Genomic DNA, 922,746 nt, shown 5'->3' with positions numbered 1-922,746 from the left:
GGCCGTGAGTTCGCCTTCCAGTCTTGACAGCGCCGTACCGCACAAGCGCTGCGGCGTGCCGTTGAGTTCGACGTTGAAGCGCGATAGTTCAGGTACCACCAGTGGATTGTTCATGCGCGCCAGAAACGCCATGTTTCGTGGCACCGGAAAGAACTCGTCGTCGACCAGCCACGCCTCGAGTTCGAACCCCGCTACCGTCCCGGTGTTCGCGAAGTCGCCGCGCGCGTAGGCGGCGCGCGCATGACGCGTTTCCACTGCGAGCCGCCGGCCGAAACGCACGAAGTCGTCCGCCGTGAAAGCATCGCCGCCAATTTCCTTGCCCATCGGCCGTATCCCCCGAAGTGAGCCCTGAAGCCCCTTCCCACCGGGCCCAGTCTAAGCGTCATGCCTTTTTGGTTTGTTGCGGTAGATCAAGTTCCCGCACGACACCGCCAGCCTGATCAGACCCAGCGGTCGGGTCGGCGCCGACGAGCCGGTGACCGCCCATTCATCGACTCCGGCAACGGTCAGCCTGTGCAGCGGTTCGCCAGGACGTCGGCAAGAAGAGCGCGATCGATGTTGCCTCCGGAGAGGACCACCGCAGTCCGCCGGCCGGCCAATCGGGATCTTTCCTGCCGGGCAGCGGCAAGCGCGGCGGCGCCCGCACCCTCGGCGGCATTGTGAGTGCAGGTGAAGAGGATGCGGATCGCCTCGGCCACCTCGCTGTCGCTGACCTCGACGATCCGGTCGACTCCCCGCCAGATCACCTCGAGCGCTTCCGGCTGTGGCGTACGACACGCCATCCCGTCGGCAAGCGTCGTGGTCACCGGCGCTTCGCGGACCTCTCGCGCGGCGAACGAAACGGCGTAGGCTGGAGCCTGCGCCGAGACGACCCCGACCACCTCGGTCTTCAGCCCGAGCGCGTCACGTGCGGCCACCATCGCGCAAATCCCCGAGCCGAGACCGATGGGTACATAGACGGTCGACAAGTCGCGCACCGCGCGGAAAAGTTCCAGCGCGTAGCTGGCGACACCGCTGACCAGCAAGGGGTGGAAGGACGGTACCAGATGCAGACCCAGTTCGTCGGCCAGGCGCCCGGCGTGCTCGCGCGCCGCCTGGAAATCGTCTCCGTGCTCGATCAGGTCGACACCCAGCGCGCGCATCGCGGCGTTCTTCTCGATGCTGTTGCCGTGCGGAACGACCACTCGCGCGCTCAGGCCATGTAGCCAGGCCGCCAGGCCGACCGACTGGCCGTGGTTGCCACGGGTGGCGCTGATGACGCCCGTGACCGTGCTATTGCTCGCCAGGTCGGCAAAGTAGACGAGGCCGCCGCGCAGCTTGAAGGCGCCGACCGGCGTGTGGTTTTCGTGCTTGACCCAGACTTCCGCACCCAACTCCTCGCAAAGCAGGGGCCAGCAGTACTGCGGCGTTGCCGGCATCGCCGAGTAGACGATACGCGCCGCCGACTCGATATCGTGAAGAGAGAGGAACATGGGATCAAGCCTCAGACAGGTTAACGCCGGCAATCAGCGAACGAGCTGCCGGCGGTGCCGCGACGACGTGGCACGGCAGCCGGTCGAACGCTGCCAGCAGGTCGACCAGAGCGTCGAGCGCCGGCTCACTCGGATGAAAGTCGGGAACTCGAACGATTCTCACCCTCAGAGCTTACCAAGAAATCACGCTGCCGCGGTCAAACCGGCCGCCGCGACTCCACTGGAAGTCGCTTCACGGCACACGTTCCGGCTCCCCGCGGTCAGCCCCCGGCAAACGCACCCAAAACCTGATCGCGCCGTCAGAGCATTCGACCCCCGCCTGCCCGCCGTGTCCCTCGGCGACCGCGCGCACGTAGTAGAGCCCCAGGCCGGTACCGGACGACGCGGAGGCTCCACGCTCGCCGCGGCTGAAACGCTTGAAGAGCCTCGCCACGAGGTCGGCAGGCAAGGCCGGTCCAGCATTGCGGACCCAGAGCTCGACGTCCCCGTCGCCCGCGCAGTCGAGGCCAATGGTGACCGCCGTTCCCCGCGGCGCATGGTGAAGAGCGTTGTGCACCAGATTGGCGACGCTGCGCTGGAGCGACTCGAAGTCGCCATCGATCCAGACCGGCTCGTCAGGCAATTGCCGGACCAGGGGCAGTTGCCTCTGCCTGGCCAGAGAATGGAACTCGTCGACCGCCTGATGCATCAGCGAGGTCAATTCGATCTCCTCCATCGCTTTCCGATCGAGTGCTTCGGCGCGGGCCAGCCAGAGGAAGGACTGCGCCATGCCAAGAGCACGCCGTAGCGCCGGCAAGAGGCGTGCCTGATCGCAGGCGTCCCCACTTTCCAGCTGGGACAGCACGCCCGCCAGTGGTGCGCGCAGATCGTGCGAGATGAACGCGAGCGCCTCGTTACGCTGGGCTTCCAGCGCCCGCATCGTCCGCTGCGCCGCCTGCACCCAGGCGATCCGCTGCTCGAAACCGAGCCGGCGTATCTCGGCAGGCGAAGCGACCGCCACCTCTCGTTGCGGCAAGCTCGCCCGCAACTGCCGTAGCTCCTGGTCGAGATGGCGGCGGGCCGCCTCGAGCCGCCGCCAGCTCCACAGCGGAAAGGCAAAAAGCCCGGCCAGCAGGACACCGGCCGGCGGAAACCAGCGCTGCAGCAGGCCGGGCAGGAGCGCACAGGCCGTGCCCACGGCGAGCACCCACAAGCTGCTCGCCAACAAGCCGGCGAGCGGCATCAGGCGCGGCAGCCAGAGCAGCGGAACGACAGCCAGCAGAGCCGCCAAGAGCAGCGTGGACAGGGTCGGCAACGCCGAGATCAGACGTCCGTCGCGCATCGACAGGAGAACGTTGGCCTGGACCTCGACGCCTGGCATCGGCTGGCTGAGCGCCGAGACCGGCGTCGGCAGGAAGTCGCCAAGACCGACCGCGGTGGCGCCGACGAGGACGATCTTGCCGGCAAACATTTCCGGCGGCATGTTCCCCACCAGCACCTGCGCGTACGACACGCGCGGCACGCTGCCCGGCGGGCCGACGAATTCGAAGCGCCGCATCTCTTCCCGCACCAGCAGATGACTTGCTGCCGCCGTACCGGCCGCGCCCGATCCCGCTTTGCCGGCGGATGTCGCCGGTAGCCGGCCGGCCAGGCGCAAGGTCTCCTCGGCCAGCAAGGGCCAGGCCGCCGTGCCGACGCCTTCGCGCAGATCCACCGAGCGGGCGATGCCATCCTCGTCGAGGCGAACGCCGATGCGGCCAATGCCGGCGGCGACGGCAGCCAGCGGCTGAATCGGCGGCGTTTCGAGCAATTGCCCGCCGACCCGCGTCGACTCGATGACCAGCGGCAGCACGACGCGACCGCAGGCGGCGATAGCATCGGCGAGCGCGGCATCGGCGAACGGCTCGTCGCTCTTCTCGCTGAACGCAATATCGATGGCGACCACGGCGGGATCGCTGGCGCAGAGCGTCCGCAACAAGCGGGCATGGCGGTCGCGCGACCACGGCCAGCGGCCGAGCAGATCGAGGCTGTCTTCATCGATGGCGACGATCAGCACGTCATCCGGTACCGGCCGCCAGTTGAGGCGCTGTCCGAGATCGAAGACGAGGTGATCGACGCGGGTCAGCAGGCCGCTGCTGCTGATCGATACCGCGATCAGCAGCAGCGGCAGCGCGACGCGTACTACTTCGCTAGCGAAGCAGCGCCTGAAGGTCCTGAAGGAAGTCCGGCCAGGCATGGAGACAAGGCCTTGCGGCGGGCAAATCGGCGCGCGTCAAAGAACGAGCGGTACCAGCAACAGCAGGAGCAGCCACAATCGGCCTGACGGCACGTCGATCTTCTGGACGACCAGCGGACCGGGCGTGTTGTCGCTGCGATCGAGCAAGCGCACGCCGAGGTAATAGGTTCCGCCATCGGGGCGCGGCAGGTCGAGCGTGCCGTCGCTGGCTTGTGCCTGCGCAAGCGCCGGTTCGAGGCCCGGCGCGGACGCGAGAATGGCCTCGTAGACCAGCCCCTCGGGCGGCTTCGGCAGGTTCAGGCGGATCGTCTCGGAAGTACAGTCGAGAGCCGCCCGACCGAGGTCGACCGGGCCCAGCCCCGGCTGGTAAGTAAATCCGGCAGCGACGCTCCACGGACCTTGTTGATCGGCGGCGTCGAGGCTGGCGGCCCGCCAGTAGAGGCCACCGGCCGGCAGATCCTCGGCAACGGGCCAGGTGTTCTGCTCGGTCGTCGCATCGTGCAGCGGTCGGGCGAAGTCGGGTTCGCCGGCGACCTGCAGGCGATAACGGGCCACTCCCTGGACGCTGGTCCAGGCGAAGGTCGGACGGGCGGTACGTATCGTCGCCGAGTCACCGGGACGGTTGAGGCCCGGCGGGAACGGCCGCGCGAAAACGACAAACGGGTGGACGGCGTCCTGCCCCTGCAGCCCGTTCGTATCGATACCCCGCAGACGCAGCACGTAGTCGCCGTTGGCGAGGTCGGCGAAGCTCAACGACTCGCCACGCGCCGTCTTGCTGAGCAGAATGCGATCAAACGACTTGTTCGGCGCCACCTGGCCCAGCCACGCCTCCGCACCGGGCGGTTGCGGCAGGGGAAAGCGCATCGGCAAGTGCTCGAAACGCGACGGCAAGGTAGACACGTCGGGCGCGGCCAGCAAGGGTACCGGCTTGATCGGTTGGTCACCGACGCGGGCGATCGTTCCCATGCCGCGCGGTACGTTGACGCTCCTGCCGCCGCCACTGACGCCGACGAGCCCGGCCAGGGTCTCTTCGCGACTCAGCTTGCTGTCCACGCCGACGCGGAAGCTGGTACCGCGAACCACCGCCTGTGCCGACGGCGTCTGGATCAGCAGGCGCTGATGCGCGCGCTTTGCCGGGTTGGCGATGATGTCGGTCTGGCCACGCTGCAGGCGCAGACGCGTATCGGCCATCAAGCCGCCGGCAAAAACACCGAGCGAGTCGAGAACGATCAATGAATTTGGCGACAGCAGGACGGTGCTACCATCCGCCAGACGCAACAGGGCGCTGGCGTCGTCGAGGGTTTCCAGCGTGCTCCCCGAGCCCAGGCGCTGGCCGCTGCTGGCCGCTTGCCAATCGCCATCGCCACGGCGCCAGCGCACCGCGCCGCTGCTCGTCGCGAGGGTCGCGGCGGCAGGTAGCCGACGCAGCCAGGCCGCCGGAATGCGCAGGACCGTTCCAGGCATCAGGTGGTAAGGATCGTCGACCTGGTTGGCCTGCTGCACGGCCGGCCACTGCCGGACGTCGATCAGGTAGCGCTCGGCGATATTGATCAGCGTGTCGCCGGGCCGTACCGTGTAGCGCCAGACTGGCAGTTCCGCCGCGCGGCCGGCGGTCGCCGCGCCGGCCTGCAGGGAAACGGCGAGCAGCAGGACGGTCAGCATCCTTGGCAAGATGGCAGCGTTCATACGGAATCCTTCTCACGGTCCAGACGGTAACCGTGCCCGTAGATCGAAATCAGCCGCCAGCCGAACTCCGGCGTCAGGCCGAGTTTCCGCCGCAGAATGCTGACATGCACGTCGACGGTGCGCGTATCGACATCAGGGGTCAGCGACCAGACGACCTGAATCAATCGCTTGCGGCTCAGCGCACGGCCGATGTTCTGGAACAGGTAAAGCGCCAGATCGGTTTCCCGCTCGGTCAGCACGATGAGCTGGTCATCGAGCGCCAGTTGCCGCCGGCCATGATCGACGGTCAGCCGACCGAAATCCTGCACCAGCGAAGCGCCGGCAACTCCTTGCTGTCGGCGTGTCACCGCCTGCAGCCGCGCCAATAGCAGCGGCCGGGACAGGGGCTTGACGATGTAATCATCGGCACCGGCGTTGAGCACGGCGACGACGTCCTCCTCGCTGTCACGACCGGTGGTAAAGATGACTGGCGGCATCGCCTGCCGCAACTTGATCTGCAGACGTGCGAGCACCTCGGTGCCCGACAGGTCGGGCACCAACCAGTCGATCAGGCAGGCGTCGAAACGCCGACTCACGACCGCCTGCGCACAGGCGACACCGCTGGTGAATAGATCGACTTCATGCCCAGCCTGCCGCAGCCAGTCGCATACCGTGGCCGCAAGCTCCGTGTCGTCTTCGAGGTAGGCAATTTTCATGGCGGGGACGCGAGCTGCAAGAGCATGCGTGACAAACCGGGGTCGAAACGGCGAAGTGGCGGGAGCGCCGCCTAGTGGTGACGAACGCCGACCCTGATTCTAGCGCGACGGATAGCCATCACCAAACGGAATTCCTGTCCGAGCATGCCCACAAACCTGGCTTCGATGACATGCCTGTCGGCCAGGGCGACTGTCGCGCAACGAAGTTGGTGCCGTCCGACAACCGTGGAGCGACGAGGCGCCGACGCTGGAACTGCTCCGCAAGAACGCGTAGCGAACCACAAACCGCCACTGTCAGCCACTCTCAGGTAGACTTGCTCTCGCGTCGGGCGCGACAGCGTGCGCCCGGCAACCGTTTTCCACTTTTGGATCGGCATTCAAAGCCATGGCTCAATACGTATTCACGATGAACCGCGTCGGCAAGATCGTCCCGCCCAAGCGGCAGATCATCAAGGACATCTCGCTTTCTTTCTTTCCGGGCGCGAAGATCGGTCTTCTCGGTCTCAACGGCTCGGGCAAGTCGACGGTCCTGCGCATCATGGCAGGAGTCGACAAGGACATCATCGGCGAAGCGACGCCGATGCCCAACCTGAAGATCGGCTATCTGCCGCAGGAACCCTTGCTCGACCCGGAAAAGACCGTCCGCCAGGAAGTCGAATCGGGACTCGGCGAGGCGTTCCAGGCGCAGGCAATGCTGGAACAGGTGTACGCGGCCTATGCCGAAGACGACGCCGATTTCGACAAGTTGGCCGAGGAGCAGGCGCGCCTCGAAGCGATCATCGCCGCCGCCGGCTCCGACCTCGGCAGCCAGCTCGAGCTCGCCGCCGACGCCTTGCGCCTGCCGGCATGGGATGCGCAGATCGGCAAGCTCTCCGGAGGTGAAAAGCGCCGTGTCGCGCTCTGCAAGCTGCTGCTCTCCCGGCCGGACATGTTGCTGCTCGACGAACCGACCAACCATCTCGACGCCGAATCGGTCGAGTGGCTGGAACAGTTCCTGGTGCGCTTTCCGGGCACGGTGGTGGCCGTCACACATGATCGTTACTTCCTCGACAACGCTGCCGAGTGGATTCTCGAACTCGATCGTGGTCAGGGCATCCCCTGGAAGGGCAACTACTCGAGTTGGCTGGAACAGAAGGAAGCCCGTCTGGAAACCGAAGGCAAGCAGGAAGCCGGCCGCATCAAGACGATGAAGCAGGAACTGGAATGGGTCCGCCAGAGCCCGAAGGCGCGGCAGGCCAAGAGCAAGGCGCGTCTGTCCCGGTTCGAGGAACTGTCGAGTGTCGAATACCAGAAGCGCAACGAGACGCAGGAGATTTTCATTCCGGTAGGCGAGCGTCTGGGCAGCAAGGTGATCGAGTTCAGGAACGTCAGCAAGTCTTTCGGCGACCGCTTGCTGATCGACAAGCTGAGCTTCAACGTGCCACCCGGAGCGATCGTCGGCATCATTGGCCCGAACGGCGCCGGCAAGTCGACGCTCTTCCGCATGCTGATTGGCCAGGAGCAGCCCGATTCGGGCGAGGTCGAGATCGGCAGCACGGTCAGGCTCGCCTACGTCGACCAGAGCCGCGATTGCCTCGACGGCAGCAAGACAGTTTTCGAGGAGGTCTCGGGCGGTGCCGACATCCTTACCGTCGGCCGCTACGAAACGCCGTCGCGCGCCTACATCGGCCGTTTCAACTTCAAGGGTGCCGATCAACAGAAACAGGTTGGCCAACTCTCGGGAGGCGAACGCGGTCGCCTGCACATGGCCAAGACGCTCATCGCCGGCGGCAACGTCCTGCTCCTCGACGAGCCGTCAAACGACCTCGACGTGGAAACGCTACGGGCGCTCGAAGACGCCCTGCTCGAGTTTGCCGGTAGCGTCATGGTGATTTCACACGACCGTTGGTTTCTCGACCGCATCTGCACGCATATCCTCGCCTGCGAGGGTGATTCGCAGTGGACCTTCTTCAGCGGCAACTACCACGAGTACGAGGAAGACAAGAAACGCCGCCTGGGAGAGGAGGCGGCAAAGCCGAAGCGGATTCGCTACAAGCCGATCAGCCGCTGAGACCCCATCAGGTCTGCAGTTCGGCCCGGTCCCGGAAGAACTCCAGCGCCTCCGGATTGGCCAGCGCTTCGACATTCTTCACGGGTCGGCCATGGACGACGTGGCGGACGGCGAGTTCGACGATCTTGCCGCTCTTCGTGCGCGGAATGTCGGCGACCTGCAGCACCTTCGCCGGGACGTGGCGTGGCGTCGCGTTCTGGCGGATCTGCTGCTTGATGCGGGCGATCAGCGCGGCGTCGAGAGACATGCCGTCGCGCAGCTTGACGAACAGCACGACGCGCACGTCGTGCTCCCAGTCCTGGCCGATGACCAGCGATTCGACGACTTCCGGCAGTTGTTCGACCTGCCGATAGATCTCGGCGGTGCCGATGCGCACGCCACCCGGGTTGAGAACGGCGTCGGAACGGCCGTGGATGATCATCCCCTCGTTGGCGGTAATTTCGACGAAATCACCGTGACACCAGACGTTGGCGAAGCGGGCGAAATAGGCGGCGTGGTACTTCGCGCCGTCCGGATCGTTCCAGAAACCGACCGGCATCGCCGGGAAGGGTGCGGTGCATACCAGCTCGCCGCGTTCGCCGCGGCCCGGGGGAATCGCTTGGCCGTCGTCGTCGAAGACGTCCACCGCCATGCCGAGGCCGCGGCATTGCAGCTCGCCGCGGTGTACGGGCAGAAGCGGGCTGCCCAGCGCAAAGCACGAGAGGATGTCGGTACCGCCCGAAATCGACGCCAGCAGCAGGTCCGCCTTGATGTCGCGATAGACGTAGTCGAAGCTCTCCGGTGCCAACGGGCTGCCGGTCGAGAACATCACCCGTAGCGGCTCGAGCCGATGCGTTTCGTGCGGCTTCAGGCCGCTCTTGGCAATCGCGTCGATGAATTTTGCCGACGTGCCGAAATGCGTCATTCCCTCGGCGTCGGCGTAGTCGAAAAGGATCGTTCCGGGTTGGCCCGCGGCGGTGCGAACGAAGGGCGAGCCGTCGTAGAGCAGCAGTGTCGCCTGCGAAGCGAGGCCCGAGACCAGCCAGTTCCACATCATCCAGCCGCAGGTGGTGAAGTAGAAAATCCGGTCGCCGGGTCGCACGTCGCCATGCAACTGGTGCTCCTTGAGGTGCTGCAACAGCGCGCCACCGTGACAATGCACGATGCACTTCGGAACGCCGGTGGTTCCCGATGAGAACATGATGAAGAGCGGATGTGCGAAGGGCAGCGGTGTGAACTCGATCGCGCCGGCGGTGAACGGTGCGACGAAATCGGCCCAGGCTACGCCCTTGGCAAGCGCCGCCACGTCGGGGGCGGCGTCGACATAGGAAACGACGACGCTGCGTGCCAGCGACGGCATGCGTGCGGCGACTTCGGCGTTCTTCGCCATGCAGTCGACCGGCCGGCCGTTGTACCAGTACGCGTCGACGCAGAGCAGGACCTTGGGTTCGATCTGCCCGAAACGGTCGAGAACTCCCTGTACGCCGAAGTCGGGCGAGGCCGACGACCAGATGGCGCCGAGCGAGGCCGTGGCAAGCATCGCGATGATCGCCTCGGGCATGTTCGGCAGATAGGCGGCGACGCGATCGCCCCTACCGACGCCGGCGGCGGTCAGTGCCTGCGCGCAACGCGAGACCTCGGCGTTCAGCTGGCGATAGGAAAGGCGGCGTCTGAGCTGCGCTTCGCCCCAGAAAACGAGGGCATCGGCGTCATCGTGGCGACGCAGCAGATTCTCTGCATAGTTGATCCGGGCTTGCGGAAACCAGCGCGCGCCGGGCATTCGCTCGCCACTTTCGAGCACCTTCTCGCCGCGCTCACCATACACGCCACATTCCTCCCAGACGGCTGTCCAGAAAGCCGCCGGCTGGGTGACCGACCAGCGCCACAGGCTGCCGTAATCCGTGCAGTCGGCGTGCCAGCGGCGGTTGACCGCCGCGATGAAGACATTGAGCCGGGCGGCGGCGATACGTTCGGCGCTCGGGCGCCAGAGTGGCTCCATTCCCCTCCTCCCTTTCGACAAAGAAAGCTAGGACAGCGCGGCGCGCAGACCCTCCGGGATCGGCACCGACTTGCCGGTGTCGACGTCCATCCAGACGATCTTGGAATCGCCGGTGGCGTAGAGCGTGTCGTCGCCCTGCAGGCGAATCTCGTAATGCGTCTGGACGCTGCTGCGGCCCGGATGGTCGCAGAACATCCGGACTTCGACGACGCCAGGATAGTTGATCGGCACCAGGAAGGTGCAGGCAGCGTTGATGATCACCGGTGCCGTGCCGTGCGGCATCACCTTGAAGCCGAGTCCTTCCAGGTATTCGCAGCGGCACTGCTCGGTGTAGCGGAAGTAGATGGTGTTGTTGACGTGACCATAGGCGTCCATGTCACCCCAGCGGATGGGGATCAGCGACGTCTGGACGAGTTTGCGTTGACTCTGCATTGCGGTTCCTGTTCTGGTGTGCTGGTCTACCCTTTCCGGCCGCGACGCACCGCCCAGCGCAACGGCACGTCGGCCAGCGGCCGTCCTGTCGAACGGCCGCTGGTGCCCGGCAGCGGGATCAGAACATGTCTTCGTGCAGCGCCATCACGCCTTCGGCGCCATCGGTCACGCTGCTCGCCAGGCCAGCCGCCCCGGACAGTACATGGTCGGCGTAGAAGCGCGCGGTGACGACTTTCGCCGGGAAGAACGGGTCGCCGTCACCGGCGTCGACCTTCGCCTGCGCGATCAAGGCGGCGCGTGCCATTTGCCAGCCACCGGCAACGATGCCAAGCAGCTTCAGGAACGGCACCGCGCCAGCCGACGCCGCGCGGACGTCCTTGCCGTAGGTGGCGACCACCCACTCGCCGGCGGTTGCCAGCGCATCGACACCAGCGGCCAGGCGGCTGCGGATGGCCGCAAAATGCGCGCCACCCTGCTTCGCCAGATCGCTGTCGAGCGCGCGCATCATGGCGATTACGGACTTCAGCGTGGCGCCGCCCTCGCGTGCCATCTTGCGGCCGATCAGGTCGTTCGCCTGGATGCCGGTGGTACCTTCGTAGATCGTCGAGATCTGCGCGTCGCGCAGGTGCTGAGCGGCACCGGTTTCCTCGACGTAGCCCATGCCGCCATGCACCTGCACGCCGATCGAGGCGATGGTGACGCCAGACTCGGTACTCCAGCCCTTGACCACCGGGATCATCAGATCGACGAAGGCCTGATTGCGTTTGCGGGTTTCGGCGTCGGCGTGATGCACCGCCGCATCGTGCGCAGCCGCGACCACGTAGGCCAGCGCCCTGGTCGCTTCGGCGTAGGACTTCATGGTCATCAACATGCGGCGCACGTCGGGATGCTGGATGATCGCCACTTTCGGCCCACCGCGCACGCCGATGTCGGTACATTGGATGCGATCGCGCGCATAGTCGCGCGCCCGCTGATAAGCGCGCTCGCAGGCCGCAACGCCTTCCAGGCCGACGCCGAAACGCGCCGCGTTCATCATGATGAACATGTATTCCAGGCCACGGTTCTCCTCGCCGACCAGATAGCCGATCGCTCCGCTGTGGTCGCCGAAGGCCATGATCGCCGTCGGGCTGGCGTGGATGCCGAGTTTGTGTTCGATCGACACGCAATAGGCGTCGTTGCGCGCGCCCAGGCTGCCGTCGTCGTTGACCAGGAACTTCGGCACGACGAACAGTGAGATTCCCTTGACCCCTTCGGGAGCGGTCGGGGTCCGCGCCAGCACCAGGTGGATGATGTTGTCGGCCATGTCGTGCTCACCATAGGTGATGAAGATCTTCTGGCCGAAGATCTTGTAGCTGCCGTCGGCCTGCGGCTCGGCGCGCGTGCGCACGGCAGCGAGGTCGGAACCAGCGCTCGGCTCGGTGAGGTTCATCGTGCCGGTCCACAGACCGCTGACCATCTTCTCGAGATAGGTCGCCTTGAGGGCGTCGGAACCGGTGAGAACGAGCGCCTCGATGGCGCCGGCGGTGAGCAGCGGGCACAGCGAAAACGAGTGGTTGGCCGACTTCCACATTTCGTTCACCGCGGCGGAAACGACCTTCGGCAGTCCCTGGCCACCCCATTCCGATTCGGCGGCGAGTGCCGTCCAGCCACTGTCGGCGAAAAGCTTGTAGGCCTCCTTGAATCCGGCCGGCATGGTCACCGCCTTGTCGTGCCAGCGGGCTCCCTCCTGGTCACCCGACCAGTTGAGCGGCGACAGGACGCCTTCCGCGAACTTCGCCGCTTCCTCGAGAACGGCATCGACGAGATCCGGCGTTGCTTCTTCGCAGCCCGGCAGCTGCGCCACCTGTTCCAGCCCGGCCAGTTCCTTGAGCGCGAACTGCATGTCGCGCAGCGGGGCGATGTATTCACTCATTTGCTTCTCCTCTTATGGGTTTGGTTGGGCTACTGAACGGCCTCGCGAGCCGCCAGAAGATCGATCAGGAACAATACTTCCTCGACTACCGGCAGGGCGAAGCCGCTACGCTGGCCGTCACGATTGTCGCGCAGCAACTGCTCGAGGTAGGCGCCGCAGTCCGCGCTGCCCCAGAGCGCGACGATTCTTGCCCGTATGTGGGGGATCTGTTCCAGTGTCACCGCTGCTTGCTGCGCCGTCCCGAGCGGCAACAGCTCGAGTTCCTTGCGGGGCTCGTCGCCCTGCCAGCGAATGATCTCGACGTTGAAGTTGCGGTTCAGCTTCAGCGCCATGGCCTCGAACTCCTCGCGCATGCCGTTGTCCTGATAGATCTGCAATAGTCGAATCCATGGCCGCAGGGCTTCCTGCGGGTTCGCGGTGACGTATTCCTGCAGGGTCTTCGCGGCCCCGGTCACCCGACCGAAGGACAGCATGATCTCGGCCAGATCGAGCGCCGTGGCGGCAGCCGTCAGCTCGGGTTCCGCGGCAAGCCTGGCCAGGGCCGGTGCCGCAAACGCCGTCTGCTCCGGCGCCCCGGCCGAGCCCGCGGGGGACGGCGGGGTTACGCCAGCGGGCACCTCGATCGGCACGGTCGGCGCGTCGCTGAGCGTGCGCGAAAACCCCGACTCAACCGTAGCCGTCGTCGGATCGGACGACGCCTGGGCCAGTGGTGCTCGCCGCGGCGCGAGTTGGCGCCTGAAGATAAGAAGCGAAACCAGCAAGGCCGCCGCGGCAAGGCCGGCATAGGTAGCCCACTCGTCCGGATCGAGCCCTGGGGGAGGCGGCTGCCGCTTGGCGACAGGCTTCATCGGCGGACGGCCAGCGCCTGCCTCGGCGGCAGGCGCAGAGGGCGGCGAAGCCGGCGCCGGCTCCGCGGGCAGAGTTGCCCTCGTCACCGGCGAACTTTCGGCGGCCGGTGCAACGTCGGCGGGAGGCCGTGCCGAGACCGGAGTGGACAGTGCGGCCGCTTCTCCCTGGAGCCGATTGGCGACCCTGGTCAACTCGGCAACGTCGGCTTCCAGCCAGCCGATCTTGTCATTCAGCGCCTGCTGATCGTGATGCCCATCATTGCGCATCTGCAGCGTCCGCTGTTCCAGGCGCAGCAACTCGCGCCGGCGTTCGCTGCTCGGGCCGGCAACCGACAATTCGTCACTCGCGCGCAGTTGGAGTCCGGCGTCGACTGCTGGACTGTCCGTCGTCGCATTGCGCCGCTTGCCTTTGTCGTCAACGGCCCTGCCAGCCTGCCGGCCAGCGCCGGCTTCGGCCATCACCTGGCTCACCGCGTCGCCGGCAGCAGCCGCGTGGGCGCCGCTGAAGCCCGCCGCAGATGCCAGCAGGCCAAGACCGAACACAAGGCGGCAGACTTTCGCCGCCATCAGGAAAGCGCTCCTGGTTGGGCAAAGAGTTCGCGAGAACGAGTCATTTCTTTCCGAGAAACTGTGCGTCCTTGAAATCCGCCAGCAAGTCCGGGCGATAGACGGCAAAGAGCGTCGTCAGCATTCCCGAAAGCCACGCCTCGGAAAAACCGAGCAGAAGGAAGTACGGCAGATATTCGCCGGTCAGGTAGTCTGCAGGATAGGTTCCGGCCGCCGCAAAGACCAGGCAAGAGACCACGCCGACGGCCATCACCGCCAGCGCCGACGCGAAGAAACCGTTACAGAAGATGTAGACGAAGAGTTGCGGCGGCAGCAGTCGCCTGACCAGTTGATGCAGCGCGTGGCTGGCGGCTACGCCGACCCCCGCCATCAACAGGGCGTTGGCCGCGAAAGCCTGCCAGCCGGCGGCACCGTTCAGGCTCACCCCGACGAGAACCAGGCAGAGACCGACAAAGGCCAGAGCCCATCCGAAGGACAGGGCAAACACCGTCGCACCAAGCAGGTGCAGCGACAGACCCGGCTTGATCCCGGCCTTCATCTGCCAGAGCAAGATCAGCGCAACGATCATGCCCAGAAAGGCGTTCAGGCGGACGCTGTCGGCCAGGACAGCCCAAGGCGCCTGCCACACGGCAAACAGCGCGAGGGGCACGAACAGGAGCCAGGCCGTCAAGGTCCAGCTCCCGTCCAGCAGGCCATCCGGCAAATTCATGCTGCCCGCCGTCCGCTGCCGATCAGCCGAGTTCTGCCACCAGTGCCGGGAGCACCTCGAACAGGTCGCCAACCAGTCCGTAGTCGGCCACCTGGAAAATCGGCGCTTCGGCGTCCTTGTTGATCGCCACGATCACCTTGCTGTCCTTCATGCCGGCCAGATGCTGGATTGCACCCGAAATGCCGACCGCGATGTACAACTGCGGTGCGACGATCTTGCCGGTCTGGCCGACCTGATAGTCGTTCGGAGCGAACCCCGCATCGACCGCCGCGCGCGAGGCGCCCAACGCCGCACCCAGTTTGTCGGCCAGAGGCTCGAGCAACCCATGGAAGTTCTCGCCATTGCCCATGCCGCGCCCACCCGAAACGATGACCTTGGCGGCGGTGAGTTCAGGACGCTCCGACTTGGTGAGTTCCCGCCCGAGCAGCTTGCTCAGGCCGAGGTCGGCGCCGGCTGCCAGGGCCTCGATGGGCGCACTGCCGCCCTCGCCAGCCGCTTCGAAAGCCGTTGACCGGACGGTGATGACCTTCACCGGGTCGGACGACTTGACGGTGGCGATGACATTGCCGGCGTAGATCGGGCGGGCGAAGGTGTCGGCAGACTCGACGGCGGAGATCTCCGAGATCTGCGCCACGTCGAGCAGCGCGGCGACGCGCGGCATGAAGTTCTTGCCGCCGGTCGTCGCCGGCGCGAGGATGTGGCCATAGTCCGCGGCATTCGCCACCACCAGCGCCGCCAGATTCTCGGGCGACTGATCGGCATAGTGGGCAGCGTCGGCAACCAGCACCTTGCTCACCCCGGCGATCCGTGCCGCGGCCTCGGCGGCTGTCGTGCAAGCACTGCCGGCAACCAGCAGGTGGATATCGCCGCCGATCCGGGTCGCCGCGGTGACGGCGTTGAGCGTTGCCGCCTTGATCGAAGAATTGTCGTGTTCGGCAATTACGAGAATGGTCATGGTCAGATCACCTTCGCTTCAGTCTTGAGTTTCATTACCAGGTCGGCGGCATCGGCGACCTTGATGCCGGCCGTCCGCTTGGCCGGTTCGGCGACCTTGAGGGTCTTCAGACGCGGCGTGACATCGACACCAAGCGCCGCCGGGTTGGTCGTTTCGAGCGGCTTCTTCTTCGCTTTCATGATGTTGGGCAGGGTCGCATAACGCGGTTCGTTGAGCCGCAGATCGGCCGTCAAGACCGCCGGCAATGGCACTTCGATGGTTTCCAGACCACCGTCGATCTCGCGCGTCACCGTGGCCTGCGTGCCGGCGACCACGATCTTCGAGGCAAACGTAGCCTGCGGCCGGTTGAGCAGACCGGCGAGCATCTGGCCGGTCTGATTGGCGTCGTCGTCGATCGCCTGCTTGCCGCAAATGACGATCTGCGGTTGCTCCTTGTCGCAGACCGCCTTCAGCAGCTTGGCGACGGCGAGCGGCTGCAGTTCGCCGTCGGTCTGAATCAGGATGCCGCGATCGGCGCCAATCGCCATCGCCGTACGCAGGGTTTCCTGACAATTGGCGACGCCGGCGGAAACGACGACCACTTCCGTGGCGACACCGGCTTCCCTGAGGCGAACCGCCTCCTCGACGGCAATTTCGTCGAAGGGGTTCATTGACATCTTGACGTTGGCCAGATCAACATCGCTCGCGTCGGACTTGACGCGAACCTTGACGTTGTAATCCACCACCCGTTTGACTGGAACGAGGATCTTCAAGTTTTCTCTCCTTAATGACGACACGGCAATCGATGGCAATCGCTTTCGCGACCGCCCGCGTTTGACATTGACGAATTCTGACCGGACAATAGACCATACTTAGTCGTATGGATGGCGTACGGTACCGTATGGAGCGATGGCTGTCAAGACGCTTGCCATGGCTGCTGCACGTGAATTTAGCATATTGCCTCAGCGGCGTGATTCAGGAAAGGACCAGATGACGATGAAGTCGGAAAAAACCAGGCCCCGTGCGCCACTCGACCGCAGCGGCTGGATCGAGGCGGCAATCGAGGTTCTTGCCGAGCAGGGTGTACAGGGAATGCGAATCGAGGTCCTGGCGAAGAATTTCGGCGTCACCAAGGGCAGCTTCTACTGGCACTTCAAGGACCGCCAGGATCTCTTCAATGCCGTCCTGCAGACCTGGCGGGATGGCCGCATCCGCGACATTCACAAGCAGAGCGTCGCCGCTCCCGGCCTGGAGCGCGAGCAGTTGCTGCATCTGATCGACGTCTACGGAGCCACGCGCAACCGCAAGGGAATTTCGATCGAGCTGGCCGTGCGCGAGTGGGCCAGGCGGGACGCCGAGGCAGCAGCCGTCGTCGAGGAGGTCGATACCTGGCGCCTCGAATGCACACGCAAGCTCTTTGTCGCCCGCGGCGTCTCGGAAAGCGAGGCGAAAAGCCGTAGTCTGCTGCTCTACGCCTACGTTTTCGGACAGAGCCTGATGGCCTGCGAACGCTACGATCCGGGGATCGCCGACTTCAAACGCTGGATCGCCGAACTGATCGTCAGGGAGTAGCGCGGCGGCGGCGGCCACGGCCGCACCCGATCGTTCGCGTGGTCGACCCAGCCTCTGTTTCTTCTTTCCTCGCAGGAGATTGCCCAATGGCAGCGACCACCCGCGAACAATTCGTTCTGGCACTCGACCAGGGGACGACCAGTTCGCGCGCCATCGTCTTCGCACGCGACGGCAGCATCCGCGCGCTCGCCCAACAGGAGTACACCCAGCACTATCCGCAACCCGGCTGGGTCGAGCACGACGCCAACGATATCTGGCAGACACAACTCGCCGTGGCACGTGCCGTGTTGCGCGACAGTGGCATCGCGGCCAGCCAGATCGCCGCCGTCGGTCTCACCAACCAGCGCGAGACGACCGTTCTCTGGGACCGGGCCAGCGGCGAACCCCTGCACCGGGCCATCGTCTGGCAGGACCGGCGGACCGCCGGACTCTGCGATTCCATGGCGCGAGCGGGTCATGCCGAGCTGTTCGGCCAGCGCACCGGGTTGGTCCTCGACGCCTACTTCTCCGGAACCAAGCTGAAATGGCTGCTCGATCACATCCCCGGCGCGCGCGCCCGCGCCGAGCGCGGCGAGCTCGCTTTCGGGACGATCGATAGCTGGTTGGCGTGGAAGCTGTCGGGCGGCCGGGTGCACGTCACTGATCCGTCGAACGCCTCGCGCACGCTGCTCTACGACATCAGGCGCCTGCGCTGGGATGACGAACTGCTGGCCCTGCTCGATGTCCCGCCGGCCGTGTTGCCGCGGGTCGTCGACAGCAGCGGCGTCGTGGGCTTGCTGGCCAGCGACCTGCTCGGCGCCCCGATCCCGCTGGCCGGCATCGCCGGCGACCAGCAGGCGGCGACCTACGGGCAGGCCTGCCTGGAACCGGGCATGGCCAAGAATACCTACGGGACCGGCTGTTTCCTGCTGCTCAACACCGGTGCACGGGCCATGAACTCGGCGCACCGGATGCTCACGACGATCGGCTGGCGGCGCCTCGGACAGACCACTTACCTGCTCGAAGGCAGCGTATTCATGGGTGGCGCCGCGGTGCAATGGCTGCGCGACGGGCTCGCGATGATTTCCCGCTCGGACGAGATCGAAGCACTGGCGGCCTCGGTACCCGACACTGGCGGCGTCTATCTGGTCCCCGCCCACACCGGGCTCGGCGCCCCGTACTGGGATCCCTATGCGCGCGGCGCCCTGCTCGGCATGACGCGCGGTACGACCCGGGCGCACATCGCCCGCGCGACGCTCGAAGCGATCGCCTTTCAGAGTGCCGAGGTATTGAGGGCGATGGAATTGGATGCCGGCGAGCGTCTGCGCGAGTTGCGCGTCGACGGCGGCGGCGGCGCCAACGATCTGCTGCTGCAGTTTCAGGCCGACCTGCTCGGCGTGCCGGTGGTCCGTCCCAGGGTCACCGAGACAACGGCGCTCGGCGCCGCCTACCTCGCCGGACTGGCCGTCGGATTCTGGCAGGACGAGGCCGAGCTCGCTTCCCTGTGGCGCGCCGAGCGCCGCTTCGAACCCGCAATGTCGGATGCACAGCGTACAGCCCTGCTCGGCGGCTGGCGGCGCGCTGTCCAGCGTTGTCTGCACTGGGCAATCGCCGACTGAAACCCGCACCGCTCGCCGCTGCGGCTCAACCCCCGCCGCCATCGCCCGACCAGGGCAGCGTGGCGGCACGCCAGCTGCCGTCGAGGTCCTCACAGGCCAAGGCCACCAGATCGCCGTCGAGAACCCCGCGCTTGACGAACTCGCCGAGAATCCCGCCAATCACGTCGACAGGTTGCGGGCCGCGGTAAGGACGCTCCTGGGCCAGGGCCTGGAAAACATCGGCAACCGCGACAATTCGCGCCTCGGTCGACAGGCGTGCGGCGCTGCGCCGAAAAGGATAGCCCTGGCCATTGAGTGCCTCATGGTGAAAGGCGGCCCATTCGGCAACCTGCTCGAGCCCGGGAACATGCCGCAGAATCTGATAGGTCTCGAAGCTGTGCCGCTCCATCACCGAGAACTCCAGAGGCGTCAGGCGCGCACGCTTGTCGATGATCTCATCGGGAACGCACAACTTGCCCACATCATGCATCAGACCGGCCACCTCGACCTTCGCCAGGGAGTCCGCCGTCAGCCCCGACCTCTGCCCGAGGTGACGGGCCAACTGCGCAACACCGAGCGAGTGGGCCGCGGTGAAGTGACTCTTGGCATCGACAATCGTCGAAACGAGACGGGCGACGTGACCGAACATGGGGAAATCGATGGTCATTCGCCACTCGGACAGTGGCAAATCGTTCAAATACGACTGGACGTGACGCGGCGCCAGAGCAATCCAGAACGCTTCTCGGCTGGCTACCGCGATAAAAGCGTCAACCGCCTCCGGCAAGAGTTCGCGGCCAGCCAGCCCGACGATCGCTTCGACGATCCCTGGACGGTTGAACAGCGGGTTGTCCAATCCGCGCTGCAGCAACATGCCGTCGACCCGGTCCCCGAGCAGGATCAGATTGCTGTCGAGAGCGTCGGTCTCGCCGAGATCGGCCGGCAGGTCGACCCAGGGCGTATGGTGATAGCGGACCGCCCGGGAAACCAGCGACAAATGACTGAAAGGCTGCAACAGCCGATACCCCGTCTCACAGTGAATGTGCCGGTCTTCCCAGTCGGCCTGCCTGAGCAGGCGACGCTGCACCGCGGTCGATGACACGCCGAGGTCGTGCAGCAGACAGCCGCAGACCAGCCGGTCCAGGCGTCGCTCGGGCAAGCCCATGTTGATCGCCGTCTCGCGCGCGATCATGGCCACGCGCTTGCCGTGCTGGAAGTCGTTTACGCCGACCAGATCGAGGGCGTCGGAAAGCGCCAGAATGGCGCTTCTCAGATCGATTCTCAAACTCATCGCGAGCGAATCAGCGCCGGCAACAACATGCCATCACCTCCCTTCACGAGCCATCCCCCGCCTGCGCGCTCCCCTACCACTGAATACCAGCGTCTTGCTCAACCGCCCATCGCCCGCCCACGCTCGCCGTTGAAGGGCACGGGGTGGCCGCGATGAAGCCAGCCTGACAACCACTAGCATAGACCCACCCCATTGCCCGGTCCACCTCGACGGCAACCATGGTTTCTGGAGCGCAGACGGCAACGGCATCATCAAGCGCGGGCTTTTCTGTTACATTTCCTTGCGATGCTTGGCTGGGAGTCGCGCGGGAAACGCGTCAGGAGGGCAAGCGCTGTCCTGTAAGGGTGAAGGTGTCGGGAAGGCGACGAAGACAGATCAGTGTTTCGCGCCAGGACGAGTGAAAGGCGTGAACGCAAGCAGCCCGGCGCATGGCCGGGCTGCTTGCTGGTTGGTGATCTTGGCTCCCCGACCTGGGCTCGAACCAGGGACCTACGGATTAACAGTCCGACGCTCTACCGACTGAGCTATCGAGGAACACGCGAGGCGGCATTCTAGTCACTGGGAGGCTGTTCGTCAACAAGCATCGAACCCGCGCCGGCGTGCCGCAGGCCATTGCCCACGGCGCGTGAGGTGAGTGGCGGTCCAGCCCCCTTGGGCTGCCTGCCGGAGGGTCAAAAAGGCAGCTGAAGCAGGCAACTGACGCCGCGGCTTGTCGGGGCCATCGACGCCTAGGCAGACGCCTGTTGCAGGAGGAGGCGATGGAGCGAAGAAGGAGCGACAGGCATCATCGTGATCGATCGACGGCACGCGCCCGCATGGCGATTGGCGAAGCCCGGCACACGACTGGCGCGCAAGCTGCGCAGCAAGTCGCGACAACTGGTGCGGCTGGCCGGCGCCGATGGGCGTACCAATCGGTGCCGCGTCGCTCATTTTCCGGCTTTTCCCACACCCGAACAAAGCGCACAATTCGGCCTTGCCGGAAACCGTGCCCATCGATTCGTTGACGCCAAGGCCTTGCCACAAGAATGGACCCAACACCGATTGATCCCGACCTGATTTACGCGAAGACCGCTTCCGGCGAGGAGGCCATGCAACAGCGTACGCGGGTCGTCCAGAGAAATGTCCGGATGGTGCTTATCCTCGTCGACGGAAACGCTACCGTGGCGGAGCTGTGTGACCGCACCGGCAATCCATTGTTAACCCAGAACGCGCTGTGCGAACTCGAACACGACGGCTTCATCCAGCGCCGCGACGACAAGGATCCTGCCTGGACTCAAGGCGGCCGGCATGGGCGGCGGGCGAGGGCCAACGCCGTCCAGCCGCCGTCCGAGTTCTCGACCTATGGCAACAAGGATGAGTCGGCCCTGATTCCGTCAGTAGCCCCGGGGATGACGGCCAGACGAAGCCTCTCACTGTCGGGTGACCGAGAGAACGCGAAGACTCTCCCACCCCCGTCGTCTACGCCCGGGTCTTCCGGCGGCCCGGACTCCGGTACCGTTTTCGTGGCCCAGGGCGCAGTCACGCCGCCATGGCCTCCCAGTATCGGGGCGAGCACCGACCAGGAGACCCCGTCGCTGCTGGCTCGTTGGCGGGCACGTGCGAGTCGGCGGACGCCGATGGATCAGCCTGACCTCGCACCGATACGGCGCGCCGGTAAGATCCGCAGTCTGGGCTGGCCGCTGCTCGGCATGCTGAGCTTGTTACTGCTGGCGGTCGTCGTCTTCCTGACGGCGATGTTCTTCCCCTATGCGCTCTATCTGCCCGCCGTCGAAGGCGCTCTCGCGCAAAGCACCGGCGAGCCCGCCAAGGTCGGGGAAATGCGCGTCAGCTTCTATCCCCAACCCGGCTTGCTGCTCGGCAAGGTCGTCCTCGGCGCCGAAACTGAAGGGAACGTTGTCCGAGTTGCCGAGATGCGCCTGCAACCTGCACTCGCTACCCTGCTGTCCCCGCGGATCGTGTTCCGCAACGTGCAGCTGAGCGGAATCCAGTTGACCGCCGAAACCATGGGAAGTCTTGCGCGGATGCTGGAGTCGGCGGCGCGCGGGTCAGCCAGGGCCGGAGTATCGCATGTGGCCCTCGACAAGGCCGAGATCTCCTTCTCGGGGCTGGGCGTCGACGAGATGAAGGGTGAGTTCGGACTGTCCACCGATGGGCTCCTCCAGTCCGTATCGCTGCATTCCCCCGATCGCAACCTGCAGCTCGAGGCCAGGCCGATCGCTGGTGGGGTGGCGATCCAGTTGGAGGGGCTCGGTTGGCGCCCGGCACCGCAGTCGCCTTACTTGATGGACTCGCTGACCGTGAAGGGAGAGATCCTCGGCAACGCCTTCGTCATCGAGCGTATGGAACTGCGAATCTTTGGCGGCCTGGCCGAGGGGACGGCCATCTTGCGCGCCGAGCGACAACCGGCCCTGGCTGGCGAGATGTCGTTCGAGCGCATCGATGCCAAGCGATTCGGCGAGGCGTTCGGAATTGGCGGACAGTTCGAGGGCCAGGCAGCCGGCAGACTCAAGTTCTCGGCAACCGCGGAAAGCTGGCCGACGCTACTCTTGGCGCTCTACGCGGACGGCGAGTTCACGATGGACCGGGGGGTCCTTGGCGGCATCGATCTTCCCGAAGCGGTTCGCCGGGTGTCGAGCACGCCGGCAACGCTCGGTGGCGGAACCCGCTTTGAACAGTTGTCCGGCGCCATCAGGCTGACCCCGACCGCCTATCGCTTCTCCAGGCTGGTCATCAACGCCGGCCTGATGCAGTCCACGGGTCAGCTGGAAATCAGCCGCGACCTGCAGATTCGTGGCCGCATGGACGTGCAGATGCGCGGACGCGCCGATCACAACGCCAAGTCGGTGTCGGTCAACGGGCCCCTCAAGTCGCCGCTGCTACAGACCCAGGGAGCAGCACACTGATCAGCCGCGGCGACGTCGGCGTGGCGGCCGTTCCGCCGGGGCGGACACACCGCCCGGCAGCAGCGACGACGCTGCCGGACCTGACCATCGCGCCACGCCCGCTCTAGAGAACCCCCGCGATGGCCTCGGCGACGTAGTCGATGTTGCGCGTGTTCAGCGCCGCGACACAGATGCGCCCAGTGCTTACTGCGTAGATGCCGTACTGCTCACGCAGGCGATCGACCTGCTCGACGCTCAGACCCGTATAGGAGAACATGCCGCGCTGCCTGGCGATGAAGGCGAAATCCTGGGCACCCCCCCTGCCCTCGAGCTTGTCGACCAGGCTGGCGCGAATGGCGAGGATGCGCGCGCGCATCTCGGCGAGTTCCCCTTCCCACACGCGGCGCAGTTCCGGGCTGGCCAACACCGCAGCAACCACCGCGCCGCCATGCGTCGGTGGGCTCGAGTAGTTGGTCCTGACGATGCGCTTGATCTGCGACAGCACCCGGGTGGCTTCGTCCCGGTTGGCGGTCACCACCGACAACGCGCCAACCCGCTCGCCGTACAAGGAGAAGGACTTGGAAAACGAACTGGCCACCAGAAATTGCAGGCCCGACGCCACAAACAGGTCGAGTGCCAGCGCATCCTCACTGATGCCGTCGGCGAACCCCTGATAGGCCATGTCGACGAAAGCCACGAGACCACGAGCCCCGATCACCTCGATGACCGCGCCCCACTGCGCGGCGTCGAGATCGGCACCAGTCGGATTGTGGCAGCAGGCGTGCAGAACGACGATCGAGCCCGCCGGCAAGGCGTTCAGGCCGGCGATCATGGCGTCGAAATTGACGCCACGGGTGAGCGAATCGTAGTAGGGGTAGGTCTGCACGGCGAAACCAGCGTATTCGAACAGCGCGCGGTGGTTCTCCCAGCTCGGATCGCTGATGAAGACGGTCGCGTCGGGCAGCAGTCGCCGCAGGTAATCGGCGCCCACCTTCAGCGCACCGGTGCCGCCCAGCGCCTCGATGGTAAGCACGCGCCCCTCCTTGAGGAGCGCCGAGTCCTCCCCGAACAGCAGTCTCTGTACCGCCTGGTTGTAGGCGACCGGGCCGTCGATCGGCTGATAGCCGCGCGGCGGCAGCGCTTCGAGGCGAGCCTTCTCGGCCGTCCGGACAGCCCCAAGCAGCGGAATCTTGCCGCTGTCGTCCAAGTAAACCCCCACTCCGAGGTTGACCTTGGTGGCGCGCGTATCGGCGTTGAATGCCTCGGTAAGGCCGAGGATCGGATCACGTGGAGCCATTTCCACGGCAGCGAAGACGGAAGCGGTCATGCGTGTTTCCCAAGTAGACAGTTGAGTGAGGGCACCCTTGCGAAGGCGGCCGGCCGAGCGGACGAATGGCTGGCGGCCCCGGCGGAACAAGAAGGCCGTAGAAGCTTGCGCTCTGGCCGAGCCGGCGTTTGCCGCTACGGCAACGGCCGGCCTTGAAACAACGTAGAATTCTAGCATGCCAGATCGCCAGTGTTCGCCCGAAGAACCGCCCCTGATTACTTTCGAGGGTAGCCCGTTTCGCCTCGCCCAGCCCTTCCTGCCGGCCGGGGATCAACCTGCGGCAATTGCGGCGCTGGTCGAAGGACTCGCCGATGGCCTGTCGTTCCAGACCCTGCTCGGCGTCACCGGCTCGGGAAAGACCTTTACGATGGCCAACGTCATCGCGCGCACCGGCCGTCCGGCGCTGGTCCTGGCTCCCAACAAAACGCTGGCGGCGCAGCTTTATGCGGAGTTCCGGGAGTTCTTCCCCGAAAATGCCGTCGAGTATTTCGTGTCCTACTATGACTACTACCAGCCCGAAGCCTACGTTCCGGCACGCGACCTGTACATCGAAAAGGACTCGTCGATCAACGAGCACATTGAGCAGATGCGCCTTTCGGCAACCAAGAGCCTGCTCGAACGGCGCGACTGCGTGATCGTCGCCACCGTCTCGTGCATCTACGGCATCGGCGACCGTGACGAGTACCACCGGATGATCCTCACCATGCGCGTCGGCGACCGTATCGGCCAGCGCGAAGTGATCAAGCGCCTCGCGGAAATGCAGTACGAGCGCAACGAAACCGACTTCCGTCGCGGCACCTTTCGCGTTCGTGGCGACGTGATCGACGTCTTTCCGGCCGAGCACGCCGAACAGGCGATCCGCATCTCGCTGTTCGACGACGAGATCGAGGGCCTGCAGCTCTTCGACCCCTTGACCGGGCATCTGCAGAACCGACTGCTGCGCTTCACCATCTTCCCGTCATCGCACTACGTCACACCCCGCGAGACCGTCCTGCGCGCGATCGAGAAGATCAAGCAGGAACTGGCCGAGCGGATCGCCGCCTTCAACGCCGAGGGTCGCCTGGTCGAAGCACAGCGCATCGAGCAACGCACCCGCTTCGACCTCGAGATGCTCGACCAGATCGGCTTCTGCAAGGGCATCGAGAACTACTCCCGCCATATCTCGGGCCGTCAGGCCGGCGAACCGCCACCAACGCTGATCGATTATCTGCCAGCTGACGCGCTGATGTTCATCGATGAATCGCACGTCTCGATTCCCCAGGTCGGCGGCATGTACAAGGGCGACCGCTCGCGCAAGGAAAACCTCGTCAATTACGGATTCCGCCTGCCGTCGGCCCTCGACAACCGGCCGCTGAAGTTCGCGGAATACGAGGCGCTGCTGCGGCAGACCATCTTTCTGTCGGCCACGCCGGCCGACTACGAGACGGCGCACCAGGGCCAGGTGGTAGAACAGGTGGTTCGTCCGACCGGTCTGGTCGACCCGGTGCTGATCGTTCGCCCCGCCTCGACCCAGATCGACGACCTGCTCTCGGAAATCCGGCTGCGCGTCAGCCTGGCCGAGCGCGTCCTGGTCACCACGCTGACCAAGCGCATGGCCGAGGACCTCACCGACTACCTCGGCGAACACGAGGTGCGCGTCCGCTACCTGCATTCGGACATCGACACCGTCGAGCGCGTCGAAATCATTCGCGATCTCCGGCTCGGCAAGTTCGACGTCCTGGTCGGCATCAACCTGTTGCGTGAAGGGCTCGACATCCCAGAAGTCTCGCTGGTGGCGATCCTCGATGCCGACAAGGAAGGCTTCCTGCGCTCCGAACGCTCGCTGATCCAGACGATTGGCCGCGCTGCCCGGCATCTGCACGGTACCGCCATTCTCTACGCCGACCGGGTGACCGGCTCGATGAGCCGCGCCATTGCCGAAACGGAAAGGCGTCGCCTCAAGCAACTGGCTTTCAACGAAGCGCATGGCATCGTCGCCACCGGCGTCAGCAAGCGCATCACCGACATCATCGACGGCGTTTACGACGCCGGCAACGCCCAGCGCGAACTCAAGGCGGCCCAGCAGCAGGCCAGCTACGAAGCCATGAGCGAGAAGCAACTGGCCCGCGAACTGAAGCGGCTCGAGAAGAGCATGCTCGAGCACGCCAAGAACCTCGAGTTCGAAAAGGCCGCCGCGGCGCGTGACGAGTTGTTCCGCATTCGCCAGCAGGTATTCGGAATCAGCGCGCCAGCGCCCAGCCCGCCAACTCCATAGCGACGACCAGACGCCCTGCCTGGGCCTGGCGTCATCCCAGCAGGGTCTTGAGGATCAGACCCAGCACGGCCGAGCCGGCGATGACCTGAATCACGCTGCGCTGGAAGCCGAAAAGTGCGACCGCCGCCGCCAACGCGATCGCCGCGGAGGTCCAGTCGAAGTTGCCGGCGAGGCCGTTGGGCCACAGCACGTGATAGGCAAAGAAGACCGCCAGGTTGAGGATGACGCCGACGACCGCGGCGGTGATGGCGGTGAGCGGCGCGGTGAATTTCAGGTCCCCGTGCGTGCTCTCGACAAGCGGCCCACCAGCCAGAATGAAGAGGAACGACGGCAGGAAGGTAAACCAGGTGACCAGCGACGCGGCAACCGCACCCGCCAGGAAGCGGCTGTCCGGACCGAAAAGCGCCTGCCCGTAACCGCCGACGAAACCGACGAAAGCGACGACCATGATCAGCGGACCCGGCGTCGTTTCGCCGAGCGCCAGGCCATCGATCATTTGCGTGGGCGTGAGCCAGCCGTAGTGCACGACCGCGCCCTGGTAGACATAGGGCAGCACCGCGTAAGCCCCACCGAAGGTCAGCAAGGCCGCCTTGGTGAAGAACCAGGCCATCTGGGGCAAAGGGTGATGCCAATCGAAAAGTGCCGTCAGCCCGGCCATCGGCAGCAGCCAGAGCAGCCCACCGACGCAGACGACGCGTGCCAGGCCCGACCAGCGAAAAACGGCATGCGCCGGCGTCGGCGTTGCGTCGTCGATAAGTGCGCGCCCGAAGGACTGTTCAGCCTTGCCGTGGCCGCCTCCCGCCGCAAAACTGCCGGGCGCCAGCCGCCCGCCGATGGCGCCGATCACGGCAGCCGCGACGACGATCGCCGGGAACGGCACGTCGAGTAGCAGAATGGCGGCGAACGAGGCCACGGCCAGCGCCCCAAGGGTCCTGTTCTTCAGCGCCCGCGTACCGATGCGGTGGGCGGCCTGAACAACGATCGCCGTGATGGCCGGCTTGACGCCATAGAACAGCCCGGCCACCAGTGGCGTCTCGCCGAAGGCGACATAGACCCAGGACAGGGCGATCAGGATGAACAGCGAGGGCAGGACGAACAGCGCACCGGCGACGATGCCGCCCAGCGAACGATGCATCAGCCAGCCAATGTAGGTCGCCAGTTGCTGCGCTTCCGGCCCGGGCAACAGCATGCAGTAGTTGAGGGCGTGCAGGAAGCGCCGCTCGGAGATCCAGCGACGCTTCTCGACCAGTTCCTGATGCATCATCGCTATCTGCCCGGCCGGCCCGCCAAAGCTCACGAAGCCGAGCTTGAGCCAGAACATGAAGGCCTCCCGGAAGCCCACGGGTGTGGGAGGAAGGTCGGGAGAGTCGGCCAGGGCGGCATGAGCTTTGTTCATTCTTCTATCCGTCTCGCGGGCTGGTGGGAGGCTGGCAGACCGCCGAACAGGGCACCCGCCTGGGGCGGGAACCTTTCGTCATCGCCGGCGCGGGCGTGTTCCTGACGATGCTGCCGCCAGCGGACTCTACACAAGCGCGGATCAGGTGACAAGGAAGGCAGGCAGGTAACTCTCGCCTGCCATTTCGCCAAGCTTGCCATTGCCGCACCGCCAGCGACCAGCCCCTGTGGCGCTCGACGGATGCCACCCCAACGCGCCCGCCTTGACACATCCTATCCAGGGGGATAGGATGCGACCGCATGAGCACGCACACGTCACATCCAGAAATCATCAAGCGCCTGAAGCGCGCTGAGGGCCACCTCAGAAGCATCCTCAACATGCTCGAACAGGGTCGCAATTGCCTGGAGATCGCCCAGCAACTGCAGGCCGTCGAGAGTGCCGTCGCCAGCGCCAAGAAGGCGCTGGTGCATGACCACATCGACCATTGCCTTGAGCACGCGGTGCGCGACGGTACCCGGAGCGCGGACGATACGATCCGCGAGTTCAAAGCCATCACCAAGTACCTCTGAGGCGCACGATGACCAGTTTTTCCACGCTGCTGGCACAGGGCACGGCGAACGCCTGGCTTTTCATCCCCAGCGCAATCCTGCTCGGCGGGCTTCACGGCCTCGAACCGGGCCACTCCAAGACCATGATGGCGGCCTTCATCGTTGCCATCCGGGGCACGTTGGCGCAAGCCGTTCTACTGGGGATCTCGGCGACGATCTCCCACACGGCAGTGGTCTGGGTCATCGCGCTGGGCGGCATGTATTTCGGCCGCCAATGGGATGCCGAGTCCAGCGAGCCCTATCTCCAGGTGGCGTCCGCCGTGCTGATCGTCGGCGTCGCCTTGTGGATGATCTGGCGGACCTGGCGGCAACAGCAGCCTGCCGCGCACGACCACGATGACGAGCACGACCATGATGGTCGCGGCGATCATCATGACGAGAGCAAACGCATCGACACCGGTCACGGCGTGCTGCGGCTGGATGTGTTCGAGGACGGCGTGCCACCGCGCTTCCGCCTGTTCCGGGAGAGCGGACACGGCCACGCCTGGACGGCCGATCAGGTGCGGATCGAGACCGAACGGCCGGACGGAAGCCGCCAGTTGTTCTCCTTCGTGCAGCGCGATGGCTTCGTCGAATCAGAGCAGGCGATTCCCGAACCACACGAGTTCGTCGCCCGTCTGCGCCTGGGTCACCAGAATCACAGCCATGACTACGACCTGGAGTTCGTCGAGCATGGGCACGCTCACCACTACCACCACGCGATAGCGGACTACGCTGGTCTTGATGTCTCGGCGCCAGGCTACCAGGACCCGCACGAGCTGGCACACGCCAACGACATCCGCCGTCGCTTCGCCAATCGACAAGTGACGACCGGGCAGATCATCATGTTCGGGCTGACCGGTGGCCTGATCCCCTGCCCGGCATCGATTACCGTGCTGTTGTTGTGCCTGCAACTGAAGGAACTGACGCTCGGCGCGACGCTGGTACTGTGCTTCAGCATCGGTCTGGCGATGACGATGGTGCTGTCGGGCGCGCTGGCGGCCCTGAGTGTCAAGCACGTTTCCCGCCGCTGGAGCGGCTTCGGCGAGTTCGCCCGCCAGGCGCCCTACTTTTCCGGTGCGCTGATCCTGCTCGTCGGCGTCTACCTGGGCTATCAAGGGCTGCAGGTGCTGGTCTGGGCCCGGCCGACCCTGCTTTGCGTGCCCGCAGGGCCGACATTCGCCAGAACCGTCAAGTCAATTGACCCCAACGGTGCCAGCCGGTAGAATGCGCAGCTTCTCGGGGCGTAGCGCAGCCTGGTAGCGCATCTGCTTTGGGAGCAGAGGGTCGTGAGTTCGAATCCCACCGCCCCGACCAGTTACACCAGAATCAAGAAGCGGTACCGGCAGGAAACAAGCGTAAGGAAAGCTCGTATTTGCGCCCGTAGCTCAACCGGATAGAGCACCGGCCTTCTAAGCCGGGGGTCGTGAGTTCGAGTCTCGCCGGGCGCGCCAGGACAACGGCGGTGTTAGCTCAGTTGGTAGAGCACTGGATTGTGATTCCAGTGGTCACGGGTTCGAGTCCCGTACATCGCCCCAGAGAGCCCTGAAAGCCGCCCCAGGTCAAAGCCCGGCCCGCCGGCCAGGGCCGCATGACCGGCGGCATCGCACGTCGCCGGACAACGGCAGCACAATACCCCTTCACCACTGACTCGGCCCCAGGCACGCAAGGCGGCGACCTTCGCCACCTCGCCTGGCACAGGGCGCCGCGCCCGACAACAGCCGGCGCCGACGCTGCGCACCTGCCTCGCGCTGGACCGCCTCATGCTCGACACCGGATACGCTGCCATCAGTGATGCAAAGTCTGACGACAGCCCTCCTCCCGATGGTACTCGGGCCGGACTCCTCGCTGGCGGCCCTGATCCTCGCCGTCGTCCTGCCGCTGTCCGCCGGCGACCCGCTGCGCGCGGTCGCTCTCGCCAGCATGATGGCGGTCGTATCGGGGGTTCTCTGCATCCTGGCCGGTGTCGCCCGTCTCGGCTTCGTCACCGAGTTGCTCTCCAAACCGATCCGCTACGGCTACATGAACGGCATCGCTTTGACCGTGCTGATCAGCCAACTGCCCAAACTCTTCGGCTTCTCGGTCAACGCCGACGATCCGCTGCACAAGCTCTGGGCGTTCTTCCAGGCCCTGCTGGCCGGCAAGACCAACCCGACCGCGCTACTGGTCGGCGGCGGCACCCTGGAGATGGTCGGGCTGGGGGTAGCCAATCTGGCGGCCGGCTTCTTCCAGGGCTTTCCGATCCGCAGCAGTTCATCGCGCACACCGGTCGCGGAGGCCGCCGGCGCCAGAACGCAACCGACCAGCGTCGTCGGCGCCCTGGCCGTTGCCCTGCCCCTGTTGCTGGCGCCAAACCTGCTCCAGTACCTGCCGAACACCGCGCTGGCCGCCGTCGTGATCGCGGCGGCCGTCGGCCTGTTCGAGGTTGCGGACCTCAAACGCATCTACCGCATCCAGCGCTGGGAGTTCTGGTTGTCGATCGGCTGCGCTGTCGGCGTGGTCGTTCTCGGCGCCATTCCCGGCATCGGCCTGGCGATCGCGCTGGCCGTCATCGAGTTTCTCTGGGATGGCTAGCGCCCGGACTCCGCCGTGCTGGGCCGCGTCAAGGGGATCAATGGCGACCACGACATCTCGCGCTACCCGGAAGCCCGGCTGATCCCCGGTCTGGTCCTCTTTCGCTGGGCAGCGCCACTGATTTTCACCAACGCCGAATGGTTTCACGAGCGCTCCCTCGATGCCGTCGCTGCCTTGCCGACGCCGGTGCTCTGGCTGGTGATCACGTGCGAACCCGTCACCAGCGTCGACGTCGCCGCCGCCGACATCGTCGCCAGGCTCGACGAGACACAGCAGGCGGCCGGCATCGAACTGTGCTTCGCCGAAATGAAGGATCCCGTCCAGCACAAGCTGAAGCGCTTCGGCCTATTCTCGCGGCTCGGCGCCGACGTCTTCTTCCCGACCATCGGCGAGGCGGTGAACACCTATCTGCGGCGGTATCCCGAGGTATCGGTGGAGTGGCGAAAGCACCAGTCGATTCACTGAGGAAGGCGTGCGAGTCCTGCCCGCTGGCCGCTGTTTCGGTTCACGCACGAGCCGGCCATGACGACCACTGCCGATGAGCCTGGATCACGACCGACGACTCGCGCGAGAACGTCAAGCCGGATCCCGGCGGCAGCGTCCTCTTGATGCCGACGGCGCTTGGACAGCGACTGCACGATCTCGCCGGGCTGCCGGCCGAGCACCAGCAGATCGCCGGACCTCGGGGTGCTGGCCATGGCAGCGGCACCTCTGTACGATGTATCGCCCAGCCACCGTCCCCCATCACCATGTACATCACCCAGCACACCGACTACGCGCTCCGCGCCCTGATCTATCTCGGCACCAGCGGGGACCGCCTGGTGACCATCCAGGAGATTGCCGAGCGTTTTGGTGTCTCGCGCAATCACCTGATGAAGGTGGTCAATGCACTGATTCGGGCGGGCTTCGTCGAGGGCCTGCGCGGCAAGGGCGGCGGCCTGCGGCTGGCGCGGGCGCCAGGCGAGATCATCGTTGGTGCCGTGGTGCGACAGATGGAGCCGGGCATGTGTCTCGTCGAATGCTTCGGTTCCGGCTGCCAGTGCATCCTCGATCCCGACTGCAAGCTCAAGGTCGGGCTCGCCAGGGCGCTCGCCGCCTTCCTCCAGGTCCTCGACGAGATGACGCTGGCCGATCTCGTCGGCAAGAGCGAGCGCAGCATCCTCAAGTTCCTCCCCATCGTCACCGCCTGATACGCGACCGTCTGACCACTCTGGATGCGGCCGATCGCCGCATAAGATGCAAAGTGTTTGCATCTTTCGAAAGAGTCAAATAATATGCATCTTATGGAGGCGCTGGCGCTAGCTCGGCCTCCATGGTCTCCATCATTCACTACTGAGAAAGGACATTCAACATGCACGCCACACGCAGGCTCTGGATCTGGCTGGCGGCGATCTGTGTGCTCTCCTTCGCCGCACTCGGCTGGGTCGGCACCGAGATCTACGTCAGCGCACCACCGATCCCCAGGCAGGTCGTCAGCAACAAGGGCGAGACCCTCTTCGCCGAAGGCAGCGTCCAGCGCGGACAGGAAGCCTGGCTCGCCGCCGGCGGCCAGCAACTCGGTTCGGTATGGGGGCACGGTTCCTACCTGGCACCGGACTGGTCGGCCGACTGGCTGCACCGTGAGGCCATCGCCTTGCGCGAACTGCGCGCGCAGCAGCAGCACGGCACTGCCTACGCCAGCCTGCAGGTCGGCCAGCAGGCGGCACTCGACGCGCATTTGAAGGAAGAGATGCGCCGCAACACGCATGACGCGGCGACGAACGTCATCACCCTCTCCGACGCACGCGCCGCAGCGGTGAAACAGGTCGCCAGGCACTACATCGGTCTGTTCGGCGACGAAGCGTCGCTGACCGGACTGCGCGAGCAGTACGCGATGTTGCCTGCCATGCTGAAGGATGTGGCCGACCGCGAGGCGCTGGCCGCCTTCTTCTTCTGGAGCGCCTGGTCGGCAACGACCGACCGCCCGGGCGAGACGGGCCTCTCGTACACCAGCAACTGGCCCCATGAACCGCTGGTTGGCAACACGCCGACAGCGGGCACCGGCATCTGGTCGATCGCCAGCATCATCCTGATGATCGGCGCCATCGCCGCGATGATCTTCTTCCATTCGCGCCACGAGGAAAGCGACCCGCTGCCGCCGAAGGCCGATCCGCTGTTCAGTCTGCAGCCGACGCCTTCGATGCTGGCCACCCGCAAGTACTTCTTCGTCGTCATCGCGCTGATCCTGGCGCAGGTAGGCATGGGCGTGCTCACCGCGCACTACGCCGTCGAAGGCACGGCACTGTTCGGCATCCCGATCGGCCAGATCCTGCCCTTCACCGTCAGCCGCACCATCCACACCCAGTTCGCCGTGCTCTGGATCGCCACCGCCTGGCTGGCCACGGGCCTCTACATCGCGCCGGCCATCTCGGGCCATGAGCCAAAGTACCAGAAGCTCGGCGTCAACCTGCTTTTCTACGCGCTGCTCTTCATCGTCGCCGGCTCCACCGCCACCGGCTGGATCGGCACGCTGCAAAGCCTGGGCAACGAGTACGCCTTCTGGATTGGCAATCAGGGTCTGGAATTCACCAGCATGGGGCGCGTCTGGCAGATCCTGCTGTTCGTCGGCCTGCTCCTTTGGGTCACGCTGCTGGGCCGCGGCCTGTGGCCGGCGCTGAAGACGCCTTCCGAATCACGCGCCCTGATCGCCATGGTCTTCCTGTCGGCGATGTGCATCGGCGGCTTCTACGCCACCTCGCTGACCTGGGGCCGGCACACGCACTACTCGATGATCGAGTACTGGCGCTGGTGGCTGGTGCACCTGTGGGTCGAAGGCTTCTTCGAGGTGTTCGCCACTGCCGTCATCGCGCTCCTGTTCACCCGCCTCGGCCTGATCCGCGCCGCGACGGCGAATACCGCGATCATCGCCGAGACGATCATCTTCCTCTTCGGCGGCATCCTCGGTACGCTGCACCACCTCTACTTCACCGGTACGCCGACTTCGGTGATCGCCATCGGCGCGATGTTCTCGGCGCTCGAAGTGGTGCCGCTGGCCATGCTCGGCGTCGAGGCCTACAGGAACTACCAGCGCTCGCAGGCCGCAGAGTGGGTGGCCGCCTACAAGTGGCCCATCCTCTGCTTCATCGCCGTCGGCTTCTGGAACGTGATCGGCGCCGGCTTGCTCGGCTTCTCGATCAACACGCCGATCGCGCTCTACTACATGCAGGGGATGAACATGACCGCCGCCCACGGCCACGCCGCGCTGTTCGGTGTGTACGGCATGCTCGGCATCGGCCTGATGCTCTTCTGCCTGCGCGAGCTGTTCCCGCGTGCCGCGTGGTCCGACACGATGCTTGCCTGGACCTTCTGGCCGGTGAACATCGGCCTGGCGATGATGGTCTTCATGTCGCTGGTACCCGCGGGGATCGCCCAGGCCTGGGCGAGCATCACGCACGGTGTCTGGTTCGCGCGTTCGCCGGATTTCGTGCACAGCACGATGATGGAAGGCTTCGTCTGGTTGCGCGTGCCGGGAGACATTGTCTTCGCCGTCGGTACGCTGTTCCTCGCGCTGTTCGCCTGCAGGCTACTCGGCGCAGGCAAGGAAAAGTCGGCGATTGGCCGAACCCAGCAGCAGCCTGCGTAGAGAACTGCTCTGGCCAGACCGCAAATCGGCCAAAGCCCTCCGCTCCGCACCCGGCCGTGTGCCGGGTGTTTCATTGCCGGGAGTCGGGACAGGGACGAGATCGCCTTGTAAGGTCGCGAAGCGTCGCGAGACTAACTGCCACGATCGCCGTATCGCCACCTCCCGGCTTTCGGCGCGTTCCCAATCTTGATAACCACACTGGAGTCCCTATTCATGAAAACCATGATGTCTTGCGCGCTAGCCGCCGGCACCTCCCTCCTCTCAATGAGCGCTCTGGCACAATCGCCGGCTCCCCAAGAAGTTGATCCGTCGGCCTTCATCGACCAGTTCGAGGCCACTTTCGGCAAGTTCGAAGGCTATCGGCGCTCCGGGGCGAAAGGGATCTGTGCGGTGGGCGAATTCGTCGGCACCGCGGATGCCCGCGCCCTGTCCACCGCATCGGTCTTCAGCGGCAAACCGATCCCGGTGCTGGTGCGATTCTCGGTCGGCGGAGCCAACCCGAAGGCCGCGGACAACACCAGGACCCAGCGCAATCTGGCGCTCCAGTTCGATCTGCCGGACGGTGAACAATGGCAGATGGGCAACATCTCGGCGCCAGTGTTTGGTGCCTCGTCGCCGCAGCAATTCTTGGCGCTGGTGGCGTCGCGTCAGCCCGACCCCGCCACCAAGCAAGCCGATCCGGCCAAGGTCAAGGCCTTCAACGATGCCAACCCCGAAGTGCTTCTGTTGGGCAAGCATTTCGCGTCGCAGCCCGTTCCGGCAAGTTTTGGCAGCGTCAACTACTGGGGCGTCCATGGCCATGGCTTCGTCAATGCCAGTGGTGTGACGCAGTATGGCAAGTGGGTCTTCGAGCCCATCGGCGGCGTTCACGGACTGACCGACGAAGAAGCCAAGGCCAAAGGCCCGAGCTTTCTGTTCGATGACCTGCGCCAGCGCGTAAAGGACGGCAAGGTGGCATTCCACTTCAATCTGGAGTTGGCCCAGCCGGGTGACCGGATCGACAACGCCACGATACCGCTGCCCGAGGGCCGCAAGAAAGTCACGCTGGGGACGTTGAAGGTCACTTCGGTGTCGCCAGACGCCGGCGGCGCTTGCTTGAGCATCACCTACAACCCCATGGTCATGCCCAAGGGTGTGGTGCCGTCGGCCGACCCGCTGCTGGCGGCACGTGCGGCGCCTTACGCCGTTTCGCTGGGACGTCGTCTGACTGAAGGCGCCAAGCAGCAATAAGGCCGCCGTAGCGACTCACGCCAGGGCAGCACACGTCGCCGATGGCGGCGCGGAATCGTGGTCGACACCACCTCCGTTCCGCCTGATCGGCGACAGTGTCGGCACTCCCACGGAAAACCTGGCGAGAGACCGGGCGAAGAGTCGGGCGAAGAGTCGGACGAAGAATTCGGGCGAAGAACCAGCGAGTCGCTGACTCGCCGCGGATTGCGGTAATATCCTTGCCATTCTGTTTGCATGGCCAGGGCTGCACAAGAACGCATGGACATCCTCAAGCGCGCCGCGCAGTTGCTCACGCCCTACATGGCCGAGGAGCATCGTGACACCTGGCTGACGCTGGCATTTCATGCCGAGCACCGGCAGGTCTACGACACCATCCCGCAGCGCGGTGCCACGGCCGACTTCGTGGTCGTCTGCGTGCGCCGCCTGCTCGATCGGGGTTGCCTCGGCTCGCGGCATGCCTTGTCGATTCTGCTCGACACCGTCCGTAGCGCGGCGGGCAATGAGCGAAAAGCCGAGTTCCAGTCCCTGATCGACCAACTCGACCAGCCATGCCGCCAAGCCGCGGTGACCTCGTCAGGCGCGGTCCGGCCGGCACGCGATCTCGTCTACATCAGCTACCGTCACCGCGACCGAGAATGGCACACGCAGCTCCGCAACGTGCTCGATGCCGATTCCAGGCTGCACGACCGCGTCTGGGACGACACGCAGATTCCGAGCGGCCGCGACTTCCGGAAGGAGATCGACGATCACGTCGCGCGCGCCCGCATCATGATCATGCTGGCCAGCGACGACTACTTCGGCCCCGAGTGCGGCGCCGCCGAATGCGAGATCAAGCCCGCGCTGGAAGCACAGCGCAAGGGCCAGTTGCTCATCCTGTGGCTCCCGGTCCGCGCCATGGCCATCGCCACGTCGCCGGTCGCGCACCTCATGGCGGCGAGCGGCGCGGGCGCCGTGCCTCTGGCGGTACTCTCGCCGGAGGCACGGCATGCCACGCTGGTCAAGGTCTATCATGACGTCCTGCGCCACCTCGGAATGGCGCCGCTGGCCAGCTTGCAACTCCGACCGGAGCGAACGGCGCCAGCGCTGTCGTGTCCGCCAGAACCAACAACAACGCCAGGGAAGAAGAGAGAGTTACCCATGCTGATTACCCGCCTGCCAGACAGCGAAGCCCGGCACGATCTCCAGAAGGTCGCCGGTTGCGACGATCCACAGCGCCGCATGGATGTGGTGTTCGTCCACGGTTTGGGCGGCGATTCCTGGACCACGTGGATGTCCGACAAGGACAACATCGCCAGCTTCTGGCCCAACTGGCTGGCCGAGGACGTACCGGACCTCGGCATCTGGACGCTCGGCTACGCGGCGAGCGGGTCAAAATGGAAGGAAGAATCGATGCCGCTCGCCGATCGTGGCAACCAGGTTCTGGACCTGCTCTACAACGAGGACCTCGGGCAGCGCCCCTTGGTCTTCATCACCCACAGCATGGGCGGCATCGTCGTCAAGCAGATCCTGCGCAACGCGGACGACCTCGGCGTCAAGCGCTTCGCATCGATCCTGAAGCAGACGCGCGGCATCGCCTTCATCGCCACCCCCCACTCGGGTGCACACATCGCCAACTTCGCCGAACTGGCTTCGGCCGTCTATCGAACCAACGAACACGTCAAGGAACTGAGCGCCCATGACCCGCGCCTGCGCGAGTTGCACGGCTGGTTCCTCAACAAGTACCTCGAGAACCACGCCGTCGTCTGCCGCACCTACTGCGAGAAGCGCGAGCTGCGCCCGGAGATTCCGCTGCTTGGCATCAAGCTACCCAAGGGCATCCTGGTCGTCGATGAAACCAGCGCGGAGCCCAACATCAAGGGTGAACGTGCCATTCCGCTGGACGAAGACCACATCAGCATCTGCAAGCCGGCCGATCGGAGCGCGCAGATCTACAGGGGAATGCTCCGTTTCGTCAGGGATTGCCTGACCACGCAGGACCCCAGCTAGGCCCGCCGCAGGCCGCGCGGGGCGCGGCGGGCCACCCGACACCGCTGGTCGAGACCGCCGCACAGGCGCTGTACGACTATCGCCAGTCGCTGCTGCACGCGCTTGCCGAGCGCCAGGTCGACACCCGGTTCGTCCGCCTGCGGCTGCTGGACATGATGCGCAGCGAGCACGCCTTGCAGTTCCAAGAACGGGAGAAGGACTACACTGATCTGCGCGACGTCCTGGCCGAGATTCCCGAGCGGGCGATGGTGCTTCTCGGCGCACCGGGTTGCGGCAAGTCCACGCTGCTGCGACGCTTGCAGCTTGACGACGCCCGCGAGCATCTTGCGGACAAATGCGACAAGGTTTCGCTCTTCGTATCGCTCGGCGCGTATCCGCTCGACAGGGACCCGGCACGAGATGCGCCGCGCCCGCTCGACTGGCTGGAAGCGCAGTGGCATCGGCAGGCGCCGGGCCTGCCCGACCTGGCAGTGCTGCTCGATCAGCGCCGCGTCCTGTTGCTGCTCGACGCGCTCAATGAAATGCCCCACCGCGACCCGGACGACTTCCGCGCGCGCGTCGAGCAATGGCGCCGCTTCCTGCGCGACGACTTCCCGCCCGGCAACCGCGCCGTGTTTTCGTGTCGCAGTCTCGACTACAGCGAAACCCTGAGCGTCAAGGACGATCTCGACGTGCGGCAGGTGCGCGTGCAACCAATGACTCCGTCACAGATCGAGGAATTCCTGCGTCTGTATGCCGCTGATCACGCCGACGGCGCCTGGGCCGAGATTCGGAATGACGAGGGCCTCCTCGATCTCTACAGCACGCCCTACTTTCTCAAGCTGCTCAGCGACCAGCTTGTCTACGACCCACGCGTCGCCGGCGAGCGCGCCGCCCTGTTCACGGGTTTTGTCCGGCGCGCGCTGGAGCGCGAGATCGCCAGCCGGCACCCGTTGTTCGTGCGCGACGGCGTGCTGCACACCCGTGATCGCGATCGCGTCGCCGGCCGCGAGTGGTCAGACGCCCACGATCTGCCCCGACACGGGCCGCTGATCCCGAGCCTGCAGGCGCTCGCCTACGCCATGCAGGAGCGTTTTGGTGGTAGCGACGGCAAGCAGGTGATGGTGACGCTCGACGAAGCACTGGCGCACCTCAACCACGCGCGCGCCGAAGATCTGCTGAAAGCGGGTACCCAACTGGCGGTACTCGACGAGGAACGCCGGACCGATCAGGTGCGCTTCTCCCACCAACTGCTGCAGGAGTACTTCGCCGCCAGGCAACTCGCGGCACAACCGGCGCCGGCCGCCGAACTGGCGCGCAGCGAGTGGCGCGCCGATCGCATCAGGCCCTCGCTTGCCGACAAGCTCGCGACGCTGCAGGACTTCGAGCCGCTGCCTCCCCCCGACCCGACGGGATGGGAAGAAACCACGATACTGGCGGCGAGCATGGCAGCCGATCCCGACGCGTTCGCGCGCGCTCTTGCGCAGGCCAACCTGGTACTGGCCGCCCGTTGCGTGGCCGCCCTGCGCGCGACGAATCGCACAAGGCCCGATACGGTCGAGCTGCTCCAGGCCCGTCTGATGGAGCGCAGCCGCGATCCGGAAGCCGATCTGCGCGCGCGCATCGCCGCCGGCCGGGCGCTGGGCGATCTGGGCGACCCGCGCTTCGAACGCTGCCGCGGGCCCCACGGCGACTACCTGCGGCCGCCGCTGGTGGCCATCGAAGCCGCAACGTACCGCATCGGCAGCGACGAGGGGCTGTACGCCGACGAAGCGTCGGCCCACGACGTGCCTGTCGAGGCCTTCGCAATCGGCCGCTTCCCGGTCACCAATGCCGAGTGGCGGCTGTTCATCGACGCCGGCGGCTACCAGAACGAGCGCTGGTGGCGCACCGAGGCCGCAAGACGCTGGCAGCGCGGCGAGGGAATCGCCGACGGTCCCAGGGAGGCGGCACGCAACTTCCGACAGGCCGTGCGCGACAACCCGGCACAGATTGACGATTGGCTCGCGGCCGGGCAGATCACCTCGAAGGAAGCGCAGGACTTTACGCAGTGGTACGTCGAGATGGCCGACGGCGACTTCGAGGCGCTGCTCGCCAGCTGGTTCTCGTCAGATGTGCAGACGCAACCGCTGTTGTGGCACGACCCGGCGTACAACCACCCTGCCCAGCCCGTGGTGGGCGTCTGCTGGCACGAGGCGCGCGCCTACTGTGCCTGGCTCTCGGCGCAGACCGGGCAGGACTATCGGCTGCCGAGCGAGGTCGAGTGGGAGGCGGCCGCGCGTGGCCGGGCGGAGCGGCGCTATCCCTGGGAAGGCGACTTTGACCCCAGTCGCTGCAACAGCTTCGAAAGCCATGTGCGCGGCACGACGCCGGCAGGCGTGTTTCCCGCTGGCGACACGCCGCAAGGTATCGCGGACATGAGCGGCAATGTGTGGGAATGGACCAGCAGCCTCTACCGGTCCTATCCCTATCGGGCCGACGACGGCCGCGAGAATTCCAAGGATGGCGATGGCCGGCGCGTGGTGCGCGGCGGCTCGTGGGACTTCAACCGTGGGCTCGCGCGTTGTGCCTACCGCGACTACCCCCTTCCCGGCGACCGCGGCCGCAATCTCGGCTTTCGGGTGTTGTGTGTCTCCCCCATCCCTTGAAGCGCTGACCACCGGCGCACTGGTCTCTGTTCTTCTGGTTTGCTGCTTCTCTGACGCGCCGCGCAGCGGCGCTTCGCGCGAAATTTTTTCGCCCGTCGGGCTTGTCTCGCGTCGGCAGACGGCTAATACTCCACTTGCCGGCGCAAGCCGGCGGGGCTTCCTGGGAAGGTCCGGCGCGTGGTGCGCGGCGGCTCGTGGAACAACAACCGTGAGAACGCGCGCTGTGCCTACCGCAACAGCACCCATCCCGGCAACCGCAACAACAATCTCGGCTTTCGGGTGTTGTGTGTCTCCCACATCGAGTAGTCCTTTGCGTCCGCTGCCTGGTACATCGGGGCGCGAGAGGCGCCCCAGGGCGCTCCGGAAATGTCGTGCGACCACGGTTGCGCGGCCGAGGCGAAGGAACTGTGGATGGCTCGGGCGAGTCCCGTCCGCACGGCCATCCGGCCGTCGGGCGCATACTGAAGAGGGGCGCCTCCCGGGTCTCGACCCCGAGGCGCCCCGCCCCTATTTCGCCGTCTGCTTCAGCCAGCCGCCCAGCAGCCGGCCAATCTCGGCAACGAGACCGCTCACGTGCTCGTACTGGCCGGTATTCAGCCAGCGCCATTGGTGGGCAAGCCGCAGGTAGAGCCTGAGCCGCGACAAGGCAAAGTCCGCCTTGCGCAGAGCGGCCATGCGTGCTTCGAGTTCGCGCTCGCCGACCGCCTGCTGGAACTCAAGCGCGAGCTGGAAACCGGTCAGTACCGCCCCGGCGGCTACCTCAACTTCTTCATCCACGAGCCGAAGCGGCGCAAGATCAGTGCGGCACCGTTTCGCGACCGCGTGGTGCACCACCCCCTGTGCAACGTGATCGAGCCACGCTTCGAGCGCCTGTTCATTGCCGACAGTTACGCCAACCGCAGGGGAAAGGGGACGCACCGGGCCATCGACCGGCTGCAGCATTTCGCACAGCGTCATCGCTATGTGTTGCGGGCCGACATCGTCAAACACTTCCCCTCGATCGACCACCAGGTTCTGCACGCGATACTGGCGCGCGTCGTCCCCGAAGCGGACCTCATGGCGCTGATCGACCGCATCATCGCCAGTGGCGCCGGCGTGCTCGACGAGGAGTACGCCACGGTCTACTTCCCGGGCGACGACCTGCTCGCCGCCTGTCGGCCGCGCGGCCTGCCGATCGGCAATCTCACCTCGCAGTTCTGGTCGAACTGCTATCTGCATCCGTTCGACCAGTTCGTCACGCGCGAACTGCGCTGGGCCGCCTACCTGCGCTACGTGGACGACTTTGCCCTGTTCAGCGACAGCAAGCGCGAGTTGTGGGCGTGGAAGCGCGCGATCGTCGAACGCCTGGCACGCTTGCGGCTGACGATCCATGAGGGGCCCGCGCAGGTGGTGCCGGTGGAGAACGGCATTCCCTGGCTCGGTTTCGTCGTTTTTCCAGGCTACCGCCGGGTCAAGGCACGCAAGGTGCGCGGCGCCACCAGCCGCCTCAGCGGCCGACTCGACGACTACCTCGCCGGGCACATCAGCTTTGCCGAGTTGGATGCCAGCGTCAAGGCCTGGGTGAATCACGTGCGCCAGGCGGACACCTGGGGCCTGCGCCGACATGTCTTTGCCGGGCTGCGGTTCACGATGGTGCCGGAAAAATCGACGGGCGCTGCGCGCCCGTGAGCGCCGCGCCGCGGCGCTTCAGAGAACCAGCAAACCAGAAGAACAGAGACCAGTGCTCCAGTGGCCAGCGCTTCAAGAGATGGGGGAGACACACAACACCCGAAAGCCGAGATAGCTGCCGCGGTAGCCGGGATGGGTGACGCCGCGGCAGGCACAACGCGCGAACCCACGGCCGCTGACCCACGAGCCGCCGCGCACCACGCGCCGGACATCGCCACCCGGATCGGTCTCGCCCGGTTTGTCGTACCTGTTCAGGCACCACTCCCAGACGTTCCCCGCCATGTCGAGGGCGCCGCACGGCGAGGCCCCCTGCGGATAGACGCCTGCCGCCGAGGTGAGCCCAAGACAGTGCGGTCCGGCGCCATCCCATGTCTCGTCGAGGTTGGCGTGCCCCGGCGAGAATTCGCCCCAGGGGAATTCCCGACCATCGACGCCGCGCGCGGCCTTTTCCCATTCCTGCTCGCTCGGTAGCCGGACCTCGTGGCCAAGCGTCTGACTCAGCCATCGGCAGAAGGCCATCGCCTCGAACCACGAAACGGTCTCGCGCGGATGGTTGGCATAGTCCCAGGCCGCTTCGGCAGGGCGCTCTGACCGCTCCGCGAGTCCTTCCCACCAGCGGGGGTCGGCATAGCCTTGCGGGTCGTCGACGAAGCAGCGGAACTGGCAGGTGGTGATCGGATAGCGGGCGATGTGGAAAGCCGGCAGCCTGATCCTCCTGTCCTTTTCTCCGTAGCGGAACTCCCCCGCAGGGACTTCGACCCAGTCGATGTCCGGCACCAGGCGTTTGCGCCCGGCGTCGAGCCGCACGCCGACGCCGGGCCGGTCGTCGAGCGGCAGGCCGCCCAGGGTGAGTCGGCCCAGGGCGCGACCGACGGCGGCACGCGCCTCGGACTCGGGATCGTGTTCGAGATCGGTGAGCCGCGGTGACCACGCCTGCCGCAAGCGCCGCAGAGCCGCGTCCGGCAGCCGCGCGCCGCTGCCGACGATGCACTGCGCCGCCACCTCGGGCTGTGCCTGCAGCAGCCATTCGACGACCGGCGTGCAGTCGTCGCCGTGCAGGCCGGCGAGCAGCACGGCGGCTTCCTCCCAGCCGGTGCGCTCCCACCAGCGCGCGGCGGACCACAGTTCGCCGGCGTGCAAGGTGCCCGAGGCCAGCCGCGTCCGCATGCCGCGAGCGGTGAAGTATTCCTGCAGCAACTGGTGGGCGAATCTCACCTCGCGCTCGCCCACCGCCAGCAGGCTGGCAGCAGCGGCCCGGTGCAGCAGGCCGCTGTCGAGCCATTCGGCGGCCTCCGACCGGTCGACCGCCGTCGCGGTGTCGCCGCGCGCATCGTCGCCATCCGCTGCCGCGTTGCCGCGCCGCGACTGCATGCTCCACGCCAGACCCTCGAGCGCGGCGAGCAGACGCTCGCCATCCGTGGTGAGCCGCAGGGGCTCGACTGCCGCTTCCGCCTCTTCGGCCAGACGCTCGCGCAGCAGCAAGACTTCGACAAAGCGGTCGAAGAGCACGGCACGATTCTGCGGCACGCCGCCCGAATCGACATAGACGCAGGTGAGCATGTAGAGCAGATAGGGATTGCCGGCAAGCCGCAGCAGGCTGCGCGGATCGTGCACGGCCTGCTGCCAGGCGCGGTCCATGGCCGCAGTCGTGCGACTGTAGATGTCCGGATTCGCGCGTGGAACCTCGGTCGCCGACCAGAAAAGGGAAAGGCTCGCGCCGGCGGCTTGCCAAGTCCGCCACGCCTCGCGGACGCCTTCGCCACCGGCGAGGCGCCAGAACAGATCGTCGCCGCGCGCCCGCCCGGCCGCCTCGCGCGCCGTTGAGTCGGTTTCGATCGATTCGAGCGCGTGTGTCAGGTAGCCGGTGACGAACTCGAAGATGCGCGGCGGATCGAGCGGGCGGATGCTGACGGTATCGAGCTCGAGCGACAGGTCGCCGGTGTAGTCCAGTTCGCGGCAGGTGACCATGGCCGCCAGTGCGCGGTGCTGCTGGAGGAAGGCCTTGATCTCGGCAGCTTTGGCAGCGCGCTGGGCAACCGGCATTTCGTTCAGGCCGTCCAACAAGATCACGGCGCGCCTGGACGCGAGCAGGCTGGCGAGATGAGCGCCGAGTTCGCCCAACTGACGTTCGAGAAAGGCCGACAGTCCTTCCTCGGTCTCGGTCCACTTGCCCAGGCTGACGAGCAGCGGTATCGGCGCGGTCGCGTCGGCGAGCGCTGCCTCCAGCGCGTCGTGCGCGAGCCTCCACAGCGTCGTCGTCTTGCCGGCGCCCGGCTCGCCGAGCAGCGCCGCCCGGCGCACCTGGACGAAAGCCTGCGCGATGTCTTCGTACGCTCGCGACTCGCTGCGCGCTTCGGCCGTGGCGGCGGAGCGCCGCCGCAGGTGACGGAATTCCGGACGCATGACGACGGCCGGCAGGCTCGCGGCCGGTGCCGCCGGCGTGAGCACCCTGGCGACGCCGGCCATCGGCGTATAGAGTTCGGTGTGCACCAGCTCGCCGAGTTGCAGACGGCGGAGGTAGGCCAGCCCGGCTTCGCGCGGCGTCGCGGCCGGGGCGCGCATCGCGTCTGCCGCGTTCGCTGCCGGCGGCGCGGGCAGCGAACGCAACAGGCGCTGTACGCCCGTGGTGTAATCGGCGCCGCCGATCGCGATCGCTTGGCGGTCGGCCAGGTACCACGGCGGCTCGCCATCGCCGGTCAGCAGCGGAAAGACTGGCTTGCCACGCTTTCTTGCCTGCAGGTACTCCAGCCGCACCCAGTCGTTGGTGTTGGCGGCCGTGGATACCAGGCTGACGACGGCGTAGGCGCGCTCGATGCCGTCGGCAATCGCCGCCAGCCATACCTCGCCGCCGGGGATGTCGCTGGTGTCGAGCCAGCAGGCGTGGCCGGCTTGCTGCAGGTCGGCGAACAGACGATCGGCGATCTGCCGGTCGCTACGCGAGTAGCTGATGAAGACACGCGGATCACGCGCGCTGGCCTGGCGGACGCCCAGGGGCGGGACACTGGGAGAGAATGCGGCTGCGAAGACAGGGGCGGCAGCGAGGTCGGCGCCGCCGAGACAGCGCGCGTCCAGTTCTTCGATCAGCGCCCGGAAGGCGGGCTGCCTTTCGTCTCCCGCGGCGCTGCAGACTGCCTCCAGCAAGAGCGAGAGGGCATGCCGCGAACCAACTCGGCCATGCTCGAGCAGGCGGCGCACGCAAGCGACCACGAAATCCCTCGTGGCACCGCGCTGAGGAATCGCGTGGTACACGTCCGGATGCTCGGCGTGAAAGGCGAGTGTAAGCCAGGTGTCACGACGGTCTTCGCCCATGAACGGTCTGAGCAGATCGGCGGCTTGTTCGATGATGGTCATTCGCTGGTGGTCTCGCCAAAGCGCATGCGTTGCGCACACAGTCGCCAGGTCATGCAAACCCGGTTCGCATGGGAGCGCGAAAGGACGCTGCCTGGAGGTGACAACGCTACCCGCAACACCAGCTGTCGCGACCACGTCGACTATAATGGCATCCGCAACGTTGGTGAGGGATGCTGCCGGCACCCCTGCGTCGTCACGAGTTCACGCCCCGCCTTACCACCTACCCGTCCGAGGAGTCCACAATGCCCACTGCTTCCGGTGTCAAGTCTTACAGCCTGGTTACCGCGGCCACCTATGGCGCGACTGGCACCGGTCTCGACCAGATCGTCGAGTACATTTACCGCGACCTCGGCCTGGCCGGTGCAACGGACGGGAAGGACATCAGGGCCGGCGCGCAAGCGGCCAACCGCTTGAACGAGATGATCGTGCAGGCCGCCCAGGCCACCCACGCGGCGGACGACAAGGTGTTCACCGCTGCCGAAGTCACCGCGATGAACGCTTATCTGCGTACCAATTTCAGAACGGAATGGGCGCTGGCGCACGGCGACGACGAAACGGGCTTCGAGACCGGTTTTCATCTGGTGCAGAACGATGGCGGTACCACCCGGTACCGGGGCGAGCAATTGCTCGACACTGTCGTTGATGGCATCTACCACATGGGATTCGAAATCCGTGATGGCCGCTTCCTCAACGAGGACGGTGATCCGAACGCCTCTGTCGAGAAAGTGGCCGAGTGGCTGACCCAGTTCTACACAGACCATTCGACGAGCGGCACCGGGCTGGACAGGATCACCGACCTGATCATGGCCGATCCCGGGCTCGATCGCCGGATCGCCGACGCGCAGATCGCCGCCGGTGCGGATTCTGCGAATGGGCTGAACCAGATGCTGCGGGGTGCCCTGTCGGCGACTGGCGTCGCCGGCGACAACTGGATTTCCGTCGCCGACGTGGTCGCCTTGAATGGCTACCTGCGTGCTGACGCCGGGCGCCAGGCCGCGTGGACCCGTCTGCATGGCGACGACGAGAAGCGCCTTGAGACAGGCTTTCACAAGGTCCAGAACGACGGCGCCACGACGACCTTCTTCGGCGAGAATCTGGTCAATACCGTCGCCGACGGCATCTACCACCTTGGCTTCATGATCAAGGATGGTCATCTCCTCAACGAGGATGGCGACCGCAACGCGTCATTGTCGGACGTCGCCGACTGGCTCAACTATTTTCTCGTCGATGCATCAACCACGGGGACTGGGCTCGACCGCATCGTCGATATGATCAAGAGCGATCGCGGCCTGGCGCGCAATACCGAGGCCTTCGACATCAATCAGGGCGCCAAGGCGGCCAACGCGCTGAACCAGATCATCGTCGATCTGATCGGAAAAACCGGAGCCCATGCCGACGGCTGGATCACCGTCGAAGAGCTTGTCCAGATGAACCGCCTTGTCCGTGATGACGCTGCCCTGCTCAAGCAGTGGACGGATCTGCACGGTGACGACGAGGGCGATGAGACGAGTGGCTATCACTTTGTCCAGGGCAACGGCGCGACGACCAACTTCTTCGGCCGCAACCTGGTCGATACCGTTGGTGACGGCATCTATCATCTGGGCTTCGAGATCCGCGACGGCCGTTTTCTCAACGAGGACGGGAATCCCAATGCCACGCTGTCGGACGTCGCCACCTGGCTCAATTTTTTCTACGGCAAGGCGCCGATCGTGCTTGGCGACGAGGCGGCCAACACGATCAACGGCGACGAACGCGGCGAGCAGATCAACGCCGGCGGCGGCAACGACACCGTAGCGGGTGGCGGCGGTAACGATCTGATCTACGGTGGGTGGGGTAGCGACAGCCTCTCGGGTGGTGATGGGGAGGACCTGATCTACGGGGGTACTGGCAATGACAGCCTGGCCGGTGGTGACGGCAACGACATCTTCCGCGTCACCGGCAACACGGATTGCGGCTTCGAGGGCTACGACAAGTACGACGGCGGTGCCGGCAGGGACCGGATTGTCGCCTACGGTGGCAAGGTCGATATCGGCCTGACGGCGTTCGCGCCGAAGAACGGCGTGGAGACCGTCGATGCCTCCGGCGCCGGCGGCCCGGTGCGGCTGCTCGGCGACTGGACCGACAACCTGCTCGACTTCAGTGCCACCACCTTTGTCGGCAAGGTGAGCATCGACGGGGGTGGCGGCAAGGACACGATCATCGGCAGCGCCGGCGACGACAACATCGACGGCGGCAGTTGGGGTGATCAGGTTCTGGCGGGCGGCAATGGCAACGACGTGCTGCACGGCGGCACGGGTACCGACCAGCTATTCGGCGGCAGTGGCGACGACACGTTTCGCGTCACCGGCAACAGCGGCAACGGCTTCGAGGGCTACGACAGCTACGACGGCGGCGCCGGCAAGGACCGCATCGTCGCCTACGGTGGCAAGGTCGATATCGGCCTGACGGCGTTCGCGCCGAAGAACGGCGTCGAGACCGTCGATGCCTCCGGCGCCGGCGGGCCGGTGCGGCTGCTCGGCGACTGGGCCGATAATCTGCTCGATTTCAGTGCCACCACCTTTATCGGCAAGGTGAGCATCGACGGTGGTGGCGGCCAGGACAGGATCATCGGCAGCTCCGGTGCCGATGTCATGCTCGGCGGTTACGGGGCGGATATTCTCGACGGTCGCGCTGGCAACGACCGGATCAGCGGCGGCAGCGGCGGGGACACCTTCCTCTTCGGCAAAGCGTGGGGTCGCGACGTCGTCACCGACTTCCAGGATGGGGTGGACCGCCTCGATCTGCGCGACGCCGGTGTTACGAAACTCAAGGACCTGCACATCGCAGCCATCGGAAATGACGCATCGATCAGTTGGGAGGGTAACGAGATTCTGCTGGTCGGTGTGAAGACCGCCGATCTGGGAATCTCCGACTTCATCCTCTGACGCGGTGGATGGGCAGCGGCGCCGATCGGTCACCGACGCCACTGCTCGCATCGCTGCCTGCGCGCCTCGGCGCACCGGTGGGCGACAGGGCCTTCGGGCCGGGCTCAACCAGACGCGGCAGCACCCTGGCACCCGCAGGCGCCGCCAGGACCGTCAGGGCAACGCGGGCGGCGGCGGCGCGCGCCGCTGGATCTTCTATTGCCCCGCCTCATCAACCGAGGATCCGGATTTTCAAACGTTCGATGAAGCCGAGGCTCGTCCACCACGTCTCGCCGTTCTCGCGAACGCGGTTGCCGGAGTCGGTCAGCGCCAGCCTGCGCACACCGAACCCGGTGGCACCCGCGTCGGCAACCAGACCCGCCTGCATGAGGTACTTGGCGATTCCTGGCGGGACCTCCTGGCCGTCCAGCAGCCAACGCGTGCCATAGCCATCGTCGTCGCCAAGGAGCATCAGCAGGGGGCGATGCCTGCCCATCAGCCGCAGTATCTCGAGCGTCTGCGCGCGGTTGGGAATCAGGCCCTTCGGCGAGAAGTTCAATGCTTTGCTAATGCCGCGCGCGGAGGCCGATGCTGCCGAGCATCGCCGGTCAACCCGCGTCCGGAAAGTCGGCACCCAGAGAGACTTCGCGCCACGTCTCCATCTCCGCCGAGAACTCCTTCAGCTTGGCGGCGGTCAGGTCGAACGCGGGCCGGCCGAGGAGCAGATGAAGCGGCGCCTGCGGCGCTTCGACGGCTTGGATGATCGCCTCCGCGCCGCGTACCGGGTCGCCCTGCTGGCTGCCGCTATAGCCCTGGATGGCGGCCCGGCGGGCGCCCGCCGATTGTGCATAGTCGGCGATGGCGTTCTTCGGCGTCTTCAGTGAGCGGCCCGCCCAATCCGTGCGGAACGGCCCCGGCTCGACGATCGTCACCTTGATCGCGAGCCCCGCGGTTTCCTTCGCCAAGGCCTCGGAAAGGCCCTCGACCGCAAACTTGCTGGCGTTGTAGTAGCCGATGCCCGGGAAACCGATCAGCCCACCCACCGACGAGATGTTGACGATGTGGCCGCGACGACGGGCGCGCATCCCGGGAAGGACGGCCTTCGTCATGTTGGCCAGGCCGAAGACGTTGGTCTCGAACATCGCACGGACTTCCTCGTCCTCGCCTTCCTCGACCGCGGAGAGATAGCCGTAGCCGGCGTTATTCACCAGCACATCGATCTGCCCGAACCGTTCATCGGCTTGCCGGACGACGTCGGCGATCTGCCGCGGTACGGTCACGTCCAGGGCGGCGACCAGGGCGTTCCCGGCCAAGGCAAATTCGTCCAGAGTCGCCGGGTTGCGTGCCGTCACGACGACGCGGTAGCCGCGGCGCAGCAGCGCTCTGCAGAGTTCGCGGCCGAAACCGGTCGAGCAACCGGTGATCAGCCAGACGGCATCGGAGGACGTCATGGGGCAACTCGCGTAATGTCTTGTGGGCCAGGAAGCAACGATACCTGATCCGGCGTGCGAATGGTCGTCTTTGTCGCACACCGCCAGCCAGCGCTTCAGTGGCTGCGGTGCCGCGGACGACCAGCAAGGCTCAAGGCAACAGGCAACTCGCCAGCGCGGCCGGCACAGCGCCTACTTTTTTCCGCGCAGGCCGTGCCACAGGTCCTTGACCAGCGGCACAGCGCCTTCAGGAGCGCCCACCGCCGCGCCGATGGTGAGCTTGACGCCGGTCTTCGCTGACTCGACCGCCAACTGAGCCAGGTCGACCGAGTACTCCGGCGCGGCAAGCGAACCGCTTATTCGCACCGGCACCGCCACTCCCCGGAGAACGGTCAGCGTGCGGCCGTGACCAATGGGAATCGCCCCGACCGGGGCAGCCTTGACGAGATAGTCGATGCGCTCCGTGGCGATGTCGATGCTTCCGGCGCCCGTCACCTTGAGCAGCGGCGACTGGCCCGAGAGGTCGTCGCTGCGCGCGACACCCTGGCGAATCGCGAAGCTCGCCGAGAGTTCGGAGAACTCGGTCTGGTCGGTGGCCTTGGCCCGCCCCTCGACGCTTGCCTTCGAGCCCAGCAGCGAGCCTGCGGCGCGCATGATGGCGCCAAGATCGACGCCCTTCACCGCGCCATCGCGAACGTCGATGCGCACGCTGCCGGTGAGAGCCCGCTTCAAGGCGGTGAGCGTCGTGCCGGTAGTCGTGAGGTCGAGCGCGACGCTGCCGCGTCCGGCAAGCCGGTCGACGCCCACGGCGTCGCGAAGCAGCGGGCCAAGTGCAACACCTGTCAGCTTTTCGCGCATCGAGAACTGGTTGCTGTGCGCGTTGACGCTCGCGCTGCCGGCCAGCGTGCCTTGATAGAGGTTGGCGTTGAGCGGCGCAATGTCGATCCGGCCGGCAGCGGCCCGCAAACCGAGGAGCACGTTCTCGGCCTTGATGTGCCGCACCGCGAGTGCGCCAATTCGCACGCTGCCGGTCGCGTTCAGACTCCTGAGCGCCGTCAGGTCGATCGCCTTCTCCGGCGCGGCCGCTTGCCCGCCGGCGGCCGCCGGGGCGGCGGCGCCGGCGGCCTGCAGAACGTGCGCAGTGCCCTCGCTGGACGCGCCCACCAGCGCCAGGTAGCGACCCACGTCGAGCTGGTCGGCGGTCACCGCGAAGTCGATGGCCGGGTGCTCGAAATCGGCCACGGCAATCTTCAGCCTGAGGTTCGAGTCATCAAGCTGCGCCGCGAGTTCCGCGCTCACGCTTGACGGCTTTCCCCAGGCGACGCGTGCGCCGCCGCTGAGCGAAACCTTCGCCGATTTCTTTGGGATTTGCGGCCCGCTGGCCAGGAGTTCGCCCGTGAGCGACGACAGATCGGCGGTATGCGCCGCGTAATCGATGGCCAGCGGCGATGCCAGCTTGACGACGACGGTCGTCTCACCCTGCTTCACTTCGGCCTCCGCGCCGAGTCTGGCGAAGCGGACTTGCTTCCCCTCGGCCGCCAGCGCCGACAATTCGAGCCTGGCCGTCAGCGTGCGCACCGGCCGAACCAGTTTCAGCTCGGCGCTCGCCGCCTCGCCGACCGCGCCGGTCGACGTCAGGCGCAGTTTCGGCACGCTCGCTTTCAGGTCGAGGCCATCCCGGGTCGTCAACGCGACGGAGAGCTTCGCGATGTCGACCAGATCGCGGGCCGGGTCGACTTCGACATCGCCCCTGAGCATGGCCACCAGACCGACGTCAGCGGGCGCATCACCGGCCAGCCGCAAATCGACATCATCGAACGCGAACGCCCCTCGCGCGAAATCCAGACGGTACCCCGCCGAGCCCTTGAGGTCGACCTTGAGCGTGGGCTCCGACGCCTCAACGCGTGTTGCGATCTCGACCTGTCCGCGCGCCCCTTGGGCGATGCGACCGCTCCTTGCATCGAAGCCGGTCAAACGCAGCGAGCGGCCGCTGGCTTCGTCGCGCCAGACGATGGTCGCATGGCGCAGACGAATCGCGTCGATCTCCAGGGCCAGCGGGGCAACCGGCTTGGCGGGCTGGCCGGGCAACGCGGCAGGCGCCGGGTGTCCATGACTCGGCGCCAGATCCTCGAAATTCGTCGTGCCGTCCGCCCGCTTCACCAGCTCGACGTCAAGGTCGGCAAGCTCGACATGGTTGGCGACGACTGTCCCCGTCAGCAGCGGCAGCAGGGCCAGCCCGAGCCGCGCCTCGCCGACGCTCGCGAACTTGCCGGCACCTGCCGGCCCGGACAACGCGAGCCTTTCGATGACGACGCCGATCTGCGGGAAGAAGGTCAGACGCAGGTTGCCGTCGATCGCCAGCACACGGCCGGTCCTCTCCTGCACGATGCGTACAAGGTCCGCCTTGTAGCGGTTCGCATCGAAGACGAGCGCGACGACGCCGATCGCCAGCACGGCGAGGCCGAGGATCGCCGCAAAGCCGATGGCGGCGTAGCGCAGCACCTTCACGGCCGCGCCTTGATCGGCACGCCGCTCGTTGACCGGCCACTGGTGTCAGCGGCGCGCGGCATTCTGCCGTGGCGGCGCTGGTCGTCGAAGAATAGGTTCGCTTCGCACCTCTTGAGAGGAAGGACGCCCAAGGAGAGGAAATCGATCGCCCCCCGCAAGGAGGATACGTGGGCAGATCGCTGGCGGTCAATTCGCTTTGCCGATGGCAGCCACCGCTCCGGTTCGGCGGCCAACTTTCGCGGTGCAGCAAGCCGCTATCAGTCGTTGTGCTTCTTCACCCAGGCAACGTAACGGTCCACCCAGCTCTGCAGGAACTTCCGGCTGCCCTCGCCGATGTTGCCGGCCTCGTCGAACAGACCCTCCTTGGCGTGGATGAAGGCTTCCGGCTGGCCAAGCGTCGGCACGTCGAGGTAGGCGAGGATGTTGCGCAGATGCTGCTGCGCCATCGCCGTGCCAATCGCGCCGACCGACGCACCGAGGACGCCGGCTGGCTTGCCGGCCCAGGCACTCTGGCCATACGGGCGCGAGGCGTGGTCGATCGCGTTCTTGAGTACCCCCGGGAGCGAGCGGTTGTACTCGGGAGTGACGAACAGCAGGCCCTGGGCGGCCGCGATTTCTGCCTTCAAGCGGCGGACCGAATCGGCGGGAGCGGCATCGTCGTCCTGGTTGTAGAGTGGCAAATCGCCGATTTCCACCTCCTCAAACAAGAAGTCGGACGGCGCCAACCGGCTGACGGCGGTCGCCAGTCGGCGGTTGTACGAATCGCGCCGCAGGCTGCCGACGACAACGGCGATCTGGTATTGGCTCATGACAATCTCCCGTGCAGGTAAAGGAAGTGGATGACACCCGGAAGCCCGAACGACAGGGACAATCGCCTCGGCCAAGGTTGCGGGCGCTTGGGCCTCACTGACAGACCGTCGTACCGGCAGGGAGGTTCCGCCCGCCGACGGACGGTCTCCCCGCGGCCGGAACTCATTGTCCGACCGGCGGTTTCTGCTCGACGATCGGCCTATACTCGAAAGACACCTGCGTTCGCGGGTGCTCACGAGGAGTACGATCAGGGGCAAGACAAGGCAGGGCAACAAGGAACAGAAGAAGCAGCCGCTGTTGAGTCCCCAGGAAAAGAAGTCCGCCAAACAGGCCGAGAAGCACGCGTGCGATATCGTGCCCCCGGTCAGCCGCTGAACCGCTGCACGGTGCACGGGCCGGCGCTGCGGATCAACTCCCGGGCAGGCTCAGGCGGTCGAGCCGCAGGCGCTGGCGGTCGTCGAACAGGCGCCGGGCTGCCAGGCTGACCGCCACCATGGTGCCGAACCCGGTGCCGCCGGCGATCAGGAACATCACCAGGATCTGATACTTGACGGCCTCGACCGGCGGCGTGCCGGCGAGTATCTGGCCGGTCATCATCCCCGGCAGGCTGACGATGCCGGCCGCCGACATGGCGTTGATGATCGGAATGAGGCCGACGCGGATGGCCTCGCGACGACTATCGGAAATTGCCCGTTGCCAGCTCTGGCCGAGCGCCAGACGCGTCTCGAGAATCTGACGTTTCTGTGCGGCGTCCTGGGTCAGCCGGTCGAGCCCCAGCGAGATGCCGTTCATCGTATTGCCGAGGATCATCCCGAGCAGCGGGATGGCATATTGCGGCGCGTACCACGGGGTGGTGCCGATGACGAGGACCAGCGCCATCACGGTGACCGTGAATGAAGAGACGAACATCGACAGTGTTCCCAAGCCGAATCCCCGCCAGCCGAGGAATCGGCGCTTCTGGCGGACCATCACCTCGCGTCCGGCGACGGTGATCATCACCCCTGCCATCAAAGCCACCCAGACGAAGTGCGCGTTGTCGAACAGGACCTTGAGGACGAGGCCGATCAGCAGCAGTTGAATGGTGCTGCGGGCAGCGGAGAACAGCAGCTGCCGTTCGACGCCGAGCCGCAGGCGCCGCGACAGACCGGCCAGGACAAGGATGAGAAGCGCGCTGACGGTGAGGTCGACGGGCGACAGGGCGATCACGTTCATGCCGGCCCGCCCTCCTCCAGCCTGCCGTTGCGCAGGACGAAGCGGCGCTGCGCCACACGTTCGATCTGGCCGGCGTCGTGACTGACCCACAGCAGCGCCGCCTGCTGCTGCCGTCGATAGTCGTCGAGCAGGACCTCGACGCGCCGCGTGCTGTCCGGATCGAGATTGCCGGTTGGTTCGTCGAGCAGCAGCGCGGCAGGACGCAGCATCAGCGTCCGCAACAGGGCGAGCCGCTGCCTTTCGCCCGTCGAGCAGCGGGCAAGATCCCAATCCATCGCCGCGGCTGGCAGGCCGAGCTGCTCGAGCCAGACCGGATCGACCCCGTGGTCGAAGTGCTCGCGCACACGTTCCGACCACCACTGGCTCTCGGCCACCACCAGGGCCACCGAGCGGCGCCAGTCGGGAGCCGACACGCTGGCGCAGCGCACGCCGTCGAGCGACGCTTCACCCTGACAGGGGTCGAGATCGGCGATCGCGCGTAACAGGAGCGTCTTGCCGCTACCGGACGCGCCTTGAATGCAGACGCACTCGGCGGCAGCGACAGACAGATCTATCGGACCGACATGGCGCGTGACAAGTTGACGCAGACGCAGTGTGGCCAAGGTTCACAGTATCCCGAAGTTGATGCAGGCAGTTGGCAGCCGGCTGGCATTCCCGATGGGCCGGCGGACGTCGCACGGCCGATCGCTTGCCGCTACGTCTGCCCACACCAGGATTGTAGGGGCAATCATTGCCATACGGGCTCGACTTCGGTTAAATGTGGCGTGCCGCAGATGTCGCCCGCTCGCTTGCAGTCGTTGCCGGCCACGCGCGATCGGTCGAAGACCAACACCCAGGGGGAGGGGAATGAGTATCCGGAAAATTCACCATGTAGCCTACCGCTGCATCGACGCCAAACAGACCGTCGAGTGGTATGGCAGGTACCTGGGCATGGATTTCGTCCTCGCCATCGCCGAGAACAAGGTGCCGTCGACCGGCGAGGCTGACCCCTACATGCACGTCTTCCTCGATGCCGGCGGCGGCAACATCCTCGCTTTCTTCGAGCTGCCGACCCGACCGGCGATGGACCGTGACCGCAACACGCCGACCTGGACCCAGCACATCGCCTTCGAAGTCGGGTCGCTCGACGAGCTGCTGGCGATCAAGCGGCGCCTGGAGGCCGACGGCATTGAGGTGCTTGGCGTCACCGACCACACCATCTTCCGTTCGATCTATTTCTTCGACCCCAGCGGCCATCGACTCGAGCTGGCCTGCGATACCGCGACGCCGGAGATGATGCAACGACTCGATGCGGTAAAGTGGGAAATGCTCGAGGAATGGTCGAGGACGCGCCGGGCGCCGCAACACGCGGCCTGGATGCACGACGGCAGCCATGGTGGCTGAGCGTGCCCCGCACGGCAAATGCCGCCGACCCCGGAGCGCGAGCATCCTGAACTGCCGGCGGCCGGAGGTCGAAAGCTCACCAGGAGGTACCTGCCGATGAAACTCGCCACTCTTAAGACCGGCGGCCGCGACGGCACGCTGATCGTCGTCAGCCGTGACCTGAGCCGCTACCAGACGGTCGGCGGCATTGCCGGCACCCTGCAGGCCGCCCTCGACGACTGGGCGACCTGTGCACCGCAGCTGGCCGAGGTCTATACCGCACTGAACGACGGCGCTGCCCGTCACGCCCTCCCCTTCGACGAGGCGCTGTGCCATTCGCCCCTGCCACGCGCCTACCAGTGGGCGGACGGATCGGCGTACATCAACCACGTCGAACTCGTCCGCCGCGCGCGCGGCGCCGAACTGCCGCCGTCGTTCCGCAACGATCCCCTGATCTACCAGGGTGGATCGGACTCGTTCGTCGGTCCGCACGACCCGATACGGACGCTGAACGAGGACTGGGGAATCGATCTCGAGGCCGAAGTGGCGGTGATCACCGGCGATGTGCCGATGGGCGCCGGTCCGCAGCAATGTGCGGGCGCCATCCGCCTGCTGATGCTGGTCAACGACGTTTCGCTGCGTCACCTCATCCCCGACGAGCTGGCCAAGGGCTTCGGCTTCTTTCAGTCGAAACCGGCCAGCGCGTTTTCGCCGATCGCCGTCACTCCCGACGAGCTGGGCGAAGCCTGGCGCGACTGCAAGGTCCATCTGCCGCTGCTCGTCCACATCAACCGGCAGCCTTTCGGCAAACCCGACGCCGGCGTCGACATGACCTTCGACTTCAGCCGGCTGATCTCGCACGCCGCCCGGACGCGCGAACTCGCCGCCGGCTCGATCATCGGCTCCGGAACGGTCTCGAACCGGCAGGGAAGTCTGCACGGATCGAGCATCGCCGACGGCGGCGTCGGCTATTGCTGCCTGGCCGAGTTGCGGATGTACGAAACGATAGAAGGTGGTGCGCCACGTACCGGCTTCCTGAAGTCTGGCGACAGCATTCGCATCGAGATGCTCGATCGCGACGGGCACAGCATCTTCGGCGCCATCGAGCAGACGGTGACGCTTGTGCCGGCAGCAGGCGCGGCAGGATAGGCAGCGCGGCCGCGGCGCGTCGGGGCGACGCGATTTCCAGGAGACGACGATGCTCAAGCTCTTCACCTACTTTCGCAGCTCGGCCGCCTACCGGGTGCGCATCGGGCTGCAGCTCAAGGGCCTGCCCTACGAAGCCGCGCCAGTGCATCTCGTCCGCAACGGCGGCGAACACCTGCAGGCAAGCTACCGCGCGCTCAACCCTGGCGCCATGTTGCCGTGCCTGCAGGATGGCGGGACGACGATCAGCCAGTCGCTGGCCATTCTCGAATACCTCGAGGAGGCCTATCCGGGGAAGCCGCTGCTGCCTGCCGACGCGGCTGGCCGGGCAAGAGTGCGGGCGCTGGCGCTGATGGTTGCCTGCGACATCCATCCGCTCAACAATCTGCGCGTCCTCAAGTATCTCTCCAGCGACCTGGAGGTTTCCGAGGCCGAAAAGACGGCCTGGTACCGGCACTGGATCGAGGAAGGGTTCAGGATCATCGAGACACACCTGGCACGCGACGCGCAGACGGGTAGCTTCGCGCATGGGGATCGACCGACTCTCGCCGACTGCTGCCTGGTGCCGCAGGTCTTCAACGCCGAACGTTTCGACGTCGATCTGACTCCGTACCCGACGATCCGGCGCATCAATGAGCGCTGCGCCGAGCTGCCGGAATTCGTTGCCGCGCACCCGGCGCAGCAAGCCGACGCCGAATAGCCCTCGCCGGCCGGCAGCAAACAAGGGGCGCCAGTGGCGCCCCTTGTACCAGTCAGAACGGGAAGGCGTTCGGCCTACAGGATCGGCGTATGCTCGCCGGCCGGCAGGGCGCTGCCGCTGGGTTCGTAGACGACGTGCGGACGACCGACGAGCAGGGGATCGATCGGGCCAATCGCGTCGATATCCTTGCCGGTGTAGTTGAGCTTGTGGAGAACGTAGCGCATCGCGTTCAGGCGCGCCCGCTTCTTGCAGTCGGACTTGATGACGGTCCACGGCGTCTCGGCGGTGTCGGTGTGGAAGAACATCGCCTCCTTGGCCTTGGTGTAATCGTCCCACTTGTCGAGCGACGCCAGGTCGATCGGCGAAAGCTTCCACTGCTTGAGCGGATGCACCTCGCGCTCCTTGAAGCGACGGCGCTGTTCCTTGCGGCTGACCGAGAACCAGAACTTGATCAGGTGGATGCCACTGCGCACCAGGGTACGCTCGACTTCGGGGGTCTGGCGCATGAACTCGGTGTACTCGGTTTCGCTGCAGAAGCCCATGACGCGCTCAACGCCAGCGCGGTTGTACCATGAGCGGTCGCAGAAAACGATTTCGCCGGCAGTCGGCAGGTGCTTGACGTAGCGCTGGAAGTACCACTGGCCACGCTCCAGTTCGCTCGGTTTTTCCAGTGCGACGACGCGGCCGCCACGCGGGTTGAGGTGTTCGGTAAAGCGCTTGATGGCACCACCCTTGCCGGCCGCATCGCGACCTTCGAAGATGATCACCACGCGTTGCCCGGTTTCCTTGATCCAGTTCTGCAGTTTGAGAAGCTCGACCTGCAGGCGGTACTTCTGCTTCTCGTAGGCCCGGCGCGACATCAGGTTGCGGTAGGGGTAGGAATTCGTGTCGCGCCAGCTCGTCGCCAGTTCGTCGTCGGGGCTGGTCGGTGGCTTCGCGGCCGGCGCTTCATCCTTGGCCAGCAAGGCCTTGCGCAACGCCTGCGCGTCATCGGGCGACGCGCCCGTCATGATCGCCTCGAGCGTCTTGGCCAGCGAAGCCGTATCACCGACACTGACATGGGCGATGATGTCACGCAGGGCAACCTTCTTGTGTTCGATCGCCGAACTGGTGGCTTCGGCGACATCATAGGCCTCCATTGCGCTGGGCGTACGTGCCGGAGCAACGTCACCGGCCGAGGCCTTGCGGGGCTGCGCGGCCCGCTGAGCTGCCGACGCTGGGCGCGCCCGGGGGGCACGCCCTGCCGGCTTGGCAGCCGGCGACTCGGCAATGTCGACTGGCGCAGTCCCCGCCGACGCTGTGCTGTCGGCGGAAGATGCGGGCGGCGGCGTTCTCTTGTCCATCTATCTCTCTCCAAGTGGATTTATCGCGTTCTTGCTGATCTGACACCGCTTTCGCAATCCGCGGCAATAGCGATGATAGCGCTGATATGTCAGACAGTTCAATCGCTTGCCGGCCCTTCAACGGTTCTTTTCGGCGTTTATTTGCCTTTTCCTGCGGAAAGCCGGAAAAACCGCCCACGCCCCGCCGGCCAGGGCAAGCGGCGAACCTCACCGATGCGCGGCAGCGACGATACCGCTAACGCAGCAGGTGCTCCGTCCGTCCTCGGCGGTGTTCGTCCTGGCCGGCATTGGCGCCTGTTTCGCGTCGGCACCGGGAACGAGCCTGTCCGCCTCACGTCCAGGACTCCAGTACAATGGCGGCAAGGGCCTGCCGTCACCGGCAGGCGTGGGGGCGGCGCTGACGGAGACGTACATGCGGGAATTGACGACGAAGAACTGGCGCGTGACGAGGCTTGCCGTTATCTGGCCAGGCATCATCGCTCTGCTGGCGCTCGTTTCGCTGGGCCTTCCCGGCTGTACGCCAGCGGAGCCATTGCAGATCGGCTTCCTGGGAGGCCTCTCGGGCCGCGTCGCCGACCTCGGCATCGGCGGGCGCAACGGCGCCATCCTCGCGGTCGAGATGCGCAACCAGCGGGGCGGGATCAACGGTCGGCAGGTCGAGTTGATCGTCGATGACGACCAGCAGGACGCCGAGGTGGCCAGGCAGGCCGTCGCCCGACTGCTCGCCCGCAAGGTCGAGCTGATCATCGGTCCGATGACCAGTGCCATGGCCTTGGCCGTGCTGCCGCAAGTCAATGCGGCCGGGGTTCCACTCATCTCGCCAACGGTGACGACGAATGTACTGACCGGACTCGACGACCAGTTCTTCCGCGTGGTCTCACCCACCGCGGCACATGCGCCAAAATCAGCCGAGTACCATTTTCGGCAACACGGACTGCGCCGGGTGGTGCTGGTCTACGATCTACGCAACAGAGCCTACAGCGAGAGCTGGGCGGGCGATTTCCGCAGCGCCTTCGAGGCGAGGGGCGGCCTGATCGTCGCGGCGATCGGCTTCGATTCGAGCACGACCTTTTCGACCCTGGCGAGCGGCGTACTCACTCACCGACCCGACGGCGTCGTGGTCATCGCCAACTCGATGGACACGGCTCTACTGATCCAGCAACTGCGCATGCGTGACGCGACGGTTCGCATCGCCACCTCGGAATGGGCAGCCACCGAGCGATTGGTCGAACTCGGGGGCCGGGCCGTGGAAGGCGTCGTCGTTGCTCAGTACGTCGACCGCGAGAGCAGCGAGCCGGCGTACCTGCAATTTCACCGCGCCTACCGCGAGCGCTTCGCCCAGGAACCGGGCTTTCCTGGCTTGACCGCCTTCGACGCCACCAACGTGGCCCTCGATGCGCTTGCCAGCAAGTCTGCCGGCCAGACGCTCAAGGAGTCGATTCTGGCGCACGGAAAGTTTGCCGGCGCGCAAACCCCGATCGTTTTCGACGCGAACGGCGACACGCAGCGCGATACCTATCTCTGGGTGATCCGGAATGGCGAGTTCAAGTCCCTGCACTAGCCTCGGCCTGCAATTGGGGAGAGCGCGGCTACCGGCGCTACGTCCGCCGCTCCCCGACACCTTCAACCCGATGGAGAACCGCCATGCCGCGCAATCTCGTCGTCTGCAGTGACGGAACCTGGTGTTCGCCCGAGCAGCAGATGGGCGCCCTGCCCTGCCCAACCAATGTCGTCAAACTCTACAACCTGTGCGTCGCCGACGATCGCCAACTGACCTATTACCATCCGGGCGTGGGCGCCGAAGGCGGCCTTGTCGAGCGTGTTCTCGGGGGTGGCATCGGCCTCGGCCTGAGCCGCAACATCCTCAGTGCCTACCGCTGGCTGTGCGGCAACTACCGGCACGCAGACCGCATCTACCTTTTCGGCTTCAGTCGCGGGGCTTACACGGTGCGCAGCCTCGGCGGCTTCGTCAGCCGCTGCGGCCTGCTGGATCTCGAGGGAATGAGCGAGCGCCAGGCCTGGCAGGCGATCGACAACGCCTACGACCGTGGTTACCGGCAACGCCAGGCCGCCGAACAGTGGGCTAGCGGCTACACCTTCCTGCGCGGCGACCTGCCCGACGATCGGGTCGGCATCCACCTGATCGGCGTCTGGGATACGGTTGGCGCCCTCGGTGTTCCCGATGACCTGCTTGTCCTCGATCAACTGCTGGACGATCCGCAGCGCTACCGCTTTCACGACACCGAACTCAGCGCTGCCGTCCGCCATGGCCGACAGGCCCTGGCCATCGACGAGAAACGGGCGAGCTTCGCGCCGACGCTGTGGACAGATGGCCCGCGTCCGGCCGATGGCAGCCTGAAGCAACTCTGGTTCGCCGGCACGCACAGCGATGTCGGCGGCGGCTATGTCGAATGCGGACTCTCGGACGGAGCACTGCAGTGGATGATCGACGAAGCGACGACACTCGGCCTGCGCACGGCTTCGGCACTCACCAGCCAGTTGGCCCCGGACGCGCGCGGCGTGCTGCACGACTCGACGACCGGAGTATGGTCGCATCTGCGAACCCTGCCGCGCGCCACGCCCCTGTTCGCCGCGGGCAATGTCGGCAAAGCGCTGGCCGCGCAGGCCTGGGAACGGCATCAGCTGCCGCCACTGGCGCAGGCGCCCTACTGGCCGACGCGTGTCATTGGCATCGGCGAGACGGCCCGTCTCACTGTGTACGCCCGCCAGCACTGGAACGTCTGCGGGCTCTACCTTGAGGCAGGGGTGAGCTATGTACTGACCGCGAGCGGCGAGTGGCTCGACAGCAGTATGGCCTGTGGACCTGCCGGTGCAACCGACGGTGGGTTCAACATCGGCGACGTCGCCCGCCTGTTCGGCAATGCGATCGGCGAGGCGGAAGCCGTCTATAAGCGCCTGACCGGCAAACAGGGCGCCGACTGGTGGGGATCACGCCGCCGTGACGAGTTTCCCTGGTTCGCCCTGGTCGGCATGATCGCCAACCAACCCAACATGGATGGCAGCGGTACGGCGATCGAAGGCGAGACCTTCCTGATCGGCGAGGCCTGCTCCTGCACACCACAGCGATCCGGCTACCTTTACTGCTACGCCAACGACGCCTGGAAGTTCTACGGCAACAACCGCGGCCACGTGACGCTCAGCGTCACGCGCGCCTGAGCACCCATGGCTGCGCAGGCCGACAGGTCCAGGGAACTGCTCGCGCCGCCACCCCGCCGAAGCAGCGAACGAAACCGCTAATCATGCCCTCCGTTCCTCCGCACTCATTCTTTCGCGAAGACAACCCCCTGCTATACGTCCTCTACGCCGGGCGCCCCGGCCCGCAAGTCGAACGTGCCCTGGCCGATTGCGCGCCGCATCTGCCACGCCTTCGCTTCGATGTCGTTGAGAGTGAGGCACAGGCACTCGCGCGCCTGTCGGTAGTTGCCGATAGCGGGCCAGTGCCCGACCTGCTGCTGGTCGATTGCCAGTCGCCGGGGCTGAACGCGCCGGCGATCGCCAGGACACTGCGCGGCCGACTCGGCCTCACAGTGCCGATCGTGTTGATCTGCGACGACGACGGTGTTGTCGCCACCGCCGCGCAGCTTGGCCTCAACGACTGCGCCATCACCAGGCGGGACGATCCTGCTTCGCTTGCGGGCGTTATCGAGGATGCCGCGAGGCAGGCGCGGTTCCGCCAGGAAAGCTCGAGCGTGCGCCCCGCGACCACCCATCGGCAACTCGTCCTGTCGGCCGGCCCGACGGTTCTCTACGCATGTGGCGTCGACGGGCAGAGTCTCGTCCCCCTCTGGGTTAGCGACAACATCACGCGCGTGCTGCATTTTTCACCTGCCGAGTGCCTGGCGCCCGACTGGTGGGTCAGCCACGTGCATGACGCAGACCGTGCGCACGTACTGGAGACCTGGCCCCGCCTGCTGGCCGACGGCAGCCTGCTGCAGGAATACCGTTTCCGCGATGGGCAGGGTGTCGTTCGCTGGCTGCGCGACCACAAGCGCCTGCTCTTCGATGCCAACCACCAGCCGCTGGCAGTCGTCGGCAATTGGGATGACGTGACTGCCGGACACGCCCTCGCCGAGCGCCAGCGCCTGCACGCCACGGCCCTGGAGAGCACGCGCGACGGCGTCCTCATTGCCGACCTGACCGGCCGGATCATTTCGGTCAACCCGGCGTTTTCCGAGATGACCGGGTACACCGCCGCCGAGGCGATCGGCAGGAATCCCCGCCTCCTCCAGTCGGGGCGCCACGACCGAGCCTTCTACCAGGCGATGTGGGCGAGCCTGACGCAGGCAGGCCACTGGCAGGGCGAGCTCTGGAACCGCCGCGCCGACGGCGAAATCTACCCGCAATGGGCAACGCTGAGCGTCGTCAAGGATGAGCACGGACAACCGACGCATTACCTGGCTGTGTTCACCGATCTCAGCAAGCTCAAACACCGCGAAGAAGAGCTCGAACACCTCGCGCACTACGACCCGCTCACCGACCTGCCGAATCGCCTGCTGTTGCGCTCGCTGCTGCAACATGCCCTCGAGCGCGCGCAGCGGCAGGGAGGCAAGTCGGCCGTGCTGGTCATCAATCTCGATCAGTTCAAGAACGTCAACGACAGCCTGGGCCACGCTCTCGGGGATGAACTGCTGCTTGGCGTCACTGCCCGCCTCAAGGCGCGGCTGCGTCACGAGGACGTGGTTGGCCGCCTCGGCGCCGACGAGTTCGTTGCCATCCTCGAGGCGAGCCAGGATGCCGAGAACGCTGGGAGTATCGCCGGCGACCTGCTGGCTGCACTGGCTCCGCCTTTTGTCCTCGCCGACGGACACGAGACCTATGCACGCGCCAGCATCGGCATCAGCGTCTTTCCGCAGGATGGGAAGGGCGCCAACGATCTGCTGCGCAGTGCCGACGTGGCAATGCATCGCGCCAAGCAGCGGGGTGGCAACCAATACGCTTTCTATACCGGCGAACTGGGGCATGGAGCGCTGCAGCGACTTGAAATGGAGACTGCCCTGCGCCGGGCGCTGATCCAGGGCGAACTGGTCCTGCATTACCAGCCGAAGCTCGACCTCGCCAGCGGCGTGATCGTCGGCGGCGAGGCACTACTGCGCTGGCAACGACCCGGGTTCGGCCTGGTACCTCCCTACCGATTCATCCCGTTGGCGGAAGAAACCGGCTTGATCGTGCCGATCGGGGCGTGGGTCATCAACGAAACCTGCCGACAGATTCGTGCCTGGGCGGAAGCCGGCCAGCCGTCGGTGATGGTCGCGGTCAATGTCTCGGCGCGCCAGTTCGCGGGTGGTGAACTCGAGGCCGTCCTCGCCACCGCCCTGCGCAAGCATGCTGTCGACCCGCGCATGCTTGGGCTAGAGTTGACCGAAAGCATGCTGATGGCGGCACCCGAGCAGGCCACCGAGCGACTCGACGCCCTCAGGCGCGTCGGCGTCGCAGTGGCCCTCGATGACTTCGGAACCGGCTACTCGAGCCTCAGCTATCTGAGTCGCTTTCCGGTGGACGAACTGAAGATCGACCGTTCGTTCATCACCCATATCGTCAGCGATCCGAAAGCCGCCAACATTGCCACCGCGGTGATCGCCCTGGCACACCGCATGGCATTGAAGGTGGTCGCCGAAGGCGTCGAGACCGAGACCCAACTGAGTTATCTGAGAAAGAACCGCTGCGACCAGATTCAGGGTTACCTGTTCAGCGCACCGGTCCCGGCGGACGAGTTCGCGACTCTGGTGAGCCAGGGAAAGTGCCTGCCGCCGACCCAGGCACACGGCGAATCGCACACGCTGCTGCTGGTGGACGACAAGCCGCACGCCCTGTCCGCCCTTCGCCGAGCCTTGCGCGCACAGGGCTACCGAGTCCTCGCCACGGGCTGCCCGCACGAGGGGCTGAACCTGCTGGCCGGCAACGACGTCCAGGTCATCGTTGCTGCACAACGCATGTTGCCGATGCAGGGCACGGACTTTCTGACGCGCGTCAGGCTGCTCCACCCCGATACGGTGCGCATCGTCATGGCCGGCTACAGCGAACTCGAGTCGATTGTCGATGCCGTCAATCAGGGAGCCGTCTACAGGTTTCTGACCAAACCCTGGGAAGAGAACCAGTTGCGCGGGCACATCCGCGACGCCTTCGACTACTACGAAGCAATCGTCAGACCACGCACCGTCCGTGGCGGCTTGCCGTGATGGCCCCGACGCTGGCGTGGACGCACGCCTAATCGACCGGCGGCGCCAGCACGACGCGGAAGCCGATGTCGCCATCGCGATCGTCGGGCGGGAAGTACTCGCGTTTGGCGGTGCGCAGGTCGGCCGGATAGTCGAGCCACGAACCACCGCGCATGGCGCGCGGCCTGGCGCCGCCGATTTGCGTGGTGCCCGGTGCATCGTACTCGTTCACACACCATTCCCAAACGTTGCCAGCCAGATCGGCGACCAGCGAGCCGTCGGGACTGCCGGAGGGATACATGCCGACGGCCATCGTCCTGCCGATGCCGCTCTCATGACTGTTGGCACGCATCGGGTTCCAGTCGTCACCCCACGGGTACTTTCGCCTGGCCGCGCCCGACTGGCCAAGCCATTGCCATTCCCACTCGGTGGGCAGACGGATGATCGCCGGTGAGCTCAGCTGCAACTTCTCGTTCAACCAGCGACAGAAGGCGACCGCATCGCTCCAGCAGACATTGATCGCGGGATAGTTGTGGAAACCCCAGCGAATCTCACCCGGCAGTTTTCGCTGTGTCAGCTTTCTCCACCAGCGCCGGTCGCGGTAGCCGTCATCGGCGTTGACGAAGGCGTTGTACTGCTGCCAGGTGATCGGATATCGGGAGACGTGCAGCGAACCGACGGGGAAGACCTGTCTGCCCTTGCCTTCGAGGGTGACTTCGCCGGCCGGCACGGCAATCCACGCCATCTCCGGGAGGCCGTTGGCGGCCAACCCGACACCGCGCCGAGGATCGCCCATCTGGTTGAGTCGCAGGCCGATCTCTTCGCGCCGGTGATGCGCTGTCTCGTCACTGGCCAGCTCTTCGAGCAGGGCCAGCGGCTCGGGCTGCAGGAAACGCCGCAGGCCTTTCTCCAGAGTGTGCTCGAGCGCCTGCCAGGCGAGAATTCCGGGATCGTCGAAATCGGGATCGGCGAGAGTCGGGCGATTGCTGAGCTCGAGCAAGGCAAGCAGCGCCGGCTTCTGGCGCTCCCAGCTCCAGGCGAGCACCTCGGCACTCCGGCCTTGAGCGCCGGTAACCGGCGTCTCTTCGTGCGCGCAGGCCTGCTGCCAGTCCCTCGCCGCCTGTTTCGCCTGCCGGCGCAGCGTCAGACTGTCGCGATAGCGGTCGCACCATTGCCGCAGACGCGGCCAATGGATCAGCAGCATCTCGTGTGCCAGTTCCACGTGCCGGTCGTCAGGGTCGGCCAGAAAGCCCTGGCTGCGCAACGCATCGACCAGTCGGCCGACCAGCGGATCCTCGCGTAGCGGCCCGATCTCGACCGTGCGGCGCGTCGGCAGTCCGTCGATCACCGTCGCCAGCTCGGCAAACAGGCGCGCGCAGGCGGGTTCGAGTTCCGGCTCACCGGCGATCAAGCGTTCGATCGCCGCGGCAGCGCTCTCGACGACGGTCTCCAGCCCGCCCATGCGCTCGTAGGCTCCCAGCGTCAGCCCCGCCTCGGGATCGCGCTGCTCGAAGAGCCTCTCGAGAGTCAGGGCGATCAGCGGCAGGGCACCGCGCGTAGCGCTGGCCGCCGACACCAGTGTCGCGACCAGTTCGGCCTGTACCGGCACGCCGCTGGCTTCGGCCGGTCCGGTGATGATCGCGTGCAGCCGCGCTTCCCCCCTGATCGGTTCAAGAGCAACCAGCGACGCCCGGAAAAGGTCTTCACCAAGCCACTCCATCAGCCGGCCAGTGAATTCGCTGCGCAGCGTCAGAATCACATACAGGCGCTTGCTCTCGAGCAAGGCGCCGATGAGACTACGAAAGCGAAGCGCGCCCGCCGGCGAAGTACGGGTGAACAACTCCTCGAACTGGTCGACCAGCAGGACCAACGGGCGACCGGGTTCTCCCAGGAAGTGTTCGATGGCGACGGCCAGGCGATCCTGCAACGGATCGGCCTGCTCTGCATCGGGCGTCGCGTCGAGCACCTGCCGCAGCGCCGCGAGGCACTGACGACCGCGCAGTTCGGGGTCTGCCGGCTGCTCGCGACCGAGCATCTCGGCGAGTTGTCGACAGGGGTCCGCCTGCGGTTCGCAGCGCCGATAGCAGAACTCCCCGAGGATCCCGCCAAGCCGCGGGACCACACCGGCCGCGACCAGCGAGGATTTGCCGGTGCCCGAGCGACCGACAATGCTGAGCAACGGCGTCTCGGCGAGGCGCGCGACTACCCGGTCGATGTCTTCGTCACGCCCGAAGAAAAAGCTGTGCTCCTCCGGCCTGAAGGCCGCCAGCCCAGGATAGGGATTAGCAAGGGTTCTCGTCGGCACGGCGGCGGTCTCGCGCCGTCCGCCGTGCTCTCCGCCGTGCCCTGCGCCGGGCACCGCCGCCGGCGCGCGGGAGTGCTTGGCGGGGCTGGGTGGCGCAGTCATGGAATTCATTCGAGAGCGAGCCTCCGGCGACATCCTGCGACGATGATAGACCGAAAGCACGGCAGGCGGAAGGCGCTCGCCGTGCAGGCTCGGCGGCGCCCGGGTCAGTCCGCGCACCAGCTTCTGCGTTTGGCAGGCGAACGCCCGGCGACGGCCGTTGTCAGAGAGCCAGTGCATGATCGTACTCCGCCAGCCGGCAGCCGCACGCCGACACGTCCATCCCTCGTCAAGACACCTTGCCAATGATCGACCTGTACACCGCCGCCACTCCGAACGGACACAAGATCTCGATTGCCCTCGAGGAACTCGCCCTCCCCTACACGCTGCATGCGCTGGACCTGGCAAGCGGCGAGCAAAAGGAGCCATGGTTCCTGGCGATCAACCCGAACGGTCGAATACCGGCGATCGTCGATCGCGCCGAGGATGACTTCGCCGTCTTCGAGTCCGGCGCCATCCTGCTCTACCTCGCCGAAAAGACCGGACGATTGCTGCCGCACGACGCTAGGGGTCGCTCGCGCGTTGCGCAGTGGTTGATGTTCCAGATGGGCGGCATTGGCCCGATGATGGGCCAGGCCAATGTCTTCTTTCGCTACTTCCCGGAGAAGATCCAGCCCGCAATCGACCGCTATCAGGGCGAGTGCCGGCGACTGTTTCGGGTGCTCGACGGCCATCTCAGGGACCACGAATACCTCGCCGGCGACTACTCGATCGCCGACATTGCCAACTGGGCCTGGGTGCGTACGCATCGCTGGTCCGGGGTCGATATCGACGACCTGCCGCGCCTCGGGCGCTGGCGTGACCAGATCCGTTCCCGGCCGGCAGTCCAGAAGGGGATAGCGGCGCCGCCATCGGCCATCGACCGCGACGCGGACGACGAACAGGCGCAGAAGTTCGCCGCAGAGGCGCGCCGGATGGTCGAGATGGGCCAGTCACGCGCGGGCGGCAGCTGAGGCCACCGGCCGCCGCTGCCGCAAGGCAGTTCGGCCGCAAATCGTTGCTGGCCGCTGCACGGGGCCCATCAAGCTGTTCGCCTCGCCCGGGCAATCGCTGTGACCCGAGCAACGATAGGCGGTTATAATCGGCTTTCCCGCAACCAGTAGAGAGATCACGAACATGGGTCTAGATCGCGTGCCCTCCGGCAAGTCGCTCCCCAATGACTTCAACGTCATCATCGAGATTCCGATGCACGCGGACCCGGTGAAGTATGAGGTGGACAAGGATAGCGGAGCCGTCTTTGTCGATCGTTTCATGTCGACCGCCATGCACTACCCCTGCAACTATGGTTATATACCGCACACCATCGCTGGCGATGGTGACCCGGTCGATGTGCTGGTGGTGACCCAGTTCGCGCTGCCACCCGGGGTCGTCGTGCGTTGCCGACCGATCGGCCTGCTGGCGATGGAAGACGAAGCGGGGCCGGATGGCAAGCTCCTGGCCGTCCCGGTCGATAGCCTGACGCCGATGTACCGTGACATGGAAACGCCGCGCGATTTTCCCCAGGTCATCCTCGACCAGATCGCCCACTTCTTTGCTCATTACAAGGATCTCGAACGCGGCAAGTTCGTCAAGGTCGCCGGCTGGCTGGGTAGCGAGGAGGCCAAAAAGGAGATCATGGAGGGCGTGCAGCGCTACGCCGATGCCAAGGACAAGCCGGCTTTCTGAGCGGTTTTTTCGTCACGCTGATCGAGGGGCGCGCGAGCGCCCCTTTCGCTAGTGGTCGCGCCCATGCCTTTGAAGATTGCCATTGCCCAGATCAACGCCACGGTCGGCGACTTCGCCGGCAACGCGCAGCGGATCCTCGATTTTGCCGAACGCGCTCGCGCGCAGGGGGCCGACCTCCTGCTGACGCCGGAGCTGTCGCTCTGCGGCTATCCCCCCGAAGACCTGCTGCTGCGCGACGATTTCTGCGCCGCTTGCGAGCATGAACTCGCTCTGCTGGCCAGCCGCGTCGCCGGTATCGCGGTGCTTGTCGGCCACCCCGAAAAGCGTGCTGCGCACTGCTACAACGCCGCCACGCTGATCACCGACGGCACGCGTGTCGCCACGTATTACAAGCAGCGCCTGCCCAGCTACGAGGTGTTCGACGAAGAGCGCTATTTCGACTCCGGCGAAGGTCCGTGCGTACTGACACTGAAGGGCGTTCGCTGCGGGGTGAACATCTGCGCCGATGTCTGGGAAGCCGGTGCCGCAGATCTCGCCCGGAACGCCGGCGCCGAGGTGCTACTGGTCCTCAACGCCTCTCCCTATCACATCGGCAAACGCGAGCGGCGTACCGAGGTGCTGCGCCAACGTATCGCCAGCACCGGTTTGCCAGTCGTCTATGCGAATCTGGCCGGTGGTCAGGACGAACTGGTCTTCGATGGCGGGTCATTCGTTCTCGACTCGCGCGGGACGCTCTGCTGCCAGTTGCCGCAGTTCGAGGAGGCGCTGGGCATCGTCGATTTCGTCGACGGCGAGCCGCAGGCGGCGGCGATCGCCCCCGCCCCCTGCCTCGAGGCCGAGGTTTACCAGGCGCTGGTTCTCGGTGTGCGCGACTACCTCGGCAAGAACGGTTTCCCCGGCGCCATCATCGGCCTCTCCGGCGGCATCGACTCGGCGCTGACGCTGTGCATCGCCGTCGATGCCCTGGGCGCTGACAAGGTGCGGGCAGTAATGATGCCCTCCCCCTACACGGCCGAGCTCAGCCTCGCCGAATCGCGTGAAATGGTTCGCCTGCTCGGCATTCGTTATGACGAAATCGCCATCGAACCGGCCATGCAGACTTTTGCCGCGATGCTGGAACAACAGTTCGCCGGCTTGCCGGCCGACACCACCGAGGAAAACCTGCAGGCCAGGATCCGTGGCATGATCCTGATGGCGATCTCGAACAAGACCGGTTCGCTGGTGCTGACCACCGGCAACAAGTCGGAGATGGCCGTCGGTTATTGCACGCTCTACGGTGACATGGCCGGCGGTTTCGCGGTCATCAAGGACATTGCCAAGACACTAGTCTACCGCCTGTCCCGCTGGCGCAACACACGCTCGTATGCGATCCCCGAGCGGATCATCAGCCGCCCGCCATCCGCCGAGTTGAAGCCCGACCAGACCGACCAGGACAGTCTGCCGCCCTACGAGGTGCTCGACGCCATCGTCGAGGCCTACATGGAGAAGGATCTCAGCCCGCGCCAGATCATTGCCCAGGGCCATGCCGAAGCCGATGTGCGCCGCGTCGTGCATCTGCTCAAGATCAGCGAGTACAAGAGACGGCAGGCGCCGGTCGGTATCCGCGTCACACAGCGTGGATTCGGCAAGGATTGGCGCTATCCGATCACCAATCGCTACCGCGACCTGTACTGATCACTTGTCGATGCCTGATTTCTGATACGATTTCTTTACGATCTTTACCGGAGCCAAGGCCATGAAAAAAATTGAAGCCATCATCAAACCATTCAAGCTCGACGAAGTGCGCGAAGCGCTGTCCGAGATCGGCGTCACCGGCCTGACCGTTACCGAGGTCAAGGGGTTTGGTCGCCAGAAGGGTCACACCGAGCTCTATCGCGGTGCTGAATATGTTGTTGATTTCCTGCCCAAGGTCAAGATCGAAATTGTCGTTGCCGATAGTGCGGTCGACGGCGCCATCGACGCGATCGTCAAGGCGGCGCGCACCGGAAAAATCGGCGACGGCAAGATCTTCGTCACGACTGTCGAGCAGGTGGTGCGCATACGCACCGGCGAAACCGACGAGTCGGCGATCTGATCCGCCGCCAGGTCGCGCGATCCACCACGACCGGCCCGCCCCGACAGGCCCTAGCCCAACGCGGCCTAGCGGCGCGGCGACCTGCTGTCAGCCTTGAGCAGGACCCACAGGGCACCGTCGCCGCCGTCGCTGGGCGGCGCGTGACAGAAAGCCAGGACATCCTGACAGCGAGCCAACCAGGCTTTGACCAGTTGCCGCAGCACCGATTCACGACCTGGCGAGCCGTGCCCGCGACCATGCACTATGCGCACGCAGCGCTTGCCGGCACTGCGCGTGTCGGCGAGAAACTGCGTCACCTCGGCGTGCGCCTGGTGGCGGTTCATGCCGTGCAGGTCGACGTGATCCTGGATGCTCCAGCGACCACGCCGCAGGTCGCGCAGCAGTGCCCGCGGCAGGCCACTGCGCAGGAACGAGTCCGCCCCCCCAAGGTCGAGCCAGTCATCGATGGCCAGGGGTGCATGCAGCAGTTCGGCAATGACCGCCGCTTCGTCCAGCTGCCGCTGACGCGGCTGTGGGCTGGGCTTCGGCCCCTCGAAGCTGACCCGGTTGGCCCGCCGCAACGGCGTCGCGCCGGCCACGGCGGCGCGAAAAGCGTCCACATCTTCGGCGTTGGCTTGCTGTCGTGATTTCATGGCAGTTCGCGGTGCTCATCCCGTCAGGCGGCACATCCCGGTGGCCGAGAGGCCGCTGCGCCAAACCGTTTCAGCCCGCCAGGCCGAGGCTGTCGAGGTAACGCTCGGCATCGAGCGCCGCCATGCAGCCACTACCGGCCGACGTGCAGGCCTGACGGTAGATGTGATCCTGTACGTCGCCGGCAGCAAAAACGCCGGCAATCGAGGTTGCCGTCGCATTGCCGTGCCGCCCGCCCTGGGTAAGCAGATAACCCCCTTCCATGGCGAGTTGGCCGGCGAACAGGTCGGTGTTCGGTTTGTGACCGATGGCGATGAAAACGCCCATCAGCGAAAGGTCCTCCGTGGCATCGGTGAGCTTGTTCCTGATGCGCATGCCGGTGACGCCGGACGAATCGCCGAGCACCTCCTCAAGCAGGCAGTTCCAGCGGATCGTCACCTTGCCGGCCTTTTCCCTTGCGAACAGCTTGTCCTGCAGGATTTTTTCGCTACGCAGCTTGTCTCGGCGGTGCACGAGGGTGACATGGCTGGCGATGTTGGCGAGGTACAGCGCTTCCTCGACTGCCGTGTTGCCACCGCCAATGACCGCGACCGGCTGGTTGCGATAGAAGAAACCGTCACAGGTTGCACAGGCGGAAACGCCGCGCCCGGAGTATGCCTCCTCGGAAGGAAGTCCGAGGTACTGGGCCGACGCGCCGGTGGCGATGATCAACGCGTCACAGGTGTACGTCGCGGAGTCGCCGATCAGCGTGAACGGCCTTTGTGCAAGCTGGGCCGTATGAATGTGCTCGAAGATGATCTCGGTCTCGAAGCGGCGCGCATGCTCCTCGAAGCGCTGCATCAGTTCGGGTCCCTGTACGCCCTTCGCGTCCGCGGGCCAGTTGTCCACGTCGGTGGTGGTCATCAACTGGCCACCCTGCGCCATACCGGTGATCAACACCGGCTGCAGGTTGGCACGCGCCGCGTAGACGGCGGCGGTATAGCCGGCAGGTCCCGATCCGAGGATCAGCAGGCGGCAGTGACGGGTGGCTGGGGTCATCTCGATTTGCTCTGGTAGTGGGTCATGGAAAAATTATAACCGGCAACGCCGACGCCTCCGGCGCCAACTTTGTTCCGTGCTTGCTTCGGAAACCTGCAAAGTGCCTTATAATCGCCGCGCAAGCCCTTGATAGAAATCATTTCACTTGACGAAAGAAGGCCTCATGAACACACAGGTCGAGCAGCCCAGGAGGGGACCCAGCCTGACTTTGCTGCATAGCATTCCGATGTTTGCCGGCGTGCCGGATTCACAACTCGAACAGATCGCCAAAGTCGCCTTTCATCGCCGAGTGCCGCGCCTGACAACCATCGTGCGCGCCGGCGACAGCACCGACTCACTGTACGTGCTCATCAGTGGCGGCGCCAAGGTTCTCAACAGCGATGAAGAGGGACGCGAGGTGATTCTGACCCTGCTCGGCCCGGGAGAGTTCTTCGGCGAGATGGGGCTGATTGACGGCAGCCCGCGTTCGGCCGACGTCGTCGCGACCGAGACCTGCGAACTGCTGGTGATCACCAAGAACGACTTCAAACGCTGCCTGGCGGAGAACTTCGACCTGTGCCTCAACATCATGAAGAGTCTGGTGCAGCGCTTGCGCGAAGCGGATCGCAACATCGAGAGCCTGGCCCTTCTCGACGTTTACGGCCGCGTCGCCAAGCTGCTCATCGACTTCTCCGAAGACGAGCGCGGGCAGCGCGTGATCAGGCGGCGCCTCACCAAGCAGGACATCGCCAAGATGATCGGTGCCTCGCGCGAGATGGTCAGTCGTGTGATGAAGGATCTGGAGAATCGCGGATATTTCCGGGTCGAGGAAGGCCGCATCGTCATCATTGAGAAGCGTCTGGCAGCGAGTCCCGCACCCGTGCCAGCCTCCCGCCCCCAATCAACCTGAACTCCTTTGCTCCGATGGCCCTGCTGAACAAACTTGCCGGCCGAATGGCGTACGCCTCGAGCGCGCCAAGCCCACTCCCGGAAAAGATCGCGATCCTCCTGCAGGAAGCTCGCTGGCTGATCCTGATCGCCATCGCGACCTTTCTGGCGCTTTCCCTCTGGGGTTACCAGCGGAGCGACCCCGGCTGGTCGCATGCCGTACACACGACGACCCTGCACAATCCGGCGGGTCGTACCGGCGCCTGGCTGGCCGATCTGATGCTGTACATTTTCGGCCTTTCCGCCTGGTGGTGGACGGTTCTGCTGATTGCCTTCGTCTGGTGGGGTTATCGGCGTCTCGATGGTCAGCGCCCCAGCGATCGACGCCCGCTCTATATCGCCCTCGCCGGCTTCGTCGTGCTGATCGTCGCCAGCAGCGGGCTCGAGGCACTGCGGTTCTACACCCTAAAGGCGACCCTGCCCGTCGGTCCGGGCGGCGTCATCGGCATCGAGCTAGGGGCCATCGCGGTACGCTATCTTGGTTACACGGGCGCGACGCTGGCCCTCTTCGCCATGCTGGTGCTCGGCTGGAGTATTTTCTCGGGGATGTCCTGGATCACCGCTGCCGAACGTGTGGGAGGCCTCTTCGAGGCGGCCATCGTGGGCGTTGGCGGGCTGTTCGAGCGCTGGCAGGACCGCCGAATCGGCCGGGAAGTCGCGCGTGAGCGTGAGGCGGTGGTCGAGGGTGAGAAGAAGCGAAGCGAAGCACATGAGCCGACGCTGGCGCAGAAACCGGAAGCGGCCAACCGGCCCGCCCTCAAGCCCGCCAAGCGCCCTGCTGTGCATGAGGAACCAACACTGAGTGATCGACCGGCGACGCCCCACGCCGTGCCGCCCACCGAATCCGAGCCGCCGCTTGACCCGCAGACACCGAGCAAGGCGATTGAGGAGTTCGCAGCAGTCGCACCACCGCGGCTACCACCGAAAGTCGAGAAACGCATGGAACGTGAGCGGCAAGTGCCGCTGTTTCCGGAAGCCGTACCCGGCGGCATGCTGCCACCGCTGCATCTCCTCGAACCCGCGCCGCTGCACGGCGACCGCGTCAGGCCCGAGACGCTCGAGTACACTTCGCGTCTGATCGAGCGCAAGCTTGCCGACTTCGGTGTCCAGGTGGCGGTGACCGCCGCCTACCCCGGCCCCGTCATCACCCGCTATGAAATCGAGCCCGCCGTGGGTGTCAAGGGCGTACAGATCCTCAATCTCGCCAAGGATCTCGCCCGCTCGTTGTCGCTGGTCTCCGTGCGCGTCGTCGAAACGGTGCCTGGCAAGTCCTCGATGGCGCTCGAACTGCCGAACCCCAAGCGGCAGATGGTGCGCCTGCTGGAGATCATTTCCAGCAAGGAGTACAGCGACATGAGTTCGCCGCTGACGATGACTCTCGGCAAGGACATCGGCGGCCAACCGACCGTCGTCGACCTGGCCAAGATGCCACACCTGCTGGTCGCCGGCACGACCGGCTCCGGCAAGTCGGTCGGCATCAATGCGATGATCCTGTCACTGCTCTACAAGGCCGAGCCCGATCAGGTGCGGCTGATCCTGGTCGACCCGAAGATGCTCGAACTGTCGATCTACGAGGGTATCCCGCATCTGCTCGCGCCGGTGGTGGTGGACATGAAGCAGGCGGCCAACGCCCTCAACTGGTGTGTCGCCGAGATGGAGAAGCGCTACAAGCTGATGTCGGCAATGGGCGTGCGTAACCTGGTCGGCCTCAATCACCGCATCCGGGATGCCGAAAAGAGCGACGAGAAGATCCCCAATCCGGTTTCGCTGACCCCCGACAGCCCCGAACCGCTGAGCATCCTGCCTTACATCGTCGTCGTCATCGACGAACTCGCCGACCTGATGATGGTTGCCGGCAAGACCGTCGAGCAACTGATTGCCCGGCTCGCCCAGAAGGCCCGTGCGTCGGGGATTCACCTGATCCTGGCGACGCAGCGACCGTCGGTCGATGTCATCACCGGTCTGATCAAGGCCAACATCCCGACCCGAATCTCGTTTCAGGTTTCTTCGAAGATCGACTCGCGGACCATCCTCGACCAGATGGGAGCCGAGGCCCTGCTCGGCCAGGGAGACATGCTCTTCCTCGCACCGGGCACTGGCTATCCCACGCGAGTTCATGGTGCCTTTGTTGCCGACGAAGAGGTCCACCGGGTAGTCGACTACCTCAAGAAGGTGGGTGCCCCGGCGTACGTGGACGGCGTCCTCAGCGGTGGCGGTGCCGACGAAGACGGTGACGGCCCAGCCGGCGCTGACAACGGCGCCTTGGACACCGATGGTGAAGCCGACCCGGTATACGACCAGGCCGTCGAAGTGGTGCTGAAGAACCGCCGGGCATCGATTTCGCTGGTTCAGCGCCATCTTCGCATCGGCTACAATCGCTCGGCACGCCTGATCGAAGCGATGGAGAAGGCTGGACTCGTTTCTGCGATGGACGCCCGCGGTGGTCGAGAAGTCCTGGCCCCGCGCAGGGACGAGGAATGATGCGCCGAACCCTGTTCGCAGCCATCTGCCTGCTCATCACCCAGACAGTGAGTGCTGGGGCAATCGACAAGCTGCACCAGTTCCTCGAATCGACGCGGACCATGCGCGCCGAATTCGCGCAAAGCGTCGCCGCGAGGAATGGCCGCAAACCGCAGTTGTCGAGCGGTGTCATGATGTTCGCGCGCCCCGGCAAGTTTCGCTGGGAGATCGAGAAACCGTATGCGCAGTTGCTGGTAGGAGATGGAGAACGCGTATGGATCCACGACCCCGATCTCCGCCAGGTCACCGTCCGGAAGGTGGGCAGTGCCCTCGGCGGCACACCAGCCGCTCTACTCGCCGGTGAAAGCACGATCGAGAAGAACTTCACCTTGCGCGAGGCGGGCGACAAGGATGGACTGGAGTGGGTTGAGGCGACGCCGCGATCGCCCGACAGCGGTTTCGAGAAGGTGAGCCTTGGCTTTGCCGGGAGTGATCTGAGGGCGATGGAACTGCTTGACAGCCTCGGCCAGACCACCTCGCTACGGTTTGCCCATCTCGAGCGCAATCCGCGCCTTGCGCCATCACTGTTCCGCTTCACCCCGCCGGCCAATAGCGACGTGATTGGCGAGTGAGCACCGACCACCGTGCCCGCTGGCTCCGTCATACACGGCGCTCGACGAGGTTCGCACCGCTTGACTTGCCGTTGGCTGGCCGTATAATGCGCACTTCCCTGAAGTCGCTTGCACTTGTGGCTTCACTGGAGGCGCGTAGCTCAGCTGGTTAGAGCACCACCTTGACATGGTGGGGGTCGTTGGTTCGAGTCCAATCGCGCCTACCAAGGCACATCACCGAAAGTTCCCGGTGAAACTTCCCGGTGTCTGGTAGAGAGCTTCTCGGCAAAGCAGCAGATGTTTCGTCAGCCGTCCGAATGAACTGCCTTGGGGCGCTTTTTTCGTTCACCGCCTCGCGGGCATCCCGGCAACCTCTCTTTGGCGCCTGATGTTGGGAAAATGCGAGTTTCCGTCAGACGATGAAATCCTAAAGGCGCAAGTCGGTGGCCTTGATACCCACCAACTGAACTTCGTTGCTCTCCCGGCTTATCAACGCGTAGCTACCAACGGTGGCGACACGAGGTGACCGACGCCCGATGCAGCGCGCCGAGGCACCACCCATACGTTGGCTAAACCGGCGCGAGCGGCAGCGTCAGCGTGAATACAGCGCCCCCTCCAGGCCGATTCGCGGCTTCCAGCTTGCCACCGTGCCGCTCCACAATGCCATAGCTTATCGACAGCCCAAGCCCTGTTCCCTGTCCAACCGGCTTGGTCGTGAAGAAAGGGTCGAAGAGGCGCGGCAGGTTTGCTTCGGCGATTCCCGGTCCATTGTCGACAAAGCTGAGGATCACCGTACCGTTGCACCGCTCGGCACTGATCTCGAGAGTGGGGGCTTCGCCCCCTGCAGTGGCATCCCGCGCGTTCTGCACGAGGTTCATCAGTACTTGCTGCATCTGCCCGGAAGAGCCAATGATGGGCAGTTCTTGGGGCAGATCCACAGTCACACGAAAACCCTGCATGGCCGCCCGTGTGACCCAGCGCACCGCCCGGGCGAGAACTTCAGCGAGGTTGACCGGCTCGTCGGCACTGCGATCGACAGCCGAGAAGCGCTTGAGTCCGTCGACGATGTCGCGTGTACGCTCGGCGCCTTCAGTCATGCCGTCGAGAAGCGGAGTGATGTCCTCCAGGATTCGATCAATGCGCAAGTCCTGCCGCATCGCCTCCAGCGCCGGTGATCGCACGCAGGCGTCCGAGTGCACCGCATCGAGATAGCTCTGCAGGCGCGCCGCATAGCGTCTGATGGCCAGCACGTTGCCGAGAACGAAGCTGATCGGATTGTTGAGTTCATGCGCCACACCAGCGACCAGACGGCCGAGCGAGGCCATCTTTTCCGCCTGCAGAAGCTGTTGCTGAGTACGCTTCAGATCCTCGTGCGCCTGCCGCAGAGCATGATAAGCACGCCGCAATTCGCCGACCGGCCGCCCGGTGAGAACCATCCCGACCAACTTGCCGGTTCCCGACAAACGCGGCGTGCAATTCAGCGAAACCGGCAGCGAGTTGCCGTCGCGGCCGCTGATCAGCAGCTCGCAATCCTGGACCGACGCCGGCCGCGCTGCCGAAAAGAAGTCGCGAGCCCTTTGCCGTGATACGTCGTCGGCAAAGAGTTCGCAGACCGGTCGTCCATACAGAACGGTCTCGTCCTGACCGATGAAACGCCGCAAGGAGTCGTTAACTTCCTGGATGGCCCCGTGCCGGTTGCAGACAATCAGGATATCCGACATGGACGCCAGAACGCTTTCGATGAACTGCTGCGAGTCCTCGAGGGCAGCATTCTTTTGCTCGAGAGCGACCTCGTACTGCAGCAGGTCGTTGTACACCTCGTCCATCTTGCGGATCACTTCGATCCAGACCGCCTCGTCGACCCCGTGGAAAACCGCTTGCGCTTCCGGCAGGCCGTCGGCGGCGATCGGCGAGTGCGCCTGCAGCGCTTCAGTGGGTGACCGGAAACTGGACATCGCAAGGGTCCTCGCCATCCAGCGACTCCCGGCTTGCCCCGGCACGCTTCAGCGCAGAGTCCGTCGGCAGGCGACAGGGAACGCGCGACACGCTGTTGCGGGTCGGCACCCGGGCAGCTTGGCGATCCAGCGAGCAGCGGAATTCGTTCATGTCGAGATCGTAGGGGGAATCAACGCGGCGTGCAACGATGAAATCGGGCGGTGAGAGCGAGCAGCGAATATCGTGGTGGTCCGCCGAGAACGCCTATCTCGCGTGCTGAACTCAGGACAACCCGCCGCTCTCGACGCCGGTGGATACCAGGTTTCCACTTCGAACTCCAGACGCAAAGCTCGCTTACTGAAGTGGCCGCCGTACCCAAAACCAAGCCCCTGTTTATTACCAACATCTCTCCTTGGCACGCTTCTTGGGTGCAGTTGCGGCATTGGCTACACAAGTGCTTTCGGGGGCGGTATCGATGTGAACCTCCCGACCTGCGGTCGGGCGACGAGATAGGGGGCGGGAAATGGCAAACACCAGTCTGCTGAAGCTGGAAAGTGATGCGAACATCGCCGTCGCGAGCAAGCGACTTGGCATGCCGCGACGAGAGTTTCTGCAGTTCTGCGCCAGCGTGGCAGCCAGCCTGGGTTTGCCGGCGGGAGCCGACGCGGCGGTCGCCGAAGCGGTCGCGGCCAAGAAGCGGCCATCGGTCATCTGGCTGCACTTCCAGGAGTGCACGGGCTGCACGGAGTCGATGCTGCGCGCCGAGCACCCGACCCTCGAGCGGCTGATTCTCGACGTCATTTCGCTCGATTACCACGAGACGCTGTTCGCTGCTGCCGGCCACCAGGTCGAAAAGGCACGCAGGACGGCCATGGCGGAAAACAAGGGCAGCTACATTCTGGTCGTCGAAGGCGCGATCCCGACGCGCGATGGCGGCATCTACTGCAAGATCGGCGGTCAGACCGCGATCGACCTGACGAAGGAGTGTGCCGCAGATGCCGCGGCCGTGATCGCCATCGGCTCGTGCGCGAGTTGGGGCGGTATGCCGTCGATCATGCCATCCAACGGCGACCCGAACCCGACCGGGGCCTCCGGTGTCGCGGCGGTGCTCGGCAAACCGGTGGTGACGATTCCGGGTTGCCCTCCGAACCCTTACAACTTCCTGTCGACGGTAGTGCACTTCCTCACCTTCGGCGCGTTGCCGCCAGTCGACGACCTGGGTCGGCCGAAGTTTGCGTACTCGCGCCTGGTCCATGAGAACTGCGAACGCCGTGCCCACTTCGATGCCGGTCGTTTTGCGATCGACTTTGGCGACGAGGGCCACCGCAAGGGCTACTGCCTCTACAAGCTCGGCTGCAAGGGGCCGGAAACCTACGCCAACTGTCCGAGCATCCTGTTCGGCGATGCCGGTGCTGGCACCTGGCCGGTGGGTTGTGGCTGCCCCTGCATCGGGTGTACCGAGCAGGGTGTGGGCTTCAGCAAGCCGATTCACATGCTGGCCAAAGTAAAGAACGTCGACCCGCCACAGCAGTATCCGCGCATCGTCGAAGAGAAGGGGATGGGCGCCACCCTGGGGTCGGCCGCAATACTTGCTGCCGTTGCCGGGGCAGCAGCCGGTGGCGCGGCCGTGGTGGCGCGCAATCTGGGCCTTTCCCACAAGGCTGAGGAGGCCGAAAGAACGAGGGCTGCGAGCGAAAAGACGGAGGTGTGAGATGGCTACCGAACTTGCTGATAAACGAACCGATGACAACTCCCGTCGCCACTTCCTCAAAGGCTGCGTCGGTGTCGCCGGCGCAGCCGTTGTGGCCGGCACGGTCAACACCCCGGCCAGCGCGCGTGACACGTACGAGCGCCCGCCCGAGGCGCTTGGCCTCCTCTACGACGGCACGCTGTGCATCGGCTGCAAAGCCTGTGTCGCGGCCTGCAAGCGAGCCAACGACAATCCGCCCGAGTTCTCGACAACCGACCAGCTCTGGGACACGCCTCTAGATACCAGCGGCTACACCTTCAATATCATCAAGATGTATCGCAGCGGCACGATGGCCAGCAAGGATGACGAGACCAACGGCTACGCCTTCATGAAGACCTCGTGCATGCATTGCGCCGACCCGTCGTGCGTTTCAGCCTGCCCGGTGACGGCGATGACCAAGGATCCGAAGACGGGCATCGTCGCCTACGACGCCGAGGCTTGCGTCGGCTGTCGTTACTGTGTCGTCGCCTGTCCTTTCGGCATCCCCAAGTACCAGTACGATTCGCCGACGGGCAAGATCGGCAAGTGCGAGCTCTGTCGGCATCGCTACAAGGATGGTCACTACTCTGCATGCGCCGAGGTCTGCCCAACCGGTGCGACGCTCTACGGCCGGACCAGCGACTTGCTGAGCGAAGCCAAGCGACGTCTGGCGCTCGCACCGGGCAGCCTGACCACCTATCCGCGCGGCAACCTCAGCGGCGGGCCGGACCAGAGCTACCAGGGCTACGTCGGCAAGTACAAGCAGCACGTGTATGGCGAGACCGAGTACGGTGGCACGCAGGTTCTCAAGCTCTCGGCCGTCGACTTCGAGAAGGTCGGCATGCCCTACCTGCCGCCCAAGTCGTCGGCGTCAACCTCGGAAACGATTCAGCACACTCTCTACGGCGGCTTGCTGATGCCGTTTGCAGTCCTTGGGGCAATGACCTATGTCGCCAAGCGCAACGTGCATCATGAAGACGATGCGCCGACGGACGAACGGCGGAAGGAGGGATCATGAGCGCTCGCCAGCATGCCGCACCGGCGCCGGTTGGCGGCAGCCTGTTCAATGCCACGACCCTTGTCTGTGGTGTTCTCATGACGGTCATGGCAACGATCGTCGTGGTCCGTCTTCTTTTTGGACTCAGCTCGACAACCAACGTCAACGATGGCTACTCCTGGGGAATCTGGGTTGTGGTGGACGTCTTCATCGGTTCGGCCCTGGCCTGCGGCGGCTTCTGTATGGCGTTGCTGGTCTACATCTTCAACCAGGGCAAGTACCATCCGCTGGTGCGTCCGGCGTTGCTCGGCAGCCTGTTCGGCTACACGCTGGCGGGTGCCGCGATCACCTTCGATCTCGGTCGCTGGTGGAACTTCTGGCACATCTTCTGGCCAGGCTACTTCAACGTCAACTCGGTGATGTTCGAGGTCGCCGCCTGCATCACCTTGTACATCATCGTCATGTGGATCGAGTTCTCGCCGGTGTTACGTCCGCCCCTAAACGGGATTGAAGGGCTTTGAATATCGCGCGTACTTTGAGCAGGAAGATCGAAGGATCTCCTGAGCGAAGGCGGAATGAAGAAGGACGGAGAAGGGCTGGAACACCTCTGCTATCGTGGGAAGTTATCGAGACGACCGAGATAGAAAAGAGCCCAGCCCATGCAACGAATTGTAGCCGGCATCACCACGCTTGAGCAGCACGTTGAGACGACTCAAAAGGCCGCTGAAGTGTATCGACCGAAGTCGTGCCCGCACTGCGGGCTGGGAGTGGTCCATCAGCATGGTCACTATGAGCGAAAGGCCGACCGCCGAGCCGTGCCGCCACGGCTCAACCCGATCCCCATCCTTCGCTACCGTTGTGCCGGATGCCGACGCACGTGTTCGCGCCTGCCGGAATGTATCGCACCGCGACGCTGGTATGACTGGTCGGTGCAACAGCAAGTCCTGCAGCAGCGGCTGAACGGCGCGGCAGAGCACCCCGGCGGTCCACCTGACCGGCACACGGGCGCGCGCTGGTGGAACTGGTTGCAGGAGCGGGGAAAGGACTTTGTGTTTCACCTGCGCGTGCGCTTTGCCGAACTCGGCCGGGCCGTTGACACGCACGGCTTTTGGCACCAGGTGTTCAACAGCCTGGGTCTGCCGCGGGCCATGTTCTGGCTCGATCAAGAGATGAGCGTCCCATGATTTCCTGACACCGAGCGAGTGGCGGACGGTGGGGACCCCGCCCGGGCGGGGTCCCCACACAGTTTGCTCGTGGCATTATTTCGGCCCTTTTGTTTTGATGACGACTCCCATTCACCCCGAGGAGTCGTCATGAATCGAATCAATCCGATCGCCTTGTTTCGCCTGTCCGTCCTGGGTTCGCTGACCAGCCGGGAACGGCTGGATCACGGCGAATTGCAGCAGACCATCCGCGCCCTGGCCGAGCGCGAATACACCATTCCCGGCACGCGTCGGCGCCATGTTGCCGAGAAGACGATTCAGGGCTGGTATTACACTTACCTTGCCCAGGGCATCGATGGCCTGACACCCAAGACCCGTATCGACCGCGGGCAATCGAAGCTATCGCAAGCCATTCAGACCGCGATCCTTGCCGCGAAGCGCGACAACCCGCGCCGCTCGATCCGTCAGATTCGCCAGTTGCTCGAAGCCACCGGAACGGTGGCTCGCGGCAGCCTGTCGCGCTCGACGGTCCACCGGCTGCTGCAACAGCACGGCCTGTCGCGGATCAGCGGCTCGGCCAGCCTGCCCGAGGAGAAGCGCAGCTTCGTCGCCGCTTCCGCGGGCGCCATCTGGTATGGCGATGTGATGCACGGTCCCCGCGTGCCTCACGAGGGCAAGCTCGTCAAGGGGTATCTCGTCTCGCTGTTCGACGATGCCTCACGTCTGGTGGCTCACAGCGCTTTCTGCCCCGGCGAAACGGCGCTCGACATCGAAGGGGTGCTCAAGCAGGCGCTGCTGAAGCGAGGCATCCCGATCAAGCTCGTCGTCGATAACGGCGCGGCCTACCGCGCTGAGACCCTGCAGGGGATCTGCGCCCGCCTGGGCATTCACCTGATCTATTGCCGGCCCTATGCGCCCGAGGGCAAGGGCAAGTTGGAGCGCTGGCACCGGACCTGCCGCGACCAGTTCCTGTCGGAACTCGACGAGCGCCACATCAACAGTTTCGAGGACCTCAATGCGCGTCTCTGGGCCTGGCTGGAGCGGGTCTATCACCATACGCCGCATGCCGGCCTCGACGGGATGACGCCGCTCGCGCGCTACCAGCAGGATTTGTCGAAGATTCGTTCGCTGGGAGCGCTGGCCGCGCAGCTCGATGCCTTGTTCCGGTATCGCGTCAGCCGTCGAGTCAGGAAGGATGGCACGGTGTCGTATCAGGGGGCGCGCTTCGAAGTGCCTTTCGAACTCTCCGGCAAGACGGTGTGTCTGGTCGTCGATCCGCATAGCGGGGCGGTCATCGAGGTCGAGGACGAGCACGGCAAGGGGATCGGCGCCGCGACCCCGCTCGATGCCCTGGGCAATCTCGATCGCCAACGAAATAAATCCGACCCGACAGACGCCGCTCCCGCCTCGCCGTCTGGCCCGAATCTGATCGAACTCACCTATCGTCAGTATTACGACCGCAAAGGAGACTGAAGATGTATCTGCAACACTTTGGTCTGCGCCATCCGCCTCTGGGCAAGGACGCCGCCGAGCTGTGGGATGACGGTGCGCTGGCGCAACTCGCCGAGCGCTTCCAGTGGCTTCTGCAATCGCCGGGCCTCGGCCTGCTGACCGGCGAGGCCGGCGTGGGCAAGACGGCCGCCTTGCGCCTCGTGACCGCCAAGCTCAATCCGCATCGCTACCAAGTCATCTACCATGCCGAGACCGATTTCGGACGGGCAGACCTTTACCGGTGCCTGGCCCAATCCCTCGGCCTTCAGCCGAGTTATCGTCGCGCCCAACTGTGGCGCGACATCAAGGCGCATATCCATCATCTGGCCGACGCCAAGCAACTTCTGCCGGTCTGGATCCTCGACGAGGCGCAGAATCTGCCACCCGAATTCTTCCGCGATTTCCCCGCTTTTCTCAACTTCGCCTTCGATTCGCGCGATCTCATCACTGTCTGGCTGGTCGGTCACCCGATCCTCGCCCAAACCCTCGAACGGGCGTCTTACGCCGCACTCGCCGGCCGCATCCAGGCACGCGTGCATCTGCGACCGGTGCTCGAACGCGAGCGCTTTGCGCAACTCGTCGGCCATGCCCTCAAGAGCGCCGGGTGTGCGCATACCCTGCTCACCGATTCCGGCCTGGAACTCCTGCGCCAAGCCAGCAAGGGCCTGCCGCGCCACGCCGGGCGCATCCTGCGCACCGCCATGCGTCTGGCGGTGCCGCGCGCACTCAATCATTTGCCCGACGATCTGCTGCAAGCGGCTATCGAGGAGTTGCGATGAAACGCCGCCCTCACTCCCTCTTCCCCGACGGCCTCTCCGACGAAAGTGCGGCGGCGATCAGCGAGTTCCTTCACCAACTCGCCGCTGCTTGTGAGGCCCGCTACCTCGTCCAGCTTCGCCGCCACCGCAGCCGTCAGATGAACCTCTACGATCCCGAAGCCCCTTGGAGAATACCTCCAGGCGAGCCCTTCTAGCCCTCTCGTCCCACGCTGACGCCGGAACCTCTTCTTCCGGCGTCAGCGTGGGACTTTGCCATCATCTCAACCTCGAATGGCTCGGGTTGAAGAGTTCCAGATATCGCGGGACGTAACAGCCGGTCTTTCTCGAGAAGTTGGGCCTGCGCGACGCCCGCAAGAAGCTCGAGAAGGTGTTGTTCTTCTTCATCGCGCTTGGCGTCGTCCTGCCGATGATGCATCAGGCTTCACTGGGAACGATGCTCGTGGTCATGGGTGGCCAGGTCAATCCCCTCTGGCAGACCCCGATACAGCCCCTGCTGTACCTGCTTTCGGCAATCACGCTGGGCTATGGGGTCATACTGTTCGAGTCCTGCGTTGCCGCCTCGGCTTACCGTCGGCAAGTCGAGGTACCTTTGCTCAATCCGATGGCAACGGTGATGCTCGGTATCATTGGCATCTTTCTGGTGGCGCGATTTGCCGACCTCGTCGTTCGCGGCGTGATCGGCGAGGCCTTCCAGCCGACCTATATTGCGCTGACCTTCTGGATCGAGAACGCCTGTCTGTTCGCTGCTTTCCTGCTGATCCGCACGACCGAGGCGCGCCGCAATCCAGCGAGGCTGTTCCTCGCCGGCATCGCCGTCATGCTCAGCGGCATCCTGCTGCGCCTGAACGGCTTCCTGATCGCCTTCGACACCGGGCCGGGTTGGAGCTATTTCCCGTCTGTGCCGGAACTGTTGGTCACCATCGGCATCTTCGCCGCCGAGGTGTTCGGCTATATCTACATCACCCGCCGATTCCCGGTCCTGCCGCGTGAGGACGCGTACGCTCAGCCGGCGCGCAGCTAACGCTCTTACCAGGAGACAAGAAAATGTCGCAAAGAGTCACGATTGATCCAGTAACCCGAATCGAAGGCCACCTGCGTGTCGATGTCGAAGTGGACGGCGGCAAGGTCAAGAAAGCGTGGGCCTCTGGCCAGATGTGGCGAGGCGTCGAGAACATCCTGATCGGGCGCGATCCACGTGATGCCTGGGCGATCACCCAGCGCATCTGCGGCGTATGTACTACAGTCCATGCGCTCGCTTCGGTACGCGCCGTCGAGAACGCGCTGCAACTCGAAGTGCCGGTCAACGCCCAGTACATCCGGAACATGATCATTCTGGCGCATGCCGTTCACGACCATATCGTGCACTTCTACCACCTCTCGGCGCTCGACTGGGTTGATGTCACCAGCGCCCTGAAAGCCGACCCTGGCAAGGCAGCGAGCCTCGCCGAGAGCCTGTCGACCTGGTCGGGCAACAGCAAGACCGAGTTTGCCAAGGTCAAGGATCGGCTGACAGGATTCGTTGGTACCGGTCAACTCGGTATCTTCACCAACGGCTACTGGGGACACCCGGCGATGAAGCTCGCGCCCGAGGTCAATCTGATCGCTGTCGTCCACTATCTGCAGGCACTCGAGGTGCAGCGGCATGCCAACAAGGTGGTCAGCATTCTCGGTGGCAAGACGCCGCATATCCAGAATGTCGTGGTCGGCGGAGTCGCCAACGCCCTGGCGATCGACTCGCAGGCGGTACTGACTGTCGAGCGCCTGCTGGCGGTCAAGACATGGATCGATCAACTCGCCGACTTCGTCAAGAACGTCTACCTGATCGACGTCGCGGTCGTCGGCGGGTTCTATCCCGAGTGGACGGCGATCGGCCGCGGCATCGTCGACTACATCTCGGTTCCCGACATTCCGCTCGACGGCAAGAACACCCAGTTCGCGCTACCGGGAGGCCACATCGCCGGCGGAGACTTGGCCAGCTTCAAGGAAATCAAGACCCACAACGACGCTTACTTCAAGGACGGTGTAAGCGAATCGGTGAAGCACTCGTGGTACCAGGGAGGGAAAGGGCCGCTGCATCCATACAAGGGGGAAACCCGCCCGCAGTACACCGACTTCCAGGAGGATGGCAAGTACTCATGGCTGAAGGCGCCCACGTTTTATGACAAACCTATGCAGGTCGGTCCCTTGCCACGCGTACTGGCGATGGTTGCAGCCGGGCACAAGCCGACGGTGGACTACGCAACGCACGCACTCGAACTAGTGTCCACGATCGCCAAGACCAAGGTCGGTCTGGAGGCACTGCACTCCACCATTGGTCGGCACGCTGCGCGCGCCGTGGCCTGCGCGGTCGAGGTCGACGAACTGGCGCGACAATGGGATCTGCTCCTGGCGAGCATGGCCAAGGGCGACTTGAAGACCTTCAACAGACCGGCGTTCCCCAAGGGCGAGATTGCCGGCGTCGGCATACATGAAGCACCGCGCGGCGTTCTCTCGCACTGGATCGTGATCGACGATGGCAAGATCAAGAACTACCAATGCGTCGTACCAACCACCTGGAATGCAGCGCCACGAAACGAGAAGGACGAGCCCGGTGCCTATGAGGCCTGCCTCGCCGGAACGCCGGTCGCCATTCCCGATCAGCCGCTGGAAGTGCTGCGGACAGTGCACTCTTTCGACCCGTGCCTCGCCTGCGCAGTCCATGTCGTCGACCAGGAGACACGGGCCATGGTCAGCGTGAAGGTGGCTTGATGTCGCCCTCGATTTTGCTTTCTTCGCCGGGCTTCACCCCCGACATGGGCACCCCCTGAATTGGAAGCCGACATGCGAATCGTTGTGCTGGGTGCCGGCAACATTCTTTTGACCGATGAAGGACTCGGCGTCCGAGCGATCGAGCGCTTGCCGCTCAGCTATTGCTTGCCCCCAGCAATCCGGATCATCGACGCTGGCACCAGCGGCATGGAAATGCTCGAGGACCTTGAAGGGCTCGATGCGCTGATCATGGTGGACGCGATTCGCGCCGGCAAGCCACCAGGCACGCCGATCCGCCTGGCAGGCGATGCGGTCCCGGTGTTCTTTCGCAGCAAGCTGTCCCCTCACCAGATCGGCCTCGCCGACGTACTGGCCACCCTCGAACTCCTGGGCAGGGCGCCGAAGTACACCGCGATTCTGGGCATGCAACCCGAGTCCCTGGCGCTGGGCATGGAACTCAGCGAGACCGTCGAGGCGGGCATCCCGGAGTTGCTGCGCATGGTGGCCGACGAACTGGCAACGCTTGGCATGCACATACTGCCCGTGACCGCCGAGGCCGCCTGATGTGCCTGTCGCTGCCGATGCAACTCGTCGCGCTGGAAGATGCCGGTGGTGAAGGAGGCGAGTTCGCACTCGTCGAGCGGCGACAAGGGAGTGCCGTGCGGCGTGAGCGCATAAACATGATGCTGATCGGGCCCCAACCGCTTGGGACGTGGGTCTTGGCCTCACTCGGAATGGCCAGGGAGGTCGTCGATGATGACGCGCTGGTTCTGATCGAAGACGCGCTCGCCGCGCTCTCGGCCTCACTCGCCGGTGAATACGACCCAGAGCAGCATTTTGCCGACCTCCGAGCCGACTAGCGGCGCGCCGCCCATAATGGGCCGCAACGTCCGCAAGGCCGCTTTTCAGGCGCCACAGCCGTCGCCGGCACAACCCATCGCTGTGGACCCGACGCCGCTTCTCGAAACGATGTACCAACGCATCTGGGCAACGAGCATGCGCGATCTGCCGTTCATCAACCCTGCCCTTTCAGTGGAAGCGGTTGGCTTTCGTCGCTGGCAGTCCTTGACCGCATCTCCCCTGGCTGAGGACAACTCACCGCAACCGAGTGGCGACCCGGCCGGCCGGTCGCGTCCATCTGCGCAAGGCGACTGGGTGGGCGCGCTGGTGACGCCCTGGTTCATCAATCTCTTTGTCCTTCCTGGAGGCGGCAACCTGTGGTCCGACCGTCCTGCCGGAGCGCGCTGCCACATCGAGTTCCCGATTGGTCCTCTCGAGTTCATCGCCGACCACGACGGCAGCGCCGAGATCCCGGCCTACCAGTACTGCCCGCTCTTCGCCCCTCCCGGGCAGTTTGCCTCGCAGACAGCCGCCCGCGCCGCCGCACTTGCCGCACTTGCTGCGCTTTTCAGCAACCCCAGCCCCCCGGATACCGAGGCGCCGAAGTCTGCGGTCGCCAAGACGGGAGCTTCTCGGCGGGCCTTCTTTCGGCGCATCGCCAAGGGCTGAATCAACTCTGCGTATCGAGCCAAACCACGAGACCTTGCGCGTTCAAGTCCAGATCCGTCGCAAACAGCTCCAACACCCGAGTCGGCGACAATCTGCAGCCGAAGCGTCGCACTTCGTCAAGGAGGAGATCCACCAGCCCGGCGCGGATGCGCGGGTACCTCTCGTCGCCCGCATTCCTCTCGGATCTCGCAATGCTGACATGCTTCTCGATCAAGCCATGCAGTCGCGCGGCCTTCGCCGCTACCTCCCGAACTTCGCTGTAATGGGTCAGGTAGAGCGCTGACGGCCGAAGACCCATCAACAGATCGAGCGAGGCATGCATCGCCGCGGGGTCGAACTGCACCGGAGTGGTCGTCGGGAAAATGAACTGACGACCATCGGTGTCGAGTTCACGATAGGAAAGACCGAAGATGTCGCCCGTGAAGATGTTGCCGCTCCGCCCATCACGGACGCAAACATGGTGCCGGGCGTGCCCCGGAGTATCCAGACAAAGAAGCTCCCTGCCAGCAAGATCGACCCGAGAGCCATGCGTCGCGAGAATGATTCGCTGTTCCTCGATCGGCAGAATCTTCCCATAAAGTCGAACAACTTCCGCCGCCCCATACACAGCAGTCACACCTGCCAGCAGCCTTGACGGATCGATCATGTGCGGCGCACCACGTGGATGCACCACGAGTCGTGCCTGCGGAAATGCCTGCATCATCTGCCCGGCCCCACCCGCATGATCGAGGTGGACATGCGTCAACATGACATAATCCACGCTGGCCGCCGTCAAGCGGAGAATCTTCAGTGCATCGAGTGTGCGCTCGAGCGCACCCTTGCTACCGGTGTCGACGATGGCGACGCGGCCATTCTCGACAACCAAGTGAATTGCGGCGAGTAGAGGCCGAACGTAACCAGCGTCGACCGCGTAGATATCATGCCCGAGACATTCGAAGGCGTTCATGTGCAGCGTTCCCTTTTCGCTGGACAGCGATTATAGTTGTGGTTGTCCGCATCTGCCCATCCGTACCATTTCCCTCCCTGCTGGCCCAATACATGACGCACTTCTTTGCCGACGATGGAGAAAAGATCCACGTTCAAGTCGCCGGTGATGGGTCGCCGGTCCTCATGCTTCACGGCTGGACCGCCAGCCATCGCGAGTGGACGCCATTTCTTGGCCAACTGATGGCGCACCACCGCGTCTATCGTTGGGATGCACGCGGCCACGGCGGGCATCGCCTGTCACGCGCGACCCTGCCGACGGTACAGCGTATGGCGCGAGACCTCCGTAACCTGATCGAACACTACGCGCTGCAGGACGTAGTGGCGGTTGGCCACTCGATGGGTGCCCTGACGCTGTGGCAATACATCACCGACAACGGGTGTAGAGACCTACGCAAGGTGTGCTTCATTGATCAGTCGCCAAAACTGCTCACTGACGATGACTGGTTGAACGGCATCTATGGCGACTTCGACCACGAACGTTCGGCAGCTTTTCTCCGCCAACTTGAACACGACTTCGCCGAATCGGTCCTCCAACTTGGCGGCATGGGTCTCAACGAGCAAGCCAGACGCAAGTATGCAGAAAATTCGCGTGGCCTGGAGAAGGCCAGACAATGGCTGCAGGAACAGGATCCAGCGCCGCTGATCGCCTGCTGGGAAAGCCTTACCGAAGCTGACTACCGCGCCACTCTCGGCAGGATCGACATTCCCGCTCTTCTCGTTTACGGGGGTGCCAGCAATTACTATCGCGCTGACACCGCGCACTACGTCAAGAGCCGGATCGCCGGTGCGGTGCTCCACATCTACGAAGGCACGGATCACTCGCCACACCAGTGGGAACGCGACCGTTTCGTCAGCGACCTGCGCGACTTTATTGATTCGCCTTGAGACGAGCGGAAAAGCGTTTGCGAAACTTCGCGAGCTTGGGGCTGACGACAACCTGGCAGTAGCCTTGGTCAGGATTGCGGCGAAAATACTGCTGATGATATGGTTCGGCGGCAAAAAAGCGCGCTGCCGGCAGTACTTCGGTGACGATCGGCGCAGACCAGAGCCGCTCGCTGTCTAGTTCGGCAATCACCGCCCTTGCCTCCCGCTCCTGTTCGTCCGTGTGGCAAAAGATAACCGACCGATACTGCGTTCCGACGTCATTCCCCTGCCGGTTAGGCGTGGTCGGATCGTGAATCGCAAAGAACACTTCAAGAATCTGCTGGAAGCTGCACTGCAGGGGATGAAACACGATCCGGACGACCTCCGCGTGACCGCTCCCTCCGTTGCAGACCGCCGCATAGCTCGGGCTGTCCAGATGGCCACCGCTATAACCCGACACCACGGACTCAACGCCAACCACCTGCTCGAAGACCGCCTCGAGGCACCAGAAGCATCCACCGCCGAGCGTGGCAATCTCGCTATCCGATTTCATCACCTGTTCTGCCTCCTTGCGGTACAAAGCACAAAGCCCTCGCCGCGGTTGCGGTGAGGGCTTTGTAGAAGGGGAGCCTGGCGGTGACCTACTTTCACACATGAAGTATGCACTATCATCGGCGCGCCTTCGTTTCACGGTCCTGTTCGGGAAGGGAAGGGGTGGGTCCAAAGGGCTATGGCCGCCAAGCGTAAGGGGTTCGCACGCCGCGTTGAAGCGGGGTGCGCAGGAAGAAGGGGAGTTGTGATTGCTTTTCGAACCGGCTTTTTGACGGTTCCTGGGGAACCGATGTCCGGTGCGGAGTTGCTGCTCAAGGTTATAGGATCAAGCCTCACGGGCAATTAGTACTGGTTAGCTTAACGCATTGCTGCGCTTCCACACCCAGCCTATCAACGTGGTGGTCTACCACGACCCTTCAGGGGGATCAAGTCCCCAGGGAAATCTTATCTCAAGGCGAGTTTCACGCTTAGATGCTTTCAGCGTTTATCTCTTCCGAACTTAGCTACCCGGCAATACGACTGGCGTCATAACCGGTACACCAGAGGTTCGTCCACTCCGGTCCTCTCGTACTAGGAGCAGCCCCCTTCAAATTTCCAGCGCCCACGGCAGATAGGGACCAAACTGTCTCACGACGTTTTAAACCCAGCTCACGTACCACTTTAAATGGCGAACAGCCATACCCTTGGGACCAACTGCAGCCCCAGGATGTGATGAGCCGACATCGAGGTGCCAAACACCGCCGTCGATATGAACTCTTGGGCGGTATTAGCCTGTTATCCCCAGAGTACCTTTTATCCGTTGAGCGATGGCCCTTCCATACAGAACCACCGGATCACTATGACCTACTTTCGTACCTGCTCGACGTGTGAGTCTCGCAGTCAAGCACGCTTTTGCCATTGCACTAACAGCACGATGTCCGACCGTACCTAGCGTACCTTCGTACTCCTCCGTTACACTTTAGGAGGAGACCGCCCCAGTCAAACTGCCTACCATGCACGGTCCCAGACCCGGATTCACGGGCCGTGGTTAGAACCTCAAACAAACCAGGGTGGTATTTCAAGGTTGGCTCCACCAGAACTAGCGTCCCGGCTTCACAGCCTCCCACCTATCCTACACAAGTCGGTTCAAAGTCCAATGCAAAGCTACAGTAAAGGTTCATGGGGTCTTTCCGTCTAACCGCGGGGAGATTGCATCTTCACAACCATTTCAACTTCGCTGAGTCTCAGGAGGAGACAGTGTGGCCATCGTTACGCCATTCGTGCAGGTCGGAACTTACCCGACAAGGAATTTCGCTACCTTAGGACCGTTATAGTTACGGCCGCCGTTTACCGGGGCTTCGATCAAGAGCTTGCACCCCATCACTTAACCTTCCGGCACCGGGCAGGCGTCACACCCTATACGTCCACTTTCGTGTTTGCAGAGTGCTGTGTTTTTATTAAACAGTCGCAGCCACCATTTCACTGCAACCCTTTCAGCCTTCACCCGCGAGGGGCTACAACCTATCAGGGCGCACCTTTTCCCGAAGTTACGGTGCAAATTTGCCGAGTTCCTTCTCCTGAGTTCTCTCAAGCGCCTTAGAATTCTCATCCTGCCCACCTGTGTCGGTTTGCGGTACGGTCTCCTTGTAACTGAAGCTTAGAGGCTTTTCTTGGAAGCATGGTATCAATCACTTCGCGGTCAATGACCACTCGTTATCACGCCTCAGAATTGACCTTCCGGATTTGCCTAAAAGGTCTTCCTACACGCTTGAACCGGGACGTCCAACACCCGGCTGACCTAACCTTCTCCGTCCCCCCATCGCATTACAAAGAGGTACAGGAATATTGACCTGTTTCCCATCGACTACGCTTTTCAGCCTCGCCTTAGGGGCCGACTCACCCTGCGCCGATGAACGTTGCGCAGGAAACCTTGGGCTTTCGGCGAGGGAGCTTTTCACTCCCTTTATCGCTACTCATGTCAGCATTCGCACTTCTGATACCTCCAGCATCCTTCACAAGACGCCTTCAACGGCTTACAGAACGCTCTCCTACCATATCCTTACGGATATCCGCGATTTCGGTGCATAGTTTGAGCCCCGTTACATCTTCCGCGCAGGACGACTCGACCAGTGAGCTATTACGCTTTCTTTAAAGGATGGCTGCTTCTAAGCCAACCTCCTGGCTGTCTAAGCCTTCCCACCTCGTTTCCCACTTAACTATGGCTTTGGGACCTTAATCGGCGGTCTGGGTTGTTTCCCTCTTGACACCGGACGTTAGCACCCGATGTCTGTCTCCCAAGCTCGCACTCAACGGTATTCTGAGTTTGCAATGGTTTGGTAAGTCGCGATGACCCCCTAGCCATAACAGTGCTTTACCCCCGTCGGTGATACTTGAGGCACTACCTAAATAGTTTTCGGAGAGAACCAGCTATTTCCAAGTTTGTTTAGCCTTTCACCCCTATCCACAGCTCATCCCCTAATTTTTCAACATTAGTGGGTTCGGACCTCCAGTGCGTGTTACCGCACCTTCATCCTGGCCATGGATAGATCACTTGGTTTCGGGTCTACGTCCAGCAACTAGGCGCCCTTATCAGACTCGGTTTCCCTACGCCTCCCCTATTCGGTTAAGCTCGCTACTGAACGTAAGTCGCTGACCCATTATACAAAAGGTACGCAGTCACCCCTCAAGGAGGCTCCCACTGTTTGTATGCATGCGGTTTCAGGATCTATTTCACTCCCCTCCCGGGGTTCTTTTCGCCTTTCCCTCACGGTACTGGTGCACTATCGGTCGATTACGAGTATTTAGCCTTGGAGGATGGGCCCCCCATGTTCAGACAGGATTTCTCGTGCCCCGCCCTACTTGTCGCAAACTTAGTACTACGATCGGGTTTTCGCGTACGGGGCTTTCACCCACTACGGCGCCACTTTCCAGAGACTTCCGCTAACGCAATCGCTATCACTTGCAGGCTGTTCCCATTTCGCTCGCCACTACTTTGGGAATCTCGGTTGATTTCTTTTCCTCCGGCTACTTAGATGTTTCAGTTCGCCGGGTTCGCTTCCGCACGCCTATGTATTCAGCGTGGGATACTCCTTGCGGAGTGGGTTTCCCCATTCGGATATCTCTGGATCAAAGCTTCATTGCCAGCTCCCCAGAGCTTTTCGCAGGCTTGTACGTCCTTCGTCGCCTGTAATCGCCAAGGCATCCACCACATGCACTTATTCGCTTGATCCTATAACCTTGAGCTCTCTTCCGAGACCCCAAGCTACAGGCAACTCATGTGTGCTCCCCCTTGCGGGGGATCGATGCAATCACAACCGTATTACCAACACCCCCACAGGGGCGCCAGCAATACAACCTTCTTCCAGTTTTTTAAAGAGCACTCACCCGGTAAAGGGTCAGGCCTGCAGGGTAGATCACTACCCCGCAGGCCTGACGGTTCACTCGGCGCGGATGGTGGAGGATGACGGGATCGAACCGACGACCCCCTGCTTGCAAAGCAGGTGCTCTCCCAGCTGAGCTAATCCCCCGCTGACCGGCAACCACACCCCCAGCCGACGCCAGAAATGCTTTACTGCCTGCCTTCGCACGGCCCCTCCGTCGTTTCGCTGGTGGGTCTGGTTGGAATCGAACCAACGACCCTCGCCTTATCAAGACGATGCTCTAACCGACTGAGCTACAGACCCATCCGCTTGTGCAGCCTGTGACAACCGATAGGTTGTGAGTTCTCGATCCGGTTTTTCTCTAGAAAGGAGGTGATCCAGCCGCAGGTTCCCCTACGGCTACCTTGTTACGACTTCACCCCAGTCACGAACCCTGCCGTGGTAATCGCCCTCCTTGCGGTTAGGCTAACTACTTCTGGCAGAACCCGCTCCCATGGTGTGACGGGCGGTGTGTACAAGACCCGGGAACGTATTCACCGCGACATGCTGATCCGCGATTACTAGCGATTCCGACTTCACGCAGTCGAGTTGCAGACTGCGATCCGGACTACGATCGGCTTTCTGAGATTGGCTCCCCCTCGCGGGTTGGCAACCCTCTGGACCGACCATTGTATGACGTGTGAAGCCCTACCCATAAGGGCCATGAGGACTTGACGTCATCCCCACCTTCCTCCGGTTTGTCACCGGCAGTCTCATTAAAGTGCCCAACTGAATGATGGCAATTAATGACAAGGGTTGCGCTCGTTGCGGGACTTAACCCAACATCTCACGACACGAGCTGACGACAGCCATGCAGCACCTGTGTTCAGGCTCTCTTGCGAGCACTCCCAAATCTCTTCGGGATTCCTGACATGTCAAGGGTAGGTAAGGTTTTTCGCGTTGCATCGAATTAATCCACATCATCCACCGCTTGTGCGGGTCCCCGTCAATTCCTTTGAGTTTTAGCCTTGCGGCCGTACTCCCCAGGCGGTCAACTTCACGCGTTAGCTACGGCACTAAAAGGTTTAACCCTCCCAACACCTAGTTGACATCGTTTAGGGCGTGGACTACCAGGGTATCTAATCCTGTTTGCTCCCCACGCTTTCGTGCATGAGCGTCAGTATTGGCCCAGGGGGCTGCCTTCGCCATCGGTGTTCCTCCACATCTCTACGCATTTCACTGCTACACGTGGAATTCCACCCCCCTCTGCCAAACTCCAGCCTGGCAGTCTCAAATGCAGTTCCCAGGTTGAGCCCGGGGATTTCACATCTGACTTACCAAACCGCCTGCGCACGCTTTACGCCCAGTAATTCCGATTAACGCTCGCACCCTACGTATTACCGCGGCTGCTGGCACGTAGTTAGCCGGTGCTTCTTATTCGGGTACCGTCATCTACACAGGGTATTAACCCGTGCAATTTCTTCCCCGCCGAAAGAGCTTTACAACCCGAAGGCCTTCTTCACTCACGCGGCATGGCTGGATCAGGCTTGCGCCCATTGTCCAAAATTCCCCACTGCTGCCTCCCGTAGGAGTCTGGGCCGTGTCTCAGTCCCAGTGTGGCGGATCATCCTCTCAGACCCGCTACGGATCGTCGCCTTGGTAGGCCTTTACCCCACCAACTAGCTAATCCGACATCGGCCGCTCCCAGAGCGCAAGGTCTTGCGATCCCCTGCTTTCCTGCTCACAGAATATGCGGTATTAGCGTAACTTTCGCTACGTTATCCCCCACTCCAGGATACGTTCCGATGCTTTACTCACCCGTCCGCCACTCGCCACCAGGGTTGCCCCCGTGCTGCCGTTCGACTTGCATGTGTAAGGCATGCCGCCAGCGTTTAATCTGAGCCAGGATCAAACTCTTCAGTTCAAATCCTCAAACCCTCGCTCGACGTCCCACCAGCCCAGATTCCTCCAGACCAGCAGGCTTTACTTCCGTGCGAGTTACTCCATCTGCTCGGCAATCCGCTTGCGCAGATCACCCCAGATCAAGAACCCACACCTATCGGTTGTCTAGTTTTTAAAGAGCTGGTTGCGGGGACAGGATTTGAACCTGTGACCTTCGGGTTATGAGCCCGACGAGCTGCCAGACTGCTCCACCCCGCGACTGTTGAGGAGCAAACCTGCTGCCTCCATTCGCCTCAATCGCGCCCCAGCCAACCGTTACTGCGTGGCCAGACGACCCGTGCTGCGAAGAGGAAGCATTCTAGCAGCGCTCCCACGCGGCGTCAACGCCTAATGTGCGCCTCACGCTATCGACCAAGGGCATTCCCGCCGCCTGCCTGCTGAAAAGCAAGCGATCAGAAGCGTGCGCTGCGGCAGTCGGAAGGCGCCTCGCCGTGTCGTCAATCGCCCCGAACACGGGGGGGCCTTTCGCATTGCCAGCCGCGAAGGACGACCCCGGAACACGACACGGCCGCCGCCGGCGAGATCGAGCAAGCGCGCCGTAGGCGGTCGCCACCGACGGCGCCGACTTCTTCAACCGAGCATTCTGGCGACGAAATCGAGATGAAAGCTGCCACCCACGAAGCCCCCCACGCCCGAGGCGACGCCGACGCCAGCAAAAACCAACGCGAACCAAACCAGCCATGCGCGACGGGTCAAAGCCGCGATTCCCAGGAGGGCCATGGCGACCGTTATCCCCGCTTCAGCAATGTCGAACTGATCGTCGTGAAAGTTCAGCTCTTCGTATTCCTGCTCATAGGCTTCCGCCTGCTTCTTGATCTCCGCCTTCTCGCTTTCATAACGTTCGACTCTGCCCCGGTAGACGTCGATCTTCTTGTCAAGCGCGACAATGGCGTCAGGCGGTAGCCCTGTGGCTCGTTCCCGATCGAGGAGGAGTTGATCGAGCATGCTCTCGGCAAGAGTCTGTTTGGTGCTCTTCGCCTGGAAATAGGCCCAGGCGTTCACGCTTCTCGCCTGCGCCTGGGCCATTGCCTGACCGACATTGCCTCCCTTGATGCTGAACAGCGCCATCACGGTCGCGAGAACGGCCACCAGCACGGCAATCACGTTGATCAACCGGTCGGACGCCTGTTCGGCCTTACCGACCACCTTGTATCTTTCGTTTTGTGGTTTGTCGTTCATTGGAGGAGGGTGTGAATTGATGGCTGGAAGGATGTCAAGAGGACCGTGGAATATACGACATTATGGAGCAGCCACCCCACTCGTCCGCCGGGCTTGGCGACGCCGCCGCCCCTGTTCTTTCTGGCGAGCTCATTCTGTGAGCCTATAGCGCCCTACACTGCGGCTCATGCCCCAACCCCATGAGCCCGTGCGATGAGTTTACATTTCCTCCTGAAAGCCAAAGCCCGTACCCTGTCCGTGGTTCAGGTCCTGGCGATGAGTGACGACGACGCGTTTACCCTGTTCCGCGAGGCGCGCTGGGGCGACGGGGAGGAAGTGGTCTGCCCGCACTGCGGCATGGCGCACCGGCACTACTTTCGCCCGGCCCGCAAGATTTGGCGTTGTGCGGGCTGCCAGGAGGATTTCTCGGTCACGTCCGGAACGATTTTCGCCTTCCACAAGCTGCCGCTGCGCCTGTACCTGGCGGCCGTGATCCTGTTCACCAACGCCGTGAAGGGCATTTCCGCGCTGCAGGTGGGTCGCGACCTGGGCGTGTCCCACAAGACTGCCTACGTGCTGTTGCACAAGATCCGGGAGAGCCTGCTGGTGGGCCGGGAGGAATCCGCTCTGCAGGGCGAGATACACGTGGATGGCGCGTATGTCGGCGGGAAGGTCCGGCCGGAGAACAAGAAGGAAGACCGGGTAGACCGGCGCCTGGCAGAGAATCAAGACCCGGACAAGCGCTGCATCCTGGTGATGCGTCAGGCGCACACCGAGGCGGAGGTAGAGGCCGGCAACGCCGGGGCCAAGAAGACGCTGACCTTCATCGTCAAGAATGAGAACCAGGCCGACCTCGGCAAACTGGCGCCAGCCTACATCGCCAAGGGTGCGGTGATCTGTGCCGACGAATCGGACGCCTACGACCGGCTCCCTGCCAAGTACGAGGTTCGCCGGGTGAACCACGGCAAGGAGTACCGCGCCGATGACGGCACGACCAACAACCTGGCGGAATCGTATTTCTCCCGCTTCCGCCGTTTCCACATCGGCCAGATCCACAAGGCGGCTCCGAAGTACCTCGACAACTACGCCAACGAGATGGCCTACCGGGAAGACACCCGGCGCTGGAGCAACGGCGACATCTTCCGGGACATCCTCGGCAAGTGCGCCCGTGCCCTGGTGAGTCGGGATTGGTGCGGGTACTGGCAGGGCAACCACCGACTGGGGGAAAGCCTGGCGGTGTGAAAGCGTCAGGCGACCGCCCAGGTGGCGCCGTGCCCGTCACGGCCGGCAGGGATCAGGGTGCCGCTACGCTCCAGGCGATGCACGACGCCAATGGCGTTCTTCCGCATCTGCTCGATCATGACGGTGGTCGCTTCCAGACCCCGGCGTGCCGTCAGCGCTTCGCCGATCTGGCGGCTGCTCAGCGCTGCGCCTTGAGCCTCGCGGAAGATGTCCAGAACCAGGCGTTGGCATTCCCCCGGGCGGAAGAAACGGTTCCGCATCCGGTGGGCCTTGACCCGGATCGTCCGCAGGTCGATCTCCGGGGAAAACAGCTTGAGGGTGGCGTCAAGGTGGGCCAGATCATCCGCCAGACGATCCATTTCCTTCTGATGATGCTCGATCAGCCCAGCCAGTTCGGCGCGCTTGCTGATCAGGGCCGTAACCACGTGGCTCTCCGCCATGAACAATGCTCCTGTTCGTTGAAAACAAGAGAATTTTCGCCGGGCTGAGCGTCAGCCGCTGGGGGTGGCTGCTCCATAATGCCGGGAATATATGCGAGAGAGGTTTTTTTCTCTCGCGTTTATGCCGCGAAAGCCTCTTGACATCCTGGAGGCCAATGACACTCGAGGGAGTGGTCGGGGAGGGTTTATCATCCCCGGCCGCTGCCTCACGGCGAGTGCGGGGTTTGGGGCGGAGCCCCAAGGTGTGCATCGCCGATTGCTGCATGGATGTTGCGGGAAGGAGTTCGGAAGGCCAGGCATAGCCCGACGCCCCTCTGGGACCTCAAGCCCGTGGGTTAGCACTTGGCATGCCTGGTTGCCCGTTTGTCTGAATACCGAACAGTTGCTGGTTGGCGCGTGTCGCAAGGCCGTGACCTCGTATTTGCAAGGATGGCCTGAGATGAACGCTTCTGAATTGATTTTTGTTGGTATTGACGTTGCCAAAGAGACGCTGGAGGTGGCGGTAGACGACAAATCCAAGACCCGATGTATCGCTAACGCCGGCCGAGAGATCGAGGCCTTGGTCAAGGAGTTCATCCCGCTTTCCGAGCGCATTGGTGTGGTGCTCCTGGAAGCCACGGGAGGCTTCGAACGGCAGGCCGCCGCCGCGCTATGTGCGGCCGGGCTGGCGGTGATGGTGGTCAACCCCAGGCAGGCGCGAGACTTCGCAAAATCCATGGGATACCTGTCCAAGACGGACGCCATTGACGCGCGGGTGCTATCGCACTTTGCACGAACGCTGCACCAGTCAGCGCAGCGGGAGCGGCTGTTGATGAAGCTGCCCGATGCCAACCAGGAGGCGCTGGAAGCCTTGCTCATACGCCACCACCAGTTGGTCGGCATGCGCGTGGCGGAAGGAAACCGCTTGGCCCAAAGCCATCCCTCGCAGCATAAAAGTATCAAGGCGGTACTGAAGATGCTGGACCGCCAGATTGCATCGGTTGATAACGACATGAGCGGCATGCTGAAAGCACATTTTGCCGACAAGCTCGCTTTGCTCAAAGACTTCAAAGGGATTGGGCCCTGCACGCAAGCGAGTTTGATGGGGGCGTTGCCCGAATTGGGACAACTCTCGCATGCGCAAATTGGCAAGCTGGTCGGTGTCGCACCATTGAACGCGGACAGCGGTCGCCACAAGGGCAAACGCATCACCTGGGGTGGTCGAACAGCCGTACGTAGCGCGCTATACATGGCCGCCTTGAGTGCCGTCCGTTACAACCCCGTGATCAAGGCGTTTCATCAGCGCCTGATCGCCAAGGGAAAGCCAAAAAAAGTTGCGCTGGTCGCTTGCATGCACAAGATCCTCACGATCTTAAATGCCATAGTCAAATCGGGTAGCCCTTGGAACCCAGAGCATCACAAATGCGCCTGAGAACGCTTGACGCCGAACACAGTTGCTCTTCAACCGCATCCTTGATGTCAGACATATCCACCCCCTAACCACGATTGCAGGAACAGTCCCGAAACGACACCGGCTGGCAGCACCTGGCCCCGGTGCGCTGTCGCCGCCTTGGCCGCGCCGACGAGGCAGCGCGCGGCCGCTCCGGCAAGCGACGTGAATACTACCCCACTCCGCCACGCGCTCGCACGGCTCAGGGCGGCTACGGACTCGTACGCTGGCTGCTGTGGTAAGAATCACCCCGTACGACCAACCGGCATCACGGCAATTCCAGAATCGGCTAGGGCAGGGCTTGAATTCTTTGATCCTCGACGCTATTATTAGCACTCGTTAGCCTTGAGTGCTAACAGACCCAGAGCAGTCTAGCGACCCATGGCTGTTGGACCTGTGGATCACAGTTCTTTTTTGCTCTTAACCCAAGGAGAAGCTACATGAAAATTCGCCCGTTGCATGATCGCGTGATTGTCAAACGCCTCGAAGAAGAGCGCAAAACCGCATCAGGTATCGTCATCCCCGACACCGCCGCGGAAAAACCTGACCAAGGCGAGATTCGCGCGGTCGGGAATGGCAAGATACTCGAAGATGGCAGCGTCCGCGCGCTCGCCGTAAAGGTCGGCGACCGCGTCCTCTTTGGCAAGTACGCTGGTCAGACCGTGAAGGTTGACGGGGATGAGTTGCTGGTCATGCGCGAGGAAGACATCATGGGCGTCATCGAGGCCTAGGCGCCCCGTCATCCCCGCCATCCGTTTTCTGTTTTACGACTAAATCACTAAAGAAATCTAGGAGTTATCTCTATGGCAGCTAAAGACGTCAAGTTCGGCGACACCGCACGCGCTCGCATGGTCGAAGGCGTAAATATCCTTGCCGATGCGGTCAAGATCACCCTCGGCCCGAAGGGTCGCAACGTTGTGCTCGAGCGCTCGTACGGCGCTCCGACCGTCACCAAGGATGGTGTCTCCGTAGCCAAGGAAATCGAGCTGAAGGACAAGTTCGCCAACATGGGCGCCCAGATGCTCAAGGAGGTCGCCTCGAAGACCTCCGACATCGCCGGTGACGGGACGACCACCGCAACCGTGCTGGCCCAGTCCATCGTCCGCGAGGGCATGAAGTACGTTGCCGCCGGCATGAATCCGATGGATCTGAAGCGTGGGATCGACAAAGCGGTGATCGCTACCGTCGAGGAGTTGAAGAAACTCTCGAAGCCGTGTTCGACCAGCAAGGAGATCGCCCAGGTCGGTTCGATCTCGGCCAACGCCGACGCCGACATCGGCGACATCATCGCCAAGGCGATGGACAAGGTGGGCAAGGAAGGCGTCATCACCGTCGAGGACGGCAAGTCCCTGAACAACGAACTCGACGTGGTCGAGGGAATGCAGTTTGATCGCGGCTACCTGAGCCCGTACTTCATCAACAACAACGAGAAACAGAATGCGATCCTGGAGAGCCCGTATATCCTGATCTTCGACAAGAAGATCTCGAACATCCGCGACCTCCTGCCGATCCTCGAGCAGGTCGCCAAGTCCAGCCGTCCGCTGTTGATCGTCGCCGAGGATGTCGACGGCGAGGCTCTCGCGACCCTGGTGGTGAACAACATCCGCGGGATTCTGAAGACCTGTGCCGTCAAGGCCCCGGGTTTCGGCGATCGCCGGAAAGCAATGCTCGAGGACATCGCCATCCTGACCGGAGGCCAGGTTATCGCCGAAGAAGTCGGCCTGACGCTCGAGAAAGCCACCCTCGCCGACCTCGGCCAGGCGAAGCGTATCGAAATCGGCAAAGAGAACACTACGATTATCGACGGCGCTGGCGTTACCGCTAGTATTGAAGCCCGCGTCAAGCAGATCCGGGCGCAGATCGAGACGGCGACCAGCGACTACGACAAGGAAAAGCTGCAGGAGCGGGTCGCCAAGCTGGCTGGTGGCGTTGCCCTGATTAAAGTTGGCGCAGCCACCGAAGTCGAAATGAAAGAGAAGAAGGCGCGCGTCGAAGACGCGCTGCATGCGACCCGCGCAGCCGTTGAGGAAGGAATCGTTCCCGGCGGTGGCGTCGCGCTGCTGCGTGCCCGCGTGGGCCTGGCAACCTTGAAGGGCGACAACGCCGACCAGGAGGCCGGCATCAAGATCGTGCTGCGGGCCATGGAGCAACCGCTGCGCGAAATCGTTGCCAATGCCGGCGACGAGCCCTCCGTCGTCGTCAACGCCGTGCTGCAAGGCACCGGCAACTTCGGTTACAACGCCGCGACCAGCGAGTACGGCGACTTGGTGGAAATGGGCGTACTTGATCCGACCAAGGTCACGCGCACCGCACTGCAGAACGCTGCGTCGATCGCCGGCCTGATGCTCACCACCGATTGCATGGTCGCCGAACTGGCTGAAGAAAAACCAGCTATGGGCGGTGGCGGCATGGGCGGCATGGGCGGCATGGGTGGCATGGGCGGCATGGACATGTAAGCTCTGCAATCCCGGCCGCTCTGCCGGGCACACAAAACCCCGCTACGGCGGGGTTTTTTTTGTTGTGCTGCCAGTCGAGGGGAACGCAGACTCCTAACGTTCCTTGCTCTCGAGCGCCGACTTGTTGATATCGATTTTGTAACGGAGCCGCAAACCCGCAAGATAGGCAGCGAAGTCCTCTTGAGCGAGGATCGTTTCCTGCTCCCGTTGGAGTGCTGCACGCCTCTTGTCGTCGACCTTCTCAGGGTGGCTTACGCGCATGATCTTGTACAGCACGTAGTTGCCACCGCCCACTTCAGCGCCGGCGTACGCAGGCAGCTTGCCAACATTCGCCTTGAAGATCGCTTTCAGCGCTACCGCCGGCAACTGCCGAGACTCGATCCGGGAAACCTCCCTTGCCGGGCCCCAGGCGACCTTGCTCTCAGCGCCTTGCTGCAACTGGCCGAGTTGCGCCTCACCAGCCTTGCGCGCCAATGCCGCCGCCTCCTGAGTCTTCAGGCTAGCCTCGATCTCCGTCTTGACGGTATCGAACGGTCTGACGGTCGCCGGTCGATGCTCGATGACACGTGCCGCCAGAAGCGTGTTCGGCGCGATCTCCACCGCTTCCGTGTTGCGCCTGTTCTTCAGCGAGTCCTCGGAAAACAGTGCGGCGAGAACCTTCGGGCTATTCAGCTGGCCGAGCGCCGGCAGAGCCTCTACAGGCGGGTTGCGCGGCAGCCAGCCAGACTGCTGGATTGTCACCTTGAAGCGATCGGCTGCCGGCTGCAGGCTGTCCGGCTGCTCATAAACCAGATTGCTGAAAGCCTCGGCCGCTTCTGCGAACTGCCGCGATGCTGCCTGGCGCTTGAGTTCCGCTTCGATCTCCGGACGCACGTCGACCAACGCACGCTGCGTGCCAACCTTGATGCCCGTCACCTTGATGATGTGGTAGCCGAATTCCGACTGTACCAGCCCGGACACCTCATTCTCCTGGGCCTTGAAGACGGTATCTTCAAACGCCTTGACCATCATGCCGCGGCCAAAGAAACCAAGATCGCCCCCTTTCTCCGCCGAGCCAGGATCCTGGGAGTGCTGCTTGGCCAATTCGGCAAATCTGCCCGGCGACTTCTGGATCTCCTTCAGCACCTCTTCCGCTTTCGCCCTCGCCTTCTCTCTATCCACGTCCGCGTTGGCCAGGATCAGAATGTGGCTAGCACGCCTTTCCTCGGGTTGCTGGTAGCGATCCTTGTGGCTTTCATACCAACCCGTCACTTCCGCATCGCTGACCTTGGCTTTCTCAAGCAGACCATCGAGAGACAGCACGACGAACTCGGCCTTTGCCTGCTCGGCAATTTCAAAGCGGTTCGCATTGTCGTCATAGAACTTCCGCACGGCGGCCGGATCGACTTGCACCCGCTCGAGAAACTGATCGGGAGAAAATCGCAACTCCGCAACCTGTCGCTCCTCGGATTGTATGCGCAGCATCGCGTCGGCCGTGGTCGTGCTGGCGATGCCCGTATCACCAATCGCCGCCACCAACTGCTGGAGCGTGAGATCCTGACGAACCTGTGCCTCGAACTGCGACTGCGACATGCCCTGCGCGGCCAGCACCGCCCGGTAGCGAGCCAGCGAGAACTGTCCGTTCTCCTGCAAGGCCGGGATCTTGCCGATCACTTCACGCAATAGATCGTCGCCTACGGCGAGTCGATCTTTCGCCGCCTCGATCAACAAAAGGCGCTGATCCACCAAGGAGTTGAGGACCGCCAGTTTGGCTTCCGGGGTATTCATCGACTCGGGCCGGAAATTGGCACCGAGCACTTGCCGCATGCGATCCTGCTGAACCCGCCAGGCCTGATCGAACTGCGGCCGCGTGATCTTGGAATCGCCGACACTCGCCAGATCGGTTCCCGCCCCACTGTTGCGCACGTACGAGTCAACGCCCCAGAAGGCAAAGGGTAAGGTAATCAGGGCAAGAAATACCTGGACAACTCTCTTGTTGTTGCGAACGGCATCAAAGAACATGGTGGTAGCCCGCTGACTCACTGTAACAGTGAAGCTGAAACAAAAAAGGCGAACTTGCGTTCGCCTTGCGGCAGTGGCGGAGTGGACGGGACTCGAACCCGCGACCCCCGGCGTGACAGGCCGGTATTCTAACCAACTGAACTACCACTCCCAAACGCGTTTCGGAACGCTGGTCACCGGTTCTGGTGGGTGCTGACGGGCTCGAACCGCCGACATCCAGCTTGTAAGGCTAGCGCTCTACCAACTGAGCTAAGCACCCGAGCGTGACCAAAGCACGAGAGACGCGAGTCTAGCGCATCCCTTGCCACTTGGCCAGAGTCAGCGACCGGCAGGTCCTGTCCGCCTGGTCTCCGGCCACCTCATGTGCTCACTCAATGAGTGATCACCGCCTGCCCGCCAACGCCTTCCGCGACGCCGGCAGCCGCCGGAGGCGGGGCAATCGCCTCGACCGACAGCGGCTCCGGCTTGCGTTCGAGCGCTAACTCGAGCACCTGATCAATCCAGCGCACCGGAATGATCTCCAGCTTGTTCTTGATGTTATCGGGAATCTCGGCCAGATCCCGAACATTCTCCTCCGGGATCAGCACCCTCGCCAGACCACCACGAACGGCCGCCAGGAGCTTTTCCTTGAGCCCGCCAATCGGCAACACCTCGCCTCGCAGGGTGATTTCCCCGGTCATCGCGACATCGCAGCAGACCGGTATGCCGGTCAGCACCGAAACCAGTGCCGTGCAAATACCGACACCGGCCGACGGTCCGTCCTTGGGAATCGCGCCCTCCGGAAGATGGATGTGGATATCGCTCTTCTGGTAGAACTCATGATCGATCCCCAGTGACTGGGCACGCTTCCGCACTACCGAAAGCGCCGCCTGGACCGACTCCTGCATCACTTCGCCGAGCTTGCCCGTGGTCGTCGTCTTGCCCTTGCCCGGCAACACCACCGCCTCGATGGTCAACAACTCGCCGCCAACTTCGGTCCACGCCAGACCCGTCACCTGCCCCACCTGATTCTCGCGCTCGGCAACGCCGAAATTGTAGCGCCTCACACCGAGAAACTTGTCGAGGTTGCGCGCACTGACCGCCACTTTGGTCTGGCTCTTCCTCAACAGCAGCGTTTTCACCACCTTGCGGCAAATCTTGGAGATGTCGCGTTCGAGCGACCGTACGCCTGCTTCACGCGTGTAGTAGCGAACAATGTCGCGCAGCGCGCTCTCCGCCACCGTCAGTTCAGTGGTCCTCAGCCCATTGTTCTTCATCTGCTTTGGCAGCAGGTAGCGCTGGGCGATATTGACCTTCTCGTCTTCCGTATAGCCCGACAGGCGAATCACTTCCATGCGATCAAGAAGCGGCGCCGGAATATTCAGCGTGTTCGCCGTGGCGACGAACATGATTTCCGAAAGGTCGTATTCAACCTCGACGTAGTGATCGACGAAGGTCGAATTCTGCTCGGGATCGAGCACTTCAAGCAGCGCCGAACTCGGGTCGCCGCGGAAATCCTGTCCCATCTTGTCGACTTCATCGAGCAGGAAAAGCGGGTTCTTGACGCCAATCTTGCTCATGTTCTGCAGGATCTTGCCGGGCATCGAGCCGATGTAGGTCCGCCGATGGCCGCGAATTTCGGCCTCGTCGCGCACGCCGCCCAAACTCATGCGCACGAACTTGCGACCGGTGGCGCGCGCTATCGACTGGCCGAGCGAAGTCTTGCCGACGCCGGGAGGACCGACCAGGCAAAGAATCGGCGCCTTGAGACGGTCGACACGTTGCTGCACGGCGAGGTACTCGATGATCCGTTCCTTGACCTTCTCCAGACCCCAGTGATCCGCATCCAGGATCTTCCCGGCCGCTGCCAGGTCCTTGCTGGTTCGCGTACGTTTGCGCCACGGCAGGCCGCTCAGCGTTTCAATGAAATTACGCACCACGGTTGCTTCGGCGGACATCGGAGACATCAGCCGAAGCTTCCTGAGTTCGGCCTGCACCTTGGCGAGCCCCTCCTTGCTCATGCCGGCCGCCTTGACCTTCTTCTCGAGTTCGTCAAGGTCGGCGCCGTCCTCACCTTCGCCGAGTTCCTTCTGGATGGCCTTGACCTGCTCGTTCAGGTAGTACTCGCGCTGACTCTTTTCCATCTGCCGCTTGACACGGCCGCGGATGCGCTTCTCCACCTGCAGGATATCGATCTCGGCTTCGAGCTGAGTGAGCAAGCGTTCGATGCGCGCCCGGATATCGAACATCTCGAGGATTTCCTGCTTTTGATCGAGCTTCAGCGGCAGGTGGGCGGCGATCGTGTCGGCCAGACGTCCCGCCTCCTCGATGCCCGCGATCGACGTCAGGATCTCCGGTGGAATCTTCTTGTTGAGCTTCACGTACTGATCGAACTGGGCGATGACCGCGCGCCGCAAGGCTTCGACCTCATGATTGACACCGTCTTCAGCCGCAACCGGCCGCGCGCGCGCGAAAAACATCTCATCGCGTGCGTCGATCGCTTCGAGACGCGCGCGCTGCGCACCTTCGACCAGCACCTTCACCGTGCCATCGGGCAGCTTCAACATCTGCAGGATATTGGCCACACAGCCCACCCCGTACAGATCGTCCGCCTCGGGGTCGTCCTTGACGGCGGACTTTTGGGCGACAAGGAGAATGCTCTTGCCCGCCTCCATTGCCACCTCGAGAGCCTTGATCGACTTCGGCCGTCCGACAAACAATGGAATCACCATATGCGGAAAGACAACGACGTCGCGTAGTGGCAGCAGCGGCAGTTCGACTGGCTCGCTAGCCAGCTTGGGGGTTGCAGACATTGATTGTGCCCTTCAGGTAAGAGTCCATGCCCGCAAATGGTGGCATGAACCAGTATTTCAAGCCGCGAGGCGCGGCTAGCACATCAGTTGCCGCCAGAAACTTTTGGCTGACCAGCGTAGATGAGAAGCGGTTGCGCGTCGCCGATGATGACGTTCTCGTCGATTATCACTTCTGAGACATTCTCCATTCCGGGGAGTTCGTACATGGTGTCGAGCAACACCGACTCGAGGATCGACCGCAGGCCGCGTGCGCCGGTCTTCCGCTCCAGCGCCTTGCGGGCAATTGCCAGCATCGCCGCCTGGCGTATCTCCAGCGCCACGCCTTCCATGCCGAACAACTTCTGGTACTGTTTGACCAGTGCATTCTTCGGCTCGATGAGGATCTGCACCAACGCCGCGGCGGAGAGTTCCTCGAGGGTGGCAATCACCGGCAGCCGACCGATCAACTCGGGGATCAGGCCGAACTTGATCAGGTCTTCCGGTTCGACGCCACGCAGCACTTCACCGATCGCCTTGCTGTTGTCCTTGCTCTTGACCTCGGCGCCAAAACCGATACCACCGCGATCGGAACGGTTGCGAATGACTTTTTCCAGGCCGTCGAACGCCCCGCCACAAATGAACAGGATGTTGGTGGTGTCCACCTGGACGAAGTCCTGGTTGGGATGCTTGCGCCCGCCCTGCGGTGGCACGGAAGCGACGGTGCCCTCGATGATCTTCAGCAGCGCCTGCTGCACACCCTCGCCCGAAACGTCGCGCGTAATCGATGGATTGTCGGACTTGCGGGAGATCTTGTCGATCTCATCAATATAGACGATCCCGCGCTGCGCCTTCTCGGTGTCGTAATCCGCTTTCTGCAGCAGTTTCTGGATGATGTTCTCGACGTCTTCGCCGACGTAACCGGCCTCGGTCAGCGTCGTCGCATCGGCCATCACGAAGGGAACGTCGAGCATGCGCGCCAGCGTCTGCGCCAGCAAGGTCTTGCCCGAACCGGTCGGACCAATGAGCAGAATGTTGCTCTTGGCAAGTTCGATGTCGTCACCCGCGCGACCGTGATGACGCAGCCGCTTGTAGTGATTGTAGACCGCCACCGACAGAATCCGCTTGGCCTGATCCTGACCGATCACATATTGGTCGAGAAGCGCGGAGATTTCCTTCGGAGTCGGCAGGTCGCCCTTGGCGCCTTTGGCGCCCTGGTCACCGGCAATCTCGTCGCGAACGATATCGTTGCACAGCTCGATGCACTCGTCGCAGATGAACACCGAAGGCCCGGCGATGAGCTTCTTCACCTCATGCTGGCTCTTGCCACAGAACGAGCAGTAGAGCAGTTTCTCGCTGCCACTCTTCTTTTCCGTCATGTCGACCTACCTTCTTCTCAAGCCGTGGGGAGACTGCCTGGAAACGGGATCAAATCGGGCACCAACTCAGGGATCAAATCGCCTCCCGATTGGCCAGCACCTTGTCGATCAGTCCGTATTCTGCCGCTTCCTGGGCCGAAAGGAAATTGTCACGATCCGTATCGCGCTCGATACGTTCGATCTCCTGCCCGGTGTGGAGAGCCATCAGCTCGTTGAGTTTGGCGCGCAGGGAGAGGATTTCCTTGGCGTGAATGGCGATGTCCGAAGCCTGGCCCTGAAACCCGCCCATCGGCTGGTGGATCATCACCCGCGAGTTGGGCAACGCGAAGCGCTTGCCACGCGTGCCGGCAGCCAACAGAAACGCCCCCATCGAGCAGGCCTGTCCCATGCACAGGGTGGATACATCCGGCTTGATGAACTGCATCGTGTCATAGACCGAGAGCCCGGCCGACACCGAGCCGCCCGGCGAGTTGATATAGAAATGTATGTCCTTGTCCGGGTTCTCTGCTTCCAGAAAAAGGAGTTGCGCGACGACCAGATTGGCCGTGACATCATTGACCGGGCCCACCAGAAAAACCACTCGCTCCTTGAGCAGTCGCGAGTAGATATCGTAGGCCCGTTCGCCACGACCGCTCTGCTCGATAACCATCGGGACCAAGCCCAGTGCCTGTGGATTCCAGTTGCTTGCGTGCTCGATGTGCATTTCGCGTCCTCGTTTCGACAATCTTGCCTGCTCAGGGGTTCTGCCCCATCAACTCACCAAAAGCGACGGGCTTTTCAACCCCCTGCACCTGCGTCAGGACCCAGTCCACCACGTTGGCCTCGACCGCCGCGCCTTCGAACTCGGCGAGGCGCTCCGGCTGTGCATAGTACCAGCGCACGACCTCTTCGGGATGCTCGTAACTTTGCGCCGCGTCGACGACCATCGCCCGCACCTGTTGCGGCTTCGCCTCCAGGCCGTGCACCCTGACGACTTCCGCCATAATCAGACCCAGACTGACTCGACGCCGTGCCTGATCGGCAAACCACTCGGGTTGCATCGGCAGATCCTTGACCTTCATGCCGCGCTGTTCCATGTCCTGGCGAGCCACCTGCATCAAGCGCTCGACCTCCCTGTCGACCAGCGCGGAGGGCACGTCAATCGGATTGGCCTGCAGCAGCGAGTCCATCACCTGTCCAGTCACCTTTGCCTGCAAGCGCCGCTTCACCTCACGCTTCAGATTGGCCTCGATCTCGGCACGCATCTTCACGATATCGCCGTCCTCGACACCCAGCCCCTTGGCGAAGTCGGCATCTGCCTCCGGCAGGATCGGCGCGCCGACCTCCTTGACCGTGATATCGAAGGTGACCGACTGTCCGGCCAGATCCTTGGCAAAGTACTCTGCCGGGAAGGTCATCTCGAAGGACTTGGACTCCCCTGCCGAGGTGCCAATGACCGCGTTCTCGAAGTCGGAAAGCATCTTGCCCTCGCCGAGCACAAAGCGGTAGTCCGTCCCCTGGCCGCCCGGGAACGGCTCACCGGCCTTCTTTCCGAGAAAGTCGATGGTCACGCGATCGGCTGTTGCCGCAGCCCGATCCACGGGTTCATAACGCACGCGCTGCTTGCGCAGGATTTCGATCGTGCCGTCGATCTCCGCGGGACCCACCTCGAGCAGCGGGCGCTCGATCGTCACGCCGGTCAGATCATTCAATGCGATCTCTGGATAGACCTCGAAGACCGCCGAGAATTCGATGTGCGTCGTGCTGCCGGTGTTCCTGCTCTCGATCCTCGGCCCGCCCGCAACCCGCAACTGCTGCGCCGTGATGGCTTCGCTGAACAAACGCCCAAGTGCGTCGCCGAGCGCCTCGTGGCGAGCCTGTTCGCCATGCTGCTGGCGGACGATGCCGGCCGGCACCTTGCCTGGCCGGAAGCCCGCCATCTTCATGTTCTTGCCAAGGCGCTTCAGGCGCTGGTCGACTTCCTTGTCGAGTTCCGCGAGGTCAACCGACAGATCAAGACGACGCTCAAGAGCGTTCGTCGCGGGTGCGTCAGAATCCATCGCTGGTGCGTCAGAATTAACGGCGTTAGTTTCCATTAAGAATCCTTGTGATACGAGCAAAAAGGTGACCGGACCCCGGCTTCGTCAAGAGAGCCCGCACTGCCGAGCAAGCAAGCTGCACCGGCAGCCAGTTCGAAGGCACGCGAACATCGTTCCTCGCGGGCCGGGCAGACGCCCGAACCGGAGGAGCCGCAAAGCAAGCGGTCTCGGCAGAACTTGCGAGCCTCAAAGGCCCACCCAGGCGCTGCCATTACCACCCGCCGAGACTCCGCGCCCGCATCGTGCTTGCGCCTCGACGCGAACGAAAAGGGCACAATTCTACAGCAATCTTGCCAGCGTCGGAACCCGTGCGGCGCGAGGCCGGCGCGAAGCGGCGAGCCGGCGGCGTCCCGGTCTCGAGGCGTCTGCAGGCACCGGTTGCAGCGCGCTTGCCCGGGCGAGCGCCGGCGAAGCCACCGATCACAGGACGTAACAGAGGATTGCCACATAATGCGCCGCACTACCCGCCATCACGAACAGGTGCCAGACACCGTGCGCGTGCGTCAATCGCGTGTCCAGCGCGTAGAAGACGATGCCGCTGGTGTAGAACACGCCGCCTGCCGCCAGCCACAAGAAGCCGGCGGTCCCCAGCGTCTGCAACAGCGGTACGAGCGCGACCACGACCACCCACCCCATCAGCAGGTAGATGACCAGGGAGAGGATCCTGGCCTTGCCCATCGGCCACATTTCCTGTAGACCACCGATTACGGCCAGTGCCCAGACCACTCCGAAAAGCGACCATCCCCAGGGGCCACGCAGGGTGACCAGACAGAACGGTGTGTAACTACCGGCAATGAGCAGGTAGATTCCCTGGTGATCCAGAGCGCGCAGGATGTCCTTGGCACGCCCGCGAAAGCTGTGGTAGAGCGCCGAAAAACTGTACAGAAGAACCAGCGTCAAGCCGTAGATGGAGACGCTGACCACCTTCCACGGATCACCGTCGAGCGTTGCCCGTACGACAAGGACGATCGCCCCGGCAACCGCCAGCACGGCGCCGACCAGATGAGTCCAAGCGTTGAGTTTTTCCCCATAATACATGTCTGTGAGCGGTATCGAGTGCGTTGACGGCCCAGCTCGACCAGGAAGCCGTGCCCAGGAAACACCGGCAATGGCTGGCCGAGCGCGCCGACCATTGTGACACGGAATCGGCGACGGTCGCTCAGTGACCGATCGACACCGGCGAGCTAACGCCGCCGCCAGCGCAAGCAGCGCGGCGTGCGTCCGCCAGCCGCCACCGGTTGCCACTCACCCTTCTTCCGGACATCGCGATGCCCCCATCCAGCCAGTCAGAGCACACACCAGACACCCACCCCGGGCAGTGCGACAGCGCCAAGCCCACCATCCCGCATGCCTGGCGAGCGAGTGGCGTGTGGAGAATCGTCCGCCTGTTGACCGTGGCGCTTGCCCTTCTGCCCTGGTCAACCCAGGCCGCACGCTTGCCCCTCGAACGTATCAGTTTGCCGTCAGGCTTCGCGATCGAGGTCTGGGCGCAGGTAGACAACGCCAGGCAAATGGCGCTCGGGGCGCACGATGCCAAGGGAGGCACGCTTTTCGTCGGGTCGATGCGCGCCGGCAAGGTGCATGCGGTGAGCTTCGACGCCAGCTTCAAAGCCCAGCGGGTCACCGTCATTGCCAGCGGTCTGCAACTGCCCGTCGGCGTGGCCTACCGGGCGGGCAGTCTCTACGTCTCGGCGGTGAGCCGCATCCTGCGTTACGACGATATCGAGCGACGCCTGGAGCATCCGCCGACACCAGCGGTCGTCACCGACCGGCTGCCCGGCGAGACCCACCACGGGTGGAAATTCATGGCCTTTGGCCCGGACGGCAAACTCTACGTACCGGTGGGCGCGCCGTGCAACATCTGCGAACCCGACCCCCAGCGCTACGCCAATATCATGCGCATGGCGCCCGACGGCAGCCGTATCGAAACCTTTGCCAGCGGCGTGCGCAACAGCGTCGGCTTCGACTGGCATCCGCAGACCGGCGAACTCTGGTTCACCGACAACGGTCGCGACATGCTCGGCGACGACCTGCCCGCCGACGAGCTCAACCATGCACCACGCGGCGGCATGCACTTCGGCTATCCCTACTGCCACGGCGGCGACCTGCCCGATCCGGAGTTCGGCGCCAGACGCAACTGCCGGGAGTTTGCCGCGCCGGCGCAGCAACTGGGAGCGCATGTCGCCGCCCTGGGAATGCGCTTCTACACCGGCAGGATGTTCCCGCCAGAGTACCGCAACCAGATCTTCATCGCCGAACACGGTTCGTGGAACCGCTCGCGCAAGATCGGCTACCGGGTTGCGCTGGTGCGTCTGCAGGGCAACCGGGCCGTTGCGTACGAGACCTTTGCCAGTGGCTGGCTGCAGGGCGAGACCGCTTGGGGGCGCCCGGCCGACGTGCTGGTGCTGCCGGACGGATCGCTCCTGGTCGCCGACGATCACGCGGGCGCCATCTATCGCATTCTCTACCGGGGCGACTGACCCGGCGACTGGCGTTTCCCGTACGCACCGGAAAAGCGGCAAGGCCTCGACGGCTCACGCGGACGCTCGAACGCACCCGGCCTCGGCCCGGCGTACCGAGTCGTTCAGAATCAGGGGGCTGGATCAAGCGGCTTGACCGCTGGGCCCCTTTCTTACAACAATCCGGCTCTCCAACCCGGAAAGACGCTCATGATCGACCAGACCGTAGACGACTTCAGCCTGCCCGCGACAGGTGGCCAGACCTTCACGCTCTCGTCCTGCCGGGGCAGCACCGTCGTCCTCTATTTCTACCCCAAGGACAGCACGCCCGGATGCACTACCGAGGCGCAGGAATTCCGCGACCTGCATGCCGAGTTCGTCAAGACCGGGGCCATCGTGGTCGGCATCTCGCGTGACAGCATCAAGTCGCACGACAACTTCAAGGCGCGGCAGAACCTGCCTTTCGATCTCCTCTCCGACAGCGCGGAAGAGCTCTGCACGCGCTTCGCCGTGATCAAGCTGAAGTCCATGTACGGCAAGCAGGTGCGTGGCATCGAACGCAGCACCTTCGTCATCGACGGCAAGGGCGTCTTGCGGCACGAATGGCGGGGCGTCAAGGTCGCTGGCCACGCGCAAACGGTCCTCGACTGCGTCATGCAGCTTCGCGCTGCCTCCACTGTGGTCTGACCGGCATGCACAAGCCAGGCACCGCGAGGATCAAGGCCCTCAGCGCTGGGCCGCTGCCCCGCCGCCCTCTCCCGCCCGCGGGCGAGGAACAGATCCTCAGTTCCTGAAGTGACCCTCACCACAACCCAGGGAAACCACCCAGAATGGCCCGCAAACCTGCCGTCAGTGCCGACCCGGACGCTGCCGCAAAGTCGACCAAGCTCTTCGTCCTCGACACCAATGTGCTGATGCACGACCCGACCAGTGTCTACCGATTCGAGGAGCACGACGTCTTCCTGCCGATCATGACCCTGGAAGAGCTCGACGACCACAAGAAGGGCATGTCCGAGATCGCCCGCAATGCTCGCCAGGTGACGCGTACGCTCGACGCCATCGTCAACAGCGTCGACGACGCTATCGACCAGGGCATCGCGCTCTACGGCCCTTCCCGGCAACTCGCCAGCGGCCGCCTGTTCCTGCAGACCGAGGCGATCAGCAGCGAGTTGCCGGCGGGCTTGCCAACGGCCAAGGTCGACAACCAGATTCTCGCCGTCGTCATCCACCTCCAGCGGCGGCATCCGGAGCGTCCGGTGATCCTCGTCTCCAAGGACATCAACATGCGCATCAAGGCCCGCACCCTCGGGCTGCAGGCGCAGGACTACTTCAACGACAAGGTGCTGGAAGACACCGACCTGCTGTACACCGGCATGCGCGAGCTGACGCCCGCCTTCTGGGACGATTGCGGCCAGGGCATCGAGTCCGCGAAGAAGGAGGCGCGTACCGTGTACCGCCTGAGGGGGCCGGTGTGCTCGCAACTGCTGGTCAATCAGTTCCTGTTCCAGGAAGGAGAACGGCCCCTGCGTGCCATCGTCCGCCAGGTATCCGGGACGACGGCCGAGATCGAGACGCTCATCGACTACACGCATGCCAAGAATGGCGTCTGGGGAATCACGGCGCGCAACCGCGAGCAGAACTTCGCCCTCAACCTGCTGATGAATCCCGAGATCGACTTTGTCACCCTGCTCGGCCAGGCCGGCACCGGCAAGACGCTGCTCACCCTGGCGGCAGGGCTCACCCAGGTGCTCGAAAACCGACGCTACAGCGAGATCATCATGACCCGGGTGACGGTGCCGGTCGGCGAGGACATCGGCTTTCTGCCGGGAACCGAAGAAGAAAAGATGGGACCGTGGATGGGTGCCCTGGAAGACAACCTCGAGGTGCTCAACAAGAGCGACGAAACTGCCGGCGATTGGGGCCGTGCGGCCACCAGCGACCTGCTTCGCAACCGCATCCGGATCAAGTCGCTGAACTTCATGCGCGGCCGCACCTTCCTCAGCAAGTTCCTGATCATCGACGAAGCGCAGAACCTGACGCCGAAGCAGATGAAGACGCTGATCACCCGCGCCGGCCCCGGCACCAAGGTAATCTGCCTCGGCAACATCGCGCAGATCGACACGCCTTACCTCACCGAAGGCAGTTCCGGCCTCACTTACGTCGTCGACCGCTTCAAGGGCTGGCAGCACGCCGGCCATATCACCCTGCAGCGGGGCGAGCGCTCGCGCCTCGCGGACCACGCCGCCGAAGTGCTATAATTTTCGCTTTCGGGCCGTGTCTTCTGACACGGCCCGGTCGTTTTCTAGCCACCGATCCATGCTCCCAGCTCCGTGCGATAAGGATCAAGCGCTTACCGGAGAGTCGATTGAAACGACGTCATTTCCTCGCTGCTTCAGCGATGCTTTCGCTCTTGGCTCCGTCGTCGGTACTGGCCGCCAACCGGAAGAAGACCGGCTCGGAGGCTGCCGCCAAATCGGCAGCCAAGCCCGGTAGCCAAGCAAGCGGCAGGAGCAGCGGCAAAGCCAGCGGCAAGAGCAGCGCGAAGGCCGAGGCAAGAGGCAGCGGCCGGGCCGGCAGCCGCAAAGGCGGCCGGCACGCTTACCGGCCGGTCGTCGAAACGCCCGCGCCAGCCGCCGCCACCCCTCCCCCGCCGGTAGCGATCGAACCACGCAACGCCATCAGCCTGCCGGACGAACCGCTGCCGCAGTGGCGCACCTATGACGTCACCTCGGTCATGACACTCGCCAACGTCAAGGGCAGGGTGCGCCTGTGGCTGCCGCTGGCGCAGTACAAGGACACCCCCTGGCAACGCACGCTGAGCCACAACTGGCAAGGCAACTTCGAGAGCGCCGGCATCTATCGCGACCCGGTGGCCGAGATGGAAGTCTTCTACGCCGACTGGAAGGAAGGTGTCGCCGCTCCGCACCTCCAGATCGTCAGCCAGGTGGCCAAGCAGGAACGCCATTTCGACATCACCCGGCGCGGGAGTATCGCCGAACGCAACGAAGTGCTGCGCCGCTGCCTGCAATCCACCCACCTGATCCCCACCGACGGACTCGTCCGCCGCACCGCGGAACGTGCGATCGGCCGGATCAAGGATCCGGTCGCACAGGGCAAGGCGATCTACGACTGGGTGGTCGAAAACACCACTTTCGATCCATCAGCCAGCGGCATCGGTCGTGGCGACATCGAAGCGATGCTCGACAGTGGTCAACTGAGCGGCAGAAGTGCCGACATCTCGCTGCTCTTCGTCGCCCTTTGCCGATCCATGGGACTTCCGGCGCGCCCGGTTTTCGGGCTGCGCATCGACAGTTCGCGCCTGTTTACCGGTCTTGGCGCCGTTGGCAACCTGCGCGCCGCGCAGCACTGCCGCGCCGAGTTCTATACGCCCGGTTACGGCTGGATTCCAGTCGATCCGGCCGACGTTCGCAAGTCTATCCACGACGAACGCCTGACCTATGGCGATGCCAAGCTGGTCGTCCTCAGAAAGCTGCTGTTCGGCTTTTGGGAAATGAACTGGATCGCCTTCAACGCCGCCCTGGACGTCAAGCTGCAGGGCGCCAGCGGCAGGACGCTGCCCTTCCTGGTCTTCCCGCAGGCAGAAGCTGCCGGAGTCCGCTTCGACAGCAACGACGCCACTCGCTTCAGCTATACCGTCACCGCCAGCCGCGTCGACGGCTGAACCTGGCGGGGCCCGGCGCACCGCCAGATCAGTAGGCACCCGGACTGGCGAAATTCTCGAAGCGCGTGTACTCGCCCAGAAAAGTCAGGCGCACGGTACCGATCGGCCCGTTCCGTTGTTTGCCGATGATGATCTCGGCAATCCCCTTGTCGGGCGTATCCGGACTGTAGACCTCGTCGCGATAGATGAACATGATCACGTCTGCATCCTGCTCGATGGCGCCCGACTCACGCAGATCCGACATTACCGGCCGCTTGTTCGGCCGTTGCTCGAGCGAACGATTAAGCTGCGAGAGCGCCATCAGGGGAACGCCCAGTTCCTTGGCCAGGCCCTTCAGTGAGCGCGAAATTTCCGAGATTTCGGTAGCCCGGTTCTCACCGTGCGACGTCGCCGACATCAACTGCAGATAGTCCACAACGATCAGCCCGAGCTGGCCGCATTGGCGGTGCAGACGGCGCGCGCGCGCGCGCAGGTCGATCGGATTGAGCGCCGGCGTCTCGTCGATATAGATCGGCGCCTCGTGCATCTTGCCCAGCGCAAAGGACAAGCGCGACCATTCATCGTCGTTGAGGCGACCGGTACGCACACGATGCGCATCGAGCCGCCCCACCGAAGAGAGCATCCGCATGGCCAACTGCGTGCCGCCCATCTCCATCGAAAAAATGGCCACCGGCAGCCCCACTTCGATCGCCACATGCTCGGCGATGTTCAGCGCGAACGAGGTCTTGCCCATCGACGGACGCCCGGCAACGATCAGCAGGTCGCCCCCCTGCAGGCCGGAGGTCTTGCCGTCGAGGTCGTGATAGCCGCTCGGCACGCCGGTGATGTCCGACGGATTGTCGCGATCGTGCAGTTCCTGAATGCGCTCGACCACTTGCGTGAGCAGCGGATTGATGTGCACAAAGCCGCTCTGGTGGCGAAAACCACCTTCGGCAATCGCGAAAACCTTCGCCTCGGCCTCGTCGAGCAGCGTCTTCGGGTCGCGACCCAGCGGGTTCAGCGCACTCCCGGCGATCTCGTCGCCGGCGGTCACCAATTGCCGCAGAATCGCCCGTTCGCGAACGATCTCGGCGTAGCGCCGGATGTTCGCCGCCGACGGCGTATTGGCCGCCAGTTCACCCAGGTAGGCCAGGCCCCCGGTCTCCTTGCCCTCGCCTGCCTGCTCGAGACTCTCGGCAACCGTCACCGCATCGGCCGGCTTGCCGCGCTCGAGCAGCTTGCGAATCTGGCGGTAAATCCGCCTGTGCTCGTCGCGGTAGAAATCGCCCTCCGCGATCAGATCGGCGATCTTGTCGAAAGCGGCATTGTCGAGCAGCAAGCCACCGAGGACCGACTGCTCGGCTTCCAGCGAGTGCGGTGGCACGCGCAACTCGGAAAGCACCGAGTCCGCTTGTGGACCGCGCTCGCGCCGCCCCGTGCGATTGTTCGCGCGCTGCCCGTCCTCGGAGAGGGATGAATCGAACGACCTGGCCATGAAGAATCCGCTAGCTGAAACGAGACGAGCAAGCGCGCAAGTTTACCCCGCGCGCGTACCTTGCTGACACCCGGACGCAAAAAAGCCTTGCCCGCGGGCAAGGCTTTCGTCCCGGCACCGGCAGGCGGCGCCCGATCGGCGAACTACAGCTTCATTTGTTCGGCAACAACCGCCACCGTGATCGTCGCCGTCACGTCGCCGTGCAGGGCAACCGCCAACTGGCTCTCGCCAATCGTCTTGAGCGGGCCAGCGGGCATGCGCACGGACGACTTCTCGACCTCGAAACCGAGCGCGCGCAGGCCGTCGGAGACGTCGAAGTTGGTCACCGAGCCGAACAAACGGCCATCGACGCCGGCCTTGCGGGCGATCCTGACGACGACACCGGCCAGTTCCTCGGCACGCGCCTGGGCGGCAGCCAGTTTGTCGCCGGCCGCCTTTTCAAGGTCGGCGCGCTTGGCCTCGAATTCCTTGAGGGCCACCGGCGTCGCCCGCTTGGCCTTACCCGTAGGAATCAGGAAATTGCGCGCGTAGCCGTCCTTGACCTTGATCAGATCGCCCAGGTTGCCGAGGTTGCCGACCTTTTCCATCAGAATAATTTGCATCGTCCTGTCCTCGCTTACTGGTGATTGTCGGTGTACGGCAGCAGCGCCAGGAAGCGAGCGCGCTTGATCGCCACCGACAACATCCGCTGATAACCGGCCTTGGTGCCGGTCAGGCGCGCGGGCATGATCTTGGCGTTCTCGGCCACATACTCCTTGAACAGATCGACATCCTTGTAGTCGATCTCCTCCATCTTCTCCGCGGTGAAGCGGCAGAACTTGCGCCGCTTGAACAGACCGCTACCACGTTTCTTGACGTTCTTGTCATCCTTCTTCTTGAAGAACCTTGCCATCTTGATTTCCTTCGACAAATTCAATCGTAATTACATGCAGTCTTGGCTGCTTGCTGTTGCGGCTCCTGGCAGCGAGAAAACCCGTCAGCTGGAGCGCGGCCCCCGGGGTCGCCGCCTGCAGCCAGCGCGCCGTCGGACCCAAGGCAATCGCCTGGACTTCACACTCGACACGCCGTGGGCTACCCGCTTCGATCTGCTCTGATTGATGCCCGATAAGGCATTCCGTGACTGGTACGCCGGCCGGCGTAAAGCGCAAAGCCTTGCGCTCGATCAGGATCCCACTGAGCTCGACGCGGTTCAGCAGAGCCTCGAGAATCAGGCGGCCGGCTGCGCAGCAGGTTCAGCCGGCGCCGGCTCGCGGACTTCCAGCATCGACTTCGACTTCTCGTCCTTCATCATCGGCGAAGGCGTCGTGACCGCGCGCTTGGTCTTGATCGTCAGGTGACGGAGGATGGCGTCGTTGAACTTGAAGCCGTGCTCGAGTTCCGCCAGCGTCGTGTTGTCGCACTCGATGTTGAGCAGGACGTAATGCGCCTTGTGCAGCTTCTGGATCGGATAGGCCAACTGGCGCCGACCCCAGTCCTCGAGACGGTGAATCTGTCCGGCACGCGAAGCGATGAGCGTCTTGTACCGGTCGATCATCGCCGGCACCTGTTCGCTCTGGTCCGGATGGACGATCAGAACAATTTCGTAATGGCGCATGAACACTCCCTATGGTTGAAGCCCCCCGGCATGCGAACGGTGGAGCAAGGTGGAAAAAGCCGAGCATTATAGCCGCCTACTGCTTTCTCGGGCAATCGGTATTCGCTTCCGGTTCGCTCCGCACTGAATTGACCGGCATCGACGGATAGGGGGTGCTGTCGAGAAAACACCGCCTGTCGGAACCCAGTCGCAATCGAAAGCGAGTTGGTGATAGAGGTGTGAGCGGAGCGCCGCTGGCGATCCAGGAGGCGCGATTCCACGCTGAAGTCAGGAATTGGAAGGCGGGCAAGGACGGGCGCGAGCGTTGGATACGGCTGCTCGCCAACGCAGTTCAGGAAACCGACGAGACCGGGCTGCACTGACACTCACCGCGCGACAAGCCGAGCATCTGGCAGCGCGAGCGACATGACATCCGGAGCTTTGAGGTGATCGCAGAAAATCGGCAAAGCGGGCTCCACCCTCAGCCCGTCGCGCACCTCGAAGCCCGGATCATCGACCCGCTTGTGCAATGCCTGTCCACGCTCAGTGAGAAGGTTGTCCTCGAACACCCGCTCGAAGTGGATCCAGGGGCACTGACGCGGGCAGTAGCTCCACTGCTGCAGGGCGGAAATCTCAGTCGGCTCGAGCGGCTCGGCGAGCATTGGCTTCGCGCTGGATACGGCATCGCCAAAGTGCATGAGTTAGCATTGCAGCAAGCACACTGGAGGATCGAATCATGATTGCCTCACCCCTTGAAGACATTGAAGCCGCGGCCTTGCAACTGGCTACCGCCGACCGCGTCCATCTCGCTGAACGCCTGCTCGCCAGCCTCGCGGAGGACGACGAAATCCTGGCCGCGTGGCAGGAAGAACTCGAGCGCAGAGCCGACGCTTTCGACCGCGGTGAGATTGGCACCGTTGATATCGACGAAGCCATTGCGCAGACCCGCGCCAGAATCGCCAGCCACCGGCCGACATGAAAATCGTCATCCTGCCGCCGGCGCTGGCCGAACTCGACGAGGCCGCGATCTACTACAGCGAACGCGGCAGGCCCCGCAGCGCCTAAGCATCTCTCGACGACTTCGGGCACGCCCGGGGCCTATCCCCGCTGACGCGGGGGAAACTGTAGGTCAGCCGGGGGCGAGACTGTCGCCCGGGGCCTATCCCCGCTAACGCGGGGGAAACGGTGCGGTATACGCCAAGCCCTCGACCCTTGGCGGCCTATCCCCGCTGACGCGGGGGAAACCCCATACTGCCGAATCCCACAAGCCGGACGACGGGCCTATCCCCGCTGACGCGGGGGAAACCTCGCAGCGCTGCGAGCCCTGCCCGTGCTGCGGGGCCTATCCCCGCTGACGCGGGGGAAACGCAACGGCCGCGAGTCGCGAATCTCGCCCACCGGGCCTATCCCCGCTGACGCGGGGGAAACACTGTTCGACCAGGCGCTGGCCGTCGTCGATGGGGCCTATCCCCGCTGACGCGGGGGAAACTGCCACCCGAGATATACCCCGCAGTGGCCACACGGCCTATCCCCGCTGACGCGGGGGAAACACCATTCGGCGCTACATCGCCGACCTTCGGCACGGCCTATCCCCGCTGACGCGGGGGAAACACGCGCCGGCCTGGCGTGGCCTGGCCTACATCGGGCCTATCCCCGCTGACGCGGGGGAAACCGGAGAAGTGGATAGACTGCCCGGACGGGTCGGGGCCTATCCCCGCTGACGCGGGGGAAACGCTTGCCCGGTATGTCCTGAACTTCCGTCACCGGGCCTATCCCCGCTGACGCGGGGGAAACTTGGGCACGTCCTGCGTGGCTGGCCACTGCTGGGGCCTATCCCCGCTGACGCGGGGGAAACGCAGAATTGTGCCCTTCGAGAATGCCGACCTCGGGCCTATCCCCGCTGACGCGGGGGAAACATCAGCGTCGACAGCGTCTGGTCGGTGTAGAGGGGCCTATCCCCGCTGACGCGGGGGAAACACGCGCGCGGATTTCCCAAGCTGCTCCTGCTGGGGCCTATCCCCGCTGACGCGGGGGAAACACGGCCGCGTGGGCCGCTGGCCGCGCCACCTTGGGCCTATCCCCGCTGACGCGGGGGAAACGGCTTTAAGCGCAGCTTTGCGAGATGCCTCGTGGGCCTATCCCCGCTGACGCGGGGGAAACAGAGCGGCAATCATTTTTGGCTGGGTCATTTTGGGCCTATCCCCGCTGACGCGGGGGAAACCCTGGCTACCTGCACTTCCCCGCAGACCCGGCGGGCCTATCCCCGCTGACGCGGGGGAAACTCTCGCACGTAGTGCGCGCGCCGGATGCGTTCGGGCCTATCCCCGCTGACGCGGGGGAAACTGCCGCACCAGGTGCGCCAGGCGCTCGGCGGTGGGCCTATCCCCGCTGACGCGGGGGAAACCAGCCTGGTTGCTTGCGCAGGTAGCCAGAGAGGGCCTATCCCCGCTGACGCGGGGGAAACGAGCAGCCTTGTCCGGTAGCGATCGCCAGGCCGGGCCTATCCCCGCTGACGCGGGGGAAACGGCTCCAGCGGCTCAGTGTGCTCGGCGATCATGGGCCTATCCCCGCTGACGCGGGGGAAACGAGAGCTTGGCGGCGTACTGCAGGCGCCCCAGGGGCCTATCCCCGCTGACGCGGGGGAAACTCAACTTGCTCTGGAGTCAGGTAATTATGCCGCGGCCTATCCCCGCTGACGCGGGGGAAACATTTCGTCGGCACGACGAGGAAGAGGAGGCGCGGGCCTATCCCCGCTGACGCGGGGGAAACAGCACCTAGCGGGGCTTGCCGGTTACTTCTACGGGCCTATCCCCGCTGACGCGGGGGAAACCCTTGGGCATGACGTGTTCCTCTGAGTGCACAAGGCCTATCCCCGCTGACGCGGGGGAAACGCCAAGCCGGATGGGCCGGTGTCGTAGAAGTAGGGCCTATCCCCGCTGACGCGGGGGAAACGCCAAGCCGAACGGGCCGGTGTCGTAGAAGTAGGGCCTATCCCCGCTGACGCGGGGGAAACACCGTCGTCCACGTCTCGCCAAGGTCGGTCGATGGCCTATCCCCGCTGACGCGGGGGAAACCAGTCGGCCAAGGAGGCCACCGCCAATGCGCTGGGCCTATCCCCGCTGACGCGGGGGAAACCGGCGGAGATGACACCGCCCAGCGAGAAGGCGGGGCCTATCCCCGCTGACGCGGGGGAAACCGCTGGGCGGTGTCATCTCCGCCGCCGGCTTGAGGCCTATCCCCGCTGACGCGGGGGAAACGCGCGGATCGGCCGAATTGAGGCTGTGTGCGAGGGCCTATCCCCGCTGACGCGGGGGAAACCACTCTATACCGTGGTCACTAATGCATCAGGAGGGCCTATCCCCGCTGACGCGGGGGAAACGCCGGCGTCGTACTCGCGGCCGTAGTCGAGGTGGGCCTATCCCCGCTGACGCGGGGGAAACAGCCCGTCGACGCTGCTGATCCACTCGGTGCCGGGCCTATCCCCGCTGACGCGGGGGAAACGATGCGAGCGTGACGAGATTCAGCGTGACGTGGGGCCTATCCCCGCTGACGCGGGGGAAACGTGTGTCAAGCCCTGATCCACTTCCCAGGCACCGGCCTATCCCCGCTGACGCGGGGGAAACTTTCGCTGCCGGTCTGGTGCCCGGCAGCACGACGGCCTATCCCCGCTGACGCGGGGGAAACCCTCGCCAATGTGCGGACGGCACAGCCGCCCCGGGCCTATCCCCGCTGACGCGGGGGAAACGCCATGGCCAGCAGGACGCGCCGCTGCTTATCGGGCCTATCCCCGCTGACGCGGGGGAAACCCAAGCTCGGCGACCTCGAGAAGCTCCGCGCCGGGCCTATCCCCGCTGACGCGGGGGAAACTCGAAAATCTCGACGGCCGTCGGGTGCAGTTCGGGCCTATCCCCGCTGACGCGGGGGAAACTCAAAAATCGAGTCTAACGCGCCTTTTTTTCGGGGCCTATCCCCGCTGACGCGGGGGAAACGTCCGGCGCGTGGTCGAAGTAAGTCCCGAGTTGGGCCTATCCCCGCTGACGCGGGGGAAACGCCGATCCGCCATTTACTGACTCGCCGCCGAAGGGCCTATCCCCGCTGACGCGGGGGAAACGATTGGGTCAAGGGGCGTCTATCGGTCCTGCCGGGCCTATCCCCGCTGACGCGGGGGAAACCAGCAGGGCGACATGGTGGTGTTATGCCCCTGGGGCCTATCCCCGCTGACGCGGGGGAAACGCAGATGGAATAGACGCCCGGAGGGTAGGGCCGGGCCTATCCCCGCTGACGCGGGGGAAACTCTTGGCTGCCGGTGTCGGAGGCTGATGCACCGGGCCTATCCCCGCTGACGCGGGGGAAACGTCCTTGTCGCAAGTGTGGAACCAGCACTCTTGGGCCTATCCCCGCTGACGCGGGGGAAACCAAATGTGGTGTATGGGCGTTTCGCGTCGGACGGGCCTATCCCCGCTGACGCGGGGGAAACGCGCCCTTCTTGACCACCGGCGCCACGCTGGTGGGCCTATCCCCGCTGACGCGGGGGAAACACGGAAACCACGACCGACCTCGTGCCGGCCGGGGGCCTATCCCCGCTGACGCGGGGGAAACTTGCGGTCGAGAGGGTTTAGCGCGTGGTCGCTGGGCCTATCCCCGCTGACGCGGGGGAAACAGCTGGTAGATTTTGAGGTACAGCGTCGTCTGGGGCCTATCCCCGCTGACGCGGGGGAAACGGTCCGTGTCGGTGCTGATGTCGCGATCGACGGGGCCTATCCCCGCTGACGCGGGGGAAACCGCTGGCGTGGTCGTCGCGATCGGCGCCAGCGGGGCCTATCCCCGCTGACGCGGGGGAAACTTTCGGGGCGTCGGCGAGGCGCCATTGCAGTATGGCCTATCCCCGCTGACGCGGGGGAAACACCCTGAGCGTATCGACTACGATGTATCCCGAGGGCCTATCCCCGCTGACGCGGGGGAAACTGTCGGCGGCGCAGCGCGTGCAGGTGTCCGCAAGGCCTATCCCCGCTGACGCGGGGGAAACCTCGATATATATCCAGCACCCCCGACCGTACAGGGCCTATCCCCGCTGACGCGGGGGAAACGCCGGGCGTGCCGACGCGATGATCCCGCAGCAGGGCCTATCCCCGCTGACGCGGGGGAAACGCTGCGCTCTGGACAGATACCGATATGGGCGAGGGCCTATCCCCGCTGACGCGGGGGAAACGGCCGTAGTAAGCTGGTGTCGTCGTGGTGCGGGGGCCTATCCCCGCTGACGCGGGGGAAACAACCCCGCCGGGATACCTGAGCACCTTGCATGGGGCCTATCCCCGCTGACGCGGGGGAAACTCTGGCCTGGCAAATACACCACGACAGCCGCCGGGCCTATCCCCGCTGACGCGGGGGAAACGCCGTGCCCGTGGCTTGCAGCAATATCGCCTCGGGCCTATCCCCGCTGACGCGGGGGAAACCCCGGGAGGTGGCGGCATTTCTACGCTGTGGAGGGCCTATCCCCGCTGACGCGGGGGAAACCCCCGCGCTTTGATACGCCGCGATGCTCGGACGGGCCTATCCCCGCTGACGCGGGGGAAACCCGATCTGCGCCTCGATCGCCTCGATGGCGTCGGGCCTATCCCCGCTGACGCGGGGGAAACAGGGCAGACTCCAGATTGCGGTCCAGCTCGAGGGGCCTATCCCCGCTGACGCGGGGGAAACTTGCGTCGCCAAACCCTTTCAGCATTCCTTCGGGGCCTATCCCCGCTGACGCGGGGGAAACGTGTCGGGCGGGTCAAAGGTGGATCGGCGGCGGGGCCTATCCCCGCTGACGCGGGGGAAACTGCCGGGTATGGTGACATCGTCCGCTGGATACGGGCCTATCCCCGCTGACGCGGGGGAAACTTGGTGCCTGAACTTGTCGGATAGACGGTCGCGGGCCTATCCCCGCTGACGCGGGGGAAACGACCGAGCGATTCGGGCTGGAGGCAGTCGTAAGGGCCTATCCCCGCTGACGCGGGGGAAACTTGGTCGACGGCTTGGTCGGGGGCAATATTCTGGGCCTATCCCCGCTGACGCGGGGGAAACTGGGCCGGAGTAAATCATTACGCCTCCGCATGGGGCCTATCCCCGCTGACGCGGGGGAAACGCTCTTCGTCTTCGGTCGGCGCGACCCATGTCGGGCCTATCCCCGCTGACGCGGGGGAAACTTCCACGGCATGGAGGGGGATGGCCTGGAATGGGGCCTATCCCCGCTGACGCGGGGGAAACGGCAACCATCAAGTCGATTCGCCCTGTCGCGTGGGCCTATCCCCGCTGACGCGGGGGAAACATCTGCAGGCGAATGCCGGCGGAGCCAAGCACGGGCCTATCCCCGCTGACGCGGGGGAAACGCGCTGACGTTTTCCAGGTAGCGGAACGGGCGGGGCCTATCCCCGCTGACGCGGGGGAAACAAATCCTGCCGAATCTCGACCGCCGCAATCCAGGGCCTATCCCCGCTGACGCGGGGGAAACCGCATTCCGCACCACCTTAGCCCACATCGCCGCGGCCTATCCCCGCTGACGCGGGGGAAACATGGCGTCGACAACAGCGTATGCACCAATCGGGGGCCTATCCCCGCTGACGCGGGGGAAACTTGAAGGCGGCGGCCAGGTCGAGAGCCACCTCGGGCCTATCCCCGCTGACGCGGGGGAAACTACGCGCGAGCCGCGGATGCGCTTGACCAAATGGGCCTATCCCCGCTGACGCGGGGGAAACCACTTGCAAGAGCGCGGAGAGTGGCCGCACCCGGGCCTATCCCCGCTGACGCGGGGGAAACGCTGTCGGCACCGACTATGTGCCGCGCGACATGGGCCTATCCCCGCTGACGCGGGGGAAACTCGAGTGCGAGACCGAGCACTTTGCAGCAGCCGGGCCTATCCCCGCTGACGCGGGGGAAACGGCGGCCCGATCCGAGTCTGGCGTCAACGTCACGGCCTATCCCCGCTGACGCGGGGGAAACTCCTTTCCAGGCGCAAGGCCGGTTACGCCAGCGGGCCTATCCCCGCTGACGCGGGGGAAACAGTAGCGCAGACCGCTGACGTAACCGGCTTTGCGGCCTATCCCCGCTGACGCGGGGGAAACACCAAATAGTGGTGCAGCGCTTCGCGTCCGCCGGGCCTATCCCCGCTGACGCGGGGGAAACGTTAACGGGGTTTTCGTCAGTGTTGAGGGCGAGGGCCTATCCCCGCTGACGCGGGGGAAACAGGCTGGTGGCTGGTGGCGGAAGTGCGGCGAGGGGCCTATCCCCGCTGACGCGGGGGAAACGGATTCGTCAAAGTCGCATCTGGATCGCCAAAGGGCCTATCCCCGCTGACGCGGGGGAAACGGGTTGTCCGGGGCCTGTGCGGGCGCCGTCTTGGGCCTATCCCCGCTGACGCGGGGGAAACGGCGCCGGCATCGCTGCGGCTTCGACAATCTCGGGCCTATCCCCGCTGACGCGGGGGAAACGTCTTGTCTTTACTCTGACGCTTACGGTAAGCGGGCCTATCCCCGCTGACGCGGGGGAAACCATCGCCATCTCGTTCTCCTGTCTCGCCCCAGGGGCCTATCCCCGCTGACGCGGGGGAAACTTGTCCTCGAGCGCGGCAATCTGCGCCTTGAGGGGCCTATCCCCGCTGACGCGGGGGAAACCCGTATGAGCAGCGCGTCGGGCGGCCGGACTCGGGCCTATCCCCGCTGACGCGGGGGAAACTGGATATTCTGCGCGGCAGACTTGGCGAACTCGGGCCTATCCCCGCTGACGCGGGGGAAACCGACATACTCGGCAGTCGTGAGCGGCCTATCCGGGCCTATCCCCGCTGACGCGGGGGAAACGAGTATCTCAAACGGGAAAGACTAGACCGGGTGGGCCTATCCCCGCTGACGCGGGGGAAACGACGACGGATTGCGGATTTGCTCCCAAGAGATGGGCCTATCCCCGCTGACGCGGGGGAAACGAGTGCGACGGGCACATCAGCCTGCTACGGCGGGGCCTATCCCCGCTGACGCGGGGGAAACCTGAACTGCTGCACTCATCACGTAGACTCCTGGGGCCTATCCCCGCTGACGCGGGGGAAACTGGTCGGTGCGCAAGCGCGAAAGCAATGGTAAGGGCCTATCCCCGCTGACGCGGGGGAAACCAGCTTGACGCGTAGCCAGCCCGGTCCCCGTTCGGCCTATCCCCGCTGACGCGGGGGAAACGTATGGGCCTCGCGCATCGTGGCCGTCTATCGGGGCCTATCCCCGCTGACGCGGGGGAAACTGTTCAGGCACGGGTAGCCTGACGCTTCGCAAAGGCCTATCCCCGCTGACGCGGGGGAAACTCCATCTGCCCGTCTTCGCTGTTCATGGGGCGGGGCCTATCCCCGCTGACGCGGGGGAAACCGGGCCTATGTGTCGGACCGCACAGCGGCCCCGGGCCTATCCCCGCTGACGCGGGGGAAACAACCGCCACCACCACCACCGGCGGCCGGTCTGGGGCCTATCCCCGCTGACGCGGGGGAAACGCGAAGAAGGATTTTCGGCTGATGGGCTACGGGGGCCTATCCCCGCTGACGCGGGGGAAACCTGAGATCACCTGCTGCGCCACGCGCTGCATGCGGCCTATCCCCGCTGACGCGGGGGAAACGGCGCAAGCTGTTGGAGTGGGTTGGCTTGGCTGGGCCTATCCCCGCTGACGCGGGGGAAACCAACGACTGATAGCGTAGGAAGCATCCCACTCGGGCCTATCCCCGCTGACGCGGGGGAAACTCTGGCGGAGATCGCGACCTTCCCGCCAGAGCGGGCCTATCCCCGCTGACGCGGGGGAAACAATGCCATCAAGGAAACCTTGAGCTACCGCCAGGGCCTATCCCCGCTGACGCGGGGGAAACCGCGCAAGCTCGCCACCTTGGGGCAGTGGTAAGGGCCTATCCCCGCTGACGCGGGGGAAACTGCCCGAATAACACCCATAGCTAACGGGCGCCGGGCCTATCCCCGCTGACGCGGGGGAAACGCCGTCATCGACGACGCCAGCATGGGAACCTCGGGCCTATCCCCGCTGACGCGGGGGAAACTTTCAATAATTCGCTCATCTCGTTCTCCTGTGGGGCCTATCCCCGCTGACGCGGGGGAAACGAACACGCCGGTTACTCGTGGAGGCTTCGCGAAGGCCTATCCCCGCTGACGCGGGGGAAACTCGGTATGCTGCCCGCCCCGGTCGTCGCCGTGGGGCCTATCCCCGCTGACGCGGGGGAAACTGGATATTCATTCATCTGAGTCGCTTTCATGTGGGCCTATCCCCGCTGACGCGGGGGAAACTAGCCCGGCCGCTTTGCGCGCGGAAATAATCTGGGCCTATCCCCGCTGACGCGGGGGAAACCACCAGCCGACAAACGCCCGCTTGCACAGGATGGGCCTATCCCCGCTGACGCGGGGGAAACTATCCAAATGTGAGCCCGGATTGCTCCGGGCGGGCCTATCCCCGCTGACGCGGGGGAAACCCGTCCGCAAGCGGCCGGCCACTTAGCTCTGCGGGCCTATCCCCGCTGACGCGGGGGAAACCGGGGAGTCGGCACAGCAGCCCATCAGCCTTGGGGCCTATCCCCGCTGACGCGGGGGAAACCATCCGAGACACACCAACGTGCACCGCCCGAGGGGCCTATCCCCGCTGACGCGGGGGAAACCCGCCAAGCCCATGCGCCAGGCCATGCCGCGCGGGCCTATCCCCGCTGACGCGGGGGAAACAGGTAAAGCGTCGCCTCCATTCCGGCGGCCCAGGGCCTATCCCCGCTGACGCGGGGGAAACACTTCTCGTTCGGCGTCATCCTTGCGCCCAAAGGGCCTATCCCCGCTGACGCGGGGGAAACCAATCGGGTCGTCGGTGCGCTCGTAGGGGCTGAGGCCTATCCCCGCTGACGCGGGGGAAACCTTGCCGTGCAAGGCCAGGAAGTGATCGAAAAGGGCCTATCCCCGCTGACGCGGGGGAAACCTAGTCAGGTGCCGACGACATGCGCCGGGAAGGGGCCTATCCCCGCTGACGCGGGGGAAACCCTACCAAGGGCGTCACCGGTATGGGCCGCCCGGGCCTATCCCCGCTGACGCGGGGGAAACCCGAGCCCGATGCGCAAGGCCAGCCGGCAGGCGGGCCTATCCCCGCTGACGCGGGGGAAACCGAGCGCAAGACCATTGAATTCGAACACGCCGGGGCCTATCCCCGCTGACGCGGGGGAAACCCGGGTGGCCGTCAGAAAAGATTGTGGCTTTGCGGCCTATCCCCGCTGACGCGGGGGAAACGCCAATGGGCTGCGACTTCACGCGCCAGCACAGGGCCTATCCCCGCTGACGCGGGGGAAACGGCGGCAAGACCACCGAATTCGATGGCCGCGTGGGCCTATCCCCGCTGACGCGGGGGAAACCGCCGCTTGCGGCGTGTCGCCTGGAGCGATGGGGGCCTATCCCCGCTGACGCGGGGGAAACCCGCCAAGCCCATGCGCCAGGCCATGCCGCGCGGGCCTATCCCCGCTGACGCGGGGGAAACCATTTCGTGATCAGCCCTTCCGTCACGGCGTGGGGCCTATCCCCGCTGACGCGGGGGAAACTCTTGTAGGTAGCCCTATGAACTACAAGAGAAAACCTCAACATCGATTCATTTTGTTAAAGAGCACTTTATACCATCCGTTTCACCAGCCAGAGGCCGTCAACCTCGACAAGCTCCTTCGACGGCTCACCCAGCGTCTTGATCCCAACACCCCCGGTTTCATTCAGATCGCGCCAGACAACGACGACACTACCTTGCGGCTCGGCCGAGAACCAGCTCGACAAGGTGTCCCAAACGCGGCCCCTGACTGCCGGACTCATACGGGGCGAGATGTACACGGCTGGCGCGACCTCGAGCATAACCGACGCCAGGAAGCCTCGGTATCGATAGGCAACATCACGCGTCACTATTACTACCAGTGCCATCGTTTTCCTCCGTCCGTAGTACGAGCTTGATCTTGTCGATCATGCTGGCGATGACATCTTGCTTGCGAAATACGGTGGACGCCTCCCGGCGGACAAGGCGGTCGATGGTGGTTTCGTCGCCATTGATAGATTTCTTCGCCGCGGTGAAGGCGATGTGAAGGGTGACCGTGTCCCGAAAAAGATCGGCGATGTCAAGCACAAATGCCTGTCCTGAATCCTCATGGACGAAACCAAGTTGAGGAATCGCAGCCAATGCCTGCACGGCTATGGCTGCTGCGCCCTGCACCGCGGTTGCCGCATGATTGATGCCTTGATTTGGCATGTCTGCCGCTCCCGGGTTGTTGCGGTCGTAGTGCCTGCCTTCCCAGGAAATGCCATATTTCTCCGCCATCAGACGATAGATCGCCTTGACTCTGGCACCTTCGATTCCTCGCAAGGTGTCCAGATCACGGTGCGGGAGAACCTCGCCCAAACGCAGCGCATACATGTGCCGGGCAACGCTGATGCGTCGGCGGGGGCTTCCCCACAGTTCAGCCTGGCGCCTGGCGACATCGGAGCGATCCGGCAACAATGGGGGGGCGGTATAGGTTCGAACTCCATCCTGCCCCACTGCCGCCATCAAGGTGCCATGCCGCGCGAGCAAGCGCAGGGCATCGTGGGTGACGCTGCTGCCCGGCCCGAGCAGGATCATGGATACGGCCTGATGTGGCACCTGCAGGATGTAGGGAGTCAGCGAGTCCTTGCCGGCCATGAAATGCAGGCAGCCATCGATGACGCAGAGTTCGCCGCGCTCAAGCCAGATCAGGCCGTGCCGGTCGACATGCGGAACACGGGCCGTTTCCAGCCCGAGCCGTCCCTTCAGCATGACCCGGCCGGCCTAAGCAGCAACATGCCGAAGCCGAAAGCCCTGTGCCGACCGATTCCTCGTCCCAGCAGACGGTTGAAGGCTGGCGGGTCTCTCACCTGCAAGTGACCCTTGAAGACGACATCCGGGCCGGCGTTGTTCGTCGTCTTCCGCTTGCCGTTTTCGCCGCTCCCCGCTTTACGCAGAACGCGAGTGAGCCGGAAGGAGTCGAGGTGCGCTTCCGCAATCTGCGCAGCGCCATCGAACGCAAACTGCGCTGCCAGCCAGTCACTGTAGATCGCGGTGCGCTCGGCGATGCTGCCGTCTACACCGACTTGCCCGGTGTCGACCGTGCCCTCCACAGCATGTAGATAGGCATCCCTCTCTCGCCCATCCTTGCCACGCACCACCGGACGAACCCGCGCCTCGAAACCCAACCGCTGTCCTGTCCGCCAAGCTGTAGGAAACGGGCGTGCATCCAGATGATCCAACCCGAGTGCCCGAGCCACGTCCGGTGGTGCGAGGCTGGCGTTCAGGCGCAGCATCTCCAGGTCGGCCGCGGTGTAAGCCAGCAAACCTTGCCGCCCGCCCAGATAATGGAAGGGCTTCGGCGCCAGATCGCCAAAAGCTTCGCTGAGCAAGGCATGCAAGGCATAGCCGAAATCGCCATCCGGCGACAACAGCCGACAGCGGGTGGCCCAAAGGGCCAAGGCAGTGGGAGCCGGCTGCAGACGCAATAGCTGAAGGCTCATGTCGGGGATCCCGGCAAGACGAAGTGACCTTCGCGCACAGGCCGCCAACCGCCATGGACGCCGCTCATCCAGTTGCGCTCGTCGCACAGGTCCAGAGAGCGATCGCCGGCAAGGATGCCCTCGCCTTCCGGCCACTGCACCCGCAGGTGCTTGGCCTTGTCGGGCAACTGCGCCGTTTGCAGGGCAGCGAGGACGCTTTCGGCTTCATGCCAGCCAGCGAAGACGCGTCGACTGGGCAGGCAGGTCTTGCGGCCAATGAAAAGCGGGCGAGCCGGATGATCGAGAGCCTGCGCCAGATCATCGAGCGTCGGGGATTCGGCAGCAGGCTCGAGGCGCAGGGCGACGAGGACATTCAGGCTGGCGTGGTAGTCGCGGTAGCGGAGATGAGGCGATTTGTAGGAATCTGCCCCTCCGCGACGCTCCTCGGCAACTCCCCAGGTCGTCCAGCCTTTGTCATCCTTGCCCAGTTGCGCGGTCTGAAAATCGGTCAGCCGCTGCACGTCACCATCCAGCCGTGCGCCCACCAGCAAACGGGCCTGCAAACGATCGTGCGATTCGCTTTCTTCCCGCCGATAGCCCAGAGCATTGGCCAACAGACCCGTGGCCATGGACAGCGCGGGAAAATCGCGAATCACCCCGTAGTTGTCGATGGTCTCACCGCCAAAGGCCATCAACGGTGACTCCAGTCGCATCAAGAGATGGCGAGGCATTTCAGCACGCCCCTTGTTCGATGATTTCCTTTGCCCAATCTGCCAGGCTGGCCAAATTCAGTCGCTCGGCGCCGGGGACTTGCACCTCTTGGTCAATGGCAAGAAAACGGCGTGACAGAGGCGCCCCATACGCATCGTCCATGGCGGCGATTTCCTTGGTCAGACGGTCGACAGTTCGCTCGCGAATGGTGCCGCCACTCCCACTGAGCGGCAGTGCATCATGGAAGGCTCCGGCCAGACTGCGGGGCTGCCAGTCGCCGGCTTCAACGAGCATGAACTTGGCCCAGTCGAAAGGCGCGGTGGAACCGCGTTTGGCACCTGGGCTGACGGTAGCGATCAAATGCAGCAGATGCTGTACGACCTGCCCGGCAAGGACACGACGATCGGCTGGGGTGCCGGATGCGAAGCATTCGTTGAAGTCCTCGCCTTCCAAGTTCTGAACGAGTTGCGGCACATCCACTACGACATAGCCATAGTAAAGGCCAGAGGCGAGTTCGGTGTCGAAGATGCCCGCTGAGCCCAATTCCCCGGCATCCTGCAGAAGATCGTCCACCACCGTGAAATAGTCGTTCTCCACCTGCGCCTGGTGGACGGTGAAGGCATGCGCGACGTAAACGGCTGCCTCGCGACTGGTCAGCACGTCCGATGTCACCATGCGACCAAACAGGGCGGACTCCAGACCACTGCCGTGCTTGAGGGCCTCGATATTTCTCTTTTCGTCTTTGCCCTTCAGCCATAGGGTGATCAATTCCTTGAACCCTTTTTCTTCGACGCCATCACTCGCAAGATCGACGCAGCGCCTAACGAGATAGTCGATTTCAGGCTTGCCCAGCAACACTGCTTGGCCGGTTTTCAAAGCGTCGTCGCCCTTCTTTTCCTTGCCCCCCTTGTCCAGCAAACCAGCATCCCGCATGGCTTCGGCGGCGGCCTGAGCCATGGTCTCCGAGACCCCGCTTTCCTGAATCCGTTTGCTGATCAATTCCAGGGTGCCACGCGAGCGAATCGCCATCGGCACGTCCAGGCAAGACAGGGCGAACCGGTCTTCCACTACCCGCCAATGTCGCTTCAGGCACTGCGAAGAGATCCGGGTACGGACGGCGTTGCCCAATGGCAGACGTTTGGCAAGCCCTGCATCGTCACGATTGAGGAGTGCGGCCGGGTAGGTGTGCAAGGTGTGAATCTGAATGAAACGCGGGGTTGGCATGGTCAGGCTCCAGTGAGTGAATCAGTGTTTGGGTTTCTTGGCTTCGGCAGAGAAGAAACTGCCGGCGATTCTCAGGCGGATCTTCTCGGCAGTTTGCTCATCGCGGCCCTGGTTGAGGATCAGGTCGCCGAGATCAAACCAGTTGGGTGCCTGCGCTTCCTTGCTGGCCAGCAGTCGCAGCAAACGCGGAACGAGTTGCCTAAAAGCATCGCCACGTGCAGTCAGCAACTTGGTCACTCGCGACTCCGAAACTCCCGCCGCGCTGAGTTGCTGCCCCAGGCGCCGACTGCCATCGTGGCCGGCCAATGCCATTCCATGGGCAATCATCGCCCAACGCCGCCAGGTATCAGCTTGCCAGTTTTCGGGTGCGAGGTCGGCATAGACCAGTGCACGGGACAGGGCAGCGATTTGATGGGGACGAAACTCGGCGTCCGGGTCGAGACGTGCCAAAGCAGCATGCTCGCCGTTGTCCAGTCCATGTGCATCCCCCTTGAAGCGGGCAGCCTGGGTAATGATTCTCGCCAGTCTGGCAATCGGGTTTTCCTGCTTTGGAGATAAGTTTTCAGCAGCCGGGGGCTGGCTCGGCGCATCGGCATCATGGGCGCTCATGGAAGTTCCTTGTCAATGGACAGTTGGCGAAGATGGTTGGCCAGGTCTGGCAGCGTCTTGGGGTTTCGCAAACCACTGTGGAATCGGGATAAGGCCGCGGCCTGAGCGCGGTAGCGCTGCTCGCCGCATTGCGGGCCGGCGGTGAATGCATGCTTGAGGATAGATTCGGCAGCATCTGCCATCGATACCAGCCATTGCAGGCGCTCGTTGTCGGGTTGCTCGGACTCTATTTCTTCGTTCAGGGCGATGAAAAAACGGGCGTCTTCGGCTTGCTCTAAGGGCTTGCTGAAGTCGCTTGCCTTGTTCTTTGCGCTATCCGAGAACTTGTCCTTGGCAGAGCCCTTATCAAACAATGCAGCAAGCGCAGTCCAGAGCACGGATCGTACTTGGCCAATGGCACTCACGCGGTCAGATGCCACCTTTGCCAGTCGGTCAGTGTGCTCTTGCAACATGAACTGGCGAACTTTGGGTGAGATGGGTATGTGCCGTTCGTGGTAGCCCTCTGTCTTTCCTTGCCCCCTGGTGACACCTTGAGTCAGTACAACAAGGCTGTGTGGTCCATCGTCGGCGCTGACAATTTGCGCAACCGGGCGGGAAAACTTGTTGCCGAAAAGCAACTCGACAGCAAGTCGATAATGGAACCCTTCAGCGCTTATTGTCAGGGCCTTCTCGGCGGCTAGATCAATTGGCATCCACGGGTCGCCTGTCAGACCATTGCGGCTCTTGGCGTCAATCCGGGAAGCCTTGCTTCCGGTGGTGATGGCATACGTGGCAGAAATCTCTGCGCGAAATAACAGACGGATTCGGCGACAGATTTCTATGTACCAAGGGTCCAACGCACCAAAAGGCAGGCTAGCTTCACCGTCCCAAGGTTGCAGCCACACGAGGCAGATGCCTCCTGCGTCCTTCAGCCCTTGCTGGTCAACGATGGCCTCGCGATGGGTCAAGAGGACGCTGACATCTCTTGCCCAACGCTGGCCCCAGTGTCCTGTTGGCACCACGCCGATCGCCGGGCGGCTGGCGAACCCACCATTCATGCGAGAGATGCCGTAGTTTCCCGCGCCCAGAAAGCCTTCCTGCGTTTGCAGGCTGATCAGGGCCATTATCCAATCGTCAACTTCGGCGCGACGCATTCGGGCAGCTTTCAGGTCGTGGTTCTTCGAGGTCACCAACATGTCCAGCTCGTCAGCGGCGCGAAGGGTATTTTTCCAGCCGTCGATTTGCCCGCCTGGCACCGGCGCCTGCATGAACGCCGGTCGGTCGTGCGGCGCAATCAGGCACCAAGCCGCACCATCCGGATGTTCGGGCGTGAGATCCAGCAGGGCTTGTCTCCAGGCCGCTTCACTGTCAAAAAGCTCGCTTCGCCCGGCACGATGCAGGGCAATCGCCGCCAGTTGCACGAGAAAGGCATGCCACGGGTGGCGTTGATGGGGGCGCAGAGCGGGAAAGTCCCTTACCGCGTCCTGCCTCAACGCAAGAAACAGGCTGGGCAGGCTGAAGGACTTGGGTTGCCCGCCGGCCACAAGCCGGGTTCGGATCAGGGGTTCATCGAGAAGGTTGTAGCGCAGCGTCACGGCTAATCTCCGGCAATGGGTCATTGGTCCTTGAGACTTTCCAGCCCCAGGCGGCTGTAGCGAAAAAGAGCTTCGCCCAAGCGGAAAGTGGTGCAGTTCTCGTGGTGCGTGACTGCGCTGGGTTCGACATCCAGCGGCAAGTCCTTGGGCAGCAGATGGTGGCGGATAGGAAGGGCCTTGAGCGGTTCGCCAAAGGGACCGGGCTGTTCCGCATCAAAGCGCACTACTCGGTCCTGCGCGCCGAGCCGGGTGCCAACCTGAACGCCGGTGGGGAACTCCTCCTCGCCAAATCGTTGTTGCACGTCCAGCGTATGCAGATGGCCGATGGTTTTTTCCGCGCTCGTGTCTCCTTCGAGCTTTGCTGCGAGGCTTTGCCACGCCTCGCCGAGTTCAGCTTGCAAGGCTTCAAGCCGCTCTGGATGCGTCGCTGCCTCCACCAGATAGCGGTTGTCGTCGGGAATGTTAACTACCGGCTTATCGGCCAGCAATCGGCGTGTCGCTTCGAGGACGCGCAGGTCGTCATACACACCGCCGCCGTTCCGGTGGCGCCCGAGCCCGTTTTTCGGGCGGGTAAGCAGCGGCGTCAGGTCATTCCCTGTCGGTGTCAGAATCACGACCTGAGCAATGTGGTAAGGCTCGGGACGCTCGTTGGCGTGGCGATGCAGACGACCGATGCGCTGCAGTAGGACGTCCATAGGGCACAGGTCGGTGATCAGGAAATCGGCGTCGATATCGAGACTCTGTTCAAGGGTCTGGGTGCCGACGACGATCAAGGCGCCGCTTGACCGGTTCTTGCCCAAGCGTTCTTCGATCGCGGCATCGAGTATCGGTCTGTCCTGGCGACTGAAACGGCTGTGATGCAGCGTGACCACGCCGTTTATCTGGAACAGCCACGCACGGTCTGGCACCTTGGCTTCCAGTGCCGCGACGGTGGCGATCGCGGCCGGCACGGTGTTGCGAACGATCAGCACCTTGGCTCCCTGAGCGGCAGCCGCCAGCGCCAGTTCGACAATGTGCTCAGGCGAGTCAATGATGTCGCGCGCTGTCCAACGTACGCACTTGCACTGCCCAGTTCCCGCTACCGCGCACAGGCTCTGGTTGTCCGAAATCGCTGGATAGGGCACCTGACAGGCATCGGCGAAGGGCATCGCTGCGAGCAGCGAAGAAGTCCGGCTTTCTGCGTTCAGCGCGAGGTAACGGTTGCGAGCCCTGGAGCCCAGCGTCGCAGAGAGCAACACGGCGTGCCCACCGCAGTTCAGGTGCGCCTTCAGCAACTGTTCAAGCAGCACCGTCATGTAGGCATCGGAAGCGTGCACTTCATCGACCACCAGCAGGCTGCGAGCCAAGGTGGCGTGGCGCAGGTGGGCATGGGCAACCTGCAGGGCGCCGAGCAGTGCCTGGTCGATGGTGCCGACGGCAATCGGGGCGGCGAGAAAACGCTTGGCGTTCTCGCCGGCCCAGCGGTGTGGAGCCGCCTGATCATTCAGGTCATCACTCCACAGCACCTTGAAATCGGGCAAAGCCTTGGCTTCTTGGCCATCGGCAGCGACGTAGCCGGGCAAAGCGCGCAAGGCCAGCGGTGGATTCTCCGGCCAAAGGCGATCAAGAGTGTCCTGCACCCGTTTGTAGAGCTGGCCCGCGGCGACTCGTGTTGGCAAGGCAAAGTAGAGACTATCCACTTCTCCTGCGCGAAAAAGCTGCAGATAGCGCCAGAGCGCGGCCTCGGTCTTGCCGCTGCCGGTTTCGGATTCAAGGATAACCAGCGGCCCAAGAGTGTCGTCGCCCATGGCGGCCTGGATGGGGTGTGGTGGGAATCCGCCAAAGGTCCTGGCAAAGTCCTGCTTGGTCGCGATGAGTCGCTCGCGCCAGTCTTCGGCGTCCAGACCGAGGGTGGTGATGGCCCGGTCGGCGAGGTCCGTTGCTCTTGCCGCCCTCGCCTCCCCCGGACCGGAAAACTCAAAGAAGCGGGTGTCCGATCCCAGCCAGTCGGCCAGTTGGACGAGACCGGCGAACAGATGCCCGAACGCTGAGGCATCTGGCAAGTCCTCCCCGCCAGACTCGAAGGCCAGCGGATACAGGCACAAAGCGCTCTCGGCGATTGCTCTAAGTACTGAGGCTGGATCGTACGCTCCGGTTTGCGTCTTCCAAAAGAGGAGGCTGCTGCCGGGGCTGTCCTTTATTGGTCGCCCGTGGTGACTGATACTGGCAATCAACAGTGGGTCAGAGGCCGTGCCCCAGGAACAGACTTGCTCGATCAGTGGCTGCACTGCTGCTGCAGCCGTTGGCACGTCGAAGAGTTTGAAGGCCTCAGGACCGTGCCCCGCGGAGATCCTTACCGGCCAAGCTACAGGTATCCGATCCCGCCAGCGCTTGGCCTGGAATCCGCTGTTTGCCTTGCCGATGTCGTGCAGGAAGGCCAGCACCGCCAAACGGGTAACATCCTGATCTGTGAGTTGCCGCCCAGCGCTCCTTTCCATCGCGCGTCGGATTGAACGACAACCCGCCAGTCGGCAAAAGCACGCCGCCACGTCGATCATGTGATCAATCAGAGGGTGTGAGCGAAGAACGTTTCCATCTGCACCACGCTCCAGCTTCCCAAATGCCTCACTGTCTTTCAAGGGCTTCTCCTCACTCATCGCGATACCTCCCCACCGCCTCCCCCAGCAACCCCCTCACCTTCTCCCGCAACTCCACCGGCTCGACCACTTGGCAATCCGGCCCGTACTTCAGAATGTCCATGACCAACTCCGGGTCGTTGCTGTAAGGCACGCGCAATTGATAGCTGCCATCGTCCAGGAAGTGGCCTTCCTGCTGCGCGTGCCAGTTCTCGGCGGCGACCCAACGGGCGCGTTCGGCGGTGAAGACGAGCGTCGCCCAGCGGACGTCGCTGCCGGCGAAGATGCCGTAGCCGGCAGCTAGCGCGGCATCGAGTTCGGGGTCGGCGATGTCGATGGCTGGAGCTTCGGCGGGCTTGACAGTCTTGATGGCGTCGACGGCGAAGCTGCGCAGCTCGTCGCGCAGGTGACACCAGGCGTCGAGGTACCAGTTGTCGCGGTAGTGCGTCAGGCGCTGGGGCGAGATCTCTCGCTGGCTGGTTGCGCCGTTGCTGCGCGCACGGTAGTCGATGTGGAGCCGCCGACGCTCCATGAGGGCGGCGGCGATCGTCGGGAAATGTTGGGGGGTGCAAGGCCTGGCAGCCGCGCTGAGAAGGCGAATGCGCCGGACGATGTTGTCGGCGGAATACTGGCCGACGTCGAGCATGCTGGCCAGGCGTTCGCGCAACGGGGCAATGTGTTCGGCGAGAATTCCCCCGGTGTCGAGGGCGGCAAGCAGTTGCTGCATGCTGAGCAAGGCGTGGATTTCCCCGGCGGAGAACCACACCCCGGGGAGTGGGTAGCGTTCGACGCTGCGGTCGATGCGGTAGCTGCCGGTGGTGCCGTCGCGGATGACGGGAACACCCATCCGGTCGCGCAAGTCGCGCAGATCGCGAAACAGGGTGGCGCGCGACACGCCGAGTCGATCCTGCAGATCGGCAAAGCCAACGCTGCCGCGCGCCAGCAGCAGCCGTTCGATGATGCCGAAGCGCTCGGCCTGGGTCATGTCATCCTCTTCTTGTTGTCCGTCATCATAACCGCATCCCGTTCATGCGGATATTCGACGTCCGGGGCCTTGCAGGGGGACACCGTCGGCCACAGTGCCACCGATCACGGGTCGGCAAGATTGGTAGCAACGAGGGTGTTCGGCAGGGTGCACGGCGGGGTCCACGGCTGTCTCCAGACGGCGTTCGACGCGAGTTTGCGCCGACCCGGTCGCATGGCGTAAGACTACGTGCGCCGCAGCGAGAAAATTCCAGATTCGGGCCATGGCTGCCGACGCGGTAAGTCCCTTACAATCATGGCCTGCAAGACCAAGCAGGTATCGATGGGCAGGAGACGGCCATCGGGACGTTGCACCCGAGTGTGTGGCCGACCAGCGAGGCCGCTCCTGGCCGGGACCTGCGATTCAATGGGGAGGGACGCCGGTTGGTTTTCAACCTGCTGCGCGAGTCTGCGCGGATCGGCTGCCCGGTGGTTTCATCAAGAAGAAAGGAGCAAACATGTCTTATTCGGCTTTCGTCCAGGCACGCGATTTCCTTCAGGCGCACCGCACGGACTACGAGACCGCGTATCGGGATTACCAGCCGCCGCAGTTGACCGAGTTCAACTGGGCGCTGGACTACTTCGACGTGATGGCGAAGGGCAACGACCGGCCGGCGCTGTGGGTGGTGAACGAGGACGGCTCGGAACAGAAGATGTCCTATTCGCAAATGTCGCAGCGCTCGAACCAGGTCGCCAACTGGCTGCGCGGCCAGGGCGTCAAGCGTGGCGATCGCATCCTGATGATGCTCGGCAACGAAGTACCGCTGTGGGACACGATGCTGGCGGCGATCAAGCTCGGCGCGGTATTGACGCCGGCAACGACGCTGCTCGCTCCCGACGACCTGCGCGACCGCCTCGACCGGGGTCAGGTGCGGCACGTGATCATCGGCCACACGCACACCGATAAATTTACCAGCCTGCCGGGCGACTACACGCGCACGACGGTCGGCGGGGCAGTGGCGGGCTGGCAGCAGCTCGAACAGGCCTACCAGGAGTCGACCGACTTCGCCCCCGACGGGCCGACGCTGGCTACCGATCCGCAACTCCTGTACTTCACCTCGGGCACCACCTCGAAGCCGAAACTGGTGCTGCACAGCCAGCAGAGCTATCCGGTCGGGCACCTGTCGACGATGTACTGGCTGGGGCTGCAACCCGGCGACGTGCACTGGAACATCAGCTCGCCGGGCTGGGCCAAGCATGCGTGGAGCTGCTTTTTCGCGCCCTGGAACGCCGGTGCGACGATCTTCATTTTCAACTACTCGCGCTTCACGGCGGCGGCAATCCTCGAGACGCTGGTCCGCTGCTCGGTGACGACGCTGTGCGCGCCGCCGACGGTGTGGCGGATGCTGATCCAGGAAGACCTGCGCAAGTATCCGGTCAAGGTGCGCGAACTGATCGGCGCCGGTGAGCCGCTCAATCCGGAAGTCATCGACCAGGTCAAGGAAGCATGGGGAATCACCTTGCGCGACGGTTTCGGGCAGACCGAAACGACGGCACAGGTCGGCAACTCGCCTGGCCAGCCAGTCAAGCTCGGTTCGATGGGTCGGCCGATGCCGGGCTATCAGGTGCGCCTGGTGGACATGGACGGCCATGTTGCCGAGGAAGGTGAAATCTGTCTCGACCTCGCGTCGCGGCCGATCGGACTGATGATTTCCTATGCCGACGATCCCGAAAAGACCGCCGAGGTGATGCGGGACGGCTTCTATCACACCGGCGATACCGCGGCGATCGACGCCGATGGCTACATCACCTATGTCGGACGCGCCGACGATGTCTTCAAGGCTTCCGACTATCGCATCAGCCCGTTCGAACTCGAAAGCGTGCTGATCGAGCACGAAGCGGTTGCGGAAGCCGCCGTCGTGCCGAGTCCGGACGCCCTGCGCCTGGCGGTCCCGAAGGCCTTCCTCACCCTGCGCGCCGGCTACGAGCCGAGCCGCGAACTGGCGCGCGACATCTTCGTCTTCCTGCGCAGCCGTCTGTCGCCTTACAAACGCGTGCGGCGACTGGAGTTCGGCGAACTGCCGAAGACCATCTCGGGCAAGATTCGCCGCGTCGAACTACGCAAGGGAGAGCAGGACCGTGGTGCCGCACCGCGTGGCGCGCTCGAGTTCTACGAGGAAGACTTCGAGTTCTGAGCCGGATGGCGACGCTTCCGCGCCGGGTCCTCGATTGCCGAGGACGCGGCCCGGGCAAGCCGGCCATGCCGCCTGCGGGCGGCATGGCTTTTTTGTGCGGGCGGCACCGCTACGCGTGCCCGTTCAGCCAGCCGGGATGGGACACCGCCCTCCCCCCGCGGCGCCGACAACGGCCGGCCGCCGTCACAGCCCTGCGGACCTGCCCGTCCGGCTTACCTCGTCACCTGCAACATGGCCGGCGCAAAGTTTACCCGCCGCGTCTCGACGATGCGCTTCGCATCGACCTTCCCTTCGACGATTTCGTAGCCCATCAGGGCAAACACGCGTCCGCGCACGAACAGCGGCCGCGAGTTGCCGTACCAATCAACGCACGAGGCACGGCAGCCGTCGTTGCGGTCGCCGGCCGATGGCCGCGCCTTCAGGGTACCGAGTTCGCTCAACGACAGACCGCGGTTGCGCAGGAAGAGCAAGGCCGCTGACTCGGCCTGGAGCTGGCGCGTGCCGGGCTCGCTGCCGCCGACGATCGGCAGGCCGAGCAGGCCGTCGAACTCGCTCTCGGCCTTGTAGAAAAAGCCGTGGCTGCGCGTTTCGCCCTGCGCGGCGTCCTTGCGCGTGTAGCGGTCGGCGGTCACTGGCAAACGCGCCAGACGCAGGCTGGTCAGGTGCAGATCCTTGCCATCGCTACCGACGACTAGGCCGTTGCTGCCCAACGCTTCGAGGCGGTCTACCGAGTGCGGCAGCGGCAGTTCGTAGACATCGCCCTGCGCGTAGCGCACCGCATACACCTGCGACTGGGTCGTCGGCTGTGGCGCGTGCCAGCCGGTGCCGGCGCCGTACAGCAGATACGGACCGATATAGCGACTCTGCAGCGCCTGACCGGCGGCTTTCGGCAACCGGCGGTAGGCGTCGACGGGCGCGCTGTCACGGCCATCGGAGAAACTCGCCAGCGGCACGCGCAACAAGGCCAGGTCGCCATAATTGACTTCGGCTGCCCACATGCCCTCGCCACGGCCGTTGGCCCGCAGCAGCACGTTCAGCATCCCGCTGTCGTCCTCGTGGAAGGAAAACTGGTCGATCGGGCTGCCGAGCGTCTTCAGCGCACTCGGTGCCGAGCCATCGAGCGGAATGCGGAAGACGGCGGAAAGCGGAGCAGTCGCCTGTGGTCCACCCCGGCCAGCCGTCGTCCACACGAAGACCGAATTCGGCGAAACGTAGAAAACGCGCCCCGGCGGCCCCAGCACGGCCGTGCTCTGGCAGTCCATCTCGGGCTTGGCGAGGTCGCAGATCGAGACACTGTGCAGGGCGACACCGGCGAACGGGTCGAGCGCCTCGTCGGTACGGTAGATCCGTGTCGCCGGGGTAATCCGCCGAAAATCGGCCGGCAGCGCCCCCGGGCGCCAGCGACGCATGGCCGGGAACGCCGCCCAGGGATCGCCCCACGGACTGAGCACATGCGGCGAGTAGACGATCAGCTTGCTGCCGATCAGCCGACTGGCGTAGTTGCGCGACGAGTAGTAGTCGTTCGAGCGCAGGTGATAGGTCGCCCGATAGGTGAGTTGCCCCGCGCGCGAGATGTCGAAGACGCCGATCTCGGTGCCGCCGCGCGCGTAGCTGTAGCCGATGACGACAATGGTGTTGCCGGCGATCAGCATTTCGTCGTACCAGGCGCCGCCCGGGTCGACGTCGCTGCCGAAGGCATCGACCGCGGAAACCGGGCGCAGATCCTCGCCACCGATGTTGACCGTGAACAGGCGGCCACGCCGCAGGATCACCAGATGGTCCCCGTGCAGCTTGACGATGCCGCCTTCATCGACACCCGCGTGCTGGACGTTGGTCACCGAGTCGGCCTTTCCGGCCGCGGCTTCCTTGGCCACCGACGCTGCCGCGGGGGCCGCCGTCGGCGCCGGCGAAGGTGGAACCTGTTGGCCGAGTGCACCACTGGCGGCCTGTTCGCGGCGCGCCCGTTGCTGCTCCTCGCGCCGCCGCTGCGCTTCGTCGGCCCAGCGCTTGAAGAGGCCGGTCAGATCCTGTTCGCTGGCGAAGGCGGCGAGGGTCTTGCGCGCAACGGTCGGCTCGGCGGGTGCGGCCGCCGATGCCGGCCGCCAGGTCGCGGCAGTCAACAGGAGAGTGGTCAGACAGGCGAGAACGATGCGCGGCATGGCAGTCCTTTCGTTGAGGGTGGGCTCAAGGCAGTAAACGGTCGACACGTGCAAAAAGGGTCAGGAGTCGTCGGAACAACGACTGGCGCGCACGCGCAGCGCGCCAGGCGGGCGGCCATGCCGATCAGCGGTTCTCGAAGCGGTTGTAGTCGAGGAGCCCGGCACTGATCGGCGCCTGCTTGAGATGGGCCGACTGAATCTCGTCGCTGTACTCCCAGAATGCCGGGTCGGTACGGCGTACCGCATGGCGATCGGCCAGCGCACGGTAATCGTCTTCCGAAGACAGCTCGCCAATCGCCTTGGCCAGGGTCCGGATCTCGGAGCGTGGTACGCGGTAGATCGCGTTCGGGTAAGCGCCGATGAAACCTTGCACCACCGTCAGCGTGTTCTCTGCCGGCAGCAGTTCGCGGCCTTCGCGCAGCAGGCTCGAAACGTTGCTATGGCCGGTGTTGCGCAACAGCGTGAAATGGCGCGGCGTGCGCGGCGGGTCATCGACGCGCAGGACGACCACCTCCGGCAGCCACGACAGCGAGGGTCCACGCACGCCGGCGAGAGCGGCGAGATCGCTGCGCAAGGCGGCATCGCTCACTTGCGCGAGGTCGTAGCGACGCTCGAGGGCCGGTGCCAGGTGCTTCTGCAGCAGGGCGTAGAACTCCTGCACGGGCTCCCGGGTGCGGAACTTGATCCCGCTGTCCACCTCGAAGTGCGCCAGCGTTCCGTACACGTGGTTCTTGACGTCCTCGTCGGCACCCCGGTACCAGTAGTCACGCACGGCCTTGCGCTGGTCGAGCGGCAGGAAGGCGAGGAAGTTGAACTCGCCCTCCATGCGCATGAAATCCATGTAAAGCCGCGACAGCAGTTGATGCCCGACGTTGCCATAGACGTCGAAGCCGGCGACCAGAAGATAATGGATGCGTTCGAGCAATGGGTAGCCGATTACCCAGGCCGTTTTCGGCGGCTCACCGACCAGCCCCTTGACGACCGATGCGCTGTCGAAGTGGCGAAAGACGGTCAGGCCGGCGTTCGGGTTCCGGCCGTCACCGTTCCAGATCCATTGTAGGTCGGGCGGCCGCCGGGTGACCGCGTAGCGCGTCAGGGCATCCGACTTGGCCTGCAGGTACTCGGCTTCCCGCTTTGCGTACTTGCGCCAGGGCCCGACGATACCGGCATCACTGCCCTCTGCTGTCGGCAATTCCAGGAGTCTGGCTTCGCGAGACAGAAACGCCTCGGCTTCTTGCGGCGAGTTGCCGTTGGCCAGGAAGAACACCCAGAAGCGATCGTTGATGACGTTGAGCGCGACCTGCCCGCGACAGACCGGACCCTTGATGAAGCCCATGATGGTGAACTCCGCCTCGTCGAGCATGAACTGATAGCGCGCGTTGGTCGGCAACGCCGCGAAGGCGACGAAGGGGTTGGAGGCCACGTCCGGCGCGTACGACGGCAGTCCGTCCACGCGATAGTCGGGCTTCAGGAACAACTCCCGCCAGCGCGCCATGCGCTTCTGGCCGAGCGCGTAGGGCATGTGTGTCTTGTCGACGATCGTTTCGCGCTCGCGCTCAAGTCGGTAATACACCCGCTCGACACCCGGATCGTCATACGGCCGGCGGCTGACGACCAGATCGACCGGCTGACCCGGCGGGGTGCGCGAGCGGATCAGGCGGAAATAGTGGTGCTCGGGGTCGCTGTCGAAGTGGAGATGCGCCAGGAACAGGTGCTCGAAGATGTAGCGGCTGACCAGGCGTTGTTTCAGCGAGTCACCGTTGAGAAACGCTTCCCAGTCGGCAATCTGTTTCTCGACCGACGCCGGAAGCGGCGGCAAGCCCTCGAACGGGGCTCCCTGTTCCAGCCAGCGGCTGAGCGTGCTCATTTCGGCAGAATCCAGGCCTGGCAGGCCGAAGGGCATTCCCCACCAGGGATTCTTGTCCTCGAAGTGGTCGAACTCTTCAATGCGCGGGCACTGCTGCACGCGATCGAGAGAAAAGTCGAAGGATTTGGGCAGGATTGCCGTCTCGGGCAGGGGGTGGCTTTCCTTGAGCCGCAGCGCCCGGTACATGACGCTCGCCGCGAGGTTGGCCGCCGGGGTCTGGTCGCGTTCGTTGAGGACAGGCGAGAAGCCCCTGGCCCGCCAGTCCGACGCCTTCTGCGCGTCGGTAAACAGGCGCGAGGGCGGCGCCTCATCCAGACGACCGCCGTCGTACACCAGATCCTTGCTCAAGCCGCGGGCAATTCCCTCCCAGGCAGTGAGCTTCAGTTGGCACGGCGCGTCATAACAGGCATGGCAGACCACGCAACGCCGCTCGAGGATCGGCTGCACATCGGCACGGTAGGACAATCCGCGGACCGGAGCGCGTGGAGTATCGAAGCGCGCCGGATCTGCCTTGCCGAACTGCTCGTCGAGCGTCTGCCGGGTGAGCGCCGCACAGCCGCTCAACACGATGATGGAGAGCAGCACCAGCGTCTTCTTGATGGTCAAACGAGTGTCCTCAGGTTTGCGCAGCCCTGGCGAGATCCGCGCGACGGTTCAAACCGGAAAAACCCGAAGGATACCGATTTCAGGGGCCCCGGCGCCAGTCCCCAATCTCACTTCCTGTCCAACGGACGACACGCAAGGTCGCGCCACCGGGAGACACGCATCAAGGGTGTCACTCGCGCCTTGCGCTCTGCAGATCCTGACTCTTGAACTCCACCTTGATGATCATCCGGCTCTTGACCGCCTCGCCACCTCGGCGTCCCGGGGAAAACGGCGCGAAGCGAAACGCCGCCAGCGCCGCGTCTTCAAATTCGCCCGGAGGGCTGCCTTCGAGTACCTCCAGATGCCGAATCTGGCCAGTTTCATCGATCATCAGCAACAAGCGAACCCAGCCCTCGATTTCGTTGAGCAAGGCGTGAGGCGGATAGGACGGCGCTACCGATGTCAGCGGGTACGGCTGCTGGTCGAGATCTGACGACCTGAAATACAATTCGTCGATGGGCAGCTCAATCGCCGGCGATGTGTCAGGCGTATCAGACGCTAGCTGACTGTCCGCCTTCGCGGTCCCCGCCGGCGCCTGATGGCTGGCTTCAGCAATGTCGCCGGACGGAGATTCCGGCTCGCTGGCACCGTTTTCGGTTGGCGTCGCGGGCTGGGCAAGCACGGTATCGGGAGAACCGTGGATTCGGATCTCCAGGCGGGTAGCCACAGTGGACGGGCTTGGGGCCCTCGCGGGCCCCAAGCTTGACAGAAGAGCAGCGTGCAGCGCGGCTGACAACAGCAGGCAGGGCGCCAGTCGTCGTGTCAGCAGCGACGCCTCTCCTGCCGGTAGCGGGACCTACCCGCAATCATCCCTCAGGTTCCTGGAACCAGTAGACGCGTTGCCCCGCTCCGACTTTGCCAATGGGCACTAAACGGCAGGGACCATCACTACAGTCCATGTGAAAGATCGTCGTGTCGTCGCCGCCGCCGCTGCCGAGTCCGAGTCCACCGCCTCCACCGCCTCCACCGCCTCCACCGCCTCCACCGCCTCCACCGCCACCGCCTCCAGCGCCGGGGGTTTTCTTAAAAACCAGCGTGTCGTCGGAGCCAAAGCCTTTTGAGACGTCCGGCGAAGAGCGCGAGTCGCTGGTCGTGACCACGCCATCATGGTTGGTGTCGGTGACGATACGCCCATCGAGCGCGCTCATCGAATAATTCGTCCCCTTGCCGGGCGGCACACAGGCCGATGCCGAGGCCAGCGGGCTGTAGGTGGCGAAGCGCAGGACGTTGAAGAAGACTGACGGCGCATTGACCACCTTTTCCCCGGCAACTCCGCCGGTCTCCAGCCTTACGAACCAGCCTGCCGTATCCTTGATCGCCTGCCGGGCCGTCTCCTTTTCGGCCGCCGAACCAAACTGGACCAGATTGGCAGTCAGATCGTAGAAGTTGGTCGCGCCAGTGCCCGCGCTGAAAACGACCGGAGAGGTCCGACTCGACGTCAAGCCAGTCTCGAAATCCTTGATCATGACCATCATGTCGACGTTGTCACTACGCAAGGGATTCTCGCGGTCGCCGGTGCCGACGTATATCGCGTCGAATCGCTGGCCGAGGAACTCCTGCTTCACCGTAGCCGGCGGGAAGAAGATCTTCCGCCGCGGGATCGCGCCGTTGGTCAGGTCGGCAAACTTGACCGCTGTCCAGGCGGTCGGCGAGGCACTGTCGATATCGAAGCGCCAGACGTTGCCTCCCAGATCACCCAGATAGAGGCGATCGACGTAACCCCCTGAGTCGAGGTCGACGTTTACCGGCGTAGCATCCGAGGGGATGCTGAAGTCCATCCCCGAAACCTGAGTGTTGTCCCCGGCACTGGCCGCGGGGGTGAAGCTCCTGACCAAAGCGCCAGTGCGGGCATTCACGAAAAACACGCCACGGCCCATGTTGGCAGCCCGATTGCTCTCGACCCTCACGTTCCCGGTCGCCGGTGAGGCGGGCGAGCCTGTCACCGTAAAGGTAAAGCTTCGCGCGCCGGTCACCGTGATTGTCTTGGTACCGTTGTACGGTGCTTCGCGGGCGCCCGTTATGCTGACCTCTTCACCCGTGGCGTAACCGTGATCTATAGGCGTCGTTACTGTTCCGGTCGTTCCCGAGCGGATCAGCGTTACCGTCAACTGGTCATTGGCCACCGGATCGTAGCCGGCACCGAAGACCGCTACCGGGTCCGCGCTGGCGCGCATGCGGGAAAACGCCGGTACAGACCAAGTCTCGCCTAGCTCCTCAAACCCCGTCGTGGTGTTGTCAACCTTCCACATGAAACGGGGTCTGTCCCTGTCCGAGATATCAAGCGCGTAGACCACCCGGCCGCCACGGCGCATACCGAAAACGAGGTACGCCTTGTCGCCCGCCGTTATCCTGCCATCTCCATCCACGTCGTTAGCGTAAATCTTCGGACTACCATCGCCGGCGATGAGATGCTCGCCGACCGCGTTCTCTCGCATCGCTGCGAGTCTGCCGATGTTCTCTTCCGGCATGAAAGCCCACTTCTCCACCCCCGTAGCCGTTTCCACGGCATGCAACAGACCGTCGTTCGACATGTAGAACATGTAGAGCAGCGGATCGACTGTCGCGGCAGCACCGTCAACGTCCTTCTCGTAACGCAGGGCGGCGGGGTTGGAATGCAGCACGTCGCCATGCGGCCAGGCTCGCCAGGCGGAGCAAGCGGTGCCCGAATCCGCGTCGCTGCACCCCGCATTCGCCGGATCGCCGCCGCGCGCGTAGTTGAGGAGCGTTGCCCGCACCTCATCGGTCATCGACGCGTTGCCCAGCAAGGTCTTGGTAAGCGTATCATTGGCCTCCGACAGTTTGTTGACGTCTGCAGTCAAGTCCGTCTCACCGCTGCTCGAGAGATGCGTGTAAACGTTGCGCAAGGCTGGCGTGGAACCGGCTGCGGTCTTCAGCACATGGCCCGTGCCGCCCTTGTTCGGCTTTCCACCGTCCGGATTCAGCGGATCACTCCAGTAGCTCACCGCGTTATCGCGCACCCTCGCCGTTCGCGCCAAAGTGGTCGGGTCTATGAAGTATTCCACCACGTTCTTCAAGCCACTGCCGAAGTCAGTTTGCCCAGTCAGGCACAGCGGGATGGTCGCGCCGTCGAGATCGGTTCCACATTCCGTCGCATCGTTGCTGAGTTTGAACTTCTTGACCGTGCCATCCCAACACTTCTGCAACACCGGGCCAAAGAACGCCAGGTAGACATCGTCCGAACTCACCGAGGAATCGATGGGAGATACGGGCACAAGCGGGACAGCGACCGTCGGATTCCAGTCGCGAATCGCGATGATCGCGTCCTTGAGCGCCCTCGCCAACCCGCTGCTGTCCTCTGCCAGGTAGTTGGCACCTCGGCCGCGAGCGGCAGCATTGACGAGCACCGGCGAATTGCCGCCGGCAAAACCGATCGTGTACGTGCTGACCGTCTGAACACCGGCAAGCGCGTCAGTGGCGGAGGCGCCACCGGGCGACATATCACCGTTGGCCATGAAGTGGGTCAGCTCATCCAGCCAGATGTAGTTCGTGCTGTAGACAATGTCGGTCGGACCATACGGTACGCCAGCGTCTTCGAACTGCTGCGTCGGTGTTGCCTGCTGCGTACTGACCGTGGCCGCAATAAACGGCGGATCCTGGCTGAGCGCGCGCACCCGGGTGTCCGCCTGATTGTCGTTCTCGGGACCGCCATCGGAAACCAGGACGACATAGTTCTTCTGGCACGTCGCTGGCGTCGTACTGTTGGGGTTACTCATCATTGGCGAAACATACTTGCCATCGGCGCCAATGGCTGACGCGTCTCGGCCTGCCGAGACCTGACCGCCGCCGACCGCGGTCGTGGTGTTGGTGCCGAAAACTGGCGTCTCCCCACGGAAGTACAGGTACGCCTCGTACATCACTTCCGTCAGTGGCGTCGTGCCAGTGGCTACCACGCCATTGATGGCGGCGGAGAGTGTTACGCGATTGCCGTAATCCGAGTCTATGCTGCTCACGCCCATGCGACGGATCGCATAGGCCACGTTGCCGCCCTGGCTGCCCTCGGTGAGCTTAACGCCAACATCGCTGGGCATTTTGTTGTAGACGGTCAGCCCGAAGCGAACGCCGTCCGTGGTCGCGACCAGATCCGTCAAGGCATCCTTGGCGATCTGCAAGCGTGTCTTGCGGCCGATCGGGGCGCCCGTAGGTCCTTTTGGCCCAAACTTCCAGTTGAGGTAGTTGACCGAGTACATGTCGACCGTCGGGTAGCTGGCCGACGGGTCGGTCGGCGTGTAGGAGGCTACTGTTCCCGCGGCGGAATTCGTCGAGTTCCACGCCTGACCGAAGGTGCGGTTGGAAGCGGTGGTCAGGAAGCCGTTGCTCGGGTTGCCGGCCGTGCCGTTATCAGCCTTGCAGTCGTGCTCGAGGTAGTCCGTCTTGGCCGCGAACGGATAGACGGTGTAATCATCTGTTCCGGCGACGGAAGTGGTGGAGCTTGTCGTCGGATTGAGACACGTGTTGGTCGAGCCGACATAGCGGCAACCGACGGAACCCTCACGCGCCTCGCAGGTGGCAGTCGTGTCGGCCTTGTCCGTGCACCCGGTCGTCGAGCCATCGCCGCTGGAAAGCGCAGCATTCGGATAGACCGTGGAGCCGATGGTGAGATCGGGAAGGGTTTCGCTGCAGTAGGCAGCGCTGCTCGCACCGGATGGGCAGTCGCTCGCGCCCAGGCCGAAACCCTGCCCACGGCAGGAACCGCTGCACGTACCGCCATAGTAGTAAGTGCCGACGCCCTCAACATAGATCGAGCTGCGCCCGGACCATTTGCAAGCGGTGTTGTTGATCGTGGTGTAGGAATTGCTAAGGCTGGGAATCCCGGCGCAGGCGTCGGGCGCCGTGCTGCAATCGCTGCCGGTGACACTGGTGCTGACGCAGGTGGCGCCACTCTTGACCCAATACTTCGTATTGTTGCCTCCATCCTTCGGCGGGTCTCCGGAATCGTGCGCCTTGAAGACCGCATCCTTGCCCGCCACACCCGGATCGGCATCGATCTCGCAGGTGCGGGTGCACAGCGTCGTGGTGACCGCAACACCCGATGGCACTTTCAGGAGCGACCCCGGGAAATCGTAATAGGCCGGTGTCCCGGTCATCTTGCCGAAGGCCGGCGGCGTGGCATCGTCGCGATTGCCTTTCCACGCCTTGTGCTTGGCGGTCGTGGTATCGGCGACGATGTCGTAGAGACCCAGCAGATTGACCAGTTGCGTCGAATTGAGGCCGTTGACGTAGCTCTGGAAGTTGAAGCCTCCCAGATCGGCCTTGAGGTCGGTCCACCCGGAACGGGAGGTTCCGCTCGCAGTACGAATGGGCTGGCCCTGGTCGCCAATGTCGGTGACGCTGCCAAACGAGGTGATCAAGGTTGGCGGAGTGGCGCCGGAGAAGCGCGGATAGCTGTCGCGCACCGGGTAAGGCGCCACGCCACCGGGGGTTCCCATGAACTCGCTGCGCGCCCGGATGTTGCTGCCGATCGCGCCAACCACGCTGCCGGCTAGGATCGGCAGAGTGGCCGTGGCGCTGGGAACCTGCGTGGCGCCAAGCGTGGTCGGGTAGGTAGTATCGCCGTCGGCTACCCGCCCTTTGACCAGATCCAGATGCCGCTCCCAGCGTTGCCACTGCTGGTTGAGGTACTTGCCGGTGTTACGCGGATAGGGCGTCGGCGCGAAGACGGTGGAGGGCAGCAGCTTCTCCAGCGAATCGTTGCACTTGTTGTAGGAACGCCAGTCACTGGTGCTCCCGTAGTCCACCCCACCGCGAACCTGCGCCGGGAAGCTGCTCTGGAGAACCCCCCCGGCCCAACGGTTGAAAGCGTTCGACCACAGGCGCTTGTCGGCCTCGTCGGTTCCGGCCGGCAGCCAGAAGATCCAGTTGGCGTTGTTGTAATTGCGATAGGTGTTGCGTGCGCCGGGATCGCCCGGCTCGCTGGCGTTGGCGTAGGCCTTTGCCGCATTCCACAGCGCCTGACGCTGCGCCAGGGTCTCCCCCGCCCACGATCCGTACTTCGTCAACACCGGCACCGCCGCCGTGGTAATCCTGTCGGCATGCGCTGTCGTTTGCTCGGTATCACGAATGATGCCAATGTCGTTCCACAGATACTCGACATGCGAATCATAGGCACCTGGGTACTCACGCCATCCTTCGGTTGCGTTCATCGAATCCGAGGTGTCGAGAATCAGCATGATCGCCGGCTCTGCGGTACTGCCCGCATAGGTCGTGGACAGGTAGATGTCGGTATCTCGCGCCGCGACAGCGGACGAGTACAGAGAGAGCGGCAGCACGGTCGCCGGGTTGGCCAGCGCCGCAATCAGGGTCCACGCCACGCGCCGTTGCCAGGGCTTGAGGGCAGGCTGTGTTTGGTCGGTGACTAGCATGATCGAGCCTCGCTTCCAGTCTAGGTAGTGCAAATCAGGGGCCGCAACTTTTCAAGAGCGCCCGAACGCCTTGGTGAACGATCGTTCGGCCAGCGAAAACCCCGTCGCGTGCATCGGCCCGAACGTCAAAATAGACCGCCTGCGGAGACTTCTCTCCCGTCATGTTGCCCTCTCCGACGCCGGCGGCTGCGCCACACGCTAGTTCGTTGGCGGTCAAGGTGACCTCCCTCAGGTGTTGGAACTGCGGAAGGCTAAAGTCATAATCATCGCTGAGATCGACGTCCATCGCAGCGCCATGGACGAACCCCGTGCGGTTGTTGGGGGCGTTCATGAAGGCCCAGATCGCGGCCTCCGCGTTGGCAAGATTTTGAGCGGCAATCTGGCTGGCTCCCCCTATCTTCAGCTCAATGACGCTGGTGCGCACCAACGACACGACGAGCAGCGTCATCATGACCAGCATGATCAGGCTGGTCACGAGCACCACGCCCGTTTGCGACTTGACTGTTCTCTTCATAGTGTCTTCATCATGGCAATGCAAGCCGTTGTGCGATATTGCGCACCTGGAACGACTGTGTGAAAACATGTCGATGATAGTTGCAGGGAAGCCCGTCATCAGTGCAGTTCAACTCGGCAACACCATCGCCATTCAGATCGTAGTCCCTGCTGTCATCGTTGTACCCATTGGTCGGCTTGGGCGAACGAACCAGGACCGAAACCCGCGCCGTCACCACTTGCGTAAACTGAATCTCGGTCGGTGCCTCCATGTACCTGTCTGGCGTACCGTTGCCGTCATTGTCGACACCATAGACAATCCGTACGGCCTCGATACCCTCGGCGACAGCCCGCTCGGCCATCGTCGTTGTACCCGCAACGTCGACAAGTTCCTGGCGAACCAGGGTAGGGATCGGCTGGTTGCCGTCATCGGTTGCCAGACAGACCGTACCACCGCTGCCGGTCGGACGACTACAGGGTCGCAGATAGTAGGCCCTTGCTTGATATGGGTAGATTGGAGCCTCGCCACCACCGAGAACGGTTCGCCTGGGCGGCGTTGCAAGAGCGGCGTACTGGTCACCTCGGAAAAGGATCCCGGTGGTCGGATCCGATTGCACATAAAGCGAGCCCGCCGCGAGTGCGGCAGACGGGACCGCGCCCCCCGTGGCGCCACGGACGATGAGAATGAAGCTTGGGCGGCCAGCCGCGCCGTCAATGAAGTTGCTGGCATTGATGCATGTGAGGGCGGTGTGCGCGGCGCTGGGAGTCACACCATGGAAGCCGGAGAGCGGTTGCGCAACATTGGTTGCCCAGCCTGCCGCGCAATCGCCGGTAACGGCAATGGCGACCGGCATCTTTACGTCGAAGGACGCGATATGGCCATAAAAGCCGGCCTGTCGGAGATCGGATCCAATGGCGTTAAGTGCATAGGTCCCGTTCTCCTGCATGCGAGCGAAATCGTCATTGACCTTGAAAACGCGCGTGGAATTGGCGAACAGCGTACCCAGGGCAAGCAGCAGGATGATGCCGATGGTCATCGCGACCATGACTTCGACCAGCGTCAGACCACGCTGCCGGGAGTTGGCGCCAGGTCGACGGGAGTGGCGCATTGTCATCAGCATCCCGGGCCACCAGGCAGACAAGTGGCGACGCGGAGCGTGACCAGACGGCGACGCGCGGCCGTCCCGTAGAGACCTGCGCCGCAGGCGGAGGCCGTCGCGTCCGGCGCGACCGTGTCACCTTCACCCTGCCAAGCAACGCTGACCCAGAAAATCGGCTGCGTCGCATCAGGGCGTTCGACACATCCGCGGGCGCCGATGATGCCGCCGACACGATTTGTCGCCGCATCCTTGGTTTCCGACGCCCCGACAAGCACACCATCCCAGGTTGCCAAGTGATTCTGCGCCATGTTGGCAGCGTCACAATCGGCGGTCCAACATTTCCCGGCATCGGAAAGCGCTTGGTAGGTGGCGAACCGTCCTCCCCGCCCCGGCATGTTGGGACCATCGGTCGTCCCCGTCACGTAGGCGGCTACCGCTCCCTGATTGGAGCGGATCTTCTCGGCCATCTCCTGCGCCATGGCCAGTGCCTGCTGCCGCTGATAGCCCTCGAACGAGGCGCGCTGCCCCTTGAGCATCAGGACGGCTATGCCGAGCAAACCAATCAGCAGGATAAGCAGGGATATCAGCACCTCGAGGAGGGTGAAGCCACGCTGGGAGCGATGAGCGGGTTTCATTCGCGGGGCCTCAGGGGCAAGCGGCCACACCCGCCGAAACGACCGCGACCCGGCCGGTCGGACTGAACTCCAGTTGACGCGCCGGCACACCGGCGGACGTGAACGTGGAACTGACCGTGATCCGCGGGATCGCGGCCAACAGCGCACCCGCATTGTAGGCGCGCACAGCACCATCGGCGCCGAACGTCAGGACGTCGAACGCGGTGTCGGCGCTGCAAACGTTGACCGTGGCGTCGAGGGCCGGACGCGAGGCAAGAACACACTCTTCCCCCGCTTCACACAGTCCATCGCCGTCAGTCTCGGGATCGAAAGTACCGTCCCGGTCGACGTCGTCGAACACCACCCAGCCTCCCACCCAAGCCGCTGTCGTGCGCGCGACGCCGACGCGACTGCTGCGCTTGATGGCTTCGACGCGCGCCAGCGCGAAGTCTGCCACCACATCCGACGTCACCGATCGCAGGCGCTGATTCGCCATCATTTCCCGGAACGGCAGCCACGCCATCCGCATCAGAATCCCCAGTATGGCGATGACGACCAGCAACTCAAGCAGGCTGAAACCGCCGTTCGCGTGGGGCTTTCCAAAACCTACCATGGCTTGTCTGTACCCGCCGTGTAGGCGTTGTCGCCGTTGGTGTCACGCCATTTCTGAGTCGCGTTATTGATCACCAGGTTGCCGTCGCCAGACATCTTGCCCGCTTTCGGCGACATGAACAGCAGGAAGGCTGGCGGCGTCGCGGCATTATTGACACCGGTGAAATCGGGATTGTTATAGTAGGGAGAGATGTCCGCCGGGAAGGTCATGTCCAGCTCGCCAGCCCCAAGTGGCGCTCCTGCCGTCCTCAAGGCCGTGGCGTACTGCCGATTGTCAAGCAGATACTGCTCCTGACGTTGCGCCACATCGAGTAGAAACTGCTGGGCGGCAGCGCGATGCGCTCGCCGTATGTATTCACTGTAGGCCGGTACGGCAATCGACATCAGGATGCCGAGAATCGCCACGACGATCAGCACCTCGATCAGGGTAAAGCCCGAATTCTTCTTGTCAGAGCGCTGGTCCATCGAAAAAACCTACTCTATCAGGTGTGGAAAGTCAAGGAAACGGCGATACGACTCTCTGCTCCCGGCAACGGCAGCCAATCGCGAATTGAATCATACGCCTACCTGCCCGCCGTGCAAGGACCGCGTGGGGCAGCGAACCCGTGTATGCGGACTCCGAGGGCCGGCCGCAGCGCTCGCTCAGGCGCCGTGCTCTTCCTGCCGACGGGGCCGGCCGTACCGCTCGAGCGCCACCAGCAGGGCCTGCGCAACGCGTGGCGAATAGAGCATCGCGAGGTGGCCAACCCCGCCGACCACGCGACTTTCCGTGCCAGGCAACTCGAGGCAGGCCTGTGGCATGACGAAGTTGTCGTGCGGACTGTAGATCACCGTGGTCTCGACCACCGCGGGCGGACGCGCCACGCTCTGCAGCCAGGGACTGCCCGGGCGCATCTGACGCGCATTCTCGCCGAAGCCGAGGAAGGCCAGGCGACTTCCCTGATGCGGCGTTCCCAGGGTCACCAGTCCGGCGACTCGCGCTCCGCCGAACCGCTGCAGATAGGCGCGCGCGACCAGACCGCCCATGCTGTGCCCGACGAGGATCAGTCTCTCGGCACCCGCCTCGCCAAGAACGGCATCGATGCGCCGGACCAAGGGATCGATGTAGTCGTCGATGCTCGCGTAGACGGGTTCGAGGTTGAGTGTCGCCACTGTCCAGCCGGCAGCCTCCAGCCTGGGGCGAAGCCACCACCACCCGGCGCGCGAGCAGCCATAGCCGTGAATCAGCAGTACCGGCGGGCGCCGATGCCGCGGCGCGCCGACGCTTCCGATAGCGCCTGCAGGGTGCGGCTGCAGCCGGTCCGCCCCCATCCACCAGCGTTCGAAGGGAAAGACGATGACAAAACTGCGGACAAAGGCAGCGTATTCGCCAAGGACCATTACCAGCGCTTGCGCCGCCGAGAGGCGCGGCGCCGGCGAGCGCCATGTCCAGGCACAAGCGTAGATCAGCGCCACCAGGGCGGCACGCAAGCTGAGCACGCCGAACAGCGCCACCAGGACCGCCACCCCGGAGGAAGCGTCGAAACCGTACTTGGCAAGCGCCAGATAGAGCAGCACTTCGAGCAACAGAGACAGACGTAGCGCGCGCGCCAGCATGGCAGCGAACCTCCCTCAGGGAATGAGCGGCGCTGGCCTGCCGGCCAGTTCGGCGGCGAGCAGGCTGGCATTGCGGGCGACCAGGCCGTAGATCGAAAGCTGCGGGTTGACGCCCAGGCTGGTCGGAAAGACCGAGCCGTCGTGGACTGACAGATTGCCCAGCCAGAAGTGCCGGCCACGGTGATCGACGACGCCACGCGGCGGGGCGTCGGCCATCGCGCAGCCGCCCATCACGTGCGCGCTCACCACCCGGCAGATGAGCGGCTTCAGCGGCAACAGGGCGATCCCCTTGCGCGCCTCAGCCCAACTCGTATAGCCGGGTGCCGCCTCATGAACCGGCGTGACCCAGCGCGCACCGGCGGCGAACTGAATCTCGGCCATCGCCAGCAGCGCGCGGCGGGCGGCTTCCCAGATCACGTCGCCGAGCGGGTAGTCGAGCACCGGCAGACGGTCGGCGCCGAGACGCACCTGACCGCCGCGACTTTGCGGATTGAAACCGTCGCGCAGCAGGGCCAGCAGGACGCTGGCACTGGTGAATTCGCGCATCAGGCGCGCATGCGCCTCGCCGTAACCCTGCAGCGTCGTCGAAAAGAGGACCGGGTGCAGCGGCGCCGCTTCGAGCTTGAAGCCCAGCGGCCCGTCGATCGGCGCCTGATGGAGGAAGTGATCCGAGTACATCGACTGCGGTGCGCCGGCGTAGCCATCGACGCGCTCGGGCATCAGCGCCGAAGAGATCACGACCGGGTGCAGGAAGGTCCGCTTGCCCAGCAGGCGGTGCGGGTCGGGAACGCCGCTGCGCATCAGCAGTGCAGGACTGCCGATGGCTCCGGCAGCGACAACGAAGTGGCGAGCGCGAAAATGTACCACCTTGCCGGAAGGGAAGATGCCGTCAGGCTTCAGCGCCAGGCAGTCGAGGCCGGTGACGCGACTGCCGGCAAAGCGCAGACGGTCGGCGCGCAGCCGGGTGTACAGTGTCGCACCGCGGCCCAGCGCCGCCGGAATGGTGGTCAGCAGCATCGACTGCTTGGCATTGGTCGGGCAGCCCATGCCGCAGTACCCGAGGTTCCAGCATCCCTTGACGTTGCGCTTGATGTGCCCGATGTCGATGCCGAGCTTCTCGCCGCCGCTGGCGAGTACCTTGTTGTTCGCGTTGGGCGGAGTGTCCCACGCACGCACCCAAAGCTTATGTTCCATCACGGCAAACCACGAACTCATCGCATTGACCGTCAGTTGCCGCAAGCCGAACTGCCGCTGCCAGAAGTCGAGGACTTCCGGTGGCGTGCGAAAGCTGCTGGTCCAGTTTACCGTCGTCGAGCCGCCGACACAGCGGCCCTGCAGGATGTTGATCGCCTTGTCCGCGGTCTTGCGTGCTCCCGACTCCTGATACAACTGCGGATAGGCGTCCGCTTCGCGCATCGTGAAGTCACTCGACGAGCGCAGCGGCCCCTCTTCGACCAGAACGACGCGCAGGCCGGCGTCACTGAGAATGTCGGCGCTCACCCCACCGCCGGCCCCGGTACCGACGATGATCACATCCGCCTCGATCGTCTGGCTCCTGGCCAGCGTCGAAGCATCCACGTGCTTCCAGCCGGAAGCGAGGCCAGTCTTGATCGGATCCAGCATCAGAAGTACCCCTTGGGTGGGCCGGGATAGCCAATGGCTTCCCAGGTATCGGGACGCGCATACCAGGCGCCGAAGGTCAGATCGTGCAGCGCCGCGTAGGCGCCCTGCAGCAGGCCCAAGCGGCTTGTCCGCCAGGATTCGAGGAACTCGCCGACATCGGCGACGCTCGCCTCACGCCATGGCTTGCCGACACCGGCGAGAAGCATTCTTGCGGGCGCCACGACCAGCAGGCCGAACAACTCGCCTACCTCCCGTTGCGTTGCCGGGGCAAGACCAGCGACTTCGCTGGCAATGCCATCGACGGTCAGCGCCACCAAGCGGCGCCGCGGCTCGCCAGCGGCGGGCAGCGCACCATCGAGCATCGCATTGCTCACGGCGCCGAGCATTTCGCGCTCGGCGGTGGTGAGAGGACGGGCACCAGCGGCGTTGAGCCAGCCGGCGAAGGTCAGCAACAGGCTGCCGCCGAGGCCGGTCCTGATGAACTGCCGACGGGAAGGTATCATCGCAGCAGGATCCTCGTCAGACGCTCGAAGACGGCCCCGTAAGGCGGCTTGAACAGGCCGATGGCGGAGAGGCGAGATTGTCGGAAGACCGCCTTCTTTACCGAGAACGTTTCGAAGCCCGCGAAACCGTGGTAACAGCCCATGCCGCTCGGGCCGACACCACCGAATGGCAGATCGTCCTGCGCGATGTGCAGAATCGTGTCGTTGACGGTCACGCCGCCGGCGACGGTTTCATTGAGCACGCGCTCGATGTTGGCGTTCTCGCGGTCGAAGTAGTACAGCGCGAGCGGCCGCGGCCGGCTGTTGACAAAGCGAATAGCCTCATCGAGATCGCGGTAGGGCAGCACCGGCAACAGCGGCCCGAAGATTTCCTCCTGCATTACGCGCAGACTGTCGCTGAGGTCGAGCAGCGCCAGCGGCGGCAGCCGGCGGGTCGCCGAATCGGCAACCGCGCCGGGCGCCAGATCGATGATCTTCGCGTTTCCCGCACGCGCTTCCTCCACGTACGCGCAGAGGCGAGCGAACTGGCGTTGATCGACGATCGTCGAGTAGTCGGTGTTGCTCTCGATGGCCGGATAGCAGTCGGCGACCACCTGCCGGGCGTGCTCGATGAACGCCTGCTCCTGGCCAACCGGAAGCAGCACGTAGTCGGGGGCAATACAGGTCTGTCCGGCGTTCATGCATTTGCCGATGATGATGCGCTCGACCGCTCGGGCAAAGTGGCCACTCGCGGCAAGCCGCGGCCCGATGATCGCCGGCGACTTGCCGCCGAGTTCAAGAGTCACTGGCGTCAGGCTGTCGGCCGCTGCGCGCATCACCTGCCGGCCGACCGGCGTCGAACCGGTGAACAAAAGATGATCGAAGGGTAGTCGCGCGAACTCCTGGGCCACGCCCACATCGCCTTCGACCACCGACAGTTCATCGTCGGCGAAGTATCTGGCGACGAGTTCGGCGAACAGGGAAGCAGTAGCCGGCGTGTTTTCCGACATCTTCACCAGTGCCCGGTTGCCGGCAGCCAGCGCCGCGGCGAGCGGTGCCGCGGCGAGAAAGATCGGGTAATTCCACGGGACGATGATGCCGACCGCACCCAGCGGCTGGTAGCGCACCTCGGCGCGACCCGGTTGAAACCACAGCGAAACCGAGCGCGCTCGTGGCCGCATCCAGCGCCGCAGGTGCCGGCGTGCATGGCCGATGGCCGCATGGCTGGGAAACAGTTCGAGCAAGCGTGTCTCGGCCACCGAGCGGTGGCCGAAATCACGACGAACCGCGTCGGCAAGCGCGGGCTCATTATCCAGGAGCAAGCGGTCGAGGGTCAGCAAGCGACGCTCGCGCACCGCCCGATCGGGATTCGAATCGCCACGCGCGGCTAGCTGCAGCCGCGTAAAGCGGCTCGCGAGCGGATCGGGATGGGGCATGCGCTGCTCCTTTCTGGGCTGATTTCCGGATCCAGTGTATGCGGTGCCGCGCGTTCGCGTTAGGGGTTGCCCTCTAAACGGGGTCGGGCGAACGATGCATAATCCGTCACCATGGACGATGCGACGGCTTTCACCGAAAAGCAGCAGAGCGCCGAGGCGCTGCGCCGACACCTGAAGACAGCCAGGGGCCTGCGCGAGCGGGCCAGCTTCGCGCCTGCCGCAGCGCAGGCCCGCCTGCGCCTGCGCGAATGGCAGGCCGCGCGCCTCGCGCGTACGCACGCCGACCTGCTGGCCAGCCCGAGATTCGGTCAGGCGGCGCAGTTCTTCCTTTCCGACCTGTACGGCCCAAGAGACTTCAGTGGCCGCGACGAGGAAGTCGAACGTATCCTGCCGATGCTGATCAAGATGCTGCCAGGCTCGGCGCTGCGTACGATCGCCCTCGCCGTAGAAGTCGACGCGCTGACCGAGCAACTGGATTCGGCCATGATCGCCGAACTTTGCCGGGCTGGCCGGATCGAGTGCATTGACGAAAGCGCGTACGCAGCGGCGTACCGCAGTGTCGGTTGCCGCCCGGAACGCGAGCACCAGATTGCACTGATTCGCCAGACCGGCGAAGCGCTCGACCGGGTCGCCAGAAAGCCGCTCTTGAGCGGCCTGCTCAGGTTGATGCGCGGCCCCGCACATCTGGCCGGACTGGGCGACCTGCACAGCTTTCTGGACTGCGGCTTCAACGCCTTCCGTGGCATGGGCTCGGCGCGCGAGTTTCTCGACGCGATCGACAGCAAGGAGCGCCAACTGCTGATCGACCTGTTCTCGGGAACGGCCGACCCATTTGCAGCGTAGCGCGGCGCGCGCAGGCTGCCGGTGACAACCGCCACGCTCTGACACGCCGCCTGTCAGAGCGCTTTACACACTGTCACACAAGGGGACAGAGACACCACAGACGTACCCCGATCCGACGACTAGTATTCGCACTGTCGCCGGGACGTTCCCCCTCCCCCCCTCCCCCTCGGGAGCGCCCTGTCGAAGCAGCACGGACCCGTCCAGCCCCCCTCTGGACGGGTCTTTTTTTGCCTCCGATGCCAGCGTGGCGTGCTCGAGGGTCGGCGCAACGCCCATACACGCCACATAGTCTGCGGAATGCTTACAATGCGCAGCGAGCCTTGGCATCGCCGCATCGAACGTAAGGACTACCATGACCAGCAAAGAGCAAACCTCCGGCTTTACCAGCCCGCACCTGGCGGCGCCCCAACTCGGCATTCTTGGCCGCTTGTTGACCATGGCCGCGGCTGCGGCCTTGCTCGTTGCCGTCTTCATGTTCTCCCTGCTGGCACTCGGCGTCCTTCTCGTCGTCGGGCTGCTTGGCTTCGCCTACCTCAAATGGAAGACGCGCCACCTGAGCAGTTTCCTGCGCCAAGGGATGCCCCGTCAGCCGAACCCGCACGACGGACAGGCGAGTCCTGGCGGCTACGTGATCGAGGGAGAGGTGATCGGCGACGCCGAATACGAGACGCACCGCTCGTCGTCGGCCACCGGCAAACCGACAACTGACGCGCCGACGCGCCAACAGCGTATGACGACGACGGACAGCGATTGCTGACTCCAGCGTACGGCCAGCCCACTTCTTGCGGCCCCCTGCGGTGGCCCCTCTGCCAGCCAAGTCGTTTGCCAACCCCTCGCCCGTGAGTCCCCAGCCATGAAAGACGCCTGCCTCGCCCTGTCCCTATCCCTGTCCCTGTCCCTGCTCCTGACGATCGGCGGCGAGGCCGTCGCCGCACAAGAGGCGGTTCCGGCCGACCGCTTTTCATCCTGCATGAGCACGCTGCGCGGCGAAGCCGCGTCCAAGGGTGTGTCGGCGGCGTCCTTCGACCGCTTGACGAAGGGCCTGGCGCCCGATCTGAGCGTCCTCGAGTTCCTCGACTATCAGCCGGAGTTCCGGACGCCGATCTGGGATTACCTGGCCGGACTCGTCGATGACGAACGCGTCGCCGATGCTCTCGCCATGCGCGAGAAGTGGCTCGGCCCACTTGCCGCCGCCGGCGAACGCTATCAGGTCGATCAGGACACGGTGCTCGCCGTCTGGGGAGTCGAAAGCAACTTCGGTCGCAACTTCGGCAAGCGGCCACTGCTCACCTCGCTTGGCACGCTGGCCTGTTTCGGGCGCCGCCAGGGCTATTTCCGCGGCGAGTTCCTGAGCGCGCTGAAGATCCTTGACACCGGCGACATCGCGCCCGAGCGTTTGGTCGGTTCATGGGCCGGCGCGTTCGGCCATACCCAGTTCATGCCTTCCACGTTCCTCCGGCTGGCGGTCGATGGCGATGGCGACGGCAGGCGCGACCTGATGGACAGTGTCCCGGATGCGCTTGCCTCGACCGCCAACTTCCTCCACCGCGCCGGCTGGCGGACAGGTGAGCCCTGGGGCTACGAGGTCGTGTTGCCGGCCGGCTTCGACACCAGCATCGCCGGGCGCAGCAACAAGCGCCCGCTCGCGCAGTGGAACGCGCGTGGCGTCCGCCGCGCCGACGGCCAGCCGATCGCCGCCTCGGACGCTGCCGCCGGTCTGCTCCTGCCCGCCGGCCCGCGCGGGCCGGCATTTCTCGTCTTCCGGAACTTCGACGTCATCTACGGCTACAACGCCGCCGAGAGCTATGCCCTGGCCATCGCCCATCTCAGCGACCGGATCAAGGGGGGCAAGCCTTTCGTCACGCCCTGGCCGACGGACGACCCTGGCCTGTCGCGGCGCGAGCGCCGCGAACTGCAGACGCTCCTCGCCGCCCGCGGCTACCCGATCGGCGAAATCGACGGCATGATCGGCGCCAACTCGCGGCAGGCGATCCAGGCCGAGCAGAAGCGTCTGGGTGTGGCCGCCGACGGTCGCCCCGGGCAGAAGCTGTTGAACACCTTGCGAGCAGATCCGCCAAGCCGCTAGGCTTGGCCGACTTCGCCAGCGCCCCGCCAGAGCCCGAAGCCTTTGCCTGCTGCCGGTTATCCGGCAGACTGTTCCATGATGACCCTGGCCAGGCACCACCTGCCCAGCGCCAATTTGCGTAAAAGGAACGAATTTGTCGGGATCTGCCGACGACGTGACACCCAATGCGGGCGAGATCTCCATCGACGCATCCCAACTGCGTCCGGGCGTCCACGTCCGCCTGCCGGTGCCCTGGATGGAGCACGAGTTCATGTTCAGCTCCTTTGTCATTGCCGATGAAGAACAGGCACGGCTGATCGCGGCGATGCACCTGCCGCAACTGTTCTGCGACCCGACACGCTGCAAAGTCCCGCCGCTGCCCTTGCGGCCAGCGACATCGGCGGCCGAGGCAGCCGTAACACCCGAGCAGGAAGCGGAAATAGCACGACTGGCAACCCTGGCCGCCACCCACATGGCCCAAAAGCGCGAGCGCTTGCTGGCCATGAACGAACTCCGGAGCGAGCTGAGAAAGCGGCTCAACAACACACGCCGGTACTACCTAGGGGCTGCCAAGACGGTTGGCGGCGCGCTCCGCGGCTTCGCCACGAGCGCTCGCGAGGCCATGAATCAGTTCGTTACGGTCAGCGAGGAATCCACGACGGCATTACTCGCCGACCCGGACAGCGCCATCATGCTGATTGCCGACATGGCGAACAACGATGGCCACGCCGCGCACGCGCTGTCCGTAATGACCCTGGCGCTATTGCTCGGCAAGAAGGCGGAACTGCCGGAAGTGTCCTTGCGAGCGCTCGCCGTCGGCGCTCTCTTGCACGACATCGGCAAGCTGTCGATCAGTCCGGCAATCCTGCGCAGCAGCGAACGTAACCGGCACGAGGCAACGATCTATCGGACGCACTGCCGCAGCGGCTACGACGAGGCCTTGCGCGCCGGCACCGTGTCACAGGCGATGCTCGAGGCAATCCTGTCCCATCACGAACGCTTCGATGGCAGCGGTTTCCCCGACCACCTCAGCGGTAGAGAGATCCCCCTGGCGGCGCGGATAGTGGCGATTGCCAACCGCTTCGACAACCTCGTCAATCCGGTCGACTACCGCCACGCGCTGTCCCCTTCGGAGGCTCTGGCAACGATGTGGGCGCGCGAAAAGATGAGGTTCGACCCGGGTCTGCTGGGACTGTTCGTACGGGCAATGGGCGTTTATCCGCCGGGATCCATCGTGCAACTCAGCGACGGCCGGATCGGCGCCGTCGCCGGATCGGCGCCTGACGCCAAGCCACTCAGCCCGCTGGTCACCATCTATGCACCGGAGGTCCCGCGCCAGCAGGCAATCCTCGTCGATCTGGCGAACGACGAAGGGCTCGTCATCGAACGTTCGCTGCGCCTGCCGCATCGCTCGCCGGATGAGCTCGATTACCTGCTGCCGCGCCGCCAGATGAAGTGGTCCTACATGGCTGCGCCGGAGAGAGCCAGTTCGCGCGTGGCCGGTGCCGTCTCGGCGGCCGTCGCAGGTAGCGATGCCGAATAGTTCCTGTCCAATGCTCGCCGTTGCCGACCTCGCGAAGCGCTACGCCGATGTCGGCCGACCCCTCTTCAGCGGTATCGATTTCGCGGTGGCTGCCGGCGAGATCGTTGCCCTGGTTGGTGAATCGGGAATTGGCAAGAGCACCCTCCTCAACTGCATCGCCGGCCTCGAGACTGCCGACTGCGGATCGGTCCATATCGGCCCGCACGCACTCGACATGGTTCGGCTCGATGAAGCGGCGCGGGCCGCGCTGCGCGCGCGCAACATCGGCTTCGTCTTCCAGGCCTTTCACGTGCTGCCGACGCTGACCGTAGCACAGAACATCATCGTACCGTTGCTGCTCGCGCGCGTACCCAGCGGCGAGCACGCCACGCGCACGCAGGCGCTGCTCGAGCGCGTCGGCCTGGCCGGCTTCGCGGACCGATGGCCGGCTTCGCTTTCCGGCGGCGAGCTGCAGCGCGTGGCGATCGCGCGCGCGCTGGTGCACCGCCCGGCGCTGATTCTTGCCGACGAACCCACCGGCAACCTCGACCCGAGGACGGCCAGCGACGTGCTGTCGCTGCTGCTCGAACGGGTTCGCGAGCAGCGCGCCGGTGCGCTGATCGTCACCCACTCGCAGCACGTCGCACAGTGCTGCGACCGCGTTCTGACGCTGACGGCGAACGGGCTCGCATGAATACCCTGGCGTGGTGGCTGATCCGCGCCCAGTTCCGCACGCGGCGCACGGCGACGCTGCTGTCCATGCTGGCGATTGCCCTGGGCGTCGCCCTCGGCTACGCCATTCATCTGATCAACGACGCCGCACTCGCCGACTTCGGACGCGCGATGAAGACCGTGCAGGGCGACCCCGATGCCGTTGTCGGCGCTCGCGACAGCGCCGGCGGGGTACCCGTCGCCACCATCAACGCGATCGCCAGCGACCCGGCGGTACTGGTCGTCGCACCGGTGATCGAAACACGGGTGCGCGTGAATAGCGTACGGACGCCGGTGCGACTGATCGGCCTCGACGTTTTCAGCGCCGCGGCGGTGATGCCCTGGTTGCTGCCACGACAGGATGACCGCTCGACGACCGGCGGCATCCTCGATGGCGACGTCTATGCCTCGCCGTCCTTGCTCGCCAAGCTCGGACTACAGGCCGGCGCGACGGTGACCCTGGCCCGCGGCGATCGTGAATGGCTGACAAAGATTGCCGGCGACCTGCCAGCGACCGGTCCCGACGACTTGCTTCTGGTTGCCGACATTGCCTGGGTCCAGGAACGCTTCGGACCCAACGAGGCGGTCGGCGAGGGTCGCGTCCGCCTCGCACCCGAAGTCGACCTGGCGACCTGGCGGACCGCGCTGCAAGCGCGACTGCCCCCCGGCCTGCTCGTGCGGGCTGCTGAAGACGACCGGACGCGCGTCTCCAACCTGTCGCGTGCCTACCGTGTCAACCTCAACGTCCTGGCCCTCGTCGCCTTGCTGACCGGTGCTTTCCTGGTCTTCGCCACGCAATTGACGGCCATCGCGCAGCGGTCGACACAGTTCGCGCTGCTTGGCGTCCTTGGCCTCTCACCGCGCATGCGCCTGCTGCAGGTTCTCCTCGAAGGACTGGCGATCGGCATCCCCGGCGCCGTCGTCGGGCTCGGACTCGGCTACGCACTGGCGTTCGCCTTCACGCAGATCCTCGGTGGCGATCTTGGCGGTGGCTATTTCTCCGGCAGCACCCCGAGCATCGTCCCGCAGCCGGCACCGCTGCTCGGATTCCTGGCGCTCGGTTGCGTCGCCAGCCTCGCCGGCGCGCTCTACCCGGCCTATCTGAACCGCGTGCAGCCACTGGCGCAGGCGCTGAAAACGGGTTTTGCGCAGAGCCGTGCCGCGTTCTCGGCCCGCTCCAGATGGCTCCTGGCGGCCTTGCTGGCTCTCGCAGCGTTCGTACTGGCGCAGATGCCGCCGCTGTTCGAACTCCCCCTGGCCGGCTACGCCGCGATCGCCCTGGTGCTGATGATCGGCGTCAGCAGCGCACCTCTGTTCACCCGCGCGCTCTTCGGCTGGCTCGCCAAGCGCCGACTGCCGGCCGCCCAACAGATCGCGATACAGAACGTCGCGCAGGCGCCGCTGATGGCGCAGGTCGCGGCCAGCGGCCTGATCATCAGCTTCGCACTGACGGCCAGCATGGTGATCATGGTCGCCAGCTTTCGCGTCGCCGTCGACCACTGGCTCGACCACGTCCTGCCCGCGCCCCTCTATCTGCGCGGCAAGGCAACTCCCCTGCCACAGGAACTGCTCGATGCGCTGGCCGGCACCCAGACACCGTTCGCCCGCATCGAGCGGAGCGCACAGGAAACGCTGGTCATCGACCCGCAGCGACCCAGCGTGGCACTGCTGGTGCGCGAACTCGAACGCGACAACCCGGCGGCGCGACTGCCGTTCACCGGCCCGGTAGTGGCACCGCCGGCCGACATGCCGGTCGTCTGGATCAGCGAGCCGATGCACGAGATCTACCGGATCGCGCCGGGTCAGACCCTGCGCCTGCCCTTGCGCGGACACGACGTCGAGGTTTTCGTCGGCGGCGTCTGGCGGGACTACTCGCGCCAGTTCGGCGCCGTGGCGATCGGTCGCGATGACTTCGTCAGACTCGGCGGCCGCTTCGCGCCAAGCGAGCTGGCGCTGTGGCCGCTGCCTGGGCAGGAAAGGCTGGCCAGCGACTGGCTGGCGCCCTGGACCGACAGGTACGGACTCGAACTCGCCGACAGCCTCGAGATCCGGCAGCTGAGTCTGTCGATTTTCGACAAGAGCTTCGCCGTCACCTACGCGCTCGAGGCGGCAGCGATGCTGATCGGATTGTTCGGCCTGGCGGTAACGCTGGCGGCCAGCGTCTGGCTGCGCGCGCGCGAGTTGGCCACACTGGGTGCGCTGGGTTTCGATCGCCGGATGCTCGGTCGGGCAGTGATGGTCGAGGGCGCGCTGATCGCGCTCGTCGGCCTGCTCATCGGTCTGGCCTGCGGCGTCGCCATCGGCGGTATCCTGACGCATGTGATCAATCCGCAAGCCTTTCACTGGCGAATGGCGCTCACCATCCCCTGGCCGGCCGTCATCGCCGGGGCCTTGCTGACCCTGGCGGCGGCGATCGTCGCCAGCCGCTACGCCGCGCGCCAGGCGACCCGGCTGCCGGTTGCACGCGTCCTCGCCAGCGCCGACTAGACCACGGAGCTGCCACGTGCGCCGCCGCACCTTCCTCGCCACTCCCCTGCTGCTGCCAACGCTGACGCGCGCGACGCCGGGCGCAACGGCGGTCGCCTATCCCCCCGTCATTCCGGGAGCACGCCTGACCTTCCCGCGCGACCACGGAGCGCACCCCGATTTCCGTACGGAATGGTGGTACGTCACCGGCGTCCTTGACTTGCCGCAGCGCGACATCGGCTTTCAGCTGACGTTTTTCCGCAGCCGGCCGGGCACCGCCGAAGCCCTGGATTCACCGATTGCCGCGCGTCAGATCCTTTTCGCACACGCCGCGCTGACCCTGCCTGGCGACCGCTTGCGGCACAGCGAACGCGCCGCCCGGGCCAATCTCGGTGCAGCCTTTTCCAGCGAAGACTGCGACATCAGCATCGGTGCCTGGCGGATGCGGCGGCTGGATCGGCGCGACGGCGAGGCCTTCTCACTGCAGGTGAACAGCCCGCAGTTCTCCTATGACCTTCTCTTGACGCCGACGCAGCCGCTGTTGCTGCAGGGCGAGGGAGGGTATTCGCGCAAGGGCAGCCGACCGGAGCTGGCCAGCTACTACGTGAGCTGGCCCCAGCTACAGGTCGCCGGCTTCCTGGTCAGCGACGGCAAGCGCCTGGCAGCGCACGGTCGCGCCTGGTTCGACCACGAATGGTCTACGGCGATTCTTGGTGACGGCGCCGTCGGCTGGGACTGGATCGGCATCAATCTCGCCGACGGCGGCGCACTGATGGCGTTCCGCCTGCGCGACGCGCGGGCGGCCACGGTTTTTGCGCACGCCACCTGGCGCGACGCTGCCGGCCACGTGCGCCAGTTCGCAGCCGCCGACATCCGCTTCACGCCGCTGCGCCTCTGGGCGTCACCGCGCAGTGGCGGCCGTTATCCGGTGCAAATGGAAATCCGCTTCGGCGAGCACACGGTGCGGACCCTGCCGGTCCTCGATGACCAGGAACTGACCACCAAGCGGCCGGCACCTGTGGCTTACTGGGAGGGCGTGGTCAAGGTCGACGGGAGCCTGGAAGGTCGCGGTTACCTGGAGATGACCGGCTACGCCGGGCGACTGACCCTGTAGGGCGAAAACCACGCCTGGCGCCAGCTCGCCCGGGGCTGGCTCTACCGCCAGTCAGTTGCCGAGAACCAGTTCCAGCAGTTCGTCGGCGCGTGCCATGGCATCGCGTTCACCCATCGCCATCAGCGACTGGATGAAACCCTGCTCGAAGAGCAGGTAACTCGCCAGGGCGCCACCTCCGCCCTTGAGCATGCCGAGGGCGGCCAGCGCCTGGCGAATCGCCGTCGGCAACTCGCCGGTGGACTGTTGCGCCAGAGCATCGAGCGACTCCGTCGGCGCCATCGCCAGCACGTCGATCGCCTTGTAGTTCATCGCCGAAACCGCCTCCTGCGGCAATCCGTTGATGGTGTCGGCAACCCGCCGGGCCTGCTCGACGTCGGCCTGCAGCGTATCGTGAAAGACGCTCGCCATGACATGCCCGGCCATGCTGCCGAGACTCGGGCCACGCCCCGGGATGCCGGCCGGAGCCACGGCGAAGCCAGGACGTTCGGGCTGTCCGACACCGATGACCAGGATTTTTTGCGCGCCCAGGTGCATTGCCGGCGACAGGGGCGTGATCTGGCGCATCGAGCCGTCGCCGAAGTGCTCTTGCCGCCCCTCGACCGTCAATGGGGTCGCCGGAAAGAGAAAGGGTATGGCACTCGAGGCCATCAGGTGCGCGATCGTCAAGGGTTGGAACTCGGCGCGACGCCCAGGACGTGTCCACGGCTGAAAGCCCTCGCGACTGGCGGTTTGGCAGAAAGTCCAGTGCACGCCGCTCGTATAGCTCGAGCCGGTCACCGCCAGCGCGTCGATGCTCCGCGAACGCAGGGCCTTTTCGATGTTGTCGAGCGAGATGCCCCGGCCGAGCATTTCGGCGAGGGGCGTGTTGTCGAGCAAGGCGCCCCTCGCCTGCACATGCCGCGACAGCCCGAGAGCCAGCGAGACGCGGCTGAAGGCGAGCCAGCGAGGAGCGGTGAGGCGGTAAACGTCGCTCGATCGCAGTCGCCCCCAGAACTCGGCCAGTTGCTCGAAGGCCTGCAAGCCCTCCAGTGCGTGCGCGGCCAGGAAGGCAGCGTTGATCGCGCCGGCCGAGGTGCCGATCAGGATCTGGAACGGAAATCGGCGAGCCCTGCCCGGTTGTGCCTGCAGCATGTTCCCCAGCGCGCGCAGCACGCCAACCTGATAGGCCGTGCGTGCGCCGCCGCCCATCAGCACGAGGGCAAGGTTGGGCTGCTCGTAGTGCCGCATGCCGGCATGAATGATGGTGGCCAGGCTCATCAGCCGGTTCCGCGAGAGAGCCCGAGGCAGGCGGTCATGGCAGTCAGATCCTCCGTCAGCGATCCGGCCGCCTCAGGCCGGCTGCGTCGGCAGCGGCAGCGCGGTCTTGTCGACCACCTGGCGCAGCACGAAACTCGAATGGACCCCGGTCACCCCGGGGATGCGCGTAATCCGGTCAAGCAGGAGTTCCTGATAGGCGTCCATGTCCCTGACCACGACCTTGAGCTGGTAGTCGGCATCCTGGCCCGTGATCAGCAGGCATTCGAGCAGTTCCGGGATTTCCGCGATGCGGGCGTCGAAGGTGCTGAAGCGCTCCGGCGTATGCTGATCCATCGAAATGTGGATCAGTGCCATCAGCGACAAGCCGAGCTTCCTGGCGTCGAGCAGCGCGCGATAACCGGTGATCAACCCGGACTCCTCGAGCGTACGCACCCGGCGCAGGCACGGCGAAGGCGACAGGCCGATGCGGTCGGCGAGATCCTGATTGCTGATCCGGCCCTCCCGTTGCAGTACCTGCAGAATCTGCCAGTCGTAGCGGTCGAGTTGCACGACTCCCCTCCAGTGCCAACTTGTCGCAATATTTTACGTGTTTCTCTCATAGCATGGCAATTTTCTTGCCATTAATCTGCCCAACAAGCCACATAACGCAAGCACCTGCGGGCCGCTTTTCCTTAAGATGACACTCGTCGCATCGTCGCATCGTCGCATTCGTCAAACGCCCTGCCAGGAGCCGCCATCATGTTGCAGAACCCCGCCAGCAAATACCGTTCCTTCCCGCCCGTCGACCTCGTCGATCGTCAATGGCCGAACCGCCGCATCAGCCAGCCGCCAATCTGGATGAGTACCGATCTGCGCGATGGCAATCAGTCCCTCTTCGAACCGATGAACCTCGAGCGCAAGATGCGCATGTTTCGCATGCTCTGCGACATCGGCTTCAAGGAGATCGAGGTCGCTTTTCCGTCGGCCTCGCAGACCGACTTCGATTTCGTGCGCCGCCTCATCGACGGCAAGCATATTCCCGCCGATGTCAGCATCGAGGTGCTCACCCAGGCGCGCGAGCACCTGATCCGGCGGACGATGGAATCGTTGAGAGGCGCCCGCCGGGCGATCGTGCATGTCTATAACGCCACCTCGAAACCCTTCCGGGACTTCGTCTTCGGCATGACCCGCTCGGAAGTCGTCGACATGGCCGTCGGCGCCGTCAAACTGATCAGACAACTGGCCGCCGAACAGCCGGAGACGGAATGGGTGCTGGAATACAGCCCGGAAACCTTTACCGCGACCGAACTCGACTTCGCGCTCGACGTCTGCAACGCCGTCACTGCCGCCTGGGACGCGACGCCGGGCAACAAGGTGATTCTCAACCTGCCGACCACCGTCGAACTGGCGACGCCCAACGTTTACGCCGACCAGATCGAGTGGATGCACCGCCACCTCGAGCGGCGCGACAGCGTCATCCTCAGCCTGCACCCACACAACGACCGGGGTACCGCCGTCGCCGCGGCCGAGCTCGCCTTGATGGCCGGCGGCGACCGGGTCGAAGGCTGCCTGTTCGGCAACGGCGAGCGCACCGGCAATGTCGATATCGTGACCTTGGCGCTCAATCTGTACACGCAGGGCGTCGCGCCCGGCCTCGATTTCTCGGACATCAACGCCGTCGCCCGAACGTTCGAACACTGCACGCAGTTGCCGATTCACCCACGCCACCCCTATGTCGGTGACCTCGTGTTCACGGCCTTCTCCGGCTCCCACCAGGATGCCATCAAGAAGGGCTTCGCCGCCAAGCAGGCCGATGTCGTCTGGGACGTCCCCTACCTGCCGATCGACCCAGCCGACGTCGGCCGCAACTACGACTCGGTGATCCGCGTCAATAGCCAGTCCGGCAAGGGCGGCATCGCCTACCTGCTGGAAAGCGAATACGGCGTGGTCATGCCGCGCCGGCTGCAGGTCGAGTTCTCGGGGGTCGTCCAGCGGCATACCGAGACGCACGGTGGCGAGGTCAGCGCGGCCGACATCTGGCAGCTCTTCGCCACGACCTATCTCGACACCCGCGCGCCGCTCCACTATCGCGAGCACCGCTTGTTCGAACACGGGCAGGCGCAAGGCATCCGGATCACGGTGGACATCGACGGCGTGCCACACGTGCTCAGTGGCGAGGGCAACGGCCCGATCGACGCCGCGGTTCACGCGCTCCACACTGTCGGCATCGACGTCCAGGTGCGCAGCTACGAGGAGCGGTCGATGAGTGCGAGCCGCGAGGCAGGCAACGCCCTTGCCTGCGCCTTCATCGAACTCACTCCCAGCGAGGGCGGCGGCGAGTGCTACGGTGCCGGGGTAGACGCCAACATCGTCACCGCGTCGATCAAGGCTCTGCTCAGCGGCGTCAATCGCATGCAGTCAGCGCTTCGCGACGACCACCGCCAGGAAGCCGCGTAGCGGGACGTCTCGCCGTCGGACCCGGCAACGTCACGCCGCGCCACGCCCGCGCCAATCTATCGTCGGCGTGCCGAAGGGCTTCAAGCGTCGGCCGCGAGCCAGCGCCCGAGCAGGTCACGCAGGGCGGCAGCCGGGAACGGTTTGGTCAGATAGTCGTCCATGCCGGCCTGCAAGCACTGCTCGCGATAGCCGGCCAGCGCGTGCGCGGTGAGGGCGACCACCGGCGTGCGCGCTGCACCGCTGGCGCTCTCGGCCTCGCGAATGCGCCGCGTCGCCTCGAACCCGTCCATTCCGGGCATCTGGCAGTCCATCAGGATCAGGGCGAAGCGCTGGCGCGCATGTGCGGTCACTGCCTGTGCGCCGTCGCCCACCATCACGACCTCGACTCCGTAGTGCTGCAGAACCGCCCGCGTCACCTCCGCGTTCACCGGGTCGTCCTCGGCCACCAGCACGCGCTGGTTGGCGAAGGACTCGACCGACACACGCCGCTCCGCCACCGGCGGCGCCACCTCGGGCAGCCGCAAGCAGAACCAGAAGCACGAACCCTCGCCGAGCGTGCTGTGCAAGCCGATGTCGCTCCCCATCAGGCGTACCAGCTGACGCGCGATCGACAAGCCCAAGCCGGTGCCACCAAAGCGCCGCGTCGTGCCCTGGTCGGCCTGGGCAAACGCGTCGAAAATCCGTGCCTGCTTGTCCGGTGCGATGCCGAGGCCCTGATCGCGGACCGCGAAGCGCAGCGCGCCGTCGCCGTCGCCGTCGTGGCGCAGCTCGATTTCGATGATGCCGCGCGCCGAGAACTTCACGGCGTTCGACACCAGATTCAGCAGCACCTGCCGCAGCCGAACCAGATCGCCCTCTACCCAGCGCGGCACCGCCGGCGCCACCGATACCACGAGCCTCGCCCCCTTGGCGCGCGCCGCCTCGCCGAAGAGGTCGCTCATCTCGCGCACCAGTTCCGGCAGATCGAATCTCACCGATTCCAGCTCGAGCCGCCCCGCCTCGATCTTCGAGAGGTCCAGTACGTCATCGAGTACTCCGAGCAGCGCCCGCCCCGAGCGCTGGATCGTCTCTGCGTAGTGGCGCGCCCGCTCCTCCAGGGCCTCGGTCAGCAGGAGTTCCGCCACCCCGATCACGCCGTTCATCGGCGTCCTGATTTCGTGGCTCATGTTTGCCAGGAAGGCCGATTTGGCCTTGCTCGCCGCCTCGGCGGCCTCCTTGGCGGCGATCAGTTCCCTCTCGATCTGCTTGCGCTCGCTGACATCCTGGACAACCCCGGTCAGCGTGCTGATCCTGCCCGCGAGATCGGTGCACAAGACCTGCGCGCGCACCTCCACCGTCCGCTCGTCGCCATCGGGGCGCACGACGCGGTGCTCCAACCTCTGCGCAGCACCCGTCGCCAAAACCTGCGCCAGCGCCTCGGCCAGCTTCGGACGGTCCTCGACAGGTGTAGCGGCGACATAGTCGGTGCGAAAGAAGGGCGTGAAGCTGCGCGGCTCGTGGCCGCAGATGCGGTAGACCTCGTCACTCCAGGTCAGACGATCGGTCTCCAGATCAAATTCCCAGTTGCCGACGTGCGCCATCGCCTGCGCCTCGGCCAGCTTCGCCTCGCTTCCCTCGAGAGCGAGCAACGCCCGCTTGCGTTCGCTGTCGTCGATACCGAAGATGTAGGCGCCCTGCACCGCGCCATCCTCCGCCCAATCGGGCACCAGGTACACCCGGTCGTAGCGCGTCGTTCCGTCGGCTGTCGGCAAGGCGCGGTCGTACTCGACGGCTTCCCCCTGCAGCACTCTTTGCAGATGTGGCGCGACATCGCGATACACCTCTTCCCCGAGGACGTCCACCACCGCCCTGCCGGCGATGTCCGCCGGCGCTTTGCCGAAGCGTTCGGCAAAGCGCCGGTTGACAAACGAATAGCGCGCGACGCTACCCGTGTAGTCGGCATAGGCGATCGACGCGGGCAGACCGTCGACGATTTGCTGCAAGCGCTTTTCGCCTTGCCGAAGGCTTTCCCGGGCAGCGGCTCGAGCGCGCACGACAATCTTGGCCGCCATGGCCACGACGGCCAGCGACGATATCTGGGCGATCAAGGCCAGAGTCATGGCCTCGGCCTCCGCCACCGGGCTCTGCGGCAGCAAACCCCGGGCGCTGCCCAGATAGAGCCCGACGAGAACCAGGGCATCCGCCGCGAAGGCGACGAGCAGCACGCGTGCCTTGCCGAAGGTGCCGAGCGTCGCGAGCAGCGCAATCAGCCAGGGCACCGCCACCGAAAGCACGCCACCAGTCACGGCGGCCCAGATCGCAACGTAGGCGATTCCGGCGAGGTTGGTGAGGAGGAGTATGCCGGTCGGGTTGGCGACGAAGCGGATGCAGACCGCGGCGAGCACCGGCGTTGCGACGGCGGCGGCGAAGACCGCCAGTTCGACCGTGCTCGGCCGGCTGCGCACGAGCAGGAACACCACGAGCACCAGCGACAGCACCGCCGAGATCGTCAGCAGCGATCCTGCGACGGATCTTCCGTTGGCAGCGAGCCTGGCGTTCGCGCGCGCGTGCGGCGGCACGAACCAGTCGAGAGCTTGCTTGCCGGTCACCGCGCAGGGCCCGGTAGCCAGTTCCCGTGTGTTCGCCGCCTGGCGCAGGGCCCTCGTTCACCACGGACCACCGCCAAAGGCAGAGGCCAGGTTCGCGCGCATCTCTCGGCAATCCCGGGCGGCGCGCCGATGCGAGCGATTGGCAGGAGGCTCTTTGGCATGCCGGGAGTATAGGAGGGCGCATCGATCGCGGTCAACGCAGCCTGGCCACGCGAGTAGCGGCCGCGGGAATCGCCCGAGCCCGGCAAAGGGGGCATAATTGCTGCCCATCATGACCGAGAGCGCACGCGACCTGCCCGCACGCCGAGAGGCCCAGCAGAGGGCCGACGACATCCGTGTATTCCGCGCCGAACTGGCGCGCCTGCAGGCGGAAGGCGTTGTCGACCTCGGCGCGGACGCGCAGCAAGCGATCCTTGCCCACCATGCGGGACTGCTCGCCGACTATGCGGCAGCCTATGACATCGACCTTGACGGTCGCGGTCGGCAGCTTTCGCTTGGTATGCGCGTAGCCTCTTTTCTCGGCGCCCTGGCGCTGGCAGCGAGCATCTTTCTCCTCTTCTACCAGTTCTGGGGACGGTTTACCGAGACCACGCAGGTCGTCATCCTGATCCTCAGCGCGCTCGCCAGCCTCGGCCTGACGGTCGCGCTGCAGGGACGCGACGGCAGCGGCTATTTCAGCAGGCTTGCGGCGCTGCTCGCGTTCACCTGCTTCGTCCTCAACATCAGCATGATCGGCCAGATCTTCAACATCACGCCCACGGACACGGCCTTGCTACCCTGGGCGGCGATGGCTTTCCTGCTCGCCTACGCTTGCGACCTGCGCCTGCTGCTGGCAACCGGCATCGTCTGCGTGATCGGCTTCGTGGCGGCGCGCGTCGGTACCTGGAGCGGCATCTACTGGCTGAACGCCGGCGAGCGACCGGAAAACTTTTTTGCCGCCGCGGCAATCCTGCTCGCCATGCCGCGGCTGGCGCTGCACCGGAACTACGCTGGCTTCGAAGCCACCTACCGGGTCTTCGGCCTGCTTACCGCCTTCATCCCGATGCTGATCCTCGGTCACTGGGGCTACGGCAGCTACCTCGATCTGCCCGCCAGGCTGATCGAGGGTGGCTATCAGCTGTTTGGCTTTGCCGGCAGCGCACTGACAATCTGGATTGGCACGCGCCGCGACTGGCCGGAAACGGTCAACACAGGCATCGCCTTTTTCGTCCTCTTCCTCTACGCGAAATTCTACGACTGGTGTTGGGACCTCATGCCCAAGTACCTCTTCTTCCTGGTCCTCGGCCTCAGCGCGGTGCTGATCCTGTTGGTCCTCAAGCGGCTGCGCGACGTCAGCAGCCGCGCCAAGCCTGGCGAGTCGCGATGACTGCCCGGACACGCAGGCGTTCGCTCGCCGCCGGTGCGGCGCTGATCCTGCTGACCAACGCCATCGCTCTGTCGAGCGTCGCCCGAAACCGGGCCGATGAACCGGAAAGCCGCGTCATGCTCAGCGAACGCGAGCTGGCACTGCCGGCCGGGGGTTACCGCCACGCGGAGAACAGCGGCCTGGCGCTGGCGCTGAACTGGCGCGTCCTCGACGCCGACGAGGAACGGCCCGACTACGGCTACTCGCTGCACGCTGGCCGTCCGGCGTGGCTGGACGCGGGCCGGCTCGCCGCCCTGGGGTTCGACACCGCTGCCGGCGATGCCACTCCCGAAGCGCGCGAGCGTTTCACCCGCCAATTGCCACGCCAGGTGCTGATCGTGCTCGAGCTCGCGGGGCCGGCGTGGCAGCAGGCGGTCGAGCGCGCACGCGCGAATGCGCTGCGCCGGACGGCCGCGGCGACGGCCAATCCCGACAGCAAGGCGTTTGCGGAGCAGGCGAAGGCCGCCCGGGACAATCTGGCCATCGAGGAAGGCCATGCCAGCCGCCTTTTCGCCATCGACGCCGGCCTCGACGCCGCGGTGCTGCGCGCCCGCTACCCCGATCGCCAGCGCACCCTGATTCTGCGCGGCACCGTAAGACCAAGCGTGCGCAGCAGCGACCGGCAGCACCGGCTGGCTGGCTACATCAGCGCTATTGCCATCGACCGCATCAACGTCCCCTTCGCCTGGCGTGGGCTGCTCGAGCCGCTGCGCAACACCAGTCGGCCCGCAGCAAGCGAGCGGACGCCGCGCTACCAGGCGCAGGTTGCCGTCGGTCAGCACCTCGAACCGTGGATCGAGAGCCTGACGACACTGCCGGGCGATCGCCCGGCGCCGTCCGCGCGCCCGGCGCCCTGAAGGCGGCACCCCGATCCGGCGGAGCGGCCCGCCCGGCCTCGCCGCGGACGTGCGGACCGGAGTCAATCTCCCGGCGACCTTGCGCAGCATTCGCCGCCCCGGCAAAAAAAACGGCAGCCACTGGCTGCCGCAGGCTCCACGCGTGGAGCGTCGTCGACGGGCCTTGGCCCAGCCGATCGATCATGCTTCAGTCGTTCGCTCGGCGCCGCTGCAGCGCCAGACCGGCCAGCGCGACGCCGAAGAGCAGCATGCTGGCCGGCTCAGGAAGCGACGGTGGCGGTTCGGTGAAGCCTCGCAGGACGACGACGCGATCCACCACCGCGCCGAAGGTGGAGAACAGGAAATCGCCGGTCAATGGGTCAATCGCGGCGCCTTCCGCGCCATCCAGCCCGGTAACCAGCTCGCGTCGGGTCGCGACGAGCGGGTTGCCGTCGGCGTCCAGGTCATAAGCCACGACGTTGCCGGCAGAGAACTCCGACACGAGCATGGCATTGGCGACAAACCCCGGGTTGCCGGCGGTGATATAGACGAAGCCTTCCGGCCCGCCCGGCAGAGTGTCGATGACCCCGGGCGTCGTCAGGTCAAGGTCTACCTGGGTAACGCTGGTAATATCGTAGGTACCGCTGCCGTCTGCCGCGTAGGCCGCCGTATAGAACTCACCACCACTCCAGGAAACGAGCTTCATCGTCCCCGCCCCCCCGAAGCCTGCGGGAACGAAGTTCAAGGCCGCATGCGAGGCGGCGACCCCGAACGGAACCAGATCGATCACCTTGTCCTCGGCTGTGTTGCCGGGCTTCGTCTGCCCCAGCTTGTTTTCCGGCCACTGTGACGTGAAAAGCACGCCGCCCGGGCCATAGACGACGCCGCCATCGTTGAATGCACCCACGCTACCCAGCGCTGTGGCGGCGCCGGTAAAGCCGGTGATGTGGTTGTCCGCGCCACGCACCACCCCGATCTGATAGAGGAGACCGGCAGCTGTGTTGGCGCTGCCGCCAATCAGGATGGTATTCGGGTCTCCCGCCTTGAAGGTGAGTCCGCCATAGGGAAGCGGCAGCGACGGCACCGCGGCCAGATCGATCAGCGTGTAGTCGGCAGCGAAAGGCGCGCTGACGGACTGCGCCTGCGCAGGCTGGGCCAAGAGGGCGAGCGTCGAAACCACCAGGGCAATGCCGGTGGTACGATGGAGAGTTGTTGATGTCATTGGATCGTCCCTCGCAGGGTTGGTCAAGTCGGGTGTGGTAGAGGTGACGGGCAGGCTATCGCCGACCCAGGTCGTGTCAGGCAGCCGACGCACTTCTCGATTCCTCGCTGCCGGACGCTGTCGCCAAACTCTGGACCGTGGACGCCCTGCTCCGCACGAGGCAATCCGAGCAATACTCGTGCCATGTTTTTTTATCCCATTAGACCAGTGGCTTGGCAACATGCCCTGGCCTGGCAGGGCGGCCCCTGTAAGATTTTCCGTCACTCCGCAACTGCCGTGCCTGGTCTCCACCGGCGGGTTGGGCGCTGAAGAAGCGTACCGCGAAGATACGAAGCGCCGCTCGCGAGGCTTGCAAGGGTAGCAATCAGAGGTCCACGCGCGCGTTCCGGCCATGCCGATCCGCAACGCCAGCCTGACGACCTCGCGCGTCCGATCGCAACCGACCGGCGACGCACAGCCGGCGCGTGCCAGGCCGCGAATCAATTGACCCGCGTTGACCGCGCCACATATACTCTGCGCGCTGCAGCGGGATCTTCGATCCGCATCCTTTCAAAGGGGAAGTGCTCATGGGTCTGCGACTGAAGTTCAATCTGGTCCTGCTGCTGGTCTTCGCTGCGGGGATGGCCGTATCGGCCTACGTGTCGCACCGACTCCTGAACGACAACGCCAAGCAGGAGACGCTGCGTAACGCCGGCCTGATGATGGAGTCCGCGCTATCGGTGCGCGGCTACACCGTCAAACAAGTCAAACCGCTGCTCGATGCCCAGCTGGAGCATACTTTCCTGCCGCAGACCGTCCCTGCCTACGCGGCGACCGAAGTCTTCAACAACCTGCACACAAAATACCCGGACTTCACCTACAAGGAAGCGACGCTCAACCCCACCAACCCGCGCGACCGCGCAGTCGAGTGGGAGAACGACATCGTCCAGAAGTTCCGTGGCGACACCAGCGCCCGCGAGCTTTCCGGCGAGCGCGAGACGCCGACGGGCCGCATGCTCTATCTCGCGCGGCCGATCACCATCACCGACCCGGCGTGCCTGGCCTGCCACAGCGTGCCCTCAGCCGCGCCGGCATCGATGATCCGCATCTACGGCGAGAACAACGGCTTCGGCTGGCAGCACATGGAGACGATCGGCGCGCAGGTCGTTTCGGTGCCGATGTCGGTGCCTCTCGCGAATGCGCAGCGCACCTTCAACACCTTCATGCTCTCGCTCGGCGGCATTTTCCTCGCCACCTTCATCGTCCTCAACGTCATGCTGTCGCTGCTGATCATCCGGCCGATCTCGAGCATGTCGGCGGCCGCCGACAGAATCTCCACCGGTGACTTCGACCTGCCCGAGTTCCGCGCACACAGCGGCGACGAGATCGGCGTCCTGGGCAACTCCTTCAACCGCATGCGCCGCAGCCTGGAAAAGGCGATCAAGCTGATCGAGGGTTGAGCGCGGAGCCGCCAGACCATGACTATCCCGGAACATATCGGCAAGTACGAGATCCGTCGCGAGATCGGCAAGGGCGCGATGGGCACTGTCTACGAGGGGTTCGATCCGGTCATCGAGCGACCGGTGGCGATCAAGACGATTCTCGCCGAGTACCTGGCGAACGTCGAGTCCACCTCCGCGGTCGCGCGCTTCAAGCTCGAGGCGCAGGCCGGCGGCCGCTTGCAGCACCCGGCCATCGTCGGCGTGTACGAGTATGGCGAGGACGCGGACATGGCCTTCATCGTCATGGAGTACGTCCCCGGACAGCAACTGCGCCGGCTGATGCGTGAACGCGGCCGCTTCGAGCTGATCGACGTCTTCGAGGTGATGAAGCAGTTGCTCTCGGCACTCGACTACTCGCACAAGCACGGCGTCGTGCACCGTGACATCAAGCCCGCCAACGTGATGGTGTTGAGCGGGATGAAGGTCAAGGTGATGGATTTCGGCGTCGCCAAGATGGAGAGTTCGTCGCTGACGCAGGTCGGCACGGTCCTGGGAACACCGACGCACATCGCCCCGGAGCAGTTGATAGGGCTGCCTGCCGATGGTCGCGCCGACCTCTGGTCGGCGGCGGTAATCCTCTACGAACTGCTCACCGGCCACGGACCGTTTCTTGCCGAGACACCGGCCAGCGTGCTGCACAACGTCCTGCACGTCGATCCGGCGCCGCCGTCGTCGCTCGATTCCTCGGTGCCGGCGGTTTTCGACGACCTGCTGGCGCGCGCCCTGGCAAAAAAACCGGAGGACCGCTTCCAGAGCGCGCGCGACTTCACCAACGCCCTGCTGGCGGCGTTCGTCAAGAGCAAGCCGGCGCCCGCAGGGGGGGCCGGCGGCAAGGCGGAGCGTTCGTCGCCGTCGGCGACGCCACGCCGCGACGACAGGGGCACCCCCGCCGGCAAGCGGCCCACGGGAGCCTCAGCTCCCTTGCCGCTGCCGCCGGAGACCCTGGCCGAGATCGAGTCCTCGCTCGTCCGCTCGATCGGACCCCTGGCAAAGCATCTGGTACGTCACAGCGCGATGCAGGCGAGAAGCGTCGAGGAGTTCTACGCGGCGCTCGCTGAAAACGTCCCCGAAGGCGTCGAGCGCTCCGGCTTTCTCAAGCATGTCGGTCGGCTGACTGCAGCGGCCTCCACCTCGGCACCACCGACGCCGGGCCGACCGCCCGAGGCGGCCGCTGCGAAGCCGGTGGTGGTCTTCGATCCGGCGACGCTGGCGGCGGCCGAGAAGCGCCTGGCGCAGTATGTCGGCCCACTCGCCAAGGTGCTGATCAAGCGCGCCGCGAACGACTCCGGCGACATCGGGGAGCTCTACCACAAGCTCGCCGAGCATATCGACTCCGAACCCGAACGCCGCGAGTTCCTCAAGGGCTGTGTCTGACGTCAGGCGCAGCCTTGATGCGGCCTGACCCCGCCACCGCGACGGCGGCGAAACGCTATCGGCAACGCCGCACAGCGCCACCGAGCTGCCTCGTTCCGGTCCTGCCGCCGTGTTGCAAGAGAAACCACAGAAGGTCGGCCTGCGCGTCCTTGCCGCAGCGTCTCCGCCGGCTGCTGCTGGCGACCCTGCTGCTGATCGCCTGGCCAGCCGTGGTCGTCAGCGAGGAGCCGCCGGCGTCCGAGCCGGCTCTTGTCGCCCTGCTGCGCGCCAAGGCGCAGGCCCTGACGAACGACGCCGGCGACTACGACCGACTGCTCACGGCGATTGGCGATGCCCAGCTCGTCATGTTGGGCGAGGCGACGCACGGCAGCGCCGAGTTCTATGAGCAGCGAGCGCGCCTCACCCGGCGGCTGATTGCCGAGAAGGGTTTCAGCGCGCTCGTCCTCGAAGCCGGCTGGGCACCGACCACGCAACTCAATGCGTTCATTCATGACAGGGCGGGCCGTGCAGATGCGACGACGGCCTTGCGCGCGTTTCGCCGTTTCCCGCGCTGGGTGTGGCGCAACCGGCAGTTTGCCGCGTTCCTCGACGAGCTGAAGGCACTCAACGAGAATTCAGCGGCAGGTAGTCCGGTGGTTTCCCTGTACGGGATGGACCTCTACGGCGTGCCCGAGGCGGTCGCCGAGGTCGTGCACTACCTGGCGCGGCGCGACCCCCGAGCGGCCGCCGCGGCGAGGCGCGACTACCGGTGTTTTGCGCCCTACTCGCGGATCGCTGTCGACCCGCAACTGTACGGCCGCGACGTGGCGCGTGGAACGATGCCTTCTTGCGAGAAGCGGGTGCGTGCCCGCCTGCAGCAGATGCAGGAACTCACTGCACAGGATGCGGATGCTGCCGGCTTTGCGGCGCTGATGAGCGCACGCGCGATCGCCGGTGCCGAGGCCTACTACCGGACCCTGTATATGGTCGGCGCTCTGGAGTCGTGGAATCTGCGCGAACGCTTCCTTGCCGAGTCGCTGCGGCTGCTTCTGGAAAGGCATGGCAAGATCGTCGTCTGGGCGCACAACACCCACCAGGGTGATGCCCGCGCGACCGATCAGGCGACGCTTGGCGAGCTGTCGATCGGCCAACTGCTGCGCGAGCAGCTTGCTCCGAAGAGCGTCTATCTGGTCGGCATGACCACCTTTCGCGGCAGCGTGCGCGCGGCGAGCGGCTGGGGAACGCCGGACCGGGTCAAACGCCTGCTGCCGGCAATCGACGGCAGCTGGTCGAGGCTGTTGCACGACATCGGTCTGCCAGCCAGCGTACTCCTTATCCGCGACGACGCCGAGCTGACTCGTCAACTCGATCACTCACGCCTCGATCGCGGCGTCGGCGTGACCTACCTGCCGGCCGCCGAACGCGACAACCATTACGCGCATTCGTCCCTTGCCAGACGCTTCGACGCGGTGATCCATATTGACACCACGAGCGCCTTGCAGCCCCTGCCCTGAAACGGCCGGCGGCACGCTCACCGCCCGGCTGCCCAATGTCGGCGAGCCTCCGGGCAGGCCAGCTGAGGTAAAATCGAGGCGTGCTCCGACTGTCGACGATAGACGTGTCGACGCGTCGACAGCCGGCCGGCGCTCAACGCCGGCAAGGCTCGGCAAATCCATCAGGACGATCAATTCATGAGTACCCCCGCACGGCGCCTGATCTTCTTCCTGGCCATTGCCGCGCTCGCCCTCGCTGCAGGAATCCATGCCTGGCAGCGCTCGCGGCCCGCCGCCCTGCCCGCCGGCTTCGTCGCCGGCAACGGGCGGATCGAGTCCACCGCCGTCGACATCGCCACCAAGTCTGCCGGACGCGTCCGCGAAGTACTGGTCAAGGAAGGTGACTTCGTCGACCCGGGAGCGATCGTCGCGCGCATGGATACCCAGGCGCTGGAAGCCGAGTTCCAGCAACTGCAGGCGAAGGTCAAGCAGGCCGAGAGCGCCAGTTCGACGGCGACGGCGGTGGCCGCGCAGCGCCAGGAGGCCATGGCCAGCGCCGCTGCGCTGGTCACGCAAAGGCGCCAGGCGAAGGCCACGGCGCTCGCCACGGTGACTCAGGGCGAGAGTGAGGTGGCCTTTGCCGAGCAGGAGTTGAAGCGCTCCGAAGAACTCGTCGCCCGGGGTTTCATCACCGAACAGCGGCTGGAAGCCGACCGCAACCGGCTGCAGGTCGCCAGGGCGGCACTCACCGCTGCCCGCTCACGGGTGGCTGAGGCGCAGGCAGCGATCGAGACGGCGCAGTCGCAAACGCTCGAAACGCAGTCGGCGATCGAGGCCTCGCGCTCGCAGGTGGCCGAATCCGAATCGTCGATCGACGCCGCCATCGCCGCCACCGCGAAAATCAAGGCCGACATCGCCGATGCGACGCTCAGGGCGCCACGCGGCGGCCGGGTCCAGTACCGCACGGCCGAGCCCGGCGAAGTGCTGCCTGCCGGCGGCAAGGTGCTCACCGTGCTCGACCTGTCGGATGTCTACATGAGCTTCTTCCTGCCCGAAACCGTCGCCGGCAAGGTCGCGATCGGTGCCGAGGCCAGGCTGGTGCTCGACGCCGCACCCGAGTATGTCATTCCCGCCCGCATCTCCTTCGTCGACAGCGCCGCGCAATTCACCCCCAAGGCGGTCGAGACGGCCAGCGAGCGTCAGAAGCTCGCCTTCCGGACGCGGGCGCAGATTGACCCCGAGGTCCTCCGCAAGTACCGGACCCAGGTCAAGACCGGCCTGCCGGGGGTAGCCTACGTCCGCCTCGACCCCGCCGCAGCCTGGCCGGAACATCTGCAGGTAAAACTGCCGCAATGAGCAGTGCGCCAGAACCGGTGGCGCGGCTGGCAGCGGTCAGCCATCGGCACGGCAGCGTTGCAGCACTGGAGCAGGTCGATCTGGTGATACCGGCGGCCCGCATGGTGGGCTTCATTGGCCCCGACGGCGTCGGCAAGTCCAGCCTCCTGTCGCTCGTCTCCGGGACACGCCGGATTCAATCGGGGCGAGTCGAAGTGCTCGGCGGCAACATGGCCGAGCGTCGCCATCGCAGCGCTCAATGCCCGCGCATTGCCTACATGCCGCAGGGCCTCGGCAGAAATCTGTATGCGACCCTGTCGGTGTTCGAGAACGTCGACTTCTTTGCCCGCCTGTTCGGCCAATCCACCGCCGAACGTGCCTGGCGGATCCGGGAGCTACTGGACAGCACCGGCCTCGCGCCTTTCGCCGAGCGGCCGGCCGGCAAGCTCTCCGGCGGCATGAAGCAGAAACTGGGGCTCTGCTGTGCGCTGATTCACGACCCCGAGTTGCTGATCCTCGACGAGCCGACCACCGGCGTCGATCCCCTGTCGCGACGCCAGTTCTGGGAACTCATCGGGCACATCCGCGCGCGCCGGCCGGCGATGAGCGTGCTCGTGGCAACGGCCTACATGGACGAGGCAGAGGGTTTCGACTGGCTGGTGGCAATGGACGCCGGCCGCGTGCTGGCCACCGGCAGCCCGGCCGAACTCAAGGCGAGAACGGCCAGCGCCACCCTCGAACAGGCGTTCATCTCGCTGCTGCCCGACGACAAGCACCGCGACCACCAGCCACTGGTGATTCCGCCACGGCAGGCGCAGGCGGGTCCGCCGGCGATCGAGGCACAAGCCCTGACGCGGCGCTTCGGTGAATTCACCGCCGTCGACCAGGTCAGCTTCCGCATCGAGCGTGGCGAGATTTTCGGCTTTCTCGGCTCCAACGGCTGCGGCAAGACGACGACGATGAAGATGCTCACCGGGCTGTTGCCGGCCTCGTCGGGAACGGCGACGCTGTTCGGACGCGCGGTTGACGCCGGCGACATCGAGACCCGCAAGCGCGTCGGCTACATGTCGCAGGCCTTTTCGCTGTACACCGAGCTGACGGTGCGTCAGAACCTCGACATGCACGCCCGGCTGTTCCACTTGCCTAAGGAGAAGATCGCCGCCCGCGTGCAGGAAATGATCGAACGCTTCGGATTGCGCGACTACGTCGACCATCGCACCGAGAGCCTGCCGCCGGGAATCCGCCAGCGCCTGTCGCTGGCGGTGGCGGTGATCCACGCACCGGAAATGCTGATTCTCGACGAACCCACTTCCGGCGTCGATCCGGTGGCACGCGACGCGTTCTGGCGTTTGCTGGCCGACCTTTCACGCCAGGAAGGGGTGACCATCTTCATCTCGACACACTTCATGAACGAGGCGCAGCGCTGCGACCGGATCTCGCTGATGCATGCCGGGCGCGTCCTCGAACAGGGGTCGCCGGAGGCATTGACGCGCGCCCACGCGGTGCACAGCCTCGAACAGGCGTTCATCGCCTGCCTCGAACAAGCGGCCGGCGAGAAGGCGATACCGGAAGGCGCATCGCCGGCGGCGCGCCCGCCAATGGCGGCGGCAGCGCCAATGGGGCGGAGCGCACTGTTCAGCGGGCGTCGCTGGTGGGCCTACGCCCGCCGGGAAGCGATGGAGATCCGGCGCGATCCGATCCGCCTGGCTTTCGCGCTGTTCGGGCCGATCGTCCTGATGATCGCTTTTGGCTACGGTATCTCCTTCGACGTCGAGAACCAGTCCTATGCCGCCCTCGACCGCGACCGCACGCCGGAAAGTCGCGCCTACCTCGAGAACTACTCGGGGTCGCGCTATTTCCGTGCCCGGCCTGCGCTCGCCGACCACGCCGACCTGGAGCGGCAGATGCGCAGCGGCAGGCTGCGGGTAGCGGTCGAGATTCCCCCCGGTTTCGGCAACGCTGTGCGGCGCGGACGTCCGGCCGAGGTCGGCGTGTGGATCGACGGAGCGGCACCCTTCACCGCCGAGACCGTCCGCGGCTACGTCGAGGGAGTGCATCAGGCTTACCTCAAGGGACTGGCCGAGCGCACCGCCGGCAGTACGCCCAGGCTCTCGCCGGTCGATATCGCCACGCGCTTTCGCTACAACCAGGATTTCCGGAGCGTCTTCGCGATGGTCCCGGGGGTGATCATGATGATGCTGGCGCTGATTCCGGCGATGATGACCGCCGTCGGCGTCGTCCGCGAGAAGGAAATGGGCTCCATCACCAATCTCTACGCGACGCCGGTGAGCGGACTCGAATTCCTCCTCGGCAAGCAGTTGCCCTACGTGCTGATTGCCTTCGCGAGCTACCTCAGCCTGTTGCTGCTTGCCCTGCTGCTGTTCCAGGTGCCGGTGAAGGGTGGCCTCATCACGCTGACCGGCGGCGCCGCGCTCTACGTGATGGCCACCACCGGCTTCGGCGTGCTGGTCTCATCGTTCGTCAAGACCCAGATCGCCGCGCTTTTTGGGACGGCCGTCCTGATCATGCTGCCGGTGATCCAGTTTTCAGGCCTGTTCACGCCGGTCTCCTCGCTTTCCGGCGGTGCGCGGATCATCGGGCTGGCTTTTCCGAGCACCTATTTCCAGCGTATCAGCCTCGGCACCTTCACCAAGGGGCTCGACTTCGGCGATCTCTGGCCCAGCTTTGCCGCCCTGGCGAGCATCGTCCTCGCGTACCTGCTGCTCAGCCTGCTGCTGCTGAAGACGCAGGAGGAATGAACATGCGCGGCCACCTCGAGAACATCTACCGCCTCGGCCTGAAGGAACTGATCAGTCTGCGCTACGACGTGGTTCTGGTGGTCCTGATCGTGTACTTCTTCACCTACGCGGTATACGCGCCGGCCAGGGGAACGCAGATGGACCTCATCAACGCCTCGGTGGCGGTGGTCGACGAAGACCGTTCGCCGCTCTCGCGGCGACTGCAGGACGCACTGCTGCCACCCTATTTCCTGCCACCCGCGGCGATCAGCGTCGCACAGATCGACGCGGCGATGGACCACGGACTTTACACCTTCGTGATCGACATCCCGCCACGCTTCCAGGCGGACATCGAGAAAGGCCGCCGGCCGACGATCCAGGTCATCGTCGACGCCACGGCGATGATCCAGGCCGGTAGCGGTGCCAATCACATCCAGAACGTCATCCAGCAGGAAATCGCGGACTTCCTGAGCCTGCCTGCCGCGTCGGCGGTCCAGGTCGTCACGCGCTCGCGCTTCAACCCCAACCGGGAGTCGCCGTGGTTCGTCGCCGTCATGCAGGTGCTCAACAACATCACCCTGCTGGCGATCTTCCTCAGTGGCGCGGCATTGATCCGCGAACGCGAGCACGGGACGATCGAGCACCTGCTGGTGATGCCGCTCGCGCCAGCCGAGATCATGCTCGCCAAGATCTGGGCCAACGGCCTGGTCGTCGTCGTTGCCGCCAGCCTGTCGCTGCGCCTGATGGTCCAGGGCGTGCTGCAGGTACCGATTGCCGGCTCGCTGCCGCTGTTCGTCGTCGGCGAGGTCATCTACCTCTTTTCGGCGACGTCGCTGGGGATCTTCCTCGCTACGCTGGCCCGCTCGATGCCGCAGTTCGCCCTCTTGGCGATGCCGGTGTTCATTGTCATGAACCTGCTCTCGGGCAGCAACACACCGTTCGACAGCATGCCGATGCCGGTACAGAGAATCATGATGTTCTCGCCGTCCACCCATTTCGTCAGTCTGGCACAGGCCATCCTGTTTCGTGACGCCGGTTTCGCCGTAGTCTGGAAGGAATTCCTGGCGACGGCGGCGACCGGTGCCGTCTTCTTCACCGCCGCCTTGCTGCGCTTTCGCCGAACGGTCAGCGAGTTGCAGGGCTGAGCCGCTCCGGCGCCGTCCGCGGCAAGGTCAGGGTGAACAGCGTCCCGTCACCCGGTGCGCTGTCCACCTTGATCGAGCCGCCGAGCACTCCTGTCACCACGTTGTAGACGATGTACAGCCCCAGGCCGCTACCGCCCTGGCCAAGACGGGTGGTGAAGAACGGGTCAAAGATCCGCGTCAGGTTTTCCGCCAAAATGCCCACACCGTTATCGGAATAAGTCAGGCGGACGAGCTGCGCATCCAGCGTCTGTCCCTTGAGCTCGATGCGACCCGCTTCGATGCCGGCGAAACCATGCGCCAGCGAGTTTCCGACCAGATTGACCAGCACCTGTTCAAGCGGACCCGGATAGCTGTCGAGTTCCAGACCACCCGGGACGTCCACCTCGATCTGGTGACGCAAGCCCTTCAACACCGGCCGCAAGGTCGTCAGCACCTCGTCGGCAGTCTGCCGCAGGTCGAACGAGCGGCGCCGGGCACTGCTCTGGTCCACCGCCACCTCCTTGAACTGGGCGATCAGGTCGGCCGCACGTTCGGCGTTGCGCTCGAGCAACTCGACTGCCTCGCGGCCGCGAGCGAGGAAGGTCGTCACCTGCGAGCGCCGCACGCTTCCGGACTCGACCGTCACGGCGAACTCGCGCAACAACTCGCCGAGCGTACCGGCGACCAGCCGGGCGTTACCCAGCGGCGTGTTCAGTTCGTGCGCCACGCCCGCCACCAGATGGCCCAGCGCCGCCAGCTTCTCCGTCTGCACCAGATGCTCCATCGCCTGCCGCAGATCGGCATTGCTGCGCGCCAGGGCAGTCGTACGCTCGCGCACGACGTCTTCGAGATGCTCCCGGTAGCGCTGCAACTCCGCCTCGACGCGCTTGCGCTCGGTAATGTCGATGTGGACGCCGACGATGCCGCAGATCGCGTCCCCATCCCTGATCGGAGCGATCACGTTGTGGATGTGTCTCTGCGCATCGCCGACCCCAAGACACACGTCCTCCCCGACGATCTCCCCGGCCAGCGCCCGAGCGTTGTTGCTGTGCCAATGCGCCAGCAGAGCCTGATCGTCGGTGACCTCCGCCGGGCGCTTGCCGCTGACATCCCCCCAATGTTCTCGCGATGCCGAGTTCTGCAGCACGTAGCGGCCGCCAACGTCGATCAGGAACAGGTCAAAGGGAATGCTCTCGATGGCCGTACGCAGGCGTGCCTCGCTCTCGCGCAGCGCCGTTTCCGCCCGCTTGCGTTCGCTGACGTCACGCACGAACGCGAAGTCGTATTCTTCGCCCTCGTACTCGACATGGTTGGCAATCACCTCGACGGGAAAGATCGTCCCGTCCCGTCCCGTCCCGACGCCGATGCCGGGTCTCGATGCGGCGCTTGCCGAGCTGCCGGGTCAGTTCCCAGTGTGGCGGCCATCGCTCCGCGGCAAAGTCCGGATCGATCTCCCAGACCGCCATGCTCAGCAATTCGTCGCGAGTAAAGCCGAGCGAACTGCACGCCTGCTCATTGACCTCGACGAAGTATCCGTTGGGAGCGATCCAGAACACGGCATCCGAGGCCCGGCTGATCGAGAGTTGGGCGAGCCGCAGCGCCTTCTCTGTCCGCTTGCGCGCATCGATATCCACATGCGTGCCGACCATGCGCAGCGGTCTGCCCGCGGCGTCGCGCTCGATCACCTTGCCGCGAGCGTTGACCCACCGCCAATCACCGCGCTTCGCCTGCATCCTGCACTCGATGCTGTATTCGGGCAGGCTGCCCTCCAGATGCGCCTGCACGGCCGCCTCCGCCGGAGCGCGATCGTCCGGATGCAGGCGCTCGCGCCAACTTGCGTAGGTGGCCGGGAACTCGCCGGGAGCGTAGTCCAGCATCGTGTACCAGCGGTCGCTGAAGAACATTTCGCCCGCTTGCAGGTTCCAGTCCCAGATGCCGTCGCTGGTGGCCTCGATGACCAGGCGCAGGCGCTCTTCACTGCGTCGCCGGACGCCGGCGGCGGCGTCAGCGGCGTCGCCGGCGGGCTGGATCCGGTTAACCATCAGCCGGACGCCGGCCGCTCGGGGGCACAGCGCGGCAGCGTCAGGGTGAAGATCGTTCCCTCGCCGGTGGGGCTGGCCGCCTCGATGGTGCCACCGAGTACGCCGGTGACCAGGTTGTAGACGATGTACAGACCCAGGCCGCTACCGCCCTGACCCAGACGGGTGGTGAAGAAGGGCTCGAAGATGCGGTTGATCGTCGCCTCCGGGATGCCCACTCCGTTGTCGGTACAGCGCAGGACGATGTGCTTCGGCCCGCTCGCTTCGGCGTGCAGCTCGATGCGACCCTCGTCGACGCCGCTGAAGCCGTGCGTCAGCGAGTTGCTCACCAGATTGCCGAGCACCTGTTCGAGCGGCCCCGGGTAGCTGTCCAGTTCCAGCCCGGGCGGAATATCCACGTCGATCCGGTGACGGGAGCCCTTGAACGACGGTCGCAAAGCCGCGAGCATCTCGTCGATCGTCTGGCGCAGGTCGAACGAGCGCCGCCGGGCGCTGCTCTGGTCCACCGCCACCTGCTTGAAGTGACCGATCAGGTCGGCGGCGCGCGCCGAATTACGCTCGAGCAGGTCGACCGCCTCGCGCCCGCGGCTGAGGAAGGTGTCGACCTGCGAACGGCGCACGGAACCCGATTCGATCGCCAGGGCGAACTCGCGCAACTGCTCGGCCAGCAGGCTGGCAACGACGCGCGTGTTCCCCAGCGGCGTATTCAGCTCGTGCGCCACACCGGCAACGAGGTTACCGAGCGCCGCCAGCTTTTCGGCCTGCACCAGTTGCACCATCGCCTGACGCAAGTCCTCGTTGGCCCGTTGCAGGTCGCTCGTCCGCTCGCCAACCAGTTCCTCCAGATGCTCGCGGTAGCGCTGCAGCTCGTGTTCGGCACGCTTGCGATCGGTAATATCGTAGATCAGCGACAGCAAGGCATCCTGCTCGCCGACGCGGATGACTTCGCCCGACCAGAGAGCCTCGCGAATGTCGCCGCTGCGCGTGGCAAAGCGCGTCGGCGCTTCCCGGACAAAACCTTCGGCGCGCAGCTTGGCAATCATCCGGTCGCGGTGTCCGGGATCGGCCCAGATGCCCATTGCCGTGGAGGTCTGGCCGACCATTTCTTCGCGGGCATAGCCGAACATGCTCATCAGTTGCGCATTGACATCGAGGAAACGGCCGCTGTCGATCTCCGTGATGGCCATCGGCGCCGGGCTGGCACGGAAAGCCGTGGCGAAGCGTGCCTCGCTTTCGCGCAGGGCGGCTTCCGCCCGTTTGCGCTCGGTAACGTCGAAGATCAGCGACAACAAGGCGTCTTCATTGCCCAGCCGAATGATTTCGCCCGACCAGAGCGTGTCACGAATATCGCCGGTTCGGGTGACGAACTGCGTCGGCGCTTCGCGGAAGAAGCCGTCCACGCGTAGTTGCGCGATCATCCGCGCGCGCTGTCCCGGGTCGGCCCAGAGACCCAGTTCGGTCGAGGTGCGGCCGATCAGTTCCTTACGGGTATAGCCGAACATGCGCTCCAGTTGCGCGTTGACGTCGAGAAAGCGGCCGCTATCGATGGGAGTGATCGACATGGGCGCCGGGCTGACGTGGAAGGCCTTGGCGAAACGTTCCTCGCTTTCCCGCAGCGCCGCCTCCGCCCGCTTGCGCTCGGTGATGTCCGAGCCGACGCTGAACACCTCGACCACCTGGCCACTGGCGTCGAGGATCGCCTTGTTGGTCCAGGACACCCAGACGCGCTCGCCGCCACGGCGCATGTTCTCGTTGATGTTGTGCTCGAAGCGCTTGGGCTCGGCACAGATCTCGTCCATCAGCGGACGCAGGTCGGTGCCGTTGCTGCCATCGCCGGGGACGATGGTGCCGACCACATGCTGGCCGAGCAGTTCGTCCTCCGTGTAGCCGAAAAACTTCAGGCCGAACTCGTTGATGAAGGTGATCTCACCCCGCTGATTCCAGCGCAGGATGATGCTGTTGGCGTTCTCGACGAGTTCGCGGTAGTTGAGCTCGCTCTGCAGCAGCGCCTGTTCGGAACGCCGGCGCTCGGTGATGTCGTTGGCCAGCACGAGTTCGGCCGGTCGCCCCTGATAGGAGAGCGTGTGCGAAATGATCTCCACATCGATCAGCGTGCCGTCCTTCGTCAAATGCCGCCAGAAGCCGGCGTAGTCGATCCCCTCGTCCACGGCGACGATGTCTTCCAGCAGCAGCGGAATGTCCTCGCTCGGCCGGATGTCCATGATCGTCATGCTCATGAACTCGTCGCGCGAGTACCCGTAGCGGCTGACGGCGGCGTCGTTTACGGTCAGGAAAGCCAGCGTCTGCAAGTCGTAAACCCACATCGGGTGCGGATTGCTGTCAAAAAGAAGCCGGTAGCGCGCCTCGCTCTCGTGCAGAGCCTGCTCGGCCAGCCGGCTCTGGGTGATGTCCTGGATCGTGCCGATCATCTTGACCGGCGCGCCGTCGGCGTCGAACTCGAGCTCGCCGAGACCATGCACCCAGCGCTCCTGGCCGTCGTCGTGGCGGACGATGCGGTACTCACGGTCGAAGCGGTTATGCTCGGCGAGGACGTGATTGCTCAGGTGCTGAACAACTTCCTCACGTTCGTCGCGATGAACCAGCGCCATCCATCCGTCAACGGTCTTCGGGAAGGAATCGTCGATGCCGAGGATACGGTCCAGCTTCTCCGAACTGATCCAGGTGGCGGAGCGAGTGTCGAAGTAGTAGGAACCCAGGTCGCCGACTTCCTGCGACCTTCGCAGAAGCTGCTCGCTCTCGCGCAGAGCCTGATCGGCCAGTTCGCGCTCCTTGCGCGTGCGCATGACGTTGATGCCGAAAGCCAGGTCGCCCGCGAGTTCGTTCAACAGGTCGACTTCGTCGGCATCGAAGGCGTCCAACGCCGACGCGTAGATGCTCAGGGCCCCGAAGATCAGGCCGCCGGCCTGCAGCGGCAGCGCGCACAGGGCACCATAGCCACGCTCGACCGCCTGCGCATGCCACGGCGCCAGGCCGGGATCGCTGACGATGTCCGGAATCATGCAGGGTAATCCGCTGCGGATCGCCCGGCCACTCGCGGACTGTCCACGCTCGTCGTCTGCCCAGCTCGTATTCAGGGTCTCGAGATAGCCGTCCTCATAGCCGGCGCAGGCCACCGGCCGCACCGTCCGCGCCGCATCGTCTTGCGCATAGCCGACCCAGGCCATCCGGTAACCGCCGACCTGCACGACAATGCCGCAGACGGTATGCAGCAAGTCGGACTCGTCGGTGCTGCGAATCAGGGCCTGGTTGCAGTCGCTGATCATGCGCAATTGCCGGTTGACGTGACGAAGCGCTTCTTCGGCACGCTTGCGTTCGCTGATGTCGATGACGATGCCCTGGTAATGGCTGATCTGCCCCGCGGCATTTCTTTCAGCCACCGTTCGGTCGTCCACCCAGCGCACCCTCCCGTCGCGCGTGACGATTCGATACTCCTGGACGAAGCGGTCGGTGCCGCTGTCGGCGTACCCCTGCACTTCGCCGGCCACCCGATCGACATCGTCCGGATGGATCAGCGAACCAAAGAGGACCGATCCATCGAGCAACTCGTCGGCCGAGTAACCGAGCTGCCTCACATTGTGGGAGACGAACACGGCCGGCCAGCCGGGCTCGGCGCGCCAGCGAAAGAGCATCGCCGCGCTGTTCTCGACGACCACATTCGCTTGCCGAAGCTCTTCCTCGACGCGCATGCGCTCGCTGATGTCGACGGCGACACCCATCACCTGGACCGAACCCTCGTGATCGCGCACCGGATTCATGTAGGTGTCGAAAACGGTGTCACCGACGCGCGCGACGTAATGCACCGCTTCGCCGCCGATCGCCCGGCGTGCATGCTCACAGATCTCCGGGTAATCGCGATAGAGCTCGAAGATGGAGATGCCGCGCGCCTCGCCCGGCACCAGCCCGACACTCGCCAGGCCCTTGCCCTCGCTGAGCGAGAAAACGCCACGCGCGTCGAACTGAAAGATCACCACCGGCGCGCTGCTGATCACCGAGCGGTAGCGCGCTTCGCTGGTCGCCAGTTGCCGCTCGCGCAGGCGAATCGCCAGCGACATGCGATCGAGGTCGTCGGCCAGGCGGTGGAACTCCCGGATATTGGACGCCGGCCAGGGCTGATCGTAGTCGCCGTCGGCTAGCGCGTGGGCCTGCTCGGTGTAGCTGCCGATACGCCGGGCCAGCGCGCGTGCCAGCAGCAGTGTCCCCGCCGCTGCCAGGAGCAGCGCCACCAGGCCACCGGCGGCCACCACCCAGAAGGTCGACAGCAGCGGTCCGAGCGCCTCGCCGCGCGTCTGGGCGACGAGCACGGTCCAGCCGAGTTGCGGCACGCTGACCGGCGTGCCGATGTAGGTCTCGCCGTCGAGTTCGAGTTGGCCGGTCGCCAGCTGCCCCTGCAGGGCCCTTTCGACGATCGGCAGGTGACCGAGATTGAGCTGCTGGCCGCCGAAGCGGGGCTGGGATTGGGCAATGACCTGCCCACGGCGGTCGAAGATCATCGTCAACATGCCGGAGTCGCCTGGCAAGCGCCCGAGAAACGCGGACAAGCGGTCGATCGCGACTTCGCCGATCAGCAACTGCTCGCCCACCGGGATCGCCAGGCTGACCGTCAAGCGGGCGCTTACCGCCGAGAGGAAGACCTCCGACCACAACACCTGCTGGTGCTCACGCGCCTCGCGAACCACCGCCCAGCGCGAGAGGTCCATGTTCAGCAGATCGTTACGCTGCCCGCGCAGTCCCTGTGGCAGACCGACGGCATACAGCGAGTCGTCCACATCAACGATGTAGATCGCGGCGAAGACGTCGCCAGTGCCGGCATGCGCGTCGAGCGGGTCGAACCAGAACGACGCGGGCTGGCCGTCGCGCTGGCCGAGAAAGGCCGCCAGTGCCGACAATTCCCGCCCGCCTCCGAGCAGATGCGCCTCGACTTGCCCCGCGATGGCACGCGCCAGACCCTGGTGATTCGTCTCGACGCCCGCCCGCACCTGCGGCAGCAGCACCCATACCCCGAGAACAGCCACCAGCAGCAGCGGCAACATGCCGACCAGGGCAAATCGCCACGCCAGCCACTGCCAGAGCGGCCGCGCGCCCGACACGGCCCTACCTGACGAGCGCGAAGCGGCCATCACGTACCACCGTCACGAAGAGCTTGCGCCGGACGTCGCCGAACGTGTCGAAACCGATCGGCTCCTGGAGCCCCTCGAACTGGCGGACAGCCAGTATGGCTTCCTTGACGCCCTGCTGGGGTTCCCGGCGCCCGGCCAGCGCGTCGAGTATCACGTTGCCGGCATCGAACGCGTTGACTGCAGCCGCGTCGGGTTCGCGATGAAACCGCTCGCCGTAAAGGCGGCGAAACTCCTGGTAGCGCGGTGCGCCGCTGTTGCGGTCGAAGTCCTGGACCAGTGTCAGCCCCTCCACCGCCTTGCCGCCCACTTCGATCAGTCGGTCGCTGGCCGCCCACCCGGAAGCCGTGATCGGCAGCCGACTGTCGAGCTTGCGGATCTGCTGGCTGAGCAGCGCCGTATCGGTCGCGTTGGCGAGAATCAGGATGCCCTCAGCCGGCGTCGCCAACGCCTCCCTGGCAATCGTCAGGAACGCCGTCTCGCCACCCGACGCAAAACCGATACGCTGAACCAGCTCTCCGCCACCCTGCTGGTAAGCCGCCTGGAAGCCGGCAAGCCAGCTCTCGGTGAAGGATCGGTTGCCGGTATCGTAAACCGCGACCAGGCGCCGCGTTCCCTGCTGCTCGAGGAGGAACTGCGCGACGCGGCCCGCATTGTCCAGGGTCGCGGTGTTTACCCGAAAGAAATGGTCGTCCAGAGCGGTCAGCTCGTCGGTGCTGACGGTCGGACTCACCAGCAGCACCCGCGCCTGATTGGCGATCGGAACGACGGCCATGGCCATGGCGCTGGTCATCGGGCCGACGATCGCGACGGCCCCCTGGTCGATCAGTTCGCGGAGCACGCGCCGTGCCACCTCCGGGTTCTGCTCGTCGTCCCTGAGCAGGAGTCGCACCTGGCGCCCGCCCACGCCACCCGCCTGATTGCGTTGCTCGACCGCCAACTGCACGGCATCGCGCCCGGCAATGCCGAGATCGGCGCTGCGTCCGGAGGTGCTGCCGACGAAGCCGATGGTGAGGGGCTCCGACGGCACGCAGCCGGCGAAGGCCATGCCGCCAAGGGCGACGACCGCCGCCGCGCGCAGCCGGTCGCAGAGCCTGCCGGCAAGCGAGCGCCTATCCACCGTGCTCGACCACAACGAACTGCCCGTCGCGCACCGCCGTGACGACGATGCTCCGCTTCACGTCGCCGAACTCGTCGAAAGTGAGCGATTCCTGGACTCCCTCGAAGTGCTTCAGTGCCAGGACCGCTTCCTTGACAGTCTGCCCGGCACGCTGCTTGGCGAGGGCGTCGAGCACCACGTTGGCGGCGTCGAAGGCGATGACGCCGCCAAAGCCGGGCTCGCGATGAAAGCGCTCGCGGTACGCCTGGCGAAAGGCCAGGTAACGCGGCGCGCTACTGTTGCGGTCAAAGTCCTGCACCACCGTGAGTCCTTCCACCGCCTTGCCGCCGAGTTCGAGCAGACGTTCGGTAGCCGCCCATCCCGAGGCGATGATCATTACGCCCCTGTCGAGCTGGCGAAGCTGCTGGCAGAGCAGCGCCGTATCCATCGAGTTGGCGACCACCAGAACGGCGCCGGGGCGCGTTGCCAGCAAGTCGATCGCCAGTTGCCGAAAGGTCGTCTCGCTGCCAGAGGCGAAACTGGCCACCTTGACCACTTCGCCACCGCCCTGGACATAGCTCGCACGAAAATCGGCGAGCCAGCTTTCCGCATAGGACTTGTTGCTCGAATCGTAGATCGCCGCGACGCTGCGCCCGGCGTCCTGTCGGAGGAGATGGCGAGCCATGCGTGCGGCGTTCTCATGGGTCGACGAGTTGACGCGCAGGAAATGGTCATCCACCCCGGTGAGCGCGTCGGTGGTGGCGGTCGGGCTCATCAGCAGCACCCTCGCCTCGTTGGCAATCGGCACCACAGCCATGGCCATGGCACTGGTCATCGGCCCGACGATCGCCACGACCCGCTGATCGATCAGTTCCCGCACCACCCGCTGCGCGACCTCCGGCTGCTGCTCGTCATCGTGGATCAGCAGCTTCACCTGGCGCCCGGCGACGCCTCCGGAACGGTTGCGCATATCGACGGCCAACTGCACCGCATCGCGCCCGGCGATCCCGAGATCGGCAGCGCGTCCCGAGGTGCCGCCGATGAAGCCGACGGCGATCGGTTCGGGCGGCGAGCACGCCGTCAGCGCCAGCGTGGCCAGCACCACGCCCGACGCCGCCAGCCTCCTCACCAAGGCCAGGCTCCCAACCGATCTACCATCCACGCTTTCCCCCTCGCAGCCTCAGCGACCCGTCACCCCGCCACTGTAAGGCAATTTGTCCCCTACGGGAATTTCCGGCCGCGGCTCAGACAGCGAAGAGGCTCCCGCGTGGTCGCTGCAAGCGCCCTTGCCGCCACGCTCGGCTTCGCCGTCGCTGGCTGGCCAGGGTGCGGGCGGACGCGCGGGGACGACCGGCAGCGCGTGGTGACGATGGCGAGAGCGTGTATGATCCGATTCGCGGCCCCGGCCTTGCGCGCCAATGCGCAGCACTGCCGGCAGCACCTGCGGGCCGGCCCCCTGCATCCCTTGATGACTCGCCTGGCAGCCACCGATGAAGTTTGCGGACGATGTATTTATCAGTTATGCCCATCTCGACAACCAGGCCGTTGTCGAGGGACAGCCCGGCTGGATCTCCCGCTTCGACCGCGCGCTGAAGATCCGCCTTGGGCAGTTGCTCGGCAGGGAACCGCGCATCTGGCGTGACCCCAAACTGCAGGGCAACGACTTCTTCGCCGATACGCTGGTCGAACGCCTTCCCGAAGTCGCGGTGCTGGTCGCCGTGTTGTCGCCGCGCTACGCCAACTCGGACTGGTGCCGACGCGAGATGAGCACCTTCCAGGCGGCCACGGAGGCCCATGGCGGCAGCCGAATCGGCAACAAGTCGCGCTTGTTCAAGGTGATCAAGACGCCGCTGCCGCTCGAGAACCACCCACCCGAAGTCGAGTCCCTGCTCGGCTACGAGTTCTTCTGCGTCGATCCGGAAACCGGCAGGGCGCAGGAGCTGGACCAGACCTTCGGACAGGAGATGCAGGCCAGGTACTGGCAGAAGCTCGACGACCTGGCCTACGACCTGGCCAGCCTGCTGCAGGTGCTCGACGACCAGGCCACGCCGACACCGCTTGCCGGCGCCGGCAAGGGCAACGTCTATCTGGCGGAAACCAGTTCCGACCTGCAGCCACAGCGCGAGGCCCTGCGCCGCGACCTCGTCCACCAGGGCTACCGGGTATTCCCCGATCGCCTGCCGCCCTCCTGGCTGGCCGCCGACTGGGAAGCGTTCGTGGAGCAGCAGCTTGCCGCCTGCAAGCTGTCGGTGCACCTGATCGGCAGCCAGTACGGGATCGTTCCCGAAGGAACGCAAAGCTCGATCGTCGCGCTGCAGTACGAGCTCGCCGCGACGCGCAGCATGAGCGACCTGGCCCGCCTGATCTGGCTGCCGCCCGAACTGCCCCTCAACGACGAGCGCCAGCAGCGCTTCGTCGAGCAACTGCACACCGATGCACGGCTGCATCGACGTGGCGACCTGCTGCAGACGCCGTTCGAGGATCTGAAGACCGCCGTCTACCGCATGCTGAGCCCGCCGGCGGAAGCGCCGCGCAGCCGCGAACCCCAGGCCGCCGAGGGCGTGATCCGCATCTACCTGATTTGCGACGAGCGCGATCTCGAGCAGATCGCGCCGCTCGCCGATCATCTCTTCAGCGAGGGCTTCGAGGTCATCCTGCCGCTCTTCGATCCCGACGAGACGCAAGCGCGGCTGGACCACGAAGAAAACCTGCGCCTTTGCGACGCGCTGCTCATCTACTACGGCCAGGGCAACGAGCTGTGGCAGCGGCGCAAGCTCAGCGAACTGCGCAAGAGCGCCGGCCTCGGCCGCAGCACGGCGCTGCGCGGCAAGGCGATCTACGTCGCGCCACCGCTGACCCCGCAAAAGGCTCGCCTGCGCACGCACGAGGCGCTGGTGCTGCAACAGCCGACCGACACCTTCGATCCGAGCGCGCTGGCCACCTTCATGGGTGAGCTGCACGCCACGGATACTGCCCCTGCCGGCGATGTCAAGCTCGGCGCTCTCTGACGGCGTGCCGGTGGCGCCCGCGGCAGCAGCGGCGCATCCCGCCGAGGCGGCCGCCGTCAATCCGTTTCCCGGCTTGCGGCCCTTCGAACCGGACGAAGACTACCTGTTCTTCGGCCGCGAGCGGCAGATCGACGAACTGCTGCGGCGGCTGCGCAGCAATCGCTTCCTCGCGATCATCGGCAGTTCGGGCAGCGGCAAGTCCTCGCTGGTGCGGGCCGGACTGATCCCTGCGCTCTACGGCGGCTACATGACGCGCGCCGGCTCGAGCTGGCGGGTCGCCATCCTGCGCCCCGGGCACGCGCCGATCGGCAACCTGGCGCGCGCGCTCGACACGCCCGAGGTACTCGGCGCCGGCGGCGAACTCGCCGAGTTCAATCGACTGCTCCTGGAAACCACGCTGCGCAGCAGCGCCCGCGGTCTCGTCGATTGCGTCCGCCAGGCGCGCCTGCCGGACGCCGACAACGTCCTGGTGCTGGTCGACCAGTTCGAGGAACTCTTCCGCTTCAAGCAGAGCTGCAGCGCATCGCGCGACGAGGCGGTCGCCTTCGTCAAGCTGCTGCTCGCTGCCGTGCAACAGAACACCCTGCCGATCTACGTCATCCTGACCATGCGCTCGGATTTCATCGGCGACTGCATCGGCTTCCAGAGTCTGCCGGAAGCGATCAACGCCAGTCAATACCTGGTACCGCGGCTGCGCCGCGAGGAGTTGCAGGCGGCCATCGTCGGCCCGATAACGGTCGGTGGCGGCCGAATCGCCCCGCGCCTGGTGATCCGTCTGCTCAACGAGGTCGGCGACGACCTCGACCAGCTACCCGTCCTGCAACACGCGCTGATGCGCTTGTGGGACTACTGGCGGCAGCACGGCGACGCCGGCGAGCCGCTCGATCTGGCCCAGCACGAGGCCATCGGCACGCTCAAGGAAGCCCTCTCGCGCCACGCCGAGGAAGCCTACCAGGAGCTCGGCGAGACGGAACAGGCGATCGCCGCCGATCTCTTCAAGGCGCTCACCCTGCAGGGCGACAACGGCCTCGGCATCCGCCAGCCGGCGCCGCTGGCCACCATCTGCGCCATCACCCGTGCCGCGCCCGCCGACATCATCCGCGTCGTCAACTGCTTCCGGGCGCCGGGACGCTCGTTCCTGATGCCACCGCCGGACGTTCCCCTGGAAGCCGACACGATCCTCGACATCTCGCACGAGAGCCTGATGCGCTGCTGGGAGCGACTGCTCCAGTGGACCGGCCAGGAAGCGCGCTCGGCCTGGCTCTATCGGCGCCTGGCCGACCGCGCGGCGCTGCACGAACAGTCCGAAGCCGGGCTGTTGCGCAACCCCGAACTGCAACTGGCGCTGCAGTGGCGGCAGGAGCGGCAACCCACCGCGGCCTGGGCGGAGCGCTACGGCCTGCACTTCGAACGTACCATGGCCTTCCTCGACGCCAGCAAGGAGGCGTGGGAGCAGGAACTCGCCGAGCAGGCGCTGGCCAGCCGGCGCAAACAGCGCCAGACCCGCCGTCGGATCGTCGTCCTCGCCGCCGCGGCGCTGGTCACCCTGATGTTCGGCATCTACGCGCTGTGGCAGCGGAACCTCGCCTGAGAGAATCAGCGGCGGGCCGAGGAGCAGAAAGAGATCGCCGAGCAGCAGGCCGGGCTGATTCAGGACAGCTACCTGGTCAACGCCGCCAGCGTCGAACCCGATCCGCTGGTGCAGGCGCTGCTGCTCGCCGAACTGGACGACCGGCACGACCCGCTGGGCGGCGTGCGCGTAGCTCGCCAGGTTGCCGAACAACTGCTGCCGCTGAACGTACTGAAAGGCCACGAACAGGGTGTCACGAGCGCGAGTTTCAGTCCCGACGGTCGACAGATCGCCACCACCTCGCGCGACGGCAAGGTCAATCTCTGGCCGGCCGACGGCAGCGGCCGCGCACGCACGCTGAGCATCGCCGACGGCCCGCTGGCCAGCGCCGCCTTCAGCCCCGACGGCCGCCACCTGCTGGTGACGCCGCTCGAACATGGCAACGTCCAGGTCTGGCCGACGGCAGCCGGCGGCGGCCCGGTCAACCCAGTCAATCTTGGCGATACCGCCAGGCTGCGCGCCGCCGCCTTCAGCCCGGACGGCCAGCGCGTCGTCGTCGCCTACGACGACGGCCTGGCGAGGATCTGGCCGGCGGACGGCCACGGCGCACCGATACTCCTCAAGGGGCACACCTGGCAGGTGCTGAGCGCCGCTTTCAGCGCCGACGGCCGGCAGGTCGTCACCGCCTCGCGCGATGGCACCGCCCGGCTGTGGTCGGCGGCCGACGGCAAGCTCCTGGCGGTCCTCGACGGCCACGCCGGACCCGTCCTCGCGGCCAGCTTCAGCCCCGACGGGCGGCAGGTGGTGACCGCCTCCGCCGACGCCACCGCCCGTCTCTGGCACAGCGACGGCAGCGGCCAGCCGATCATCCAGCGCGGCCACACCGATCAGGTGCTGAGCGCTGCCTTCAGCGGCGACGGCAAGCGCCTGCTCACCGCGTCGCTCGATGGCACGGTGCGCCTGTGGCCGGTCGATGGGCAAGGCGAGGCGGATGTCCTCGGCGAGAATCGCGGCCCGGTCCGACAAGCCAGTTTCAGCCCCGACGGACGCTGGGTGGCGATCGTCGCCGCCGACGAAACGGCCCGCCTGTGGCCGCTGAACGGCGGCCAGCCGGTCGTCCTGCGCGGGCATGCGGCGCCGGTGCTGAGCGCCGCCTTCAGCGCCGACAGCACGCGCCTGATCACCACCGCCGAAGACGGCACCGCCCGCATCTGGCCGCTGGAAGCCAGCGAGCCGGTGGTGCTGCACGGGCACGAGGGACCGATCTGGCGCGCCGCCTTCAGCCCCGACGGCCAACAGATCGTCACCGCCGCGCGCGACGGCACCGCCCGCCTGTGGCGGGTGAGCGGCGACGAGGGCCAGGCGCGCGTTCTGCGCGGCCACGAAAAGCCGGTCTGGTCGGCCGAGTTCAGCCCCGATGGCCGGCACGTCGTCACCACCTCGCTCGATGGCACCGTCCGCCTCTGGCCGACCGCCGGCGACGGCGAAGCGCTCGTCTGGCGCGGTCACACCTGGCCCGCCGGGCACGCCGTCTTCAGTCCCGACGGGCGTTGGGTAGCGAGCAGTTCGCTCGACGATACCGTACGCCTCTGGCCGGTCGGCGACCACGCTCAGCCGCGCGTCCTGCAGGGCCATACCGGCTGGGTGCGCGCTGCCGCCTTCAGCCCGGACAGTCGCCGGCTGGCCAGCGCCTCGGCCGACGGCACCGTACGCCTGTGGTCGGTGGACGGCTCCGCTGAACCGCTCGTCCTGCGCGGCCACGGCGGCCAGGTGTCGAGTGTCGCCTTCAGCCCGGACGGCAAGTTCGTGGTGACGGCAGCGCGCGACAACACCGTGCGCATCTGGCCGGCCGACGGTCAAGGCGGGCCGCTCGTCCTGCGCGGCCATGGCGACGCGGTCAGCAACGTGGTTTTCAGCCCTGACGGCACACTCGTCGGCAGCGCCTCCGCCGACGGCACGGCGCGCGTCTGGCGGGTCGATGGACGCGGCACGCCGGTGATTCTGCGCAGCCACCAGGCCTCGGTCACCAGCATAGCCTTCAGCCCCGACAGCCGGCGCGTGCTCACCGCCTCGCGCGACGGCACCGCGCGCGTCTGGCCGGCCGACGGCAAGGGGCAGGAAATCGTCCTGCGCGGCCACCGCGGCGCGGTCACCAGCGCCGCCTTCAGTCCCGACGGCAGCCACGTCGTCACCGCATCGCGCGACGGCACCGCCCGCTACTGGCGCGTCACCTGGCCGGCACTCCTCGACCATCTCAAGCACGCCACCCGCGCCTGCCTCAGCCCGGCGCAACGCGAGCACTTCATGAACGAGGAAGCCGCCACCGCCCTCGCCCGCGCCACCGCCTGCGAACAGAGACTCGAGCGGCCGCACAAGGACTAGCACCCACCCGCCGTGCCACGTAGCCACGTAGGTTGGGGTGAGCCCGCGAACCCCAACACCTCGCGTCGGCTGACAACCCCGCCGCGGTCTCGTGCCCTCCAGCACCCCCTCAAGCTCGCCATCACCGTTCGTTCGCCGCCTGCAGGACCGCGTCAAATCGCCCACGGCATACCGACGACCCACTTGCCTGAGCCGCAAGCTTGCCGTTCGCCCGCGCAAGACAAAAACGGCGACAATCCATTCCGTTCCCACGGTCATTCCTTCGCTGCCATGCTCGACGCCCACCAACAGCCGCATCAGTTCCCACGCCGCCTCCTCGTCGCCGTCACCGGGCTCTCCCCGCAGATCGTCACCGAGACCCTCTACGCGCTGGCCGTCGCCCCGCCGGCGAGTGCGTTCGTGCCCACCGAGATCCATCTGATCACCACGCGCAGCGGTGCCGAGAAGGCTCGCCTCGCCCTGCTCTCGGACGAACCGGGATGGTTCCACCGTCTCAGCAACGACTACGCGCTGCCACCGATCCACTTCGCCAACGAGACCATCCACGTGCTCGAGGATGCCGACGGCAGGCCGCTCGAAGACATCCGCTCGCCCGAAGACAACCGCCGCGCCGCCGACGGTATCACCGGCATCATCCGCGGATTCACCGCCGACCCCGACTGCGCGCTGCACGTCTCGATCGCCGGCGGCCGCAAGACCATGGGCTTCTTCCTCGGCTACGCGCTGTCGCTCTACGGCCGCCCGCAGGACAAGCTCTCGCACGTCCTCGTCTCGGAGCCCTTCGAGGCCAGCCTCGGTTTCTACTACCCGACGCCGACCAGCCGGGTTCTCGAAATGCCCGGCGGTCGCCTCGTCGACAGTGCCAAGGCGCAGGTGACGCTCGCCGAACTACCCTTCGTCAGCCTGCGCCACGGCCTGCCCGAAGCCCTGCTTACCGGCCTGGCGAGCTATAACGAAACCGTCGAGGCCGCCCGCCATGCGCTCGCCCCGGCCGAGTTGCAGATCGACCTCGCGACGCGCCGCGTGCGTGCCGCCGGCAAGATCTTCGCGCTGCCGCCGGCCGAACTGGCCCTGCTCAGCGTCTTCGCCCGACGCGCGCTGCGCGGCGAAGCGCCATTGCCGGCGCCCGCCAAGGAACTCGCCGATGCCGACTGGAAGAAGCGTTATCTCGTCGAACTGCGCTGGATCGCCGGGCCGATGAAGGACCTCGACGAAACCGAGCGCGCGCTGCGCAAGGGCATGGATGGCGGCTACTTCTCGGCGCACCTCTCCAAGCTCAAGAAGATCCTCAGGCGCGAACTCGGCCCCGTCGCCGAGCCCTACCTGATCAGCGACGGCGGCAGCCGGCCGCGCCGCTACAGCCTCGGCTTGCGGCCGACGGCGGTCACTTACGACGCTCTCGAACAGGAGGGGGTGCGTGGATGCGAGATCTGCGCGCCTCTTCAGCCAACGCCCCGTCGTCTCGAAAACTGACAAGCTTGCCGTCGCTCAAACCGTCCGCAGGAGACGCTATGCTGCAAAGGATTGCAGCCAAGCGCTCTCCCAGGGACACGCATCCGACCTACCATCCGGAACCGATGAGGAAGAAATGACAAGAACACACATCGAGTACGACCTCAGCTTCGCCACGCCTGCCTTCGTCGGCGATGCGGCGCAACAGGCACAATGGCGCACCCCACCGCTCAAGGCGTTGATTCGCCAATGGTGGCGAGTGGTCAAGGCACCCCAGGTCGGTTTCAGCGTCGACGGACCCGACGGATTACGGGCGGCCGAGAACATCCTCTTTGGCAGCGCATCCGACAACAAGTCACACCAGTCTCTCGTAAGACTGCGTCTGAAAGAATGGGCGGTGGGCCATCTGGCCAATTCCGCTTGGCCCAGACAGGAAATTAACAAGATTTCTCTCGGAAAGCCGGGACCAGGCATTCGCGCCGATCTTTACCTTGGCTTTGGCCCGGTGGCACCAGAGAGCAGAGGAAAAGGGATCGCCGAGCATGTACGGCTGGCGATCGACCCGCAAAAACAGCGCAACGAACTGTCGGTCCTGTTTGCGCGAACGGTTACCGGAAGCCAGATCGACGAAGTTCGTCAGGCAATCCGGTTGGCTTCGTGGTTTGGCGGCATTGGCAGCCGCTCGCGCAACGGCTGGGGGTCGATCACATTTCAGGGCGACGCCATCCCCCGACTGCCGCCATCTCCTAACGACTTGACGGCTTACTGCCAGCCGTTCCGCGGATGCTTCACGACCGATCGCGACTGGCCGCATGCAATCGGCAAAGACGACCTGGGTCCGCTGGTCTGGGTGGGAAAAAAGGACGGAGCGACGTTCAGGAACTGGCGAGAGGCCGTGTTTTTCCTCGCCACCTTACGACGTGACATCCGGGCTGCTGCAAAGCACTTTGGGCGGAATGAAGACATTTCCGCCAACCAGTTGATTGCCTACCCGGTAACCAAAGCGAACAACAGGCGCTGGGGCAACGACGAACGGATCGCAGGATCGCTACGCCTGAAAGTCGTTGAAACGGGGCAGGGACTGGTGCCGGTCGCGGTCCATCTGCCCTGTGCGGTTCCCCGGGGCCTGTTCGACAAACTATCGTCGAACGATCAACAGTGGATCAATCGCCATCAGATCGAGATCTGGGGCGCTGTGCATCAGGACATCGACCAGAAGATGAATCGCCTTGGAGCCGCCAAATGAACAGCCTCTGGAAAAAGAAACTCGCCGCCTGGCTGCACGACCCGGCGGAGAAGGCGCTGGTCCTGATGCGCGACGACGTGGGCCACGAACACGGTTCGGTAAAAGCCCTTCGCGAACTGCTCGGCATCAACGGTAGCGATTTCGACAAGCGCGCCGACTGGTTCGCGGCGGCGGCCGACCGACCACAATGGCCATGCGAACCCGGCCGGAAGCGCCCCGCGTGGGCCAACGTCCGCTTCGCCAATCAGCCGGTGCTGATCCACCCGCTGTCCGGCGAAGAGATCGACCTGGGCAGTCTGGACGAAATCGCCGCGAGGCATATCCGCACGGTCAGCCTGGAACACTTCAGCGAGCTGATCGAACGCGACGCCGACGGCAAACCCGACCTGCGGCTGACCTATCTCGCCTTCTGGCGTTTCGGCCCCGAGCCTGCCCTCGTCGCGCCGGAAATCGGCGATCTCTGGCGCATCCTGCCCGCCGACACCCGCGTCCCCGATCACTCGATCTGGACGCACCTGGACACCGTTTCGGCGCTCACCGGTGCGCTCGCCGACGACCAGCCGGCCCTGCTCAGCATGAGCTTCGGTCCCGTCCAGGGCTTCATCGCCCAGGCCCGTTCGACCTCCGACCTGTGGGCGGGATCGCACCTGCTGTCCTCGCTGGTTTGGGAAGGTCTCCAAGTCATCTGCTCAGCGCTCGGGCCTGACGCCATCGCCTTCCCCAACCTGCGCGGCGTCGCCGCGGTCGACCGCTGGCTACTCGAAGTCGCCGACACGACGGGCCACGGCGCGCAGTGGCGCCAGCGCTTCGCCAACATCGACGCCGAATGGCTGCACCGCGCCACCGACGCCAACCCGCTATTCGCCGCGACGCTGCCCAACAAGTTCATGGCCATCGTACCGGCGCGCCAGGCCGAGCAACTGGCGCGGCAGGTCGTCGCAGCCGTTCGGGAAGCAGCCCGCGCTTGGGCTGCGGAGGCTGCGCTGCGCGTTCTCGGCAACGGCGATGGCACCCTGCACTGGCAAGGACAACTCGACAGCCAGCTCGCCGGCTTCCCCGAAGCGCAATGGGCCATCGCCGAGTGGCCCATCGACAACGGGAGCGACGGGCTTCCCGATGCCGATCGCTTGCGCCAGGCACTGAACGCTTACGGCACCGACAGCCTGTTCGGAGAAAGAGTCTGGAAAGTGCTCAACCGCGAGGTAACGGTCGACGGCGCCGACTTCTTTAAACCCAACGCGGGCATTCTCTATCCGGCCGTGCACGAACTTGCCGAGCGCAGCCTCGCCGCTGCCAAGGCACTGCGTCCCTTCAAGCCACTGGCACAGCACGGACACCGCTGCACGCTTTGCGGTGAACGCGAATGGCTGGCTGACAGCCATGGCCAACTGCAAGTCCCCGCCGGCGAGCGTCGCGAGACTCCCTGGCTACGGCAAGCCAACCACTACGGAATCCGCAAGGGCGAACATCTGTGCGGCGTATGCACCCTCAAACGCCTGTGGCCGACGCTGTTCGTCGAAGAGCTGGGCGAGTTGCTCGATGACAGACCGGCCCGTTTTGTGATCAGCACACACACCATGGCACTGGCGACGTCGCTCGACCACCTGGCAGACAACTTCGGGACGACAACGCTTGAAACGCTCAGGGCGCTGTCGTGCAAATTTGGTATCGTCGAGCACCAGGCCGTAGCGCTTCCGAGTTCGCTGCATGCCCGCTTGTGCGCGCTGCGGCAACCCAACCTCGTTGAAATCGTCAAGCGCCTGCCATCGGCCCTCGACGACGCCCGCGACGACGCGGCCGAAGGGCGTCTTGCGGATGACATCACCAAACTGCTCGGCGCCAGACCCGAAACCTACTACGCGCTGATCCAGATGGACGGCGACCATATGGGGGCCTGGCTGGCTGGCAATGACCCCGACTATCAATGCCGCTTCCCGGCCACCTGGCACCCGCAGGTACGCGCGTCGCTCGACCCATTCCGTGGCGACCCAGCGGTGGCCGCCTATCTGGACTCATCACGGCCCCCCTCCCCGGCTCGCCACGCCGCCATATCCGCCGCGCTCAACGATTTCTCGACGCACGTCGCCCGACACATCGTCGAAAACGTCTGCAAAGGCAAGCTGCTCTACGCCGGCGGCGACGATGTCCTGGCAATGCTCTCGGTCGACGATCTGCTGCCGGCGATGCTCCTGCTGCGCGCCGCCTGGAGCGGCAGCGCCGACTTGAGTGGCTTGCCGGGCGACATCGACGTCAAGGGACTGCAACTCAAGAAGGGCTACGCCCGCCTCAAGGGCCGCCTGATGCCCATGATGGGCAGCCGTGCCAGCGCCAGTATCGGCGCGGTGATCGCCCACCACCAGTCGCCGCTGTCGGCCGTGCTGCGCGAGTTGCGTCGAGCCGAAGCGGCGGCCAAGACGCATGGCCGCAACGCCTTCTGCCTGCGCGTCATCAAACGTGGTGGCGGGGAAGTCGGCGTCACCAGCCGCTTCTGGGCGATGGCGCAGGCAGGAGGGCCAACGCCCGCGGCACCGCTGCTGGCCGATACCGCCTTGGGACTACTGCTGCGCTTCGCCGAAACACTGGCGCAGCCCCAGGTTTCGCGACGCGCCGTGTACAACGCCCTCGAATGGCTGTCCGGCCTGCCGGAACGTGGCGGCGACGGCATGAGCGACGAAGCCTGGCGGGACATGCTGGCCAGTAATCTGGCCTGGCAGATCGCAAGACAGGGCGGCGTGGTGCAGCACGCGAGGGAGTTCGTCGACCTGGCCTGTCGCGAAAGTGCCAGGCCGTCGGAAACGACGCGCGTCCTCGGCGAGTTGCTGGTCACCGCCGAATTCTTCGCCCGCAACGGCCGCGCCTTCGGCCACGCGGGTACACAAGCAGGAGCATTTTGATGAGCGTACCGACGCCCTTCTACCACTTCGTTCAGCCGCTCGACGTGCTGATGATCCGCGGCAACAAGTCTTTCGGCGGCGACGGCCAGCACGGCGAAGCCGTCATGCCGCCCTGGCCGTCGCGCTTCGCCGGCGCCTTCCGCGCGGCGCTGCTCGGCAAGGACGCGGGCCAACTCGCGAGCTTCGCGCATGCCGGCGACCGCCTCACCGGCGAGTTGGGCGCGGTGCTCGGCAGCCGTGACGCGCCCGGCAGCTTTGCCATCAATTGGCTGTCACTCGCAATTCTCGGTGCCGGTGCCGGTGCCGGTTCGCTGCGCGCGATCGTGCCGCTGCCGGCCGACCTCGTCGCCTTCGACGCCCCCGGTGTCGCATCGCTGGTCGCCCTTCAGCCGACTGCCCCGTCGGCCGGCTGCACGGCAAGCGGCGAGTTGCCTCTCGTCGCCCACCTGCGTATCGCCAGGCAGGCCAAGCCACAGGCCGGCCGCTGGCTCGACGCCACAGGCCTGGCTGCGTACCTGCGCGGCGAACTGCCGGCGCGCACGCTGAGCAGCGCCGATCTCTTCAAACGCGAAACCCGGCTGGGCATCGCTCTCGACCACGGCTCGCGAACGGCCGCCGATGGCGCGCTCTATACCAGCGAAGCGATCGCCCTCGACCAGGCCGTCGGCTTCCTCGTCGGCTGCGAGGGAGACGCTGGCCAGTTGCCGAAATCAGGTCACCTGCGACTCGGTGGCGACGGCAAGGGTGCAAGCTACCTCGCTATTGCCTTCACCGCACCCGTTGTACCCCCGCAAGAAATCACGACCAGCCGCTGCTTCCGGATCATCCTCGCGACGCCTGGCCTATTCGCCGGCGGCTGGCTACCGGAAGGTGTCACGCGCTGCGGCTCCGCGGGGGAGTACCGACTGCAAGGCGACGGCTTCTCCGCGCGCCTTGCCTGCGCCGCCGTCCCGCGCTTCGACACCATCTCCGGCTGGGATCTCGTGCGGCAGCAGCCCAAGACCGCCCAACGGGCGGCCCCGGCCGGCAGCGTGTACTGGTTCGACGACTTTGCCGGCGATGTCGGCAAGCTTGCCGAATGGGTGGCTGGCGGCCTGTGGGGCGATAATCCTGACCGACAACGCCGCGCGGAAGGCTTCAACCGCGCCTGGCTCGGACTTTGGAGGAGAAACACACCGTGACTGCTGTTTCGCTCCCGACTCGCCAATTCAATGCCACCGCTGCAACCTGATCCTCGACGAAAGGCCATCTCCATGTTCGAAGCCCAGCAACTCGTTTTCTACTCCTGCGTCAGCCCCGTCCACATGGGCGCCGGTCAGGCGATCGGCGTCATCGACAACCCCATTCAGCGCGAAGTCCACACCGGCCATCCGCTGATCGCCGGATCCGGCCTGAAGGGCGCCGTGCGGCACCACTTCACGCGTACCTGGCAGGATAACGAGCTGATCAGCCGCCTGTTCGGACCCGAGCGCAACGCCTCCGACCATGCCGGCGCGATCGCCTTCAGCGATGCCACACTGGTCACCTTCCCGGTGCGCTCGCTGCGCAACACCTTCGTCCACGCCACCTGCCCGAGCGCTCTGGCTCGACTCAAACGCCTCGCCGGAAGCACTGCGGCATGGGCCGTACCAAGCGTCGACGAAGGCAAGGCTCGGCTTGCAAGTGCGGCCATCCTGTCCGACAAACGCCTGCTGTTGGAAGTGTTCGATTTCGCCGCGGCAGCGGATGCGGAAGTCACCGTCGTCGCCGACTGGCTGGCCACGAATGCTCTGCCACCCGGTGCCGAGCACGAGTTCTTTCGCAACAAACTGAAGAATGACCTCGTCGTGCTCTCGGACACGGATTTCGGGCACTTCGTCCGCAATGCGACGGTTATCGAAGCGCACGTCAGAATCGACGACAAGACCGGTGCGGCGGCCGACGGCGCGCTGTTCTACACCGAGAACCTGCCACCCGAGTCGCTGCTCGTCGGTCTGCTGCTCGCCAGTGTCGAGCGCCGCAAAGGCCCCGGCAAGGACGACCTCTACGACGCCGACCGCGTGCTCGCCGCCGTGCTCCATGACCAGGGCGAGCGCTGCGGGCTGCACGACCACCTGCTGCAGGTCGGCGGCGACGCCACCACCGGCCGCGGCCTGCTTGTCATCCATGCCGCCTCGGGAGATCGCCAATGAACACCCTCGACCAACGGCGTGCGCAATACGCCTGGGAACGTGCGAACCGCAACACCGTGGTTGACGGCTACCGCGAGATGGTCAAGGGCGCTCCCGCACTGATCATGGGCAACGGGCTGATGGCGACACTCGCCTACTACCGCTCCCGCACCGGCAGCAACGAACGTGCCGCATCGGTCCTTCTCGAAGACGTGCTCGGCTGGCTGGCAAAGCGTCAGATCGTCCCCGCCGATTTCGCATTGGCGATGAACGAGTTTTTCAAGGCCGACGCACAGCGTCTGATGCGCGCCACTGACGAAACGCTGGCCATGCTCCGGTGGCTACGCCAGTTTGCCGACGCCGTGAAGGACGCACGATGAACGTCGCCGCCGTTCCCGAATACGTCGTCAAGGCCGCCGCCGGCTTCCGCCATTGTCCGCCCGGCCACCGCTTCAATCTCTATTTCGAGATCTGGCAGCAGGATAACTGGCAAATCGCCAAGAACGGCAAAGCCGAGGCGCTAGGTCAGTGCCTGGCCCTCGGCGATGCCCTCCCGGTCCTTGGCGCACTACGCCGCCGCCAGCACGCCCTCGCCATGACTCTGCCAGAACCGCAGCGCCACATCATCGACGCCGTGTCGACAGCACCCTTCGCCACCGGACTCGGACTCGAACACCCGGTCGACAACGGCTTCGCTTTCATCTCGCCCTACGGCCTGCCCTACCTCGCCGGCAGCGGCGTCAAGGGCGTGCTGCGTCAGGCAGCGAACGAGTTGCGGGACGACGGCGATGCAGCGATCACGCAACCGCTGATCGACGTGCTCTTCGGCCAGGAACTGCAAGGCGCCGACGCGCTGCGTGGCGCGCTGACCTGCTGGGATGTCTGTCCGCAGCCGTTCGGGGACAGCCTTGTCGTCGAGATCATGACACCCCACTTCGGCGACTACTACCAGAACAAGGGCACGCCACACGACGCCGGCAAACCCAATCCGATTCCCTTTCTGGCTGTCCCCGCGCGCTCTGCCTTCCGCTTCGTACTCACCTGCGATCCAGCACGCCTGCCGGCAGAGTGCCCCGACTGGAAGGCCACCCTCGACCGGATCATCGAACACGCCTTTACCTGGCTGGGTTTCGGTGCCAAGACCACAGTCGGCTACGGCGCGCTGGCCGAAGATCCCGCGGCTGCGGACGAGCGGCGGCGCGTGGAGGATCAATCGCGACAGCAGGCAGCAGCAGCAGCCGAGGCGGCGCGCCGCGCGCAACTCTCGCCGGAAGAGCAGGAACTGGAGGTTGCCCGTGGCCGCATCGCTGTCTTGCGCAGCGCTTTCGATACTGCGAAGGCAAAACCAAAGTACCAGCCAGGTTCACCGATCGACCAGGAACGCTTGAAACTCTTCCAGGAGGCTGTGGAATGGCAAGACCAGACCGCGCGCCGTGAGGCCGCCGCGCTGCTACGCGAAGTCATCAAGTGGACCGGCTGGCCAGGCAAGAAGGAGCGTAAGCAGGAGTTTCAGGCCTGGCTGAACGCGCTGGAATCATGAGCTGCGTCCGCCAAAGTGGGCTGACAGCCAAAAGGCGAGTAACTAGATTGATCACTTTCGACGATCGGCAACCCGGAGCATGACCATGACCACACTTATCAGTTTTCTTGGCAAGGGCGACCCGCGGAAGGGCTACCGCACGGCCACCTACCGCTTCAATGCCGATGTCGCGTACGCCGAGACATTCTTCGGACTGGCCCTGACCAAGTTTCTGAAACCCGATCGCCTGATTCTGCTGGGCACGCCCAGCAGCATGTGGGAAATCTTCTTCGACCGCGAAGGTGTCGAGGGCGACGCCATGCTGCCCCTGATTGACGCTGTCGCCGCCGGGAACGTCAGTGAGCACCTCCTCAACCTGCCGCGCCTGCAACTCGCCAAACGGCTCGGCATCCCCGTCGACTGCCTGCTTATCCCTTATGCCCGCGACGGGGCCGAACAAGCCGAGATCCTGCGTCGCCTGGCGGCCGTCCTACAGCCCGGCGAGCGCCTCTGGATCGATGTCACGCACGGCTTTCGCCACCTGCCGATGCTCGCGCTGGTGGCCGCACGCTATCTGGGAAGAGTCGTTCGCGTCGAAGTCGAGGAAATCTATTATGGCGCGCTGGAGATGACGCCGCCTGAAGGCGAAACGCCAGTGCTCAGGCTTGGCGGTTTGCTGGCCATGCTCGACTGGGTCGACGCACTGGCCACCTACGACAAGGACGGGGACTACGGTGTCTTCGAGCCGCTGCTCGTCAAGGACGACATGCCCGAGGGGCGCGCCAAGTTGCTGGCCGACGCCGCTTACTGCGAACGCACCAGCAATCCGGAACTCGCAGTGAAGAACCTGAGGAGAGTGTTTCCTTCGATCGAGATCCACGACGGCCCACTCGGCGGACTTTTCCGCGAAACGCTAAAGGAGCGCATCGGCTGGTTTCGCGGGCCAACGCGCCACGACCGTGAACTCTCCCTCGCCGACGCCTACCTCAAACGGAGCGACTATCTGCGCGCCGCCACCTTCCTGTACGAGTCTTTCGTCACTCGTACCTGCTTCGCCGCGAAATGTAATGACACCGACCCCAAGGAACGCGACGACGCCTTCGACAATGTCAGAAAGACAACACCGGCGGCCGCGCAGCTCAAGAACCTGCGCAATGCTCTAGCGCACGGCGTCCGATCGCATGGGGAGCAGGCAGACGAGAGCGCCAAGATAATCGCCGACGAAAGCAGCCTGCGCAAGCTCCTCAAAGAACTGCGCAACAAGCTTTTCTAGCCGATGAGACAGACCCGCATGGAACTCGAACCGTCCGCCAACCTCCGCGCCGAGCAGCAACCCAAGTACCAGCAAGGCATCAACACTGCGCACCTGCTGAGCCGTGCGGCCTCCTTCCCGGTCGCCCGCTACCGCTTCGAATTCCAGGCCCGGCAGCCGATTCGGCTGCCCGACTATTCGGGTTCGATGTTGCGCGGCGCCTTCGGCCATGCGCTGCGGCAACTCGCCTGCATGACTCGGCAGAAGGAATGTGCCGCTTGCCCGCTTATCGGTTCATGCCCGTATCCGGCGATTTTCGCGCCGCCGCCACCGGCGGCGCACAGCCTGCAGAAGTTCTCGCAGATTCCGGCCCCCTACGTCATCGAGCCGCCGGCCTGGGGCAGCCGCGTGCTCGCCGCCGGCGAGACGCTGACTTTTCACCACGTCCTGATCGGCCGGGCGCTGCAGGAATTGCCGCTGATCATCCTCGCCTGGCGACGAGCGCTCGGGCGTGGCGTCGGCGCCGGTGACGGCACGGCGGATCTCGTTCGCGTCGTCCATTGCAGCGCGACCGGCGATGAGGAAATCCACCGCCCGGAGATCGGCACGATCGCCGCGCATGCGCAGGTAATTCCCCTTGTCGGCCAAGCAGACGATGGGCTGGCCAGCACCGCCACACTCCGCTTCGAGACGCCTTTGCGGCTGCAGCAGAACGGCCATGCCCTGCCACCCGAAAAGCTGCAGGCACGAACACTGCTCATGGCTCTGGCCCGCCGTGCCAGTCTGCTTGCCGAGTTCCATTCTGCGGGTCCCCTGGTGGAAGACTTCGCAGCCCTGGGCACTGCCTGCGCAAGTGTTCGCGACGAGAAAAACCTGGCCTGGCTCGACTGGACCCGCTTCTCGTCACGACAGCGGCAGAAGATGAGCCTTGGCGGTGTCGTCGGCACCTGGCACTTCGAGGGTAAACTGGCCCCCTTCGCGCCGCTGCTACAGCTTGGAGAGTGGTTGCACGTCGGTAAAGAAGCGGCTTTCGGACTTGGCGGATACAAGCTCGCGCAGCGCGTGCCAGGAGACATCTCCGAGGCCGAGGAGAAAAGCTGCGAACGCCTCCGCCAAGTGTTTGAAAGGCAAGCCAGAATCCCGTAGGTGCAGTCAGTAACCAGCCCTGAAATCAAAGGGATTGAGACAATTTTTGCGTTACTCCCATCATGGCCAGCGCTACGTCAGTAACCAGCCCTGAAATCAAAGGGATTGAGACGTCTCGCCCCAGGTTCCGCCTGGCCGGTGTCGGTCTGTCAGTAACCAGCCCTGAAATCAAAGGGATTGAGACTCCGCCATGCGTGCCGCCGCGGCTGCTGTGGGTGTGTCAGTAACCAGCCCTGAAATCAAAGGGATTGAGACCCGTTTGCCGTGCGCAGCCCGTTTATATGCGTCAGTAACCAGCCCTGAAATCAAAGGGATTGAGACAAAAATAATCTGTTCCGGCAGAGGATTAGCGAGTGGTCAGTAACCAGCCCTGAAATCAAAGGGATTGAGACACGCCTTCCGGGCCGCCTTGGATGTCGTCGTACACGTCAGTAACCAGCCCTGAAATCAAAGGGATTGAGACCGAATTTTTGTCTGACGCACCCGGCTGAGCCAGTCAGTAACCAGCCCTGAAATCAAAGGGATTGAGACCGCGACTCCGGATCCTGGCAGCAAAGGAAGCGCGAGTCAGTAACCAGCCCTGAAATCAAAGGGATTGAGACTCCTCGGGGAGTTCGCATCCGTAAAGCATTGTTGGTCAGTAACCAGCCCTGAAATCAAAGGGATTGAGACGGCAATTCCGAGGCCTGGTAGGCGGCAGCCCTTGCGTCAGTAACCAGCCCTGAAATCAAAGGGATTGAGACCAGGGCTGACCGGCTCAGTTTGCGCGGCCTTTGAGTCAGTAACCAGCCCTGAAATCAAAGGGATTGAGACGTTGCATGCGGCGCCGGCCGGCGCTCGCAGCAGAGTCAGTAACCAGCCCTGAAATCAAAGGGATTGAGACTCAGGAATTTGAACCCGCATTTCAGGCATTTTTTTGTCAGTAACCAGCCCTGAAATCAAAGGGATTGAGACACATCCTGGCCGGTCGGCTCGGCAAAACACCAGAGGTCAGTAACCAGCCCTGAAATCAAAGGGATTGAGACCAAGGCGCGCCGCCGACGTGCGAGCCAGCGCGAGGAGTCAGTAACCAGCCCTGAAATCAAAGGGATTGAGACGCGGCGGCCCAGGCATCATGTGATCGCTTCTGCACGTCAGTAACCAGCCCTGAAATCAAAGGGATTGAGACGCTGCTCAACCGTTCGGCTACGGAAATGGTGACGAGGTCAGTAACCAGCCCTGAAATCAAAGGGATTGAGACGTTGCGCAATGTGCTTGCCTTCGCCGAGCCCGGCAGTCAGTAACCAGCCCTGAAATCAAAGGGATTGAGACCTCGGAAACGGTAACCATATTAGACATAGCAAATAGGTCAGTAACCAGCCCTGAAATCAAAGGGATTGAGACGGTCAGGGTCGAGTAGGGGACGCCACTGCCGGGTCAGTAACCAGCCCTGAAATCAAAGGGATTGAGACCCCGTTGCCCGATCTGATGCACCACGTGCCGACGTCAGTAACCAGCCCTGAAATCAAAGGGATTGAGACGAAAATTCCCTGTTTGGCTCTGTGGCATACAGCGCAGTCAGTAACCAGCCCTGAAATCAAAGGGATTGAGACGGAATAGATACCCGCTCGCTAACGGGAACCAATTGATGTCAGTAACCAGCCCTGAAATCAAAGGGATTGAGACGTCAGCGGCAGCGGCAGGTGCAACGGTCTTCACCGTCAGTAACCAGCCCTGAAATCAAAGGGATTGAGACAAAGTGTCTCGTGCGGCCGTGCGAGACACGGCTGTCAGTAACCAGCCCTGAAATCAAAGGGATTGAGACCTGAAGGCGGCAGCCCTTGCTGGGCCGAATGCGGTCAGTAACCAGCCCTGAAATCAAAGGGATTGAGACCCGTAGCCCATGGCCATGCCAATACCAATCGGGTCAGTAACCAGCCCTGAAATCAAAGGGATTGAGACTTTCCAGATCGATCGCCTCTTGCTCGATCGTCGTCAGTAACCAGCCCTGAAATCAAAGGGATTGAGACCCGATCGGCACGCACCGGTAAAGCACAACCTCGGTCAGTAACCAGCCCTGAAATCAAAGGGATTGAGACCGAGTGCGGCTTTTTCCTTTGCAGCATTTTCCAACCGTCAGTAACCAGCCCTGAAATCAAAGGGATTGAGACGGCGGCTTTGGATTCGACAACGAGGGCTTCAAACTGTCAGTAACCAGCCCTGAAATCAAAGGGATTGAGACTGAAATCCGTGCGCCGTGCGCTGTTTGTCGTCGTGTCAGTAACCAGCCCTGAAATCAAAGGGATTGAGACATTATAATGGACTATCAAGCCAAGTCGAAATGTCAGTAACCAGCCCTGAAATCAAAGGGATTGAGACGTGTGCTCATGGTTCAGTCCTCGATCAGCGATTGGGTCAGTAACCAGCCCTGAAATCAAAGGGATTGAGACTCGTCAATAGGTGCCACGCATACAAAAGCCATTTGTCAGTAACCAGCCCTGAAATCAAAGGGATTGAGACCAGGTACGCCCAATCAACATCCTGGCGAAGCTCTGTCAGTAACCAGCCCTGAAATCAAAGGGATTGAGACGTTGCCACCCTCTCGGTGCGGCAATCTCGCAGGGTCAGTAACCAGCCCTGAAATCAAAGGGATTGAGACGCGGGATACAGCGGCCGCACAGCTTGACACGCTCGTCAGTAACCAGCCCTGAAATCAAAGGGATTGAGACTGCCCTGACACGGACACTACACGCGCCTTCTCAGCGTCAGTAACCAGCCCTGAAATCAAAGGGATTGAGACACGAGGTTTTCCGCATGGTGCGTACGCCATGCCTTGGTCAGTAACCAGCCCTGAAATCAAAGGGATTGAGACGTACCTTGGAACGCCAACGCTTCTCCCAGTTCCGTCAGTAACCAGCCCTGAAATCAAAGGGATTGAGACAAAGAAACAAGAACCTTCATTGGAAGATTCTCCGTCAGTAACCAGCCCTGAAATCAAAGGGATTGAGACGAAACCAGCTCTTCGATTATTCGTTTGAACATACGTCAGTAACCAGCCCTGAAATCAAAGGGATTGAGACGATTGCTGCGCGTCGGCTTGACAAGAGACAGCCGTCAGTAACCAGCCCTGAAATCAAAGGGATTGAGACTCGCTGTATCCTTTCGTATGTGTGCGATGGTTTGTCAGTAACCAGCCCTGAAATCAAAGGGATTGAGACCGCAACTTCGCAACCTGGCCTTCAAGCGACTCCACGTCAGTAACCAGCCCTGAAATCAAAGGGATTGAGACAGCGAAAGAGCACGCCGCTGAAGAACGTTTCTGAGTCAGTAACCAGCCCTGAAATCAAAGGGATTGAGACTCGCGGTAGTGGTCATGGTCTTGGCTCCCGTTTCTGTCAGTAACCAGCCCTGAAATCAAAGGGATTGAGACCTCGGCCCGCGTCTGGTCTTTGCCGCCGAGTCCAGTCAGTAACCAGCCCTGAAATCAAAGGGATTGAGACTGCACAGATAGCGTGATGTAGTGGTCACCGCCGTCAGTAACCAGCCCTGAAATCAAAGGGATTGAGACTGGCCAGCGCCTCTTCTTTAGTTGGGTCTTCCGTCAGTAACCAGCCCTGAAATCAAAGGGATTGAGACAAGAACAACCGCATTGACGGAAAAGATAACGCCGGTCAGTAACCAGCCCTGAAATCAAAGGGATTGAGACCTTACAATCTGTGCAGCCTGTGCAATCTGTGCAATGTCAGTAACCAGCCCTGAAATCAAAGGGATTGAGACCCTGAATGCGACGGCCTGATCAACGCCGCTGGCCGTCAGTAACCAGCCCTGAAATCAAAGGGATTGAGACCGATGCCACGTTACTCATCTTCAGGTTTCCGCTCTGAGTCAGTAACCAGCCCTGAAATCAAAGGGATTGAGACGATCTACGTCCATTCTATACTCCTTCCTGTATCAGTCAGTAACCAGCCCTGAAATCAAAGGGATTGAGACTCTGCTGCCCGAGTCACTGCTGTATAGAGAAGGTCAGTAACCAGCCCTGAAATCAAAGGGATTGAGACGTTTCGGCCAATGCCTTTGAATTGACCAAATAGCCGTCAGTAACCAGCCCTGAAATCAAAGGGATTGAGACTCGGATTGCGTCATGCCGCTTGCCAGGATGTGCCAGTAACCAGCCCTGAAATCAAAGGGATTGAGACGAGCCTTCCAGTTTTCCTTATTGCAGATTTGAGTCAGTAACCAGCCCTGAAATCAAAGGGATTGAGACCGTGAGAGGAGATATTCCTTAATCAGTGGAATCTGTCAGTAACCAGCCCTGAAATCAAAGGGATTGAGACTAACCCAAGGCGTGCTGGCGACGTGCGAGCCAGGTCAGTAACCAGCCCTGAAATCAAAGGGATTGAGACCCGCAGCCTGTTCCCATGACATGAAGCTGTTTGAGTCAGTAACCAGCCCTGAAATCAAAGGGATTGAGACCACTTGGGTAGATCAGTCGACGCAGTCTGTGGGAGTCACCAAGCCGCCCTGGAATCACGAGGATTGCCAGCAGAGTCCGTCGTCTGACGTATCGACTTGCGCGCTGGTTGCGACGGAACTGGCCGAGCGTGTCGCGCAGGGCGTGCCCAAGAGCGGGCTTCCTGCAGATAGCAGAAACACGAGATGGGCCGGAATAGCGGAAGACCGTCGCCTCGCGGATGGCGCTACGGATTCATCGACCCCCCAAAGACGCTGAACGCGGCCATTTCCCACCTCTCGTCCCGCTCTTGACAGGCCGTGAGACACTCCCTTCTAATGCCACGCAGCGCGAAATGGTTTCGTGCTGATGAACCCAAGGAGAGAACTCATGCCATCCAATCGTATTGACGCCGTCTTCACCACCGAGCAGCGCGAGAAGGCGCAAGCGGCTCTGGCCACGCTGGCCGAAGCCCTGCCTTTCCTGATCAACCTGAGCACCGAAGAACGGGCGGCGATGCCGAAGTTCGGTGAAATGAATCGCTCCTTCGTCGTCAAGGCGCTTGCCGTTGCCGAGGCGCACCCTGAAATCCTGCCCGCGAGCTTGAGCCTCGCAGAATTCCGTGCGGATGTTGAATTGGTCGAAGACATCTACCCGCTGCACCACGCCGTTCAGACGTTGCTGCGCAAGGTCGACGACACCTATTTTGCTGCCGGTAGCGAAGCCTACGCCGCGGCCTTGCTGGTCTACCAGTACGCCAAGGTCCATAACGTCGGCACCGGCGCGCTCGAGGAGACACTGGACGACCTCGGCCGCCGCTTCGCGCGCAGGGCCAGAAAGGTCGCCGCACCCGGCTGACGCGAGCGGCCTGGCCTGGACACGTGAGCAACGCGCTGTTCCGGGCCGTCGCCGCACTCGCCGCAGGGCACCGCCACCGCCAATGGCGCACCGGCGCGGCGGCGCCAGTCGCCCGCCGATCGACGGCAGCCAACGATGGATCACCGCAACGCATGGCGGATTGCCGAAGAGCCACGATTCCTTGCCGACGATGGATCGTTCCATGGCAAACATGGAACGACGCACCACCGTAATGCGCTGATCAATCGCCGAAACGGAACGACGCACCATCTTGATGCACCACTCCATCATGAAGATGGACCACTCCATCGCGATGATGAAGCGATCCATGTCGGCGATAGAATCACGCACCATATTGATGCGTCGATTGATCTCGACGATGGAACGAAGATTCAGATGGTGATCTGGCGGGGTCCTGACGCACTTCCGCCGTCGGCATTTTCTGGGAGGCTGACGGATCGCCGCTGGGGCATCCTGCCTATTCTGCAGGGCTTGGGGGAAGTGCCCGTACGAGAACTGGCGCAGCGACTGGAGCGCGACGTGAAGCGCGTTCACCAGGACGTCGGCGTCCTGGTGACCCTGGGCCTCATCGAACGTACGGAACGGGGTGGGCTGCTGTGTTCGTTCGACGATATTCACGTCGATAGGTACTTGCGCGGGACCACGTGACGTGTCGCCGCAGGTTGCCGGGTTCTGATGCACGGAGCGCCGCCTGCGCTGGCGGCGAAATTCGCTCCCGCTCTTGCGGCGTCGTGACGCCCCCTCTCCTGCACGCCCACCCACTCCGGCAAGCTTGCCGCGCCTGACATCGACGCCCAGGCGGCCTATCGTGGCGGCATGAGTGATGCGGCGCGAACCCTGTTCCTGGTCTGCTACGACGTCTGCGAGACGAAGATCCGGCGGCGCGTGCACAAATTCCTCATGGCCTACAAGATCGGCGGCCAGAAGTCGTTCTTCGAGTGCTGGCTGACGGCGGCCGAGTTGCGCGAGGTCCGGCTCACGCTGGGCGAGCTGATCGATCCCGGCGAAGACCGGGTGCACATCTTTCAGCTCGATCCACGCATGACGCGCGACATGCTGGGGCGGGCGATACAGCCGCCGGTCGATGTTTTTCTGATCGTTTGATTGCGGGAGTGAAGCGATGACAAGCCTGTATGTGGATCGACGCGGCGTGACGCTGAAGGCCGACGGCGAGGCGCTGGTCTTCTACGAGAACGGCGAGCGCATCGGCACGGTGCCGCTGGCGCCGCTGTCGCGCGTGTTCATGCGCGGCGACGTGACGCTGTCGTCGGCGCTGCTCGGCAAACTCGGCGAGCGCGGCATCGGCGTGGTCGTCCTCTCCGGCCGCAAGGCGGTGCCGACGATGTTGCTCGGCCGCCCGCACAACGACGCGGCGCGGCGGGTGGCGCAATACCGGCTGTCGCTCGATGGCGATTTCTGTCTGCGCTTTGCGCGCGCGATCGTCGAGGCGAAGCTGCGCGCGCAAGCCACTTTCCTGACCGAGCGCCGGGACAGCGAGCCGCACTCGCGTTACCTGCTGACGCTGAGCTTGCGGCGCCTGGCGACGAGCATCGCGGCGGTAGACGAGCAAGGCTCGCTCGGGTCGCTGCGCGGCCTCGAAGGCGCTGGCGCGGCGGCGTACTTCGAGGGCTTTGCCGATCTGCTGCCGGAGCGCCTGAAGTTCAGCGGTCGCAACCGCCGGCCGCCGCGCGATCCGGTGAACGCGATGCTGTCGCTCGGCTACACGCTGCTGCACGCCGAGGCGGTGCTGGCGCTCTACGGCGCCGGGCTGGATCCCTTCGTCGGCTTCTATCACGCGCTCGACTTCGGTCGCGAGTCGTTGGCCTGCGACCTCGTCGAGCCGCTGCGCGTCGAGGTCGATCGGCACGCGCTGATGCTGTTTCGCTCGGAGAAGCTGCGCGCCGAGGGCTTCTCGACGACCGAGAGCGGCTGCCTGCTCGGCAAGGCCGGACGCGCGCGCTTTTACGGCGAATGGGAGGAGGTCGCCGCGCGCCTGCGCAAGCTGCTCGCCGAGAGTGTGTCGGACGTGGCGAGCGCGATCATGCAGGCGGCTGCGGTCGAGGCGCCCTGCTCGCCGCCGATCGGCGACCCCGCTGCGGATGCCGGCGTTGCCGACGAGGAGACGGGCGATGGCTTCTGAGAGGTCGGCGCTGGCTTTCGTGATCGGCTACGACATCAGCGAGCCGCGCCGCCTGCTGCGCATCCATCGCCGGATGTGCCGGCATGCGACGCCGCTCGAATACAGCATCTTCCTGCTCATCGGCAGCGAAGCCGACAAGGATTGCTGCCTGGAAGAGATCGGCGAGCTGATCGACCCGCGCGCCGACGATGTGCGCTGCTATGCGCTGCCGCTACGCGGTTTCCAGGGTCGCATCGGCCGCGCCAGCCTGCCGGCGGGAATCGTGTGGACCGGGTTGCCGGCGGCGATGGCTTGAGTGGCTGGCGGGCGCCCTTGGGTTGCGGGTTGCGGCTTGCCGGTTGCGAACAGGGCGGCGTCGAGCTGCTTGGCGTCAGCCTATCTTGCCCAATGGCCTTCGAAGTCGAAGGAAAGTTGCCGCTGATGCCTGATGGCGAGCACGTAGATCGCTCCGCCAATCGGCGCGTGGAGCAGCACGTAGTCCTTGAGGACGTACTCGCGTAAGGCTTCTGCGTCCGCTGTCAGTGCCGACAACTTTGTCCGCAGCGCTGCCAGTGCATTGGTGGTCTCGACCGAACGCGGTTGGCGGGCCAGGAATGGCCTGCCCATTTCGGGAAAGCGCTCAAGGTTGGGAATCACCGTGGCGAGCAGTTCATCCAGCAAGCCGTCGAAGGCGTGCGGCGCTTCTGCTTCGGCCAGGAATAGTTCGATGCCCTCAAGGTTGCGCTCGAAATTCGCCGTGACTTTGACGACAGGTTCTTTCGGCACAAGCAGTCCCGGCTGCGACTCAGGCGCTGCGACGGCGCTTGATGGCCTGGATCACGCTGCGGGCGTCCTTCACCTTGCCAGCAGCAACGTCGTCGAGTCCCCTGGAAGCCTCGTCGATCAGCAAGAGATGAATGCGCTCACGCTCCAGTTGGTGGTAGTAGTCCAGACGGTTGGCGTCGATCAAGGCAATGTAACTCTCGCCGTTCTTGGTAATGATCTTCTCGGCGCCGCCCTTGACCTCGTCAGCCAGTTCGGAGAAGTTCGCTCGCGCGTACGAGAGCGGGATGACGTCGCTTGCGGAAATACCCATTGTGACCTCCTGTGCCGCACAAGCTGTGCAGTATTTTGTACATCATACCCTTCTGCGACCAGGGGCGACAGATCGGCCAAGTGCGCGAGCGTCTCCTCCCGGAGCAGCGAATCAATCTCAGCCGCCATTGAGGAAGGCATCGGGAATGTCGTAGCGCTCGTTGTCGCTGACCTTGACCACCGTTACGTCGCCCTGCCGCGTGGCCGTCACCGGATCCATCGTGTCGGCGGCCAGCGGCTTGCCCTGCACGAACAGGATGCGCCGCTGCACCCCGCTGCTACCGATCGCCTCGAAGGTGGCGGTGCCGTCGTTGCCGCGGCGGATGACGCCCGCGTCGCACGCCTTCACGTCCGGCTGGTAGGGCAGCGTGCACGGCACCCTGGCCGTCGCGTGGTACGCCTTACCGGCGACCTTGGCGTCGCTCGCCGCGGACAGTGGCGGCAGCGGCTTGCCGGTCACCGCCACGCTCAGCGCGTACTTCGACGACTCGTTCCGGCGCGCCGCCGGACGCATCAGGTAGACGCGGATCGCATAGTCGCCGTCGGCCGGCAGGACGCCGGACCAGGACTGCTCCGCGCTCATGTTGCCGGCGTACATCGCGGCGTTGGCCGAGCCGGGGGGAAGTACGTTGAAGTAGTTCTGGAGGTTGCTCCCCTGCAGCTTCACCTGCAGCGTCTGGCCGGCCGCCGCCCGTACCAGGTAGTCGACTTCGGCGTAGCCCTTCAAGCTGCCCTTGATCGTCGCCGACGATGCGCCCTGGGCGAAGGCCACGCGCTCCCGGCGCGGGGGTGGCGGCCCCTCGGCGGCCAGGAGCGAGCCGGCCAGGAGCAGAGCTGCCGAGGCGGCGAGCGCCCGCGTGGTCATCGTCTTCATGGCATGCCTTTACTAAATCGTCACCGGTCGTTCGGGTCGAGCCACATGCGGTCGCCGGCGCGGATGGCGAACGCCTCGTAGAACGCCTTATCGTGCGGCGACGGTGCGGCCATCCGGTACACGCCCCGCGGGTGGCCGTCGACCGGCAGCTTCTGCCGCAGCGCGCCCTCGTTCACCTTGTCGGCCCACAACGGCGGCCACGCCAGAAAGCAGCGCGGCGGCGGCCTGACGTCCTTGCCGAAGAGCACGACGCTGAAGGCGGCGTCCGGCGCATCGACGGCCGGCGTCAGGTAGGGCGCCGTCCTGCGCAGCAGCTCGTACTGGACGGACGCGCCGGTCGGCTCCGGCGAATACTCGGCGAGGATGGCATTGCGCTCGCGCAGCGCCACGTCGCCGACGTGGATCGTCATCCGGGTGCGGGCCTGCTTTGACTCGGTCGTCCTGACTCTCGCTATCAGGCAGTTCCTTGCCGACGCAAGGCCTCGATCCGTTCCTCCAGCGGTGGATGCGTCATGAACAGGCGTTTGATGCCACCACCGCCACCGCCACTGATGCCGAAGGCAGCCAGCTTGTCCGGCAGGGGTCCGGGATGCAGCGAGTTCAGCCGTTCCAGCGCGGCGATCATGTTCGGGCGCCCGGCAAGGCTGGCGCCGCCCCGGTCAGCGTGGAATTCGCGCTGACGCGAGAAGTACATGACGATGATCGAGGCCAGGACGCCCAGCACCAGCTCGGCAACGATCATGGTGACGAAGAAGGCCGGCCCTTGGCCGCGCTCGGTCTTGAACACGATCCGATCCACGAGGTGGCCGATAACGCGCGAGAGGAACATGACGAAGGTGTTCACCACGCCCTGGATCAGCGCCAGCGTGACCATGTCGCCGTTGGCCACGTGGGCGATTTCGTGACCGATGACGGCTTCGGCTTCACTCCTCGACATCTGCTGCAACAGCCCGCTGGAGATCGCGACCAGCGAACTGTTCCTGGTCATGCCGGTGGCGAAGGCGTTGACCTCGGGCGCGTCGTAAATGCCGACCTCGGGCATCTTGATGCCGGCTTCCGCCGAATACTTGCGCACGGTCTCGAACAGCCAGAATTCGGTCGAGTTGCTGGGAGTCTCGATGACCTGTACGCCCATGGCTTTCTTCGCCGACCACTTGGAAATGGCGAGCGAAATGAAGGAACCGCCGAAGCCCATGACCGCGGCGAAGATCAGCAGCGAGGTGAGATTCAGGCCGTTGGCGTTGAGGTAGGGTTCGACACCCAGGAGGCGCATGGTGACGGACAGAACGAGCACGATGGCCAGGTTGGTGGCGAGGAACAGGACAATGCGTTTCATGGTTTCTCCTTGGGCTGTGGTTCAGCGTGGCGATGCGGCGGTGGTCGGCAGCAGCGCTTTCAGTTCACGGATTTCGTCGCGCAGGCCGCGCATTTCGGCATGCAGGTCGGCTTCGATGTGTTGGCGCGCCATGTCTACAGCCTCGTTTGCAGCGTGCTGCTCAGCCTCATTGTAGCTTTGCATGGCGTTGACGATGATGGCGATGAACAGGTTGAGCATGGTGAAGGTGGCGACCAGGATGAAGGGCACGAAGAAAGCCCAGGCGTAGGGAAATCTCTCCATCACGGGACGGGCGATGCCCATTGACCAGCTTTCCAGAGTCATGATCTGGAACAGGGTATAGAGCGAGCGACCGATGTCGCCGAACCATTCCGGGTGGGTCGTGGCGAAAAGGTTGGTGGCGATCACGGCGAAGACGTAGTAGATGATCAGCAGCACCAGGACGATCGAGCCCAGCCCCGGAATCGCCGCGAGCAAGGCACCGACCACGCGCCGCATCGACGGTACCATGGTCAGGAGACGCAGCACGCGCAGCACGCGCAGGGCGCGCAGTACGGCCAGCGGGCCGATGGCGGGGACCAGCGCGATGGCGACTACGGCGAAGTCGAACACACTCCACGGGTCGCGCCAGAAAGCCGCACGGTGGGCATGGAGGCGCAAGACGATTTCGACGACGAACACCGCCAGGATGGCACGATCGAGCCCAAGGATCAGCCCGCCGGCCGCCGCCATCGCGCCGGCCGAGGTTTCCAGGCCAAGCAGGGCGGCATTGAGCAGGATCAGCACGATGATGAAGTTCTGCACACGCGGCTGTTCGATCCAGGCGCGTACCCGCTGGCGCCCGTCGGGGGCCGGGAGGTCGCTGATGTTGGCTTTGGCGCTCATGTCAGCGATACGCCAGCACGACCAGCGCGAGCAGCGCGACGGTGGCCCAGCCCAGGCGGTCCACATGGCGGTGCAAGGCCGCTTCCATGCGCGCACCGCCCCAGGCCATCAGGGCAGCCACGAGGAAGAAGCGCGCGCCGCGCCCGATCAGTGAAGCCAGGGTGAAGGGTAGCAGGGCCATCGACAGGGCGCCGGCAGCGATGGTGAACATCTTGTAGGGAATCGGCGAGAAACCGGCGATGAACACCGCCCAGAAACCCCAGCGCCCGAACCATTCGACGGCGGTCTGATAGGCCGGCCAGTAACGGCTGTCCTGCAACCACGGCAGGACGGCGTCGGTGGCCAGGTGGCCGATGGCATAGCCGAAGAGCCCGCCGGCCACCGACGTCAGGGTGGTCAGCAGGGCGAGACGCCACGCCTGGCGTGGATTCGCCAGGCACATCGGCGCCAGCATCACATCGGGCGGGATGGGGAAGAACGAGGACTCGGCGAAGCTCATGCCGCCCAGGTACCAGGGCGCATGCGGATGCCGCGACCAGACCATGGCGCGGCGGTAGAGCGGCGAAAACAGCCTCATGGGCGAGCACTCCGTCGTTTTGTGGAGACGCGCCAGATCCATACCTGGGAGATCAGCAGGTAACTGGCGACGGCGGCGAAGCTGGCCGCGATCGCCAGGCCGGCGAACAGCGGTATGCCGATCGCCCCGAGATTTGCCCCGATACTGGTGGGGTCAGCCAAGGAGATCGCTGCTGTGGGGGAAGCACCCGTCGCCCAGGCGCCCAGGTGATAGGCGGCGTAGTAGATGGGCGGAACGGTCAGCGGGTTGGTCACCAGAGTGCCGGCGGCGGCGACCGCCACATTGGCGCGCAGGAACACCGCTACCGCAGCGGCGAGCAGGATCTGGGCAAGCGGAATCAGGAAGCCGATGAACAGGCCGATCGCCACGCCCATGGCGACGCCCCGGCGCGACCAGTGCCACAGCTTCGGATCCGCGAGATAGGGCGCCAGTCCGCGCAGCCAGGGGTTGGCGGCGAGTTGCTCGCGGCTGGGCACCAGTGCCCGCAGGCGTTGGATCAGGGCAGACATCGTTCTCAATCGTCCCCGCTCATGAACCCGAGCAGTTGCAGCAGGCTGGTGAAGAGATTGAAGATGGCGACGAACAGGGTCACGGTGGCCAGCAGGTAGTTGGTCTCGCCGCCGTGGATGATGTTGCTCGTTTCATAGAGGATGAGTGCGGACATCAGCAGCACGAAGGCGGCCGAGACGGTCAGCGACAACGCGGGAATCTCGAAGAAGATCGCCGCCAGGCCGGCAAGGAAGGCGAGCAGGATGCCGACCATCAGGAAGCCACCCATGAAGCTGAAGTCCTTCTTCGTCGTCAGGGCGTAGGCCGACAGCCCGATGAAGATCGCGGCGGTACCGCCCATCGCCTGCATGACGATTTCGCCACCGTTGGGCAGGCCGAGATAGCGGCTGACGATGGGGCCGAGCGTATAGCCCATGAAACCGGTCAGGGCGAAGATGGAGAGAATCCCCCAGCCGCTGTCCTTGAATTTATGGACGGCGAACAACAGGCCGAAGAAGCCGACCAGCGTGATGATCAGGCCCGGATGCGGCAGTTTCAGCGCCACCGACGCGGCGGCGGTGACGGCGGCGAACAGGAGCGTCATCGACAGCAGCATGTAGGTGTTGCGGATCACCTTGTTGGTGGCGAGGATGGATGCGGCGCCGCCGTGCGGCAGGGCGACGTCCTGGGTTCTCGGATAGTGCATTACAGTCTCCTGTGGTTGAAGAAAGGGGCTCTCAAGAAATCGGCGCTGGCGGGGCGGCGTCGACCGGCAGCGCGTGCAAGCTGAGGACAGCGATGTTCATGGCACTACCGCCAAGGCTGGACCACCCTGGTGCATGAGTTTGCTGGTTACGGACCCGAGCAGCAGGCTTTCCGTGACACCGAGACCGCGACTGCCGATGACGATGCGGCTGCACTGAAGCTGTCCGGCCAGGTGCAGGATTCCCTCGGCAACGTCACCCATCACGACATGTAGCCGCCACGGATGTCCTTTCGCGTCGAGCAGCGCGCGCGCCCGTTCGGTGGCCAGCCAGGCGCGGTGCGCCAGTTTCGCCTCTGCGGCTTCCCTGGAAAGCCACGGCTGCACATGCACGAGATGCAGAGCGCAGGCGTTAATGGTTTGGGCCTGCTGCGCGGCATGGGCGACGGCGCGCAGGGCGCTGTCCGAGCCGTCGACCGCGACCAGCCAGGGATTCGTTTCCGGCGTCGCCGGCGGCGGCACGCTGTCGAAGGCGAGGCCGACCAGGCGGCCGTCGTTGTCGCGCTCGGAAGTGATGGGGACGGGAAGATCGGGCAATTGGCTCATGCGTCTTCTCCAGCGGCGGCAGCATGGGGTTTCGACAGGGCAAGACTGGCCACGACCGATACGGCGATGATGCTGCCGACGATGGACAGCGACCACTGGATCGGCATGTGGAACCAGGGCGTGGCGAGCATCTTGCCGCCGATGAAGACCAGCACGATGGCCAGACCGTACTTGAGCAGACGGAATCGATCCGCCATGTCGGCCAGCAGGAAGTACAGCGCGCGCAGACCCATGATGGCGAAGATGTTCGAGGTGAACACGATGAACGGGTCCGTCGTCACGGCAAAGATGGCCGGGATGCTGTCCACCGCGAACACCACGTCGCTGGCCTCGATCAGCACCAGGACCAGGAACATCGGGGTCGCCCACAGGATGCCGTTCTGGCGCACGAAGAAGGACTCGCCGTGGAAGTTCGGCGTGATGCGCAGGTGCCCGCGCAACCAGCGCAAGAGCGGGTTGCGCTCGAGGTCGGGCTCGGCTTCGGCAAAGATCAACATCTTGATGCCGGTGACGACCAGGAAGGCGCCGAAGACATAGAGGATCCAGGCGAACTGCGTCACCAGCCAGACGCCGGCGAGGATCATTCCCGCGCGCATGACGATGGCCCCGAGCACGCCGTAGAGCAGTACGCGGCGCTGCAACTCGGGCGGCACGGCGAAGTAGCCGAAGATCATGACGAAGACGAACATGTTGTCGACCGACAGCGACTGTTCGATCAGGTAGCCGGCGAGGAATTCCAGCGTCTTCTTGTGCGCCACCTCGGCGCCCAGCGTGCCGTTGAGGTACCACCAGAGCAGGCCGGCGAAGGCAAGCGCCAGACAGACCCAGGCGATCACCCAGGCCAGAGCCTCCTTGACGGAGACCTTGTGCGACTTGTGGCCGCCGAAGACGAACAGATCCAGCGCCAGCATGGCAATGACGAAGGCGATGAAGCCGGCCCACATCGGGCCGGTGGCGAAACTGTCGATGCTGGCGGTCATGCCGGACCTCCTTGTTGGCCGCGGAGCATGGCCATGTCCCGGCCAGCAGCAAGCGTCGCGGCCGTCTGTTGAAACCGCAGCAGAGACTGTGTCTGCATCTGCATCTGGGTCTGCGTCTGCGTCTTTCTGGCGGGGCCGAGCCGACTCGCGAAGGCGTCGCACAACGCGTTGGTGCTCATCGTTCGCCCCTCGTGCAATACGCTTTGGCCGCCTGAGCCGGCGCACAGGGGCTGGCGAAGGAGGAGGCCAAGCCGCTGGCGGTGCCGCCGGTCTTGCCTGACGCCTTGGCAGCCGGTTTGTCGAGCAGAGCGCCGAGCAGTTTGCGACCGATCTCTCATTCCGCTTCGGCGATCAGCGGTTGCTTGCGGGAAAGCGACAGGGCGCTGAACTGGCGACTGCGCGACAGCCGCCGATCGAGCGTGCGTCCGGCTCGTTCCGCCACGCGATCGATGGCGGCGTAGAGATCGGCCTCGGTGTCCTCGATGGCGACTGTCAAGGCGCCCTTGAGTCGTATTTCGATAGCGCAGCGTTTGTCGACGCCACCGCGCGGACCATTGACATCGGACAGGCGCACGACGATCCGCGATACCCTGTCGAGCCCGTGATTGAGCGCAAAGGCAAGACGACGGGCGACATGCTCGCGCAGCCCCTCGGTCAGGGTGAAGTCTTGCGCATGGATTTGAATGTTCATGGAACCTCCTGGGGTTGGGTGCATCGGCAGGGCGAATTGTGGGCACCTTGACTGTTCGTGGCAAACAGATAATAGTTAGCGCAACCTTCGAGAAATACGAACAGTGAGTAGCCCCATGCTCAACTACAAGCACCTCCATTACTTTCTCGCCGTCGCCCGCTCGGGTGGCGTCATCCGCGCGGCGGAGCGTCTGCATCTGACGCCCCAGACGCTCTCCGGACAGATCGCCCAGTTCGAGGAACGACTCGGTGTGCCGTTGTTCCGCCGCGCCGGGCGTCGCCTCGAGCTGACCGAGGCCGGACGACTGGCGCAGTCCTATGCGGAGGAAATCTTTCAGACCGGTGCCGAGCTGGAGGAACTGCTGAGGAACGGCGGCGAGGAGCGCTTCATCACGTTTCGCGTTGGTATCGCCGACGTGGTGCCCAAGTTCATCGCCCATCGCCTCCTCGCGCCGGTGCTGGAGCTACCCGAGGCGGTGCGCCTGGTGTGCCAGGAGGATCGTCTCGACCGCCTGCTCGCCGATCTCGCCATCCACCGTCTGGACATGGTGCTCGCCGACCGGCCCATGCCGCCGGGAACGGATATCAAGGGTTACAGCCACCCGCTCGGGGAATCGGCGCTCGCCTTCATGGCGGCACCGGCGCTCGCCGCGCGGCTGATCGGTGAGTTCCCCGCTTGTCTGGACGGCGCGCGGCTGCTCCTGCCCGGCCGGGACAGTGCGCTCCATGGCGCCCTGCCGCGCTGGCTGGAGCGGCAGGGTCGGCACATGCGCATCGTCGGCGAATTCGACGACAGCGCCTTGATGAAAGCCTTCGGCGAAGCGGGTGCCGGGGTGTTTCCCGCGCCAGCGGCCAGCGTGCCGGACGTCATGGCCCACTACAAGGTCGTCAGCCTGGGCGAGACGGAAGACCTACGCGAGCGGTTCTTCCTGATTTCCGCAGAACGACGACTGACTCATCCCGCAGCGCGGGCGGTCAGCGAACATGCGCGGGCGGGGCTGTTCGCGCCAACACGAAGTGCTGCATAGCGGCGCGGGAAAGGCAATCCAAGGGCACCGACAGGCACATGTGAGGCCCGATCACGAGGCGTCAATCGCGAAGTCGACCCCGGAAGCGCCGGACAGGTCATCCGCATCCCGCCCCGCTCAGCCACCTGCTCCTCGTCACTGGCGGCCGCTCCACCGCGCCTTCGCCCGATCAAGGAAGCTCGGCTCGTCGCTCGCCGCGCTGCCGGCGACGAGGCGCTCGAAACCCCGCATGAGGCCTCCCTTGCGATGGTGGTCGGCGCGTACCTGGCGCACGGTTTCCTGCCACTCGGCGGCGAGCCCGGCGCACTCGAAGCAGCGCCTGGCGCTCGCGAAGTTCGCCAGCGCGGCGGCGTAGTACTTGCTCTTGCCGGCGTTGACGATGCGCATCGCCTGCGCGCGCCACAAGCGGGCCGCGACGTCGGCCTGGGTCGTTTCGAGCGCTCTGGCGATCGGCTCGGTGACGTAGTGGCTCAGATGTTCCAGGGCATCGTCGTCGGCCTGGCGCACGACATCGGCGAGCCGGCCGGTCTCGCCGCTGGTCAGGAGGAGATCCAGCAGGGAGTTCAGGTGCGCGCCGCGGGGCGCCTCCATCGCTGCGTCCATGGCCCGCGCGTGCCACGCGCCGCGTTCGGCCGCCGGCACGAACTGCAAGAGCTCGTCGTAGGTGTACCGGCTCGGGCGTTGGCGGTAGTCCGCCCAGGCGCCGTCGAGTGCCTCGTTGCGGCGACCCACCTTGGCGAGGAGTTGTCTCTTCAGCGTGGCGAGGTCGTGGCCCGCCATCGCGGCCTGCGGCACCTGCCCGGCGACGTCGATCCCGCGCTCCACCCAGGCCAGGGATTGTTCCGGCTGGCCCTTGGCGAGGAGCAGCGTGGCGATAGTGTGGCAATCCTGCGCGCCGAGACCGCTCTCTTCGGCGAGAGCGACGTAGGCGCCGACGTCCTGCGCGGCCACGTAGAGCGTGCGCAGAACAGCGCCCCAGCGGCGACGGAGATAGGCGGAGCGATCCCTCAAAGCACCCTCGTTCGTCGCCGGCGCACCGGCGGCGTCGAAGCGCGCGCGCACCAAGGCCACGAAGGCGGCGAGGTTGGCCTTGTCGAACACCCTCGCCGCCTCCGTTTCGAGCTGATGACAGAAGCCGTAGTCATCGTCGTCCATGCAGGCTAACAGGCGTGCGGCGGTGGCCGCGGGGTCGGCACCATCTGCCTGGCGCGCCGTGATCCACCCGCAATACAGGTCGAGGACGAACTGCCCGAAGCTGCCGCTGGAGTCATCGAGCTCCTCGACCTTCACATGGCACGCGGCCAGGAAAGCCTCGTACAAGGCGACGGCGCGCGGCGGATCGCTGTTGATGAGCTCGGCAATCCGGGCCGCGATATGCTCGAGGTGACCCACGAACGCGGAGCAGGCGGCGTCCGCGATGAAGGCGCCGGGCTGCAACGCGCGTTCGATCTGCTCTTCCATGGGGTCGGCCGTGGTGCGGCGATTTCGGGTCATTTTCCTTGCTCCTGCGCAGGCACCCTATCGGGGCCGCAGTTGGGGGAGATCGGCGGCTCGCTATCGCCTCCCGGCCGAGCCGCAGCTTCCGCTTGGGCTTTCGGGCCCGCCCTATTGGCGTGGCGGACGCCCGCCACTCCCTGGCGGCTGACCGGCGGGTGGGCGCCCGCCTCCTCCCGGCCCCTGGCCGGGAGGCCCGGATGGACCGCCCGGCGGCTGTAGCGCGACGCGGCCGCGACGCAAGATGGCTTCCATCTCATCCGGCGGCAGCGGGTAGCTGAACAGGTAACCTTGCAGTTTCGGGCATAGCGCACGCTGCAGGAAGGCGAGTTGTTCCCGCGTTTCGACACCTTCGGCAACGACCTCCAGATTGAGGCTGCGCGCCATGGAGATGATCGCGGTGGTGATGCCCGCATCGTCGGCGTCCTGCGGCAAACCGTGGACGAAACTCTGGTCGATCTTCAGCGTGCCGATCGGGAAGCGCTTGATGTAGGACAGCGACGAGTAGCCGGTGCCGAAATCGTCGATCGAGAAGTGCACCCCCATCGCGCGCAGGCGCGACAGTCCCTTGATTCGTTTGGCCTCCGGATCCATCAGGATGCTTTCGGTCAACTCGAGTTCGAGCCGGTCGGCGGCGATGCCGGTGGCGACGATGATCGCCGCAACAGTGTCGAGGAAACCCGCTGCGCCAAGCTGGCGTGCCGAGACGTTCACCGCTACCCGCGGTACCGGGACGCCACTTTGCTGCCACTGCCGCACCTGGCGGCAGGCGGCCGTGAGCACCCACTCGCCGATCGGCACGATCAGGCCGCTCTCCTCGGCAACCGGGATGAACCTTGCCGGCGAGACCAGCCCCTGCTGCGGATGTTGCCAGCGGATCAGTGCTTCGACACCAACGATGGTGCCATCGTCGGCACTCACCTGCGGTTGGTAGAAGAGGCGAAACTCGCCACGTTCGAGGCCCTTGCGGATATCGCCCTCGAGAGCCAGGCGTGCCGTCGTCCGGGTGGTCAGTGTCCGGTCATACAACTGCCAGTTGTTGCGCCCCTGCTCCTTCGCGTAATACATCGCCGTATCCGCGTGCTTGAGCAGTGTCGCGGCATCGGCGCCGTCGTCGGGGAAGAGTGCGATGCCGATGCTCGAGGTTACCGCGATCTCCTGCTCGCCGATCAGGGTGGGCCGTCCGAGCAGTTCCTGTATGCGCTGCGCGATCAGGCAGGCCGTCTCGACCGTGTCGACATCGGGCAAAACGACGGTGAACTCGTCGCCGCCGAGGCGCGCGAAGTGCAGGCTCGATTCGTCCAGGGCCGGCCGGGCGATGAAGGCACCGGCGCGCAGTTTCTCCTGCAGGCGGTCGGCGACAGTCTGCAGGAGGCAGTCGCCAGCGCTGTGGCCCAGCGTATCGTTGATCCGCTTGAAGCCGTCGAGATCGAGAAACAGCAGCGCCATCCGGTGGTTCGTCCGGCGTGCCCGCAGCAATTCGCGGTCGAGGCGTTCGAGGAAGCTCTGACGGTTCGGCAAGCCGGTCAGCGTGTCGAAGTAGGCCAGACGACGGATTTTCTCCTCGCTGTGCTTCTGCAGCGTGATGTCGCGTACCACGACTACCACCTTGTCGGGTCCGTGTGGCGCAATACGCGCCTCGTAGTGGTGCATGCTGCCCTCGACCGGCAGGTCGAGGAACACCGATTGCAGGTCGCCTTGGTGCAGCGCCCGCTCGATACCCTGGCGGATGGTGCCCGCCGTTGCGCTCGGCAGAACCGCCGAGACGTCCTTGCCGAGCAGTTCGTCGCCGGTAACGAAGAAGCGCGTGGCGTAAGGCTGCTTGTAGTCGAGGCAGATCCCTTGCCGATCGATGACCAGGATCAGGTCCGGCATCGCCCACATGATCGCCGCCTGCTTTCCTTCGAGCTCGTGCAGTTCCCGGTGCTCGCTGCGCAGCCGGATGATCAGCGCTGCAAGCCAGAAGGCTGCCTGGCAGAGGCTGCCGAGCGGAAAGGCGAAGGCGGCGAGTCGGCCGACCTCGAGACCGCTACCGACTACCGAAAAGGCCTGCACGCCCCCGCCGACCATGGTCGCGCCGAGCCCCAGCGTGAACAACCGGAGCGAAGCATCGCCGCTGAACACGCCCCTGACGAGCAGGACCATGGTGGCCACGGCGAGGACGGAGAGAACGGCTGCGCCGGCACGGTAACCGGTGGCATGCCATGCCGAACCGAGGAAGCAGAGCGCGCTGAGCACGACGAAGCCGCCAATCGCCGCGCGCACCCTGCCGCGCAGTTGCAGGAACTCGAGCACCGCACAGCCGATTCCGAGAACCACGCCGGCTACCGAAACGGCCTGCAGGATGGGGAAGTATTCCGGGCCAGGCCAGAACGGCACAAAGGCGGAGCCGATGCCGAAGTTCTGCACCAGCCAGACCTGCAACGCGACGCAGTAGAAGGCGTAGGCCAGGGCAACGCGGCTGCCTGCGTAGGCATCGAAACCGAGGGCGACGACAATCATCATCAGCAGGATGCCGCTGGCAGCCCCCAGGGCCACCCACAACACGGCATTGTCGCGCACGAAACTGGTCTCGTCGGCGAGCATGATCCACGGCCGAATCGCCTTGTAGTCCTGGACGATCGCCGTGATCGTCGCGTCTCTGGCCAACGCCGGCAGCCGGGCATAGGGAAACGGACTGACGATATCACGCTTGGCGAAGGGCAAGCCGCGACCGGAAATGGAAAACCAGGGACAACCATTGACGTCGGTGGCGAAGACGATGAAGAACTGGGCGATCGGCTCCTGCAGGTAGACGATCGGCGATCCCGCAGCGAATTGCTCGCGCTCGATCTTGATCTGGAAGGCGCGGGCTGGCTTGGTCAATGACAGGTCCGGCAGCTCGAGAGCATGACAACCGGCGCGCGGTTCCGACACCGTATCGCGGAGTTGGCTCAGCCAGCGGCTCGCCTCCGCCGAGCGACCGGGACCTTGCGGGGCGTCCCACAAAGGCGTCAGTCCCGCCGAGAAGGTACGCGTCTCCGGCCAGGCACCGGAAAGCGCAAGGGCCATCACCGCCAGGAGCAGCAGGCACTTGCCGAGCCACTTGCTGGTCAAGCGCGCCATCCCGTGGTTCGTCTGCATCCACGCTTCCTTTCTCCGGAGACGCCCGGAACCGGCGCTTGTCAGGGCACCGCCACCCCATTATAAGTGGGAATCGTTGCCACGCCGCCGCTCGGACGGAGCAGGCTGGCGGCGTCGTCGATCAGGTCGTCGTGCAGTTCGCCATCGGCATCGGTGACGCACAGCGGCTCGAAATGCCCGTGATAACGTTCGGGAATCCTGATCCGCGGACGGTAGAGCGACCCCAGCGCTTCGGAACCGCCGAGGTAGCTGCGGCAGCCCTCCCGACCCGGCCGAATACCGTCGCGCCCATTGCTGCCCAAACGCGGGTAGCTCATCGCCCAGGCATTCGCCAGGCCGCTCAGCAGCCCCCAGCCGGATAGGGTCGTCCGATAGCGGCGAAAGAACCGCCAGGCATGCATTGCCACTTTGCGTTTTGCCAACAGACCGCTATCCATCAGCGCGGCGAAGGCGATGGCCTTCTCGATGGGGTCGACGGGGCGACAGACGAGCGATCGGCCATCCATGTCGCGCAGCCTGAGGTTCGGCAGCAACAAGCCTTCACGCAGCCGCGTGCCGAACAGCGGCGTTCCCAGCATGGGAATGGCAAAGCCAAGGAAGCTCGGCAGGGTAATGCGCGGATTGGCGACGATGAAGTCGGTTTCCGCCAGCAACTCGTCGATCCTTTGCTCGACCAGGTCGAAGATCAGGCCGTAGTGGAAGACCAGGCCGGCCTCGAGACACGACTGGATGATTTCCTCCTGCGGCTGCAGCAGATTCTGTTTCTTGTTGAAGGCGGTGAGCTGCACGCGGCTGAATGACTCGACGCCGCTGAAAAAGCCGATACAGCCAGACTCACGTGCCCGCGCGAGATTGTCGGCACTCGCGAAAAAGTCGGCAGTGACCAGAGCCGCCCAGCCGCCGAACTTCCCTTGCTCGAACAACTCCTTGAGAAGCGCCATGCGCGCCGCGAAATAGGAGCGCGGCCCGCCGAAGAAGTTCTGGTCGAGGAACATGACACATTGCCGGTAGCCAAGGGCGTCGATCTGCCGGCGTATGTCGTCCAAGTCGTAGGCCATGAACGCGCGGTCTTCGGCCGTCATGGCGCAAAAGCTGCAGCGGAAGTTGCAGTTGCGGGAGGATTCCACGTAGCCGATGATGCGGCTCGCCGGCAACAGGTCATGGCGCGGCATGGGCACCTCGGCAGCGTGCCCGGGGCCAAAGACGGCATCGACCAGCGAGACCATCTGCTCGGCATCGTCACCGCAGACGTAATCGAAATAGCGGCGGCTGAGATTCGGCAGCATGCGCGCCAGCGGGCCGCCCATGGCGACGACAATTCCCGGATTGACCGCCCTGGCATGCGCCGTGACCTGCTTCATGCGGTCGAACGACGGGTTCAGGCCGCTGAGCACCAGCAGGTCTGCCCATTGCAGCGCGCGCAGATCCTCGAAGGGGCCGTTGCGGAACTCGCAGGCGAGCCGGATCTCGACGCGCGCGGGGTCCAGCATTCCGGCCAGTACGGCCGGCACAATCGACTGTGGCACGATCCAGGGGTTGCCGCGCGCGCCGCGGTGGTTGTCGGAATAGCAGTTGAGGATCAGGATTCGCGGCTTGGCCATGGCGGGCTCAGTGCGCTGCCATCAGGCCGACAGCGCGATCCAGGCGGCCTTGGCATCGCTATACCAGCGATGGCCAATTTCGCACAATTGATCCGTGTTCGCCAAGGGCGCTTGCGCAGGTGGCGACGCCCAGACACCGCAACCCCGTACAGGCTGATTGTGCCAGGCATCCCCCAACCAGCCGTCGCCTAGCCGCTTGATCAGGTCCACGTCGTCTTGCGCGCTCGCCGAGATATCCATCTCCGCGATACGGCGGAACTCGTCGACGCTCCAGCCCGCTGGAGCACTCCACTGCCCCGTCGTCCGCTCGACAACCGGCTGGATCACCGGATTCATGCGCACGACGGCCGTTTCCGTGTACGGGCAGCAGGACACGTCGCGCGGCAAGCCACCATCGAGCATGAGGTGGGCGATGAATGTGTGGGCATCCGGAGGATCCGCAATGATGGCCTTGCCGACCTTGACGAGCTCCGGCAGGAAGCCGGTCCTGGCGCGTGACCGGCACAGTCCATCCGGGATCCCTGCCGTTCCGCGTTCGGGTAGAAAGACCGTGCTGGTGCCCAGCGACAGCACGCGGATGTCGCGACGCGGCACGCCCAGGGCGATGGCCTCGACCACACCCGCCAGCACCGGATTGTTGTAGCCCGTCATCGCACCGTCCCAAAAACGGCAACCGTCGAGTTCTGCGGGCTTGTCGAACCAGTTGATCGGTGCAGTACTTGACGCATGCGCCGCCTCCGCCAGGGTAGCCCGCTGCTGCCGATGCGGGAAACTGGCTGCCGGACTCGCGACATTGCTGCGCATCATCCGCGCCCGATCACGGTCGAAATCGTAGGTAACGAACAGAAAGGACATCGCCCTGCCGGGCTCGTCTCTCTGCGCCCGGACACGAGCGATGCTGTCGTTGACCATCGTGTGCAGGTTCTGCAGCGACACGGTGCCCATCCGGGGCAGTATGCGATGCAGGAACTCAAGCTTGCCGTCGGTGGAAAACCGCTGGCCAACCCGGTTCGACGCCGACATGGTGCCGGTCAGCAACTGCAATAGACTCCGGTACCAGTGCAGGCGCCCAAAAAGTGCGTAGCGATTGACCGGGTCGTCGAACAGGTCAAAGATTTCGCGTGGAGAATAACCCTCGATCAACGCGGCAGCGACTATCGCCCCACCCGAGCACGCCGACACCAGGTCGAAATGGCTGAGAACCTGATGTCCATCCTCGCCGGGAAAGAGATCATCAAGCGCCTTCGCCTGAATCAACGCAAAGGTACCACCACCGTCGAGCGACAGGATCCGGAAGGGCTTTCTGCCGGGTCTGGCTTCCATCGGCACGGCTTCCAAAAAACACTGAGCTTCCTTTGTCTTGCGCTATCAAGCAACTAATATTATGCGACATCTTGCCCATCTGTGCGGTCTCGCGACGGGGGAACGTCGTCCGGTCGACGACATCGAGGTCGATCGGCGAACTGCCGGACGGCAATCGACTGTTGCCGTCCGGCATCCATCCTGCCCATCGACTCGTTCATGCGGCCCCCGCCGCCGCCCGTGAGCAGGCCCGCGACCGCGCGGCCCGACACTACGACGCCGCCGGCAAGATCGTCTTCTGCGTATGCACCGAAGCCATCGCCCGGGCCATCGCACTGTAGGCCATTCGGAAGACGAGATGGCTGCCGACGCGAAGACGTTCGCGAGACTCGGTGACGTCGCAGATGGTGTAGTTGGAGGTGGCGCCGAGGATGCGCACGCCCGCGCTGCGCGGGGTCAGTGCATAGACATCGACGTCGGTCATGCCGAAATCGAGGAGCGCCCGCTTGCGCTCGCCGAGATCGACGAAGGTGACTGTTCTGCCGAAGGCATCGGTGCCGGTGGGCGCCTGCGGCAGCGACGGCTTGCGCGCCAGTTCGAGGATTTCGCCGCGCAGCAGAAAGGCGTCCTGATACAGGGCCGGCAGGGCTTTGCCGGTCGGCGGCTGGTCGCCCACCAGAAAGGCGGCGCCGATGCGCAGTTGGTTGATCTCCGGCGGCATGCCGCCGGCGGCGGCGAGTTCGAGGAGCATCGTGCCGCTACCCGCCGAAAGCGTCCGGAAGCGGTGCGCCGTGGCCGCGGTCACCGTCGCCGCCACCTGGACCAGCCGTTGCAGGTCGCGCGCACCGGCGAGATAGCCGCCGTAGCAGCCGACCGAAGTCCCCAGGCCGACCAGGTCGACGCCGGGAAGCGCCAGTATCCGCGTGACGACGCCGGCGACGGCGTCGGGCAGCACGCCCTCGCGCAAATTGCCGACATCGACCATCAGGATCAGGCGTGGCCGGCGACCGGCGCGGCGGGCCGCGCGCGCCAACGCGGCGGCGTTATCCACACTCGACACGAGCAGGGTGTCGGCACAGGCCAGCGCCGCGTCGAGCTGGTGGCCGGACGGAGGTTGAATCATCAGCAGTTCGCCGGCAAAGCCGTCGCGGATGCGGCGTAGATTGTCGGCGTAGACTTCGCCGAGGACGGCAGCGCCGCGGCTGGCCAGCAGGTCCACGACCGCCGGGTGGGAATGGCAACCCTTGGTCACCCAGACGGCCTGCACGCCGGCATGGCGGCAGATCTCCTGAATGACGGCGACGTTGTGGTCCAGTTTGGCGAGATCGATCAGCACCTCCATTCTGCGGCTCCGGCGGTCGGGCGCTCAGGTGCGGGCCGACGGCCCGCGGACCAGGCAGAGCACGAACAACAGCAGGTTGCACGCCAGATAGACGAGGCCGATGGTGCCGATGGCGGCGGTGACGCTGAAGACCACCAACAGGCTGCCGACGAGTAGCGGGCCGAGGATGTTGCCGACCCGCTCGAGCGAGCTGAAGATCCCGAGCGTGCGACTGATGCCGACGCGTCTGGCAGCGGCCGATTCGCTGACCAGCGTCAACCGCGCGCCATAGCTCAGAGCCCCCGAAATGCTGAAGAGAACCAGGATGCCGACGAAGGCCAGCGGCGAGTGGATGAAGTGAAACATCAGCAGCGCGCTGCCGCCGAGGACGCCACCGACCAGCACCGGGATACGCTTGTCGCCGACTGTGTCGACCCACTTGTTGATCAGCGGCGCCAGATAGATCATGCACAAGCCGTAAGGCATCATCAGACGGGCAATGTTCGACTGGCTGATCCCCGCCTCGCTGAGGAACAGCGGACTGGCGAAATAGAGAAAACCGGCCAGGCAAAGCGCCGCAGGGATGGCGCTGAGCAGCAGACTGGCAAGGAACTCGCGATCACCGAGGAGCGAGAACAGGCTCGCCTCGGTCGCGCCGGCGGCAACGACCGGGGCGCCGTCGGGCAGCGGCTGGCGGCGGCCGACGCTGCGCAGAAAGACGCAAGCGAACGCCAGCGCTATCAGCATGAGCAGGGCGCCGACGACAAAAACGGCCCGCAAGCCGATCTTTTCCGCCAGCATGCCGCCGATCGCCGTGCTCGAGATGAAGCCGGCGTAATAGCCGGCCTCCAGCCCGGTAATCGCGCTCGCACGGTTGCCGGCGGCGGACAGGCTGACGAGCACCGTCTGGGTTGACATGACTGCCAGACCGTAACCCAGGCCGACCAGCGCCCGGCAACCGGCGAGTTGCCAGCTCGTTTGTGCCAGGCTGCACAGGCCGACGCCGATACCGGTCAGCAGAACGCCGCAGACGAAGGACGCGAACCAGTCGCCGCGCTCGAGCCAGTGGCCGCCGAGCGCCAGTCCGAGCGCCACGAGGAGCATCTCGACAGATAGCGGCAGCGCCATGCTCAACTCGCGCGGCAGCCCCGGCAGCGGCGCCAGTTGGCTGGCGTACAAGGGCAGGAACGAGAGCGACAGCGCCATTGCAAAGGCGTACAGGAAGGCGCCGGTACGCACCGGCGCCGGCGCGGTGTCCGGTGCTGCACGGAGAACGGCGGCGGTGTCGAGGGCCACCAGGAAGAACACGAACTCGAAGCCGATCAGCAGCGAGACCAGCGCCACAGTCGCCAGGTCCAGGGCAAGGTCGAGACGGACCTTGTCGATCGCGGCCTTATCGATATCCAGGTGAATCGCGCCCACCGGTTTCCCTTCGCGCGCCAACGGCAGGTCGATCCGATAGCGCGGGTTCGCGCCAGCCCGTTCGCCACCGCCGGCCACGGTCTTCGTCGCGGAGGATTCCAGTCGATACAGGGGTCGCTTGTCGACGTCGACGATCGTTATCGCCGCCAACTCCGGGGTGTTGCCGAGGATGTCGTTGAGAAGCGTCTCGACCCTTACCAGCTTGTTGATCGGCACGCCGAGGTCGAGGATGCGATCGATATCTACCCGCAACAACTCGCCGAACTTCACCGACTCCTGCCGGACATCGTCGATATAGCAGTCTTCGAAATCGCTGATCGCGTGGTACGAGAAGGCGACTTGCGAGCCCAGGAAGACCACCGCGGTGACGCCCAGGATCCGGCTCCTCAGCGCCTGTCCGTGCCGCCGACGGGCCAGCCAGAAGATGGCGGGAAGCAGCAAGCCGATGGCGAGGATTCCACTCAGCAGGCAGGTCGTCGCCAACTGAACACGCGCTGCGGCGACTTTCGCGCCCACCAGCGCCTTCGGCAGGTCGAGCCCGAGAAAGCCTTGCAGTTCGCCCGTCGCGCTGTCCTCGGCGGCGCTGACGATGGGAAACGTGAGGGAGTAGAACTCGGCGCGGTGCGTCACGACCACTGTCCCGGTAGCGGCCGTTGGCCAGCGGTCGGCGTCTGGCGTCTCTGTCATCGGCGCGCCGAGACTGAGCAGCAGTTCCCTCTCGGGGGAATAGACGGCCAGCTTCGTGATCTCCGGATTCTCGCCCTGTATCGCCGCCAGCAGGCGGTCCAGGCCTGAAAAACGGTCGAGACTCTTGCCGAAGGTCAACGAGCGCCTGATTTTCTCGACATGATAATCGCCGATGACCGTGTAGCTCGACAACAGGGACCGCGAATAAACCCGCTCCAGCGTCAGTATCGACAGCGCCGCATTCAGCAGAAGTGCCGACAGCAGGGTGCCGGCGATGAACAGCGCAATCCGGCGAACGCAGCCGCCACTGCCGATCATAACCTGCGACGGCGGCTCGCTCATCCGCTCGTCGAGCGCTGCTTCAGACACACATAATGATCGAACGGCAGCACCTGCCCGGCAAGCTCCCTGATCAGCCGCACCTCGGCAAAGCCGGCCGCGCGCAACAGACGAATGAAGTCCTCGCTATAGACGGCCCGGTAGACCATGGGCCGCGAGCGTACACTCCAGCCCACGTCGTCTTCCTGCACGAAAAGCACCTCGAAAGTCACAAACTCGCCGTGATAATCCCAAAGATCGAAAACCAGCAGCCGCCTGCCATCCACCTCATGAATCTGCCGCAGGTTGAAGCGCTTCCTCTCGGCGAATATCTGCCGATAATCACGGATGCTGAGGATGGCTATCCCCGGCCAGGCCAGCCGGGCGAAGATCTGTCGCACCGCTGCCCCGAGCTCGACCTCGGAAAGGAGCGCCGGCAGGGAGTTGTCGCAACTGATCACGGCATCGAAAGTCTCCGACACGACTTCATCCAGCTTGCGAACATCAGCGGCCAAAAAATTGATTTGCATAGCCAACCTGGCCGCCTCACGCTCCGCGCGTGCCAGCGACTTGCGGCTGATATCGGTGCCGGTCAGCCGATAGCCGAGCCTCGCCAGGCCCAGGCACTGGGTGCCGATGCCGCAGGTGCAGTCGAGTATGCTGCCTACCTCCCGCGCTGCATGCTCCCGCAACAGGTCGTCGAGCAGCTTTCCCTGCGCCGCCAGATAGCCGTCCCAATCGTCGAGGAGCAGCGCATAATCAGGCGCCAGTTGGTCGAACAGTTCTTCCTGGCGGACGCTGGAAATGTCGATGAGTCGACTCACGATTTTCCTCCTCTGCCGGCAGGCGGCTCGATCGACAATCGGCCGGACTAGTCCTTGATGATCTCGTCGGCAGCCTCGAGGATATCGACGGGCGGGTCGAAGCCGATTTTTCTCGCGGTGTTCAGATTGATGGCGATATTGGCGGGATCCTCGAACAATAGGGGCAGATCCCTGGGTTTGGCACCGTTCAGAATCTGCGCGATCTTGCGGGCCTGGTATTCCGCTTCATGCCGGTAGCCGGCCGTAGCGATACTCAGCAGGACACCTTTCTTCACTTCGGCCGAGCCGGTTTGCGAAAACACGGGGATTTTCTTCTGGTTGAAAATCTCGATCAATTGCGGCAGGGTTTGGTCATTCAGTCCCAACTGCTGAGTCAGGTAGAAGGCATCGACGCGCGCAGCGAGTTCACGCGCACTCCGGATCAGCCATTTTTCCGCCTCGCCGCGGGATTTGAAATACCCGGGATGCTCGGCTTTGACGACCGTGAAACCCTTCTTTCGGGCGACAACGTCAATGTCCTCGATCGCCGCATAGCTCCTGCCTTCCACCGTTCCCTCGAAGGCAACCCCAAGCTTCCGGAAGCCGACGACATCGTGAAACAGGCGGACCTGCCTTTGATAGCGGCGTGGATCGACCCTCGCGGTGAGGCTGTCCCTGCCCGTATCCTGGTTGCTGTCGACGATGCGCGAGCGCAGGGGGTCCGATACGTCGACGACGACAACGGGAACCCGGTCGAACTCCTTGGGCATCTCCTTCATGTCGCTGCCGGCCCAGGTGCCAAAAGCAAGAATCATGTCGATGTCGGTTCGCTTGAGGATCTTCTGCTGGTTGGCGGCGCGACTCCTGTCCTGCCACCCCGAATCGAAGAAGGCATCGGGCGGAAACTCCAGGTAATCGCTCCACTCCTTGTGCGCGGCCAGATAGGCGAAAAGGTCCTGGGCGGTGCGCGTCGCCTCCGGCGGAATCGTGATCTGCCTGGCCCAGCCGTTGCGAGCAAGTGCATGGACCAGCGCCGCAAGAACCTCGTCGTACTCGAAGAACGGGCCACCTTGCAGGTAGGCGACGCGAAACTTGCCATGATTGTCCTTCAGCCGTGGGGCAGTCGGATAATCCTTGGCGAATGCGGTCGCCGACAGCCAGCACAGGATCAGGACGATCCACAGTTGCCGCCCGAATCTAACGAGTCTTCTGCTCATCACCACGCGATCCCCTAACAGACCACCCCGGCCGATCTGGCGATGGCACGGGAGATCGTCCAGCCACCGCTGCCTGGCCGCGATGGCCACCTGAGGCGTGTCCGATCCAGCGATTATAGTCGTTAAAGCAAGGCTGCAGTCTCGGCACGTCGTGCCGCAGAGAGCCACTCAGCGCATCGTTGTCGGACGGGCTATGGCGCGCTTCTCCTCTCGGCGTGCCCAGCGGTCATCGTGCCGGCCCGCAAACTCAGCGTCCGAGCACCGGGAAGAGTTTGATCAAGCCGTCCGCCATGACCTCGACGGCAATCGCCGCAAGGATCAGGCCCATCAACCGGGTCATCACGTTGATCCCGGTCTGGCCCATGAACTTGCCGATGCGCCCGGCCGCCGACAGCGCCAACCACGTCGCCAGACCAATCACCATACCGTAGGCGACGAGAACGCCGAGTTCCCAGACGTGCCTGGCCTTCTCGGCGTAGATCACCACCGTCGATATCGACGCCGGCCCAGTGAGCAAGGGAATGGTGAGGGGAACGACGGCAATGCTGGCTCCCGAATCGGCGCGAATGGCGCCTTCGTCGACATCCTGCGAACGCGACTCGGCCGGTTGCGCGTTGAGCATGTGCATCGAACTGATCAGCAGCAGCATGCCGCCACCCACCTGGAACGAGGCCAGCGAAATCCCGAAGAACTCGAGCACCTTGAGGCCCGCCAGGGCGCTCGTGGCGATGACGACGAAGGCCGTGAAGGCGGCGACACGGGCCGTCTTCGCTCGCTGCGCGAGGCTCAGATTGCGCGTGAAATGGATGAAGAACGGAATCACGCCGACGGGATTGACGATCGCCAGCAGCGTGATCAGCGGTTTGATCGGGAAATCCATGGCCGGAAGACGGCCCGGCTGGCAGCCGGACGAGGGTTGGCGAAGGACGCAGTCTAACCCGATAGCCGGTCGCCGGCGTTACCTGCGTGGCCTGCGTGTTGGCCCACCGCGGCCGCATGCGCAGCGGTCGCGCGAGCTATCGCTCGGTTCGCCCGCCAACGAAAGCAACGAAAGGGGAATGCGCCTGTCGCCGGCCGCTTCCCCAAACGCTGGAAGCAGGCCGGCCACAGACCGAGAGCGAAGATCGACGCGGTCCCTACTGACGCGAGTCCCCGCCGCTCAGCCGCTCAAGTGGAGTTAGCGCTTGCCGCGCCGCGCTGCGCCCAGACCTACCAGACCGAGCGCCAGCAGCGCGAGTGCGCCGGGTTCGGGCACGGAAGAGCGGGTATTGGTGAAGGAGAAGCTCAAGTCGTTGTAGTCGTAAGGGCCACCTTTCAGATCCTCGAAGCTCACCAGTGCTTCGTTCGGTAGCCAGTTGCCCTCGACACGGGCGTGCGCTTGAGCATCGGCGTTGCGGGCGGCAGGTCCGGTGAAGAAGTCGTCGCCCGTGTTGTTGACGTGCAGGCGGAAGATCAGTTCGACGCCGACCGCGAACGAGCCGAGGTTTTTCGTGCTGCCCACCGCCGAGCCATGGTTGTTGAAGATAAACAGATCGTTGCCGAAGATTCCATCGTCACCAGGATTGCCAGCGGCATCGCGCATCAGGTAAAGGTCGTTGCTGTACGACGCCGAATTCCCCTGATAGGTGGCCACGATCGGATCGGTGCTGCCGACGATGACCTTGAGGCCCTCGTTACCGGGAGCGGCGATCGGGAAGGCGTTCGCCGCCAGCGGAAGCGCCGCGAGCGCGGCGACGAGAAGCGGGACAAATTTCTTCATGGGGTGCTCTCTTTCAGTTGTCTGTTGGGTTGTCAGGGTTTCAATGACCCGGGCGATGCGTTGTGAGTGACAATAAGCACGATGTGTGCCAGAAACCCCATCACGCCGAACTAGCACATTAATTCCGTGTGGTGGAGCATGCCTGCAGGTTCCGCGGGAAGCTGCCGACACGGCTTGCCGCGCCGACTGTCAAAATTCCCGACACGCGCAGCTTGTCGATGCCGAGCACCGGCGTGACAGGCTTGGGGGTAAGATCTGTCGCTTCCCTTCTCGCGAAGCGCTTCGATGCAATCCCTGTGGATGGTCCTTGCCAGCCTGCTGTTCGCCTGCATGGGAGTATGCGTGAAGCTAGCCGCGGCCACCCACTCGGCAATCGAGATCGTCTTCTACCGCAGCTTCCTGTCGCTGATTCTCATGTTCGCCCTCGTCAAGCTGCGTGGCGTTCCGCTCGGGACGCCGCACTGGCGTTGGCAGGTGAGCCGTGGCGCCCTCGGCTTCTCGGCGCTATGTACCTACCTCTGGGCGATCACCCTGCTGCCGCTGGCGACGGCAGTGACGCTCAACTACACCTCGGCAATCTTCCTGGCCATCTACCTGGCGCTGTCCGGCATGCGCCTGACGGCAGGAATCCTCGGAGCGCTGGCCTTGGGGCTGGCGGGTGTCGGCCTGCTCCTGAAGCCGACGCTGAACGCCGACCAGTTGGTCGGGGGCCTGATCGGTCTCGCCTCGGGTGTGCTGGCCGGTATGGCCTACTTCAGTGTCCGCGAACTGGGTTCGCGCGGCGAACCGGAAACCCGCACGGTCTTCTACTTCTCGCTGGTCTCGTCGGTCTGTGCCAGCGTCTGGCTGCTGCTGTCGGAAATTCATCCGGTGGACCTGCGCAGCGGCTCGCTGCTCGCCGGTGTCGCCACCTTCGCTACCGCCGCCCAGCTTGCGATGACCCGTGCCTACGCCGGCACGCGCACGCTGATGGCTGCCGCGCTGGCCTACAGCACGGTCGTTTTCGCCAGCTTGTTCGGCATGATTCTCTGGAACGAAACGCCGGATGGCGTCGCCTGGCTGGCCATCGGCCTGATCATCCTGTCCGGGCTGGCGGCGACGCATTTCTCGCGTGCCGGGCCGGCGCCCGCGGCGCCGGCCCCCTGAGACACGGGGCAACGGCAGACCTTGCTTGCTTGCTTGCTCGATCGCTCGACCCACCGAGGGCGGGCCTGGAGCGGCAGAGGCCGGCAGGGACGTGGTGACGGCGCAGCGGCGTCGCCGCTTGCGCGCTGAGCATTACTGTGCAGGAAATGGGGAGGACATCCGCCATTTGGCTTTCTGGTATCCTTTGCCTGCAGTCATCATGGAATCGTCGGGCCCGTGGCCAACCCTCGGAGGCCAGCCGCCAGTACGGCGCGCTCGGACCAGACAGCGGCACCTCCCCGATGATTCGCATCGGTGACCGCTGACTTTGCGCCAATACAGAGTGCCGGACCCGCGGTCGTGCCGGCCCCATCATTCGCTGGAGGGATCGCCATGATCGGCTTGCCGCGAAACATGTCGCTGAAGACTCGTCTTTATGCTTTGCTCATCAGCATGCTGCTGGGGCTGTTCGCCCTGGGAGCTTACTCGGTTTATGAGCTGCGCCAGCAGATGCTGGGCGAAAAGCGCCTGGCGATACGGGCCGTCGTCAACTCCGCCATCGGCGTTCTCCAGCACCAGCACGAGCTTCAGCAGGCCGGCAAGCTGACGCAGGAGGAGGCTCAGCAACTGGCGAAGGACAGCCTGCGCAACAGTCGCTTCAACGCCGAGGACTATCTGTTCATCTATGATTTCGCCGGCACCACGATGATGCACGGCACCCGACCCGAAAGGGAGGGCAAGAACACGCTGGAGACCAAGGACCCAACCGGCAAGGCCTACATCAAGGACTGGATCGACCTGCTCAAGCGCAACGGTGAAGCCAGCATGGACTACGCGTTCGCCAAGCCGGGGAGCGACAAGCCGATTCCGAAGATTGCCTATGCCAAGGTCTTTGCACCCTGGGGCTGGTGGGTGGCCACCGGTGTATACATCGAGGACGTGGACGCCGCTTTCTGGGAAAACGCCAGCAAGAGCATCGCCTTCGTGGCCGTGGCTGGCGTCCTCCTGGGTATTCTCGGCTGGACGATCAACCGCAGTGTTCAGCAGCAGCTCGGCGGCGAGCCGGCGCTGGCCGCCGCGCAGGTCGAACAGTTTGCCCAGGGCGACCTGACGCGCAGCATCACTTCCACCAGCACTGCCCCCGGCAACCTGCTGGGCGCGCTCGCCACCATGCAGACCCGGCTGCAGGGTGTCGTGCACGAGATCAACCAGGGGACTGCCGTGCTCGTCAAGGAGTCCGGAGAGTTATCCGTCGCGGCCGAGGAGATCAGTCTGGCCGCGCGCAATCAGGCCGAATCGAGTGCCGCGACAGCGGCTTCCATCGAAGAACTGACCGTCAGCATCAACGAGGTCTCCGAAATTGCCCGGACAACCGAGGAGAACTCGCGCCAGACGGCCGACCTAGCGAGCCGGGGTGCCCAGGTGGTCCGCCTCGCCGCCGGCGAGATCGAGAGCATCGCCGTCGCGGTGGCCGACTCGACGACGCGTATCCACGCACTGGTGGGCCGCTCGCAGGAGATCGGCACCATCACCCAAGTGATCAAGGAGATTGCCGATCAGACCAATCTGCTCGCCCTCAACGCCGCGATCGAGGCCGCGCGCGCTGGCGAACAGGGGCGTGGTTTCGCCGTCGTTGCGGACGAGGTACGCAAACTGGCCGAACGCACGACCCAGGCTACGGCCCGCATCAGCCAGATGGTGAGCACGATTCAGGGGGACACCAGCGAAACCGTGCAGGCGATGCAGAGCGCCGAGCCGAAGGTGCGCCAGGGCCGGGAACTCGCCTTGCAGGCGACCGGCGTGCTCGACGAGATCGAGCGCCATGCCGAGGATTCGCTGGCCAGGGCGCGCGACGTAGCCAACGCCACTCGGGAGCAGGCGATTGCCGCTACCGGCATCGCCGGTCACGTCGAGAACATCGCGTCGATGACCGAGGAGACCGACGCCGCGACCCGGAACAATGCTGCGGCCGCCCAGGAACTGAAGAATGTGGCTGCCAGCTTGCAGGCTGCCGTGGCCTACTTCAAGGTATGACCGACGCCGAAGCTCACTCGCCAACGCTTGCCATCGCCAACTCGCCCCCCTGCCCCAGGAAGCGTGGCGACCGGCTGGGGCCGTGCCCGCTCAACGCTCCTGACGTGGCCCCGCCCTTCCCGCGGGCGATCAGCCAAAGCGACGGTCCACGCCTGGCATGGTCTGAACTTCGCTCGCGGGCCAGCTGACGCGTAACGCCGCGCCGCAGGCGCGTGCCGGCACCGCCGGATTCCGGATTCACCTTGACCGATGCGTCTGATTTTCCTATCCTGCGAACGTATGCTGGTGTTGTCCAATCCGTATTTCTCCCTGTTTCTCTGCGTTCTTGCACGCCTGCACTCAGCAATTTTTGCCGACACGTTTACCGACATCGCTACCCAAGGGGATCACCATGACTGAAGACAAGAGCACGACCAAGAGAGCGTCCACCACCAAGAAGGCTGTGGCGAGCGCGACGACCACGGACAATACGCCGGCCAAGGCGCCGGCGGTAAAGAAGGCCCCGGCAGTTGCTGCCGAAAAGGCGACCCCGGCGACTACGCCCGAGAAAGCAGCCCCGGCCAAGAAAGCGGTTGCGACGACGAGCGCTGCCCCTAAGAGCCAAGCGCCGGCAGCCAGCGCGGCGCCTGCGGCCAGCGTGGCCGCGAGTGCACCCAGCGCTCCGGCGGCGGCCGCTGTCGCAGCACCTCAAAGCCCGCCTGCGGTGACCGTCGCCAGCCCGGCAGCGAGCCAGCCAAGTGCCGAGGAACGCTATCGCATGGTCGAGTCCGCCGCCTATTTCATTGCCGAGAAGGATGGTTTTCAGGGATGTTCCGCCCATTACTGGTCCCTCGCCGAGCAGCAAATCGCCGCCCAGCTGGGCGAAGCGAGTACCTAGCATCGACGGCATCCGGCATGCCGGGGGCCTGCAGCGAGACGAGGACAAGAACATGCGCAAGCGATTGATCGCTGCCAACAGACCGGCCAGCCCGCCGGCCCCGGCAGAGTGGCTCAGGCTCGACGAAGTGGCGGAGGTGGAAATCAGCTCCGAGGACGCTGCCTATCCGATCGAAGGCGCGCTGGTGCCCGGTCACAACAGCGGCTGGCGTGCCGCCGTGCCGGGCAGTCAGACAATCCGGCTGCTCTTTGCGTCACCGCAACGAGTGCGGCGAATACAGATCGATTTCGTCGAGACGTCGTTGCCGCGGACGCAGGAATATCTGCTGCGCTGGTCTGGCGACGGCGGACAGTCGTTTCATGAGATCGTGCGCCAGCAATGGAACTTCAGCCCGCAAGGGGCGAGTACGGAAAGCGAGGACCATCGGGTCGACCTGGCTGCCGTTACGGTCCTTGAGTTGATCATCACGCCGGATCTCGGTCACGGGCCGGCAGTGGCGTCCATGGCGCGGTTCCGCCTCGCCTGAGTCGCTGCCGACGGGATCGACTTCCCGCCTATCCACGTTTCCGGCAGCAGCCGGCCGCTGCTTTCCGGGTCGCCCCCGCATGCCGTCCGGCGGTGCAGTGCGGACTGCTCGCAGGTAAGCCGGGCAGCAATTCCACGCCGGTCGGTGCCTCGCAACGCCAAGAAGACGCGTGCGCACAGGCGCCGGAGGCGTCAGCTTGGTACAATTGCAGATTGACCGTCCCCAGGCTCCGACCATGAAACGCAACCGCCTCTCCTCCCGCAAGCGCATCTCGGCTGACGCCACCGAGCTAGGCCGTCTCGCCATCGGTCTGGCCGAGTCCGGCAGCAAGCTTGAGGATACCTTCTGGCAGGCCCGCCTCGCCGAGCTCCTCGACCGGCTGTTCCACGATGGTGCCGAGGACGACCTGACCGCTGCCCTCGACCGTCTGTTCGACACCCATCCGATGGGGCACGACGACCTCGCCGACATTATCGAGTCGCACGCCGAATCATGCATCCTGCTGGATCAGGGACAGGAATTCGACCTGCTGCTTTTTGCCGTGCCGGTGCTCGCCTGGTCGCGCTTCTCGATCCCGGCGGCCGCAATCCCCAGAAATCTTCTGCAGACGATCAAGGTTCATCTCGGCGCACACGTCCTCGCCGCTGGCGCCCGGCTTGCCCTCGCCGACTACCTCTACAGTCCCGATCAGCTGCCGCACAGCTTCGTCGATACCTGGCAGTTGATGCGCCGACTCGGCGCGGCGGCACTGACCGGCGACGACCTCAACGTCGACGCCTCGGCGATGCCCGAAACGAACCGCTTCCTGTCCGATACGCGCTATCTCCTCGGTGCCTTGACGGTGCCGCGCGGCAAGCCGCTGTTTCGCTGGAACGAGGCGGACAAGACCACCCGTGAAGGCGCACTGAAGGAGTGGCTGAAGCAGGGCGCGCCTTGCCTCGAGCCATTGCTCACCGGCTGCGCCTATCAGGCTTTGCTGGCGGATGCGTACCATGCCGCCTGCCGGGCCGCCGATAGTGCGTCGCGCCCCTACTCGCTGAATGCCTCGGTAGATTTTCTCCGCACCGCACTCGGCGAGGCCGTCTCCGACAACCTGCGCGCCGTGGTCGGCGCCTTCCACGACAAACGCCTCGAGGAGTACCGGATCGGCTTTGGCCCCGCTGACAGCGATGTGGTCTACCACGGCGTCGTCTGGCCACTGCTCGGCATCGAAGACGAAACCACCGATGTCGCCGGCGAGATCGAGTCCGTGCTGCGCAAGGCTGGCATCCGCGAGGTCGTGGTGCTCGACCAGCAGTTTCCCTACGAGTTCTGTGACGACTGCGGCGCGCCGCTGTATCCCAGCGTGGAGGGAGATACGGTGCATGCGGAAATGCCGGAACAGGATGACGCGCCGTCGCAGACGCTCCACTGATGCGCTGCCGAGAACCAACGATGGCCAACAGCGATCTGCTGCAACGTAGCCTGGCTGCCGTCTGGCATCCGTGCACCCAGATGAAGCAGCATGCGGCCGCTTCCGAAGCCTTGCCGCTGATCCCGATCGCCCGCGGCAAGGGCGTCTGGCTGTACGACTTCGACGGCCGGCGCTACCTCGACGGCATCAGTTCGTGGTGGGTCAACCTCTTCGGCCACGGCCACCCCCGCATCAACGCGGCGCTGCGCGAGCAACTTGACGAGCTCGAACACGTGATCCTCGCCGGCTTCACGCATCGACCGGTAGTCGAACTCTCCGAACGTCTGGCCGGCCTGACCGGTGGCGCCCTCGGACATTGCTTCTATGCTTCCGACGGCGCGTCGGCGACCGAGATCGCGCTCAAGATGTCCTTCCACTCGTGGCACAACCGGGGTCGCCGGGGCAAGGATACGTTCCTCTGCCTGGCTGGCAGCTATCACGGCGAAACGGTCGGCGCGCTGGCGGTCACCGACGTACCGCTGTTCAAGGACGCCTATGCGCCGCTGATCCGCCCGGCCCAAACCGTGCCGACGCCGGACGCCCGCCTGGCGATGGACGGCGAAGCCCCGGTCGATGTCGCCCGCCGCGCTGCCGCCGCGCTGGCCAGCCATCTCGAAGCCCACCACGAGCGCATCGCCGCACTGATCGTCGAACCGCTGATCCAGTGCGCCAGCGGCATGGCGATGTACGACCCGGAGTATCTGCGTCTCGCCCGCGAGCTTTGCGACCACTACGAGGTGCACCTGATCTGCGACGAGATCGCCGTTGGCTGTGGTCGCACCGGCACGTTCTTCGCCCATGAGCAGGCCGGCATCAGGCCCGACTTCCTGTGCCTGTCGAAAGGCATCTCCGGCGGCTACCTGCCGCTGTCGATCGTCATGACCACCGACGCCGTCTATGATTGCTTCTACGACGACAGCACCAGCCGTGGCTTCCTGCACTCGCACTCCTACACCGGCAACGCACTCGCCTGCCGGGCAGCGCTGGCGACGCTCGACATCTTCGCCGACGACCAGGTCCTCGTCGCCAACCGTGTCCTCGCCGAACATCTCGCCACCTGCCTGAGCCCGCTCGCCGGGCATCCGCGGGTGCGCCACCTGCGCCAGCGCGGCATGATCGCCGCCTTCGACGTACACACCGACGACCCGCAGTTTTCGCAGCGCTTCTACCGGCAGGCCCTGGCGCACGAAGTCCTGCTGCGGCCGATCGGCAACACCGTCTACTTCATGCCGCCCTACGTGATCGACAACGAGGAGTGCACGTTCCTGGCGACGCGGGCCATGGCCGCGCTGGACGCCGCACTGCCGACATGATCTGGGAAGAACTGCAAGGCGAACTCGACGCGCTGCAGCACGCCGGTCTCAAACGCCGGCGTCGCACGCTCGAAGGGCCTTGCGGCCCGCAGGCCACGGTCGACGGCCGGGATCTGATCAGCTTCTGCAGCAACGACTACCTCGGCCTGGCCAATGACCCGGCGCTTGTCGAGGCCGCCTGCGCCGGTGCACGCGCCTGGGGGGTCGGCAGCGGCGCCTCGCACCTGGTCAGCGGCCACCTCGCCCCGCACGCGGCGCTCGAGGAGAAGCTCGCCGCTTTCACCGGTTTCCCGCGTGCGCTCCTCTTCTCCACTGGCTACATGGCCAACCTGGCCATCGTTCCAGCGCTTGTCGGGCGTCACGACGCTGTCTTCGCCGACCGCCTCAACCATGCCTCGCTGATCGACGCCGTGCAGCTATCGCGCGCCGAAAACCAGCGCTACCCGCACGGCGACCTGAGCGCACTCGAGCACCTGCTGACCGCCAGTCGCGCGCGCCGCAAGCTGATCCTCACCGACGCCGTCTTCAGCATGGACGGCGATCTCGCCCCCCTGCCCGGCCTGCTGGCGCTGGCCGAGCGCTTCGACGCCTGGCTGGTGGTCGACGACGCGCATGGTTTCGGCGTCCTCGGCCGGCAGGGACGCGGCAGTCTGGCGCACTTCAACCTGCCCGCGGCCAGGCGACTGATCTACATGGGCACGCTCGGCAAGGCGGCGGGCGCCGCCGGTGCCTTCGTCGCCGCCGCGACGACGGTCATCGAATGGCTGGAACAGCGTTCCCGCACCTACATCTTCACCACCGCCGGCAGCCCGCTGGTCGCCTGCGCGCTGGACGCCAGCCTCGACCTGATCGCCGCCGGCGATGCCCGTCGTGACCATCTCTGGCAACTCATTGCGCAGTGGCGCGATGGCGTCGCCCGACTCGCCAACGCACGCTGGCGCCTGCTGCCCTCACCGACGGCCATCCAGCCGCTGGTCATCGGCGACAACCACGAAACGCTGCGCATTGCCGGGGCGCTCTACGAGCGCGGCCTGTGGGTGCCGGCGATCCGGCCGCCGACGGTACCCGTCGGCAGCGCCCGCCTGCGCGTTTCGTTGACGGCGGCGCACAGCGCAGAACAGGTCGGCCAACTGCTGGACGCCTTGCGAGAACTGGCATGACGCGAGTTGTCGGCGAGGGCCCGGACCTCGCGCTGATCCACGGCTGGGGGCTCGGCAGCGCCGTCTGGGAGCCGCTGCGGCCCGCCTTGTCGGCACACGCGCGGGTGCACCTCATTGACCTGCCCGGCTACGGCGAGGCAGCCGACGACAGCGGCGATTTCACCGCCACGGCGCAGACACTGATCGACGCCCTCCCGAACCCGGTGGTGCTCTGCGGCTGGTCGCTCGGCGGCATGCTGGCGGTGCGCGCCGCCGTGCTGGCTCCCGAACGCGTCAACGGACTGGTCCTCGTCGGCGCCACGGCCAGCTTCACGCAACGCGGCGATTGGCGCGCAGCGCAGGCGCCGGCAGTCGTCGATAGTTTTTCGGCCAGCGTCAGATTGCAGCCGGAGCAGACGCTGCAGCGTTTCGTCACCTTGCTGAGCCAGGGCGACAATCAGGCACGGGCGATCACCCGCGAGCTTCTCGCCTCCCTCAACCGCGCGCCGGGGCCGCAGATCGAAGCGCTCGGCCGTGGTCTGGACTGGCTCCGGGAGATCGATCTGCGTCCCCTGCTCCCGGCAGTCACCGCACGCTGTCTGCTCGTCCACGGCGAGAACGACCCCCTGAATCCGCTGGCCGCGGCACGCTACCTCGCCGAGACCATCGCGAATGCCCGCCTGGAGGTTTTCGGTGGCGCCGGGCACGCGCCCTTCCTCAACGACCGCGAGCGCTTTGTCCGTCTCCTGGACGATTTCTGCCATGTCCGCCCCGCCCCCTAGGCAGCGTGTACGCGAGGCTTTCGAACGCGCGGCGGCGTCCTACGATGGCGCCGCCGTGCTGCAACGACAGGTCTGCGACCACCTTCTGGCCGACTTCGACCCGTCTCCCGAGCCGAACAGCATTCTCGATGCCGGTTGCGGCACCGGCTACGGCGCCCGCCTGCTGCGTTCGCGCTGGCCCGGCGCCCACCTCACCGCAGTCGATTTCGCCCCCGCCATGCTGGCTCTGGCGCGTGACGACGCCGATGTCTGCCTCGCTGCCGACATCGAGGCCCTGCCCTGCCGGGACGCGAGTTTCGCCGCCTGGTGGTCGAGCCTGACCGTACAGTGGTGCGATGCCGAGAAGGTTTTCGGCGAAGCGCGGCGCGTCCTGCGTCCCGGCGGGCGGCTGGCGCTGAGCACGCTCGGACCCGACACCTTCCACGAACTGCGCGAGGCCTTCACCGGCATCGACCGCTATCGCCACACGCTCAGCTTCAGCGAACCGCTGGCGATCGGCACAGCGCTGGCGCAAGCCGGTTTCGCCGATATCCGCCTGCATCGCCAGACACTAAGCCTGCACTACCCCGACCTGAAATCGCTGCTGCGCGCCGTCAAGGACATCGGCGCCAACTCGGTCGGCGAAGGAGCACGCGCCGGGCTGTTCGGACGCAGCGCCTGGCAGCAGGTACAGGCGGCCTACGAGCGGCATCGTACGCCGGCCGGCCTGCCCGCCCGTTACGACGTCATTCTTGCCTACGCCAGAAAATGAAAGACACACCGAAAGACACACGCGGCTGGTTCATCACCGGCACCGACACCGAAATCGGCAAGACCTTCGTCGCCTGCGCGCTGCTGCACGCTTTGCGTCGGACAGGCGTGAGCGCCCTGGCCATGAAACCCATCGCCGCCGGCTTCGACGAGCAGGGAGTCAACGAGGACGTCGAGCGTCTGCTCGCCGCATCCTCGTTCGCGGCACCGCACGCGCTGGTCAATCCCTACGGCTTCCGGGCCGCGATTGCGCCGCACATCGCCGCCGAAGAGGAAGGCCGGCGCATCGAACTGCCGCACATCGCCGCCTCTCTGACGAAGCTGCAGACGATGGCCGACGTGGTCCTGGTCGAGGGTGTCGGCGGTTTCTGCGTGCCGCTCGGTGCCGGCGCCGACACCGCCGACCTGGCGTCTCTGCTCGGCCTGCCACTGCTTCTGGTTGTCGGCATGCGCCTGGGCTGCATCAACCATGCGCTGCTGACCCAGCAAGCGATCGCCGCGCGCGGCCTGCCGCTGGCCGGCTGGGTGGCCAACCGCATCGACCCGGCGATGTCACGCTTCAGCGAGAACCTGGCGGCCTTGCAGGCGCGCCTGCCGGCGCCGCTGCTTGGCGTCGTCGAGCATGGCACGACGCCCGAACGGGCAGCGCTGGCGCTGCGCCTTCCGGATTAGGCGAAGCCCGCCAGCTCCGGTGCTATCCTGTCCAGGCGAAACGAACTGATCAGGATATCCCCCGATGGCCCGAATCCTCCCCGACGGCTGGCGCGAACTCGCCGTCACTGGCGCTGCGCAACGCGAGATTGAAACCCTCGCCATCCTCGCCGATGGCCTGCCCGACGACTACACCGTCTATCACGCCGTGCATTGGACCGGCATCGACGGACGCTACGCCATCTACGGCGAAATCGACTTTGCCGTCGTCAGTCTTGCCGGCGACCTGCTCCTCATCGAACAGAAGAGCGGCTTTCTCGATGAAACGGCCGATGGCCTGGTCAAACAGTACCCGGGCAAATCGAAGAGCATTCCCGTGCAGATCTCGCGCATGCTCAGCCAACTGCGTGGCAAGCTCGCTGGCCGCGGCGACATTCCCTCGGTGCACACCGACGCCCTCCTCTATTGCCCGGACTACACCGTCAGAAACCCGGAAACGGCGGGCCTCGTCCCCGAGCGCATCGTCGATGCCAGCCGGCGCGACCAGCTCTGCCGCATCATCGGGCGGCTCCTGCCGCCCGGCGAGAAAACCCTCGCCACAGCCAAGGTCCATGCCTTCCTGCGCAACCTGATCCAGCTCGACACCGACGTCAGCGCCTTGATGGGACATGCGCGCAAGGTCGTCACCCGGGTTTCCGGCGGGCTCGCGCACTGGGCACGCCGGCTCGAGTTCGAGCCCTTTCGGCTGCGCATCAACGGCACCGCCGGATCGGGCAAGACGCAGCTCGCCCTTGCCGAGTTCCGCGCCACGCTCGACGCCGGCAAGCGCCCGCTCTATGTCTGCTTCAACCGCCCGCTCGCCGACCACTTCAGCACCATCGCACCGGCCGGCGGCCTGGCTTGCACCTACCACCAGCTCTGCGACCAGCGCCTGCGCGATGCCGGAGAGATGCCCGACTTCAGCCTACCCAATGCCTTCGAGCGCCTGCAGAAGCGAGCCGCCGAACTGCCGGTGAGCGCCGCCTTCCTGTTCGACACGCTGATCGTCGACGAAGGCCAGGACATCTCCGAGCCATGGCGCGACTTCATCTTCCGCCACGCGCGTCCCGAGGCGCGAATGCTGTGGCTCGAAGACCCGCTGCAGAACCTCTACGGGCGCCCGCCGACGCCGCTGCCGGGCTGGGTGACGCTGCGCGCGCAGAGCAACTACCGCAGCCCGCGGCCGATCGTCGAACTCCTGCGCCGCCTGCTGCTCGGAGGTCTCGAGATCGAAGCCGCCTCGCCGATCGCCGCCGACGAGATCGAGTTCCTCGACTACGCCGACACCCAGGGCATGTTCGCCCGCGTCAAGGAAGCCATCCGGCTCTGCTACTCGGCCGGCTTCAGGAAGCACGACGTCGCCATCGTCAGCTACCACGGCCGCGAGCAGTCGCAACTGCTGACGCTCGACCGCCTGGGGCAGACCAGTCTGCGCCACTTCACCGGCGAGTACGATCTCTTCGGGCAGCCCGTCTACACCCCGGGCGACGTGCTCGTCGAGTCGGTCTACCGCTTCAAGGGCCAGGCCGCGCCAGCGGTCATCCTGACCGAGATCGACTTCGACGTGCTCGACGACAAGGCCGCGCGCAAGCTCTTCGTCGGCGCCACGCGTAGCGCCATGAAGCTGGTTCTCATCCTGCACCAGAAATCCGCAGCGAGGCTGCTCGAACGCCTGGGCTGAGAGCCGTCGCTGCACCGGGTGGCGCATCTGGTGAGCCCGGGTCGCGCTACACTGACCTCATCTGCCGGCAATGGTGCCGGACGAAAAGGAGATTCCATGCCCAACACCATCCCCCGTATCCGCATCCACTCCCTCAAGCCGGCGCTCATCGCCGGCGTCGCGCAGAAGCTGCCGGTCCTGATCCGCGTGCAGGCGCCCGATCCGCTGGCGACCGAGAAGAAAGCGCGCAAGCCCTATCACCTTGCCCTGGTCATCGACCGTTCCGGCTCGATGTCCGGGCCGCCGCTGGCCGAAGCGGTGCGCTGCGCGAAGCATATCGCCGACCAACTCGAGCCCACCGACATCGCCTCGCTGGTCGTCTTCGACGACCGCGTGCAGACACTCGTCCCGCCCCGCCCGGTCGGTGACCGCCAGGCGCTGCATCTGGCCCTGTCGCGTGTCCACAGCGGCGGTTCGACCAACCTGCACGGCGGCTGGCAGGCGGGTGCCGACGGCCTGCTGCCGGCCGCCGGCCAGGCGGCACTGGCACGCGTCATCCTGCTCTCGGACGGCAATGCCAACGTCGGCGAGATCACCGACCCAGCCGGGATCGCCGCCCTCTGCGCGCAAGCCGCCGAGCGTGGCGTCAGCACCTCCACCTATGGCCTCGGATCCCACTTCAACGAGGACCTGATGGTCGAGATGGCCAAACGCGGTGGCGGCAACCATTACTACGGCGATACCGCCGCCGACCTCTTCGAGCCCTTCGCCGCCGAGTTCGATTTCATCTCGGCGCTCTGCGCCCGCCATGTCCGTCTGTCGCTCGCCGCGGCGCCAGGGGTTGGCATCCGTCTGCTCAACGATTACCTGGTCGAGGGCGACGCGGGTTTTCCGGTGATCCGCCTGCCGGACATCGCGTTCGGAGCCGAAGCCTGGGCGCTGGTCGAACTGCAGATTCCGGTGGGGCTTGCCGGTGAGGGCGCCGGGCAACTGCTGCAGGCGGCGGTCACGGCGTCGACGCCGGAGGGCGAGCCGCTGGCCTTTGCCGACGCGACGCTGACGCTGCCTGCCATGTCGCCGGCTGCCTGGGAAACCCTGCTGAGCGACCCGCTGGTGCTTTCCCGCCAGTCCGAACTGGCCGCCGGCAAGCTGCTCGAACAGGCGCGCGCCGCTGCCGAGCACGGCGACTGGAACGTCGTCGAGCGCCTGCTGGCCGAGGCCCGGCAGCGCTTTGCCGACCAGCCGTGGCTGATCGAAGTACTCGAGAGCATGGCCGAGCTTGCCCGCTCGCGGGACACGGCGCGATTCCGGAAGGAGGCGCTCTACTCTTCCCGCAGCATGGATTCGCGGACTTTGTCGACGCACGAAGCGTTCTACGAAGATCCGGCGACCGAATCGGCCAGCCCCAGCTTCCTGCGCCGCAAGAAGGCACAGGGCAAGACGGAGTTCGGCAAGCCGGACGATCCGGAGAAATAGGCAGGGAGAGGACAGGCTAATTTGCCGCCCCCGGACACGGTCTGTCCGCGTCCTGGGGGCCAGCGTCCGGTATAGTGGTCCCCGGAATTCAGACAGTAGTTTAAGCTGTGCGCCAAGGTAGGGAGCAAGGAACGATGAGTGAAACGAAGACGCGGAAGGTACATACACCGGAGTTCAAGGCGAAGGTGGGTCTAGAGGCCGTGCGAGGGGTGAAGACGATCAACGAGATTGGCCAGGAGTATGGCGTCCATCCGGTTCAGGTTGGGCAGTGGAAGAAGGCTATCCAGGATCAGGCGAAGACGCTGTTTGAAGGTAAGCGAGGTCCCAAGCCGCTGGCCGCCCACCGGGAGCCGGAGCGGCTGTACAGCGAGATCGGCAAGTTGAAGATGGAATTGGACTGGCTCAAAAAAAGTCCGGGATCAGCCCGTCATGATCCGGCAAGGGTGGATCGACCCAGGGGAGGCGGTCGCCATGGTGCAGCAGTGCGTCCTGGCCGGGGTCTGCCGGTCGACGATCTATGCGCAGCAAAGACCGGCGGTGGTCGATGCCAGCGATCTCCTGTACAGTCGCCTGATCGACGAGGAGTACACTCGGCACCCGTTCTACGGCAGCCGCCGGATGGTGATCTTCCTTGGGAAGGCGGGTCACACGGTCAACCGCAAACGGGTGCAACGCCTGATGCGGTTGCTGGGGTTAGCCGGCATGGCGCCGGGCCCGAACACCAGCCGTCCGCACCCAGAGCACCAGGTCTATCCCTACCTGCTGCGCGGAGTGCCTGTGGTCAGGCCCAACCAGGTCTGGAGCACCGACATCACCTACATCCGGCTGGCGCGTGGCTTCGCCTACCTGGTCGCGGTGATTGACTGGTATAGCCGCAAGGTCCTCAGCTGGCGGATCAGCAACAGCATGGAAGCGGCCTTCTGTGTCGATTGCCTGGAAGATGCCTTGCGCACTCACGGCAGGCCGGAGATCTTCAATAGCGATCAAGGCAGTCAGTTCACCAGCACTGCCTTCACCGATGTGCTGAAACGTGAAGGGGTGGTGATCAGCATGGACGGGCGGGGCCGGGTGTTCGACAACATCTTTGTCGAGCGACTCTGGCGCAGCGTCAAGCACGAGGACGTGTATCTGAAGGGCTACGCCACCTTGGGCGAATTGACGGTCGGATTGGCCGAGTACTTCGCCTTCTACAACGGCGAGCGTCCGCACCAGTCGCTGAGTGACAAGACGCCCGATGTGGTCTATCGCACCGCTATCGGTGGTGGGGCCTTGATCCTCGACAAATTCGGCGGCGCGGGTGGGGAATCGCCTGTTCCGCTACGCTCCACAGGCGATTCCCCACCCGCAGAAGCCAGATCAACATCAGAATCAACAGCAACGACCAAACCAACAGCAAAACCGGGGCAGCGCCGTCCAGCTGCTACTGCAGTTGAAAGCACAGCTTAAACCGAGCTAATTTTTGTCTTGACTTCGGGGACCCACTTTAGTTTCACGCGAAGTGTGAAATCCGACCCTACACGCGGCACGACCGACGCAATCACCGTGCGCTCGTCGGTCGCGCGACAAATATCTCGCCAGGCCATCAGCCAACCCCGGTACCAGCCCTTGGCGACGAGGCGGGATTCCACCTCGGTGGTATTGACCCAGTAGCGCGGGTTGACGCTGAAATTCGGGTCTTCTTTAGCGTCGATGGCAACATCGCCGCTCGTCCCGTCGGCGGCGTAGGTCGCCCAGCAGTGGTCGAACTGGTGGACCAGCTTTGCTTCGTACATAGGCGAGAAGCCAGTTCGGTGCCCTCTTGAACATGAGCCCACTACTTCGGCCTTGGCCATGTCGAACACTCGCCGAATCTGAACGCCCCACGGGTTGCGCTCGGGCGGTCCTTCGGTGATCAGCACAGGCGCGGCGCGGTAGAGTTTCTTGGTCAACTCGGCGTCGCGCTCGCTGCGGAAAACCGGGCAGGTCAGCGTGTTGGGATTGATCAGGCGAAATTCGTCGGGCGCCAGCCGGAAGCATCGACGCGGGTCGGCCAATTGCGTGACCTGGGCTGCGAAGCAAACAAATTCGGCGGCATCGGCGCGGCCGAGGGTCAGCAGGCAGAACTTCATGCGGCTATCGACCGCCGGAAACAGGCGTTCCCGGTTCTCGATGTCGTAGAGGCTGGCCAGCCACCCGCTCTGCGTCAGGTCGGCGAAATAGGCCTTGGTACTGTCGTCGGTGGCGATACCGGTCGGCACGATGAAGCCGGCCCGCCCTTCGCCGCTGACCAGTTGCGCGAAGGTTTCGGCGAACAGCGCGTAGGTGTTCACATCCCCGACGCCGGTCAACGGGTAGCGCCCGGAATCGTGGGCGAACAGGCTGGCCGCCTCGGCAATGCGGCGGGCAACGATGAAGTCGGCGTGCAGGGCCTGCTCGGCGACGTTCGGCGGCGTCATTCCCTGCACCGCTTCGACTTCCGGATAGAGCGTGTGCAGCAGCATGCCATCGCGCAGCAGTTCGATGCGCCGGCCGCGCTCGGCCTTGTGCGGCGCGTCGGCGATCAACGGGCTGCGGCTGGCGAAGAATTCTTCCTCCTGCAACTTGATCCGTTCCCACGGCGGGTTGCCGAGCAACACATCGAAGCCACCCTTTGCCCGCACCTGCGGGAAGGCCTGCCACCAGGGGAAGGCCTGCGCCGTTTGCGCGGCACTGGCAGCCGCTGCCGCGACGCCTGGGCGCGGAGCGCTCCCGTTGAGCACCAGCCAGAGATCCTGGGTGGTTGGCACGCTCACCATCGTCTGCGGCGTCTTGGGCAGGACGAAGGCGGCGACGAAAAGATCGGCGGCCAGCCGGGCGCGCGAGGCGGCTCTCTTCGCTTCGGCCTCGACAAAGGCGGCGCGCTTGGCTTCGAGCGCGGCCAACGTGTCGTCGGGCAGGGCGTCGAGGGCAGCAGCCTCGGGCGCGGCGTCGAAGCCGAGGGCGAGGTTGAAGGCGGCGCGCGTCTTCGCCTTCTCGATCGCCTTCAGGGCGTCGCGGTTGGCTTTCTTCAGCGCCGTGACGACGGCCTTGTCGTCGCCGGACAAGGCATTGAAGGCCTTGTCCGGGATGCCGACTTCCAGAATCGCCGGGTCGAGGATGCCGAGCAGCGCGTCGCCGCAGCGCAGGTGGTGGTCGAGGAAGGTCAGCGGCCGGTCGGGCGTGTAGGCTTCAAGCCAGAGCGCGGTGCGCGCAAGTTCGATGGCGAGCGGGTTCTTGTCCACCCCATAGATGCAGTGGGCGACGACGTCGCGCAGCGCGTGGCGGTAGTCGGCAGGCAGCGGGTTGCCCTCGGTGGCCGACAGGCGGGCGACTTCCTCGGCGAGGCGGCGGGCGGCGGCGAGCAGAAAGTGGCCCGAGCCGCAGGCCGGGTCGCAGACGCTCAGTTCGAGCAGCGCCTGCACCGGCTGCCGCGGGTTCGCGGCCAGCGTTTGCGCGATCACCGGGTCGAGGGCGCTGCGGATCAGCTCCTGCACCAGGCTGTCGGGCGTGTAGTAGGAGCCGCTGAGCTTGCGGGCGTTACCCTTGGTGCTGCCCCCCGCCTGCTCCGCCGCGTCGCCGATGAAGCCGAAGCGGCGGACGCTGGCGGTCAAGGTCAGTTCGGGCACCAGTTCGAGCAGGCTTTCGTAGACGCTGCCGAGTTCCTCCGAATCCATGTCGCGGTAATTGACGCGCGACAGCGCGGCGCCGTCGCGGAAGAAGCAGAGGCCGAAGAGCGCGCTGAGCAGCGACTGGTTGTCGAGCTGGGCGGCGTCGAGGTCCGGGCATTGCGCGGCGTCGAAGAGGCCACCGAGCGCCGGCAGGCCAAGGGCCGGCTGGCCGCCGGCGAGGCCGGCGAAGGTGATCGAGAGCGCCTGCCAGAGGTCGGCATGGCGGTCGTAGCTGCGCCGCCGGGCGGCCAGGCGGCGCAGGCGCGCGAGGCTGTAGCCGGCCTGGTAGCGGGTGCGGGCCTCGGCGCCGGGGTCGGGCGCGAAGACGAGTTCGCGGTCTTCGATGGTGGCGAGAAAGATGAGGCGGTAGACGAGGCGCAGGAGTTGCTCGAAGTAGATCTGGGTGCTCAGCTCGCCGCTTTCGATGCGGCGGCGCAACTCGCCGTTGGCCGGATGCGTGAGGAAGCCGCTGCCGAGCACGCGCAGGGCATTGGCGACGCCTTCGCGCAGGCGGTCGCGGACGCGGATGCCGTCTTCCTGGGCGGTGTTGCGCCAGTGTTCGAGGGGGCAGTCGGCCGGCTCGGCGCCGGCCTGGCCGAAGCGCGTGGCGTGGGCAAGCAGCCAGAGGACGACGAAATCGGGGTAGAGGCCTTCGGCGAAGATGGCTTCGAGATCGGCCTCGATGTAGGCCGGCCGGGTGAGGCTGGCGTTGTCGCGCAGGACGCGCAGCTTCAGGCCGTTGCTGACGACGGCCCACAGCACGGCGTGGCTGGCGTTGAGAAACTCCTGGGCGAGCAGGAAGGGCGAACGGCGGCGCGTGCCGTCGCCTTGCCGGCTGCCCGGCTTGTCGAGCGGCTGGTCGTGCGCGGCGAAGACGAGCGGCACGCGCCCTTCTCCGGCGGCGCAGCCAATGGGGAAGCTGCGTTCGCCGACGGCGACCTGGCCGACGCGCTTGAGGTCGGCAAAGCCGAGTACCTGGCGGCAGAAGGGTTCGAGGAAGTCGCGGCTGTTGGCCCAGGGGTCGCGGTCGCTGCGTTCGCGGCGGGCGGCGAAATCCTGCCAGAGGTTCTGGGCGATCTTCCAGTAGCGGCCGATCTCGTCGCGCAGCTTGAGGCCGCGCGGGATGTCGTAGTCGGTCTCGGACTGCGCGGCAGCTTCGAGATGGGCGATCCGGTTGAGGAAATCGGGCGCCAGCAGGCCGCCTTCGATGGTCAGGGCGGTGAAGGCGAGTTCGGTGCTCGAGCGGCGGGCCATGCGGGTTCCCGGTTCAGTTGGTTCCTGGCGCGGCAAGCCAGCGCTGGTAGTCATTGAGGTCAACACAGACATACCCGCGAGCGTGCAAGGCCTGCCGTTCAGCGACCGGAAAATCCGGGGCGTAGAGCGCACGTTCCGGCTGCCAGCCCTTGAAGCGACGCCCGGTCGCCGTCGCGAGGAAGTCGTCGACGTGCTGCCCGAAGGTGGTCAGCGCGGCCGGGGTGTGCTTCGCGGCAGCGCGCTTGCAACTGCCGAAGCGGACACGCCGGTCGTCTTCGTTGACGGCGACGATGTCGATCTCGACCAGGCGCGCGACATCGCGGGGACGGTTCCAGTAACCGTGGACCATGTCGGTCAGCGGGAAGTCGCCGGCCCCGCGCCGCGAGGCTTCGGCCATCAGCTTGCGGACCATGCGCTCGAAGGTGGGGCCTTCGTGGTTTTCGAGACGGACCGCGCCGATCTTCAGCGCCTGCGCCAGCGGCTGCACGCGCGCGGCCTGTACCGCGGGTTCGATGGCGGCAAGCCAGGCGGCGAGGAAGTTGTCGCCGATCTGGTAGCGGGCCTGGCGGCTGCCGGCCTGGGCAAAGACCGGGCTGAGGCGCTCGACGAGACGGTAGCGGTCGACCAGCGTCGCCAGGTAGGTGGCGAAGGATCGGCTGTCGCCGAGGCTCTCGGCGTAGGCGGCCGAGAGCTGCTGCTGGGCGCAGGGCTGCTGACGGGCGAGCAGACGCAGCAGCGAGACGCCGGCGCCGCGCAGTTCGCGCAGGAACCAGGTACTGGCCTCCTCGACGAGCGGCGCGCGCGCCGACAGGAACAGGGTGTCGATGATACGGTCCGCTGCGCTGTGGTCATCGGCCGCGAAGGTGCCCTGGTAGGCGCAATCGCGGTAGAACTTGGGGACGCCCTCGAAGACCGACCAGAAGGTCAGCCAGTCGCGCGGGCTGTCCAGCCCCTGATCGGCGAAGACCTGGAAAAGGGTGGCGAAATCCCAGTGGTCGAGGTTCAGGCGATCGGTCACGCGGGCATAGAGCGGCGAGCCGCGATCTTCGAGGAGCGCTGTCATTTCAGTGTGGATCGAGCCGAGCACGAATATGCCGCCATGGGCCGATCCGGTGAGCGTATCGACTTCCGCCTGCAGCAGCGACGTGAAGGCGGACAGCGCCTTGCGGTTGAAATACTGGAACTCGTCGATGACGACGATGATGCCGGCCCGGCAAAGCGCGCCAATGGCACGCACCATGTCGGAAAAGCGGCGCAGCTTGTCCGTCACGACGCTGTCCGGCAGGCGTCCCGGGCTGGCATCGGCAAACGCGGCGAGCGCATCCGTGAACACGGCGACGACATCGCGTTCGTCGCTGTCGGGAATCTGCACGTAAAGCGCGCCGGCCGCGCCGGTTCCGCCCTGCGTTTCAAGAAGCGCCTCGCGGATCAGCGAAGTCTTGCCGATGCGGCGGCGACCGCTGATCGCGCAGAAGAACCAGCGGCCCCGGGTCAGGAGCAGCTTGATCGCCGCCAGCTCGTCGCGACGACCGTAAAATTTCCAGGATGTCATGAATTCGTTTTGTGTAACTTTTTTTACACTACAAAGTCTAGCGCGAAAATCTCTTATAAAACCGCTGGTTGCGCGAAAATTCCGGGACAGCGGCAAGCCCCCGGGGCGTGATCCTGGTCCGTCAAATTAAGGATGGCGATCAATGCTTAACGCTACAGCGACCCGAAATCCCAATGAATTCATCATCTTGATGTGTCCGGATTGGCTGTCGCGCTACGCCGGCACGAGCACCAAGACCCCCATCACGTCGACCGGCAGGCTGGGCGTGACGCGGTATTCGCCGCTGCCGCGAGCGGCCTCGCGCACGCGGCGGTGGTCTGCGAGCAGCGCCTGGGCACGCTGGCGGGCCAGGTTTTCGAGAGCGGGCTGCCAGGCCGGCAACTGGTCGAGAAAATGCCGCAGGTGATGGTCGCGCAGCGGCGGCGGCATGTTGCGTGCGGGTTCGGCGTCCAGCAGCGCGCGCACGCTGTCGCCGGCAAGCAGTTCGCCACCTTCGGGGCCCGGCAGCGCGACGGTCACCGTTTCTTCGCACAGCAGCAGGCGCGACTGCTGGCGGTGGGTGACGTTGAGCTGGTGACGCAGGCGTAGCAGGAGGACGGCGGTGCGGGCCGGCACGGCTGCGGTGAAGATGGCGCCGGCGCGGGCGACCCTAGCGGCGTCGGCATCGGCCGCGTGATCGTCGAGCGCCTGTTCGAGCAGGTGGTCGGCCAGGCAACTGACCAGCGGATGCGTGCGGTGGATGAACACTGCGCCGGGGGCCGGCGGCTGGTGGAAATCGATGCGCAATGTGCCTTCCAGGGCCTCCCCGCCCAGGCGCTCACGCAGGGCGGCGGCGTGCAGGCTGCCGATGTGCAGTTTCCAGTGGGCGGCCGTGGCCTTGGTCACGGCTTCGAGTGGCGCGCCAAGGCGAGTGGCGGCGCGGCGGACGAAGCGCTCGACATCGTCCTCGCCGCCGAGCACGGCGAGCGTCTTCCGCCATTCGGGCAGGACATCCTCGGGTTTGAGGCGGCGCTGCGCAAACAGGGTGCGGTTGCGCGATGCGCGCTCCCGCGCCGACTGCCAGGCGGTCTCGATCGCCAGCGCCGGCTCGCCGAAGTCGAGCGCGCGCTGCGGCGAGGTGGTGGCCAGGCGGCCCTGGCGCAGCAGCACGGCGCCGACCAACGCCTGGGTGAGCCGGCCTTCGTCGTCGGGCATCGGCACGAGGACGCCGAGTTCCTTGCGGATGCTCTCGGCCTTTCTGAGAATGACATGCAGCACGGCGCCGTCGACCGGATTGTCGCGCCCGTACAGCATGGTGGTGCGGACTTCGCGCGCCTTCTGGCCGAAGCGGTCGACGCGGCCCTCGCGCTGCTCGTGGCGGGTCGGGTTCCACGACAGGTCGTAATGGACGACAGCGGTGAACAGGTTCTGCAGGTTGACACCTTCGGAAAGGCAGTCGGTGGCGACGAGAATGCGCTTTTCGGCCTCGCCCATGGCGTCGACCGCAGCTTCACGCTCGGAGGCGGCAAACTCGCCGGTGATGGCCTGCACGAGGTGGCTCTTGTGGGCCTTGCGCAGCGCGTCGGCGACATAGTGCGCGGTGGCGATGTAGCGGCAGAAGACGACCGGCTGGAAGCCGGCGGCGGTCAGTTCTGCGAGATGTTCGAGCAGGCGCTTGAGCTTGGGGTCCTGGCCGGGGCCGGCGAGCGCCTCGGCTTTGGCGATGAGTTCGCTGAGGAGCTGACTGTCCTCGGTACAGGCGGCAGGTTCGATGTCCTGGGTGCTCAGGTCGTCGTCGGCACCGTCGAGGACGCGCTCGCGCCCCTGTGCCTCGGCTTCCTCGAGGCTTTGCCCCTGATCTTCGAGAGTATCGAGCGAGCCACCGGCGAGCCGCGTGCGCAGGGCATTGACCGCCGCCGCCGGCGACGAGGAAATGCAGCGCAGCAGCGCCAGCGCCGCCCACCAGCTCATGCGCTGGCGCATGGCGCCCTGGCCCTCGGCGCGCTCGACCAGCGTTCGGGCATAGGACAGAACCTCCTCGAACAGGCCGCCCCAGGCGCCGGTGAGCTGGTAGGTGATCTCGGCGGTGAGGCGCTCGGGGAAGACCTGGCGATCCTGCCATTCCTCGATGTCCGGCCGGCGGCGCTGGACGAAATGGCGGGCGAGCTGCTCGCGCAGAGGCTGGCGGCTGCCGGCCGCGGCGTCCTTGAGTTCACGGAACGATGGGTGCAGCAGGCCGAGCAGGTTGAAGAAGGCTTCCTCGTCGCCTGAGTGCGGGGTAGCGGTGAGCAGGATCAGGTGCCGGTCGGGATTCTCGGCGAGGCCCTTGAGCAGCGTGTAGCGCTGCTGGCGCCCCTGGCCGCTGAAGGTACAGGTGTGCGCCTCGTCGACGATGACGCACTCCGGGCAGGCGCGCTGGAACTCGTCACGGCGGCGGTCGGACTTGATGTAGTCGAGACTGACCACGGTATGGGGGTAGGCCTCGAAAACCGACTGGTTGGCCGGCAGGCCGCGTTCGAGGCGGGCGGCGGTGCTGCTGCGCACGACCACGGCGTGGATGTGGAAGCGCTGCTGCAGTTCGCGCTGCCACTGCTCGCACAGGTGGGGTGGACAGAGGACCGTCAGCCGGGAAATCTCGCCACGGTCGATCAGTTCGCGAACGATGAGCGCCGCTTCGATGGTCTTGCCGATGCCGACGTCGTCGGCAATCAGCAGGCGCACGACTGCCTGCTTGAGTGCCATCAGCAGCGGCACGAGCTGGTAGGCGCGCGGCTCGACGGCGATGTTGCCGAAGCTGCGGAACGGGCCGGCGCCAGTGCGCAGCTTGAGTTGCAACGCGTCACGCAACAGTTGCCCGGCGGCGTGGTTGGAAGCCTCGGCGACGGTCGGCCAGGGAAAGCTCGCCGGCGTCACCGGCTGCGGCTCGATCGGCAGGTAGATCAGCGTCGCGTCGTCTTCGGCGGCACCGAGCGCGCGCAGATGCAGGGTATCGCCGTCCGACTGCGGCAGGACGATCCACTCGCGGCCGCGGGCGGCGACGAGGCTGCCGGGTTGAAAGCTGACTTGGGAGTTCATTGGTTGCGCTCAGTGATCGTTGCTGGGGCCGAAAAGACCCGCATGCGCAGTGAAGATTTCAGGCCAGCGCGCCTGTTCCTTGGGGAAGCGCACGACATAGTGGCCGGACGCCGCCAGCGCGCGGTTGATCGCTTCGTCCCGTTCGCGCTGCGCCGCTTCGTCATGCTGCGGGCCGTCGATGTAGATGGCGGCCTTCCAGTCGGCGTAGAAGAAATCGGCGCAGGTGTTGCAGTCGGGGATGCTCTCCTGGCCACGGTCCGGACGCCGATAGCCGTGGCGATCGACATGGGCAAGCCAGGCCTGCTCGAGGCTGCTGCCGGAGAGGCGGGCAAGTTCGTCCTCGTGCCGCTCCGGCGTGCGGCCGAAGGTCCCCAAGCGGCCCTGCGCGCGAGTCAGGCGGCAGAGGATGTCGAGCGCCTTGCCTTCGTTCGCTGCATCCTGGCGGTCGATGACGGTGTGATCGGGCTGGTTGTAGTACGAAAGCAGGCATTTGTAGCAGCCCGCTTCACAAATCGGCTTGCCGGCCGCGTCGACATCCTGGACGAGAGTTTCCCGCTCCCAGAGGCCGTCAGCCGGGCGCTGGTAGTGCATGATGCGTAGCGCCTCCTCGGCGACCCTGGCGAGGGCCGCCGGCTCCGAAGCGAGACGAGTGAGCACCCCCGCCCCGCCCTCGGCCGATTCGTAGAGCAGGATGGCCTGGCGGTTGTCGCGGCCGGGCAGCGGTTCGGCCATCAGCTCGCTCTCCTCGAGCTGGTAGACGGCCTCGATGCCGCGCTTGAGGGCGTATTGCAGCGTCGCCATCGTTGCCGCCTCGAACGTCTCCGGCGGACGGACGATCAGCACGTTGCGGCGATCTTCGACATAAGGAACGATTTGCTGCGGCGGCGTGCGGTCGGGCGGCGCGTCCGGTTCGGGTTCGCCGCTCTCCTCGGCACCGCCGACCCAGTGGCCGGTGACCGGGTTGATCATGAACCCGAGGATGCTTTTGTCCTTGCGCCGCCGCCAGCCGAAATTCATTCGCCAGACGGTGGCAGCCGGCCCGTATTGGAGAGTGAGTACGGTCTCGGCACCGTCGGCAAGATGACTGTCGAGACGCTGCAGCCGGCCATCCTGCTCGGCGAACTGGATGGTGGTCTGCATCTCGTAACCCTGCCGTACCCGCTCCTCCTCGTTGGCGGTGATTCGCTCCGCGCGCCGCGTCGAGACGTTTTCGATGCGGTAGAGGTCTTGCACTTCCCTGGCGTCGGCCAGCGGCGCATTGCACGACACGCAGCGGTCGGCGTCGCGCTGACTGCGGAAGTGGCCATAGCCGCAGGCCGGGCAGATACGCGCGACTTCGGTGGTCAGACGGGCGCCCAGGGCGACCTGATCGTCGCCCGAGACGCCGAGCATGGCACGCGTGACACGGTACTGGCTGCCTTCGTGATAGATGAGGCTGTAGGGACCGAATTCACCGAGGGCGAGGAAACGTGGGCGCGTCAGGAAGTTCTCGCGGCCGATCTTGCCCCGGCGCGCCGGGATGTAGGCCATCAGCGGCAGACGCGGGAAATTGTAGCCGGGGAGGAAACCCTGGCTGGCCAGGTAGCGATACGTGTAGAAGTCGGAATTGGCGCTGCCCGATTCCTGCAGGAGCAGCGATTGCTGGCGGAAGGCTTCGTCGTGCCGCTGCTTGGCGTCCTTGCGCTCGCGCTCGCTGGCCGCGGGGTTGTTCATCACCCGCTGGTTGATCTCCATCTGCCGCTTGGTAGCCGTGAACAGATCGCGCCAGCGATCAAGCGCCGCGTTGAACGCGGCAAAGGCACGCGCAAATACGCGCTCGGCGAAGTGTTCGTCGTACCAGGGCGCTTTCTCGGCGGTGAGTTCGCCAGCCAGCACGGCGAGAATGCTGAGGCCACGTGCGTGGGCGCGGCGCTGTGGCGCATCGGCATCGAGGGACTGGCGCAGATGTTCGGCGAGCGGCGCCTGCTCGGCGTTCATGTCGAGCAGGCCGCGAATGCTCTTGTCGAGCTTGACGCCGGTTTCCGCCAGCCAGACAGCGTGCAGGTGGCTCTGGATCAGCTCGCGGTTGGCCAGGTCGAGAGTCGGCGGATTGACCTGTCCATGGACCATGCGCACGGGATCGCGGAAGAAATACTGGTCGTGCGGCGACTGCGCGGCGCAGTAGGTAATGACCAGCGCCGGCTGGCCGGCGCGCCCTGCCCGGCCGCTGCGCTGGGCATAGTTGGCGGGTGTCGGCGGCACGTTGCGCAGATAGACGGTGTTCAGCGACGAGATATCGACGCCGAGTTCCATGGTCGGCGAGCAGAACATTACCGGCAGCCATTCGAGCGGTTTGCCGGTCTTCTCCAGCCATTCGTCGCGGTCCTTGCGGGTGAAGCGGAAGCGGGCCTCACGTTCGAGGCGATCGTCCTGTTCGACCTGGGCCGTATGCTCGCGCGCCTCGAAGTCGAACAGGCGGTGGGCGGGGTTGGCGAGGAGGCCGGCGATGTTGGCGTAGAGTCCCCGGAAGAAGGCGTTGTCACTGGCACCGCGCGCACTCTGGCCATCGCCCAGTCGCCAGACGATGGCGCTGCCGTTGAGCTGGTAGCCGGTCATGCCGAACTCGGTCTCTTCGGCGACGACGAGGCCATAGGTCTTGGCCGCCTTGAGCAGCGCGGCGATGATGTCCTGGTAGTGCTCGTCCCTGATGCGGGCGGCGTGCGGGTTGTCCGCTTCGTCTTCTTCGCGCCAGGTGGCGGGCTGCTTGAGCAGGCGGCCGAGCCTGGAGCGAGCGCTGCCGGAAACGAGGTATTCAACGTTGCGGCGATCTTCGTCGAGTGGCCGACTGACGGTGATGAACCAGCTCGCCGCCACCGGATGTTCATCCTCGGTGAAGCCCCAGGGCTCGCGCAGGTTGGCGTAGCTCGCGGTCTTGAGGCGATCGAGCTCGGCACGGTCGAGGTAGCGCGAGGCCAGGCAGAGCCCCTGACGCATCGACTCGAACACCATATCGAGAATGCGCTGGCGCACCGTCGGCGAGGCGGCTTGCAGGACGAGCGGCGCCTCCTGCCACATTTCGGCGTCGTTCGACAGTTCTTCGAGGTCGCGGTAGGCGATCCGCAGCAGGCCGAGTTGTTCCAGGTTCGGGTTGTTGAAGCGCCAGCCGCGCCGCAGGTCGTAGTAGATTCGGTAGCCGAGAATGTTGCGCAGCGTGTCCTGGACCAGACGCCGGGCGTTGCCGCGCACGTCCGGATCCTGCATGAATTCGGCGCGCACTCCGGGGTCGTCGCGGTCGAAGCCGAGCGCAGCGAACACGGCGCCGGCTATTGCACTTTCATCGAGTTCCTGTTGGGCGCTGGCCTGCACGGCTGCCAGCAACGCCGCCCGCTGCAGGAGGATCTGCAGGAAATCGTTGAAATGCCCGACCTGCAGCGCGGCATCCTGGCGGTTGTCTGAAAAGCCGAGCACCTTCTTGGCTTCGGCGCTCAACTGGGCGTCCTGCTCGTAGAGATAGCGCAGGGAAGCGAGGGTCAGCATGGTGGTGGCCGAGCTACGACCTTCGCCGGAGAGTGCAGCCAAGCGCAGCGAATCGCGCCCGGCCGTGTGATGGATCACTCCGCAGTTCAGGCAAAAGCCGAAGCTGCCAGGGATGTACCAACCAGGGACCCCGCCATTGTCCAGCGCACCCTCGCCGTTGAGCCGGACGTGGACCGGCTGCCGACGCCGATAGGTCGATTTCAGGCGGTAGTTGTCCCCCGAACGCTCCAGCCAGGATTCCGGATAGCGGTCGAGAGTGTCCTCCCAGATCGCGGAGGTGTCCGGCATGAAGAAGCCGTTCCTGACCTCCTCATCCTCATGCGACCGGTCTTCGATGTTGCGCGGCGAGAACTGGCGGCCAAGGGGAGTATTCTCATCCCAGACCGGAAGGTATTCCTGACCGCAATCCCGGCAGAAATGCACCGAGTAGAGCTTGCGGCCCCGGTCGCCGGGAACGTACTGGCTGCCATCGAGCGTCAGGAAACGTTTGCCGGGTGCATCCAGCGTGGTGAACGCCTTGCCGCCGCCGGAAATGAACTGGTGCAGCTTGAAGGCAAACAGGCTGCGTCCGCCATCCTCCGGCGGCTTGTCGGTAGTGTGATACGCCAGGAGCAGGAAGTCGGCGAGTATCTCGCGCGCCGTCCCTTCCGGAATGCCTGCATCAGAGGCGAGGCGGGTACCTGCAGCCTCGAGGGTCATTGGCCTGGCCCGGCGCCACTTGCCCTCCTCCCGCGCCAGACCGAGAGTGAGTTCGGTCCACACGGCCAGCGGGTGCGTCGCCAGGTCGGAGAATGCAGGATTCTCGGGCAGGCCAGTCCGAATTGCCGTCGTCAGGGAAGCACGGATGTGTTCAACGAGGAGCTTCTCCGGGGTAATACGTTGCAGCGTTTCGGTGATCACATGCGCGGGCGAGATCGTGGTGCCGAACAGCCGCGTGGCGACTTCGGCAACGACGACATTGCGATCGGCCTCCGTGCCTTCCGTAGCCATCGTGGCTGAGGTGCCGATGCACTGCAGCCGATCGGTCAGTGCCTCACGAACCCGTCGCACCAGTAGGGCGACGTCGGCACCTTGGCGTCCGCGGTAGGTGTGCAACTCGTCGAGCACCAGAAAGCGCAAGCCTTTGGCGTTGCGGATGACGGCCTTGTCCTTTTCGTCCTGACGGGTCATCAGGAGTTCGAGCATCATGAAATTGGTGAGCAGGATGTCCGGCGGATGCGCCGCCAGGCGCTGGCGCTCCTCATCGTCCTCCTGGCCCGTGTAGCGGCCGAAAGTCACCGGTGGGTGATCCCCGTAGTCGCCCAGGAACTTGCCGAGTTCCTCGAGCTGGCTATTGGCCAGAGCGTTCATCGGGTAGATGACGATGGCGCGAGTCCGCGGCGCTGGGTCGGCTGCCTTTGCCTTGAGGATGGCATCAATGATCGGGATGAAGTAGGCGAGCGATTTGCCCGAGCCGGTACCGGTGGTCAGGACGTAGCTGGTACCCGTTTGAGCGAAACTGATCGCCTCCTCCTGATGCCTGAAGAGTTTCAGCGATACACCGGCCGAACTGACGCTCTTGCCCCCGCGGAAAATTCGCGCGCACTCCGGGTGAAGACTGCCGGCCGTGACCAGTTCCTCGACGCTGTGGCCCGCCTTGAAGTTCGGATTGACCTGGACGAGCGGTGCAGGCCAGTAGCGTTGCGACTCGTAAGCAGCGGCAACGAAGGACGCAATGTCCTCGGACTTGATGCGCGTGAAACTGCGAGTGAACTGGCTGTATTCACCGACCAGTTTCTCCCTGAACTCGAAGACGTCCATGTTTGCCTTGTTCTTGGTTATTTTCTCGGCGCAGCGGCAGCGACCCACTGCTTACACCAACCCAATCGCACGCTCTGGTCAACCCGCCGCAGCATACGGACACGACCCGCTCCCTGTTCGGCAGCCTCAAACTCCCCAAGTCGGCTCTTTTCGTGAGCGAGCCTTTGACCGCAATCCTTCAATGGCGACGGCTTGCATGCCATGATACAACCTCGGGAGCTCACCTATCGAGCCTGTAAAGCCATACATCGTCCTCGGATGTCAGCCATGAGCAGCCTGCAACGTATCTACCAGATCGACCAGATTCTCGGCGCTCGCCACTCGGTCACGCGCGCGGAACTGCAGGAGCGCCTGGGCGTTTCCTGGGCGACGCTGAAGCGCGACATCGCCTACATGCGCGACCGCCTGAACGCCCCGCTGATCTTCGACCGCCACCTGGGCGGCTACCGTTTCGAGACGGCCGAGCAGCGGGTTGGCCCGCAGTATGAACTCCCCGGCCTGTGGTTCACCGCCGAGGAAATCCATGCGTTGCTGACCATGCAGCATCTGCTCTCGAACCTCGACACCGGCGGCCTGCTCGGACCGCAGATCCAGCCTCTGCTCGCTCGCCTCACCGGCCTGCTCGGCACGGCCGACAACCCGGTCGAGGAAATCCAGCGCCGCATCCGCATCCAGACGGTCGGCGCGCGGGATTTCCATCTCGACCACTTCCAGGCAGTAGGCTCGGCCCTGTTGCGGCGAAAGCGCCTTATCATCCGCTACCATGCACGCGGCACCGACGCAGTGACCGAGCGGGAAATCTCGCCGCAACGCCTCAACCACTACCGCCACAACTGGTATCTCGATGCCTGGTGTCATCTACGCGATGGCTTGCGTGCCTTCTCGGTCGACGCCATCGAACACGCGGAAATCCTCGACAAACGCGCCAGGGATGTTGCCGACAAGCGCCTCGACGAGGTGCTCGGCTCCGGTTACGGGATCTTCGCGGGCGACCGGGTCTCCTGGGCTGTGCTGCGCTTCACGCCGGAACGAGCGCGCTGGGTCGCCTCGGAGCGCTGGCACCCGAAGCAGGAAAGCAGGCTCCTCGACGACGGCAGCTACGAGCTGCGCGTGCCCTATGCCGATGATCGCGAATTGATCATGGACATCCTCAAGTACGGCAGCGACTGCGAGGTCGTCGAACCGGCGGCGCTGCAGGCAAGAGTGGCGAAGGAGTTGCGGCGCGCGCTGGAAAATTATCGCGGGTAGCGGCTTGGCTGGCTCACTTGGTGAGCCCCGCGGGGATCACACTGGCTTCCGTCAACCCCACCGGAGCCCGCCATGCCCTCTCGCGACCCCAGCTTCTTCGACCGCCTGCAGACGATGTTCAACCTGCTCATCGGCGTCACCGATACGCACGCCTTGCCGCACGCCTTTCGTGAGCCGGCACCCTGGGAAATCGACCCAGACGGTTTCCAGCGCCCGGCCGTCTGGCGACGTCGTCGCCAGGCCCGCTAAGCGGACCGCACGATGTCCTCTCCGGCGGCAAACCGCCAGTCGCTGCGGGAGCGACGGCCCGATGGCACGCGCACAGGCTCACGCATGCGTGGCATCCTGCCCACGTGAAGCCTGCAAGGCATTTCCGGAACAAGGTTCGCTGTCGCATCCTGTGAGCCTGCGGCGGGCGATGCTTCATTCACGGCACGAGATAACGTAGCCTGGCCGAAAGGCCGTCGCCGAGTCGACGACGAAAACAGTTTTGGGCAGGGGCGATCGAGGGCGGCGGTGCAATTCGAGCTCGAAGGATATGTGCCCTGACCGCGGGGGTGCTCAACGACGGAGTTCTTGACCCGGCGCCGTCGCGAGATCCCATGGGGTTTTCTCGCCTCTGCGATCTCGCACGCCATGGAGGCCTCCCGTAAACACGGCATGATCACCGATGAGCTGATAGACTGACATCCTTAACGTGCCGCTTATGAGGACAAAGCGGCACTAACCGGCACAACCTTACCGTATAAACTAGCAATGACTGCCTTGCTGTTCAGCACCCCGCACGAACTTCAGCACCAGCTCGGTGAGCGCCTGAAGCGCTTGCGTTTGAGTCGGAACCTGGATCAGCGCACCACGGCCGAGAAGGCCGGCATTTCGGAGAAGGCCCTGCGCAATCTCGAAACCGGCCGAGGATCGACCGTCGAGACGCTGCTACGCGTACTGAAGGCGCTCGATTCACTGCAAGGGATCGACCTGCTCGCGCCCGAAGCCACCGTCAATCCGCTCGACCTGCTGCGCCAGTCCAAGCCAGCGCAGCGCGCCCGCCGACGTCCGACGGCGAGCGGATGAACACCCCGGTCATCGAAATTCGTATCTGGGGCCAGCGCGTCGGCGCGGTCGCGCCCGATCCGCGCCTCGGCTGCTATGTGTTTGCCTATGACCCCGCCTGGCGACGCAGCGGCATCGACCTGGCGCCGCTGACCATGCCCGTGGGCGATCCACGCCCGAGTTTTGCCTTCCCCGAACTGTCCGAAGCCAGCTACAGACGCCTCCCCGGTCTGCTCGCCGATGCCTTGCCGGACGATTTCGGCAACGCCTTGATCGACGCCTGGATGAGCGCGCGCGGCGTCGAGCGGCGCGCCGTCACCACCCTCGACCGCCTGGCCTACATGGGCCGGCGCGGCATGGGTGCGCTCGAGTTCAAGCCGGCGCGCGGCGCCCACCGCGAGAGCGCCGAACCGCTGGCGATGAAGAGTCTGGTCGAAGCCGCACGCCAGGTCATCCACGCCGACCTGTCCGGCGACGTCCAGGCACAGGCCGCGCTCGCCAACATCATCCGCGTCGGCACGTCGGCCGGCGGCGCACGCGCCAAGGCGGTCGTTGCCTGGAATCCACTGAGCAAGGAAATCCGCAGCGGGCAGTTCGACGCCGCCCCCGGCTTCGAGCACTGGCTGCTCAAGTTCGATGGTGTCGGCCACGACTCGGAACTGGGCAGCAGCGCCGACTACGGGCGCATCGAGTATGCCTACCACTTGATGGCGAGTGCCGCGGGTATTCGCATGTCGCCCTGCCGCCTGCTCGAAGAAAGCGGTAGGGCGCACTTCATGACCCGCCGTTTCGACCGCGATGTCGTCGATGGCGCCACGGTCCGGCACCATGTGCAGACGCTCTGCGCCATGAGCCATCTGGACTACAAGCAGCGCGCCACGCACGCCTATGCACAGCTGTTCATGACCATCGCGCGGCTCCGGCTCGGCGACGAGGCACTCGGGCAGGCGTTCCGGCGTATGGCCTTCAATGTCTTGGCGAAAAACTGCGACGACCATACCAAGAACTTTGCCTTCCGCCTGAAGCAAGGCGGGAACTGGGAACTGGCGCCGGCGTACGACGTGACGCACGCGCACAACCCAAGGGGCCAGTGGACCTACCAGCACCTGCTGAGCGTCAACGGCAAGTTCAGCGGCATCACCCGCAGCGACCTGCTCGTCGAGGCCGAGCGTTTCGGTGTCCGCCGCCCGCTCGAGGCCCTCGCCGACGTGGGCGCGGCGCTTGATGCCTGGCCCGAGTTCGCGCGCCAGGCCGGCCTCGCCGAGCAATCGACCACTACTATCCGTAGCGACTTCGAGCCGTTATGAAGGGCCACCCATGCGGCAAACGGTGCCGTGGCGTCGAAAGCAGGTCGCCCAGGCGCGTCTTGCCGCCGCCAGCGGAGCCCATCGGGCGTCGCGACGCCCTGGCTGTTGGGCGGGCTGATCCCCAGGCCGACGAACTGAAGCGGCAAACAGACGCGCTGGGTATCCGCATGGCTCGATGTCTCGCCCGCCGAAGTGCACGGGTGTCGACTGCGCGGGACGCCGATGAGCGGCATTGCAGGGCATCCAAAAAAAAAAGCCCGACCGGAAAACGGTCGGGCTTCTGAAACACGAAGAGCCGCGGTCTCAGGCGCGCTCGAAGATCACCGCAATACCCTGCCCGCCACCGATGCACATCGTCACCAGCGCGTACTTGCCGCCTGTGCGCTGCAACTCGTAGATCGCCTTGGTGGCGATGAAAGCGCCGGAGCAGCCGACCGGGTGGCCGAGGGCGATTGCGCCGCCGTTCGGGTTGGTCTTCACCGGGTCGAGGCCAAGGCCCTTGTTGACCGCAATCGCTTGTGCGGCAAAGGCTTCGTTGGCCTCGATGACGTCCATCTGGTCGAGCGTCAGGCCCGCCTTCTTGAGCACCAGCTTGCTTGCCGGGATCGGGCCTTCGCCCATGATCTCGTTCGGCACGCCGGCGATGGCGTAGGCTACCAGACGCGCAATCGGCTTCTGACCCGCCTGGGCAGCAACGTCAGCCGCGGCGAGCATGAGGAAAGCGGCACCGTCATTGATGCCCGAAGCGTTACCGGCGGTTACCGTCCCATCCTTGATGAAAGCGGGCTTCATCTTGGCCAGGGCTTCGATTGTCGTTCCCGCCTTGACGTGCTCGTCGGTGTCGAAGACGACATCGCCCTTGCGGGTCTTCATGACGATCGGCACGATCTGCGACTTGAAGCGGCCCTCGGCAATCGCGGCACCGGCACGGCGCTGCGATTCGACCGAAAACGCATCCTGCTCTTCGCGGCTGATGTTCCACTTCTTGGCCAGGTTCTCGGCGGTGACCCCCATGTGTCCGACACCGAACGGATCGCTGAGTGTGGCAACCATCATGTCGATGGCCTTGGCATCGCCCATGCGAGCGCCCGAGCGCATTGCCGGCAGCATGTAGGAACCGCGTGACATGACCTCGACACCGCCACCAATCCCATAGTCGGAGTCGCCGAGCATGATGTTCTGGGCAGCAGACACCACACCTTGCAGGCCCGACGCGCACAGACGGTTGACCGCCATGGCCACCGAGTCCATCGGCAGACCGGCCTGAATGGACGCCACGCGGGCAACGTACGCGAAGCGCGAATCGGTTGGAATGACGTTGCCGACGGCAACGTAATTTACTTGCTGGGGATCGACGCCGGAACGGGCGATCGACTCCTTCATCACCATGCCGGCCAGTTCATGCGGTTCCATGTTGGCGAGTGAACCACCAAAGGTACCAATGGCCGAACGGACCGCACTCAGAACGACGACTTCTCTGCTCATGAAGAAACTCCTGTAATTAATCGATCAACCGCCTACCAGACTGGCAAGCCCCAACAGCAGCAACAACAAGCACCACAACACCAGCGCACGCCATACCAGCCCGACGGCACTCTCCATGAAATCAACATCTGCTTCGTCGCCGGGGCCGATCTCCACTCGATCGACGCGGCTGCCGGCTGCCCGCTGCCCGCTGCCGGCACTCTGGAATGCCGAGACGAACGCCACGCGCACCGGAACCACTCGCCAGCACGATGCCCAAACCATCGCCTGGCCACCTGTCGGCTTGATTACGCCAGCAGTAGGCAGCATCCTCGAAATCACCAACGACAGCGAAACCGGGAGCAGTGAGCCACACAGGAAGCCAGTCAATGATAGCAAAGGTTTGCCGCGCTAAGCTTCCGAAGTCGCCATATTCTTCGTCGTTGTGCTTTCCCCACGCTTCGGCCAGCAGTGGGCGCGCATGTTCCACGTCGCCCGCACGAAGCGCCAGGCGAATCTCGTCCTAACGCCGGCTCGACTCCCCGAACCCCATGGTCATATAGGACAACGACCACTTTCCACAACCACCCCAGCAGCGGGTTGGTGCAAACGAGGAATAAGGTGGACCCGGGAGGGCTGAGGAAAGCCAGGAAGGGCTAGGGAGCTGAGGCCTCGAGTGCCCGGTAGAGAGACATGATCATCCCGGCCGTCGCACCCCAGATGAAATAGTCGCCGTAGGGCATCGCGTAGTAGTGGCGCAGTTTGCCGCGGTAGTGCAGCGAGTGCTGCTGGTGGTTCGCGGGATCGAGAAGAAACGACAACGGCACTTCGAATGCCTCCTCCACCTCGAACGCATCGAGCCGCAACTCGAAGGGTGGCGTGATCATGGCCACCACTGGCGTCACGCGGAAACCCGTACTGGTCAGGTACTCCGGGAGGTAGCCGGCGATCTCGATGTGAGCCGACGACAGGCCGATTTCCTCGTCAGCTTCGCGCAGTGCCGTGTCGGCAGGCGATCCGTCGGCCGATTCGCAACGCCCACCGGGGAAGCTGATCTGCCCGGGATGATCCTTCAGGTGCGCAGTGCGCTGTGTGAGCAAGACCGTCGGCTCGCGGCTCCTCCGAACAATAGGAAAGAGCACTGCCGCCGGAGTCAATTCCTCGTCGCCAACACCGTCCTCAAGCACGACCGGGCTGCGCGCCGGTTCGCGGTACAAGACCCGGCGCAAGCTGTCAAGATCGATGGCGCCCCGGTCCACTCGCGGCGCTGAACCAAGCAGGATCTCAGTCGCTGACAACCGGCTCGCCCTCCTCGATTTCCGCGTGTACGGCCGCAAGCGCCTCGCGCAGGGTTTCGTCGGGCAGCGTGTTGATCGCCGTCGCCACCAGATCCGCCGACTGTATCGCACCGGGCGGCAGCAGACGTGAGTCGAGAGAGGCGATGAAGGCTGCCGTCGCGCCGACGACCTTCAGCAAGGTCTGCCGCTCGCCCATCAGGATATCGAGTTCGTGGCCCAGCATGTTCAGTGACTTGGGGCGATGACGCGTCATTTGCCTCTCCTAGTAGCGCTTCCTGAGGGTCATCGTCGGACCATCACGCTGCATTTCCAAACGGTTCAAGAAACTCATGCCGAGCAGGGCGAGAGGCATGTCCTGTTCATGCACCAGACCATCGACGCTATTGACGACGATCTCGCCAACGCGCACCGAATCGAGCTTGACGCGCATCACCCGCGCCTGACCATTCGCCGTAGTGACGCTAGCCGCCTGCCCGCTGCGGGTATCGATACCGATTCGCCGCGCGTCGCTGGCGCCAAGAGAGATCATCGTAGCGCCCGTGTCGACGAGAAAACGAACCGTCGCTCCGTTGATGCTGCCCGTCGTCACGAAGTGCCCGCCAGCATCGCCGGTAAGCACCGCTGTAGCACCGGCCTGACCTGAAGACTGCGACGCGACGTTCTGCCCGACTCGCAGGACGCGTTTCCTGCCATCCGCCTCGATGGTGGCCGAATCGCTGTCTACGGCCAGCACCCTGACTCCTTCGCTGGTTCTCGCGCCGACGGCAACAGTTCTCGCTGCGCCACCGTCGATGGTCAGCAGCGCTTTTCCTGGAAATACGCCGGCCAACCCGACATCCACGGCTTGCGTGGGTGAACACGCCGTGGCAAGCCACAGCGCGGCAGCCCTTAGAGGTGCTACCGAATTCTGCTCCCTACCGGACACTGGCGCGCGCACTCCTGATCATTCTGCTTCCCTGTGTGGCAGTGCATTTGGCCACGGGAGGTCCCACTGGCCAAGGCATTTTGCCACAGTTCGACAGACGTGCTTTGCCGAATCGGACGAGGAACGGCTGCCGTCACTCGCTGAAGGCTCCGCGACTCAGCGGGTGGCCATGACAAGAGCGACAAGCGCGCTGGCGGCCGCATGCGCGCGCACCGCCCCCCGCTGTGCCGATCAGCGATAGACAAGCACGGGAATCTTCGAGTGTGTCAGCACTTTGTTGGTTTCGCTGCCGAGCAAGAGTGCCGTGAAGCCCCGGCGACCATGCGAAGCCATGAAGATCAGGTCGCAGCCAACCTGGGTGGCACCATCAATGATGGCCTGATAGGGGACGTCGCTCGTAATCGCCAGGGTATCGACCGTGACGCCAGCGTTCCGGCACAGGTCAACGACGAAATCCAGCGTCTGCTGTGCCTGCTGCTCGGCCATTTCGGCGAACTTCTCGGGCGTCGTCGGGTCGATCAGTGCGCCCTCGCCATAGTAGGTCACCGGGTACTCCGGTTTGGCGTAGAACGCCGTGATGCGGGCACCGGCCTCCTTGGCAAACGAAACTGCCCGTCGAGCGGTTTCTTGTGACAGTTCGGAGCCGTCGGTAGGAACAAGGATGTGCTTGAACATGACGCTTCCTCCAGAGTGGAATGGACCAACAGCCCACTATAGGCATGAAACGGTGCTTGAATCTTGATCGAAATCAAACGACCGCCCGCCTTGGCATGCAGGTGCGGCGTTTTGCCCCATCCCTCCGGGCGTATTGCTTGATGTCGGTCAACGTTGGCGGCATCGCCGCACCGCACAATGCGACGAATCATTCAGCGGGGGTGTTTCGATGCACGAGATCACGGACTTCATGACCAGGGACCATCGATCCTGCGATGCTTGCCTCGTCGCGGTCGAGGCGGCGGTCGAGGGTGGTGCCTGGGAAAGGGCCGGAACAGAGTTCGCTCGCTTTCGCGACGCGATGCTGAATCATTTCTCGGTCGAAGAGTCTGTTCTCTTTCCACGCTTCGAGGAGCGCACCGGCATGTATCGAGGACCGACGCAAGTGATGCGTGGCGAACACGTGCAGATGCGGCAATTGCTGGCTGCCGCCGAAACGGCACTCGCCGAGCGGGACGCCGACGACTACATGGGTAACGCCGAGACACTCCTGATCATGATGCAGCAGCATAACGTCAAGGAGGAGAACGTCCTCTATCCGATGTGTGATCAGCATCTGGCCGATCAACTGGAGAATCTGCTGCCGGAACTACGGGCGCAGATCGATGAACACCTTACGTCACCGTCGAGGTAAAGCGGATGGATGCCGACATAGTCATCGATGCGCGTGGCCTTGAGCCACCCGAGCCCATGGTCCGGACAATGGCGGCGCTCGAGCAACTCGGCGACGCGCAGAAGCTCCTGGTACTGCTGCCGCGCGAGCCCTACCCGCTGTACAGGGCCCTCGAGATCAACGGTTTCAGCTGGCAGACCGAGTGTCGGCCGGATGGTACGGTGGAAGTCCTCATCCGACATCAGCCGCAGTAATGCAGGCCCTGCTGTCCTTCGATCAGGCGCCGCCATTTTCAGCGCCCATCCGCTTCTTTGTTTCTGCTCCGCTGTTCGCCATCCTCGCCGGCCTGCTCATGCTGTGGAGCGGGCCCGATCTCTTTTCCTCGCGCTGGACGCCCGCCGCGCTGGCGCTGACGCATCTGATCACCGCCGGGTTCATGCTGCAGGTGATGCTCGGCGCGATGTTCCAGATTCTACCGGTGGTCGCGGGAGCGAACATCTCGCGGCCGCTTCTGATAGCGACTGTGGTGCATGCGGCGATTGCGCTTGGCGCCCTTTTGCTGGCAGCGGCTTTCCTCAGCCACCAGCCGCTGGCTTTCCGGCTGGCCGTGATCTCGCTCGGTAGCGGCCTTGCCCTCTTCGCTGGTGCTGCCGGCCATGCCCTGTATGGCGTGCCGTCCAGAAACCCGACGATTGTGGGCCTGAAACTGTCTTTGGTCGGTTTGAGCATGACGGTAGGCATCGGCGCGCTGCTGGCCATTGCCCTCGACGCGTCGCTGGCTTTGCCCCTGCTGCAGTTGACGTCGATTCACCTCGGCTGGGGCTTCGTCGGTTGGGGTATGGTGCTGCTCGCGGCCGTCGCTTTCGTCGTCGTACCGATGTTCCAGATGACCCCGCCCTACCCACCGGGCGTGGCCCGCCACTTCTGCTGGTCCGTGCTGGTACTGCTATCTCTCTGGAGTGTCGTCGAATTGGCCGACTGGCAATGGCCAGCGGCCCTGCTTGCGGGGGCGCTGGTGCTCGCGGCCGCCGTATTCGCCGCAGTCACGCTGCATGTCCAGCGCCGCAGCAAGCGTGCGCGTTTCGACGCTACCCAGCACTACTGGCGAGTCGCCATGCTTTGCGCACTGGCGGCGTGCCTGCTTTGGTTCTTGGCATCGCTCCTGCCGACACTCGCCGAGCGTCCGGAGTGGCCTCTGCTGTGCGGTGTGCTGGTGCTGTCTGGCGGATTCATGTCGGTAATGATCGGTATGCTCTACAAGATCGTTCCATTCCTGGTCTGGCTGCACCTGCAGAACCTGGGCGGCGGGCGAGTGATGGCCCCGAACATGAACAAAGTGATCGCCGGCGAGCAGATCGACCGGCAGATGCGCGCGCACTTCGTCTCGCTGGCTGTGCTGCTGGCTGCCGTCGCCTGGCCGGAGTGGTTCACCTATCCGGCAGGCATCGCGCTGGTAGTAGCCAATAGCTGGTTGCTGCGTAACCTGTTGGCTGCTGTTACTTTCTACCAGCAGCATCGGTCGACGATCCAGGGCCTGGCGCCAGCCGTGGCGACGGGCCGCTGACCGCCATGCAGAACGCCCAAGCGGGCGTCCGAACCCGTCGATGACCTACCTGATCCTGAAGCAAATCCATATCAGCTGCGTCGTCCTGAGCGGCAGCGGCTTCGTCCTGCGTGGCGTGTGGACGCTGCGACAATCGTCATGGCTGCGGCGCCCGGCGGTTCGCGTATGGCCGCACGTCATCGACACGGTCCTGCTGGCCAGCGCCGTTGCCATGGCAGTGATGAGCACCCAGTACCCCTTCTCGGCCAACTGGCTGACCGCCAAACTGATCGGGCTCCTGATTTACATCGGCTGTGGGACGATGGCGCTCAAGCGCGCGCGCCATAACGCCCAACGCGCGGCCTTCTTTGCCGCCGCACTGCTTGCCTTTGCCTACATCGTGTCGGTTGCACTGACGCGCAACCCGCTGGGGCCGCTGGCCTGGATCGACTGACCTACCGGTGTCGGCCGGCGTCCGCTGGCTCAGTTGCGCTGGTGGGTCATCAGCTTCTTCAAGCCGTCAGTGCTGAGAATCCGGATCTTTCTTTGATGTACGGAAAGCAGACCATCTTCCTGGAAGCGCGAAAACGCCCGGCTGACCGTTTCGAGTTTGAGACCGAGATAGCTGCCGATCTCATCACGCGACATTCGCAGGTTGAACTCGGCCGGCGAGTAGCCGCGGGCCTTGAAGCGCTGCGAAAGGTTGAGCAGGAAGGCGGCCAGGCGTTCCTCGGCACGCATCGTGCCGAGCAGCATCATTACCCCATGATCACGAACGATCTCCCGGCTCATCACCTTGTGGAAGTGATGCTGCAGGGTATGGATCTCCCGCGACAGGCCCTCGAGATGCGAGAACGGGATCGCGCAAACTTCGCTGTCTTCGAGCGCGATGGCGTTGCAGGTGTGCACTTCGCTGCTGATCCCGTCGAGACCAAGCAACTCGCCGGTCATCTGGAAGCCGGTGACCTGATCGCGGCCGTCCTCGATCATCACGTCGGTCTTGAAAAAACCGCTGCGCACGGCGTAGATCGACTCGAAACCCTGCCCGGCACGGTACAGATAGTCGCCGCGGCGAAGACGCCGGCGTGTCGACACCAGTTCGTCCAGTTTCTTGAGATCCTCGGGCTCAATGCCGATGGGCAGGCACAGCTCGCGCAGGTTGCAGTTCGAGCAGGCGGTCTTCACGACCTCGAAGGCCAGTCTGGCAGCCGTGGCACTGGTGGACATCCGTATCCTTTTCACTCAACCCCGGGTTTGATCCACGTCAACCCGCTGGATTCAGCGTGGTCCGATAATGCAACCAACAAAACCTGTCGTGGAAACATGAACTCCGTCGCTGGCAACCTTGTCTTTGATCCGCAGATCATCCGTCGCTTCGACATCAACGGCCCCCGCTACACTTCCTATCCAACGGCGGATCGCTTCGTTGAAGCCTTCGGCTCGGACGCCTACAAACTCTGGCTTGGCAAGCGCAACATCGGCGCCATCAGCCGGCAGTTGTCATTGTACTTCCACATCCCGTTCTGTAACACCATCTGCTACTACTGCGCCTGCAACAAGATAATCACCAAGGATCACGGTCGATCGGCGAAATACCTGCGCTACCTGGCCAAGGAACTGACCCTGCAAAGCAGCTATCTCGAAGGTGGCGATCAGGAGGTCGCGCAGCTGCACTGGGGTGGCGGGACGCCCACCTTCCTGTCGCACGACGAAATGCGCCAGTTGATGGCGGCGACGCGCAAGCACTTCAGGCTGATCGAGGGTGGCGAGTATTCGATCGAAGTCGACCCACGCAAGGTCGATCGCGCGACCGTCGAATTGCTCGCCGAACTGGGCTTCAACCGGATGAGCGTCGGCGTGCAGGACTTCGACGCTGGCGTTCAGCAGGCTGTCAACCGGGTGCAGAGCGAGGCGGAGACCTGCGCCGTGATCGACGCCGCGCGTGCCGCGGGCTTCCGGTCGATCAGCGTGGACCTCATCTACGGCCTGCCGAAACAGTCGCTCGAAGGCTTCACCCGCACCCTGGAGCGGGTGATTGCCGTCAGCCCGGATCGCGTCTCGATCTACAACTATGCGCACCTGCCCAGTCTCTTCAAGCCACAGCGACGCATCCTCGAGGCGGACATGCCGAGCGCCGACGCGCGCCTGCAGATCCTTTCCCTGGCGATCCGCAAGATGACCGAAGCGGGCTACATCTACATCGGCATGGACCACTTCGCCAAACCCGATGATGAACTGGCCACGGCGCAGCGACAGGGACGCCTGCACCGCAACTTCCAGGGTTACTCGACGCATTCCGACTGCGATCTTCTCGCCTTCGGCATCTCGTCGATCAGCAAGGTCGGACCGACCTACAGCCAGAACGTCAAGACGCTCGACGAGTACTACGATCTGCTCGACAGTGGCACGCTGCCTGTGTATCGCGGCATCGAACTGAACGCCGACGACCTGCTGCGGCGCTCGATCATTCAGTCATTGATGTGTCACTTCGAACTGTCGATCGAATCGATCGAAATCGCGCACCTGATCGACTTCCGGAAGTACTTCGCGACCGAACTCGACGACCTGCGCGAAATGGTCGACGCCGGCCTGGTGCGAGTCGACGACAAGTGGATCACTGTGATGCCGCGCGGACGCATCCTGGTGAGAGCAATTTCCATGGTCTTCGACCGCTACCTGCGCGCCGACCGGCAGCGCACCCGCTATTCGAAAGTGATCTGACGCAGGCCGACGAACGGTCGATACGTGGGGAGGAGTAGAATCGTCGCACTTCCCGTCCGACGACCCCGCCTCTCCTGATGCCCGAATCCAGTTATCTCGCCCTGCTGCTGATCGGTCTGCTCGGTGGCACGCACTGCATCAGCATGTGCGGCGGCATTGTCGGTGCCCTGGCGATGGGTACGCGGCCACGCTTGACGCTGCATCTGGCCTACAACCTCGGGAGGATCGTCAGCTATGCCGCTGCCGGCGCGATCGCCGGCGCCCTCGGTGGCGCGAGCGTCGCCCTGTCCGGGCAACTGCCCGTACGCAGTTTCCTTTACCTGCTCGCCAACCTGATGCTCATCGCACTCGGCCTCTACCTGATGGGTGTCACCCGAGCCCTGGCTTTCAGCGAGCGCTGCGGGCAGAGGCTATGGGTCCATCTGCAACCGCTGACCCGGCGTTTCCTGCCCGCGCACAGCTCGGCGCAGGCTTTCCCGCTTGGCCTGCTGTGGGGCTGGTTGCCCTGCGGCCTGGTCTACAGCGCGCTGGCAACCGCTCTGACCAGTGGTTCCGCCCTGAGCGGCGCGGCGCTGATGCTCGCCTTTGGCGCCGGCACCTTGCCGAACCTTCTCCTCGCCGGTCTGCTGGCCGCCCGTCTGCAGGCGTATGCACGCCAGCCGGCGATTCGCCGGGCGTCGGGCCTGCTCGTCCTCGGCTTTGGCGTCTGGGGACTGCTCGGGCTGGCTCATCTGGCGCTCTCGACCTAGCCATGCCCCAGACCTTGCGCACGGTCGAACTGGCCATCGAAGGCATGAGCTGTGCCGCCTGCTCGACGCGGATCGAGAAGCTCCTGAATCGCTTGCCCGACGTCGAAGCGGTCGTCAATCTGGCCACCGAGAGGGCGACCGTCCGCTACCTCCCGGGCGTCGTCGACCCGCCGCTGCTGATCGCTACCATCGAGCGGGCCGGCTTCGTCGGGCGACTCGCCGATGAGAATTCGCGGGCACAGGAGAGGGCCCGCAGACTGGCGACCCGGCAGGCAGACGTGCGCCGCTTCTGGATCGCCGCCGCGCTCACCCTGCCACTCGCCGCGCAGATGCTGAACATGTTCGATGTCAGCACACACCATCAGACGGACCTGCTGCCGCGCTGGCTGCAACTCCTGTTGGCCACGCCCGTCCAGTTCTGGATCGGTTGGCGCTTCTACGATGGCGCCTGGAAGGCCTTGCGCGGTGGCGGGGCAAACATGGACGTACTCGTCGCGCTCGGCACTTCCATGGCCTACGTGTTCAGCGCCGTCGTCACGATCACCGGCGCCGCAGACCTGCACGTCTATTTCGAAGCCTCGGCCGCGGTCATCACGCTCGTTCTGCTCGGCAAGTTGCTCGAGGCGCGCGCCAAGGCAAGAACCACCGAGGCCATCGAGGCACTGCTTCGCCTGCAGCCCAGAACGGCGCGCGTCGAGCGCGACGGCCGCCTGATCGAACTCGACGCGGCGCTGCTGATACCGGGCGACGTCCTCATCGTCCGCCCCGGCGAAAGCCTGCCGGTCGATGGCGAGGTGCTCGATGGATCGTCGACCGTCAATGAAGCCATGCTGACCGGCGAGAGCATGCCGTTGGCCAAGCGCCCGGGCGACCGCGTCTTTGCCGCCACGGCCAACGGCGAGGGAATGTTGCGTTGCCGAGCAACCAGTGTCGGCGAGCACACCCTGCTCGCTGGCATCATCCGTCTGGTCGCCGAGGCACAGGGCTCGAAAGCACCGGTGCAGCGACTCGCCGATCGCATCTCCGCAATCTTCGTGCCCATCGTCTGCGTCATTGCCCTGTGCACCTTCGTCGCCTGGTGGACCCTCGGCGGTGTTTTCAGCGCGGCGCTGGTCAATGCCGTCGCCGTGCTGGTGATCGCCTGCCCCTGCGCGCTCGGCCTGGCCACCCCGACCGCCATCATGGTGGCGACCGGACGGGGTGCCACCGCCGGCATCCTGATCAAGAACGGCGAAGCACTCGAGCGCGCCGAGAAGGTCAGCGTACTGGCGGTCGACAAGACCGGTACGCTGACGCGGGGCGAACCGGTGCTGACCGACATCTTGCCGCTGGCGACGTCGGCCGACGCCGCCCTGGCCCTCGCGGCCGCTCTCGAACAGGCTTCCGAACATCCCCTGGCACGCGCGATTCTGCAGCAGGCGCAGGTCGCCGGCCTGGCCTTGCCGGGGCTCACCGAGTTTCGAGCGATTCCCGGGCGAGGCGTCGAAGGTTGCGTCGCCGGGCGCACGCTGCGCCTGGGCGCGCCCGACAGCTTCACCTGCGCCTTGCCCCGCGAGCTGATCGCAACCTTGCAAGGAGTCGGCAAGACGGTGGTGGTGCTGGTGGAAGGCGGCGATGCCGAGGCCGGGGATGGCGCGGCTCTGGCGCTGCTGGCGATCGCCGACCCGCTCCGCGAGACCTCGCGGCCTGCGGTGAGCAGGCTCAGAAGCATGGGCATACAAGTGGTGATGCTGACCGGCGACCACGCGTCAACCGCCGCAGCCATAGCCGCCGAGGCCGGTATCGTCGACTTCCGCGCCGGCATCCTCCCCGGTGAAAAGGCAGACGCGATCAACGCGCTCAAGAGTGGCGAGGCGGTCGTGGCCATGGTTGGCGACGGTATCAACGACGCGCCGGCGCTGGCCGCGGCGAACGTGAGCTTCGCCATCGGCGCTGGATCGGACGCCGCGATTGAAGCGGCGGACGTGACGCTGGTCCGCAGCGACCTCAATGGCATTGCCGATGCCATCCTGCTTTCGCGTGCGACGCTGAGGAAAATCAGGCAGAATCTGTTCTGCGCCTTCATCTACAACGTGCTTGGCATTCCCCTGGCGGCGCTGGGCATGCTGAATCCAGTGATCGCGGGTGCGGCAATGGCGATGAGTTCAGTCTCGGTGGTGTCCAACTCGCTGCTCCTCAAGCGTTGGCGCGCCGCAGAGCAAACGAAGCGGGCGCCCTGATGACGCAACGTGAAGGATGCGCGTAATGGCTGCGGTCGACGCCGCAACAGAAGGAACGGAGCAGCGAATGGAAAGAGTCGTGGTCACGATTGGCGGAATGAGCTGTCAGCGGTGTGTGCAGACCGTCACCAGCGCCCTCACGGCGCTGCCTGGCGTTTTCCAGGTCGACGTCGCGCTTGAGGCCGGTGAAGCCAGCATTGCCTACGACCCTGAACTGGCCAACGCCGGCCAGTTCAGGGACGCCATTGAAGCGGCGGGGTTTGACTCCCCCTGATCTGTCCCCGGCGATGGCATCCTGCCGCATCGCTGCGACGACCAGCCAGGTCTGGCTGCCAGCAAGAAGAAGAATCGGAAAACAATGCCCAGAAAGAAATCCAGGATTGCCGAACTGCCTGTTTCGCAAGCCACATCGAGCGAGCCGGTCAGACTGACCCAGTTTTCACACGGCGGCGGCTGCGGATGCAAGATCGCACCCGCCGTGCTCGAGCAGATCCTCGGCAAGGTCTCGCCGGGTCTGGCGCCAAGTCAGTTGCTGGTCGGCATAGAGACCAGCGATGACGCTGCCGTCTACCAACTCAACGCCGATCAGGCGCTGGTGGCGACGACCGATTTCTTCATGCCGATTGTCGATGACCCGTTCGATTTTGGCTGCATCGCGGCGACCAATGCCCTCTCCGACGTCTATGCGATGGGTGGCTGGCCGTTGCTGGCACTCGCCATCGTTGGCATGCCCGTGAGCAAGCTGCCGCTCGAGACGATCAAGCGCATACTGGAAGGAGGCGAATCGATTTGTGCGAAGGCGCGCATCCCGATTGCCGGCGGCCATACGATCGACTCGGTCGAGCCGATTTACGGTCTCGTCGCCATTGGACTGGTCCATCCTGACAACCTCAAGCGCAATTCGGGTGCACGCGCCGGCGACAAGCTGATTCTCGGCAAGCGACTGGGTGTTGGCTTCTACAGCGCGGCGCTGAAAAAGGGCCTTTTGTCTTCCCCCTGTTACGCCTCGATGATCGCCTCGACAACCCAGCTCAACACGCCAGGACGAGCACTCGGTTGCCTTGCCGGCGTGCACGCGATGACCGACGTCACGGGTTTCGGCCTGCTCGGTCATCTGGTGGAAATCTGCAAGGCCTCGAGCGTCGCGGCCGTGGTCGATTTCGCGGCGCTTCCGCTCCTGTCGAATGTTCTCGACTATGGGGCCAAAGGCTGCATCACAGGGGCTTCAGGGCGCAACTGGGCAAGCTACGGAGAGCACGTGGCGCTACCGAAGAAGAGCTTCAGCGACCTCGAACGAGCGCTCCTGACCGATCCGCAGACCAGCGGCGGACTGCTGGTCGCCTGTGCTCCGGAAGTGGTCACCGAAGTCCTGGCGATCTTCTTGCAAGAGGGTTTCGACCACGCGACGGTCATCGGCGAAGTCTCCGAGGGCAAGCCGCAAGTATCGGTGATCAGGAGCCACTGACCTCGGCGCCCCCGCTCAGTCGAGGAGGTGAGAGACCAGGCCGTCAGCCAGTTTGGGTTCGAACCAAGTTGATTTCGGTGGCATCACCTCGCCGGCGTCGGCAACCGCCATCAGCTCTGCCATCGGTGTCGGAAACATGGCGAAGGCGACGGCCATTTCGCCACCGTTCACGCGTCGTTCGAGTTCCGCCAGTCCACGCATGCCACCGACGAAATCAATGCGCGTGTCGCGGCGCAGATCGGTGATTCCCAGCAGCGGACCAAGAATCTGCTCGGCAAGCAGCGAGACGTCGAGGCGACGCACCGGATCTGCCGACAGGATCAGTCCGGGCTTGATTTCCAGCCGATACCACCGGCCCGCCAGATACATTCCGCAAACGCCCGTCCGCTCGGGTCGCACCGCTGCAGCGGCCGGGGTGACGTCATAGCGTCCACCGACAGCTGTCAGAAAGGCCTCTTGACTCAGGCCGTTGAGGTCGCGCACCACCCGGTTGTAGTCCATGATCCGCATCTGCGACGCCGGGAAGATGACGGACAGAAAGAATTGCGAGCCACCCAACGCGGCTGTCTGGCCGCGCCGGGCCGCTGCCACTCGCGAGGCAGCCGCCGACCGGTGATGACCATCGGCAATATAGAAACTCGGCATCGCGCCAAAGACCGTGTCAATCCGTGCAATGCGATCGGTGTCTGCGATCGTCCATAGGGTATGGCGGATACCATCCTCGGCCCGGACATCAGCGACGGGCGCTGTCTCGGCGGCCTGCGCAAGCAGGTCATCGGCCTCGGGACTCTCAGGGTGCGCGAGCAGCACAGGCCCGGTCTGCGCATTCAGGGCCTCGATCTGGCGAACCCGATCGTCTTCCTTGTCGGGCCGGGTGAACTCGTGTTTGCGGATCCGGTTGCTGTCATAGGCGGCGATCGACGCCACCGCCACCAGACCAGTCTGAACATGCCGGCCCATCTGCAAGCGATAGGCGTAGTAACAGGGATGCGGGTCACGACGCAGCACCCCGGCATCGATCAAGCCCCGGAAATTGTCCGCCGACTTGGCGTAGACCTCGGGGGCATGATGATCAATGCCCGGCGGCAGATCGATCTCCGCTTTCGAGACATGCAGAAAGGACAAGGGTTTGCCGACCGCCGCCACACGCGCCTCTTCGCTGGAGAGGACATCATAGGGCGGCGCCGCTACTGCGGCGGCATCGGCACTGCGTGGTCGAAGACCGGCGAATGGTCGAATCAGGCAAGGCTCAACGGACAAGGAGTTCTCCTGCAGGGGGATTTCAGATGCTCCGGTAGAGCGCCTCATAGCGCACTGCCGAATCAGCCCAGGAAAAATCCTGCGCCATGCCGCGCCGCTGCACCTGGAGCCAGGCCGAGGGATCGCGGTAGAGTGCCAACGCCTCACCGATGCGCGTAGCCAGCGCGCGGCTGCCGGCGTCGTCAAAGACGAAACCGTTAGCACTACCCGCCTTGAGATGTTCCGGAGTGGCATCGATGACCGTATCTGCCAGACCGCCGACCCGCCGTACCAACGGCAAGGTGCCGTAGCGCAAGGCATAGAGTTGCGTCAGACCGCAGGGTTCGAAACGTGACGGGACGAGCAGAATGTCGGCGCCGGCGATGACGCGGTGCGACAGCGCGTCGTCATAGCCCAGATGCACCGATACAGCCTGCGGGTGAGCGGTGGCGGCGGCCCTGAAAGCGGCTTCGATATCGGCTTCGCCACTGCCGACGACGACCAGCTGCCCTCCCCCCGCCAGCAGCGTCGGCAAAGCGCCGAGAACCAGATCCATGCCCTTCTGCGCGGTCAGACGGCTGACCACTGCGAAAAGCGGGGCGTTGGCGCGGCCGGAGAAACCCAGCTCGGCCTGCAGGCTGGCCTTGCAGGCTTTCTTGCCCCCCAGATCCCCTGCCGTGTAGTTCGCATGAATCGCCCGGTCGCTGCCCGGATCCCATACCGAGTAATCTACACCGTTGAGAATGCCTGACAAGTCTGCTCCCCGGTCGCGAAGCAGACCGTCGAGACCCCAACCGAACTCCGGGGTGCAAATTTCACGGGCGTACGTCGGGCTGACGGCGTTCACGCGCTTCGCATGCACGAGAGCCGCTTTCATGAACGACAACTGCCCGTGAAACTCGAGTGCGCTCTGGTTCGCCCCGGAGATGAGCAGACCAAGGTCGGTGTGGTGGTCGAGTGGAAAGAGGCCACGAAAGGCCAGATTATGGATCGTGAACACCGTCGCCGTGCTCAGCGCCGGATTTTGCGCGATGTAGGCCGGGGCCAGGCCGGCGTGCCAGTCATGTGCATGCACCACTTCCGGCTGCCAGTCACGATCGAGTTCGCCGGCAGCCAGATGGGCGGCGATCCAGCCGAGGAGCGCAAAGCGCCGATGATTGTCTCGCCAGTCACGGCCGTCCGGAGCCAGATAGGGGTTACCGTCGCGTCGGTAAAGAAACGGCGTATCAATGACATAAGCCAGCAGGCCGCTGTCCGGCAGACGTCCGAGTCGCAGCGTGATGACCGCCGCACCGAAGGCCGGACCCAGGCGGATCACCCGCTTGAGGTCGACGACGCCATCGAGAACGGCGGGCAAGCCCGGCAACAGCACACGGACATCCAGCCCGCGTTCGGCGAGCGCCACCGGCAGCGCGGCGACGACATCGGCAAGGCCACCGGTCTTGACCAGCGGGTAGATCTCGACGGCAACGTGCAGAACGCGCAAGTGGCGGCTTCCTCAGGCAGGTCAGGCGATCTGGTCAAGCATCTTGCGCGTGATCAGCGTCACACCGCTTTCGGTGCGCCGGAAACGACGCGCATCGTCATCCGGATCCTCGCCAACGACCATTCCCGGCGGAATGTGGCAGTCGCTGTCGACGACGCAGCGAGTCAGGCGCGCTCGGGTGCCGACCGTGGTATCGGGGAGCAGGACCGACAGGTTCACGCGTGCATAGGAATGAACGCGGCAACTGGAAAACAGCAGCGACCGGTTGACTTCGCCGGAAACGATACAACCGCTGGACACCGTGGACTCGATGGCAGTGCCTCGCCGGTCAAGATGGTTGTGTACGAACTTGGCGGGCGGCAATTGCTGCTGATAGGTCCAGACCGGCCAGTTGCGGTCGTAGAGGTTCAGTGCAGGCACCGTGGCGGTCAGATCGATGTTGGCGTCCCAATACGCATCGATCGTCCCCGCGTCACGCCAGTAGTGCTCCCGGAACTGCTCGTCCGGGGCGACGATGCAACTGCGTGAGAACGGATGTGCAACCGCCACACGGTTGGCCACGGCGCGCGGAATGATGTCCTTGCCGAAGTCATGGCTGGAAGTCGGATCCGTGATATCCCGAGCCAGCTCGGCATAGAGATACTTCGCGTTGAAAACGTAGACCCCCATGCTGCACATGGCCATATCGGGATTGCCCGGCATGGCCGGAGGATCGGCAGGCTTTTCAATAAAGTCCGTGATCAGGCCATTCTCGTCGACTGCCATGACGCCAAAACCGCTCGCATCTCGCCGCGGCACCTCGATACAGGCGACGGTGCATTCGGCGCCGCTCTCGACATGGTCGACTAGCATTACCGCATAATTCATCTTGTAGACGTGATCACCCGCGAGAATGACCACGAACTCAGGTGCCGGCGTATACGTCTCGAGGATGTCGATGTTCTGGTAAACCGCATCCGCCGTACCGCGATACCACGATTCCTCGTCTATCCGCTGCTGTGCCGGAAGCAGGTCGACGAACTCGTTGACTTCGCCATGCAGGAAGTTCCAGCCGCGCTGCAGGTGGCGCAACAAACTGTGCGACTTGTACTGGGTAACGACGCCAACGCGCCGGATCTGCGAATTGACGCAGTTCGACAAGGCAAAATCGATAATCCGGAACTTGCCGCCAAAATGGACTGCCGGCTTGGCACGACGATCCGTGAGTTCGTGCAGCCGGCTGCCACGCCCACCAGCAAGGACCAGGGCTATCGCCTTGCGTGGTAATTGGAATGTCTTCCTGTCAACCATTTTCGTATCCTCTAGTTAGCATCATTCATCGCATCTGGCGGCGCCCACCGGTGTCACCAACTCCTAACTGATCACATCCGGTCCGTTTCTCCCGGTGATCGAAGTAATTTGTGCTACAAGGTCGGCAAGGGCGACCAGCGGCGCCAGCGCCTCCTGTGTCGGCACTTCGTGCAGGCTGGGATCGGCCACGTAGCGTTCGAGGTAGACGCGCAGCGTAGCCCCTTCAGTGCCTGTACCCGATAGCCGGAAAACCACTCGCGAGCCGTCTTCGAGCAGGATGCGCACACCCTGGCGCTCCGAACGCGACCCATCGACCGGATCGGTGTAGGAAAAATCATCGGCCGCCGCGATCGGCAGGCCATTGCGGCGCGATCCGGGCAGCTCTGGCAGACGGGCACGCAGTTCGTCCATCAGGCGATCCGCCCTGGCCGTCTCGATACCCTCATAATCGTGGCGGGAATAGACGTTGCGTCCAAAACGCTGCCAGTGCTCACGAACGATCACATCCGCCGGCATGTCGCGAACGGCCAGAATGTTGAGCCAATAGAGGACCGCCCACAGGCCATCCTTTTCGCGGACGTGGTTCGAGCCCGTACCGGCGCTCTCCTCTCCGCACAGGGTGGCCATGCCGGCATCGAGCAACGAGCCGAAGTACTTCCAGCCCGTCGGCGTCTCATAGCAGGCAATGCCAAGCTCCTTGGCGACGCGGTCCACGGCGCAACTGGTCGGCATAGAACGTGCCACACCTGCCAGGCCACCGGCGTACGCTGGCACGAGAGCGTGGTTGGCGGCGAGAACTGCCAGACTGTCGCTCGGACTGACAACGAAATTACGACCGACAATCATGTTGCGGTCGCCGTCGCCATCGGAAGCGGCGCCGAACGACAAGCCGGAACCGCTGTCCGCGAGCGCGTTGACGAGTTCGGCGGCCCACACCGGATTGGGATCGGGATGGCCGCCGCCGAAATCGGGCAGCGGTGTGCCGTTGACCACAGTACCCGCGGGAGCACCGAGACGACCCTCGAGAATGGCGTGCGCGTAAGGACCGGTGACCGCGTGCATCGCATCAAAGCGCATACGAAAGTCGGGACGCGCCAGCAGGCCGGCAATGCGCTCGAAGTCGAACAGCGACTCGAGAAGTTCCGCATAGTCGGCTACCGGATCGATGATGCTGACGGTCATCTCGCCGATGGCAGCTTCGCCGATGTGGGCGAGGTCGATGTCGGGCGACTCGACGGTATGATAGACACTGATTTCCTGCGTACGACGATAGACGGCATCGGTAAAGGCTTCGTTCGCGGGCCCACCATTGCCGAGGTTGTACTTGATGCCGAAGTCTCCGTTCGGGCCACCTTCGTTGTGACTGGCCGACAGTATGATGCCGCCGAAAGCCTGCCACTTGCGGATCACCGCACTCGCTGCCGGAGTCGACAGAATGCCGTCGCGACCGACAAGCACGCGACCGAATCCGGCGGCCGCTGCCATGCGCAGAATGGTCTGGATGGCCACATCGTTGTAATAGCGGCCATCGCCACCAAGGACCAGCGTCTGTCTCTGCTGACCGGTTAACGTGTCGAAAATGGCTTGCACGAAATTCTCGAGATATCGTGCCTGGCGAAATACCGTCACTTTCTTCCGCAGCCCGGATGTCCCCGGCTTCTGGCCCGAGTAAGGCGTGCTGGGAACGTTGATCACCTTTATGTTCATCTTAAGCCTCGTGACAAAGGAAACGCTCTGTATCAAGAACGGAGTAGCGCGGGTTCATGCCAGATGCTGCCGGCTGAATGCCAGCAACTGCTGCGTCGAGACATCGAGCTTTTCCGCCAGAGCCGCATTCGTGATCGCCGGCAGGATGCTGTTGGCCACGGCCTTGCCCAACTCGACGCCCCACTGGTCGAAGGAATTGAGGCCCCAGATGACACCTTGCACAAACACCTTGTGCTCGTAGAGTGCGACCAGCGCGCCAAGCGTGGGCGGGTCGAGTCGCGACAGCAGCAGCGTCGACGATGGCTGGTTGCCGGGAAACACCTTGTGCGGCAGGAGTTCGGCAAGCGCTGCCGGTTGCAGCGTGCGACTGAGTTCGCTACGTGCCTCATCGACCGTCTTGCCGAACGCCAGCGCCGCACTCTGCGCGAAGCAGTTGGCGAGCAGCGCCTCCTGATGCCCGGGCAAGGGGTAGTCGGAGCGTACGGCGGCAATGAAATCACAGGGCACGAGGCGCCCGCCCTGATGGAGAAGCTGGAAAAAGGCATGCTGGCCATTGTTGCCGAGTTCGCCCCAGACGATGGGGTTCGCCGCACAGGCCAGCGGCTGGCCGTCGATGCCGACCGACTTGCCGTTGCTCTCCATCTCGAGTTGTTGCAGGAAAGACGGGAAATACTTCAGTGATTCGTTGTAAGGCAGCACGGCGTTGCTGGTGGCGCCCAGGAAATTGGTGTTCCAGATACCGATCAGCGCCATCACCACCGGCAGGTTGCGCTCGTAGGGAGTGCTCCGGAAATGCTCATCCATGCGCTGCGCGCCGGCGAGCAGATCGGCGAAAGCGTGCGGACCGATGGCAATCATCAGCGCCAGACCAACCGCCGACCACAGCGAAAAACGCCCGCCCACCCAGTCCCAGAGGGGAAAGACCGCATCCGGTCTGATGCCGAACTCGACTGCACGCTCCGGTTTGGCAGTCAGGGCAGCAAAGTGGTTGGCCACTGCTGCGGCATCGCCCAGGTTGGCCACCAGCCAGTCACGAGCCGTTTGCGCGTTGAGCATCGTCTCCTGGGTCGTAAACGTCTTGCTGGCCACGAGGAACAGGGTCGTGCGGGGATCCAGCGTCTGCAGAAGTGGTGCCAGTTGAGCGCCATCAAGATTGGAGACGTAGTGCACGCCAAGTGCCGGATGTGACATCGAGCGCAACGCGTAACCGACCATCTTCGGGCCGAGGTCTGAGCCACCGATACCGATGTTGACGACGTTACGAATCGGCATGCCGGTGAAACCGAGGGCGTTGCCGGAACGAATAGTGTCGGCGAAGGCAGCCATTCGCTGGCGCGTGGCGAGAACCTCGGACATGACATCCAGATTACCGGCAGGGAAAGGCCCGGCCGATCGCCGCAAGGCCACATGGAGCACGGCGCGGTCTTCGCTGGCATTGATCCTCTCGCCGGCGAACATGCGATCCGTCCATTCAGCCAGCCGCGCTTCGCGGGCGAGCGCGGTGAGCAGCGGCAGCGTTGTCGAGTCGATTCGCTGCTTCGAGAAGTCGAAAAGGATTCCATCGAAGCTCAGTGAGAGAGCGTTTGCTCGTCCTGGATCGCGGGCAAACATTTCTCTGAGATGCACAGGCGAAGACGACAGCCGGTGCGCTTCAATAGCCTTCCAGGCAGTTGAGGCGGTGATGTTCATGGTCGGTCAAAGCTCGTTTATGAAGGGTCTGACCGTCTGAAGACGGCCGAAGGAGAGGGCTTGGTGATGAATTATGACAAGATATGCTGTTCCGGTTATCAGCTTGCCAGAATGCTCCGAAGAACGCAAAAAAGAATGACCAACGGCCATCCCGGGCCAGTCTCGAGCAGTCGCCGGGGTGATGTGAGAGCCACGCAGATCACGTTTATCACTCTGTTGCCGAGGTAGGTACGCGCGGCCCGACGCTAATGATGGATGAGCCTGGAAAGCGCTGAAGCGGTCTGGCAGCTCAGGCTTGAAGGCTGACGACGAGCTGTGGAGCGGTAGATGACTTGAGCCGGCACGCTCGCACGCTGGCGGCGAAGGGCTTGTCCTCCTCGTTGATGTGGCGCTCGAACCAGTACTCGGCATAGCGCAGGAATGAATGCACATCACGCTTTCCGTGGCGAACCTCGCCCAACGCCCTGCGCAGCGCATGCAGATTTTCCCGGTGGACTTTGGCGTGATCGACGAAGTCTGCTGCGGCTTCCAGGGCCACCTGCTCTTCGGTGGCGAAATGGTGCTTGAGATAATCGAGCAGACTCTGGAAGCCTTCCAGAGGTGCGGGCCCGCTACCGAAACATGCTGCCTTGAGCGACTCGATACGCCGAAAAATCTCTTCGTGCTGGACATCAATCTCCGGCAGGTCGATCAGCAAAGCCTCCGGTAAGACTCCGGCAAGATTGATCTCCATGACAGGGCTCCACAGTAAAGCGTCGAATTCCTTCAGTCCATACAGTATAAAAAGAGGGAGCGGGAAATTCCAGCAAAAACAGCCTGTACTCAGGAAAATACTCCATGCAGGAACCATCCGGCCCGGCTACGGAAGACCCATAACCACTCCGCTCGCAAGGAAATGGCAACGAAGTAGTCGCGCCGCACATCGCCCACCGTCGCGGGCTCGGCGTCATCCCACCAACCGCTTTCAATGCGCTCGGGACCCGCGAGCAATCGCAGGGGACCGCCACACTGTGGCCGGCCGGCCACTTCACGCAGAATCTGCGGTCTGGCAAGTAACCATAAGGGACGCGGAGCGCAAGACGTATCCCGCAAGGCTGCCGCAGCAAGCAGACCGGCCGGAGACCTTTCTCTCGCCGGCACTCTGGGGGGGACTGGCCGCGAAGCATTCTCCGGGCGATGCTCGGCGACCGCGGACAGCGCATGCACACTGCCGCTGCCGAGTCGTGCCTGCAGACGTTCCACCAGTGCCGCCAGCGATTCGCCGCCAGCGCCCCCAGCGCCTCCGCCGTACTCGCCAAGGAGGTTCACGGTATGCCCGGGAAGCGCTTCCGGCGCCTCGGCTCGCAGACTGATCAACTCGGCAGCCGCCGGCAGTTCGAGCCGTTGCAGGTGCTCTCCGAGTACGCGAGCGATCCGCTCCGCGTCGCGCGTCGCGCCGGCAAAACGAAGCACAAGAACGGTAGCCGATCGCTGCCGCGCACCACGCTCGTGGGCAAACTCGAAAAGGCATTCGCTGATGCCCCCCCTCCGGGCAGCAAGCCAGCCGCACAGTGAGGTGATCAGACGACGCCCGGCAAAGCCGAGGGCCGTCGCATTCTCCACGCGCATCGGCAGTTCCAGTTGCTCGGAAAAACGTTCCGGAAAAACAAAACGCGCCCTCGGATCCGGCAACTCTCCGAGCGCACGTGCCAGATCAGCAGCGAAGTCGGCACCGAGTCGACGCGCCAGGCCGGCGCGCGGCAGCCGCAGCAAGTCGGCGACCGAACGCACACCAAAGCTGGCAAGACGAGCCCGGCTCTGCGCCGACAGATCAAGAACTGCCAACGGCAGCCTACCGAGACGCTGCGGCAGTTGATCGGCGTCGAGACAAGGCTCCCGATCGCCGGCAAATGCCAGCCACTGTGCTGCAAGCGGTGTCGGTGCCAAGGCTGCCCACGACGTGAAGCCCTGTTCGCGGCAGCCGGTAACGATGCGCTCGAACAAGGGCGCGACGCCGCCGAAGAGGCGCAGAGAGCCAGCCACCTCGAGCAGCAACGTCTGCGGTGGCAGAACGCAGATTTCCGAAGTGAATCCGCCGGCCCAGCACGCGAGCCGGGTCAGGGCCGCGCGCTCACGTCCGGCGTCCCGCTCCTGAATGGCCAGGGCGGGTAGAAATGCCCATGCCTCGGCCACTCGCAGCCCCGGTAGCACGCCAGCCGAAACTGCGGCGGCGTCGGCGACGACGACACGCTCACGGCTGACGATGGCACTAGGCGACGGCAGGCTGGGAAAGACTTCGAGCGGCAGCCGTGGCAGGTGCAGGGCAAGCCAGAGCATGACTCACACGCAGCGGACGGTGAATGGCGATTGGCAGGGGCACGGGCTGGGCGCCGCCACGGCGTTTGAGCAGACGAACGACAAGTTGCTCCCCCTCTCCTTCGAGCAGCAGGCGCAGCGGCGCCGGCGAGGACTGTTCGGCACAGCCTGCCGGACGAAAAACGAACAGCAGCGTACGACTGGCCTCGGCAGCAAGCTGCAGGCGGCGAAGCGCCGTTGCCTGGGCGTCGGGCAGCCAGACAACGACGGCGCCGACGCCATCGGCGGCGAGTGAGCGTACGCAGGCCCAGACGGCATCTCGGCCGGGAGCACTGGCTACCAGCACACGCGACAAGTCGACGCCGGCCGCGTGCAATGCCGGCGCATAGAGGGAATGCGGTGGGGCGACGCAAACCAGCCAGGCAAGTTCAGCACTCGACAGCCGCGCCAGTGCCGGCAGCAGCAGGCTCAGTTCGCCGACGCCGCGACGCACCGGCAGGAGCTCGATCAGGCCGCCACGCGGCCAGCCACCACCGGGCAACTCACGGTCAAGCTCGGCAAAACCCGTCGGTACGCCGGGCAGCGGCGCGCTGGCAAGATCATCAGCGCGCCAGACATCGGGGCGCTCGAGGATTTGCGAAAGAATTGGCGACGCGCGCATGCTCGAAAACCGTTCACACTCACATCGCCTCGCTGTCGCGGATCAATCCGACAGCGATGCCTTCGATGGCCAATATACGCGCACTCGTATCGACGACGATCGGCTCGAAATCGGGGTTCTCGGCGATCAGCTCGACAATGCCATTATGCTGACGGAAACGCTTGACCGTCACCTCGTCATCGAGCCTGGCAACGACAATCTGGCCGTTACGCGCTTCGCTGCTGTGGTGCACGGCAAGCAGGTCACCGTCCAGAATGCCGGCGTTGATCATCGACAGACCGCGCACACGCAACAGAAAATCGGCACGCGGCCTGAACAGGCTGCTATCGAGCGCATAACGGCGCTGGACGTTTTCCACCGCCAGGATCGGGCTCCCGGCAGCGACACTGCCGATCAGCGGCAGACCGAGTTGCTCGACCAGACGGATGCCGCGCGCCGATCCCGGTTCGAGCAGAATGATTCCTTTCCTGGCGAGCGCCTTGAGGTGCTCCTCAGCGGCGTTGTGCGAGGCAAAACCGAAGGCACTGGCAATTTCCGCCCGCGTTGGCGGCGCGCCGCGGAATTCCAGCGTGTTGCGGATGAAATCGAGTATTTCCTGTTGTCGCGGCGTAAGTTTCAGCATGATGGCGGCTCCCTGTCTCAGATCTGTATTTTCGTACAGTCTTCGGTAAAAAGGCAAGGGGTGTGAGGAGCGTGACCAATGCATCACCCCGAACGACCTGCTTCGGGGTATATTGGCGGCTGAACGACTCGACGCGATTCCCGGCAAATGCTCGCCGCCGGTCAATCGATGATGAACAGCCATGCCCCCTGACTTCACCCAGGAGAGAACCCAGATCCCGTCCACCGACCCCTTCCGGGTGCCGTGGACCAGCGCTTTCATCGAGGATGCGTTCGGTGTCTCGATCGTGCTCGGCGTAGACAACGCACGCCAGATCTTTCGCTGGGTGCCGCCCGGGCGGTTTCTCATGGGTTCGCCGCTCGCTGAACCCGAACGTGGCGGGGCCGAACTGCTGCATGAGGTGACGCTGAGCCGCGGTTTCTGGCTCGCCGACACGGCCTGTACGCAGGCGTTCTGGACGGGAGTCTGGCCGGTGAACCCGAGTCACTTTCAGGACAACGCGCAGAATCCGGTCGAGAATGTTGCCTGGCATGATGCACAACGCTTCATCGCCGAGTTGAACCGGCGACTGCCCGGACTGGAAGCCCGCCTACCGAGTGAGGCCGAATGGGAATACGCCTGCCGGGCCGGCACGACGACACCTTTTTCCTTCGGCGACAAGGTCACCACCGAGCAGGTCAACTACCACGGTGCCTACCCTTACGCCGGTGGACAAAAAGGCATCTATCGCGAGCGCACCGTACCCGCTGCCTCGCTGCCCGCCAACCCCTGGGGCCTGCGCGAAATGCATGGCAACGTCTGGGAATGGTGTGCCGATTGGTATGCCGATTACCGCGCTGAACCACAGCTTGATCCGCGCGGTCCGGGCTTCGGCAAAATGCGGGTATTGCGCGGCGGCACCTGGAGCGACCCCGCCCGCTACTCGCGCTCGGCGACCCGCAGCCGCATCGAACCCGCCTACCGACCGCGCAGCACGGGTTTCCGCCTGGCTCTGGGTTACCGCTGACAGTGCTTGCCACCAGCCCCGCGCATCATTGCCGACGAGTTCACACGCGCTATCATCCCGGACAGCAGGGAACCCGGCGCCGAGACCATGAGTCAACGTCTGGGCCTTTCATTGACCGCTGCCGGACGGCTACAGACAAATCGGAGACGCCGCGATGAGCATCGCCAACGAAGAACAACCCAGGAAGAAGCGCACGAGCGCGAAGAAGGCGCCGGTTGCCGCCGAAGATGACGCGCACCTGGTGAGAGTCGATGAACGACCCTTCATCGTCGGCGTCGGCGCGTCGGCCGGTGGTCTCGAAGCGTTGAGCCTGCTGCTGCCGAGCCTGCCGAAGAACCTCGGGCTCACTTACGTCGTCGTCCAGCATTTGTCACCGACCTATCGCAGCATGATGTCGCAGTTGCTGGGGCGCGAGACGACGATGACCGTCCGGGACATCGAAGACGGGATGTTGCCCGAGCCGAACATGGTCTACATCACGCCGCCGAATCGCAACCTGACGCTCAAGGAAGGGCATTTCCGGCTGGTCGAACCAGCGCGCGAGTCGATGCCCAAGCCATCGGTCAATCGCTTCTTCGCCTCGCTCGCCGAAGAAGTCGGCGAATCGACGATCGGCATCATTCTCTCCGGCACCGGCTCCGACGGCGCCGCCGGGATCCACGCAATCAAGGCGGCGGGCGGTTTCACCTTCTCCCAGGATCCCGACACGGCCAAGTACAACGGCATGCCGCAGTCGGCAATCGACACCGGCAGCGTGGACTGGATTCTACCGCCGGAGCAGATGGGTGCCGAAATCAGCCTGATCGTCCTCAACCGCGGGCTGATTCCGGTGGCGACCCAGGCGGCGAGCGCGCCGGCGACGCTCAAGACCCTGCTCGGCAAGGTGCGCAGCCGCACCAAGGTCGATTTCTCGCAGTACAAGGAACCGACCTTGTGGCGCCGCATCGAGCGGCGCATGGCCGCCAACCATGTCAGCACCCTGCATGACTACCTGCAGGTGGTCGACCAGACGCCAGTCGAACTCGACAAGCTGTGCAAGGACATCCTGATCTCGGTCACCGCCTTCTTCCGCGACACCGACGCGTTCTCGCGCCTCGACAAGGTGGTCGGCGAGATTCTCGCCGGCAAGCAGCCCGGTGACGACATCCGCGTCTGGGTCGCCGGCTGCGCGACCGGTGAGGAGGCGTATTCGCTGGCCATCCTGTTCGCCGAACGGCTGGGCGCCGCCTTCGACCAGTATCGCCTGCAAATCTTCGCCACCGATATCGACCTCGACGCGATGGCTTTGGCGAGGCGCGGCGTGTTTGCCGCGTCCAACCTCGCGCACATGGAGCGCAACCGCATCCGCGCCCATTTCACGCCGCATGGCGACCGCTACGAGATCAACAAGAGCTTGCGCGATGCGGTGATCTTCGCGCGCCAGGATCTGGTGCAGGACCCGCCCTTCCTGCGCCTCGATCTGGTCAGTTGCCGCAACGTCCTGATCTACTTCCAGAGCGAGTTGCAGGCGCGCCTGCTGTCGGTGTTCCACTACGCGCTCAACCCGGGTGCCTTCCTGTTCCTCGGCAAATCGGAGGGTATCTTCCAGCAGGAAGCGCTGTTCGGGGTCGTCGACAAGGAGGCCCGACTCTATCGTCGGCACGGCACCAGCGCCCGACTGCCGCTGCTCCGTTCGGAAATGCAGCTCCCGGCCGCCGGCCTCAACCAGCATCAGCGACCGGGCAAGCCGATTACGCCGCAGGGCTTCGAAACGATCCTGCTCGAGGCGGCTGGCCGCCATTTCATCCCGACGACGATCCTGATCAACGGCAAGTTCGAGATCCGCCACATCCATGGTGACGCCAGCCGGCTGCTCAACGTGTCGCCAGGGCGACCGGCTTTCGACCTGATCTCTCTGATCCGTCGCGAGCTGCGTACCGAAGTCCAGGTGTTGATGCGCCAGGCGCAGGTCAAACAGACCGTCGTCAGCGGCCGTCCCCGGCACATCAAGGCACTCGACCCGACGCGCGGCGTTCGCCTCTCGGTTCACCCGGTCTCGGACACCGGCAACGAGGCCCTGTTCATGCTCTGTATCGAGTGGCTTCTGCCACCGCCCGGCAAGACGACGGTCGAGGACAGCGGCGGCATCGACGAGAAGGAACTCGAGGACGAACTTGCCGCGACGCGCGAGCATCTGCAGACGCTGGTCGAGGAACTGGAGACGTCGAACGAGGAAATGCAGGCACTGAATGAGGAGATTCAGGCCTCGAACGAGGAAATGCAGGCGTCGAACGAAGAACTCGAAGCGTCGAACGAGGAGCTTCAATCGACGAACGAGGAACTGGCAACGGTCAACGAAGAGCTGCAGATCAAGACCGCCGAGACGCAGGAACTCAACACCGAACTGGAGAGCATCCAGAACAGTGTCGACTACCCGCTGCTGGTGCTCGACCGGAACGCTTCGCTGCAGCGTTTCAACAGCGCCGCCGCTCGCCTGTTCAAGCTCGGTGCGGCGCAGACGGGACGCCACCTGCGCGACCTGCCGCTACCACCCGACATGCCGGATCTCCTGGCCGACGTCCAGCACGTGATCGACACCCAGAACGCCCGCGATCGCCAGATTGTCAACGCCAACCGGCGCCATTACGCGCTGCACATCGCGCCGCTTTTGCGCGACACGCAGCGGATCGCCGGCGTCATTCTGCTGTTCGCCGACAACACCAGCCTCTACGAAGTCGAGCGCTCGGCGCGCGAAACGCAGGTCAGGTTGCAGGCCGTGATGAACAACTCGGTGTCGCTGATGGCGGTGAAGGACGCTCCCGGGCGCTACCAGTTCGCCAACCCGAAGTTCGAACAGACTTTCGGTTTCGCTACTGGCGAGGTGATCGGCAAAACGGATCTGCAACTTTTCCCGGAAGCCGTATCCGATCTCTTCCGCGAGAGTGAACTCGAGGCGATACGTCTGCGCAAGGGAATAGAGCGCGAAGAATCCCTGCCGCTGGCGGCTGGCGAACGCCACTTCCTGGTTGTCCGCTTTCCGCTTTTCGACGACGACGGAGCGATTACCGGCCTGTGCTTCCAGGCCACCGACATCACCGCCCGCAAGCGCGCCGAGGAGCAGTTGCGGCTGGCCGCACTGGTCTTCGACCGCGCTTCGGAAGGCGTCATGGTGACGGATACCGAGCAGCGTATCCTGACCATCAATGATTCGTTTTCGACCCTCACCGGCTACACGCGGCAGGAGGTGGTCGGCAAGACTCCCCGTCTGCTGCGCTCTGACAGGATGCCGCGCGAGTTCTATGCCGAGATGTGGGACAAGGTCACTCGCCTCGGTGTCTGGCAGGGTGAGATCTGGAACCGCCGGAAAAACGGCGAGCCTTACCTCGAATGGCTGTCGATCAATACGGTCAAGGACAAGAACGGCAAGGTGGTCAACTATGTCGGCATGTTCAGCGACATCACCAAGGTGCGCGAGTCGCAGCAGCGCATCGAGTATCTCGCCACCCACGACGAATTGACCGGGCTACCCAACCGCGCGCTCTTCAATGATCGTCTGAACCTGGCGCTGGCCCATGCCGAGCGCTCGCGCGAGAGCGTCGGTGTGGTGTTCATCGACCTCGACAACTTCAAGGTGGTCAACGACACGCTTGGTCACGAGACCGGCGACAAGCTGCTCAAGCAGGCCGCCATGCGCCTGCTTGAATGCGTGCGTGCCGAAGACACCGTTGCCCGACTGGGCGGCGACGAATTCGTCGTCCTGCTGGTCAATGCCGACCGTCAGCAGGCAACGCTGACCGCCGAACGCCTGCTGACCGGGCTGAGCACCAGCTACCATTTCGGCGAGCACGAATGCTTCATCAGCGCCAGCATCGGCCTGAGCATGTTCCCCGAGGATGCCAGTGATGCCAATTCCCTGATGCGCAACGCCGACTCGGCAATGTATCGGGCGAAGGATCACGGCAAGAACGGTTTCCGCTTTTTCTCCGCCGATCTGGCCAGCCAGGCCAGCAAGCGCCTGGCCCTGGAGACTGGCCTGCGGCGGGCCATCGAGAACGGCGAGTTGTTTGTTCATTACCAGCCACAGGTCAGGCTCGAGTGCGATACGGTAGTCGGCGCCGAGGCGCTCGTGCGCTGGCGTTACAACGGTGAAGTGATCGACCCGGTAGTGTTCATTCCGATCGCGGAGCAAAGCCACCTGATCTTCGCCATCGACGACTGGGTACTTGGCGAGGCCTGTCGCCAGATCATCGAGTGGGACAGGGCCGGACTGCCGCCGCTGCGGATCAGCGTCAACATCTCGGCGCGCCATTTCCGCAAGGACGGCATGGCGGCTGACCTGATGGACATTGTCAGCGCCCACGGAGTTTCGCCGCAGCGTCTGTGCATCGAGATCACCGAGGGCGTGCTCATGGACGTCGATCGTGCGCAGCGCATGCTGGCCGAACTGGTCGAGTCCGGGTTGCGGATCAGCATCGATGACTTCGGCACCGGCTTCTCCTCGCTGTCCTACCTCAAGCGTTTTCCAATTCATGAACTAAAGATCGCCCGCAGCTTCGTCGACGGCATCTCGACGGATGCCGACGACCGCGCGATCGCTTCGGTGATCATCTCGCTGGCGCGACAACTCGGGATGAGCGTGGTCGGCGAGGGAATCGAGAGGACTGGCCAGCACGCCGAGCTCGAAGCGTTTGGCTGCCATCGCGGCCAGGGCTTTCTCTATGCCCAGCCGCTGGCGCCAGACGCCTTCGCCGACTGGGTGCTCGCCCGCACTGCCAAGGCAGCCGATGCCAAAAGCATCGGATGAGACCAGCGGCAACGCCGACCCGACAGCGCTCGATCAGGCAAGCGAGAAGACGGCGACCACCACACTGAGCTACACACTGGATTCCGACGACAGGATCGTTTCCGTCGGCGGCGACTGGGATGGCTTCGCCCGAGAAAACGACGGCAGCGAGATCCTGGCGAGAACGGTGATCGGCCGGCGGCTTGACGAATTCATTACCGGCGACGCCACGCGGATGTTCGTGCGCACGATGCTGATGTCGGCGCGAACGCTGAAACGCAGCATCAGGCGACCGTACCGATGCGACTCACCGCAGTTCCGGCGCTTGATGGAAATGACCATCGTGCCGCTGGCTCAGGAGATGCTGGACGTCCGTCACCACCAGATTCGCGCCGAACCTCTACCCTACACGATCACGATTGCTGCCGTGACGTCAACGGCGGCGTCCGGCTTCGTCAAACGCTGCAGTATCTGCAACCGCATCCGGGCAGGAAAGGTGTGGAGCGAAGTGGATGCCGCGGTCATCGATGGCCGCCTGACGGTCGCGGCCACCGCAGCGCTCAAGGTGATCTATGGCGTCTGCCCCGACTGCCTGCTCTCCGCAGGACATCGGCACCCCTGATCACTTCGCGCTGTTGCCGTACAGCGGCGACGCACTTTCCTCGACACCGACATCGGCTTCATCGCGGAGGCGCTGCTCCAGGCTCTCGAGCAGCCCGTTGGCCGCATCCTCGACCATGTCGAGCACCAGATCAAAGCCGTGGCCGAGACCATAGTAGGGGTCCGGAACCTCGTCGTCATCGAAGTTCTTCGAGTAACTCATGAACAGCCCCAGACGATCGTGCTTGTCGGGCGGGCAGATGCGTCTGAGAACGTCCAGGTTGTTGTGGTCCATGGCCAGGACGAGATCAAAGTAGGCCAGATCCTGAGCCGCCACCTTGCGTGCCCGCATGCTCGAGAGATCGTAGTTGCGACTGGCTGCAGCACGCTGGGTGCGTTGATCCGGTGCCTCACCAACGTGATAGCCATGGGTACCGGCCGAGTCGACCTCGATCTGACCATCGAGGTTCTTCTCGCGCAGGAAGTGGCGGAAGACACCCTCTGCCGTTGGCGAGCGGCATATGTTTCCCATGCAGACGAATAGAACCTTGATCACCTTCAATCTTCCAGAAACGTTCCTTGCCCGGCTTCAGCCACAGCTTTCGCCCACCGACGCCGGCCCCCAGCCGTCAATGAGCCATCGCGCGCAGCAAGCTGGTGCTCCGCTGGCTGCAAAGCCATCATCATCGGCCGAAAACGCGGCCAGCGCAACTGCGGCAAGGACAGTGGCCAGCAAGGACAAGCATGGAAAAGCAGTCTCGAGATAGCGCGGCCACCGAAACAACCGGGTTGCGAGGACTCTCGGATCCTGGGGAGCTGAGGCATCGCGGACTACCGTTCAGCGCCGGCCGGATGGCTGCCTGGGCTTGACCGCAGGCTTCGTCTTCCCACCCGGGACTGGCTTGCCGGCAGCCTTCGCCGGCCCTCCCCCTCTGGCGTCCTTCCTGACCGGCGCTTTCACCACGGGTTTGTGCCGCCGGTTCTGTTCGGGCGGCTTCCTATCGGCAAAAGGGTTGCTGGAGACGTTGAACTGGATTCGCAACGGCGTCCCCTGGAGCTTGAACACCTCGCGGAAGGTGTGCTCGAGGTAGCGACGATACGACTCGGGAACCTTGTCGAGCGCATTGCCGTGGATGACGATCAGCGGCGGGTTGCGCCCGCCCTGGTGAGCATAGCGCAGCTTTGGCCTGAACAAGCCGCTACGCGGGGGCGCCTGTCTGGCGACCGCCTCGCTCAGGGTGCGCGTCAGTTGCGGCGTCGGCAGGTCGGCGATGGCCGCCCTGTACGCCGCATCCACCGAGCGGAACAAGGGTTCGAGGCCCTGCCCCCTGAGCGCCGAAACATAGTGGAAACGGGCGAAATCGATGAACCCCAGTTGGCCCTCGAGAGCGCCCTTGATCTGCTCGCGAACGTAGGAGTCGAGTCCGTCCCACTTGTTTACGGCCACCACCAGCGCCCGCCCGGATTCACGGATGAAAGCGGCAATGTGGGCATCCTGCTCGGCAATGTCCTGCCGCGCATCGAGCACCAGGATAACCACCTGCGCGTCCTCGACCGCCTGCAGTGTCTTGATCACCGAGAACTTCTCGATGGTTTCGAAGACTCTGCCGCGGCGGCGCAGGCCGGCGGTGTCAATCAGCGTGTATTTCTTGCCGCCGCGCTCGAAATCGACTTCGATGGCATCGCGCGTCGTTCCCGGCTGGTCGAAAGCGATGACCCGGTCTTCGCCAAGCAGCGCGTTGATCAGCGTGCTCTTGCCGACGTTTGGCCGGCCGACGATGGCGACCTTGACCACGTCGCTCTCGGGCTCGCTTTCCACCGCTTCGGCACACGGTTCGAGCGCCAGGTCGATGAGTGCGCGCACTCCCTCGCCGTGAGCTGCGGAAATCGCCAGCGGCTCACCGAGCCCCAGTTCGTGGAAATCCGAGACGACGACACCGACGCTCATCCCTTCCGACTTGTTGACGGCCACCAGAACCGGCCGGTCGACCTTGCGCAGACGGTTGGCGATCTCCTTGTCCAGCGCGGTGAGGCCGCTGCGTCCATCGACGACGAGAATCACGACATCGGCCTCGTCGATCGCCTGCTCGGTCTGGCGTGCCATGTGGTACATGATGCCATCCTTGGCGAGCGGTTCGAAGCCGCCGGTGTCGATCACCAGATACGGTTTGCTGCCGAGTTTCCCGTGTCCGTAATGGCGGTCGCGCGTCAGCCCGGGGAGATCGGCGACGAGTGCATCGCGGGTCCTGGTCAAGCGGTTGAAGAGGGTTGACTTGCCAACGTTCGGCCGCCCGACGAGGACGATGCTTGTCTTCATTGGGCCTCGATCGCCAGCACGCGACCACTGCGCGTCTGCGCGACGAGATTGTTGTTGCCCAGGGGCTGCAGCGGCGCCTGAATCGCACTGCCATCGGTGCTCAGTCGTCCGACGAAGGATCCATCATCGCGACTCAGAAAGTGCACCACGCCCTGCACGTCGCCAACAACGACGAGATTGCGACGCACCAGCGGCGCAGTCAGCTTGCGCAGGAACAGCTTGTCCTGTTTCCAGATGCTTGCACCGCTTGCCTTGTCGAGGGCATGCACGGCCCCCTTGTCGTCGGCGACATACACGTAGCGGCTGTCGATCGTCAGCCCGGCCGCACTCGATATGTCACGTCCCCACATGAGGTTGCCGTTGCCAAGGTCGAAGCACGAGACGCGCCCCTGGAAAGCAGCAGCGCAGATCATCCGCCCATCGATGACCGGGGCGCTGGTCACATCGGCGACGCGGTCGAGTTCCGTGGCGCCTTTCGGCAAGGCGACGGTCCCCTCCCAGAGCGGCGCGCCGTTGTCTACGCTTACGGCAATCAGCTTGCCGCCCGGGAAACCGACGAAGACGTACCTATCGACCACCAGCGGACTCGCCGTCACACGCAGTGACAACGGCGGACTCGGGCGCTGATAGACCCACTTGCGCTTGCCGTCGCTGGTGTCGTACGCGGCGACGCGGTGGTCGCCACTGCGCACGACAACGATGCCCTGCCCCACCGCTGGCGGCGAAATGACTTCGCTGCTCGCCTTCGCTTTCCACACCAGTTTGCCGTCCGCCGCATCAAAGGCGAATACGTCACCCTTGGCGGTACCCACCGCGACGATCCGAGCATCCGCGCCGACGCCGCCGGAAAGCGCCTGTTCGGCCTTGATTCGCCAGACCGGCTGACCATCGTCGAGACGAACGATGGTGCCGTCTCGGGAAGCCGAGTAGACCGACGATCCGACCACGGCAGGAGTGAACGCATAGTCGTCGCTCTTGCCGACGCCTTCCTGCCAGATGGCCCGCGCCTGGACAGTGGCGTCGATCGGGCGCAGTTCCGCCATCTTCGGTCCGCTACTGGCAAAGGGATTGAGGGCGTCGAGCGTCGAACAGCCGGCCACCAGGAACGGGACCAGGACGACGACCAGGGAAGGCTTCATCAGCTGCTCTCCCCGAGCGCGTCCAGCTTCAACTCCAGCATTTCACGAAAGGCGGCATTCGCCTGCCGATCCTGCAGGGTGTTCTTGCCCTTGCCGGTCTTGTCGCCCTCATCGAGCCTGACCAGCGCCTCCTGGTACGCGGCGCGCGCCTCGGCCGTCTTGCCCTGGGCACTGAGAACGTCGCCACGGCTACCAAGAAAACGAACCGCGAAGCCACCGGTGGTGTTGCCCGCGAGTTGTTTCAGCGCCTCATCGTAAGCTTTCTCGTCGAGGAGAACGGCCGCCAGACGCAAGCGAGCCAGATCGCGCAGCTCGTCCTTGCCGTGCTCGACGACCCAGACAAGCTGCAAGCTCGCCGTCTTGGTGTCGCCGGCGGCGAACATGGCTTTCGCCGCGCTCAGGGCAGCCATCGGCGCATAGGCCGTGCTGCCGTATTTCTCGAGCAACTCGCCCGCCGCCGTCTTGATCCGCTGCGCATCATTCTCGCGCACGGCCTTCTGCAGCACGCCATACACCATCGAAGCCTGCGCCGCCTGATTGCGCTGGTACCAGTTCCAGCCCTGCCACGCAATGACGCCGATCGAGGCCGCGGTAACGATGCCGAGCAGAAGGTTGCCGTACTGCTTCCACCACGCCTTGATTTCGGCGATCTGTTCCTGTTCCTCGAGGTCGTAGGTAGCCATGCTTACTCTTCCCAATCCAGAATGTGACTCATGATGGCGTCGGCGACGCCATCGACGCTGACCCGCTGCTGCTCGTTCGCCTGTTTATCCGTCGCACGCAGGAGCTTCAGCGTCACCTCACCGGCATCCGCTTCGTCGTCGCCGATGATCACGGCGAAACTGGCTCCCGAGGCATCGGCCTTCTTCATCTGCGCCTTGAAGCCACCGCCGCCGCAATGGAAGAGGACATCGATACCCTGGTCGCGCAGCGCCTCGGCGACGCGGACGGCCAGGCGCGACGCCGCCGTTCCCTGATGAACGAGATAGACATCGACGGCCGCCGCCTTCGCCTCGCCGCCGGCCTCGCGAATCAGTGCAATCAGCCGCTCGACCCCCATCGCGAAGCCGCAGGCGGGTGTCGGCTTGCCGCCAAGCTGCTGCACCAGTCCGTCGTACCGACCCCCGGCACAAACTGTCCCCTGCGCGCCGAGGCGATCGGTGACCCATTCGAAAACGGTCAGGTTGTAGTAGTCGAGGCCGCGCACCAGCCGCGGGTTGATGGTGAACGGCTGGCCGGCATCGCGCAGCACCTGCTGGACCCCCTCGAAATGCGCCAGCGACTCGGCGCCGAGGTGGTCGATCAGCTTTGGCGCGCCGAGAATCAGATCCTCGAGCGCCGGATTCTTGCTGTCGAGGATGCGCAGCGGGTTGGTGTGGAGACGCCGCCGGCCATCGTCGTCGAGCCGGTCGCCGTTGTGCTCGAAATACCGGATCAACTCGGCACGGTGGCGCGCACGTTCCGCAGGCTCACCCAGCGTGTTGATCTGCAGGGCGATACCGTCGAGCCCAAGGTCGTTCCACAGGCGGGCTCCCATCAGGATCTGCTCGGCATCGATGTCCGGGCCGGTAAAGCCGAGTGATTCGACACCGACCTGATGGAACTGCCGGTAACGCCCCTTCTGCGGCCGCTCGTGCCGGAACATCTGGCCAAGGTAGTAGAGTCGTTGCGTCTGCTGGGCAACCAGATTGTGCTGGATCGCGGCGCGTACGCAACCGGCCGTGCCTTCCGGACGCAGCGTCAGCGGCTCGCCGTTCAGGGTATCGACGAAGGAGTACATCTCCTTCTCGACAATATCCGTGACCTCGCCGATAGCCCGCTTGAACAGTGGCGTCGGCTCGACGACCGGCAGGCGGATCGGGCGATACCCATAGCTCTTGAGCCACGACCGGATGGTGTCCTCGAACATCTCCCAGAACTCCGCCTCGTCCGGCAGAATGTCGTTCATGCCGCGAACGGACTGGATCTTTACTGCACTCATCGGCCGGTCGGCTTTCGCTGGTAGGTCCGCGCCACATAAGCATCGACGATGGCGGTGAAATCCTCGGCGATCCGGTCGCCACGCAGGGTGACGGTCTTCGCACCGTCCTCGAACACAGGCGCTGCCGGTACTTCGCCGGTGCCCGGCAAGCTGATGCCGATATTCGCGTGCTTGCTCTCGCCCGGTCCATTGACCACGCAACCCATCACTGCCAGCGTCATGTTCTCGACCCCGTCGTGGTCCAGCCGCCACTGCGGCATCCGGCTGCGCACATGCTCCTGGATGGACTGCGCCAGTTCTTGAAAGAAGGTGCTGGTCGTTCGCCCACAGCCCGGACAGGCGACGACCATCGGCGTAAAGGCGCGCAGTCCCATCGTCTGCAACATCTCCTGCGCGACGATCACCTCCTGCGTGCGCTCGCCACCGGGTTGCGGCGTCAGCGAGACCCGGATCGTATCGCCGATACCCTCCTGCAGCAGGACCGCCATTGCCGCCGTGGAAGCGACGATTCCCTTCGAGCCCATGCCTGCCTCGGTCAGGCCCAGGTGCAGGGGATAGTCACAGGCGCGTGACAACTCGCGGTAGATGGCGATCAGATCCTGCACGCCGGACACCTTGCACGAGAGAACGATCCGGTCGCCGGGCAGGCCGATTTCCTCGGCCCGGGCTGCCGACTCGAGCGCCGAGGCGACCATCGCTTCGCGCATCACCTCGATCGCATCGCGCGGCTCGGCCCGATGAGCGTTTTCATCCATGATGCGCGCCAGCAAATCCTGGTCCAGGCTACCCCAGTTGACGCCGATGCGCACCGGTTTGTCGTACTGGCACGCGATCTCGATCATCTGTACGAACTGCTCGTCGCGCTTGCGGCCATGGCCGACGTTGCCGGGGTTGATCCGGTACTTGGCGAGCGCCAGCGCACATGCCGGATGCTCGGCCAGCAAGCGATGGCCGTTGTAGTGGAAGTCGCCGATCAGCGGCACGTCGACGCCCATGCGGTCGAGGTGGGCGCGAATCGGCGCCACTGCCGCCGCGGCTTCCGACGTGTTGACGGTGATCCGTACCAGTTCCGATCCCGCGCGCGCCAACTCGGCACACTGAATCGCCGTCCTGACCACATCAACGGTATCGGTATTCGTCATCGACTGGACGACCACCGGCGCATCACCGCCAATCCGGACATGGCCGACACTGACCGTTCGCGTTGGCCGCCGCGCGGCAGCAGACAGGAGATGGCTCACAGCGTGCTCACGACCGGACATTTCCTCATTCGACGGTCAGCCGCGCGACGTCGCCGTTGATGTGCGGGGCCAGATCGACCACCTTCCCCTGGTACTCGACGCTCACCTGCGTCGCGTTCCCCAGCACCAGCGAAAAAGGCGGCTGCCCGGCGACGTCGCGCCGGCTGCCCGCCGGGCTCACTCCCGAGAACACGATCTGCCCACGCCCGTCACGCACCTCCGCCCAAGCGGGTTGCGCAAAGCCGAGTTTCAGTCCACCCGCCGTCGCCGGCGAAGCCCCTGCCGGTGAGCGCACCCCTGGCGCTTCCGACAACACGGTCGCGTTCGGTGCCGTCAGCACGGTCACCGACTCGCCCGCTGCCCCTTTGGGCGCGACCACGTCGGCCGGCGCCCGCACGGGCGGCACGACGGGAGCCGGCGGTGCGCTGCGGCTGCCGATCCAGGTTGCCATCTGTGACTGCCAGAAGTCGGCGGGCACATAATAATAGGCCAGCCCGGCGAGCACGAGCAGGATCAGCCCGGCGCTGATCGCGAGATAATCGCGACGTTCCACCCGCCTGACCGTCGGAGGCAGAGTCGCCGTCGTTCCAGCCGACACATCGAGCTCTACGGTACGCTGCAGGTGCGCAGCATCCAGCTCGCGCATCAGTTCATCGGGGTCCAGGCTGAGCAGGCGTGCGTAGTTGCGGACGAACCCCCGGATCATCGTGTTGCCGGGCAAGGACAACCAGTCCTCGGCCTCCAGCGCCTCGACCTGACGGGGACCGAGCTTGAGCGATTGGGCGGCGTCGGCCACCGTCATGCCCCTCGCCTCACGCGCGGCACGCAAGCGCCGCCCGACCCGTCTCGTCTCAGGCGTCAGATCTTCTGCAGGTGCTGACCCGGGGCCGGAAAGGTTTCCCACGGAAACCCCTGCTCCCGCCGAATCGGCCGTTTGGGAGTGTTCGCTCATTCTTCAATCATTCGAAATTGCCTTTCAGCAGTTCCTCGGCCTCCGGCGAAAGCGGGAATTTCCGCCGCAACTGGGCACTGTAGCGGGCCTCGGCCTGACGGTTGCCCAGGCTGCGCTCGACCCTCACCATCAACCATAGCGCCTCTGCGTTCGGCTCGGTCTTGCGCACCAGCGACGCGAGCTGTTCGTTTGCCAGTTGCAGATCACCGCGCCGGTAGTAGATGTTTGCCAGCTGCAACTCCGCCTGCGGGTTCCCCGGCGCGAGACGCAGGCTCTGCTGAACAAAAGTCTCGGCCCTGTCCAGATCGCCCAGCGTCGCGTAACAGCCACCAGCATTGAGATAGGCTCTTTCCGGGGTTTCATAGAGGGGATCCTTCAGCGCACGCTGGAGGTAGGTAATTCCTTCCTTTCCTCTACCGATCTGGCAGAGAAACCAGCCGTAATTGTTGCTGATGTCGGGATCGTTGCGGTCGATGCTGAGTGCTCGCTGAAAGTCCCGATCGGCGAGCTCCAGCTCGCGGATGCCGAAGTGGGCGAGCGCACGCGTGCCATAGGCCTTGCCGTAATCGGGGTCGATGTCGATGGCAATCAGCAATTCCTGAAGCGCCACGGCGAGGTTGCCGCTCTGCAGATACAAGGAGCCCAGTTCGGTATGGAGCTTGGCGCGCGTCCGCGCGTCGCGCGGCGGAGTCGGTCGGCGCGAGTCGACCTCGTCCTCGGCGGCCTTCGCCTTGGCGGTCGGCGCAACGGTCGTCGATGAACAGGCACCGAGACATAGCAAGGCAACAGTCGCCAGCGCGGCTCGTCTCATCCGGAGACCCGCTGAAGATCGAGGCGAAGAGGAAACACCCGACGCCCGGTACGCTGTGTACGATCGAGAACCTGCCCCGCGAGTTGTCCACAGGCGGCGTCGATGTCGTCGCCGCGCGTCTTGCGGGTCGTCGTCACCACACCGGCGTCGATCAGGGTCTCGGCGAACTGCCGAATGCGCGGCGCCGACGAACGGTGATAGGGCGAGCCAGGAAAGGGGTTGAAAGGTATCAGGTTGAACTTGCACGGCACATCGCGGGTAAGGGCAAGCAACTCGTGCGCCTGGGCGTCCGAGTCATTCACGCCAGCGAGCATCACGTACTCGAAGGTCACGAAATCGCGCGGCGCCTTTTCGAGGTAGCGCAGACAGGCGGACATCAATTCGTGCAAGGGATACTTGCGGTTGATCGGCACCAGTTCATCGCGCAGGCGATCGTTGGGTGCGTGCAGGGAAACCGCCAAGGCGACCGGGCATTCGTTGCGCAGACGATCCATCGCCGGCACCAGACCCGAAGTCGACACGGTCACCCGGCGGCGCGACAAACCGTAGGCATTGTCGTCGAGCATCAGCCGTAAGGCCGTCACCGTGTTGTCGAGGTTGGCCAGCGGCTCGCCCATCCCCATAAGCACCACATTGCTGATCACGCGTTCGCCGCCAGCAGTTTCCCCCGCGGCGTATGCACCCAGTGAATGCCGAGCCTGCCACAGTTGGCCGACAATCTCGGCCACCGTCAGGTTGCGGTTGAAGCCCTGCTTACCGGTCGAGCAGAAGGAACAGTCCAGCGCGCAACCCGCCTGCGTCGATATACAGAGCGTTCCGCGCTCGGCCTCGGGAATGAAGACGGCTTCCACCGCATTGCCACCGCCGACATCGAAGAGAAACTTGCGCGTGCCGTCGTCCGACAGTCTGTCGGCGATTACCACCGGCGGCAGCACTTGTGCCGTCGCCCGCAGCTTTTCGCGCAGACTTCTGGCAATGTCGGTCATGGCATCGAAGTCAAGCTGCCCGAAACGATGCAGCCAGCGCAACACCTGTCGGGCGCGAAAAGGCTTTTCGCCACATTCGGCGAAAAACGCCGTCAGGCCGGCAGCATCGAGATCGAGCAGATTGACCGTCATGTGCAGCGTAAGCCCCGACTCAGCGGCCGGAGTAGACGCTCATCGCCGGGAAGAAGAAGGCGATCTCGACCTTGGCCGTGTCCTCGCCGTCGGAACCATGGACGGCGTTGGCATCGATCGACTCGGCGAAGTCGGCGCGAATCGTTCCCGGCTCGGCCTTCTTCGGGTCGGTCGCGCCCATCAGCTCGCGGTTCTTGGCAATCGCGCCCTCGCCTTCGAGCACCTGGATCATCACCGGACCGGAAATCATGAAGGAAACCAGATCCTTGAAGAAGGGACGCTCCTTGTGCACGGCGTAAAAGGCACCGGCTTCCTGCGGCGACAGCCAAGCCAGCTTGGCGGCGATGACTTTCAGACCGTTCGTCTCAAAGCGCGAGTAGATCTTGCCGATGACGTTCTTGGCAACGGCATCAGGCTTGATGATGGAAAGGGTACGTTCGATGGCCATGACTCATTCTCCACAGGCAGGTTGGTCAGAAAAAACAGGACGATCAAATTGCTCGAAACATAACCTTATATTATACCAACACTCGTCCGCGAATGCCCGCGACGCTTGAAAATGCTGAGCGCGCGTACGGGTTCCCCCGTACGCGCGCTCAGGCGACACAGGAACGGCAGGTCTTCGCTACATCATGCCCAACTTCTGCGGCAGCCAGGTCGACATGATCGGCAGATAGGTCACGACGACCAGGAAGGCGAGCATCGATAGCAGCCACGGCCAGACGGCGACCGTCAGTTCGGTGATCCCCATCTTGGTAATCCCCGAAGCGACGTAGAGGTTCAGTCCGACCGGCGGATGGCACATGCCGACTTCCATGTTCACCACCATCAGGATGCCGAAGTGCACCGGATCGATTCCCAGTTTCATCGCCACCGGGAAAAGGATGGGTGCGAAGATCAGTACGATCGACGACGGCTCCATGAAATTGCCGGCGAGCAGCAGGATGATGTTGACCGCCAGCAGGAAGGCAATCATCCCCAGACCATGCCCCAACATCCAGTCGGCCAGCGCCTGCGGGATGTTCTCGTTCGTCATGATGAACGAGAAGAGCACGGCGTTGGTGATGATGTACAGCAGCATCGCCGACATGTTGGCCGAGTTGAGAAGAACCCGCGCCACGTCCTTCATGGTCAGGTCCTTGTACACGAAGACGGCGACGAAGAAGGCATAGACCGCACTCATCGCAGCGGCTTCGGTCGGCGTGAACATGCCGCTGTAGATACCGCCCATGACGACGACGATGAGCAGCAGACCCCAGACCGATTCGCGGAACGCCGTCCACTTCTCGCCCAGTGACGCTTTCGGCATGCGCGGATAGTCGAACTTTCTGGCCCGGTACCAGGTGACGCCGCCGAGCACGCAGGCCAGGCCGATGCCCGGAATCACACCGGCCATGAACAACGCGCCGACCGAAGTGTTGGTCGCCACCGAATACATGACCATGACGATCGACGGCGGGATCAAGATGCCGAGGGCGCCGGAAGTGGTGATGACGCCCGCGCCGAAACTCCGCGGATACCCTGCCTTGACCATCGCCGGCAGCAGGATCGAGCCGATCGCCACGACGGTTGCCGGTGACGACCCGGAGACGGCGGCAAACAGGGCGCAGGCTACCACTGCCGACAGGCCGAGACCACCGTACAGGTGGCCGACCATCGTCGTCGCGAAGCGGATCATGCGTCGCGCCACCCCACCGTGGGTCAGGAAGTTCCCGGCCAGGATGAAGAACGGAATGGCCATGATCTCGAACTTCTCGATGCCGGTAAACAGCTTGAGGGCAACCGACTCGAGGGGCACCTGCGTGAACATGAACAGGAAGCTGAGGACCGTAAGGCCGAGCGAGATCGAGATCGGCATGCCGGTCAGCATCAGCACCAGCAGCAGCGTGAAAATGATGGCGGCGTTCATGGCTGTTTTCCTCCCTTGTCAGACGGGTCGCCCGACGGATCTTCGGGATGGCGTTTCTTGTAGGTCAGGTCATGCGGATGCAGGTTGTCCTCCATCGCGAAGACGCTGACCTCGTCCACCACCGGTTCTTCCTCGATTCCATCCACATGGCCGTGATCGTGATGTGGCAACTCGCCGGTCCTGATGAAGCTGACCGTCACCTGCAGGAAGCGGAAACACATCAGTGAGGAGCCGAGCGGGATGGCGCTATAGACGATCCAGGTCGGCCATTCGAGATCGGGCGTCGTCGGCCCCTCGGGAACATCGACCATTTCCCAGCCGACAAAGGAGTAGAAGGCGTAATGAAAGCCGTTTTCCCACACGAAGTGCGCGCCGAGCGTACCGACGACGCCGGTGAACAGCGCGCCGGCGAGCAGCCCGAAAACGACGAACTTGGAACGTGTGCGGCCGCTCATCCGGTTGATCAGCACGTCAACGCCGACGTGGATGCCGGTACGAACGCCATAGGCCGCGCCGAACTTGGCCATCCAGACGAACATGATGATGCACAGTTCCTGCGTCCAGCCAAAATTCAGCGACAGCAGCCAGTCCTGCACACCGGGAATCGCGTATCCCGACGCGTAGCGATGAACGACGGACACGAAAATGATCGATGTCGCCGCCGCCATCAGGAAGGTAATCAGCCATTCCTCGAGGTGATCCAGTATCTTCATATCAGCAACTCCCCCGCCTGCTTGAAAAAAGGCCCGTTGGTTCAGGCGTCCCAACGGGCCATTTTCTCCTCCTCCTGCGTGCTCAGAGCTTGTTCGGATCGAAGCCGGTTTCCTTGTAGACCGCCTGCAGCAGATCCTTGCCGATCCGCGATTCCATCTTCACATGCACGGGTGCCAGCGCCTTCTTGAAAGCCAGGCGTTCCTCGGCGGTCGGCACGGTGACCTGCGTCTTGCCAGACTTCTTGACCGACTCCAGGTCCTTGTCGTTGTCCTCCTTGGCAACCTTGTTGGCATAGACAGTCGCTTCCTTCATCGCTGTTTCCAGTTGCCCACGGACGTCACCCGGCAAACCCTCCCAGAACTTCTTGTTCACGATCACCGCGTAACCGAGATAACCATGTTCGGTCAGCGTCAGATACTTCTGCACTTCGTACATCTTCTGCGTGTAGAGGTTGGAAATCGGGTTTTCCGTGCCATCGACGACGCCGGTCTGCAGCGCCTGATAGACCTCGGAGAAGGCCATCACCTGCGGCAGGGCGCCAAGCGAACGCATTTGCTCTTCCAGCACCTTCGACGACTGGATGCGCATCTTCTTGCCCTTCAGGTCAGCCGGCATCTTGATCGCCGTGTTCGCCGAAAACGACTTGAAGCCGTTGTCCCAGAATGCCAGACCGACGATGCCCTTCGGTTCGAGCTTCTTGAGCAGACTTTGCCCGACCGCACCTTGCGTCACCTTGTGCAGTTCCGCGTAGTTGTCGAAGATGTACGGCAGGTCGAAGAGTTCGAACTCCTTGACGCCGAGCGGACCGAACTTGGCCAGCGAGGGGGCGAGCATCTGCACGGCGCCGAGTTGCAGCGCCTCCATCTCTTCCTTGTCCTTGTACAGCGTCGAGTTGGCGTAGACCTCGACCTTGACCTTACCCTTGGTCAGTTCAGCGGCGCGCTTGGCAAAGAACTCGGCGGCCTGACCCTTGGGCGTGTTGAGCGCCACGACATGGCTGAACTTGATGACGATCGGCTGCTGCGCGATAGCCGCCAGCGGTACGACGGTCAGGGCGCCGGCGACGAGGCCGAAAAGCAGGGTGGAAATCTTCATGAATTGTCTCCTCCGTTGAGCACTTTGGTTTGAAATCGGGCGACGCCCGTACTGCGGCCGCCAATATCACAAAAAAAACGCGCGGCGCATATTGTGGAAACCCGCAACCCTCGGCGAGTCGCCCGACCCGCAGGCGGCGCCGTCGACCATGACGCACCGACGCCGAGCCGGCTACCCGCTGCCGCAGGAAGTTCGGTAAGATGATCCGCCATGCGAGCGCTCTCCCCTCCTTACCCGCACCAGCACCAGCACCAGCACCAGCGCGAGCGCCGGCGACCGGCGTCACTGAGGTGGTCGAACTGGTACCTGTCGATCCTCAAGGTGGCGGTGGGTCTGCTGCTGGTGCTGCTGATCACGCTGCTCTGGCTGTTGCACCGGAATGAAATCGACGAACAGCGTTCGACGCTGATTGCCGATGTCCTGTGGCTCGAGCAGAACATCCGCTTTCACATCGAAGGAAACTCCGAACAGTTGCAGCAGCTCGCCCTCGATCTGAGCCGAGCCAGGCGCCAGGGCGAACTCTTCGATCTGCGCGCCCGTCACATCCTCAAGAACAATCCCGAGATCCGGCAATTGCTGTGGTTGGACACCGCGGCCAGGGCAGTCCAAGGTATGCCGACGGCCAGCCTGCCGCGGCCCGGCCCGGAGGCGCTTGGCGAGAATCCGGTCAACCGGTCGATCGAACTCACCCGGCTCGGCAAGCCGATCTACAGCGATGCCTATCGCGCCGCCGAAGCGGCACAATTCGACGTCTACGTGCCGATCTTCGATGGCGGGAGGTATCGTGGCACTCTGCTCGGTGTGTATTCGCTCAATGGCTTGCTCAAGCAACACGTCCCGTGGTGGTTCGCCGAGAAGTACCAGGTGCGCATCGTCGACGGCAACGGCACCCTGCTGGCCAGCAAGTCCAAGGTCGACGCCTCGCCGACGACGCTCAGCTACCCGGTCAGCATCGACCCTCCCGGCTACGGCATCGTCCTGCAGGTAACGGCCTACCGCGGCAGCGGCAATCTGGCGCAGACGCTGATTGCGACGCTGATCGTCGTTCTCGCCGCCGCCGTCTTCTGGAGCCTGTGGGCGGTCCGCGGACTGATCCAGAGACGCCTTTCCGCGGAGCAGGCACTGCGCTCGGAGTATGCTTTTCGCAAAGCCATGGAAGACTCACTGATGGTCGGCATGCGCGCGCGCGATCTCGATGGGCGGGTGACCTACGTCAACCCGGCCTTCCTGCAGATGGTCGGCTTCCGAGCCGACGAGCTGATCGGCAAGGAACCGCCGATGCCGTACTGGGCGCCGGAGGAAATGGAGAAGACCCTGCTCCTGCACAACAAGGTGCTCGAGGGCAACGCCCCGCACGAGGGCTTCGAGATCCGGCTGATGCGCAAGGATGGCACTCGCTTCGACGCACTGGTTTACGAGGCGCCGCTGATCGACGCCGACGGCCGGCAGACCGGCTGGATGGGGTCGATCATCGACGTCACCGCGCGCAAGCACGCCGAGGAGCTCGCCCGCCAGCAGCAGGAGAAGCTGCAAGTCACCGCCCGCCTGGTCACCATGGGCGAGATGGCCTCGACGCTGGCGCATGAACTCAACCAGCCCCTCGCCGCGATCACCAGTTACAACGCCGGCTGCCTGAACAAGCTCGAGTCCGGCAATTTCAACGCCGGGCAGTTCAAGGAAGCGCTCGGCAAACTGGCGGTGCAGGCACAGCGAGCCGGCCACATCATCCGCCGCGTGCATGACTTCGTGCGCAAAAGCGAACCCAAGCTCGCGCCTTGCGACCTCGCCGAAGTCATCGACGACAGCATCGGTTTCATCGAAGGCGCCGCCAAGAGCCGCGGCGTGCGCATCGTCCGCGAGATCCAGGGAATGCGGCCGGAACTGATGGCCGACCAGGTGATGCTCGAGCAGGTACTGCTCAACCTGATGCGCAACGGCATCGAGGCAATGAGCGACGTCCCCGCCGACCGCAGGCGACTGACGATAAAGCTTAGCCAGACCGACAATCAGATGGAGGTGCGGGTCGTTGACCGCGGCCCGGGAATATCGCCCGAGGTGGCCGAGAAACTGTTCACCCCCCTCTTCTCGACCAAGGCCGACGGCATGGGCATGGGACTGAACATCTGCCGCTCGATCATCGAGTTTCACCACGGCCGCCTGTGGGTCGAAGCCAACCCCGAAGGCGGCTCGATCTTTGTCATCACCCTGCCGATTGACCGACAATGACCCCGCACGCCTACCTTGTCGACGACGACGACGCCATTCGCGACTCGCTGAGCTGGCTGCTCGAGTCACGTGGTCTTCACTGCCTGAGCTACCCTTCCGCCGAAGACTTCCTGGCGGCCTGGGACCCGTCGCTCGCCGGCTGCCTCGTCCTCGACATCCGCATGGACGGCATGAGCGGACCGGAGCTTTTCGATATTCTGTGCGAGCGCGGCAGCACGCTACCGGTGATCTTTCTCACCGGTCACGGCGACGTGCCGATGGCCGTGTCGGCATTGAAGAAAGGCGCTTTCGATTTCGTTGAAAAACCCTGCAACGACAACGAACTGGTCGATCGGGTCATCGAGGCGCTGAAGCTCGACGAAAACCGGCGCGTCGCCGCGTCGGATGCCGATTCGGTCAATACCCTGATCGCCAGACTCACCTGCCGCGAACGCGAGGTCATGGAACTGGTCCTCGCCGGCAAGCTCAACAAGGTCATTGCCGACGAACTGCAGATCAGCATGCGCACCGTCGAAGTCCATCGCGCCAACCTCTTCGAAAAGATGGGCGTCCGCACCGCCGTTGAGCTGGCACAACTGCTCGCCGGCAAACGCTGAACCCCACATCGCGCGGCGGGCCGCCGCCGATCACGGCCTCGGCACCGTCGGCAACCGGCGCGTGCTAGCGACCCAGGAAACGCGGCTTGCGCTTCTCGCTGAAGGCGGCGATCCCCTCCTGATAGTCCTGGCTGTCGTAGACGATCCGCCGCAGCCCCTGGATCCGTTCGAACAGTTCCGGCGTGATCGAGCGCGCGCTCGACAGCAGCCGCAACTCCTCCTTCATGACCGAGATGCTCAGCGGCGAATTGGCGACGATGCTCTCGGCGAGGCCATGAACGAAGGATTCGATTTCATCCGCCGGCCGGACATAATTGACGACACCCAGGTTCAAGGCCTGCGAGACGGGAATTGGTTGTGCGGTGAAGAGCATCTCCTTGGCCACCGGCAGCGGGATCATGTTCATCACGGTCAGCAGCCCGCCAAGGTTGTAAGGAACGCCGAGCTTGGCCGGGGTGATGGCAAACGTCGCCTCCGGCGTCGCCACCAGGATGTCGCAGCCCATGGCGACTTCGCAGGCACCGCCCCAGACTCCGCCTTCGATCAGGGCAAGCACCGGCGCCGGGAACTCCTGAATGGCGCGGATCAGCACGCGCAGGGGGTCGCTCCAGCCAAGCGGGTCGCGACCGCCGCTGGGTAGCTCGCTGACGTCGTGGCCGGCCGACCAGACCTTGGTTCCGGCAGGCGCGCGCAGCACCACGGCGCGGATCGCCTGCTCGCGGAAGCCGTCGAGCGCGGTGGTGATTTCGCCGATCAGCGCTTCGCTGAGGGCGTTGCGTTTTGCCACATGGTTCATCACGATCGTGCCGATCGCGTTCTGGGTTTCGGTAATGATCAGGGACACCTGGTTCTCCTCGGGTTCGCTGCGCTACTCGGCGCGCAAGCATGAGCGTACGGCCCGATGGTAGCATGGTCGCCGCGCGACGCATCCGCGGCGCAGCGACCACCAGAAAGCAAAGTCCCTGGACAGTTACGCCAACTCGACCTGCGCGCCCAGTTCGACGACGCGGTTCGGCGGAATCTTGAAGAAGGCCGTCGCCGGATCGGCGTTGCGGAACATCCAGGTGAAGAGAATCTGGCGCCAGTACGCCATGCGCGCGCGCCGGGAAATCGGCATCGTGACGACCGTCTCGCGGCCGAGGAAAAACGACGTTTCCATCATCTCGAAGCGCAGCCCCAGCCCGGCGCACATGTCCATGACCTGCGGCACGTTGGGGTCGTCCTTGAAGCCGTAGCGGACAAACACCCGATGAAATCCGGCAGCTAGCGCCTCGACGCGCACGCGCTCGTCCTCCGGCACATGCGGAACGTCTTCCGAGGCGACATGCAGCAGCACCACCCGCTCGTGCAACACCTTGTTGTGGTAGAGGTTGTGAAGCAGCGCGCGCGGCACACCCTCCGGGCTGGCGGTCAGGAAGACGCCGGTGCCGCCGACACGGTGCGGTCCACCGTCAGCGAGGCTGGCAATGAACGCGTCGAGGGGTATCGAGTCCTGCTGCAGTTTCTCATAGAGCAGTCGGCGGCCGAGCCTCCAGGTCGACAGCAGCGCAAACACCGAGAAGCCCAGCACCAGCGGAAACCAGCCACCATCGAGGATCTTGATGACGTTGGCCGAGAAGAAGGCAAAATCGACGACGACGAAGAACACCAGGAACAGCGCCGCACGCGGCCAACTCCACTTCCACAGCGCACGCACGACGACGAAGGCGAGAATCGTGTCGATCATCATCGTCAGCGTGACGGCGATGCCGTACGCCGACGCCAGGTTCGACGACGAGCGAAAACCGAGGACGACGATGATCACCGTCAGCAGCAGCAGCCAGTTTATGTTGGGGACGTATATCTGGCCCTTTTCCCGTTCCGAGGTGAAGTTGACCCGGATACGCGGACAATACCCCAGTTGCATGGCCTGGCTGGTCAGCGAAAAGGCGCCGGAAATGACGGCCTGCGAGGCAATCACGGTGGCAATGGTCGCCAGGACGACGAGCGGAATCAGCAGGATTTCACTGGGTACCAGCAGGAAGAAGGGATTCTGGATCGCCGTCGGATCGTCGAGGATCAGCGCGCCCTGACCGAGGTAGTTGAGGTAGAGCAGCGGGAAGACGAAGGAGAACCAGGCCCACTTGATCGCACGTCGACCGAAATGCCCCATGTCGGCGTACAGCGCCTCGCCACCGGTGATCGCCAGCACCACTGAACCGAGGGCCAGGAAGGCCATCCCCTGGTGCCCGATGCCGAACGATACGGCGTACCAGGGGTTGATCGCGGCCAGTACGGACGGATGCTGGATCACGTTCCACAGGCCGAGCAGGCCGAGGGTCGCGAACCAGAACATCATCACCGGGCCGAACAGCGCACCGACCGCTGCGGTGCCGTGCCGCTGAAAAACGAACAGCACGATCAGGATGGCGACGGTAATCGGCAGCACGTAGGGCTTGAGCAGCGGCGTCGCCACTTCGAGTCCCTCGACCGCCGAAAGGACCGACATCGCCGGCGTGATCACCGCATCGCCGTAAAAAAGCGCGGCGCCGAAGATCCCCAGCGCCGACATCATCCAGAGGACTCGCGGCGAAGCATTGGCGGTGCGCAGAGCCAGCGCCGTCAGCGCCATGATGCCGCCCTCGCCCTTGTTGTCGGCCTTGGTGATGAAGAGGACGTATTTCAGCGACACCGTGATCGTCAACGCCCAGAAGACCAGCGACAGGATCCCCAGCACGTTCTCCGGGGTGACCGCCAACGGGTGATGGCCACCAAACACTTCCTTCATGGTGTACAGCGGACTGGTCCCGATGTCGCCAAAGACGACGCCCATTGCCGCCAGCGCGGTGGCGGCCAGACCCGAGTGCTCACCGTGCGCCTCAATTGCTGCGCTCATTTTCCCTCCCCACCATTGTTGATCGAGCCCTTCACGCCAGCCTGCGTCAGCCGTGACGGCGGATTGTGCCGAACATCAGCCGTGGTCGATCAGAGCACCCCAGGCGAGGTTTTGCCGCCGATTCGGCTGACTGTTGCGGCGCAGCAATCAGCGCGAAATTATAGGACGAATGCGAACCCGCAACACGGAACAAGGGGCTTTCAGCCCAACGGGGCCTCGTCGCATCGCCTGCCGATTCGGTCGACTGTCCGCCCGCCGGCTATCAGCCCGCTGCCGTTCCGTTCGCGGCCGTGCAAGGCGCCACGTTCTCCCAGGCGACCACTATTCCCGCCTCGCCCTCCCGACAGGCGAAAGACGCGTCGACGCCCATGCCACCGACCCAGATCAGCCGATCATCCGACCACAGGAGCGGCAAACGCACACGCTCCCACGGTGGCACGCCGGCCTCCTGCAGCAGGTTGGCGAGCGTCCGCCGCGGTCGGCGCGCGTCGACCTGCAAGCGCTCGCCGCCCTGCCGGCAGCGCAGGCAGACGCGCGTGCCGGCCAGCAGGCGGCGGCTGACACCGGCGCCGACGGTGGGAACGAAGGAGACCCACAGATCCCCCCACGCCAGACGCGCCTCGCCGAGCCAGAAAATGGCTCCCGCAGGAAGCGGCGGACGCCGAGCGCAGACGTACAGCTGGCGCCGATACACGTTGACCTCGCCGTCCGGCGTCGCGATGCAGGTCTGCGAGTCGCTGCCGACCGTCGCGAGTTGGCGCAGCGCCTCGTCGAGCCAGCGCGCTTCCGGCGCGCGCCAGCCGGCTGCCGACAGTTCGTTGCGCAAGAGATTGCGCGCGCGCGCCGGCGGCAGGGCATTGAAACGAAGAAGATCGATTCGCCCGCCTGCCGCGACGACGGTCGCCCGATCGGCCTGTGCCAGTTCGTCGAGCAGCGCCGCCGCCTCGGCAAAGTGGCCGGCGGCGCGCGCCAGCGTCCGCGCAGCGGCCGGAAAAGCCTCCTCGATGCGCGGCAGCACGGCCTGGCGCAAGTGGCTGCGGCGATAGCGGCAATCGGCGTTGCTCTCGTCTTCGACCCAGACCAGCGAATTCTCGGCGGCGTAGCCGGCGATCAGCGTTCGCGGCACGTCGAGCAGCGGCCGGATCAGGCGTGGCCCGCCGGCCTGCGACCGCTCGGCGGGCATGCCGGCGGCTCCCGCGACCCCGGCCCCGCGCAACAGGCGAAAGAGGACCGTTTCGGCCTGATCGTCCTGATGGTGCGCCAGCGCCAGCCAGTCTGCACAACAACCGGCAAACACACGATGGCGCGCCCGACGGGCGGCGGCCTCGATACCCTCACCGTCGTCGCGCGGCACCTCGACATGGACGATGTCGAGCGGCACGCCCAATTGTCGGCAGAACTCGGTACAGAAACCGGCCCAGGTACCGGCGTTGGCACTCAGGCCGTGATCGACGTGGATGGCGGCAAGGGCGCCAACAAGGCCCCGTACACGCAGGCCATCGAGCGCATGCAGCAGGACGACCGAGTCGCGCCCACCGGAAAGGCCGACGCACAAACGTTCGCCCGGTGCCAGGCGGGCTGCGAGAAATGCCGAAAGCGTATGCTGGAGCCGACTGCTCGCCGTCTCCGGCGCGATCTCAGGGCAAGGGCTGCTCTTTGAACCGGCCATAAGCCATCAGGCGATCGAGGCGCGCCTGCAGCAGTTCGCCGGTCGGTAGCGCAGAGAGCTTCTGCAGGGATTCCCGCAGCGCCTTCCCGAGGTTTTTTGCCATCGCCGGATGATCGCGATGCGCGCCGCCGGTCGGCTCATTGACGATCCGGTCGACCAGGCCGAGGGATTTCAGGCGCGGCGCGGTAATGCCCATGATCTCGGCCGCCTCGCTCGCCTTCTCGGCACTTTTCCAGAGAATCGACGCACAGCCTTCCGGCGAGATGACCGAGTAGGTCGAATACTGAAGCATCTGCAGGACGTCGCCGACACCGATCGCCAGTGCCCCCCCCGACCCGCCCTCACCGATGATGGTGACGATGATCGGCACCTTCAACTCGGCCATCACATATAGATTCCGGCCGATCGCCTCGGACTGACCGCGTTCTTCGGCATCGATTCCGGGATACGCACCGGGGGTGTCGATGAAGGTCATCACCGGAATGGCGAACTTCTCGGCCAGTCGCATCAGGCGCAGGGCCTTGCGGTAGCCCTCGGGACGCGGCATGCCGAAGTTGCGGAAGATCTTTTCCTTGGTGTCACGCCCTTTCTGGTGGCCGATCACCATCACCGGGTCGCCGTTGAATCGCGCCAGGCCACCGACGATCGCGTGATCGTCGGCAAAGGCGCGGTCGCCGTGCAGTTCCTCGAAGTCGGTAAACAGGAGGCGCAGGTAATCGAGCGTGTAAGGCCGCTGCGGATGGCGAGCCACCTGGGAAACCTGCCAGGCGGTGAGCTTGGCGTAGATTTCCCGGGTTTGCGTCTGGCCCTTCTTCTCGAGGCGGCTGATTTCATCGGCGATGTCGAGCGCCGAATCGTCCTGCGCCAGGCGCAAGGCTTCGATCTTGCCTTCGAGGTCGGCGATCGGCTGTTCAAAATCGAGAAAGGTGTTTTTCATCAAGGCTGACCGTGTTTGCAGGCGGGCTGTTTCGAGAGCGCGCCATTCTAACCCGAAAGGCCGCTCCTGCGCCCGGCCGCAGCGACGACGCTGGCTGGGTCAGTACTCGACGGGAACCGGATCGAGGCTTCGCCAGAGATACCAGGTGGCCACCGAACGCCAGGGGCGCCAGCGCTCACCGTGCTCGGCGAGGAGGCGTCGCGGCGGCCGCTCGCCGCCGTGGTAATGAATCCCCACGGCGCGCTGCAAGCCGATATCGTCGAGCGGAAAGACGTCGGGACGCAGCTGATTGAAGATCAGAAACATCTCCGCCGTCCACACGCCGACGCCGCGCACCGCCGTCAACTCGGCGATGATCTCCGCATCACGCATCGACGCCCAGTGGCTGACGTGGATCTCCCCCCCAGCGAAGCGCCGGGCCAGATCGATCACATACTCGACCTTGCGTACCGACAGACCACAACGGCGCAGCGCTTCCGGCTCGCAGGCCAGGAGTGCGGTCGCCGCGGGTACCGGCAGGACCGCCAGGAGGCGTCCCCAGACGCTGTCTGCGGCTTTCACGGAGATCTGCTGACCGACGATCGAGCGCAGCAGCGTCACGAAGGGGTCGCCGCGCGATACCAGCGCCGTACCGGCAAAGCGCTCGACGAACCCGGCGAGAACCGGGTCGCTCTGTGCGAGTTCGGCGGAGGCCTGTTGCCAGTAAGCGGGAGTCACGGCGAGCCTCGGCAGGGACGACCAGCGAGATGGTGGCTCCGAGTCGCCATCGCGGGAGATACCCGGGCGCCCTGCCGTCCGGGCAGGTCGAGCAGGCGCGGCGCCTCGCTCAGGCCTTCTTCCGATCCTTGTCCCGGGCCTTTTCCTTGGCCTTGCGGCGACTCGCGTCCACCTCGGGCGGACGATAGACGAGAACCGGAATGCTCGAGTGCGTCAGCACCCGGTAGGTCTCACTGCCCAGCAGCAGCGAGGACAGACCGCCGCGGCCGTGCTTCGACATGAAGATGAGGTCGCAGTTGTTGTCCTCGGCAACGTTGACGATGGCCTCCCAGGGCGTATCGCTGACCACCGACAGCGCGGTGCACTCGACGCCGGCTTCCTTGCAGAGCTTCTTGACGAAACCCAGATACTCCTTGGACTTCCCTTCCGACCCCGAAACCAGTCGTTCCAGGACGGCTGGCTCGACCAGATCGCCATAGTTGTCCGCGTTCCCGACCGGCCTTGCGTACAAGGCGGTGACGCTGGCGTTGGCCGCCTTGGCAAAAGCGACCGCGCGTTCAGCGGTCTCGCGCGAGAGTTGGCTGCCATCCGTTGGCAACAGGATATGCTGGAACATTTTTTGTTCTCCCCCAATGGTTGGCGCCACCTGTGACCCTCTGGCGCGCCCGTTATGATAAACCCAATTGCTGCAGCTACCGCGACGCGCGCAGGAATCAGGGTGGCTCCGGCCGGCGGACCAGCAGCCACCTCGCCAGATGCTCCTCCCGACGGGCAGGCTGGGGCGGAAAGACCGCTGCGGCCACGCGCCCATCCACACCCCGACGCTGCATTTGCAGTACCCGAGCGTGATGGCCTAGTCCTGCATGGCCATCAGTTCCTTGTCCGAGTAGCGTAGTCTCAGGGCGAGCACCTTGGCTACCGCCTCGACCAAGTGGCAGGCAAGACGCTTGTGCTCTTCTCTGAGTTTTTCGAACTGCTCCCGCTGCAAGACGTAGAGCTCGGTATCGGCAAGGGCGGTGGCATCGTTGAAGCGGGTCATCTGCGACAGGAAAGCCATGCCGCCGAAAAAGTCGCCGCGCCCGTAGGTCAGCGCGTGATGCCCTACGGTTTCCCCCTGCGCTGGCAGGGTGATACGGACGGCGCCCTTGCGGATCAGGTACAGCTCGTTGCCGGGGTCGCCAAACGAATACACTCTCTCGTCCTTGTTGATCGAACGTCGCTCGAGGCAGGCCTCGAGGTCGATCAAGGTTTCCTCCTTGTGATCGCTGAACAGCTCGAGATCGTTGAGTTCCAGCGCCGCGACCTCGGCCTCCACCGCCGGGCCCTGGCCAAGAATCTGGTCTTCGATCCATTCGACAGCGTCATCGAGTTCGGGAAACACCTTGACATGCTCGGTCATCGTCGTGAGTTCCATCTGGTCGAAGAACTCGGCGATGTTGCGGCCATTCGGCAAGCTGTGTGACAAGTTACTGAAGATCAGGAAGGCATCGCGTTCGATCAACGAATCCCTGATCTGGCTCAACAGATGTACCGCCGTGACGTCGACCGACTGCACCCGCCGCATGTCGAGGACGATGTAGGTGCGGCGGGCGAGTTCGGGTTCCAGCGCCGTGTACAACTGGTCCTTGGTCCCGAAGAAGAGGCTGCCCTGCAGTTCCAGGATCGCCGTCTCGCTTCCCCGCTTCTCGAGCAGCTCCATTTCATGGCGCAGGCGCACCCGCTTCGAGAACCGGCTGGCGCCGTCGATCTTGCGGCGAATCACCGTACTGCTCAACTGCTCGCGGATGAACAGGAACATCGCCAGGGCGATCCCGACTCCCGATGCGGCGATCAGACTGTAGCCAACCGCCACGGCGACTACCGCAACGATGACGATGAAGTCGAAGAGGGTCCACGGCGACTCCAGGAGATGCAGGCTGTGGCGGTCGATCATGCGGATCCCGACGACGATCAGGATGCCGGCGAGCGCACCCACCGGAATCCACGCGATGAACGTTCCCAGCGCCAGGAAGGCGATCAGCGAGAGGACGCCCTCGATGACCCCGGAGACGCGCGTCTGGCCGCCACTCGCCAGATTGACCAGCGTCGCGCCCATCTGACCGGCCCCCGGCATGCCGCCGGCACACGCCGAAGCGACATTGCCCAGACCCTGGGCAACCAGTTCGCGGTTGGAATCGTGGCGGCCGCGGGTCAGGGCGTCGAGAACGACGGCGGTCTTCAGAGTGTCGATCGACAACAACACGGCCAGCGTAAACGCCGTTCCCAGCAGGCTGGCGATCTGGCTCAGCTTGAGCTCGCCGATTTCGCTCCAGCGACCGGTGATCGCCGCGAGCATGCTGGACGCCGTGCCGCCCAGTGGTCCGATGATCAACTTGTTGCCTTCGCTGACCAGCAGTTGCTCATCGACCCCATAGGCCAGCCCGAAGTAGGTGAGCACCCCGGCCAGCAGGCCGAGAATCGCCGCCGGCACCACCCGTGTCACCAGCGGTGCGCCTAGCATGACCGCCGCCGTCACGGCGCCGATGACCGCGCTCTGCCACTGCCACAGCTCCGGCGAGATCAGGGCCCGCCACCAGGATGTGCCGCCGGGAGCGCCGAGGAACTTGGGGATTTGACTGCCGATGATGATCAGACCGACGCCGGTGAGATAGCCGCTGACCACCGGAAACGGGATGTACTTGATCAGGCTGCCGATCCCCATGAAACCGAGGAACAACTGCACCAACCCGGAGACCAGGCCAAGGGCAGTCAACATCAGGACAATCGACGCCGGCGCCACGCCGTGCTGCACCAACTCGATGGCAAAGGCCGAGAGAACCGCCGCTGCCGGTGCACAGGGCGCCGTGATCAGGCGATTGGTGCCGCCCAGCGCCGGTGCCACCAGACCCAGCGCGGTCGCCCCGAGAATCCCCGCCAACGCCCCCAGGCCGGCGTAAGCCGGGCCAATCGAGGCATAGATCGTCACCCCAAAGGCAATCGCCGAAGGCAGGGCGACCAGCATCGCCGCCAGTCCTCCCCAGAAATCGCCGACCAACTTGTCGTTCCTGAACTTCATCGTCAGTTCCACAGTCCCCCCTCTCTCTTCAGTCTTCAGACGACATCAGCATCTCCCGGCGGAGCACCCGCTGCCATGAAGCCCGACCGGCCCCAAGCGCATCCCGGGATTGCAGGAAGCGACCCGCGCCGCCGACCGCCCCGGGGTATCCACTCCGCGACGCGGCAACTCGACCACCGCCCTTCCCCTGCCGGGCGGCCCGTGGACGAAATGAAACGCGGCCTTGTCGCAAGGCCGCGTCCGGCTGCCCACCCGCGCCAATGGCGCAGGCTATCGACCCGTCAGTTCTCAGTGCGAATCCCTGCCACCCACACCGGACGTGGCGTCCATACGGCCGCTCCGGACTTCCCGGTCGATGGACTCGGCGTAGTCCGCAACACGGTCGATTTCCTCGATGAGCTGCGCCAGCGGCAGTTGGCTTTCCACGTCCAGAACCTCATCGGTGAAGATCTTCCTGATCAGTTGCGACGACAGCCGGTCGGCCTGGCCCTCGTACCAGGTGACGCTCCGCTCGGCATGGCCAGGCTTCGCCGGCTCGGCCCACGGCATGCTTGCTCGGCAGTCGTCTACCAGCGCATCGACGGCGGCGCAAACCTCGTCGGCAAGTTCCTGTACCTCCGGAACCAGATGCGCGGGGACGCGGCGGCCAGGCCCGGAAAAGCCGGACTCGATCGCGAAACCGGTGACTTGCCGCTTCATGTCCTTGAGCAGACGACCGACGCCGGTAAGCGGGTCCATCAGTTCGGCCAGCAGCCCGCCGACAGGTGTCTGGGTCGGGACAGCCATCTCGATCTCCTGCTGCATGTCGTCGAGCCTGCGCAGCTGTTCGGAGATCCGCTTGGCTTGTTGCCAGCACGCGCCATCGGGGCCGTTGGCGAGGTAGACATCGACCGCTGACCGGAAGATGGTCGTCGCGTCGTCAATGGCATCCAGATAGCTGTCCAGATCGCTCTCGCCCGGCCTCGACATGGCGGGCCTCGGCGCCACGTGCATTTGAGTTTCCACAATGACTTCTCCTGCTTGATGAAAAAAACCGGATGCGGGCCAGCCTGGGCGGGACTGCCCGGTGCTGCCAGCTCCTGTATTGGTTGGCACGGTCTTCATGTCAGCCGGCAACGCAGCGATGCGCTAGCGCCCACTGGCGCTCATCGGTTCTCGCCGCCCACTCGCACGCCGCGCCGGACAATCGCTGCGACCACTTCTTCAATATGGTTCCTGCCCCGGCAAGTTCCTGGGCAACGTCGTTCAGATAGCCATAGAGCTCGGCGAACCAGAAGGTCGCCTCACCGGCACGCGCACCCGGCGCGCCAACGACACCGCCTGTCGGCCGCGACAAATCCCGGCACTCGACGGCCAGCAATTCCTGCAGGGCCAACACCCGATAGCTGCCAAGCACGTGCCTGCTCGCGATCGCATCATCGGCATCCGACTCCGCGGTCGGCGAGCCATTCGCCAGCCGACCGTAGCCATGCTGCAGGCTCTCGGCCGCCGCCTGAACCACCGCCAGCATGCGGCGACTCACTTCGGCAGGAACGGCACGCAACTGCTGGCACCCACGAGCCGCCTGGAATAGCCGAACGGCCGCGCGGTTCAGGAGTTCGATCGTTCCGCGGACATCCTCGACGCCGGAACTCGTCTCAAGCAGCGAACGCGCGGCCGTCTGGTGGCGTCGCTGGAGTTCCTCACAGCGCTGTTCCAGTTCGAGCAGGCGAACAGAATGCGCGGACTCCCTGCCCTGCACGATCTCGCCCACCATTCTGGCCACGCCCACCACCATGCCGGCCTGCTTGCCGATCATCGTCAGGAAGTCCGGCAAATCGACAGCGCCTGGCAACGGCTGGGCGGCGCGGAGCACCACTTGCGAAACGGGGAGGAGTGTCACGGTATTCACCTGTTGTCTGCGGCAATGATCGCTGGTCGAATCGTCATCTGAAGCAACTCCTCGCCACTGAACCGATCGAGAATTGGCTTCCGGGCTGGGCCAGTCGCGGAGGCAGTTCTCTGCTGGTTTTCTTTAAGCAGTAAGCGTGCCATCTGGGGATCGCCAACACTCTGCCAATAAAATCAGCGTGCTAGGCGAGCAACTCCAGGCTCCCGCGCCTTTGCTGGGGTGCAACAAAATGTGCGCCGCCGCCGCCCCGGAGGCCGGCGACAAGCCACATTTCTTCGTTATACCATGGCCTTACGTCAAAATCACGGAATTGGCAGCGAAACACAGCACGTTACACCGCGATGAGTGACGGCTGCCGGACAAAGCCGGCAGCCGCGCACGCAGGCCCCGCGCGTCGCCCCGAGCCGCCGCCGGGCCGCGGCAAACGCCAGGCGCCGGCCAGCGGCTGGTCGCCGCGAGCCGCCAGGCGTGTCGCTTGTCAAATCAGAGGATGCTGCGGCAGGAGAGCCGCGAGTGCGCGGATGCGCGAATGCACGTATGCACACAGTGGGCGTCCGCGGCCTGCACAGAGCACGCCGAACCAGGCGCTCGGCACACGCACCCGCCCTGCCCCTCGGCCAACCGGAATGGCTGGCCAAGGCGAAAAATTGGCAGGCAGGCGAGCGCCGCTTGACTCAGCAGACCGTGGCGCGAAGCGCCAGGACGCCACGCCATTCCTGGCGGGCTGCCGACTGTGGTGTCACTGATTGCGCCACGGTACCGCATGCCCGTGGAAGTCGTTCAGGGCAACTGTTACGTCCCGCGATATCTGGAACTCTTCAACCCGAGCCATTCGAGGTTGAGATGATGGCAAAGTCCCACGCTGACGCCGGAAGAAGAGGTTCCGGCGTCAGCGTGGGACGAGAGGGCTAGAAGGGCTCGCCTGGAGGTATTCTCCAAGGGGCTTCGGGATCGTAGAGGTTCATCTGACGGCTGCGGTGGCGGCGAAGCTGGACGAGGTAGCGGGCCTCACAAGCAGCGGCGAGTTGGTGAAGGAACTCGCTGATCGCCGCCGCACTTTCGTCGGAGAGGCCGTCGGGGAAGAGGGAGTGAGGGCGGCGTTTCATCGCAACTCCTCGATAGCCGCTTGCAGCAGATCGTCGGGCAAATGATTGAGTGCGCGCGGCACCGCCAGACGCATGGCGGTGCGCAGGATGCGCCCGGCGTGGCGCGGCAGGCCCTTGCTGGCTTGGCGCAGGAGTTCCAGGCCGGAATCGGTGAGCAGGGTATGCGCACACCCGGCGCTCTTGAGGGCATGGCCGACGAGTTGCGCAAAGCGCTCGCGTTCGAGCACCGGTCGCAGATGCACGCGTGCCTGGATGCGGCCGGCGAGTGCGGCGTAAGACGCCCGTTCGAGGGTTTGGGCGAGGATCGGGTGACCGACCAGCCAGACAGTGATGAGATCGCGCGAATCGAAGGCGAAGTTGAGAAAAGCGGGGAAATCGCGGAAGAATTCGGGTGGCAGATTCTGCGCCTCGTCGAGGATCCAGACCGGCAGAAGTTGCTTGGCGTCGGCCAGATGATGGATATGCGCCTTGATGTCGCGCCACAGTTGGGCGCGACGATAACTCGGCTGAAGGCCGAGGGATTGGGCCAGGCACCGGTAAAGGTCTGCCCGTCCGAAATCGGTCTCGGCATGGTAGATGACTTGGTAGCGATGCGGATTGAGCTTGGCGGTCACGAGGCGCAAGGCGGCCGTCTTGCCCACGCCGGCCTCGCCGGTCAGCAGGCCGAGGCCCGGCGATTGCAGAAGCCACTGGAAGCGCTCGGCGAGTTGCGCCAGCGCACCGTCATCCCACAGCTCGGCGGCGTCCTTGCCCAGAGGCGGATGGCGCAGACCAAAGTGTTGCAGATACATCTTCAGTCTCCTTTGCGGTCGTAATACTGACGATAGGTGAGTTCGATCAGATTCGGGCCAGACGGCGAGGCGGGAGCGGCGTCTGTCGGGTCGGATTTATTTCGTTGGCGATCGAGATTGCCCAGGGCATCGAGCGGGGTCGCGGCGCCGATCCCCTTGCCGTGCTCGTCCTCGACCTCGATGACCGCCCCGCTATGCGGATCGACGACCAGACACACCGTCTTGCCGGAGAGTTCGAAAGGCACTTCGAAGCGCGCCCCCTGATACGACACCGTGCCATCCTTCCTGACTCGACGGCTGACGCGATACCGGAACAAGGCATCGAGCTGCGCGGCCAGCGCTCCCAGCGAACGAATCTTCGACAAATCCTGCTGGTAGCGCGCGAGCGGCGTCATCCCGTCGAGGCCGGCATGCGGCGTATGGTGATAGACCCGCTCCAGCCAGGCCCAGAGACGCGCATTGAGGTCCTCGAAACTGTTGATGTGGCGCTCGTCGAGTTCCGACAGGAACTGGTCGCGGCAGGTCCGGTGCCAGCGCTCCAACTTGCCCTTGCCCTCGGGCGCATAGGGCCGGCAATAGATCAGGTGAATGCCCAGGCGGGCGCAGATCCCCTGCAGGGTCTCAGCGCGGTAGGCCGCGCCGTTATCGACGACGAGCTTGATCGGGATGCCTCGCTTCAGCAGCGCCTGCTTGAGCACCCCTTCGATGTCGAGCGCCGTTTCGCCGGGGCAGAAAGCGCTGTGAGCCACCAGACGTGAGGCATCGTCGAACAGCGAGACGAGATACCCCTTGACGAGCTTGCCCTCGTGAGGCACGCGGGGACCGTGCATCACATCGCCATACCAGATGGCGCCCGCGGAAGCGGCGACGAAGCTGCGCTTCTCCTCGGGCAGGCTGGCCGAGCCGCTGATCCGCGACAGGCCGTGCTGTTGCAGCAGCCGGTGGACCGTCGAGCGCGACAGGCTGCCGCGAGCCACCGTTCCGGTGGCTTCGAGCAACTGGCGAATCTGACGGATCGAGCGGCGCGGGTTGTCGCGCTTCGCGGCAAGGATCGCGGTCTGAATGGCTTGCGATAGCTTCGATTGCCCGCGGTCGATACGGGTCTTGGGTGTCAGGCCATCGATGCCCTGGGCAAGGTAAGTGTAATACCAGCCCTGAATCGTCTTCTCGGCAACATGGCGCCGACGCGTGCCGGGAATGGTGTATTCGCGCTCGGCCAGGGCGCGGATGGTCTGCTGCAATTCGCCGTGATCCAGCCGTTCCCGGCTGGTCAGCGAACCCAGGACGGACAGGCGAAACAAGGCGATCGGATTGATTCGATTCATGACGACTCCTCGGGGTGAATGGGAGTCGTCATCAAAACAAAAGGGCCGAAATAATGCCACGAGCAAACTGTGTGGGGACCCCGCCCGGGCGGGGTCCCCACCGTCCGCCACTCGCTCGGTGTCAGGAAATCATGGGACGCTCATCTCTTGATCGAGCCAGAACATGGCCCGCGGCAGACCCAGGCTGTTGAACACCTGGTGCCAAAAGCCGTGCGTGTCAACGGCCCGGCCGAGTTCGGCAAAGCGCACGCGCAGGTGAAACACAAAGTCCTTTCCCCGCTCCTGCAACCAGTTCCACCAGCGCGCGCCCGTGTGCCGGTCAGGTGGACCGCCGGGGTGCTCTGCCGCGCCGTTCAGCCGCTGCTGCAGGACTTGCTGTTGCACCGACCAGTCATACCAGCGTCGCGGTGCGATACATTCCGGCAGGCGCGAACACGTGCGTCGGCATCCGGCACAACGGTAGCGAAGGATGGGGATCGGGTTGAGCCGTGGCGGCACGGCTCGGCGGTCGGCCTTTCGCTCATAGTGACCATGCTGATGGACCACTCCCAGCCCGCAGTGCGGGCACGACTTCGGTCGATACACTTCAGCGGCCTTTTGAGTCGTCTCAACGTGCTGCTCAAGCGTGGTGATGCCGGCTACAATTCGTTGCATGGGCTGGGCTCTTTTCTATCTCGGTCGTCTCGATAACTTCCCACGATAGCAGAGGTGTTCCAGCCCTTCTCCGTCCTTCTTCATTCCGCCTTCGCTCAGGAGATCCTTCGATCTTCCTGCTCAAAGTACGCGCGATATTCAAAGCCCTTCAATCCCGTTTAGGGGCGGACGTAACAGCAACAACGAACTCGGGCAGGAGTGAGTCGGTCTGGCCAGCCAGCCAGCAGCGAAGGACATCGCCGTGCTCGCCGGGAAGCGCCTCGGTAATCAATTCGGAGGCCACCGCCAGATCATTCAGTCGCCCGAGCAGTTCCTGCAGGCCGCTTGCCGCCACGTGGTAGTGGCGGAGGAGCTCGCCGGGGAACAGCGGCGCGAAGAACTCGAGCGCGTAGCGCAGGCGCTTGTAGGCGACGCGCAGGCTGTGGCGAGCCGTGGCGTCGCCCTGCAGGGCCTCGTCCGCCAGATGCCTGACCTGTTTGGCGCGCTTGTCGAGACAGCGCGGGGCAAAAGCATCGACCCGGCGCGCCTCGCCCTCGACGGGGAGAGCCAAGACGGCCGCCGTGAATTCGAGCAGCAGACGCGAATAGTCGACCGACTTGAGCGCGCTACGGGCGGCCTGACGGTTGATCGTGCAGCGCCGGCGCGCGTAGTGCGACAGGCGGTCGACCTCGCCACATGCAGGAAAGGCGGCGGCGATCGCCGGCAGGGTGTCGCCCACGAAGACATCCCAGTTGCGCGTCTCACCGAGTTGCCTGGCCAGCGTCTGCCAGAGCGGATCGAAGTTGCTCACGAATTCCTCCGGGAGCAGAGGCTTCCAGACGCGAATTGCTGAACGCAGGCGGCGTATGGCGACGCGTGCCTGATGGACGAACTCCGGATTGTCGCTCTCGCGCACCCCTTGCTCATTGCTCTGCAGGTGCCTTACGCAGGAGCGTGCAATGGTACGAAAGGCGCCAATCGCCGTCATCTCGGCGTCGATGACCACCGGCGGCGCCTTGACCACCTGCAAGGACTGCTCCGACAACACGCGATAGCCGCGCTGCGACAGGCTGGTGGTCTCCGGGTGCAGCGACAGATCGCTCTGCAACTCGCCGGCGGCCGAAAACAGGTCGGCAACGCCGCCTGACAGCAGTTCCAGGCCAAGTTCGCAAATCGGCTGGCGCCGGCCCTCGGCCTCGATCCAACCACGGTCCAGAGCCAGTTCGATGCGCACCCCTGCGCGGGGTTCCAACAGCCAGGCGCTGCGCGTAACGCTGGTCGTGAATGCCGGCCGCAGATCCTCGCGTACCGACTCCAACCACTGCCGCAAGCCATGATCGGCGACATGTGAGAAGTCGAGTTCCCCCGGCGCCCCGGCAAGCGGCCATTCGCGATGCCCCGCCTGCCTGATCCCAGACTGGGCCAGCCGGCTGACCGATGACAGGCGCGTGGAACCTCGCTTCCGATCGCTCACCACGACACTCTCGCGCTGCAGCCGCAGATCGGGGGTGTCGTAGTAGGTACTGGTGACCTTTTCGCGCATCGGCTTGGCATCGGTCAGCAGCGGGTGCCTGGCCAGCCGGCTGGCGACGCCTGGGGTGAGTGAAAGATTGAGTGCGGTTTCGATGCCCATCTGTAAGCTCCTGAGGATTGGACTGACATTCCAGCCACGTCAAAAGGCCCTTGAGAAAACTGCCGTAAATCGCAGACCGGCGTCTGTAGGCCCCGTTTCCTAGAGAAAAGCAGCAATCGTGCCACACTCAAGATGTCACAAATACTCGTTATAAATCAACATTGCTAGTGCTCCTACCGAGACGTTGTCCGATTGCCTGCCGGGTGCAACAAAATGCACTCGGGAAGGTCGCCGAGCTGCCTTGGCGACCTTCATCTGCCATGCGAAACAGTTACTTAGCACGCCGGAACGAGGCCTCACGGAATCGGAAAACGTTACACCTGGCGGCCACTGAAGGGGCGCCGAGTCGTGTCGGCAACGGCCGGTCGACGCCAGCCGCTGGGGGCTCAACGCGTGCTGGCGGCGCCATGGGGGCGCCGTGCTGACGCCAACGGCGGGAGGGCTGGCAAGGCTGTGAAAACGGGGTGCAATGCTCCCGGCAGGCGGCGCGCGCGCCAGCCCGACCGGGACGGAAGCGGCCACGGGATTCGCACGCTGGCAAGGCTGCCGCGTTCGCTCCCGCGAGCCGGATCACAACGGCAAGGGGGATGCCTCAGCAGAGCTTGACGACGATGTCCAGCAGCGTGCTGTTGCAGACGTTAAGGCGGTCGCCGGCGCCTCTCAGTTCGTTATAGATTTCCTTGCGGCGAAAGATGTTGTGGAAATCGGTATCCTGAAAAAGCTCCGCCAGTGCGCGGCGGTGGGTTCTCGTCAGGTTGCGGACGGCCTTGTCGGCCTTTTCCGCATCGGCGCGACCCAGTTTCGGATCGCTCCCCAGGCGGCCATAGCCCGCGGAAACCGCCTCGACCCCGGACTTCAGGTGTACGGCCATCTCCAGGCAATACTTGTCGGGCTTCAGGGCCAGTACGGCGGAATCCATCTCGACGACGATCGACTTGCAACTATTGATGATCTCGTCGAGATTGATGATCGCCCGGTGCAGGTCTTCACGATCGATCGGCGTCGAGAAGGCCTCGTTGAGCAGCGTCAGGTTGCGGATCTTGAGCCGGTCACCCTCGTACTCGGCCTCGACGATCTTCTTCGCGGCCTGCGAACTGTCAGCGCCCATGTACTCGGCGAGCAGACCGGCACTGACGTCCACGTGCGCACTCTGCTCGGCCAGCAGCGCGAAGAAATTCGGTACTTTCGGGAAGACCCGATGCAGGATGCGGCGAGTGATGGAGGTTTTTGCGACGCTTACGTTCGACATGATTAGGCCTTTCCGAGAAAGAGATTGACGAGAGCGAATGTCTGGATGGCAACCAGTGCCGAGCCGGGAATGGTGATGACCCAGGTGATGGCGATGTCCTTCGCCTTTTTCCAACGGACGGCGTTCGGTCGCTCGGAAGCGCCGATGCCCATGATCGACGTGGCGACGACGTGGGTTGTCGATACGGGAGCACCGATCACCGATGCCGTCAGGATGACGATCGCCGAAGTCAGTTGGGAACTCAGTGCGTGGATTGGCCGCACTCGGTAGATCGCGAAGCCGAGCGTGCGCACGATCCGCCAGCCACCCGAGAGGATGCCGAGGGTGATCGCCGTGGCGCAGGCCAGCATCACCCAGAACGGGACTTCGAACGTCGGGATGAAACCGCCCAACAGCAGGGCCAGCGTCAGCATGCCCATGCTCTTCTGCGCATCGTTGGCGCCATGCGAGAAAGCCAGACCGGCGGCCGTGACGAACTGCGCGTAGCGCAGCCCGGTATTGGCCGACGGCTTGGCGGCAAAGAGCAGGACCTGCATCAACCGCAGGATCAGGAAACCCGCCCAGAAACCGATCAGTGGCGAAAGGATCAGGGCGGCCAGCACCTTCATGATTCCGGTCATCTGGCCGTGCATCAGTTGCGAGAAACCCCAGACGACGTTGTCCGGTCCGGCAGACACGACCACAGCGCCAATCAGTCCGCCGACCAGAGCGTGCGACGAAGACGAAGGGATACCGAAATACCAGGTCGCCAGATTCCAGACGATGGCGCCGACCAGCCCACTGATCAGGATGGCCAGCGAAAGAACGGCCTGCACATCGCCCAGGGTGACAAACTTGCCGATGGTATTGGCGACTGCCGTGCCGCCGAGCAGGGGCCCGAGGAACTCGAAGGTGCCGACGATGATCACCGCCTGTATGGGCGTCATCGCCCGCGAGGCAATGATCGTCGCGACGATGTTGGCCGCGTCATGGAAGCCATTGGTATAGTCGAAAAAGAGGACGATGGCGACAGTCGCGATCGTCAGTATCAGTAATGTGCTCATCAAGCGGCCCTGTGGTTGTTGTAATGGGTGGCAGCGCGGCTGGCGGGACAATCCGCAAACTGCGAAGTGCGCCTGACCGAATCGCCCCGACTTTCGGTGTGAAGGGGTTTCCGACCCTCGGGATCCTCCTTGTCGATACAGGCTGCTCGGTGCTTGTACAAGCTCGCGGCGAGCACAAGCGGGCCGGTCGAGCAACAGAGGATGCAGCGCAGGGAGCAAGGGCTGTCGCCTGGGTCGCGGGAAGCGGCGCGACAAAGCGGCCGCCGACCACCGGGTCGTGCTGTCGACGGCAAACGACGAAGCTCCGGGGCAACGCCCGACACCCGCCCGTTCATGCAACCCCCGTCAGCAGTCAACCGAAATCCCCCCATTGCCAGCGCCTCGACTGCGGCCCCCATTGCCGCATTCCGATGATCGCTAGTGGCCTGCAGCGGCGGCAGCCGGCGATATCGAGTCTGGTGACGTAAGCATTTTTTGTGCCAAAAGCGCTGACTATGCGCGATAGTCGGGAAATCAGTTCATTACACGGGATTCCAGGCGCCAGAGCAGGCGCCGATGGGGTGTGACAAAACGCACATCCAGACCCCGACGAACCGCCGGATACGGAGTGCTTTCCTTGTTAGACCAGAGGCTTGGCGGCTTTTCCGGGATCGCATCACCGATGCACAACGTTACACCCCGAGGATTCGCCGCTCCCCGGATCGCGGACCGGCGCGCGCCGCAGCGGCGGCCTTTCGCCGCAACCCGCCGGATAGGGGCAGGCGGTGTGCCCGGCTGCCGCCTACGCTTGCAGCGCGCGCCGTGCCAAGCGCCGATTGAGCGCCGGACGCGAGAGCCCGAGCAGGGTGGCGGCAACGCCCTGATTGCCCTTGGCGCGTTTGAGAGCCTCGTTGACCAGCGCCTCCTCGACCTCGTCGAGCGTCGGAAAGCGCCCCGGGATCACCACCGGCAGGCCGTCCTCCGGCTCGCTCGTTGCGTGCTCCGCTCCCGCCTTCTGCTGTTTCTGGATGGCCTGCCGGAAACTGTCCATGGCCAGCACCGAACCACCGCGATGCAGCGCCATGGCGTTGAAGACCATTGCCCGCAGTTCGCGGACATTGCCGGGAAAGTGATAGTTCGAGAGCAGCGTGATCAACTCGTTCGACGGCTCGGGTGCGGGCTTGTTGATCGATGCTGCCGCCTCATCGAGAAAGTGCTGCAAGAGTAGCGGAATGTCTTCCTTGTGCTGGCGCAGCGGCGGCACCTCGATCTGGTGTACCGAGAGGCGAAAAAAGAGATCCGAACGAAACTGGTTCTGGCGCATCATCTGCGCCAGATTGCAGTTGGTCGCGCAGACGACGCGCGCATCGCTCGGGCGCGCGACGTCGGAGCCGAGTGGGAAGTACATGTGTTCCTGGAGAAGGCGCAGCAGCTTGACCTGCGAGGCCATCGAGAGATCGCCGATCTCGTCGAGGAACAGCGTGCCGCCCGCCGCCTGTGCGATGAGCCCTGGCCTGGCCTGGTCGGCGCCGGTGAAAGCACCCTTCTTGTGTCCGAACAGCGTATCCGAAAACAGGGTGTCGTCGAGGCCGGCGACATTGACCTGCACGAACTGCCCGCCCAGGCCGCTGAGCTTGTGCAGGGCGTGCGCGAACATCTCCTTGCCGGCGCCGGTCTCGCCGGAGATCAGCACCGGCTCGGCGGAAACGGCCACCGCCTCGAGGTATTGGAAGAGCGCGCGCATCTTGCGACTGTTGGTGACGATGCCGGCAAACGCCTCGTTGTTCTGCAGGCAGTCGGACAGCAGATAGTGCTTCAGGACGCCCATCTGTCGGCGCAAGGAGTGCACTTCGAGCGCGTGCCGGACGCTCGCGATCAGCCGGCTTTCCTCGACCGGCTTGACGAGGTAGTCGAAAGCGCCCTCCTTCATGCTGCGCACGGCGGTCTCCACATCCTGCGCCGCCGTCATGACGATTACCGGCACCTCCGGATAGAGATGAACGATGTCGGGGAGCAGTTTGTTGCCGGTAATGTGCGGCATGAAGAGGTCGAGCAGAACGGCACTCGCCGGCTGCTCCTCGAGCGCCGGCAGCAGTTCGCGACTGTCGTCCACCATGCGGATCGCCGTCACCCCGGCGCTGCGCAGCACCGCCGCCGAGGCGTGCAGGACCGAGGTGTCGTCATCGACGAGAAAAACGGGAAGACTGGCAAACGGCTTCTCTTTCATTCACTCCTCCTTGCTGACCGGCAAGTCAATGCTCACCGTCGTCCCCAGATCACTGTTCGACTCAAAGCGCAGCACGCCGCCGTGCCTCTCGACGATCGACGACGAGATCGACAGACCCAACCCCGTACCGCCGCTTTCGGCCTTGGTGGTAAAGAAGGGATCGCCAATGCGGACCATCACGTCTTCGCCGATGCCTCTCCCCTGGTCCTCCACCTGGACGACCACCCGGTTGCCAGCCCGGTCGGTCGCAGCGGAAACCCGGACGCCGCGGCTACGTTCAGACAGCGCCTCGAGGGCATTGACGATGACGTTGATGAACACCTGTTCCAACTGCTGCACGTTGCCCCTGACCGCCGGCAGAGCCGCCGGCAAGTCCAGCGAAAACGCGTCGGTGTGCTTGCGGATGCGCGCATCGAGCAGGGTGACCACCGCCTGCAGGATCTTGCCGATGTCGGCCAGTTCATCCATGTGCCCGCGATCCTGCTTGCCCAGGTGCTTCAGATTATCGACGATCTTGCGGATGCGTTTGGCGTTGTCGCCAATGTCGCGCATGCCTCGCGCAATGACCTCGCGCGCCTGCGCGAAGCTCAGCCCGGCCAGCAGAAAGTCGCCCTGCTCCTGCTCATACTCCTCGAGAATCGGCATCGCATCCTGCCAGATGCGGGCCAGCAGCGAGGCATTCGCCAGAATCGCGTGGTTGGGGTTGTTGATTTCGTGCGCGATGCCGGCCGACAGCACGCCCAGCGAGGCCAGGCGCGCGCTGCGGATGGCCTGCCATTGCAGCTTCCGGTTTTCGGTGATGTCGGTGATCACCACCATGGCTGCCATCACCGCGTTGGCCGAACTGATCGGCACCATGCGGACTTCCCACCAGGTGGCGTCGCTCGACGTGTACTGGCAATGGTCTACTCGCCCGCTGGCGAAGACGTGGCGCAGCTTCTTGAGATAGGCGTCGCGGACGTCGGGCGGCAGAATGCGCTCGGAGCGCTTCTCGCCGGAGCCGCCCACCGGATACGGCAGCGGGCGATTGGTGAGCAGAATGTTGGCCTCGGCGTCCACGGTGAAGATGAGATCCGGCGAATGGTTGAACAGGGTGCGCAATTTCGCTTCCGAGTCGCGCAGGGCATCCTCGGCCAGCTTGTGTTCGGTGATGTCCTCGAAAAAGCCGACGATGCGACTCAGTTCGCTGCTCGTTTCGCACACCGGGAAGCCGCAGACGCGCAGCCAGCGCACACCCCGATCGCCAGCCGACACCGGCAGGACGACCGTGAACCGCCGGCCCTCGGCACGCAGCCGGCCGATGGCTTCGACGAGGATGCGCCGGTCGTCGGCGGCAAAGACATCGAGCATCAGCGACGGCGCGGTGCTGCCGAGCTGCGCTCCCGGTCCCGCGATCTGCCGGAAAGCGGGGCCCATGTACTCGAGGCGCGTGGCGTCGGCGTTGGTTGCCCAGAAGACGACATCGACCGTTTCCGCCAACTGGCGAAACAGTTCCTCGCGCTCGTAGATGGTCTGCGTCAGTTGAATCCGCTTGTCCAGTTGCCGGCGACTGTGCACCAGGTAGAAGCTGAGCAGGGCGGTGAACAGGATGCCGCCGACGAGCACCGACCAGTGTGCCTCGGTCAAGGCCTCCGCGCTGCGGAAGGTATGCGTGGCGACACAGGTGATCGACCAGTTCCGGTCGCCGACCGGAATCGTCACCACCAAACGCGGTTGATCTTCATCGTTGGCCGGCAACAGTCCGCTGGCCGTCGGCGAGGCGCCCGGCTCCAGGCGACTCGCGTAGAAGTGGAGGAACTGCGCGTCGCCCTGCGCCGAGTCGTCGCGCACGAGGACCTCAACGCCACGCGGCTCGAGCAGGCTGATGGCGACATGCACCAGTTCCTCGATATCGTAGATGCCGACCACGAAACCCAGGAGTTCAGCCGGCCCACCGGGCGGTACGCCGACGACGGGACGGCCGGAGTTGTCCGGCGCATAGACCGGAAGTGCCGCGTGGATCACGTGCGCAGCATCACCGCGGCCCGCGCGCGGCACTTTCATGCGCGCGCTGACGGCGATATTGCCGCTCTCCCGGGCACGCTGCAGCAGATCCGCCAACTCGCCGGTGGTATTCAGGTCGACACCCTTCCAAACGCCGGAGCCGGCGCGCGACGAGGCGAGCAGCACCGGCATCGGCGAGCGCCGCTCGCCCCCTGAAACTCCCTCGCCCCCTTCCAGCAGCGATGCCGGCGCACTGCCGGTCGGGGCCGGCGAGGCGGCGTCGCCAGTCGGTGGCGAAATCGGCACCCAGAGCAGACTGTCGATGTACGGGCGCCGCTTGAGGATCGCATCGGTAAAGACGAGAAACTCCTTCTCGTCGACGCCCTGCGCCGCGTAGAACAAGCCCCGGATCTCGAGCAGCGCGTCAAGGCCCTGGTCGACCACCGCGCGCACCGACTGGATGCGGTCGCCGGCGGCCCACTGGAATTCCTTGTAGTGGCTGGTCTGCAACTCCTGACGCACGTTCCACGACGACAGACAGGTGAGGAGAATTCCACCGATTGCCACGGCATAAGCGGCGGCAAATTTTCGCAGGTTGTCGAACATGGGCGGCGATCGGAAAGTTGCTGTACAGGGCTGAGCGGGGACTATTGCCCGAATCGCCACGACGTGTTCGCGGCAAGCTTAACAGAAAGCATGCCGCGCAAGAAAACACGCGGCCCGCCCGGCCCATCCGAACCGGCTAGCGCGCCGCGAGGGGCGCTCCTTTCTCGACCAGGATCGCGCGGTATACTCCGCTCAACGCCATTGAAGCCGCGATGTGCGAACCGCCGAGGACGCAGTGACGGCCGGCGGGCAAGCCGTGCTCGTGCGTCGCGCGCGCCGGACCTGGCGAGAAGTCGCGCCGACTGCCGAGGAGTCATCTTGATCGCCCTGATCTACGCCCACCCGCATCCGGCGCGCTCGCGCGCCAATCGCGTGCTGCTGGAAGCGGCGCGCCGCGTGCCCTCGGTGACTGTCCGCTCGCTGTACGACAGCTACCCGGATTTCGAGATCGATGTCGCCGCCGAACGTAAACTGTTGCTCGAATCCCGCCTGATCATCTGGCAACACCCGCTCATGTGGTACTCCGCACCGGCGCTGCAGAAGCTCTGGTTCGACACGGTGCTCACCGACGGCTGGGCCACCGGTGAAGGCGGCACCGCGCTGGTCGGCAAGTCGTGTCTCTGGGTGACGACCACCGGAGCACCGTCGGCAGGCTACACGCCGGAGGGCGTCCACAAGTTCCCGTTCGCGGCCTTCATGCCGGTGATGGAAATGACCGCACGCTATTGCGGCATGCACTGGCTGCCGCCGCTGGTGCTGCACGACGCACGTCGGATCGATGACCACGCGCTGCACCATCATGCCGCGCAGTACCGCCGGCGATTGCAGGCGTTTGTGGCGGATGCGGAGGTGGCGCGTGGCTGATCCGTTAGGCAGTGCCCTTGTTTACCTCGCGGCGGCCGTCGTCTGCGTGCCGCTCGCCAAACGCAGCGGCCTCGGCTCGGTGTTGGGCTACCTGATTGCCGGTTGGCTGATCGGCCCGTGGGGCCTCAAGCTCGTCGGCGATGTCGAGTCGACGCTGCACTTCGCCGAGTTCGGCGTCGTCCTGATGCTCTTTCTGATCGGGCTCGAACTCGAGCTGAAGCGCCTGATCGAAATGCATCGCGCCGTGTTCGGCGGCGGCAGCCTGCAGATGGCCGCCTGCGGCGCAGTGCTCGCGCTCGGCCTCATCGCCCTCGGCTTGACGTGGCAGGCGGCAGTCGCCGCCGGACTGGCGCTGGCGTTGTCGTCGACGGCCATCGCCGTGCAGACGATGAACGAACGCAACCTGATGGCGGCACCTGTCGGCCGCAGCAGCTTTGCGGTGCTGCTGTTCCAGGACATCGCGGCGATCCCGCTGATTGCCCTGGTACCCTTCCTCGGTGCCGCCAGCGGCGAAGGCGGCACCGGCTGGCTGGGCGCGGCAAAGGCGATTGGCGCGATCCTTGGCGTGGTGATCATCGGCCGCTTTCTCACACGACCACTGATGCGGCTGATCGCCAAATCCGAAGTGCGCGAAATCTTCACCGCCTTCGCCCTACTGCTGGTGATCGGCATCGCCCAATTGATGGCCGGTGCCGGCCTGTCGATGGCGCTGGGAGCGTTTCTGGCCGGCGTGCTGCTGGCCAGCTCGGAATACCGGCACGCCCTGGAAAGCGACATCGCGCCGTTCAAGGGGCTGCTGCTCGGACTGTTCTTCATCGCCGTGGGCATGTCGATCGACTTCGGCCAGGTGATCGCGCGGCCCGCCCTGCTGGCGGTGCTGGTCGTCGGTCTGTTGGTGGTCAAGGGGACGATGCTGGCGCTGATCGCGCCGCGCCTCGAGGTTCCGCCCAGCGAACGCTGGCTGTTCGCTGCGCTGCTCGCGCAAGCCGGCGAGTTCGCCTTCGTCGTCTTCGGCGTCGCGCGGGCGGCGCAGGTCCTGCCGCGCGACTGGGAAGGCCGGTTGACTGCCGCCGTGGCGCTGTCGATGGCCGCCACGCCGCTGTTGCTGATCGCTTTCGATCGCCTGACGGCTCGCCGCGCACGCACGCAGCGCGCAGCGGACGCGATCGACGACGACAGTGCGCCGGTGATCATCGCCGGCATGGGGCGTTACGGCCAGATAGTCGGCCGCCTGCTGCTCGCGCAGGGCATCCCGATCACGGTGCTTGACCACGACCCGGACCAGATCGATACCCTGCGCAAGTTCGGCTACCAGGTGTTCTATGGTGACGCGACGCGCCTCGATCTGCTCGCGGCGGCAGGCGCGGCGCGGGCGAAGCTGCTGGTCGTGGCGATCGACGACGTGGCCGACAGCCTCGCTCTGGTCGACCTGGCCCGGGCGAGTTTTCCGAAGCTCACCATCGTTGCGCGTGCCCGCAATGTGCGGCACTGGCTGGAACTCGCCGATCGCGGCGTGACGGCGATCGAGCGCGAGACCTTCGAGTCGTCATTGAAGAGCGCTCGCACGGCATTGACCGTCCTCGGCGTCGAACCCTATGAGGCGCGCTCGATCGCCGAGGCCTTTCGCCGCCAGAACCTGATCACGCTCAACGCGATGCTGCCGCACTTTCGCGACGAGGCGAAAACCGTGGCGATCGTCAAGAGCGGCCGCGAAGAACTCGAGGAGAACCTGCGCCGCGATCGCGAGGCGCGCCAGCAGGCCGGCGGCGGCGGCTGGCATTGAGCGCTGCGCACCAGCCGCCTGCACACGTTCATCAGCGGCAAGTCCGCAACGCGTCGACAGCCCCGCACGTCTGTCCACCCCTTGCGGCACCGTGATCGAGACGCGCATCCGCGCCCCGGCGCGCGGACCGGAGCGCCGATTGACCGCGATTGCTGGCGCAACATACACTGCCGCTGTTGTCGTTGATTTCCTGTCCCCCACCCATTGCCGGGAGAACACGAAATGGTGCCGCGATCGTTTCCCGACCTGGTGAAAGACCTGCGCATGCGCCGCGCGGTCGGCGACAAACCGCCCGTGTTGCTGCTCGGTGCCGGCGCCTCCGTGGATGCCGGAATCGGCGCCATGGACGAGCTGTTCCAGTTTTTCGGCTGCGCCGATTTCGACACGTTCTGCCAGAAGATCGGCCAGACGACCGCCACGGAGCGCTACCGCTACCTGGCCGAGTTCCTGCAGACGCGCAAGCCCGCCGAGGTCAGCGCCGGCTACCGGGCGCTCGCCGCGCTCTGTGCGCAGAACTATTTCGACTTCGTCCTGACCACCAACATGGACCCCCTGCTCGACGACGCGCTCGCCGCCGCACGCCTCTGGCGACGCGACTATCTGCTCATCGTCAATGGCGTGATCCGCCCCGACCGGCTCGAGCTGCTGCTGCGTGGCCAGAGCCCGCGCGTCAAGATCGTCAAGCTGCATGGGGACCTGTTCCAGCGCTTCATGGCCTGGACGGTGGAGGAGATGGACGAGTTCCTCGTCGAGGTTTCGCCGTACCTCAAACCGGCAGTCGCCGGCCGCGACTTCCTCGTGGTCGGCTACAGCCTGCGCGACGCCCGCGTGCGCGAGTTGGTGGACTCCGCCGGCGGCGACGTCTGGTTCACCCACCCGAAGGCCGTCCCCGACCACTTGGCGAACCGGCAGGGCATGCGCGCCGTCGTCGCTCCGGAATGCGCTTTCGAGGCGTTCTTTCCGGCGCTGGCAGAGGCCCTGCAGGTGGCAGTCGACGACGAGCGACCCGCGACCCTGCGGCGCGAAACACGCGCCCTGGCGCCAACGCCGACGCCAACAGGCGCGCAGACCATGGATGACCTCATGTCGGCCGTCTTCGGCGTCGTTGGGCCGGGCGGAGCGCCGGTCGCCACCGCCTTCCTGCTGGCCGAGCCACGCGTCATCGTCTGCAACCGCTTCGACGTCGCCGCCCTCATCGAATCCAATCAAGTGGGACTCGTCGGTCCCGGCGATCGCCGGTTCAAGGCGCGGGTCAGCAGGGTCAATACTGAGCATCCCTTTGGTCCGACGCTACTGGACGTTCCCCCCGAAATCCAGGCAGCCGGCCTGCGCCTCGACGCCAGCCAGCCACAAGCCGGCGACTTCGTGCAGGTGGCCGTCGCCGCCGGCGAGAAGACCGGAATCAGTTCCGGCCCCGTCATACGCACCGAAAAGCACGCCATCAGCATCGAGCCCGTCGGTAACGTGGCGGACCTGGTGTCGCTCGAATGCTACGTGGCGCCGGGCGCCTGCGGCGGCCCCGTGGTGGACGGCAGCATGGCCGTGCGCGGCTACATCGTGGCCGGCACCTCCGACCCCGATCAACCCTATTCGCTGGCGTATGCGAGCAGCCAGTGGGATGGCTTCCTGCAGGGCAAGAAACCCGTCAAACCATCCAGGCGTCGCCCGGCCGGCGGGCGCTGAGAGTGGTGGCGCCGGAGCAGGCGCGCGGGCTGTGGAGTTCTGCGTGAACGAAGGTGAACTCAAGACGGCGCGACGGGAGAGTCAGCCGGGGTCGCTCAGGGCAGGCTCACGCCACAGCAGCATTCCGAGTCACGGCGCTCGGCACTGTTGACCGACCGTTACGCTGCGGGAAGTGGTCAGTAAGTGTACGATGGTGTCGGTCGGCAATCGGCCAGGAAGCGACTCTCGGAAAACTTCTCCATAGCCGACGTTCAGCTTGCGGTTCGCTCCGCAACGGTAATTTCTCAGGTTGATGAGCATGCCCAGTCTTATACACCGAGGCCCTGGATAGCCTGCGAGGGAAGAATGCGTCATCTTGGTGAGCTATTGCCCCCTAGTGGTGCTTGAGGCGTTCGGCAATCCAAGTCCAGATGGCTGCACCGAGATAAGGCAGAACAGCGCCACAAGCAAGTGCGGCAAGCGCTTCAGGCTCTAGCATTTTGATTGACCCCGCTCGCGATGTGAATGACGTTCATCTTCAAGCATTATTTGTGCCAGCAGGGCGCATGCAGCCTTCCGTATGACTTCTGCCTGTGCGAGCAAGAGCAGAGAGTCGGCTTCCTTGAGGGGCCTGCACAGCAACGACGAAGATGGTGCAACTGCGCGGGGCTACATGAAACGCAGGGACCGTTCCTGCCCGTCGCGGATAGGGCCGCTTGAGGGGCCAGCGACGGAAAGCCCAGACCTTGCTGGGGATCGTTACTTTGAGCGTGGGATGGATAAAGCCATGGTGGCGGATTGGAAACAGCGTCTTGAGGCGTGCACAAGCGGTGGGTCGGGTTAAGAGCTTGCAATTGAGAGCGCATCACTGGTCGGTCGCTTGAGTTCCGATGTGATAACCGATTCAATGCCTGTATATCTTGAACCGCTGTGGCGAATTCCTCTCTTCGGCGTTTCGTGGTTCGGTGTTTGTGCGAGCCCACGCCCGCACGCGACATCAGCGAACTGCGGAGTCTGCTCGGTGCGTTCAACGAGGCGAAGAAGACGGCGGGGTTGACGATTGTCCGGCTCTTGGTCACCGGGCTTGGGTTGGCGCTGCTCGCCGGGGCGCTCGTGAAGCTGAAGTTGTTCGGGGGCGGACAGTGAACGGTCTTTCATCACCTCGACGGATTGGTGCTGGCCATTTTCGTCCGAGACGGTGCGCTACGCTCCTTAGCGAAAGACGGACGACTGTGCACCCTGCGTCGATGCCTGTTGGTCGGCAGCCGCCTCGCCGGCCTTCGCCAACCGGTCGAGCATGTGGCGCCAGTGGCTGCCTTCCCAGAAGACACGCCGGCATACTGCGCAAGTGCTGAAGTGCTGCTGGTGTTCTCGCACACGGGGTGGCAGGGCGTCGAGGATCAGCGCCTTTTCCACCGCCATGAGCGGGGCGTTGCATTTGAGGCAGCGGGAGAGCGGCTGCATGCTGCCGAAAAGGTCAAGCCGAGCGAGTACTTCTGACAACTGCCCATCGGGCTTCAGCGCATGCACGTAGCACCCGTGGGTGATAGCCCGTCGCTTGAGCAGGTCGCGGTCGCGGGTCAGTACGATGCGGCCCTCCCTGCCGGCGATGCGCTCAATCCCGGCATCGTCGAGGGAATTGTCGTACCAGGTGTCGAACCCGGCCATTCGCAACAGGCGGGCCAGGCCACCCAGATGGACGTCGGCGACAAAGCGCGTGATACGTAAGGGGCCGGGGCGCACGCACAGCAGGAAGCTGATGTCGAAAGCCTCGAACTTCGGGTAGACAGAGATGCGGTCGCCGTGTCGCAGGCCTTGGGCGAAGTCGACAGAGACTCCATTGACAAGGATCAATTCGACCTCGGTGTGCGGTACGCCGAGGGCTTCGATCACATGCTTGATGGTGGCGTCCGCGGCGCACTCAAAGTCGAACTCCCGCCAGCGCCGGTCACGGGCGATAAAGTCGTTCAACTCCTCGTAGAAGCGGAGGCTCGCCACCACGGTGGCGGCCGTTCGGTCCTGGCGCGCGCCGATATCCTCCAGAGATGGCAGAGCAGGTAAGATTCGGCTTGTCATGGAGATCCTTTCGCCGCTACCCAAGGGCCGCTACCCAAGGCGGAGCACGACAGGGGTAACCGCCGCCGCTGAGTGTACTGGAATGCCCCTGCTGCACATTCTGATTTTCGGCGGGCACTGGGCTTGCTAACATCAGCATTGCGGATGTCCTTTCCCCACCCAGGTGAGCAAGCCCATGACGGTCCTTGATCCCATTGCCCGAGCACGCTCAATGCGGCGCAAACGCGATCTCAAAATGGTCGCCGCCTGGGAAGCCGGGCAGTCCCATGCCGAGATTGCCCTGGCGTTTCAACTCTCCCGAGAAAACGTCAAGGACCGCATAGAGCGACATTTCCGAGCCAAGCAGCGGAAGGCAAGCGGCGATCCGTTCGACAAGATCAGCCCTCGCCTGCGAACGCTGCTCCTCAAGGAAGGCCTGACGACGGTCAATGAGGTGGTTGGACGGTACAGGAGCAAAGCGCTTTTTCAGATGCGAAGCTTCGGCCGCAAGAGCATCCAGGAAATCGAAATGTGGTTCCCCGTCGAGCGACGGTACCAGAACTACGCTGCGGTCCCTCCCTATATCACCAAGGATGGCTCTGAAATCCGCGAGTTGATGCACCCAGCGGTCCAGGGTAACCGCAACCAGAGCCTGGCCGAAGCCACGCTTCCCGCCGGAACCAGAACGATGCTGCACAGGCATCGCGTGACGGAAGAGATCTACCACATCACAGCCGGCGAAGGACAGATGACTCTGGGAGCGGATCTGTTCAAGGTCGGGGTTGGCGACACCATCTGTATCGCGCCGGGAACGGCACACCGCATTGAAGCATCGACGACCGGTGCGCTGGTGTTGCTCTGCTGTTGCTCGCCAGCCTACTCGCATGCAGATACGGAAATTCTCGAAACTGGTCAGGAGGATTGAGGATGGAGCGATCATCGGCTCGACGATCCGTTTTGATGTCTGACAGGACGGCGAGAATATGCCGGCGAGTAGCGCATTTGTGGTAACTGGTCCTTCCCGGTTCTTTGTCGGCAACCACTCAAGCTGGAGAGCAAGTCATGGACATGACCATCACCTCACGTGCATTTGCACTCGACGGGTCGATCCCGAAGCTCTACACCTGCGAGGGCAAGAACGTTTCCCCGCCGCTGGCCTGGAGTGGAGTGCCGGCGGGGGCGAAGAGCCTGGTCCTGATCGTCGACGATCCGGATGCACCGGATCCCGCTGCGCCCCGCATGACCTGGGTTCATTGGCTGCTCTACAACCTGCCTGTTACCACCTCCGGGCTGCCCGAGGCCGTGCAATCGCTTCCTGTCGGTACGCTGGACGGACTGAACGATTGGCAGCGCGCTGGCTACCGTGGCCCCTGTCCGCCGATCGGTCGGCACCGCTACTTCCATAAGCTGTACGCGCTTGACATCGTGCTGCCCGACTTGGAAAAGCCCAACAAGCGGACCTTGGAGCAAGCGATGAAGGGGCACATCGTGGCAGAAGCACAGTTGGTCGGCACCTATCAAAAGGGGCGTTGATCGTGTCTTGCGCGTACACCGAGACGACCTGTCTGGCCGATGACGAAACACTGTCGGCTATTACGAGCGGGTCGTAGCCACTGTGCCTCCCTAGCCGACGTTGATCTGGAGCGAACAACAGTCAGCGGCCATTGGACGCGGGATGTCAACCTTTCTCGCCCAACCGGCCGTCACACCGCGGGAAGCGGTTAGTGGATGCACTGACAGCGGCGGTCGGCCGCCGGCCGGGAGCAGACGGTGGCGACTTTTCCCCCAGGTCAACGTTAACCTGGGGGCAATCAACCGTAACTGGTCATTCGGCTGGGGATTTCAGCGGCCCCCTGACCGACCGCTGTGCTCGGGAAAGCAGTCATTGATTTAGGATGGCGTCGGTCGGCAACCGGCCAGGAGCCGACTGTCGCTACCTCTTCTCCAAAGCGGTCGGTTGTCAGAAACGATTTCCAGAAAGCCGTCACTGGTGTAGCGTTGGTGATGTCGCCTTCTCAACGGCGGCTTTGTGGTTGAAGCGGTCGTCGGGGTATAGTTTCGTGAAGGCAGCACCCGGCCAGGAGCAGCCGTACGAATCTTCGTAGATCGAGCCGTTTGAGCGACTCCTGTGCTCCGGAACCTGCCGATCGCGATTTGGCCGAGACCCTTCTCCACTCTTACGGCTAAGGCATATCGCATTTCCCGACCGCGAATGGCGCCATAAGGACGGGAATCCCTTGCGATAATAGGTTCGCCAGCTTCGAGGGCATAGAGCCGCGACCGACTGGCATGATCACGAAGGGTACTCGCTACGTTAGGGCACCATGACACTGCCTGTAACGCTTCCCGGATCCACACGGACAGGGACTGTTGCGAGTCAGCGTCACGCCATTGTGGGTATCAGCCGCGATCGAGGACCCTTGCACTTGTGCAACGGTCTGACTGCCCAGACTGTTGATCGCTTTTCGCGCCGCATGCGTGTTCAGGTGCTCGGGCCCCCGCATCTTTTCCCTGATCGCCAGCGCGCGCGCATACAGCGGCTCAGCCTTCGCGGAAGCCCCCTGGGCGTGGTAGAGCATTGCCAGGTTGTTGAGGCCCTTGGCCACGTCGGGGTGCTCGGACCCCAGCGCCTTTTCCCAGATCGCCAGCGCGCGCGCATACAGCGGCTCCGCCTTCGCGTAAGCCCCCTGGGCGTGGTAGAGCAGCGCCAGGTTGTTGAGGCTCATGGCCACGTCGGGGTGCTCCGGCCCCAGCGCCTTTTCCCAGATCGCCAGCGCGCGCGCATAGAGCGGCTCGGCTTTCACGTAAGCCCCCTGGGCGTAGTAGAGCAGCGCCAGGTTGTTGAGGCTCTTGGCCACGTCGGGGTGCTCGGGTCCCAGCGCCTTTTCCCAAATCGCCAGCGCGCGCGCAAACAGCGGCTCGGCCTTCGCGTAAGCCCTCTGGGCGCAGTAGAGCAGCGCCAGGTTGTTGAGGCTCATGGCCACGTCGGGGTGCTCGGGCCCCAGCGCCTTTTCCCTGATCGCCAGCGCGCCCGCAAACAGCGGCTCGGCCTTCGCGTAAGCCCCCTGGGCGTAGTAGAGCATTGCCAGGTTGTTGAGGCTCATGGCCACGTGGGGGTGCTCGGGCCCCAGGGCCTTTTCCCAGATCGCCCGCGCGCGCGCATACAGCGGCTCCGCCTTCGCGTAAGCCCCCTGGGCGTAGTAGCGCATTGCCAGATTGTTGAGGCTCACGGCCACGTCGGGGTGCTCGGGCCCCAGCGACTTTTCCCTGATCGCCAGCGCGCGCGCAAACAGCGGCTCGGCCTTCGCGTAAGCCCCCTGGGCGTAGTAGAGCATTGCCAGGTTGTTGAGGCTCATGGCCACGTGGGGGTGCTCGGGGCCCAGCGACTTTTCCCTGATCTCCAGCGCGCGCGCCCACAGCGGCTCGGCCTGGGTGTACAGCCCCATTCCATGGAGCAATAGTCCGGTCTGATTCATCAGCAAGGCGGTCGGGTCGGCAATACCCGCCTCATCGGCATAGGCGGCGATGGCGCGGACGTGGGACAACAGGGGGGTGAGCACCGGCCAGCTGCGAACGTCCGTCGGATCGGCGACGAAGGCCCCACTTATCCAGCCCAGTGCTTCGGTGAGCGCCGCACCATCCGCCCCCCGTTGTGCCACCGTCTGCACGAGGCGATGGATGGTGAAGACCGGCGCATCCGCGGCACGGACCACCAGCGAATAGGACTCCAGCTCCGCCAGGGCGGCGTCAGCATCGTCGTCTGTCGTCGCACCCGGCACGGCCACATCCAGCAACGATTCCGGAATCGGATCTGGCGCCAGCCAGGCCAGGCGCTGCAGTAGCCGCTGGCCCGCCTCGCCGAGTTGGTCGACGGAGGTTTGCCAGGTGACGGCCAGACTCTTCGGATACTGCATCAGGCGCTCGTTGTACCAAGACAAGACCTTGTCGCGCTGGCCGCGCCATTCGGCGAGGTAGCCGGTCATGCTGAGGCGGCGCTGGGCGATGTAGGCGCTGGCTTGTTCCAGCGCCAGCGCAAGGCCGGCCAGTTCCACCGCAAGGATACGGGCTTGTTCGGCATCGTCTGCCTGCTTGCGCCGCTTGGCGTCGGTGCGGGCGAGGAGAAAGTCCACTGCGGCAGGCGTATCGAGCACGTCCAGCGGCAGGGCTTCGACGCTGCCGCTCCAGTTGCTCAAGCGGCTGGTGATGAGCACATGGCCACCGGGCAGTTGAGGCAGCAGGCCTTCGGCCGCCTGAGCGGCCGCTTCGCTATCGACGTTGTCGAGGATCAGCAGCCAGCCGGGATTGCGCTGTAGCCAGCGCATCACCGCAGCGCACTGGACAGGGACTTCCGTGATCTGATATTCCGGCAGTTCGAGGATCGCGCGAGAGCACAGCCCAGCGAGGTTGCGCTGCAGCGCCTCCGGGCTGTCGGCACCGACGAAGAGCAACGCCGTGTAGTCGTCCGCATGGTGCCAGGCGTATTCCACCGCCAGGCGCGTCTTGCCCACCCCACCCAGACCATGTAACGCTTTGCCGACGACGGCGGCGGCGCCTTTGGCCGGGGCATTGACGAGGCTGGCGTGCAACGCCTTGAGCCTCTCCCCCCGGCCCTTGAACAGGTCGCCGAGGCTGGGATAGGGGAGATGGGCGACTCGTTTGGCCACCCCGGCGGCGACGAAAAGATCAAAGAGCTTGGAACGAAACACGTCCACAGCCAAGCGCTCGACGCCGGCGAAGTGAATGGGGTACCGTTCCACCTCGGCCAGGCGCTGCAGGTGCGCCTGCTGGGCAGCACGCTGTTCCGGGATGAGTTCGTAGCGTGCGTCCCGCGGCGTGCTCTCCTCGGGCACGGCGATGATGAGCGGCTTGCGGTGGTACAGGGCGAGCCACGCTTCCCACTGCGTGTAAGAAAGCGCCGACGCGCCAGGTACCAGGAAAGGGGCCAGGGGCGGCAGTTTCTCACCCAGGTCGGGATAACGATAGCGGATCACGGTCAGCGAAGGCGTCTGTGCGGGTGCACCGGTCATGTCGCCCACCAGGTGAATGACGGCATCGCACTGCCGGATGTAGCCGTCCAGCATGTCCAAGGTTTCGGTGCCCGTAGCGATGAAATCCTCCTGCACCGCCACCGAGACGTTCGGGCGCGTGAGGTAGTGGCTCAGGGTGTCGCGGTAGCTGCGGAATTCGGCACTGACGGTGGACAGAAAGATCTGTACGAGGTGCACGGCCTGTCTACCTTTTGTGTTTGTCGTTCCTCAGGTCTTCAAACCTTCGGTGCATGCGCGGGTGCCGGCACAGTCCGATAGCGCTTTGCGAACCGGCGTCAGCATTATCGTGGCAAGACGAGGGGATGTCGACAAAGCCGGCAAGCCAATCGCTCCCCGGTGCTCCGCCGACTTCGCTGTTCGACCGGTCAGGCCGGGATAGCCGCCGTATGGCGTTCGGATGATCAATGGCCGCTCGGGGTCGGCTGCGGCCCGAGGCCCGAAAAGCCTGTACGACGGCTTTCAGCCGCGATCCGGTCATTGCTACGAAGTTCTCGCTCGGTCGTAGTCTGGACGACCGGACAACGCGAAAGCAGTCATTCGTAGTGCATACCCCGTTTTTGGCTTAATCGATGGCAGCGTGGACAAAGTCGTCGGCGGTCCCGCGGTTTCTGAATCGGGGCACCAGACCCAAAGGCGCCTGATGACATATACAAATTCTGTGGCAGCTTACTGTTCATCGAACTGCCGGTCGCTGAACACTGACCCTGACGGCGGTTCGGGCTGAGTCGCCGACCGGTGGGAGCGAAATGAGCGTCTGTAACCCAGCCTACACCTGCCCCCCACGCTCACGCAGGCCAAGCGGGAGTCCTCCCTTCCTTCGCACTCAAGGTTTCGACCCCTGGGCGCGATCAGAACCAGCAGGAAGCAAGCGCCGGCACGGCCTCGGTCAGTCAGCTCGCAAACCCAGTCGCTCCACGACCTGCAACCACTTGTCGGATTCCCGGCGCAGGCGTGTCGCCGTCTGCTCGGGCGTATTGGGAACGAATTCCAGCCCAGATGCGAGGAATTTGTCTCGTGCGTCCGGCTGCGCAAGCACCGCGCCGATGGCCTCGTTCAAGGCGGCCAAGACCTGAGGCGGCGTACCCTTGGGGGCCAGCAAGAGATCGCCGAACGTCGCTTCGTAGCCTGCAATGCCGGCCTCGCTCACCGTCGGCAACTCCATGGCACTAGGCGAACGCTTGGCCGTGCTGACGGCGAGACCGTTCAGCTTGCCGCTCTTGATGTGGGGCATCACCACCGCCGTGGAGAGGAAGCCACACTGCACCTTGCCCTCGATCATGTCCTGCACGGCAGCGTTGGGGCCGTTATACGGCACGTGCGTCATGCGCAGTCCCGTTGCCGCCAGGAACATCTCGGCCGCCAAGTGGCCGGGAACGCCCTTGCCTCCCGACGCGTACGACATGTCATGCGACTTGGCGTAGGTCACCAGGTCCAACACTGACTGGACCGGCGCCGAAGGATCGCACACCAAGGTCTGGCTCGTGTTCGCCAGATAGATGACCGGCACCAGCTCGACATCCGCCTTGAAATTCAGATTCCGGTACATGTGCGGGTTGCTGGTGACCACGGTGTCCGTCGTCACCAGCAGCGTGTAACCATCGGGCACCGACCTTGCCACCGCCTCGGCGGCGATGTTGCCGCCGGCGCCCGGTCGGTTCTCGATGACCAGGGCTTGCTTGAATTTCTCCTGAAAGTGCCTGTTCGCCAGCCGCAGGATGAAGTCGAGCGTGGTGGGCGGAAAGGCCGATATCACGTTCACCGGCTTGCTTGGATAGCTTTGCGCCCAAGCAGTGCTGCCGGTTGATATGGCTAGGCCGAGCGCCCCGGCGAAGAGGGATGAGAGCAAACGCATGGACATCTCCGGTCGAAGGAAGGTGAACAGCCCCAAACATGGTAGGAGACTTCCCATCGATGACCGAATCGTGTCTGGACCATTTCTGCGGCGTGGCGCAAACGCACGGGATCGCTCTTGGATCGAGTGCGGGGATTCACTTGCATCGGCCTCGATGACAGCCTCTGCGACGGCTGAAGTTGGCGTTTACTCCAAGCCAGCCGGCGGCTTGGCTCAGGGTGCACGCGATGCCAGATAGGCAGTTATCGCAACGATGTCACCTTCCGTCAGGTTTTCCACGACCGGCTTCATCTGCGAAGCGTTGGGACCGGCACGGGCGCCGCTGCGAATGTCATGGATCTGGCGCGCAACATAGCTCGGCGATCGGCCCACGATCGGCGGAATGGTGTCGGTCCCCTTCAACTCGGGCCCATGGCAAGTGGCACATGGCACGCTACGCCCTTCGGCGCCTGTTCGAACCAATTCCATGCCACGACTCACGGAACCCGGCGGCGCGTAGACGATGAAACGGGCACGGGAATCCCGGCTCTCGAAGTCCGCCGGTTTCTCCGGCACTTCGATGATGCGCTGGCCGATCGGCTCCTTTTCTCCGGTGCCCGTGTCGACGAGGACCCAGCCATCCACGGTTGTCTTGGGAACGAGAGGCGTTTCGACGACGCGCCGGTTGGTTCTCGGCTTGAGCGACGAGAAGTAGCGTGCGGCCTCGTCGATTTCGGCGTCGCTGATCGTTTTCGACCCGGCGATCATCAACGCCGTGGGTGCGCGTTTGGCGATCGAAGTTTTCCGATCCCCACTCCGGAAGTCCTTCATCTGTTGCACGAAATAAACATACGGGAGGCCCATGAGGTTTGCGTTTTCCGGCCCGCCAGACCCATCCGCACGATGGCACCAACCGCAGGCAAAGACGTCTGGCTTTCGGCCCTTCGCCACGACCTCGGGCATTGCCGGGTGATCCCCGGGATGCCAGTCCGTTGCGGCGAAGCGATCCCGCGTTTGAGTTAACGTGTATCCTGCAGCACTATCGGGCACCCGGCGGATTGACGCATCGTCGCTCGCCGCCTTGAAGTCCGGCGGATTCGTCGGGTAAGCCCATACGGGGTGAGCCTCCTGGGCGTTGACCTGCATGGTCACGAGATTCAGCATCACCGCAGCGAGGGATGTGACGAGGCGGCGTGTCTTCACGAATGGACTCCTTGGCGGCGACGCTAGCATTCCGGCAGCGATGCGAGGTACAAGTTCATTATCCTCGCAGCCGCAGTTAGCCGACTCCATTCGGATAGTCGCCTAGCAACTGCGGGGTTGGTGTCGCACCGATGCCGGCGAGAATCCGCTTGAGGTAATCGCAGATACGATGCCAGACGGATGGCTGGGTCAACTGCACCGCAGTTTCGGCCACCCAGCCTTGAAGCAAGGCAGAGACTCGCACCAGTGCCGCCCGCGCTGGCGCGAAGCGAGCATGCAATCCGGTCAGGGTGACGGTGATCTGCCCGACATGTTCAGTTTTTCTTCCGACAGAGGTCATCAGCCAGGGACGGCTGGTGATGGCCTCGCGCCGAGCGTCCGGATGCGCCAGCCGGACGAACAGACTCCACCAATTGTAAATCAGTGCCACGGCACGAGCAGCCAACTGACACCGATACAGGTCGTGTGTGGTGCACCGCCCCAACTGACAGCGATGCATGTCTTACGTCCCGCCCTATTCCGGACTCTTTGTCCCGAGCTAGTCCGGGGTGAGACAAGAGGAGAGTCCCACGCTGCCGCTGGGAGGACTGGCTCCGGCATCAGCGTGAGACAGGCGGCCTCGGGGTCGTGGATCGCTGGGCGGGAAGCGCCAGGACAGGCCGTCGGCAAGTCAATGGCCTGCAATGAGGTTCTCAGTCTGCGAATCTTGTCGCTCGCCACCTGCAGGTCCCCGTGTGTGCCTCGGTGAACCAGCAGCCGGCGGACTGCTGCAAATTCGGCAAGCTATCAGAGGGGCTCGTCGGTAACCAGAATCGCCCGGAAGTCGTTGACGTTGGTCAGTGTCGGGCCGGTGATGACGGAATCGCCCAAGGCGTCGAAGAAACCGTGGCCGTCGTTGTCATCCAGGCAGACGAGCGGCTTGATCCCCTTGGCCCAGGCACGCGCCAGGGTGTCCGGCGCGAGCCAGGCGCCGGCGATCTCCTCCTGACCGTCTACTCCGTCGGTATCGCCGGCGATCGCGTGGATGCCGCGATGGCCGTTCAGCGCCACGCCAAGCGCGAGCAGAAACTCGACGTTGCGTCCGCCGCGCCCGTTGCCGCGCACCGTCACCGTCGTCTCGCCGCCGGAGAGCAGGACGCAGGGCGCCGTGAAGGGCTGGCCGCGGCCAGCGACCTGCAACGCGATGCCGGCCATGACCTTGCCGACGTCGCGCGCTTCGCCTTCGATGGCGTCGCCGAGGATGTGCGCCGCCACCCCGGCCTGGCGCGCCACGGTGGCGGCTGCTTCGAGCGCCATCTGCGGTGTCGCGATCAGGCGCGTCTCCACCCTGGCCAGGCGCGCGTCGCCAGGCTTGATCGACTCACCGCAACCGCTTTCGAGGACCTGCAGCACAGCCGGCGGAACAGCGATGCCGTAGCGGCGGATGATCGCCAGGGCGTCGTCACAGGTGGTGGGGTCGGCAACCGTCGGACCGGAGGCGATGTCGATCGGGTTGTCGCCGGGCACGTCGGAGATCATCAGGTTCAGCACGCGCGCCGGACCGCAGGCCGCCGCCAGGCGCCCGCCCTTGATCGCCGAGAGGTGGCGACGGACGCAGTTCATCTCGGCGATCGAGGCGCCGGACTTCAGCAGGGCCTTGTTCACCGCTTGCTTGTCTGCCAGAGTCAGACCTGCGAGCGGCAGGGCAAGCAGCGACGAGCCGCCCCCCGAGATCAGGCACAGCACGCTGTCGTCGGCCGTCAGCCCCTGCAGCAGGGCGTGGATGCGCTGTGCTGCGGCGACTCCGGCGGCGTCCGGTACCGGGTGAGCCGCCTCGACGATCTCGATGCGCTGGCAGGGAACGGCGTAGCCGTAGCGCGTCACCACCAGTCCCGACAATTCGCCCGGCCAGTTCTCCTCCAGCGCTCTGGCCATCGCAGCCGATGCCTTGCCGGCACCGATCACGAGCAGTCGGCCGCGCGGCGCCGTGGGCAGGTGCGGCGGGATGCAGTGGGCCGGCTGCGCGGCGGTGATTGCCGCCTCGAACATGTTGCGCAGCAGGCTGCGGGCTTCATTGGTTTTCATCGTTCATCTCCTGTTCAGACCGCCAGCTTCGGGCGCTGCGTGAGCAAGTCTGCCTCGTCGAGGCTGCTTGCGGCGGCGTCACCCTCGTACAAGGCTTGCAGGTGTTCGGGATCGCTCTTGCCGTCAAGCACCTGCTCGAGACGCGCCCTGTCCACCGCGTCGACCCAACGAGCGATCGCCACCGTGCCCACCGCGTTGCCGATTGTATTGGCAATGGTGCGGGCTTCGGACATGAAGCGATCGACGCCGAGCAGCAGCACCATGCCGGCGACGGGTATCTTGCCCATCGAAGCCAGTGTCGCCGCCAGAGTGATGAAGCCCGAACCGGCAACGCCTGCCGAACCCTTCGCAGTCAGCAGCAGCACGCCCAGCGCCAGCAGTTGGTCGGTCAGGGTCAGTGGCGTGTTGGTGGCCTGCGCGATGAAGATCGTCGCCATAGTGTAATAGATGCACTGTCCATCGGGGTTGAAGGTCAGTCCCGAGGGCACGACCAGACCGACCACCGGCTTCGAGACGCCAGCAAACTCCAGCTTGCGCATGAGCTGCGGCACGACCGACCCGGACGAACTGGTGCCGAGGACGGTGAAGATTTCGTCCTTGATGTACTGCAGAAACTTCCAGAGGCTGAAGCCGGACAGTCGGGCGATGGTGCCCAGCACGAGGACGACGAACAGAAAGCAGGTCAGGTACATCGTGGCCATCAGCTTGCCGAGCGAGACAATCGGTCCGAGGCCGTACTTGCCCACAGTGAAGGCCATCGCCCCGAAGGCAGCGATCGGCGCCAGGCGCATGATCATCCCGACGACGGAGAAGATGGCGTGCGTGAAGGAGTCGAGGAAGGTCACCACTGGCCTGGCGCGCGGGCCGATGTGCGACAGGGCCACGCCGAACATCGTCGCGAACGCCAGGATCTGCAGAATGTCGTTCTTGGCCAGCGCGTCGACGATGCTGCTGGGTACGAGATTCTGCATGAAGTCGACAAATCCCGTCGGCTTGGCTGCGCTGGCGGTGTAGGTGGCGATGGCCTTGGTGTCGAGCGTCGCCGGATGCTTGCTCCTCGGGCCCGACCAAGTGTGTGCCACTCGCAGCCCGAGTTCAGGCGGCAAGCAACTTAACGTTCTTCGCTAGCCGCTAGTCCGTCCGTCCACCCATGTACAGGGTTGGATTGTTGTTTCGCGTGACCTAGACTGAATACTTGCATGCGAAGACTCCAAGGAAGCGCCGAGTTGATCGTCAAATCCGATTACGGGTTCGATGGAATCAATGGGTTGCGAGGTGTTAGTTCGCGCCGCTATAAGGCCATTTCGGTGGCGGCGTAATGAGGCCACTGGACTCGCGGCGCAATGAGGCCAGAGCAATCGCGGCACAATAAGGCCACGTAGAAGGCAAGTAGAGGCGGTTTTGGACTTCCGATTGTGTAACCTCTGGCAATTTTGCCGGGGGCAGGCGCAATGGCTAACAGGAAGTTCGAAATGTACGAAATACGACAAATGATTCAACGCCTGCGACTGGGCGAAAGCAATCGGGCGGTCGCCCGAGCACAGGGGGTCGGGCGCGACACCGTCGCACGTGTGCGAGACATCGCCGCCGCGCAGAACTGGCTGGAGGCGACGAGCCCGCTGCCGGACGACGCGACGATGGCGCGTTACTACCAGACGGCGGGCGGCGGGGCGGTCAAGAACGCGAGCCACCTGTCCACTGTGGAGCCCTTTCGCGAGAACGTTCTCGAGTGGCACCGTCAGGGCATTGCCGTGAGCAGCATCCGCCAGGCGCTGGCCCGCCGGTACGGCTACGGCGGCAGCGTGCATGCCGTCTATCGCTTCCTGCGTAGCGAAGCGGCCCCCGCCCCGGTGGCGACCGTGATGCTCGACTTTGCCGTCGGCGAACAAGCGCAGGTCGACTTCGGTTCGGGACCGCTGATCACCGACCGCCATTCCGGCGAGGTGTTCAAGACCTGGTTCTTCGTCATGACCTTGTCGTGGAGTCGGCACCAGTACGCCGAAGTGGTGCGCAACCAGAGCGTCGAGACCTGGCTGGCCTGCCACCGGCACGCCTTCGAGTGGTTCAACGGCGTCCCGCGCAAGGTACGGATAGACAACCCGAAGTGCGCGATCACGCGCGCCTGCTACTACGAGCCGACGGTGCAGCGCGCCTACGCCGAACTCGCGCTCGGCTATGCCTTTGTAATCGACCCCTGTCCGGTCGCGGACCCGGCCAAGAAAGGCCGCGTGGAGTCGGGAGTCAAATATGTCAAGGGCAACTTCATGCCGCTGCGCGAGTTTCATAGCCTGGCGCACGCGAATGCGCAATTAGAGGCGTGGATTCAGGGCGAGGCAGGCAATCGCCTCCACGGCAGTACGCGTGAGCGGCCGCTCATGCGCTTCAACGAAACCGAGCAAGCGCTGCTGCAGCCGCTGCCCGCCGTCGCGCCAACGTGCCCAACCTGGGCTAAGGCCAAGCTGCACGGCAACGGCCACGTCCAGCATGCGTATTGCCACTACTCAGCGCCGTTTCGCCTGATCCACCAGACGCTGTGGTTGGAAATCACGCCGGATGTCGTACGCCTCTATCACGAGCACGAGCTGGTGGCGATCCATCCGCGCCTGTTCAAAGCGGGTACGCGGTCGACCGTCGCGGATCATCTGCCACCCGACGCCCAGGCTTACTTCATGCGCGATCCGCAGTGGTGCTTGACCCAGGCCACGGCGGTCGGGCCGGCTTGTCGGGCGGTCGTCGAGAGCTTGTTCGCGAAGCGTGTGCTCGATCAGCTGCGCGCCGTCCAGGGCTTGCTGCGCTTGGCCGATCAGTTCGGTCGCAACCGACTCGACGCGGCGTGTAGCCGCGCGCTGAACTTTGGTACGCCGAGCTATCGCACGATCAAGCAGATCCTCCAGACCGGACTCGACCAGCAGCCGGAGTTGATCGACGCGCCGACGCTGGAAGCGCCCTATCTGAGTGGCGGCCACTTCCGCCGCCAACCCTCCGATCTGTTGCATTGAGCCGCCGCACGGCGCGCCGCTCCTTGCTCATCCCTTATCTATCTGGAATCCTCTCATGAATCCCATGCTCCCACTTGAACCCCTGCTCATGCAACTGCGCCTGTCCGGCATCCTCGACTCGCTCGAGGCGAGAAACCGTCAGGCGATCGAGGCCAAGCTGGCCTACACCGACTTCCTGGCGTTGCTGGTCGAGGACGAAGTCGCCCGTCGTGATCAGCGTCAGTTTGCCCAGCGCCTGCGCAAGGCGCAGGTGGTCGGCGACAAGACTCTGGAACGTTTCGATTGCAGCCACAGTCCGTCGGTCAATCACGCCTTGATTGCCGAGCTGGCAACCTGCCGATTCGTCCTCGAACAGGCGCCGGTTCTGATCGCCGGTCCGACCGGTACGGGCAAGTCTCACCTGGTCCAGTCGCTCTGCCATTGCGCACTGCGCGCCGGCCATGAGGTCCTGTTCATTTCGCACGCCAAGCTACTGGCTCAGCTGCACGCGGCGCGGGCGACCGATTCCTTTGAGCGCAAGCTGCGTCAACTGGCCCGCGTCGATGTGCTGGCAATTGATGACTTCGGGCTGCGTCCTATGCGCTCGCCGCAGGATGAGGATTTCCACGATCTGATTGATGCCCGTTATGAGCGCACGACCACCTTGCTGACCAGCAATTTGCACTTCGACGAGTGGGGCGCGGCGTTTCCCAACAAGTTGATGGGGGCGGCGACGCTCGACCGTTTGCGCGACCGTGCTTATCAGATCATTCTCGACGGCGAGACCCGGCGCAAACCGCGGCCCCTGCCGGAAGTCCGCTCGCCCGTCCAGGCCACGGCGGGCAGGGACGCTTCCAAGCCTCCCCCGGCCGCACGTTAGACCCTCAGCGGCGAGCAAACCCTGGGGCGCTGCCCCAGACCCCGCACTCGCCGTGAGGCAGCCGCCGGGGATGAAAAAACATCCCCGACAACTGCCGTCAGCGTCTGCGACCTCCAGGGTGTCAAGGGGCTTTCGCGGCATAAACGCCAAACAGCCGGCATTTATTCCACGGTCCCCTGGACACCCTTCCGGTCGCCACTTGCCACGTTGCAAAAAGACTGAAAACGGCGTAAAACCGACCCGTCCGAAACCGCTAAAACAGCCACTTCTGCTGGCCACATTACGCCGCGATTCGCTGGCCTTAATGTGCCGCAAATTGACACGAGGCCACCTGCCGTGAAGAAGCGACTAGATCGGCGCGAACCTCAGCAGGTGGAGCAAGTGTTTTGTGGCGAGTTTTGTCTTGCAGGCGAGGCCTCTTCAGGACTCGTTGGCATGAGGCGGAACTCCGCCAGTGTCCCACCAACCTGGCGGGAAACCTACAGATGATCGACTACCTTCTGAATACCCCCTTCGTGATTCCTGTTGCCGTTGTGTTTGCCGCGGGTTTCCTCAACAGACGCCAGGAAGTCGATAAACACGGAGATCCAACGTTACGACTAAGAGGACCCTTTCTCGTGCTCTTCGCGATTGCCATGTGGTTTTCCTCGGTGGCACTCGCCAACTTGGGCAATCCCTCAGAAAAGTTCTCTCTATATTGTTGGCTGGCAGCTCTCTGCTTCCTTGGCTCCTTCTATGCATTCAACAAACGAATTACTCTACATCACGGCATGATAGAGGAAGCCTGCACTTCAGTCTTTCGGGCGAGATACTACCTGACCACTCTAGAATCGTTGGAAGTTCAAGGCAATGGACAATATTTGGTCGTACATTTCGCTCATGGGCGCAAAATAACCACAACCGGTTTTCACTCAGGCCTTCCCTACTTCATGGAAAAACTGCTGGATGAACTCCAGCGCGGCGGTCATCATTACAAGGGGATCCAACACTCCAATGCGCCGGGCGACCGCCAATCGACGCCTTGTGATGACCGGGAGATTATTGCGGTGAGTGGCCATTCTCAGAAACTCTGACCCTGACCGGAAGAGGTCGGTGGCCGTCAGCCGACCACCGGCACGCCGTAACCGCCCGTGGCCTATACACGCCCAGCGTGACGAGAAACTGCTGAAACCGAGCACCAACGGCCGCATCACACGGCAAGGAGTGTTTCACACCTATCCGAGAACTGGCGGCCGCCGACGGGAGGGCGGCCGTCATGAGTACATGGGAGTGTTTCCGGCGACCTACGCAAATTCGGCGTTCTTGTTGTAGAACTCAAAGCATTTTCTTATCAACCTGTCCTTTGCTTCGTCCACGTTCTGGAATTCCACACCACATTGGTAGTTTTGGCCGTCCTGCCTTTGCCAGGCCATTCTTCCTCCGACCCGCAAAGGCTCTTGCTTTTCATATTGATCGAGGTCGTCATTCGGCAGGTACAGGGCTAGATCGAGTTGTGCACGCTCACGTACGGGGTGGGTGATCCTGAGGCGCAATCCCTTCAGGGAAAAATCGCTTGCCACGGCTTCGAACGTCGTGCCGTCCTGAGTAATCTTTACACGCAAGCTGTTGTTTGCCCGTGGCGCGCGACGCTTCTCGTGCTGAGCCTCCTCGATTTCAAGTCCGCCGGTGAACGTGAAGCCGGACATGATGTCGTTTAGCCTCGCGGTAACAACGCGCAGGTCTTCGCCTATGGCCGCCGTCGTCTTGACTTTGCAGCCACTTTCTCGCAAGACGGCGAACAAGGTTTCCAGCGTCGATCTGAGCAAGCCAAACTGCTCCACCTGTTGTTGGCTCACGCTGGAAATCCTCTGGTTGGCCTTTGCGGTATCAACCGCGGTAACGGCGATCCCTTCCATGGTGCTAGCCATTTTCCGCGCTTCTTCCTGAGTGACACTGACCTTCTGAACGACCACGTTCATCGCTGTAACCACTTGTTGCACCTTGCCGGAGAGCTGCTCGATTATCTCCCCAACTTCTGTAGCCGATCTGGTGGTGCGTTCGGCAAGCTTCCGCACTTCGTCGGCGACAACGGCAAAGCCACGGCCCGCTTCGCCCGCGCGCGCGGCCTCAATGGCGGCATTCAGTGCCAGCAGGTTCGTCTGTCCGGCAATCTCCTTGATCACATTGACAATGTTGTGGATCAACTGGGCGAATTGCTCGAGATCCTGAATCTCGACCGATGCACGGCTGACCTGATGCGTCGTCTCCTCCATGGAGCCGATGTTCTGCCGGACGTTCGCGATTCCTTCTCGTGCGAGTCTCTCGACTTGATCCGAACGGTCCGAAGCGTCAATGGCTTGTCCCTGTACGTCAGAAGAGATCTGGAGCACCTGCTGCATGGCACTTGTCACTTCTCCCGACTGGCCTTCCTGCTGTCTGCTGACGTCAGAAATCTCGTTTGAAATCGCGGCAACCTGAAAAGCCGATTGGCCCATGTTGCGCCCGCAATCATCAACTTCCTTCAGCACCCCGTGGAGTTTCTCCTGCATTTTGGTCAGGGCCGTCAGCAGCGCACCGGTTTCATCGTGCGACGTAATATGGATATCGTTGTCTAGCCGCCCTTCGGCCACCCGTTCGGCAACCGCTACAGCGTTTGCCAACGGTCGTGTGACCGAGCGCCGGATGAACAGAAAGACGACGAGCAGAAACGGCACGCTAAGCAACAGCGCAAGACCCGCAAACAGCGAAACGAACTGCCGAGTCTGACTGTTTGCCTTTTCCAGCGAGATCTTCATGCTGACGACCCCGAGTACCGTACCCTCGGGAACCAAGTGGCAGGTGAGGCAATTCTTGCCGAGATAGTCCTTTTGCGCCACGGCCGGAATGACCGCCTTGAGATAGCCTTCGTTGCCGTTGACCTGAAAAACGGGCTTGCCGCTCGCGAGAACCTGCTGTTCATCCGCTCCCGTGGCGAGTTCAACCGACGCACCGGGACCAAACTGCTTCGCCACCTGCTCGCCGCGAAATACTTCCAGCGCCTGGATACTGCCCGCACTCCTCACCTGCTCGAGGTAAAGAGCACGGTCCCCGATCGAACCGGTCATCATCATGGCGGTAAGGGAAGCCATGGTCATCTGGTGCACACTGCTTGCGAAGTCTTGCGCCTGAATCTCGGCATTAGCCTTTTGCTCGGCATACGCCCAGATTATCATCGCGCTCAACAAGAGGACGAGCATCCCCCAGATCGTTGCCACCAAGCGTACCCAGATTTTCTGATTCTTCAACCAATTCATAATCCAACTCGCCTCATAATGGCCAAATTCGTGACCAGACCAAAGCCATCCCTTGGATAGCGCCAGAAAGGGTTTTGTCCAACAGGGGGTGCCTGACACTGCGTGAATTTCCACCGTGGAATGCGCTGCAGCGATGGAGATTGGTGCAGAGACGCGAGCGGCTGTCGATTGCCCCCCCCAACTCAAGCCAGAAAGGCCTTGACGATGTGTGCTGTCTCTAGCTGGCCGACAACTCAATAACGGCAGGCAAATGGGCGAAACGCTTCTTGTCGAGGGTTCGAACGCTGACGCAACTGCCGGATCAATCTCATGAGCAGTTCAACAGTCCCATCCTTGCCAAAAATTGTGTTGGAAAGACTCAGCACCTCCGACGATCAAGCGGCTATTCGACACCATGAGCGTCCGCTCTCAGGAGCACGCAGCGACTTCGGCTTCTGGTCGGCTACCGCTCGACTCCGTCCTCGACTCACTGGCCACTCCCCGTTCAACGCTTCCGGTCAGGGAAGAATAGCACTGCTGAGCACCGAACGGCAGCTTCCGCGTGGCGCGTGGTTTCGCTGAATGGCCACTTGGAACAGCCTCGTCCGTCGACTCAGAGTCGATGGCCGCCACTCGACGCGCGCGAAAGCCGGCGGCAAAGTGCCTTCCCGCGCGATGCAGGGCGTCGAGTCAGGGAGCAGGCGCCGGTGCCATGAGCAAGCCGATCAGGTGAAAATGGAACCCTGGAGGTGAAAATGGGCAGCAAGGTCTCGATGTTTGAACGTGGCGCATGGAAATGACCCCCGGCGCAGATTCGGCCCGGCCGGCGCCGCCCGATGTGGCCGCGCCGACAAGTCTTGTTTGGCCGCAGAGGCTCAGTGTCGCGTGGCTGCTGACATGGTCGGGGCTCGCCCTGTGGACGGCCCATGGCCTCGCTACCTCTTGGCCCTACGAACTGCATCCGCTCCTGCTCGTGTTGGTCGTCGCCATGTCCGGCGTTATGTTTCGCGCCGGTGATCTCCTGTTCATGCGACGGCGCCGACGCCGCCTGGCTGGTTGGTGGCGCGCGGGCGCTCGTCTCGCCGCTGTGCCCGTTGGCGTGGCGGCAGGATGCTTTCTGTTTTCGGAGCTCGATGCGCTCAGCATGACTCGCTTCGAGGGCGAAACCGCCAACTGGGTGCACCAGCTTGATACCGGCACGCCCGTCTCCTGCCCTGCCGACGGCAGGTATCCGGTCGACGCCGCCCTGAACGCGTATCTGCATGCATCAGGCGCGATACGTCAGGGCACGCTTCATCATGGCGATGGGCGATTCGTTCTGGAACTCAAAGGACGCTCCATCGACATCGACGGCAGCACCCTTTACTACGACTCGGTCACGCGCAAGTGGAACCGCTTTCACAATGACAACCGGGAGCGGACTGGCGAGTTTGAGGCCCGGATCAACACCTTGGCGGAGTGCCGCGTCAGTCTGAGCTAGTCCGCAGTCCCTGGGGTGCGGCGCCACCAAAGAGGGCCGCATCGGGATCCGCATAGGGCAGGAGCGCGCCCTGGCTTACGGTTGCCAGAAAGCGTATCCGCAAGTCCGCGGCAGGCGCGAAATCCGCAATCTTCGCCTCCAGCGTCAGGGCATCGACGTTCTCGACTTGCCCGGGGAAACACAAGGAAATGCTCTCCTCCAAAGACGACTTTCTCAGCCGCAGGGTGAAATCCCGGATCGGCCCCCTCCATGTATTGGCGGTCTTGGGAATGTAGCTCCCCGTGCCTCCCCAGAGTGGCGCCGCATCGCGCGGCGCCGAGCGTTCCAGCCGGTGTATCAGACCTGGCGAGGCGCAGAATTCATCGCGCAAGACCTTGGCGGAAAAGGCGCGGTCGTCGGGAATCCAGCCCTACGTGATTCCCGACCCGAGGAAGGGAGCATGGCTGTGTCGTACCGAGACGGTCTTGCCCGGCGGGAAAGTGAGCGTCCATGCGTACACGATTCGCACTCTCCAGGCCTGATAGCTGAGTGTGTCGGACTCACGCAGGTGCGGGTCTTCGCGTAACAGTCCGCGGGCGCGCAAAGCGTCGACTTGCCCACGGGTAACGGCAGACGCCTGACGCGACTGCGCGGGATCGAATGCGGAGATGTCCCGCCCGCTGATCTTGAACGGCCCCGGCAGCAGAGCAATCTGGGCATCGTCCAAACCCGTTTCCCGCAAGACGGCCGTCACGTCCACCAGCGCGGTCGAATCATCAGCCTTGAACCGGGCGCTGACATGGTTCGCAAAGGGGGAGGCGAGGCCGTCGATCAGCAGGCTGAAGTTCGCCGGTTGTCCGCCGCGAAAATCATCGTCCGGCTCGGTCAGGCCACCATACTCAGGCAGCGGAAACACCATCGGCAGGGTAACCGGAACGTCGGTTTCATTGACCAATTCGTAGGCGACATCGATCCGACTGGTGCCAATCTCGAGAACCTCCTGGCGCATGGCGACCGCGTCGGTGCCGCCCAGCGCCACAGAGATTGCAAGGCTGTTTCCGCATCGCTTCGATGATGTCTTTCTCATGGTCCCAGTTCCGCCGCAGGAAAGATCAAGCCCACCAAGCATCGGGCAGTAGTCCAATGCCACATCGGCTTTCTGCCCGCTCCAAGATCTCCTCTTACCAGAAGACAAGAATTCCGGATACGCCAGAGGTCATCGGACGCGGGGGCTTCGGAGAGCGTGCTGGCAGCCGATCCTTCCCGAGCCAAGCACGCGCCTCGATGAACCTGGCGATTGGGCGGCTGTGTGCGATCATGAGCGTCATCGACTCATTGCAGGCCGGAAGCGCGGGCACTGTACTCAAGGAACCCGTCACCCTCGTTCGCGAGAGAGAAAAGAGCGGCGATACCGAAAAGGAAGCAAGCCATGACCAAAACCCTGAACGTTGCCATCGTCGGTTACGGCTTTGCCAGCAAGACCTTCCACGCGCCACTGATTGTCGGTGTTCCCGGTCTTCAACTCACAGCGATTGCGAGCAGCGACCCGGCCAAAGTCAAAGCCGACTGGCCTGATGTCGCGGTAGACGCGACGCCGGCGGATCTCTTTGCCCGCCCCGAGATCGACCTCGTCGTCATCCCGACACCCAACGACAGCCACTTCCCGCTGGCCCGCATGGCACTCGCCGCAGGCAAGCATGTCGTGGTCGACAAGCCTTTCACGGTAACCCTGGCCGAGGCTCGCTGCCTGCAGACGGAGGCTGCGGCCGCCAGCCGCCTCCTCTCGGTATTCCACAACCGGCGCTGGGACTCTGACTTCCTGACTCTGCAGCAAGTCATCGCCACGGGAGAACTGGGGCACATCGTTCATTTCGAATCGCACTTCGACCGCTACCGGCCGCAAGTGCGCGCCCGTTGGCGGGAACAGGCCGGCGCGGGCAGCGGACTGTGGTACGACCTTGGGGCGCATCTCATCGACCAGGTGTTGCAGATCCTCGGGATGCCCGAAACGATTGCGCTCGACCTGGCAGCGCAGCGGCAGGGCGCCGCGACGGACGACTGGTTCCACGCCGTGCTGCGCTACGGGCAAAGCCGCTGCATCCTGCACGGCAGCGCCCTCGTCGCAGTGCCCGCGCCGCGTTTCACCGTGCACGGCAGTCTCGGCAGCTTTACCAAGCTGGGCCTCGATCCGCAGGAGGACCACCTCAAGTCCGGCATCCGCCCGCCGGCACCGGGCTGGGGCGAAGACCCGCTGACCGCCACGCTATCCGTCTGGCGCGATGGCGTTTGCCGCACGCGCGAGCTGACCTGTATTGCCGGTGACTACCCGGCTTACTACAGCGCCGTCCGTGATGCCATCTGCGGCCTGGGGCCAAACCCTGTCACTGCCGACGAAGGCATTGCTGTGATGGGCCTGCTCGAACTTGGCCTGCAGAGCGCACGCGCAGGCCAAGTGCTGTCGACGTCGCCGTCACTGCCCCGCCCGGGATCGAACTGAGCTTGCGGGAGTCTCGACGCTCCGAGCCTCGGCGTGAACACCGCCAACGGAGCCGCGTTCGACCCGTTCGTGGCCATCGACAATGCTCCTGACCAGGCGGCGGATGACCGGCAGCCTCCGACGAACGCCGCGGCCGCTGCGACGGCGCGTATCATGTATCGATATCGTGACTGCGACCGAAATGAGGGGGGGACGAGGAATGAAGCTGGCGTACGCGGGTGGCGACACGAGCCGGCGCCAGGCGGTGCCGGCGCGGGCTCGGCAGGGCCTGCGGCAAGGCCGCGTGCCGGCGGTCTCGCCATGACCACCTGGTGGGGTACACCGAGCCCGGACGGCGACCCTCTGGGCTTTCGGTCGGCGCTGGGGGATTTCGACCTGCAACTGTTCGGCGAGGGCAGGCACTACCGCACCTATGAACTGCTCGGCGCCCATGTCGTGCGGCTCGGTGACGTACAGGGCGTGCGCTTTGCGGTCTGGGCGCCGAATGCCCGGGACGTCAGCGTCATCGGCGACTTCAACCAGTGGGACGGCCGCCGCCATCCGATGCGCGCACGCGCCCGCTCGGGCATCTGGGAACTTTTCATCCCCGGGCAGGGCCAGGGGGCGCTCTACAAGTACGAGATCAGGACCAAGACCGGCGCGCTCGCGCGGAAGACCGACCCGCAGGGCTTTTACGCCGAGATGCGCCCACAGACCGCGTCGATCGTCTGGGATATCTCCTTCGGTGCCAGGGGGCTGTGGAGCGATGCCGGGTGGATGGCCAGCCGCGCCCGCAACGATCCGCTGCGCCGGCCGATGGCGATCTACGAAGTGCACCTCGGCTCGTGGGCACGCGTACCCGGCAGCAGTGGCTACCTGAGCTATCGCGACCTGGCCGCACGCCTCGTCGCCTATGTCCGGCAGCAGGGCTATACGCATGTCGAGCTGATGCCGGTCACCGAACATCCGCTCGATGCGTCGTGGGGCTACCAGGTCACCGGCATGTTCTCGCCCACCAGCCGTTTCGGGTCGCCGGACGATCTCCAGTACTTCGTGGACCACATGCATGGCAACGGCATCGGCGTGATCCTCGACTGGGTACCGGCCCACTTCCCCAAGAACGACTTCGGGCTGGTCAAGTTCGACGGCAGCGCGCTGTACGAGTATGCGGACGACCGCATCGGCGAGCACAAGGCCTGGGGTACCAAGGTGTTCAACTACAAGCGCAAGCAGGTGGTGCAGTTCCTGATCAACAGCGCGCTCTTCTGGCTCGACCGCTACCACATCGACGGGCTGCGGGTGGATGCCGTGTCGGCGATGCTCTATCGTGACTACGAACGCCAGGACTGGCTACCCAACGAATATGGCGGTCGCGAGAACCTGGAAGCGATCGCCTTCTTGCGCCGTCTCAACGAGATGGTGTACGAACTGCATCCTGGCGCCGTCACGATCGCCGAGGAGTCCACCGCCTTCCCGATGGTCAGCCGGCCCACCTACCTCGGCGGCCTCGGTTTCACCTTCAAGTGGAACATGGGCTGGATGCACGATACGCTCGCCTATATCGCCCACGATCCGATCCATCGCAAGTACCACCACCAGAAGCTGACTTTTGGCCTGATGTACGCCTTCAACGAGAACTTCGTCCTGCCGATCTCGCACGACGAAGTCGTCCACCTGAAGAAGGCAATGCTCGACAAGATGCCCGGCGACCTCTGGCAGAAGTTCGCCAACCTGCGCCTCTACTATGGGTTCATGTGGACGCATCCGGGCAAGAAGCTGCTCTTCATGGGCCAGGACTTCGGGCAATGGCGCGAGTGGAGCGAGGATCGCAGCCTCGACTGGCACCTCATCGAGCCAGGCGGCGCGCCGCACGGCGCTGAACCGCATCGGCGGCTACAAAACTGGGTCGCCGACCTGAACCGGTTCTATGTCGGCGAACCGGCGCTCCACGAACAGGATTGCGAGCGACCGGGCTTCGAGTGGATCGACGCCAGCGACTGGGAGCACAGCGTCATCTCCTACATTCGGCGTGCCAGGAATTGGCAGGACTGCCTGCTCGTCGTCGCCAACTTCACGCCGCTGGTGCGGCGAGGCTATCGCCTCGGCGTCCCCATGCTGACGACTTACCGCGAAGTCCTGAACAGCGACGCCGCGCCGTACGACGGCAGCGACGTGCGTAACGACGGCCCGTTGACAGCCGCCGACATCCGCTGGCAGTCGCAGCCGTATTCGATCGAGATGACCTTGCCACCGCTGGCGGTGGTGGTGCTCAGGCCTGACCGCTAGGCGCCGGCAGTGCCCGTGCCCAGGTGCTGCGAGACAACTGCCCCACGGGTCACGCCCTGCGAACCCGGAGGGTGCACCTTGGTGCCTACCTTGCCAACAGCCGACGACTGGCCAGATCGACGACCTGGAGTACCAAGACTTGTGCCATGAGCGACTCGACGACCGGTGTCGGCGGCAGGCGCCGGCCAATCTGCGTCAGTGCGCCGACGGCGCTGGCGGTCGCCAGGCGCGCACTGTCGGCCAATGTCCAGCCGCGCAAACTGCCGGCGACGAAGCCCGCGACCATGGCGTCGCCGGCGCCGACCGTGCTCCTGACCTCGACCTCGGGCGGGATGGCTTGCAGGCATTCATCGCCGGTGACGAACAGCGCACCCGCCTGACCCATCGACACCACCACGCAGCCCACTCCGGCAGCCAGTAACTGGCGCGCCGCGCTGATCACCGCCGCCTCGTCAAGAAGCGACGTACCCACCAGTTCCTCCAGCTCGGCAAGGTTCGGCTTGATCGCCCAAGGCCCGGCGGCGATGCCGTGGCGAAGCGGGTCGCCACTGCTGTCGAGCAACACGCGCTTGCCCGCCGCCTTGAGGCCACGGATCAGGTCGGCATAGAAAGCGACAGGAACGCCGGCGGGGACGCTGCCGGAGAGCACGAAGCAGTCGTGATCGGCGAGCAGTGCGTCAATCATCCGCGCCAGTTCCGCGAGGCACCCTGGGGTAGCGACCGGGCCGGGGAAGTTGATCTCGGTGACCCCCGGCGCCGTCTCGTCGATGATCTTGACATTGACCCGGGTCTTCCCGGGGACGCGCACGAAGGCGTCGGTGATCGCCTTGTCAGAGAGGAGTTGCTCGAAGGCCCCGGCGTTGTCACGGCCGAGCAGACCGGCAGCGGCGACGCGAAAATGCAGGTCGGCAAGGAAGGACGCGACGTTCACGCCCTTGCCGCCGGGGTCGCAGTGCTCCGCAACAACGCGGTTGAGGCGCCCGGCGGCGAAACCGGGAATCGCCACACTCTGGTCGATGGCCGGGTTGAGGGTGACGGTGGCGATACCCACGGACCGGCTCATGCGCCCTGCCTCCAAACGCCTCGCCTGCCCGCGCAAGGGTCCGCCGGCCCGCGGGCCTCACTTGGCCGGACGCTCATCGCCACCCCGTCTGCGTGTTGCCGATGTGCCTTCAGGCCTTGGGCAATTGCTGGTAGGCGGCAAGCGCGCGGGCGATCTGCGGCGTTGGCTTGGCCGGGTCGCCTCGCCCGAACTCGCTGCGCAGCGACGACAGGTTGTCGGCGAGGTAGTCGATGGCGCCGTCAAGATTGTTCAGTTGACGAGGAATGAAGTTGTCGCTGGCGTTGAGCAAGCTGGCCGACTTGGCGAAGCTGGCGCTGAATTCGCCGATGGTGTCGAGCACGCCCTGCCGGTTTCTCTGGAAGGCGGCGTCGAAGGTCGCCGGGTCGAAATGGGCGAGATTGCTCGTCTGGTCAATGGTGAAGCCCAGGTCGCGCAGCCCGTGCAGACCACGCATGGCGCCGTTGAAGGGGTTCTCGACACTCTTTTCGAGCTCGTAGAGCGATACTTCGGCGGCCTGCGTCCCATCCAGCACGCCGCCCTGCTCGACGCTCCCGGCGAAGCGGCCGATCCATTCGTTGTACCGGCTGGCGAAGGCCTGCAGCTTGGCCCTGAGCGTGGCGCCGTCGCTGCCGGCGTCGCTGGCAGCGTCAATTTCGCCGAGTGTCTTGCCGGCTTGCTGCATTGTCGCCACCGCCGCCTGCATCGCGCTGAGCTCGGCGAACTGCGCCCGATACGTGACGTCACGCTGGTTGATCCTGCTCATCATGCGGTAGCCGGATTCCGGATCGGCCAGGCTGAGGTTGCGCCCGAGCGACGACAGCCCGGCAACGCCTCCGCCGGTGCCCAGCCGCGCGAGCAGCGGACTCGCCGCGCCCCCGGGTGTGCCGGCGAACGGCAGGCCACCAGCCCCGGATTGGCCGAACAGTGCCGTCGTCGCATCCTCGGGCGAGCCGCGCAAGCGTTCCGCGAGCAGCGCCTGAAAACTGTCGGCCTCGGCCGGCACGGCGGCCTTCCAGGTGGCTGATGCCAGGCCGAACAGGTTGCCGGCAAGGGAAAGAACCGAGAATGGGGACATGGCGTGCCTCCGGCACAGGGTTGTCTGGCGGTCGCCGCACGGTCGGCGGCTCCCGAGAACTGGAAGCAACATCCGGGCCATACCCTGGCGGGCGCCGGCAGCAGCGACTGGGGCGAAACCGCGTAGGCGCTTGCCGCTTTGCGCGTCCCCCGGGCGGCAATAATTGCCGGCCGGCTGCGTTGTCGTCGAAACTGACCGCCGAACCGAAGCCCCTTGCGGCGGAACACGTGGCACCGCCTTTTCGGCCTATCATCTACTCCATGCTCGTTTCGTTGTGCAATCGCCAAAGGAGGCATGGGATGCAGATCGTCAGGTGGATCGGTATTGGCGTCGTGACGATCGCCGTGCTGGCCTTGCTCGCCGGGCAGGTCGGTCTGCTCCGCGGCTCGCCCCCGGGCGACCTTGGAGTGCGCGCAGGCAAGCTCAAACCACCGTCGGAAACTCCCAACAGTGTGAGCAGCCAGGCACTGCTGTGGGCTGGCCATGCGCAGCGCGAGCAGGCCCATATCGCGCCGCTGGCCGTGCGGGGCGATGCGTCCACGACGATGGCCAGGCTGCAGGCCCTGCTGCAGGCGCAGCCGGGCGTCAGCATTGTCGACAGCCGTTCCGACTATCTCTACGTGCGCTGTGAAACGCGATTCATGAAGTTCGTCGACGACGTCGAGTTCTGGTTCGATGCGAGCAGTGGCGTGATCCAGGTGCGCTCGGCATCGCGCCTCGGGCGCAAGGATTTTGGCGTCAATCGCCGGCGCATCGAGGACTTGCGCGAAAAGCTCGCGACTTCCTGAGCGACCGGCCTGTCGACGGACACGCGGCCGTGTTCGCTCAGCCGCTGTTGTCCTCGGCAGCAAGCTGGTACTTGACCGCGCAGGCGCGAATCGTCGATCATCGCATGACCTTCTCGCGAATAAGGAAAAGGGTGAAGAGCGTCTTCCCGCTGATGGCTGCCGCGGCACTCGCCGGCTGCGCTGCAAGCCCTCCCCTGGCCGGCGACAGTCTGTCCGACCCCGGCCGCCTGCCGGCGGCGCATGTGGCCGTCAAGGTCCCCGGACTGGGTCCGTGCCATGATGCTGCCGACCGCACGCTCTACCTGTCCCCGGACCAGCCCGTGAATGTCCTGGTACATGGCTGCAGGGGTTCCGCCGGCCGCTTCCGCTCGCTGGCCGAGGTCCTTGCCTTCCATGGCCAGCAGACCGTCTGTTTCGGTTACGACGACCGCGACAGCCTGATGCTCAGTTCCGGCCAGTTGGCACGTACCGTCGACCAGCTTGCCGGGCACCTGGAGACGCCGCAGATCACGGTCATCGGTCACAGCATGGGGGGGCTGATCGCCCGCAAGGCGCTGGTCGCCGACCGACCGGACCCGGTGCGCAAGCCCGACCTCGACCTGCGGCTGGTGACCGTGTCGGCGCCTTTCGCCGGCATCGCCTCGGCCCGGATGTGCGCCGTCACCGCACTACGCCTGGCAACACTGGGACTCAACGACCTGGCGTGCTGGCTGATCAGTGGCGACAACTGGTACGAAATCACGCACGCGTCGGCGTTCATCCGCCAACCCGGGCAGCTTGCGCCGCAGGTGCGCAGCCATCTGAAGGTGGTCACCGACGAACGCAACACGTGTCGCCGTCGCGATGCGGCAGGCCAGTGCCTCAAGGACGACTACATCTTCAGCCTTGCCGAACAGCGTTATCCGCCGGTCACCGAGGCACCCGACACGACCGATGTCGAGGTAGCAGCCGGCCACGTGGAAATCGTCGGCGAATCGGGTGTCACACCGGACAAGTTGATCACCGTCCTGCAACAGCAGGGGATCGTGCTGCCGACGCCGCCCGACCGCCGGTCTGCCTTCGACAAGTTGCTGGCGCGCCTGTACGCGCCGTGAAGTGGGCGCCGCTGGCGTGCGGGGGAGACCGCTGCTCGCGGCGCCGCGCGGCCAATGGGCGCTACCTCAGACCGCCCCCGGCCAGACATCGGCGGACGTGGCTGGGTGCCCGCTACAACATGTTCTCGAGGAACGCGCGCGTACGCGGGTGTTCGGGGGCGGCAAACAATTCCTTTGCCGAACGCGCCTCGAGGATCTCGCCCCCATCCATGAAGACGACGCGGCTCGCCACTTCGCGGGCAAAGGCCATTTCGTGCGTCACCACCAGCATCGTCATGTGCTCTTCGGCCAGTTCGCGGATGGTGCGCAGCACTTCGCCGGTGAGTTCCGGGTCGAGCGCCGAGGTTGGCTCGTCGAACAGCATGATGTCCGGCTCCATGGCCAGTGCCCGCGCGATGGCGACGCGCTGCTTCTGGCCGCCGGAGAGCCGCGAGGGATAACTCGCCTGCTTGTCGAGCAGGCCCACCTTGCGCAGCAGCGTCTCGGCTTTCGGGAGGATCTCGTCACGCCGCAAGCCCTTGACGGTGATCGGCGCCTCGATGATGTTCTGCAGTACCGTCAGATGCGGAAACAGGTTGAAGTGCTGAAAGACCATTCCCATTTTGCGGCAGATGCGCCGGATATCGGCGTCGGGCGAATAGCGGCAAACGCCATCGGCACCGGTGGCGACCAGCGTTTCGCCCTCGATGTCGATGCTGCCGCGGTTGATCGTCTCGAGATGGTTGAGGCAACGCAGGAAGGTGCTCTTGCCCGATCCCGACGGGCCGATGACGGCAACCACCTCGCCCTTGCCAACCGCCAGCGAAACGCCCTTGAGCACTTCGACGGCGGCGAAGCGCTTGTGCACATCGCGCGCATGGATCATCGGGCTAGCCATCGTAGACGGCATACTTCCTCTCCAGATGCTGGAAGCCCAGCGTCAGGACCAGCGTCATCACCAGGTAGAAAGCCGCGGCGACAACAAAGGGCGTCGTCGTGAAGTCACGCTGGACGATTCCGCGCGCGGCGCGCAGCAGGTCGTTCATCGCCAGCACGTAGATCAGTGACGTGTCCTTGACCAGGGTGATCGTCTCGTTGCTCATCGGCGGCAGGATGCGCTTGAGCACTTGCGGCAGGACGATGCGCCGCATCGTTTGCGGATAGCTGAGCCCGAGGACACGCGCACCTTCGTACTGGCCCCGATCAATCGACTGGATGCCGGCGCGAAAGATCTCGGCAAAGTACGCCGCGTAGTTGAGCACGAAGGCGACGATGGCCGCCGGAAAGTCCGGCAGGCGGACGCCGATCACCGGCACGAAGGGCAACGCAAAATAGATGAACAGCATCTGCAGCATCAGCGGCGTGCCACGCATCAGCCAGATGTAGCCATTGACCAGGCCGCTCAGCACGACGAAGCGCGAAATCCTGACGAGGGCCAGGACCAGACCGAGCGGTACGGCGAGGACGAAGCTGATGAGAAAAACCTGCAGCGTGACCCCCGTACCCTCGATCAGGGGGGCCATGATCTCGATCACATAGTCCATGCACCGTTACTTCTTGATGATGTCCTTGCCGAACCACTTAGTCGAAATGGCGGCGGCCGAACCATCCTTCTTCATCTCGTCGAGCGTTTTCTGCAGTTTCGCCATCAGTTCGGTGTCGTCCTTGCGGGTGCCGACGCCGTAGTCCTCGGTGCCGAAGTTCTCGTCGAGAACACGGTACTCACCGGGCTTCTTGGTCGTGTAGTAGCGGCCGACGACCTCGTCGACGACCAGCGCATCGAGTCGACCAGCTCCCAGATCCATCAGTGCGGTGACGTTGTCGCCGAACTTCTTGAGTTCCTTGAGTGACTTGGCCGTGGCCGCGTCCTTCTCGACAGCCTCGATGGCGCTGCTGCCGTCCTGCACGCCGACCACCTTGCCGGCGAGGTCGGCCTTGGTCTTGACCGGCGACTTGTCGGTGACGACGATGATCTGGCGGTTTTCCAGATAGGGCGTGGTGAACAGGATCTTCTCCTTGCGCGCCTCGGTGATCGTCAGACCGTTCCACAGCACGTCGACGCGCTTGCTGTTCAGCTCGGCTTCCTTGGCATTCCAGTCGATCGGCTTGAACTTCACTTCAGCGCCGAGCCGCTTGCCGGCCTCGCCGGCCAGATCGATGTCGAAGCCGACGAGCGTGTTCTTTTCGTCGCGGAAGCCCATCGGCGGAAAGTTGTCGTCCAGACCGACGACAATGGCGGCAACCGGCGCCGGCACTGTCGCCGCTTTGCCTTCAGCAGGATTCTCCTTCTTGCCGCAGGCTGCGAGCAGCGCAGCGGACAACAGGACGATCGACAGAACTGCAGTTTTCTTCTTCATTTTTGTTTCCTGTGACGAGAACGATATCAGCATGGCAGGCCACCGCCGCAGATACATCACCAACGTGCGGCGGCGCCATGCCGGGGTCAGGTACGGCAAGGGCGACAGTATACCCAAGTCTGCGCACCCTCCCCGGCTGAATCGCCGGCGCCGCGCGTCGCCTCGACATCCGCGAACATTCGCGCGAACGCTTGGGCCTGGCACGCGCTTCACGTATACTTCGCTTGGTTCAGGTGCCATGCCGCACAACCGTGCGGCAGGTGAAACGGGAAGCCGGTGACCGTACGATTCCACGAATCGTGCCAGTCCGGCGCAGCCCCCGCTGCTGTATGCCCGACGAGTTTGCCTCATGCCACTGCGTGATTGACGCGGGAAGGTCGGCAAAGGAGAAGGAAGGCGAGCCAGAAGACCGGCCTGAACCACAGGCAGTGCCAATCCCCGGGGTGACGGGAACGGTTCCGTTGATCAGCCGCAGCGGTTGCTTTGCAGGCGGTCCGTCTTCCGATCCTCGCCTCACGATGGTGCTTCCTGCCTTTCGCGCAGAGGAGGATGGTCATGCACATCATGGAAGGCTTCTTGCCCATCGAACATGCCGTCGGCTGGACGCTGGCGTCGGCACCCTTCGTCATCTACGGCCTGCGCGCCGTCAGGCAAAGGGTCCACGAGCAGCCCGAGCAACGCATGCTGCTCGGTGTGGCGGCGGCTTTCGCCTTCGTTCTATCGGCACTCAAACTACCCTCGGTGACCGGCAGTTGCTCGCACCCGACCGGCACCGGGCTCGGCGCGATCCTCTTCGGCCCGGTCATCATGGCGCCCATCGGTGCCGTCGTGCTCCTCTTCCAGGCACTGCTCCTCGCCCATGGCGGACTCACCACTCTCGGCGCCAACCTGTTCTCGATGGCGATCGTCGGCCCGTTTGCCGCCGCTGCCGTCTTCCGCCTGGCGCGTGGCCTGAAGTGCTCGTTTGCCGTCAGCGTCTTCCTCGCCGCCAGTCTGGCCGACCTGCTGACCTACGTGACCACCTCGCTGCAACTGGCCTGGGCTTTCCCTGACCCGGTCGGCGGCTTCGCCGCCTCCTTCGTCAAGTTCGCGGGCATTTTCGCGATCACCCAGATCCCGCTGGCCATCAGCGAGGGTCTGTTGACGGTCGTCATCTTCAATGCCCTGGCGCGTTTCAACCCGCGCGAACTGCAGGACATGAAGGTCATCGGCAGCAGCGAGGTGCGCGCGTGAAACGCCATCAGAACCTCTTGCTCCTAGTCGCCGTCGTGCTGCTCACCGCCCTGCCGCTGTGTCAGGTGCAAAGGCCCGAGGCGGGCGCGGACGGCAAGCCGATCGAGATCTTCACCGGCGCCGACGACAAGGCCATGGCGCTGATCGGCCAGATCGCCCCCAGCTACCAGCCGTGGTTCGAGCCGCTGATGGAACCCGCCAGCGGTGAAGTGGCGTCGCTCCTGTTCGCCTTGCAGGCCGCCCTCGGAGCCGGCTTCATCGGCTATTATCTCGGCGTTTCGGTGACCCGCGAGAAGATGCGGCGCGAAGCCGGAAAGCGCCAGGAGGCGGACGCCGGCGACAGAGCGTGCTGATCGAACAATGCGCCTACGCCAACCGCTGGCGCAAGGCGGCTCCGGCGGCCAAGGGCCTGTTCTCGCTGTGCGGCTTCGTCGCCGCGTTTGCCGCGGCCAGGCCGGAAACAGCCCTCCTCGTCGCCGCCCTGGTTGCGCTCTCGACCATCGCCGGCGCCGGCGTCTCCCCCGGCCACTACCTGCGGGTGGCCCTGCCGGCGCTGGCCTTTCTCGCTCTCGGCTGTATCTCGCTGGCCTTTTCGCTCGACCTGAACGCCGCGACCGGGGCCATCGGCCTCCAGTTCGCGCCGGACGGTCTCGGCAAACTGGCGGCGGTCGGCGCACGTTCGCTCGCGGCGCTGGCCGCCCTGCTCTTCCTGGCCCTGACGACACCGCTGATCGACCTGGTCGCCCTCCTCCGCCGCCTGAAAGCACCGGAAACCCTGCTCGAGATCATGGTGCTCTGCTACCGCATGCTGTTCGTTTTCTCGGAGGCGGTTCATGACACCCTGACGGCACAGTCGGCGCGCCTCGGCTATGCGACGCCACGTCTCGCCATGCGCTCGCTCGGCGGACTGGCGGCGAATCTCACGCTGCAGGTCTGGGAGCGCGCGCACGCCCTGCATGTCGCCGCACAGGCACGCAACAACGATGGGCCGCTGCGTTTCATGGAGCCGCATTTCGAGCAAACGGCGCGCGCCGTCGGCATTGCAGCCACGGCCGGCAGCGGCCTGATTGCTTTGGCGCTTGGACTTCGATGACGTTGGCGATCGCTGGCCGGACGACGGAAGCGCTGCTCGCCCTCGAGCAGGTCGGTTTCTCTTACCCCGATGGCAGCGTCGGGCTCGCCGACTGTTCGCTGTCGATCATGCGCGGCAGCCGCAATGCTTTGATCGGCGCCAACGGTTCGGGCAAGACCACCGTCTTCCAACACACCAACGGGCTGCTGCGACCACAGGCCGGCGCGGTCCGCTACGCCGGGCAGGCCATCGATTACAGCCGCGGCGGATTGCGTCGCTTGCGCAGCAAGGTCGGCATGGTCTTCCAGAACCCCGACCGCCAGTTGTTTTCCGCCAGCGTTCTGGAGGACGTTTCCTTCGGTCCCTGCAACCTTGGCCTGGACAGCACGACGGTACGCGACCGGGTGGCAGCGGCGCTGCACGCCGTTGGCATGTCAGCCTTTGCCGACAAGGCTGTACACCACCTGAGCTTTGGCCAGAAGAAGCGCGTCTGCATAGCCGGCGTACTGGCCATGGAACCCGAACTGCTGGTGCTCGACGAACCGATGGCCGGCCTCGACTACCGCATGCAGGAAGAGCTGCTGGCGGTGCTCGATGGACTGCACGCGCGCGGCATCACGCTTCTGTTGGCCACGCACGACATCGACTTCGCGTACCGCTGGGCCGACCAGATCCACCTGATGCGCGCCGGCAGTTGCACGGCCTCTCTCGACGCCGTGCATCTCGCGGAGTACGCCGGCGAGTTGTCGGCGCAGGGTCTGCCGTTGCCGGCGGTCATTCCCCTGCAGCATGGGCTGACGGCGCGCGGCCTGCTGTCGAGGGAGCAGCGACCGCGCAGTTGTGCCGAACTGCTGGCGGTGCTGGAAGGCGGCCAGTCAGCGGCGGGAGCCCGACCATAGAAAAAGGCGGCACCCGAAGGTGCCGCCTCCTCCACTCCTCCCCTTTTACTTCAGAATGCGCAAGACCGGTCAGGCCGTCTGGCTGCGCCGACGGGTGAGACCGATACCGGCGAGGCCAAGGCCCAGCAGCGCCGGCGAAACAGGGAACCTCACTTCGCGGCGACTTCCGCCCGAAATATCCATGCAGGGCGAACTGGGGTAGATGACACTCCTAGACGAGGTCGGCCACCGACTTCCACGACACAGCACTTTTCATGCCATAAGAAACTTGTTGTTATTTAGCAGTGTCTTGGCCGCTTCCCAAAGAGCTGAGGCAAGTCGGGGTGTCAAATATCCCGACAGGTCTGGGCGCTGGCGCGCACTCCCGTGTCAATGAGCGCCGCCCGCGAGCTTGCGCGAGTGGCCCGCGCCGACAGCGTCACGCCCCAGCGCGGCGAGCCAGCCAGTCGCTGACCGCCAGACCGGTGCCGAAATCCCAGGCTTTGAGCTTTTCCGGCGCGATCAGCCGAAACTCGGCGAGTTCCTCGTTGAGGCGGATCTCGCCGCAAGCAAGGACATGATAGGCAATGATCACCTCATGCTTGCGGGCGAACGGATAGACACCGATCAGCGTCACGGCGACGGCATCGAGGCCGAGTTCCTCCCGGACCTCGCGCGCGACGCCAGCCGCCGGATCCTCGTCACGCTCCAGAAAGCCGGTGATCAGGCCGAAAGCCCCCGCCGCCCAGGCGTAGTTGCGCGCCAGGACGATCCGTCCATCGTATTCGACGAGCGCGGCCAGTACGGGCGCCGGATTGTCCCAGTGGACAAAACCGCAAGCGGCGCCGCAACGCAAGCGCTGTCTGCCGGCCAGTTCGCTTTCGACGAGCGCTGAGCCGCAGCGCGGACAGAACTGCCAGTGACTGGTCACGACTCGCGCGCCAGCTCGCGAACGTCGCCAACGAGGCGATCGACGGTCTCCGGCGCCGTGTCCCAGCCGCACATGAAACGTGCTCCGCCGGCACCGATGAAGTTGTAGAACAACCAGCCACGCTCGCGCAGCCCTTCCTCGATCCGACCCGGTAGACGCACGAAGACACCGTTGGCATCGACCGGGAAAAGCGCCGGCAGGCCGGCGACTTCCGCCACTCCCGCGGCCAGGCGCCGCGCCATGGCGTTGGCGTGCGCCGCGTGCCGCAACCAGGTGCCGTTTTCGAGAATCCCCAGCCACGGTGCCGACAGGAAGCGCATCTTCGAGGCCAGTTGGCCCGCCTGTTTGCAGCGATAGGAAAAGTCCTCGGCCAGCCGACGGTCGAAGAAGACGACCGCCTCGCCGACCGGCAAGCCCATCTTGGTGCCGCCGAAGCACAGCACATCGACACCTGCCCGCCAGGTCATTTCGGCCGGGCTCAGGCCGAGTCCGGCGACCGCATTGGCGAAGCGGGCGCCATCCATGTGAACGCGCAGGCCCCGTTCGTGCGCCGCGTCGGCAAGGGCTCGCAATTCGTCCGGGCGGTACACCGTACCCACTTCCGTCGCTTGCGTCAGCGTCACCACCTTCGGCTTTGGATGGTGGATGTCGCTGCGCCGGCTAACGGCTTCGACGATCGCCGCCGGCGTCAGCTTGCCTTGCTCGCCACCCACGGCCAGCAGCTTGGCGCCATTCGAGAAGAACTCCGGGGCGCCGCATTCGTCGGTCTCCACGTGCGCCAGATGGTGACAGATGACGCTGTGGTACGACTGGCAGAGCGCGGCGAGCGCGAGCGAATTGGCGGCCGTGCCGTTGAAGACGAAATAGACGTCGCAGTCGGTCTCGAAGAGCTCGCGCAGGCGATCAGCCGCCTGCAGCGTCCATTCGTCGTCGCCATACGAGCGGACGTGTCCATCATTGGCGGCGAGCAGGGCCGCCAGCGCTTCCGGGCAGATGCCGGCGTAGTTGTCACTCGCGAAATGCTGCATCGAAGGGTTCCGTGGGGAGGATGAGCGCAGGCTGAGCCGACCTTGCCGCGGCAACCGGCTGGATAACGCCCTGCGCGCTGACCCGGGCGGTGACGAGATCGCGTCGGTCTTCTTCGCCTTGCGGATCGATCAAAGCCGCTGCTCGACCCAGGCGCGCACCGAGGCGAGTGCTGCCGGCAGGTTCGCGGCATCGCTGCCGCCGGCCTGGGCCATGTCCGGGCGGCCGCCACCTTTGCCGCCGACCTGCCGGGCAACCATGTTGACCAGTTCGCCGGCCTTGACCTTGCCAGTCAGGTCGCCCGTAACGCCGGCGATCAGCGTCACCTTGCCGTCGGCCGTCGAGGCCAGCACGACAGCAGCGCTCTTCAGCTTGTCGCGCAGCTTGTCGATCGTCGAGCGCAGCGCGTTGACGTCGGCACCGTCCATGACCGCGGCGAGGACGCGCGCGCCCTTGACCTCGACCGCTTGCGCGAGCAGATCGTCGCCTTGCGCCGAGGCCAGCCTGGCCTTGAGGCGAGCGAGTTCCTTCTCCAGCGAGCGGACGTTGTCGAGCACCTGCGCGAGCTTCGCCGGGACCTCGGAAACTGGCGCCTTGACAGCCGCCGCGGCCTCGGCGAGCAGCGCCTGCTGCTGCTGGACGAGGGCCAGAGCATTGTCGCCGGTCACCGCCTCGACGCGCCGGACACCAGCGGCGACGCCGGTTTCGGCAAGGATCTTGAACAGGCCGATATCGCCGCTGCGCCTGACGTGTACGCCACCACACAACTCCTTGGACGAGCCGATCGTCAGCACGCGCACCTCGTCGCCATACTTCTCGCCGAACAGCATCATCGCGCCCGACCGCTGTGCTTCCTCGATCGGCATGATGCGGGCGTCGGTAGCGGCGTTGGCGAGAATCTCGTTATTGACGATCACCTCGACGTGGCGAATCTCGTCAGCGCTCAGCGGCGCGTTGTGCGCGAAGTCGAAGCGCGTCTTTTCCGGATCGACCAAGGAGCCTTTCTGCTGGACATGCCCGCCGAGCACCTCGCGCAGGGCCTTGTGCATCAGATGCGTCGCCGAGTGGTTGCGCACGGTGCGTGCGCGGGCGAGTACGTCGACTTTCGCGGCGACGCCGTCGTCGACACGCAGCACGCCGGTTCTGACGACGCCATGGTGGCCGAACACCGCGGCCTGAATCTTCTGCGTATCCTCGACCGCGAAAATACCGCCTGCCGTCTGCAGCACGCCGCGATCGCCGACCTGGCCGCCGGACTCGGCGTAGAACGGCGTCTCGTCGAGAACGACGACTCCGATGTCGCCTTCGCTGAGTTCATCGACCGGGCTGCCGTCACGGTAGAGCGCCAGCACCTTGCCGGTGACATCGAGCCTCTCGTAACCGTGGAAGGTCGTCGGCGGACCGCTGTAGTCGAGCGCAGTCGCCATCCGGAACTTGCCGGCAGCACGCGCCTGCTCCTTCTGCTGGGCCATGGCCGCGTCGAAAGCGGCGACGTCGACGCTCACCCCGCGCTCGCGGCAGACATCCGCCGTCAGGTCGAGCGGGAAGCCGAAGGTGTCGTGCAGCTTGAACGCCGTGGTGCCGTTGAAGACGCCCTGACCCGGCAGGCTCGCGAGTTCGCCCTCGAGGATGCTCATGCCATGCTCGATGGTTTCGAAGAAGCGCACCTCTTCCTGGCGCAGGACGTCGGTAACACGCGCCTGCTGGCTGACCAGCTCGGGATACGCCGAACCCATTTCGGCGACGAGATCGGGCACCAGCCGGTGGAAGAAAGCCGCCCGCGCACCGAGCTTGTAGCCATGCCGGATGGCGCGTCGGATGATGCGCCGCAGGACGTAGCCACGGCCCTCGTTGCCCGGTATCACGCCGTCGGCAATCAGGAACGCACAGGCGCGGATGTGATCGGCAAGCACACGCAGCGACGGGCTGTCGAGTTCGGCCGACGCGGTCTCGCGCGCCGCCGCGGCGATCAGCCGGACGAACAGGTCGATCTCGTAGTTGCTATGCACGTGCTGGAGGACCGCCGCCGTGCGCTCGAGCCCCATGCCGGTATCCACCGACGGCTTCGGCAGCGGGTGCATCACACCGGCTTCGTCGCGGTTGAACTGCATGAAGACGTTGTTCCAGATCTCGATGTAGCGGTCGCCTTCCTCGTCGGGCGACCCCGGCGGCCCACCGGGGATGCCCTCGCCGTGATCGTAGAAGATCTCCGTGCACGGACCACAGGGACCGGTATCGCCCATCATCCAGAAGTTGTCGGAAGCGTAGCGGGCGCCCTTGTTGTCGCCGATGCGCTCGACCCGCTCGGCTGGAACGCCGATCTCCCGCGTCCAGATGTCGTAGGCTTCGTCATCCTCGGCGTACACGGTGACCCAGAGGCGATCAGGCGGTAGCCCGTAGACGTCGACGAGCAATTCCCAGGCGTAGCGGATCGCGTCGAGCTTGAAGTAGTCGCCGAACGAGAAATTGCCGAGCATCTCGAAAAACGTATGGTGGCGTGCGGTATAGCCGACGTTTTCGAGGTCGTTGTGCTTGCCGCCGGCACGCACACACTTCTGCGACGTCGTTGCACGCAGGTACGGGCGCTTGTCGAAACCCAGGAAGACGTCCTTGAACTGGTTCATGCCGGCGTTGGTGAACAACAGCGTCGGATCGGCATGCGGCACGAGGGAACTCGAGGCGACGATCTGGTGACCTTTCGATTCGAAGAACTTGAGGAACTTGTCGCGGATTTCGGCGCTTTTCATCGGCATGCTTTTCATCGTCATCGGTGCCCGCACGGGGCTCGTTCAAGGAGCTGCGATTCTAACGTGAAAGTCGGATTTCCGACCGGGGAATGTCCTTGGGGGGATGGCTTTGGGAGCGGGGTGCGCGTGGGTCCCGGATTTCGCTGGCGCTGCATCCGGGCTACGGCGCTACGGGGCAATGGCGTGATAAGGCTGGCGAGCGTGGGCACCCGTAGGTTGGGTTAGCCCGCCGGGCGTAGCCCAAGATCCGCCTCGCCAAGGCAGTCGATGCGGTCGCTGAACACGGCAGCGACGCCCCGCTGGAAGAGCGCTATCGCGGCGAGCGGATCGTTGACCGTGTAGCAGAGGAGCGGGATGGCGGCCGCGTGCGCCGTGCGCAGCAAGTCGTCGTCCACGCTGCTCACGGCGCAGTGGAGCGTCAGCGCGCCAAGCGCGCCTACGCGCGCCAGCCAGTCCGCTGGCGGACACTCGTAGAGACAGCCGAGCGGCAGTTCGGGGGCGGCAGCGCGCGCGGCCGCGAGCGCCGACTCCGAAAATGACGAGACCAGCGGCAGATCGGCGCCCGCCCAGAGTTGGCGGACCTCGCGCGCGACGACATCGCCGGTCAATCTTTCGAAACCGGCTGCCGGCTTGATCTCGACGTTGGCCCGCAGGCCCAGTTGTTGACAGAGACGGGCTGCCGCCGCGAGCGTCGGCAGCGGCTCGCCGGCGAACGCCGGGTGCCGGCGGGCACCGGCGTCGAGGACACGCAAGTCGCCATCGGTAGTTGCGCAGACCCGGCCGACGCCGTTGCTCGTGCGCTCTAGCGCCTCGTCGTGAATCAGCCACGGCGAACCGTCCGCCGACAGCATCACGTCGAACTCCACCGCCCGCAAGCCCAGCCGGGCGGCGATGCGCAGGCCGGCGAGCGTGTTCTCCGGCGCCAGCGCACCGCCGCCGCGATGCGCGAAGACGCGCGGCAGGGGCCAGCCCAGCCGCCGATGAATCACTTCACCAAAGACGCCTTGAGTGCCGCCGGCATCACCGCATTGCCGCGCTGCACGGCGGTATCTAGCGCCTGCTTGGCCGGCGTCTTCCCCGACCAGGCGGCTTCCAGTTCCTCCTCGACGATGATCCGCACGGGCTCGATCTCCGACACGCGTATCGCGCGCAGGGCAGCCGGCCCCTGCAATTCGCGCTCCGCCACATTGAGAGCGACGACGTCGCCCTTCAGCAGTTTGCTCTCTGCCGCCGCGCGCGAGGCGGCGGTCATCGGCAGGAAACCTCCCGCCGCAGTCAGTTCGACCTGGATTTCGGGCTTCAACAGGAAGCTGACGAAGCTCGCGACGGCCTTGTACTCGGCCGGCTTCTGGCCGGCGCCAACCCACAGTGACGAACCGGCGGCGAGCGTCTGCTGCGGCGTGCCCTGCACGTCGTCGTGGTAGGGCAGCGGAGAAACCCCGGTCTGTGCCTTGCGCGCCTCCGGCAGCGCGGCAAACAGCGACGACGAGCTGGTCAGCATGCCGCAGTCGCCGGCGGCGAAACGCCGGTCGGCTTCATCGCGCCGACCGAAGTACGTGAAGAACCTCGCCTTCGCCCAGGTCGTCATCATGGCCGTGTGCTTGACCTGGACCAGGCCATTGAAATTCAGCTTGCCCTTGCTGTCGGCCACCTCGACACCATTCCATGCACTCAGGTTGTCGATATGCACCCAGGCTGGCCAGGTCGTGGTGTATGGGCAGGTGCTGCCGGCGTCGAACAGCTTGTCGGCCGCCTTCTGCGCCTCGGCCCAGGTCTTCGGCGGCTTCTCGGGGTCAAGACCGGCCTTGCGGAAAGCTTCCTTGTTGATGTAGAGGACCGGCGTCGACAAGGCGATCGGCAGCGCGAACAGATTGCCCTTGGCATCGCCCAGGCCGACACGCAGTTCGGGGGCCAGCTTGCTGCCATCGAAGGGCTCCTTGGCGTCCTTCATCACCTGGTGCAGGGGGACAAAACGTGCGCGCGCGGCAACGAACTTGGCCTGCTCCTCGCGTGTCACCAGATTGAGGTCCTTGGGCGCGTCGCCCTGGACACGGCGCACCAGCTTGACCTGGTAGTCCTTCTGCCCCGTATTGAAACGTTCGATGAGCTTCTCGAGCCGCTCGGCACGTTCTTCGTCAAGCTGATGCGACAGCTCGATATCGGTCGGCGCGGCAAGCGCCGTGAACGAAGCCGGGCCCGCAAGAGCCAGCGCCAACGCGGCCGGGAGAGTTTTCAGTAAGCGCATGTCGATCCTCGATAGTGGGAAAAAAGCTCGCATTATAGTCTGACCTGACGGCAATCCCGACAGTCCGCTTCGGTCATCGGCAGCCGCTACGGGCCGCCCGGCAAGAACGTGGAGGCGGCCAGCGGGCGCGGCGGCGGCAGACAGCCAGACGCCGCCATTACGGCGAACGTGCCGGCGAACGCGCCGACGTTCAGAGCGCCGAAGTCGCTCGTGGGCGATGAAAGACTCGCCCCAGCAAGGCCTTGAGTCCGGTCGGCCGGGCCGCTCGCAGCGCCTTGCGATACGCCTGCGTGTGCCGTTGCATGCGCTTGATCGCCTCCGGATCGAGCGTGATTCCCGCGCTATTGACCGTCTTGGCGACGGCCTCCATCCGCTGCGCGTCGGCACGCAAGCCGAGCCCGTCGTAGATCACGGCCAGATGCATGGCGGCCGGCAGTGCTGCCTGGCTGGTCACTTCCGGCCCGGCGAGCGCCTTCAGAAAGTAGGTGATGGCCAGCGGAATCTCGCCGCGGGAGACGGCAGCCTGCCCGCGCAGCGACCAGGCCCCACATTCAAAGGTCGCGGGCAGCCCCTTCGTGATCGCCGCGTCGAGCAGCGCGTCGGCTTCCGCAAACTGCTCGGCCTGGAGGACGCGCAGGGCGGCTTCGAAATCGGTCTTCCCCGCTCCGACGTTGGTGCCGACACGCACGAAACTGGTTCGGCAGTGTTCAGGGCAGACGCGGCCCGGTTCAGCAAGCTCGGCGCCTGGTCCTTCGGGTGCAGCCGCGTGCTCGGCAGCAGCGTCGGATTCGCGTTCAGGTTCGCCCGACGACTCGGCGGGTTTTGCCGGCACCGAGGCCCGCCGCCCCCGCCATCGCCAGAACGCAAACGCCCCGACGCCCAGCACGAGCAGCGAGAGCCCCACGAGCGCAGCCGTGCGCGCCGATGGCAGGCCGAAATCCAGCCCCTTCTCGGCGTCGGTCTTGGCGAAACTGACCACCGGCTTCGGCGGCTCGGGCAAGGACACGGTGAAAGCGCGCCCGCCGAATTCGAGCGAGACGATGTCACCGGCCCTGGCCGGTCCGGCAAAGGCAATACACAGATCGACAGTCGGGCCTTCGAGGGTGAGTTTCAGCGGAGCGCTGGCACTGTCTCTTGACACCCCGAGACCACCGTCCTTGCCCACGGCCATTCGCGACACCTCGCGCACGCGCGTCTCGGGAGACAGGTAGCGGCACATCGCAATGCTCACACCGACGGCGACCGCGCTCTGCGGCTTGGCTCCCGGAGTCGACCCGGAGATTCTTGCCCGGATCTCCGGCAGCGCCACCGGGTCCAGGCGGCCGCCCGGCTGCACGCTCAGCCGCCCCTGGATCTCGAGGAAGCCCTCGCCATCGGGCGGAGAGCGACGAACGAAATCGTTGTCGTCGCGCATCCATATCGCCGGCACGGACTGCGCCGTGAGCCCCGTCAGCGACCAGGTTTCGGGCGACGATTGCGCGGCGGCAAGCGGCGTCAGGATGGCGACAACCAGCCCGACCAAGGCCAATGCTGTGGTAGCCATGTCGAAACACTCACTCTGAACGGTTGATGATCGAGGGGAGCTTTACACATTTGCGGCCCTGGATCAAGCGGCGGCACGTCGTGCCTGACCAGCGCCCGCGCAGCCCGTCACGGCGGGCCGGACCACTGGCTTCGCCCGGCGGGCCGGTCAGCAGAAACAGAAAGGGCGGCTACCTGAGCCGCCCTTTACTACCCGACAGGAAAAGGGCCTAGCTACGCCGACGGCGCGCGAGCAATCCGCCGAGCAATCCAATCCCTAGCAGCCTGTCGGACTTTCGGCTTGCTCCCCACCGGATATGCTATAATCATGCCTTTTGAAGCAACCGAGGGCCGGCATGTCCCACTTCATCGTCACCGACCGTAAGACCGACTACCTGCTACCGCCGTCACTGGACGATTGGCTGAACCAGGATCACCTGGCGCGATTCATCGTGGAGGTAGTCGACCAGCTGGACCTGTCGAAGCTGACGCGACAGTACGCTGGACGTGGATCGAAGGCGTACCATCCGGCGACCCTGCTGGCAATTCTGGTCTATGGCTACGCCACGGGTATTTTCTCCAGCCGCAGGCTGGAGCGGGCAACCTACGATTCGGTAGCCTTCCGCTACATTGCCGCCGGAAGCCATCCCGATCACGACAGCCTGGCGACGTTCCGCCGGCGTTTTCTGGACGAACTGAGCGACCTGTTTCTGCAGGTCCTGGCGATGGCCAAGGAAATGAAGCTGCTCAAGCTAGGTAACGTCTGTCTTGACGGCACGAAGATCGACGCCAACGCCTCAAGGCACAGCGCGCTCTCCCACGGACACATCGAAAAGCTGGAAGCCCAGCTCAAGGCTGAGGTGCAGGAACTCTTCAGCTTGGCGGAACAGGCGGATCAAGCCGACGTTCCGGACGGCGTCAGCCTGCCCGAAGAAATCAAGCGTCGTGAAGATCGGCTGGCGGCGATGGCAGTGGCCAAGGCGAAGATTGCTGCCCGGGCCGAAGAGCGTTATCAGCGAGAGAAAGCCGATTACGACGAGAAAATGGCGCGGCGCGCGGCCAAGGAAGAAGCGGCCGGCAAGAAGTTGGGCGGCAAGCCGCCGAAAGCCCCCGAGCCCGGCGCACGGGACAGTGACCAGATCAATCTGACCGACGAAGAATCGCGCATCATGCCGGTGGCCGGTGGCGGCTTCGAACAAGCGTACAACGCCCAGGCCGGGGTTGATGCGGCGACGATGCTGGTTGTGGCGGTCGGCGTGACGCAAGCCCCCAATGACAAAGAGCAGGTCGAGCCGATGCTGGCGACGCTCAAGGCACAAGCCGAGGTGCTGGGTCCCGTGGAAAGTTTGATCGCCGACAGTGGCTTCTGCAGCGAGAAGAACATCAAGGCATGCGAGGCCGCCAGTATCGATCCGGTGATCGCGGTGGCTCGCGACGAGCACCACCCTGACTGGCGGGAGCGGCACAGCGAACCGGCGCCGCTGCCGGAGAATGCGACACCCGTGCAGGCCCTGTCGCATCGCTTGAAGACCAAAGCGGGACGAGCCCTCTATGCCTTGCGCAAGCAGACCGTCGAGCCGGTCTTCGGTATCATCAAATCGGTCATGGGCTTTCGCCAGTTCTCGCTGCGCGGTTTGAAGAAGGTCACGGGCGAGTGGACGCTGGTCTGCCTGGCGTGGAACTTGAAGCGCATGGCCAAATTGCGCCCACAGTAGGGAAAACGAGGAGAAAACCGTCCAAAAGGCCGCAAAGTCGAGAAAATCCGGCCTTTTCATTCCGCATTGTGAAATTTGGCGGTTTTCTAAACCTCAAGTCCGACAGGCTGCTAGGAGCGCCGAGGTCGCGGGTTCGGGGATAGACACCGGAGCTGTGGTGATCAGGGACGCAAAGCGGACGGTCGTATTGGTACTCTCCGGCGTCCGGAAGCCGAGGCACGGCGCCGCTACGCCAACCGCAGAGCAGGCGGCAACCGGCAGAGGATTGAGGCCACTGGTCGATTCGAAGAAGCTGATGAAGTACTGCTTCGGCGCATACGTCGTACCGGCTCCGTCGAGGTCATAGAAGAACGGGAAGTTGAGCGAGTTAACGTCGGTAACGTAGATATCCGCGCAGCCGTTGATGTTGACGCCTACACCGTTCGCACCTCCGTCGGCACAAGTGCCGCCAGCAGGATTGTTGGGCGTCTCGGCGAAATGGACCTTGAAGATGAAATCGACCGCCGGCAGGCCGGGGCCCAGAGGCGACACCGGAGTCAGCGTCAGCGTCGACACGATGTCGACGGTGCCCAGCGTGGCGCCGGTGATCGGCTGATTGCGGTGGGTGATCGAAACGTTCGGGACTGACGCACCGTTCGTGTTCACATTCCCGGCTGATGAACCGCCGATGTCCAGGCCGCTGATGCCGCCGCTTCCCCAGCTCAGGCTCAAGGGGCTCTTCGTAATGCCGTTCGCGGCGGTACAGTCGCCGCTGTTGTTGCAAACCGACGCCGTGTCGAAGACCGTGGACACGTTGACGTTCCAGATGTCAATGATGCCATTGATACTGTCCGCATGCGCGCCGAACGACAGAGACGCGGCAGCAACGCCGACAGCGCTGGCGATCAGCGCCCTGAGTGGTTTGGTTTGATTCTTCATGATGACTGGCTCCTTCTTATAATTGCGCGCACCCGCTGTGCGACGGACTACAATAAGCAAAGACCGTGCCAGAATCGGATTAATCTTTTAAATCACCTTCCTGCCTGAAGCCCCCCGAATCCCGCAACGTCGGCTGTAAGATTTCCCGACACGGGCAGCGTGCCCGGCCGGGGCACGAGCGGTCCGCTGCCGACGCAAACCCGCCATTCCCCGAGACCGGCGGCGGCCTCAGAGGCCGGCAAGAAGCTTCTTGACCTCGGCCTGCGCCGGGTACTTGTCGCCGAGCTTCGCGAGAACCTCGAGTTCCCGGCGCGCTCCCTTCGCATCGCCGGACTTGATCAAGGCCTTGGCCAGATTCAGGCGCAGATCGGGCGCGTTTGGCGCTGCCGTCGATGCCCGCCTGAGGATATCGGTGCCACGCGCGAGATCGCCGCGCTCGACGAGGATCCACCCGAGGGTGTCGAGGACTTTTGGGTCCTCGGGCGCGAGCCGGCTGGCACGTTCGGCGTAGTCGAGCGCCATCGGGTCGCCAGCCCGCCCGGCGGCCCACGCCAGGTTGTTAAGCGCGCGCAGATTGTTCGGAACGTCCACCACCACGTCCTTGTAGATGCGGACGGCCGCGGGATAGTCCCTGGCCGCCAGGGCGAGGTCGGCGAGGTAGCTGCGGACGACCACATCCTTGGGGTGAGCCTTGATCCAATCGGCGGCCGCCCTGGACGCCTCTTCCGCGCGGCCGGACTTGACCAGTGCGGAATGCAGCGCGACGACGAGTTGTGGCGAGTTCGAGCGCTCGATCCCGGCCTTGAGGACGCGTATGGCCTCCGGCCACTTCTCCTGCTGAACCAACGCCTTGCCCTCGAGAAAATAACCGATGGGATCGCTCGGCTGCGACTTCTGCAGTTCGCGGGCCGCCTCGATGGCGTCCGCCGGCCGAGCGGGTTGCTGGTCGAGGGCGGCCAGGCGCACCGTGGCCGGCCGGAAACCCGGTCGCAGCGTCAAGGCCTTGCGCAGTGATCCCTTGGCCGCGTCAACGGCGCCGCCGGCGAGTTGAAGATCGGCAAGGCGCACCAGTAGTTCCGGCGAGGCGGGGGCGAGTTCGATCGCCTTCGCCAGCGTGGCCGCCGCGAGGTCGGCCTTGCCCGCGCGAATCTGCAACTCACCGAGGACCGTCTGCAAACGCGCACTGGCGGGCATCGCCTTCGTCGCCTGCTCGGCGGCGACCATGGCCGCATCGAAATCCCGCCGGCTGGCGTGAAAAGCCACCAGTGACAGCCTGGCGTTGACATCGGTGGGGGCGACTGCCACGGCTTTCTCGATCGTCGCGCGCACGCTGTCGGGCTCGGACTTGCTGTCATTGAGCCACTCCGCGTAGGCCAGCAGGACGCTCGCATCCTTCGGGCGCCCCGCGACCGCATCTTCGAACCGCTTCTTCGCGCGCTCGGGCTTGCCATCGGCGAGATCCAAACGTCCAAGGTGACGCAGCGCGGTGATGAGATCCGGTCGCAGCTCGTACGCTCTTTCGAACGCCACCCGCGCCTCGGCCCTTCTCCCTGCAGCGATCAGGACTTCGCCCTCGAGCGTCAGGATGCGCGCATCGCCCGGTCGCTTCCTGGCCATGATCGCCAGGACCTCGAGCGCCTTGTCGAACTGTTTGCTGCCAACGAAGTGGTTGACCAGCAGGACATCCGCTTCGACACCCGCCGCGTCCACGGCCGACGCTTCCATCAGAACGTTGATGGCCTGGCCGGCATCGCCGCCCGCCAGGCGAGCCAGTGCTAGGCCGGTCAACGCCTTGGGGGTCTTGCCGCCCAACGCATTGGCCTGCTCGAACAGCGACTGCGCCTTCTTCGCGTCGCCCGCCTTGAGGTACACCATGGCCGCCACGCTCAGCGCCCGCGGTTCCTCCGGCGCCCTCGCCACCATCTCCTGCGCCAGCGCCAGGGCCCTTTCCAGGCGCTGGGTCCGCAACAGGACGCCAATCAGCGCCTGCTGCGCCGGCAGGTTGCCCGGGTTCCGCATCAGCACCTTGCTGAGATCCTTCTCGGCGAGTTCGTATTCGCCCATCTCGGCGTTCAGGGTCCCCGACAACAGCAGCGTCGGAACAAACTCCGGATCGCCCTTGAGCGCCAGCGCAACGTGGTCGCGCGCTTCGTTCAGGTCGCGGTCGCGAATCGCCATCAGGGCCAGCACATGCTCGGTCCGCGGGTGCTCTTCGGCCGCTTCCACCATAGCGGCCAGTTGCGCTCTGGCGTCGTCGACCCGGCCGGCCTGCCAGAGGAGCATGATCGCCGTGTAGTGCGCCGCGACGTCGGACGGTCGCACCTGCGTGAGCGCCTGCAGCGCCTGGATGGCGCCCGCCAGGTCACCCTTGCTCTGTGCGATGCTGGCCTTCGCACGCAGCGCCTCCACCGACTTGGGCTGACGCGAAAGTACCTGATCTATGGCCAGAGAGGCCGCATCGTACTCGCCTGCGGCTCCGGTGATCACCGCTCGCGCAATCGCCGCCCTCGGATAGTCGGGACTGGCTTCGAAAGCCTGTTGAACGGTCTGCTTTGCGGCCTCGACGTTGCCTGTGAACAGGTGCACGAATGCCTGGCTGACCAATACGTCGGCCCTCGCCTCGGGCGACCTGATCTGCTGCGGCGGAAAGTCGGACAGCACTTTCTGGTACTCGCCGCTTTCGAGCAGCGCCCGCGCCAGCAAGGGCTTGACGGTCTCACCTTCCAATCCCGCTTCGTAAGCACGACGCAGTTCCTTCTCGGCCGCCTGCGGTTCGCCGTTGTCGAGGAGGACCCGCCCAAGCAGCAGGCGACCCTCCCCAAACTCGGGATCGGTCTGCAACACGCTGCGCAGCCGGATGATGGCGGCCTGGTAGTTCCCCGCGGCGAAGTCCGCTCTGGCCGAGGCGACCGACTTGTCGCGACTGTCGCCACAGGCGGTCAGAGAAAGGGCAAGAATGATTGCCGCCGCGCTTCTGGTGAGCAGGCGGATAGGCTGGCGTTTCATGATGAGTTCTCCCTTGTGGCTGTCGTCTGGAAGCTGGTTGATCGATATGCCGAAGAAATGGCGCCGGCGAGCATTCTCGCCAGCCGGGCGATTCCGCGTGGAGCCCTGCCCGACCACCTGCTGGACACCGGCGGCGTAGCCGGTGGAACGCGTCTTGCCCACCCGGCAAACGCTGGCGCTGGTACGCCCCTCTGCCCACCGGATGACTCGCCTGCCGGATACGGGAAGGCGACTGCATCTGCCAGGCGTCTGCCGGCCGGCCCGCGATCGTCCGGCGCTACTGGCGCCCCGGCGATCCGCGCGGTCGCCGGCACGGCACCTGCCGGGCAAGCGGCAAGCACTCCCGACAAATGGCGATCTTATCCCAGTTGGTCGGTGGCACGCCGTGAAGTTGTTTGCGCTGACAGACCTGGGCCCATCCGCCGGGGTCCTGAACGAGCCCTTCCAGCACCCGGAGGACGGCCCGAAAAAAGCGGACCCGCGGCGGCTTCCGGTTAAAATGCACGCCATTCAAACCTTTGCCCAGGGATCGTCGTGCCCGATAGTCCACGGAGTCAACTGCGCACACTGCTCCTCGCCGCCACCCTCCTGCTCGGCCTGTCGGGCTGCGATGTCGTCCAGCAGAAACTCGGGATCGAGGCGCCAGCGGCCAAGACCGCGCGACTCGAAGGCGAGGGCAAGGCGGTTGGCGGTGCCTGCCGGCAATCGGGACGCGCAATCGAGGATTGCTATTCGATCTATTCGTGGTTGCCGAAAGCGGCCATCTACGAGGGCTGGCGCGACATGGATGTCTACATGCGCGAAAACAAGCTGCTGACCGTCGAGCCACAACTGCCGCCGCCACAACCGCCGGGCACGAAGAAGAAGAAGGCACCGCCACCTGCCGAGGATGCCATTGCCGAACCGCGAGCCGAGAGCAAGAATGGCGAGGCGCGTTAGGCGCTTCGCGAAGCGGCCCAGCTCACCGACTCGTCTATAATCGCAGCAGCACGCCACGCGCGATCCTCCCGATCGACAGGCACGGCACATTCATTACAAGATCGCCCATCACCCACACTCCACGCCATGTCCAAGCCGATCCAGCCGCCGCAGCCAGCCGCACACGATCGCGATGCGCTGCTGCGTGCCGGCCGTGACCTGTTCCAGAAGCGCTTGACGGAGATCGTCAGGCAATCCGGCGTTCGGCTGCCGGCCGCGCTCGACGCGTTCGGCCGCGAGATCGGTGAAGCGCACGACGAGCTGGCCGCAGCACGCCAACTCGATGGCTTCGATCAGGCCGCCGACCTCACCGCTTCACGCCTGACCTTGCTCGGCGACGACGACCTCGAACTGGACATTCGCGTCCGCGAAGTGGCCGCCCACCTGCGCGAAGCCGGTGGTCGCGATCTCTGGCGAACGCAGTTGCGCTACCGGACGCTGCTGCGTCGCCCGCTGATGAACGAGGATGCCCATCCGATCGGTCCGGACGTCATCTGCCTCGGCCTTTGGGCACTCTGCGCGCAATGCGGCGGCACCCTCGAGCAGCGGCTGGCCCTGCTCGACCGCCTGGAGCCGGACATCTGCCAGCAAGTCGCCGTGATCTATCGAGAAATCGACGAACTGCTGGCTGCCGCCGGCGTCGACCCGGCGCCGGGGCAGACCCCGCCAGCGGCCACCCGTTCCGGATCAGGCGACGCGGCCGATGACGGGCAGGGGCCCGTCGACCCCTTGTCGGCTCTCCAGCAGGTCATGCGACAGCAACACGACGGCGATCTACCCGTGGCGTTCGGAAACCTGCGCGGTCATGCCCAGGCGACGTCGGCGAACCCTACTCTCGATGCCGCGGCGATGGTCATGCTCAAGCACCTGTTCGAGCGCCTGACAGCCCTCGAGGCCCGTTCGCCTACGGCGATCGCGGACTCGGCAGCGTTGGAGTCGCCGTCGCCTCCTGCCCTGCACGCACTGAAGGCCAAGGATCTGGACCTGCCGCTGGGCATGCCCGAGGCGATTACTCTCGACACCCTGGGCCTGATCTTCGAAGCGATATTCGATTCCGCGGAACTGCCGGACACCGTCAAGGCGGCCATCGCGCGCCTCCAGATCCCCCTGCTCAAACTGGCGATCGTCGATTCGTCGCTTTTCGCCAACAGCCGGCATCCGGCGCGCCTCCTGATCAATCGCATGGCGCGGGCAGCCGTCGGCTTGCCGCGCGCTGCCGGCTGGGAGCATCCGGTCTGCCACCGTATCGGTAGCGTAAGCGCTGCCGTCCGCGAGAGACTCGCCGAGAAGGGCGCCGTTCTCGACTCGTATCTTGCCGAACTCGACGTGCTGATCGGCGAACGTGACCAGGCCATCCGCCTGCAGGCCGACCGGCATGTGCCGGTGGTGGAGGCGCACGAGAAGCGGCAGTATGCCGAGCAACTCGCGCGCACCTGGTTGCGGGGGAGCCTGCCCCGCGCGCGCTCGCCTGAAGTGGCGTCGTTTCTCGACCGCTACTGGTTTCGGGTGATGGTCGCCGCGGCTATGGAGGGCGGCGGCGAAGGGAAGCGCTGGCAAGAGGACGACGCCACCGGGGATGAATTGATCTGGAGCGTCCTCCCCAAACAGAGTGCCGAGGAACGCAAACGCCTGGCCAGCCTCGCATCGTCGTTGATCAGGCGAATCGGCGCCGGACTCGATGCAATCGGAGTTTCAAGCACGGAACGTGCGCCTTTCCTGAACACCTTGTTCGACCTGCAGACCGCTGCCCTGCGCAGCCAGTCACAGCCCGCCGCGCCACCGGCGGAAACGCCGGGAAGTGACAGTCAAGCCGACCGGAGCACGAATCTCGCTTTCAAAGCCGGGCCCTGTCTCCTCGAGGATGAGGGGCAGCGCATCCATTACCTGGTACTGGGAGCGACCGCCGAAGCGCGCAAACGGGCAGCGGCCGAAAACTGGCAAGTGGGCGACTGGCTACGTTTCTGGACCTCGGAGCAGGAGCCTCTGTGCGGTCTTTGCTGTTGGCAGAGCCCGTCGTCGGGAACGGCGCTGCTGTTGAATCCGGACTGGGGCTACGCGGTCGCCGTCTCGCCGTCAGCTCTCGACCAGCAGCTGAGCGCCGGCCGGGCCCAGATCGTTTCCCGTCTCGCCGTCTTCGACGCCGCCGCTGAACGCGCTCTCAGCCTGCTGCAACGCTCCTGACCCTGCTCGTCGCCGCAAAACCGGCCGCGAAGGGTCATTCCATGTATAATAAGCGCTTGATCCTATTGATTTTGGAATGTCTTGAACGATTTTGGGCTTTTGCCAATGCGCTTTGATGACCTCGGCCTGGCACCTGATCTGCTGCGCGCGATTGCCGACCAGGGCTACGCCGAGCCGACACCGATTCAGGCACAGGCGATACCGATCGTTCTCGCCGGCCAGGACTTGATGGGCGGCGCCCAGACGGGTACCGGCAAGACTGCCGCCTTCACCCTGCCTCTCCTGCAGCGCATCCTTCCCTTCGCCAGCGCCAGCCTGTCGCCCGCCCGCCATCCGGTACGCGTGCTGATGCTGGCGCCGACTCGCGAACTCGCCATCCAGGTCCATGAGTCTGTCAGGGGCTACAGCAAGTACGTTCCCTTGCGTAGCGCGTGCGTTTATGGCGGCGTCGACATCAAGCCGCAGATTGCCGAGATCCGACTCGGCGTCGAAGTGCTGGTCGCGACGCCCGGCCGACTGCTCGACTTGATCGAACAGAGATGCCTCAACTTCGGCAGCGTCCAGGCACTCGTCCTCGACGAAGCGGATCGCATGCTGGACATGGGCTTCATCCCCGACGTAACGCGCATCATCAACCTGCTGCCGCAGCAGCGCCAGAGCCTGCTCTTCTCGGCGACTTTCTCTGAAGAGATCAAGAAGCTGGCGGACCGGATGCTCAAATCACCGGTGCTGATCGAGGTCGCCAGGCGCAACACGGTGTCCGAGACGATCACCCACCGCGTGCACCCGGTGGCCGCCGAAGCCAAGCGCGCGCTACTCGTCAAACTCTTGAGATCGTCGGATTTCAACCAGGTATTGGTCTTCACCCGCACCAAGATCGAAACCAACAAGCTCGCGCGCGAGTTGCAGCGGGCCGGAATCGCCGCCGATTCGATTCATGGCGACAAGAGCCAGCAGGAGCGTCTGAAGGCACTCGAAGCCTTCAAGGATGGCTCGGTGCTGGTGCTGGTGGCCACCGACGTCGCGGCGCGCGGACTCGATATCGACGAGTTGCCGCACGTGATCAATTTCGAGTTGCCGCGGACACCGGAGGACTATATCCACCGCATCGGCCGTACCGGTCGTGCCGGCAAGCCAGGCACGGCGGTTTCTCTGGTCTCGGCCAGCGAAGTCCCCTATCTGGTCGACATCGAGAAGCTGATCAGGATTCAGGTCGAGCAGATCGTCGTCCCGGGCTTCGAGCCGGAAGACGACTACACCTACCCGCCCGGTGGCGAACGCCGTCGCCGGCAGCCGGCGGCAGCCTCGGCACCGCCGGCGCCCCTGGCGACGGCCCGCAGCGAGCGAACGCAGTTCCGCGCCGAGCAGCGGGAGGCGGCAAGCCGGCCTGGCATCTCCCGGCGGCCCCACCATATCGCCGCCGATGGTTTCGACTTCAGCAAGCCCTACGAAAGCGCCGACCCGCATCCTGCAGCCACACCGGCCGACGGCAACGCGGCGAAAGGAATTGCCCGCGTCGAACAGCCGCACAAACCTCGCCGCCCGCTGGCGGCGCTACTTGGCGGGCTGGGGCGGAAGTAGCCCGTCGTCGGCCGCAGACGCCGACACCTTCTCGGGAGCAGCGGTGTCAACCAGCTTGAGGATGGCCAGCGACATGTTGTCGCCATCTCCTTTGGCGAGCGCACGTGCACGGCCGATCAGCAACTCGGACGCTTCCCGTGCCGAAGCTGCCCCATCGATCGCCCATGCCAGTTCCTGGTCGGTGAAATAGCCCCAGAGGCCATCCGAGCAAAGGAGAAAGGTGTCGCCGCCACGCAGGCCTTCGGCCTCGCCAAAAGCAACCTTGGGCGTTTCAACGCCACCGAGCGAGGTCAGCAGAATGTTCCGGTTCGGATGTACAAGCGCCTGTTCCGGGGTGATCTTGCCCTGTACCACCAGTTGCGCGACGTAGGAATGATCGGTACTGCGAAAGATCAGGCTGTCGCCGCGAAAATGATAGAAGCGGCTGTCGCCACAATGCGCCCAACTGACCTTGCCCGGCTGCAGCAGCAGCATCACCACCGTGCTGTGTGGATCTTTCTCGTTTATGAAACGACACGCCTTGATCAGCATGTGCGCTTCATTGATGCTCGATTCCAGCAGCACGCGCGCCGACTCGCTGCGGGCGGAAAAGCGTTCGAGATTGTTGCGCGCCGTGTGAACTACCTGTTGAGCGGCAATTGTGCCGCCGGTATGCCCGCCCATGCCATCCGCCACCACCGCCAGCGCCACGCCGCCACCGCCGGGATGCGGCAGGATGGCCACGCGATCCTGTTGTTCGCGACGATCACCCAAATGCTGGGCAACGCAGGCATCAACTGAAATCGGCATTCTGGACTCTCTCGGCGGCTGATGCGTCACCGTCGACCGGACTGGCCGACGCACCACCGACGCGCAAGCTGGCAAAGGGGACGACGCATGATGGTTTAGAGGCTGGCCCGCCGAAGTTCGCTCGGGTGCGGCAAGTGACCACTACGATCCGGGTTGCGCTCGATATACACGCGGTGCGCAGCAACCACCAGGGCATGCACTTCTTCACCGCTCAGCGCCGGGAAATTATCACGCACGATGCGATACGCCAGATGCTCGAGCGAATGCCCTCCCCAGCCGTTCTCCGGATCAAAGAATGGCTCGATCATCACGAAGGCGTCGGCAAAAGCTGCGCGCAGGCCGAGATTCTGACGCCGCTCTGCGGCCGGCCAACCCGTGCGCTCAGTCTGTTCGTCCATTCCACCCCCGGTTTACACACCACCGACTTGTCTTCCCGGCGAGCGTCGAAGGCGCATCGCCTGACCCCACCAGTCGTCATCGCCAGCTTGGCGGTGAATTCTATCGCTTTCGGCGCCTCACATGTTGAAGACATCGCCGGCCGGCCCCTCGCACCACAGATAGCCATCGTCATCCATCCTGCCCAGATCGCCGGTCAGGCCCCAACCATCGCCGACGAACTTCGCGGCAGTGGCTGCGGGATTCCGCCAGTAGCCGAGCATCATCACCGGATCATCTTCCCCGTTGCACCGACGATGCACGGCGACCTGGCCGACCTCGCCGGGCGGCAGGACGGTACCCTGGTGATCGACCACCGCAACGCGGTGCCCCGGGAACGGCCTGCCGATGGCGCCCGGCTTCGCCGGCCAGCGCCCAGCGCTGTGACCCACAACGGCATTCATCTCGATTCGTCCGAACGTTTCGCTGATTCCCACGTTCAGCTTCTCCCGGACCCAGCAGCGCACAAGCGCGTCCGCGCGCGGCCCACCGGCGCTGGTCAGCGTACGCAGGTCGAGATCGTGGATGGTCGCGGGCTCAGGCACCTCCATCATCATCGCCTGCAACGCCGTTGGCGCCAGGAAGGTATTGCGCACACCGTACTTCTCGATCAGCGCAAGCGCCTTAGCCGCGTCGAAAGGTCCGGTGTAGGCCAGCAAGGGCTCGCCGAAGTGCCAGGTCGGCAGCAGCGCACCCCACAACCCGGCGCTCGACGCCCAGTCCGCCGGCGACCAGAACAGGTCGTCCGGTTGCGGGAAGAAGTCGTGTGTGCAGGCATAGCCACTGAGGTTGCCAAGCAATGTACGGTGCGCCATCAGCGCGCCCGCTGGCTCTTCGCTCGCGGCGTCACCGTAGAGGATCATCGCCGGAGCCTCGGCGGCGGTGAGCACGGGCGTGTAGCGCGGCGAAGCGTGTTCCAGCACTTCTGCCCAAACCTTGACGCCCTTGCCGGCAGCTCGACCGACACCGATGACGTGTCGCAGTTTCGACAGGCGGTCGCGCAGCGACAGCAGCTTCGGCAAGCTTGCCGCATCGACGATGGCGACATGCGCGCCTGAGTGCGCGAGCCGATAGGCGAGCGCGCTGGACCCGAAGCGAAGCGACAAGGGCACCGACAGCGCACCCATCTGGTAAATGGCGACGTGCGCAATCGCCGCCTCCGGGCATTGCGGCAAGAGAATTGCCACCCTGTCGCCGGGCAGCGTCCCCAGCGCCGCCAGCACGTTCGACAGGCGATTCGCTGCGCGCTGAATGTCCCAGAAAGTATGGGCCGAAGTGAAACCGCTCTCGTCCTCGTAGTAGAGAGCAAAGCGGCTGCGCTCGCCGGCCCAGCGACCGCACACGTCGACGCCGATGTTGAAGTGCTCGGGGACTTGCCAGCGGAAGTTCCGGCAGAGATCCTCGTAAGTGCCGGCCTGGTTGTCGATGTGCATGGCTCGCCCGCTCCGCTTGTCTGCCGTTCGCCGCTCAGGCACTCAGGCGCTCGTCGATCAGTTCTATCCAGTGCCGCACCGGTGTCTTGCTGCCGCTTTGCAGATGCGTCTGGCAGCCGATGTTGGCAGTCACCAGGAGCGCCGGCGACCCGGCAGCCATTGCCGCCAGCTTGTTGTCGCGCAACTGCGTGGCCAGCACTGGCTGGCTGATCGAATAGCTGCCGGCCGACCCGCAACACAGGTGCGCGTCAGGCACCGGCGTCAACCGATAGCCGGCAGCGGTCAGCAAGGTCTCGACAACCCCGCGGATCCTTTGCGCATGCTGGAGGGTGCAGGGCGAATGAAAGGCCACGCGCTCGCCGCCACCGTTGCCGGTCTGGCCGAACAACTCGTTCAGACGGCCCTGCTCGGCAGCCAGCACTTCACAAGCATCGCGGGTGATCGCGGATATCCGCGCCGCTTTCTCCGCGTAGGCCGGATCGTGCCTGAGCAGTTCGCCGTACACACGCACATGCTCGCCACACCCCGAGGCGGTCATCACGATGCCCTCGACACGCCCGCTCGCCACCTCCGGCCACCAGGCGTCGATTACCTGTCGCATGTCGTCGAGCGCCCTGGCTTGCGCATTGAGGTGGTAGCGCCAGGCGCCGCAGCAGGCGGCACCCGGCATCTCGATCAACTCGATGCCCAGGCGATCGAGAACGCGCGCCGTCGCGGCGTTGGTGTTCGGCGTCAAGGTCGGCTGCACGCAACCGGCGAGCGCGATCATTCGCCGCGTGTGACCACGGCCCCGAGGCCAGGGCCTGCCGGCGTCGGCCGCGGCCCTCGGCAACTTGTCGGCCAGCACCGCCGGCAACAGCGGCCGCATGAGTTGCCCCATGCGCACGGCCGGCTTGAAGATCCAGCCGCGCGGCACCGCCTCGCGGAGCAGAAAATGCGTTGCGCGTGCGGCCAGGGAACGCGGCACGCGCTCCTCGATCACCTCGCGCCCGATCTCGAGCAGCCGCTGATACCTGACTCCCGAAGGACAGGTCGTCTCGCACGAACGGCAACTGAGGCAGCGGTCGAGATGGAGCTGTGTTTTTTCCGTGACCGGCTGGCCTTCCAGCATCTGCTTGATCAGATAGATGCGGCCGCGCGGTCCGTCGAGCTCGTCACCGAGCAGCTGGAAGGTCGGACAAGTCGCGTTGCAGAAGCCACAGTGCACACAGCTACGCAGGATCGCGTCGGCCTCGCGCCCGGCAGGCGTGTTCGTGATGAAATCGGCGAGATTGGTTTGCATGGCCGGCGCCTTCTCAGAATTCCGGATACATACGACCGGCGTTGAAGACCCCCTGCGGATCGAACGCCCGTTTCAGATGCCGATGAATTCGCGCCAGCGGCGCCGTCAGCGGCTGAAAAACGCCGACCGACCGCTTCAGCGCCTGATCGCCGCGAAACAGCGTCGCGTGCCCACCCGCTTTGGCCGCAGCCGCTCGGATTCCCATCGGGTCGCCGCCGCGCAGCCAGCGTTGGGCACCACCCCATTCGATCAGCGTCGGCCCAAGTGCCTGCACCGACGTCGCCGATGGCAGAGACAGACGCCACAGTGGGGCATCGCCGGCGAAAAAGGAATGCCTCTGCTCGCGTAGCGAGTCCCAGAACGCCTCGCCTTCGGCGTCACCCAGCGCCTCGCCGGCGAGCTCTCGCTGCGCGGCAGCGACCGCCGCCGCGGCTCCCGAGAGGCGCAGAGTGAGTACGCCGTCATGCCACGCCGACGCCGAAATCGGCAGGGGCCGGCCACCCCACTGGTTGAGCCTGGCGAGCGCCGTCGCTTCGTCGAGCGCGAAACGCAGGCTTCTTTCGGCGACCGGCAACGGCAACACCTTCAGCGAAACCTCGAGCACGACGCCGAGCGTCCCCAGGCTGCCGGCCATCAGCCGCGCCACGTCGTAGCCAGCGACATTCTTCATCACCTGGCCGCCGAAGGAGAGCACCTCGCCGAGGCCGGTCAACACCTTGACACCCAGGACGAAGTCGCGAACGGCGCCCACCGCCTGTCGACGTGGCCCGGACAAGCCGGCAGCCAGCATGCCGCCGACGGTTGCCGCCGGCCCGAAATGTGGTGGCTCGAACGCCAGCCACTGGCCCTCCTCCGCCAGCGCCGCCGCCAGCTCGACCAGCGGCGTTCCGGCACGCGCGGTGACCACCAGTTCGGTCGGCTCGTAGGCGACGATGCCGCGGTATGCGCTGACGTCGAATGCCTCGCCCTGTTCGGGTCCTCCGTAGAACGCCTTGCTGGCTCCCCCGCGAATGGCCAGCGGACGGCCCGATCTGGCCGCCTCGGCAATCCGCCCAATCCAGTCGCCGATCAATGTATCCATCAGTACCTCGGCGCTGCCGGCGCGATGCCGCCGCGGGCCTGCGTGTACTCGCGACAGCGGGCGAGCGTCGGCACGCCCTTGCCAGGATTGAGCAGCCCATGCTCGTCGAAGGCTGCCTTGAGTCGATGAAAAGCGGCGATCTCGGCCTCGGTGAACTGCTCTGCCATCAGCATGATCTTCTCGATGCCCACCCCGTGCTCACCGGTGATCGTACCGCCGAAACGAACCGACAGTTCGAGGATCTCGGCACCGAAAGCCGCGGCGCGGTCGAGTTCCCCGGGCTGGTTGGCGTCGTACATGATCAGCGGGTGCAGATTCCCGTCGCCAGCGTGAAAGACATTGGCGCAACGCAGCCCGTACTTCGCGGACAAGCCGGCGATGGCCTGCAGCATCTCGGCCAGCCGCTTCCTCGGGATCGTCCCGTCCATGCACAGGTAGTCGGGAGTCATTCTCCCGACAGCCGGAAACGCCGCCTTGCGCCCGGCCCAGAAGCGCAGCCGCTCGCTTTCGTTCTGCGAAACACGAATCCCGGACGCTCCGCTGTTTTCGAGCACGGCCACCATCCGGCCGATTTCCTCGGCGACCTCTTCCGGCGTACCGTCCGACTCGCAGAGAAGGATCCCCTCGGCGTCCATGTCATACCCGGCATTGACATAGGGCTCGACGGCATGGATCGCTTTCCTGTCCATCATTTCGAGGCCGGCCGGAATGATGCCGGTGGCAATGATGCTGGCGACGGCATCGCCGGCCTTGCCAACGTCGGCGAAAGACGCGATCACCACCTGCGCCAGTTCCGGCTTCGGTGTCAGCCTGACGGTGACCTCGGTGATCATCGCCAGCAGGCCTTCGGAGCCGTTCACCAGCGCCAGCAGGTCGTAACCCGGCGCGTCGAGTGCCGCGTTGCCGAACTCGACGACTTCGCCTTCGATGGTCAGGCCGCGCACGCGCATTACGTTGTGTACCGTCAGACCGTACTTCAGGCAGTGCACCCCACCGGAGTTCTCGGCGACATTGCCGCCGATCGTGCAGGCGATCTGCGACGACGGATCCGGGGCATAGTAGAGGCCATGCGGTGCGGCGGCTTCCGACACCGCCAGGTTGCGCACCCCAGGCTCGACGACCGCGGTCCGCGACACGGGGTCGACACGCAATATTTTCTTGAGCTTGGCAAGCGACACCAGCACTCCGTCGGGATGCGGCATGGCACCACCCGAGAGACCGGTGGCAGCGCCGCGCGCCACTACCGGCGCCCGCAGTTCGTGACAGATCGCAAGGATCGCCTGCACCTGCGCCTCGTCCTCCGGCAGGGCGACGATCAGCGGCAACTGCCGGTAGGCCGTCAGGCCGTCGCAGTCATACGGCCGCATGTCTTCTTCCTCGACGAGCAGCGCCGGCGTCGGCAATACCTCGCGCAGACGCCTGATCAAACCCTGGCGGTCAACCGCGAAGCGACGATCGGCAACCGTACTCTGCAGGCTCATGGCGCATCCTCAAGCGGTAGGTCACTCCTGGCGAAGCCTACTATGAAACCAGCTTGCTGTAACGCTTCTCGCGCCGGCCCGAGCTTGCCCGCCGGATGGCCGGTGCCGGGCCCGGCGCGCGCCGCAGCAGGTGGCCGCCGCGGGCTGCCCAGGTGATGCGGGATGCCGGCGCGACGCCGTCCGGGCAGAATTCGTCGCCGATCGCTCACGCCGGGAGGTCCTTCGCCACGTCCGCCACCGCAGCCTGCAGCAGCGTCACGTCGGCGAGCGTCGTCCGCCAGTTGTCGAAGGCGGCGCGAATCGCCGACCGGCCGTTCCAGGCGGTGCCGGTGACAAAAGCACGGCCATCCTGCTGAATCGCACGTACCGCACGGCGATTCAGATCGTCGCTTGCGGCGTCGTCGAGGCCAGCGCGAACGACACGGAAGCAGACGATATTGAGCGGCGCCGGATTCATCAGTTCGACAGCCGGCGTCGCCTCGACCCAGCGGGCGAAAGCCGCGGCGTTGTCAACGCAGCGTTCGATCATGGTGCGATAGCCGGCCCGGCCAAAGGCCTTGAGCGCACACCAGGCGGCAAGCCCGCGGAAACGGCGCGACATTTCCGGCACGTGCGTGAACGGATCCCAGCCGCCATCGCTGCCGACGACATAGGCTCCACCGGCAGCGAAGGCTTCGCGCAGGATGCCCGCGTCACGCACGAAAGCGAAGCCACTGTCATAGGGAACGTTCAGCCACTTGTGAGCGTCCGCGGCGACCGAATCGGCACGTTCGATGCCACGGGTGAGCACGGCAAGCCGCGGCGAGGCGGCAGCGAAGAGGCCGAACGCACCGTCGACATGCAGCCAGGCGCCGCCCGGGTGGGCGTCCCGCAGGTCGGCGAGCGCCGAGAGGTCGTCGAAATGGCCAGTGTTCACCTCGCCGGCGTTGCCGACGATGATCACCGGCCCGGCAATCTCCTTCAACAGCGCGGCCAGCGCGGCAATGTCCACCGGGCCGCCCGGAGCGCGCGCCCGGCGCACCTGATTGCGGCCGAAGCCGAGCGTCCCGAGGCACTTGACGGCACTCAGGTGGATCTCGGTGCTGGCGACGACGACGATCGGCGGCTGTCCCGCCAGACCATCGCCGGCGGCGTCGAACCCGAGCCGCCGGCCGGCCCACTGGCGCGCCGAAATCAGCCCGACGAGGTTGGCCATGGTGGCACCGCTGGTCAGTGCGCCGGCCCACTGCTCCGGCAAGCCAAACAACTCCTTGAGCCAGCGCAGGACAACGAGCTCGGTCTGCGCCGCCGCCGGGCTGCTGGCCCACAACCCGGCGTTCTGGTCGATCGCCGAGGCAAGCCAGTCGCCGGCCAGCGCTGCCGGGGTGACGCCGCCGGTGACGAAACCGAAGAAGCGCGGCCCGGGCGAAGCGGTGATGCCGCGTTCGGCGCGGCCGAACCACTCGTCGACCACGCCGGCGGGGTCACTGCCGGCTTCCGGCAGTGCTTCATCGAGTGCCGCCGCCATTTCCTCCGGCGCGGGGACGTGGCTGACCGAGCGACCGGGAAGCGACGACAGAAAGGCGGTGGCCAGCGCGTGCGCACGCTGCAAAGCGCCTTCGCTTGCCGCCACAGCGGCTGGGTCGTGGTTGGCTGTCTTCATGCTCGAGGCTCCTTGGAAAGTGGCCGGGAAGGCACGCGTGCCCCGTATGAGCCCGCACAGCCGGCGGCGGCCGGGAGAGTGTCGCAGTTCGGCGAAAGCAAAGTCAATGGCCGATCGTGTTGCGGGTGCGGCATCGCGATGGCAGCACTGCGCCGCGACGACGCCGGGGAGACACCCGCGGACGGTGATGCGCAGCCGCTCAGTCGCGGCCCAGCCGTTCGTACTCCGAGATCACCTGCGCTCCGAAAAGGAGCAGCGTCGCGGCGATCTCCATGCTGAACATGGCTACCACCGCCGTCGCCAGCGGGCCGTATACCAGACTGGCTTTCGACAGGCTGCTGAAGAACCACACGAGAACCTGACGAATCACTTCCCAGATGAGCGTCGCCGTGCAGCCGCCGAACAGAGCGTGGCGCAGACGCACCTTGCCGACCGGCATGATCCGATAGATCGCCGTGAGGATCCCGATTTCGGCGCTCAGTCCCAGCAGGTAAAGGAGGTTGCCGGCGACGCCGCGTAGCGACCAGTCGCGGCCGAGAAAGCGGACGCTTTCCTGGGCTACGGCCTCAAGGGCTACCGAGGCGATGGTGACGCCGAGCAGCGCCACGCCAAGCAACAGGACGAAGCAGTAAGGCAGCACCGCCGAAGTGAGAAAGTGGCGCCGTTCGGCCGCTGCGCGGTGAGCGAAGATCACGGTCATCGCCTTCTCGAGCACCGAGAAGGCGAGCGAGCTGAAGAACAGCATCGTCACCAGCAGCACGGCGCCAACCGCCGCACGCTGCTCCATGAATTTCGAGACCTCGGCCAGGAACGCCCGTGACTGGCTGGGTACCACCCATTCCAGGTAGCGCCCGAGCGTGGCGAGCAGTTCCGCCTGGTCGACCAGGTGCGAGAGAGCAACCACCGAAAGGATCAGCAGCGGCACCACCGAAAGGAGCGCGTAATACGCGATCGCGGCGGCCAGCAGCAAGCCCTGATTCCCATTGAAGCTCCTCAGCGTCCGCAGGGCAAAGGCCGCCGGGTGCTTGAGCACTTGTTGGGTGGAGGGACTTGGGACGCGCATGCTGGACCATGAACAAGGGGTCGCCAACCGGCGAGAACCGCTAAGCTGGCGACGCGCCTACGAGTATGCCTGAGTAGCGGCCGTTCGGGCAGGATCTCGGCGACCGGGCGTGCAGCCACGCCACGCACAGCCCGCGACTGATCGAGCCTCGGGCAGCAATGGGCACAGCCGCGCTGCCTGCGCTACACTCGACGGCCCAGCATCAGGAGAGGCGCATGGACGACGGAGATCTGGAGATTCTCGAACGTGAAGTCTGCTACCAGGGCTTCTACCGATTGGAGCGCCTGCGGCTGCGCCACCGCCTGTTCGCCGGCGGCATGAGTCCGCCGATCGTGCGCGAGGCGGTCGAGAAGGGCGACGTCGCGGCGGTCCTGCTCTACGACCCGCAACGCGACGAGGTGGTGATGATCGAGCAGTTTCGCATCGGCGCTCGCGACGATCCGCGCGGCCCCTGGCTCCTGGAAATCGTCGCCGGCCTGATCGAGCCCGGCGAAACGCCGGAGCAGGTCGCACGCCGCGAGGCCAGCGAGGAAGCCGGCTGCACCGTGCAGGAAGTTCTGCCGATCAGCAGCTTCTACACCAGCCCGGGGAAGACGTCACAGCGCACCCACCTCTACCTCGGGCGAGTAGACAGTACGCACGCCGGCGGCATCCACGGCCTGGCGCACGAAGGCGAGGATATCCGCGTCGTCTGCCTCGCTGCCGAACAGGCCATCGCGCTGGCCGAGCAAGGGCGAACCGACTCCGCCTGGCCCCTGATCGCCCTGCTGTGGTTCGCCCGGCAGCACGCGGCGATACGCAAGCTCTGGCTGAGCAGCGACGGCGGCAAGACTACGGCTTCGACTGACTGAGCGAGGCCGCTCGCGCTGTGGATGATTTTGCCTGGCCGGCGGCTCGTCCTTACCGCGAGTTCTGGAGGGGCTGGCGGCGAACGGGAAGCGGCGAAGCCGGCGCTTCGACGCTCAGTTGAGATCGATGGCGTGTCGCTTCAGATCGTCGAGGCCGACGATCAGCAGCGAGGCCTCGTTGGTGGAATTGAGGACGACACGGGGCGCCATGCCGGCTTGCAGCGCTTCGCGCCAGCGTGCCGCGCACAGGCACCAGCGGTCGCCGGGCTGCAGCCCGGGGAACCCGAACTCCGGCCGCGGCGTCGACAAGTCATTGCCGCGTGCCTTCGAAAAGGCCAGGAACTCGGCCGTCATCACGACGCAGACGGTGTGACTGCCGACATCCTCATCGCTGGTGTTGCAACAGCCATCGCGAAAGAACCCGGTCATCGGCCGCTCGCTACAGGCGCCGAGCAAGCCACCGAGAACGTTGCGCTGGCTGCCGCCGGTATCGTCGGGCTTCATGCGCGTTCATCGATCCAGGCTTGCTGGATCGCCTCGAGTATCTTCTCGCCGCAGTGCCGCGAATCGTCTTCGAAATCGGGCAGGGCAAGAACCCAGTTCATCAGGTCAACGAAGTTGATGCGCAGCGGGTCGACCTCGGGATGGGCTTCCGAGAGCTCGACCGCGAGGTCGTTGATGTCGGTCCATTTCATCGCTTTCCCTCCTTGGCCATGTTTATCGAGTAGCGAGGGATCTCGATCACCAGTGGCGTGTCATTGACGATCGCCTGGCACGACAGGCGCGAGTTCGGCTCGAGGCCCCAGGCCTTGTCGAGCAGGTCGTCCTCGACCTCGTCGGACGCGTCGAGCGCGCCGAACCCCTCACGCACGATGACATGACAGGTGGTGCAGGCACACGACATCTCGCAGGCGTGTTCGATGGCGATGCCGTTCTCGAGGAGATTCTGACAGACCGACTCACCCGGACGGGCATCGATCAGAGCGCCGTCCGGACAGAGTTCGACGTGCGGCAGAACGACGATCTGTGTCATGCCACTTCTCCCGTTCTGGCGACGGCGGCTTGGCTGTCCAGTTCGCTGATGTTGCGACCGGCAAGGGCGCGCCGGATCGACTTGTCCATGCGGCGTGCGGCAAACTCCTTGGTTTCGGCTTCGAGGTCGTCCATGGCGAGCACGATCTGCCGGCGGTTTTCGGCCAGCGACGCACTTTGCAGCCTGACGATGCCGCCCTCCACCCGCGCCAGCTCGTCGGCAGCGAGCAACTCGCTGTCCGCCTTGAGCGCCGAGCGTACCGCCTCGATCAGCCTCTGCGCTTCGACCTGGGACTCCTTGAGTGCACGTCGCAACGCATCGTCCTTGACATGTGTCAGCGAGTCCTTGAGGAGCCCGGCAATCTCGTCGTCCGTCAAGCCGTACGACGGCTTGACGACGATGCTCGCCTCGACTCCCGACGCCAGCTCGCGGGCGGCGACCGCCAGCAGACCGTCAGCGTCCACCTGAAAGGTGACACGAATGCGCGGCGCCCCGGCGACCATGGGTGGAATGCCGCGCAGCTCGAAGCGTGCGAGCGACCGGCAGTCGCTCACCAGCTCGCGCTCACCCTGCACGACGTGGACGGCGAGCGCGGTCTGGCCGTCGCGGAAGGTGGTGAATTCCTGCGCGCGCGCCGTCGGGATCGTCGAGTTGCGTGGAATGATCCTTTCGACCAGACCCCCCATCGTCTCGAGGCCGAGCGACAGCGGAATGACGTCGAGCAAGAGCCAGTCGTCGCCGGCAGCGCGATTACCGGCCAGCAGGTTGGCCTGTGTCGCGGCGCCGATGGCAACGACCTTGTCAGGGTCGAGATTGTTGAGCGGTTCCTGCCTGAAGAACTCGCCGACCGCACGCTGCACCTGCGGCATTCGCGTCGCACCGCCAACCATGACCACGCCCTTGACCTCGGCCACCGACAACCCGGCGTCGCGCAATGCCTTCTTGACCGGCTGAATGGTCTTGGCGACCAGCGTCTGCGTGATCTCGGCGAAGGTTTCGGTAGTCAGCGTCAGATCGACGACCTCGCCGCTGTTCAGCCTCGCCGTAACCGGTGCCGCACCGTGGAAGGTGAGGTACTCCTTGGCTTCCCGCGCGCGCGTCAGGAGCATGCTCGCATCCTCGACCGACAACGGCTTCAGTCTGGCCGCTTCGAGAATCCAGCAAAAAATCCGCTGGTCGAAGTCGTCACCACCGAGCGCCGAATCGCCACCAGTGGCAAGCACTTCGAAAATGCCGCGCGCGAGTTTGAGAATCGAGATGTCGAACGTACCGCCGCCAAGGTCGTACACGGCGTAGACACCTTCGGCCGCGTTGTCGAGGCCGTAGGCAATCGCCGCCGCGGTCGGCTCGTTGAGCAGGCGCAGAACGGGGAGACCGGCCAGCCGTGCTGCGTCCTTCGTTGCCTGACGCTGGGCGTCGTCAAAGTAGGCGGGCACGGTGATCACCGCCCCGACCAGTTGCCCGCCCAGCGCGGTCTCCGCCCGCACGCGCAGAGCGCGCAGGATCTCGGCCGAGACCTCGACCGGGCTCTTCAACCCGGCCGCAGTGTGCAGGCGCAACATTCCCCCACCATCCTGAAAGACGTACGGGAGAGCCTCGCGATGGGCGATGTCGGCAAGCCCGCGCCCCATGAAACGCTTGACCGAGGCAATCGTGTTCCGCGGGTCGACCGCCTGCCCAGCCTGTGCCTCGTAACCGACCTCGGTAGCGCCATCGCCACGATAGCGGACGACCGAGGGCAGCAGGGGGCGGCCGAGATCGTCGCTGAGGACGACAGCCAGCCCGCTGCGCACGGTTGCCACCAGCGAGTTGGTCGTCCCGAGGTCGATGCCGACGGCCAGCCGGTGCTGGTGCGGCGCTGCCGACTCGCCGGGTTCCGCTATCTGTAAGAGTGCCATGAAGAAGTCCTGGTGCTGGTTACTCGGTTCTTTCGACGGGCGCCCGACCTATTCCTCGCACTCCGCCATCGCATCGTCGATGTCGGCCAGTAGCTTGTCGAAAAACATCATCCGCCGCACACGATCGGCCGCCAGATCAAGATCGTGCCGATCGTCGAGCAGCACCGCGAGTTCGTCGTAGCGATCGAGCATCTCGCGTTTCAGGCGATGGTGCAGATGCTCGAGTTCGTGCTGCTCGCCCGCGGCGCGCGCCTCCTCGACAGCCTCTCGCCATTCCATCTGGTCGACGAGAAAATCGGCCGGCATCAGCGCGTTGTTGTCACTGCCGATGTCGTGCGCGGCCAGGTGCAGGAGGTACTGGGCGCGCGCCAGAGGCTGCTTGAGGGTCTGGTAGGCCTCGTTGACCCGCGTTGCCCATTGCAGCGACAAGCGCCGATCCGCCTCGCCGGCGCGTGCGAAGCGGTCTGGATGGACCTGCGACTGCATCTCCAGGTAGCGCCGATCGAGCAGCACAGCATCCACCCGGAATTCCCGCGGCAGCCCGAGCAGGGAAAAGTGATCGGTGTTGAAATCCATTGTCTGATGACCGCCTGCCACCTGCCGCCGGAAGGCCCTCAGGCCACCTTGCGGGTTGATCGTCGCGGCGCCGGTGGCGCCCCCCGGTCACACGTTGAAGCTCTCGCCGCAGCCGCAGGCGTCCTTGACGTTCGGATTGTTGAACCGAAAACCCTCGTTGAGGCCTTCGCGGGCATAATCGAGCTCCGTGCCGTCGAGATAGGGCAGGCTCTTGGCATCGACCAGCACCCGCACGCCGTGCGACTCGAACTCGATATCATCGGGGTGAGACACATCGGCAAACTCGAGCTTGTAAGCCATTCCCGAGCAACCGCTCGTGCGCACGCCCAGGCGCAACCCGATCCCCTTGCCGCGCTTGACCATGTAGTTGGCGACGTGGCTCGCGGCCCGCTCAGAAAGCGTCACTGCCATACATAACCTCCTGCTGTGAATACCGTTTGCTGCTGGTGGGTGATCGATGTCACACGCTCTCGGCGTGCTTCTTCCGGTAGTCGGCGACGGCAGCCTTGATCGCATCTTCCGCGAGTATCGAGCAGTGGATCTTGACCGGCGGCAAAGCCAGTTCGTCGGCGATCTGGGTGTTCTTGATGTCCAGTGCCTGATCGATGGTCTTTCCCTTGACCCACTCGGTGACCAGCGAAGACGACGCAATCGCCGAACCACAGCCGTAGGTCTTGAATTTGGCATCTTCGATGACGCCTCCCTTGCCGACCTTGATCTGCAGCTTCATTACATCGCCACAGGCGGGCGCACCGACCATACCGGTCGCCACACCCTCCTCTTCCTTGCCGAACGACCCGACGTTGCGGGGATTCTCGTAGTGATCCAAGACCTTCACACTGTATGACATGTTGTTTCTCCTTCAATACTTCATCAATGAGCGGCCCACTGGACCGTACTCAGATCCACGCCTTCCTGGACCATTTCCCACAGCGGCGAAAGCTCGCGCAGCCTGCCGATCTTCTCGTGCAGCAGCCTGATCGCGTAGTCGATCTCTTCCTCGGTCGTGAAGCGCCCGAGCGTGAAGCGGATCGAGCTGTGCGCCAACTCGTCCTCGCGACCAAGCGCCCGCAACACGTAGGACGGCTCGAGCGAGGCCGAGGTGCAGGCCGATCCGGACGACACGGCGAGGTCCTTGATCGCCATCAGCAGCGACTCGCCTTCGACATAGGCAAAGCTGATGTTCAGGTTGTGCGGGACCCGCTGCTCCAGGTCGCCATTCACATAGACCTCATCGATGTCCGAAAGTCCCTTGAGCAATCGATCACGCAGCATGCGGATACGCTCGCTCTCGGCGCCCATCTCCAGGCGCGCCAGGCGAAAGGCCTCGCCCATGCCGACGATCTGGTGCGTCGGCAGCGTGCCGGAACGAAAGCCGCGCTCGTGTCCCCCGCCATGCAGCTGTGCAGTAAGGCGCACGCGCGGTTTGCGGCGTACGTACAAGGCGCCGATGCCCTTCGGGCCGTAGGTTTTGTGCGCCGAAAAGCTCATCACGTCCACTTTCAGCGCCTCCAGATCGATCACCACCTTGCCGGTCGCCTGGGCGGCGTCGACATGGAAGATGACCCCGCGCGCGCGGCAGATCTCGCCGATTTCGGCGATCGGCTGGATGACGCCGATCTCGTTGTTGACGAACATCACCGACGCCAGAATCGTGTCCGGCCGCAGGACCGCCTTGAAGACTTCGAGATCGAGCAGGCCATTGTCACGCACATCGAGGTAGGTGACTTCGAAACCCTGGCGCTCGAGTTCGCGGCAGGTATCGAGGATGGCCTTGTGCTCGGTCTTCACCGTTACCACGTGCTTGCCCTTGCCGGAATAGAACTGTGCCGCCCCCTTGAGCGCGAGGTTGTTGGACTCGGTGGCACCTGAGGTCCAGACGATCTCCTTCGGGTCGGCGTTGACCAGCTTGGCCACCTCTTCGCGTGCTTCCTCCACGGCCGCCTCTGCTTCCCAGCCGAAGGAGTGCGAACGCGAGGCGGGATTGCCGAACTTCTCGAAGAGGTAAGGAATCATCTTCTCCGCGACGCGCGGATCAACCGGTGTGGTTGCCGAATAATCGAGATAGATGGGCAGTTTCAGCATTGCTCTTGCTCCGAGTTGTACAGGTTGTCCATGTTGTGCGGTTTGTTCATCTCGCTGTCGCTCAACCCTTCAGACGGACATCGCCGTCAAGTGCTGCAGCCTGGCCACGGTCGCCTGCAGCGTGCACAGGAAACCGTCGATCTGTTCCTGCGTGTTGTCGCCGCCGAGACTGACGCGCACCGCGCCGCGTGCCAGCTCCGGCGACACGCCCATGGCGCGCAACACATGCGACGGTTCCGGGTTGGCGCTCGAACAGGCAGCGCCACTGGCAACCGCATAGCCCGCACGATCGAGCTTTCCGACCAGCGTTTCGCCGTCAAGTTCGGGAAATGCAAAATACACCGTGTTCGGGAGCCGCTCGGCAGCCTGGCCAAAGATCGTCGCGCCGCAGGCGAGCAGGCCGCACTCGAGTTGTCGGCGCAAGCCCAGCAGACGCCGGGCGAGATCCGCCCGCCGGCCGACGGCCAGTTCGCAGGCCAGGCCAAAGCCGACAATCGCGGCGACGTTCTCTGTACCCGAGCGCAAGCCACGTTCGTGGCCACCCCCGGCAATCAGCGGTTCGACGTCGACACGCTTGTCGAGAACCAGTGCCGCCGCACCCTTCGGGCCGCCAAGTTTGTGTGCCGACAGGGTCAGCGCTTGCACGCCGGCCGCATTCAGACGGCGAAAATCGACGGCCACCTTGCCGATCGCCTGGACAGCATCGGTGTGGAAGCAGGCGCCGACGCTGCGCGCCCGCTCGGCCAGCCGCTCGATATCCTGCAGGACGCCGGTCTCGTTGTTGGCCAGCATTACCGAAACGATCTTCGGCTTCTGCGCCATCACCGCCTCGAAACGCCCCGGATCAACCCGACCGAGACTGTCAACGGCCAGTTCCTGGACCACCCAGCCACGCCGGACCAACTGCTGGCCCGGCCTGATCACGCACGGGTGTTCGATAGCACTCACCGCCAGCAGGCCTGGTTTCAGGCAAGCGGCCGCGCCCTTGATCAGCAGGTTGTTGGCCTCCGAGCCCCCGCTGGTAAACACGACTTCCGTTGAATGCGCGCCCACCGCCGCAGCGACCTGGCTGCGCGCCTCGTCAACCGCCCGCCGCGCTGCACGGCCGTACTCGTGCCGACTCGAGGCGTTGCCGAAGCGGGTCGCCAGCCAGGGCAGCATCGCCTCGACAACGGCCGGGTCGGCCGGCGTCGTGGCATTGTGGTCGAGATAGACGGGCGCAAACATGGTCGACTACCGATACTCAGCTGCTGAGGGACATGACCTTGGCACGGGGTCGCGAACCGACTCGCCGCCGCGCATCATGCAGCACGGATACGTTGCCACCCTGACGCTGCAGTTGCTGATCGACGAGCTCGTTCAGAGTCACCGAACTCAGGTAATCGAACATCTTCTCGTTGAGTGTCGTCCACAATTCATGAGTCATACAGCGCTCATCGTCATGGCAGTTTTCGCGCCCGCCGCACTGCGTCGCATCGAGAGGCTCATCGACGGCGCGAATGATATCGGTCACGGTCATCTGGCTGGTCGGCCGCGCCAGACAGTAGCCACCTCCCGGGCCACGCACGCTGTCGACAAGACCGTAACGCCGCAGCTTGCCGAACAACTGTTCCAGATAGGAAAGCGAGATCTTCTGCCGCTCGCTGATCCCTGCCAGAGTCACTGGCCCCTCGCTGCAGCGCAACGCCAGATCAATCATCGCCGTCACCGCAAACCGTCCTTTTGTTGTCAGTCTCATGTCGTCTCCACTTTTAATAGTTGATCGGGTTAGTACAGTATAGTGACCCATCGCAGATTAGTCAACTATTTTACTCAGGTATTGCGGGTCGAACTGGTCGGCTTTCGCCAACTCCGCTTCGACAGGAACACCAGCGTCCTCGAGTTTCCTGAGCAGCAACTCGAGGCGCCGATCAGTCTCGACCGCGTGGTCGAGAAGTCCATGGATCGCCTTGGCCAGCGGATCGTCCTGATCGCCGGCCAGTGCATAGGCCGAGAAGCCCAGCTGCCCAGCCATTTCCTCACGCTTGCGGGCCTGCTCGTCGTCGATGATGCGTGCCCGATTACCGACCGCGGTCGCTCCCGCCGGCACATCCTTGACGACCACGGCGTTCGAACCAACCTTCGCCGCGGCCCCAATGGTGATCGGTCCGAGCACCTTGGCGCCGGCCCCGATGACGACGCCGTTCGCGAGCGTCGGGTGGCGCCTGCCGGTGTTCCACGAGGTGCCCCCGAGCGTAACGCCATGATAGAGAGTGACGTCATCGCCGATCACCGCCGTCTCGCCGATCACGACACCCATGCCGTGATCAATGAACAGACGGCGCCCCACCGTCGCTCCCGGATGGATCTCGATGCCTGTGAGGAAACGGGTCAGATGCGAGACGAGGCGGCCAAACCAGCGCAGGCGGTGAGTCCACAACCAGTGTGCGCAGCGGTGCCCGATCATGGCATGCACCCCGGGGTAACAGGTCAGCACCTCCCAGGAGGTACGGGCGGCAGGGTCACGATCGAATACGGATTGGATGTCTTCGCGCACGCGGCTGAACATGGTTCGGGAAGTCCTTTGGCAGGTAGGGCCATTCTATAATACCCTACTGTTTAAGTCCACTATCTTGCATTGCCGGACCCACTCCGCCCCGGGCCGGCCAGCTTGCGCTCGACGGCGTCGAGCAGCCCGCGCAGGATGTTGATCTCGTCGCTTTCAAGTTCAGTTCGTCCAAACAGGCGCCGCAACTTCGGGAGCAGCCGGCGCGGCCGCTCCGGGTCGAGGAAGTCGCTCGCCACCATCACGCGTTCAAGATGCGCGTAGAAACGCTCGACGTCCTGATGCACCGCCGGCGGCGACGCAAAAGGCATCGTCCGCGTCACCACCGGTGGGCTGCCGGCGAAAGCGGCGAGGCGCAGTTCATAGCACAGCAACTGCACGGCCGCCGCGAGGTTGAGCGAGGTATATCCAGGATCGGCGGGAATGAAGACCGTTTGCCGGCAGCGCTGCACCTCGGCGTTCGACAGACCGGCAGTCTCGTTGCCAAACAGCAACGCCACCTCGCCGGCCCCTGCTCTGGCGACAAGGTCGACCGCTGCCTGACGCGCCGGCAGCGCCGGCGGTCCGAGATTGCGGTGCCGTGCCGACACGGCGCAGACCCAGACGGTGTCGGCGAGCGCCGCATCGAGCGTCGTACACACCTGCGCCTGCCCCAGGATGTCGTCGGCGCCGGCGGCACGGGCCACCGCCTCGTCGTCGGGAAAACGTTTCGGATTGACCAGCACCAGACGCGACACGCCCATCGTCTTCATTGCCCGCGCCGCCGCGCCGATATTGCCCGGGTGACTGGTGTGCGAGAGAACTATCCGGATGCGCTCGAGCGGCACACCGGAAGAAGGAGACCTGGCAGGCCTGTTCATATTAGAATCGGGAATTCTTCACACCAATCGGGCAGCACCAGCAGCCCGTCGGGTTCTTTAAAGCCATGCATCCAGTTCTCAACATCCTCATCAAGGCGGCGCGGCGCGCCAGCCAGATCATCAACCGCGCCTCGCTCGACCTGGGTCACCTGCAGATCACGACCAAGCGCCAGAGTGACTTTGTCACCGAAGTCGACAAGGCGGCCGAGGCCGCGATCATCGAGGTGCTGCGCGAGGCCTATCCCGACTACGGCATTTTAGCAGAAGAGTCGGGGCACACCGGTGGCCACGCCGGCGGCAGCGACTACCAGTGGATCATCGACCCGCTCGACGGGACAACCAACTTCATCCACGGCTTTCCCCAGTACGCGATTTCCATCGCCCTGGCCTACCGCGGACAGATCACCCAGTCGGTCGTTTATGACACCGTCCGCAACGAATTGTTCACCGCCAGCAAGGGCGGCGGTGCTTTCCTCAACGACCGCCGGATACGCGTGAGCAAGTGCATCCGCCTTGACGACGCGTTGCTCGGCACCGGCTTCCCCTATCGCGTCTATGAGCATATCGATGCCTACCTGGCGATGTTCAAGGAACTGGCGAAGAAGAGTTCGGGCATCCGCCGCCCCGGCGCCGCCTCTCTCGACCTGGCCTACGTCGCCTGCGGCCGCTTCGATGGCTTCTGGGAGTTCGGTCTGTCGCCCTGGGACATCGCCGGTGGCGCGCTGCTGATCTCCGAGGCCGGCGGACTGATCGGCGATCTGGCCGGCAACGAGACCTACCTGCAGACTGGCAACGTCGTCGCCGGTACCCCGAAAATCTTTGCGCAACTGCTGCAGGTGATCGACGCCCACCGCACACCCGGGCTGATGGCCTGAGCAAACGCCGGCGGCGCGCCGGGTGGCGAGCCGCCGGTTCGCCTACCCCCTGATAACCGCCAGGGCATCGTGATACGGGTAGCCGAGGTCTTCGGCCACCTCGCGACAGGTAAGCTTGCCGAACGCGACGTTCAGGCCATTGCGCAGATGCTCGTCGTCCTCGAGGGCCCGGCGCCAACCCTTGTCGGCGATCTGCAGGGCGAACGGCAAGGTCGCGTTGTTCAGCGCATAGGTGGACGTGCGCGGGACGCCGCCGGGCATGTTGGCCACACAGTAGTGCACCACATTGCCCACCATGTAGGTCGGATCGGCATGCGTCGTGGCTCTTGCAGTCTCGCAGCAGCCACCCTGATCGATGGCGACATCGACGATCACCGAACCCGGCTTCATCGCATCGACCATGTCGCGCGTGATCAGCTTCGGCGCCGCGGCCCCAGGGATGAGCACGCCACCGATGACCAGATCGGCGCGCAGCACCTGCTGCTCGACATTGTCCCGGTTCGAGAAGACGGTCATCACGCGTGCGCCGAGCACGTGATCGATGCGGCGCAGGACATCGATATTGCGGTCGATGACCACCACCTGGGCACCGGTACCGACAGCAACCTGCGCGGCGTTCGTGCCGACGACACCACCACCGAGGATGACAATCCGCGCCGACGGCACACCGGCAACGCCGCCCAGGAGGATTCCCATGCCGCCGTGCGCCTTCTCGAGGCAATAGGCACCGGCCTGGATCGACAGGCGGCCGGCGACTTCCGACATCGGCGCCAGCAGGGGCAGACCGCCGCCAGGCTGGGTGACGGTTTCATAAGCGATGCACACGGCGCCGCTGGCGACCAGGTCAGCGCACTGCTCGGGATCGGGAGCGAGGTGCAGATAGGTATAGAGGATCTGTCCCGCGCGCAGCATCGCCCGCTCGGCCGCCTGCGGCTCCTTGACCTTGATGATCATTTCCGCGCTGGCAAAAATCTCCCCCGCGGTGGACGCGATGCTTGCGCCCGCTTTCTGGTAGACCTCGTCGGTGGCACCGATACCTCGGCCGGCACCGGTTTCAACCGTCACCTGATGACCATGCGCGACCATCTCCCGCACCGATGACGGAGTCAGGCCAACGCGATATTCGTGGTTCTTGATTTCCCTGGGTACGCCGATCAGCATCCTCGTCTCCTTGCCAGTAGTCTTGTTTTCGGGCCGCTCATCTTATGCGATTTCCGGATTGCCGGCGGCTTTTTTGCCCAACGCGGCGTGTGACCGCGGGCAGCATCCTGGCCTGCCGTGGCGTCCATCACGTCGATGCCGACCAGCGGACAATGTTGTTCTGCGCCCTCGCTTGCAGGTACACTGCCCCATGCGCTGCGCCGCCGGTCGGGACGGCGGCAGTCGCCCGAAGCAAACCCGAATCCCGACCTTTGAGAGATTCCATCCGTGCTCGCTTGTCTCCCCTCGCTGAGGTTTCCCGCCGACGGTGACGCCACATGAACTCCGCCGATGCCGGCGGGGTCGATGGCCGGCCACCCGCCGCCGCCGATAACAGCCGCAAGCTCCCGCCGGCCGCTGCCACCATCGCCGGCGAACTGGCAGGCTTTCGCCGCGACATGCTGCGCTTTGCGGTGCTGCAATTGCGTGATCAGGCGAGTGCCGAAGACGCGGTGCAGGAAGCCATGTTGTCCGCGCTCGAGGGCGCCGACCGCTTCGCCGAACGCGCCAAACTGAAGACCTGGGTCTTTTCGATTCTCCGGAACAAGATCGTCGACATCATCCGGCGGCGGGTGCGCGAGCCGAGCTACCAGGCTCCCGAAGAGGAGATCGACGATGCCGATTTCGACCCCTTGTTCAGGAGCAACGGCCACTGGCAGAACGACTCGCGGCCGGCAAGCTGGGGAGACCCGGCGAAGAGTCTTGAGGACCAGCGCTTCTGGATGGTCTTCGATGCCTGCCTGAACCGCCTGCCGGCGGGAACAGCCCGTGTCTTCATGATGCGCGAAATGCTCGGGCTGGAAACCGACGAAATCTGCAGCGAACTATCGATGAGCAGCAACAACTGCTGGGTCGTGCTGCACCGGGCGCGTATGGGGCTGCGCCTGTGCCTCGATCAAAAGTGGTTCACGACGGGGGACCGGGGCGCATGATGAACTGCCAGCAAGCCGTCAGGCTGATGTCAGACGAGATGGATCGCGGGCTCGCCGGGAGCGAGCGTTTTTCACTGCGCCTTCACTCGCTGCTCTGTGTCGGCTGCCGCAACTACCAGCGGCAGATCCCCTTCTTGCGACAGGCGTGCCGGGCGACGCCGCCCGCCGACGTCACACCACCCACAGCGTCGTCGCCAACCCGCGAGTGAGCGACGCACGGCCGCCCGCGAGCACCTGCCGTCGGGGCCGGGGACGCCTGTCAAGTGCCGACGACTCCGCCATCCCGACGGCGGATGACCAGGGTGGCGGACCGCGGTCGGCCGCCGGTCACCTCGGCGAATTGATTGGCGGGCCAGCCCGAGACAGCCAGCGGTCTGGCCGGATCGGAACGTGCACCGGGGACCTCCCCGGGATGCTGAACGTTTACAAACAGGTTGCACGAATCAGGCGTTGCCGTCAGCCCAGTGATCTCGCAGCCTGACGGACCCGTGAGAAAGCGCCGGATCTCGCCGCTGGCAACATCGGCGACGAGCATCTGGTTGTTGCCGATCCGCTGGTAATCCCCGTGGTTCATGAGACGGCCCGGGACGTCGGTCTGAATCCACAGGCGGCCTGCACGGTCGAAAAACAAGCCGTCCGGGCTGCCAAAGGAATCGCCGCGAATGTTGCCTCGCTTGTTCGCGTCGCTATGCTGGGAGTCGCCGCAGAGAACGAAGATGTCCCAGGAAAAGCGGCCGGCCGCGGCGTCGCCCGCGTCCTCGCGCCAGCGGATGATGTGGCCGAAGGCGTTGTCCGCACGCGGATTGGCGGCGTCGGCAGTTACCCGCTGGCGGTTGTTGGTCAGGGTGCAGTAGACCTCGCCGCTTTGCGGCTGCACGGCAATCCACTCGGGCCGATCCATTTTCGTCGCGCCGACCAGGTCGGCCGCCTGGCGCGCCCGGATCAGGACCTCGGCCTGACCGGCAAAGCCATTCGCCTCGTTCAGGTTGTTCTGCCCATGCTGCAGGGCGACCCACTGACCGCGCCCATCAGCCTCGAAACGCGCGACGTACAGCGTCCCGACCTCGAGCCAGCGTCCGCTGGTCGCCGAACTCCCGGCGATGAAGCGATCGCGCGAAACGTACTTGTAGATGTACTCGAACGCCTCGTCGTCACCCATGTAGACAACCACCCGCCCGTCGCTGGCCAGCGTGACGGTCGCTCCCTCGTGCTTGAAGCGACCGAGTGCCGTATGCTTTACGGGCGGCCGACCAGGCTGCCACGGGTCGACCTCGACTACCCAGCCGAAGCGGTTGGCCTCGTTGGGCTCGCTCGCGACGTCGAAGCGGCTGTCGTGTTCATGCCAGCGCAGTCCGCTCCCCCCCTCGCGAATCCCGTAGCGCCTCTGCGCCGCCGTCGGTGTCCCGCTGGCGTTGAAATAGCCGTTGAAATTCTCTTCGCAGCTCAGGTAGGTACCCCAGGGCGTTAGCCCCATCGCGCAATTGGCGAGCGTGCCGAAAACGACGTTGCCGCGCCGGTCGTCACGCGTGCGCATGTCCACGGCACCGGCGGCCGGACCGTCGATGCGCATCGGCGTGCGTGCCGTGATCCGGCGCGCGTAGGCCGAGGGCCTGACAATCTGCCAGCGCAGCTCGCTGCCGCCGCCCCGGAGTTGCACTTCGATCACCGAGATGCCGTGCGCGTTCTGTGACTTGAGCGTCTTGGCATGACTCCAGGCGGCCGTACCGCCAACGTGCAACAGACCCTCGTCCGTGTACTCGTGGTTGATGCACAGCAGACCGTGCGTCGACGACGGACGGCCATCATTGACGAAAGGAAAGAACTGCATCCCGTCGTGATGCATTCCCGCCTGCTCGGCCTGTTCGGGCGCGCTGTTGCTTGCGTCGCCCCGAAACGCTGGGCCGAGAGAGATCGGATCGCCCCAGGCATACAGCAACTGGAGCGTGTAACCCTCGGGCACCCGTACGGCATCGTCAGTCGCCGCGGCAATCGGCCGGAAACCGATCGCTGACCCGCCACCCCCAGCAGCCTGCGCCGGCAGGCCGAAGAACGCCAGCGCGGCGCTACCCAGGCCGGCTTGCAGAATCTGGCGCCGCGTTGCCGAACCGGCCGCACGCGCTCCGAGCAGTTGCTCCAGATGCGGGTTGGCGCTGTCGTTGCTGAGCAAGTCGTCCTTCACTGGCTGCTTCTCCTCGCAGTTCGCCGAAAGCCGCAATTATCCCCCTGCCCCCTTCGTCGGTGTGCCCGGAAGCGACCTCCCCCTTGGCACGCCAGGCATTCGCTGCCACTTCCTGCCGCCACGTCACAACTAGCGTCGGCGAGCGGCCACTGGAGGCGGACTCCCTTGCCGGGCACGTTCGCAAGGCATTACGCAACACGGTTGCATTTGACTGGTTAACGAGGCAAGATCCACGTCCCATGCCCAAGCCGAGCCGTGCACCTGTCGTCTGCCCTCACCCCTGATGCCTTCGATTACTCCCCCGACCGTCTCGCCGCGTGTCGTGAGCCGCAACCCGGTTCTCTGCGCCAGCGCCCCGGCGCGCCTGATTTGGGCGGGCGCCGCGCTGGCCCTGTTGTGGACGACGGTCCTCTGGGCTCTCGCTTGAACGCGCCGCTGCCGACCAACGGTCTCGTGCCTGCGCGCGCCCAGCCGATCCTGCGCTTCGAGAACCTGACTCTTGGTTACAACCGGCATCCAGCAGTACATCATCTGCGCGGCGAAGTCGCCGCCGGCAGCCTGCTGGCCATCGTCGGCCCCAACGGTGCCGGCAAGTCGACACTGCTCAAGGCGATTGCCGGCGAACTGCGGCCACTGCAGGGCCGGATCGAATTGAACGGCCTCGAACGCCGGCAGATCGCCTATCTGACGCAGTCGACGACCCTCGATAGCAGCTTCCCGATGGTCGTTCATGACTTCGTGGCGATGGGGCTGTGGCGCGAAATCGGGGCCTTCTCCGGACTCAGCCGCACGCAGCGCGGAAACATCGAACATGCGCTTGGCGTCGTCGGCCTTGCCGGCCTGGAGAACCGTGCCATAGGCACCCTCTCGGGTGGCCAGTTGCAGCGGGCCCTGTTTGCCCGCGTCCTGCTCCAGGACTCGCCGCTGGTCCTGCTCGACGAGCCTTTCGGCGCCATCGACGCGGCCAGCGTCCGCGATCTGGCGACACTGGTCCGGCGCTGGCACAGCGAAGGACGAACGGTGATCGCCGTCCTGCATGACCTCGAACATGTGCGGCAGGAATATCCCGAGACGCTGTTGCTGGCACGCGAGGTCGTCGCCCGCGGCGATACCGCAAGTGTCCTCAGCGAAGAAAATCTGCTGCGCGCACGCCGCCTCGCCGAGGGGCGCGGCGACGATGCGCACGCTCCGGTCTGTCACGCCGTGGGCAACGTCGAATGATCGAAGCGCTGTCCGACATGCCGCTGCTCTCGCCCTTCATCGAATTCGGCTTCATGCGCCGGGCGCTGGCGGGCTGCCTGGCACTGTCGCTCGGAGCGACGCCGATCGGCGTCTTCCTGATGCTGCGCCGGATGAGCCTGGCCGGTGATGCGATGTCGCACGCCATCCTGCCGGGCGCCGCGGTCGGATACCTGCTCGCCGGGCTGTCCTTGCCGGCAATGACGATCGGTGGTCTGATCGCCGGCCTGGCGGTAGCGGTGATGGCCGGCGGCGTCGCCCGCAACACGGTGATCCGGGAAGACACCAGCCTCGCCACCTTCTATCTCCTCTCGCTTTCCGCCGGCGTGTTGATCATCTCGCTACGCGGCAGCAGCGTCGACCTGCTGCATGTCCTCTTCGGCAGCGTCCTGGCGCTCGACGACGCCACGCTTCTCCTGCTCGCCGGCTTCACCTCGCTGTCGGTCGTGGCACTCGCCATCGGGCTGCGGCTGTTCGTGCTCGAGAGCTGCGACCCGGCCTTCCTGGCGCGCATCAGCCGGCTCGCACCGTTGGCCCACTACGGCTTTCTGACTCTCCTGGTCATCAATCTGGTCGCCGGCTTCCACGCACTCGGAACGCTGATGGCGGTCGGCATCATGATTCTGCCGGCAGCGGCCGCCCGCCTCTGGGTGTGCAGTATCGGCCCGCTGTTGCTGCTCGCCGTGTTCACTGCGCTCCTCGGGTCGACCAGCGGCCTGCTTCTTTCCTACTACATCAACGTGCCAGCCGGACCGGCGATCGTCCTGACTCTCGGTGCCCTGTACCTGCTGTCACTGGCCATCGGGCCACTCGCCCCGCTCGCCAGCCGCTGGCGGACGAGCTGGCATTTCGAGCGCTGAACGCTCTGGGAGATCGCGCATGTCATCCATCCTCCGGCTTCCCCTGCACCGCCTGACGGCCATTGCCCTGCTGGTGCTCGGCATACTCGTTTCTACCGATCGGACCGCGGCGGCCGATGTGCTGCCGGTGGTCGCCAGCTTCAGCATACTCGGCGATCTCACACGGCAGATCGGCGGCGAGCGTGTCGAGGTCCACACGCTGGTCGGCCCCGGCGCCGACGCGCACGTCTACCAGCCCACCCCGGCCGACGCGAAGAAGCTGGCGCGCGCCAGACTGGTGATCGTCAACGGACTGGGTTTTGAAGGCTGGATCGATCGCCTGATCAAGTCCTCCGGCTATCGCGGCAAGCTCGTCGTCGCCAGCCAGGGCATCAACGCGATCCGCCTCGAGCGTACAGACGTCGACAAGCATGGATCACGTGAGCACGCCCACACCGACGATGTCGACCCGCACGCCTGGCAGGATCTGGCCAACGGCCGCCGCTACGTGGACACGATCGCCGCGGCCCTAGTCGACGTAGACCCCGCCGGTAGAGCTGTCTATCAGGCCAACGCCGCCCGCCTGAACCGGGAGATCGGCGCGCTCGACAGCAAGATTCGATCGACCCTCGGCGCACTGCCGGCTGCACGACGCAAGGTGGTAACTTCGCATGACGCCTTTGCGTACTTCGGCCGTGCTTACGGTTTCCGCTTCATCGCTCCAGTCGGCATCAGCACCGATGCCGAACCTTCGGCCGCCGACATCGCAGCAATCATCCGGCAGATCCGCAAGGAGAAGATCAGGGCGATGTTCATTGAGAACATTGCCGACCCCCGCCTCCTCGAACGTATCAGCCGCGAGTCCGGCGCGCGCGTCGGAGGCACCTTGTACTCCGACTCGCTGGCGACTGCCGGCAGCCCGGCCGACACCTACCTCGGGATGATGCGGGAGAATACCCGGACTATCGAGGCCGCGCTCGCCGACTGACGCCGACGCCCGTTCGGCGGCCAGGCTGTCGGTGCGCCCGCGGAGCGACCGGCGTCAGCCCGCAAGCTCCCCCGGCCTCCCCGGCAAAAGAACCGGACCGACCTTCGCCGCGGCGGTAGAATTCCCGACAACGGCGAGCCGTCATCATTCCGTCACAAAATCGACGCATGATTACTCCGTCGTTCCGATCCATGTCGACCAAGGAGACTCCTCATGCAACGCCTTCTCTCAGTCCCCTCTCCAGCCACGTACGTCACATCGCTCGTCCTTTCCGCCGCGCTTGCCTTCAGCCCGCTCGCCATCGGCGCCGAGGCGGTGGTGAAGATCGACGGCTCGAGCACCGTCTATCCGATAGCCGAAGCCATGGCCCAGGAGTTCCAGCGGGCCAGGCTGCATGAGGTGCACGTCAACGTCGGCGTCTCCGGAACCAGCGGCGGCTTCGCCAAGTTCTGCCGCGGCGAAACCGACATCGCGAGCGCCTCCCGACCCATCCTCAAGAAGGAAATGGAGGCTTGTGCCAAGGCCGGCGTCCGCTATTACGAGATGCCGCTTGCCTACGATGCGCTGACCGTCGTGGTCAATCCACAGAACAGCTTCGTCAGCAGCCTGAGCGTGGCGGAGTTGAGGAAACTGTGGGAGCCGCGGGCACAGGGCAAGATCACTACCTGGCGGGATCTCAACCCGGCCTGGCCGCCCCAGAAGATCAAGCTCTATGCTCCTGGCGCCGATTCCGGAACGTTCGAGTATTTCACCGAGGTGGTCGTTGGCACGGCGAAGGCGAGCCGCGCCGACGCCACGACCGCCGAAGATCACGCCGTGCTCGTGCAGGGGATTGCCGCCGACAAGGACGCCCTGGGCTATGTGGCTCTCGACTACTACGTCGAGAACCAGCAGAAGCTCAAGGCCGTGGCGATCGGTGACGGCAAGGATGCCGTCCTGCCGACGATCGCCAACATCCGCAGTGGCGGCTACCAGCCGCTCTCGCGTCCAATATTCCTTTATGTCAGTGAAAAGTCGATCGAGAAACCGGCGGTCAGGCAATTCGTCGACTTCAGCATGAAGAATGCGGCCAGGGTGGTCGAGGAAGTGAACTACCTGCCGCTGCCGGCGCGAGCGTACAACGAGAACCTTGAACGCATCACGGCCAAGAAGGTCGGCACCGTCTATGGCGGCGAGGACAAGGGGCGCTTGCGGCCCATCGACTCGCTGCAGATCCTCAGGGCACTGATGCACGGTTCGTGACCAACATCCGCGCAGAAGGCCATTGCCGGCGCTACCAGAGGCCGGCAGCCCTCGTCGTCGCAACCCATCACCCTCACCTACCACGGAGATTTGTATGTCATCACCCGCCAAGCGGTCCAACGCTGAAGCTCTCAGCGCTGCCGCCGTCGAACTGAAACGCCGAAGAGCCGCCCGAACGGCCACGGAGACGCCACCGCCCAAGCCCGGGACGGCAAAGAAAGTCAAGACGGTCCGCTGCAGTGTACGGCTGCCGGAAGGTGAGTACCGGGAACTCGCGAAGCTCAGGAAGCGTCTTGGCCGTGAGGGAGTCAGCACGAAAAAGGGAGAACTCGTTCGCGCCGGCCTGATGCTGCTCGCCCTGCTTGACCGCACCGACCTGAATGCGGCGATACGCGACGTGATCGCCCCGGAACCGGCCACCCACCAGACACCCTAACCGGCTGCCCGGCCCGCTGCAAGCAAGGACCGCGCGGGCCAATGTCATCAAGCTGTCACATGGCCAGCGCAGAATCCGCTCCGAAGTTGTGATCCACAGACAATAAGGAGTTCATCATGAATCAAATGTTGCCCAAGGCGGCCGTGCTCGCCATGACGTTACTGGCCGCGCTGTCCTTCGCTGCGTCGGCATCGGCGGCGCCGGCAGTCGTCAAGATCGACGGCTCAAGCACCGTATTCCCGATCACCGAGGCCGTCGCCGAGGAGTTCCAGAAAGCCAAGAGAGGCGCCGTCAATGTCACCGTCGGCATCTCCGGAACCGGGGGCGGCTTCAAGAAGTTCTGCCGCGGCGAGACCGACGTGGCCAACGCCTCGCGGCCGATCCTGAAGAAGGAAATGGACGACTGCGCCAAGGCCGGCATCCGCTACTACGAAATGCCCATAGCGTATGACGCACTGACGGTGATGGTCAATCCGCAGAACGCGTTCATCAAGAGCATGAGCGTCGCCGAGCTCAAGAAGATCTGGGAACCGGGTGCGCAGGGCAAGATCAATAGCTGGAAGGACGTCAACCCGGCGTGGCCGGATCAGAAGATCAAGCTCTACGGTGCTGGGTCGGATTCCGGCACCTTCGATTACTTCACCGAGGCGATTGTCGGCAAGGCCAAGTCGAGCCGCGGTGACTACACCGCGTCGGAGGACGACAACGTCCTGGTGCAGGGAATTTCCGGCGACAAGGGTGCGCTCGGCTACTTCGGCTTTGCCTACTATATCGAGAACCAGAAGAAGCTGAAGGCTGTTGCCATCGACGGTGGCAAGGGACCGGTAGCACCGACGCCCGAGAACGTCGACAACGGCTCGTACCAGCCCTTGTCACGGCCGATCTTCATCTACGTCAGTGAGAAGTCGCTGGAGAAACCGGAGGTCAAGGAGTTCGTCGAGTTCTACATGAAGAGCGCCGCGCCACTGGTCAAGGAAGTGAAGTACATCCCGCTACCCGCCAAGGCCTACACCGGCAACCTCGAACACCTCGCCAAGAAGAAGCTCGGCACCGTCTTTGGCGGCCAGAATGAGGTCGGCCTGACCATCGAACAGTTGATGAAGCGCGAAGCTCAGCTCTGAGCCGGCACCACCGACCCCGTGAACCGGAACGGCCATGCGGGTGATCAGGCCGCTCCGCCCTAATTGACGTCGTCCAGGGCTCGAACGATGAGCAGCATTCCCTTGAAACCCCTTTCACCACCGTTGCTGGAAGCGGGCGCCGGCCAGCCGCCGGCGGCCGCATCGATGCGTCGATCGATGAACCTGCGCCGCCGCCTGACGGAACGCGGCATCGAAGGATTGCTGCTGCTCGCCGCGCTGGTTTCGGTGTTCACGACGCTTGCCATTGTTGCGATTCTCGTCTGGGAATCGATCCTCTTCTTCCGCACGGTGCCGTTGATCGACTTTCTCACCGACACGCAGTGGACGCCACTTTTCGACGACGCGCACTTCGGCATCATCGCGCTGCTCTCCGGCACGCTGACGACGACGGTCGTCGCCCTGCTGGTGGCCATCCCCCTGGGAACCATCCTGGCCATCTATCTCTCGGAGTTCGCCCCCTTTCGCGTCCGCGAGGTGGCCAAGCCCTTCCTGGAAATGCTTGGTGGGGTGCCCACGATCGTCTACGGCTACTTCGCCCTGCTCTTCGTGACGCCGCTGCTGCAGAGGTTCTACCCCGACCTGCCCGGCTTCAACATGCTCTCGGCCGGGCTGGTCATGGGCATCATGATCGTCCCCTACGTCAGTTCCCTGTCGGAGGACGCCATGCGCGCGGTGCCGATGAACATGCGCGAGGCGTCCTACGCGATGGGTGCGACGCGCCTGCAGACCGCCCTCTTCGTCGTCACGCCGGCAGCACTCTCCGGCCTGGCCTCGTCCTACATTCTCGGCATCTCGCGCGCCGTTGGCGAGACCATGGTCGTCGCCATCGCCGCCGGCATGCAGCCGAGTTTCACCTTCAACCCGACCGAACCGGCAGCAACGATCACCGCCTACATCGTTCAGGTGGCCCTTGGCGACCTGCCGCACGGATCGATCGGCTACCAGACGATCTTCGCCGCCGGCCTGACGCTGCTGCTGATCACGCTGCTGTTCAACATCATTGGCCACATCCTGCGCAAACGCTTTCGCGAGGCTTACTGACAATGCCAGCCGACTCACTCACCGTCGCCGACGGCTCGCCCGATGCCCACCTGCAGGCGGTACGTCACCTCATCGCCCGGCACAAGACACTGGACTGGCTCTTCGGCCTGCTTGGCGTTGCTGCCCTGATGTTCGCGATGCTGGTTTTTGCGATGCTTTTCGGCCAGATGCTGGTGAACGGATTCCCGCACCTCTCCTGGGACTTCTTCACGAGTTTTCCATCGCGCCGGGCCGCCAGCGCCGGCATACTTTCGGCCTGGGTCGGCACGATTCTGGTGATGCTGGTCACCGCCGTGGTGGCCGTGCCGCTCGGTGTGGGCGCCGGCATCTATCTCGAAGAGTACGCTCCCAAGAATCTGCTGACCGACATCATCGAGATCAACGTCACCAATCTGGCCGGCGTGCCGTCGATCATCTACGGACTCCTGGCGCTGGCACTCTTTGTCTACCAGTTCGGCCTCGGCCAGAGCATCGCCGCGGCCGGGCTGACGCTGGCCCTGCTGATCCTGCCGGTGGTCATCGTCGCCACCCGGGAGGCGATCAGGACGATCCCGCAGCAAATCCGTGAGGGGGCCTATGCCTGCGGCGCGACCAAATGGCAGGTGGTCGCTCACCATATCGTGCCCTATTCGCTGCCGGGGATCATGACCGGCGTCATCATCGGACTGGCGCGCGCCATCGGCGAAACCGCCCCGATCATCACCATCGGCGCGTTGACCTTCATCGCCTTCCTGCCGCCCTCGCCCTTCGGCAACCCGGGACATCTGATCTCCTTCGACTGGCTGACCGCGCCGTTTACCGTCATGCCGATCCAGATGTTCAACTGGATCTCGCGTCCCGAGGCGGCCTTTCAGGCCAACGCGGCGGCGGCAGGACTGGTGCTGGTGGTGATGACCCTGTCGATGAATGCGATCGCCATCTGGATCCGCTACCACTTCCGCAAGCGGATCAAGTGGTGAGCCGCCGCCATGGTGTGAAGAGAAACCAACAAGGAAAGCCATCGTGAGCACCGTAACTACCCTGACTCCGAAACCGCAGGCCGAACTGAAGGCACAGGTCAATGCGCTGAATTTCTACTACGGTGACTTTCAGGCGCTGAAGAACATCGATTTCCCGGTTGAGAGAAATCAGGTCACGGCCTTGATCGGCCCCTCGGGCTGCGGCAAGTCGACCTTCCTGCGCTGTTTCAACCGCATGCACGACCTCTACCCGAACATGCGTTACGAGGGCGAGATCCTGCTCTATCCCGACGCCGTCAATATCGTCTCGCCGCAGGTCGACCCGATCGAGGTGCGCATGCGCATCGCGATGGTCTTCCAGAAGCCCAATCCGTTTCCCAAGTCCATCTACGAAAACGTCGCCTACGGCCTGCGCGTGCGCGGCGAACGCAAGAAAGATGTAATCGACGAGAAGGTGGAAGAAGCGTTGCGCGACGCCGCCTTGTGGGACGAAGCCAAGGACCGGCTCAACGACCTCGCCTTCAACCTCTCCGGTGGCCAGCAGCAGCGCCTGTGCATCGCCCGGGCGCTCGCCACCGACCCCGAGATCCTGCTCTTCGACGAGCCCACGTCGGCTCTCGATCCGATTGCCACGGCACGCATCGAGGAACTGGTCAGCGAACTCAAGGAGCGGGTGACAATCCTGATCGTCACCCACAACATGCAGCAGGCCGCACGCGTCTCGGCCTATACCGCCTTCATGTACATCGGCCAGTTGATCGAGTTCGACGACACCAAGAAGATCTTCACCAACCCTTCGTCGAAGCTGACCGAGGAATACATCACCGGGCGCTTCGGTTGATCAGGCTTCGGTGAGAGTCATCAGGATATCGGCGTACCAGGCGCTGTTCAGACCGAGCGCCTCGTCCAGTTCGAGATCGCGAGTGCCAACGTCCAACCGGGCCGAGTGGACTCCCAGCAGCATCCAGGGGAGGTCGCCGTGCGCCACCGTCGCGCGCGGAAGACGCATGACGACGGGCGCGCCGCTCGTCCCCCGGTGCGTGCGTGCGTCGGTCAGGAAATAGCCCTCGCCCTTGAAACGCAGGCCGAATGAGGAGGCGATCACGGCTTGGCGGACCACCGGCATGTGGTGCAGGGTATCGTGGAAGCCGAGCGGAAAACCGACCACCAGGAGCGACGACCCCACCTCCACCGAGTCACATGGGCCGGCCAGGTGCGCCGGCGTAAAGGCGCGATAGACGGTGGTCGGCGGTAGCGCGCCGCGGTCGATCTCGATCACCGCCACGTCAATGTCGCCAGCGGCATCCAGACCCTGGCGCCAGAGGCGGCTGCCATGGCGATACAAGGGGATCGAGAAGCCGGTGGAGCCGGCCATGTTGGCAGGATCGATGTGCAACTCGATCTCGATGCGATCGGGAGCATGCCGGCTTGGCTTGTCGCGCATGACGTGCCGGCTGGTCACCACGAACAGCCTGTCCCCGCGCGCAAAGAAGAACCCGCTGGCGTTGGTCAGCGCGCGCTGGTGGTCGAACGTGCAGATGCGCGCGGCGGTGAGCAGAATGGTGTCGATCATGGATTCGCCTTCGCGAGCGCGGGTCAGTCAGTGGTGGCAGCCGACCATTTTAGGGCATCGATGAGCGCGTCGGCGCGTCGGCTCGCTGCTGGCCGGCCACCGCGCCGCGCTGAAGTTGCTTGCTGACTGGCGTCCATTGGCCGAGAATGCAGCGTGCGCCCACCTTGGTCGATCCGACACCTGAGCGCCCGGCACCGGCAAGCACTGAACAATTTTTCTCGATTGAAAGGAGACATGCACCATGGGTTTGCTCGATTCGGTACTGGGCTCGGTCCTCGGCGGACAGCAGGCAGCGGACGCCACTCAGGGTGGCGGTCTGGCCGGCATGCTGGGCACCCTGCTCAGCAACCCGCAACTGCTGCAAGTGATCACGGGCCTGCTGGCCAACGATGGCGCCCAGGGCGGCCTGGGCGGCTTGATGGGCAAGTTCCAGCAGGCCGGCCTCGGCGACGTACTCGGTTCGTGGGTCGGATCGGGTCCGAACCAGCCCATTTCCGGCAACCAGCTGACCGCCGTGCTGGGCTCCGACGTGATGGCGGATCTGGCCGCCAGCCTGGGCACCGACACCGGGGCAGCGGCCGGCCAATTGTCCCAGGTTCTGCCGGGCCTGATCGATCAACTGACGCCTTCCGGTGCGGCGCCGCAAGAAGGGCTGGGAAGCGGCGGCGAGCTGATGGGCATGCTCGGCGGCCTGCTGGCGAGACGCTGATCCGTTGAGGGCAGCGGCACACCCGGACAGCAGTCCGGACTGGCCACCAAGCGCTCCAACCGCTGCGCGCGAATCGCCGCTCAGCCCAGTTCAGCCCAGTTCAGCCCAGTTCAGCCCAACTCAGCCCTTTTCCATGCCTCTGGCCTCCGAAGCAGCGCTCCAGATCCGATAGCGGACTTCAACGCCTGCAGGTGCATACACCACCACCGGCAAGCGGCTGTTGTAGCGAATCAGGTAGCGTTCGCCGCCAAGCGCGACGAAGCGGCTCACCTTGGGCGCGTCCGGATCGATGGCCATCAAGGTCCCCGCCATCGGGCCCAGGGCGCTGACCACGTAGCGCGGAAACCCCCAGCCCTTGATCGTTTCCTCCTCGATCCGACCAGCGAAAAAGTATCTGTTCCGTTCATCGACGTCGACGGTCTTGCCAACGATCAACTCGACCTTGAAATCGGACTCCTCGCCCTGTTTCGGAAGCTGCAGGACGTAACGGACCATCCCCCCTTCGGCCGCAGGAAACGCCCGCATGTCATCCGCGGCCGGCACCGCAGACACGGCCAGGAGAAACCACAGGGCACCCAGGAAACCAAACAGTCTCATAACGCCTCCACAAAGCCGTCCAAAGGAGAAAGGACCTGGTCGCCCGCGCATGCCGCTCGCGCCCACGTACCACTGCGGCAGCCGGCGGAAAAGCTTCGGTGGCCATCGCGGCGCGACAGCGTGGTCGACGAGCGAACGGGGGGGTTGGCGACTACTCGGCGACTGTAAATGCCCCCGCTTTGCGCAGTGAATCGCCGGTCGCAACGGCACGCCTTCTCCTGTTGCCGCCGATCGTCCACCGTCCCGCCGGCCGGTCCTGGCGATATCCTGGCTATCAACCTTCGCTCCTGAAGTCCTGCGGGTCCTTCTCCTTTGCGCGACGCCGCAGGTCGTCGAGCAGCATGTAGCAACTGGTCAGCAGCACCCACAGCGGGAATACCAGGATGAGTCGGTCGATGTACCGGCTAGTGAGCAGCAGCAATAAAGCCAGGGCATAGCCGACGAGCGCAATCCAGCGGGCAATGAAGCCGGTTCGCAGCGCCAGTGTGGACGTCGCGATCATGAACACGCCCGCCATTCGGACGGCATAGACGTTCATCACCTCGTAGCTGATCGCGCGCGCTACGCTGAAAGTCGCGGAGCCAAGCACACGCGTCGGCTCCGCCGTGTAAGTCACGACCAGTCCACCAACGACGGCCGCCGAGAAAAACAACATGGCCAGGAACAGCAGTCCGCTGCCCAGAAAGACGGTGGCAAACAGCCGATCCTCGCGAGCGCCGAGACGGTCACGCAGCACCCCGATGAACCAGAGGAAAGAGATCCCGGCAAAGGGTATCAGATGCAGCGCCGTCGCCACGGACTGCGAACTCGTCTGTAACCAGGTACCCGCCTCCAGCGGGTCCTGGGGAAGCGACTCGCGCAGCAACCACACGCTGGCCATCAGCAGCAATGAGAAGAGAATGCCGGCAATGGCCGCGGCGCGCGGCGCGCGCAGGAATTGCGCGGCAGTCGTCGCCGAGTCAGGCGGCATCATCTTCGCAAGGACGGACCTGAGCGGCCAGTGCGGGCTCCGCGCCGCGACAGACCCAGATCAGGAAAAGGCCCTTTGCCCGGGACACGATGGCCTCCTCTTGAGGGTTCAGCAGGGTAGGAAATCCGACGACACCAGGGAGAGTATATGAGTCCCCAGGAAGCAGGGTCAATCACGAAATGGGTCCCTGAGGCCCCTGCAATGGCATCCGACGCCCGTCCCGCCGAGCGCCTCGGGTCTTCCGACGACGGGCAATGGACTCGGCTTGTTCCACCCCGCTCGGGAAGACCGGTCGCGCCACAGTCGCGATCGCCGCCACGGTCGGCCGATCACGACAAGCATCCAAGGCTCTCCCGGCAACTCCCGATTCAGACCTCGGACTTCAACCGCCAGGCCGGAAACTCGGCACAGAAGGTGCTGCCCTCGCCGACTTGCGACTCGATGGCGAGCGTCGCCTGGTGGCGCAACAGGATGTGCTTGACGATGGCGAGTCCGAGGCCGGTACCGCCGGTGTCACGCGAACGGCCGCGGTCCACACGGTAGAAGCGCTCGGTCAGGCGCGGCAGGTGCTGGGCGGCGATACCGACACCGGAGTCGCGCACGGAAAACATCCCGTTACCGTCGCGAAGCGTCCACTCGATCGCAATAGCGCCGCCAGCCGGCGTATAGCGGATGGCGTTCGACACCAGGTTGCCGAAGGCGCTGTGCAACTCCTTGCGGTCACCGCGCAAGGCGGGGCCGCGACAGCTGACTGCCAGACGATGCCGACCTTCGCTGAGGCTTTGCCCTTCGGACAGCAGCTGCGCGAGCAGATCGGCCATATCGACGTCCTCTTCGCTCGCCGGGGCGTCCTCCGCCTCCAGCCTCGACAGCGTCAACAGATCGTCGACCAGACTCAGCATGCGCGCGGTCTGGTCGCTCATCAGACGCGCAAAGTGCAGGCGCTGATCGGCGCTCATCGTGCCCTCGTCGGCAAAATGCTCCAGGAAGCCGCTGACCACGGTCAATGGAGTACGCAATTCGTGCGAGACGTTGGCGACGAATTCGCTGCGCATCGACTCGACACGCCGGGCATCGGTTACGTCGAGGCTGACGAGAAGCTTGTGCTGCTCGCCGAGAGGGACCACCCGGAGCGCGTACACGCGCGTCCGCAAGGCTGCGGACTGCAGCAGAAAGGAGGCGGTCGGGTCCGGACTGCCAAGGTAGTCGGCGAAACCTGGCGTGCGAACCAGTTGCTCGATGATCGCGCCTGTATCGCGCGGCAGGCGAATTCCCAGGTGCGCCTCGGCGGCACGGTTGTGCCACTGGATCCGGTGGCTGGCGTCAAGGATCACCAGACCATCAGGGACGGCGTCCATGGCGTCGCGAAAGGAGCGCAGGCGCGCCTCGACCGCCTCGAGGGTGCGCGCGTCGTGACGCAACTTGCGCGAGAGTCTGAGGAAAACGTCGCCCCAGGCGCCACCGGTGTCCGGGAAGCCGGCGCTGCCCGGGCTATCGAGCCACGCCAGGAGGACCGCCAGCCGCCTGGTCTGCACCACGACGACAAGCATGAAAGCCAGCGCGGCTGCCGCCCACCCCGCGGCCGGGCCGTGCAGCGCCCAGACCAACCCGGCCAGACAAACGATCGGCAGCAAACCGGTCAGCAGGGTCTTCGCGAACCACGGCCCGGCGGGGCTCATGGGGCGTTCTGCGTCGACTCGGCTCGCCCGATCAGTTTGTAGCCTACCCCGCGCACCGTTTCGACCATCTGCTCGGCTGCCGGGCCGAGAGCGACGCGCAGGCGCCGGATGTGGATATCGACCGTACGGTCTTCGATATAGACGTGATCGCCCCAGACGTTGTCGAGCAGCTGCTGGCGCGAGTAGACCCGCCCGGGGTTGGCGATCAGGAAGCGCAGCAAGCGGAACTCGGTTGGCGTCAGAGTGATTCGCTGACCATCGACGCGCGCTTCGTGGCTGACCGTGTCGAGTTCGATCGGGCCGGCGCACAGCGTGCCCTTGACGAATTCGGGCGCACAACGGCGCAGCACCGCGTGTACGCGGGCGACGAGTTCCTTTGGGCTGAATGGTTTGACGATGTAGTCGTCAGCGCCACCTTCGAGGCCGGCGACACGATCAGTCTCCTCGCCACGCGCCGTCAACAGGATGATCGGCAGGTGGCGCGTCCGCGCATCGCTGCGCAAGCGCCCGGTGAGCGCCAGACCGGACTTGCCGGGAAGCATCCAGTCGATCAGCGCCAGGTCCGGCAGCGTCTCGCGCAATAGTGCCTCGGCCGCTTCGGCGGTGTCGACGCAGAGCGGCTGATAGCCGCCGCAGACGAGCGTGAAGCGCAGCAGTTCCTGAATGCCCTTGTCGTCCTCGACGACGAGGACCTGCGGCAGACTGGAAGCCGGTCGGGTCATGCCTCGTCCGCTTTCTTCCTGACCGCCGCGGTATGCCGGACATCGATGCCGCTGACCACGTAGATGACGTTCTCGGCGATGTTGGCCGCGTGATCGCCGACCCGTTCGATGGCCTTGGCGATCCAGATGATGTCGAGTGCTTCGGTAATCGTGCGCGGATCTTCCATCATGTAGGTGATCAGTTGCCGCAGGATGGCGTTGAAGGCGGCGTCGATCGCCTTGTCGGAGCCGATGACCTGGCGGGCGGTCTCGGCGTCCATGCGCGCCAGCGAATCGAGTGCGCCCTGCAACATGTCGGTGGCGAGCCTGCCGGAATGGTGGACGTCGGACAGGCGCGGTATGCGCTGACTGCCGGCCAGACGCAGCTTGCGCGACATGTTGGCGATCTTGGAGGCCTTGTCGCCGATGCGCTCGAGGTCGGTGACGACGCGCGAGATCGCCATGATCAGACGCAGGTCACGCGCGGTCGGTTGCCGGCGGGCGATCAGCAGCGTGCAGTCCTCGTCGATCCCGACCTCGTAGGCATCGACTTCGCTGTCGGTGTCGATCACCTGCTGCATTTCCTCGAGATTGCCGGTACTGAACGCGTCGACCGCCGCCAGCACCTGTCGCTCGACCAGGCCGCCCATCTGCAGGATGCGGGTACGGATGTTTTCGAGTTCGAGATCGAACTGTTTGCTCAGGTGATCGCTCATGGGGCAAGGCTCGCGTCGGGAAACAGGAGGGATGCAGGAAGCTTAAGGTGGCTATGTTACGGCAAGATGACGGAGTGCCGACGGCCGGCAGCGGCGGCGGCACAGGACAGCTATAATCGCCCCTCCGGCACCCGCGGCGTCACGACCGGGACAACTCCTTCCTCGCTGGAGCTTTTGTGAACTGGTTGAACTCGAGTGTCCTGCTGGCGGCGATCCCTGCTACCGCCTTTGCCGCCTTCCCCGTGCCGCTGCTGCTGCAACGGCACGGGCGAGTGACCGCGGCAGTGGCGACGGCGGCGGTGATGGCGAGCTGCCTCGCCCTGCTGCTGCCGCTGGCGCCGGCCGCCTTTGCGGGCGGTACCGAAATCGCCCGGCTGGCCTGGCTACCCGCCTATGGACTGGACCTCAGCCTGCGCCTCGATGGCCTCGGCCTGCTCTTCTGCCTCCTGATTCTCGGCATCGGCCTGCTCGTGGTGCTCTACGCCGCCTGGTACCTGCCGGCCAGCGATCGACTCGGACGCTTCTATTCGATCCTGTTGCTGTTCATGGCAGCCATGCTCGGCGTGGTGTTGTCGGAGAACCTGCTCCTGCTGCTGGTTTTCTGGGAACTCACCAGCCTTTCGTCGTTCCTGCTCGTCGCCTACCAGAGCGAGAAGTACGAGTCGCGGATCGGCGCTCGTCTGGCTCTGGCGGTCACCGGTGGCGGCGGTCTGGCGCTGCTCGCTGGCATCCTGCTGCTCGGCCACATCGCCGGCAGCTACGAGCTGAGCGTCATCCTGGCTGCCGGTGAGCGCATCCGGGCGCACGCACTCTACGCGCCGACGCTGATCCTGATCCTGCTCGGCGCCTTCACCAAGTCGGCCCAGTTTCCCTTCCACTTCTGGCTGCCGAGTGCGATGGCGGCGCCGACGCCGGTCTCCGCCTATCTGCACTCGGCGACGATGGTCAAGGCCGGGGTCTTCCTGCTCGCCCGCCTCTACCCGGCGCTTGGCAGCAGCGACCTGTGGTTCTGGCTGGTCGGCGGCACCGGCGCGGTGACGCTCGTCTACGCTGCCGCGACGGCGCTCTTCCGCAACGACATCAAGGGGCTGCTGGCCTACTCGACGATCAGTCACCTGGGCCTGATCACCTTGCTGTTCGGGCTGGACACGCCGCTGTCGGTGGTCGCCGGCGTCTTTCACATCATCAACCACGCGATCTTCAAGGCCTCGCTGTTCATGGCCGCCGGCGTCATCGACCACGAATGCGGCACACGCGACATGCGGCGCGTCAATGGCATGTTCCGGGTGATGCCGATCACCGCGACGCTGGCGATCATCGCCGCCGGCTCGATGGCCGGTGTACCGCTGCTCAACGGCTTCCTGAGCAAGGAGATGTTCTTCGCCGAAACCGTCACCTACCCGCAGTTCGAACCCCTCGGCTGGGCCCTGCCGCTGTTTGCGACGATCGCCGGCATGCTCGCCGTCGCCTATTCGTCGCGCTTCATTCACGATGTCTTCTTCAATGGCGAGCCGATCGACCTGCCGCGCCAGCCGCATGAGCCACCGCGCTGGATGCGCGCGCCGATCGAACTCCTCGTCCTGCTCTGTCTGCTGGTCGGCGTCGCTCCGGGCTGGACCGTCGGCCCACTGCTCGATGCCGCGGCCGGCGCCGCTCTGCAGGCACCGCTGCCGGATTTCCATCTGGCGCTCTGGCACGGCTTCAACAAGCCTTTGCTGATGAGCGTGCTGGCGCTTGCCGGCGGCGTGCTGATCTATGCCTTCAGGCGCCCCTTGTTCGCCTGGCAGGACCAGTTGCCGCCGATGCACCCGCGTACCGCCTTCGAGCGCTTCTACCGCGCGCTCGCCGCGGGCGCGCGCCGCAACGTGGCGCGGCTCGACAATGGGTCGCTGCAACGCTACTGCGCGCTGCTCATCGCCTTCGTCGTGCTGCTCGGCGGCTGGGCCTTCTTCTCGGGCGCCGACGACGCTGGCGGCCAACCAGCCGGTCAGGCGGCCGACGAGGCGGCGGTCGGCACCCTGCTCGTTCTCTTGCTCGGCGCGCTGGGCGCCACCGCGCTGTACCGTGAACGCCTGCTGGCGGTGATCCTGGTGAGCATCGTCGGTCTGAGCGTGACGCTGACCTTCATTCGCTTTTCCGCACCCGACCTGGCGCTGACGCAACTCGCCGTCGAAACGGGGACGATCGTCCTGATGCTCCTCGTCCTCTACTACCTGCCCGCGCGCAATGCGCCGAAGAGCAGCGCTCCCCGGCTGATCCGCGACCTGCTGCTGGCGCTGCTCAGCGGTGGCGGCCTGGCGCTGGTAACGCTGCGCATGCTGGCCGCACCGGTCGACACGCTCTCGGGCTTCTACCTGCAGCAAGCGGTCCCCGGGGGCGGGGGCGCCAACGTCGTCAATGTGATCCTGGTCGATTTTCGCGGTTTCGACACCCTCGGAGAAATCACCGTGCTGGCGATGGTCGCCCTCGCCTCGCACGCCCTGCTCGACCGTCTGACTCTGATCGCGCCGCGGCGGGATCCGGATGGCCGAGCGTGGGCAAGCGAAGCCCATCCACTCTTTCTGTCGATGCTCGCGCGCCTGCTGCTGCCGCTCGCCCTGACCGTGTCGGTCTACGTCTTGCTGCGCGGCCACAACCTCCCCGGTGGCGGTTTCGTCGCCGGGCTGATCACCAGCGTCGCGCTGGTCACCCAGTATCTGGCCAACGGCATCGGCGCGGTGCAGCCGCGCCTGCCCCGGCAGCCGGTCAGGCTGCTGGCGCTGGGCCTGCTGCTGGCCGCCGGCATCGGCGTGGCCAGCTGGCCGTTCGGCCGGCCGTTCCTGACCAGTGCGCATGGTCACGTTCGCCTGCCACTCCTCGGCGATGTCGAACTAGCGTCGGCAATGGTCTTCGATCTCGGCGTCTATATCGTCGTCGTCACGGTCGTCGTCAGCGTGCTGTCCGGACTTGGCCAGTTGTCGCTGCGCGCACGCCAGCCTGTGGAGGAAGCCTGATGGAAGCTCTGCTGGCGACTGCCGTTGGTGTACTGACGGCCTGCGGCGTATTCCTGATCCTGCGCGCACGCACCTTTCCGGTCCTGCTCGGCCTGACGCTCCTTTCGTATGCCGTCAACCTTTTTCTGTTCGCCAGCGGCCGCCTGCGGCTCGGCGCGCCACCGCTGATTCGGGCCGGCGGCAGCTACACCGACCCCTTGCCGCAGGCGCTGGTGCTGACGGCAATCGTCATCGGCTTCGGCATGACCGCCTATCTGGCGATGCTGGCCCTGCGCGCACTGTCGGAATCGGGCGGCGATCACGTGGACGTGGCGAAAGAACCGTGATGAACACGCATGCGCCGATCCTGCCGATCCTGATCCCCTTTGCCGCCGCCCTGCTGCAGATGGCGAGCGAACGCCTGGCCTTCCAGCGCGCCGTCGGGCTATTGGCCAGCGGCCTGCTGGTAGTGCTCACGGCATGGTTGACGCTGCTCGCCGACGACGGACTGTTGCGCGTCTACGCCCTCGGCGACTGGCCGGCCCCTTTCGGCATCGTCCTCGTCGTCGATCGGCTGGCGGCCGGAATGACGCTCCTCACCGCTGTCCTCGCTTTCGCCGCACTGCTCTACGCCAGCAGCGGTTTCGACGCACGCGGACGGCACTTCCACCCGCTGTTCCAGTTGCAGTTGGTGGGCCTGACCGGCGCCTTCCTGACCGGCGACCTGTTCAACCTGTTCGTCTTCTTCGAAGTGATGCTGCTCGCTTCCTACACGTTGCTGGCCCATGGCGGCGGGCTCGCCAGAACCCGCGCCGGAATCAGTTACGTGGTGCTCAATCTCATCGGTTCCGCGCTCTTCCTGATCGCACTCGGGCTGCTCTACGGTACGCTCGGAACGTTGAATCTGGCCGATCTCGCGCATCGCCTGACGCTGCCCGGGCACGACCAGGCGCTGGCCAGACTGGCGTTTGCGCTGCTGATCGCCGTCTTCCTCCTCAAGGCGGGAATGTTGCCGCTGTCGTTCTGGCTGCCGCATACCTACAGCGCTGCCGGCGCGCCGGTCGCCGCGCTGTTTGCGATCATGACCAAGGTCGGCATCGTCGCCGTCCTGCGCGTGCAGGCCATCGCCCTGACGCCGGCGATCCCCGATCTGCTCGACACCTGGTTGACGACGCTGGCACTCGCCACCGTCGTCTTCGCCGCGCTCGGCGTTCTCGCCGCCGACCGCCTGCGCACGCTCGCCGCCTGGCTGGTACTGCTGTCGGCCGGCGCGCTGCTGCTGGCGCCGGCCCAGGCAAGTGCCCAGGTCGACGCCGCCGCGCTCTTCTACCTCGTGCAGTCGACACTCGCCGCAGCGGCCTGCTTCCTGCTCGCCGGCGTCATCGCCGAACGGCGCGGCGACGCCGCCGACCGCTTCCGGGCCGGTCCGCTGCCGGCCACCTGGCTGAAGGTCGCCTTCCTGATCCTGGCGGCCACCGTTGCCGGACTGCCGCCCTTCGCCGGCTTCCTCGGCAAGCTGATGCTCCTGACCAGGCTGCGCGAGGTCGCCGCCGGACCCGCGATCTGGCTGGCCTTGTTGACGTCGGGATTCATCGTCATGATCGCTTTGGCGCGTAACGGCTGCCTTCTGATCTGGAAGCAGGAAACGCCGGTCGAGCCGCGAGCGGCCGCCGCGACGCCCATCGCCTGGCAGCGCGCGACAGCGACCCTACTGCTGGTCGCCGCGGGACCGCTGCTGGCGATCGGCGTGCGTCCGCTTGCCGACTACGCTGCACGTGCGGCCAGCCAACTGCATGCACCCGGCGCTTATGTCGCCGGTGTGCTCGGCCCGACGCCGGCAGCGATCGGGCGCACGGAGGCGCGATGAGGCACAAGGTATTCCCGCGACCCTTCCTGTCGCTTACCGTTTTCCTGCTCTGGGCGGCGATCACCAATGCCGCATCGATCGCCATGCTCTTGCTCGGCGCCCTGCTGGCTGTCGGCGTACCGCTGCTGAGCAGGCCCTTCTGGCCGGAGCCGCCGCGTCTCGTTCGGCCCTGGCGAGCGCTGCACTTCCTGGGCATCGTCGCGATTGACATCGTCACCGCCAACTGGCGCGTCGCCCGCCAGGTCATCGGCCCGTTGCACCGCCTGGCGCCGGCCTTCGTCGAGGTTCCCCTCGATCTGCGCGACCCGTTCGTGTGCACCGTGCTGGCCAGCGTCGTCTCGCTGACCCCCGGCACGGTGTCCATCGACGTCGACCAGCGGCGCTGGATTCTGCTGGTGCACGCTCTCGACGCCCCCGATCCGCCGGCTCTGGTCCGCGAGATCAAGGATCGCTACGAAACGCCGCTCAAGGAGATGTTTGCATGCTGAATACCGCCGTCGAGATCGCCTTCGTCCTGATCGGCGCCGCGCTCGCGCTCAGTCTCTATCGACTGCTGCGCGGGCCGGACACCACCGATCGCATCGTCGCACTCGACACACTGGGCATCAACGCCATCGCCTTGCTGGTACTCTTCGGCATCGACCAGGCAAGCACCGCCTACTTCGAGATAGCCTTGCTCGTGGCACTGCTCGGCTTCGTCGCCACCGTCGCGCTGTGCAAGTTCCTGTTGCGCGGAGACATCATCGAATGAGCACGGTGGCCGAATCCACCGTCGCCGCGCTGGTCGTCCTTGGAGCGCTGTTCGTCCTGCTCGGATCGATCGGTCTGGCGCGGCTGCCGGATTTCCTCACCCGGCTGCACGGTCCGACCAAGGCGACGACGCTCGGCGTCGGCGCGCTGCTGCTGGCTTCGGCAATCTTTTTCTCGACTGGCGCCAATACCGGCATCAGCCTGCACGAGTTGGCGATCCTGTTCTTCCTCTTCATCACCGCGCCGGTGACGGCGCATCTGCTCGCCAAGGCTGCATTGCACCGGCAGGTAACGAGGCGGGACGACACGCCACGGTCGACGACTACCACCGAAGGTCAGAGCGGATCTTGAACCCTTGTCGGAAACTGCGCCACCAGCCAAGGCTGCCTTGGCCACTCACGGCGCCTCGCCATGCTCGCCAATGCTAGAATTGCGCCCTTCGGCCGGCTGGCCGAGTGCCACAGCCGCCGCCCGCGCGCGCCAGCGGAACAACACAACAATCGAACAACAAGGAGCAGCGACCGATGGCTGAAGAAGGCCAGTTTTTTCGCCCGGTGAGGGATTTCTGCCAGCGCACGGTGGTGACCTGCGGACCCGACGATGCGCTGGTCGACGTCGTCAGGATCATGCGCGAGAAGAACATCTCCAGCGTCGTCGTCTGCGACAACAAGCTGCCGAGCGGCATCATGACCGATCGCGACCTGCGCAACAAGGTGGTGGCCTCCGGTGTCGACCCGTCGGCAATCGCCGTGCGCGCCATCATGAACAGCCCCCTGGCGGTGATTGGCGAGAACGATCTCCTCTACGAAGCGCTTTACCAGATGTCGCGGCAGAAGATCCATCGCCTGGCGGTGGTCGACGGCAAGGGCAAGCTCTCGGGGATCATTACCGACAGCGACATCATCCGCCTGCAGTCGCACTCGCCGCATCAACTCGTGCTCGACATCGAGAGGGCCAGGGACCTTGGCGAACTGAAAGATGTCTTCTCGAGGATCCAAAGTCTGGTCCTGCACCTGAGCGGCAGCGGCACCAGCCCCCGCAACATGGTGCGCATGATTGCTCATCTGAATGATCAGATCCTGTTGCGCCTGATCGCGCTGCTGACCGAAGACCGTTTTGCCGACCTGCCCCAGCGCTTCGCCGTTGTCGTCCTCGGCAGCGAGGGGCGCGGCGAGCAGACGCTGCTCACCGATCAGGACAACGCCATCGTCTATGGCGACGAGCTCGCCGCCGAAGAAATCGCCCGGATTGAAGAATTCTCGCAGATCCTGATCGATTCGCTGGTCGCCATCGGCATCCCCCCCTGTCCCGGCGGGATCATGGCCAACAACAAGGAATGGCGGCGTAGCCTCGGCAAGTGGCAGGAGCAGCTCGACCGCTGGCTGCAGGCACCGACGCCCAGCAACGTCCTCAGTTGTGGAACCTTCGTAGACATTCGCACGATCTTCGGTGACCCGTCTTTCGAGCACGAGCTCAAGACGCAGGTCTACAAGTACGTACAACGCGACAAGCTGTTCCTGATGCGCATGGTCGAGAATACGCTGCGCTTTGCCCCACCGATCGGCTGGTTCGGCAAGATCAAGGGCGAAAAGGGCGGTGACCATTCCGGCATGCTCGAGATCAAGAAGGCCGGCATCTTCGCGATTTCCGAAGGGGTCAAGGCGCTGGCCATTCAGGCCGGCAAGCTCAAGGGCAGCACCCACCAGCGACTCGAAGCGCTGGTCAAGGACAAGGTGTTGAGCAGGAAGGTCGCCGAGAACATTGCCGAAAGCTTCGACTTCCTGGTGCTGATGCGCCTGCGCGGGCAGGTGGAAGCCGTGTGCGAAGGGCGCAAGCCGGACAACTACATCCCGCTCGAACGCTTGAACATGATGGAACTGGGCAGGCTGCAGATCGCGCTGAAAGGTGTCGAGAAGTTCCAGGAGTTCATCAAGGGGCACTTCAATCTGCATCTGCTCAGGTAAGCGAGCCGGAGGAGCCCCCGACCTGCCCGGGCAGCTGCCTCCGGGCCGGTGCGACGATCGACCTGGCCCTGCGTCGCGTCGCAACCCGGAGCCAGCCGTCTCAGAAGACAGGGGCTTCCGCGTCGTCGTCCTTCTTGACCCCCGGCTTCCGCCCGCGCGCCGGTGTCGGCAGATCGCAGGACAAGCGGCAGCTGATCCCCTCGATCTTGCGGCCCTCGATGAAACGGGTCACCTTGCAGCAGATCACGTCTCCGGCTGCCGCAAGGCGAGCGATCTCGTCGCGTAACTCGGCAAGCGGAATGTTGAGAGCCTCGGCCATGTCGACATCGAGTTGCTCCGCATTGGCTCGCAGAAAACCAAGAATCGCTTCGCTCATCTGACTCACTCCAAAAAATCCATCGCCAATCGGAAAACCGACATAGTGTGCGCCGCCCGACCGGTTCTGGCAATTGCCGGCCGTTCCGGCGGCGACGATTCCCCGCCAACGATGGCGAAGCGGAAGGCCAGCGACGCGCCCTTCGGTTCCCGGTGGAGCCCCGGAGCGGACCCCGCCCGGCTCGGTGCCGCGAGCAAAGTCCGATCACCCTCGGACGGTCTGTCAGCGGCACGAAATTGCTGCGACGCAGCGAACGAAGTATCATAGCAATCAAGCTGCCATTGTCAACACCTATTGCTGCATCGCAACATCATGACTGAAGATACCCCTTACGCACTGATCGGGGGCGAAGCCGCCGTGCGCAAACTGTGCGAGAAGTTCTACGAGCTGATGGATACCGTTCCCCAGTTCGCGCCAATCCGCGCCCTGCACCCCGCCGATCTGGAGCCCTCGCGCGACAAGCTGTTCATGTTTCTTTCCGGCTGGCTGGGCGGACCCGATCTCTACGTCCAGCACATCGGTCACCCGATGCTGCGTCGCCGCCACCTGCCGTTTGCCATCGGCGAAGCCGAGCGCGACCAATGGGTCGCCTGCATGTTCCTGGCGATGGAATCGACAGGAGTCGACGAGCCCCTGCGCGACAAGCTACTGGCAGCCTTCTTCAGCACAGCCGATTTCATGCGCAACCAGCCGGCGTAGAGGGCAGCGGCTTTCTCGCAGCGCAGCAGGAGAACAGCCCTGCGCGTGCTAGAATACCCGCCCCTCTTGAAAGGCTTGACCCTCTATGTCCCGCGCCGTTCGCAACATCGCCATCATTGCCCACGTCGACCACGGCAAGACCACCCTGGTCGACAAGCTGCTGGTCCAGGCCGGTACCTTTTCGGCCCACCAGCACATCACCGAGCGGATGATGGATTCGAACGACCTCGAGAAGGAGCGGGGGATCACGATTCTGGCCAAGAATCTGGCTGTCGACTACCTGGGAGTTCATATCAACATCGTCGACACGCCCGGACACGCCGATTTCGGCGGCGAGGTCGAACGTGTCCTGTCGATGGTCGACGGCGTACTGCTGCTGGTCGACGCCGTCGAGGGCCCGATGCCACAGACGCGCTTCGTCACCAAGAAGGCGCTCGCTCTCGGCCTGAAACCGATCGTCGTCGTCAACAAGATCGATCGCGACGGGGCGCGCCCGGACTGGGTCGTAGACCACACCTTCGACCTTTTCGACAAACTTGGTGCCAACGACGAACAACTCGACTTCCCGGTGATCTACGCTTCCGCCATCAACGGTTACGCGACTCTCGATCTGGCGAAACCATCGCCCGACATGCGGCCGATGTTCGACACCATTCTCAAGCAGGTCTCGCCGCCGCACGCCGACGGCATCGACGGACCGCTGCAGTTGCAGATTTCGGCTCTCGATTACTCGAGTTACGTTGGCCGCATCGGCATTGGCCGCATCCAGCGCGGCCGCCTGAAGCCGGCGCAGCAGGTGATCGTCATGTATGGCCAGGCGGATGCCGAGGGTCGCTTCGAGCATGGATCGCCAAAGACCGCCAAGCTCGGGCAGGTTTTCGGCTTCCAGGGCCTGGAGCGGGTGCCGATGGACGAGGCTCTCGCCGGCGACATCGTCCTGGTGACCGGCATCGACGACCTCTCGATCGGCTGCACGATCACCGATACCGAAAAGCCCGAAGCCTTGCCGATGCTGAAAATCGACGAGCCGACGCTGAACATGACCTTCATGGTCAACAACTCGCCCTACGCCGGTACCGAAGGCAAGTTCGTCACCAGTCGACAGATCGGCGAACGCCTACGCAAGGAGTTGCTGACCAACATGGCGCTGCGCGTCGAGGAAACCGCGGATACCGACAGCTTCCTCGTCTCGGGACGCGGCGAACTGCACCTGACGATCCTGCTCGAAACCATGCGCCGCGAGGGCTACGAGCTGGCTGTCGGCCGCCCGCGGGTGATCATCAAGGAAATCGACGGCGAGCAGTGCGAGCCTTACGAGATGCTGACTCTCGATGTCGAGGAAGCGCATCAGGGCGCCGTGATGGAAGCGCTCGGCTATCGCCGCGGCGATCTGCAGGACATGTCTTCGGATGGGCGCGGACGCGTCCGTCTCGAATACCGCATCCCGGCGCGCGGACTGATCGGCTTTCAGGGCGAGGTAATGAACCTGACGCGCGGCACCGGGCTGGTCAGCCACGTCTTCGACGAGTATGGTCCTCTCAAGGGTGATATCGGCGGTCGACGCAACGGCGTCCTCATTTCCGGCGAGAAGGGTGAAGCCGTCGCCTATTCCTTGTGGAAGCTGCAGGACCGCGGGCGGATGTTCAGCGTGCCGGGCGACCGGCTCTATGAGGGGATGGTGATCGGCATCCACAGCCGCGAGAACGACCTGGTGGTCAACCCGATCAAGGGCAAGCAACTGACCAATGTGCGCGCCTCGGGAACCGACGAGGCGGTCCGCCTCGTGCCGCCGGTGGCACTGACGCTCGAGTCCGCGGTCGAATTCATCAACGACGATGAACTCGTGGAAATCACGCCGAAGAGCATCCGCATCCGCAAGCGCCTGCTCACCGACAATGAGCGCCGCAGGGCCTCGCGCGAGAGCTAGCTGCCAGGCGTTACGCGGCGCTCGGATTGGCTTTGAGCTCGCCGACTTGACGACTTGACGACTTGACGACTTGACGCTTGTGGCGTGGATGGCGGAGCGTTCCGTCCGGAGAACGTGATCGAGGATCCAAGATGACGCACAGTGAATCCGCTGCACGCCCGTCCGGCAAACTCCTGAGCGGTGCCGAGTACCGCGAGTCGCTGCGCCGCTACCGGCCGACGGTCTACGTCGACGGCGAGTTGATCGACTCGGTGGCCGACGCGCCGAGCCTGCAGCCGGGAATCAACGCACTGGCGGTCACCTACGATTTCGCCCTCGACCCGGCGAAGGCACGGCTGATGACGGCCCAGCAGAGCCTCCGGGGTCAGACGGTCAACCGGATGCTGCACCTCAACGAGTCTGCCGGCGACCTGCTGAACAAGCTCGAGGCGGTGCGCATCCTCTGCCAGGAGACCGGCTGCGCGCAACGCTATCTGGCACACGATGCCTTGAACGCCATCCATCAGGTCAGCGCCCGGATCGATGACGCGCGCGGCAGCCGCGAACATCGGGCGCGCTTCGCGGCTTACCTCGACGAGGTACAGGAGCGTGACCTGTCGCTGGGGATCGCGATGACCGACGCCAAGGGCGACCGCTCGCAGCGACCGCACCAGCAGGCGAATCCCGATACCTATGTGCACATCGTCGATCGCCACGGCACCGGCATCGTCATCAGCGGTACCAAGGCCATCGTCACCGGTGCGCCGTACATGCACGAGCTTCTGGTCATGCCCAGCCGCAACATGAGCACGGCCGATGCCGACTTCGCGGTCTGCTGCGCGATCCCCGTCGATGCTCCGGGCCTGACGATCGTCGCCCGCCCGGCAGGCCGTCCCGGCGAAAAGGTCGAGCACGGCGCGGCGCTCTTTTCGCGGCGCTATGGCCAGTCGACCGCGGTGGTCATCTTCGAGCGCGTCTTCGTTCCCTGGGAGCGCGTGTTCTTCGCCGGCGAATGGGAGCATTCGGGGTCGCTGACCTACAATTACGCGACGCACCATCGGCATAGCTGCATCGCCGCGCGTGCGGGTTTCGGCGACCTGCTGATCGGTGCCGGAGCGCTGATGTGCGAAGCCAACGGCTTCGCTCCCGGCAGGAAGGCCAGCCTGCGCGAACCGATGGTCGAACTGATCAAGATCACCGAGGGTTTTTTCGCCTGCGGCGTCGCCGCCAGCGTTTACGGCACGCCGGACGAATTCAGTGGCAGCTTCATGCCCGACCCGGTTTTCGCCAACATCGGCAAGTTGCTGCTGGCCACCCAGATCTACGACATGCATCGCCTGGCGCACGAGGTATCGGGCGGCCTGATCGTCGCCCTGCCCGGGCCCGACGAGGACCACAACCCGGCGACCGCGGCCACGCTCGCCGAGGTGCTGCGCGCCAACCCGGACGTGCCCTACGACAAGCGCATCGAGGTCGCCCGCTTCATCGAAGACCTGACGGCTTCGTATCAGGGCGGCTGGTACTCTGTGATCAGCCTGCACGGCGGTGGCTCGCCGGCAGCGATGAAGCAGGAAATCTGGCGCAACTACCCGCTCGGCAGCAAGGTCGAACTGGTCGAAAGGCTTCTCGACCGTGGTGTGCTGCATGACGAGTCGCGTGCGATCACGCGCAATCGCCAACCCGGGCGCTGCTGCGACGCCGGCTGTTCACCGCCCGGGCAGGCGATCATGACGCCGATCGTCAGCGGGTCCTAGGCCAGCGGCACAGCCGACGTGCCGCTGGCAGGGCGCAGTGCCTGCCGGCTGTCGCTCGTGGCGCCACCGCCCGTCAGTCGCCAGGCCTCGGCGAAAGCCAGCGCGGCGGGCAGAAAGGCCAGGCAGTCGCCTTCGAAATCGCGATAGCCGAGGGCCAGTTCGCTACCTGCCCCGCCCAGGCTGTTGCTGCGCCGCAGGCGGTGCTCGGCGATCCCGTCGAGCGCCCGGCCGACCGCCGCCGGCTCGCGATAGCCGGCGAGCCAGTCGTCGGCGCGCATCCCGGGGAGAATCCGCGCCAGACGCTCGGGCAAGGGTCGTTCGGCGAGCAGGGCATAGACGCCGGCAGTAAAGGCTTCGAGCGGCTCCTCCGAATAGCGAGCCCAGTGCACAGCGAGAAAATGATCGTAGAACAGGTCGACAATGATGCCGCTGTAGCGGCGACGTGCGGCGCTGATCCGCTGCCGGCTGCGCCGGAAGGCCGGGTGGGTGTCGGCAAAGCTGTCGATCCGCCGGTGCAGGACAATCCCCTGCACAACCCCCGGCGACAGTCCCGCCGGCGCCGCTGCGAGCGGCCCCTTGACGAAATCGCCAAGCAGGCCGCCCAGCCGATAATCCGGATCCGCGCCGGCCAGCAGCGCGTGCGCCAGATAGTTCACAGCGGCAGTTGCGGTGACTGGCGATCGGTATCCTCACCGACCAGCGATAACGAGCGCAGCGCGGGGGCCGGCGCACGCGGCAGATGCAACAACAACAGGTCGCTGCCGAGCAGCGTCGCGTGGCCGTTGCGACGGTTGTCGCCGGTGTCGCTGTACTCGAAGTTGTAGACGCGCCGCAGGCACAAGCGCCCCAGCTCGTCGCGCTGGGGCCGCAGCGAACCGAGCGCCACCGTGTCATCAAGCAGGAGCAGGTGCTCGGCGTCGCAGGCCGCACGCGCGGCGCGAATTGCCGCCTCACGAGCCTTGAAGCTGTCGAGCCAGAACCAGACCGCCACCAACAGGACCAGCAGGCTGATCGTTTCCATCCACGGTATCACCGGCATTAGCCCTTTTCTGGAAAAGCGAAGCCGCCCGACCCGCGGCCCCGTTCTGTAACATTTTCTAATCGAAAAGGCTCGGCGCAAGGCCTCGTCGGGTGGCATGCGGACGTCCGAGCGCATCGAGCTTGGCTATACTAGCGAAAAATGGCAAACACCACATCCCGCCCGCGTCCGCTCACCCTCCGCGCTGCTCCCCTCCTGCTCTCCGTCGCCACGCTGTCTGCCTCGTTGCCGACCCGGCTGCACGCCTTCGACGCGAGCGATCCTTTTACCACCCGCGCGCTTGCCCCGCCCCGCCCGGCTCTTTCGTTGAACGGCGCCGAGCCGTCGCCACCGGCATGCCGAACGCCCGCCGCCGATGCCGCCTATGGGGTGATCGAAGTGGTCGACCTGGCGTTGTGCAAGAACCCGACGACTCGCGAAGTGTGGTCCGCGGCGCGCGTGCAGGCCGCCGAGGTCGGTGTCGCACAGTCCCAGTTCCTACCCGGACTCGATGGGGGCATGGCCGTCAATCGCGTGCGAGCCGATTCGCAAACGACCACCCAGAAGAGCGCCTCGTTGACCCTGTCATGGTTGCTGTTCGATTTCGGCGCCCGCTCGGCCAACCTGGAAGTCGCCCGCCAGTTGCTGAATGCCGCCTCGGCCACCCTCGACTCGACCGTTCAGAGCGTTTTTCTGAGCGCCCTGCAGGCCTACTACAACGCCCAGGCTGCCCGAGCGGCGGTGACTGCCGCGCTGGAGTCCGAGAAGGCCAGTCGTGAGAGCCTGTCGGCAGCGGAAGTCCGTTACCAGGTCGGCACCGGCACGCCGGCCGACCGCCTGCAGGCACAGACGGCCTGGTCCCAGGCGACGCTGACCCGCATCCGGGCCGAAGGGGTGCTCCGCAACACCCTCGGCCGACTGGCCAACGTCATGGGACTCGACGCCAACCAGCCGCTGCGACTCGACGACATCCCCTCGGCGACACCGGCAGCCGGTTTCGAACGCGATGTCGCAGCGCTGATCGCCGAAGCACGCGAGCGTCGGCCCGATCTGAAGGCCGCCGAGGCCGAGCTGAAGGCGGCGCAATCGGCTGTCGACTACGCGCGCGCCGCCGGCCTGCCGACGCTCTCCTTCGCTGCCGAACCCAGATGGCAAGACATCGGCGGCCTGTCGGCCAACGGCAGCACTATCGGGCTGACCCTCAGCGTGCCGATCTTTTCCGGCTTCAGCACCACTTACAACGTCCGCGCCGCCGAGGCCAGAACCGATGTCCAGGCCGCTCGCGTCGACAATGTCCGGCTGCAGGTGGCACTCGACGTCTGGGAGGCCTACCAGAGCCTGACGACCGCCACCCAGACGATCAGGACCAGCGCCGACCTGCTGGCCAGCGCCGAGCATTCCGAGCGCGTCGCGCTCGGGCGCTACAAGGCCGGTATCGGCAACATCCTCGACGTGCTCAACGCGCAGAGCGCGCTGGCCAGCGCGCGTCTGCAGCGCGTCCAGGCGATGCTCGACTGGCACGTGTCGCGCGCCACGCTGGCCAGGGCCATCGGTGTTCTCGACGGGAATCTGCTGCTGTCAGTCAGTGGCGGCAAGAAGGCGCAATTGCCATGACAAACTCTCTCCGCAACTCGGCCATCGCCTGCCTGGTCGTCGCACTTGCTGCCGGCAGCTTCTACGCGTACCGGCAGAGCGTGGCCCAATCGCCCGAACAACGTTACAAGCTGCAGGCGACGGAAAGGGGCGACCTCACGCAGACGGTATCGGCCAACGGGACGCTCAACCCGGTGGTCCTGGTCAGCGTCGGTACCCAGGTATCGGGGACGGTAACCCGGCTGTACGTCGATTTCAACGACAAGGTCGAGAAAGGCCAGGCGCTGCTGGAACTCGACGACTCGCTGCTCGCCGCTCAGGCCCGACAGACGGCCGCCAACGTCAGGAATGTTGCGGCGGCCCTCGATCTCGCGCGCGCCAACGAGGTGCGCCTGCGGGCACTCTTCGAACAGGAATACGTTTCGCGCCAGGAACTCGAACAGGCGATCCAGGCCCGCCGGTCGAGCGAGGCGCAGTTCGCGCAGGCGAAGGCCGCCGCCGAAAAGGACCAGGTGAATCTCGCGTACACGACGATCCGCTCACCCGTATCGGGAGTCGTCGTCGACCGCGTGGTCGACCTCGGCCAAACGGTCGCCGCCAGCCTGCAGACGCCAACCCTGATCAAGATCGCGCAGGATCTCTCCGAAATGCGCATCGACTCGAGCTTCGCCGAGGCCGATATCGGCAAGATCAGGGAGGGACAGAAAGTACGCTTCACCGTCGACGCTTTCCCCAATCGCAGCTTCCAGGGCGAGGTACAGCAGATTCGCCTCAACCCGACCACCCAGCAGAACGTGGTGACCTACAACGTGCGCGTCTCGCTGTCCAATCCCGAACAGATCCTGCTGCCCGGGATGACCGCCTACGTGAGTATCGGCGTCGCCAGCCGCCAGAATGTCCTGCTCGTTCCCAACGCGGCCCTGCGTTTCAAGCCCACCGACGTCACCGGCAGCAACGGCGACCGAGCAGCAGCGGCACCACCCAGCGGCCCAAAACCTGCCAGCGAGGGTAGCGGCGAAAGCAAGGGCAAGAGCCGGAAGCGCGACTCGGCCAGCGGCACGGTGTACGTCGTCGAGAAGGATGAACTGAAGCCGGTCAGCGTGCAGATCGGCATTACCGACAACCGCAATACCGAAGTGCTGGGTGGCGATCTGAAGGAAGGCGAAAAGGTTGTCGTGGGCGAGAACGTGGCGACAGCCACCGGCAAGCCGAGCAGCGTGGGCATGAGATTGTTCTGATGCCGCCGGCGATCATTCGCGTCGTTGCGCTCGGCAAATCCTACAGCACGGCTGCCGGACCCTTCCCGGCACTCAGGGGCGTCGATCTGAACGTCGAGCCAGGCGAGTTCGTGGCCATCATGGGCCCCTCGGGATCCGGCAAGTCCACCTTCATGAACCTGCTCGGCTGTCTCGATACGCCGAGCAGCGGTGACTACTTCCTGGTCGAACGTAACGTCGCCCACCTCGGCAAGGACGAACTCGCGGCGTTGCGCAACCGGACCATCGGCTTCGTCTTCCAGGGCTTCAATCTTCTGCCGCGGATGACGCTCGAAGACAACGTCGCCTTGCCGCTGGTGTACTCGGGCATCGCGCGCGAGCAGCGGCGGCTGCGGGCCCGCCAGGAACTGGAGCGCGTCGGCCTCGGCGATTACGCCGGCTCGCTGCCAAGCAGGATTTCCGGTGGCCAGCAGCAACGTGTCGCGATTGCCCGCGCGCTCGTCAATACGCCGCAACTGATCCTCGCCGACGAGCCGACCGGCAACCTGGACAGCCGTACCAGCGAAGAAATCATGACGCTGTTTTTCGACCTCAACCGCGAGGGAATCACCATCGTCCTGGTGACCCACGAGCCGGATATCGCCGCGCACGCCCGACGGCAGGTGCGCTTCCTCGACGGACTGATCGTCAGCGACGTCGCCACACCGGCACGAGCGTCCAACGCATGCTGAAAGCCATGCTCGAGGAAGCCTGGCATGCCATGGGCGCCAACCGCATGCGGACCGTCCTGACCATGCTCGGGATGGTCATAGGCGTCGGCTCGGTAGTCCTCATGATGGCCATCGGCCAGGGCGCCCAGTATGCGGTCGCACAGACGATCAGTACGATGGGCAGCAACCTGTACATCGTGATCTCGGGTTCGACCAGCGCCGGCGGCCTGCGCAGCGGCGGCGGCGGCGGCCCGACGCTCACCGTCGCCGACGGCGAAGCCATCGCCGAACTCGACGGCGTCAGCAACGTCGCACCGGTGCAGCAGGGCACCCAGCAACTGGTCTACGGCCCCAACAACTGGAGTTCGACGGTGGTCGGCACGACGCCCCCCTACCTCGATGCGCGAGCCTGGACGATAGTCAACGGCTACCCATTCGGCGACTCCGACGTGCGCGCGGCAACCCGCGTCGCGTTGATCGGACAGACCGCCGCCGACAACCTCTTCGGTGCCGACGATCCGGTCGGCAAGACGATCCGCATCCGCCAAAGCCCTTTCGTGATCATCGGCGTCCTCGGCAAGAAGGGACAAAACCTCGACGGGCGCGATCAGGACGATACCCTGATCATTCCCCTGACCACCGCCCAGCGCAAGGTCTTCGGCAACCCCTTCCCGGGCTCGGTGCGCCTGATCATGGTCCAGGCCACCTCGGCCGAAGCCATGCCGACCGTCGAAAAGAGCATGACCGCGCTGCTCCGCCAGCGCCACCGCCTGCGCGAAGGACAGGACAACGACTTCTTTGTGCGCAACCTGGCCGCCGCCGCCGACTCGGCCGCCGAAACCACGCGCGTGATGTCGGTCCTGCTCGGTGCCATCGCCTCGGTGTCTTTGCTCGTCGGCGGCATCGGCATCATGAACATCATGCTCGTCTCGGTAACCGAAAGAACGCGCGAAATCGGCATCCGCATGGCTATCGGAGCCCGCCAGCGCGACATTCTCGCCCAGTTCCTGCTCGAAGCCCTGATGATCTCGGTCGCCGGTTGCCTGATCGGCCTCGTTCTCGGTATTGCCGGCGCCCTGTTGACCAACGCCATGACCGACATGGTGATCGTCATCTCCGGCGGCTCGGTGCTCGTCGCCTTCGCGGTGGCCGCCGGCATCGGCATCTTCTTCGGATTCTATCCCGCGCGCCGTGCTGCCGCCCTCGACCCGATCGAGGCGCTGCGTCATCAATAGCCCGACAGGCTACAATCTCCCCACCCGCAACCACCCTGAGAAACGACCCCATGCCCACCTTTGTCATCGGCAGCCGCCGCCCCCAGATCGACCCCGACAGCTGGATCGCCCCCACCGCCATCGTCATCGGCGACGTACGCCTCGCCAGAAACGCCTCCATCTGGTGGAACGCTACGGCGCGCGGCGACAATGACCCGATCAGCATCGGCGAGAACAGCAACATCCAGGACAACAGCGTGCTTCACACCGACGAAGGCGTGCCGCTGAGCATCGGCCGTGACGTTACCGTCGGTCACCTGGTGATGCTGCACGGGTGCACCATCGGCGACGGCTCGCTGATCGGTATCGGCTCGGTCCTGCTCAACCACAGCGTCATCGGCAAGGGCTGCATCGTCGGCGCCAATACGCTGATCCCCGAGGGCAAGACCTTCCCCGACTACTCGCTGATCGTCGGCTCGCCCGGCAAGGTGGTTCGCCAGCTCAGCGAAGAACAAGTCGCCCGCATCAGGCTTAGCGCCGACCACTACGTCGCCAACTGGCAGCGCTACCGGCGCGAACTCACCGCCATGTAGTCGCGGAGACAGCGCTACTTCCTCGACCGCCCGCGCAACAGCTTGTCGAGCAGGAGCGCCAGCAGGGCGAAGCCCACGCCCGTCACCAAGATGAAGACGACAGCGCCAGCCGGCGCCGCCAGCAACCAGGGCGCCGCGGTATCGTGATTGTCAAATCCGGCGAAGATCCGTCGAAAGGCAAAACCGGCGGCCTGATAGCCAAGCGGCACGGCCAGTGCGGCGGCAACCAGCAGTTGCAGAATTGTCCGGCCGACGCCCGGTTCCACAGCCGCTTCGTCACGATCAGCTTGCCGCCGACGCAGCGCGATCACGGCCACCAGGCCAGCCATCAGCAGAGCACCAAACACCAGGATCGCCGGCAACAACCAACGCTCGATCTGCCCGACCCGGGCCAGATCGCCAGCCGGCCCTGGCCGTGCCGGCGGCGCCTCGACCCGCTTTGCCAGCGCAGGGCTCTCTCCAGCACGCGCACCTTCGTCCGCCGCCTCTGCACAGCGCTCATGGCCTGGCGACCGGAGGGTTCGTGCCCCCGGCGGACAAGGCCCGTCGACCACGTACGGCACGCCGCGCAATTCGCAGGTCGCGGCGTTGCGCAGCCGGCACTCCTGCCCCGCGGTAGGCACATCGGCAGCGCAAACGCCGGCGACGAGCCAGCCTGACAAGACAAACAGCCGAGGGAAACAGGAAGTACCGTGACGGGCCACCTTGCGCATCTCCGCGATCGATAGGGAAACGAGTTCCCGAGGCGTAGCGACCGATTGTCGCACAGCCCTTGTCCGGCGCCATGGAATGACCGGCAACTACATCGGCTTCCCCACTGCCGCCGGCGCGGGCTTACGCTCCGGCCGCGCCGCACCCGGAGGCGGCGCTCCGACCCGCCCCCCGATCCCCGCAAAACTCGCCTTGCACTTGATTCCGGCCGGCAGCTTCAGCCCGGGGTTGGCCATCTCGAGACGAACGCCGAACGTACCGCTGGCCGCGTCGTGCACGCGGTCGATGACTTTCACCGTCGCCGTGTAACGCCCCCCGACCGGCGCTTCGGGCAGCACCTCGACGCTCTCACCGAGTGCCAGCTTGCCGAAGGCCTCGAAAAGGAGTTTGTAGCCCGTATCGTGAGCGTTTGCCATGGCTGAATAATGGTTGAAGGACAGCGACGCTGAGATGATCCGATGGACCACAGAACCCCCCCTCAAAGCTGGTACTCCTCATCCGGTCGAACGCCGGCCATCGCCATGTCGACCGCCTTTCTCGTCAGGTGCGAGGCGAACAATTCGATGAAATCGTATTCGTAGCGGCGGACGTGGGTGCCGCGCCGCAGGCCGATGCGGGTGGTGTTGGAGCCGAACAGGTGTTCGGCGGCCATCGCCTGCAAGCCAACATCGCGTAACGGGTCGAAAGCCATCCGGGCGATGATTCCGAGGCCAAGCCCAAGGCTGACGTAGGTCTTGATCACGTCGGCGTCGATGGCGGTGAGCACGACGTTGGGCGTCAATTGCGCCAGCTCGAAGGCCTTGTTGATCCGCGACCGGCCGGTGAAAGCCGAGTCGTAGGTGATCAGGGGCCAGCGCGCCAGGGCGGCCAGCGACAATGACTTCTCGGCGAGAATCGGGTGCCCATCGGGGGCGATCACGCAGTGCACCCACTGGTAGCAGGGAAGCATCACCAGCTGCGGATACTGGTCGAGCGCCTCGGTAGCGATGGCGATGTCGGCCTCGCCTTTCAGCGTCCATTCGGCAATCTGCGTCGGATGCCCCTGGTGCAGCGAGAGTCGAACCTTGGGGTGCCGGTCGACGAAGTTCTTGACGACGGCGGGCAGGGCGTAGCGGGCCTGGGTATGCGTCGTGGCGATCACCAGGCTGCCGGAATCGCCGCCCGCGTACTCCTCGCCGACGCGCCTGATGTTCTCGGCGTCGCGCAGCATGCGCTCGGCGATTTCGAGCACCACCTTGCCGGGCTCGGTGATCGCCGTCAGGCGCTTGCCGCTGCGCTCGAAGACAATCACCCCGAGTTCATCTTCGAGCAGCTTGATCTGCTTGGAGATTCCGGGCTGCGAGGTGTAGAGCGCCTCTGCCGCTTCCGACACATTGAGGCCCTGGCGCGCCACCTCGACCAGATACCGGAGTTGCTGCAGCTTCATGGTCCCTCGAAATCACTATTCGTTATAACAATCTAACTTAACATTCTTTTTCGATCAAGTCGTGCGCTGCTACCATGCGCCCTCTTTCTTGTTGCGGCGCGCCGTCATGGACTGGATGTACACCTTGTCGGGGTTTGTCGTCGGCGCCATCGTCGGGCTCACCGGCGTCGGCGGCGGCTCGCTGATGACGCCGCTGCTGGTACTGCTTTTCGGCGTCCACCCGGCGACGGCGGTAGGCACCGATCTGCTCTATGCCGCGATCACCAAGGCCGGCGGGACTGTCGTCCACGCCAAGAAGGGGCACGTGGACTGGCAAGTGACCCGCCTGCTGGCAACCGGCAGCATTCCGGCCGCGGCCCTGACCGTCTGGGCGCTGTCGTTTCTGCCCAAGCGAAGTCCGGAAGTCTCGCAGGTCATCTCGTTCTCGCTGGGAATCGCCTTGCTGCTTACCGCTGCAGCGATCATCTTTCGCCAGAAGCTGCAGCAGCAGGCACTGGCGCACGCCGACGACGCGGCGCACACGCAGTTGCGGGCACCCATCACGGTAGCTGTCGGCGCCCTGCTCGGCGTGCTGGTATCGGTTTCTTCGGTCGGCGCCGGCGCACTCGGCGTCGCGGTGCTTTTCTACCTGTACCCCCGCCTGCCGGCGATCAGGATCATCGGTAGCGACGTCGCGCACGCCGTGCCGCTGACGCTGGTCGCCGGTCTGGGCCACTGGCTGATCGGCAGCGTCGACTGGTCGCTGCTCGGCAGCCTGCTGCTCGGCTCGCTACCCGGGATCTGGCTCGGCAGCCACGCCTCGGCAAAGGTACCGGACCGCTGTCTGCGCCCGATCCTCGCCGGCATGCTGGTGCTGATCGGTGGCAAACTGATTGCCCTGTAAGTGCCAGGGTGGCACCTGACGCCAACCCAGCCCTCATTCATCAAAGGAACGAGCGATGTATCGCTACGACACTACTGACCAACGGATCATCGACGAGCGCGTCGCCCAGTACCGCGACCAGATGGCCCGCCATCTGGCCGGCGAACTCTCGGTGGACGAATTGCGCCCGCTACGCCTGCAGAACGGCCTGTACATCCAGCGGCACGGCCCGATGCTGCGCATCGCCATCCCCTACGGCATGCTGGCGGCCGCGCAACTGCGCAAGCTGGCCGAGATCTCGCGCCGCTACGACCGCGGCGTCGGGCACTTCACGACACGCCAGAACATGCAACTCAACTGGCCGCAGCTCGAAGAGACGCCGGACATCCTGGGCGAACTGGCGAGCGTCGAAATGCACGCCGTGCAGACCTCGGGCAATTGCGTGCGCAACATCACCACCGACCACTTCGCCGGCTGCGCGCCCGACGAGATCACCGATCCACGTCCTTACTGCGAACTGCTGCGCCAGTGGTCAACCTTCCACCCGGAGTTTGCCTACCTGCCACGCAAGTTCAAGATCGCCGTCAATGCCGCGGCCGACGATCGTGCGGTGATTCGGGCGCACGACATCGGCCTCGGCCTCGTGATCGACGACACCGGCGAGATCGGCTTCCGGGTCTTCGTCGGTGGCGGCCTCGGGCGCACGCCCATCCTCGGCAAGCTGATCCGCGAGTTCCTGCCGCGCCGGCACCTGCTCTCCTACCTCGATGCGATCCTGCGCGTCTATAACCGATACGGGCGCCGCGATAACATGTACAAGGCGCGCATCAAGATCCTCGTGCAGGCGCTCGGTATCGAGGAGTTTGCCCGGCAGGTCGACGCGGAGTGGGCGTACCTGCAGGATGGTCCGACGACGGTACCCGATGCCGAGTTCGCACGCATCGCCCACCATTTTGCACCCCCGCCCTGGGAAACACTGCCCGCGGAAGACTCGGCGCATGCGGCACGACTGAGCAGCGACAAGGCTTTTGCCAACTGGGTCAAGCGTTGCGTGCATGTGCACAAAACGCCCGGCTACGCCGCCGTCACCCTCTCCCTGAAAGCACCCGGGGTCGCTCCCGGCGACATCACTGACGCGCAGATGCTGGCGGTCGCCGACCTCGCCGACCGCTTCAGCTTCGGCGAACTGCGCGTCACTCACGAGCAGAACGTGGTCCTTGCCGACATCAGGCAGCGCGATCTGTACGAAGTCTGGCAGATCGCGCGCAGCCACCGGCTGGCGACGGCCAACATCGGCCTGCTGACCGACATGATCTGCTGTCCCGGTGGCGACCTCTGCGCGCTCGCCAACGCCCGCTCGATCCCGATTGCCGACGCGGTGCAGCAGAAGTTCGACGACCTCGACTACCTGTACGACATCGGCGACATCTCACTCAACATCTCGGGCTGCATGAACTCCTGCGGGCACCATCATGTTGCCAACATCGGCATCCTCGGCGTCGACAAGAACAACGAGGAGTGGTACCAGATCACCGTCGGCGGGCAGCAGGGTAACGCCGCGACGATCGGCAAGGTGATCGGGCCCTCGTTCTATGCGCAGGAAGTGCCTCTGGTCATCGAGGCGCTGATCGACGTCTATCGCGAAAACCGCGGCGACAGCGAGCGCTTCATCGACACCCTGCAGCGGATTGGCATCGAACCGTTCAAGGCGCGCGCCTACGCCGGGCGTGACCGGCGACGCGTGGCGAAAGTGGACAGCAACGAAAAGGAACTGGTCAATGCCTAGGATCATCAAGAACGAGAGCATCGTCGACGACAACTGGCAGGTGCTGACACTGGCCGAAGGCGACACGCCCGAGTCGCTCAGGCTGCCTGCCGAACCGGCGCTGGTGCCGCTCGCCGTCTGGCTCACCCGCCGCGACGAACTGATCGCCACGCCCGCGCCGCTTGGTGTCTGGCTCGACAGCCACGAAGGGCCGGAGGCACTGGCCGCCGACATCGCACGCTTCGCGGTGATCGGCGTCAATTTCCCGAAATTCACCGACGGCCGCAGCTATTCGACCGCCCGGCTGCTGCGCGAGCGCTACCACTACGCGGGCGAGATTCGCGCCCTTGGCGATGTCCTGCAGGACCAGATCTTCTACATGCGTCGTTGCGGCATCGATGCCTATGCGCTGCGCGCCAACAAGGACATCGACAAGGCTCTGGCCGGCCTGCGGGTCTTCAGCGAGACCTACCAGGCGGCTGCCGACCAGCCGCAACCGCTGTTTCGGCGGCGCTTCGCCCGGGAGGCGGCATGAACGCCAGACTCCATCTTGACGACCCGACGCTGCTCGAGGGCCTGGCGACGCGCGTCGACGCCGCACGCCGGCTGTTGCGCGAGATTGCCGACGATTTCTCGCCGGCGGCTTTCGCCTGCAGCCTCGGCGCCGAAGACATGGTCCTCACCGACCTGATCGTCCGCGACCAGCTCGCCATCGACATCTTTTCGCTCGACACCGGCCGCCTGCCGCTCGAAACCTATGACCTGATCGCCGAAGTCAAGAAGCACTACGGCCTGGCGCTGCGGCTCTACTACCCGCGCCACGATCTGGTCGAGACGTGGACGCGTGAAAACGGTATCAACGCCTTCTACGAATCGGTGGACCTGCGCAAGGGCTGCTGCTTCGTACGCAAGGTCGAGCCCTTGCAGCGCGCCCTCGCCGGCCACAAGGCGTGGATCACCGGTCTGCGCGCCAGTCAGGCGGCGACCCGCGAAGGCTTGCCGACGCGCAGTTTCGACGCCAGCAACGGCGGCCTGGAGAAGTTCAACCCGCTCGCCGACTGGAGCGAGCGCGAAGTGTGGGCCTACCTCAAGCAGCATGCGGTGCCCTACAACGCGCTGCACGACAAGTTCTACCCGAGCATCGGCTGCGCGCCGTGCACGCGGCCGATCACGCCTGGAGAAGATGTCCGCGCCGGCCGCTGGTGGTGGGAGAATCCACAATCGAAGGAATGCGGCTTGCACAGCAAGCGCGCCTGAAGCCCCAAGGATCAGACACAGGTCAACCATGAGTACTGCAACGCTCTCGCGAGTCACCCTTTCCCACCTCGACTGGCTCGAATCCGAAGCCATCCACATCATGCGCGAGGTCGCCGGCCAGTGCAGCAATCCGGTCCTCCTCTTCTCGGGCGGCAAGGATTCGATCTGCATGCTGCGCATCGCCGAAAAGGCTTTCCGCCCGGGCCGCTTTCCGTTCCCGCTGATGCACATCGACACCGGCCACAACTACCGCGAGGTCACCGACTTCCGTGACCGGCGGGCGGCCGAACTCGGCGAGCGCCTGATCGTTCGCTCGGTCGAGGATTCGATGGCGCGCGGGACGGTGGTACTGAAATCCGCCGACGAACCGCGTAACAAGCACCAGTCGGTGACCCTGCTCGAAGCGATCGAGGAGTTTGGCTTCGACGCCTGCATCGGCGGCGCGCGACGGGATGAGGAGAAGGCACGCGCCAAGGAGCGCATCTTCTCTTTCCGCGACGAATTCGGCCAGTGGGACCCGAAAAACCAGCGGCCCGAGCTATGGGACCTGTACAACGCGCGCAGTTTCAAGGGTGAGAACATGCGTGTCTTCCCGATCTCCAACTGGACCGAAATCGACGTCTGGCAGTACATCGAACGCGAGCACCTGGCCTTGCCGTCGATCTACTTCGCCCACCGCCGGCCGATCGTGCGCCGCAGCGGCGGCCTGTTGCCGGTCACCGAGGTGACGCCGGCGAGACCCGGCGACAGCATCGAGAATCTGATGGTGCGCTTTCGCACCGTCGGCGACATCACGTGCACGGCGCCGGTGGAATCGGACGCCGCCAGTGTCACCGCGATCATCGCCGAAACCGCGATCACGACGATCACCGAGCGCGGCGCCACCCGTCTCGACGACCAAACGTCGGACGCGTCGATGGAACAACGCAAGAAGGAAGGTTACTTCTGATGTCCGCGATCGAGAAACTCCCCACCGAAGCCATTCCGGACAACGGCCTGCTGCGCTTCCTGACCTGCGGCAGCGTCGATGACGGCAAGAGCACGCTGATCGGCCGCCTGCTCTTCGACAGCAAAACCATCCTCGCCGACACCCTGCACGCCATCCAGCGCACCTCGGCCAGGCGCGGGCTCGACATCGTCGACCTGTCGCTGTTGACCGACGGACTACAGGCCGAACGCGAGCAGGGAATCACCATCGACGTCGCCTACCGCTACTTCACGACCGGGACGCGCAAGTACATCATTGCGGACGCGCCGGGCCACGAGCAGTACACCCGCAACATGGTCACCGCGGCGTCCACCGCCGACCTGGCCATCATCCTCATCGACGCCCGCAAGGGTGTGCTGACGCAAACCCGCCGCCACTCCTATCTGGCCCACCTGGTCGGCATTCCACACATCGTCGTCGCGGTGAACAAGATGGACCTCGTGGACTACTCGCCGGCAACTTTCGCCCGGATCAGGAGCGACTACCTGGCTTTCGCCACCGCATTGGGAATCACCGACGTGCGCTTCATCCCCATGTCGGCGCTCAACGGCGACATGATCGTGGACCGTGGCGAGCGTCTGGACTGGTACGACGGGCCGACGCTGCTCGATATCCTCGAGAACGTCCCGGCGCTGCACGGCGAGCACGCCGAGAAGTTCCGCTTCCCGGTGCAGTACGTGTGCCGCCCGCAGGACGCCGCCAACCCGGAACTGCACGACTATCGCGGCTTCATGGGCCGCGTCGAGTCCGGCGAACTGGCGATCGGCGACGCGGTGACCGTCCTCCCTTCCGGACGCGAGACGCGCGTCAAGGACATCCAGATTCTCGGCGAGTCGCTACCCCGGACCGTTGCCGAGCAGTCCGTGACGATCCTCCTCGAGGACGAGATCGACATCTCGCGCGGCGACATGATCGTCAAGACCGGCGAGTTGCCGAAAATCGCCAGACAGATCGACGCCATGCTCTGCTGGCTTTCCGAGTCGCCGCTCGATCCGCGCCGAAAGTATCTCCTGCGACACACCACGCGCGACAGCAAGGCGATGCTCGCCGGCATCGCCTTTCGCGTCGACATCAACAGCATGGAGCAGCAGGCGGCCGAGCGCCTGGCGATGAACGACATCGCCCGGGTCAGCTTCAAACTGGCGCAGCCGATCTTTGCCGACCCCTATGCCGAGAGCCGCGGCACCGGCGCCTTCATCGTCATCGACGAATCGTCGAACAACACCGTCGCCGCGGGCATGATCGTCTGAGCCCCGACATGGATATCCACGGCAAACCGATAGAGGAACGCATCGACTGGCTGTTCGGCTTGGCCGAGCGTCACAGTACGATCTTTCGCAGCCCGGAAGCCTGGTTGGCGCGCGAGCACTATCTCGCCGAGCATCCGACAGCCATCGCCGTGCTGAAGTGCATGGACGGCCGCATCAACATCCCGGTGGCGACCAACACGCCGGTCGGCATCCTGATGCCCTTCCGCAACCTTGGCGGCATCTTCGATCTCGGCTGGCCGCACCTCGGCGAGGTGCTCGCCCACCATGTGCAGCGCGTCGTCAGCGCCGGCCGCCACGTGGTTTTCCTGGTAACCTACCACTACTCACAAGGCGACCCGCGTCGCGGCTGCGCCGGCTTCCAGTACGACACGGCAGCGGCGATCGCCCACACCTACGAGATTCGCCGCCAGGTCGAATACATTTTCGGCACCGATCACGGCACCGTCTATCCGCTGGTCTGCGGTTTCGAAACCGACGAGGATGCGCTGGTGATCCACGGCACGGCCGGCGACAAACTCGATCTGGCGACGCTGACGTCGACCGACAGGGCGACGCTCGAACTCCGCCTCGCCGCGCTGCTGCCCGACATGCCGGCCCGCATGCGCGCCGATCTGCTGCCCTTGCTCTACGGCAACCTCGAACACATCGAGAACGTGCGGGCGCAGATTCGCCGCAACGAGCGCCTGCTCGACATCGAACATCGCGAGTGGATGATCTGCCTCGGTCGCGGCTTCGACTTCCTGCATACGCCCAACATCGCGCTGATCATCGGCCCCTACAGTCCGAATCTCGACGTGCCGATTCGCCGTGCCGCCGGCATCATCGAAGCCAACATGCTGGCCGGCCGCATCCCGAACGACGGCTTCCTGCTCCTCGCCTCGGTACCGTACGACGAAATCGGCGTCGACCGCGCCCGCGCGGAACTCAAGTCACGCTTTCTGTCGACCTTCGCTGCCGACGTCATCCGCGCCGAGTTTCCGCGCCTCGGCGAGCAGATGGCCATCCGCACGGCCGTACTCGACTGGCGCTCGCGCACTCTCGAGACCATCGCCGTCGTCGGGAAGTGAAGAAAGCGCCCACCGGCGTCGTCAGCACCAGCCGGCGGTAACGACGGTTGCCACGCCAACCGTCGGACCGGGAACAAGCTGTTAGAATCGCCGCCTCTTCCCACCTCGGCCTCGTCCATGTCCACGCACTCACGCCTGATCTTCGGTTTCCATTCCACCCTCGCCAAGTTGCGGCACGATCCTGGTGCGGTGCGCGAGATCTACGTCGACGCCAGTCGCCACGATGCCCGTCTGCGCGATCTGGTGGCGCATGCGGAGTTCGCCGCAGTGCGCGTCATGCCGGTCGATCCGGCCCGACTGGAAGCACTGGCGCCGGGCGCCAGGCACCAGGGCGTCATCGCCACCGTGGGCGCGACGCAGCGCCACGTGACGCTGGACGACGTGCTCGACACGCTCGACGAGCCGCCCTTCCTGCTCGTCCTCGATGGCATCCAGGATCCGCACAACCTCGGAGCCTGCCTGCGGGTAGCCGACGCCGTCGGCGCGCACGCCGTGATTGCCCCCAAGGACCGCGCGGTCGGTCTGACGCAGACAGCAGTTAAGGTGGCCAGTGGCGCTGCCGAGACAGTGCCGTACATCACGGTGACGAATCTCGCCCGCGCCCTGCGCGAAATGAAGGAACGCGACATCTGGGTCATCGGCACGGATGCGCTGGCCAAGGACGATCTTTACGCCGCCCAGTGGTCAACCGCCACCGCCTGGGTGCTCGGTGCCGAAGGCGACGGACTGCGCCGACTGACTCGCGAAACCTGCGACCAACTGGTGAGTATTCCCATGCTCGGCTCGGTCGCCAGCCTGAACGTCTCGGTGGCGACCGGCGTGTGCCTTTACGAGGCACGAAGGCGCCGCAACCCGGCCGTAGACCTCTAGCCAGCTAGCCCCCCAGCACGCGCCGGCCCGTACGGAGCGCCGGGAGCGACACCACGCCCCCCCCCCGCGACCCCCTCGCCCTTGCGCTTTCGAAGGGTGCAGACGGCGCGCCCCGGCGTCACCCCGGGCGGTCAGCTCTTGTACGAGTAGCGGTAGACGTAGCCCTTGTAGCCGTAACGGTAGCGCTGCCGGTTGACGTTGAGATCGTTGAAGACGAAGCCCCGAACCTGCACGCCCGCCTGATTGAGGCGCTTGACCGCCTGCTCCAGTTCGCGAATCGGGTGTTTGCCGGCGCGCGCGACCATCAGCGTCGCACCGACATGCCGTCCGATGATCGCCGCATCGGAAACCGCCAGCACCGGCGGAGCATCGACGATCACCGTGTCAAAACGCGCCCCGAGTTCGCCGAGCAGCGCTTCGAAACGCTGATGCATCAACAACTCCGACGGATTCGGGGGAATCTGACCGGTCGTCACCACCCACATGTTGGGCACCGACGAGGTCTTCAGGATCTCGTCGAGACTCGCCTGCCCGGCAACATACTCCGAGACCCCGACCGCGCGAGGCAACCCGAACTCCTTGTGGATATGGCCCCTGCGCAAGTCGGCATCGACGATGACGACGCGTTTCCCGACCTGTGCCAGGACGGCACCCAGATTCTTCGAAATGAAACTCTTGCCCAGACCTGGGCTCGATCCGGTGATCAGCAGTGAGTTGCGCTGGGCGTCGAGGAGCGCGAAATGAAGCGTCGTGCGCAGGCCGCGCAGGCTCTCCACGGCGTCTTCCTCCGGGTAAGCCACAGCCAGCAGTTCGCTGGCTTCACCGACTTTCGCCCGACGATGCAGATCAATCTCTGTCTGGCAGTGCGGCACCGTCGCGTAAACCGGCAGACCGAGCTGTGACTCGATGATTTCCGGGTCTTCAACGACCACACGCAGCGAGCGCAGGAGCCAGATGGCGACCATGCTCACCAGCAAGCCGAGCAACAGGGCAATCCCGAGGATCGCGACCGGTTTGGCGCCGACCGGTTCGCGACCGACAGCGGCGATGTCGATGACGCGCACATCGCCAACCGTGCCGGCCTTGGATACCCGCAACTGTTGTGCGGTATTGAGAAGTTCGGTGTATAGCTTGGTAGAAACCTCGACATCGCGCGCGAGCCTGAGAACCGTCTGCTGCGTGTCGGGCAGACGCGAGACTTCCCCCTCAAACTGCTTGCGCCGTTCATTCAGGCGCTGCAGCTTGTTGTCCATCGCCTGAATCCTGGGGTGTTCCGGTGTGAAATGCTGACGCAGTTCGTCGCGTTCCTGCTTGAGCAGGACCGCCGCGTTCTCGACCTCGACAAGCGACTTGAGAATGCCCTGCGTCTCGAGGTTGAGATCCAGAGAACCGCGATTCTGACGATAGTTGTTGTACGCCGCCTCGGCGTTATCGCTCTCCTTCTTGAGAGCCGGCAACTGGGTTTCGAGGAACTTGAGCGTTTTCTCGGCTTCGGCGGAACGACGCTCGACATTCTGGCGGACGTAAGTATTCAGAATGTCATCGAGGACGAGGCCGATCTCCTCAGGATCGGGCCCCGTCAGGCTCAACTCGAGGACTCCCGACTTCTTGCCACGCTCCTTGACCGAGTAGCGACGCCGCACGTCGTCGATTGCCGACTCCGCGGAAAGCTTGGTCAGCCGAAAGCGGGTTCCCGGCCGCGCTTTGAGTTGCGCAACAAAGATCGAGTACCCCTGGCCACTGCCGCGCACGCCGACCTTTCCCTTGACGACCTGCTGATCGTCGTTGTCGACCAGTTCGAAGCTACCGCCCTCCCCGGCGATCAGCGTGAGTGTCTCATCGAGCGCCTGCGCCGGCACGTCGAGCGAGTCGACCTGAATCCGCTCACCGCCCCAGGCGAAACTCGAAAGCCCCAGCCACGGCGAGTTCGGCTCATCGCCCTGATAGCGCCGCGCGACGGCGGCACCAATCAACGGCAGGGTTCGCGGCTTGGCGATGATATCGAGCTTGAGCTTGCCGACCACCCGTCCGAGCACCATGCGCGAACTGAGGATCTCGAGCTCGGCCGAGACGGTCGTATCGTCGCCGAGGAGCGGCTGCAAGGCCTTGAGCGAACCGACGCCAGAACTCTTCTCCTCGATCTGCAGCAAGCCATCGGCCCGGTAGACCGGCTTGGCGACAAACAGCCACGCCAGACCCAGAACCAGTGCCGCGAGGCTGATCGCCGCGATCAGCCAACGGTAGTCGATGAGAACGGCGATGATCTCGCCGAGCGCCAGGCCTTCGTCCTCCTCGTCGGGGGAGATCTGCGGGGTAGACCGCACTGGCGTCTGGGCTCCGGTCAAACCCGATGTGCCGGGGGAGTTGAACGGAGGCGTGATCTGATCATTGTCCATGGGTCATCCGAAATTGCGTTCCCCAGGGCCCCGTCGGGGCGCCTGGGCGTGGTGAGCAGGCCGCCATGCTCGGGGAAGAGAGCCCGGCACCGGCCCGCCGCGGCCGCCACAAGCTCGAGACGGCCCGGGTCAGGGTCAGAACGGTGGCTGCCGCGCACCGAAGAGCGGAAACTGCGTCTGGCTGGTCAGATTGAGCATCGTTGCGGTCGGCAGGATGTTGGCAATCACCCGCTGCCAGCGAACGACGGCCGCGGCATCGACGTAGACGATGTCGCGCGGACGCAGGGGGAAACGGTCGGCAAGCAGCATCGCGTCAGGCAGCCGCGAGTCCAGATGGAAGACCTCCGGCGTATCGGTGTTGCCGCGCATCACATAGATCCAGCGTGGATCGGAAGTGTTCTGGTTGATGTAGCCGGCATCGCTGAGCGCTTCGGCGAGCGTCGAACGCTTCTTGTTCATCACCAGCGACCCCGGCTTGGCGATCTCGCCCAGTACGAAGATCTTGTTGTAGCTGCGGTCCGACACGTTGACGATGTCGCCTTGCTCGAGCAGAGCGTTCTGCTCAGTGGCGCCGTAGTCGTACATCGCCTGGATATCGACGAGATAAGTCGTGCCGCGACGCGTCAGCAGGACGCGGCTGTAATCGGCCTCAGGCGTGAAACCACCAGCTCGATTGACGGCCTCGAGAATCGTCATCGGGATGTCCGTCACCTGCTGGATACCCGGCTTGGCGACTTCACCAACGACATAGACCTGCTGGCTACGGAAGGCGACCATCCGGACATCGAGCTGGACTTTCTCGATGTACTTCGCCAGCCTTGCCGACAGCAAGGTGCGCACCTCGCTCGTCGTCTTTCCCTGAACCTTGAGAACCCCCGCATAGGGAAAGAAGATGGTGCCATCATCGGCAATGACAGTACCGGCCTGTTCAGCCGTACGGAAGCTACCGGCCGGGATGGTCAGCTCCGGATGGTCCCAGACGATGATCGAAATGATGTCGCCCGGACCGAGTCTGTATTCGGGTACCGGTTTGACATCCGTTCCGCCGGGCCGCGGGCTGTTCTGGGTCGCTACCTTGGCGGCGCTGGTCCCGTCGCCAACCGGCGGCCGCGCCACCTTGAACATGTCGATGATCAGTTCGGCGGTAATCGGTTTGATCTTGACGTTGGCCGGCGCGAGCACATCGCCCTGCTGCACCGGCAGCCGGACGTCCGATTCCTCACGGTTGCTGTAGCTCTGGTTGCCGGGAACGATACTGCAGCCGGCAAGCGTACTGGCAATCAGAGCAAGCAGGAAACGCCGGATCCTGTCAGGCACGGCAGACGATAACCTCATGCTGAATTCCTCATCTCTGTTCCTCAATCTCCGTTGCTGACGCGCTCTCTACGGCCGGCGCGGCGAAGTTTACACGCCCCGCGGATCCACCGCAAAGCCATCGAGCCCTTCTTGGTCGCCGCAAAGAAACGGCGCAGGCGACCGGGTAGACTCGCTACGCCCTCTGCGCTGTCGCGGGGACTGCCCTGCGATGCCGCGACTTGGGAGTCAGCAGCCTCTCGATCCAGCAGCATTGCTGCAGTGCGCGCAAACGACGGCCCCGGTCGGTTCCGCTTGCGCGTGCTTCGCGTCGCTGCCCCTTGAGACTTATGGACACCGGTGCGAGCCACTCGCGTCACCCCCCATGCAGGCAATGACGGCTACCCGCACTCGCCGAGGGTACATCGCCTGACGAGCCGACAATCCTCGCACGACACGGGGCACCCCCGCCAGTTTCCTTTCCCGCGCCTCGAGCCTCATCTGCGGGACACCCGACACGACAGATTCGGGTACCTCCTGCGCGGCGCTGCGGCTAACAGCAGAGCTTATGCACCCAGGGCTCTACCGCGGCTTCGATCAGTCGGAGAGCTTCTGCGTGCGCCGCATCGCCGCGTCGATACGGATCGGGGATTTCGGTCTGGGTCCAGTGGCCGAGGAGGAAGGTCTTGCCGCGGGCGGTCGGATCCATTGCCAGCACCGCGTCGCGGTGGTGCTTCTCCATGACCAGAATCAGTTCGGCCCAGCGCAGACGTTCTGGGGTCAACTGGCTGGCCCGGTGTACACTCAGATCGACCCCGCGGGCCTGCAGCATCGTCCGAGTGGTTTCTTCGGCCGGGTGATTGACCAGTGCTCCGATGCCGGCCGAGTGCGCCTCCACCGGCCTGCCAACCTCTTCGATTCGCCGACGCAAAAGGAACTCTGCGGCTGGGCTGCGGCAGATGTTGCCAGTGCAAACGGTTAGGACCCTCTTGAACACCTCAGTTCGCCTTCATGCTGGAGGAACACTGACTTCAAAGCCGACCTGGTCACTCGCACCCATTCCGTCGCCACGTTCAGTAGAGTAGATCAGGGTACTGCACATACCGCGACGATCGACAGTTCGGCTGCGACCGGCCATGCCTTGTGAGGAAGCGCCGCTCTCGTGCGGGTCCAGCTCGCTGCCCCGGCACAGGAACAGCCGGACCTCGACCCCACCTTGCCGGCGAAGCAGACGTCTCCTGATACGCAAGGCGTCACGGTGAATGATGCCTATCAGGTGATCACTGCCGACTACGGGGACATGCACCAGACAATAGACGTTGCGCCCGTCGGCAGCGGATCGTTCGGCCCGGTACACACTGATCTGGTAGTCATAACCTCGGCCGAGTCCAGCGGCAACCACGCCGACAACCTCCCGATAAGCCTCCTGGCGGAAATAACCGACGAAGATGCCACGCACCTCGACAGACGGCAAGCCGAGACGACGGCTCAGCCGGCGCAGCCAGGGCACCAGACGCCACGGACGGGCAATCACGAAGGCATAGGCCGCAAAAACCAGCACGAACAGCCAGAACATCACATACTCCGGCACACCCAGCCAGAGGCCGCCAACGCCGAGCAGTCCGAAAACGAACTGCATGGCCACGGCCAGCGCAACGATGTCACAGACCCGAAATCCGGCGCGGATGAACAGGTGATGCAAGTGGTGGCGGTCGGCGCGAAACGGGGACTTGCCAAGCCAGATGCGCCGCAACATGACGCCAACGGTATCCATCAGCGGCAAGGCGAACAACCACAGAGCGGTCACCGGAGTCATCACCGGCTGCCGGCCCTCCGTTGCCTGCGAAAGCGCGATCAGCGACCACGCAAAAACGAATCCAAGCAGCATGCTGCCGTTGTCCCCAAGGAAGACCCGGGCTCGACTGTTACCGGCATAGCGCAGGTTGTAGCCGAGGAAGCCGACGACGCCGCCCATCAGCGCGACAAGCAGCACGAAATAGGTAGCGTCGTGTCCGTGATGGGCGATCAGGGCGATCAGGCCCAGACTGACCAGACTGACCGAGCCCGACAACCCATCGATACCGTCAATCATGTTGAGGGCGTTGATCAGACCAATGGTCGCGAAGACCGTCAAGGGCACGCCCAGCAGCCCGAGATCAAGCGTGACCCCCGGAAAAAGCTCGCCGAAAGACCGCAATTCCACACCACCGACGAAGACCATCAACAGCGCGGCAATCGCCTGCACCAGCAGACGCGGCTTCACCGCGAGGTGCCAGACGTCATCAGCCAGCCCAGTAAGGAAGATCACCACGGCGACAAGGCCAATGGCGCCGACCGAATCCAGCGACACGCGCGAGAAACCAAGATCCGCCAGCGGGAAGATACTCAAGAGCACAACCATGATGCCGACGCCGCCGACAAACGGCGTGCGGTCACCGTGCTGCTTGTGCTCGCCAGGCTCGTCCATGACCCCAAGACGACGCGCCAGAGAACTGCTCAAGCGTATCGCAACACCGGAAATCGCGACGCAAAAAACAAATAAAACAGTCAACTCCAAGACTCGCCTCCACTGCTCGTTCAGTCCGCAGCCAGACGCCATTCTACGCCACGCGCGTGTTGTAGAGTGACTGCTGACGCCCTGTGACTTACCGGCTCGACCACCAAAGCAACGAGCACATTGCCGCCGCGAAGGTCGCTGCGCTCAGCTTCCGACGATCCGACAAGGACGCGATGCCTCCGACGCTGACCACTGACCACCGACCCGTCCAACCCGTCCAACCCGGCCGACTCGGGAGGCCGCTAGAGAAGCAAGTGCCAAAAAACACCAAGCAAGAACAATGCCCACAAACAGAAGGCACAAAATGTATTTCAATACATGCTCTTACAGAACCACCTCACCAAGTTCGGACGGGAGTGTAAAGAATTCCGACACCAGAACGGATCAACGACCGCCAGCACCCGCTTGCACTGCGTCTCCGAGCGGCAATGACGAGGCGGCGGCAATCAGACGCCTGAGCGGAAAGTCGGCGCCTGGCGGCAAGACGGCTCGCGTGGCACCAGCCGCCGCGGTGGTGCCAGACGAGGACGCGGAACTGGCCAGGGGCGCACGCGCTTCGCCTTTTCTCCACCCAGCCGCTGCCCGTTTCATTTCACCACTTTGGCAAGAGGCCGGCGTGCCTGGGCCGGCAGCCCACCGAAGCCGCCGCAGGGTCATACTCTAAGACGAGCAGCCACAACAAAAAAAACGGCGGCCAACGCCGCCGTTTCTCTTGCCATCGAAGCTTGTCACCCAGCTTTGCGCCGACGTGCAGCGAGCCCGACGAGAGCCAAACTCATGAGCGCCAGGGAACCCGGCTCAGGAATGTGCACCGCACCGTTTGCAAAGACCAGCCCGTTGATCAGCCCATCCTTGTTTCCGGGGGGGAACGGCGGTGCGATGATCGACCCATTGTCGAGTCCATAAAGGGTCGCTTCCAAATTGAGGCCATCGCTCTCCGTCAGAGTCAGACTCCAAGTATCGTCACCGAATGTGTGCTCCACCGCCACGGTACCACTGCCCAAGAAGCCGGCGATGACGCCGCCACCCGGGCCGAGGGCAGCACCCAACAGCAACAGCAGCCCGCTACCCGAAGCAGTAAAGTCGCCACCGGAGTACGAAACGCCGTCGGAAGTCCACTTATTGGTGTTCCAGTCGTAAACGAAGTGCGTACCGGTAATGTCGGTGTAGCTCCCCGTCGCTGCGCCCGCCGGCTTAAACGTGGATGAGAAGGTACAAGCGTCGTAGCCCGCGAAGCCCAGCGTCGCACACGCAGCGGCCATAGGCGGCGACGGCGATGCCACTGCGACACCGTTATAATCCCAAGCGTAGGTACCCTTGCGCTCCGCGAACCACGCGCCCGGAGGCGGAATGTTGAACTCCAGAACTCCCGAAACTTTGATGAAGTTCAGCTTCACCACGCCGTCAGCGTTTCCGAAGTCCGAGAACTCCCAATTGGCCCTGAAGTTCGTCGCGGTTTCGAGGTAGCCAGCATGGGCAACGCTGGCGCCACCCAAAGCCACGGTCGCACCGACCGCCAGCACAAGTTTCTTTATCATCATAGTCGTGTCCTCTAAAAAACGTTTTGGGGTGCGTCTGACCCTGGCGCCTGCACTGACGCTGCCGCCTCTGAAACAGCGCATTGCACTCGTACAAGCAATACCTATGCCAATAAATATAAGCCTATAATTTATAACCGTTCGCGCAACTTTTCCGAAATCTCGGCCCCGGGCAGTGTAAAATTTTTCGACACCTTGCCGGCGCATGGAGATCATCGTGCGCTGTGCCGCGCCCGCCACAGTGCGCCACCTCGATCCGGCCTGCCGCCTGCACATTCCCCCTGCGGATTGTGGCTTGCCACTTGCGCCTCCACCACGCTATAGTTGCACGGCGAATGGGAGAGAGCGGCGACGCCGCCGCCGAAGGCGCAATCCACCCGGAAACGCTCAGGCAAATGAACCGTTCGTGCACTGAACTCTGGAGAGCGGCGCGCGCCTGAGGCGAAGCGCCCACCGATGGGGCAGCGCGGCCGGGGGTTTTGGCCGACAATCTCTCAGGTACATGGACAGGGGGGTGAACTCGATCCGAGTTCACCCTTTTTTCGTTTCTGGAATCGACTTCAACAACCTCTTTCAGTGGATTGAACCAATGCAGAAAACTGTCCTTTACGAATCGCATCGCCAAAGCGGCGCACGCATGGTCGATTTTGGTGGCTGGGAAATGCCCCTGCATTATGGGTCGCAGATCGAGGAGCACCACGCGGTCCGCCGTGACGCCGGGATGTTCGATGTTTCGCATATGTGCGCCGTCGACCTCGATGGTCCGGACGCTAGGCCTTTCTTGCGCCGTCTGCTTGCCAACAACATCGACAAGCTGCAACTCCCGGGCAAGGCCCTGTACAGCGCCATGCTCAACGAAGGCGGCGGCGTGCTCGACGATCTGATCGTCTATTATCTCGACGAGACGCATTACCGGATCGTCGTCAATGCCGGTACGGCGATCAAGGATCTGGCGTGGATGTCAGCCCGACTCGCCGACTGGCGCATGGCGGCAGCCATCACGCCGCGACGCGCGGGCGCCGATGCGCTGGCGATGATTGCCGTCCAGGGACCGCAGGCGCGTCAGAGGCTGTGGCAGGTGCTGCCGGACTGTCGTTCCGCCTGCGAGCCCCTGAAACCGTTCTTCGCCTGCATCGCCGCCGACTATTTCATCGCCCGCACCGGCTATACCGGTGAAGACGGCTACGAGATCACGCTCCCCGCCAAGCGCGCCACCGACCTCTGGAACGCCCTGGCCCAGGCTGGCGTGCGGCCATCCGGACTGGGCGCTCGCGACACGCTACGCCTGGAGGCCGGCATGAATCTCTATGGCCAGGACATGGACGAGACCGTTTCGCCGCTCGATGCCGGCCTGGCATGGACGGTCGACCTCGTCTCGCCGCGCGACTTCGTCGGCAAGGCCGCCCTCCTGGCAAGGCCGCAGCAGCACCGGTTTTGCGGGCTGCTCTTGCTCGACCGCGGCGTGCTGCGGTCGCACCAGCAAGTGTTGACGCCGCATGGGACCGGCGAGGTCACCAGCGGCAGCTTTTCGCCGACGATGCAAAAGTCGATCGCCCTGGCGCGGCTGCCACTTGCCGTGGCGCTCGGCGATACGATCCAGGTGGCGATCCGCGACAAGTTGCTCGCCGCCCGGGTCGTCAAGCCCTGCTTCGTCAGGAACGGCAGCGTTCTCGTTTAACATCCCTTAGCATCCCGTAACATCCCAATCCATCCCCCCCATATCCCGCCACCTAACCCAATCTTATTGTCAGGAGCAAAGATGACTATCCCCGCCGACCTCAGGTACACCAGGAGTCACGAGTGGCTGCGCGCCGAAGCGGATGGCACGATCAGTGTCGGCATTACCGACCACGCCCAGGAACTGCTTGGCGATCTGGTTTTCATCGAACTGCCGGAGGTCGGCAGCACACTCGCGGCCGAACAGGAGGCCGCGGTGGTCGAATCGGTCAAAGCCGCTGCCGACGTCTACGCACCAATTGCGGGAACCGTCGTCGAAGTCAATGAGGCCGTCGTGGACGCGCCGGAAGCGGTCAATCAGGACGCCTACGCGGCCTGGCTGTTCAGGATCAGACCGACCGCCGCCGCCGACCTGGAGGCGCTGCTCGACGCCAACGCCTACCAACAGATCGTAGACGCCGCCTAGACAGCGGTCCCTTTTGCCGGAGCACGCGATGGATGCCAAGCCCCTCTCTGAGGCCCTCTGCGCCCTTGAACAGCGCGACGACTTCGTTGGCCGCCACATCGGCCCGAGCACCAGCGAAATCACCGCCATGCTCGCCAGCATCGGCGCCGCCAGCCTGGAGCAACTCATCGAGCAGACTATGCCGGCGGCAATTCGGCTGCCGACGCCGCTGGCACTCGACGCCCCGCGTCCGGAGCACGAAGCGCTCGCTGCGCTGCGCGCGATTGCCGGTCGCAACCGCGTCCAGCACTCGCTGATCGGTATGGGTTACGCGGACACGGTGACGCCAAAGGTCGTACTGCGCAACGTCCTCGAGAACCCCGGCTGGTACACCGCCTACACTCCGTATCAGGCAGAAATCGCACAGGGTCGGCTCGAGGCCCTGCTCAACTACCAGCAGATGGTCGTCGATCTCACCGGACTCGCCCTCGCCAATGCCTCCCTGCTCGACGAGGCGACCGCCGCCGCCGAGGCAATGACGATGGCGCGGCGGGTCAGCCGGTCGAAATCAAACCGTTTCTTCGTCGATGCCGCCTGCTTCCCGCAGACCATCGACGTCGTCACCACCCGCGCCGCCTTCTTTGACTTCGAACTGGTCTTCGGGTCGCCCGACGACGCGGCCTTGCAGGAGGTCTTCGGTGCGCTGTTCCAGTATCCGAATGATCACGGCGAGGTCAGGGACCTCAGCGGCCCGATCTCCGCCGTCAAGTCGCGCGGCGGCGTCGTCGCCGTCGCCGCCGACCTGATGGCACTCGTCCTTCTGCGCTCGCCCGGCGAAATGGGTGCCGATATCGCCCTTGGCTCGTCGCAGCGTTTCGGCATCCCGCTCGGCTTCGGTGGCCCGCATGCGGCCTTCTTCGCCACGCGCGACGAGTACAAGCGCGCGGTTGCCGGGCGCATCATCGGCGTATCGGTCGATGCGCGCGGCCACAAGGCCTTGCGCATGGCACTGCAAACCCGCGAGCAGCACATCCGGCGCGAAAAGGCCAACTCCAATATCTGCACCTCGCAGGTCCTGCTCGCCAACATGGCGGGCATGTACGCCATCTATCATGGTCCGCAGGGGCTGCGCACGATTGCCGGCCGCATTCACCGCCTGGCCGCGATCCTCGCCGAAGCCGTGCAGCGCGCCGGGCTGCGCGTGCTGACCCGGAGCTTCTTCGACACGCTGCGCGTCGACCTCGGCAGCCACGCGCTGACTGCCTACAAGGCGGCCATCGACGCCGGTTACAATCTGCGCCAGGTTTCGCCTGGCGTCCTTGCCATCGCGGTCAACGAAAAAACCACGCGCGCGGATATCGCCAGGCTGATCAAGCTGATCACCGGCGTCAACGCCGACCTCGACCGCCTCGACGAACAGATCTGCCAGACCGACCCGACCCTGCCCTTGTCGCTGCTGCGCAGCGACTCCATCCTGACGCATCCGGTCTTCAACACGCACCATACCGAGCATCAGATGCTGCGCTACCTGAAGCAGCTGCAGAGCAAGGATCTGGCGCTCGATCACTCGATGATCTCGCTCGGCTCATGCACGATGAAGCTCAACGCCACCAGCGAGATGATCCCGATCACCTGGCCGCAATTCGCCGACATCCATCCCTTCGCCCCCCTCGACCAGGCCGAAGGTTACCTGCAGATGATCGGCGAACTCGAGACCTGGCTCAAGGCGATCACCGGCTTCGACGCCATCTGCATGCAACCCAACTCCGGGGCACAGGGAGAGTACGCCGGGCTGGTCGCCATCGCACGCTACCATGCCAGCCGCGGCGAGGCTCACCGCAAGGTCTGCCTGATCCCGCGCTCGGCGCACGGCACCAACCCGGCGACCGCGCAGATGTGCGGCATGCAGGTGGTCGTGGTCGACTGCGACGACTCCGGCAACATCGAGGTCGCCGACCTCGCCGCGAAGGCCGCCGAGCACGCCGACCACCTGGCCTGCCTGATGATCACCTACCCTTCCACGCACGGGGTTTTCGAGGAGGCGGTGAAGGATATCTGCGACATCGTTCACCGCCACGGCGGCCAGGTCTACATGGACGGCGCCAACCTCAACGCCCAGGTGGGGCTGACCTCGCCTGCGCTGATCGGTGCCGACGTCAGCCACATGAACCTGCACAAGACCTTCTGCATTCCGCACGGTGGCGGCGGTCCGGGAATGGGACCGATCGGCCTCAAATCCCACCTGGCTCCGTTCATGGCCAATCATCGCGTGCAACCGGTCAGCGGTCCGCACGGCGGCCAGGGTGCGGTTGCCGCGGCACCCTGGGGATCGGCGTCGATCCTGCCGATCTCCTGGATGTACATCGCCATGATGGGCGGCAGCGGGCTCAGGCGGGCCACGGAAGTCGCCATCCTCAACGCCAACTACATTGCCAGCCGTCTGCAGCCGCACTACCCGGTCCTGTACACGGGCGCGAACGGCCGCGTCGCGCACGAGTGCATCCTCGACATCCGCCCGCTCAAGACGGCTACCGGAGTCTCTGAAACCGACATCGCCAAGCGCCTGATGGACTATGGCTTCCACGCGCCGACGGTCAGCTTCCCGGTCGCCGGAACGATGATGGTCGAGCCCACGGAGTCGGAATCGAAGGACGAACTCGACCGCTTCATTGCCGCGATGGTCGGCATCCGTGACGAGATCCGCCAGATCGAGCGCGGGCACTGGCCGGCGGACGACAACCCGATGAAACATGCACCGCATACGCAGGCAGACATCATCGACAGCCACTGGCAACGGCCGTACAGCCGCCAGGAAGCCGCCTTCCCCTTGTCGCATGTGGCCGAGAACAAGTTCTGGCCGAGCGTCAATCGCATCGACGATGTGTATGGCGACCGTCACCTTTTCTGCGCCTGTGTGCCGATCGACGATGACCATCAGTAGGACAAAGCCATCACTCCTGGAGACACCGCCATGACCGCACCGCTATACCAGTTCAGCGCCGATCGCCTCGCCGGCGGCAGCCAGTCGCTCGGCGATTACGCCGGTCAGGTCCTGCTGATCGTCAACACCGCCAGCCACTGCGGCTTTACTCCGCAGTACGAAGGCCTCGAAGCGCTCTACCAGCGCTACCGTGAGCGTGGCTTCGTCGTCCTCGGCTTCCCCTGCAACCAGTTCGGTGCGCAGGAGCCGGGCGATGCCGACGAAATCGCCAGCTTCTGTCAGATGAACTACGGCGTCAGCTTCCCAATGTTTGCCAAGGTCGAGGTCAACGGCGACGGTGCCCACCCCCTCTACCAGTATCTGAAGAAAGCGGCGCCCGGCCTGCTCGGCAGTGAGGGAATCAAGTGGAACTTCACCAAGTTTCTGGTCAACCGTGAAGGCGAAGTTACCGAGCGCTACGCGCCGGCCAGCACACCCGAGACCATCGCCCGCCACGTCGAAGAACTGCTTTGAGGGCCGGACCGCTGACCACAGTGGCGACCACGCCGGTGGCCTGCGCCGACCTCGCACGCCGGACAGCCAATGCCTGAACCCGACTTCAGTGCCATGCTACGCTGGCCGAACGTCCCCGCCTGCTACGGCTGGCTGTCGCTCGATCGACGCGGCCGCTGGCGGCTGCGCGGCGACCCGGTCACCCATTGCGGCCTGAACGATTTCCTCAATCGACAGTACTCGCACGACGAACACGGCAACTACTTTGTCCAGAACGGCCCGCAGCGAGTGTTTGTCGAACTCGACTACACGCCGTGGATCGTGCACCTCGTGGCGGCGGACGCGCTCGCGACGCACGTCGGCGAACCGGTCGGTGAGATTCGCGGCGCCGCGCTCGACGAGGAAGGGAGTCTCCTGATCGAGATTCCGAAGGGCATCGCCCTGCTCTCCGACCGCGACCTGCCTACCCTGCTCTGCCACCTCCACCTGGCGAGCGGCGAAATCGCCGACGAGCCGGCGCTGCTCGCCTTCATCACTCAGGGGGTCGGTGCGGACGCGCTCGCGCTCGACTGGCAGGGCACCCGCGTACCGGTGGTCCCGCTGCAGCGCTCGGCTGTCCCGGGACGCTATGGCTTTGTTGCCTCACCGCAGGCCGCAGTGCCCGGAAGCCCGCCGTGAACCTGCGCCAGGCTGCCCTCGATGCCCTGCTGCTCGCGGCCCCCGATGACAAGTGCGCCGCCGTCAGGAGCATTGCGCTGGCTGACGAGCCCCAGCAGTTCATTACTCCCGACATCCGTCGACTGGCCGGCGAAGCGCTACCCGGTCGCCGCGCCAGGCCGCTGCTGGTACCGCCTGCGCAGGTGGCACAGCGGCCGGTCAACGCCCTGGAGGGACGTGCCGCCCTGATTCATTCACTCGCTCACATCGAGATCAACGCCGTCAATCTCGCGCTCGACATCGTCTGGCGCTTCGACGACCTGCCTGCCGCGTTCTACCGGGACTGGCTCGGTGTCGCCAGGGAAGAGGCAAGCCACTTCGACCTGTTGCAGGCCCACTTGGCAACAACTGGCTACGCCTACGGCGACTTTCCGGCCCACAACGGCCTCTGGGAGATGGCCGAGAAGACCAGCGCCAACCTCCTGGCGCGTCTGGCGCTGGTACCGAGGACGCTCGAGGCGCGCGGTCTGGACGCGGCGCCGCTGATTCGTGACAAGCTGCGGTCGGTCGGCGACGTGCGCGGCGCCAGTATCCTCGAGACCATCCTGCGTGACGAAATCGGCCATGTCGCCATTGGCAACCGCTGGTACCGGTGGCTCTGCGACCAGCGCGACCTCGACCCGCTGACGACCTACGGCCAGCTCGCGCAGTCCTACGACGCCCCGCGCCTGCGTGGCCCTTTCAATCTGGCGGCTCGCCGGGCGGCCGGTTTCGACGAGCGGGAACTGGCCGCCCTGCAGGCGCCATGAGCGGCGACGGCGGCCCACAGCGAGGTCGCCGGGCGACCGTGATCGTCGCCGGCGGGATGGACTATTCGCTCGCCTTCGCCAATAATTGCGCCCCTTGAACCAACCATGTGTTCGGCTTTCCCGGGTCGGGCCGTTTCTTTGCCGAGGTGAGTGATGCGCTATCAGGTTTTCGTGGAGGAGGAGGAAGGCGCCGATGGAGCGGGCGACCTGGCCAGCTTCGACGATCTCAACGACGTCTGGGAATTCATACGCAGCCGCCTGCCCACCGGTATCTTCAGCGATCGGCGTCTGGTCTGGGTCAAGGACAGGGAGGCCGAAGGCGACGTTTCCTTCTCGCTGACCGCCGAACTCTGGGCCGAGCACTGCGAGACCCCGCTCGCCTTTGCCCGCTGCTTCAAGATGTTTTTCGACTTCAAGGGCAAGTAGCCCTCCGCGACGCCCGGTGAGGAGCCGCGAAAGTTCCATGTGGCCGTTCCTGCGGCGCCCCCCGGACTGACTGCGCCACCCCGCTCGCGCGGTCTGGCGGTACTGCTGACGACACTGGTCGCCCTCGGGCCGCTATCGACCGACCTCTACCTGCCGGCTCTGCCCACGCTGGCGAGAGTCTTCGCCAGCGATGCGGCTCGCGTTCAACTGACGCTGTCGGTGTTTCTCGCCGGCTTTGCCTGCGGCCAGATCGTCTACGGACCGCTGTCCGATCGCTTCGGCCGCCGGCCGGCGATGCTTTCCGGGCTGGCGATCTATTGCGCGGCCTCACTCGGCTGCGTCTTTGCCGACAGCATCGAAGTGCTGATTCTCGCCCGCTTCGTGCAGGCCCTCGGTGCCTGCGCCGGCCCGGTACTGGGCCGGGCCATCGTGCGCGATGTCTGGGGCGCCACCGATTCGGCGCGCATCATCGCCTACATGGGTGGCGCCATGGCGATTGCACCACTCCTCGGACCGACGCTGGGCGGTTTCCTGACGGTGCTCTTCGGCTGGCAGTCCAATTTTGTCGTCCTGCTACTGATTGGGGCGACCCAGTTGATCGCGGTGGCACGCCTGCTGCGCGAAAGCAACGTCCATCGTGACGCCGGTGCGACCCACCCGCGCCAGATGGCCAGCACTTTCCTGCGCCTGCTTGCCGACCGCCACTACCTCGGCAACGTGCTTACCTTCTCGTTCTCCTACAGCGCGCTGTTCGCCTTCATCTCCGGCTCGTCCTTCGTTCTTGCCGAGCGCCATGGCCTGACGCCACAGGTATACGGGATGTGCTTTGGTGTGGTCGTCGCCGGTTACCTCTTCGGCTCGCTGGCTTCCGGTCGGCTGGTCAGGCGCCTCGGGAGTGTGCGGCTGCTGGCGGGTGGGGCCTGGCTCGGCGCGATCGCCGGAGCCGGCATGTGGTGCCTGGTAGTCGCGGGGGTTCACAGCATCGCCGCGCTTCTCGGGCCGATGTTCTTGTGTACCGTGGCCACCGGACTGGTCATGCCGAACGCCATTGCCGGAGCTCTCGCGGCGTATCCAACGCTGGCCGGTTCGGCGTCGGCGCTGATGGGCTTCGTGCAAATGACGCTCGCCGCGCTCGTCGGCATCGCCGTTGGGCACGGACTGGCCGGCGGGGCCGGCGCACTGGCGAGCGCCGTGGCGATCTGCACGGCGCTCGCCCCCTTGTCATACCTGGCGCTCATCCGGGTCCGCCGCGGCCCGTGACGGCTAGCTCGGAGGCGGGCGCGGGGACCATCCGCCGCTGCCCGATTGCGCGCGTGGCGCCAGCACTGGATTCGGATAAGATGAGCACCGCCCATGCCGGGTCAGAGGAGCATTCCTCCGCGCCGACCCGGCAAACCTGCTGAAATCACTCATCGAAATCGGGGTACCGCCTTGCTAGCCAGAGAAACCACGCCCAGCGCGATCGTCAGGTATCTTGATCAGTACGTCATCGGCCAGGAAGACGCCAAGAAGGTTCTCGCCGTTGCCGTCTACTCGCATTACCGAAAGATCGCCACCTTTCACGGTGACCGGGAGAGCATTGCCAAGAGCAACATCCTGCTCGTCGGCCCTTCGGGAACCGGCAAGACCCTCCTCTGCGACACCTTGTCACGGATGCTCAAGGTCCCCTTCGTAACCGCCGATGCGACTTCGCTGGCACAGACCAAGTACGTCAACGAAGAAATCGAGGCCGTATTGCTGCGGCTGCTCGACAAGGCCGACGGCAACATCGAGGACGCTCAGCACGGAATCATCTTCATCGACGAGATCGACAAACTGAAGACAAGCAATGCGCAGGCGAGGGCGATTTCGGGCGAAAGCGTACAACATGCGCTCCTGAAGATAATGGAAGGCTCACCCGTCAAGCTGAAGGACAACTGCTACATCGATACCGGCAATATCCTCTTCATCTGTGGTGGGGCATTCGTCGGGCTCGAGAACATCATGTCCAAGACGCACGGCTTCGGGTTCATCGCCACCTCGGGCGACGACAACCAGAACATCCTCGACCGACTCAACAAGCGTGTCAAACCCACCGATCTCTTCGAATTCGGACTGATTCCCGAATTCACCGGCCGCCTGCCGATAATCGCCAATCTGCACCCCCTGACCAAAGCCATGCTGGTCAGCATCATGAGCGTGCCGAGAAACTCGATCTATCGGCAATACGTCGAGATCTTCCGCGGCGAAGGCGTGGAACTGAGGATCGGCCCGCGGGTCTTCGAGCAGATAGCGGAGATAGCCATCGAATACAAGACGGGCGCGCGCAGCCTGCGTGGCATCTTCGAAGAACTGATCACGCCGATTCTCTACATCGTGCCGGACAACCACGACATCGCCCGGGTCGAGATTACCTCACTGTTCGAAGATGCCCGCCTTGTCAGACGAGCCTGAACGCCGATCCACAGCGGCCCTCGCCGCGTCCGGAATCGCTGGCGCCACCGCAGCCGGCGGCACGGGTCTTGCACGCGCCCGAGCGGCGCTGCGGGTCGTCGCCGTCAGTTGTCTGCTCATCCTCGCCGGAGTCGCCATGTTCCAGGATCACCTTCTCTACTACCCCGAGCCCGCCAGCGTTGCCGAAATGGAATCGGGTGGACTCTCGGCCTGGCCGTCAGCTCAGGACTTCCGCGCCCTGCTCGCCGAACCGGAAGGACAGGCACGCGCCACGGCCGTAGTGTTCCACGGCAACGCCGGGCACGCGGGGCACCGTCAGTTCTATGCGCACGTACTCAACCGACTCGGTTTGCGCGTGATCCTCGCCGAATACCCCGCTTACGGGCCGCGCCCCGGCGAACTCGGCGAGAAGAGCCTCGTCGCCGATGCCGAGCGGACGATCGCCCTCGTTCGCGATCGCTACGCCGGGCCACTGCTGGTCATTGGCGAATCGCTCGGCGCCGGCGTCGCGGCGGCCGCCAGCAAGCGGCGCCACGAAGCCGTCAGCGGACTGCTGCTGATCACCCCATGGGACCGCCTCGAACACGTCGCCGGCCACCACTACCCGCTGCTGCCCGTCAGCTGGCTATTGCGCGATCGCTACGACAGCATCGTTCACCTGGTATCGTTCGGCCGACCGATACTCGTGGTCATTGCCGCTGCCGACCGGATCATCCCGCCGCACTTCGGCCGGGCCTTGTATGATGGGCTGGCAGAACCGAGGCGCCTGTCGGTGATCGAAGGTGCCGGACACAACGACTGGTTCGACCGCCTCGACGACGCCTGGTGGGAGGCGGCGATAGCGTTCCTGCTGGCGCCCGCCTCCTGATTCGGGCCAGACAAACGACCGACCGGGCGACGGCTTGACGCGAGCCAGATGCGGAGATTCAGCAGACGGACTCAACCTTTTCCGACAAGCAGCCGTTAACCAGTACAGGAGCCTCGCTCTGTGGAGAAACATCATGATGCATACCTGCACTGACCGCACCGACCTCGATGAACTGATCGGCAAGCAACGCTGGGACGGGCAACACCTGCTTTTTTATTACGGCCCGCTTGCGCGGGCCATGAAGGGCGGCGAGGAGTTGATTCTCGAACACAGCGAGGAGCTCTCTCCCTTCATGCTCGCCAAGGTCGGGTTCATCCTGCACGACCTCTTCATCGACGACACTTCCGAGCTGATCCAGCCGAACGACGGCTTCCGGCTGACGCTCAGGTAGTCAAACGCTCAAACGCTCAAACGCTCGAACGCTCGAACGCTCAAGCGCCGCAGCCGCCGTCCGCTTGCCTTCTTCCCCCGCACGCCTCGACTGCCCGACACGCCCCGGCGCCCGTTGGCACGGCGACCGTGCCGCTGCCGTGGCAGCGGCCAACAGTTCCGCGCTCCGTGATCCGTCGCGTCCAGCGCAGCCGGGCGCAGAAGCAAGGCGTGTGTGGCAGGCTTCGCTTCACGACACCAGCGCCGCCAGCTTCGCGTCCAGTTCGCCGAGACGCTTGCGGCCGTCGCGACTGAGCGACATCGCCTCGCGCCAGTCGATGAACAGGTGACGCAGCTCCTCGATGCTCGAGCAGTCCTCGACGTGCGCGATCAGGCTCGATGCCGCGATGCCGACGAACGCGCTCAGAGTGTTGACCATGAAATTCCGCGCCATCTCCAGGCGCTCGTCATCGTTCATCGGCGCAGGCAGCGGTGCCCCGGTTGGTACAGGCCTGGGCGAAGCCAGCGCGCTGACGAAGTTCTGGTCGATCACCGCCAGCCTGTTCTCGAAGCCCGCCAGTTGCTTGAGGCCTTCCGGCGAGCGGGCCATGGCTTCTCGCCAAGGCACGGCGAGCACATGCAGATCGGGCAACCGCGCCGCTGCTTCGATGCGGCTGACGAGCGGCGAGGCGCCAGTGCCGACGAAGCTGGCAAGCGTGCTGGCCATGAAATCCCGTGCCATGCTGAGGCGCTGCAGATCAATGGCTGAAAGCAGCGCTCCACTGCCGGCGCCGGGCAGGGAGCTACCCGCTGTCCGTAGCGGCGGCGATTCCGGCTTGTGCAACGGTACGATAAAGCCGTCGTCGATCAGCTGTCGGCAGGCCCCCGGCAGGGTGTCGCCGGGGAACATCGCCACAAGGGCCGCATAGTCGCGCTTGCCGTCGATCATGATGAGCACCTGACGCGTGCGCACCGGCAAGCGGTACGTACGTTTCTCGATCTCCTCGATGCCCTTCGGCGTCTTGACGCAAATCGGTATCACGGCCATGAGCCTCCACTCGCCCGGAACCCAAGACGCGTCCTCTATTGCGTCAAGCTCACCGGTAGCCATCGCGCCCGTGGTCTCGCCGAGCGCGCATCCCCCCAAGACATCTCGTCGCCCCCCGCCGGAAAATCGGCGAACCCGGCAAGGGCTCGAATCGTACGCACCGCTTCACGGCGCCAACGTCGTGTCGACGTCGAGGTCAGACACGAGGGCTGCATGAGAACCACCCCGAGTATATGTGGCGCTGACAACCCCGGTCAATCGAGGAATTGGCAACCGAAGGTGCAGGAACAGGCCTCGAATGACACCCCGACAGCCCTCTTTGACAGGTCACCGACGGTCGTTACGCCCCCTCCGCACGGGGAACCTCGACCCTCCGGGAGTGGCGGTCGGCCCGGCGAACACGGCGTGACGCGCCGCCACCACCGGCAGCGTTACCACCGCGCGTCCGACTTGGTCTATGCCCTTGCCGGTGGCCGACGCCAGGTCGCGGCCAACGCCCCAAGTCCGGCAAGCAGCACCACCAGGGCGCCTGGCTGAGGGACCGCATTGACCACTATCAGGTTGTCGAAACCGACCGTTGCGTCGGCCGGATCGAGACGCAGGACGGCGAAATTGAAGCGGGGATAGCGGTTAGAAACGCTGGGCGACGGATCGCCCTTGCCGCTGCCGAAAACGTAGAAGAAGCCCCCGTCGATGAGATCCTCCGGCGGAAAGGTGAACTCCCGCCTGTGACCGTATTCCGGCAGGGCCACGGCGCTTGCCAGGTCGTCGCCAACCAGGAGGTCGAAACGGCGGGTGCCGCCGACGCCACTGGTGTAGTCGCTGACCGACAGCGCGACAAAGTCGATCGGCTGCTCGAACTGCATCACGAAATAGGGCTTCGCTTCACCCGGAACGGCATCGGCGGTCAGGAAGTAGTGGTCGGAAACATAGTTGCGCGGGTCGCCGGCTACGCCCGCCGCATTTCCGTAGGTGCCGCGCGGATGGAAGAGACCGAACTCCGAGGCGCCGGGATCGATCTGGCCGATGCGGCCGCGCCAGTCGATTCGCGCCAAGCTGTCGCCAAAACCGAAGCGCACCCGGTTGTCGCCCAGCCTCACCCAGTCCGCGAGCACCTGAGCGTTCGCGAAGCCACTCTCGAAGTCCTGGCGAGCCGACCCGTGACCGGATAGGAAGGCAACGGCATGGGTCAACAAGCCGAACGCATCGAACTGGGCAGCCTGATCCTCATCGATTCTGGCGGGCGTCGGGTCGTAGCTGACGTCCCCCCACGCGGCGTGCGCCGAGGGAAAAAACGCCGCCACCGCGGCGAGAAACAAGACGCGGAATACACGCAACGACTGATGCATCATGGAGACATCCAGGACAGAAGAACAAGCCGAGCGATCGGGATGATCCACGCTCCACTGGCGGCGAGCAAATCCCATACCGGCGTCCAGTCTATGGCCCGCGCCGAATGTCGTCAACCTCGCCGCAGGCCAACGGCATGCGGCGTACCGGCGGTACTGCCTGATCCGCTTACGGCGCCGACCGCTGTTTCCGGCGGTCCGCACTGGCGGCGGCGACGGCGACGCGTTCTTCTCCGTGCGCCGTGGTAACGACGATCTCGCCACGTCGCGAATCGCACGCGATACCGCTGATCACTTCGCTGCGGAATACCGGCTGGGCGGCCACCCGACCATCGGGTTTCTGCACGAACACTGCCTGGCGTTCGCCGTTGGTGAACACCGCGGCCCTGCCCGGAGCGCAGCTCGCCACCAGCGAGCGGTCCGCGTCGAAGCCCACCGTGCGCTTCTGGTCGGTCAGGGCGATCGCCAGCAGCAGACCGCCGACCCCCAGCCCCAGGAGGATCAGCCCGCTGCGGGGGATTTCGTTTCGCTGCTCCATGCCAGTCTCCTTCGGGTTCGGTCAGGAGGTCATCCTGAACCCGGCATGAGCGGCGTGGGGCGAGGTCTTTTCATCGCGTTCATGTGGAGATTTCATGAACTCCGCTCAGGCCCGCGTTCTGTCATCGACTGGCCGGCGGCTCCAGTGCACGAATGGTCGTGACCGGCGCTCGCCGCTACGCCGTCGGCCAGCCGCGATGACGGGCCAATGCCGATGAACACGGAAGGGCGCACAGCGCCTGCGACGTCGAGTCGGTCGGTGATAAAGTGACCGGCCCGCCAATCGAGAATCCGACATGCCATGGCCGAGACCAGGAAACCGCGAGAGAACGTTCGACTACCCGCGCTGAGCGGCCTGCTGGCCTTCGAGGCGGTTGCCCGTCACGCCAGCTTCTCGAAGGCAGCGGACGAATTGTCCGTTACCCAGAGTGCCGTCAGCCACCGCATCGCGCAACTCGAGTCCCGGCTCGGCGTTTCCCTGCTGCTGCGCGTTGGCCATCTGGTCAGCCTCACCTCGCACGGCGGCGATCTGCTCCCGCATGTGCGCGAAGGACTGGATTGCCTGCGCCACGGCGTCGGCAAGGTCGCTGGGCGTCGCCGGACGACGGTGCGGCTCAGTCTGGCGCCAGCGATCGCCTCCAACTGGCTGATCCAGCGCCTCGGATCGTTCCAGCGAAGGCATCCCGACATCAGTCTCGACATCGTCGTCACCTCCCGAAACCTGAACATCCGGGCCGGCGAGGCCGACGTGGCGATCCGCTTCGGCCACGGCCACTGGGAGGGAGTGGATGCGGAAGAGCTGATTCCCGTACGCATCTTTCCGGTGTGCAGCCCGGCCTACCGCAAGGCGCACCCGTGGCTGAATCAGCCGAGCGACCTCGTCCGGGCCACCCTGTTGCGGCAGTCGATGATCCCGTGGCGTCCGTGGTTCGCGGCTGCCGGCATCGATCTGCCCGAACCGCAGGATGGCCCGTCATTCAGCGAAGTTTCCCTGCTGATCGACGCTGCCGAGCACTCCCAGGGGGTCGGCCTGGTGCTGAGCGCCCTCGTCGAGCAACAGGTCCTGGAGGGCACGCTCGTCCGCCTGTTTGATGTCGAGCAACGCTCCGACCGCGCCTACTACCTGGTCACAGCCACCGGCCCGGCACGGCTGGCGGAAGTCGAGACCCTGGTGGCCTGGCTGAGAAGCACCCGGGAGCGAGGCTGACTTGCGCCCGGCAGCGACAGCGCCGCGGTAAGGGCGTCGGCTCCGTCACCAGCGACCAGCGCTCAATAGGGCGTGCCATCCTTGTGCGAAAAGCGCCACCTTCCATCGACAAGCACGGCCTGAATGTCGTCGTCAGGATAGTGGGCCTGGTCGCCTGGTGTCCGGTCGCCGACTTCCAGATAGACCACGTCCTCGCCGGTTTCGTTGATCAGCCGGTGGGCATTGCCGGTACCCGCCTTGAAGCCCGTACACATCCCCGGCGCAAGCTGAACCTTACCCTCATCGGTGTGCAGCGTCGGATGTCCCTGCAGAACGTAGACGAACTCGTCCTGCCGGGTGTGCGCGTGGCGCAGCGCCGAGACCGCCTGCGGCGCCAGCCGGGTGAGATTGACACCGAAGCCGGCGAGGCCGAAGAGGTCGCCAAGCGGCCTCTTCTCGCGGCCGTCCATGCGCGCGGCGAAGGGCTCCGGATAGATAGACGCCACGGTGCGGGGCGCTGCCTCGGCCGCGAGAATGGCAAGCGGACGCGTCGTTTGGGTCATGCAGACCTCCTTGTGTTGATGCGCATCACTACCTCACCACCGGCGTCTGGCGGACATCAGCTCATGCAGCGTCCGCCTCGCCGGCTTCAGGGGCGTGCGGCTGAGCGTCCAGCCCGACTGCAGCGGCGGCGTCAGCGCCCGGAAGCGCGTCGCCAACCAGCCGAAGGCGCGATAAAGTGCCGGGCGGGTGTAGAGCGCGGCCCAGCCCGACCACACCGCATCGACCAGGCGGTTCCTGGCCGCACCCTGACCGAGCAGCGGTGGATGTCCCGGGCGGGCCTCGTGCTGCGCTTCACCGCGCAGACGGATCAGCACGTCGGGAATCGGAATCCGCACCGGGCAGACCTCGCCACAGGCACCGCAGAGACTCGAGGCAGTGGGCAGGACATGCGTTGCCGCCAGGCCGAGCATGTGCGGCGAGATGATGTCGCCGATCGGGCCGGGGTAAGTGGTGCCGTAAGCATGACCGCCGATGCGGGTATAGACCGGGCAATGGTTCATGCAGGCGCCGCAGCGGATGCACTGTAGCGTCGAACGCAGTTGCTCGTCGCCGTAAGCCTGCGTGCGCCCGTTGTCGACCAGCACCAGGTGCATCTCGCGCGGACCGTCCTTCTCGCCGGGCTTGCGCGGGCTGCTGATCATGTTGAAATAGGTGGTGATCGCCTGACCGGTCGCCGAACGCGTCAGCAGACCGAACAGCGGCGGCACATGTTCGAGTTTCTCGACGACCTTCTCGATGCCGGTAATGGCGATGTGCACGTCCGGCACCGTCGTGCACATGCGACCGTTGCCCTCGTTTTCGACCAGGCACAGGGTGCCGGTCTCGGCGACCGCAAAATTGACGCCGGACAGCCCGATCTCGGCGGTCATGAACTTCTCGCGCAGGACGGCGCGGCCGATGCCGATCAGTTCATCGACCGATTCGGTGTACGCGGCACCCGGCACTTTCGCCGCGAACAGGCGGGCGATCTCGAGCTTGGTCTTGTGGATCGCCGGCATGATGATGTGCGAGGGTTTTTCGCCGTCGAGCTGGACGATGTATTCGCCCATGTCGCTCTCTAGCGCCTCCATGCCGGCGTCGGCCATCGCATGGTTGAGTTCGATTTCTTCACTGACCATCGACTTGCCCTTGACCATCAGCTTGGTCGAATGGCGGCGGGCGATGTCGATGATGACGCGGTTGGCCTGCTCGGCGTTCTCCGCCCAATGGACGTGCACGCCATTCTCGGTCAGCTTGCGTTCGAGCAGTTCGAGTAGGTCCGGCAGGCGCGCCAGACTGTATTTGCGGATATGCTCGGCGAGCCCGCGCTGACGTTCGAGCGCTGCCGGGTCCGGAAACTGGGCCGCGCGCTTGGCGATCAGGAAGTCCATTGCCCCGCGAAAACTCCGGCGCAGGTGCTCGTCGGCAACGGCAACCGCCGCGCGCTGCTTGAATTCGCTGGCCGGAATGAAGTTGAGCGGTTGGCTGTTCATGGCGTTTCCTCCTCATCGACCAGCAGCAGGACAATCAATTCCTTGGGACCATGCGCTCCGTAGGCCAGCGTCACCTGAATGTCGGCGGTCTTCGACGGACCGGAGACGAGCAGCGCATTGGTCGGCAGAGCGTCGCTCCAGCCTTGCTCGACCATCGCCTCGAACAAAGTGTCATAGAGCTTCCCGGCATCGAGCAGAGCAAAGTGAATTGGCGGCACCAGCGACATCAGTCGCGGCTCCCTGGCGTCGGGCCAGATGATCAGCGTACCGGTCTCGGCGATGCCGCCACGCGTCGAGGTAAAGCTGGCATCGGTGTTCTCGAACAGTTCCTGCTTCCAGTCATCCACCGGCCGATCGTAGGGCTTGAGTCCGCTGATGCCGGCACCCACCAGGGCTGCCGCCTGTTCGGTGTGCTCGCCGTAGAGCAGCGAACGCACGTTCTTCGCCACGCACAGCTGGCGCAGCTTCTCCGGCCAGTCACTGGCCGTCACGCGGACGACTTCGGCGTGCCAGAAGGCCATCTTTTCGCAGAAGAGTTCGCAGCGCGCAGCGCGCGTGCTCGCTGGCAGGGCGGCGCGCGCCGCCGCATAAAAGGCTCGCACGTCGGGCGGCAAAGGTGGCATACCCTGCGGCGCGGCGCGCAGGCGTTGCAGGATGTTGTCGCGCGCGCTCATTGCTGCCCTCCTTCGCCACCCGTGCGCTGCCAAAGGAAAGTCGCCAGATGCTGGCCCTGGAAACCGTCGCCGCGCTTCTGCAGCGTGTGGTTGAGGCTGAGCATGCAGCCGCAGTCGGCAGACAGGAAGCTCACCGCACCCGTCTCCTTCAGCGCGTCGGCCTTGTCAGCCGCCATGGCCGACGAAATCGCCGGGTGCTTGAGCGAGAAGGTGCCGCCAAAGCCGCAACACTCGGATTCGTGCTCGTGCAGGCCGACGTCGACGCCGGGCAGTTGCGCCAACAAGGCTCGCGCATGCACGTGCGTCCCCATCTCGCGCCGCGCGGCGCACGAGGTGTGCAGCGCGACGCGCGTGGGTGCGCCCTGGTCACGCAGGCTCACCTTGGCCACATGCACCAGGAACTCGGACAGCTCGAAAACCCGCGCGGCGAGCGCCGTCGCCTCGGCCAGCAGGCGCGGTTCATCGGCGAAGACCTTGGGGTAGTGGTGACGCATCATGCCGGCACAGGAGCCGGACGGAACAATTACCGGCCACGGCTCGGGAAACAGGCGCAGCTGCGCCAGCGCCACGGCGCGCGTCTGCTCGGGAAAGCCGCTGCTGTGCGCCGGCTGCCCGCAGCAGGTCTGGTCGGGCGGGAAATGCACCTCGATCCCTTCGCGCTCGAGCAGGCGCACGGCGTCCATTCCCGCCTCGGGACAGAACATGTCGATCAGGCAAGTTCCGAATAGGTAAACCCGCGGTGGCTTGTCCGGGTAATCGCGATCGCCTGTCTCAGTCATGTTCGTCTCCTCCTTTTTTGGTCACAGGGAAAGTGGTAAGACCACTTTCCCATAGATTAGAGACCAGCTGCCTCTTTGTCAATCGCCTGCCCTCACTGGCGCACTCCGGAGGCCTCGGCACCGTCCCGGCCTGTCCGCCTTCAGGGCAACAGTATTTTCCAATTCAGGTATGAGCCTGAAGGAGCGACGGAGTGGGTGACGCGGTGATGTGGGCTGAGGGGTTGAAAAGGGCAGTCTAACGGATTCCGCCGGGGGGCGTTGAGATGATCCTGGCGGGTTGGTTTTGATCTTGAGTGTTAAGGGAATATTTATTCCGGTTGTACGTTTTGCTGCCCGCAGGGCTTCCGGCGGGCAGATGGCGCAGCCATTCGTCCGTCTGGGAAGCGCAGCGCGGCAGGCTTTCGGCTGGCGTCGTCGCCGGTACGTGTCAGGCTCGGCGCTTGGGTTTGACGAAGCCGGCAAAGAGTTCGCGCTTGGCGGATTGCATGGCCTGGGCGGCCGCCAGATCGGTTTGTGACCTGGCCTGAATCTGCAAGGCCTCCAAGGTGATGCCCGGCTTGAAGGTGACCCGACCCAGTGGCGCCAGCTGGGTCAAACACTCGAGTGGCGTCTTCACCTCCTGAGGCTTGTAGCGCTTGACGGTCTTGCCCTTGTGGTTGGTGATCAAGGTCGCGAACAGGCACGGGCGGTGCAGATTGAGCCAGGGATTGAAGGTATCCTGGTAGAACGCGTTGATCGGCTTGGCGTACGCCTGCGGGATATGGTCGTAGCCCATGTGCTTGCGGACCACGCTGGCATTCTTGCTCTCGGCCAGGGCGTTGTCGTTACTGTGCCGGGAGCGTGACTTGGTTTGCTCGATGCGCAGCTTCTCGAGTAGGCTCGCGACGTGGTGATTGATGTACTCGGAGCCGTTGTCGGAGTGAAAACCGACAATGACGAACGGGAACTGATCGATGATCAAAGCCAGCACCGGCAACAGAAAGGCCTCGCTGATGCCTTCTACGCATGCCTCGACCTGCCACTGGCTGACGGCATCGACGCAGGTGATGTGATAGACGCCCTTGACGCCGTCCTGATCGCCCTGATGAACGGTATCGATGCGTACAAAGCCGGCGCGTCCCTCCGGGCCGGGGGCTTTGCGAACGCCGATCGCGTTGCACACCGGGCGGGTCTTGGTGAAGCTCCTGCGCCGGGCCTGATAGCCGGCGCTCTTGCGCAGGTTGTACAGGTGCGAGACGGACAGCTTGGCCAGGCGCTCGTAACGGGGATCGTCATAGTCCCGGTAGGCCCGTTGCAGAAGGTGCGCGATGGCCGGCCCGCAGACGTCTTCATGGGCCTGGTCCATCTCCACGAGCAACGCCACGTCGACGGCGGTGTACTTGCGTGCAAAGGGCGCGGCAGGCGCACGGTAGCGCTTGACCAAGGGGACCGCCGCCAGGCGGTTACACTGCCAACGGGTCACCAGGCGGGTCACCTGAGCCCGACTGTAGCCGCTGGTGTGCTGCAGGTACCTCAGCAGCACGCCGCGCTCGCGCTTGTTGCGACCGGGGTAGTCAAAACGTGCGAGGACGCGACTGATGTGCCAATACCGCTCGCCGTTGTCGTCTGCCGCCGAGAACTCTATCGAGCCGCTGGCGGTGAGAAACTGCTCGATCTGCTCGATCGTGGTCAGCCGTGCTTCGTTCATGTTGATCACCATCCTTGCGATGATCAACCCACACCTCACTTCACCCGCAATTTCTTTCGCTCAGGCTCATTCCTGGGTGGAAACACGATCCTCGTTCAGGCTCATACCACGTTGGACAAGGCTGCAACTGGTAAGACCACTGGATTCCTGCAATAATCTACATGATCGATAGCCACCACGCCTGACCGCATGACCTATGCCAAACTCAACCTGCCGCGAATCCCTGACGCCATCGCGCATCAGCTGGAGACACGCATCATCGAGGGGTCGCTGAAACCGGGCGACCGCCTGCCGGCGGAACGCGAACTGGCCATCGAGCTGGGAGTTTCGCGACCGTCTCTGCGGGAAGCGATCAAGCAGCTCGTCTCCCGCGAACTCCTGGTCAGTCGCCATGGCGGAGGAACCTACGTCACCGACAGGCTCGCCGCGACCTTCAGCGACCCGTGGCAACGATTGCTGGATCAACACCCGTCGCTGCAGGACGACGTGCTCGAGTTCCGTTACCTGCTCGAAGCGTCGGCAGCCGAGCTGGCTGCGCAGCGGGCAACGACAGGCGACCTGCTACGGATCGAGGAGGCGTTCACCCGCCTGGATGCGGCCTACCTGAGCACTGACCGGGGTGCCCAGGTGGCTGCCGACGTCGCGTTTCACCTGACTGTCGCCGAATCGGCGCACAACGTCCTCTTTGGTCATCTGGTATCCAGCGTTCTGCGCCTGCTCCACGAACAGGTGAGGCGGAACCTCAGCGAGATGGCAGTCAGCCCGGAAACGGCCCGACAACTGATGGCGCAGCACCTGGCGATCCGTAACGCGATTCGCGACCGCCAGCCTGAACAGGCGCGACTCGCGGCGCAAACCCACATCAGTTTCGTCCGCCAACGCCTCAGTGAAGCCGCGCGCTCGGAGAAACGGCAGCAGCGATCGCTCCGGCGCAGTGGCTGAGTCGCGGTCGCGCACAAAAACCCGGCCAGAGCCGCCACTCGCGGGAGTGCCTATGCCTTCTCCCGCATCAGGCGCGCCTTCTCGCGAACCCAGTCGCGCTCCTTCTCCGATTCGCGCTTGTCGAACTGCTTCTTGCCCTTGGCCAGGCCGATTTCGAGCTTGATGCGGCCGCGCTGGAAGTGCAGATCCAGCGGCACCAGCGTGTAACCGGCGCGCTCGACCTGACCGATCAGCTTGCCAATCTGTCTGCTGTGCAGCAACAGCTTGCGGGTACGCACGGGGTCGGGCTTGACATGCGTCGATGCCGCCAGAAGCGGCGTGATGTGCATGCCGAAGAGGAAGACCTCGCCGCTACGGATGACGACATACGCTTCCTTGATGCTCGCCCGGCCGCCACGAATCGCCTTGACCTCCCAGCCTTCCAGCACGATGCCGGCCTCGATCTTCTCTTCGATGAAAAAGTCATGAAAAGCCTTCTTGTTGGCGACGATGCTCATGGTGCCGATTCTCGGGAGATGGGGGTTCGGGATAGCGTTGCGGAGTGCTAGAATTGCCGATTCTACAGGATTCAAGGGGTGCGGCAGGGGATGGCCATGGTCAAGAAGTCGGTGCTGATCGAGCGTTCGTCACAGCAGATGTTCGATCTGGTCGACCGTGTCGAGGACTATCCGCAGTTCCTGCCGTGGTGCAGTCAGACACACTGCGAGTTTCGCGACGAGCGCAGGACCGTCGCCACCCTGCACATCAACTACCGCAGTGTGAAGTCGCACTTCACGACCGAGAACGACAAGGAATCGCCCGTCTCGATGCGCATCACGCTGGTCGATGGCCCGTTTCGCCGCCTCGACGGCCTGTGGCGTTTCAAGCCGCTGACCGAGCAGGCATGCAAGATCGAATTCCAGCTTTCCTACGAGTTTTCCAGCCGCATGTTCGAAAAAGTGATCGGTCCGGTTTTCAGCCAGATCGCCAACACCTTCGTCGATGCTTTCGTCAAGCGGGCAAACGACATCCACGGGGTACCGCATGCCTGAGCTGATCACGGTCGAGGTCGTTTACGCGCTGCCGACGAAACAGCCGATCATCAGCCTGAAACTGCCGTCGGGCGGCACCGTCCGGCAGGCGATAGAAGCCTCGGGCCTGTTGGAGAAGCATCCCGAAATCGATCTGGCCAAGAACAAGATCGGCATTTTCGCCAAGCTCAGCAAACTCGACGCGCCGCTACGCGATCATGACCGCGTGGAAATCTACCGCCCCCTGATTGCCGATCCCAAGGAGGTTCGCAAGCAGCGTGCCGCCGCGGGCAAGGTCATGAAAAAGGGTGCCAGCGACAGCGACGGCGAATAGCTCACTTGCAGTTCGCCTCCACGGACTTGCGCGCGCGGGCGATCTCCTGTTCACGCTGCGCGTCGTCGATGATGTAGCGTTCGCCCTTCTTGTCACGCATCGACACGCGCTCGCCCGACTCGAGAACCTGCAGCGAACTGCGCGCGCTTTCGCAGTGTGTGTTTCGTTCTGCCGCGGCGCGCTGTTCCTTCTCGCCCTTCTCGGCAGCGTCCTGGGATTCCTTCTGACGCTTGCGAAACTCCATTTCGCGATCGGCCGCCTGCTTTGCGGGTTCGCCGCTCGCCACCGGGGCCTCGGCCTCGATCTTCTTCTGCTCGCGGACCTTGCCGACAGGCGGGCGGTCAGAAATCACGGTCTTGTTGTTCTCATCCTGCCACTTGTAGATCTGGGCATGCGCCGCGACGGCGGCAAACAGCGCGGCGGTGGCGAAGGCAAAGTGTCTCATGGTCATTCAGCCGTAACGGAGCACACTGTATAATACGTTTTTGTGACCTCGGATCAAAGGCCATGCGTGTTATCCAAAGGGCGCTGACGTTCGACGACGTCCTCCTTCTCCCAGCCCACTCCACCCTGATGCCGCGCGATGTCACGCTCAAGACACGGCTGACGCGCAACATCAGCCTCAATCTGCCGCTGGTGTCGGCCGCCATGGACACGGTTACCGAGAGTCGGCTGGCCATCGCCCTCGCCCAGGAGGGAGGCATCGGGATCGTGCACAAGAACCTGAGCCCGAAGGCACAGGCGGCCGAGGCGGCCAAGGTCAAACGCTTCGAGTCCGGCATCCTGAAAGATCCGATCACCGTTTCACCCAGCATGTCGGTGCGCGACGTCCTCGCGCTGACCCGCCTGCACAGGATTTCGGGGGTACCCGTGCTCGACGGTCGAGTCGTCGTCGGCATCGTCACCAATCGCGACCTGCGCTTCGAGACGCGCCTCGACCAACCCGTCAGCAACATCATGACGCCTCGTGAGCGCCTGGTGACGGTGCAGGAAGGGGCCACCGTCGAGGAAGGCAAGGCGCTGATCCACAAGCACCGCCTCGAGCGTGTCCTGGTGGTCAACGACGCCTTCGAACTGCGCGGCCTGATCACCGTCAAGGACATCATCAAGACCACCGAGCACCCGGACGCCAGCAAGGACGCCGCCGGCCGCCTGCGGGTCGGAGCTGCCCTCGGTGTCGGTCCGGGAACCGAGGAACGCGCCGAGCTGCTTGCCGAAGCCGGTGTCGATGTGCTGGTCGTGGACACGGCGCACGGACACTCGCAGGGCGTCCTCGACCGCGTCCGTTGGGTCAAGAGGAACTTCCCGCTGGTCGAGGTGATCGGCGGCAACATCGCCACCGCCGACGCGGCACGGGCGATGCTCGATCACGGCGCCGACGGCGTCAAGGTCGGCATCGGACCAGGCTCGATCTGTACCACACGCATCGTTGCCGGCGTCGGCGTACCCCAGATCACGGCCATCCAGATGGTTTTCGACGCGCTCCAGGGCAGCGGCGTGCCGTTGATCGCCGACGGCGGCATCCGTTATTCCGGCGACATCTCAAAGGCGATCGCGGCCGGCGGCGACGCCGTCATGCTTGGCGGTCTTTTCGCCGGCACCGAGGAAGCGCCTGGCGAAGTGGAACTGTACCAGGGGCGTTCCTACAAGTCGTACCGCGGCATGGGCTCGATCGGCGCCATGGCGGCCGGCGCCGCCGACCGCTATTTCCAGGATACGGCCACCCTCGACAAGCTGGTGCCGGAAGGCATTGAAGGGCGTGTTCCCTACAAGGGCTCGGTACTCGCGGTCATTCATCAACTGATGGGCGGTCTGCGCTCGTCGATGGGTTACCTCGGCTGCCGGACGATAGCCGAAATGCATGACAAGGCGAGCTTTGTCGAGATCACCTCGGCCGGTGTCCGGGAGTCGCACGTCCACGACGTGCAGATCACGAAGGAAGCGCCCAATTACCACGTCGAATGAGCAGCGATCGACGCTTGACAGTCAGCGGGCGGCGGCAGGCCGCCCGCGCCATTTGAGAGGCCGCCATGTCCCATCAGAAGATCCTGATTCTCGACTTTGGCTCGCAGGTCGCGCAGTTGATCGCTCGTCGTGTGCGCGAGCAGCAGGTGTATTGCGAGTTGCATCCCTACGACGTCGCGGACGCCTTCATTCGCGACTTCAACCCTCAGGGCATCATTCTTTCCGGCGGCCCGAATTCGGTCTACGAAGTCGAGGATTTCAAGGCGCCGCCAGTGGTGTTCGAACTGGGGGTGCCGGTCCTGGGTATCTGCTACGGCATGCAGACGATGGCCGCGCAACTGGGAGGACGCGTGCAGAGCTCGACCAGGCGCGAGTTCGGCTACGCGGAGATGCGCGCGCGCGGCCATTCCGTACTCTTCGCAGGGATCGAGGATCGCCGCAACGAGGAGGGCCACGGGCTGCTCGACGTCTGGATGAGCCATGGCGACAAGGTGACCGAACTGCCGCCCGGGTTCACCCTAATCGGCAGCAACGAAGCGACGCCGATTGCGGCCATGGCTGACGAGACGCGCCGATTCTACGCCGTGCAGTTTCATCCCGAGGTGACGCACACGCTCAAGGGCAAGGAAATCATCGGCCGCTTCGTACGCGACATCTGCGGCTGCGGACGCGACTGGAACATGCCCGACTACGTTGGCGAGGCGGTGGCCAGGATCCGTTCGCAGGTCGGCCATGACGAGGTGATCCTCGGCCTTTCCGGCGGCGTCGACTCCTCGGTCGCCGCAGCGCTGATCCATCGCGCGATTGGTGACCAGTTGACCTGCGTGTTCGTTGATAACGGGCTCTTGCGCCTCAACGAAGCCGAGCAGGTGATGCAGACCTTCGCCCGCAATCTCGGCGTCAAGGTCATTCACGTCGATGCCGCTGCCCGCTTCCTCGGCCACCTCCAGGGCGTCTCCGACCCGGAACAGAAACGCAAGATCATCGGCCGCGAGTTCGTCGAGGTTTTCCAGGCCGAAGCGAGCCGGCTCGACAACGCCAGGTGGCTGGCGCAAGGGACCATTTACCCTGACGTGATCGAATCGGCCGGCGCCAAGACCAAGAAGGCACATACGATCAAGAGCCATCACAATGTCGGCGGCCTTCCCGAGACGCTCAATCTCGATCTCCTCGAGCCGCTGCGCGAGCTGTTCAAGGACGAGGTACGCGAACTCGGCGTCGCGCTCGGCCTGCCGCACGACATGGTCTATCGCCATCCGTTTCCCGGCCCCGGCCTCGGGGTGCGCATCCTCGGCGAAGTCCGGCCCGAGTTTGCCGACCTGCTGCGCCGCGCCGACGCCATATTCATCGACGAGCTGCGCGCCGCGGGCTGGTACGAGAAGACCAGCCAGGCCTTCGCCGTCTTCCTGCCAGTGAAGTCGGTGGGGGTCATGGGCGACGGGCGCACCTACGAGTACGTCGTCGCCTTGCGTGCCGTCGAAACCCAGGACTTCATGACCGCTCACTGGGCAGAGCTGCCGCACAGCCTCCTCGCCAGGGTATCGAACCGCATCATCAACGAAGTTCGCGGTATCAACCGGGTCGTCTACGACATCTCGAGCAAGCCGCCGGCGACGATCGAGTGGGAATAGTTCAGCGTACCTCGCCGACTTTCGGCAACTATCCAGAACAGTGCGCTCATTGCTGACGCCTTCGTAGGGCGCTGTTGGCTCGGCGGCACTCTCATACATGGCGGGAGAAGCGTTCAGGCTGGAGGAGTAGCTGCGATGAGCGAGTGGCGAATGAGCTTTGGCCTGGATGCCGTAGGCGCCCTTCACCTACGGCAACGGCGAAAAACACGAACAACCGACCGCGCTGGCCAACGGATGAAGCGCAACCGCGTGGCTGAACGCCACGACACCCGGCTTGGCGCAGTCTGGCGCCCGGCGGCAGCGGCCACCTCCCGAAGCAGCCGCAGCGTCCCCGGCAGGCCGCGGGAAGCATGAGGCGCTCGCCGCTGCCGTCGCCGCGTGAACGAGCCGCCACCGTGATTCTCGTGCATGGCCTGTGGACTCCGGCGACCGTCTTTGCGCTGCATGACCACTGGTTGCGACGCGACGGCTACCGCGTCCTGCGTTTCGGCTACGCCAGCGTCAGGGCGACGCTGACGGAGAACGCTCAGCAATTGAGCCGCTTCATCGCGACAACGGACGCCGCCGAGATCCATCTGGTCGGCCACAGCCTCGGTGGTCTCATCATCCTCGATGTGCTCAGGCAAACCCCGGATGCACGCCTGCGCCGGGCGCTGCTGCTCGGCACGCCCTGCCTCGGCAGCGACTGTGCGCGCAGGCTGGCGGCGTTGCCGGGAATGCCGGTGCTGCTAGGGCGCTCGATAATGCAGTGGTTGTCGCGTAGCGCCGGCGCCCCCTGCTCGCCCCCACCCAACATCGAAGTCGGCGTGCTCGCCGGCACGCGCAGCCTGGGGCTCGGCCGGGTGCTACGGGGCCTGCCGCGGCCCAACGACGGGGTCGTGACGTTGGCGGAGACGCAACTTCCCGGCGCTGCCGACTTCCTGGCGCTGCCGGTCGCACACTCGCAGATGCTGGCTTCGCGCCGTTGTGCCGCGCAGATCGCATCTTTCCTGCACACCGGTCGTTTCCAGCATGCGCAGCCGGCCTGAGCATCACCCTGCGCCTCTTCTCCCAGCAGCGCTGCTGGCAGTGCTGCTGGTGGCCGGCTGCAGCCACATTGCCTACTACGCCCAGGCGATCAGCGGACACCTCGATGTCATGCGCGCCAGCCGCCCGATTGCCGAGGTAATCGTTGACCCTGCCAGCGATCCGACCCTCCGGGAGCAGCTCGAGCAGGTGCGGGCCATCCGCGATTTCGCCAGCCGCGAACTGGCCCTGCCCGAGAATCACAGCTACCGCACGTACGCCGACCTCGAACGTCCGTACGTGGTGTGGAATGTCTTCGCCGCCCCCGAGTTCTCGCTCGACCCGCTGCGCTGGTGCCTGCTGATGGTGGGCTGCGTCAGCTACCGTGGTTACTACGACAGGCTGGACGCCGAACGCTTCGCCGCCGAGCTGCGCCAGCAGGGTTACGAAACGTTCATCGGTGGAGTTCCCGCCTATTCGACCCTTGGGCACTTTGCCGATCCGGTCCTCAACACCTTCCTCCGCCTGGGCACGCTCGAAGTCGCGCGCACCGTCTTCCACGAGTTGGCGCACCAACTCGTCTTTGTACCGGGCGATACGCAGTTCAACGAATCCTTTGCCACGGCCGTGGAGAACGAAGGCATGCGACGCTGGATGATGGTCCGTGCCAGTGCCGAACAACGTTCCGTCTTCGCGACACAGCGCGCCCGTCAGGCAGCCCTGGCGGGATTGATGCACGCTTTCCGCAAGGAGTTCGCCGCGCTCTATGCCAGCGACCGCACCGCCGACCAGCAGCGCGTCGCCAAGCTCCTCCTGTTTTCCGCGCTGCGGGGCGACTACGCCAACCTCAAGGCAAGTTGGGGCGGCTACACCGGCTACGACACGGTTTTCGACGACCAGCTGAACAACGCCAGGCTCGTGGCGCTGGCTCTCTACAGCGAACTGGTGCCCGCCTTCGAGGCCTTGCTCGCCGAATGCCGGCAGGATCTGCCACTGTTCTACCAGCGCGTCGCGACCTTGGCCGCACTCGACGCGGATTCCCGGCGGGCCGCCCTGACCCGCCTCCTCGTCACCGCCAGTGACAGCGTGGAGGAATCCGCCGACATCGCCGCCGCTACGGCGAGCGAGTAGCTGACTCGCCGCAGCCGGCGGCAGCGGCACCCGGCGAAACGCCGCCAGGCGGCGAGCAGCGATCGCGGCATCGCCGACGGTGCATGCCGGACGCGCGCGATGCGTCGAGACGCTAGCGCCGACGACAAGAAAACCGTGCCCGACGAAGAGGCGATATACTTTCGCTTCAGCGCCCTACTCCGCTCGTCGACGCGGGCCACACGCTCTCCTGGGGCCGCGGACGGGCGTCGACCGGCCCCGATCAAAGCCCGTTTCACCACCCAGCAGGAGCGAGATGTGGTCAGATTTTCCAGCAAGTTGCGGATCGGCGAGAAGCTCGGCCTTGGCTTCGGATTGGTGGGCCTGCTTTTCGTCGGAGTCGTCTGGCACCAGCAGCAGACTCTCGACACGGTACTCGATGACTACCAGCAGCTTCAGGGCGTTTTCGAGCGGCGCAAGTCGCTGGCGCTCGAGATCGAAATCGAAATCGCGGCGGCACGCGAAGCCGAACTGAACTTCCTCATCCGGCACGACGAAGACCTGGCCATGAAGGTTGATCGACACCTGCAGAAGCTGCGCGAGAGTGCGACGCTCCTGGCAGCAGTTGATCAGCCATCCCGGCAGACGGCCGAGGCAATCCTGGCACTGACGGCGACTTACCAGGAAACCTTCCATGCCGTCGCCGACGCCTGGCGAAGCATGGGGCTGGACGAGAACTCAGGAATCCAGGGGGCCTTCCGCAACAAGATCCATCGCCTGCACGAACTGTCCGGAAACTACAACGTCGACCGTCTGTACAGCACTCTTCTCCAGGTTCGCCGTAACGAGAAGGATCTCGCTCTGCGCACGGAGCCGAAGTATCGGGAGCGGGTTCGCAAGCTTGTCGCGGAATTCCGCCAACGCGTCGAGACCTCCGATCTCAAGCCCGCCGTCAGGGAGCAATTGCTCGCCGAACTGGTCGTCTATGCGAGAACCTTCGAGCCCTATGCCGACACCGTGCTCAGGACGGGTAACGCCGACGGCGGCCGAGGGCCTTTTCGCGATGCGGCGCAGCGCATCGAGGCGCTTCTCGATGCCTATCATGTCCCCAACCTCGAGACCAACGTGCTGACGCTCCGGCGCCGGGAAAAGGACTTCCTGGTGCGCGGCGACGAATCCTACGCGCAGATGGTCGTCGAGACCGCCAGGAAAGTGCGCGCCCAGATCGCCGAGTCAACGATTTCCGAAACCGACAAGGCGCTCCTTACCAGCCTGCTACGCGACTATCAGAGGAGTTTCCTGGTCCTCGTGTCGCGGCGCGCCATCATCGTCGAGTTGACGCGGGAAATGGATGCGGCCGCCAACCGTGTCGTGCCGCTGATCCAGCAGAACGCCGACCAGGCAAACCAGTTGATGGCCGCGCGTGTCAGCGCGATCACCGAGTCCTCGCAGGCGAGCGTCCGGCGCGGCCTCGTCGTCCTGGCGTCGGCAATCGCGCTGTCGATCCTTTTCGCGCTGACGATCAGCGGACGCATCGTTCGCCCGGTCAGGCAGATGGCCGGGCTGCTCGACGACCTGGCGTACGGAACGCCGACGGGGCGCGTCCCGACCGTCGCCGGTGGACGCGACGAGATAAACGCCATGGGCGAATCGCTGAACGCGCTGATCGACCACCGGGCGAACTTCCTGGGCTGGTGGAAGGCGTCGATGGCGGAAGTCACGGCCCTGCGCGACCTGCGCGAGGCAGACACCGAAAAGGCCCGCGACGAAGCGAACAGCGACTTGCGCGCCGCCGAGATCGCCAAGATGCAGCAACTCAACACCATCCGAGGCCGCCTTTTGCAACATTCGGAACGGCTGCTGGAGATCTCCCGGCGGGCCCTCGCCGACTCCGGCAGGCTCGCCGAGGACGACGCGAAAGCCCTTGCGCACTCGGCGCAGGGGATCACCGTGCTGCTCGAAGCGCTGGCGACGGAAGCCACCTCGACTGAAGGCAACGGCGCCCCCGGCACGGGTGGGCGGGCTGGCGCCGCCTGAGCGGCGGCCACCTGACCGACAGGCATCGGCGGACCGACTGTCCCGCGACGGTGGCACCGCGAATGGCGGCAGCGGCATCGCCACCAACGGCACGCACTACCGAGTCGGCTTCACGCCGACGCTCAGGTGGATGTTCCGGCGCCCGGCGGAACGTTCGATGAGCCGGCAAGCTGCGCGCGCAGATCGATCCATTGCCCTTCGATCAGTCCCTCGATGGGCGTGAAGTTCGCCTTGTAGGCCATCTTCCGGCTGGCGCGGATCCAGTAACCCAGGTACAGGTAGGGCAGAGCGTTGGCGACGCACTGGGCAATCTGCCAGACGATGTTGTAAGTGCCGAGACTCGCCGGTTGGAGATCCGGGTCGTAGAAGGTATAGACCGACGACAGTCCGTCATCCAGCACATCGAGGATGCTGACCATGCGCAGCACTCCCCCTTCGGTAAACTCGACCAAGCGGGTATCGACACGACTCTGCAGCAGGAAATGCGCGTACTGGTCGTGACTGTCCTGGTCCATGCCACCACCGGCGTGTCTTGCCGCCTGGTAGCGCAGGTAAAGCTGGTAATGCTCGTCACGAAAGCGCAGTGGCAGTTCGCGCGCCACCAGGCCGGCGTGCATGCCGACACTGCGCCGCTGGCTGCGGTTCGCCTGAAACCGGCTGGCCGGAATGCGTACCGGCACGCACGCACGGCAGTCGTCGCACCTCGGCCGATAGGTGAACACCCCGCTGCGGCGAAAGCCGCTGCGCACGAGTTCGCCGTAGACTTCGGTGTTGATCAGGTGGCTGGGCGTCGCCACCTGCGAACGTGCCCGCTCGCCCGGCAGGTAACTGCACGCGTAGGGCGCCGTGGCATAGAATTGCAGCAGCGAAAAAGGCAGGTGCGAATCGTTGAGTCGCGACATTCGCTAGATCCACGCGTGGCTGGCGCCGTCGCTCGGCCATTTGCCCGGCTGCCAGGCGATGGCGACGAGCGCGCGTAGCCGGTCCATGAAAACAGCGCGCGGAATCTCTCGCGCGCCGAGCGAGGCGAGGTGCGGCGTGTTCATCTGGCAATCTATCATGCCGAAGCCCTCCTCTTCAAGGAAACGGGCGAGGTGCGCGGCAGCGACCTTGGAGGCATTGCTGACCAACGAGAACATGGACTCGCCGTAGAACATGCGACCGATGGCCAGCCCGTACAGACCGCCGACCAGTTTGCCGTCCAGCCAGGTTTCGACCGAATGCGCAAAGCCAAGTTCGAAAAGCTGCCAGTAGGCGTGCTGCATGTCACGCGTGATCCAGGTTCCCTGCTGGCCAAAGCGTGGCGTTTCGGCACAGGCCCGGATCACCGCCCGGAAGTCGCTGTCCAGCCTGGCCTCGAAGCGGCCCGAGCGCAGGCAGCGGCGCAGCGAGCGCGATATCCGGAACTCGCCCGGAAACAGGACCATGCGCGGGTCCGGACTCCACCAGAGGATGGGCTCGCCGCTCGAATACCAAGGAAATATGCCACGCTGATAGGCGTCGAGCAGACGCCGCGCCGACAGGTCGCCACCGGCACAGAGGAGACCGTTCGGTTCGACGAGCGCGGCGTCGAGCGGCGGAAACGGCTCCCTGCCTTCAAGCCACGGAATCATCGATGAAACTGGATCGTCTGCGCGCCGGCCTGGAAGACCAGAGTCGGCGTCTTGAAGGCAACCACGTGGTCCACATCGAGGCGAATGCCGATGCTCTCGCCGATCGCGTGATTGTGATGCGAGGGCACCAGGGAAAGCACTTCGACGCCACTGGCCAGGCGCAGCGTGTAGAGGATCTCGGCACCCCGGAAAGCCTTGTGCCGGACCTCCGCCAGCAGATCGCTGCGGTCGTCATGGATGATGTCGTCGGGGCGCAGCAGCACTTCGACGCCACAACCCTTACCGCAGGCATCGCAGCCCTGGCTGCACTCGAGCGGCAGGTGCGACGCGAGAACGCCCAGTTCGACGGCGACGTGGCTGTCGTCGAGCACCATTCCCGGCATGAAGACCCCCTGGCCGACGAAATCGGCGACGAAGCGGTTAACCGGCTGGTGATAGATGCGGTACGGCGTGTCCCACTGCTGGATGATTCCGTGCGCCATGACGCCAACCTGGTCGGCCATGGCGAAGGCTTCGTGCTGGTCATGCGTGACCAGCACGGCAGTGATGTTCCGGCTCTTGAGAATGTCGCGCACTTCGAGCGACAGGCGTTCGCGCAGGTCGACATCGAGATTGGAGAAAGGCTCGTCGAGCAGGATCAGTTGCGGATTCGGGGCCAGCGCGCGCGCCAGCGCGACACGCTGTTGCTGGCCGCCTGACAGTTCGTGCGGATACTTGCTGCCTTCGCCGACGAGCCCGACGGTGGCCAGCAATTCAGTTACCCGATCGCGCCGGGCCTCGGCGGTCAGCCCGGCGAGCCCGAAGCCGATGTTGGCGGCGACCGTCAGGTGGGGGAACAGCGCGTAGTCCTGAAAGACCATGCCGATCTGTCGCCGCTCGGGGGGCACGCGCTGGCCAGGCGTGCTGACCGTCGTCCCCTGCACACGAATCTCGCCGGCAGCAATGTCCTCGAACCCGGCAATGCAGCGTAGCAGCGTCGTCTTGCCGCAACCCGATGGTCCGAGCAGGCAGGCGATGCTGCCGGTTTCGACGGTCAGGCTGACGCCGTCCACAACGGTGTGCGAGCCGTAGCGCTGGACAATTCCCAGCAGTTCGAGGTGTGCCATCACAAGTTGGCCATCAGTTGTTGGCGGTCGAAACAAGCGATCTGGTTGGCGATCAGGTGACAATGCGCAGGCCGGACCTTACCGCTTGTCAATTATAATTCTCATTTAAGCGACAAACCATCCATGCTCCGCCCGCGCCTCAATCTCCTGCTCATCGTGTCCGCCACGGTCGCCGCCCTGGTCGGTCTGCCAGTGGCCAGCGTGCTGAGCAACGTCCTTGCCGGCGATACCGGCGCCACCTGGTCGCATTTGGCGGCGACCGTACTGCCGGACTACATCGGCAATACGCTGGCTCTCTGCCTGCTGGTCGGCCTGGGCGTCATGCTGGTCGGTGTGGCAACCGCCTGGCTGACGGCGATGCACGACTTCCCCGGCCGGCGAATCTTCGAGTGGGCACTCGTACTGCCGCTGGCCATGCCGGCCTATGTCCTAGCCTATGTGTACACCGATTTCCTGCAGTTTGTCGGCCCGCTGCAGACTTTCCTGCGCGAGTCCTTCGGCTGGAGCAAGGCGGATTACTGGTTCCCGGAGGTTCGCAGCCTCGGCGGGGCGGTAACCATGTTCGTCTTCGTCCTTTATCCCTACGTCTATCTGCTGACGCGTACAGCCTTCATCGAACGTGCCAGCGGCATGCTCGAAGCCTCGCGCACCCTTGGTCTCGGGCCCTGGCGCAGCTTCTTCCGGGTCTCGCTGCCACTCGCCAGGCCAGCCGTGGCGGCTGGCGTGACGCTGGCGCTGATGGAAACCCTCGCCGACTACGGCACAGTCTCCTACTTCGCGGTACAGACTTTCACGACCGGCATCTATCGCGCCTGGTTCTCGCTCGGCGACCGTATCGCGGCTGCGCAACTGGCGGCAGCGCTGCTCGGCTTCGTCATCCTCCTGCTGGCCATCGAGCATGCTTCGCGCGGCCGCTCGCGCTTTCACAACACCAGCGGGCGACGTCGGCCGCTGGCCGGCCAGCCCTTGCCGGGATGGCGCGGCTGGGTCGCCACGGCCGTCTGCACCCTGCCGCTGAGCATCGGCTTTCTGGTACCCGGCTACCTCCTGCTGCGCCTGGCGCTGGCCGAGCGTGACGGCCAGTTCACGACACATTTCGTGGCGCTCGCACGCAACAGCTTCGTCCTCGCCGGGCTGACCGCGATCATTGCGGTGACGCTGGCCGTCCTGCTCGCCTACGGCGCCCGCCTGTCCACCGGCTGGCTGGCGCCTTCGCTCAACCGCCTGGTCGGCCTCGGCTACGCAGTGCCCGGTTCGGTGATCGCCGTCGGCGTGCTGATTCCCGTGACGCGTCTCGACAACTGGCTGGCCGCGCAATGGCAAGTCTGGTTCGCGAGCAACCCCGGTCTGCTGATCACCGGCGGCATCGCGGCGCTGATCTACGCCTACCTGGTGCGTTTTCTGGCGGTTGCCCTGCAGTCGGTAGGCACCAGCCTGGCAAAGATCACGCCAAGCATGGATGACGCCGCGCGCAGTCTCGGACTCGGGCAAGTAACGACGCTGTGGCGGGTGCACCTGCCGATCCTGCGCGGCAGTCTGCTCACCGCGTGCCTGCTGGTCTTCGTCGATGTCATGAAGGAGCTGCCGGCAACGCTGGTGATGCGCCCTTTCGATTTCGACACGCTGGCGACACAGGCCTACACGCTCGCTTCCGACGAGCGCCTTGCCGAGGCGGCGAACGCATCGCTGGCAATTGTCGCCGTCGGCCTGCTGCCGCTGATCGCGCTGTCACGGCAGATCTCGCGCACGCGCCGCTAAGCTTGCCGTTCGCCGGCGACGCGCCCTGCCACGTGCGACTCAGCGAAAGCCGGCACGGTCGAAAATGATCTGTGCCTTGGCCCGGTACATTGCCAGCGAGCCGACTGGCATGCTGTCGGCCTTGAACTTGCCGAGTTCCGCGAGCGCCGGGTTGGCTACCTTGACACCTGCCACTACCGGCCATTCGTTGTTGCCGTCGGCAAAATAGCGCTGCGCCTCGTCGCTCGACAGGTACTCCAGGAATCTGACCGCCGCCTCGCGATGCGGCGCGTTCTTGAGGACTCCGCCGCCGGAAACGTTGATATGCGCGCCACTGCCCTGCTGGTCCGGCCAGACGACGCCGACCTTCTCCATCGTCTTCCGATCCTCCGCCTTGTCCGACCGCATCAAGCGCGCCAGATAGTAGGTATTCGAAAGGGCGACGGCGCACTCGCCGGCAGCAACAGCGCGAATCTGATCGGTGTCGCCGCCCTTCGGCGGACGCGCAAAGTTGGCCACCACGCCCTTCGCCCACTGCTCGGCCTTGGCCTCGCCCTGGTGGGCAATGATGGAAGCCATCAGCGACAGATTGTAGGGATGCGAACCCGACCGTGTGCAGACCTTGCCCTTCAGCCGCGGATCGGCCAGATCACTGTAGTTGCGGACTTCCTCGGGCTTGACGACACCCTTGGCATAGATGATGACGCGCGCGCGGGTGGAGAACGAAAACCAGTCGGTGGTGCGCAGATGCGCCGGGATGCGGGTATCGAGAATCTTCGACTGCACCGGCGAAAAGAGCCCCATCTCGTGCGCGGCCGCCAGGCGGGCAGCATCGACCGTCAGCAGGACATCTGCGGGGCTGTTGGCGCCTTCGTTGCGGATTCTCTCGAGCAGCTCGTCTTCCTTGCCTTCGAGCCTCTTGATCGCGATACCCGTCTGGCGGGTAAATCCGTCATACAGAGCCTCGTCGGTCTGGTAATGGCGGGCCGAGTAGAGATTGAGCAGTTTCTCCTGGGCCTGTGCACTGCCGAGAGAGGCAGCCGCCAAGGCCAGTGTGCACAACGAACGGGACCACTTCATGGTCGCTCCTCCAGTCATCAAGATAGGGAAAGGGTACAAGTACGGAATACGAGTACCCTGATTCTAGCAAGCGCTCCCAAGAATGTAAATGCGAATCGTTTTTAGTACAGGGCAAAAAAAACGACGCGTCGCGTCGTTTTCTCGGGGCGAGTCAGCCGCTCAGCGCGACAGGAGCCGGCGCGCGCCGTTGTAGCGCTGCAGCCAATAGCTCTGGCGCATGTCGTCGACGCGTACCTCGGCACCGGTACGCGGGGCATGCAGGAAGCGGTTGTCACCCAGGTAGATGCCGACGTGCGAAAAGGCGTGGCGCATGGTATTGAAGAACACCAGGTCGCCGGCCTTGAGTTCCTGCTGGTCGATCACGGCTCCGACCTCGCTCTGCTCCCGGGCAGTGCGCGGCAGCAGGATGCCGATAGCTTCCTTGAAAACCAGTTGCACGAAGCCGCTGCAGTCAAGACCGGTATCGGCACTGGTACCACCGAAGCGATAATTGATCCCGATCAATTCGAAGCCTTTGAGGATCAGATCCTGGGCGCTGGTGGTATAGCGCTCGAGGAGCGAAGGCTCGTCGACAGGCCTCTGCTGTTCGCTGGCGTGGACCACACCGGCACCCGAAAGAGCAATCAGGGCGGCACCCAAAAGTGAGGCAATGGAATGTTTGATGAGCATGGAACCGAAATTTATGTGAAAAATGTCACGCTGTAAACCCCCTGCACACCAGCGGTTGCTCCAGAAAGCAGTTCAAGGGCCTATTGCAAGCCCTTAACTTAACGTGTTTACCGGGAGAATTCCCGGCCGCGAAGCGAAGCAAATCTTTTGTGCACTGCACAGTGGATTGCTCTACGGAACACGGTATAGTCGCTGCCCAGGGTCTGCTGGCGATGGGCACGCGCCCGGCAGCCAGGGCGTGCCGCCTGCGCCGTGCGAAATTCTCGTGGCGTTTCTGTTTATAATCGACGCCCGTTCATGACGCGGACCCTGCCGTCCCGCTGCCCGGCCACCTCCTCACCCATCCACCGACCGCATGGAGCAAGCATGAGTCCCTTCAAGGCCTATCTGATCGACGAAAAGGAAGGTCTGACGCGCGGCGACTTTGTGAACATGGACGAGTCGCAACTCGACCCCGGCGAGGTGACCATCAAGGTCGCCTATTCGAGCGTCAATTTCAAGGATGCGCTGGCGGCCACCGGTGCCGGCCGCGTCATTCGTCGCCACCCTTGCGTCGGCGGTATCGACCTCTCGGGAATCGTCGAATCAAGCACCGATCCGCGTTACCGGGCAGGCGATCCGGTGATCGCCACCAGCTTCGACATCGGCGTCGCTCATCACGGTGGCTACGCCGAATACGCCAGAGTGCCGGCCGAGTGGGTCGTTCCCCTGCCCGCAGGACTATCGCTGTACGAAGCCATGGCGCTCGGTACGGCGGGGTTCACCGCCGCGCTTGGCGTCGTTCGCATGGAAGAGAATGGTCTCGCTCCTTCACGCGGCCCAGTGATCGTCACCGGTGCCACCGGCGGCGTCGGCAGCCTGGCGGTGGACATGCTCGCCGGCCGAGGCTACCAGGTGACCGCGCTGACGGGCAAGGAGGCCGAAACCGCTTACCTGAAAGGCCTCGGCGCAACGTCCGTCATGTTCCGCTCGGCACTCCAACTGTCGCGCATCCGCCCGCTCGACACGGCGCTCTGGGCCGGTGCGGTTGATAACCTGGGCGGCGATGTCCTCGCCTGGATCGTCAGCACGATGCAACAGGGCGGTACGATCGCCAGCATCGGCCTGGCGGCGAGTCCCGCGCTGAAGACCACGGTCATGCCCTTCATCCTGCGCGGCGCCTGCCTGCTCGGCATCGACTCCGGCTACATCAGCGAACCGTATCGCAGCGGCGTCTGGCAGCGTCTGGCCGGCGACCTGAGACCACGACATCTGCAGGACATGACGCGTTGCATCGCCTTCGACGAACTGCCCGGCATCTTCGACGAATACATCAAGGGTCGTGCGCACGGTCGCGTCGTCGTCGACCTCGGCCGCGCGTAAGCTTCCCAGCCTGACAGGGATCGACACGGGCAATGGACAACCCGACGCAACGGCCGCGCATCCTGATTGTCGACGAATCCCGGATGGTCCGCGCCACGCTGATCAAGCTGATCCGGAACCACTACAGCTTTCGTGAGGAGACCGACGGCGAATCCGGCTGGCAGGCGCTGGTGCTCGACCCCTCGATCCAGTTGGTGATCTGCTCATCGTCGCTGCCGATGCTCGACGGTGACGGTCTGCTCGCCCGGGTGCGCGGGTCGAGACTGGCGCGTATCCGTCAGATCCCGGTATTGATGATCAGCAGCGACAGCGAAGAGGCCAACGAGCAAGCGCGCGCGCTCGGCGCTACCGACTTCATCAGCCGGGGAATCGGTGCTACCGAACTGCTGGCGAGGATCGACTCGCTACGCCAGTTGGCGGAGGTTCAGAACGAGCTGCGCGAGAACCCCGCGCGGCATGCCGCGCATCCCGACACCGGGCTACCGACGCGGCAGTACGTCGACATCCAGGCCGCCCAGGCGATATCGCATGCGATCCGGCATGAAGGCCCGGTGAGCGCGCTGATCGTCGGCTTTGACCGTTTCGACGCGCTGCGCGAGGAGCACGGCGACGAACTGGCCAACGAGTTGCAGAAACGTCTGGCGAGCATGCTGGCCAAGAAGGTGCGCAAGGAAGACAGTCTCGGCCACTACGGCGGCAGCGAACTGGCGGTTGTTTCACCGGGCACGCCCTACCCGGCATGCGAGGCCTTTGCCAACCGGCTGCGCGAGGCGTTTGCGGTGGCCAACATCAGCGTACATGGACAGCGCCTCGATCTGTCGATCAGTATCGGCGCCGCCAACACCCCGGTCGACCGGGTAAGCTCCGCCTCGGCGTTGCTGGGCCTCGCTGCCGAGCGACTGCGGAGCGCCCAGCAGGCCGGCGGCAACCGCGTCGTCGCCTGTGTCGCCAGACCCGTGTCCGAGATACCGGTGCCCCGGCTCGGCCACGCCATCGATCTGATCCGGACTGGACATGAGCGTGCGGTGATCCCGCATCTCGTCCATCTCGGCAGGGAAGTACTGCCCTTTCTCGAGTTGCTGGAAAGGGAGTTGAAGTTGGGTCTGCCTTTGGCAGATATCCGAGAACGGATGCGCGACCGGGAGCAGGAGGTTCAAGACACTCGGCACGCATAGTTTCCACTGTTGCAGGTGGTTCACAATTTGGAAGAGGGAGTCTCATGACGACAATCCAAGAGTTTCACAAGAAATCAATCGAAAATCCGGACGCCTTCTGGGGTGAAGAAGCCAAACTGATCGACTGGCACAAGCCATTCACTCAGGTACTCGATTTTTCTCGTCCGCCGTTCGCCAAGTGGTTCGTCGGCGGCGAAACCAACATCTGCTACAACGCCGTCGACCGGCACGCTGAGAAGCGGCCGAACGACCGTGCAATGGTCTTCATCTCGACCGAGACCGACCAGGAGGTGGTGTACTCCTTCGCCGAGTTGAAGCAGGAAGTCATGCGCATGGCGGCGATCATGCAGAGCCTCGGCGTCGGCAAGGGCGACCGCGTCCTGATCTACATGCCGATGATCGCCGAAGCGATGTTCGCCATGCTCGCGTGCACACGCATCGGCGCCATTCACTCGGTCGTCTTCGGTGGATTTGCATCGGGCTCGCTGGCCACCCGTATCGACGATGCGACGCCGAAACTGGTCGTCTCGTCCGACGCCGGCATGCGCGCCGGCAAGGCGGTGCCCTACAAGGGCCTGCTCGACGAAGCCATTGAACTCGCCGAACACAAGCCGGCGAAGGTGCTGATGATCGATCGCGGCCTCGACAAGGACTTCACCAAGGTCGCCGGTCGCGACGTCGACTACGCGACGCTGCGCACCCAGTTCATGGACGCCGACGTGCCGGTCACCTGGCTGGAGTCGTCCGACCCTTCGTACATCCTCTACACCTCCGGGACTACCGGCAAGCCGAAGGGCGTGCAGCGCGACACCGGCGGCTATGCCGTCGCCCTGGCATCGACGCTGAAGTACATCTTCTGCGGCGGCGAAGGTGAAACCTTCTTCGCTACCTCCGACATCGGCTGGGTCGTCGGTCACTCGTACATCGTGTACGGGCCGCTGATCGGCGGCATGTGCACCATCATGTACGAAGGCACGCCGTTGCGCCCCGATCCGGGCATCTGGTGGCAGATCGTCGAGAAATACAAAGTCAACGTCATGTTCTCGGCGCCGACGGCGGCGCGCGTTCTCAAGAAGCACGACACGTCCTACATGCACAAGTACGACCTGTCGGCCCTCAAGCACCTCTTCCTCGCCGGCGAACCGCTCGACCAGCCGACGCACGAGTGGATCATGACCGAACTCGGCCGGCCGGTTTACGACAACTACTGGCAGACCGAGACCGGCTGGCCGATCCTCGGCCCGATGCCGGGCGTCGAAAAGACCGAAATCCGCTACGGAACGCCGAACTTCCCGGTTTACGGCTACAACCTCAAGATCTTCCGTGAAGACGGTACCGTCTGCGAGCCGGATGAAAAGGGTATCGTCGGTATCCTGCCGCCGCTGCCGCCGGGCTGCCTGACGACCGTCTGGGGCGACGACGCGCGCTTCGTGTCGACCTACTTCACGCTCTTCCGCGAGCCGCAGGTCTACTCCTCGTTCGACTGGGGAATCAAGGACAAGGACGGCTATCACTACATCCTCGGCCGTACCGACGACGTCATCAACGTTGCCGGACACCGCCTCGGTACACGTGAAATCGAAGAGGCCATCCAGGGTCATTCGGCGATCGCCGAAGTGGCCGTCGTTGGTGTTGCCGATCAACTCAAGGGCCAGATGCCGATGGCTTTCGCGGTGGTCAAGAACGCCGACAGCGTCGCCACGCCGGAACTGACCGCGGCGCTCGAGAAGGCCGTGATGAAGCAGGTCGACGACAGCCTCGGCGCGATCGCCCGCCCGAGCCGGGTCCACTTCGTCACCGTTCTGCCGAAGACCCGTTCCGGCAAACTCCTCCGGCGTTCGATCCAGGCGCTCGCCGAAGGCCGCGATCCGGGCGATCTGACGACGATCGAGGATCCCAAGGCCCTCGAGCAGTTGCAACGCGCTCTGGGCAGCGGCAAGGCCTGATCCGCACCCGACGCGCTCGCCGCGCCGACATCCGCCTGCCACCCGCGAGGGTGGCAGGTTTTTTTTCGTCGGCGCCTGGCGTGTCCGTGCTGTCCCGCTGTCTGGTCGCCGCGCTGACCCCACCTGACTTCTGCGCCGGCGCCAGCCCCGGTCTGCAGGCGCGGACGACGATACCTGCGACTTCGCGCACACCACCAGCCGCAGCGACGTCGAACTGGGCGCCCGCCTGTTCCGCCATCTGCTGAACCTGCCGCTCGCCTGCTTCCAGGCGCGCGGCGTCGGCGACACGGTCGCGCGCGTGCGCGGGCTGGGGAACATCCGTCAAGCAGCATCGGCCACAGCGGGGGGGCGAGGGATCGGCCGGTGACCGAGGCGGCAGCGTTTGGCCGGGAAATGCGCGCGGGTTGCTTACTCGATGGGTTGAAGCGGAGTCCGGCTCTTCCGCAACGGCGCGCAGCGACGATCAGGCCGGTGTGCTTGACCCAGGTCAAAACGGGTCGGCATGGGATGGTTCAGGCTCTCGCGACAGCGCCTCAACGGGGTAACGCACGCTTCGCGTAGCGGGTCCGTTGACGGGAAGGGACACCTTGACAGCAAGATCCCACGGTACGCTTGTGGGTGGACTTCGAAAGGAAAACGCGTGATGGGAAGACTTGACTTGAGGGGCGTCCGCGGGGCGCTCAGAGCACTTGCGGCAGCACTATCCGTTGCGACCGGCCTGGCTTGCGCGCAGCAAGACGCTACCTTACGGCTGGACAGTGACCCGCCACTGCCTCCGCCTACCGAAGCACAACTCGAACGTGGGCGCGAACTGCTTGGCAAGATCGTGCACGTGATCGAGCACGTGTCGCTGTATGACGCGAGCGCTGTGCTCGGCGTCTTCGGGTTCACCGATCTGGAAACCTTCTCCGCTCCCAAATATTTATGGGTAAGACCAAGACCACGAATCCCGCGACCGGGAGTCCGAGAGGAGTATCTGGGCAGTGGTCTGACTGATCTCGAGAGTTCGCCTTCGATTCGCGACGTTCGCATCCGCGCATCAGCCAGATTCTCCGGCGGTTTCAACACTCGCGACGCATGCGTGGCGATCGACGACGTTGAGCGTCAATTTGCCGCCGCCCCCGAGCGGCGGACCGGTCCATTTATCGTCAAGGATCGCTTTAGCACCCCACGCCGAGCACATGACATCGGCAACCTTTCCTTCAAGCCGCTGGCAACACCGTATGGCTTTGTCGGCCAAATTGGCTTCGGTTTTGATTACCAGGTGTGTGCGGTCGACTTCGGTTTCATCTATTTCCCAACCGAGCCTAGAGAGGTATTGCAATGAGCACGCTGGCGCTGACTCGATCCGACTTCAGTGATAAGTTCGCCAACATCCAGTCCTACATCACGCCGGCAGCGCTGGATCTGATCAATCGATCCGAAACGCTGAAAGAAGCGGTTCGTCGCTACCAGGATGACGACAAGACCGCGGATGCAGTCCTCGATACGTCGAAGGAGCCCAACGCGGCGACCCATCGGCCTCGAAGAGAGGGTAGTGGGAACGAAGACTTCATCACCGTCGGCAAAGACACCCTGGGCAACAGCATCGATCTCGTGCGCGTCCTCTCGCATGAACTCGGGCACCACGCCGTCGAAGGCATCGACGGCATCGTGACGAACGGACGGAATCTGGCCGCCGCCGGACGAAACTTCGACGCTCTGGTGGACTCGTGCCTGTTGAGCGAAGGTTACGCGGCGCTGGCGACCGCGCGCGTTGCCAAGGAACTCCTCGATAGAGGTCTCACCGGAGCCGATCAGTTCTAGATCAGCAAGTGGTGGGAGTCCGCAGCCTACTCGCGCTACGCCGCTGACACCGCTTCCCTCGCCTGGACAAGTGACGAGATGGATGCAGCACTGGCCCTTCTACTGGCCGAAATACAGAAAGGGCATTCCACCTCCAACACGCGGGAAAACGATCTTGAGTATTGCCGGAAGGAGGCAGCGGGGATTCTCCACGGGATCGGTCATCTGCGCCGGGACATCTCCCGTGAAGTCCACAGCGACTTCACCGCATCCAGCCACCTCCCCTCCTCCAACCTCGCCGCCCCCCGCCGCGACCCGCTCACCCTCGACCGCAACGGCAACGGCCTGATCGACTCCGGCCGCGAACTCTTCGGCGACGCGACGATCAACAGCGACGGCACACGCGCCGCCGACGGCTTCGCCGCCCTCGCCGACCTCGACAGCAACGCCGATGGCACCGTCAGCAGCCTCGACGCCCAGTTCGCCGACCTGCGCGTCTGGCGCGACCTCAACCAGGACGGCATCAGCCAGAGCGGCGAACTGTTCACACTCAACGCGCTCGGCATCGCCGCGATCAACGTCGCCAAGACCGCGAACAACCAGACGCTGACCAGCGGCAACCAGATCGCCGACCTCGGCACCTACACGCGCAGCGACGGCAGCGTCGGCACCAGCGGCACCGTCACCGACAAGCTCGCCGACATCAACCTCGCCGGCGACACCTTCCACCGCCAATTCACCGACACCCTCGACACCCGCGCCGTCGCCACCCTGCCCGACATGCACGGCAGTGGCGCCGTCCGCGACCTGCGCGAAGCGGCCAGCCTCTCCCCGGCACTCGCCGCCACCCTCCAGGGTCTCACCGGCGCCGGCGTCCAGACGCGCGCCTAACTCCTCGGCAGCCTCGACGCCCTGATCGACCAATGGGCCGCGAGCAGCGACTTCACCCCTCCCGCGTCGCCGCGCAGGCGAAAGGCTACACCCTGCACTACCGGCTTCCCGGCAGGGCAGACCACTTCGGATCGGGCGAACTCCTCTCCGCCGGCGAAGCCGCCGCCCTGCAGACCCGTCTCAAGCCCTACCTCGACGCCGTCAGCCTGAACATCGACGCGACCGGCATGCACGCTGACTTCAGCGCCCTCCAGAGTCGCCTCGCCGCCGAGTACCTCGCCAACAAGCCGCAGGCCTTCATCGATCGGTTCGAAGTCATCCAGTACGCCGGGCAGGGCTTGCGCACCATGGGCTGGAGCGGTGAACAGACCCTCGCCCAATGGATCGCCCAGGCCGAGGCTGATGGCGACTGGGCGACGATCCGCGCCGCCATGGGCTCGCACTTCACCGCGACGCCAGCGACGGGCAGCGACATCTCCCTGGGAACCAGCGCCGGCGAAAGCCTCGGTGGTCGAGGCGGCGACGACCACCTCCTCGGCGCTGGCGGCAAGGACAGCCTGTGGGGTTCCGACGGCGACGACGTTCTCGACGGCGGCGACGACGACGTCGAACTGCGGCGCTACGGCGACAATCTGCACGTGATTCTCAAGCGCGCCGACGGCAGTGATCCGTTAATCCACTCTACCGGCAATACCACCGAGCGCATCGTCGTCGAGGGGTATTTCACCGGTAGCAAGATCAACCGCATCGACTTTGCCGACGGCAGCGTCTGGACTCAGGCGGCGATCGAAGCGCGCTTCATCCACTATGGCCTGGCCGGCAACGATAGGCTCTCGGTCGCCAGCGCCCTCGGCGGCGACGACTCGCTTCTTGGCGGCGCCGGCAACGACACGCTCAAGGCGATGGCCGTCGAGCCGCAGATGACGCGCCGCTGCGAGAATCAGCAGGCGGCCTACGTCAGCGCCGGCTTCCGTACCGCGACGCGGGGGACGCTGGCGCACGAGCCAGGGCATTACGACAGGGCGCATCGGCTGCCGCAGGGAGTTGCGCGGTGAACCGGCCGGTGGCGAGAGCGGCGGCGTCTGACCCCGAGAGGCGCGGGCTGTTTACCCGTTGGGCTGGAGGGGAGTCGGGACTTCCCACAACGGCGGCCGGCGACGAAAACGACGAGGTGCTTGACCCAACTCAAAACCGATTGCTATGGGATGGTTTAGCCTCCCGCGACGGAGCCTCAACGGGGTGGGGCAGCTTACGGGTAGGCGGTCCGCTGACGAAACGGATGTGTTGATCGCAGACCCCACTGTGCGAACTTGTGGGTAGAGAGAGAAGGGGCAATAGGTGATTGCGGAACCTGATAGCGGTTGTACCGATCTCGCGGCCGCTTCGACACCATCGGATGGTGGCGCCAAACGTCATGGGGCCAAACGGAGCGAGGAAACACTGCCATTCTCGTGGCACGCTGCGACGGGATCGTCCGGCGGGCTATGTACCCCACTCCGTGGGCTGCGGCGCTGGGCGGTCTACGCGCTTGCAGTGACCGCCCTGTCGCTGGCCACCGGCTTGGCGGGCGCGCAGCAGGAGCCGCCCTCACCCCCGAACACCCTACCGCCGCTGCCGCCGCCCACCGCCGCCCAACTCGAACGTGGGCGCGAACTGCTCGACAAGATCGCCTACGTCGCCGCCAAGGTGCCGCTGACCGATGCCGCTGCAGTGCTCGCGGTCTTCGGCTTTACTGATCTGCACACCAGGGAGTATCCCACTTATACCGGCGTGCAACCCAAGGGGCAGGACGGGGGCGGTTCGCAGCCCAAGGACCTGGTTGGAACCGGGTTGGCTGACATCGAAGTTCGGCCACGGATACGGTGGCCGACCGGCAGGACGGGGGCCTTATTCGATGGGCGTCTTTCCCTGTGTTACGTCCCGCCCTATTCTGGATTCTTTGTCCCGAGCTATTTCGGGGTGAGACAAGCCGAAAGTCCCACGCTGTCGCCGGGAGGACTGGCTCCGGCGACAGGGTGGGACAAGGGGCCTATCGGGATCGGGGAGCGTTAGGCGGAAAGCGCCAGGGGTCCTCGGGATCGTACAGATTCCTTTGGCGATCGTGATGGCGGCGCAGTTGCACGAGATAGTGACTCTCGCAGGCGGTGGCGAGTTGGAAGAGGAAGTCGCAAAGCGCCGCGGCGGCTTCGTCGGAGAGACCCTCGGGGAAGCCAGCGTGACGACGGCGGCTCATCGGAGTTCCTCGATGGCCAGTTGCAACAGTTCGTCGGGCAGATGATTGAGCCCGCGCGGCAGCGCCAGACGCATGGCGGTGCGCAGGATACGCGCCGCATTCCGGGGCAGCCCCTTGCTCGCTTGGCGCAAGATCTCCATGCCGGAATCGGTGAGCAGCGTAGACGAGTTGCCGGCGCTCTTCAGCCCATGCTCGATCAGTCGCGCAAAGCGCTCGCGCTCGAACACCGGCGTCAAGTGCACGCGCGCCTGAATGCGTCCGGCGAGCGCCGCATATGGGGCGCGTTGCAGCGTCTGCGCGAGCACCGGATGGCCGACCAGCCAGACACTCATCAGATCGCGCGAGTCGAAAGCGAAGTTGAGGAAGGCCGGGAAATCGCGGAAGAAGTCCGGCGGCAGATTCTGTGCCTCGTCGAGGATCCACACCGGCAGGAGTTGCTTGCCATCCGCCAGATGGTGGATATGCGCCTTGATCTCCCGCCACAACAGCGCCCGCCGATAGCTCGGTGCCAGGCCCAGCGACTGCGCCAGGCACCGATACAGATCGAGGCGGCCGAAGTCCGTCTCCGCGTGGTAGATCACCTGATAGCGATGCGGATTGAGCGTCGCCGTCACCGCCCGCAGCGCTGCCGTCTTGCCCACTCCCGCCTCGCCGGTGAGCAGCCCGATCCCCGGCGATTGCAGCAACCACTGGAAGCGCTCGCGCAAGCGCGTGAGCATCCCGTCGTCCCACAACTCGCGGGTCTCCTTGCCCAACGGCGAGTGGCGCAGCCCAAAGTGTTGCAGTTCCATCTTCAGTCTCCTTGGCGGCCGTAGTACTGCTCATACACCAGCTCGACCAGATTCGGCCCAGCGGGGCGCTTGACCGGTACGGCCGCCACCGGGTCCGGCTGACGTCGCCGCCGATCGCGATTGGCCAACGCATCGAGCGGTGTCGCCCGGCCGATCAACTCGCCGGCGTCGTTCTCGACGCCGACCACCGTCTCGGTGTGCGGATCGACGCGCAGGCAAACGGTCTTGCCCGTCAGTTCGAAAGGCACCTCGAAGCGCCCGCCCTGATACGACACCGTGCCATCCTTGCGCACCAAACGGCGGACGCGGTGCAGGAACAGCGTATCGAGCGTCGCCGCCAGTGGCCCCAGCAAACGGATCTTCGGCAGATCCTGCTGATACCGAGCGAGCGGCGTCTGGCCCTCAAGGCCGTCATGCGGGGTGCGGTGATAGACCTGCTCCAGCCAGGCCCACAGCCGCGCGTTGAGATCGTCCAGACTCAGGACATGGCGTTCCTCGACCTCGCTGAGAAACTGATCGCGGCAGGTCCGGTGCCAGCGCTCGATCTTCCCCTTGCTCTCGGGCGCGTAGGGCCGACAATGGACCAGGACGATGCCCAAACGCGCGCAGATCCCCTGTAGCGTCTGCGCGACATAGGCGGCACCGTTATCGACGACTAGCTTGACCGGTACGCCCCGTTTGAGGAGCGCCTGCTTGAGGACGCCTTCAATGTCCAGCGCCGTCTCGCCGCGGCAGAAGGCGCCGTGAGCGACGAGCCGGGACGCGTCGTCGAAGAGCGACACCAGATAGCTCTTGCCCAAACGACCGCCGATCGGCACGCGTGGGCCGTGCATCACGTCGCTGTACCAGAGCTCACCGGCGCAGGCGGCGACGAAGCTGCGTTTCTCCTCGGGCAGGCTCGCCGAGCCGGGGAGCCGCGACAGACCGTGTTGCTGGAGCAGGCGGTGGAGACTCGAGCGCGACAGGGTGCCCCGCGCGACGATGCCGCCGATCTCGAGCACGCGCTGGATCTGGCGAATCGAGCGCCGGGGATTCTCGCGCTTGGCGGCGAGAATAGCCGCCTGGACGGACGCCGACAGTTTCGACTGGCCGCGATCGGCACGCACCTTCGGGATCAGCCCATCGAGGCCGCGCGCGCGGTAGCGGTAGTACCACCCCTCGATCGTCTTCTCGCCGAGCAAGCGCCGATCGGTGCCGGGGATGACGTACTCGCGCGTTGCCAGCTCACGCAGGCTCTTTTGCAGCTCACCCCGCGCCAGCCGCTGCCGACTGATCAGCGGACCCAGGACGGAGAAGCGAAACAGGGCTTGCGGATCGATTTCGTTCATGACCACTCCTCGTGAAAAATGGGAGTCGCCATCAAAGCGCAATCGCCGCGTCAATGACAGTCGCAAAGTGTGTGGGGGCCCCGCCCGGGCGGGGCCCCCACTGTCTGCCGCCGTTTGGGGATCAGCCGATCATGGGACGCTCATCTCCCGGTCCAGCCAGGCCATGGCTCGTGGCAGGCCGAGCGTGGCGAACACCTGGCGCCAGAACCCCGTGAAGTCACTCGCCCGACCCAGCTCGCGAAAGCGGCAACGCAGAGAAAACGCGAAGATCGGTCCGCGAGCCTGGAGCCAGGCCCACCAGCGACCGGTACTGCGCACGGCAGGCTGTCCGTCGTCGCCACCGCCGCCGACAGGCCGGCCGTCGAGTCGAGCCGACAGGGCGTTCTGTTGCACCGACCAGTCGTACCAACGCCGTGGGGCAATGCACTCGGGGAGGCGCGAACAGGTGCGCCGGCAACCGCCACAGCGGTAACGGCAGATCGGCACCGGGTTGAGCGAGGGCCGCTGCACTCGCCGATCGGCCTTCCGGTAGTAGTACCCGTGCTGACACAGGAGCTTGATTCCGCAGTGCGGACACGACGGCGGTCGATAGACCTCGCGCTTCCCCTTCACCGTCTCCAGGTGCTGCTCAAGCGTGCTGATGCCGGCTACAATTCGTTGCATGGGCTGGGCTCCTTTCTCTCCGGGTGGTCGTCAAGCTTCCCACGATAGCAGAGCTGTCCCAGCCCTTCCTTGACCTTCCCCGTCCCACTCTCCTTCCGGCTCCGTTCCTGCTTTCTTCCTCGCCGTTAGCGGGATAGCCAACCCACTACAGGCCTTTCACAGGGGCGGACGTAACACCCTGGACGAAACCTGCGTCTCGATCGACATGGTGCGCGAGATCTTTACGCCCCTCGCGTCAAAGGTGGAAAGCCTGGGCATCCTTGACATTCATCCCGTTCTCCGGCCCAAGCCGCTTCATTCGACAGGGGACCTAGATTTTTCTCTGACGGATCTTCCTCTAGCCAGTAGACGCAACTACGCTTTAAGTATCGGTTTTTGTTAAAGAAAAAGCCAGTGCCGCAAAAGCGGCGGCTGCCTACACGGCGCGCTTTTCGGCTTTGGCCTTGAGCGGGAAGGAAAGGCCGATGGCGTCGAGGATTTTGGCCTGTTGATCGTCCGGGCGTGGCAGATGCGTGTGACGCTGACCGTTGCGGTCGGTGCTGTAGAGATAGGTCAATCGTCCGAGGGCCACCAGGGCGTCGTCCGGAGTGATGGTGGCGGGGTCGTCTACGGTGCTGCCGAAGGTCCGGTGGAGAGCCGCTTCAAACCGCCGCGTGATCTTCAAGGCGAGCATCGCCACGAAGACATGTGCCTTGGTACGCTCAGCCTTGCGCAGGAAGATCGGGCGAATTTCCAGGAAGGTGGTTTTGACCGTGCGGAAGTTGCGCTCGACTTTTTGCAGATCGCGATAACGCGCATCGACCGCCTTCGCATCCATCAAGCCTTGTGGCACATCGGTTTCCAGGAGATAGCAGCCGTCGAGCAGGGCGTCCTGCGCTTTAGCCTCCTGGTCGATGGTGCAGACAATGACGCGTTCGTTCAGCGCGAGGGTGACAAACGCGGCGAGTTTGTGGCGTTTGGCCCAGCGCTGCAAAGCGGCCAGGCCGGTTGCCGCGCTGGCGCGCCTGGAGTTCTTGACGAAGGCGTTACGGTCGGCGATCTTCGCCTGCAACTGAGCCAACTTGTCCTCCCGCCGCCGCTCCTCGCGCACCCGGACGATCTCGTTACGGCGCACGATCAGCCGTTTGTCGTCGTGTTCGACTTCGCACAGAGGCACATCGAAGAGGTCCGTCTGCAGCACGCCCTCCTTGAGGAAGGTGCGTACCTGCGCGTCAGTCAAGGCGGTGATATAGCGGAAGCCCTGTGCCGACAGCGCGGCCTTCCCCTTGGCCTTGATCATTCCCCGGTCGCCCACCATCACCACCTCGGCAATCCCGAATTGCTCCTTCAGAATCGTGATCTGGCTGGCCACCGTCGTCGGGTCCGCGGTGTTGCCCTCGAAGACGCGCACGGCGAGGGGCTCGCCGTCCTCGGCGGTCAATAAACCGATGACGATTTGCTGCTTGCCTCGCTTGCCGTCGCGGTTGTAGCCGTATTGCCCCAGTTCGTTGCATTCTCCTTCGAAATAGCTGGAGGTGACGTCGTAGAGCACCAGGACCGGTGGTTGGCCCTGCTCCTTGACGTAGGCCCGGTACAGTTCCCGCTCGATACGCTCCTGCTGGCTCGCCAGCCAGTCCAGAGCGGCATAGAGGTCGTCCTCATCGAACTCCTCCAGCGCCAACACATCGGCCACCGTGTGCTGTTTCGCCCAGCGCACCGCCGACAACCGCGACCCGCCATGCGCGATGCGTGCGAGAATCAGAAACAGGTTGAGCCTGCTTTCCGCCGCACTGCCCAATACCCGCGTGATGCCCACCTGATCCGCCAACTGCTTGAGCGCAAACAGCACTCCAAAAATCTCGCCGCTGGTCATCTCTCCCGACCAGTCGTCGAATTCGCCCTTCACCAGACGTTCCATGGCGACGATTCGCTCCGGTGCCCAGTTCGTCAGGTTGGCAATGGTCCGCGTGCAGACTTTGCCGCCCTCACGATAGGACTCGCGGAGCAGGATGGCGGGCCTGGATTTTCGGTTGGGGACGCGAGCGATGTACATGCCGACAATAAAACCAAACAGCGCATTGTTTGTCAAGCACTATTATTACATCTACATGCCTACATGTTTTGCCGACTTTCTGATTTATTGCAATTAATCAGAGACTTACCTTGAGGGCTCCGGGAAGGTCCGTCTGACACAGCATCCGTTTTCCGAGCGATCCCTAATCAGCTTCCGTTTCGAGTACCAGACCTGCGCAACGGACTTTACGTTGTCCCAAACCATGTCTTCTAAGGAGCCGATTCAGTGAGCACCCCCAGTATGGGGACGAGAGCCTGCGCGAGCGTTAGCCTCGAGTGATGCGGTGAGCGCAGCGCAGCGCGGCGGGCGCGGCGTTGCGGCAGAGCCCCATTGTTACCAATCGTCAGCCAAGAGACCCAGAGTCGTTCACGACCACGGCTGAGTCTGGCTGGCGGCGCTGGATTTCCCGTCATCGTCGGCTGCGGCCTCGCGCCAGAAGGCCTGGTGCTGGGCGGTGCTGGCCTGACGATCGACGATCACTTCGAGCAGCGTCGCACCGCCCCGCTGCCGAGCGTTGTCGAAGGTGGCAAGCCCCTCGGCGAGTGACCCGGCGCGCTCGCCGGCTATGCCGAAACTGCGCGCAGCGGCGACCAGATCGATCCGCTGCGGCGTCAGCCAGGCGCGCTCGAACTCGGGCAGTGCGGCGACCGGCAGGTAGCCGAAGATACCACCGCCACCGTTGTTGATGACGACGACCACGATGTCGCGGCCACCGGCAGCGGCGAGCGCGGTCAGGTCATGCTGGGCCGTCAGGTCGCCGACCAGCGCCACGCAGGGCCCCTCGGTGGCTATCCCGAGAGCCGTCGACAGATTGCCGTCGATACCGCTGGCACCGCGATTGCCGAAGAAGCGCAGGGGCTTGGCGGCGCTACCCGAAAACGCGTCGAGATCGCGAATCGGCATGGAATTGCCGCAGAACAGCCGGTGACCGGCGGGCAGGCGATCGAGCAGCGCCGCGATCAGCGCGCCCTCGAAGTTGTCGCGACAACGATAACGGCCGGCCAGGGCCTCGGCCTGTGCTTCCGCCTGGACGAATAGAACTCGCCAGTGCGCCGGTGCGCACTGCGGGGCCGCGGCGAGCAGCGCCTCGCAGACCGCCGTCGGATCCGCCTGAAGCAGCACCCCCAGCGCGTGCTGAGGGTCTCGCCAGCGGCTGTCGGCGCTGACCACGATCTGCCGCGCCGGGGCCACTGCGCGCAACCAGTCCTGCAGCGTGCGGGTGACCGGAAAGCCGCCGAAGCGCAGGATCCACTCGGGCCGGGCCAGCGCCACCATGGACCGCCGGCGCAGAAACACATCGTAGTACACGCACAGGCGGCTGCGATCGTGCCCACCAAAACGCAGATTCGACAGCGGCTCAGCGAGGATCGGCCAATCGAGTCGGCCGGCGAGAGCTGCGACGCCTTCGGCAAAGTCTGGCGGATAGTCGGCACCGCCACAGACGATGACGCCGGGGCGGCCGCTGATCTCGGCAGCGCTGTCAGCGATCAATCGCTTGTCGGGCAGCAGACGCGGATGCGCCACGCGGATCACGGGGCAGCAGTCCGCGGCGCCGATCTCCGCAAGCTCGCCGTCGGGCAGCAGCGGCTCGCGAAAAGCCAGGTTCACATGCACCGGACCGGGCGACGGCCAGCAGCTGTCGGCAAGCGCGCGTGCCGCCAGGCGGTGCAGATAGGCGGGGGCGAAGTCGGCCGTCGGCAACGCCGGCGAGTACATGGCGCGCACGTGGGCGCCGAACAGCCCATGCTGGTCGACGGTCTGATTGGCTCCCCAGCCGGTCAGCTCGGGTGGCCGCGCGGCGGACAGCAGCAGCAGCGATACGCCAGCGAGATCGGCCTCGATGACCGCGGGAAACCAGTTCGCCGGCGCCGAACCGGAAGTACAGAGCAGCGCCGCTGGCCGGCCGCTGACCCTGGCGATACCGAGCGCGAAGAAGGCCGCGCTGCGCTCGTCGAGGAGAACGTGGCAGCGGATCTCGGGCCGGCGCAGAAAGGCCAGCGCCAGTGGCGTCGATCGCGATCCGGGCGAGAGGACCAGTTCGCGCAGGCCGGCGGCGGCCAAGGCGTCGACCAGCACTTGCGACCAGCGCAGGTTGAGCAGGCCGGTGGCGTGCGGGTCGTTCATCCGGTGCCGGTCCGCCGCGCCTGGCCAGGCGCGCCCGCACGCGGGCAGCGCAAGGCCGCGGCGATGACGCCCAGCTTGACTTCGGTTTCGGCGAATTCCTGCTCGGGGTCGGAACCGGCAACGATCCCGGCGCCGGCAAAAAGCTCGGCGGCGCGGCCACGCAGACGCGCGCAGCGTAGCGCGACGACGACGTCGCCGTTGCCGTCGCGATCGATCCAGCCGACGCCGCCGGTGTACCACGCACCCCGCCGGTCGCCGTGGCGGCACAGCCACTGGCGCGCCGCCGGGCCGGGCACACCGCCGACGGCGGGAGTCGGATGCAGACTGGCGATCAGATCGAAGAGCCCGACTCCCGCCCGGGCGCGGCCGACCACCGTCGTGCGCAGGTGCTGTAGCTGACCCAGGTGCATGATGCTCGCCGCCTGCGGCGGCTCCTGCGAAACGCACAGCGGCAACAGGGCCGCCCGCACGGCATCGACCACCAACTGGTGCTCGCGACGATTCTTGTCGGCCTGCAGAGCACGCGACGTCGGCTGTCCAGCGGCAGCGCTCAACCACGCCGTGCCGGCCAGCGCGTCGGCACGCACGGTGCCGGCACGCAGCGACACCAGGCGCTCGGGCGTCGCCCCAAAGAAACTCTGGCCAGGCTGGCCGACGCCATAGATCGTGCACTCGGCGTGGCGACGGGCGAGCACGCCAAGCACCGACGCCGCGGCGATAGGCAACTCGCTCGCGAAATGGACGCTGCGGGTCAGAACGAGCTTGTCGAACTCGCCGCGCGCAATCTCCGCCAACGCCGCGCGGGCGCGCGCCAGGAAAGCCTGGTCGGCAAGCGTTGCCGGACGCCGCCGCCATAGGGTCGCCGGCGCCGCGGCGGCAGGCCGGTCGTCGGCGGCATGCAACTCGGCCAGCCAGCGGCCGACCGCCCCCTCCGCCGCACGCGCCGCACAACTGAAAGTCACCGTGCGCTGCCCGGCGCGGTTGCGCAGGAGAATCGCGGGTACCAGCAGGCGCGCGTTGGGCAGTCCGTCCTGCGTGTCGTCGTCGAATGCAAAGCCGACGTGCGCTGCAGGGAGCTCTCCGGTCCGCCGTGCATCGTCGTGTTCCCAGAGTGGCGCGAGGCCCCGAAAGGCGGCTTGCAAGGCGGCGAAGCGCCCGCTGCCGGTGGTGGCGAAACTCATGGCCTCGCCGAGTGCGAGGCGATAATCGCCCGACTCGCGACTGCCCGGCGCCGCCCACCAGTTGACGTGTGCGCGCGCCAGATCGACGCCCAGCCAGTCGTCATCGCCCGCGCCAAGGTCGAGCGTGATGCTCAGCAGGCCGCTCGCCGGCACGCCCGGCAAGCGGGCATGCAGGCGGCGGCGCAGCAGGGCGATCCGCCGCGCGTCGAGCAAGCGTGCCAGGCTCAACCCGGACCCTGCACCGTCTCGCGCAGAAGGGTGCGCAACTGCGCGCGATCCAGCTTGCCCATGGCACTGCGGGGCAGACCGTCGACGCGCAGTACGCGCCGCGGGCGCTGGGCGGCGGTCAGGGAATTCCGCACCCACGCTTCGAGAGTGGCGCTCTGCGCCGTGCCGACGATGAGTGCAACGAGAGAGTCGCCCCATACCGGATCGGGCAGCCGCATCACCGCGACATCGGCAACCCCTGGGCACGCCGCCAGGCAGGATTCGATCGTTGCCGGGTGTACCTTGACACCGCCGACGATCAGCATGTCGTCGGCCCGACCATGAATGGTGACCTGGCCGTCGGCGGCGAGCGAGCCCAGGTCCGTGGTGGCCAGCCAGCCATCGTCCAGCCCATGCCCGCGCCGACACTCCGGGTTGAGATAGCCGTGCATCACTTGTGCACCGCGCAGGTGGAGACGCCCATCGGCTGCCACACGCGCCTCCAGGCCGGGCAACAGTCTGCCGACCTGGCCGACCTGCCAGTCACTGCCGGGCCGCAATAGTGTCGCCGCCTGCGCAGCGGTCTCGCTCATTCCCCAGGTCGGGCAGATCGGCCAAGCGCTCGCCAGCGCGCGCTCGCACAGCGGCCGTGACAGCGACGCGCCGCCGATCAGGGCGTGGCGCAGGGCTTTCGGCGGCGAAGCACCGTCGGCGACGTCGAGCAATTGCGCCAGCATCGCCGGTACCAGCGAGATGTGGCTGACCCGACTGGCGTGCAAGGCGTGCCAGACGGCAGCGGCCGAGAACCGCTCGTGCAACAACAGCGTCGCTCCGGCGCGCAGACAGCGGTAGAGCAGCGAAATGCCGCCAACATGATACAGCGGCAAGCAGCCCAGCCAGCAATCGCCGGCGCTCAGTGACAGGCAGCGGTTCGCGGCGCGGGCAGCGGCATCGAGATTGGTGTTGTTCAGCATCACCGCCTTCGCTTCGCCTTCACTGCCGCTGGTGGCGATGACCAGCGCCAGATCGTCAGGACGTCCGGTCAACGCCGGCGGCACCGGGCCGGCGGGGGACGCGATCGGCAGCGCCGCCAGCCTCTTCAGGCAACCGCCGGCCAGAGCCTGCATCTTCGGCCACGCCAGGTCGGCAGTCAGCGGGTCCAGCGGCAACAGAGCGACGCCGGCAGAGGAACAGGCGAGCGCCGCGATAGCCAGTTCGCCGGCTCCGGCAGCGAAGGCGGCGATGTCGCCGGCGAGCAGACCGTCGCTGCGCAGCGTTTGGCCGCCCTGGCTGGCAAGTGCAGCGAGTTCGTCGTAGCGCCATTGGCCGCGCGACGTCCGCAAAGCGTCAAGCGACGGGTACTGACGCGCACCTTCGGCGAGCCACTTGGCGAGCAGGGTCATCGCTGATCCAGACTGGCCGCAGACAAGGGAAGCGGCGACAGTGTCATCCTCGGCGCAACGATCGCCGCCGACCTGACAACGCGCCGACCGCCATCCGACTACTCGCCAACCCGGATATCGATTGGCGTGATCTCATCGTCGCCGGGCGGCGCCTTGGGTATCGGCTGGCCCTCGAAGTAGAGCCCAATCTCGCGTTCGCGCCGGGTCTTCAGGCCTCGATAGTCCTTGCCGTCGGCCAGGGTCCAGCGACGCAACTGGGCGGGCACACGCTCGTGCTCACCAGCGTTGATCGCCTTGAGCAGCGTCGAGTTCTGCAGCTTGCGGGCCCCCACGTTGTAGGTGAAATCACACAGCGCTGCGTATTGCCCGTCGGTCAGGTCCGTCTTGACCAGGCCCAAGACCGCCCGTTGCGCGCGTCGCATATCCTCGACCAGCAGCACCGCACCCTGCAGCTCGCTGATGCCACGGCGCAAGGCGACCGGTTCGTTGGTGTCGCAGGGCGCCTTCTTGACCACGTGGCCATAGCCGATGCTGCAGAAACGCGATCCATCGTTGTACAGCCGCGGTACGAAACCCTCCGAAACCTTCGCCAGCGCGATGCCCTTGTCGGGTACCGGGCGCAGACGAACGCCTTTGGGCAACGACACGTCGAGTGGCGGCTCGAGCAGGATGCCCGGCGTCAGCCGCGCCTCCGAGGGGAAGTCGCCGGCCGCGGTGACCACCCTGGCGATGTCGCAGGGACCGCTCGGCGCGCACACCAGTGCGTGGGCCAGCCCGCCCAGAAGAGGTGCGGCTTGCCGTTCCACGCGAAAGCTCTTCGCCGCCAGCTTCTCGATCTGGCGCAGGCTGCCGACAGAAAGTCGAGCGAACGCTTCCTGCATCGCACCCTGCGCGTCGCGCTCACCGCCACCGCTTTCGTAGACGTCCAATGCTTCCTTGCTGAGGAAGGCGGCGACGACCGTCGCGCCATGGGGCTTGGTGACCTTGAGATCGAACTTCATCTGCTCGCTGGGAATCGTCACCTGGCCGACCGGCACCTCGTTGTCGCGCTGGCTCCGGTTGGGAAAGAGGACGGTCGCGACGTCGTCGGGGCCGACGCTGACGAGGTAGAGGTAGCCGTCACGCGGCACGTCGACCGTCACCACCAGGGCATCCCCTTCACGCAGGAATGACTTGTTCAGCTGTACCGACAGGCCACCGGCAAGCGTCGCGGAATTCTCGACCGCCAGCCGGAACGACTTGCTGGCGACGACCGACGCCGGCTCGCTCGCCGCAGGATCCTGCTGAGCGGAACCTTCCTGAGCTGAAACCGTCCCGATGGCCCAGACCAACGATCCGATGATGGCGCAGGCCCCGAGCCCGCAGCGATTCGTGTTTTTCATCTTTCCCCTCTGGTTGCCTCGCAAGGCGCAGTCGTCCATGCGCGCAAGTATAGCGATGTCGCGTGCCAGGCCCAACGAGTCAGACGTTTCCCCGCAGAGAATCCGCTGCCGAGAGCTGGCGAGTCCCTTGCCGCGATCGCCGCCGCACGCCTGGGTTACACTCTGCCGATGTGTGGACGTTACGCCCTCGAAGCCCCTCGCTCGCAGTTGTGCCACCGCTTCGCGCTGATGGAGTGCGCCGACTTTGCAGCCCGTTACAACATGGCGCCGGCGAGCGACGTGCCGGTGATTCGTCAATCGCCAAACCGGCAGCGCGTTCTCCACCTGCTGCGCTGGGGTCTGCTGCCGCACTGGGCCAGCGATCCGACGATCGGCTCGCGGCTGATCAATGCCCGCGGCGAGTCGGTGGGCGAAAAGCCGTCGTTTCGCGATGCCTTCCGACGACGCCGCTGCCTCATTCCGGCCAGCGGCTTCTATGAGTGGCAGGCGGTGCGTGCGACGCAAACGCGACCGGCAAAGCAACCCTGGTACGTCAGCCTGAAGTCCGGCGAGACGATGGTCTTCGGTGGCCTGTGGGAGTCGTGGACGTCGCCAAGCGGCGAGATCATCCGCAGTTGCTGCATCATCACCACCGAGGCCAACGAACTGGTTCGCCTCATCCACGGGCGTATGCCCCTCATCCTGGCTCCTGAGCACTGGCAGGCCTGGCTTGCCGCCCCGCCGGAGCAGGTGGGAGCCTTGCTGCTGCCGTATCCGGACGGCGAGCTGCAGGCCTGGCCGGTGAGCTCGCGAGTCGGCAAGCCGGACGCGGACGATCGTCAGTTGATCGCCGCCCTGCCCGGTGAACCGCCATGATCGGTCCCGGCCAAACGCGCCTCACCCATACCACCGGGAGGGATGGCGATAGTCAACGGGTTTTGTAGCATAATCGGCCGCAAATGTTGGATTTGAGACTGCCTTGATCAGCTTCGTCGACCCCGACCGCTACGATACGTTGAAGGCGACGGGCAAACTGCCGTCGCCCAAAGGGGTGGCCTTCTCGATCATCAAGCTCCTGCAGCGCGATGATTTCCGCGTCCCCGACCTGGTACAACTGGTTCAGTCGGACCCGGCGATTGCCGGACGCCTGCTCAAGTTCGCCAATGCCGCCGCCTTCGGCCGGACACGGCCGATCGTCTCGCTGCAGCGGGCCATCGTCGCCCTGGGAGCGTTCCGGGTGCGCGATCTGGTGATCAGCTTTTCGGTCATGCACAGCCACACCAGCGGCCAGTGCGCGGCATTCGATTACGCCGCGTTCTGGGGTCATTCGCTGGCCACCGGCATCGCCTGCCAGGAACTCGCCCATTTCGCACAGATCTCGAGCGAGGAAATCTTCACCATCGGCCTCCTGGCGCGTGTCGGCGAGCTGGCGATGGCTTCGCTCTACCCCGACGAATATGCGACCGTGCTGCTCAAGGCGCAGGGGGCGCAGAGTGAGCTGGCCAGCCTGGAGCGTGAGCGCTTCGCCATGGACCACCTGCAACTCGGCGCGACGATGCTCGCCGAATGGGGAATGCCCGAGATACTGATTCGCGCGGCGTACCACCATGAGGAACCCGACGTCGCCGATTTCGCGGACGGATCACGCTTGCAGACACTCACCCACTCGCTGAATTTCGCCCGCTCGCTCGCCGAGGTCTGCATGGCCGACGAGGAGTCGCGCTGGAGCCTCCTGCCCGGCCTGCTGACGCGCGCAGCGCGACTGGGAATCAGCGGCGATGCGCTCAACGACATGGTCGATCGGATGGTTCGCCGCTGGCGTGAGTGGGGGGCGACACTGCAGGTGCGCACGCAGGAGATGCCGCCGTTCGCCGAAATCCTGGCCGCCAGTCCGCCCAGCCGACGCGTCAGCAGCACGCCCGCCGAACCAAGCGGCAGGATCGGGGCACCGCGGCTGCAGGTCCAGCTTCTCGGTATCCCGTTGACGGAGCTTCCCGAGTTGATGCAGCAGATCGAGGAGTTGGGCCATCTGCCCATGCTGATCGATGGCCATGACGACGCGATCATGCAGGCCCTGCGCCAGCCGGCGCGGATCGTGATTGCCGAAATGGCGATGCCCGGGCTGCAGCCGGCGGCTTTTTGCCGCATCCTTCGGCAGACACCGGCCGGCAAGGAGACCTACCTTCTCCTGCTGGCCTCGCCGCAGGGCGATAGCCACATTCTCGAGGCAATCGATGCCGGGGCTGACGACGTCCTCGTTAAACCGGTGACCTTGCAGACCTTGCGTGTTCGTCTGAACACGGCGACCCGCATGCTGCTCCTGCGCGACGAGATCCAGCGCGAGCGCCGCGGCATCATGCGCTCCACGGACCAGTTTGCCGTCGCCCACAAGCGCCTCCTGCGCGAGGCGCTGACCGACACCCTGACGCAGCTCCCGAACCGCCGCCACGGGCTCGACTTCCTGGCTTCGGAATGGGCTTTCGCGCAGTCCAATGCGCTGCCGATGGCCTGCCTGCTACTCGATATCGACCACTTCAAGCGGATCAACGACACCCTCGGCCATCCCGCCGGCGACGCCGTCCTGCAGCAACTCGCCGACCTGCTCAAACGCGCCTCGCGCCCCGAGGACCTCGTCTTTCGCTATGGCGGCGAAGAGTTCGCTGCGGTTCTGCCCAATGCCAATGCGCAGACCGCCGTGCAGATCGCCGAACGCATTCGCGGTCTGGTTCAGAAATACGACTTCCTCTGGCAGCGACGGTCGATCCCGCTGACCGTGAGCATAGGCGTCGCCATCCTGAGCAGCACGGGAAAGGACAGCCAGGCGCTGATCGAGGCCGCCGACGCCGCTCTCTACCAGGCGAAGAACGGCGGCCGCAACCGCGTCACCGTCGCTGGTTGACAAACGAGCCGGCTGACGCCTGACCGATCGGCTATCTGATGACGGGTGGCCGTCGAGCGAACCGATCGTCGCGCCCCTGCCGGCAGTTTCAAGCGAGCAGTGCTGCGGCGTGATGCCGCAAGTGATCCTCGATGAAGCTCGCGATGAAGTAGTAGCTGTGGTCGTAACCCGGGTGCAGCCGCAGCGTCAGCGGATGCTCCGCGGCGGCGCAGGCCTGCCGTAGCCTCTCCGGTTGCAACTGTGTGTCGAGGAAGCCGTCGGCCTCGCCCTGGTCCACCAGCAAGGGCAGGCGCTCGGCGGCGGCAGCGATCAGCTCGCAGGCATCCCAGGCCCGCCATGCTCCCTGATCCTCGCCGAGATAGCGCGAGAAGGCCTTCCGCCCCCAGGGACTGGTGATCGGGTGGCTGATCGGCGCCAGGGCGGAGAGCGAACAGTAGCGGCCGGGGTTACGCAGTGCGCAGACCAGCGCACCGTGACCACCCATGGAATGACCGCTGATTCCCCGCCGCGCGCTGATCGGCAGCATCTCCTCGACCAGCGCCGGGAGTTCGTGCACCACGTACTCATGCATCCGGTAGTGTTCGGCCCACGGCGCCTGCGTCGCGTCAACGTAGAAGCCCGCAGCGTGACCGAAGTCCCAGCATCCCTCCGGATCACCCGGCACGTCGGCGCCACGCGGGCTGGTATCCGCTGCGACAATGGCCATGCCGAGGGCAGCGGCGACGCGCAGCGCCCCGGCTTTCTGCATGAAGTTCTCGTCGGTGCAGGTCAGACCCGAAAGCCAGTAGAGCGCCGGCACCTTGTGGTCGGCCGCCTGCGGCGGTAGATAGACGGCAAACACCATGTCGCAGCGCAGCGCCGGCGAGTAGTGGCGGAAACGCCGGTGCCAACCGCCAAAACAGCGATTGGCGGTGACCTCCTCGAGCGACCCGAAACCGCGCGCCATGGCCGCTCAGAACAGAATGACCGAGCGGATGCTCTTGCCTTCGTGCATCAGATCGAAAGCGTGGTTGATGTCTTCGAGCCCCATCGTATGCGTGATGAAGGTATCCAGTGGAATCTCCCCGCGCTGCGCACGTTCGACATAGCCTGGCAGTTCCGAGCGACCGCGGACGCCACCGAACGCCGAACCGCGCCATACCCGGCCGGTAACCAGTTGGAACGGTCGCGTGGCGATCTCTTCGCCGGCGCCGGCCACGCCGATGATCACCGACTCGCCCCAGCCCTTGTGGCAGCACTCGAGAGCCGAGCGCATGACCTTGACGTTGCCGATGCATTCGAACGAATAATCGACACCGCCATCGGTCATGTCGACGATGACTTCCTGAATCGGCCGGTCGTGGTCGAGCGGATTGACGCAGTCGGTCGCCCCGAGTTGCCTGGCAATGGCGAACTTGGCCGGATTGGTATCGAGCGCAATGATCCGCGAGGCCCTGGCCATGACCGCCCCGATCACCACCGCCAGGCCGATACCGCCGAGGCCGAAAACGGCGACTGTCGCCCCCGCTTCCACCTTGGCGGTGTTGATCACGGCGCCGATACCCGTGGTCACGCCGCAGCCAAGCAGGCAGACCTTGTCGAGGGGAGCGTCCCTGGCGATCTTGGCGAGCGAAATCTCGGGCAGGACCGTGTACTCGGAGAAGGTCGAGGTGCCCATATAGTGAAGGATCGGCTTTCCATTCCGGGAGAAGCGGCTGCTGCCATCCGGCATCAGACCTTTCCCCTGCGTCGCCCGTATCGCCTGGCAAAGGTTGGTCTTCCCCGACTTGCAGAACTTGCACTGCCCGCACTCGGGGGTGTACAGCGGGATCACGTGATCGCCGACGGCGACCGAGGTCACGCCGGAACCGATGGCTTCGACGATGCCGCCGCCCTCGTGACCGAGAATACTCGGGAACGCCCCTTCGGGATCGGCCCCCGACAGGGTAAAGGCGTCGGTATGGCAGACGCCAGTTGCGACGACGCGCACCAGAACCTCGCCGTGGCGTGGCGCCTCGACGTCAACTTCGGTGATTTCCAGCGGTTGACCAGCGGCCCAGGCAACGGCGGCACGTGCTTTGATCATCAGCGACTCTCCTCAGTATTGACAGCACTCCCGATGGCCGGTGCGCGCCCCCGCCAAACACCGCACATCGGCCGCCGAAGACAGCAGCCCGCCGAACAGCCGTGCCGGTCCGCCACTAGTGCAGGTCTCCGGGCTTCAGCAGCGGCAGGCGCAGGACGTCGATCCCTTCGTCACGTAGCGCGTCGTACTCCGCAGCGGTGGCCTCACCGCGAATCGACCGTTCCTCGACTTCCAGATAGTGGATCCTCCGCGCCTCTTCGGCGAAGCGGTCGCCGACGTCTTCGCAATCCGCCAGCAGCACTTCGGTCAACTGCCGATAAGCGGCAAGAACTCCGCCCCGCAAGTCGATGTTTGGCTTCTTTCGTGTCGGCGGCGGCGCTGGCTCGACCGGCAGCGGCTGCGCCGCGCGGGCCAGGTGGACCGCCGAGGGCACGCGACGCACTACCGGTGATCCGCACTGCGGGCAGGCAATCAGGCGACGCGCGCACTGCTCATCGAAGTCCTCGGAAGACTGGAACCAGCCTTCGAAGCGGTGTTCATGCTGGCAGGCAAGGTCATAGATGATCATCGGGCACCAAGGCCGGGCGGGCAGTCAAAGGATCGTACCCGGAGCCGGGGTCGAACCGGCACGGCCGCGAGGCCGAGAGATTTTAAGTCTCTTGTGTCTACCTGTTTCACCATCCGGGCCGGCCTGCCAATTATACCCGTCCCGAAATGAAACAAAGGGAAAGTGCGGCTTCGCACTTTCCCTTTGCAATCTGGAGCGGGAGAAGAGTCTCGAACTCTCGACCTATACCTTGGCAAGGTATCGCTCTACCAACTGAGCTACTCCCGCATGAGCCCTGTCTGGACAGCACGCCGCGATCACTCGAAGCACTTGGACGGCCAGACGGCGACCAGCGGGGCGGATTATCCCGGTGCTGACCCGACCTGTCAACAACGAGCGTTGTCCAACGCGGTATGAGCCTGAACGAGGGGCGTCTTTCCACCCAGGAATGAGCCTGAGCGAAAGAAACTGCGGATGAAGTGCGGCGTGGGTTGTTCCTCGTTGGCCGCGTCTGCAGGCTCGTACGTGAACCAGAAACGACCCGAGTCATACACGGCGCAACCTCTCCCCGGCCGCCGCCAGCGTCGCTTCCTGCTTGGCGAAACAGAAACGAACGACGCGGTCGTCCTGGCCATCCCGATAGAAGGCCGACACCGGAATCACGGCCACTCCGACCTCACGCGCAAGCCAGCAGGCAAACTCGCGGTCGGGCAAGTCGCTTATGGCGCTGTAGCGCGCCAATTGAAAATAGGTACCGCTGCAGGGCAGCAGTTCAAAGCGCGAAGCGCCCAACTGATCGCGGAAGAACTCTCGCTTCTCTTCGTAGAAGGCGGCCAGTCCGAGATGGCGCGACGTGTCGCCCATGTACTCGGCAATTCCCAACTGGCACGGCGTATTGACCGTGAACACGTTGAACTGGTGGACCTTGCGGAACTCGGCCATCAATTCCGCGGGGCCAAGCACGTAGCCGACCTTCCAGCCGGTGATGTGATAGGTCTTGCCGAAAGACGAGACGACGATGCTGCGCGCGGCCAGTTCGGGGTGTCCGGCGACGCTCTGGTGTTGCGCGCCATCGTAGACGATGTGCTCGTAGACCTCGTCCGAGAGGATCACGATGTCGGTGCCACGCGTCAGTTCCGCCAACCCCTCCAGATCGTCGGCACCCAGGAGGCTGCCCGTTGGATTGTGCGGCGAATTGATGATGATCATGCGGGTGCGCGGGCTGATCAGTGCGCGCACCTGCTGCCAGTCCGGCCGGTAACCGGGATAGCCGAGCCTCGCGTAAACCGCCCTGCCGCCCACGGTTTCGATCGCCGGCACGTAGCTGTCGTAGACCGGTTCGAAGACGATCACCTCGTCGTCCTGGCGCACGAAGGCGGCAATCGCCGTGAACACGGCCTGAGTCGCACCGGCGGTGACCGTGATTTCGCTCTCCACGTCGTAGACGGCGTTGTAGAGACTCGCCACCTTGTCGGCGATCGCCTGCCGCAATTCCGGTACGCCTGCCAGTGGCGGGTACTGATTGCGTCCCGCGCGCATTGCGCGCCAGGTCGCGTCGAACAACGACGGGTCGGCCTGGAAATCGGGAAAGCCCTGTGACAGATTGATCGCTCCACAGTCGGCGGCAAGCTTCGACATGACGGTGAAGATCGTGGTCCCCACGCGGGGAAGCTTGGAGTCAATGACAGGGGACGACTTGTGCATGGTCGGCCGCGCGGCGCGCGCCAGGAAGTGATCGAGCAGCTAGTTTAGGTGCCGGCTGCGCTCGCGACAAGGTGGACGACCAGCAAGCGTCGACTCCGAGGCGCAGATTGCGTCGCGGGCAACGTGTGGAGCACAATCTGATAGCATTTGCCTGCCAGAGCATCCTTCTTTCTCGGCCATGCGAGCAACCATGACTGCCTCCCCCTTACGAAGCCTGTGGCGCCCGCTTCTCGTCGTCGCCCTGTCGCTCGAGACTGCCCTCGCCGCCCCGTCGCTGCCGGCGCTGGGCGCCCGACTGGAAGACCTGACGGTGTCGGGAATCTCCTCGGGAGCGTACATGGCGGTGCAGTTTCAGGTCGCTCACTCGAGCCTCGTGCGCGGCGCCGGAGTCATTGCCGGCGGACCGTATTACTGCGCTGAAGGATCGACCTGGCGTGCCCTGACCAGTTGCATGTCGCCCTCGGCGTGGGCACCATTGGCGTCGACGAGCGAGTTGCGAACGCGCGCCGAGGAGGTGGCGCGCGCGGGCCGCATCGATCCGCTTGACGGCTTGCGCGACGACCGCGTGTGGCTGTTCTCGGGAGGCAAGGACGACAAGGTGACGACGCCGGTGATGGACGGACTGGCCACCTTCTACGCGCAATGGCTCAGCCCGGCGGCGATCCGCTTCGTCAAGCTGCCCGAGGCGGGACACGCGATGATCTCGGTCGCCGATCCACAGGCCAATGCCTGCGGCAGTGCGCAGCCGCCGTTCATCAACCGCTGCGGTGATCTCGACGCCGCCGGCGAAATGCTTGCTCACCTGCTCGGCCCGCTGCAGCCGCCGAACGCGGCTGGCCAGTTGCTGACCTTCGACCAGCGACCGTTTGTCGACGGCAAGGCGATCGACGCCGGACTCGCCGACGAAGCCTATGTCCATGTCCCGCAGGACTGTCGCCATGCGGCTTGCCGGATCCATGTGGTCTTCCACGGCTGCCGCCAGAGCGCCGCGAATGTCGGACGACGTTTCGTCGACGGCGCTGGCTACAATCGCTGGGCGAACAGCAACCGGATCGTCGTCCTCTACCCGCAGACCGTGCCGCGCCATGGTTTGGCATTCGGTTCGTGGCGGTGGTTGAACAACCCCTTCGCCTGTTGGGACTGGTGGGGCTACTCGGGCAGCGACTACCACACGCGCGCCGGGCTCCAGATCAAGGCCGTCCGCGCCATGCTCGACCGGCTGGTCATGCCACGTCAGGACGCCTCTGCCCAATAGCCCGCAGCACGCGTCCGGCGGCGACGGCCCGGGCTACCGCGAACCGCCGCGCAGCTTGCCGTAGACGACCAGCAGCAGGATCGCCATGATCACCGAGGCGATGAAGCCGGCCCCTTCGCCGGCCCGGTACCAGCCAAACATCTGACCGATGATGCCGGCCAGGAACGACCCGGCGATTCCCAGCAGCACGGTGATGATGAAGCCCATGTTCTCCCTGCCGGGATGGATGAGTTTGGCGACGACGCCAACCACGAACCCAAGAACGATTGTCCAGACGATTCCCATCGCCAACTCCCAAGAATGTTTTCCGACACGCCGGCAGACCGTACCACCTGCCGCCTGCCGTGGCCGGGGTCAAGCGGACCGCAGACAGGAGGTCCGGCCGGCTCGACGCAGCACCCCGCCAGCAGGCCCGCGCGTCATTCCACCGGTGGAATCCGCAACACCTGGCCGGGATAAATCTTGTCCGGGTGGCTGAGCATTGGCTGGTTGGCCTCGAAGATCACCATATAGCGGTTGGCATTGTCATAGTGCCGTTTGGCAATCTTGGACAGGTTGTCACCGGCAACGACCGTGTAGAAGGTCGCCTCCGGCTCACTCTGGTCGACGGACAGCATGTCATTGACCTGCGCAACGCCAGTCACGTTGCCGCAGCACAGAAGGATTTTCTCCTTGCTGGCCTGGTCGCCGGCGACGCCGAACACCGTTGCGACTCCGCTCGCTCCGTCGAAGGTCACCGTCAACCCGGTGACCGGCAAGCCCTGAGTGGCGATGTAGGCCTCGATCGCCTCTCCTGCCGTGCGGTTCAGGTCGTCCAGGCGCGCTTTCGCGTCGTCGTCGTCCGGCGTGCTCGCCACCGCGTCCGAAGCCGCCTGGGCGTCTCCGGCATGAAATAGCTTCTCGCCTGCTTCCTTGACGAAATCAAAAAAACCCATGCTGTCTCCTCCTTGTCGAGCGGCACCGAGCGGCGCCGGAAAATGCCAATGCTCTACGCAGGTCCGTAGGCGGCAACGAGTCTAGCAGCTTCACAATCTTTCTCAAAGGCCGTGGCAAGCTTGCGGCAGGCGCTGCCTGGCGCAGCGAAGCGGCAGCCTGTCGCGACCTTGACGACGTGTGCGCTGACATGAACTCACCGCTACTGACTGCGTATATCCTTGTCGCTCCAGCGAAACACCGATTGATCCGCCCACCCCTGCCGCCGGAGCCGAAGCCATGCGCCGATTCGCCCTCTCTCGTCCACTAAGCGCCGGCCTGCTCACGCTGGCGCTGCTTGTCGCCGGCTGCCACCCGTCGCCTCGCCAGAAACCTTCCGGGTCGAGCGGCCTGGAGATCAACATCGCCCATATCAACGACCACCACTCCCACCTCGAAGCCCACGCCGATTTCGAGATTGCCGTCGGCGGCTTGCCCACGCGCGTCGCGGCCGGCGGTTTTCCCCGCCTGACGACGCTCTTCAAGGCGCAGGCCGGACTGCCGAACCTGTTGAAGATTCATGCCGGCGACGCCATGACCGGCACGCTGTACCACACGCTCTACAACGGCGAGGCCGACGCGGCGCTGATGAATACCGTCTGCTTCGACGTCTTCGCGCTCGGCAACCACGAGTTCGACGAAGGCGACGCAGGCTTGCGACGCTTCCTCGACTATCTGCGTAGCGGCCCCTGCCAGACAACGGTTCTCGCGGCCAACGTCGAGCCGGCGATCGGCAGCCCGCTCGCCCCGGTCGCCATCGACGACTATCGAAGGCCGTATCTGCTGAAGGAGGTCGACGGTATCGTGCTCGGCATCATCGGTATCGACGTGCGCGGCAAGACGATGAACTCGTCGCGGCCGCTAGCGACCACCCTCTTCCGCGACGAGGTCGACACCGCCCAGAAGACCATCGACGAGCTGCGCGCCCGAGGTATCCGCCATATCATCCTGGTGACCCACCAGGGCTACGAGGCCGACAAGGCGATGGCCGCCCGACTCTCCGACGTCGACGTCATCATCGGCGGCGACTCGCACACGCTGCTCGGCAGCTTTTCGGCGCTCGGCATCAGCGGCAGCTCGGGACCTTATCCGACCGTCGTCAAGAACCGCGACGGTGAGCGGGTCTGCATCGGCCAGGCCTGGGAGTACGCCAAGGCTTTCGCGCTGATGCAGGTTCGCTTCGACGATCGCGGAGCAGTGGCCAGTTGCAGTGGCGAGGTCATCCTGCCGATTGGCGACGACTTCCGGCAGAAGAACGGCGCGGAGGCTTTCTTCGCTGTCGACACCGCCACCCGCGCCAGGATCCTCGAGCAACTGGCACAGCACGGCACAGCTCGCATCGTCAGCCCGGACCCGATCGCCCAGGCCGAGTTGGCACGCTATGCGGGTCGCCTCGACGACATGAAGCGACAGCGGATCGGCACCGCCGGCGAGTCGCTGTGTCTGGTCCGCGTCCCCGGGGAGTCGACCAACCGCAGCAGCGGCGTCGCCGGCTGTGAAAGCGCCAACACGCTAGCCCGCGGCAGCGACATTGCCCAGGCGGTGGCAGAGGCCTATCGCCAGGCGAGCAGGCTGGCCGACATCGCTCTGGTAAACGGCGGTGGCATGCGGACAGCCCTGCCCAAGGGTGATGTCAGTTTCAGCACCGCCTACACGGTGCTGCCGTTCGCCAACGTGCTCATCGAGCTGCGGCTAAGCGGGCGGCAGATCCTCGAGGTTCTCGAGGACGCGGTCGCCAACCATCTCGACCGCAACGGTTCCGACGGCTCGCACCCCTATGCCGCCGGTCTGCGCTGGGATCTCGACATGTCCAGGCCGCGCGGCAGCCGTTTGGCCAACGTCGAGATCAAGTCCCGGGCCGACGGCGCCTGGCAAGCGCTTGAGCCGGCGGCTACCTATACCGTCGTCACCAGCGATTTTCTGGCGATGGGCGGCGACGGCTACAGCACTCTCGCCCAGATCCACCTGGCGGGCGGCAGCGTCAACACCTATCTGAACTACACGCAGACCTTCGTCGACTACCTGCTGGCGCAAGGCAGGGTGAGCCGCCCGGCGGCAGCCGACTACAGCCACAAGACGGTCATCAGCCGTGCCGGGCGGCGGCTGCCCTGAGCCCCGCGGTGGCCGACGGCTCGCCTGCAACCGCGAGACCTGCACCGACAGGCGCCGAGACTGTGGTTATGTCATGCCAGCCCGCGCGACGATGCGGCCAGGGGCTGTCAGCGCGTCCGGCCGCTGCTCCGGAGCGACGGTGGACGGCAGACTGGCTGCCAAGCGGACAACTTCTGGCAGGACATGGTTGCGCTGGCGACGAATGTGAGCGCAGACTGCGCTCGTTCCCGGCTGCCGGCGAACCAGCGAACCGGCTACAACAATCAGGCGGGCAACATCGAAGCGTGCTTCGGTTGCCTTCAGTTGCCCAACGAGAGGGAAGTATCGATGGATTTCGTGATCGTTCTGGCGGCGCTTTGCTTCCTGATGTTTGTCGCCTACCGCGGCTACAGTGTGATCCTCTTTGCGCCGGTGGCGGCGCTCGGTGCCGTCCTGCTCACCGATCCAGGCATGGTCGCACCGATGTTTACCGGCCTGTTCATGGACAAGATGGTCGGCTTCGTGAAGAACTACTTTCCGGTGTTCCTGCTCGGCGCGGTGTTCGGCAAGGTCATCGAGCTGTCGGGATTCTCGAAGGCGATCGTCGCTTCGGTGATCAACCTGCTCGGACCGCAGCGGGCGATGCTGTCGATCGTCCTCGTTTGCGGCATTCTCACCTACGGCGGCGTCTCCCTGTTCGTCGTCGTCTTTGCGGTTTATCCGTTTGCGGCCGAGATGTTCAAGGCGAGTCGCATCCCCAAGCGACTGATCCCCGGAACAATCGCTCTCGGTGCATTTACGGTGACCATGGATGCTCTGCCGGGTACACCGCAGATTCAGAACATCATTCCGACGACCTTCTTCCACACCACCACCTGGGCCGCGCCCTGGCTCGGCGCCATCGGCGCTGTATTCATCATGGCCTGCGGCATGAGTTATCTGGAATGGATGCGTCGCCGCGCCTTGGCGGCGAATGAAGGCTACGGCACCGATCTCGTGAACGAACCGGCCGCTTTCGAGCACGAGAAGCTGGCGAATCCGCTGGTCGCGATTCTGCCTCTGGTCATGGTCGGCGTCATGAACAAGGTGTTCACCAACATCATTCCGGCTGTCTACGGCGAGCAGGTATCGTTCATGCCTGCCGTCATCGGCACGGTCAAGCCGGTGGTGCAGAATATCTCCGGCGTTGCCGCCATCTGGGCAGTCGAGGGTGCCCTGCTGGTCGGCATTCTGACCGTCTTCGTGTTTGCCGGCAAAACGGTGCTCGGCAAGTTCGCGGAAGGCTCCAAGTCGGCAGTCGCCGGCGCTCTTCTCGCCTCGATCAATACGGCCTCGGAGTACGGCTTCGGCGCGGTCATCGCCGCTTTGCCGGGCTTCCTGGTCATCGCCAACGCGCTGGGAGCGATTCCCAACCCGCTGGTCAACGAAGCGATCACCGTCACTGCGCTGGCCGGCATCACCGGCTCGGCGTCGGGCGGCATGAGTATCGCTCTGGCCGCCATGTCGGAAACCTTCATCGCCAACGCCCACGCCGCCGGCATTCCGCTCGAGGTCTTCCACCGCGTGGCATCGATGGCGTCCGGCGGCATGGACACGCTACCGCACAACGGTGCCGTCATCACCCTGCTGGCCGTGACCGGCCTGACCCACAAGCAATCCTACAAGGACATCTTCGCGATCACCTGCATCAAGACCATGGCCGTGTTCGTGATCATCGCCGTGTACTACGCCACCGGAATCGTCTGACACTTCCCGCCCACCATTTCTGCTCTGGAGACCAGTCATGCCTCTTGCCAGTCATCCCATGGCCTCGTCCTTGCGCGCCTCCGATACCGGAAAGGTGGTTTCCGCACGCGAGGCGGTGCGCCTGATCCAGGACGGCGACACCGTCGCTACCGGCGGCTTCGTCGGCATCGGGTTCGCCGAGAATGTCGCGGTTGCCCTCGAAGAACTCTTCCTCGAAGGCGAAAGCGAGGACGTCAACGGTCTTGGCCGCCCCTGCAACCTGACCCTGGTGTATGCGGCCGGACAGGGCGACGGCAAGGAGCGCGGACTCAACCACCTCGGCCACGATGGTCTGGTCAGCCGCGTCATCGGTGGTCACTGGGGACTCGTTCCAAAGCTCCAGCAACTGGCAGTAGCGAATCGCATTCAGGCCTACAACCTGCCGCAGGGGGTGATCACCCACCTCTTCCGCGATATCGCCGCGGGCAAGCCCGGCACCATTACCCGCGTCGGCCTGGGCACTTTCGTGGACCCGCGCTTTGGCGGTGGCAAGCTGAACGCCCAGACCACCGACGATATCGTGCGGGTGATGGAAATCGATGGCGAGGAGTACCTGTTCTACAAGGCCTTCCCGATCAACCTCGGCATCATCCGCGGCACCACCGCCGACCCGGATGGCAACGTGACGATGGAGAAGGAGGCACTGACGCTCGAGGCACAGGCCATCGCCATGGCGGCCCGCAACTCGGGCGGCATTGTCATCGTGCAGGTCGAACGTATCGCCGAGCGTGGCACGCTCAACCCGCGGCAGGTCAAGATTCCCGGCATCCTCGTCGATTGCGTGGTCGTCGCCGAGAAGCCCGAGTACCACATGCAGACCTTCGCCGAACAATACAGCCCGGCGTTCGCTGGCGAGATCCGCGTGCCGCTGTCGGCGATAGCGGCGATGCCGATGAGCGAGCGCAAGATCATCGTGCGCCGGGCGGCGCTCGAACTCAGGGCCAACGCCATCGTCAACCTCGGCATCGGCATGCCCGAAGGCGTCGCCAACATCGCTGCCGAGGAGAAGATTTCCGACCTGATGACGATGACCGCCGAGCCCGGCGTGATCGGCGGCATCCCGGCCGGCGGCCTCAATTTCGGCGCCTCCACCAATGCCGCGGCGATCATCGACCAGCCGAGCCAGTTCGACTTCTACGACGGTGGCGGCCTCGATATCGCGTTTCTCGGCCTCGCGCAGGCGGATCGCCAGGGCAACCTCAACGTCTCGAAGTTCGGACCGCGCCTGGCCGGAGCCGGCGGCTTCATCAACATCTCGCAGAACGCGAAGAAGGTCGTCTTCGTCGGCACCTTCACGGCCGGCAACCTGGAGATCGCGCTCGTGGACGGCAAATTGCGCATCCTCGAGGACGGCAAGGCACGCAAGTTCGTCGACGAAGTCGAGCATCGGACCTTCAGCGGCCCGCAGGCACTGAAAAGAGGCATGAGCGTCCTTTACGTGACCGAACGCTGTGTCTTCAGACTCTGCCCGCAAGGCCTGGAACTGATCGAGATCGCCCCCGGCATCGATCTCCAGAAGGACATCCTCGACCGGATGGACTTCGTTCCGGTCATGCACGGCGAACCCGCGCTGATGGACGCGCGGATCTTCCGCGAGGAAGCGATGAAGCTGCGGCCGGCAATGCTCGAGATGCCGATGGCCGACCGCCTCTCGTACGATGCCGCCAAGAATCTCTTCTTCCTCAACTTCGAGGGGCTGAGCATCCGCAGCCAGAGCGACATCGACCGGGTTCGCCAGGCCGTCGGGGAAAAGCTCCTGCCCGTCGGCCACAAAGTCTACGCCATCGTCAACTACGACCGCTTTTCGATCCTGCCCGAACTTGTCGACGACTACATCGACATGGTCAAGGAGGTGGTCGAGGCTTACTACCACAACGTGACGCGGTTCACCTCCAACACCTTCCTGCGCGCCAAGCTCGGCGAAGCACTCGAGAAGCGGAAGATCGCCGCCCGCAGCTACGAGACGGCCGCAGAAGCCGAAGCGCACGTCAGGGAAGAGTAGCGCAGCGAGCATTCCAGGGGCCGGGTTGTGTAGACCCGGCCCCTGGTGTCCGACGGCGACGCTACCTAGCGAAGAGAGCTAGCAGAGTCCAAGTTCATGAGATAGCAACGCGAACGCCGCGACGTCCGTAGATCGCGGGCCACCGGCTATCCCTTCTTCATTCGCCGACTGAGGCCCAGTCCTGCGAGGCCGACGCCAAGAAGGACCAGGGTGGCCGGTTCTGGAAGGGGCGGACGCTCGGTGCTGCCGAAGGTGCCGGCGACGTCGTCGACAATGTAACGACCGAACTCCGATGTGAAATCAAAGATTGCATACGCGGCCTCCCCAGCAAAACTCACGGAAACCTCGCCTTCTGGAAACGAGCTCAGGCCGGCAGGCGGGACGGTGGTGGTGAAAGCGCCCTGCTGTGATGCACTAGCGATCTCAACGCCAGCCGTATCGAACACCCTGATACTGGCGAAATACGCTGGGGCCGATACCGACGAGTCCAGCGCATAGCCGAAGGTCAGTGATCCCGTAGCCCGGCGGAGAAAATCGACCCGCAGGTCCGGGTTCAGCAGTGATGTTCCTTCAATCCCCGGTTCATGGATGTAGGTCATATTGCTGCCCGGACCGGCAGTGTTGAATCCGAAGGGATCGGTCGTACTGAAAATGACGTCGTTGATACCATCGGCGTCGCCGTCATAGCCATAGCTGGTCACGCCCGAAACGAGCGTGTCAAAGGTGATGACCGCCGCACTGGCGGGACTGCCCGCGATCGCGCCCACCAACAGCGCCGAGGCGGTAGCGCGGAGTAAGCTGCTACGCTTGTTCATACCATCTGTCCTTTCGTTTGTCCTTCAATTCCAAACTTGTGGTCGGCGCTCCCGCTTCGTGCTTCGGGCCGGCCACGCTTCTCTCCGAACTGGGGAACCGCAGACAGGCGACCCCTGCCAAGCAAGTCAAACAGCCGAAGGCCTGAGAACGAGAACCTCCCCAAGAAAGGAGGGCAGAGCGTCGACAAGCGATGAATCCTGCTCCCTCCACCATGGCACCGATCGCATCAAATGTATGTCCTGGTGCTGCCACCAAGGCAAGCAATAGTTATACCATTAGTATGGTTTTCCTATGGATACAACGTCCTATAACATCGTCCGTGCGAATGCTTCTCGCAACGACCGGCAGAGTGTAAGATATTCCGACATCTGCAAGTAATCGTGCGTCATCCATGCACGCCAGCACTGGTCCGGCCCGTCAGCTTGCGATCGGTACATCGGCGATGGCGCTCAACCAGAACCGTGACGACAAGGCGAACAACAGCACACTTGTGGCGCAGGCATGGCGAATTCTGCCGCTCGACTCGACGAAAGAAGGAGACCACATGAGCACGATTACCCACACAGCCAACGCCGCCTGGCATCTGGCAGCGCGGCCAGTGGGCCTGCCTACCGCGGCCGACTTCACGTGGCGCGAGAGCACCCTACCGGATCTCGCTCCAGGCCAGGTACGAGTGCGCAACATCTGGTTGTCCATCGACCCGACCAACCGCATCTGGATGAACGACGCCGACAGCTACCTGCCGAAGATCGAACTCGGCGAGGTCATGCGCGGCATCGGCATCGGCCGCGTCGAGGAGTCGCGCGACGCCAGCCTGCAAGCCGGTGACCTCGTGCAAGGCATGCTCGGCTGGCAACGTTACTGTCTCAGCCCGGCCAGGGCACTGAGCAAGCTGCCGCCGATCCCGCTACCATTGAGCGCGCACTTCGGCCTGCTGGGCCACATCGGCCTGACCGCCTATTTCGGTCTGACGGATGTCGCACAGGCCAGGGCGGGCGAAACCCTGGTGGTTTCCGCAGCCGCCGGCGCGGTCGGCTCGCTGGCCGTGCAGATCGGCAAGAACCTGGGCATGCGCGTGGTGGCCATCGCCGGGGGCGCCGAGAAATGCCGCTGGCTGAGCGACGAACTCGGAGCCGACGCGGTCATCGACTACAAGGCGGAGGACATAGACGCCGGGCTGCAGCGGACGTGCCCCGACGGCGTCGACGTCGATTTCGAGAACGTCGGCGGCCGCACGCTCGATGCGGTCCTCGGCCGAATCAATCTCGGCGCCCGCATTGCGCTGTGCGGGATGATCTCGCAGTACAACGCGACGGCGCCGGAACCCGGACCGGCCAACCTTGCCAGGCTGCTGATGCAGCGCGGCCGGATCCAGGGCTTCATCGTGCTCGACTATCTGGACCGCGCTGCCGAAGCGGCGGAGAAGTTGATCGCCTGGCACCTGGCCGGGCGGATGAAATACCGACTGGACGTTACCGAGGGGCTGGAACAGGCGCCCGCGGCGCTCGGCAAGCTGTTTGCCGGCACCAACACCGGCAAGGTACTGGTACGCGTCAGCGATGAGTGAGGCGTCGGTACGGCGTTGATGCACCGGCGCATGCCGGCCGAATTCGCGGCTCGCTGGTCTGCCTGCCCCGCCATCAGGCGACCACCGCCGAATCCCGGCGGCGCGGCCCGGCACGCCGCGCCTGAGGCGTCGACAGCTTGCCACCGGCACCCGTGCATTGACTGCGGCCGCCGGCGCTACCTATACTTGCCGATTTTTCGTCGAAGCTCCGGTTAGCATCGGGCGATTACCCGCGGCAGATCGCCCCCGCGGGGAGTTCGCGACCCAATGTCGAGGCGATCGAGGAGTACGTGATGCGCCGAACGAAAATTGTCGCCACCATCGGCCCCGCCACCTCCGCACCGGAGAACCTGCGGCAACTGTTGGCAGCCGGTGTCGACGTGGTGCGGCTGAACGCTGCGCACTCGGACATGGAGACGCACAGCAACAATGCCCGGCTGGTGCGCGAGATTGCCAGTTCCCTCGGCCGCAGCGTCGGTGTGCTGGTCGATCTGCCCGGGCCGAAGATCCGGACCGGCCTCGTCGTCGGCGACGCCGTGGAACTGGAGTCCGGCCAGGAGTTCCTGCTCACCGCCACCGACGACGGCATGGGCGACGTGCATCATGTCGCGACGACCTTGCCGGAACTCGCGCAGTGGGCGCGCCGGGGCGACGAAGTCTACCTCGCCGACGGGGCGATCGTGCTGCGCGTACTCGAATCGCTGGGCAGCGATGTGCGCACCGAGGTCGTGCGCGGCGGCACCCTGCGCTCACGCAAGGGCATGCACCTGCCGCGCGCCGAGGCACACGTCGATCCATTCACCGAACGCGACGCTCTGGCGCTGGAGATGGCCATAGCCGCCAAGGTGGACTTCCTCGGCCTGTCGTTCGTGCGGCGGGCCGAAGACGTCGAACGCGTGCGCGCCATGCTCCCCCGGCGCGGCGTGCGGCCGGCGCTGGTGCCGAAGATCGAGACCGCGGCGGCCGTCGACAACCTCGCCGGAATCATCAACGCCGCCGACGCGGTCATGGTCGCCCGCGGCGACCTCGGCATCCAGATGCCGGCGCGACGCGTACCGCTGCTCCAGAAGGAGATCATCCGTCTGTGCAACATGGCCGGTAAACCGGTGATCACCGCCACGCAGATGCTCGAGTCGATGACGCGCTCGCCCCTGCCGACGCGCGCCGAGGTGAATGACGTCGCCAACGCCGTGCTCGACGGGACGGATGCCCTGATGCTGTCGGAGGAGACGGCGGTCGGGCTGTTCCCGAACGAAACCGTGCGCATGATGAGCGAAGTCGCGGAGTCGGCCGAGGGCTGGCCGCACGACCGCGTCGACCCCTCTGCCATCGTCGGTGCCGATGCCGACCGCGTGGCCTGGGCGGTCGCCCACGCCGCCGTGCAAGCTGCCGAGGATCTCGGCGTCGCGGCGATCCTGTGCCCGACGCGCAGCGGTCAGACGGCGCATCGCGTCGCCGCCTTCCGGCCGAAGGTGCCAATCGCCGGCATCGCGACCGCCAACCCGGTGCTGGGCGGGCTCAGCCTGGTGTGGGGCGTCCAGCCGCTGCTGGTCCCGGAAAATCCCAGGGAGGAGCAACTGCAACTGGCAATCGCGGCGGCGCGCACTGCCGGCATGGTGCGCGACGGGGATCTCGTCGCCGTGGTCTTCGGATCGGCCGGGCCACGTGCCGGCAGCACCGACAGCGTGCGCATCGTCCGGGTCTGAGGGTTGCCGCCGGGCGCGGCAAGGCGGCTGGCGGGACTACGTGTGCGGCGGCTCGCGCAGGTCGCGACGCAGCACCTTGCCGATCGGCGACTTCGGCAGGACGTCGCGGAATTCGACCTGGCGTGGCAGCTTGTAGCCGGTAAGCTGGCCCCGGCAATGCTCGACCACCGCTTCCGGGGTCAGCGAGGGATCCTTCCTGACGATCACCACCTTCACCGCCTCGCCGGTTCGTTCGTCGGCAATGCCGACCGCCCCGCATTCGAGGACACCCGGATGCGAGGCCACGACGCTCTCGATCTCGTTCGGGTACACATTGAAGCCCGACACCAGGATCATGTCCTTCTTGCGATCGGTGATGGTGACGAAGCCCGCGCTGGACATGTGGCCAACGTCGCCCGTCTTCAGCCAGCCTTCCTGGAGCACCTTGGCCGTTTCCTCCGGGTTGCCCCAGTAGCCTGTCATCACCTGCGGACCGCGGACGCAGATCTCGCCCGTGCACTTCTCGATCTCGCCCTCGCCTGTCCACAGCGGCAACAGCTTGAAGTCATCGTCACGAATCGAGATCTCGGTCGACGGGAAGGGCAGACCGATCATGCCGTTCCACGGCGTCTCCACCGGATTCGCGCTGACCCCCGGCGAGGCCTCGGTCAGGCCATAGGCTTCGGTGACATAGTGCCCGGTCACCGCCTTCCAGCGCTCGGCGACCGGTTTCTGCACCGCCGCGCCGCCGCCGATCACCACCTTCACGGAAGAAAAATCGAGCGCCTCGAAGCCGGGCGTGTGCAACAGGCCGTTGAACAGCGTATTGACGCCGCTCATGGCGCTCCACCGCCACTGTCCCAGTTCCCGCACCAGCGCCGGCATGTCGCGCGGATTGGTAATGAGCACGCTCAGGCTGCCCCACTTCATGAAGGATAGCGTCGAGGTAAGGCAGAAGATGTGATACATCGGCAAGGGCGCGATGATGATCTCGCGGCCTTCCTGGAAGCTTCCCGAAATCCAGACGCCGGTCTGCTCGAGATTGGCAAGCATGTTGCGGTGACTGAGCATCGCTCCCTTCGAAACGCCCGTGGTGCCACCGGTGTACTGCAGGAAGGCAAGGTCGTCGGGCGCCACGCGGACAGGCGCAAAGGGCGCCGCGGCACCGCGGGCGAGCGCGTCAAGCAGCGGGATGGCAGCGTCGATACGCCAGGCGGGAACCATTTTCCTGACGGTCTTGATGACGAAGTTCACCAGCCAACGCCGCGGGATCGGCAGCATATCGCCGATCTGCGTCGTGATCACGTGTTCGACCGGCGTGTCCTGCCAGACTTTCTCCAGCGTCGCCGCGAAATTCTCGATGACGACGATGGCCCGGGCGCCGGAGTCCCGCAACTGGTGCGCGAGTTCCTTCGGCGTGTACAGCGGGTTCACGTTCACCACCGTCATGCCGGCCCGCAGGATGCCGAACAGAACGACCGGGTATTGCAGCACGTTCGGCGACATGATGGCGACGCGCTCGCCCTTGCCCATCCCCGGCAGGGTCTGCAGGAAAGCAGCGAAGTCGCGTGACAGCTTTTCCAGTTCGGAGTAGCTCAGCGTCCGGCCAAGATTGTGGAAGGCGGGTCGGTCGCCATAGCGGCCGACGATCTGCTCGAACAGATCGGCAATCGACCGGTAGCGGTCGGCGTCGATATCGGCCGGCACGCCAGCCGGATAGCTCTTCAACCAGACTCTGTCGGCCATCATGCCGTGCTGCCGTTTCGCTGTCAGTAGATCCGGAACAGGCGCTGTATCTGCTCGAACTCGTGCAGGTAGGCTTGCGCCACGTCGCGATTGGTGGCCAGAACCATCAGGTCGTGGGAGAACACCGAGGTGTTGTACCAGTTGAAGCTGCCTTCGATGACTGTCGCATCATCGATGATGCAGTACTTCGAATGAATCGGCGAATACGGCACCGGGTGATCCTCCTGCCCGTAGACCAGACCGACCGCCACGCCGGCGTCCCTGAGGCGTTGCGCGGCCGGCAGCAGCGGCCGATGCAGTTCATCGTGCATGGACCGCTCGATGCCGACCCGCCCCTGCCGCGCGAGGTGGCCGTTGAGCAGAATATGCACGTAGACACCGCGGTGCTTGGCGTGTATCAGGGCATCGATGACGCTGTCGCCGTGCTCGCCGAGAAGGTCGCCAATCAGGAACAGGACCAGCTTGATCGAATGCCTGGCGCGGTGGATTTCCGCGAGGATCGCCTGATGCGGCCGGTAATACTTGCCGTCGAGCAGGGCATGCCGACCGAAGGTGTAGAGCAGGTTGAAGTGACTGAACGGGTCGATGCCGTATTTCTGGTTCACGCCACCGCGCTCGCTCTGGAAAACGTTGTCGAGCAGCCGGCAGACGCCCCGCGAGTGGAAGGTCATCCCCGACTCCCAGTTCGCCCACCACCGGTCGAAGGTGATGTTGAACGAACCGAGGATCGCATCCTCATCATTGAAGATGATGAACTTGGTGTGCATGTCCGGATCGACTTCGATCAGGTGGTGGCGCGGCGTACACACCACCCCCAGCAGTTCGATGCCGGCGCGCTTCAGGCGAGCATAGTTGGGGCTGTTGGTGAGCGTCATCTTGCGCCAGTCGACAATGCACTGAACGCAGACGCCATTGTTGTGGGCATGCACCAGGTGATGGGTGAAGTCGTTGTCGTCGATGCAATCCACGCTGACCTTGATGGTGCACAGGCGCTCGGGATGCGCCCACTTGCTGTGGATAACCTTGTCGATGTGGTCGTGGATGAAGCGCTTGGGATGATAGGGATGATACTGCTGTCCCTTGGTGAACTTGGGGATCAGACGCAGCGATTCGAAGTGGTGGTTGTACCAATCGACGTCGCTCTGCAGTTCCCAGGCCTTCAGCTCGTGGGTACGATAGCTGTTGCCGGTTGCCCAGTCGGAGGTGATTCTTCGGTACTGGGGATGGCCTTCGCTTACCTGGTGGCCATCCATGAAGATGTATTCGAGTTGCGAGGGGATCGAGTGCTCGCCGAGGTGCACCACGTAAGCGAACTTGACACAGGTGGTGTGCCCGAAGCTGCTCGAGAAGGGATGAATGTAGAAGTCGCGCGTACGTCGCTTGTGGTGGTCCCAGTGGATGTCGTAGGGATCGGTGTCGACGACGTAGGTCTCGCAGATGTTGTGTTCCCGATAGACCCTCAGGATGAGCTTGACGTTGGCCTGCACACCATGCCAGACATCGAAGCTGATCTTGCCCCAGCGAAGATAGAACTTCTCGTTGAAGTCATTCACCCGCACGAAGGAACCACCGAGATTCCCGTGCACCGGCACTGCATAATTCTCTGCTGTTTTCATGGCCTGATCAGAAGAAGCTGTGTTGTTCAATGTCCATCGAGTGCGCCCGCGCCGGATGGTCCCCGCACGTGCCGGCCAGTCACTTCGGCACGAAGGTCATCAGATAGCCCGGGTGATCGGAGACTGTCCCGTAGTCCTGGTCGGTGAACACGACCCGACCCGAGGTGACGCGCAGCGCGCTGCCCTTGCGCAAGAACACGTAGTCGATGCGATGGTCGTCGTCGAGATCATGGCTCCACGGCAAATCCCGGACTTCGAAGATCTTGTGGAAGGTCTGTGGCGATCGCGCCGACAGGAACTGGTCATCAAACTCGTTCGAGGCGACGACAAGCTGGTAGCCGTTCGAACCGGCCTTGATGTTGAAATCGCCGCCAAGCATGGTCGCCGTGACCTGACTGGTGTGTTCTTCGCCCGCCCACCGACGGAGATTCTCGAACTGCTCCGGAAACCCGTCGTCCCACCAGCTCAGATGCGACGAGAAGACATTGAGCAAACCGACACTGGGCACCTCGACCTGTGCCATGACGACTTTGCGCGAGTGGATGCTGTAAGGATCGTGGCTGGCCGAGACGTAGCGCGCCGCATGCTTGCGAATCGGGTGACGGCTGAGCAGCGCCACGCCTTCCCGATAGCGCCCGAAGCCCAGATGCGACCAGTCGGTCACAAGGTGATAGGGCGTCCCGAGGCGTTCATTGATGATCCGCGCCGTATTCGTCTGCCAGTCGCCACGACCCTCGTTCCAGAGTTCCGCCACCTCCTGCAGACAGACAATATCGACGTCCAGGTCGCCAATCGCCTTGGCGATCTGCGACAGCTTGTAGTCCTGGTTGTCTTCCTGGCAGCAATGCAGGTTGAGGATCAGCACTTTCAGCGCCGGGCGCTGGAGCGCATAACTCTTGCCGAAGTTGTCGTCCCAGACGATTCCCTGGCGGGTTTCACAACGAATCCTGTACTCGATGCGAAAGGCGTCGCCCGCCCTCAGCGCGCCGTTCCAGATCTGGTAGCCGTAGTGGTTCGGATTGCGGGCGTTGCTGAGAAACGTCTCGTCCCAGTAGTCGCGCGCAAATCGGCAGGGCGATTGCTGCGTCGTCTTCCAGTTGTCGCTGGTCCAGTGAATGCTCACCGTCGTCGCCGCCAGCTTGTCATCCACTGCTACCGCGATCGGAACCAGCGTCTCGCCGTCCGCCAGGCTGGCCTCGAAGCCACTATTGACGACCGGCCGGCCAGGCCCTGGCGCGATTCCCGAGTCGGCCTGAATGGCGTGGTTCGTGCCGTGATTGTTGTCCCAGTACTCCTTGCCGAGCGCTCGATAACGCAAGGCGAAATCGACGTTTCCCGGCAGGGACCTGTCCGGCGCCAGGGCCAATACCGTCCGCGCGACCCAGTATTCCCGCTGCCGCTCGGCGCTGCTGTGATAGGACGCCGGCAGGGTGTGCCAGACACCGTCTTCGCCGGCCCACACGACGTCGATGCTCTTGTCGTATGACAGGTTTTCGACCAGCACGACGAACGACAATTCCTGCTGCACAACCGCCGTTTTTCTGGTGATCAGGTTTCTTGCGTAGAGTAGATTGATCTTGTCCATTGGTTCCGTCTCCCGCCTCGGCAATTCGCTTCGACACTTGCCTGCCATCGGCGAGGCGGCAACACCTGCAGCCACCGACATCTGCCGCGGTCTGCGCCCCCCTGGCCCGGCAATCGCACAAGCCGCAGTATCCCCGACCTCGGCACCCGGCGTCAAATGCCATTCGGGTATCCCGGGCGTGATCGCGAAAATCGGCACGTCGAGGAGAGACAAGTGTCGGCGTCGGCGTCGTCGGGCGGCCACCAGCCGTTCGATCGCGGGCCATGCCGATGCGTGAGCGTCGCACGCCTCACGCAGGAAAGCACTTGCTCCGGACAAGCCCTTTGTCTGAGAATTCGCCAGAAGCGCGCCAGAAGCGCGCCAGAAGCGTCGCCAGAAGCGCGCCAGAAGCGTCGCCAGAAGCGTCGCCACCTGCTCGCCGGAGCGACCGCCACCTTGCCGTCGCTGCACCGATTCGACCACTTTCCGGGGATTTCTCATGAAGCTTCGCCTGACGCTGGAGAACGCAACGGGTCTGCCGGCCACAAGCACCGCGAGCGTCGAGTTCGGCGACCGCGACAGTCTCAGCATAGGCCGCGCGCAGGGACTGGACTGGACGCTACCCGACCCCAGTCGATTGATGTCCGGCAAGCATTGCGAGATTCGTCGATCGGCGCAGGCCTACCTGCTCTACGACCTGTCGACCAACGGCACCTTCGTCGACGGCAGCACGACCCGGCTGAGCAGCCCGCATACCCTGCGCGATGGCGAAGGCTTGCTGGTCGGCGCCTACCTCATCCGGGTCGAACTGAACGACGAAAGCGACCCGGCCGCGCAGGACGACAAGACGCGTCTGGTCGCCCGGTCGACCAGCGAGCCCCGGCTCGATCTGACGCTCGCGAACACGCCGGCGCCCGCCGGTCAGCATTCTCCAACGGCGACGCTGGGCCGTGTCGGCGTGCTCAGGATCGGCCGGGACGACAGCGCCGACTGGACGCTACCCGACCGGAGCGGCGGCATCTCGCGCAACCATTGCACGATCCGCTTCGCCGATGACGCTTTCGTACTCGAGGACAACTCGGCCAACGGCACCTTCGTCAATGACAGCGGTGAGCGTATCGCCGGCAGCTACCGGCTGCGCGATGGCGACCGCCTGGTGATCGGTCCCTATCTGGTCGCCGCACGCATCAGCGGACTGGCGAACGCCGCCCCGCCTGCAACTGCCGCCGACGCCAGCAACGCGCCCGTGCCTGCCGCTACCGCAGCGCCGCGTCCCCCGGCGTCGCCACCCCGCCCCGGCGGCGCACGCCGCGGCGGCGACCCGGCAGCGCTGCTCGCCGACCTGCCGCCCCCTGCCCTGCCGCCGGCGTCCCGGGCAGCCGCCGAGCACGGATCCGAGCGGCGCCCGGCGACCGATCCCGCCGCCCACGACGACGGTGTGACTCGCCTCGCACGCGTACTCAAGACGCCGCCGCCAGCCGTGCCGGCCACCGATCCGGCCGCCACCCTGGCGGCCAGCGAACCCGCCGCTGCCGCCGCCCTCCCCCCGCCCACTGCCGCTGACGGCACGCAAGGGCTCGCCCGCGCGCCGGCCAGCGACCCCGTTCTGGTCGGTATCGCCAGAGGATTGGGGCTATCGGCTGAAGACCTCGACGAAGCCGATGCCGCCGCGCTCGGCGAACGCTTGGGACAACTGATCCTCCTGGTCACCGACGAAGTGCGGCAATTGCTCGCCTTGCGCCAGGCCGCCCTCGACCAGCCACCCGGCGGACGTGCCCAGCCGGGTGCCAGCAATCCGCTGGCCATCATGCCGACCAGCGAAGAGGCCCTGCGCGTCCTCTTCGGGCCGCCCCGGCGAGCGTACCTGGACAGCCACCAGTCGTTCCAGAGCAGCCTGGCGGAACTCGGTCAGCACCTGCGGCAGACCGATGCGGCGATCCGTGCGGCCAGCCAGGTACTGGCCAGCGAGTTGGCCCCCGAGGCCATCGACAAGGCGGCAGCGGCAGAGAACCGCATCGGCCAGTTGCTGAGTTCGCGCAAGGCGCGGCTCTGGGACCTCTATGTCGAGCGCTGGAACAGCCGCCCGCCGGTGCAGCCACACCGAGCCCTCGCTTCCTTTGTCGAGACCTTCACCAGCGAAACCGCCGGCGCCGACAAGCCGCAGGGCAAGTGATGCGGACGGTACGTCGGCGACTCGCCAACCGCTCCCCCTTGCGCTGCCACGCCCGGGCGCAAGTGCTTGACGACAGGGAGCCGGGACGCCGCCGGACCATTCGCCCCTGATCGTGATGCGCTGCGTTCAGGACTCGCTTTTCGCCATTCAACGATCAGCGCCGGCATGCCGGCGCAGGGAGGCTCCGATGAAGTTCTTCAGCTACACCGACCCGAACGAACAGGTCACCGAACGCGTCGCCCCGGCCGGCTTGCGGCCGGTCCTGCGGGAGTTCTCGGACGAGGAACTCGACAGCCTCGACAGTTTCGTCGCCGAGTTGCGCTTTGCCACCGGCAGCCGGATCGTCGCCGTCGGCGAGCGCAGCGATGCCCTGCTGATCATCGTCTCCGGCAGCGTCCGGATCACCGCCGGCGAAGCCGGCAAGGGCGAGCGGGAAGTGGATCGCCTGCGCGAAGGCGAGGCCTTCGGCATCTCGTCCTTCCTCGATGGCGAAGCCAGCGCGATTGCCGCGACAGCCCTGGAAAGCACCCAGGTCCTCGCCTTGCGGCGCGCCGCCTTCGCGCAGTTGGCTGCCTGGAAGCCCTCACTGGCGATCTCCCTGCTCCAGGATCTCGCCGCCTACACGAGCCGGCGCCTGCGCCAGCTCGAGGCGGCCTGTTGAGACTCCACCGACAGAGCCATGCCATGAGCCCAGAGCTGTTCTTCGCCAACTACACCAAGCGCACCTCCGCCCTGCCCAAGCCGGCATGGCAGGTACTCCGCGTCCTCACCCTGCTCGTCACCCTCGGCTTCGCCGCGCTGCTGACGGTTGACCCCGCCGTCGGACTCAAGCTCTGGTGGGGCCTGGCGATCCCGGTGCTGCCGGCGCTGCTGGTGATCGCGCCGGGCCTCTGGCGTCAGGTCTGCCCGATGGCCTTCGTCAACCAGGTTCCACGCATGACCGGCAGCAGCCGCAACCAGCCGCTACCCGCCAAGTGGAAGAACCATGCCTTTCTCGTCGCCGTCGGCATCTTCCTCGCCTGCGTCGCCGCCCGCTCGCCACTTCTGAACCACTCAGGCGGTCTGGTAGCCGCCGGCATCGTCGGCGTCCTCATTCTGGCTTTCGTCGGCGGTCTGGTCTTCGCCGGGCGCAGCGGCTGGTGCGGCACCTTCTGCCCGCTCGGACCGATCCAGCGCACTTATGGGCAGGCACCGCTGGTCGTCGTGCCGAACGGCTACTGCCCGACCTGCGTCGGCTGCCAGAAGAACTGCTACGACTTCAATCCGCGCGGCGCCATCTTCGCCGACCTCGTCGATTCCGACGCGCGCTACGCGAGCCAACGGCGGCTGTTCATCGGCCTGCTGCCGGGGCTGATCGGCGCCTATTTCCTGCAGGGGCCGACGCAGTCCTATGGCTACGAACTGTATCTCGCGATCCTCCTCGCCGCCTGCTGCGCCTCCGCCGGCCTCTATGCCATCGCGACCAGTTGCTTCCCGTTGTCGCCGCATCGCGTCGCGGCCGTTTTCGCGGCCGTTGCGCTCGCCGTCTTCTACTGGTTTGCCGGCCCGATCGTGCTCGGCACCCTGTCCGGTTTCCTGTCCTTCGCGGCGCCCGAGTGGCTGACGACGGCCAGCCGTGGCGTCGGCGTGGTCGGTGGACTGGTGCTCCTCGGCGCCAGCCTGCACGCCGAAGGCCTGTTCCGAAAAGCCTCGGCGCAGCCCGCCGAGCGCGCAGCGGAACCGAGCCGCAAGACCCAGATGCTTACCCGCTTCGGTGGCAAGCAGGGAGCGGAGGTCACCGACCGGGAGACGAAGGTCGCCTTCCCGGTCCCGAAAGGCGCGACGCTACTCGATGCCATCGAAAGCGCCGGTCTCAAGATCAACTACGGCTGCCGCGCCGGGCTCTGCGGCGCCGACGCCGTGGTGGTGTGCGAAGGTGGCAAGCATCTGTCGCCTGCCGGCGACGACGAGCTGGCGACGCTGCGGCGACTCGGACTCGAAGGCAAGGCACGTCTGGCGTGCATGTGCCGAGTCAGCGGCCCGGTAGTCATCGACCGCGACCCGACCTCTGCGGGGCCGGAACAAAGCCAGGCGGCGCCAGCCGCGCCGGAAGTCGACCATGCCGTCGCCTGCGGCGTTTCCCGCGTCGTGATCATCGGCAACGGCATCGCCGGCACCAGCGCCGCCGAACAACTGCGCCGTCTCAGCGCCTCGCTGCAGATCGACATGATCACCAGCGAACCGCTCCACTTCTACAACCGCATGGCCATCGGCCGGCTGATCTACGGGCGCACCGGCATGGACGGACTGCAACTCATCCCGGACAACTGGTACACCAAGAATCGCGTCGAGGTCTGGCGCAACTCGATCGCCCGCTCCGTGGACCGGCAGAGCAAGAGCGTGCTGCTCGCCACCGGCGAAAGTCTGCCCTACGACAAGCTGATCCTCGCTACCGGCGCCCACTGCACGACGCCGGACCCGGATTTCCTGGCGTTCGACAATGCCTTCGTCCTGCGCTCGGCAGAGGATGCCCAGGCGCTGCGCAACTACGTTCAGCTCCGCCGCGCACGCCGGGCGCTGGTCGTCGGCGGCGGCGTACTCGGTGTCGAGGCGGCCGACGCCCTGCACCACCTGGGGCTGCACGTCACCCTCCTGCAGCGCTCGGACCGGCTGATGAACGCCCAGCTCGACCACCAGGGGGCTGCCCGACTGGCCAGCTACCTGGAAGGCATCGGCATCGAGGTGCTGACCGACGTCAGCATCAGCCGCTGGGAAGGCCAGGGCGAGACGCTGCGCGCCGCCTGGCTGGCGCATGGACCCTGCGCCCGCGCGGACGTGTTCGTCGCCTGCCTCGGCATCGGCACCAATACCCAACTGGCGCGGGCGGCCGGCCTGGAAGTGGGACGCGGCGTCAAGGTCGACTCCAGCATGCGCACCAGCGACCCCGACATCTTCGCCGTCGGCGATGTCGCCGAACTGCCCGGTGCCGTCGGTGGGCTCTGGACAGTCGGCGCCGCCCAGGCCGCCACGGCCGCCGGCGCCGTGCTCGGCCAGGGGCAGCCCTATCAGGCGCCGCGCATCGTCCTCCAGCTCAAGTGCGACGGTATCGACCTGCGCAGCTTCGGCGAAATCTCCGCCCGGCCCGGCGATGAGGAATACACCGCGGCACCGAACGATGCGGCATGGTGGCGCCTGATCCTGCGCCAGGGAGTGCTGGTCGGTGCCCTCTACGTCGGGCCGCCGCGTTCGGCCAAGGACTTCACCCGCGTCGTCCAGGCCGGCACCGACCTCAGCCCGGTCTGGGCGGAATTGCGGCGCGGCGATCTGTCGGTTCTCGCCAGCCTGAGCAGCGATTGATTCGTGCCACCAGCGTGCCCGTCGGCCGTGCCCGGCAACGCGTCGGCACTTCTTTTCTCCACTGGTGGCGGACCTCCCCGTCGCACCCGGCGGCCGAGCTGACTGGACGAGCGCGCCATACGCCCGGTGGGGTCTGGGCCATGGCGGAACCTTCACCCTAGACTCCTCCGTTGAAGGCAAGGACGGAAGCTAACCCGCGATGCACATTGGATTTTTCGAGCCCCTCGGAGCCACCTAAGGGTAACTGTAGCGCAGTTGCCAAGAGTCGGCCGCAAACCCTTGCTACTCCACGCGTTCGCCAAATCTGCTCGAGGGCCAACAGCGGAATCTAGGTTCACCGACGATCGATCCTTTGTCCGCCTCCGGCCTGCGAGGCAGGACCAAGGCCGCAGGCCACTCACCGGACGTCCCTGCAAGCTGTGGTACAGTTCCGTCAGCGGGTGCCCCCGGGCCATTCAAGGCGTGCCGAGGGACTTCCGGGTGACATTGGCCCTGGCGGAGTTTCCATTAGTGGCCCGGTCCGAGAAGCAGTACACTGTTTTCAATGGCGATTTTTCCGCAATCCGCGTAGCCATCCAGCATCGTGACGCAAGGCTTTGCGTCAAATGGGACTACTAGATCACGTTCGATGACGAAGGTACGAAATGGCATACCCCATTGAAAGAAAACTGGTTGTCGCCGTGTCTTCTAGCGCACTTTTTGATCTTTCAGAGTCACACGCAGTATTTATCGAGAATGGGCCGAAGGCGTACAAGGAATTTCAGGAAGCCAACTTGAATAAAGTCCTTGGCAAAGGGGTCGCATTTCCATTTGTTCGACGCTTCTTGAATATCAATAAACGCTTCCCGAAGCAGTCGCCCGTGGAAGTAGTTCTCTTATCTAGAAACTCGGCGGCCACCGGAAAGAGAGTCTTTCGCTCGATTTCGCATTATGGTTTAGATATCTCGCGCGCCGCATTTATGGAGGGGGAATCCCCATATGAATACATCCCGGCCTTTAACGCATCACTGTTCTTGTCAGCCGACGAGGAAGATGTAAAGAAAGCCATCCGCAATAAATATCCGGCTGGCACGGTTTTACCCAGCACCGTTAGCGATGACGAATCTGAGGAAGAACTTCGAATAGCATTCGACTTTGATGGCGTTATCGCGGACGACGAGTCTGAGTCAGTCTATAGAGGAAGCAACCTTCCCGCGTTTCACAGTTATGAAGTGGCAAGAGCTCACATTCCTCACAAGCCCGGTCCACTCGCCGATCTATTTCAGAAGCTCTCGTTCATGCAAAAGCTTGAAGATAAGGAACAAGAGAAGGATAGAGATTACAAACGGATTATTCGAACAGCCATCGTTACAGCGCGAAATGCTCCAGCGCATGAGAGAGTAATAACAACGCTGGAGCATTGGGGAGTAAGCGCAAACGAAACATTCTTCTTGGGCGGCATGAAGAAAGATCGAATTCTTACGCGGCTAAAGCCCCATATGTTCTTCGATGACCAAAAAAGCCATCTTGAGTCCGAGGCCGGAGATATACCGATGGTTCATATTCCATTCGGCATTGCGAACACAATCATCGACCAAGGCGCTCCAGAGGGACGCTCCGCCGGCTAGTCGGCTCCGCGCCCCTGAGCTCCACGTTGGGCAGCCAATTTCGTCGTAATGTGACGAGACTCCTCCAAATGAACCTCGTTCCCTTAGACTAGGGCTCGTCAGGCCCTAACATTTCATAGTCGGATTTCATCCCCATGCCTGCGCTGCAACAACCAGACTTTGACGTGCTACGGCGCTATTCACGCGCAATAATGCATCTCCGCGATCGTCAGCGAGCGGGGCGCCTCGCCATCGGCCTCGGCGCCGGTGTTTCCTTAGACTTGGGCTTCCCCAACTGGAGAGAACTTGTAGACCGCTTGGCGAGACGCGACGAGTTTAAGGACGCGCGCACGCCAGCCGATGCTCCGCTAACTATCAAGACTCAAGCGCTTATTCAGCATCTGGGCAGGACCGTCGAGCATCGGTTCGCGGCATCTGCTGAAGCAGAACGTGAGATCCGCTACCGCTGGATCCAGCTCCTGCATGAGGCCCTGTATAGCGGAATCCCCGAAGACGCCGGTCAACTTTCCCGTGCACATCCCTATCTTGGATACTTCTTGGAGGCGATAAAGACCGCCCCCCTCACCATTAACTACAATTTCGATGATTCCGTCGAAAGAATGCTTGGGCACACCTACAGTGCAGAGCAGGAAGCTTGCAACGAGCGAGTCTATGAGACAGTGTGGGACCCATCGACCCAGTTCCGCCGGTCCAAGGGAGTGATCTATCATCCGAACGGCTTTCTACCAACCCGACTTGTTGAGGGATTCAGTGAAAGCATTGTCTTTTCAGAAGGTGAGTACGCAGACCAGCTCATTGATGTGATGAGCGGGCACTACGCCACCCTGATCTCGCATCTGACGAGCTATACTTGTCTGTTTCTGGGTCTTTCTTTGTCAGACTCCACCCTAAAGCACCTACTTCGCCACAACGTTCACTGTAACCCTGGGCATGCACACTACTACGTCCGGTATTGCGAAGCCGATGAAGATCTGCCACCCGATAAGAACGACGCAGAGACGCTCGCGAACTTCGATGTCTATGGTGTCGTTACGCTACATTTGACCAAGGCCGGGATGGCGAGCCTCGGGCGGCTGCTTTCCTGCTCAGATGCGGACCTCCGGGAAGGATTGGACGGACTCGGCCTGAAGAAGCGCTACGTCTACTACCTTTCGGGAGCGGTTGGCTCCGGCAAGAGCTCCGTCATTCAGCATCTCAAGAGCTTGTCGACTCTCGCAGAATGGGTCGACCAAAGGCCAGTATTGTTGGAAAGGCCGCATACTGCTCTCTCCGATGAGGATCGTCGCGAGGTGGATCATTGGGTCTCCACCCAATTTCGACGGAAGAACTTCCGATTGCTCACAAACAAAGACCTACTCCTCGCTTGCGACCGGACACCACTCGACCCTCTGGTATTTGCTGAGGTAGCCGACGTTCCTCGACGTGCGAAAGAGCATCTTGGAGTTCTTCAGCCCAATGCTACCGGCGAACGTCTGGTTCCTGGACACATTGTTCTCTTGACTGCGAGTGCAGAGGAACTCATGGCTCGCGCGAAAGAGCGTCACAAGGGCGCTACGTTGGATTACTTGCGACAGCAGCAGGAACGTTTTATCCAACTTTTTGGACCCGATCCAAAAGCTATAACTGAGCTGTCCACATCTTCCAGGCCATTAGCATCGGTGGTTCGCGCAGTATGCAAGATAATACATCTCGGGGAGTACGAAGAACTAGATATAGCTTCGAGATTGAAGGCGCTGGCCGCAGGATGAGCGCTAAAACCAAGCTGATTTACTTTGCGGCACGGCGTTGGTGTAGTATATTGGCATGATCCCGGGTGTGGCGGGGCGTGGGTGTCCGAGGAGGTTGGCATGGCAATGCGAGTGAAGCCGGAGACTGGCGAGGTGGGCCTCAAGCAGCGGTATCGGGTGACGAACTGGTCGGAGTACGACCGGGCGCTGGTCAATCGAGGCAATCTGACGATCTGGTTCGACGAGGCGAGCATCCGGGACAGTTGGACGCCGCCGCGTCCGATCGGACGCGGCAAGCCCGGGTTGTACTCGGAGACGGCCATTCAGACGTGTCTGACGATCAAGACCTTGTTCCAGTTGCCGTACCGCGCCACGGAAGGACTGATCAAGTCGCTGATGCGCCTGTGTCACCTGGACCTGCCGGTGCCGGACCACACCCACATGTCGCGACGGGCCGGAGAGCTTTCGGTGAAGATACCGCGCCGGCCGCGTCAGGGGCCGACGCACGTGGTGGTCGATTCGACTGGCCTGAAGATTTTCGGCGAAGGCGAATGGAAGGTGCGTCAGCACGGTGTCGGCAAGCGCCGCACCTGGCGCAAGATCCATCTGGCCGTAGACGAAAGCACCAAGGACATCATCGGCATTGAAGTGACCACCACCGCCTGGGGCGACAGCGAAATCTTGCCCGGCCTGCTCGACCAGATCGAAGGCGAGATCGCCCAAGTCTCGGCCGATGGTGCCTACGACAGCCACGGCTGCCATGCGGCAATCGCCGAGCGGGACGCGCGTGCCACCATCCCGCCACGCGACGGTGCGGTCACGTGGGGAGGCGACCACGCTCGCGACGTCATCCTCCAGGAAATTGAAACCAAGGGACTCGACGGCTGGAAGAACGATAGCGGATACCACCGACGCAGCATTGCCGAGAACATGATGTACCGGTTCAAGCAACTGGGGGACACCCTGTTCTCCCGACGCTTCGAGCGACAAGTGAACGAAGCCCACGTTCGGGCGGCCATCATCAACACCTTCACCTACCTGGGCATGCCGCAATCGGTCCGGGTAGGGCAAGTTGCGCCTGCTGCATGACGACGGACGGGAAATGGGGGAACTCATGCCGGAAACGAGGAATCCAGTTTCATTGAATATTAGCAATTACTAATAGTGCACCAACGCCTTGCGGCACCGTTCTTCTCTCAAAGTGAGAGACTATTCAATGACCATTGCGTTCGGGCGCTCGAGACGGCGTGGGGCGTGTTCTATCCGCATCGGGACGGACCGCGTATGGCCGATCTGATCGCCCAGGGCATCAACTTAGACGATGCCGCGCATCAGGTCTGGCTCTGCGACCTTGAACAGATTCGTAGCTGTGATCTTGTGGTGGCGGTGCTCGACGGGCGAGTTCCCGATGAAGGCGTGTGCGTAGAACTCGGCCTTGCTAGCGGGTTGGACAAGATCGTTATCGGGTTGCTCACCGATTCCAGACGCTGCTTCCCCTGGGGCGCCAACCCAATGGTGACAGGATGTCTTTCGGCCATATGCACTGATCCGTCGCTCCTTTTGAGAATGGTAAAGGAGTGCTTCGACGGGCAGGCTGCCCAAATCTAGTAGCCGGAGGTTTCTCTCCCCCGGCCCCCACACCACCCACCGTGCCGGTCCGCAGTGGGTGGTTCAACGAGTTGGCGCGCTCGACGCCTGCTGGAACTCGCCCGCTACGTGGTTCTCAACCCGGTTCGTGCAGGAATGGTACGCACTCCTGGAGACTGGCCGTGGAGCAACTATCGCGCAACGATGGGCGATGAATCTACGCCGGACTGGTTGGCAACGCCGTGGATCCTGTCAGGATTCGGCGAGACCATGCCGGAAGCCGTTGCCGCGTACAGTCGCTTCGTCACCGAAGGAAACCGCCAGGCGACGACGCCATGGGAACAACGCAAGCAGCAACTGTTCCTGGGCTCTGACGTTTTTGTCGGTTCAGTACGCCGCCACGTTCCTGCCGGCAGCGATCTGCGCGACGGTCCGCAAGCCCGGGGTCGGCCCGTCCCGAAGCCTCTCGCTGACTTCGCGCGGCAATGTGACGATCGGAACGGCGCCATCGCCGCGGCCTACGCCAGCGGCAAGGGTAAAGGGCGGGTAAAGGGGCCAGGGTCGGATTAAATGCAAATCAATAGCCCAACTCTGCGCTCCACGGGACGCTGCGCGATAAGACCGCGCAGCGTCCCTGAGCTTTGACGTGTGCGCCGGGCATGGCGCGTTACTTCATAGGTGGAAGTCCTATGGCCAGGTTTTGCCGCACTTGCGGTGCGTCCAGCCCCACTACGCAGAGCCGAAGGCAAGGAGAAGGGCAAGGGCGTCGCCGCGAGGCGGGGTCTGAAGGAAGCCCAATCCAAAGCTGCGGGGCGATGAACAAAAACCGGATATCAGGCGTGATGTACTCGGGACGAGCGGGCACGTGACGGCGAAGTCCTCCATCTGCGCTTGGAGTGCATTTTGTAGATCCGGCGTCTATGCAGCGAAGGCAACGAGTCTTACACCGGGAGATCTCCCCGGTGCCTCAGAGGACCGAGGCTGGGGTTAGGTAACTGGCGTTGAATACCGTGGAGAAGGCAGCAGAGGGCATAGTAGGGTAGGCGACGGCGAGGAGTCAGAGAGCCAACCGAAGGCCCGAATGGTGTTCCGAGAGGAACTTGAAAGAGAGGAGTGATCGTTGTCCAATGAAGGCTGTGACTGCATCCGACCGGATGAACATGGGCTTGGAGCGGACAGAGATGAGGCTCCGGTTTGCGGGTCGCGAACCCTCGAGCTGCTCCAGCACTGGGCCAGTCGACTTGCCGACTCAATCTGCCGAACCACCGTGTACGTGACCCGTCCGCACGGTGGTGTGGGAAGGGGGGAGCCGTGAGGCTTCTCCCTATCCCGATTGGGCCTATCAACAGGGAGAGCGCAATGTCATGCGAGTGTGGTTGTGGTGAAGTGCCGCGCAGGGGCTTGTTTTGTCCGGGGCATGACCAGCGGCTTCGAGCAAGTCTCGAGCATCGGGTAGGTGGAATTCTCGCCCTGCGGTCGCTAGTTGAAGCTGCCGAACGCTCGGCGTCTGGAACCTACGCCCCCGAAGAACTTGCACGCCGAGTGCGCGAAATAGTTGAAGCCGCCAATGTCTAGGCCCAACGAACGAGGATAGATCGTGCGCAGCCACGAACTATCGGTCTGTTGGACGAGCCCGGGCCAGAGCGCTGGGCGCGCCCTCTGCAAATATCTTTTTTTGATTTACCCCAAAGGCATGAACGCCGGGGGGCTGGGAGCGGGAAGTCCCGAAGTGCCGGTGCCCAGGTGGCAAAGGTTTCGCGAATGAGGCGGTTCTTTGCGTCGCGGGTGCGGAACTCCGGGCGGCCGAGTCGTTCAGCTTGGGGAAACTGAAGTCCCGAATGCGGCCGGGCAGCGCTGAGGGCTCGGCTTACATGATCAGAGGGCGACCCCGATGCGCGGCACGACCGCGACGACTGCGGACGACGTCGGTCGAATCCGCGTCCTGACGATCGCCATCTCGGCGCCACAGCACGAGCAAAGCATCGGTGGCCGCTCCTTGCGCGGTGGCTTGAAGCGGTTCGGATCGAACTTCAGCAAGAGATGCAGCAAGGCAATGAGGCGCTTGCAGTTGGCGTGCAGGAAGCCGAAATTGCGCGCGCGGCGAAAGCCCTTGGGCAGCACGTGCTGGAGAATCAGCCAGAGGAACTCAGCGCCGGTAAGCGAGCGCTTTTCCGACTTGCCGGTTTCGGCGTTGCGATAGCGGAAGCTCACCCGGCCATTCTCGCAGGCGAGGATGTCCTGTTCACGGATGACGCCGCGGTAGAGGTAACGACCGAGGTAGATCAGGGCCTTCTCGCCGCTGCCAACCGATTTGCAGTGCGCCACCCATTCCCGCGGATAGCACGGCGGCAGGCAAATGCCGGCCGCCTCGATCGCCGCCAGCATCTTGGCCCGAAAGACCTTGGCCATCGCCTTCTCGTTGAACAGGTAGGTGCCGTTCTTGCCGCGCCGCTTGCGTCGCCAGCGCGGCTTCGTCGCATCGACCGCCGCTGCGGGGACGACGAGATGGACATGCGGGTGGAAGTCGAGCCGACGCTAGTGCGTGTGCAGGACCGCGATCGCCCCCGGCGTCCCCTGCAACTGCCGGTCGTTCTGACTAAAGCGGTGCACCGTTTCCCAGGCACAGCGCATCAAAAAATCGAAGACGATGTCGGCGTGCGCCGCCGCCAGCCCGCAGATCATCGCGGCGTCCCCTTGGCCAGGCGATAGCGGTCCATCAACGCGTTGATGCGGTCGATGGCGTGATGCTTAGTTTGATCCGTCAGATGGGTGTAGTGAACCGTCGTGAGAATCGAGTGATGCCGAGAATGCGCTGCACCTCGGGGAGCTCGACGCCCGCCTCGACGAGGTGTGTGGCTTAAGCGTGGCGCCTATGCCGAGTCCCGAGCAATGCCGAGTTCGAGCGTTTAGGCTATCAGGGCAGACCGGTTAGCGTCGGTCTACTCGGCATGGTTCTATTCTTCTTCCAGGGCGATACGTCCCTATGGACTACCTTGGATTGCTTTGTGGTGCCAGGAAGGGACTGAAACAGCAAGCCACAACTCTTGCTAAACAAGGCTTCACGCTTCTGGCATTTCTGAGTTACCCCGAGAGTTACCCCACTTTTGTCGACGCTGCCCCTGAAAAGGGTGGGAGTATGCCCTGCCCCGCACCAAAGAAAAACCCGGCACGCGGCCGGGTTGGCGCTGCCGGACCGGTAGGATTCAGCGGCCGTCGCCGACCAGCAAGCCAGTCAGGTTGGCCAGCTCACGGCACTCCTCGACGATCGCGTCGTGGCAGGACCACATGAAACCGTCTTGTACCGCGACGCTTTGTTTCCTGAACGCCTCGCCGCCAACGCCCCAGGTCATCACCAGCATGGCGTCAAGGTGCATCAGCTTGACTTCCAACAGTTCGCGGACGTCGACAGAGGTGGCGCCGGGGGAGATGTCGTAGACGGACGAGTTGATGGACTGGCGGGGCTCGGCGATGGCGGTCATCGTGAGTCCTCCTCGTGGTGGGCGCCCAGATCGGCGGCGGCAGAGAGAAACATCGAAGCGCCTTCCAGCGCGTCATCGGTCGAGATGCCTTCGCTGACCACGAACAGCTGTGCAGAGCTGCCGGCCGGCGCGAAGTAGGGATTGGCTGCAGACGGGGTCACGTGCTGTGTCGCTCTCATGGTTTCAGCCCTCCCGCGGCCGCCTCGTCGCGCCAGGTGTTCGCCACACGCGCAAACCTGTCGGCGACATGCATCCCGGCGACGATCAGGGCGTCGGTTGTCGAGGGGTTATCGTCGTCCTGGATGGCGCCCATGATGACCGACAGACAGGCGAAGGCATCGCCACAGCACTGGAAGTACGCAACGGCATCGGCGGCGGACAGCGGCATCGGGGTGGTCTTCTCAGCCATGGCGCACCTCCTTTCCGACGGCGGCCAGGTGCGGGTTTTCGCTCTCGTACTTCAGGGCGGCGCTGATGGTGCCACACAAGAGGTAGAGGCTGCCCAAGCTCGGCTCGGTGCCATCCGGCGGGTTGTCGACCTGGGACAGCAGGTAGCCCAGATCGTCGACCATGCGCGACAGGTTGCTGAGGGAATCCTCCGTAAAGGATCCGATGAGGGGATTGATGGTTGACGCGGCGGCGCGTCCAATGGGTGCGGAGTTGTGGGTCATGGATTGCGCCTTTGTCTGAGACCAATGCGGTGGCCGGAGATCATGTGAAGTGGTGAGGCTGGCCGGGCGACGTTCGTGCGGAATCCCTGGCTGCGCTGGGTTGTCGAGACCTGGGGCCGGTGGGTGGGCGGCGCCGATTTCGGTCCATGACAGCAGCCGACCCTTATGGAAAGCTTTGCATAAGGGTCGGCTACCGTCACTCACAATCCACCCGATCCGACCAATTGCGCGTGTCCCTGTCGAGTTCGCTGTGGAAACTGCCAATCATAGAATACTCCTGCGACCCGCCAGCGCCCACGCGCCCTCTTGGCAGAGGCAGTTCTGGACCCCCCTGAACATCTTGCCAACCCCCTTGCGCCGTGCCCAGGCACGCGGCTTTGGTGCGCTGTATGGTCTTTTTCAACGCGTCTGAGCACGGATCAGCCAGGTGCTCTTTGGCACGTTGAACGCACTCCTGAGGCCTGCGCCAACCCGGTCAGTGCGAAGCGGCTCCGCACTGCACGTACGAGATCAGTCTCAGCAGCGGCTGCCCGCGCCTCTCGCAAGCCCACCTGCAGATCGTTCGCCGATGTTCTCCTGACGCTGGCAACGTGCAGGCCTTCAGCGTTCGTGGCCGACGTCGCGCACCGATTTCCCCCGGAATTGGTCCAGTCACGCACCCCGATGCATAATGGATAGCTGGATCAACAGACTGTGCTTGCCACCCCATGCTCGACGACATCAAGAAGACCTTGTGGGCAACCGCCGACAAGCTGCGCGCCAACATGGATGCCGCCGAATACAAGCACCTGGTCCTCGGGCTGATCTTCGTCAAGTACATCTCGGACACCTTTGCCGCGCGGCGTGCCGAATTGGCGCGCCGCTTTGCTGACCCGGCCGACGATTACTACCTCGACGCGGCCGACCTGATCGCGGAAGAACTCGAAGATCGCGACTACTACCGCGAGGTGAACGTGTTCTGGGTGCCCGAATCCGCCCGCTGGGAAGCCCTGCGCACCGCCGCCAAGCAGCCGGACATCGGCAAGCGCATCGACGATGCCCTCACCCTCATCGAGGTCGAGAACCCCAAGCTCAAGGGCATCCTCGACAAGCGCTATGCGCGCGCCCAGTTGCCCGACGGCAAGCTCGGCGAACTGGTTGATCTGGTCTCCACCATCGGCTTCGGTGCCGACCCGGGCAAGGCCCGCGACGTGCTCGGGCAGGTCTATGAATACTTCCTCGGCCAGTTCGCCAGCGCCGAAGGCAAGAAGGGCGGCCAGTTCTACACGCCGGCTTCCATCGTCAAGACTCTGGTTGCCGTGCTCGCCCCCCACCATGGCAAGGTCTATGACCCGTGCTGCGGCTCCGGCGGTATGTTCGTCCAGTCCGAGAAATTCGTCGAGGCGCACGGGGGCAAGCTGGGTAACGTGTCCATCTACGGTCAGGAGTCCAATCCGACGACCTGGCGCCTCGCCGCGATGAACCTCGCGATCCGTGGCATCGACTTCAACCTCGGCCGCGAGCCCGCCGATACCTTCACCCGCAACCAGCACCCGGACCTGCGCGCCGACTTCATCCTGGCCAACCCGCCGTTCAACGTCAGCGACTGGTGGCATGGCAGCCTGGAAGGCGACCCGCGCTGGGAGTTCGGCACCCCGCCGCAGGGCAATGCCAACTACGCGTGGTTGCAGCACATGCTGTACCACCTGAAGCCGAGCGGCCGCGCCGGCATCGTGCTGGCGAATGGCTCGATGAGTTCCAGCCAGAACAGCGAGGGTGACATCCGCCGGGCGATGGTCGATGCCGATGTGGTCGAGGTGATGATCGCGTTGCCGGGGCAACTTTTCTTCAACACGCAGATCCCCGCTTGTCTGTGGTTCCTGACCAAGCACAAAGCTGCTCGTCCGGGTGAAGTGCTGTTCATCGACGCCAGAAAGCTGGCCCGCATGATCAGCCGGGTACAGACGGAGTTGTCCGATGAAGTCATTGACCGCATTGCCGGCACCGTCGCTGCCTGGCGTGATGAGGCAGACGCTGAGGAGTATCAGGACATCCCTGGCTACTGTCGAAGCGTGAATCTGGCCGAGATCGCCGACCACGGCCACGTGCTGACGCCGGGGCGCTACGTGGGTGCCGAAGAGGTCGAGGACGACGACGAAGCCTTCGCCGACAAGATGCAGAAGCTGACCGAGAAGCTCGGCGAACAGATGGCGAAGGGGGCGGAGCTTGATGCTTTGATCCGGCAGAAGCTAGGAGGGCTGGGGTATGAATTTTGATCTTCCAGCGTTGCCAGAAGGCTGGGTGTATTCGTCCCTTGAAGATTGCGCGAGAGCTAACTCAATAAGCTATGGCGTGGTTCAGCCAGGGTCACCCGTTACAGGAGGGGTGCCAATCATTCGCGTCAATAATTTCCGTGGCACCCGTATTGATCTTTCTGAAACCATGCGAGTTGCGCCTGAGATAGAGGCTAAGTACGCGCGAACCCGTTTGGCTGGTGGCGAGGTGTTACTGACTCTGGTCGGTTCTGTCGGTCAGGTAGCTGTTGTTCCCGATGCACTGAAAGGCTTCAATGTGGCTCGGGCAGTTGCGGTTATTGACCCGCTTCAACACGTAAGTGCCGAGTGGATTGCCCTTTGCCTCAGGTCGCCACTATCGCAACACCTCTTGACCAGTAGGGCGAACACGACGGTTCAAACAACAATCAATCTCAAGGATGTTCGGGCCTTACCCATTCCTATGCCACCTGCGGCAGAGCGGCAAACTATCACCAAGATGGTGTCGGCTCTCGACGACCGCATCACCCTCCTGCGCGAGACCAACGCCACGCTCGAAGCCATCGCGCAGGCGCTGTTCAAGTCGTGGTTCGTCGATTTCGACCCCGTTCGCGCCAAGCAGGAAGGCCGCGCCCCGGAAGGGATGGACGAAGCCACCGCTGCGCTGTTTCCGGATGAGTTCGAGGAATCGGAGCTGGGACTGGTGCCGAGGGGGTGGCGTAGTTGCTCCTTCATCGAAACTATCACGGTGATCGGCGGAGGAACGCCGAAGACCTCGATCAGAGAATACTGGAATGGGCATATCCCGTGGTTCTCGGTCGTGGATGCGCCTGCAGTAACCGATGTCTTTGTTATCGACACGGTAAAGCACATCACTGAACAAGGATTGCGTAATTCATCCACGAGTTTGCTTCCCCTTGGAACTACCATTATTTCGGCCCGAGGCACGGTAGGACGACTCGCGCTTGTCGGGCGAGAAATGGCGATGAATCAATCCTGTTACGGCTTGCGAGGAAAAGCCAGTGATGATTACTTCACCTATTTCAACACCTACCGAATTGTCGAGACATTGAAGCAAAGAACTCACGGTTCGGTCTTTGACACAATCACCCGAGACACTTTGGCCGGTGTTTGCGTCGTTTATCCAAATGGTGCGTTTATCACAGCCTTCGAGCGCACGGTGTCGCCGGTCATGGAGCGAGTCAAGGAAAACCTTAAACAAGCCCAAACCCTCGCCACCCTGCGCGACACCCTGCTCCCTCGCCTGATCTCCGGCAAGCTGCGCCTGTCGGAGGCCGAAGCCGTGCTCGAGGAAGTCGCCGCATGACCGAAGATCACCTCGAACAAGAAGCGCTCGGCTGGCTGACCGAAGTCGGCTACGACACCCTTTACGGCCCTGACATCGCCCCCGACGGCGCCAACCCGGAGCGCGCTGGCTACCAGCAGGTGCTGCTGCCGTTCCGGTTGCGCGAGGCGATTCACCGCCTGAACCCCTCCATCCCTCTCGCCGCCCGCGAGGATGCACTCAAGCAAGTGCTCGACCTCGGCATCCCGGCCTTGCTGTCGGCCAACCGCCACTTTCACAAGCTGCTGGTCGGCGGCGTACCGGTGCAATACCAGAAGGACGGCGAAACCCGGGGTGACCTGGTCCGCCTGATCGACTGGACCAACCCCGCCAAGAACAAGTGGCTGGCGATCAACCAACACTCGATCAAGGGGCCGCACCACACCCGCCGGCCGGACATCATCCTGTTCATCAACGGGCTGCCCCTGGTGTTGATCGAACTGAAGAACCCGGCCGACGGAAACGCGGACATCTGGCGGGCCTACGACCAGCTTCAGACCTACAAGGAACAGATTCCGGACGCCTTCCAGTACAACGAGGTGCTGATCATCTCCGACGGCAGCGAGGCACGCTTCGGATCCCTCTCGGCCAATGCCGAGCGATTCATGCAGTGGCGCACGATCGACGGGGTGGCGCTCGACCCACTCGGCGAATTCAACGAACTGGAGACGCTGGTACGCGGCCTGCTGGCTCCGGCCATCCTGCTCGACTACCTGCGCTTCTTCGTCCTCTTCGAAGATGACGGCGCATTGGTCAAGAAGATCGCCGGCTATCACCAGTTCCATGCGGTGCGCGCGGCGATCGATCAGGTGGTTACCGCCTCGCGCCCCGGCGGTACGCACAAGGGCGGCGTCGTCTGGCATACGCAGGGCAGCGGCAAGAGCATCACGATGACCTGCTTCGCCGCCCGGGTGATGCAGGAAGCGGTGATGGAGAACCCGACCATCGTCGTCATCACCGACCGCAACGACCTCGACGGCCAGCTGTTCGGCGTCTTCTCGCTGGCGCAGGACCTTCTGCGCGAGGAACCGGTACAAGCCAACACCCGGCAAGACCTGCGCGCCAAGCTCGGCAACCGCCCCTCGGGCGGCATCGTCTTCGCCACCATCCAGAAGTTCATGCCTGGCGAGGACGAGGACGCCTACCCGACCCTCTCCGACCGCCACAACATCGTGGTGATTGCCGACGAAGCCCACCGCACCCAGTACGGCTTCGAGGCCAGGCTCAAGACCGTCCGGGCGCCCCGGAACACGGCCGGCGACGGCGTCAACGACGCCAACGCGCGGCTCGCCGCCGAGCCCGCCGCGTCGTACCTTTCGCGCTACCAGGTCGGCTACGCCCAGCACCTGCGCGACGCCTTGCCCAATGCGACCTTCGTCGCCTTCACGGGGACCCCGGTATCGAGCGAGGACCGCGACACGCGTGCCGTGTTCGGCGACTACATCCACGTCTACGACATGCAACAGGCGAAGGAGGATGGGGCGACCGTCGCCATCTACTTCGAGTCGCGCCTCGCAAAACTGTCGCTGAACGAGGCCGAGCTGCCGCACATCGACGACGAGGTCGATGAACTCGCCGAGGACGAGGAGGAAGGACAGCAGGCCCGGCTGAAGAGCAAGTGGGCAGCGCTCGAAAAGGTGGTCGGTGCCGAACCCCGTATCGCCAGCGTCGCCGCCGATCTGGTCGCCCACTTCGAAGAACGCAGCCAGGCCCAGACCGGCAAGGCGATGGTCGTCGCCATGAGCCGCGAAATCTGCGTCCATCTCTACAACGAGATCACCAGGTTGCGCCCCGAGTGGCATGACGCCGATCCGGAAAAGGGGGCGATCAAGATCGTCATGACCGGTTCCGCCAGCGACAAGGCACTGCTCCGGCCGCACATCTATAGCGCACAGGTCAAGAAGCGCCTCGAGAAGCGCTTCAAGGATCCCGCGGACCCACTGCGCATCGTCATCGTGCGGGACATGTGGCTGACCGGCTTCGATGCGCCCTGCGTGCATACGATGTACATCGACAAGCCGATGAAGGGCCACAACCTGATGCAGGCCATCGCCCGCGTCAATCGCGTGTTCAAGGACAAGCAGGGTGGGTTGGTGGTGGATTACATCGGCATCGCCAACGAACTCAAGAGCGCGCTCAAGGAATACACCGCCAGCCAGGGGCGCGGCCGGCCGACGGTCGATGTCGCCGAAGCGTATGCGGTGCTGGAGGAGAAACTCGACATCCTGCGCGGGATGTTGCACGGCTTCGATTACAGCGACTTCCTGACCACCGGCCACCGGCGACTCGCCGGCGCCGCCAACCATGTGCTCGGGCAGAAGGACGGCAAGAAGCGATTTGCGGATACCGCACTGGCGATGAGCAGGGCATTCACCCTCTGTTGCACACTGGACGCGGCCAAGGAAGTACGCGAAGAGGTCGCCTTCATGCAGGCGGTGAAGGTCATCCTGACCAAGCGCGACCTCAGTCAGCAGCGCCGTACGGATGAGCAGCGCGAACTGGCAATCCGGCAGATCATCAATTCGGCCATCGTTTCCGAGGAAGTGGTCGATGTGTTCGACGCGGTCGGCCTCGACAAGCCGAACATCGGGATTCTCGACGACGCCTTTCTCGCCGAGGTGCGCAACCTGCCCGAGCGCAATCTTGCCGTCGAACTGCTGGAGCGCCTGCTCGAAGGGGAGATCAAGAGCCGCTTTGCCGGCAACGTGGTGCAGGCGAAGAAGTTCTCCGAGTTGCTGACCAACGTGATCAAGCGCTACCAGAACCGGGCCATCGAAACTGCGCAGGTCATCGAAGAACTGATCGAGATGGCCAAGAAGTTCCGCGCGGCGGCGAACCGGGGCGAGGCACTGGGGCTGACCGAAGACGAGGTTCGCTTCTACGATGCCTTGGCCGACAACGAATCGGCGGTACGTGAGCTGTCTGACGAAACCTTGAAGAAGATCGCCCACGAACTGACCGAGAGCCTGCGCCAGAACATCACCGTGGATTGGTCGGCGCGGGACAGCATCCGCGCCAGGCTTCGACTCATGGTCAAACGCATCCTCCGCAAGTACAAGTACCCCCCGGATCAGCAGGAGGCGGCAATCGAGCTGGTGCTGAAGCAGGCTGAGGTGTTGGGCGAAGAGTGGATGTGAGCATTGCCGCGCTGGCGCAGTCGGAGCTGATCGGCCTGCACATGAGCCTGGGCGCCTGGATTCGGAACAACCTGGGGCTGTGGAAGGGGAACGATCGGTTGATGATGGCTGTTCGGGATGGCGATCAGCCGATGCACCCTGACGATGCATCGACGGCGATCGTCGAGGCGGTGTGGGAGAGGCTGCGGGAAATGCTGGAACTGTTTTGTCCCGACCCCGTCTGACGCATGGTGGCCTTACCAACTTGGCGACCCACACGCGGGTGAAGTGTTCAGATGTCGGTGCGAGCCTTGAACGCTATGTGCTTTGACGTCCGGACTCGCCGACTCGACGGTGGGTTCTTGTGACTTCAAGAATCGCCAATTCGGTGGGATCACCCTGTTGTCGAGGTGGAAGCGACATCACTTTTCGATCGGCGTGCCGGTCGGCTTCGAAGGAGGATCAAAGTCATGAGGAATACCGCTCGCTGCGTCGGCCTGGCTGTCGGCGCTTTGATGTTTGTGTCGGTCGCAGCCCCTGTCTACGCTGGCGGGGCTAATTCGTCGGGCCCCTACGACCCTTACCCCGACAATGTTGGTGCACCGTCGGGCAACGGCAATGGGGTCGGCAATGCGTACGGAAAGCCAGCCGCCGGCACGGTTGGCAATGCTGATGCGAAAAACCCGCCTGGTCAGCTTCCTGGTCCATGGGATGCCAACAACGGGTACGAATGCGATGACAACAGCGGCATTGCCAAGGGGAACCCAGCGCACAGTGTCTGCGAGGAGCTGAAGTAGCATGACTCTTGTGGACACCCTATCGCCACGCAAGTTGAGGACGTAAGGGTGTCCGGTGCGGTCCCGTCACGACGCCGTACTGCACAGTAGGACGTCGTGATACCGGCTCATCGCAGAAGCAGCGGTGGGCAGAGTGTTCGCCGGCTGGCACATGATGGCGAACGCCCCCCCGGCTCTGCTCTGCAATACCGCCCACTGCGGACCCGCACGGTGGGTGGTATTGCTGCACGCAGCCAGGATGCGTGTGGCGCGGTCGGCGCGGAGGCTTGTCGAATAAACGGTTCAGCTCGTGCCTTCGCTCGCACGTTCCAACCATATTCGTCCGACGGCGCCGCGGTTAGGGAACGAGCTTCCCTAGGCCATGCTTCCCGTCCTTCAGCTTCGCGGGGCGGAAGGTCGATCGATTGTCTCTCACCAGTCCATCGAGAATGTCGTCGGTTAGAGTCGGATCGATGCGACTGCGGATTCGGTCGTAGCTGACAAATTGATAGCCCCTCTGTCGCAAGTAGGAGAGGATCGAATTGACCCTCGGATCCTGCGGCGGGATGTCAGGCATCGCGCCGACAGCATCGAGATCCTCTTGCGAGGGTGACTCCGACTCAAGTTCACGGATGCGCTCGACAAGCAGGTTCCAAGGGAGTTGACCTGGCATAGAGAAGTCCAGATGTTGAATAGGTTCGAGGCGCGGGTGTACCTTGCACGGTTCAAGCCTCACGGGAAGGATTGTCTTGCCCTTGCCCAATCCGTAAGCCCACTCGAAGGTCACGTAAGACGAACTCGCGGAGTTTTCGCTCAATGCGACAAGGACAGCGACCGAATCGGAGATGCCGCGCTCGATTCCATCGCGCCAGTCGCTTCCGGCACGCAGTTGCCCGTGGTCTCGCCAAAGCATGATGCCCGACTCAGCGAGTTTGATACTGGCTAGCTCGGCAAAGTAGTGGTCCTTTGTCGAGTAGCTTAAGAAAATTGTCGGCATCACGCACCTCCAGAAGGTCTCTTGCCAATTCACCTGTAGAGTCGATTGGTCGCTCCGAAGCCGCGTCGGGATAGGTACCGAAAGGGAGCAGCTTTTCTTTGCCCTCGAAACTGTACCGGAAGCGCCACCACTTGCCGCCGGCGGCGGTCACGATGAGGAACAACCCGAGCTTGACTGGTTTCGCGCCGGGCTTGGCGTTGCGTACTGTGGTGTCCGTGAGTGGCATAGCGGCCTGCGTCCGGGTTCGTTTCATCCCTTGGAGTTACCCCGGGGCCAAGAGGAATTACCCCAAAAGTTACCCCACCAGCAGCTGGACTTACCCCGAGAGTTACCGCAGTTTCTCGCCGGATGCTTTGGGACCATGTTACCCCGCAATGGACAAAAGGCAACAAAAAACCCGCACTTAGGCGGGCTCTCTGGACTGCTATGGACTACCTTGGATTGCTTTGTGGTGCCCAGGAAGGGAATCGAACCCCCACACCTTGCGGCGGCAGGACCTAAACCTGCTGCGTCTACCAATTTCGCCACCTGGGCTCTGCCACCAACCAAACAGTATGCCGGACGACAGGGGCGCTCTGAACTCATCCCGGCGGCACCCGATGGCTCCCCTGCCCTCGCGCCAATACGGCATTCTACCCGGGACGGTCCCGCGCTGTCAGCTTCGCGAAGAGGGTTCCACGCCACCGGCAGGCCCAGCCTGGGCCGACACAGCGATCGGCCGACGGATCGAGCAGGCGCCTTGCCACGTGCAGCCGGGCCTCGCGCGTCACGGTGCGGCGGGAGTGCCGTACCGCTCCCCGTCGCGGACGCGGAGGACGAAGACGAGGATTTCTGGCATGATATGAAATTCGAGATCACCATCATTTCGGCCACACGACCGTAGCACCACGCAGCGCGCGGTTGTTGGGCTTGCAGAACGAGCCGGCTGCGCTGGATCTAATGACGGTCGAAAGGTCGAAAGCTCGGAAGGCCGTCTTCCCGCCGGAAGGGCTGCGCATGAGGGAATTGACGTGGGTCGCCCCCGGATGCGCTTGGCGGCCACCGCTGGTGCCAGGACTGCCTGGCGAATGCCTGGAAGGAACGGGGGCTCCTGACCCGAACTCCCGGCTTCTCTCCCCCCATTACTCAGGAGCGCGAAATGACATCTGATCTCTTCAAGACACCGGCCGCCCATGCCCAATCCGACCGGCGTGGCATTATCCTGGCGGGAGGTTCGGGAACGCGCCTGTACCCGGCCACCCTCGCGGTGTCCAAGCAATTGCTGCCGATCTACGACAAACCCATGATCTACTACCCGCTGACAACGTTGATGCTGGCGGGGATTCGCGACTTCCTGATCATTTCGACGCCTCAGGACACGCCACGCTTCGCGCAATTGCTGGGCGATGGCCGGCGGTGGGGACTCGACATCCGCTACGCGGTCCAGCCCACGCCGGACGGCCTGGCGCAGGCGTTCATCATCGGCGCGGACTTCATCGGTAACCGACCTTCCGCCCTGGTGTTGGGCGACAACATCTTCTACGGTCACGAGATCGCCAATGACCTGCAGTGGGCCAATGCGCGGCAGGAGGGGGCCACCGTGTTCGCCTACCGCGTCCAGGATCCACAGCGTTACGGGGTGGTCGAATTCGACAGTACGGGACGCGCCATCAGCCTGGAAGAGAAGCCGAGCGAGCCGAAATCGCACTACGCCGTAACCGGGCTCTATTTCTACGACCAGCGCGTGGTGGACGTCGCCCGGAACCTGCGGCCCTCGCCACGCGGTGAACTCGAGATCACCGATGTCAACCGACAGTATCTGGACTGGGGCGACCTTTCTGTTTCGATGATGGGCCGCGGCCATGCCTGGCTGGATACCGGAACCCATGAGTCACTCCTCGAGGCGAGCCTGTTCATCGAAACCATCGAGAAACGGCAGGGGCTGAAAATCGCCTGCCCGGAGGAAATCGCTTACCACCAGGGTTACATCACGGCGAGTGAAGTCGAAGCGCTGGCCCAGCCGATGAAGAAGAACCTCTACGGGCAGTATCTGCTGGCACTGCTCGACGAGTAGCGGCGTCGGCTGTTTTCCATGCCTGTGGATCCCCCTCCCCAACCTCTGGTGCCCTTGCCATGAAACGAATTCCAACCGACCTCCCCGATGTATGGATCGTCGAACCGAAGGTCTTCGGCGACGCCCGCGGCTTCTTCATGGAAACATGGAACCGCAGGACCTTTGCCGATCTGGGTCTGGACGTGGAGTTCGTCCAGGACAACCATTCGCGGTCCCGCCAGGGCGTACTGCGCGGACTCCACTACCAGATCCACGAACCGCAGGGCAAACTGGTCCGGGTCACCAGCGGCGAAGTGTTCGACGTGGCAGTGGATCTGCGCAGGTCGTCGCCGCATTTTGGCCGCTGGGCAGGGGTGACGCTCTCCGGCGAGAACCAGCGCATGCTCTGGGTTCCGCCAGGCTTTGCCCATGGTTTCCTGGTGGTGTCGCCAGCAGCAGACTTTCTGTACAAGACCACCGCCTACTACGCACCGGAACATGAGCGCTGCGTCGCGTGGAACGACCCCGACATCGGCATCCGCTGGCCCCTCGATGACGAGCCTGCCCTGTCCGCCAAGGACCGTATCGGAACCCCCCTACGGCTGGCCGAAGCCTACGCCTGAGAACCACCACCCGGCGACCCACCTGTGCAGTCGGGTGCGGTGCAACGTGCGGCAGGCGTCGGCCAGCGCAAACCCGTTCTCCCCGAGTCCAGGACTCGGCTGGCCCCGCCCACCCGACCACCGGCCTGCGGTCTTCAGCGCGAGTATCGCGGCAGACGACCCCACGAAATTCCGCGCGTGTCAGACAATCCGGCACGCTTCCTCGAAGGCGAGCCGTGGACCGCGAGGATGCAGTCTGGCGGGGTCGCCGATGCCGAGATTGCAGAGAAAGTTGGCCTGATAGCGCCCGTCCGGGAAGAACGCCGCATTCAACGTGGCCGTGTCGAACCCCGACATCGGGCCGCAATCGAGTCCGAGCGCGCGCGCGGCCAGAATCAGGTAGGCGCCCTGCAAGGTGCCGTTGCGAAAGGCCGTAGTGGCCGCCAGCTCGGCGTTGCCGGCAAACATCGGCCGGGCGTCGTAGGACGGAAACATCGTCGGCAGGTGCTCGTAGAAGGCACTGTCGGTGGCAACGATAACGGTCACCGGAGCCGCCAGCGTCTTGTCGAGGTTGCCCGGAGAAAGCGCAGGCGCGAGCCTGGCCTTGCCCTCTGGCGAGCTGACGAAGAGCAGGCGCGCCGGCTGGCAGTTCATCGAGGTGGGCCCCCACTTCATCAGGTCGTAGAGGCGGCGCAAGGTGGACTCGGGGATCGGCTCGTGGGCGAAACCGTTGTGGGTTCTCGCCTGCACGAAAAGTTGCTCGAGGGCTTCGGTGCTCAGGGCTGGCATGGTGGCTCCTTGTGGTTCGGTCTACGGGTTCAGGGGCGCGAAGGCGACGTCGAGTATGACATCTTCGGTGACCTGTGAGGCGCACTTGCCGACATGAATGGCAAGCGCCTGAAGCGACCGCACACGAAACACAAAGCGGGGCCCTGGTTTGAAGAAACCGCCTTCGGCGCGCCGGCTGGGATGACGAGCAGGACGGCCAGATCGAGATCAAGCATTGCCGAACACGCGCGCAAGGTGGGAACATACGCCTGCAGCGCGCTCGGCACTGCCTGATCTCACGCAATCAACCGGAGGAAACGACATGATCAACGGCCCTGTCTGGAATGAATCGATCCTGAAGCGGGAAGGCGTATTTCCGACCATCCTCGCGATCGGCGATTCGTGGTTCTGGTATCCCGAGAACAACCTGGCTTCTCCGCTGCACAACATCGTCAACCGCCGACACACTCATGTCATCCTCGTGCGGGGACACAACGGGGCGGAGGCGCTCGAGTATCAGTCGGGCCCCATTCGGGCTCAGATCGAAAAGGACCTCGACCGCGACAAGGGCTATGGCCGAACCCTGAAGGCGGTCTTTCTTTCCGGAGGCGGCAACGACCTCGCAGGCAGTGACGACCTGCCGCAGACGTTGCTCGACAACTGCAGTGCTGCCACCGCGGCCGCCGCTTGTTTGCGTGCCGGACAGCCCGAGCAGCTTTTCCGGCGCGTTCGCGACTCGCTGCTGAGCGTCGTCGCGCTCGTCGAAAAGAAGATCCCGGGTACGCCGGTGTTCATACACGGCTACGACTACGCCTGCCCGAACGGCGAAGGCTTCCTCGGGCTCGGGCAATGGCTGCAGTTTCCGATGGACCAATGCAAGGTGAAGCGAACCCTGCAGCAGGATCTGGTCAATGTCCTGATCGATCGCTTCCGCGTCGCACTGGAGGAGGTCCAGGCCCAGGCGCCCAGCGTCCGACTGGTGGACGGACGCAAGACCCTGTCTTCCGCCGATTGGGCCAATGAGTTGCATCCGACCGTCCCCGGATTCAATCGCCTCGCGAAATGCTGGCAGGCCCCGCTGGAAGCCGCCGGGATTGCCTGAACCCCACCCGCGCATCGGGCCATGAGTCACCGCGCCATCCCCGGCGTACGCCGTCTGCCGTCGATTGCCATGGGCAGGGTCTCCTCGGCCGGCGGTGGCCAGCTTACACCAGCCCGCGTGCGGTCGCCAGGATGTAGCCGATGACGCAGGAGGTGCTGACGCCGATCAGCCCGGGAAGTATGAAGCTATGGTTGATCAGGTACTTGCCGATGTGCGTCGTCCCTGAGCGGTCGAACTGAATGGTCGCCAGGTCGCTCGGGTAGGTCGGCAGGATGTAGTAACCATAGCAGGCTGCAGCGAAGGCGACGACGTAACCCGGCGGGACGCCGATCGACAGCGCCACCGGCACCATCGCACTGATCGCGGCCGCCTGCGAGTTGACGAACTTCGAAACGATCAGCAGTGCCACCGCATAAGTCCAGGGTTGCGTCTTGACGAGGTCGGCCAGGGCGTCCTTGATGATCGGGAGGTTGGCCTCGAAGACCGAATCGGCCATCCAGGCGACACCGAACACGGCAACCACGGCAATCATTCCCGCCCGGAATACCTCGGTCTTGCCGATCGTCGCGGGATTGGTCTTGGTGAAGATGATGATGAATGCGCCGGCCATCATCATGAACATCTGGATCGTCAACACCATCGACAGGGGCTTGCCGGCGAAACTCGGCCGCAGGGCCTCGAACGCACCCAGAGTCGCGACGGTGGCGATCGCGCCGACGAAGATCCACATTGCCACCCACTGGCCCCGATCCAGCGTCTTGCCGAGCAAGGTCGCCGTCTCGCCGTACACGAATTTGCGGTTCTCCGGATCGGCGATCAGCTTCTGGAAGTCCTCGTCCTGGTCGAGGTCCTTGCCGCGGAACCAGCTGAAGATGCCGATCATCAGCACACCGGCCAGCGTCGACGGGATGGTGATCGACAGCAGCGTCACGAAATCGATCACCGGCGCGCCCGCCGGCGCCTTGGCGAGAAACGCCGCCAGCGAGACGACGGCCACCGACACCGGACTGGCGATGATGCCCATCTGGGCGCCGATCGAGGAGCCCGCCATCGGCCGCTCCGGCCGGATACCGTTCTTGATGGCGATGTCGTAGATGATCGGCAGCATCGTATAAACGACGTGCCCGGTACCACAGAGCATGGTCAGGAAGGTGGTGACGAAGGGTGCCAGGATCGACACGTACTTCGGATTTCGCCGCAGCACCTTCTCGGCCAGCAGCAGCAGTACCTCCAGGCCGCCCGAGGCCTGCAAGGTCGCCGAGGCGGCGACGACCGCGACAATGGTCAGCATCACGTCGACCGGCGGCTTGCCCGGCGGAATGTGAAACACGAAAACGAGCACCACGACGCCGATACCACCCAGCAGGCCGAGCGCCACCCCGCCCTTGCGCGCGCCGTAGAACAGACAGACGAGAATTAGCAGCAGTTCGAGCGTCAACGTCATGATGGGACCTCTTCCTCGGGTTCAGCAATGTCGTAGCGGCGACTGACGGCAAGTGGCATTGTGCATCCAGGCCGTACCGGAACGTTCACCAACAGTCTCACTAGCCGGCCTGACGACCGCGTCCAGCCAGCACGCCCGCATTCTCTCCCGGTGGCAATATCGCACGGTTGACCCATCTCAACTGGCGCCTTCATTTGCCCCCCACGGCAGCCCAGTGCGCCGGGCATGCCGTCAGGCCGCAGCCTGACGCGTCACGCCGCCAACCCGAAACGCGGTCACGATGGCCATACCCTGCAAAGCCGCGATGCCTATCAGCACCGCAGCAAAACGCCCGCGGTCCATCAGTCCGCCGAAGACCAGTGGCGCCAGCGCCAGGCCGAGGTCGAGACCCGAATAGACGAAACCATAGACGCGCCCGTAGGCGGCCTGACCAAAACGCGAGGTTGCCGCCCGGCGCACCAGCAGGTCCCGCGAGGGCCCGGCGATGCCGGTGCAGAAGCCGATGCAGGCCATCACCGGCAGCACGCTCCAGGCCGGCAACGGTAATGTCGCCAAGGCAACCGCGAGCAGCGCGCCGGTGCCGAGCGCGGCGGCGATCAGCCGCTCCTGGTCGCCCTTCCGCGCCAGGAAGCCACCGGTAAGGATGCCGCCCGCCCCACCGGCCAGATAGGCGGAGAGCGCTGTTGCCCCGGCCGCCAGTGACAAACCGTAGAGATTCTGCAGGATCGGCGTCGCAAAGTTCTGGATCGCGCCGAACGCCGTGGTGATCAGAAAGAAAAAGGCAAAACACAGCCATACCGCCGGCGAACGCAGGAACGCCAGAAGCGGCGCCGGCGTCGCGACATCAAGGGCCTGCAGGCTGTTCGGCGGATCGGCCAGCGTGCGACGACGCCAGAACAGGAGAACCAGTGCGAGGGCCGCCAGCCCGGCGGCGGCCAGCGCCGCAACCCGCCAGCCGGCGGTCGCGGCAATGCCGGTCATGAACACCGGCGCCAGCGCCCAGCCGAGATTGCCGGAGAGGCCATGAATCGAGAACGCGTAGCTCAGCCTGGGTGGCGATACGTGGCGATTGAGCACCGTGAAATCGGCCGGGTGGAAAACACTGTTGCCCAGCCCGGCCAACGCCGCGACGACGACCAGCCCGGCATAGCCATCAGCGACCGAAAGCAGCAGCGACGCGACCAGAAAACAGCCGATGCCACTGCCGAGAACCCTCGCCGCGCCGTAGCGATCGACGAGGAAGCCGGCAAGCGCCTGACCGATCGCCGAGACAACGAAAAACACCGTCATCGTCGCCCCGATGCCGGTGAAACTGAGTGCGAAGTCCTTCATCAGCCACGGAAAGAGTGGCGGCAGGAGAAGGTGGAAGAAATGCGAGACGCCATGCGCGCAGCCGATCAGCGAAACGACTTCGAAATCACGGTTGGGCGGCACCACCGCGGGGCTGGCAGTCATGGCGAGGCTCCTGGACGAAAGCGTGCGGCAGTGCAGTGTACTGGGTTTTGCCAGGCGCCGTGCCTCGGCGCCGCGCTACCCGCGACGGCCGCCGCCATCCCCGGCACCGCCGCCGATGGAGACTGCCGGCAACCGACCGGCCACGGTCGTACGGGGCCGATCGACCTGGCCTGATGCCCTGCCAGCGGCACGGCGTCAGGCCAGGTCGCGGCAGCAACTAGACCTGTTCGGAGATCGACAACCTGCGCAACATGTTGCGCCGCTTGTGCTGATGGGCGTGCATGCGCTCGAGTACGCCGTTGAGGAAGCGCACCGCCTCGACGATGTAGGGCCCCTTGTTGAGCATCACCGCTTCGGCACGGCCGCTCATGACGGCGTCGGAAACTTCCGCACGCGTCGGCGCGCCGGTCTTCGCCAGCCCCTCCAGCACCTGGGTGGCCCAGATCACCGGCACGTGGGCGGCTTCACACAGCCAGAGAATCTCTTCCTGCACCTCGGCCAGACGCTCGAAGCCCACTTCGACGGCCAGATCGCCGCGCGCCACCATCACGCCGACCGGCGGCGAGTACATGGCGGTCAACAGCAGGCGCGGCAGGTTCTCGAAAGCCTCCCGGTTCTCGACCTTGAGCACGACACCGATGTCGCCGCCGCCCAGCCTCTCGAGATGCCGTTGCAGGAGCAGCACGTCCTCGGGCGTGCGCACGAAGGATAGTCCGACCATGTCCACGTGCTTTACCAGAAACGCCAGGTCATGGACATCCTTGTCCGTCAGGGCGGCGATAGCGAGTTCGGTGTCCGGCAGATTGATCCCTTTTTCCGACCGCAGCCTGGCGGTTGTCGGGCCGGTGTCGCCGATCTGCACGACGATTTCATGACCGTCGTTGGCCACGACGCGGCTGCCGATCTTGCCATCGTCGAAAAAGATGACCTCCCCGGGCTTTGCGGCATCGAAAGCGGCGTCCAGGGAGCACGAAATGCGCGCCGGCTCGATGATCCGACCCTCGGCGTCGCGCACGGCCGACCGCCCCGGGATGCCGTCGCGTGTCAGGATCAGCCTGTCGCCCACCGCCAACTCGATCGGCGAGACGACCTCGGGCAAGGGACCGAAGTCGCCTTCGCCAATCACCTCGCCGGCGCGCAGCAGGCGTGCCAGTCCGCCCTCTTCCACGTAGGCCGTCTGGCTCGACAGCGCCAGGCACGAGGCATTGCGCACCTCGCTCACGACGAGTTCGCGATACTTTCCCCGGCAATCGTCGAAGGCGATGACGTCACCGGCAAGCGCGGACTCGATCAGGCGGCCTTCGATCGGCACAGTGAAACGCACACCCGGAGGTGGCGGCTCCGGCGCTTCGGCGGGCGTCAGCCAGACCTGCGCCGGCTCGCTTACCGAACCGCGCAGGTCGCGGCGCGGCCGGTACTTGAGGACACGCCCGAGCGACTCGATCATGCCGGTACGCAGCTTCGGACCCGCCAGGTCGGCATAGATCTTGGCCGAGCGACCGAGTTCCCTCTCGGCACGGTGCAGGTTGTTGATCATGCCCAGCCAGGCCGTCTCGTCGTCGTGCGCGCAGTTGATGCGCACCACGTCCATGCCGGCCGCCAGCAGGTTGCGCACCAGCGCGTAGTCGACGGCGGCTTCACTGGGCATTGTCACCATGATCCGCACCGAACGCTTGCCCGCCGGCGAGCCGAGAAGAAGCTGGCTGTGGTGATCGAGGACGATCGTGCCGTCGTCGATGCTCAACGGCGAGGGCGGAGACTGCCGCGGCCGCGACCGGCCGGCAAGGCCATGCAGGGCCGCCAGAACGGCATCCAGCGAGCTGAGTGTCTGCGCCTCGCAGCCGCCCAGCGAGGTGAGGCCGAGAGCGGTCAGTTCTTCCTGCAGCGGTCGCAGATCGATCTGCCGCAGGGCGAGATAGTGCAACAGGTTGCGGGCGCTGGCCTGATAGCTGGGCTCGATACCCTGAAGATGGTCGACGTGGCTCTGTTCGAGCGCTATGGCGCGCGCACGCAACTCACTGATCCTCGGGATCAGACGTTCTGCCTGCGGGTGGTCCAGGCCGGCAGCGGCCTCGGCGCCGTCACGGTGGCATGGGCTGTCCTGGAGTTGCTGGGTTTGCTTCATTGGCTGATTCCCGTCCGTGGAGTGGCTGGAGCGTCGCGAGCCGCGCTGGCGCGCTCTCCGCCGCAGACTACGCCAGCAATGTTGCGGCAGCGTGACGGCGACGCGATCGCCGCCAGGGCCGCGATCGCGCGCCGGCCTCCGGCAGCTTCCCCGCTCGCTCACAGGGGCGCGAAAAAGACCTTCAGAGCCGCCTGAAGCCGCCGTTCCTCCTGCACTCGTTGCGGGAAATCGAAGTGCCCGGCCGTAAGGACGAACAAGTCCTTGCGCCCACCGATGGCGTTGAAGACGGAGAACTGGCCGGGCGGCGCGACTGCCGGGTCGAACAGGGCCGCGGCGACGTGCATCGGCTGCTGGATGAAGCGAGCTGCCACGGCAGCGTCGTAGAACGCCAGGGTCTCCACGACCTGCGGGTGCTGTTGCGCGAAAGCCTGCACCGCCACACCGCTGCCGACGGTGGGCAGGACCAGGCGAAGAGCCTGGTTGCCGAAAGTCGGCACGTTCAGATGCGCACGCTCGATGCGCCCATCCCAGGCCAGACCGAGCGCACCGACGCCGCCGCCGAGACTGATGCCCATGTAGCCGACGTGGCCGGCCGTGTGCGGCGCCACCTGCAGCAAGGCCGTGACTCCGGTCCACAGGTCGTCGACACAGCCACCGATAATGTAGCGATCGCGCAGGTGGATGTCGTGCAGCACATGGTAGTTGGGATCGTCGGATATCGGCCAGCGGCGACTGCGCGAGAGGCCTCGAAAACACGGAACCACATAGACGGCATCGTCACATGGCAGGTCGCTTGGCGGCGACTCGATGCCGCCGTAGCCGTGCCCGAGGACGAAGCCCCGGCGGGCAACCCGCGAAGTGGGCCACAACAGCCAGCCACGGACCGGGAAACCTTCGGTAGACGCATACTCGAGGTCAAAAACACAGAAACCCTGCAGCCGGTGCTGGCTGGGAGCGAGCCTGGGCTGAGGGTCGATGCGCAAGGCGCGCTGATAGCGTTCCTGCCAGAAGGCAGCGAAACCCTCAGGCGGCAGCGGCGGCTCGATGGCGCAGAGGCTCTGCAGGTCATGGCCGTAACGCGGATCGAACGGATAGGCGTGCGACAGACCGGCAGGCCCGGGCGAGCAAGCAGCAGCATGGCTGCTCGCCGCCAGGCGCGACTTCCTGGCCGCAGCCCTTCGCGAGCGCAGCCAGAGGTGGAAATCGCGCGACATGGCCGCACTCTTGGGAATCACGCCAGCAGTCGGCATCGTCGTCCTCCGCAGCCTTGGTCAGGTCGCACTCATCATGGCGGAAAGGCCTCCGGCCGCTGGGCAAGCGCCACAGGCAAGCGCCCCACAGGTCGCCGTCAGTCCAGCCAGCGGATCGGTGACGCCAATTCCGGACGCTTGCCGCAGCGGCCGGCGTAGTGGCGCGCGATAACCGCCAGGTCGCTCGCTGGATCGCCGGACAGCGTCACGTAGGCGAGAATTCCCGCTTCGCGGCGCGCATAGTCCACAAAGCCCAGGGCAACCGGCACATCAGCGGCCAGCGCCATCCGGTAGAAGCCGCTCTTCCAGCCTCTGGTCAGTCTGCGTGTGCCTTCCGGGGCGAGAACCAGGAGCAGGCGAGGCTGGGTTGCAAACTGCTCCACCATTTCGGCGACGAAGCCCTGACGAACGCGCCGATCGACGGGGATGCCGCCCAAGTGGCGCAGCAAGCCGCCAAAGGGCCAGCGAAACAGCGAATCCTTGGCCACCCAGCGGGCATCGAGAGTGAGCCCGAACTTGCCGAGCAGCGCGTAGAAGGCGTCCCAGTTGGAAGTGTGCGGATAGGCGATCAGCACGGCGCGTGCCGGCCGCTCCGGCGGTTCGCTCAGGGTCCAGCCCAGCAGGGCGAGCAGACGGCATGAAAGGATCTTCAACATGTGCGCAGTGTAACCTGCGGGCGCGAGCGGGCCGGGGGAATCACTGACCCGACAGAGCGCTTCCCCGGCTGGACGCCCGATCAGAGTTCGACCTGCGCTCCGAGTTCGACGACGCGGTTCGGCGGAATTTTGAAGAATGCGGTCGCCGTATCGGCGTTGCGGAACATCCAGTTGAAAAGAACCTGCCGCCAGTGCGCCATTCGTGAATGCCGCGCTAGTGGCAGACCGACGACCGTTTCGCGGCCGAGGAAGAAGGACGTCTCCATCATCGCAAAGCACAGTCCGTGGGCCGCGCACCGCTCCAGGGCCTGCGGCAGGTCGGGGTCGTCCTTGAAGCCATAGCGGACGAACACGCGGTGAAACCCGGCCGGCAAGCTCTCGACGGCGATGCGCTCGTCTTCGGGAACGTGCGGGACGTCCTCGGTACTGACATTGAGAACGACAATCCGTTGGTGCAGCACCTTGTTGTGATTCAGGTTGTGCAATAGCGCCCGCGGCACGCCTTCCGGGTGGGCAGTCAAAAAGACGCCGGTACCGTCGACGCGCTGCGGTCCGCCCTCGGCAAGACCGGCGATGAAGGCGTCGAGTGGAATGGCTTGCTCCTTCTGCCGTTCCGACAACAAGCGACGACCCAGCTTCCAGGTCGACAGCAGCACGAAGACCGAGACGCCGAGCACCAGCGGGAACCAACCGCCATCGAAGACCTTGATGATGTTGGCGGAAAAGAAAGCAAAATCGACGACGACGAAAAACACCAGGAACAGCGCCGCCCAGCCCCAACTCCATTTCCACAGCGCCCGGACGACGACGAACGCAAGGATCGTATCGATCATCATTGTCAGGGTAACCGCGATACCGTAGGCGGAAGCGAGGTTCGACGACGAGCGAAAGCCAAGCACGACGACGATGACGGCCAGCAGCAGCAGCCAGTTGATGTTCGGCACGTAGATCTGCCCCTTTTCGCGCTCCGAGGTAAACCTGACCTGGATGCGCGGGCAGTAACCGAGTTGCATCGCCTGACTGGTCAGCGAAAAAGCCCCGGAAATCACCGCTTGCGAGGCAATCACGGTCGCCGCGGTGGCGAGGACGACGAGCGGCACGAGCAGGCTCTCGCTCGGAACCATGAGAAAGAACGGGTTGTCGATCGCCTGCGGATTGCTGAGGATCAGCGCACCCTGCCCGAGGTAGTTGAGATACAGGAGAGGAAAGACGGCCGCAAACCACGCCCACTTGATGGCGCGCCGACCGAAATGACCCATGTCGGCGTAGAGAGCTTCCCCGCCGGTGATCGCCAGCACCACCGAACCCAGCGCGAGAAACGACAGGCGCTGGTTTTCGGCGATGAAGGCCACCGCGTACCAGGGATTGACTGCCGCCAGAACCGCCGGAGTTTCGATCACCTTCCACAAGCCCAGCGCACCGAGAGTGGCAAACCAGAACAGCATCACCGGACCGAAAAGGGCCGCCACCGCCGCCGTGCCGCGCCGCTGAAAGAAGAACAGAAGAAAAAGGATGATCACCGCGATCGGCAGAACGTAGGGATCGAGTTGCGGCGTGACGACCTTCAGCCCCTCCACGGCACTCAGCACCGACATCGCCGGCGTGATCACCGCATCGCCGTAGAACAGTGCGGCGCCGAAGATGCCCAGTGCCGACATCAGCCAGAGCAGGCGCGGCGAGGCATTCGCTGTACGCAGGGCGAGCGCGGTCAGCGCCATGATGCCTCCCTCGCCCTTGTTGTCGGCACGGGTGATGAAGAGGACGTACTTCAACGAAACGGTAATGGTCATCGCCCAGAAGACGAGCGAGAGGATACCCAGCACGTTGTCCGGCGTCACCGCCACCGGGTGATGGCCGGCAAAGATCTCGCGCACCGTATAGAGCGGACTGGTACCGATGTCGCCGAAAACAACGCCCATTGCCGCCAGTGCGGCCGCCGCCAGACCCGGCTTCTCGCCCGGCTTCTCGCCCGGCTTGGCGCGCTCGGGCGCCGGCGCGGGCACGGCGACCTCCCTCACCGACGCGCGCCCGTATCGGCGACCATCGGCTTTTCGGGCCCGGTGCCGCAGGGTCCAGACGCAACGCGGCTGCCGCCCCGGCGAGCGTGGTCGCCAATGGCGATGACAGAGCGGACGGCCGCGACCAAGCCGACGGCAGGCATGGCACGCTCGGACGACGAAGCATTGTGAAACCAGATCATGGAGGTGCAGCCCGAAGGGAGAACCGTCTGCATTCTAACGGCTCCCGCCGGACATGGGGACTCTCGCCACCGGATGGGGCAAGGGCCTCGTGGCGATATAATGGCAAGTCGGGCTCGGGTACCTCACCGCCAAGATGGTGGCCACAGCGCCCCCTGGCCTGCTGACCGTCCCGACCCTCCGGAGTGCGTCGAAATGTCCTGCCTGCTGCTACTGCGCCTCACGCAACGGTTTCACCTGGTCCTCTGCACAACAACTCTCGGCCTGCTGCTCGGCGCTGGTGCTGCGCTGGCGGAAGCCGGCAAGAGCGAATTGCTGCTTTACTGCGGCATTACCATGGTGCGGCCGATGACCGAAATCGCACAAGCCTTCGAGAAGCGGGAAAGCGTCAAGGTGACGCTGGCGCAAGGTGGCTCGGAAGATCTGTACCAGGCGGCAAGAAAGAGCGGTGTCGGGGATCTTTACTTGCCGGGCGAGCCATCGTATCGCGAGAAGCACCTCCCTGAAGGCTTGCTCGGTGAGTTCCAGCTCGTCGGCTACAACCAGTTGGCAATCATCGTTGCCAAGGGCAACCCGAAGAAAGTCAAGGCCGATCCGCGCGAGTTGCTGCGCAAGGATCTGACGGCGAGCATCGGCAACGCGACGTCGGGCAGCGTCGGCAAGGAATCCAAGGACGTCCTCGACCAGTTGAAGATCTACCACGCCGTGGTCAGTGCCGTCGCCTTTCTGGCGCCCGATTCGCGCGGCCTGAGCACCGCCTTGAAGAAAGGCGAGGTGGATGTGGTGCTCAATTGGCGAGCCACCGGGTTCTTCGCCGACAACGTCGACAAGCTGGAGGTGATCGACCTCGACCCGAAACTGGCGAGGCCGCAGGCACTGCTTCTCAACCTGCTCACCTTCTCCCGACACAAGGAGCTTGCACGCCGTTTCATCGCCTTCGCGGCCGGCGAGGAGGGGCAGGCCATCTTTCGCAAGCATGGCTTCCTGGACAACCGGTCAAGGCCCTGAATCCACATGGCTCACGTCACAGTCAGTCCCGGCAGCGTTGGCATCCTCCCGCCGGACCCGCCGGAGAAGAGCCCGGATGCACTGCAGGCGGTATCGGCAAACCGCATGCCCTGGCTCTTCGGGACTTTCATCGTCGGTATCGCACTCCTCGTCGGACTCAAGGTCTTCTTTGCCGAGCTCTACGTCGAACTCGAACAGCGCGGTGGCAACGAGCGCTCGCGCCTGTTCATCGGTGACGAGATCGTGCGCGAGATCGGCAGCATCGAAACGGCCGTCTACCGCCTGGCGCTGGCCGACAACCCGCCGGCACTCAAGCGGGCGCGCCAGGACATCGAAGCGCAGCTCGCCAAGCTCGAACGTGACCTCCTGGTCCTCCAGCACGGTGGCACGGTGCGCCGCGAAATCCAGCTCAACATCGAGGGACGCGACGAGATGGTTCGCGAATTCCCTTACGCACCACAGTTCGACGACTCGTCCTTCGTCATGGAGGTGATCGAGATCGCACCCCTTCTCGATGTCATCCGCAGCAAGGCGGCCGGACTCGAAGAACTGCTGGTGCGGCGCGGCAGGTACCGCGAGGAGGGAAAACGAGACCAGCTCTTTCTTGTCGACGCAGAAATCAGTGTCTTTGCGAAAAACGTTCCGCCGCTCTTCTTCCGCATCAACGAGAACGCCAATCGCCTGTACGTCGACAGCAGCGAGCGACTGCGCCGGATCGAGTCGGCCCTCGCCACGCAGCGCGAGCATTTTCGGCTCACCGAGTGGTTCCTGGTCGGGCTGGTGGTGCTTCTGGCCACCGTCGCCGGCTGGTTCTTCGTGCGCCAGACCAGGGAGGCCAACGACAAGCTGCGCAAGACCTGGACCGCCATGCGCGTCGCCAGGGACGAGGCAGAGCGCGCCAGCCGGGCCAAATCGGACTTCGTCTCGCGCATGAGCCACGAACTGCGAACACCGCTGAACGCGATCCTGGGATTTGCGCAAGTACTCGACCGCGAGCCGCTGCAGGCATCGCACCAGGACTACGTGCGGCTGATCATGCGCTCCGGACAGCACCTGCTCGAACTGGTCAATCAGGTTCTCGATCTGGCCAAGATCGAAGCCGGACGGCTGACGCTCGAAGCGATTGTTTTCGATTTCCGCCAGACGATCGCCGAAGTCGGCGGCATCGTCGCGCAGCGCGCCGCCGACAAGGGACTGGACTTCATCCCCAAGGTCGCGGAAGACCTGCCGTCGCATGTGATCGGCGACCCGACGCGCCTGCGTCAGGTCCTCATCAACCTCACTGCCAACGCCGTCAAGTTCACCGAGGCCGGCTCGGTCGAATTGGCCATCGACGCGCACGACCAGCGCCTCCTCTTCAGCATTCGCGACACCGGCATCGGCATGGACGAGGCAGCGCTGGGCCGCCTGTTCCTGCCCTTTGGTCAGGGTGACGAATCAATCACCCGCAAGTACGGCGGCACTGGTCTGGGCCTGATGATTGCGCGCGAGCTGGTGCAGGCGATGGGCGGGGAAATCGAGGTCGACAGCAAGCCCGGTGCCGGCAGCTGCTTCCGTTTCTCGCTCCCCCTGCATCTTGCCGACGCGCCACGCGAAGCAGCGCAGCCGATGGCGGAGGCAGCCGCCGGCACGTCTGGCCAGCGGCGATCGCTGGCCGAGTTGGTGACCGGACCTGTCTTGCTGGTCGACGACAACGCGATCAATCAATTGGTCGGCGGCGCCATGCTCGAGCGACTTGGCCTGACCTACGACACCGCGGCCGATGGCCTGGAGGCGCTGAGCCGAGTCGCCCAGAAACCTTACCGACTCGTCCTGATGGACATGGAGATGCCGGAAATGGATGGCCTCACGGCAACCCGCCGGCTACGCGCGCGGGAAGCCGGAAGCGGCAACCGTACCGCCATCATCGCGATGACCGCCAACGCTCTGCAGGGAGACCGCGAGCGCTGCCTGCAGGCGGGAATGGACGGCTACGTTGCCAAACCGATCGACGTGAGCCTCCTCGAGGAGGAACTGCGCCGGGTTTTGGCGACGGACCCCTTTGCCCTTTGATCCGTGGCCACGCGCGGGGCCGTCGCTGTTGCCGGCGCCCGCTTCCCTCGCCGGATCAGGGGAGAATTCAGGGTTCCTCGGCGCACGGACCGTCCCTACTGGAGCCCACCCACGGGCAGGAAGATCATGGTCGCGACCGATTGGGAGAAACGCGACAGCGCGCGGCCGTTGCGGTCGGCAACGACGCTCGCCATCAGATCGAGCAGACCGATTTCACGGCCGAACTCGCGCTCGAACGACAGGTTGCGCCGTGCCGGATCGCCTTCGTTCGAGAGCAGGTAGAGTTCGCCGGCGCCGTTGCGGTCGTTGGCGAGCTTCCAGATCGCCACTTCCATGTTGCGCGCACAGTTGTACAGCTTCGTTTCGTTCAGGCTGTCGAGAATGTAGAAATCGGCCTTGTGCTCGAAAGCGGCGTCGACCATGGTCAGCAGACCGAATACCAGCGCCGCGACGCGATCGCCGCCATAGGAGTCGCTGAAAGCCAGCGCCGCCGCCTTGCCTTCGCGCGCGCCAAGCAGTTCCGGAGAGCTGACGCTGGGGTGCAACCGCAGGCGTTCGAGCGCGGCCTCACGGCTTGCCACGCCCGTCTTCCGCCACTCCCTGGGGTTGCGCTTGTAGAGCTTGTCGGCGATCCGCAGCAGTCCCTCGTCGACTTCGCGGCGAACCGTATCGGCGAGCCGGTCGGCCTCGGTCTTGGCGAGATAGCGGGCATGCACATCGGTCTCGGTCCGCCCGTCCTTGCCCAGCCGGGTTGCGCAGCCGGCGACCAGAACCAGCGCCAGGACGGCCAGCCAGCGCCGCCGGTCACCCCGGCCTGCAGGTGGCCGCCTGAGCGAAGCGCCGGCGCTGCGCGTCGACTTGACCATGGCTGAAGACTCTCCCGGATTCCGCCTGACGGCTCCGGAGCGGCGGCCAGCAACCCGTACCCGGTGCCTGAGGCAACGAAGCGTCACTTTAGCAGCCTATCGGCCTCGCCGTCGAAAAACGGCGACAGGCTCTACAACCGGTTCGCTGGGGAAGCTGCCGCGTCGGCTCTGTCGACCACCGCCGTTAGCGGTGATGCGATGGCGGCAAGGCTGCCGCCGGCAGCGCCAGCGGCAGTTGGCGCGACGGATCCGGGCTCCCGGCCACGCCCATCACGGGCGACGCCGAACGCGCGCAGGCGCCGACTGCTTGCCTGCAGAGTCCGCCGGTCGATCTCGCCTCGGGCGAGTGCCCGGGCGGCACCGCTAAGCGCACGAAAATACTGGTCGGGGTCGTAGGAAACGAGAACCAGATCGACGCCGGCCGCCAGCGACTGGGCCGCGACGCGACCGATTCCCTGGCCGTACACGGCGCCCATGTTGAGATCGTCGGTGATCAGCACGCCGCGATAGCCCCATTGCCCACGCAGGACGTTCTGCACGACGATCCGCGAATGCGAAACCGCGTGTTCGGGGTCCACCGCCTGCAAGACCACGTGGCCGAGCATGATCGCCACCCGCGAGCCGTTGCCGACGCTGCGAAACGGCTGCCAGTCGCCGCGCAGATCCTCGGTTGTCGCCGCCAGACTGGCGCGCCGCAGATGCGTGTCCTCGCGCACCCGCGCAAGCCCCGGAAAGTGCTTGAGAGTGGCGCCGACACCGGCATCGGCGAGGCCGGCGACATACGCCCGGGCCACCTCGGTGACGACCGCCGGATCGTCGTCGATGGCCCGGCCGCCGCTGCCGGTCAGGAAAGCGAGGGCGGCATTCGGTTCTGAAGGCCGCAGGTCCACCACCGGCGCCAGATTCAGATTGACGCCGAGTGCGGCCAAGCTGGCCCCCTGTCGTTCGCCGTGCAGCCGCGCGCGCACCGCCAGCGTCTCGGGCGGCGCCGCGTGCACCAGGCTGGACAGCGCCGGCAGCCGTTCCAGCCATGGCGACAGGTGGGCAACCGGCCCGCCTTCCTGGTCGGCCGCGACGATCAGCGGCGGCAGGCCGGCCAGGCGACGGGCTTCCTGGAGCTGGGCGATCCCGGCGGCGACAGTCACCACACCGTCGGGCAGGAGGTTGCGCCGAGTCAGGTAGATGCCGCCGATGAGGCCTCGTGCCGCCAGCGGCTCGACCTCGGCGAAGCTGCGAAAGCCGACGATGAAATGCTCGCCCAGCATCTGCAGGTCGCGGCCACCGGCCAGGACGTGCCGGCGATCGGCGTGAAACTCCAGCTCTCGCCACAGGGTCAGGCCGGCGAGGGCGAGCAGGCCGAGCGCCAGGAGTCGCCGCCTGCCAGGCGAACGCTGCGCAGGCGGCTGCCGCAGCGCGGCGCTGCCGCCGAGCACGGCGACAGCCAGCAGCAGAGCCGTCTCGCAGGGGCGCAGCCAGTACAGCAGCGGATGCTTGAGATTCCAGGCGACGGCGAGCAGGCTGCCAAGCGCCGCCCAGGCAAGCAGCGAGCGCCAGCAACGCGGGACAGCGCGGGGCATGTCGCTGCCTCATTCCGCCGGCCGAGCCGCAGCGGCCGGCGCGATCCGATACCAGTCGATGCGCCGCGTCGCCAGCATGATGGCGCCGAGCGCAAGGAAGAGCAGCACGCTGCCCATCAGCAGCGAGTTGTCCTCGGAGAGCAGCACCCCGTAGAGCACGCCGTAGAGTCCGGTCAGCGCCGCGGCGAAGGCGAGTCCCTGGCGGCGATCGCCGAGCGCGCCGGCCAGGTAGCTACCGATCAGGCCGATACAGGCCGACGCGGCTATCGCATAGGCGGCGACGAAGGGCAGGTGCTCGGAAAGGGCAATCAGCAGCAGAAAGAAGAGCGCGAGGGCGAGTCCGACCAGCAGATACTGCAGCGGGTGAATCGGCGCCCGACGCAGGATCTCGCTGAGAAAGAAACCGGCGAAGGTCAGGGCGATGAACAGGATTCCGTACTTCACTGCACGCTCGGACTGCAGGTAAACATTGACGGGATCGACGAAGAGGATGTCGAGCACTTCGGGTGCGGGCCCGCCCTTCGCGGCAGCCAGCGTATTGGGAAAGTTGCGCGCCAGATGCGAGACCTCCCAGCGGGCCGTGAAGCCGTCGTCACCGACCGTACGCTGCCGCGGCAAGAAGCGGCCGCCGAAGCTCGGGTGACGCCAGTCCGACTTGATGGCGATGGTGTTGGCTTCGCCGGTCGGCGCGATCGCCAGCCGCTCGGTGCCGGTGAGTTGCAGCGGAAAATCGAAATCGAGCGTGCGCGCGGCCTCGAGAGCGATCGCCCCGAGCGGGATCGCCAGGCGTTCGCCGGCCAGCGCATCGCCGTCCTGTGCCGAGATCTTGGGGGTCGCGAAGCGGTAGCGCTGGCCGTCCAGGTTCACCACCGGGTCGTTGTCGACGCCGCGCGGATCGGCAACGCCGAGCAGCAGCGTCGCCTCGGCACTGAGAATGACGCGCTTGCTGTCGAACCCGAGATGCGCGGGCAGTACGAAGCGCCCGGCGACCGCCAGATCGAGGTGATAGAGACGCACCTGGTAAATGCCACGCTGGCGGGTTTCGACGCGCGCGTCACCACTCAGGCGCAGGGTCTCTGCCGGCAGGTAGAAGGTCCGCTCGGCAAAGCGCGGGATGCTCTTGAGGCGACCGGTGGCGGGGTCCTCCTTGATTTCCGGCTCGAGTTTTTCGCGATAGTGAATCGCCAGCACCGGCCCGGTGAGAGTCTGCTGGCCTGCCGAGCTGTTGGCGATACCGCGCTGGACCTCGTCCTGACGCGAGCTGCGCTGGCGGATCTGGTCCTCGATGAGGGCCAGCGGCACCAGCAGCAGCAGCGACATGAAGCCGATGGCGATGAGTTTGAGAAGCAGCTTCTTGTCCATGAGTTTCTCCCTGGTTGACGGTACCGGGAGTCTGCGGCGTCTCGATGAACCGACGAGGAAGCGGCCGTGAAGCTCGGTGAAGCGTAGGTGAAGTCAGCCCGCCCCGGCAATGGGCAGCAGCAGGCGGGCCAGCGCGCCACCCTCGGGATGGTTGGCGAAATCGGCTTCGCCCGCGTGCAGGCGGGCCACCTCGCGCACCAGTGCCAGCCCGAGCCCGGAACTCTTCTTGCCGCTGGCGGTGCACGGCAGCGAATAGAAGCGGTCGAAGACCTGCGCCAGCGCGTAGTCCGGAGCGCCACTGCCATGATCGCGGATCGCCACTTCGGCGTGCTGCTCGTGATGCCGCAGAGCGATTTCGATGCACCCCCCGGTCGGCGAGAAGGCGATGGCGTTATCGAGCAGGTTGAGCAGCGCCTGCTGCAGCAGGAAGGGGTCGCCACGCACACCGAGCGGCTTGTCGATGGCGAGCCGGCAGTTCACTTGACGTGCCTGCAGCGCCAGACTGCGTTCGTCGACGCAGCGCCGCAACAGTTCGCCCAGGTCGACCTGGACCGCCTCTTCCGGCGCCTGCAGTTGCTCGACCCGGGCCAGCATCAGCATCCGTTCGATGATTCCCTGCAAGCGCCGCGCCTGCTCGCTGACGCTTGCTGCAAAGCGTCGGCGATCGCCATCGGCGGGGCTGCCTTCGAGGATCTCGGCGGCGCCGACGATCGCCGAGAGCGGGCTCTTCATTTCGTGCGCCAGGTTCTGGACGTAGCGTTCGACGTACTGCTTGCCTTCGAGTCTCTCGCGCATCAGCGCCAGGGCGCGCGCCAACTCGGAGAACTGGCGACCGCCGGACGTCGGCGGATCGGCCTTGCGGCCTTCCGAGACGTCACGCGCATAGTTGCGCAGACGGTTGATCGACCAACTGAGCCAGGCCGAGAAAGCCACCCCGATCAGTGCCGAGGCCGCCAGCAGGATGTAGCCGGCACGCTTGACGCGCTGCTCGGCGTGGCCGATGTAGGGCAAGACGCTCGACAGGGGTTTGGCCAGCGACAACACGCCGATCAACTGGCCGTCGCGCAGGATCGGAGCGGCGACGTACATGACCGACGAACTGGCATCGCCGGCCTGCTCGCGCGTGCTGCGCGCCCCGTACTCGCCCTTGAGGACGCGCGCCACGTCGCGCCATTGCGAGTAGTCGGCGCCCAGGGCAAGCGCCTCGGAATCGAAGATCACCCGCCCTTGCCGGTCGGTGATGTAGACACGAAAGTCGATGCGATCCTTTTGCACTCCCCAGATGCTGGCCTGCGGCGAGCGCTCGCGAGCCGCCGCCAGGGCCCTGGCGAAGCCGCCGTCGGCGATCTGGCCGGCAATGAGTTCCGGCGCGGCCAGTTCGGCAAGGACGTGTGCCGTGTCGACCAGAGTTTCTTCGGTGGCCTGGCGGATTCCCGGCTCGGCCTCGTGCATGAAGATGTTGAGGACAAACCACGCCGCCAGGCCGAGCATCAGGAAATAGCCGACGAAGAGGCGGACGGAAACGTTCACCGGCCGCTTACCGTGGCGCGATGCTGTAGCCCAGACCGCGGTGGGTCAGGATGGGTTCCTCGTCGGCGCGCACCGCGCGCAGTTTGCCGCGCAGCGTCTTGACGTGGGTATCGACGGTCCGCTCCAGGCTCTCGCCGCTATCCTGCCAGACGTTTTCCATGATCTGGCCGCGACTGAGGATGCGCCCCGGACGTGCCAGCAACAGCGTCAGCAGGAGGTACTCGTAACGCGTGAGATTGAGCCAGACGCCGTGGTAGGCGACGCGCAGGCCTTCGCCATCGACCGTGAAGCGCGCCGACGCGGTCGCGCCGGCGCCGTTGCGCAACTCGGGGCGACTGCGGCGCAGGATGGCGCGGACGCGCGAGACGACTTCGCGCGGACTGAAGGGTTTGGCCACGTAGTCGTCGGCGCCCAGTTCCAGGCCGACGATGCGGTCCACCTCGTCGGAACGGGCGGTGAGAAAGATCACCGGCACGTCCGAGTTCCGGCGCAGGAGGCGGCAGACATCGAAACCGCTGATGTCCGGGAGGCCGACGTCGAGCACAACCAGGTCGTGCCCGCCGGCATCCAGGAGTGCCAGCGCCTCGGCACCCAGCGTACAGCAGTCGCTGGCGAACCCCTCAGCCTGCAAGGCATAGGCCAGGGTATCGGAAATCGCGGGCTCGTCGTCGACGATGAGGATTCTCATGGCCGGAATGGTAATGCAATCCGCGCCTGCCGGCGGGCCGGCCAAGGCGCCGCGGCGCCGGCGGCAAAGGCCATGTCAGGTGACGCGGAAACGGCCAAGCGCCTGGTCGAGCCGCGCCGCCAGGTCGCGCAGCGCCTGTGCCGCGTTCTCCGAATCCTGAGACGCCGAATGGTTGGCCTCGGCCATCTGGGCAATCTGTTCGACGCCACGGGCAATCGTCTGGCTGGCCACGCTCTGCTCGCTGATCGCCTCCGAAATACTGCCGACGGCGGCGATGACTTCGCGCGTGCTGGCGTCGATTTCGCCGATCGCCTGGCCCGCGCGATCGGCCAGGACACCACCCTGGGCGACCTGTGCGACGCCATGCTCCATCTGCTCGACCGCTGCCCCGGCGCCGTCCTGGATACCGGTGATCATCTCGCCGATCGAGCGGGTCGAGTTCGCCGTCCGCTCCGCCAGTTTGCGCACTTCGTCGGCGACCACCGCGAAGCCCCGGCCCTGCTCGCCCGCGCGCGCCGCCTCGATGGCGGCGTTGAGGGCCAGCAGATTGGTCTGTTCGGCGATTTCGCGAATCACCTGGACGACTTCCGAGATGTCCTGCGAGCGCCGCCCGAGTTCGCCGACGGTCGTGGACGCCTGGCGCACGAAACCGGTGATCTGGCCCATCGCACCGGCCGCCTGCTGGATGACCTCGGCGCCGTTGTTCGCCGCCTCCCCGGAACCGCTCGACAGCCGCTGCGCATCGCGCGCGTGTTGCGCCACCTGTTCGATACTGACGCTCATCTCCTCGACGGAGGCCGCCATGCCGGTCGCCGCGTCGCGCTGAACCTCGGAACTTTGGCTGACCTGCTGGGCCGAGTTCACCAGTGCCGTCGACTGTTCGAGCATGGTCGCCGCCGCCTGGCGCACATCGCCGATCGTCGTCTTCAGGTTTTCGGCCATCGTGCCGATGGCGCGCTTCAGGGAACCGACCTCGTCGCCGCCATCGGCAAGCAGCCGGCTGCTCAGGTCGCCGCCAGCGATCCTTTCGGCCTCGAGGACGATCTCGTGCAGGGGGCGGCTCACCCAGGCGCGAGTCGCCACGTAGCCGCTGGCCAGGGCAGCCAGGATGATCGCCACCGCCATCATGGCAATGTCGCGGACGGCCGCATCGGCGCCGCGGCTGATCTCTTCGACATAGCTGGTGGACACGACCACCCAGTTCCACGCCGGGTAGTGGTCGAACACCGCGACCTTCCGGCGGGGGCTGCTCTCGCCGGGATTGGCCCAGTCGTAACGGATGACGCCGGACTTCTTGTCGAGCATCTCGCGAACGAACTCGAAGCCCTGACTGTCCTTGGCCGCCAGCAGGTTGGCGCCTTCCTTGGCCGGATGGATGGTCGCCACACCCTTCTGGATGCCGGCGTCGAGCGCCAAGACGTAGCCCGTTTCGCCGACCTTCATGGCGAGAATCCCCTGCTTCAATGCCTTGAGCCCTTCGGTCAGCTCAAGTCCGACGAAGAAGGCACCGATCACCTTGCCGGTGGCATCGCGTACCGGGACGTAGTGAGTGATGAAGTCGCGACCGAACATCAACGCCTTGCCGGTGTAGGTGTTGCCGCCGAGCAGAGCCTGGCGTGCCGGATGATCGGTGCCGAGCGGTGTGCCGGTGGACCGGGTGCCGTCCTCCTTCTTCAGTGAAGTGGCCGTACGCAGAAAGTCGTCGCCCTGGCGAACGAGAATCGTCGCCACGGTTCCCGCCTTCGCCGTGAAGGCCTCGACCACATCGAAGCGGTCGTTGAGTGGCGTCCCCTTCTGCAGCAGGCGAGGCGCTTCGCCAGCCGCCTGCAGTTCCAGTGGCTGGTCGAACATCCCGGCAAAAAGGCGGCCGCTGCGTTCAATGTCGCTGCGCAGGCTGCGATCGTAGGCTTCGAGCATCGAGACGACGAGGCGGTTGGTCTGCCCGAGATCGTGAACGGCGGTATCTTCGAGTTGTTGGCGCAGATGCCAGGCCGTGGCCACCGCAGCGGCGACGATGATCGCCAGCAGGACCAGGCCCTGGACGAGATTGAGCTTCAGGGCGATCGAAAGATTTCGGAACTGGCGAAACATGCGCGCTCCTTTGCACGGTGGTTCAACAAGATGACGGTCCACAGTAGATAACGGCAGCCGGCGGCAAAGCTTGAGCGACGCTCGGCACTGGCCGCGAGGAACAGGCGGCGCGTGCGCGTGCGCGGCTCACCCGCGCCGGGCGTTGTCCAGCGCGGCGATCACGACATTCTCGAAAGCGCGAACGACGCGCGTGTCCCCATCCACGCGGCCGGCAGCCGCACGTTGACGCTCGCGCCGGGCAGCGCGCAGGCCGGTATCGCGCGACTCGTCCGCCAGCCGCACCGCCAGCCGCAGGTATTCCGCGCGCGAAGCCGCCACGGTCTCGGACAGGCCGGCCTGGCGCAATACACCCGCCGCCAGCCGCTGCCGCATGCAGGCGCCTTCCATGGTGACGATCGGAATGCCCCGGTGCAAGGCCTGCCAGGCCGTCGTGTAGCCCGAGAAGGCGGGGCAATCGAGATAGACGTCACAGCCATCCATCAGCGACAGGAACGCCCCTGCGGCAAGCCACGGAAGCACCAGGAAGCGCCCCTCGGCGGCCAGGCCACGATTGCGGAAGGCGCCGGCAAGGCGATCCAGCAGTCTGTCGGTCGCCCAGGGATAAACCGGGTCGCGACAAAGGATGAACAGCGCATCGGGCACCTGCTCGGCGAGATCCACGAACAGCTCATCATCGGACGGATCGAACTTCATCGGTCGCTGCGGAACGACAAAGCGCACACCGCGACTTCTCGCCAGCTCGGCCTCGACCTCGGGGATCGGCGTCGCGGGCAAGAGCAACGGAACGGTGCAACAGCCGGCTCCCGGCAGGAGCACCAGCCGTTCCCGGTAGTGCGCGCTCGCCGCCGGCGGCTCGATCAACTCGCCCGAGAGGAACAGGTCGATGCTGGCCAGCCCGGTGGTTATCGGATGGCCCCATCCCGCCATCTGCAGTGGCGCCAGGCGTCGTGCCGCCAGATGGTAGGTCAGCGGATCCATGCCCAGTTCGGGATAGAAGATGGCATCGGGCGCATCGGCGATCACCGCCGCTTGCCAGGCGGCCGCATCGGCGACCGATGCACGGTCGCGCCAGACGTCGGCAAGGTTGCGGGCGACGGCCGTCTCTGCGTCCTCGACCACGCCGAGGTGGTAGAGAACGACCTCGAAGCGCGTCCGATCGAGGTGGCGAAGGAGACCGTGCAGAACGACATCCCAGACGGAATGTCGGCGCAGATGCCGGGAGATCACCAGCAGACGAATGCGCTCGCGCGCCGGTGGCAGAGACGCCAGCGGCGCCGAGCTGCCGACGAGATCGCCAAAAGCGGACAAGGAGGCGAGATGATTGCCGTAACGGTAGGCCAGAAAGAAAGGCATCAGCGAGGCCGCCGGCTCGCCGACCCCGGCATCTTCCCGGTGATGATCCAGCGCACACGCGGCGAGAGCCGACGCGAAGCGCGCGGGAGCGGAACTGGCCTCCTCGGAAGTCGAGGCGACGATCGGCAGCAAGGAAAGCGCGTGTTGCAGGTGGAGTTCGCGGCGTCCCGGCGCCATCTCCAGAGCCTGTCGCAGGGTGGCCTCCGCGTCTGCCGCCTGGCCACGTTCCGCGAGGACGGCGGCGAGCCGTGCCAGCGCCGGCAGGTGTCCGGGCAGTTGCTGCACGACTCGCCGATAGGCAGCTTCCGCCTCGCCAAGACGATCTTGTTCGCCAAGCAGACGACCGAGGTTCATCAGCGCATCAAGGTAAGCGGGGGCAATCGCCAGCACGTCGGTAAAGGTCTTCTCGGCGGCGGCCAGTTGCCCGAGCTCGATCAGTACGTTGCCGAGATTGTTGTAGGCCGGGAGATACGCCGGCGCCAGCTGGATCACGCGGGCATATTCGGCAGCCGCTTCCGGCAGCCGCCCCGAAAGACGTCGCAGCTCACCCTTGCAGAAATGCGGCATCGGATGCTGCGGATGGACAACGAGGGCGCGCTCGCAGAGAAGCTCCGCTTCGGCCAGGCAGCCTCTTCGCGACAGCGTGTCGGCAAGGCCGAGCATGGCATCCACGGAGTCGCCGTCGAGGCCGAGTGCACCGCGAAAGGCGGCTTCGGCCTCCGCATCGCGTCCGGCGTGGGCCAGGGCATTGCCGAGCTGAACGGTCGTTGCAGGGTTTGCCGGGCGCAACTCGACGGCCCGCCGCAAGGCGGCGACGGCCTCACTGGCGCGTCCCTGCGCCAACAAGGCAGTCCCCAGATTGAGCAAGGCATCCGCATCGCCGGGAGCAAGATCGGCCGCACGCTGCAGCGCGGCGAGACCATCGTCGCCGCGCATCTGCAGGGTCACACCAAGCAGCCCCCAGAGAAAGGCCGAGCCGGGCGCCGAAGGCAGCAGTCGCTTGATCTCCATCTCGAGCCGGGAATGCTGCCCGGCATGCAGCAGACCGATCAAGCGTCGCCCCTCGGCCGACTGGGCCCCGAACAGCCGCTCGCTCGCCACCACGCCAGACGCACTCTTCGCCTGACAGCAGGCCTTGAACTTCCGCCCACTGCCGCAAGGGCAGGGATCATTGCGCCCAACGCGTGTCATTCTGTCCTCCCCCGGCAAGTAGATGGTCACCGCCGGAGCCTGACAGGACCCGGTTCACGTAGGCATGGACCGCGTCGTCGTCGAGGATGCCGCTGTGGTCCTGGTCAAAGCCGCGCATCGCCCGGGACTGGGCCTGCGCCTCCGCCCGCAGCTGGCTGTCCAGCGGTATGACTCCATCACCACTGCGGAAGGTCGTCCGGCTACTGTTGCGATAGCCGAACAGCAGGTAATGGGAAACCCTCGGCGGCAGCGGCCGGGCGAAAAGCTCGCGCAGGAAGCGACTACCCGGCGCGATGCTTTTCCACACCGGCACGACGACAGGCGAGCGATCCACGCCGGTCTGCGCCGCCCGACTGCCGCCGAAGGGCGTCGAGATCGACGTGAAGGAGCGGACGTAAGCGCAGTGCTGCAGTTCTTCGCAAGCCTTGAGATAGGATTGGGCGAGGAGGCCGCCGAGACTGTGCGCGACAAGATGCAATTCCTTCAGGTTGTAGCGCAGATCCAGTTCGCTCAGCATGCCCAGCAAGCCATTGCCCAGCGCGTCCAGCGCCAGGCCGGAAGGATAGTGGAGCAACCAGGGCTGAAAGCGCGTCCGATCCAGCCCGGCGATCATCCCGGCGAAGTCCCGCGGGCTGCCGTTGATGCCGTGCATGAACAGTACGGGCACCTTGTGCGGCGTGTATTCCTCGAGAAAGTACAGGCCGGCGTGGCCGGCCTTCATGAAGCCGATGGGTTGCCAGACGCCCATGCTGGCCACCTCGGGTTCGAAGCGTGCATCATCCAGATCGACCACCTGTCCCAGTTGCACATCCACCGATCCCAGGGTGATCCCGCGCAACTCGGAGAGGTCGCCCATCTGTGGTCCCTCCCGGGCATCCGGCTCGGCGGGCCTGATGCGCAGCACGATCCCGGCGACCTCGCGCTTGCCGCTTGGCGATTCGGTCAACTCATACCAACCGGAAGGCTCGTCCGGCTGGTACTCGAAATCTCCGTTCAGATCGTTGAAGGCAAACAGATAGCGCGACCCGGCAAGGATCACCATGTCGAACTTGCCAGGCTTTTCGAAGACGCGATAGGTGTGCACCTGGCGCCCGGATCTGTCACCAAGGGCGACGACGATCGTCGGGCAATCGGCACAGGTCGGCGACTCGATCCGACCGGCGACGCGATGGAAGGTCTTGCGCGCCTCCTTGAGATCGGCGTGCAGGCTCATCAGGTTGCCGCAACCGGCCAGCAGCAGCCCGAGAAAAACGGCAAGCAGCAAGCGCCGGACGCCGGACCTGTCGCGGGTGGGCGACGGGCCCCAGTGGCGCTGCAGGCCAGGCCGCCAAGCGCCGGCGTCCAACGCCGCAAGCCACATCCCGTGGATCCCACAACCCTGACGGCCTGCGCCCGGCGCTTGCGCAGGCCTGCTCGGCGGGTTAATCTCGCCGTCAGGCGTTGGCGCCGGCACCACCCCCGTCGAGCAGATGCGGCGGGTTTGTCGGTCGCTATCCCTGAGCGAGATCAACCTGCACGTCCGCCTTCGTATTCCACCGCAACCAGCCACGGAAATCCAGTCATGAACAAGCTGCTTGCCCTCACTCTCTCGATCGCAGCCGCAAGCGCGGCGTTTCAACAACCCGTGCTGGCCGACAGCAAGCCCAGCGTGGCAACAACGCCCGACAAGCTGGCACAGGCGCGCACGCAGGTGGAAGCCCGGCAATGGGCGGCGGCACTGGCGGAACTCCGGCGCATCAACGATACGAGCAGCGCCGACTGGAACAACCTGATGGGCTACTGCCTGCGCAAGTCGCCGTCACCCGATCTCGATGCCGCCGAGCGCCACTACAACGAGGCGCTGCGCATCGCCCCGCAGCATCGCGGAGCGCTCGAGTACTCGGGTGAACTGTACCTCATGAAGGGTGACCTCGCCAGCGCCGAGAAGCGACTGGCCGCCCTCGACAAGGAATGCCTGTTCGGTTGCGAGGAATACACCGATCTGAAGAAGGCCATCGAGCGTTTCAAGGCAGCCGGCAACCGCTTCGTGGCACCCCGCTGAGGCTGCGGTTCCGCACGTCGAAGCAGCCGCGTTGCACACGGTCAGGCACTCTTCGCGATCACCGCCGCTACAACCCGCCGGGGATCACCGCCTATAACGTGGTCCCGGGCCTGCTGGGCGTCATACTCACCATGACCATGGTGCTCATGACGGGGCTGGCGATGACTCGCGAACGCGAGCGCGGCACTTTCGAGCAACCGCTGGCAACCGCGGCGACGCCGCTGGAGGTGATGACCGGCAAGATCATTCCCTGCATGCTCATCGGCCTCATCCAGGTCACGCTGATACTGCTGGCCGCGCGCTGGGTGTTCGACGTCCCCATGCGCGGCAGCATTCTCCTCCTCTACGGCGTCGTGCTCGCCGTTGGGCTGAAGGCCTTCCGGCGTACGCTCGACTGACTCGGCGACAACGACATGGCAAGGCGTCGCAGGCAGTCGCGACGTCCCTGGGGATTACGTTTGCGCGTGTTGCGGGGCATCGGCACCCACATGCGCGAGCTGCTTGCGGCGCATCGGTTCGGCCGCCTTGAGCACCTGCCGGATCAGTTCCTTGCCGCCAGCATCCAGCCGCCGGGTCTGCCGGTAGTCGAGCAGGAAGCGCAGCCGCTCGCTGCGCCGGAAGAACCGTTGTGCCGGCGCGTCCAGCGCCGCGAGGTCGCTTGCCCGCGCCGCCACGCTGAGTTCCCGCCGATGCGACCGCCCGCGCGGCATGTCGATGAGCGAGAGCCGCGCCAGTTCGTTGCCCGCGATTACCAGGTTCCGCCAGTACAGGTCGCCATGCGTGAACTGCCGTGCATGCATCACGCGCGTGAGCCGGGCCACCTGACGCAGGAGTTCGCCGCGAACCGACCGCCGTTCGGCGCCGGCCAAGCGCGGCAGCACGTCCCGGATGAACACATCCACGGGCATCGGTTCGGCGATGCCCGTAGTAATCAGGAAGGACCGCCACAACCAGCCGGCCCGCCGTTCCTCGCCGAAGGCCAGCGGCATCGCCTCGGTCAGCTGCCACTCGTGCAGCCGCGCCAGATTGGCAAACTCGCGGCGCACCTGCGAAGCACCGAAGAGCATCCCGCGAAACACGCGGCTGCGCAGTTGCGCCCAGCGCGTCACCCAGGATTTCTTCAGGAACAAGACCTGGCGCGCGCCCTCGACCTCGACGCGCCGCACCTCGCTGCTGCCGCTGCGGCGCACGACCGTCCCCTGGTCGCCGAGGAACGCGGGTTCGAAGCTGTTCAGTCCGGCGGCGCGCAGCCGCGCTTCCCAGCCCGGCGCAAAATGGAGGTACTGGCGGCGGAGCACGCTGACCGCGGGCGGCGACGGCTCAAGCCGATACGCGTTCAAAGACCGCAAGGTGGAGATTGTTGGTCAGGTCGAGCGGAAAGTTCTTCACCAGCCTGAAGCCATTGGCCGCGAAATAATCCGTGACCTCGGCCAGCGGCGTGTTGAAGACCGAAAGCTTCTTGCCGCGCCAGCGACGCAGTTTCTGTTCCAGCGCGCGCAGGGTTCTCGGGTTGAAGTAGGACATGACCACGTGCTGGCGCGCGACGCGGCAGAGTTCTCCGACGACCTTGCGGCGCAACTCCTCGCTGGGCAGATGGTGAAAGAAACGAAAACAGACGATCGCATCGAAACTCCGGTCGGCCTGCGAGAGATTTTCGATGTCTTCTTTGAACACGGGAACCTTCAGCCCCGTAGCGGCGGCGGTCTCGCGGGTGATGTCGCGCATAGGCTCCGAGTAATCTGCCGCGCTCATCTCGTACCCGAGCTGGCTCAGCAGCACCGTCACCCGGCCGCCGCCGCAGGGCACGTCGAGGACGGAGGCGGGCCTGGGGATGAGCTCGAAAGCGCTCTCGACCAGCTTCAATTCCGGAACGTTGCGCCGTGCCTCGCGGTTGGCATAGCCGCGAGCCTTGTCCTCGGTGTAATTGGTCTTGGCGCGGTAGGTCGCGCAGGGAGTATCGTTCATGCTCGTCACCATCTGGACGTGAGGATGAGGCGCTGGCGGCGCTTGGCGATGTCGCCGAGCGACGGCGCCTGGCGTAAGGACGGGCTCGAGATCATCCACACCATCTTGCCGCGCAGGCCTGAAGCCCACCTTAACGCATGCTCGGGTGGCTTCCGCGAACATTCATGACTCATACGGTGCGCGCCGTTCGGATCAAGTGGTCCCGTGTGGGACGACGCGGGTTTCGTTACCGCCTGGCGATGCGATCGGCAAACTCGATCATCCGTTTGAGAAACTGCGCGTGCCGACCATTGCTTTCGGGCCGCCAGCAGCCTTCATCGGAGTGTCTGTGACGTGAGAATACCCGTCGGGAACGCGACGCTTCCACCGCCCGGAGGAGCTGTCGATGATGAAGTCGCTGGCCTTCGCCGAGTAGCCGAAGGACGGATGGAGGAAGCCACTGTCTTGATTGACAGGACCAGACGGCGTGTGTTCGTCCTGACACCCCCTGTCGTAGTCAGCCACCTGATTGTGACTGCGGTGTCGATGGCGAATCATCGCGAGTGAGGCCGGCCCTCCCCTGCAGGCAGCGCAGCAGCGCCAGCACTCAGCGATCGAAGAAGCGGACGATCTTGCCGATCCGTTTGCGGTCGTCGTCGGTCACTCGCGCGTGCCCGGCATAGTCAAGATAGAAACGCAGTCGTTGCGTGCGCGACAACAGGCGCCGGGCAAGCTTGTCGAGCCAGGCGAGGTCCTTGACGATGCGGTACCGGAGAACTGCGCCACGGTAGAAGGTGCCGCTCGGGCAATCGATCAAATAGACTGTGGGCAAGGGCCCGTCATCGACCAATAGGTTGCGCCATTTCAGATCGTTGTGCGCGAAGCCGTGGCCGTGCAGAGTGCGCGCGATGCCGGCAATCTGCCGCGCGACATGGGCAACCCAGCGACGATCACCCAGGCGCGAATCGTTGGCGCGGGCCAATTGCGCCAGATCGCACGTAGCCGGGATCTCGTCGGTCACCACGGCACCACGTATGAAGCCGCCGAAGCGACGCTCGAGGCCGTAGGCGACCAGCGTTGCCGTTGGAATTCCCCAGTCCCGGAAAGCCTGCAAGTTCCGCCACTCGGCGCGCACTCGCGGCGGACCCAGCCAGCGGCGCAGGCCAAACCAGCGGCGCTTGAGGTTCTTGCCGGTGCCACTGTAGCGCTTGACGTAATAGCGCTTGCCGCCGGCACTGACGCGCAGGACGCGGCTGAGCGAATCGCTGGTAATCAACTCGCCGTCGAGCGCAAAGACGCGGTCGATGTCGTCAAACAGTTCTGCCACCTCGCTTGCCGGGTGTTGCCGGTTGACCCACCAGAACCTCACGTCATTTTCCTCTCGCCCACTTTGCCAATGCAACGGGCGAGCAGGTGCCGCACCTGCTTCGCCAAATCGGTGTCCGGCCACTGCCCGGCGCCGCAAGACGCAACGCGGCAAGATCCTTGGCGTTCCCGCGCCGCGGCACCCTGGCCCAGACCGGTGCGCAACGGCGGTGGATCGATCGGAGCCACGGCTGATCGGCCATTGGCCGCGAATCAAGGTGCGGCAGAAAGCGACGGTTACAGGAATTCCATTGCCTTACCCCGAGCGCGTGCATTCTTTCCCCCATCGCGGCGACACCTCTGCATGACACGCGCCCCAGGCAAGCTGCGAGGCAGATCCTGCCATTACCCAGCCTCCGCGCACGCGCCGAAAAGTCCCGGTGAAATCCGGAGCGCGAGAGTATTTGCGAAACTGGCATCGACCGTCAAGCGTACACGCACGCACCACCACGTACCACTTCCGGTCCGCGGAAACGATGACGCCGCCGCACTTGACGTGCGGCGGCGTCATCGCAAGACCAGAACTTGCCGCACCTATCGCTTTTTCACCGCCGGCAGATCCGTGCACACCCCCTCATACACCTCCGCCGCCATCCCCACCGACTCGCCGAGAGTCGGGTGCGGGTGGATGGTGTGGCCGATATCGGTGGCGTCACAGCCCATTTCAATCGCCAGGCAGACTTCGCCGATCAGGTCGCCGGCGTCGGTGCCGACAATGCTGCCGCCGATGATGCGGTGCGTGCCTTCGTCGAAGATCAGCTTGGTGAAGCCCTCTTCGCGGCCATTGGCCAGCGCCCGCCCCGAGGCAGCCCAGGGGAAGACGCTCTTGCCGTACGTGATTCCCTCGACCCGGCATTGCTCTTCCGTCTTGCCAGCCCAGGCGATTTCGGGATCGGTGTAGGCCACCGAGGGGATTTGCAGGGCGTCGAAGCAGCGCTTGCCACCGTTGGCGGCTTCGGCCGCCACATGCGCCTCATGCACGCCCTTGTGCGCAAGCATCGGCTGCCCGACGATGTCGCCGATGGCGAAGATGTGCGGGACGTTGGTTCGCAACTGCGTATCGACGGGAATGAAGCCACGCTCCGTGACGGCCACGCCGCTTTTCGGCGCGAGCTTCCTGCCGTTCGGCGAACGGCCGACGGCGACCAGCACGAGGTCGAAGACTTCCTTCTCGCCGTTGCTGTAGCTGACTTCGATGCCGGCGGCACTGGCTGCGGCGGCGACGACACCGGTGTTGAGCAGGATGCGGTCGAAACGATGGGCGTTCTTTTTCTCCCAGACCTTGACGAGATCGCGGTCGGCGCCCGGCATCAGGACGCCTCCGAGTTCGACGACGGTGATGCGCGAGCCGAGCGCCGAGTAGACACTGGCCATTTCGAGGCCGATGATGCCGCCGCCGACGACCAGCAGGCGCGGCGGGATCTGGCGCAGTTCAAGAGCGCCGGTCGAGTCGACGACGCGCGGGTCGTCGGGCATGAAGGGCAGCGCGATCGGTTGCGAGCCGGCGGCGATGATCGCTTTCTCGAAGCGGATCAGCTTGCGGCCACCGCCGGCAAGCGCGACTTCGAGGTGATGCGGGTCGACGAACTGGCCGACGCCCTGCACGACCTCGACCTTGCGCCCCTTGGCCATGCCGGCGAGGCCACCGGTGAGTTTGCCGACGACCTTGTCCTTGTGCGCGCGCAACTTGTCGAGGTCGATGTTCGGGGCGGCGAAGCTGACGCCGCAGTCGCCCATGTGCTGCGCTTCTTCCATGACGCCGGCGATGTGCAGCAGGGCTTTCGACGGAATGCAGCCGACATTGAGGCAGACGCCGCCGAGCGTCGGATAACGCTCGACAAGGACAGTCTGCATGCCGAGGTCGGCGCTGCGGAAAGCCGCCGAGTAGCCGCCCGGGCCGGCGCCGAGGACGAGCATTTCGCACTCGAGGTCGGCCTTGCCCGTGATCGGTGCCGCGGCCTGCGGCGCCGCTGCCGCGCTGGCCGGCGGCACCGTCGAAGCGGCGGCGACTGGCGTCACGACGGCCGTCGCCTCGGCAACGCCGGCGGTCTCGATGAGGACGACGATCGCTCCTTCGGACACCTTGTCGCCGAGCTTGACCTTCACTTCCTTGACGACGCCGGCGACGCTGCTCGGGATGTCCATCGTCGCCTTGTCGGACTCCAGGGTGACGAGTGGGTCGTCGCTCTTGACCGTATCGCCGGCCTTGACGCAGACGTCGATCACCGGCACGTCGTGGTAGTCGCCGATGTCGGGCACTTTGGCTTCAATGATCTGGCTCATGATTATCTCCCGATCAGAGCAGCACGCGCCGCATGTCGGCAAGCAGTTGCGCAACAAATACGTTGAAACGCGTCGCCAGCGCACCGTCGATGACGCGGTGGTCGGCCGACAGCGACATCGGCAGGATCAGGCGCGGCGCGAACTCCTTGCCGTTCCAGACCGGCTTCATCACCGACCGGTTCACCCCGAGGATGGCGACTTCCGGCGCATTGACGATCGGCGAGAAGTGCGTGCCGCCGATGCCACCGAGGCTGGAAATGGTGAAGCAGGCACCGGACATCTCCCCCGGCGTGAGCTTGCCGTCGCGTGCCTTTCTCGCCAGTTCGCCGCTTTCGACGGCGAGTTGGCTCACCGACTTCTGGTCGGCGTTCCTGATCACCGGCACGACGAGGCCGTTCGGCGTGTCGGCGGCGAAAGCGACGTGGCAATACTGCTTGAGCACCAGATTGTCACCATCGAGCGAGCTGTTGAACTCGGGGAACTTCTTCAGTGCCACGGCACAGGCCTTGATCAGGAAAGCAAGCATGGTGATCTTGAGACCACCAGACTGGGCCGACTTCTCGTTCTCCTTGTTCATGGCGACGCGGAAGGCTTCGAGATCGGTGATGTCGGCGTCCTCGTGGTAGGTGACCGCCGGGATCATCACCCAGTTGCGCGCCAGGTTCTGCGCGGAGATCTTCTTGATGCGCGCCAGTGGCTTGACTTCGACCGCACCGTATTTGGCGAAGTCCATCTTCGGCCACGGCAGGAGGTCGAGCCCACCGCCGAGCGAAGGTGCCGCGGCGGCCACGGCCGGGGCGCTCAGGACGCCCTTGACGTAGGCCGTCACATCCTCCTTGAGGATGCGGGCCTTGGGTCCGCTGGCAGTCACCTTGTTCAGATCGACACCGAGTTCGCGCGCCAGCATACGTACCGACGGGCTGGCGTGCATTCTGGCACCGGGCGCCAGCGCTGGGACCGGCGCAGCGGCCAGCATAGCCGCTGGCGCGGGCGGCGGTGCAACGCCGCCGGTCGCCGGTGCTGCCGTCGCGGCGGCAGTCACGGGAGCGGCGGCAGCAGCAGTAGGGGCGGCAGCGCTCCCAGCGGTGTCAAGGACGACGACGACCGCGCCCGCAGACACCTTGTCGCCGAGTCCGACCCTGATCTCGCGGATCACCCCGGCCGCCGACGAGGGCACGTCCATCGTCGCCTTGTCGGATTCGAGCGTGACCAGGGCATCGTCCACCTTGACGACGTCGCCGACCTTGACGCAGACGTCGATCACCGGCACGTCGTGGTAGTCACCGATATCCGGTACCTTGACCTCGACCGTCCCGCCGCCGCTCGCCGCCGCCGGCACCGGGGCGGTGACGGCTGCCGCCGGAACAGTGGCCGGAGAAGCGGCCGAGACGGCCGCCGCAGGCGCCGCGGCCCTTACCTCGGACGCTTCGAGGACAACGACGACCGTGCCTTCCGAGATCTTCTCGCCCAGCGCAACGCGGATTTCCTTTACCACACCGGCTGCCGACGACGGCACGTCCATCGTCGCCTTGTCGGATTCGAGGGTCACCAGGGCATCGTCGACCTTGACCACGTCGCCGACGATGACACAGATGTCGATCACCGGCACATCGGTGTAATCGCCGATATCGGGGACTTTCACTTCGATCAATTGACTCATCAGAGGGCTCCCTTAAACCGTCGTCGGGTTGGGTTTGTTCGCGTCGATCCCGTACCGGGCGATGGCTTCGGCCACCTTGCCGCGCTCGATGATTCCGTCATCGGCCAGGGCCTTCAGGGCGGTCACCGCCACCCAGCGACGATCGACCTCGAAGAAGTGACGCAGCTTCTCGCGCGTGTCGGAGCGGCCGAAGCCGTCGGTGCCCAAGGTGACGTAACGACGGTTGATGAGAGGGCGAATCTGGTCGGCGAACATGCGTACGTAGTCGGTCGCGGCGACGATCGGCCCGCGCGTGTCGCCAAGGCACATTTCGACGTGCGACATCCGCGGCCTGGCGGTCGGGTTGAGCATGTTCCAGCGCTGCACGTCGTTGCCGTCGCGCGCCAGTTCGGTGAAGCTGGGGCAGCCCCAGAGATCGGCATCGACGCCCCAGTCGTTCTTGAGCAGATCGGCAGCGGCAATCACTTCCCGGAAGATGGTTCCCGAGCCCAGCAGTTGCACGCGCGGCGCCGGCGGATTGCTGTCCGAGGACTGACCGCGGCGCAGCAGATACATGCCGCGCAGGATGTCGGCCTCGGCACCCGCCGGCATCTCCGGATGCTCGTAGTTCTCGTTCATCACAGTGACGTAGTAGAAGACGTCCTCCTGCTCCTGGTGCATCCTGCGCATGCCTTCGCGCATGATCACGGCGATCTCGAACGAGAAGGTCGGGTCGTAGCTGATGCAGTTGGGGATCAGGCTCGAGAGAACCAGCGAATGGCCGTCCTCGTGCTGCAGGCCTTCGCCGTTCAAGGTGGTGCGGCCAGCCGTGCCGCCGATCAGGAAGCCGCGCGCGCGCTGGTCGCCGGCGGCCCAGCAGAGGTCCATGGTGCGCTGCAGCCCGAACATCGAGTAGCAGATGTAGAAGGGAATCATCTGCACGCCATGCACCGAATAGGCAGTCGCGGCAGCGATCCAGTCGCTCATTGCGCCCGCCTCGTTGATCCCCTCCTGCAGGACCTGGCCGTCCTTCGACTCCTTGTAGAACATCAACTGGTCGTGGTCCTCGGGGACGTACTTCTGGCCCTCCTGGTTCCAGATGCCGATCTGCCGGAACAGTCCTTCCATGCCGAAGGTGCGCGACTCGTCGGGAACGATCGGCACGACGTGGCGGCCGACCTTCTTGTCCTTGAGAAGGATGTTGAGAAAGCGGACGATGGCCATCGTCGTCGACACCTCGCGACCTTCGCCCGAAGCCTTGAGCAAGGACTCGAAGGCGGACAGATCCGGTATCTCGAGCGCCGCCGCGGCGCGTCGACGCTGCGGCAGGTAGCCGCCGAGATCCATTCGCCTCTGGCGCATGTAGGTCAGTTCGGCCGAGCCTTCGGCGAACTTCAGATAAGGCAGTTCGGCGATCTGGTCGTCGCGCACCGGCAGGCCGAAGCGGTCGCGGAAGCGCTTGATCGCGTCGTAGTCGAGCTTCTTCTGCTGGTGCGAGATGTTCATCCCCTCGCCCGCCTGGCCCATGCCGTAGCCCTTGATCGTCTTGGCCAGAATCAGGGTCGGCTGACCCTTGTGCTCGACGGCGCTCTTGTAGGCGCTGAAGATCTTGAAGATGTCGTGCCCACCGCGATTCAACATCCACACCTGGTCGTCAGTCCAGTCGGCGACCAGTTCCTTGAGTTCCGGGGTATTGAAGAAGTGCTCGCGGACGTAGGCGCCGTCCTTCGCCTTGAAGGTCTGGTACTCGCCGTCTACGATTTCCATCATTCGCTGCTTCAGGATGCCCTTCTTGTCGCGCAGGAAGAGCGCGTCCCAGTAGGTTCCCCAGATCAGCTTGATGACATTCCAGCCGGCGCCGCGGAAAGTCCCTTCGAGTTCCTGGATGATCTTGCCGTTGCCGCGCACCGGACCATCGAGGCGTTGCAGGTTGCAGTTGATGACGAAAATCAGGTTGTCGAGTCGCTCGCGCGCGGCCATGCCGATGGCACCGAGCGATTCGACTTCGTCGGTCTCGCCGTCGCCGAGGAAGGCCCACACCTTGCGGTCGCCGGCCGCGATGAAACCGCGGCTGTCCAGGTACTTCATGAAGCGTGCCTGGTAGATCGCCTGGATCGGCCCAAGGCCCATCGAAACCGTCGGGAACTGCCAGAAGTCGGGCATCAGCCACGGATGCGGGTAAGAGGAGACGCCCTTGCCATCCACCTCCTGCCGGAAACGGTCCATCTGCTCGTCGGTCAGCCGCCCGAGCAGGTGCGCGCGCGCATAGACGCCGGGTACCGAGTGACCCTGGAAGAAGATCAGGTCGCCACCGTGCTGCTCGGACGGCGCGTGCCAGAACCACGAGAAGCCCACGTCGTAGAGTGCTGCCGCCGAGGCGAACGAAGCGATGTGGCCGCCGACGTTGCTCTTCTTGTTGGCGCGCACGACCATCGCCATGGCGTTCCAGCGAATGTAGTTGTGAATCCGGATCTCCAGATCGGCGTTGCCGGGATACTTCGGCTGCCGCTCGACCGGGATGGTATTGACATACTCGGTAGTCGCGCTGTAGGGGATGTCGATCCCTTCGTGGCGCGCCTGGGCGATCAGACCATCGATCAGCTGGTGAGCGCGCTCGACGCCCTCCCGGTCGATCACGCCACTCAGCGCGTCCTGCCACTCCTGGGTTTCCTGCGGGTCCGGATCGCCAACACCGGCCGGCAGCGTGTTTTCGGGCAGAGCTCCCATGGCTTTGTCTCCTGATCTTCTGAATCGTGAAATTGATGATGGTTCGCTGCGCGCCAGGACTGACCGCAGCAACAAGAGTAATCCCTTGGCCGGCTGCACGGTACCGCGCTGCAGCACAGGCATCTATCCCGCATTGTAAAACACCTTTTTGTATCGCGCAATAACGGCCGGTTCGGCACCTGCACCATGCGGCACCGACTCCTGTCGATTGACAACGACAGGCGCCAGAAGTTGATCAGCGGCAGTGTCAGCCGGCCCGTGGCAGCCGCCAACCGGCTCCTGGCGCCAGGCAGCCCGACGGCGGCGGCCGCGGCGGCGAAGCGTGAAACACACTCGCCCGGGTCGATGTGAGGCGTCATACCGGCGCTCGGCCGGGTCCCGGCTTGACAGTATTCAAGGGCAATCCATACACTCGAAGCGCTACCGTCAAGTTTCATGCAAAGCGTGCCCTGCTCTGAATCGGGATGGCTGCCGGGTTGCACACTCATGTTGCCGCCAACTGTGGAGGAAGCGCCATGTACAAACACATCCTGGTTCCCACCGACGGGTCCGAACTGTCCAGGGAGGCTGCCGGTGCAGCGGTAGCTCTTGCCAAGGAGTCTGGCGCGCGTATCACCGCGTTCTACGCCAGGCAGCCGTATCCGAAGAACCTCTATGACGACGGCGCGCCCATGGGGTCGGCCAAACCCGAGAAGTTTGCCAAGCTCACCGAACAGCAGGCCCGGCGTAACCTGGGTTTCGTCATCGATCTGTGCAAGAAGGCGGGCGTCAAGGGGGACAGGATGGCAACGATCAGCGATAGTCCAGCCGAGGCGATCCTCGACGCCGCCAGCAAGGCGGGCTGCGACCTGATCTTCATGGCTTCGCGCGGCCGCCACGGCCTGAGCGCGCTGTTCCTTGGCAGCGAGACCTACAAGGTACTGACCTACGCGAAGATCCCTGTGCTCGTCCATCACTGATTTCTCGGCACGGCCGCCGAGCGCGCCGAACACTTGTCATGGCGCAGAGCCGGCTCCGTCTTGTCCAGGCCGGACTACGGGAGGCAACCCACCTCGTGCCGAACGAATACGATAATGTCAGCACAACGGATGAGTTGCGGCGACAGAATAAGAGCTAGAAATCCCCACAACAAGGTGCTAGCCTTTTGTACCGCACACGCTCGTTGGACCACACATCTCTCCTGACACCGGTCACCTGCACGTTTGCTGCTGCTCTTTCCACGGGAGGTACGACTATGCGTTCATCGCGCGTATCATGCAAAAGGCGTTTCTCGCGCAGCATCGTCCTCCTCAGCGTGTTGTTGGTTGCAGCTTGCGGCAAACCGGCGAGTCCGCCAGCGGGCACGCCCGCAGACTCGCCGGCGACTGCCGCATCGACCGATGAGCGAACCTTCACCGGCGACTGGACCGTTACGGGGAACCGACGGGTTCAGGACCTTCTCCCGGGGCAGCGAGCCGGTATCTTCCAGCTCAGCGGTTCGCTGCTCCTCAACGGCAAGGAGCGACTGAATCGCGGCTTCTATGCCGAAGCGATCGGTTTCTCCGACACCACCACAGGCATGCAAGGGCGCAGCGTGTGGCTGGATGAACATGGCGACAAGGTCTTCAGCGAGTTGAGCGGCGAAGGCATCGGGCCCGGCCAGATGATCGAAGGCAAGTTCATCGGCGGCACCGGGCGCTACGCCGGCATCAGCGGGGAATACAGCTTCAAGTGGCAGCGCCTCGGCGCCATCGAAGGCGACGAGCTCGCCGGGCGGGTCGTCGATCTGAGTGGTCGGGCGCGCCTCGGCACAGCCAATGTGGTTTCTCCGACCGCGGCAGGAGGTCCAAAATGACTACAGGCGCTTTCGGAACGAGCAGAATCGTGAAGCTGGTGTGCCTCCTGGTGCTGTTCTTCGGCCTCTGGTTTACGCCGGTTCCCGCAGGGCTGACGCCTGAGGCCTGGCATCTCTTTGCCGTTTTCGCGTCGGCGATCGTCTCGGTGGTTCTCAATGTCTTTCCGCTGTTCACTTCGTCGCTGCTCGCCTGCGGGATCGTGGTACTCACCAACACGCTGACGCCGGCGAAGGCCTACGGCGCCTTCGGGAACGCCATCGTGCTCCTGGTGGTGACCGCTTTCCTGGTCTCGCAGTCGGTGGTCAAGAGCGGACTCGGCAAGCGCATCAGTCTGTACGTGGTCTCGGTGTTCGGGAAATCGACGCTCGGCCTGGCGTACAGCATCTTCATCACCGACACCCTGATTGCCCCCGGCTTCCCGAGCAATACCGCGCGCGGTGGCGTGCTCTTCCCGGTCATCCTGGCGCTGGCCCAGAACAGCGGCTCGACGCCCGACGACGAGAACAAGCGGCGCTTGGGCGGCTACCTGATGTTCTGCGGCATGGCCAGCCTCGCCATCACCTCGGCGCTGTGGTTCACGGCCACCTCGGGCAACCCGGTCGGCGCGGGGCTGGCCGCCGAAAAAGGCTTGAAGATCGATTTCGGCTCCTGGCTGCTCGCCTCGTGCGTCCCCTGTCTGGTGGTGATCGCCCTGCTGCCGCTGCTGCTCTATCGTCTCTTCCCGCCAGGAATCACCGCTACGCCGGAGGCACCGGGACGCGCCCGCCAGGAATTACGTTCGATGGGGCCGATGTCGCGTCACGAGTGGATCACGGCGATAACGTTCATCGTCATGATCACCGGCTGGGTGCTGGCTGCCCCCTACAAGCTGAACCTGACGGCCATCGCCATCACCGGTCTCGCGACGCTGATGATCACCGGCGTCCTGACCCTCGACGACATGCACGAGCAGGGCGGCACCTTGGTCACTTTCGTCTGGCTGGCGGTGCTTTTCGGCATGAGCGGGCAACTCAACGAAATGGGCTTCATGGGCTACGTCGGCGAGCGGCTGGCAGTCGGACTCGAAGGACTCGCCTGGCCGGCCGCCTACGTCGCCCTGCTGGTGATCTATGTGCTGCTCCACTTCGGCTTCGTCAGTCAGAATGCGCAGGTGCTGGCGCTGCTTGGCGTGTTTCTCGACGTCGGCGTGAAGTCGGGAGTTCCTGTCCACCTGATGGCTTTTGCGCTTCTCTTCGCCAGCAGCTACTTCTCGGTGATCACGCCACAGGGCGGCAGCCAGAACATCATCTTCGTCGCCAGCGGCTATCTGAAGCAGAGTGAGCTCTACCGCCTGGGGCTGCTGACGACGCTTTTCGCGACGGTGGTCTTCCTGCTCATCGGCACCCCCTGGATACTCTGGGTCGCCGGGTAGTCATGACCTACGGGCGACGCGGCGCCCGCGCGCGCCGTGGCGGTGCCCTTCGACTGAAGGCGCCCACATAGCCGGCGGCAACGTACCGTCGGCACCCTTGGAGACAAGTCAGGAATCCTGCCCTGACGTCGGGGTTCACTCCATTTCGACCGGCAAGCCGTTATCCATCCGTTTGCAAAGGAGACTGAGACCATGTTCACCATTTCACGGCGCTTCGCCATTGCTGCAACGCTTGCCACCGCGCTGATGTCTATTACGGCTCTGGCGCAGGATCTGACCGGTACGCTGAAGAAAATCAAGGACACCGGGGCGATCACCCTGGGGCATCGGGAGTCGTCGATCCCGTTCTCGTACTACGACGACAAGCAACAGGTCATCGGTTACTCGCAGGAAATGATGCTCAAGGCGGTCGATGCGATCAAGGCGGAACTGAAGCTCGCCAAGCTCGACATCAAGCTCATGCCGGTCACCTCGGAAAACCGCATCACACTCGTCCAGAACGGCTCGGTCGACCTGGAATGCGGTTCCACAACCAACACCACCGAACGTCAGAAGCAGGTCAGTTTCTCGAACAGCATCTTTGTCGTCGGCACCCGCATGCTCACCAGGAGCAACTCCGGGATCAAGGATTTTCCCGACCTGGCCGGCAAGACTGTGGTCACCACGGCCGGCACCACCTCCGAGCGCCTGCTGCGCAAGATGAACGAAGACAACAACATGAAGGTGAAGATCATCAGTGCGAAGGATCACGGCGAATCGTTCCTGACCCTGGAAACCGGCCGTGCGACGGCCTTCGTGATGGACGAAGTGCTGCTGTATGGCGAGACGGCAAAGGCCAAGAACATCAATGAGTGGGCAGTGGTCGGTACGCCGCAATCGTATGAAGCCTATGGCTGCATGATGCGCAAGGATGATCCGGCGTTGAAGAAGGTCGTCGATGCGGCGCTTGCCAAGGTGATGACCTCGGGTGAGGCCGAGAAGATCTACGCCAGGTGGTTCCTGCAGCCAATTCCACCGAAGGGTCTGAACCTCAACTTCCAGCTCTCGTACGCGCTCAAGAAGCTCTACAAGTCGCCCAACGACAAGGCTTACCAGTAGGGGCCGCGTCGCCGGCTGGCGAGCGCAACATCAAATTCCCGGCGCCGGCCCGAGCCACTGCCGACCTGACGCCTGACGCCTGACGCCTGACGCTGGCAGTCTTGCCGGCTACCAACGACCCGGCGGCAGGCGCTGCTGCCGGGCCATTCTCCAGCGCTCTACACCGATGCCGGTTCAGAGATGCGCGTGGACCAATGGTGCCACGTCCGCGGCAGCGGCAGTACCGCCGGCCGCAACGATGCCGGTCGCCTGCAGCAGCGAAGCGTCCCGTCTCCTCGCGCCTGAATTCATTGTCCGACCATCTTCAAGATCGACGGCAGAGCCCGGCCTGCCGAGCATGGTGGGGCATGATGGCACGCGCCTACCGGCGGAAACTCCCGTCCGACCTGTACCTGGCGCTCCGGCGTCGCATTCTCGACGGTGAATTGCCCGCAGGCACACCGCTCCCACCGAGCCGCGTGCTGACCGCGGAACTCGGGCTGAGCCGCAGTACCGTGCTACAGCCAGGGAGTCTACGGACCACTGAAAGCGGTACTGGCCGACTACCCGACCGGCGTGGTGATGTCGCTGAGCCAGCGCATCAAGCTGCTCGAACTGGCCGAGGCGCACAACGCCTGGGTCATCGAGGACGATTACGACAACGAGATTCGCTATCACCCGTACTGCATCGGCTCCCTGTTCGGCCGAGCACGCTCGCCACGCGTCATCTACCTGGGCACCTTCAGCAACTGGTGAGCACCAGTGGTGACCTGGCGGGTCTGCACCTTCCCTACTTCTTCAATCACGCCCTCGACGATGTGGCGCTGTCCCGCGAAATGCTCGAAGCCGGCATCGTGCTGCGTCCGCTCTCCATGTACTATGACTATGCCGATTCCCGGCAGCGCCGGTCCGGGATGGTTCTCGGATTTGCCGCGGTTGACGCCAAGACCGGCGAGACGGCCGCCGACCTGCTATGCACGGCGGTCGAGCGACGCTGTCGGCGCGGCTGAGGACCACAGTGCGAGCACGCGGGAGCGGGAATCAACGGCGCGCCATCGGCGGCAAGAGCCCGCTCGAGGCGCCGCGGCGACAGGTGGGGCCGCCGCCGGATTTGCTGGGCGCCGGCGGCAGCCATCGGCCGCCAAGGGGTCGCGCCGGCTTGCCGTCAGGCCTTTGGCGGCTGCGATAGTCGGGGCCGTCCAGTTGAAGTTGACCTACGTCAACTTCACGGCACGCTGCAGCGGCTAACGTTTCGCCTTTGTTTGCAACTTTTCTTGTGCGAGGAGAAGCAATGACGGCAGAAGCAGTGGTGTCGACGCCGCCCGTGGCGGCAAGCAGCCGGCTTCTGATGTCCGGCAACGAGGCAGTCGCGCGGGCCGTGTGGGAGGCAGGGGTACGTGTGGCAGCGGCCTACCCCGGAACGCCCGCAACCGAAATGCTCGAATGCGTGGCCACCTATCCGGACGTATACGCCGAGTGGTCGGTCAACGAGAAGGTGTCGCTCGAAGTCGCCTTCGGCGCCGCCATGGCCGGCTCGCGCAGTTTCTGCGCGATGAAGCACGTGGGCATGAACGTCGCCTCGGATGCCCTGATGACGATGACGCTGACCGGCGTCGCCGGCGGTCTGGTGATCGCCATTGCCGACGACGTCGGCCTGTCGTCGTCACAGAACGAACAGGATTCTCGCTACTGGGGCCGTTTTGCACACGTGCCGGTGCTCGAACCCGCCGATTCGCAGGAAGCTCACGACTTCACGCTCGTCGCCTTCGAGCTCTCGGAACGCTTCGAGACGCCGGTGATCCTGCGCCTGACGACCCGCATCTGTCACGTCAAGGGCCTGGTAAGCGTTGGCGAGCGCAGCGACCGCCCGGTTGCCGGTTTCCACAAGGACGTCGGACGCTGGGTGATGGTGCCGAGCGCTGCCGGCCGGCGGCTGCCGCTGATGTTCGACCGCGAGCGCCGGCTGCGTGCCGAAGCCGAGATTTCGGAACTCAACGTCGTCGAAGCGGGCAGCGATCGCCGTGTCGGCTTCGTCACCTCCGGGCCGGCGTACATGCACGTCCGCGAGAGCTTCCCCGACGCGCCGGTTTTCAAGCTCGGCCTGGCCTTCCCGCTGCCCTTCGAGCGACTGCGCCTCTTCGCCGCCGAGTGCGACCAACTGGTGGTCGTCGAAGAAGTCGAACCGCTGATCGAGACCGAACTCAAGGCGCAGGGCCTGAGCGTAGCCGGCAAGGACATCCTGCCGCTCTCCGGCGAACTGTCGCCACAGATACTCAAACCGGCGATCGCCCGCCTGCTCGGCGAGCCGCTGCCCGAACTGGCGCGGACGCCGCCGATGACGGTCTTTCCGCGGCCACCGACGATGTGCGTCGCCTGCCCGCATCTGGGCGTCTACTACACGCTGTCGCAGTTGCGCAACGTCACCATCTCCGGTGACATCGGCTGCTACACGCTGGGCTTCGGCCAGCCCTGGAACGCGCTCGACGCGTGCATCTCGATGGGCGCCTCGATGGGAATGGCGCTGGGCCTCGACAAGGGGCGCAGCGACGCCGAAAAGGACAAGAAGATCGTTGCCGTGATCGGTGACTCGACCTTCCTGCACATGGGCATGCAGGGCCTGCTCGACATCGTCTACAACCGCGGCAACGTCACCGTGCTGCTGCTCGACAACCGTGCCGTCGGCATGACCGGTGGCCAGGACAATCCCGGCAGCGGCCGCGACATCCATGGCAGCGACGCGCCGCGGGTCGATTTTGCCAGGCTGGTCAAGGCGCTCGGCGTGCGCGAAGAACGCGTGCACGTGGTCAACGCCTACGAGCTTCCGGTACTGCTGCGCACGCTGCGTGACGAGACGAAGATCCCCGAGCCGTCGGTGATCATCACCAGCCAGCCGTGTGTGCTGATCAAGGACTACCACGCGCTCAAACCATTCACGGTGATCGACGACAAGTGCACCGGTTGCGGCAACTGCATCGACGTCGGTTGCCCGGCAATCCACGTCACGCGCCGCGAGCGCGTGACGAAAGCCAGCGGCAGGGAGGTCGATCTGGCTTTCGTGCGCATCGAGAGCGCCGCCTGTACCGGCTGTGGTCTGTGCCTGAAACCCTGTGCGCCCGATGCGATCGTCCATGTCGACACCCTGGCGATGCCGATCAGGGTGGTGAAAAAGACGTCAGAGCTGACGCAGACCCCGTAGCACGCAGCGAAAGGTTCCCATCCCATGTCTGAAGCAGGCAGGTTCGACACCACCAACATCCTCGTCGTCGGCACCGGCGGCCAGGGCGTGATGACCGCCACCGAGATCCTCGCCGAAGCGGCGATCGCGCTGGGGCACGACGCCAAGAAGACCGAGGTCGCCGGGATGGCGCAGCGTGGGGGGGTCGTCTCGTCGCACCTGCGCTTTGGCGCGAAAGTGCTGTCACCGCAGATCACTCCCGGCTCGGCCGACGTCCTGCTCGGTTTCGAGGCCGCCGAGGCGATGCGCTGGCGGCATATGCTGCGTGCCGGCGGGCTGGTGCTGATGAATACCGGACGACTCGTACCACCGGTCGTCGAACTCGGTCTCTACGACTATCCCGACGATCCGGTGGGCCAGATGCGCGCCGCCGGCACGCGGGTCTTTTCCTTCGACGCCTCGGCGATTGCCCAGGAACTCGGCGATATCCGGCTGGGCAATACGGTGATGCTCGGCGCGATCGCCGACCACCTGCCCTTCCCCGCCGAGGTGCTTGAACGCTGCATCCTCAAGCGTTTCGCCCGCAAGAAAGCGGAGGTCATCGAACTCAACCGGCAAGCCTTCGCCGCCGGTCGGGCGGCAGCCGAGCAAGCAGCACGGACCGCCGCCGAGGCGGGATGATTTGCGCTAGAATCGCGCTCCTTTCCTCCCGACCACCCGACAAGACCAAAAAATGACGGCAACCATTCTCGACGGCAACCTGCTGGCGCAAAAACTGCGCGCCGACTTCAAGACGCGTGCCGAAGCGCTCGCCGCCCGCGGCACTCGCCCCGGTCTGGCAGTGATTCTGGTCGGCGAAGACGCCGCTTCGCAGGTCTATGTGCGCAACAAGGTCAATGCCTGTGCGCAGGCCGGCTTCCACTCGGACAAGATCACGTACGCACCGGATGTCGACCCGCAGGTCGTGCTCGCCAAGATCGCCGAACTCAATGCCGATCCAAAGATCCATGGCATTCTCGTGCAGTTGCCGTTGCCGAAGCACTTCGACGCCGACGCGGTGCTCAAGGCGATTTCCCCCGCCAAGGATGTGGACGGTTTTCACGCCGAGAACGTCGGCGCGCTGATGCAGGGCCACCCGCGTTTCATCCCGTGCACACCCTACGGAATCATGAAGTTTTTCGCGGAGGCCGGCATCGACCTCAAAGGCAAGGAAGCCGTCGTCCTCGGACGCTCGAACATCGTCGGCAAGCCGATGGCCATGCTGCTGATGCAGGCCAGCGCGACGGTGACGGTCTGCCATTCGCAGACGCGCGACCTTGCTTTCCACACGCGGCGCGCCGACGTGCTGGTCGCGGCGCTCGGCAAGGCACGTTTCGTCACCGCCGATATGGTCAAGCCGGGCGCCGTCGTCATCGACGTCGGCATCAACCGGCTGCCGGACGGGAAGCTCTGTGGTGACGTCGATTTTGCTGGCGTCAGCGAAGTGGCCTCGGCGATCACGCCGGTGCCCGGCGGTGTCGGGCCGATGACGATTACGATGCTCCTCGCCAACACGCTCGAAGCGGCCGAAAGAGAGGCCCGCTGATGGCAGGCGGCGAGCCGCTGGTCGGCGTGGTCATGGGTTCGGATTCCGACTGGCCGACGATGCAGGCGGCGGCGGTGATGCTGAAGGAGTTCGGCGTACCTTTCGAGACGCGCGTCGTCTCGGCGCATCGCACCCCGGATCTGCTCTTCGAATACGCGACCGCCGCCGGCCCGCGTGGCCTCAAGGCGATCATCGCCGGCGCCGGCGGCGCCGCGCATCTGCCGGGAATGCTCGCCGCCAAGAGCATCGTGCCGGTGCTTGGCGTGCCGGTACAGTCGAAAGCCCTGTCCGGCCAGGACTCCCTGCTTTCGATTGTGCAGATGCCCAAGGGAATTCCCGTCGCCACTTTTGCCATCGGCGAGGCCGGTGCCGCCAATGCAGCCCTGTTTGCGGTAGCGATGCTCGCCACCGGCGATCCCGAACTGGCGCAGCGCCTCACCCACTTCCGTCGGGCGCAGGCCGACAAGGTGATGGCGATGAAACTGCCGGAAGTGTGAGCCGCATTCCCGCAGCACGGCGATGCCTGCAAACGCACCGGCACAGGCGGGCAGCGTACCAACCGCCGGCGGTCGCGCTTCTTCGCTGCCAGCAGGGACGGTGATGATTCTCCCCCCTGCCACTCTCGGCATGCTCGGTGGCGGCCAGTTGGGCCGCTTCTTCGTCGCCGCGGCGCACGAAATGGGCTACTTCGTCCGCGTACTCGACCCCGACCCGCACAGCCCCGCCGGGCTGATCGCCGACCGCCATCTGATCGCCGCGTACGACGACTACGCCGCGCTCGACGAACTGGCACAGGGCTGCGCCGCGATCACCACCGAGTTCGAGAACGTTCCCGCAGGCACCCTCGACTATCTCGACAAGTTCGTCGTCGTGCGCCCATCGGCTGCCGCGGTCAGCGTCTGCCAGAACCGCATTGCCGAAAAGAGCTTCCTGCGCGAGCATGGCCTGCCGCATGCCGAATTCCTTGCCGTACACGGCGAACAGGACCTGCGCGCGGCGAGCGACAGCCTCTTTCCGGGAATTTTGAAGGTTGCCCGCTTCGGCTATGACGGCAAGGGGCAGGCCGTGGTCAACGATCGCGATCAGGCGCTTGCCGCTTTCCAGCACTTCAAGGGCGAAATCTGCGTCCTCGAGCAGAAGCTGATGCTCGAGCGCGAGCTGTCCGTCGTCCTGGCGCGTGACGAGGGCGGCGGCATCGCCAGCTTTCCGACCGTCGAGAACAGCCATCGCAAGGGCATTCTCGACGTCTCGCTGGTGCCGGCGCGAGCGGCGGCGGAATTGCGCGAGCGCGCCATCGAACTGGCCGCGCAGATCGCCCAACACCTGGGCTACATCGGCACCCTGGCGGTCGAGTTCTTCGTCGTGGACGACGCGCTGGTCATCAACGAAATGGCACCACGGCCGCACAACAGCGGTCACTACACGCTCGACGCCTGCATCACCAGCCAGTTCGAACAGCAGGTGCGCGCCCTCTGCGGCCTGCCGCTCGGTGAGACGCGCGCGCACTCGGCCGCGGCTATGGTCAATCTGCTCGGTGACCTGTGGTACGAAGTGGGCCCCACCGGGCATCGCCATCGCGAACCCGACTGGTCGAAGCTGTACGCCTTTCCCGGCCTGAAACTACACCTTTATGGCAAGCATCACGCCCGGCCCGGCCGCAAGATGGGGCATTTCACCGTCCTCGATGCCGACCCCGAACGCGCGCACGCGCTGGCCGTCGCGGCACGCGCCGCGATCGGGATCACCGATGCGCACTGACCAGGCCGTCATCGATCGCGCCGTCGCGCTGCTGCAGGCCGGCGAACTGGTCGCCTTTCCGACCGAGACCGTCTACGGCGTCGGCGCCGACGCCGCGAACCCGGCGGCCGTCGGCCGGATCTTCACCGCCAAGGGTCGGCCGGCCGATCACCCCTTGATCGTACACCTGCCCGGCGACGGCGGCCTGGACCGCTGGGCGCGCGACATTCCGACACGCGCCTGGGAACTGGCCGAGGCCTTCTGGCCGGGCCCCCTGACCCTGATTCTCAAGCGCGCTCCGGCTGTCCCGGCGATCGTCACCGGCGGTCAGGATACCGTCGGCGTGCGCGTGCCGGCGCACCCGCTGGCGCTGGCCTTGCTGCGCGCCTATGCCGAGGCCGGCGGCGGGGTCGATGGCCTGTGCGGCATCGCCGCCCCCTCGGCCAATCGCTTCGGCCGCATCAGCCCGACCGAAGCCGCGCACGTGCGCGCAGAACTCGGCGACGCCGTCCCGTTGATCCTCGACGGCGGTCGCTGTCCGGTCGGCATCGAATCGACGATCGTTGACCTCACGCGCGGCGACGACCAGGCACCACGCCTGCTGCGCCCGGGACGCGTCACGCCCGAACAGATCGCGGCGGTGATCGGCGTGCTGCCGGAGATCGTCACGCGCCCGGCGGACGATGGCACGCCACGCGTCTCCGGGTCGCTCGCGGCGCACTACGCACCGACAACACCGCTACGCTTCGTGACGCAGGCAGACCTTGTCGACGTCGTCGACGAATTGCGCCAGACCGGCCGCCGCTGTGCGTTACTCCACCACAGCCAACTGCCTAATGCGAGCGCGCTACACGCCGGACTGCGCCTGCCGGTCGATCCGCAAGGCTATGCGAGGGGGCTGTACGCGGCTCTCAGAGAACTCGATCAAATGGCCGCCGACATCATCCTCGTCGAAGAGATCCCGGCAGCGCCTGCCTGGGCGGCGATCGCCGACCGCCTGCACCGGGCCGCCTGCGGCGCCGGCCTGGCGACGAACGACCGCGCGTCGACGACGCAAGTTCGCCCGTAACAGGAAAAAAGTCACATCGGCACCCAGATCATCGGGCAGCGGCCGGTCGGCGTCTGATAATCTCGAACGTCTCGTTCGACTCACTGCTCACGAGGCACTGCCCATGCGCCCTACCCTGTTTGCTCGCTTCCTCATCGGCGTGGTGCTGAGTCTCCCGCTGCCGCTCGTCGCCCAGGATCTCTCGTCGGCACGGGGCAACGAACATCGTGTCGCCCTGGTCATCGGCAATTCGGCCTACGCGCACTCGCCGCTCAAGAACCCGGTGAATGATGCGCGGGCAATGCGCGACAAGCTGAAGAAGATGGAGTTCGACGTCGTCATGCGCGAGAACCTCAAGGCACGTGACATCGGCGGCGCCCTGCGGGAATTCCGCAGCAAGCTGCGCCCGGGCTCGATCGCGCTGTTCTTCTACGCCGGCCATGGCTTGCAGATTCGTGGCGAGAACTACCTGCCGGCAGTCGACGCCGAGATTTCGAGTGAAGAAGACGTTCCGCACCAGAGTCTGAACGTCAATACCGTCCTCAACACGATGGAAGACTCGAAGGCGGGGGTGAATCTGGTGCTGCTCGACGCCTGCCGCAACAACCCCTTCACGCGCAGCTTCCGCTCCGGCGCCGGCGCCGGTCTGGCGCGCATCCAGGCGCCGAGCGGCACGCTGATTCACTACGCGACGCGACCGGGCAGCGTCGCCGAGGACGGCGACGGAGCCAACGGCACCTACACCGCCGCCCTGCTGGCACAGATCGAGGAAAAAGGGGTGCCGATCGAACAGGCGCTAAAGCGGGTCACCGTCCGCGTCAAGAGCGCCACCAAAGGCAAGCAGGAGCCGTGGATGGAAGGCAGCCTGACCGGCGACTTCTACTTCGTGATCACCGGACCGACGCAGATCACCATCCAGCAAGCGCCAGTCGACGCCGACGCGGCAGCCTGGCAGGCCGCCGAAGCGACCAACACCGCGGCCGCGTATCAGGCCTATCTCAGCGAGTATCCGAAAGGTCTTTATGCCGCCGCCGCTCGCGTCAAGCTCGCCGGCCTGACGGCGGCGAGTCAAGCGGCGGCGCCACCCCAGGCCGCCCCGGCAGCCGCAGCCCCGGCGGCGGCACGTGCGAAGAGCGAGGTGACACCGGAGGACCGCGACACGGCGCTGTGGCAGCAGGTGCAGGCAGCAGGCAACCGTGACTACTATGAGACCTATCTCAAGGAATTCCCGCGCGGCAAGTATGCGCCGCTGGCACGCGCCGAACTGAAGCGCCTGGCCACCCAGGAGAAGGAGCAGCAGGCACAGGCGGAACGACAAGCCTGGGAAAAGGCCCAGCAGATCAACAGCGACGAGTCCTACCAGAGTTATCTCGTCGAGTACCCGCGCGGAACCTTTGTCGCCCTCGCCCAGGCCGCCCAGAAGAAAGCACGCAAGGAGGCAGCAGCCCGCCTCGCCCAGGGCAAGCCGACGATGCGCGAGCAGCAGCGCCCGGCCGACGAACGCAAGGCGCCCGAACGAAGCGACAAGAAGAAACCGGACGAGGCCCGCCAAGCCGCCATCGGCGAACTGAGCCTGGCGCGCCTCTCGGCAGCCGAGTACCCGATGGGTGCCGCCGCCGACGACGTCACCGACAATCCCGAAGCCGACGAAGCCGCGCGTCCGCAGCACAATGTCAAGGTCGCGAACTTCGAACTCGCCTACTACGAAGTCACCGTCGGGCAGTTCCGCAAGTTTGTCGAGGCCACCGCCTACCAGACCGAAGCTGAACGTGTTGGCCGCAGCCCCGGCTGCCACGTCGCCCGCAGTGGCGGCGAGTTCGCCGTCGAGCGCAGTGCCACCTGGCGCGCACCGGGCTTCGCGCAGACCGACAGCCATCCGGTCGTCTGCGTCAGCTGGAACGACACCCAGGCCTATGTCGCCTGGCTCAACGGCGCCGCTGCCGGCTACCGGCTGCCGAGCGAGGCTGAATGGGAGTATGCCGCGCGCGCGGGCACCGTCACGCCGCGGCCGTGGAGCGATACCGGCAACTTCTTTGCCCGCATGTTCCAGTCCGGCAAGGGAACCGATCCCGAGCAGCCGCCCAGCCGCACCTGCCGGAACGCCAACGTCGCCGACGAGTCGCTGAAGAAGGCCCTCGCCTGGCCGGTCACTCACAACTGCAGCGACGGCCAGGCTTACGCCAGCAGCGGCGGCTACTTCGGCCGCAACGGCTTCAGCCTGTACGACATGATCGGCAATGTCAGCGAATGGACCCAGGACTGCTGGAATCCCAGCCATGCTGGTGCGCCGCTCGACGGCAAGGCGCGCCTGTCCGGCGACTGCTCGCAACGCGTGATCCGCGGCGGAAGCTGGAGCAGCGGCCCCGTCTATGCCCGCTCGGCCGCGCGACAGAAGAACCCGGCATCCTACCGGGCCTCCGACCTCGGATTTCGCCTGGCCAGAACCCAGCCCTGATTCCGATTCCTCTGACTGCCCGGCGGTCAGAACAGTTCGAGCTGCTGGCCCGGCGGCGGCGGGCGAAAGAGATCGCTACGCAGTTCGGCCGCTTCGTCAGCGAAGCCGAGCCGGCGTGCGGCCAGCGCAAAGCGCCCGGCGATCAGTTCCGCGAACGGGCCGCTGCCCGTCATCCGGCTGCCGAAGCGCGGATCGTTGTCGCGTCCGCCGCGCATCGCGCGCAGCGCGTTCAGCACGCGCTCCCGTTTGAGCGGCTGGTGCTCCTGCAACCAGGCGTCGACCAGGCCGCGAACTTCATGCGGCAGGCGCAGGACGATGAAGGCCGCCGTCGTCGCCCCCGCCGCGCGCGCCGCGGCGAGCACCGCCTCGAGCTCATGGTCGTTCAGAAAAGGGATCACCGGCGCCACCAGCACCCCCGTCGGCACACCGGCCGCCGCCAGCCGGCGGATCGTTTCGATGCGGCGAGCCGGTGCTGCGGCCCGCGGCTCGAGCCGGCGCGCCAGGGCGTGGTCGAGTTGCGGCACCGAGACGAGGACACGCGCCAGACCGAGCGCCGCGGCCGGCGCGATGAGGTCGAGATCGCGCTCGACCAGCGCACCCTTGGTGGTGATCGTAAACGGGTGTCGGCATTCGCTCAGCACCTCGAGCACGCCGCGCGTGATCCGCTGGGCGCGCTCCGCCGGCTGATAGGGATCGGTGTTCGCGCCTAGCGCAATTGGGCTGCAGCGGTAAGCGCGGGCGGCGAGTTCCGAACGCAGCAATTCCGCGGCGTTCGTCTTGGCAAAGATGCGCGTCTCGAAGTCGATTCCCGGCGACAGATTGAGGTAGGCGTGGCTGGGACGCGCATAGCAGTAGATGCAGCCGTGTTCGCAGCCCTGGTAGGGATTGATCGACTGCGTGAAGGGAACATCGGGCGAATCGTTGCGCATGATGATCGAACGCGCCGTCTGCGCGAAGACGACCGTCGGCAGCGACCGCGGCTCGGCGTCGGGCTCGCTCCAGCCGTCAGCGAAGGCTTCCTTGGCGCGCGTCTCGAAACGGCCTGCGGGGTTGCCGGTGGCGCCGCGGCCGCGCGGCGGGCCATCGCGCGTGCCTGCCGTCATTTGCCCGGCTCGCGTCCGAAACGATAGTTCCAGAGCAGGTCAAACCCGGTGTCGGTGCCGGCGCGACCGACCAGCGAGAAATTCCGGCTCAGGTCGACGGTCAGCTTGACGACGCTGCCGGCAGCGCTCAGCAACTGGTCGTAGCTGAGGACGACATTCGACGACAGCCGCTTGCCGACACTGACGATCTGGTCGGTGGTCGAGTCGGTCGTGCCGAAACCCGAGGTGCTGGCCACGCGACTGGTCTGCCAGCGACCCGACCCGTCGAGCGTGCCGGTGCGGATTCCGAACTCGTCGATACCGAGACTGCGTTGAATCTCCTTCAGCGGTCCGCCGTCCTGGCCGCCAAGCATCGTCTGGGCAGCGGCCATCAACACCGAAGCGTCCTTGCCGCCCTGTTGATCCGGCGCCTGCCCGAGGACCAGCCAGGAGAGTTTTTCGGCATCCGGCACGTCCGGATCGGAGACCAGGCGGACGATCGGCCGCCTCGCCGTACCGGTCACTTCGACTCCCGCCTCGACCGGCAGGTGGCGGCGAACCGCGCGGATGTTGAGCCCCGGGTTGTCGATCAGGCCCTGGAAGTTGAGAATGCCGCGTTCGATGTCGAGCTTCTGGCCATAGGCGTCGAAGCGACCGTCGCGGGTGCGGATCGTGCCGGTCGCCCGCGGTAGGCCCGCACCCTCCGAGCGCAGTTTGACCGCACCGACCAGACGGCTCTCGACGCCGGCGCCCCGGAAATGGAAGTGGCGACCGAGATCGGCGTTCAGGTTCACCGACAGCAAGCGCGCCGGTACCGAGGGTTTCGCCTGGCCGGTGCCTGGACGCTTGATCACCACGTCTTCGGACAATTCCGGCGTGCCGCTCTTGGCAAGCTCCCAATAGGCGGCGTCGATCCTGAAGCTACCGACGATGTCGAGTACGCGCTCGCCCACTTTCAGTTGTGTATCGCCGGACAGCAATATCCACTGATCGGGGCGCTGCATGATGCCGAGACGATCTGCCTTCAGGGTCAGGAAGCCATCGGTCTGTCCGGCGCGCAGCTCGCCGGTCGCCTCGACGCGCCCCGGCCGGCCGGTCAGGCTGCTGGCGTCGATCGCCGGGTCGAGCAGGAGCGTCCGCGGCATCGCCTGCAGATCGCTCTCGAAAACCAACTGTTTGAGAATCAGGCGCAGGTCGTCGCCGGCTTCGCCGCTCAACTGCACCAGCAGCTTGCCGCGCTCCAGGCGCAGTCCCTGATCGAGCGCGCGCACGGCGAGTTGTTCACCACGCCATTCCCCAGTGAGGCGGGGTTGCGCCGGCGTGCCGGCCACCGCCAGTTCGCCGGCCAGGCGACCGCCGAGTTGCCAGCCGTCGCCGACCAGCGGACCCGCCCAGGCGAGATCGGGAGCGTTCAGCTTGATTTGGCCGCGCCATGGCGCCTGGCGGTCGATCAAGGTATCGGCAGAACTGCTGGCCGAGAGCTCGCCATCGACCTCGCCAAGCCGCTTGCCGCGCAGCTTGAGCTGGCCTTCGCAACGGCCGGCGCCGACCTGCAGGCTCAGGACGCCTTCCTCGAGGCCGAGCGGCAGCGTGCCGATCACCAGATCGCCGCTCTCCCGCGACAGGCGCACCCGACCCGTCGGCAAGTTCGGGCGCGTGCTCGGCGCCGTGGCCGCCGGGCGCTTCCCAGCACCGCTGCCGCCGGTGCCCGAGCTGCCGGCGCCGCCGCCGATCTCCCAGTCGCCGCTGAGGCGAAGCGGATTGCCGTTGCCCTGCGCGGCGGTCGCCAAGGCGCCGAAGGATTCGGGAAACTCGGCCAGCGTCGCGGCCACCGGCAAGCCCTGCAGACTGCCGGCGGTCTGCCAGCGCTGCTGGGCGTAACTCAGCCGGTCGAGCCGCGCCGACCAGCCGGCGCCGGCGAACTGCGCCGGGCCCGCGCTGAAGCGGTCGCCAGCCACCTGCAGGGGCATCGCCGCGACCAGGCGCAGGAAGCTGGCATTCCGCTCGCGCAGCGACGCCAGCGTCAGCTCGCTCAGTGTTCCCGCCCAGGCCAGCCCGCCGCTCGCCGCCGAAAAGCCGCCCTCGAGCAGCAGGCGCAGATCGCGTTTGCCGGGCAGGCTCAGTTGCCCACGCAAGCGATGCTGGCTGCGCACGCCGTCCGCATCGAGCGCGATGTCGCGCAACACCCCTGGCCGCTCGGGCAGGTCCACGCCGGCCAGGCGGAGCTTGCCCGAGAGGGGACCTTGACTGCCGTCACCGACGCGCGCTTCGAGATCGAGCCCGCGCATCTGCCCGAGTCCGGGGACGGCCAGGTGCGCCGAGCGCAGTTCCGCAGCAAGCTCGGGCAGCTTGACGCTGCCGGCGAGAACGAGCTGTCCGTTGAGGTCGCCGGTGATCCCCAGGGGATCGAGCCGGGGAGCGGCAATCAACACCTTCAGCAGGTCGCCCGGCGCGCCGAAGGCGCCTTTCGCCGACAGCCGGTTACCGGCGGCAGTCAGTTCGACGTCCGCCTTGCGCAGCCGCTCGCCGGCCAGGTCGATCTCGCCGCTGCCGGTCAACGACTCCTTGCCGAGACGGCTGTCGCGAAGCTGGAAGCGCAGCCCCAGCGCGAGCCGCGGCCGACTGCTGCCCTGCGCCTCGAACTCCGCGTTGAGACGCGCGGCCGGCAGCCTGGCAAAGCGGCTCGGGTCGAAATCCCTGAGCGTCCCGCGCAGCGAGAAAGCGCCCGTGTCGAGCAGCGCGACCTTGCCGCTGGCGGCGAGCTGCGCGTCGCCGGCGACCAGCCGCAGGGTGTCGACGACAACCGCGGCCGGATCGATCAGCAGCTTGCCCTGGATCGCGAACTGCGGACCGCGCAGGTCGGCCTCCAGGCTCTGGCGATGCAGGCCGAGCGTGGCGCGCAGCGGGCCGGCCAGTTGCGTGCGGCGCAGGCCGCTATACAGGGCGCTCGCATCGAGCGCGGCCACCGCGACGCGCAGCGCCAGTTGGTCATCGCGCAGACTGCCGCTGCCCTGCAGACGGCCGCCACCGGAGAGGCGGACGTCGAGATCGGCCAAGCGCAGTTCACTCTCGCCGAGCGTCAGCCCGGCGGCCAGCGATTCGATCGGCAGAAGCTGCCGGTCGACGGCGCCCGGGCGACGGTTGACCACCGTCAGGCGCCCCGCCAGTTCGCCCGCCTTGCCCTGCGGGCGCAACTCGCCGCGCAGGTCGAGCTGCGCCCGCGGCGCGCCCTCGACCCAGGCGGCCGGGTCGATCCCCGAGAGTTTTGCCAGCACCTCGGCGATCGGCTGGACCGCCAAGGGGCGGATCCGCGCCTCAAGCTGGCCGGCAACGGCCTCGCCGGCGCCGGCAGTGAGGGCACGGAGCTTGCCGACCAGTGCGAACTCGTCGAGGCGACCGTCGGCCGTGAGATCGAAGGCGAGCGGCCGCTCGGCGACTTCACCCTCGATGCCGGCCCCGGCCGTCAGCGCAAAGGGCGGATCGGCGGCCAGCGTCGCCTCCGCACGGATCGCCAGACCGGCGACGCGGGCCCGCAACTCGACCAGGCGATGCCACGCGCCGTCACTCGCCGCCCGGCCGCTGAGCGACTCGGCGACGCTTACCGCCTTGCCCTGCGGATGCGCGTAGTCGGCAATTTCGATGCGCCCGAGAAACATCTGTTCGATCTCGACCGCCAGGGGCAGCCGCAAGCTTTCCGGCACCGCCACCGGCTCGCTGCTGGCGACGTTGGCGATGCGCAGATTGGCGGCGGCGAGGCGGCTGACGGTCAGGCGCCCGCGCAGCAGATCGACCGGCCGCCAGTCCACCTGCAGATCCTGTACCTGGATGTCCAGCGTATCGCTACGCCAGTGCGCCGACTGCAGCGAAAACGATCCGCTGAGCGCGCCGGCCGGTTCGTCGAGACTGAGCCGACCTTCCAGCAGCGCTTCGATCGACCGGCAGCTCGCGCGTAAGCCGCTCTCGCTGCCGAACAGCCAGCCGACCCCCGCCAGGGCCACCAGCACGGCGCCGAGAGCGGCAAAGCCCAGCCAGCGCCAGCGCCGGCGCGCCGGCGGCGCCACGACAGCCGCCTCGTCGCCCGTCGTCGTCGATTCCTGCACGTCGCGTTCGTCCCGATCGCCGTTCAAAATGGTATCGCCAGCGAGAAGTCGAGCCGCAGCGTGCCGTCACGCTGACCATAAGCAAGGTCGATGCCGAGCGGTCCGGCCGGGCTGCGCCAGCGCGCGCCGACCCCATAGCCGACCGCCAGATTCATCTGCTGCGGGTCATCGACGGCGTTTCCGGCATCGACGAAGACCGCGGCACCCCAGGTCGGATTGAGCCAGTGCGTGTATTCGCCGCTCATCGTCACCAGGTAACGGCCGCCGACGATCGCCGCGCCTTCCTTGACGCCCAGGCTCAAATACGGGTAGCCGCGCACCGAGTTGCTGCCGCCGGTACGAAAGAGGAAGTCCTGGGGAATGCCGTTCGACGACGAGGCCAGCGTCGCTCCCAGCTCGCCGCGAAAAAGCAGGGCATCGGTGGTGCTGAGCGGAATCCCCTGGCTGTAACGCAGATAGGTGCGGACGAAGTTCTGATCGGAAAGCAACTGCTTGCTGGCACCGCCCAACTGCAACTGCAGCGAGACGCCCTCGGCGAGATCGAGCGGGTCTTTCGCATGGCGCCAGGTCCAGCCGACCATGGCCGTCAGCGCGCGGTTGGTCGTCGACGGCGCCCCCTGCGGTGATTGTTCTTCCCGCTGCCAGTTGAGGCCCAGACGCTGCTCGATGCTGCCGCGCCGCTGCACACGCGTCGCCCCGACGCCGACACGCTTGATGCCGAGCTTCTCGATGTCCGAGTTCTCGACCGCCGCACCGACGCCATCGCGGCGCTGCCGGTCGTCCGGCGGGAAGAAAACATCGGCGTACGCCGTCTGGCGCAGTTCCTCGAGACGCACCCCGGTCTGCAGTTCCCAGGCACGGCTCAGAAAGTCGCTGTTGCGATAGCTCGCTTCGACGCGCGCGCCGGTGTTGGTACTGTAGCCAGCACCGAGAGACACCTGGTACGGCGCGCGCTCGCGCAGCTGGACGCGCACCGGCGCCGTTACCCACCCGTCCTCACCGACCAAGGGGGCGCTACCGTCGGTATCGCCGCGCTCGATCGTGACGCTCGCCGACGAGAAATAGGGCGTGCTCTGGAGGGCCGCCTGAAAGGCCAGCAAGTGCTCTTCGCGATAGTTGTCGCCAAGCTTGACGGTCCGGTTCAAGCGCTCGACCAGATCCGGCGAATAGCGCGCGAGACCGCTGATGGCCAGCTCGCCGAAGCGGTAGCGCGGACCGGTCGTCGCCTCGACGTGCAGATCGACCCGGCGGGCCTCGGGATCGACGTCGGCGCGGGTTTCCTGCAGGCGCGCCGCGGCGAAGTCGACGGCCAGCAGGTCGGCGAGCAGCCCCTGCTTCGCATCGTCCCACGCCGCCTGCCGGAAAGGCTGGCCGGTCTTCAGCTTCCAGCCCTGTACCAGCGACTGCCGGCGAACCGCGTCGATGTCGCCGACAATCTCGATCTCGACACTGCCGATCAGCGAACGCGGGCCGGGATCGACCTCGAGCAGCAGTTCCTCGCCACGCTGTCGGAGGACGACGAGCGGCGAAAAGTAGCCCTCGGTCGCCAGCAGACTCGCCACCTCACGCTGCATCCGCCGCTCGAACGCCGCCTGTGCCGTCGCATCGGCAACCTCGCCAAGTTCGAGGTAGCGCTCCAGCAGTTCGTCCACCTCGTCCGGCGCCACCAGTTGTGGCACGGCGGCGAAAGCAGGCAGGGCGAGCAGCAACGCCGCAATGGCAAGAGGTTTGTGCATGGGTCTGTCAGGTGCCGGCATGGCCAGCGGCAAGTCCTGGGCTTGAAGGTTCCGTCAGCGTGCCGAGACGACTCGCCACGCCGTCCGAATAGCCCGCAGCGGCAACCGCCGGCCGCATAGGATAAACCTTTTGCACCCACTATCGACAAGATCGACGCTGGCACCAGCCGCCGCACCGCACCCCGAGCCGCGTAGCCCGGATGGAGCGAACGCGAAATCCGGGGCCACCCCAGCCCGCTCGCCCCGCCGAAAGCCCCGCAACCCCGCACCCCCACCGCACCACCGACCGCGCCCAACCGCCCCGAAAGCCCGGCACCCCGTAGCCCCGTAGCCCGGATGCAGCGCACGCGAAATCCGGGGCCACACCACAAGCCACCCCGCCTCGCCAAAAGACCCCGCAACCCCGCACCGCCACCGCACCACCCACCGCGCCCAACCGCCCCGAAAGCCCGGCACCCCGTAGCCCGGATGAAGCGCACGCGAAATCCGGGGCCACACCCCGCCCGCCGACCCCGCCCTGTCTCGCCTTGCCACCCCTTTCCCTACTCCACCGCACGCAACCACCACATCCGAATCGGCCAGCGAGCCGCCGCGCCCGACCCGCCGCGCCACCGCATGCAGATGTCCCCAGCAGCCGTACCAGGCCGATCGATGCTTCTACCCCAGCATGTCGAGCGGACTGCGAACGCCGTGCCCACCGCGCTTGAGCACGTGCGTGTAGATCATCGTCGTGCTCACATCGGAATGACCCACCAGCAGCTCCTGCACGGTGCGGATGTCGTAGCCGGTTTCCAGGAGGGATGTGGCGAACGAATGGCGCAGAGTGTGCGGGGTAGCCGGCTTGCTGACTCCCGCAACGCGCAGCGCCTGGTGCATTGCACGCTGAATACTCTGCGCCTCCACGTGGTGTCGCCGCACCGCCCCGGAACGCGGATCGACCGGTCGCCTGGCGGCAACGAAGACGTACTGCCATGCCCATTCACGCGCCGCGTTCGGATATTTCCTCTCCAGAGCCCATGGCAGGTAGACGTCCCCAAAGCCCGCAGACAGATCAGCCGCATGCAGCGCCTTCACGCGTGCCAGATGCTCCCCCAGCGGCGCCATCAGCTTCTCGGGCAGCATCGTCACCCGGTCTTTGAACCCCTTTCCCTCGCGCACCAGGATTTCGCGGCGAGCAAAGTCCACATCCTTAACGCGCAGGCGCAGGCACTCCATGATGCGCATCCCCGTACCGTAAAGCAGCCGGAGGATCAGGCCCGTGGTTCCCTCGATCGGCCCGAGCAGGCGCTGCACTTCTTCGGGCGTCAGCACCACGGGCAGACGCTTGCCGGACTTCGCCGACTCGACATCATCCAGCCAAGGGAGATCAGTCCTCAGCACCTCCTTGTAGAGAAAGAGCAGAGCGCTTTTTGCCTGATTCTGCGTGGATGCGGAAACCCGCCCTTCGACGGCGAGATGGGTGAGAAACGTCTCGACCTCCCGTGCCCCCATTTCCTGAGGGTGGCGCTTGCCATGGAAAAGGATGAAACGTCGTACCCAGCCCCTGTAAGCCTGCTCCGTCCGTATGCTATAGTGCTTGAGGCGTATGCTTTCGGAGAGTTGGTCAAGGAGCCTCTTGGGAGGCCGGACAACGCCGTTGGCATTGACGCAATTGTCGGAATTTTTAGTGAACGTGCCCATGCCCTACCTCCTTGTTTCCGTTGGAAGTTCATCGCTATATGTACATGCATACAGTATACTGACGCAAAACTCTGCGTCAAGTAGGTTTGCTACATCACGTTAGGCTCCCTCACACTCCATTATTCGGAGAACCGTGTCCATGGATCTTGAGGAACGCGTCGTACGGTTGGAGTCCGAGGTAAAGCAGATTCATGAGCGTTACCTCGTCGCAAATGCTGAGCTCCGTCGGCTGGGAATTGAAAACGGGTCTAAAGGAGTAAAGGGGGGCTTCTTCCTCTTCGCCTTCGTGTTCTCCGTCAATGCCGCTTATGCATATGCTACGGGTGGAAAGGACATCTTTTCCGCATGGCACCTCATTGGCCTTGGAGCGCTACTTTGCTTAGCACTTGTTGCGTACTTTGGATTCATCTTCAGGTACACAGTGAGCGCCGAATTCGCCAAAGACAAGCTATCTTTCGGTACTGGTGGGCATCCGTCGGATAAGCCGGGTGCCTAACAATTTATTCGAGCCGACGCCCGCATGCTTCGCTTGCGGGTTCCCTTCGCAGCGTCGCTGCTACGGCGCGGCTCAATTCAAACGTTAGGAGCCTTTGGTTTGACCACTATCAGGAAGGAAGATATGTCAGAAGTTGAACAACTATACGCACGAATTCGCGAGAAAATTGAGCACGAAGATGATCTCGTGAATCAACGGCAGATGTGGATGATTACCTTCAATGGCCTTCTCTTTACAGCCTACGGATTTTCGTTGGGCGCGAGCGGCTCATCCATTTCCGGACTCGCTTCAGATCCAACTAATCAACGACTGCTTGAATCATTCAATTCATTGCAAACCACTATCGAGGCATTACGTCTTGCTTTGGCTGGAGTGGGAACACTATCAGCTATTTTTGGCTTGCTTGGTGTCATTGCCGCATTCAAGGCCATCCGTGATGACGAGTACGTATTTGCAGAGTTTGTTAAACAGACGCTCAAAGCTGGGAAGTACGTGCCCGTATTGCCATCATTAATCGGTAGGCGCTGGAATAATGTCTTCGGCATGCTATCCGGTATGTTTTTTCCATTGCTTGTTGCGGGCGCATGGATTTGGACGGTACAGATAGTGCCTAAACCAGAGTGGTTTCTGATAGGTGGAATTGTCGGCACATTAATTCTTGGTTTGCTGGTTTGGGTTCTCTTACCGCGGAACTTGGGGGATGACTCCTAACACTACGTTCCAAGGGACGCCCTCCAGCAAGCTTCGCTTGCTTCCGGGCGCCCCTGAACTACGACGTTAGGGCTCGCGCAAGTGTCGCTTGAGCGCTTTCAAACTTGGTTTCGTTTCGGGCATTGGCTGAATACCCCGCAGGGCATTGCTTTGTTATTGAGCATCCCAGTGTGCTGGTCAGTGGCAGCATTGCGCTTTGCAGCGCCGGATGTAGCAGAGGTTCGTGCTTTCTCTTCGCCTACATGGCTTTACGTTTTTTCCCCGTTTCTTGCTTTTGTGGCATTTGTCAGAGTTAGCGCGCCATCGCTTGGCTCTTCATGGCCGGCAACGTTTTCTGTGTGTGTAATGTCGGGGTTTCCGTTTTATGTTTCCTACATCAGGCCCTAATCGGGTAAGGGCCGGCGTCTAACCGGCCCTCCCCACACCACCCGGCATGCGGGTCCGCACCGGGCGGTTCATCAACAGGGCGCACACGACGTTGTTAAGCGTAACCGTGAGCCTTCATCCAAAGATTCCGGATACTCACCAGACCTTGTGCTCTCAACCAATCGTTCGTCATCCCGACTTGCGTGGCCTTTGACCGAGACAAATGCCAGTAGCTCTTGCTGCTGACGCCCGTCAAGATCGCCGTCCGCCGGTCGACCCCCAGCGCCAGAAGGTGGCTGATCTTCGTGCGACACAAACGCCACTGTTTCCAGTAGCACATGCGCACACGTCGGCGTAGCCATTCATCCAGTTCGGGAATCGGTCGGTAATACTCCGAGATGCCAAAGTAGCCCATCCAGCCGCGCAGGTACTGCCCGAGTTTCTCGAACCGATGTGGCATCGAGACTCCCCAGCTTCGCCCCGTCAGTTCCCGGAGGCGGTGCTTGAAGTCGGCGAAGGCGGCATCCGACCAGCGCAGTTTGTTCTTCCTGAAGGTGAAGCCCAGAAAAACGCACTGCTCGATCTTTGCCACCTGGCTCTTCTTCTCGTTGACCGGCAGTTTGAGTTGCCGGCCGAGGTAGGCGGTGAGACTGGCCTTGACGCGCTGGCCGGCCCGTTCGCTCTTGACCAGAACCATGAGGTCGTCGGCGTACCGCGCAAAGCGGTGGCCTCGCCCTTCCAGAGTCCGATCCAGATCGTCAAGCAGGATGTTGGCCAGCAGCGGCGAGAGGGGTCCGCCTTGCGGCGTTCCCAACTCGCTGGGTTGAAGCGTGGAACCAATCATGACACCCGCCCGCAGGTAGCGGCCGATGAGGGCCAGCAACCGCTTGTCGCTCACCTTTCTGGCCACTCGGGCCATCAGGATGTCGTGATCGACGTTGTCGAAAAATTTCGCCAAGTCGAGATCAACGGCGATGCGATAGCCGGCCTTGAGGTCGGCTCTGACCTGCTTGAGTGCGCCGTGGGCGGAGCGTCGGGGCCGAAACCCGTAGCTCGATTCGGAGAATTCCGGATCGAAGATCGGTGTCATGATTTGAGCGATGGCTTGCTGGACGACCCGATCAACAACGGTCGGGATGCCCAGCGCGCGTTCGCCACCATTGGGCTTCGGGATAATCACCCGTCGCACCGCTTGTGGCTGATAGCGACCCTCGCTCAGGGTCTGGCGGATGGCCGGCCAGTGCTCACAAGCATACGCCGGGAAGTCCTCAATGCGCAGTCCGTCGATTCCCGGTGCGCCGCGATTGGATTTCACTCGACGCCACGCCTGTTTCAGGTTGGCCGGTGAGAGTACGGCTTCCATCAAGTCCTTCCCCATACAACCTTCCTTCGGGGCGTCGTGCAAGGCTGGCTGGGCAAGATCACGCCGATCCCCGGCTCCCCCGGTCGGGTTCATTGTCGGGTTCGAGTGACTCACGGCTCCTCCTTGTCTGTTCATGTTCGGCCCTTCGCGTTACCTTTCGGTGTCGCTACTATGGCCTCTGCTGACTCCTGATCAGTCACGCTGGCGATTGCTCGCCGTCGCGCTATGGCCTTCGCTTCGCTCGCTGCCTGTTCGCTCGTCTGCGGCCGGCAGCCTCCCGCAACGCCCGGATCATTCTGTTAAGCAGCGATCCCCACTGCTTTTGCGAAACGTCGGCAATCGCTTGCCGATCAGGTCTCCCCAGGTAAGAACGCGATGTTTCCGTGCACAAGCGCTGCATTTACCTTGTCCGCCGTATCCGGTGGGCTTCGTCATGGGGTGCCAACTCGCCCGCAGACCAGGCCTTCTATGCAGTTTCTGTCCGTCGCCTCGCACTTTTGCGCTCCGGCTTCCTCCAGACAAGTCCTCACGACCTTGCCCTTGCCTTCGGCTAGTGGTTATCATGGCTTCATCATGAAGTCACGTCGGTACTCCCACAGGGGACTTCCACCCCATCACATCGCGCCCATGCTGGGCGCACACCCGGCGCTCAACCTCGCTCCTTTCAGTCGCTGGACGCTGCGCGATAAAACCGCGCAGCGCCGGTTAGCTCTACGTTGGGCGTCACCAAACACTCATGAGGGAATCTATGCGTGATCGCAATTATCTCTTTAACAATGCTGATTGGCATTCTGTAGATCAGCACCAGCGAAAAGAACTCGCGAAAGAGATCGATACCATCAACGGCGACAGGTTGCTCAACAGCTCCGTTGACGATCTATGTGATTACTTTGAGAAAAAGTACAGAATCGAAGTGCCAATCTTGAGGCCTGATAACATCGTCGCAGATCAACGCGAAACCAAGATTGATGTAAGCGGCGACAGGGGCAGGTATTTCAGCAATCCAGGTCAGCCGTTCTACGTGAATGGCACAACAGTAGAAATTTCAGTGCCGTTCGAAGGAGATTCAGAAGCATTCAAAATTCAGCCGACCAGCTTCACGATGAGTCCGCCTCGTGCCGAGGTCAAGAACAACAACCTCATCATAAAAATTGAGGGAACCGATTTGTCGGCAGAGCAAGTTCGAGCTGAGGTAAATAGAACGATTTCGGAAATCGAAGGGTATTTGGTTACCTTGCGCTCAAACGCGCAAGGTTTGAATTCTCAGGTTCGCTCAATTGCTCGCGGGGCAATTGAGCAGAGACGCACCAAGTTGCTAAAGGATCGAAATCTTCTTGGCGATCTTGGTTTTAAGATCAAAGAACGGGAGGGTGAGTCACGCACTTTTGCTGCTCCAGAGGTGCGGCGAAAACTAGCCCCGTCGCTCCCCCCAGCAAGTGCGACCCCATTTAAGCCGGAGCCGACTTTGGCAAGTGCGGACTATGACCATATCCTGAGCGTTATTCAAAATATGGTTCACGTAATGGAAAGAAGCCCTTCAGCATTCACATCGATGGACGAAGAGTCAATTCGATCGCACTTCCTTGTGCAGTTGAATGGGCACTATGAAGGCCAAGCAACGGGTGAAACATTCAACTATCAAGGCAAGACCGACATCCTTATTCGTTCAGACGGGAAGAATATTTTCATCGCTGAGTGCAAGTTTTGGTCTGGGCCTAAAAAGCTACTTGAGACCATAGATCAACTGCTCGGCTACAGTTCATGGCGGGACACTAAAGTCGCCGTCATTGTCTTTAATCGCAACAAGGATTTCACAAAAGTATTGGAGTCCATACGGGAAACAAGCAAAGGACACAGCAATTTCAAACGCCAAATTGCATTCGCTTCGGAAACTATGTTCCGGTATGTGTTTGCTCACCGGGATGACCCAAATCGGGAACTTTTGCTTACCGTTATGGCATTCGATGTTCCTGCTTAGCATTGAGGCGATGCCCAACCCGGCGCTCAACCTCGCTCCCTTTGGTCGCTGGACGCTGCGCGATAAAGCCGCGCAGCGCCGGTTAGCTCTACGTTAGGCCGCACAAGAGACAACCGCGTGTATCGCCTGCACTCAAGAGCTGACTTCGCGATCTTCTTCTTCGTGTCTGTCGCAGTGGGTTCATTGGGAGCGCTGATGCTCCTGTATCCCCTTGAACGGTTGCCCGAAGATCCCCAAGCTTACCGGCTTGTCCGGGGTGTTCTGAAAGAGGTAAAGGACGAGAGCCCTCGCAGAGGCACCTGGGTACTTTTCTCGCTCACTCACGATGAGACGGTGTTCGTAGCAAGTACACCTCCAGCGCGTGAGGAATCCAAGGCATGGGTTGTCGGTAGCACAACACTTCAGTTCTTTGTCCAAAAGCAATCAGCCGCTAACCTCGAGCCTGTTCCTGCGTACGGAATCAAAACCGACACACATCAGGTAAAGTCCCTGGAAAAAGACATCGCCTTCCACAACGCCGGAGTCAACCCCTGGGCCGGCCTTATGGCTCTAGCCATAGGTACCCTTGGGTTTGTCATCGCCGTCGTGTGTTACGTCCCGCGATATCTGGAACTCTTCAACCCGAGCCATTCGAGGTTGAGATGATGGCAAAGTCCCACGCTGACGCCGGAAGAAGAGGTTCCGGCGTCAGCGTGGGACGAGAGGGCTAGAAGGGCTCGCCTGGAGGTATTCTCCAAGGGGCTTCGGGATCGTAGAGGTTCATCTGACGGCTGCGGTGGCGGCGAAGCTGGACGAGGTAGCGGGCCTCACAAGCAGCGGCGAGTTGGTGAAGGAACTCGCTGATCGCCGCCGCACTTTCGTCGGAGAGGCCGTCGGGGAAGAGGGAGTGAGGGCGGCGTTTCATCGCAACTCCTCGATAGCCGCTTGCAGCAGATCGTCGGGCAAATGATTGAGTGCGCGCGGCACCGCCAGACGCATGGCGGTGCGCAGGATGCGCCCGGCGTGGCGCGGCAGGCCCTTGCTGGCTTGGCGCAGGAGTTCCAGGCCGGAATCGGTGAGCAGGGTATGCGCACACCCGGCGCTCTTGAGGGCATGGCCGACGAGTTGCGCAAAGCGCTCGCGTTCGAGCACCGGTCGCAGATGCACGCGTGCCTGGATGCGGCCGGCGAGTGCGGCGTAAGACGCCCGTTCGAGGGTTTGGGCGAGGATCGGGTGACCGACCAGCCAGACAGTGATGAGATCGCGCGAATCGAAGGCGAAGTTGAGAAAAGCGGGGAAATCGCGGAAGAATTCGGGTGGCAGATTCTGCGCCTCGTCGAGGATCCAGACCGGCAGAAGTTGCTTGGCGTCGGCCAGATGATGGATATGCGCCTTGATGTCGCGCCACAGTTGGGCGCGACGATAACTCGGCTGAAGGCCGAGGGATTGGGCCAGGCACCGGTAAAGGTCTGCCCGTCCGAAATCGGTCTCGGCATGGTAGATGACTTGGTAGCGATGCGGATTGAGCTTGGCGGTCACGAGGCGCAAGGCGGCCGTCTTGCCCACGCCGGCCTCGCCGGTCAGCAGGCCGAGGCCCGGCGATTGCAGAAGCCACTGGAAGCGCTCGGCGAGTTGCGCCAGCGCACCGTCATCCCACAGCTCGGCGGCGTCCTTGCCCAGAGGCGGATGGCGCAGACCAAAGTGTTGCAGATACATCTTCAGTCTCCTTTGCGGTCGTAATACTGACGATAGGTGAGTTCGATCAGATTCGGGCCAGACGGCGAGGCGGGAGCGGCGTCTGTCGGGTCGGATTTATTTCGTTGGCGATCGAGATTGCCCAGGGCATCGAGCGGGGTCGCGGCGCCGATCCCCTTGCCGTGCTCGTCCTCGACCTCGATGACCGCCCCGCTATGCGGATCGACGACCAGACACACCGTCTTGCCGGAGAGTTCGAAAGGCACTTCGAAGCGCGCCCCCTGATACGACACCGTGCCATCCTTCCTGACTCGACGGCTGACGCGATACCGGAACAAGGCATCGAGCTGCGCGGCCAGCGCTCCCAGCGAACGAATCTTCGACAAATCCTGCTGGTAGCGCGCGAGCGGCGTCATCCCGTCGAGGCCGGCATGCGGCGTATGGTGATAGACCCGCTCCAGCCAGGCCCAGAGACGCGCATTGAGGTCCTCGAAACTGTTGATGTGGCGCTCGTCGAGTTCCGACAGGAACTGGTCGCGGCAGGTCCGGTGCCAGCGCTCCAACTTGCCCTTGCCCTCGGGCGCATAGGGCCGGCAATAGATCAGGTGAATGCCCAGGCGGGCGCAGATCCCCTGCAGGGTCTCAGCGCGGTAGGCCGCGCCGTTATCGACGACGAGCTTGATCGGGATGCCTCGCTTCAGCAGCGCCTGCTTGAGCACCCCTTCGATGTCGAGCGCCGTTTCGCCGGGGCAGAAAGCGCTGTGAGCCACCAGACGTGAGGCATCGTCGAACAGCGAGACGAGATACCCCTTGACGAGCTTGCCCTCGTGAGGCACGCGGGGACCGTGCATCACATCGCCATACCAGATGGCGCCCGCGGAAGCGGCGACGAAGCTGCGCTTCTCCTCGGGCAGGCTGGCCGAGCCGCTGATCCGCGACAGGCCGTGCTGTTGCAGCAGCCGGTGGACCGTCGAGCGCGACAGGCTGCCGCGAGCCACCGTTCCGGTGGCTTCGAGCAACTGGCGAATCTGACGGATCGAGCGGCGCGGGTTGTCGCGCTTCGCGGCAAGGATCGCGGTCTGAATGGCTTGCGATAGCTTCGATTGCCCGCGGTCGATACGGGTCTTGGGTGTCAGGCCATCGATGCCCTGGGCAAGGTAAGTGTAATACCAGCCCTGAATCGTCTTCTCGGCAACATGGCGCCGACGCGTGCCGGGAATGGTGTATTCGCGCTCGGCCAGGGCGCGGATGGTCTGCTGCAATTCGCCGTGATCCAGCCGTTCCCGGCTGGTCAGCGAACCCAGGACGGACAGGCGAAACAAGGCGATCGGATTGATTCGATTCATGACGACTCCTCGGGGTGAATGGGAGTCGTCATCAAAACAAAAGGGCCGAAATAATGCCACGAGCAAACTGTGTGGGGACCCCGCCCGGGCGGGGTCCCCACCGTCCGCCACTCGCTCGGTGTCAGGAAATCATGGGACGCTCATCTCTTGATCGAGCCAGAACATGGCCCGCGGCAGACCCAGGCTGTTGAACACCTGGTGCCAAAAGCCGTGCGTGTCAACGGCCCGGCCGAGTTCGGCAAAGCGCACGCGCAGGTGAAACACAAAGTCCTTTCCCCGCTCCTGCAACCAGTTCCACCAGCGCGCGCCCGTGTGCCGGTCAGGTGGACCGCCGGGGTGCTCTGCCGCGCCGTTCAGCCGCTGCTGCAGGACTTGCTGTTGCACCGACCAGTCATACCAGCGTCGCGGTGCGATACATTCCGGCAGGCGCGAACACGTGCGTCGGCATCCGGCACAACGGTAGCGAAGGATGGGGATCGGGTTGAGCCGTGGCGGCACGGCTCGGCGGTCGGCCTTTCGCTCATAGTGACCATGCTGATGGACCACTCCCAGCCCGCAGTGCGGGCACGACTTCGGTCGATACACTTCAGCGGCCTTTTGAGTCGTCTCAACGTGCTGCTCAAGCGTGGTGATGCCGGCTACAATTCGTTGCATGGGCTGGGCTCTTTTCTATCTCGGTCGTCTCGATAACTTCCCACGATAGCAGAGGTGTTCCAGCCCTTCTCCGTCCTTCTTCATTCCGCCTTCGCTCAGGAGATCCTTCGATCTTCCTGCTCAAAGTACGCGCGATATTCAAAGCCCTTCAATCCCGTTTAGGGGCGGACGTAACATCGTGCGCTGGCGCCAAACACGTGCGGCCTAACGAAGAGATCGTGCGAAGCCACGATCTGATCCGTTTGTTGGACGAGCCCGGGCCGGAGAGCGGGGCGCCCCCCCTGCAAACATCTTTTCTGGATTGACCCCATGGGCATGAACGCCGGTGGGGCGGGAGCGGGAAGTTTCGGCGCGCCGCCGCATGCGCGACGCCGATCTCCCGAAAGCGGCCGTTTTCGCGTCCCGGCCACCACTTTCCGGGCGGCCACATCGCTCAGCTTGGGGAAACTGAAGTCCCGCGTGCGGCCGGGCAGCGCTGAGGTCTCGGCTTACATGATCAGATGGCGACCCCGATGCGCGGCACGACCGCGACCACTACGGACGACGTCGGTCGAATCCACGTCCTGACGATCGCCACCACGGCGCCACAGCACGAGCAAAGCATCGCTGGCCGCTCCTTGCGCGGTGGCTTGAAGCGGCTGGGATCGAACCTCAGCAAGAGATGCAGCAAGCCGATCAGGCGCTTGCAGTTGGCGTGCAGGAAGCCGAAATTGCGAGCGCGGCGAAAGCCCTTGGGCAGCACGTGCTGGAGAATCAGCCAGAGGAAATTGACTCTGGAAAGCGTGCGCCTTTCCGACTTGCCGGTTTGGGCGTTGCGATAGCGGAAGCTCACCTGGCCATCCTCGCAGGCGACGATATCCTGTTCCCGGATGACGCCGCGGTAGAGGCAACGACCGAGATAGATCAGGGCCTTCTCACCGCTGCCGACCGATTGGCAATGCGCTACCCATTGCCGCGGATAGGACGCCGGCAGGCCGATACCGGCCGCCTCGATCGCCGCCAGCATCTTCGCCCGAAAGACCTTGGCCATCGCCTTCTCGTTGAACAGGTAGGTGCCGTTCTTGCCGCGCCGCTTGCATCGCCAGCGGCGCGTCGCCGCATCGACCGCCGCCGCGGAGACGACGAGATGGACATGCGGGTGGAAGTCGAGCCGACGTGAGTGCGTGTGCAGGACCGCGATCGCCCCCGGCGTCCCCTGCAACTGCCGGTCGTTCTGGCTGAAGCGCAGCACCGTTTCCCAGCCGCAGCGCATCAGCGAATCGAAGACGACGTCGACGTGCGCCGCAGCGAGTCCGCGCCACTCGGCCGGCAGCGTGAAGGTCAGCAGAAAGTAGTCGGCCGGAACCAGGCGCTGCATTTGACGCTCCAGCCATTGCTGGCTCTCGTGGTGCTGGCAGTGCGGGCAAAGGCGATGGCCGCAGGAGTGCGGAACGAGTTGGTGATGGGCACAGTCGCTGCATTGAACCTGCATCATCGGGCTGGCCGCGCTGCGGCAATCGCGCAGGGCCGAGAGGGCACGAAGCTGCTCGAAGCTCAGCCGGTGACGAAATTGCGCAAGGAAGTCCGCTTCGAATTCGGCGATGACAGAGCCGAGGCGGATCATCGCGGCGTCCCCTCGGCCAGGCGATAGCGGTCCATCAGCGCGTTGATGCGGTCGATCGCGTGATGCCTGCTTCGATCCGTCAGATGGGTGTAGCGAACCGTCGTGAGAATCGAGTGATGGCCGAGAATGTCCTGCACCTCGGTGAGTTCGACGCCCGCCTCGACGAGGTGCGTGGCATAGGCGTGGCGCAAGCTGTGTGGCGAAATGTGCTTCTTTACACCGCAGGACTCGACCACCGCCCGCAGTGCTTTCTGAACACCGCCGCGATCGAGCGGTGTCCTGGCTGCGCGTGCGCCCGCCAAGCCGCCGTGCCGATTGGGAAACAGCAGAACGGGATTGCGGTGGCGCTGCCAGAAACGGCGCAGGAGTTGGTGGGTGGCCGTCGGCAGCGGCACCAGGCGATCCTTGTTGCCCTTGGCGTCGCGGATATGCACCCGCTCGCACGCGCCGTCGATGTCGCCGACCGTCAGCCGTAAGCCTTCGCCAAGGCGCAGACCGAGGCTGTAGAGCGTGAAGAAGAAGACGCGGTAACTGAGCACCTGCGTCGCGAGAAAGATCCGCTCGGTCTCCTCGACCGTGACGATATCCGGCAAGCGCTGTGAGCGCGGCGGCTTGATCAGACTGGGTGCCACCCAGGGTTTCTTCAGCACGTGCTCGTAGTGGAACTTGAGCCCGTACAGATCGAGCTTGACCGAACTCCAGGAGTGCGTCTCGCGCAGATCGGTGAAGTAATCCACCAGATCGGCCTCGCTCAGATCGCCGATCTGATGATCGAAGTAGTCTCCCACCCGGCGGATGGCGCGCGAATACGCCTCGATCGTCTTCGGCTGCAAGCCCTTGAGCTTCAGGTGCTTCAGGTGCAGTTCGTCGTTCTTCTCAAAATCGGTTGCTGCGACAGCTGACATGTCTTCCATCTTGCGGTAACCTCGCATTCGTTATGAATATCCCTCCGATGAGGGGCGAGGTCACATCTTGACTTCAACACGACGACAGCGCCGCAGTTTCCTCCGCGTAGCGGCTTCGTCCAACAACGCCATCAACTCGGACGTGCAAAAGCGTCGCTGCGCTCTGCTTTTGCACGCCGGTTATGGCGAACGTTGGGCGTCAAACTCTAGGAGTCCGGATGCAGATTGAGCGTCTTGATCATTTCGTTCTGACCGTGCGAGACGTAGATACGACGACTTCGTTCTATCAAACCGTTCTTGGCATGGCGCCTGTTACGTTTGGTGCAGGCCGGAGAGCGCTTGTTTTCGGGCAATCGAAGATCAATCTGCATCCTGCAAATGCGCCTCTCGCGCCTCACGCGAGCCATCCCGTTCCCGGCTCGGCCGACTTGTGTTTCGTTACCACGGAGTCGCCCGAGTCAGTCATCGATCATTTGCGCAAGTGCGGCATCACCATCGAAGAGGGGCCAGTTCCTCGCACTGGTGCTCTTGGCCCGATAACGTCGGTCTACTTTCGCGACCCCGATGGGAACCTCATAGAAGTGTCCTCTTATCGTGAGTAGCCGGCATGCCACGCCGCAGCGGTACCGTATGACGCCCAACCCTGCGATCGAGCCCGTTCCCTTCGGTCACTGGACGCTGCGCGATAAAGCCGCGCAGTGCCGGTTACTTCTATATTAGACATAACAGGAGCCGCCGTGGCAGTCATATTCAATTCCGACCACAAAGCAATGGCAGAGCGAAGCGTCCTCTGCTGGTTGGCAACCGCTGACGAAGGCGGCCAACCGAACGTTTCCCCAAAAGAAGTGTTTGCGGTTGTGGATGATGAACACATCGTCGTAGCAAACATCGCCTCGCCGGGTTCGGCGAAGAATATTCATATCAACGGAAAGGTATGTCTGAGCTTTATTGATGTGTTTGCCCAGAAGGGGTTCAAGGTTTATGGCGTTGCCCGCGACGTAAAACCGTCAGAGACGGAGTATTTCCGCTGGGCAGAGCCACTGCGCATGATGGTTGGCGACCGGTTTCCAATCCATAGCGTTTTCCTAGTGCGAGCGACGGCGGTTGAACCGATTATTGCCCCCAGCTACAGGCTGTACCCTTCGGAGACAACTGAAGCATCACAGGTTCAGGCCGCACTTTGTACGTACGGAGTTAGACGAGAGAGCAGTAATGTCTAGCATTCCGCTCCAGAGGGACGCTTCGCCGGCAAGCCGGCTTCGCGCCCCTGAGCTTGCACGTTAGCCGCGAGTAGGCACCATGGCCCCTACCGTTGTCCGCGACGGTTCGTATAGGCTCTTCTTCTTTTCACGCGAAGAGCCGAGAATGCACATCCATGTGGCCCACCCACATGGGGAGGCCAAGTTCTGCTTGCAACCGAGTCTGACGCTGGCCAACCACACCGGCCTGTCCAAGCAGGAACTGGCCTACGCTGAGCGCATCGTCGCTCGCCACCTTCAGTAGGTCATCGATGCCTGGCACGAACATTTCGGCGGCTGAAGTCACCCACGTCTCAGTACACGGTTTCTGGCTGCTCCTTGGCGATGAAGAGCTTCTCTTGCCGTTCGCTGAATTTCCTTGGTTCCGGCAGGCCACCATTGAGCAACTGACCACCATCGAATGGCCAAGCCCGGATCATCTGTATTGGCCGCTGCTGGATGTGGATTTGTCCGTTGCATCCATCCGACACCCGGAAAATTTCCCGCTCGTCTCGGGAGCATCGGCTAACCCTGCGCCCCAGCCGGACGCGCCGCAAGCGGCGCGCCCCTGAGCTTGCACGTTATGCCAACAGATGAGGTAGCCGCACGTGAAGAAGCTCGAAGCTAATGACTTTGCTGAATTTGTTCGCATTACATATGGCTTCGATTTGATTGCTGAGTTGACTGTTTTTCGTGGACAAGCCTTTCAAGGCAATCTAATTCCAAGCGTGGCACGCAAAGACAAGACTGTCGACACTGCCGAACAAGAGAAAAAAGTTATAAAACAGCTCGCCCTTATGGGGGCATCAATGCTGCCACCCGGCCCGCAAAACGAACTTGAATTACTTGTTATCGCGCAGCATTTTGGTCTTAAAACTCGCCTGCTGGATTGGTCAAGCAACCCTTTGGCGGCACTATGGTTCGCATGCGCCGATCCGGCGCCAGGAGATGCCTACGTTTATGCCCTATACGCCGATGACCTGCTTGCGAATGACGTATACGAAACCAGTCCATTCTCACGGTCTGAAACACGTGTTTTCCAACCACGATTGAATAACCCAAGAATCATCGCTCAACACGGTTGGTTCACGCTTCACAGGTACTCAGCAAGAAGCCGGAAATTTGTTCCCCTTGAAATCAATCCAAATACGAAAAAGCATCTCACCGAACTTCGTGTGCCTGCCGATAAACGAGCCGATGTTCTGCAGTCGCTAGATCTATATGGGATCAGTTCGCGCACTTTGTTTCCTGATCTTGAAGGTTTGTGTCGGTACCTCAATGGCAAACACAAATTGGCATAATCGGGTAAGGGCCGGCGTCTAACCGGCCCTCCCCACACCACCCGGCATGCGGGTCCGCACCGGGCGGTTCATCAACAGGGCGCACACGACGTTGTTAAGCGTAACCGTGAGCCTTCATCCAAAGATTCCGGATACTCACCAGACCTTGTGCTCTCAACCAATCGTTCGTCATCCCGACTTGCGTGGCCTTTGACCGAGACAAATGCCAGTAGCTCTTGCTGCTGACGCCCGTCAAGATCGCCGTCCGCCGGTCGACCCCCAGCGCCAGAAGGTGGCTGATCTTCGTGCGACACAAACGCCACTGTTTCCAGTAGCACATGCGCACACGTCGGCGTAGCCATTCATCCAGTTCGGGAAGCGGTCGGTAATACTCCGAGATGCCAAAGTAGCCCATCCAGCCGCGCAGGTACTGCCCGAGTTTCTCGAACCGATGTGGCATCGAGACTCCCCAGCTTCGCCCCGTCAGTTCCCGGAGGCGGTGCTTGAAGTCGGCGAAGGCGGCATCCGACCAGCGCAGTTTGTTCTTCCTGAAGGTGAAGCCCAGAAAGACGCACTGCTCGATCTTTGCCACCTGGCTCTTCTTCTCGTTGACCGGCAGTTTGAGTTGCCGGCCGAGGTAGGCGGTGAGACTGGCCTTGACGCGCTGGCCGGCCCGTTCGCTCTTGACCAGAACCATGAGGTCGTCGGCGTACCGCGCAAAGCGGTGGCCTCGCCCTTCCAGAGTCCGATCCAGATCGTCAAGCAGGATGTTGGCCAGCAGCGGCGAGAGGGGTCCGCCTTGCGGCGTTCCCAACTCGCTGGGTTGAAGCGTGGAACCAATCATGACACCCGCCCGCAGGTAGCGGCCGATGAGGGCCAGCAACCGCTTGTCGCTCACCTTTCTGGCCACTCGGGCCATCAGGATGTCGTGATCGACGTTGTCGAAAAATTTCGCCAAGTCGAGATCAACGGCGATGCGATAGCCGGCCTTGAGGTCGGCTCTGACCTGCTTGAGTGCGCCGTGGGCGGAGCGTCGGGGCCGAAACCCGTAGCTCGATTCGGAGAATTCCGGATCGAAGATCGGTGTCATGATTTGAGCGATGGCTTGCTGGACGACCCGATCAACAACGGTCGGGATGCCCAGCGCGCGTTCGCTGTCAACACCGATTGAAAACTGACACAGTTTTTCCTTTGTCACCGATTGAAAACTGATACACCCCCAATGCTGCTTGATGGCGGTGGTGGGGCCTCCTGGAGGGCGGGCCGTAGGCCCAACCGGAAGGAGGCCCCACCACCGCGGCGGCGCCTACCCTCCGGCGATCGCCTTCCTGGCCTGAACCATTCCCGTCTGCCGCTGACGTTTGAGCCGGTAGCTTTCCCCGGCGATCGGTACGATCTGTGCGTGGTGCAGCAAACGATCCAGCAATGCCGCCGTCAGCGTGGCATCCTGCGCAAAGGTGGCATCCCATTGGCCAAACGACAGGTTGCTGGTGACGATCAGGCTGCCCTTCTCGTAGCGCGCGGCAATCACCTGGAAAAAGAGGTTGGCCTGCTCGCGGCTCATCGGCAGATAGCCGATTTCGTCGATGATCAGCAGACGGTAAGCGGCGATCGCCCGGTGCATGACCGCTTTCAACTGGTTCTGTGCGTGCGCGGCCGAGAGGGTCAGCAAGAGATCGGCGGCGGTCGTGAAACGGGTCTTGATGCCGGCTTGCGCGGCGCGATAGCCCAGGGCGATCGCGAGATGGGTCTTGCCCACCCCGGAGGGGCCGACCAGGACGACGTTTTCGTTGCGCTCGACAAAGGCCAGACCGGCCAGTTCGTCGATCTGGCTCCTTTTGACGCCGGCGGCGAAGGCGTAATCGAATTCCTCCAGCGTCTTGATCGCCGGGAATCCCGCCAGACGCGTCAACATGCTTTGCTTGCGCACCTGGCGTCCCGCGACTTCCGCTTTCAGCAGTGCTTCCAGAAAGTCGCTGTAGGCGCTTTCCTGCGCAGCGGCTTCCTGGGCGGCGCCGACGTAGTTCTGCGCCACGAACGGCAGGTTCAGACTGTCGCACAAGGCGAGCATTCGTTCGTACTGGAGGTTCATGGCTGCATCTCTGCAGCGGCCTGCAGTTGGGTCAGCAGTTGCGCGTAGACGGCGAGCGGATGCTGCTCCGGCGTGGGCAAGGCGATTCTCTCGGCAACCGTCGGGCGGACAGTGGCCCCCTCGACCGGCGGCGGGGCGTCCAGGGGACGAGCGGCGGCGATATCGCCGCGCCATGGCGGGGGAATGCCTTGCAGATGCGCCTGCTCTTCCTGCAGGCGTTGTGCGGGCTGTACTTGCGTGCTGGCGTGGATACGCACGTTGGCCACTTCCTTGAGCCAGCGCCTGACCTCGGCATTGGCGGTCACGGCGTCCAGTGGCAGGCCGGCCTGCTTGAGCCGACTGATCAGGGGAACGTAGAAGGAGCGGCGAAGGTAGCCGTTGAAGCGCTCGACCTTGCCTTTGGTCCGGGCGCGATAGGGACGGCACAGGTTGATGACGAAGCCACAGTGCTTGGCGTAGTCGAGAAAGCCCGCGTGATAGCGGTGTTCGCCTGGGCCGTCGACGTCGCGTTCGAGAACAACGGTCTTCATGTTGTCGTAGAGCAGGCGCCGGGCCACGCCACCGAGCGCCTCAAAGGCATGCTGGTGGCAGTCGATCAGCGTACTGACTTTCATGTCGGTGACGAATTCGACGTAACTCGCCCGGCTGTACCCAAGGGTCGCGCAGAAGGCGTACAGCGGATCAGCACCTTTACGAAACTCGACCCAGTCGATTTGCAACTGTTCGCCCGGTGCCGTTTCGAAACGCACCACCGGATCAGCAGCCCCCTGCGGCCGGATCGTACGCATGAAGGCGCGCAATTGGCTGACGCCGCCGGCGTAGCCCAGGGCCCTAATCTCCCTGAACAGAACCGTGGCCGGGATCCACTGCGGCTGCGCTGCAGCCTGTCGCTCGCACAGGTACGTTTCATGGGTCGAGAGTTTGGTGGCCCGCTTCTTCTGACGCTGGTAGCGGGGCTGTTTGCCCTGCGCCAAGTGGCTGCGAACCGTATTCACCGCGCAGCCCACTTCGGCTGCAATCTTGCGCAGACTGAATCCATGCTTCCTCAATACTTCAATTTCCACATACACCTCCTTCGTAATCATCGGCGCCCAAAAAAAATCGCCGATCTTCTCAGTTCGGTGTATCAACTTTCAATCGTTGCGCTGTATCAATTTACTTCCGTTGCTGACATTCGCCACCATTGGGCTTCGGGATAATCACCCGTCGCACCGCTTGTGGCTGATAGCGACCCTCGCTCAGGGTCTGGCGGATGGCCGGCCAGTGCTCACAAGCATACGCCGGGAAGTCCTCAATGCGCAGTCCGTCGATTCCCGGTGCGCCGCGATTGGATTTCACTCGACGCCACGCCTGTTTCAGGTTGGCCGGTGAGAGTACGGCTTCCATCAAGTCCTTCCCCATACAACCTTCCTTCGGGGCGTCGTGCAAGGCTGGCTGGGCAAGATCACGCCGATCCCCGGCTCCCCCGGTCGGGTTCGTTGTCGGGTTCGAGTGACTCACGACTCCTCCTTGTCTGTTCATGTTCGGCCCTTCGCGTTACCTTTCGGTGTCGCTACTATGGCCTCTGCTGATTCCTGATCAGTCACGCTGGCGATTGCTCGCCGTCGCGCTATGGCCTTCGCTTCGCTCGCTGCCTGTTCGCTCGTCTGCGGCCGGCAGCCTGCCGCAACGCCCGGATCATTCTGTTAAGCAGCGATCCCCACTGCTTTTGCGAAACGTCGGCAATCGCTTGCCGATCAGGTCTCCCCAGGTAACAACGCGATGTTTCCGTGCACAAGCGCTGCATTTGCCTTGTCCGCCGTATCCGGTGGGCTTCGTCATGGGGTGCCAACTCGCCCGCAGACCAGGCCTTCTATGCAGTTTCTGTCCGTCGCCTCGCACTTTTGCGCTCCGGCTTCCTCCAGACAAGTCCTCACGACCTTGCCCTTGCCTTCGGCTAGTGGTTATCATGGCTTCATCATGAAGTCACGTCGGTACTCCCACAGGGGACTTCCACCCCATCACATCGCGCCCATGCTGGGCGCACACCCGGCAGTCAACCGGACGCTGCGCGATGAAGCCGCGCAGCGCCCGTTACTTCTACGTTAGGCTTCACGAACAACCACCAATGGGGGGTCAGACGAATGGATACCAAAACGCTGCTATTGATCGCACTCCTAGTCGTGTTTGCAATGCTGACGGGTTGCGCATACAACCACAAAAAGTTTGATCACCACATTGATGTCACGCACGATCAAGATGACTTTGTTGTTCAAGTGGACGACTTTGGACAGTTCTGGGACCCAGCTGAAGCCGAAAGAGCACTTACGCGGGTTTCGAGTCTTGCGAAGTCAAGAAACGTAATCGTCGTGCTCTTCGTACACGGATGGAACCATGATGCAGATCCAAAGAACGAAAACCTGGTCGATTTTCGCGAGTCCATCGTTGATACAAGACGTCGGTTGACTGACGAGAAGGCCCCCGAAAGCGCCGTGTATCGGCAATCAAGAAAGAATCTGACCGGAACCGAAGATCTTACGGTCGTGTCCATCTACGTCGGGTGGCGCGGCAGGTCTTTACCTTCGTATTTAAACTACACCACTTTCTGGGGGCGCAAAGCTGCAGCAGAGCGGGTGGGTGAGGGCGATACCCGAGAGTTCTTGCTTCGGCTCAACTCCCTCTATCGCAATCAGCAGGCAGCACGTGTCGCTGGGACAAGTAAAACGTTCATGGGCCTCGCAACGATTGGGCACAGCTTTGGCGCACAGGTTCTATTCAAGGCTGTAGCAACGGAGATTGAGAACGAACTAGTAGCGCGAACTACTGCCGCATCGAAACAAGGTGCTGGGCAGAACACCGTATCAGACCTACCGGGCTTCGGCGACTTGGTCGTTCTAGTCAATCCCGCGTTCGAAGCCATGCAGTTTGAGCGCATTGACAAGCTTTCAAATCAACTTAGCTACGGACGCCAGCAAAACCCCATTCTACTAGTCGTCTCTTCTGCAGGCGACGTGCCCAGACAAGTCTTGTTTCCGCTTGGGCGGCAGATCGATGCACTTCTCCTGAGGCCATCATTTCGGCCGGGGCAGCGAGCGCTTTGGACCCAGGCACTGGGGGAGTATGAACCAACGCGAACTCACTCTCTCACCATTACACAAGCAGATCCTGCTTTAATTCCGGGCTTTGATCCGGGCGTCTACATAAAGGACCCTTGTGCAATTGTCAATCTGGACCTAACAAATGTTCCGTCTGTTGGCGGTGTGAAGCTCACTCCAGGACCAAATCATCGGCCGAACAACCCATTCATTGTTGCCTACGCGAGCACCAGTGTCGTGCTAAACCATAGCAGCGTCTTCGAAGAAATTCTTCGAAGGTTCCTAAACGACTACGTGGCAATTGCGCAGGGAAAGAGGATGCTGACTGCATCCGATTCAATCAGCTGTAGATGAGCCGTGAAGCCTAACCCCTCCCTCAAGCTGACCCGCTACGGCAGCTTAGCTCGAACGTTGGGCGTCAAGAACAACCAATGGAGGACCGTGATGGATCAGGCGAAGCACGATTTCGGTGTCGAGAGCTACAAGCAGATTCGCGCGGAGGTAGCTGTCCTTCTCGCACGGATAGAGAACCTCTTTCGATATTCGCTCTTGGCAAGTTCGGCTGTGTTCGCCTGGGTGCTCACCCAGGCATTCTCCGTTACGGACAAGGGAGCTATCTGTCTCAAACTTCCAACTGAGGCGCTTGCGGTCGCTTGGTGGATTCCGCCAGCCTTCATAGTGCTAAGCGGCGTGATCACGCTAGCAACGCACATCAGAGTTATGCAAATGTCAGGGTTTCTAGCCAAGTGCGAAACCGCTCTCGGGCATGCGAATTTGAGTTGGGAGGCATACCTCAAGCCCAAACCGCCCATGTTCGCCACCATGACGGTCATTGCGTGGGTTTTAATGTTGTCGACTGCCGGATATTCAGCTTGCGTCGGGGCGTCTCTAAGCAAATCGGCTCCGTACTGCACAGCGAGCAAGTAAATTGACGCCCAACCTTTCAGTCAACACGGACCGTGCGAGCGGCGCTGCGCGCCGCTCGCACGGTCCGGTTACTTCAAACGTTAGCCATTTCAATGACCTCATCACACATCCGCGCAGTCGTAGAAAGCTTCTACGCCGATGTCTGGAACCGCCACGACAAGTCGAAGATTCCGGCCTTACTTCGTGACAACTTCACTTTTCGTGGCTCTCTCGGTCAGGCCAAGGTCGGCCACGAGGGGTTTGGGTCGTACGTCGATTTTGTGCACTCCGCCCTGGCCAGTTATCGCTGCGACATCCTTGATCTCGTTGTCGAGGACTCAAAGGCGTTCGCGCGCATGCGTTTTTCCGGCATCCATCGCGGCGAGTTCTTCGGCTACCAGCCAACAAGCAAACCCGTTGAGTGGCTGGGGTCTGCTCTCTTTTCGTTCGATGGAGAGAAAGTTGCTGACTTGTGGGTGCTTGGCGATGTATACGGCTTGCTTCAATTGCTCGAAAAGAATGCCAATGACTAATCGGGTAGCCGGAGGTTTCTCTCCCCCGGCTCCCACACCACCCACCGTGCGGGTCCGCAATGGGAGGTTCAACGAGTTGGCGCGCTCGACGAAGTGACTGGAGCCAAGTAGCCCTGGGCCTTGCACCACAGGGCCTTGACGCTGAGGAGGCCTTGCGCCTCCAGCCGGGCATTGGAAAGGGCCTGCTGTACCGCCGGGGTTCGCGCCATGTGCCAGTAGCTCTTGCTACTGACGCCATGCTGGATCGCGGTCTTCAGGCGGACGCCCAAAGCCAGCAGGTGGCTGATCTTCGTCCGCGGCCAGCGCCACTGTTTCCAGTAACACATGCGCACGCGGCGGCGCAGCCACTCATCCAGCTCCGGGATCGGCCGGCAATACTCGCTGATGCCAAAGTATCCGAACCAACCCCGCAGGAAGTTCCCCAGTTTGTTCAGCCGAATGGTCATGGAAATCCCCCCACTTCGCCCCGTCAGTTCCCTGACCCGGTGCTTGAAGTTCGCCAGCGCCTTGTCGCTCCAGCGTATCTTCGTGCCGCGCAGGGTGAATCCGAGGAAACGGCAGTCACTCATCGGCGCCACCTTGCTCTTGGCAGGATTGACCTTGAGTTTGAGGCGGGTCTCCAAATAACGCGTGAGATTGTGCATCACGCGCTCCCCGGCCCGCTGGCTTTTGACCAGAATGACCCTATCGTCCGCGTAGCGGGCAAAGCGACGTCTGGGGCGTGCGCCACGACCAGCATGACATCCCGGCGTGGTTGCTGGGTGCCGCAGCCTCGGACATGGGCGATGCTCAGTGAGCTCGGAGACCAGCGATAGCCTGCCGAGGACGCCTTCCAGTCCTCCGAGACACGCAGGGTAACGCGTAGCCTGTTTGTCCGTGCTTTTGTCCGTGCTTTTGTCCGTGCTCTTGTTCGTGCTCTTGTTCGTGCTTGCCCGTGCTTTGCCTCGACTGTGCCGTTGGAGAGCGAATTGCCGTGCAACACTTCACCCCGGTTTTCCGCAAGGTTTCGGCTATCGTCTGGACAAAGCAAAGTTCTGAGCAGCGCCAAACGGAATTTGAGCAGGCTCTCGTCAGCGTTCCGGAATTGGCATCGCAAAGCAACCCAGCGTGGTTCAGCGCTGCCGCTATTCGTCTTATCGCGGGGAGAGCGAGTGCACAAGGCTGCTTGATCGCTGCGAAGCCACGGCTGACACCTGCCAAGTCATCGGAAGGCGGGCATTTCCCGTCTCGGTTAACCTGCATCAAGGCTGCATGTCGCCGGCGCCTGTACAATGGTTCGCCCGTGCGTCCGCGCCGCCCACCGGAACCTCGCCGGCGCTGCCACCGGATGCGCTGCGCGCGCTGCGCGTCCTGTCACCCGGCCGCCGTTCGCCCACACCATCGGAAACCATGAAACTACTCACCACCCTGCTCCTCTCCATCGCCCTGCTGCTGCCCGGTTGTTCCGGCCCGCCTGCCTTCAAGTCGACCGACATCACCGGTTCCGACTGGGGCAAGGAGTTCGCCCTGACCGACCCGCAGGGGCAGGCGCGGCGTCTGGCCGACTTCAAGGGCAAGGCGGTCGTGCTGTTCTTCGGCTATACGCAGTGTCCCGACGTTTGTCCGACGACGCTGGCTTCGATGCGCGACGTCCTCGCGCGCCTCGGTGACGACGCCAAGCGCGTCCAGGTGGTTTTCGTGACGCTCGATCCGGTGCGCGACACGCCCGAGGTGCTGGCCGAATACGTCAAGGCGTTTCACCCGAGCTTCATCGGCCTGCACGGCGACGAGGCCACGACGGCAGCAGTGGCCCGCGACTTCAAGGTTTTCTACGCGAAGCAGGCGGGCAGCACGGCAGGCAGCTACAGCATCGACCACTCGACCGGCAGCTACGCCTTCGACCCGCAGGGTCGACTGCGGCTGCTCGTCCGTCACGGCGAGACGCCCGACAACGTCGCCGCCGATCTGAAACTGTTGCTCGCCGGAAAATGATCCTTGAGGACACCTGACATGAAACGCTTGTTCGTGCTGCTCGTGCTGTTCGCCTTTCTTTCCCTGCCGGTCACTGCCGCGCCGACCAGCGACCAGATCAATCTGGACATCGGCACGCCGCCGGTGGTGGTGGTCAAGCACAGCCTGGCGCAGCGCGCCTCGCGGCTGGTCCGCTTCTACGACGCAGGCGTCATCGGGCTGGGGTACGACGGCATGGTCAAGCTGCGCGATGGCAGCCGGCTGACGCTGCCGCAACGACAGATCGCCGAGAAGCTCATCGACAACGAGAACCCCGATCGCAATTCGCTGATCTATGCGCTCGCCGAAGCACAGGGCGGCAAGGCCGCCGAGCCTGCCGCGCGCGAGGCGCAGGTCAGGCGCTGGAAGGAGCAGTTCCACGCCGGCTGGTGGATCGAGGATGCCAAAGGTAACTGGAGCCAGAAGCCGTGATGTCCGCCTGCCGCCTGACCGGCTGCGGCATCTTGTCGCAGAGCGGTGCGCAGGCGCCCGTCTATAATCGCCATCCCGCAACGAACAAGGAGTATGGAGTGAAAGCAATCCGAAACCCGCTGGCCATCGCCATCCTGCTCGGCGTTTCGACGGCGGCATTGGCTGCCGATGTCGAGGTCAGGGAGGCCTGGGTGCGCGGCACGGTGAGCGGCCAGCAGGCCACCGGTGCCTTCATGGAGATAACCAGCAAGTCCGGCGCGACGCTCGTCGGCGCGGCCAGCCCGGCCGCCGCCATCACCGAGATTCACGAAATGAAGATGGACGGCGGGGTGATGAAGATGCGCGCCATCACCCGCCTGGCATTACCTGCCGGCCAGCCGGTGCCGCTCGGCCCCGGTGGCTACCACGTGATGCTGATCAACCTGAAACAGCCGCTGAAGAAGGGCGATTCGGTGCCGCTGACGCTGCAGGTCGAGGGCAAGGACAAGAAGATCGAGGCCGTCGAGGTCAAGGCTGAAGTGCGCGAGTTGGGCGCCACCGCGGCGCCGGCCAGCGCACACAAGCACTGACTGGCGCCAGAGCGGGTCGGCCGGTCGTCGCTGGGGTGAGGCCGCAGGTCGTCACCCGACCGGCGGCCCCGGCAACACGGCTCAGCGACGCAGGAGCGTCGCCACCGCCGCCAGCAGCATGGCGGCGCAGGCTCCATGGCTGATCGCCATCCAGAGGTTGAAACCACTGAGCACCATCAGGCTCCCCAGCGCGACTTCGCTGGCCAGGAGGAGCAGCAGGGCGACTGCCGCCTGGCGCCGCGTCGGATCCGCGAGCGCCTGCACACCGGCGCTGCCGAGCACGAGCAGCGTTGCGAGAGCAGCGTAGCGATGCAGGAGATGCAGCGTCATGCCGCCCGGATCGCCGGCAAGCGGCGGGCCGGTGAGAGCGGCGAACGGCCGCAGGCTGGCCCAGCCAGCCGCCACAGGCCACCAATTGCCCCCACAATCGGGAAACGAGGCGCAGGCCAGCGCGGCATAGCCGGCGCCGATCAGAGCGCCGAGGACGACGGTCAGCGACAGCAGGCCCGCGCCCAGACGCAGCCGCAATGTCGGCGGTGTCGCCGTGTCGAGCAGCGAGCGCGGTCGGGCCGCCAGCACGACTCGCCATGAGAAGGTCACCAGCCCCAGGCCGCCCATGATGTTGAGGAAGCTGACCAGCGCCAGCCGCGGATCGGAACTCCAGATGCCGAGTGCGGAGAGGACCAGCATCAACAGCAGGAGAAGGGTCGCCGAACGACCGGCCGACTCGACTGCGGGACGGCGCAGGCACTGCCAGGCGAGGTAGCCGGCGAAGAGCAGCGACAGCGATGCCGTGGCGCGGTGCAACAGGCGGACGAACCCGAAATGCAGGGCCTGCGGCTCACCGGCCAGCAGTTGCCCATAGCAGGCGGGCCAGTCGGCACAGCCGAGACCGGCGCCGGCAAGCCGCAAGTGAGCGCTGAGGACCACAACCAGTAGCGACAAGGCGCTGAGCAGGAGCGCCGTCGTCCGGATATTCCGCAGGCGCAGCGCCTGACTCGCAATCACGAAGCGTCGCCTGATGCGGGCGCCACCCGGAGTTCGTGGTTCAACCAGAGCAGGACCCCGAGAACGACCATCGCACCGCCCTGATGGGCGGCGCCGAGGCCGACCGGAACGAGCAGCAGCAGCGTCGCGATGCCGAGCAGGATCTGGGCGAACAGCACCGCCACGAGCAGCGTGGCGGCACGCCGTGCGGCGGCGGAGACGCCTGCCGCACGGATCTTCCACCAGAACCATGGCACCAGGAAAGCGAGCAACCAGGCGCCGAGGCGGTGATCGAACTGGACCAGTGCCATGTTGTTGAAGAAGTTGAGGTACCACGGCTCGATGATGAAGCTCTCCGGCGGCAGCACGTGGCCGTTCATCAACGGGAAGGTGTTGTAGGCCTTGCCGGCGCGGATGCCGGCGACGAAACCGCCACTGACGACCATGTAGGCGACCAGAATCGTCAGCCAGAAGCCGCCGCGCTGCAAGCCCCGCAGTGCCGCGTCGGCGGTGTGGCGGGCGCGCTCGGCGAGCAGGCCGAGAGCCAGCCAGAACATGGCGATGAAGATCAGGAAGGCCAGCGACAGGTGCGCCGTCAGGCGGTAATGACTGACGCGCGGATCATCGATCAGGCCGCTCTTCACCATGTACCAGCCCATCGCCCCTTGCAGGCCGCCGAGTACGAAAATCCCAAGCAGCTTCGGCAGGAGTGGCGGGGCAATCTTGCGGCGCAGCCAGAAGTAGAGGAAGGGCAGCAGGAAGACGACGCCGATCAGCCGCCCGAGGACGCGGTGCCAGTACTCCCAGAAGAAGATCCCCTTGAATTCGTCGAGCGTCATCTGGTGGTTGACCTGCTGGTATTCCGGCGTCTTCTTGTATTTCTCGAAGGTTTCGTCCCACTCGGCCTGATCGAGCGGCGGGATGACGCCGACGATCGGCTGCCATTCGACGATCGACAGGCCGGAATGCGTCAGGCGCGTAACGCCGCCGACGACCAGAATGGCGAAGACCATGGCGCTGCAGACCAGCAGCCAGAGCGCGATTTGTCGGCGAGCGACTTTATCCATGTCGGGAACCAGGAAAGCGGGAAAGGGGGCCAGGCGCGGATTATATGCTCTTTGATAGGCCGTTCGTGCGCTCGATCGGCTGCGACCATTGGCCGCACCGGCGGCCCTGCGACGCCCATCCCTGCTGGTTTTGCCGCTGACCGCGGTCTTTCCGCGTTCTTGACGTGCATCAAATCAATCAGGCACCCGCTGCAGGTATTCTTCGGCCAATTGTGCCCCGAAAGGCCAAGGAATTCGACGTTTGACCGCAACTTAGCAACTTACCATGCGCCGCGCGCGCCAATCAGTGATGGGGGATACAAAGATGGCCGACCAAAACGATGACGACATTCCGTTCATGCAGAAGCTGCTGGACAACCACTTTCTGCTGCTGTTTCTCGGCGTGGCGTCACCGGGCTTGCTCTACATCCTGTGGGGCATCATCGACATCATGAACACGCCGGTCGCCCGCTAGGCCAGTCATTCACATCAGGGAGAAACAACTATGAGTGCAATTCTGCCGCCGTCCGATCGGCTATGGTGGAAGCAACCCATCGACAAGGTCGAATGGGCGTGGATCGCGATCGCCTTCGTCTGGGGGATGGTCATGTTCGTGATGATGATCTATTGGCACATCTACGGTAAGCAGAACCTCTCCAACGAGGCCTACAAGACGACCCCCGAGATGTTCGCGGCCAAGGCCGAGAAGTTCATCGCCGAGAACACCATCCGTACCGAGACCGACCAGAACATTCCCGTGGTCAAGGTGCCGGCCGGCGGCGATGGTTACCTGATCGCCCGCCTGTGGGCCTGGTACCCGATCCTCGAACTCGAGAAGGGCCAGACCTACAAGATCCACCTGTCGTCGATGGACTACAACCACGGCTTCTCATTGCAACCGGTCAACATCAACATCCAGGTGATTCCGGGTTACGAGCATGTGGTCAAGATGACACCGACCAAGGCAGGAACCTACGCCATCGTCTGCAACGAATACTGCGGCATCGGCCACCACTCGATGCTCGGCCGTATCTACGTGAAATAAGGGGGGAACAAACAAGATGGCAACAACCTACCGTACCTGTCCCGTCTCCGGACTGCAGTTCGAGGACCAGGCCGAGAAACTGATGCGCTGGAACGCCGTCGCCGGCGTCCTCTGGCTGCTCGTCGGCGGCATCACCGCCCTGCTGGTCATCCTCACGCGCTGGCCGGCGATCAAGCTCCTGCCGGCCGACCAGTTCTACCTGATTCTGACTGCCCACGGCATCGACATGCTGATCCTGTGGATCCTCTTCTTCGAGATGGCCGTTCTCTACTTCGCTTCGTCGACCCTGCTCCGCTGCCGACTGGCGACGCCGAAGATCGCCTGGCTGGGCTTCTGGCTGATGGTCGTCGGCGGCATCATGACCAACGTCGCCATCTTCCAGGGCGAATCGAGCGTCATGTTCACCTCCTATGTGCCGATGCAGGCGGCCCCGCACTTCTACCTCGGGATCATTCTGGTCGCCGTCGGTGCGCTGCTCGGCACCGCCGTGTTCTTCGGCACGCTGGTCGTCGCCAAGAAGGACAAGACCTATCAGGGCTCGCTGCCACTGGTGACATTCGGCGCGCTGACCGCCGCGATCATCGCCACTTTCACCATCCTCGCCGGCGCCGGTATCCTGCTCCCGACCTTCTTCTGGTCCGTCGGCCTGATCAAGGAAATCGACGCACAGTTGTACCGCATGGTGTGGTGGGGACTGGGGCACTCTTCGCAGCAAATCAACGTCGCCGCACACGTCTCGGTCTGGTATCTGACCGCGGCCGTGATCTTCGGCGCCAAGCCGCTGTCCGAGAAGGTGTCGCGCTTCGCCTTCCTGCTCTACATCCTCTTCCTGCAACTGGCGAGTGCGCACCACCTGCTCTCCGACCCCGGCATGAGCGCCGAGTGGAAGGTGCTGAACACCTCCTACTTCATGTACTTCGCGGTGATGGCGTCGATGATCCACGGCTTCACGGTTCCCGGTGCGATCGAAGCCGCGCAGCGGCGCAAGGGCTACACCAACGGCCTGTTCGAGTGGTTGCGCAAGGCCCCCTGGGGCAACCCGGTGTTCTCCGGCATGTTCATCTCGCTGGTCAGCTTCGGCTTCCTCGGCGGCATCTCGGGCGTCGTCCTCGGTACCGAGCAGATCAACATGCTGATGCACAACACCTTCTACGTTCCGGGCCACTTCCACACCACGGTCGTCACCGGCACGACGCTGGCCTTCATGTCGATCACCTACCTGCTGGTTCCGGTCCTCTTCCGCCGCGAGATGATTCTGCCTAAGCTGTGCCAGATCCAGCCCTACCTGTTCGGCATCAGCATGTCGGTGCTCGGCCTGGTGATGATGGGCGCCGGCACGCTGGGCGTCTCGCGCCGGCACTGGGACATGGCCTTCTCCGGCGCACCGTTCCAGTATGAATGGCCGGGTGCCGCCTACCTGATGATGGGCCTGACCGGCATCTTCGGCGTCATCGCGGTGATCGGCGGCGGCCTGTGGATCCTGCTCGTCGTCGGTTCGCTGCTGTTTGGCAAGAAGCTCGACGGCGGCAAGGTCTCCAACCAGCCGACACCGATCCCGCCGAGCACGCAGGCCGCGTCGGCGGTGGCACACGGCAGCGACCATGTCGGCGTTCCCGGCACCGTGGTCCTGGCACTGCTGCTCTTCGTCTGCTTCGTCCTCTACTACTTCGTCAACTGGAAGTACCTGTCCGAAGTCTGGCTGCTGAGCTGATCCGGCAATCTCCCCCGCGCCGCCGGCGTGGGGGCCTGCCTCAATCGGGCCTGGAGTACAGGCTCGATTCAAGCAGGCCTGACCCCGAACCGATCGTCCCATCGTTTTTCAACTGATCGCCAAGCTATCGACGCCAATGCAATCCACACTCCCATCGAACAGCACCCCCGGTTTTCCCTTCCGTGCCATTCTGGGCGTCTTCAAGCTGCGCATCGGCGTCGTCATCACCTTCACCGCGCTGGCCGGACTTGCGGTCAGCCCGGGGCCTGCCCTGAGCCTGCTGCAACTGCTGGTGCTGACCTTGTCGGTGCTGGTTTCGTCGGCCAGCGCCGGCGCCTTCAACCAGTATTACGAACACGACAGCGATCACCTGATGGCGCGTACCAGCAAGCGCCCCTTCGTCACCGGCGAACTCCGCCATGGGCCGATCTGGCTGCTGGTCATCGGCGCCCTGATGGCGCTGTCGGTCGGCAGCGCCTGGCTCGCCCTCAACGCCTGGTCGGCGCTGTTCGTCTTTCTCGGCGCCTTCTTCTACGCCATCGTTTATACGGTGTGGCTGAAGCGGCGGAGCTGGCTGAACATCGTCTTCGGCGGTCTGGCCGGGAGTTGGGCGGTACTGGCGGGGGCGACCGCCGCCGACCCGCAGCCTGGCGGCGTGCCGCTGGCGCTGGCACTGGTGCTCTTTCTGTGGACGCCGCCGCATTTCTGGAGCCTGGCGATCGCTTTCCGCACCGATTATGAAGCCGCCGGCGTACCCATGCTGCCGGTCGTCGTCGGTGACCAGCGGGCAGCGAACACCATCTTCTTCAGCACCCTGGCGCTGGTTGCCGCTTCCTTGCTGCCGCTGGCCTTCGGCCTTGGCGCGATCTACTTCGCCGGCGCCGCCGTCGGCGGCTTCCTGTTCATCCAGAAGGCCTGGCGGCTGACACGCGACCCCAACCGCAAATCGGCCATGGTGTGTTTTCATGCCTCGCTGATCCAGTTGACGCTGGTCCTGCTGGCCGCCATCGTCGACACCCAACTCCGGTTCTGATCCCCGACAGGCAGGTTTCCGCGATGGCTCGGTTTGCTCGCGCGCTGGTCGCGTCGATTCTCTTTCTCGCAGTCAATCCGCTGCTTGCCGACACTGACGTCGCCGAGAAACCCAAGCTCACGGCGCGTCCGCAGGGCGTCAACAGCGGCCTGGCGCTCACCGCCCTCGATGAAAAAGCGGCCTTCGCGCTGTCGCAGAGCGCGATTGGCAAACGCGTAGGCGACTTCGTCCTCCTCGACCGCGAAGGGCAACCGGTACAACTGGCGCGCTATCGCGGCAAGCCGCTGCTCGTCAGCTTCATCTATACCGCCTGCTTCCAGGTCTGTCCGACGACCACCCGTAACCTGCAGAAGGCCGTCCAGAATACCGTCGACGTGATGGGTGCCGACCGTTTCAACGTCATCAGCATCGGCTTCAACCAGCCTTTCGACTCGCCAGCGGCCCTCAAGGACTTCGCCAGGCAATACGGCATCCACCTGCCCAACTGGGAGTTCCTGAGCCCTGCCCCGGCGATCGTCGGTGAACTCACGCGCGAGTTCGGCTTCAGTTTCGTCGCCACGCCAGCCGGGTTCGACCATCTCAACCAGATGACGATGGTCGACGCCGAAGGCACGATCGTGCGCCAGGTCTATGGCGAGAAGTTCACTGCCGAGGATCTCGCCGAGCCGCTCAAGGTGCTGATCGCCGGCTCGGCCATCCCACGCGAAGTGGGCACGCTCACCGAGATCATGGAACGTGTCAGGATCATCTGCTCGATCTACGATCCGCTGACCGGCCGCTACCGTACCAACTACTCGCTGTACTTCCAGTTCGCCGGCTTCCTGACCTTTGTCGGCTTCATGATCTACCTGTCGGTCAACTTCTGGAAAAACCGACGTCGGGGCACGCCAAAAACCCCCTGAAGGATCTGGCCGCTGCCACCAGCGCTTGCGGCGTCCGCCCGTCACCGCGGCCACGCAAAAGACCTTGCTTCCCGCGTGCCATCGTCTACACTGCATTTAATTAATTCCCTTTCTTGCTCTTCGACCGAAGCAGGCGCGGCGACCACCGCGCCCGGCTTGGCGTTGGACATTCGCATCGGCGGGCTGCCGGCGATAACCCTCGGCACAGGGAGTTGTCGGGTGATGGCGAGTGCAACGTGTGGAATCCACGGGAGATGCCCTTGGCCGGCGGTTCGCCGGGTGTCCCTCCCATTGACCAATCGGCCTGCATCGGCAAGGCCGGAAAGGAGCGTGACAAATGCCTCTCATCATGCACGGCAACTGGACAGTTGCAGTCAAGGAGAAACATGCGGCTTTTGCGCAGCGTTTCATCATCAGCGGCGCGACACACGGCAATGGCACCTACGTGGCGCCGCATGCGCCGGTCTATGTGACCGGCAGCATCTGGTCGGTGCGCATCCAGAGTGACCCCGGAGGGTCATCCTGGGCTGATTCGGAGTACCAGATCACCTTCCCGGTAAAGTCGGCCGGGCAGTACCAGTTTGATCTCCAGTCCAATGACGTGTGGGGCGGCGACGCAGACTTCAACGACCTGGTGTTGACCTTCTCCACCCCGGTTACCGAAACCGATTTCCTGATCTATGGGCACGTGAGCAACTACAGCGGTTGCGCCTACAACCCCTGTTATCCCGGCTACATCTACCTCGAGAGTGCCCTCGCCCTCGCCAAGGCGCGTCGCTTCCCGGTCCTGCGCCAAGCGATCGAGCTGCTGTATCCGCAAAGCATCCCACCGCAGCGCATCCCGCTGCCGGATCCACCGCCCGAGTTGCCGGCCGCGCTGCTGAGCGGGCAGGCCTACACGCCGGTGCTGATCCCGGTGCAGGGCAAGACCTATACGCCGGTCAAGCGGGCGCAGGTGATGAGGACGGTGCCGGTCGAGCAGGCAGCCGATAGCGGCAGCGAATCTACTGCCGCTGCCGGAACGACCCGGGTTCCCGTGCGCACGGTCGAAGTGGCTCAGGCCGTGAGCGCCATTGCCGCCCTGGACAAGGTTGCCCTCGGCCGATTGCTGGACATCGGCATCCGCAACTGCCAGACCGAGTCGCTCGTCAATGCGGCGCTGCGCTTCCTGGAATACGACCGTACGCTCGCCGAACTCGGAGGTGGCCAGTACACCGGCGAAGGCAACCGCGAGGAGCTTGGTCAGGCCAGCACCGACCGCAATGGCAACTACATCTTTCGCTTCAGCCGCAGCCTGGCCCAGTTGATCGACGAAACCAATACCGACGTCGCCCTCGGCGAGAACGAGGTTCTCGAAGCCATGCCGGACCTGATCATCCAGGTACTCGGCGCTACCCTGCCCGGGGGCACGCCGTACGAGACCGCGCCTTACTGGAACGTGCCGCTGGTCAAGCGCCTGAACATCTGCATACCGTCCAGCTACTGGCATACGCCCACCGGTTGCCACGGCAAGCCGATCTCGCACATCGGCTTCATCCCGGTCGGCAAACCCTCAACGGTTACTCTGGACAGCGATGGCCGCGTGACCTGCACCGACACCTCGAAGATCGACATTCCGCAGACCCAGTGTGCCGCCTGGTGGGGTGCGCTGCGCATGAGTGCGTGCATCGGCAAGTACGACCAGGTGCCGCATTTCACCCTCGAGTATCGCGCGCGACGACCCGACGGCAGTTGGACCAACTGGAGCATCTATCAGGAGGCCCTGATGCTGGATAACTGGAAGACCCTGGTGAACGAGTGGGTTGCCACCAAGGCGGGCCCCTTCATCCACAATCTCGAACTGGTCAAGGGGCAACCCAAGCAGGACGTCCTGGCCTACAACAATATCCAGGGCAACATGGACTGGTCCGGCCCGGACTGGTTCATCAAGGCCGTCATCCCAAGCTGGGTGTATTCGTACCAGGGCGGGCCGGGCAGCGTGCAGTTCCGCCTCAAGGCCTACGGCCCGGATGGCAAGCAAGTCCAGCTGTGGAGCGATCCGGTGACCTCGGCGCCGCTGTATCAGGACAGCATCCGGCTCTATGTCGACCATACCGGCCCCGAATTGAACTTCAAGGAGGTGACCATCGGCACAGCCACCACGAATCCATGCCCTCTGTTCACGCTGACGGGCAGCGAGTTGGTCAATGCAAGGCTTGATCTGAAGTTCAAGGCCGTCCAGCGTCAAGGTTTTCTCGGCGCCTACACCTTGAGCGTCACCAAGTGCAATACGCCCAACTTCCCGCTGGAAGACTTGGCATCGGCACATCCCCTGCACCTCGACTACCTGGCCGGCCCACCGCCCTGCGGCGATCTGTTCGGCACGCTGTTCGGCGTCGATGTGGATGCCGACGTGAACGACCATGTCGCGGTGCAGCTCAATCCGCCGGGCAGCTCTCCATGGCTCGGGCCCGACGAAACGTTGTCGAGCTTCACGCTCAACCTGAGCGCAAGCGTTCGCCGCACCGATGGCCACAGCAGCAATTACCCCGTTTACTACGGGCCGCTGCAGTACAACCTGGTCATTCAGCGCGGTTCATGAGGTCGCGCGATCGGCATGCAGCAGACAAGTGAGGCAGCCTGGCTCTTCTTCTGCGTCGCGACGCTGGCCGTCTGGCGTCTGACGCATCTGCTACACGCCGAGGATGGTCCGTTTGACGTATTCGTGCATTTGCGCCGTGGCGCGGGAGGGGGATTCTTCGGAAAGCTGCTGGGCTGCTTCTATTGTCTGAGCCTGTGGACTGCCGCCCCGGCCGCCTGGCTCCTCGGCGGCGACTGGCGGCAGTGGCTCTTGTTGTGGCTGGCGCTGTCCACCGCTGCCATACTGGTCGAACGCCTGCATGCCGGACTGTTGGCCCGCGAGCAGGCCTTTGGCCTGCCAGCCATCTATTCGGAAGACGCGGCGACACCTGAAGAGGGAGCGGATGGGCTGCTGCGGAAATAACCGTGCTGCACCCGGGCCACCAGGAGCGGCGACCGCCACACGTCCTGGCAGCGCGACAGCGGGACAGGCCCAGCAGCGCGTGGTCGCTGCCGTGGTCCACTTCCAGTACATGGGGAACACGGCCTTGAGCGCACGCGGCATGTTCTCCCGCCGCGTCTATCGGTTCGCCGCTCCGTTGGCCGTGCTGGAGGTGGACGCGCGCGATGCACCGAGCATGGCAGCGGTACCCCTTCTGAGAAGGGTCAAGGCACCGGGATAGCCGCAACTCGCCGGGCGAGACGGATCCCTGCGATCTGATCCGCCACATCGCCTTTGGTCAGAAGCCGCTCACCCGCTGCGAACGCGCCGTGCTCATGGCCAGCCTGCGCGAACTGGTGCGGGAGATGGAACTCCTGCTACTGCAATCGCATCGAGGGCCAGAGCACCCATCCGCACACCATCAGGCGCGCCCTGCGGCAAGACTTCTCCGACCAGCCTGAAGTTGCGCGCCTGCAGCGTGTCGCCCTGGCGCACATCGAAGCCGAACGTCAGCTCGAAACCGCTGTCGCCGCGGGCACGCCGGCGCTCCCGGTCGCCTTCGTCCAGCAAGCCCATGCCGCGCTCTACGGCCGGCTCGCCGAAGCCGACCGCCTCACCGCCCAAGGTCAGCCCATCGCGCCCGGTGCACTTTGCCTTCCCGCTCGACGCCCTGCAGCTCCTACTACCCGTGCTCTACCCGGAAGCCGCCAGCCGCCCATACTTGGGCGATTTCCCGGAATCACAATACCGAACCACTGGCGTGGCGACTTGTTTTGCTGGACGTAAGCCCGGTCTACTGCCATGACTCTTGGTATGGCGTTTTTGCGGAAATTACCTAAGGTCCGTTGCGAGGTGGTCGGGGTACCCGAGGAGGCACAGGAGTTCCGTACCAAGGGCGAGATCGCCCCTAGAGGTGGTGATACGCCGGAGGCGGGAAGGCTTCCACTTTTCGTGCATTGGCTTTGATGGGGGCTACGGGCACTTGCCCTTGCTACTTCGGAAACGGGATGGCGATAGAAAGCGCTTCTTCGCTGAGGTGCATTCGGATCAAGCGGTCCATCTCCAAGATCCGGCACCCACCGTGGCCGAGCGACGTTCGTCAAAGGGTCGGGCGCCACGTCGGCTTCGGACCGCGGCAGAGCCTATGATAGGGACTGACCAGGCGGCCGCTCCGCCGGCATCAGCCGGACGCCGCTTGTTGTTTCGTGACGGCGAGAAGGGCCGGGGCCATGGCCGACTATCTGACCCAACGAATGTCAGCTACGTCGTTGGCAGGCCAGGCACGATCACATGGTGCTGGTCATGATCGCCACCATGTTTCTGGCCAAAGAGCGCATGGCCCTTCGCGATACGGCTGACTTGCTCTCCTGCCGCAACCTCGTAGAGATCATGCGCCACCGGTTGCCCACCAACATCACGGCTGACGAAGACCTCGCCATATCCATTACCGAGAGGCATCAGCGGCAGCGCCAGGCAATGCAGTCGGCCTTTCGACGGCATGCCGGGATGCCTTCGGCATCAGATTGAAATGCAAACAAACAAGGTAGAACGAGACGAATTTGCAGTGCGCGAGGTGCACCACACGCAGCCGTCGTTCGTCGAAAAATTTTACAGATCACCGCCCGCCCCCCGTCAGAATCGCTCTGGAGTCTCCAAGTGGTTGTTTTCTTGCGAACCGTCTCAACATGGCATGTTCTGTGCTTTTCATTCGCTGTGACCCGGGAAGAGAACCTCAAATGTATCGGCGGCGCGCTCCGACGTCCGCAGACCGCAATTCGAGACGACCAGCGGGGCCGTCCACAGAACCTCCAGCCAAGGACCCTTTCTCCATGAAAATTATGCGTACGAAAAACCTAGTTGCCGCGATCGCCAGCGTCGCGGCTCTTGCCACGGGCAGCGCAGCACACGCAGCCTTCCAATACACGCTGAACAGCATCTTCGGCGACGGCCTGCCGGACTTCGTTCTGACGGTCCCAACCCTGATCTCGAGCGATACGACCTTCCAACTGACGGACTTCGACTCGATCACTCTGCCCAGCGGCGAGACCGTTCTGTCAGTCGCTATCCGCTCTCCTCTGGGCGGCCCCGAAATTGACTTCAACATTGCATCGGGATCTTTTGGTTACTTTTGGGTGACTACGGATGCGTTTGTCGGCCCGGGGACGTATTGCGCAGGATTCCGCGGCTGCACCGACACTGCCGCCATCATGACCATCACTGAGACGGGGACGGTCCCGGAACCCGGGAGCCTCGCTCTGCTCGGTCTAGGCTTGGCAGGCCTCGCAACGTGGCGCAAGCGGCGTTGAGGTCAAGCACACCGTAGAAGCCCGCCCGGCGCGGGCTCTTTACGCTGCGCCAGAGCGCGGCGGGAGTCTGCGATGTTGGCTTGGCCAGCTTGGCCACAGTATCTCCTTTCTCGTAGACCGTGCGGCTCAGCTCGACGACGGGATGAGCCCCTTTCCAGGCCATGCTCTTGGCCCACTCCAGCATCGTTCGTGTGTCGGTCGGCTTGGCGCCGTTCCAGTGCCTTATGTGTGTGACGCGAGTTCACTCCTCGGGGGCTTGACACTCCCACCACGCGTAGAGATTGTCGATGATGAAATCGCTGGTCTTCGCCGAGCTTCCGAAGCACAGAGGGAGGGATCACTGTCTTCATTGACGACACCAAACGGGGTGTGCTTTTCCTCGCATCCCATGTCGTGGTCAGTCGCCCGGTTGTCACCCCGCGTCTTGCCACCGCGCGAGTACTCGCCACTATTCACCGTCGCCTTGCCGTCCATGCTCAAGCGCATGACGGCTTCGTCTTGGCAATCGCGGTCACGTCCCCGGATATTGGCGAGGATGGCGTCGGTTTCAGGGAGTTTTCTTGGGGTTTGGCCTTGAGCACCGGACGCAACCGGTACCCGTTGCGGTTCAACACTTCCGACACGCCGCTTCGGGAGGGCAGCACATCGTCCGCAAATCCCTGCGCCCGTAGCTGCTCGATGGCGGCCTCGGCTCTCAGGCGGGTGAACGACAAGGTCGTGCGAGACGTCGGATCTTGTTGGGCATGACTTTCCGCCAGTGCCCACAGGGCCTGCGCCACCTCCGGGTGTTTCTTCTCTGACAACCTCGCACCGCAACAGAGCGTGTGGAGCCCCAGGCAAACGATACCGGTACGCTTCTCATGCCGACCGAGTTGCACGGCCTGCCGACTCCAGCCGAAAACGTCCTCGGCACGCCGAGCACTGCCGCTACAATACTTCAACGCCATCGCCGCCTGAAACGCCCTGCGCCTCGGCCCCGTCATCTTGCTCGCCGCAAGTCGGATATCGTCGAGGTGGACGGCTTCAAGAGAAACCTGCCTTTCAGCTACCGTGGTGACCCCCTGTTACGTCCCGCGATATCTGGAACTCTTCAACCCGAGCCATTCGAGGTTGAGATGATGGCAAAGTCCCACGCTGACGCCGGAAGAAGAGGTTCCGGCGTCAGCGTGGGACGAGAGGGCTAGAAGGGCTCGCCTGGAGGTATTCTCCAAGGGGCTTCGGGATCGTAGAGGTTCATCTGACGGCTGCGGTGGCGGCGAAGCTGGACGAGGTAGCGGGCCTCACAAGCAGCGGCGAGTTGGTGAAGGAACTCGCTGATCGCCGCCGCACTTTCGTCGGAGAGGCCGTCGGGGAAGAGGGAGTGAGGGCGGCGTTTCATCGCAACTCCTCGATAGCCGCTTGCAGCAGATCGTCGGGCAAATGATTGAGTGCGCGCGGCACCGCCAGACGCATGGCGGTGCGCAGGATGCGCCCGGCGTGGCGCGGCAGGCCCTTGCTGGCTTGGCGCAGGAGTTCCAGGCCGGAATCGGTGAGCAGGGTATGCGCACACCCGGCGCTCTTGAGGGCATGGCCGACGAGTTGCGCAAAGCGCTCGCGTTCGAGCACCGGTCGCAGATGCACGCGTGCCTGGATGCGGCCGGCGAGTGCGGCGTAAGACGCCCGTTCGAGGGTTTGGGCGAGGATCGGGTGACCGACCAGCCAGACAGTGATGAGATCGCGCGAATCGAAGGCGAAGTTGAGAAAAGCGGGGAAATCGCGGAAGAATTCGGGTGGCAGATTCTGCGCCTCGTCGAGGATCCAGACCGGCAGAAGTTGCTTGGCGTCGGCCAGATGATGGATATGCGCCTTGATGTCGCGCCACAGTTGGGCGCGACGATAACTCGGCTGAAGGCCGAGGGATTGGGCCAGGCACCGGTAAAGGTCTGCCCGTCCGAAATCGGTCTCGGCATGGTAGATGACTTGGTAGCGATGCGGATTGAGCTTGGCGGTCACGAGGCGCAAGGCGGCCGTCTTGCCCACGCCGGCCTCGCCGGTCAGCAGGCCGAGGCCCGGCGATTGCAGAAGCCACTGGAAGCGCTCGGCGAGTTGCGCCAGCGCACCGTCATCCCACAGCTCGGCGGCGTCCTTGCCCAGAGGCGGATGGCGCAGACCAAAGTGTTGCAGATACATCTTCAGTCTCCTTTGCGGTCGTAATACTGACGATAGGTGAGTTCGATCAGATTCGGGCCAGACGGCGAGGCGGGAGCGGCGTCTGTCGGGTCGGATTTATTTCGTTGGCGATCGAGATTGCCCAGGGCATCGAGCGGGGTCGCGGCGCCGATCCCCTTGCCGTGCTCGTCCTCGACCTCGATGACCGCCCCGCTATGCGGATCGACGACCAGACACACCGTCTTGCCGGAGAGTTCGAAAGGCACTTCGAAGCGCGCCCCCTGATACGACACCGTGCCATCCTTCCTGACTCGACGGCTGACGCGATACCGGAACAAGGCATCGAGCTGCGCGGCCAGCGCTCCCAGCGAACGAATCTTCGACAAATCCTGCTGGTAGCGCGCGAGCGGCGTCATCCCGTCGAGGCCGGCATGCGGCGTATGGTGATAGACCCGCTCCAGCCAGGCCCAGAGACGCGCATTGAGGTCCTCGAAACTGTTGATGTGGCGCTCGTCGAGTTCCGACAGGAACTGGTCGCGGCAGGTCCGGTGCCAGCGCTCCAACTTGCCCTTGCCCTCGGGCGCATAGGGCCGGCAATAGATCAGGTGAATGCCCAGGCGGGCGCAGATCCCCTGCAGGGTCTCAGCACGGTAGGCCGCGCCGTTATCGACGACGAGCTTGATCGGGAGGCCTCGCTTCAGCAGCGCCTGCTTGAGCACCCCTTCGATGTCGAGCGCCGTTTCGCCGGGGCAGAAAGCGCTGTGAGCCACCAGACGTGAGGCATCGTCGAACAGCGAGACGAGATACCCCTTGACGAGCTTGCCCTCGTGAGGCACGCGGGGACCGTGCATCACATCGCCATACCAGATGGCGCCCGCGGAAGCGGCGACGAAGCTGCGCTTCTCCTCGGGCAGGCTGGCCGAGCCGCTGATCCGCGACAGGCCGTGCTGTTGCAGCAGCCGGTGGACCGTCGAGCGCGACAGGCTGCCGCGAGCCACCGTTCCGGCGGCTTCGAGCAACTGGCGAATCTGACGGATCGAGCGGCGCGGGTTGTCGCGCTTCGCGGCAAGGATCGCGGTCTGAATGGCTTGCGATAGCTTCGATTGCCCGCGGTCGACACGGGTCTTGGGTGTCAGGCCATCGATGCCCTGGGCAAGGTAAGTGTAATACCAGCCCTGAATCGTCTTCTCGGCAACATGGCGCCGACGCGTGCCGGGAATGGTGTATTCGCGCTCGGCCAGGGCGCGGATGGTCTGCTGCAATTCGCCGTGATCCAGCCGTTCCCGGCTGGTCAGCGAACCCAGGACGGACAGGCGAAACAAGGCGATCGGATTGATTCGATTCATGACGACTCCTCGGGGTGAATGGGAGTCGTCATCAAAACAAAAGGGCCGAAATAATGCCACGAGCAAACTGTGTGGGGACCCCGCCCGGGCGGGGTCCCCACCGTCCGCCACTCGCTCGGTGTCAGGAAATCATGGGACGCTCATCTCTTGATCGAGCCAGAACATGGCCCGCGGCAGACCCAGGCTGTTGAACACCTGGTGCCAAAAACCGTGCGTGTCAACGGCCCGGCCGAGTTCGGCAAAGCGCACGCGCAGGTGAAACACAAAGTCCTTTCCCCGCTCCTGCAACCAGTTCCACCAGCGCGCGCCCGTGTGCCGGTCAGGTGGACCGCCGGGGTGCTCTGCCGCGCCGTTCAGCCGCTGCTGCAGGACTTGCTGTTGCACCGACCAGTCATACCAGCGTCGCGGTGCGATACATTCCGGCAGGCGCGAACACGTGCGTCGGCATCCGGCACAACGGTAGCGAAGGATGGGGATCGGGTTGAGCCGTGGCGGCACGGCTCGGCGGTCGGCCTTTCGCTCATAGTGACCATGCTGATGGACCACTCCCAGCCCGCAGTGCGGGCACGACTTCGGTCGATACACTTCAGCGGCCTTTTGAGTCGTCTCAACGTGCTGCTCAAGCGTGGTGATGCCGGCTACAATTCGTTGCATGGGCTGGGCTCTTTTCTATCTCGGTCGTCTCGATAACTTCCCACGATAGCAGAGGTGTTCCAGCCCTTCTCCGTCCTTCTTCATTCCGCCTTCGCTCAGGAGATCCTTCGATCTTCCTGCTCAAAGTACGCGCGATATTCAAAGCCCTTCAATCCCGTTTAGGGGCGGACGTAACACCCCCATCAGCAATACCTCTAATCTCACAGTCAACTAGAAGTATCTTACACAACTGAAGTTTAGACCGACATTATGGAGCAGCCACCCCACTCGTCCGCCGGGCTTGGCGACGCCGCCGCCCCTGTTCTTTCTGGCGAGCTCATTCTGTGAGCCTATAGCGCCCTACACTGCGGCTCATGCCCCAACCCCATGAGCCCGTGCGATGAGTTTACATTTCCTCCTGAAAGCCAAAGCCCGTACCCTGTCCGTGGTTCAGGTCCTGGCGATGAGTGACGACGACGCGTTTACCCTGTTCCGCGAGGCGCGCTGGGGCGACGGGGAGGAAGTGGTCTGCCCGCACTGCGGCATGGCGCACCGGCACTACTTTCGCCCGGCCCGCAAGATTTGGCGTTGTGCGGGCTGCCAGGAGGATTTCTCGGTCACGTCCGGAACGATTTTCGCCTTCCACAAGCTGCCGCTGCGCCTGTACCTGGCGGCCGTGATCCTGTTCACCAACGCCGTGAAGGGCATTTCCGCGCTGCAGGTGGGTCGCGACCTGGGCGTGTCCCACAAGACTGCCTACGTGCTGTTGCACAAGATCCGGGAGAGCCTGCTGGTGGGCCGGGAGGAATCCGCTCTGCAGGGCGAGATACACGTGGATGGCGCGTATGTCGGCGGGAAGGTCCGGCCGGAGAACAAGAAGGAAGACCGGGTAGACCGGCGCCTGGCAGAGAATCAAGACCCGGACAAGCGCTGCATCCTGGTGATGCGTCAGGCGCACACCGAGGCGGAGGTAGAGGCCGGCAACGCCGGGGCCAAGAAGACGCTGACCTTCATCGTCAAGAATGAGAACCAGGCCGACCTCGGCAAACTGGCGCCAGCCTACATCGCGCCAGGTGCGGTGATCTGTGCCGACGAATCGGACGCCTACGACCGGCTCCCTGCCAAGTACGAGGTTCGCCGGGTGAACCACGGCAAGGAGTACCGCGCCGATGACGGCACGACCAACAACCTGGCGGAATCGTATTTCTCCCGCTTCCGCCGTTTCCACATCGGCCAGATCCACAAGGCGGCTCCGAAGTACCTCGACAACTACGCCAACGAGATGGCCTACCGGGAAGACACCCGGCGCTGGAGCAACGGCGACATCTTCCGGGACATCCTCGGCAAGTGCGCCCGTGCCCTGGTGAGTCGGGATTGGTGCGGGTACTGGCAGGGCAACCACCGACTGGGGGAAAGCCTGGCGGTGTGAAAGCGTCAGGCGACCGCCCAGGTGGCGCCGTGCCCGTCACGGCCGGCAGGGATCAGGGTGCCGCTACGCTCCAGGCGATGCACGACGCCAATGGCGTTCTTCCGCATCTGCTCGATCATGACGGTGGTCGCTTCCAGACCCCGGCGTGCCGTCAGCGCTTCGCCGATCTGGCGGCTGCTCAGCGCTGCGCCTTGAGCCTCGCGGAAGATGTCCAGAACCAGGCGTTGGCATTCCCCCGGGCGGAAGAAACGGTTCCGCATCCGGTGGGCCTTGACCCGGATCGTCCGCAGGTCGATCTCCGGGGAAAACAGCTTGAGGGTGGCGTCAAGGTGGGCCAGATCATCCGCCAGACGATCCATTTCCTTCTGATGATGCTCGATCAGCCCAGCCAGTTCGGCGCGCTTGCTGATCAGGGCCGTAACCACGTGGCTCTCCGCCATGAACAATGCTCCTGTTCGTTGAAAACAAGAGAATTTTCGCCGGGCTGAGCGTCAGCCGCTGGGGGTGGCTGCTCCATAATGCCGGTTTAGACACTCGCGATCGCCGGCGGATGCCGAAGACATCCCGGCGCCGTGAAAAAAGTTTTCGAAAAAATGAAAAAAAAGACTTGACATGACAAGAGAATCGTGAGGTCGCCGCGCGCTGCTTGCGCATGGTTCTCGCGCAAGCAGCGCGCGGCGACCAATGAGGGATCGTTTTCGATCTCGGACTTTCCCTCATGTCTCTCGCTGCCAACGTTGGCTTGCTGCTCTCGGAATGGATTTCCTTTCTCCTGGTGGCCGTACCACCGCGTTCCCGCCGAACTTTCGTCGAACTCCTGATCGGCTGCATGCTCAACCCGGAAGGCTGGGTTACGCGGGCCATCGGGGCCATTCGCCGAGAGGCGCACTGGGCGACCTATTACAAGCTCATCGAGCGGGCAAACGTGTCGGTCACGGAACTGTCGTTGCGTTTGCTGCAGCTGGTGCTGACGGTGTGCCCGACCGAACTGGTCACCCTGATCCTCGACGATACGCTGGTTCCGCGCGGCGCGAAGGTCGGGCCGGGGATCAGTATCAAGCACGATCACAGCTGTGTACCGCCAACGTTTCTGATGTTTCAATGTTCACAGAACTTGATGGCTTAGCGAATGATTGGGTGGGAAACCGCAGCCAGTCATCATGGCTGTTGGCGCGAAATGCCGCACCAACAGCCATGATCGAGCGTATCGACTCTCCACCGCGTCAAGGGTGTGCTTCGCCAGGCTGCATAGTGCCGCAGCCTGCCCTTGACCCGTCTCCGAGTCATCGAGCCCATCACGCTCGTGATTATTTATGACAGGGTAACAAGAAAAACCAAACAAAGTCAGACCATTACAACACATCACTCTTGTTGACCAAGTCCTGATCATACCGTGATGGCACTTCGAGCACTCCATCACTTATCGTGATTTCCCAAGAAATCATGGAGTTATCGACAAAGCCATCAACTTGCTTGACCAAAGTGGAGCGATTTCCCATCACGGGAGCTGACCGTGCTCAACAGCCACAAGGCCAATCGGCCGACCTTTTTGAACAGCCAGTGCTGGGTCACGCTGGCTCTCGTTGTTCGCGTCCGGCTGGGCTCGGCGCTGACGGTACCCATTCGCTCATGGCTGCTCGAAGAGTCGGGCCAACGGGGCAAACTCTGGGTGGCACGGCAATTGATGGACTCGATCCGGGGGCAGGTCAAGGGGGTGCGCTTGTTGATCGATGCCTGGTTCATGCGCAGCACGCTGATTCTTCCTTTGCTCGAACAACAGGTCCGAATCATCGGACAGGTGCGCCGCGATACGGCCTTGTTTCTGCCGCCCGAGCCGGAGCCGAAACGCCGAGGACGCAAGCGCAAGTACGGCCTCCGGATCGATGCCGTGGTACTCGAAGCCTTACCGGTGCAGGAGATGGAACTGCTGCTGTACGGCAAGGTGCAGCGGGTTCGGGTGCGCTCGGCCCTCGCCGTGGCGCGATTCTTGAAGGGTGTCCCGGTACGGGCAGTGTGGTGCGAGATGTTCCTGTCCGACCACACCTGGTCGCGTCCGCGCCTGATTCTGGCGACCGAGACCGAGCTCTCGGCGCAACAGGTGGTGGAGATCTACGCCGAGCGCTGGGGGATCGAGCCCTTGTTTCACAACCTGAAGCGCTGGTGGGGAGTAGCCAATCTGTGGCAGCGGTCAAAGGCTGCCCTGGAACTGTGGATGCAGATTCGCTCCACGGCCTATGCCTTGACGCAATTGCTGGCTCTGCAGTTGTGGCAGTCCTTTCCGCTGATGGCCATCGCGCCCTGGCGAAAGGGTGCCATGATCACCGCGGGCCTTTTCGCTCAATGGCTGCGGATTCAATTTATCGGACTTCCCCTGCGTGACGCCTATGACCCGAAGTCCGGTCAATTCATGATGCCTTTCCCCGGTCAGGATCAGCGTTTGCAGTGTTGAGGCGTCTGGCCCAGCGCCGATCGGTGCTGGGGAATGCCATCGTCGTGCCCCTCATCGATCGCCTCCGCGGAAATCCCGCCCGGCGGGACCCGCGTGTGTCTAAACTTCAGTTACACAACCGTATGAATAGTTGCTGAGATTACCTAAGGGCTTCCGGCGTCGGATCCAGCCGGACGATGTGCTCCACCTTGTCCTTCGCCTCCTCGACCGACGGCGTATGGCCGCGCGGCACCCACCACAGCACCTGGTGAGCGCTCCTCAGCTTGGCCATCCAGGCGTCGCGGTCGCGCGCAGCAGTTCGACATGCGAGGTCTTATAGACGAAGTGCTGCAGCGACTGCAGGTCGTCCCAGACGCTAAGGCTGACCAGCAGCAACTGATCTTAGAAGACGCGGATCGCCGTCGAATCGCCGGCATCGGTCTGCAGGCGCCAGACGAAGCCCGCTGTCCGGTCGGCAATGATATTGATTTCGCCGAGGCTGGCGACGAAGCCTGCCATGTGTTCGGATTCCATTTCGTCCCTCGCGAGGGCGACGTTGATCTGCGCAAGCTGGTATTTTTTAAGGGCTGTCCCCGGGTGGCCGGGGATCTCTCCGGGCGCCGGACTCAGGACTCAGGACGGAGGCAGGGTTCAATCCGTCCAATCCTCGACCAGCAGACCGGCAACCTGAGAGAACCGTCACCAGCACAGCGCCGACGCTGAGCGCATGCGTGGCAATCAGCAGATCGAGCGGGGCATGCGTCTTTCCGTAGCGCGCCAGGTCGGCTCGCACCACGCCGTAGTGCTCCGCCACAGCACTGTCCCAAGGCAGCACATCAACGCGCCGCAAGAACTCACGCACGGCGCGATGGAGCCGCCTTGCCTTCGGCCGCTTTGCCTGGGCAAAGAGCAACCCGCCCTCGCTGATGGCCGAGATGCAAAGCGATGCCATTGGTGCGGCCACGACTCGCCGAACGAGGGCTGGATTCTCCTTCATCAGTTCGCTTGCTGCGTTGGTGTCGAGCATGAAGCGCTTCATTCACCCCACCCGCTGAAAGGGTCCCGATCTTGTTCCGGTTGGCTCCGTTCGTTCTTGTCGAGAAAATCCAACGGCACATCGGCACCTCTGAGCGCGGCAAAAAAGCCATCCCAATCCACCGGCTTACGTGACAGGATGACGTCGCCGGTTTCCGGATCCTGGCGGATGAAGACTTCCTTGGTATCGAAGCGATAGGCAGCGGGCAGCCGCACAGCCTGGCTGCGACCGTTGCTGAAGAGTTTGGCGACTTGGCTCATGGCTGCCTCCGGCTGCCGGGGTAGATCCCAAAATCTATGCCTGGTAACGGGATGCATCAAGGGCTGTGCCAAGCGCTTGGAGCGGGCGAAGGGCGAAGGACGCATCTGCCGCACGCCGAGGATGCGCCGTTTGACGTATTCGTGCGTTTGCGCCGCGGCGTGGGGTGCGGGATTTCTCGGAAAGCTCCTGGGGTGCTTCGACTACGAGGCACCGCGCATGGCGGCGGTAGCCCTTCTGAGGACGGTCAAGGCGCCGCGATAGCCGCAGCTCGCGGGTCGGCCTGCCCAGGCCTGCCACAACGAAGATCGTGCAGTCGGTCGGGCCTGTCGTCAGGCCCACGCCAGTCGCCGGGCGGTCAGCTACGGGTCAGCCGGCGCCTGGAGGATAGAGCAAGCACGAGGAGACCGATCCCGAAGACTCCAGGCATTCCGGGCTCCGGCACCTGCAGCATGGCGAGGGCACGTCGGCCATCAAGGGTGGCCGCGCCTTGCCAATACCATTCGACGTCGAAGCTATCGTTGACCAGCGCCAGTTCGAGCGGCGTCACCCCGGTAACGGCGAACGGGGTGGCAAGCGTCAGTTCGTAACGGTAGAGATCAAGGCCATCTACGGAGCCATCGGCAACGCTCTTCACACTACCGCTTTGCGTCTTGCCGCCGAGCGCGATGACGAAGCTGTCGTCGAGGACGCTGCCGGCGAGGTAGTAGCCCCACCAGGAGATTCTGTTGATCGACGCCGGCGCCGGCACGGCCACGCTTTCGGCATAGGGCCCCGTACTTTTGTCGGCTTGCTGGCCGACAGCCGTCACGGCAGGCAATTGCTCGACGAGGAGCGTGGCCGACGCGTTGGCGGCCATGAAAAAACAGCCGATCAGCACGGCAGCGTGGAACTTTCGTAAGGTGGTGGAGAGTTTCATATGATTCCCGTTGTGTTGGCTCCCGTCGGCGCGAAATCAGTCTTGTGCCGACGAGAGGATTGCTGTTGAGCTGGCCCCCGGATTTCATTTCATTTCATCCGGGCTACTCGGCCGCCAATCCCGTAGCCCGGATGCAGCGCCAGCGGAATCCGGGATCCCCAGGCACCTCGAACCTTGCCCCGAATTCCATTTCATTTCATCCGGGATACTCGGCCAAAAATCCCGTAGCTCGGCCGCTGCTACGGGGCAAAGACGTCGGTCAGCGGCACACCCAGGACCGGCACCTGGAAGTCAATCTTGTCGACCAGGAAGTCACTGCCGTGCTTGACTCCCACGGCATCGCTCGTCACCGTCGCGGCAAAGCTGCCGTCCGCGTGGGCATAGCCCCCCGGGACGAAGGTGCTGCCGTCGTAGACGCCGGCACTCAGCTCGATGGCGCTGAAAGCCAGGTCCGATGTCAGGGTGATGGCCTGCGTTCCCGCCGCGCCGCCGGCGTGGAAGCTCGTTTCCTTGACAACATGACCATCGGCGTCGAGCAAACGCAGACGCCCGCTTTCGACAAAGTCGCCGCCGTCGTCCTGAGTGAAAAGACGCGACAGATAGACCGTCAGTCCGGTTGCGCTCTCGGCGAGGTTGAATCGCAAGGCTTCCTTGCCGTCGATTTCCTGCCGCACCGGGCTGCTTGCCTCCGACTGCCCGCTGACCCCCAGGTCGCCAGCGTAAATGTCGCCTCCCGCCAGGGTCTGCGGGCTTACTCCGTTCAAGCGCACCGCGCTCCAGGTCTCCGTCGCATTCGTGTAGTCGGCTTTGTGGACGATAGAAGTGACGATGTCCGCGTTGGTCCACGCGGCTGCCCACTGGCCGCCAAGGCCGGACTGGCGATCGGGAGCATTACCTATGCTCACCGTCTTGGTGGGAATCGGCACGACATCGATCGCGGCGGTTGCGGTCGCCGTGCCGCCGAAGCCGTCGCTCGTCGTGTAGCTGAAGCTCGTCCGCCCCGTGAAACCGGCCTTCGGGGTGAAGATGAAGTGGCCATCGGCAAGGAGCGAGATTGAGCCCTGCAGACCCGTAACGTCGGCCAGCTTGGCGGTAAGGGCATCGCCATCTGCGTCGCTGTCGTTGCCCAGCAACCCGGGCGCGGCAACCTCGAGTGTCCGGCCAGCATAGACAGCATAGCGGTCGTTGACCGCGACTGGCGAACTGTTGACCAGGTTGATGGTGGCCGTGCCGGTCGCCGTACCGCCGGCGCCGTCGCTGACCGTGTACCTGAAGCTGGTGGTACCGGCAAAATCCGTCGTCGGGGTGAAGCTGAAGTGGCCGTCGGCAAACGGGGTAATGCTGCCGCGCAGGCCGCTGACGTCCAGGGCCACCACACTCAGCGTGTCGCCGTCGGGGTCGCTGTCGTTGGCCAGCAGGCCGGGGGCGGCGACGCTCAACACCTGGTTCGGGCGGATGTTGTAGGTGTCGTTGTTGACGACCGGCTTGTTGTTGAAAACGTCGATATTGACCTTTGCGGTCGACGTGCCGCCGAAACCATCGCTGATCGTGTAGTTGAAGCTGGTCGTGCCGGTAAAGCCAGCCGTCGGAGTGAAGCTGAAGTGGCCGTCGGCAAACGGCGACAAGGTGCCCTGGAGGCCGGTGACGTTGAGCGAGGTCACCTGCAGCGGATCCCCGTTGGCGTCGCTGTCGTTGGCGAGAAGGCCAGGCGCAGCGACCGCCAAGGTCCGGCCGACGTGCACCGAATAGGAATCCTCTACCGCCACCGGAGCGGCATTGCCGACATGGACGAGCGCCGTGGCGGTCGCATTGCCACCGAATCCATCGTTGATCGTGTAGGTGAACGTCGCGTCGCCGACGAAGCCCGTGTTGGGCGTGAAGGTGAAGCTGCCGTCCGCACGTGGGCTGACCACGCCCTTGCCCGACAGGCCGGTGACGTTGAGGGACGACACGCTGAGGGAATCGCCGTCGGCGTCCGTGTCGTTGGCCAGCAGGCCCGGCGCGGCCACCGTCAGTACGCCGCCGGCGTGAACGAAGTACTCGTCGGCGTTCGCGTCCGGTGCTTGGTTGACCACGTCGATGCTGGCCACGGCGGTGGCGGTACCGCCGTTGCCGTCGCTGACCGTGTAGGAGAATTTGGTCGTGCCGACGAAGCCCAACCGCGGCGTGAAAGTGAAGCCGCCATCCGGCGCGCTGCTGAGCGAGCCTTGCAGCCCTGCCGTGTTGGTGGCGCTCACCCGCAAGGCGTCGCCGTCGGCGTCACGGTCGTTGACCAGCAGGCCGGGGGCGCTCAGGGTGAGCGCACGATTGCCGCGCGTGCTGAAATGGTCGTCGCTCGCCACTGGCGCGGCATTGGTGACGTGAATCACGGCATTGGCCGTGCTCGAACCGCCGAATCCATCGCTGATGTAGTAGGTGAAGGTCGCGTCGCCGGCGAAGCCCGCGCTGGGCGTGAAGGTGAAGCTGCCGTCCGCGCGTGGGATGATCACGCCCTTGCCCGACAGGCCGGTGACGTTGAGGGACGACACGCTGAGGGAATCGCCGTCGGAATCCTTGTCGTTGGCCAGCAGGCCCGGCGCGGCCACCGTCAGTACGCCGCCGGCATGAACGAAGTACTCGTCGGCGTTCGCGTCCGGTGCTTGGTTGACCACGTCGATGCTGGCCACGGCGGTGGCGGTACCGCCGTTGCCGTCGCTGACCGTGTAGGAGAATTTGGTCGTGCCGACGAAGCCCAACCGCGGCGTGAAAGTGAAGCCGCCATCCGGCGCGCTGCTGAGCGAGCCTTGCAGCCCTGCCGTGTTGGTGGCGCTCACCCGCAAGGCGTCGCCGTCGGCGTCACGATCGTTGACCAGCAGGCCGGGGGCGCTCAGGGTGAGCGCACGATTGCCGCGCGTGCTGAAATGGTCGTCGCTCGCCACTGGCGCGGCATTGGTGACGTGAATCACGGCATTGGCCGTGTCCGAGCCGCCGAATCCATCGCTGATGGAGTAGGTAAACGTCGCGTCGCCGATGAAGCCGGCGTTGGGCGTGAAGGTGAAGCCGCCGTCAGCGCGTGGGTTGATCACGCCCTTGCCCGACAGACCGGTGACATTGAGGACCGACACGCTGAGGGAATCGCCGTCGGAGTCCCTGTCGTTGGCCAGCAGACCCGGCGCAGCCACCGACAGTACGCGGCCGGCATGGACGAAAAACTCGTCGGCAATCGCGTCCGGCGCGGCATTGGTGACGTGAATCACGGCACTGGCCGTGTCCGAGCCGCCAAATCCATCGCTGATGGTGTAGGTGAACGTCGCGTCGCCGGCGAAGCCCGCGTTGGGCGTGAAGATGAAGCTACCGTCCGCGCCTGAGCTGATCACGCCCTTGCCCGACAGACCGGTGACGTTGAGGACCGACACACTCAGGGAATCGCCGTCGGGATCCTTGTCGTTGCCCAGCAGACCCGGTGCGACGACGGTCAGCGGCTGGTTGGGGCGGGTGCTATAACTGTCGCTATTGGCAACCGGGTTGCGGTTGATCGGAACAGCGGCTAGTGCCGGGGAAAGTGCAGCGGAAAAAGCGCTTGCGCCAAAGACGCTGGACTCCGCCAGACTGTCTGGCGCGCTCGTATCAAGCAACGACGCCAGACTCGGGCTCGTCGCGCTCCGCGCATTGGTGCCGTCGTCGCGCCCCGCAGACAGGTACTCGTCGCGCGAGACGATCGTCTCAGCACCACCATCCCGGGAAAAAGGCTGGGTCGACGCCGTGGGGTCGCCGTTGAACAACCAACCGAAGCGATTGTGGCCATGCTTCTTCATGAGATCTCCTTGCGAAACAGCGCGTCAACAGGGCATAAGCAATTCCGTCGCAGTATAAGAAAAATCAGCAAGCAAATTTCGCACCATACTCTTATATTGCTGCTTTAATGTACTTTGCAATCTTTCCCCGCCACCTAGTGTAAAGGATACCGACACCTCGCAGCGCCCGCTGCACAGAGACGCACCACTTCGCCGCATGGGCGAGGTGACATCGCCGACCGATCCACAGGACCTCAAATACGAATCGCCTCGTCAAGAGTGATGTCTACCATCAGGTCGTTCGAAAGGTCCTCCAGCTCGCTGGTGAGCGCCCTCACGTCAAACGTCGACGAGGCGGTCAGCTCGACGCTCGCATGGAACAGCATTCCGGCGGACATCGGTGCGCTGGCCGTGTAGGTGCTCAGATCCTCGACATTGAGTGCGTGCCGGGCAAGGACTTGCGAGACCTCGCGCACGATGCCGATGCGGTCGTGACCAACCAGCGAAAGCTTCAGCCGCCGATTGCCAGCCTGCGCCACAGGCGAGTGGGAGACCTCGGAAGTGACGCGAAGACCGGGCAAGGCGGCGAGCGCGTCGGTAAGGGCAACGAGTTGTTCCTCGGGAACGCTGACGCAGACGATACCCGCAAACTTGCCGGACAGATTCGACATCGACGACTCCAGCCAGTTGCCGTGATGCAGACTGACGGCAGTGGCAAGCTGTTCGACGAGACCTGGGCGATCATCGCCAATAACGGTCAGAACAAGGGAAACGCTCATGGGCTGCTCCTGGCAAGGTGAGCGCTCATTCTACCCTTTGCCGTTTGCCGGATCGCGGCTCGCGTCGTTCAAGTCCCGCAGCTTGAACGAGCGGCCCGCTGCGCTGAAGAACCGGCGGCAGCCCTTGCCCTGCACCGGCGGCCGAGCCGCCGCCGGCACGCTCACTTGCCCGCGCAACTCACTCGTCGCGACGCGGACCTGCGCCCTTGTCTGCGGCAGCGGCCAGACCGCCAGGCGCCGCACCGCCGATGTCGACACGCCAGCAGCCACCGCTCTCGCTGACGTGCATGGCTACCGGTAGGAAGGCGCCGATCACCGCCAGATTGGTCAACAGGTGGCTCGACGGTTTGCCGGTGCTGAAGCTGCCGCTGCCGGCCAGCGCCAGCGGCAACACCAACTGATCCGCGAGGTGCTCGCCAACCCCGCCCGGGCTGTCAAGATAGCCGCGGACAGCTTTGGCGACCCGGTCGGCAACATGTTCGGCGCTGACGCCGCGCGCGCCAAAGCCGGTAAAGACTTCGTGCACGGCGGCATGCTCGAGGTCGACGAGCAGGGCGTTGCCCGGACCTTCTTGATGCGGCAGGACGCGGCATTCGCCCTGAAGTTGCGGAATGCGCCGCGCGAGTTGCGTCAGTTCGCGGCGGGCGACGTCGTGCGGCACACCGGCGACGATGGCGGTCGCGCGCGTGCCTTGCCAGGCGCCACGCTCGAGCAGCGTCAGGCCAAGCGGCTTGCCGGGCGCAACCTCGGCGCGCACCTGACCGCCGCCGGCAGGATAGAAGCCGTGGCGCAGCAGCTCGATCTTGGTCTGCACGCCCATCCGCCGCAGCAGCGGTAGCCAGGCGCGGATCAGGAAGTCGGCCGGCGGTGCGGCCGGGTTGTGCGTACCGCCGCTGACCGTTACCGTTGCCGGGCGGTCGGCATACCATAGCGCCGGCAGGACGGTCTGCAGAACGAGCGTGCAACTGCCGGCGCTGCCGATGGCAAAATGGTAGTCGCCGCCGCGCAGCGCGCCCGGTGCGAAGAACAGCGACTGCGAAGCGGGCGAAGCGCCTTCGACGTGTGCGCCCGAAATCGTCGCCGCCGCCTGCACGGCGGTGAGGTGCTGACGCAGCAGGCCGGGTCTGGCCCGCCCGGCACGAATGCGTTCGAGGCGGAAGGCCCGGCCGCTGATCATCGACAGCGTCAGCGCGCTGCGCAGAATCTGCCCGCCGCCTTCGCCTTGCGCGCCGTCGAGGGTGATCGTTTCCATGTTGTTCGATGGCTTCCTGGTTACTGGTTACTGGTTACTGGTTACTGGTTACTGGTTACTGCTTACTGGGTAGCGCCCTTGAAGCGCAAACCGTCATCTCGACCATAAGCGATCGAGGAGAAAAGCTCAGCGCCCTTGCCGACGATAGTCGAGACTGCGCACCGCGCGCAGCGGGCGCAGGGGTCCATCGTCACTGCCGGTGCCTCGCCGCCGACCGACCGATGGTTCAGCCCTTCACACACACCACCTGCCGCAGGGTATGCACCACTTCGACCAGCGAGCGCTGCGCGTGCATCACCGCGTCGATGTCCTTGTAGGCCATCGGGATCTCGTCGATGACGTCCTTGTCCTTGCGGCATTCGACGTGTGCGGTGGCGCGTTCCTGATCGGCGACGGTAAAGCGGCGGCGGGCTTCGTTGCGGCTCATGACGCGGCCGGCGCCGTGGCTGCACGAGCAGAACGACTCCGGGTTGCCGAGGCCGCGCACGATGTAGCTGCGCGCGCCCATCGACCCGGGGATGATGCCCAGTTCGCCCTGCCGGGCCGATACCGCGCCCTTGCGGGTGACGAAGATCTCGGCGCCGAAGTGCGTTTCTCTCTGCACGTAGTTGTGATGACAGTTCACCGCTTCGACGTCGACAGCGAAAGGTTTGCCGATCGCCGTGCGCGCGGCGGCGATCAGGTTGGCCATCATCGCCGCGCGGTTGTGGCGGGCGTAGTCCTGCGCCCAGGCGACCGCCTCGACATAGTCGGCGAAGTGCGCGCTGCCTTCTTCGAGATAGGCCAGGTCGCGGTCCGGCAGCCTGGCGAGATGTTGCCGCATGTCCGCCTGCGCCAGTTCGATGAACGTGCAGCCAATGGCGTTGCCGACGCCGCGCGACCCGGAGTGCAGCATCAGCCACACGCGCTGGGCCTCGTCGAGGCACACCTCGATGAAGTGATTGCCGGTGCCCAGCGTACCCAGGTGCTTGTGGTTGTTGGTGCTCTTCAGGCGCGGGTATTTCTCGACGAGGCGCTGGAAGCGCGGCAACAACACCGCCCAGTGCGCGTTGACCAGATCCGGCGGGTTCTCCCAGCTGCCTTCGTCACGCCGGCCGCGGCCGACCGTGCGCCCGTGCGGGACGGCGCGCTCGATGGCACTGCGCAGGCCATGCAGATTGTCGGGCAGGTCGGCGGCGTCCAGCGTCGTGCGCGTGGCGATCATTCCGCAGCCGATGTCCACGCCCACCGCCGCCGGGATGATCGCGCCGCGCGTCGGGATGACGCTGCCTATCGTCGAGCCCTTGCCGAGATGCACATCCGGCATCACCGCCAGATGGCGGAAGATGAAAGGCAGGCGCGCGGTATTGATCAACTGCTGACGCGCTTCCTCCTCGACCGGCACGCCTTCGGTCCACATCTTGATCGGCGCCGCGCCGGGCACCCGGAGGGTTTCGATCGACGCTTCCGGGGTGATCCCCTGTTCCATGGTTTGCTCCTTTCTCTTGCGGCGCACACCGCGATGTTACGGCAAACGCCGTAGTCGGCCCTGGCGGCCGACACCTTGCCTGCAGTCCATGCTGGCTCGTCCCGGCGCGCTACTTGCGGCCGATCTTCACCAGACCGTTCAGCACCTCGTCGAGCCCACCGAACACCGAGATCCGGTCGATCCGCTCGGCGACCCGCTCCAGCGTTTCCAGCTCCTTCAGGCGCAGTGCGGTCGGGTTGTCTTCCATGACCTTGGCGGTGTTCAACAAGGAGCGCGTCGCCGCCGTTTCCTCGCGCCGGCGGATGACGTTCGCCTCGGCCGACTTCTGCGCCTCGACGACCTGCGCCAGGATGGTCTTCATCTCGCCCGGCAGGACGATGTCCTTGACGCCGACCGCGCCGACCTCGATGCCGAAGCCGTCGAGTTTGCGCGCGACATGCGCGCTCACCACCTCGTCGATGATCTGCTTGTTGTCCAGCAGCTCGTCCACCGAACGCGTTCCGACAGCGGCGCGCAAGCCAAACTGCAGTTCGCGATACAGATGCTCGACCGGCTTGTTGAGGCTCGCAAAAGCACGCAGCACGTCGGTGTAACGCCAGGTCGCCGCCAGATTCAGGCGCAGGCCCACCTTGTCGCGCGAGAGGATTTCCTGGCCGCCGACTTCCATGGTCTGCAGGCGGGTATCGACCAGTTCGACCTGCACGTCGCGATTGAACCGCCAGAAGGCCGCCAGACCGGGCTGCAGCAAGCGCGCCACCTGGCCATCGACCTTGAGCACGCCCAGGTGGTAAGCCGGTACCGGCAGCAGGAGCACCCCAGCGAGTCCGCCTACCGGCCGGGCGCGCAGGTTCGGCTGCGTCAGCCGTGCGGCAAGCGCCGGGGCCAGCGCCGTTTCCCCGGCCAGGTCGATACACTCCAGGCGATGCGCCACCAGTCCCTTCCAGAAGCAGGCGCGCACGCCGGGCGGCAGGATCTCCACCAGAACCTCGTTCTCGTAGCGCAGACCGGCCTGATCCTCGCCGAGAACCATGTACTCGAAGTGCTCGGCGACGGTTTGCGGTTGCTGCCGCTGCAGGTAGTCGACGAGATTGAGGTCGCTCATCGCCGCGTCGAGTTTCCACACCTGCAGCGCCAGACGGCGCAGCGGATCGACGAAGTAATGGCGTCCGGCCGTGAGCAGGCGATCGAAGTCGCCGTCGCGCAGCAAGACGCCGCATTCGTTCTTCTTCACCACAAAACGTCGCAACATGACTTGTCCTTTCTTCTTGTCATCGATTTGCCGGTGCGCACCGAGTTGCCGGGGCCACCCTTCCGGGACTGGCGGGGGAGCACGCGGGGCGTTGCGGCGGGCTCGCCGCCGGCGTGCAGCGCACGCTCGCGACCTTGCCGACCGCCTGCGCCACCGGCGCCCTGCCGGCAATCCGGGGCAGGTGCCGAAGCAACCCGGTGACGGGTGCTTGCGCACACCGCGACCGGCGGGTCTTGCAATTGCACTGTCAGACGACAGGTTTTGGAGCGGGAGTCGAACCCGCGACACACCGCCGAAACGGTTGCTCTACCCATTGAGCTATCCAGTGGCTGGCGGGCCGGGAATCGAACCCGGCGGGACTCACCAGAGCCCGCCACTCGAGCGTGTGCGCCACGGCGGCATGCACGCCAACGACAGATCGAAACCCGGTTGCCGTGCACCGGCGGGGTCTGCAGCCCCGACCCGTGGGCCATTGCGGCGCCTGCGCGCTCGGCTATTGCTTAGCGAATGCCATGCCAGGCGTGAGCGGCCTCTGCGAGATCGTGCAAGTCCCTGTGGGAAAACGACAAACCTCTCGCCGACCGGCAGCCGTCTTGTCGCCGCCAGCCTGTATCAATAGAATCTACGCTAATGGTTTAGCTGGAGAGATAAGGCTGTGAAGAAGACAGTGGTCATCGGCTTCCTCGGCACGCAACTCGACTACGGTGGACGGGGAGCTGAGCGCTGGGCGAAGTGGCGCCCGACGGTGGCGGCTTGCCAACAGGAGGACTTGCTGGTGCACCGTCTCCACCTCCTGCACGACGATCGCAGTCGTGGTCTGGCCGAGAGGGTCGCTCTGGACATCGCCGCCGTATCGCCGGAAACGGAGGTCTGCCGGGTCGAAATCGGTTTGCACGATCCGTGGGACTTCGAAGAGGTGTACACCACCCTGCACGATTTCGCCCGCGCCTATCCCTTCGATACCGAGCAGGAAGACTATCTGATCCATATCACGACCGGCACGCACGTCGCGCAGATCTGCTGGTTCCTGCTCGCCGAAGCGCGCTTTCTGCCGGCGCGCCTCCTGCAGATGTCGCCGCCGCGCAAGAAGGAGGTGGCCGGTGGTGCCGGGACCTACGCGATCATCGACCTCGACCTGTCGCGCTACGACAAGATCGCGCAGCGGTTTCGCCACGAACAGGCGGACACGCTGGCCTTCCTGAAATCCGGCATCGCGACGCGCAGCGCCGCTTTCAACGCGATGATCGAGCGCCTCGAACGCGTCGCAGGACGGTCGCGGGCACCGCTGCTGCTGGTCGGCCCGACCGGCGCCGGCAAGTCCTTTCTCGCTCGCCGGGTCTATGAACTGAAACGACAACGGCAACGGCTCGGCGGCCGGTTTGTCGAGGTCAACTGCGCGACCTTGCGCGGCGACGCGGCGATGTCCACCCTTTTCGGGCATGTGCGCGGCGCCTTCACCGGCGCCCAGAGCGAACGCCCGGGCTTGTTGCGCGCGGCCGATGGCGGCCTGCTGTTCCTCGACGAGATCGCCGAACTCGGTCTCGACGAGCAGGCTATGCTGCTCAAGGCGGTCGAGGAAAAGCGCTTTTTCCCGCTCGGCAGCGACCGTGAGTCGGGCAGCGATTTTCAGCTCATCGCCGGCACCAACCGCGATCTGCGCCGCTGCGTCGCCGACGGTCGTTTTCGCGAAGACCTTCTGGCGCGCATCAACCTGTGGACATTCGAGCTGCCCGGCCTTGCGGCGCGCGTCGAAGACATCGAACCGAACCTGGACTTCGAACTCGGGCGTCATGCGCGCGAGCAGGCGCAGCAGGTCCGCTTCAATGCCGAAGCGCGACGGCTCTTCCTGGCTTTCGCGTGCTCGCCGCAAGCGCTCTGGCGCGGCAACTTCCGCGAGCTGTCGGCATCGGTGACGCGCATGGCGACGCTCGCCGAAGGCGGACGAATCAACGAAGTCGATGTCGGCGAAGAGATCGCCTGCCTGCGCCGCGCCTGGTCCGACGCCGGCGGCGATGACGCCGCCCGCCAACTCCTCGGCGACGGCGCCGAGGCGCTCGACCTGTTCGACCGAGGCCAACTCAACCTGGTGATCGACGTCTGCCGCCGCTCCGGCAGTCTCTCGGAAGCGGGTCGCCAGCTGTTCGCCGTTTCACGCCTGCAGAAAAGCCAGGCCAATGACGCCGATCGACTGCGCAAGTACCTGACCCGATTCGGCCTCGACTGGAACGGAGCCTCCTCGACTTCGGCCGCTCGCACATCCTCGTGAGAGCGTCGCTGGCGATGCTGGAGCCAAGCAACGCGCCACCAGCACACTCGTCGCGCGCGCCCTGCTCCCTGCGCGCCTGCCCACATCCGTCGCGGACATCGCCTTTACAGGACGAACGCCGCGAGCAACAATCCGTGCAAGAGGCGCCCGCCTCCCAGGCAGACTACCGTCAAGGAGCCCTGTTCATGTTCAGCCAGGCCACCTTCAACTTCCTCGACGAACTTGCGGCGAACAACGCGCGCGCCTGGTTTGAAGCCAACCAGACGCGCTACGAAGCGCTGGTTCGCGAACCGGCGCTGACCTTCATCGCAGCGATGGCGCCCGAGCTGGAAAAGTTCGCTCCGCAGTTCCGCGCCGAGCCGCGCAGGACGGGCGGCTCGCTGATGCGCGTGCACCGCGACACGCGCTTTGCCCGCGACAAGCGTCCCTACAAGACCAACATCGGCATCCAGTTCCGCCATGAAGCCGGCAAGGATGTTCATGCGCCGGGCTTCTACCTGCACATCGCGACCGACGGATGCTTTTTCGGCGCCGGTTGCTGGCATCCGGAGTCGGCGATCCTCGCAGTCATCCGCGCGCGCATCACGGATCATCCGGAGCGCTGGTTTGCCGTACGCGACGACGAGCAGTTCGCCGCGCACTGGACGCTGGCCGGCGAGAGCCTGAGGCGCCCGCCGCGCGGCTATGCCGTCGACCACCCGGCGATCGACGACATCAAGCGCAAGGACTTCATCGCGCTGGCCCCGCTGTCGTTCGCCGAAGCCACGGACGTGGATCTGACCAGGCTTGCCGCGCAACGCTTTGCCGCCGCCGCGCCGCTGATGGCGTTCCTCTGCGAGGCGCAGGGGGTCGCCTACTGAGCGGTCGGCAAGGCGCGTGGCGGGGGCCATACCCCCAGTTCGCGTCCTCGAACGAAGCGAAGAACCGATGAACCGGTCAGCGATTCTTCTTCATGCCGGCTCTGCCATCGGTCATGTGACACGTTCAGTCGACGCGACGTCGGCCCGGTGCCCGGCAATTTGGTATCGACGCCTTCGCGCCCCTCACGGGCTTGCGGAGGATCGGCAGGCGATAAAGTCACAGGGCACCTATCCGCTGCGTCTGTCCAGTGTGATCAACGCCGAGCTTGCGCGCTGCGCCACACCCGATGGCACGAGCTTCAACCAGTTCGTGGCAACCACCGTCGGCAAGAAACCTAACCGAAAGGCAGGCGTCGCCTCCTGCCCGTCCGGTCGCCTCGGCGCAGGACCGCCGCGTGCCATCCCTCAAGGCGGCGAGGGAGTCGGCTCGCGCACATGCCGGCTGTCAAGCAGTCGCCCCAATCCCGAACCGCAAGCGACGGCCCGTTGCGGCAAGAGCGCCCAGCAGCACCAACCCCAACGTGCCGGGCTCCGGAACTCTCAGATTGGCGGTGACGTCCACCAAGAAACCTCCCGAGGTGGCGCCAAAGATCAGCGTGTGCGGACCGGCTGACAAGCCTTCCACGGCGACCCAGTAACCGTCCGAGACGGCGTCATAACTGCCCTTGGGCGCACCGAAGAGGTTGTCGTCGGGCAGGGCGACCGAAAAGAACGCACTGCTGGTCTGCCGAAACCCGGATGCTCCTGCGGCAAGCAGGTTCAGGCCGTCCAGGGTTGCCGTGAGAGCGGTCGCGTCGTCGATGAATGGGCTTACCCGCGCCAGCGCGCATGCGACGGAACCAGCACACTCGGGAGGCGGAGTCTCGATAAAGAGATTGTTGATGACTGGGAAAAAGATTGGCCGGCCCGCCGGCACGGCGAACGTCCGCACGGTAGGCTCTCCGAAGATGCTACCCGCCACGAAGAAGACCGGACCGTTGTTCCCCACCTGAGCGAACACGCCGTCCTCGTCCAGCAGGGGGTTACCCGAGTTCGGAGCCCCCAGCGCCCACCGCCACCACTCCTGCGACAGCTCCAGTTGACTTTTCTCCGCAACGGGCTGGTCCGGTGCGACGACCACGAAGGCCTGCGCAAATCCCATGGCGCCAAACAGCAGCATCGCTGCAGCAACATCTCGAACGAATCGTTTCATGGTGCTTCCTCTCTTCACTTTGGTTGAAACGAGAACGCGCGCTACAGCGCGTCCTCACTGGGAGGGACTACGGGTCGATCTTGGCACCTTCACTATCTCGATGCCTCGCCCGGACTACGGACTGTTGCCCGAACACCCTCCTTTCCCAAGTTCAGGGAGGCGCCAACAGCTTCGCGTGCTTGAACCGCCGAGAGCAGAAAGCCCATGACGCCAACTACACTATAGAAACCCCATCAAGCGGTGTCAATGTCAAATAGTTCCCAAGAGCCCCTGATGAATCACCGGAAGCGAATCGCGCCGCTCAGGCCGTGTGGTCGTCCCACGACGGGGCAGCACCGATAGCCTTGTTTCGGCTTCGTCGTGGGGCTGGCGTTGTAGTCCAAGCCATCACGCTGGCAATCCCGCTCGACAGCCCTTAGGCGGCGGGCCTCCTTGATCCGGATGACCCCCTGCGCACCGGATCTCCCGGTGATCGTCAGCGGGGCCGGAGGACCCCTCGGCTTCACCGCGGCATGGATGCTGGTGTCGTCGGCCGCGATGCTAATCTTCATGCCTTCCGCCGTACCGGCGATCGTCAAGGGGCTGACCGGCCCTGGACCATCGCCAAATCCATGCTGATGGTCATCCTGCTGCCGCTGCTGCCCGGGATGGCGATCCTGCGGGCATTGCAAACGCTGGCCATCCGACTTCAGCCTTTCATCGGCAGGACGACGGGCGTGGCCACGCTACTCCTAGCGGTCTTGAGTGTCCTCGTGCCCGGTGACGACTTGAGCGGGGCCAAGGGACATCTCGCCGTCGCCGCGCAGCTAGTTTCCTTCCAGATCGTCACCACCCTACCCTACTGGTTCGGGTTTGGCTTGCCGCACGAGGAGAAGATCGTTCTCAGCGCCGGGACTGAGCCTGCCTCGTCCGACCAAGGGGGGCGAAGCTCCAGGGCAAACTCGTTCGTCGGACACCAGATGTGGTCGGGCAGGCGCATCTCGCACCACATTGCGCGCACCGCGAGCCCCTTCAGGAATCGCACCACGGCAAGGACCGAGTGCACCGGATCGACTGCACCTCGCCGCACGGCATCAGCCCCGGCATCAGCCCCGGCGCCGGCACGGTTTGGAGCATTGGCGCATCGACCCGGTGGACCCACCTGCGCTTCGCTCCTCGGTGTTTTGGCTCCCGTTCGGGCGAAAGAAACAAGGCCGTATCTCGCCGCCCCTGCCCGATGGTGCGGACCTGTTGTCGGCGACCGAATCGAGTGGAGTTGCGCCGTGCGCGACAGCGAGGGTGCGCTGGAACTCGCGAACCGGCGCCAACGGCGGATATGCACGCCGCTTGCCGATGCTCGTCATGGCCGGACTCGGGCGAATCGCCCGCCGGTTGACGAATTCATGCTAGATTGATGCGTTTGAATCGCCAGACGTGCAGCACTTCGGCCTTTTATTGAAAGGCGCATCCTGTGCCTGCCGATGCCCTCCTTCGCCGGAAAGGACTCCTCCCATGGATGCACCACACGAGACCGATCGCGAACTGGAAAAGCGAGTCGCCGCCCGCCTGCTCGATGTCTTCGTCCGCACCGGCCTCGTCCTGGCGCTCGTGCTGCTGTGCTACCACTTCTTCTCGCCGTTCCTGACGATGATGCTGTGGGCGCTGATCCTGGCAGTCACCATCTATCCGCTGCACGAGATGCTGGCCGGGCGAATCGGCGGCAAACAGGGACTCGCGTCGACGCTGATCGTGCTGGTCGCCATCGCCGTGATCGTCACGCCGACGATCATGCTCGCCAGCCAGTTCGGCGACTCTGTCCATGAACTGGTCAAAGGTGTCCGCGACAACACGCTCGAGGTGCCGGCACCGTCCGAGAAGGTCGCTGCCTGGCCGGTCGTCGGCAAGAAGGTGCATGCCATCTGGTCGCAGGCGCACGACGATCTGCCGGCCCTGGTCAAGAGCATGCAGCCCAAGATCGGCGAGCTTGCGACCAAGGCACTTGGCATCGTCGCCGGCCTGGGCGGCGGCCTGCTGATGTTCGTCCTCGCGTTCATCGTCGCCGGCATCATGATGGCTTACGGCGAATCGGGCGCCCAGGCAATGCAGGCCATCTTCGAGCGCGTCTTCGGCCTGGCCCGCGGCAAGGAGTTCACCAACCTGTCTAGCGCGACGGTGCGCGCCGTCGCCTCAGGCGTCATCGGCATCGCCTGTATCCAGGCGCTGCTCATCGGCGTCTCGCTGATGATCGCCAGCGTCCCGTTCGCCGGCCTGCTGGCCGTGATCGTCCTCGTTCTAGGCGTCGCGCAGTTGCCGGCGCTGCTGGTCACACTGCCGGTGATCGGCTGGATCTGGGCGAGCGGCGACTACGCCACCGTCCCGGCCGCCGCCTACAGCGTGCTGCTGGTCGTCGGCGGCATGGCCGACAATGTGCTGAAGCCGATCATGCTCGGCCGTGGCGTCGATGCGCCGATGCCGGTGATCCTGATCGGGGCGCTCGGCGGCATGGCGACCAGCGGCATTCTCGGCATGTTCATCGGCGCGACGGCGCTGGCCCTGGGCTACCAGATTTTCATGCGCTGGGTGGATGACAACCCCGAGCGGGTGCGCCAGCAGGCTGCCGGCGACTCGCCTTCCGTCGCCGGCTGAGCCGGTGTGGCAAGGCCTTGCCGGCGTAGCTGGCCGGCGCCTGCTCGCCATGGCTGGAGCCGTGCTCCTCGGGGGCTGCGCGGCGGTCGGACCCGACTTCAAGCGTCCCGCAGTTTCGTGGTTGCCTGGCTGGTCGGGCGGCTCGCTCGATTCGCTGAACGCTGAACAGCGCGGCAAGCCGCGCGCGCAGACCGAGGAGTGGTGGCGCAACTTCAGTGACCCGGTGCTGGACCAGCTGATTGCTGAGGCCCAGCGCGTCAATCCCAATGTGCGAACCGCCGGGATGCGCATCCTGGAAGCGCGCGCGCAGCTGATGATTGCCGGCAGCCTGCTCTATCCGCAGCAACAGCAGATCACCGGCACGGTTCTGCGCACCGGCGAGGAACGGTCAAGCGGGCCGGACAGCGCCCTGACCGCGTACAACGCCGGCCTGGCGATCGGTTGGGAAATCGATTTCTGGGGCAAGTTCCGGCGAAGCGTCGAGGCCGCTGATTCCGGCTACTTCGCCAGCATCGCGCAGTACGACGACCTGCAGGTGTTGATGGCGGCGCAAGTCGCCACCTTTTACTGCGCGATCCGCACCCTCGAGCTGCGGTTGCAGATCGCCCATCAGAATGCCGCGTTGCAGAAGCGCAGCCTGGAGATCACCGAGCGCCTGTTCAAGCACGGCAACGACTCCGAGCTCGACGTGCAACAGGCCAAGGCCCAGTACTTGGCCACGCTGTCCACGATTCCGCAGCTCGAGGGCAGCCTGCGGCAAACCCAGAATGCACTCGGCGTGGTGCTTGCCAGGCCGCCCGGGCCACTGTCCGAAATGGCGGACGGCAAGAACACGATCCCGCAGGCAGAACTCGGGGTCATCGTCGACCTGCCGGCCGATCTGCTGCGGCGCCGCCCCGACGTGCGCGCGGTCGAGATGCAACTGGCGGCCCAGTCCGCGCTGATCGGGGTAAGCGTGGCCGATCTCTATCCATCGATCGCCCTGCTCGGCTCGCTCGGCCTGTCGGCCACGTCACTGTCCGGGTCGCCACGGACGCTCGCCTGGGGAGTTGGTCCCAGCCTCGTCTGGAACGTCTTCGATCATGGGCGGCTGACCGGTGAGGTGCTTGTACAGGATGCCCGCTTCCAGCAACTCTACGAACAGTATCACGGAGCAGTCCTGCAGGCGGCGCGCGAGGTCGATGACGCAGCGGTGGGGTTTGCCAAGAACCGCGAACAGGTCCCCATTCTCGAAGAAGCGGTCAAGGCCGCGAAGCGCTCGCTGGCGATTGCCAGCATCCAGTACCGCGAGGGCCTGGCCAACTTCGAGCGGGTGCTCGATTCGCAGCGAACGCTGTTCAGTCAGCAGGAACGCCTGGTGAGCAACCGGGGCAACGTCGCGCAGAGTCTGGTCGCCCTGTACAAGGCGATGGGCGGCGGCTGGCAGGCGGGGCGTGGCCGCCCGCTACTGGACGACGCGACCCGAGAAACCATGGGTGAGCGCAGCGACTGGCGGGAGTTGCTGCGGGAACCGCTGCCGGCGCCTGACGCTGGCCCGCAACTGATCGGACCCGGGACGGACGAGCAATGAGTGACGAAGCAATGAAGCGGGACGAAACTCCAGCCGGCGTGGCCCCCGAAGAATCTTCCGCACCACCCGGGAAAGGAACGCGGGTCGGCGCGACCATCGTGCTGGCGCTGATCGCCGCCAGCCTGCTCTGGTATTTCGCTGCTGACCGTCTGACCCCGCACACCTCGCAGGCCCGGGTGCAGGCCTTCGTCGTGCCGGTGGCCACCGAGGTGGCGGGCAAGGTGCTGGCGGTGCACGTCAAGAACAACGACAACGTCCAGCACGGGCAGCCGCTGTTCGATATCGACCCCAGCCAGTACCAGATCGCGTTGCAGCGCAGTCGCTCGGACTACGAGTCGGTACGCCGTTCGGTCAATGCCTCGGTGGCGACCGTGGAAGCCGCGCGCGCCTCGCTGCAGGCGGCACAGGCCAACCAAATCAAGGCCGACAAGGATGCGACGCGGCAGGAAGCGCTCTACGCCGAGGATCCCGGTGCGATATCGGTGCGCCGACTGGAGGTCGCGCAGGCCACCCGAATCGAAGCGCACAGCAAGGAAAAGGCCGCCGAGGCCGACCTGCGCAAGGCCCAGGAAGCCGCCGGCGACGCCGGTGACGACAACGCGCAGTTGCGTAGCGCGCGTTCGGCGACCGAGAAGGCCGAGTTGGATTTGGCGCGCACCAGGGTGGTCGCCCCCGGCCGCGGTCTGGTGACCGACCTGCGCACCGACGTCGGCCACTTTGCTCAGGCCGGCACACCGGCGATGACGCTGATCGCGATCCACGACCTCTGGATCAACGCTGACATGACCGAGAACAACCTCGGCAATATCGACCCCGGCGACGAGGTAGCCATCGTCCTCGACGTGCTGCCCGGTGAGGTACTGAAGGGCCGGGTACGCAGCATCGGTAGCGGCGTCAGCTCCGGCCAGCAGGCGCAGGCGGGAACACTGCCGACGATCCAGAACAGCCGCGACTGGCTGCGTCAGGCGCAGCGTTTCCCGGTGACGGTCGAGTTCGACGCTGCGGAACGCGAACGTCTGCAACGCGTACGCATTGGCGGTCAAGCCGAGGTCATGGTGTTCACCGGCGACAACTTCGTCATGAATCTGCTCGGCGCAGGCTACATTCGGCTGATGAGTTGGCTCTCCTACCTCTACTGAGCGGACCATGATCGCCCCGGCGGACAAGGCGGTCCTGCGGCTGGCGATCGGCCTCGGCCTGGCCGTGCTGTTCGCCTACGGCTTCGCGCTGCAGATGCCCCACGTGGTCTGCCTGATGGCCATGATGCTCTTGTGCAAGCCGGGTCCGCCAATCCCGCCGGTCAAGGCGGCGGCCATGGCCCTGCTGCTCGCCGGGCTGTTGGTAACGGGGGTGCTGATGGTCCCCCTGCTGGAAAACTACGCCCTGGCCGGAATCTTGCTGACCGGCGCGATCCTTTACGCGCTGTTCTTCTTCGGGATTCGCACCGGCAACCCGCTGACCATGCTTCTGGTCGTCGCGTTCACGCTGATCCCGGTCGCCGGGGTGGCCGAGCAGGCGCTGGTCACGATCATCAGCATGACCATCGCCGTCGGGATCGCCGTCGGCAGCCTGGTCAGCGGCTTTTCGCATGCCTTTTTTCCCGACGCTGCGGCTGCAAAGGCGGCCAAGGCATCGCCCCCCAGCCGCGAGACGGCGAGCTGGATCGCGCTCCGCGGCACGCTGGTGGTGATGCCGGTGTTCGTTCTGGCGCTCACCGACCCCTCGTTCTATCTGGCGGCGATCATGAAAGCCGCTGCTCTTGGCCAGCAGGCGGTTCGACCGACACGCGTTCGGCCGGGCGCGAACTGGTGGGATCAACCCTGATGGGGGCGGCGATGGCCCTGGCCGTCTGGTTAGGCCTGTCGCTCTGGCCCAGCCTGTGGATGCTGATGCTGTGGATGATGGCGGCTGCCCTGTGGGCTGGCGCACGGCTCTTCAGAGTCAGGCGCACGCTTCTCCCGCCCGTTTTCTGGAGCGATGCCCTGGTGACCATGCTGATTCTGCTCGGGCCGGCGATCGAGGACAGTGCCGACGGCACGGGTGTGCTCGCAGCGTCCGCCGTTCGTGTCGGCCTGTTCGTCGGCGTCGCGCTCTACGCTTGGGCTACGGTATGGTTGCTCGAACGCTGGCGCGCGTCGACAAGCGAAGCCCTGTTTTTTCACAACGGCTGATGGAGGTAAGCGGCATGACCTTGATCAATCTGGCGATCGGCTTGCTGATCATGATGGGGTGTCTGATCCTGCAGGTCACCTTCACTCTCTGGAGCGTCCTCCACGCCATGCGTCATTCGGGCGAACCGGGATCCGGCATTACACTGCTGGCGGGAATTCGCACGCTGTTGATGGCGATGGTGATCATGATGCTCGGCAATTTCCTGCAGATCATGCTGTGGGGCACCCTGTTCTTCTGGCTCGGGGCGTTCACCGCTTTCCATCAGGCCGTATACCACTCGGGAGTCAATTTCACCTCGCTCGGCTATGGCGACGTGGTCATGAGTGCCGACTGGAAACTCCTTGGTCCGCTCGAGGCACTCAATGGCATCCTGATGCTCGGCCTGACCAGCGCGGGCCTGCTGGGCATCCTGCAGCACCTGACCAGAGAGAAACCGCACGCGCGCGAGCATCGGGATTGAGTCGCGCACGCCCGCGTAGCGCCGACGAGCGCAGGGGGTTGCACGGGGAGCCGCCCGCACCGCGGCGGCGATCGTCGTCGCCACCCCCCGCCGTACCGTTTCCGGGAACGCTGCCCTTCCTCCGAGGATCACCGCACCATCTCGGTCAGGTCACCATCCTTGGCGTTGCGCCGTAGCGCGCGAGCGTGGCCTCGCCGGGTACCACGATCGTCTATCCGTAGCGCCCCTCGATGTAGTCCGCCGTTTCCTTGTGGGCAGGTGTGACGAACAACTCGTCGGTCCGTGAATGTTCGACTACCCTGCCCATCAGCATGAACACGCACTCTTCGCTGGCGCGTCGCGCCTGCGCCATGTTGTGGGTGACGATGAGAATCGTGTACTGGCCGCGCAGCTCCCAAAGCAGTTCCTCGACCGCTTCGGTGCCCTTGGGATCGAGCGCCGAGCAGGGCTCGTCCATCAACAGCATCTTCGGCTTCACCGGCAGCAGGCGCGCGATGCAGAGCTTCTGCTGCTCCTCCAGGGAGAGTTCGGTGGCCTTGCGCTTCAGTTGGTCCTTCACCTTGTCCCACAGCAGCACCTGACGCAGCGACTGCTCGACGATCTCGTCGGGAGTACCCTGGTGTACGTCGCCGCCACCCTTGGCATGCAACCGGTGGCTGAACAGAATGTTGTCGCGAATCGAAATGGGTAGCGGGTTCGGGCGCTGAAAAACCATCCCCACCTGCTTGCGCACCTGCACCAGTTCGACGTGGGGGTCGTAAATGTTCTCACCCATGACATGGATGCTGCCCTCGATGCGAACGTACCCGAGGCGCTCGTTGATGCGGTTGACGCTGCGCAGGAAGGTGCTCTTGCCGCACCCGGAAGGCCCGATCATCGAGGTGATCATGCCTTGCCGGATGCGCAGATCGACATCGTAGAGCGCCTGGAAGGTCCCGTACCACAGGTTCAGTCGCTGGCTGTCGATCGCGTGCTGGGGCGTCGGCTGCGGGAGCGCAGCGGTCTGCTCGGTATTCATAGTGGATCATGTCCTTGGTAGGCAATTCTGAAATCGCCGGGGGAGCCGGCGCGTGTGCGCTGCTTGCCCGCCGGCGCCGTCGGGCTAGCCGAATCTTCCCTCGACGTAGTCGCGCGTCCTCTGGTCTTTGACCTCGCCGGTGAACAGGTCTTCGGTGACGCCCACCTCGACACATTCGCCGTTGAGAAAGAAGGCGGTTCGATCGGCGAGGCGCCGGGCCTGCTGCACCAGATTGGTGACCAGGAGAATCGTCACTTCCTGGCGCAACTCCTTGAGAACGTCCTCGATGCGCATCGTGGTGACTGGATCGACGGCGATCGAGAACTCGTCGAGCATCAACAGATCGGGTTCCTGCGACAGCGCTCTGGCGATCGTCAGGCGCTGCTGTTGACCACCCGACAGCAGGCTGCCAAGAGCCTGCAAGCGATCCTTGACTTCGTCCCAGAGGGCCGCGCGGGTCAGACAACGCTGCACGATGACGTCCAGGTCCGCCTTGTTGTTGATCCCGCGCAGCCGGGGCGACAGGGCCACGTTGTCGTATACCGTCATCGGCAGACCCACCGGCAGCGGAAAGACGACACCGATGCGGCTGCGCAGGGCATAGATGTTTTTCAATCGACTCGTATCGCGACCGTTGAAACGGATCTCGCCGTCCACCTTCATCCCCGAGGTGAATACATCCATCCGGTTGATCGCCTTGAGCAGTGAGGTCTTGCCGGCGTTGGCCGGACCGATGATGCCGAAGATCTCGTGCTCGCGGACGGCCAGATTGACTCCTCGCAGCGCCACCGCGTTGCCATAGCGGATGGTCAGGTTCTTGATCTCGAGCTTGTGCGGGAAGTTGTCGGCCGGTGCCACGGTGTCGCTGGCCACCGCCGCTGCGCTTGAACTCACCATTTCTTTTTCCCCCTCAGCCACATGCGGAAAGCGATCGAGACGCTGTTCATGGTCAGGACCAGACCGATCAGCACCAACGCGATGCCGAAGGGGACGTGTTCGGCGATCTCAGGCACCTGCGTCGCCGCGACGAACAGGTGCAGGGACAGAGCCATCGTCTGATCGAAGACGCTTTGCGGCAGGAACGGCGTAAAGAAGACGGCACCGGTGAACATGATCGGCGCCGTTTCGCCGGCCGTTCGCGAGACCTCGAGAATGACCCCGGTAAGGATGCCGGTGATCGAGTTCGGCAGGACCACGCGGCGGATCGTTTGCCAGCGCGTCGCCCCCATGTTCCAGCAGGCTTCGCGAAAGGCCTGCGGCACCGCCTGCAGCGATTCGCGCGTGGCAACGATGACCACCGGCATGGTCATCACCGCGAGCGTCAGGCTGGCGGCCAGGATGCTGGTGCCGAACTTGAAGAAGAGGACGAAGGCGCCGAGCCCGAACAGGGCATGGACGATCGACGGAACGCCGGCGAGATTGATGATCGCCAGGTTGATCGTCCGGGTGAACCAGTTGTCACCGGCGTACTCGCTGAGGTAGATCGCCGCGAAGATGCCGATCGGCACCGACAGGATCAGCGCGACCGTCACCAGCCAGATGGTCCCGAGCAGCGCCGGAAAGAGGCCGCCCGTGCGCATGCCGTCGGTCGGCGCCGTGAGCAGGAACTCCCAGGAAATCGCGGCGCCGCCCTTCACCACCAGCGTGCCGAGGATCAGCATCACGGGGGTGATCAGAAGCAGAGTCATCAGCCCGAAGAGCAGTCGATAGCGTCTCTGCACGCGCTCGTTGTGCTGGTTCAGGTCGCTGGCCTGAAACATCGTTGGATTGGCGGTGGCCATGGCTTACCCCTTGCGTATGCCGCGCACGATGAGATCGGCGCTCAGATTGATGATGAAAGTGACGAGGAAGAGGAAGATGCCGATGGTGAACAGCACCTGGTAGTGCTCGCCGCCGACGACCGCCTCACCGAGTTCGGCGGCGATTGTCGCGGTGAGCGCACGCACCGAGTCGAAGATGCTGTCCGGGATGTTCACCGCATGGCCCGTGGCCATCAGCACCGCCATCGTTTCCCCGAAGCCACGACCGACCCCGAGCAGCACGCCGCCGAGCAGGCCGTTCTTCGCCGCCGGCAGCACCACCTTGTAGATCACCTGCCAGCGAGTCGCGCCCATTGCTTCGGCGGCCTCGCGATAGCGGTCGGGAACGGCCTTCAGGGCATCCTCGGCGATCGACGTCATGATCGGCGCCGCCATCAGGCCGAGGATGATGCCGGCGTTGAGCACGCAGAGGCCGACCGGAATGTCGAACCACTTGATGAGCAGCGGATTCATGATCACCAGACCGATGAAGCCCCAGACCACCGACGGGATCGCGGCCAGCAGTTCGACCAGCACCTTGAGCACTTCGCGCGTCTTGCCGCTGGCAAACTCGGCAATGAAGATGGCGGCACCGAGCGAGAACGGCACCGCGACCAGCATCGCCAGCCCGGTGACGCTGGCCGTGCCGGCCATCAGTGCGAGGATGCCGTACTCCGGATCCTCGGCGTCGCTGGGCGACCAGTAAGGGGTCAGGAAGAACTCGCGGAAGTCCATCTTCTCGAAGACGAAGCCGATTCCTTCCTTGGTGACGAAGAAGAAGATACCGAGCACGAAGAGGATGGCCGAGATGCCGCAGACGAAGACGATGCCGGCAAGCAGCTTGTCGACGTACCAGTCGGGATCACGGCGGTCGAAATCCTCGGCCGCGCGGGCGTCGGTGGCGCGGTTGCGTAACGCCTGCGTAGAGGTGCTCATCTCAGTGGGCCTCCTGGCCACGCAACACCGTCATCAGATTGCTGACCTGCAGGGCGATCTCCCGAGCGAGAAGCCGTAGATCAGGCGGCGCGCTACCGGCTCCGGCGACGTCCCACTCGAGCGCCACGGTATGGAAGGGAATCTGCTCGACGTAGGACTTGACCGGCCCCTGCAGGCTGACGATGATCTGGAAAGTAGCGAACTCCTGATGGTGCGCCGGAATCGCTTGCGGCTGGTGGTTGGCGAGGTCGATTCCCAGATCCTGCAGCAAGCCAATCGACTGGGGATCGCTGACACCGGCGGTCCGGCCGCGACTGTGATATTCGCCAACTTCCGGAAAATTCTTGCGCGCAATCGCCTCGGCGATCGGGCCGAGCAGGGTGTTGTCCTCGTCGACAAAGAGGATGCGGAAGAACTTCGGCCCCTTGGGCTGGCCGGTGACCGCGAAGACCGTGTCTTCGCAGATGTTTTTCGCCTGATCGGAAACCCGTTCGAGCGCATTGAAGACCGACAGGAAGGCGAAGAGATCCTTGACGCTGGTACTACCGCCGGCACCGCTCAGGTCGTCGAAGGCCATGTCAAAGGTCCGCTCGACCTGATCGGCGATCACCATTGTCGCCCTGGCCTTGTCGGCGTTGCCTTCGAGGAAGGCATCGACCGCCTGCTTCAGCATCTGCCGCGACTCGCCGGCCATCAACTCGACCTCGCGCAGTAGCAGCCCCTGTGGCGGGCGGGGGACCTGAACTGCCTCGCGGCAGATCGTCACCGCATAGTCGCCGATGCGCTCGAGAGCGACATTGGTATGGACGACGGCCGCCATCAGACGCAGGTGACTCCCGGTCGGCAGATGCACGCCGATGAAGGCCATGCGCAGGCGATCCAGCTCGTTGCTGACGGCGTTGATCCGGTTGTCGGCGAGAACCGTGGCGTAGGCCAGCTTGTCGTCGTCGGCCAGCAGCGCGTGCACGGCATCGTCGAGGGCCTTCTCGACGAGTCCGGCGAGCAGGGCGACTTGTTGCTTGATCTGGGACAGATCTCTTTCGAGACGTTCTTCGTAATGACTCATCGCTGGTTTCTTCCTCAGGCGCAGGAACACGGGCTTGGGTGTGGTACCGGTGGCGTGCCGGCGCCCCACCGCAAGCGGCTTATTTGCAGGTGACCTTCTTGATCGGTGCGTAGCCTTCCTTCTCGATGATGCACTGGCCGGTGTTGCTCTTGATCCAGTCCATGTATTTCTTCACCTCGCCAGTCGGCTCGCCGTTGGTGTACATGAACAGCGGCCGGGAGATCGGATAGGTGCCGTCGAAAGCGGTCTGCTCGGTGGGCTTGACGCAGGGTTTGCCGGCTGACGGAGCGACGCAGAGGGCCTTCATGTGGTCGGTAACGTACGCCAGGCCGCTGTAGCCGATCGCACACGGCGTCTTCTCGACGAGGTCGGCAACGTCCTTGGAACCGTGCATGTCCAGTGTTCCCTGACGGAACTTGCCTTTCTCACCGAGCACCGCTTCCTTGAAATAGGCGTAGGTACCGGAGTTGTTCTGCCGACTGACGACGACGATCTCGCCCTTGCACCCCGGAATGGTGATTCCCAGATCGCTCCACTTGCTGGCGCCGCCGTCGCGGCCGTAGATCTTGGCGAGATCGGTAACCGTGATCGAGTCTGCCGGGAATTTCTTGTTGACGAAGATGGCGAGCGCGTCGTAGCCAATGATGTGCTCGACCGGTTGCCGACCCTTCGCCTGCGCCTCCTTGATCTCCTTCTCGGACATCTTGCGGCTGGAGTTGGCGATGTCGACGGTGCCGTTGATCATCGCGGCAATGCCGGTACCCGAACCGCCGCCGGAGACCGCCACCGCCACCTTGGGATTGATCTTGCCGTACTGCTCGGCCAGCGACTGGGCGGCATTGACGAGGGTGTCCGAGCCTTTGTTCTGGATCTCGGTTCTGGCGGAAGCGCCGGTGGCGGCCACCGCGCCGATGGTAAGGACAGCCAGTTGGCGCAACATTGAGCGAGAGGTCATCTGAGATTCTCCGAGTGATTTCAGGTGGGAAACGATTCACCTGCTGCTGACAGGATGAGTCATCGTAGGGCGCTCCAGCGACCCTGTAAATTGGGGCGCGAACCTAAGGGATACCCCTAGTCGGCGAGCACACCGAGAGGCCCGTCGAGGCGTCCAAGGGAGCGCATTCGGGGCGTTGGTAAGGGAAACACTTACGCAATTCAACCCATGTCGGGAATGCCGGGCACGGGCATAATGGTGGCTCGATCAACTCCCAACGGTCACTCATGCCAAAGTCGGCGATCCGGCCTCTTGGTTGGCAGGCTGCTCTGCTGCTCTTGCTGGGCTACATTGCGCTCGACTGGACCAGCCAGAGCCATCCACTGCACGGCCTCGCCATCACGCCCTGGAGTCCGGCACCGGCGCTCGGCCTGCTGTGTCTCGTGCGCTATGGTGGGAGGGCCGCGCCACTGCTGGCGCTGGCGATCCTGGCGGCCGATGGCTGGCTGCGTGATCTGTCGCTGCCCTGGCAACTTGGCGCCGGCCTGGCGATTCAACTGGCTGCCGGCGATTGGGCGATTGCGGAGGTCATGCGCCGCCGGCTGAACCGCAAGGGGGTGTTTGCCGATCGGCGCGGCCTGATCACCTGGGTCTCGATCGTGGTCATCGGTACCCTGTTCAATAGCCTGGCCTTCATTGCCGGCTTGCTGCTCACCCGCTTTCTGCCGCCCGAGGCAGCAGCCGAGTCACTGGTACATCACTGGCTCGGCCAGCTCGGCAGCGTCCTGGTGTTCATGCCACTGTTGGCGATGATCATGGATGCGCGCGGGCGCGCCCGCCTACGCCCGCTATTGCTTGGCCAGGAGTCGTTGAGCCTGGTGGCCACCGGCAGCGTTCTAGCGTTCACCTTTTTCACTGGCGAGATGACGGAGTTCAAGTACTTCTCCGTACTTTTCTTGCCCATCGCCTGGGCAGCCGCCAGGCAAGGCCTGGCCGGAGCCGTGCTCACCGTTGGGCTGACGCAGCTTGGCGTCATCGCGGCGGCGCGCTTGCTCGGTCTTTCCGCTATCAATGTGCTCGAACTGGAAGTGCTGGTGATGGTTCTCGCCTTGTCGGGATTCTTCATCGGCGTGGTGGTCGATGAGAAGCAGCGGCTGGGTGCCGAACTGCAGCAGACGCTGCGCCTCGCGGCTGCCGGCGAGATGGCCGGCGCCCTGTCGCACGAACTGCATCAGCCGCTGACCGCACTGCTGATGTACGCCAGGGCGGGTCAGCATTTGCTCGCTGCCGGTGAAACCGGCGAACGGCTGCGCGATGTGATCGCTCGCGTGGAGGCGGAATCCCAGCGCGCGGCCGACGTGGTCAGTCGCCTGCGCGATTTCTTTCGCACGGGAACGACCCGCCTCGAACGGATCTGGCTGCGTGAGCTCCTCTCCCTGGCGGCATCGCGTTTGTCCGCGCAGGCGAAGCAACAGGGCATCGCCTTGGTGCTCCATCCGGCGCCGCCCTGCGCGCTGTGGGCGGATCGACTGCAGCTCGAAGTGGTTTTGCGCAACCTACTCGCCAACGCCTTCGAGGCGGCTGCCGAACGACCCGAGGCAGAGCGGCAGGTGCGTGTTTCAACACATCTGGAAAGCGCTGGACGGGTCTGCATCACCGTCGAGGACAGCGGCCCGGGCGTCACGGAGGAAATGGTGGAACATCTGTTCGAAGCGTTTCACACGTCGAAAGCAAGCGGCATGGGACTTGGCCTGGCCATCAGCCGGGCCATCATCGAGGCACACGGCGGCAGTCTGCTGGCCGAGGTGGCCGATCACGGCGTGTTCAAAGTATTTCTTCCGATCGAGGAGTCTCCCGGCGATGGCACATGAGGTCAACACGGTCTTCATCGTCGAGGACGATCCGTCGGTACGCGATGCGCTGGGGCTGCTGCTCGGTCTGCACGGTCTGACCGTCGCGCTGTTTGCCGACGCCGAGAGCTTCCTCGCGGCCCGCCGCCCGGACTGGTACGGCTGCCTGCTCATCGACATCCGCATGCCGGGAATGAACGGCCTGGCCTTACAGAAGCATCTTCTCGAGAGCGGCTGCTGGCTGCCGGTGATCGTGATGACGGGACATGGCGACGTCGATTCGGCGCGGCAGGCCTTCCGCGCGCAGGCGGTCGATTTCGTGGAGAAGCCGATCGATCATGACCGGCTGATGCGAGCCATCGAAGAGGCGTTCGCGCGGCAGCGATCGCAACGGGACAATCGGGATCGCAACGCCGAATCCGCGGACCTGCTGGCGGCCTTGACGCCACGCGAAGCGGAAGTCATGGAACAGGTGGTGGCCGGCCAGCACAACCGGGACATTGCGCGCAAGCTGGGCATCAGTCCACGCACCGTCGAGGTACACAAGGCCAGACTGCTGGCCAAGCTGCGCGTCAGCAGTATCGCCGATCTGGTTCGCCTGAGCATGGACGGTCGCAAGGCAGGTCGCGGCTGAGTGTGAACGCGCCGATCGATGCCGCGTGAGCAGCTTCCCAGGCTACTGGCCAGGGAAGGGAAAATCCAGCGGCACCAGGACAGGCAATCCCGGGCTCCGGCCGATGCCGGCAATACACGGCCCACGGCCGACTGGGGCGCCAGATCAGGGTGGCGAGCGACAGCACGACGCCGAGGATCACGCCCTCTTCGACGCCGAGCAGCAACACGCCAGCGACGCTGGCAAGCAGCGCTCCGGCGTTGCCGCGCTCATCGCGCCAGACCTGGCACGGAGTCGTCAGGTCGATCATGCTCCCACGGCACGGCATCGAAGAGCGCTTGCAGACGCGCGCCGCGTTCGGGATTGACTTGCCGGAACCACGACAGTCGCCCCTGCAAATGGGCGCCAAAATCGGGCACTCCGCGGTGATTCTGGCTTGCCGGTCCATGGCGGCGGCAATTGGTGAGGATGGCCTTGAGCCTGTCGTACTCGGTACGGGGCAGGTTGAGCCGCTCATTCACCACCAGGCCGGTAATGCGCTGGCTGGCGCAGGCAGGAGCCAGTCGCGTCTTGCGCCAGTTTGGCGAGAAGCCCTCTTCCAGAATGATCTCCTGAACCATCGACACGATGCGCCGGCCGCGGGCAAGGTCTCCGTCGGCACAGGAAAACACCAGATCATCGACGTAGCGACTGTAGCCAGCCTGACATTCGCGTGCCGCGCCGGCCAGGCGCAGGTCGAGACGATACGCGCAGAGGTTGGCCAGCGCGGGCGACGTCGGCGCACCCTGAGGCAGATGCCGTCCCATGAACTGGCGTGCCCAATCGCGACGCCGGCAGCGCTCCTCGGGACTCGGATACGCCTCTTGCGGAACCTGGCGAAGCAGCCAGGCGGGGCTGCAGCGAGTGGTCAGGCCAGTCAGATAGCGGGCCGTCTCGCGCGGGTAGCCGAGGGTGCGAAACAGCGCATGAACGCGGGCACCCGAGATACCGACAAAGAAATCGCGCAGATCCAGCTTCAACAAGAGTGCCGAGCCAAGGTGCCGACGCGCGTTGTCCACCACCGAGCGGCCCCGCACGCAACCCTGTGCCGCTTCGTGCACCGGCACCCGGTTGAGGATTTCGCGCAGGATACGGCGCTGAATGAAGCGTAGATTCTCCTTGGGCGCCTCGATCAAGCGCGCTCCACCTGCCGCCTTGGCCACCCAGCGGGAATGGTAGTGATCGCGCTTTTCGACGCGCGAACGGACAGACCACGCTGCCGCATCGGCGTACCAATCGAGCAGGGAAGGCGTCATTTCCAGCCAGTCCGCGAGATCACCGATGGTCGCCAACGACGGCAGGAGAAGCCCGGCCAAAGGCTCGGGCGGATGTCCCATCGGCTGGTGAAATGGGTAGTAGGCACGCACCCCCGGGGCTCCTTCAGGCTGCTCGAAAGCGGCCAGGAAAGCGGGGAAAGCGAGGATCGCCGCGACGACCTGATCATGCTGCCGCGGGTGCCAGACTTCGCCCGCTGGCGGCGCACACTCGAAATGCAGATGCAGCGCCAGCGGCACCAGCCACGGCGTGGGATGGCCGAGCACGCGCTCCGCCCTTGCGCGCATCGCGGGAGGGCTCGCCTCACCCGCCATGCAGGCGCGCGCCAAGGCGGTCGCCACCCGGCGCTGGGCTGCCGACGCGTAGCTGGAGCGATCAGAAAGCTCATCCATAGCGGCTTGAGAAATCAAAGCGTGGCGCCCTCTCCAGCCTGTCGTGTGACGCCTGAGCTGAACACGCCGCAGGCGTGAGCCGCTCAGGCAACGAAAAGCCGACTACCGAAAGAACTCCAGGGTAACCCTGGAATGGCCGAGCCAATTGCAGCCCGAACCCACCTGGAGAGGCGCACCACGAACAGAGACTAATGCACCCGCAGGAAGCGAGTCAAATGACAACGAACTTTCCCGCAAGCCGTTCGGGCCACGCACCGCCTTGCCGTTCTGACCTTCGCCAAACGCCTCGCGTGCGCACATCGCCGCGAACGGTGGCGCCGCCACTGTTCAGACGCGGCGGGTGATCGATGAAGAAACGGCCGCATGACACAAAGTACAAAGCCGTAGCAGGCACGAGTGCCCGCCTACGCGCCTGCGTTCTCGCTCATGCCGGCGATGTGCGAGTCATGGAGGAGCTTTCCCGAAGAGCGGACGCGCACCGTTCAGCCCGCCTGTGACACCTGCTCAGCCAGGCAGCGAAACGCCTGCACGGTGCTCAGGAAAACCTGCCCGCTGAGTTCCTTGCCGAGCAACTCACTCTGCTGCAGGCGGTCCATCACCGGGCCCTTGACCGCCCTTGACCCTCGAACAGAGACTGCCGTACCAAGGTATCTCGATGATTCTTCCGGGAAGTCAGAGCGAAAGGCTGAAAATTTGGTACCACGTTGTTGCAGACTGAATTCTCTCTTGCGTAAAACGCCCGCGCTCGGCAGACTTGTCAATATTGTTCGGATGCCAGATGCTGGAGTTCCAGTCTTCGTTTCGCGCAATATGACTATCTTCCGGAATGGCATAGTGAAGCAAATCGACTGACAGCTTTCGATCTGTTTTATGGAAACTGCTGGCAAGCACCGTAGTGGGAGGCGAGCTGCCTTGCCTCGCCATCTGGGTGGCGACTGAAGCAAGAAATGGCTGGGACCAAGCGTCTGTCATATGGGTTACTTCGTAGCACATCTGCGGTCCGAAGGATTCATTTACTTGAACATCACCAGCATAACGAGGGGTAGTCTTGCAGCCGGAAAACTGCGGGAACCCGCTGGAATCGGCAACCACCTGAATCCGTATTGCGATCATTTCGCTGCAACGGCGACCCTCATACTTGCCAAGTGCCACCAATTTATCCTGGCCACGCTTCGATGCGGTGTTGATATATGCAAGCCCGCGCCAATCTCCCGTGGGTAGCGAAACGGTTTGTCCAGCAATCAGTATCTGTTCCTTGAAGGAATTTCCGGTGTAGACGTCGCCCTTGTCGTCAGTCGAATTGGCTGGAGTACGGTTCGCGGTTGTGGTATCCGAGATTGCAAAACGGTCCGCTTGGTAGCCTCCCTGGAAAGAGGTCTGGACAACGCCGGTAATTTTCTGGATCTTTCTCGAAGCGTCATCGAATTCCTTGGAGTCCTGGTTATACGCGTAAAAATACTCCCCTTGCCGGGAGCAGTTGCGACATGGCGATGCTTCGTGGGTGCGAACTTCAACCGGGATACTGTTGGCTATTCCGTCGACATCCTGACCGTGGTAACCGGCAAGGATGATTTTCGCGATGCGACTTCTCGGGTTGACTGATATTCTCCACAATACCGGGTCGTAGGACATCAATACCAGAACCATTGGCGCAGGTGACCGGCTGACCTCCACCGATATCGATCTTGTTGATCGTAGACCAGCGTATTTGCTATGGCACTCGGCCATAGCTGTGCTGTCGTCTTTGAAGGCCATGCATTTGGCCCACCAAGGCTGCTCCTTCTGCCCATTTGGAAGTGCTCCTTGATAGACGCCGATCATGTGAACTTCTGTCCCTTGGGGAAAGGGGGAATTGAGCGAGGGAAGGCCGACGTCGAAAGCCGGATTCAACCTGGAGGCGGCGGTACTGACTGAAGTATTCGATGTACTGGCTGGCTGAGTGCGATTGAAGCTGGCTTTTCCAATGGCGACTGTTGGCGGTGCCTTGTAAGTCGCAAGAGGAGGCGTACCCGTTCCCTGATTCCGCCATGGGCTGAACAAATAAGCGAGGCCAGACAGCAGCAGGGTAATGACAACCGTCCATCGCCAGGCTGCCGACGTTTCCCAAAGCCCGTCTTCCACCGCCATGGCTTAGCTGACTTCTGGTGATGCGCGTACCGCGCGGGCAACAATTCCTTGGCTCTCGGTCTGCACGAGAGAGATGCGCGTAAAACCCTTCCTTCTGGCTTCTATCAGAGAGTCTGCAAGCTGTTCTTCGATTGCCCGCACCAGATCCCTTGATGATCCAACGGTGCCGAGTTTCTTGTGTCGGACCATCAACATCAGCACAATGTTTGGGTCGATTCCTTGCTCGGCGACTTCAAGCCCGTAGCTACTGATCATTTGTTCTATTTCGAGCGCCGATACCCGGGCGATATCAAGTCCCTCCAATGTGCGGAAAACAAATATCCGATCGATTCTGTTGAGCACTTCGGGGGCGAATTGCGCTTCTCGCAGGGTATTCACCGCAGCGGTGCGCATCGATTCTGGGTCTCCAGCATACTGTGTGGCCAGCATACCGAGACGTTCGGTTGCCGCGTTGCTGGTTAAAACGAAAATCGCGCCAGTAGTCGAGACGATTTTTCCGTCGGAGCGCTCGGTTACGAAGCCGTCATTCCAAGCCGTCAAAAAGGCTTTCAATACGTCGGGGTGGGCCTTCTCTATTTCATCCAGCAAGACCACCGCATTGGGCGTGTCGCGCAAACCGCCAGTGAGTTTGCCATAGCTGTCTGAGCCAACATAGCCTTTACTCATGCCAAACAGTTGTGACAACGAATGGCTTCCTGCTGCAAATTGTGCCATGTCCAGATGCAATAGTTCGCGGTCAAGTTCCTGGGCAAGAACTTTCGCCAAGAAAGTCTTTCCGGTTCCCGGCGGACCGGCGAAAAGAAATATTCCGACTGGCTTACCGCGGCGAGACAGCGCCAAACGACGTCTGATTTGGGCGGCGATGTCGGTACAAACCGAGTCCTGGCCAATTATCCGTTGTTTAAGTGCCCGTGAGAGACTTTCGGCATCAAGATAAGTGGCAGCTTCAAGTTCGGGTAGCCTGTCTTCAATAACTTGCCTATTGGTCAGTCGGTCCAAGATATCCATGAGTGTTGGCCGGAGGAAAAGTGAAGGAAGTTTTTCGCGTGAATATAGCCAGCCAAGGACCAACAACAGCCAGCCAATGGTTGCTGCGCAGGCAAAATACCAGAACATGCCGCGCACACCGTTAAGAAGACTGGTTGCAGTTGATCGATCAGGCCAGATATCCTGAAGGAACTTGAACAAGGCAATCAGCAGTACCAGTGCAAACAACAGAGGTACATAACGCTGGAGACTGTGTAGCAACGCTGGTGCCTAGAAATTGACGGGCAAACTTATAGCTTGCCCTTCCGTTATTAGGGGGAGTGAAACCTTTCCCGCGCCGTTTCGAACGCCAAGTGTTATCCCGCCGCCGCCATCGTGTGCTCCGGTTATCTGAATGGTTTGGCTGGCGTCTATGGGGAGCGTGACGATGGTTGGTTCATTTAGCAGGGCTACGTCGATTGCATATCCTGCCGAAGAAAGGCGCACGACATCGCCATCTTGCGAGGCGAAATCCCAGACGGTGATTCTAGCTAATACCGTGGGCGATGACCCGGGGGCCTTTCTATCCAGCGTGTGCTTCATGGCTTGACGTAAACTTGGGTCGAGACGCATCGTATCAAGTGCTGCATCAACATCATGATCCTTGACTTGCTCTACTGCTATTGTTCTCAGGTGGGTGAATCCGGTTATCAGTTCAGCCTTTTCTTTTTCTGTGACGCGGTCGGCTGGCAAAGGATTCCACCATGCGGTCATGGCGTAGCCTGTTCCAGCGATCAATAGCCCGGTGACCAGAAGGAGATTCAATCTGGACATCGGGCCTTTCTGGGGCCGCGGTTCGTGCGCGATTTGCTCTGCGGGCTGCGTCTCAAGGTGTTTCATAGTTGATTTACGGCGGGTCTGGGCGGATAGAACTCTATTCTATACGCATTTTCTGTGAACAATCTGTAGCGAAGTTTAGTGCCATTTTGGTCCGGCCGCTAGTGCGCAGAGACCGGGCATCACTCTGCGTCACCTGGTCAACGCCATTCCGCTGTACGCCATCAAGGGGCCTCTTGACCGTCGAGAAGAAGGGCAAGAAGAACGTCTTCTCCAGCCGCATCCTCGAAATCGAAGGTCTGCCGAACCTCAAGGTCGAGCAAGCGTTCGAACTCCCCGACGCTGCCGCCGGAGGGCACGAATTTCAATGCCATTTTTGGAAGTATCTCGACCGTTCCCGTCCGTGTCAATCGTGACTTTCGTGCCCAGGATTCCTGAGCGCCCATAAAAACCAGCTCCGGAAAGGCCGTTGTCTGTGCCTGTGGTCATCTGGGCGTCGGAAGTTTGCCGCTCAGATGACCACAGGCACGAGTCGCCCCCGACGAGTGAGTCTGTTCGTCTTGTGTCCTACCACGCGATATGCTGATCGAACTCGTAGTCGGCTGCGGGTTGCGCTTCCAATGCTCCCAACCTATCAGAACCTTGTCATACTCCACTTTTGTAAGCGTGTGATAAATGTGGTTTTTGGGTGAATTTCCTGGGGTATGACCGGTTTGGTTTTATCTGGACGAGGTTCTTGATGAGTTCGTTGAAGACCGAGGTGATGTTGTCGAGGGCGTCGCGGCCTTGGAGGAGCCAGCGTCCGAGTGTACGCTTGATGCGCGAGAAGGTGTCGCCGCGGTTGATGAAGTAACTTGCGCGGGTGTTGGGATCGAGGGATTCGCTGGCGGCATGGACGGCCAGGGCATTGATGTTGTCGCAGAGGATTTTAGCGCCGAAGTCTTGTCGTGCGGCCAACCAGGACATGCCCGACAGATGCTCCAGGGCCAGACGGTGCTTGATCCGTTTGAAGGCTTCCTCAATTCTCCACCGCGAGTGATAGAGCGCCCCGAATTCGGCAGCGGGATAGGCGTCGAGGTCGAGGAGCGAGGTCACGAGGACACGCACCTTGTGGCCGAAGACCTGGCGAATCAGGCGCACCTCACAAGGCGTGGCGGCAATTTCGTAGTCCAGCGCATCCTGTTTGCAGGGAGCGGGCAGCCTGACGATTTGCTCGGCCAGGCCGGATCGGCGGAAGGCTTGAATAGCGCTGAAATTGAGGCTGTCCGCTCGCATGCAGAAGTGCCGCCCGCGCTGCAACAAGGCGGCGAAGAGCCAGTAGGCTGGGTAACCGCGGTCGAGCACCAGAATGTCCTTGGAACGGAGTTTATCGAGATGTTCGAAGAGCATCTGACGCTCGCCGACGTCAGGAGAATACAGCGTGGCCGCCAGGGTCATTTCGATCCCGGGCAGATACAGTGCGAAGCCAATGGCGTCGACCACGTGGCGAACAAATGGCCTGCCGTCACGGGTCTTGCCGAACAAAGTCAGGCGCAGGACCGTGGCATCGCCGGCGACGACCCGCAGACCGCGCCAGAGGGGAAAGCCGAACTGCGTATCGACCAAGGCGAGGAAGTGATCGTTGAGAAGCTCGAAGGCGGTGGCCGACACCTGCTTTCGGGCTTTGGCAAAGGCTTGTGCGGAGACTTCTCGCAGCAGGTCGGCGCGGTTCGCCAGATTGGCGAAGAACGCGTCGAGTTCAGACTGCACTTTCGACGTGTATCCGCCGAGCAGGCAGGCGATCAGGCGGGGAAAACTGAGGAAGCCCGTTCGCGAGAAAGCTTTCGTCGAAAGACGCGCATCAAGGAAAAAAGCTTGGGAAACAAGATACTTGGAAAACGAGTCAACGACGTTGACATAAAGATCGCGGCATATAAAATTTTACATCCGTATCAAGGGGATACCCACTTTGCCTTGTCCTCGCCCGGCGCGCAACCGGTTTCTCGGCGGGTTCCTGAATTTATGCTAATCGCGTGTTAGGTTGGGAGCATTGGTTGCGCTTCCGGATCGATGGCGTCCGATCCGCTGTCCTGCATCTCCCACAGCGGCGGACCGCGCGCTGACATCAGACTAGACGGCACTGCGCAGTGATGCACAGCTGACGGTGGCAGGCACGGCTGAGGGGTCGGGTGATCAGGACCATGAACTGTATGCTCACCCAGCTATCGATGCAAACGTAACAGCATGCTCGGTGGACTCTCGGCATTGCCACAGGCCTGCCCTGCTGCAAGCGGCTACGCGGCGCTTACGACACAACGTCAGGGAGGAGCCCCCGCTCAGGGGAGGATCCTCGCCAGACTCGACGACCGAGATCTTTAGCTCGAGGGGCTCAAGGTGTCGAGCCGCAAGAACCAATTGACGAAGCAGTACCGTGAAGCCTTAGCCAACCACGACCGCGCCCAGATCCGCGTGATGCTCATGCCGGCGCCCGATCAGGCGGCAGGCGTTGGCGTCGCGGCTGATCGTGATCGCGATGACCGCTGGCACGCGAGCAGCGTGTGAGGCCACCGGCCAAGGTCTCGAAAACCCAGCGGCACCACAAGGAGCTTTCCCGAAGAACGGACGCGCACCGTTCAGCCCGCCCGTGACACCTGCTCAGCCAGGCAGCGAAACGCCTGCACGGTGCTCAGGAAAACCTGCCCGCTGAGTTCCTTGCCGAGCAACTCACTCTGCTGCAGGCGGTCCATCACCGGGCCCTTGACCTCGGTCAGATGCAGTTTGATCGCCTGTGCCCGCAGGCTGCGGTTGATCTCGGTCAGCGCATACAGACCGGTGGTATCGATCAGGCTCACCGCCGACATGACCAGCACCACGTGGCCGGTGGCCAGACGCTGCGTCGCGCGCGCCTTCAGCAGGTTCTCGAGGCGATCGACGACGGCGTCGACATTGCCAAAATACAGGTCGGCGTCGATGCGCAGCATCAGCACCTCGGGCAGCGTTTCCACGTCATGCCGTTCGACGTTGCGGAAGTGCTCGCTGCCCGGGATCCTGCCGATGACGGCGATATGCGGCCGGCTGGTGCGCCAGATCAGGGTGGCCAGCGACAGCACGACGCCGAGGATCACGCCCTCTTCGACGCCGAGCAGCAACACGCCGGCGACGGTGGCCAGCAGCGCTCCGGCATCGCCGCGATCATAGCGCCAGGCGTCGCGCAGAGTCGTCAGGTCGACCATGCCGAGCACGGCCAGGATGATCGTTGCCGCCAGCGCCGGCAGCGGCAGCAGCGACACCCAGGCAGTCGGCACCACCAGGATGATCAGGACCACGGCGGCCGAACTCACGCTGGCCAGGGGCGTGTTGGCACCGGCCGAGTAGTTCACCGCCGACCGCGAAATGCTGCCGGTCACCGGTAGGCCCCCGGATAGCGCGCTGGCCAGATTGGCGGCGCCGAGGCCCAGCAGCTCGCGGTTGGTGCTGATGCGTTCGCCGCGCTTTAGCGCCAGCGATTGCGCCGCCGACTGACTGGAGAGAAAGATCATGAAGGCGATCAGCACGCCGGGCACCAGCAAGGCTCGCCAATGTTCGGCCGACACGCTCAAGGCCAATCCGGGTATCCCCGAGGGAATCTCGCCAACCGCCTTCACCCCGCCTGGCGTCAGGCCCAGCGTAACGACCGCTGCCGTCGCCGCGACCAGCACCGCCACCGGCGCCAGTCTGGCCAGCGTCTCGGCGACGCGCGTGGACATCCCCAGACCACTCAGCACCTTCGCCAGATACTGCTTCGCCGCCCACAAGGTGAGCAGCGAACTGACGCCGATGATGGCACTCGGCAGATGGACTGCCGTCGGCGGCCCGCCGAGCAGCGGCTCCAACTGGCCGCCGGTGATCAGCAGGGCCGCGCCGGTGGTGAAACCGCTCATCACCGGCCGGCTGAGGAAGCCGGCGAGGAAACCGAGACGGAAGATGCCGCTCAGGAACAGCACCACGCCGGCGATCAGCGCCATCTGGCCGGCCAGAACGACGCTCAGAGGCGAGCCGGGCGGTGCGAGCGCCGCCAGCGCGGTGCCCGTCATCAGCGAGGTGATCGCCATCGGACCCACCGACTGCACCATGCTGCTGCCGAAGACCGCGTAGGCAATGGGTGGCAGGATGCTCGCGTACAGTCCGACCACCGGCGGCAGCCCGGCGACCAGGGCATAGGCCATGCCCTGGGGAATCAGCATGAGGGCGACGATGACGCCGGCAGCGATGTCGCCGGCCAGCAGATCGCGGCGATAGTGTTTCAGCCAGAACGGCATGGCTACTCTCTCCCGATTGTCCACCAAGCGCGATGGGACGCGCCGACCATGGTACCCGTCATGCCGCTGTCGCCCTATAGGGGCATGCCGGGTACGAACGCCCCCGGCGCTGCCGGCTGCCGGTCGGTGCTGCACGGTGAGCGAGCCGTCCGGCAGATTGAGAGAAGTCCCGGACGGCCGCATAATCCGCCCATGCGTGCGGTCATTTGCTGGACAAGAGCCGTCGATCGCTGCGCACAGCCAGACCGGGAGGCGACAATGGTCGTTCGTGGCTCGCCCGGGGCGGCCTGTACGGCGATGTCTTCTGACGAGCAAGGAGAGCACGATGATCTTCGAACAAGTCGCCACCGGCGGCTGCCAGTCCTACCTGATCGGCTGCAGCGAGACCAGTGGAGCCGCGCTGATCGATCCGGAAATCACCCAGATCGACCACTACATTGCGCTCGCCGCCCGTGACGGCTTGCGCATCCGCTACCTGATCGATACCCACACCCACGCCGACCACTTCTCGGCGACCCGGCAGCTGGCGCGGCAGCTTGGCGTGCCCGTGGTCATGCACCGGGCGAGTCCGGCGCCGTTTGTGGACATGCGGATCGGCGACGGCGAGATGGTGATGCTGGGTAAACTGCGCCTGCAGGCGATCCACACGCCGGGCCACACTGCCGACTCGCTGTGCCTGCGCGTCGAGGACCGCCTGTTCACCGGCGACACTCTGCTTTTCGGTGCCACCGGTCGTACCGATTTGCCGAGCGGCGACCCGGAAGCGCTCTATGACAGCCTCTTCCATCGCCTCCTGCGTCTCGACCCGAACCTCAGGATCTTCCCCGCGCACGACTACAAGGGTCGCCAGAGCTCGACCATCGGCCAGGAAATCGCCAGCAATCCGCGCCTGCAGAAGCAGGAGCGGGCCGACTTCGTCGCCATGATGCGCAACCTCAATCTCTCCATGCCCACGCATGTCACCGAGGCGCTGCGTACGAACATGAGCGGTGGCAAATCGGTTGCCCAGCTACTCGCCGAAGCCGCGCTGCGCGTACCGTTCATGTCGCTCGAAGAACTCAGGGCGCGCGTCGAGGCGCAGGAGGACGACCTGATCGTGCTCGACGTGCGTGAGCGTGACGCTTACGAAGTCGGCCATGTTCCGGGAGCCCGCCTGCTGCCGCGCGGTCAGCTCGAATTGCGGGTCAACCAGGAACTGTCGGACCCGACGCGGCGCATCCTCACCTGCTGCGAACTGGGTTACGTCTCGACGCTGGCGGCGTCGACCCTGCGTGAGATGGGCTTCCTGCACACCGTCGCGCTCGACGGCGGAATGAAGGCCTGGCGCGAAGCCGGCTACCCGCTCGCAACCGGTCCCGCCATGACGCGTGCGGCGCCTGCCGCTGGTTAGGCGGAGCCTCCGGAACTGAGACCGTCCTCAGTCCTGGATGAACCTCTGGTTCGAACAGAACGCCGGATCGAAACTGAAAGCCCACTCGGTCTTGGTCTTGGACTTGGTATTGACAGCAGTGGGCGCCACTACCCAGCCGTTCATCCCTTCCATCGCTGCAAAGGTCTTCATCGAGTTGCCCACAAGCGCAAGCGAATAGCCATCCTTCGGACGCTTGTACTTGAACGAGACCTCCGCCGCTTTCGGCGTGCTGGTATCCGCCGACCCATACCACAGAGTGAGCGAGAAGTCTCCCATAGCATCACCCAAATCGACGGCAGCCCCTTCAAAGACCTTCTCGCGAATGATGAGATCGCCCACCACTCTAAGGGCGTCGCTGCTATCCAAACCCGTCGCATTCAATTTCGGATACAGATCGAACACATCCTTCATCGAATTTAGGTTCTTGTCCGAGCCAATCCGTCGTTTTCCGGACTTCGAATACTTCACCACATAGCCACCCGCAATGTCTTCCTCGAACTTGACGTCGATTCCTTTCTCCGACTTCGCTGTCTTATCATCGATCATTTCTTGATAACTCGCGAGGTGGCGATCCGGGGAACGAAACTTGAGAGTCACGTTGCGACTATCTCCCTCAATGCGTTCGCGAAAGATAAGGCCGTTCGCTTGTAACTTGCATGTCTTTGGCGTGTCGTAGAACTTGACGGTGCGCTCCGTTGGCAACCGATTCAATGCGCCAATGGTAGTCCTGCTGATGGGCGGGGCCTGGATAGCAGCAGCGAGCTCAGCCCAATATTGCTCGACACAGCTAATAGCCTGGGCACAGCTCCCAGGCCCCTGCGGGGAAAACCGCGCGGGATCGAGCATCACCTTGAACTCTCGAGACGTAACATCCTCGACAGCATGTATCTGTCCACTTAGTACTCCGCAGGTCGCGGTTATGACAGCGAGTCTACACAAGAATTCTGACATAACAAAGCCTCCATTCAAAACAGCACATGAAAATCAGCCGGCCACTCTGGAGAAACGAAAAATACCCAAAAACCAATTCGCTCATGGGCATTCTACCCTGGTACGGCAGCGAGCTCGCTGGCCCCTCGCTTAATCCACCACCCCGAAGCGAGAAGGGCTGAACGAGGCATCCGCATCTTCGCGAGAGGCACCAGATGAAACGACATAAACTCCATCCGTAGCCGTCTAGGTCCCTCCTCAAAAATCAATCACTTTTTTGGAACGGAGGCCATCCTCATCGAAAAGTTGAACCGTGATACTTCTGCCATCTACATCGACAATGCCGAAATTGCCGCTGGCACCGTGAAACTTGCCAGGGCGGGCGGCACCAGATGCGGTGAATTCCCACAAATTGCCGCCCCCCGTCTTCTTATGCTTCTTCAGACGAATATCGTGAATATCGCCCGACAAGACAACGGTTTGCTCGAACTCCTGGCCAAGAAGCCACTCGAAGTCGGTGTAACGGTCCCAACTGTCGGCACCGTTCACATTTCGGTCCGTCAAAGTGGAACCGGAGCAGATCACGCTGAGGCCATCCTGATCGTTAATCGTTTGTGCGAGCCAGCCTTTCTGCGCTTCGCCAAGCATCGTTGCCAAGGGCTCTCCCGGGTGAATCTCCGGGTATGGACTTGGTACCTCACGCTGCTTTTCGCGGTAGTACCGGCCATCGAGCATGAGAAAAAGCACCGGGCCGATCGAAAATGAGTATTCTATTCCGCGGTCTTCCGTGCTGAGCAAAGAATCCATCGACGGTATCGCTGGATACTCTACCAGGGGCCGCTTCTGCAACCAATCGCGAAACTGCAGGTGTAATGTTCTGGCTATCAGTTTCTTGTTCCTGGGAACCACGTCTTCGTCGAATCCTGCACCCCATGAATCGTTCCAGGCAAAATCGTGATCGTCCCAGATGGCTCCAATGATGCCGACAGAGCCAACAAGGCTCCGGAAACTGTTCACTTCCGATTGCGCCCGGTAGCGGCTGTACATCTCCTGCGCAAACTTCGCCTCATCCCACTTTCTTGGCTTTCCCAGTGGATGCGTTGAATGGACGCCTAGGAGCGGGAGATTGACGCCAAAATCCATGTAAATGGAATCTCCAAGGAGCAACATGACATCGGGTCTCTGCGCAGCAACTCGGTCCCATACCACTTGCTCTGGGTCATCGAGCACATCGAAGCAGGACGTAAAAGCAATTCTCATGGCGTGGTCCTCAAGTAAAGTCAACGTGGCGCAGACAGGCTCTTGCAGAGCCAAGGAGCGGCTCGACGGGCATGGCCCAGCGAGATGAGAGGCAATGGTATGGTGTGGTTGATGAAGTAAATAGGCAAGACGTGTTGGCGAAAAGCGCATCCTCCTGAGCAGTCACCTTATCGAGTGTAAGCTCCGGCAGTAGACCTGCAGTTTTCCCGTGAACTGCCTGAGCGCGCGTCATCGGCAGGTCACAAGCATTGCGCTAGATCGCCTCAGCGAATGCAGGCCATCTTCTGGTTGAAAACCGGCCCCGCCTCGACGAAGCCCACTTCGCCGGCTCCAGTCGGCGTGTGCTTCAGAGGTTGGCCTTCGAAGATGACATCGATAGTGTAGTCCCGCGTACCGTTCTTGAGCCAGAAACGTTCAATTGACCCGTCGGAACGCCTCAGGTCAAGAAAGAAGGCGAGGCTTTGGATTTCGCGGCGTACCGCAACGACGCCTCCACCCTTAACGTGATTCTGGTCGTAAGTCATCTTGACCCTGTAGTAGGCGGGCTCAAGCCTACTGCCCAAGTACAGCCCCGCTCGACTAGCCGAGCTATCGTTCACGTCCCTATGCTGCACATACATACCGGCATTTTCGATGGTCCCACCGGCACGGGCTACGAGAGCGGCCTCATCAACCGAGATGTACGCTTCCAACCAGCGCAGTAAAACAGGTCCCCTCGAGAACTCCCCCTTCCCAATCGCGTTGACGTAAAACTCACAATCGCTTGCATTGGAATTGGCGGTGACAAGGTACCGAAGGGTAGTCTGGTGTTGATCTGCACCAGCCTCGGAGAAGACCGGGATGGAGGGTTCGCTTACGGAGTCTCCACTCACTTCGGGTGAGCCCGCAGATATGGCTCCACACCAAGCGACAGACACGATGATACAGAAACCCAGCCGTACGAGTCGGTTACTCATACTGGAGGCCCGGGCCAGATTTGGCTCAGGACAAAAAACTGGGCCCTGAATGTGGGATCGGCCTCAACGGCCTTCCCCGTCAGAATGGCAGAAAAGAAGGCCGAAACAACGGGGTTTTCATTGATCGTCTTCGTATCCCAGAGTCTGTGCGTGTCTCCTACGCCCTGGCCGCCCGTAAAGTCGAAGTACTGGGCGCTGGCCGACGCCCCGACCGCTTCCGGCCGGGTGTTGCCAAGACGTCGCTTCCCGTCATTCGGCTTCTCAGCTTTGCGAAGCGTACTGTCATTTGTGTTAATTGTGACGTAGACCGAGGAGCCGGCTGACGCGAGCCTGTTCAAACACTCTCGATGGCCATCATAGTCGAGGTCAGCCTGACTCAGGATGATGTTCGTAAACGCCCGGACTTCATCGCCGCTGAAAGCAGCACTCTTGATGTAGCTCTCAAGAAGGAAGTTGCCTTCACTATGCAGCAACAGATTGACTGTAGGCGAACTCGTGGATCTCGGCGGGGCTCGTTGGACTATGCGCTGCAAGAAGTCATCAAAACAATCACCGGACGCTTCCGCGTTCCTGCGCGCCCTCCTGTATCGCTCAACGAGACCTTCGAGACCCTCGGGATCGTTTGCCGTGGGCACGATAAACGACGGCCATGAAAACAAAAAAACGTCGACTCCATAACTTCTTTCTATCTCCGAGGCTTGCTCCAGGGTTTGCTCAAAGCGCTTGTTGATGCCGTGAACGTAGCAAACGCAAGCCCCACGAGGAGCACGCAATGCGCTCTCAATGCCCGAAGAGATACTGCCCTCCTCGACCAGCAGCCTCACATCCCAGTCACTTCCACCCTTTGCTGGCGTCGCCATCGCAAATCGCAGTCCATCGCCGAACTCTTCGCCGAACCAGTCCTGAGGGTCAGGTTGGTTGCCATGGTCGACGACAGGCCTTTGTCGGCTTTCCAGATTTCGCGTTGTCGCAATTAACATGTCATGCTCCATTCGGGGACGACTAAGGTAACCATATGCAAGATGAGCTTAAGGTCTTAGGATTGTATGTTGCGGCAAGAAATTGTGGAACGAAATTTCTTATGGTGGGAGCGTCGAGGTGTGAATTCCTCATTTCGGCGCCGCAGATTCCCCAGCCACACGGCCGGCACTACCACACGACTGAGGATTGTGCGGGCGAATTCCCTGGCGGTCAGAATATACGCAGAAACCGTTCGATGTGGTCGAAGATCATTTGGCGATCCCGCGATGGCCCTCACTCTCGCCAACGCGTGAACGAGTAACCGATTCGGACCGCGCTTGCGGGCCAAGGCATGAACGCATTCGACAGTGGATACAGGACCCTTGTAGAGGGCCTTCGCCGCATCGGTTGCCATGCGTTCCCGTCATTCGGCCACGCACGGCCGGGCTATCCAGGGCTTTCGGTTTGTTGGCGTCCGTCTTGGTGTGTCTTGGCTCGGGCGCGAGTGAGCAGAAGGGAATGCCTTCGGCAATCACTTTGCGGCACGGGAGAACCCACCAGCTGCAGATACGTATTGCGTGGACCGTTGGCAGCATCACCGCCGTCGCGCGAACCGTAAGTATTCCCACCCTGGCGACGACGAAGCTCCATCGCAAATCGTGGAGGCTTCCATGTCCTGGCATTCCCTGACAAGTCCGCTGCTCCTCGCCCTGGCTTGCGGCGCTCTCGACGCCGCTCCGGCAAGCACCTGCCAGCGCAGTAGCCCGCCGCATACGGTGGCGCTGGTCGAACTGTTCACCTCGGAAGGCTGCAGCAGTTGCCCGCCTGCCGACCGCTGGCTGAGTACGCTGGCAGCGCGCTACGGACCCGAGCAGGTCGTACCGCTGTCGCTGCATGTCGATTACTGGGACTACATCGGCTGGCAGGACCGCTTTGCCCAGGCGCAGTTCAGCGAACGCCAGCGCCAGTTGGGACAGCGCTCGCCGAGTCCCGTCGTCTACACCCCCGAGGTATTCGTCGGCATGCGCGAATTGCGTGGCTGGCACGATGCAGCCAGCTTCGAGCAACGGCTGCGTCAGATCAATCGTCAGCCCGCCCGCGCGGACATCCGCCTGGCGATGAAGGGCGGCGAAGCCGGAGCGCTCGCCGTCGACGCCCAGTTCCGCGCGCCGGCCGGCGAGGATGGCCGGAACAGCCTGCAAGGCGTGCTCGTGCTCTACGAAGACCGTCTCGAATCGAGTGTGCGCCGCGGCGAAAACCGCGGGGCGACGCTGCGCCACGACCATGTCGTGCGTTACTGGTCGCCACCCTTCCCGCTGCGCGCCGACGGCACGCTGCAGACAGTCCCCCGCACGCTGGAGCTTGACGCCCAATGGAACACGACGAAACTGGGCCTCGCCGCCTTCATCCATGACAACCGGACGGGCGAAGTGCTGCAGGCGCTCTCACTGCCGGTCTGCGTCGCGACAGTGCGGTGAACGGGCGGCGCGGTCACGCGGCATCGGCGTTCGCCGCCAGAAAGTCCATCAGCACCCGGACCCGATGCGAGACATGGCGGTTGCCGGGAAGCATGGCGTAGATGCCGAGTTCGGGAATCGGAAAATCCGCGAGAATCTGCTCGACCCGGCCGACGGCGAGCAGGTCGGCGACGATGAAATCCGGCTGCAGGGTGATGCCCAGCCCCAGCGCCGCGCCCTCGCTCAGCACGTCGCCATTGTTGGCGTTGATTCGGCTGCGCAGCAGGTAGGTCTGCAACTGGCCGTCAACGAGGAAGTGCCAGCTTTGTGCCGCGCCACTGCCCGAATAACCCAGGCACTCGTGATGCGCGAGTTCCGCCGGGTGTTGCGGTCGGCCATGGCGGGCAAGGTAATCGGGAGCGGCGACGACCAGCAGGCGACTGCTGCCGATCTTGCGCGCCACGTCGCCGGGGTCGAGCCGGCGCGTGATACGGATCGCGAGATCGATGCCCTCCTCGATCAGGTTGATGCGCCGGTCGCTGTAATCCATGTCCAGGCTGACCTCCGGATGGCGTTGCGAGAAGTCGAGCAGCAAGGGCGCCAGCCGTTTGATGCCGTAACTGAGCGGCAGGCTGATGCGTATGTTGCCGCGCGGCGTCAGGCGTTCCTCGGCAACGTCGGCCTCGGCGGTGTCGACCAGATTCAGGATGACCCGGCATTTCTCGAGATACGCCGCACCGGCTGAGGTCAGCGCCAGCCGCCGCGTACTGCGGGCCATCAGCTTGACCCCGAGGTGGTTCTCCAGCGCAGCGATCTGCCGTGTCACCACCGAGCGGGCGACGCCGAGTTGCAGCGCCACGGCCGAAAAGCTGCCGAGTTCGGCCACGCGCATGAAGAGGTGCATTGCCTCCAGCCGGTCCATTGTTGCTTCTTTCGCAATAAAGATTTGCCGATTGTCGGCTATTTCCGAGCAATCTGGACGTTTAGAGTACGGCCATCGCTTGAGGAGTTGCCCGAATGACACCTGCCCTACCCGTTTTCTTCGTCCCCCACGGTTCCCCCGGCTTTGCCCTGCGACCGGGTGCCGCCGGTGCGGCAATGGCCACCGCGGTGGGCGGGCTGCCGCTGCCGCGCGCCATCGTCATCGTCAGCGCGCACTGGGATACGCCGGTGCCGACCGTCGGCTTTGCCGAACGCCCGCACACCATTCACGACTTCCAGGGCTTCCCGGAGGAACTGTATGCCCTGGACTATCCGGCGACGGGTTGCCGCGAAGCCTCGCGCGAGATTGTCAAGGCGATTGCGGCGGCCGCTCTGCCGGTCCAGGAAGATCCCGGCCGCGGCCTCGACCACGGCGCCTGGATCCCTTTGCGCCTGATGTTTCCCGAGGCCAACGTACCGGTGGTCCCCGTTTCCATCCAGAGCGCAGGCGGTCCGCAACAGGCGTGGCGCCTCGGCCAGGCGCTGGCACCGCTTGCCGCTCAGGGCTTCCTGATCATCGGCTCGGGGAACGTCACGCACAACCTGCGCGACTATCAACTCGCCGCGCGTCAGGCCGGGCAGACCCGCGCCTATGTCCGCGCCTTCTCCGAGTGGATCGCGGATCGCCTCGCCAGCCACGACATCGCCGCCCTGCTCGCCTATCGCCAGCAGGCGCCGGGCGCCGTCCAGGCGCACCCGAGCGAGGAACATCTGCTGCCGCTGTTTGTCTCGCTCGGTGCCGGTGGCGAAAGGGCAAGGGTGCAACGCTTCCACGCCGGCATCGACGACTACGTCATCGCCATGGACGCCTATTCATTTTTTCCGCCGTCAGGAGGTACTGCATGAGCGAGCGCTACACATCCACCGCCAAGGCCCTGCACTGGCTGATGGCCGTTCTCTTTTTCGGACTGCTGGCGCTGGGTTTCTACATGCAGGACCTGCCGCTCTCGCCCGAGAAGCTGAAACTCTATTCTTGGCACAAGTGGGCCGGCGTCACCGCCTTCCTGCTCGTCTGGGTGCGGCTGTTCTGGCGCCTCACGCATCGCCCCCCCGCGTTGCCGGCGAGCATGCCGCGAGCGCTGCAGTTCGCCGCCCACACCGGTCACTTCCTCCTCTACGCGCTGATGTTCGCCATTCCGCTCTCCGGCTGGCTGATGAGTTCGGCCAAGGGCTTCCAGACGGTGTGGTTCGGTGTCCTGCCGATCCCCGATCTGCTGAGCAAGAACAAGGAACTGGGCGACCTGCTGCAGACCGTCCACATGAGCCTCAACCTGCTCTTCGCCGTGACCATCGTCGGCCATGTCGGCGCCGCACTGAAACATCACTTCATCGACAAGGACGACATTCTCACCCGCATGTTGCCCGTCCATTCCCGGGAGAACTGAGATGAAACGACTCGCCTTCGCCTTCGCCTTCGCCTGCGCCCTGGCTGCCGCCCTGTCCGCCCACGCCGTCGAATACACCCAGGTCCAGGCCGACAAGAGCAGCATCCAGTTCACCTACAAGCAGATGGGTGTCGCCGTCGACGGCAGATTCAAGCGCTTTTCCAGTCAGATCGCTTTCGACCCGGCGAAGCCGGCCGCCGCCCGCGCCGCTTTCGATGTCGAACTGGCCAGCGTCGATACCGGCGCGGCGGAAGGTGACGAAGAGGTCGCCGGCAAGGCGTGGTTCAACACCCGCGCCTTCCCGACGGCCCGATTCGTCTCCGGTAGCGTCAAGGCGCTCGGCGGCAACCGCTACGAAGTCGCCGGCCAGTTGAGCATCAAGGGCCGCACGCAGGATGTCGTCGTCCCCGCCACCTTCACGGCGCAGGGCAACAGCGGCGTCTTCGACGGCAGTTTCACCATCCGCCGCGCCGATTTCGCGATCGGCGAAGGCAGCTGGGCCAAGTTCGACGTCGTCGCCAACGACGTCCAGATCCGGTTTCGCATCAGCGCAGCCGGCAAGTAAGCCTCAACCCCCACAGGAGCCTCAACATGAAAAAATCGATCCACCCCGCCGCCACCCTCGCCACCCTCGCCACCATTGCCCTCGCCGCCGTCGCCAGCACCCCGGCGCTCGCCGCACCGGAGACCTACGTGGTCGACGCCAACCATACCTACCCGCGCTTCTCCTACAGCCATTTCGGCTACTCGACGCAACTCAGCCGCTTCAACAAGACCACCGGCAAGGTGGTGCTCGACAAGGCCGCGAAAACGGCGACGGTGGATATGGAAATCGATGCCCGCTCGGTCGACACCGGATCGACGATCTTCGACGAGCACATCCAGGGCGAAGACTTCCTCGATACCGCGCGCTACCCCACGGCTACCTTCCAGTCGACCCGCGTGATCTTCGCCGACGACAAGCCGGTTGCCATCGAAGGCAAGCTGACGCTGAAGGGCGTGACCCGCCCGGTGACGCTGACCGTCACCTCGTTCCAGGCGATGCCCCACCCGATGCTGAAGAAGGACGCGATCGGCGCCAACGCCTGGACCGTCGTCAAGCGCTCGGATTTCAATGCCGGCAAGTATGCGCCGAACGTCGGCGACGAGGTGCGCATCGACATCGCCATCGAGGCGATCCGGCAGTAAGTCCCTCCATCGACCACAGGAGACACCACATGCTGACCCTGCGCCTCGCCGCGGACCGCGGCCATGCCGACCACGGCTGGCTGCAAAGCCACCACTCGTTCTCGTTCGCCGATTATCACGACCCGGCTCACATGGGCTGGGGCAACCTGCGCGTCATCAACGACGACCTGATCGCGCCGGGCGGCGGCTTCGGCATGCACGGCCACCGCGACATGGAAATCATCACCTATGTCACGGCCGGCCTGCTCGCCCATCGTGACAGCATGGGCAACGGCACCGCCATTCCGCCCGGCGATGTGCAGCGGATGAGCGCCGGGAGCGGCGTCCGCCACAGCGAGTTCAATCAGGCGCCCGACGCGTGGACCTGCCTCCTGCAGATCTGGATCGAACCGCGCGAAACGGGCATTGCCCCTGGCTACGAGCAGAAGACGATCCCCGAGGCCGAAAAACGTGGCCGCCTGCGACTGATCGCCTCGGAGAATGGCGCCGATGGTTCGGTGACCATCCATGCCGACGCCGCGCTGTACGCAGGATTATTCACCGGCGAGGAATCCGCCACCCTGCCGCTCGACCCGGCACGCAAGGCCTACGTGCATCTGGTGCGCGGCAGCCTGACGGTCAACGACCAGACCCTGCGCGCCGGCGACGCCGCCCTGCTGGCCAACGAAAACAGTCTGCGGCTGGGCGGTGGCGACGATGCCGAAGTCCTGGTTTTCGATCTCGCACCCTGATCGGTTCCACCGCGCACGGCGCCACAGCAACGAGCAGATTCACGCCGCGAACGGTCCTCGCGTCAGGCAGTCTGCGAGCGGCGATCTGCTCGCCATTCTCCGGTGCCGATTGACCGCGGTGGACGCGGCCACCTATACTCGCCGGGGAGCAAGCGACTGCCCCGCTCCACGTCCATTCCGGGAACGTCCCGCTCCCTCCTGCAACCGAAAGCGGAATGCCAAACATGCTGATCAAGTTGAATCCCCTCGCGAAGTGCCTTCTGGCAGCCCTTTCCCTATCCGCAGCCGCTGTCGGCCAGTGTGCCGACAGCGCGCCGGGAACCCGGGTCAAGGTGGAAGGATCCCCGTATTACCTCGACGAGGCGGCGGTGCAAATGAAGAATGATGTCGCGACGTTCAAGCTGTACACGGCGTTCGAGGCAAGCGACCCGGGGACCGACAGCACGCTCAATTGCGCCACCCGAGAGTTTTCCGCCCGCACCGGTGAGCAATGGTCGGCCCCTTACCGGATTCTCGCCGGCGAAGCCCTTTACCCCGTGGGCAAGAAGCTGTGCGACTGGGACGCCAAGGGGTTCTTCCAGCGGTTTTCGTTCTGATCGCCGAGGCGCGGTGGCGCGTCGTCGGTCGCCCTGTACACCCCGCCGACCCCTATCGTGAACGCCCAGCCGCAGCATCAGCAATTCGCGCGAGCTGACAAGAATCTGGGGAACGATGCTCCATCGCCGGCGTACCGCGAGCAACGCGGTAACAAAGACGCACGCTCATAGCGCCCGACTGCTCAAAAGGTCGATCGGAGAAACGTGCGCAAGCTGCCGAAAAAAGAGCGGAAAACCCCCCACATGCGGTAGGCGATGAGGCCGAAGCCGACACCAACCAGAGATCTGCTGGCGTTCACCGGCCTGAACTTCCCGCCGCTCGCTGGCGAAACCCGTCGAGAGCCGTTCGTGTCAAGGCAAAGCCAGCATGAGGGGCGCCGCTAGCCAGCATCGGCAACAGCACGTCGGTTGGCTGCCGAATCAGAGTTTGCTGTCCGGACGCCACCGATCTACTTGCTCTGCATCCTGTTCAAGTAGTCAATCAACGCCAGAACTCGGCCGCGAACGTAGGCTTCCGAATCATAGGGCACGTCGACGTAGTACTGCGAGGCCCTCACCTGGTAGTCTCTACCCCAGATCGGCATCTCCCGAGCGCCGTGGGCCTTGAGTTCCTGCCGACCGTCAATCACGGCATAAACACGTTCGACCGGAAAGGTCCCGCCGTTCTTCCGCGACAACTGAGTAAGATCACCGGGACTTACCTTGTGTCAATTTGCGGCACATTAAGGCCAGCGAATCGCGGCGTAATGTGGCCAGCAGAAGTGGCTGTTTTAGCGGTTTCGGACGGGTCGGTTTTACGCCGTTTTCAGTCTTTTTGCAACGTGGCAAGTGGCGACCGGAAGGGTGTCCAGGGGACCGTGGAATAAATGCCGGCTGTTTGGCGTTTATGCCGCGAAAGCCCCTTGACGCCCTGGAGGTCGCAGACGCTGACGGCAGTTGTCGGGGATGTTTTTTCATCCCCGGCGGCTGCCTCACGGCGAGTGCGGGGTCTGGGGCGGCGCCCCAGGGTTTGCTCGCCGCTGAGGGTCTAACGTGCGGCCGGGGGAGGCTTGGAAGCGTCCCTGGCCGCCGTGGCCTGGACGGGCGACCGGGCTTCCGGCAGGGGCCGCGGTTTGCGCCGGGTCTCGCCGTCGAGAATGATCTGATAAGCACGGTCGCGCAAACGGTCGAGCGTCGCCGCCCCCATCAACTTGTTGGGAAACGCCGCGCCCCACTCGTCGAAGTGCAAATTGCTGGTCAGCAAGGTGGTCGCGCGCTCATAACGGGCATCAATCAGATCGTGGAAATCCTCATCCTGCGGCGAGCGCATAGGACGCAGCCCGAAGTCATCAATGGCCAGCACATCGACGCGGGCCAACTGACGCAGCTTGCGCTCAAAGGAATCGGTCGCCCGCGCCGCGTGCAGCTGAGCCAGTAGCTTGGCGTGCGAAATGAACAGCACCTCATGGCCGGCGCGCAGTGCGCAATGGCAGAGCGACTGGACCAGGTGAGACTTGCCCGTACCGGTCGGACCGGCGATCAGAACCGGCGCCTGTTCGAGGACGAATCGGCAGGTTGCCAGCTCGGCAATCAAGGCGTGATTGACCGACGGACTGTGGCTGCAATCGAAACGTTCCAGAGTCTTGTCGCCGACCACCTGCGCCTTGCGCAGGCGCTGGGCAAACTGACGCTGATCACGACGGGCGACTTCGTCCTCGACCAGCAACGCCAGGAAGTCGGTGTAGGCCAGCTTGGCCTCGATCGCCTGACGGTTTCTCGCCTCGAGCGAGTCGAGGATGCCGGACAGGCGCAGTTGCATGAGCAGGGGTTCAAGTGGGAGCATGGGATTCATGAGAGGATTCCAGATAGATAAGGGATGAGCAAGGAGCGGCGCGCCGTGCGGCGGCTCAATGCAACAGATCGGAGGGTTGGCGGCGGAAGTGGCCGCCACTCAGATAGGGCGCTTCCAGCGTCGGCGCGTCGATCAACTCCGGCTGCTGGTCGAGTCCGGTCTGGAGGATCTGCTTGATCGTGCGATAGCTCGGCGTACCAAAGTTCAGCGCGCGGCTACACGCCGCGTCGAGTCGGTTGCGACCGAACTGATCGGCCAAGCGCAGCAAGCCCTGGACGGCGCGCAGCTGATCGAGCACACGCTTCGCGAACAAGCTCTCGACGACCGCCCGACAAGCCGGCCCGACCGCCGTGGCCTGGGTCAAGCACCACTGCGGATCGCGCATGAAGTAAGCCTGGGCGTCGGGTGGCAGATGATCCGCGACGGTCGACCGCGTACCCGCTTTGAACAGGCGCGGATGGATCGCCACCAGCTCGTGCTCGTGATAGAGGCGTACGACATCCGGCGTGATTTCCAACCACAGCGTCTGGTGGATCAGGCGAAACGGCGCTGAGTAGTGGCAATACGCATGCTGGACGTGGCCGTTGCCGTGCAGCTTGGCCTTAGCCCAGGTTGGGCACGTTGGCGCGACGGCGGGCAGCGGCTGCAGCAGCGCTTGCTCGGTTTCGTTGAAGCGCATGAGCGGCCGCTCACGCGTACTGCCGTGGAGGCGATTGCCTGCCTCGCCCTGAATCCACGCCTCTAATTGCGCATTCGCGTGCGCCAGGCTATGAAACTCGCGCAGCGGCATGAAGTTGCCCTTGACATATTTGACTCCCGACTCCACGCGGCCTTTCTTGGCCGGGTCCGCGACCGGACAGGGGTCGATTACAAAGGCATAGCCGAGCGCGAGTTCGGCGTAGGCGCGCTGCACCGTCGGCTCGTAGTAGCAGGCGCGCGTGATCGCGCACTTCGGGTTGTCTATCCGTACCTTGCGCGGGACGCCGTTGAACCACTCGAAGGCGTGCCGGTGGCAGGCCAGCCAGGTCTCGACGCTCTGGTTGCGCACCACTTCGGCGTACTGGTGCCGACTCCACGACAAGGTCATGACGAAGAACCAGGTCTTGAACACCTCGCCGGAATGGCGGTCGGTGATCAGCGGTCCCGAACCGAAGTCGACCTGCGCTTGTTCGCCGACGGCAAAGTCGAGCATCACGGTCGCCACCGGGGCGGGGGCCGCTTCGCTACGCAGGAAGCGATAGACGGCATGCACGCTGCCGCCGTAGCCGTACCGGCGGGCCAGCGCCTGGCGGATGCTGCTCACGGCAATGCCCTGACGGTGCCACTCGAGAACGTTCTCGCGAAAGGGCTCCACAGTGGACAGGTGGCTCGCGTTCTTGACCGCCCCGCCGCCCGCCGTCTGGTAGTAACGCGCCATCGTCGCGTCGTCCGGCAGCGGGCTCGTCGCCTCCAGCCAGTTCTGCGCGGCGGCGATGTCTCGCACACGTGCGACGGTGTCGCGCCCGACCCCCTGTGCTCGGGCGACCGCCCGATTGCTTTCGCCCAGTCGCAGGCGTTGAATCATTTGTCGTATTTCGTACATTTCGAACTTCCTGTTAGCCATTGCGCCTGCCCCCGGCAAAATTGCCAGAGGTTACACAATCGGAAGTCCAAAACCGCCTCTACTTGCCTTCTACGTGGCCTTATTGTGCCGCGATTGCTCTGGCCTCATTGCGCCGCGAGTCCAGTGGCCTCATTACGCCGCCACCGAAATGGCCTTATAGCGGCGCGAACTAACACCTTGAGCATATCGACATAGGCCCCGCCGCGCAAATCCCTGCCGTGGCATAGTATGCAGTTCGTTTCGTATTCGATCTTTCCGACATCGATGCGCTCAGCGCCGATGACGTCCGTCAATGCTGCAAGCAGCGCCACGACGATCCCACCCTTGATGCCCATGCGTTTCATTGTCATCTCCTAAAAAACGAACTTCTCCAAGATACCGTTCTTGTCTGAGCACAACGGCTGCAGAGCCCTTGGTATCTACGCCCTTCACCGCCTCGACTGCCGCCATCCCGATCCAAGGCGACTCCGCACAATAAGGATACCGAGCAACAACCGTCATCTTCGCGCAAGTAAGTGTACACACCATTCCGCCCGATGCCGTACTGAGTCGGGACTGGGTTGCCCCTTACGCGGGAATGACGGAATTCCTGGACCGGTTGGGATAAATAGCACCTGAAATTCGCCTTAAGCCATTGCGACTACACCTCGATCAGCGCCAGTGACGAGAGCAAAGCGGTCTTCGCCGACCGCGCACCCGAGTTCGGTGAGCAACTGGTAAGCCTCTCCCGTCGGACGAGAATCCGTCAGGCGCGCACCGAACTCCAGCGCCGCACAGATTCCGGCCTGTCGAACCAATGGGTCGCGCTGCCATTCGGCGTAGCGGCTGACGACGAGCATCACGGTTGCCCACTGAGCGCGACGGGCGAGGTCGAACACCAGCGCCTGTCGCTGCGCAACGGATGCCCCAAAATGCCTCAACGCGGCACTGATCTCCAGCGCCATGTCTCCGAGCAATTCGAGTGCGACGCCAGCGAGTTCGACAGGATCGGCAGTCAGGCGATGCCGGAACCGCCCCAGTGCGTGATGGACCTCTTCGCCGACAAGCCACGCCCCATAGGCTGCGACGTGGCGGCCAGCCGCCCAAAGGTTCGACGCGCCGGGGGGTTTGGCGGTGGCTCCCTCGCCCTCCTTCATAGCCGCCGCAATCGGGGCAAGATAGTGCTCGCCATGCACACGGGCCAGCGATTGAAAGTAACCCAGGGTCACGATTTCGTTCTCGCCCTCATAGACAGTGGGAGCAAGCAAGTCCGAGAGCATTTCCGTGAAGAGGTTGCCTTCGAGCAGCGCTCGGCCACCATGCGTTTTTAGCAGCACGTCGACGGTGGCGTCCTTGACCGATTCGCTACCGAAGATCTTCGCCGTCACGGATTCAAACTCGCCGCGATAGCCTTCGTCGAGCAGTCGCGCAACCCAGGCGATCATGGCATCGCACGCAACGATGCGCCCCGCCAGCCAACCCAGGCGGCGCTGAACAAGCTCGCGGGCACCGATCGGCGCCCCGAATGTGCGCCGCTGCTGTACCCAAGGAATGAGGCTTCCCGCGATCATGCGCAGCAGCCCGGCAGAGCCTGCGCACACCGCAGTGCGACCGCAGTTCAGTGCGTGGTAGGCGATAGCACGTCCATCACCCCGAGGCGAATGGAGCACGTTCGCGGCAGGCACGGGAAGATTATCGAACACGAGCCCGACATTCTTCATGTGCGCAAGGGCTTTCAGGCCGTAGGTGACGGTCCGGAACCGCTCGTCCTCATTCTCCGGAAGCTCAATCAGTACCATCTCGTGCCGTCTGTCGATCAAGCACAGCAAGCCGATGGTCCGCCCGGGGCCGGCGTTGGTGATGAACAGCTTCTCTCCGGACACGAGGAGCCGATCTCCGTCGGGACGGGCCAAGGTGCGGATCGCTCCCCAATCGGAGGAAGTGCCTGGTTCTGTCACGGCAAATGCGCCGAGACGTCGCCCAGTGGCCAGGGGTGGCAGCAGCCGCTCCTTCTGTTCCGGGGTGCCGAATGCTTCCAGCAGACCGATCGGCCCGATGTATGCCTGACACGCCATCAGCGCAGCCACCGGAGGGGCGATGAGCACCATCTCGGTGAGGAACGGCATCAGCGCCTGGAAGTTAGCGCCATAGCCACCGTATGCGGGACTGGCGCGCAGCCCCCAATAGCCTGCCGCCGCAAGATCCGCAACGACCTCCTGCGTAACGGAGCCATCTGTTCCGTACAACGATCGATTCTCCTTGTAACGACGAACGACGGCAAGACTCCGCTCCATAACGGCACGAACCGATGCTGGAAGCTCCATGGCTGCGCTGTCAAATGCCTCAAGGCCAACGCCGCGCTCCCATATTGCGCGGTGGACGGGACTGCTTTCGACCTCCCAGATCGCTTTCATTAGGATCCCCTCTGTGAATTTGCCCATCCTGTTGCCGTTACATGACGACAAATCTGAAGTAACGCGCGTCGCGGGATTGACGCCGGTGCAGCTATCAGTGCGCCCTCCAACTCTGTGATGGCAAGAATCGTCTTGCGCTCTGACCCCGAAACCTGCATGCATATACACTACCGAGTAGTCGTGGCACGTAGCACCACACCACCATCACCTCTGAAGGTCGCAAATTGCCTCAGCAAACGCGGGAGCGAACCAACGTCTCCCTTTCAGCATAGACACAGTCGAGGCCTACTTCAAGAAACTGGGACGTACCCCTTCGTCCTCTTTCCCGGCATTATGGAGCAGCCACCCCCAGCGGCTGACGCTCAGCCCGGCGAAAATTCTCTTGTTTTCAACGAACAGGAGCATTGTTCATGGCGGAGAGCCACGTGGTTACGGCCCTGATCAGCAAGCGCGCCGAACTGGCTGGGCTGATCGAGCATCATCAGAAGGAAATGGATCGTCTGGCGGATGATCTGGCCCACCTTGACGCCACCCTCAAGCTGTTTTCCCCGGAGATCGACCTGCGGACGATCCGGGTCAAGGCCCACCGGATGCGGAACCGTTTCTTCCGCCCGGGGGAATGCCAACGCCTGGTTCTGGACATCTTCCGCGAGGCTCAAGGCGCAGCGCTGAGCAGCCGCCAGATCGGCGAAGCGCTGACGGCACGCCGGGGTCTGGAAGCGACCACCGTCATGATCGAGCAGATGCGGAAGAACGCCATTGGCGTCGTGCATCGCCTGGAGCGTAGCGGCACCCTGATCCCTGCCGGCCGTGACGGGCACGGCGCCACCTGGGCGGTCGCCTGACGCTTTCACACCGCCAGGCTTTCCCCCAGTCGGTGGTTGCCCTGCCAGTACCCGCACCAATCCCGACTCACCAGGGCACGGGCGCACTTGCCGAGGATGTCCCGGAAGATGTCGCCGTTGCTCCAGCGCCGGGTGTCTTCCCGGTAGGCCATCTCGTTGGCGTAGTTGTCGAGGTACTTCGGAGCCGCCTTGTGGATCTGGCCGATGTGGAAACGGCGGAAGCGGGAGAAATACGATTCCGCCAGGTTGTTGGTCGTGCCGTCATCGGCGCGGTACTCCTTGCCGTGGTTCACCCGGCGAACCTCGTACTTGGCAGGGAGCCGGTCGTAGGCGTCCGATTCGTCGGCACAGATCACCGCACCTGGCGCGATGTAGGCTGGCGCCAGTTTGCCGAGGTCGGCCTGGTTCTCATTCTTGACGATGAAGGTCAGCGTCTTCTTGGCCCCGGCGTTGCCGGCCTCTACCTCCGCCTCGGTGTGCGCCTGACGCATCACCAGGATGCAGCGCTTGTCCGGGTCTTGATTCTCTGCCAGGCGCCGGTCTACCCGGTCTTCCTTCTTGTTCTCCGGCCGGACCTTCCCGCCGACATACGCGCCATCCACGTGTATCTCGCCCTGCAGAGCGGATTCCTCCCGGCCCACCAGCAGGCTCTCCCGGATCTTGTGCAACAGCACGTAGGCAGTCTTGTGGGACACGCCCAGGTCGCGACCCACCTGCAGCGCGGAAATGCCCTTCACGGCGTTGGTGAACAGGATCACGGCCGCCAGGTACAGGCGCAGCGGCAGCTTGTGGAAGGCGAAAATCGTTCCGGACGTGACCGAGAAATCCTCCTGGCAGCCCGCACAACGCCAAATCTTGCGGGCCGGGCGAAAGTAGTGCCGGTGCGCCATGCCGCAGTGCGGGCAGACCACTTCCTCCCCGTCGCCCCAGCGCGCCTCGCGGAACAGGGTAAACGCGTCGTCGTCACTCATCGCCAGGACCTGAACCACGGACAGGGTACGGGCTTTGGCTTTCAGGAGGAAATGTAAACTCATCGCACGGGCTCATGGGGTTGGGGCATGAGCCGCAGTGTAGGGCGCTATAGGCTCACAGAATGAGCTCGCCAGAAAGAACAGGGGCGGCGGCGTCGCCAAGCCCGGCGGACGAGTGGGGTGGCTGCTCCATAATGTCGGCATCCTCCCCAGCCTCAACAACCCGACGGTTGCCCATTTGCACAATTCCGACTGGGTTTCGATCGAAACCATCCTCCCGGAAATGAAGGTTCGAAGCATTGTTCCGGAACTGATGAAGCTCGGTGCCGAGGGAATTGTCGAGTACCCGTTAAACAAGATCATCTGAGCAGACTGGCCCGGAGCTATCGGAACCGAATAGCTAATCCGCACCGCTGCATGCCCTACCCGGGTCCACACTTTTCGGAAGTTTGGGGTTGCAGTGATGAATTGAGTATGCTGTCCCCGAAATACCCCTGTCCCCGAAATACCCTGTCCCCGAAATACCCACAACGTCAGATGACCACGTCTATCCGAAGCCTATCTGATCTTCACCTGCTGAAGGAGGCGCTACGCGTCGCCGACGAGCGAACTTATCCGGTAACGCAGGGAGTCGAACCGTGGGCAACTGACGCACTCGATCCTCGTTCAGCTTCCCTCCTCGTGCCGATCGAGGAAGATCGAGCCGACCTGGCCGAACTCGAAGGGCTCTTGAAGAAACACGATTTCTGGCTAGGCTACTCACATCTAAAGGGCTGGGCGTTGCTTGACCGCAAGAAGAGGGAGTACTCGGACTGGAATCGCCCCTTCATATTGCTCGGGGACGGAAGCATTGATCGCTTGAGCCGAGCAGAATTCAGTTGTGAGCCCAATGGCCCTTGGCGGCTGAACTACTGGAAAAAGATTGACGGCACAACCCGGCGGGCCGCAGGTTCGGCGTCCGATCTCTTGCAGGAAATCCGTCGCTATATCCAGCAAACGGAACAGGCCGGGCAGCTCAGAGCCAAGCTTGTTGCCGACCGCAACGGGGATTTTGCAACTCGTATCGGCGAGCCTTCCTTCGACGAGGAGATCTATTCTACTTGCGGTCTGGAGTTTCATGAGAAATGGGCCGAAGCGAGACGGGCGCATTACACTCAGACACTCCCCTGCCGAGCGGAATGGTTGCGGACTTGGGCCAAGAAAATCAATGCGGGTGCAGCTGGCCTAGAGCCTACCTGGTCTCGCGGCATCGTGACAGAACGCCATTTGTCCGATAACGGCGTCGGCCATCTGTGGCACTTCACCGACATCCGCAACCTAGCGCCGATTCGTCGCGCCGGCGGCTTGTATAGCTGGGCTGGCCTCGGCGCACTGGGAATCAGTGACGCCTATATGCTCGCCAATGATTTCTCGAGAAGTTGCGATGCCCGTCTCGGGAGAGACCGCTACGTCCGGTTGAGCTTCATACCCAATTCCTGGTTTTTCCAAAGGGTTCGTTGGAGCTGCCCGCAGGCGGTGTGGCTCCGTTTCTCATTGAAGGCCGTAACCTTGGGAGAGGTCGACTATTCCTTGGGGAATGCTGCATCGGGATTCGTGGCGCTTAGGGACGACCTGCCTTCGATGGGAATCAACTGGGACATGGTCACGCCTTTCTCGCCTCCGCACCCGTGTGATAAAGGTCCGACCAGGTACCCGACACTGTATCCTGATCAGGTCGGCGACCCTTTTCTTTTCCGCCAAATCAGCAACGCTTGGAACTCAGAGGTGTTGATCAAGCATTACCTGCCGCTCGATTTTTGCACTGGCGTTTTTGATTGTCGAAGCGGTGAAGCGCTCAATATCTAGCCGCTCACGATGAATCGCGGCTCAAGGAGATCATATGGCTAGTCGCCCCGTCTACACACCTTGCTTAAATGGGCGAGGCCTCGTTTCGCCTGTTGACATCGAGTTCAAATGGGTGGCGGGCATGGCTGTGTCGCAAAAGCAGAAATCCATCCGCTCACTCCATGAAGCCGCAGAGAAACGAAACATCGCGCACATCTTGGAAATATCGTCAAAATCCGAAGATCCGCTGGGGGTGAAGTTGAGTGCATTCAACCTGCCGTTCGTGATGCCTAACGGCCTGCGGACAACGGTTGAGAACGCCTTTCAATCTGGCAAGGTATTTCGCCATGGCGGCCCCTACCTCGACCTCTTGAACAAGACGCCGCGGGAAGCAAAAAAGGATTCTCGATTGAGTGGAAGCGGCGACCTTGTTGGATTTCGGCTCGATGGGGAGGATTGGCCGACGCGACCTTTAACGGCGTTCTACGACTGGATCTACTTGTCTGCATTGAAGCAATCGCCAGCATTGGCAGAACAGCTGCTGCGTTTCGACGGATTCACTGATATTGAGTTCAACCCGGAGCGTTCGTTGAACTGCCAGGCCGCGTCTGCTGCATTGTTCGTTGCGCTAACGAAGAGAGGCGAGATCGATGCGGCAACCCAGGGGCGCGATGTTTTCCTTGCACTCCTTGCTCTCGGCAACCCCGGCTCAAGACCACTTCAATCGAGTCTATTGTGAAGGCACTGGCAGTGAGGCTGGAGCATCGGAATCGCCCCGGATTTCGCAGACATGTCGGACGTCAGCTTAGCGGCGATCACCGGCCTAACCCATCTTTAACAAGCCCCACTAAACCTATAACTGAATCAATTGGTTGCGAGCCAAGAAGAACTCAAGTGGCACTACAAGCCCGTAATCGCGGATTCAGCTGATGAGTTTTCTGGTCCCTCCTGGTGCGGCGCTGATGCCCAGGGCGCGATAGATCGCCATCAGATCGGGTTCGGCGACGGTGGCTTTGCGGACATGCAGGGAGTGCCCGTCGCGCCGACTGAAGGTGGCGGTGACCCGGCGCTGAACCGAGAGGATATCGCGCAGGGTCGCCCAACTGTCGGTAATTCCCGCCGCCTTGAGTTTCACGCGCAGGAACTGAACACACTGGTAGGCGAGGACGGTGATGAAGAAGTGGCCGTCCGAGCGGACCTCCTTGTGGTGGTAGATGGGCCGCAAGCCGAGCTCGCCTTTCAGACTGCGAAAGACACTCTCCAGGTCGGTCAGCATCGTGTAGGTGCGCCAGAGTTTCTCTTCATCCCAGGCGAGTTCGTTGGTCCGCAGGCAGTAGACGCCGGGATGCGTGGCCATCGTGCCGAGTACCGGCACCTTCTGCCAGGTGATCGCCGTCACCGTCTTGCCGGACTCCTCGGTGACCAGCCTGACCTGGTAGTGTTGGCTGGCACCGCGGCTCTTCTGCTTGAGTCGGCCGAGACGTTCCAGCAGCTTGTCGTGACTCTTTTCGCTGCGCGGCTTCTGCAGTCCATCGCGCATTTGCTGCAAGCCGGCCTCGAAACGCCCACAGGATTGCGCGAGCATGGCCTCTTCCTTGAGCTGCCGACTCGGCGAATGGCAATACAGGCAGAGCTCCTGGCCATCCGGACTCAGCTCCTTCTGGAGATGTAACCACTCCTCGCCAGCCGTCTCGATGCTCACCGAGCGTGTCGCATCGAACTGGCGCCTGCCGCCGCGACGCACCACCAGATAGCGGTAGCCGTGTTCGACCAGCCAGACGACGTTGGCGTCGGTGGCAATGCCGGCATCCATGACCACCAGCGCGCCCGCCGGCGCCCCCAGTCCGGCCAGCATGGACGCCAGCGTACCGGGCTCGGAAACGTTGCCGGCGAAGGTCTCTGAACGCCTGACGAAGCCGCTGCCGTCGAGCACCAGACCGAGCGTCACCAACGGGCAGTCGCTGCGCTTCTCCTTTGACCGTCCGCGCCTGGCCTTTGGATTGCGCTTGGCTTCGCCTTCGAAATAGGTGTTGCTCAGGTCGTACAGGGTGACCGTTTCCTGCAGATCAAAAAGTGTCTGAGCGGTGCGGAATAAACGCGTCTCGATCACCTCCCGATGTTTCATCAGCACATCCGAGGCGCGGTACAGGCTCATGTGGGACATCGACCCAAAGTCGACGTCGATCAACTCGCCCACGGCGCTGTGCTGCTGCAGCCAGTTCCAGGTCGCCAGTTCCGACCCCGGCTGGCCGATTCTCCCGATCAGGTTGCCCAGGATCGATGCCTGCATCACCCCATTGACGCCCAGGTCGTTCAGCGTCTCGATCAATCCCAGCTCGCTTGCCGCATGCAGACCGGCGTGTTCGACGCCTACCGACCGCGGTTGCGTCATCTGCAGGGAGTCCACATCGACTTCCTGGAAATCAGCCGGCGGGCGAGCTTCGCCCGCCGACCCGGCCGCCTCGTCAGCCGGCGACACCAACATCGGCGCGCGGGCGACCAGCTGCGCGTGGTAGCGCTGCGCGGCCCGCTCAATCGACTCCGAACATTCCAAGGCCATGATCAGAGCCTGCGGATTGAGCAACTGCTCCAGGCGGCTGCAGAGGATCGGCCAGTCTTCCGACTTGATCGGAAAATGGCGGCCGAGGTTCAAGACCGTGATCTGACGGACCTTGCCACCGATGCGCTCGGTACGCACCAGCCGGTAGGTGACGTAGCCTTCACCTGTCGCCTTGTTGCTCGTTCTTGTCTGTCGGATGAACATGCACACGATCGTACAACAAAAGCAAGAGGTCCAGCGGCCCTGGCGGAACTATTATGGCACTACAAAACGTCGGAAAAATCCAGCATCAAGCAAATCAACAGCTTAGGATTCGCTCCTGCCTGGAAAGTGCGGAATATGCGTATGGGGTGTTAACAACCGGCTAAGTTCGCAGCGTTGCTGGATGGCAGCTTTGGTCGAAGACTTGTACGTGAGTTGTCGGCCCGAGCGACTGTTTTGATCAGATACCTGCCGTTGAACCTTGAATCCTCTGAATGTCGGCATTGGGTCGATTGCCGTCAGCAAACCGCGAACACTCAGTAGCCGCTTAGCGCCCGGAGCGGTCATAGAAATGGTCAAGAAGTGACCGCTTCGAACGGCGGCCAAATCCTACCGAAGCCGATCGTCATCCGTGCGAGCCGTCAGACGCCTCGTCGGCCCGAACAGCCGTTTGCTCAAGGCGAGCCCAACGACGGGTCCCGGTGCGAAAGCAGACCTGCCATGAAAGCGTGCATGGCGCTCGCCTCGACGGTACCGGCCGCCGCCGCCGCCGTTCAAATCGAAGCACTTCCACGGGCTCTCAGCGCTCGTAGGATTCGATGCGCGCGGCCGCGCTCAGTGGCACCAGGAACCTGCTCGGATCAGGCAGCACTTTCTCCCGCACCGCTGCCAGCGTGATCTCGCCGCCGTAGCTCACCGATGACTGCAGGTGGCCGCGGATGCGCTGCAGGATGCTGCTGACGCTGCCGCGGTAAGGCACCTGGATTTCCTGGCCTTCGGGCGGGGTTTCGAGCGCCGCGTCGAGCTCTTCGCTGCTGCCGCTGTCGTACAGTGTTTCCATTACGGCCTCGGGCGAGGTCATGCCGCGGTAGAGCTTTTTCTTCATGTGGGTCGCCGGATCCTCTATCACGTGGCCCGGCGCCTCGTCGGTGCCGGACAGCGCGCTGCCGAGCATCACCGTCGACGCCCCGCAGATCAGGGCCAGGAAGATATCCTTGTCGGTTTTCACGCCGCCGTCGGCCATGATCGGCACGCTGTCACCGACGGCGAGATAGGCCTCGCGGATGGCCTGCAGCTGCGGCACTCCGGCCGCCGTTTCCAGCCGCGTACGGCAGCCGCGGCCCGGCCCGACCCCGACCTTGACGGCATCGGCGCCGATATCGCGCATGAAGCGCGCGCCGGCGCCGGTCGCGACGTTACCGCAAACCAGTGGCACGCTGCCGAACTTGCCGCGCAGCCCGGCGACCGCCTGCTCCATGATTGCCGAGTGGCCGTGGGCGATGTCGATGAACAGCAGGTCGGCGCCGGCCTCGAGCAGCGCGGCGGCCCGCTCCAGGTAATCGCCGCGCGCGCCGACCGCCGCGGCGCAGCGTAGGTGGCCGGCGCTGTCCTTGCTGGCGCCGGGTCGTTCGCGCTTGAGATCGATGTCGCGGCGCGTGATGAGCCCATGGATGCGATTCTCGCCATCGATCAGCGGCAGGCGCTCGATGCGGTGTTCGAACATCAGCCGTTCGGCCTCGTCAGTGGAGATGTCCGGCGCGCCGGTCACCAAGCGGGACAGCGGTGTCATGAAATCGTCGACCGGTCGATCTTCGTCAGCACCGTGCACCGGTGTGTCGCGGTTCGAGAGCAAGCCGGCCAGTACGTTCGAGCCGCTGGCCGTCTCGATCAGGATGCCGGTGACGCCATTCTGCCGCGCGAAACGCCTGGCCTGGCGGATAGGGGTGCCCGCCGGCAGGCACAGCGGACTGACGATGACAGCGCTCTGGCTGCGCTTCACCACGGCGACTTCGGACGCTTGGCGCGCAATGCTCATCCCACGATGCACGACCCCAATGCCGCCGTGCATGGCCATGGCCCGCGCCATGTCGGCGCCGGTCACGCTGTCCATGTTCGACGACACGATCGGCAGATCCAAGGCCACGCCCGCCGTCAGCAGCGAGTTCACGCTGATATTGCGGCGAGTCAGCGAATCCGTCTTCTGCGGCCGGAACAGGAAATCGTCGAAGGTCCTGCCGGTCCAGAACGCCGCCTCGTCCGGCGCAGCGGCGAAGGCGCCGTCCACGGTCTGCCAACTGCTCCTTGCCATGTGTCAGTCTCTCCTTATGCTGCGGTTGGACTCGGGAATAGGGTCGATCGGGCAATCACGCTACAGTAGCGCGGCCGGCGCGGCGCCGAATCTCAATAGCCATGCCATTGCAAACACAGATCACCGGCCACGCGACCGCCGGCCGAATAGCTTACAGCGAATTCGGGTCCGAGTTCGTCAGACTACCGTGACCGCGGCCCCGTTTCCGCGGTGGTTCCAGCAGTCGGCATCGAGATGGACAGGTGGGTGATAATCGACTCGGCGCATACACTTGGTGCCGCTTCTCGAACTGACCGACGGTAACGTCGCCGATGCCGACCGCATCGCCGGCCGCAAGCGCGCCGAGTTCGAGCGCTTTCCTGCAGAAGCACGCGCTGACGCCGGCGATGTTCCGCGCTGCGGCCGGCGACAGCAGCGTGGTCGAGCGGCTCAGGGCTTGCGGCGCTAAACCTGCGCGGCGGCGGCCGCGTCGACCTGTGCCTCCGACTGCTGACCACGACCGGGGTGCAGGATGTCCTCGGGCGTCAGCGTGCGGAACTGGTGGATCAGGCGCGCAACGACGCCGGTCCATCCCGTCTGGTGGCTGGCGCCGAGGCCGGAGCCACTGTCGCCATGGAAGTACTCGTAGAAGAGCAGGTGATCGCGCCAGTGCGGATCGCTGCGGAAGATCTCCACGTCGCCAAAGACCGGCCGGCGGCCGTTGGCGTCGAGCGTGAAGATGCGGATGAGGCGGTCGGCAATCTCCTTCGCCACCTCGAACAGCGTCGCCATGCGGCCCGATCCGGTGGGCATCTCGATCCGGAAGTCGTCGCCGTAGTAGGCGTAGTACTGCAGCAGGGCGCGCACCAGCAGCAGGTTGACCGGCATCCAGATCGGCCCGCGCCAGTTCGAGTTACCGCCGAACATGCCGTTGTCCGACTCGCCGGGCAGGTACTCGACCTTGTACTCGACGCCGCCGACCGTCACCGTGTACGGGTGCTTCTGGTGCCACTTCGACAGCGCGCGGATGCCGTAGTCGCCAAGGAAGCGCTCCTCGTCGAGCATGCGCGCGAGCACGCGGCGCAGCTTCGTCTCGTTGAGCACCGACAGCAGCCGCCGGCCGGCGACGCCGGGCTTGTCGAAGGGGTGGATGTTGGCCGACAGCTCGGGATGGCGGCGGACGAAAGCGCCAACCTCGGCGGCCACCGCCGGAAAACGCGTCAGCGTGCTCTCGGGAATCACCGTCACCGCCGCCAGCGGCAGCAGCCCGACCATCGAGCGCACCTTGATGCGCGTGGCGCTGCCGTCGGGCAGCAGCAGCACGTCGTAGAAGAAGCCGTCATCTTCATCCCACAGCTCGTCCTGCTGGTCGCCAACCCGGTCCATGCCGCCGCCGATCCAGTAGAAGTGCTGCACGAATTTGAGGATGAAGTCCTCGTAGTCGTCGTCCTCCTCGGCGATGGCGATCGCCAGCTCGAGCATGTTCTGCGTGAAGAAGACCATCCACGCCGTCCCGTCGGCCTGTTCGAGCACGCCGCCGGTGGGCAACGGCGCGCTGCGGTCGAAGACGCCGATGTTGTCGAGGCCCAGGAAACCGCCGTTGAAGGCGTTGCGGCCGAGCGGATCCTTGCGGTTCACCCACCACGAGAAGTTGAGCAAGAGGCGGCTGAAGGCGTTCTTGATGAAGCGCTGGTCGGTCTCACCCCGGCTGCGATCCATGACGAAGTTGAACAGCGTGGCGAAAGCATGCACCGGCGGATTGACGTCGCCGAAGTTCCACTCGTAGGCTGGAATCTGCCCGTTCGGGTGAATGTACGAATCGCGCAGCATCAGCTTGAGCTGATCCTGCGCGAAATCAACGTCGACCATCGACAGGGCAATCGTGTGGAAGGCCAGATCCCACGCCGCGTACCACGGATATTCCCACTTGTCGGGCATCGAGATGATGTGCTCGTTGACCATGTGGTACCAGTCGCGGTTGCGCGCGGCGCGCTTGCCGCCGCTGATCGGATTGGCGTCGTGTTCGTCGAGCCAGCAGTCGAGGTCGAACAGGTAGTATTGCTTGCTCCAGAGCATGCCGGCGAGCGCCTGCCGCATGACCATGGCTTCGTCGGCGCTGGCATTCGGCGGCGTCAGGTCAGCATAGAAGGCATCGGCCTCGGCGAGGCGCTCGCCGATGATGGCGTCGAAGGCCGCGCCGAAGGGAGACGAGCCATCGTCCGGAGCCTGCTTCGTCAGGCGCAGGCGCACGCTGGTCGTCTCGCCGGCAGCGACGCTCAGTACGTGCAGCACGGCGGCCTTGCTGCCCTGCTGCGCCGGATTGACGGCGTCGGCCCGGCCGGCGACGAGATGGTCGTTGATCGCGTCCTTCACGTAGGGCGTCGTGTTCACGGTACCGAAGACACGTTGCTGATTGGTCTCGTTGTCCGTAAACAGGAGTGTCGGTGCGCCCTCGGCGTACAGGTAGCAAACCCCGAGTGCCGGGTGGCTGGCCTCGATGACCTGCACGCCCGGGGCCGCGGCGCTCGCCGGCAGGGCGCGCAGCAGCGGCATCGCCTCGCCGGCGGCCAGGCCGCGCCACCAGGTGTTGCGAAACCACAATTGCGGCAGCAAATGCAGGTCGGCGGCTTCCGGCCCCCGGTTCGCCACCGCAATGCGGATCAGCAGGTCGTCCGGGCTGGCCTTGGCAAATTCGACGAAGACATCGAAGTAGCGGCCGTTGGAGAAGACGCCGGTATCCAGCAACTCGTACTCGGCTTCCGCGCGCGAACGCTGCGCGTTGGTGCGCACGATCTCGTCGTAGGGATAGGCCGCCTGCGGGTACTTGTACAGATACTTCATGTACGAGTGCGTCGGCGTCGAATCGAGGTAGTAGTAGTACTCCTTGACGTCCTCGCCATGGTTGCCTTCCGAGTTGGCGAGCCCGAACAGCCGCTCCTTGATGATCGGGTCCTTGCCGTTCCACAGGGCCAGCGCCCAGCAAAGTTGCTGGCGGTCGTCCGAGATGCCGGCGATGCCGTCCTCGCCCCACTTGTACGCCCGCGAGCGCGCCTGATCGTGCGTGAAGTAGTTCCAGGCGTCGCCGTTCGCACTGTAGTCCTCGCGAACCGTGCCCCACTGGCGCTCGGAGAGGTAGGGGCCCCACTTCTTCCACGGGTGGCCGGCATGCGGGGCGCTGTCGAGCCGCGCCTCCTCGGCCGACGGAACGTCACTGCGGGCCACCGTCGCCCTACCCTTTCGCGAACCGCTGCTCATCGTGTTCTCTCCCGGCGCCCTGACGGCGCGTCTGCCTGAACTACCCCGCTCACCGGCGAGGTCGGTGGCGGGCTCGCCTGGGTGCAGCCCCGATCAATAGATCACCGCCGCACACGGGTTGATGATCGCCAGGATCTCCAGGGACTGCGAGCTGGCCTCCTGCACCACCTCGGCGAGCACGGCCTCGTCCAGTCCCAGCAGCGCCCAGGCGGCGGAATCGAAATCCGCCTGCCCGGCCTGGCTCGCCGCCACGCCCTTGAGCGTCGGCGACAGGCCGGCGGCGACGGTGTTGGCGACATGCAGCAGCGCCGCTTCGCGTGCGCAGTCGGTGGCCTCGCCGGGACGCAGTTGGCAGGCCACCAATACCTGCAGCATCACCGGCAGGTTCCAGGACTTGAGCAGTGCGGCACCCAGGGTCGCGTAATCGAAGCCGAAAACGCGCCTTTCGGCGGCGGCCAGCGCAGGCTCGTCGGGCGCCTCCGCAGCGCCAAGCTGGGCGCGATATTCGTCGGGCCGACGGGCGTAGAAGACGAGTCTGCCGACGGCGTGCAGCAAGCCGGCGAGGAACAGTTGTTCGGTCTTCGGGATACGGCAGCGGCGACCGAGCAGGCGCGCGATCACCCCACAGGTGACGCTGTTGTCCCAGAAGGTCGCCATATCCACCAGATCGGCCGGCAGGCCCCGGAAAGTCGTCGTCACCGAGGTCGCCATCGCCATCACCTGCAGTTCCCGCTCGCCAATGACGGCGATGGCACGCGGGATGCTGTCGACGCGGGTAGCCAGGCCGTAGTGGGCACTGTTGGCGAGCTTCAGCACAGCCGCCGCGAGACCCGGATCGAGCTGTACCACCTCGACCAGATCCCCGGTGGAGGAATCCGGTGCGGCGATCAACTCGTTCAGGCGAATTGCCACGTCGGGCAGGGTGAAGAGCTGGCTGACTTCCTGGACCAGTTGTTGTGGCGTCATGATGAGAACCTCGCGACAAGAAGCGTGCAGAATACTCCGATTCGCTGAGGCGAGCTGACCCCGCCGCCGTCAAGGCAGTGGCAGAAAAACGGGACAGGACGCCGACGAGGTGGAGAATCCTCTGCGGAAGCCCTCGAAGCTCGTGCCGGCGCGCTAGCCCGCGCTATCGAGGGGCGCCTGCCAGCCACCACCGAGCGCCTTGAAGAGGTCCACCGCGGCACTCAGACGGTTCTTGCGGCTCGCCAGATAGAGCAGTTGCGCCGCATTCAGCGTGCGTTGGCTGTCGAGCACGTCGAGGTACGCGGCGTAGCCGCTGGCATAGCGCGTCTGTGCCAGATCGAGCGCACGTCTTGAGGCAGCGACCTGGGCTGCGAAAGCCGCTTCCTCGTCGGCATAGTCGCCGAGATTGACGATGGCATCGCTGACTTCCCGGAAAGCCGTCTGCAGCGTCTTGCGGTAAGTGGCGACGCTTTCCTGTTGGATGGCGGTCGCCTGGTCGACCCCGGCCCCGGTCTTGCCGGCGTTGAAGATCGGCATGGCCAGGCCGATCGCCGCCGACCAGATGCCGGCACTGCCGGAGAACAGATCGGCGAGCGCCACGCTTTCGCCACCATAGAGTCCGGTCAGCCCGATGCTCGGAAAATACGCGGCCTTGGCGACGCCGATCCGGGCGTTGGCGGCGACCAGGTTCTCCTCGGCCTGACGCACATCCGGACGCGCGGCGAGCAGCGAAGACGGCAGACCCGCCGGCGGGGTCGGCGGCAGCGGGATCTGCTCCAGGCTGGCGGCGGCGATACGCAGGCCCGGCTGGCCGGTGAGCAGGCCAAGCTGGTTTTCGGCGAGGGCGCGCAGGCGCTTGACCTGGCTCCACTGGCCCTGCGCGCCACTCAGCGCGCTCTCGGCCTGGGCCAGTTCGAGGCCCGAGGCCGACCCCGCCTCCAGGCGAGCCTGCACGATCTTGAGCGACTCCCGGCGCGACTCCAGCGTCTGGCGGGTGACTTCCAGTTGTGCGTCATGGCTGCGCAAGGCCAGGTACTCGTTGGCGACCTGACCGATCAGGGCGAGGCGGATGCTGTCGCGGCCAAAGCGACTGCTCAGCACCTCGGCACGCGCGGCTTCGTTGCTGCGTTGCACGCGGCCCCAGAGGTCGACTTCGTAGCTCAGCGTCAGCGCGGCGCGGTGATTGTTGTAGCGCAGCGAGCCGCTTTCCTTGCCGCTCGCCGTTTCGCCGCTGATGCGATTGCGGCTGGCGCTGGCCTCGAGGCCTACGGCCGGATAGAGTGCGGCACCGACGGCGCGCGCGGCGGCTTCGCTGGCTTCCAGGCGCGCCACGGCGGCCTGCAGATCCTGGTTGGCGGCAAGCGCCTGGTCGACCAACTGGTTCAGGGTCGCGTCGTTGAAGAGTGTCCACCATTCGGGATTGACCGGGGCCGTGGCGCGCGATTCGGTGCCGACCGTCGGGTAGTGCTCGGGCAGCGTCGAGGCTGGCCTGACGTAGTCCGGGCCGACGACACAGCCGGCGAGCAGAAGCGTGGCGGTCACCGCGGCGGCGAGACGAATCGCCGGCAGAGTTTGCTGGCAGGCGGGCATTTCAGTTCTTCTCCGTCGGCAAGGTGGGCGAGTCGTCGCCGGGCGACAGTGGTTTGCCACGTTCCAGCCACGTGAAGAAGAGCGGGATGAAGATGGTGGCGATGAAGGTGGCAGCGATCATGCCGGCGAAAACGCCGGTGCCCATCGACTGCCGGGCGGCGGCGCCCGCACCGCTCGCTTTCACCAGGGGGAGGACACCGAGCACGAAGGCAAGCGAGGTCATGATGATCGGCCGCAGGCGCAGGCGCGCGGCGGCCAGTGCGGCATCGACGATGGCCATGCCTTCGGCGTGTTTGCGGGCGGCGAACTCGACGATCAGGATGGCATTCTTGGATGCCAGGCCGATCAACACGACGAGGCCGATCTGGAAGTAGATGTCGTTCGGCATGCCGCGCAGCCAGATCGCGGTGAGCGCGCCGAGCAGCGCGAAAGGCACGGCCATGATCACCGCCAGCGGCAGCGACCACTTTTCGTACTGCGCCGCCAGGATCAGGAAGACCATGACGATGGCGAAGGCGAAAGCCTGCAGCGACGAGCCGGCGCTACGCTTCTCCTGATAGGCCTGACCGGTCCAGGCGATTTCGTAGCCGCTCGGCAGCGTTGCCGCGGCGACTTCCTCGACGATCCGGATGGCATCGCCCGAACTGACTCCCGGCCGGCTGTCGCCCATGATCTTGGCGGCGACAAAGCCGTTGAAGCGCTCGACCTGCTCGGGACCGACGACCGGCTTGACGGTGCTGATCGCCGACAGCGGAATCATCGTATTGCTGGTCGCACTGCGCACATGCACCTTGCTCAGGTCGTCGGGCTTCATCCGGTAGTCCGCTTCGGCCTGCAACTGCACCCGATAGACGCGGCCGGCCTTGTTGAAGTCGTTGACGTAGAGCGTACCCATCGTGCTTTGCAGGGTCTCGTAGATGCTCGCCAGCGGGATGCCGAGGGCCAGCGCCTTCTGTTCGTCCACCTCGACGAACAGTTGCGGCACGGTCGGCCGGAAGAAGCTGCTGATGCGCGTGAATTCAGGCCGTGCCTGCAAGGCGGCGAGGAAGGCCTGAGTGACTTCGTTGAGCTTCCGGCTGTCGCCATCGACACGGTTCTGCAGATACACCTCGAAGCCGCCAGCGGTTCCCAGGCCCATGATCGGCGGCGGGTTGAAAACCAGCGCCATGCCGTCCGGCTGCAGCATGCCGAAGCCCATGAACTTGCCGGCCAGTTCCGGCGCCGTCGCCTGACGCTCGTCCCAGTCCTTGAGCGGGATGAAAATGGTACCGGCGTTGGGCTTGTTGCCGCCGCCGATCAGGTCGAAACCGGAGACGACGACGGTGTGCTTGACGGCCGGGTCGGCGGCCACCATCTGGCGCATGCCTTCGCCGGTCGTCGCCGTGCGCTTGAGCGTTGCGCCGTCCGGCAGCATCAGCGCCGAGATCAGATAGCCCTGATCCTCGGCGGGGACGAAGCTGCCCGGAATGATGCGGAAGAAGGCGACGGTCGCGCCGATCACCAGCGCAAAGCTCACGCCGCCGATGATGGCGTGCTTCAGCGTCAGGCCGACGGTGCGGGTATACGAGCGGGTGAAACGCTCGAACAGGCGGTTGAACGGCTTGAAGACCTGGTGCTCGCTGTGCTGCGGCTTGAGCAGCAAGGCGCACAGCGCCGGCGTGAGAGTCAGCGCGACGACGCCCGACAGAACGACGGCGACAGCCACGGTGACCGCGAACTGCTTGTAGAGCTGGCCGGCGATTCCCCCGAGAAAGGCGACCGGGATGAATACCGCGCAGAGCACCAGAACGATGGCGACCAGCGCCCCCTGCACTTCCTGCATGGCCTTGATCGCCGCGGCACGTGGCGCCAGCTTCTCCTCGGCCATCAGCCGTTCGACGTTCTCGAGCACGACGATCGCATCATCGACGACGATGCCGATCGCCAGGACCATCGCGAACAGCGTCAGCGTGTTGATCGAGAAGCCGAACAGCCACAGCCCGGCGAAGGTGCCGATCAGCGAGATCGGCACGGCGACCATCGGGATCAGGGTCGCGCGCCAGCTTTGCAGGAAGATGTAGACGACGGCGAGGACCAGCAGCATCGCTTCGATCAGCGTCTTGATCACTTCACTGATCGAGGCGGAGACGAACAGCGTGGTATCGAAAGGAATGATGTAGCCCATGCCTTCCGGGAACTTCTTCTGCAGCGCATCGAGCCGGGCGCGTACCAGTTCGGCGACCTCCAGCGCATTGGCGCCGGTCTGCAGGAAGACGCCCATGGCGATCGTCGGCTGGCCGTCGAGCTGCACGCTCTGGTCGTAGCTGTAGGCGCCGAGCTCGATGCGTGCGACGTCCTGCAGGCGTAGCACGCCACCCGGGCCGCTGGCACGGATGACGATGTTGCCGAATTCCTCGGGCGTCAGCAGGCGACCTTTGGCGGTGACCGTGTACACCAGCATCTGGTCGTCCGGCGCCGGCTCCTGGCCGATCTTGCCGGCGGCGTTCTGGGCGTTCTGGGCCTTGATCGCGGCGGCGACGTCGCTGGCCGTCAGGCCGAGCTGCGCCATGCGATCGGGTTTCAACCAGACGCGCATCGAGTAATCCTGCGCGCCGAAAATGCTCACATCGCCGACTCCCTTGATGCGCTTGAGTTCGTCGACGATGTTCAGGGAGGCATAGTTCGACAGGAACAGCGTGCTGTAGCGGCCCTTGGCGGATTCCAGCGCGACCACCTGCAGAATGTCATTGGAACGTTTCTGGACGATCACGCCGTTGCGCCGCACCTCTTCCGGCAAGCGCGGCTCGGCGGCCTTGACGCGGTTGTTGACGTTGACCGAGGCCACATCGACGTTGCTGCCGACTTCGAAGGTGGCGGTGATGGTCATCGTGCCGTTGGCCGCCGCCGAGGACGTGAAGTAGGCAAGCCCCTCGACCCCGTTCAACTGTTCTTCGATCGGCGCGGCAACCGTCCTCGCCAGCGTTTCGGCGGAAGCGCCGGGGTAGTTGGCGGTAATCAGCACGGTCGGCGGCGCAATCTGCGGGTACTGCGCGATCGGCAACACCAGCGACGCCAGCAGACCGGCGATGACGATGACGATGGAGATGACCGAGGCAAAGATCGGCCGCGTGATGAAGAATTTCGACATGCCCGCTCCTCAACCCTGCCTGGCCGGCGTCGGCGCAGGTGCGCCGGGCGGCGCGGCCGGGTGCGGGGCCACCGGCGCACCCGGCCGCAGCTTCATCAGGTTGTCGACAATCACCTTGTCGCCCGCCTGCAGGCCGCCGAGGATCACCCAGTCCCTGCCGCGCCACTCGCCGGTCTGCACCGGCCGCGGCGCCACCTTGTTGTCGGCACCGGCCAGCATGACCAGGGCACCTTGTTCGCTCTGCAGCACCGCCGACTGCGGCACCAGGAACACGCCGTCGCGTTCGCCGGTGAGCAGGCGGACGCGGACGAACTGGCCGGGCAACAACTGCTTGTCGGCGTTGGCGAATTCGGCGCGCAGGGCCTGCGTGCCGAGGGTCGTGTCGATCGTCGAGGCGAGGAAGTTCAGTTTCCCCTGCCCGGTGTAGACCGAGCCATTAGCCAGCAGGAGTTCGACGCCGGTGACCTCGCGCTCGGAAATGCGACCGCCGGCGAACCGCGCGAGATCGCTTTCTCCGAGGCTGAAGCGGACCCAGATCGGATTCAGCTGGTAGATCGAGGTCAGCAAGCCGTCGCCACCGGCGCTGATCAGGTTGCCTTCGGACTTCACGGCACGGCCGGTGGTACCGGCGACCGGTGCGGTGACGGTGGTCCACGCCAGGTTCAGTTCGGCCTGGCGCAGCGCGGCCTGGGCAATCGCGTTGGTCGAGGTGGCGTCGTCGTATTCTTTCTGGCTGATCGCTTTCGATTCGATCAGCCCATGCAGCCGCTTCATCTCACGTCCGGCCTGATCGGATCTGGCGCGGGCGTCCGCGAGGGCGATCTCGTACGGCGCCCGATCGATCTGGAAGAGCGGCTGGCCAGCCTTGACCGTTTCGCCTTCCTGGTACAGCCGCTTCATGAGAATGCCGCCGACCCGGGCGCGCACCTCGGTTTCGCGCGCGCCTTCGGTCTGCGCCATGACCTCGATCGACGTCGGCACCTTCTGTGGCTGAACGTCGAGCACGGTCACCGGCAGCGGCGCCATGGCCGGCGGCGCGGCAGGCCGGCTGTCCGAGCAGGCGCTCAGCGCACCGGCGGCGACGATCAGGAAGGCGGCGGTGCGCAATAACAGGGGGCGACGCGACATGGGAACTGCTCCATCACGGAAATCTGATGCTAGACTATACATACGTGCATGTATGTATGTCAAGGAGTGCGGACACATGGCAGGATCGCTTACCATGCCTGCCAGCGCCGCACATGGAGACCGACCGGGAGAGAGGCAATGGCCAGAAGAACGAAGGAAGACGCGGAACAGACCCGCAAGCAATTGATCGACGCCGCGCGCACGGTGTTTCATCAGTGCGGGGTGAGTCGCTCGACACTCGAGAAAATCGCCCAGGCGGCGGGCCTCACGCGCGGTGCCGTCTATTGGCACTTCAAGGACAAGGCGGAACTGTTTTTTGCCATGCGCGAAGACGCGTTCCGGCCGATGGTCGAACGTACCGACGCGTTCCTGTTCTCGGAATCCTACGCCAACCCGCTCGATGCCATCGAGGCTTCGCTGAAGGAGTTCTTTCGCGTGCTCGAAGACTGCGCAGTGGTGCGCGAGGTGTTCGAGATCATGATCTCGCGCTGCGAATACGTCGATGAATTCGCCAGCGTCCAGGAAGAGGCCACGCGCCCGGCGCGCGAATTTCTCGAGAAGATCGAACGTATCTACCAGCGGGCGGCAGATCAGGGCATGTTGCGCGCCGGCCTGGATCCGGTCGACAGCGCGCGCGACACCTGGGCGTTCACCAGCGGCATGCTGCATCTGCTGCTCGAATGCCAGCTCCATGGCGGTCTCGACCAGGAGATCCCGCGGATGATTTCGACGCACATGGGGTTGCGGCGCCGGGCCTGACCGGCAGCGCTCGTCGAGCACGGAAGTCGCCGGTTGCGGGCGGCACCGCCAACAGCACGGAAGTCTGCTACGATTTTGCCGGCCGCCGCAGATCCTCTCTGCAGCTTCGCCCTTCGCCCTTCGCCTCGCCCCCTCTTGCGCCCTTGCGGCAGACCTCCGATGCCATGACCGTGCCACCCGATATCGACTCCAGCCTGCTGGGCATCCTGCTGCGCCTCAGCGAGCTGTTGCCGCCGACGCACGCACGCTTTCGTCCGCTGCTGGCCGACGCGCTGCTGTTCTTCCTCGACCGCCTCTCGCCCGTCCGCCAGCGAGACATTTTCGCCGCCCAACTGGCGCTGCCGATCAACGCCAGCCGTCCCCGGCGGCTGCTCGCCCTGTTTCGTTTCTGCCCCACCCTGCACAAGCTGGGACAGGTGGTCGCCCACGACCGCCGCCTTGCCGGCGACCTGCGCCGGCGCTTGCAGGAACTCGAAACGCTTGTCCCGACGGATTCGCTGGCGGCCGTCCGCCCACTGCTCGAACGCGAGGTGGGCCATGTCGCGGGCCTGCACATCGCGAGAAAGGCGCTTGCCGAGGCCAGCGTCGCCGTCGTCGTTCCCTTCGTCTGGCGGCCGGCAGCGAACAGCCCCCCGCAGCAGGGCGTCTTCAAGGTGCTGCGGCCGGGCGTCCAGGACCGGCTGGACGAAGAACTCGCCATCTGGCCGGCGCTCGGAAGTTTCCTCGAAGAACGCTGTGTTGCGCACGGACTGCCGGTGTTCGACTACGCCAACACCCTCGAGAGCGTTGCCCACCTGCTCGCCAACGAAGCCCGCCTTGACCGCGAGCAGGCCCATCTGCGCCAGGCAGCCGAGTTCTATGCCGGCTCGCCGGACATCGTCATTCCCCGCGTGTTCCCGTTTTCCACGCCGACCGTCACGGCCATGCAAAGGGTCGATGGCTGCAAGGTGACGTCCCAGGACCTGCCGGCGAGGGAGATGCGACAGCGGGCCGAACGACTGATCCGGGCCTTGCTGGCCCAACCCTTCTGGAGCAGCGGCGAGGCCGGGGCTGTCTTCCATGCCGACCCGCACGCCGGCAACCTGCTGGCGACGCCGGATGGACGACTGGCCATCCTCGACTGGGCGCTGACGACGAAACTCGCCAAACGCCAGTGCGAGGCGGTCGTGCAACTCGTTCTCGGCGCCCTGACGCTGAACGACAGGCGCGTCTGCGCGGCGATCGCCGCGCTCGGCGAGTCGGTCGACGACGCCCAGGTTCAGGTCGCCGTCAGACAGGCGATCGGGGAGGTGCGCCGCGGCACTTTCCCCGGCTTCGAGTGGATGACCTCGCTGCTCGACGCGCTGGCTGCGACGTCGGCGGTCCGCTTTCCCGAAGAAGTCAGCCTTTTTCGCAAGGCGCTGCTGACCCTGTCGGGAGTCGCCGCCGACGTTTCGCAGGACATGACGATGGATGGCGTCCTCATTCGCGAAGGGGCCAGCCAGTTCATCAGGAGCCTGTGGTGGCGGCCCTGGATCTGGGCGGACTCGCGCCGCCAGGGAGGCGCCCATCTCTCGAATGCCGACCTGTTCGGTCTCGGCGCCGAGCTGCCGGCAAGCACGCTGCGTTTCCTGACCGGCGGCAGCGGCACCGCCCACGACTGACAGGCGCCGGCCGCTGCTTCGGCTCAACCCCCGGCACGCCGAGCGGCGACCAGCGTGCCCAGGGCTTTCCTATTTTCCGAGTTGCCAGAAGTGCGCGTCGCCGGCGACCGCCGGCGTCATCCGCTGCCGCCTGCTTGGCGCGGTGGCTCGGATGGTCCGCAGCGATGAGGAGATCGAAGTGCGTGGGCATGGCCGGTGTCAATCTCCAATCTCAGCCGGTTCGCCCCGGCGGAACCTCGTGCAGCCGGCTGCTGGTGTCGCGGATCCTCTCCGCGCAGCGCCAACGCGCAAAGACCGAGACTGACGCCGCTGCATGGGGGCTGATCATGGGCAGGTAGATGTTTCCCGCCATTCAGGCAGCCACCAGCACTGAAACCAGGCCTGTCGTGTGATTTGCCGCCTTGGGTCGAATGACGATTTCCACGTCCTTGTCGAGTAGGGTAATGAAGTGCAGCAGGCGCTCCGACGAAAAACGACTCAGCTTGAAGTTGCGCAGTTCGGATACATGGGGCTGGGGGATACCGAAGATTTCGGCCACCATGGTCTGGGTCAGCTTCCGATCCTTGGTAAGGTCGTTGAGGCGCATGGCGAGCTGAACACGAAGTTGCCGTTCTCCCGCGTCGGCCAGTCCCAGGTCCTGGAACACGTTGCCCGTACCGACTTCCACCGTTTCAGTCTTCCTTGCCATATCGCACCTCGTAGTCGTTGCGCGCTGTCTTCAATCGTTGATGAATGAGGTCGATGTCGGCCTTGGCGGTGCGGATGCCTGACGGCGATTTCTTCTGGAAGCAGTGAAGAACATAGACCGCTTTGGCGAATCGCACCGTGTAGGCGGCCCGATAGGTGTCGCCACGAAAATCCGTCACCAATTCGAAGACGCCGCTTCCTTCTCCCTTCCAGGGTTTTGCCGTTGGCGGTTGCCCCCCCATTTGCACCACCCCGAGCGCGTAACCGAACTCATCGACCACGTCCTCGGGGAAATCCAGCAGATTGCGCTTGGCCGAGCCGACCCAGTGCAACGGACGCTGGATTCGAGGAGGAACGTTCATCAGCAAAGTATACCTACCTCGGTATGTTCTGCAAGAGAGCGGAACTTCGGTTTACGGGTTGGCGAGGGCGGCCTGCCGGGCCTGGTCGAGGAAGTCGTCCACGGCGGCTGGCAGATAATCCCGATCTACCTGGCGCTGGCTGAGCCACTGCGCCAGCGGAGCGAAGGCGGGGTCGGCGAGCAGGTCGGCGAAGCGCGGGACGGTCGCCGGGACCGGGCAACTGCTCGCGAAGCGCGAGGGCCCGGCGCTCCTGGGTGATCGCCTGCGCGAAGTCGCCTTGCTCGGCGAACAGCGCGGCGGACCAGCCCTCCTGGGCAACGTGGGCCTGCCGGGCGATGTCGTGCGCGCTGATCGAGGCGCGGACGAGGAACTCCGCATCCGGCGCCGCGAACTCGAGCCGGTTCGGCTTGGCCTGATAGAGCAGCACCCACTCGAAGCGCGACTCCCACAGCGCCAGCGCTTCGGCGGTGAGCGCGGTCTTGCCCATGCCGCCGAGCCCGCTGACGACCGCCACCGGCTTCACCTCCGCCCCCCGGCGGGAGCCGATGAATTCCGCTCCCAGCCCGACCAGTTCCCAAGTGCGCCCGACGAAGTGCGCGTGCTGCGCGCTGCTCAGTTCGCCGATCCGCTGCAGACGGGGTTGGCGCGGATTGAGGTCCGGGCTGCGCCCTTTCGCGAGGGTGCGAGCCGCGCGCCTCGGCAAAGACGAAGAGCACGCGCAGCGCTTCGTCCGGCGCCAGTTTGATCGGCGTCCAAGCCGGCGGCATCGCACAGGGAAAAGTCCGCGCGGCGGCTCGGATGGTCCGCGGCGATGACGAGATCGAAGTGCATGGGCACGGCGAGGCTCGACGACATTCCTGGCATAGTGACTGAAAGGTTCCGGCCGCTTTTTCGACTCAACACCAGGCACGCCAATCTGCTACCGTTCGTGCCGCGTATCGGCGCTGCCCTCGCCGACACCGCGAGCGCCCGTCCGGGCGGCGTGCCTGCCACCGGATCTTGCCCAGGCAGACCACGGACAGAAAGCGAACCAGCACGTCCCAACTCCCTACAGGAACCCTGATGAACCGACTCAAGCGCTTTTTCCTCTTCCTTGCCACCGCCGTGCTCGCCGCCGCCACCTTCGCTACCTTCGCCGCCGAGCCGCCGCTCAAGTTTGCGGTCGGCCTCTTCCAGCCGGACAAGGACAAGAACGACGCCACCTACCGGCCGCTCGCGGATTATCTGTCGGCACGGCTCGACCGGCCGGTCGAACTGCGCACCGTCGATAGCTGGGAAGGGCTTGCCAAGTCGCTCGCCAACGGCGAGACCGACGTCGCCCTGATGGGGCCCTGGGGCTACGTGCTGGCCAATCACCAGGCCGGTGCTCAGGTGGTGGCGACGATTCTCTACGACGGCAAACCCGAGTACTTTGCGATCATCGTCACCCACCCGAAGTCCGGCATCAGCAAGCTGGCCGACCTCAAGGGCCGGACTTTCGCGTTCGGCGACAAGGGCTCGACCTCCGGCTACCTGATCCCGCTGCACTATTTCATGAGCCAGGGAATCGACCCGCAGACCTACTTCAGCAAGGTCCTGCATACCAAGCACCAGGCGATCGAGACGCAGGTGGCGCAGGGTGTGCTGGATGCCGGCGCCGACTACAACCGCAACCGCAATGCGATGATCGAGCAGGGTCTGATCAAGGCCGATCAGTCGAAGATCATCTGGCAGTCGGCGCCGCTGCCGAACGACGCCGTCGCCGTCAGCAAGGCGCTGGCCGCCGACAAGACCTTCGTGGCTCGCCTGCAGGCGGCACTGAGCGACGTCGGCGAAGTATTGAAGAGCCGGCCCAACCTGCTGCCACCCCACTACACCGGTTTCGTGAGCCGCGACAACGCCTTCTACAAGCCGATTCGCGATGCCGGGCTGGCCACCGGCAGCCTGCAAGCGAAGTGATCACGGTGCGCACGCTCGAAAGTCGTTTCCTCGATCGCTTCGCCGGCCGCATCGGCTTTCTCGCGCTGGCGCTGGCGTATGCGCTGCTCGTGCTCGCCTGCCTCGCCTCACTGGCGAGCGAAGGCGAACTGACGCTCGGGCGCCAGCCGCTGGCCAACCTCGTCAAGACCGCCGGCGAGTTTGCCCGGCCGAGCTTTCTCGATGCCTGGTTCGGCAACCCACATCTCGAATACCGCAGCGACGACGGCACCCTGCTGCGCGTCGAGAACCGGCAGGAAGTCGAACTCGCCTACCTCGCCGGGCTCGGCCGGGCGACGTGGACGACGGTGCGCATCGCCACCCTGGGCTCGCTGCTCGGCGCCCTGCTGGCCTTGCCGCTGTCGGTACTGACCGCGCGCAACCTCGCGGCGCCACGCGCCCTCGCCTGGCCGGCCAAGACGATCCTCGACGTGGCGCGCTCGATCCACACCTTGGTCTTCGGGCTGGTGCTGGTCGGCATCGTCGGCCTCGGGCCGACCGCCGGCATCCTGGCGATCGCGCTGCACTCGATGGGCACCTACGGGAAGCTCTTTGCCGAGGCCATCGAGTCGCTCGACATGGCCGCCATCGACGCCGTGCGCAGCGTCGGCGCCGGGCCGGTGCAGGTGTTCTTCAACGCCGTCTGGCCCTCGGTACTGCCGCAGTTCGTCTCCAGCCACCTGTACGTCTGGGAATTCAACATCCGCGACTCGACGATCCTCGGCATCATCGGCGCCGGCGGCCTTGGCCTGCTGATCAGCGAGGCGACGTCGCTCTTCCAGTGGGGTCGCCTGGCAACGGTGCTGATCGTCATCGTCGTCCTGGTCGCCGGCTTCGATGCGGCCAGCCGGCGGATCCGGGAAGCGTTGCTGTGAGCCCCTGCCTCACCCTCGACTCGCTGCTCTGCCAGGCGCAGGGCAGGACGCTGCTGGCCATCGATCGACTTACCGTCGTGCACGGCGAGCGCCTGGCCATCATCGGCGCCAACGGCGCGGGCAAGTCCACGCTGCTGCGTCTCCTGAGCGGCTTCCTGCCGCCGGCGAGCGGTGCGCTCGAAGTGCTCGGTCGGCGCATGGACAGCCCCTTGCCACCACGCGAACTGCGCGCACTGCGCGTCGAGGTCGGCCAGGTGATGCAGGGGCTGCATCTCGTCGGACGCTTGTCGGCGCGGGAAAACGTGCTCATCGGCAGCCTCGGACGCGTCAGTGGCTGGCGTAGCTGGCTGCGCTGCTTCCCGGCCGACGAGCTCACCCGGGCGGCGGGAGCACTGCATTCGGTCGGCCTGCTGGCGCGCGCCGACACGCGCGCCGACAGGCTGTCCGGCGGCGAGCGGCAGAAGGTGGCGATCGCCCGCCTGTTGCTGCAGCGCCCGCGCCTGATCCTCGCCGACGAGCCGACGGCGGCGCTCGACCCCGCGGCGGCAGCCGAGGTCTGCCGACTGCTGGTCGCCGCGGCCGCCGAGGCGACGCTGATCAGCGTCGTGCACAACCCCTCGCTGCTGCCGCTGCTGGCCGACCGGGTGATCGGCCTGCGACTCGGACGCATCGCCTTCGACCTGCCGGTAGCGCAAGTCGACGAGCGCCGGCTCGTCGATCTGTATCGGCCGGCAGCCGGCGACGAGGCGTCGCTGCGGCCGGCGTCGGCGGCTATCGACCCACCGGCCAGGCTGGCGGCGCTTTCTTGAAGGCTCCTGGCCGATGGTGTATTGTGAATTTGCGGAGCGCGGCGGAGCCCGCCGCCGCGCTCCGCAATCAGGCTGCCGCCCTAGCCGGGCGCTCGCCCGGTCGGTCACTTTCGCGGAGGATCAGGCAATGTCTATCTCACCGTTCTTGATCGCTGCTCTGCTTGTCTTCGTCGGCTGCCTGTGGTGGGTGCGCCGGCGAGACAAGACGCGCACGCTGTCAACCGCAGGCCCGACGACGCCACAGCCCTATCGCTGCGTGGCCATACGACCCGGCCAGGAGGCCTGCCCTGGCGTCAGGAGTCTTGCCGGCCGGCGCTTCCTGGTGCCGGCGGCGCCGCCGCTGCCGCTCGCCAATTGCGCCGTGGCGAGCTGTCAATGCCGCTACGCCCACTTTGCGGACCGGCGCGACGATGAACGGCGGCACTCGAATGCGCTCCTGCGCGGCCTCACCCCGCATACCGGCAACATCGATCACCGTAGCGGCCGCGATCGCCGCCGGTCGGCTGCTGCCGGCGCAGACGCCAGGCATTGACGTGACGGAGCCTGGCGGCGTTACCCTGAGCACCCTCCTCCCGCCGTGGCCGCTCTTCTCCGCCTTCCTGCTGGCGAGCCTGGTGCTGGCGGTGACGCCTGGCCCGGGCGTGCTCTACATCGTCACCCGCAGTCTCGTCCAGGGCCGTCGTTCCGGGCTGACATCCGTTGCCGGCGTCGCTCTCGGCAATCTGGGCAACGCCCTGGCCGCGTCAACCGGTCTTGCGGCCTTGTTCGCGGTTTCCTCGCTCGCCTTCGCGGTTGTCAAGTACGCCGGCGCCCTCTACCTCGTCTATCTCGGCGTGCAGATGCTGCGCCTGCCGCCGGCCGAACTGTCGGCCCCCGTGCCGCCAGCCGCGTCACTTGGCCGCATTTTCCGCGACGGCTTCGTCGTCGCTCTGCTCAACCCCAAGACGGCCATCTTTTTTGCCGCCTTCCTGCCGCAGTTCCTTAGCCCGGACGGAGCACCCGCGCTGCAGGGCATGGCACTCGGCGTGCTCTTCGTCGCCATCGCAGCGGTCACCGACAGCGCCTACGCGTTGGCGGCGGGTACGGTCGCGCCCGCGCTGGCTCGTGCGCGTGGCCTGCGCCGTGGCGGTCGTTGGCTGGGAGGAGGCGCGTTCATCGGCCTCGGCGTTTTCACGGCGTTGACGGGGACGCGCGCAGCCAAGTAGGCGCGGCAGATCGGCGCCAGACTTGGCTGGCGCTTCCGCCGACCCCCCGCGCCAAGATCGGCGGTCAGGCCCCCGGCCGGCCGAAAGCCTCCCGGACTGCGCCACCGACTGCGCCACAGCCTGCCCCATAGCCCGGCAGCGTCGCCGGGCCACGCCGCCTCAGGCCGCTGGCCGCCGCCGTGAAACCCAGCCGACCAGACCGAGGCTACCCAACAGAAGCGCCGGGGTCGACGGTTCCGGCACTGCCGTGATTTCGAGGAACGGACGCAACGCCGCGTCCGCTGCTGCCGAAGACGCGTACAGCGAGGCAATCGGCCGACCCGAGGCCGCGGTGATGATGTCGGGCTGCAGCAGTTCGATGCCGAAGTTCGTGCCTGGGTCGGAGAGCCAGTCCCTGACCAGCGCGGTAACGTCGAACGACACCCACTGGTTCACGCCGTCCTGCATCGCCGACGTGAACGGTCCGGCCACCGCCGGCTGCGTCTCCCAGGTCACCGTCGTCTCGCTCCACGCCTCGGTGACGCGGTGCAACTCGGTGGTGACCGGCTGGGCCGCCGTTGGATTGTCGAAAGGCGGCAGGCCGGGCAAGGCAAAGAGGTTGATCGTCGCTTTGCCGACCTGGCCGGGCGTAAAGGCCAGCGAGCCGAGATCGAAGCGCAAGAGCGAGCGCGTGTCGTGTGCGCGCGTCTCGCCCAGGGCACCGATCAGCGGCTCGGTATTGCTGCTGCCGAGAAAATTGCCGAAGGCAACGGCAGGTGCCGGCACCAGCGCACCGAGCGTCTGGCTGTCGAGATTGGTGACGCGCGCGGCGGTAGCAATACGGAAAGCGCCGGGAACACCGAATTCATAGACAAAGACATCCTCGCTCGCCGCCTCGTCGGGTTGCAGGATGGTCGCGCCGTGTGCGGCGCCCGCCAGTGTAGCCGCCAGGACGAGCGGCAGCAGTCGCGAAGGAACAGTATGGGTCATGGGATACCTCCAGTGGTTGGGTTTGCGGCAGGCGCACACCGCGCGCCCCTGCCCCTTCCCGAATACGCTCGAAGTCCAGGCGTGGATGCAGGTGGCCGGGCACGGGTCGAGGTCGGGCGATGGTCCTCAGCGCGCGATCTTTATCGCTTCTTTACAGACGACACCCTGCCTTTTCGACTGTCTTGACATGCCGCTGCCTATCATTCCTCTTGTCACAACCCCTGATTGAAGGAACGCAATGGACGTCGTCTATCTTGCCGCGCTGGCCGCCCTGTTCGGCCTTGTCGTGGCATTCGCCAAGGGCTGCGCGCGGTTGACAGGAGGCCGCGCATGAGCCTGCTCACCATTCTCGCTGGCCTCGCCGCTGCTGGCCTGCTGGTCTACCTGATCGCGGCCCTGCTTTTTCCGGAGGACTTTTCATGAACAACCATGCCTGGTTGTTGCTCGGTCTTTTCATGGCCGCATTGCTGCTCCTGGTCCGGCCGCTGGGAATCTATATCGCCAGGGTGATGATGATGGAGAATCACGCGACCCTGGTCAGCCGCTTCGAAGTAGCGGTGTTCCGGGCGTGCGGCTTTCAGCGCGATGAAGACATGGGCTGGCTGAAATACGCGTTGGCCCTGCTCTTGTTCAACGCCCTCGGCCTCCTCGCTGTCTATTCCCTGCAGCGCCTGCAACTCTGGCTGCCATTGAATCCGCAGGGCATGGTCAATGTCAGCCCCGATTCGGCCTTCAATACGGCGGTGAGCTTCGTCACCAACACCAACTGGCAGGGCTATGGCGGCGAATCGACGATGGGCTACCTGGTCCAGATGCTGGGCCTGACGGTGCAGAACTTCCTTTCCGCCGCCACCGGCATCGCCGTCGCCATTGCGCTGATTCGCGGCTTTGCGCGGCATTCGAATGCTGGCATCGGCAATGCCTGGGCGGACCTGTTTCGCGCCACGACCTGGATTCTGCTGCCGCTGTCGCTGGTTTTCGCGCTGTTTCTGGCCAGCCAGGGCGTGATCCAGAACCTCGACGCCTACCAGGAGTTGACGACGCTGGAGGTCACCAAATACGACAATCCCAGGCTCGACACCGACGGCCAGCCGCTCAAAGACGACAAGGGCAACGCCGTCACCGAGCCCGCCACGACACCCACGCAGACCTTGCCGATGGGTCCGGTTGCCTCGCAGGAGGCGATCAAGATGCTCGGCACCAACGGTGGTGGCTTCTTCAACGCCAACTCGTCTCATCCCTTTGAAAATCCGACGCCGCTGGTGAACTTCCTGCAGATGTTGTCTATTTTCCTGATTCCCGGCGCGCTGTGCATTGCCTTCGGCTGCATCGTCGGCGACGAACGCCAGGGCTGGACGTTGCTTGCCGCGATGGCGCTCCTCTTCGTCACCTTCGCGATCGCTGCCATCGGCTTCGAGCAAGAGGGCAATCCGCTGCTCGCGCAAGTCGGGGTCGGCGAGACGACGAGCGTGAGCACCACGGCATTGACCGACGGCAACATGGAAGGTAAGGAGACGCGCTTCGGCATCGCCGATTCGGCGCTTTTCGCGACGATCACGACGGCAGCCTCCTGCGGTGCGGTCAATTCGATGCACGACTCGTTCACGCCGCTCGGCGGCGCCGTGCCACTGGTGATGATACAACTCGGCGAAGTGGTATTCGGCGGTGTCGGTTCCGGCCTCTACGGCATGCTGATCTTCGCCGTGCTGGCGGTATTCATCGCCGGCCTGATGATCGGACGGACGCCGGAATACCTCGGCAAGAAGATCGAGTCGCACGAGATGAAGATGACGTCCATCGCCATCCTCGCCACGCCCTTGCTGGTCCTCGTCGGCACCGCCATTGCCGTGATGACCGAGGCCGGCCGCGCCGGTATCGCCAACCCGGGTGCACACGGCTTTGCCGAAATCCTCTACGCCTTGTCGTCGGCCGCCAACAACAACGGCAGCGCCTTCGCCGGGCTGTCGGTCAACACGCCTTTCTACAATGGACTACTGGCGACGGCGATGTGGTTCGGCCGTTTCGCCGTGATCGTGCCGGTGCTGGCGATGGCCGGGTCGCTGGCCGCCAAGAAGCGGATCTTCGTGACCGCCGGGACGCTGCCGACGCACGGCCCGCTGTTCGTGACGCTGCTGATCGGTGTGGTGTTGCTGGTTGGTCTGCTCAACTATGTGCCGGCGCTGGCGCTCGGCCCGCTGATCGAGCATCTGGTGCTGTGGTCCGCCCATTGATTCGCTGGAGAATTTCATGACACGCAAGACGTTTTCCCTGTTCGACCCGGCGTTGCTCAAGCCGGCCATCGGCGACTCGTTTCGCAAGCTGGACCCACGCGTGCAGTGGCGCAATCCGGTGATGTTCGTCGTCTTCATCGGCTCGATCCTGACGACACTGGCGGCGGTCCCAGCCCTGAGCGGTCCGGGTCAGGAGTCGACCGCGTTCATCCTCGGCGTCGCGATGTGGCTGTGGTTTACCGTGCTCTTCGCGAACTTCGCCGAGGCCCTGGCCGAAGGGCGCAGCAAGGCTCAGGCGGCGTCCTTGCGCGGTCTGAAGAAGGAAACCTGGGCAAAGCGGCTGCAGGCGCCGCGCGCGGACGCCGAATGGCAAACTGTCGCCGCTGACGAGTTGCGCGTCGGCAACGTCGTGCTGGTCAGTGTCGGCGAAACCATCCCCGCCGACGGCGAGGTGATCGAAGGCGTTGCTTCTGTCGACGAATCGGCGATCACCGGCGAATCGGCGCCGGTGATCCGCGAATCGGGCGGCGACTTCTCGGCGGTGACCGGCGGCACGCGCGTGCTCTCCGACTGGCTGGTGGTGCGTGTCACCGTCAATCCCGGCGAGACTTTCGTCGACCGCATGATCACCATGGTCGAGACGGCGAAGCGGCAGAAGACGCCGAACGAAATCGCGTTGACGATCCTGCTGGCGGCGTTGACTGTCGTCTTCCTCGGCGTCACCGCGACGCTGCTGCCGTTCTCCCAGTTCAGCGTGACGGTGGCCGGGTCGGGCTCGCCGGTCAGCATCACCGTTCTCATCGCGCTGCTGGTGTGTCTGATTCCGACGACCATTGCCGGACTGCTTTCCGCTGTCGGCGTCGCCGGCATGAGTCGCATGATGCAGGCCAACGTGATTGCCACCTCAGGCCGCGCGGTCGAAGCCGCCGGTGACGTGGACGTGCTGCTGCTCGACAAGACCGGCACGATCACGCTCGGCAATCGTCAGGCCGCCGCCTTTCTGCCCGCCGAGGGCGTCAGCGAGGCCGAACTCGCCGACGCCGCGCAACTGGCATCGCTCGCCGACGAAACGCCTGAAGGACGCAGCATCGTCGTCCTCGCCAAGCAGCGCTTCAACCTGCGCGAGCGCGACGTGCACGCGCTCGCAGCGCAGTTCGTGCATTTCTCGGCGCAGACCCGGATGAGCGGCGTCGATGTGCATGGCCGGCAGATTCGCAAGGGGGCGACCGACGCCATCCGCCAGCATGTCGAGGCCATCGGCGGCGCCATGCCAGCGTCGGTGCTGACAGCGGTCGAGGCGGCGGCGCGACGCGGCAGCACGCCGCTGGTCGTTGCCGACGGCACGCGCGTGCTCGGCGTCGTCGAATTGAAGGACGTCGTCAAGGGCGGTATCAAGGAACGCTTCGGCGAACTGCGGCAGATGGGAATCAAGACGGTGATGATCACCGGCGACAACCGTCTGACCGCGGCGGCGATCGCCGCCGAGGCGGGCGTCGATGATTTTCTTGCCGAGGCGACGCCGGAGGCCAAGCTGGCGCTGATCCGCCAGTACCAGGCCGAGGGCCGCCTGGTGGCGATGACCGGCGACGGCACCAATGACGCCCCGGCACTGGCCCAGGCCGACGTCGCCGTGGCCATGAACACCGGCACGCAGGCCGCCAAGGAAGCCGGCAACATGGTCGACCTCGACTCGAATCCGACCAAGCTGATCGAAGTCGTCGAGACCGGCAAGCAGATGCTGATGACCCGCGGCGCGCTGACCACCTTCAGCGTCGCCAACGACGTCGCCAAGTATTTCGCGATCGTTCCGGCCGCCTTCGTCAGCACCTACCCGGCGCTCTCGGCACTCAACGTGATGGGACTGGCCAGCCCAGCCTCGGCGATTCTCTCGGCGGTCATATTCAATGCCCTTATCATCATCGCATTGATTCCCCTGGCCTTGAAGGGGATACGCTACCACGCCGTCGGTGCCGCCAGCCTGCTGCGTCGCAACCTGGCGATCTACGGCCTCGGTGGTCTGGTCGCCCCCTTTATCGGTATCAAACTGATCGACATGGCGCTGGCCGCCGCCGGTCTTGCCTGAGGAGGTATCAATGAAAACGCTGCTGCGTCCCGCCATTTCTCTGTTCGTGTTGCTGTCGCTCGTTACCGGCGTCCTGTATCCGTTCCTGGTCACCGGCGTGGCCCGGATCGCCTTTCCTGCTGCCGCGGGCGGCAGCCTGATCATCAAGGACGGCCAACCGATCGGCTCTGCACTGATCGGCCAGAACTTCAGCGATCCGAAGTACTTCTGGGGCCGCCCTTCCGCAACAGCACCCCAACCCTATAACGCTGCCGCATCCTCGGGCTCGAACCAGGGACCCTTGAACCCGGCCCTCGCCGATGCCGTCAAGGGTCGGGTCGAAGCGCTGCACGCCGCCGACCCAGGGAACCAGCGACCCATACCGATAGATCTGGTCACGGCTTCGGCCAGCGGTCTCGATCCGCACATCAGCCCGGCCGCCGCCGATTACCAGGCGGAGCGCGTTGCGCGCGCCCGCCATCTCGAGACGAAGGCCGTGCGGCAACTCGTTGCCGCGAATACGGAGGGCCGCGACCTCGGCGTCTTCGGCGAAGCGCGGGTGCACGTCCTCAGACTCAACCTCGCCCTCGACGCGCTGGCGCCGTGAACACCGGGGGCCGCGCAGGAGTGCGTGTCGGCACCGGGAAAAGCGCGGAAAATGCCGGCATCCCACCTGACGGAGCTTCTCCGATGCTGATCAATTGCGTTGCCTACCGCGAAGGCAAGAAGCTTGCCGATATCGACACCGATGAAATCAGCGACTACCTGCAGCATCCGGACTGCTTCGTCTGGGTCGCCCTGCGCGATGCCACCCCGGCAGAACTCGACAAAATGCGTATCGAGTTCAACCTGCACGCGCTCGCCATCGAAGACGCGAACCACGGTCACCAGCGGCCGAAGCTCGAAGAGTATGGCGACAGCCTGTTCGCCGTGATTCACCTCCTCGAAATGGAGCATGGCGAGATCACCATCGGCGAGGTGGATATTTTCGTCGGCAGCAATTTTATTCTCTCGGTGCGCAACCGCAGCGGCCAGCATCTGCTGGGTGTGCGCGAACGCTGCGAACGCGAGCCCGAGGTTCTCAAGCAAGGGTCGGGTTTCGTCCTCTACGCCTTGATGGATGCCGTCGTCGACCGCTATTTTCCGATCGTCGATAGCATGGAATCTGAGCTCGAAGGTATCGAGGAGCGCATCTTCGAGCGCGGCGCGGCACGCCTCAACATCGAGCGCCTCTACGACCTGAAACGCCGCGTAACCATCGTCAAGCACGCGGTGGCGCCGCTGATGGAGGCTGTCAGCAAGCTTGCCAGCGGTCGCGTACCACCGGTTTCGGCCAGTAGCCGCCACTATTTCCGCGACGTCTATGACCACCTGACGCGCATCAACGCGCACCTCGATGTCCTACGCGACACCATCGGCACCGCCATCCAGGTCAGTCTTTCATCGGTGGCCATCGAACAGAACGATGTCGCCAAGCGCCTAGCCGCCTGGGCCGGGATCTTTGCCATCGCGACCGCCTTTGCCGGTATCTGGGGGATGAACTTCAAGGTGATGCCTGAATTGCAATGGGAATACGGTTACCCAATGGCGTTGACCATGATCGCTGGCGCCATGGGGTTTCTCTTCTTCCGCTTTCGGCGCCTGGGCTGGCTATGACCGAACGACCCGACCCCGATCGACTCCTCGCACGCGTCCAGGAGGAAGAGGCCAAAGCTGCGCGCGGCAAGCTGAAGATCTTCTTCGGCGCCTCTGCCGGCGTCGGCAAGACGTACGCGATGCTCGGTGCCGCTCGTCAGCAGAAAGAGCTGGGGACGGACGTGGTCATCGGTGTCGTCGAGACGCATGGCCGCAAGGAAACCGAGGCCCTGCTCGCGGGCCTCGAACGGCTGCCATTGCGCGACATCGCTCATCGCGACAGGATGCTCAAGGAGTTCGATCTCGACGGCGCACTGGCGCGCCGTCCGGCGCTGATCCTGATGGACGAACTGGCCCATTCCAACGTCGCCGGGTCGCGGCATCCGAAACGCTGGCAGGACGTGCATGAGTTGCTCGTTGCCGGCATCGACGTCTACAGCACGGTCAATGTGCAGCATCTGGAAACGCTCAACGATGTCGTCAGCGGCATCGCCGGCATTCGCGTCTGGGAGACGGTACCCGACCGTGTCTTCGACGCCGCCGACGAAGTGGTGCTGGTCGATCTACCGCCCGACGAACTGCTGCAGCGCTTGAAAGAGGGCAAGGTCTACCTGCCGCAACAGGCGGAACGGGCGATCCGCAATTTCTTCCGCAAGGGCAACCTGATCGCCCTGCGCGAGTTGGCCTTGCGCCGCACTGCCGACCGGGTCGACGACGAGATGCTGGCCTACCGCCGCGAAACCTCGATCAATACGGTATGGCAAACGCGCGATGCACTGTTGGTATGCATTGGACCAGGCACCGGCGGCGAGCGACTGGTGCGCACCGCGGCGCGTCTGGCGGGCCGACTCGAGGCCCCCTGGCATGCCGTTCACGTCGACACGCACACCGCTGGGCCGGAGCCCGAATTGCAGCGGCAGCGCATCGTGCGCGCGCTCGATCTTGCCAGTTCGCTTGGCGCTGAAACGGCGACGCTTTCGGCTGACGACGCTGTCGCGACGGTTGTCGATTATGCGCGCGAACACAACCTGTCACGGGTGCTCGTCGGCCGCGACCATCCACGCCGTTGGCAACCATGGTACCGCTCGATGGTCGAGCGCGTTGGTCATGCCGCACCCGACCTGGACGTGGTCCAGGTGGCGCGCAACGACGACGCACGGACCGCCGTGCCATCGCCGACGGCTCCACCGACACCGGGCGAGTGGCTGGCCTATTTCAAGGCCACGGCAATCTGTGCCGTGGCAACTGCTCTGGCAGCGCCGCTGGCAGGCGCGATCGAACTCACCAACATCGCCATGCTGTTCCTGCTTGCCGTACTCATCGTGGCCATGCGTCTTGGACGCGGCCCAGCAGTGCTCAGCGCCTTTCTGGCGGTTGCCGCCTTCGACTTCTTCTTCGTGCCGCCGCGCTTTTCCTTCGCCGTCAGCGATGCGCAATATCTGATGACCTTTGGCGTGATGCTCATCGTGGCGCTGATCACCGGCCAGCTCACCGCGCGCTACAAGCAGCACGCCGAGGTGGCGACACAGCGCGAGGCGCGCGCGCGCGGGCTCTACGAAATGGCCCGAGATCTGTCGGCGGCTTTGCTGCCGGTGCAGATCGCCGAGGCTTGCGACCGCTTTCTGGTGGTCGAATTCGGTGCCCGGGCAGCGCTCTTGCTGACCGATACCAGGGATCACCTGCAAGCGGCGATACTTGCTGCCAAAGCCGCCGCCGGCGAGACGCCGGTCGTAGACGAAGGTGTGGCCCGCTGGGCCTTCGATCACGGCGAGGCGGCTGGGCTGTCCACCGATACCTTGCCGGGTAGCCCGCTCCTCTACCTGCCGCTCAAGGCCCCAATGCGTACGCGCGGCGTGCTCGCCATTGCACCCCGCGACCCGCTGCGCGTGCAGGGGCCGGAGGCGCGCCGGCAACTCGAGACCTTTGCCAGCCTGGTGGCGATCGCCGTCGAGCGCATGCACTATGTCGACGTCGCGCAAACCACGCTGGTGCAGATGGAGTCGGAGAGTCTGCGCAATTCCCTGCTGTCGGCGATCTCGCACGATCTGCGGACGCCCTTGAGCGTGCTGGTGGGCCTGGCCGAGTCGATCCGGCTGACGCAGCCGCCACCCACCGATGCCCAGGCCACGATTGCCGCAACGCTGAAGGAAGAAGCGCTACGCATGAGCACCAAAGTCAACAGTCTGCTCGACATGGCGCGTCTGCAGGCCGGCAAGGTCCAACTCAAGCGCCAGTGGCAGCCGCTCGAGGAAGTCGTCGGCAGCGCGCTGATGGCCACCGACGTGTCGCTTGCCGCCCATTCCGTGCATACCGCCCTGCCCGATGATCTGCCGCTGCTCGAAATCGACGGCGTACTGATCGAACGTGTGCTCTGTAATCTCCTCGACAACGCTGCCAAGTACACGCCGGCCGGCACGCCGGTCAGTATTGGTGCAGCGGCGCGTGAAAATGAGGTTGAGGTGTGGGTGGACGACAGTGGGCCAGGCTTGCCACGAGGGCGCGAGGAGAGCATTTTCGAGAAGTTCGAGCGCGGCGCACGGGAGAGCACGACCTCCGGCGTTGGCCTTGGTCTGGCGATCTGCCGCGCCATCGTCGAGGCGCACGGCGGCCGGATTCATGCCGAGAACCGCCCCCGCGGCGGCGCACGTTTCATCTTTTCGCTGCCGCGTGGCGTACCGCCGACGGTTGTCGAAGAAGGGGGAGCTACATGACGACCTGCGTACCCAGCTCGACCACGCGATTGGCCGGCAAACCGAAGAAGTTGGCGGCGCTGCCACCGTTGCGGAACATCCACACAAAGAGCTTGCCGCGCCAGCGACACATGTCGGTATTCAGTCGCGGAAGCAGGGTTTCCCGACCGAGGAAGAAAGAGGTATCCATCGGGTCGAAATCGAGCCCGTAGGCGGCACACTCTTCCAGCGCGTTCGGCAGGTTGGGTTGCTCCATGAAGCCGTAGAAAACCTTCACCTGCCAGAGGTCACTGGTCATGTGCACGACCTCGACCCGGCTGGCGTCCGCACGCCGGGGAACGTCGAGGATATGGACGGAGACCAGCACGATGCGCTCGTGCAACACCTTGTAGTGCTTCAGGCTGTGCAGTAGGGAGTGCGGCACATTGTCGGGATTGGAGGTGAGGAATATCGCTGTCCCGGGTACCCGTCGCGCCCCGCCAATCGCTTGCATGAAGCTTCCCGTATCCATCGCATCCATGGCCAGATGTGCGCTGAGCAGGTCGCGGCCGCGCTTCCAGGTGGATAGCAGCACATAGACGGCGAGGCCGAAGAGCAGCGGGAACCAGCCGCCGCCAGCGATCTTCACCGAGTTGGCGGAGAAATAGGCCAGATCGATGATTGCGAAAGGCAGCGCACCGAGAAACGCGCGCCAGACGGGCCAGCCCCAGACGTATCGCGCGACGACGAAGGCCAGCAGATCGGTGATGAACATCGTTCCCGTGACGGCGATGCCGTACGCCGCCGCCAGGTTCGACGAACTGCCAAAGCCGAGCACCAGTACAATGACCGCTGCCAGCAGGCTCCAGTTGATGCCCGCCAGGTAGATTTGCCCCATCTGCTGATCCGACGTGTGGCTGATCTCCATGCGCGGGGTAAAACCGAGCTGAATCGCCTGCTGCGTAATCGAGAAAGCGCCGGAAATCACAGCCTGCGACGCGATCACGGTTGCCACCGTGGACAGCACGACCATCGGATAGAGCAGCCAGTCGGGCGCCAGCAGATAGAACGGATTGGTGATGGCTTGCGGGTCGCGCAACAGCAGCGCTCCCTGCCCGAAATAGTTGATGACCAGCGCCGGCAACACGAGGCCAAACCAGGCCAACTGGATCGGTTTGTGTCCGAAGTGCCCCATGTCAGCGTACAGCGCTTCGCCACCGGTCAGCACAAGCACGGCGGCGCCGAGTGCAAAGAAGCCGAGAATCGGGTTGTCGTCGAAGAAACGCACGGCGTGCCAAGGCCCCAGCGCGCTCAGCACCTGCGGCTCGTGGGCGATGCTGAATAAGCCCAGCGCGCCCAGCGTCAGGAACCAGAGCACCATGATCGGCCCGAAAAACCTGCCCACTGCAGCCGTGCCGTGACGCTGCACCGCGAACAGCAGCACCAGGATGATCAACGAGATTGGCAGCACGTACGGCTTGAAGGCCGGAGTCGCCACTTCGAGGCCCTCGACCGCCGAGAGAACGGAAATCGCCGGCGTGATCACCCCGTCACCGTAGAACAGCGCCGCTCCGAACAGACCGAGAATCATGATCAGGCGGCGCTGCCACGAGCCTTCCGCGATCGGTCGCAGGGCCAGCGCCATCAAGGACATGATGCCGCCTTCGCCCTTGTTGTCGGCGCGCATGATGAACAGCACGTACTTCAGGCTGACCACGATCATCAGCGACCAGAAAATCAACGAGAGAATGCCGAAGACATTGTCAGGCGTGATCGGCACCGGGTGGTGTTCACCGCCGAAGACTTCCTTGATCGCGTACAGAGGACTGGTGCCGATGTCGCCATAGACTACGCCAAGGGCAGCCAGCGACAGGCCGGCCAGACGGCTCTCGCCGGTGTTTTCAGACATGTGCTTACCTCTTGCTTCAGGATTCAGGATTGAAAGCGATAGCCGACGCCGGTCTCGGTCAGAAGGTGCTGCGGCTGCGTCGGGTCCATCTCGAGCTTCTGGCGTAGGCGGCCAACGTAGATGCGCAGGTAGTGGCCCTGCTCGCTGTGCCCGGGTCCCCACACCTCCCGGATGAGGTAGCGATGGGTCAGTACCTTGCCGCTGTTGGCGAGCATCACCGCCAGGAGGCGATACTCGATTTGCGTCAGGTGAATCTCGACGCCCCCCCGGCTGACGATGCGCCGGGACAGATCCACCTCGACGTCGCCGAACCGATGTAGGGGACTGGCCTCGCCGGCTTGCCAGTGGCGTCTCAGCAAGGCCCGCAAGCGCGCCAGCAACTCACCGACACCAAAGGGTTTGCAGAGATAGTCGTCGGCACCCGTGTCAAGGGCGGCGATCTTGTCGCGCTCGGCCGAGCGGGCCGAAAGAATGAGGATCGGCACTGCCGACCAGCTACGCATGTCGCGGATGAATTCGATACCGTTCATGTCGGGCAGACCCAGGTCGAGGATCACCAGATCCGCCTTGCCACGGGCAAGTTCGTCCAGCCCCTGGCGCGCCGTGGCCGCCTCGATCGAAGCGCAGCCCTCGCGGCGCAGGGCATCACACACGAAGCGGCGGATTTGCGGCTCGTCCTCGACGACGATGACGCGCGCGGTCGTCTCGTTCATGACGTGCCCTCCTCGTCCATGGCGGGGGGCGTGCCGAGAGGAAGGGTGAAACGCACACAGGCGCCGCCGGGACGGTTCTCGGCGACGATCGTACCGCCGTGCGCCTCGACGATGGCCTTGCAGATCGCCAGCCCCAGGCCGGTACCGGCGACGGCCGGCTCGCGCTCGCCCCTGGCAAACAGGTCGAAAACCTGGTCGATGCGATCCACGGGAAAACCGCGGCCGTCGTTACCGACGGCGATTTCCAGCGCCTCTCCGCGCGTGCGCGCCAGCACCTCGATGCGCGCCCCCGGCGGGGAATACTTGGCCGCGTTCTCCAGCAGGTTGCACAGGACGCGCTCCAGCAACACGGCATCGAAGTCCACCAGCGGCAGATCGCGCGGCACCTGAATGTCGAGCTTGCGGCTGGCGAGAAGACCCGCCAGCAGGCGCGTGCTGGAGCCGACGATCTCCTCGAAGGGCTGCCACTCCTTGTTCAGCGTGATGCTGCCGGCCTGCAGGCGAGCCATTTCGAGCAGGTTGGACATCAGGTGATGCATGGCATGCGCCTGGTCGCGGATGATCGCGGCCGTCTCGATGGCGCCTTCGTCGAGCGCCGGCTGCCTGTGCACCAGGGTATCGGCGAGCCCGACGAGACTCGTCAGCGGTGTCCGCAAATCGTGCGACAAGGAGGACAGGATCGATGTGCGCAGCCGCTCCGCGGAGACCTGCAGTTCGCTGTCCTGCGCGGCATCGGCGTAATGCAGCCGCTCGAGCGTGATCGCCAGCAGCGATGCCACCGCTTCCAGCAAGGGCCGCAGTGCACGCACCCGGTCGACGTCGTCCGACCGGGGTACCAGAGCCAGCACCCCGAGGACACGGGTCGGTACGACGAGGGGCAGAAAGACGATGGCTACGCCCATGCCGGCCAGGGGATCGGTCTCGACGATGGTGCCGCGTTCGTAGGCCGAACGCGCGAAGCCGTACTCCAGATCATTCAGGCGGTGGCTACCGTATTCATGGAACTCATGGAACGCGACTCCCTTGCCCGAAGCCTCGGCGACCAGCAGCGTCACATCCAGCTCAACAGCGCCCAGGAAATGCCGTGTAATGTCGGCGACCTGATCAGCCGTCAAAGCGCCACCCAGATCGCGTGCCAACTGGTAAAGGACGCGCGTCTCCTGTTCTCGCGACTGGGCCTCGGCGGTCCGCTCCGAAAGCAATGCCGCAAGATGCGACGAGATCAGGCCGACGGCAAGCATGACCGCGAAAGTCACCAGATACTGCCCGTCGGCGACGTCGAATGACAGATGTGGCGGCACGAAAAAGAAGTCGAAGAGGGCCACCCCGAGGAAGGCCGCCATGACCGATGGGCCCCGCCCAAGCCACACCGCCGCGACGAAAACCGTCAGCAGAAAGATCATCACGATGTTGGCGAGATCGAGCAGGCCACGCAGCGGAAGCGTGCCCAGCGTGGTCAGGGTACAAAGCGCGGCGGCCACCAGATACGGGGCGCGGCGCCAGCGGGAGGGGAGTCCAGTTTTCACGGCGGCAAGCGGAGTCAGAACGCGATGCCGTCAGTGTCCGGAATGCGACGTAAAAATGGTGTAAACACTTGCCGACGGCGGCGATACCGCACAGGGCATCCTTGCCAGGATCGGCGAGAACGACACGCGCAAGTGCCTGAGCTGTTCAGTGCGGGGTGGCTTCTTGTTACTATCCGTCTGGCTTGAGCCGCCTGTCCAGGGCGGAGCCGACCGCCGTCGCGGGGCAATGCCAGCGAGGCGGAGACGTCTCGCCGGCCCGGGTCGGCAAGCAGCGCGCCTGCACCACTTCCCTCAACGCGAGCGTCGTGACATGAACAACCTGGAAGACCAGCAAGCGAAAACCGGCGCCGGGCAGCGCGCGCCATGACGGAGCCGACGACCGGCATCGTCGTCGTCGAGGACGAAGCCAATATCCGCCGTTTCATCAAGCTGGCGCTCGAAAGCGAGGGGTTTCAGGTCTTCGAGGCCGACAGCGTCAAGCGCGGCCTGATCGAGGCCGGCACCCGCCGCGCGGATCTGGTGGTGCTCGATCTCGGCCTGCCCGATGGTGACGGCATCGACTTCATCCGTGATCTGAGAGCCTGGTCGGAGATCCCCGTGCTCGTACTCTCGGCGCGCACGACCGAGATCGACAAGGTGGCCGCGCTCGATGCCGGTGCCGACGATTACCTGACCAAGCCTTTTGGTGCTGCCGAGTTGCTCGCCCGCGTACGCGCGCACCTGCGCCGCCGCAGCCGTAGCGCCGGCGGCACGGCGCTCGCCGAGTTCGGGTCGATTCGCGTCGACCTGGCGCGGCGTACGGTCGAGCGCGACGGAGCGCCCCTCCACCTGACGCCGATCGAGTATCGGCTCCTCAGCTATCTGATCGCCAATCCCGATTGCGTGCTGACCCACCGCCAGCTACTGAAGAACGTCTGGGGCCCCGGACACGTCGAAGACAGCCACTACGTCCGCGTCTATATGGGCAATCTGCGCAAGAAGATCGAGGACGATCCCGCGCGACCGAAGCACCTTCGCACCGAGGCGGGTGTCGGCTACCGATTTGTCGGCGCCTTGCCGAGCAAGTCATGAGCGACGGCTGGTGGCAGTGAGCGGCGCCGGCACCGCAGGATGCGCCAACGATCCACCGTCTCTGTGCAGGCCGGAGGTCGATTCGTGGTGATGCAAAGCGAGCCAGCCAACCCGGCGCTGCAGGCACCCGGCCACCTGCAGACGCGCCCGTCGCTGGCGCGGCGACCTATCATGTCGGAGCCTTGAGCGTGCCCTTTACTCCTTTCCACATGGGACCTGGCTTGCTGTTGAAGGCGCTTCTTCAGGGAAGCTTTTCACTGATGGTCTTTGCCTGGGCGCAAATCATCATGGATATCCAGCCGCTGGTCGTCATGATCACCGGCGAAGGGCATTTGCATGGTTTTTCGCATACCTATGTCGGCGCAACGCTGATTGGTATCGGGTCAGCGCTGACGGGAAAATACGCGGCCGAGTTGGGCCTCCGCCTGCTGGGCCGGTCTCGTGACTCGCCAATCAGTTGGCCCGTCGCAATCGTTAGTGCCGTCATTGGTTCGTACAGTCACGTGCTGCTCGACAGCGTGATGCATACCGATATCGAGCCGTTCGCACCCTTTATCCTGGACAACCGGGTGCTTGGCTTGGTGTCCGTTGCGGCGCTCCACGAGTTCTGTGTCTACAGCGGTCTCGTTGGGATAAGCCTCTACTTCGCGATCTCGCATTGGCTTGACGGGCGCAAGCACAGGAAGTGAAGCTCGGCGCAAGCTCGCCCGGAATGGTCCGCTGTCGTGCCGGGAGCACACCGGCAGAGCCTGTCGGCGGCGCGCCGTTTACCTGCAGGCAGCGCCGTGCTGCCACAGCGGCAGCGGCGTGCATCGACGCCCGGACTATTCGCACATGCGCCGGATGGCATTCTCCTCGATGGCCAGCTTGACCTGGAGGAGAACGGCGTCGACGTCGGCGAGCCCCTCGTCGAGTACGACTTGACCGGTCAGGGCCAGTTCCGGCGACAGCAGGCCGCTTTCGTAATGCGCCCAGATTTCCTTGCCGTACTGGGTGTCCTTGAGGGTCGGCGCGAAGGCGCTGAAGTAGGTGCGCAGATTGAGCACATCACGCTCGAACATTTCGGCGGCGTCGCTGTTGCCCGCCGCATCGACGGCCTGCGGCAGGTCGATGATGACCGGCCCGCCTTCGCCAACGAGGATGTTGTATTCGGAGAGATCACCGTGAATGACGCCGGCGCACAGCATGCGCACCACCTGATTCATGAGCAGGGCGTGATACGCCAGCGCCAGTTCCTCGCTGAGTTCGACATCGTTCAGGCGCGGCGCCGCATGGCCGTCGGCATCGAGCACCAGATCCATCAGCAACACGCCGGCGAAGCAGAGGTGCGGCTGCGGCACCCGCACGCCAGCGGCGGCCAGCCGATACAGGGCATCGACCTCGGCACTCTGCCAGACCTCTTCCTGCATCCGGCGCCCATAGCGGCTGCCTTTCTCCATGGCGCGCGCCTGCCGGCTGTTCTTGACCTTGCGGCCTTCCTGATAGGAGGCGTTCTTGCGGAAGCTGCGTTGATTGGCATCCTTGTACACCTTGGCGCAGCGAATCGCCTCGCCGCAGCGAACGACATAGACGGTGGCCTCCTTGCCGCTCATCAATTGGCCAATCACCTCATCGACGAGGCCTTCTTCGACGAGTGCGGTGAGTCTGTGCGGGGTTTTCATGGTGGCCTTGAGTGGGGGGCTGACTGGGGGCTTCCGTCACGCACCGCGCGCCGGCGCGTAGTGCGTAGTGCGTAGTGCGTAGATCGTCTAGCGTAGCGCAAGCCGAGGCTTTTCGCGCGAACTGTCGAGATCGAGCCCCATGACGTTGCCCGACGGCGGCGCGCGATCGAGTTCATCCAGCAGAAAGCCGTGCTCCTCGTCTGGGACAGTTCCGAGAATCGGCACGCCTACCGGTCCGTGCCTGGGCGCGGCAGCGGCCAGATCGGCCGCGTACACCCGTTCAGCGGATGCCGGCGGGCGAAAGCACCGCTCAGCGCCGGTCCCGCGCCCCATGACCACTACCGGTGGCCCGGCACTTGCGTCCGGCCGCTCGGTATCCCCGCGCCGCAGGGTCACCGGCGACGCGGACTTCTACGGCTCGATGCGCATTGCTACCCCAGTTCCAGCGCGTCGCCGTTGCCCAGGAACAATTCCGTCTGGGAGCCGTGCCGGGCCGTCCCGCGCAGGACGGGCAAGCCGCTCGCCAGCATCTTCTCGACAGCCGTGCGGCCGGTGCAATGATTGCACGCCAATTTGGTGATCCCATAGTCCCCCAGGGCCTTGACGATCTGGTCCCGGCCCGAGTCCCAGTCTTCCAGGGGAGAAAGGTGCAGTCCACCGTAGATCGCGTGGATACGCTCGCCACCCGTGAAGCTCCGGCGGGCATAGTCGAGCAGGTTCAGCACGCCGCCGTGACCGCAGCCAGTGATCATGGCCAAGCCCTGATTCTCCAGGTTGGCGTAGAGGACGTTTTCTCCCTGGACCTGCAACAGCGTGCGCATCGGGAAGCTGACCACAGCCAGACCGGGAAACAGCAGCAGCGGCTGCCCGCTGGCAACGGTAATCACACTTCCCGTATGACCCTGCTCGCGAATGAAGGCCAGGCCTGTCGGATGGAAGCCCTCGGGAAGGTAAATCGGCATGGCGGGACAGTGTCTGAGCGTCGAGCCGATCCCCCAGAAGTGGTCGAAGTGCTCGTGACTGACGATCAAAGCCTCGATCCGGCCCTCCTGCAGCAGGCGGTCTATGCCCTCCTCCGCGAAGCGGCGATCCATCCAGTCGGGGTTCCAGCCGGTGTCGAACAGCAGGCGGCGCACCTTGCCATCGGTCGTCTCGGCCTCCAGGAGCGCCGAGAAACCGGCAGCGTTGTCCGCGTGCAGGGGGCCGAACGGCGGCCACGGGATAGCGTACTGGTCGGTCTCGGCACCGCCGGCGGCCCGAATGTCGTCAAACACGGTAGCGGTGTCGAACCAGCCAGTTTCGGAGATGCACAGAATGCGCAAACGCTTGAGGGCGCCGATGTCGAGTGTGGGAGCAATGCTGGTCATGGTGCTTACCTCGCAAATGGGCAGCCGCTGAGCCTGCCTTCGCTTCAGCGGCAATCGCGCTCGCTGGGCGCCAATGACGGCGCAAAGCGGTGCTCGTGGCTATGATGGCTGCGGTCAACGGGCAACCGGTCGAGGTTGTTGGCGAGCAGGGCCACCACGGCGACATCGGGGTCTTGTTCCAGGGTAATGACAGGAAGAATGCCGCTCTGCATCAGGCGATCGTAAAGACCGGGGCCGATGCCACCGGCAATCAGGACGTTGATTCCGGCCAGCGGCTCGGCCAGGTGCTGATGACTGGCGTGCAAGACCTCGTCCATCGAAACCTCGACCAAGCGCTTGCCGACGACCAAGCCCTTCTCGACTTCGTAGATCCAGAACTTGCGGCATTTCCCGGCGTGCGCGGTGATGGTCTTGCGGTTCTGGCTGGTCACTGCGATCTGCATGATGTTTCCTTCTGGTGTCGATCACAAGAGAAGTGCGGGCGTGCCCGCTGCGAAGGAGGCGACGCGGCGCATGACGGCGACCCCAAGGCCGCCGGCTGCGCCTGTGAATCTGTCGAGTCACTTCCGCCGATCTTTTTGCACGGATCAGGCCTGCCCGCGCTGGTCGCTACCGATAATCAGGCGGCTGTCCGTCAGGTAGGTATGAGGGGGAACTTCCAGATTGATCGGCGCCGGCTTGTCCTTGAAGACGCGGCCGGCAAAATCGAAGGTCGATCCATGGCAGGGGCAGAGAAAACCACCGGCCCAGTCGGCACCCAGAGCCTTGTCCCCGGAATCGAAAGCCTTGGCGGGTGAGCAACCGAGATGCGTGCAGATGCCGACCGCAACGAGATACTCCGGCTTTCGTGAGCGATGTTCGTTGGTCGCGTAGTCTGGTTGCTGCGCGACTTCCGATCCCGGATCGACCAGATTCGGCTCGGCCTTCTTCAGGGCCTCCAGCATTGCCGGTGTTCGGTGCAGAATCCATACCGGCTTGCCCCGCCATTCAACGACGATCATTTCGCCCGGGGCGATTTTGTCGATGTCGACTTCCACCGGTGCGCCGGCTGCCTTTGCTCGCTCGGACGGCAGCAGGCTACTGACGAAAGGCACAATGGCAGTCAGTGTCATCGCGCCGCCGAGTCCGACGGTAGCCAGCAACCATCGCCGGCGTGCCGGACTGTCGCTGACCAGAAATGATTCGCCCTGGCACGTACATAGACTCATGATGATTTCCTCGTTGGGATGGGTTCGTTGTCGCGCAAACAGGCGGCGTGGGCTCTTGCCTTGCAGACTCCGCCGAGCGAAGCAAGCGTCCGCAAACCCCGACCGGGCGGGTTCATGAATTGGCTTCGATCAGCCATATCAGCATTTACTTATCAAGACTCGTGCCAGCTTTTCCCGGAAACAGAAAATTACCCATAAACAATGCGTTGGTGTCGTCTATGGGGACGTGCTGCTGTCGTCTTTGACTATCAACTGCCGATATGGCAGCATGCGGCAGTCAATTTGGCAGAGCTGGTGGCAGCGCGTGGCGGTCAATCACAAGTCCCTGGCAGAGCTGGTCTCGTTCCTGGAGACGCTTCCCGAACCGCACATCCTGTGTGACCGCGACTATCGGATACTGGCCGCGAACGAGGCCTATCGGGCCAACTGGGTCGATCAGGTCGAGGTCGTTGGCCGCAAGTGCTTCGAGGTTTCGCATCGATACACGGTGCCCTGCGACCAGGCGGGCGAGTCGTGTCCGCTACAGCGCAGTCTGCAATCCGGCCGGCGCGAGCGCGTGTTGCATCTCCATTACACGGCACACGGCGAGAGCTTCGAAAACATCGAGCTGTCACCGATACGCGATGCCCGCGGCGCAATCGTTCTTTACATCGAGAAGCTCGAAGCTCTGCCCGGAGCGCAAAGTCGTGCGCACGCCCAGGGTCTGATCGGTCGTTCGCCAGCCTTTCTCGGGATGATGGAACTGGTCGCCCGGGTAGCGCCGTCGGAAGCTTCCGTGTTGCTTCAGGGTGAATCGGGCACTGGCAAGGAACTCGTCGCCAATGCCATCCATCAACTCAGCCCGCGCGCCCGGCAGCCATTCGTTGCGGTCGATTGCTCCGGACTGCCGGAGACACTGTTCGAAAGCGCCTTGTTTGGCCACGAGCGCGGTGCCTTCACCGGTGCTACGACTCGCACGACCGGCCTGATCGAGGCCGCGTCCGGTGGCACATTGTTTCTCGACGAACTGGGCGACATCCCGCTTTCCATCCAGGTCAAACTCTTGCGCCTGCTGGAAACCGGAACCTATCGCCGAGTGGGTTCGCCAGAATTGCGCAAGGCGGAGGTGCGAACGATCTCCGCCACCCATCGCCCGCTGACGGAAATGGTGGCCAAAGGCCTCTTCCGGCAGGACCTGTTCTACCGCCTCAACATCTTCCCGATCCACCTGCCGCCACTGCGGCAACGCGGTGACGATGTCCTGCTGCTGGCCGAAAGCTTGCTCGCCCGCATCGCTGGCGGGCGTTCCCGTCGGCGCCTGTCGGCGGAGGCTGCCGACTGGCTGAGCCGCTATCCCTACCCCGGCAATGTGCGCGAGTTACGCAACATTCTCGAACGTGCCTGCCTGCTTTGCGATGGCGATGAGATCCGTCTGCCGCACTTGCCACTGGAACTGGCGGCGGAAACGCTCACCCTTCAGGGCATGCCGGAGCAGTACCAGGCGGCGAAGCCCGCTTCCCGCGAACGCGAGACGGTTTCGTTCGTGGAACAGGTACGGAGCTTCCGCGGCAACCGCAAGGCGCTGGCCAGGCACCTCGGCCTGTCGGAACGGACGCTCTACCGTCGACTGAAATGCCTGCCGAAGGCATGAGCACGCCGTCGTGCAGGGGCGCAGCGCTCTCGTCGCCTCACCGACGCGCTGGCTGGACCATGGCCCGGCGGCGCGCACGCTGAAGCTCGCCGACTGATTCTGCAGTTCTACCAGAGTGGCACCGACGACCCGCTGCTGCCGGCCGACCTCGCCAACCAGCTGTCGCTGCGCCAGTTCGATCTCTTCATCAGTCACAACCACCACGACTCGGCGCGGGTCGAAGCGCTGGTCTGCACGCTCAACGAAAAGCACGACCTGCGCGTCTGGCTCAAGAAACAGGAGCGTGGCCCTGCCAAGCTCGAACCACAGTGCGCGGCCGACATCTGCAACTGCCGCTTCGCCGTCGTCGCCGGCTTGCAGGCCGCGCTGAACTCCCAATGGGTGGACGGAGAAAAAAAATGCACCTCGAACTCAATCCCGACGCCAACCGCCTGCTGCCCCTCAAGTTCGAGCCGCTCCACCGTAAGCGTTCAGCGCACCCACCTCTGGGTGGGCATGATCACGCTGCTCTCTTGACCCACGTTGTTTGCGAGCCAAGAGGATTTCGAGTGGCACTACAAGCCCGTAGTTGGAGATTCTGCTGATCAGGATTCCCGGAACCACGGGGAAGCCAGGAACGAGGAAAACGGAATAGTGCGGAAGAAGACCTGGACAACCATGGTGTTACGTCCCGCGATATCTGGAACTCTTCAACCCGAGCCATTCGAGGTTGAGATGATGGCAAAGTCCCACGCTGACGCCGGAAGAAGAGGTTCCGGCGTCAGCGTGGGACGAGAGGGCTAGAAGGGCTCGCCTGGAGGTATTCTCCAAGGGGCTTCGGGATCGTAGAGGTTCATCTGACGGCTGCGGTGGCGGCGAAGCTGGACGAGGTAGCGGGCCTCACAAGCAGCGGCGAGTTGGTGAAGGAACTCGCTGATCGCCGCCGCACTTTCGTCGGAGAGGCCGTCGGGGAAGAGGGAGTGAGGGCGGCGTTTCATCGCAACTCCTCGATAGCCGCTTGCAGCAGATCGTCGGGCAAATGATTGAGTGCGCGCGGCACCGCCAGACGCATGGCGGTGCGCAGGATGCGCCCGGCGTGGCGCGGCAGGCCCTTGCTGGCTTGGCGCAGGAGTTCCAGGCCGGAATCGGTGAGCAGGGTATGCGCACACCCGGCGCTCTTGAGGGCATGGCCGACGAGTTGCGCAAAGCGCTCGCGTTCGAGCACCGGTCGCAGATGCACGCGTGCCTGGATGCGGCCGGCGAGTGCGGCGTAAGACGCCCGTTCGAGGGTTTGGGCGAGGATCGGGTGACCGACCAGCCAGACAGTGATGAGATCGCGCGAATCGAAGGCGAAGTTGAGAAAAGCGGGGAAATCGCGGAAGAATTCGGGTGGCAGATTCTGCGCCTCGTCGAGGATCCAGACCGGCAGAAGTTGCTTGGCGTCGGCCAGATGATGGATATGCGCCTTGATGTCGCGCCACAGTTGGGCGCGACGATAACTCGGCTGAAGGCCGAGGGATTGGGCCAGGCACCGGTAAAGGTCTGCCCGTCCGAAATCGGTCTCGGCATGGTAGATGACTTGGTAGCGATGCGGATTGAGCTTGGCGGTCACGAGGCGCAAGGCGGCCGTCTTGCCCACGCCGGCCTCGCCGGTCAGCAGGCCGAGGCCCGGCGATTGCAGAAGCCACTGGAAGCGCTCGGCGAGTTGCGCCAGCGCACCGTCATCCCACAGCTCGGCGGCGTCCTTGCCCAGAGGCGGATGGCGCAGACCAAAGTGTTGCAGATACATCTTCAGTCTCCTTTGCGGTCGTAATACTGACGATAGGTGAGTTCGATCAGATTCGGGCCAGACGGCGAGGCGGGAGCGGCGTCTGTCGGGTCGGATTTATTTCGTTGGCGATCGAGATTGCCCAGGGCATCGAGCGGGGTCGCGGCGCCGATCCCCTTGCCGTGCTCGTCCTCGACCTCGATGACCGCCCCGCTATGCGGATCGACGACCAGACACACCGTCTTGCCGGAGAGTTCGAAAGGCACTTCGAAGCGCGCCCCCTGATACGACACCGTGCCATCCTTCCTGACTCGACGGCTGACGCGATACCGGAACAAGGCATCGAGCTGCGCGGCCAGCGCTCCCAGCGAACGAATCTTCGACAAATCCTGCTGGTAGCGCGCGAGCGGCGTCATCCCGTCGAGGCCGGCATGCGGCGTATGGTGATAGACCCGCTCCAGCCAGGCCCAGAGACGCGCATTGAGGTCCTCGAAACTGTTGATGTGGCGCTCGTCGAGTTCCGACAGGAACTGGTCGCGGCAGGTCCGGTGCCAGCGCTCCAACTTGCCCTTGCCCTCGGGCGCATAGGGCCGGCAATAGATCAGGTGAATGCCCAGGCGGGCGCAGATCCCCTGCAGGGTCTCAGCGCGGTAGGCCGCGCCGTTATCGACGACGAGCTTGATCGGGATGCCTCGCTTCAGCAGCGCCTGCTTGAGCACCCCTTCGATGTCGAGCGCCGTTTCGCCGGGGCAGAAAGCGCTGTGAGCCACCAGACGTGAGGCATCGTCGAACAGCGAGACGAGATACCCCTTGACGAGCTTGCCCTCGTGAGGCACGCGGGGACCGTGCATCACATCGCCATACCAGATGGCGCCCGCGGAAGCGGCGACGAAGCTGCGCTTCTCCTCGGGCAGGCTGGCCGAGCCGCTGATCCGCGACAGGCCGTGCTGTTGCAGCAGCCGGTGGACCGTCGAGCGCGACAGGCTGCCGCGAGCCACCGTTCCGGTGGCTTCGAGCAACTGGCGAATCTGACGGATCGAGCGGCGCGGGTTGTCGCGCTTCGCGGCAAGGATCGCGGTCTGAATGGCTTGCGATAGCTTCGATTGCCCGCGGTCGATACGGGTCTTGGGTGTCAGGCCATCGATGCCCTGGGCAAGGTAAGTGTAATACCAGCCCTGAATCGTCTTCTCGGCAACATGGCGCCGACGCGTGCCGGGAATGGTGTATTCGCGCTCGGCCAGGGCGCGGATGGTCTGCTGCAATTCGCCGTGATCCAGCCGTTCCCGGCTGGTCAGCGAACCCAGGACGGACAGGCGAAACAAGGCGATCGGATTGATTCGATTCATGACGACTCCTCGGGGTGAATGGGAGTCGTCATCAAAACAAAAGGGCCGAAATAATGCCACGAGCAAACTGTGTGGGGACCCCGCCCGGGCGGGGTCCCCACCGTCCGCCACTCGCTCGGTGTCAGGAAATCATGGGACGCTCATCTCTTGATCGAGCCAGAACATGGCCCGCGGCAGACCCAGGCTGTTGAACACCTGGTGCCAAAAACCGTGCGTGTCAACGGCCCGGCCGAGTTCGGCAAAGCGCACGCGCAGGTGAAACACAAAGTCCTTTCCCCGCTCCTGCAACCAGTTCCACCAGCGCGCGCCCGTGTGCCGGTCAGGTGGACCGCCGGGGTGCTCTGCCGCGCCGTTCAGCCGCTGCTGCAGGACTTGCTGTTGCACCGACCAGTCATACCAGCGTCGCGGTGCGATACATTCCGGCAGGCGCGAACACGTGCGTCGGCATCCGGCACAACGGTAGCGAAGGATGGGGATCGGGTTGAGCCGTGGCGGCACGGCTCGGCGGTCGGCCTTTCGCTCATAGTGACCATGCTGATGGACCACTCCCAGCCCGCAGTGCGGGCACGACTTCGGTCGATACACTTCAGCGGCCTTTTGAGTCGTCTCAACGTGCTGCTCAAGCGTGGTGATGCCGGCTACAATTCGTTGCATGGGCTGGGCTCTTTTCTATCTCGGTCGTCTCGATAACTTCCCACGATAGCAGAGGTGTTCCAGCCCTTCTCCGTCCTTCTTCATTCCGCCTTCGCTCAGGAGATCCTTCGATCTTCCTGCTCAAAGTACGCGCGATATTCAAAGCCCTTCAATCCCGTTTAGGGGCGGACGTAACACATGGGATTGGAAGCCACCGAAGAAAATCAACGAAGAAGAAACGCGACTCGCAAACCGCTAGGTCTAGGGGACTTTCAGAATGACGCTGACACCTCGGGCGAGGTGAAAGTCGGACAGGCTGCCAGTGTGGCGCAAGCCGACGCCTTTCGCGCGAACTATCGAGATCGGACTCCAGGACTGGCCCGACGGCGGCGGCGCGCACGGCAAGCCTATAGCCGTCCCCGCGACACCGGCTTGCCCAGCGCGCGGCGGCACGAGCTAACGTGCTTCGCGCGCGCCCATAGCCGGTGGCTGCTCGCCGCAATCCTGGGGCGCCACGACCTGAAGCTCAGCGATCCCTGGAATACAAAGAATGGAAGCCCTCGGGGGGGGCAAATCGGAACCCGGCCCTATTGACCAACCGGAAACACCATCCCGCCATCACAGACCAGGAAATCGATGCGGTTGTCCGCCAGCGCCTGCAAGGCCTCTGCCGGCGTGTCTACCATCGGTTCCTCGTGCGCGTTGAAGCTGGCGTTGACAACCCGAGAACCGAGTCGCTCGCCGGCAGCCAACAAGTCGTCGCCGGTGTAGGGCCAGCCGTAGCCGAGGTGGGTGAGGCGATCGCGGGTCAAGCATGACAGGCCCTGACTGGCGGTCCAGTAGTCGATGCAGGCGCCAACCGGCAAACCCGCGTCGTCCATCGCCGGTAAAACCAATACCTCGGCAATTCCCGGCGGGGCGGCCACCAACTGGCTCAGGCGTACGTCGGCGAACACCCCACCACTCATCGCAATGTGCCTGGCCGGGTGCTTCTTCCGCAAGGTTTGCAGCCAATCTCCAAGGGGACGTCATCGGTCCAGTCGCAGTCCCGCCGCGATGACAGCACGTGCGCGCGGTGATGGTTGCTGAAGTGGAGCGCGGCATCGGTGCGCAGGCCCATGTGCTTGCGCAACCGGGAAAGTCCAGGAAGGCACCGGCATCAGTGTTCTTCGGGCGGCTCATCAGGCTGGCCAGCGAGCGATCACGCTGCTAACCCAGCAGCTTGTGACGAACGTCCTTCAGCGGCACGGCACCGATCCGGAAGCAGGACGCTGGAAACTTCATGCGCGCAAAGGCCACGGCATCCAGCTGTTGCCGCTTTCGTTGGCTCTGCTTCGATTCCACTCGCGGCAACAACATCTTGACGTCCTGACTTCCCGCCGTTACCTATATATGCACAAATAGAATATACAAATCCAAATTAGTTATTTTTCGGAATAAACATTTCGTCCTATCATCAAACCAACCACTAATGAAGGCGATGCCAAGACATGAAAATTCGTCACTTGGACTTAGAAGACGTAACCGTAAATCCTGAGCATGCCGCGTTAGGAATTCCACCGATCGAGTACGAAGTCACTCATGCCGGTGACCATCCAGTAATGAAGTTGGTTGGTTGGCTGGTCTTGTCGATGCTGTTTGCGCTGTTCAGCTACTTCGTTTACCGCATATTTGGCGGAAACGGCGTAGCTGGCGGAGTGGGTTTGATACAAGACGCACTCAACGACCCCATGTTCTGGACAGCTTTTGCCGTAGGGCTGATCGCACAAGTTGTCGATGGTGCATTAGGCATGGCCTATGGCATCACTTCCACAAGTTTCCTGCTGGCTCTTGGTGCGCCTCCAGCAATGGCGAGCGGCGCAACTCATTTGGCCGAGGTGTTTACGACCGGCGTCTCTGGAGTCTCCCACTTGAGACTCGGCAATGTCTGCAGAAAACTGTTTCTTAGCCTGCTGATTCCCGGAATTCTGGGTGCGTTGATCGGCACGTATGTCTTGACCAGCATAGACGGGAACGCACTTAAGCCATTTATCGCCTTGTATTTGTTGGCAATGGGAATCTATGTGTTCAGCAAGGCTTTTCGCCATCATCGGAACAAATCGGAAATCGATACACGCAAGGTTGCTCCACTGGCGCTGTTTGGCGGCTTTATGGATACGACGGGCGGCGGTGGTTGGGGGCCTATCGTGACGACCTCACTGGTAAGCGCAGGCCATGACCCAAGAACGACGATAGGCTCAGTCAACCTGGCCGAATTCTTTCTGACCATCTCGACCGCTATCGCGTTCTTTGCGATTCTGGATCATACGGTATGGCTATTGGTTGCAGGGCTGGCAGTAGGCGGGCTATTCGCCGCACCGTTTGCGGCATTCGTTACCAAACAACTTAAGACAAAGACGTTGTTAATGCTGGTTGGCGGACTGATTTCGTTGATTAGCTTGTTCAATATCTATAAGGCGTTGGCCTGAAAGTGACGGGTGAATTTGGCGGACTTATTACTTTCTGGTTGCCCAGTTCGTAACAGGTGCGTTTGAGTTGGTAGCAGCCGTACCGACGCGCGCATCTTGCGTCGGCCAGCTCGAAGTCGAGTCTGCCGCGCGGCGCCGCTTCGCGGCCACAGCCTCCGACTGAGCGCAGAAGCGCGATGCCAGGCTCCCCGAGCTCGAACGCCTCGCCAGCGGTGGCGGTGGCCGTGTGCCGAGCCAGATGCTGCAGCCCCTGCAAGCCCTCGCCATAGCCTGCGCCCAGGTCGGCTTCGGCGACCAGCCCCTTGACCCCGGCGCGGAAGAAGCCCTGAGTACCCTCGACGGCTACCCGGCACCCTTCCCACCTTCTCCGCCGCCCGCCCGAGCTACAGGAGCGGCTCGCCGGCAGCATCGCGGCCATTCGCCACACTCGGCCGGGTCACTGAAGCGGCGACGTTCAGGTCGCCCCCGCCTGACGCAGGCGCTCGATCACCGCTGCGTCCCAGCCGAGTTCGCCGAGGATCGCGTCGGTGTGCTGCCCGAGTGCCGGCACCGCGTCCATGCACGGCGTGAAGGCATCGACGGCGCCCGACGGCAGAACAGCCCCACAGTTGGGCCGGTCGATCAACTGTTCGGAACCGAGCAGCGCAAAGCTGGCGACGATCAGCGCCTCGATTTCCTGGCGATTGGCCGTACGCCGCGGACTCAAGAGGAAGCGTGTGGATCACTCGCCACATCCGGCCTTTCGAGCACCGCGCGGCAGAACACCTCGCGCTCGCGCTCGTGCTGCAGGCCCGGCATCATCGTCCTGCCGTCGCCGGCGGTGAACGGAGCGCAAGGGGTGATCGTCGCGTGCGCAGCGGCGGCACGGCACCGTCGAAAGCGTACTGCTGGCAGAGCCAAGGCGGGCTTCGCCAACTGGCGCTTCGCTGCCACACACCGGGATGGCGATTGACCGACGGCTGCAAGCCTTGCCTGCTCGGGGTGCACGCCCTAATATAACAGCCGTTCGAACCGTGGAGCGCACCATGTTGACGCTGAAGATCACACAGATCGGAAATTCGGTCGGGGTCATCCTGCCCAAGGAGCTGCTCGCCCGGCTCAAGGTTGAGAAGGGCGACACCCTTTACGTAACCGACGCTCCCGCAGGCGTAACCCTGACGCCCTACGAACCCGACTTCGCACAGCAGCTCGAAGTTGGCCGCGAGTTCATGCGCGAGTACCGAGATACCTTCCACACACTGGCCAAGTAGCGTCCCGTGTGGACCTGGATCGACAAGCGCCTGCTCCTGCTGCTGCACGACGAAAGCCTGGCCGAGCATGGCGGCCTGGCCGGCATGCGCGACGAGGGGCTGCTCGACTCCGCCTTGGTCCGTCCGCGCAACGTGCTGGCCCACGGTGATCCGGATTTCGCCGCCCCGGCGGCCGCCTACGGCTTCGGCCTAGCGAAAAACCATCCCTTCGTCGATGGCAACAAGCGCGCGGCCTTCCTGTCAATCGGTCTTTTTCTTGCGATCAACGGTTTACGGCTCGTCGCGACGCAGGCCGATGCAACGCTGACCATGCTTGCGGTCGCCGCCGGTGAGATCGACGAAGCCGCGCTCGGCGATTGGATACGCCGCAACAGCCGTCCCCGCTGAGGGGGCAGACCAAGCGCTGATCGCCACCCCGCAGATAAGCGGCGACGTTCAGATCGCCCCCGCCTGACGCAGGCGCTCGATCGCTGCCGCGTCCCAGCCCAGTTCCCCGAGAATCGCGTCGGTGTGCTGACCGAGCGCCGGCACCGCGTCCATGCGCGGCGTGAAGGCATCGACTGCGCCCGGCGGCAGCAGCGCCGGGATCGGGCCGGCCGGCGTCGCCACCTCGGCCCACCGCCCGCGCGCGCGCAACTGCGGGTGTTCCCAGACATCATGCATATCGTTCATGCGCGCGTTGGCGATCTGCGCGGCGTCGAGCCGGCCGATCAACTGCTCGGAACTGAGCGACGCAAAGCTGGCGACGATCAGCGCCTCGAGTTCCTGGCGGTTCGCCGTGCGCCGCGAACTCGACGAGAAGCGCGGGTCGGCGGCCAGTTCCGGCCGTTCGAGCACCGCACGGCAGAACACTTCCCACTCGCGCTCGTTCTGCAGGCCCAGCATCACCGTCTTGCCGTCGCCGGCGGTGAACGGACCGTAGGGGGTGATCGTCGCATGCGCGGCGCCGGCGCGCGGCGGCGGCGTCGCACCGTCGAAGGCGTAGTACAGCGGATAGCTCATCCATTCGACCATGCTTTCGAGCATCGACACCTCGATGTGGCAGCCGCGCCCACTCCGGCCGCGCTGCAGCAGCGCCGCCAGGATATTGCTGTAGGCGTACATGCCGGCCGCGATGTCGGCGATCGAGCAACCGGCCTTGGCCGGTGCGTCAGGCGAACCGGTGATCGAGAGGAAGCCGGACTCGCTCTGGATCAGGAGGTCGTAGGCCTTCTTGTCGCGATACGGCCCGCTTGCCCCGTAGCCGGAAATGTCGCAGACGATCAGGCGCGGATGCTGCTCGCGCAGCACCTCGTACGACAGGCCGAGCCGCGCCGCGGCGCCGGGCGCCAGATTCTGCACGAGCACGTCGGCCTGCTCGAGCAGTCTGGCCAGGATGCCAGCGGCCTCAGCGTGCTTGACGTCGAGCGTCAGGCTTTCCTTCGAGCGGTTGGTCCACACGAAATGCGAGGCCAGGCCGCGCACGCGCTCGTCGTAGGCGCGCGCGAAATCGCCGGTCACGGGGCGCTCGACCTTGATCACGCGCGCGCCGAGGTCGGCCAGTTGGCGCGTGCAGAACGGCGCCGCGATGGCGTGTTCGAGGGTGACTACGGTGATGCCGTCGAGCGGACGCATGCCGGACTCCTCGCGATCTCAGAACGAGCGCGGCAGGCCGAGCAGGTGCTCGGCGACGTAGGAGAAGATCAGGTTGGTCGAGATCGGCGCCACCTGGTACAGGCGCGTCTCGCGGAACTTGCGCTCGATGTCGTATTCGTTGGCGAAACCGAAGCCGCCGTGCGTCTGCAGGCAGACGTTGGCCGCTTCCCACGAAGCCTTGGCGGCGAGGTACTTGGCCATGTTGGCCTCGGCACCGCAGGGCTGTTGCGCGTCGAACAGGGCGCAGGCCTTGAAGCGCATCAGGTTGGCCGCCTCGATCTCGATGAAGGCATCGGCGATCGGGAACTGCACGCCCTGGTTCTGGCCAATCGGCCGGTCGAAGACGATGCGCTCCTTCGCGTAGCGGCTGGCGCGCTCGACGAACCAGTAGCCGTCGCCGATGCACTCGGCGGCGATCAACGTGCGCTCGGCGTTGAGGCCGTCGAGCAGGTAGCGGAAGCCCTGCCCTTCCTCGCCGATCAGGTTCTCGGTGGGAATCTCCAGGTTGTCGAAGAAGAGTTCGTTGGTCTCGTGGTTGACCATGTTGGCGATCGGCCGCACCGAGAGGCCGTTGCCGACCGCGTCATGCAGGTCGACGATGAAGATCGACATGCCCTCGGATTTCTTCTTCACTTCGCCGAACGGTGTCGTGCGCGCCAGCAGGATCATCAGGTCCGAGTGCTGCACGCGCGAGATCCACACCTTCTGGCCGTTGACCCGGTAGCGGTCGCCGGACTTCACGGCGGTGGTCTTGATTCGCGTGGTATCGGTGCCGGTCGTCGGCTCGGTCACCGCCATCGACTGGATGCGCAGCTTGCCGGCGGCGATCCCCGGCAGATAGCGTTCCTTCTGCTCCCGGCTGCCGTTACGCAGCAGCGTTCCCATGTTGTACATCTGTCCGTGCACGGCGGCGGAATTGCCGCCGCTGCGGTTGATTTCCTCCATGATCACGCTCGCCGCAGTCAGCCCGAGGCCGGAGCCGCCGTATTCCTCGGGGATCATCGCCGACAGCCAGCCGGCGCCGATCAGCGCATCGACGAAGTCCTCGGGATAGGCGCGCTGCGCGTCGATGCGGCGGAAATACTCGTCCGGGAACTGGCGGCACAGGTCGCGCACGGCGTCGCGGATTTCCTGGTGTTCGTCGGGGGAGTTGCGCATGGTGGTCTTCTCTTCGGGCGGTAGCCGGTCGTCAGTGGCGACAAGGTCGTTCAGTCCAACCTTGCGCGCGCCGGAGGATGGAGAGTAGCAAGGCGGCGGCATTTTGCAAATCGGCATTTTCGCGGTTTATGCCTGGCGGCGTCGCCCCAGGGATCAGCTTCGCTGTGGCATACTGCCGGCCTTTCCCACGCCGCCTCGATGCGCCGCGGCCACCCCGGGTGCCGGCGCCAGACCACCCGCAAGTGCCCATGAAGCCAGAAACCAGACTCCCCGAAAGCGCCCAGCGCGTGGCCGACATGCTGCGACGGATCGGCCACGGCCAGCCGGTCGTCTTGCTGCCGGCGAGCGGCCGGACTTCCGCCGAGGCCGCCGCCGGCCTCGGCTGCCGCGTCGACGAAATCGCCAAGTCGATCATCTTCCGCCGCCTCGCCGACGATATGGCGGTGATGGTCGTCGCCAGCGGTGCAAACCGCGTCGACGAAGGGAAGGTTGCCGCTCTGGTCGGGCCGCTCGGCAAGGCCGACGCCAGCTTCGTACGCGCACACACCGGTTACGCCATCGGCGGCGTCTGCCCGATCGGGCACCTCAGGGAAACGCTCGTGCTGGTCGATGAGGATCTGCTTGGCTTCGCCAGAATCTGGGCCGCTGCCGGTCACCCGCATGCCGTTTTCGCGCTGTCGCCACAGGAACTCCTGGCGATGACGGGGGCTCAGGCGGTCGACGTCGCCTGCCGCGACGCGCTCGGCCCGCCACCCGCCTGAGACGCCTGGCAAACCGGAGCAGCACATTGGCTTCACCCTCGCCCGAACCCCTCGACACCCCGCCGCCGGCAATCGGACCACAGCTTCGTCAACTGGCGCTGCAGTTGGCCGCGGGCCTGGCCGTCCTGTCGCTGGCCTGGCCCTACTACGGCATCCGCAACGAGGAACTGCCCTGGCCGGAAACGGCTCTCGCCATCGGCGGCGTTGCCCTGCTGCTCGCCAGCCTGACCCGCCAGGCCTGGTGGTGGCGACTGATCCACCTGCTCTTCGCGCCGCTGGCCTGGGCCGTTTCCGGCCTGGCGATCGACCCCGGCTGGTTCCTGCTGCTGTTCATGCTGCTATTGCTCGTCTATCGCGGTGCGCTCGGCGGGCAGGTGCCGCTGTACTTCTCCAATCGCCCGACTGCCGCCGCGCTTGCCGAACTGACCGCCGATCTGCCGGGGCTGCGCTTTCTCGACGTCGGTGCCGGGGTCGGCAGCGTGCTCTGTCCGCTCGCCCGACAGCGGCCGGACGCGCAGTTCACCGGCGTGGAAAACGCCCCCGCGACCTGGCTCGTCGGCCGCCTGCGCACCGCCGGCCTGGCCAATTGCGACTGGCGCTGGGGCGATCTCTGGCGAACCGATTTCGCCGGCTACAACGTCGTGTACGCCTTTCTCTCGCCGGCACCGATGGCTGCCCTGTGGGAAAAGATCCAGCGCGAGATGCCGAAGGGGAGCCTGTTCGTCAGCAACAGCTTTCCCGTTCCCGGTGTCGACGCCACCCGTGAGATCGACGTCGACGACGCCCGCCAGACGCGGCTTTACTGCTACCGGATCTGAACCGGCCGCGCAATCGTCGGTGCCGGCAGCGGGCCGGGCCTTTCGCCGGCCGACCTGGGTGCTGCTGTCGATCGCCGCGAATACCGCGTTGTTTTCGCTCCTCGGCACCACCTACGGCGGCGACGGAGTCAGCACCTTCGCCCTGCCTGACCTGCGGGGCCGCACGACCGTGGGTACCGGACCGGGTTTCCCTGTCGGCGAGGTCTTCGGCGGCGACACCAACACGCTCTCCATCGCCAATCTCGCACCGCATGCGCATACGCTCCCGGAAGTCACCAGCATCCCTGAACCGGCAACGCTGGCGCTGATCGGCCTGGCCATCGGCGTACTCGGATTCGGGCGACGCCGGCAAGCGGCGCCAGCCTGATCGCCGGTCGATTCCGGCCACGGTGGCGAAGCGGCGCGCCACCGCCGGGATTGACCGCGGTTTGCGGCGCTGCCTATACTGTCGGGCACGGGGTCAGGGCACTGTCCTCGACCCAGTGCCACACTCCGACCAGCCCGCCCGCCATGTACATCACCCCAAAGCGCTGCCCGCGCTGCCGCTATGAGCGCAAGCCGAGCGACACGGCCCCCGATTGGCAATGCCCTTCCTGTGAAGTGGCCTACAACAAGGCCGAGGAGGCGGCTTCCGTGCGGCCGCTCCCCACGCAAGGAGCCAGACCGGTCCGGCGCAGCGGCGGGAGGCTGTGGTTCGTGGTCGCGCTGGTCCTGCTCGCTGCCGGCGGCATGTATGCCATGCAGGACAGGCACCGCGAGCGGGGCGCCGCGACCCGTTCGGCGACCACCCAGCCGGAAGTCGTCATGTATGCCACCACCTGGTGCGGTTATTGCGCCAGGGCGCGCGCCTTCTTCGCCGAGCACAGTATCAGCTATGTGGAACTGGACATCGAGCGCGATGCCCGCGCGGAGCAAATGAACCGCTTGCTCGGTGGAGGCGGGATCCCGACCATCCTGGTCGGCAAGGACGGGCTCGTGCACGGATTCGACGAGCGAGCCCTCTCCAGGATGCTTGGTCCGTGGATGAGAGCGCCCAGTGCATCGAGTCGGTGAACACGACGCGCCAGATCTTTGAGGCACGCGCAGACGCCCAAGCGGCTTGACGCCGGTCGCGACGCGACGGCGGCGCCATGCATCCGCGCGACGCCACTCGTCGCTTGACGACACCCTTGCGGCATAATGGGATGCGGAGACCGACCATGACCAATGTGATTGAGCAGTACCGTGACCAAGTGGCTACGCTGTGCCGGCGAACTGGCGCCAAGCGGCTGGACGTTTTCGGTTCTGCAGTGCGTGCGGACTTCAACCCGACATCCAGCGATCTCGATTTTCTCGTCGAGTTCGACGACCTTCCTCCGGCCAAGTATGCGGATACCCATTTTGCGCTGAAGGAAAGCCTCGAATCCCTGTTCGGTCGGCCGGTGGACCTCGTCACCGAGAGCAGCCTCGATAACCCGTACTTCCGCGACCGCGTCTACGCCGAACGCCGCCCGGTCTATGCACGCTGACGCGCACAAGCTGTTGTGGGACGCGCGGCGCGCTGCCGATCGCGTCGCCCTCGAACGGCACATTCCCTCCCTGCTCGGTGGCCAAGTGAGGTCGCCGGCCACGGTTCAGGCGGTGATGGCCGGCCTGGAAAAGCGGGGCATCGTCGAGTTCAGCGACAAGGCAATCAAGTACAGGATCCCGGCGGCGTAAGTCCTGCTCACCAGCATCGTCATCCTGGCGGCGTTCTGACTGCGCGTCGACGCTATACTGGTTTTCCCATGCTCTCCTTCTCCGCCCGGCATACCGACTCATTTGTTGAACGCACGTGGCGCCGGCTGACCGAGTCCCTCGTCATCGTCGTCGCACTCGCTTGGGCAGCCGTCGCGGCAGCGGCGCCGGTGCACACGCCGCATGTTGAAGCAGAACTGCTCGCCGAGCGAACCGCGCTGGTACCCGGCGAGCCGCTGACCGTTGCCCTGCGGCTGCGCATGGCGCCCGGCTGGCACGTCTACTGGCAGAACCCCGGCGACTCGGGCGTGCCGACGACGATCGCCTGGGACCTGCCGGCCGGCATCGCCGCTGGACCCATCCAGTGGCCGGCGCCGCGGGCCTTGCCTGCCGGCCCACTGATCAACTATGGCTACGAGGGCGAAGTGCTCCACCTCGTCGAACTCGCTGTCCCGGCGTCGCTCGCCGCGGTCGGCACGCAGACACTGAGGGCGCGCGTCGACTGGCTGGTCTGCAAGGAAGCCTGCATCCCCGAATCGGTCGAGCTTGGCCTGACGCTGCCGGCCGCCGCGTCGGCCGAGGCCAACCCGGCCTCGGCCACGACCATCGCGGCGACGCGCCGTGCGCTACCACGAGCACTCGCCGGATGGCAGGCAAGCGCCGCCGGCCAGGGTACGTCGATCACGCTGAGGCTTGCGCCTCCGACAGGCGCCGGCGATCCGGGAACGCTGCGCTTCTTTCCTTTCGCCGAGCGGCAGATCGAGGCGTCGGCACCACAGACACTGGCGCGCGCGGGCAATACCTATCTGCTGACGCTACCGGTGGCCAGCGATCTTGCCGGACCGCTGCCGCGGCTCAATGGTGTGCTCACCGCCAGCGGCACGCTGGGCGAAGCCGTCACCGCCGCGACGCTCGACCTGCCGCTGGCCGGCCACGTCGTTCCCGGAGCGAGGCCCGATCTGGCGACGACGACGCCAGTCGGCCCCCATCCGTCACCGGCGGCAGCCGCCCTGACGCTCTGGCTGGCGGCGCTGTCGGCGCTCGCCGGGGGTTTGCTGCTGAACCTCATGCCCTGCGTCTTTCCAGTGCTGTCGATCAAGGTGCTCGGCTTTGCCACGCACGATGATCGCCCGTCGACGCTGCACAAGGAGGCTTTCGCCTACGCGACCGGCGTGGTGCTAACTTTCGTTGCCCTCGGTCTGGCGCTGTTCGCGCTGCGCGCCGCCGGCGAACAGCTTGGCTGGGGTTTCCAGCTGCAGTCGCCGGTGGTCGTGACCGCATTGGCCGCCCTCTTCTTCGTGCTCGCGCTCAATCTCTCCGGCGTCTTCGAATTCGGCCAGTTCGCCCCGGCCAGCCTGATCGGGCTGAGCGCCCGCCGACGCAGCCTCGACGCGTTCGCCGCGGGTGTCCTCGCGGTGGTCGTTGCCTCGCCGTGCACGGCACCCTTCATGGGAGCGGCGCTCGGTTTTGCGCTCGCCGGCTCGGCCTGGGTGACGCTTCTGGTGTTTGCCGCGCTGGGCATCGGCATGGCGCTTCCCTATGTGCTGCTGGCCTGCTTTCCCGGCTGGCGGCAACATCTGCCACGGCCGGGAGCGTGGCTCGGCCGCTTCAAGCAATTGCTCGCCTACCCGCTCTATGCAACGGTGATCTGGCTGGTCTGGGTGCTCGGGGCGCAGACCGACAACGACAGCGTCGTGCGCCTGCTGCTGGCGCTGCTCGGCATTGGCTTTGCGCTGTGGGCCTGGCGCATCCTGCGCGAAGGCGGCACACGCCTGTGGGCGGCGGCGATCGCTGTCGCCTTGCTGGGGGTCGCGCTCGTTGCCTGGCCTTTGCTGACCGGGAGCCACGAGGTGAGGGTGAACACGCCCAAGGGCACTGGTACGGCCGCGACGTCGGACAGCGAATGGGAGGCTTTCACGCCAACGCGCCTGGCCGAACTGAGCGGCGCCGGGCGCACCGTCTTCGTCGATTTCACCGCCGCCTGGTGCGTCACCTGCCAGGTCAACAAGCGCCTGGTCCTCAACGACGGCGAAATCCGCAGCGCCTTTGCGCACAAGCAGGTGGCACTGCTGCGCGCCGACTGGACCCGCCGCGATCCCGCCATCACCCAGGCGCTGACCGCGCTGGGGCGCAGCGGCGTGCCGGTGTACGTTCTCTACCGTCCCGGCCGGGAACCTCTGCTGCTGCCCGAGGTCCTGCAACGACAGACGGTACTGGCGGCGCTGGCGCCGCTGTAGCGCCGACAGCATGCGTTCGACCAACCTACAGGAGAAAGCGATGAGCACTCGCATGGCGACAATCGGACTGGTACTGGCGATTCTGGCCGGCACCGCGTCGGCACAGGCACCAGGAGCGGCAGCACCCGCATTCACGATCAACGACACCGCCGGCAAACCGGTCGCGCTGGCCGACTTCAAAGGCAAGTACGTGGTGCTCGAATGGACCAACCCCGAATGTCCGTTCGTGCAGAAGCACTATGTCAGCAAGAACATGCAGGGACTGCAGAAGGAGTGGAGCGAGCGCGGCGTCGTCTGGCTGTCGATCAACTCGACGAACGCCAATCACTCCGAGTTCAAGACCGGCCCCGAAGTGGCGAACTGGATGCGGGCGCAGGGCAGCGCCCAGAAAGCGACGCTGCTCGACAGCAGCAGCGCCACCGGCCGTGCCTACGCGGCCAAGACGACGCCGCAGATGTTCGTCATCGACCCCGCAGGGACGGTGATCTACAACGGCGCCATCGACGACAAGCGGTCGACCAATCCGGCCGACGTCAAGGGCGCCAGCAACTACGTGCGCGCAGCCCTCAGCGAGGCGCTGGCCGGCAAGCCGGTAACCGTGGCATCGACCTCACCCTATGGCTGTAGTGTCAAGTACTGAGCAGTGCCCGGTGCGGCGAGCGGAGAGAAGCCATGACGCCCAATCGGCGCGGCAGGAAGGGATTGATCTGCCGGGTCGTGCAATGTGGCATAAGTCCTCGCTGCTCCGACCTGACCCTCGCTAGAATCTCGGCATGTCGAAGCAGGTTCCTCCCGCCACCCCGGAAATCAATCGCCTCCGGGCCGCCGCCGCGCTGATCCCGATCATCGAGTCCGGTTTGGTGACCTCGACACTTTCCATCGAACGGGCCGCGACCATGGCGTCATTCTGCGAGTGGACAGTGGAGCAGCCGCCTGCCGATCCAGAAGCCATCCGGCTCGCGGCAACCGTCATGAGTGGCATGAAACGCCTCAAGGCCGTTCTCTCGTCGGTAACGTGACCTTGTAGGGCGTACCCCGGCAGGCTGCCGCGGGCACCCTGCCGTCGGCTCTCAGGCCGCGCGCAGGCACTCGGCGATCTCCAGGCGTGCCGCGCGCCATGCCGGAATGAAGCCGCCAACGACGCCCATCGCCAGCGCGAAGGCCATCGACTGCAAGGCGATCGACGGCGTCAGCACGAAACGGAAGGCCAACTCGGCGAAAGTCTGGAAGTTCGTCGTCGAGATATCGACCGCCTGCATCGCACTTGCACCCGCCAACCCGAGAACGCCGCCGAGCGCAGCCAGCAGCAGCGACTCACCGAGAAACGCCAGCAGAACGGCGCCACGCCGAAACCCGAGCGCGCGCAAGGTGCCGATCTCGGCGGTGCGCGCCGCCACCGCGGCGAACATCGTGATCATCGCACCGACCACGGCGCCGATCGAGAAGATGACGGCAAGCGCCGTGCCGAGCAGGCGGATGAAGGTCGCCAGCGCCTCGCTCTGCTCAGCATAGAACACGCGTTCCGGCTTGGCTTCGAGCGATAGCCGGGGGTCCTCCTCGAGGGCCTTCCGGATGTGCTCGAAGCCCTCCGCATCGGCCAGACGCAGGACGACGGTCGAGTAGGCGTTACGCCTGAAGGCCTGCAACATCTGTTCGCCATCGCCCCAGATCTCCGAGTCGAAGCCGCTGCGCCCCGCGTCGAGAACGCCGACGACGAGCCAGTCGCGGCCGGCGAAGCGCAGCGTCTGGCCGAGGCCGACACCCTGAAAGCCGGCAGCCACGGCGCTACCGGCGACGATCTCGGAAGTGCCCGGGCGGAACATGCGGCCTTCGCCGATGCGTACCTGCGGCCGCAGTTCGCCGCCCACTGCCGACGTGCCGCGCACGGTGACGTTGCTCGGCTTGCCGCTGCCACGCTTGGGCAGATTGATCAGCACCACGGGCTCGCGGCTGACCATCGTGCGGCCCAGCGCATCGCTGGCGATTCCCGGGAGGGTCTCGATTGTTCCGGCCTGGTCGCGACCGACCGCGCTGTTGATCTCGGCGCCGGCCCCCTTGCGCAGGATGATGACGTTGTCCGCCTGGCCGGTGGCGACCAGCGTCGCGCGTATGCCTTCGCTCATCATCAGCACCGTCGCGAACACGTAGACGACCAGGGCCATGCCGAGCGCGGTGAGCAAGGTGGTCACCCTGCGCACCCACAGGTTGCGCAAGATGTAGGCAAGCGGCAGGCCCTTCACCGCCGGTCAAGCCACATGGCGCAGCCCATCGACGATGTCGATCCGGCTCATCCGCCACGCCGGCCAGGCGGCAGCGACGATGCCGACGATCGCTGCGGCCAGCAACTGCAGGCTCATCGTCAGTGGCGACACCTGGAAGACCGGGAACAGCGTGCCGGTCGCGCGCGCGAAGGCAGCCGACAGCGGCAGCGTCGCGGCGACCCCGAGGACGCCACCGATGCCGGCGATCAACAGGCTCTCGCCGTACAGCAGGCCGACCACGAAAGCCGGCGGGAAACCCAGCGCCTTGAGCGTCGCATACTCGGCCAGGCGCTCGCGCGCGGTCATCGTCATGGTATTGGCCATCACCGCCATGATGATCACAACGATGATGAAACTCACCGCCTGGATCGCCACCAGGATCGCCTCGCTCATCGACACGAAGCTGAGCTGGAACGCCTTTTCGGTCTCGCTGAGCGTCTCGGCCAGCGAATTGGCGAACAGCGCGTCGATGCGTTGCGAGATCAGGGCGGCGTTGTTCGGCTCGTCGATGCCGACGATATACACGCCGACGGCATCGGCGCGCCGGCGCGCGCTCTGGCGCAAGGATTCGTTGATGAACGACCAGTGCACGAACATCTGGTTTTCATCGGTCTTGGCGTCCACCCCGTCGTAGATCGCGCGCAGGTTGAAGGTCCAGGTTCCCGGATAGATCGTGCCGCGCAGGGGGATCGGGTCGCCGATCTGCCAACCGAATTTTTTCGCGAGTCCGCGGCCGACGACCGCTCCCTGCCGATCGCGGAAGAAGGCGAGCTTCTCGGCGTCGGCGATCAAGTACTCGGGGTAGAGCGCCAGGTAGCTCGCCGGATCGATCGCGAACTGCGGGAAGAAATTACGCTCGGTGATGTACACCCCGCCGAACCAGTTCGCCCAACTGATCGCGCGCACGCCCTCGACGGCGCGGATTCGCTGCGCGTAGTTGAGCGGCAACTGGAAAGTCAGCGAGATGCTGCTGCGCGTCACCAGGCGCGTGCTCGAGCTGGCCTCGACGCCGGCGTACCAGGCGTCGACGATGGTGCGCAGCAGACCGAAGGCGCAGATCGCCACCACCAGTCCGATCAGCGTCAGGCCGGTGCGCAGCTTGTGGCGAAAGGCGTTTTTCAGCAGGAGCCGGAGCAGGAACATCGGCCGCCTCCTGCACGCGCCGGCGTCACGCGCCGACCTCGTCGACCAGCACGCCCTTCTCGAGGTGCACCAGACGGCGCGCTCGCGCAGCAGCCTTCGGGTCGTGCGTGACCATGACGATCGTCTTGCCCATCTCGACGACGAGTTGTTCGAGCAGTCCGAGTATCTCCTCGCCAGTGACGCGGTCGAGGTCGCCGGTGGGTTCGTCGGCAACGATCAGCAGGGGGTCGCTGACCAGCGCACGCGCGATCGCCACGCGCTGCTGCTGCCCGCCGGAGAGTTCGTTCGGATAATGGTCGGCGCGGTCGGCGAGGCCCACCAGCCCGAGGACGAGGCGCGCACGCTCGGCGCGCTGGCGGCTCGACAGCCCGGTCAGCAGCAAAGGCAGTTCGACGTTGTCCTGCGCGCTGAGCACCGGCAGCAGGTTGTAGAACTGGAAGACGAAGCCGACGTTGGCGGCGCGCCAGTCGGCCAGTTCGCCTTCGCTCAGTTCGGCGATATCGACGCCGCCGATCTCGATGGTGCCGCTCGACGGCTTGTCGATGCCGGCGATCAGGTTGAGCAGCGTGCTCTTGCCTGAGCCGCTCGGACCCATCAGGGCCACGAACTCGCCTGCCGCGACGTCCATGTCGAGGTCGAGCAGCACCGGAATCACCTGGTCGCCGCGCCGATAGCCTTTCGAGAGCCCGCGGATGCGAATCAGCGGACTGGCCGGGTCAGTGCTCAAGCGCGGCTCTTCACGGCGCCGCTCACTTGCCCGAGACGACCACGCTGGCGCCGGCAGCGAGGCGTTCCGTGGGCGCCAGGACCAGGCGTTCGCCGGGCTGCAGCGGGCTGCCGGTCAGCTCCTGCGCGTCGCCGAGCTTGCGGCCAAGCGTCACCGGGACGGCTTCGACGGTCTCGCCGACCAGTCGGAAGACCACCTTGCTGCCGGCGCGCTCGGTGATCGCCCGCGGGTTGACGGCGACTACCGGCGTCTGGTCGGCGTCGCTCGCCGGCTGCGACAGAAAATTCACCTTCGCGCTCATTTCGGGCAGGATGCGCGCGTCGATCTTCTCGAAGCGGATCTTGGTCACCACCGTCGCCTTGGCGCGGTCCACCGTCGGCACGACGCGGGCAACGCTGCCGCGGAAGCGCGCATCGGGGATCGCATCGAGCGTGATCTCCACCGGCATGTCGACGCGGACCCTGGCGACATTGCTCTCGGAAACGTCCGCCTCGACCTCCAGCGTGCTCATGTCGGCCATCGTCACGACAGCGCCCGAGGTGCCCGCCGCCGCCGAGAAAGGCGTGATCATGTCGCCGACGTTGGCGTTCTTAACCAGCACCACGCCGTCGAACGGCGCGCGGATCTCGGTGTTGTCCTGGTTGACCCGCTGCACGCTCACCTGCGCCTGTGCCTGCGCGAGAGCGGCCCTGGCACTGCCGATTGCCGCGCGCCCGGCGCCGACCCCCGCGCGTGCCGCCAGCGCGCGGCGCTGTGCAGCGTCGACGGCCTGCGACGAGACGAAACCGCGGGTGCGCAAGGTCTGCTGGCGCTGGAATTCGACCTCGGCGTTGGCGGCCTCGGCCTGCGCCTGTTCGAGGTTGGCTTCCGCCTGCCGCACGCCGGCCGCTGCCTGGCCGATCGCCGCCTGCGCGACGAGCAGCGCGGCCTGCACGTCGCTGGCGTCGAGGCGGCCGATCAGTTCGCCCTGCTGCACCGGGCTCCCCTCACGCACCCGCAGCTCGATCAGTCGGCCGGTTCCCTTGGAGGCTACCGAGGCGCGCCGTTGCGCGACCACGTAGCCGGAAGCGGTCAGTTGTGTGTACTGCTGCGACGGGTAGGCGCTGAGCACGCTGGTGACCTGGACTTCGGTCTTTCCCGGTACGAGAAGGAAGGCAGCGATGCCGGCGGCGACGAGCGCACCCGCCAGCCAGCCGACCCAGCTCCGCCGGCGACGCCGAGCCGGGGCCGCGCTGCGATCGATGGTGAGCTGCGACAGCGAAGCGGCGGGGAGTTTCTCGGGTTCGGCCATGGGAGGGGGGCAGTAAGGGGGCGTCAGAAGCTCGGCTGCAGAGGCCTGAAGCGAGCCGCCAGCGGCTTTTCGCGGCGGCGTACGCAGTCGCCCCGTCAGCGCGTCGGCAGGCGGAGTATCCCGGGGCCCCTGGGTCGTGTCAAGCGCCGGACGGGCGGGTCGTCTGCCGGCGAGGGGAGCGTTATGGTTGCGCGGAGGCGCGGGGTAGCGCGTCTGGTGGGGGGCCAGCCTTGGGGCCCCGGATTTCGCTGGCGCTGCATCCGGGCTACGGCGCTGAACACCTGCGACTCGTCGGCCTGCGGCTGGCGGTACGCGCGCTTCGAGGATCGCCGGCACGATGAGGGGCGACGCTACAATCCCGTGCTGCGCGGCTTCGGGGCGGCTGCCGGTGATGTCGAACTGCGTATTGGCGTCGACCGCAGAGGGAGAAGCGCAGCCGGCGCAATTCCAGGCTGAGGAAAAGAGGGGCGAGCCCTCAAGCCAGCCGGTCGTGAAACCGGATCAAATTGCGCCCCGCCTCTTTGGCGTCGTACATCGCCGCATCGGCCCGCTGCAGGATGTCGTCCGCGTCGCCTTCATGACCCGTGAACAAGGCCACGCCGACGCTGACCGTGCACCGATGTTCGATGGCCCGCGTGGCCGTTCCCTTGTATGCTTTCTTTCGTGGCTTTTGGCTCATCTGGGAGAGGGCGGGAAGGAATGGCTGGAAGGGGGTCAAGAGAACCGTGGAATAAATGCGAGAGAGGTTTTTTCTCTCGCGTTTATGCCGCGAAAGTCTCTTGACGCCCTGTAAGCCAAGTACGCTGGAGGCAGGGGCTGGGGAGGGGTGTATCATCCCCAGCCCTGCCTCACGGCGAGTGCGGGGTTTGGGGCAGAGCCCCAAGGTGTGGGTGACGGAGAGCCGCATGAATGTTGTCGAGGAGAGTTCGGAAGGCCAGGCATAGCCCGATGTCCCTCTGGGACCTCAAGCCCGTGGATGAGCACTTGGCATGCTTGGTCAGCCGTTTGTCTGGATACCGAACAGTTGCTTGTTGGCGCGTGTCGCAAGAGCGTGACCTCGTATTTGCAAGGATGGCTATAGATGAACGTTCCGGAATTGATTTTCCCCGGCATTGATGTTGCGAAAGACACGCTCGAACTTGCTCTGGACGACCAGTCCAAGACCGAATGCATCGCCAACAGCGGGAAGGAGATCGGAGCCTTGGTGAACCGGCTGAAGCTGCTTGCGGAGCGAATTGGCGTGATCCTGTTGGAGGCCACGGGTGGCTATGAGCGCCCAGTGGCAGCGGCGCTCTGTGCGGCCGGTCTGCCGGTGATGGTGGTGAATCCACGGCAGGCGAGGGATTTCGCGAAATCAATGGGATACCTCGCCAAGACGGACGCCATTGATGCGCGAGTGCTCTCGCACTTTGGGAGAACGCTGCACCAGTCCGCGCAGCGGGAGCGGCTGTTGATGAAACTGCCCGACGCCAACCAGGAGGCACTGGAAGCCTTGCTGGTGCGCCACAACCAGTTGGTCGCCATGCGCGTGGCGGAGGCAAACCGCTTGGCCACGAGCCATCCGTCGCAGCACAAAAGCATCAAGCTGGTACTCAAGATGCTCGATCGGCAGATTGCGCTGATTGACAAGAACATCGATGGCATGTTGAAGGGACATTTTGCTCAGAAGCTCGCGTTGTTCAAGGATTTCAAAGGAGTCGGGCCCTGCATGCAAGCGGCTCTGATGGGCGCCTTGCCTGAGTTGGGGCAACTCACCCATGCGCAAATTGGCAAGCTGGTCGGCGTGGCTCCCTTGAACGCGGACAGCGGTCGCCACAAGGGCAAGCGCATCACCTGGGGGGGTCGCGCGACAGTGCGTACCACTTTATACATGGCGGCCCTGAGCGCCATACGGTACAACCCGGTGATCAAGATCTTCTACGAACGGTTGCTCGCCAAAGGCAAGCTCAAAAAGGTCGCCTTGGTCGCTTGCATGCATAAGATGCTGACGATTATGAACGCGATCGTCAAATCGGGTATCCCCTGGAATCCAGAACACCCAAACGCCCCTAAAAACGCTTGACTTGGAACACAGTTGCTCATCCCGGATGCTCAGCCGATACGGTTGCGACAAGCTGAGACGGATTTTCTCCGCGACGATCCGGGCTTGCGAAGTCGATTGCGCGCTGCCCGAATCGAGGGCACTCAGCATCACCACAAACTCATCGCCGGCGAAACGCGCCACGGTGTCCATCTCGCGCACGCAGGCTTTCAGGCGGTGCGCCACCTCGATCAACAGCAGGTCGCCGGCTTCGTGGCCGTAGGTGTCGTTCATCGCCTTGAATTCGTCCAGGTCGACGAACATCAGCGCGCCCTGGCAACCGGTGCGCTTGCTGACGGCCAGCGTCTGTCGCAGGCGGTCCAGTAGCGTCAGCCGATTGGGAAGTTGCGTGAGCGTGTCGTGGAAGGCCAGATGACGGATTCTCTCCTCGGCCTCGCGGCGCTCGGTGACGTCATGGGAGAGGACGACGACGCGCTTGGTACGGCCTTCGCTGTCCTTGATGGCGCCGCCGCGCGACTCCATCACACGGACGCGGCCGTCGCTGGTGACGAAGCGATATTCGAGATGCTGGCCGACGCCGGTAGCGACGGTGTCACGGAACGATTGCATGACCCGTTCACGGTCATCCGCATGGATATCGGCGAAGGAGGAGGTGCCGGGAAGCTTCCGGTCGCCGACCAGGCGGGCGTAGGAGGGATTGTTGTAGATCCGCCGTCCGTCGACGTCGAGAACGGCCAGGAAACCCTCGAGGTTCTCGGCGATCAGGCGGAAGAAGGCTTCCTGTTCGCGCAAGGCGTCTTCGGTCTGCCGGCGTACCGTGATATCCGTGTTGGCGCCGGCGACGCGGATCGCCTTGCCGTTCTCGTCGCGCAGAATCATCGCGCGACAGATGGTGTGCAAGTAATGGCCGTCGCGGTGCCGCAAGCGGAATTCCACTTTGCAGGAGTCGGCACCGTCCGCCAAAGCCGCCCCGAACACCTGGCGAACGCGCTGCACGTCGTCGGGATGGGTCAGTCGCTGCCACAGTTTCGTATCGAAGACGAGTTCGTCGTCGACATAGCCGAGCATGTCCCACCAGCGCGGCGAATAGTAGACGTCGCTGCGTCGCAGATCCCAGTCCCAGAAGGCGTCCCGGGTACCACGCAACACCAGTGACAAACGCTCTTCGCTGGCGCGCAGCGCTGCCTCCGCTTGCTTGTTGGCGGTGATGTCTTCGGTGAAGATGACGATGCCGCCGACGCTTCGCTGCGCGTCGTACCAGGGATGGATCTCCCAGCGCACCCACTTCACCGAACCGTCGAGCCTTTCGAAGCGGTCCCCTTCCGAGCGCAATTCCTCGCCCGCCAGGCCTCGGCGATGCGCTTCCTTCCACTCTTCCGGGAGTTCCGGGAAGACGTCGTAGTGTGACAGGCCCTGCAGATCGCGCTTTTCCAGGCCGTGATCGGCGAACCAGCGGTTGCTCGCGTACAGATAGCGCATGTCGCGGTCGAACATCGCCAGTCCGGCCGGCGCGTATTCGATGAACAGTCGACGCTGTTCTTCGCTGGCGGCCAGCGCCTCCTCCGCCTGCTTGATCGTGGTGATATCGGAGAACAGCGTCACCACCTGGCGGATCTTGCCTTGCACGTCGGGCACCGTGCTGACGGTCTGCATCTCGACATACAACTCGCCGTTCTTGCGCCGGTTCCAGACTTCGCCGGACCAGTAGCCATCTTCGTTCAGCGCGCGCCGCCTGGCCGCGTAGAACGCCTTGTCCTGACGCTCTGAGGCGAGAAATCGCGAGTTGCGGGCCATGGCTTCTTCACGGCTGTAGCCGGTGATGCGGGTAAAGGCGCGATTGACCTCGACGATCGTGCCGTCGGTGGCGCTGATCATGATGCCTTCGCGGGCATGCGAGAAGACGCAGGCCGCCAGTTGCAGTCGGACCTCGCTCTGCTTGCGGTCGCTGATGTCGCTGATCATGACGCGAAAGACGGCAGCGTCAGCGTCGTCGCGAGCACTGGTGGCGTCCACGCGCGCCCAGAAGGTGTCGCCGCCCTGCTTCACCATCCGCAGTTCGCACGCCGGCGATTCGCCGGCCGCGAGCAGCCGTTTGCGGTAGAGATAGTAGATGACCTGATCGTCATTGAGGATGAAGCGGGCAAACGGCTGGTCGATCAGCAGATCCCGGGGCACGCCCAGCAGGCTGGCGCAGGTCAGGTTGGCCTTGAGGATCAGGCCCTGTCGGGAAAGCGTCAGGTAGCCCGCCGGCGCCAGGTCGTAGAGTTGCCGATACTGCTCGCGCGACGCCTCGATCTCGGCCTGGGCACGGCGCAGCTCCTCGTTCTGCCTGTCGAGCGCCATCCGTTGCACGCGCAGTTCATGCAGCGTCCACTGCAGGGATTCGGGCGACGGCGCGCCTTGCGGCTCCGCCAGGCCGGGCTCCGGCACCGGGGCTGATGCCGGCGAGCGCGGCGCTTCTGTAGCGTCCTTCTTCTCCTCGGTGCTCACCGGCTACCTCCATGGTCCATGTACGGCAGCGATTCGTCCGCTGGGTCGACGAATGGCCTCCATCGCATGCACATCGGTCGCGCCTCATCCACCGAAAACAGTCGCCGCCTTCCAGCAGGTCGACGACCGAATTCCCAGCCCCCCCACTATAGACCAGCTTGTGCCGCGATCACGCAGATCGGGCAGAGATTGTAAAGAAGTCATTATAGTTCTGTGATGACCGGAACCAGGCAGGCGCCGCTAGATCGGCTTGCTGGCGCGGGTGGGGGCCTTGCGCTCGGCCTTCTTCTTCAGGCCGAGGGACGGATGTCCCGCGTCGAAAATCGTAGCGCCTGGCTTGAAATGCTGTCAAGGCGCCGCTTGCTGGCGGCCGCAAACAAGCCATTCGCTCGACCAGGGAGCGTAGTGCGCGTGTCGTGTTGGCAACACGACGGCTCGTGATGGCAATTTGTCGCGCCGTGATCGAATCACGACACGTCGTGGAAGGAATTTGCTTCACCGGGCTGCCATCACGACCTGTCGTGATGGCAGCACGCGACGGCGTGTTGCCAATTTGTCGTGCCGTGATCGAATCACGAGGCATCGTGCCAGGATTTTGTCGCCGGGTGATGGCGGCACGACGCGCGCACGCCCTTGGCCAAGGCGGTGAACACGCGACCCTCAGCCGGCGGCGGCCGCGCGTTGCAGGTTCAGCGCCAGCAGCCGGCGCAGGATTTCTTCGTCGGGCATCGCCGGGGTGTAGTCGCTCCAGCCATACGCGGCGGCGACGGCGTGGTCGAGTTCCTGATGCGCGAGCGCGAGCCAGGCGGGACGGGCATTGTAGAGGTTGGTGAGGGTGCGTTTCTTCAGATCGGCGGCGTGGCCGGACCTGGCCACCGGACGCTTCGGGAAGCCGGCTTTCTCTTCTTCGGGGGTAATCACCCAATCGACCCATTCGGCGGGGTTGAGCCAGTTTTCGCGCAGTTCGTCGAGGCGCCGCGCGGCTGATCCGATTCGCTCGGCGAGCGGACCAGTCGGCGCAGTCTGGGCCGTGTCGCGGGGGGTCAGGTGCTCGGGGAAAGGGAAGGTTTCGAACGTGGTCCTGGAGGTATAGCGCGGGCGATCCTCAAGGCTCGTCCCCATGCGAAGCGCCCACAACGCGTGAAAGCGCGATTGCAGGATGCCAAAGGTCGCATCGTCCGGGCGCGCTACGACGACAAGATTCTTGTCCGCCACCACCGCCGCCGGCAGCCAGACGAAAACGCGGTGCTTGGCGACTTCCGGTGTCGCGATGAAGCGAGGCAGTCTTGCAACTTCCCGTTTCATGTCTGCCGCTGATCGCTTGAACAACCAGAATTTTTCGCGAATACTCCTTTCGGCATTAGTGTCGCGCTCCGGCTTGACAAGCGTCAAGACATGAACGAACGGCGTTTCAAACAACATGGCGGCGGTCTGAGAGTATTCCGCGAAATCGACGATCCACTTGTCTCCCGGGCGCTGCGTGACATCCATACCGTTGCGCCAAGGGCGAACCACGTCCGCATTTGGCCGGCCGTTCGGATTTGGCAAACTTAGCCACTGGCGTGCCAGCGCGCCGGGAACGTCGAAGGCTCCGCCCTTGGTGATTCCCTGGAAAGCGGCGCAAGCGTTCTCCGCCAAGGCCTTGGCCTGCGTCAGATCAAGCCCCGCGCCTGCCGTCAGATCGGCGTGAATGGCGGCAACCTCGGCGTCGTCCAGCCGAGCGCTGCCGTCGATGCCCGAACCTCTCCCGAAACCCAGCAGCGACACCCGCACCGCCGCCCCTTCATTGACCCACGCTTCATCGCTCCAGGCTTCGAAGATGCGCGTCGTGTCGACGATGCGATCGAGCACCTTGCGGTTGGCCCCGCCGCGAATCGAGTTGGTGGCGACCAGCCCTGCCCGCTCGCACAAGCCGGCCTCGATCTGCGCGCGGCTTTTCTCGAACCAGTAAGTCACCAGGTCGGCGCCGCCGGGAACGCGGCCTGCGTAGCGCTTGCGCAGGCGTTCGACGTAGTCGGCACCGAGTTCGCCGCGCATCATCTTGTCGCCGAGAAACGGCGGATTGCCGACGATCACATCGGCCTTCGGCCACACCGCTTCGCTGCCGTCGGCGTCGAGCAGCGCGTCGCGGTGCTCGATATGGTCGAGCGGCGCCAGGATCGGGTTGCGGCGGAAGTCGTAGCCGTTCTTCAGCATCCACTGTATTTCGCCGACCCACACCGTCACCCGCGCCAGTTCGGCGGCGTAGGCGTTGATCTCGATGCCGAGCACGTTGGCCGGGCTGCTTTCGATGGTGAGTTGCCGTTGCAGGCCGAGCGCTTCGGCGTCGAGGTTGGCGCGGTGCTCGAGTGAGCACGGTCAGCTCCCGTGATGGGAAATCGCTCAACTTTGGTCAAGCAAGTTGATGGCTTTGTCGATAACTCCATGATTTCTTGAATAATCACGATAACTGATGGAGTGCTCGAAGTGCCATCACGGTGTGATCAGGACTTGGTCAACAAGAGTGATGTGTTGTAATGGTCTGACTTTGTTTGGTTTTTCTTGTTACCCTGTCATAAATAATCACGAGCGTGATGGGCTCGATGACTCGGAGACGGGTCAAGGGCAGGCTGCGGCACTATGCAGCCTGGCGAAGCACCCCCTTGACGCGGCGGAGAGTCGATACGCTCGATCATGGCTGTTGGTGCGGCATTTCGCGCCAACAGCCATGATGACTGGCTGCGGTTTCTCAGCCAATCATTCGCTAAGCCATCAAGTTCTGTGAACATTGAAACATCAAAAACGTTGGCGGTACACACTCGAGGTCCTTGAGCGCGCGCAGGCTGAGGTACAGGAAGTTGCCCGAGCCACAGGCGGGGTCAAGGACGCGGAAGCTTTTCAGGCGCTCGATGTAACCGAGGAACAGCGCCTGGGCTTCCTTCCAGGCGCTCTGCGAGCCTTTGCCGCCCGCGTGATATTTGGCGACCAGCGGGCCGATGCGCGCGCGGGCTTGCGCCCATTCGCGCGCCAGCGGTTCGACGATGACCGGATTGACGAGCTTCATGATCGTCCCCGGGTCGGTGTAGTTGGCGCCGAGCGGGGCGCGGATCTTCGGGTCGAGGCCGCGTTCGAAGAGCGTGCCGAGAATCGACGGCTCGATGGCGCTCCAGTCCATCTTGCTGGCGGCGTGCAGCGCGGCGACCTCGCCGGGCGTCAGTTCGATCAGGTCGACATGGGCAAAGAGGCCGCCGTTGAACCAGGCGATGTCTTCGAGCAGGAAGTCGCCGCCGTTCTGCATGGCCTGGAAGAGTTCACCGAGCGCGGCGCCGAGCTTCACCGTGTCGGCGCCGCGCTTGGCCATGACGCGCTCGAAAAGGTGCTTGGGCAGCAGTTCGATGTCTTCGGCAAACATGCAGAACAGGCACTGGATCAGGAAGTGCGCGACCTTCTGCGGATCGTGGCCACGGCTGGTCATCGATTGGGCGATGTCGGCGAAGCGGCCGGCGGCGTCGGCGGTGATCTCGCGCACGGTGCGGCCCGGACGGAAGCTTTCGGGGTCGGTGAACAGCCGGCGCAGCTTTTGCAGGTTGTCGGGCGTGCCGATGTCTTCGAGGCGGATGGTGTGCGTCTCGGACGGCGTGCCGGTGAAATGGGTGTGGATCTGCGTCACGTCGCGGTTGCTGACGACGAGCAGCGGCGGGTTGTCGAGGGCCAGCGCGTAGGTCATCAGTTGCTTGAGGGCGCCGCCGAGGTCACCGCCCGGACCCTTGTTCTCCCAGCCGAAATGCCCGCGCTTCCAGACATCCGCCCAGCCATGCCCGGCGCCGGTGCGCGTCGCGCCGCGTTCGAAACAATAGTTGTCCGAATCGTTCGGGGCGTCGACGCCGAGCAGCGCGCACAGGTCGAGGAAGAAGGCCTGCGAGCCGGCGCGCTCGGAGAGTGGGTTGTCGCGCCATCTGGCGATGAACTGGCTGGGGGTCATGGGCGTGGCGCTGAGCGTTGGCAGAGCGTGGAAGCATAGCCGATGGGCGACCATGGTTGTTGAAAGTCCGTCGGCCTGTCGGTTAGACTTCGGCCAATCATTTGGAGTGGCCAACCATGAACACGATGGAACGAATTGTCGAGGAAGTGCGGACGCTGCCTGAGACGGATGCGCGAGAAGTGCTGGATTTTGTTGGCTACCTCAAGTCCAGGCGCGCACAGACCATGGCGGCAACTGCGGACATGAGCGAATTCGATCAGTTCGGTGCGGTGTTCGATGGCAAGTTCAACCGTGATGAGTGCTATGACCGCGAAGTGCTTCGCTGACACGAACGTCGTCCTGTATACCATTGGGAAGGACAGCCGCAAGGCGGAGATTGCGCGCGGCATCCTGGCGGCGCGTCCGCTGGTCAGCGCGCAGGTCATCAATGAGGCCATCAATGTCTGCCTGCGGAAGCTCGATTTTGGTCGGACGAAGGCGTACGCCTTCGCAGATAGTGTGATGCGGCTTACCGATGTGCTGCCCGTCGATGAAACGACCATCCGCAAGAGCGCAGAGCTGGCCATCCGCTACCAGCTTGCCAATTGGGATGCACTGATCGTGGCAGCAGCCGTGCTCGCCGGCTGCGATACGCTCTATTCCGAGGACCTGCAGAATGGACAGGTGCTGGCAGACCAGCTGTCTGTCGTCAATCCGTTCGTCACCGCATGAAGCACTGGCCATACGCTTGCGTCGAAACCCTGATCGGTTGCTCTTGGCTCTCGATGAGGGCCGTATCGATCAGCGGCGTTCAGCGCACCTTGATCTCGGTCCACATCCGCGACAGGATGCGGCGCGTTTTCGGGTCGAAATCGCGCAGCATTTCGAGCCGCCGCAGGTCGCCGGGCGGCGGGAAGATGCCGGGATTGCCGGCAATCTCGGGGCGGATGTGCGGCGTCGCGGCGGCGTTCGGGTTGCCGGCGCCGATCAGGTTCGAGACATCCGCAGCGTTGGTGCCGTCGAGGATGAAGTCGATGAAGCGGTGCGCGAGGTCGGGGCGCTGGCCGCCCTTGAGCAGGACGAAACTGTCGACCGCCAGCACCGCGCCTTCCTTCGGCGTGCGGAATTCGATGGCGAACGGCCGTTTCGCTTCCAGCGCGTCCTGCTGCGCCCGGTACATGTCGCTCGAGTAGCCGTGGGCGAGCCAGATGTTGCCGATCGCCAGGTCCTTGATGTAGGTGCTGTTCGAGAACGTCGCCCAGTAGGGCTTGGCGCGCAGGATGAGACGCTTGGCTTCGTCCCAGCGCGCCGGGTCGATCTCCTGCACCGAGTAGCCAAGGTATTTCATGGCCGCGGCCATCAGTTCGCGCTGGCTGTTGAGCACAGTCACCTTGCCCTTGAGCTTCTCGAGGTAGCGCGGCTCGAAGATCAGCGCCCAGGTGTCGGTCGGCAGGCCAAGCTGGGCCAGCCGCCTGGCGTTGTAGCCGAGCAGCGTCACCGTCGTCGCGTAAGGCACGGCGTAGCGCATGCCGGGATCGTACCAGGGCTCGCGAAACTCGGCCTTCAGGTTGGCGAGGTTCGGCAGCCTGGCCTTGTCGAGCGGGCGCAGCGCCGCCTTGCGGAGTAGCGTCTCGACGGCAAAGCCGGTGGGAACGACCAGATCGTAGCCGGTGGCGCCGGCTTCGAGCTTGGCCAGCATCTCCTCGTTGTCGGAGTAATAGTCCTGGTTGACGCGGCACTGGCACTGCGCCTCGAAACGGCGAACCGTGTCTTCCGAGAGGTAGCTGTTCCAGATGTAGAGATAGAGGACATCTTCGGCGTGCGCCGGCGTCGCCAGAGCGCCAAGCAGCAGCAGCGCCAGCCGGCGGACGACGCGCAACAAGCTCCTCACATCCTGCCCTTCAGCGCGTCCGGCGCCAGCCTCGCGGCCAGCGCAATCAGCGTCAGCGTCAGCGCCATCAGCAGCGTCGAAACGGCATTCACTTCCGGCGTCACGGCCACCTTGATCATCGAGTAGATCTGCAGCGGCAGCGTGGTGACGCCGACACCGGCAACGAAGAAGGTGATCACGAAATCGTCGATCGAGAGGGTGAAGCTCATCAGGAAACCGGCCAGCACGGCCGGCAGGATCAGCGGCAGGGTGACGCGCCGGAACGTCTGCCAGGGGCCGGCGCCGAGATCGCGCGCGGCCTCGAAAATGCTTTCGTCGAGCATCGCCAGGCTGGTGCGCACGACGATCGCGACGAAGCCGATCGAGAAGGTGATGTGCGCAATGAGGATCGAGACGAGGCCGAGCGTCAGGTCGAGCACCTGGCGGAAGAACAGCAGCAGCGACACGCCGAGCAGGATCTCGGGCATCGCCACCGGCGTCAGCACGAGAAAAGGCAGACAGCGCAGCAGACCGGAGCGCCAGCGCTGCATGGCCATCCCGGCCATGGTCCCGAGCACGGTCGCCAGCGTCGCGGCGGTGAGGGCAATGAGCAGCGAGTTGGCGGCGGCGCCGAGCATCTGCTCGTCGGCGAACAGCGTCGCGTACCAGCGCGTCGTGAAGCCGACCCACTCGGCGTTGAGCAGCGAGTCGTTAAAGGAGAAGAGGACGACCACCGCCAGCGGCAGGTAGAGAAAGGCATAGACGGCGAGCGCCGCCGCCCATAGCCAAGCGGTTGCCCGCCCCTTCATGGCGAACTCCGGCGCGGTCGTCCGGCCCACGCCGAAATGCCGGCGAGCAGCAGCACGGCGATGGTCAGGAGGATCGACAGCGTAGCGCCGAGCGGCCAGTCGCGGCTTTCCAGGAACTGCTCCTTGATCAGGTTGCCGACCAGGATGTCGCCCGTGCCGCCAAGCAGTTCGGGAATCGCGAACATGCCGAGTACCGGGATGAAGACCAGCGCCGAGCCGGCCCAGATGCCGGGCAGTGACAGCGGCAGCGTGATTCGCCGAAAGCGCGTCCAGGTATCGGCGCCGAGATCCTGCGCCGCTTCCAGCAAAGCCGGGTCGTGCTTTTCGAGGTTGGTATACAGCGGCAGGATCATGAACGGCAGGTGCACGTAGACCATGCCGGCGATCACGGCGAACGGGCTGTACAGCAGATCGGCCGGGCCGAGCACGATGATCCAGGCGTAAATGCGAATCAGGAAGTTGCTGGCAAAGGGCAGGATGACGAGCAGCACCAAGAGGTCGCGATGACGCCTGGCGCTGCGTGCGATGGCGAGGGCCAGCGGATAGGCGAGAACGAGGCAGAGCAGCGTCGTCGCCGCGGCGACGAGGAAGGAACGGAGAAAGATCTCGGCGTAAATCCAGTCGCCGAAGAAGAAACGGTAGGTCTCCAGCGACAGATTCCACTGCCCGTCCTGCCGGGCAGGCGCCAGCCCCCCGAAATCGCCCGGCTCCCGGAAGGACGCGCCGAGCATCAGCAAGGCCGGCGCGAGAAAGAAGACGAGCAGGAACAGCGTCGGCGGCAGGCTGACCAGCCACCGGGTCAGCGATTCGCCCGGCCCGCCGGCGTGGCGGGCGCTTCGCCTCTCAGTCATGCAGGAAGACCCCGGCGGCGAGCCGCCAGGCGACGTCCACCGGTTCGCCGCGTTCGAGGAAGCTGGCGGGTCCGGGAAGCGAGTTGGCGAGCAGCGCTTCGAGCACGACGCCATTGTCGAGGGCGATCTTGTAGACGGTAACGTCACCCAGGTACAGGTGGTCGCGGACGACCCCGTGGAAGTGGTTCTCCAGCGCCTGCGCCTCACCACGAGCGACGATACGGATTTGCTCCGGACGCAGGGCCAGGGCACCGCGTTCGCCCGGCCTGGCGTCGACGGCCGAAGCGCCGACGATCTCGCCGAGTCCGACTGCGAAGAGCCGCAGGTGGTCGGCGGCGACTTCCCGCACCTCGACCGGCAGCAGGTTGACGGTGCCGATGAAATCGGCGACGAAACGATTGCGCGGGTAGCCGTAGATCTCCTGCGGGGCGCCGATCTGCTCAAGGCGCCCCTTGTTCATCACCGCGATGCGGTGCGACAGCGCCAGCGCCTCCTGCTGCGAATGGGTCACGAAGACGAAGGTGATGCCGACCTCGCGCTGCAAGGCGATCAGTTCGCCCTGGATCTGCTCGCGCAGCTTGGCGTCGAGCGCCGCCAGCGGCTCATCGAGCAACAGCAGGCGCGGTTTGTTGATCAGGCTGCGCGCCAGCGCGACGCGCTGCTTCTGGCCCCCCGACAACTCGTGCGGAAACTGCCGCGCCTTGTCGGCCAGATCGACGAGTCCGAGCGCTTCGTCGAGACGGCGACGAATCTCGGCGTGGCCGGTGCCGGCCATCTCCAGCGGGAAAGCAACGTTCTGCGCCACGGTCAGGTGCGGAAAGAGCGCGTAGCTCTGGAAGACCGTGTGCACCGGGCGCTTTTCAGGGGGAATGCCGGCCAGCGGGCGGCCGTCGAGCAACAGTTCGCCGCCATCGGGTTCATCGAAGCCGGCGATGATGCGCAACAGCGTGGTCTTGCCACAACCGGACGGACCCACCAGGGTAAAGAACTCACCCGCCTCGATCGACAGGGAAACGTCGTCAAGGGCCTTGAGGTCGCCGAAGCGGCGGCTGACGTTGCGGATCTCGAGCAGTGCCATGGTGACCTGCAGTCTAACGCATAAAGTCCGCGCTCCGCCAAGGGTCTGCAGGCGCGCGTGCCGCGAACCACTCGCCGCGGCGGTCAGCGCCGTTGGCCGGGCGCGTTGCGTCGAGCCAGGGGCGAAGCATAGAATCGTCGGCGTTCGCTTGCCGCAGCCTGGCAAGGAACGCCATGCGGAGGTCTGCCAAATGAAAGCGATGATTCTGGATGCGCAGGGCCAGCCCTTGCGGCTGGCCGAAGTGCCTCGGCCAAAACCCGGTGCCGATCAGGTCCTGCTCGAGGTACGCGCCTGCGGCGTCTGCCGCACCGACCTGCACGTCATGGACGGCGATCTGCGACAACCGCGACTGCCGCTGGTGCTCGGCCACGAGATCGTCGGCGTGATCGTCGACAAGGGCGCCGAGGTGCAGCGATTCGCGCTTGGCCAGCGCATCGGCGTCCCCTGGCTCGGACGCACCTGCGGCCATTGCCGTTACTGCAGCAGCGGCGCCGAGAACCTTTGCGACGCGGCGGAGTTCACCGGCTACACGCTCGACGGCGGCTACGCCGAATTCGCGCTCGCCGATCAGAACTACTGCTTCGCCCTGCCTGACACTTATTCCGACGCCGAGGCGGCACCGCTGCTCTGCGCCGGGCTGATCGGTTACCGCTCGCTGGTTGCCGCCGGCGACGCGCGGCACCTCGGCATCTACGGTTTCGGCGCGGCCGCGCACATCATCGCGCAGGTGGCTCGCTGGCAGGGACGCGAGGTCTTCGCCTTCACCAAGCCGGGCGATGTCGAAGGCCAGGCTTTTGCCCGCCAGCTCGGCGCGGCCTGGGCCGGCGGAGCCGACGCGGCGCCACCTCGGGAAATGGACGCGGCGATCCTCTTCGCACCGGTCGGCGACCTGGTGCCGCAAGCGCTTCGCCACACGGTCAAGGGCGGCACCGTGGTCTGCGCCGGCATCCACATGAGCAACATTCCCGAGTTCCCCTACTCGATTCTCTGGGGAGAGCGCTGCATCCGCTCGATCGCCAACCTGACCCGGCGCGATGGTGAGGAGTTCTTCGCCGTTGCGCCCCGGGCCGGTGTCAGGACGGAAGTGGAGTGTTTTCCCCTCGAATCGGCCAACGAGGCGCTGCACAGGCTGCGAATTGGCCAGATCCGTGGCGCCGCCGTTCTCGTTGCCGGCCAGGACACGTCTCAGAAACTGTAGCGCAGCTCCGTATAGACGCGGTCCTTGGCGTCGTAGCGACCGAAGTAGCCGTACGCCGGCCCGTTGAAAATATCGACGCCAAGTGCGAGACGCCAGTTCTTCTCGAAGTTCCAGTTGACTCGCGGGCGGAGCATCCAGTCGGTGCGGTTCAGGCTGGCGACCCACAAGGCCTGCGCCTCGACCTTGTCGCCGAACTTGTGGTTGAGCAGCAGGCTGTAGCCGCTTTCGTTGGGCGACGTCAGCGTGTCCGGATTGTGGTCGAAGAAGTGGGTCTGGAAGAGCTGAACATTGATCCGGGTGTCGGTGAACTGGGTGAAGTCGAGGCCGAGCACCCAGAGAAGCGTGTTCTGCGACACGACCCCGTCGGGATCCGTGGCGTTGGCGACCTGGACGTTCAGGCCGTTGGTGTACACGGCCTCGGCCTTGAAAACCACTGAGCCAAAGTCCTTGGCCACCGTGCTGCCGAACTGGTCGATACGATCGTGCCGGGCCTGGTAGACGACGGTCGGCACGGGACCGGGGACGATTTCCCGGTAGAAGGTTGGCGCCACGCTCATGCTGCTGTAGGCAAAAGCCGCCACATCCCAACCGTCCCGCAACATCGACAGGCGCATGCCGTAGTTGGTATTGGAGAGATTGCGCGTCGGAAACTTCTCGTTGCGGAAGGTCGCCGTCGGATACGGCACCAGGGTGTAGTTATAGAACTCGGCACCCGGCTTGCCGATGTTGTCGTAGCTGGCGACCGGGATCCACAGCAGTTCGGCGTGCAGATCGTCCTTGAAATACTCCGCTCTGACAGCCCACTGCGGAATCCGCAGGATGTCGAATTCGGGCAGCACGAAATGCCGCAAGTCCTTGGCGGAAACCACGTCGCCGAACAGCAGGCCGACCATCTCGCCCCAGATGACATGCTGCCGGCCGACACGGAAATCCCAGTCACCGGCGCCAATGTCGAGGTAGTTCTCACGCAGCAGGACGTTGAACCGCTGGTTGTTTTCCACGGCCTGCGGGTAGAAGTCGGTCACCGAGTAGACGGCGTCATAGTCGATGCGCGCACCCAGCTTCCATTTGACATTGCTGCTCAGGCTGCCCTGCGCACTGAGATCGAAGCGCGTCATCATCTCGGACCAATGCGCCGGCTGCGGATAGGTATAAGCCATCACGTTGTCGACAAAGCCCTTGAAGCCGGCCGTCCGCGACGGCGCGCTGCCACTGGCCGCGTCGGCCGTCGGCTTGAGCAGGGCCTCGTCACCGAACAGCGCATCCCGATTGGCCGCGCCTTCTGTCTCCTTGACCGGTTCCGCGGTTTCCTTGAGCGGCTCCTCGGTTTCCTTGACCGGATCGTCATCGCCAAACAGGGCATTCCGACCCTTCGGCAGATCGGCGTCCGGCTTCGCGGCGAGCAGCGTCGCCGACGCTGCGGCCGCCAACGGCCGCGAGACGGCGATCGGCGGACCGCCGGCGCTGCCGGTGGTATCGGCCTGCACGCAAAGCGGCACCGTCGCCCAGAGCAGCGCGAAACACGCGCACGGCCTTCTAGTTGTGTTCTGCATTGTTCGTTTCCCCACCTGAGGGCGTCGCTTCGGTCGAAGGGCGGTTCTCCGGGTTACCGGCACCGCCTTCCGACGGGCGGTGACGCGCGAGGGACCACTTGGTGCTTGAACGCACGCCGAGCATGGCGATCTCCCCGTCCTCGATACGGACCAGTCGGTCCGCTCGAGCGATCACGCGTTTGTCGTGGGTGGAGAAAATGAAGGTCGTCTTGAAGGCACGGTTGATCTTCTTCATCAGCAGGAGGATCTCCTCGCCAGTCCGGTGATCGAGGTTGGCCGTCGGCTCATCGGCGAGGACGATTGCCGGCTTGATCGCCAGCGCCCGGGCGATGGCCACCCGCTGGCGTTGGCCACCACTCAACTGGTTCGGACGATGCTCCGCGTATTTCGACAGACCGACGACATCCAGAAAATATGCCACGCGCTTCCGCCGCTCCGACGCCGTGACATCGCGCCGGTGAAGCAGTGGGTATTCGACGTTCTCGGCAGCCGAGAGGACCGGCAGCAGATTGAAGGTCTGGAAGATGAACCCAATCGTGCGTGCGCGCAGATCGGCGAGCTGATCGGGCGTACGGTCGCTGACGTCCTCGTCGTTGATGAAAATCCTGCCGCTGGATGGCGTGTCGATGCAGCCGATCAGGTTGAGAAGCGTCGTCTTGCCACTCCCCGACGGGCCGGCGATCGCCAGAAAAACCCCAGGATCGAAAGCCAGAGTAATGTCTTTGAGGGCTTGGACTTTCTGTTCGCCGAGCAGATAATCCTTGTTTACATGTTCGATGCGGACAACGCTCATTCGCTGGCACTTCCTGCCAACCGCGTCGACGGTCAGCACAATGGGGTGAAAACTATGGAAATCATGACGTTCCGCCATACGAGTGTCAAGACTGCGTTGGCCCTTCTGTTTGTTGCCATCCTCACCTGGACGCACCCCGCGCCGGCCGCCGATGCCGGCGCACCGTCCGTCAGCGATGATGCAGAGGCCCGCTTGATCGTCGAGAAGGCCGATCAGGTGCGTTTCCCGGCCGAGGGATTTCAGGTCGACGTGGCGATCACGACGACCGGCAGCGGACAGTCCGCTGACGTGCGCAAGTACCGCGTGTTGTCCAAGGGCAACACCAACAGCGTCGTCATGGTGACCGAGCCAGCGTCCGAGCGCGGCCAGATTCTGCTCATGAAAGGCCGCGACCTGTGGGTTTTCATGCCCGATGTGTCGCAACCGATTCGCCTCGCCCTGTCCCAACGACTGACCGGTCAGGTGGCCAATGGCGACCTGGCGCGCGCCAATTTCGCCGCGGACTACAACCCGAAACTCCTGCGTACGGAGAAGATTGGCAACGATGACTATAACGTGCTCGAACTGATCGGCGTCGACCGCAGCGTCACCTATCAGCGCGTGGTCTACTGGGTGCGTGACAAGGATTTCTGGCCATACAAGGCGGAGTTCTACTCACTCTCCAATCGCCTGCTGAAGACCTGCAAGTACGAGAACTTCAAGCCCATGGAAGGCCGAAAGCGGCCAACCCGACTGGTCATGGAGGACGCACTGCGCGGCGGCGAGCAGTCGGTTCTCGAATATGGAAGCATGAAGCTGCGCGATCTGCCCGACAAGATATTCACCAAGGATTACCTGAAGAAGCTCGACTAGCAGCAGCCTCGCCTTCTTGCGACGCCAGCCGGACGACGACTCGCGGGCGACGGAGGCAGAGCACAGGCCGCCCGCCGGCTTGAGGATCGCGCGGCCACTGCTTTGCCAAATCCATCACACTTGCCGCCGCGAGGCGGCGAATATCCGTCTCACTTCGTAGTACCATGCCACGTTGGAGCGGCAGCCGGCCGGACCGCAGCTGAACAGTAGAAGGGTGGCGAATGTTTTTATCGAATCTGACGGAACTGACGATCAGCCAAGGCTACCGCCGGTTCTTCAAGGTCGTGCCGGCGCTCACCGACGAACTGCGCGCCGAGAACTACCGCATCCGCCACGAGGTGTATTGCCGTGAACTGGGCTTTGAGCCCGAGCGCCCCGAGGGCCTGGAAGCCGACGCATTCGACGCTCAGTCGGTGCACTGCCTCGTGCAGTCCGCCACCACGGGACAGTACGTCGGATGTGCACGCCTGGTGCTGGTTGATCTCGACAAGCCACAAGCGCCGCTGCCGTTCGAGATTGGCTGCGAGGCCACACTTGACAGGTCGATTATCGATCCGATGGCCATCGACCGCTCCCACATCGCCGAAATCTCCCGCCTGGCGGTGATCGGCAGCTACCGCCGGCGGCAGGGCGAGCAGAACCGACCGATTTCCATTTCCGAAGAGGACTTCGGTACCGAAAAGCAGCCACGCCAGCCCTATCTGGCACTCGCGGTCTATCTCGGGCTGCTCGCGCTGGCCCGCCATTACGGCATCACGACGCTCTTCGTGCTGACCGAACCGCGCTTGGCGATGAACCTTACCCGACTCGGTGTGCGGGTGCAGAGGATCGGCGGCGAAATACAGCACCGCGGAACTCGAGTTCCGTCGATGATGTCGGTGAACGAGATCATCGACGGCATGAATTTCCTGCTCCGTTCGCTCTTCGAGGTGATCGCGCGGGAAGTCAGGGATGGCCTCGGCGCTAGCGACGAGTACGCCGTGCGCGCCAGGCATCACCCTCTTGTTTAGGTGCGCCGCAAGACATGCGCGCTCCACGCGCCGCGCCGCCCGCTGTTAGAGAGCGAACCGGCGTGTCTTCGCCGCGCCATGTATAGCCTGCCCGAGCCGATCCGTCAGGCAATGGAGTCCGGGCGAGTCCCCTCTCCACCGCAGGTACTGCTGCGACTGCTGCAGATGGTCGACGACGACGGCACCACGATGTCCGAACTTGCCCGACTGGTCGAACAGGATCCGGGGTTATGCACACGAGTCCTGACTGCAGCCAACTCGCCGGCCATCCGGCGGGGCAACCCGATGCGCAGCATCGAGAGCTGCCTGATCGCGCTCGGTACCCGCCTGGTACGCTCGATTGCCACCTGCCTGTCGGTCCAGAGCCTCTTCGATGAGCGCGCCGCCGCCCGAATCGTCGACCTTTCAGCCTTCTGGACCCATTCGCTGCTCACCGCCGAGTTGTCTCGCAGCCTCGCCGCGGCGAGTGGCTACCCGCGGCCGGACGAAGCTTATCTGGCCGGTCTGCTGCATGATGTCGGGGAACTCATTCTCCTCTCGGCGCTTGGTGATCCCTATGTGCAGATCCTTGCCGCTGCCGGCAGCGAAACCGCCCTGTCAGAACTGGAGAGCGAGCAACTGGGCGTCCACCATGGCGAGATCGGCACCTGGCTGGTGGATCAGTGGCAACTCGACTCAGCGTTTGCTGACGGCATTCTTTTCCACCATCTGCCGGCAGACCAGATCGTCACCGCCGCCCAGTTGCCCCAGGTGGTCTGGCTGGCGCATGCGCTGAGTGGCGGCGACGAGGCCCCGGACGTGCTGACGGACCTTGCCGACCAGATGTTGGGGGACACCGACAGGCTGCCCCTGCGCGTGTTGCGCGAACAGGCCGAGCAACGGATGTGCGTGATTGCCGACGCGATCGGCATCGCCCCCCCAGACCCGGCAACTGGCGACCGCGCGGCGGGCCTGCCGCGCGTGCTCGCCGGCCGCAGGCACCACCCAGGCGAGGCGCAGACCCGCATCGCGACCCTGATCGGCAACCAGGCCCTGATGCAACCCCTGCAGCAGGATCTCTTCGCCCTCACGACCGATGCCGAGGTCCTGCTCGCACTGCGCGAATCCGCGCGCATCCTGTTCGACCTCAACCGTCTCGCCTTCCTGCTCTGCGATCCGGTCGACGGCCGCCTGACGGGCAAGGAGATCGCCGGACAAGCGGCGATCTTCGCCCAGATCAGCATCGTCCCCGAGGCAAGGCGAAGCCTGGTCGCCACCGCCGCCCTCGGCGGCCAGATCTGCTCTACCTACGACCAGCAGCCAGCCCCTGCCCCGTCCCTGCTGGACATGCAATTCGCCAGAGCCCTGTCCAGCAGCGGCCTGCTCTGCCTGCCCATGGTCGGCAAAACGCGAACCGTAGGGGTCATCATCGCCGGCCTGAGTGCCGGCCAACACGCCCGCCTGTCTCGCCGCCTGCCCTGCCTGGCCAATTTCGGGCGCATCGCCGGCATCAGCATCAACAACTGGCGTACCGCGCGGGACGTGCGGCAGCAGGCAGAAGAGGAAGCGTCGGTTCGCTTCACTCGCAAGGCCAGACGTGTCGTCCACGAAGCCGGGAACCCGCTGACGATCATCAAGGGCTACCTGAAGATACTCGACGGCAAGCTACCGGAAGGAATCGAAGTTCATCAGGAACTGAGCGTGCTCAGCGAGGAGATCGACCGTGTAGCGGCCATAGTGCGGCGCTTGAGCGAAGTTCCCGGGGCGCTGCCCGACCACCAGGTGGTCGACATCTGTGATCTGCTGCGCGACCTGCTGCTGCTCTACCGCGACACCCTGTTCGAGTCGCGCGGAATTGCCGTGGAAACGCTCCTGCCGACGCACCCCGTATGGGTTGCCTGTGACCGTGACAGCATCAAGCAGATCGTCGTCAATCTCTGCAAGAATGCCTCGGAAGCGCTCTCGCGCGGACAGCGCCTGAAGCTTTCGGTCACCGATGACATCCGCTCCCAGGGACGCCAGTACACGGAACTCCGTTTCGAGGACAATGGTCCAGGCATGAGCGAGCTCGCGATGCGCGCCCTCCAGCGCCCCCGCGACGGCCGACTCGGGGAGGTGCGCGGCCTGGGCCTGTCGATCGTCGGCACGCTGGCCAGCAGGCTGCAGATTCCGGTCACCTGCCGCAGCCAGGCCGGCTCCGGTACCATGATTGCGCTACTCTTGCCGACACTGCAGCCAGGCGAGCACGAAACACGCCACACGAGGAAAACGATCTCATCGCCGGACACCGGCCAGGAGTAACGATGCAGGCCATACCCAACGTCGACTTTTCGCCACAGATCCCGGAACCAACGACAAGCGGCAGCACCCTCCTGATCGTAGACGACGAGGAACGCATCAGGACGGCCTACCGACAACTGCTGGCGGCCGAGGGACGCAAGATCGAGGACTGCGGCAGCGGCAGCGAAGCCCTCCGCCGGCTCGAACGTCGCGACGTCGATCTGCTGATCCTTGATCTGAACCTGCCCGACATCCATGGGCTGGAAATCATGGAATGGATGGTGACGAAGCACATCGCGACGGCGGTTGTCGTCTTCAGTGGCGACGAATCCATCGACTCGGCGATCCGCGCCCTGCGCCACGGTGCGCTGGAGTTCGTCCGCAAGCACGGCAGTCCCCAGGAACTCATCGACACCGTAGACCGTGTCCTACACCGCTGCCGGATCGAGCGTGAACACGCCCTGATGACCGTTCGACTCGAAAACTCCGAACGCCTGCACCGCTTCCTGGTGGAACAATCACCCGACATCATCTACACGCTCGACAAGAAAGGCCACTTCATCTTCGTCAATGGCCGAGTGCACGGCCTGCTCGGCTACACGCGCGAGGAACTCCTCGGCAAGCACTACTCGACGATCGTGCATCCGGATGACCAGGAGCACGCCCGCTTTGCCTTCAACGAGCGCCGGATCGGCGATCGAGCCAGCACCAATGTCGAAATCCGACTGCAAACGAAGACCCACAGGGTACGCCATTTCGAGAACCGGACGATCGTCGCCATTCTCAGCGCGCAAGGTCTTTACGCCGCCGCCCACGACGGACCGGCGACTCGCCACTTCATGGGCACCTCCGGCGTCGCCCGCGACATCACCGACCGCAAGAAGGCCGAGGAGACCATTGCTTTCCAGGCCTTTCACGACCTGCTCACCGGACTCCCGAACCGCGTCCTCTTCAAGGATCGACTGGCGGTTGCCTTGACGCAGGCAAGGAGAAAAGGCAAGCGGCTGGGCGTGATGTTCATCGACATCGATCGCTTCAAGCTCGTCAACGACACGTATGGCCACCATGAGGGTGACGAACTGCTCAAGAGCTTTGCCCAGCGAGCGCGCAGCTGCCTACGTTCCGGCGACACGCTGGCACGCCAGGGGGGCGACGAATTCACCGTCCTGTTGCCCGACCTGACCAGCGGCGAGGATGCCGCTGTCATCGCCGCCAAGGTCCTGGCGGAAGTCAAACGACCTTTCAGGATCGCCGGACTGGATTTTTTCACCACCGTCAGCATCGGCATATCGCTCTTCCCGGACAGTGGCGAAACCCCGGAAACCCTGCTGCGCAATGCCGACATTGCCATGTACCAGATCAAGGGGCGTGGGAAGAACGGCTACCTCCAATACGCACCCGAGATGCACAGCGGCCACAGCATGCGGATCACGCTCGAGAGCGATCTGCGCGCCGCCCTCGAAGGCGGCGACCAGTTCGAACTCCACTATCAACCCCAGATCCGCTTCAGCCAGGGACTGACGATCGGCATGGAAGCACTGATCCGCTGGCGCCACCCGCAGCACGGTCTGATGGCGCCGGACACCTTCATTCCGCTGGCCGAAGAAACCGGGTTGATCGTCGCCCTCAGCGACTGGGTACTGGACAGGGCACTCGGCCAGTTGGCGGTCTGGCGTCGCCAGGGATTCACCAGTCTGCAACTGGCCATCAACCTCTCACCGAAGGATTTCGAGCGCAACGACCTGCCCGAACGACTCGTTGGGCGCCTCGCTGCGCACGCCATTCCGGCGGACGCCATCGACATCGAGATTACCGAAAACCTGTTGATGAAGGAGGCCGAGAAGAACATCGATATCGTCAAGCAACTGCGCGGCTGCGGACTGCGCGTTGCCATCGACGACTTCGGCACACGCTACTCGTCACTGAACTATCTGCGCCGCTTTCCGATCAACAGCATCAAGATCGACCAGTCGTTCGTCCGAGATCTGAACCCGCAAAACCAGAGTTCGACCGCGATCATCCACGCGATTTCCTGCATCGCCCACAGCTTCGGCTTGCGCGTCCTGGCCGAAGGCGTGGAGACTGAAGCCCAGAGAAAACTCCTCAGCACGCTCGACTGTGACGATATGCAGGGTTTCCTGTTCAGCCGGCCGCTGGCCGCGGCCGAGTTCGAGGATTTCCTGACCGCCGGCGCCTTCCCCTCGCGCGAAGGGCCGCGCGTCTGCTAGCCCCTGTTCGTACTCGCTGGCCATCATGCGCACACCATGCCCGAGTCATGATGGCTCGAGCCATTCGGTGCAGTTGCGGCGACTCTGTTGTCACCGCCCACAAGATCGAGTACGCCTCCATCCCAGGGCTAACGGTAATTGCAGGAGAGGCAGCCAACCCGTATCATGAAACATCTAGAGGCGCGTTCTGCTCGCCGACGGAAGGTTGAGGCACCAGGGATGGTGCTTGACCGAGGCAACAGATTGGTCGCGCCAAGTTCTTTTTCGGGCCTCGCGACCTCATCGTCGGCGACGTTTTCTGCTTCCCGAAAGTTGGATTGCTTCACATTAACCCTTCTGAAAAGGCGATGTGAAATGAATCTCTTTCCCGCTTTTTCCCGATCGGTTCCGATTTCCGGGTGTTGCCTATACTGTGCAGCACGGTCGCGAGAGCCCGCGCGCCAGGCTTTCACCGACCTTCATTCTGTAGCAACTTCGCTGGGCAACACTTACCGTATTCTCGCAGACAACCACTTGAGCATCGATCAGACCGAGATCCACCGACGCGGATGCGTTGGCGGCTCACGCCGAGCAATTCACCTCCCTGTCTGTGCGGCCGGGCCATGCTTATGCGTGCCGGAATTCTTCGAACACCCTCAGAGATCATGATGCGCTACGTGCTTCTCGGCCTCACCGGCTTCTTGATCATCTATGGATCGCTGTACCCATTCGATTTCTCTCCAGCGGCACCGGACGCCATCGTACGTATGTTTTCGAACTGGAAACTGACGAGTTCGCGTGGTGATATCTTGGGCAACATCGTCTTGTTTGTTCCATGGGGACTGGCCGGCGTGTTTTCCATGGCGCCTCGTCTCGGCGCCGGTGTCGCCGTAGCGCTTACGGCTGGACTGGGTTTCGCAATCGCACTCGGTGTTCAGGTGGGTCAAGTATGGGTTCCATCGCGGTTCGCCTCAATGGGCGACGTTTTCTGGAACTTGGTTGGCTTGGCTACGGGTGCATTGCTCGGCCGTCTATTGCTGAAGCACCTTCAGTCTGGCCGCGGAAAGTCGGTAGACACGCTGGTAGCCTGGTCTTTGATCGTTGCGTGGGTTCTGGTCGAGTGGTCGCCCTTGGTTCCCAGCCTCGACTTTCAACTGGTCAAGGATCAAGTCAAGTTGCTGCTGGCCGGTGGTCCGGTATTCTCGATTCCGGGGATTGTGCTGCAAACGGCGGTGGCACTGTTCCTGGGGAGTCTGCTCAGTTTGGCATTCGGTGGCCGGCGCGCTCTGTGGCTGTTGCCCTCTGTGCTCGGCAGCATCGCCCTCGGCAAACTGTTTTTCCGTGGTGCGTCCATGGATGCATCCGTCTTGCTCGGCTTCACTCTTGGCACTTGTGGGTGGTGGGCAATCTACCGTCTGTCTGAGGACAGACGAAACCTCATCGTCGTCTGCTCATTGCTTGCTGCCTACACGACCGAAGCTCTCTCACCCTTTGTCCTGCGCGATACGCCGGCAGCCATTTCCTGGGTGCCCTTTGCGGCCATGTTGCAAGGGTCAATGATGACAAATCTGGGGGCGTTGCTCGGTCGCCTTGTCCTGTACGCAAGTATTCTGCAGACGTTCCGACATGCTGGCGGCACACCGAGCATCGCCAGTGTAGGTCTCGCCTTCTGGGTCATGGTGATGGAACTGATGCAGACCCTAATCGACACCAGGTCGGCTGATTTCACGGAGCCGTTGCTGGTCTTGCTGCTGGGGCAAGGCATGGGGATGTTGGTCGCTCGTGCGCCGGCTGATCAGAAACTCAGGGCCGCTCCTCCTCGACACAGTCTGGGCGGTCAGACAGACAGCCGAAAGACACAACTGCTGGCACTGATAGCCGCCGTCCTGTTCATAGGCATCGGTGTCCGCATGTTGCTGCGACTGCCCAATATTCCATACAACGTAAAGGAGTTGTTTTGGAACGACGGAAGCATTGCCGATCTTGCCTTGTTTGCTCTCGCACTTCTATGGGCCGGCGTCGGATCGGTCTGGTTGGCTCGTCGCTTGGTCGGCTCGCCTGTGCCTGAACTCACGCTGCCAGTGTTTGCCCTTGCCGTGAGCCTGATAAGCCTAACGCTGCTATCGTCCAGCGTTACCGCCGAGAGTATCGGAGACATCGCCGGATCATCGAACCTGTTCTGGTCTGTCACCAACGAGACCACTTGGGGTGAGGTCTGGCGACAGATCTTTCTCAGGCTTGATGCCCCCGAGATCATCGGATTTCTTGAGCGTTGCGTCCGCTATTCATCCTTTTACGCTCCCCTCCCCATTTTTCTCGGGCTCATGATTGCTGTCCGCCAGTGGTTGCCTGACCGTTGCGGTGGCTACTCGTGGCTGTTGCGTCTCCTGGCGAGCGCGCTGTTGGTCCTGTGGCTGTGCAAAGCGGTGGCTTTCGACTGGTCGTCAACTGATAACCTTTACGAACTGATTGCGCGTGACGGCGAATGGGGATGGGGTGGTGGGGGCTACCTGTATGCCGTGCTGCTGCTGATTTGCCTAAATGGGCTGGTGTTGGCTGACTTGCCTGCAGCCAGGAATGGTGAGCGTGCTGGCATCCTGCTGTTCTCCCTTGTGGCGTTTCCTCTGGGTTGGTGGCTGTTGAATCAGGGCCTCGAACAGCAAGTCCAGAAATACGGGCTGGTTTTTTCGGGAGTCCAGTTCTTGCTCGGCCCAGACCGCAGCCATACTCTGAGTTCCGAGATTCTCTTCATGCGCTGGTGCGCAGTTCAAGCCTGTGGTGTCCTTGTTCTCGGGGTAGGCATATGGCTGGGGAACGCGGCGTTGATGGGCGGCCGTGCGGGTCTCCCACGAAGTGAAGGCTCGGCTTGAGTTGACGATCGTGGCTGAGTCTTGAAGGCGGCCCACGAAATGCCTCCGAAAATGAGCACCTCACAACTTTCGAAAGACGCCTCGACAGGTGCTTCTTCAGTGTCGACGAACACATGGCTTGGCACATCAAGAGCATGCCGGTGGCCATCCTGTTCGCACTCATGATTGCGCTGAGTGAAATCTGACACAGCACGAATCTTCACTTTCGCGTAGCATCCGTTCCGCCGACATCGGCCAGCGACGTGGTGTTACGCTTGGCGTCCGGCGGAATGCACCTCTGCTCTTGCGCCACGCTCGCCCCTAGAAGGGCAGGCACCCACGCCCAAGCGTCACAGCTCATGTCAAATTGACCTTACGACGCCAACGATCCATTTACCGCAGCCACCACGCAACCCATGAAAGATAAGCTATCTGGCCAGATTGATCTGGTCAGCCTATTCGGCGCAAGCGCCGTGCCGACTTTGATCACCTCGCTGGCACTGCGGGGTGACGATGTCGCCCACGACACCCAAACTATCTGCGCAGTTGTCGGTTCGCCCTCGGTCGACAGCGAGAGCGCCGCCAACAGCGCGCGACGACCGGGATCTGCCGCATTGATCCTGAAGGCGTGGCGGGCTGATGGTATCGGCATCGCCCCACGCCTCACCGGCAGTTACGCCCTTGTGATCGTCGATGCGGCACGCCAATGCGTCTTCCTGGCCGTGGATCGCTTCGCGATCGAGACGCTGTGCTATCGCGCCGACGCACGGACACTCGCCTTCTCCGACCGTGCGGATTGCGTTGCGGGGCGAGGCGACGAACTGGACCCACAGGCGATCTTCGACTACCTGTACTTCCACATGATTCCGGCGCCGCGCACCATCTTCAGCCAGGTACGCCGCCTGCCGGCTGCGCACGCCGTGCTTGTCGACCGCCAAGGAGCGCATGTGATGCGCCACTGGGCCCTGCAGTTCGACGAACAGCACCGGCAACCGTTCGCCAAGGCAAGGGACACCTTCCGCCAACTGGTTCTTGACAGTGTCGCTGAAGAACTGGCGGGGCACCAGCGCGTTGGCGCCTTCCTCTCGGGTGGCACGGACAGTTCGACGGTTGCCGGCATGCTTGGCCAGGTCACCGGCCGGCCAGCGCCTTGCTACTCGATCGGTTTCGATGCCGAGGGCTACGACGAAATGGAGTATGCCCGAATCGCCGCGCGACACTTTGGCTGCGAACATCACGAGTACTACGTGACGCCGGATGACTTGCTGGCCAGCATCCCGGCAGTCGCCCAGCATCATGACCAACCCTTCGGCAACTCTTCCTCGCTGCCGGCCTACTACTGCGGCAAGATTGCCCGCGCCGATGGCTGCAGCAAGATGCTCGCCGGAGACGGCGGCGACGAACTGTTCGGGGGCAACTCGCGCTACGCTACGCAACGCGTGTTCGAGTTCTACCAATCTGTTCCCAGCGGAGTCAGGCGCTTGATCGAGCCGATGTGCGGCGACGACAGTCCTCTGCGACGAATACCCGGCCTCCGGCAGGCGACGGGTTATGTTCGTCATTCACGGGTGCCGATGCCCGATCGACTGCAGAGCTTCAACCTCCTCACCCAATTGGGCCCGGCCACGGTACTTGCCCCTGATTTTCTTGCCCGGATCGATTCGAGCGAGCCGTCTCGACACATGCAGGCCACCTGGAACGAGTGCCACGCGCCAAGCCTGATCAACCGCATGCTCGCCTATGACTGGCGCTACACCCTTGCCGACAGCGACCTTCCCAAGGTTCGCGGGGCAACGCAAATGGCCGGGATCCAGGTCGGCTATCCGCTGCTTGCTGATCGCGTGACGGACTTCTCGATGAGCTTGCCACCCGACTGGAAGCTCCGTCGGTTCAAGCTCCGCTGGTTTTTCAAGGAGGCGCTACGCGGCTTCCTGCCGGACGAGATCATCACCAAGAAAAAGAAGGGCTTTGGCCTGCCTTTTGGCGTTTGGGCGACCCGCAACCCGGCGTTGAAGCATCTCGCCGAGGACTCGCTGCAGACGCTCGCGGCGCGTGGAATCGTGCGTCCCGATTTCATCCGCAAGCTGATCAGCGAATACCTGCCGGAGCACCCCGGTTATTACGGCGAGATGGTGTGGATACTGACGATGCTCGAACAGTGGCTGCGCAGGCAGGAGAGCACGGGCCTGACGCTGCGCTTCCAGGCCCGCAATGACTGATGGCGGATCCTGCGCGTGACGACTGGCGTCGTTCGCACGCTGACGCGAGGGCCAACGGCAAAGCCATCGGCGGCTTTCCGCTGACGGCAGCGCCAGTTGCGTGCAGGGGGTTGTCGGCCAGCGGGAACAAATTCACAGCCAGAAAACCTCTTGTGGTTAAAATTCGCCTCCATCCCTACCATCCGACCACTCCGAAACTATGACCGATGCGAGTCTCCTGCACGAACTGATCTCCCGCTCCGCAAGCAGCCGTCCGGACGCCACCGCGCTCGCCTACGGCAAACAGTCGATGAGCTACGGTTTCCTGCAACAGTCGATCGAGAGCTTCGTCGGCGGCCTGGTCGGCCTGGGCCTGCAGCGTGGAGAGCGGATCGCCATCTACCTCGAGAAGCGGCCGGAAACCGTCGTCGCAAGTTTTGGCAGCGCCGCCGCCGGCTGCGTCTTCGTACCCCTCAACCCCTTGCTCAAGGCGGATCAGGTCGCCTATATCATGCGCGACTGCAACGTCCGCGTGCTGGTCACCTCCAGCGAGCGGCTGTCGCTGCTGGCATCCGTTCTGCCTTCCTGCAAGGATCTGCGGCACGTACTGCTGGTCAATGCCGGCCCCTTGCCCATCGCTGCAGGTCAATTTCCCCTGTGGCGCTGGGACGACCTGCTCCAGCCTGGCGGCCCATGCGGCCACCGCGTGATCGACACCGACATGGCGGCCATCCTCTACACCTCAGGGAGTACCGGCAAGCCGAAGGGGGTCGTTCTCTCGCACCGCAACATGGTAGCGGGCGCCAAGAGCGTCGCGAGTTACCTCGAGAACACTGCTGACGACACCCTGCTGGCGGCGCTGCCATTGTCTTTCGATGCCGGATTCAGCCAGTTGACCACCGCCTTCCACGCCGGAGCGCGCGTGGTCCTGCTCAATTACCTGTTGCCGCAGGACGTACTCAAGGCGCTGGCGCGCGAACGCGTTACCGGGCTGACTGCTGTCCCGCCACTCTATATTCAACTCTCGGAACTCGATTGGCCGACCGCCATCGGCGAACAACTGCGCTATTTCGCCAATACCGGCGGGCGTATGCCTCGCGAAACGCTGACCGCCTTGCGCAAACGTCTGCCAAAGAGCAAGCCCTACCTGATGTATGGACTCACCGAAGCCTTCCGCTCGACCTACCTGCCGCCCGAGGAGGTTGACCGGCGGCCGGACTCGATCGGGAAGGCGATCCCCAACGCCGAGATCCTCGTCTTGCGTGACGACGGAACACCGTGCGCGGCCGACGAACCCGGCGAACTCGTGCACCGTGGCGCACTGGTCGGCATGGGCTACTGGAACGACCACGAAAAGACCGCAGAACGCTACAAACCGCTTCCAGCCCAGACACCAGGACGGGATGCCGGTCTGGTGCTCCCCGAAATCGCCGTCTTCTCCGGCGACACGGTACGCATGGATGAAGAGGGCTTCCTTTACTTCATCGGTCGCCGCGACGAGATGATGAAGACCTCGGGCTACCGCGTAAGCCCAACCGAAGTCGAGGAAGTGCTCTACGCTACCCGGCAGGTCGGCGAATGCGTCGCCTTCGGCGTTGACCACCCCAAACTTGGGCAAGCCATACAGGTGATAGCCACCCCACCCTCCGGCAGCAGTCTCGACACGACCGCACTGTTGGCCGAATGCCGCCGACAAATGCCCGCCTACATGGTGCCGGAGAACATCCTCGTTCGCCAAGGCCCCTTGCCACGCAACCCCAACGGCAAGATCGACCGCAAGGCACTGGCCAGCGAGTTCCTGGCAAACGCGTCGCCTGTGCCGGAAAGCGGTGTCACCGCCGCGTGCTCACCGGGGACCGGCAAGTGAATAAACCCGACCGCGCAGTACCCAGACACGCGCCGATGAGCCAGTTCCCGGTCAAGGACGGCGAACTGCTGGTTGGTGGCATCCCGCTGTCGCGACTCGCCGCGCGCGTCGGCCAGACGCCTTTCTACGCCTACGACCGGCAGTTGCTCACGCGCCGGGTCGCGCTGCTGCGCGCGGCCCTGCCAGCGTCGTTGAAGCTGCACTACGCCATGAAGGCGAACCCGATGCCGGCCCTGGTCTGTCACATGGCAGGACTGGTGGATGGAATCGACGTGGCCTCTGCGGGCGAACTGAAAGTCGCTCTCGACGCCGGAGCGAATCCACGCGAGATCAGTTTTGCCGGACCGGGCAAGCGACGCGCCGAGTTGTCCCAGGCGGTTGCCGCCGGCATCCTGATCAACATCGAGTCGTTTCGCGAAGTCGCCGAGTTGGCGGCGATCAGCCATGAGACAGGCTGTGCGGGACGCGTCGCCGTGCGCGTCAACCCTGATTTCGAGCTGAAGAGCTCGGGGATGAAGATGGGTGGCGGCGCCAGGCAGTTTGGCGTGGACGCGGAGCAGGTCCCCGACTTGCTCACCGAGATTGGCCGCTACGGCCTGGCTTTTGAGGGCTTCCACCTCTTTGCCGGCTCGCAGAACCTGCGCCCCGAGGCGATCGCTGAAGCGCAGATCAAGAGTTTTGAACTCGCCCTGCGCCTCGCCGGGTCGGCGCCAGCACCGGTGCGCTTCCTGAATCTCGGCGGCGGTTTCGGCATCCCCTACTTCCCGGGGGAACAGCACCTCGAACTGGCGCCGATCGGCGCCAACCTCTCCGGCATCGTCGAACGCGCCGCCCGCGAGTTACCCGCGGCCGAACTGGTGATCGAACTTGGACGCTACCTGGTCGGTGAGGCCGGCCTCTACGTCACGCGCATCCTTGACCGCAAGACCTCGCGTGGTCAGACCTTCCTGGTCACCGACGGTGGCCTGCACCACCATCTGTCGGCGTCGGGCAATTTCGGCCAGGTTATCCGCAAGAACTACCCGGTCGCCATCGGTAACAGGATGATTCCCGCAAGACTCGAAACAGTTTCGGTGGTTGGCCCCTTGTGCACGCCGCTCGATCTGCTGGCTGAGCGCATGGAACTTGCTGAAGCGCAAGCGGGCGATCTGGTCGTTGTCCATCAATCCGGCGCCTATGGCATGACGGCGAGTCCACAAGCTTTCCTCGGCCATCCGGCCTGCGTCGAGATCCTGGTATGAGTAACGGCCCGCAGCGCCGGGGGCGTGCGCCTGGCCAGCCCCGGTCGTCTGGCTGCTGAACGGCCGGCCTTGAGATTCGCTCGCTTCGACCCCGGTCCTTGTGGCTTCCCAAAGCCGCGGGTATCGCCATTGCCGAACACCCCTGTTGTACCCCTACCGATGTCCTGGCACTCGCCGCAAGCCGGCCGATGGACAACAGAGCATTTCCGCCATTTCGTGCACGGCCGATATGCACTTGCCGAAGCCTACCGACTTGCCGGTGTCGACCGCAACAGCGCTTTTCTCGCTCCTGCCTACCATTGCGTGACAATGCTCGATCCCGCGTTGGCCCTAGAGGGAGAGGTACATCTGTATCCGCTCCGAGCCGATCTTGCGCCCGACCCCGTCGCACTCGACAAGGTTCTTGGCACCGTACGGAAGCCGGTCAAGGCACTTCTTGCGACACACTACTTTGGTATTGCCCAAGACTTCACTACGCTGCGGCAGTGGTGCGCAGAGCGCGACATCGTCCTGATCGAAGATTGTTCGCACGTCCTGTTTACCGAGCAGTTCCAGGCCAGCGGCACCGGTTCGCATGGCCGTTTCGTGGTGTCCAGTCCCTACAAGTTCTTCGCCTGCGACGACGGGGGCTTGCTGCACTCTGCCGACGCTCGCCTCCTCGACGGCCTGGCGACCGAGTCGGCACCACTGAGCGACGAGTTGCGTGGCCTCAAGCGCGTTCTGGAAGGCAGCCGATCACCAACGCTGACCACCAGCGACATCGCATCGATCGACCGGCAACTCGTGTCTCTCAGCGCCAAACCGGTGGTTCCCGGCAAAGACGCAATCACTGAACGGTCGGTCCCTTCCTCCTGCTACTCGGCGGCGTTGACGGCCCGGGCCTCGCTGCGCAGTTCCCGTTTCGTCGTGGCCCACTCGCCCCTGAACGACAACATCCTCCGCCGGCGAGCAAACTACGATCGCTGGGTCGAAAGCCTCGCCAGCGTCCCCAACTGCCATGCGTTGTTTCCCGTCTTGCCACGAGACTGCGCGCCCTATATGTTCCCGCTACACATCGACCATCCAGACCCGCATTTCTACTGGCTGAAGCACCTCGGCGTCCCGATCTGGCGCTGGGATGAGATGGCTGACTCGGGTTGCCCGATCGCTCGGGAGTATCGGCTTCACCTGCTGCATCTGCCATGCCACCAGGCGCTGACCGAGGATCAGATGACGTGGATGACGACCGCCGTCGCCCGGACTCTCCAACACGTCGCCGGGGCCGTTCCGTGATGGGATGGGAAATCCACACCGCCAAAACCGCTTTCGCCCAGTTTGCGGAGGCCTGGGACCAACTGAACGCCAGTCTGTACGACGGCCACCCGTTGTTCGACAGTCGGTTCATTGGACCGCTGCTGGATCACTTCGGCACGGGCGACGAGCGGCTTTGCATTCACCGGACAGATGCTGGCCTATCGGGCGCCCTGATCCTGTACCGAGGGCGGATCGGCGGGTGGTCGAGTTTCCACCCATCGCAGTTGCAGGCAACGCCGGTCCTCCTTGCGGACGCCACCGTTCTCGAAACCCTGTTCGCCGCCCTGCCGGGAGCGCCGTGGACCATCGAACTGTACGCCGTCGACCCGCGCTATGCGCCCGATTTCTCGCGCCTCACCTTGCCGCAGATCGTCACGGCACACGTGTACACCATCGGGATTCAACCGGCAGAGCAATTCACCGATTATTGGAATGGACGCTCGAGAAACCTCACAAAAAACGTTCGGCGCTATTTTCGGCGAGCTCAGGAGGAAGCTCCTCCAGTTCCCCTTTCATCATTTTGCGACACAGTCGATATGGGAGCCTGCGTGGCGCGTTATGGAGCACTGGAAACGACTGGCTGGAAAGGGAAGGCAGGAACGGCGATAGCCGCTGAGAACGAACAGGGGGCATTCTATCGCGAGGTCTTGGGCCGCTTTGCGGCTACCGGTCAGGCAACAGTGTACGAACTCCACCTCGGAGGTCGCCTAGCATCGTCACGCCTTACCATCTCCAGTGACAGGATGCTAATCATCTTGAAAACGACCTACGACGAATCCATGGCACGCTTCGCCCCGGGCCGGCTACTGCTCTATCGTCTCATCGAGGAGCAATTTGCGCTTCCCGGCCGGAAGACCGTCGAGTTCTACACCAATGCGACCAGCGATCAGCAGGAGTGGGCCACCTTTGGCTGCACTCTGCAGAACATTCAGTTGTTCCGTGGCCCGCTGAATGCCGTCATGTTCGCCGTGTCGCGAGCTTGCCGGCAGCGTCTGCGAAGCATCCGGGGCGAAATGCCGGTAGAGGATTCGCCGACGACAGGAGTCGCCAGCTGCCGAAGCATCGACGACCTGCGGGCGGAACAGTACGACCTTGGCGAATTCATGACCACCGACAATGTGGAGGCTTCCACCAACTGGTTCGAACTGCTGCAGAACAAGGTCTATCCCCTGGACCCCGGTGTCCGCTTCTACATCACCGCAGGGAAGAAGCGCCCGCGGGTCATCCTGCCCTTGCGCTTGACGACAAACGGGTCGGCCAGAACGATCGAGTCGCTGAGCAATTACTACACCGCGTTGTATGCCCCGCTGGTGGCTCGGGATGGCGAGCTGCTTGACGTACAGAGCCTGCTCACGGCAGCGGTGCATGACCACAAGGGCGCCCAGGTGATGCGTTTTGGGCCCATGGATCCGGACTCAGACGCGTACAGCGCCCTGTTCAGCGGCCTGCGCGCGAACAACTGGATACCGTTCCGGTTCTTCTGCTTCGGCAACTGGTTCCTGCGCGTAGAAGGAACCTGGGACGACTATCTGAAGAAGCGACGCGCCACGCTGCGCAGTTCCATCCGGCGCGCGTGCAAGAAGTTTGCCGCGGAAGGTGGAACCCTGGCGATCGTGACGACGACCGAACAAATCGAGCAAGCCATTGCCGAATTCCAGGCCATCTATTCGGCAAGCTGGAAGAAGCCGGAACCTTATCCCGAGTTCGTCCCTTCCCTGATCCGACACCTTGCTGTCCGGGGCATGCTCCGTCTCGGCTTTGCGCGGCTCGGAGAGCAGACGATCGCCGCCCAGCTCTGGATCGTCGGCGGCAGGAAAGCCAGCATCTACAAGGTTGCCTACCACGAGCATTTCTCGGCCTACTCGCCGGGAACCCTGCTGACGGCGCATCTCATGCAGCATGTCATCGAGAGTGACAAGGTTGAGGAGGTGGACTACCTGATCGGCGACGACGAATACAAGCGTCGGTGGATGAGCGACCGTCGGGAGCGATGGGGAATCGTCGCTTACAACCCCGCCAGCCTGCTTGGTTTCGCACTGCTGGTCAAGGAGGTCGGCGGCCGGGCGCTCAAACCGACCTATCAACGGATGCGCGCCCTTTGTCGCAGAGTCTGGACACGCATCAGCGCTCCCGGTCCCAAGGAAGAGGGATAGGCAAGGACAAACACCATCACGCAGGGGTCACCGCCCCGACAGCACTTCCGCAGGCTTCCGCTGACGAGCATGCCCCATCCCGCTACGCCGGCCCAGGGGAGGCGCGCGCGCCCCGCAGCGCAGCGCTGCGGCAACTGGTGAAGACAACCTTCATGGTCGGCACGGCAGCTAGCCGCGGCTGACCAGCAATACGCCGGCCAGCACCAGCGCAGCACCTGCCAGTTGCGCTGCCGACATCGGCTCGGCGAGCAGCCACCAACCGAAAACGATGGTCAACAAGGGGCCAAGAGTGCCAATCAGTACCGCCTTGGCCGAGCCGATGCGGCGGATCGCCGCCGACTGCATGAATACCGGCAGAACCGTCGAGACGACAGCCATCGCCAGTCCGTAGGCGTAGATCGTCGGCGGCTGGCGCAGCGCCGACAGCGACTGCGTGGCGAGAAAGTGCAGTTGCGTCGCGAGCGTCGATACCAGCATCGCCAGGGCCGTGAAGCGCGCAGCGCCAAGCCGTTGAATCGCCGGCCCGCTCCCGGCCAGGTACAGCGCATAGGAAAGGGAGGAGCCGAAGACCAGCGCAACGCCGGTCAGCACAGTCGCCATCTCGCCGGCGACACGCAGGTCATGGGCGAAGGCCAGCGCGATACCGGCGTAGGACAACAGCAAAGCGGCAACCTCTCGCCGCGCCAGCGATTTGCCCATGAACAGCACGCCAATCAGCACCGTCAACGTCGGATAGGTGAACAGGATCAGCCGCTCGAGGGCGGCCGAGATGTACTGCAGGCCAAGGAAGTCGAGGATACTGGCGCCATAGTAACCGAGCAGACCGAGAGCGCCCAGCATTCCCCAGTCGTTCCTGGTCAGCGGCGGTGCCGAGCGGCTTGCAGCGAAGCCTACCCAGAGGAAGGCCGGCAACGAAAAGACCATGCGCAGCGACAGCAGCGTCACCGCATCGACGGGTGCCGCCGCATAGGCCAGCTTGACGAAGATCGCCTTGAACGAAAAACCGAGAGCGGCGAGTACCGCGAGGACGACACCCAGACGTTCGGCGGACCAGTGTTTCCAGGGCATGGGAGCAGGAGAATTGGTAAAATACGAATGATGGCCTTTCCAACCTACCACGACAATTGGCAAATCGGCACCAAAGCGTTCGCCGTGAACGAATGCAATGCACTATGACCTCACCGACCTGCGGCTCTTCGTAGCCATCGCCGAGGCGCAGAACCTGACCCGCGGCGCCGAGCGCGCGCACCTGGCGCCCTCATCCGCCAGCCACCGCATGCGTCTGCTGGAAGCCGGCATCGGCACCTCGCTGCTCTTGCGACAGGCACGCGGTGTCGTGCTGACGCGTGCCGGAGAGGTACTGCTGCGCCACTCGCGACAGGTCCTGGCACAGCTCGAACAGCTCCACGCCGACCTTGCACCCTACGCCGAGGGTGTGCGCGGTCACGTTAGCCTGTGGGCCAATACGCACGCGACGCACAGCTTCCTGCCCGACGATCTCGCCGACTTCCTGCGCCGTTACCCGCAGGTCAGCGTCACGCTGGCCGAACATACCAGCCCCGAGATCGTCATGGCCATCGCCCGCGGCGAGGTCGAGGTCGGTGTCGTTGCCGAGCGCGTCGCCGGCGCCGACGTCGAAATGATCCCCTACCGCGCCGATCGCCTGGTCCTCATCGCGCCGGTCGCGCACCCGTTGGCCGCCTGCGCCAGCGTCCGCTTCGGTGAGGTGCTTGACCACCCTTTTGTCATGTTGCACGCGGGATCGGCCATCCACACCTTCACCATGAATGCCGCCGCTGCACTCGGCCGGCACATCAATGTGCGCATCCAGGTCCGCAGCTTCGATGCCGTCTGCCGGATGGTCGGCGCCGGCGTCGGTGTTGGCCTCGTGCCGCGCAGCGCGTTGTCGCGCGGCGAAAGAGAACAATCGCCGAGCGTGGTCGAACTCGACGAGTCCTGGGCACAGCGCGATCTGCAGGTATGCGTGCGCAAGCGAAAAGACCTGTCCGGCTTCGCCGCAGCGCTGGTCAACGGCCTTGTCGAGCGCCAGACCTAGCCTCGCCGCGCTTCTACCGTAGCTCCTCAATGGCAGGCCGCGGCCCGCCATTCGACAAGCTCGACCGCGCTACCCGGGGTCGCCTCGCGGCCTGCCTGTTTGACTGCTGCGGCCCCGATCGGGCACACTTCGCGGAACGCTGAGGCGTCTGTTCTGCCGGCCAGCGTCTAATGCGTTTACGATGAAAGTGATAACCGGAGCGCCACCTCAGGCGCGGGACAGCGGAGGTAGAAAATGCGCGTGTTTCAGATTCAGGACGACTGGGGAATGGCCAACCTGCGCATGGCAGAGCGCCCGGAGCCGCGGCCCGGGGCCGGGCAGGTGCTGCTGCGCATGCGCGCCTCCTCGCTGAACTACCGTGACCTGGTCGTTCCCGAACGTGGCTATGGCAGCTTTACCGGCACGCTGCCGCTGATCCCGATCTCGGACGGCGTCGGCGAGGTCGTTGAGGTGGGGCCCGGGGTCAGCCGGGTGGCCGTCGGTGACCGCGTCTGCCCCACCTTCTTCCAGGGCTGGATCGCCGGCGAACCTGACTTGGCGCGCATGAAACCTTCATTGGGAGGCCCGCTCGACGGCACCATGGCAGCGTTCATGTGCCTGTCCGAGGAAGGCGTCGTCAAGGCACCTGCGTACCTCGGCGACCTGGAAGCGGCGACGCTGCCCTGCGCAGCGCTGACCGCGTGGAGCGCGCTGGTGACCTACGGCGCGGTCAGGGCCGGCGAGCATGTCCTGATACAGGGTTCCGGTGGCGTGGCGCTGTTCGCACTGGCCTTCGCCAAACTCGCTGGCGCGCACGTCACCGTGATTTCATCCAGCGACGAGAAGATCGAGCGCCTGAAAACGCTGGGCGCCGACGCGACGATCAACTACCGGACAATTCTCGAATGGTCGAAGCCGGCGCGCGAGATCACCGATGGCCGCGGCTTCGACCATATCGTCGAACTCGGTGGCGAGAAGACGCTGCCGCAGTCACTGCGCTGTATCCGCCCCGGCGGCACGCTGTCCATGATTGGCGTGCTGTCCGGCTCTTCGCTGTCGACGCCGCTTGGTCTGATCATCACTCGGCAAGTCCGACTGCAGGGCATCACCGTCGGCCACCGCGACGGCTTCGAGGCAATGGTCCGGGCCCTCGAACAGCATCGTGTGCCGGTCCTCGTCGACCGTGTCTTTGCGTTCGACGAGTTGAAGGACGCGTTGGGCTATCTGAGGAGCGGCGCCCAGTTCGGCAAGATCTGCATCCGCCACTAGACGGCCCGGGACGCTTCGGGAGCGGCTCGATTTTCAGGTGCACGAAGCACCTGCAGCCCTCCTGCAACTCCCTGGCGCCCCTGCTGTCTGACAACCCAAGGGAAGCCTCACTGCGCCACGACACGTCGGGCCATGCAGTGGCCACGCTGACCGGGCGGCGTAAGCAGCCGTTCCGAACAGCGTCCAGACAGCCGGCCGCCCGGCACCGAGGATTGCCGCCAAACGCCGACACCGCCGGAAATTTGCTAACATGCGCCACACACCAACCACCGGAGCAACTACATGCCCAATCAAACCTCGTTGACCGATCCACTCAGCTTCGCCAGGAAAATGTGGGGGGGGATGGGCATGTCCCTGCCCGGAATGGTGACGCCAACCCTCGATGTCGCCGAGATCGAGAAGAAAGTGGCTGATCTCAAGGCCGTGGAAAACTGGCTGAAAATGAACCTCTCGATGCTGCAGATGACCATTCAGGGACTAGAGATGCAATGCGTGACGCTGAACGCCGTACGCGCGATGGGCCAGATGGCGGGAGGTTACGGAGCAGCCGCGGCGGCGACCGAAGGTGGCCAGTCAGCGGCGCCTTTGGCGGGTGCCGGCAGCGACACGCTCAAGCAAGCAGCGATGTGGCCATGGACCCTTCTGCAGCAGATGCAGGAGCAGATGCAGCAGGCGGCAGCCGCGGCGGCGACAGCAGCCACCCAGAACGAAGACGCGCCAAAACCCTAGATCAGCCGGCCCAGGTGACGCCTTTTGCGCGTCGCCGCAAGGGACGATCGGCAATGACGAGAGCGACTTGGCCCAGCGCGAGCCGAAGTCGCCGGCCAACCGAAACCAGGCCGAATCAGATAACTGAGCCCGCCTGCAGGGCGGCGATCTCCTGCTCGCCGAATCCGGATTCGCGCAGAATCTCCTCGCTGTGCTCGCCCGGCGAAGGAGCCGCCCGGTCGACCGCAAAGACCCAGCCGGAAAGCTTCACCGGCGGCGCGTACTGAGTAAGCCCATCGGCCTGCACGACCATCCCGCGCGCCCGAAACTGCGGATGCTCGAGCGCCTCGGCCACATCGAGCACGGGCGTGACGCAGCAATCCACGTTGGCAAAGAAATCGCGCCAGTAAGCCTGACTTCGACTGGCGAAAAGTTCCACCAGTTCGCGACGCAAGGCGGCAGCCGCGGCGCCACGCGCGCCATGCCGTGCTTGCCAGTCGGGGCGACCGATCGCCTCGCAGAATACCTGCCAGAATTTCTGCTCGAGTGGGGCCACCGCCATGTAGCGTCCATCGGCCGTCGCATAGACGCCATAACCCGCGTCACCGCCGCTGAGAATATCGCCACCACGCGCCGGCACGGCGCCAGCGGTCTGCAGTGCGAACAAGGGGAAGAGGTTGTGCGCCAGCACGGCTTCGCTCATGGCCACGTCGACCAGGCGACCCTGCCCGGTCCGCTGCGCGTCGAAGAGTGCTGCCAGAATGCCCATCACGGCGGTCATCGCGCCGCCGAGCAAGTCGCCGACCTGTAGATTGGGAATCGCCGGCTGGCCCCCATCGATGCCGATCTGATCGAGCACACCGGCAAAGCCGATATAGTTGAGGTCGTGTCCGGCCGCCATTGCCAATGGGCCGGTCTGGCCATAGCCGGTGATCGCGCAATAGACGATCTTCGGATTGACCGCCCGCAACGCTTCGTAACCAATTCCCAGCTTGTCGCTCACCCCCGGCCGGAAGCTCTCGACGACGATGTCGGCAGCACGCGCCAAACGGAGGAGCACCTCACGGCCCTGCGCCTGCTTGAGGTCAAGCCGCAGACCGCGCTTGTTGCGGTTGACGCTGCGAAAGAAAACGCTGACGCCGTCCGGACCGTCGCCCAGGATACGCGCATAGTCGCCGGCCGCGTGATCTTCGATCTTGATCACATCGGCGCCCATATCGGCCAGATGCAGTGTGGCGACCGGACCAGGCAGCAGGCGAGTCAGGTCGAGAACACGCACACCAGTCAACGGACCGCCGCTCATCCGTCGGCCGCGCAGCGCAACAACCAGGTAGCATCCATATCGATCACCTCTCCCTTCTTCAGCGTCTGTTCGAGAAACTTCCCGCGAAACAACCAGCCGGTCGTCCCTTGTTGCGGCGACCAGGGCGTCTCCCAGTCTTCGACGGAAACCTGGACGCGCGTCACGTCGACTTCAACGGCGTCGGCACCCTTATCCACGCAAGGCATGGCGGCGGCCAGCCGCGCATGGTCCGCAGGCGTCTGGGCGGCGGCCTGCTTGCCGATGCGCGGGCAGGCCTGCGCCGTCCGTCGCGTGCGCGAAACCCCGGCAATCGAGCCCCTCAGCCAATAGACCGGCGTCCTCAACAGGAGGCCGGCGCCGCCCTCGCGAAAAATGACGCAGTCGCCAATTTGCGGATCGGACGGCAGCGCTGCCGGTCCCGCTGCCGCACCGCCCTCATCCGCCAACACCGAAACGGCCAGCACCGCCGCAGCAATGGCCCAGACGAGACGAGTCACTCGCCAGGGCGTATGGAAGGAAGATACACGCCCGGACGGATCATCGTCGAGCTCCGCATGCCGGCTCACGAAAGCCAGCGCTTGCGACGGCGGTAGTGCTTGACGTCGCGGAAGCTCTTGCGTCCGACCGAGGACAGCCCGAGGTAGAACTCCTTGACGTCTTCGTTGGCCGCCAGGTCGCCGGCCGCACCCTCCATGACCACCCGGCCATTTTCGAGGATGTAACCGAAATCGGCGTAGCGCAAGGCCATGTTGGTATTCTGCTCGGCGAGCAGGAAGGTCACGCCTTCCTTCTGGTTCAGATCCTTGACGATGGCAAATACCTCGTCGACGATCTGCGGCGCCAGGCCCATCGAGGGCTCATCGAGCAGCACCATGCGCGGGTTCGCCATCAGCGCGCGGCCGACGGCACACATCTGTTGCTCACCGCCCGAGGTATAGGCCGCCTGACTGCTGCGACGGGTCTTCAGGCGGGGGAAATACGTATAGACCTTGTCGAGAGTCTCGGCGATCGCCGCCTTGCCATCCTTGCGCGTATACGCGCCGGTCAGCAGGTTTTCCTCAATGCTCAGGTGACCGAAGCAGTGCCGACCCTCCATCACCTGAATGACGCCGCGTTTCACCAGCTCGGCCGGTGTCAGCGCCTCGATGCGCTCGTCGCGCAACTCTATCGTCCCTTTGGTCACCGCGCCTCGCTCCCCGTGCAGCAGGTTGCTGACCGCACGCAGGGTCGTCGTCTTGCCGGCGCCGTTGCCACCCAGCAGCGCGACGATCCCGCCCTCGGGAACGCTGAACGAAACGCCCTTGAGAACGAGGATCACGTGGTTGTAGATCACCTCGATGCTGTTGACTCGGAGAAGGATGTTGGCAGTGCTCATGGCGCCTCTTCGCTAAGCTGTCGGCACTCCCAGCAGCGGGAGTGCCGACAGGGGACCCGCCGTGGCGAGCCCACTGGGATCTACTTTTTGCATTCCTCTGGCGTACGCGGCTTCAGCTTCTTTTCTTCCGCATACTTGCTCGAAGCCAGCATCACCATCGGACGCAGATTCTTCTCGTCGGCCTGATACCAGTCGGAGCTGAACTCCCACTTGCTGCCATTCCAGGTGTGTACGCGCACCCAGGCCGATCCCATGTGATCGAGGCAGGAGGTCTGCACCGGCCGCATCACGCCGGCAAAGCCCATGCTGTCCAAGGTCTTCTGGTCGAGGTTGAGGTTTTCGAGACCCCAGCGAACCTGTTCGCCGGTCATGACCTTGCCCTTGCCGAAACGCTCCTGCGCCTTGCGGACGCCTTCAACCCCGAGCATGGCCGAAAGCAAACCACGCATGTAGAGCACCTGGCCAACTTCCGCTTTCGGCCCGGTGCCTTGCCCCTTCGCGTACACCTGTTCGAGCATGTCCTTGACGACCCTGGAGTTGGGTTCGGCGCCATGCTGCAGGGTCAGCGCGCTGTAGCCCTTGGCACCTTCGGCAACGTCCTTGACATCGGGCTCGGCACCTGCCCACCAGATGCCGATCATCTTGTCACGCGGATAACCCGTCGACTGCGCCTCGCGCAGCGCCGTGGAGTTCATGACTCCCCAGCCCCAGAGCAGGACATAGTCGGGCTTCTGTTGGCGAATCTGCAACCAGGTCGCCTTCTGTTCGACACCGGGGTGCGCCACAGGCAGCAGCTGCACGTCGAAACCATAGGTCTTGCCAAGTTCCTGCAGCACCGGGATGGGTTCCTTGCCGTACGGGCTGTCATGATAGACGAGGGCAATCTTCTTGCCCTTGAGCTTGGCGACGCCACCTTCCTTCTTGGCGATGTGCTGGATGGCAACATCGGCGCCGACCCAGTAGGTCCCGAGCAAGGGGAAGTTCCACGTGAAGACGGCGCCATTCTGGGATTCGCTGCGCCCGTAACCGGCCGTGATCAACGGAATCTTGTCGACCGGTGCCTTTTCGGTCAGCGCGAAGGTGACCCCTGTGGATAAGGGCTGGAACACCGTAGCGCCGCCATTCTTGCCTTTCAGGCGTTCGTAGCATTCGACGCCGCGGTCGGTCGCGTAGGCCGTCTCGCACTCCTCGAAGCTGATCTTGACGCCGTTGATCCCGCCCTTGGCATTCACCAGCTTCAGGTAATCCACATAGCCGTTGGCCCACTGAGAGCCATTGGCGGCGTAGGCGCCGGTGCGGTAAACCAGCACCGGAAAGAACTGCTCCTTGACCTGCGCCAGCGCCGCCGGCGCTGCGGCCAGCGACGATAGAACGACCGCAGTTCCCAAAGCAGTCAGAACGAGCTTGCGAAGTTTCATCAACGTCTCCTCTTGTTGGTATGGCAATACAGCGTTTGCAGAACGACTCCCGAACGGCAGCGAAACAGATCTGCCGGCAAAGCGATCAGTGCGGAAACGGCCAGAGCCGCAGTTTCTCCTTGCCCGTAGACCAGAGACGAGCGATGCCATGTGGCTCCTTGATCAGGAAGAAGATGATCAGGGCGCCGAAGATGATCAACTCGGCGTGCGAGATGCCGGCGGTCGAGATGGTGATCCCGAAAAGCCCGCCGATGGCCGGCAGGAACTGATTCAGGGCGATCGGCAGGATGACGATGAAGGCGGCCCCGAAGAAGCTGCCCATGATCGAACCGAGGCCACCGATGATCACCATGAACAGCAACTGGAACGAGCGATCGACCGAGAAAGCGGCCGGCTCCCACGAGGCGAGATGGATAAAGCCCCATAGCGCGCCGGCGGTGCCGACGAAGAAGGAACTGACGGCAAACGCCGAGAGCTTGGCAAACAGCGGCCGAATGCCGATCACCTCGGCGGCAACGTCCATGTCGCGGATCGCCATCCACTGCCGGCCGATGGCGCTACGCGTCATGTTCTTTGCCAGCAGCGCGAAGACCGTCAGCCAGCCCAGGCAGAACAGGTACTTGTCGACGGGAGCAGCAATCGGCCAGCCGAGCACCTGCAGATTGGAGACCGAGACCGAGCCGGACGAAGCGTTGTCCGTAAACCACGGAACGCGCAGAAAGACCCAGTCGGTGAAGAACTGTGCCGCCAGGGTGGCCACCGCCAGGTAGAGCCCACGCACCCGCAGGCTGGGAATGCCGAAGACTATTCCCACTGCGGCCGCGGTCAGCCCCCCCAGCAAGAGAGAAAGGAGCAACGGCAGGCCTTCGATGCGGATATGAAAGTTGTAGGCGGCATAGGCCCCGACTGCCATGAACGCCCCGGCGCCGAGGGTGATCTGCCCGCAGAAGCCGACCAGAATGTTGACGCCGAGGGCCGCCAGCGACAGGATCAGGAAGGGGATCAGGATCGCACGCAGCAGGTACTCGTCGACGAGCAGCGGAATGCCGATGAAGGCAAACACCAGGAGGCCGACAATCGCCCAGCGGTCCTGAGCGATCGGGAAGATCTGCTGATCGGCAGCGTAGGATGTCTTGAACTGCCCGTTTTCTCGATATAGCACTGGCCTGCTCCTCGATCAGACGCGGTCAATGATCTTTTCGCCGAACAGCCCTTGCGGCCTGAACAGCAGAAACACCAGGGCCAACTGGTAGGCAAACCAGATTTCGATGCCGCCGCCGATCATCGGGCCGAGATAGACCTCCGAGAGTTTTTCGCCGACGCCGATGATCAGTCCGCCGATGATCGCACCGGGAATCGACGTCAAGCCGCCGAGGATGACCACCGGCAGGCCGCGCAGCGCTACCGTCGCCAGCGAAAACTGGACACCCAGTTTGGAACCCCAGATCACCCCGGCGACCAGCGCGACGACGCCGGCGACGCACCAGACGATGACCCAGATGCGATTGAGCGGGATACCGATCGACTGCGCCGCCTGATGATCGTCGGCCACCGCCCGCAAGGCGCGTCCCGTGACCGTCTTCTGGAAAAAGAGCGCCAGCAGTGCGACAAGCACTGCCGCAATCAGCGCCGCCACGAAGTCCTCCTTGTTGATCAGCAACCCACCCTCGAAGCTTCCCTCGAGAATCATCACCGGATCCTTGGGCATGCCGATGTCGATCTTGTAGACGTCGCTGCCGAAGATGCTCGTCCCGACGCCTTCGAGCACGTAGGCGATTCCCAGGGTCGCCATCAGCAGCGTTGCACCCTCCTGGTTCACGAGATGCCGCAGGACCAGACGCTCGACAAGCCAGGCGACGACGAACATCAGCGCCCCGGCAGCGAGAAAGGCGATCGTGTTGGCCAGGAACGGGCTGTCCAGACCCAGCCAGGCCGGAATCCAGACCGCGAAACGCGCCATCGCCAGAGCGGCGAACAGTACCATTGCCCCCTGAGCGAAGTTGAAGACTCCCGAGGCCTTGAAAATCAGGACAAAGCCGAGGGCGACCAGGGAATACAGCATGCCGGCCATCAGGCCACCGATCAACGTTTCCAGAAAAAAACCCATCAGACTCTCTCCTCAGTGGCTGGCGCCAAGATAGGCACTGATGACTTCGGGATTGGCGCGGACGGCGTCCGGCGCGCCGTCGCCGATCTTCTTGCCGTAGTCGAGAACCACCACGCGGTCGGAGATATCCATGACCACGGCCATGTCGTGTTCGATCAGCACGATCGTCGTGCCGAACTGGTCATTGACATCGAGGATGAAGCGGCACATGTCCTGCTTCTCCTCGACGTTCATTCCGGCCATCGGCTCGTCGAGCAGCAGAATGCTCGGCTCCATCGCCAGCGCGCGCCCGAGGTCGACGCGCTTCTGCAGGCCGTAGGGCAGGCGACCCACCGGCGTCTTGCGAATATGCTGGATCTCGAGGAAATCGATCACTTCCTCGACCTTGGCGCGATGGGCCAGTTCCTCGCGCCGCGCCGGCCCCCACCAGAAGGCCTGCTGGATCAGGTTGCTGCGGATCTTCAGGTTGCGCCCGGTCATCAGGTTGTCGATGACGTTCATCCCCTTGAACAGGGCAATGTTCTGAAAGGTCCGCGAGATGCCGGCTTTGGCGGCCTTGTAGGGGTTCATCTTGCTGAAGTGCTGACCGCGCAGGACGATCTCTCCCTGCTGCGGCCGGTAGACGCCGTTGATGACGTTGAGCATCGAACTCTTGCCGGCGCCGTTCGGGCCGATGATGGCTCGAATCTCGTGTTCGCGGACGTCGAAGGAAATGTCGGTGAGCGCCTTCACGCCGCCAAAGGACAGAGAAACGTTCTTCAGGTCGAGGATGACTTCGCCGATCTGCCGACTCATCAGGCGGCCCTCCCGGCGATGCCGAAGGTCTTCACATCGCGGATCGCCAGATCGGCCGCCACCTTGCCTTGCCGCCCGTCCTCGAACTTGACCGCCGTCTCGATGAACTGGCTGCTCCTGCCGCTGTACAGCGCATCGATCAATACGGCGTACTTCTCGGCGACGAAGTTCCGGCGCACCTTGCGCGTCCGCGTCAATTCGTCGTCGTCCGGATCGAGTTCCTTGTGCAGGATCAGGAAGCGATGAATCTGCGAATCGGCGAGGGCGCCCTCGCCCACCAGTTCGCCATTGACCTGCTCGATCGACTCCTGGATCAAGGCATGGACTTCCGACTTCGCGGCCAGATCGGTATAACCCGAATAGGCGATTCCGCGCCGCTCGGCCCAGTTGCCGACGGCACCGATGTCGATGTTGATGAAGGCGCAGACCATCTCGCGGCGATCCCCGAAAACCACCGCCTCCTTGATGTACGGGAAGAACTTGAGTTTGTTCTCCAGGTAGTTGGGTGCATACATCGCCCCGTTGGCCAGCTTGCCGACATCCTTGGCGCGGTCGATGATCTTCAGATGCCCGTCGTCGTCAAACAGGCCCGCGTCGCCGGTCATGAAGTAACCTTCGGCGTTGATCGCCTCGGCCGTTGCGTCGGGGCGCTTGTAGTACTCCTTGAGCAGCATCGGGCCCTTGACCAGGATCTCGCCGTTGTCGGCGATCTTCACCTCGACTCCCGGCGCTGGCTTGCCGACGCTGTCGAACTTGATCTCGCCATCGGGCTGCAGACAGACGTAGGCACAGGTCTCGGTCTGACCGTAAAGCTGCTTGAGATTGATGCCGATCGAGCGATAGAATCGAAACAGATCCGGGCCGATCGCCGCGCCCGCCGTATAGGCGACCCGGATACGACTCATGCCGAGCACGTTCTTCAACGGACCGTAGACCAGGAGGTTGCCGAGCGCGTAAAGCAGGCGATCGGCAAGTGGCACCGGCTGGCGGTCGAGGATCTCGGCACCGCTGCGGCGAGCGACCGCCATGAACGCGTGAAACATCTTCTGCTTGATCAGGCTGGCGTCCTCCATGCGGATCATCACCTGCGTCAGCAGGTTTTCGAAGACGCGCGGCGGAGCGAAGTAATAGGTGGGGCCGATCTCGCGCAGATCGGTCATCACCGTCTCGGCAGACTCCGGACAGTTGATCGTGAAGCCGGTGACCATCGCCTGGGCAAAGGAGAAGAGGTGGTCGCCCACCCAGGCCATCGGCAGGTACGAGAGGATGTCTTCATCGGCGCTCAGATGATCGAATTCCGCCCCGCCACGCGCCGCACTGATGAAGGCGTGATGCGTCAGGCGCACGCCCTTCGGTTTGCCCGTCGTCCCGGACGTGTACAGCATGACGCTCACATCATCGGCGCTGCCGGCGGCGACTTCGCCGGTCAGCAGATCCGGATGGTTGCGATTGTGGATCCTCCCCATCGCCATCAACTCGCGAATGTCGTGGATGAACGGCAAGGTGTAGTGGCGCATGCCGCGCGGATCGTCGTAGAGCACGTGCTCGAGCTGCGGCAGCTGAGCCTGTATCTCGAGCACCTTGTCGACCTGCTCCTGGTCCTCGACGAAGACAAAACGGACTTCGGCGTCAAGCAGCACGAACAGCATCTCGTTGGCCACGGCGTCCTGATACAGCGGCAGCGGCACGCCGCCGAGGCACTGCACGGCCGTCATCATCATGTACATGCGCGGACGATTGTCGCCAACGATGGCCAGATTCTCGCCGCGCTGGAAACCCATCTCGGCGAGGCCGCAGGCGAGTGCGCGCACCTCGTCGGCGACGGCGGTCCAGGTCCACGACTGCCAGATGCCCAGATCCTTCTCGCGCATCGCCGTCTTGCCGCCGCGAACCTGTGCATGGTGAATCAGCAAGCGAGGAAAGGTGTCCAGCGCTTGCGGAGAAGCGCTCTCCGCCATCTTGTCTCCTCCGGTGCCTTCACCGCCAGCCGCGCGGCGGGAAGCCCTTGTCGTTTATGTGCAACGCTTGATTCTAGTCCGTTTTCGTCGGCAATCATTGTGCAGCGCGGCATCGCTTGCCGCTGCGGCGAAGGCGCTCTGCACAACGCCACAGCGAACCTTCGCCGGAGTCTAAGCGCTTCTGCCGCCTATAATTGTCGCCTGCGAGACAATTCGGATACGCTTGTGTTGATCGAACCACGGATTCAGTCGCTCGACGACATGCTGTGCGCCTCCTGCTGGGCCCGGCAACTGTCGGCAGACGAACTCGATCAGGTCAGGCGGGACACCTTTGTGCGCACCATCCCTGCCGGCGGTTATGTCTGCATGAAGGGGGAAGCGGTCGACTACTGGCTGGGCATCGTCGACGGTCTCGCCAAGATGGCCAGCAACTGGCGCACCGGCAAGGCGACGAGCTTCGTCGGCCTGTCCAGCGGCAGCTGGTTCGGCGAAGGCTCGCTGATGAAGGACGAGCCGCGGCGCTACGACGTGATCGCCCTGCGCGAATCGCGGATCGCCTACATGAAGCGCAGCCGGTTTCAACACTTGCTCGACCACAGCATCCCCTTCAACCGGTTCCTGCTGCTCCAGCTCAACGAGCGCCTCAGCCAGTTCATCGGCATGATCGAGCACGAACGACTGCTCGACAGCGATTCTCGACTCGCTCGCTGCCTGGCCTCGATGTTCAATCCCCTGCTCTACCCCGGCAGCAGCCTGGAACTGCGCATCTCCCAGGAAGAAATCGGCCTGCTCGCCGGCATTTCGCGCCAGCGCGTCAACCAGGCTCTCCACAAGCTCGAAGAAGCCGGACTGCTGCGCATCGACTATGGCACCCTGACCATCCTTGACCTTGCCGGGCTGCGCAGTTTCGGCGAGTAGGCCAGCCGGCGAATGCCCAGCTCCGTAGCGCGCGTCGACCCAAGCGATTTCGGGAACAGCGGAATTGAACAAGTCATTGATCTGGGTTAGTATTCCGCGCGGCGAGGGGAGGCGCTTGTCCACACCCAGTCAATCTGTTGTGAAACCGCGTCACAAAACAAGAGTGGAGGAAGCAAACAATGAGTAGCGTTATGTACGAGCGAATGCGGGTCAATCCCAAATTCCAGAAGCTGGTCAGCGAGCGGGGACGCTTCGCGTGGACCTTGTCGGCCATTGTGCTGATCCTGTTCTACGGTTTCTTCATGCTGGTCGCCTTCAACCCAGGGCTATTGGCAAAGAAGATCGCCGAGGGATCGATGTGGCCGATCGGCTACACCATCGAGTTATGCCTGTTCGTCTTTTTCTGGCTGCTGACGGTCGTCTACGTTCGCCGCGCCAACGGTGAGTTCGATGACCTGACCGCCGACCTGATCAAAGACGCCCAGAAGGAGAAGCTATGATGCATCGACTGATAACCGCTCTCACCCTGCTCGCTGCCTCCGGCATGGCTCTTGCCGGTCCAGCCATGGATGCGAGCGGAGCCAAGCAGGCTACCAACTGGCACGCGATCATCATGTTCCTGATCTTCGTCGCGATGACCATGGGCATCACCTACTGGGCGGCCGGCCGCACCAAGTCCACTGCCGACTTCTATACTGCCGGCGGCGGCATCACCGGCTTCCAGAACGGACTGGCGATTGCCGGCGACTACATGTCGGCGGCAACCCTGCTCGGACTGACGGCGATGGCCTATACCTCCGGCTATGACGCCTACATCTACATGCTGGCGTTCTTCGCCGGGTGGCCGATCATCCTCTTCCTGATGGCCGAGCGCCTGCGCAACCTGGGCCGTTTCACCTTTGCCGACATCACCTCGTATCGGCTTGACCAGGGCAAGGTGCGGACGATGGCCGCGATCTCGTCGCTGGTGGTGGTCGTCTTCTACCTGATCGCGCAGATGGTCGGTGCCGGGCAGTTGATCAAGCTGCTCTTCGGCCTCGACTACAACATCGCGATCTTCGTGGTCGGCATCCTGATGATGGTCTACGTCACCCTCGGCGGTATGGTCGCGACGACCTGGGTGCAGATCATCAAGGCCTGCATGTTGCTCTTCGGCGGTACGCTGACCCTGCTCCTGGCCTACTGGCAGTTCGGATTTTCGCTGACGACGTTGCTCGAGAAGGTGGAAGCCGTGCACAAGCTCGGTCCCAAGCTGATGGCCCCGGGCAGCCTGCTGGCCGATCCGATCACGGCAATCTCCCTCGGTCTCGGCCTGATGTTCGGTACTGCGGGTCTGCCGCACATCCTGATGCGCTTCTTCACCGTCGGCAACGCCAAGGAAGCGCGCAAGTCGGTGCTCTACGCCTCCGGCTTTGTCGGCTTCTTCTTCAACGTGATCTTCCTCATGGGACTGTGCGCGGTCATCATCGTCGGCCAGAACCCCGAGTTCTTCGAAGGTGGCGTGGTCGGCGGCAAGATCATCGGCGGCGGCAACATGGTCGCCATGCACCTGGCCAAGGCCGTCGGCGGCAACATGCTGCTCGGCTTCCTGGCGGCGGTGGCCTTCGCGACCATCCTGGCGGTTGTTTCGGGTCTGGCCCTGGCCGGTGCCTCGGCGATCTCGCATGACATCTACGCGCGCGTGATCCGCAAGGGACAGGCGACCGAGAAGGAAGAGATTCGCGTGTCGCGCTTCGCCACCATCGGTCTCGGCATGCTCGCGATCGTGCTGGGCATCCTGTTCGAGAAGATGAACATCGCGTTCATGGTCGGTCTGGCCTTCGGCGTCGCTGCTGCGGCCAACTTCCCGGTGCTGATCCTGTCGATGTACTGGAAGGGCCTGACAACTCGCGGCGCGCTGTGGGGCGGTTACGGCGGCGTCATTTCCGCTGTGCTGTTCGTCCTCTTCTCGAAGTCGGTGTGGGTCGACGTGCTGGGCAACAAGGCTGCCTTGTTCCCCTACACGCAGCCGGCGCTGTTCGCGATGCCGATCGCGTTCATCTTCGCCTACATCTTCTCCAAGAGTGACACCGGGCCCCGCTCGAAGCTCGAGAAAGAGGCGTTCGAAGACCAGTACGTGCGCGCACAGACCGGTTTCGGCGCTTCCGGTGCCAGCCACTGAGCGACCCATCCTGTAGCACGACCCTGGCGGACCCGAACAGTCCCGCCAGGGGCCTCAAACGCCGGCCATCTCCTAGCTCTCAGCGAAGGACATGGCCGGCGGCTTTTCCCCACCGCCAGTCGCACTTGCGGCACTCGGATTAAAGTTCGCGGACATTCGTCCGTGAAGGAGATGATAGTCACCACCACGGACGGGACTCCCAGCATGCATCCAGTCATCAGGCTTTCTTCCGCCTTCCTCGTGCTCTCCCTGCTGCCCCCGGGGGTCGGCGCTGCCTGGCAGGTCATCTCTGCCGAGCCGGGCAAGCGTGTCGAGATCGACCGCGCCAGCATCAGGAAGGACGAGACCGGAAAGTCCGTAGCGCAAGGACGGATCGTTCTTGAAAAGCCGATCGTCGACCCGAAGACGTCGTCTTCCTACCGGATCGTCGAGGCTGTCAACCGCTACGACTGTGCGTCACGCAGCTACAGCACGCTGAAGCGGAGCTATTTCAAGGACGAAGGCGACCTGCTCCGCGAGGAGGAAGTCAAGGTCCAGATCGAAATGCCCGTCCGCACCGGCATGCTCGACGACAAGCTGCTGCGCGAGGTCTGCCGCCCGAAACCGGGCCCTGACGCGGCGACGGCAGCGAGCAAGGTCGCCGACAAGGTCAACCAGGCGGCCGGCGAACTGCGCAAGGCCAACGAAGCGCTGGTCCAGAAGGAAGTCAAGCGAGCGAACCTGCAGACACCGAACGTCGACAAGGCCGAAGCCGAGCCGAGATCGTCACCGGCCGCCAAACCGACTGCTGCCGCCGCCATGCCGGCGCGGGTCCATTCGGCCAGGCCCGCAGCGCCAAGACCCGGCGAGACCTCTCCGGCCATCGCACACGCGCATGGCCACTGGGCGTACGAGGGCGAAGGCGGACCCGACAACTGGGGCAAGCTCAAGCCCGAATACGCGACCTGCGCGACGGGCAAGCGCCAGTCGCCGATCGATATCCGCGACGGCTTTCGCGTCGACCTGGAACCGATTCAATTCGTCTATCGCCCGTCGCAGTTTCGTGTCGTCGACAACGGCCATACCGTACAGGTCGAGGTCAGCGGCAGCAGCATCAGCCTGCTCGGCAGAAGCTATGACCTGACCCAGTTCCATTTCCACCGTCCTTCAGAAGAACGCGTGAACGGCAAGGCCTTCGACATGGTCGCCCACCTGGTCCACCGGGCCGAGGACGGCAGGATCGCCGTGGTCGCCGTGCTCCTCGAAAAGGGACTCGAAAACCCGGTCATCCAGAGCGTCTGGAACAACCTGCCACTGGAGAAGAACGAGTATGTCACGCCGCCGGAGTTGAGCATCGACGTGTCCCAGTTGCTGCCGCAGGACCACAGCTACTACACCTACATGGGTTCGCTGACGACGCCGCCGTGCAGCGAAGGCGTCCTCTGGCTGGTCCTCCGGCAGCCGCAGCAGATCTCGCCGGAACAGCTGGCCATCTTCTCGCGTCTGTATCGAAACAACGCCCGCCCGGTGCAGCCAAACTTCGCGCGGATGATCAAGGAATCACGTTGATCGACGCGGCCCCAGCCCGCTGGCCGCCGACGCTTCGGCATCCCGGCAGTGGCTGACGACGGCCTGCAGCAGGAGCTTCTGCACCGCCGGGGGCAGGTCGTGTCCCATTCCCCTGATGATCGCCAGCCGGGCACCGGCAATGTGTTTCGCCGTATCGTACCCGGCAGCCACCGGCACCAGCGGATCGTCGGCACCGTGAATGACCAGCGTGGGGGTACGGATTTTCGCCAGTTCCCTGCGTCGATCACCAGCCGCAATGATCGCCAGCAACTGTTGATAGTGCCCGGCCGCGTAGTTCGCCCGCCGGATGGCGCGCGCCAATTGCTCGCGCAGATCCGCCTGGTCGGAGGGAAATCCCGGACTGCCGATGACCCCGAACACTCGCATCAGGTGGTCGAGCTGGCTGCTCGGATCATCGGGTCTCGCCGGTCGGCGTAGCAGTTGCCGCAAGACGGCCGGCTTGCCGCAGGCGACACGCCAGTTGCCGCTCGACGACATGATCGAGGTCAGGCTCAGCAGGCGATCCGGGTAGCGCGCCGCCATGCACTGGGCAATCATGCCCCCCATCGAGACGCCGACCAAATGGGTGCGTGCGACCTGCAAGGCGTCGAGCAGGCCGATCGCATCGTCGGCCATGTCGCTCAGCCGGTAGGGCGAACGAACCGGCAAGCCGAGCACGCCGCGAGCGATCGACGGCAGTAGCCGGGGCCGCTGCCGCCAGTCGATGTGAGTCGAATGGCCAACGTCACGGTTGTCGAAGCGGATGACGCGAAAGCCGCTGCCGACCAGACTCTCACAGAAAGCATCCGGCCAGGCAATCAACTGCATGCCGAGGCCCATGATCAACAGGATCGCTGACGAGCCTCGATCACCCAGCGTCTGATAACAGATGTCGATGCCGTTCGCGCGTGCCATCGCCTCGCCGCCGACCTGCCCCGGATCGGCCTGCTGGCCAGGCGGCGCGCCCCCGCCGACACGGCTCACCTTGACCCTCAGTAGCTCGCCGGACGGCGGGGATCGGGATAAAGGTAGCTCCGCAAGCCCGATCGGTCGAAGGGACGCCAGTCGCCTTCGGCTTGGGCAAGCCGATCGGCAAGTGCGTAGAGCGTCAGCGGGTTGAGACCCATACCCAGATGGCTGGCCTGCACCTCGATGTTGTCGGTGTGCGGGCTCTCGCGCTCGAGGCTGCACTGCCAGGCGACGACGCCGTCGCTGCGGCTGAAGATCGAGGTCGTCGGTACCGGCGGCGGCGACCGCAGCGGCTCGTGGATGTCGGGGGCGCCGATCTTGTGGCCAGTCGCCCATTCGTAGATGCGCCAGGCGTTGGTGGCTTTCGGATGGCCGGTGAAGGGTGTTCCCATGGTGATCACCTGGCGGACCACATCCGGTCGCGCCTTGGCCAACTCGCGCGCGTAGAGACCGCCGAGGCTCCAGCCAATCAGGCTGAGCGATCGACCATGCTCTTGTGACAGCTTGTCCAGGCGCTCCAGGCAGGCATCGATCACGCCCGCGCGTGGCCCGCGATTGATTCCGAGGCCCCAGGGGTAAGTGGCGTAGCCTCGACTGCTCAGATAATTGCGCAGCGGCAGCGTCGACAAGTCGCCGGTAATCAGACCGGGGAAGACCAGCACCGGGTGACCATCGCCGCGCGGCGCGAGACTGAGCAGCGGTGTCGCCGCAAGGCTCGCGCCGTACTCCCAGCCGGCGCGCATCTCCAGCGCCAGCCTGACCCAGCCCGGCGACCGCAAGAGGCCAAGTTCATACCACTGATGGGGTTCGTACATCCGTCTCCTCCTCGCATCCGCCGCGACAAGCCCGCCGGTTGCCTGCCCACACGCACGTCAGCGATTGACCGTTGTGCGCTTGTTCTGATCCTGAACACTGGTCCGGGCACGCGCCTGCGCCTCTGCCTCTTCCACAGCGATGTGCTTGTCCAGCAGCGCCTGCGCGGCCGTGATCTCGGCCGCTTCAGCCACTCTTTCGGCGGCAACCCGACGCTGCTCTTCATCGGCCAGCTGGCGCACGATCTGGTCGTCGGTCCTGCTCCAGCCCCAATAGCCGACACCACCCACCAGGGCGACAACCAGCGCCGCCGCGCCGGCCCACAGCGCTGGCCTGCCAGCAGGCGAGGAGGTTGACGGCGCCGCTGCAGGAACAGTCATCGCCGCTGCCGCGGGCGCTGGAGGGCCGACCGGCATCGACTGGGACAGTGGCAGTCCAGCCGTCTGGCGTGCGCCGCAATCCGGGCAAAACTTGCTCTCCGGCGCGATGGCCTTGCCACAATTCGTGCAAAACATGTTGAATCCCCGATGTCCAGGCCGTGCCGTCGCGTTTCGCGAACCGCGCCTAGCACTTACCCGAGGCAGCACAGGCGCTGACTCGCTGCATGTTTTCCTCCACCCGCTCGCTGAAGCCGTTGAGCATCTCCTGCAGGTCGGTCAGGCGAACCAGAACGACCTCGCCCGGCAGGCAACTGCTCGAGCCACTGGCGACCACCTTCATTTCGGCGAAGGCGCCTTCCCCGGCAGGCAGCTTCGAGAACCCGATCAGATCACCAGTGTTCAGGAAGCACTCTACGCCCGCGGACGCCTGCGCCACGTTGAGCGGTTGCGCAGTCTGGAACAGGTAGATTCGCGCATAGCCGGAGGCCAGCACGTCGGCAAGCACCAGGGGACGACCATTCTGATGCATGGCGACACTGAGGCGCACCTGTTTGCGCACTTGCTGGCGGACTTCTTCGGGAATCTGTATGGGCACCGCACTGCCCACCGCCTCCTGGACCCGTGACGATGCCGCTTGCACATCCACCCCTGCCAATTGATCCTTGAGCGCCGCGTTGCCCTGAACGCTGGTCTTCACGTGCTGCCGCACCGTCGTCATCTGGCTGCGCAGCGTCGCCGCTTCAGGCGCATCATAGACCGGGGACGCCCCGTAAGGGGTCGAATAAGCGTAACCCTCTTCAAACGCCGACGAGATCTGCATATCCCCCATCAAGGCCAGCGGATCGTTGTAGCTCGTGACCGGCGAAGCAAAGGCCACCCAGGTCGCCGCTGCCACCACCACCGGCACCGCGAAGCGCGCGTAATGACCGCGGTAGTCATCCGGCACGAAGCGCGACGGGCGGTACTGGGCCACCGGCGCACCGTGGATGTAGACCACGTCGTACCGACGAACCACGGGCCTCGGTTCATACTCCGGCCGGCCGTTCCACCAGCGTGCGTAACGCGTCCGCTCGATCATTCGGCGCTCACGGCCATCCTGATCACGGAAGGAAGTGAAGCGATCCTGAAAAACCGGTCTGCCATCGGGCAGTACCGCCGCTCGCAGGCCATTACGGTGGGTGACGAAGCTCGTCCCACTCCCCACGGAACGACGTTCGAAATCACGCCCCTGGGTCACCAGACGGCCATCCGCATAGACACGGGTCGTTGTCCCGTCGCGCGTATCGTCGGTCTGCTTGAAACCGGTCACGCGCTTCGTCCCGTCGGGCAACTGCTGCTGCGAGACCACGATCTGCGAACCGTCGGCGTTCTTCTGACGAATGTCGAAGCTGTTGCGATTGCCGTGCGGCACCACGCTGGTCGCCGCATCGACAACGACCGCTTGCGCTGGTGTCGACCGGCGTCCATCCGGGGCGGGCCGACGGACATCAGACGACTGCTGAGCTTGCGCGGGTAGCGAAGCCTGCCCTGGCTGGCCCGCTGGCCGAGTGACAGCAGGTGCTTCGGCTAGGCCCGGCGCGCTCACGGGCGCGGTCGCGGGCGCTTGACCCGGCGCGACTGGCTCACGCGGCCGGTGTCCATCCGACGGCGCCAATTGAGCTTGTGCCGCCGCCGGTGCGGGCTGGACCGACGGCCCGAGCACAGCGGATGCTGGCGGTTTTCCCGGCACGGCCGCGGTCGCTGGCGTCTGCAACACGAGGCCGGACTGGCCTGGCCGGCGTCCATCCGGCGGTGGCCCCGGCACCTGCGCGGTCACGGGAGGCTGCACGGGCTGGACGGGTGGCCGGATTGCAGCGGGTGCCGGCGCTTGGCCCGGCGCGGTCGCGGGCGCTTGACCGAGCGCGACTGCCTCCCGTGGCCGGCGTCCATCCGGCGGCGGCGATTGAACTTGCGCCGCAGGCGGCGCCGGGACCGGCTGGGCCAAGGGCCGGACCGCTGCGGATCCTGGCGGCTGGCCCGGTGCAGTCGCGGGTGCTGGCGTCTGCACTACCACGACTGATTGGCTGGGCCGGCGTCCATCCGGCGTTGGCGGCTGCCCCTGCGCGGTCATGGGAGGCTGCACTGGCTGAGCCGCTGGGCGAATCACAGGCGGGGCTTGCGCCTGGCCCGGCGCCGTCGCGGACGCTGGCGTCTGCACCACCGGGCCTGGCTGGCCGGAACGGGCGCCATCCCGCGGCGGCGCTTGCACTTGCGCCACCGCAGAAGCTTGTGCCGGCAAGACCGGCGCCGGTGCCCGGATCGCGGTCGGTGCCTGGCCTTGGCTGGACATGGTCGTGGGCGCCTGGCCAACCGGGCCCGGCTGCCCGGGTCGGCGACCATCAGGCGGCGGCAGACCTAGCCCGGCACCGGCAACTTGAGGCTGCTGACCAGGTTGACGAATCACACCGGGGGACTGCCCCAACGGAGCTTGCGGGACCGCTTGAAGTGCCCGCGGTGGCTCTTGCTGCAGAGGCTGCTGCCTGGCGCGTTGCTGCTCCTGTTGCTGCGCCTGCTGTTGCGCACGCTGCTGCTCTTGCTGTCGCGCCTGCTCCCTGGCGCGCTGCTGCTCGTGTTGCTGCGCCTGCTGTTGGGCGCGCTGCTGCTCCTGCTGTTGCGCCTGCTCCCTGGCGCGCTGCTGCTCCTGTTGCTGCGCCTGCTGTTGGGCACGCTGCTGCTCCTGCTGTTGCGCCTGCTGCCTGGCGCGCTGCTGCTCCAGTTGCTGCGCCTGCTGTTGCGCACGCTGCTGCTCCTGCTGTTGCGCCTGTTGCCTGGCGCGCTGCTGTTCCTGTTGCTGCGCCTGCTGTTGCGCACGCTGCTGCTCCTGCTGTTGCGCCTGTTGCCTGGCGCGCTGCTGTTCCTGTTGCTGCGCCTGCTGTTGCGCCTGCTGCCTGGCGCGTTGCTGCTCCAGTTGCTGCGCCTGCTGTTGCGCACGCTGCTGCTCCTGCTGTTGCGCCTGTTGCCTGGCGCGCTGCTGTTCCTGCTGCTGCGCCTGCTGTTGCGCACGCTGCTGCTCCTGCTGTTGCGCCTGCTGCCTGGCGCGTTGCTGTTCCTGTTGCTGCGCCTGCTGCTCCTGCTCCCGCGATGGTGGCGAAGGCCTCCTCCCACCGGCCGCCAGATTGTTCGGGCATTTGGGATCGGTATTGCCATCTGGACAGTTCAACGCCAGCGTGATGACCTCAGGAGCGGGCGCAGAAGCCGCTTCCGCCCAGGGGAGAGCCAGAGTCAGGCACAGCGCCAGCATCGTTGATGCAAAACCCTTCATTCCGTCTTCCCCAGGTCGATGCCATGCCCATGCACTCGAGGATCGGGCTGGACCGCGCATCGCGTTACGTACTATCCCTGAGAACAACGCGCGAAGTTGGCCCTACGCTGACGACCTGTTCAGAATGCCGGTGGCAGCCGCTCAGCCTGAGGCCTTGTTGCCTGTTGCCGCGCTTACCGCCGTCGGCGGCGATTCGGGATCTCGTTTGCGCGCTTTGCTTACTCGGTGCCGCGGCCGTGGAGCCGTGTTCGGTAGCACCGGCCCGGCCTGTGACAGTTGCTGCAGTTCCCCATAGGCGATGGTCAAAGCCCGCGCGAGCGAGTGCACGTCCGGCAGGGCAGCGCGGGCGACCGTCAAGCCAAAGTCCAGGGAATCGCCATAGCTGAACACCGTGATGTTGAGGCCCAGACCATGCGTGACGATACTCAGGGGCCAGCAGGCACGCACCCGGGCACCGGCCAGAAACAGGGGCCGCCGCGGACCCGGCACATTTGAAATCGCCAGATTGGCCAGCGGCGGGATGACCTTGGTCAAGCCCGACCGACCATAGAGCGAAGCCAACACGCTGAGGATCCAGGGCGCGCCTAGCGACGGAAAATCGGTCGGGATCACCGACCGTGCATGCGTCGTCAAGGACTTGGCGGCACCGGCGGCGGCGCGAACCGCGTGCAGACGACGCAACGGATCGGCCAGATTGGTCGCCAGCTTGACCAGCGTCAAGGTCGCCTGGATGCTCGTATCGGTGTCACCCGCCGCGCGCAGCGAAACCGGCATGGTGGCGATCAGCGACTTGCGCGGGACGCCGCCGTGTTCCTGCAGATAGCGACGCAGCGCACCACTGCAGATGGTCAGGACGATATCGTTGAGCGTCGCATCCTGCCGCCGGGCTATCTCCTTGACGCCGGAAAGCGACAGCGAGACTGCGGAGAACCCACGCTCGCCGGTAATCGGAACGTTGAGCGGTGTCTTCGGGCCGAAGGCGAGGTTCTGCCGCATACCCGCGGACTTGTCCTTGGCGTCCGCCTTGACCAGGCCGGCCAGCAGCTGCAGTCCCGCGGGCAGTGACTTGGCGGCATTGACGCACTGGAACGCCGTCTGACGCAAAGCAGCGCCCAGCCGCTGCCCGATACCCGGATTCTCTGCCGCGCCGATCCGCTCGCTCCAGTCGGCCGGCACCTGCGCCGGCTCGCGGGTCTCGTCGAACAGTGCCGCCGCCAGGGCCATGCCGGACACCCCATCGAGCGCAGCGTGATGGATTTTCAGGTACAAGGCGATCTCACCAGTCGCCAGCCCGTCGATGATCGTCAGCTCCCACAGCGGGTAGCGTCGATCGAGCAGGGTGGCATGGAGCCCAGCGACACAGGCTTCAAGTTCGGAGAAACCGGCAGCTTCCGACAGGACGACGTACCGAAGATGATGCGAGAAGTCGGGGGCGCCACCATCGATCCAGACCGGATTGGCAAACCCCAGCGGCATCGGCGCCAGCCGCGCGCGCATTGGCGGCGAGAGCGCCAACCGCGGCAGCAATTGTCGCCGGATCTCGCCGGCGAAGTCGCCGCTCCGCTCCGCCGACGCCTCCAGCAGAAACAAGGCGGCCACATGCATCGGCGTCGCCGGCGTTTCCAGGTGCAGAAACGCGCCCTCCAGCCCACTCATGTCTTTCATTGACGAAGCCTCATCATGCCTCCGAGGATTGGCCGTTCCCGCCGGGTTCCTGAAGCGGCGTCAACTCCCGCTGCCTTAGCCCGCGGAGCGTGCCAGCGCGAACGCGTTACGCACCCGCTGACTCAAGGATCCGCCTTGCGAAGGGCCGCTTCCGTGATCTCCTGGACTTCCTCCAGCGTTGTCGCGGCCAACGCTTCCTGGGTAACCGCTTCCATCTCTCCGAGCGTCATCTGCCGCAAGAAGCGGCGGATAGCCGCCGCGTGAAACGGGTTCATGCTCAAGCTCCTGACGCCCATTCCCAGCAACAGGCAGACGGGAGCCGGGTTCCCCGCAGCCTCGCCACACACCGACACACCGATCCCTTGATCCAGTGCTGTGCGCACCACATGCTGCGTTGCCCGCAGAACGCTCGGATGCAGGAAGGCCTGCACGCCTTGGGACTCCAGGGCCTGGCGGTCCGTCGCCAGGATGAAGTGGGCGAGATCGTTGGTCCCGATCGATACGAAGTCGACCATTTTGACGACGTCATGGATTTTGATCACCGCCGCCGGGGTTTCGATCATGGCGCCGATCGCCACGCGCCTGGCGAGTTGCTCGGCTTCGATCACCTCGGCGACCAGATGGCGAGCCTCCCGCAGATCGGCAACGCCCGTGACCATGGGAAACATGATGCGCACGTCACCCATCGCCGCGGACTTCAGGATGGCCTGCACCTGACGGCGGAACATGCTCTTCTCGGCCAGGGAGAAGGCCAGGCCGCGCTTGCCCATGCGGAAGGCAAGCTCACTGTCGCTGCCATCAAATCGCGGGACCTTGTCGCCACCGAAGTCCATGGTCCGGATGACGACGGCGGACGGATTGAGCGTTCTCGCCACCGCGGAATAGGCCGCCACCTGCTCGTCCAGGGTCGGGGCCTGCGCGACGTCGAGAAAGAGGAACTCCGACCGGAAGAGGCCGACACCGTCCAGCCGATACTCCGAGACCAGGTGTGCCTCATCCGGCCGGCTGATGTTCGCGTACAGTCCGATACGCACGCCATCCTTGGTGGTGGGTTCCTCCGCCGCATCCGGCACGGCAAAACTCTCGTTGGCGACATGTCTGCTTCGGCGTTCGGCGAAAAGCTCGGATTGCATCCGGGTCGGCGCCACGATCACCGTACCCGCCTCCGCATCCACCAGCAAACGGTCGCCGGTTGCCAACAGATCCGCAACATCCTTGATGTCGCTGACTGCCGGGATGTTGCGGGTGCGCGCGAGAATGGCGACATGCGAGGCGGGACCGTTGCGCTCGGTGACCAGAGCGACCAGATTGACGCGGTCCACCTGAAACATGTCGGACGGCAGGAGTTCCCTGGCGACGAGAATCGTGTGCGGCGGCAGGGAGGCGAGGCGACTGGCTGGCGACTCGCCGCAGCCCCCGATATTGCGCAAGACGCGGCGGCCGACGTCACGAATGTCGGCACCCCGCTCGCGCATGACTTCGTGAGTCAAGGCCTCCAGCATCTCGGCCATTCCCCGGACTTCCTCGGCGACAACCTGGTCGACCTTGATCAGTTCCGCACGCACGCGCCGCTTGCAAGTGTTCCAGAACTCGTCGTCATTGAGCATGGCCAGTTGTACATCGAGCAAGGCGCTTTCCGCGGCCGCCATGTCGTCGGCGAGATGTCTGTCCTTGTGGTCCAGTTCGCGCACCGCCGCCGCCAGCGCCTCGTCGAGACGTCTGATCTCTTCGTCGATGTCATCGGCTGCGACGGGTTGGTGCTCGACCGGCAATTCGCTTTCCGCCGGCAGGTGGATCCAGGCCACGCCCTCCACCATCCCCGGGGAAAGCCCTCGACCTTGCAGGGTGGCACTCGCCATTCTGCTGAAGGCGCGCAGCTGGCTCACCTGAAACTCTCTTTTCGTTACCGTGCTCTTCAGTCGTCTTGTCTGGGCCGCCGTCCTGCCGATCAGATACGCATAGAGCGCCATGGCGGCGATCTCGATCAGCGCGTTGATCGCGGCAATGGCGGCCGAGGCGTCCGTGCCCCAGGGAAACTCGTACGCGAGCCGCAGCAGCGGCAGCATCGCGGCGAGCGCATACGCCAGGTACCGCTGGTGCCGCCAGGCAGCAAAGCCGACCGGAAGAGCGTAGAGCAGCGGAAACCCGATTTCTTCGCCCGCCCTGACGTCGACCCACAAGACGAGTACCGCGACAGCGATGCTGAAGAGCGCGGGGTGTCGGTTGCTGACCTTTTCCAGCAAGCGCGGCGCAAGCGGCATGCTTTCACTCCTTCTCTCGGCGTCGAGGATCCGTCGACTGAAGACCCGCAACCAACGCGACGTGCCTCAAGTTCATTCCACGGCTAGTGTACGCTCGTCACGGACGCCCGCCCACGCCGCTTTCACCGTCGATCACCCAACGGATGGGCGGTGGCCCCCCGCCACCGCCAGACAGCAGTCAGAGCTGGACGGCGGGGCCGGCGATGTCGGCAACAGACCAATCGACACCACTCGAGGCACTCAGTTGCGAGGCGGGCCGCCGGGGCCGAATCTGCCCCACTGCCCCATGTGTTCGATCTTGCCCTTGAAGAACAGGCGCGCCTTCTCCTTCTGCGTCGCGTCAAGGCTGTCGTAAACCGCCAGCCAGCGGTCGCGATTGGCCTCGTGCTGCTTGCGCCCGGCATCCTTGAGCGCGTCCATCTGCCTGGCGATGGCGCGCAGGTCGGCGCCCGGCTGGCTGACGGCGGCCAGTACTTCCTCGTGTTGCTTGCGCCGCTGGTCGCGCATTTCATTCATGCTTGCCTTGCCGGCCTTGTCGGCCTCCTGCCAGATCGCCTCCTGCCTCGCGTCGAGCTTGAGTTCGTCGTGCAGCCGGGACATCTCCTTCATGCCGTAAGCCATCCGCTGCTCCATCCGGCCACCGCCGGCACCGCAGCGCTCCGGATTCATGGCGAAAGCCGTGCCGCCGACGCCGAGGGCGAGAAGCACTGCAGCAACGAGAATACGCGGGGAGAATTTCGATTTCATGTAAAGACTCCTTATATCAGATTGATTGATCGCGCCGTGAGATGCTGTTTGCCACCTCCCGCGATGTCGTCATTCTGCTTCGCCTGCCGTTGCAAACGATTTCCGAGCGGTGACAGGTCTTTGCAAATTGTTTCCCCTGTTCGGAACCACCCGGCAGGGAGGCATAGAATGACAAGGGTACCCACAGGCATCACGACCATGAAGAAGATCCTGCTGATTGACGACGATTCCGAACTGCGTCCCCTGCTCGCCACCTATCTCGGACGGCATGGTTTCGACACGCTGCTGCTGCCCGACACTCGCCAGCTCGATGCGTTTCTCCAACGCTATCAACCCCACCTGCTGGTGCTCGACCTGATGCTTCCCGGTGAGGACGGTCTGGCCGCCTGCCGCCGTCTGCGCGCCCGCGGCGAGACGCTGCCGGTGATCATGCTGACTGCGCGCGACGAACCGGTCGACCGGGTGATCGGCCTGGAGATGGGTGCCGACGATTACCTGGGCAAGCCTTTCGACCCCCGCGAACTCGTCGCCCGCATCGAGGCTGTCCTGCGTCGCGGCACGCGCCCGGCGGCGGCGCCTGATCCCGAAGGTGGCCTGGTGTGCTTCGGCGAATGGCTTTTCGACCGCGGCGCCCGTCAGTTGTCGAGGAACGGCCAGGTGGTAGCACTGACCAGTGGCGAATTCGCGCTGCTGAACGCACTCGTCGCCAATGCCAACCGCCCGATGAAGCGCGAACGCCTGCTCGAATTGACGCGCGGTGAAAGCACGGAATCGTTCGACCGTGCGATCGATGTCCAGATTCACCGCTTGCGTCGCCTGATCGAGGTCGATCAGGCACACCCGCGCTATCTGCAGACCGTCTGGGGGGTCGGCTATGTCTTTGTTCCCGATGCAGCAAGCGCCGGCAGCGCCGACCCGTGAGACTTTTCCCCAATTCGCTTGCCGGACGCACCGTGCTCCTGGTGGTTGCGGTCATCGCCGTGGCCGAGTTCGCTACGCTGTCGCTGATCGGGCATTTTCGACGTACATCGCACCTCAATCAGACCGTTCAGTTGATCGCCAGTCAGGTACGCCTGCTGCAGATCGTCCTGCCCAGCCTCGACGCCGCGGGACGCCGCCAGCTGAGTGGCGCCGATGCCGGCGAGCGGGGCCTGCAGTTGGGTCCCGACGACAGTCACGTACCGCGCCATCAGCCGAGATTCCGCTTTGCCCGCCACCTCGCGCTCGAACTCGGCGAACGTCTCGGCGAACCGGTGCTGCTCAGGCATGGCGGGCCGGGGCAGCGTACGGGCCTGTGGATCGGTTTCCTCGCCGGTGGCGAGCGCTGGTGGCTGATTTTGCCGCCACCGCGTTTCGAGCCGCAGGAACTCCCGGCTGATCTGTGGCTGGGCCTGGCCGGGACGCTGGCTGCCGTGCTGCTGATCGCCGGCTTGTTCGTGAGAGGTATCGTCCGCCCGCTGGCACGTCTCGGCGACGCCGTCGCGGCGACGGGTGACGGCGCGGCACAGCGGGTGACGCCTGACGGACCACGCGAAGTCCGACGGCTTGCCGCCCGCCACAACACGATGCTCGACCAGTTGGCGACAGCCGCCGCCGAGCGTCGCGAGATGCTTGCCGGTCTGACGCACGACCTGCGGGCGCCGCTGGCCCGCCTGCGCCTGCGCCTGGCGCTGCTCGACAGCGATACCGAGCGCGCCGGCATCGCGCATGACCTGGACGACATGGAGCGGATCGTCGGCCAGTGTCTGCAGTTCCTGCGCAGCGAGGAGGCCGATCGAGCACCCGTGCCGCTGGCCATCGCCGCCTTGTTGCGCGACGGGGTCGCCCGCCAGCGCGAGCTCGGCCGGGCCATCGAGCTGACCATCAGCGCCGCCGCCGAGCCGCGCAAGGTCGCGATCGCCGCGGGTAATCTGCAGCGTCTCCTCGACAACCTGATCGACAATGCCCTCCAGCACGGTGTGCCACCGGTGCACGTCGAGTTCAGCATGGCTGGCGAGTCGCTCGCCAGGCTGCTCGTGCGTGATCACGGGCCCGGAATCGCAGAGGCGGATCGCCAGCGTGCGCTCGAGGCCTTCGCCCAACTCGAGCCCGCGCGGGCGACCAATGGCAGCTGCGGGCTGGGCCTGGCGATCGTCCGGCGAATCGCCGCCGGTTGTGGCGGTGAAGTCCTCCTGGGCGAGGCGCCCGACGGCGGACTGGAGGTTGTCGTGTGTTTGCCCACTTCCTGACCGGCGCGGCCCATCGGCCAGGGTCGCGCCGTTCGCGGACGACACCGGCAAGAGGAGGCCGTCGCTGGAGGCGTTTCGCCGACCAGCGTATCGGAATCCTGTTCTCCCTCGTCGCACATGCTGGATGACAAGCCAGGCAGCGCCTCGGAAAGGTGCTCTCCCCGGCCGTCCCGAGCACCGTGGTGGACCGCACAGACAGCCACGAGAACCTACGCTAGAGTGCAGATCGCTTCAATTCAAAGACTTGAAAAGCCGACGAATCCGGGCATCATTATTGCTTTCTGAAAGAGGTTTCCTTGCAAAGGTTGCAGCGATGAGCAATGTCCACCGACTCGAACGTGCCTCGAACAGTGATCCGATCCCTCCCGAGGGAACGCGGAGGATCGTCGATGGCGAAGAGCGCGTCCTTTATGACGGCTACTGGATCAAGACCTACCCGGTCCCGATCGACTCCTTGCAAGCCAAGAAGCTGCTGATCGAAGCGCTCACCCGCCGCTTGTTCAACCACACGGAACACGGCCTCAACATCCCCGGTTGCCGACTCGGCGAAGCACGCCAAGCCTATCAGGCGGAAGCCGACCCGAGCAGGCGCCGGGTGAAGGCCGCGATGCTTGCTGGTGCGCTATTCAACAGGGCTACCGATATCTTCCGAAAACTCGTGGAACTGCAGGCAGACGGCATCGAAATCCGCAGCGACGATGCCCTGATGCGCGAATGCGGCCAGTGTCTTCTCGATGCGATGGACCTCGGCCATCTGGTCCTCCATCGCAGCGGCGAAGAGGGAATCGACGAACTCTGGGGCGAACCCTTCCGCGCCTTTTCGATCCCGATCGAGGAGTTCTACGAAAGTCGTTACATCAAGATCGGCCAAAGCATGCGCGACATCGACCGCATTGCCGATGCGATGATCGCCAACTTCAGCGGCATCCCAGCCTTTGCGGCGATCGAGCCGCTGGTTCGCGATTTTGCCCGCGCCGCCCGGGTCAAGGCCGAAACCCTGCGCACCGACCCGGACATCTTCGATGTCTGGGCAGAACTGGTCACGGCCTGCGAACGGCTCGCCAATTTCACTCCGCAAGAAGCGGCCAACATGAAGGGGGGACTCACGGCCCGTCTGGCGCATCGGGTTTCCGACGGACTCCTGCTGCTGCGCAGCGGCCGGGATTTGGTTTTCTACATTGCCCGCGCGCGCACGCCGATGCCCAGGAGCACCTCCGAGTACATTGCGCGCTGCGAGGCTTATGTCGCCACCGGTCGTGTTCCTTTCATGCCGGCACCGCTACCGGCCTGAATCCGCTCGGCCCGAAGCGCTCAGTCGTCGATTTCCTCGACGCTGACGTTGCCTTTCCCGGAGCGCTTGATCCGGTACTTGGTACCGTCCTTGCCGGTCCAGCGAGTGGCCGAGGGCGGAACCTTCACCCCGTCGATCGTCACATTGCCATTCACCACGCTGATTCCGCTCGCGTCATCATCGCCGCCCTTGCCAGTGGTGACCGTCGTGCCCGGAGAGTGGGTGATCGACGACGAACTCTGTCCAGGGTTGGTGTATACGGCATTGCCCCTGCTGCTGGTCGTCGTCTTGCCGGTGGTAACGTTGGTGCCATTGCCGGTGTTGACGTTCACCCCGCCTGCTCCGCCGGTATTCACGTTGACACCGCCGGCACCGCCGACCGAAACGGAAACCTGCGCCATCGCGGACGCCGCGGCGAACGTCAGCAAAGCCGCCATCATCGTAACTCTCATGCACGTACCTTTCTATTGAGCAAGCAGAACGCGGCGATTCACTCTCGCGTGACCCGGGCAGCCACCCGGGAACCCTCTTTCAACAACGACTGAGCCCCGTCAACGGATGACAATCCGCCCTACCGGCCGCCGCAGGCGCTGGTCGACGCCAGATCATCCCGACGGCTTCGCCCGCGCCTGCGCCAGAAGACAGATCGGCTCGGCGTGCTCGTCAGCCGGCAGAACCCGACCGATGCGGGCGGCCTTGTCGTAGCCAAGAGCGCGCAGCGCCCGCAGACAGGCATCGGCCCTCGCCAGCGGAATGCTCGCCAGCAATCCGCCGGCCGTTTGCGGATCGAACAGCAACGGGTAATGCGGGTGCCCGCTTCCTTGCTCCGGATTGCGCAGGTAACGGCGTGCGCGCAGGTTTGCGACGTGCAGCGAGCTGACGATACCCGCCGCGCTGGTTTCGACAGCACCATCGAGAACCGGCAAGTCGTCCAGAGCGATCTCCACGCTCACCCGCGACGAGCCAACCATTTCGACCAGATGCCCGAGCAGGCCGAAGCCGGTAACGTCGGTACAGGCCGTCGCCCCATGCTCGCGCAGACAGCGCGCGCCCGGCGCGTTCGATTGTGCCATCACGGCCAGGGCCTGGTCGATCCAGCGGCCTCTGGCGCGTAGACGGGCGTGCGCGGCGAACAGCGTGCCGACACCGATCGCCTTAGTGAGGACCAGCACGTCGTCCGGACGCATGCCACCCTTGCGCAACACGCCGGCCAGGTTTTCGTCGATGAGGCCGTTGATCGCGAAGCCGAGCGCCAGGTCGCTACCCTCGCCGCTATGACCGCCGACCAGCGCGCAGCCCACGTCGTCGAGCACGGCTATGGCGCCGGACAGCATCTGCAACAGGTTATCCTCGATCTTCCGCTCCAGGCCGGGCGGCACCGTGACGATGGCCGTCGCCGTTTGCGCCTCCGCGCCCATCGCGAAGATGTCGCCAAGCGCATGGTTGGCGGCAATCCGCCCGAACAGCCAGGGATCGTCGATGAAAGAACGAAAGAAATCGACCGTATGGACCAGCGCCTTGCCGGGTGGCACGCGTACGATCGCCGCGTCGTCGGGAGCCCGCAGACCGATCAGCACGTCCGCTCGCTCGATCGGGTGAAGCGCCGCGAGCACCCGCGACAGCAGCGTGCCGCCAAGCTTGGCGCCGCACCCACCACAACGCATGGCAAGTGCCGATGTCGCCTGCAGCGCTTCGTTCTCGTCAAGCGGCACCGGCGCCCGCTGGCTACGCGCTTGATCGGCCATCGGCAACAGATCCCCAAAGCGGGCCATGAAGCGGCGGTCAAGCCAGTCCTTCCAGCGCCAGACCCAGGCGCCTTCGGCATGCATCCCGGCACGCGAGGCGACGGCGTAGCGACCACCGGTGCTGATCAGCGCCAGCCAGCGCCGTTGTGGACGCCAGACACGCAGGGGCCGTTCGAGCAGCGATCGACGCAGGTTCTCGGCGAGCACCGGGCCCTGACGAACGGCGAAGACGCCTGCCTTCTCGAGTGGTCTGCCGAGCATCGCGGCACAATCGCCGGCCGCAAAGATCAGCGGATCGCTGACCGTCTGCAAGGTCGCGCGAACCTCGATGAAACCGGCGGCGTCGAGTGCCAGACCGGTCTGGCGCAGCCAGGTGGCGGCGCCCGCTTGCGTCACCCAGACGACTTCGTCGGCGGCCAGCGTCTCACCGTCACGGGTACACAGTCGCCCAGCAGATACGCGGCTCACTTCGGCGGCACGATGCACGACGACCCCCCGCTCCGTCAGCACGCGCTCGAAGCTACGCCTCACGCGGGCATTGTGCGTGGCGAGGATATCGCGCTCGGCGGCAAAGAGATGGAAAGCGAGTGCGTCAGGGTCGCGCCCGCGCCTCTGCAGTTCGCCACGCAAGCGATACTGCATCGCCAGCGTCAGCTCGACGCCGCCTGCCCCGGCCCCGACGACAGCGATCGTCGTCCGTCCGGCGTGCCGGCAAACGCGTTCGAGGAGGGCCAGCCAGCGCTCGTTGAAACGCCGGATCGGCTTGACCGGAACGGCGTACTCGGAGGCTCCTTCGACCAGGCCGACCGCTGGCATCGAGCCGATATTGATCGACAGACGGTCGTAGGGCACCGGCGGGCGATCGCGGCACAGCACCTGGCGCTGGTCTCGATCGAGGCCGATCACCTCGTCGCGATAGAAGCGTGCGCCGGCGAACTCGGCCAGACGCCGCAGGTCGATATGCACCTCGTCGTAGGCGTAATGGCCGGCAACGTAGCCGGGCAACATCCCGGAATACGGCGTGTCGGTATCGGTGCAGATCACCGTCAGGCGTACGCCGGGCAGCGGTCGCATACCGAAGCGCTTGATGACGCCGACGTGACTGTGGCCGCCGCCGACGAGGACGATGTCTCTGAGGACGACTTGTCCGGCGTCTTGCATCTCTGGAGGTGGTTTCTGGGTCGTCCCGAACCGATCGTTGGCCACGTTTCGCGCGGCCCACTGCGCGGCACGCGCCGTTCAGCCGCCGGGCGAGCGCTGTCGAGCGCAGCGGCCATTGTCGCACGCTCGGACGGTTCGCGGTGCTGATCCAGCAGGATCACGCGCAATCACCACGCAAGTCGACAGGGCGATCGCGACTCGAAAGCCGCAACACACAGCGCTTGCCGGTGACGAACTGACCGGCGACAGACCCGGCGGACTGTAAAACCTGATTCACCCTTGTTGCCTGGCGAGTTGGCCGCTGCCTATGATGATCCACGCTTGTTTGTGACCCTTTCCGTCGTCTGCCATGACATCGCCTGATTCAACGACGCTGCATCGCCTGCAAGACGGGCACGCGCTTGCTGAACCGCGACGCCCGGCGACGAAGGAAGTCGATTGCCAGCCAGCGGGCATTGGTGCGCCTCGCATGACGGCGTGTTCTCCTCCTCCGCAACAGTGCTCCCCTGGTCGCCAAGGACCGTTCGACAGACCCAGAACGGTCCTTGGCGACCCCTTTTTTTGCACTGCGACGCGCAGCCGAACCGCGCTTGGTGACATACTGGCTTTCCCGTCTGGTCAACAGTCGGAGTTCCGTGGCACACTATGGAGTGGCCGCAACGCGGTCGCTGGCGGCGGGCAACCGCTCATCGTGGAAGACGCTGTTCGGGTGCGAGGAACAGCCTCTTTATACGGCAACGAACGAGTCCAAGTGAGCCGGGGATCGTGGTTCTACTGGCGGAAATCCGGAACTTTTCCCCCAGTGCTCGGCCTCACCCCGTGCTCGCCCCCTGTGGTCGTCCAAAGGCGCCGGCATGTAGTGTGTAGCCTTGCCCTGCGGAGCCGATGAACAGGGCTGAGCAAGCGAAGCAAACCAGATTCCAGGAGATGTGCAATGCGCGATGAGGGGGTAGCCGACCCACGCCAGCATTCGACGGCGTCATCGCCCGAGATGGCTGATCGCCGGTCGAGGCCCGACCGGCGCGCGGAAGCTGACCGGCGCCGTGGTGCTGACCGGCGCCGCATCGGCGACCGCCGGGATGCACGGGACGCCGACTTGTTGCTGGCCGAGCTTGAAATGCGCGTGGCCGCAGCGATTCGTCAGAGTGGCGGCCTCATCGAGGGTGACGGCTCAGGATGGGACAAGCTGATCGTTCCGTTCAGGTAGCGGTGGCGACGCCGGCCGCACGGACGACCGGCTTCCGCCACCAGTCTCGTGCCAACGGATGCAGCCAGGCGGTGCGCCGAGGCGACCTGACCCGAGCCTCAGCTCAGCTCGTGGCGCTGGTGTTCGACCTGGACGATGTAGCGCTGAAGCTGCTTGTCGTCGGCGCGACGCAGATCGACGAACTGCAGCCCGACCCGCCACTGCGTCACGCCGGCGCGGAGTTCCAGCGCCGTCACGTGCCGTACGACCGCCTGAACCAGGATCTCGTGCCGCTCGGCCGGTAGCGCAAAGCGACAATTGGCAAGGGCAATTCCCGCCTCCAGATTGGCGTCGTTGCCGGCACTCAGACCGACACCGGCGACCGAGATGTCATGCGCCGGCAGGGTCAGCCAGTGGCCGCCGGCAAGGCGCGCGTGAAACCGCAGCGGGCGAGCAAGTGGTGTCTCGATCCGGAAAACCTCGCGCCGCTGCAGGCGAACGATGAACTTCGGCAACGGAACGGCGAACGCCCTGGCTCCGCGAAAGGTGATTTCGCGCGCCTGGCCGGTCGTGAACTGCACATGTATTCCTCCGGGTCGGGCAACGAAAACATTGCGCAGGCTTTCCGGAAAGCGCCGGTTGATCTCGACACTGCCGCTGCAGTCGATGATCAGGCAGCCCGCTTCCGGCTGGACGCCGAGCAGAATGGTCAGGAAGTGTTCGCTGCCACCGGCAAACTGGACGGAGAACGATTCCTTATGTTCCGCAAAGCCGGCGAGCGTGAACGCAATTGCCGTTCCCCCGGTGAGGTAATAGCGCTCTTCGATCTCGGCTTCGGAGAGCTGGGCGATCTGGCTCATGCGGAATCCGTCGGGGACAGCACAGGCTTCGTCCGGCTGGCGGCCATAGCAACAGAAAAAGGCGAAGCGAACGCGGGTTCCACCACCAGGCCGCGGCCCCAAGCCGTGTCCTCCAGCCACGCTTCCGTCTCGGCCGCCAGACCGCGCTTGACCATGCTCTTGTCCATAAATAACGGAAATCTCAAAGATTCAACGCCATTCGTGCGAGTGTGAAAGTATCGGTCGAAGAGCCGGTGCTCGTCAATCACCGTGCCGTGCGAAGGCCCGTAGCGACGCTCGCGGCGCCCGGAGAAGACTCGCGCCGCAGGAACCGGCGGGCGCCCGGGTGAGCAAGAGGGTTGCCTGACCACCAAGTCGCCCCACAATCCACCTGTTGGCCGCGCCCCGGGGACGGAGGCTCGGTTGGGCGTGCGAGCCAACGTCTGTGCGGGGCATCTCAGCGCTGCGCCGTTCTGATGGTGACGACGAGGTGTCCGCAATCCGATCGCAGCGCGCCCTCGTCAGGTGGGGTAAAATGCGAGCAAGAGAAAACCACGCATCGATCATGGCTTATTCTGACCCCATACCTGCACTGATATCAGCCGTCTGGCCCGGCAGACCCTATCCCCTGGGCGCCACCTGGGACGGCCAAGGCGTCAATTTCGCCCTCTTCTCCGAACACGCCGAAAAGGTCGAACTGTGCTTGTTCGATGCCACGGGACAGCGCGAACTGCAGCGCATTGCCGTCGACGAACAAACCGATCAGATCTGGCATGTCTATCTGCCACAGGTCCGTCCCGGCCAACTGTACGGTTACCGGGTCCACGGTCCTTACCGTCCGGAGCAGGGACACCGCTTCAACCCGCACAAGCTGCTGCTGGACCCCTACGCCAAGTCCATCGTTGGTGCCGTCAACTGGAGCGACGCCCAGTTCGGATATCGCATCGGTAGCCCCCGAGAGGACTTGAGCTTCAGCCGCCGCGACAGCGCACCCGGAGTGTTCAAGAGCCAGGTGATCGATGCGGGGTTTGACTGGGAAGGGGACCGACACCCCAACGTTCCCTGGCATCAGACGGTCATCTACGAGTTGCACGTGAAGGGCTTCACCCAACTCCACCCGCACATTCCGCCCGCCATGCGCGGCACCTATGCCGGGCTGAGCACGCCGCCGGTGATCGAGCACCTCAAACGCCTGGGCGTCACAGCGGTGGAGCTGCTGCCGATTCACACTTTTGTAGACGACCGCCATCTCCTGGAAAGGGGACTGAAGAACTACTGGGGCTACAACTCCATCGCCTACTTCGCCCCCGAGCCACGCTATTCGGCGAGTGGACATATCAATGAATTCAAGCACCTGGTCAAAACGCTACACGCCGCCGGCATCGAAGTCATCATGGACGTGGTCTACAACCACACCGCCGAAGGCAACCATATGGGGCCGTCGCTGTGCTTTCGGGGAATCGACAACGCTGCCTACTATCGCCTGGCGGCGGGCAATCCCCGTTACTACATGGATTACACCGGCTGCGGCAATACCCTGAACATGATGCATCCCCGAGTGTTGCAGCTGATCATGGACAGCCTGCGCTACTGGGTGATCGAGATGCACGTCGATGGCTTCCGCTTCGACCTGGCGGCGGCGCTGGCACGGGAACTCCATGAGGTGGATCAACTGGGCGCCTTCATGGACATCATTCACCAGGACCCCGTGCTGTCGCAAGTGAAGCTGATTGCCGAACCGTGGGACCTCGGCGAGGGCGGCTATCAGGTGGGTAACTTCCCGATCGGCTGGGCCGAGTGGAACGGCAAGTACCGTGACGTGGTCCGCGATTACTGGCGCGGCGAGGGTGGCCTGATGGGCCAACTGGCCTACCGGCTGACCGGATCGAGCGATCTGTATCAGCACAGCGGGCGCCGGCCCTATGCCAGCATCAACTTCATCACCGCCCATGATGGATTCACGCTGTACGACCTGGTCAGTCACAACGAAAAGCACAACGCCGCCAACGGCGAAGACAACCGCGATGGCGACTCGCACAACCGCAGCTGGAACTGCGGCGCCGAAGGCGATACGACGGACACCGAGGTGTTGCGCCTGCGACAACGGCAGCGGCGCAATCTGCTGGCGACGTTGGTGCTCGCGCAAGGCGTGCCGATGCTGCTGGCCGGCGATGAAATGGGACGCACCCAGCGAGGCAACAACAATGCCTATTGTCAGGACAACGAGCTGAGCTGGGTCGACTGGCAACTGGCCTGGCTGCCGGACAACCGTGAGCTGTTCGAATTCACACGTCACCTGATCGACCTGCGCAACAGGCATCCCGCCCTGCGGCGTCGCCATTTCTTTCAGGGCCAGCGCATCCACGGCACGGGTGTCAGGGACATCATCTGGCTGCATCCGGACGCAAGCGAGATCAGCGACGACGACTGGGACCATCATCATGCCCGAAGTTTCGGCCTGTACCTGATCGGCGAGGCACTGGAAGAACAGGATGAAGGTGGTCAGTGGACCAGGGACGATGATTTGCTGCTGCTGCTCAACGGCCATCACGAGACGATTCGCTTCGCTCTGCCGTGGAAGGGAAGTTGTGCACTCGTGCTCGACACCACCCAGCCCGAGTATGGCCGCGGCCGGGAGATCCTCGACCAGTCGTATCTCCTGGAGGGTCGTTCGCTGGCACTGCTCTCCCAGCAGCGGCAATTCGACCGAGTCGCCCCGCCGCAGCTGCGCCGACGCTATTTCATGCCTTTCGGCGCGCAAGTCCTGGAGGGCGGCCGGATTCGCTTTCGCCTCTGGGCTCCGGCTGCCGAGCGGGTGGAACTGCTGCTCGAGACCACCCACGGCGGCGGCGTGACGCTGCCCATGGCATGCACAGAGGCCGGCTGGTACGAATTGACCAGTGATCGGGCCACGGCAGGCGATCTCTACCGTTATCGGATCCACGGCTTTGGTGAAGTGCCCGATCCGGCCTCCCGCTACAATCCCCAGGGCGTACACGGTCCCAGCCAGGTGCTGGAGTCAGGTCAGTTTATCTGGAACGACCGCGGCTGGCGCGGCAGGCCCTGGGAGGAGGCAATCATCTATCAGCTGCACGTCGGCGCGTTCACTCCGCAAGGGACTTTTGCGGCGGCCAGGGAGCGGCTCGACTACCTGGTGGACCTTGGCGTCACCGCGATCCAGCTACTGCCGGTCGGCGCCTTTGCCGGTGCCCACAACTGGGGGTTCGACGGCGTCCTGCCGTTTGCCCCGGCCGCCAGCTATGGCCATCCGGACGATCTGAAAGAACTGATCCAGGCCGCCCACCACAAGGGGCTGATGGTTCTGCTGGATCTCGCCTGTCATTATTTCGGTCCCGAAGGCAATTACCTGTCCGTTTACGCGCCGGAGTTCTTCGCAAGACAAGCGACCAACCTGGCCGGTCGGAGTATCGACGTCACGCTACCCGGCGGACGCGAGTTCATTATCCACAACGCGCTGTACTGGTTGGAAGAGTTCCATCTCGACGGCCTGCGCCTGAATGCAGCGCTGTTTCAGGACGAGCAGGAACAGGCGGACCTGCTCGCGGCACTTGCGCGCGCCGTCCGCGAGGGGCCCGGCAAACACCGTCATTGCCATCTCGTGCTCAGTCATGATCGGCGGGCCGCCCGCTACTTGCGCTGGGCCGATCACAGCGATCCCCGCCACTACGAGGCCGTATGGAACAACGCCGCCCAGCAGGCCATGCAGGACGTGTTGACGGGGGCTCCGTCAGGCGCGGTCACCGACGTTCAAGCGCTCGATCAACTGGGTGCCTGCTTGAGCAGGGGGGGAGCAGCGGGCGAGTCAGAGCCCTTGCTGCCGACCGCTTTCGTCACCTTCCTGCAGGACTATGCCCAGATCGGCAACCAGGCCCTCGGCGAACGTCTCCATCAGTTGACGCCCCCCCGCCCGCTGGGTGCGATGGTGGCCACCTCACTGCTCGCGCCGATGCCCCCGGCGCTGTTCATGGGCGAGGAATTCGCTGCCGCCCAACCCTTCCTGTACTTCTGCGATTTCAACCCGGACCTGGTAAAGGACGTGGCCATCAATCGACGCAAGTCCTTTGCTCATCTCAAGGGGTTTCGCACGGCCAGGACTCGCGCCCGCATCCCCGACCCGATGGATCCGGCAACCTTCCAGCGCTGCAAGCTGGACTGGAGTAGCATCCAACGGTCCCCGCATGCGGACTGGCTGTACTTCTATCGCCGCCTGCTGGCGGTGCGTCGTCGCGAAATCACGCCACGACTGAGCGGGATGCATGAGGACCGCATACGCTACCTACTGTCAGGCGACGGAGGCCTGTCGATCCAGTGGACGCTGGGAGATGATTCGCTATTGACGCTGCTGGCCAACTACGGCCCGGCACCACTGGACGGACTGCAAGCACCCGCAGGCGCCGTCCTCTGGTCCGAGCCTGGCGACGCGGCGACTTCACTGAGCCAGGGCCGCCTGCCAGCGTGGTCGGTGGTATGGTTCCTGCAGGCTGCCGCTTGACGCCGTGTCAGTCGTCAAGCCGGGCCGGGAACGGGCGCTCTGTGGCGGCCACCCGGGCGGGCCGCCCGAAATCAGCGATCGGGCCGCAGGGCTGCGGTCAGACGTGCTCTGTTGAGACCCGACAACCACCGCAGTCCACGACGCGCACCGGAAGGTCGCTGACCTCGTCGTGCACGCTCGACATGCGATTCGATATCTACAAGCACTCTCAGATTCAGGGAAACGCGATCACTGCTGCAACGGGCAGCGATGCCGCGAGCGATCTCGGCGTCGCGTGTCATGCCGGCACACTGATAGATACGATGCAGATAGCCTGCCGCTGAAAAGGCTGCCTCAGCGGTCAGGCTGGGCCAGGCCAGGCACTTCAGGAACAGTTCGACAGACCTTTGCAGGTCGCCCCGTTCCAGAGCGATGCGTCCCAGGAAACACAGCGCACCGCAGACGTAAGTCCCCGTGAGACCAAGCTTCAGGGCACGTTCGAAGCACTTCGCAGCCGCCGGGTACTTGCCGTCCTTCATCAACGCCAGTCCCTTGCCGAACTGGTCACCACCCGGCCCCGCCACGGCCTCAACCGGCAGGAAGTTCACTTCGCCCAGTTCTTCCGCGATGCGCGGCAACCAGTTGTCCAGGGCCACTTTTTCGCCGGGGGTTGAGGCAGACGGCACATAGGTCGTGATCACCAGCTGCCGGCGACGCCTGCTCCACCAGAATCCGCCCGCGGCGGCGATGGCCATGAGCAGCAGCGCTGCGACAGCAGCCAACAGCCAACTCGTATCAAGACTGTCCACCACTACTGTTGAGCCTCCAGGACGGTCCGGTCATCCGGTTGCATGGTTGGCATGATTGAGGGCCTCCAAGGTCAAGGAACTGGGGAACGATGACGACCAAGGCCTCAGGACAAACGCACGGGCGAGGCCCTTCGTTTGTCCCACCACGTGGGCAAAGGATATCACCAACCAAGTTAACCCGGTCAACAATCGTGCAGGAATTGGCCGCCTGAATGGGCGGGAAAGGCGACCGGAACTGGGATACGCCGACCATGATCCGCGGCACAGACTCAGCAGCAGTTTCGGCGCTTTCGGACGCAGGGAGGTGAAGCGCATCGACGAGGAGCCAGACGAAGCGGTGCACCGATGAGTGGCTTCCTCCGCCCCGGGGCGAAACTTCAACAGGGATGCCTGAGGTACAACGCACGTCTCCTCAACAAACCATCGCTACAGACGAACGTCGGCACGGCCTATGGCTGACTACCACCGAGCAGGCAAACAGGGAAACGAAGGAGCTGACCGCGCTCCTTCTGCCGCAGGGACTCCCGTGGTGACGGCCGCAGGCAGGGCTTGGCTCACGCCTGGGCTTTACGCCGCAAGCCAAAACCGAGAAGACCGAAGCTACCCGTCATCAACAGAAACAGCGTACCCGGCTCGGGGACGGTGATCCGAATCGGCGGGGAGTTCAGGGTAATGGCTTCACTGATGGACAAGCCGCTTTGGTTGAGGCTGATGCGCAGGCTCGTGGGTGACAGCTCGAAGCCTGCCAGGTCCGATTCCGGCGTGAAATCGCCCAGGAAGAAAATACCCAGAAAGGTGGCGCTGCGCGACAGTATCGACGCCGCGGTGGGGACGAACTTCCCGTAGGTGGGATTCGTCAACTGAAAACTGGCGACAAGACTGGCCAGACTCGACAGGTCCAGAACATGCCCGCTGAAGGACGTCATGAAATGTACGGGAGAGTAATCGCCAAACCCCGGGAACGCCGACGTTGATCTCAGCAACGATGTCTTGGCGGGAGGTTCGGTGGACGCCTGTGTCTTTCCTACCGCTCTGCGGCCGTCGGGCCACGGTCTGTTGGGCTGGCGTGCCCAGCAGCAAGCACTCGACAATCCGCCGCAGCTGCTAGGCGAATCGCGCCGACAGCCCACCATCGACAACGAGTTCGGTGGCCGTGATGTACTTGGCTTCGTCCGAAGCGAGGAAGAGCGCCGCGTAGGCGGTGTCCCAGGCGTCGCCCATGTGGCCGAGCGGACACTGGGCGTCACGCGTGCGGATGAGGTTGGCAATGTCGCCCTCCTCGCCATAGACGCGAGTCAGTGCGGCGTGCACCAGCGGCGTGTTCATCAGCCCTGGCAGGACGCAATTGGCACGTATGCCGTCGGGCGCGTGACGAATGGCCATCGTCCGCGTCATCGCCACCATCGCGCCCTTGCTGGCCGCATAGAAGCCATAGTTGACCCCGGCCCAGCCCAGCACGGCGACCGACGCGTTATTCACGATCGCGCCGGCGTGCTGGCGGATCATCACCGGCAGCACGTGGTGACAGGTCAGATAGGTACTCTTGACGTTGACCGTCATCAGACGATCCCAGGTCGCCTCGTCGAGTTCCGCCGGGCCGCCGACGATGGCGATGCCGACGTTGTTGACCAGGATGTCGATACGCCCATAGGTATCGATCGCCGCCGCCACCAGGCGCTCGACGTCGGCAGCGCGGGTGACGTCGGCGACGAGGCTGATGCCGGTGCCGCCTTCATCGTCGATGATCCGCTGCGTCGCCGCGCCTGCTTCGGCGTCGATATCCACGCCGACGACCTTGGCACCCTCGCGCGCGAACAGCACCGACATCGCTTTGCCATTGCCCCAGCCCGGCCCGACCGAACCGCTGCCGGTGACGATGGCTACCTTGTCCTGCAAGCGTCCGGCCATTTTCAGTTCTCTCCTGGCTGCGTCCAGTGACGCCGCAACGCCGTCTTCAGCACTTTGCCATAGTTGTTCTTCGGCAGCGCCGCGACGGGAATGTAGTCCCTCGGCCGCTTGAAGCGGGCGATCGAACCGAGGCACAGACGGTCGAGTTCAGCGATCGGCGCGCAAAGGCCGGGTCGCCAGACCACGAAAGCGACGACTTCCTCGCCCCACTCGGCGCTCGGCCGTCCGACCACCGACACCTCGGCCACGGCGGCGTGGCGCAGCAGCACTTCCTCGACTTCACGCGGATAGATGTTGGCGCCACCACTGATGATCACGTCCTTCGAACGGTCCCTGAGGGTGAGAAAGCCGTCGGCATCCAGACTACCGAGGTCGCCGGTGTGCAGCCAGTCGTTGCGCAGGGTCGCCGCTGTCGCCTCGGGATTGCGCCAATACCCCGCCATCACCGTGTCGCCGCGCACGAGGACCTCGCCGATTTCCTCGGCAGGCAGCGCTTGATCGTCGGCATCGGCGACGACGACCTCGACGACGCTGTGTGCGACACCGACCGACGCGATGCGCTCCCGATAGCGCGGATGAGCGCGGTCCGCGAGGTGCCGACGCGCCAGCGCGGTGATCGTCATCGGGCTTTCACCTTGTCCGTAAATCTGCACCAGACGATCGCCGAGAACGTCGAGCGCGCGCCGGATATCCTCGATATACATCGGTCCACCGCCATAGACGATGGTCTTGATGCCGCTGCAGTCGGCGCCGTGGTCGGCGACATGGTCGACCAGACGGCGGACCATCGTCGGTGCAGCGAACAGCGAAACCTGACCGAAACGCCGCGCCAGCGACAGGATCTCGTGCGGATCGAAGCCACCAGACGCCGGGACGACATGCCGCGCGCCGACCAGCACGTGCGCGAAGTTGTACATGCCGGCGCCGTGCGACATCGGCGCGGCGTAGACGATGCTGTCCGCGGGCGTCGCCTGGTCCACATCGGGGAAGTAGGCCAGAGTCATCGCCAGCAGGTTGCGCTGCGAGAGCATCACGCCCTTCGGCTGGCCGGTGGTACCCGACGTATAGAACAGCCAGGCGAGATCCTCGGGTGCGCGCGGAACGACGGCGATCGGCTCGCCGCTGGTGAGCCGCAGACTTTCCGGGTCATCGACGGAGATGATGCGCAGGCCCGCAGCGCTTGCGCACCACAGGCGCCAATCGTCGTTTGGGTCGCCAGCAACGAACAAGAGCGAGGCCGCCGAATTTTCGAGGATGAAGGCAACCTCGCGCGCGTGCAGCTTGTTGTTGATCGGCACGGCGACCAACCCGGCGTGCCAGATGCCGTAAAGCAGTTCGAGATAGCGGGGACGATTGGCCATGAACAGCGCGACCCGGTCGCCGGTTCGCAAACCCAGGGCGGAGCGCAGGCACCCGGCGGTCGCCGCCGCGCGGCGAAACAATTCACCGTACGAAACACTCTCGCCTTCACCGAGCGCGACCGCAGGCCTCTCCGGGCAGACCCGCGCGGTTCGGGCGAGGAGATGGGCAAGATTCATGGCCAGGCGACCGGGCGAAGCGGGCGGGCAACTTCAGGGATATCGGCCGCGCCCTGCCTACGGCATGGACTGCGCTCAGGGCCGATCGGCGAGCAGGAACTCCTGGACGATGCGCACCTGGGCTTCCTCGAGGAACATCGGTGCATGGCCAACCGACGGCACTTCGACGAGCGTAGCCTTGGGACCACGGGTGCTCATCTCGGCAGCGGTATCGTGCATCAGAATGTCCGATTGCGCGCCGCGCAATACCAGCGTCGGGCAGCGAATGGCATCGTACATCGGCCACAGGTTGATTTCCTTGGCTTCGAGGAAGGCCTTCTGGTACGGCTGCGCGATGGCGCGGTCATAGTTCATCTCGAAGCCGCCGTCCGGCTTCGCACGCGTGCCGACGACGGTCATGTAGCGCCATTGCGCGTCGGTGAGGGCACCGAAGGGCGCGCAGACGGTACGCACGTAGGCTTCCGCCTCGGCGAGGTCGGTGAAATCCGGGGACTTGCCGAGGTATTCGCCGATACGCTGCAAGGCATCCATGCCAATCGTCGGTCCGACGTCGTTGAGCACCAGGCGGCTGATCGGCGAACCGGGCAGGCTGGAAAGGAACATGCCGATCAGACCGCCCATCGAGGTTCCCAGCCAGTGCACCGAGTCGACACCAAGGCGGGCAATCAGCGTCATCAGGTCGTTGGCGTAGACCGGGACGCCGTAGTCATCGGCGAAGAACAGGCGATCACTGCGCCCGCGCCCGACGACGTCCGGGCAGACGACGCGGTAATCGCTGGCCAGCGCATTCGCCAGCACGTCGAAATCGCGACCGTTGCGGGTCAGCCCATGCACGCAGATCAAGACCCGTGGATTCGCCGGATCGCCCCACTCGACGTAAGCCATCCGGTGCAGGCCATGCGGGCCCAGACAGCGCACCGAGCCCTCGCGCATCTCGTTCAGCTGCCCCCCGGCCGCCTGACCGGGCCGCGATGTCACCACCAGTTCTTCGAAACCCTTCAGTATCGCCATGATCGAGCCCCGCTGTCGTTCATTGATTCGGAATGTGGACGCACCCTGGACCTCCCCGAACCCCGAAGCGAGCGGCCGCAAATCGGCCTGCAGGCCGGGGCCACCACTGCCCCGTTGCCGGGGCCGGAAAGTCAATGATAGCGAGGAGAGTATCCTCGCATCGGGGCAGCCAAGTCAATCGCCGCCGGCCGATGTTTGACGACGCTTGCGCCCGGTGATCATCGCGCGAACGAGGTTCTCACGATGCAGAAGGCTTTCCCAGGCGACGCCCAGCAGATGTCCGGCGACCAGCAGCAGCGTGAAGTTGGTGGCCGCTTCGTGCGCCTCCTTGAGGGTGTCGATCGTCGCGTCGCTGCTCTCCAGCAGCAGCCCCGCCAGTGGTCCCAATCCCTTGTCGGCGGCGTACAGCGCCAAGCCGGTGAGAATGGTGGAGGCCAGGCCTAGCAGCAGCAGGACGATCATTGCGCCGCCTGCCGGATTGTGCCCGAGGTAGCGGCGCGCGCGCAGCGTCAGCACGTCTCGGGCATAAGCCAGGGTCGCCCCGGGGCCGAACACGAAGTCACTGAAGCGGGCATGTTGCGGCCCGATGAAGCCCCACAGGAGGCGAAACAGCAGCAAACCCGCGATCGTGTAGCCGGCCCAGACGTGCATCGTCTGGAGCAGTTCACCGTCCAGACGGTCCTGGACCTTTTCGAAGACTTCGCCTTCCGAGAAATACGCTAGACAGAAACTGACGAACAGTATCCAGTGGAACAGACGAACCAATGGATCCCAGACAGGGACTTGGCTTGAATCGGACGTACTCATGGCGCGGACAAGGCCTGTTGGTGCCCCGCTGCCGGTCGCAGCGGGGGCAAGTGAAGGAATCGGCGAGGAGGATCAGGCGTCTTCTGGCTACTTGCCTTCCTCGGAAACCAGAGCGCCGGTCTTGATCTCGTAATGCACTTCCCACTTCTTGCCATCGGTACCGTTGATCTTCACTTCCCAGGTCTTCTTGCCCTTCTTGGTGTCTTCGTAGGCCTTGGTGACTTCGCCAGGATGCGCCTTCGTGGCCATTTCGATGGCCTGCTCCTTGGTGATCTCGCGCGCCGAAGCGGCAGCCGGAGCCGGGGCAGCAGTCGCCGCCGGGGCCGCCGCCGGAGCGGCAGCCTTCGTATCGGCAGCGAAGGCGGCGCCGCCGAAAGCGGTGGCGATGGCGAGCAGGGTGGCGGCGGAGAATGCGGTTCTCGTGTTCATTCGATCAGTCTTTCGTGAAGGTCTGTGAAGGATGGAGGTTCCGGCTACCGGTCTTGCAAACGCCGTGCCGGCCGGAACCAAAAGTGCGGGTACCACTTTAGTGGTCCATCCTTAAGCGAGTCTTACCGAGCGGCCGCGCGCTACTGGCGGATCCATCGCCCCGCCAGTTCACGTCGCGAATCAGTGCCGAATCAGTACCAATAGCCGCCCGGATACCAGCGCGGCGCCCCCCGGCGCGTTCGCCAAATCCCGGACGCCAGGGGTGGAATCTCCTGCCGGGGCAAGTGGCGAGGGCCAGCATCGGCCAGCGACAGAAGCCGTGAAATTCGTTCCTCGGTGGCGGGATGGGTGCGCAGCCAGGACGGCTCCGGATTGCCCCAACCCGGTAGAAGCCAGCTTCGCCAGGAGCGGCTGACGCGCTCGATCTTGGCCAGAGCGCTGGCCAGGCCGGCCGGGTCGCCGGTGATGCGGACAGCCTCGAGGTCGGCATCGAACTCGCGCACACGCGAGAGCCCCAGTTGCGCGAGCAGCGCCAGATGCGGCGAGACAACGAGCAGCAGCAGTGCAAACAGGTCGATCTCGGCGCTACCGGTCAGGATCAGCGGCAGCGACAGCAGCAGCAGGAGCTGGCCGACGAAGGCAAACAGGCTGGTCAGGCGACTGATGTAGTCGGCAAGGTTCATGACGCGCAGGTCGCCGTGCGCGATGTGGGCGATTTCGTGGGCCAGGACACCCGTAATCTCGCGCATGGACAGCGCACGCAGCAGGCCGTCGGTGAGCGCTACCGCCGATCGCTTGCGCTGACCGACGGCAAAGGCGTTGACCAGCGGCGTCGGCGCATAGTGCAAGACCGGCGGGCTCGGTAGCCCGGCGATGTCGGCGAGCTGTCGCGCGACAGCGCACAATTCGGGCGCCTGATACTCGGCGATCGGCCGCGCTCGATAGAGCGTCAGGGTCAGCCGTGCTCCTGCCGCCGGTTCGATCAGCAAGGCCAGCAGACTCGCCAGCAGAGCGATCCCCATTCCCTGGACCCCGAACAGCAAGGCCCCCGCCAGTCCACTGATGCCGAGCAGCGCAAACAGCAGCAGCACGGTCTGCAGCCGATTGCTCCAGGCGTGGCGCCGCCACGTCAGCGGAGCCACGTCGATTCAGCCCGGCCCAGCCCGCTCGACGCGGGCGCGCAGTTCATCGAGCTCCTCCAACAGGTCAGCCATCAGGGCGGCCAGTTCCGGCACGGCATCGAAGTCGCGCTCCACCTGCCGCATGCGCCGTGCACGCAGCAAACTGGTGCTCGAAAAGCACCAGACGCCGGCAACACTATCGGCGTGCGGAAACAACCCCTCCTCGATGTGGCGCAGCAGCCAGCCGGGTTCGACAGTGCAGGCGGCGGCCACCTGTTCCAGCGTCAGCCAGGTGTTCTCCATCGGACTACCGATCAGGATCTCTTCGTCGCGCATGGTTCATTCCTTCCCTTGCCGGCGCGGGTCGAAGGCGAGTTCGCGCGCCATTTCTTCATAGAGTGCGCGCGCCTTGGCCGTATCGGCCGGCGACAGCACCACCAGGATATCGAGCAGCAGATCGCCCGGCGGCGCACCCGGGATTCCCTTGCCGCGAACGCGCAGTTGCCGGCCGCTCTGTGCGCCTTCCGGGATGCGTACCTTGACGCTGCCTGACGGCAGGTCCACCGCCACCACCGCCCCCAGCGCCGCCTCCCATGGCGCCACTGGCAGCGTCAGATGAAGGTCGCGGCCGTGCGCGCGGAAACGCGGATGCGGCTTGAAGCGGACCTCCAGCATCAGGTCGCCGGCCGGTGCGCCGCCGCTGCCGGGCGCTCCCTGACCCGCCAGGCGAATGACCTGGCCGGCGTGCACCCCTTGCGGAATCCTGACGTTCAGCGTGCGTGTTTCCAGGGTGACTCGCCCGTGGTCGTCGGTTTTCGGCGCCCGCAGCGAGATCTGCCGGGTAGCGCCGGCAAAGCTATCCTCGATGTCCAGCAGCACCTTGGCGTGATGATCCTCGCCACGCGCGTGGAAGTGCGTGCGCTGGCCGGCAGCAAAGCCATGCGGGCTTCCCGTCCGTCCGAACAACTCGGCGAAGAAGTCCGAGAAATCGGCTGCCTCGCCCGGCGAAAAGCCGTGGCCGGAGAACTCGAAGCCGGCGTCCCAGTCGGGCGGTGGGCGAAAGTCCTGGCCAGGTTGATAGCCGCGCCCCAACTGGTCATAGGCGGCGCGCTTCTCCGGGTCCGAGAGCACGGCATTGGCCTCGTTGAGTTCCTTCATGCGCGCTTCGGCATCCGCTTCCTTGGAAACGTCCGGGTGGTATTTGCGCGCCAGTTTCCGAAAAGCCTTCTTGATCTCGTCGGCCGTGGCCTCGCGGGGCACCCCCAGAATCTGGTAGTAGTCCTTGAATTCCATGCGCGATCCTCGATTCACTGTGGCTACTGAACAAGACTACTAGAATGGTATTGATGACGGCTTTTTTCAAGACATTGAAGTCCGGCAGACCGGCCCCAATTATGTTTCAAGGCGCCGACCCTGGCGCCCTCACCCACCGCATGGAGGAATGAACATGATGTACCGTTCCCTGTTTCCCCGCGACGTATTGGCGGAGTTGAATCGGCTGCAGCGTGAGATGCAGCAGGGTTTCCATCTGTCCCCGAACATTCGCGGTATTGCCCGCGGCGGCTTCCCGGCGATGAACGTCGGCGGCACGCCGCAGTCCGTCGACGTTTATGCCTTTGCCCCGGGCATCGATCCGGCCACTCTGGATGTGCAGATCGAGAAAGGCGTTCTTACCGTTGCCGGCGAGCGCAAGCTGGAGCAGCCCGGCGAAGACGCTACCGTCCATATCGACGAGCGCTTCGCCGGCCGTTTCCGGCGCGTGGTCACCCTGCCGGACGACGTCGACCCGAGTGCGGTCGACGCAAAATACCGCGATGGCGTGTTGCGCATCAGTATTGGTCGCAAGCAGTCCGCGCAGCCTCGCCGCATCACCATTGAGTAAGGAGGATTGACCATGTCCGACAATAGCCCAGTCACGAAGCAGACCACCGGCGAGGAAGCCGCCCTGCTGCCGCCGGTCGACGTCATCGAGAATGCTTCCGGTATCACGCTGTACGCCGACCTGGCCGGTGTACCGAAAGACAAACTCCACCTGCAGGTGGAAGCAGACACCCTGACGATCGAAGGCGAGATTGATCTTGAGATGCCCGAAGGCATCGAAGCCAGCCACTCGGAAGTCAGCGTCTCTCGCTACCGGCGGGTGTTCACCCTGTCCAAGGAACTGGACGCGACCCGGGTCGGTGCGGAGTTCAAGAACGGCGTGCTGAAGCTCTCGATTCCCAAAGCCGAACACGCGCAGCCGCGCAAGGTTGAGATCAAGGTGGTGTGAAGCAGCGCAGGGGCGGGGGTGCGCCCCCGCCCAAGAACCGACACCTGACTGAACCGGGAAACATGAAGACCACAGCAAACGCGGCAAGCCGCCGCACGGGAGCCATCTGCTCGGCTATCGCGATGTTCGCGATGACACCGGTCACGGCGCAGACGCTCGCGCCGCAAACACTCGGGTCCGCGCCACTCTGCGAGGCATCCGCGGCGCTGCTGATCGATTGTCCCGGCACAGCCGGCCGCTGTCTGGTGGTCGGCGACAATGAAGAGGAAGCATCACTGTTCTGGTTCAGGCTCGGCGACAAAGGCATAGACCCGACCAGCCAGCGCCAAGTCGCACTCAAAGGCAGCAAGCTGGGAGACATTGAGGCGCTGACGGGACTGGCGGACGGCAAGATCGTCGCCTTTGGTTCGCATAGCCGGGACTCGGTTTGCACGCCGCAGAAGAAACGGCAGCGGTTCGGCGTCATCGACCGGCTGACGGGCAAATCCGCGAACGTCGCGGTCACCCAGTCCGGGCCGATCGACTGCGACAGCGTGTTCGGAAAACCGCTACCCGATCAGCCGCTGATCCGGTCGGCCTGCCAGGCGATCGAGGCCGCCGAGGACGCTGCCGAGAAAGCCGCCAAGCAAGGGGCGAAGGCCAAGAAGGAATGCAATCAAGCGCACGCCTACAACGCCGAGGGGGCGGTAAACGTCTCCAGGACGGAGGCCCTGGACATCTGGATCGGGCTGCGCGCGCCGCTGCTGCCGCATCCAGCGGGAAAGAAAGGCGTTGACCTGGCAATGCTGCTGCACCTGAGAGGGCTCGATGCGTATGCCTTTGATCGCGTCGCCGCGCTCGACCTGGGCGGCTTCGGGGTCCGCGAGCTTTCCTACGCCGATGGCTGGGTATGGGTCATTGCCGGGCCACCCCACGACCTGGGGCGAAAAGACGAGGTGCGTTCCAAGCTCATGCGTTTCCGGTCGGATCTGCTGGGCGCCGACAAGATCATCGTGCCGGAAACGGTTCGTAGCGACCTGCCGAGCTCGTCGGAAGGGCTGGCGGTCCTCGCCGACAAGATCCTCGTACTCATCGATGGCAGCAAGGCCACCAAGGAACAGCCCGACCAGTGTGCGACTCCCGCCGGCTTCGTGGTCCTGCCCCGGCCAGCGTCCGCCATGCCGTAATGCGCCATCGCGCCCACTATCCCGACACCAGCCGTCGAAAGTTCGCTTCATCCAGGGACCTGCCCACAAGCACGGCAGCCGCCAGGTCAGTGGGCAGACAAGCGGCAAACTTCAACGCACTGCGCTTCGCCAGGTTCTCGGCAAACGCACTCATCGCCGACTGCTCGACCGGGTGTTGAATGAGCGTTGGTACAGAGACGCCAGGCGCCGTCTCGATCCACAGATCGTCCACCTGGGTGTCCCCGACCTCGCCAAGTCTCAGCGCCAATGCACTGTTGACCGCTCCACCGGCAAAGGTCCACCAGCGAAGCCGGCCAGATGGCTGGCGCTCCAGCAGAAGGCCCCCTGGCGCTCGGGCGCGGTGACCAGCGCACGAACCTCGTCGAGCTGCCGAGTGCCGCGCCGCGATAGGCCCAGTTCCTCGTCGCCTTCCTGCAACAACACGCGGCGCATCGCCTGACAAACCGTGAAACCCAGCCAGCGCGATGTGCCGAGCCAGCGCGACTTGCCTTTCTCGTCGGTCGGCTCCAGGTACACCATGCGCCTGGACCAGTCGACTGACATGACCCGCCAGCTTCGGCCGCCAAGCAGGAGAACGGTTGGCCCCTCCTTCAGCGGCTGCACCGCCATTGGGTCGACGTAACCCAGCTCGCTGGAACCGTAACGGGCCGCCAGCACCATCGGGCTGGCAAAGGCCGAAAGCAACTCCAGGAAATGAGCGCGTCCGAACAGCTTCTCGCCTTCAGGCCCCATCGAGGCAAGGCCGCTGCTGACGAACAGGATGCCCTTGCCCACCATGAAATCGAACACCGTCGCCAGCGTCGCCGGATCGAGGTCGGGGAACTGCTTGCGCGCCACGCCGACGACCTCGTGCGCCGGCAGGCCGGGAGACTCCAGGACGAGCGCCAGCATCTGCTGCGCCACCATGTGCCACGGTAGCGGCGGCGGCTCGATGTGCTCGACATACTTCTCGCGCCACAGCGTGGTAATCGCGCAGGCAAGCAGGAAGGCTTCGTCGTCGGTGGTCAGGAACAGGCAGTTGCGGCGGCTGCCAGGACGCCGACCGCTGCGCCCCATCCGCTGCAGGAACGAAGACACCGTGCTCGGCGCGTCGATCTGGATCACGTAATCGAGGTCGCCGACATCGATCCCCAATTCCAGCGTGCTGGTGGCGACGATCACGCAGTCCTGCTCCTCGGCGAAAGCGGTCTCGGCCAGTTTTCGCTCGGACGCGCTCAATGATGAATGCGAAACGAACGTCCGGGTAGCCAAGCGGCGCAGCGCCACCGCGAGTTCCTCTACCCTGGAGCGGCTGTCGCAGAAGACCAGGCGCTTCGCACCACGCTGCCACCGCGAAATTACCGTCGCCGCATTGGCTATCGACCCCACATGATCAATGGTGACATCGGCGTCCGCGCTGAGCGACGACGGGCCGACGACCTGTCGCTTGCCTGGCCCCGCGAACCAGTCCAGCAGTTCATCCGGATTGCCCACCGTCGCCGACAGTCCGATCCTCTGAATCGCTTGCCTGGCATACGCCTCAATCCGCTTGATCAGCGCGCGCAAGTGCCACCCGCGGTCGTCGCCGGCAAACGCGTGCAGTTCGTCGACGATGACGACGCGGACGCTGCCGAACCATGATGCTCGATCCACCTGCGTCGAAATCAGCATCCCTTCGAGGGACTCCGGCGTGGTCAGCAGGATGTCCGGTGGCGAGCGCCTGGCGCGTGCCTTGGCCCCCTGCCCGACGTCACCGTGCCACATCTGTACCGTCCTACCGACGAAGCCGGCATAGCGCGACAGCCGTGACTCGAGGTTGTTGAGCAGCGCCTTGATCGGGCACACGTAGAGAACGCTTGGCCCGGGCCACTCCTCGGTCGCCAGGTGCGACACGACGGGGAGGATGGCCGCCTCGGTCTTGCCGCCGGCCGTCGGCGCGAGAATCAGGCAATGCTTCCCTGCGAGGATCGGCACCACCGCATCCGCCTGCGTCGAGCGCAGAACGCTCCAGCCCATCGAGTTGACGATGTGGTATTGCAAGGCGCCGTGCAGGCGCTCGAAGGGCTCCGCGCTCACTCGCGGTTACCCAAAGGAGCCAGCCGCCTACAGCTCGATGTCATCGACCGAGCCCACCCCAACCGACGCGCGTTCCTGGGCGGTCATCTCAATCTCCGAGATCATCAGCGCATAGTGCTTGCGTGGGTCAAAATCCGCGAACTGGTCGACGCGATCCATCACGTCGGCGACCAGTTTCTTCAGGAACAACCTCGGCGACGCGCCGACCCTGCCGCCCAGGTTGCCGGTGACGGCCCTGGCCAGGGACTCGACGTAGGCGTCGTCAACCAAGGCGCGGACCCGTTTGCCCGCCACTGCCCCGTCGACGTAGATGTCCCGCACCTTGCGTCCCACTTCGAGCAGCGAATCGTGACCGAAGGCCGGCAGGCGCACCTGCACCGCCCGTGCGTTGTCGAAGCGCGAGTCGGTCGCGAAATCGACGTGCAGTCGTTGCGCCAGCGGCGCGAGACGCTGCACGCCTTGGGTCCCCACGTAGAAAGCCTGGGCGCCGGTGATCAGGAGGTACAGCCCCGGAAAATGGCCGGCGTCGATCTCGTCGATCCACTGGCGTAGCGCATTCAAGCCGCGCTCGCGGGTGTCGGCGCGCATGCGTTGCAGGGTCTCGACTTCATCCAATACCAGCAGCAGACCACCGTACCCCGAGTCGCGCAGCATCGTCAGCAGCCCGGAGAGGAAGTTGGTCGCGCCGAAGTGATCGATGTCTCCCTTCACCCCGGCCGAGCGGCGGATCGCTGCCGCGACATTGGGCTGGCCGCTGACCCAGGCGATCAGCCCATCGGCCATGGCGTTGTCGCCGGCCTGCAGTGCGCGGCGGTAGGCGCGCAGCGTGGCCGAGAAGGCCGGCGCCACCCGGGTCACGCTGGCCAGCCTCGCCTCCATCAGCGCCTCGGTGCCGGCGAGCAGGGTCGCCTCGTCGGTCGGGTCCAGGCTGGCGTCTTCCAGCACGTCACGCTCCAGCGCGTAGAACCAGCCATCGATGATGCCGCGAAACGCCCCTTCGCCACTGTCCGCCGTGGCGATGCGCTCGACCAGGCGGCGGCACACCGTTTCCAGGCGATGCAGCGGCGTCTCGGTTTCCGGAATCTGCACTTCGCTGGTCGCCAGGCCGCGCGCCCTTGCCCGCTCCTGCAGCCAGCGGCCAAAGAAGGTCTTGCCCGATCCGTATTCGCCGCGGATCGCCTTGAAAGCGCCGCGGCCGGACGCCACGGCAGCCAACTCTTCGTCGAGCGTTCCCTGGAGCCGGCCATAACCCACGGCCAGCGCATCCAGGCCCGCCTTGGGCACCGTGCCGCGTCTCAAGGCGTCGATGACTTCGGCTCTGCGCTGCGGACTGATCACTTGTGAACCCTCATTGCGTGCTCCACACAGAACCGGCTCGCCGAAACGATGGAAAGCCGCTACCGATAACGCTCCAAACTCGACCAAGGGCTCTCACGACCATTACTGAACTGCTGCCTTGCTGGCTTGTGAACGACCGCTTCCGAACCACTGCAGCCATTCGGTCTTTCGGCGCCGGCGACTGCAATGCAACCGTGCCCCGTCTTTAGTCTTCACAGACGATATCTCGGCACCCGGGCAATCTGCACTCACTCAGCTTGCCATTTCAAAGTTCGGAGACCGGGATTTGTATGCTCCGATGATGCCAAGATCTGTTCAAAGAGTTAAGCCAAGCGCTTCCACACCTCACCTGATTCAACGACCTCGACAAATCGCGCCGCAGAGAAACCGTCTGGGAACATCGTGTCAGTCCCTTTCTGTGGAACCTGATTAACATCCAGCAGCAGTTGACGCTCATCGCGCAGAATCACCTGCAATGCTTCCAGCGACACTACGAGGAAGCCATCGACGCGCTGCTGATCCAATTCAATGGAAGTATCCACAATCCAAGCCTGTAAGTGGCTGCCCGGGTTTGGGTCTGAGCATCCGAGCTTTTCCCGCAGTAGCTCATCTCGAGTCAACGCAGCCACAACCGCCGAACTCTTTCGCCTCAACTGCCAAGCTGCCTTGCGCAGGGCATTGGTTCGGTGCAACCAAATCTCGTGCAAATTTGTACGAATGTACCCAGACTTGATTTCCAGCAGCATCGCCAACCCATCTCGATAGCAGATCAGATCGACCTCACCCGGATCCTCTTGCTCTGTGCGCTCGGGCTGATACCCCACCTCCACAGCAAATCCACGCTGACGTAATTGATCTGCCAGTCGCAGTTCGATACGGCGAGTCTCACTCATTTGGCCAGAGCGACGTGCGCCGATGCGGCGAAGGTTATTTACCACAGCAGTCAAGTTGTTCTGCTGGGCCACCACCCAAGGAAACTGGAAGTTGTAGCGTCCTATTTTGTAGAAAGGGCGCTCACACAGGGTGGGAACCAACAATTGTGGCTGTTCCTTTAGGCTGCTAGCAAGTGCTTTGAGATCGCTTGTCCAGAAATCCAAGATCGCCTTGGCGGCCAAAATACTGCCTTGGGGATATTTCGAACAAACAGTCCACCCCGTGGTTCTTTTGATCTTTTTGTCTTCTTCGGCCCAAGTCATAGGAAACCGATTCTCTCCGTTGAGCAGTCCACTGAACGCCAGCTTGCTCAACGCCTTGGAGACGATACCTAACTCAGCGTAATACTTCTGGAACGGTTGGACGTAAGCGCTCTGGAAGAAAGCTGAATGTAATTCGCTTGCTAGCAAGGTCTGCAATATTCTGGCGCAACCACCCCCGGCCAGTTCAATCTCCTCATCCAACCCATATATCTCTTGCAACTGCAGTTCGCCGCGCACTGCCTTGATGTACGCCAACGCATTGCGTTCGTGGTTCTCCTGGCTGCCTATCTGGACTTCAGCCATCCCTCGCTCAATGAATTCATGAATGCCTCGATTCATCCAGTAGTGCCATAGCGCCTGGGATTTTTGTTCAGTGCGCTGCCAAGTAAGACTACCGTTTTCAGTCTCGTTATAGATGACTGATTTTCCAGGCTCCAGCCGATAGCGGCACTCGGGGTCAAAGCAAAACCAGTCGATTGAACTCTCGTAATCCATCCGTTCCTTCGTAGCCGCAAGCAGCACGCCAAAGGCTTCAAGGTTGTCCGCGCACTCCAGGGTTATTGCGGGAGAGGGAAAGATGATCGGCGACAGGTGTCGTTTCAGCGACTGAGCAAGGCGCACGTCGTTGAGGTTGAAATCCTCTTCACTACAAGTCGTCAGCTTGTGTGAAATGACGCGGCTATAGACACGCCAACTATCGCCTGCAGAATCGTCAGGCGCCTCAGGAACCAACCGTTCGTACGCCAACACACTCAGATAGGATAGCGTTTCTAATAAAGAGAGATAGGCAAGCTGTTTCTGAGCTCTTTGGATCAGTTGATCAAACGGCTGGAGTTGAGCAAGAAGGCGATCACAAACACCGATGAAGATGCGCCATTCTTCCCCTTGGACACGATCTCGAAGAAGTGTCCAAAGCGCGGAGTCGGTGCGAGCAAAAAGTTTGGAATAGCGGATTGCCCATCTGAGGGTGTCCGGAACCGCGTGTGACAACTGTTCTAGCAATTCTACCGAGATAGCGCTTTCATGGCGCAGAATCCGGCTCATCGCCAAGGCGGATAACTCTGATGCATTGACCACATCCGCTTCCCGCCAAAAAGGCGCAGCCGCCAAACCGGTCGCACGATCAAGCCATGAGAGGTTCTTGCCAACTGGGCGCTGGTCCAAGAAATGGTGTAGCGCTTCATCCAACGCCTGACTCTTGTTGGCCAGTTGCTGGTGGCGTGTGAAAACAGCCAGATAATGCCGTAGACAACGATTTGCATTTCTGCTGAGCTCGGACAACTGAACTCCCTAGAGAATTTGAAATTTCATCTGCACGTGAACTTCTTCGAGCATAACCAGCTGTTCATTCTAGCTCTTCGGCCGGGAAAACACCCCACTACTATCGAGCATAGACCCCTGACGAAACTGGCCGTATCGTCAACTGCCGGTGACGCAAACAAACTGAAGGTCGGCTAACATCTTTAACAAGTCGGACAGCTTGTGCCGACGAATGACTCTTGCTGGCCGAGAACAGCCGTCAAAACTGACAAGAATGCGCTAAACCGGGCTTGCCTCGACAAACCAGGGTAGTCTGGATGCCTTCACATCGAAAGTTGCCGTCGTAGTGCACCCCATCCTACGATTCCTGGCGCCGATCAGGCAATCCGAGAACCCAGCAGAATGGTCTTTCCAGACGAAAATCGCCTGCTCAACGGCAGCCTCATCTTCCAACTCGAAATCCATGGAGTCCAGCAAGCCGGAAACAACCCCCTGGATCTGGGGCTTGGAAAAGCCATACCGACTGCGCAACACCCATTCCATTTCCTGGAGAACGAGTTGGCTCACGAAAACGCGGCGGCTTGCCAGCACTTCTCGTTCAACAATCTTGTGCACGATCTCGAACTGTTGGGCGTCGTCTCGAACGAGGAAGCGTACAAGAACGTTGGTGTCGATCCCGAGCATCAGATCGATAACTGCTCGATGGAAACAGCCTCCCGACCTTCCTCGTACAACATCCCGGCCAGGTCGTTAAAGCGCTTGCTCTTCACCCTCATCACCACGGTGCCGTCCGGCATGAGCGTAAAGGTCATGCGGTCTCCTGCTTTCATTCGAAGGCTGTCCCGGATCTCCTTGGGAATGGTCGTTTGCCCCTTGCTGGTCAAAGTGGCTTCAGTAGCCATGGCCGGCTCCTCGTTAAATTCCTTACTCTTATAATTATCGTAAGGAACAAACAAAAAAGCAACTTGCCGTTCCAGCGAGGTGAAGAGTTGTGGCGCTTCCGCTTCGTCGCGTTCCGCCCCTCATCGCACCGTCACCCGAAACTGTCGCGCCAGCAATTCCCGGTTCAACTCCACCGTAGCCGCGGTCTCGTCGAGCACCACACCGCCGCCTGATCGACATTGAGCACGCGCTTCGCGGCGTTGACGAAGCCGCTGATGCGCATTGCGGGCATGCCGAGTCGCTGCGCGAGCGCTGCTTTCGACAGCTTTCCGCCACGTGCCGCCAGTGCCTCCAGCAGGGAGCGCAGGTCGGCATCGGCCGGTGCCACTCGCGCGGCCAGGGCCTTCTGTGCCGCGTAGGCGGGCGTCGCCTGCAGGGCGGCTATCCAGTCCACTGCGGGCTCGGGCGCGACGACCGGCAAGGCTCCGCAGAAGAGATCAGGCTGCGGCACGGCTACGGCTCCTGGCTTCGCTGCCTTCCGGGGGAGCGTCGGCCTTTCAGCGGCCGCTGCCGGCCACGTCGCCTCCTGCGGAGTCCACCAGTCGGGCTGCGGCGCCGCGGCCATCTGCCAGCCCTTCAACACCCTGTTGCGCGGCGTGAATACGCTCAGCGGCACGACGACCTCCGGCGCCGATACGCCACCGTGGTAGCCGTTTTTCTTGGCGCCGTGGCGCACGCCCTCGGACCACGCGCAAACCACCGCGTTGCCGGCAGCCGTTTTCACCCGGCCCCCCTCAAAAAGGAGTTCGCCGGCATCCGGCGCGCCCGCTGGCAAGCGCCAGCGATCGCCTTCCCCCTGGCCACGCTGCACCGTGCCGTCGTCGAGCACATGGCCATGGTCGGCGGTAATGATCAGCACACGCCGCGCGCGACGAGCCTCGCTCAACAAGGGTCCGAGCAGTCGCAGATCGTCGATCGTCCAGCCCACCTGGATCTGGTTCGGTCCGTCGAGATGATCGTCGACGGCGTTGTAGACCACGGCCACCACTTGCTGCTGCGGCGAGGCAATGGCATCGCGAACGGTCGATGACAGACCCTCGGCGTCGGCGAGATCGCCCTTGTGAAATACCACCGGCGCCATGCCGGCGCGCGACACGGCGACGAGGGCCGGATGTGTCGCGAACGCGCTCTTCTCCTGCGCCGCCGCGCCGACCACCAGGCGGCCCGACAACAGGCTGCTGCGGCTCACTTCGGTGATCGTCGGCAGGGGCCGCGATACCGACCGCAAGCGTCGGCGTTGGCCAGGCAAGCTGCTCGTCCCAGCCCAGTGCCTCCAGGTCCTCGCCAAGCTCCCGGAACATGCTGTAACTCAGTCCGTCCGCGACCAGCAACAGCACCGGCGCCTGCCGCGCCAGCGGGGCCAGCAGGCGCTCGACGATCGCCTCCACCGGCAGGCAGGCGGCTTCCGCCCGCGGCTCGCCGTTCCAGATCTGCAAGGCATTGGCGAAGCTTCGACTGAAGGCATCGGCCTGCTGGCGCGCCGCCGCACGCAGAGCGACGAATGCCGAAGAAGGGCCAGGCAGGTCGTCACCACCAATCAGCTTGCAGCGCGCCCAGTCGACGAAAGCGCCTTCGCCGGCGTACCGGTGCGCGAGGTCGGCGAACCCGGATAGCGGACGGCCGGCTCGGCCCTGGCTCGCCGGCCGGTCGGCCAGCAGCCATCGACACAGGCGAACCGCCATCTTCACCCGCAGCAGGCGCGTGCTCGCCGGATCGGCATGCGTATGGCACGCCACCGAGTCGGCCGCCCGTTCGATGACCTGAAGCCGTGCTGGGGATGGCTCGACGATGAAGGCCGTGAAGGCGTCCACGAGTAGCCCAAGCCGCTGCTCCAGGCCGAGCGGCAGCACGTCGCTCAGATGAGCGTAGGCATCGACATGAAGTTCGCGCAGCAGCCACTCGGCACGTTCGATCACCCCGTGACGCAGGGCGGGCGTCAAGGCCTTCAGACAGCTTGCCGCGTCAGCAGCCCACAGGCGTCCCTCGGCGATGCCGATGCGCTTGTCGCCGATGAAACGTTCCAGACGAATCGCCGCGGCGACAAGGTCGTGCACGCCTTCACCCTGAGCCGACAACAGGACGCCACAGACCAAGCCGAGCGGGACGGCATCCTGCGTGCTGCCGGCCAGTACGTAGCGCATCAACAGCGTGCCCACGGCGCCGGCCGAGTCGCTCAGCCAGGCGACGATCGGTGGTTTGGCTGGAGCGGGCAGATCGTCGAAAAGCCCGACCGAATCGGCGCCCAGTGACCAGTTCAGAAGCATCGCCGCATCCGGCCTCGCCACGTCCAGACCCAAACAACGGCCGAGGACACAGCGCCACGCCGTGTCCATGTTCAGGAGACCGTTGGGCACCGGCGGATAGACACCCAGGCTCGCCCGCTCGACCAGCAGGTGGGCCATCCAGCGGCAGCGGTTGAGGCGCGCATCGATCTCGCGCGCCCTGAAGAGTTGCTGCACCCAAATGGGACATCCGTATCACCGCGCTCTGGGCCTCGCTTCTCGCTCGAAGCCGTTGATGAGCGCCGGAGAGGGGATTTCGGTGAAATTGCCGCACTCCAAGCCCGGATTCCGCGATTCGAACCGCATAGATCCCGTGGAAGGCCCGTATTGGCAGGCTTTCCGGTAGAGTGGCGGCGTCAAGGGTGTGGATCCATGGCGCCAGGAAACCAGGTGTCGCTCCGATAACCGATTACGCGGCAGCAATCGCTCTTGCGGCGGCCGGCAGCGCAGTCCGGTCTTGCTGGTATTCGAAAGAGGAGTTGAGTCGATGCGTACGGTGCTGAATTTCATGGTGTGCGGCGCACTGTCTGCCGCGCTGGTCTTTCCGATAGCCGCACGCGCTGAGTCCGCCGATGGCCGGGCCGATGCCCCGCCTTGGGTCATCACCAACGGCCAGCCGGATGCCGGGCTCTACATGCCGCGGGAAGTCCAGCAGGCCTATGCCAAGGGCACGCGCAGCCCCGACGGCCGGCCCGGCTCGAACTACTGGCAGAACCATGCCGAGCACCGCATCCGCATCAGCTTGAACCCGCCAGGCCGACGCGTGCAGGGCGAGCAGGAGATCGTCTACACCAACCACAGCCCGAGTCCGCTGACCAGCCTGGTCTTTCGGCTTTACATGGATGCACACCACCCGGCAGCCATGCGCGAGAAGCCGGTCGACGCCAAGTTTCTGACCCAGGGCATCACCGTCGAGCAGTTCAGCATCGACGGCAAGACCATCGACTGGAACAACCCGGCCGAGCCGCAGGCTGAATACAACACCCCGGGCAGCACCCTCCACGCCGTAACGCTGGCCACGCCGATCCCGCCCAAAGGCAGCGTGCACATCCGCATGCGCTGGCACTACGACCTGGTGGCCGACAAGGGCTGGAAGGAAGGCGCGATCGACGAGACGTCCTACTTCCTGGCCTACTTCTTCCCGCGCGTCACCAACTACAGTGACCACGGCGGCTGGGACTACGCGCCCTTCACCCTGGGCCGCGAGTTCAACAACGACTTCGCCGACTTCAGAGTGGAGGTGGACGTGCCACGCGACTACGTGGTCTGGGCCACCGGTACGCTGCAGAACGCGGCCGAGGTGCTGCAGCCGGCGGTGCTGCGCCGGCTGGAGACCAGCTTCAAGAGCGATGAGGTCGTGAACCTGGCGCAGATGGCCGACGCCAAGGCCGGCAAGGTCACTGCCCGCGACAAGCGCCTGGTCTGGAAGTGGCAGGCCGAGCATGTGCCTGACTTCGCCATCGCACTCAGCAACCACTACCGCTGGGATGCGGCCAGCGTGGTGGTCGATCCCGTCAGCGGCCGCCGAACCAGCGTGCAGGCGGCCTACCCCGACAGCGCCACGGACTTCACGCCGATGGTCAATGTGGCGCAGAAGACGCTGCAGTTCGCGTCCACCGTCTACCCCGGCGTGCCCTACCCTTACCCGAAGACCACCATCGTGCTCGGCAGTGCCGACGAGGAGTACCCGATGATGGTCAACGACGGCTCCAATGTCCACAACCACTTTGCCGCCACGCTGCCAGAGAACGCCTACACCGGCTTCGTGGCCTCGCACGAGCTGCTGCACAGCTGGTTCCCGTTCTACATGGGCATCAACGAGAAGCGCTATCCGTTCATGGACGAGGGCTGGACCACCGCCTTCGAGTACCTGCTCAACCGCGAGGTGCTGGGCGTGCCGACCGCCGACGGACTGTTCAAGGGCTTCCGCTCGTCGGCCCTGGCTCTGCCGCTGTCGAGCATGGATCTGCCGATCATCACCCCGCACGATGCCCTGTTCGCCCAGAGCGCCGTCTTCGGCTTCAACCAGTACGGCAAGGCCGCGCTTGGCTACCTGGCGCTGAAGGACCTGATGGGCGACGCCGCCTTCCGCACCGCGCTGCACACCTTCATGGCGCGCTGGAACGGCAAGCGCCCGCTGCCCTGGGACATGTTCAACAGCTTCAACAACGCTGGCGTCGGCAATTACACCTGGTTTTTCCGCAACTGGTTTTTCAGCCATAACTACATTGACCTTGCCTTGGACGGCGTGCGCAGCAAGGGCGGCGTGCAGACCGTGGCCGTGCGCAACCCGGGCGGCATGGCGGTGCCCTTCGACCTGGTGCTGGCCTACACCGACGGCAGCAGCGAGCGCGCGCACCGCACGCCCGCCGTCTGGCAGGCGGACGGTCGCCGCACCGAGGTGCGATTGCCAGCCGGAAAAGCGCTGAAGTCGGTGAGCCTGGACACCGGCATCTTCGGGGACGCCAACCCCGCCGACAACGCGTGGGCGGCGGACAAGGCCGGCGCACGCTGAGCATGGCCGGGCCCGGCACCAAAGCGACACGATGAGGCCAGGGCATGACGACGCCGACGACGAAGATCCTGGACTTTCTGGTGCTGACCTTCGGGCTCAGCACCCCGCTCTGCTACCTCATCGCCACGGCCGAGTCGATCCACAGCTATTCGGCCTGGTTGATGTGGACGCCCGGCATCGCGGCGCTGCTGACCAAGCTGCTCTTCACCCGCAGCGTTGCCAGCCTGGGCTGGCGCCTGCGTTGCCGCACTAACCCCCACCTACCCTGACCAGAGTGCCCTCATGAATGCTGTCCTCGATTCCAACCCCAGCCTGTTGCAACGCGTTTTGCACTTCGCGCCCGTCCGCCTCTACCTGCTGTACTTGATCCTGCCTTACCTGTACCTCGCAGGCTATTTCTACCGGCAGGACTTCGCGAAGGGCACTTGGGAGGGACTGTGGGCGACCATCCTCTCGGGCATTGCGATGCTCAGCATGTACGGCGTCGTGGTCCATTTTTCCGAACGCCGGCAGGTCACGGAGCTAGCCCTGAGGCCGGCGGCGCGGGAACTGGGACTTGGCCTGCTGCTGGGTTTCGGGCTTTACACCTTGTGCATGGTGGTGCTGATGCTCACGGGCAGCTATCGCATCCTCGGGGTGAACGACTGGCACGTGTTGATCAGCGGCCTGTCCATCGCCCTGGCCACCGGCGTGTTCGAGGAACTCCTGTTCCGCGCCGGCGTGTTCCGTCTTGCCGAGGAGTGGTTCGGCACCTGGTGGGCGCTGGTCATTTCGTCGGTGGTGTTCGGCTTCACGCACCTGGAAAACGACGCCGCCAGCCTCCAAGGCATCATCTCGATCTCGGTCTGGGCCGGCGCCCTGCTGGTGGGTTGCTACCTGCTCACCCGCCGCATGTGGCTGGGCATAGGCCTACACGCCGCCTGGAACTACACGCAGGGCTCGGTGTACTCGGGCATCGTCTCGGGCAATGCGCCGCCGAACGGCTTCTTCAAAGCGACCCTGCAAGGCCCGGACTGGCTTACCGGCGGCAGCTTCGGCGTGGAAGGGTCGGCCGTGCCCTTCGTGCTGTGCGGCATCGTGGCCATCTGGATCATCGTCGCTGCGAAGCGCCGTGGCCACATCCTGCCGCCGCTTTGGAAACGCAAGGGCTGAGCAAAAGCGGCGCCGGAACCGCAGGGCCGGCACCGGCGAAGCTTCCACCGGCCCCGGGCTCGGGCCGGCCTCAGGGCGACTTTTCGTAGAATCCGCGCACATCGGCGGCCATTTCGGCCCGGCTCTTCTTGCGCAGATAGAACATGTGGCCGCCCGGGTAGGTGCCGAAGAAGAGCCGCTTGCGCGTGTCCGCCCCGCGCACCGTCTGTTCCAGCACGTAGCGCGACATCAGGTAGTTGGCGTTCAGGTCGTGGTAGCCATGCAGCACCAGCGCCTTCAGGTCGTGGTTCTGCGCGAGCGCGATCGCCAGGTCATCGGGGCCACCCAGCTTCGCGCTGCGGTCCCAGCCCATGTTGACCGGGAGATTGAGCGGGATGTAGGGCCGGTCGCTGACATAGCCAAGATCCTTGCGCACATAGTCCGTGAAAGGCGCCAGGAGCACGCCGGACAGGATGTTGAGCGAACGGTCGAAGGCGCCGAGTTCGTCCTTCTTCTCGGGCGTGGGGTTGTCGCTGGCCTGGGTGCCGTCGTAGGTGTCGATCACCTGCCCCTTCTTGCCGAGCAGGTTGGCGGCGAAGACGACCTCGGAAATCCGGCCGCGATGGTTCGCGACGAGCGCCGGCTCGATCCCGATCAGGCCGCCGACCTTGGCATAGAACGCAGCCTGCTCCGCAGGACTTGCCCGGCCCTGTGTCGCGAGCCCGGCCAGGTAGGCGGTCATCGCATAGTCTTCGACCGCCTTGATGGCCGCCGGCTCGTTCTTGATCGTGCTCAGCCCGTGGTGGGCGGCGATCGCCGCCTGCGAGGGCAGCAGCGTCATCGGCGCCACCAGGGAATAGTGCGGATCGGAGAGTTCGAGATAGAACGCCGGCGACAGCATGACTGCCCAGTTCAGATTGATGGCGTATTGCTCGGCCAGGATGCGCGACAGCGCCGCGACCCGCTGCCCGCCATAGCTTTCCCCCGCGATGGCCTTCGGCGAGCCCCAACGCTTGTTGACCGTCAGCCACTGGCGGATGAAGCCAGCGATGGCGTCGAGGTCGCCGGCGACCCCGTGGTAGGGCTTGCCGTCGCGTGGTTTGCCGTCGGGCCCGGGCAGCATGCGGCTGTAGCCGGTGTCGACCGGGTCGATGAAGACGAGGTCGGTGAAGCGGATCCAGCTGTCGGGGTTCTCTTCCAGACG

At 64.4% G+C, this 922,746-nt stretch carries 762 protein-coding genes, 14 tRNA genes, 3 rRNA genes, 17 pseudogenes, 2 CRISPR repeat arrays and 3 riboswitches (2 of these 801 cut by a window edge); of the genes and pseudogenes, 370 read left to right on the top strand and 426 right to left on the bottom strand.

What is annotated here, in order from left to right; translation table 11 throughout:
* The 6 genes from CAP2UW1_RS11745 to CAP2UW1_RS11725 all read right to left on the bottom strand — a co-directional run.
* Positions 1-324 carry the beginning of a hypothetical protein gene (locus CAP2UW1_RS11745; RefSeq protein WP_015766826.1) on the bottom strand. It extends 1,098 nt beyond the left edge of the window, so 324 of the gene's 1,422 nt are visible here — the first part of the coding sequence; its start codon is at positions 322-324; the stop codon falls past the left edge of the window.
* 182 nt (positions 325-506) lie between these two features.
* On the bottom strand, positions 507-1,472 hold the full coding sequence (locus CAP2UW1_RS11740; RefSeq protein WP_015766825.1) for a threonine dehydratase: 966 nt from the start codon (positions 1,470-1,472) through the stop codon (positions 507-509).
* Positions 1,473-1,476: 4 nt separating this feature from the next.
* Positions 1,477-1,635 (bottom strand): hypothetical protein, encoded by a 159-nt coding sequence (locus CAP2UW1_RS25565; RefSeq protein ID WP_199931456.1) that lies wholly within the window; start codon positions 1,633-1,635, stop codon positions 1,477-1,479.
* A gap of 69 nt (positions 1,636-1,704) precedes the next feature.
* The gene (locus CAP2UW1_RS11735; RefSeq protein ID WP_015766824.1) at positions 1,705-3,687 is read right to left on the bottom strand and encodes a CHASE2 domain-containing protein; all 1,983 of its coding nucleotides are present in this window, start codon (positions 3,685-3,687) and stop codon (positions 1,705-1,707) included.
* A gap of 36 nt (positions 3,688-3,723) precedes the next feature.
* The gene (locus CAP2UW1_RS11730; RefSeq protein WP_015766823.1) at positions 3,724-5,373 is read right to left on the bottom strand and encodes a FecR family protein; all 1,650 of its coding nucleotides are present in this window, start codon (positions 5,371-5,373) and stop codon (positions 3,724-3,726) included.
* Positions 5,370-6,068 carry a response regulator transcription factor gene (locus CAP2UW1_RS11725; RefSeq protein WP_015766822.1) on the bottom strand — a complete coding sequence of 233 codons (699 nt, stop codon included), beginning with the start codon at positions 6,066-6,068 and terminating at the stop codon, positions 5,370-5,372. The genes CAP2UW1_RS11730 and CAP2UW1_RS11725 overlap by 4 nt, the downstream gene beginning before the upstream one ends.
* A 385-nt stretch (positions 6,069-6,453) precedes the next feature.
* On the opposite strand from CAP2UW1_RS11725, the gene ettA reads away from it, so the two are divergent.
* Positions 6,454-8,118, top strand: coding sequence for an energy-dependent translational throttle protein EttA (gene ettA, locus CAP2UW1_RS11720; RefSeq protein ID WP_015766821.1), 1,665 nt, complete (start codon positions 6,454-6,456; stop codon positions 8,116-8,118).
* 7 nt (positions 8,119-8,125) lie between these two features.
* On the opposite strand, the gene CAP2UW1_RS11715 is transcribed toward ettA, so the two are convergent.
* The 7 genes from CAP2UW1_RS11715 to CAP2UW1_RS11685 all read right to left on the bottom strand — a co-directional run bounded on the left by CAP2UW1_RS11715 (position 8,126) and on the right by CAP2UW1_RS11685 (position 16,271).
* The gene (locus CAP2UW1_RS11715) at positions 8,126-10,096 is read right to left on the bottom strand and encodes an acetoacetate--CoA ligase (protein ID WP_015766820.1); all 1,971 of its coding nucleotides are present in this window, start codon (positions 10,094-10,096) and stop codon (positions 8,126-8,128) included.
* A 27-nt stretch (positions 10,097-10,123) separates the two neighbouring features.
* Entirely contained in the window at positions 10,124-10,528 is a 405-nt protein-coding gene (locus CAP2UW1_RS11710; protein ID WP_015766819.1) for an acyl-CoA thioesterase, read from the bottom strand.
* A gap of 118 nt (positions 10,529-10,646) precedes the next feature.
* On the bottom strand, positions 10,647-12,440 hold the full coding sequence (locus CAP2UW1_RS11705; RefSeq protein WP_015766818.1) for an acyl-CoA dehydrogenase: 1,794 nt from the start codon (positions 12,438-12,440) through the stop codon (positions 10,647-10,649).
* Between the two features lie 29 nt (positions 12,441-12,469).
* Entirely contained in the window at positions 12,470-13,855 is a 1,386-nt protein-coding gene (locus CAP2UW1_RS11700; protein WP_015766817.1) for a hypothetical protein, read from the bottom strand.
* Positions 13,856-13,898: 43 nt separating this feature from the next.
* Positions 13,899-14,564, bottom strand: coding sequence for an energy-coupling factor ABC transporter permease (locus tag CAP2UW1_RS11695; RefSeq protein WP_015766816.1), 666 nt, complete (start codon positions 14,562-14,564; stop codon positions 13,899-13,901).
* Positions 14,565-14,586: 22 nt separating this feature from the next.
* A complete protein-coding gene (locus CAP2UW1_RS11690) occupies positions 14,587-15,519 on the bottom strand; it encodes an electron transfer flavoprotein subunit alpha/FixB family protein (protein WP_015766815.1) in 933 nt (310 codons plus the stop codon).
* 2 nt (positions 15,520-15,521) lie between these two features.
* The gene (locus CAP2UW1_RS11685; RefSeq protein ID WP_015766814.1) at positions 15,522-16,271 is read right to left on the bottom strand and encodes an electron transfer flavoprotein subunit beta/FixA family protein; all 750 of its coding nucleotides are present in this window, start codon (positions 16,269-16,271) and stop codon (positions 15,522-15,524) included.
* Between the two features lie 217 nt (positions 16,272-16,488).
* Between CAP2UW1_RS11685 and CAP2UW1_RS11680 the strand changes: the two genes are divergently transcribed.
* Both CAP2UW1_RS11680 and glpK read left to right on the top strand, forming a co-directional pair.
* Positions 16,489-17,070 carry a TetR/AcrR family transcriptional regulator gene (locus tag CAP2UW1_RS11680; RefSeq protein WP_015766813.1) on the top strand — a complete coding sequence of 194 codons (582 nt, stop codon included), beginning with the start codon at positions 16,489-16,491 and terminating at the stop codon, positions 17,068-17,070.
* Positions 17,071-17,156: 86 nt separating this feature from the next.
* On the top strand, positions 17,157-18,668 hold the full coding sequence (glpK, locus tag CAP2UW1_RS11675) for a glycerol kinase GlpK (protein ID WP_015766812.1): 1,512 nt from the start codon (positions 17,157-17,159) through the stop codon (positions 18,666-18,668).
* Between the two features lie 25 nt (positions 18,669-18,693).
* Here the strand turns inward: glpK and CAP2UW1_RS11670 are convergent, their stop codons facing one another.
* Both CAP2UW1_RS11670 and CAP2UW1_RS11665 read right to left on the bottom strand, forming a co-directional pair.
* Positions 18,694-19,935, bottom strand: coding sequence for an HD-GYP domain-containing protein (locus tag CAP2UW1_RS11670; protein WP_015766811.1), 1,242 nt, complete (start codon positions 19,933-19,935; stop codon positions 18,694-18,696).
* 458 nt (positions 19,936-20,393) lie between these two features.
* A tRNA-Asn gene (locus CAP2UW1_RS11665) sits at positions 20,394-20,469 on the bottom strand.
* A 491-nt stretch (positions 20,470-20,960) separates the two neighbouring features.
* Between CAP2UW1_RS11665 and CAP2UW1_RS11655 the strand changes: the two genes are divergently transcribed.
* Positions 20,961-22,838 carry an AsmA family protein gene (locus CAP2UW1_RS11655; RefSeq protein ID WP_015766810.1) on the top strand — a complete coding sequence of 626 codons (1,878 nt, stop codon included), beginning with the start codon at positions 20,961-20,963 and terminating at the stop codon, positions 22,836-22,838.
* 103 nt (positions 22,839-22,941) lie between these two features.
* Here CAP2UW1_RS11655 and CAP2UW1_RS11650 read toward each other — a convergent pair whose 3' ends face one another.
* A complete protein-coding gene (locus tag CAP2UW1_RS11650; protein WP_015766809.1) occupies positions 22,942-24,144 on the bottom strand; it encodes an amino acid aminotransferase in 1,203 nt (400 codons plus the stop codon).
* A 175-nt stretch (positions 24,145-24,319) separates the two neighbouring features.
* Here CAP2UW1_RS11650 and uvrB point away from each other — a divergent pair, with 175 nt between their 5' ends.
* Positions 24,320-26,398 carry an excinuclease ABC subunit UvrB gene (gene uvrB, locus CAP2UW1_RS11645; RefSeq protein ID WP_015766808.1) on the top strand — a complete coding sequence of 693 codons (2,079 nt, stop codon included), beginning with the start codon at positions 24,320-24,322 and terminating at the stop codon, positions 26,396-26,398.
* A gap of 31 nt (positions 26,399-26,429) precedes the next feature.
* Here the strand turns inward: uvrB and chrA are convergent, their stop codons facing one another.
* Positions 26,430-27,794, bottom strand: coding sequence for a chromate efflux transporter (gene chrA, locus CAP2UW1_RS11640; RefSeq protein WP_015766807.1), 1,365 nt, complete (start codon positions 27,792-27,794; stop codon positions 26,430-26,432).
* Positions 27,795-28,093: 299 nt separating this feature from the next.
* On the opposite strand from chrA, the gene CAP2UW1_RS11635 reads away from it, so the two are divergent.
* The 12 genes and pseudogenes from CAP2UW1_RS11635 to CAP2UW1_RS25560 all read left to right on the top strand — a co-directional run.
* The gene (locus tag CAP2UW1_RS11635; RefSeq protein ID WP_015766806.1) at positions 28,094-28,363 is read left to right on the top strand and encodes a metal-sensing transcriptional repressor; all 270 of its coding nucleotides are present in this window, start codon (positions 28,094-28,096) and stop codon (positions 28,361-28,363) included.
* Positions 28,364-28,371: 8 nt separating this feature from the next.
* The gene (locus CAP2UW1_RS11630; protein ID WP_015766805.1) at positions 28,372-29,607 is read left to right on the top strand and encodes a nickel/cobalt efflux transporter; all 1,236 of its coding nucleotides are present in this window, start codon (positions 28,372-28,374) and stop codon (positions 29,605-29,607) included.
* Between the two features lie 14 nt (positions 29,608-29,621).
* Positions 29,622-29,698: transfer RNA gene (locus CAP2UW1_RS11625), tRNA-Pro, on the top strand.
* Between the two features lie 60 nt (positions 29,699-29,758).
* A tRNA-Arg gene (locus CAP2UW1_RS11620) sits at positions 29,759-29,835 on the top strand.
* An 8-nt stretch (positions 29,836-29,843) separates the two neighbouring features.
* Positions 29,844-29,919, top strand: a tRNA-His gene (locus CAP2UW1_RS11615).
* Between the two features lie 286 nt (positions 29,920-30,205).
* Positions 30,206-31,420: pseudogene (locus CAP2UW1_RS24545) on the top strand (SulP family inorganic anion transporter); the annotation flags it as partial.
* A 284-nt stretch (positions 31,421-31,704) separates the two neighbouring features.
* The gene (locus CAP2UW1_RS11600; RefSeq protein ID WP_015766804.1) at positions 31,705-32,145 is read left to right on the top strand and encodes an Rrf2 family transcriptional regulator; all 441 of its coding nucleotides are present in this window, start codon (positions 31,705-31,707) and stop codon (positions 32,143-32,145) included.
* Between the two features lie 161 nt (positions 32,146-32,306).
* Positions 32,307-34,577: a nitric-oxide reductase large subunit gene (locus CAP2UW1_RS11595; RefSeq protein WP_015766803.1), complete on the top strand. Its 2,271-nt coding sequence runs from the start codon at positions 32,307-32,309 to the stop codon at positions 34,575-34,577.
* Positions 34,578-34,790: 213 nt separating this feature from the next.
* The gene (locus CAP2UW1_RS11590; protein ID WP_015766802.1) at positions 34,791-35,807 is read left to right on the top strand and encodes a catalase family peroxidase; all 1,017 of its coding nucleotides are present in this window, start codon (positions 34,791-34,793) and stop codon (positions 35,805-35,807) included.
* 258 nt (positions 35,808-36,065) lie between these two features.
* On the top strand, positions 36,066-37,793 hold the full coding sequence (locus CAP2UW1_RS23795; RefSeq protein WP_015766801.1) for a TIR domain-containing protein: 1,728 nt from the start codon (positions 36,066-36,068) through the stop codon (positions 37,791-37,793).
* Entirely contained in the window at positions 37,766-40,420 is a 2,655-nt protein-coding gene (locus tag CAP2UW1_RS23790; protein ID WP_015766800.1) for an SUMF1/EgtB/PvdO family nonheme iron enzyme, read from the top strand. Before CAP2UW1_RS23795 ends, CAP2UW1_RS23790 begins: the two co-directional genes overlap by 28 nt.
* 171 nt (positions 40,421-40,591) lie before the next feature.
* Positions 40,592-40,726 (top strand): annotated as a pseudogene (locus tag CAP2UW1_RS25560) (SUMF1/EgtB/PvdO family nonheme iron enzyme); the annotation flags it as partial.
* Between the two features lie 201 nt (positions 40,727-40,927).
* Here the strand turns inward: CAP2UW1_RS25560 and CAP2UW1_RS25555 are convergent.
* The gene (locus CAP2UW1_RS25555; protein WP_199931455.1) at positions 40,928-41,197 is read right to left on the bottom strand and encodes a four helix bundle protein; all 270 of its coding nucleotides are present in this window, start codon (positions 41,195-41,197) and stop codon (positions 40,928-40,930) included.
* Here CAP2UW1_RS25555 and CAP2UW1_RS11575 point away from each other — a divergent pair.
* Positions 41,126-42,088, top strand: a complete 963-nt coding sequence (locus CAP2UW1_RS11575; RefSeq protein ID WP_291914353.1) for an RNA-directed DNA polymerase — start codon at positions 41,126-41,128, stop codon at positions 42,086-42,088. The genes CAP2UW1_RS25555 and CAP2UW1_RS11575 overlap by 72 nt on opposite strands.
* Before the next feature lie 72 nt (positions 42,089-42,160).
* Here CAP2UW1_RS11575 and CAP2UW1_RS23785 read toward each other — a convergent pair whose 3' ends face one another.
* Positions 42,161-45,439 (bottom strand): SUMF1/EgtB/PvdO family nonheme iron enzyme, encoded by a 3,279-nt coding sequence (locus CAP2UW1_RS23785; protein ID WP_015766797.1) that lies wholly within the window; start codon positions 45,437-45,439, stop codon positions 42,161-42,163.
* 242 nt (positions 45,440-45,681) lie between these two features.
* Here CAP2UW1_RS23785 and CAP2UW1_RS11565 point away from each other — a divergent pair, with 242 nt between their 5' ends.
* A complete protein-coding gene (locus tag CAP2UW1_RS11565; protein WP_015766796.1) occupies positions 45,682-48,363 on the top strand; it encodes a calcium-binding protein in 2,682 nt (893 codons plus the stop codon).
* A 211-nt stretch (positions 48,364-48,574) separates the two neighbouring features.
* Here CAP2UW1_RS11565 and CAP2UW1_RS11560 read toward each other — a convergent pair whose 3' ends face one another.
* From CAP2UW1_RS11560 to CAP2UW1_RS11530, 6 genes are all read right to left on the bottom strand, one after another.
* Entirely contained in the window at positions 48,575-48,901 is a 327-nt protein-coding gene (locus CAP2UW1_RS11560) for a hypothetical protein (protein ID WP_015766795.1), read from the bottom strand.
* 49 nt (positions 48,902-48,950) lie between these two features.
* Positions 48,951-49,793, bottom strand: coding sequence for an oxidoreductase (locus CAP2UW1_RS11555; RefSeq protein ID WP_015766794.1), 843 nt, complete (start codon positions 49,791-49,793; stop codon positions 48,951-48,953).
* Between the two features lie 171 nt (positions 49,794-49,964).
* Positions 49,965-52,280, bottom strand: a complete 2,316-nt coding sequence (locus CAP2UW1_RS11550) for an AsmA family protein (RefSeq protein ID WP_015766793.1) — start codon at positions 52,278-52,280, stop codon at positions 49,965-49,967.
* Positions 52,281-52,537: 257 nt separating this feature from the next.
* Positions 52,538-53,089, bottom strand: coding sequence for an NADPH-dependent FMN reductase (locus CAP2UW1_RS11545; protein WP_015766792.1), 552 nt, complete (start codon positions 53,087-53,089; stop codon positions 52,538-52,540).
* A 409-nt stretch (positions 53,090-53,498) separates the two neighbouring features.
* Positions 53,499-54,302 (bottom strand): ABC transporter permease, encoded by an 804-nt coding sequence (locus CAP2UW1_RS11535; protein ID WP_015766791.1) that lies wholly within the window; start codon positions 54,300-54,302, stop codon positions 53,499-53,501.
* The gene (locus tag CAP2UW1_RS11530) at positions 54,299-54,904 is read right to left on the bottom strand and encodes an ABC transporter ATP-binding protein (protein ID WP_015766790.1); all 606 of its coding nucleotides are present in this window, start codon (positions 54,902-54,904) and stop codon (positions 54,299-54,301) included. Before CAP2UW1_RS11530 ends, CAP2UW1_RS11535 begins: the two co-directional genes overlap by 4 nt.
* Positions 54,905-55,148: 244 nt before the next feature.
* Between CAP2UW1_RS11530 and CAP2UW1_RS11525 the strand changes: the two genes are divergently transcribed.
* The 3 genes from CAP2UW1_RS11525 (at position 55,149) to maiA (ending at position 57,510) form a co-directional block, all read left to right on the top strand.
* Entirely contained in the window at positions 55,149-55,685 is a 537-nt protein-coding gene (locus CAP2UW1_RS11525) for a VOC family protein (RefSeq protein WP_015766789.1), read from the top strand.
* Positions 55,686-55,781: 96 nt separating this feature from the next.
* Entirely contained in the window at positions 55,782-56,813 is a 1,032-nt protein-coding gene (locus CAP2UW1_RS11520) for a fumarylacetoacetate hydrolase family protein (RefSeq protein ID WP_015766788.1), read from the top strand.
* 49 nt (positions 56,814-56,862) lie between these two features.
* Positions 56,863-57,510, top strand: a complete 648-nt coding sequence (gene maiA, locus CAP2UW1_RS11515) for a maleylacetoacetate isomerase (protein ID WP_015766787.1) — start codon at positions 56,863-56,865, stop codon at positions 57,508-57,510.
* 74 nt (positions 57,511-57,584) lie between these two features.
* On the opposite strand, the gene ppk2 is transcribed toward maiA, so the two are convergent.
* Positions 57,585-58,853 carry a polyphosphate kinase 2 gene (gene ppk2 / locus CAP2UW1_RS11510; protein ID WP_015766786.1) on the bottom strand — a complete coding sequence of 423 codons (1,269 nt, stop codon included), beginning with the start codon at positions 58,851-58,853 and terminating at the stop codon, positions 57,585-57,587.
* 247 nt (positions 58,854-59,100) lie between these two features.
* Here ppk2 and CAP2UW1_RS11505 point away from each other — a divergent pair, with 247 nt between their 5' ends.
* The 3 genes from CAP2UW1_RS11505 to CAP2UW1_RS11495 all read left to right on the top strand — a co-directional run bounded on the left by CAP2UW1_RS11505 (position 59,101) and on the right by CAP2UW1_RS11495 (position 65,050).
* Positions 59,101-60,414, top strand: a complete 1,314-nt coding sequence (locus tag CAP2UW1_RS11505) for an ABC transporter substrate-binding protein (RefSeq protein WP_291913486.1) — start codon at positions 59,101-59,103, stop codon at positions 60,412-60,414.
* 83 nt (positions 60,415-60,497) lie between these two features.
* Positions 60,498-62,030, top strand: coding sequence for a DUF2235 domain-containing protein (locus tag CAP2UW1_RS11500; RefSeq protein WP_015766784.1), 1,533 nt, complete (start codon positions 60,498-60,500; stop codon positions 62,028-62,030).
* A gap of 83 nt (positions 62,031-62,113) precedes the next feature.
* Complete coding sequence (locus CAP2UW1_RS11495) at positions 62,114-65,050, top strand: EAL domain-containing protein (RefSeq protein WP_015766783.1); 2,937 nt, start codon at positions 62,114-62,116, stop codon at positions 65,048-65,050.
* A gap of 28 nt (positions 65,051-65,078) precedes the next feature.
* Here the strand turns inward: CAP2UW1_RS11495 and CAP2UW1_RS11490 are convergent, their stop codons facing one another.
* Positions 65,079-67,445 carry an nSTAND1 domain-containing NTPase gene (locus CAP2UW1_RS11490; protein ID WP_199931453.1) on the bottom strand — a complete coding sequence of 789 codons (2,367 nt, stop codon included), beginning with the start codon at positions 67,443-67,445 and terminating at the stop codon, positions 65,079-65,081.
* 233 nt (positions 67,446-67,678) lie between these two features.
* On the opposite strand from CAP2UW1_RS11490, the gene CAP2UW1_RS11485 reads away from it, so the two are divergent.
* From CAP2UW1_RS11485 to CAP2UW1_RS11470, 4 genes are all read left to right on the top strand, one after another.
* Positions 67,679-68,386, top strand: coding sequence for a glutathione S-transferase family protein (locus tag CAP2UW1_RS11485; RefSeq protein WP_015766781.1), 708 nt, complete (start codon positions 67,679-67,681; stop codon positions 68,384-68,386).
* Positions 68,387-68,549: 163 nt separating this feature from the next.
* Positions 68,550-69,098, top strand: coding sequence for an inorganic diphosphatase (gene ppa, locus CAP2UW1_RS11480; protein WP_015766780.1), 549 nt, complete (start codon positions 68,550-68,552; stop codon positions 69,096-69,098).
* A gap of 63 nt (positions 69,099-69,161) precedes the next feature.
* Positions 69,162-70,772 (top strand): NAD+ synthase, encoded by a 1,611-nt coding sequence (locus tag CAP2UW1_RS11475; RefSeq protein ID WP_015766779.1) that lies wholly within the window; start codon positions 69,162-69,164, stop codon positions 70,770-70,772.
* A 61-nt stretch (positions 70,773-70,833) separates the two neighbouring features.
* Positions 70,834-71,172: a P-II family nitrogen regulator gene (locus CAP2UW1_RS11470; protein WP_015766778.1), complete on the top strand. Its 339-nt coding sequence runs from the start codon at positions 70,834-70,836 to the stop codon at positions 71,170-71,172.
* A gap of 65 nt (positions 71,173-71,237) precedes the next feature.
* On the opposite strand, the gene CAP2UW1_RS11465 is transcribed toward CAP2UW1_RS11470, so the two are convergent.
* Positions 71,238-71,804 (bottom strand): Smr/MutS family protein, encoded by a 567-nt coding sequence (locus CAP2UW1_RS11465; RefSeq protein ID WP_015766777.1) that lies wholly within the window; start codon positions 71,802-71,804, stop codon positions 71,238-71,240.
* A gap of 70 nt (positions 71,805-71,874) precedes the next feature.
* Entirely contained in the window at positions 71,875-72,840 is a 966-nt protein-coding gene (gene trxB, locus CAP2UW1_RS11460) for a thioredoxin-disulfide reductase (protein ID WP_015766776.1), read from the bottom strand.
* Positions 72,841-73,003: 163 nt separating this feature from the next.
* On the opposite strand from trxB, the gene CAP2UW1_RS11455 reads away from it, so the two are divergent.
* The 4 genes from CAP2UW1_RS11455 to CAP2UW1_RS11440 all read left to right on the top strand — a co-directional run bounded on the left by CAP2UW1_RS11455 (position 73,004) and on the right by CAP2UW1_RS11440 (position 77,065).
* Positions 73,004-73,729 carry a Crp/Fnr family transcriptional regulator gene (locus tag CAP2UW1_RS11455; RefSeq protein ID WP_015766775.1) on the top strand — a complete coding sequence of 242 codons (726 nt, stop codon included), beginning with the start codon at positions 73,004-73,006 and terminating at the stop codon, positions 73,727-73,729.
* Between the two features lie 14 nt (positions 73,730-73,743).
* A complete protein-coding gene (locus CAP2UW1_RS11450) occupies positions 73,744-76,248 on the top strand; it encodes a DNA translocase FtsK (protein WP_015766774.1) in 2,505 nt (834 codons plus the stop codon).
* Entirely contained in the window at positions 76,245-76,859 is a 615-nt protein-coding gene (lolA, locus tag CAP2UW1_RS11445; protein ID WP_015766773.1) for an outer membrane lipoprotein chaperone LolA, read from the top strand. Before CAP2UW1_RS11450 ends, lolA begins: the two co-directional genes overlap by 4 nt.
* A 129-nt stretch (positions 76,860-76,988) precedes the next feature.
* A tRNA-Val gene (locus CAP2UW1_RS11440) sits at positions 76,989-77,065 on the top strand.
* A 342-nt stretch (positions 77,066-77,407) separates the two neighbouring features.
* Here the strand turns inward: CAP2UW1_RS11440 and CAP2UW1_RS11435 are convergent.
* Both CAP2UW1_RS11435 and CAP2UW1_RS25550 read right to left on the bottom strand, forming a co-directional pair.
* Positions 77,408-78,793, bottom strand: a complete 1,386-nt coding sequence (locus tag CAP2UW1_RS11435; RefSeq protein WP_015766772.1) for a PAS domain-containing sensor histidine kinase — start codon at positions 78,791-78,793, stop codon at positions 77,408-77,410.
* Positions 78,768-78,944 (bottom strand): hypothetical protein, encoded by a 177-nt coding sequence (locus tag CAP2UW1_RS25550; protein ID WP_199931452.1) that lies wholly within the window; start codon positions 78,942-78,944, stop codon positions 78,768-78,770. The genes CAP2UW1_RS11435 and CAP2UW1_RS25550 overlap by 26 nt, the downstream gene beginning before the upstream one ends.
* Positions 78,945-79,296: 352 nt before the next feature.
* On the opposite strand from CAP2UW1_RS25550, the gene CAP2UW1_RS11430 reads away from it, so the two are divergent.
* From CAP2UW1_RS11430 to hybE, 12 genes are all read left to right on the top strand, one after another.
* Entirely contained in the window at positions 79,297-80,484 is a 1,188-nt protein-coding gene (locus CAP2UW1_RS11430) for a hydrogenase small subunit (RefSeq protein WP_015766771.1), read from the top strand.
* 1 nt (position 80,485) lies between these two features.
* The gene (gene hybA, locus CAP2UW1_RS11425) at positions 80,486-81,520 is read left to right on the top strand and encodes a hydrogenase 2 operon protein HybA (RefSeq protein WP_015766770.1); all 1,035 of its coding nucleotides are present in this window, start codon (positions 80,486-80,488) and stop codon (positions 81,518-81,520) included.
* Positions 81,517-82,020 carry an NrfD/PsrC family molybdoenzyme membrane anchor subunit gene (gene nrfD, locus CAP2UW1_RS11420; RefSeq protein ID WP_015766769.1) on the top strand — a complete coding sequence of 168 codons (504 nt, stop codon included), beginning with the start codon at positions 81,517-81,519 and terminating at the stop codon, positions 82,018-82,020. Before hybA ends, nrfD begins: the two co-directional genes overlap by 4 nt.
* Positions 82,021-82,158: 138 nt before the next feature.
* Positions 82,159-82,683: a DUF6431 domain-containing protein gene (locus CAP2UW1_RS11415; RefSeq protein ID WP_012806124.1), complete on the top strand. Its 525-nt coding sequence runs from the start codon at positions 82,159-82,161 to the stop codon at positions 82,681-82,683.
* Positions 82,684-82,812: 129 nt separating this feature from the next.
* Positions 82,813-84,135, top strand: a complete 1,323-nt coding sequence (locus CAP2UW1_RS11410) for a DDE-type integrase/transposase/recombinase (protein WP_012806985.1) — start codon at positions 82,813-82,815, stop codon at positions 84,133-84,135.
* Positions 84,136-84,137: 2 nt separating this feature from the next.
* Complete coding sequence (locus CAP2UW1_RS11405) at positions 84,138-84,932, top strand: ExeA family protein (RefSeq protein WP_012806122.1); 795 nt, start codon at positions 84,138-84,140, stop codon at positions 84,930-84,932.
* Positions 84,929-85,126: a hypothetical protein gene (locus tag CAP2UW1_RS11400; RefSeq protein WP_012806121.1), complete on the top strand. Its 198-nt coding sequence runs from the start codon at positions 84,929-84,931 to the stop codon at positions 85,124-85,126. Before CAP2UW1_RS11405 ends, CAP2UW1_RS11400 begins: the two co-directional genes overlap by 4 nt.
* A gap of 137 nt (positions 85,127-85,263) precedes the next feature.
* Positions 85,264-85,953 (top strand): polysulfide reductase NrfD family protein, encoded by a 690-nt coding sequence (locus CAP2UW1_RS11395; protein ID WP_015766768.1) that lies wholly within the window; start codon positions 85,264-85,266, stop codon positions 85,951-85,953.
* Positions 85,954-85,976: 23 nt separating this feature from the next.
* Positions 85,977-87,680 carry a nickel-dependent hydrogenase large subunit gene (locus tag CAP2UW1_RS11390; protein ID WP_015766767.1) on the top strand — a complete coding sequence of 568 codons (1,704 nt, stop codon included), beginning with the start codon at positions 85,977-85,979 and terminating at the stop codon, positions 87,678-87,680.
* A gap of 72 nt (positions 87,681-87,752) precedes the next feature.
* On the top strand, positions 87,753-88,244 hold the full coding sequence (locus CAP2UW1_RS11385; protein WP_015766766.1) for a HyaD/HybD family hydrogenase maturation endopeptidase: 492 nt from the start codon (positions 87,753-87,755) through the stop codon (positions 88,242-88,244).
* On the top strand, positions 88,244-88,540 hold the full coding sequence (locus tag CAP2UW1_RS11380) for a HypC/HybG/HupF family hydrogenase formation chaperone (protein WP_015766765.1): 297 nt from the start codon (positions 88,244-88,246) through the stop codon (positions 88,538-88,540). The genes CAP2UW1_RS11385 and CAP2UW1_RS11380 overlap by 1 nt, the downstream gene beginning before the upstream one ends.
* Before the next feature lie 16 nt (positions 88,541-88,556).
* Positions 88,557-89,189 (top strand): [NiFe]-hydrogenase assembly chaperone HybE, encoded by a 633-nt coding sequence (gene hybE, locus CAP2UW1_RS23780; protein WP_015766764.1) that lies wholly within the window; start codon positions 88,557-88,559, stop codon positions 89,187-89,189.
* 1 nt (position 89,190) lies between these two features.
* Here the strand turns inward: hybE and CAP2UW1_RS11370 are convergent, their stop codons facing one another.
* A complete protein-coding gene (locus tag CAP2UW1_RS11370; RefSeq protein ID WP_015766763.1) occupies positions 89,191-90,135 on the bottom strand; it encodes an MBL fold metallo-hydrolase in 945 nt (314 codons plus the stop codon).
* A gap of 92 nt (positions 90,136-90,227) precedes the next feature.
* Between CAP2UW1_RS11370 and CAP2UW1_RS11365 the strand changes: the two genes are divergently transcribed.
* Positions 90,228-91,061, top strand: a complete 834-nt coding sequence (locus CAP2UW1_RS11365) for an alpha/beta fold hydrolase (RefSeq protein WP_015766762.1) — start codon at positions 90,228-90,230, stop codon at positions 91,059-91,061.
* Here the strand turns inward: CAP2UW1_RS11365 and msrA are convergent.
* The 8 genes from msrA to CAP2UW1_RS11325 form a co-directional block, all read right to left on the bottom strand.
* Positions 91,045-91,593, bottom strand: coding sequence for a peptide-methionine (S)-S-oxide reductase MsrA (gene msrA, locus CAP2UW1_RS11360; protein ID WP_041567824.1), 549 nt, complete (start codon positions 91,591-91,593; stop codon positions 91,045-91,047). The genes CAP2UW1_RS11365 and msrA overlap by 17 nt on opposite strands.
* Before the next feature lie 75 nt (positions 91,594-91,668).
* Positions 91,669-91,782 (bottom strand): 5S ribosomal RNA (gene rrf, locus CAP2UW1_RS11355).
* Positions 91,783-91,913: 131 nt separating this feature from the next.
* Positions 91,914-94,800: ribosomal RNA gene (locus tag CAP2UW1_RS11350) — 23S ribosomal RNA — on the bottom strand.
* A 222-nt stretch (positions 94,801-95,022) separates the two neighbouring features.
* Positions 95,023-95,098, bottom strand: a tRNA-Ala gene (locus CAP2UW1_RS11345).
* 79 nt (positions 95,099-95,177) lie between these two features.
* A tRNA-Ile gene (locus CAP2UW1_RS11340) sits at positions 95,178-95,254 on the bottom strand.
* 62 nt (positions 95,255-95,316) lie between these two features.
* Positions 95,317-96,854: ribosomal RNA gene (locus CAP2UW1_RS11335) — 16S ribosomal RNA — on the bottom strand.
* Together the 16S, 23S and 5S rRNA genes with 3 tRNA genes alongside form the textbook arrangement of a ribosomal RNA operon.
* 159 nt (positions 96,855-97,013) lie before the next feature.
* Positions 97,014-97,090, bottom strand: a tRNA-Met gene (locus CAP2UW1_RS11330).
* Between the two features lie 372 nt (positions 97,091-97,462).
* Positions 97,463-98,071, bottom strand: coding sequence for a DUF4337 domain-containing protein (locus tag CAP2UW1_RS11325; RefSeq protein WP_015766760.1), 609 nt, complete (start codon positions 98,069-98,071; stop codon positions 97,463-97,465).
* 192 nt (positions 98,072-98,263) lie between these two features.
* On the opposite strand from CAP2UW1_RS11325, the gene CAP2UW1_RS11320 reads away from it, so the two are divergent.
* Positions 98,264-99,292 carry an IS1595 family transposase gene (locus CAP2UW1_RS11320; protein ID WP_015766759.1) on the top strand — a complete coding sequence of 343 codons (1,029 nt, stop codon included), beginning with the start codon at positions 98,264-98,266 and terminating at the stop codon, positions 99,290-99,292.
* 5 nt (positions 99,293-99,297) lie between these two features.
* Here the strand turns inward: CAP2UW1_RS11320 and CAP2UW1_RS11315 are convergent, their stop codons facing one another.
* Positions 99,298-99,732 (bottom strand): hypothetical protein, encoded by a 435-nt coding sequence (locus CAP2UW1_RS11315; RefSeq protein WP_015765733.1) that lies wholly within the window; start codon positions 99,730-99,732, stop codon positions 99,298-99,300.
* A gap of 439 nt (positions 99,733-100,171) precedes the next feature.
* Between CAP2UW1_RS11315 and CAP2UW1_RS11310 the strand changes: the two genes are divergently transcribed.
* The 3 genes from CAP2UW1_RS11310 (at position 100,172) to groL (ending at position 103,617) form a co-directional block, all read left to right on the top strand.
* On the top strand, positions 100,172-101,143 hold the full coding sequence (locus tag CAP2UW1_RS11310; protein ID WP_015766758.1) for an IS110 family RNA-guided transposase: 972 nt from the start codon (positions 100,172-100,174) through the stop codon (positions 101,141-101,143).
* 458 nt (positions 101,144-101,601) lie between these two features.
* Positions 101,602-101,892 carry a co-chaperone GroES gene (gene groES / locus CAP2UW1_RS11305; protein ID WP_015766757.1) on the top strand — a complete coding sequence of 97 codons (291 nt, stop codon included), beginning with the start codon at positions 101,602-101,604 and terminating at the stop codon, positions 101,890-101,892.
* A 72-nt stretch (positions 101,893-101,964) separates the two neighbouring features.
* Entirely contained in the window at positions 101,965-103,617 is a 1,653-nt protein-coding gene (groL, locus tag CAP2UW1_RS11300; RefSeq protein ID WP_015766756.1) for a chaperonin GroEL, read from the top strand.
* Between the two features lie 93 nt (positions 103,618-103,710).
* On the opposite strand, the gene CAP2UW1_RS11295 is transcribed toward groL, so the two are convergent.
* The 8 genes from CAP2UW1_RS11295 to trhA all read right to left on the bottom strand — a co-directional run bounded on the left by CAP2UW1_RS11295 (position 103,711) and on the right by trhA (position 112,881).
* Positions 103,711-105,618, bottom strand: a complete 1,908-nt coding sequence (locus CAP2UW1_RS11295; RefSeq protein WP_015766755.1) for a SurA N-terminal domain-containing protein — start codon at positions 105,616-105,618, stop codon at positions 103,711-103,713.
* Between the two features lie 74 nt (positions 105,619-105,692).
* Positions 105,693-105,769: transfer RNA gene (locus tag CAP2UW1_RS11290), tRNA-Asp, on the bottom strand.
* Between the two features lie 32 nt (positions 105,770-105,801).
* Positions 105,802-105,877: transfer RNA gene (locus CAP2UW1_RS11285), tRNA-Val, on the bottom strand.
* Positions 105,878-105,989: 112 nt separating this feature from the next.
* Entirely contained in the window at positions 105,990-108,410 is a 2,421-nt protein-coding gene (gene lon, locus CAP2UW1_RS11280; protein ID WP_015766754.1) for an endopeptidase La, read from the bottom strand.
* Between the two features lie 83 nt (positions 108,411-108,493).
* Entirely contained in the window at positions 108,494-109,765 is a 1,272-nt protein-coding gene (gene clpX / locus CAP2UW1_RS11275; RefSeq protein ID WP_015766753.1) for an ATP-dependent Clp protease ATP-binding subunit ClpX, read from the bottom strand.
* Between the two features lie 73 nt (positions 109,766-109,838).
* A complete protein-coding gene (gene clpP, locus CAP2UW1_RS11270; RefSeq protein WP_015766752.1) occupies positions 109,839-110,468 on the bottom strand; it encodes an ATP-dependent Clp endopeptidase proteolytic subunit ClpP in 630 nt (209 codons plus the stop codon).
* Positions 110,469-110,499: 31 nt separating this feature from the next.
* Complete coding sequence (tig, locus tag CAP2UW1_RS11265) at positions 110,500-111,804, bottom strand: trigger factor (protein WP_041567823.1); 1,305 nt, start codon at positions 111,802-111,804, stop codon at positions 110,500-110,502.
* 459 nt (positions 111,805-112,263) lie between these two features.
* A complete protein-coding gene (gene trhA, locus CAP2UW1_RS11260) occupies positions 112,264-112,881 on the bottom strand; it encodes a PAQR family membrane homeostasis protein TrhA (RefSeq protein WP_015766750.1) in 618 nt (205 codons plus the stop codon).
* Positions 112,882-113,111: 230 nt separating this feature from the next.
* Between trhA and CAP2UW1_RS11255 the strand changes: the two genes are divergently transcribed.
* The 4 genes from CAP2UW1_RS11255 (at position 113,112) to CAP2UW1_RS11240 (ending at position 117,984) form a co-directional block, all read left to right on the top strand.
* Entirely contained in the window at positions 113,112-114,323 is a 1,212-nt protein-coding gene (locus CAP2UW1_RS11255; protein WP_015766749.1) for a PQQ-dependent sugar dehydrogenase, read from the top strand.
* A gap of 189 nt (positions 114,324-114,512) precedes the next feature.
* Positions 114,513-114,989: a peroxiredoxin gene (locus CAP2UW1_RS11250; RefSeq protein WP_015766748.1), complete on the top strand. Its 477-nt coding sequence runs from the start codon at positions 114,513-114,515 to the stop codon at positions 114,987-114,989.
* 143 nt (positions 114,990-115,132) lie between these two features.
* On the top strand, positions 115,133-116,560 hold the full coding sequence (locus CAP2UW1_RS11245) for a PhoH family protein (RefSeq protein WP_015766747.1): 1,428 nt from the start codon (positions 115,133-115,135) through the stop codon (positions 116,558-116,560).
* Positions 116,561-116,667: 107 nt separating this feature from the next.
* Positions 116,668-117,984 (top strand): transglutaminase-like domain-containing protein, encoded by a 1,317-nt coding sequence (locus CAP2UW1_RS11240; RefSeq protein ID WP_199931451.1) that lies wholly within the window; start codon positions 116,668-116,670, stop codon positions 117,982-117,984.
* 28 nt (positions 117,985-118,012) lie between these two features.
* On the opposite strand, the gene dnaB is transcribed toward CAP2UW1_RS11240, so the two are convergent.
* The 6 genes from dnaB to CAP2UW1_RS11210 all read right to left on the bottom strand — a co-directional run bounded on the left by dnaB (position 118,013) and on the right by CAP2UW1_RS11210 (position 121,729).
* A complete protein-coding gene (gene dnaB / locus CAP2UW1_RS11235; RefSeq protein WP_015766745.1) occupies positions 118,013-119,458 on the bottom strand; it encodes a replicative DNA helicase in 1,446 nt (481 codons plus the stop codon).
* Between the two features lie 143 nt (positions 119,459-119,601).
* Positions 119,602-120,060, bottom strand: a complete 459-nt coding sequence (gene rplI, locus CAP2UW1_RS11230) for a 50S ribosomal protein L9 (protein ID WP_015766744.1) — start codon at positions 120,058-120,060, stop codon at positions 119,602-119,604.
* Positions 120,061-120,074: 14 nt separating this feature from the next.
* Entirely contained in the window at positions 120,075-120,350 is a 276-nt protein-coding gene (gene rpsR / locus CAP2UW1_RS11225; protein WP_015766743.1) for a 30S ribosomal protein S18, read from the bottom strand.
* Positions 120,322-120,651, bottom strand: a complete 330-nt coding sequence (priB, locus tag CAP2UW1_RS24535) for a primosomal replication protein N (RefSeq protein WP_199931701.1) — start codon at positions 120,649-120,651, stop codon at positions 120,322-120,324. The genes rpsR and priB overlap by 29 nt, the downstream gene beginning before the upstream one ends.
* Before the next feature lie 14 nt (positions 120,652-120,665).
* Positions 120,666-121,052, bottom strand: a complete 387-nt coding sequence (gene rpsF, locus CAP2UW1_RS11215; protein WP_015766741.1) for a 30S ribosomal protein S6 — start codon at positions 121,050-121,052, stop codon at positions 120,666-120,668.
* A 365-nt stretch (positions 121,053-121,417) separates the two neighbouring features.
* Positions 121,418-121,729, bottom strand: coding sequence for a hypothetical protein (locus CAP2UW1_RS11210; RefSeq protein ID WP_049778568.1), 312 nt, complete (start codon positions 121,727-121,729; stop codon positions 121,418-121,420).
* Positions 121,730-121,767: 38 nt separating this feature from the next.
* On the opposite strand from CAP2UW1_RS11210, the gene CAP2UW1_RS23775 reads away from it, so the two are divergent.
* Positions 121,768-122,010: an addiction module protein gene (locus tag CAP2UW1_RS23775; RefSeq protein WP_015766739.1), complete on the top strand. Its 243-nt coding sequence runs from the start codon at positions 121,768-121,770 to the stop codon at positions 122,008-122,010.
* A gap of 115 nt (positions 122,011-122,125) precedes the next feature.
* A CRISPR array of direct repeats spans positions 122,126-131,607; the repeat unit is 29 nt; unit sequence GGGCCTATCCCCGCTGACGCGGGGGAAAC.
* 67 nt (positions 131,608-131,674) lie between these two features.
* Here the strand turns inward: CAP2UW1_RS23775 and cas2e are convergent.
* The 9 genes from cas2e to CAP2UW1_RS11160 are packed head-to-tail and all read right to left on the bottom strand — an operon-like array spanning position 131,675 to position 141,264.
* On the bottom strand, positions 131,675-131,971 hold the full coding sequence (gene cas2e / locus CAP2UW1_RS11200) for a type I-E CRISPR-associated endoribonuclease Cas2e (protein ID WP_015766738.1): 297 nt from the start codon (positions 131,969-131,971) through the stop codon (positions 131,675-131,677).
* Entirely contained in the window at positions 131,943-132,836 is an 894-nt protein-coding gene (gene cas1e / locus CAP2UW1_RS11195; protein ID WP_015766737.1) for a type I-E CRISPR-associated endonuclease Cas1e, read from the bottom strand. Before cas1e ends, cas2e begins: the two co-directional genes overlap by 29 nt.
* Positions 132,830-133,567, bottom strand: coding sequence for a type I-E CRISPR-associated protein Cas6/Cse3/CasE (cas6e, locus tag CAP2UW1_RS11190; protein ID WP_015766736.1), 738 nt, complete (start codon positions 133,565-133,567; stop codon positions 132,830-132,832). The genes cas1e and cas6e overlap by 7 nt, the downstream gene beginning before the upstream one ends.
* Positions 133,564-134,277: a type I-E CRISPR-associated protein Cas5/CasD gene (gene cas5e / locus CAP2UW1_RS11185; RefSeq protein WP_015766735.1), complete on the bottom strand. Its 714-nt coding sequence runs from the start codon at positions 134,275-134,277 to the stop codon at positions 133,564-133,566. The genes cas6e and cas5e overlap by 4 nt, the downstream gene beginning before the upstream one ends.
* Before the next feature lies 1 nt (position 134,278).
* Entirely contained in the window at positions 134,279-135,481 is a 1,203-nt protein-coding gene (cas7e, locus tag CAP2UW1_RS11180) for a type I-E CRISPR-associated protein Cas7/Cse4/CasC (RefSeq protein WP_015766734.1), read from the bottom strand.
* A gap of 21 nt (positions 135,482-135,502) precedes the next feature.
* Positions 135,503-136,090, bottom strand: coding sequence for a type I-E CRISPR-associated protein Cse2/CasB (gene casB / locus CAP2UW1_RS11175; RefSeq protein ID WP_015766733.1), 588 nt, complete (start codon positions 136,088-136,090; stop codon positions 135,503-135,505).
* Positions 136,087-137,664 carry a type I-E CRISPR-associated protein Cse1/CasA gene (gene casA, locus CAP2UW1_RS11170; RefSeq protein ID WP_015766732.1) on the bottom strand — a complete coding sequence of 526 codons (1,578 nt, stop codon included), beginning with the start codon at positions 137,662-137,664 and terminating at the stop codon, positions 136,087-136,089. Before casA ends, casB begins: the two co-directional genes overlap by 4 nt.
* Before the next feature lie 20 nt (positions 137,665-137,684).
* Positions 137,685-140,300 carry a CRISPR-associated helicase/endonuclease Cas3 gene (locus tag CAP2UW1_RS11165; protein ID WP_015766731.1) on the bottom strand — a complete coding sequence of 872 codons (2,616 nt, stop codon included), beginning with the start codon at positions 140,298-140,300 and terminating at the stop codon, positions 137,685-137,687.
* Complete coding sequence (locus CAP2UW1_RS11160; RefSeq protein ID WP_015766730.1) at positions 140,293-141,264, bottom strand: helix-turn-helix transcriptional regulator; 972 nt, start codon at positions 141,262-141,264, stop codon at positions 140,293-140,295. Before CAP2UW1_RS11160 ends, CAP2UW1_RS11165 begins: the two co-directional genes overlap by 8 nt.
* 496 nt (positions 141,265-141,760) lie before the next feature.
* On the opposite strand from CAP2UW1_RS11160, the gene CAP2UW1_RS11155 reads away from it, so the two are divergent.
* Positions 141,761-143,437: an AMP-binding protein gene (locus tag CAP2UW1_RS11155; RefSeq protein WP_015766729.1), complete on the top strand. Its 1,677-nt coding sequence runs from the start codon at positions 141,761-141,763 to the stop codon at positions 143,435-143,437.
* A 212-nt stretch (positions 143,438-143,649) separates the two neighbouring features.
* Here the strand turns inward: CAP2UW1_RS11155 and CAP2UW1_RS11150 are convergent, their stop codons facing one another.
* From CAP2UW1_RS11150 to CAP2UW1_RS11090, 13 genes are all read right to left on the bottom strand, one after another.
* The gene (locus CAP2UW1_RS11150) at positions 143,650-145,596 is read right to left on the bottom strand and encodes a beta-propeller domain-containing protein (RefSeq protein WP_015766728.1); all 1,947 of its coding nucleotides are present in this window, start codon (positions 145,594-145,596) and stop codon (positions 143,650-143,652) included.
* Between the two features lie 124 nt (positions 145,597-145,720).
* Positions 145,721-148,069, bottom strand: a complete 2,349-nt coding sequence (locus CAP2UW1_RS11145; protein ID WP_015766727.1) for a fatty acid cis/trans isomerase — start codon at positions 148,067-148,069, stop codon at positions 145,721-145,723.
* A 169-nt stretch (positions 148,070-148,238) separates the two neighbouring features.
* On the bottom strand, positions 148,239-148,775 hold the full coding sequence (locus tag CAP2UW1_RS23770; RefSeq protein ID WP_015766726.1) for an energy transducer TonB: 537 nt from the start codon (positions 148,773-148,775) through the stop codon (positions 148,239-148,241).
* Between the two features lie 139 nt (positions 148,776-148,914).
* Entirely contained in the window at positions 148,915-154,488 is a 5,574-nt protein-coding gene (locus CAP2UW1_RS11135) for a PilC/PilY family type IV pilus protein (RefSeq protein ID WP_015766725.1), read from the bottom strand.
* A gap of 34 nt (positions 154,489-154,522) precedes the next feature.
* A complete protein-coding gene (locus CAP2UW1_RS11130) occupies positions 154,523-155,002 on the bottom strand; it encodes a pilus assembly PilX family protein (protein ID WP_015766724.1) in 480 nt (159 codons plus the stop codon).
* Positions 155,003-155,012: 10 nt separating this feature from the next.
* Positions 155,013-156,089, bottom strand: coding sequence for a PilW family protein (locus CAP2UW1_RS11125; RefSeq protein ID WP_291912637.1), 1,077 nt, complete (start codon positions 156,087-156,089; stop codon positions 155,013-155,015).
* Positions 156,090-156,094: 5 nt separating this feature from the next.
* Entirely contained in the window at positions 156,095-156,715 is a 621-nt protein-coding gene (pilV, locus tag CAP2UW1_RS11120) for a type IV pilus modification protein PilV (RefSeq protein ID WP_015766722.1), read from the bottom strand.
* Positions 156,716-156,725: 10 nt separating this feature from the next.
* Complete coding sequence (locus tag CAP2UW1_RS23765) at positions 156,726-157,307, bottom strand: GspH/FimT family pseudopilin (RefSeq protein ID WP_015766721.1); 582 nt, start codon at positions 157,305-157,307, stop codon at positions 156,726-156,728.
* Positions 157,301-157,771 carry a type IV pilin protein gene (locus CAP2UW1_RS23760; RefSeq protein ID WP_015766720.1) on the bottom strand — a complete coding sequence of 157 codons (471 nt, stop codon included), beginning with the start codon at positions 157,769-157,771 and terminating at the stop codon, positions 157,301-157,303. Before CAP2UW1_RS23760 ends, CAP2UW1_RS23765 begins: the two co-directional genes overlap by 7 nt.
* A 177-nt stretch (positions 157,772-157,948) precedes the next feature.
* On the bottom strand, positions 157,949-158,902 hold the full coding sequence (locus tag CAP2UW1_RS11105) for an alpha/beta fold hydrolase (RefSeq protein WP_015766719.1): 954 nt from the start codon (positions 158,900-158,902) through the stop codon (positions 157,949-157,951).
* A 15-nt stretch (positions 158,903-158,917) separates the two neighbouring features.
* Positions 158,918-160,525, bottom strand: coding sequence for a GMC family oxidoreductase (locus CAP2UW1_RS11100; protein ID WP_015766718.1), 1,608 nt, complete (start codon positions 160,523-160,525; stop codon positions 158,918-158,920).
* A complete protein-coding gene (locus CAP2UW1_RS11095; protein WP_015766717.1) occupies positions 160,525-161,028 on the bottom strand; it encodes a hypothetical protein in 504 nt (167 codons plus the stop codon). Before CAP2UW1_RS11095 ends, CAP2UW1_RS11100 begins: the two co-directional genes overlap by 1 nt.
* Complete coding sequence (locus CAP2UW1_RS11090) at positions 161,025-162,443, bottom strand: coniferyl aldehyde dehydrogenase (protein WP_015766716.1); 1,419 nt, start codon at positions 162,441-162,443, stop codon at positions 161,025-161,027. Before CAP2UW1_RS11090 ends, CAP2UW1_RS11095 begins: the two co-directional genes overlap by 4 nt.
* A gap of 111 nt (positions 162,444-162,554) precedes the next feature.
* Between CAP2UW1_RS11090 and CAP2UW1_RS11085 the strand changes: the two genes are divergently transcribed.
* The 7 genes from CAP2UW1_RS11085 to CAP2UW1_RS11050 all read left to right on the top strand — a co-directional run bounded on the left by CAP2UW1_RS11085 (position 162,555) and on the right by CAP2UW1_RS11050 (position 171,164).
* The gene (locus tag CAP2UW1_RS11085) at positions 162,555-163,286 is read left to right on the top strand and encodes an FFLEELY motif protein (RefSeq protein WP_015766715.1); all 732 of its coding nucleotides are present in this window, start codon (positions 162,555-162,557) and stop codon (positions 163,284-163,286) included.
* A gap of 352 nt (positions 163,287-163,638) precedes the next feature.
* Positions 163,639-164,043, top strand: coding sequence for a hypothetical protein (locus CAP2UW1_RS11075; RefSeq protein ID WP_015766714.1), 405 nt, complete (start codon positions 163,639-163,641; stop codon positions 164,041-164,043).
* Between the two features lie 96 nt (positions 164,044-164,139).
* Complete coding sequence (locus CAP2UW1_RS11070) at positions 164,140-165,372, top strand: lytic murein transglycosylase (RefSeq protein WP_015766713.1); 1,233 nt, start codon at positions 164,140-164,142, stop codon at positions 165,370-165,372.
* Between the two features lie 133 nt (positions 165,373-165,505).
* Positions 165,506-166,894 carry an HD-GYP domain-containing protein gene (locus CAP2UW1_RS11065; RefSeq protein ID WP_015766712.1) on the top strand — a complete coding sequence of 463 codons (1,389 nt, stop codon included), beginning with the start codon at positions 165,506-165,508 and terminating at the stop codon, positions 166,892-166,894.
* The gene (locus tag CAP2UW1_RS11060; protein ID WP_015766711.1) at positions 166,884-167,567 is read left to right on the top strand and encodes an ABC transporter ATP-binding protein; all 684 of its coding nucleotides are present in this window, start codon (positions 166,884-166,886) and stop codon (positions 167,565-167,567) included. Before CAP2UW1_RS11065 ends, CAP2UW1_RS11060 begins: the two co-directional genes overlap by 11 nt.
* On the top strand, positions 167,564-170,071 hold the full coding sequence (locus CAP2UW1_RS11055) for an FtsX-like permease family protein (protein ID WP_015766710.1): 2,508 nt from the start codon (positions 167,564-167,566) through the stop codon (positions 170,069-170,071). The genes CAP2UW1_RS11060 and CAP2UW1_RS11055 overlap by 4 nt, the downstream gene beginning before the upstream one ends.
* Positions 170,072-170,087: 16 nt before the next feature.
* On the top strand, positions 170,088-171,164 hold the full coding sequence (locus tag CAP2UW1_RS11050; RefSeq protein ID WP_015766709.1) for a lipocalin-like domain-containing protein: 1,077 nt from the start codon (positions 170,088-170,090) through the stop codon (positions 171,162-171,164).
* Between the two features lie 51 nt (positions 171,165-171,215).
* On the opposite strand, the gene CAP2UW1_RS11045 is transcribed toward CAP2UW1_RS11050, so the two are convergent.
* Both CAP2UW1_RS11045 and CAP2UW1_RS11040 read right to left on the bottom strand, forming a co-directional pair.
* Entirely contained in the window at positions 171,216-172,421 is a 1,206-nt protein-coding gene (locus CAP2UW1_RS11045) for a patatin-like phospholipase family protein (RefSeq protein ID WP_015766708.1), read from the bottom strand.
* A 72-nt stretch (positions 172,422-172,493) separates the two neighbouring features.
* Positions 172,494-172,970: an Lrp/AsnC family transcriptional regulator gene (locus CAP2UW1_RS11040; protein WP_015766707.1), complete on the bottom strand. Its 477-nt coding sequence runs from the start codon at positions 172,968-172,970 to the stop codon at positions 172,494-172,496.
* 189 nt (positions 172,971-173,159) lie between these two features.
* Here CAP2UW1_RS11040 and leuA point away from each other — a divergent pair, with 189 nt between their 5' ends.
* The gene (gene leuA, locus CAP2UW1_RS11035; protein WP_015766706.1) at positions 173,160-174,857 is read left to right on the top strand and encodes a 2-isopropylmalate synthase; all 1,698 of its coding nucleotides are present in this window, start codon (positions 173,160-173,162) and stop codon (positions 174,855-174,857) included.
* Positions 174,858-174,937: 80 nt separating this feature from the next.
* On the opposite strand, the gene CAP2UW1_RS23755 is transcribed toward leuA, so the two are convergent.
* Complete coding sequence (locus CAP2UW1_RS23755; RefSeq protein ID WP_015766705.1) at positions 174,938-177,445, bottom strand: ATP-binding protein; 2,508 nt, start codon at positions 177,443-177,445, stop codon at positions 174,938-174,940.
* 271 nt (positions 177,446-177,716) lie between these two features.
* On the opposite strand from CAP2UW1_RS23755, the gene CAP2UW1_RS11025 reads away from it, so the two are divergent.
* Both CAP2UW1_RS11025 and CAP2UW1_RS11020 read left to right on the top strand, forming a co-directional pair.
* Positions 177,717-178,811 (top strand): DUF2157 domain-containing protein, encoded by a 1,095-nt coding sequence (locus tag CAP2UW1_RS11025; RefSeq protein WP_015766704.1) that lies wholly within the window; start codon positions 177,717-177,719, stop codon positions 178,809-178,811.
* Positions 178,808-179,707, top strand: a complete 900-nt coding sequence (locus CAP2UW1_RS11020) for a DUF4824 family protein (protein WP_015766703.1) — start codon at positions 178,808-178,810, stop codon at positions 179,705-179,707. The genes CAP2UW1_RS11025 and CAP2UW1_RS11020 overlap by 4 nt, the downstream gene beginning before the upstream one ends.
* A gap of 187 nt (positions 179,708-179,894) precedes the next feature.
* Here the strand turns inward: CAP2UW1_RS11020 and CAP2UW1_RS26095 are convergent, their stop codons facing one another.
* Complete coding sequence (locus CAP2UW1_RS26095; protein WP_015766702.1) at positions 179,895-180,908, bottom strand: PEP-CTERM sorting domain-containing protein; 1,014 nt, start codon at positions 180,906-180,908, stop codon at positions 179,895-179,897.
* 566 nt (positions 180,909-181,474) lie between these two features.
* Between CAP2UW1_RS26095 and CAP2UW1_RS11010 the strand changes: the two genes are divergently transcribed.
* From CAP2UW1_RS11010 to CAP2UW1_RS10985, 6 genes are all read left to right on the top strand, one after another.
* Positions 181,475-182,347 carry a c-type heme family protein gene (locus CAP2UW1_RS11010; protein WP_015766701.1) on the top strand — a complete coding sequence of 291 codons (873 nt, stop codon included), beginning with the start codon at positions 181,475-181,477 and terminating at the stop codon, positions 182,345-182,347.
* Between the two features lie 18 nt (positions 182,348-182,365).
* Positions 182,366-183,763, top strand: a complete 1,398-nt coding sequence (locus tag CAP2UW1_RS11005) for a serine/threonine-protein kinase (RefSeq protein WP_015766700.1) — start codon at positions 182,366-182,368, stop codon at positions 183,761-183,763.
* Positions 183,764-183,912: 149 nt separating this feature from the next.
* Positions 183,913-185,256 carry an erythromycin esterase family protein gene (locus tag CAP2UW1_RS11000; RefSeq protein ID WP_049778564.1) on the top strand — a complete coding sequence of 448 codons (1,344 nt, stop codon included), beginning with the start codon at positions 183,913-183,915 and terminating at the stop codon, positions 185,254-185,256.
* Positions 185,257-185,433: 177 nt separating this feature from the next.
* A complete protein-coding gene (locus CAP2UW1_RS10995; protein ID WP_015766698.1) occupies positions 185,434-186,591 on the top strand; it encodes an HlyD family secretion protein in 1,158 nt (385 codons plus the stop codon).
* Positions 186,588-189,329 carry a ribosome-associated ATPase/putative transporter RbbA gene (gene rbbA, locus CAP2UW1_RS10990; RefSeq protein ID WP_015766697.1) on the top strand — a complete coding sequence of 914 codons (2,742 nt, stop codon included), beginning with the start codon at positions 186,588-186,590 and terminating at the stop codon, positions 189,327-189,329. Before CAP2UW1_RS10995 ends, rbbA begins: the two co-directional genes overlap by 4 nt.
* A 2-nt stretch (positions 189,330-189,331) precedes the next feature.
* On the top strand, positions 189,332-190,453 hold the full coding sequence (locus CAP2UW1_RS10985) for an ABC transporter permease (RefSeq protein ID WP_015766696.1): 1,122 nt from the start codon (positions 189,332-189,334) through the stop codon (positions 190,451-190,453).
* On the opposite strand, the gene CAP2UW1_RS23750 is transcribed toward CAP2UW1_RS10985, so the two are convergent.
* From CAP2UW1_RS23750 to CAP2UW1_RS10960, 5 genes are read right to left on the bottom strand one after another with little or no spacing between them, the layout of a single operon-like run.
* The gene (locus CAP2UW1_RS23750) at positions 190,434-191,753 is read right to left on the bottom strand and encodes a sensor histidine kinase (RefSeq protein ID WP_049778563.1); all 1,320 of its coding nucleotides are present in this window, start codon (positions 191,751-191,753) and stop codon (positions 190,434-190,436) included. The genes CAP2UW1_RS10985 and CAP2UW1_RS23750 overlap by 20 nt on opposite strands.
* Positions 191,695-192,474, bottom strand: coding sequence for a PAS domain-containing protein (locus CAP2UW1_RS10975; RefSeq protein ID WP_041567816.1), 780 nt, complete (start codon positions 192,472-192,474; stop codon positions 191,695-191,697). The genes CAP2UW1_RS23750 and CAP2UW1_RS10975 overlap by 59 nt, the downstream gene beginning before the upstream one ends.
* Positions 192,474-197,609 carry a PAS domain S-box protein gene (locus CAP2UW1_RS23745; RefSeq protein WP_049778562.1) on the bottom strand — a complete coding sequence of 1,712 codons (5,136 nt, stop codon included), beginning with the start codon at positions 197,607-197,609 and terminating at the stop codon, positions 192,474-192,476. Before CAP2UW1_RS23745 ends, CAP2UW1_RS10975 begins: the two co-directional genes overlap by 1 nt.
* Entirely contained in the window at positions 197,584-198,726 is a 1,143-nt protein-coding gene (locus tag CAP2UW1_RS10965) for an ABC transporter substrate-binding protein (RefSeq protein WP_015766694.1), read from the bottom strand. Before CAP2UW1_RS10965 ends, CAP2UW1_RS23745 begins: the two co-directional genes overlap by 26 nt.
* Positions 198,719-199,834: an ABC transporter substrate-binding protein gene (locus tag CAP2UW1_RS10960; protein ID WP_015766693.1), complete on the bottom strand. Its 1,116-nt coding sequence runs from the start codon at positions 199,832-199,834 to the stop codon at positions 198,719-198,721. Before CAP2UW1_RS10960 ends, CAP2UW1_RS10965 begins: the two co-directional genes overlap by 8 nt.
* 361 nt (positions 199,835-200,195) lie before the next feature.
* Here CAP2UW1_RS10960 and CAP2UW1_RS10955 point away from each other — a divergent pair, with 361 nt between their 5' ends.
* The 17 genes from CAP2UW1_RS10955 to CAP2UW1_RS10875 all read left to right on the top strand — a co-directional run bounded on the left by CAP2UW1_RS10955 (position 200,196) and on the right by CAP2UW1_RS10875 (position 225,067).
* Positions 200,196-201,713 (top strand): toll/interleukin-1 receptor domain-containing protein, encoded by a 1,518-nt coding sequence (locus CAP2UW1_RS10955; protein WP_015766691.1) that lies wholly within the window; start codon positions 200,196-200,198, stop codon positions 201,711-201,713.
* A complete protein-coding gene (locus CAP2UW1_RS10950; RefSeq protein WP_015766690.1) occupies positions 201,691-203,304 on the top strand; it encodes an nSTAND1 domain-containing NTPase in 1,614 nt (537 codons plus the stop codon). The genes CAP2UW1_RS10955 and CAP2UW1_RS10950 overlap by 23 nt, the downstream gene beginning before the upstream one ends.
* A 108-nt stretch (positions 203,305-203,412) precedes the next feature.
* Complete coding sequence (locus CAP2UW1_RS10945) at positions 203,413-205,665, top strand: WD40 repeat domain-containing protein (protein WP_015766689.1); 2,253 nt, start codon at positions 203,413-203,415, stop codon at positions 205,663-205,665.
* Between the two features lie 270 nt (positions 205,666-205,935).
* On the top strand, positions 205,936-207,138 hold the full coding sequence (gene csm6 / locus CAP2UW1_RS10940) for a CRISPR-associated ring nuclease Csm6 (RefSeq protein ID WP_015766688.1): 1,203 nt from the start codon (positions 205,936-205,938) through the stop codon (positions 207,136-207,138).
* The gene (locus CAP2UW1_RS10935) at positions 207,083-208,363 is read left to right on the top strand and encodes an RAMP superfamily CRISPR-associated protein (RefSeq protein ID WP_199931627.1); all 1,281 of its coding nucleotides are present in this window, start codon (positions 207,083-207,085) and stop codon (positions 208,361-208,363) included. Before csm6 ends, CAP2UW1_RS10935 begins: the two co-directional genes overlap by 56 nt.
* On the top strand, positions 208,360-211,257 hold the full coding sequence (cas10, locus tag CAP2UW1_RS10930; RefSeq protein ID WP_015766686.1) for a type III-B CRISPR-associated protein Cas10/Cmr2: 2,898 nt from the start codon (positions 208,360-208,362) through the stop codon (positions 211,255-211,257). The genes CAP2UW1_RS10935 and cas10 overlap by 4 nt, the downstream gene beginning before the upstream one ends.
* Positions 211,257-212,438, top strand: coding sequence for a type III-B CRISPR module-associated Cmr3 family protein (locus CAP2UW1_RS10925; protein ID WP_015766685.1), 1,182 nt, complete (start codon positions 211,257-211,259; stop codon positions 212,436-212,438). The genes cas10 and CAP2UW1_RS10925 overlap by 1 nt, the downstream gene beginning before the upstream one ends.
* 72 nt (positions 212,439-212,510) lie before the next feature.
* Positions 212,511-213,428 (top strand): type III-B CRISPR module RAMP protein Cmr4, encoded by a 918-nt coding sequence (gene cmr4, locus CAP2UW1_RS10920; protein ID WP_015766684.1) that lies wholly within the window; start codon positions 212,511-212,513, stop codon positions 213,426-213,428.
* Positions 213,425-213,787 (top strand): type III-B CRISPR module-associated protein Cmr5, encoded by a 363-nt coding sequence (gene cmr5 / locus CAP2UW1_RS10915; RefSeq protein WP_015766683.1) that lies wholly within the window; start codon positions 213,425-213,427, stop codon positions 213,785-213,787. Before cmr4 ends, cmr5 begins: the two co-directional genes overlap by 4 nt.
* Entirely contained in the window at positions 213,784-214,947 is a 1,164-nt protein-coding gene (gene cmr6, locus CAP2UW1_RS23740; RefSeq protein WP_015766682.1) for a type III-B CRISPR module RAMP protein Cmr6, read from the top strand. The genes cmr5 and cmr6 overlap by 4 nt, the downstream gene beginning before the upstream one ends.
* Positions 214,948-215,032: 85 nt before the next feature.
* Positions 215,033-216,199: a TIGR02221 family CRISPR-associated protein gene (gene csx2, locus CAP2UW1_RS10905; RefSeq protein ID WP_015766681.1), complete on the top strand. Its 1,167-nt coding sequence runs from the start codon at positions 215,033-215,035 to the stop codon at positions 216,197-216,199.
* Positions 216,200-216,217: 18 nt separating this feature from the next.
* Positions 216,218-217,324 (top strand): CRISPR system precrRNA processing endoribonuclease RAMP protein Cas6, encoded by a 1,107-nt coding sequence (gene cas6, locus CAP2UW1_RS10900; protein ID WP_015766680.1) that lies wholly within the window; start codon positions 216,218-216,220, stop codon positions 217,322-217,324.
* 5 nt (positions 217,325-217,329) lie between these two features.
* A CRISPR array of direct repeats spans positions 217,330-221,776; the repeat unit is 36 nt; unit sequence GTCAGTAACCAGCCCTGAAATCAAAGGGATTGAGAC.
* A 367-nt stretch (positions 221,777-222,143) separates the two neighbouring features.
* Positions 222,144-222,611 (top strand): hypothetical protein, encoded by a 468-nt coding sequence (locus tag CAP2UW1_RS10895; RefSeq protein ID WP_015766679.1) that lies wholly within the window; start codon positions 222,144-222,146, stop codon positions 222,609-222,611.
* A gap of 135 nt (positions 222,612-222,746) precedes the next feature.
* On the top strand, positions 222,747-223,280 hold the full coding sequence (locus CAP2UW1_RS23735) for an HVO_A0114 family putative DNA-binding protein (protein WP_049778561.1): 534 nt from the start codon (positions 222,747-222,749) through the stop codon (positions 223,278-223,280).
* Positions 223,281-223,448: 168 nt separating this feature from the next.
* Positions 223,449-223,736, top strand: coding sequence for a CRISPR-associated endonuclease Cas2 (gene cas2 / locus CAP2UW1_RS10885; RefSeq protein ID WP_015766677.1), 288 nt, complete (start codon positions 223,449-223,451; stop codon positions 223,734-223,736).
* A gap of 16 nt (positions 223,737-223,752) precedes the next feature.
* Positions 223,753-224,772 carry a CRISPR-associated endonuclease Cas1 gene (gene cas1 / locus CAP2UW1_RS10880; protein ID WP_015766676.1) on the top strand — a complete coding sequence of 340 codons (1,020 nt, stop codon included), beginning with the start codon at positions 223,753-223,755 and terminating at the stop codon, positions 224,770-224,772.
* Complete coding sequence (locus CAP2UW1_RS10875; protein ID WP_015766675.1) at positions 224,762-225,067, top strand: CRISPR-associated endonuclease Cas2; 306 nt, start codon at positions 224,762-224,764, stop codon at positions 225,065-225,067. The genes cas1 and CAP2UW1_RS10875 overlap by 11 nt, the downstream gene beginning before the upstream one ends.
* Before the next feature lie 80 nt (positions 225,068-225,147).
* On the opposite strand, the gene CAP2UW1_RS10870 is transcribed toward CAP2UW1_RS10875, so the two are convergent.
* From CAP2UW1_RS10870 to CAP2UW1_RS10815, 12 genes are all read right to left on the bottom strand, one after another.
* Complete coding sequence (locus CAP2UW1_RS10870) at positions 225,148-225,537, bottom strand: type II toxin-antitoxin system RelE/ParE family toxin (protein ID WP_015766674.1); 390 nt, start codon at positions 225,535-225,537, stop codon at positions 225,148-225,150.
* 19 nt (positions 225,538-225,556) lie between these two features.
* On the bottom strand, positions 225,557-225,847 hold the full coding sequence (locus CAP2UW1_RS10865; RefSeq protein WP_015766673.1) for a type II toxin-antitoxin system Phd/YefM family antitoxin: 291 nt from the start codon (positions 225,845-225,847) through the stop codon (positions 225,557-225,559).
* Positions 225,848-225,964: 117 nt separating this feature from the next.
* Entirely contained in the window at positions 225,965-226,720 is a 756-nt protein-coding gene (locus CAP2UW1_RS10860) for a hypothetical protein (protein ID WP_015766672.1), read from the bottom strand.
* A gap of 20 nt (positions 226,721-226,740) precedes the next feature.
* The gene (locus CAP2UW1_RS23730) at positions 226,741-227,130 is read right to left on the bottom strand and encodes a hypothetical protein (RefSeq protein WP_049778560.1); all 390 of its coding nucleotides are present in this window, start codon (positions 227,128-227,130) and stop codon (positions 226,741-226,743) included.
* Between the two features lie 44 nt (positions 227,131-227,174).
* Positions 227,175-228,056 carry a protease HtpX gene (gene htpX, locus CAP2UW1_RS10855; RefSeq protein WP_015766671.1) on the bottom strand — a complete coding sequence of 294 codons (882 nt, stop codon included), beginning with the start codon at positions 228,054-228,056 and terminating at the stop codon, positions 227,175-227,177.
* Between the two features lie 21 nt (positions 228,057-228,077).
* On the bottom strand, positions 228,078-228,941 hold the full coding sequence (locus CAP2UW1_RS10850) for an ion transporter (RefSeq protein WP_015766670.1): 864 nt from the start codon (positions 228,939-228,941) through the stop codon (positions 228,078-228,080).
* Between the two features lies 1 nt (position 228,942).
* Positions 228,943-229,518 (bottom strand): YqaA family protein, encoded by a 576-nt coding sequence (locus tag CAP2UW1_RS10845; protein ID WP_015766669.1) that lies wholly within the window; start codon positions 229,516-229,518, stop codon positions 228,943-228,945.
* On the bottom strand, positions 229,515-230,027 hold the full coding sequence (locus CAP2UW1_RS10840; RefSeq protein WP_015766668.1) for a DUF2062 domain-containing protein: 513 nt from the start codon (positions 230,025-230,027) through the stop codon (positions 229,515-229,517). Before CAP2UW1_RS10840 ends, CAP2UW1_RS10845 begins: the two co-directional genes overlap by 4 nt.
* 5 nt (positions 230,028-230,032) lie before the next feature.
* Complete coding sequence (locus tag CAP2UW1_RS10835) at positions 230,033-230,713, bottom strand: Bax inhibitor-1/YccA family protein (protein ID WP_015766667.1); 681 nt, start codon at positions 230,711-230,713, stop codon at positions 230,033-230,035.
* Between the two features lie 96 nt (positions 230,714-230,809).
* The gene (locus CAP2UW1_RS10830; RefSeq protein ID WP_015766666.1) at positions 230,810-231,316 is read right to left on the bottom strand and encodes a universal stress protein; all 507 of its coding nucleotides are present in this window, start codon (positions 231,314-231,316) and stop codon (positions 230,810-230,812) included.
* Positions 231,313-232,296 carry a TerC family protein gene (locus CAP2UW1_RS10825; protein ID WP_015766665.1) on the bottom strand — a complete coding sequence of 328 codons (984 nt, stop codon included), beginning with the start codon at positions 232,294-232,296 and terminating at the stop codon, positions 231,313-231,315. The genes CAP2UW1_RS10830 and CAP2UW1_RS10825 overlap by 4 nt, the downstream gene beginning before the upstream one ends.
* A gap of 334 nt (positions 232,297-232,630) precedes the next feature.
* Complete coding sequence (locus CAP2UW1_RS10815) at positions 232,631-232,987, bottom strand: HPF/RaiA family ribosome-associated protein (RefSeq protein ID WP_015766663.1); 357 nt, start codon at positions 232,985-232,987, stop codon at positions 232,631-232,633.
* Between the two features lie 115 nt (positions 232,988-233,102).
* On the opposite strand from CAP2UW1_RS10815, the gene nhaR reads away from it, so the two are divergent.
* Positions 233,103-234,014 carry a transcriptional activator NhaR gene (nhaR, locus tag CAP2UW1_RS10810; protein ID WP_015766662.1) on the top strand — a complete coding sequence of 304 codons (912 nt, stop codon included), beginning with the start codon at positions 233,103-233,105 and terminating at the stop codon, positions 234,012-234,014.
* Between the two features lie 135 nt (positions 234,015-234,149).
* Here nhaR and CAP2UW1_RS10805 read toward each other — a convergent pair whose 3' ends face one another.
* From CAP2UW1_RS10805 to CAP2UW1_RS10760, 10 genes are all read right to left on the bottom strand, one after another.
* Positions 234,150-235,508, bottom strand: a complete 1,359-nt coding sequence (locus CAP2UW1_RS10805) for a DUF6880 family protein (RefSeq protein WP_015766661.1) — start codon at positions 235,506-235,508, stop codon at positions 234,150-234,152.
* A 111-nt stretch (positions 235,509-235,619) separates the two neighbouring features.
* A complete protein-coding gene (locus CAP2UW1_RS23725) occupies positions 235,620-238,631 on the bottom strand; it encodes a putative bifunctional diguanylate cyclase/phosphodiesterase (protein WP_015766660.1) in 3,012 nt (1,003 codons plus the stop codon).
* A gap of 41 nt (positions 238,632-238,672) precedes the next feature.
* Entirely contained in the window at positions 238,673-240,232 is a 1,560-nt protein-coding gene (locus CAP2UW1_RS10795) for a B12-binding domain-containing radical SAM protein (protein ID WP_015766659.1), read from the bottom strand.
* 21 nt (positions 240,233-240,253) lie between these two features.
* Positions 240,254-241,555: a patatin-like phospholipase family protein gene (locus CAP2UW1_RS10790; protein ID WP_015766658.1), complete on the bottom strand. Its 1,302-nt coding sequence runs from the start codon at positions 241,553-241,555 to the stop codon at positions 240,254-240,256.
* A 250-nt stretch (positions 241,556-241,805) separates the two neighbouring features.
* Positions 241,806-242,876 (bottom strand): alanine racemase, encoded by a 1,071-nt coding sequence (locus CAP2UW1_RS10785; RefSeq protein ID WP_015766657.1) that lies wholly within the window; start codon positions 242,874-242,876, stop codon positions 241,806-241,808.
* A 24-nt stretch (positions 242,877-242,900) separates the two neighbouring features.
* A complete protein-coding gene (locus CAP2UW1_RS10780) occupies positions 242,901-245,333 on the bottom strand; it encodes an MFS transporter (RefSeq protein WP_199931626.1) in 2,433 nt (810 codons plus the stop codon).
* Positions 245,303-246,106, bottom strand: coding sequence for a class I SAM-dependent DNA methyltransferase (locus tag CAP2UW1_RS23720; RefSeq protein WP_015766655.1), 804 nt, complete (start codon positions 246,104-246,106; stop codon positions 245,303-245,305). The genes CAP2UW1_RS10780 and CAP2UW1_RS23720 overlap by 31 nt, the downstream gene beginning before the upstream one ends.
* A 47-nt stretch (positions 246,107-246,153) precedes the next feature.
* Complete coding sequence (locus tag CAP2UW1_RS10770; protein ID WP_015766654.1) at positions 246,154-247,302, bottom strand: ABC transporter substrate-binding protein; 1,149 nt, start codon at positions 247,300-247,302, stop codon at positions 246,154-246,156.
* A gap of 247 nt (positions 247,303-247,549) precedes the next feature.
* Positions 247,550-248,182: a MarC family protein gene (locus CAP2UW1_RS10765; protein WP_015766653.1), complete on the bottom strand. Its 633-nt coding sequence runs from the start codon at positions 248,180-248,182 to the stop codon at positions 247,550-247,552.
* Positions 248,183-248,479: 297 nt separating this feature from the next.
* Positions 248,480-249,061, bottom strand: coding sequence for a PEP-CTERM sorting domain-containing protein (locus CAP2UW1_RS10760; RefSeq protein ID WP_015766652.1), 582 nt, complete (start codon positions 249,059-249,061; stop codon positions 248,480-248,482).
* A gap of 285 nt (positions 249,062-249,346) precedes the next feature.
* Here CAP2UW1_RS10760 and CAP2UW1_RS10755 point away from each other — a divergent pair, with 285 nt between their 5' ends.
* The 13 genes and pseudogenes from CAP2UW1_RS10755 to CAP2UW1_RS10695 form a co-directional block, all read left to right on the top strand.
* Positions 249,347-250,207 (top strand): DMT family transporter, encoded by an 861-nt coding sequence (locus CAP2UW1_RS10755; protein WP_015766651.1) that lies wholly within the window; start codon positions 249,347-249,349, stop codon positions 250,205-250,207.
* Positions 250,208-250,579: 372 nt separating this feature from the next.
* Positions 250,580-252,220, top strand: a complete 1,641-nt coding sequence (locus CAP2UW1_RS10750) for a methyl-accepting chemotaxis protein (RefSeq protein ID WP_015766650.1) — start codon at positions 250,580-250,582, stop codon at positions 252,218-252,220.
* Between the two features lie 391 nt (positions 252,221-252,611).
* Positions 252,612-253,097: a DUF2934 domain-containing protein gene (locus tag CAP2UW1_RS10745; RefSeq protein ID WP_015766648.1), complete on the top strand. Its 486-nt coding sequence runs from the start codon at positions 252,612-252,614 to the stop codon at positions 253,095-253,097.
* Between the two features lie 52 nt (positions 253,098-253,149).
* Positions 253,150-253,623 (top strand): phage tail protein, encoded by a 474-nt coding sequence (locus CAP2UW1_RS10740; protein ID WP_015766647.1) that lies wholly within the window; start codon positions 253,150-253,152, stop codon positions 253,621-253,623.
* Between the two features lie 235 nt (positions 253,624-253,858).
* Positions 253,859-255,037 (top strand): DUF2863 family protein, encoded by a 1,179-nt coding sequence (locus CAP2UW1_RS10735; RefSeq protein WP_015766646.1) that lies wholly within the window; start codon positions 253,859-253,861, stop codon positions 255,035-255,037.
* Between the two features lie 20 nt (positions 255,038-255,057).
* Positions 255,058-256,389 (top strand): adenosylmethionine--8-amino-7-oxononanoate transaminase, encoded by a 1,332-nt coding sequence (locus tag CAP2UW1_RS10730; RefSeq protein ID WP_015766645.1) that lies wholly within the window; start codon positions 255,058-255,060, stop codon positions 256,387-256,389.
* Positions 256,386-257,549 carry an 8-amino-7-oxononanoate synthase gene (gene bioF / locus CAP2UW1_RS10725; RefSeq protein ID WP_015766644.1) on the top strand — a complete coding sequence of 388 codons (1,164 nt, stop codon included), beginning with the start codon at positions 256,386-256,388 and terminating at the stop codon, positions 257,547-257,549. The genes CAP2UW1_RS10730 and bioF overlap by 4 nt, the downstream gene beginning before the upstream one ends.
* Positions 257,546-258,310 carry an alpha/beta fold hydrolase gene (locus tag CAP2UW1_RS10720; protein ID WP_015766643.1) on the top strand — a complete coding sequence of 255 codons (765 nt, stop codon included), beginning with the start codon at positions 257,546-257,548 and terminating at the stop codon, positions 258,308-258,310. Before bioF ends, CAP2UW1_RS10720 begins: the two co-directional genes overlap by 4 nt.
* Positions 258,291-259,061: a malonyl-ACP O-methyltransferase BioC gene (gene bioC, locus CAP2UW1_RS10715; RefSeq protein ID WP_015766642.1), complete on the top strand. Its 771-nt coding sequence runs from the start codon at positions 258,291-258,293 to the stop codon at positions 259,059-259,061. The genes CAP2UW1_RS10720 and bioC overlap by 20 nt, the downstream gene beginning before the upstream one ends.
* On the top strand, positions 259,058-259,732 hold the full coding sequence (gene bioD / locus CAP2UW1_RS10710; RefSeq protein ID WP_015766641.1) for a dethiobiotin synthase: 675 nt from the start codon (positions 259,058-259,060) through the stop codon (positions 259,730-259,732). The genes bioC and bioD overlap by 4 nt, the downstream gene beginning before the upstream one ends.
* A 64-nt stretch (positions 259,733-259,796) precedes the next feature.
* Positions 259,797-261,431, top strand: a complete 1,635-nt coding sequence (locus CAP2UW1_RS10705; RefSeq protein WP_015766640.1) for an ATP-binding domain-containing protein — start codon at positions 259,797-259,799, stop codon at positions 261,429-261,431.
* 96 nt (positions 261,432-261,527) lie between these two features.
* Positions 261,528-262,886, top strand: coding sequence for a vWA domain-containing protein (locus tag CAP2UW1_RS23715; RefSeq protein ID WP_015766639.1), 1,359 nt, complete (start codon positions 261,528-261,530; stop codon positions 262,884-262,886).
* A gap of 134 nt (positions 262,887-263,020) precedes the next feature.
* Positions 263,021-264,191, top strand: a pseudogene (locus CAP2UW1_RS10695) (IS3 family transposase); the annotation flags it as partial.
* A 137-nt stretch (positions 264,192-264,328) separates the two neighbouring features.
* On the opposite strand, the gene CAP2UW1_RS10690 reads toward CAP2UW1_RS10695, so the two are convergent.
* From CAP2UW1_RS10690 to CAP2UW1_RS10675, 4 genes are all read right to left on the bottom strand, one after another.
* Complete coding sequence (locus CAP2UW1_RS10690) at positions 264,329-267,805, bottom strand: Eco57I restriction-modification methylase domain-containing protein (RefSeq protein ID WP_015766637.1); 3,477 nt, start codon at positions 267,803-267,805, stop codon at positions 264,329-264,331.
* Between the two features lie 13 nt (positions 267,806-267,818).
* Positions 267,819-269,357, bottom strand: a complete 1,539-nt coding sequence (locus CAP2UW1_RS10685; RefSeq protein ID WP_015766636.1) for an ATP-binding protein — start codon at positions 269,355-269,357, stop codon at positions 267,819-267,821.
* A 213-nt stretch (positions 269,358-269,570) separates the two neighbouring features.
* On the bottom strand, positions 269,571-272,411 hold the full coding sequence (locus tag CAP2UW1_RS10680; protein WP_015766635.1) for a helicase-related protein: 2,841 nt from the start codon (positions 272,409-272,411) through the stop codon (positions 269,571-269,573).
* Between the two features lie 9 nt (positions 272,412-272,420).
* Positions 272,421-277,727: a DEAD/DEAH box helicase gene (locus CAP2UW1_RS10675; RefSeq protein ID WP_015766634.1), complete on the bottom strand. Its 5,307-nt coding sequence runs from the start codon at positions 277,725-277,727 to the stop codon at positions 272,421-272,423.
* 267 nt (positions 277,728-277,994) lie between these two features.
* Between CAP2UW1_RS10675 and CAP2UW1_RS10670 the strand changes: the two genes are divergently transcribed.
* The 4 genes from CAP2UW1_RS10670 to CAP2UW1_RS10660 all read left to right on the top strand — a co-directional run bounded on the left by CAP2UW1_RS10670 (position 277,995) and on the right by CAP2UW1_RS10660 (position 281,332).
* On the top strand, positions 277,995-278,975 hold the full coding sequence (locus tag CAP2UW1_RS10670) for a helix-turn-helix transcriptional regulator (RefSeq protein WP_015766633.1): 981 nt from the start codon (positions 277,995-277,997) through the stop codon (positions 278,973-278,975).
* A 72-nt stretch (positions 278,976-279,047) separates the two neighbouring features.
* On the top strand, positions 279,048-279,224 hold the full coding sequence (locus CAP2UW1_RS25540; protein WP_015766632.1) for a hypothetical protein: 177 nt from the start codon (positions 279,048-279,050) through the stop codon (positions 279,222-279,224).
* Positions 279,225-279,731: 507 nt separating this feature from the next.
* Positions 279,732-280,046 carry a helix-turn-helix domain-containing protein gene (locus tag CAP2UW1_RS10665; protein ID WP_015766631.1) on the top strand — a complete coding sequence of 105 codons (315 nt, stop codon included), beginning with the start codon at positions 279,732-279,734 and terminating at the stop codon, positions 280,044-280,046.
* Positions 280,043-281,332: a type II toxin-antitoxin system HipA family toxin gene (locus CAP2UW1_RS10660; protein WP_015766630.1), complete on the top strand. Its 1,290-nt coding sequence runs from the start codon at positions 280,043-280,045 to the stop codon at positions 281,330-281,332. The genes CAP2UW1_RS10665 and CAP2UW1_RS10660 overlap by 4 nt, the downstream gene beginning before the upstream one ends.
* Before the next feature lie 303 nt (positions 281,333-281,635).
* On the opposite strand, the gene CAP2UW1_RS10655 is transcribed toward CAP2UW1_RS10660, so the two are convergent.
* From CAP2UW1_RS10655 to CAP2UW1_RS10630, 6 genes are all read right to left on the bottom strand, one after another.
* Entirely contained in the window at positions 281,636-282,817 is a 1,182-nt protein-coding gene (locus CAP2UW1_RS10655; RefSeq protein ID WP_015766629.1) for an acetyl-CoA C-acyltransferase family protein, read from the bottom strand.
* Between the two features lie 24 nt (positions 282,818-282,841).
* Entirely contained in the window at positions 282,842-283,126 is a 285-nt protein-coding gene (locus CAP2UW1_RS23710) for a hypothetical protein (RefSeq protein ID WP_199931625.1), read from the bottom strand.
* Between the two features lie 326 nt (positions 283,127-283,452).
* Entirely contained in the window at positions 283,453-284,094 is a 642-nt protein-coding gene (locus CAP2UW1_RS10645; RefSeq protein ID WP_015766628.1) for a CoA pyrophosphatase, read from the bottom strand.
* Complete coding sequence (locus CAP2UW1_RS10640; protein ID WP_015766627.1) at positions 284,081-284,347, bottom strand: hypothetical protein; 267 nt, start codon at positions 284,345-284,347, stop codon at positions 284,081-284,083. The genes CAP2UW1_RS10645 and CAP2UW1_RS10640 overlap by 14 nt, the downstream gene beginning before the upstream one ends.
* A 9-nt stretch (positions 284,348-284,356) precedes the next feature.
* Positions 284,357-284,923 (bottom strand): retropepsin-like aspartic protease family protein, encoded by a 567-nt coding sequence (locus CAP2UW1_RS10635; protein WP_291912322.1) that lies wholly within the window; start codon positions 284,921-284,923, stop codon positions 284,357-284,359.
* 327 nt (positions 284,924-285,250) lie between these two features.
* The gene (locus tag CAP2UW1_RS10630) at positions 285,251-285,694 is read right to left on the bottom strand and encodes a universal stress protein (protein ID WP_015766625.1); all 444 of its coding nucleotides are present in this window, start codon (positions 285,692-285,694) and stop codon (positions 285,251-285,253) included.
* 208 nt (positions 285,695-285,902) lie between these two features.
* Here CAP2UW1_RS10630 and CAP2UW1_RS10625 point away from each other — a divergent pair, with 208 nt between their 5' ends.
* The 4 genes from CAP2UW1_RS10625 to CAP2UW1_RS10610 are packed head-to-tail and all read left to right on the top strand — an operon-like array spanning position 285,903 to position 288,343.
* A complete protein-coding gene (locus CAP2UW1_RS10625; RefSeq protein ID WP_015766624.1) occupies positions 285,903-286,367 on the top strand; it encodes a hemerythrin domain-containing protein in 465 nt (154 codons plus the stop codon).
* Positions 286,368-286,372: 5 nt separating this feature from the next.
* The gene (locus tag CAP2UW1_RS10620; protein WP_015766623.1) at positions 286,373-286,600 is read left to right on the top strand and encodes a DUF2249 domain-containing protein; all 228 of its coding nucleotides are present in this window, start codon (positions 286,373-286,375) and stop codon (positions 286,598-286,600) included.
* A complete protein-coding gene (locus CAP2UW1_RS10615) occupies positions 286,600-287,910 on the top strand; it encodes a hypothetical protein (RefSeq protein WP_015766622.1) in 1,311 nt (436 codons plus the stop codon). The genes CAP2UW1_RS10620 and CAP2UW1_RS10615 overlap by 1 nt, the downstream gene beginning before the upstream one ends.
* Before the next feature lie 40 nt (positions 287,911-287,950).
* Positions 287,951-288,343, top strand: a complete 393-nt coding sequence (locus tag CAP2UW1_RS10610; protein WP_015766621.1) for a SirB2 family protein — start codon at positions 287,951-287,953, stop codon at positions 288,341-288,343.
* A gap of 29 nt (positions 288,344-288,372) precedes the next feature.
* Here CAP2UW1_RS10610 and fnr read toward each other — a convergent pair whose 3' ends face one another.
* Positions 288,373-289,116 carry a fumarate/nitrate reduction transcriptional regulator Fnr gene (gene fnr, locus CAP2UW1_RS10605; protein WP_015766620.1) on the bottom strand — a complete coding sequence of 248 codons (744 nt, stop codon included), beginning with the start codon at positions 289,114-289,116 and terminating at the stop codon, positions 288,373-288,375.
* Positions 289,117-289,212: 96 nt separating this feature from the next.
* Here fnr and hemN point away from each other — a divergent pair, with 96 nt between their 5' ends.
* From hemN to selD (CAP2UW1_RS10580), 5 genes are all read left to right on the top strand, one after another.
* Entirely contained in the window at positions 289,213-290,610 is a 1,398-nt protein-coding gene (gene hemN, locus CAP2UW1_RS10600; protein WP_015766619.1) for an oxygen-independent coproporphyrinogen III oxidase, read from the top strand.
* A gap of 77 nt (positions 290,611-290,687) precedes the next feature.
* Complete coding sequence (locus CAP2UW1_RS10595) at positions 290,688-291,359, top strand: sulfite exporter TauE/SafE family protein (protein WP_015766618.1); 672 nt, start codon at positions 290,688-290,690, stop codon at positions 291,357-291,359.
* Between the two features lie 2 nt (positions 291,360-291,361).
* A complete protein-coding gene (locus CAP2UW1_RS10590; RefSeq protein ID WP_015766617.1) occupies positions 291,362-293,578 on the top strand; it encodes a heavy metal translocating P-type ATPase in 2,217 nt (738 codons plus the stop codon).
* Positions 293,579-293,603: 25 nt separating this feature from the next.
* Positions 293,604-293,852 (top strand): heavy-metal-associated domain-containing protein, encoded by a 249-nt coding sequence (locus CAP2UW1_RS10585; RefSeq protein ID WP_015766616.1) that lies wholly within the window; start codon positions 293,604-293,606, stop codon positions 293,850-293,852.
* Between the two features lie 84 nt (positions 293,853-293,936).
* Complete coding sequence (gene selD, locus CAP2UW1_RS10580; RefSeq protein ID WP_015766615.1) at positions 293,937-295,043, top strand: selenide, water dikinase SelD; 1,107 nt, start codon at positions 293,937-293,939, stop codon at positions 295,041-295,043.
* Between the two features lie 15 nt (positions 295,044-295,058).
* Here the strand turns inward: selD (CAP2UW1_RS10580) and CAP2UW1_RS10575 are convergent, their stop codons facing one another.
* From CAP2UW1_RS10575 to lexA, 9 genes are all read right to left on the bottom strand, one after another.
* Positions 295,059-296,303 carry a DUF1015 domain-containing protein gene (locus CAP2UW1_RS10575; RefSeq protein ID WP_015766614.1) on the bottom strand — a complete coding sequence of 415 codons (1,245 nt, stop codon included), beginning with the start codon at positions 296,301-296,303 and terminating at the stop codon, positions 295,059-295,061.
* 22 nt (positions 296,304-296,325) lie between these two features.
* The gene (glgA, locus tag CAP2UW1_RS10570; protein WP_015766613.1) at positions 296,326-297,768 is read right to left on the bottom strand and encodes a glycogen synthase GlgA; all 1,443 of its coding nucleotides are present in this window, start codon (positions 297,766-297,768) and stop codon (positions 296,326-296,328) included.
* Between the two features lie 21 nt (positions 297,769-297,789).
* Positions 297,790-299,058 (bottom strand): glucose-1-phosphate adenylyltransferase, encoded by a 1,269-nt coding sequence (gene glgC / locus CAP2UW1_RS10565; protein ID WP_015766612.1) that lies wholly within the window; start codon positions 299,056-299,058, stop codon positions 297,790-297,792.
* A 63-nt stretch (positions 299,059-299,121) separates the two neighbouring features.
* Complete coding sequence (locus CAP2UW1_RS10560; RefSeq protein ID WP_015766611.1) at positions 299,122-300,765, bottom strand: alpha-D-glucose phosphate-specific phosphoglucomutase; 1,644 nt, start codon at positions 300,763-300,765, stop codon at positions 299,122-299,124.
* Positions 300,766-300,819: 54 nt separating this feature from the next.
* On the bottom strand, positions 300,820-302,454 hold the full coding sequence (gene pgi, locus CAP2UW1_RS10555; protein WP_015766610.1) for a glucose-6-phosphate isomerase: 1,635 nt from the start codon (positions 302,452-302,454) through the stop codon (positions 300,820-300,822).
* A 289-nt stretch (positions 302,455-302,743) separates the two neighbouring features.
* Positions 302,744-303,187 (bottom strand): bacteriohemerythrin, encoded by a 444-nt coding sequence (locus tag CAP2UW1_RS23705; protein ID WP_015766609.1) that lies wholly within the window; start codon positions 303,185-303,187, stop codon positions 302,744-302,746.
* An 89-nt stretch (positions 303,188-303,276) separates the two neighbouring features.
* Positions 303,277-304,770, bottom strand: a complete 1,494-nt coding sequence (locus CAP2UW1_RS10545) for a Y-family DNA polymerase (protein ID WP_015766608.1) — start codon at positions 304,768-304,770, stop codon at positions 303,277-303,279.
* Positions 304,703-305,410 carry a translesion DNA synthesis-associated protein ImuA gene (gene imuA, locus CAP2UW1_RS10540; RefSeq protein ID WP_049778558.1) on the bottom strand — a complete coding sequence of 236 codons (708 nt, stop codon included), beginning with the start codon at positions 305,408-305,410 and terminating at the stop codon, positions 304,703-304,705. Before imuA ends, CAP2UW1_RS10545 begins: the two co-directional genes overlap by 68 nt.
* A gap of 19 nt (positions 305,411-305,429) precedes the next feature.
* Positions 305,430-306,032, bottom strand: coding sequence for a transcriptional repressor LexA (lexA, locus tag CAP2UW1_RS10535; RefSeq protein WP_015766607.1), 603 nt, complete (start codon positions 306,030-306,032; stop codon positions 305,430-305,432).
* Positions 306,033-306,213: 181 nt separating this feature from the next.
* Here lexA and CAP2UW1_RS10530 point away from each other — a divergent pair, with 181 nt between their 5' ends.
* From CAP2UW1_RS10530 to CAP2UW1_RS23700, 3 genes are all read left to right on the top strand, one after another.
* Positions 306,214-307,038, top strand: coding sequence for a formylglycine-generating enzyme family protein (locus CAP2UW1_RS10530; RefSeq protein WP_015766606.1), 825 nt, complete (start codon positions 306,214-306,216; stop codon positions 307,036-307,038).
* Between the two features lie 154 nt (positions 307,039-307,192).
* Positions 307,193-311,821 (top strand): EAL domain-containing protein, encoded by a 4,629-nt coding sequence (locus CAP2UW1_RS10525; RefSeq protein WP_015766605.1) that lies wholly within the window; start codon positions 307,193-307,195, stop codon positions 311,819-311,821.
* Positions 311,802-312,422: a hypothetical protein gene (locus CAP2UW1_RS23700; protein ID WP_015766604.1), complete on the top strand. Its 621-nt coding sequence runs from the start codon at positions 311,802-311,804 to the stop codon at positions 312,420-312,422. Before CAP2UW1_RS10525 ends, CAP2UW1_RS23700 begins: the two co-directional genes overlap by 20 nt.
* Here CAP2UW1_RS23700 and CAP2UW1_RS10515 read toward each other — a convergent pair whose 3' ends face one another.
* Positions 312,423-312,956: a low molecular weight protein-tyrosine-phosphatase gene (locus CAP2UW1_RS10515; RefSeq protein ID WP_015766603.1), complete on the bottom strand. Its 534-nt coding sequence runs from the start codon at positions 312,954-312,956 to the stop codon at positions 312,423-312,425. It abuts the gene before it with no gap.
* On the opposite strand from CAP2UW1_RS10515, the gene CAP2UW1_RS25535 reads away from it, so the two are divergent.
* Complete coding sequence (locus CAP2UW1_RS25535; protein WP_199931623.1) at positions 312,949-313,167, top strand: hypothetical protein; 219 nt, start codon at positions 312,949-312,951, stop codon at positions 313,165-313,167. The genes CAP2UW1_RS10515 and CAP2UW1_RS25535 overlap by 8 nt on opposite strands.
* Before the next feature lie 71 nt (positions 313,168-313,238).
* Here the strand turns inward: CAP2UW1_RS25535 and der are convergent, their stop codons facing one another.
* The 12 genes from der to CAP2UW1_RS10455 form a co-directional block, all read right to left on the bottom strand.
* Positions 313,239-314,717, bottom strand: a complete 1,479-nt coding sequence (gene der, locus CAP2UW1_RS10510; protein ID WP_015766602.1) for a ribosome biogenesis GTPase Der — start codon at positions 314,715-314,717, stop codon at positions 313,239-313,241.
* Entirely contained in the window at positions 314,714-315,856 is a 1,143-nt protein-coding gene (bamB, locus tag CAP2UW1_RS10505) for an outer membrane protein assembly factor BamB (RefSeq protein ID WP_015766601.1), read from the bottom strand. Before bamB ends, der begins: the two co-directional genes overlap by 4 nt.
* Positions 315,856-316,539 (bottom strand): tetratricopeptide repeat protein, encoded by a 684-nt coding sequence (locus CAP2UW1_RS10500; RefSeq protein WP_015766600.1) that lies wholly within the window; start codon positions 316,537-316,539, stop codon positions 315,856-315,858. Before CAP2UW1_RS10500 ends, bamB begins: the two co-directional genes overlap by 1 nt.
* Positions 316,540-316,541: 2 nt before the next feature.
* Entirely contained in the window at positions 316,542-317,837 is a 1,296-nt protein-coding gene (gene hisS / locus CAP2UW1_RS10495) for a histidine--tRNA ligase (RefSeq protein ID WP_015766599.1), read from the bottom strand.
* Positions 317,834-319,099 carry a flavodoxin-dependent (E)-4-hydroxy-3-methylbut-2-enyl-diphosphate synthase gene (ispG, locus tag CAP2UW1_RS10490; protein ID WP_015766598.1) on the bottom strand — a complete coding sequence of 422 codons (1,266 nt, stop codon included), beginning with the start codon at positions 319,097-319,099 and terminating at the stop codon, positions 317,834-317,836. Before ispG ends, hisS begins: the two co-directional genes overlap by 4 nt.
* A 4-nt stretch (positions 319,100-319,103) precedes the next feature.
* Positions 319,104-320,030, bottom strand: a complete 927-nt coding sequence (locus CAP2UW1_RS10485) for a RodZ domain-containing protein (RefSeq protein WP_081444157.1) — start codon at positions 320,028-320,030, stop codon at positions 319,104-319,106.
* Positions 320,031-320,037: 7 nt separating this feature from the next.
* Positions 320,038-320,841 carry a type IV pilus biogenesis/stability protein PilW gene (pilW, locus tag CAP2UW1_RS10480; RefSeq protein ID WP_015766596.1) on the bottom strand — a complete coding sequence of 268 codons (804 nt, stop codon included), beginning with the start codon at positions 320,839-320,841 and terminating at the stop codon, positions 320,038-320,040.
* Entirely contained in the window at positions 320,838-321,959 is a 1,122-nt protein-coding gene (gene rlmN, locus CAP2UW1_RS10475; protein WP_015766595.1) for a 23S rRNA (adenine(2503)-C(2))-methyltransferase RlmN, read from the bottom strand. Before rlmN ends, pilW begins: the two co-directional genes overlap by 4 nt.
* 19 nt (positions 321,960-321,978) lie before the next feature.
* Positions 321,979-322,407 (bottom strand): nucleoside-diphosphate kinase, encoded by a 429-nt coding sequence (gene ndk / locus CAP2UW1_RS10470; protein WP_015766594.1) that lies wholly within the window; start codon positions 322,405-322,407, stop codon positions 321,979-321,981.
* A gap of 177 nt (positions 322,408-322,584) precedes the next feature.
* The gene (locus CAP2UW1_RS10465) at positions 322,585-323,868 is read right to left on the bottom strand and encodes a TRAP transporter large permease (protein ID WP_015766593.1); all 1,284 of its coding nucleotides are present in this window, start codon (positions 323,866-323,868) and stop codon (positions 322,585-322,587) included.
* Positions 323,865-324,581, bottom strand: coding sequence for a TRAP transporter small permease (locus CAP2UW1_RS10460; protein ID WP_015766592.1), 717 nt, complete (start codon positions 324,579-324,581; stop codon positions 323,865-323,867). The genes CAP2UW1_RS10465 and CAP2UW1_RS10460 overlap by 4 nt, the downstream gene beginning before the upstream one ends.
* A gap of 82 nt (positions 324,582-324,663) precedes the next feature.
* Positions 324,664-325,677 (bottom strand): TRAP transporter substrate-binding protein, encoded by a 1,014-nt coding sequence (locus tag CAP2UW1_RS10455; RefSeq protein ID WP_015766591.1) that lies wholly within the window; start codon positions 325,675-325,677, stop codon positions 324,664-324,666.
* Positions 325,678-325,887: 210 nt separating this feature from the next.
* On the opposite strand from CAP2UW1_RS10455, the gene CAP2UW1_RS10450 reads away from it, so the two are divergent.
* Positions 325,888-327,903 (top strand): sensor histidine kinase, encoded by a 2,016-nt coding sequence (locus CAP2UW1_RS10450; protein WP_015766590.1) that lies wholly within the window; start codon positions 325,888-325,890, stop codon positions 327,901-327,903.
* Positions 327,900-328,499: a response regulator transcription factor gene (locus tag CAP2UW1_RS10445; RefSeq protein ID WP_015766589.1), complete on the top strand. Its 600-nt coding sequence runs from the start codon at positions 327,900-327,902 to the stop codon at positions 328,497-328,499. The genes CAP2UW1_RS10450 and CAP2UW1_RS10445 overlap by 4 nt, the downstream gene beginning before the upstream one ends.
* A 64-nt stretch (positions 328,500-328,563) precedes the next feature.
* Here the strand turns inward: CAP2UW1_RS10445 and scpB are convergent, their stop codons facing one another.
* From scpB to CAP2UW1_RS23695, 18 genes are all read right to left on the bottom strand, one after another.
* A complete protein-coding gene (scpB, locus tag CAP2UW1_RS10440; protein ID WP_015766588.1) occupies positions 328,564-329,343 on the bottom strand; it encodes a methylmalonyl-CoA decarboxylase in 780 nt (259 codons plus the stop codon).
* Positions 329,344-329,469: 126 nt separating this feature from the next.
* A complete protein-coding gene (locus CAP2UW1_RS10435) occupies positions 329,470-331,374 on the bottom strand; it encodes a potassium transporter Kup (RefSeq protein WP_015766587.1) in 1,905 nt (634 codons plus the stop codon).
* Between the two features lie 262 nt (positions 331,375-331,636).
* Positions 331,637-333,043 (bottom strand): tRNA lysidine(34) synthetase TilS, encoded by a 1,407-nt coding sequence (gene tilS, locus CAP2UW1_RS10430; RefSeq protein WP_015766586.1) that lies wholly within the window; start codon positions 333,041-333,043, stop codon positions 331,637-331,639.
* Positions 333,012-333,980: an acetyl-CoA carboxylase carboxyltransferase subunit alpha gene (locus CAP2UW1_RS10425; protein WP_015766585.1), complete on the bottom strand. Its 969-nt coding sequence runs from the start codon at positions 333,978-333,980 to the stop codon at positions 333,012-333,014. The genes tilS and CAP2UW1_RS10425 overlap by 32 nt, the downstream gene beginning before the upstream one ends.
* A gap of 99 nt (positions 333,981-334,079) precedes the next feature.
* Positions 334,080-334,697, bottom strand: a complete 618-nt coding sequence (locus CAP2UW1_RS10420) for a DNA-3-methyladenine glycosylase family protein (protein WP_015766584.1) — start codon at positions 334,695-334,697, stop codon at positions 334,080-334,082.
* A 109-nt stretch (positions 334,698-334,806) separates the two neighbouring features.
* Positions 334,807-335,313, bottom strand: a complete 507-nt coding sequence (locus CAP2UW1_RS10415; RefSeq protein WP_015766583.1) for a universal stress protein — start codon at positions 335,311-335,313, stop codon at positions 334,807-334,809.
* 237 nt (positions 335,314-335,550) lie between these two features.
* A complete protein-coding gene (locus CAP2UW1_RS10410; protein WP_015766581.1) occupies positions 335,551-337,752 on the bottom strand; it encodes a SulP family inorganic anion transporter in 2,202 nt (733 codons plus the stop codon).
* Positions 337,753-338,040: 288 nt separating this feature from the next.
* Positions 338,041-338,721, bottom strand: a complete 681-nt coding sequence (locus CAP2UW1_RS10405; protein WP_015766580.1) for a hypothetical protein — start codon at positions 338,719-338,721, stop codon at positions 338,041-338,043.
* 136 nt (positions 338,722-338,857) lie between these two features.
* A complete protein-coding gene (locus CAP2UW1_RS10400) occupies positions 338,858-339,634 on the bottom strand; it encodes a hypothetical protein (RefSeq protein ID WP_015766579.1) in 777 nt (258 codons plus the stop codon).
* A 917-nt stretch (positions 339,635-340,551) separates the two neighbouring features.
* The gene (locus CAP2UW1_RS10395; protein ID WP_012806121.1) at positions 340,552-340,749 is read right to left on the bottom strand and encodes a hypothetical protein; all 198 of its coding nucleotides are present in this window, start codon (positions 340,747-340,749) and stop codon (positions 340,552-340,554) included.
* On the bottom strand, positions 340,746-341,540 hold the full coding sequence (locus CAP2UW1_RS10390; RefSeq protein ID WP_012806122.1) for an ExeA family protein: 795 nt from the start codon (positions 341,538-341,540) through the stop codon (positions 340,746-340,748). Before CAP2UW1_RS10390 ends, CAP2UW1_RS10395 begins: the two co-directional genes overlap by 4 nt.
* A gap of 2 nt (positions 341,541-341,542) precedes the next feature.
* A complete protein-coding gene (locus tag CAP2UW1_RS10385; protein ID WP_012806985.1) occupies positions 341,543-342,865 on the bottom strand; it encodes a DDE-type integrase/transposase/recombinase in 1,323 nt (440 codons plus the stop codon).
* Positions 342,866-342,994: 129 nt separating this feature from the next.
* Positions 342,995-343,519 (bottom strand): DUF6431 domain-containing protein, encoded by a 525-nt coding sequence (locus tag CAP2UW1_RS10380; protein WP_012806124.1) that lies wholly within the window; start codon positions 343,517-343,519, stop codon positions 342,995-342,997.
* A gap of 148 nt (positions 343,520-343,667) precedes the next feature.
* The gene (locus CAP2UW1_RS10375) at positions 343,668-345,131 is read right to left on the bottom strand and encodes a CYTH and CHAD domain-containing protein (RefSeq protein ID WP_015766578.1); all 1,464 of its coding nucleotides are present in this window, start codon (positions 345,129-345,131) and stop codon (positions 343,668-343,670) included.
* A gap of 592 nt (positions 345,132-345,723) precedes the next feature.
* Positions 345,724-346,380 carry a DUF47 domain-containing protein gene (locus CAP2UW1_RS10370; protein WP_015766577.1) on the bottom strand — a complete coding sequence of 219 codons (657 nt, stop codon included), beginning with the start codon at positions 346,378-346,380 and terminating at the stop codon, positions 345,724-345,726.
* A 2-nt stretch (positions 346,381-346,382) separates the two neighbouring features.
* Positions 346,383-347,423: an inorganic phosphate transporter gene (locus CAP2UW1_RS10365; protein WP_015766576.1), complete on the bottom strand. Its 1,041-nt coding sequence runs from the start codon at positions 347,421-347,423 to the stop codon at positions 346,383-346,385.
* A gap of 781 nt (positions 347,424-348,204) precedes the next feature.
* A complete protein-coding gene (locus CAP2UW1_RS10360) occupies positions 348,205-349,629 on the bottom strand; it encodes a sigma-54-dependent transcriptional regulator (protein WP_015766575.1) in 1,425 nt (474 codons plus the stop codon).
* On the bottom strand, positions 349,630-352,218 hold the full coding sequence (locus CAP2UW1_RS23695) for an ATP-binding protein (RefSeq protein ID WP_015766574.1): 2,589 nt from the start codon (positions 352,216-352,218) through the stop codon (positions 349,630-349,632).
* Between the two features lie 318 nt (positions 352,219-352,536).
* Here CAP2UW1_RS23695 and kefF point away from each other — a divergent pair, with 318 nt between their 5' ends.
* The 4 genes from kefF to CAP2UW1_RS10335 all read left to right on the top strand — a co-directional run bounded on the left by kefF (position 352,537) and on the right by CAP2UW1_RS10335 (position 357,673).
* On the top strand, positions 352,537-353,082 hold the full coding sequence (gene kefF, locus CAP2UW1_RS10350) for a glutathione-regulated potassium-efflux system oxidoreductase KefF (RefSeq protein WP_015766573.1): 546 nt from the start codon (positions 352,537-352,539) through the stop codon (positions 353,080-353,082).
* The gene (gene kefC, locus CAP2UW1_RS10345; RefSeq protein ID WP_015766572.1) at positions 353,075-354,865 is read left to right on the top strand and encodes a glutathione-regulated potassium-efflux system protein KefC; all 1,791 of its coding nucleotides are present in this window, start codon (positions 353,075-353,077) and stop codon (positions 354,863-354,865) included. Before kefF ends, kefC begins: the two co-directional genes overlap by 8 nt.
* Positions 354,866-355,087: 222 nt before the next feature.
* Positions 355,088-356,548 carry an SIR2 family protein gene (locus tag CAP2UW1_RS10340; RefSeq protein ID WP_015766571.1) on the top strand — a complete coding sequence of 487 codons (1,461 nt, stop codon included), beginning with the start codon at positions 355,088-355,090 and terminating at the stop codon, positions 356,546-356,548.
* Between the two features lie 948 nt (positions 356,549-357,496).
* Positions 357,497-357,673, top strand: coding sequence for a DUF6127 family protein (locus tag CAP2UW1_RS10335; protein WP_199931756.1), 177 nt, complete (start codon positions 357,497-357,499; stop codon positions 357,671-357,673).
* Positions 357,674-357,739: 66 nt separating this feature from the next.
* On the opposite strand, the gene CAP2UW1_RS10330 is transcribed toward CAP2UW1_RS10335, so the two are convergent.
* Entirely contained in the window at positions 357,740-358,528 is a 789-nt protein-coding gene (locus tag CAP2UW1_RS10330; RefSeq protein ID WP_015766569.1) for a Mut7-C RNAse domain-containing protein, read from the bottom strand.
* 583 nt (positions 358,529-359,111) lie between these two features.
* Here CAP2UW1_RS10330 and CAP2UW1_RS10325 point away from each other — a divergent pair.
* A complete protein-coding gene (locus CAP2UW1_RS10325) occupies positions 359,112-359,507 on the top strand; it encodes a cupin domain-containing protein (RefSeq protein ID WP_041568367.1) in 396 nt (131 codons plus the stop codon).
* A 137-nt stretch (positions 359,508-359,644) separates the two neighbouring features.
* Positions 359,645-360,115 (top strand): YbhB/YbcL family Raf kinase inhibitor-like protein, encoded by a 471-nt coding sequence (locus CAP2UW1_RS10320; protein WP_015766567.1) that lies wholly within the window; start codon positions 359,645-359,647, stop codon positions 360,113-360,115.
* 776 nt (positions 360,116-360,891) lie between these two features.
* On the opposite strand, the gene fxsT is transcribed toward CAP2UW1_RS10320, so the two are convergent.
* The 6 genes from fxsT to CAP2UW1_RS10290 all read right to left on the bottom strand — a co-directional run bounded on the left by fxsT (position 360,892) and on the right by CAP2UW1_RS10290 (position 369,810).
* Positions 360,892-363,807: an FxSxx-COOH system tetratricopeptide repeat protein gene (gene fxsT / locus CAP2UW1_RS23690; protein ID WP_015766566.1), complete on the bottom strand. Its 2,916-nt coding sequence runs from the start codon at positions 363,805-363,807 to the stop codon at positions 360,892-360,894.
* 709 nt (positions 363,808-364,516) lie between these two features.
* Positions 364,517-365,482, bottom strand: a complete 966-nt coding sequence (locus CAP2UW1_RS10310; protein WP_015766565.1) for a Bug family tripartite tricarboxylate transporter substrate binding protein — start codon at positions 365,480-365,482, stop codon at positions 364,517-364,519.
* 213 nt (positions 365,483-365,695) lie between these two features.
* Complete coding sequence (locus CAP2UW1_RS10305) at positions 365,696-366,625, bottom strand: c-type cytochrome (RefSeq protein ID WP_049778659.1); 930 nt, start codon at positions 366,623-366,625, stop codon at positions 365,696-365,698.
* Positions 366,626-366,740: 115 nt separating this feature from the next.
* A complete protein-coding gene (locus CAP2UW1_RS23685; protein ID WP_015766563.1) occupies positions 366,741-367,163 on the bottom strand; it encodes a hypothetical protein in 423 nt (140 codons plus the stop codon).
* A gap of 287 nt (positions 367,164-367,450) precedes the next feature.
* Complete coding sequence (locus CAP2UW1_RS10295) at positions 367,451-368,728, bottom strand: glycerate kinase type-2 family protein (protein ID WP_015766562.1); 1,278 nt, start codon at positions 368,726-368,728, stop codon at positions 367,451-367,453.
* 14 nt (positions 368,729-368,742) lie between these two features.
* A complete protein-coding gene (locus tag CAP2UW1_RS10290; protein WP_015766561.1) occupies positions 368,743-369,810 on the bottom strand; it encodes a cation:dicarboxylate symporter family transporter in 1,068 nt (355 codons plus the stop codon).
* A 390-nt stretch (positions 369,811-370,200) separates the two neighbouring features.
* On the opposite strand from CAP2UW1_RS10290, the gene istA (CAP2UW1_RS10285) reads away from it, so the two are divergent.
* The 3 genes from istA (CAP2UW1_RS10285) (at position 370,201) to CAP2UW1_RS10275 (ending at position 373,659) form a co-directional block, all read left to right on the top strand.
* The gene (istA, locus tag CAP2UW1_RS10285) at positions 370,201-371,727 is read left to right on the top strand and encodes an IS21 family transposase (RefSeq protein ID WP_012806915.1); all 1,527 of its coding nucleotides are present in this window, start codon (positions 370,201-370,203) and stop codon (positions 371,725-371,727) included.
* Positions 371,728-371,782: 55 nt separating this feature from the next.
* On the top strand, positions 371,783-372,586 hold the full coding sequence (gene istB / locus CAP2UW1_RS10280) for an IS21-like element helper ATPase IstB (RefSeq protein ID WP_015766560.1): 804 nt from the start codon (positions 371,783-371,785) through the stop codon (positions 372,584-372,586).
* Positions 372,587-373,071: 485 nt separating this feature from the next.
* A complete protein-coding gene (locus tag CAP2UW1_RS10275; protein WP_015766559.1) occupies positions 373,072-373,659 on the top strand; it encodes a hypothetical protein in 588 nt (195 codons plus the stop codon).
* Positions 373,660-373,869: 210 nt separating this feature from the next.
* Here CAP2UW1_RS10275 and CAP2UW1_RS10270 read toward each other — a convergent pair whose 3' ends face one another.
* Positions 373,870-375,858, bottom strand: coding sequence for a methyl-accepting chemotaxis protein (locus tag CAP2UW1_RS10270; protein ID WP_015766558.1), 1,989 nt, complete (start codon positions 375,856-375,858; stop codon positions 373,870-373,872).
* Between the two features lie 769 nt (positions 375,859-376,627).
* Here CAP2UW1_RS10270 and CAP2UW1_RS10265 point away from each other — a divergent pair.
* Positions 376,628-377,317 (top strand): hypothetical protein, encoded by a 690-nt coding sequence (locus CAP2UW1_RS10265; RefSeq protein WP_015766557.1) that lies wholly within the window; start codon positions 376,628-376,630, stop codon positions 377,315-377,317.
* On the opposite strand, the pseudogene CAP2UW1_RS26090 reads toward CAP2UW1_RS10265, so the two are convergent.
* Positions 377,304-378,383: pseudogene (locus tag CAP2UW1_RS26090) on the bottom strand (DUF4424 family protein). The gene CAP2UW1_RS10265 and the pseudogene CAP2UW1_RS26090 sit on opposite strands and share 14 nt — an antisense overlap.
* Before the next feature lie 342 nt (positions 378,384-378,725).
* On the opposite strand from CAP2UW1_RS26090, the gene CAP2UW1_RS10250 reads away from it, so the two are divergent.
* Positions 378,726-379,793: an oxidoreductase gene (locus CAP2UW1_RS10250; RefSeq protein WP_015766554.1), complete on the top strand. Its 1,068-nt coding sequence runs from the start codon at positions 378,726-378,728 to the stop codon at positions 379,791-379,793.
* A gap of 300 nt (positions 379,794-380,093) precedes the next feature.
* Positions 380,094-382,058: a 1,4-alpha-glucan branching protein GlgB gene (glgB, locus tag CAP2UW1_RS10245; RefSeq protein ID WP_015766553.1), complete on the top strand. Its 1,965-nt coding sequence runs from the start codon at positions 380,094-380,096 to the stop codon at positions 382,056-382,058.
* 85 nt (positions 382,059-382,143) lie between these two features.
* Here glgB and pfkB read toward each other — a convergent pair whose 3' ends face one another.
* Positions 382,144-383,121, bottom strand: coding sequence for a 1-phosphofructokinase (gene pfkB / locus CAP2UW1_RS10240; RefSeq protein WP_015766552.1), 978 nt, complete (start codon positions 383,119-383,121; stop codon positions 382,144-382,146).
* Between the two features lie 109 nt (positions 383,122-383,230).
* Positions 383,231-384,196: a hypothetical protein gene (locus tag CAP2UW1_RS10235; protein WP_015766551.1), complete on the bottom strand. Its 966-nt coding sequence runs from the start codon at positions 384,194-384,196 to the stop codon at positions 383,231-383,233.
* Between the two features lie 299 nt (positions 384,197-384,495).
* Here CAP2UW1_RS10235 and CAP2UW1_RS10230 point away from each other — a divergent pair, with 299 nt between their 5' ends.
* Together CAP2UW1_RS10230 and CAP2UW1_RS10225 are read left to right on the top strand one after the other, a co-directional pair.
* Positions 384,496-384,984, top strand: coding sequence for a DUF1499 domain-containing protein (locus CAP2UW1_RS10230; RefSeq protein WP_015766550.1), 489 nt, complete (start codon positions 384,496-384,498; stop codon positions 384,982-384,984).
* A 29-nt stretch (positions 384,985-385,013) separates the two neighbouring features.
* A complete protein-coding gene (locus CAP2UW1_RS10225) occupies positions 385,014-386,078 on the top strand; it encodes an esterase/lipase family protein (RefSeq protein ID WP_291913903.1) in 1,065 nt (354 codons plus the stop codon).
* A gap of 112 nt (positions 386,079-386,190) precedes the next feature.
* On the opposite strand, the gene CAP2UW1_RS10220 is transcribed toward CAP2UW1_RS10225, so the two are convergent.
* Genes CAP2UW1_RS10220 through CAP2UW1_RS10210 form a run of 3 tightly spaced genes read right to left on the bottom strand, consistent with a single transcriptional unit; the run spans position 386,191 to position 388,414 of the window.
* Positions 386,191-386,967, bottom strand: a complete 777-nt coding sequence (locus CAP2UW1_RS10220; protein ID WP_015766548.1) for an amino acid ABC transporter ATP-binding protein — start codon at positions 386,965-386,967, stop codon at positions 386,191-386,193.
* Entirely contained in the window at positions 386,948-387,601 is a 654-nt protein-coding gene (locus tag CAP2UW1_RS10215) for an amino acid ABC transporter permease (RefSeq protein WP_015766547.1), read from the bottom strand. The genes CAP2UW1_RS10220 and CAP2UW1_RS10215 overlap by 20 nt, the downstream gene beginning before the upstream one ends.
* A 6-nt stretch (positions 387,602-387,607) precedes the next feature.
* Positions 387,608-388,414: an amino acid ABC transporter substrate-binding protein gene (locus CAP2UW1_RS10210; RefSeq protein WP_015766546.1), complete on the bottom strand. Its 807-nt coding sequence runs from the start codon at positions 388,412-388,414 to the stop codon at positions 387,608-387,610.
* A gap of 214 nt (positions 388,415-388,628) precedes the next feature.
* Positions 388,629-388,846, top strand: a riboswitch (cobalamin riboswitch).
* A gap of 123 nt (positions 388,847-388,969) precedes the next feature.
* On the opposite strand from CAP2UW1_RS10210, the gene CAP2UW1_RS10205 reads away from it, so the two are divergent.
* From CAP2UW1_RS10205 to CAP2UW1_RS10190, 4 genes are read left to right on the top strand one after another with little or no spacing between them, the layout of a single operon-like run.
* Complete coding sequence (locus CAP2UW1_RS10205; RefSeq protein ID WP_015766545.1) at positions 388,970-389,647, top strand: energy-coupling factor ABC transporter permease; 678 nt, start codon at positions 388,970-388,972, stop codon at positions 389,645-389,647.
* The gene (locus CAP2UW1_RS10200) at positions 389,644-390,000 is read left to right on the top strand and encodes an energy-coupling factor ABC transporter substrate-binding protein (RefSeq protein ID WP_015766544.1); all 357 of its coding nucleotides are present in this window, start codon (positions 389,644-389,646) and stop codon (positions 389,998-390,000) included. Before CAP2UW1_RS10205 ends, CAP2UW1_RS10200 begins: the two co-directional genes overlap by 4 nt.
* Positions 389,994-390,740 carry a cobalt ECF transporter T component CbiQ gene (cbiQ, locus tag CAP2UW1_RS10195; protein WP_015766543.1) on the top strand — a complete coding sequence of 249 codons (747 nt, stop codon included), beginning with the start codon at positions 389,994-389,996 and terminating at the stop codon, positions 390,738-390,740. The genes CAP2UW1_RS10200 and cbiQ overlap by 7 nt, the downstream gene beginning before the upstream one ends.
* The gene (locus tag CAP2UW1_RS10190; RefSeq protein WP_015766542.1) at positions 390,737-391,618 is read left to right on the top strand and encodes an energy-coupling factor ABC transporter ATP-binding protein; all 882 of its coding nucleotides are present in this window, start codon (positions 390,737-390,739) and stop codon (positions 391,616-391,618) included. The genes cbiQ and CAP2UW1_RS10190 overlap by 4 nt, the downstream gene beginning before the upstream one ends.
* A 418-nt stretch (positions 391,619-392,036) precedes the next feature.
* On the opposite strand, the gene CAP2UW1_RS10185 is transcribed toward CAP2UW1_RS10190, so the two are convergent.
* The 6 genes from CAP2UW1_RS10185 to CAP2UW1_RS10160 form a co-directional block, all read right to left on the bottom strand.
* Entirely contained in the window at positions 392,037-392,528 is a 492-nt protein-coding gene (locus CAP2UW1_RS10185; RefSeq protein WP_015766541.1) for an NUDIX domain-containing protein, read from the bottom strand.
* Positions 392,525-393,556: a threonine aldolase family protein gene (locus CAP2UW1_RS10180; protein ID WP_015766540.1), complete on the bottom strand. Its 1,032-nt coding sequence runs from the start codon at positions 393,554-393,556 to the stop codon at positions 392,525-392,527. The genes CAP2UW1_RS10185 and CAP2UW1_RS10180 overlap by 4 nt, the downstream gene beginning before the upstream one ends.
* Before the next feature lie 129 nt (positions 393,557-393,685).
* Positions 393,686-396,301 carry an alanine--tRNA ligase gene (gene alaS, locus CAP2UW1_RS10175; protein WP_041568363.1) on the bottom strand — a complete coding sequence of 872 codons (2,616 nt, stop codon included), beginning with the start codon at positions 396,299-396,301 and terminating at the stop codon, positions 393,686-393,688.
* A gap of 221 nt (positions 396,302-396,522) precedes the next feature.
* Entirely contained in the window at positions 396,523-397,290 is a 768-nt protein-coding gene (gene ugpQ, locus CAP2UW1_RS10170; RefSeq protein WP_015766538.1) for a glycerophosphodiester phosphodiesterase, read from the bottom strand.
* The gene (locus CAP2UW1_RS10165; protein WP_015766537.1) at positions 397,287-398,546 is read right to left on the bottom strand and encodes an extracellular solute-binding protein; all 1,260 of its coding nucleotides are present in this window, start codon (positions 398,544-398,546) and stop codon (positions 397,287-397,289) included. Before CAP2UW1_RS10165 ends, ugpQ begins: the two co-directional genes overlap by 4 nt.
* A gap of 190 nt (positions 398,547-398,736) precedes the next feature.
* Entirely contained in the window at positions 398,737-400,089 is a 1,353-nt protein-coding gene (locus CAP2UW1_RS10160) for a hypothetical protein (RefSeq protein ID WP_015766536.1), read from the bottom strand.
* A 334-nt stretch (positions 400,090-400,423) separates the two neighbouring features.
* On the opposite strand from CAP2UW1_RS10160, the gene CAP2UW1_RS10155 reads away from it, so the two are divergent.
* Positions 400,424-401,782, top strand: coding sequence for an IS1182 family transposase (locus CAP2UW1_RS10155; RefSeq protein WP_012806779.1), 1,359 nt, complete (start codon positions 400,424-400,426; stop codon positions 401,780-401,782).
* A 93-nt stretch (positions 401,783-401,875) separates the two neighbouring features.
* Here the strand turns inward: CAP2UW1_RS10155 and CAP2UW1_RS10150 are convergent, their stop codons facing one another.
* Both CAP2UW1_RS10150 and prsT read right to left on the bottom strand, forming a co-directional pair.
* Positions 401,876-402,700, bottom strand: coding sequence for a THxN family PEP-CTERM protein (locus tag CAP2UW1_RS10150; protein WP_015766535.1), 825 nt, complete (start codon positions 402,698-402,700; stop codon positions 401,876-401,878).
* A 228-nt stretch (positions 402,701-402,928) separates the two neighbouring features.
* Positions 402,929-405,706 (bottom strand): XrtA/PEP-CTERM system TPR-repeat protein PrsT, encoded by a 2,778-nt coding sequence (gene prsT, locus CAP2UW1_RS10145; RefSeq protein ID WP_015766534.1) that lies wholly within the window; start codon positions 405,704-405,706, stop codon positions 402,929-402,931.
* Between the two features lie 534 nt (positions 405,707-406,240).
* Between prsT and CAP2UW1_RS10140 the strand changes: the two genes are divergently transcribed.
* The 3 genes from CAP2UW1_RS10140 (at position 406,241) to CAP2UW1_RS10130 (ending at position 410,446) form a co-directional block, all read left to right on the top strand.
* Positions 406,241-406,645: a hypothetical protein gene (locus CAP2UW1_RS10140; protein ID WP_015766533.1), complete on the top strand. Its 405-nt coding sequence runs from the start codon at positions 406,241-406,243 to the stop codon at positions 406,643-406,645.
* A 126-nt stretch (positions 406,646-406,771) separates the two neighbouring features.
* Complete coding sequence (locus CAP2UW1_RS10135) at positions 406,772-408,865, top strand: DUF1631 family protein (RefSeq protein ID WP_015766532.1); 2,094 nt, start codon at positions 406,772-406,774, stop codon at positions 408,863-408,865.
* A 105-nt stretch (positions 408,866-408,970) separates the two neighbouring features.
* On the top strand, positions 408,971-410,446 hold the full coding sequence (locus tag CAP2UW1_RS10130; protein ID WP_015766531.1) for a DEAD/DEAH box helicase: 1,476 nt from the start codon (positions 408,971-408,973) through the stop codon (positions 410,444-410,446).
* Here the strand turns inward: CAP2UW1_RS10130 and CAP2UW1_RS10125 are convergent.
* The 8 genes from CAP2UW1_RS10125 to CAP2UW1_RS10090 form a co-directional block, all read right to left on the bottom strand.
* Complete coding sequence (locus tag CAP2UW1_RS10125) at positions 410,420-411,235, bottom strand: PP2C family protein-serine/threonine phosphatase (protein ID WP_015766530.1); 816 nt, start codon at positions 411,233-411,235, stop codon at positions 410,420-410,422. The genes CAP2UW1_RS10130 and CAP2UW1_RS10125 overlap by 27 nt on opposite strands.
* Before the next feature lie 95 nt (positions 411,236-411,330).
* Positions 411,331-411,633 carry a hypothetical protein gene (locus CAP2UW1_RS10120; protein WP_015766529.1) on the bottom strand — a complete coding sequence of 101 codons (303 nt, stop codon included), beginning with the start codon at positions 411,631-411,633 and terminating at the stop codon, positions 411,331-411,333.
* Between the two features lie 117 nt (positions 411,634-411,750).
* On the bottom strand, positions 411,751-413,103 hold the full coding sequence (locus CAP2UW1_RS10115; RefSeq protein ID WP_015766528.1) for an AMP-binding protein: 1,353 nt from the start codon (positions 413,101-413,103) through the stop codon (positions 411,751-411,753).
* A gap of 34 nt (positions 413,104-413,137) precedes the next feature.
* Positions 413,138-414,385, bottom strand: coding sequence for a glycolate oxidase subunit GlcF (gene glcF, locus CAP2UW1_RS10110; protein ID WP_015766527.1), 1,248 nt, complete (start codon positions 414,383-414,385; stop codon positions 413,138-413,140).
* Between the two features lie 13 nt (positions 414,386-414,398).
* Complete coding sequence (glcE, locus tag CAP2UW1_RS10105; RefSeq protein WP_015766526.1) at positions 414,399-415,466, bottom strand: glycolate oxidase subunit GlcE; 1,068 nt, start codon at positions 415,464-415,466, stop codon at positions 414,399-414,401.
* On the bottom strand, positions 415,466-416,947 hold the full coding sequence (locus CAP2UW1_RS10100; protein ID WP_015766525.1) for an FAD-linked oxidase C-terminal domain-containing protein: 1,482 nt from the start codon (positions 416,945-416,947) through the stop codon (positions 415,466-415,468). Before CAP2UW1_RS10100 ends, glcE begins: the two co-directional genes overlap by 1 nt.
* Positions 416,948-417,152: 205 nt before the next feature.
* Complete coding sequence (locus tag CAP2UW1_RS10095) at positions 417,153-418,589, bottom strand: pyridoxal phosphate-dependent decarboxylase family protein (RefSeq protein ID WP_015766524.1); 1,437 nt, start codon at positions 418,587-418,589, stop codon at positions 417,153-417,155.
* A 199-nt stretch (positions 418,590-418,788) separates the two neighbouring features.
* Positions 418,789-419,652 carry a YihY/virulence factor BrkB family protein gene (locus tag CAP2UW1_RS10090; protein ID WP_015766523.1) on the bottom strand — a complete coding sequence of 288 codons (864 nt, stop codon included), beginning with the start codon at positions 419,650-419,652 and terminating at the stop codon, positions 418,789-418,791.
* Between the two features lie 215 nt (positions 419,653-419,867).
* On the opposite strand from CAP2UW1_RS10090, the gene CAP2UW1_RS10085 reads away from it, so the two are divergent.
* Positions 419,868-420,503 (top strand): NUDIX domain-containing protein, encoded by a 636-nt coding sequence (locus tag CAP2UW1_RS10085; RefSeq protein ID WP_015766522.1) that lies wholly within the window; start codon positions 419,868-419,870, stop codon positions 420,501-420,503.
* 111 nt (positions 420,504-420,614) lie between these two features.
* On the opposite strand, the gene CAP2UW1_RS10080 is transcribed toward CAP2UW1_RS10085, so the two are convergent.
* The 12 genes from CAP2UW1_RS10080 to CAP2UW1_RS10025 all read right to left on the bottom strand — a co-directional run bounded on the left by CAP2UW1_RS10080 (position 420,615) and on the right by CAP2UW1_RS10025 (position 429,497).
* Positions 420,615-421,004: a DUF2237 family protein gene (locus CAP2UW1_RS10080; RefSeq protein ID WP_015766521.1), complete on the bottom strand. Its 390-nt coding sequence runs from the start codon at positions 421,002-421,004 to the stop codon at positions 420,615-420,617.
* Positions 421,001-421,195, bottom strand: coding sequence for a Fe-S cluster assembly protein IscX (iscX, locus tag CAP2UW1_RS10075; RefSeq protein ID WP_015766520.1), 195 nt, complete (start codon positions 421,193-421,195; stop codon positions 421,001-421,003). The genes CAP2UW1_RS10080 and iscX overlap by 4 nt, the downstream gene beginning before the upstream one ends.
* On the bottom strand, positions 421,192-421,533 hold the full coding sequence (gene fdx / locus CAP2UW1_RS10070; RefSeq protein WP_015766519.1) for an ISC system 2Fe-2S type ferredoxin: 342 nt from the start codon (positions 421,531-421,533) through the stop codon (positions 421,192-421,194). The genes iscX and fdx overlap by 4 nt, the downstream gene beginning before the upstream one ends.
* Positions 421,530-423,431: a Fe-S protein assembly chaperone HscA gene (hscA, locus tag CAP2UW1_RS10065; protein WP_015766518.1), complete on the bottom strand. Its 1,902-nt coding sequence runs from the start codon at positions 423,429-423,431 to the stop codon at positions 421,530-421,532. Before hscA ends, fdx begins: the two co-directional genes overlap by 4 nt.
* 48 nt (positions 423,432-423,479) lie before the next feature.
* Positions 423,480-424,007 (bottom strand): Fe-S protein assembly co-chaperone HscB, encoded by a 528-nt coding sequence (gene hscB / locus CAP2UW1_RS10060; RefSeq protein ID WP_015766517.1) that lies wholly within the window; start codon positions 424,005-424,007, stop codon positions 423,480-423,482.
* Between the two features lie 87 nt (positions 424,008-424,094).
* Complete coding sequence (gene iscA, locus CAP2UW1_RS10055; protein WP_015766516.1) at positions 424,095-424,418, bottom strand: iron-sulfur cluster assembly protein IscA; 324 nt, start codon at positions 424,416-424,418, stop codon at positions 424,095-424,097.
* A 49-nt stretch (positions 424,419-424,467) separates the two neighbouring features.
* Positions 424,468-424,857: a Fe-S cluster assembly scaffold IscU gene (iscU, locus tag CAP2UW1_RS10050; RefSeq protein WP_015766515.1), complete on the bottom strand. Its 390-nt coding sequence runs from the start codon at positions 424,855-424,857 to the stop codon at positions 424,468-424,470.
* Positions 424,858-424,880: 23 nt separating this feature from the next.
* The gene (locus CAP2UW1_RS10045) at positions 424,881-426,092 is read right to left on the bottom strand and encodes an IscS subfamily cysteine desulfurase (protein ID WP_015766514.1); all 1,212 of its coding nucleotides are present in this window, start codon (positions 426,090-426,092) and stop codon (positions 424,881-424,883) included.
* Between the two features lie 69 nt (positions 426,093-426,161).
* Positions 426,162-427,319 (bottom strand): cysteine desulfurase family protein, encoded by a 1,158-nt coding sequence (locus CAP2UW1_RS10040; RefSeq protein ID WP_015766513.1) that lies wholly within the window; start codon positions 427,317-427,319, stop codon positions 426,162-426,164.
* Between the two features lie 16 nt (positions 427,320-427,335).
* On the bottom strand, positions 427,336-427,830 hold the full coding sequence (gene iscR / locus CAP2UW1_RS10035) for a Fe-S cluster assembly transcriptional regulator IscR (protein ID WP_015766512.1): 495 nt from the start codon (positions 427,828-427,830) through the stop codon (positions 427,336-427,338).
* A gap of 57 nt (positions 427,831-427,887) precedes the next feature.
* Complete coding sequence (gene cysE, locus CAP2UW1_RS10030) at positions 427,888-428,640, bottom strand: serine O-acetyltransferase (RefSeq protein ID WP_015766511.1); 753 nt, start codon at positions 428,638-428,640, stop codon at positions 427,888-427,890.
* Between the two features lie 59 nt (positions 428,641-428,699).
* Positions 428,700-429,497 carry an RNA methyltransferase gene (locus CAP2UW1_RS10025; protein WP_015766510.1) on the bottom strand — a complete coding sequence of 266 codons (798 nt, stop codon included), beginning with the start codon at positions 429,495-429,497 and terminating at the stop codon, positions 428,700-428,702.
* A 65-nt stretch (positions 429,498-429,562) separates the two neighbouring features.
* Between CAP2UW1_RS10025 and CAP2UW1_RS10020 the strand changes: the two genes are divergently transcribed.
* The gene (locus CAP2UW1_RS10020) at positions 429,563-430,372 is read left to right on the top strand and encodes an inositol monophosphatase family protein (RefSeq protein ID WP_015766509.1); all 810 of its coding nucleotides are present in this window, start codon (positions 429,563-429,565) and stop codon (positions 430,370-430,372) included.
* Between the two features lie 42 nt (positions 430,373-430,414).
* On the opposite strand, the gene ald is transcribed toward CAP2UW1_RS10020, so the two are convergent.
* Entirely contained in the window at positions 430,415-431,533 is a 1,119-nt protein-coding gene (ald, locus tag CAP2UW1_RS10015; RefSeq protein ID WP_015766508.1) for an alanine dehydrogenase, read from the bottom strand.
* A gap of 317 nt (positions 431,534-431,850) precedes the next feature.
* Between ald and CAP2UW1_RS10010 the strand changes: the two genes are divergently transcribed.
* Positions 431,851-432,504, top strand: a complete 654-nt coding sequence (locus CAP2UW1_RS10010) for a sigma-70 family RNA polymerase sigma factor (RefSeq protein WP_015766507.1) — start codon at positions 431,851-431,853, stop codon at positions 432,502-432,504.
* A complete protein-coding gene (locus CAP2UW1_RS10005; RefSeq protein WP_015766506.1) occupies positions 432,501-432,713 on the top strand; it encodes a zf-HC2 domain-containing protein in 213 nt (70 codons plus the stop codon). The genes CAP2UW1_RS10010 and CAP2UW1_RS10005 overlap by 4 nt, the downstream gene beginning before the upstream one ends.
* A gap of 50 nt (positions 432,714-432,763) precedes the next feature.
* On the opposite strand, the gene CAP2UW1_RS10000 is transcribed toward CAP2UW1_RS10005, so the two are convergent.
* Positions 432,764-434,683 (bottom strand): PhoX family protein, encoded by a 1,920-nt coding sequence (locus CAP2UW1_RS10000; RefSeq protein WP_015766505.1) that lies wholly within the window; start codon positions 434,681-434,683, stop codon positions 432,764-432,766.
* A 423-nt stretch (positions 434,684-435,106) separates the two neighbouring features.
* Between CAP2UW1_RS10000 and CAP2UW1_RS09995 the strand changes: the two genes are divergently transcribed.
* The 9 genes from CAP2UW1_RS09995 to pstB all read left to right on the top strand — a co-directional run bounded on the left by CAP2UW1_RS09995 (position 435,107) and on the right by pstB (position 443,410).
* A complete protein-coding gene (locus tag CAP2UW1_RS09995; RefSeq protein WP_015766503.1) occupies positions 435,107-435,904 on the top strand; it encodes a metal ABC transporter ATP-binding protein in 798 nt (265 codons plus the stop codon).
* A complete protein-coding gene (locus tag CAP2UW1_RS09990) occupies positions 435,901-436,782 on the top strand; it encodes a metal ABC transporter permease (protein WP_015766502.1) in 882 nt (293 codons plus the stop codon). Before CAP2UW1_RS09995 ends, CAP2UW1_RS09990 begins: the two co-directional genes overlap by 4 nt.
* A 19-nt stretch (positions 436,783-436,801) precedes the next feature.
* A complete protein-coding gene (locus CAP2UW1_RS09985) occupies positions 436,802-437,749 on the top strand; it encodes a metal ABC transporter substrate-binding protein (RefSeq protein ID WP_015766501.1) in 948 nt (315 codons plus the stop codon).
* A gap of 213 nt (positions 437,750-437,962) precedes the next feature.
* A complete protein-coding gene (locus tag CAP2UW1_RS09980; RefSeq protein ID WP_015766500.1) occupies positions 437,963-438,991 on the top strand; it encodes a PstS family phosphate ABC transporter substrate-binding protein in 1,029 nt (342 codons plus the stop codon).
* Between the two features lie 94 nt (positions 438,992-439,085).
* Positions 439,086-439,427, top strand: a complete 342-nt coding sequence (locus CAP2UW1_RS23680) for a hypothetical protein (protein ID WP_015766499.1) — start codon at positions 439,086-439,088, stop codon at positions 439,425-439,427.
* 116 nt (positions 439,428-439,543) lie between these two features.
* On the top strand, positions 439,544-440,548 hold the full coding sequence (locus CAP2UW1_RS09970; RefSeq protein ID WP_015766498.1) for a PstS family phosphate ABC transporter substrate-binding protein: 1,005 nt from the start codon (positions 439,544-439,546) through the stop codon (positions 440,546-440,548).
* Positions 440,549-440,713: 165 nt separating this feature from the next.
* Entirely contained in the window at positions 440,714-441,610 is an 897-nt protein-coding gene (gene pstC, locus CAP2UW1_RS09965) for a phosphate ABC transporter permease subunit PstC (RefSeq protein WP_085953056.1), read from the top strand.
* 2 nt (positions 441,611-441,612) lie between these two features.
* A complete protein-coding gene (gene pstA, locus CAP2UW1_RS09960) occupies positions 441,613-442,569 on the top strand; it encodes a phosphate ABC transporter permease PstA (protein ID WP_015766496.1) in 957 nt (318 codons plus the stop codon).
* 43 nt (positions 442,570-442,612) lie between these two features.
* Positions 442,613-443,410, top strand: a complete 798-nt coding sequence (pstB, locus tag CAP2UW1_RS09955) for a phosphate ABC transporter ATP-binding protein PstB (protein ID WP_015766495.1) — start codon at positions 442,613-442,615, stop codon at positions 443,408-443,410.
* Here the strand turns inward: pstB and CAP2UW1_RS09950 are convergent, their stop codons facing one another.
* Complete coding sequence (locus tag CAP2UW1_RS09950) at positions 443,411-444,142, bottom strand: S1 family peptidase (RefSeq protein ID WP_015766494.1); 732 nt, start codon at positions 444,140-444,142, stop codon at positions 443,411-443,413.
* A 241-nt stretch (positions 444,143-444,383) separates the two neighbouring features.
* Here CAP2UW1_RS09950 and CAP2UW1_RS09945 point away from each other — a divergent pair, with 241 nt between their 5' ends.
* A complete protein-coding gene (locus CAP2UW1_RS09945) occupies positions 444,384-444,851 on the top strand; it encodes a YidB family protein (RefSeq protein WP_015766493.1) in 468 nt (155 codons plus the stop codon).
* 120 nt (positions 444,852-444,971) lie between these two features.
* On the opposite strand, the gene CAP2UW1_RS09940 is transcribed toward CAP2UW1_RS09945, so the two are convergent.
* The 5 genes from CAP2UW1_RS09940 to phoU all read right to left on the bottom strand — a co-directional run bounded on the left by CAP2UW1_RS09940 (position 444,972) and on the right by phoU (position 449,514).
* Complete coding sequence (locus CAP2UW1_RS09940; RefSeq protein WP_015766492.1) at positions 444,972-445,448, bottom strand: ecotin; 477 nt, start codon at positions 445,446-445,448, stop codon at positions 444,972-444,974.
* Positions 445,449-445,722: 274 nt separating this feature from the next.
* Positions 445,723-446,421 carry a hypothetical protein gene (locus CAP2UW1_RS09935; protein WP_015766491.1) on the bottom strand — a complete coding sequence of 233 codons (699 nt, stop codon included), beginning with the start codon at positions 446,419-446,421 and terminating at the stop codon, positions 445,723-445,725.
* Positions 446,422-446,786: 365 nt separating this feature from the next.
* Positions 446,787-448,097 (bottom strand): phosphate regulon sensor histidine kinase PhoR, encoded by a 1,311-nt coding sequence (phoR, locus tag CAP2UW1_RS09930; RefSeq protein WP_015766490.1) that lies wholly within the window; start codon positions 448,095-448,097, stop codon positions 446,787-446,789.
* On the bottom strand, positions 448,094-448,819 hold the full coding sequence (phoB, locus tag CAP2UW1_RS09925) for a phosphate regulon transcriptional regulator PhoB (protein ID WP_015766489.1): 726 nt from the start codon (positions 448,817-448,819) through the stop codon (positions 448,094-448,096). Before phoB ends, phoR begins: the two co-directional genes overlap by 4 nt.
* A complete protein-coding gene (phoU, locus tag CAP2UW1_RS09920; protein ID WP_015766488.1) occupies positions 448,816-449,514 on the bottom strand; it encodes a phosphate signaling complex protein PhoU in 699 nt (232 codons plus the stop codon). Before phoU ends, phoB begins: the two co-directional genes overlap by 4 nt.
* A 176-nt stretch (positions 449,515-449,690) precedes the next feature.
* Between phoU and CAP2UW1_RS09915 the strand changes: the two genes are divergently transcribed.
* The 7 genes from CAP2UW1_RS09915 (at position 449,691) to CAP2UW1_RS09885 (ending at position 457,067) form a co-directional block, all read left to right on the top strand.
* The gene (locus tag CAP2UW1_RS09915) at positions 449,691-452,507 is read left to right on the top strand and encodes a monovalent cation/H+ antiporter subunit A (RefSeq protein ID WP_015766487.1); all 2,817 of its coding nucleotides are present in this window, start codon (positions 449,691-449,693) and stop codon (positions 452,505-452,507) included.
* A complete protein-coding gene (locus CAP2UW1_RS09910) occupies positions 452,507-452,833 on the top strand; it encodes a Na+/H+ antiporter subunit C (protein WP_015766486.1) in 327 nt (108 codons plus the stop codon). The genes CAP2UW1_RS09915 and CAP2UW1_RS09910 overlap by 1 nt, the downstream gene beginning before the upstream one ends.
* Positions 452,833-454,353, top strand: coding sequence for a monovalent cation/H+ antiporter subunit D (locus CAP2UW1_RS09905; RefSeq protein WP_015766485.1), 1,521 nt, complete (start codon positions 452,833-452,835; stop codon positions 454,351-454,353). Before CAP2UW1_RS09910 ends, CAP2UW1_RS09905 begins: the two co-directional genes overlap by 1 nt.
* Complete coding sequence (locus CAP2UW1_RS09900; protein WP_015766484.1) at positions 454,350-454,841, top strand: Na+/H+ antiporter subunit E; 492 nt, start codon at positions 454,350-454,352, stop codon at positions 454,839-454,841. The genes CAP2UW1_RS09905 and CAP2UW1_RS09900 overlap by 4 nt, the downstream gene beginning before the upstream one ends.
* Positions 454,835-455,104: a K+/H+ antiporter subunit F gene (locus tag CAP2UW1_RS09895; protein WP_015766483.1), complete on the top strand. Its 270-nt coding sequence runs from the start codon at positions 454,835-454,837 to the stop codon at positions 455,102-455,104. The genes CAP2UW1_RS09900 and CAP2UW1_RS09895 overlap by 7 nt, the downstream gene beginning before the upstream one ends.
* Positions 455,101-455,454, top strand: coding sequence for a Na+/H+ antiporter subunit G (locus CAP2UW1_RS09890; protein ID WP_015766482.1), 354 nt, complete (start codon positions 455,101-455,103; stop codon positions 455,452-455,454). The genes CAP2UW1_RS09895 and CAP2UW1_RS09890 overlap by 4 nt, the downstream gene beginning before the upstream one ends.
* 173 nt (positions 455,455-455,627) lie before the next feature.
* On the top strand, positions 455,628-457,067 hold the full coding sequence (locus tag CAP2UW1_RS09885; RefSeq protein WP_015766481.1) for a DUF294 nucleotidyltransferase-like domain-containing protein: 1,440 nt from the start codon (positions 455,628-455,630) through the stop codon (positions 457,065-457,067).
* 100 nt (positions 457,068-457,167) lie between these two features.
* Here the strand turns inward: CAP2UW1_RS09885 and CAP2UW1_RS09880 are convergent, their stop codons facing one another.
* A complete protein-coding gene (locus tag CAP2UW1_RS09880) occupies positions 457,168-457,443 on the bottom strand; it encodes a hypothetical protein (RefSeq protein WP_015766480.1) in 276 nt (91 codons plus the stop codon).
* A 312-nt stretch (positions 457,444-457,755) separates the two neighbouring features.
* On the opposite strand from CAP2UW1_RS09880, the gene CAP2UW1_RS09875 reads away from it, so the two are divergent.
* The 3 genes from CAP2UW1_RS09875 to CAP2UW1_RS09865 all read left to right on the top strand — a co-directional run bounded on the left by CAP2UW1_RS09875 (position 457,756) and on the right by CAP2UW1_RS09865 (position 461,802).
* Positions 457,756-458,142 (top strand): group II truncated hemoglobin, encoded by a 387-nt coding sequence (locus CAP2UW1_RS09875; RefSeq protein WP_015766479.1) that lies wholly within the window; start codon positions 457,756-457,758, stop codon positions 458,140-458,142.
* Positions 458,143-458,227: 85 nt separating this feature from the next.
* Complete coding sequence (typA, locus tag CAP2UW1_RS09870) at positions 458,228-460,069, top strand: translational GTPase TypA (RefSeq protein ID WP_015766478.1); 1,842 nt, start codon at positions 458,228-458,230, stop codon at positions 460,067-460,069.
* Positions 460,070-460,200: 131 nt separating this feature from the next.
* Positions 460,201-461,802 (top strand): 4-hydroxyphenylacetate 3-hydroxylase family protein, encoded by a 1,602-nt coding sequence (locus CAP2UW1_RS09865; RefSeq protein ID WP_015766477.1) that lies wholly within the window; start codon positions 460,201-460,203, stop codon positions 461,800-461,802.
* Here the strand turns inward: CAP2UW1_RS09865 and CAP2UW1_RS09860 are convergent.
* Positions 461,799-462,458, bottom strand: a complete 660-nt coding sequence (locus tag CAP2UW1_RS09860) for an acyl carrier protein phosphodiesterase (protein ID WP_015766476.1) — start codon at positions 462,456-462,458, stop codon at positions 461,799-461,801. The two genes, CAP2UW1_RS09865 and CAP2UW1_RS09860, sit on opposite strands and share 4 nt — an antisense overlap.
* Positions 462,455-462,841, bottom strand: a complete 387-nt coding sequence (locus tag CAP2UW1_RS09855; RefSeq protein ID WP_015766475.1) for a DUF3301 domain-containing protein — start codon at positions 462,839-462,841, stop codon at positions 462,455-462,457. Before CAP2UW1_RS09855 ends, CAP2UW1_RS09860 begins: the two co-directional genes overlap by 4 nt.
* 141 nt (positions 462,842-462,982) lie before the next feature.
* On the opposite strand from CAP2UW1_RS09855, the gene CAP2UW1_RS09850 reads away from it, so the two are divergent.
* The 5 genes from CAP2UW1_RS09850 to CAP2UW1_RS09830 are packed head-to-tail and all read left to right on the top strand — an operon-like array spanning position 462,983 to position 468,147.
* Entirely contained in the window at positions 462,983-464,434 is a 1,452-nt protein-coding gene (locus CAP2UW1_RS09850) for a TolC family protein (RefSeq protein WP_015766474.1), read from the top strand.
* On the top strand, positions 464,431-465,651 hold the full coding sequence (locus tag CAP2UW1_RS09845; protein WP_015766473.1) for an efflux RND transporter periplasmic adaptor subunit: 1,221 nt from the start codon (positions 464,431-464,433) through the stop codon (positions 465,649-465,651). The genes CAP2UW1_RS09850 and CAP2UW1_RS09845 overlap by 4 nt, the downstream gene beginning before the upstream one ends.
* Positions 465,651-466,361, top strand: a complete 711-nt coding sequence (locus tag CAP2UW1_RS09840) for an ABC transporter ATP-binding protein (protein ID WP_015766472.1) — start codon at positions 465,651-465,653, stop codon at positions 466,359-466,361. The genes CAP2UW1_RS09845 and CAP2UW1_RS09840 overlap by 1 nt, the downstream gene beginning before the upstream one ends.
* A complete protein-coding gene (locus CAP2UW1_RS09835; RefSeq protein ID WP_015766471.1) occupies positions 466,355-467,575 on the top strand; it encodes an ABC transporter permease in 1,221 nt (406 codons plus the stop codon). The genes CAP2UW1_RS09840 and CAP2UW1_RS09835 overlap by 7 nt, the downstream gene beginning before the upstream one ends.
* A gap of 50 nt (positions 467,576-467,625) precedes the next feature.
* A complete protein-coding gene (locus tag CAP2UW1_RS09830; protein ID WP_015766470.1) occupies positions 467,626-468,147 on the top strand; it encodes a gamma carbonic anhydrase family protein in 522 nt (173 codons plus the stop codon).
* 14 nt (positions 468,148-468,161) lie between these two features.
* On the opposite strand, the gene CAP2UW1_RS09825 is transcribed toward CAP2UW1_RS09830, so the two are convergent.
* From CAP2UW1_RS09825 to cysB, 3 genes are all read right to left on the bottom strand, one after another.
* Positions 468,162-468,809: a hypothetical protein gene (locus tag CAP2UW1_RS09825; RefSeq protein ID WP_199931618.1), complete on the bottom strand. Its 648-nt coding sequence runs from the start codon at positions 468,807-468,809 to the stop codon at positions 468,162-468,164.
* A gap of 138 nt (positions 468,810-468,947) precedes the next feature.
* Positions 468,948-469,274, bottom strand: coding sequence for a hypothetical protein (locus tag CAP2UW1_RS09820; protein WP_199931617.1), 327 nt, complete (start codon positions 469,272-469,274; stop codon positions 468,948-468,950).
* A 62-nt stretch (positions 469,275-469,336) separates the two neighbouring features.
* Positions 469,337-470,284: an HTH-type transcriptional regulator CysB gene (gene cysB / locus CAP2UW1_RS09815; protein WP_015766467.1), complete on the bottom strand. Its 948-nt coding sequence runs from the start codon at positions 470,282-470,284 to the stop codon at positions 469,337-469,339.
* A 106-nt stretch (positions 470,285-470,390) separates the two neighbouring features.
* On the opposite strand from cysB, the gene CAP2UW1_RS09810 reads away from it, so the two are divergent.
* The 8 genes from CAP2UW1_RS09810 to rlmB all read left to right on the top strand — a co-directional run bounded on the left by CAP2UW1_RS09810 (position 470,391) and on the right by rlmB (position 478,364).
* On the top strand, positions 470,391-471,167 hold the full coding sequence (locus CAP2UW1_RS09810) for a sulfite exporter TauE/SafE family protein (protein WP_015766466.1): 777 nt from the start codon (positions 470,391-470,393) through the stop codon (positions 471,165-471,167).
* 55 nt (positions 471,168-471,222) lie between these two features.
* Complete coding sequence (locus CAP2UW1_RS09805) at positions 471,223-472,932, top strand: nitrite/sulfite reductase (RefSeq protein WP_015766465.1); 1,710 nt, start codon at positions 471,223-471,225, stop codon at positions 472,930-472,932.
* A complete protein-coding gene (locus CAP2UW1_RS09800) occupies positions 472,925-473,446 on the top strand; it encodes a DUF934 domain-containing protein (RefSeq protein ID WP_015766464.1) in 522 nt (173 codons plus the stop codon). Before CAP2UW1_RS09805 ends, CAP2UW1_RS09800 begins: the two co-directional genes overlap by 8 nt.
* On the top strand, positions 473,443-474,168 hold the full coding sequence (locus CAP2UW1_RS09795) for a phosphoadenylyl-sulfate reductase (RefSeq protein ID WP_015766463.1): 726 nt from the start codon (positions 473,443-473,445) through the stop codon (positions 474,166-474,168). The genes CAP2UW1_RS09800 and CAP2UW1_RS09795 overlap by 4 nt, the downstream gene beginning before the upstream one ends.
* 28 nt (positions 474,169-474,196) lie before the next feature.
* Positions 474,197-475,117 carry a sulfate adenylyltransferase subunit CysD gene (gene cysD / locus CAP2UW1_RS09790; RefSeq protein ID WP_015766462.1) on the top strand — a complete coding sequence of 307 codons (921 nt, stop codon included), beginning with the start codon at positions 474,197-474,199 and terminating at the stop codon, positions 475,115-475,117.
* On the top strand, positions 475,117-476,406 hold the full coding sequence (locus CAP2UW1_RS09785) for a sulfate adenylyltransferase subunit 1 (RefSeq protein WP_015766461.1): 1,290 nt from the start codon (positions 475,117-475,119) through the stop codon (positions 476,404-476,406). The genes cysD and CAP2UW1_RS09785 overlap by 1 nt, the downstream gene beginning before the upstream one ends.
* Before the next feature lie 8 nt (positions 476,407-476,414).
* Entirely contained in the window at positions 476,415-477,494 is a 1,080-nt protein-coding gene (locus CAP2UW1_RS09780) for a carboxysome shell carbonic anhydrase domain-containg protein (protein ID WP_015766460.1), read from the top strand.
* A 117-nt stretch (positions 477,495-477,611) separates the two neighbouring features.
* Positions 477,612-478,364: a 23S rRNA (guanosine(2251)-2'-O)-methyltransferase RlmB gene (gene rlmB / locus CAP2UW1_RS09775; protein WP_015766459.1), complete on the top strand. Its 753-nt coding sequence runs from the start codon at positions 477,612-477,614 to the stop codon at positions 478,362-478,364.
* A 131-nt stretch (positions 478,365-478,495) separates the two neighbouring features.
* Here rlmB and CAP2UW1_RS09770 read toward each other — a convergent pair whose 3' ends face one another.
* From CAP2UW1_RS09770 to CAP2UW1_RS09750, 5 genes are all read right to left on the bottom strand, one after another.
* Positions 478,496-480,760, bottom strand: coding sequence for a polysaccharide biosynthesis tyrosine autokinase (locus tag CAP2UW1_RS09770; RefSeq protein ID WP_015766458.1), 2,265 nt, complete (start codon positions 480,758-480,760; stop codon positions 478,496-478,498).
* A 135-nt stretch (positions 480,761-480,895) separates the two neighbouring features.
* Complete coding sequence (locus CAP2UW1_RS09765) at positions 480,896-482,095, bottom strand: polysaccharide biosynthesis/export family protein (RefSeq protein WP_015766457.1); 1,200 nt, start codon at positions 482,093-482,095, stop codon at positions 480,896-480,898.
* A 511-nt stretch (positions 482,096-482,606) separates the two neighbouring features.
* The gene (locus tag CAP2UW1_RS09760) at positions 482,607-483,050 is read right to left on the bottom strand and encodes a low molecular weight protein-tyrosine-phosphatase (protein WP_015766456.1); all 444 of its coding nucleotides are present in this window, start codon (positions 483,048-483,050) and stop codon (positions 482,607-482,609) included.
* A 12-nt stretch (positions 483,051-483,062) separates the two neighbouring features.
* Entirely contained in the window at positions 483,063-484,553 is a 1,491-nt protein-coding gene (locus CAP2UW1_RS09755; protein WP_199931616.1) for an MraY family glycosyltransferase, read from the bottom strand.
* 785 nt (positions 484,554-485,338) lie between these two features.
* Positions 485,339-486,151 carry a PEP-CTERM sorting domain-containing protein gene (locus CAP2UW1_RS09750; protein ID WP_015766454.1) on the bottom strand — a complete coding sequence of 271 codons (813 nt, stop codon included), beginning with the start codon at positions 486,149-486,151 and terminating at the stop codon, positions 485,339-485,341.
* Positions 486,152-486,474: 323 nt separating this feature from the next.
* A riboswitch (glycine riboswitch) is annotated at positions 486,475-486,561 on the top strand.
* A 3-nt stretch (positions 486,562-486,564) separates the two neighbouring features.
* Positions 486,565-486,660, top strand: a riboswitch (glycine riboswitch).
* 77 nt (positions 486,661-486,737) lie between these two features.
* Here CAP2UW1_RS09750 and gcvT point away from each other — a divergent pair.
* The 11 genes from gcvT to CAP2UW1_RS09695 all read left to right on the top strand — a co-directional run bounded on the left by gcvT (position 486,738) and on the right by CAP2UW1_RS09695 (position 497,287).
* Positions 486,738-487,826, top strand: a complete 1,089-nt coding sequence (gcvT, locus tag CAP2UW1_RS09745) for a glycine cleavage system aminomethyltransferase GcvT (RefSeq protein WP_015766453.1) — start codon at positions 486,738-486,740, stop codon at positions 487,824-487,826.
* 81 nt (positions 487,827-487,907) lie between these two features.
* Positions 487,908-488,291, top strand: coding sequence for a glycine cleavage system protein GcvH (gene gcvH, locus CAP2UW1_RS09740; RefSeq protein WP_015766452.1), 384 nt, complete (start codon positions 487,908-487,910; stop codon positions 488,289-488,291).
* 28 nt (positions 488,292-488,319) lie between these two features.
* Positions 488,320-491,211, top strand: coding sequence for an aminomethyl-transferring glycine dehydrogenase (gcvP, locus tag CAP2UW1_RS09735; protein ID WP_015766451.1), 2,892 nt, complete (start codon positions 488,320-488,322; stop codon positions 491,209-491,211).
* Between the two features lie 30 nt (positions 491,212-491,241).
* On the top strand, positions 491,242-491,724 hold the full coding sequence (locus tag CAP2UW1_RS09730) for a glutathione peroxidase (protein ID WP_015766450.1): 483 nt from the start codon (positions 491,242-491,244) through the stop codon (positions 491,722-491,724).
* 69 nt (positions 491,725-491,793) lie between these two features.
* Positions 491,794-492,381, top strand: coding sequence for a DUF2946 family protein (locus tag CAP2UW1_RS09725; RefSeq protein ID WP_015766449.1), 588 nt, complete (start codon positions 491,794-491,796; stop codon positions 492,379-492,381).
* The gene (locus CAP2UW1_RS09720; RefSeq protein WP_015766448.1) at positions 492,378-493,169 is read left to right on the top strand and encodes a ferritin-like domain-containing protein; all 792 of its coding nucleotides are present in this window, start codon (positions 492,378-492,380) and stop codon (positions 493,167-493,169) included. The genes CAP2UW1_RS09725 and CAP2UW1_RS09720 overlap by 4 nt, the downstream gene beginning before the upstream one ends.
* Positions 493,170-493,322: 153 nt before the next feature.
* Positions 493,323-493,595, top strand: a complete 273-nt coding sequence (locus tag CAP2UW1_RS09715; RefSeq protein ID WP_015766446.1) for a hypothetical protein — start codon at positions 493,323-493,325, stop codon at positions 493,593-493,595.
* Between the two features lie 39 nt (positions 493,596-493,634).
* Positions 493,635-494,855, top strand: coding sequence for a multidrug effflux MFS transporter (locus CAP2UW1_RS09710; RefSeq protein ID WP_015766445.1), 1,221 nt, complete (start codon positions 493,635-493,637; stop codon positions 494,853-494,855).
* Positions 494,856-495,026: 171 nt separating this feature from the next.
* Positions 495,027-496,028 carry an ATP-dependent Clp protease ATP-binding subunit ClpX gene (clpX, locus tag CAP2UW1_RS09705; RefSeq protein WP_291911615.1) on the top strand — a complete coding sequence of 334 codons (1,002 nt, stop codon included), beginning with the start codon at positions 495,027-495,029 and terminating at the stop codon, positions 496,026-496,028.
* Positions 496,012-496,896 (top strand): alpha/beta hydrolase, encoded by an 885-nt coding sequence (locus CAP2UW1_RS09700; RefSeq protein ID WP_015766443.1) that lies wholly within the window; start codon positions 496,012-496,014, stop codon positions 496,894-496,896. Before clpX (CAP2UW1_RS09705) ends, CAP2UW1_RS09700 begins: the two co-directional genes overlap by 17 nt.
* Positions 496,897-497,029: 133 nt before the next feature.
* Positions 497,030-497,287 carry a P-loop NTPase family protein gene (locus tag CAP2UW1_RS09695; RefSeq protein WP_015766442.1) on the top strand — a complete coding sequence of 86 codons (258 nt, stop codon included), beginning with the start codon at positions 497,030-497,032 and terminating at the stop codon, positions 497,285-497,287.
* 228 nt (positions 497,288-497,515) lie between these two features.
* Here CAP2UW1_RS09695 and CAP2UW1_RS23675 read toward each other — a convergent pair whose 3' ends face one another.
* The 3 genes from CAP2UW1_RS23675 to CAP2UW1_RS09675 form a co-directional block, all read right to left on the bottom strand.
* The gene (locus CAP2UW1_RS23675) at positions 497,516-498,313 is read right to left on the bottom strand and encodes a hypothetical protein (protein WP_049778555.1); all 798 of its coding nucleotides are present in this window, start codon (positions 498,311-498,313) and stop codon (positions 497,516-497,518) included.
* 455 nt (positions 498,314-498,768) lie between these two features.
* Positions 498,769-499,665 (bottom strand): PEP-CTERM sorting domain-containing protein, encoded by an 897-nt coding sequence (locus CAP2UW1_RS09680; protein ID WP_015766440.1) that lies wholly within the window; start codon positions 499,663-499,665, stop codon positions 498,769-498,771.
* 166 nt (positions 499,666-499,831) lie between these two features.
* A complete protein-coding gene (locus tag CAP2UW1_RS09675; protein ID WP_015766439.1) occupies positions 499,832-500,200 on the bottom strand; it encodes a hypothetical protein in 369 nt (122 codons plus the stop codon).
* A gap of 300 nt (positions 500,201-500,500) precedes the next feature.
* Between CAP2UW1_RS09675 and CAP2UW1_RS09670 the strand changes: the two genes are divergently transcribed.
* Positions 500,501-501,406, top strand: coding sequence for a LysR substrate-binding domain-containing protein (locus tag CAP2UW1_RS09670; RefSeq protein WP_015766438.1), 906 nt, complete (start codon positions 500,501-500,503; stop codon positions 501,404-501,406).
* Between the two features lie 62 nt (positions 501,407-501,468).
* Here the strand turns inward: CAP2UW1_RS09670 and CAP2UW1_RS09665 are convergent, their stop codons facing one another.
* From CAP2UW1_RS09665 to CAP2UW1_RS09645, 5 genes are all read right to left on the bottom strand, one after another.
* A complete protein-coding gene (locus CAP2UW1_RS09665; RefSeq protein ID WP_015766437.1) occupies positions 501,469-501,948 on the bottom strand; it encodes a cupin domain-containing protein in 480 nt (159 codons plus the stop codon).
* 33 nt (positions 501,949-501,981) lie between these two features.
* On the bottom strand, positions 501,982-503,421 hold the full coding sequence (locus CAP2UW1_RS09660; RefSeq protein ID WP_015766436.1) for a LutB/LldF family L-lactate oxidation iron-sulfur protein: 1,440 nt from the start codon (positions 503,419-503,421) through the stop codon (positions 501,982-501,984).
* Positions 503,418-504,095, bottom strand: coding sequence for a LutC/YkgG family protein (locus CAP2UW1_RS09655; RefSeq protein ID WP_015766435.1), 678 nt, complete (start codon positions 504,093-504,095; stop codon positions 503,418-503,420). The genes CAP2UW1_RS09660 and CAP2UW1_RS09655 overlap by 4 nt, the downstream gene beginning before the upstream one ends.
* Complete coding sequence (locus CAP2UW1_RS09650; RefSeq protein ID WP_015766434.1) at positions 504,092-504,874, bottom strand: (Fe-S)-binding protein; 783 nt, start codon at positions 504,872-504,874, stop codon at positions 504,092-504,094. Before CAP2UW1_RS09650 ends, CAP2UW1_RS09655 begins: the two co-directional genes overlap by 4 nt.
* A gap of 427 nt (positions 504,875-505,301) precedes the next feature.
* Positions 505,302-506,561 carry a DDE-type integrase/transposase/recombinase gene (locus CAP2UW1_RS09645; protein WP_049778658.1) on the bottom strand — a complete coding sequence of 420 codons (1,260 nt, stop codon included), beginning with the start codon at positions 506,559-506,561 and terminating at the stop codon, positions 505,302-505,304.
* A 189-nt stretch (positions 506,562-506,750) separates the two neighbouring features.
* Here CAP2UW1_RS09645 and CAP2UW1_RS09640 point away from each other — a divergent pair, with 189 nt between their 5' ends.
* On the top strand, positions 506,751-507,503 hold the full coding sequence (locus CAP2UW1_RS09640; RefSeq protein WP_015766432.1) for an FCD domain-containing protein: 753 nt from the start codon (positions 506,751-506,753) through the stop codon (positions 507,501-507,503).
* Between the two features lie 50 nt (positions 507,504-507,553).
* Here CAP2UW1_RS09640 and smpB read toward each other — a convergent pair whose 3' ends face one another.
* Positions 507,554-508,000 (bottom strand): SsrA-binding protein SmpB, encoded by a 447-nt coding sequence (gene smpB / locus CAP2UW1_RS09635; protein WP_015766431.1) that lies wholly within the window; start codon positions 507,998-508,000, stop codon positions 507,554-507,556.
* A gap of 90 nt (positions 508,001-508,090) precedes the next feature.
* Here smpB and CAP2UW1_RS09630 point away from each other — a divergent pair, with 90 nt between their 5' ends.
* Both CAP2UW1_RS09630 and CAP2UW1_RS09625 read left to right on the top strand, forming a co-directional pair.
* Positions 508,091-508,534, top strand: a complete 444-nt coding sequence (locus tag CAP2UW1_RS09630; RefSeq protein ID WP_041567799.1) for a type II toxin-antitoxin system RatA family toxin — start codon at positions 508,091-508,093, stop codon at positions 508,532-508,534.
* Positions 508,527-508,847, top strand: coding sequence for an RnfH family protein (locus CAP2UW1_RS09625; protein WP_015766429.1), 321 nt, complete (start codon positions 508,527-508,529; stop codon positions 508,845-508,847). The genes CAP2UW1_RS09630 and CAP2UW1_RS09625 overlap by 8 nt, the downstream gene beginning before the upstream one ends.
* A 1-nt stretch (position 508,848) precedes the next feature.
* Here the strand turns inward: CAP2UW1_RS09625 and CAP2UW1_RS09620 are convergent, their stop codons facing one another.
* Positions 508,849-509,292: a DUF4124 domain-containing protein gene (locus tag CAP2UW1_RS09620; RefSeq protein WP_041567798.1), complete on the bottom strand. Its 444-nt coding sequence runs from the start codon at positions 509,290-509,292 to the stop codon at positions 508,849-508,851.
* Positions 509,293-509,354: 62 nt separating this feature from the next.
* Here CAP2UW1_RS09620 and guaB (CAP2UW1_RS09615) point away from each other — a divergent pair, with 62 nt between their 5' ends.
* The 5 genes from guaB (CAP2UW1_RS09615) (at position 509,355) to CAP2UW1_RS09595 (ending at position 516,574) form a co-directional block, all read left to right on the top strand.
* Positions 509,355-510,812, top strand: a complete 1,458-nt coding sequence (guaB, locus tag CAP2UW1_RS09615) for an IMP dehydrogenase (RefSeq protein WP_015766427.1) — start codon at positions 509,355-509,357, stop codon at positions 510,810-510,812.
* A 65-nt stretch (positions 510,813-510,877) separates the two neighbouring features.
* Positions 510,878-512,443 carry a glutamine-hydrolyzing GMP synthase gene (gene guaA, locus CAP2UW1_RS09610; RefSeq protein WP_015766426.1) on the top strand — a complete coding sequence of 522 codons (1,566 nt, stop codon included), beginning with the start codon at positions 510,878-510,880 and terminating at the stop codon, positions 512,441-512,443.
* Between the two features lie 350 nt (positions 512,444-512,793).
* Positions 512,794-513,471: an esterase/lipase family protein gene (locus CAP2UW1_RS09605; RefSeq protein WP_015766425.1), complete on the top strand. Its 678-nt coding sequence runs from the start codon at positions 512,794-512,796 to the stop codon at positions 513,469-513,471.
* A complete protein-coding gene (locus tag CAP2UW1_RS09600) occupies positions 513,455-514,579 on the top strand; it encodes an aminopeptidase (RefSeq protein WP_041567797.1) in 1,125 nt (374 codons plus the stop codon). Before CAP2UW1_RS09605 ends, CAP2UW1_RS09600 begins: the two co-directional genes overlap by 17 nt.
* A gap of 276 nt (positions 514,580-514,855) precedes the next feature.
* Positions 514,856-516,574 (top strand): methyl-accepting chemotaxis protein, encoded by a 1,719-nt coding sequence (locus CAP2UW1_RS09595; protein WP_041567796.1) that lies wholly within the window; start codon positions 514,856-514,858, stop codon positions 516,572-516,574.
* Between the two features lie 122 nt (positions 516,575-516,696).
* Here the strand turns inward: CAP2UW1_RS09595 and CAP2UW1_RS09590 are convergent, their stop codons facing one another.
* The 3 genes from CAP2UW1_RS09590 to CAP2UW1_RS09580 are packed head-to-tail and all read right to left on the bottom strand — an operon-like array spanning position 516,697 to position 519,293.
* Entirely contained in the window at positions 516,697-517,476 is a 780-nt protein-coding gene (locus tag CAP2UW1_RS09590) for an arginyltransferase (RefSeq protein ID WP_015766422.1), read from the bottom strand.
* A 3-nt stretch (positions 517,477-517,479) separates the two neighbouring features.
* Positions 517,480-518,187 (bottom strand): leucyl/phenylalanyl-tRNA--protein transferase, encoded by a 708-nt coding sequence (gene aat, locus CAP2UW1_RS09585; RefSeq protein WP_015766421.1) that lies wholly within the window; start codon positions 518,185-518,187, stop codon positions 517,480-517,482.
* Positions 518,184-519,293 (bottom strand): ABC transporter ATP-binding protein, encoded by a 1,110-nt coding sequence (locus tag CAP2UW1_RS09580; RefSeq protein ID WP_015766420.1) that lies wholly within the window; start codon positions 519,291-519,293, stop codon positions 518,184-518,186. Before CAP2UW1_RS09580 ends, aat begins: the two co-directional genes overlap by 4 nt.
* 123 nt (positions 519,294-519,416) lie before the next feature.
* Between CAP2UW1_RS09580 and CAP2UW1_RS09575 the strand changes: the two genes are divergently transcribed.
* Complete coding sequence (locus CAP2UW1_RS09575) at positions 519,417-521,051, top strand: ABC transporter permease (protein ID WP_015766419.1); 1,635 nt, start codon at positions 519,417-519,419, stop codon at positions 521,049-521,051.
* A 39-nt stretch (positions 521,052-521,090) separates the two neighbouring features.
* Here CAP2UW1_RS09575 and CAP2UW1_RS09570 read toward each other — a convergent pair whose 3' ends face one another.
* Positions 521,091-522,110, bottom strand: coding sequence for a Fe(3+) ABC transporter substrate-binding protein (locus CAP2UW1_RS09570; protein WP_015766418.1), 1,020 nt, complete (start codon positions 522,108-522,110; stop codon positions 521,091-521,093).
* Between the two features lie 159 nt (positions 522,111-522,269).
* Positions 522,270-522,779, bottom strand: a complete 510-nt coding sequence (locus CAP2UW1_RS09565; RefSeq protein ID WP_015766417.1) for a C40 family peptidase — start codon at positions 522,777-522,779, stop codon at positions 522,270-522,272.
* Positions 522,780-523,145: 366 nt separating this feature from the next.
* On the opposite strand from CAP2UW1_RS09565, the gene CAP2UW1_RS09560 reads away from it, so the two are divergent.
* The 9 genes and pseudogenes from CAP2UW1_RS09560 (at position 523,146) to CAP2UW1_RS09525 (ending at position 531,990) form a co-directional block, all read left to right on the top strand.
* Entirely contained in the window at positions 523,146-524,141 is a 996-nt protein-coding gene (locus CAP2UW1_RS09560) for an oxidoreductase (protein ID WP_015766416.1), read from the top strand.
* A gap of 32 nt (positions 524,142-524,173) precedes the next feature.
* Positions 524,174-525,316 (top strand): GGDEF domain-containing protein, encoded by a 1,143-nt coding sequence (locus CAP2UW1_RS09555; protein ID WP_015766415.1) that lies wholly within the window; start codon positions 524,174-524,176, stop codon positions 525,314-525,316.
* A gap of 44 nt (positions 525,317-525,360) precedes the next feature.
* A complete protein-coding gene (locus CAP2UW1_RS09550; RefSeq protein WP_015766414.1) occupies positions 525,361-527,262 on the top strand; it encodes a propionate--CoA ligase in 1,902 nt (633 codons plus the stop codon).
* A 181-nt stretch (positions 527,263-527,443) separates the two neighbouring features.
* Positions 527,444-527,605: pseudogene (locus CAP2UW1_RS26085) on the top strand (ABC transporter transmembrane domain-containing protein); the annotation flags it as partial.
* A 300-nt stretch (positions 527,606-527,905) separates the two neighbouring features.
* On the top strand, positions 527,906-528,589 hold the full coding sequence (locus CAP2UW1_RS09545; protein WP_015766413.1) for a hypothetical protein: 684 nt from the start codon (positions 527,906-527,908) through the stop codon (positions 528,587-528,589).
* Complete coding sequence (locus CAP2UW1_RS09540) at positions 528,586-529,068, top strand: hypothetical protein (protein ID WP_015766412.1); 483 nt, start codon at positions 528,586-528,588, stop codon at positions 529,066-529,068. Before CAP2UW1_RS09545 ends, CAP2UW1_RS09540 begins: the two co-directional genes overlap by 4 nt.
* Before the next feature lie 78 nt (positions 529,069-529,146).
* Entirely contained in the window at positions 529,147-529,938 is a 792-nt protein-coding gene (locus CAP2UW1_RS09535; protein WP_015766411.1) for a hypothetical protein, read from the top strand.
* Positions 529,939-529,970: 32 nt separating this feature from the next.
* Positions 529,971-530,993, top strand: coding sequence for a calcium-binding protein (locus tag CAP2UW1_RS09530; protein ID WP_015766410.1), 1,023 nt, complete (start codon positions 529,971-529,973; stop codon positions 530,991-530,993).
* 283 nt (positions 530,994-531,276) lie between these two features.
* Positions 531,277-531,990, top strand: coding sequence for a hypothetical protein (locus CAP2UW1_RS09525; RefSeq protein WP_015766409.1), 714 nt, complete (start codon positions 531,277-531,279; stop codon positions 531,988-531,990).
* Here CAP2UW1_RS09525 and CAP2UW1_RS24525 read toward each other — a convergent pair.
* The 9 genes from CAP2UW1_RS24525 to CAP2UW1_RS23665 form a co-directional block, all read right to left on the bottom strand.
* The gene (locus CAP2UW1_RS24525) at positions 531,968-532,171 is read right to left on the bottom strand and encodes a hypothetical protein (RefSeq protein WP_012806772.1); all 204 of its coding nucleotides are present in this window, start codon (positions 532,169-532,171) and stop codon (positions 531,968-531,970) included. The two genes, CAP2UW1_RS09525 and CAP2UW1_RS24525, sit on opposite strands and share 23 nt — an antisense overlap.
* Positions 532,168-532,962, bottom strand: a complete 795-nt coding sequence (locus CAP2UW1_RS09520) for an ExeA family protein (protein WP_012806771.1) — start codon at positions 532,960-532,962, stop codon at positions 532,168-532,170. The genes CAP2UW1_RS24525 and CAP2UW1_RS09520 overlap by 4 nt, the downstream gene beginning before the upstream one ends.
* Positions 532,963-532,964: 2 nt before the next feature.
* Positions 532,965-534,290, bottom strand: coding sequence for a DDE-type integrase/transposase/recombinase (locus CAP2UW1_RS09515; protein WP_012806770.1), 1,326 nt, complete (start codon positions 534,288-534,290; stop codon positions 532,965-532,967).
* A 129-nt stretch (positions 534,291-534,419) separates the two neighbouring features.
* Positions 534,420-534,953 carry a DUF6431 domain-containing protein gene (locus tag CAP2UW1_RS09510; protein WP_012806769.1) on the bottom strand — a complete coding sequence of 178 codons (534 nt, stop codon included), beginning with the start codon at positions 534,951-534,953 and terminating at the stop codon, positions 534,420-534,422.
* A gap of 415 nt (positions 534,954-535,368) precedes the next feature.
* Positions 535,369-536,985, bottom strand: coding sequence for an IS1634 family transposase (locus CAP2UW1_RS09505; RefSeq protein ID WP_049778554.1), 1,617 nt, complete (start codon positions 536,983-536,985; stop codon positions 535,369-535,371).
* A gap of 387 nt (positions 536,986-537,372) precedes the next feature.
* Entirely contained in the window at positions 537,373-539,130 is a 1,758-nt protein-coding gene (gene menD, locus CAP2UW1_RS09500; protein WP_015766407.1) for a 2-succinyl-5-enolpyruvyl-6-hydroxy-3-cyclohexene-1-carboxylic-acid synthase, read from the bottom strand.
* Positions 539,127-540,539 carry an isochorismate synthase gene (locus CAP2UW1_RS23670; protein WP_015766406.1) on the bottom strand — a complete coding sequence of 471 codons (1,413 nt, stop codon included), beginning with the start codon at positions 540,537-540,539 and terminating at the stop codon, positions 539,127-539,129. Before CAP2UW1_RS23670 ends, menD begins: the two co-directional genes overlap by 4 nt.
* Positions 540,536-541,921, bottom strand: a complete 1,386-nt coding sequence (locus CAP2UW1_RS09490; RefSeq protein WP_015766405.1) for a class I adenylate-forming enzyme family protein — start codon at positions 541,919-541,921, stop codon at positions 540,536-540,538. The genes CAP2UW1_RS23670 and CAP2UW1_RS09490 overlap by 4 nt, the downstream gene beginning before the upstream one ends.
* A gap of 98 nt (positions 541,922-542,019) precedes the next feature.
* Entirely contained in the window at positions 542,020-543,303 is a 1,284-nt protein-coding gene (locus CAP2UW1_RS23665) for a glycoside hydrolase family protein (RefSeq protein ID WP_015766404.1), read from the bottom strand.
* Positions 543,304-543,471: 168 nt separating this feature from the next.
* Between CAP2UW1_RS23665 and CAP2UW1_RS09480 the strand changes: the two genes are divergently transcribed.
* Together CAP2UW1_RS09480 and CAP2UW1_RS09475 are read left to right on the top strand one after the other, a co-directional pair.
* Positions 543,472-544,158, top strand: coding sequence for an SOS response-associated peptidase (locus CAP2UW1_RS09480; RefSeq protein ID WP_015766403.1), 687 nt, complete (start codon positions 543,472-543,474; stop codon positions 544,156-544,158).
* Between the two features lie 103 nt (positions 544,159-544,261).
* Positions 544,262-546,181 (top strand): sensor domain-containing diguanylate cyclase, encoded by a 1,920-nt coding sequence (locus tag CAP2UW1_RS09475; RefSeq protein ID WP_015766402.1) that lies wholly within the window; start codon positions 544,262-544,264, stop codon positions 546,179-546,181.
* Positions 546,182-546,269: 88 nt separating this feature from the next.
* On the opposite strand, the gene fghA is transcribed toward CAP2UW1_RS09475, so the two are convergent.
* The 6 genes from fghA to CAP2UW1_RS09445 all read right to left on the bottom strand — a co-directional run bounded on the left by fghA (position 546,270) and on the right by CAP2UW1_RS09445 (position 550,497).
* Positions 546,270-547,127 carry an S-formylglutathione hydrolase gene (gene fghA, locus CAP2UW1_RS09470; protein WP_015766401.1) on the bottom strand — a complete coding sequence of 286 codons (858 nt, stop codon included), beginning with the start codon at positions 547,125-547,127 and terminating at the stop codon, positions 546,270-546,272.
* A 6-nt stretch (positions 547,128-547,133) separates the two neighbouring features.
* The gene (locus CAP2UW1_RS09465; RefSeq protein WP_015766400.1) at positions 547,134-548,246 is read right to left on the bottom strand and encodes an S-(hydroxymethyl)glutathione dehydrogenase/class III alcohol dehydrogenase; all 1,113 of its coding nucleotides are present in this window, start codon (positions 548,244-548,246) and stop codon (positions 547,134-547,136) included.
* Positions 548,247-548,361: 115 nt separating this feature from the next.
* Positions 548,362-548,814, bottom strand: a complete 453-nt coding sequence (locus CAP2UW1_RS09460) for a DUF1178 family protein (RefSeq protein WP_015766399.1) — start codon at positions 548,812-548,814, stop codon at positions 548,362-548,364.
* A gap of 35 nt (positions 548,815-548,849) precedes the next feature.
* A tRNA-Leu gene (locus CAP2UW1_RS09455) sits at positions 548,850-548,933 on the bottom strand.
* 72 nt (positions 548,934-549,005) lie between these two features.
* Positions 549,006-549,081: transfer RNA gene (locus CAP2UW1_RS09450), tRNA-Gly, on the bottom strand.
* 258 nt (positions 549,082-549,339) lie between these two features.
* Complete coding sequence (locus tag CAP2UW1_RS09445) at positions 549,340-550,497, bottom strand: pyridoxal phosphate-dependent aminotransferase (protein ID WP_015766397.1); 1,158 nt, start codon at positions 550,495-550,497, stop codon at positions 549,340-549,342.
* A gap of 190 nt (positions 550,498-550,687) precedes the next feature.
* Here CAP2UW1_RS09445 and CAP2UW1_RS09440 point away from each other — a divergent pair, with 190 nt between their 5' ends.
* Positions 550,688-551,752: an extracellular catalytic domain type 2 short-chain-length polyhydroxyalkanoate depolymerase gene (locus CAP2UW1_RS09440; protein ID WP_015766396.1), complete on the top strand. Its 1,065-nt coding sequence runs from the start codon at positions 550,688-550,690 to the stop codon at positions 551,750-551,752.
* A 33-nt stretch (positions 551,753-551,785) separates the two neighbouring features.
* Here CAP2UW1_RS09440 and CAP2UW1_RS09435 read toward each other — a convergent pair whose 3' ends face one another.
* Together CAP2UW1_RS09435 and lysM are read right to left on the bottom strand one after the other, a co-directional pair.
* A complete protein-coding gene (locus CAP2UW1_RS09435; RefSeq protein ID WP_015766395.1) occupies positions 551,786-552,037 on the bottom strand; it encodes a GlsB/YeaQ/YmgE family stress response membrane protein in 252 nt (83 codons plus the stop codon).
* A 134-nt stretch (positions 552,038-552,171) separates the two neighbouring features.
* Positions 552,172-552,687, bottom strand: coding sequence for a peptidoglycan-binding protein LysM (gene lysM / locus CAP2UW1_RS09430; protein ID WP_015766394.1), 516 nt, complete (start codon positions 552,685-552,687; stop codon positions 552,172-552,174).
* Positions 552,688-552,964: 277 nt separating this feature from the next.
* Between lysM and CAP2UW1_RS09425 the strand changes: the two genes are divergently transcribed.
* The 3 genes from CAP2UW1_RS09425 to CAP2UW1_RS09415 all read left to right on the top strand — a co-directional run bounded on the left by CAP2UW1_RS09425 (position 552,965) and on the right by CAP2UW1_RS09415 (position 558,602).
* Complete coding sequence (locus tag CAP2UW1_RS09425; protein ID WP_015766393.1) at positions 552,965-554,836, top strand: bifunctional metallophosphatase/5'-nucleotidase; 1,872 nt, start codon at positions 552,965-552,967, stop codon at positions 554,834-554,836.
* Positions 554,837-555,163: 327 nt separating this feature from the next.
* Positions 555,164-556,561 (top strand): GntP family permease, encoded by a 1,398-nt coding sequence (locus CAP2UW1_RS09420; RefSeq protein ID WP_015766392.1) that lies wholly within the window; start codon positions 555,164-555,166, stop codon positions 556,559-556,561.
* A 37-nt stretch (positions 556,562-556,598) separates the two neighbouring features.
* Positions 556,599-558,602, top strand: coding sequence for an acyl CoA:acetate/3-ketoacid CoA transferase (locus CAP2UW1_RS09415; RefSeq protein WP_015766391.1), 2,004 nt, complete (start codon positions 556,599-556,601; stop codon positions 558,600-558,602).
* 146 nt (positions 558,603-558,748) lie between these two features.
* Here CAP2UW1_RS09415 and CAP2UW1_RS09410 read toward each other — a convergent pair whose 3' ends face one another.
* On the bottom strand, positions 558,749-559,417 hold the full coding sequence (locus CAP2UW1_RS09410; RefSeq protein WP_015766390.1) for a PEP-CTERM sorting domain-containing protein: 669 nt from the start codon (positions 559,415-559,417) through the stop codon (positions 558,749-558,751).
* Positions 559,418-559,809: 392 nt separating this feature from the next.
* On the opposite strand from CAP2UW1_RS09410, the gene CAP2UW1_RS09405 reads away from it, so the two are divergent.
* Complete coding sequence (locus tag CAP2UW1_RS09405) at positions 559,810-560,985, top strand: NADP-dependent oxidoreductase (RefSeq protein ID WP_412566865.1); 1,176 nt, start codon at positions 559,810-559,812, stop codon at positions 560,983-560,985.
* A 293-nt stretch (positions 560,986-561,278) separates the two neighbouring features.
* On the top strand, positions 561,279-562,691 hold the full coding sequence (gene pyk / locus CAP2UW1_RS09400; RefSeq protein WP_015766388.1) for a pyruvate kinase: 1,413 nt from the start codon (positions 561,279-561,281) through the stop codon (positions 562,689-562,691).
* A 36-nt stretch (positions 562,692-562,727) separates the two neighbouring features.
* Here pyk and CAP2UW1_RS09395 read toward each other — a convergent pair whose 3' ends face one another.
* From CAP2UW1_RS09395 to CAP2UW1_RS09385, 3 genes are all read right to left on the bottom strand, one after another.
* A complete protein-coding gene (locus CAP2UW1_RS09395) occupies positions 562,728-564,419 on the bottom strand; it encodes an AMP-binding protein (RefSeq protein ID WP_015766387.1) in 1,692 nt (563 codons plus the stop codon).
* A 20-nt stretch (positions 564,420-564,439) separates the two neighbouring features.
* Positions 564,440-566,032 carry a phospholipase D-like domain-containing protein gene (locus CAP2UW1_RS09390; protein ID WP_015766386.1) on the bottom strand — a complete coding sequence of 531 codons (1,593 nt, stop codon included), beginning with the start codon at positions 566,030-566,032 and terminating at the stop codon, positions 564,440-564,442.
* A gap of 79 nt (positions 566,033-566,111) precedes the next feature.
* Entirely contained in the window at positions 566,112-567,617 is a 1,506-nt protein-coding gene (locus CAP2UW1_RS09385; protein WP_015766385.1) for an endonuclease/exonuclease/phosphatase family protein, read from the bottom strand.
* A 478-nt stretch (positions 567,618-568,095) separates the two neighbouring features.
* Between CAP2UW1_RS09385 and tagH the strand changes: the two genes are divergently transcribed.
* The 8 genes from tagH (at position 568,096) to CAP2UW1_RS09345 (ending at position 578,596) form a co-directional block, all read left to right on the top strand.
* Positions 568,096-569,769 (top strand): type VI secretion system-associated FHA domain protein TagH, encoded by a 1,674-nt coding sequence (gene tagH / locus CAP2UW1_RS09380; RefSeq protein WP_015766384.1) that lies wholly within the window; start codon positions 568,096-568,098, stop codon positions 569,767-569,769.
* Between the two features lie 187 nt (positions 569,770-569,956).
* Positions 569,957-570,430 carry a Crp/Fnr family transcriptional regulator gene (locus CAP2UW1_RS09375; RefSeq protein ID WP_015766383.1) on the top strand — a complete coding sequence of 158 codons (474 nt, stop codon included), beginning with the start codon at positions 569,957-569,959 and terminating at the stop codon, positions 570,428-570,430.
* A gap of 23 nt (positions 570,431-570,453) precedes the next feature.
* Entirely contained in the window at positions 570,454-573,105 is a 2,652-nt protein-coding gene (locus CAP2UW1_RS09370; RefSeq protein WP_015766382.1) for an FAD-dependent oxidoreductase, read from the top strand.
* Between the two features lie 644 nt (positions 573,106-573,749).
* Positions 573,750-574,712, top strand: a complete 963-nt coding sequence (locus tag CAP2UW1_RS09365) for a 5'-nucleotidase (RefSeq protein ID WP_015766381.1) — start codon at positions 573,750-573,752, stop codon at positions 574,710-574,712.
* Between the two features lie 134 nt (positions 574,713-574,846).
* Entirely contained in the window at positions 574,847-576,460 is a 1,614-nt protein-coding gene (locus CAP2UW1_RS09360; RefSeq protein ID WP_015766380.1) for an SIR2 family protein, read from the top strand.
* A gap of 99 nt (positions 576,461-576,559) precedes the next feature.
* Positions 576,560-577,528 carry an IS5-like element ISCap2 family transposase gene (locus tag CAP2UW1_RS09355; protein ID WP_015766379.1) on the top strand — a complete coding sequence of 323 codons (969 nt, stop codon included), beginning with the start codon at positions 576,560-576,562 and terminating at the stop codon, positions 577,526-577,528.
* A gap of 75 nt (positions 577,529-577,603) precedes the next feature.
* Entirely contained in the window at positions 577,604-578,047 is a 444-nt protein-coding gene (locus tag CAP2UW1_RS09350; RefSeq protein WP_015766378.1) for a nucleoside 2-deoxyribosyltransferase, read from the top strand.
* Positions 578,048-578,101: 54 nt separating this feature from the next.
* Positions 578,102-578,596, top strand: a complete 495-nt coding sequence (locus CAP2UW1_RS09345) for a hypothetical protein (protein ID WP_015766377.1) — start codon at positions 578,102-578,104, stop codon at positions 578,594-578,596.
* A gap of 1,305 nt (positions 578,597-579,901) precedes the next feature.
* On the opposite strand, the pseudogene CAP2UW1_RS09340 reads toward CAP2UW1_RS09345, so the two are convergent.
* The 5 genes and pseudogenes from CAP2UW1_RS09340 to CAP2UW1_RS09320 all read right to left on the bottom strand — a co-directional run.
* A pseudogene (locus CAP2UW1_RS09340) lies at positions 579,902-580,699 on the bottom strand (IS91 family transposase); the annotation flags it as partial.
* Between the two features lie 530 nt (positions 580,700-581,229).
* Positions 581,230-581,505 carry a hypothetical protein gene (locus CAP2UW1_RS09335; protein ID WP_015766376.1) on the bottom strand — a complete coding sequence of 92 codons (276 nt, stop codon included), beginning with the start codon at positions 581,503-581,505 and terminating at the stop codon, positions 581,230-581,232.
* The gene (locus CAP2UW1_RS09330; protein ID WP_015766375.1) at positions 581,502-581,684 is read right to left on the bottom strand and encodes a hypothetical protein; all 183 of its coding nucleotides are present in this window, start codon (positions 581,682-581,684) and stop codon (positions 581,502-581,504) included. The genes CAP2UW1_RS09335 and CAP2UW1_RS09330 overlap by 4 nt, the downstream gene beginning before the upstream one ends.
* Complete coding sequence (locus tag CAP2UW1_RS09325; protein WP_015766374.1) at positions 581,681-581,914, bottom strand: hypothetical protein; 234 nt, start codon at positions 581,912-581,914, stop codon at positions 581,681-581,683. Before CAP2UW1_RS09325 ends, CAP2UW1_RS09330 begins: the two co-directional genes overlap by 4 nt.
* A complete protein-coding gene (locus tag CAP2UW1_RS09320; protein ID WP_015766373.1) occupies positions 581,907-582,176 on the bottom strand; it encodes a hypothetical protein in 270 nt (89 codons plus the stop codon). The genes CAP2UW1_RS09325 and CAP2UW1_RS09320 overlap by 8 nt, the downstream gene beginning before the upstream one ends.
* A gap of 707 nt (positions 582,177-582,883) precedes the next feature.
* On the opposite strand from CAP2UW1_RS09320, the gene CAP2UW1_RS09315 reads away from it, so the two are divergent.
* The 5 genes from CAP2UW1_RS09315 (at position 582,884) to CAP2UW1_RS09295 (ending at position 589,686) form a co-directional block, all read left to right on the top strand.
* Entirely contained in the window at positions 582,884-584,431 is a 1,548-nt protein-coding gene (locus CAP2UW1_RS09315) for a class I SAM-dependent DNA methyltransferase (RefSeq protein ID WP_015766372.1), read from the top strand.
* Positions 584,421-585,755, top strand: a complete 1,335-nt coding sequence (locus CAP2UW1_RS23660; protein WP_015766371.1) for a restriction endonuclease subunit S — start codon at positions 584,421-584,423, stop codon at positions 585,753-585,755. The genes CAP2UW1_RS09315 and CAP2UW1_RS23660 overlap by 11 nt, the downstream gene beginning before the upstream one ends.
* On the top strand, positions 585,752-588,910 hold the full coding sequence (locus CAP2UW1_RS09305; RefSeq protein WP_015766370.1) for a type I restriction endonuclease subunit R: 3,159 nt from the start codon (positions 585,752-585,754) through the stop codon (positions 588,908-588,910). Before CAP2UW1_RS23660 ends, CAP2UW1_RS09305 begins: the two co-directional genes overlap by 4 nt.
* Entirely contained in the window at positions 588,907-589,134 is a 228-nt protein-coding gene (locus CAP2UW1_RS09300) for a DUF6794 domain-containing protein (protein ID WP_015766369.1), read from the top strand. Before CAP2UW1_RS09305 ends, CAP2UW1_RS09300 begins: the two co-directional genes overlap by 4 nt.
* A gap of 225 nt (positions 589,135-589,359) precedes the next feature.
* Positions 589,360-589,686: a hypothetical protein gene (locus CAP2UW1_RS09295; protein WP_015766368.1), complete on the top strand. Its 327-nt coding sequence runs from the start codon at positions 589,360-589,362 to the stop codon at positions 589,684-589,686.
* A gap of 337 nt (positions 589,687-590,023) precedes the next feature.
* On the opposite strand, the gene CAP2UW1_RS09290 is transcribed toward CAP2UW1_RS09295, so the two are convergent.
* The 3 genes from CAP2UW1_RS09290 to CAP2UW1_RS09285 all read right to left on the bottom strand — a co-directional run bounded on the left by CAP2UW1_RS09290 (position 590,024) and on the right by CAP2UW1_RS09285 (position 591,196).
* Positions 590,024-590,662: a toll/interleukin-1 receptor domain-containing protein gene (locus tag CAP2UW1_RS09290; RefSeq protein ID WP_015766367.1), complete on the bottom strand. Its 639-nt coding sequence runs from the start codon at positions 590,660-590,662 to the stop codon at positions 590,024-590,026.
* The gene (locus CAP2UW1_RS24515; protein WP_081444143.1) at positions 590,589-590,888 is read right to left on the bottom strand and encodes an Arm DNA-binding domain-containing protein; all 300 of its coding nucleotides are present in this window, start codon (positions 590,886-590,888) and stop codon (positions 590,589-590,591) included. The genes CAP2UW1_RS09290 and CAP2UW1_RS24515 overlap by 74 nt, the downstream gene beginning before the upstream one ends.
* Before the next feature lie 223 nt (positions 590,889-591,111).
* Positions 591,112-591,196, bottom strand: a tRNA-Leu gene (locus tag CAP2UW1_RS09285).
* 604 nt (positions 591,197-591,800) lie between these two features.
* On the opposite strand from CAP2UW1_RS09285, the gene rfbA reads away from it, so the two are divergent.
* Entirely contained in the window at positions 591,801-592,715 is a 915-nt protein-coding gene (gene rfbA / locus CAP2UW1_RS09280; protein ID WP_015766366.1) for a glucose-1-phosphate thymidylyltransferase RfbA, read from the top strand.
* Between the two features lie 59 nt (positions 592,716-592,774).
* Entirely contained in the window at positions 592,775-593,317 is a 543-nt protein-coding gene (gene rfbC, locus CAP2UW1_RS09275) for a dTDP-4-dehydrorhamnose 3,5-epimerase (RefSeq protein ID WP_015766365.1), read from the top strand.
* A 180-nt stretch (positions 593,318-593,497) separates the two neighbouring features.
* Here rfbC and CAP2UW1_RS09270 read toward each other — a convergent pair whose 3' ends face one another.
* Complete coding sequence (locus tag CAP2UW1_RS09270) at positions 593,498-594,085, bottom strand: malonic semialdehyde reductase (RefSeq protein WP_015766364.1); 588 nt, start codon at positions 594,083-594,085, stop codon at positions 593,498-593,500.
* A gap of 301 nt (positions 594,086-594,386) precedes the next feature.
* Here CAP2UW1_RS09270 and CAP2UW1_RS09265 point away from each other — a divergent pair, with 301 nt between their 5' ends.
* Positions 594,387-595,166 (top strand): GDSL-type esterase/lipase family protein, encoded by a 780-nt coding sequence (locus CAP2UW1_RS09265; protein ID WP_015766363.1) that lies wholly within the window; start codon positions 594,387-594,389, stop codon positions 595,164-595,166.
* Between the two features lie 103 nt (positions 595,167-595,269).
* On the opposite strand, the gene CAP2UW1_RS09260 is transcribed toward CAP2UW1_RS09265, so the two are convergent.
* From CAP2UW1_RS09260 to CAP2UW1_RS09235, 6 genes are all read right to left on the bottom strand, one after another.
* Complete coding sequence (locus CAP2UW1_RS09260) at positions 595,270-596,610, bottom strand: anaerobic C4-dicarboxylate transporter (protein ID WP_015766362.1); 1,341 nt, start codon at positions 596,608-596,610, stop codon at positions 595,270-595,272.
* Between the two features lie 231 nt (positions 596,611-596,841).
* A complete protein-coding gene (locus CAP2UW1_RS09255; RefSeq protein WP_015766361.1) occupies positions 596,842-598,065 on the bottom strand; it encodes an MFS transporter in 1,224 nt (407 codons plus the stop codon).
* A 217-nt stretch (positions 598,066-598,282) separates the two neighbouring features.
* A complete protein-coding gene (locus tag CAP2UW1_RS09250) occupies positions 598,283-600,190 on the bottom strand; it encodes a pyruvate kinase (protein WP_015766360.1) in 1,908 nt (635 codons plus the stop codon).
* A gap of 158 nt (positions 600,191-600,348) precedes the next feature.
* Positions 600,349-601,440, bottom strand: coding sequence for an acetylxylan esterase (locus CAP2UW1_RS09245; RefSeq protein WP_015766359.1), 1,092 nt, complete (start codon positions 601,438-601,440; stop codon positions 600,349-600,351).
* Positions 601,441-601,538: 98 nt separating this feature from the next.
* Positions 601,539-602,096, bottom strand: a complete 558-nt coding sequence (locus tag CAP2UW1_RS09240; RefSeq protein WP_015766358.1) for a 1-acyl-sn-glycerol-3-phosphate acyltransferase — start codon at positions 602,094-602,096, stop codon at positions 601,539-601,541.
* Positions 602,097-602,176: 80 nt separating this feature from the next.
* Complete coding sequence (locus tag CAP2UW1_RS09235) at positions 602,177-604,099, bottom strand: potassium transporter Kup (protein WP_015766357.1); 1,923 nt, start codon at positions 604,097-604,099, stop codon at positions 602,177-602,179.
* A 390-nt stretch (positions 604,100-604,489) separates the two neighbouring features.
* On the opposite strand from CAP2UW1_RS09235, the gene modA reads away from it, so the two are divergent.
* Both modA and CAP2UW1_RS23655 read left to right on the top strand, forming a co-directional pair.
* Positions 604,490-605,302 carry a molybdate ABC transporter substrate-binding protein gene (gene modA, locus CAP2UW1_RS09225; RefSeq protein ID WP_015766355.1) on the top strand — a complete coding sequence of 271 codons (813 nt, stop codon included), beginning with the start codon at positions 604,490-604,492 and terminating at the stop codon, positions 605,300-605,302.
* 6 nt (positions 605,303-605,308) lie between these two features.
* Positions 605,309-607,354, top strand: a complete 2,046-nt coding sequence (locus CAP2UW1_RS23655) for a hybrid sensor histidine kinase/response regulator (RefSeq protein ID WP_015766354.1) — start codon at positions 605,309-605,311, stop codon at positions 607,352-607,354.
* 95 nt (positions 607,355-607,449) lie between these two features.
* Here CAP2UW1_RS23655 and CAP2UW1_RS09215 read toward each other — a convergent pair whose 3' ends face one another.
* From CAP2UW1_RS09215 to CAP2UW1_RS23650, 8 genes are all read right to left on the bottom strand, one after another.
* Positions 607,450-608,220, bottom strand: coding sequence for a hypothetical protein (locus CAP2UW1_RS09215; protein WP_015766353.1), 771 nt, complete (start codon positions 608,218-608,220; stop codon positions 607,450-607,452).
* Between the two features lie 131 nt (positions 608,221-608,351).
* Positions 608,352-609,797: a glycoside hydrolase family 3 N-terminal domain-containing protein gene (locus tag CAP2UW1_RS09210; protein WP_015766352.1), complete on the bottom strand. Its 1,446-nt coding sequence runs from the start codon at positions 609,795-609,797 to the stop codon at positions 608,352-608,354.
* A gap of 9 nt (positions 609,798-609,806) precedes the next feature.
* The gene (creD, locus tag CAP2UW1_RS09205; protein WP_015766351.1) at positions 609,807-611,159 is read right to left on the bottom strand and encodes a cell envelope integrity protein CreD; all 1,353 of its coding nucleotides are present in this window, start codon (positions 611,157-611,159) and stop codon (positions 609,807-609,809) included.
* 93 nt (positions 611,160-611,252) lie between these two features.
* Positions 611,253-612,689, bottom strand: coding sequence for a two-component system sensor histidine kinase CreC (creC, locus tag CAP2UW1_RS09200; RefSeq protein WP_015766350.1), 1,437 nt, complete (start codon positions 612,687-612,689; stop codon positions 611,253-611,255).
* 7 nt (positions 612,690-612,696) lie between these two features.
* Positions 612,697-613,377 carry a two-component system response regulator CreB gene (creB, locus tag CAP2UW1_RS09195; RefSeq protein WP_015766349.1) on the bottom strand — a complete coding sequence of 227 codons (681 nt, stop codon included), beginning with the start codon at positions 613,375-613,377 and terminating at the stop codon, positions 612,697-612,699.
* A gap of 75 nt (positions 613,378-613,452) precedes the next feature.
* A complete protein-coding gene (locus tag CAP2UW1_RS09190) occupies positions 613,453-615,468 on the bottom strand; it encodes a methyl-accepting chemotaxis protein (protein WP_015766348.1) in 2,016 nt (671 codons plus the stop codon).
* Positions 615,469-615,594: 126 nt separating this feature from the next.
* Positions 615,595-618,012 (bottom strand): tetratricopeptide repeat protein, encoded by a 2,418-nt coding sequence (locus CAP2UW1_RS09185; RefSeq protein ID WP_015766347.1) that lies wholly within the window; start codon positions 618,010-618,012, stop codon positions 615,595-615,597.
* On the bottom strand, positions 617,990-619,276 hold the full coding sequence (locus CAP2UW1_RS23650; RefSeq protein ID WP_199931615.1) for a lipase family alpha/beta hydrolase: 1,287 nt from the start codon (positions 619,274-619,276) through the stop codon (positions 617,990-617,992). The genes CAP2UW1_RS09185 and CAP2UW1_RS23650 overlap by 23 nt, the downstream gene beginning before the upstream one ends.
* A 297-nt stretch (positions 619,277-619,573) precedes the next feature.
* Here CAP2UW1_RS23650 and CAP2UW1_RS09175 point away from each other — a divergent pair, with 297 nt between their 5' ends.
* Positions 619,574-620,053, top strand: a complete 480-nt coding sequence (locus CAP2UW1_RS09175; RefSeq protein ID WP_015766345.1) for a tetratricopeptide repeat protein — start codon at positions 619,574-619,576, stop codon at positions 620,051-620,053.
* Positions 620,054-620,103: 50 nt separating this feature from the next.
* Positions 620,104-620,412: pseudogene (locus CAP2UW1_RS09170) on the top strand (ABC transporter permease); the annotation flags it as partial.
* 93 nt (positions 620,413-620,505) lie between these two features.
* On the opposite strand, the gene CAP2UW1_RS09165 reads toward CAP2UW1_RS09170, so the two are convergent.
* From CAP2UW1_RS09165 to aceE, 6 genes are all read right to left on the bottom strand, one after another.
* Positions 620,506-621,393: a lipopolysaccharide kinase InaA family protein gene (locus CAP2UW1_RS09165; protein ID WP_199931614.1), complete on the bottom strand. Its 888-nt coding sequence runs from the start codon at positions 621,391-621,393 to the stop codon at positions 620,506-620,508.
* Positions 621,374-622,180 (bottom strand): class I SAM-dependent methyltransferase, encoded by an 807-nt coding sequence (locus CAP2UW1_RS23645; protein WP_081444141.1) that lies wholly within the window; start codon positions 622,178-622,180, stop codon positions 621,374-621,376. The genes CAP2UW1_RS09165 and CAP2UW1_RS23645 overlap by 20 nt, the downstream gene beginning before the upstream one ends.
* A 424-nt stretch (positions 622,181-622,604) precedes the next feature.
* On the bottom strand, positions 622,605-623,366 hold the full coding sequence (locus tag CAP2UW1_RS09155) for a lipopolysaccharide kinase InaA family protein (RefSeq protein WP_015766342.1): 762 nt from the start codon (positions 623,364-623,366) through the stop codon (positions 622,605-622,607).
* A 530-nt stretch (positions 623,367-623,896) separates the two neighbouring features.
* Positions 623,897-625,645 (bottom strand): dihydrolipoyl dehydrogenase, encoded by a 1,749-nt coding sequence (gene lpdA, locus CAP2UW1_RS09150; protein WP_015766341.1) that lies wholly within the window; start codon positions 625,643-625,645, stop codon positions 623,897-623,899.
* A gap of 13 nt (positions 625,646-625,658) precedes the next feature.
* Complete coding sequence (aceF, locus tag CAP2UW1_RS09145; RefSeq protein WP_015766340.1) at positions 625,659-627,305, bottom strand: dihydrolipoyllysine-residue acetyltransferase; 1,647 nt, start codon at positions 627,303-627,305, stop codon at positions 625,659-625,661.
* Positions 627,306-627,317: 12 nt separating this feature from the next.
* Positions 627,318-630,011 (bottom strand): pyruvate dehydrogenase (acetyl-transferring), homodimeric type, encoded by a 2,694-nt coding sequence (gene aceE / locus CAP2UW1_RS09140; protein ID WP_015766339.1) that lies wholly within the window; start codon positions 630,009-630,011, stop codon positions 627,318-627,320.
* 186 nt (positions 630,012-630,197) lie between these two features.
* Here aceE and CAP2UW1_RS25530 point away from each other — a divergent pair, with 186 nt between their 5' ends.
* From CAP2UW1_RS25530 to CAP2UW1_RS23640, 15 genes and pseudogenes are all read left to right on the top strand, one after another.
* Complete coding sequence (locus CAP2UW1_RS25530; RefSeq protein ID WP_199931613.1) at positions 630,198-630,362, top strand: hypothetical protein; 165 nt, start codon at positions 630,198-630,200, stop codon at positions 630,360-630,362.
* 164 nt (positions 630,363-630,526) lie between these two features.
* Positions 630,527-630,970 (top strand): universal stress protein, encoded by a 444-nt coding sequence (locus CAP2UW1_RS09135; RefSeq protein ID WP_015766338.1) that lies wholly within the window; start codon positions 630,527-630,529, stop codon positions 630,968-630,970.
* 275 nt (positions 630,971-631,245) lie between these two features.
* Positions 631,246-631,845, top strand: coding sequence for a hypothetical protein (locus CAP2UW1_RS09130; protein ID WP_015766337.1), 600 nt, complete (start codon positions 631,246-631,248; stop codon positions 631,843-631,845).
* Positions 631,846-631,874: 29 nt separating this feature from the next.
* Positions 631,875-633,257 (top strand): DASS family sodium-coupled anion symporter, encoded by a 1,383-nt coding sequence (locus CAP2UW1_RS09125; RefSeq protein ID WP_412566864.1) that lies wholly within the window; start codon positions 631,875-631,877, stop codon positions 633,255-633,257.
* A gap of 192 nt (positions 633,258-633,449) precedes the next feature.
* Entirely contained in the window at positions 633,450-634,355 is a 906-nt protein-coding gene (locus CAP2UW1_RS09120; protein WP_015766335.1) for a glutamate/aspartate ABC transporter substrate-binding protein, read from the top strand.
* A gap of 194 nt (positions 634,356-634,549) precedes the next feature.
* Positions 634,550-634,840, top strand: a pseudogene (locus tag CAP2UW1_RS26080) (hypothetical protein); the annotation flags it as partial.
* A 76-nt stretch (positions 634,841-634,916) separates the two neighbouring features.
* Positions 634,917-635,090 carry a hypothetical protein gene (locus CAP2UW1_RS25525; RefSeq protein ID WP_199931755.1) on the top strand — a complete coding sequence of 58 codons (174 nt, stop codon included), beginning with the start codon at positions 634,917-634,919 and terminating at the stop codon, positions 635,088-635,090.
* Positions 635,087-635,344 carry a hypothetical protein gene (locus CAP2UW1_RS25520; RefSeq protein WP_041567792.1) on the top strand — a complete coding sequence of 86 codons (258 nt, stop codon included), beginning with the start codon at positions 635,087-635,089 and terminating at the stop codon, positions 635,342-635,344. The genes CAP2UW1_RS25525 and CAP2UW1_RS25520 overlap by 4 nt, the downstream gene beginning before the upstream one ends.
* Positions 635,345-635,625: 281 nt before the next feature.
* The gene (locus tag CAP2UW1_RS09110) at positions 635,626-637,530 is read left to right on the top strand and encodes a thiamine pyrophosphate-dependent enzyme (RefSeq protein ID WP_015766334.1); all 1,905 of its coding nucleotides are present in this window, start codon (positions 635,626-635,628) and stop codon (positions 637,528-637,530) included.
* Between the two features lie 24 nt (positions 637,531-637,554).
* Positions 637,555-638,190: an indolepyruvate oxidoreductase subunit beta gene (locus tag CAP2UW1_RS09105; protein WP_015766333.1), complete on the top strand. Its 636-nt coding sequence runs from the start codon at positions 637,555-637,557 to the stop codon at positions 638,188-638,190.
* A gap of 52 nt (positions 638,191-638,242) precedes the next feature.
* Positions 638,243-639,094 carry a bifunctional methylenetetrahydrofolate dehydrogenase/methenyltetrahydrofolate cyclohydrolase FolD gene (gene folD / locus CAP2UW1_RS09100; RefSeq protein WP_015766332.1) on the top strand — a complete coding sequence of 284 codons (852 nt, stop codon included), beginning with the start codon at positions 638,243-638,245 and terminating at the stop codon, positions 639,092-639,094.
* The gene (gene purE, locus CAP2UW1_RS09095) at positions 639,094-639,591 is read left to right on the top strand and encodes a 5-(carboxyamino)imidazole ribonucleotide mutase (RefSeq protein ID WP_015766331.1); all 498 of its coding nucleotides are present in this window, start codon (positions 639,094-639,096) and stop codon (positions 639,589-639,591) included. Before folD ends, purE begins: the two co-directional genes overlap by 1 nt.
* A gap of 103 nt (positions 639,592-639,694) precedes the next feature.
* On the top strand, positions 639,695-640,852 hold the full coding sequence (locus CAP2UW1_RS09090) for a 5-(carboxyamino)imidazole ribonucleotide synthase (RefSeq protein ID WP_015766330.1): 1,158 nt from the start codon (positions 639,695-639,697) through the stop codon (positions 640,850-640,852).
* On the top strand, positions 640,842-641,900 hold the full coding sequence (locus CAP2UW1_RS09085) for an L-threonylcarbamoyladenylate synthase (RefSeq protein WP_015766329.1): 1,059 nt from the start codon (positions 640,842-640,844) through the stop codon (positions 641,898-641,900). Before CAP2UW1_RS09090 ends, CAP2UW1_RS09085 begins: the two co-directional genes overlap by 11 nt.
* A 103-nt stretch (positions 641,901-642,003) precedes the next feature.
* Positions 642,004-644,334, top strand: coding sequence for an SUMF1/EgtB/PvdO family nonheme iron enzyme (locus CAP2UW1_RS23640; protein ID WP_015766328.1), 2,331 nt, complete (start codon positions 642,004-642,006; stop codon positions 644,332-644,334).
* A 26-nt stretch (positions 644,335-644,360) separates the two neighbouring features.
* On the opposite strand, the gene CAP2UW1_RS09075 is transcribed toward CAP2UW1_RS23640, so the two are convergent.
* The 4 genes from CAP2UW1_RS09075 to CAP2UW1_RS09060 all read right to left on the bottom strand — a co-directional run bounded on the left by CAP2UW1_RS09075 (position 644,361) and on the right by CAP2UW1_RS09060 (position 652,932).
* Entirely contained in the window at positions 644,361-645,437 is a 1,077-nt protein-coding gene (locus CAP2UW1_RS09075) for a PA0069 family radical SAM protein (RefSeq protein ID WP_015766327.1), read from the bottom strand.
* Entirely contained in the window at positions 645,434-649,543 is a 4,110-nt protein-coding gene (locus CAP2UW1_RS09070; protein WP_015766326.1) for a translocation/assembly module TamB domain-containing protein, read from the bottom strand. The genes CAP2UW1_RS09075 and CAP2UW1_RS09070 overlap by 4 nt, the downstream gene beginning before the upstream one ends.
* Positions 649,540-651,252: an autotransporter assembly complex protein TamA gene (locus CAP2UW1_RS09065; RefSeq protein WP_015766325.1), complete on the bottom strand. Its 1,713-nt coding sequence runs from the start codon at positions 651,250-651,252 to the stop codon at positions 649,540-649,542. Before CAP2UW1_RS09065 ends, CAP2UW1_RS09070 begins: the two co-directional genes overlap by 4 nt.
* Positions 651,253-651,909: 657 nt before the next feature.
* On the bottom strand, positions 651,910-652,932 hold the full coding sequence (locus CAP2UW1_RS09060) for an integron integrase (RefSeq protein WP_015766324.1): 1,023 nt from the start codon (positions 652,930-652,932) through the stop codon (positions 651,910-651,912).
* A gap of 139 nt (positions 652,933-653,071) precedes the next feature.
* Between CAP2UW1_RS09060 and CAP2UW1_RS09055 the strand changes: the two genes are divergently transcribed.
* Both CAP2UW1_RS09055 and CAP2UW1_RS09050 read left to right on the top strand, forming a co-directional pair.
* Complete coding sequence (locus CAP2UW1_RS09055; protein ID WP_015766323.1) at positions 653,072-653,428, top strand: hypothetical protein; 357 nt, start codon at positions 653,072-653,074, stop codon at positions 653,426-653,428.
* A gap of 123 nt (positions 653,429-653,551) precedes the next feature.
* Positions 653,552-654,139, top strand: coding sequence for a hypothetical protein (locus CAP2UW1_RS09050; protein ID WP_041567791.1), 588 nt, complete (start codon positions 653,552-653,554; stop codon positions 654,137-654,139).
* A gap of 481 nt (positions 654,140-654,620) precedes the next feature.
* On the opposite strand, the gene ltrA (CAP2UW1_RS09045) is transcribed toward CAP2UW1_RS09050, so the two are convergent.
* Positions 654,621-655,961, bottom strand: a complete 1,341-nt coding sequence (ltrA, locus tag CAP2UW1_RS09045) for a group II intron reverse transcriptase/maturase (protein ID WP_412566870.1) — start codon at positions 655,959-655,961, stop codon at positions 654,621-654,623.
* A 655-nt stretch (positions 655,962-656,616) separates the two neighbouring features.
* Here ltrA (CAP2UW1_RS09045) and CAP2UW1_RS09040 point away from each other — a divergent pair.
* Both CAP2UW1_RS09040 and CAP2UW1_RS09035 read left to right on the top strand, forming a co-directional pair.
* A complete protein-coding gene (locus tag CAP2UW1_RS09040) occupies positions 656,617-657,846 on the top strand; it encodes a hypothetical protein (protein WP_015766320.1) in 1,230 nt (409 codons plus the stop codon).
* 117 nt (positions 657,847-657,963) lie between these two features.
* Complete coding sequence (locus tag CAP2UW1_RS09035) at positions 657,964-658,491, top strand: hypothetical protein (RefSeq protein WP_041567790.1); 528 nt, start codon at positions 657,964-657,966, stop codon at positions 658,489-658,491.
* Between the two features lie 61 nt (positions 658,492-658,552).
* Here the strand turns inward: CAP2UW1_RS09035 and CAP2UW1_RS09030 are convergent, their stop codons facing one another.
* The 6 genes from CAP2UW1_RS09030 to CAP2UW1_RS09005 all read right to left on the bottom strand — a co-directional run bounded on the left by CAP2UW1_RS09030 (position 658,553) and on the right by CAP2UW1_RS09005 (position 664,037).
* Positions 658,553-658,750, bottom strand: a complete 198-nt coding sequence (locus CAP2UW1_RS09030) for a hypothetical protein (protein ID WP_012806121.1) — start codon at positions 658,748-658,750, stop codon at positions 658,553-658,555.
* The gene (locus tag CAP2UW1_RS09025) at positions 658,747-659,541 is read right to left on the bottom strand and encodes an ExeA family protein (RefSeq protein ID WP_012806122.1); all 795 of its coding nucleotides are present in this window, start codon (positions 659,539-659,541) and stop codon (positions 658,747-658,749) included. The genes CAP2UW1_RS09030 and CAP2UW1_RS09025 overlap by 4 nt, the downstream gene beginning before the upstream one ends.
* 2 nt (positions 659,542-659,543) lie before the next feature.
* Positions 659,544-660,866, bottom strand: a complete 1,323-nt coding sequence (locus CAP2UW1_RS09020) for a DDE-type integrase/transposase/recombinase (RefSeq protein WP_012806985.1) — start codon at positions 660,864-660,866, stop codon at positions 659,544-659,546.
* A 129-nt stretch (positions 660,867-660,995) separates the two neighbouring features.
* Positions 660,996-661,520, bottom strand: coding sequence for a DUF6431 domain-containing protein (locus CAP2UW1_RS09015; RefSeq protein WP_012806124.1), 525 nt, complete (start codon positions 661,518-661,520; stop codon positions 660,996-660,998).
* 496 nt (positions 661,521-662,016) lie between these two features.
* Entirely contained in the window at positions 662,017-663,123 is a 1,107-nt protein-coding gene (locus tag CAP2UW1_RS09010; protein ID WP_015766317.1) for an IS91 family transposase, read from the bottom strand.
* Positions 663,120-664,037 (bottom strand): tyrosine-type recombinase/integrase, encoded by a 918-nt coding sequence (locus tag CAP2UW1_RS09005; protein WP_015766316.1) that lies wholly within the window; start codon positions 664,035-664,037, stop codon positions 663,120-663,122. The genes CAP2UW1_RS09010 and CAP2UW1_RS09005 overlap by 4 nt, the downstream gene beginning before the upstream one ends.
* 209 nt (positions 664,038-664,246) lie before the next feature.
* Between CAP2UW1_RS09005 and CAP2UW1_RS24505 the strand changes: the two genes are divergently transcribed.
* From CAP2UW1_RS24505 to CAP2UW1_RS24490, 5 genes are all read left to right on the top strand, one after another.
* Positions 664,247-664,630, top strand: a complete 384-nt coding sequence (locus CAP2UW1_RS24505) for a VOC family protein (protein WP_015766315.1) — start codon at positions 664,247-664,249, stop codon at positions 664,628-664,630.
* Between the two features lie 135 nt (positions 664,631-664,765).
* Positions 664,766-665,248: a pyridoxamine 5'-phosphate oxidase family protein gene (locus CAP2UW1_RS09000; protein WP_015766314.1), complete on the top strand. Its 483-nt coding sequence runs from the start codon at positions 664,766-664,768 to the stop codon at positions 665,246-665,248.
* Positions 665,249-665,327: 79 nt separating this feature from the next.
* Positions 665,328-665,531, top strand: coding sequence for a DUF4160 domain-containing protein (locus tag CAP2UW1_RS24500; protein ID WP_015766313.1), 204 nt, complete (start codon positions 665,328-665,330; stop codon positions 665,529-665,531).
* Between the two features lie 7 nt (positions 665,532-665,538).
* Positions 665,539-665,838 (top strand): DUF2442 domain-containing protein, encoded by a 300-nt coding sequence (locus CAP2UW1_RS24495; RefSeq protein WP_015766312.1) that lies wholly within the window; start codon positions 665,539-665,541, stop codon positions 665,836-665,838.
* Between the two features lie 36 nt (positions 665,839-665,874).
* Positions 665,875-666,567 carry an FRG domain-containing protein gene (locus CAP2UW1_RS24490; protein ID WP_015766311.1) on the top strand — a complete coding sequence of 231 codons (693 nt, stop codon included), beginning with the start codon at positions 665,875-665,877 and terminating at the stop codon, positions 666,565-666,567.
* Positions 666,568-666,661: 94 nt separating this feature from the next.
* Here the strand turns inward: CAP2UW1_RS24490 and ltrA (CAP2UW1_RS08990) are convergent, their stop codons facing one another.
* The 4 genes from ltrA (CAP2UW1_RS08990) to CAP2UW1_RS08975 form a co-directional block, all read right to left on the bottom strand.
* On the bottom strand, positions 666,662-667,744 hold the full coding sequence (gene ltrA / locus CAP2UW1_RS08990; protein WP_412566863.1) for a group II intron reverse transcriptase/maturase: 1,083 nt from the start codon (positions 667,742-667,744) through the stop codon (positions 666,662-666,664).
* A gap of 108 nt (positions 667,745-667,852) precedes the next feature.
* Positions 667,853-668,638, bottom strand: coding sequence for an IS21-like element helper ATPase IstB (gene istB, locus CAP2UW1_RS08985; RefSeq protein ID WP_012806911.1), 786 nt, complete (start codon positions 668,636-668,638; stop codon positions 667,853-667,855).
* Positions 668,635-669,723 carry an IS21 family transposase gene (istA, locus tag CAP2UW1_RS08980; protein ID WP_012806910.1) on the bottom strand — a complete coding sequence of 363 codons (1,089 nt, stop codon included), beginning with the start codon at positions 669,721-669,723 and terminating at the stop codon, positions 668,635-668,637. The genes istB (CAP2UW1_RS08985) and istA (CAP2UW1_RS08980) overlap by 4 nt, the downstream gene beginning before the upstream one ends.
* 70 nt (positions 669,724-669,793) lie before the next feature.
* Complete coding sequence (locus CAP2UW1_RS08975) at positions 669,794-670,039, bottom strand: hypothetical protein (RefSeq protein ID WP_049778548.1); 246 nt, start codon at positions 670,037-670,039, stop codon at positions 669,794-669,796.
* A 722-nt stretch (positions 670,040-670,761) separates the two neighbouring features.
* Between CAP2UW1_RS08975 and CAP2UW1_RS08970 the strand changes: the two genes are divergently transcribed.
* From CAP2UW1_RS08970 to CAP2UW1_RS08960, 3 genes are all read left to right on the top strand, one after another.
* A complete protein-coding gene (locus CAP2UW1_RS08970; protein ID WP_015766310.1) occupies positions 670,762-672,066 on the top strand; it encodes a hypothetical protein in 1,305 nt (434 codons plus the stop codon).
* 90 nt (positions 672,067-672,156) lie between these two features.
* Positions 672,157-672,639, top strand: a complete 483-nt coding sequence (locus CAP2UW1_RS08965) for a hypothetical protein (protein WP_015766309.1) — start codon at positions 672,157-672,159, stop codon at positions 672,637-672,639.
* A 92-nt stretch (positions 672,640-672,731) separates the two neighbouring features.
* Positions 672,732-673,151 (top strand): ester cyclase, encoded by a 420-nt coding sequence (locus CAP2UW1_RS08960; protein WP_015766308.1) that lies wholly within the window; start codon positions 672,732-672,734, stop codon positions 673,149-673,151.
* A gap of 68 nt (positions 673,152-673,219) precedes the next feature.
* Here the strand turns inward: CAP2UW1_RS08960 and CAP2UW1_RS08955 are convergent, their stop codons facing one another.
* Positions 673,220-673,795 (bottom strand): group II intron maturase-specific domain-containing protein, encoded by a 576-nt coding sequence (locus tag CAP2UW1_RS08955; RefSeq protein ID WP_015766307.1) that lies wholly within the window; start codon positions 673,793-673,795, stop codon positions 673,220-673,222.
* Between the two features lie 745 nt (positions 673,796-674,540).
* On the opposite strand from CAP2UW1_RS08955, the gene CAP2UW1_RS08950 reads away from it, so the two are divergent.
* From CAP2UW1_RS08950 to CAP2UW1_RS08940, 3 genes are all read left to right on the top strand, one after another.
* Positions 674,541-675,122 carry an SCO family protein gene (locus CAP2UW1_RS08950; RefSeq protein WP_015766306.1) on the top strand — a complete coding sequence of 194 codons (582 nt, stop codon included), beginning with the start codon at positions 674,541-674,543 and terminating at the stop codon, positions 675,120-675,122.
* Between the two features lie 18 nt (positions 675,123-675,140).
* Complete coding sequence (locus tag CAP2UW1_RS08945) at positions 675,141-675,572, top strand: DUF1318 domain-containing protein (RefSeq protein WP_015766305.1); 432 nt, start codon at positions 675,141-675,143, stop codon at positions 675,570-675,572.
* A gap of 98 nt (positions 675,573-675,670) precedes the next feature.
* Positions 675,671-676,141, top strand: coding sequence for a copper chaperone PCu(A)C (locus tag CAP2UW1_RS08940; protein WP_015766304.1), 471 nt, complete (start codon positions 675,671-675,673; stop codon positions 676,139-676,141).
* An 81-nt stretch (positions 676,142-676,222) separates the two neighbouring features.
* On the opposite strand, the gene CAP2UW1_RS08935 is transcribed toward CAP2UW1_RS08940, so the two are convergent.
* Both CAP2UW1_RS08935 and CAP2UW1_RS08930 read right to left on the bottom strand, forming a co-directional pair.
* Entirely contained in the window at positions 676,223-677,149 is a 927-nt protein-coding gene (locus tag CAP2UW1_RS08935) for a COX15/CtaA family protein (protein WP_015766303.1), read from the bottom strand.
* Positions 677,146-678,195, bottom strand: a complete 1,050-nt coding sequence (locus CAP2UW1_RS08930) for a COX15/CtaA family protein (RefSeq protein ID WP_015766302.1) — start codon at positions 678,193-678,195, stop codon at positions 677,146-677,148. Before CAP2UW1_RS08930 ends, CAP2UW1_RS08935 begins: the two co-directional genes overlap by 4 nt.
* A gap of 304 nt (positions 678,196-678,499) precedes the next feature.
* On the opposite strand from CAP2UW1_RS08930, the gene CAP2UW1_RS08925 reads away from it, so the two are divergent.
* The 7 genes from CAP2UW1_RS08925 to CAP2UW1_RS08895 all read left to right on the top strand — a co-directional run bounded on the left by CAP2UW1_RS08925 (position 678,500) and on the right by CAP2UW1_RS08895 (position 685,848).
* On the top strand, positions 678,500-678,649 hold the full coding sequence (locus tag CAP2UW1_RS08925) for a hypothetical protein (RefSeq protein ID WP_015766301.1): 150 nt from the start codon (positions 678,500-678,502) through the stop codon (positions 678,647-678,649).
* Between the two features lie 30 nt (positions 678,650-678,679).
* Positions 678,680-679,219, top strand: a complete 540-nt coding sequence (locus CAP2UW1_RS08920) for a cupredoxin domain-containing protein (protein WP_015766300.1) — start codon at positions 678,680-678,682, stop codon at positions 679,217-679,219.
* A gap of 16 nt (positions 679,220-679,235) precedes the next feature.
* Positions 679,236-680,930 (top strand): cbb3-type cytochrome c oxidase subunit I, encoded by a 1,695-nt coding sequence (locus CAP2UW1_RS08915; RefSeq protein WP_015766299.1) that lies wholly within the window; start codon positions 679,236-679,238, stop codon positions 680,928-680,930.
* 136 nt (positions 680,931-681,066) lie between these two features.
* Entirely contained in the window at positions 681,067-681,963 is an 897-nt protein-coding gene (gene cyoE / locus CAP2UW1_RS08910; RefSeq protein WP_015766298.1) for a heme o synthase, read from the top strand.
* A gap of 23 nt (positions 681,964-681,986) precedes the next feature.
* Positions 681,987-682,865, top strand: a complete 879-nt coding sequence (locus tag CAP2UW1_RS08905) for an SCO family protein (protein WP_015766297.1) — start codon at positions 681,987-681,989, stop codon at positions 682,863-682,865.
* Between the two features lie 337 nt (positions 682,866-683,202).
* Complete coding sequence (locus CAP2UW1_RS08900; protein ID WP_015766296.1) at positions 683,203-685,446, top strand: hypothetical protein; 2,244 nt, start codon at positions 683,203-683,205, stop codon at positions 685,444-685,446.
* Positions 685,447-685,461: 15 nt separating this feature from the next.
* Positions 685,462-685,848, top strand: a complete 387-nt coding sequence (locus tag CAP2UW1_RS08895; protein ID WP_015766295.1) for a hypothetical protein — start codon at positions 685,462-685,464, stop codon at positions 685,846-685,848.
* 351 nt (positions 685,849-686,199) lie between these two features.
* Here CAP2UW1_RS08895 and CAP2UW1_RS08885 read toward each other — a convergent pair whose 3' ends face one another.
* A complete protein-coding gene (locus CAP2UW1_RS08885) occupies positions 686,200-686,490 on the bottom strand; it encodes a hypothetical protein (RefSeq protein WP_041567786.1) in 291 nt (96 codons plus the stop codon).
* Between the two features lie 666 nt (positions 686,491-687,156).
* On the opposite strand from CAP2UW1_RS08885, the gene CAP2UW1_RS08880 reads away from it, so the two are divergent.
* A complete protein-coding gene (locus tag CAP2UW1_RS08880; RefSeq protein ID WP_015766293.1) occupies positions 687,157-687,393 on the top strand; it encodes a hypothetical protein in 237 nt (78 codons plus the stop codon).
* Positions 687,394-687,695: 302 nt separating this feature from the next.
* Positions 687,696-688,172, top strand: a complete 477-nt coding sequence (locus CAP2UW1_RS08875; RefSeq protein WP_015766292.1) for a PEP-CTERM sorting domain-containing protein — start codon at positions 687,696-687,698, stop codon at positions 688,170-688,172.
* Between the two features lie 222 nt (positions 688,173-688,394).
* Here the strand turns inward: CAP2UW1_RS08875 and CAP2UW1_RS26075 are convergent.
* From CAP2UW1_RS26075 to CAP2UW1_RS08850, 5 genes and pseudogenes are all read right to left on the bottom strand, one after another.
* Positions 688,395-689,119, bottom strand: a pseudogene (locus CAP2UW1_RS26075) (ISAzo13-like element transposase-related protein).
* Positions 689,120-689,352: 233 nt separating this feature from the next.
* Positions 689,353-689,550, bottom strand: a complete 198-nt coding sequence (locus tag CAP2UW1_RS08865; RefSeq protein ID WP_012806121.1) for a hypothetical protein — start codon at positions 689,548-689,550, stop codon at positions 689,353-689,355.
* Positions 689,547-690,341: an ExeA family protein gene (locus CAP2UW1_RS08860; protein ID WP_012806122.1), complete on the bottom strand. Its 795-nt coding sequence runs from the start codon at positions 690,339-690,341 to the stop codon at positions 689,547-689,549. The genes CAP2UW1_RS08865 and CAP2UW1_RS08860 overlap by 4 nt, the downstream gene beginning before the upstream one ends.
* Before the next feature lie 2 nt (positions 690,342-690,343).
* Positions 690,344-691,666 (bottom strand): DDE-type integrase/transposase/recombinase, encoded by a 1,323-nt coding sequence (locus CAP2UW1_RS08855; protein WP_012806123.1) that lies wholly within the window; start codon positions 691,664-691,666, stop codon positions 690,344-690,346.
* 129 nt (positions 691,667-691,795) lie between these two features.
* Positions 691,796-692,320 (bottom strand): DUF6431 domain-containing protein, encoded by a 525-nt coding sequence (locus CAP2UW1_RS08850; RefSeq protein ID WP_012806124.1) that lies wholly within the window; start codon positions 692,318-692,320, stop codon positions 691,796-691,798.
* A gap of 379 nt (positions 692,321-692,699) precedes the next feature.
* Between CAP2UW1_RS08850 and CAP2UW1_RS08845 the strand changes: the two genes are divergently transcribed.
* A complete protein-coding gene (locus CAP2UW1_RS08845) occupies positions 692,700-693,728 on the top strand; it encodes an IS1595 family transposase (RefSeq protein WP_015766238.1) in 1,029 nt (342 codons plus the stop codon).
* A gap of 5 nt (positions 693,729-693,733) precedes the next feature.
* Here the strand turns inward: CAP2UW1_RS08845 and CAP2UW1_RS08840 are convergent, their stop codons facing one another.
* Positions 693,734-694,168, bottom strand: a complete 435-nt coding sequence (locus tag CAP2UW1_RS08840; RefSeq protein ID WP_015765733.1) for a hypothetical protein — start codon at positions 694,166-694,168, stop codon at positions 693,734-693,736.
* 278 nt (positions 694,169-694,446) lie between these two features.
* Here CAP2UW1_RS08840 and CAP2UW1_RS08835 point away from each other — a divergent pair.
* Together CAP2UW1_RS08835 and CAP2UW1_RS08830 are read left to right on the top strand one after the other, a co-directional pair.
* Positions 694,447-694,830 (top strand): annotated as a pseudogene (locus CAP2UW1_RS08835) (transposase); the annotation flags it as partial.
* 417 nt (positions 694,831-695,247) lie between these two features.
* Positions 695,248-696,177 (top strand): annotated as a pseudogene (locus CAP2UW1_RS08830) (IS701 family transposase); the annotation flags it as partial.
* 139 nt (positions 696,178-696,316) lie between these two features.
* On the opposite strand, the gene CAP2UW1_RS24480 reads toward CAP2UW1_RS08830, so the two are convergent.
* From CAP2UW1_RS24480 to CAP2UW1_RS08780, 11 genes and pseudogenes are all read right to left on the bottom strand, one after another.
* Positions 696,317-696,448: a DUF3291 domain-containing protein gene (locus CAP2UW1_RS24480; protein WP_081444137.1), complete on the bottom strand. Its 132-nt coding sequence runs from the start codon at positions 696,446-696,448 to the stop codon at positions 696,317-696,319.
* Positions 696,436-696,675, bottom strand: a pseudogene (locus tag CAP2UW1_RS26070) (DUF3291 domain-containing protein). The gene CAP2UW1_RS24480 and the pseudogene CAP2UW1_RS26070 overlap by 13 nt, the downstream one beginning before the upstream one ends.
* Before the next feature lie 61 nt (positions 696,676-696,736).
* Entirely contained in the window at positions 696,737-697,195 is a 459-nt protein-coding gene (locus CAP2UW1_RS08820; protein ID WP_015766288.1) for a type II toxin-antitoxin system VapC family toxin, read from the bottom strand.
* The gene (locus CAP2UW1_RS08815) at positions 697,192-697,452 is read right to left on the bottom strand and encodes an antitoxin (protein WP_015766287.1); all 261 of its coding nucleotides are present in this window, start codon (positions 697,450-697,452) and stop codon (positions 697,192-697,194) included. Before CAP2UW1_RS08815 ends, CAP2UW1_RS08820 begins: the two co-directional genes overlap by 4 nt.
* Positions 697,453-697,808: 356 nt before the next feature.
* Entirely contained in the window at positions 697,809-698,369 is a 561-nt protein-coding gene (locus CAP2UW1_RS08810) for a PEP-CTERM sorting domain-containing protein (protein WP_015766286.1), read from the bottom strand.
* Between the two features lie 239 nt (positions 698,370-698,608).
* A complete protein-coding gene (locus CAP2UW1_RS08805; RefSeq protein ID WP_015766285.1) occupies positions 698,609-702,163 on the bottom strand; it encodes a cadherin-like domain-containing protein in 3,555 nt (1,184 codons plus the stop codon).
* Between the two features lie 233 nt (positions 702,164-702,396).
* Positions 702,397-702,921, bottom strand: coding sequence for a glycine cleavage system protein R (locus tag CAP2UW1_RS08800; protein ID WP_015766284.1), 525 nt, complete (start codon positions 702,919-702,921; stop codon positions 702,397-702,399).
* A gap of 178 nt (positions 702,922-703,099) precedes the next feature.
* The gene (rtcA, locus tag CAP2UW1_RS08795; RefSeq protein ID WP_015766283.1) at positions 703,100-704,173 is read right to left on the bottom strand and encodes an RNA 3'-terminal phosphate cyclase; all 1,074 of its coding nucleotides are present in this window, start codon (positions 704,171-704,173) and stop codon (positions 703,100-703,102) included.
* A gap of 226 nt (positions 704,174-704,399) precedes the next feature.
* Positions 704,400-705,641 carry an RtcB family protein gene (locus CAP2UW1_RS08790; protein WP_015766282.1) on the bottom strand — a complete coding sequence of 414 codons (1,242 nt, stop codon included), beginning with the start codon at positions 705,639-705,641 and terminating at the stop codon, positions 704,400-704,402.
* A 109-nt stretch (positions 705,642-705,750) separates the two neighbouring features.
* A complete protein-coding gene (locus CAP2UW1_RS08785; protein ID WP_015766281.1) occupies positions 705,751-706,890 on the bottom strand; it encodes a slipin family protein in 1,140 nt (379 codons plus the stop codon).
* 262 nt (positions 706,891-707,152) lie between these two features.
* Positions 707,153-707,214 (bottom strand) — tRNA-OTHER (locus tag CAP2UW1_RS08780).
* Positions 707,215-707,545: 331 nt separating this feature from the next.
* On the opposite strand from CAP2UW1_RS08780, the gene rtcR reads away from it, so the two are divergent.
* Together rtcR and CAP2UW1_RS08770 are read left to right on the top strand one after the other, a co-directional pair.
* Positions 707,546-709,156: an RNA repair transcriptional activator RtcR gene (rtcR, locus tag CAP2UW1_RS08775; RefSeq protein ID WP_015766280.1), complete on the top strand. Its 1,611-nt coding sequence runs from the start codon at positions 707,546-707,548 to the stop codon at positions 709,154-709,156.
* Between the two features lie 185 nt (positions 709,157-709,341).
* Positions 709,342-710,016, top strand: coding sequence for a DUF2461 domain-containing protein (locus CAP2UW1_RS08770; protein ID WP_015766279.1), 675 nt, complete (start codon positions 709,342-709,344; stop codon positions 710,014-710,016).
* Positions 710,017-710,461: 445 nt separating this feature from the next.
* On the opposite strand, the gene CAP2UW1_RS08765 is transcribed toward CAP2UW1_RS08770, so the two are convergent.
* Positions 710,462-711,208 carry a PEP-CTERM sorting domain-containing protein gene (locus CAP2UW1_RS08765; protein WP_015766278.1) on the bottom strand — a complete coding sequence of 249 codons (747 nt, stop codon included), beginning with the start codon at positions 711,206-711,208 and terminating at the stop codon, positions 710,462-710,464.
* Between the two features lie 512 nt (positions 711,209-711,720).
* Here CAP2UW1_RS08765 and CAP2UW1_RS08755 point away from each other — a divergent pair.
* The 7 genes from CAP2UW1_RS08755 to CAP2UW1_RS08730 all read left to right on the top strand — a co-directional run bounded on the left by CAP2UW1_RS08755 (position 711,721) and on the right by CAP2UW1_RS08730 (position 718,035).
* Complete coding sequence (locus tag CAP2UW1_RS08755) at positions 711,721-712,602, top strand: hypothetical protein (RefSeq protein WP_199931611.1); 882 nt, start codon at positions 711,721-711,723, stop codon at positions 712,600-712,602.
* A gap of 97 nt (positions 712,603-712,699) precedes the next feature.
* Entirely contained in the window at positions 712,700-713,833 is a 1,134-nt protein-coding gene (locus CAP2UW1_RS08750) for an AI-2E family transporter (protein WP_015766275.1), read from the top strand.
* 49 nt (positions 713,834-713,882) lie between these two features.
* Positions 713,883-715,403 (top strand): efflux transporter outer membrane subunit, encoded by a 1,521-nt coding sequence (locus CAP2UW1_RS08745; RefSeq protein ID WP_049778652.1) that lies wholly within the window; start codon positions 713,883-713,885, stop codon positions 715,401-715,403.
* A complete protein-coding gene (locus CAP2UW1_RS08740) occupies positions 715,400-716,542 on the top strand; it encodes an HlyD family secretion protein (protein WP_015766273.1) in 1,143 nt (380 codons plus the stop codon). The genes CAP2UW1_RS08745 and CAP2UW1_RS08740 overlap by 4 nt, the downstream gene beginning before the upstream one ends.
* Before the next feature lie 7 nt (positions 716,543-716,549).
* The gene (locus CAP2UW1_RS08735) at positions 716,550-717,227 is read left to right on the top strand and encodes a DUF2955 domain-containing protein (RefSeq protein ID WP_049778547.1); all 678 of its coding nucleotides are present in this window, start codon (positions 716,550-716,552) and stop codon (positions 717,225-717,227) included.
* Positions 717,212-717,574 (top strand): hypothetical protein, encoded by a 363-nt coding sequence (locus tag CAP2UW1_RS26065; protein WP_291913456.1) that lies wholly within the window; start codon positions 717,212-717,214, stop codon positions 717,572-717,574. The genes CAP2UW1_RS08735 and CAP2UW1_RS26065 overlap by 16 nt, the downstream gene beginning before the upstream one ends.
* 14 nt (positions 717,575-717,588) lie before the next feature.
* On the top strand, positions 717,589-718,035 hold the full coding sequence (locus tag CAP2UW1_RS08730) for an ion channel (RefSeq protein ID WP_015766272.1): 447 nt from the start codon (positions 717,589-717,591) through the stop codon (positions 718,033-718,035).
* 211 nt (positions 718,036-718,246) lie between these two features.
* Here CAP2UW1_RS08730 and CAP2UW1_RS08725 read toward each other — a convergent pair whose 3' ends face one another.
* From CAP2UW1_RS08725 to CAP2UW1_RS08700, 6 genes are all read right to left on the bottom strand, one after another.
* The gene (locus CAP2UW1_RS08725) at positions 718,247-719,053 is read right to left on the bottom strand and encodes a phosphate ABC transporter ATP-binding protein (protein WP_015766271.1); all 807 of its coding nucleotides are present in this window, start codon (positions 719,051-719,053) and stop codon (positions 718,247-718,249) included.
* Positions 719,054-719,137: 84 nt separating this feature from the next.
* Positions 719,138-719,950 (bottom strand): phosphate ABC transporter ATP-binding protein, encoded by an 813-nt coding sequence (locus tag CAP2UW1_RS08720; RefSeq protein WP_081444134.1) that lies wholly within the window; start codon positions 719,948-719,950, stop codon positions 719,138-719,140.
* Positions 719,944-720,834, bottom strand: a complete 891-nt coding sequence (gene pstA / locus CAP2UW1_RS08715; RefSeq protein ID WP_015766269.1) for a phosphate ABC transporter permease PstA — start codon at positions 720,832-720,834, stop codon at positions 719,944-719,946. The genes CAP2UW1_RS08720 and pstA (CAP2UW1_RS08715) overlap by 7 nt, the downstream gene beginning before the upstream one ends.
* Positions 720,835-720,837: 3 nt before the next feature.
* On the bottom strand, positions 720,838-721,788 hold the full coding sequence (gene pstC, locus CAP2UW1_RS08710) for a phosphate ABC transporter permease subunit PstC (protein ID WP_015766268.1): 951 nt from the start codon (positions 721,786-721,788) through the stop codon (positions 720,838-720,840).
* Between the two features lies 1 nt (position 721,789).
* Positions 721,790-722,854 (bottom strand): PhoU domain-containing protein, encoded by a 1,065-nt coding sequence (locus CAP2UW1_RS08705; RefSeq protein ID WP_015766267.1) that lies wholly within the window; start codon positions 722,852-722,854, stop codon positions 721,790-721,792.
* Between the two features lie 79 nt (positions 722,855-722,933).
* Positions 722,934-723,809, bottom strand: a complete 876-nt coding sequence (locus CAP2UW1_RS08700) for a phosphate ABC transporter substrate-binding protein (RefSeq protein WP_015766266.1) — start codon at positions 723,807-723,809, stop codon at positions 722,934-722,936.
* Positions 723,810-724,075: 266 nt separating this feature from the next.
* On the opposite strand from CAP2UW1_RS08700, the gene CAP2UW1_RS08695 reads away from it, so the two are divergent.
* Positions 724,076-725,659 carry a sensor histidine kinase gene (locus CAP2UW1_RS08695; protein WP_015766265.1) on the top strand — a complete coding sequence of 528 codons (1,584 nt, stop codon included), beginning with the start codon at positions 724,076-724,078 and terminating at the stop codon, positions 725,657-725,659.
* On the top strand, positions 725,649-726,272 hold the full coding sequence (locus CAP2UW1_RS08690) for a response regulator transcription factor (RefSeq protein ID WP_015766264.1): 624 nt from the start codon (positions 725,649-725,651) through the stop codon (positions 726,270-726,272). Before CAP2UW1_RS08695 ends, CAP2UW1_RS08690 begins: the two co-directional genes overlap by 11 nt.
* Before the next feature lie 248 nt (positions 726,273-726,520).
* On the opposite strand, the gene CAP2UW1_RS08685 is transcribed toward CAP2UW1_RS08690, so the two are convergent.
* The 4 genes from CAP2UW1_RS08685 to CAP2UW1_RS25515 form a co-directional block, all read right to left on the bottom strand.
* Entirely contained in the window at positions 726,521-727,957 is a 1,437-nt protein-coding gene (locus CAP2UW1_RS08685; protein WP_015766263.1) for a reverse transcriptase family protein, read from the bottom strand.
* 672 nt (positions 727,958-728,629) lie between these two features.
* Positions 728,630-730,084: a hypothetical protein gene (locus tag CAP2UW1_RS08680; protein ID WP_015766261.1), complete on the bottom strand. Its 1,455-nt coding sequence runs from the start codon at positions 730,082-730,084 to the stop codon at positions 728,630-728,632.
* 3 nt (positions 730,085-730,087) lie between these two features.
* Positions 730,088-731,200, bottom strand: a complete 1,113-nt coding sequence (locus CAP2UW1_RS08675; protein ID WP_015766260.1) for an AAA family ATPase — start codon at positions 731,198-731,200, stop codon at positions 730,088-730,090.
* Between the two features lie 141 nt (positions 731,201-731,341).
* Positions 731,342-731,884: a hypothetical protein gene (locus CAP2UW1_RS25515; protein ID WP_199931610.1), complete on the bottom strand. Its 543-nt coding sequence runs from the start codon at positions 731,882-731,884 to the stop codon at positions 731,342-731,344.
* Positions 731,885-732,123: 239 nt separating this feature from the next.
* Here CAP2UW1_RS25515 and CAP2UW1_RS08670 point away from each other — a divergent pair, with 239 nt between their 5' ends.
* Positions 732,124-732,303, top strand: coding sequence for a hypothetical protein (locus CAP2UW1_RS08670; RefSeq protein ID WP_041567781.1), 180 nt, complete (start codon positions 732,124-732,126; stop codon positions 732,301-732,303).
* A 229-nt stretch (positions 732,304-732,532) separates the two neighbouring features.
* On the opposite strand, the gene CAP2UW1_RS08665 is transcribed toward CAP2UW1_RS08670, so the two are convergent.
* A complete protein-coding gene (locus tag CAP2UW1_RS08665) occupies positions 732,533-733,801 on the bottom strand; it encodes an IS4 family transposase (RefSeq protein WP_081444076.1) in 1,269 nt (422 codons plus the stop codon).
* 459 nt (positions 733,802-734,260) lie between these two features.
* On the opposite strand from CAP2UW1_RS08665, the gene CAP2UW1_RS25510 reads away from it, so the two are divergent.
* A complete protein-coding gene (locus tag CAP2UW1_RS25510) occupies positions 734,261-734,428 on the top strand; it encodes a hypothetical protein (RefSeq protein ID WP_015766258.1) in 168 nt (55 codons plus the stop codon).
* Between the two features lie 71 nt (positions 734,429-734,499).
* Here CAP2UW1_RS25510 and CAP2UW1_RS08660 read toward each other — a convergent pair whose 3' ends face one another.
* Complete coding sequence (locus CAP2UW1_RS08660; RefSeq protein ID WP_015766257.1) at positions 734,500-736,164, bottom strand: SulP family inorganic anion transporter; 1,665 nt, start codon at positions 736,162-736,164, stop codon at positions 734,500-734,502.
* 325 nt (positions 736,165-736,489) lie between these two features.
* On the opposite strand from CAP2UW1_RS08660, the gene CAP2UW1_RS08655 reads away from it, so the two are divergent.
* The gene (locus CAP2UW1_RS08655; RefSeq protein ID WP_015766256.1) at positions 736,490-737,554 is read left to right on the top strand and encodes an MBL fold metallo-hydrolase; all 1,065 of its coding nucleotides are present in this window, start codon (positions 736,490-736,492) and stop codon (positions 737,552-737,554) included.
* 27 nt (positions 737,555-737,581) lie between these two features.
* Here the strand turns inward: CAP2UW1_RS08655 and CAP2UW1_RS08650 are convergent, their stop codons facing one another.
* The 4 genes from CAP2UW1_RS08650 to CAP2UW1_RS08635 all read right to left on the bottom strand — a co-directional run bounded on the left by CAP2UW1_RS08650 (position 737,582) and on the right by CAP2UW1_RS08635 (position 741,701).
* Positions 737,582-738,424 (bottom strand): hypothetical protein, encoded by an 843-nt coding sequence (locus CAP2UW1_RS08650; protein ID WP_199931609.1) that lies wholly within the window; start codon positions 738,422-738,424, stop codon positions 737,582-737,584.
* Positions 738,425-738,763: 339 nt separating this feature from the next.
* Complete coding sequence (locus CAP2UW1_RS08645) at positions 738,764-739,765, bottom strand: alkaline phosphatase D family protein (protein WP_015766254.1); 1,002 nt, start codon at positions 739,763-739,765, stop codon at positions 738,764-738,766.
* Between the two features lie 263 nt (positions 739,766-740,028).
* Positions 740,029-740,289, bottom strand: a complete 261-nt coding sequence (locus CAP2UW1_RS25505) for a hypothetical protein (RefSeq protein ID WP_199931608.1) — start codon at positions 740,287-740,289, stop codon at positions 740,029-740,031.
* Positions 740,290-740,717: 428 nt separating this feature from the next.
* Entirely contained in the window at positions 740,718-741,701 is a 984-nt protein-coding gene (locus CAP2UW1_RS08635) for an alpha/beta hydrolase (RefSeq protein ID WP_015766252.1), read from the bottom strand.
* 651 nt (positions 741,702-742,352) lie between these two features.
* Between CAP2UW1_RS08635 and CAP2UW1_RS08630 the strand changes: the two genes are divergently transcribed.
* A complete protein-coding gene (locus tag CAP2UW1_RS08630; RefSeq protein ID WP_015766251.1) occupies positions 742,353-743,159 on the top strand; it encodes a DUF1223 domain-containing protein in 807 nt (268 codons plus the stop codon).
* Positions 743,160-743,172: 13 nt separating this feature from the next.
* Here CAP2UW1_RS08630 and CAP2UW1_RS08625 read toward each other — a convergent pair whose 3' ends face one another.
* The gene (locus CAP2UW1_RS08625; RefSeq protein WP_015766250.1) at positions 743,173-744,060 is read right to left on the bottom strand and encodes a LysR family transcriptional regulator; all 888 of its coding nucleotides are present in this window, start codon (positions 744,058-744,060) and stop codon (positions 743,173-743,175) included.
* 95 nt (positions 744,061-744,155) lie between these two features.
* Between CAP2UW1_RS08625 and CAP2UW1_RS08620 the strand changes: the two genes are divergently transcribed.
* From CAP2UW1_RS08620 to CAP2UW1_RS08595, 6 genes are all read left to right on the top strand, one after another.
* Positions 744,156-744,965, top strand: a complete 810-nt coding sequence (locus CAP2UW1_RS08620) for a DODA-type extradiol aromatic ring-opening family dioxygenase (protein WP_015766249.1) — start codon at positions 744,156-744,158, stop codon at positions 744,963-744,965.
* On the top strand, positions 744,962-745,504 hold the full coding sequence (locus CAP2UW1_RS08615) for a cytochrome b (RefSeq protein WP_015766248.1): 543 nt from the start codon (positions 744,962-744,964) through the stop codon (positions 745,502-745,504). Before CAP2UW1_RS08620 ends, CAP2UW1_RS08615 begins: the two co-directional genes overlap by 4 nt.
* Before the next feature lies 1 nt (position 745,505).
* The gene (locus CAP2UW1_RS08610; protein ID WP_015766247.1) at positions 745,506-746,069 is read left to right on the top strand and encodes a YceI family protein; all 564 of its coding nucleotides are present in this window, start codon (positions 745,506-745,508) and stop codon (positions 746,067-746,069) included.
* Between the two features lie 26 nt (positions 746,070-746,095).
* A complete protein-coding gene (locus tag CAP2UW1_RS08605; protein WP_015766246.1) occupies positions 746,096-746,692 on the top strand; it encodes a YceI family protein in 597 nt (198 codons plus the stop codon).
* 29 nt (positions 746,693-746,721) lie between these two features.
* Entirely contained in the window at positions 746,722-747,423 is a 702-nt protein-coding gene (locus CAP2UW1_RS08600) for a pirin family protein (RefSeq protein ID WP_015766245.1), read from the top strand.
* Positions 747,424-747,647: 224 nt separating this feature from the next.
* A complete protein-coding gene (locus CAP2UW1_RS08595; RefSeq protein WP_015766244.1) occupies positions 747,648-748,019 on the top strand; it encodes a hypothetical protein in 372 nt (123 codons plus the stop codon).
* Positions 748,020-748,468: 449 nt separating this feature from the next.
* Here CAP2UW1_RS08595 and CAP2UW1_RS08590 read toward each other — a convergent pair whose 3' ends face one another.
* The 5 genes from CAP2UW1_RS08590 to CAP2UW1_RS08570 all read right to left on the bottom strand — a co-directional run bounded on the left by CAP2UW1_RS08590 (position 748,469) and on the right by CAP2UW1_RS08570 (position 753,846).
* Positions 748,469-748,696: a hypothetical protein gene (locus CAP2UW1_RS08590; RefSeq protein ID WP_015766243.1), complete on the bottom strand. Its 228-nt coding sequence runs from the start codon at positions 748,694-748,696 to the stop codon at positions 748,469-748,471.
* Positions 748,697-749,046: 350 nt separating this feature from the next.
* On the bottom strand, positions 749,047-749,850 hold the full coding sequence (istB, locus tag CAP2UW1_RS08585) for an IS21-like element helper ATPase IstB (RefSeq protein ID WP_015766242.1): 804 nt from the start codon (positions 749,848-749,850) through the stop codon (positions 749,047-749,049).
* Between the two features lie 55 nt (positions 749,851-749,905).
* Positions 749,906-751,432 carry an IS21 family transposase gene (istA, locus tag CAP2UW1_RS08580; RefSeq protein ID WP_012806915.1) on the bottom strand — a complete coding sequence of 509 codons (1,527 nt, stop codon included), beginning with the start codon at positions 751,430-751,432 and terminating at the stop codon, positions 749,906-749,908.
* A 125-nt stretch (positions 751,433-751,557) separates the two neighbouring features.
* The gene (locus CAP2UW1_RS08575; RefSeq protein ID WP_015766241.1) at positions 751,558-751,797 is read right to left on the bottom strand and encodes a c-type cytochrome; all 240 of its coding nucleotides are present in this window, start codon (positions 751,795-751,797) and stop codon (positions 751,558-751,560) included.
* A 282-nt stretch (positions 751,798-752,079) separates the two neighbouring features.
* Positions 752,080-753,846, bottom strand: coding sequence for an acyl-CoA dehydrogenase family protein (locus CAP2UW1_RS08570; protein ID WP_015766240.1), 1,767 nt, complete (start codon positions 753,844-753,846; stop codon positions 752,080-752,082).
* A 410-nt stretch (positions 753,847-754,256) separates the two neighbouring features.
* Here CAP2UW1_RS08570 and CAP2UW1_RS08565 point away from each other — a divergent pair, with 410 nt between their 5' ends.
* A complete protein-coding gene (locus tag CAP2UW1_RS08565) occupies positions 754,257-754,691 on the top strand; it encodes a hypothetical protein (RefSeq protein ID WP_015765733.1) in 435 nt (144 codons plus the stop codon).
* A 5-nt stretch (positions 754,692-754,696) separates the two neighbouring features.
* Here CAP2UW1_RS08565 and CAP2UW1_RS08560 read toward each other — a convergent pair whose 3' ends face one another.
* Positions 754,697-755,725 (bottom strand): IS1595 family transposase, encoded by a 1,029-nt coding sequence (locus tag CAP2UW1_RS08560; RefSeq protein ID WP_015766238.1) that lies wholly within the window; start codon positions 755,723-755,725, stop codon positions 754,697-754,699.
* Between the two features lie 139 nt (positions 755,726-755,864).
* On the opposite strand from CAP2UW1_RS08560, the pseudogene hisG reads away from it, so the two are divergent.
* The 3 genes and pseudogenes from hisG to CAP2UW1_RS08545 all read left to right on the top strand — a co-directional run.
* Positions 755,865-756,029 (top strand): annotated as a pseudogene (gene hisG, locus CAP2UW1_RS25500) (ATP phosphoribosyltransferase); the annotation flags it as partial.
* A gap of 170 nt (positions 756,030-756,199) precedes the next feature.
* Positions 756,200-757,507, top strand: a complete 1,308-nt coding sequence (locus CAP2UW1_RS08550) for a DarT ssDNA thymidine ADP-ribosyltransferase family protein (RefSeq protein ID WP_041567777.1) — start codon at positions 756,200-756,202, stop codon at positions 757,505-757,507.
* A gap of 34 nt (positions 757,508-757,541) precedes the next feature.
* Positions 757,542-758,225: a DarT1-associated NADAR antitoxin family protein gene (locus CAP2UW1_RS08545; RefSeq protein ID WP_015766236.1), complete on the top strand. Its 684-nt coding sequence runs from the start codon at positions 757,542-757,544 to the stop codon at positions 758,223-758,225.
* A gap of 183 nt (positions 758,226-758,408) precedes the next feature.
* Here the strand turns inward: CAP2UW1_RS08545 and CAP2UW1_RS08540 are convergent, their stop codons facing one another.
* Both CAP2UW1_RS08540 and guaB (CAP2UW1_RS08535) read right to left on the bottom strand, forming a co-directional pair.
* Positions 758,409-760,250 (bottom strand): IS1634 family transposase, encoded by a 1,842-nt coding sequence (locus CAP2UW1_RS08540; protein ID WP_015766235.1) that lies wholly within the window; start codon positions 760,248-760,250, stop codon positions 758,409-758,411.
* 577 nt (positions 760,251-760,827) lie between these two features.
* Complete coding sequence (guaB, locus tag CAP2UW1_RS08535) at positions 760,828-762,312, bottom strand: IMP dehydrogenase (RefSeq protein WP_015766234.1); 1,485 nt, start codon at positions 762,310-762,312, stop codon at positions 760,828-760,830.
* Positions 762,313-762,610: 298 nt separating this feature from the next.
* Between guaB (CAP2UW1_RS08535) and CAP2UW1_RS25495 the strand changes: the two genes are divergently transcribed.
* Positions 762,611-762,784, top strand: a complete 174-nt coding sequence (locus tag CAP2UW1_RS25495; protein ID WP_199931607.1) for a hypothetical protein — start codon at positions 762,611-762,613, stop codon at positions 762,782-762,784.
* Here CAP2UW1_RS25495 and CAP2UW1_RS08530 read toward each other — a convergent pair.
* The 5 genes from CAP2UW1_RS08530 to CAP2UW1_RS08510 form a co-directional block, all read right to left on the bottom strand.
* Positions 762,781-765,570 (bottom strand): MGH1-like glycoside hydrolase domain-containing protein, encoded by a 2,790-nt coding sequence (locus CAP2UW1_RS08530; RefSeq protein WP_049778543.1) that lies wholly within the window; start codon positions 765,568-765,570, stop codon positions 762,781-762,783. The genes CAP2UW1_RS25495 and CAP2UW1_RS08530 overlap by 4 nt on opposite strands.
* Before the next feature lie 93 nt (positions 765,571-765,663).
* On the bottom strand, positions 765,664-766,536 hold the full coding sequence (locus CAP2UW1_RS08525) for an HDOD domain-containing protein (protein ID WP_015766232.1): 873 nt from the start codon (positions 766,534-766,536) through the stop codon (positions 765,664-765,666).
* 153 nt (positions 766,537-766,689) lie between these two features.
* A complete protein-coding gene (locus CAP2UW1_RS08520; protein WP_015766231.1) occupies positions 766,690-768,126 on the bottom strand; it encodes an efflux transporter outer membrane subunit in 1,437 nt (478 codons plus the stop codon).
* Position 768,127: 1 nt separating this feature from the next.
* Complete coding sequence (locus tag CAP2UW1_RS08515) at positions 768,128-771,253, bottom strand: efflux RND transporter permease subunit (protein WP_015766230.1); 3,126 nt, start codon at positions 771,251-771,253, stop codon at positions 768,128-768,130.
* Between the two features lie 9 nt (positions 771,254-771,262).
* Complete coding sequence (locus CAP2UW1_RS08510) at positions 771,263-772,381, bottom strand: efflux RND transporter periplasmic adaptor subunit (protein ID WP_015766229.1); 1,119 nt, start codon at positions 772,379-772,381, stop codon at positions 771,263-771,265.
* Positions 772,382-772,519: 138 nt separating this feature from the next.
* On the opposite strand from CAP2UW1_RS08510, the gene CAP2UW1_RS08505 reads away from it, so the two are divergent.
* Positions 772,520-773,140 (top strand): TetR family transcriptional regulator, encoded by a 621-nt coding sequence (locus CAP2UW1_RS08505; protein WP_015766228.1) that lies wholly within the window; start codon positions 772,520-772,522, stop codon positions 773,138-773,140.
* A 164-nt stretch (positions 773,141-773,304) separates the two neighbouring features.
* Positions 773,305-774,783 carry an AarF/UbiB family protein gene (locus CAP2UW1_RS08500; RefSeq protein ID WP_015766227.1) on the top strand — a complete coding sequence of 493 codons (1,479 nt, stop codon included), beginning with the start codon at positions 773,305-773,307 and terminating at the stop codon, positions 774,781-774,783.
* A gap of 352 nt (positions 774,784-775,135) precedes the next feature.
* On the opposite strand, the gene CAP2UW1_RS08495 is transcribed toward CAP2UW1_RS08500, so the two are convergent.
* The 3 genes from CAP2UW1_RS08495 to CAP2UW1_RS08485 are packed head-to-tail and all read right to left on the bottom strand — an operon-like array spanning position 775,136 to position 776,535.
* Positions 775,136-775,471 (bottom strand): helix-turn-helix domain-containing protein, encoded by a 336-nt coding sequence (locus CAP2UW1_RS08495; protein ID WP_015766225.1) that lies wholly within the window; start codon positions 775,469-775,471, stop codon positions 775,136-775,138.
* A complete protein-coding gene (locus CAP2UW1_RS08490) occupies positions 775,455-775,832 on the bottom strand; it encodes a type II toxin-antitoxin system RelE/ParE family toxin (RefSeq protein ID WP_015766224.1) in 378 nt (125 codons plus the stop codon). Before CAP2UW1_RS08490 ends, CAP2UW1_RS08495 begins: the two co-directional genes overlap by 17 nt.
* A gap of 13 nt (positions 775,833-775,845) precedes the next feature.
* Positions 775,846-776,535: a P-loop NTPase family protein gene (locus tag CAP2UW1_RS08485; RefSeq protein ID WP_041567776.1), complete on the bottom strand. Its 690-nt coding sequence runs from the start codon at positions 776,533-776,535 to the stop codon at positions 775,846-775,848.
* Positions 776,536-776,894: 359 nt separating this feature from the next.
* Here CAP2UW1_RS08485 and CAP2UW1_RS08480 point away from each other — a divergent pair, with 359 nt between their 5' ends.
* The 5 genes from CAP2UW1_RS08480 to CAP2UW1_RS08460 all read left to right on the top strand — a co-directional run bounded on the left by CAP2UW1_RS08480 (position 776,895) and on the right by CAP2UW1_RS08460 (position 780,677).
* Positions 776,895-777,770 (top strand): phosphate/phosphite/phosphonate ABC transporter substrate-binding protein, encoded by an 876-nt coding sequence (locus CAP2UW1_RS08480; protein ID WP_015766222.1) that lies wholly within the window; start codon positions 776,895-776,897, stop codon positions 777,768-777,770.
* A 5-nt stretch (positions 777,771-777,775) separates the two neighbouring features.
* Positions 777,776-778,663, top strand: coding sequence for a phosphonate ABC transporter, permease protein PhnE (phnE, locus tag CAP2UW1_RS08475; protein ID WP_291912977.1), 888 nt, complete (start codon positions 777,776-777,778; stop codon positions 778,661-778,663).
* A complete protein-coding gene (locus CAP2UW1_RS08470) occupies positions 778,660-779,472 on the top strand; it encodes a phosphonate ABC transporter ATP-binding protein (protein ID WP_015766220.1) in 813 nt (270 codons plus the stop codon). The genes phnE and CAP2UW1_RS08470 overlap by 4 nt, the downstream gene beginning before the upstream one ends.
* A 127-nt stretch (positions 779,473-779,599) precedes the next feature.
* A complete protein-coding gene (locus CAP2UW1_RS08465) occupies positions 779,600-780,004 on the top strand; it encodes a hypothetical protein (RefSeq protein ID WP_015766219.1) in 405 nt (134 codons plus the stop codon).
* Between the two features lies 1 nt (position 780,005).
* Positions 780,006-780,677: a LysE family translocator gene (locus CAP2UW1_RS08460; RefSeq protein ID WP_015766218.1), complete on the top strand. Its 672-nt coding sequence runs from the start codon at positions 780,006-780,008 to the stop codon at positions 780,675-780,677.
* A gap of 159 nt (positions 780,678-780,836) precedes the next feature.
* Here the strand turns inward: CAP2UW1_RS08460 and CAP2UW1_RS26060 are convergent, their stop codons facing one another.
* Positions 780,837-781,646, bottom strand: coding sequence for a DNRLRE domain-containing protein (locus CAP2UW1_RS26060; RefSeq protein WP_015766217.1), 810 nt, complete (start codon positions 781,644-781,646; stop codon positions 780,837-780,839).
* Positions 781,647-781,976: 330 nt separating this feature from the next.
* On the opposite strand from CAP2UW1_RS26060, the gene kdpF reads away from it, so the two are divergent.
* From kdpF to kdpD, 6 genes are all read left to right on the top strand, one after another.
* Positions 781,977-782,069 (top strand): K(+)-transporting ATPase subunit F, encoded by a 93-nt coding sequence (gene kdpF / locus CAP2UW1_RS08445; RefSeq protein ID WP_015766215.1) that lies wholly within the window; start codon positions 781,977-781,979, stop codon positions 782,067-782,069.
* Positions 782,066-783,877 (top strand): potassium-transporting ATPase subunit KdpA, encoded by a 1,812-nt coding sequence (gene kdpA, locus CAP2UW1_RS08440; protein ID WP_015766214.1) that lies wholly within the window; start codon positions 782,066-782,068, stop codon positions 783,875-783,877. The genes kdpF and kdpA overlap by 4 nt, the downstream gene beginning before the upstream one ends.
* A 16-nt stretch (positions 783,878-783,893) precedes the next feature.
* Positions 783,894-785,960 carry a potassium-transporting ATPase subunit KdpB gene (gene kdpB / locus CAP2UW1_RS08435; protein WP_015766213.1) on the top strand — a complete coding sequence of 689 codons (2,067 nt, stop codon included), beginning with the start codon at positions 783,894-783,896 and terminating at the stop codon, positions 785,958-785,960.
* A gap of 10 nt (positions 785,961-785,970) precedes the next feature.
* Positions 785,971-786,546, top strand: a complete 576-nt coding sequence (kdpC, locus tag CAP2UW1_RS08430; RefSeq protein ID WP_015766212.1) for a potassium-transporting ATPase subunit KdpC — start codon at positions 785,971-785,973, stop codon at positions 786,544-786,546.
* Positions 786,547-786,629: 83 nt separating this feature from the next.
* Positions 786,630-787,595, top strand: a complete 966-nt coding sequence (gene corA, locus CAP2UW1_RS08425; protein WP_015766211.1) for a magnesium/cobalt transporter CorA — start codon at positions 786,630-786,632, stop codon at positions 787,593-787,595.
* Complete coding sequence (gene kdpD, locus CAP2UW1_RS08420) at positions 787,592-790,285, top strand: two-component system sensor histidine kinase KdpD (protein ID WP_015766210.1); 2,694 nt, start codon at positions 787,592-787,594, stop codon at positions 790,283-790,285. Before corA ends, kdpD begins: the two co-directional genes overlap by 4 nt.
* On the opposite strand, the gene CAP2UW1_RS08415 is transcribed toward kdpD, so the two are convergent.
* From CAP2UW1_RS08415 to CAP2UW1_RS08405, 3 genes are read right to left on the bottom strand one after another with little or no spacing between them, the layout of a single operon-like run.
* Positions 790,278-792,152: a potassium transporter Kup gene (locus CAP2UW1_RS08415; RefSeq protein WP_015766209.1), complete on the bottom strand. Its 1,875-nt coding sequence runs from the start codon at positions 792,150-792,152 to the stop codon at positions 790,278-790,280. The two genes, kdpD and CAP2UW1_RS08415, sit on opposite strands and share 8 nt — an antisense overlap.
* Before the next feature lie 23 nt (positions 792,153-792,175).
* Entirely contained in the window at positions 792,176-792,865 is a 690-nt protein-coding gene (locus CAP2UW1_RS08410) for a response regulator (RefSeq protein WP_015766208.1), read from the bottom strand.
* Positions 792,862-794,391, bottom strand: coding sequence for a DUF4118 domain-containing protein (locus CAP2UW1_RS08405; RefSeq protein ID WP_015766207.1), 1,530 nt, complete (start codon positions 794,389-794,391; stop codon positions 792,862-792,864). Before CAP2UW1_RS08405 ends, CAP2UW1_RS08410 begins: the two co-directional genes overlap by 4 nt.
* A 363-nt stretch (positions 794,392-794,754) precedes the next feature.
* Between CAP2UW1_RS08405 and kdpE the strand changes: the two genes are divergently transcribed.
* Positions 794,755-795,462 (top strand): two-component system response regulator KdpE, encoded by a 708-nt coding sequence (gene kdpE, locus CAP2UW1_RS08400; protein WP_015766206.1) that lies wholly within the window; start codon positions 794,755-794,757, stop codon positions 795,460-795,462.
* A gap of 188 nt (positions 795,463-795,650) precedes the next feature.
* Entirely contained in the window at positions 795,651-796,151 is a 501-nt protein-coding gene (locus CAP2UW1_RS08395; protein WP_015766204.1) for a hypothetical protein, read from the top strand.
* 135 nt (positions 796,152-796,286) lie between these two features.
* Here the strand turns inward: CAP2UW1_RS08395 and CAP2UW1_RS08390 are convergent, their stop codons facing one another.
* The 5 genes from CAP2UW1_RS08390 to petA form a co-directional block, all read right to left on the bottom strand.
* Positions 796,287-797,123: a PA4780 family RIO1-like protein kinase gene (locus CAP2UW1_RS08390; RefSeq protein ID WP_015766203.1), complete on the bottom strand. Its 837-nt coding sequence runs from the start codon at positions 797,121-797,123 to the stop codon at positions 796,287-796,289.
* Positions 797,124-797,210: 87 nt separating this feature from the next.
* Positions 797,211-797,456, bottom strand: a complete 246-nt coding sequence (locus tag CAP2UW1_RS08385) for a hypothetical protein (protein WP_199931606.1) — start codon at positions 797,454-797,456, stop codon at positions 797,211-797,213.
* Positions 797,457-797,554: 98 nt separating this feature from the next.
* Positions 797,555-798,490: an MBL fold metallo-hydrolase gene (locus CAP2UW1_RS08380; protein ID WP_015766201.1), complete on the bottom strand. Its 936-nt coding sequence runs from the start codon at positions 798,488-798,490 to the stop codon at positions 797,555-797,557.
* 44 nt (positions 798,491-798,534) lie between these two features.
* Complete coding sequence (locus CAP2UW1_RS08375) at positions 798,535-798,933, bottom strand: NifB/NifX family molybdenum-iron cluster-binding protein (RefSeq protein WP_015766200.1); 399 nt, start codon at positions 798,931-798,933, stop codon at positions 798,535-798,537.
* A 144-nt stretch (positions 798,934-799,077) separates the two neighbouring features.
* Positions 799,078-799,698, bottom strand: coding sequence for a ubiquinol-cytochrome c reductase iron-sulfur subunit (petA, locus tag CAP2UW1_RS08370; RefSeq protein WP_015766199.1), 621 nt, complete (start codon positions 799,696-799,698; stop codon positions 799,078-799,080).
* 268 nt (positions 799,699-799,966) lie between these two features.
* On the opposite strand from petA, the gene CAP2UW1_RS08365 reads away from it, so the two are divergent.
* Together CAP2UW1_RS08365 and CAP2UW1_RS25485 are read left to right on the top strand one after the other, a co-directional pair.
* Complete coding sequence (locus CAP2UW1_RS08365) at positions 799,967-801,328, top strand: sigma-54 interaction domain-containing protein (protein WP_015766198.1); 1,362 nt, start codon at positions 799,967-799,969, stop codon at positions 801,326-801,328.
* A 48-nt stretch (positions 801,329-801,376) separates the two neighbouring features.
* Positions 801,377-801,844, top strand: a complete 468-nt coding sequence (locus tag CAP2UW1_RS25485) for a TIR domain-containing protein (RefSeq protein WP_199931680.1) — start codon at positions 801,377-801,379, stop codon at positions 801,842-801,844.
* A gap of 263 nt (positions 801,845-802,107) precedes the next feature.
* Here the strand turns inward: CAP2UW1_RS25485 and CAP2UW1_RS08355 are convergent, their stop codons facing one another.
* From CAP2UW1_RS08355 to CAP2UW1_RS08335, 5 genes are all read right to left on the bottom strand, one after another.
* Positions 802,108-802,305: a hypothetical protein gene (locus CAP2UW1_RS08355; RefSeq protein ID WP_012806121.1), complete on the bottom strand. Its 198-nt coding sequence runs from the start codon at positions 802,303-802,305 to the stop codon at positions 802,108-802,110.
* Positions 802,302-803,096, bottom strand: a complete 795-nt coding sequence (locus CAP2UW1_RS08350) for an ExeA family protein (protein ID WP_012806122.1) — start codon at positions 803,094-803,096, stop codon at positions 802,302-802,304. The genes CAP2UW1_RS08355 and CAP2UW1_RS08350 overlap by 4 nt, the downstream gene beginning before the upstream one ends.
* 2 nt (positions 803,097-803,098) lie before the next feature.
* Positions 803,099-804,421 (bottom strand): DDE-type integrase/transposase/recombinase, encoded by a 1,323-nt coding sequence (locus CAP2UW1_RS08345; protein WP_012806985.1) that lies wholly within the window; start codon positions 804,419-804,421, stop codon positions 803,099-803,101.
* Positions 804,422-804,550: 129 nt separating this feature from the next.
* Positions 804,551-805,075: a DUF6431 domain-containing protein gene (locus CAP2UW1_RS08340; RefSeq protein ID WP_012806124.1), complete on the bottom strand. Its 525-nt coding sequence runs from the start codon at positions 805,073-805,075 to the stop codon at positions 804,551-804,553.
* A gap of 566 nt (positions 805,076-805,641) precedes the next feature.
* Positions 805,642-806,055, bottom strand: coding sequence for a carbamoyltransferase C-terminal domain-containing protein (locus tag CAP2UW1_RS08335; protein ID WP_291914042.1), 414 nt, complete (start codon positions 806,053-806,055; stop codon positions 805,642-805,644).
* Between the two features lie 489 nt (positions 806,056-806,544).
* Here CAP2UW1_RS08335 and CAP2UW1_RS08330 point away from each other — a divergent pair, with 489 nt between their 5' ends.
* On the top strand, positions 806,545-807,522 hold the full coding sequence (locus CAP2UW1_RS08330) for a sulfite exporter TauE/SafE family protein (RefSeq protein ID WP_015766195.1): 978 nt from the start codon (positions 806,545-806,547) through the stop codon (positions 807,520-807,522).
* 454 nt (positions 807,523-807,976) lie between these two features.
* Here CAP2UW1_RS08330 and CAP2UW1_RS08325 read toward each other — a convergent pair whose 3' ends face one another.
* Positions 807,977-808,228 carry a hypothetical protein gene (locus CAP2UW1_RS08325; protein WP_041567772.1) on the bottom strand — a complete coding sequence of 84 codons (252 nt, stop codon included), beginning with the start codon at positions 808,226-808,228 and terminating at the stop codon, positions 807,977-807,979.
* 319 nt (positions 808,229-808,547) lie between these two features.
* On the opposite strand from CAP2UW1_RS08325, the gene CAP2UW1_RS08320 reads away from it, so the two are divergent.
* Together CAP2UW1_RS08320 and CAP2UW1_RS08315 are read left to right on the top strand one after the other, a co-directional pair.
* On the top strand, positions 808,548-808,772 hold the full coding sequence (locus CAP2UW1_RS08320) for an AbrB/MazE/SpoVT family DNA-binding domain-containing protein (RefSeq protein ID WP_015766193.1): 225 nt from the start codon (positions 808,548-808,550) through the stop codon (positions 808,770-808,772).
* A gap of 6 nt (positions 808,773-808,778) precedes the next feature.
* A complete protein-coding gene (locus tag CAP2UW1_RS08315) occupies positions 808,779-809,159 on the top strand; it encodes a type II toxin-antitoxin system death-on-curing family toxin (RefSeq protein WP_015766192.1) in 381 nt (126 codons plus the stop codon).
* Positions 809,160-809,207: 48 nt separating this feature from the next.
* On the opposite strand, the gene CAP2UW1_RS08310 is transcribed toward CAP2UW1_RS08315, so the two are convergent.
* Positions 809,208-810,386 (bottom strand): CaiB/BaiF CoA transferase family protein, encoded by a 1,179-nt coding sequence (locus tag CAP2UW1_RS08310; protein WP_015766191.1) that lies wholly within the window; start codon positions 810,384-810,386, stop codon positions 809,208-809,210.
* Positions 810,387-810,404: 18 nt separating this feature from the next.
* Entirely contained in the window at positions 810,405-811,565 is a 1,161-nt protein-coding gene (locus CAP2UW1_RS08305) for an acyl-CoA dehydrogenase family protein (protein WP_015766190.1), read from the bottom strand.
* Between the two features lie 248 nt (positions 811,566-811,813).
* On the opposite strand from CAP2UW1_RS08305, the gene CAP2UW1_RS08300 reads away from it, so the two are divergent.
* The 9 genes from CAP2UW1_RS08300 (at position 811,814) to CAP2UW1_RS08260 (ending at position 818,116) form a co-directional block, all read left to right on the top strand.
* On the top strand, positions 811,814-812,326 hold the full coding sequence (locus CAP2UW1_RS08300; protein WP_015766189.1) for a YbaK/EbsC family protein: 513 nt from the start codon (positions 811,814-811,816) through the stop codon (positions 812,324-812,326).
* Positions 812,327-812,352: 26 nt separating this feature from the next.
* Entirely contained in the window at positions 812,353-813,144 is a 792-nt protein-coding gene (locus CAP2UW1_RS08295) for a class I SAM-dependent methyltransferase (RefSeq protein ID WP_015766188.1), read from the top strand.
* 19 nt (positions 813,145-813,163) lie between these two features.
* Complete coding sequence (locus CAP2UW1_RS23630; RefSeq protein ID WP_015766187.1) at positions 813,164-813,511, top strand: phage tail protein; 348 nt, start codon at positions 813,164-813,166, stop codon at positions 813,509-813,511.
* Between the two features lie 143 nt (positions 813,512-813,654).
* Entirely contained in the window at positions 813,655-814,197 is a 543-nt protein-coding gene (locus CAP2UW1_RS08285; RefSeq protein WP_015766186.1) for a glutaredoxin family protein, read from the top strand.
* Between the two features lie 146 nt (positions 814,198-814,343).
* Positions 814,344-814,652 carry a nucleotidyltransferase family protein gene (locus CAP2UW1_RS08280; protein ID WP_015766185.1) on the top strand — a complete coding sequence of 103 codons (309 nt, stop codon included), beginning with the start codon at positions 814,344-814,346 and terminating at the stop codon, positions 814,650-814,652.
* Positions 814,642-814,842 (top strand): hypothetical protein, encoded by a 201-nt coding sequence (locus CAP2UW1_RS08275; protein WP_015766184.1) that lies wholly within the window; start codon positions 814,642-814,644, stop codon positions 814,840-814,842. The genes CAP2UW1_RS08280 and CAP2UW1_RS08275 overlap by 11 nt, the downstream gene beginning before the upstream one ends.
* A gap of 68 nt (positions 814,843-814,910) precedes the next feature.
* Positions 814,911-817,097 (top strand): protein-disulfide reductase DsbD family protein, encoded by a 2,187-nt coding sequence (locus tag CAP2UW1_RS08270; protein WP_015766183.1) that lies wholly within the window; start codon positions 814,911-814,913, stop codon positions 817,095-817,097.
* A gap of 40 nt (positions 817,098-817,137) precedes the next feature.
* Positions 817,138-817,737: a thioredoxin family protein gene (locus CAP2UW1_RS08265; protein WP_015766182.1), complete on the top strand. Its 600-nt coding sequence runs from the start codon at positions 817,138-817,140 to the stop codon at positions 817,735-817,737.
* A gap of 133 nt (positions 817,738-817,870) precedes the next feature.
* Positions 817,871-818,116, top strand: a complete 246-nt coding sequence (locus tag CAP2UW1_RS08260) for a hypothetical protein (protein WP_015766181.1) — start codon at positions 817,871-817,873, stop codon at positions 818,114-818,116.
* Positions 818,117-818,167: 51 nt separating this feature from the next.
* On the opposite strand, the gene CAP2UW1_RS08255 is transcribed toward CAP2UW1_RS08260, so the two are convergent.
* From CAP2UW1_RS08255 to CAP2UW1_RS25475, 5 genes are all read right to left on the bottom strand, one after another.
* On the bottom strand, positions 818,168-819,337 hold the full coding sequence (locus CAP2UW1_RS08255) for an ABC transporter permease (RefSeq protein WP_015766180.1): 1,170 nt from the start codon (positions 819,335-819,337) through the stop codon (positions 818,168-818,170).
* 6 nt (positions 819,338-819,343) lie between these two features.
* Entirely contained in the window at positions 819,344-820,501 is a 1,158-nt protein-coding gene (locus tag CAP2UW1_RS08250; protein ID WP_015766179.1) for an ABC transporter permease, read from the bottom strand.
* A gap of 25 nt (positions 820,502-820,526) precedes the next feature.
* Positions 820,527-821,228: an ABC transporter ATP-binding protein gene (locus CAP2UW1_RS08245; protein WP_015766178.1), complete on the bottom strand. Its 702-nt coding sequence runs from the start codon at positions 821,226-821,228 to the stop codon at positions 820,527-820,529.
* A gap of 22 nt (positions 821,229-821,250) precedes the next feature.
* Positions 821,251-822,519, bottom strand: coding sequence for an efflux RND transporter periplasmic adaptor subunit (locus CAP2UW1_RS08240; RefSeq protein WP_015766177.1), 1,269 nt, complete (start codon positions 822,517-822,519; stop codon positions 821,251-821,253).
* A gap of 475 nt (positions 822,520-822,994) precedes the next feature.
* Positions 822,995-823,237, bottom strand: coding sequence for a diguanylate cyclase (locus CAP2UW1_RS25475; protein WP_199931604.1), 243 nt, complete (start codon positions 823,235-823,237; stop codon positions 822,995-822,997).
* A gap of 363 nt (positions 823,238-823,600) precedes the next feature.
* On the opposite strand from CAP2UW1_RS25475, the gene CAP2UW1_RS24465 reads away from it, so the two are divergent.
* Positions 823,601-824,581 carry an IS110 family transposase gene (locus CAP2UW1_RS24465; protein WP_012806694.1) on the top strand — a complete coding sequence of 327 codons (981 nt, stop codon included), beginning with the start codon at positions 823,601-823,603 and terminating at the stop codon, positions 824,579-824,581.
* Between the two features lie 96 nt (positions 824,582-824,677).
* Here the strand turns inward: CAP2UW1_RS24465 and CAP2UW1_RS26055 are convergent.
* The 3 genes and pseudogenes from CAP2UW1_RS26055 to CAP2UW1_RS08215 form a co-directional block, all read right to left on the bottom strand.
* Positions 824,678-826,903, bottom strand: a pseudogene (locus CAP2UW1_RS26055) (PAS domain S-box protein); the annotation flags it as partial.
* Between the two features lie 807 nt (positions 826,904-827,710).
* Positions 827,711-829,342 (bottom strand): class I SAM-dependent DNA methyltransferase, encoded by a 1,632-nt coding sequence (locus CAP2UW1_RS08220; protein WP_366915824.1) that lies wholly within the window; start codon positions 829,340-829,342, stop codon positions 827,711-827,713.
* A gap of 451 nt (positions 829,343-829,793) precedes the next feature.
* A complete protein-coding gene (locus CAP2UW1_RS08215; RefSeq protein ID WP_199931603.1) occupies positions 829,794-831,011 on the bottom strand; it encodes a type IIL restriction-modification enzyme MmeI in 1,218 nt (405 codons plus the stop codon).
* A gap of 116 nt (positions 831,012-831,127) precedes the next feature.
* On the opposite strand from CAP2UW1_RS08215, the gene CAP2UW1_RS08210 reads away from it, so the two are divergent.
* Both CAP2UW1_RS08210 and CAP2UW1_RS08205 read left to right on the top strand, forming a co-directional pair.
* Positions 831,128-831,337 (top strand): hypothetical protein, encoded by a 210-nt coding sequence (locus CAP2UW1_RS08210; RefSeq protein WP_015766176.1) that lies wholly within the window; start codon positions 831,128-831,130, stop codon positions 831,335-831,337.
* Entirely contained in the window at positions 831,288-831,722 is a 435-nt protein-coding gene (locus CAP2UW1_RS08205) for a PIN domain-containing protein (RefSeq protein ID WP_291911845.1), read from the top strand. The genes CAP2UW1_RS08210 and CAP2UW1_RS08205 overlap by 50 nt, the downstream gene beginning before the upstream one ends.
* Before the next feature lie 79 nt (positions 831,723-831,801).
* On the opposite strand, the gene CAP2UW1_RS08200 is transcribed toward CAP2UW1_RS08205, so the two are convergent.
* From CAP2UW1_RS08200 to CAP2UW1_RS08185, 4 genes are read right to left on the bottom strand one after another with little or no spacing between them, the layout of a single operon-like run.
* A complete protein-coding gene (locus CAP2UW1_RS08200; protein ID WP_015766174.1) occupies positions 831,802-832,869 on the bottom strand; it encodes a polyamine ABC transporter substrate-binding protein in 1,068 nt (355 codons plus the stop codon).
* Between the two features lie 8 nt (positions 832,870-832,877).
* Complete coding sequence (locus tag CAP2UW1_RS08195) at positions 832,878-833,669, bottom strand: ABC transporter permease (RefSeq protein WP_015766173.1); 792 nt, start codon at positions 833,667-833,669, stop codon at positions 832,878-832,880.
* Positions 833,666-834,520 carry an ABC transporter permease gene (locus CAP2UW1_RS08190; RefSeq protein WP_015766172.1) on the bottom strand — a complete coding sequence of 285 codons (855 nt, stop codon included), beginning with the start codon at positions 834,518-834,520 and terminating at the stop codon, positions 833,666-833,668. Before CAP2UW1_RS08190 ends, CAP2UW1_RS08195 begins: the two co-directional genes overlap by 4 nt.
* The gene (locus tag CAP2UW1_RS08185; RefSeq protein WP_015766171.1) at positions 834,513-835,598 is read right to left on the bottom strand and encodes an ABC transporter ATP-binding protein; all 1,086 of its coding nucleotides are present in this window, start codon (positions 835,596-835,598) and stop codon (positions 834,513-834,515) included. Before CAP2UW1_RS08185 ends, CAP2UW1_RS08190 begins: the two co-directional genes overlap by 8 nt.
* A gap of 190 nt (positions 835,599-835,788) precedes the next feature.
* Between CAP2UW1_RS08185 and CAP2UW1_RS08180 the strand changes: the two genes are divergently transcribed.
* Positions 835,789-836,796: a zinc-dependent alcohol dehydrogenase family protein gene (locus CAP2UW1_RS08180; protein WP_015766170.1), complete on the top strand. Its 1,008-nt coding sequence runs from the start codon at positions 835,789-835,791 to the stop codon at positions 836,794-836,796.
* Here the strand turns inward: CAP2UW1_RS08180 and CAP2UW1_RS08175 are convergent.
* Positions 836,784-838,349, bottom strand: a complete 1,566-nt coding sequence (locus CAP2UW1_RS08175; RefSeq protein ID WP_015766169.1) for a DUF1302 family protein — start codon at positions 838,347-838,349, stop codon at positions 836,784-836,786. The genes CAP2UW1_RS08180 and CAP2UW1_RS08175 overlap by 13 nt on opposite strands.
* Positions 838,333-839,142, bottom strand: a complete 810-nt coding sequence (locus CAP2UW1_RS08170) for an ABC transporter ATP-binding protein (RefSeq protein WP_015766168.1) — start codon at positions 839,140-839,142, stop codon at positions 838,333-838,335. Before CAP2UW1_RS08170 ends, CAP2UW1_RS08175 begins: the two co-directional genes overlap by 17 nt.
* A gap of 54 nt (positions 839,143-839,196) precedes the next feature.
* Between CAP2UW1_RS08170 and CAP2UW1_RS08165 the strand changes: the two genes are divergently transcribed.
* From CAP2UW1_RS08165 to CAP2UW1_RS23620, 10 genes are all read left to right on the top strand, one after another.
* Entirely contained in the window at positions 839,197-839,994 is a 798-nt protein-coding gene (locus tag CAP2UW1_RS08165) for an outer membrane lipoprotein-sorting protein (RefSeq protein WP_015766167.1), read from the top strand.
* 221 nt (positions 839,995-840,215) lie between these two features.
* Complete coding sequence (locus CAP2UW1_RS08160; protein WP_015766166.1) at positions 840,216-841,004, top strand: PEP-CTERM/exosortase system-associated acyltransferase; 789 nt, start codon at positions 840,216-840,218, stop codon at positions 841,002-841,004.
* Between the two features lie 78 nt (positions 841,005-841,082).
* Complete coding sequence (locus tag CAP2UW1_RS08155) at positions 841,083-843,284, top strand: HDOD domain-containing protein (RefSeq protein ID WP_015766165.1); 2,202 nt, start codon at positions 841,083-841,085, stop codon at positions 843,282-843,284.
* Between the two features lie 2 nt (positions 843,285-843,286).
* Positions 843,287-845,491: a putative bifunctional diguanylate cyclase/phosphodiesterase gene (locus CAP2UW1_RS08150; protein ID WP_015766164.1), complete on the top strand. Its 2,205-nt coding sequence runs from the start codon at positions 843,287-843,289 to the stop codon at positions 845,489-845,491.
* Between the two features lie 644 nt (positions 845,492-846,135).
* A complete protein-coding gene (locus CAP2UW1_RS08145) occupies positions 846,136-848,340 on the top strand; it encodes a VanZ family protein (RefSeq protein WP_041567768.1) in 2,205 nt (734 codons plus the stop codon).
* Between the two features lie 395 nt (positions 848,341-848,735).
* Positions 848,736-850,538, top strand: a complete 1,803-nt coding sequence (locus tag CAP2UW1_RS08140; protein WP_015766162.1) for an asparagine synthetase B family protein — start codon at positions 848,736-848,738, stop codon at positions 850,536-850,538.
* 199 nt (positions 850,539-850,737) lie between these two features.
* Positions 850,738-852,384: an acyl-CoA ligase (AMP-forming), exosortase A system-associated gene (locus tag CAP2UW1_RS08135; protein WP_015766161.1), complete on the top strand. Its 1,647-nt coding sequence runs from the start codon at positions 850,738-850,740 to the stop codon at positions 852,382-852,384.
* A gap of 35 nt (positions 852,385-852,419) precedes the next feature.
* Positions 852,420-853,625: a pyridoxal-dependent decarboxylase, exosortase A system-associated gene (locus CAP2UW1_RS08130; protein WP_015766160.1), complete on the top strand. Its 1,206-nt coding sequence runs from the start codon at positions 852,420-852,422 to the stop codon at positions 853,623-853,625.
* A 216-nt stretch (positions 853,626-853,841) separates the two neighbouring features.
* A complete protein-coding gene (locus CAP2UW1_RS08125) occupies positions 853,842-854,897 on the top strand; it encodes a DegT/DnrJ/EryC1/StrS family aminotransferase (RefSeq protein ID WP_291911855.1) in 1,056 nt (351 codons plus the stop codon).
* Positions 854,807-857,071, top strand: a complete 2,265-nt coding sequence (locus tag CAP2UW1_RS23620) for a GNAT family N-acetyltransferase (protein ID WP_081444125.1) — start codon at positions 854,807-854,809, stop codon at positions 857,069-857,071. Before CAP2UW1_RS08125 ends, CAP2UW1_RS23620 begins: the two co-directional genes overlap by 91 nt.
* Before the next feature lie 168 nt (positions 857,072-857,239).
* On the opposite strand, the gene CAP2UW1_RS08110 is transcribed toward CAP2UW1_RS23620, so the two are convergent.
* Positions 857,240-858,139, bottom strand: a complete 900-nt coding sequence (locus tag CAP2UW1_RS08110) for a DMT family transporter (RefSeq protein ID WP_015766157.1) — start codon at positions 858,137-858,139, stop codon at positions 857,240-857,242.
* Between the two features lie 97 nt (positions 858,140-858,236).
* On the opposite strand from CAP2UW1_RS08110, the gene CAP2UW1_RS08105 reads away from it, so the two are divergent.
* The 3 genes from CAP2UW1_RS08105 to CAP2UW1_RS08095 all read left to right on the top strand — a co-directional run bounded on the left by CAP2UW1_RS08105 (position 858,237) and on the right by CAP2UW1_RS08095 (position 861,104).
* On the top strand, positions 858,237-859,127 hold the full coding sequence (locus CAP2UW1_RS08105; RefSeq protein WP_015766156.1) for a LysR substrate-binding domain-containing protein: 891 nt from the start codon (positions 858,237-858,239) through the stop codon (positions 859,125-859,127).
* Positions 859,128-859,361: 234 nt separating this feature from the next.
* Entirely contained in the window at positions 859,362-860,375 is a 1,014-nt protein-coding gene (locus CAP2UW1_RS08100; RefSeq protein WP_015766155.1) for a zinc-dependent alcohol dehydrogenase family protein, read from the top strand.
* 282 nt (positions 860,376-860,657) lie between these two features.
* Positions 860,658-861,104 carry a PhaM family polyhydroxyalkanoate granule multifunctional regulatory protein gene (locus CAP2UW1_RS08095; protein ID WP_015766154.1) on the top strand — a complete coding sequence of 149 codons (447 nt, stop codon included), beginning with the start codon at positions 860,658-860,660 and terminating at the stop codon, positions 861,102-861,104.
* Positions 861,105-861,219: 115 nt separating this feature from the next.
* Here the strand turns inward: CAP2UW1_RS08095 and CAP2UW1_RS08090 are convergent, their stop codons facing one another.
* The 8 genes from CAP2UW1_RS08090 to CAP2UW1_RS08055 form a co-directional block, all read right to left on the bottom strand.
* Positions 861,220-862,386: a CaiB/BaiF CoA transferase family protein gene (locus CAP2UW1_RS08090; protein ID WP_015766153.1), complete on the bottom strand. Its 1,167-nt coding sequence runs from the start codon at positions 862,384-862,386 to the stop codon at positions 861,220-861,222.
* Positions 862,383-862,883, bottom strand: coding sequence for a hypothetical protein (locus CAP2UW1_RS08085; RefSeq protein ID WP_041567766.1), 501 nt, complete (start codon positions 862,881-862,883; stop codon positions 862,383-862,385). The genes CAP2UW1_RS08090 and CAP2UW1_RS08085 overlap by 4 nt, the downstream gene beginning before the upstream one ends.
* Positions 862,884-862,948: 65 nt before the next feature.
* Positions 862,949-863,761, bottom strand: coding sequence for an ABC transporter ATP-binding protein (locus CAP2UW1_RS08080; protein ID WP_015766151.1), 813 nt, complete (start codon positions 863,759-863,761; stop codon positions 862,949-862,951).
* A gap of 80 nt (positions 863,762-863,841) precedes the next feature.
* On the bottom strand, positions 863,842-865,179 hold the full coding sequence (locus CAP2UW1_RS08075) for an ABC transporter substrate-binding protein (protein ID WP_015766150.1): 1,338 nt from the start codon (positions 865,177-865,179) through the stop codon (positions 863,842-863,844).
* An 85-nt stretch (positions 865,180-865,264) separates the two neighbouring features.
* Positions 865,265-866,341: a branched-chain amino acid ABC transporter permease gene (locus CAP2UW1_RS08070; protein ID WP_015766149.1), complete on the bottom strand. Its 1,077-nt coding sequence runs from the start codon at positions 866,339-866,341 to the stop codon at positions 865,265-865,267.
* A gap of 15 nt (positions 866,342-866,356) precedes the next feature.
* Positions 866,357-867,286 (bottom strand): branched-chain amino acid ABC transporter permease, encoded by a 930-nt coding sequence (locus tag CAP2UW1_RS08065; RefSeq protein ID WP_015766148.1) that lies wholly within the window; start codon positions 867,284-867,286, stop codon positions 866,357-866,359.
* Positions 867,287-867,298: 12 nt separating this feature from the next.
* A complete protein-coding gene (locus CAP2UW1_RS08060; protein ID WP_015766147.1) occupies positions 867,299-868,081 on the bottom strand; it encodes an ABC transporter ATP-binding protein in 783 nt (260 codons plus the stop codon).
* Positions 868,081-870,039 (bottom strand): AMP-dependent synthetase/ligase, encoded by a 1,959-nt coding sequence (locus tag CAP2UW1_RS08055; RefSeq protein WP_015766146.1) that lies wholly within the window; start codon positions 870,037-870,039, stop codon positions 868,081-868,083. Before CAP2UW1_RS08055 ends, CAP2UW1_RS08060 begins: the two co-directional genes overlap by 1 nt.
* 261 nt (positions 870,040-870,300) lie before the next feature.
* On the opposite strand from CAP2UW1_RS08055, the gene CAP2UW1_RS08050 reads away from it, so the two are divergent.
* From CAP2UW1_RS08050 to CAP2UW1_RS08035, 4 genes are all read left to right on the top strand, one after another.
* Positions 870,301-870,957: a Crp/Fnr family transcriptional regulator gene (locus CAP2UW1_RS08050; protein WP_041568268.1), complete on the top strand. Its 657-nt coding sequence runs from the start codon at positions 870,301-870,303 to the stop codon at positions 870,955-870,957.
* A gap of 179 nt (positions 870,958-871,136) precedes the next feature.
* Positions 871,137-871,457, top strand: a complete 321-nt coding sequence (locus tag CAP2UW1_RS08045) for a DUF485 domain-containing protein (protein WP_015766144.1) — start codon at positions 871,137-871,139, stop codon at positions 871,455-871,457.
* On the top strand, positions 871,454-873,118 hold the full coding sequence (locus tag CAP2UW1_RS08040; RefSeq protein WP_015766143.1) for a cation acetate symporter: 1,665 nt from the start codon (positions 871,454-871,456) through the stop codon (positions 873,116-873,118). The genes CAP2UW1_RS08045 and CAP2UW1_RS08040 overlap by 4 nt, the downstream gene beginning before the upstream one ends.
* Before the next feature lie 204 nt (positions 873,119-873,322).
* On the top strand, positions 873,323-874,666 hold the full coding sequence (locus CAP2UW1_RS08035) for a carbonic anhydrase (protein ID WP_041567763.1): 1,344 nt from the start codon (positions 873,323-873,325) through the stop codon (positions 874,664-874,666).
* Here CAP2UW1_RS08035 and CAP2UW1_RS08030 read toward each other — a convergent pair.
* From CAP2UW1_RS08030 to CAP2UW1_RS08015, 5 genes and pseudogenes are all read right to left on the bottom strand, one after another.
* The gene (locus CAP2UW1_RS08030) at positions 874,658-875,650 is read right to left on the bottom strand and encodes an alpha/beta fold hydrolase (protein ID WP_015766141.1); all 993 of its coding nucleotides are present in this window, start codon (positions 875,648-875,650) and stop codon (positions 874,658-874,660) included. The two genes, CAP2UW1_RS08035 and CAP2UW1_RS08030, sit on opposite strands and share 9 nt — an antisense overlap.
* Positions 875,651-875,658: 8 nt before the next feature.
* On the bottom strand, positions 875,659-876,450 hold the full coding sequence (locus CAP2UW1_RS08025; protein ID WP_015766140.1) for an alpha/beta fold hydrolase: 792 nt from the start codon (positions 876,448-876,450) through the stop codon (positions 875,659-875,661).
* Positions 876,451-876,507: 57 nt separating this feature from the next.
* A complete protein-coding gene (locus CAP2UW1_RS08020; RefSeq protein ID WP_291911871.1) occupies positions 876,508-876,828 on the bottom strand; it encodes a hypothetical protein in 321 nt (106 codons plus the stop codon).
* Between the two features lie 72 nt (positions 876,829-876,900).
* Positions 876,901-876,963: pseudogene (locus CAP2UW1_RS26050) on the bottom strand (zinc-ribbon domain-containing protein); the annotation flags it as partial.
* Between the two features lie 49 nt (positions 876,964-877,012).
* Entirely contained in the window at positions 877,013-878,239 is a 1,227-nt protein-coding gene (locus tag CAP2UW1_RS08015; RefSeq protein WP_199931602.1) for a hypothetical protein, read from the bottom strand.
* Positions 878,240-879,328: 1,089 nt separating this feature from the next.
* Between CAP2UW1_RS08015 and CAP2UW1_RS25455 the strand changes: the two genes are divergently transcribed.
* On the top strand, positions 879,329-880,114 hold the full coding sequence (locus CAP2UW1_RS25455) for a hypothetical protein (protein ID WP_199931601.1): 786 nt from the start codon (positions 879,329-879,331) through the stop codon (positions 880,112-880,114).
* A 156-nt stretch (positions 880,115-880,270) separates the two neighbouring features.
* Here CAP2UW1_RS25455 and CAP2UW1_RS08005 read toward each other — a convergent pair whose 3' ends face one another.
* The 3 genes from CAP2UW1_RS08005 to CAP2UW1_RS23615 form a co-directional block, all read right to left on the bottom strand.
* Positions 880,271-881,794 (bottom strand): wax ester/triacylglycerol synthase family O-acyltransferase, encoded by a 1,524-nt coding sequence (locus CAP2UW1_RS08005; RefSeq protein ID WP_015766136.1) that lies wholly within the window; start codon positions 881,792-881,794, stop codon positions 880,271-880,273.
* 122 nt (positions 881,795-881,916) lie between these two features.
* On the bottom strand, positions 881,917-884,055 hold the full coding sequence (gene ptsP, locus CAP2UW1_RS08000) for a phosphoenolpyruvate--protein phosphotransferase (RefSeq protein ID WP_015766135.1): 2,139 nt from the start codon (positions 884,053-884,055) through the stop codon (positions 881,917-881,919).
* A 240-nt stretch (positions 884,056-884,295) separates the two neighbouring features.
* Positions 884,296-884,802: a periplasmic heavy metal sensor gene (locus tag CAP2UW1_RS23615; RefSeq protein WP_015766134.1), complete on the bottom strand. Its 507-nt coding sequence runs from the start codon at positions 884,800-884,802 to the stop codon at positions 884,296-884,298.
* A gap of 198 nt (positions 884,803-885,000) precedes the next feature.
* On the opposite strand from CAP2UW1_RS23615, the gene CAP2UW1_RS07990 reads away from it, so the two are divergent.
* From CAP2UW1_RS07990 to CAP2UW1_RS07980, 3 genes are all read left to right on the top strand, one after another.
* A complete protein-coding gene (locus CAP2UW1_RS07990) occupies positions 885,001-885,723 on the top strand; it encodes a response regulator (RefSeq protein ID WP_041567762.1) in 723 nt (240 codons plus the stop codon).
* A complete protein-coding gene (locus CAP2UW1_RS07985; protein WP_015766132.1) occupies positions 885,720-887,030 on the top strand; it encodes an ATP-binding protein in 1,311 nt (436 codons plus the stop codon). The genes CAP2UW1_RS07990 and CAP2UW1_RS07985 overlap by 4 nt, the downstream gene beginning before the upstream one ends.
* A 313-nt stretch (positions 887,031-887,343) precedes the next feature.
* Positions 887,344-888,321, top strand: a complete 978-nt coding sequence (locus tag CAP2UW1_RS07980; protein WP_015766131.1) for a hypothetical protein — start codon at positions 887,344-887,346, stop codon at positions 888,319-888,321.
* A gap of 20 nt (positions 888,322-888,341) precedes the next feature.
* Here the strand turns inward: CAP2UW1_RS07980 and CAP2UW1_RS07975 are convergent, their stop codons facing one another.
* Together CAP2UW1_RS07975 and selD (CAP2UW1_RS07970) are read right to left on the bottom strand one after the other, a co-directional pair.
* Complete coding sequence (locus CAP2UW1_RS07975; protein ID WP_199931600.1) at positions 888,342-888,773, bottom strand: hypothetical protein; 432 nt, start codon at positions 888,771-888,773, stop codon at positions 888,342-888,344.
* Between the two features lie 153 nt (positions 888,774-888,926).
* On the bottom strand, positions 888,927-891,227 hold the full coding sequence (gene selD, locus CAP2UW1_RS07970; protein WP_015766129.1) for a selenide, water dikinase SelD: 2,301 nt from the start codon (positions 891,225-891,227) through the stop codon (positions 888,927-888,929).
* A 934-nt stretch (positions 891,228-892,161) separates the two neighbouring features.
* Between selD (CAP2UW1_RS07970) and CAP2UW1_RS07965 the strand changes: the two genes are divergently transcribed.
* On the top strand, positions 892,162-892,434 hold the full coding sequence (locus CAP2UW1_RS07965; protein ID WP_015766128.1) for a hypothetical protein: 273 nt from the start codon (positions 892,162-892,164) through the stop codon (positions 892,432-892,434).
* Positions 892,435-892,532: 98 nt separating this feature from the next.
* On the opposite strand, the gene CAP2UW1_RS07960 is transcribed toward CAP2UW1_RS07965, so the two are convergent.
* Both CAP2UW1_RS07960 and CAP2UW1_RS26045 read right to left on the bottom strand, forming a co-directional pair.
* Complete coding sequence (locus CAP2UW1_RS07960) at positions 892,533-893,273, bottom strand: flagellar brake protein (RefSeq protein WP_015766127.1); 741 nt, start codon at positions 893,271-893,273, stop codon at positions 892,533-892,535.
* Positions 893,270-893,521, bottom strand: coding sequence for a hypothetical protein (locus CAP2UW1_RS26045; protein WP_412566862.1), 252 nt, complete (start codon positions 893,519-893,521; stop codon positions 893,270-893,272). The genes CAP2UW1_RS07960 and CAP2UW1_RS26045 overlap by 4 nt, the downstream gene beginning before the upstream one ends.
* Before the next feature lie 296 nt (positions 893,522-893,817).
* Here CAP2UW1_RS26045 and glgX point away from each other — a divergent pair.
* Together glgX and CAP2UW1_RS26035 are read left to right on the top strand one after the other, a co-directional pair.
* Positions 893,818-895,938 (top strand): annotated as a pseudogene (gene glgX / locus CAP2UW1_RS26040) (glycogen debranching protein GlgX); the annotation flags it as partial.
* A gap of 57 nt (positions 895,939-895,995) precedes the next feature.
* Positions 895,996-897,765, top strand: a complete 1,770-nt coding sequence (locus CAP2UW1_RS26035) for a DUF3459 domain-containing protein (RefSeq protein ID WP_081444123.1) — start codon at positions 895,996-895,998, stop codon at positions 897,763-897,765.
* A 71-nt stretch (positions 897,766-897,836) separates the two neighbouring features.
* Here CAP2UW1_RS26035 and CAP2UW1_RS07945 read toward each other — a convergent pair whose 3' ends face one another.
* From CAP2UW1_RS07945 to CAP2UW1_RS07900, 10 genes are all read right to left on the bottom strand, one after another.
* Positions 897,837-898,526 (bottom strand): tetratricopeptide repeat protein, encoded by a 690-nt coding sequence (locus CAP2UW1_RS07945; protein WP_199931599.1) that lies wholly within the window; start codon positions 898,524-898,526, stop codon positions 897,837-897,839.
* Positions 898,527-899,107: 581 nt separating this feature from the next.
* On the bottom strand, positions 899,108-899,479 hold the full coding sequence (locus CAP2UW1_RS25450) for a PEP-CTERM sorting domain-containing protein (protein ID WP_015766123.1): 372 nt from the start codon (positions 899,477-899,479) through the stop codon (positions 899,108-899,110).
* A 178-nt stretch (positions 899,480-899,657) separates the two neighbouring features.
* Positions 899,658-900,461, bottom strand: a complete 804-nt coding sequence (locus tag CAP2UW1_RS07935; protein ID WP_015766122.1) for an SDR family NAD(P)-dependent oxidoreductase — start codon at positions 900,459-900,461, stop codon at positions 899,658-899,660.
* A 2-nt stretch (positions 900,462-900,463) separates the two neighbouring features.
* Positions 900,464-901,999 carry an AMP-binding protein gene (locus CAP2UW1_RS07930; RefSeq protein ID WP_015766121.1) on the bottom strand — a complete coding sequence of 512 codons (1,536 nt, stop codon included), beginning with the start codon at positions 901,997-901,999 and terminating at the stop codon, positions 900,464-900,466.
* Between the two features lie 75 nt (positions 902,000-902,074).
* Positions 902,075-903,010 (bottom strand): alpha/beta fold hydrolase, encoded by a 936-nt coding sequence (locus CAP2UW1_RS07925; RefSeq protein ID WP_015766120.1) that lies wholly within the window; start codon positions 903,008-903,010, stop codon positions 902,075-902,077.
* A gap of 174 nt (positions 903,011-903,184) precedes the next feature.
* On the bottom strand, positions 903,185-903,817 hold the full coding sequence (locus CAP2UW1_RS07920; RefSeq protein ID WP_015766119.1) for a cytochrome b/b6 domain-containing protein: 633 nt from the start codon (positions 903,815-903,817) through the stop codon (positions 903,185-903,187).
* An 87-nt stretch (positions 903,818-903,904) separates the two neighbouring features.
* Positions 903,905-904,246, bottom strand: coding sequence for a PepSY domain-containing protein (locus CAP2UW1_RS07915; protein ID WP_015766118.1), 342 nt, complete (start codon positions 904,244-904,246; stop codon positions 903,905-903,907).
* Positions 904,247-904,437: 191 nt separating this feature from the next.
* Positions 904,438-905,388: a zinc metalloprotease HtpX gene (locus CAP2UW1_RS07910; RefSeq protein WP_015766117.1), complete on the bottom strand. Its 951-nt coding sequence runs from the start codon at positions 905,386-905,388 to the stop codon at positions 904,438-904,440.
* A 6-nt stretch (positions 905,389-905,394) separates the two neighbouring features.
* Positions 905,395-905,703, bottom strand: a complete 309-nt coding sequence (locus tag CAP2UW1_RS07905; protein WP_015766116.1) for a chaperone modulator CbpM — start codon at positions 905,701-905,703, stop codon at positions 905,395-905,397.
* A gap of 3 nt (positions 905,704-905,706) precedes the next feature.
* Positions 905,707-906,660 carry a DnaJ C-terminal domain-containing protein gene (locus CAP2UW1_RS07900; protein ID WP_015766115.1) on the bottom strand — a complete coding sequence of 318 codons (954 nt, stop codon included), beginning with the start codon at positions 906,658-906,660 and terminating at the stop codon, positions 905,707-905,709.
* 157 nt (positions 906,661-906,817) lie between these two features.
* Here CAP2UW1_RS07900 and CAP2UW1_RS07895 point away from each other — a divergent pair, with 157 nt between their 5' ends.
* The 3 genes from CAP2UW1_RS07895 (at position 906,818) to CAP2UW1_RS07885 (ending at position 908,802) form a co-directional block, all read left to right on the top strand.
* On the top strand, positions 906,818-907,249 hold the full coding sequence (locus CAP2UW1_RS07895) for an Hsp20/alpha crystallin family protein (protein ID WP_041568260.1): 432 nt from the start codon (positions 906,818-906,820) through the stop codon (positions 907,247-907,249).
* 12 nt (positions 907,250-907,261) lie between these two features.
* The gene (locus CAP2UW1_RS07890) at positions 907,262-907,636 is read left to right on the top strand and encodes an Hsp20/alpha crystallin family protein (RefSeq protein WP_015766113.1); all 375 of its coding nucleotides are present in this window, start codon (positions 907,262-907,264) and stop codon (positions 907,634-907,636) included.
* A 62-nt stretch (positions 907,637-907,698) separates the two neighbouring features.
* A complete protein-coding gene (locus CAP2UW1_RS07885) occupies positions 907,699-908,802 on the top strand; it encodes a hypothetical protein (protein WP_041567760.1) in 1,104 nt (367 codons plus the stop codon).
* Between the two features lie 16 nt (positions 908,803-908,818).
* Here the strand turns inward: CAP2UW1_RS07885 and CAP2UW1_RS07880 are convergent, their stop codons facing one another.
* The 8 genes and pseudogenes from CAP2UW1_RS07880 to pglZ (CAP2UW1_RS25445) all read right to left on the bottom strand — a co-directional run.
* Positions 908,819-909,034: a hypothetical protein gene (locus CAP2UW1_RS07880; protein WP_291933917.1), complete on the bottom strand. Its 216-nt coding sequence runs from the start codon at positions 909,032-909,034 to the stop codon at positions 908,819-908,821.
* 26 nt (positions 909,035-909,060) lie between these two features.
* Positions 909,061-910,878 (bottom strand): DEAD/DEAH box helicase, encoded by a 1,818-nt coding sequence (locus CAP2UW1_RS07875; protein WP_015766110.1) that lies wholly within the window; start codon positions 910,876-910,878, stop codon positions 909,061-909,063.
* Positions 910,879-910,905: 27 nt separating this feature from the next.
* Positions 910,906-912,216, bottom strand: coding sequence for a BREX system ATP-binding protein BrxD (brxD, locus tag CAP2UW1_RS07870; RefSeq protein ID WP_015766109.1), 1,311 nt, complete (start codon positions 912,214-912,216; stop codon positions 910,906-910,908).
* 323 nt (positions 912,217-912,539) lie between these two features.
* Entirely contained in the window at positions 912,540-914,693 is a 2,154-nt protein-coding gene (locus CAP2UW1_RS07865) for a hypothetical protein (protein WP_015766108.1), read from the bottom strand.
* A 258-nt stretch (positions 914,694-914,951) separates the two neighbouring features.
* Positions 914,952-915,356 carry a PIN domain-containing protein gene (locus CAP2UW1_RS07860; protein ID WP_015766107.1) on the bottom strand — a complete coding sequence of 135 codons (405 nt, stop codon included), beginning with the start codon at positions 915,354-915,356 and terminating at the stop codon, positions 914,952-914,954.
* Positions 915,356-915,574: an AbrB/MazE/SpoVT family DNA-binding domain-containing protein gene (locus CAP2UW1_RS07855; RefSeq protein ID WP_015766106.1), complete on the bottom strand. Its 219-nt coding sequence runs from the start codon at positions 915,572-915,574 to the stop codon at positions 915,356-915,358. Before CAP2UW1_RS07855 ends, CAP2UW1_RS07860 begins: the two co-directional genes overlap by 1 nt.
* A 164-nt stretch (positions 915,575-915,738) precedes the next feature.
* Positions 915,739-916,803: a BREX-2 system phosphatase PglZ gene (gene pglZ / locus CAP2UW1_RS07850; RefSeq protein WP_041567759.1), complete on the bottom strand. Its 1,065-nt coding sequence runs from the start codon at positions 916,801-916,803 to the stop codon at positions 915,739-915,741.
* Between the two features lie 118 nt (positions 916,804-916,921).
* A pseudogene (gene pglZ, locus CAP2UW1_RS25445) lies at positions 916,922-918,016 on the bottom strand (BREX-2 system phosphatase PglZ); the annotation flags it as partial.
* Between the two features lie 367 nt (positions 918,017-918,383).
* Here pglZ (CAP2UW1_RS25445) and CAP2UW1_RS07835 point away from each other — a divergent pair.
* Genes CAP2UW1_RS07835 through CAP2UW1_RS07825 form a run of 3 tightly spaced genes read left to right on the top strand, consistent with a single transcriptional unit; the run spans position 918,384 to position 921,563 of the window.
* Positions 918,384-920,411, top strand: coding sequence for a M1 family metallopeptidase (locus CAP2UW1_RS07835; RefSeq protein WP_015766105.1), 2,028 nt, complete (start codon positions 918,384-918,386; stop codon positions 920,409-920,411).
* A 44-nt stretch (positions 920,412-920,455) separates the two neighbouring features.
* The gene (locus CAP2UW1_RS07830; protein ID WP_015766104.1) at positions 920,456-920,680 is read left to right on the top strand and encodes a hypothetical protein; all 225 of its coding nucleotides are present in this window, start codon (positions 920,456-920,458) and stop codon (positions 920,678-920,680) included.
* A gap of 13 nt (positions 920,681-920,693) precedes the next feature.
* Positions 920,694-921,563 carry a CPBP family intramembrane glutamic endopeptidase gene (locus tag CAP2UW1_RS07825; RefSeq protein ID WP_015766103.1) on the top strand — a complete coding sequence of 290 codons (870 nt, stop codon included), beginning with the start codon at positions 920,694-920,696 and terminating at the stop codon, positions 921,561-921,563.
* A 70-nt stretch (positions 921,564-921,633) separates the two neighbouring features.
* Here CAP2UW1_RS07825 and CAP2UW1_RS07820 read toward each other — a convergent pair whose 3' ends face one another.
* Positions 921,634-922,746 carry the 3' portion of a S10 family peptidase gene (locus tag CAP2UW1_RS07820; RefSeq protein ID WP_015766102.1) on the bottom strand. The gene runs 333 nt beyond the window's last position, so the window shows 1,113 of its 1,446 coding nt (coding positions 334-1,446); the start codon falls outside the window, past its right edge — the gene reads right to left on this strand; it ends in the stop codon at positions 921,634-921,636.

It is taken from the genome of Candidatus Accumulibacter phosphatis, assembly GCF_000024165.1.
Taxonomy (GTDB): domain Bacteria; phylum Pseudomonadota; class Gammaproteobacteria; order Burkholderiales; family Rhodocyclaceae; genus Accumulibacter; species Accumulibacter phosphatis.
Note: the sequence above shows the minus strand (reverse complement) of the source record. Positions and strands in the feature narration are given on the sequence as shown.

What these genes read in the sequence shown, in the direction of transcription:
- CAP2UW1_RS23675 (WP_049778555.1), bottom strand. Translation starts at nt 498,313, where the DNA reads ATGGCCGTGATACCGATTTGCGTCAAGACGCCGAAGGGCATCGAGGAG.
- CAP2UW1_RS11520 (WP_015766788.1), top strand. Translation starts at nt 55,782, where the DNA reads ATGAAACTCGCCACTCTTAAGACCGGCGGCCGCGACGGCACGCTGATC.
- cas5e (WP_015766735.1), bottom strand. Translation starts at nt 134,277, where the DNA reads ATGCCTCGCCATCTCTTGATGCGACTGGAGTCACCGTTGATGGCCTTT.
- CAP2UW1_RS09010 (WP_015766317.1), bottom strand. Translation starts at nt 663,123, where the DNA reads ATGATCCGCCTCGGCTCTGTCATCGCCGAATTCGAAGCGGACTTCCTT.
- CAP2UW1_RS10760 (WP_015766652.1), bottom strand. Translation starts at nt 249,061, where the DNA reads ATGAAGAAATTTGTCCCGCTTCTCGTCGCCGCGCTCGCGGCGCTTCCG.
- clpX (WP_015766753.1), bottom strand. Translation starts at nt 109,765, where the DNA reads ATGACGGAAAAGAAGAGTGGCAGCGAGAAACTGCTCTACTGCTCGTTC.
- CAP2UW1_RS08280 (WP_015766185.1), top strand. Translation starts at nt 814,344, where the DNA reads ATGACCAATGTGATTGAGCAGTACCGTGACCAAGTGGCTACGCTGTGC.
- CAP2UW1_RS08155 (WP_015766165.1), top strand. Translation starts at nt 841,083, where the DNA reads ATGTATAGCCTGCCCGAGCCGATCCGTCAGGCAATGGAGTCCGGGCGA.
- CAP2UW1_RS11130 (WP_015766724.1), bottom strand. Translation starts at nt 155,002, where the DNA reads ATGAAGAGAACAGTCAAGTCGCAAACGGGCGTGGTGCTCGTGACCAGC.
- CAP2UW1_RS09015 (WP_012806124.1), bottom strand. Translation starts at nt 661,520, where the DNA reads ATGCAACGAATTGTAGCCGGCATCACCACGCTTGAGCAGCACGTTGAG.
- CAP2UW1_RS08165 (WP_015766167.1), top strand. Translation starts at nt 839,197, where the DNA reads ATGGAAATCATGACGTTCCGCCATACGAGTGTCAAGACTGCGTTGGCC.
- phoU (WP_015766488.1), bottom strand. Translation starts at nt 449,514, where the DNA reads ATGAGCGATCACCTGAGCAAACAGTTCGATCTCGAACTCGAAAACATC.
- CAP2UW1_RS10630 (WP_015766625.1), bottom strand. Translation starts at nt 285,694, where the DNA reads ATGTTCAAGCACATCCTTGTTCCTACCGACGGCTCCGAACTGTCACAA.
- CAP2UW1_RS11455 (WP_015766775.1), top strand. Translation starts at nt 73,004, where the DNA reads ATGAACACACAGGTCGAGCAGCCCAGGAGGGGACCCAGCCTGACTTTG.
- CAP2UW1_RS09330 (WP_015766375.1), bottom strand. Translation starts at nt 581,684, where the DNA reads ATGAGAGCGACACAGCACGTGACCCCGTCTGCAGCCAATCCCTACTTC.
- CAP2UW1_RS23620 (WP_081444125.1), top strand. Translation starts at nt 854,807, where the DNA reads ATGCCACCAGGCGCTGACCGAGGATCAGATGACGTGGATGACGACCGC.
- CAP2UW1_RS10730 (WP_015766645.1), top strand. Translation starts at nt 255,058, where the DNA reads ATGGCCAACAGCGATCTGCTGCAACGTAGCCTGGCTGCCGTCTGGCAT.
- cyoE (WP_015766298.1), top strand. Translation starts at nt 681,067, where the DNA reads ATGCAATCCACACTCCCATCGAACAGCACCCCCGGTTTTCCCTTCCGT.
- nhaR (WP_015766662.1), top strand. Translation starts at nt 233,103, where the DNA reads ATGCTCAACTACAAGCACCTCCATTACTTTCTCGCCGTCGCCCGCTCG.
- CAP2UW1_RS09085 (WP_015766329.1), top strand. Translation starts at nt 640,842, where the DNA reads ATGCGCACTGACCAGGCCGTCATCGATCGCGCCGTCGCGCTGCTGCAG.
- CAP2UW1_RS10340 (WP_015766571.1), top strand. Translation starts at nt 355,088, where the DNA reads ATGGTGCCGCGATCGTTTCCCGACCTGGTGAAAGACCTGCGCATGCGC.
- CAP2UW1_RS08275 (WP_015766184.1), top strand. Translation starts at nt 814,642, where the DNA reads ATGCACGCTGACGCGCACAAGCTGTTGTGGGACGCGCGGCGCGCTGCC.
- CAP2UW1_RS10270 (WP_015766558.1), bottom strand. Translation starts at nt 375,858, where the DNA reads ATGAATTGGTTGAAGAATCAGAAAATCTGGGTACGCTTGGTGGCAACG.
- CAP2UW1_RS09865 (WP_015766477.1), top strand. Translation starts at nt 460,201, where the DNA reads ATGACGCACAGTGAATCCGCTGCACGCCCGTCCGGCAAACTCCTGAGC.
- phoB (WP_015766489.1), bottom strand. Translation starts at nt 448,819, where the DNA reads ATGACCCGACCGGCTTCCAGTCTGCCGCAGGTCCTCGTCGTCGAGGAC.
- CAP2UW1_RS10815 (WP_015766663.1), bottom strand. Translation starts at nt 232,987, where the DNA reads ATGAACATTCAAATCCATGCGCAAGACTTCACCCTGACCGAGGGGCTG.
- CAP2UW1_RS10595 (WP_015766618.1), top strand. Translation starts at nt 290,688, where the DNA reads ATGCCCGAATCCAGTTATCTCGCCCTGCTGCTGATCGGTCTGCTCGGT.
- CAP2UW1_RS09940 (WP_015766492.1), bottom strand. Translation starts at nt 445,448, where the DNA reads ATGAGACTGTTTGGTTTCCTGGGTGCCCTGTGGTTTCTCCTGGCCGTG.
- CAP2UW1_RS11165 (WP_015766731.1), bottom strand. Translation starts at nt 140,300, where the DNA reads ATGAGTGAGGAGAAGCCCTTGAAAGACAGTGAGGCATTTGGGAAGCTG.
- CAP2UW1_RS23660 (WP_015766371.1), top strand. Translation starts at nt 584,421, where the DNA reads ATGAATTTTGATCTTCCAGCGTTGCCAGAAGGCTGGGTGTATTCGTCC.
- cysB (WP_015766467.1), bottom strand. Translation starts at nt 470,284, where the DNA reads ATGAAGCTGCAGCAACTCCGGTATCTGGTCGAGGTGGCGCGCCAGGGC.
- CAP2UW1_RS23730 (WP_049778560.1), bottom strand. Translation starts at nt 227,130, where the DNA reads ATGACGATCCACGTCGGCGACGTGGCGCTGCGCGAGCGCAATGCCATC.
- CAP2UW1_RS09065 (WP_015766325.1), bottom strand. Translation starts at nt 651,252, where the DNA reads ATGCACAAACCTCTTGCCATTGCGGCGTTGCTGCTCGCCCTGCCTGCT.
- CAP2UW1_RS10585 (WP_015766616.1), top strand. Translation starts at nt 293,604, where the DNA reads ATGGCTGCGGTCGACGCCGCAACAGAAGGAACGGAGCAGCGAATGGAA.
- CAP2UW1_RS23700 (WP_015766604.1), top strand. Translation starts at nt 311,802, where the DNA reads ATGCCAAAAGCATCGGATGAGACCAGCGGCAACGCCGACCCGACAGCG.
- CAP2UW1_RS09050 (WP_041567791.1), top strand. Translation starts at nt 653,552, where the DNA reads ATGTCAGAAGTTGAACAACTATACGCACGAATTCGCGAGAAAATTGAG.
- CAP2UW1_RS10875 (WP_015766675.1), top strand. Translation starts at nt 224,762, where the DNA reads ATGGCTTCTGAGAGGTCGGCGCTGGCTTTCGTGATCGGCTACGACATC.
- pstA (WP_015766496.1), top strand. Translation starts at nt 441,613, where the DNA reads ATGCCAGCCGACTCACTCACCGTCGCCGACGGCTCGCCCGATGCCCAC.
- cas2e (WP_015766738.1), bottom strand. Translation starts at nt 131,971, where the DNA reads ATGGCACTGGTAGTAATAGTGACGCGTGATGTTGCCTATCGATACCGA.
- CAP2UW1_RS09335 (WP_015766376.1), bottom strand. Translation starts at nt 581,505, where the DNA reads ATGACCGCCATCGCCGAGCCCCGCCAGTCCATCAACTCGTCCGTCTAC.
- CAP2UW1_RS09260 (WP_015766362.1), bottom strand. Translation starts at nt 596,610, where the DNA reads ATGACGTTGACGCTCGAACTGCTGCTAATTCTCGTCTGTCTGTTCTAC.
- CAP2UW1_RS08365 (WP_015766198.1), top strand. Translation starts at nt 799,967, where the DNA reads ATGCGGCAGTCAATTTGGCAGAGCTGGTGGCAGCGCGTGGCGGTCAAT.
- CAP2UW1_RS11590 (WP_015766802.1), top strand. Translation starts at nt 34,791, where the DNA reads ATGAAAACCATGATGTCTTGCGCGCTAGCCGCCGGCACCTCCCTCCTC.
- CAP2UW1_RS07920 (WP_015766119.1), bottom strand. Translation starts at nt 903,817, where the DNA reads ATGAGTACGTCCGATTCAAGCCAAGTCCCTGTCTGGGATCCATTGGTT.
- guaA (WP_015766426.1), top strand. Translation starts at nt 510,878, where the DNA reads ATGTCCCATCAGAAGATCCTGATTCTCGACTTTGGCTCGCAGGTCGCG.
- CAP2UW1_RS11155 (WP_015766729.1), top strand. Translation starts at nt 141,761, where the DNA reads ATGTCTTATTCGGCTTTCGTCCAGGCACGCGATTTCCTTCAGGCGCAC.
- CAP2UW1_RS10210 (WP_015766546.1), bottom strand. Translation starts at nt 388,414, where the DNA reads ATGAAGAAGAAAACTGCAGTTCTGTCGATCGTCCTGTTGTCCGCTGCG.
- CAP2UW1_RS11380 (WP_015766765.1), top strand. Translation starts at nt 88,244, where the DNA reads ATGTGCCTGTCGCTGCCGATGCAACTCGTCGCGCTGGAAGATGCCGGT.
- CAP2UW1_RS08505 (WP_015766228.1), top strand. Translation starts at nt 772,520, where the DNA reads ATGGCCAGAAGAACGAAGGAAGACGCGGAACAGACCCGCAAGCAATTG.
- CAP2UW1_RS09425 (WP_015766393.1), top strand. Translation starts at nt 552,965, where the DNA reads ATGCGCCGATTCGCCCTCTCTCGTCCACTAAGCGCCGGCCTGCTCACG.
- CAP2UW1_RS10385 (WP_012806985.1), bottom strand. Translation starts at nt 342,865, where the DNA reads ATGAATCGAATCAATCCGATCGCCTTGTTTCGCCTGTCCGTCCTGGGT.
- CAP2UW1_RS07965 (WP_015766128.1), top strand. Translation starts at nt 892,162, where the DNA reads ATGCGCGATGAGGGGGTAGCCGACCCACGCCAGCATTCGACGGCGTCA.
- glgC (WP_015766612.1), bottom strand. Translation starts at nt 299,058, where the DNA reads ATGGTTGACAGGAAGACATTCCAATTACCACGCAAGGCGATAGCCCTG.
- CAP2UW1_RS08865 (WP_012806121.1), bottom strand. Translation starts at nt 689,550, where the DNA reads ATGAAACGCCGCCCTCACTCCCTCTTCCCCGACGGCCTCTCCGACGAA.
- CAP2UW1_RS11500 (WP_015766784.1), top strand. Translation starts at nt 60,498, where the DNA reads ATGCCGCGCAATCTCGTCGTCTGCAGTGACGGAACCTGGTGTTCGCCC.
- CAP2UW1_RS08270 (WP_015766183.1), top strand. Translation starts at nt 814,911, where the DNA reads ATGCTCTCCTTCTCCGCCCGGCATACCGACTCATTTGTTGAACGCACG.
- cmr6 (WP_015766682.1), top strand. Translation starts at nt 213,784, where the DNA reads ATGAACGTCGCCGCCGTTCCCGAATACGTCGTCAAGGCCGCCGCCGGC.
- CAP2UW1_RS09190 (WP_015766348.1), bottom strand. Translation starts at nt 615,468, where the DNA reads ATGTTTCGCCAGTTCCGAAATCTTTCGATCGCCCTGAAGCTCAATCTC.
- CAP2UW1_RS09390 (WP_015766386.1), bottom strand. Translation starts at nt 566,032, where the DNA reads ATGAAAACAGCAGAGAATTATGCAGTGCCGGTGCACGGGAATCTCGGT.
- CAP2UW1_RS08975 (WP_049778548.1), bottom strand. Translation starts at nt 670,039, where the DNA reads ATGGGGAAGGACTTGATGGAAGCCGTACTCTCACCGGCCAACCTGAAA.
- CAP2UW1_RS11465 (WP_015766777.1), bottom strand. Translation starts at nt 71,804, where the DNA reads ATGAAATCACGACAGCAAGCCAACGCCGAAGATGTGGACGCTTTTCGC.
- CAP2UW1_RS09935 (WP_015766491.1), bottom strand. Translation starts at nt 446,421, where the DNA reads ATGATGCCGCCTGACTCGGCGACGACTGCCGCGCAATTCCTGCGCGCG.
- CAP2UW1_RS08855 (WP_012806123.1), bottom strand. Translation starts at nt 691,666, where the DNA reads ATGAATCGAATCAATCCGATCGCCTTGTTTCGCCTGTCCGTCCTGGGT.
- leuA (WP_015766706.1), top strand. Translation starts at nt 173,160, where the DNA reads ATGTTGCAGAACCCCGCCAGCAAATACCGTTCCTTCCCGCCCGTCGAC.
- CAP2UW1_RS09355 (WP_015766379.1), top strand. Translation starts at nt 576,560, where the DNA reads ATGGCAATGCGAGTGAAGCCGGAGACTGGCGAGGTGGGCCTCAAGCAG.
- CAP2UW1_RS08550 (WP_041567777.1), top strand. Translation starts at nt 756,200, where the DNA reads ATGACCACGTCTATCCGAAGCCTATCTGATCTTCACCTGCTGAAGGAG.
- CAP2UW1_RS11075 (WP_015766714.1), top strand. Translation starts at nt 163,639, where the DNA reads ATGACCAGCAAAGAGCAAACCTCCGGCTTTACCAGCCCGCACCTGGCG.
- CAP2UW1_RS09250 (WP_015766360.1), bottom strand. Translation starts at nt 600,190, where the DNA reads ATGAAGCAAACCCAGCAACTCCAGGACAGCCCATGCCACCGTGACGGC.
- CAP2UW1_RS11740 (WP_015766825.1), bottom strand. Translation starts at nt 1,472, where the DNA reads ATGTTCCTCTCTCTTCACGATATCGAGTCGGCGGCGCGTATCGTCTAC.
- CAP2UW1_RS08930 (WP_015766302.1), bottom strand. Translation starts at nt 678,195, where the DNA reads ATGGATAAAGTCGCTCGCCGACAAATCGCGCTCTGGCTGCTGGTCTGC.
- CAP2UW1_RS11090 (WP_015766716.1), bottom strand. Translation starts at nt 162,443, where the DNA reads ATGCCCCATCCCGATCCGCTCGCGAGCCGCTTTACGCGGCTGCAGCTA.
- cas1e (WP_015766737.1), bottom strand. Translation starts at nt 132,836, where the DNA reads ATGCTGAAGGGACGGCTCGGGCTGGAAACGGCCCGTGTTCCGCATGTC.
- CAP2UW1_RS09530 (WP_015766410.1), top strand. Translation starts at nt 529,971, where the DNA reads ATGGGCCGCGAGCAGCGACTTCACCCCTCCCGCGTCGCCGCGCAGGCG.
- CAP2UW1_RS09845 (WP_015766473.1), top strand. Translation starts at nt 464,431, where the DNA reads ATGACAAACTCTCTCCGCAACTCGGCCATCGCCTGCCTGGTCGTCGCA.
- CAP2UW1_RS08215 (WP_199931603.1), bottom strand. Translation starts at nt 831,011, where the DNA reads ATGACCCCCAGCCAGTTCATCGCCAGATGGCGCGACAACCCACTCTCC.
- CAP2UW1_RS11630 (WP_015766805.1), top strand. Translation starts at nt 28,372, where the DNA reads ATGACCAGTTTTTCCACGCTGCTGGCACAGGGCACGGCGAACGCCTGG.
- CAP2UW1_RS09990 (WP_015766502.1), top strand. Translation starts at nt 435,901, where the DNA reads ATGATCGAAGCGCTGTCCGACATGCCGCTGCTCTCGCCCTTCATCGAA.
- CAP2UW1_RS08570 (WP_015766240.1), bottom strand. Translation starts at nt 753,846, where the DNA reads ATGAAAGCGATCTGGGAGGTCGAAAGCAGTCCCGTCCACCGCGCAATA.
- CAP2UW1_RS07860 (WP_015766107.1), bottom strand. Translation starts at nt 915,356, where the DNA reads ATGCTCGGGATCGACACCAACGTTCTTGTACGCTTCCTCGTTCGAGAC.
- CAP2UW1_RS09120 (WP_015766335.1), top strand. Translation starts at nt 633,450, where the DNA reads ATGTTCACCATTTCACGGCGCTTCGCCATTGCTGCAACGCTTGCCACC.
- CAP2UW1_RS10115 (WP_015766528.1), bottom strand. Translation starts at nt 413,103, where the DNA reads ATGCACATCGACAACCAGGCCGGCACTTACGAGGATCTCTGCCGGAAC.
- CAP2UW1_RS11055 (WP_015766710.1), top strand. Translation starts at nt 167,564, where the DNA reads ATGAATACCCTGGCGTGGTGGCTGATCCGCGCCCAGTTCCGCACGCGG.
- CAP2UW1_RS09370 (WP_015766382.1), top strand. Translation starts at nt 570,454, where the DNA reads ATGAGCCCAGAGCTGTTCTTCGCCAACTACACCAAGCGCACCTCCGCC.
- CAP2UW1_RS11595 (WP_015766803.1), top strand. Translation starts at nt 32,307, where the DNA reads ATGCACGCCACACGCAGGCTCTGGATCTGGCTGGCGGCGATCTGTGTG.
- CAP2UW1_RS09185 (WP_015766347.1), bottom strand. Translation starts at nt 618,012, where the DNA reads ATGACACGCGTTGGGCGCAATGATCCCTGCCCTTGCGGCAGTGGGCGG.
- CAP2UW1_RS08635 (WP_015766252.1), bottom strand. Translation starts at nt 741,701, where the DNA reads ATGTTAATTGCGACAACGCGAAATCTGGAAAGCCGACAAAGGCCTGTC.
- CAP2UW1_RS09890 (WP_015766482.1), top strand. Translation starts at nt 455,101, where the DNA reads ATGAGCACGGTGGCCGAATCCACCGTCGCCGCGCTGGTCGTCCTTGGA.
- CAP2UW1_RS08845 (WP_015766238.1), top strand. Translation starts at nt 692,700, where the DNA reads ATGAGTTTACATTTCCTCCTGAAAGCCAAAGCCCGTACCCTGTCCGTG.
- CAP2UW1_RS23680 (WP_015766499.1), top strand. Translation starts at nt 439,086, where the DNA reads ATGTCATCACCCGCCAAGCGGTCCAACGCTGAAGCTCTCAGCGCTGCC.
- CAP2UW1_RS08240 (WP_015766177.1), bottom strand. Translation starts at nt 822,519, where the DNA reads ATGGCCGAACCCGAGAAACTCCCCGCCGCTTCGCTGTCGCAGCTCACC.
- CAP2UW1_RS08675 (WP_015766260.1), bottom strand. Translation starts at nt 731,200, where the DNA reads ATGTTCTGGTATTTTGCCTGCGCAGCAACCATTGGCTGGCTGTTGTTG.
- purE (WP_015766331.1), top strand. Translation starts at nt 639,094, where the DNA reads ATGGCAGGCGGCGAGCCGCTGGTCGGCGTGGTCATGGGTTCGGATTCC.
- aat (WP_015766421.1), bottom strand. Translation starts at nt 518,187, where the DNA reads ATGATTCCGTGGCTTGAAGGCAGGGAGCCGTTTCCGCCGCTCGACGCC.
- CAP2UW1_RS09830 (WP_015766470.1), top strand. Translation starts at nt 467,626, where the DNA reads ATGCCCACCTTTGTCATCGGCAGCCGCCGCCCCCAGATCGACCCCGAC.
- CAP2UW1_RS10685 (WP_015766636.1), bottom strand. Translation starts at nt 269,357, where the DNA reads ATGACATCCTGGAAATTTTACGGTCGTCGCGACGAGCTGGCGGCGATC.
- CAP2UW1_RS10165 (WP_015766537.1), bottom strand. Translation starts at nt 398,546, where the DNA reads ATGCGCTTACTGAAAACTCTCCCGGCCGCGTTGGCGCTGGCTCTTGCG.
- CAP2UW1_RS07830 (WP_015766104.1), top strand. Translation starts at nt 920,456, where the DNA reads ATGACGACGCCGACGACGAAGATCCTGGACTTTCTGGTGCTGACCTTC.
- CAP2UW1_RS09030 (WP_012806121.1), bottom strand. Translation starts at nt 658,750, where the DNA reads ATGAAACGCCGCCCTCACTCCCTCTTCCCCGACGGCCTCTCCGACGAA.
- fdx (WP_015766519.1), bottom strand. Translation starts at nt 421,533, where the DNA reads ATGACACAGATCGTCGTTCTGCCGCACGTCGAACTCTGTCCGGACGGC.
- hybA (WP_015766770.1), top strand. Translation starts at nt 80,486, where the DNA reads ATGGCTACCGAACTTGCTGATAAACGAACCGATGACAACTCCCGTCGC.
- CAP2UW1_RS11125 (WP_291912637.1), bottom strand. Translation starts at nt 156,089, where the DNA reads ATGCGCCACTCCCGTCGACCTGGCGCCAACTCCCGGCAGCGTGGTCTG.
- CAP2UW1_RS09130 (WP_015766337.1), top strand. Translation starts at nt 631,246, where the DNA reads ATGCGTTCATCGCGCGTATCATGCAAAAGGCGTTTCTCGCGCAGCATC.
- CAP2UW1_RS09465 (WP_015766400.1), bottom strand. Translation starts at nt 548,246, where the DNA reads ATGATCAAAGCACGTGCCGCCGTTGCCTGGGCCGCTGGTCAACCGCTG.
- CAP2UW1_RS09645 (WP_049778658.1), bottom strand. Translation starts at nt 506,561, where the DNA reads ATGAACGAAGCACGGCTGACCACGATCGAGCAGATCGAGCAGTTTCTC.
- CAP2UW1_RS11695 (WP_015766816.1), bottom strand. Translation starts at nt 14,564, where the DNA reads ATGAATTTGCCGGATGGCCTGCTGGACGGGAGCTGGACCTTGACGGCC.
- aceF (WP_015766340.1), bottom strand. Translation starts at nt 627,305, where the DNA reads ATGAGTCAATTGATCGAAGTGAAAGTCCCCGATATCGGCGATTACACC.
- CAP2UW1_RS23615 (WP_015766134.1), bottom strand. Translation starts at nt 884,802, where the DNA reads ATGAAATCGAAATTCTCCCCGCGTATTCTCGTTGCTGCAGTGCTTCTC.
- CAP2UW1_RS26060 (WP_015766217.1), bottom strand. Translation starts at nt 781,646, where the DNA reads ATGACCCATACTGTTCCTTCGCGACTGCTGCCGCTCGTCCTGGCGGCT.
- CAP2UW1_RS09305 (WP_015766370.1), top strand. Translation starts at nt 585,752, where the DNA reads ATGACCGAAGATCACCTCGAACAAGAAGCGCTCGGCTGGCTGACCGAA.
- CAP2UW1_RS07930 (WP_015766121.1), bottom strand. Translation starts at nt 901,999, where the DNA reads ATGAATCTTGCCCATCTCCTCGCCCGAACCGCGCGGGTCTGCCCGGAG.
- phoR (WP_015766490.1), bottom strand. Translation starts at nt 448,097, where the DNA reads ATGAGCCCCGCCGGGCCGTGGTTCGCGAAGACCCTGCTGACCGGTTTG.
- CAP2UW1_RS08955 (WP_015766307.1), bottom strand. Translation starts at nt 673,795, where the DNA reads ATGCACAATCTCACGCGTTATTTGGAGACCCGCCTCAAACTCAAGGTC.
- rlmN (WP_015766595.1), bottom strand. Translation starts at nt 321,959, where the DNA reads ATGACGGTCAATCTGCTCGATCTCGATGCTGCCGGCCTGACGGCGTTT.
- CAP2UW1_RS08355 (WP_012806121.1), bottom strand. Translation starts at nt 802,305, where the DNA reads ATGAAACGCCGCCCTCACTCCCTCTTCCCCGACGGCCTCTCCGACGAA.
- CAP2UW1_RS24465 (WP_012806694.1), top strand. Translation starts at nt 823,601, where the DNA reads ATGAACGTTCCGGAATTGATTTTCCCCGGCATTGATGTTGCGAAAGAC.
- CAP2UW1_RS10220 (WP_015766548.1), bottom strand. Translation starts at nt 386,967, where the DNA reads ATGCCGTCTACGATGGCTAGCCCGATGATCCATGCGCGCGATGTGCAC.
- CAP2UW1_RS10615 (WP_015766622.1), top strand. Translation starts at nt 286,600, where the DNA reads ATGCAGGCCCTGCTGTCCTTCGATCAGGCGCCGCCATTTTCAGCGCCC.
- CAP2UW1_RS11470 (WP_015766778.1), top strand. Translation starts at nt 70,834, where the DNA reads ATGAAAAAAATTGAAGCCATCATCAAACCATTCAAGCTCGACGAAGTG.
- gcvT (WP_015766453.1), top strand. Translation starts at nt 486,738, where the DNA reads ATGCAGAAAACTGTCCTTTACGAATCGCATCGCCAAAGCGGCGCACGC.
- CAP2UW1_RS10465 (WP_015766593.1), bottom strand. Translation starts at nt 323,868, where the DNA reads ATGAACGCCGCCATCATTTTCACGCTGCTGCTGGTGCTGATGCTGACC.
- CAP2UW1_RS09630 (WP_041567799.1), top strand. Translation starts at nt 508,091, where the DNA reads ATGGCCATGGTCAAGAAGTCGGTGCTGATCGAGCGTTCGTCACAGCAG.
- CAP2UW1_RS11475 (WP_015766779.1), top strand. Translation starts at nt 69,162, where the DNA reads ATGCCTTTGAAGATTGCCATTGCCCAGATCAACGCCACGGTCGGCGAC.
- CAP2UW1_RS08185 (WP_015766171.1), bottom strand. Translation starts at nt 835,598, where the DNA reads ATGGCACTGCTCGAGATCCGCAACGTCAGCCGCCGCTTCGGCGACCTC.
- CAP2UW1_RS11670 (WP_015766811.1), bottom strand. Translation starts at nt 19,935, where the DNA reads ATGAGTTTGAGAATCGATCTGAGAAGCGCCATTCTGGCGCTTTCCGAC.
- CAP2UW1_RS09780 (WP_015766460.1), top strand. Translation starts at nt 476,415, where the DNA reads ATGGATATCCACGGCAAACCGATAGAGGAACGCATCGACTGGCTGTTC.
- CAP2UW1_RS09405 (WP_412566865.1), top strand. Translation starts at nt 559,810, where the DNA reads ATGCACGCCAGCACTGGTCCGGCCCGTCAGCTTGCGATCGGTACATCG.
- CAP2UW1_RS08105 (WP_015766156.1), top strand. Translation starts at nt 858,237, where the DNA reads ATGCACTATGACCTCACCGACCTGCGGCTCTTCGTAGCCATCGCCGAG.
- CAP2UW1_RS11325 (WP_015766760.1), bottom strand. Translation starts at nt 98,071, where the DNA reads ATGAACGACAAACCACAAAACGAAAGATACAAGGTGGTCGGTAAGGCC.
- CAP2UW1_RS09875 (WP_015766479.1), top strand. Translation starts at nt 457,756, where the DNA reads ATGACTGAAGATACCCCTTACGCACTGATCGGGGGCGAAGCCGCCGTG.
- CAP2UW1_RS11255 (WP_015766749.1), top strand. Translation starts at nt 113,112, where the DNA reads ATGCCCCCATCCAGCCAGTCAGAGCACACACCAGACACCCACCCCGGG.
- CAP2UW1_RS08025 (WP_015766140.1), bottom strand. Translation starts at nt 876,450, where the DNA reads ATGTACGAACCCCATCAGTGGTATGAACTTGGCCTCTTGCGGTCGCCG.
- CAP2UW1_RS08950 (WP_015766306.1), top strand. Translation starts at nt 674,541, where the DNA reads ATGAAACTACTCACCACCCTGCTCCTCTCCATCGCCCTGCTGCTGCCC.
- groL (WP_015766756.1), top strand. Translation starts at nt 101,965, where the DNA reads ATGGCAGCTAAAGACGTCAAGTTCGGCGACACCGCACGCGCTCGCATG.
- CAP2UW1_RS10435 (WP_015766587.1), bottom strand. Translation starts at nt 331,374, where the DNA reads ATGAGCGCAGCAATTGAGGCGCACGGTGAGCACTCGGGTCTGGCCGCC.
- CAP2UW1_RS11020 (WP_015766703.1), top strand. Translation starts at nt 178,808, where the DNA reads ATGACTGCCCGGACACGCAGGCGTTCGCTCGCCGCCGGTGCGGCGCTG.
- CAP2UW1_RS08285 (WP_015766186.1), top strand. Translation starts at nt 813,655, where the DNA reads ATGTACATCACCCCAAAGCGCTGCCCGCGCTGCCGCTATGAGCGCAAG.
- CAP2UW1_RS09565 (WP_015766417.1), bottom strand. Translation starts at nt 522,779, where the DNA reads ATGCTCATCAAACATTCCATTGCCTCACTTTTGGGTGCCGCCCTGATT.
- CAP2UW1_RS10390 (WP_012806122.1), bottom strand. Translation starts at nt 341,540, where the DNA reads ATGTATCTGCAACACTTTGGTCTGCGCCATCCGCCTCTGGGCAAGGAC.
- bamB (WP_015766601.1), bottom strand. Translation starts at nt 315,856, where the DNA reads ATGAAGCCTTCCCTGGTCGTCGTCCTGGTCCCGTTCCTGGTGGCCGGC.
- CAP2UW1_RS09105 (WP_015766333.1), top strand. Translation starts at nt 637,555, where the DNA reads ATGTCTGAAGCAGGCAGGTTCGACACCACCAACATCCTCGTCGTCGGC.
- CAP2UW1_RS08745 (WP_049778652.1), top strand. Translation starts at nt 713,883, where the DNA reads ATGGCTGGAGCCGTGCTCCTCGGGGGCTGCGCGGCGGTCGGACCCGAC.
- imuA (WP_049778558.1), bottom strand. Translation starts at nt 305,410, where the DNA reads ATGCGCGCGTCGCCAATTCTTTCGCAAATCCTCGAGCGCCCCGATGTC.
- CAP2UW1_RS09575 (WP_015766419.1), top strand. Translation starts at nt 519,417, where the DNA reads ATGCTCCGCCCGCGCCTCAATCTCCTGCTCATCGTGTCCGCCACGGTC.
- CAP2UW1_RS23705 (WP_015766609.1), bottom strand. Translation starts at nt 303,187, where the DNA reads ATGGAGATCAATCTTGCCGGAGTCTTACCGGAGGCTTTGCTGATCGAC.
- CAP2UW1_RS09605 (WP_015766425.1), top strand. Translation starts at nt 512,794, where the DNA reads ATGAGGCGCTCGCCGCTGCCGTCGCCGCGTGAACGAGCCGCCACCGTG.
- CAP2UW1_RS23655 (WP_015766354.1), top strand. Translation starts at nt 605,309, where the DNA reads ATGGCTCACGTCACAGTCAGTCCCGGCAGCGTTGGCATCCTCCCGCCG.
- CAP2UW1_RS10410 (WP_015766581.1), bottom strand. Translation starts at nt 337,752, where the DNA reads ATGAAGTTCAGGAACGACAAGTTGGTCGGCGATTTCTGGGGAGGACTG.
- CAP2UW1_RS10275 (WP_015766559.1), top strand. Translation starts at nt 373,072, where the DNA reads ATGATCGACTACCTTCTGAATACCCCCTTCGTGATTCCTGTTGCCGTT.
- folD (WP_015766332.1), top strand. Translation starts at nt 638,243, where the DNA reads ATGACGGCAACCATTCTCGACGGCAACCTGCTGGCGCAAAAACTGCGC.
- CAP2UW1_RS08840 (WP_015765733.1), bottom strand. Translation starts at nt 694,168, where the DNA reads ATGGCGGAGAGCCACGTGGTTACGGCCCTGATCAGCAAGCGCGCCGAA.
- CAP2UW1_RS09060 (WP_015766324.1), bottom strand. Translation starts at nt 652,932, where the DNA reads ATGGGCACGTTCACTAAAAATTCCGACAATTGCGTCAATGCCAACGGC.
- CAP2UW1_RS09360 (WP_015766380.1), top strand. Translation starts at nt 574,847, where the DNA reads ATGCCTGCGCTGCAACAACCAGACTTTGACGTGCTACGGCGCTATTCA.
- pstA (WP_015766269.1), bottom strand. Translation starts at nt 720,834, where the DNA reads ATGGCCACCGCCAATCCAACGATGTTTCAGGCCAGCGACCTGAACCAG.
- CAP2UW1_RS09570 (WP_015766418.1), bottom strand. Translation starts at nt 522,110, where the DNA reads ATGAAGTGGTCCCGTTCGTTGTGCACACTGGCCTTGGCGGCTGCCTCT.
- CAP2UW1_RS10125 (WP_015766530.1), bottom strand. Translation starts at nt 411,235, where the DNA reads ATGCCGATTTCAGTTGATGCCTGCGTTGCCCAGCATTTGGGTGATCGT.
- CAP2UW1_RS10765 (WP_015766653.1), bottom strand. Translation starts at nt 248,182, where the DNA reads ATGGATTTCCCGATCAAACCGCTGATCACGCTGCTGGCGATCGTCAAT.
- CAP2UW1_RS08040 (WP_015766143.1), top strand. Translation starts at nt 871,454, where the DNA reads ATGATGCATCGACTGATAACCGCTCTCACCCTGCTCGCTGCCTCCGGC.
- CAP2UW1_RS11385 (WP_015766766.1), top strand. Translation starts at nt 87,753, where the DNA reads ATGCGAATCGTTGTGCTGGGTGCCGGCAACATTCTTTTGACCGATGAA.
- CAP2UW1_RS11365 (WP_015766762.1), top strand. Translation starts at nt 90,228, where the DNA reads ATGACGCACTTCTTTGCCGACGATGGAGAAAAGATCCACGTTCAAGTC.
- cas1 (WP_015766676.1), top strand. Translation starts at nt 223,753, where the DNA reads ATGACAAGCCTGTATGTGGATCGACGCGGCGTGACGCTGAAGGCCGAC.
- CAP2UW1_RS09440 (WP_015766396.1), top strand. Translation starts at nt 550,688, where the DNA reads ATGACTGCCTCCCCCTTACGAAGCCTGTGGCGCCCGCTTCTCGTCGTC.
- CAP2UW1_RS09540 (WP_015766412.1), top strand. Translation starts at nt 528,586, where the DNA reads ATGAGCACGCTGGCGCTGACTCGATCCGACTTCAGTGATAAGTTCGCC.
- CAP2UW1_RS11735 (WP_015766824.1), bottom strand. Translation starts at nt 3,687, where the DNA reads ATGCCTGGCCGGACTTCCTTCAGGACCTTCAGGCGCTGCTTCGCTAGC.
- CAP2UW1_RS09550 (WP_015766414.1), top strand. Translation starts at nt 525,361, where the DNA reads ATGACGACAATCCAAGAGTTTCACAAGAAATCAATCGAAAATCCGGAC.
- CAP2UW1_RS08385 (WP_199931606.1), bottom strand. Translation starts at nt 797,456, where the DNA reads ATGGGGCGCGGGACCGGCGCTGAGCGGTGCTTTCGCCCGCCGGCATCC.
- CAP2UW1_RS11635 (WP_015766806.1), top strand. Translation starts at nt 28,094, where the DNA reads ATGAGCACGCACACGTCACATCCAGAAATCATCAAGCGCCTGAAGCGC.
- CAP2UW1_RS10955 (WP_015766691.1), top strand. Translation starts at nt 200,196, where the DNA reads ATGAAGTTTGCGGACGATGTATTTATCAGTTATGCCCATCTCGACAAC.
- CAP2UW1_RS10545 (WP_015766608.1), bottom strand. Translation starts at nt 304,770, where the DNA reads ATGCTCTGGCTTGCCCTGCACCTGCCACGGCTGCCGCTCGAAGTCTTT.
- CAP2UW1_RS11715 (WP_015766820.1), bottom strand. Translation starts at nt 10,096, where the DNA reads ATGGAGCCACTCTGGCGCCCGAGCGCCGAACGTATCGCCGCCGCCCGG.
- CAP2UW1_RS09295 (WP_015766368.1), top strand. Translation starts at nt 589,360, where the DNA reads ATGAGGAATACCGCTCGCTGCGTCGGCCTGGCTGTCGGCGCTTTGATG.
- CAP2UW1_RS10425 (WP_015766585.1), bottom strand. Translation starts at nt 333,980, where the DNA reads ATGAAAAACACCTTTCTCGATTTTGAACAGCCGATCGCCGACCTCGAA.
- CAP2UW1_RS08770 (WP_015766279.1), top strand. Translation starts at nt 709,342, where the DNA reads ATGTTCAGCCAGGCCACCTTCAACTTCCTCGACGAACTTGCGGCGAAC.
- trhA (WP_015766750.1), bottom strand. Translation starts at nt 112,881, where the DNA reads ATGTATTATGGGGAAAAACTCAACGCTTGGACTCATCTGGTCGGCGCC.
- CAP2UW1_RS10095 (WP_015766524.1), bottom strand. Translation starts at nt 418,589, where the DNA reads ATGAAGACAGCCAACCACGACCCAGCCGCTGTGGCGGCAAGCGAAGGC.
- CAP2UW1_RS07905 (WP_015766116.1), bottom strand. Translation starts at nt 905,703, where the DNA reads ATGCGCGACGAAGAGATCCTGATCGGTAGTCCGATGGAGAACACCTGG.
- CAP2UW1_RS10865 (WP_015766673.1), bottom strand. Translation starts at nt 225,847, where the DNA reads ATGGGTATTTCCGCAAGCGACGTCATCCCGCTCTCGTACGCGCGAGCG.
- CAP2UW1_RS09055 (WP_015766323.1), top strand. Translation starts at nt 653,072, where the DNA reads ATGGATCTTGAGGAACGCGTCGTACGGTTGGAGTCCGAGGTAAAGCAG.
- pstC (WP_085953056.1), top strand. Translation starts at nt 440,714, where the DNA reads ATGCGTCGATCGATGAACCTGCGCCGCCGCCTGACGGAACGCGGCATC.
- glcF (WP_015766527.1), bottom strand. Translation starts at nt 414,385, where the DNA reads ATGCAAACCAATCTCGCCGATTTCATCACGAACACGCCTGCCGGGCGC.
- CAP2UW1_RS08190 (WP_015766172.1), bottom strand. Translation starts at nt 834,520, where the DNA reads ATGACTGAGAGGCGAAGCGCCCGCCACGCCGGCGGGCCGGGCGAATCG.
- CAP2UW1_RS24525 (WP_012806772.1), bottom strand. Translation starts at nt 532,171, where the DNA reads ATGAGCCGCCGTCGTCACGCTGGCTTCCCCGAGGGTCTCTCCGACGAA.
- CAP2UW1_RS11565 (WP_015766796.1), top strand. Translation starts at nt 45,682, where the DNA reads ATGCCCACTGCTTCCGGTGTCAAGTCTTACAGCCTGGTTACCGCGGCC.
- CAP2UW1_RS11680 (WP_015766813.1), top strand. Translation starts at nt 16,489, where the DNA reads ATGACGATGAAGTCGGAAAAAACCAGGCCCCGTGCGCCACTCGACCGC.
- CAP2UW1_RS09445 (WP_015766397.1), bottom strand. Translation starts at nt 550,497, where the DNA reads ATGCACAAGTCGTCCCCTGTCATTGACTCCAAGCTTCCCCGCGTGGGG.
- CAP2UW1_RS09970 (WP_015766498.1), top strand. Translation starts at nt 439,544, where the DNA reads ATGAATCAAATGTTGCCCAAGGCGGCCGTGCTCGCCATGACGTTACTG.
- ettA (WP_015766821.1), top strand. Translation starts at nt 6,454, where the DNA reads ATGGCTCAATACGTATTCACGATGAACCGCGTCGGCAAGATCGTCCCG.
- cmr4 (WP_015766684.1), top strand. Translation starts at nt 212,511, where the DNA reads ATGTTCGAAGCCCAGCAACTCGTTTTCTACTCCTGCGTCAGCCCCGTC.
- CAP2UW1_RS08060 (WP_015766147.1), bottom strand. Translation starts at nt 868,081, where the DNA reads ATGAGTCGGCAGATCGGCGAAGTCATCCTCGACCTGAAGAACGTTTCT.
- CAP2UW1_RS11490 (WP_199931453.1), bottom strand. Translation starts at nt 67,445, where the DNA reads ATGAATTCCATGACTGCGCCACCCAGCCCCGCCAAGCACTCCCGCGCG.
- CAP2UW1_RS09670 (WP_015766438.1), top strand. Translation starts at nt 500,501, where the DNA reads ATGGCCGAGACCAGGAAACCGCGAGAGAACGTTCGACTACCCGCGCTG.
- CAP2UW1_RS08410 (WP_015766208.1), bottom strand. Translation starts at nt 792,865, where the DNA reads ATGAACGAGACGACCGCGCGCGTCATCGTCGTCGAGGACGAGCCGCAA.
- rplI (WP_015766744.1), bottom strand. Translation starts at nt 120,060, where the DNA reads ATGCAAATTATTCTGATGGAAAAGGTCGGCAACCTCGGCAACCTGGGC.
- CAP2UW1_RS09900 (WP_015766484.1), top strand. Translation starts at nt 454,350, where the DNA reads ATGAGGCACAAGGTATTCCCGCGACCCTTCCTGTCGCTTACCGTTTTC.
- CAP2UW1_RS09695 (WP_015766442.1), top strand. Translation starts at nt 497,030, where the DNA reads ATGATGCATACCTGCACTGACCGCACCGACCTCGATGAACTGATCGGC.
- CAP2UW1_RS08895 (WP_015766295.1), top strand. Translation starts at nt 685,462, where the DNA reads ATGCAGCAGACAAGTGAGGCAGCCTGGCTCTTCTTCTGCGTCGCGACG.
- tagH (WP_015766384.1), top strand. Translation starts at nt 568,096, where the DNA reads ATGAAGCTTCGCCTGACGCTGGAGAACGCAACGGGTCTGCCGGCCACA.
- CAP2UW1_RS10850 (WP_015766670.1), bottom strand. Translation starts at nt 228,941, where the DNA reads ATGAGCGCCAAAGCCAACATCAGCGACCTCCCGGCCCCCGACGGGCGC.
- CAP2UW1_RS08065 (WP_015766148.1), bottom strand. Translation starts at nt 867,286, where the DNA reads ATGGGTTTTTTTCTGGAAACGTTGATCGGTGGCCTGATGGCCGGCATG.
- CAP2UW1_RS08970 (WP_015766310.1), top strand. Translation starts at nt 670,762, where the DNA reads ATGGATACCAAAACGCTGCTATTGATCGCACTCCTAGTCGTGTTTGCA.
- CAP2UW1_RS08210 (WP_015766176.1), top strand. Translation starts at nt 831,128, where the DNA reads ATGAACACGATGGAACGAATTGTCGAGGAAGTGCGGACGCTGCCTGAG.
- CAP2UW1_RS11025 (WP_015766704.1), top strand. Translation starts at nt 177,717, where the DNA reads ATGACCGAGAGCGCACGCGACCTGCCCGCACGCCGAGAGGCCCAGCAG.
- CAP2UW1_RS09215 (WP_015766353.1), bottom strand. Translation starts at nt 608,220, where the DNA reads ATGGTCAAGTCGACGCGCAGCGCCGGCGCTTCGCTCAGGCGGCCACCT.
- CAP2UW1_RS09840 (WP_015766472.1), top strand. Translation starts at nt 465,651, where the DNA reads ATGCCGCCGGCGATCATTCGCGTCGTTGCGCTCGGCAAATCCTACAGC.
- CAP2UW1_RS25530 (WP_199931613.1), top strand. Translation starts at nt 630,198, where the DNA reads ATGCGGCACCGACTCCTGTCGATTGACAACGACAGGCGCCAGAAGTTG.
- CAP2UW1_RS09655 (WP_015766435.1), bottom strand. Translation starts at nt 504,095, where the DNA reads ATGAGCGCGCGCGACAACATCCTGCAACGCCTGCGCGCCGCGCCGCAG.
- CAP2UW1_RS09135 (WP_015766338.1), top strand. Translation starts at nt 630,527, where the DNA reads ATGTACAAACACATCCTGGTTCCCACCGACGGGTCCGAACTGTCCAGG.
- CAP2UW1_RS10020 (WP_015766509.1), top strand. Translation starts at nt 429,563, where the DNA reads ATGCATCCAGTTCTCAACATCCTCATCAAGGCGGCGCGGCGCGCCAGC.
- CAP2UW1_RS10160 (WP_015766536.1), bottom strand. Translation starts at nt 400,089, where the DNA reads ATGGCTACCACAGCATTGGCCTTGGTCGGGCTGGTTGTCGCCATCCTG.
- CAP2UW1_RS09665 (WP_015766437.1), bottom strand. Translation starts at nt 501,948, where the DNA reads ATGACCCAAACGACGCGTCCGCTTGCCATTCTCGCGGCCGAGGCAGCG.
- CAP2UW1_RS08805 (WP_015766285.1), bottom strand. Translation starts at nt 702,163, where the DNA reads ATGAAGAAGCATGGCCACAATCGCTTCGGTTGGTTGTTCAACGGCGAC.
- CAP2UW1_RS11370 (WP_015766763.1), bottom strand. Translation starts at nt 90,135, where the DNA reads ATGAACGCCTTCGAATGTCTCGGGCATGATATCTACGCGGTCGACGCT.
- CAP2UW1_RS09600 (WP_041567797.1), top strand. Translation starts at nt 513,455, where the DNA reads ATGCGCAGCCGGCCTGAGCATCACCCTGCGCCTCTTCTCCCAGCAGCG.
- CAP2UW1_RS10155 (WP_012806779.1), top strand. Translation starts at nt 400,424, where the DNA reads ATGTCCCACTTCATCGTCACCGACCGTAAGACCGACTACCTGCTACCG.
- casB (WP_015766733.1), bottom strand. Translation starts at nt 136,090, where the DNA reads ATGAGCGCCCATGATGCCGATGCGCCGAGCCAGCCCCCGGCTGCTGAA.
- CAP2UW1_RS08860 (WP_012806122.1), bottom strand. Translation starts at nt 690,341, where the DNA reads ATGTATCTGCAACACTTTGGTCTGCGCCATCCGCCTCTGGGCAAGGAC.
- CAP2UW1_RS10655 (WP_015766629.1), bottom strand. Translation starts at nt 282,817, where the DNA reads ATGAGCAGAGAAGTCGTCGTTCTGAGTGCGGTCCGTTCGGCCATTGGT.
- bioC (WP_015766642.1), top strand. Translation starts at nt 258,291, where the DNA reads ATGTCCGCCCCGCCCCCTAGGCAGCGTGTACGCGAGGCTTTCGAACGC.
- CAP2UW1_RS25450 (WP_015766123.1), bottom strand. Translation starts at nt 899,479, where the DNA reads ATGACGTCCTTCAGCGGGCATGTTCTGGACCTGTCGAGTCTGGCCAGT.
- CAP2UW1_RS08880 (WP_015766293.1), top strand. Translation starts at nt 687,157, where the DNA reads ATGGTGCTGGTCATGATCGCCACCATGTTTCTGGCCAAAGAGCGCATG.
- CAP2UW1_RS08465 (WP_015766219.1), top strand. Translation starts at nt 779,600, where the DNA reads ATGTCTATCTCACCGTTCTTGATCGCTGCTCTGCTTGTCTTCGTCGGC.
- CAP2UW1_RS11160 (WP_015766730.1), bottom strand. Translation starts at nt 141,264, where the DNA reads ATGACCCAGGCCGAGCGCTTCGGCATCATCGAACGGCTGCTGCTGGCG.
- CAP2UW1_RS09520 (WP_012806771.1), bottom strand. Translation starts at nt 532,962, where the DNA reads ATGGAACTGCAACACTTTGGGCTGCGCCACTCGCCGTTGGGCAAGGAG.
- CAP2UW1_RS09555 (WP_015766415.1), top strand. Translation starts at nt 524,174, where the DNA reads ATGGACAACCCGACGCAACGGCCGCGCATCCTGATTGTCGACGAATCC.
- cysD (WP_015766462.1), top strand. Translation starts at nt 474,197, where the DNA reads ATGAGTACTGCAACGCTCTCGCGAGTCACCCTTTCCCACCTCGACTGG.
- lolA (WP_015766773.1), top strand. Translation starts at nt 76,245, where the DNA reads ATGATGCGCCGAACCCTGTTCGCAGCCATCTGCCTGCTCATCACCCAG.
- CAP2UW1_RS07825 (WP_015766103.1), top strand. Translation starts at nt 920,694, where the DNA reads ATGAATGCTGTCCTCGATTCCAACCCCAGCCTGTTGCAACGCGTTTTG.
- selD (WP_015766615.1), top strand. Translation starts at nt 293,937, where the DNA reads ATGCCCAGAAAGAAATCCAGGATTGCCGAACTGCCTGTTTCGCAAGCC.
- CAP2UW1_RS08875 (WP_015766292.1), top strand. Translation starts at nt 687,696, where the DNA reads ATGAAAATTATGCGTACGAAAAACCTAGTTGCCGCGATCGCCAGCGTC.
- CAP2UW1_RS08790 (WP_015766282.1), bottom strand. Translation starts at nt 705,641, where the DNA reads ATGGAACAGGGGATCACCCCGGAAGCGTCGATCGAAACCCTCCGGGTG.
- CAP2UW1_RS23695 (WP_015766574.1), bottom strand. Translation starts at nt 352,218, where the DNA reads ATGTTCGACAACCTGCGAAAATTTGCCGCCGCTTATGCCGTGGCAATC.
- CAP2UW1_RS10785 (WP_015766657.1), bottom strand. Translation starts at nt 242,876, where the DNA reads ATGGAGGTGCTGATCGATCTCGCCAAACTGGACCACAACGTCGCCGTC.
- smpB (WP_015766431.1), bottom strand. Translation starts at nt 508,000, where the DNA reads ATGAGCATCGTCGCCAACAAGAAGGCTTTTCATGACTTTTTCATCGAA.
- CAP2UW1_RS09245 (WP_015766359.1), bottom strand. Translation starts at nt 601,440, where the DNA reads ATGCCGACTGCTGGCGTGATTCCCAAGAGTGCGGCCATGTCGCGCGAT.
- CAP2UW1_RS09835 (WP_015766471.1), top strand. Translation starts at nt 466,355, where the DNA reads ATGCTGAAAGCCATGCTCGAGGAAGCCTGGCATGCCATGGGCGCCAAC.
- CAP2UW1_RS10840 (WP_015766668.1), bottom strand. Translation starts at nt 230,027, where the DNA reads ATGTCTGCCCTGATCCAACGCCTGCGGGCACTGGTGCCCAGCCGCGAG.
- CAP2UW1_RS09480 (WP_015766403.1), top strand. Translation starts at nt 543,472, where the DNA reads ATGTGTGGACGTTACGCCCTCGAAGCCCCTCGCTCGCAGTTGTGCCAC.
- CAP2UW1_RS23745 (WP_049778562.1), bottom strand. Translation starts at nt 197,609, where the DNA reads ATGGCCGCTTCGCGCTCGTCAGGTAGGGCCGTGTCGGGCGCGCGGCCG.
- CAP2UW1_RS10460 (WP_015766592.1), bottom strand. Translation starts at nt 324,581, where the DNA reads ATGAAGATACTGGATCACCTCGAGGAATGGCTGATTACCTTCCTGATG.
- CAP2UW1_RS10995 (WP_015766698.1), top strand. Translation starts at nt 185,434, where the DNA reads ATGAGTACCCCCGCACGGCGCCTGATCTTCTTCCTGGCCATTGCCGCG.
- CAP2UW1_RS10895 (WP_015766679.1), top strand. Translation starts at nt 222,144, where the DNA reads ATGCCATCCAATCGTATTGACGCCGTCTTCACCACCGAGCAGCGCGAG.
- CAP2UW1_RS08530 (WP_049778543.1), bottom strand. Translation starts at nt 765,570, where the DNA reads ATGAGCAGCGGTTCGCGAAAGGGTAGGGCGACGGTGGCCCGCAGTGAC.
- CAP2UW1_RS11410 (WP_012806985.1), top strand. Translation starts at nt 82,813, where the DNA reads ATGAATCGAATCAATCCGATCGCCTTGTTTCGCCTGTCCGTCCTGGGT.
- CAP2UW1_RS08695 (WP_015766265.1), top strand. Translation starts at nt 724,076, where the DNA reads ATGCCAAAGTCGGCGATCCGGCCTCTTGGTTGGCAGGCTGCTCTGCTG.
- CAP2UW1_RS11045 (WP_015766708.1), bottom strand. Translation starts at nt 172,421, where the DNA reads ATGAGCCTGGCCACCATCATTCATGCCGGCATGCGGCACTACGAGCAG.
- tig (WP_041567823.1), bottom strand. Translation starts at nt 111,804, where the DNA reads ATGGATTCTGACGCACCCGCGACGAACGCTCTTGAGCGTCGTCTTGAT.
- lpdA (WP_015766341.1), bottom strand. Translation starts at nt 625,645, where the DNA reads ATGAGCCAGATCATTGAAGCCAAAGTGCCCGACATCGGCGACTACCAC.
- CAP2UW1_RS10455 (WP_015766591.1), bottom strand. Translation starts at nt 325,677, where the DNA reads ATGAAGATTTCCACCCTGCTTTTCGGCCTCGTCGCCGGCGCCCTGACC.
- CAP2UW1_RS08055 (WP_015766146.1), bottom strand. Translation starts at nt 870,039, where the DNA reads ATGGCGGAGAGCGCTTCTCCGCAAGCGCTGGACACCTTTCCTCGCTTG.
- CAP2UW1_RS10320 (WP_015766567.1), top strand. Translation starts at nt 359,645, where the DNA reads ATGGACATGACCATCACCTCACGTGCATTTGCACTCGACGGGTCGATC.
- CAP2UW1_RS11700 (WP_015766817.1), bottom strand. Translation starts at nt 13,855, where the DNA reads ATGGCGGCGAAAGTCTGCCGCCTTGTGTTCGGTCTTGGCCTGCTGGCA.
- csm6 (WP_015766688.1), top strand. Translation starts at nt 205,936, where the DNA reads ATGCTCGACGCCCACCAACAGCCGCATCAGTTCCCACGCCGCCTCCTC.
- CAP2UW1_RS11105 (WP_015766719.1), bottom strand. Translation starts at nt 158,902, where the DNA reads ATGCTGGCGCGCGCGCTACGTCTGTCTCTGTTGCTCGAAGTGCTGCTC.
- CAP2UW1_RS08305 (WP_015766190.1), bottom strand. Translation starts at nt 811,565, where the DNA reads ATGCGCAACTCCCCCGACGAACACCAGGAAATCCGCGACGCCGTGCGC.
- pfkB (WP_015766552.1), bottom strand. Translation starts at nt 383,121, where the DNA reads ATGAGCCGGTCCGTGGGTATCGCCACCGTCACCCTCAACCCGGCCATC.
- CAP2UW1_RS08765 (WP_015766278.1), bottom strand. Translation starts at nt 711,208, where the DNA reads ATGAAACGATTCGTTCGAGATGTTGCTGCAGCGATGCTGCTGTTTGGC.
- CAP2UW1_RS09325 (WP_015766374.1), bottom strand. Translation starts at nt 581,914, where the DNA reads ATGGCTGAGAAGACCACCCCGATGCCGCTGTCCGCCGCCGATGCCGTT.
- CAP2UW1_RS08500 (WP_015766227.1), top strand. Translation starts at nt 773,305, where the DNA reads ATGACCGTGCCACCCGATATCGACTCCAGCCTGCTGGGCATCCTGCTG.
- CAP2UW1_RS09800 (WP_015766464.1), top strand. Translation starts at nt 472,925, where the DNA reads ATGCCTAGGATCATCAAGAACGAGAGCATCGTCGACGACAACTGGCAG.
- CAP2UW1_RS11005 (WP_015766700.1), top strand. Translation starts at nt 182,366, where the DNA reads ATGACTATCCCGGAACATATCGGCAAGTACGAGATCCGTCGCGAGATC.
- CAP2UW1_RS08900 (WP_015766296.1), top strand. Translation starts at nt 683,203, where the DNA reads ATGCCTCTCATCATGCACGGCAACTGGACAGTTGCAGTCAAGGAGAAA.
- CAP2UW1_RS08205 (WP_291911845.1), top strand. Translation starts at nt 831,288, where the DNA reads ATGGCAAGTTCAACCGTGATGAGTGCTATGACCGCGAAGTGCTTCGCT.
- CAP2UW1_RS09730 (WP_015766450.1), top strand. Translation starts at nt 491,242, where the DNA reads ATGACCGCACCGCTATACCAGTTCAGCGCCGATCGCCTCGCCGGCGGC.
- CAP2UW1_RS10395 (WP_012806121.1), bottom strand. Translation starts at nt 340,749, where the DNA reads ATGAAACGCCGCCCTCACTCCCTCTTCCCCGACGGCCTCTCCGACGAA.
- CAP2UW1_RS07895 (WP_041568260.1), top strand. Translation starts at nt 906,818, where the DNA reads ATGTACCGTTCCCTGTTTCCCCGCGACGTATTGGCGGAGTTGAATCGG.
- CAP2UW1_RS11730 (WP_015766823.1), bottom strand. Translation starts at nt 5,373, where the DNA reads ATGAACGCTGCCATCTTGCCAAGGATGCTGACCGTCCTGCTGCTCGCC.
- iscR (WP_015766512.1), bottom strand. Translation starts at nt 427,830, where the DNA reads ATGAGACTGACAACAAAAGGACGGTTTGCGGTGACGGCGATGATTGAT.
- CAP2UW1_RS10705 (WP_015766640.1), top strand. Translation starts at nt 259,797, where the DNA reads ATGGCCCGAATCCTCCCCGACGGCTGGCGCGAACTCGCCGTCACTGGC.
- CAP2UW1_RS07855 (WP_015766106.1), bottom strand. Translation starts at nt 915,574, where the DNA reads ATGGCTACTGAAGCCACTTTGACCAGCAAGGGGCAAACGACCATTCCC.
- CAP2UW1_RS08020 (WP_291911871.1), bottom strand. Translation starts at nt 876,828, where the DNA reads ATGACTGTTCCTGCAGCGGCGCCGTCAACCTCCTCGCCTGCTGGCAGG.
- CAP2UW1_RS10925 (WP_015766685.1), top strand. Translation starts at nt 211,257, where the DNA reads ATGAGCGTACCGACGCCCTTCTACCACTTCGTTCAGCCGCTCGACGTG.
- alaS (WP_041568363.1), bottom strand. Translation starts at nt 396,301, where the DNA reads ATGAAAAGCGCCGAAATCCGCGACAAGTTCCTCAAGTTCTTCGAATCG.
- CAP2UW1_RS09560 (WP_015766416.1), top strand. Translation starts at nt 523,146, where the DNA reads ATGAGTCCCTTCAAGGCCTATCTGATCGACGAAAAGGAAGGTCTGACG.
- CAP2UW1_RS08725 (WP_015766271.1), bottom strand. Translation starts at nt 719,053, where the DNA reads ATGAATACCGAGCAGACCGCTGCGCTCCCGCAGCCGACGCCCCAGCAC.
- CAP2UW1_RS09240 (WP_015766358.1), bottom strand. Translation starts at nt 602,096, where the DNA reads ATGTTGAAGATCCTTTCATGCCGTCTGCTCGCCCTGCTGGGCTGGACC.
- CAP2UW1_RS09910 (WP_015766486.1), top strand. Translation starts at nt 452,507, where the DNA reads ATGGAAGCTCTGCTGGCGACTGCCGTTGGTGTACTGACGGCCTGCGGC.
- CAP2UW1_RS09505 (WP_049778554.1), bottom strand. Translation starts at nt 536,985, where the DNA reads ATGTACATCGCTCGCGTCCCCAACCGAAAATCCAGGCCCGCCATCCTG.
- CAP2UW1_RS10790 (WP_015766658.1), bottom strand. Translation starts at nt 241,555, where the DNA reads ATGGAAGCCAGACCCGGCAGAAAGCCCTTCCGGATCCTGTCGCTCGAC.
- CAP2UW1_RS09985 (WP_015766501.1), top strand. Translation starts at nt 436,802, where the DNA reads ATGTCATCCATCCTCCGGCTTCCCCTGCACCGCCTGACGGCCATTGCC.
- CAP2UW1_RS08320 (WP_015766193.1), top strand. Translation starts at nt 808,548, where the DNA reads ATGTTGACGCTGAAGATCACACAGATCGGAAATTCGGTCGGGGTCATC.
- CAP2UW1_RS08160 (WP_015766166.1), top strand. Translation starts at nt 840,216, where the DNA reads ATGTTTTTATCGAATCTGACGGAACTGACGATCAGCCAAGGCTACCGC.
- CAP2UW1_RS08785 (WP_015766281.1), bottom strand. Translation starts at nt 706,890, where the DNA reads ATGTTGCGACGTTTTGTGGTGAAGAAGAACGAATGCGGCGTCTTGCTG.
- CAP2UW1_RS10205 (WP_015766545.1), top strand. Translation starts at nt 388,970, where the DNA reads ATGCACATCATGGAAGGCTTCTTGCCCATCGAACATGCCGTCGGCTGG.
- CAP2UW1_RS11150 (WP_015766728.1), bottom strand. Translation starts at nt 145,596, where the DNA reads ATGCCGCGCATCGTTCTCGCCTGTCTGACCACTCTCCTGTTGACTGCC.
- CAP2UW1_RS10825 (WP_015766665.1), bottom strand. Translation starts at nt 232,296, where the DNA reads ATGACCGCCAGCATCGACAGTTTCGCCACCGGCCCGATGTGGGCCGGC.
- CAP2UW1_RS11600 (WP_015766804.1), top strand. Translation starts at nt 31,705, where the DNA reads ATGTACATCACCCAGCACACCGACTACGCGCTCCGCGCCCTGATCTAT.
- CAP2UW1_RS11430 (WP_015766771.1), top strand. Translation starts at nt 79,297, where the DNA reads ATGGCAAACACCAGTCTGCTGAAGCTGGAAAGTGATGCGAACATCGCC.
- CAP2UW1_RS10660 (WP_015766630.1), top strand. Translation starts at nt 280,043, where the DNA reads ATGAACACCCCGGTCATCGAAATTCGTATCTGGGGCCAGCGCGTCGGC.
- ispG (WP_015766598.1), bottom strand. Translation starts at nt 319,099, where the DNA reads ATGTCCGGTCGTGAGCACGCTGTGAGCCATCTCCTGTCTGCTGCCGCG.
- CAP2UW1_RS07885 (WP_041567760.1), top strand. Translation starts at nt 907,699, where the DNA reads ATGAAGACCACAGCAAACGCGGCAAGCCGCCGCACGGGAGCCATCTGC.
- CAP2UW1_RS10560 (WP_015766611.1), bottom strand. Translation starts at nt 300,765, where the DNA reads ATGAACATAAAGGTGATCAACGTTCCCAGCACGCCTTACTCGGGCCAG.
- CAP2UW1_RS09375 (WP_015766383.1), top strand. Translation starts at nt 569,957, where the DNA reads ATGAAGTTCTTCAGCTACACCGACCCGAACGAACAGGTCACCGAACGC.
- CAP2UW1_RS08250 (WP_015766179.1), bottom strand. Translation starts at nt 820,501, where the DNA reads ATGTTCCTGCTCCGGCTCCTGCTGAAAAACGCCTTTCGCCACAAGCTG.
- CAP2UW1_RS08195 (WP_015766173.1), bottom strand. Translation starts at nt 833,669, where the DNA reads ATGAAGGGGCGGGCAACCGCTTGGCTATGGGCGGCGGCGCTCGCCGTC.
- CAP2UW1_RS23775 (WP_015766739.1), top strand. Translation starts at nt 121,768, where the DNA reads ATGATTGCCTCACCCCTTGAAGACATTGAAGCCGCGGCCTTGCAACTG.
- CAP2UW1_RS08965 (WP_015766309.1), top strand. Translation starts at nt 672,157, where the DNA reads ATGGATCAGGCGAAGCACGATTTCGGTGTCGAGAGCTACAAGCAGATT.
- rfbA (WP_015766366.1), top strand. Translation starts at nt 591,801, where the DNA reads ATGACATCTGATCTCTTCAAGACACCGGCCGCCCATGCCCAATCCGAC.
- CAP2UW1_RS10010 (WP_015766507.1), top strand. Translation starts at nt 431,851, where the DNA reads ATGAACTCCGCCGATGCCGGCGGGGTCGATGGCCGGCCACCCGCCGCC.
- CAP2UW1_RS23795 (WP_015766801.1), top strand. Translation starts at nt 36,066, where the DNA reads ATGGACATCCTCAAGCGCGCCGCGCAGTTGCTCACGCCCTACATGGCC.
- CAP2UW1_RS09410 (WP_015766390.1), bottom strand. Translation starts at nt 559,417, where the DNA reads ATGAACAAGCGTAGCAGCTTACTCCGCGCTACCGCCTCGGCGCTGTTG.
- CAP2UW1_RS08260 (WP_015766181.1), top strand. Translation starts at nt 817,871, where the DNA reads ATGTCGAAGCAGGTTCCTCCCGCCACCCCGGAAATCAATCGCCTCCGG.
- petA (WP_015766199.1), bottom strand. Translation starts at nt 799,698, where the DNA reads ATGAGTCTATGTACGTGCCAGGGCGAATCATTTCTGGTCAGCGACAGT.
- CAP2UW1_RS10180 (WP_015766540.1), bottom strand. Translation starts at nt 393,556, where the DNA reads ATGCAGCATTTCGCGAGTGACAACTACGCCGGCATCTGCCCGGAAGCG.
- CAP2UW1_RS08565 (WP_015765733.1), top strand. Translation starts at nt 754,257, where the DNA reads ATGGCGGAGAGCCACGTGGTTACGGCCCTGATCAGCAAGCGCGCCGAA.
- CAP2UW1_RS09315 (WP_015766372.1), top strand. Translation starts at nt 582,884, where the DNA reads ATGCTCGACGACATCAAGAAGACCTTGTGGGCAACCGCCGACAAGCTG.
- CAP2UW1_RS25540 (WP_015766632.1), top strand. Translation starts at nt 279,048, where the DNA reads ATGCCCTCTCGCGACCCCAGCTTCTTCGACCGCCTGCAGACGATGTTC.
- CAP2UW1_RS08630 (WP_015766251.1), top strand. Translation starts at nt 742,353, where the DNA reads ATGTCCTGGCATTCCCTGACAAGTCCGCTGCTCCTCGCCCTGGCTTGC.
- CAP2UW1_RS08615 (WP_015766248.1), top strand. Translation starts at nt 744,962, where the DNA reads ATGAGCGAGCGCTACACATCCACCGCCAAGGCCCTGCACTGGCTGATG.
- kdpA (WP_015766214.1), top strand. Translation starts at nt 782,066, where the DNA reads ATGAACAACCATGCCTGGTTGTTGCTCGGTCTTTTCATGGCCGCATTG.
- prsT (WP_015766534.1), bottom strand. Translation starts at nt 405,706, where the DNA reads ATGAAACGCCAGCCTATCCGCCTGCTCACCAGAAGCGCGGCGGCAATC.
- CAP2UW1_RS08350 (WP_012806122.1), bottom strand. Translation starts at nt 803,096, where the DNA reads ATGTATCTGCAACACTTTGGTCTGCGCCATCCGCCTCTGGGCAAGGAC.
- CAP2UW1_RS11405 (WP_012806122.1), top strand. Translation starts at nt 84,138, where the DNA reads ATGTATCTGCAACACTTTGGTCTGCGCCATCCGCCTCTGGGCAAGGAC.
- CAP2UW1_RS10360 (WP_015766575.1), bottom strand. Translation starts at nt 349,629, where the DNA reads ATGAAAGAGAAGCCGTTTGCCAGTCTTCCCGTTTTTCTCGTCGATGAC.
- CAP2UW1_RS08515 (WP_015766230.1), bottom strand. Translation starts at nt 771,253, where the DNA reads ATGTCGAAATTCTTCATCACGCGGCCGATCTTTGCCTCGGTCATCTCC.
- kdpC (WP_015766212.1), top strand. Translation starts at nt 785,971, where the DNA reads ATGAAAACGCTGCTGCGTCCCGCCATTTCTCTGTTCGTGTTGCTGTCG.
- CAP2UW1_RS08595 (WP_015766244.1), top strand. Translation starts at nt 747,648, where the DNA reads ATGCTGATCAAGTTGAATCCCCTCGCGAAGTGCCTTCTGGCAGCCCTT.
- CAP2UW1_RS09255 (WP_015766361.1), bottom strand. Translation starts at nt 598,065, where the DNA reads ATGACTGCCAGCCCCGCGGTGGTGCCGCCCAACCGTGATTTCGAAGTC.
- CAP2UW1_RS09715 (WP_015766446.1), top strand. Translation starts at nt 493,323, where the DNA reads ATGCGCTATCAGGTTTTCGTGGAGGAGGAGGAAGGCGCCGATGGAGCG.
- CAP2UW1_RS10675 (WP_015766634.1), bottom strand. Translation starts at nt 277,727, where the DNA reads ATGGACGTCTTCGAGTTCAGGGAGAAACTGGTCGGTGAATACAGCCAG.
- CAP2UW1_RS11210 (WP_049778568.1), bottom strand. Translation starts at nt 121,729, where the DNA reads ATGCACTTTGGCGATGCCGTATCCAGCGCGAAGCCAATGCTCGCCGAG.
- CAP2UW1_RS09460 (WP_015766399.1), bottom strand. Translation starts at nt 548,814, where the DNA reads ATGATCATCTATGACCTTGCCTGCCAGCATGAACACCGCTTCGAAGGC.
- guaB (WP_015766427.1), top strand. Translation starts at nt 509,355, where the DNA reads ATGCGTGTTATCCAAAGGGCGCTGACGTTCGACGACGTCCTCCTTCTC.
- CAP2UW1_RS11100 (WP_015766718.1), bottom strand. Translation starts at nt 160,525, where the DNA reads ATGCTGGATCCGATCAAGACTGGCCTCGCTTCCGGCTGGAAGCACGTG.
- CAP2UW1_RS09680 (WP_015766440.1), bottom strand. Translation starts at nt 499,665, where the DNA reads ATGATGCATCAGTCGTTGCGTGTATTCCGCGTCTTGTTTCTCGCCGCG.
- CAP2UW1_RS08600 (WP_015766245.1), top strand. Translation starts at nt 746,722, where the DNA reads ATGCTGACCCTGCGCCTCGCCGCGGACCGCGGCCATGCCGACCACGGC.
- CAP2UW1_RS08330 (WP_015766195.1), top strand. Translation starts at nt 806,545, where the DNA reads ATGAAAATTCGTCACTTGGACTTAGAAGACGTAACCGTAAATCCTGAG.
- CAP2UW1_RS11095 (WP_015766717.1), bottom strand. Translation starts at nt 161,028, where the DNA reads ATGATACCTTCCCGTCGGCAGTTCATCAGGACCGGCCTCGGCGGCAGC.
- rfbC (WP_015766365.1), top strand. Translation starts at nt 592,775, where the DNA reads ATGAAACGAATTCCAACCGACCTCCCCGATGTATGGATCGTCGAACCG.
- CAP2UW1_RS09855 (WP_015766475.1), bottom strand. Translation starts at nt 462,841, where the DNA reads ATGCCGGTGATACCGTGGATGGAAACGATCAGCCTGCTGGTCCTGTTG.
- trxB (WP_015766776.1), bottom strand. Translation starts at nt 72,840, where the DNA reads ATGACCCCAGCCACCCGTCACTGCCGCCTGCTGATCCTCGGATCGGGA.
- CAP2UW1_RS10735 (WP_015766646.1), top strand. Translation starts at nt 253,859, where the DNA reads ATGAAACGCAACCGCCTCTCCTCCCGCAAGCGCATCTCGGCTGACGCC.
- CAP2UW1_RS24480 (WP_081444137.1), bottom strand. Translation starts at nt 696,448, where the DNA reads ATGGCCAAGCTGAGGAGCGCTCACCAGGTGCTGTGGTGGGTGCCGCGC.
- CAP2UW1_RS10525 (WP_015766605.1), top strand. Translation starts at nt 307,193, where the DNA reads ATGAGCATCGCCAACGAAGAACAACCCAGGAAGAAGCGCACGAGCGCG.
- CAP2UW1_RS07980 (WP_015766131.1), top strand. Translation starts at nt 887,344, where the DNA reads ATGAGCAATGTCCACCGACTCGAACGTGCCTCGAACAGTGATCCGATC.
- aceE (WP_015766339.1), bottom strand. Translation starts at nt 630,011, where the DNA reads ATGGGAGCTCTGCCCGAAAACACGCTGCCGGCCGGTGTTGGCGATCCG.
- CAP2UW1_RS09905 (WP_015766485.1), top strand. Translation starts at nt 452,833, where the DNA reads ATGAACACGCATGCGCCGATCCTGCCGATCCTGATCCCCTTTGCCGCC.
- CAP2UW1_RS08095 (WP_015766154.1), top strand. Translation starts at nt 860,658, where the DNA reads ATGCCCAATCAAACCTCGTTGACCGATCCACTCAGCTTCGCCAGGAAA.
- CAP2UW1_RS10025 (WP_015766510.1), bottom strand. Translation starts at nt 429,497, where the DNA reads ATGAACAGGCCTGCCAGGTCTCCTTCTTCCGGTGTGCCGCTCGAGCGC.
- CAP2UW1_RS11650 (WP_015766809.1), bottom strand. Translation starts at nt 24,144, where the DNA reads ATGACCGCTTCCGTCTTCGCTGCCGTGGAAATGGCTCCACGTGATCCG.
- CAP2UW1_RS23735 (WP_049778561.1), top strand. Translation starts at nt 222,747, where the DNA reads ATGGATCACCGCAACGCATGGCGGATTGCCGAAGAGCCACGATTCCTT.
- CAP2UW1_RS10150 (WP_015766535.1), bottom strand. Translation starts at nt 402,700, where the DNA reads ATGAAGAATCAAACCAAACCACTCAGGGCGCTGATCGCCAGCGCTGTC.
- CAP2UW1_RS10265 (WP_015766557.1), top strand. Translation starts at nt 376,628, where the DNA reads ATGGAAATGACCCCCGGCGCAGATTCGGCCCGGCCGGCGCCGCCCGAT.
- hemN (WP_015766619.1), top strand. Translation starts at nt 289,213, where the DNA reads ATGAACTCCGTCGCTGGCAACCTTGTCTTTGATCCGCAGATCATCCGT.
- istB (WP_015766560.1), top strand. Translation starts at nt 371,783, where the DNA reads ATGAATCCCATGCTCCCACTTGAACCCCTGCTCATGCAACTGCGCCTG.
- typA (WP_015766478.1), top strand. Translation starts at nt 458,228, where the DNA reads ATGTCCCGCGCCGTTCGCAACATCGCCATCATTGCCCACGTCGACCAC.
- CAP2UW1_RS10500 (WP_015766600.1), bottom strand. Translation starts at nt 316,539, where the DNA reads ATGGCTACCTACGACCTCGAGGAACAGGAACAGATCGCCGAAATCAAG.
- CAP2UW1_RS10620 (WP_015766623.1), top strand. Translation starts at nt 286,373, where the DNA reads ATGGATGCCGACATAGTCATCGATGCGCGTGGCCTTGAGCCACCCGAG.
- CAP2UW1_RS10950 (WP_015766690.1), top strand. Translation starts at nt 201,691, where the DNA reads ATGTCAAGCTCGGCGCTCTCTGACGGCGTGCCGGTGGCGCCCGCGGCA.
- lysM (WP_015766394.1), bottom strand. Translation starts at nt 552,687, where the DNA reads ATGGGTTTTTTTGATTTCGTCAAGGAAGCAGGCGAGAAGCTATTTCAT.
- CAP2UW1_RS08820 (WP_015766288.1), bottom strand. Translation starts at nt 697,195, where the DNA reads ATGAAGCGCTTCATGCTCGACACCAACGCAGCAAGCGAACTGATGAAG.
- CAP2UW1_RS08345 (WP_012806985.1), bottom strand. Translation starts at nt 804,421, where the DNA reads ATGAATCGAATCAATCCGATCGCCTTGTTTCGCCTGTCCGTCCTGGGT.
- CAP2UW1_RS11535 (WP_015766791.1), bottom strand. Translation starts at nt 54,302, where the DNA reads ATGAACGTGATCGCCCTGTCGCCCGTCGACCTCACCGTCAGCGCGCTT.
- CAP2UW1_RS10975 (WP_041567816.1), bottom strand. Translation starts at nt 192,474, where the DNA reads ATGGTTAACCGGATCCAGCCCGCCGGCGACGCCGCTGACGCCGCCGCC.
- CAP2UW1_RS10985 (WP_015766696.1), top strand. Translation starts at nt 189,332, where the DNA reads ATGCGCGGCCACCTCGAGAACATCTACCGCCTCGGCCTGAAGGAACTG.
- CAP2UW1_RS10770 (WP_015766654.1), bottom strand. Translation starts at nt 247,302, where the DNA reads ATGAGCAGAAGACTCGTTAGATTCGGGCGGCAACTGTGGATCGTCCTG.
- CAP2UW1_RS09490 (WP_015766405.1), bottom strand. Translation starts at nt 541,921, where the DNA reads ATGACCCTGCTCGCCAAGTGGCTCGCCGAAGGTGCGCGTCAGTACCCG.
- CAP2UW1_RS09675 (WP_015766439.1), bottom strand. Translation starts at nt 500,200, where the DNA reads ATGGAGCAGCGAAACGAAATCCCCCGCAGCGGGCTGATCCTCCTGGGG.
- CAP2UW1_RS08920 (WP_015766300.1), top strand. Translation starts at nt 678,680, where the DNA reads ATGAGTGCAATTCTGCCGCCGTCCGATCGGCTATGGTGGAAGCAACCC.
- CAP2UW1_RS09945 (WP_015766493.1), top strand. Translation starts at nt 444,384, where the DNA reads ATGGGTTTGCTCGATTCGGTACTGGGCTCGGTCCTCGGCGGACAGCAG.
- CAP2UW1_RS09075 (WP_015766327.1), bottom strand. Translation starts at nt 645,437, where the DNA reads ATGACGGCAGGCACGCGCGATGGCCCGCCGCGCGGCCGCGGCGCCACC.
- CAP2UW1_RS08700 (WP_015766266.1), bottom strand. Translation starts at nt 723,809, where the DNA reads ATGACCTCTCGCTCAATGTTGCGCCAACTGGCTGTCCTTACCATCGGC.
- CAP2UW1_RS10830 (WP_015766666.1), bottom strand. Translation starts at nt 231,316, where the DNA reads ATGAGCCAATTGCCCGATCTTCCCGTCCCCATCACTTCCGAGCGCGAC.
- CAP2UW1_RS10485 (WP_081444157.1), bottom strand. Translation starts at nt 320,030, where the DNA reads ATGAGCGAACACTCCCAAACGGCCGATTCGGCGGGAGCAGGGGTTTCC.
- CAP2UW1_RS26095 (WP_015766702.1), bottom strand. Translation starts at nt 180,908, where the DNA reads ATGACATCAACAACTCTCCATCGTACCACCGGCATTGCCCTGGTGGTT.
- CAP2UW1_RS10250 (WP_015766554.1), top strand. Translation starts at nt 378,726, where the DNA reads ATGACCAAAACCCTGAACGTTGCCATCGTCGGTTACGGCTTTGCCAGC.
- CAP2UW1_RS23640 (WP_015766328.1), top strand. Translation starts at nt 642,004, where the DNA reads ATGCGCCCTACCCTGTTTGCTCGCTTCCTCATCGGCGTGGTGCTGAGT.
- CAP2UW1_RS08800 (WP_015766284.1), bottom strand. Translation starts at nt 702,921, where the DNA reads ATGAGCGTTTCCCTTGTTCTGACCGTTATTGGCGATGATCGCCCAGGT.
- CAP2UW1_RS07900 (WP_015766115.1), bottom strand. Translation starts at nt 906,660, where the DNA reads ATGGAATTCAAGGACTACTACCAGATTCTGGGGGTGCCCCGCGAGGCC.
- kdpF (WP_015766215.1), top strand. Translation starts at nt 781,977, where the DNA reads ATGAGCCTGCTCACCATTCTCGCTGGCCTCGCCGCTGCTGGCCTGCTG.
- CAP2UW1_RS08130 (WP_015766160.1), top strand. Translation starts at nt 852,420, where the DNA reads ATGAGCCAGTTCCCGGTCAAGGACGGCGAACTGCTGGTTGGTGGCATC.
- maiA (WP_015766787.1), top strand. Translation starts at nt 56,863, where the DNA reads ATGCTCAAGCTCTTCACCTACTTTCGCAGCTCGGCCGCCTACCGGGTG.
- CAP2UW1_RS08610 (WP_015766247.1), top strand. Translation starts at nt 745,506, where the DNA reads ATGAAACGACTCGCCTTCGCCTTCGCCTTCGCCTGCGCCCTGGCTGCC.
- kdpD (WP_015766210.1), top strand. Translation starts at nt 787,592, where the DNA reads ATGACCGAACGACCCGACCCCGATCGACTCCTCGCACGCGTCCAGGAG.
- creD (WP_015766351.1), bottom strand. Translation starts at nt 611,159, where the DNA reads ATGGACAAGAAGCTGCTTCTCAAACTCATCGCCATCGGCTTCATGTCG.
- CAP2UW1_RS11310 (WP_015766758.1), top strand. Translation starts at nt 100,172, where the DNA reads ATGAACGCTTCTGAATTGATTTTTGTTGGTATTGACGTTGCCAAAGAG.
- CAP2UW1_RS11655 (WP_015766810.1), top strand. Translation starts at nt 20,961, where the DNA reads ATGGACCCAACACCGATTGATCCCGACCTGATTTACGCGAAGACCGCT.
- CAP2UW1_RS10405 (WP_015766580.1), bottom strand. Translation starts at nt 338,721, where the DNA reads ATGTCGAGGCCGGGCGAGAGCGATCTGGACAGCTATCTGGATGCCATT.
- CAP2UW1_RS09810 (WP_015766466.1), top strand. Translation starts at nt 470,391, where the DNA reads ATGGACTGGATGTACACCTTGTCGGGGTTTGTCGTCGGCGCCATCGTC.
- CAP2UW1_RS09770 (WP_015766458.1), bottom strand. Translation starts at nt 480,760, where the DNA reads ATGGACAATGATCAGATCACGCCTCCGTTCAACTCCCCCGGCACATCG.
- glpK (WP_015766812.1), top strand. Translation starts at nt 17,157, where the DNA reads ATGGCAGCGACCACCCGCGAACAATTCGTTCTGGCACTCGACCAGGGG.
- CAP2UW1_RS10130 (WP_015766531.1), top strand. Translation starts at nt 408,971, where the DNA reads ATGCGCTTTGATGACCTCGGCCTGGCACCTGATCTGCTGCGCGCGATT.
- CAP2UW1_RS10295 (WP_015766562.1), bottom strand. Translation starts at nt 368,728, where the DNA reads ATGAAAACCAATGAAGCCCGCAGCCTGCTGCGCAACATGTTCGAGGCG.
- CAP2UW1_RS08075 (WP_015766150.1), bottom strand. Translation starts at nt 865,179, where the DNA reads ATGAAACTTCGCAAGCTCGTTCTGACTGCTTTGGGAACTGCGGTCGTT.
- CAP2UW1_RS10085 (WP_015766522.1), top strand. Translation starts at nt 419,868, where the DNA reads ATGGACGACGGAGATCTGGAGATTCTCGAACGTGAAGTCTGCTACCAG.
- CAP2UW1_RS10445 (WP_015766589.1), top strand. Translation starts at nt 327,900, where the DNA reads ATGACCCCGCACGCCTACCTTGTCGACGACGACGACGCCATTCGCGAC.
- CAP2UW1_RS09640 (WP_015766432.1), top strand. Translation starts at nt 506,751, where the DNA reads ATGACCTATGCCAAACTCAACCTGCCGCGAATCCCTGACGCCATCGCG.
- CAP2UW1_RS08925 (WP_015766301.1), top strand. Translation starts at nt 678,500, where the DNA reads ATGGCCGACCAAAACGATGACGACATTCCGTTCATGCAGAAGCTGCTG.
- CAP2UW1_RS09515 (WP_012806770.1), bottom strand. Translation starts at nt 534,290, where the DNA reads ATGAACGAAATCGATCCGCAAGCCCTGTTTCGCTTCTCCGTCCTGGGT.
- istA (WP_012806910.1), bottom strand. Translation starts at nt 669,723, where the DNA reads ATGATTACGAAGGAGGTGTATGTGGAAATTGAAGTATTGAGGAAGCAT.
- CAP2UW1_RS08035 (WP_041567763.1), top strand. Translation starts at nt 873,323, where the DNA reads ATGCATCCAGTCATCAGGCTTTCTTCCGCCTTCCTCGTGCTCTCCCTG.
- cas2 (WP_015766677.1), top strand. Translation starts at nt 223,449, where the DNA reads ATGAGTGATGCGGCGCGAACCCTGTTCCTGGTCTGCTACGACGTCTGC.
- CAP2UW1_RS08045 (WP_015766144.1), top strand. Translation starts at nt 871,137, where the DNA reads ATGAGTAGCGTTATGTACGAGCGAATGCGGGTCAATCCCAAATTCCAG.
- CAP2UW1_RS10365 (WP_015766576.1), bottom strand. Translation starts at nt 347,423, where the DNA reads ATGAGCACATTACTGATACTGACGATCGCGACTGTCGCCATCGTCCTC.
- CAP2UW1_RS24500 (WP_015766313.1), top strand. Translation starts at nt 665,328, where the DNA reads ATGGCCCCTACCGTTGTCCGCGACGGTTCGTATAGGCTCTTCTTCTTT.
- CAP2UW1_RS10795 (WP_015766659.1), bottom strand. Translation starts at nt 240,232, where the DNA reads ATGGCCAAGCCGCGAATCCTGATCCTCAACTGCTATTCCGACAACCAC.
- CAP2UW1_RS23760 (WP_015766720.1), bottom strand. Translation starts at nt 157,771, where the DNA reads ATGGACCAGCGCTCTGACAAGAAGAATTCGGGCTTTACCCTGATCGAG.
- CAP2UW1_RS10690 (WP_015766637.1), bottom strand. Translation starts at nt 267,805, where the DNA reads ATGGCCCGCCGCTCGAGCACCGAACTCGCCTTCACCGCCCTGACCATC.
- CAP2UW1_RS09090 (WP_015766330.1), top strand. Translation starts at nt 639,695, where the DNA reads ATGATTCTCCCCCCTGCCACTCTCGGCATGCTCGGTGGCGGCCAGTTG.
- CAP2UW1_RS25515 (WP_199931610.1), bottom strand. Translation starts at nt 731,884, where the DNA reads ATGTCCAGATTGAATCTCCTTCTGGTCACCGGGCTATTGATCGCTGGA.
- CAP2UW1_RS09210 (WP_015766352.1), bottom strand. Translation starts at nt 609,797, where the DNA reads ATGCCCCGCGCTGTCCCGCGTTGCTGGCGCTCGCTGCTTGCCTGGGCG.
- rpsF (WP_015766741.1), bottom strand. Translation starts at nt 121,052, where the DNA reads ATGCGCCATTACGAAATTGTTCTGATCGTCCATCCGGACCAGAGCGAA.
- CAP2UW1_RS09590 (WP_015766422.1), bottom strand. Translation starts at nt 517,476, where the DNA reads ATGTCGCGACTCAACGATTCGCACCTGCCTTTTTCGCTGCTGCAATTC.
- CAP2UW1_RS08300 (WP_015766189.1), top strand. Translation starts at nt 811,814, where the DNA reads ATGAAGCCAGAAACCAGACTCCCCGAAAGCGCCCAGCGCGTGGCCGAC.
- CAP2UW1_RS08755 (WP_199931611.1), top strand. Translation starts at nt 711,721, where the DNA reads ATGGATGCTGGTGTCGTCGGCCGCGATGCTAATCTTCATGCCTTCCGC.
- CAP2UW1_RS11690 (WP_015766815.1), bottom strand. Translation starts at nt 15,519, where the DNA reads ATGACCATTCTCGTAATTGCCGAACACGACAATTCTTCGATCAAGGCG.
- CAP2UW1_RS10230 (WP_015766550.1), top strand. Translation starts at nt 384,496, where the DNA reads ATGCAGATCGTCAGGTGGATCGGTATTGGCGTCGTGACGATCGCCGTG.
- CAP2UW1_RS09265 (WP_015766363.1), top strand. Translation starts at nt 594,387, where the DNA reads ATGATCAACGGCCCTGTCTGGAATGAATCGATCCTGAAGCGGGAAGGC.
- CAP2UW1_RS09620 (WP_041567798.1), bottom strand. Translation starts at nt 509,292, where the DNA reads ATGAGACACTTTGCCTTCGCCACCGCCGCGCTGTTTGCCGCCGTCGCG.
- iscA (WP_015766516.1), bottom strand. Translation starts at nt 424,418, where the DNA reads ATGGCAGTGACGCTTTCTGAGCGGGCCGCGAGCCACGTCGCCAACTAC.
- CAP2UW1_RS10720 (WP_015766643.1), top strand. Translation starts at nt 257,546, where the DNA reads ATGACGCGAGTTGTCGGCGAGGGCCCGGACCTCGCGCTGATCCACGGC.
- CAP2UW1_RS11710 (WP_015766819.1), bottom strand. Translation starts at nt 10,528, where the DNA reads ATGCAGAGTCAACGCAAACTCGTCCAGACGTCGCTGATCCCCATCCGC.
- CAP2UW1_RS23710 (WP_199931625.1), bottom strand. Translation starts at nt 283,126, where the DNA reads ATGCTGCCTACTGCTGGCGTAATCAAGCCGACAGGTGGCCAGGCGATG.
- chrA (WP_015766807.1), bottom strand. Translation starts at nt 27,794, where the DNA reads ATGAACAAAGCTCATGCCGCCCTGGCCGACTCTCCCGACCTTCCTCCC.
- CAP2UW1_RS09320 (WP_015766373.1), bottom strand. Translation starts at nt 582,176, where the DNA reads ATGACCCACAACTCCGCACCCATTGGACGCGCCGCCGCGTCAACCATC.
- CAP2UW1_RS10670 (WP_015766633.1), top strand. Translation starts at nt 277,995, where the DNA reads ATGAGCAGCCTGCAACGTATCTACCAGATCGACCAGATTCTCGGCGCT.
- CAP2UW1_RS10090 (WP_015766523.1), bottom strand. Translation starts at nt 419,652, where the DNA reads ATGCGCGTCCCAAGTCCCTCCACCCAACAAGTGCTCAAGCACCCGGCG.
- CAP2UW1_RS08645 (WP_015766254.1), bottom strand. Translation starts at nt 739,765, where the DNA reads ATGAGAATTGCTTTTACGTCCTGCTTCGATGTGCTCGATGACCCAGAG.
- CAP2UW1_RS11545 (WP_015766792.1), bottom strand. Translation starts at nt 53,089, where the DNA reads ATGAGCCAATACCAGATCGCCGTTGTCGTCGGCAGCCTGCGGCGCGAT.
- CAP2UW1_RS23665 (WP_015766404.1), bottom strand. Translation starts at nt 543,303, where the DNA reads ATGAAAAACACGAATCGCTGCGGGCTCGGGGCCTGCGCCATCATCGGA.
- CAP2UW1_RS11060 (WP_015766711.1), top strand. Translation starts at nt 166,884, where the DNA reads ATGCCGAATAGTTCCTGTCCAATGCTCGCCGTTGCCGACCTCGCGAAG.
- CAP2UW1_RS09395 (WP_015766387.1), bottom strand. Translation starts at nt 564,419, where the DNA reads ATGATGGCCGACAGAGTCTGGTTGAAGAGCTATCCGGCTGGCGTGCCG.
- CAP2UW1_RS08815 (WP_015766287.1), bottom strand. Translation starts at nt 697,452, where the DNA reads ATGAGCCAAGTCGCCAAACTCTTCAGCAACGGTCGCAGCCAGGCTGTG.
- selD (WP_015766129.1), bottom strand. Translation starts at nt 891,227, where the DNA reads ATGCAAGACGCCGGACAAGTCGTCCTCAGAGACATCGTCCTCGTCGGC.
- cas10 (WP_015766686.1), top strand. Translation starts at nt 208,360, where the DNA reads ATGAACAGCCTCTGGAAAAAGAAACTCGCCGCCTGGCTGCACGACCCG.
- CAP2UW1_RS09580 (WP_015766420.1), bottom strand. Translation starts at nt 519,293, where the DNA reads ATGGCACACCTCGAACTGCTGGGAATTGTCCAGCGCTACGGCTCGCAC.
- CAP2UW1_RS11295 (WP_015766755.1), bottom strand. Translation starts at nt 105,618, where the DNA reads ATGTTCTTTGATGCCGTTCGCAACAACAAGAGAGTTGTCCAGGTATTT.
- CAP2UW1_RS07925 (WP_015766120.1), bottom strand. Translation starts at nt 903,010, where the DNA reads ATGGCGATACTGAAGGGTTTCGAAGAACTGGTGGTGACATCGCGGCCC.
- fnr (WP_015766620.1), bottom strand. Translation starts at nt 289,116, where the DNA reads ATGTCCACCAGTGCCACGGCTGCCAGACTGGCCTTCGAGGTCGTGAAG.
- pyk (WP_015766388.1), top strand. Translation starts at nt 561,279, where the DNA reads ATGCGCCGAACGAAAATTGTCGCCACCATCGGCCCCGCCACCTCCGCA.
- der (WP_015766602.1), bottom strand. Translation starts at nt 314,717, where the DNA reads ATGAAGACAAGCATCGTCCTCGTCGGGCGGCCGAACGTTGGCAAGTCA.
- hybE (WP_015766764.1), top strand. Translation starts at nt 88,557, where the DNA reads ATGGGCCGCAACGTCCGCAAGGCCGCTTTTCAGGCGCCACAGCCGTCG.
- CAP2UW1_RS08480 (WP_015766222.1), top strand. Translation starts at nt 776,895, where the DNA reads ATGAACCGACTCAAGCGCTTTTTCCTCTTCCTTGCCACCGCCGTGCTC.
- CAP2UW1_RS10370 (WP_015766577.1), bottom strand. Translation starts at nt 346,380, where the DNA reads ATGTCGAACGTAAGCGTCGCAAAAACCTCCATCACTCGCCGCATCCTG.
- CAP2UW1_RS08150 (WP_015766164.1), top strand. Translation starts at nt 843,287, where the DNA reads ATGCAGGCCATACCCAACGTCGACTTTTCGCCACAGATCCCGGAACCA.
- CAP2UW1_RS08620 (WP_015766249.1), top strand. Translation starts at nt 744,156, where the DNA reads ATGACACCTGCCCTACCCGTTTTCTTCGTCCCCCACGGTTCCCCCGGC.
- glcE (WP_015766526.1), bottom strand. Translation starts at nt 415,466, where the DNA reads ATGGATACATTGATCGGCGACTGGATTGGGCGGATTGCCGAGGCGGCC.
- CAP2UW1_RS10135 (WP_015766532.1), top strand. Translation starts at nt 406,772, where the DNA reads ATGTCCAAGCCGATCCAGCCGCCGCAGCCAGCCGCACACGATCGCGAT.
- CAP2UW1_RS07835 (WP_015766105.1), top strand. Translation starts at nt 918,384, where the DNA reads ATGCGTACGGTGCTGAATTTCATGGTGTGCGGCGCACTGTCTGCCGCG.
- ptsP (WP_015766135.1), bottom strand. Translation starts at nt 884,055, where the DNA reads ATGCCGCTTGCGCCGCGCTTGCTGGAAAAGGTCAGCAACCGACACCCC.
- istB (WP_015766242.1), bottom strand. Translation starts at nt 749,850, where the DNA reads ATGAATCCCATGCTCCCACTTGAACCCCTGCTCATGCAACTGCGCCTG.
- CAP2UW1_RS23725 (WP_015766660.1), bottom strand. Translation starts at nt 238,631, where the DNA reads ATGCAGACGAACCACGGGATGGCGCGCTTGACCAGCAAGTGGCTCGGC.
- CAP2UW1_RS08915 (WP_015766299.1), top strand. Translation starts at nt 679,236, where the DNA reads ATGGCAACAACCTACCGTACCTGTCCCGTCTCCGGACTGCAGTTCGAG.
- CAP2UW1_RS07975 (WP_199931600.1), bottom strand. Translation starts at nt 888,773, where the DNA reads ATGAGAGTTACGATGATGGCGGCTTTGCTGACGTTCGCCGCGGCGTCC.
- CAP2UW1_RS09785 (WP_015766461.1), top strand. Translation starts at nt 475,117, where the DNA reads ATGTCCGCGATCGAGAAACTCCCCACCGAAGCCATTCCGGACAACGGC.
- CAP2UW1_RS09805 (WP_015766465.1), top strand. Translation starts at nt 471,223, where the DNA reads ATGTATCGCTACGACACTACTGACCAACGGATCATCGACGAGCGCGTC.
- CAP2UW1_RS10860 (WP_015766672.1), bottom strand. Translation starts at nt 226,720, where the DNA reads ATGAAGACGATGACCACGCGGGCGCTCGCCGCCTCGGCAGCTCTGCTC.
- CAP2UW1_RS09510 (WP_012806769.1), bottom strand. Translation starts at nt 534,953, where the DNA reads ATGCAACGAATTGTAGCCGGCATCAGCACGCTTGAGCAGCACCTGGAG.
- CAP2UW1_RS11070 (WP_015766713.1), top strand. Translation starts at nt 164,140, where the DNA reads ATGAAAGACGCCTGCCTCGCCCTGTCCCTATCCCTGTCCCTGTCCCTG.
- iscX (WP_015766520.1), bottom strand. Translation starts at nt 421,195, where the DNA reads ATGAAATGGACCGACATCAACGACCTCGCGGTCGAGCTCTCGGAAGCC.
- CAP2UW1_RS10755 (WP_015766651.1), top strand. Translation starts at nt 249,347, where the DNA reads ATGCAATCCCTGTGGATGGTCCTTGCCAGCCTGCTGTTCGCCTGCATG.
- CAP2UW1_RS26035 (WP_081444123.1), top strand. Translation starts at nt 895,996, where the DNA reads ATGCCTTTCGGCGCGCAAGTCCTGGAGGGCGGCCGGATTCGCTTTCGC.
- CAP2UW1_RS08495 (WP_015766225.1), bottom strand. Translation starts at nt 775,471, where the DNA reads ATGGCAAGGAAGACTGAAACGGTGGAAGTCGGTACGGGCAACGTGTTC.
- CAP2UW1_RS09270 (WP_015766364.1), bottom strand. Translation starts at nt 594,085, where the DNA reads ATGCCAGCCCTGAGCACCGAAGCCCTCGAGCAACTTTTCGTGCAGGCG.
- CAP2UW1_RS08850 (WP_012806124.1), bottom strand. Translation starts at nt 692,320, where the DNA reads ATGCAACGAATTGTAGCCGGCATCACCACGCTTGAGCAGCACGTTGAG.
- cas6 (WP_015766680.1), top strand. Translation starts at nt 216,218, where the DNA reads ATGGAACTCGAACCGTCCGCCAACCTCCGCGCCGAGCAGCAACCCAAG.
- CAP2UW1_RS08340 (WP_012806124.1), bottom strand. Translation starts at nt 805,075, where the DNA reads ATGCAACGAATTGTAGCCGGCATCACCACGCTTGAGCAGCACGTTGAG.
- corA (WP_015766211.1), top strand. Translation starts at nt 786,630, where the DNA reads ATGCTGATCAATTGCGTTGCCTACCGCGAAGGCAAGAAGCTTGCCGAT.
- CAP2UW1_RS08525 (WP_015766232.1), bottom strand. Translation starts at nt 766,536, where the DNA reads ATGACGCCACAACAACTGGTCCAGGAAGTCAGCCAGCTCTTCACCCTG.
- lon (WP_015766754.1), bottom strand. Translation starts at nt 108,410, where the DNA reads ATGTCTGCAACCCCCAAGCTGGCTAGCGAGCCAGTCGAACTGCCGCTG.
- rbbA (WP_015766697.1), top strand. Translation starts at nt 186,588, where the DNA reads ATGAGCAGTGCGCCAGAACCGGTGGCGCGGCTGGCAGCGGTCAGCCAT.
- CAP2UW1_RS08655 (WP_015766256.1), top strand. Translation starts at nt 736,490, where the DNA reads ATGATCTTCGAACAAGTCGCCACCGGCGGCTGCCAGTCCTACCTGATC.
- CAP2UW1_RS08380 (WP_015766201.1), bottom strand. Translation starts at nt 798,490, where the DNA reads ATGACCAGCATTGCTCCCACACTCGACATCGGCGCCCTCAAGCGTTTG.
- CAP2UW1_RS09980 (WP_015766500.1), top strand. Translation starts at nt 437,963, where the DNA reads ATGCAACGCCTTCTCTCAGTCCCCTCTCCAGCCACGTACGTCACATCG.
- CAP2UW1_RS09765 (WP_015766457.1), bottom strand. Translation starts at nt 482,095, where the DNA reads ATGAGGTTATCGTCTGCCGTGCCTGACAGGATCCGGCGTTTCCTGCTT.
- CAP2UW1_RS11245 (WP_015766747.1), top strand. Translation starts at nt 115,133, where the DNA reads ATGGCCCGCAAACCTGCCGTCAGTGCCGACCCGGACGCTGCCGCAAAG.
- CAP2UW1_RS09005 (WP_015766316.1), bottom strand. Translation starts at nt 664,037, where the DNA reads ATGGAAGACATGTCAGCTGTCGCAGCAACCGATTTTGAGAAGAACGAC.
- dnaB (WP_015766745.1), bottom strand. Translation starts at nt 119,458, where the DNA reads ATGGCCAGGTCGTTCGATTCATCCCTCTCCGAGGACGGGCAGCGCGCG.
- CAP2UW1_RS23715 (WP_015766639.1), top strand. Translation starts at nt 261,528, where the DNA reads ATGCCCAACACCATCCCCCGTATCCGCATCCACTCCCTCAAGCCGGCG.
- CAP2UW1_RS11390 (WP_015766767.1), top strand. Translation starts at nt 85,977, where the DNA reads ATGTCGCAAAGAGTCACGATTGATCCAGTAACCCGAATCGAAGGCCAC.
- CAP2UW1_RS08740 (WP_015766273.1), top strand. Translation starts at nt 715,400, where the DNA reads ATGAGTGACGAAGCAATGAAGCGGGACGAAACTCCAGCCGGCGTGGCC.
- CAP2UW1_RS09545 (WP_015766413.1), top strand. Translation starts at nt 527,906, where the DNA reads ATGGGAAGACTTGACTTGAGGGGCGTCCGCGGGGCGCTCAGAGCACTT.
- CAP2UW1_RS08540 (WP_015766235.1), bottom strand. Translation starts at nt 760,250, where the DNA reads ATGTTCATCCGACAGACAAGAACGAGCAACAAGGCGACAGGTGAAGGC.
- CAP2UW1_RS08100 (WP_015766155.1), top strand. Translation starts at nt 859,362, where the DNA reads ATGCGCGTGTTTCAGATTCAGGACGACTGGGGAATGGCCAACCTGCGC.
- CAP2UW1_RS08390 (WP_015766203.1), bottom strand. Translation starts at nt 797,123, where the DNA reads ATGAAAACCCCGCACAGACTCACCGCACTCGTCGAAGAAGGCCTCGTC.
- CAP2UW1_RS08680 (WP_015766261.1), bottom strand. Translation starts at nt 730,084, where the DNA reads ATGGCGGTGGAAGACGGGCTTTGGGAAACGTCGGCAGCCTGGCGATGG.
- istB (WP_012806911.1), bottom strand. Translation starts at nt 668,638, where the DNA reads ATGAACCTCCAGTACGAACGAATGCTCGCCTTGTGCGACAGTCTGAAC.
- pilV (WP_015766722.1), bottom strand. Translation starts at nt 156,715, where the DNA reads ATGAAACCCGCTCATCGCTCCCAGCGTGGCTTCACCCTCCTCGAGGTG.
- CAP2UW1_RS25505 (WP_199931608.1), bottom strand. Translation starts at nt 740,289, where the DNA reads ATGACTTACGACCAGAATCACGTTAAGGGTGGAGGCGTCGTTGCGGTA.
- menD (WP_015766407.1), bottom strand. Translation starts at nt 539,130, where the DNA reads ATGAACGACCCGCACGCCACCGGCCTGCTCAACCTGCGCTGGTCGCAA.
- CAP2UW1_RS09025 (WP_012806122.1), bottom strand. Translation starts at nt 659,541, where the DNA reads ATGTATCTGCAACACTTTGGTCTGCGCCATCCGCCTCTGGGCAAGGAC.
- CAP2UW1_RS10375 (WP_015766578.1), bottom strand. Translation starts at nt 345,131, where the DNA reads ATGGGCATCGAAACCGCACTCAATCTTTCACTCACCCCAGGCGTCGCC.
- CAP2UW1_RS09110 (WP_015766334.1), top strand. Translation starts at nt 635,626, where the DNA reads ATGACGGCAGAAGCAGTGGTGTCGACGCCGCCCGTGGCGGCAAGCAGC.
- rtcA (WP_015766283.1), bottom strand. Translation starts at nt 704,173, where the DNA reads ATGGAAACGATCACCCTCGACGGCGCGCAAGGCGAAGGCGGCGGGCAG.
- CAP2UW1_RS08660 (WP_015766257.1), bottom strand. Translation starts at nt 736,164, where the DNA reads ATGCCGTTCTGGCTGAAACACTATCGCCGCGATCTGCTGGCCGGCGAC.
- CAP2UW1_RS09420 (WP_015766392.1), top strand. Translation starts at nt 555,164, where the DNA reads ATGGATTTCGTGATCGTTCTGGCGGCGCTTTGCTTCCTGATGTTTGTC.
- CAP2UW1_RS08575 (WP_015766241.1), bottom strand. Translation starts at nt 751,797, where the DNA reads ATGAAACGCATGGGCATCAAGGGTGGGATCGTCGTGGCGCTGCTTGCA.
- cmr5 (WP_015766683.1), top strand. Translation starts at nt 213,425, where the DNA reads ATGAACACCCTCGACCAACGGCGTGCGCAATACGCCTGGGAACGTGCG.
- CAP2UW1_RS10665 (WP_015766631.1), top strand. Translation starts at nt 279,732, where the DNA reads ATGACTGCCTTGCTGTTCAGCACCCCGCACGAACTTCAGCACCAGCTC.
- hisS (WP_015766599.1), bottom strand. Translation starts at nt 317,837, where the DNA reads ATGAGTGCAGTAAAGATCCAGTCCGTTCGCGGCATGAACGACATTCTG.
- CAP2UW1_RS10590 (WP_015766617.1), top strand. Translation starts at nt 291,362, where the DNA reads ATGCCCCAGACCTTGCGCACGGTCGAACTGGCCATCGAAGGCATGAGC.
- fghA (WP_015766401.1), bottom strand. Translation starts at nt 547,127, where the DNA reads ATGGCGCGCGGTTTCGGGTCGCTCGAGGAGGTCACCGCCAATCGCTGT.
- CAP2UW1_RS08705 (WP_015766267.1), bottom strand. Translation starts at nt 722,854, where the DNA reads ATGAGTCATTACGAAGAACGTCTCGAAAGAGATCTGTCCCAGATCAAG.
- ndk (WP_015766594.1), bottom strand. Translation starts at nt 322,407, where the DNA reads ATGGCCATCGAACGTACCCTTTCCATCATCAAGCCTGATGCCGTTGCC.
- CAP2UW1_RS09040 (WP_015766320.1), top strand. Translation starts at nt 656,617, where the DNA reads ATGCGTGATCGCAATTATCTCTTTAACAATGCTGATTGGCATTCTGTA.
- msrA (WP_041567824.1), bottom strand. Translation starts at nt 91,593, where the DNA reads ATGAAATCGGATAGCGAGATTGCCACGCTCGGCGGTGGATGCTTCTGG.
- CAP2UW1_RS11010 (WP_015766701.1), top strand. Translation starts at nt 181,475, where the DNA reads ATGGGTCTGCGACTGAAGTTCAATCTGGTCCTGCTGCTGGTCTTCGCT.
- CAP2UW1_RS08170 (WP_015766168.1), bottom strand. Translation starts at nt 839,142, where the DNA reads ATGAGCGTTGTCCGCATCGAACATGTAAACAAGGATTATCTGCTCGGC.
- CAP2UW1_RS09535 (WP_015766411.1), top strand. Translation starts at nt 529,147, where the DNA reads ATGGATGCAGCACTGGCCCTTCTACTGGCCGAAATACAGAAAGGGCAT.
- CAP2UW1_RS08905 (WP_015766297.1), top strand. Translation starts at nt 681,987, where the DNA reads ATGGCTCGGTTTGCTCGCGCGCTGGTCGCGTCGATTCTCTTTCTCGCA.
- ppa (WP_015766780.1), top strand. Translation starts at nt 68,550, where the DNA reads ATGGGTCTAGATCGCGTGCCCTCCGGCAAGTCGCTCCCCAATGACTTC.
- pgi (WP_015766610.1), bottom strand. Translation starts at nt 302,454, where the DNA reads ATGAACATCACCGCCTCAACTGCCTGGAAGGCTATTGAAGCGCACCGG.
- CAP2UW1_RS08375 (WP_015766200.1), bottom strand. Translation starts at nt 798,933, where the DNA reads ATGCAGATCGCAGTGACCAGCCAGAACCGCAAGACCATCACCGCGCAC.
- CAP2UW1_RS08090 (WP_015766153.1), bottom strand. Translation starts at nt 862,386, where the DNA reads ATGAGCGGCGGTCCGTTGACTGGTGTGCGTGTTCTCGACCTGACTCGC.
- CAP2UW1_RS10235 (WP_015766551.1), bottom strand. Translation starts at nt 384,196, where the DNA reads ATGTCCCCATTCTCGGTTCTTTCCCTTGCCGGCAACCTGTTCGGCCTG.
- bioD (WP_015766641.1), top strand. Translation starts at nt 259,058, where the DNA reads ATGAAAGACACACCGAAAGACACACGCGGCTGGTTCATCACCGGCACC.
- CAP2UW1_RS11450 (WP_015766774.1), top strand. Translation starts at nt 73,744, where the DNA reads ATGGCCCTGCTGAACAAACTTGCCGGCCGAATGGCGTACGCCTCGAGC.
- CAP2UW1_RS08050 (WP_041568268.1), top strand. Translation starts at nt 870,301, where the DNA reads ATGCTGTGCGCCTCCTGCTGGGCCCGGCAACTGTCGGCAGACGAACTC.
- CAP2UW1_RS10835 (WP_015766667.1), bottom strand. Translation starts at nt 230,713, where the DNA reads ATGCACTATCCGAGAACCCAGGACGTCGCCCTGCCGCACGGCGGCGCC.
- CAP2UW1_RS08720 (WP_081444134.1), bottom strand. Translation starts at nt 719,950, where the DNA reads ATGGTGAGTTCAAGCGCAGCGGCGGTGGCCAGCGACACCGTGGCACCG.
- rlmB (WP_015766459.1), top strand. Translation starts at nt 477,612, where the DNA reads ATGTCCACGCACTCACGCCTGATCTTCGGTTTCCATTCCACCCTCGCC.
- CAP2UW1_RS24495 (WP_015766312.1), top strand. Translation starts at nt 665,539, where the DNA reads ATGCCTGGCACGAACATTTCGGCGGCTGAAGTCACCCACGTCTCAGTA.
- csx2 (WP_015766681.1), top strand. Translation starts at nt 215,033, where the DNA reads ATGACCACACTTATCAGTTTTCTTGGCAAGGGCGACCCGCGGAAGGGC.
- CAP2UW1_RS07960 (WP_015766127.1), bottom strand. Translation starts at nt 893,273, where the DNA reads ATGAGCCAGATCGCCCAGCTCTCCGAAGCCGAGATCGAAGAGCGCTAT.
- CAP2UW1_RS11250 (WP_015766748.1), top strand. Translation starts at nt 114,513, where the DNA reads ATGATCGACCAGACCGTAGACGACTTCAGCCTGCCCGCGACAGGTGGC.
- CAP2UW1_RS25525 (WP_199931755.1), top strand. Translation starts at nt 634,917, where the DNA reads ATGTCGCTGAGCCAGCGCATCAAGCTGCTCGAACTGGCCGAGGCGCAC.
- CAP2UW1_RS10415 (WP_015766583.1), bottom strand. Translation starts at nt 335,313, where the DNA reads ATGTTCCAGCATATCCTGTTGCCAACGGATGGCAGCCAACTCTCGCGC.
- cas7e (WP_015766734.1), bottom strand. Translation starts at nt 135,481, where the DNA reads ATGCCAACCCCGCGTTTCATTCAGATTCACACCTTGCACACCTACCCG.
- CAP2UW1_RS08750 (WP_015766275.1), top strand. Translation starts at nt 712,700, where the DNA reads ATGGATGCACCACACGAGACCGATCGCGAACTGGAAAAGCGAGTCGCC.
- CAP2UW1_RS09880 (WP_015766480.1), bottom strand. Translation starts at nt 457,443, where the DNA reads ATGAGCGAAGCGATTCTTGGTTTTCTGCGAGCCAATGCGGAGCAACTC.
- CAP2UW1_RS08310 (WP_015766191.1), bottom strand. Translation starts at nt 810,386, where the DNA reads ATGCGTCCGCTCGACGGCATCACCGTAGTCACCCTCGAACACGCCATC.
- CAP2UW1_RS09385 (WP_015766385.1), bottom strand. Translation starts at nt 567,617, where the DNA reads ATGGACAAGATCAATCTACTCTACGCAAGAAACCTGATCACCAGAAAA.
- gcvP (WP_015766451.1), top strand. Translation starts at nt 488,320, where the DNA reads ATGGATGCCAAGCCCCTCTCTGAGGCCCTCTGCGCCCTTGAACAGCGC.
- CAP2UW1_RS09625 (WP_015766429.1), top strand. Translation starts at nt 508,527, where the DNA reads ATGCCTGAGCTGATCACGGTCGAGGTCGTTTACGCGCTGCCGACGAAA.
- CAP2UW1_RS10530 (WP_015766606.1), top strand. Translation starts at nt 306,214, where the DNA reads ATGCCCCCTGACTTCACCCAGGAGAGAACCCAGATCCCGTCCACCGAC.
- CAP2UW1_RS11415 (WP_012806124.1), top strand. Translation starts at nt 82,159, where the DNA reads ATGCAACGAATTGTAGCCGGCATCACCACGCTTGAGCAGCACGTTGAG.
- htpX (WP_015766671.1), bottom strand. Translation starts at nt 228,056, where the DNA reads ATGAAACGCATTGTCCTGTTCCTCGCCACCAACCTGGCCATCGTGCTC.
- CAP2UW1_RS10625 (WP_015766624.1), top strand. Translation starts at nt 285,903, where the DNA reads ATGCACGAGATCACGGACTTCATGACCAGGGACCATCGATCCTGCGAT.
- CAP2UW1_RS09415 (WP_015766391.1), top strand. Translation starts at nt 556,599, where the DNA reads ATGCCTCTTGCCAGTCATCCCATGGCCTCGTCCTTGCGCGCCTCCGAT.
- CAP2UW1_RS09950 (WP_015766494.1), bottom strand. Translation starts at nt 444,142, where the DNA reads ATGATCGACACCATTCTGCTCACCGCCGCGCGCATCTGCACGTTCGAC.
- CAP2UW1_RS10805 (WP_015766661.1), bottom strand. Translation starts at nt 235,508, where the DNA reads ATGACCCGAAATCGCCGCACCACGGCCGACCCCATGGAAGAGCAGATC.
- CAP2UW1_RS08545 (WP_015766236.1), top strand. Translation starts at nt 757,542, where the DNA reads ATGGCTAGTCGCCCCGTCTACACACCTTGCTTAAATGGGCGAGGCCTC.
- CAP2UW1_RS10120 (WP_015766529.1), bottom strand. Translation starts at nt 411,633, where the DNA reads ATGGACGAACAGACTGAGCGCACGGGTTGGCCGGCCGCAGAGCGGCGT.
- CAP2UW1_RS10745 (WP_015766648.1), top strand. Translation starts at nt 252,612, where the DNA reads ATGACTGAAGACAAGAGCACGACCAAGAGAGCGTCCACCACCAAGAAG.
- CAP2UW1_RS10040 (WP_015766513.1), bottom strand. Translation starts at nt 427,319, where the DNA reads ATGTTTGCGCCCGTCTATCTCGACCACAATGCCACGACGCCGGCCGAC.
- CAP2UW1_RS09175 (WP_015766345.1), top strand. Translation starts at nt 619,574, where the DNA reads ATGAACAAGCTGCTTGCCCTCACTCTCTCGATCGCAGCCGCAAGCGCG.
- CAP2UW1_RS08145 (WP_041567768.1), top strand. Translation starts at nt 846,136, where the DNA reads ATGATGCGCTACGTGCTTCTCGGCCTCACCGGCTTCTTGATCATCTAT.
- ltrA (WP_412566870.1), bottom strand. Translation starts at nt 655,961, where the DNA reads ATGAACCCGACCGGGGGAGCCGGGGATCGGCGTGATCTTGCCCAGCCA.
- CAP2UW1_RS09895 (WP_015766483.1), top strand. Translation starts at nt 454,835, where the DNA reads ATGCTGAATACCGCCGTCGAGATCGCCTTCGTCCTGATCGGCGCCGCG.
- kdpE (WP_015766206.1), top strand. Translation starts at nt 794,755, where the DNA reads ATGACGGAGCCGACGACCGGCATCGTCGTCGTCGAGGACGAAGCCAAT.
- CAP2UW1_RS08560 (WP_015766238.1), bottom strand. Translation starts at nt 755,725, where the DNA reads ATGAGTTTACATTTCCTCCTGAAAGCCAAAGCCCGTACCCTGTCCGTG.
- CAP2UW1_RS08690 (WP_015766264.1), top strand. Translation starts at nt 725,649, where the DNA reads ATGGCACATGAGGTCAACACGGTCTTCATCGTCGAGGACGATCCGTCG.
- uvrB (WP_015766808.1), top strand. Translation starts at nt 24,320, where the DNA reads ATGCCAGATCGCCAGTGTTCGCCCGAAGAACCGCCCCTGATTACTTTC.
- CAP2UW1_RS08135 (WP_015766161.1), top strand. Translation starts at nt 850,738, where the DNA reads ATGACCGATGCGAGTCTCCTGCACGAACTGATCTCCCGCTCCGCAAGC.
- clpP (WP_015766752.1), bottom strand. Translation starts at nt 110,468, where the DNA reads ATGCACATCGAGCACGCAAGCAACTGGAATCCACAGGCACTGGGCTTG.
- CAP2UW1_RS10610 (WP_015766621.1), top strand. Translation starts at nt 287,951, where the DNA reads ATGACCTACCTGATCCTGAAGCAAATCCATATCAGCTGCGTCGTCCTG.
- CAP2UW1_RS08730 (WP_015766272.1), top strand. Translation starts at nt 717,589, where the DNA reads ATGACCTTGATCAATCTGGCGATCGGCTTGCTGATCATGATGGGGTGT.
- CAP2UW1_RS08005 (WP_015766136.1), bottom strand. Translation starts at nt 881,794, where the DNA reads ATGAAAGACATGAGTGGGCTGGAGGGCGCGTTTCTGCACCTGGAAACG.
- ald (WP_015766508.1), bottom strand. Translation starts at nt 431,533, where the DNA reads ATGCTGATCGGCGTACCCAGGGAAATCAAGAACCACGAATATCGCGTT.
- CAP2UW1_RS08080 (WP_015766151.1), bottom strand. Translation starts at nt 863,761, where the DNA reads ATGAGCACTGCCAACATCCTTCTCCGAGTCAACAGCATCGAGGTGATC.
- CAP2UW1_RS11555 (WP_015766794.1), bottom strand. Translation starts at nt 49,793, where the DNA reads ATGACGTCCTCCGATGCCGTCTGGCTGATCACCGGTTGCTCGACCGGT.
- CAP2UW1_RS23645 (WP_081444141.1), bottom strand. Translation starts at nt 622,180, where the DNA reads ATGTTCGCGGAAGCCACCCGAGCATGCGTTAAGGTGGGCTTCAGGCCT.
- CAP2UW1_RS10750 (WP_015766650.1), top strand. Translation starts at nt 250,580, where the DNA reads ATGATCGGCTTGCCGCGAAACATGTCGCTGAAGACTCGTCTTTATGCT.
- CAP2UW1_RS11485 (WP_015766781.1), top strand. Translation starts at nt 67,679, where the DNA reads ATGATCGACCTGTACACCGCCGCCACTCCGAACGGACACAAGATCTCG.
- CAP2UW1_RS09820 (WP_199931617.1), bottom strand. Translation starts at nt 469,274, where the DNA reads ATGGCAAACGCTCACGATACGGGCTACAAACTCCTTTTCGAGGCCTTC.
- CAP2UW1_RS09660 (WP_015766436.1), bottom strand. Translation starts at nt 503,421, where the DNA reads ATGAACAGCCAACCGCTCAACTTCATTCCGGCCAGCGAATTCAAGCAG.
- CAP2UW1_RS08520 (WP_015766231.1), bottom strand. Translation starts at nt 768,126, where the DNA reads ATGCCCGCCTGCCAGCAAACTCTGCCGGCGATTCGTCTCGCCGCCGCG.
- gcvH (WP_015766452.1), top strand. Translation starts at nt 487,908, where the DNA reads ATGACTATCCCCGCCGACCTCAGGTACACCAGGAGTCACGAGTGGCTG.
- CAP2UW1_RS11320 (WP_015766759.1), top strand. Translation starts at nt 98,264, where the DNA reads ATGAGTTTACATTTCCTCCTGAAAGCCAAAGCCCGTACCCTGTCCGTG.
- CAP2UW1_RS08110 (WP_015766157.1), bottom strand. Translation starts at nt 858,139, where the DNA reads ATGCCCTGGAAACACTGGTCCGCCGAACGTCTGGGTGTCGTCCTCGCG.
- CAP2UW1_RS11705 (WP_015766818.1), bottom strand. Translation starts at nt 12,440, where the DNA reads ATGAGTGAATACATCGCCCCGCTGCGCGACATGCAGTTCGCGCTCAAG.
- CAP2UW1_RS08735 (WP_049778547.1), top strand. Translation starts at nt 716,550, where the DNA reads ATGATCGCCCCGGCGGACAAGGCGGTCCTGCGGCTGGCGATCGGCCTC.
- CAP2UW1_RS09365 (WP_015766381.1), top strand. Translation starts at nt 573,750, where the DNA reads ATGGCATACCCCATTGAAAGAAAACTGGTTGTCGCCGTGTCTTCTAGC.
- CAP2UW1_RS08810 (WP_015766286.1), bottom strand. Translation starts at nt 698,369, where the DNA reads ATGAAACTCTCCACCACCTTACGAAAGTTCCACGCTGCCGTGCTGATC.
- CAP2UW1_RS08945 (WP_015766305.1), top strand. Translation starts at nt 675,141, where the DNA reads ATGAAACGCTTGTTCGTGCTGCTCGTGCTGTTCGCCTTTCTTTCCCTG.
- hscB (WP_015766517.1), bottom strand. Translation starts at nt 424,007, where the DNA reads ATGGATTTCAACACCGATCACTTTTCCCTGCTCGGGCTGCCGCGGGAA.
- CAP2UW1_RS09750 (WP_015766454.1), bottom strand. Translation starts at nt 486,151, where the DNA reads ATGATGATAAAGAAACTTGTGCTGGCGGTCGGTGCGACCGTGGCTTTG.
- CAP2UW1_RS10100 (WP_015766525.1), bottom strand. Translation starts at nt 416,947, where the DNA reads ATGAGCCTGCAGAGTACGGTTGCCGATCGTCGCTTCGCGGTTGACCGC.
- cysE (WP_015766511.1), bottom strand. Translation starts at nt 428,640, where the DNA reads ATGTTCAGCCGCGTGCGCGAAGACATCCAATCCGTATTCGATCGTGAC.
- CAP2UW1_RS11085 (WP_015766715.1), top strand. Translation starts at nt 162,555, where the DNA reads ATGGACGATGCGACGGCTTTCACCGAAAAGCAGCAGAGCGCCGAGGCG.
- CAP2UW1_RS10845 (WP_015766669.1), bottom strand. Translation starts at nt 229,518, where the DNA reads ATGAGGCTGTTTTCGCCGCTCTACCGCCGCGCCATGGTCTGGTCGCGG.
- CAP2UW1_RS24505 (WP_015766315.1), top strand. Translation starts at nt 664,247, where the DNA reads ATGCAGATTGAGCGTCTTGATCATTTCGTTCTGACCGTGCGAGACGTA.
- CAP2UW1_RS11435 (WP_015766772.1), bottom strand. Translation starts at nt 78,793, where the DNA reads ATGTCCAGTTTCCGGTCACCCACTGAAGCGCTGCAGGCGCACTCGCCG.
- CAP2UW1_RS10045 (WP_015766514.1), bottom strand. Translation starts at nt 426,092, where the DNA reads ATGCTGAAACTGCCCATCTATCTCGATTATTCGGCAACCACACCGGTT.
- CAP2UW1_RS09850 (WP_015766474.1), top strand. Translation starts at nt 462,983, where the DNA reads ATGGCAAACACCACATCCCGCCCGCGTCCGCTCACCCTCCGCGCTGCT.
- ppk2 (WP_015766786.1), bottom strand. Translation starts at nt 58,853, where the DNA reads ATGGACAAGAGAACGCCGCCGCCCGCATCTTCCGCCGACAGCACAGCG.
- CAP2UW1_RS10190 (WP_015766542.1), top strand. Translation starts at nt 390,737, where the DNA reads ATGACGTTGGCGATCGCTGGCCGGACGACGGAAGCGCTGCTCGCCCTC.
- CAP2UW1_RS25550 (WP_199931452.1), bottom strand. Translation starts at nt 78,944, where the DNA reads ATGAACGAATTCCGCTGCTCGCTGGATCGCCAAGCTGCCCGGGTGCCG.
- modA (WP_015766355.1), top strand. Translation starts at nt 604,490, where the DNA reads ATGTCCTGCCTGCTGCTACTGCGCCTCACGCAACGGTTTCACCTGGTC.
- cas6e (WP_015766736.1), bottom strand. Translation starts at nt 133,567, where the DNA reads ATGAGCCTTCAGCTATTGCGTCTGCAGCCGGCTCCCACTGCCTTGGCC.
- CAP2UW1_RS11725 (WP_015766822.1), bottom strand. Translation starts at nt 6,068, where the DNA reads ATGAAAATTGCCTACCTCGAAGACGACACGGAGCTTGCGGCCACGGTA.
- CAP2UW1_RS09885 (WP_015766481.1), top strand. Translation starts at nt 455,628, where the DNA reads ATGGCTGAAGAAGGCCAGTTTTTTCGCCCGGTGAGGGATTTCTGCCAG.
- CAP2UW1_RS09435 (WP_015766395.1), bottom strand. Translation starts at nt 552,037, where the DNA reads ATGGGAATCGTCTGGACAATCGTTCTTGGGTTCGTGGTTGGCGTCGTC.
- CAP2UW1_RS09795 (WP_015766463.1), top strand. Translation starts at nt 473,443, where the DNA reads ATGAACGCCAGACTCCATCTTGACGACCCGACGCTGCTCGAGGGCCTG.
- creB (WP_015766349.1), bottom strand. Translation starts at nt 613,377, where the DNA reads ATGAGAATCCTCATCGTCGACGACGAGCCCGCGATTTCCGATACCCTG.
- CAP2UW1_RS08180 (WP_015766170.1), top strand. Translation starts at nt 835,789, where the DNA reads ATGAAAGCGATGATTCTGGATGCGCAGGGCCAGCCCTTGCGGCTGGCC.
- CAP2UW1_RS23765 (WP_015766721.1), bottom strand. Translation starts at nt 157,307, where the DNA reads ATGGTAGGTTTTGGAAAGCCCCACGCGAACGGCGGTTTCAGCCTGCTT.
- CAP2UW1_RS10325 (WP_041568367.1), top strand. Translation starts at nt 359,112, where the DNA reads ATGTGGTTCCCCGTCGAGCGACGGTACCAGAACTACGCTGCGGTCCCT.
- hscA (WP_015766518.1), bottom strand. Translation starts at nt 423,431, where the DNA reads ATGGCACTCTTACAGATAGCGGAACCCGGCGAGTCGGCAGCGCCGCAC.
- CAP2UW1_RS23685 (WP_015766563.1), bottom strand. Translation starts at nt 367,163, where the DNA reads ATGCATCGCTGTCAGTTGGGGCGGTGCACCACACACGACCTGTATCGG.
- CAP2UW1_RS11315 (WP_015765733.1), bottom strand. Translation starts at nt 99,732, where the DNA reads ATGGCGGAGAGCCACGTGGTTACGGCCCTGATCAGCAAGCGCGCCGAA.
- CAP2UW1_RS07935 (WP_015766122.1), bottom strand. Translation starts at nt 900,461, where the DNA reads ATGGCCGGACGCTTGCAGGACAAGGTAGCCATCGTCACCGGCAGCGGT.
- CAP2UW1_RS11135 (WP_015766725.1), bottom strand. Translation starts at nt 154,488, where the DNA reads ATGCTAGTCACCGACCAAACACAGCCTGCCCTCAAGCCCTGGCAACGG.
- nrfD (WP_015766769.1), top strand. Translation starts at nt 81,517, where the DNA reads ATGAGCGCTCGCCAGCATGCCGCACCGGCGCCGGTTGGCGGCAGCCTG.
- glgB (WP_015766553.1), top strand. Translation starts at nt 380,094, where the DNA reads ATGACCACCTGGTGGGGTACACCGAGCCCGGACGGCGACCCTCTGGGC.
- CAP2UW1_RS10680 (WP_015766635.1), bottom strand. Translation starts at nt 272,411, where the DNA reads ATGAACTCCCAAGTCAGCTTTCAACCCGGCAGCCTCGTCGCCGCCCGC.
- CAP2UW1_RS07915 (WP_015766118.1), bottom strand. Translation starts at nt 904,246, where the DNA reads ATGAACACGAGAACCGCATTCTCCGCCGCCACCCTGCTCGCCATCGCC.
- CAP2UW1_RS10215 (WP_015766547.1), bottom strand. Translation starts at nt 387,601, where the DNA reads ATGGACTATGTGATCGAGATCATGGCCCCCCTGATCGAGGGTACGGGG.
- pilW (WP_015766596.1), bottom strand. Translation starts at nt 320,841, where the DNA reads ATGAGACGAGCCGCGCTGGCGACTGTTGCCTTGCTATGTCTCGGTGCC.
- rpsR (WP_015766743.1), bottom strand. Translation starts at nt 120,350, where the DNA reads ATGGCAAGGTTCTTCAAGAAGAAGGATGACAAGAACGTCAAGAAACGT.
- istA (WP_012806915.1), bottom strand. Translation starts at nt 751,432, where the DNA reads ATGTACGAAATACGACAAATGATTCAACGCCTGCGACTGGGCGAAAGC.
- CAP2UW1_RS10305 (WP_049778659.1), bottom strand. Translation starts at nt 366,625, where the DNA reads ATGCTGAATCTCGTGACCATGCAGGTCAACGCCCAGGAGGCTCACCCC.
- groES (WP_015766757.1), top strand. Translation starts at nt 101,602, where the DNA reads ATGAAAATTCGCCCGTTGCATGATCGCGTGATTGTCAAACGCCTCGAA.
- CAP2UW1_RS11495 (WP_015766783.1), top strand. Translation starts at nt 62,114, where the DNA reads ATGCCCTCCGTTCCTCCGCACTCATTCTTTCGCGAAGACAACCCCCTG.
- CAP2UW1_RS08625 (WP_015766250.1), bottom strand. Translation starts at nt 744,060, where the DNA reads ATGGACCGGCTGGAGGCAATGCACCTCTTCATGCGCGTGGCCGAACTC.
- CAP2UW1_RS08175 (WP_015766169.1), bottom strand. Translation starts at nt 838,349, where the DNA reads ATGCAGAACACAACTAGAAGGCCGTGCGCGTGTTTCGCGCTGCTCTGG.
- CAP2UW1_RS10380 (WP_012806124.1), bottom strand. Translation starts at nt 343,519, where the DNA reads ATGCAACGAATTGTAGCCGGCATCACCACGCTTGAGCAGCACGTTGAG.
- CAP2UW1_RS09290 (WP_015766367.1), bottom strand. Translation starts at nt 590,662, where the DNA reads ATGCCGACAATTTTCTTAAGCTACTCGACAAAGGACCACTACTTTGCC.
- CAP2UW1_RS09725 (WP_015766449.1), top strand. Translation starts at nt 491,794, where the DNA reads ATGCCTGAACCCGACTTCAGTGCCATGCTACGCTGGCCGAACGTCCCC.
- CAP2UW1_RS08265 (WP_015766182.1), top strand. Translation starts at nt 817,138, where the DNA reads ATGAGCACTCGCATGGCGACAATCGGACTGGTACTGGCGATTCTGGCC.
- CAP2UW1_RS10640 (WP_015766627.1), bottom strand. Translation starts at nt 284,347, where the DNA reads ATGACGCGTCATCGCCCCAAGTCACTGAACATGCTGGGCCACGAACTC.
- CAP2UW1_RS07990 (WP_041567762.1), top strand. Translation starts at nt 885,001, where the DNA reads ATGAAGAAGATCCTGCTGATTGACGACGATTCCGAACTGCGTCCCCTG.
- CAP2UW1_RS10080 (WP_015766521.1), bottom strand. Translation starts at nt 421,004, where the DNA reads ATGAAGCCCGACGATACCGGCGGCAGCCAGCGCAACGTTCTCGGTGGC.
- CAP2UW1_RS24515 (WP_081444143.1), bottom strand. Translation starts at nt 590,888, where the DNA reads ATGCCACTCACGGACACCACAGTACGCAACGCCAAGCCCGGCGCGAAA.
- istA (WP_012806915.1), top strand. Translation starts at nt 370,201, where the DNA reads ATGTACGAAATACGACAAATGATTCAACGCCTGCGACTGGGCGAAAGC.
- CAP2UW1_RS08510 (WP_015766229.1), bottom strand. Translation starts at nt 772,381, where the DNA reads ATGTCGCGTCGCCCCCTGTTATTGCGCACCGCCGCCTTCCTGATCGTC.
- lexA (WP_015766607.1), bottom strand. Translation starts at nt 306,032, where the DNA reads ATGCTGAAACTTACGCCGCGACAACAGGAAATACTCGATTTCATCCGC.
- CAP2UW1_RS08415 (WP_015766209.1), bottom strand. Translation starts at nt 792,152, where the DNA reads ATGTCTGAAAACACCGGCGAGAGCCGTCTGGCCGGCCTGTCGCTGGCT.
- CAP2UW1_RS08685 (WP_015766263.1), bottom strand. Translation starts at nt 727,957, where the DNA reads ATGGATGAGCTTTCTGATCGCTCCAGCTACGCGTCGGCAGCCCAGCGC.
- pstC (WP_015766268.1), bottom strand. Translation starts at nt 721,788, where the DNA reads ATGAGCACCTCTACGCAGGCGTTACGCAACCGCGCCACCGACGCCCGC.
- CAP2UW1_RS08605 (WP_015766246.1), top strand. Translation starts at nt 746,096, where the DNA reads ATGAAAAAATCGATCCACCCCGCCGCCACCCTCGCCACCCTCGCCACC.
- kdpB (WP_015766213.1), top strand. Translation starts at nt 783,894, where the DNA reads ATGACACGCAAGACGTTTTCCCTGTTCGACCCGGCGTTGCTCAAGCCG.
- CAP2UW1_RS11400 (WP_012806121.1), top strand. Translation starts at nt 84,929, where the DNA reads ATGAAACGCCGCCCTCACTCCCTCTTCCCCGACGGCCTCTCCGACGAA.
- bioF (WP_015766644.1), top strand. Translation starts at nt 256,386, where the DNA reads ATGATCTGGGAAGAACTGCAAGGCGAACTCGACGCGCTGCAGCACGCC.
- CAP2UW1_RS09650 (WP_015766434.1), bottom strand. Translation starts at nt 504,874, where the DNA reads ATGACTGAGACAGGCGATCGCGATTACCCGGACAAGCCACCGCGGGTT.
- CAP2UW1_RS10450 (WP_015766590.1), top strand. Translation starts at nt 325,888, where the DNA reads ATGCGAGCGCTCTCCCCTCCTTACCCGCACCAGCACCAGCACCAGCAC.
- CAP2UW1_RS11525 (WP_015766789.1), top strand. Translation starts at nt 55,149, where the DNA reads ATGAGTATCCGGAAAATTCACCATGTAGCCTACCGCTGCATCGACGCC.
- CAP2UW1_RS08140 (WP_015766162.1), top strand. Translation starts at nt 848,736, where the DNA reads ATGAAAGATAAGCTATCTGGCCAGATTGATCTGGTCAGCCTATTCGGC.
- iscU (WP_015766515.1), bottom strand. Translation starts at nt 424,857, where the DNA reads ATGTCATACAGTGTGAAGGTCTTGGATCACTACGAGAATCCCCGCAAC.
- CAP2UW1_RS09020 (WP_012806985.1), bottom strand. Translation starts at nt 660,866, where the DNA reads ATGAATCGAATCAATCCGATCGCCTTGTTTCGCCTGTCCGTCCTGGGT.
- tilS (WP_015766586.1), bottom strand. Translation starts at nt 333,043, where the DNA reads ATGGCCGGTTCAAAGAGCAGCCCTTGCCCTGAGATCGCGCCGGAGACG.
- CAP2UW1_RS08960 (WP_015766308.1), top strand. Translation starts at nt 672,732, where the DNA reads ATGACCTCATCACACATCCGCGCAGTCGTAGAAAGCTTCTACGCCGAT.
- CAP2UW1_RS10740 (WP_015766647.1), top strand. Translation starts at nt 253,150, where the DNA reads ATGCGCAAGCGATTGATCGCTGCCAACAGACCGGCCAGCCCGCCGGCC.
- CAP2UW1_RS10005 (WP_015766506.1), top strand. Translation starts at nt 432,501, where the DNA reads ATGATGAACTGCCAGCAAGCCGTCAGGCTGATGTCAGACGAGATGGAT.
- CAP2UW1_RS07890 (WP_015766113.1), top strand. Translation starts at nt 907,262, where the DNA reads ATGTCCGACAATAGCCCAGTCACGAAGCAGACCACCGGCGAGGAAGCC.
- CAP2UW1_RS23785 (WP_015766797.1), bottom strand. Translation starts at nt 45,439, where the DNA reads ATGACCATCATCGAACAAGCCGCCGATCTGCTCAGACCGTTCATGGGC.
- CAP2UW1_RS10310 (WP_015766565.1), bottom strand. Translation starts at nt 365,482, where the DNA reads ATGCGTTTGCTCTCATCCCTCTTCGCCGGGGCGCTCGGCCTAGCCATA.
- CAP2UW1_RS08490 (WP_015766224.1), bottom strand. Translation starts at nt 775,832, where the DNA reads ATGAACGTTCCTCCTCGAATCCAGCGTCCGTTGCACTGGGTCGGCTCG.